The sequence below is a fragment of the Billgrantia antri genome, assembly GCF_017868935.1.
Classification (GTDB): domain Bacteria; phylum Pseudomonadota; class Gammaproteobacteria; order Pseudomonadales; family Halomonadaceae; genus Halomonas; species Halomonas antri.
Window position 1 is genome coordinate 1,473,862 of the sequence record NZ_CP053383.1, and the last position, 919,177, is coordinate 2,393,038.

The 919,177-nt window shown below is 63.8% G+C and carries 821 protein-coding genes, 15 tRNA genes, 1 other RNA gene and 4 pseudogenes (2 of these 841 running past the window's edge); 524 read left to right on the forward strand and 317 right to left on the reverse strand.

Annotation, left to right across the window (positions count from 1 at the left end):
- The 3 genes in view from HNO53_RS06960 to HNO53_RS06970 are tightly spaced (at most 29 nt apart) and all read right to left on the reverse strand, a layout consistent with a single transcriptional unit that may run on beyond the window.
- Positions 1–1,455, reverse strand: the 5' portion of a protein-coding gene (locus HNO53_RS06960; protein ID WP_209477292.1) for a PAS domain-containing sensor histidine kinase. The gene continues 147 nt to the left of window position 1, outside the view; the window shows 1,455 of its 1,602 coding nt (coding positions 1–1,455); the start codon lies at positions 1,453–1,455; its stop codon lies off the left edge, out of view.
- Positions 1,455–2,114 (reverse strand): 2OG-Fe(II) oxygenase, encoded by a 660-nt coding sequence (locus HNO53_RS06965; protein ID WP_209477306.1) that lies wholly within the window; start codon positions 2,112–2,114, stop codon positions 1,455–1,457. The genes HNO53_RS06960 and HNO53_RS06965 overlap by 1 nt, the downstream gene beginning before the upstream one ends.
- Positions 2,115–2,143: 29 nt before the next feature.
- Complete coding sequence (locus HNO53_RS06970) at positions 2,144–2,788, reverse strand: CoA pyrophosphatase (RefSeq protein ID WP_209477308.1); 645 nt, start codon at positions 2,786–2,788, stop codon at positions 2,144–2,146.
- Positions 2,789–2,858: 70 nt separating this feature from the next.
- On the opposite strand from HNO53_RS06970, the gene HNO53_RS06975 reads away from it, so the two are divergent.
- From HNO53_RS06975 to HNO53_RS07045, 15 genes are all read left to right on the forward strand, one after another.
- Complete coding sequence (locus tag HNO53_RS06975) at positions 2,859–3,416, forward strand: NUDIX hydrolase (protein ID WP_209477309.1); 558 nt, start codon at positions 2,859–2,861, stop codon at positions 3,414–3,416.
- A gap of 42 nt (positions 3,417–3,458) precedes the next feature.
- On the forward strand, positions 3,459–4,412 hold the full coding sequence (locus HNO53_RS06980; protein ID WP_209477311.1) for a sugar-binding transcriptional regulator: 954 nt from the start codon (positions 3,459–3,461) through the stop codon (positions 4,410–4,412).
- Between the two features lie 161 nt (positions 4,413–4,573).
- Positions 4,574–5,878 (forward strand): ABC transporter substrate-binding protein, encoded by a 1,305-nt coding sequence (locus HNO53_RS06985; RefSeq protein WP_209477312.1) that lies wholly within the window; start codon positions 4,574–4,576, stop codon positions 5,876–5,878.
- Between the two features lie 63 nt (positions 5,879–5,941).
- Positions 5,942–6,832: a carbohydrate ABC transporter permease gene (locus tag HNO53_RS06990; protein ID WP_209477314.1), complete on the forward strand. Its 891-nt coding sequence runs from the start codon at positions 5,942–5,944 to the stop codon at positions 6,830–6,832.
- Between the two features lie 16 nt (positions 6,833–6,848).
- Positions 6,849–7,763 carry a carbohydrate ABC transporter permease gene (locus HNO53_RS06995; RefSeq protein WP_240549295.1) on the forward strand — a complete coding sequence of 305 codons (915 nt, stop codon included), beginning with the start codon at positions 6,849–6,851 and terminating at the stop codon, positions 7,761–7,763.
- 11 nt (positions 7,764–7,774) lie between these two features.
- Positions 7,775–8,917 carry an ABC transporter ATP-binding protein gene (locus HNO53_RS07000; RefSeq protein WP_209477316.1) on the forward strand — a complete coding sequence of 381 codons (1,143 nt, stop codon included), beginning with the start codon at positions 7,775–7,777 and terminating at the stop codon, positions 8,915–8,917.
- 11 nt (positions 8,918–8,928) lie between these two features.
- Positions 8,929–9,648: an HAD family hydrolase gene (locus tag HNO53_RS07005; protein ID WP_209477318.1), complete on the forward strand. Its 720-nt coding sequence runs from the start codon at positions 8,929–8,931 to the stop codon at positions 9,646–9,648.
- Positions 9,645–10,427 (forward strand): L-iditol 2-dehydrogenase, encoded by a 783-nt coding sequence (locus HNO53_RS07010; RefSeq protein ID WP_209477320.1) that lies wholly within the window; start codon positions 9,645–9,647, stop codon positions 10,425–10,427. The genes HNO53_RS07005 and HNO53_RS07010 overlap by 4 nt, the downstream gene beginning before the upstream one ends.
- An 80-nt stretch (positions 10,428–10,507) precedes the next feature.
- Positions 10,508–11,131 (forward strand): nucleoside triphosphate hydrolase, encoded by a 624-nt coding sequence (locus HNO53_RS07015; protein ID WP_209477322.1) that lies wholly within the window; start codon positions 10,508–10,510, stop codon positions 11,129–11,131.
- A 63-nt stretch (positions 11,132–11,194) separates the two neighbouring features.
- Entirely contained in the window at positions 11,195–12,688 is a 1,494-nt protein-coding gene (locus tag HNO53_RS07020; protein WP_209477324.1) for a mannitol dehydrogenase family protein, read from the forward strand.
- Positions 12,688–14,172: a xylulokinase gene (gene xylB, locus HNO53_RS07025; protein ID WP_209477325.1), complete on the forward strand. Its 1,485-nt coding sequence runs from the start codon at positions 12,688–12,690 to the stop codon at positions 14,170–14,172. Before HNO53_RS07020 ends, xylB begins: the two co-directional genes overlap by 1 nt.
- A 39-nt stretch (positions 14,173–14,211) precedes the next feature.
- Complete coding sequence (tal, locus tag HNO53_RS07030; protein ID WP_209477334.1) at positions 14,212–15,162, forward strand: transaldolase; 951 nt, start codon at positions 14,212–14,214, stop codon at positions 15,160–15,162.
- 308 nt (positions 15,163–15,470) lie between these two features.
- Positions 15,471–16,481, forward strand: a complete 1,011-nt coding sequence (gene dctP, locus HNO53_RS07035) for a TRAP transporter substrate-binding protein DctP (RefSeq protein ID WP_209477336.1) — start codon at positions 15,471–15,473, stop codon at positions 16,479–16,481.
- Positions 16,482–16,549: 68 nt separating this feature from the next.
- Positions 16,550–17,077, forward strand: coding sequence for a TRAP transporter small permease (locus HNO53_RS07040; protein ID WP_209477338.1), 528 nt, complete (start codon positions 16,550–16,552; stop codon positions 17,075–17,077).
- On the forward strand, positions 17,077–18,372 hold the full coding sequence (locus tag HNO53_RS07045) for a TRAP transporter large permease (protein ID WP_209477340.1): 1,296 nt from the start codon (positions 17,077–17,079) through the stop codon (positions 18,370–18,372). The genes HNO53_RS07040 and HNO53_RS07045 overlap by 1 nt, the downstream gene beginning before the upstream one ends.
- Positions 18,373–18,424: 52 nt before the next feature.
- Here HNO53_RS07045 and HNO53_RS07050 read toward each other — a convergent pair whose 3' ends face one another.
- Positions 18,425–18,736 carry a YqfO family protein gene (locus tag HNO53_RS07050; protein ID WP_209477342.1) on the reverse strand — a complete coding sequence of 104 codons (312 nt, stop codon included), beginning with the start codon at positions 18,734–18,736 and terminating at the stop codon, positions 18,425–18,427.
- Between the two features lie 239 nt (positions 18,737–18,975).
- Between HNO53_RS07050 and HNO53_RS07055 the strand changes: the two genes are divergently transcribed.
- The 7 genes from HNO53_RS07055 to HNO53_RS07085 all read left to right on the forward strand — a co-directional run bounded on the left by HNO53_RS07055 (position 18,976) and on the right by HNO53_RS07085 (position 27,469).
- Complete coding sequence (locus HNO53_RS07055) at positions 18,976–19,482, forward strand: fasciclin domain-containing protein (protein ID WP_209477344.1); 507 nt, start codon at positions 18,976–18,978, stop codon at positions 19,480–19,482.
- Positions 19,483–19,614: 132 nt separating this feature from the next.
- Positions 19,615–20,457, forward strand: coding sequence for a fructosamine kinase family protein (locus HNO53_RS07060; protein WP_209477346.1), 843 nt, complete (start codon positions 19,615–19,617; stop codon positions 20,455–20,457).
- Between the two features lie 115 nt (positions 20,458–20,572).
- Positions 20,573–21,565: a lipid A deacylase LpxR family protein gene (locus tag HNO53_RS07065; RefSeq protein ID WP_209477347.1), complete on the forward strand. Its 993-nt coding sequence runs from the start codon at positions 20,573–20,575 to the stop codon at positions 21,563–21,565.
- A 127-nt stretch (positions 21,566–21,692) separates the two neighbouring features.
- A complete protein-coding gene (locus tag HNO53_RS07070) occupies positions 21,693–22,100 on the forward strand; it encodes a hypothetical protein (protein WP_209477349.1) in 408 nt (135 codons plus the stop codon).
- 85 nt (positions 22,101–22,185) lie between these two features.
- Positions 22,186–23,469, forward strand: coding sequence for an efflux RND transporter periplasmic adaptor subunit (locus HNO53_RS07075; RefSeq protein WP_209477351.1), 1,284 nt, complete (start codon positions 22,186–22,188; stop codon positions 23,467–23,469).
- Positions 23,466–26,636 carry an efflux RND transporter permease subunit gene (locus HNO53_RS07080; protein ID WP_209477353.1) on the forward strand — a complete coding sequence of 1,057 codons (3,171 nt, stop codon included), beginning with the start codon at positions 23,466–23,468 and terminating at the stop codon, positions 26,634–26,636. The genes HNO53_RS07075 and HNO53_RS07080 overlap by 4 nt, the downstream gene beginning before the upstream one ends.
- Before the next feature lie 140 nt (positions 26,637–26,776).
- Positions 26,777–27,469 (forward strand): hypothetical protein, encoded by a 693-nt coding sequence (locus HNO53_RS07085; protein WP_209477355.1) that lies wholly within the window; start codon positions 26,777–26,779, stop codon positions 27,467–27,469.
- A 3-nt stretch (positions 27,470–27,472) separates the two neighbouring features.
- Here the strand turns inward: HNO53_RS07085 and HNO53_RS07090 are convergent, their stop codons facing one another.
- Complete coding sequence (locus tag HNO53_RS07090) at positions 27,473–28,090, reverse strand: TetR family transcriptional regulator (protein WP_209477357.1); 618 nt, start codon at positions 28,088–28,090, stop codon at positions 27,473–27,475.
- A 176-nt stretch (positions 28,091–28,266) separates the two neighbouring features.
- Between HNO53_RS07090 and HNO53_RS07095 the strand changes: the two genes are divergently transcribed.
- Positions 28,267–29,298 carry a succinylglutamate desuccinylase/aspartoacylase family protein gene (locus HNO53_RS07095; protein WP_209477358.1) on the forward strand — a complete coding sequence of 344 codons (1,032 nt, stop codon included), beginning with the start codon at positions 28,267–28,269 and terminating at the stop codon, positions 29,296–29,298.
- A 20-nt stretch (positions 29,299–29,318) separates the two neighbouring features.
- On the opposite strand, the gene dusA is transcribed toward HNO53_RS07095, so the two are convergent.
- From dusA to HNO53_RS07115, 4 genes are all read right to left on the reverse strand, one after another.
- Positions 29,319–30,356 (reverse strand): tRNA dihydrouridine(20/20a) synthase DusA, encoded by a 1,038-nt coding sequence (gene dusA / locus HNO53_RS07100; protein ID WP_209477360.1) that lies wholly within the window; start codon positions 30,354–30,356, stop codon positions 29,319–29,321.
- Positions 30,357–31,086: 730 nt separating this feature from the next.
- Positions 31,087–32,367, reverse strand: a complete 1,281-nt coding sequence (locus tag HNO53_RS07105) for a Y-family DNA polymerase (RefSeq protein WP_209478556.1) — start codon at positions 32,365–32,367, stop codon at positions 31,087–31,089.
- A 2-nt stretch (positions 32,368–32,369) separates the two neighbouring features.
- Positions 32,370–32,810 (reverse strand): LexA family protein, encoded by a 441-nt coding sequence (locus HNO53_RS07110; RefSeq protein WP_209477362.1) that lies wholly within the window; start codon positions 32,808–32,810, stop codon positions 32,370–32,372.
- A 245-nt stretch (positions 32,811–33,055) separates the two neighbouring features.
- A complete protein-coding gene (locus HNO53_RS07115; protein ID WP_209477364.1) occupies positions 33,056–33,229 on the reverse strand; it encodes a YqaE/Pmp3 family membrane protein in 174 nt (57 codons plus the stop codon).
- Between the two features lie 2,071 nt (positions 33,230–35,300).
- Here HNO53_RS07115 and HNO53_RS07120 point away from each other — a divergent pair.
- From HNO53_RS07120 to HNO53_RS21635, 3 genes are all read left to right on the forward strand, one after another.
- Positions 35,301–35,900 (forward strand): hypothetical protein, encoded by a 600-nt coding sequence (locus tag HNO53_RS07120; protein WP_209477366.1) that lies wholly within the window; start codon positions 35,301–35,303, stop codon positions 35,898–35,900.
- Between the two features lie 168 nt (positions 35,901–36,068).
- Positions 36,069–36,401: a TraR/DksA family transcriptional regulator gene (locus HNO53_RS07125; RefSeq protein ID WP_209477368.1), complete on the forward strand. Its 333-nt coding sequence runs from the start codon at positions 36,069–36,071 to the stop codon at positions 36,399–36,401.
- Between the two features lie 287 nt (positions 36,402–36,688).
- On the forward strand, positions 36,689–37,057 hold the full coding sequence (locus tag HNO53_RS21635; RefSeq protein WP_338034803.1) for a hypothetical protein: 369 nt from the start codon (positions 36,689–36,691) through the stop codon (positions 37,055–37,057).
- A 10-nt stretch (positions 37,058–37,067) separates the two neighbouring features.
- Here HNO53_RS21635 and HNO53_RS07135 read toward each other — a convergent pair whose 3' ends face one another.
- Positions 37,068–37,691 (reverse strand): helix-turn-helix domain-containing protein, encoded by a 624-nt coding sequence (locus HNO53_RS07135; RefSeq protein ID WP_242597570.1) that lies wholly within the window; start codon positions 37,689–37,691, stop codon positions 37,068–37,070.
- Between the two features lie 215 nt (positions 37,692–37,906).
- Here HNO53_RS07135 and gltX point away from each other — a divergent pair, with 215 nt between their 5' ends.
- From gltX to HNO53_RS07150, 3 genes are all read left to right on the forward strand, one after another.
- Positions 37,907–39,385 carry a glutamate--tRNA ligase gene (gene gltX, locus HNO53_RS07140; RefSeq protein WP_209477372.1) on the forward strand — a complete coding sequence of 493 codons (1,479 nt, stop codon included), beginning with the start codon at positions 37,907–37,909 and terminating at the stop codon, positions 39,383–39,385.
- 74 nt (positions 39,386–39,459) lie between these two features.
- A tRNA-Ala gene (locus HNO53_RS07145) sits at positions 39,460–39,535 on the forward strand.
- Between the two features lie 29 nt (positions 39,536–39,564).
- A tRNA-Glu gene (locus HNO53_RS07150) sits at positions 39,565–39,640 on the forward strand.
- 485 nt (positions 39,641–40,125) lie between these two features.
- Here HNO53_RS07150 and HNO53_RS07155 read toward each other — a convergent pair.
- Both HNO53_RS07155 and gltA read right to left on the reverse strand, forming a co-directional pair.
- Positions 40,126–41,016 carry an NAD(P)-dependent oxidoreductase gene (locus HNO53_RS07155; protein WP_209477374.1) on the reverse strand — a complete coding sequence of 297 codons (891 nt, stop codon included), beginning with the start codon at positions 41,014–41,016 and terminating at the stop codon, positions 40,126–40,128.
- Between the two features lie 145 nt (positions 41,017–41,161).
- The gene (gene gltA / locus HNO53_RS07160; RefSeq protein WP_209477376.1) at positions 41,162–42,445 is read right to left on the reverse strand and encodes a citrate synthase; all 1,284 of its coding nucleotides are present in this window, start codon (positions 42,443–42,445) and stop codon (positions 41,162–41,164) included.
- A 461-nt stretch (positions 42,446–42,906) separates the two neighbouring features.
- On the opposite strand from gltA, the gene sdhC reads away from it, so the two are divergent.
- The 9 genes from sdhC to sucD all read left to right on the forward strand — a co-directional run bounded on the left by sdhC (position 42,907) and on the right by sucD (position 54,507).
- Positions 42,907–43,284, forward strand: coding sequence for a succinate dehydrogenase, cytochrome b556 subunit (gene sdhC / locus HNO53_RS07165; protein ID WP_209477378.1), 378 nt, complete (start codon positions 42,907–42,909; stop codon positions 43,282–43,284).
- On the forward strand, positions 43,278–43,625 hold the full coding sequence (gene sdhD, locus HNO53_RS07170) for a succinate dehydrogenase, hydrophobic membrane anchor protein (protein ID WP_209477379.1): 348 nt from the start codon (positions 43,278–43,280) through the stop codon (positions 43,623–43,625). The genes sdhC and sdhD overlap by 7 nt, the downstream gene beginning before the upstream one ends.
- A gap of 3 nt (positions 43,626–43,628) precedes the next feature.
- Positions 43,629–45,401 (forward strand): succinate dehydrogenase flavoprotein subunit, encoded by a 1,773-nt coding sequence (gene sdhA, locus HNO53_RS07175; RefSeq protein WP_209477381.1) that lies wholly within the window; start codon positions 43,629–43,631, stop codon positions 45,399–45,401.
- A 14-nt stretch (positions 45,402–45,415) separates the two neighbouring features.
- Entirely contained in the window at positions 45,416–46,120 is a 705-nt protein-coding gene (locus HNO53_RS07180; RefSeq protein WP_209477383.1) for a succinate dehydrogenase iron-sulfur subunit, read from the forward strand.
- Positions 46,121–46,373: 253 nt separating this feature from the next.
- Positions 46,374–49,202, forward strand: a complete 2,829-nt coding sequence (locus HNO53_RS07185; protein WP_209477385.1) for a 2-oxoglutarate dehydrogenase E1 component — start codon at positions 46,374–46,376, stop codon at positions 49,200–49,202.
- A gap of 42 nt (positions 49,203–49,244) precedes the next feature.
- Positions 49,245–50,819 carry a 2-oxoglutarate dehydrogenase complex dihydrolipoyllysine-residue succinyltransferase gene (gene odhB / locus HNO53_RS07190; RefSeq protein WP_209477387.1) on the forward strand — a complete coding sequence of 525 codons (1,575 nt, stop codon included), beginning with the start codon at positions 49,245–49,247 and terminating at the stop codon, positions 50,817–50,819.
- 51 nt (positions 50,820–50,870) lie between these two features.
- Positions 50,871–52,310: a dihydrolipoyl dehydrogenase gene (lpdA, locus tag HNO53_RS07195; protein WP_209477389.1), complete on the forward strand. Its 1,440-nt coding sequence runs from the start codon at positions 50,871–50,873 to the stop codon at positions 52,308–52,310.
- Between the two features lie 158 nt (positions 52,311–52,468).
- Complete coding sequence (sucC, locus tag HNO53_RS07200; protein WP_209477391.1) at positions 52,469–53,635, forward strand: ADP-forming succinate--CoA ligase subunit beta; 1,167 nt, start codon at positions 52,469–52,471, stop codon at positions 53,633–53,635.
- Complete coding sequence (sucD, locus tag HNO53_RS07205) at positions 53,635–54,507, forward strand: succinate--CoA ligase subunit alpha (RefSeq protein WP_209477392.1); 873 nt, start codon at positions 53,635–53,637, stop codon at positions 54,505–54,507. Before sucC ends, sucD begins: the two co-directional genes overlap by 1 nt.
- A 79-nt stretch (positions 54,508–54,586) precedes the next feature.
- Here the strand turns inward: sucD and HNO53_RS07210 are convergent, their stop codons facing one another.
- Positions 54,587–56,458, reverse strand: a complete 1,872-nt coding sequence (locus HNO53_RS07210; RefSeq protein WP_209477394.1) for an alginate biosynthesis protein — start codon at positions 56,456–56,458, stop codon at positions 54,587–54,589.
- Positions 56,459–56,893: 435 nt separating this feature from the next.
- Between HNO53_RS07210 and HNO53_RS07215 the strand changes: the two genes are divergently transcribed.
- The 3 genes from HNO53_RS07215 to HNO53_RS07225 all read left to right on the forward strand — a co-directional run bounded on the left by HNO53_RS07215 (position 56,894) and on the right by HNO53_RS07225 (position 60,935).
- Positions 56,894–58,624, forward strand: a complete 1,731-nt coding sequence (locus HNO53_RS07215; protein ID WP_209477396.1) for a type I secretion system permease/ATPase — start codon at positions 56,894–56,896, stop codon at positions 58,622–58,624.
- Positions 58,621–59,919, forward strand: a complete 1,299-nt coding sequence (locus HNO53_RS07220; RefSeq protein WP_209477398.1) for an HlyD family type I secretion periplasmic adaptor subunit — start codon at positions 58,621–58,623, stop codon at positions 59,917–59,919. Before HNO53_RS07215 ends, HNO53_RS07220 begins: the two co-directional genes overlap by 4 nt.
- A gap of 92 nt (positions 59,920–60,011) precedes the next feature.
- Complete coding sequence (locus HNO53_RS07225) at positions 60,012–60,935, forward strand: urea carboxylase-associated family protein (protein ID WP_209477400.1); 924 nt, start codon at positions 60,012–60,014, stop codon at positions 60,933–60,935.
- Here the strand turns inward: HNO53_RS07225 and siaD are convergent.
- From siaD to HNO53_RS07250, 5 genes are all read right to left on the reverse strand, one after another.
- Positions 60,919–61,701 (reverse strand): biofilm regulation diguanylate cyclase SiaD, encoded by a 783-nt coding sequence (gene siaD / locus HNO53_RS07230; RefSeq protein ID WP_209477402.1) that lies wholly within the window; start codon positions 61,699–61,701, stop codon positions 60,919–60,921. The two genes, HNO53_RS07225 and siaD, sit on opposite strands and share 17 nt — an antisense overlap.
- Complete coding sequence (gene siaC / locus HNO53_RS07235) at positions 61,698–62,096, reverse strand: biofilm regulation phosphoprotein SiaC (RefSeq protein ID WP_275951361.1); 399 nt, start codon at positions 62,094–62,096, stop codon at positions 61,698–61,700. Before siaC ends, siaD begins: the two co-directional genes overlap by 4 nt.
- Before the next feature lie 8 nt (positions 62,097–62,104).
- On the reverse strand, positions 62,105–62,638 hold the full coding sequence (gene siaB, locus HNO53_RS07240) for a biofilm regulation protein kinase SiaB (RefSeq protein WP_209477404.1): 534 nt from the start codon (positions 62,636–62,638) through the stop codon (positions 62,105–62,107).
- Between the two features lie 18 nt (positions 62,639–62,656).
- Positions 62,657–64,708, reverse strand: coding sequence for a biofilm regulation protein phosphatase SiaA (gene siaA, locus HNO53_RS07245; protein ID WP_209477406.1), 2,052 nt, complete (start codon positions 64,706–64,708; stop codon positions 62,657–62,659).
- A 164-nt stretch (positions 64,709–64,872) separates the two neighbouring features.
- Positions 64,873–66,813 carry an exoribonuclease II gene (locus HNO53_RS07250; RefSeq protein WP_209478559.1) on the reverse strand — a complete coding sequence of 647 codons (1,941 nt, stop codon included), beginning with the start codon at positions 66,811–66,813 and terminating at the stop codon, positions 64,873–64,875.
- A 228-nt stretch (positions 66,814–67,041) separates the two neighbouring features.
- Here HNO53_RS07250 and HNO53_RS07255 point away from each other — a divergent pair, with 228 nt between their 5' ends.
- From HNO53_RS07255 to HNO53_RS07310, 12 genes are all read left to right on the forward strand, one after another.
- A complete protein-coding gene (locus tag HNO53_RS07255) occupies positions 67,042–67,776 on the forward strand; it encodes a GntR family transcriptional regulator (RefSeq protein WP_209477407.1) in 735 nt (244 codons plus the stop codon).
- A gap of 11 nt (positions 67,777–67,787) precedes the next feature.
- Entirely contained in the window at positions 67,788–68,891 is a 1,104-nt protein-coding gene (nagA, locus tag HNO53_RS07260; RefSeq protein WP_209477409.1) for an N-acetylglucosamine-6-phosphate deacetylase, read from the forward strand.
- The gene (locus tag HNO53_RS07265; RefSeq protein WP_209477411.1) at positions 68,891–69,910 is read left to right on the forward strand and encodes an SIS domain-containing protein; all 1,020 of its coding nucleotides are present in this window, start codon (positions 68,891–68,893) and stop codon (positions 69,908–69,910) included. The genes nagA and HNO53_RS07265 overlap by 1 nt, the downstream gene beginning before the upstream one ends.
- A gap of 57 nt (positions 69,911–69,967) precedes the next feature.
- Positions 69,968–72,523, forward strand: coding sequence for a phosphoenolpyruvate--protein phosphotransferase (gene ptsP, locus HNO53_RS07270; RefSeq protein WP_209477413.1), 2,556 nt, complete (start codon positions 69,968–69,970; stop codon positions 72,521–72,523).
- Positions 72,520–74,247: an N-acetylglucosamine-specific PTS transporter subunit IIBC gene (nagE, locus tag HNO53_RS07275; RefSeq protein ID WP_209477415.1), complete on the forward strand. Its 1,728-nt coding sequence runs from the start codon at positions 72,520–72,522 to the stop codon at positions 74,245–74,247. The genes ptsP and nagE overlap by 4 nt, the downstream gene beginning before the upstream one ends.
- A 184-nt stretch (positions 74,248–74,431) precedes the next feature.
- Positions 74,432–75,229 (forward strand): Cof-type HAD-IIB family hydrolase, encoded by a 798-nt coding sequence (locus tag HNO53_RS07280; protein ID WP_209478560.1) that lies wholly within the window; start codon positions 74,432–74,434, stop codon positions 75,227–75,229.
- A 139-nt stretch (positions 75,230–75,368) separates the two neighbouring features.
- Positions 75,369–76,091 (forward strand): response regulator, encoded by a 723-nt coding sequence (locus tag HNO53_RS07285; protein WP_209477417.1) that lies wholly within the window; start codon positions 75,369–75,371, stop codon positions 76,089–76,091.
- Complete coding sequence (locus HNO53_RS07290; protein WP_209477419.1) at positions 76,088–77,575, forward strand: ATP-binding protein; 1,488 nt, start codon at positions 76,088–76,090, stop codon at positions 77,573–77,575. Before HNO53_RS07285 ends, HNO53_RS07290 begins: the two co-directional genes overlap by 4 nt.
- Positions 77,576–77,686: 111 nt before the next feature.
- Entirely contained in the window at positions 77,687–78,958 is a 1,272-nt protein-coding gene (locus tag HNO53_RS07295) for an ABC transporter substrate-binding protein (protein ID WP_209477421.1), read from the forward strand.
- An 80-nt stretch (positions 78,959–79,038) separates the two neighbouring features.
- Positions 79,039–79,971, forward strand: a complete 933-nt coding sequence (locus HNO53_RS07300) for a carbohydrate ABC transporter permease (RefSeq protein WP_209477422.1) — start codon at positions 79,039–79,041, stop codon at positions 79,969–79,971.
- Complete coding sequence (locus HNO53_RS07305) at positions 79,964–80,842, forward strand: carbohydrate ABC transporter permease (RefSeq protein ID WP_209477424.1); 879 nt, start codon at positions 79,964–79,966, stop codon at positions 80,840–80,842. Before HNO53_RS07300 ends, HNO53_RS07305 begins: the two co-directional genes overlap by 8 nt.
- A 38-nt stretch (positions 80,843–80,880) precedes the next feature.
- On the forward strand, positions 80,881–82,002 hold the full coding sequence (locus HNO53_RS07310; RefSeq protein ID WP_209477426.1) for an ABC transporter ATP-binding protein: 1,122 nt from the start codon (positions 80,881–80,883) through the stop codon (positions 82,000–82,002).
- Between the two features lie 56 nt (positions 82,003–82,058).
- Here HNO53_RS07310 and HNO53_RS07315 read toward each other — a convergent pair whose 3' ends face one another.
- The 7 genes from HNO53_RS07315 to HNO53_RS07345 all read right to left on the reverse strand — a co-directional run bounded on the left by HNO53_RS07315 (position 82,059) and on the right by HNO53_RS07345 (position 88,269).
- A complete protein-coding gene (locus HNO53_RS07315) occupies positions 82,059–82,517 on the reverse strand; it encodes a universal stress protein (protein ID WP_209477428.1) in 459 nt (152 codons plus the stop codon).
- 254 nt (positions 82,518–82,771) lie between these two features.
- Positions 82,772–83,212, reverse strand: coding sequence for a universal stress protein (locus tag HNO53_RS07320; protein WP_209477430.1), 441 nt, complete (start codon positions 83,210–83,212; stop codon positions 82,772–82,774).
- A 103-nt stretch (positions 83,213–83,315) separates the two neighbouring features.
- Positions 83,316–84,362, reverse strand: coding sequence for a YcjF family protein (locus tag HNO53_RS07325; RefSeq protein ID WP_209477432.1), 1,047 nt, complete (start codon positions 84,360–84,362; stop codon positions 83,316–83,318).
- Entirely contained in the window at positions 84,359–85,750 is a 1,392-nt protein-coding gene (locus HNO53_RS07330) for a YcjX family GTP-binding protein (RefSeq protein WP_209477435.1), read from the reverse strand. Before HNO53_RS07330 ends, HNO53_RS07325 begins: the two co-directional genes overlap by 4 nt.
- Positions 85,751–85,776: 26 nt before the next feature.
- A complete protein-coding gene (locus HNO53_RS07335) occupies positions 85,777–86,955 on the reverse strand; it encodes an MFS transporter (protein ID WP_209477436.1) in 1,179 nt (392 codons plus the stop codon).
- Positions 86,956–86,983: 28 nt separating this feature from the next.
- Positions 86,984–87,982, reverse strand: a complete 999-nt coding sequence (locus HNO53_RS07340) for a GlxA family transcriptional regulator (RefSeq protein ID WP_209477438.1) — start codon at positions 87,980–87,982, stop codon at positions 86,984–86,986.
- 95 nt (positions 87,983–88,077) lie between these two features.
- On the reverse strand, positions 88,078–88,269 hold the full coding sequence (locus tag HNO53_RS07345) for a hypothetical protein (protein ID WP_209477440.1): 192 nt from the start codon (positions 88,267–88,269) through the stop codon (positions 88,078–88,080).
- Positions 88,270–88,350: 81 nt separating this feature from the next.
- Between HNO53_RS07345 and HNO53_RS07350 the strand changes: the two genes are divergently transcribed.
- A complete protein-coding gene (locus HNO53_RS07350; protein WP_209477442.1) occupies positions 88,351–88,905 on the forward strand; it encodes a DUF924 family protein in 555 nt (184 codons plus the stop codon).
- 87 nt (positions 88,906–88,992) lie between these two features.
- Positions 88,993–89,235: a GlsB/YeaQ/YmgE family stress response membrane protein gene (locus HNO53_RS07355; RefSeq protein ID WP_209477444.1), complete on the forward strand. Its 243-nt coding sequence runs from the start codon at positions 88,993–88,995 to the stop codon at positions 89,233–89,235.
- A gap of 90 nt (positions 89,236–89,325) precedes the next feature.
- On the opposite strand, the gene HNO53_RS07360 is transcribed toward HNO53_RS07355, so the two are convergent.
- Entirely contained in the window at positions 89,326–90,006 is a 681-nt protein-coding gene (locus HNO53_RS07360; protein WP_240549293.1) for a hypothetical protein, read from the reverse strand.
- A gap of 34 nt (positions 90,007–90,040) precedes the next feature.
- Here HNO53_RS07360 and katE point away from each other — a divergent pair, with 34 nt between their 5' ends.
- Positions 90,041–92,407, forward strand: a complete 2,367-nt coding sequence (gene katE / locus HNO53_RS07365) for a catalase HPII (RefSeq protein ID WP_275951362.1) — start codon at positions 90,041–90,043, stop codon at positions 92,405–92,407.
- A 169-nt stretch (positions 92,408–92,576) separates the two neighbouring features.
- Here katE and gabT read toward each other — a convergent pair whose 3' ends face one another.
- Both gabT and HNO53_RS07375 read right to left on the reverse strand, forming a co-directional pair.
- Positions 92,577–93,869 carry a 4-aminobutyrate--2-oxoglutarate transaminase gene (gene gabT, locus HNO53_RS07370; protein WP_209477448.1) on the reverse strand — a complete coding sequence of 431 codons (1,293 nt, stop codon included), beginning with the start codon at positions 93,867–93,869 and terminating at the stop codon, positions 92,577–92,579.
- 34 nt (positions 93,870–93,903) lie between these two features.
- Positions 93,904–95,349, reverse strand: a complete 1,446-nt coding sequence (locus tag HNO53_RS07375) for an NAD-dependent succinate-semialdehyde dehydrogenase (protein WP_209477450.1) — start codon at positions 95,347–95,349, stop codon at positions 93,904–93,906.
- A gap of 202 nt (positions 95,350–95,551) precedes the next feature.
- Here HNO53_RS07375 and HNO53_RS07380 point away from each other — a divergent pair, with 202 nt between their 5' ends.
- Complete coding sequence (locus tag HNO53_RS07380) at positions 95,552–98,017, forward strand: DUF1266 domain-containing protein (protein WP_209477452.1); 2,466 nt, start codon at positions 95,552–95,554, stop codon at positions 98,015–98,017.
- A gap of 232 nt (positions 98,018–98,249) precedes the next feature.
- The gene (locus HNO53_RS07385) at positions 98,250–98,873 is read left to right on the forward strand and encodes a C40 family peptidase (protein ID WP_209477453.1); all 624 of its coding nucleotides are present in this window, start codon (positions 98,250–98,252) and stop codon (positions 98,871–98,873) included.
- 80 nt (positions 98,874–98,953) lie between these two features.
- On the opposite strand, the gene HNO53_RS07390 is transcribed toward HNO53_RS07385, so the two are convergent.
- On the reverse strand, positions 98,954–99,841 hold the full coding sequence (locus HNO53_RS07390) for a LysR family transcriptional regulator (RefSeq protein WP_209477455.1): 888 nt from the start codon (positions 99,839–99,841) through the stop codon (positions 98,954–98,956).
- Between the two features lie 109 nt (positions 99,842–99,950).
- Between HNO53_RS07390 and HNO53_RS07395 the strand changes: the two genes are divergently transcribed.
- Positions 99,951–101,153 (forward strand): MFS transporter, encoded by a 1,203-nt coding sequence (locus tag HNO53_RS07395; protein ID WP_209477457.1) that lies wholly within the window; start codon positions 99,951–99,953, stop codon positions 101,151–101,153.
- Here HNO53_RS07395 and msrA (HNO53_RS07400) read toward each other — a convergent pair.
- Positions 101,139–101,753 (reverse strand): peptide-methionine (S)-S-oxide reductase MsrA, encoded by a 615-nt coding sequence (gene msrA, locus HNO53_RS07400; RefSeq protein WP_209477459.1) that lies wholly within the window; start codon positions 101,751–101,753, stop codon positions 101,139–101,141. The genes HNO53_RS07395 and msrA (HNO53_RS07400) overlap by 15 nt on opposite strands.
- A 108-nt stretch (positions 101,754–101,861) precedes the next feature.
- On the opposite strand from msrA (HNO53_RS07400), the gene HNO53_RS07405 reads away from it, so the two are divergent.
- Positions 101,862–104,081 carry an FAD-dependent oxidoreductase gene (locus HNO53_RS07405; protein ID WP_209477460.1) on the forward strand — a complete coding sequence of 740 codons (2,220 nt, stop codon included), beginning with the start codon at positions 101,862–101,864 and terminating at the stop codon, positions 104,079–104,081.
- Positions 104,074–104,724 (forward strand): CDP-alcohol phosphatidyltransferase family protein, encoded by a 651-nt coding sequence (locus HNO53_RS07410; RefSeq protein WP_209477462.1) that lies wholly within the window; start codon positions 104,074–104,076, stop codon positions 104,722–104,724. Before HNO53_RS07405 ends, HNO53_RS07410 begins: the two co-directional genes overlap by 8 nt.
- Positions 104,725–104,791: 67 nt before the next feature.
- On the opposite strand, the gene HNO53_RS07415 is transcribed toward HNO53_RS07410, so the two are convergent.
- Positions 104,792–105,274, reverse strand: a complete 483-nt coding sequence (locus HNO53_RS07415; protein WP_209477464.1) for an FKBP-type peptidyl-prolyl cis-trans isomerase — start codon at positions 105,272–105,274, stop codon at positions 104,792–104,794.
- Between the two features lie 214 nt (positions 105,275–105,488).
- Between HNO53_RS07415 and HNO53_RS07420 the strand changes: the two genes are divergently transcribed.
- Positions 105,489–105,773, forward strand: a complete 285-nt coding sequence (locus tag HNO53_RS07420; RefSeq protein ID WP_209477466.1) for a hypothetical protein — start codon at positions 105,489–105,491, stop codon at positions 105,771–105,773.
- A gap of 114 nt (positions 105,774–105,887) precedes the next feature.
- On the opposite strand, the gene HNO53_RS07425 is transcribed toward HNO53_RS07420, so the two are convergent.
- From HNO53_RS07425 to mnmA, 8 genes and pseudogenes are all read right to left on the reverse strand, one after another.
- Entirely contained in the window at positions 105,888–106,355 is a 468-nt protein-coding gene (locus HNO53_RS07425; protein ID WP_209477468.1) for an outer membrane lipoprotein, read from the reverse strand.
- Positions 106,356–106,631: 276 nt separating this feature from the next.
- A pseudogene (locus HNO53_RS07430) lies at positions 106,632–108,226 on the reverse strand (isocitrate lyase).
- 324 nt (positions 108,227–108,550) lie between these two features.
- Positions 108,551–108,985 (reverse strand): GNAT family N-acetyltransferase, encoded by a 435-nt coding sequence (locus HNO53_RS07435; protein WP_209477470.1) that lies wholly within the window; start codon positions 108,983–108,985, stop codon positions 108,551–108,553.
- A 2-nt stretch (positions 108,986–108,987) separates the two neighbouring features.
- Complete coding sequence (locus HNO53_RS07440; protein WP_209477472.1) at positions 108,988–110,163, reverse strand: cupin domain-containing protein; 1,176 nt, start codon at positions 110,161–110,163, stop codon at positions 108,988–108,990.
- Positions 110,164–110,263: 100 nt separating this feature from the next.
- Complete coding sequence (locus HNO53_RS07445; protein WP_209477474.1) at positions 110,264–110,827, reverse strand: cob(I)yrinic acid a,c-diamide adenosyltransferase; 564 nt, start codon at positions 110,825–110,827, stop codon at positions 110,264–110,266.
- A 28-nt stretch (positions 110,828–110,855) separates the two neighbouring features.
- Complete coding sequence (gene purB, locus HNO53_RS07450; RefSeq protein WP_209478562.1) at positions 110,856–112,220, reverse strand: adenylosuccinate lyase; 1,365 nt, start codon at positions 112,218–112,220, stop codon at positions 110,856–110,858.
- Between the two features lie 61 nt (positions 112,221–112,281).
- On the reverse strand, positions 112,282–112,920 hold the full coding sequence (gene hflD, locus HNO53_RS07455) for a high frequency lysogenization protein HflD (protein WP_209477476.1): 639 nt from the start codon (positions 112,918–112,920) through the stop codon (positions 112,282–112,284).
- A complete protein-coding gene (gene mnmA, locus HNO53_RS07460; RefSeq protein WP_209477479.1) occupies positions 112,917–114,029 on the reverse strand; it encodes a tRNA 2-thiouridine(34) synthase MnmA in 1,113 nt (370 codons plus the stop codon). The genes hflD and mnmA overlap by 4 nt, the downstream gene beginning before the upstream one ends.
- Before the next feature lie 160 nt (positions 114,030–114,189).
- On the opposite strand from mnmA, the gene HNO53_RS07465 reads away from it, so the two are divergent.
- From HNO53_RS07465 to HNO53_RS07475, 3 genes are all read left to right on the forward strand, one after another.
- A complete protein-coding gene (locus tag HNO53_RS07465; RefSeq protein ID WP_209477481.1) occupies positions 114,190–114,795 on the forward strand; it encodes a TetR/AcrR family transcriptional regulator in 606 nt (201 codons plus the stop codon).
- 67 nt (positions 114,796–114,862) lie between these two features.
- Positions 114,863–115,942, forward strand: a complete 1,080-nt coding sequence (locus HNO53_RS07470; RefSeq protein WP_209477482.1) for an efflux RND transporter periplasmic adaptor subunit — start codon at positions 114,863–114,865, stop codon at positions 115,940–115,942.
- Positions 115,939–118,941 carry an efflux RND transporter permease subunit gene (locus HNO53_RS07475; RefSeq protein WP_209477484.1) on the forward strand — a complete coding sequence of 1,001 codons (3,003 nt, stop codon included), beginning with the start codon at positions 115,939–115,941 and terminating at the stop codon, positions 118,939–118,941. Before HNO53_RS07470 ends, HNO53_RS07475 begins: the two co-directional genes overlap by 4 nt.
- On the opposite strand, the gene HNO53_RS07480 is transcribed toward HNO53_RS07475, so the two are convergent.
- Together HNO53_RS07480 and HNO53_RS07485 are read right to left on the reverse strand one after the other, a co-directional pair.
- Positions 118,938–119,390, reverse strand: a complete 453-nt coding sequence (locus HNO53_RS07480) for an NUDIX domain-containing protein (RefSeq protein WP_209477486.1) — start codon at positions 119,388–119,390, stop codon at positions 118,938–118,940. The genes HNO53_RS07475 and HNO53_RS07480 overlap by 4 nt on opposite strands.
- The gene (locus HNO53_RS07485; protein WP_209477487.1) at positions 119,387–119,995 is read right to left on the reverse strand and encodes a pseudouridine synthase; all 609 of its coding nucleotides are present in this window, start codon (positions 119,993–119,995) and stop codon (positions 119,387–119,389) included. Before HNO53_RS07485 ends, HNO53_RS07480 begins: the two co-directional genes overlap by 4 nt.
- Positions 119,996–120,114: 119 nt before the next feature.
- On the opposite strand from HNO53_RS07485, the gene icd reads away from it, so the two are divergent.
- The 3 genes from icd to clpA all read left to right on the forward strand — a co-directional run bounded on the left by icd (position 120,115) and on the right by clpA (position 124,312).
- Positions 120,115–121,371 carry an NADP-dependent isocitrate dehydrogenase gene (gene icd / locus HNO53_RS07490; protein WP_209477489.1) on the forward strand — a complete coding sequence of 419 codons (1,257 nt, stop codon included), beginning with the start codon at positions 120,115–120,117 and terminating at the stop codon, positions 121,369–121,371.
- Positions 121,372–121,511: 140 nt separating this feature from the next.
- Positions 121,512–121,895, forward strand: coding sequence for an ATP-dependent Clp protease adapter ClpS (clpS, locus tag HNO53_RS07495; RefSeq protein WP_209477491.1), 384 nt, complete (start codon positions 121,512–121,514; stop codon positions 121,893–121,895).
- A gap of 140 nt (positions 121,896–122,035) precedes the next feature.
- The gene (clpA, locus tag HNO53_RS07500) at positions 122,036–124,312 is read left to right on the forward strand and encodes an ATP-dependent Clp protease ATP-binding subunit ClpA (RefSeq protein WP_209477493.1); all 2,277 of its coding nucleotides are present in this window, start codon (positions 122,036–122,038) and stop codon (positions 124,310–124,312) included.
- Positions 124,313–124,412: 100 nt separating this feature from the next.
- Here clpA and infA read toward each other — a convergent pair whose 3' ends face one another.
- The 3 genes from infA to aat form a co-directional block, all read right to left on the reverse strand.
- Positions 124,413–124,631 carry a translation initiation factor IF-1 gene (infA, locus tag HNO53_RS07505; RefSeq protein ID WP_010627817.1) on the reverse strand — a complete coding sequence of 73 codons (219 nt, stop codon included), beginning with the start codon at positions 124,629–124,631 and terminating at the stop codon, positions 124,413–124,415.
- A 150-nt stretch (positions 124,632–124,781) separates the two neighbouring features.
- Positions 124,782–125,531, reverse strand: coding sequence for an arginyltransferase (locus HNO53_RS07510; RefSeq protein ID WP_209477495.1), 750 nt, complete (start codon positions 125,529–125,531; stop codon positions 124,782–124,784).
- 12 nt (positions 125,532–125,543) lie between these two features.
- A complete protein-coding gene (gene aat, locus HNO53_RS07515; protein ID WP_209477497.1) occupies positions 125,544–126,287 on the reverse strand; it encodes a leucyl/phenylalanyl-tRNA--protein transferase in 744 nt (247 codons plus the stop codon).
- 201 nt (positions 126,288–126,488) lie between these two features.
- Between aat and HNO53_RS07520 the strand changes: the two genes are divergently transcribed.
- Complete coding sequence (locus tag HNO53_RS07520; protein ID WP_242597571.1) at positions 126,489–129,569, forward strand: DNA translocase FtsK 4TM domain-containing protein; 3,081 nt, start codon at positions 126,489–126,491, stop codon at positions 129,567–129,569.
- Positions 129,570–129,693: 124 nt separating this feature from the next.
- Positions 129,694–130,320: an outer membrane lipoprotein periplasmic chaperone LolA gene (gene lolA, locus HNO53_RS07525; protein ID WP_420827858.1), complete on the forward strand. Its 627-nt coding sequence runs from the start codon at positions 129,694–129,696 to the stop codon at positions 130,318–130,320.
- Positions 130,321–130,371: 51 nt separating this feature from the next.
- On the opposite strand, the gene HNO53_RS07530 is transcribed toward lolA, so the two are convergent.
- A complete protein-coding gene (locus HNO53_RS07530) occupies positions 130,372–131,715 on the reverse strand; it encodes a replication-associated recombination protein A (protein ID WP_209477499.1) in 1,344 nt (447 codons plus the stop codon).
- 253 nt (positions 131,716–131,968) lie between these two features.
- Between HNO53_RS07530 and HNO53_RS07535 the strand changes: the two genes are divergently transcribed.
- From HNO53_RS07535 to HNO53_RS07555, 5 genes are all read left to right on the forward strand, one after another.
- Entirely contained in the window at positions 131,969–132,514 is a 546-nt protein-coding gene (locus tag HNO53_RS07535) for a hemerythrin domain-containing protein (protein ID WP_209478565.1), read from the forward strand.
- A gap of 130 nt (positions 132,515–132,644) precedes the next feature.
- Positions 132,645–133,421: a glutamate racemase gene (murI, locus tag HNO53_RS07540; RefSeq protein WP_209477501.1), complete on the forward strand. Its 777-nt coding sequence runs from the start codon at positions 132,645–132,647 to the stop codon at positions 133,419–133,421.
- A gap of 38 nt (positions 133,422–133,459) precedes the next feature.
- Complete coding sequence (trmA, locus tag HNO53_RS07545; RefSeq protein ID WP_209477503.1) at positions 133,460–134,569, forward strand: tRNA (uridine(54)-C5)-methyltransferase TrmA; 1,110 nt, start codon at positions 133,460–133,462, stop codon at positions 134,567–134,569.
- 206 nt (positions 134,570–134,775) lie between these two features.
- Positions 134,776–139,614, forward strand: coding sequence for an NAD-glutamate dehydrogenase (locus HNO53_RS07550; RefSeq protein WP_209477505.1), 4,839 nt, complete (start codon positions 134,776–134,778; stop codon positions 139,612–139,614).
- A gap of 128 nt (positions 139,615–139,742) precedes the next feature.
- The gene (locus tag HNO53_RS07555) at positions 139,743–140,783 is read left to right on the forward strand and encodes a quinone-dependent dihydroorotate dehydrogenase (protein WP_209477507.1); all 1,041 of its coding nucleotides are present in this window, start codon (positions 139,743–139,745) and stop codon (positions 140,781–140,783) included.
- Positions 140,784–140,900: 117 nt separating this feature from the next.
- Here the strand turns inward: HNO53_RS07555 and rmf are convergent, their stop codons facing one another.
- Positions 140,901–141,107 (reverse strand): ribosome modulation factor, encoded by a 207-nt coding sequence (rmf, locus tag HNO53_RS07560; RefSeq protein WP_111412507.1) that lies wholly within the window; start codon positions 141,105–141,107, stop codon positions 140,901–140,903.
- A gap of 279 nt (positions 141,108–141,386) precedes the next feature.
- Between rmf and rlmKL the strand changes: the two genes are divergently transcribed.
- From rlmKL to HNO53_RS07575, 3 genes are all read left to right on the forward strand, one after another.
- Complete coding sequence (gene rlmKL, locus HNO53_RS07565; RefSeq protein ID WP_209477509.1) at positions 141,387–143,582, forward strand: bifunctional 23S rRNA (guanine(2069)-N(7))-methyltransferase RlmK/23S rRNA (guanine(2445)-N(2))-methyltransferase RlmL; 2,196 nt, start codon at positions 141,387–141,389, stop codon at positions 143,580–143,582.
- The gene (locus HNO53_RS07570; RefSeq protein WP_209477511.1) at positions 143,579–143,935 is read left to right on the forward strand and encodes a glutaredoxin family protein; all 357 of its coding nucleotides are present in this window, start codon (positions 143,579–143,581) and stop codon (positions 143,933–143,935) included. Before rlmKL ends, HNO53_RS07570 begins: the two co-directional genes overlap by 4 nt.
- Positions 143,936–144,049: 114 nt before the next feature.
- A complete protein-coding gene (locus tag HNO53_RS07575) occupies positions 144,050–147,043 on the forward strand; it encodes an EAL domain-containing protein (protein WP_209477513.1) in 2,994 nt (997 codons plus the stop codon).
- 22 nt (positions 147,044–147,065) lie between these two features.
- Here the strand turns inward: HNO53_RS07575 and HNO53_RS07580 are convergent, their stop codons facing one another.
- The gene (locus tag HNO53_RS07580; RefSeq protein WP_209477515.1) at positions 147,066–147,347 is read right to left on the reverse strand and encodes a hypothetical protein; all 282 of its coding nucleotides are present in this window, start codon (positions 147,345–147,347) and stop codon (positions 147,066–147,068) included.
- Between the two features lie 129 nt (positions 147,348–147,476).
- Here HNO53_RS07580 and pdxB point away from each other — a divergent pair, with 129 nt between their 5' ends.
- The gene (pdxB, locus tag HNO53_RS07585) at positions 147,477–148,643 is read left to right on the forward strand and encodes a 4-phosphoerythronate dehydrogenase PdxB (protein ID WP_209477517.1); all 1,167 of its coding nucleotides are present in this window, start codon (positions 147,477–147,479) and stop codon (positions 148,641–148,643) included.
- A 225-nt stretch (positions 148,644–148,868) separates the two neighbouring features.
- Entirely contained in the window at positions 148,869–150,590 is a 1,722-nt protein-coding gene (locus HNO53_RS07590) for a diguanylate cyclase domain-containing protein (RefSeq protein ID WP_209477519.1), read from the forward strand.
- Positions 150,591–150,645: 55 nt separating this feature from the next.
- Here HNO53_RS07590 and htpX read toward each other — a convergent pair whose 3' ends face one another.
- The 4 genes from htpX to msrB form a co-directional block, all read right to left on the reverse strand.
- A complete protein-coding gene (gene htpX / locus HNO53_RS07595) occupies positions 150,646–151,548 on the reverse strand; it encodes a protease HtpX (protein ID WP_209477521.1) in 903 nt (300 codons plus the stop codon).
- Positions 151,549–151,666: 118 nt separating this feature from the next.
- Positions 151,667–152,899, reverse strand: coding sequence for a pyridoxal phosphate-dependent aminotransferase (locus tag HNO53_RS07600; RefSeq protein WP_209477523.1), 1,233 nt, complete (start codon positions 152,897–152,899; stop codon positions 151,667–151,669).
- A 65-nt stretch (positions 152,900–152,964) separates the two neighbouring features.
- Positions 152,965–153,945: a ribosome biogenesis GTPase YlqF gene (gene ylqF / locus HNO53_RS07605; RefSeq protein WP_209477525.1), complete on the reverse strand. Its 981-nt coding sequence runs from the start codon at positions 153,943–153,945 to the stop codon at positions 152,965–152,967.
- A gap of 72 nt (positions 153,946–154,017) precedes the next feature.
- A complete protein-coding gene (gene msrB / locus HNO53_RS07610; protein WP_209477527.1) occupies positions 154,018–154,419 on the reverse strand; it encodes a peptide-methionine (R)-S-oxide reductase MsrB in 402 nt (133 codons plus the stop codon).
- A gap of 151 nt (positions 154,420–154,570) precedes the next feature.
- On the opposite strand from msrB, the gene HNO53_RS07615 reads away from it, so the two are divergent.
- From HNO53_RS07615 to HNO53_RS07670, 12 genes are all read left to right on the forward strand, one after another.
- A tRNA-Glu gene (locus HNO53_RS07615) sits at positions 154,571–154,646 on the forward strand.
- Positions 154,647–154,693: 47 nt separating this feature from the next.
- A tRNA-Gly gene (locus HNO53_RS07620) sits at positions 154,694–154,768 on the forward strand.
- A gap of 17 nt (positions 154,769–154,785) precedes the next feature.
- Positions 154,786–154,861 (forward strand) — tRNA-Glu (locus HNO53_RS07625).
- Positions 154,862–154,919: 58 nt separating this feature from the next.
- Positions 154,920–154,994 (forward strand) — tRNA-Gly (locus HNO53_RS07630).
- 20 nt (positions 154,995–155,014) lie between these two features.
- Positions 155,015–155,090, forward strand: a tRNA-Glu gene (locus HNO53_RS07635).
- A gap of 45 nt (positions 155,091–155,135) precedes the next feature.
- Positions 155,136–155,210 (forward strand) — tRNA-Gly (locus HNO53_RS07640).
- 321 nt (positions 155,211–155,531) lie between these two features.
- On the forward strand, positions 155,532–156,494 hold the full coding sequence (locus HNO53_RS07645; RefSeq protein ID WP_209477528.1) for an ABC transporter ATP-binding protein: 963 nt from the start codon (positions 155,532–155,534) through the stop codon (positions 156,492–156,494).
- Entirely contained in the window at positions 156,491–157,264 is a 774-nt protein-coding gene (locus tag HNO53_RS07650; protein ID WP_209477529.1) for an ABC transporter permease, read from the forward strand. Before HNO53_RS07645 ends, HNO53_RS07650 begins: the two co-directional genes overlap by 4 nt.
- Positions 157,265–157,412: 148 nt before the next feature.
- The gene (gene queF / locus HNO53_RS07655; RefSeq protein WP_209477530.1) at positions 157,413–158,243 is read left to right on the forward strand and encodes an NADPH-dependent 7-cyano-7-deazaguanine reductase QueF; all 831 of its coding nucleotides are present in this window, start codon (positions 157,413–157,415) and stop codon (positions 158,241–158,243) included.
- 71 nt (positions 158,244–158,314) lie between these two features.
- Complete coding sequence (locus HNO53_RS07660; RefSeq protein WP_209477531.1) at positions 158,315–158,875, forward strand: nitroreductase family protein; 561 nt, start codon at positions 158,315–158,317, stop codon at positions 158,873–158,875.
- A 3-nt stretch (positions 158,876–158,878) separates the two neighbouring features.
- A complete protein-coding gene (locus HNO53_RS07665) occupies positions 158,879–159,382 on the forward strand; it encodes a YiiD C-terminal domain-containing protein (protein WP_209477532.1) in 504 nt (167 codons plus the stop codon).
- A 105-nt stretch (positions 159,383–159,487) separates the two neighbouring features.
- Positions 159,488–159,575 (forward strand) — tRNA-Ser (locus tag HNO53_RS07670).
- Between the two features lie 96 nt (positions 159,576–159,671).
- Here the strand turns inward: HNO53_RS07670 and HNO53_RS07675 are convergent.
- On the reverse strand, positions 159,672–161,144 hold the full coding sequence (locus HNO53_RS07675; RefSeq protein ID WP_209477533.1) for a ferredoxin reductase family protein: 1,473 nt from the start codon (positions 161,142–161,144) through the stop codon (positions 159,672–159,674).
- Between the two features lie 108 nt (positions 161,145–161,252).
- On the opposite strand from HNO53_RS07675, the gene HNO53_RS07680 reads away from it, so the two are divergent.
- Entirely contained in the window at positions 161,253–162,338 is a 1,086-nt protein-coding gene (locus tag HNO53_RS07680; RefSeq protein ID WP_209477534.1) for a hypothetical protein, read from the forward strand.
- Between the two features lie 27 nt (positions 162,339–162,365).
- Here HNO53_RS07680 and HNO53_RS07685 read toward each other — a convergent pair whose 3' ends face one another.
- The 8 genes from HNO53_RS07685 to HNO53_RS07720 are packed head-to-tail and all read right to left on the reverse strand — an operon-like array spanning position 162,366 to position 171,354.
- Positions 162,366–163,562: an MFS transporter gene (locus HNO53_RS07685; protein WP_209477536.1), complete on the reverse strand. Its 1,197-nt coding sequence runs from the start codon at positions 163,560–163,562 to the stop codon at positions 162,366–162,368.
- Positions 163,563–163,566: 4 nt separating this feature from the next.
- Positions 163,567–164,499: a hydroxymethylglutaryl-CoA lyase gene (locus HNO53_RS07690; protein ID WP_209477538.1), complete on the reverse strand. Its 933-nt coding sequence runs from the start codon at positions 164,497–164,499 to the stop codon at positions 163,567–163,569.
- Positions 164,496–166,457 carry an aconitate hydratase gene (locus HNO53_RS07695; protein ID WP_209477540.1) on the reverse strand — a complete coding sequence of 654 codons (1,962 nt, stop codon included), beginning with the start codon at positions 166,455–166,457 and terminating at the stop codon, positions 164,496–164,498. Before HNO53_RS07695 ends, HNO53_RS07690 begins: the two co-directional genes overlap by 4 nt.
- On the reverse strand, positions 166,450–166,968 hold the full coding sequence (locus HNO53_RS07700) for a TRAP transporter small permease subunit (RefSeq protein ID WP_209477542.1): 519 nt from the start codon (positions 166,966–166,968) through the stop codon (positions 166,450–166,452). Before HNO53_RS07700 ends, HNO53_RS07695 begins: the two co-directional genes overlap by 8 nt.
- A gap of 11 nt (positions 166,969–166,979) precedes the next feature.
- Complete coding sequence (locus HNO53_RS07705) at positions 166,980–168,026, reverse strand: TRAP transporter substrate-binding protein (RefSeq protein WP_209477544.1); 1,047 nt, start codon at positions 168,024–168,026, stop codon at positions 166,980–166,982.
- Between the two features lie 58 nt (positions 168,027–168,084).
- Positions 168,085–169,374 (reverse strand): TRAP transporter large permease, encoded by a 1,290-nt coding sequence (locus HNO53_RS07710; RefSeq protein WP_209477546.1) that lies wholly within the window; start codon positions 169,372–169,374, stop codon positions 168,085–168,087.
- A 10-nt stretch (positions 169,375–169,384) separates the two neighbouring features.
- On the reverse strand, positions 169,385–170,608 hold the full coding sequence (locus tag HNO53_RS07715) for a CaiB/BaiF CoA transferase family protein (RefSeq protein ID WP_209477548.1): 1,224 nt from the start codon (positions 170,606–170,608) through the stop codon (positions 169,385–169,387).
- 32 nt (positions 170,609–170,640) lie between these two features.
- Positions 170,641–171,354, reverse strand: a complete 714-nt coding sequence (locus tag HNO53_RS07720; RefSeq protein ID WP_209477549.1) for a GntR family transcriptional regulator — start codon at positions 171,352–171,354, stop codon at positions 170,641–170,643.
- A gap of 804 nt (positions 171,355–172,158) precedes the next feature.
- Here HNO53_RS07720 and HNO53_RS07725 point away from each other — a divergent pair.
- The 3 genes from HNO53_RS07725 to HNO53_RS07735 all read left to right on the forward strand — a co-directional run bounded on the left by HNO53_RS07725 (position 172,159) and on the right by HNO53_RS07735 (position 176,655).
- Positions 172,159–174,066 carry a putative bifunctional diguanylate cyclase/phosphodiesterase gene (locus HNO53_RS07725; RefSeq protein WP_240549292.1) on the forward strand — a complete coding sequence of 636 codons (1,908 nt, stop codon included), beginning with the start codon at positions 172,159–172,161 and terminating at the stop codon, positions 174,064–174,066.
- Positions 174,067–174,183: 117 nt separating this feature from the next.
- Complete coding sequence (locus HNO53_RS07730) at positions 174,184–174,609, forward strand: DUF3617 domain-containing protein (protein WP_209477550.1); 426 nt, start codon at positions 174,184–174,186, stop codon at positions 174,607–174,609.
- 249 nt (positions 174,610–174,858) lie between these two features.
- The gene (locus tag HNO53_RS07735; RefSeq protein WP_209477551.1) at positions 174,859–176,655 is read left to right on the forward strand and encodes a thiamine pyrophosphate-requiring protein; all 1,797 of its coding nucleotides are present in this window, start codon (positions 174,859–174,861) and stop codon (positions 176,653–176,655) included.
- 48 nt (positions 176,656–176,703) lie between these two features.
- Here the strand turns inward: HNO53_RS07735 and HNO53_RS07740 are convergent, their stop codons facing one another.
- Positions 176,704–179,814: an efflux RND transporter permease subunit gene (locus HNO53_RS07740; RefSeq protein ID WP_209477552.1), complete on the reverse strand. Its 3,111-nt coding sequence runs from the start codon at positions 179,812–179,814 to the stop codon at positions 176,704–176,706.
- Entirely contained in the window at positions 179,814–180,956 is a 1,143-nt protein-coding gene (locus HNO53_RS07745) for an efflux RND transporter periplasmic adaptor subunit (RefSeq protein WP_242597572.1), read from the reverse strand. Before HNO53_RS07745 ends, HNO53_RS07740 begins: the two co-directional genes overlap by 1 nt.
- 345 nt (positions 180,957–181,301) lie before the next feature.
- On the opposite strand from HNO53_RS07745, the gene HNO53_RS07750 reads away from it, so the two are divergent.
- From HNO53_RS07750 to HNO53_RS07810, 13 genes are all read left to right on the forward strand, one after another.
- Positions 181,302–181,478: a Flp family type IVb pilin gene (locus tag HNO53_RS07750; RefSeq protein WP_209477553.1), complete on the forward strand. Its 177-nt coding sequence runs from the start codon at positions 181,302–181,304 to the stop codon at positions 181,476–181,478.
- Between the two features lie 78 nt (positions 181,479–181,556).
- On the forward strand, positions 181,557–182,084 hold the full coding sequence (locus HNO53_RS07755; RefSeq protein ID WP_209477554.1) for an A24 family peptidase: 528 nt from the start codon (positions 181,557–181,559) through the stop codon (positions 182,082–182,084).
- Between the two features lie 40 nt (positions 182,085–182,124).
- Entirely contained in the window at positions 182,125–183,519 is a 1,395-nt protein-coding gene (locus tag HNO53_RS07760) for a P-loop NTPase and SpoVK domain-containing protein (RefSeq protein ID WP_209477556.1), read from the forward strand.
- Positions 183,516–184,337, forward strand: a complete 822-nt coding sequence (cpaB, locus tag HNO53_RS07765) for a Flp pilus assembly protein CpaB (RefSeq protein ID WP_209477558.1) — start codon at positions 183,516–183,518, stop codon at positions 184,335–184,337. The genes HNO53_RS07760 and cpaB overlap by 4 nt, the downstream gene beginning before the upstream one ends.
- A gap of 86 nt (positions 184,338–184,423) precedes the next feature.
- Positions 184,424–185,986, forward strand: a complete 1,563-nt coding sequence (locus HNO53_RS07770; protein ID WP_209477560.1) for a type II and III secretion system protein family protein — start codon at positions 184,424–184,426, stop codon at positions 185,984–185,986.
- Positions 185,987–186,014: 28 nt separating this feature from the next.
- Positions 186,015–186,311 carry a hypothetical protein gene (locus HNO53_RS07775; RefSeq protein ID WP_209477562.1) on the forward strand — a complete coding sequence of 99 codons (297 nt, stop codon included), beginning with the start codon at positions 186,015–186,017 and terminating at the stop codon, positions 186,309–186,311.
- Between the two features lie 95 nt (positions 186,312–186,406).
- Positions 186,407–187,594, forward strand: coding sequence for a CpaE/TadZ family protein (locus HNO53_RS07780; protein WP_209477564.1), 1,188 nt, complete (start codon positions 186,407–186,409; stop codon positions 187,592–187,594).
- A gap of 21 nt (positions 187,595–187,615) precedes the next feature.
- Positions 187,616–188,977 carry a TadA family conjugal transfer-associated ATPase gene (locus HNO53_RS07785; protein ID WP_209477566.1) on the forward strand — a complete coding sequence of 454 codons (1,362 nt, stop codon included), beginning with the start codon at positions 187,616–187,618 and terminating at the stop codon, positions 188,975–188,977.
- Positions 188,968–189,954 carry a type II secretion system F family protein gene (locus HNO53_RS07790; RefSeq protein ID WP_209477568.1) on the forward strand — a complete coding sequence of 329 codons (987 nt, stop codon included), beginning with the start codon at positions 188,968–188,970 and terminating at the stop codon, positions 189,952–189,954. The genes HNO53_RS07785 and HNO53_RS07790 overlap by 10 nt, the downstream gene beginning before the upstream one ends.
- A gap of 13 nt (positions 189,955–189,967) precedes the next feature.
- A complete protein-coding gene (locus HNO53_RS07795) occupies positions 189,968–190,945 on the forward strand; it encodes a type II secretion system F family protein (RefSeq protein ID WP_209477569.1) in 978 nt (325 codons plus the stop codon).
- 38 nt (positions 190,946–190,983) lie between these two features.
- A complete protein-coding gene (locus HNO53_RS07800; protein ID WP_209477570.1) occupies positions 190,984–191,943 on the forward strand; it encodes a tetratricopeptide repeat protein in 960 nt (319 codons plus the stop codon).
- Positions 191,944–192,000: 57 nt separating this feature from the next.
- Positions 192,001–192,444 carry a TadE/TadG family type IV pilus assembly protein gene (locus tag HNO53_RS07805; protein ID WP_209477571.1) on the forward strand — a complete coding sequence of 148 codons (444 nt, stop codon included), beginning with the start codon at positions 192,001–192,003 and terminating at the stop codon, positions 192,442–192,444.
- A 1-nt stretch (position 192,445) separates the two neighbouring features.
- The gene (locus HNO53_RS07810) at positions 192,446–193,720 is read left to right on the forward strand and encodes a pilus assembly protein TadG-related protein (RefSeq protein ID WP_209477572.1); all 1,275 of its coding nucleotides are present in this window, start codon (positions 192,446–192,448) and stop codon (positions 193,718–193,720) included.
- Between the two features lie 82 nt (positions 193,721–193,802).
- On the opposite strand, the gene HNO53_RS07815 is transcribed toward HNO53_RS07810, so the two are convergent.
- Positions 193,803–194,735 carry a helix-turn-helix transcriptional regulator gene (locus HNO53_RS07815; RefSeq protein WP_209477573.1) on the reverse strand — a complete coding sequence of 311 codons (933 nt, stop codon included), beginning with the start codon at positions 194,733–194,735 and terminating at the stop codon, positions 193,803–193,805.
- Between the two features lie 332 nt (positions 194,736–195,067).
- Between HNO53_RS07815 and HNO53_RS07820 the strand changes: the two genes are divergently transcribed.
- From HNO53_RS07820 to HNO53_RS07835, 4 genes are all read left to right on the forward strand, one after another.
- A complete protein-coding gene (locus HNO53_RS07820; protein WP_209477574.1) occupies positions 195,068–196,282 on the forward strand; it encodes a BaiN/RdsA family NAD(P)/FAD-dependent oxidoreductase in 1,215 nt (404 codons plus the stop codon).
- 142 nt (positions 196,283–196,424) lie between these two features.
- A complete protein-coding gene (gene egtB / locus HNO53_RS07825; RefSeq protein ID WP_209477575.1) occupies positions 196,425–197,738 on the forward strand; it encodes an ergothioneine biosynthesis protein EgtB in 1,314 nt (437 codons plus the stop codon).
- 1 nt (position 197,739) lies between these two features.
- Entirely contained in the window at positions 197,740–198,705 is a 966-nt protein-coding gene (gene egtD / locus HNO53_RS07830) for an L-histidine N(alpha)-methyltransferase (protein WP_209477577.1), read from the forward strand.
- 63 nt (positions 198,706–198,768) lie between these two features.
- Positions 198,769–199,419 carry a hypothetical protein gene (locus HNO53_RS07835; protein WP_209477578.1) on the forward strand — a complete coding sequence of 217 codons (651 nt, stop codon included), beginning with the start codon at positions 198,769–198,771 and terminating at the stop codon, positions 199,417–199,419.
- A 70-nt stretch (positions 199,420–199,489) separates the two neighbouring features.
- Here HNO53_RS07835 and HNO53_RS07840 read toward each other — a convergent pair whose 3' ends face one another.
- The 4 genes from HNO53_RS07840 to HNO53_RS07855 form a co-directional block, all read right to left on the reverse strand.
- Positions 199,490–199,798, reverse strand: coding sequence for a YqjK family protein (locus HNO53_RS07840; RefSeq protein WP_209477579.1), 309 nt, complete (start codon positions 199,796–199,798; stop codon positions 199,490–199,492).
- Positions 199,782–200,183 (reverse strand): phage holin family protein, encoded by a 402-nt coding sequence (locus HNO53_RS07845; protein ID WP_209477580.1) that lies wholly within the window; start codon positions 200,181–200,183, stop codon positions 199,782–199,784. The genes HNO53_RS07840 and HNO53_RS07845 overlap by 17 nt, the downstream gene beginning before the upstream one ends.
- A complete protein-coding gene (locus HNO53_RS07850; protein WP_209477581.1) occupies positions 200,183–200,515 on the reverse strand; it encodes an ElaB/YgaM/YqjD family protein in 333 nt (110 codons plus the stop codon). The genes HNO53_RS07845 and HNO53_RS07850 overlap by 1 nt, the downstream gene beginning before the upstream one ends.
- Positions 200,516–200,605: 90 nt before the next feature.
- On the reverse strand, positions 200,606–201,667 hold the full coding sequence (locus HNO53_RS07855; RefSeq protein WP_209477582.1) for a phospholipase A: 1,062 nt from the start codon (positions 201,665–201,667) through the stop codon (positions 200,606–200,608).
- Positions 201,668–201,929: 262 nt separating this feature from the next.
- Here HNO53_RS07855 and mscK point away from each other — a divergent pair, with 262 nt between their 5' ends.
- Positions 201,930–205,337 (forward strand): mechanosensitive channel MscK, encoded by a 3,408-nt coding sequence (mscK, locus tag HNO53_RS07860; RefSeq protein WP_209478568.1) that lies wholly within the window; start codon positions 201,930–201,932, stop codon positions 205,335–205,337.
- Positions 205,338–205,342: 5 nt separating this feature from the next.
- On the opposite strand, the gene HNO53_RS07865 is transcribed toward mscK, so the two are convergent.
- On the reverse strand, positions 205,343–206,107 hold the full coding sequence (locus HNO53_RS07865) for a TlyA family RNA methyltransferase (RefSeq protein WP_209477584.1): 765 nt from the start codon (positions 206,105–206,107) through the stop codon (positions 205,343–205,345).
- A 79-nt stretch (positions 206,108–206,186) separates the two neighbouring features.
- On the opposite strand from HNO53_RS07865, the gene HNO53_RS07870 reads away from it, so the two are divergent.
- Complete coding sequence (locus HNO53_RS07870; RefSeq protein WP_242597574.1) at positions 206,187–207,218, forward strand: AbrB family transcriptional regulator; 1,032 nt, start codon at positions 206,187–206,189, stop codon at positions 207,216–207,218.
- Here HNO53_RS07870 and HNO53_RS07875 read toward each other — a convergent pair.
- Positions 207,212–209,263 carry a transporter permease gene (locus HNO53_RS07875; RefSeq protein WP_209477588.1) on the reverse strand — a complete coding sequence of 684 codons (2,052 nt, stop codon included), beginning with the start codon at positions 209,261–209,263 and terminating at the stop codon, positions 207,212–207,214. The genes HNO53_RS07870 and HNO53_RS07875 overlap by 7 nt on opposite strands.
- Before the next feature lie 43 nt (positions 209,264–209,306).
- Positions 209,307–210,530, reverse strand: coding sequence for an ATP-grasp domain-containing protein (locus HNO53_RS07880; protein ID WP_209477590.1), 1,224 nt, complete (start codon positions 210,528–210,530; stop codon positions 209,307–209,309).
- Positions 210,531–210,724: 194 nt separating this feature from the next.
- Here HNO53_RS07880 and ffs point away from each other — a divergent pair.
- Together ffs and HNO53_RS07890 are read left to right on the forward strand one after the other, a co-directional pair.
- An RNA gene (gene ffs, locus HNO53_RS07885) (signal recognition particle sRNA small type) lies at positions 210,725–210,821 on the forward strand.
- 270 nt (positions 210,822–211,091) lie between these two features.
- Positions 211,092–211,397 carry a hypothetical protein gene (locus HNO53_RS07890; protein ID WP_209477592.1) on the forward strand — a complete coding sequence of 102 codons (306 nt, stop codon included), beginning with the start codon at positions 211,092–211,094 and terminating at the stop codon, positions 211,395–211,397.
- Between the two features lie 119 nt (positions 211,398–211,516).
- Here the strand turns inward: HNO53_RS07890 and HNO53_RS07895 are convergent, their stop codons facing one another.
- The 9 genes from HNO53_RS07895 to HNO53_RS07935 form a co-directional block, all read right to left on the reverse strand.
- The gene (locus HNO53_RS07895; RefSeq protein ID WP_338034804.1) at positions 211,517–212,317 is read right to left on the reverse strand and encodes an ATP-binding cassette domain-containing protein; all 801 of its coding nucleotides are present in this window, start codon (positions 212,315–212,317) and stop codon (positions 211,517–211,519) included.
- Between the two features lie 30 nt (positions 212,318–212,347).
- Positions 212,348–213,001 (reverse strand): amino acid ABC transporter permease, encoded by a 654-nt coding sequence (locus tag HNO53_RS07900; RefSeq protein WP_209477594.1) that lies wholly within the window; start codon positions 212,999–213,001, stop codon positions 212,348–212,350.
- A gap of 36 nt (positions 213,002–213,037) precedes the next feature.
- Positions 213,038–213,694, reverse strand: a complete 657-nt coding sequence (locus HNO53_RS07905; RefSeq protein ID WP_209477596.1) for an amino acid ABC transporter permease — start codon at positions 213,692–213,694, stop codon at positions 213,038–213,040.
- Between the two features lie 78 nt (positions 213,695–213,772).
- Positions 213,773–214,576 (reverse strand): transporter substrate-binding domain-containing protein, encoded by an 804-nt coding sequence (locus tag HNO53_RS07910; RefSeq protein ID WP_242597575.1) that lies wholly within the window; start codon positions 214,574–214,576, stop codon positions 213,773–213,775.
- A 175-nt stretch (positions 214,577–214,751) separates the two neighbouring features.
- Positions 214,752–215,942, reverse strand: a complete 1,191-nt coding sequence (locus tag HNO53_RS07915) for an acetyl-CoA C-acyltransferase (RefSeq protein WP_209477598.1) — start codon at positions 215,940–215,942, stop codon at positions 214,752–214,754.
- Positions 215,939–217,222: an ArgE/DapE family deacylase gene (locus tag HNO53_RS07920; protein ID WP_209477600.1), complete on the reverse strand. Its 1,284-nt coding sequence runs from the start codon at positions 217,220–217,222 to the stop codon at positions 215,939–215,941. Before HNO53_RS07920 ends, HNO53_RS07915 begins: the two co-directional genes overlap by 4 nt.
- Positions 217,222–217,875 carry a 3-oxoacid CoA-transferase subunit B gene (locus tag HNO53_RS07925; protein ID WP_209477602.1) on the reverse strand — a complete coding sequence of 218 codons (654 nt, stop codon included), beginning with the start codon at positions 217,873–217,875 and terminating at the stop codon, positions 217,222–217,224. The genes HNO53_RS07920 and HNO53_RS07925 overlap by 1 nt, the downstream gene beginning before the upstream one ends.
- Complete coding sequence (locus HNO53_RS07930) at positions 217,865–218,566, reverse strand: CoA transferase subunit A (RefSeq protein WP_209477604.1); 702 nt, start codon at positions 218,564–218,566, stop codon at positions 217,865–217,867. Before HNO53_RS07930 ends, HNO53_RS07925 begins: the two co-directional genes overlap by 11 nt.
- Before the next feature lie 34 nt (positions 218,567–218,600).
- Positions 218,601–219,965, reverse strand: coding sequence for an aminotransferase family protein (locus tag HNO53_RS07935; protein ID WP_209477606.1), 1,365 nt, complete (start codon positions 219,963–219,965; stop codon positions 218,601–218,603).
- 111 nt (positions 219,966–220,076) lie between these two features.
- Here HNO53_RS07935 and HNO53_RS07940 point away from each other — a divergent pair, with 111 nt between their 5' ends.
- From HNO53_RS07940 to HNO53_RS21580, 8 genes are all read left to right on the forward strand, one after another.
- Complete coding sequence (locus HNO53_RS07940; RefSeq protein ID WP_209477608.1) at positions 220,077–221,021, forward strand: LysR family transcriptional regulator; 945 nt, start codon at positions 220,077–220,079, stop codon at positions 221,019–221,021.
- A 207-nt stretch (positions 221,022–221,228) separates the two neighbouring features.
- On the forward strand, positions 221,229–223,274 hold the full coding sequence (gene dnaX / locus HNO53_RS07945) for a DNA polymerase III subunit gamma/tau (protein ID WP_209477610.1): 2,046 nt from the start codon (positions 221,229–221,231) through the stop codon (positions 223,272–223,274).
- Between the two features lie 38 nt (positions 223,275–223,312).
- Positions 223,313–223,639 (forward strand): YbaB/EbfC family nucleoid-associated protein, encoded by a 327-nt coding sequence (locus HNO53_RS07950; protein WP_209477611.1) that lies wholly within the window; start codon positions 223,313–223,315, stop codon positions 223,637–223,639.
- A gap of 151 nt (positions 223,640–223,790) precedes the next feature.
- A complete protein-coding gene (gene recR, locus HNO53_RS07955; RefSeq protein WP_209477613.1) occupies positions 223,791–224,396 on the forward strand; it encodes a recombination mediator RecR in 606 nt (201 codons plus the stop codon).
- Between the two features lie 36 nt (positions 224,397–224,432).
- Entirely contained in the window at positions 224,433–225,563 is a 1,131-nt protein-coding gene (gene rnd / locus HNO53_RS07960; RefSeq protein WP_209477615.1) for a ribonuclease D, read from the forward strand.
- Entirely contained in the window at positions 225,560–225,871 is a 312-nt protein-coding gene (locus tag HNO53_RS07965) for a YcgL domain-containing protein (RefSeq protein WP_209477617.1), read from the forward strand. The genes rnd and HNO53_RS07965 overlap by 4 nt, the downstream gene beginning before the upstream one ends.
- 1 nt (position 225,872) lies before the next feature.
- The gene (locus HNO53_RS07970) at positions 225,873–226,322 is read left to right on the forward strand and encodes a YcgN family cysteine cluster protein (RefSeq protein ID WP_209477619.1); all 450 of its coding nucleotides are present in this window, start codon (positions 225,873–225,875) and stop codon (positions 226,320–226,322) included.
- 224 nt (positions 226,323–226,546) lie between these two features.
- On the forward strand, positions 226,547–227,473 hold the full coding sequence (locus HNO53_RS21580) for a hypothetical protein (RefSeq protein WP_275951363.1): 927 nt from the start codon (positions 226,547–226,549) through the stop codon (positions 227,471–227,473).
- Positions 227,474–227,528: 55 nt separating this feature from the next.
- Here the strand turns inward: HNO53_RS21580 and HNO53_RS07980 are convergent, their stop codons facing one another.
- Positions 227,529–229,619, reverse strand: coding sequence for a S9 family peptidase (locus tag HNO53_RS07980; protein WP_209477621.1), 2,091 nt, complete (start codon positions 229,617–229,619; stop codon positions 227,529–227,531).
- A gap of 86 nt (positions 229,620–229,705) precedes the next feature.
- On the opposite strand from HNO53_RS07980, the gene HNO53_RS07985 reads away from it, so the two are divergent.
- The 9 genes from HNO53_RS07985 to HNO53_RS08025 all read left to right on the forward strand — a co-directional run bounded on the left by HNO53_RS07985 (position 229,706) and on the right by HNO53_RS08025 (position 242,672).
- A complete protein-coding gene (locus HNO53_RS07985; protein ID WP_209477623.1) occupies positions 229,706–230,185 on the forward strand; it encodes a hypothetical protein in 480 nt (159 codons plus the stop codon).
- 9 nt (positions 230,186–230,194) lie between these two features.
- Positions 230,195–232,042, forward strand: coding sequence for a vWA domain-containing protein (locus HNO53_RS07990; protein ID WP_209477625.1), 1,848 nt, complete (start codon positions 230,195–230,197; stop codon positions 232,040–232,042).
- Positions 232,035–232,865, forward strand: a complete 831-nt coding sequence (locus tag HNO53_RS07995) for a class II glutamine amidotransferase (RefSeq protein WP_209477627.1) — start codon at positions 232,035–232,037, stop codon at positions 232,863–232,865. Before HNO53_RS07990 ends, HNO53_RS07995 begins: the two co-directional genes overlap by 8 nt.
- 219 nt (positions 232,866–233,084) lie before the next feature.
- The gene (locus HNO53_RS08000) at positions 233,085–234,755 is read left to right on the forward strand and encodes an AMP-binding protein (protein WP_209477630.1); all 1,671 of its coding nucleotides are present in this window, start codon (positions 233,085–233,087) and stop codon (positions 234,753–234,755) included.
- A gap of 132 nt (positions 234,756–234,887) precedes the next feature.
- Positions 234,888–238,916, forward strand: a complete 4,029-nt coding sequence (gene hrpA / locus HNO53_RS08005; protein ID WP_209477632.1) for an ATP-dependent RNA helicase HrpA — start codon at positions 234,888–234,890, stop codon at positions 238,914–238,916.
- 85 nt (positions 238,917–239,001) lie between these two features.
- Positions 239,002–240,123: a beta-ketoacyl-ACP synthase III gene (locus HNO53_RS08010; protein WP_209478571.1), complete on the forward strand. Its 1,122-nt coding sequence runs from the start codon at positions 239,002–239,004 to the stop codon at positions 240,121–240,123.
- Between the two features lie 38 nt (positions 240,124–240,161).
- Positions 240,162–240,956: an MlaA family lipoprotein gene (locus HNO53_RS08015; RefSeq protein WP_209477634.1), complete on the forward strand. Its 795-nt coding sequence runs from the start codon at positions 240,162–240,164 to the stop codon at positions 240,954–240,956.
- Positions 240,957–240,967: 11 nt separating this feature from the next.
- On the forward strand, positions 240,968–242,173 hold the full coding sequence (locus HNO53_RS08020) for a PP2C family protein-serine/threonine phosphatase (RefSeq protein WP_209477636.1): 1,206 nt from the start codon (positions 240,968–240,970) through the stop codon (positions 242,171–242,173).
- The gene (locus HNO53_RS08025) at positions 242,160–242,672 is read left to right on the forward strand and encodes an STAS domain-containing protein (protein WP_209477638.1); all 513 of its coding nucleotides are present in this window, start codon (positions 242,160–242,162) and stop codon (positions 242,670–242,672) included. The genes HNO53_RS08020 and HNO53_RS08025 overlap by 14 nt, the downstream gene beginning before the upstream one ends.
- A 71-nt stretch (positions 242,673–242,743) precedes the next feature.
- Here the strand turns inward: HNO53_RS08025 and tal (HNO53_RS08030) are convergent, their stop codons facing one another.
- Positions 242,744–243,679, reverse strand: a complete 936-nt coding sequence (gene tal / locus HNO53_RS08030; protein ID WP_209477640.1) for a transaldolase — start codon at positions 243,677–243,679, stop codon at positions 242,744–242,746.
- 142 nt (positions 243,680–243,821) lie between these two features.
- Between tal (HNO53_RS08030) and HNO53_RS08035 the strand changes: the two genes are divergently transcribed.
- The 8 genes from HNO53_RS08035 (at position 243,822) to HNO53_RS08070 (ending at position 252,281) form a co-directional block, all read left to right on the forward strand.
- Positions 243,822–245,027: a Bcr/CflA family multidrug efflux MFS transporter gene (locus HNO53_RS08035; RefSeq protein WP_209477642.1), complete on the forward strand. Its 1,206-nt coding sequence runs from the start codon at positions 243,822–243,824 to the stop codon at positions 245,025–245,027.
- A gap of 124 nt (positions 245,028–245,151) precedes the next feature.
- Positions 245,152–246,180, forward strand: a complete 1,029-nt coding sequence (locus HNO53_RS08040) for a substrate-binding domain-containing protein (RefSeq protein ID WP_209477644.1) — start codon at positions 245,152–245,154, stop codon at positions 246,178–246,180.
- A gap of 101 nt (positions 246,181–246,281) precedes the next feature.
- Positions 246,282–247,538, forward strand: a complete 1,257-nt coding sequence (gene pstC, locus HNO53_RS08045; protein ID WP_209477646.1) for a phosphate ABC transporter permease subunit PstC — start codon at positions 246,282–246,284, stop codon at positions 247,536–247,538.
- Positions 247,539–247,556: 18 nt separating this feature from the next.
- Positions 247,557–248,723 (forward strand): phosphate ABC transporter permease PstA, encoded by a 1,167-nt coding sequence (gene pstA / locus HNO53_RS08050; protein WP_209477648.1) that lies wholly within the window; start codon positions 247,557–247,559, stop codon positions 248,721–248,723.
- A gap of 57 nt (positions 248,724–248,780) precedes the next feature.
- Positions 248,781–249,590 carry a phosphate ABC transporter ATP-binding protein PstB gene (gene pstB / locus HNO53_RS08055; protein ID WP_420827859.1) on the forward strand — a complete coding sequence of 270 codons (810 nt, stop codon included), beginning with the start codon at positions 248,781–248,783 and terminating at the stop codon, positions 249,588–249,590.
- Between the two features lie 10 nt (positions 249,591–249,600).
- The gene (locus HNO53_RS08060) at positions 249,601–250,026 is read left to right on the forward strand and encodes an arsenate reductase ArsC (protein ID WP_209477650.1); all 426 of its coding nucleotides are present in this window, start codon (positions 249,601–249,603) and stop codon (positions 250,024–250,026) included.
- 58 nt (positions 250,027–250,084) lie between these two features.
- Positions 250,085–250,474 carry a metalloregulator ArsR/SmtB family transcription factor gene (locus HNO53_RS08065; RefSeq protein ID WP_275951364.1) on the forward strand — a complete coding sequence of 130 codons (390 nt, stop codon included), beginning with the start codon at positions 250,085–250,087 and terminating at the stop codon, positions 250,472–250,474.
- Positions 250,475–250,601: 127 nt separating this feature from the next.
- The gene (locus HNO53_RS08070) at positions 250,602–252,281 is read left to right on the forward strand and encodes a methyl-accepting chemotaxis protein (protein WP_209477651.1); all 1,680 of its coding nucleotides are present in this window, start codon (positions 250,602–250,604) and stop codon (positions 252,279–252,281) included.
- On the opposite strand, the gene arsB is transcribed toward HNO53_RS08070, so the two are convergent.
- Complete coding sequence (gene arsB, locus HNO53_RS08075) at positions 252,278–253,363, reverse strand: ACR3 family arsenite efflux transporter (protein ID WP_209477652.1); 1,086 nt, start codon at positions 253,361–253,363, stop codon at positions 252,278–252,280. The genes HNO53_RS08070 and arsB overlap by 4 nt on opposite strands.
- A gap of 128 nt (positions 253,364–253,491) precedes the next feature.
- Here arsB and HNO53_RS08080 point away from each other — a divergent pair, with 128 nt between their 5' ends.
- Positions 253,492–254,112, forward strand: a complete 621-nt coding sequence (locus HNO53_RS08080) for an ABC transporter ATP-binding protein (protein ID WP_209477653.1) — start codon at positions 253,492–253,494, stop codon at positions 254,110–254,112.
- Positions 254,103–254,906: an ABC transporter permease gene (locus tag HNO53_RS08085; protein WP_209477654.1), complete on the forward strand. Its 804-nt coding sequence runs from the start codon at positions 254,103–254,105 to the stop codon at positions 254,904–254,906. The genes HNO53_RS08080 and HNO53_RS08085 overlap by 10 nt, the downstream gene beginning before the upstream one ends.
- Before the next feature lie 54 nt (positions 254,907–254,960).
- Here HNO53_RS08085 and HNO53_RS08090 read toward each other — a convergent pair whose 3' ends face one another.
- Positions 254,961–256,148, reverse strand: coding sequence for an acetyl-CoA C-acyltransferase (locus HNO53_RS08090; RefSeq protein WP_209477655.1), 1,188 nt, complete (start codon positions 256,146–256,148; stop codon positions 254,961–254,963).
- A 167-nt stretch (positions 256,149–256,315) separates the two neighbouring features.
- On the opposite strand from HNO53_RS08090, the gene HNO53_RS08095 reads away from it, so the two are divergent.
- The 5 genes from HNO53_RS08095 to HNO53_RS08115 all read left to right on the forward strand — a co-directional run bounded on the left by HNO53_RS08095 (position 256,316) and on the right by HNO53_RS08115 (position 262,307).
- Positions 256,316–256,921: a TetR/AcrR family transcriptional regulator gene (locus HNO53_RS08095; protein WP_209477657.1), complete on the forward strand. Its 606-nt coding sequence runs from the start codon at positions 256,316–256,318 to the stop codon at positions 256,919–256,921.
- A 204-nt stretch (positions 256,922–257,125) separates the two neighbouring features.
- A complete protein-coding gene (locus HNO53_RS08100; RefSeq protein ID WP_209477659.1) occupies positions 257,126–258,802 on the forward strand; it encodes an AMP-binding protein in 1,677 nt (558 codons plus the stop codon).
- Between the two features lie 15 nt (positions 258,803–258,817).
- Positions 258,818–259,585, forward strand: a complete 768-nt coding sequence (locus HNO53_RS08105; RefSeq protein WP_209477660.1) for an SDR family NAD(P)-dependent oxidoreductase — start codon at positions 258,818–258,820, stop codon at positions 259,583–259,585.
- Between the two features lie 80 nt (positions 259,586–259,665).
- Positions 259,666–260,118, forward strand: coding sequence for a MarR family winged helix-turn-helix transcriptional regulator (locus HNO53_RS08110; RefSeq protein ID WP_209477662.1), 453 nt, complete (start codon positions 259,666–259,668; stop codon positions 260,116–260,118).
- 377 nt (positions 260,119–260,495) lie between these two features.
- Positions 260,496–262,307, forward strand: coding sequence for an acyl-CoA dehydrogenase C-terminal domain-containing protein (locus HNO53_RS08115; protein WP_209477665.1), 1,812 nt, complete (start codon positions 260,496–260,498; stop codon positions 262,305–262,307).
- Positions 262,308–262,417: 110 nt separating this feature from the next.
- Here HNO53_RS08115 and HNO53_RS08120 read toward each other — a convergent pair whose 3' ends face one another.
- Positions 262,418–263,428 carry an alpha/beta hydrolase gene (locus tag HNO53_RS08120; RefSeq protein WP_209477667.1) on the reverse strand — a complete coding sequence of 337 codons (1,011 nt, stop codon included), beginning with the start codon at positions 263,426–263,428 and terminating at the stop codon, positions 262,418–262,420.
- Complete coding sequence (locus HNO53_RS08125; protein WP_209477668.1) at positions 263,425–263,727, reverse strand: winged helix-turn-helix domain-containing protein; 303 nt, start codon at positions 263,725–263,727, stop codon at positions 263,425–263,427. The genes HNO53_RS08120 and HNO53_RS08125 overlap by 4 nt, the downstream gene beginning before the upstream one ends.
- 207 nt (positions 263,728–263,934) lie before the next feature.
- Between HNO53_RS08125 and HNO53_RS08130 the strand changes: the two genes are divergently transcribed.
- On the forward strand, positions 263,935–264,180 hold the full coding sequence (locus HNO53_RS08130; protein WP_338034805.1) for a hypothetical protein: 246 nt from the start codon (positions 263,935–263,937) through the stop codon (positions 264,178–264,180).
- A gap of 21 nt (positions 264,181–264,201) precedes the next feature.
- Here HNO53_RS08130 and HNO53_RS08135 read toward each other — a convergent pair whose 3' ends face one another.
- Positions 264,202–264,627: a DUF721 domain-containing protein gene (locus HNO53_RS08135; protein ID WP_209477672.1), complete on the reverse strand. Its 426-nt coding sequence runs from the start codon at positions 264,625–264,627 to the stop codon at positions 264,202–264,204.
- Between the two features lie 97 nt (positions 264,628–264,724).
- Here HNO53_RS08135 and HNO53_RS08140 point away from each other — a divergent pair, with 97 nt between their 5' ends.
- From HNO53_RS08140 to HNO53_RS08155, 4 genes are all read left to right on the forward strand, one after another.
- Positions 264,725–265,096: a hypothetical protein gene (locus HNO53_RS08140; RefSeq protein WP_209477674.1), complete on the forward strand. Its 372-nt coding sequence runs from the start codon at positions 264,725–264,727 to the stop codon at positions 265,094–265,096.
- A gap of 82 nt (positions 265,097–265,178) precedes the next feature.
- On the forward strand, positions 265,179–267,914 hold the full coding sequence (gene secA, locus HNO53_RS08145) for a preprotein translocase subunit SecA (RefSeq protein WP_209477676.1): 2,736 nt from the start codon (positions 265,179–265,181) through the stop codon (positions 267,912–267,914).
- Positions 267,915–267,975: 61 nt separating this feature from the next.
- The gene (gene argJ / locus HNO53_RS08150; RefSeq protein ID WP_209477678.1) at positions 267,976–269,205 is read left to right on the forward strand and encodes a bifunctional glutamate N-acetyltransferase/amino-acid acetyltransferase ArgJ; all 1,230 of its coding nucleotides are present in this window, start codon (positions 267,976–267,978) and stop codon (positions 269,203–269,205) included.
- Between the two features lie 93 nt (positions 269,206–269,298).
- Positions 269,299–270,258: a Nudix family hydrolase gene (locus HNO53_RS08155; protein WP_209477680.1), complete on the forward strand. Its 960-nt coding sequence runs from the start codon at positions 269,299–269,301 to the stop codon at positions 270,256–270,258.
- Positions 270,259–270,391: 133 nt separating this feature from the next.
- Here HNO53_RS08155 and HNO53_RS08160 read toward each other — a convergent pair whose 3' ends face one another.
- Both HNO53_RS08160 and HNO53_RS08165 read right to left on the reverse strand, forming a co-directional pair.
- Complete coding sequence (locus HNO53_RS08160; protein WP_209477682.1) at positions 270,392–271,294, reverse strand: carbon-nitrogen hydrolase; 903 nt, start codon at positions 271,292–271,294, stop codon at positions 270,392–270,394.
- Positions 271,291–272,352, reverse strand: coding sequence for an agmatine deiminase family protein (locus HNO53_RS08165; RefSeq protein WP_209477684.1), 1,062 nt, complete (start codon positions 272,350–272,352; stop codon positions 271,291–271,293). Before HNO53_RS08165 ends, HNO53_RS08160 begins: the two co-directional genes overlap by 4 nt.
- A 309-nt stretch (positions 272,353–272,661) precedes the next feature.
- On the opposite strand from HNO53_RS08165, the gene HNO53_RS08170 reads away from it, so the two are divergent.
- Both HNO53_RS08170 and HNO53_RS08175 read left to right on the forward strand, forming a co-directional pair.
- The gene (locus HNO53_RS08170) at positions 272,662–273,903 is read left to right on the forward strand and encodes a lipoprotein-releasing ABC transporter permease subunit (RefSeq protein ID WP_209477686.1); all 1,242 of its coding nucleotides are present in this window, start codon (positions 272,662–272,664) and stop codon (positions 273,901–273,903) included.
- Positions 273,896–274,630: an ABC transporter ATP-binding protein gene (locus tag HNO53_RS08175; protein ID WP_209477688.1), complete on the forward strand. Its 735-nt coding sequence runs from the start codon at positions 273,896–273,898 to the stop codon at positions 274,628–274,630. Before HNO53_RS08170 ends, HNO53_RS08175 begins: the two co-directional genes overlap by 8 nt.
- Positions 274,631–274,663: 33 nt before the next feature.
- Here HNO53_RS08175 and HNO53_RS08180 read toward each other — a convergent pair whose 3' ends face one another.
- Entirely contained in the window at positions 274,664–275,203 is a 540-nt protein-coding gene (locus HNO53_RS08180) for a DUF2062 domain-containing protein (RefSeq protein WP_209477690.1), read from the reverse strand.
- Between the two features lie 139 nt (positions 275,204–275,342).
- Between HNO53_RS08180 and HNO53_RS08185 the strand changes: the two genes are divergently transcribed.
- The 9 genes from HNO53_RS08185 (at position 275,343) to murB (ending at position 284,069) form a co-directional block, all read left to right on the forward strand.
- Positions 275,343–277,622 (forward strand): DNA internalization-related competence protein ComEC/Rec2, encoded by a 2,280-nt coding sequence (locus HNO53_RS08185; RefSeq protein ID WP_209477692.1) that lies wholly within the window; start codon positions 275,343–275,345, stop codon positions 277,620–277,622.
- A gap of 34 nt (positions 277,623–277,656) precedes the next feature.
- Positions 277,657–278,325, forward strand: coding sequence for a MotA/TolQ/ExbB proton channel family protein (locus tag HNO53_RS08190; protein WP_209477693.1), 669 nt, complete (start codon positions 277,657–277,659; stop codon positions 278,323–278,325).
- A complete protein-coding gene (locus HNO53_RS08195) occupies positions 278,322–278,750 on the forward strand; it encodes an ExbD/TolR family protein (protein ID WP_209477695.1) in 429 nt (142 codons plus the stop codon). The genes HNO53_RS08190 and HNO53_RS08195 overlap by 4 nt, the downstream gene beginning before the upstream one ends.
- A complete protein-coding gene (gene msbA, locus HNO53_RS08200) occupies positions 278,747–280,504 on the forward strand; it encodes a lipid A export permease/ATP-binding protein MsbA (protein WP_209477697.1) in 1,758 nt (585 codons plus the stop codon). Before HNO53_RS08195 ends, msbA begins: the two co-directional genes overlap by 4 nt.
- Positions 280,501–281,511: a tetraacyldisaccharide 4'-kinase gene (lpxK, locus tag HNO53_RS08205; protein ID WP_209477698.1), complete on the forward strand. Its 1,011-nt coding sequence runs from the start codon at positions 280,501–280,503 to the stop codon at positions 281,509–281,511. The genes msbA and lpxK overlap by 4 nt, the downstream gene beginning before the upstream one ends.
- A gap of 76 nt (positions 281,512–281,587) precedes the next feature.
- Positions 281,588–281,797, forward strand: a complete 210-nt coding sequence (locus HNO53_RS08210; RefSeq protein WP_209477700.1) for a Trm112 family protein — start codon at positions 281,588–281,590, stop codon at positions 281,795–281,797.
- The gene (kdsB, locus tag HNO53_RS08215; protein WP_209477702.1) at positions 281,797–282,570 is read left to right on the forward strand and encodes a 3-deoxy-manno-octulosonate cytidylyltransferase; all 774 of its coding nucleotides are present in this window, start codon (positions 281,797–281,799) and stop codon (positions 282,568–282,570) included. The genes HNO53_RS08210 and kdsB overlap by 1 nt, the downstream gene beginning before the upstream one ends.
- 15 nt (positions 282,571–282,585) lie before the next feature.
- On the forward strand, positions 282,586–283,065 hold the full coding sequence (locus HNO53_RS08220) for a low molecular weight protein-tyrosine-phosphatase (RefSeq protein WP_209477704.1): 480 nt from the start codon (positions 282,586–282,588) through the stop codon (positions 283,063–283,065).
- Positions 283,062–284,069 (forward strand): UDP-N-acetylmuramate dehydrogenase, encoded by a 1,008-nt coding sequence (gene murB, locus HNO53_RS08225; RefSeq protein ID WP_209477706.1) that lies wholly within the window; start codon positions 283,062–283,064, stop codon positions 284,067–284,069. The genes HNO53_RS08220 and murB overlap by 4 nt, the downstream gene beginning before the upstream one ends.
- A 94-nt stretch (positions 284,070–284,163) precedes the next feature.
- On the opposite strand, the gene rne is transcribed toward murB, so the two are convergent.
- Entirely contained in the window at positions 284,164–287,349 is a 3,186-nt protein-coding gene (gene rne / locus HNO53_RS08230; protein WP_209477708.1) for a ribonuclease E, read from the reverse strand.
- 564 nt (positions 287,350–287,913) lie between these two features.
- Between rne and HNO53_RS08235 the strand changes: the two genes are divergently transcribed.
- Genes HNO53_RS08235 through sppA form a run of 3 tightly spaced genes read left to right on the forward strand, consistent with a single transcriptional unit; the run spans position 287,914 to position 290,649 of the window.
- Positions 287,914–288,861, forward strand: coding sequence for an RluA family pseudouridine synthase (locus tag HNO53_RS08235; protein WP_209477710.1), 948 nt, complete (start codon positions 287,914–287,916; stop codon positions 288,859–288,861).
- 35 nt (positions 288,862–288,896) lie between these two features.
- Positions 288,897–289,547 carry an HAD-IA family hydrolase gene (locus tag HNO53_RS08240; RefSeq protein WP_209477712.1) on the forward strand — a complete coding sequence of 217 codons (651 nt, stop codon included), beginning with the start codon at positions 288,897–288,899 and terminating at the stop codon, positions 289,545–289,547.
- A gap of 25 nt (positions 289,548–289,572) precedes the next feature.
- Positions 289,573–290,649, forward strand: a complete 1,077-nt coding sequence (gene sppA / locus HNO53_RS08245; RefSeq protein WP_209477713.1) for a signal peptide peptidase SppA — start codon at positions 289,573–289,575, stop codon at positions 290,647–290,649.
- Here the strand turns inward: sppA and HNO53_RS08250 are convergent.
- Positions 290,637–291,230: a Maf family protein gene (locus HNO53_RS08250; RefSeq protein WP_209477715.1), complete on the reverse strand. Its 594-nt coding sequence runs from the start codon at positions 291,228–291,230 to the stop codon at positions 290,637–290,639. The two genes, sppA and HNO53_RS08250, sit on opposite strands and share 13 nt — an antisense overlap.
- A gap of 118 nt (positions 291,231–291,348) precedes the next feature.
- On the opposite strand from HNO53_RS08250, the gene HNO53_RS08255 reads away from it, so the two are divergent.
- The 16 genes from HNO53_RS08255 to HNO53_RS08330 all read left to right on the forward strand — a co-directional run bounded on the left by HNO53_RS08255 (position 291,349) and on the right by HNO53_RS08330 (position 305,182).
- Positions 291,349–291,876 (forward strand): YceD family protein, encoded by a 528-nt coding sequence (locus tag HNO53_RS08255; protein WP_209477717.1) that lies wholly within the window; start codon positions 291,349–291,351, stop codon positions 291,874–291,876.
- A gap of 31 nt (positions 291,877–291,907) precedes the next feature.
- Entirely contained in the window at positions 291,908–292,078 is a 171-nt protein-coding gene (gene rpmF / locus HNO53_RS08260) for a 50S ribosomal protein L32 (protein ID WP_209477718.1), read from the forward strand.
- 35 nt (positions 292,079–292,113) lie between these two features.
- Positions 292,114–293,151: a phosphate acyltransferase PlsX gene (gene plsX / locus HNO53_RS08265; protein WP_209477720.1), complete on the forward strand. Its 1,038-nt coding sequence runs from the start codon at positions 292,114–292,116 to the stop codon at positions 293,149–293,151.
- 5 nt (positions 293,152–293,156) lie between these two features.
- Positions 293,157–294,110, forward strand: coding sequence for an ACP S-malonyltransferase (fabD, locus tag HNO53_RS08270; RefSeq protein WP_209477722.1), 954 nt, complete (start codon positions 293,157–293,159; stop codon positions 294,108–294,110).
- A 75-nt stretch (positions 294,111–294,185) separates the two neighbouring features.
- Positions 294,186–294,929, forward strand: a complete 744-nt coding sequence (fabG, locus tag HNO53_RS08275; RefSeq protein ID WP_209477724.1) for a 3-oxoacyl-ACP reductase FabG — start codon at positions 294,186–294,188, stop codon at positions 294,927–294,929.
- Between the two features lie 122 nt (positions 294,930–295,051).
- A complete protein-coding gene (gene acpP, locus HNO53_RS08280) occupies positions 295,052–295,285 on the forward strand; it encodes an acyl carrier protein (RefSeq protein WP_008956801.1) in 234 nt (77 codons plus the stop codon).
- 190 nt (positions 295,286–295,475) lie between these two features.
- On the forward strand, positions 295,476–296,717 hold the full coding sequence (gene fabF, locus HNO53_RS08285) for a beta-ketoacyl-ACP synthase II (protein ID WP_420827866.1): 1,242 nt from the start codon (positions 295,476–295,478) through the stop codon (positions 296,715–296,717).
- 24 nt (positions 296,718–296,741) lie between these two features.
- Positions 296,742–297,563, forward strand: coding sequence for an aminodeoxychorismate lyase (pabC, locus tag HNO53_RS08290; RefSeq protein ID WP_209477728.1), 822 nt, complete (start codon positions 296,742–296,744; stop codon positions 297,561–297,563).
- A gap of 51 nt (positions 297,564–297,614) precedes the next feature.
- Entirely contained in the window at positions 297,615–298,619 is a 1,005-nt protein-coding gene (mltG, locus tag HNO53_RS08295) for an endolytic transglycosylase MltG (protein WP_209477730.1), read from the forward strand.
- A 24-nt stretch (positions 298,620–298,643) separates the two neighbouring features.
- Entirely contained in the window at positions 298,644–299,297 is a 654-nt protein-coding gene (tmk, locus tag HNO53_RS08300) for a dTMP kinase (protein WP_209477732.1), read from the forward strand.
- Complete coding sequence (locus tag HNO53_RS08305; protein ID WP_209477734.1) at positions 299,288–300,289, forward strand: DNA polymerase III subunit delta'; 1,002 nt, start codon at positions 299,288–299,290, stop codon at positions 300,287–300,289. Before tmk ends, HNO53_RS08305 begins: the two co-directional genes overlap by 10 nt.
- A gap of 23 nt (positions 300,290–300,312) precedes the next feature.
- Positions 300,313–300,648: a PilZ domain-containing protein gene (locus tag HNO53_RS08310; RefSeq protein ID WP_209477736.1), complete on the forward strand. Its 336-nt coding sequence runs from the start codon at positions 300,313–300,315 to the stop codon at positions 300,646–300,648.
- Positions 300,649–300,696: 48 nt separating this feature from the next.
- Complete coding sequence (locus HNO53_RS08315) at positions 300,697–301,542, forward strand: TatD family hydrolase (RefSeq protein WP_209477738.1); 846 nt, start codon at positions 300,697–300,699, stop codon at positions 301,540–301,542.
- Positions 301,543–301,572: 30 nt separating this feature from the next.
- The gene (locus HNO53_RS08320; protein WP_209477740.1) at positions 301,573–302,130 is read left to right on the forward strand and encodes a DUF1285 domain-containing protein; all 558 of its coding nucleotides are present in this window, start codon (positions 301,573–301,575) and stop codon (positions 302,128–302,130) included.
- Positions 302,127–304,355, forward strand: a complete 2,229-nt coding sequence (locus tag HNO53_RS08325) for an ATP-dependent helicase (RefSeq protein ID WP_209477742.1) — start codon at positions 302,127–302,129, stop codon at positions 304,353–304,355. The genes HNO53_RS08320 and HNO53_RS08325 overlap by 4 nt, the downstream gene beginning before the upstream one ends.
- Positions 304,352–305,182 carry a sulfurtransferase gene (locus HNO53_RS08330; protein ID WP_209477744.1) on the forward strand — a complete coding sequence of 277 codons (831 nt, stop codon included), beginning with the start codon at positions 304,352–304,354 and terminating at the stop codon, positions 305,180–305,182. The genes HNO53_RS08325 and HNO53_RS08330 overlap by 4 nt, the downstream gene beginning before the upstream one ends.
- Before the next feature lie 78 nt (positions 305,183–305,260).
- Here the strand turns inward: HNO53_RS08330 and HNO53_RS08335 are convergent, their stop codons facing one another.
- Positions 305,261–306,931: an electron transfer flavoprotein-ubiquinone oxidoreductase gene (locus HNO53_RS08335; RefSeq protein WP_209477746.1), complete on the reverse strand. Its 1,671-nt coding sequence runs from the start codon at positions 306,929–306,931 to the stop codon at positions 305,261–305,263.
- A gap of 352 nt (positions 306,932–307,283) precedes the next feature.
- Between HNO53_RS08335 and HNO53_RS08340 the strand changes: the two genes are divergently transcribed.
- From HNO53_RS08340 to HNO53_RS08350, 3 genes are all read left to right on the forward strand, one after another.
- Positions 307,284–308,036, forward strand: coding sequence for an electron transfer flavoprotein subunit beta/FixA family protein (locus HNO53_RS08340; RefSeq protein WP_209477748.1), 753 nt, complete (start codon positions 307,284–307,286; stop codon positions 308,034–308,036).
- Positions 308,033–308,959 carry an electron transfer flavoprotein subunit alpha/FixB family protein gene (locus tag HNO53_RS08345; protein WP_209477750.1) on the forward strand — a complete coding sequence of 309 codons (927 nt, stop codon included), beginning with the start codon at positions 308,033–308,035 and terminating at the stop codon, positions 308,957–308,959. The genes HNO53_RS08340 and HNO53_RS08345 overlap by 4 nt, the downstream gene beginning before the upstream one ends.
- A gap of 208 nt (positions 308,960–309,167) precedes the next feature.
- A complete protein-coding gene (locus tag HNO53_RS08350; RefSeq protein ID WP_209477752.1) occupies positions 309,168–309,779 on the forward strand; it encodes a superoxide dismutase in 612 nt (203 codons plus the stop codon).
- A 117-nt stretch (positions 309,780–309,896) separates the two neighbouring features.
- On the opposite strand, the gene HNO53_RS08355 is transcribed toward HNO53_RS08350, so the two are convergent.
- Together HNO53_RS08355 and HNO53_RS08360 are read right to left on the reverse strand one after the other, a co-directional pair.
- A complete protein-coding gene (locus HNO53_RS08355; RefSeq protein ID WP_209477754.1) occupies positions 309,897–310,664 on the reverse strand; it encodes an ABC transporter ATP-binding protein in 768 nt (255 codons plus the stop codon).
- 78 nt (positions 310,665–310,742) lie between these two features.
- The gene (locus HNO53_RS08360; protein ID WP_209477756.1) at positions 310,743–311,147 is read right to left on the reverse strand and encodes a hypothetical protein; all 405 of its coding nucleotides are present in this window, start codon (positions 311,145–311,147) and stop codon (positions 310,743–310,745) included.
- A 227-nt stretch (positions 311,148–311,374) separates the two neighbouring features.
- Between HNO53_RS08360 and fhuB the strand changes: the two genes are divergently transcribed.
- Positions 311,375–313,360 carry a Fe(3+)-hydroxamate ABC transporter permease FhuB gene (gene fhuB, locus HNO53_RS08365; RefSeq protein ID WP_209477758.1) on the forward strand — a complete coding sequence of 662 codons (1,986 nt, stop codon included), beginning with the start codon at positions 311,375–311,377 and terminating at the stop codon, positions 313,358–313,360.
- A gap of 25 nt (positions 313,361–313,385) precedes the next feature.
- On the opposite strand, the gene HNO53_RS08370 is transcribed toward fhuB, so the two are convergent.
- The 3 genes from HNO53_RS08370 to HNO53_RS08380 are packed head-to-tail and all read right to left on the reverse strand — an operon-like array spanning position 313,386 to position 316,049.
- Positions 313,386–314,261 (reverse strand): ABC transporter substrate-binding protein, encoded by an 876-nt coding sequence (locus HNO53_RS08370; RefSeq protein WP_209477760.1) that lies wholly within the window; start codon positions 314,259–314,261, stop codon positions 313,386–313,388.
- Entirely contained in the window at positions 314,254–315,210 is a 957-nt protein-coding gene (locus HNO53_RS08375) for a sucrase ferredoxin (protein ID WP_242597576.1), read from the reverse strand. The genes HNO53_RS08370 and HNO53_RS08375 overlap by 8 nt, the downstream gene beginning before the upstream one ends.
- The gene (locus tag HNO53_RS08380; protein ID WP_209477762.1) at positions 315,207–316,049 is read right to left on the reverse strand and encodes an ABC transporter ATP-binding protein; all 843 of its coding nucleotides are present in this window, start codon (positions 316,047–316,049) and stop codon (positions 315,207–315,209) included. Before HNO53_RS08380 ends, HNO53_RS08375 begins: the two co-directional genes overlap by 4 nt.
- A 199-nt stretch (positions 316,050–316,248) precedes the next feature.
- Here HNO53_RS08380 and HNO53_RS08385 point away from each other — a divergent pair, with 199 nt between their 5' ends.
- The 10 genes from HNO53_RS08385 to HNO53_RS08430 are packed head-to-tail and all read left to right on the forward strand — an operon-like array spanning position 316,249 to position 329,002.
- A complete protein-coding gene (locus tag HNO53_RS08385) occupies positions 316,249–317,667 on the forward strand; it encodes a DHA2 family efflux MFS transporter permease subunit (RefSeq protein WP_209477764.1) in 1,419 nt (472 codons plus the stop codon).
- Between the two features lie 43 nt (positions 317,668–317,710).
- Positions 317,711–319,465, forward strand: a complete 1,755-nt coding sequence (locus tag HNO53_RS08390) for an IucA/IucC family protein (RefSeq protein WP_209477766.1) — start codon at positions 317,711–317,713, stop codon at positions 319,463–319,465.
- Positions 319,462–321,303, forward strand: a complete 1,842-nt coding sequence (locus HNO53_RS08395) for an IucA/IucC family protein (protein WP_209477768.1) — start codon at positions 319,462–319,464, stop codon at positions 321,301–321,303. Before HNO53_RS08390 ends, HNO53_RS08395 begins: the two co-directional genes overlap by 4 nt.
- A 9-nt stretch (positions 321,304–321,312) precedes the next feature.
- Positions 321,313–322,089, forward strand: coding sequence for an HpcH/HpaI aldolase family protein (locus HNO53_RS08400; protein ID WP_209477770.1), 777 nt, complete (start codon positions 321,313–321,315; stop codon positions 322,087–322,089).
- Complete coding sequence (locus HNO53_RS08405; RefSeq protein ID WP_209477772.1) at positions 322,086–323,369, forward strand: type III PLP-dependent enzyme; 1,284 nt, start codon at positions 322,086–322,088, stop codon at positions 323,367–323,369. Before HNO53_RS08400 ends, HNO53_RS08405 begins: the two co-directional genes overlap by 4 nt.
- Complete coding sequence (locus tag HNO53_RS08410) at positions 323,356–325,323, forward strand: IucA/IucC family protein (protein ID WP_209477774.1); 1,968 nt, start codon at positions 323,356–323,358, stop codon at positions 325,321–325,323. The genes HNO53_RS08405 and HNO53_RS08410 overlap by 14 nt, the downstream gene beginning before the upstream one ends.
- 32 nt (positions 325,324–325,355) lie before the next feature.
- On the forward strand, positions 325,356–326,318 hold the full coding sequence (locus tag HNO53_RS08415; RefSeq protein ID WP_209477776.1) for an ABC transporter substrate-binding protein: 963 nt from the start codon (positions 325,356–325,358) through the stop codon (positions 326,316–326,318).
- Complete coding sequence (locus HNO53_RS08420) at positions 326,312–327,316, forward strand: FecCD family ABC transporter permease (RefSeq protein WP_209477778.1); 1,005 nt, start codon at positions 326,312–326,314, stop codon at positions 327,314–327,316. The genes HNO53_RS08415 and HNO53_RS08420 overlap by 7 nt, the downstream gene beginning before the upstream one ends.
- Complete coding sequence (locus HNO53_RS08425; protein ID WP_209477779.1) at positions 327,313–328,347, forward strand: FecCD family ABC transporter permease; 1,035 nt, start codon at positions 327,313–327,315, stop codon at positions 328,345–328,347. Before HNO53_RS08420 ends, HNO53_RS08425 begins: the two co-directional genes overlap by 4 nt.
- Before the next feature lie 31 nt (positions 328,348–328,378).
- Complete coding sequence (locus tag HNO53_RS08430; protein ID WP_209477780.1) at positions 328,379–329,002, forward strand: RraA family protein; 624 nt, start codon at positions 328,379–328,381, stop codon at positions 329,000–329,002.
- Between the two features lie 90 nt (positions 329,003–329,092).
- On the opposite strand, the gene HNO53_RS08435 is transcribed toward HNO53_RS08430, so the two are convergent.
- On the reverse strand, positions 329,093–331,219 hold the full coding sequence (locus tag HNO53_RS08435) for a TonB-dependent receptor (protein ID WP_209477781.1): 2,127 nt from the start codon (positions 331,217–331,219) through the stop codon (positions 329,093–329,095).
- Between the two features lie 223 nt (positions 331,220–331,442).
- Between HNO53_RS08435 and HNO53_RS08440 the strand changes: the two genes are divergently transcribed.
- Entirely contained in the window at positions 331,443–333,515 is a 2,073-nt protein-coding gene (locus HNO53_RS08440) for a TonB-dependent siderophore receptor (protein ID WP_209477782.1), read from the forward strand.
- Positions 333,516–333,583: 68 nt separating this feature from the next.
- On the opposite strand, the gene HNO53_RS08445 is transcribed toward HNO53_RS08440, so the two are convergent.
- The 4 genes from HNO53_RS08445 to HNO53_RS08460 form a co-directional block, all read right to left on the reverse strand.
- Positions 333,584–335,689, reverse strand: coding sequence for a TonB-dependent siderophore receptor (locus HNO53_RS08445; protein WP_209477783.1), 2,106 nt, complete (start codon positions 335,687–335,689; stop codon positions 333,584–333,586).
- A 175-nt stretch (positions 335,690–335,864) separates the two neighbouring features.
- Positions 335,865–337,967, reverse strand: a complete 2,103-nt coding sequence (locus tag HNO53_RS08450) for a TonB-dependent siderophore receptor (protein ID WP_209477784.1) — start codon at positions 337,965–337,967, stop codon at positions 335,865–335,867.
- Positions 337,968–338,068: 101 nt separating this feature from the next.
- Positions 338,069–338,893, reverse strand: a complete 825-nt coding sequence (locus HNO53_RS08455) for a helix-turn-helix transcriptional regulator (RefSeq protein ID WP_209477785.1) — start codon at positions 338,891–338,893, stop codon at positions 338,069–338,071.
- Positions 338,894–339,194: 301 nt separating this feature from the next.
- Positions 339,195–342,257: a cellulose binding domain-containing protein gene (locus tag HNO53_RS08460; RefSeq protein ID WP_209477787.1), complete on the reverse strand. Its 3,063-nt coding sequence runs from the start codon at positions 342,255–342,257 to the stop codon at positions 339,195–339,197.
- Positions 342,258–342,638: 381 nt separating this feature from the next.
- Between HNO53_RS08460 and HNO53_RS08465 the strand changes: the two genes are divergently transcribed.
- The 6 genes from HNO53_RS08465 to HNO53_RS08490 are packed head-to-tail and all read left to right on the forward strand — an operon-like array spanning position 342,639 to position 347,558.
- Complete coding sequence (locus tag HNO53_RS08465) at positions 342,639–343,412, forward strand: DUF3450 domain-containing protein (RefSeq protein WP_209477789.1); 774 nt, start codon at positions 342,639–342,641, stop codon at positions 343,410–343,412.
- On the forward strand, positions 343,409–344,791 hold the full coding sequence (locus HNO53_RS08470; RefSeq protein WP_209477791.1) for a MotA/TolQ/ExbB proton channel family protein: 1,383 nt from the start codon (positions 343,409–343,411) through the stop codon (positions 344,789–344,791). Before HNO53_RS08465 ends, HNO53_RS08470 begins: the two co-directional genes overlap by 4 nt.
- The gene (locus HNO53_RS08475; RefSeq protein WP_209478575.1) at positions 344,775–345,308 is read left to right on the forward strand and encodes a MotA/TolQ/ExbB proton channel family protein; all 534 of its coding nucleotides are present in this window, start codon (positions 344,775–344,777) and stop codon (positions 345,306–345,308) included. Before HNO53_RS08470 ends, HNO53_RS08475 begins: the two co-directional genes overlap by 17 nt.
- Positions 345,301–345,708, forward strand: a complete 408-nt coding sequence (locus HNO53_RS08480; protein WP_209477793.1) for an ExbD/TolR family protein — start codon at positions 345,301–345,303, stop codon at positions 345,706–345,708. Before HNO53_RS08475 ends, HNO53_RS08480 begins: the two co-directional genes overlap by 8 nt.
- On the forward strand, positions 345,705–346,460 hold the full coding sequence (locus HNO53_RS08485) for an energy transducer TonB (protein WP_209477794.1): 756 nt from the start codon (positions 345,705–345,707) through the stop codon (positions 346,458–346,460). The genes HNO53_RS08480 and HNO53_RS08485 overlap by 4 nt, the downstream gene beginning before the upstream one ends.
- 3 nt (positions 346,461–346,463) lie before the next feature.
- Positions 346,464–347,558 (forward strand): tetratricopeptide repeat protein, encoded by a 1,095-nt coding sequence (locus HNO53_RS08490; RefSeq protein WP_242597577.1) that lies wholly within the window; start codon positions 346,464–346,466, stop codon positions 347,556–347,558.
- Positions 347,559–347,594: 36 nt separating this feature from the next.
- On the opposite strand, the gene xthA is transcribed toward HNO53_RS08490, so the two are convergent.
- Complete coding sequence (gene xthA / locus HNO53_RS08495) at positions 347,595–348,425, reverse strand: exodeoxyribonuclease III (RefSeq protein WP_209478577.1); 831 nt, start codon at positions 348,423–348,425, stop codon at positions 347,595–347,597.
- Positions 348,425–348,673 (reverse strand): hypothetical protein, encoded by a 249-nt coding sequence (locus tag HNO53_RS08500; protein WP_209477796.1) that lies wholly within the window; start codon positions 348,671–348,673, stop codon positions 348,425–348,427. Before HNO53_RS08500 ends, xthA begins: the two co-directional genes overlap by 1 nt.
- 144 nt (positions 348,674–348,817) lie before the next feature.
- Between HNO53_RS08500 and rhlB the strand changes: the two genes are divergently transcribed.
- Positions 348,818–350,092, forward strand: a complete 1,275-nt coding sequence (gene rhlB, locus HNO53_RS08505; protein WP_209477798.1) for an ATP-dependent RNA helicase RhlB — start codon at positions 348,818–348,820, stop codon at positions 350,090–350,092.
- Positions 350,093–350,302: 210 nt separating this feature from the next.
- Positions 350,303–352,438 (forward strand): ATP-dependent DNA helicase DinG, encoded by a 2,136-nt coding sequence (gene dinG / locus HNO53_RS08510; RefSeq protein ID WP_209477800.1) that lies wholly within the window; start codon positions 350,303–350,305, stop codon positions 352,436–352,438.
- Between the two features lie 63 nt (positions 352,439–352,501).
- Here the strand turns inward: dinG and HNO53_RS08515 are convergent, their stop codons facing one another.
- Positions 352,502–353,578, reverse strand: a complete 1,077-nt coding sequence (locus HNO53_RS08515; RefSeq protein WP_209477802.1) for a 3-deoxy-7-phosphoheptulonate synthase — start codon at positions 353,576–353,578, stop codon at positions 352,502–352,504.
- Between the two features lie 298 nt (positions 353,579–353,876).
- Between HNO53_RS08515 and rpoE the strand changes: the two genes are divergently transcribed.
- From rpoE to pdxJ, 10 genes are all read left to right on the forward strand, one after another.
- Positions 353,877–354,482: an RNA polymerase sigma factor RpoE gene (gene rpoE, locus HNO53_RS08520; protein WP_197450503.1), complete on the forward strand. Its 606-nt coding sequence runs from the start codon at positions 353,877–353,879 to the stop codon at positions 354,480–354,482.
- Positions 354,483–354,661: 179 nt separating this feature from the next.
- The gene (locus tag HNO53_RS08525; RefSeq protein WP_209477803.1) at positions 354,662–355,366 is read left to right on the forward strand and encodes a sigma-E factor negative regulatory protein; all 705 of its coding nucleotides are present in this window, start codon (positions 354,662–354,664) and stop codon (positions 355,364–355,366) included.
- 74 nt (positions 355,367–355,440) lie between these two features.
- Positions 355,441–356,361, forward strand: coding sequence for a MucB/RseB C-terminal domain-containing protein (locus HNO53_RS08530; RefSeq protein ID WP_242597578.1), 921 nt, complete (start codon positions 355,441–355,443; stop codon positions 356,359–356,361).
- A 115-nt stretch (positions 356,362–356,476) separates the two neighbouring features.
- Positions 356,477–357,904, forward strand: coding sequence for a DegQ family serine endoprotease (locus tag HNO53_RS08535; protein WP_209477807.1), 1,428 nt, complete (start codon positions 356,477–356,479; stop codon positions 357,902–357,904).
- Between the two features lie 197 nt (positions 357,905–358,101).
- Positions 358,102–359,919 carry a translation elongation factor 4 gene (gene lepA, locus HNO53_RS08540; protein WP_209477809.1) on the forward strand — a complete coding sequence of 606 codons (1,818 nt, stop codon included), beginning with the start codon at positions 358,102–358,104 and terminating at the stop codon, positions 359,917–359,919.
- A 13-nt stretch (positions 359,920–359,932) separates the two neighbouring features.
- On the forward strand, positions 359,933–360,736 hold the full coding sequence (gene lepB, locus HNO53_RS08545) for a signal peptidase I (protein ID WP_209477811.1): 804 nt from the start codon (positions 359,933–359,935) through the stop codon (positions 360,734–360,736).
- Positions 360,737–360,760: 24 nt separating this feature from the next.
- The gene (rnc, locus tag HNO53_RS08550) at positions 360,761–361,453 is read left to right on the forward strand and encodes a ribonuclease III (protein ID WP_209477813.1); all 693 of its coding nucleotides are present in this window, start codon (positions 360,761–360,763) and stop codon (positions 361,451–361,453) included.
- A complete protein-coding gene (gene era / locus HNO53_RS08555) occupies positions 361,450–362,349 on the forward strand; it encodes a GTPase Era (RefSeq protein ID WP_209477815.1) in 900 nt (299 codons plus the stop codon). Before rnc ends, era begins: the two co-directional genes overlap by 4 nt.
- A gap of 51 nt (positions 362,350–362,400) precedes the next feature.
- Positions 362,401–363,102 (forward strand): DNA repair protein RecO, encoded by a 702-nt coding sequence (gene recO / locus HNO53_RS08560; RefSeq protein WP_209477817.1) that lies wholly within the window; start codon positions 362,401–362,403, stop codon positions 363,100–363,102.
- Between the two features lie 34 nt (positions 363,103–363,136).
- Positions 363,137–363,928 carry a pyridoxine 5'-phosphate synthase gene (gene pdxJ / locus HNO53_RS08565; protein WP_209477819.1) on the forward strand — a complete coding sequence of 264 codons (792 nt, stop codon included), beginning with the start codon at positions 363,137–363,139 and terminating at the stop codon, positions 363,926–363,928.
- 51 nt (positions 363,929–363,979) lie between these two features.
- On the opposite strand, the gene HNO53_RS08570 is transcribed toward pdxJ, so the two are convergent.
- A complete protein-coding gene (locus tag HNO53_RS08570) occupies positions 363,980–366,697 on the reverse strand; it encodes a HAMP domain-containing sensor histidine kinase (RefSeq protein WP_209477821.1) in 2,718 nt (905 codons plus the stop codon).
- Positions 366,698–366,813: 116 nt separating this feature from the next.
- On the opposite strand from HNO53_RS08570, the gene cysM reads away from it, so the two are divergent.
- Genes cysM through ppc form a run of 5 tightly spaced genes read left to right on the forward strand, consistent with a single transcriptional unit; the run spans position 366,814 to position 374,949 of the window.
- Complete coding sequence (cysM, locus tag HNO53_RS08575; RefSeq protein ID WP_209477823.1) at positions 366,814–367,710, forward strand: cysteine synthase CysM; 897 nt, start codon at positions 366,814–366,816, stop codon at positions 367,708–367,710.
- Between the two features lies 1 nt (position 367,711).
- Complete coding sequence (locus tag HNO53_RS08580; protein WP_209477825.1) at positions 367,712–369,130, forward strand: TRAM domain-containing protein; 1,419 nt, start codon at positions 367,712–367,714, stop codon at positions 369,128–369,130.
- A gap of 4 nt (positions 369,131–369,134) precedes the next feature.
- Positions 369,135–371,411 carry a GTP diphosphokinase gene (gene relA / locus HNO53_RS08585; RefSeq protein WP_209477827.1) on the forward strand — a complete coding sequence of 759 codons (2,277 nt, stop codon included), beginning with the start codon at positions 369,135–369,137 and terminating at the stop codon, positions 371,409–371,411.
- Positions 371,408–372,304: a nucleoside triphosphate pyrophosphohydrolase gene (gene mazG / locus HNO53_RS08590; protein WP_209477829.1), complete on the forward strand. Its 897-nt coding sequence runs from the start codon at positions 371,408–371,410 to the stop codon at positions 372,302–372,304. The genes relA and mazG overlap by 4 nt, the downstream gene beginning before the upstream one ends.
- On the forward strand, positions 372,301–374,949 hold the full coding sequence (ppc, locus tag HNO53_RS08595) for a phosphoenolpyruvate carboxylase (protein WP_209477831.1): 2,649 nt from the start codon (positions 372,301–372,303) through the stop codon (positions 374,947–374,949). Before mazG ends, ppc begins: the two co-directional genes overlap by 4 nt.
- 83 nt (positions 374,950–375,032) lie before the next feature.
- On the opposite strand, the gene HNO53_RS08600 is transcribed toward ppc, so the two are convergent.
- The 4 genes from HNO53_RS08600 to HNO53_RS08615 all read right to left on the reverse strand — a co-directional run bounded on the left by HNO53_RS08600 (position 375,033) and on the right by HNO53_RS08615 (position 379,561).
- Positions 375,033–375,692: a peroxiredoxin gene (locus HNO53_RS08600; RefSeq protein WP_209477833.1), complete on the reverse strand. Its 660-nt coding sequence runs from the start codon at positions 375,690–375,692 to the stop codon at positions 375,033–375,035.
- A gap of 163 nt (positions 375,693–375,855) precedes the next feature.
- A complete protein-coding gene (locus tag HNO53_RS08605) occupies positions 375,856–376,497 on the reverse strand; it encodes a hypothetical protein (RefSeq protein WP_242597579.1) in 642 nt (213 codons plus the stop codon).
- Positions 376,498–376,659: 162 nt separating this feature from the next.
- Positions 376,660–377,565, reverse strand: a complete 906-nt coding sequence (locus HNO53_RS08610; protein ID WP_209477837.1) for a ketopantoate reductase family protein — start codon at positions 377,563–377,565, stop codon at positions 376,660–376,662.
- Between the two features lie 67 nt (positions 377,566–377,632).
- Entirely contained in the window at positions 377,633–379,561 is a 1,929-nt protein-coding gene (locus tag HNO53_RS08615; protein WP_209477839.1) for a DNA topoisomerase III, read from the reverse strand.
- 132 nt (positions 379,562–379,693) lie between these two features.
- Between HNO53_RS08615 and HNO53_RS08620 the strand changes: the two genes are divergently transcribed.
- Both HNO53_RS08620 and HNO53_RS08625 read left to right on the forward strand, forming a co-directional pair.
- A complete protein-coding gene (locus HNO53_RS08620; RefSeq protein ID WP_209478578.1) occupies positions 379,694–380,938 on the forward strand; it encodes an ABC1 kinase family protein in 1,245 nt (414 codons plus the stop codon).
- Between the two features lie 87 nt (positions 380,939–381,025).
- Positions 381,026–382,843 (forward strand): SEC-C domain-containing protein, encoded by a 1,818-nt coding sequence (locus HNO53_RS08625; RefSeq protein WP_209477841.1) that lies wholly within the window; start codon positions 381,026–381,028, stop codon positions 382,841–382,843.
- Positions 382,844–382,851: 8 nt separating this feature from the next.
- Here HNO53_RS08625 and HNO53_RS08630 read toward each other — a convergent pair whose 3' ends face one another.
- Positions 382,852–384,219, reverse strand: a complete 1,368-nt coding sequence (locus HNO53_RS08630; protein WP_209477842.1) for an AmpG family muropeptide MFS transporter — start codon at positions 384,217–384,219, stop codon at positions 382,852–382,854.
- A 174-nt stretch (positions 384,220–384,393) separates the two neighbouring features.
- On the opposite strand from HNO53_RS08630, the gene rfaH reads away from it, so the two are divergent.
- The 3 genes from rfaH to ccoM all read left to right on the forward strand — a co-directional run bounded on the left by rfaH (position 384,394) and on the right by ccoM (position 385,758).
- Positions 384,394–384,936 (forward strand): transcription/translation regulatory transformer protein RfaH, encoded by a 543-nt coding sequence (rfaH, locus tag HNO53_RS08635; RefSeq protein WP_209477844.1) that lies wholly within the window; start codon positions 384,394–384,396, stop codon positions 384,934–384,936.
- 41 nt (positions 384,937–384,977) lie between these two features.
- Positions 384,978–385,484 carry an FKBP-type peptidyl-prolyl cis-trans isomerase gene (locus tag HNO53_RS08640; protein ID WP_209477846.1) on the forward strand — a complete coding sequence of 169 codons (507 nt, stop codon included), beginning with the start codon at positions 384,978–384,980 and terminating at the stop codon, positions 385,482–385,484.
- Positions 385,485–385,641: 157 nt separating this feature from the next.
- Positions 385,642–385,758 (forward strand): cytochrome c oxidase subunit CcoM, encoded by a 117-nt coding sequence (gene ccoM / locus HNO53_RS21585; protein WP_275951365.1) that lies wholly within the window; start codon positions 385,642–385,644, stop codon positions 385,756–385,758.
- A gap of 90 nt (positions 385,759–385,848) precedes the next feature.
- Here the strand turns inward: ccoM and HNO53_RS08645 are convergent, their stop codons facing one another.
- The 3 genes from HNO53_RS08645 to HNO53_RS08655 all read right to left on the reverse strand — a co-directional run bounded on the left by HNO53_RS08645 (position 385,849) and on the right by HNO53_RS08655 (position 389,083).
- On the reverse strand, positions 385,849–386,469 hold the full coding sequence (locus HNO53_RS08645) for a lytic transglycosylase domain-containing protein (protein WP_242597580.1): 621 nt from the start codon (positions 386,467–386,469) through the stop codon (positions 385,849–385,851).
- 40 nt (positions 386,470–386,509) lie between these two features.
- A complete protein-coding gene (locus tag HNO53_RS08650; protein WP_209477848.1) occupies positions 386,510–388,231 on the reverse strand; it encodes a proline--tRNA ligase in 1,722 nt (573 codons plus the stop codon).
- A gap of 258 nt (positions 388,232–388,489) precedes the next feature.
- Positions 388,490–389,083 (reverse strand): GNAT family N-acetyltransferase, encoded by a 594-nt coding sequence (locus tag HNO53_RS08655; RefSeq protein WP_209477850.1) that lies wholly within the window; start codon positions 389,081–389,083, stop codon positions 388,490–388,492.
- A gap of 133 nt (positions 389,084–389,216) precedes the next feature.
- Here HNO53_RS08655 and HNO53_RS08660 point away from each other — a divergent pair, with 133 nt between their 5' ends.
- Positions 389,217–389,654, forward strand: coding sequence for a hypothetical protein (locus HNO53_RS08660; RefSeq protein ID WP_209477851.1), 438 nt, complete (start codon positions 389,217–389,219; stop codon positions 389,652–389,654).
- Between the two features lie 45 nt (positions 389,655–389,699).
- Here HNO53_RS08660 and HNO53_RS08665 read toward each other — a convergent pair whose 3' ends face one another.
- The 5 genes from HNO53_RS08665 to HNO53_RS08685 form a co-directional block, all read right to left on the reverse strand.
- On the reverse strand, positions 389,700–390,626 hold the full coding sequence (locus tag HNO53_RS08665) for an N-acetylmuramoyl-L-alanine amidase (protein ID WP_209477852.1): 927 nt from the start codon (positions 390,624–390,626) through the stop codon (positions 389,700–389,702).
- A gap of 2 nt (positions 390,627–390,628) precedes the next feature.
- Positions 390,629–391,387 carry a DUF3307 domain-containing protein gene (locus HNO53_RS08670; RefSeq protein ID WP_209477853.1) on the reverse strand — a complete coding sequence of 253 codons (759 nt, stop codon included), beginning with the start codon at positions 391,385–391,387 and terminating at the stop codon, positions 390,629–390,631.
- Positions 391,384–392,025 carry a hypothetical protein gene (locus HNO53_RS08675; RefSeq protein ID WP_209477854.1) on the reverse strand — a complete coding sequence of 214 codons (642 nt, stop codon included), beginning with the start codon at positions 392,023–392,025 and terminating at the stop codon, positions 391,384–391,386. The genes HNO53_RS08670 and HNO53_RS08675 overlap by 4 nt, the downstream gene beginning before the upstream one ends.
- Before the next feature lie 223 nt (positions 392,026–392,248).
- Positions 392,249–393,427: a vWA domain-containing protein gene (locus HNO53_RS08680; protein WP_209477855.1), complete on the reverse strand. Its 1,179-nt coding sequence runs from the start codon at positions 393,425–393,427 to the stop codon at positions 392,249–392,251.
- 3 nt (positions 393,428–393,430) lie between these two features.
- Positions 393,431–394,285, reverse strand: coding sequence for an AAA family ATPase (locus tag HNO53_RS08685; protein WP_209477856.1), 855 nt, complete (start codon positions 394,283–394,285; stop codon positions 393,431–393,433).
- 123 nt (positions 394,286–394,408) lie between these two features.
- Between HNO53_RS08685 and HNO53_RS08690 the strand changes: the two genes are divergently transcribed.
- Positions 394,409–395,257, forward strand: a complete 849-nt coding sequence (locus HNO53_RS08690; protein WP_209477857.1) for a sterol desaturase family protein — start codon at positions 394,409–394,411, stop codon at positions 395,255–395,257.
- Here the strand turns inward: HNO53_RS08690 and HNO53_RS08695 are convergent.
- The 3 genes from HNO53_RS08695 to HNO53_RS08705 form a co-directional block, all read right to left on the reverse strand.
- The gene (locus tag HNO53_RS08695) at positions 395,254–396,201 is read right to left on the reverse strand and encodes an NAD(P)-dependent oxidoreductase (RefSeq protein WP_338034806.1); all 948 of its coding nucleotides are present in this window, start codon (positions 396,199–396,201) and stop codon (positions 395,254–395,256) included. The two genes, HNO53_RS08690 and HNO53_RS08695, sit on opposite strands and share 4 nt — an antisense overlap.
- Before the next feature lie 46 nt (positions 396,202–396,247).
- Entirely contained in the window at positions 396,248–397,063 is an 816-nt protein-coding gene (locus tag HNO53_RS08700; RefSeq protein WP_209477860.1) for a DUF1206 domain-containing protein, read from the reverse strand.
- A 158-nt stretch (positions 397,064–397,221) separates the two neighbouring features.
- Positions 397,222–397,797: a hemerythrin domain-containing protein gene (locus tag HNO53_RS08705; protein ID WP_209477862.1), complete on the reverse strand. Its 576-nt coding sequence runs from the start codon at positions 397,795–397,797 to the stop codon at positions 397,222–397,224.
- A 168-nt stretch (positions 397,798–397,965) separates the two neighbouring features.
- Between HNO53_RS08705 and HNO53_RS08710 the strand changes: the two genes are divergently transcribed.
- Both HNO53_RS08710 and HNO53_RS08715 read left to right on the forward strand, forming a co-directional pair.
- Positions 397,966–398,727, forward strand: coding sequence for a metallophosphoesterase family protein (locus HNO53_RS08710; protein ID WP_209477864.1), 762 nt, complete (start codon positions 397,966–397,968; stop codon positions 398,725–398,727).
- Between the two features lie 14 nt (positions 398,728–398,741).
- On the forward strand, positions 398,742–399,137 hold the full coding sequence (locus HNO53_RS08715; protein ID WP_209477866.1) for a GFA family protein: 396 nt from the start codon (positions 398,742–398,744) through the stop codon (positions 399,135–399,137).
- A gap of 89 nt (positions 399,138–399,226) precedes the next feature.
- Here HNO53_RS08715 and nhaD (HNO53_RS08720) read toward each other — a convergent pair whose 3' ends face one another.
- Positions 399,227–400,708 carry a sodium:proton antiporter NhaD gene (gene nhaD, locus HNO53_RS08720; protein ID WP_209477868.1) on the reverse strand — a complete coding sequence of 494 codons (1,482 nt, stop codon included), beginning with the start codon at positions 400,706–400,708 and terminating at the stop codon, positions 399,227–399,229.
- Positions 400,709–400,917: 209 nt separating this feature from the next.
- Here nhaD (HNO53_RS08720) and HNO53_RS08725 point away from each other — a divergent pair, with 209 nt between their 5' ends.
- On the forward strand, positions 400,918–401,199 hold the full coding sequence (locus HNO53_RS08725) for a DUF503 domain-containing protein (RefSeq protein ID WP_209477870.1): 282 nt from the start codon (positions 400,918–400,920) through the stop codon (positions 401,197–401,199).
- Positions 401,200–401,737: 538 nt separating this feature from the next.
- Here HNO53_RS08725 and HNO53_RS21670 read toward each other — a convergent pair.
- Complete coding sequence (locus tag HNO53_RS21670; protein WP_209477872.1) at positions 401,738–402,229, reverse strand: con-10 family general stress protein; 492 nt, start codon at positions 402,227–402,229, stop codon at positions 401,738–401,740.
- 305 nt (positions 402,230–402,534) lie between these two features.
- On the opposite strand from HNO53_RS21670, the gene HNO53_RS08735 reads away from it, so the two are divergent.
- The 3 genes from HNO53_RS08735 to HNO53_RS08745 all read left to right on the forward strand — a co-directional run bounded on the left by HNO53_RS08735 (position 402,535) and on the right by HNO53_RS08745 (position 406,498).
- Positions 402,535–403,533: a potassium channel family protein gene (locus HNO53_RS08735; RefSeq protein WP_209477875.1), complete on the forward strand. Its 999-nt coding sequence runs from the start codon at positions 402,535–402,537 to the stop codon at positions 403,531–403,533.
- 141 nt (positions 403,534–403,674) lie between these two features.
- The gene (locus tag HNO53_RS08740; RefSeq protein ID WP_209477877.1) at positions 403,675–405,453 is read left to right on the forward strand and encodes a methyl-accepting chemotaxis protein; all 1,779 of its coding nucleotides are present in this window, start codon (positions 403,675–403,677) and stop codon (positions 405,451–405,453) included.
- 73 nt (positions 405,454–405,526) lie between these two features.
- Positions 405,527–406,498 (forward strand): YbgA family protein, encoded by a 972-nt coding sequence (locus HNO53_RS08745; RefSeq protein WP_209477879.1) that lies wholly within the window; start codon positions 405,527–405,529, stop codon positions 406,496–406,498.
- 22 nt (positions 406,499–406,520) lie between these two features.
- Here the strand turns inward: HNO53_RS08745 and HNO53_RS08750 are convergent, their stop codons facing one another.
- Together HNO53_RS08750 and HNO53_RS08755 are read right to left on the reverse strand one after the other, a co-directional pair.
- Entirely contained in the window at positions 406,521–408,296 is a 1,776-nt protein-coding gene (locus tag HNO53_RS08750; protein WP_209478580.1) for an ABC transporter transmembrane domain-containing protein, read from the reverse strand.
- A gap of 114 nt (positions 408,297–408,410) precedes the next feature.
- Positions 408,411–410,885: an NAD-dependent epimerase/dehydratase family protein gene (locus HNO53_RS08755; RefSeq protein WP_209477881.1), complete on the reverse strand. Its 2,475-nt coding sequence runs from the start codon at positions 410,883–410,885 to the stop codon at positions 408,411–408,413.
- Positions 410,886–411,068: 183 nt separating this feature from the next.
- On the opposite strand from HNO53_RS08755, the gene HNO53_RS08760 reads away from it, so the two are divergent.
- Complete coding sequence (locus tag HNO53_RS08760) at positions 411,069–411,794, forward strand: glutamine amidotransferase (RefSeq protein ID WP_209477883.1); 726 nt, start codon at positions 411,069–411,071, stop codon at positions 411,792–411,794.
- A gap of 33 nt (positions 411,795–411,827) precedes the next feature.
- Here the strand turns inward: HNO53_RS08760 and yejK are convergent, their stop codons facing one another.
- From yejK to HNO53_RS08805, 9 genes are all read right to left on the reverse strand, one after another.
- Positions 411,828–412,844 carry a nucleoid-associated protein YejK gene (yejK, locus tag HNO53_RS08765; protein WP_209477885.1) on the reverse strand — a complete coding sequence of 339 codons (1,017 nt, stop codon included), beginning with the start codon at positions 412,842–412,844 and terminating at the stop codon, positions 411,828–411,830.
- Positions 412,845–412,981: 137 nt separating this feature from the next.
- On the reverse strand, positions 412,982–414,208 hold the full coding sequence (locus tag HNO53_RS08770) for a GGDEF domain-containing protein (RefSeq protein ID WP_209477886.1): 1,227 nt from the start codon (positions 414,206–414,208) through the stop codon (positions 412,982–412,984).
- A gap of 188 nt (positions 414,209–414,396) precedes the next feature.
- Positions 414,397–415,158, reverse strand: a complete 762-nt coding sequence (locus tag HNO53_RS08775; RefSeq protein ID WP_209477888.1) for an ABC transporter permease — start codon at positions 415,156–415,158, stop codon at positions 414,397–414,399.
- Positions 415,155–416,126: an ABC transporter ATP-binding protein gene (locus HNO53_RS08780; protein ID WP_209478581.1), complete on the reverse strand. Its 972-nt coding sequence runs from the start codon at positions 416,124–416,126 to the stop codon at positions 415,155–415,157. Before HNO53_RS08780 ends, HNO53_RS08775 begins: the two co-directional genes overlap by 4 nt.
- Before the next feature lie 141 nt (positions 416,127–416,267).
- On the reverse strand, positions 416,268–417,734 hold the full coding sequence (locus tag HNO53_RS08785; protein WP_209477890.1) for an Nramp family divalent metal transporter: 1,467 nt from the start codon (positions 417,732–417,734) through the stop codon (positions 416,268–416,270).
- Between the two features lie 154 nt (positions 417,735–417,888).
- On the reverse strand, positions 417,889–418,167 hold the full coding sequence (locus HNO53_RS08790; protein ID WP_209477891.1) for a peptidylprolyl isomerase: 279 nt from the start codon (positions 418,165–418,167) through the stop codon (positions 417,889–417,891).
- 83 nt (positions 418,168–418,250) lie between these two features.
- A complete protein-coding gene (locus HNO53_RS08795) occupies positions 418,251–418,571 on the reverse strand; it encodes a hypothetical protein (RefSeq protein WP_209477893.1) in 321 nt (106 codons plus the stop codon).
- 29 nt (positions 418,572–418,600) lie between these two features.
- On the reverse strand, positions 418,601–419,482 hold the full coding sequence (locus HNO53_RS08800; RefSeq protein ID WP_209477895.1) for an SDR family oxidoreductase: 882 nt from the start codon (positions 419,480–419,482) through the stop codon (positions 418,601–418,603).
- Positions 419,479–420,111: a glutathione S-transferase family protein gene (locus HNO53_RS08805; protein WP_209477897.1), complete on the reverse strand. Its 633-nt coding sequence runs from the start codon at positions 420,109–420,111 to the stop codon at positions 419,479–419,481. Before HNO53_RS08805 ends, HNO53_RS08800 begins: the two co-directional genes overlap by 4 nt.
- A 166-nt stretch (positions 420,112–420,277) precedes the next feature.
- On the opposite strand from HNO53_RS08805, the gene HNO53_RS08810 reads away from it, so the two are divergent.
- The 4 genes from HNO53_RS08810 (at position 420,278) to HNO53_RS08825 (ending at position 424,665) form a co-directional block, all read left to right on the forward strand.
- The gene (locus HNO53_RS08810; RefSeq protein WP_209477899.1) at positions 420,278–420,748 is read left to right on the forward strand and encodes a GFA family protein; all 471 of its coding nucleotides are present in this window, start codon (positions 420,278–420,280) and stop codon (positions 420,746–420,748) included.
- A gap of 65 nt (positions 420,749–420,813) precedes the next feature.
- Entirely contained in the window at positions 420,814–421,347 is a 534-nt protein-coding gene (locus tag HNO53_RS08815; protein WP_209477901.1) for a hypothetical protein, read from the forward strand.
- A complete protein-coding gene (locus HNO53_RS08820) occupies positions 421,319–422,530 on the forward strand; it encodes a methyltransferase (protein ID WP_209477903.1) in 1,212 nt (403 codons plus the stop codon). The genes HNO53_RS08815 and HNO53_RS08820 overlap by 29 nt, the downstream gene beginning before the upstream one ends.
- 254 nt (positions 422,531–422,784) lie before the next feature.
- Positions 422,785–424,665, forward strand: coding sequence for a sensor domain-containing diguanylate cyclase (locus HNO53_RS08825; RefSeq protein WP_209477905.1), 1,881 nt, complete (start codon positions 422,785–422,787; stop codon positions 424,663–424,665).
- Between the two features lie 24 nt (positions 424,666–424,689).
- On the opposite strand, the gene HNO53_RS08830 is transcribed toward HNO53_RS08825, so the two are convergent.
- On the reverse strand, positions 424,690–425,814 hold the full coding sequence (locus tag HNO53_RS08830; protein WP_209477906.1) for a site-2 protease family protein: 1,125 nt from the start codon (positions 425,812–425,814) through the stop codon (positions 424,690–424,692).
- Positions 425,815–425,964: 150 nt separating this feature from the next.
- On the opposite strand from HNO53_RS08830, the gene HNO53_RS08835 reads away from it, so the two are divergent.
- The gene (locus HNO53_RS08835; RefSeq protein ID WP_209477908.1) at positions 425,965–427,026 is read left to right on the forward strand and encodes a M28 family peptidase; all 1,062 of its coding nucleotides are present in this window, start codon (positions 425,965–425,967) and stop codon (positions 427,024–427,026) included.
- 88 nt (positions 427,027–427,114) lie between these two features.
- Here the strand turns inward: HNO53_RS08835 and HNO53_RS08840 are convergent, their stop codons facing one another.
- Positions 427,115–427,585, reverse strand: coding sequence for an aminoacyl-tRNA deacylase (locus tag HNO53_RS08840; protein ID WP_209477910.1), 471 nt, complete (start codon positions 427,583–427,585; stop codon positions 427,115–427,117).
- 260 nt (positions 427,586–427,845) lie between these two features.
- On the opposite strand from HNO53_RS08840, the gene HNO53_RS08845 reads away from it, so the two are divergent.
- The 7 genes from HNO53_RS08845 to HNO53_RS08875 all read left to right on the forward strand — a co-directional run bounded on the left by HNO53_RS08845 (position 427,846) and on the right by HNO53_RS08875 (position 434,945).
- Entirely contained in the window at positions 427,846–428,952 is a 1,107-nt protein-coding gene (locus tag HNO53_RS08845; protein WP_209477912.1) for an acyltransferase family protein, read from the forward strand.
- Positions 428,949–430,052: a serine hydrolase gene (locus HNO53_RS08850; protein ID WP_209477914.1), complete on the forward strand. Its 1,104-nt coding sequence runs from the start codon at positions 428,949–428,951 to the stop codon at positions 430,050–430,052. Before HNO53_RS08845 ends, HNO53_RS08850 begins: the two co-directional genes overlap by 4 nt.
- A gap of 220 nt (positions 430,053–430,272) precedes the next feature.
- Positions 430,273–431,343 (forward strand): TRAP transporter substrate-binding protein, encoded by a 1,071-nt coding sequence (locus HNO53_RS08855; protein WP_209477916.1) that lies wholly within the window; start codon positions 430,273–430,275, stop codon positions 431,341–431,343.
- A gap of 62 nt (positions 431,344–431,405) precedes the next feature.
- Positions 431,406–431,996 (forward strand): TRAP transporter small permease, encoded by a 591-nt coding sequence (locus HNO53_RS08860; RefSeq protein WP_209477917.1) that lies wholly within the window; start codon positions 431,406–431,408, stop codon positions 431,994–431,996.
- Between the two features lie 3 nt (positions 431,997–431,999).
- Positions 432,000–433,283: a TRAP transporter large permease gene (locus HNO53_RS08865; protein ID WP_209477919.1), complete on the forward strand. Its 1,284-nt coding sequence runs from the start codon at positions 432,000–432,002 to the stop codon at positions 433,281–433,283.
- Positions 433,284–433,311: 28 nt separating this feature from the next.
- Positions 433,312–433,839 carry a gluconokinase gene (locus HNO53_RS08870; protein WP_242597582.1) on the forward strand — a complete coding sequence of 176 codons (528 nt, stop codon included), beginning with the start codon at positions 433,312–433,314 and terminating at the stop codon, positions 433,837–433,839.
- Positions 433,840–433,949: 110 nt separating this feature from the next.
- Positions 433,950–434,945, forward strand: coding sequence for a substrate-binding domain-containing protein (locus tag HNO53_RS08875; protein WP_209477921.1), 996 nt, complete (start codon positions 433,950–433,952; stop codon positions 434,943–434,945).
- A gap of 16 nt (positions 434,946–434,961) precedes the next feature.
- On the opposite strand, the gene HNO53_RS08880 is transcribed toward HNO53_RS08875, so the two are convergent.
- The 4 genes from HNO53_RS08880 to HNO53_RS08895 form a co-directional block, all read right to left on the reverse strand.
- Positions 434,962–435,711, reverse strand: coding sequence for an ABC transporter ATP-binding protein (locus tag HNO53_RS08880; protein WP_209477923.1), 750 nt, complete (start codon positions 435,709–435,711; stop codon positions 434,962–434,964).
- A complete protein-coding gene (locus tag HNO53_RS08885; protein ID WP_209477925.1) occupies positions 435,705–436,775 on the reverse strand; it encodes a FecCD family ABC transporter permease in 1,071 nt (356 codons plus the stop codon). The genes HNO53_RS08880 and HNO53_RS08885 overlap by 7 nt, the downstream gene beginning before the upstream one ends.
- Positions 436,765–437,898 carry an ABC transporter substrate-binding protein gene (locus tag HNO53_RS08890; RefSeq protein ID WP_209477927.1) on the reverse strand — a complete coding sequence of 378 codons (1,134 nt, stop codon included), beginning with the start codon at positions 437,896–437,898 and terminating at the stop codon, positions 436,765–436,767. The genes HNO53_RS08885 and HNO53_RS08890 overlap by 11 nt, the downstream gene beginning before the upstream one ends.
- Positions 437,899–438,111: 213 nt before the next feature.
- Entirely contained in the window at positions 438,112–438,513 is a 402-nt protein-coding gene (locus HNO53_RS08895; RefSeq protein ID WP_209477929.1) for a RidA family protein, read from the reverse strand.
- A gap of 166 nt (positions 438,514–438,679) precedes the next feature.
- Here HNO53_RS08895 and HNO53_RS08900 point away from each other — a divergent pair, with 166 nt between their 5' ends.
- Both HNO53_RS08900 and HNO53_RS08905 read left to right on the forward strand, forming a co-directional pair.
- Entirely contained in the window at positions 438,680–440,098 is a 1,419-nt protein-coding gene (locus HNO53_RS08900) for a bifunctional enoyl-CoA hydratase/phosphate acetyltransferase (protein ID WP_209477930.1), read from the forward strand.
- The gene (locus tag HNO53_RS08905) at positions 440,095–441,312 is read left to right on the forward strand and encodes an acetate/propionate family kinase (RefSeq protein ID WP_209477931.1); all 1,218 of its coding nucleotides are present in this window, start codon (positions 440,095–440,097) and stop codon (positions 441,310–441,312) included. Before HNO53_RS08900 ends, HNO53_RS08905 begins: the two co-directional genes overlap by 4 nt.
- On the opposite strand, the gene HNO53_RS08910 is transcribed toward HNO53_RS08905, so the two are convergent.
- Complete coding sequence (locus tag HNO53_RS08910; RefSeq protein WP_209477932.1) at positions 441,313–442,428, reverse strand: class I SAM-dependent methyltransferase; 1,116 nt, start codon at positions 442,426–442,428, stop codon at positions 441,313–441,315.
- Between the two features lie 107 nt (positions 442,429–442,535).
- Here HNO53_RS08910 and HNO53_RS08915 point away from each other — a divergent pair, with 107 nt between their 5' ends.
- A complete protein-coding gene (locus HNO53_RS08915) occupies positions 442,536–443,570 on the forward strand; it encodes a GlxA family transcriptional regulator (protein ID WP_209477933.1) in 1,035 nt (344 codons plus the stop codon).
- A gap of 14 nt (positions 443,571–443,584) precedes the next feature.
- On the opposite strand, the gene HNO53_RS08920 is transcribed toward HNO53_RS08915, so the two are convergent.
- Positions 443,585–444,979 (reverse strand): aminotransferase-like domain-containing protein, encoded by a 1,395-nt coding sequence (locus tag HNO53_RS08920; RefSeq protein WP_209477934.1) that lies wholly within the window; start codon positions 444,977–444,979, stop codon positions 443,585–443,587.
- Between the two features lie 99 nt (positions 444,980–445,078).
- Between HNO53_RS08920 and HNO53_RS08925 the strand changes: the two genes are divergently transcribed.
- Positions 445,079–445,681 carry a LysE family translocator gene (locus tag HNO53_RS08925; RefSeq protein ID WP_209477935.1) on the forward strand — a complete coding sequence of 201 codons (603 nt, stop codon included), beginning with the start codon at positions 445,079–445,081 and terminating at the stop codon, positions 445,679–445,681.
- A 25-nt stretch (positions 445,682–445,706) separates the two neighbouring features.
- Here HNO53_RS08925 and HNO53_RS08930 read toward each other — a convergent pair whose 3' ends face one another.
- Positions 445,707–446,654, reverse strand: a complete 948-nt coding sequence (locus HNO53_RS08930) for a threonine ammonia-lyase (protein WP_209477936.1) — start codon at positions 446,652–446,654, stop codon at positions 445,707–445,709.
- A 9-nt stretch (positions 446,655–446,663) separates the two neighbouring features.
- The gene (locus HNO53_RS08935) at positions 446,664–447,284 is read right to left on the reverse strand and encodes an exopolysaccharide biosynthesis protein (protein ID WP_209477938.1); all 621 of its coding nucleotides are present in this window, start codon (positions 447,282–447,284) and stop codon (positions 446,664–446,666) included.
- Between the two features lie 300 nt (positions 447,285–447,584).
- Between HNO53_RS08935 and HNO53_RS08940 the strand changes: the two genes are divergently transcribed.
- Together HNO53_RS08940 and HNO53_RS08945 are read left to right on the forward strand one after the other, a co-directional pair.
- On the forward strand, positions 447,585–449,300 hold the full coding sequence (locus HNO53_RS08940) for a methyl-accepting chemotaxis protein (protein ID WP_209477940.1): 1,716 nt from the start codon (positions 447,585–447,587) through the stop codon (positions 449,298–449,300).
- Between the two features lie 165 nt (positions 449,301–449,465).
- The gene (locus HNO53_RS08945; protein WP_209477942.1) at positions 449,466–450,815 is read left to right on the forward strand and encodes a cytochrome P450; all 1,350 of its coding nucleotides are present in this window, start codon (positions 449,466–449,468) and stop codon (positions 450,813–450,815) included.
- A gap of 48 nt (positions 450,816–450,863) precedes the next feature.
- Here the strand turns inward: HNO53_RS08945 and HNO53_RS08950 are convergent, their stop codons facing one another.
- Positions 450,864–451,274, reverse strand: a complete 411-nt coding sequence (locus HNO53_RS08950; RefSeq protein ID WP_242597583.1) for a helix-turn-helix domain-containing protein — start codon at positions 451,272–451,274, stop codon at positions 450,864–450,866.
- A gap of 99 nt (positions 451,275–451,373) precedes the next feature.
- Between HNO53_RS08950 and HNO53_RS08955 the strand changes: the two genes are divergently transcribed.
- Positions 451,374–451,841, forward strand: a complete 468-nt coding sequence (locus HNO53_RS08955; protein ID WP_275951373.1) for a DUF2938 domain-containing protein — start codon at positions 451,374–451,376, stop codon at positions 451,839–451,841.
- A 42-nt stretch (positions 451,842–451,883) separates the two neighbouring features.
- On the opposite strand, the gene HNO53_RS08960 is transcribed toward HNO53_RS08955, so the two are convergent.
- From HNO53_RS08960 to HNO53_RS08970, 3 genes are all read right to left on the reverse strand, one after another.
- The gene (locus tag HNO53_RS08960; RefSeq protein WP_242597584.1) at positions 451,884–453,341 is read right to left on the reverse strand and encodes a sensor domain-containing diguanylate cyclase; all 1,458 of its coding nucleotides are present in this window, start codon (positions 453,339–453,341) and stop codon (positions 451,884–451,886) included.
- Between the two features lie 186 nt (positions 453,342–453,527).
- Positions 453,528–454,055 (reverse strand): DUF2795 domain-containing protein, encoded by a 528-nt coding sequence (locus HNO53_RS08965; RefSeq protein ID WP_209477950.1) that lies wholly within the window; start codon positions 454,053–454,055, stop codon positions 453,528–453,530.
- A complete protein-coding gene (locus HNO53_RS08970; RefSeq protein WP_209477952.1) occupies positions 454,055–455,050 on the reverse strand; it encodes a DUF2795 domain-containing protein in 996 nt (331 codons plus the stop codon). The genes HNO53_RS08965 and HNO53_RS08970 overlap by 1 nt, the downstream gene beginning before the upstream one ends.
- Positions 455,051–455,196: 146 nt before the next feature.
- On the opposite strand from HNO53_RS08970, the gene HNO53_RS08975 reads away from it, so the two are divergent.
- Positions 455,197–456,030, forward strand: coding sequence for an AraC family transcriptional regulator (locus tag HNO53_RS08975; protein WP_209477954.1), 834 nt, complete (start codon positions 455,197–455,199; stop codon positions 456,028–456,030).
- A 14-nt stretch (positions 456,031–456,044) separates the two neighbouring features.
- Here HNO53_RS08975 and HNO53_RS08980 read toward each other — a convergent pair whose 3' ends face one another.
- The 4 genes from HNO53_RS08980 to HNO53_RS08995 form a co-directional block, all read right to left on the reverse strand.
- Entirely contained in the window at positions 456,045–456,638 is a 594-nt protein-coding gene (locus tag HNO53_RS08980; protein WP_209477956.1) for a LysE family translocator, read from the reverse strand.
- A gap of 73 nt (positions 456,639–456,711) precedes the next feature.
- On the reverse strand, positions 456,712–457,398 hold the full coding sequence (locus tag HNO53_RS08985; RefSeq protein ID WP_209477958.1) for a type 1 glutamine amidotransferase domain-containing protein: 687 nt from the start codon (positions 457,396–457,398) through the stop codon (positions 456,712–456,714).
- A 46-nt stretch (positions 457,399–457,444) separates the two neighbouring features.
- Complete coding sequence (locus HNO53_RS08990) at positions 457,445–458,203, reverse strand: PRC-barrel domain-containing protein (RefSeq protein WP_242597585.1); 759 nt, start codon at positions 458,201–458,203, stop codon at positions 457,445–457,447.
- Between the two features lie 173 nt (positions 458,204–458,376).
- Entirely contained in the window at positions 458,377–458,787 is a 411-nt protein-coding gene (locus HNO53_RS08995) for a DCC1-like thiol-disulfide oxidoreductase family protein (RefSeq protein WP_209477960.1), read from the reverse strand.
- 95 nt (positions 458,788–458,882) lie between these two features.
- Between HNO53_RS08995 and HNO53_RS09000 the strand changes: the two genes are divergently transcribed.
- The 3 genes from HNO53_RS09000 to HNO53_RS09010 all read left to right on the forward strand — a co-directional run bounded on the left by HNO53_RS09000 (position 458,883) and on the right by HNO53_RS09010 (position 460,881).
- Entirely contained in the window at positions 458,883–459,368 is a 486-nt protein-coding gene (locus HNO53_RS09000; RefSeq protein ID WP_209477962.1) for a YbjQ family protein, read from the forward strand.
- Between the two features lie 140 nt (positions 459,369–459,508).
- Positions 459,509–460,255, forward strand: coding sequence for an SDR family oxidoreductase (locus HNO53_RS09005; RefSeq protein WP_209477964.1), 747 nt, complete (start codon positions 459,509–459,511; stop codon positions 460,253–460,255).
- Between the two features lie 95 nt (positions 460,256–460,350).
- A complete protein-coding gene (locus tag HNO53_RS09010) occupies positions 460,351–460,881 on the forward strand; it encodes a GrpB family protein (RefSeq protein WP_242597586.1) in 531 nt (176 codons plus the stop codon).
- A 188-nt stretch (positions 460,882–461,069) separates the two neighbouring features.
- On the opposite strand, the gene HNO53_RS09015 is transcribed toward HNO53_RS09010, so the two are convergent.
- Positions 461,070–461,990: a LysR family transcriptional regulator gene (locus tag HNO53_RS09015; protein WP_209477966.1), complete on the reverse strand. Its 921-nt coding sequence runs from the start codon at positions 461,988–461,990 to the stop codon at positions 461,070–461,072.
- Positions 461,991–462,102: 112 nt separating this feature from the next.
- Between HNO53_RS09015 and HNO53_RS09020 the strand changes: the two genes are divergently transcribed.
- From HNO53_RS09020 to HNO53_RS09055, 8 genes are all read left to right on the forward strand, one after another.
- Positions 462,103–462,951, forward strand: coding sequence for an alpha/beta fold hydrolase (locus tag HNO53_RS09020; protein ID WP_209477968.1), 849 nt, complete (start codon positions 462,103–462,105; stop codon positions 462,949–462,951).
- 381 nt (positions 462,952–463,332) lie between these two features.
- Positions 463,333–465,525, forward strand: coding sequence for an OsmC domain/YcaO domain-containing protein (locus HNO53_RS09025; RefSeq protein WP_209477970.1), 2,193 nt, complete (start codon positions 463,333–463,335; stop codon positions 465,523–465,525).
- Between the two features lie 176 nt (positions 465,526–465,701).
- On the forward strand, positions 465,702–466,049 hold the full coding sequence (locus HNO53_RS09030; protein ID WP_242597587.1) for a DUF1622 domain-containing protein: 348 nt from the start codon (positions 465,702–465,704) through the stop codon (positions 466,047–466,049).
- A gap of 80 nt (positions 466,050–466,129) precedes the next feature.
- Positions 466,130–466,606, forward strand: coding sequence for a LabA-like NYN domain-containing protein (locus tag HNO53_RS09035; RefSeq protein ID WP_209477974.1), 477 nt, complete (start codon positions 466,130–466,132; stop codon positions 466,604–466,606).
- Positions 466,607–466,616: 10 nt separating this feature from the next.
- Entirely contained in the window at positions 466,617–467,051 is a 435-nt protein-coding gene (locus tag HNO53_RS09040; protein ID WP_209477975.1) for a GNAT family acetyltransferase, read from the forward strand.
- Between the two features lie 329 nt (positions 467,052–467,380).
- Complete coding sequence (locus HNO53_RS09045; RefSeq protein ID WP_242597588.1) at positions 467,381–467,851, forward strand: ion channel; 471 nt, start codon at positions 467,381–467,383, stop codon at positions 467,849–467,851.
- A gap of 71 nt (positions 467,852–467,922) precedes the next feature.
- Positions 467,923–468,522: a Crp/Fnr family transcriptional regulator gene (locus HNO53_RS09050; protein WP_209477977.1), complete on the forward strand. Its 600-nt coding sequence runs from the start codon at positions 467,923–467,925 to the stop codon at positions 468,520–468,522.
- 96 nt (positions 468,523–468,618) lie between these two features.
- A complete protein-coding gene (locus HNO53_RS09055) occupies positions 468,619–469,554 on the forward strand; it encodes a sensor domain-containing diguanylate cyclase (RefSeq protein ID WP_209477979.1) in 936 nt (311 codons plus the stop codon).
- Between the two features lie 64 nt (positions 469,555–469,618).
- Here the strand turns inward: HNO53_RS09055 and HNO53_RS09060 are convergent, their stop codons facing one another.
- The 3 genes from HNO53_RS09060 to fabF (HNO53_RS09070) all read right to left on the reverse strand — a co-directional run bounded on the left by HNO53_RS09060 (position 469,619) and on the right by fabF (HNO53_RS09070) (position 472,953).
- Positions 469,619–470,005, reverse strand: coding sequence for a hypothetical protein (locus HNO53_RS09060; protein WP_209477981.1), 387 nt, complete (start codon positions 470,003–470,005; stop codon positions 469,619–469,621).
- A gap of 10 nt (positions 470,006–470,015) precedes the next feature.
- A complete protein-coding gene (locus HNO53_RS09065) occupies positions 470,016–471,350 on the reverse strand; it encodes a sulfite oxidase (protein ID WP_209477983.1) in 1,335 nt (444 codons plus the stop codon).
- A gap of 337 nt (positions 471,351–471,687) precedes the next feature.
- Positions 471,688–472,953 (reverse strand): beta-ketoacyl-ACP synthase II, encoded by a 1,266-nt coding sequence (gene fabF / locus HNO53_RS09070; RefSeq protein WP_209477985.1) that lies wholly within the window; start codon positions 472,951–472,953, stop codon positions 471,688–471,690.
- Positions 472,954–473,044: 91 nt separating this feature from the next.
- Between fabF (HNO53_RS09070) and HNO53_RS09075 the strand changes: the two genes are divergently transcribed.
- Positions 473,045–473,707, forward strand: coding sequence for a TetR/AcrR family transcriptional regulator (locus HNO53_RS09075; protein ID WP_209477987.1), 663 nt, complete (start codon positions 473,045–473,047; stop codon positions 473,705–473,707).
- Positions 473,708–473,871: 164 nt separating this feature from the next.
- On the opposite strand, the gene HNO53_RS09080 is transcribed toward HNO53_RS09075, so the two are convergent.
- The 3 genes from HNO53_RS09080 to HNO53_RS09090 are packed head-to-tail and all read right to left on the reverse strand — an operon-like array spanning position 473,872 to position 477,208.
- Entirely contained in the window at positions 473,872–475,062 is a 1,191-nt protein-coding gene (locus HNO53_RS09080; RefSeq protein WP_209477989.1) for a cation diffusion facilitator family transporter, read from the reverse strand.
- Entirely contained in the window at positions 475,059–476,252 is a 1,194-nt protein-coding gene (locus tag HNO53_RS09085) for a 1-acyl-sn-glycerol-3-phosphate acyltransferase (RefSeq protein WP_209477991.1), read from the reverse strand. Before HNO53_RS09085 ends, HNO53_RS09080 begins: the two co-directional genes overlap by 4 nt.
- A gap of 26 nt (positions 476,253–476,278) precedes the next feature.
- Entirely contained in the window at positions 476,279–477,208 is a 930-nt protein-coding gene (locus tag HNO53_RS09090; protein WP_209477993.1) for a recombination-associated protein RdgC, read from the reverse strand.
- 168 nt (positions 477,209–477,376) lie between these two features.
- Between HNO53_RS09090 and HNO53_RS09095 the strand changes: the two genes are divergently transcribed.
- The 9 genes from HNO53_RS09095 (at position 477,377) to HNO53_RS09135 (ending at position 488,692) form a co-directional block, all read left to right on the forward strand.
- The gene (locus HNO53_RS09095; protein WP_209477995.1) at positions 477,377–477,805 is read left to right on the forward strand and encodes an acyl-CoA thioesterase; all 429 of its coding nucleotides are present in this window, start codon (positions 477,377–477,379) and stop codon (positions 477,803–477,805) included.
- A 159-nt stretch (positions 477,806–477,964) separates the two neighbouring features.
- Positions 477,965–480,709: a DNA gyrase subunit A gene (gene gyrA, locus HNO53_RS09100; protein ID WP_209477997.1), complete on the forward strand. Its 2,745-nt coding sequence runs from the start codon at positions 477,965–477,967 to the stop codon at positions 480,707–480,709.
- A gap of 185 nt (positions 480,710–480,894) precedes the next feature.
- The gene (serC, locus tag HNO53_RS09105; protein WP_209477999.1) at positions 480,895–481,980 is read left to right on the forward strand and encodes a 3-phosphoserine/phosphohydroxythreonine transaminase; all 1,086 of its coding nucleotides are present in this window, start codon (positions 480,895–480,897) and stop codon (positions 481,978–481,980) included.
- 3 nt (positions 481,981–481,983) lie between these two features.
- Positions 481,984–483,075: a prephenate dehydratase gene (pheA, locus tag HNO53_RS09110; RefSeq protein WP_209478001.1), complete on the forward strand. Its 1,092-nt coding sequence runs from the start codon at positions 481,984–481,986 to the stop codon at positions 483,073–483,075.
- A 2-nt stretch (positions 483,076–483,077) separates the two neighbouring features.
- Positions 483,078–485,393, forward strand: coding sequence for a bifunctional prephenate dehydrogenase/3-phosphoshikimate 1-carboxyvinyltransferase (locus HNO53_RS09115; protein ID WP_242597589.1), 2,316 nt, complete (start codon positions 483,078–483,080; stop codon positions 485,391–485,393).
- Positions 485,390–486,076: a (d)CMP kinase gene (gene cmk / locus HNO53_RS09120; protein ID WP_209478002.1), complete on the forward strand. Its 687-nt coding sequence runs from the start codon at positions 485,390–485,392 to the stop codon at positions 486,074–486,076. Before HNO53_RS09115 ends, cmk begins: the two co-directional genes overlap by 4 nt.
- Positions 486,077–486,254: 178 nt before the next feature.
- On the forward strand, positions 486,255–487,931 hold the full coding sequence (gene rpsA / locus HNO53_RS09125; RefSeq protein ID WP_209478004.1) for a 30S ribosomal protein S1: 1,677 nt from the start codon (positions 486,255–486,257) through the stop codon (positions 487,929–487,931).
- 180 nt (positions 487,932–488,111) lie between these two features.
- Complete coding sequence (locus tag HNO53_RS09130; protein ID WP_209478006.1) at positions 488,112–488,393, forward strand: type II toxin-antitoxin system RelE/ParE family toxin; 282 nt, start codon at positions 488,112–488,114, stop codon at positions 488,391–488,393.
- A gap of 11 nt (positions 488,394–488,404) precedes the next feature.
- The gene (locus HNO53_RS09135; RefSeq protein ID WP_209478008.1) at positions 488,405–488,692 is read left to right on the forward strand and encodes a HigA family addiction module antitoxin; all 288 of its coding nucleotides are present in this window, start codon (positions 488,405–488,407) and stop codon (positions 488,690–488,692) included.
- Between the two features lie 69 nt (positions 488,693–488,761).
- Here the strand turns inward: HNO53_RS09135 and rimO are convergent, their stop codons facing one another.
- Complete coding sequence (gene rimO / locus HNO53_RS09140) at positions 488,762–490,123, reverse strand: 30S ribosomal protein S12 methylthiotransferase RimO (RefSeq protein WP_209478010.1); 1,362 nt, start codon at positions 490,121–490,123, stop codon at positions 488,762–488,764.
- Between the two features lie 131 nt (positions 490,124–490,254).
- On the opposite strand from rimO, the gene HNO53_RS09145 reads away from it, so the two are divergent.
- Positions 490,255–490,665, forward strand: a complete 411-nt coding sequence (locus tag HNO53_RS09145) for an SRPBCC family protein (protein ID WP_209478012.1) — start codon at positions 490,255–490,257, stop codon at positions 490,663–490,665.
- Between the two features lie 296 nt (positions 490,666–490,961).
- Here the strand turns inward: HNO53_RS09145 and HNO53_RS09150 are convergent, their stop codons facing one another.
- Both HNO53_RS09150 and HNO53_RS09155 read right to left on the reverse strand, forming a co-directional pair.
- Positions 490,962–491,750: a universal stress protein gene (locus HNO53_RS09150; protein WP_209478014.1), complete on the reverse strand. Its 789-nt coding sequence runs from the start codon at positions 491,748–491,750 to the stop codon at positions 490,962–490,964.
- The gene (locus HNO53_RS09155; RefSeq protein ID WP_242597590.1) at positions 491,740–494,181 is read right to left on the reverse strand and encodes a Lon protease family protein; all 2,442 of its coding nucleotides are present in this window, start codon (positions 494,179–494,181) and stop codon (positions 491,740–491,742) included. Before HNO53_RS09155 ends, HNO53_RS09150 begins: the two co-directional genes overlap by 11 nt.
- 136 nt (positions 494,182–494,317) lie before the next feature.
- Here HNO53_RS09155 and HNO53_RS09160 point away from each other — a divergent pair, with 136 nt between their 5' ends.
- Positions 494,318–494,917 carry a 2-hydroxychromene-2-carboxylate isomerase gene (locus HNO53_RS09160; RefSeq protein WP_209478018.1) on the forward strand — a complete coding sequence of 200 codons (600 nt, stop codon included), beginning with the start codon at positions 494,318–494,320 and terminating at the stop codon, positions 494,915–494,917.
- 30 nt (positions 494,918–494,947) lie between these two features.
- On the forward strand, positions 494,948–495,691 hold the full coding sequence (locus HNO53_RS09165; RefSeq protein WP_209478020.1) for a tellurite resistance TerB family protein: 744 nt from the start codon (positions 494,948–494,950) through the stop codon (positions 495,689–495,691).
- Between the two features lie 29 nt (positions 495,692–495,720).
- Here HNO53_RS09165 and HNO53_RS09170 read toward each other — a convergent pair whose 3' ends face one another.
- The 6 genes from HNO53_RS09170 to pilB form a co-directional block, all read right to left on the reverse strand.
- Positions 495,721–496,584, reverse strand: coding sequence for a DNA replication terminus site-binding protein (locus HNO53_RS09170; RefSeq protein WP_209478587.1), 864 nt, complete (start codon positions 496,582–496,584; stop codon positions 495,721–495,723).
- A 2-nt stretch (positions 496,585–496,586) separates the two neighbouring features.
- Positions 496,587–496,814: a DNA gyrase inhibitor YacG gene (gene yacG / locus HNO53_RS09175; protein ID WP_209478022.1), complete on the reverse strand. Its 228-nt coding sequence runs from the start codon at positions 496,812–496,814 to the stop codon at positions 496,587–496,589.
- A gap of 33 nt (positions 496,815–496,847) precedes the next feature.
- A complete protein-coding gene (gene coaE, locus HNO53_RS09180) occupies positions 496,848–497,453 on the reverse strand; it encodes a dephospho-CoA kinase (RefSeq protein WP_209478024.1) in 606 nt (201 codons plus the stop codon).
- 19 nt (positions 497,454–497,472) lie between these two features.
- Complete coding sequence (locus HNO53_RS09185; protein WP_242597591.1) at positions 497,473–498,303, reverse strand: prepilin peptidase; 831 nt, start codon at positions 498,301–498,303, stop codon at positions 497,473–497,475.
- Entirely contained in the window at positions 498,300–499,532 is a 1,233-nt protein-coding gene (locus tag HNO53_RS09190) for a type II secretion system F family protein (RefSeq protein WP_209478026.1), read from the reverse strand. The genes HNO53_RS09185 and HNO53_RS09190 overlap by 4 nt, the downstream gene beginning before the upstream one ends.
- Positions 499,533–499,645: 113 nt before the next feature.
- Positions 499,646–501,439 (reverse strand): type IV-A pilus assembly ATPase PilB, encoded by a 1,794-nt coding sequence (gene pilB / locus HNO53_RS09195; protein ID WP_242597592.1) that lies wholly within the window; start codon positions 501,437–501,439, stop codon positions 499,646–499,648.
- Positions 501,440–501,845: 406 nt separating this feature from the next.
- Here pilB and HNO53_RS21690 point away from each other — a divergent pair, with 406 nt between their 5' ends.
- The 3 genes from HNO53_RS21690 (at position 501,846) to HNO53_RS09210 (ending at position 504,779) form a co-directional block, all read left to right on the forward strand.
- Positions 501,846–502,211: a type IV pilin protein gene (locus HNO53_RS21690; RefSeq protein WP_476695656.1), complete on the forward strand. Its 366-nt coding sequence runs from the start codon at positions 501,846–501,848 to the stop codon at positions 502,209–502,211.
- A gap of 176 nt (positions 502,212–502,387) precedes the next feature.
- The gene (locus tag HNO53_RS09205) at positions 502,388–504,178 is read left to right on the forward strand and encodes a DUF7305 domain-containing protein (protein ID WP_209478028.1); all 1,791 of its coding nucleotides are present in this window, start codon (positions 502,388–502,390) and stop codon (positions 504,176–504,178) included.
- Positions 504,179–504,260: 82 nt separating this feature from the next.
- The gene (locus tag HNO53_RS09210; protein ID WP_209478030.1) at positions 504,261–504,779 is read left to right on the forward strand and encodes an anti-virulence regulator CigR family protein; all 519 of its coding nucleotides are present in this window, start codon (positions 504,261–504,263) and stop codon (positions 504,777–504,779) included.
- Between the two features lie 72 nt (positions 504,780–504,851).
- Here HNO53_RS09210 and HNO53_RS09215 read toward each other — a convergent pair whose 3' ends face one another.
- The 3 genes from HNO53_RS09215 to HNO53_RS09225 all read right to left on the reverse strand — a co-directional run bounded on the left by HNO53_RS09215 (position 504,852) and on the right by HNO53_RS09225 (position 507,850).
- Positions 504,852–505,715: a glycine betaine ABC transporter substrate-binding protein gene (locus HNO53_RS09215; protein ID WP_209478031.1), complete on the reverse strand. Its 864-nt coding sequence runs from the start codon at positions 505,713–505,715 to the stop codon at positions 504,852–504,854.
- An 84-nt stretch (positions 505,716–505,799) separates the two neighbouring features.
- A complete protein-coding gene (locus HNO53_RS09220) occupies positions 505,800–506,633 on the reverse strand; it encodes an ABC transporter permease (protein ID WP_209478589.1) in 834 nt (277 codons plus the stop codon).
- A gap of 5 nt (positions 506,634–506,638) precedes the next feature.
- Positions 506,639–507,850 carry a quaternary amine ABC transporter ATP-binding protein gene (locus HNO53_RS09225; RefSeq protein WP_209478032.1) on the reverse strand — a complete coding sequence of 404 codons (1,212 nt, stop codon included), beginning with the start codon at positions 507,848–507,850 and terminating at the stop codon, positions 506,639–506,641.
- A gap of 283 nt (positions 507,851–508,133) precedes the next feature.
- Here HNO53_RS09225 and HNO53_RS09230 point away from each other — a divergent pair, with 283 nt between their 5' ends.
- From HNO53_RS09230 to HNO53_RS09240, 3 genes are all read left to right on the forward strand, one after another.
- A complete protein-coding gene (locus HNO53_RS09230) occupies positions 508,134–508,661 on the forward strand; it encodes an HPP family protein (RefSeq protein WP_209478033.1) in 528 nt (175 codons plus the stop codon).
- A 149-nt stretch (positions 508,662–508,810) separates the two neighbouring features.
- Positions 508,811–510,598 (forward strand): phospholipase effector Tle1 domain-containing protein, encoded by a 1,788-nt coding sequence (locus tag HNO53_RS09235; RefSeq protein ID WP_242597593.1) that lies wholly within the window; start codon positions 508,811–508,813, stop codon positions 510,596–510,598.
- The gene (locus HNO53_RS09240; protein WP_209478034.1) at positions 510,591–511,202 is read left to right on the forward strand and encodes a DUF2931 family protein; all 612 of its coding nucleotides are present in this window, start codon (positions 510,591–510,593) and stop codon (positions 511,200–511,202) included. The genes HNO53_RS09235 and HNO53_RS09240 overlap by 8 nt, the downstream gene beginning before the upstream one ends.
- A 147-nt stretch (positions 511,203–511,349) precedes the next feature.
- Here HNO53_RS09240 and HNO53_RS09245 read toward each other — a convergent pair whose 3' ends face one another.
- Complete coding sequence (locus HNO53_RS09245; protein WP_209478035.1) at positions 511,350–512,054, reverse strand: Crp/Fnr family transcriptional regulator; 705 nt, start codon at positions 512,052–512,054, stop codon at positions 511,350–511,352.
- 463 nt (positions 512,055–512,517) lie between these two features.
- Between HNO53_RS09245 and HNO53_RS09250 the strand changes: the two genes are divergently transcribed.
- The gene (locus HNO53_RS09250) at positions 512,518–512,898 is read left to right on the forward strand and encodes a histone-like nucleoid-structuring protein, MvaT/MvaU family (RefSeq protein WP_209478036.1); all 381 of its coding nucleotides are present in this window, start codon (positions 512,518–512,520) and stop codon (positions 512,896–512,898) included.
- Positions 512,899–512,964: 66 nt separating this feature from the next.
- On the opposite strand, the gene HNO53_RS09255 is transcribed toward HNO53_RS09250, so the two are convergent.
- Positions 512,965–513,786 carry a helix-turn-helix domain-containing protein gene (locus HNO53_RS09255; RefSeq protein ID WP_209478037.1) on the reverse strand — a complete coding sequence of 274 codons (822 nt, stop codon included), beginning with the start codon at positions 513,784–513,786 and terminating at the stop codon, positions 512,965–512,967.
- 344 nt (positions 513,787–514,130) lie between these two features.
- On the opposite strand from HNO53_RS09255, the gene HNO53_RS09260 reads away from it, so the two are divergent.
- From HNO53_RS09260 to HNO53_RS09385, 26 genes are all read left to right on the forward strand, one after another.
- Complete coding sequence (locus HNO53_RS09260) at positions 514,131–514,427, forward strand: hypothetical protein (protein ID WP_242597595.1); 297 nt, start codon at positions 514,131–514,133, stop codon at positions 514,425–514,427.
- A gap of 5 nt (positions 514,428–514,432) precedes the next feature.
- On the forward strand, positions 514,433–514,930 hold the full coding sequence (locus HNO53_RS09265) for a hypothetical protein (protein WP_209478038.1): 498 nt from the start codon (positions 514,433–514,435) through the stop codon (positions 514,928–514,930).
- A 425-nt stretch (positions 514,931–515,355) separates the two neighbouring features.
- Positions 515,356–516,363: an NAD-dependent epimerase gene (locus HNO53_RS09270; RefSeq protein WP_209478039.1), complete on the forward strand. Its 1,008-nt coding sequence runs from the start codon at positions 515,356–515,358 to the stop codon at positions 516,361–516,363.
- A gap of 26 nt (positions 516,364–516,389) precedes the next feature.
- Complete coding sequence (locus HNO53_RS09275) at positions 516,390–517,820, forward strand: MBL fold metallo-hydrolase RNA specificity domain-containing protein (protein ID WP_209478040.1); 1,431 nt, start codon at positions 516,390–516,392, stop codon at positions 517,818–517,820.
- A 28-nt stretch (positions 517,821–517,848) separates the two neighbouring features.
- A complete protein-coding gene (locus HNO53_RS09280) occupies positions 517,849–518,148 on the forward strand; it encodes a nucleotidyltransferase domain-containing protein (protein ID WP_209478041.1) in 300 nt (99 codons plus the stop codon).
- Positions 518,145–518,621: a hypothetical protein gene (locus HNO53_RS09285; protein WP_209478042.1), complete on the forward strand. Its 477-nt coding sequence runs from the start codon at positions 518,145–518,147 to the stop codon at positions 518,619–518,621. Before HNO53_RS09280 ends, HNO53_RS09285 begins: the two co-directional genes overlap by 4 nt.
- Before the next feature lie 227 nt (positions 518,622–518,848).
- Positions 518,849–520,171: a UDP-glucose dehydrogenase family protein gene (locus HNO53_RS09290; protein WP_209478043.1), complete on the forward strand. Its 1,323-nt coding sequence runs from the start codon at positions 518,849–518,851 to the stop codon at positions 520,169–520,171.
- Positions 520,172–520,230: 59 nt separating this feature from the next.
- Positions 520,231–521,676 carry a mannose-1-phosphate guanylyltransferase/mannose-6-phosphate isomerase gene (locus HNO53_RS09295; protein ID WP_209478044.1) on the forward strand — a complete coding sequence of 482 codons (1,446 nt, stop codon included), beginning with the start codon at positions 520,231–520,233 and terminating at the stop codon, positions 521,674–521,676.
- Between the two features lie 16 nt (positions 521,677–521,692).
- Positions 521,693–523,069 carry a phosphohexomutase domain-containing protein gene (locus HNO53_RS09300; protein ID WP_209478046.1) on the forward strand — a complete coding sequence of 459 codons (1,377 nt, stop codon included), beginning with the start codon at positions 521,693–521,695 and terminating at the stop codon, positions 523,067–523,069.
- Positions 523,054–523,848 carry an ABC transporter permease gene (locus tag HNO53_RS09305; protein WP_209478048.1) on the forward strand — a complete coding sequence of 265 codons (795 nt, stop codon included), beginning with the start codon at positions 523,054–523,056 and terminating at the stop codon, positions 523,846–523,848. The genes HNO53_RS09300 and HNO53_RS09305 overlap by 16 nt, the downstream gene beginning before the upstream one ends.
- On the forward strand, positions 523,845–525,056 hold the full coding sequence (locus HNO53_RS09310; protein ID WP_209478049.1) for an ABC transporter ATP-binding protein: 1,212 nt from the start codon (positions 523,845–523,847) through the stop codon (positions 525,054–525,056). Before HNO53_RS09305 ends, HNO53_RS09310 begins: the two co-directional genes overlap by 4 nt.
- On the forward strand, positions 525,053–526,270 hold the full coding sequence (locus HNO53_RS09315) for a class I SAM-dependent methyltransferase (RefSeq protein ID WP_209478050.1): 1,218 nt from the start codon (positions 525,053–525,055) through the stop codon (positions 526,268–526,270). Before HNO53_RS09310 ends, HNO53_RS09315 begins: the two co-directional genes overlap by 4 nt.
- On the forward strand, positions 526,270–528,813 hold the full coding sequence (locus HNO53_RS09320) for a glycosyltransferase family 4 protein (RefSeq protein ID WP_209478051.1): 2,544 nt from the start codon (positions 526,270–526,272) through the stop codon (positions 528,811–528,813). Before HNO53_RS09315 ends, HNO53_RS09320 begins: the two co-directional genes overlap by 1 nt.
- A gap of 17 nt (positions 528,814–528,830) precedes the next feature.
- On the forward strand, positions 528,831–529,823 hold the full coding sequence (locus HNO53_RS09325) for a glycosyltransferase family 2 protein (RefSeq protein ID WP_209478052.1): 993 nt from the start codon (positions 528,831–528,833) through the stop codon (positions 529,821–529,823).
- Positions 529,820–530,455, forward strand: coding sequence for a class I SAM-dependent methyltransferase (locus HNO53_RS09330; RefSeq protein WP_209478053.1), 636 nt, complete (start codon positions 529,820–529,822; stop codon positions 530,453–530,455). Before HNO53_RS09325 ends, HNO53_RS09330 begins: the two co-directional genes overlap by 4 nt.
- Positions 530,456–530,459: 4 nt before the next feature.
- Positions 530,460–531,341 carry a hypothetical protein gene (locus tag HNO53_RS09335; RefSeq protein WP_209478055.1) on the forward strand — a complete coding sequence of 294 codons (882 nt, stop codon included), beginning with the start codon at positions 530,460–530,462 and terminating at the stop codon, positions 531,339–531,341.
- Positions 531,325–533,574 carry a hypothetical protein gene (locus HNO53_RS09340; protein ID WP_209478057.1) on the forward strand — a complete coding sequence of 750 codons (2,250 nt, stop codon included), beginning with the start codon at positions 531,325–531,327 and terminating at the stop codon, positions 533,572–533,574. Before HNO53_RS09335 ends, HNO53_RS09340 begins: the two co-directional genes overlap by 17 nt.
- A gap of 46 nt (positions 533,575–533,620) precedes the next feature.
- Positions 533,621–534,835 (forward strand): methionine adenosyltransferase, encoded by a 1,215-nt coding sequence (gene metK / locus HNO53_RS09345; protein ID WP_209478059.1) that lies wholly within the window; start codon positions 533,621–533,623, stop codon positions 534,833–534,835.
- 69 nt (positions 534,836–534,904) lie between these two features.
- Positions 534,905–535,939 carry a GDP-mannose 4,6-dehydratase gene (gmd, locus tag HNO53_RS09350; protein WP_209478061.1) on the forward strand — a complete coding sequence of 345 codons (1,035 nt, stop codon included), beginning with the start codon at positions 534,905–534,907 and terminating at the stop codon, positions 535,937–535,939.
- Positions 535,940–535,964: 25 nt separating this feature from the next.
- The gene (locus tag HNO53_RS09355) at positions 535,965–536,864 is read left to right on the forward strand and encodes a GDP-mannose 4,6-dehydratase (RefSeq protein ID WP_209478063.1); all 900 of its coding nucleotides are present in this window, start codon (positions 535,965–535,967) and stop codon (positions 536,862–536,864) included.
- Entirely contained in the window at positions 536,861–538,054 is a 1,194-nt protein-coding gene (locus HNO53_RS09360) for a glycosyltransferase family 4 protein (RefSeq protein WP_209478065.1), read from the forward strand. Before HNO53_RS09355 ends, HNO53_RS09360 begins: the two co-directional genes overlap by 4 nt.
- Before the next feature lie 12 nt (positions 538,055–538,066).
- On the forward strand, positions 538,067–539,260 hold the full coding sequence (locus HNO53_RS09365; RefSeq protein ID WP_209478067.1) for a glycosyltransferase: 1,194 nt from the start codon (positions 538,067–538,069) through the stop codon (positions 539,258–539,260).
- Between the two features lie 39 nt (positions 539,261–539,299).
- Positions 539,300–540,688, forward strand: coding sequence for an undecaprenyl-phosphate glucose phosphotransferase (locus HNO53_RS09370; protein WP_209478069.1), 1,389 nt, complete (start codon positions 539,300–539,302; stop codon positions 540,686–540,688).
- A gap of 161 nt (positions 540,689–540,849) precedes the next feature.
- Positions 540,850–542,130 carry an O-antigen ligase family protein gene (locus HNO53_RS09375; RefSeq protein ID WP_242597596.1) on the forward strand — a complete coding sequence of 427 codons (1,281 nt, stop codon included), beginning with the start codon at positions 540,850–540,852 and terminating at the stop codon, positions 542,128–542,130.
- The gene (locus tag HNO53_RS09380; protein WP_209478071.1) at positions 542,078–543,088 is read left to right on the forward strand and encodes a hypothetical protein; all 1,011 of its coding nucleotides are present in this window, start codon (positions 542,078–542,080) and stop codon (positions 543,086–543,088) included. Before HNO53_RS09375 ends, HNO53_RS09380 begins: the two co-directional genes overlap by 53 nt.
- A 98-nt stretch (positions 543,089–543,186) precedes the next feature.
- Positions 543,187–544,272 (forward strand): glycosyltransferase, encoded by a 1,086-nt coding sequence (locus HNO53_RS09385; protein ID WP_209478073.1) that lies wholly within the window; start codon positions 543,187–543,189, stop codon positions 544,270–544,272.
- Between the two features lie 49 nt (positions 544,273–544,321).
- Here the strand turns inward: HNO53_RS09385 and HNO53_RS09390 are convergent, their stop codons facing one another.
- Together HNO53_RS09390 and HNO53_RS09395 are read right to left on the reverse strand one after the other, a co-directional pair.
- Positions 544,322–545,029, reverse strand: coding sequence for a lipopolysaccharide kinase InaA family protein (locus HNO53_RS09390; RefSeq protein WP_209478075.1), 708 nt, complete (start codon positions 545,027–545,029; stop codon positions 544,322–544,324).
- Between the two features lie 12 nt (positions 545,030–545,041).
- The gene (locus HNO53_RS09395) at positions 545,042–546,100 is read right to left on the reverse strand and encodes a glycosyltransferase (protein WP_209478076.1); all 1,059 of its coding nucleotides are present in this window, start codon (positions 546,098–546,100) and stop codon (positions 545,042–545,044) included.
- A gap of 561 nt (positions 546,101–546,661) precedes the next feature.
- On the opposite strand from HNO53_RS09395, the gene HNO53_RS09400 reads away from it, so the two are divergent.
- Positions 546,662–547,456, forward strand: a complete 795-nt coding sequence (locus tag HNO53_RS09400) for a glycosyltransferase family 32 protein (protein ID WP_242597597.1) — start codon at positions 546,662–546,664, stop codon at positions 547,454–547,456.
- Between the two features lie 55 nt (positions 547,457–547,511).
- Here HNO53_RS09400 and HNO53_RS09405 read toward each other — a convergent pair whose 3' ends face one another.
- Entirely contained in the window at positions 547,512–548,036 is a 525-nt protein-coding gene (locus HNO53_RS09405) for a DUF1269 domain-containing protein (RefSeq protein WP_209478080.1), read from the reverse strand.
- A 252-nt stretch (positions 548,037–548,288) separates the two neighbouring features.
- Between HNO53_RS09405 and HNO53_RS09410 the strand changes: the two genes are divergently transcribed.
- Positions 548,289–548,579, forward strand: coding sequence for a type II toxin-antitoxin system RelE/ParE family toxin (locus HNO53_RS09410; protein WP_209478082.1), 291 nt, complete (start codon positions 548,289–548,291; stop codon positions 548,577–548,579).
- 5 nt (positions 548,580–548,584) lie between these two features.
- Positions 548,585–548,890 (forward strand): HigA family addiction module antitoxin, encoded by a 306-nt coding sequence (locus HNO53_RS09415; protein WP_209478083.1) that lies wholly within the window; start codon positions 548,585–548,587, stop codon positions 548,888–548,890.
- A gap of 26 nt (positions 548,891–548,916) precedes the next feature.
- On the opposite strand, the gene cysQ is transcribed toward HNO53_RS09415, so the two are convergent.
- From cysQ to HNO53_RS09445, 7 genes are all read right to left on the reverse strand, one after another.
- Entirely contained in the window at positions 548,917–549,696 is a 780-nt protein-coding gene (gene cysQ / locus HNO53_RS09420; RefSeq protein WP_209478085.1) for a 3'(2'),5'-bisphosphate nucleotidase CysQ, read from the reverse strand.
- A gap of 49 nt (positions 549,697–549,745) precedes the next feature.
- Complete coding sequence (locus HNO53_RS09425) at positions 549,746–550,075, reverse strand: helix-turn-helix transcriptional regulator (protein ID WP_209478087.1); 330 nt, start codon at positions 550,073–550,075, stop codon at positions 549,746–549,748.
- 518 nt (positions 550,076–550,593) lie between these two features.
- Positions 550,594–551,874, reverse strand: coding sequence for a hemolysin family protein (locus HNO53_RS09430; RefSeq protein ID WP_209478089.1), 1,281 nt, complete (start codon positions 551,872–551,874; stop codon positions 550,594–550,596).
- Between the two features lie 2 nt (positions 551,875–551,876).
- On the reverse strand, positions 551,877–552,008 hold the full coding sequence (locus HNO53_RS21595; protein ID WP_275951366.1) for a hypothetical protein: 132 nt from the start codon (positions 552,006–552,008) through the stop codon (positions 551,877–551,879).
- Between the two features lie 42 nt (positions 552,009–552,050).
- On the reverse strand, positions 552,051–553,061 hold the full coding sequence (locus tag HNO53_RS09435) for a GSU2403 family nucleotidyltransferase fold protein (protein ID WP_209478091.1): 1,011 nt from the start codon (positions 553,059–553,061) through the stop codon (positions 552,051–552,053).
- Between the two features lie 111 nt (positions 553,062–553,172).
- Positions 553,173–553,412 carry a helix-turn-helix domain-containing protein gene (locus HNO53_RS09440; protein WP_242597598.1) on the reverse strand — a complete coding sequence of 80 codons (240 nt, stop codon included), beginning with the start codon at positions 553,410–553,412 and terminating at the stop codon, positions 553,173–553,175.
- 661 nt (positions 553,413–554,073) lie between these two features.
- The gene (locus HNO53_RS09445) at positions 554,074–555,105 is read right to left on the reverse strand and encodes a LacI family DNA-binding transcriptional regulator (protein WP_209478092.1); all 1,032 of its coding nucleotides are present in this window, start codon (positions 555,103–555,105) and stop codon (positions 554,074–554,076) included.
- Between the two features lie 130 nt (positions 555,106–555,235).
- On the opposite strand from HNO53_RS09445, the gene ltnD reads away from it, so the two are divergent.
- The 11 genes from ltnD (at position 555,236) to HNO53_RS09500 (ending at position 566,714) form a co-directional block, all read left to right on the forward strand.
- Positions 555,236–556,165: an L-threonate dehydrogenase gene (gene ltnD, locus HNO53_RS09450; protein WP_275951367.1), complete on the forward strand. Its 930-nt coding sequence runs from the start codon at positions 555,236–555,238 to the stop codon at positions 556,163–556,165.
- Between the two features lies 1 nt (position 556,166).
- Positions 556,167–557,486 carry a 3-oxo-tetronate kinase gene (gene otnK, locus HNO53_RS09455; protein WP_209478094.1) on the forward strand — a complete coding sequence of 440 codons (1,320 nt, stop codon included), beginning with the start codon at positions 556,167–556,169 and terminating at the stop codon, positions 557,484–557,486.
- Positions 557,483–558,130, forward strand: a complete 648-nt coding sequence (otnC, locus tag HNO53_RS09460) for a 3-oxo-tetronate 4-phosphate decarboxylase (RefSeq protein WP_209478096.1) — start codon at positions 557,483–557,485, stop codon at positions 558,128–558,130. The genes otnK and otnC overlap by 4 nt, the downstream gene beginning before the upstream one ends.
- Positions 558,131–558,178: 48 nt before the next feature.
- A complete protein-coding gene (otnI, locus tag HNO53_RS09465) occupies positions 558,179–558,985 on the forward strand; it encodes a 2-oxo-tetronate isomerase (RefSeq protein ID WP_209478098.1) in 807 nt (268 codons plus the stop codon).
- A gap of 63 nt (positions 558,986–559,048) precedes the next feature.
- Positions 559,049–560,014, forward strand: coding sequence for a D-erythronate dehydrogenase (denD, locus tag HNO53_RS09470; RefSeq protein ID WP_209478100.1), 966 nt, complete (start codon positions 559,049–559,051; stop codon positions 560,012–560,014).
- A 156-nt stretch (positions 560,015–560,170) separates the two neighbouring features.
- Positions 560,171–561,172 carry a TRAP transporter substrate-binding protein gene (locus HNO53_RS09475; RefSeq protein ID WP_209478101.1) on the forward strand — a complete coding sequence of 334 codons (1,002 nt, stop codon included), beginning with the start codon at positions 560,171–560,173 and terminating at the stop codon, positions 561,170–561,172.
- Between the two features lie 59 nt (positions 561,173–561,231).
- The gene (locus tag HNO53_RS09480; protein ID WP_209478102.1) at positions 561,232–561,852 is read left to right on the forward strand and encodes a TRAP transporter small permease; all 621 of its coding nucleotides are present in this window, start codon (positions 561,232–561,234) and stop codon (positions 561,850–561,852) included.
- On the forward strand, positions 561,849–563,123 hold the full coding sequence (locus HNO53_RS09485; protein WP_209478103.1) for a TRAP transporter large permease: 1,275 nt from the start codon (positions 561,849–561,851) through the stop codon (positions 563,121–563,123). The genes HNO53_RS09480 and HNO53_RS09485 overlap by 4 nt, the downstream gene beginning before the upstream one ends.
- Before the next feature lie 52 nt (positions 563,124–563,175).
- On the forward strand, positions 563,176–564,636 hold the full coding sequence (locus HNO53_RS09490) for an aldehyde dehydrogenase family protein (RefSeq protein WP_209478104.1): 1,461 nt from the start codon (positions 563,176–563,178) through the stop codon (positions 564,634–564,636).
- A 40-nt stretch (positions 564,637–564,676) separates the two neighbouring features.
- A complete protein-coding gene (locus HNO53_RS09495; protein ID WP_209478105.1) occupies positions 564,677–565,753 on the forward strand; it encodes a tartrate dehydrogenase in 1,077 nt (358 codons plus the stop codon).
- 79 nt (positions 565,754–565,832) lie between these two features.
- On the forward strand, positions 565,833–566,714 hold the full coding sequence (locus HNO53_RS09500; RefSeq protein WP_209478106.1) for an NAD(P)-dependent oxidoreductase: 882 nt from the start codon (positions 565,833–565,835) through the stop codon (positions 566,712–566,714).
- Between the two features lie 37 nt (positions 566,715–566,751).
- Here the strand turns inward: HNO53_RS09500 and HNO53_RS09505 are convergent, their stop codons facing one another.
- From HNO53_RS09505 to HNO53_RS09515, 3 genes are read right to left on the reverse strand one after another with little or no spacing between them, the layout of a single operon-like run.
- Positions 566,752–568,110: a four-carbon acid sugar kinase family protein gene (locus HNO53_RS09505; protein WP_209478107.1), complete on the reverse strand. Its 1,359-nt coding sequence runs from the start codon at positions 568,108–568,110 to the stop codon at positions 566,752–566,754.
- Entirely contained in the window at positions 568,107–569,375 is a 1,269-nt protein-coding gene (locus tag HNO53_RS09510) for a ribulose-bisphosphate carboxylase large subunit family protein (RefSeq protein ID WP_209478109.1), read from the reverse strand. The genes HNO53_RS09505 and HNO53_RS09510 overlap by 4 nt, the downstream gene beginning before the upstream one ends.
- A gap of 13 nt (positions 569,376–569,388) precedes the next feature.
- Positions 569,389–570,216, reverse strand: coding sequence for a phosphogluconate dehydrogenase C-terminal domain-containing protein (locus HNO53_RS09515; RefSeq protein WP_209478111.1), 828 nt, complete (start codon positions 570,214–570,216; stop codon positions 569,389–569,391).
- A gap of 192 nt (positions 570,217–570,408) precedes the next feature.
- Here HNO53_RS09515 and nanR (HNO53_RS09520) point away from each other — a divergent pair, with 192 nt between their 5' ends.
- Complete coding sequence (nanR, locus tag HNO53_RS09520; RefSeq protein ID WP_209478113.1) at positions 570,409–571,122, forward strand: transcriptional regulator NanR; 714 nt, start codon at positions 570,409–570,411, stop codon at positions 571,120–571,122.
- A 17-nt stretch (positions 571,123–571,139) separates the two neighbouring features.
- On the opposite strand, the gene HNO53_RS09525 is transcribed toward nanR (HNO53_RS09520), so the two are convergent.
- From HNO53_RS09525 to HNO53_RS09535, 3 genes are all read right to left on the reverse strand, one after another.
- Positions 571,140–571,649 carry a CAP domain-containing protein gene (locus HNO53_RS09525; RefSeq protein WP_209478115.1) on the reverse strand — a complete coding sequence of 170 codons (510 nt, stop codon included), beginning with the start codon at positions 571,647–571,649 and terminating at the stop codon, positions 571,140–571,142.
- Between the two features lie 77 nt (positions 571,650–571,726).
- Positions 571,727–573,148 (reverse strand): FAD-binding oxidoreductase, encoded by a 1,422-nt coding sequence (locus tag HNO53_RS09530; RefSeq protein ID WP_209478117.1) that lies wholly within the window; start codon positions 573,146–573,148, stop codon positions 571,727–571,729.
- Entirely contained in the window at positions 573,149–574,450 is a 1,302-nt protein-coding gene (locus HNO53_RS09535) for an L-fuconate dehydratase (protein WP_209478119.1), read from the reverse strand.
- A 203-nt stretch (positions 574,451–574,653) separates the two neighbouring features.
- On the opposite strand from HNO53_RS09535, the gene HNO53_RS09540 reads away from it, so the two are divergent.
- The 8 genes from HNO53_RS09540 (at position 574,654) to nanR (HNO53_RS09575) (ending at position 582,654) form a co-directional block, all read left to right on the forward strand.
- The gene (locus HNO53_RS09540; RefSeq protein WP_209478121.1) at positions 574,654–575,418 is read left to right on the forward strand and encodes an SDR family NAD(P)-dependent oxidoreductase; all 765 of its coding nucleotides are present in this window, start codon (positions 574,654–574,656) and stop codon (positions 575,416–575,418) included.
- Positions 575,415–576,440 carry a 4-hydroxythreonine-4-phosphate dehydrogenase PdxA gene (pdxA, locus tag HNO53_RS09545; protein WP_242597599.1) on the forward strand — a complete coding sequence of 342 codons (1,026 nt, stop codon included), beginning with the start codon at positions 575,415–575,417 and terminating at the stop codon, positions 576,438–576,440. Before HNO53_RS09540 ends, pdxA begins: the two co-directional genes overlap by 4 nt.
- On the forward strand, positions 576,437–577,621 hold the full coding sequence (locus tag HNO53_RS09550) for a four-carbon acid sugar kinase family protein (protein WP_209478122.1): 1,185 nt from the start codon (positions 576,437–576,439) through the stop codon (positions 577,619–577,621). Before pdxA ends, HNO53_RS09550 begins: the two co-directional genes overlap by 4 nt.
- A 128-nt stretch (positions 577,622–577,749) precedes the next feature.
- The gene (locus HNO53_RS09555; RefSeq protein WP_209478124.1) at positions 577,750–578,742 is read left to right on the forward strand and encodes a sialic acid TRAP transporter substrate-binding protein SiaP; all 993 of its coding nucleotides are present in this window, start codon (positions 577,750–577,752) and stop codon (positions 578,740–578,742) included.
- 64 nt (positions 578,743–578,806) lie between these two features.
- Entirely contained in the window at positions 578,807–579,361 is a 555-nt protein-coding gene (locus HNO53_RS09560; RefSeq protein WP_209478126.1) for a TRAP transporter small permease, read from the forward strand.
- A gap of 35 nt (positions 579,362–579,396) precedes the next feature.
- Positions 579,397–580,764: a TRAP transporter large permease gene (locus tag HNO53_RS09565; RefSeq protein ID WP_209478128.1), complete on the forward strand. Its 1,368-nt coding sequence runs from the start codon at positions 579,397–579,399 to the stop codon at positions 580,762–580,764.
- Positions 580,765–580,785: 21 nt separating this feature from the next.
- Complete coding sequence (locus tag HNO53_RS09570) at positions 580,786–581,856, forward strand: Ldh family oxidoreductase (RefSeq protein ID WP_209478130.1); 1,071 nt, start codon at positions 580,786–580,788, stop codon at positions 581,854–581,856.
- A gap of 81 nt (positions 581,857–581,937) precedes the next feature.
- Positions 581,938–582,654: a transcriptional regulator NanR gene (gene nanR, locus HNO53_RS09575; RefSeq protein WP_209478131.1), complete on the forward strand. Its 717-nt coding sequence runs from the start codon at positions 581,938–581,940 to the stop codon at positions 582,652–582,654.
- Positions 582,655–582,880: 226 nt separating this feature from the next.
- On the opposite strand, the gene HNO53_RS09580 is transcribed toward nanR (HNO53_RS09575), so the two are convergent.
- From HNO53_RS09580 to kduD, 4 genes are all read right to left on the reverse strand, one after another.
- The gene (locus tag HNO53_RS09580; protein ID WP_209478133.1) at positions 582,881–584,521 is read right to left on the reverse strand and encodes a UxaA family hydrolase; all 1,641 of its coding nucleotides are present in this window, start codon (positions 584,519–584,521) and stop codon (positions 582,881–582,883) included.
- Positions 584,522–584,543: 22 nt separating this feature from the next.
- On the reverse strand, positions 584,544–585,407 hold the full coding sequence (locus tag HNO53_RS09585; protein WP_209478135.1) for a fumarylacetoacetate hydrolase family protein: 864 nt from the start codon (positions 585,405–585,407) through the stop codon (positions 584,544–584,546).
- A gap of 47 nt (positions 585,408–585,454) precedes the next feature.
- Positions 585,455–586,204 carry an SDR family oxidoreductase gene (locus tag HNO53_RS09590; RefSeq protein ID WP_209478137.1) on the reverse strand — a complete coding sequence of 250 codons (750 nt, stop codon included), beginning with the start codon at positions 586,202–586,204 and terminating at the stop codon, positions 585,455–585,457.
- 148 nt (positions 586,205–586,352) lie between these two features.
- On the reverse strand, positions 586,353–587,105 hold the full coding sequence (gene kduD / locus HNO53_RS09595; protein ID WP_275951368.1) for a 2-dehydro-3-deoxy-D-gluconate 5-dehydrogenase KduD: 753 nt from the start codon (positions 587,103–587,105) through the stop codon (positions 586,353–586,355).
- 287 nt (positions 587,106–587,392) lie between these two features.
- On the opposite strand from kduD, the gene HNO53_RS09600 reads away from it, so the two are divergent.
- Positions 587,393–587,469 (forward strand) — tRNA-Pro (locus HNO53_RS09600).
- Between the two features lie 81 nt (positions 587,470–587,550).
- Here HNO53_RS09600 and HNO53_RS09605 read toward each other — a convergent pair.
- Positions 587,551–587,913 carry a hypothetical protein gene (locus HNO53_RS09605; RefSeq protein WP_209478139.1) on the reverse strand — a complete coding sequence of 121 codons (363 nt, stop codon included), beginning with the start codon at positions 587,911–587,913 and terminating at the stop codon, positions 587,551–587,553.
- Between the two features lie 181 nt (positions 587,914–588,094).
- Here HNO53_RS09605 and HNO53_RS09610 point away from each other — a divergent pair, with 181 nt between their 5' ends.
- From HNO53_RS09610 to HNO53_RS09630, 5 genes are all read left to right on the forward strand, one after another.
- Positions 588,095–588,268 (forward strand): DUF2970 domain-containing protein, encoded by a 174-nt coding sequence (locus HNO53_RS09610; protein WP_209478141.1) that lies wholly within the window; start codon positions 588,095–588,097, stop codon positions 588,266–588,268.
- 179 nt (positions 588,269–588,447) lie between these two features.
- Positions 588,448–589,566 carry a cytochrome c oxidase subunit II gene (gene coxB, locus HNO53_RS09615; protein WP_209478143.1) on the forward strand — a complete coding sequence of 373 codons (1,119 nt, stop codon included), beginning with the start codon at positions 588,448–588,450 and terminating at the stop codon, positions 589,564–589,566.
- A 75-nt stretch (positions 589,567–589,641) separates the two neighbouring features.
- On the forward strand, positions 589,642–591,279 hold the full coding sequence (gene ctaD, locus HNO53_RS09620) for a cytochrome c oxidase subunit I (RefSeq protein WP_209478145.1): 1,638 nt from the start codon (positions 589,642–589,644) through the stop codon (positions 591,277–591,279).
- A gap of 47 nt (positions 591,280–591,326) precedes the next feature.
- Positions 591,327–591,920: a cytochrome c oxidase assembly protein gene (locus HNO53_RS09625; RefSeq protein WP_209478147.1), complete on the forward strand. Its 594-nt coding sequence runs from the start codon at positions 591,327–591,329 to the stop codon at positions 591,918–591,920.
- Entirely contained in the window at positions 591,917–592,774 is an 858-nt protein-coding gene (locus tag HNO53_RS09630) for a cytochrome c oxidase subunit 3 (RefSeq protein WP_209478149.1), read from the forward strand. Before HNO53_RS09625 ends, HNO53_RS09630 begins: the two co-directional genes overlap by 4 nt.
- Positions 592,775–592,796: 22 nt before the next feature.
- On the opposite strand, the gene HNO53_RS09635 is transcribed toward HNO53_RS09630, so the two are convergent.
- Complete coding sequence (locus tag HNO53_RS09635) at positions 592,797–592,994, reverse strand: DUF2909 domain-containing protein (RefSeq protein ID WP_209478151.1); 198 nt, start codon at positions 592,992–592,994, stop codon at positions 592,797–592,799.
- On the opposite strand from HNO53_RS09635, the gene HNO53_RS09640 reads away from it, so the two are divergent.
- From HNO53_RS09640 to ihfA, 13 genes are all read left to right on the forward strand, one after another.
- The gene (locus HNO53_RS09640) at positions 592,993–593,736 is read left to right on the forward strand and encodes an SURF1 family protein (RefSeq protein WP_209478153.1); all 744 of its coding nucleotides are present in this window, start codon (positions 592,993–592,995) and stop codon (positions 593,734–593,736) included. The two genes, HNO53_RS09635 and HNO53_RS09640, sit on opposite strands and share 2 nt — an antisense overlap.
- A gap of 23 nt (positions 593,737–593,759) precedes the next feature.
- Positions 593,760–594,299, forward strand: a complete 540-nt coding sequence (locus tag HNO53_RS09645) for a hypothetical protein (protein ID WP_209478155.1) — start codon at positions 593,760–593,762, stop codon at positions 594,297–594,299.
- Positions 594,300–594,385: 86 nt separating this feature from the next.
- Complete coding sequence (locus tag HNO53_RS09650) at positions 594,386–595,462, forward strand: COX15/CtaA family protein (RefSeq protein WP_209478157.1); 1,077 nt, start codon at positions 594,386–594,388, stop codon at positions 595,460–595,462.
- Positions 595,455–596,396, forward strand: a complete 942-nt coding sequence (gene cyoE, locus HNO53_RS09655) for a heme o synthase (protein WP_242597600.1) — start codon at positions 595,455–595,457, stop codon at positions 596,394–596,396. The genes HNO53_RS09650 and cyoE overlap by 8 nt, the downstream gene beginning before the upstream one ends.
- A gap of 75 nt (positions 596,397–596,471) precedes the next feature.
- Entirely contained in the window at positions 596,472–596,939 is a 468-nt protein-coding gene (locus tag HNO53_RS09660) for a DUF2489 domain-containing protein (RefSeq protein WP_209478159.1), read from the forward strand.
- Positions 596,940–597,184: 245 nt separating this feature from the next.
- The gene (locus HNO53_RS09665) at positions 597,185–597,880 is read left to right on the forward strand and encodes an OmpA family protein (RefSeq protein ID WP_209478161.1); all 696 of its coding nucleotides are present in this window, start codon (positions 597,185–597,187) and stop codon (positions 597,878–597,880) included.
- A gap of 292 nt (positions 597,881–598,172) precedes the next feature.
- Complete coding sequence (gene thrS / locus HNO53_RS09670) at positions 598,173–600,071, forward strand: threonine--tRNA ligase (RefSeq protein WP_209478163.1); 1,899 nt, start codon at positions 598,173–598,175, stop codon at positions 600,069–600,071.
- Between the two features lie 62 nt (positions 600,072–600,133).
- On the forward strand, positions 600,134–600,673 hold the full coding sequence (gene infC, locus HNO53_RS09675) for a translation initiation factor IF-3 (RefSeq protein WP_275951374.1): 540 nt from the start codon (positions 600,134–600,136) through the stop codon (positions 600,671–600,673).
- Positions 600,674–600,757: 84 nt separating this feature from the next.
- Positions 600,758–600,952 (forward strand): 50S ribosomal protein L35, encoded by a 195-nt coding sequence (rpmI, locus tag HNO53_RS09680; RefSeq protein ID WP_089725334.1) that lies wholly within the window; start codon positions 600,758–600,760, stop codon positions 600,950–600,952.
- Positions 600,953–600,989: 37 nt separating this feature from the next.
- Positions 600,990–601,343 (forward strand): 50S ribosomal protein L20, encoded by a 354-nt coding sequence (gene rplT / locus HNO53_RS09685; protein ID WP_104203667.1) that lies wholly within the window; start codon positions 600,990–600,992, stop codon positions 601,341–601,343.
- Positions 601,344–601,563: 220 nt separating this feature from the next.
- Positions 601,564–602,583: a phenylalanine--tRNA ligase subunit alpha gene (gene pheS, locus HNO53_RS09690; protein ID WP_209478167.1), complete on the forward strand. Its 1,020-nt coding sequence runs from the start codon at positions 601,564–601,566 to the stop codon at positions 602,581–602,583.
- Positions 602,584–602,611: 28 nt separating this feature from the next.
- Positions 602,612–604,993, forward strand: a complete 2,382-nt coding sequence (pheT, locus tag HNO53_RS09695) for a phenylalanine--tRNA ligase subunit beta (protein ID WP_209478169.1) — start codon at positions 602,612–602,614, stop codon at positions 604,991–604,993.
- Between the two features lie 61 nt (positions 604,994–605,054).
- Positions 605,055–605,360, forward strand: coding sequence for an integration host factor subunit alpha (ihfA, locus tag HNO53_RS09700; RefSeq protein ID WP_209478171.1), 306 nt, complete (start codon positions 605,055–605,057; stop codon positions 605,358–605,360).
- A gap of 40 nt (positions 605,361–605,400) precedes the next feature.
- Here ihfA and HNO53_RS09705 read toward each other — a convergent pair whose 3' ends face one another.
- A complete protein-coding gene (locus tag HNO53_RS09705; RefSeq protein WP_209478173.1) occupies positions 605,401–605,616 on the reverse strand; it encodes a DUF2788 domain-containing protein in 216 nt (71 codons plus the stop codon).
- Positions 605,617–605,772: 156 nt separating this feature from the next.
- Between HNO53_RS09705 and HNO53_RS09710 the strand changes: the two genes are divergently transcribed.
- Positions 605,773–606,237: a flavodoxin domain-containing protein gene (locus HNO53_RS09710; RefSeq protein ID WP_209478175.1), complete on the forward strand. Its 465-nt coding sequence runs from the start codon at positions 605,773–605,775 to the stop codon at positions 606,235–606,237.
- Between the two features lies 1 nt (position 606,238).
- Positions 606,239–606,613 carry a hypothetical protein gene (locus tag HNO53_RS09715; RefSeq protein WP_209478177.1) on the forward strand — a complete coding sequence of 125 codons (375 nt, stop codon included), beginning with the start codon at positions 606,239–606,241 and terminating at the stop codon, positions 606,611–606,613.
- A gap of 58 nt (positions 606,614–606,671) precedes the next feature.
- Here the strand turns inward: HNO53_RS09715 and ppnN are convergent, their stop codons facing one another.
- On the reverse strand, positions 606,672–608,036 hold the full coding sequence (gene ppnN / locus HNO53_RS09720) for a nucleotide 5'-monophosphate nucleosidase PpnN (RefSeq protein WP_275951369.1): 1,365 nt from the start codon (positions 608,034–608,036) through the stop codon (positions 606,672–606,674).
- Positions 608,037–608,240: 204 nt separating this feature from the next.
- Between ppnN and HNO53_RS09725 the strand changes: the two genes are divergently transcribed.
- The gene (locus HNO53_RS09725; protein ID WP_209478179.1) at positions 608,241–609,155 is read left to right on the forward strand and encodes a LysR family transcriptional regulator; all 915 of its coding nucleotides are present in this window, start codon (positions 608,241–608,243) and stop codon (positions 609,153–609,155) included.
- An 80-nt stretch (positions 609,156–609,235) separates the two neighbouring features.
- On the opposite strand, the gene gcvP is transcribed toward HNO53_RS09725, so the two are convergent.
- Together gcvP and gcvH are read right to left on the reverse strand one after the other, a co-directional pair.
- A complete protein-coding gene (gene gcvP / locus HNO53_RS09730; protein ID WP_209478181.1) occupies positions 609,236–612,130 on the reverse strand; it encodes an aminomethyl-transferring glycine dehydrogenase in 2,895 nt (964 codons plus the stop codon).
- 92 nt (positions 612,131–612,222) lie between these two features.
- On the reverse strand, positions 612,223–612,615 hold the full coding sequence (gene gcvH / locus HNO53_RS09735) for a glycine cleavage system protein GcvH (protein WP_209478183.1): 393 nt from the start codon (positions 612,613–612,615) through the stop codon (positions 612,223–612,225).
- A 475-nt stretch (positions 612,616–613,090) separates the two neighbouring features.
- Between gcvH and HNO53_RS09740 the strand changes: the two genes are divergently transcribed.
- Positions 613,091–614,497 (forward strand): alanine/glycine:cation symporter family protein, encoded by a 1,407-nt coding sequence (locus HNO53_RS09740; protein WP_209478185.1) that lies wholly within the window; start codon positions 613,091–613,093, stop codon positions 614,495–614,497.
- Positions 614,498–614,586: 89 nt separating this feature from the next.
- Positions 614,587–615,703: pseudogene (gene gcvT / locus HNO53_RS09745) on the forward strand (glycine cleavage system aminomethyltransferase GcvT).
- An 80-nt stretch (positions 615,704–615,783) separates the two neighbouring features.
- On the opposite strand, the gene HNO53_RS09750 reads toward gcvT, so the two are convergent.
- From HNO53_RS09750 to HNO53_RS09765, 4 genes are read right to left on the reverse strand one after another with little or no spacing between them, the layout of a single operon-like run.
- Positions 615,784–617,898: a YjbH domain-containing protein gene (locus HNO53_RS09750; RefSeq protein WP_242597601.1), complete on the reverse strand. Its 2,115-nt coding sequence runs from the start codon at positions 617,896–617,898 to the stop codon at positions 615,784–615,786.
- Positions 617,895–618,677, reverse strand: a complete 783-nt coding sequence (locus HNO53_RS09755; RefSeq protein ID WP_209478187.1) for a capsule biosynthesis GfcC family protein — start codon at positions 618,675–618,677, stop codon at positions 617,895–617,897. The genes HNO53_RS09750 and HNO53_RS09755 overlap by 4 nt, the downstream gene beginning before the upstream one ends.
- A gap of 15 nt (positions 618,678–618,692) precedes the next feature.
- On the reverse strand, positions 618,693–619,442 hold the full coding sequence (locus HNO53_RS09760; RefSeq protein ID WP_209478189.1) for a YjbF family lipoprotein: 750 nt from the start codon (positions 619,440–619,442) through the stop codon (positions 618,693–618,695).
- The gene (locus HNO53_RS09765) at positions 619,442–619,759 is read right to left on the reverse strand and encodes a hypothetical protein (protein WP_209478191.1); all 318 of its coding nucleotides are present in this window, start codon (positions 619,757–619,759) and stop codon (positions 619,442–619,444) included. The genes HNO53_RS09760 and HNO53_RS09765 overlap by 1 nt, the downstream gene beginning before the upstream one ends.
- Positions 619,760–620,581: 822 nt before the next feature.
- On the opposite strand from HNO53_RS09765, the gene HNO53_RS09770 reads away from it, so the two are divergent.
- From HNO53_RS09770 to HNO53_RS09870, 21 genes and pseudogenes are all read left to right on the forward strand, one after another.
- A complete protein-coding gene (locus HNO53_RS09770) occupies positions 620,582–621,691 on the forward strand; it encodes a polysaccharide export protein (RefSeq protein ID WP_209478598.1) in 1,110 nt (369 codons plus the stop codon).
- A 10-nt stretch (positions 621,692–621,701) separates the two neighbouring features.
- On the forward strand, positions 621,702–622,160 hold the full coding sequence (locus tag HNO53_RS09775) for a low molecular weight protein-tyrosine-phosphatase (protein ID WP_209478193.1): 459 nt from the start codon (positions 621,702–621,704) through the stop codon (positions 622,158–622,160).
- A gap of 35 nt (positions 622,161–622,195) precedes the next feature.
- The gene (locus tag HNO53_RS09780; protein ID WP_209478195.1) at positions 622,196–624,394 is read left to right on the forward strand and encodes a polysaccharide biosynthesis tyrosine autokinase; all 2,199 of its coding nucleotides are present in this window, start codon (positions 622,196–622,198) and stop codon (positions 624,392–624,394) included.
- 112 nt (positions 624,395–624,506) lie between these two features.
- Positions 624,507–625,823 carry a nucleotide sugar dehydrogenase gene (locus HNO53_RS09785; protein ID WP_209478197.1) on the forward strand — a complete coding sequence of 439 codons (1,317 nt, stop codon included), beginning with the start codon at positions 624,507–624,509 and terminating at the stop codon, positions 625,821–625,823.
- A 28-nt stretch (positions 625,824–625,851) separates the two neighbouring features.
- Positions 625,852–626,802: a Gfo/Idh/MocA family oxidoreductase gene (locus HNO53_RS09790; protein ID WP_209478199.1), complete on the forward strand. Its 951-nt coding sequence runs from the start codon at positions 625,852–625,854 to the stop codon at positions 626,800–626,802.
- A gap of 8 nt (positions 626,803–626,810) precedes the next feature.
- Positions 626,811–627,404, forward strand: a pseudogene (locus HNO53_RS09795) (acyltransferase); the annotation flags it as partial.
- 6 nt (positions 627,405–627,410) lie between these two features.
- Positions 627,411–628,541: a DegT/DnrJ/EryC1/StrS family aminotransferase gene (locus HNO53_RS09800; protein ID WP_338034809.1), complete on the forward strand. Its 1,131-nt coding sequence runs from the start codon at positions 627,411–627,413 to the stop codon at positions 628,539–628,541.
- Positions 628,542–628,563: 22 nt separating this feature from the next.
- Positions 628,564–630,009, forward strand: a complete 1,446-nt coding sequence (locus tag HNO53_RS09805) for a lipopolysaccharide biosynthesis protein (protein WP_209478201.1) — start codon at positions 628,564–628,566, stop codon at positions 630,007–630,009.
- Complete coding sequence (locus tag HNO53_RS09810) at positions 630,006–631,631, forward strand: asparagine synthase-related protein (RefSeq protein ID WP_209478203.1); 1,626 nt, start codon at positions 630,006–630,008, stop codon at positions 631,629–631,631. Before HNO53_RS09805 ends, HNO53_RS09810 begins: the two co-directional genes overlap by 4 nt.
- The gene (locus HNO53_RS09815) at positions 631,631–632,293 is read left to right on the forward strand and encodes a GNAT family N-acetyltransferase (protein WP_209478205.1); all 663 of its coding nucleotides are present in this window, start codon (positions 631,631–631,633) and stop codon (positions 632,291–632,293) included. Before HNO53_RS09810 ends, HNO53_RS09815 begins: the two co-directional genes overlap by 1 nt.
- Positions 632,290–633,216 carry a GNAT family N-acetyltransferase gene (locus HNO53_RS09820; RefSeq protein ID WP_209478207.1) on the forward strand — a complete coding sequence of 309 codons (927 nt, stop codon included), beginning with the start codon at positions 632,290–632,292 and terminating at the stop codon, positions 633,214–633,216. The genes HNO53_RS09815 and HNO53_RS09820 overlap by 4 nt, the downstream gene beginning before the upstream one ends.
- Before the next feature lie 5 nt (positions 633,217–633,221).
- Complete coding sequence (locus HNO53_RS09825) at positions 633,222–634,670, forward strand: polysaccharide deacetylase family protein (protein ID WP_242597602.1); 1,449 nt, start codon at positions 633,222–633,224, stop codon at positions 634,668–634,670.
- A gap of 18 nt (positions 634,671–634,688) precedes the next feature.
- Positions 634,689–636,038, forward strand: coding sequence for a hypothetical protein (locus HNO53_RS09830; RefSeq protein ID WP_209478211.1), 1,350 nt, complete (start codon positions 634,689–634,691; stop codon positions 636,036–636,038).
- Positions 635,998–637,116, forward strand: coding sequence for a glycosyltransferase family 4 protein (locus tag HNO53_RS09835; RefSeq protein WP_209478212.1), 1,119 nt, complete (start codon positions 635,998–636,000; stop codon positions 637,114–637,116). Before HNO53_RS09830 ends, HNO53_RS09835 begins: the two co-directional genes overlap by 41 nt.
- An 11-nt stretch (positions 637,117–637,127) precedes the next feature.
- Positions 637,128–638,378, forward strand: coding sequence for a glycosyltransferase family 4 protein (locus HNO53_RS09840; RefSeq protein ID WP_209478214.1), 1,251 nt, complete (start codon positions 637,128–637,130; stop codon positions 638,376–638,378).
- A complete protein-coding gene (locus HNO53_RS09845; RefSeq protein WP_209478215.1) occupies positions 638,375–638,971 on the forward strand; it encodes a sugar transferase in 597 nt (198 codons plus the stop codon). Before HNO53_RS09840 ends, HNO53_RS09845 begins: the two co-directional genes overlap by 4 nt.
- Complete coding sequence (locus HNO53_RS09850; protein WP_209478216.1) at positions 638,964–639,674, forward strand: acetyltransferase; 711 nt, start codon at positions 638,964–638,966, stop codon at positions 639,672–639,674. The genes HNO53_RS09845 and HNO53_RS09850 overlap by 8 nt, the downstream gene beginning before the upstream one ends.
- On the forward strand, positions 639,674–640,855 hold the full coding sequence (locus HNO53_RS09855) for a DegT/DnrJ/EryC1/StrS family aminotransferase (protein WP_209478217.1): 1,182 nt from the start codon (positions 639,674–639,676) through the stop codon (positions 640,853–640,855). Before HNO53_RS09850 ends, HNO53_RS09855 begins: the two co-directional genes overlap by 1 nt.
- Before the next feature lie 50 nt (positions 640,856–640,905).
- Complete coding sequence (locus HNO53_RS09860; RefSeq protein WP_209478219.1) at positions 640,906–642,873, forward strand: polysaccharide biosynthesis protein; 1,968 nt, start codon at positions 640,906–640,908, stop codon at positions 642,871–642,873.
- A gap of 138 nt (positions 642,874–643,011) precedes the next feature.
- The gene (gene glmS / locus HNO53_RS09865; protein ID WP_209478220.1) at positions 643,012–644,862 is read left to right on the forward strand and encodes a glutamine--fructose-6-phosphate transaminase (isomerizing); all 1,851 of its coding nucleotides are present in this window, start codon (positions 643,012–643,014) and stop codon (positions 644,860–644,862) included.
- Between the two features lie 131 nt (positions 644,863–644,993).
- Positions 644,994–646,271 carry an O-antigen ligase family protein gene (locus HNO53_RS09870; protein WP_209478221.1) on the forward strand — a complete coding sequence of 426 codons (1,278 nt, stop codon included), beginning with the start codon at positions 644,994–644,996 and terminating at the stop codon, positions 646,269–646,271.
- Between the two features lie 4 nt (positions 646,272–646,275).
- Here HNO53_RS09870 and HNO53_RS09875 read toward each other — a convergent pair whose 3' ends face one another.
- From HNO53_RS09875 to HNO53_RS09890, 4 genes are all read right to left on the reverse strand, one after another.
- On the reverse strand, positions 646,276–646,893 hold the full coding sequence (locus tag HNO53_RS09875; RefSeq protein ID WP_242597603.1) for an alpha-ketoglutarate-dependent dioxygenase AlkB family protein: 618 nt from the start codon (positions 646,891–646,893) through the stop codon (positions 646,276–646,278).
- Between the two features lie 10 nt (positions 646,894–646,903).
- The gene (locus tag HNO53_RS09880) at positions 646,904–647,845 is read right to left on the reverse strand and encodes a M23 family metallopeptidase (RefSeq protein ID WP_209478224.1); all 942 of its coding nucleotides are present in this window, start codon (positions 647,843–647,845) and stop codon (positions 646,904–646,906) included.
- Entirely contained in the window at positions 647,794–648,663 is an 870-nt protein-coding gene (locus HNO53_RS09885; protein ID WP_209478225.1) for an acyltransferase, read from the reverse strand. The genes HNO53_RS09880 and HNO53_RS09885 overlap by 52 nt, the downstream gene beginning before the upstream one ends.
- A 90-nt stretch (positions 648,664–648,753) precedes the next feature.
- Positions 648,754–649,644 carry a LysR family transcriptional regulator gene (locus HNO53_RS09890; protein ID WP_209478226.1) on the reverse strand — a complete coding sequence of 297 codons (891 nt, stop codon included), beginning with the start codon at positions 649,642–649,644 and terminating at the stop codon, positions 648,754–648,756.
- Positions 649,645–649,774: 130 nt separating this feature from the next.
- On the opposite strand from HNO53_RS09890, the gene HNO53_RS09895 reads away from it, so the two are divergent.
- Both HNO53_RS09895 and HNO53_RS09900 read left to right on the forward strand, forming a co-directional pair.
- The gene (locus HNO53_RS09895) at positions 649,775–650,476 is read left to right on the forward strand and encodes a CoA transferase subunit A (RefSeq protein ID WP_209478227.1); all 702 of its coding nucleotides are present in this window, start codon (positions 649,775–649,777) and stop codon (positions 650,474–650,476) included.
- Positions 650,477–650,554: 78 nt separating this feature from the next.
- Positions 650,555–651,214: a CoA transferase subunit B gene (locus HNO53_RS09900; protein WP_209478228.1), complete on the forward strand. Its 660-nt coding sequence runs from the start codon at positions 650,555–650,557 to the stop codon at positions 651,212–651,214.
- A 175-nt stretch (positions 651,215–651,389) separates the two neighbouring features.
- Here the strand turns inward: HNO53_RS09900 and HNO53_RS09905 are convergent, their stop codons facing one another.
- The 3 genes from HNO53_RS09905 to HNO53_RS09915 all read right to left on the reverse strand — a co-directional run bounded on the left by HNO53_RS09905 (position 651,390) and on the right by HNO53_RS09915 (position 653,506).
- The gene (locus HNO53_RS09905) at positions 651,390–652,157 is read right to left on the reverse strand and encodes a VOC family protein (protein WP_209478230.1); all 768 of its coding nucleotides are present in this window, start codon (positions 652,155–652,157) and stop codon (positions 651,390–651,392) included.
- Between the two features lie 143 nt (positions 652,158–652,300).
- Positions 652,301–652,561, reverse strand: coding sequence for a GrxA family glutaredoxin (locus tag HNO53_RS09910; RefSeq protein ID WP_209478232.1), 261 nt, complete (start codon positions 652,559–652,561; stop codon positions 652,301–652,303).
- A gap of 123 nt (positions 652,562–652,684) precedes the next feature.
- Positions 652,685–653,506 (reverse strand): inositol monophosphatase family protein, encoded by an 822-nt coding sequence (locus tag HNO53_RS09915; protein WP_209478233.1) that lies wholly within the window; start codon positions 653,504–653,506, stop codon positions 652,685–652,687.
- A gap of 105 nt (positions 653,507–653,611) precedes the next feature.
- Between HNO53_RS09915 and hybE the strand changes: the two genes are divergently transcribed.
- Positions 653,612–654,058: a [NiFe]-hydrogenase assembly chaperone HybE gene (gene hybE / locus HNO53_RS09920; protein WP_209478234.1), complete on the forward strand. Its 447-nt coding sequence runs from the start codon at positions 653,612–653,614 to the stop codon at positions 654,056–654,058.
- Between the two features lie 84 nt (positions 654,059–654,142).
- Positions 654,143–654,916 (forward strand): 3-hydroxybutyrate dehydrogenase, encoded by a 774-nt coding sequence (locus HNO53_RS09925; RefSeq protein WP_209478235.1) that lies wholly within the window; start codon positions 654,143–654,145, stop codon positions 654,914–654,916.
- 184 nt (positions 654,917–655,100) lie between these two features.
- Here the strand turns inward: HNO53_RS09925 and HNO53_RS09930 are convergent, their stop codons facing one another.
- Entirely contained in the window at positions 655,101–655,640 is a 540-nt protein-coding gene (locus HNO53_RS09930; protein WP_209478236.1) for a response regulator transcription factor, read from the reverse strand.
- A gap of 14 nt (positions 655,641–655,654) precedes the next feature.
- A complete protein-coding gene (locus HNO53_RS09935) occupies positions 655,655–656,920 on the reverse strand; it encodes an ATP-binding protein (protein WP_209478237.1) in 1,266 nt (421 codons plus the stop codon).
- 148 nt (positions 656,921–657,068) lie between these two features.
- On the opposite strand from HNO53_RS09935, the gene HNO53_RS09940 reads away from it, so the two are divergent.
- From HNO53_RS09940 to HNO53_RS09950, 3 genes are read left to right on the forward strand one after another with little or no spacing between them, the layout of a single operon-like run.
- Positions 657,069–658,658, forward strand: a complete 1,590-nt coding sequence (locus HNO53_RS09940) for a peptide chain release factor 3 (RefSeq protein WP_209478238.1) — start codon at positions 657,069–657,071, stop codon at positions 658,656–658,658.
- Between the two features lie 43 nt (positions 658,659–658,701).
- Complete coding sequence (mscL, locus tag HNO53_RS09945) at positions 658,702–659,190, forward strand: large conductance mechanosensitive channel protein MscL (RefSeq protein WP_209478239.1); 489 nt, start codon at positions 658,702–658,704, stop codon at positions 659,188–659,190.
- Between the two features lie 40 nt (positions 659,191–659,230).
- On the forward strand, positions 659,231–659,998 hold the full coding sequence (locus HNO53_RS09950; protein ID WP_209478240.1) for a TatD family hydrolase: 768 nt from the start codon (positions 659,231–659,233) through the stop codon (positions 659,996–659,998).
- 139 nt (positions 659,999–660,137) lie between these two features.
- Here HNO53_RS09950 and ygfZ read toward each other — a convergent pair whose 3' ends face one another.
- Positions 660,138–661,178, reverse strand: a complete 1,041-nt coding sequence (gene ygfZ, locus HNO53_RS09955; RefSeq protein WP_209478241.1) for a CAF17-like 4Fe-4S cluster assembly/insertion protein YgfZ — start codon at positions 661,176–661,178, stop codon at positions 660,138–660,140.
- Positions 661,179–661,315: 137 nt separating this feature from the next.
- Between ygfZ and HNO53_RS09960 the strand changes: the two genes are divergently transcribed.
- From HNO53_RS09960 to HNO53_RS09990, 7 genes are all read left to right on the forward strand, one after another.
- Positions 661,316–661,513, forward strand: a complete 198-nt coding sequence (locus HNO53_RS09960) for a hypothetical protein (RefSeq protein WP_209478242.1) — start codon at positions 661,316–661,318, stop codon at positions 661,511–661,513.
- A gap of 15 nt (positions 661,514–661,528) precedes the next feature.
- A complete protein-coding gene (locus HNO53_RS09965) occupies positions 661,529–661,951 on the forward strand; it encodes an OsmC family protein (protein WP_209478244.1) in 423 nt (140 codons plus the stop codon).
- An 86-nt stretch (positions 661,952–662,037) separates the two neighbouring features.
- Positions 662,038–664,059: an excinuclease ABC subunit UvrB gene (gene uvrB / locus HNO53_RS09970; protein ID WP_209478245.1), complete on the forward strand. Its 2,022-nt coding sequence runs from the start codon at positions 662,038–662,040 to the stop codon at positions 664,057–664,059.
- A 236-nt stretch (positions 664,060–664,295) separates the two neighbouring features.
- Positions 664,296–665,117: an endonuclease VIII gene (gene nei / locus HNO53_RS09975; RefSeq protein WP_209478246.1), complete on the forward strand. Its 822-nt coding sequence runs from the start codon at positions 664,296–664,298 to the stop codon at positions 665,115–665,117.
- Between the two features lie 174 nt (positions 665,118–665,291).
- On the forward strand, positions 665,292–666,797 hold the full coding sequence (locus tag HNO53_RS09980; protein ID WP_209478248.1) for a fumarate hydratase: 1,506 nt from the start codon (positions 665,292–665,294) through the stop codon (positions 666,795–666,797).
- Positions 666,798–666,932: 135 nt separating this feature from the next.
- Positions 666,933–668,351, forward strand: a complete 1,419-nt coding sequence (gene cls, locus HNO53_RS09985) for a cardiolipin synthase (protein ID WP_209478250.1) — start codon at positions 666,933–666,935, stop codon at positions 668,349–668,351.
- A 118-nt stretch (positions 668,352–668,469) separates the two neighbouring features.
- Entirely contained in the window at positions 668,470–669,387 is a 918-nt protein-coding gene (locus tag HNO53_RS09990) for a LysR substrate-binding domain-containing protein (protein WP_209478252.1), read from the forward strand.
- On the opposite strand, the gene HNO53_RS09995 is transcribed toward HNO53_RS09990, so the two are convergent.
- Positions 669,384–670,460, reverse strand: coding sequence for a bifunctional nicotinamide-nucleotide adenylyltransferase/Nudix hydroxylase (locus HNO53_RS09995; protein ID WP_209478254.1), 1,077 nt, complete (start codon positions 670,458–670,460; stop codon positions 669,384–669,386). The two genes, HNO53_RS09990 and HNO53_RS09995, sit on opposite strands and share 4 nt — an antisense overlap.
- A gap of 154 nt (positions 670,461–670,614) precedes the next feature.
- On the opposite strand from HNO53_RS09995, the gene HNO53_RS10000 reads away from it, so the two are divergent.
- Entirely contained in the window at positions 670,615–671,520 is a 906-nt protein-coding gene (locus HNO53_RS10000) for a YihY/virulence factor BrkB family protein (RefSeq protein WP_209478256.1), read from the forward strand.
- Positions 671,521–671,552: 32 nt separating this feature from the next.
- Here HNO53_RS10000 and HNO53_RS10005 read toward each other — a convergent pair whose 3' ends face one another.
- Positions 671,553–672,587 (reverse strand): Glu/Leu/Phe/Val family dehydrogenase, encoded by a 1,035-nt coding sequence (locus HNO53_RS10005; protein ID WP_209478258.1) that lies wholly within the window; start codon positions 672,585–672,587, stop codon positions 671,553–671,555.
- A 248-nt stretch (positions 672,588–672,835) separates the two neighbouring features.
- On the opposite strand from HNO53_RS10005, the gene yccX reads away from it, so the two are divergent.
- Positions 672,836–673,108: an acylphosphatase gene (yccX, locus tag HNO53_RS10010; RefSeq protein WP_209478260.1), complete on the forward strand. Its 273-nt coding sequence runs from the start codon at positions 672,836–672,838 to the stop codon at positions 673,106–673,108.
- A 6-nt stretch (positions 673,109–673,114) separates the two neighbouring features.
- On the opposite strand, the gene HNO53_RS10015 is transcribed toward yccX, so the two are convergent.
- From HNO53_RS10015 to HNO53_RS10025, 3 genes are read right to left on the reverse strand one after another with little or no spacing between them, the layout of a single operon-like run.
- On the reverse strand, positions 673,115–674,056 hold the full coding sequence (locus tag HNO53_RS10015) for a nucleoside hydrolase (protein WP_209478262.1): 942 nt from the start codon (positions 674,054–674,056) through the stop codon (positions 673,115–673,117).
- Between the two features lie 18 nt (positions 674,057–674,074).
- Positions 674,075–674,980, reverse strand: a complete 906-nt coding sequence (locus tag HNO53_RS10020) for a ribokinase (RefSeq protein ID WP_209478264.1) — start codon at positions 674,978–674,980, stop codon at positions 674,075–674,077.
- 3 nt (positions 674,981–674,983) lie between these two features.
- Positions 674,984–675,931 (reverse strand): D-2-hydroxyacid dehydrogenase, encoded by a 948-nt coding sequence (locus HNO53_RS10025; protein WP_209478266.1) that lies wholly within the window; start codon positions 675,929–675,931, stop codon positions 674,984–674,986.
- Between the two features lie 155 nt (positions 675,932–676,086).
- Between HNO53_RS10025 and HNO53_RS10030 the strand changes: the two genes are divergently transcribed.
- From HNO53_RS10030 to HNO53_RS10090, 13 genes are all read left to right on the forward strand, one after another.
- Complete coding sequence (locus HNO53_RS10030; protein WP_209478268.1) at positions 676,087–676,356, forward strand: FmdB family zinc ribbon protein; 270 nt, start codon at positions 676,087–676,089, stop codon at positions 676,354–676,356.
- A 54-nt stretch (positions 676,357–676,410) separates the two neighbouring features.
- Positions 676,411–678,189, forward strand: a complete 1,779-nt coding sequence (gene aspS / locus HNO53_RS10035) for an aspartate--tRNA ligase (protein ID WP_209478270.1) — start codon at positions 676,411–676,413, stop codon at positions 678,187–678,189.
- A gap of 124 nt (positions 678,190–678,313) precedes the next feature.
- Positions 678,314–678,853, forward strand: a complete 540-nt coding sequence (gene ruvC, locus HNO53_RS10040) for a crossover junction endodeoxyribonuclease RuvC (protein WP_209478272.1) — start codon at positions 678,314–678,316, stop codon at positions 678,851–678,853.
- 137 nt (positions 678,854–678,990) lie between these two features.
- The gene (ruvA, locus tag HNO53_RS10045; protein WP_209478274.1) at positions 678,991–679,605 is read left to right on the forward strand and encodes a Holliday junction branch migration protein RuvA; all 615 of its coding nucleotides are present in this window, start codon (positions 678,991–678,993) and stop codon (positions 679,603–679,605) included.
- 102 nt (positions 679,606–679,707) lie between these two features.
- Positions 679,708–680,745, forward strand: a complete 1,038-nt coding sequence (gene ruvB, locus HNO53_RS10050; RefSeq protein WP_209478276.1) for a Holliday junction branch migration DNA helicase RuvB — start codon at positions 679,708–679,710, stop codon at positions 680,743–680,745.
- Positions 680,742–681,137 carry a tol-pal system-associated acyl-CoA thioesterase gene (ybgC, locus tag HNO53_RS10055; RefSeq protein ID WP_209478278.1) on the forward strand — a complete coding sequence of 132 codons (396 nt, stop codon included), beginning with the start codon at positions 680,742–680,744 and terminating at the stop codon, positions 681,135–681,137. The genes ruvB and ybgC overlap by 4 nt, the downstream gene beginning before the upstream one ends.
- Before the next feature lie 23 nt (positions 681,138–681,160).
- Complete coding sequence (gene tolQ / locus HNO53_RS10060) at positions 681,161–681,850, forward strand: protein TolQ (protein WP_242597604.1); 690 nt, start codon at positions 681,161–681,163, stop codon at positions 681,848–681,850.
- Positions 681,851–681,862: 12 nt separating this feature from the next.
- A complete protein-coding gene (tolR, locus tag HNO53_RS10065; RefSeq protein WP_209478279.1) occupies positions 681,863–682,300 on the forward strand; it encodes a protein TolR in 438 nt (145 codons plus the stop codon).
- 31 nt (positions 682,301–682,331) lie between these two features.
- The gene (gene tolA, locus HNO53_RS10070; protein WP_209478281.1) at positions 682,332–683,615 is read left to right on the forward strand and encodes a cell envelope integrity protein TolA; all 1,284 of its coding nucleotides are present in this window, start codon (positions 682,332–682,334) and stop codon (positions 683,613–683,615) included.
- Complete coding sequence (gene tolB, locus HNO53_RS10075) at positions 683,615–684,910, forward strand: Tol-Pal system beta propeller repeat protein TolB (protein ID WP_209478283.1); 1,296 nt, start codon at positions 683,615–683,617, stop codon at positions 684,908–684,910. The genes tolA and tolB overlap by 1 nt, the downstream gene beginning before the upstream one ends.
- 36 nt (positions 684,911–684,946) lie before the next feature.
- Complete coding sequence (gene pal, locus HNO53_RS10080; RefSeq protein WP_209478285.1) at positions 684,947–685,489, forward strand: peptidoglycan-associated lipoprotein Pal; 543 nt, start codon at positions 684,947–684,949, stop codon at positions 685,487–685,489.
- A 35-nt stretch (positions 685,490–685,524) separates the two neighbouring features.
- Positions 685,525–686,295, forward strand: coding sequence for a tol-pal system protein YbgF (gene ybgF / locus HNO53_RS10085; RefSeq protein WP_209478287.1), 771 nt, complete (start codon positions 685,525–685,527; stop codon positions 686,293–686,295).
- 27 nt (positions 686,296–686,322) lie between these two features.
- On the forward strand, positions 686,323–687,078 hold the full coding sequence (locus tag HNO53_RS10090; RefSeq protein WP_209478289.1) for a YciK family oxidoreductase: 756 nt from the start codon (positions 686,323–686,325) through the stop codon (positions 687,076–687,078).
- Between the two features lie 180 nt (positions 687,079–687,258).
- On the opposite strand, the gene HNO53_RS10095 is transcribed toward HNO53_RS10090, so the two are convergent.
- Positions 687,259–687,921, reverse strand: coding sequence for an HAD-IA family hydrolase (locus tag HNO53_RS10095; RefSeq protein ID WP_209478291.1), 663 nt, complete (start codon positions 687,919–687,921; stop codon positions 687,259–687,261).
- Positions 687,918–688,637: a bifunctional 2-polyprenyl-6-hydroxyphenol methylase/3-demethylubiquinol 3-O-methyltransferase UbiG gene (gene ubiG, locus HNO53_RS10100; RefSeq protein ID WP_209478293.1), complete on the reverse strand. Its 720-nt coding sequence runs from the start codon at positions 688,635–688,637 to the stop codon at positions 687,918–687,920. The genes HNO53_RS10095 and ubiG overlap by 4 nt, the downstream gene beginning before the upstream one ends.
- Before the next feature lie 167 nt (positions 688,638–688,804).
- Here ubiG and galU point away from each other — a divergent pair, with 167 nt between their 5' ends.
- The 6 genes from galU to msrA (HNO53_RS10130) all read left to right on the forward strand — a co-directional run bounded on the left by galU (position 688,805) and on the right by msrA (HNO53_RS10130) (position 698,868).
- Positions 688,805–689,695 carry a UTP--glucose-1-phosphate uridylyltransferase GalU gene (galU, locus tag HNO53_RS10105; protein ID WP_209478295.1) on the forward strand — a complete coding sequence of 297 codons (891 nt, stop codon included), beginning with the start codon at positions 688,805–688,807 and terminating at the stop codon, positions 689,693–689,695.
- Positions 689,696–689,700: 5 nt separating this feature from the next.
- A complete protein-coding gene (locus HNO53_RS10110) occupies positions 689,701–691,014 on the forward strand; it encodes a UDP-glucose/GDP-mannose dehydrogenase family protein (RefSeq protein ID WP_209478298.1) in 1,314 nt (437 codons plus the stop codon).
- 78 nt (positions 691,015–691,092) lie between these two features.
- Positions 691,093–692,010, forward strand: a complete 918-nt coding sequence (locus HNO53_RS10115; protein ID WP_209478300.1) for a coiled-coil domain-containing protein — start codon at positions 691,093–691,095, stop codon at positions 692,008–692,010.
- A gap of 52 nt (positions 692,011–692,062) precedes the next feature.
- Positions 692,063–693,946, forward strand: coding sequence for an autotransporter assembly complex protein TamA (gene tamA, locus HNO53_RS10120; RefSeq protein WP_420827860.1), 1,884 nt, complete (start codon positions 692,063–692,065; stop codon positions 693,944–693,946).
- A gap of 1 nt (position 693,947) precedes the next feature.
- Positions 693,948–698,195: an autotransporter assembly complex protein TamB gene (gene tamB / locus HNO53_RS10125; protein ID WP_209478302.1), complete on the forward strand. Its 4,248-nt coding sequence runs from the start codon at positions 693,948–693,950 to the stop codon at positions 698,193–698,195.
- Positions 698,196–698,253: 58 nt separating this feature from the next.
- Positions 698,254–698,868, forward strand: coding sequence for a peptide-methionine (S)-S-oxide reductase MsrA (msrA, locus tag HNO53_RS10130; protein ID WP_209478304.1), 615 nt, complete (start codon positions 698,254–698,256; stop codon positions 698,866–698,868).
- On the opposite strand, the gene HNO53_RS10135 is transcribed toward msrA (HNO53_RS10130), so the two are convergent.
- The 9 genes from HNO53_RS10135 to can all read right to left on the reverse strand — a co-directional run bounded on the left by HNO53_RS10135 (position 698,849) and on the right by can (position 708,786).
- The gene (locus tag HNO53_RS10135; protein ID WP_209478306.1) at positions 698,849–699,889 is read right to left on the reverse strand and encodes a hydrolase; all 1,041 of its coding nucleotides are present in this window, start codon (positions 699,887–699,889) and stop codon (positions 698,849–698,851) included. The genes msrA (HNO53_RS10130) and HNO53_RS10135 overlap by 20 nt on opposite strands.
- A gap of 4 nt (positions 699,890–699,893) precedes the next feature.
- Positions 699,894–701,204, reverse strand: coding sequence for a Xaa-Pro dipeptidase (gene pepQ, locus HNO53_RS10140; RefSeq protein WP_209478308.1), 1,311 nt, complete (start codon positions 701,202–701,204; stop codon positions 699,894–699,896).
- A 21-nt stretch (positions 701,205–701,225) separates the two neighbouring features.
- Entirely contained in the window at positions 701,226–702,134 is a 909-nt protein-coding gene (locus HNO53_RS10145; protein WP_209478310.1) for a LysR family transcriptional regulator, read from the reverse strand.
- Between the two features lie 64 nt (positions 702,135–702,198).
- A complete protein-coding gene (locus HNO53_RS10150) occupies positions 702,199–703,260 on the reverse strand; it encodes an ABC transporter ATP-binding protein (protein WP_209478312.1) in 1,062 nt (353 codons plus the stop codon).
- Positions 703,257–704,279, reverse strand: coding sequence for an ABC transporter ATP-binding protein (locus HNO53_RS10155; protein ID WP_209478313.1), 1,023 nt, complete (start codon positions 704,277–704,279; stop codon positions 703,257–703,259). The genes HNO53_RS10150 and HNO53_RS10155 overlap by 4 nt, the downstream gene beginning before the upstream one ends.
- 21 nt (positions 704,280–704,300) lie before the next feature.
- Positions 704,301–705,257 carry an ABC transporter permease gene (locus HNO53_RS10160; RefSeq protein ID WP_209478315.1) on the reverse strand — a complete coding sequence of 319 codons (957 nt, stop codon included), beginning with the start codon at positions 705,255–705,257 and terminating at the stop codon, positions 704,301–704,303.
- On the reverse strand, positions 705,254–706,300 hold the full coding sequence (locus HNO53_RS10165; protein ID WP_209478317.1) for an ABC transporter permease: 1,047 nt from the start codon (positions 706,298–706,300) through the stop codon (positions 705,254–705,256). Before HNO53_RS10165 ends, HNO53_RS10160 begins: the two co-directional genes overlap by 4 nt.
- A gap of 97 nt (positions 706,301–706,397) precedes the next feature.
- Positions 706,398–707,975 (reverse strand): ABC transporter substrate-binding protein, encoded by a 1,578-nt coding sequence (locus HNO53_RS10170; RefSeq protein WP_209478318.1) that lies wholly within the window; start codon positions 707,973–707,975, stop codon positions 706,398–706,400.
- 157 nt (positions 707,976–708,132) lie between these two features.
- Complete coding sequence (can, locus tag HNO53_RS10175) at positions 708,133–708,786, reverse strand: carbonate dehydratase (RefSeq protein WP_209478319.1); 654 nt, start codon at positions 708,784–708,786, stop codon at positions 708,133–708,135.
- Positions 708,787–708,959: 173 nt separating this feature from the next.
- Between can and gorA the strand changes: the two genes are divergently transcribed.
- The 12 genes from gorA (at position 708,960) to HNO53_RS10235 (ending at position 719,130) form a co-directional block, all read left to right on the forward strand.
- On the forward strand, positions 708,960–710,321 hold the full coding sequence (gene gorA / locus HNO53_RS10180; RefSeq protein WP_209478320.1) for a glutathione-disulfide reductase: 1,362 nt from the start codon (positions 708,960–708,962) through the stop codon (positions 710,319–710,321).
- Positions 710,322–710,542: 221 nt separating this feature from the next.
- The gene (gene ectA / locus HNO53_RS10185; RefSeq protein WP_209478321.1) at positions 710,543–711,121 is read left to right on the forward strand and encodes a diaminobutyrate acetyltransferase; all 579 of its coding nucleotides are present in this window, start codon (positions 710,543–710,545) and stop codon (positions 711,119–711,121) included.
- 79 nt (positions 711,122–711,200) lie between these two features.
- On the forward strand, positions 711,201–712,466 hold the full coding sequence (gene ectB, locus HNO53_RS10190; protein WP_209478322.1) for a diaminobutyrate--2-oxoglutarate transaminase: 1,266 nt from the start codon (positions 711,201–711,203) through the stop codon (positions 712,464–712,466).
- A gap of 78 nt (positions 712,467–712,544) precedes the next feature.
- Positions 712,545–712,940 carry an ectoine synthase gene (locus HNO53_RS10195; protein WP_209478323.1) on the forward strand — a complete coding sequence of 132 codons (396 nt, stop codon included), beginning with the start codon at positions 712,545–712,547 and terminating at the stop codon, positions 712,938–712,940.
- Between the two features lie 377 nt (positions 712,941–713,317).
- A complete protein-coding gene (locus tag HNO53_RS10200) occupies positions 713,318–714,112 on the forward strand; it encodes an ATP-dependent zinc protease family protein (protein WP_242597605.1) in 795 nt (264 codons plus the stop codon).
- Positions 714,113–714,146: 34 nt separating this feature from the next.
- Positions 714,147–715,652 carry an inactive transglutaminase family protein gene (locus HNO53_RS10205; RefSeq protein WP_209478325.1) on the forward strand — a complete coding sequence of 502 codons (1,506 nt, stop codon included), beginning with the start codon at positions 714,147–714,149 and terminating at the stop codon, positions 715,650–715,652.
- Between the two features lie 5 nt (positions 715,653–715,657).
- Positions 715,658–716,653 carry an alpha-L-glutamate ligase-like protein gene (locus HNO53_RS10210; protein ID WP_209478326.1) on the forward strand — a complete coding sequence of 332 codons (996 nt, stop codon included), beginning with the start codon at positions 715,658–715,660 and terminating at the stop codon, positions 716,651–716,653.
- A 33-nt stretch (positions 716,654–716,686) separates the two neighbouring features.
- Positions 716,687–717,139, forward strand: coding sequence for a transcriptional repressor (locus tag HNO53_RS10215; RefSeq protein WP_209478327.1), 453 nt, complete (start codon positions 716,687–716,689; stop codon positions 717,137–717,139).
- Between the two features lie 20 nt (positions 717,140–717,159).
- Positions 717,160–717,612, forward strand: a complete 453-nt coding sequence (gene hisI / locus HNO53_RS10220; protein ID WP_209478328.1) for a phosphoribosyl-AMP cyclohydrolase — start codon at positions 717,160–717,162, stop codon at positions 717,610–717,612.
- Positions 717,613–717,681: 69 nt separating this feature from the next.
- On the forward strand, positions 717,682–717,984 hold the full coding sequence (gene yidD / locus HNO53_RS10225; RefSeq protein ID WP_242597630.1) for a membrane protein insertion efficiency factor YidD: 303 nt from the start codon (positions 717,682–717,684) through the stop codon (positions 717,982–717,984).
- A gap of 86 nt (positions 717,985–718,070) precedes the next feature.
- Positions 718,071–718,652 (forward strand): DJ-1/PfpI family protein, encoded by a 582-nt coding sequence (locus HNO53_RS10230; protein ID WP_209478330.1) that lies wholly within the window; start codon positions 718,071–718,073, stop codon positions 718,650–718,652.
- 70 nt (positions 718,653–718,722) lie between these two features.
- The gene (locus tag HNO53_RS10235; protein WP_209478331.1) at positions 718,723–719,130 is read left to right on the forward strand and encodes a ribbon-helix-helix domain-containing protein; all 408 of its coding nucleotides are present in this window, start codon (positions 718,723–718,725) and stop codon (positions 719,128–719,130) included.
- Here the strand turns inward: HNO53_RS10235 and HNO53_RS10240 are convergent.
- Positions 719,094–719,525, reverse strand: a complete 432-nt coding sequence (locus HNO53_RS10240; RefSeq protein ID WP_209478332.1) for a SufE family protein — start codon at positions 719,523–719,525, stop codon at positions 719,094–719,096. The two genes, HNO53_RS10235 and HNO53_RS10240, sit on opposite strands and share 37 nt — an antisense overlap.
- A gap of 28 nt (positions 719,526–719,553) precedes the next feature.
- A complete protein-coding gene (locus tag HNO53_RS10245; protein WP_209478333.1) occupies positions 719,554–720,789 on the reverse strand; it encodes a tyrosine-type recombinase/integrase in 1,236 nt (411 codons plus the stop codon).
- Positions 720,790–721,058: 269 nt separating this feature from the next.
- Between HNO53_RS10245 and HNO53_RS10250 the strand changes: the two genes are divergently transcribed.
- Positions 721,059–722,108: a DNA-binding protein gene (locus HNO53_RS10250; protein WP_209478334.1), complete on the forward strand. Its 1,050-nt coding sequence runs from the start codon at positions 721,059–721,061 to the stop codon at positions 722,106–722,108.
- A gap of 85 nt (positions 722,109–722,193) precedes the next feature.
- Here the strand turns inward: HNO53_RS10250 and nfuA are convergent, their stop codons facing one another.
- Positions 722,194–722,784 (reverse strand): Fe-S biogenesis protein NfuA, encoded by a 591-nt coding sequence (gene nfuA / locus HNO53_RS10255; RefSeq protein WP_209478335.1) that lies wholly within the window; start codon positions 722,782–722,784, stop codon positions 722,194–722,196.
- Between the two features lie 242 nt (positions 722,785–723,026).
- Between nfuA and metH the strand changes: the two genes are divergently transcribed.
- The 4 genes from metH to HNO53_RS10275 all read left to right on the forward strand — a co-directional run bounded on the left by metH (position 723,027) and on the right by HNO53_RS10275 (position 730,438).
- Positions 723,027–726,728, forward strand: coding sequence for a methionine synthase (gene metH / locus HNO53_RS10260; RefSeq protein ID WP_209478336.1), 3,702 nt, complete (start codon positions 723,027–723,029; stop codon positions 726,726–726,728).
- 63 nt (positions 726,729–726,791) lie between these two features.
- The gene (locus tag HNO53_RS10265; RefSeq protein WP_209478337.1) at positions 726,792–728,120 is read left to right on the forward strand and encodes an MATE family efflux transporter; all 1,329 of its coding nucleotides are present in this window, start codon (positions 726,792–726,794) and stop codon (positions 728,118–728,120) included.
- A 139-nt stretch (positions 728,121–728,259) separates the two neighbouring features.
- Positions 728,260–729,912 (forward strand): nitrite/sulfite reductase, encoded by a 1,653-nt coding sequence (locus HNO53_RS10270; protein WP_209478338.1) that lies wholly within the window; start codon positions 728,260–728,262, stop codon positions 729,910–729,912.
- Positions 729,905–730,438, forward strand: a complete 534-nt coding sequence (locus tag HNO53_RS10275; protein ID WP_209478339.1) for a DUF934 domain-containing protein — start codon at positions 729,905–729,907, stop codon at positions 730,436–730,438. The genes HNO53_RS10270 and HNO53_RS10275 overlap by 8 nt, the downstream gene beginning before the upstream one ends.
- A gap of 66 nt (positions 730,439–730,504) precedes the next feature.
- Here the strand turns inward: HNO53_RS10275 and smrA are convergent, their stop codons facing one another.
- Positions 730,505–731,098, reverse strand: coding sequence for a DNA endonuclease SmrA (smrA, locus tag HNO53_RS10280; protein WP_209478340.1), 594 nt, complete (start codon positions 731,096–731,098; stop codon positions 730,505–730,507).
- 123 nt (positions 731,099–731,221) lie between these two features.
- Between smrA and HNO53_RS10285 the strand changes: the two genes are divergently transcribed.
- From HNO53_RS10285 to pdxH, 5 genes are all read left to right on the forward strand, one after another.
- Positions 731,222–731,671, forward strand: coding sequence for a gamma-glutamylcyclotransferase family protein (locus HNO53_RS10285; protein WP_209478341.1), 450 nt, complete (start codon positions 731,222–731,224; stop codon positions 731,669–731,671).
- A gap of 92 nt (positions 731,672–731,763) precedes the next feature.
- Positions 731,764–732,120 (forward strand): arsenate reductase (glutaredoxin), encoded by a 357-nt coding sequence (gene arsC / locus HNO53_RS10290; protein ID WP_209478343.1) that lies wholly within the window; start codon positions 731,764–731,766, stop codon positions 732,118–732,120.
- Positions 732,121–732,163: 43 nt separating this feature from the next.
- A complete protein-coding gene (wrbA, locus tag HNO53_RS10295) occupies positions 732,164–732,787 on the forward strand; it encodes an NAD(P)H:quinone oxidoreductase (protein ID WP_209478345.1) in 624 nt (207 codons plus the stop codon).
- Entirely contained in the window at positions 732,784–733,185 is a 402-nt protein-coding gene (locus HNO53_RS10300; protein WP_209478346.1) for a DUF2069 domain-containing protein, read from the forward strand. Before wrbA ends, HNO53_RS10300 begins: the two co-directional genes overlap by 4 nt.
- Positions 733,186–733,290: 105 nt before the next feature.
- On the forward strand, positions 733,291–733,932 hold the full coding sequence (gene pdxH / locus HNO53_RS10305) for a pyridoxamine 5'-phosphate oxidase (RefSeq protein ID WP_209478347.1): 642 nt from the start codon (positions 733,291–733,293) through the stop codon (positions 733,930–733,932).
- Positions 733,933–733,971: 39 nt separating this feature from the next.
- Here the strand turns inward: pdxH and HNO53_RS10310 are convergent, their stop codons facing one another.
- On the reverse strand, positions 733,972–736,719 hold the full coding sequence (locus tag HNO53_RS10310; protein WP_209478348.1) for a bifunctional acetate--CoA ligase family protein/GNAT family N-acetyltransferase: 2,748 nt from the start codon (positions 736,717–736,719) through the stop codon (positions 733,972–733,974).
- A 108-nt stretch (positions 736,720–736,827) separates the two neighbouring features.
- Between HNO53_RS10310 and HNO53_RS10315 the strand changes: the two genes are divergently transcribed.
- The 5 genes from HNO53_RS10315 to HNO53_RS10335 all read left to right on the forward strand — a co-directional run bounded on the left by HNO53_RS10315 (position 736,828) and on the right by HNO53_RS10335 (position 740,609).
- Positions 736,828–737,763, forward strand: a complete 936-nt coding sequence (locus tag HNO53_RS10315; RefSeq protein ID WP_209478602.1) for a histone deacetylase family protein — start codon at positions 736,828–736,830, stop codon at positions 737,761–737,763.
- 112 nt (positions 737,764–737,875) lie between these two features.
- Positions 737,876–738,508: a helix-turn-helix domain-containing protein gene (locus HNO53_RS10320; protein ID WP_209478349.1), complete on the forward strand. Its 633-nt coding sequence runs from the start codon at positions 737,876–737,878 to the stop codon at positions 738,506–738,508.
- A 61-nt stretch (positions 738,509–738,569) separates the two neighbouring features.
- Positions 738,570–738,890, forward strand: a complete 321-nt coding sequence (locus HNO53_RS10325) for a DUF1244 domain-containing protein (RefSeq protein ID WP_209478350.1) — start codon at positions 738,570–738,572, stop codon at positions 738,888–738,890.
- A complete protein-coding gene (gene moaB, locus HNO53_RS10330; protein ID WP_209478351.1) occupies positions 738,887–739,408 on the forward strand; it encodes a molybdenum cofactor biosynthesis protein B in 522 nt (173 codons plus the stop codon). The genes HNO53_RS10325 and moaB overlap by 4 nt, the downstream gene beginning before the upstream one ends.
- The gene (locus HNO53_RS10335) at positions 739,401–740,609 is read left to right on the forward strand and encodes a molybdopterin molybdotransferase MoeA (RefSeq protein ID WP_209478352.1); all 1,209 of its coding nucleotides are present in this window, start codon (positions 739,401–739,403) and stop codon (positions 740,607–740,609) included. The genes moaB and HNO53_RS10335 overlap by 8 nt, the downstream gene beginning before the upstream one ends.
- An 8-nt stretch (positions 740,610–740,617) precedes the next feature.
- Here HNO53_RS10335 and HNO53_RS10340 read toward each other — a convergent pair whose 3' ends face one another.
- From HNO53_RS10340 to HNO53_RS10370, 7 genes are all read right to left on the reverse strand, one after another.
- Complete coding sequence (locus HNO53_RS10340; RefSeq protein ID WP_209478353.1) at positions 740,618–741,193, reverse strand: acyl carrier protein phosphodiesterase; 576 nt, start codon at positions 741,191–741,193, stop codon at positions 740,618–740,620.
- A gap of 10 nt (positions 741,194–741,203) precedes the next feature.
- The gene (locus tag HNO53_RS10345; protein ID WP_209478355.1) at positions 741,204–741,557 is read right to left on the reverse strand and encodes a TusE/DsrC/DsvC family sulfur relay protein; all 354 of its coding nucleotides are present in this window, start codon (positions 741,555–741,557) and stop codon (positions 741,204–741,206) included.
- The gene (gene tusB, locus HNO53_RS10350) at positions 741,557–741,847 is read right to left on the reverse strand and encodes a sulfurtransferase complex subunit TusB (protein ID WP_209478357.1); all 291 of its coding nucleotides are present in this window, start codon (positions 741,845–741,847) and stop codon (positions 741,557–741,559) included. Before tusB ends, HNO53_RS10345 begins: the two co-directional genes overlap by 1 nt.
- A 29-nt stretch (positions 741,848–741,876) precedes the next feature.
- Positions 741,877–742,254: a sulfurtransferase complex subunit TusC gene (tusC, locus tag HNO53_RS10355; protein WP_209478603.1), complete on the reverse strand. Its 378-nt coding sequence runs from the start codon at positions 742,252–742,254 to the stop codon at positions 741,877–741,879.
- A 9-nt stretch (positions 742,255–742,263) separates the two neighbouring features.
- The gene (tusD, locus tag HNO53_RS10360) at positions 742,264–742,656 is read right to left on the reverse strand and encodes a sulfurtransferase complex subunit TusD (RefSeq protein ID WP_209478360.1); all 393 of its coding nucleotides are present in this window, start codon (positions 742,654–742,656) and stop codon (positions 742,264–742,266) included.
- A 68-nt stretch (positions 742,657–742,724) separates the two neighbouring features.
- A complete protein-coding gene (locus tag HNO53_RS10365) occupies positions 742,725–743,393 on the reverse strand; it encodes a Bax inhibitor-1/YccA family protein (RefSeq protein ID WP_209478361.1) in 669 nt (222 codons plus the stop codon).
- 109 nt (positions 743,394–743,502) lie between these two features.
- Positions 743,503–743,946: an NUDIX hydrolase gene (locus tag HNO53_RS10370; RefSeq protein WP_209478363.1), complete on the reverse strand. Its 444-nt coding sequence runs from the start codon at positions 743,944–743,946 to the stop codon at positions 743,503–743,505.
- An 82-nt stretch (positions 743,947–744,028) separates the two neighbouring features.
- Here HNO53_RS10370 and HNO53_RS10375 point away from each other — a divergent pair.
- Positions 744,029–744,118 (forward strand) — tRNA-Ser (locus HNO53_RS10375).
- A 169-nt stretch (positions 744,119–744,287) separates the two neighbouring features.
- A complete protein-coding gene (gene nhaD, locus HNO53_RS10380; protein WP_209478365.1) occupies positions 744,288–745,772 on the forward strand; it encodes a sodium:proton antiporter NhaD in 1,485 nt (494 codons plus the stop codon).
- A gap of 61 nt (positions 745,773–745,833) precedes the next feature.
- On the opposite strand, the gene HNO53_RS10385 is transcribed toward nhaD (HNO53_RS10380), so the two are convergent.
- The 4 genes from HNO53_RS10385 to HNO53_RS10395 form a co-directional block, all read right to left on the reverse strand.
- Positions 745,834–746,094 (reverse strand): hypothetical protein, encoded by a 261-nt coding sequence (locus tag HNO53_RS10385; RefSeq protein ID WP_209478367.1) that lies wholly within the window; start codon positions 746,092–746,094, stop codon positions 745,834–745,836.
- Positions 746,095–746,221: 127 nt separating this feature from the next.
- The gene (locus tag HNO53_RS21695) at positions 746,222–746,308 is read right to left on the reverse strand and encodes a small membrane protein YohP (RefSeq protein ID WP_474082802.1); all 87 of its coding nucleotides are present in this window, start codon (positions 746,306–746,308) and stop codon (positions 746,222–746,224) included.
- 30 nt (positions 746,309–746,338) lie between these two features.
- A complete protein-coding gene (locus HNO53_RS10390; RefSeq protein WP_209478369.1) occupies positions 746,339–746,545 on the reverse strand; it encodes a DUF2795 domain-containing protein in 207 nt (68 codons plus the stop codon).
- Positions 746,546–746,688: 143 nt separating this feature from the next.
- Positions 746,689–748,395, reverse strand: coding sequence for a potassium/proton antiporter (locus HNO53_RS10395; RefSeq protein ID WP_209478371.1), 1,707 nt, complete (start codon positions 748,393–748,395; stop codon positions 746,689–746,691).
- Positions 748,396–748,536: 141 nt separating this feature from the next.
- Between HNO53_RS10395 and HNO53_RS10400 the strand changes: the two genes are divergently transcribed.
- Entirely contained in the window at positions 748,537–749,802 is a 1,266-nt protein-coding gene (locus HNO53_RS10400) for an ABC transporter substrate-binding protein (protein ID WP_209478373.1), read from the forward strand.
- A 6-nt stretch (positions 749,803–749,808) separates the two neighbouring features.
- Here the strand turns inward: HNO53_RS10400 and HNO53_RS10405 are convergent, their stop codons facing one another.
- From HNO53_RS10405 to HNO53_RS10415, 3 genes are all read right to left on the reverse strand, one after another.
- Positions 749,809–750,591 carry an alpha/beta fold hydrolase gene (locus HNO53_RS10405; RefSeq protein WP_209478375.1) on the reverse strand — a complete coding sequence of 261 codons (783 nt, stop codon included), beginning with the start codon at positions 750,589–750,591 and terminating at the stop codon, positions 749,809–749,811.
- Positions 750,592–750,634: 43 nt separating this feature from the next.
- Positions 750,635–751,306, reverse strand: coding sequence for a 7-cyano-7-deazaguanine/7-aminomethyl-7-deazaguanine transporter (locus HNO53_RS10410; RefSeq protein ID WP_209478377.1), 672 nt, complete (start codon positions 751,304–751,306; stop codon positions 750,635–750,637).
- Between the two features lie 202 nt (positions 751,307–751,508).
- Entirely contained in the window at positions 751,509–753,419 is a 1,911-nt protein-coding gene (locus HNO53_RS10415; RefSeq protein WP_209478379.1) for a propionyl-CoA synthetase, read from the reverse strand.
- A 368-nt stretch (positions 753,420–753,787) separates the two neighbouring features.
- Here HNO53_RS10415 and HNO53_RS10420 point away from each other — a divergent pair, with 368 nt between their 5' ends.
- Complete coding sequence (locus HNO53_RS10420) at positions 753,788–754,108, forward strand: ArsR/SmtB family transcription factor (RefSeq protein ID WP_209478381.1); 321 nt, start codon at positions 753,788–753,790, stop codon at positions 754,106–754,108.
- 18 nt (positions 754,109–754,126) lie between these two features.
- Here the strand turns inward: HNO53_RS10420 and sohB are convergent, their stop codons facing one another.
- Positions 754,127–755,167: a protease SohB gene (sohB, locus tag HNO53_RS10425; RefSeq protein WP_209478383.1), complete on the reverse strand. Its 1,041-nt coding sequence runs from the start codon at positions 755,165–755,167 to the stop codon at positions 754,127–754,129.
- 145 nt (positions 755,168–755,312) lie between these two features.
- Between sohB and HNO53_RS10430 the strand changes: the two genes are divergently transcribed.
- Entirely contained in the window at positions 755,313–755,624 is a 312-nt protein-coding gene (locus HNO53_RS10430) for an SCP2 sterol-binding domain-containing protein (protein ID WP_209478385.1), read from the forward strand.
- Positions 755,625–755,678: 54 nt separating this feature from the next.
- On the opposite strand, the gene nudC is transcribed toward HNO53_RS10430, so the two are convergent.
- From nudC to HNO53_RS10450, 4 genes are read right to left on the reverse strand one after another with little or no spacing between them, the layout of a single operon-like run.
- Positions 755,679–756,464: an NAD(+) diphosphatase gene (gene nudC, locus HNO53_RS10435; protein ID WP_209478387.1), complete on the reverse strand. Its 786-nt coding sequence runs from the start codon at positions 756,462–756,464 to the stop codon at positions 755,679–755,681.
- A complete protein-coding gene (dnaQ, locus tag HNO53_RS10440; protein WP_209478389.1) occupies positions 756,451–757,215 on the reverse strand; it encodes a DNA polymerase III subunit epsilon in 765 nt (254 codons plus the stop codon). The genes nudC and dnaQ overlap by 14 nt, the downstream gene beginning before the upstream one ends.
- A gap of 3 nt (positions 757,216–757,218) precedes the next feature.
- Complete coding sequence (rnhA, locus tag HNO53_RS10445) at positions 757,219–757,713, reverse strand: ribonuclease HI (protein ID WP_209478391.1); 495 nt, start codon at positions 757,711–757,713, stop codon at positions 757,219–757,221.
- A complete protein-coding gene (locus tag HNO53_RS10450) occupies positions 757,700–758,491 on the reverse strand; it encodes a class I SAM-dependent methyltransferase (RefSeq protein WP_209478393.1) in 792 nt (263 codons plus the stop codon). Before HNO53_RS10450 ends, rnhA begins: the two co-directional genes overlap by 14 nt.
- Before the next feature lie 174 nt (positions 758,492–758,665).
- On the opposite strand from HNO53_RS10450, the gene gloB reads away from it, so the two are divergent.
- The 7 genes from gloB to HNO53_RS10485 all read left to right on the forward strand — a co-directional run bounded on the left by gloB (position 758,666) and on the right by HNO53_RS10485 (position 768,265).
- A complete protein-coding gene (gene gloB, locus HNO53_RS10455; protein ID WP_209478395.1) occupies positions 758,666–759,433 on the forward strand; it encodes a hydroxyacylglutathione hydrolase in 768 nt (255 codons plus the stop codon).
- A gap of 54 nt (positions 759,434–759,487) precedes the next feature.
- Positions 759,488–760,648 carry a transglycosylase SLT domain-containing protein gene (locus HNO53_RS10460; protein ID WP_209478397.1) on the forward strand — a complete coding sequence of 387 codons (1,161 nt, stop codon included), beginning with the start codon at positions 759,488–759,490 and terminating at the stop codon, positions 760,646–760,648.
- Between the two features lie 112 nt (positions 760,649–760,760).
- Positions 760,761–762,596, forward strand: coding sequence for an extracellular solute-binding protein (locus HNO53_RS10465; protein WP_209478398.1), 1,836 nt, complete (start codon positions 760,761–760,763; stop codon positions 762,594–762,596).
- A 26-nt stretch (positions 762,597–762,622) separates the two neighbouring features.
- Positions 762,623–763,696, forward strand: coding sequence for a microcin C ABC transporter permease YejB (locus HNO53_RS10470; RefSeq protein ID WP_209478400.1), 1,074 nt, complete (start codon positions 762,623–762,625; stop codon positions 763,694–763,696).
- A 4-nt stretch (positions 763,697–763,700) separates the two neighbouring features.
- The gene (locus tag HNO53_RS10475) at positions 763,701–764,786 is read left to right on the forward strand and encodes an ABC transporter permease (RefSeq protein ID WP_209478402.1); all 1,086 of its coding nucleotides are present in this window, start codon (positions 763,701–763,703) and stop codon (positions 764,784–764,786) included.
- Positions 764,779–766,380, forward strand: coding sequence for an ABC transporter ATP-binding protein (locus tag HNO53_RS10480; protein WP_209478404.1), 1,602 nt, complete (start codon positions 764,779–764,781; stop codon positions 766,378–766,380). Before HNO53_RS10475 ends, HNO53_RS10480 begins: the two co-directional genes overlap by 8 nt.
- A 154-nt stretch (positions 766,381–766,534) precedes the next feature.
- Positions 766,535–768,265, forward strand: coding sequence for a sensor domain-containing diguanylate cyclase (locus tag HNO53_RS10485; RefSeq protein WP_209478405.1), 1,731 nt, complete (start codon positions 766,535–766,537; stop codon positions 768,263–768,265).
- 1 nt (position 768,266) lies between these two features.
- Here the strand turns inward: HNO53_RS10485 and HNO53_RS10490 are convergent, their stop codons facing one another.
- On the reverse strand, positions 768,267–768,968 hold the full coding sequence (locus HNO53_RS10490; RefSeq protein ID WP_209478406.1) for a pseudouridine synthase: 702 nt from the start codon (positions 768,966–768,968) through the stop codon (positions 768,267–768,269).
- Positions 768,968–769,783 carry an amidohydrolase gene (locus HNO53_RS10495; protein ID WP_209478407.1) on the reverse strand — a complete coding sequence of 272 codons (816 nt, stop codon included), beginning with the start codon at positions 769,781–769,783 and terminating at the stop codon, positions 768,968–768,970. The genes HNO53_RS10490 and HNO53_RS10495 overlap by 1 nt, the downstream gene beginning before the upstream one ends.
- 166 nt (positions 769,784–769,949) lie before the next feature.
- On the opposite strand from HNO53_RS10495, the gene rarD reads away from it, so the two are divergent.
- Positions 769,950–770,888 carry an EamA family transporter RarD gene (gene rarD / locus HNO53_RS10500; protein ID WP_209478408.1) on the forward strand — a complete coding sequence of 313 codons (939 nt, stop codon included), beginning with the start codon at positions 769,950–769,952 and terminating at the stop codon, positions 770,886–770,888.
- A gap of 18 nt (positions 770,889–770,906) precedes the next feature.
- On the opposite strand, the gene HNO53_RS10505 is transcribed toward rarD, so the two are convergent.
- Together HNO53_RS10505 and HNO53_RS10510 are read right to left on the reverse strand one after the other, a co-directional pair.
- Positions 770,907–772,499, reverse strand: coding sequence for a methyl-accepting chemotaxis protein (locus HNO53_RS10505; protein ID WP_242597606.1), 1,593 nt, complete (start codon positions 772,497–772,499; stop codon positions 770,907–770,909).
- Between the two features lie 190 nt (positions 772,500–772,689).
- Positions 772,690–773,964: an O-acetylhomoserine aminocarboxypropyltransferase/cysteine synthase family protein gene (locus HNO53_RS10510; RefSeq protein ID WP_209478409.1), complete on the reverse strand. Its 1,275-nt coding sequence runs from the start codon at positions 773,962–773,964 to the stop codon at positions 772,690–772,692.
- Positions 773,965–774,085: 121 nt separating this feature from the next.
- Here HNO53_RS10510 and HNO53_RS10515 point away from each other — a divergent pair, with 121 nt between their 5' ends.
- From HNO53_RS10515 to HNO53_RS10540, 6 genes are all read left to right on the forward strand, one after another.
- Positions 774,086–775,798 (forward strand): SulP family inorganic anion transporter, encoded by a 1,713-nt coding sequence (locus HNO53_RS10515; protein WP_209478410.1) that lies wholly within the window; start codon positions 774,086–774,088, stop codon positions 775,796–775,798.
- Positions 775,799–776,079: 281 nt separating this feature from the next.
- Complete coding sequence (locus HNO53_RS10520) at positions 776,080–777,240, forward strand: TAXI family TRAP transporter solute-binding subunit (protein WP_209478411.1); 1,161 nt, start codon at positions 776,080–776,082, stop codon at positions 777,238–777,240.
- Positions 777,241–777,305: 65 nt separating this feature from the next.
- Positions 777,306–779,330: a TRAP transporter permease gene (locus HNO53_RS10525; protein ID WP_209478412.1), complete on the forward strand. Its 2,025-nt coding sequence runs from the start codon at positions 777,306–777,308 to the stop codon at positions 779,328–779,330.
- A gap of 8 nt (positions 779,331–779,338) precedes the next feature.
- Positions 779,339–780,760: an enoyl-CoA hydratase/isomerase family protein gene (locus HNO53_RS10530; RefSeq protein WP_209478413.1), complete on the forward strand. Its 1,422-nt coding sequence runs from the start codon at positions 779,339–779,341 to the stop codon at positions 780,758–780,760.
- Positions 780,757–781,950, forward strand: a complete 1,194-nt coding sequence (locus HNO53_RS10535) for an acyl-CoA dehydrogenase family protein (RefSeq protein WP_209478415.1) — start codon at positions 780,757–780,759, stop codon at positions 781,948–781,950. Before HNO53_RS10530 ends, HNO53_RS10535 begins: the two co-directional genes overlap by 4 nt.
- Positions 781,951–781,959: 9 nt before the next feature.
- Positions 781,960–783,081, forward strand: coding sequence for an acyl-CoA dehydrogenase family protein (locus tag HNO53_RS10540; protein WP_209478416.1), 1,122 nt, complete (start codon positions 781,960–781,962; stop codon positions 783,079–783,081).
- Positions 783,082–783,180: 99 nt separating this feature from the next.
- On the opposite strand, the gene HNO53_RS10545 is transcribed toward HNO53_RS10540, so the two are convergent.
- The 5 genes from HNO53_RS10545 to HNO53_RS10565 form a co-directional block, all read right to left on the reverse strand.
- Entirely contained in the window at positions 783,181–784,107 is a 927-nt protein-coding gene (locus HNO53_RS10545; protein ID WP_209478418.1) for an electron transfer flavoprotein subunit alpha/FixB family protein, read from the reverse strand.
- A 14-nt stretch (positions 784,108–784,121) separates the two neighbouring features.
- Entirely contained in the window at positions 784,122–784,871 is a 750-nt protein-coding gene (locus HNO53_RS10550; protein ID WP_209478420.1) for an electron transfer flavoprotein subunit beta/FixA family protein, read from the reverse strand.
- A 99-nt stretch (positions 784,872–784,970) separates the two neighbouring features.
- Positions 784,971–786,350 (reverse strand): hypothetical protein, encoded by a 1,380-nt coding sequence (locus HNO53_RS10555; RefSeq protein WP_209478605.1) that lies wholly within the window; start codon positions 786,348–786,350, stop codon positions 784,971–784,973.
- A gap of 115 nt (positions 786,351–786,465) precedes the next feature.
- On the reverse strand, positions 786,466–788,067 hold the full coding sequence (locus HNO53_RS10560) for a class I adenylate-forming enzyme family protein (protein WP_209478422.1): 1,602 nt from the start codon (positions 788,065–788,067) through the stop codon (positions 786,466–786,468).
- A complete protein-coding gene (locus HNO53_RS10565) occupies positions 788,067–789,218 on the reverse strand; it encodes an acyl-CoA dehydrogenase family protein (RefSeq protein WP_209478424.1) in 1,152 nt (383 codons plus the stop codon). Before HNO53_RS10565 ends, HNO53_RS10560 begins: the two co-directional genes overlap by 1 nt.
- A gap of 201 nt (positions 789,219–789,419) precedes the next feature.
- Here HNO53_RS10565 and HNO53_RS10570 point away from each other — a divergent pair, with 201 nt between their 5' ends.
- The 9 genes from HNO53_RS10570 (at position 789,420) to HNO53_RS10610 (ending at position 797,816) form a co-directional block, all read left to right on the forward strand.
- Positions 789,420–790,949: a 3-hydroxyacyl-CoA dehydrogenase gene (locus tag HNO53_RS10570; RefSeq protein WP_209478426.1), complete on the forward strand. Its 1,530-nt coding sequence runs from the start codon at positions 789,420–789,422 to the stop codon at positions 790,947–790,949.
- 25 nt (positions 790,950–790,974) lie between these two features.
- Positions 790,975–792,183 carry a 3-oxoadipyl-CoA thiolase gene (locus HNO53_RS10575; protein ID WP_209478428.1) on the forward strand — a complete coding sequence of 403 codons (1,209 nt, stop codon included), beginning with the start codon at positions 790,975–790,977 and terminating at the stop codon, positions 792,181–792,183.
- An 89-nt stretch (positions 792,184–792,272) separates the two neighbouring features.
- On the forward strand, positions 792,273–793,088 hold the full coding sequence (locus tag HNO53_RS10580; protein ID WP_209478430.1) for an IclR family transcriptional regulator: 816 nt from the start codon (positions 792,273–792,275) through the stop codon (positions 793,086–793,088).
- Between the two features lie 92 nt (positions 793,089–793,180).
- Positions 793,181–794,302, forward strand: a complete 1,122-nt coding sequence (locus tag HNO53_RS10585) for an MlaE family ABC transporter permease (protein ID WP_209478432.1) — start codon at positions 793,181–793,183, stop codon at positions 794,300–794,302.
- Entirely contained in the window at positions 794,299–795,105 is an 807-nt protein-coding gene (locus HNO53_RS10590; RefSeq protein WP_242597607.1) for an ABC transporter ATP-binding protein, read from the forward strand. Before HNO53_RS10585 ends, HNO53_RS10590 begins: the two co-directional genes overlap by 4 nt.
- Positions 795,105–796,043 (forward strand): MlaD family protein, encoded by a 939-nt coding sequence (locus HNO53_RS10595; RefSeq protein WP_209478433.1) that lies wholly within the window; start codon positions 795,105–795,107, stop codon positions 796,041–796,043. The genes HNO53_RS10590 and HNO53_RS10595 overlap by 1 nt, the downstream gene beginning before the upstream one ends.
- Positions 796,040–796,654: an ABC-type transport auxiliary lipoprotein family protein gene (locus HNO53_RS10600; RefSeq protein WP_209478435.1), complete on the forward strand. Its 615-nt coding sequence runs from the start codon at positions 796,040–796,042 to the stop codon at positions 796,652–796,654. Before HNO53_RS10595 ends, HNO53_RS10600 begins: the two co-directional genes overlap by 4 nt.
- A gap of 111 nt (positions 796,655–796,765) precedes the next feature.
- Positions 796,766–797,455 (forward strand): DNA-binding transcriptional regulator CsiR, encoded by a 690-nt coding sequence (csiR, locus tag HNO53_RS10605; protein WP_209478437.1) that lies wholly within the window; start codon positions 796,766–796,768, stop codon positions 797,453–797,455.
- Positions 797,456–797,594: 139 nt separating this feature from the next.
- Positions 797,595–797,816, forward strand: coding sequence for a hypothetical protein (locus HNO53_RS10610; protein WP_209478439.1), 222 nt, complete (start codon positions 797,595–797,597; stop codon positions 797,814–797,816).
- A 38-nt stretch (positions 797,817–797,854) separates the two neighbouring features.
- Here HNO53_RS10610 and HNO53_RS10615 read toward each other — a convergent pair whose 3' ends face one another.
- From HNO53_RS10615 to HNO53_RS10625, 3 genes are read right to left on the reverse strand one after another with little or no spacing between them, the layout of a single operon-like run.
- Positions 797,855–798,793 (reverse strand): 5-oxoprolinase subunit C family protein, encoded by a 939-nt coding sequence (locus HNO53_RS10615; RefSeq protein WP_209478441.1) that lies wholly within the window; start codon positions 798,791–798,793, stop codon positions 797,855–797,857.
- The gene (pxpB, locus tag HNO53_RS10620) at positions 798,790–799,500 is read right to left on the reverse strand and encodes a 5-oxoprolinase subunit PxpB (protein ID WP_209478444.1); all 711 of its coding nucleotides are present in this window, start codon (positions 799,498–799,500) and stop codon (positions 798,790–798,792) included. Before pxpB ends, HNO53_RS10615 begins: the two co-directional genes overlap by 4 nt.
- Entirely contained in the window at positions 799,497–800,249 is a 753-nt protein-coding gene (locus HNO53_RS10625; RefSeq protein WP_209478446.1) for a 5-oxoprolinase subunit PxpA, read from the reverse strand. Before HNO53_RS10625 ends, pxpB begins: the two co-directional genes overlap by 4 nt.
- A gap of 208 nt (positions 800,250–800,457) precedes the next feature.
- Between HNO53_RS10625 and HNO53_RS10630 the strand changes: the two genes are divergently transcribed.
- The 5 genes from HNO53_RS10630 to HNO53_RS10650 all read left to right on the forward strand — a co-directional run bounded on the left by HNO53_RS10630 (position 800,458) and on the right by HNO53_RS10650 (position 804,872).
- Positions 800,458–800,895: a VOC family protein gene (locus HNO53_RS10630; RefSeq protein ID WP_209478448.1), complete on the forward strand. Its 438-nt coding sequence runs from the start codon at positions 800,458–800,460 to the stop codon at positions 800,893–800,895.
- 12 nt (positions 800,896–800,907) lie between these two features.
- A complete protein-coding gene (locus HNO53_RS10635) occupies positions 800,908–801,885 on the forward strand; it encodes a LysR family transcriptional regulator (protein WP_209478450.1) in 978 nt (325 codons plus the stop codon).
- Positions 801,886–801,919: 34 nt separating this feature from the next.
- On the forward strand, positions 801,920–802,903 hold the full coding sequence (locus tag HNO53_RS10640) for a TRAP transporter substrate-binding protein (RefSeq protein WP_209478452.1): 984 nt from the start codon (positions 801,920–801,922) through the stop codon (positions 802,901–802,903).
- A 68-nt stretch (positions 802,904–802,971) separates the two neighbouring features.
- The gene (locus tag HNO53_RS10645) at positions 802,972–803,535 is read left to right on the forward strand and encodes a TRAP transporter small permease (RefSeq protein ID WP_209478454.1); all 564 of its coding nucleotides are present in this window, start codon (positions 802,972–802,974) and stop codon (positions 803,533–803,535) included.
- Between the two features lie 32 nt (positions 803,536–803,567).
- Positions 803,568–804,872 carry a TRAP transporter large permease gene (locus HNO53_RS10650; protein ID WP_209478456.1) on the forward strand — a complete coding sequence of 435 codons (1,305 nt, stop codon included), beginning with the start codon at positions 803,568–803,570 and terminating at the stop codon, positions 804,870–804,872.
- A 17-nt stretch (positions 804,873–804,889) separates the two neighbouring features.
- Here HNO53_RS10650 and HNO53_RS10655 read toward each other — a convergent pair whose 3' ends face one another.
- The 5 genes and pseudogenes from HNO53_RS10655 to HNO53_RS10670 all read right to left on the reverse strand — a co-directional run bounded on the left by HNO53_RS10655 (position 804,890) and on the right by HNO53_RS10670 (position 810,691).
- Entirely contained in the window at positions 804,890–806,728 is a 1,839-nt protein-coding gene (locus HNO53_RS10655) for a protein kinase domain-containing protein (protein WP_209478458.1), read from the reverse strand.
- A gap of 59 nt (positions 806,729–806,787) precedes the next feature.
- Positions 806,788–808,065 (reverse strand): 2-oxo acid dehydrogenase subunit E2, encoded by a 1,278-nt coding sequence (locus HNO53_RS10660; protein ID WP_476695658.1) that lies wholly within the window; start codon positions 808,063–808,065, stop codon positions 806,788–806,790.
- A 234-nt stretch (positions 808,066–808,299) separates the two neighbouring features.
- A pseudogene (locus HNO53_RS21700) lies at positions 808,300–808,458 on the reverse strand (biotin/lipoyl-containing protein); the annotation flags it as partial.
- 27 nt (positions 808,459–808,485) lie between these two features.
- Positions 808,486–809,463, reverse strand: coding sequence for an alpha-ketoacid dehydrogenase subunit beta (locus HNO53_RS10665; RefSeq protein WP_209478462.1), 978 nt, complete (start codon positions 809,461–809,463; stop codon positions 808,486–808,488).
- A gap of 1 nt (position 809,464) precedes the next feature.
- Positions 809,465–810,691 carry a thiamine pyrophosphate-dependent dehydrogenase E1 component subunit alpha gene (locus tag HNO53_RS10670; RefSeq protein WP_209478463.1) on the reverse strand — a complete coding sequence of 409 codons (1,227 nt, stop codon included), beginning with the start codon at positions 810,689–810,691 and terminating at the stop codon, positions 809,465–809,467.
- Between the two features lie 412 nt (positions 810,692–811,103).
- On the opposite strand from HNO53_RS10670, the gene HNO53_RS10675 reads away from it, so the two are divergent.
- Positions 811,104–812,924, forward strand: coding sequence for a hypothetical protein (locus tag HNO53_RS10675; RefSeq protein WP_209478464.1), 1,821 nt, complete (start codon positions 811,104–811,106; stop codon positions 812,922–812,924).
- A 13-nt stretch (positions 812,925–812,937) separates the two neighbouring features.
- Here HNO53_RS10675 and HNO53_RS10680 read toward each other — a convergent pair whose 3' ends face one another.
- From HNO53_RS10680 to osmF, 4 genes are read right to left on the reverse strand one after another with little or no spacing between them, the layout of a single operon-like run.
- Positions 812,938–813,699 (reverse strand): ABC transporter permease, encoded by a 762-nt coding sequence (locus HNO53_RS10680; RefSeq protein ID WP_209472111.1) that lies wholly within the window; start codon positions 813,697–813,699, stop codon positions 812,938–812,940.
- Positions 813,696–814,637, reverse strand: a complete 942-nt coding sequence (locus tag HNO53_RS10685; RefSeq protein WP_209472112.1) for an ABC transporter ATP-binding protein — start codon at positions 814,635–814,637, stop codon at positions 813,696–813,698. The genes HNO53_RS10680 and HNO53_RS10685 overlap by 4 nt, the downstream gene beginning before the upstream one ends.
- Positions 814,634–815,800: an ABC transporter permease gene (locus tag HNO53_RS10690; protein WP_242597396.1), complete on the reverse strand. Its 1,167-nt coding sequence runs from the start codon at positions 815,798–815,800 to the stop codon at positions 814,634–814,636. Before HNO53_RS10690 ends, HNO53_RS10685 begins: the two co-directional genes overlap by 4 nt.
- Positions 815,801–815,803: 3 nt before the next feature.
- Positions 815,804–816,715: a glycine betaine ABC transporter substrate-binding protein OsmF gene (gene osmF, locus HNO53_RS10695; protein ID WP_209472113.1), complete on the reverse strand. Its 912-nt coding sequence runs from the start codon at positions 816,713–816,715 to the stop codon at positions 815,804–815,806.
- Positions 816,716–816,808: 93 nt separating this feature from the next.
- On the opposite strand from osmF, the gene HNO53_RS10700 reads away from it, so the two are divergent.
- Positions 816,809–817,792, forward strand: a complete 984-nt coding sequence (locus tag HNO53_RS10700; protein ID WP_209472114.1) for a DUF1853 family protein — start codon at positions 816,809–816,811, stop codon at positions 817,790–817,792.
- Positions 817,793–817,847: 55 nt separating this feature from the next.
- Here HNO53_RS10700 and cysS read toward each other — a convergent pair whose 3' ends face one another.
- Positions 817,848–819,248, reverse strand: a complete 1,401-nt coding sequence (gene cysS / locus HNO53_RS10705; protein WP_209472115.1) for a cysteine--tRNA ligase — start codon at positions 819,246–819,248, stop codon at positions 817,848–817,850.
- A 1-nt stretch (position 819,249) separates the two neighbouring features.
- A complete protein-coding gene (locus HNO53_RS10710; RefSeq protein WP_209472116.1) occupies positions 819,250–820,929 on the reverse strand; it encodes a glutamine--tRNA ligase/YqeY domain fusion protein in 1,680 nt (559 codons plus the stop codon).
- Positions 820,930–821,084: 155 nt separating this feature from the next.
- Between HNO53_RS10710 and HNO53_RS10715 the strand changes: the two genes are divergently transcribed.
- Both HNO53_RS10715 and HNO53_RS10720 read left to right on the forward strand, forming a co-directional pair.
- Positions 821,085–821,594, forward strand: coding sequence for a peptidylprolyl isomerase (locus tag HNO53_RS10715; RefSeq protein WP_209472117.1), 510 nt, complete (start codon positions 821,085–821,087; stop codon positions 821,592–821,594).
- A gap of 69 nt (positions 821,595–821,663) precedes the next feature.
- Positions 821,664–822,425, forward strand: coding sequence for a UDP-2,3-diacylglucosamine diphosphatase (locus tag HNO53_RS10720; RefSeq protein ID WP_209472118.1), 762 nt, complete (start codon positions 821,664–821,666; stop codon positions 822,423–822,425).
- A 10-nt stretch (positions 822,426–822,435) separates the two neighbouring features.
- Here HNO53_RS10720 and HNO53_RS10725 read toward each other — a convergent pair whose 3' ends face one another.
- The 11 genes from HNO53_RS10725 to HNO53_RS10775 all read right to left on the reverse strand — a co-directional run bounded on the left by HNO53_RS10725 (position 822,436) and on the right by HNO53_RS10775 (position 832,891).
- Positions 822,436–823,491 carry a CobW family GTP-binding protein gene (locus HNO53_RS10725; protein WP_209472119.1) on the reverse strand — a complete coding sequence of 352 codons (1,056 nt, stop codon included), beginning with the start codon at positions 823,489–823,491 and terminating at the stop codon, positions 822,436–822,438.
- Between the two features lie 155 nt (positions 823,492–823,646).
- On the reverse strand, positions 823,647–825,464 hold the full coding sequence (locus HNO53_RS10730) for a SurA N-terminal domain-containing protein (RefSeq protein WP_209472120.1): 1,818 nt from the start codon (positions 825,462–825,464) through the stop codon (positions 823,647–823,649).
- Between the two features lie 210 nt (positions 825,465–825,674).
- The gene (locus tag HNO53_RS10735) at positions 825,675–825,947 is read right to left on the reverse strand and encodes an HU family DNA-binding protein (RefSeq protein WP_197447248.1); all 273 of its coding nucleotides are present in this window, start codon (positions 825,945–825,947) and stop codon (positions 825,675–825,677) included.
- A 177-nt stretch (positions 825,948–826,124) separates the two neighbouring features.
- Positions 826,125–828,527, reverse strand: a complete 2,403-nt coding sequence (gene lon, locus HNO53_RS10740; RefSeq protein ID WP_209472121.1) for an endopeptidase La — start codon at positions 828,525–828,527, stop codon at positions 826,125–826,127.
- Between the two features lie 150 nt (positions 828,528–828,677).
- Positions 828,678–829,955 (reverse strand): ATP-dependent Clp protease ATP-binding subunit ClpX, encoded by a 1,278-nt coding sequence (gene clpX / locus HNO53_RS10745; protein ID WP_209472122.1) that lies wholly within the window; start codon positions 829,953–829,955, stop codon positions 828,678–828,680.
- Between the two features lie 77 nt (positions 829,956–830,032).
- The gene (gene clpP / locus HNO53_RS10750; protein ID WP_209472123.1) at positions 830,033–830,653 is read right to left on the reverse strand and encodes an ATP-dependent Clp endopeptidase proteolytic subunit ClpP; all 621 of its coding nucleotides are present in this window, start codon (positions 830,651–830,653) and stop codon (positions 830,033–830,035) included.
- Between the two features lie 93 nt (positions 830,654–830,746).
- Positions 830,747–832,096: a trigger factor gene (tig, locus tag HNO53_RS10755; RefSeq protein WP_209472124.1), complete on the reverse strand. Its 1,350-nt coding sequence runs from the start codon at positions 832,094–832,096 to the stop codon at positions 830,747–830,749.
- A 308-nt stretch (positions 832,097–832,404) separates the two neighbouring features.
- Positions 832,405–832,479, reverse strand: a tRNA-His gene (locus tag HNO53_RS10760).
- A 31-nt stretch (positions 832,480–832,510) separates the two neighbouring features.
- Positions 832,511–832,585: transfer RNA gene (locus HNO53_RS10765), tRNA-His, on the reverse strand.
- Between the two features lie 85 nt (positions 832,586–832,670).
- Positions 832,671–832,747 (reverse strand) — tRNA-Arg (locus HNO53_RS10770).
- Positions 832,748–832,814: 67 nt separating this feature from the next.
- Positions 832,815–832,891 (reverse strand) — tRNA-Pro (locus HNO53_RS10775).
- Positions 832,892–833,099: 208 nt separating this feature from the next.
- Between HNO53_RS10775 and folD the strand changes: the two genes are divergently transcribed.
- Both folD and mtnN read left to right on the forward strand, forming a co-directional pair.
- Positions 833,100–833,978 (forward strand): bifunctional methylenetetrahydrofolate dehydrogenase/methenyltetrahydrofolate cyclohydrolase FolD, encoded by an 879-nt coding sequence (folD, locus tag HNO53_RS10780; protein ID WP_209472125.1) that lies wholly within the window; start codon positions 833,100–833,102, stop codon positions 833,976–833,978.
- Between the two features lie 142 nt (positions 833,979–834,120).
- Positions 834,121–834,852, forward strand: coding sequence for a 5'-methylthioadenosine/S-adenosylhomocysteine nucleosidase (mtnN, locus tag HNO53_RS10785; RefSeq protein ID WP_209472126.1), 732 nt, complete (start codon positions 834,121–834,123; stop codon positions 834,850–834,852).
- Positions 834,853–834,897: 45 nt separating this feature from the next.
- Here the strand turns inward: mtnN and HNO53_RS10790 are convergent, their stop codons facing one another.
- Both HNO53_RS10790 and pyrC read right to left on the reverse strand, forming a co-directional pair.
- Positions 834,898–835,731 (reverse strand): polysaccharide pyruvyl transferase family protein, encoded by an 834-nt coding sequence (locus HNO53_RS10790; protein ID WP_209472127.1) that lies wholly within the window; start codon positions 835,729–835,731, stop codon positions 834,898–834,900.
- A 246-nt stretch (positions 835,732–835,977) separates the two neighbouring features.
- On the reverse strand, positions 835,978–837,018 hold the full coding sequence (pyrC, locus tag HNO53_RS10795) for a dihydroorotase (RefSeq protein WP_209472128.1): 1,041 nt from the start codon (positions 837,016–837,018) through the stop codon (positions 835,978–835,980).
- Positions 837,019–837,161: 143 nt separating this feature from the next.
- Here pyrC and HNO53_RS10800 point away from each other — a divergent pair, with 143 nt between their 5' ends.
- Entirely contained in the window at positions 837,162–837,593 is a 432-nt protein-coding gene (locus HNO53_RS10800) for a hypothetical protein (RefSeq protein WP_209472129.1), read from the forward strand.
- Positions 837,594–837,611: 18 nt separating this feature from the next.
- On the opposite strand, the gene HNO53_RS10805 is transcribed toward HNO53_RS10800, so the two are convergent.
- The 3 genes from HNO53_RS10805 to HNO53_RS10815 form a co-directional block, all read right to left on the reverse strand.
- Entirely contained in the window at positions 837,612–838,859 is a 1,248-nt protein-coding gene (locus tag HNO53_RS10805) for an NAD(P)/FAD-dependent oxidoreductase (RefSeq protein WP_209472130.1), read from the reverse strand.
- Between the two features lie 119 nt (positions 838,860–838,978).
- On the reverse strand, positions 838,979–839,431 hold the full coding sequence (locus HNO53_RS10810) for a tellurite resistance TerB family protein (protein ID WP_209472131.1): 453 nt from the start codon (positions 839,429–839,431) through the stop codon (positions 838,979–838,981).
- Positions 839,432–839,524: 93 nt separating this feature from the next.
- A complete protein-coding gene (locus HNO53_RS10815) occupies positions 839,525–840,205 on the reverse strand; it encodes a GntR family transcriptional regulator (RefSeq protein WP_209472132.1) in 681 nt (226 codons plus the stop codon).
- A gap of 174 nt (positions 840,206–840,379) precedes the next feature.
- Here HNO53_RS10815 and HNO53_RS10820 point away from each other — a divergent pair, with 174 nt between their 5' ends.
- The 7 genes from HNO53_RS10820 (at position 840,380) to HNO53_RS10850 (ending at position 849,018) form a co-directional block, all read left to right on the forward strand.
- Entirely contained in the window at positions 840,380–841,936 is a 1,557-nt protein-coding gene (locus HNO53_RS10820) for an ABC transporter substrate-binding protein (RefSeq protein ID WP_209472133.1), read from the forward strand.
- A 64-nt stretch (positions 841,937–842,000) separates the two neighbouring features.
- The gene (locus tag HNO53_RS10825) at positions 842,001–842,978 is read left to right on the forward strand and encodes an ABC transporter permease (protein ID WP_209472134.1); all 978 of its coding nucleotides are present in this window, start codon (positions 842,001–842,003) and stop codon (positions 842,976–842,978) included.
- Complete coding sequence (locus tag HNO53_RS10830) at positions 842,975–843,811, forward strand: ABC transporter permease (protein WP_209472135.1); 837 nt, start codon at positions 842,975–842,977, stop codon at positions 843,809–843,811. The genes HNO53_RS10825 and HNO53_RS10830 overlap by 4 nt, the downstream gene beginning before the upstream one ends.
- A gap of 10 nt (positions 843,812–843,821) precedes the next feature.
- The gene (locus HNO53_RS10835; protein WP_209472136.1) at positions 843,822–845,444 is read left to right on the forward strand and encodes an ABC transporter ATP-binding protein; all 1,623 of its coding nucleotides are present in this window, start codon (positions 843,822–843,824) and stop codon (positions 845,442–845,444) included.
- 52 nt (positions 845,445–845,496) lie between these two features.
- Entirely contained in the window at positions 845,497–846,888 is a 1,392-nt protein-coding gene (locus HNO53_RS10840; protein WP_209472137.1) for an FAD-binding oxidoreductase, read from the forward strand.
- 7 nt (positions 846,889–846,895) lie between these two features.
- Positions 846,896–847,822, forward strand: coding sequence for a DMT family transporter (locus HNO53_RS10845; RefSeq protein WP_209472138.1), 927 nt, complete (start codon positions 846,896–846,898; stop codon positions 847,820–847,822).
- 77 nt (positions 847,823–847,899) lie between these two features.
- On the forward strand, positions 847,900–849,018 hold the full coding sequence (locus HNO53_RS10850; RefSeq protein WP_209472139.1) for a pyridoxal phosphate-dependent aminotransferase: 1,119 nt from the start codon (positions 847,900–847,902) through the stop codon (positions 849,016–849,018).
- On the opposite strand, the gene HNO53_RS10855 is transcribed toward HNO53_RS10850, so the two are convergent.
- Positions 849,009–850,424 (reverse strand): sigma-54 interaction domain-containing protein, encoded by a 1,416-nt coding sequence (locus tag HNO53_RS10855; RefSeq protein ID WP_209472140.1) that lies wholly within the window; start codon positions 850,422–850,424, stop codon positions 849,009–849,011. The genes HNO53_RS10850 and HNO53_RS10855 overlap by 10 nt on opposite strands.
- Positions 850,425–850,610: 186 nt before the next feature.
- Here HNO53_RS10855 and speB point away from each other — a divergent pair, with 186 nt between their 5' ends.
- From speB to HNO53_RS10900, 9 genes are all read left to right on the forward strand, one after another.
- The gene (speB, locus tag HNO53_RS10860) at positions 850,611–851,561 is read left to right on the forward strand and encodes an agmatinase (protein ID WP_209472141.1); all 951 of its coding nucleotides are present in this window, start codon (positions 850,611–850,613) and stop codon (positions 851,559–851,561) included.
- A gap of 82 nt (positions 851,562–851,643) precedes the next feature.
- Positions 851,644–853,026, forward strand: a complete 1,383-nt coding sequence (locus HNO53_RS10865; RefSeq protein WP_209472142.1) for a YjiH family protein — start codon at positions 851,644–851,646, stop codon at positions 853,024–853,026.
- Positions 853,027–853,034: 8 nt separating this feature from the next.
- The gene (locus HNO53_RS10870) at positions 853,035–854,654 is read left to right on the forward strand and encodes a 5-guanidino-2-oxopentanoate decarboxylase (RefSeq protein WP_242597397.1); all 1,620 of its coding nucleotides are present in this window, start codon (positions 853,035–853,037) and stop codon (positions 854,652–854,654) included.
- Positions 854,655–854,665: 11 nt separating this feature from the next.
- Positions 854,666–856,111: an aldehyde dehydrogenase family protein gene (locus tag HNO53_RS10875; protein WP_209478609.1), complete on the forward strand. Its 1,446-nt coding sequence runs from the start codon at positions 854,666–854,668 to the stop codon at positions 856,109–856,111.
- Positions 856,112–856,183: 72 nt separating this feature from the next.
- On the forward strand, positions 856,184–856,672 hold the full coding sequence (locus HNO53_RS10880) for a GNAT family N-acetyltransferase (RefSeq protein ID WP_209472143.1): 489 nt from the start codon (positions 856,184–856,186) through the stop codon (positions 856,670–856,672).
- A 141-nt stretch (positions 856,673–856,813) separates the two neighbouring features.
- Positions 856,814–857,809 (forward strand): TRAP transporter substrate-binding protein, encoded by a 996-nt coding sequence (locus HNO53_RS10885; protein WP_209472144.1) that lies wholly within the window; start codon positions 856,814–856,816, stop codon positions 857,807–857,809.
- Positions 857,810–858,352: a TRAP transporter small permease gene (locus HNO53_RS10890; RefSeq protein ID WP_242597398.1), complete on the forward strand. Its 543-nt coding sequence runs from the start codon at positions 857,810–857,812 to the stop codon at positions 858,350–858,352.
- On the forward strand, positions 858,349–859,608 hold the full coding sequence (locus HNO53_RS10895) for a TRAP transporter large permease (RefSeq protein ID WP_209472145.1): 1,260 nt from the start codon (positions 858,349–858,351) through the stop codon (positions 859,606–859,608). The genes HNO53_RS10890 and HNO53_RS10895 overlap by 4 nt, the downstream gene beginning before the upstream one ends.
- Before the next feature lie 86 nt (positions 859,609–859,694).
- Positions 859,695–859,910: a hypothetical protein gene (locus tag HNO53_RS10900; RefSeq protein ID WP_209472146.1), complete on the forward strand. Its 216-nt coding sequence runs from the start codon at positions 859,695–859,697 to the stop codon at positions 859,908–859,910.
- Between the two features lie 6 nt (positions 859,911–859,916).
- Here the strand turns inward: HNO53_RS10900 and HNO53_RS10905 are convergent, their stop codons facing one another.
- Positions 859,917–860,504 (reverse strand): DUF938 domain-containing protein, encoded by a 588-nt coding sequence (locus tag HNO53_RS10905; RefSeq protein WP_242597399.1) that lies wholly within the window; start codon positions 860,502–860,504, stop codon positions 859,917–859,919.
- Between the two features lie 116 nt (positions 860,505–860,620).
- Entirely contained in the window at positions 860,621–860,773 is a 153-nt protein-coding gene (locus tag HNO53_RS10910; protein ID WP_209472148.1) for a hypothetical protein, read from the reverse strand.
- A 165-nt stretch (positions 860,774–860,938) separates the two neighbouring features.
- Between HNO53_RS10910 and HNO53_RS10915 the strand changes: the two genes are divergently transcribed.
- Positions 860,939–861,190 (forward strand): hypothetical protein, encoded by a 252-nt coding sequence (locus HNO53_RS10915; protein WP_209472149.1) that lies wholly within the window; start codon positions 860,939–860,941, stop codon positions 861,188–861,190.
- A gap of 57 nt (positions 861,191–861,247) precedes the next feature.
- Here HNO53_RS10915 and HNO53_RS10920 read toward each other — a convergent pair whose 3' ends face one another.
- From HNO53_RS10920 to HNO53_RS10930, 3 genes are all read right to left on the reverse strand, one after another.
- Positions 861,248–862,438 (reverse strand): DUF418 domain-containing protein, encoded by a 1,191-nt coding sequence (locus HNO53_RS10920; protein WP_209472150.1) that lies wholly within the window; start codon positions 862,436–862,438, stop codon positions 861,248–861,250.
- 111 nt (positions 862,439–862,549) lie between these two features.
- Positions 862,550–863,185, reverse strand: coding sequence for a glutathione S-transferase family protein (locus tag HNO53_RS10925; RefSeq protein WP_209472151.1), 636 nt, complete (start codon positions 863,183–863,185; stop codon positions 862,550–862,552).
- Positions 863,186–863,221: 36 nt separating this feature from the next.
- Entirely contained in the window at positions 863,222–863,920 is a 699-nt protein-coding gene (locus tag HNO53_RS10930; RefSeq protein WP_209472152.1) for a helix-turn-helix transcriptional regulator, read from the reverse strand.
- A 131-nt stretch (positions 863,921–864,051) separates the two neighbouring features.
- Here HNO53_RS10930 and hutC point away from each other — a divergent pair, with 131 nt between their 5' ends.
- The 3 genes from hutC (at position 864,052) to HNO53_RS10945 (ending at position 868,382) form a co-directional block, all read left to right on the forward strand.
- Positions 864,052–864,762 (forward strand): histidine utilization repressor, encoded by a 711-nt coding sequence (gene hutC, locus HNO53_RS10935; RefSeq protein WP_209472153.1) that lies wholly within the window; start codon positions 864,052–864,054, stop codon positions 864,760–864,762.
- Between the two features lie 289 nt (positions 864,763–865,051).
- On the forward strand, positions 865,052–867,109 hold the full coding sequence (locus HNO53_RS10940; protein WP_209472154.1) for a putative bifunctional diguanylate cyclase/phosphodiesterase: 2,058 nt from the start codon (positions 865,052–865,054) through the stop codon (positions 867,107–867,109).
- Between the two features lie 37 nt (positions 867,110–867,146).
- Positions 867,147–868,382: an ABC transporter substrate-binding protein gene (locus tag HNO53_RS10945; protein ID WP_209472155.1), complete on the forward strand. Its 1,236-nt coding sequence runs from the start codon at positions 867,147–867,149 to the stop codon at positions 868,380–868,382.
- A 65-nt stretch (positions 868,383–868,447) separates the two neighbouring features.
- Here the strand turns inward: HNO53_RS10945 and HNO53_RS10950 are convergent, their stop codons facing one another.
- Positions 868,448–869,779: a YjiH family protein gene (locus HNO53_RS10950; protein WP_209472156.1), complete on the reverse strand. Its 1,332-nt coding sequence runs from the start codon at positions 869,777–869,779 to the stop codon at positions 868,448–868,450.
- A gap of 324 nt (positions 869,780–870,103) precedes the next feature.
- Here HNO53_RS10950 and hutI point away from each other — a divergent pair, with 324 nt between their 5' ends.
- From hutI to HNO53_RS10975, 5 genes are all read left to right on the forward strand, one after another.
- Positions 870,104–871,324, forward strand: a complete 1,221-nt coding sequence (gene hutI, locus HNO53_RS10955) for an imidazolonepropionase (protein ID WP_209472157.1) — start codon at positions 870,104–870,106, stop codon at positions 871,322–871,324.
- Positions 871,317–872,306 carry a formimidoylglutamase gene (gene hutG / locus HNO53_RS10960; protein ID WP_242597400.1) on the forward strand — a complete coding sequence of 330 codons (990 nt, stop codon included), beginning with the start codon at positions 871,317–871,319 and terminating at the stop codon, positions 872,304–872,306. Before hutI ends, hutG begins: the two co-directional genes overlap by 8 nt.
- 52 nt (positions 872,307–872,358) lie before the next feature.
- Positions 872,359–874,050, forward strand: a complete 1,692-nt coding sequence (hutU, locus tag HNO53_RS10965) for a urocanate hydratase (RefSeq protein WP_209472158.1) — start codon at positions 872,359–872,361, stop codon at positions 874,048–874,050.
- An 11-nt stretch (positions 874,051–874,061) separates the two neighbouring features.
- Complete coding sequence (gene hutH / locus HNO53_RS10970) at positions 874,062–875,594, forward strand: histidine ammonia-lyase (RefSeq protein ID WP_209472159.1); 1,533 nt, start codon at positions 874,062–874,064, stop codon at positions 875,592–875,594.
- 107 nt (positions 875,595–875,701) lie between these two features.
- Positions 875,702–877,048: a Na+/H+ antiporter family protein gene (locus HNO53_RS10975; protein WP_209472160.1), complete on the forward strand. Its 1,347-nt coding sequence runs from the start codon at positions 875,702–875,704 to the stop codon at positions 877,046–877,048.
- Between the two features lie 18 nt (positions 877,049–877,066).
- Here the strand turns inward: HNO53_RS10975 and HNO53_RS10980 are convergent, their stop codons facing one another.
- Positions 877,067–877,528, reverse strand: coding sequence for a YchJ family protein (locus HNO53_RS10980; protein ID WP_209472161.1), 462 nt, complete (start codon positions 877,526–877,528; stop codon positions 877,067–877,069).
- A gap of 201 nt (positions 877,529–877,729) precedes the next feature.
- On the opposite strand from HNO53_RS10980, the gene HNO53_RS10985 reads away from it, so the two are divergent.
- From HNO53_RS10985 to HNO53_RS10995, 3 genes are all read left to right on the forward strand, one after another.
- Positions 877,730–880,507: a cation-translocating P-type ATPase gene (locus HNO53_RS10985; RefSeq protein WP_209472162.1), complete on the forward strand. Its 2,778-nt coding sequence runs from the start codon at positions 877,730–877,732 to the stop codon at positions 880,505–880,507.
- 89 nt (positions 880,508–880,596) lie between these two features.
- Complete coding sequence (locus tag HNO53_RS10990; protein ID WP_209472163.1) at positions 880,597–883,380, forward strand: cation-translocating P-type ATPase; 2,784 nt, start codon at positions 880,597–880,599, stop codon at positions 883,378–883,380.
- Between the two features lie 134 nt (positions 883,381–883,514).
- On the forward strand, positions 883,515–884,264 hold the full coding sequence (locus HNO53_RS10995) for a PRC-barrel domain-containing protein (protein ID WP_242597401.1): 750 nt from the start codon (positions 883,515–883,517) through the stop codon (positions 884,262–884,264).
- A gap of 72 nt (positions 884,265–884,336) precedes the next feature.
- Here the strand turns inward: HNO53_RS10995 and hrpB are convergent, their stop codons facing one another.
- Complete coding sequence (hrpB, locus tag HNO53_RS11000) at positions 884,337–886,847, reverse strand: ATP-dependent helicase HrpB (RefSeq protein ID WP_209472164.1); 2,511 nt, start codon at positions 886,845–886,847, stop codon at positions 884,337–884,339.
- Between the two features lie 63 nt (positions 886,848–886,910).
- Here hrpB and HNO53_RS11005 point away from each other — a divergent pair, with 63 nt between their 5' ends.
- Both HNO53_RS11005 and arsJ read left to right on the forward strand, forming a co-directional pair.
- The gene (locus HNO53_RS11005; protein WP_209472165.1) at positions 886,911–887,957 is read left to right on the forward strand and encodes an ArsJ-associated glyceraldehyde-3-phosphate dehydrogenase; all 1,047 of its coding nucleotides are present in this window, start codon (positions 886,911–886,913) and stop codon (positions 887,955–887,957) included.
- Positions 887,954–889,162 (forward strand): organoarsenical effux MFS transporter ArsJ, encoded by a 1,209-nt coding sequence (arsJ, locus tag HNO53_RS11010; protein ID WP_209472166.1) that lies wholly within the window; start codon positions 887,954–887,956, stop codon positions 889,160–889,162. Before HNO53_RS11005 ends, arsJ begins: the two co-directional genes overlap by 4 nt.
- On the opposite strand, the gene HNO53_RS11015 is transcribed toward arsJ, so the two are convergent.
- Positions 889,134–889,817: a TetR/AcrR family transcriptional regulator gene (locus tag HNO53_RS11015; protein WP_209472167.1), complete on the reverse strand. Its 684-nt coding sequence runs from the start codon at positions 889,815–889,817 to the stop codon at positions 889,134–889,136. The two genes, arsJ and HNO53_RS11015, sit on opposite strands and share 29 nt — an antisense overlap.
- Before the next feature lie 254 nt (positions 889,818–890,071).
- On the opposite strand from HNO53_RS11015, the gene xdhA reads away from it, so the two are divergent.
- The 4 genes from xdhA to guaD all read left to right on the forward strand — a co-directional run bounded on the left by xdhA (position 890,072) and on the right by guaD (position 896,288).
- Entirely contained in the window at positions 890,072–891,535 is a 1,464-nt protein-coding gene (gene xdhA, locus HNO53_RS11020; RefSeq protein WP_209472168.1) for a xanthine dehydrogenase small subunit, read from the forward strand.
- On the forward strand, positions 891,519–894,008 hold the full coding sequence (gene xdhB, locus HNO53_RS11025) for a xanthine dehydrogenase molybdopterin binding subunit (RefSeq protein WP_420827837.1): 2,490 nt from the start codon (positions 891,519–891,521) through the stop codon (positions 894,006–894,008). The genes xdhA and xdhB overlap by 17 nt, the downstream gene beginning before the upstream one ends.
- Positions 894,008–894,859, forward strand: coding sequence for a xanthine dehydrogenase accessory protein XdhC (gene xdhC / locus HNO53_RS11030; RefSeq protein ID WP_209472169.1), 852 nt, complete (start codon positions 894,008–894,010; stop codon positions 894,857–894,859). Before xdhB ends, xdhC begins: the two co-directional genes overlap by 1 nt.
- Before the next feature lie 106 nt (positions 894,860–894,965).
- On the forward strand, positions 894,966–896,288 hold the full coding sequence (guaD, locus tag HNO53_RS11035) for a guanine deaminase (protein ID WP_209472170.1): 1,323 nt from the start codon (positions 894,966–894,968) through the stop codon (positions 896,286–896,288).
- Between the two features lie 600 nt (positions 896,289–896,888).
- Here guaD and HNO53_RS11040 read toward each other — a convergent pair.
- The 8 genes from HNO53_RS11040 to HNO53_RS11075 all read right to left on the reverse strand — a co-directional run bounded on the left by HNO53_RS11040 (position 896,889) and on the right by HNO53_RS11075 (position 901,929).
- A complete protein-coding gene (locus HNO53_RS11040; RefSeq protein ID WP_209472171.1) occupies positions 896,889–897,179 on the reverse strand; it encodes a hypothetical protein in 291 nt (96 codons plus the stop codon).
- Between the two features lie 90 nt (positions 897,180–897,269).
- Entirely contained in the window at positions 897,270–897,665 is a 396-nt protein-coding gene (locus HNO53_RS11045) for a VOC family protein (protein WP_209472172.1), read from the reverse strand.
- Positions 897,666–897,757: 92 nt separating this feature from the next.
- Complete coding sequence (locus HNO53_RS11050) at positions 897,758–898,321, reverse strand: SMI1/KNR4 family protein (RefSeq protein ID WP_209472173.1); 564 nt, start codon at positions 898,319–898,321, stop codon at positions 897,758–897,760.
- Positions 898,322–898,427: 106 nt separating this feature from the next.
- Positions 898,428–898,814 (reverse strand): tautomerase family protein, encoded by a 387-nt coding sequence (locus HNO53_RS11055; protein WP_209472174.1) that lies wholly within the window; start codon positions 898,812–898,814, stop codon positions 898,428–898,430.
- A gap of 95 nt (positions 898,815–898,909) precedes the next feature.
- Entirely contained in the window at positions 898,910–899,374 is a 465-nt protein-coding gene (locus HNO53_RS11060) for a GNAT family N-acetyltransferase (protein ID WP_209472175.1), read from the reverse strand.
- 71 nt (positions 899,375–899,445) lie between these two features.
- Positions 899,446–900,258 (reverse strand): TIR domain-containing protein, encoded by an 813-nt coding sequence (locus tag HNO53_RS11065; RefSeq protein ID WP_209472176.1) that lies wholly within the window; start codon positions 900,256–900,258, stop codon positions 899,446–899,448.
- A 122-nt stretch (positions 900,259–900,380) separates the two neighbouring features.
- Positions 900,381–900,770, reverse strand: a complete 390-nt coding sequence (locus HNO53_RS11070; protein ID WP_209472177.1) for a hypothetical protein — start codon at positions 900,768–900,770, stop codon at positions 900,381–900,383.
- Positions 900,771–900,867: 97 nt separating this feature from the next.
- The gene (locus HNO53_RS11075) at positions 900,868–901,929 is read right to left on the reverse strand and encodes an AbiJ-NTD4 domain-containing protein (protein ID WP_209472178.1); all 1,062 of its coding nucleotides are present in this window, start codon (positions 901,927–901,929) and stop codon (positions 900,868–900,870) included.
- 713 nt (positions 901,930–902,642) lie between these two features.
- Here HNO53_RS11075 and HNO53_RS11080 point away from each other — a divergent pair.
- Positions 902,643–904,022: an NCS2 family permease gene (locus HNO53_RS11080; RefSeq protein ID WP_209472179.1), complete on the forward strand. Its 1,380-nt coding sequence runs from the start codon at positions 902,643–902,645 to the stop codon at positions 904,020–904,022.
- Between the two features lie 251 nt (positions 904,023–904,273).
- Positions 904,274–905,275: a cytochrome-c peroxidase gene (locus HNO53_RS11085; RefSeq protein WP_209472180.1), complete on the forward strand. Its 1,002-nt coding sequence runs from the start codon at positions 904,274–904,276 to the stop codon at positions 905,273–905,275.
- Positions 905,276–905,360: 85 nt separating this feature from the next.
- Here the strand turns inward: HNO53_RS11085 and HNO53_RS11090 are convergent, their stop codons facing one another.
- The 6 genes from HNO53_RS11090 to HNO53_RS11115 all read right to left on the reverse strand — a co-directional run bounded on the left by HNO53_RS11090 (position 905,361) and on the right by HNO53_RS11115 (position 913,533).
- Entirely contained in the window at positions 905,361–906,356 is a 996-nt protein-coding gene (locus HNO53_RS11090) for an adenosine deaminase (RefSeq protein ID WP_209472181.1), read from the reverse strand.
- Positions 906,357–906,381: 25 nt separating this feature from the next.
- Positions 906,382–908,112, reverse strand: a complete 1,731-nt coding sequence (gene cydC, locus HNO53_RS11095) for a thiol reductant ABC exporter subunit CydC (RefSeq protein ID WP_209472182.1) — start codon at positions 908,110–908,112, stop codon at positions 906,382–906,384.
- Positions 908,105–909,796 carry a thiol reductant ABC exporter subunit CydD gene (gene cydD, locus HNO53_RS11100; protein ID WP_209478614.1) on the reverse strand — a complete coding sequence of 564 codons (1,692 nt, stop codon included), beginning with the start codon at positions 909,794–909,796 and terminating at the stop codon, positions 908,105–908,107. Before cydD ends, cydC begins: the two co-directional genes overlap by 8 nt.
- Before the next feature lie 4 nt (positions 909,797–909,800).
- Complete coding sequence (gene cydB, locus HNO53_RS11105; RefSeq protein WP_209478615.1) at positions 909,801–910,811, reverse strand: cytochrome d ubiquinol oxidase subunit II; 1,011 nt, start codon at positions 910,809–910,811, stop codon at positions 909,801–909,803.
- A gap of 2 nt (positions 910,812–910,813) precedes the next feature.
- Entirely contained in the window at positions 910,814–912,226 is a 1,413-nt protein-coding gene (locus HNO53_RS11110) for a cytochrome ubiquinol oxidase subunit I (RefSeq protein ID WP_209472183.1), read from the reverse strand.
- A 320-nt stretch (positions 912,227–912,546) separates the two neighbouring features.
- Entirely contained in the window at positions 912,547–913,533 is a 987-nt protein-coding gene (locus HNO53_RS11115) for a calcium/sodium antiporter (RefSeq protein WP_209472184.1), read from the reverse strand.
- A gap of 192 nt (positions 913,534–913,725) precedes the next feature.
- Between HNO53_RS11115 and HNO53_RS11120 the strand changes: the two genes are divergently transcribed.
- The 5 genes from HNO53_RS11120 to HNO53_RS11140 form a co-directional block, all read left to right on the forward strand.
- The gene (locus HNO53_RS11120; protein WP_242597402.1) at positions 913,726–915,027 is read left to right on the forward strand and encodes a paraquat-inducible protein A; all 1,302 of its coding nucleotides are present in this window, start codon (positions 913,726–913,728) and stop codon (positions 915,025–915,027) included.
- Positions 915,024–916,700 carry an intermembrane transport protein PqiB gene (pqiB, locus tag HNO53_RS11125; protein ID WP_209472186.1) on the forward strand — a complete coding sequence of 559 codons (1,677 nt, stop codon included), beginning with the start codon at positions 915,024–915,026 and terminating at the stop codon, positions 916,698–916,700. The genes HNO53_RS11120 and pqiB overlap by 4 nt, the downstream gene beginning before the upstream one ends.
- A 57-nt stretch (positions 916,701–916,757) precedes the next feature.
- Positions 916,758–917,342: a PqiC family protein gene (locus HNO53_RS11130; RefSeq protein ID WP_209472187.1), complete on the forward strand. Its 585-nt coding sequence runs from the start codon at positions 916,758–916,760 to the stop codon at positions 917,340–917,342.
- Positions 917,343–917,508: 166 nt separating this feature from the next.
- Positions 917,509–918,831 (forward strand): DEAD/DEAH box helicase, encoded by a 1,323-nt coding sequence (locus HNO53_RS11135; protein ID WP_209472188.1) that lies wholly within the window; start codon positions 917,509–917,511, stop codon positions 918,829–918,831.
- Positions 918,832–918,969: 138 nt separating this feature from the next.
- Positions 918,970–919,177: the beginning of a hypothetical protein gene (locus tag HNO53_RS11140; RefSeq protein WP_209472189.1), read on the forward strand. It continues 341 nt past the right edge of the window; the window shows 208 of its 549 coding nt (coding positions 1–208); it begins with the start codon at positions 918,970–918,972; its stop codon lies off the right edge, out of view.

A 919,177-nucleotide genomic window follows, 5' to 3' on the forward strand; every position in this document is an offset into this window, starting at 1 on the left:
CATGCCCAGCCCCTCCTGGCGGCTTGAGTGGAAGGGAGCGAAGATCGCCTGAGCCTCGGCCTCGCTGACGCCAGGCCCCTGGTCGTTGACGCTGAAGGTCACTTCGCGGGGCCCGCTCTGGTGAGCGCGAACCGCCACCCGTGCCGCTCCGGGGTGCTCGCGGCTCGCCTCCAGCGCGTTGAGCAATAAATTGACCAGCACCTGCTCCAAGGCAATGGGATCGGCCAAAACGCGCGGCAATGCTTCCGGCAGCTCGTGCTCGAGACCAATGCCTGCCTGCTGGTACTGCCATTCGCACAGGCGGCAGGCGGCGTCGACCGCGTCGAGCAGCACGACCGGGCGCGGCCGGGTCTGCCCCTTGCGCACGAAGGCGCGAATGTGGCGCAGGCGCTCGCCGAGCCGCTGCACCTGCTCGTCGATGCGTGTGAGCGGTAGGGTCAGGTCTCTGGCGGGGCGTTCCGGGTCGGCCGCGAGCTGCATCAGCGCCCCGCTGGCATAGTTGCCGATGGCACCCAGCGGCTGGTTGAGTTCATGAGCGATATTGGAGGCCAGCTCACCGGTCGTCGCCAGGCGGTTGGCGTGGGCGATCTGCTCCTGGTGGCGCCGGGCCTGGGCCTCGGCGGCCTTGCGCAGGCCGATGTCGCGGTTGAGCAGCGAAAGGTGGTCGGGTTCGGCCCCCGGGCCGCGGTGGGCCAGTACCACGCTGAGCACCGGTACCGCCCCCCGGGGCCCTGGCATCTCCAGCTCGCCGCTCCAGGAGCCGTAGCGGGCCACGGCGGGCAACACGATCTCGCGCAGAATGGTCAGTGACGCCGGCGTATAGGCCCGCTCGAGCCCAGCATCGAGCCCTTCGCGCGGCAGGCCCAGCAGCCTTCTGGCCGCCTCGTTGGAGTAGAACAGCCGCTCGTCGCCATCGCAGAACAGCACGTAGTCGGTGGTCGATTCCACCACTCTGGCCAGGCGCTCGCGGTTGGCCTCGGCATGAATGCGTCGACCCACGTCGCGCGACACACAGAGCACGTCGATCAGCTCGCCGCTGGCCGGGTCGCGGCGCGTGCGGCTGGTGGTTTCGAACCACACGTAGCGGCCGCTCTTGGCGCGGAAGCGGTAGGTCTGCTGGTAGAAGCCGTCGTGGTAGTAGACCCGCGGAGACTTGTTGAGCAGGTCGGCAAGATCGGACGGGTGGAACAGGTCGTAGGCCGAGACGCCGATCAGTTCCTCCGGTTCGTAGCCGAGCAGTTCGCGGGCGGCCTGGGAGGCATAGAGAAAGGTGCCGTCGCGGGCATGGCGCGAGATCAGGTCGGTTGTACTCTCGGCCAGCCACTGATAGTGGCGCTTCTCCTCGTCGAGCTCGGCGATCCTCGTTTCAAACTCTTTTTCTCTTAGCTCAAGCGCGGCACTGCGGGCCTCGAGCTCGGCCAGGCGTGCGCGCAGCGCCTCGATCTCGCTTGCCATCAGCGCGCCGGATCCACCCGGCCGCCCAGCGAGGCGTTGCGCCGGAACCAGCCGGCGATGCTGGCCCGTGGCAGGCGGGTCGGCAGCACCTCGTGGGGCACGTTTTCGGAGAGAAAGCAGGCGAAGTTGCCGGCTTCGGGACGCACCCGGGCCACTTCCCGCTCAGGATCGTCGGTAGCAAAGATCGCCATCTCGCCGCCTCCATCCGTCGGCCAGTCGGGATTGAGGTAACCCACCGTGGAGACGACCCGGTTGGCGCGACCGCGAAAGCTGTCCAGATGCTTCTTGTAGAAGGCTCCGGGCGGGTAGTGGGCGAAGTGGGCCTCGTATTCGAATAGCCCCAGGTACAGCGCCTGGTTCAGCTCGTTCTGCAGCTCGCCCATGGCTTCGAGATAGCGGCGCTGGGCCAGGCTTTCACGGTCGAGCCAGCGGATGGCATCGCCGCGGATGTCGCGGCGCAGCTGGTGCTCGTCGCCGCGACCGATGCCGGCGGCGGCCAGGATGTCGTGATCGGCCATCTCCGAAAGCTCCCGGTACAGGTCATGGCACAGCTCCGGGTCGAGAAAGCCTTCGCCGATGTACCAGCCCTGTTCCACCAGGGCGTCGACCAACTGAGGCAGGGCGCTGGCCGCGAAGGCCGGTCGGGTGAGCAGCGACATGGACGAGGCAGGATCTCCGGGGCAGGCACTCAGGAAAGACGCGTCTCGGTTTTCGAGCTGCGCAGCAGGCGTTCGGGAAAATAGCATAGCCGACCGTGTGGTGGCTCATTGAACAGGCTGACGGGACGCTCGAATCCTTCGGCCAGCAGCTCCACCAGCATCATCGCCGAGAGGCCCCAGATCACCTGACCCTGGGTATGGTAGCTGGGCACGTAGTGGGGGCGGCCGTTGACCGGAATCACGTCGGTGTGGTGGCGGCGATCCTCGAGGAAGAGCTCGAGCGGCACCTCGAAGATGGCATCCAGCTCGGTGGGATCGGGCACGAGCGGCAGGTCGGGCGGAATCAGGCCCACATAGGGCGTGACCAGGATGCCGTGCAGCGAGATCACGTCCGACAGGCGGCCGAGCAGCTCGACCCGCTCCGGCGGCAGGGCGATCTCCTCTTCGGACTCACGCAGGGCGGTGAACAGCAGGTCGCGGTCCTCCTCCTCGCGTTTGCCGCCGGGGAACGCTACCTGGCCGCTGTGAGTCGTGAGGTGGCCCGCCCGGCGGGTGAACAGCAGCGTCGGCTCGGGGCGGTCGACGATCGGCAACAACACCGCGGCCTGGGGCATGTCGAGGCGCAGGCGGCGCGGAGCGTGCGCTTGCAGGCGCTGGCGAAGTTTCTCTAACATGGGGTTTCCATCGGCTTTGCTTCCTTCTACCCGGGGGCCTTCGCCGACGTCAAGCCTGCCAGGGAGACCCATGAACTTCTGCAGCCACTGCGGCCAACCCGTGCGCTTCGCGATCCCGGCAGGGGACGACCGGCCCAGGTACCTGTGCGACGCCTGCGGCTCGATCCACTATCAGAACCCGCGCATCGTGGCGGGCACTCTGCCGGTGAGCGGCTCGCGGATCCTGCTCTGCCGCCGGGCGATCTCACCGCGCAAGGGTTTCTGGACCCTGCCGGCGGGGTTCATGGAGAACGCCGAGACCACCATCGAGGCCGCTGCTCGTGAAACTCGCGAGGAGGCTTGCGCCGAGGTCGAAATCCATGGGCTCTATACCCTGATCAACCTGCCGCACATCAACCAGGTCTACATGATCTTTCGCGCCGACCTCGCCGGCAGCTTCTCCGCCGGCCCCGAGAGCCTGGAGGTGGCGCTGTTCGAGGAGCACGAGATCCCCTGGGACGAGTTGGCTTTTCCCACCATCGAGCGCACCCTGCGCCATTTCTATGCCGACCGCGGCGACGGCCACTATCCCCTGCATATCAGCGATATTACTGCCGAAGATCGCGAACGCTACTTTGGTTCGGCATGATCGTGGCTCGGCCTGATGGGCAATCGATGAGGGACGGGTAACATGGACAAGTTCGAGCTGAAGCTGGATCAGGCGGCGCGTGCGGCCTGGCTCTCCTACGTGGGGGGGCGGACCCAGGACGAGATCGCCACCCAGCTCGGGGTGTCGCGCCCCGGTGTGCAGCGGCTGTTGGCCCTGGCGCGTCAGGAGGGGCTGGTCAAGGTGCACATCGATCATCCGCTGGCCAATTGCATGGTCATGTCGGATAGCCTCCTCAAGCGCTTCGGACTCGAGTTCTGCGACGTGGTGCCGGCCGACCCGGAAGCCCCCGAGAGCAGCGCCCACTATCTGGCAGTGGCAGGGGCGGAGCGGCTGGCCCGGCTGATCGAGCGCTCCGAACCCTTGACCCTGTCCTTGGGCACCGGGCGCTCGGTGCGGGCTACGGTGGAGGCGCTCAGCCGCATCGAGCGACCCCAGCACCGCTTCGTCTCGCTGGTGGGCAACGTTGCCCGCGACGGATCCGCCAACCGCTACGACGGGGTGATGGTGCTGGCCGACAAGACCGGCGGCGAGCGCTTCCTGCTGCCAGCGCCGGTGGTGGCTGGCTCGGTGGAGGAGAAGGAGGCAATGCTCGGTCAGCGCCTGTTCCAGGCCATCGTCGAGGTCGCCAAGGATGCCGAGGCGGCCTACATCGGGGTAGGGCGCATCGATCGCCAGGCCACCCTGTTCCAAGATCACTTCATCAGTGAAGCCGAGCTCGACGAGTTGCTCTCGCGCAATGCCGTGGGCGAGTTGCTCGGCTGGCCCCTCGACCGCAACGGCGCCGTCATCGAGTGCTCGATCACTCGGCGCGTCACCAGTCTCCCGCTGACGATGTTTCGCAACCAGACCCTGGTTGCGCTTGCTGGCGGTCGCGACAAGGGACCTGCCCTCCTTGCCGCCTTGCGTGGCGGCTGGCTCAAGGGGCTCGTCACCGACGAGAACGCTGCTCGCTATATCCTTGAAAACGAAAGCTAGTCAGTCGCTTACCTCTTTATAGCCTAAAGTCTAAGGGGTTCGTCTTTGCCTTTTTGCTCTGCGTATTCGATCATTTGATCGATGAATGAGTAATTGTTCAAAACAATATCCGGCTTCCAACAACAACGCCCCACGGGGCAAGCCCAGCACAGGAGCACGACATGAAGCTCGCTCACGCCTTTCCCCTGGCCGGCCTGGCCGTTGCCGTCGCCAGCGCGGCCCAGGCCGAGACCATCACCGTGGCCACCGTCAATAACAACGACATGGTCATCATGCAGAGCCTGACCGAGGCCTTCGAGGAGGCCCATCCGGATATCGAGGTCAACTGGGTAGTGCTCGAGGAGAACGTGCTGCGCCAGCGCCTGACCACCGACATCGCCACCGAAGGCGGCCAGTTCGACGTCATGACCATCGGTACCTACGAGGCGCCGATCTGGGCCGAGCGCGGCTGGCTGGTCGCCCTCGAGGATCTGCCCGAGGCGTACCGCGAGGACGACCTGCTCAAGCCGGTGCGCGACGGCCTGAGTCACGAGGGCAAACTCTACGCGCTGCCGTTCTATGCCGAGAGTTCGATGCTTTACTACCGCACCGACCTGTTCGAAGAGGCCGGCATCGAGATGCCCGAGCAGCCGAGCTGGGAGGAGGTACGCGACTGGGCGGCCGAACTGCACGACCCCGACAATGGGTTGGCCGGCATCTGTCTGCGTGGCAAGCCGGGCTGGGGCGAGAACATGGCTTTCGTCTCCACTCTGGTGAATACCTTCGGCGGGCGCTGGTTCGACGAGGAGTGGAACCCGGAGCTCGACTCCCAGGCCTGGCAGGAGGCGATCGGCTTCTACGTCGACCTGCTCGGCAACTATGGCCCGCCGGGGGCCAGTTCCAACGGCTTCAACGAGAACCTGGCGCTGTTCTCGCGCGGCAACTGCGCCATGTGGGTCGATGCCACCTCCGCTGCCGGCAAGCTCTACAATCCGGCCGAGTCGCAGGTCGCCGATCGCCTAGGCTTCGCGCCGGCGCCGGTGGCCGAGACGCCTAAGGGGGCGCACTGGCTGTGGTCGTGGGCATTGGCCATTCCCGCCTCCTCGGAGAAGCAGGACGCCGCCCAGGCCTTCCTGACCTGGGCCACGTCGCAGGAGTACATCGAACTGGTCGGCGAGAGCGAGGGCTGGACCAGCGTGCCGCCCGGCACCCGTGAATCAACCTACGAAAATGAGCGGTACCAGGAGGAGGCGCCCTTCGCCGGCTTCGTCCTCGACGCCATCAACAGCGCCGATCCCACCGATTCGACGCTGGAGCCGAGCCCCTATGTCGGCGTGCAGTTCGTCGGCATCCCCGAGTTCCAGTCGATCGGCACCCAGGTGGGCCAGACCATCGCCTCGGCGCTGACCGGCGATACCAGCGTCGAACAGGCGCTGCAGACGGCCCAGCGCGCCACCGAGCGCACCATGCAACGTGCCGGCTACTGATCCGGTATTCGACTCGCCGCCGGGGAGCCCCCCGGTGGCCAATCCAACGCACGTGGTGATGTCATGAGCAAGACACGCGCCTCCGGGCGTACCGTCGGCGGCCTGCGTTCGCTGTCGCTTCAGGCGCCCGCGGTCACGCTGCTGCTGCTGTGGATGCTGGTCCCGCTGGGTATGACCGTGTGGTTCTCGCTGCAGCGCTACAACCTGTTGATGCCCGGCATGGAGGGCTTTGCCGGCCTGGAGAATTACGAGTTCCTGTTCACCGACCCGGCGCTATGGCGGGCCATGGGCAACACCCTGCTGCTGGTGGGCTCGGTGCTGGCGATCACCGTCGCGGGCGGCGTGCTGCTCGCGGTGCTGTTCCAGCAGGAGTTTCCCGGCCGCGGCATCGCCCGGGTGCTGGCCATCTCGCCGTTCTTCGTCATGCCCACGGTGAGCGCGCTGGTATGGAAGAACATGATGATGCACCCCTCCAACGGGGTGCTGGCATGGTTAGCCGGCGTGTTCGGCCTGCCGGCGGTGGACTGGTTCTCGGCGCTGCCGCTGACCTCGATCATCATCATCGTAGCCTGGCAGTGGTTGCCGTTCGCGCTGCTGATCCTGCTCACCGCCATGCAGTCTCTCGACGAGGATCAGGTCGAGGCGGCACGCATGGACGGGGCGGGGCCGCTGTCCATCTTCTTCTACATCACGCTGCCGCACCTCAAGCGGGCCATCAGCGTGGTGATAATGATCGAGATGATCTTCCTGCTGACGATCTTCGCCGAGATCTATGTCACCACCTCCGGTGGGCCGGGGCTCGCCACCACCAACCTTGCCTTCCTGATCTACATCCAGGCATTGCTCGACTTCGACGTCGGCCTGGCCTCCGCGGGCGGGGTGGTCGCCATCATCCTGGCCAACATCGTCGCCATCTTCCTGGTCCGGCTGGTGGCCAGGAACCTGGAACATTGAGGCTAGGGAGGTACTCATGACCACTTACAAGACCAAGCAGGCCCTGCCGGCCGAAGGCCATCTGGCCAGTACTAACGCCGCCGGTGAGACGCGCGCCCGACACACGCCGCTGGTGCCCAGCGTCGGTGCACGGCGGGTCTGGCTGACGCTGCTTGGCTGGGGCATTGCGCTGATCATCTTCTTTCCCATCCTGTGGATGGTGCTGACCGGCTTCAAGAGCGAGGCCGAGGCGATCGCCGATCCCAGTCTGATCTTTACCCCGACGCTGGAGAGCTATGTCGCCGTGCAGGCGCGGGCGGACTACTTCAAGTTCGCCCTCAACAGCGTGGTGGTGGCCTTCGGCTCGACCCTGCTGGCGCTCGCCATTGCCATTCCCTCGGCCTATGCCATGGCCTTCCTGCCCACCAAGCGCACCAAGGGTACGCTGCTGTGGATGCTCTCCACCAAGATGCTGCCGCCGGTTGGTGTATTGGTGCCGATCTACCTGCTGTTCCGCGATTTCGGCCTGCTTGATACGCGTACCGGGCTGATCATCGTCTACACCCTGATGAACCTGCCGATCGTGGTGTGGATGCTCTACACCTTCTTCAAGGACCTGCCGCGGGACATTCTCGAAGCGGGGCGCATGGACGGTGCGAGCACCTTCCAGGAGGTGATCTATTTGCTGCTGCCACTGACTCTGCCGGGCATCGCCTCCACCGGGCTGCTGTCGGTCATCCTGAGCTGGAACGAGGCGTTCTGGAGTCTCAACCTGACCTCCTCCAGCGCCGCTCCGCTCACCGCCTACATCGCGTCGTTCTCGAGCCCCGAGGGGCTGTTCTGGGCCAAGCTCTCCGCGGCCTCCACCATGGCCATCGCCCCGATCCTGGTGTTCGGCTGGCTCACCCAGAAACAGATGGTACGCGGCCTCACCTTCGGCGCCGTCAAGTAACGAGGTATCCCATGGCAACGCTACAACTTCACAACATCGTCAAGCGCTTCGAAGGCACCGAGGTGATCAAGGGCGTCGACCTGGAGGTCAACGACCGCGAGTTCGTGGTCTTCGTCGGCCCCTCCGGTTGCGGCAAGTCGACCCTGCTGCGCATGATCGCCGGTCTCGAGAGTGCCACCAGCGGCGACATCATGATCGACGGCAAGCGCATCAACGAGGTCGGTCCCGCCGAGCGCGGCCTGGCGATGGTGTTCCAGAGCTATGCGCTTTACCCGCACATGACTGTCGAGGACAACATGGGCTTCAGCCTGAAGCTCGCCGGGGTGCCCAAGGAGGAGCGTCGGCGCAAGGTGCGCGAGGCGGCCGCGATCCTGCAGCTCGAGCCGCTGCTCGAACGCAAGCCCAAGGCGCTCTCGGGCGGGCAACGCCAGCGCGTGGCCATCGGCCGCGCCATCGTGCGCAATCCCAGCATCTTCCTGTTCGACGAGCCGCTCTCCAACCTCGATGCGGCGCTGCGGGTGCAGATGCGCATCGAGCTGGCGCGCCTGCACGAAGAGCTCGACGCCACCATGATCTACGTCACCCACGACCAGATCGAAGCCATGACCATGGCCGACAAGATCGTCGTGCTGCAGGGCGGCGTGGTCGAGCAGGTGGGCTCGCCAATGGAGCTCTATCACCATCCGCGCAACCGCTTCGTGGCCGGTTTCATCGGTTCGCCGAAGATGAACTTCCTGATGGTGGAGCGCGTCGACGCGGGGCCCGATGGCGTCGAGGTGCGTCTGCCCGACGGAGCGACCTGTACGGTGCCGGTCGACGGCAGTGCTCTGACCGATGATTCGCTGACGCTCGGCATCCGTCCCGAACACCTGCAGCTCGAGCCCGAAGGACCGCTCTCGGGGCGCATCGAGGTGATCGAGCGTCTCGGCGGGGTGACCTCGCTCTACGTGCGCATGCAGGACACCCTGGTTACCGTGAGCGCCGACGGTGGCGTCGAGAGCCGGGTCGGCGACACCCTGCGCTTCGGCTTCGATCGCGCCTGCGCCCATCTTTTCGATGCCGAGGACTTGGCTCTGCCCAGCCTGTCTCGCCATCCCCTGGCCGGGCTCAACCGCCAGGATCATCGCGCCCCGTCCGTGGCGGGCGGCCAATGAGCGTAACGGGCATGGAGACACTGATCTTCGACTGCGATGGCGTGCTGGTGGACAGCGAGATCGTCGCCGAGGCCACGCTGGTCCAGCAGCTCGGCGAGCTGCTGCCGGACATTCCCGAGGACGTCGCCGTGCGCCAGGCGCTGGGCATGACCACCGCGGCAATCCTCGCGCAGCTGGAGCGGCAGAGCGTTCATCGGCTGCCGGCGGATGCGCTGGAGCGCATCGACGGTGCCATTGAGGCGCGCCTGGCCGAAGAGCTGCGTGCCGTCGAGGGGGTGGCGGAAACGCTGGCGCGGATCGAGCTGCCGCTGGCCATCGTCTCCAACAGCCGTCGCCGGCGGGTGCTCGCCTCGCTGGCCGTCACCGGACTCGACGCCCGGCTGGGTGAGGTGCCGCTGTTCACCGCCGACGAGGTCGAGCGGCCCAAGCCGGCTCCCGACCTCTACCTGCTGGCGGCTCGTCGGATGGGCCGGGCGCCGGGCGACTGCCTGGTTGTCGAGGACAGCGTTTCCGGCGTCACCGCTGCCCACGCCGCCGGCATGACGGTGATCGGCTTCACCGGCGCCAGCCATATCGAGGCGGGGCACGCCGAGCGGTTGCATCAGGCCGGGGCGTGGCGGGTGCTGCCGGCCATGCACGGTCTGGAGGCCTTGATCCAGCAGTGGCGCGAGCAACGACGCACCGGAGCGAAGGTAGCCACCAGCGAAACCAACGAGGAAAATCCGAGATGAAACTGCAGGACAAGGTGGCGGTAATCACCGGCGGCGCGCGCGGCATCGGCCTGGCCATCGCCGAGCGCTATCTCGCCGAAGGGGCACGGGTCGCCGTGGCCGACATCGACGTGGCGGCAGTGGAGGAGGCCGTGGCCGGCCTGCGTCCGCTGGGCGCCGATCGCGTCATGGGCGTGCGCCTGGACGTCTGCGATGTCGACACCATCCAGGCGATGGTCCAGGCGGTCACCCAGCACCTCGGTGCCATCGACATCCTGGTCAACAACGCCGCGGTATTCGACATGGCCCCGGTGCTCGAGGTCAGTGAAGGCAGTTTCGACCGTCAGTTCGCCGTCAACACCAAGGGTCTGTTCTTCACCCTTCAGGCGGTGGCCCGGCACATGGTGGCGCGTGGCGAGGGCGGGGCGATCATCAACATGGCCTCCCAGGCTGGGCGGCGTGGCGAGGCACTGGTGAGTACCTACTGCGCCACCAAGGCCGCAGTGATCAGCCTGACCCAGTCCTGCGCGCTCGACCTGATTCGCTACGGCATCCGGGTCAACGGCATCGCCCCCGGGGTGGTCGACACGCCGATGTGGGATGAGGTGGATGCGCTGTTCGCCCGCTACGAGAACCGCCCGCTGGGCGAGAAGAAGCGTCTGGTCGGCGAGGCAGTGCCCTACGGGCGCATGGGCAAGCCGGAGGATCACGCCGGCGCGGCGGTATTCCTCGCCTCGGACGATAGTGAGTACGTGGTCGCTCAAACCCTAAACGTCGATGGAGGCAACTGGATGAGCTAGGCGTATTCGAAAACTGGCTGCGTTTGCTCGCCGCCTTTCCGAACACGCCTGATGCCTGCGCTTTGAGTAGGAAAAGAACAATGAATCCAAACATTCACGATATGGCGGTGCGTTTACTGGAGGCCGCCGAGAACCGGCAGCGCTTCATCGTCGCCCTGGCCGGGCCGCCGGGGGCGGGCAAGTCGTTCCTCTCCGAGTGGCTGTGCCGCGAGCTCAACGAGCGGGTGCCCGGCATCGCCGCGGTGGTGCCGATGGACGGCTATCACCTCGACAACGCCATCCTCGAGCCGCTGGGACAGCTTTCGATCAAGGGCGCGCCGGAGACCTTCGATCCCGATGGGTTGAAGCATGACCTGGAGCGCATTCGTCGCGCCGACAGGAGCGTGGCGGTGCCGGTGTTCGACCGCCCGCTGGATCTGGCCCGGGCCGGTGGGCGGCTGATCACCCTCGGGCACCGCATCGTCATCGTCGAGGGCAACTACCTGCTGCTCGACCGCGATCCGTGGCGCGAACTCCACCCGCTGTTCGACATTACCCTGCTGCTCGAGGTGGCTGACGAAGTACTCGAGGCACGCCTGATCCAGCGCTGGCTGGGCATGGGCCAGGAGCAGGAAGGCGCCGTCGACAAGGCGCGAAACAAGGACATGCTCAATGCCCGACTGATCAAGCGCGAGTCCATCGCCCCGGACCTCTACTGGCGCTAACCCGCAACACACCCGGGACGCCACCCATTTTCGTCATTGCCGCTCGCGGCAAGGAGTGCCCTCATGCCTGCTCTCAGCAATGCCTCGCTCTCTAACCTCGATCCGCGTGTGGCCGTGCCGCGCTACGACCGCCGGGCGTTGAAGCCGGGAATCGTGCATATCGGCGTCGGCGGTTTTCATCGTGCTCACCAGGCCATGTACCTCGACGAGCTGATGCGCCGCGGTCAGGCGCTCGACTGGGGCATCGTCGGTGTCGGCGTGATGCCCGGCGACCGGCGCATGCGCGAGGTGCTCTCAGCGCAGGATCATCTCTATACCTTGGTGGTGAAGCATCCCGGCGGGGATCGCGAGCCGCGGGTGATTGGTGCCATGCTCGACTACCTGTTCGCCGCTGACGATCCCGAGGCGGTCATCGAGCGCATGGCCGATCCCGCCATCCGCATCGTCTCGCTGACCGTGACCGAAGGGGGCTACAACTTCCATCCCGTCAGCGGCGAGTTTGACCTCGACAACCGCGACGTCCAGCACGACCTGGCCAATCCCGCGGCACCGCGTAGCGCATTCGGCCTGGTGATCGAGGCCTTGGTGCGACGGCGCGAGCGCGGCCTGGCACCGTTCACGATCATGTCCTGCGACAACATTCAGGGTAACGGCGACGTGGCCAGGCGCATGTTCGCCGCCTTTGCCCGGGCCCGAGATCCGGCGCTGGGCGAGTGGGTGGAGGCCAAGGTGGCCTTCCCCAATGCCATGGTCGATCGCATCACGCCGGTCACCCAGCCGGCGGATATCGAGGAGCTGGCCAGCGAGTTCGGCATCGAGGATGCCTGGCCGGTGGTGTGCGAGCCCTTTACCCAGTGGGTGCTGGAGGATCATTTCACCTGCGGCCGACCGGCATTCGAGCAGGTCGGCGTACAATTGGTCGAAGACGTGGTGCCCTATGAGCTAATGAAGCTGCGTCTGCTCAACGCCAGTCATCAGGCGCTGTGCTACTTCGGTTACCTGGCGGGCTATCGCTACGCCCACGAAGTGTGTCGCGATCCGCTGTTCGTCGACTTCCTGCTCGGCTACATGCGTCACGAGGGCAGTCCGACCCTGGCGCCGGTGCCCGGCGTGGATCTCGAGCAGTACCGCCAGACCCTGATCGAGCGCTTCGCCAACCCCGAGATCAAGGACACCCTGGCGCGACTGTGCGCCGAGAGTTCCGACCGCATTCCCAAGTGGCTGGTGCCGGTGATACGCGAGCAGCTCGAAGCGGGCGGCGAGATTCGCCGCAGCGCCGCGGTGGTGGCGAGCTGGGCGCGCTACGCCGAGGGCATCGACGAGCAGCGTGAGCCCATAGTCGTGGTCGACCGTCTCAAGGACGAGCTGATGGCGCTGGCCGCCGTGAATCGCAGCCGGCCTACCGCCTTCATCGACAACCGTGAGCTGTTCGGCGACCTGGTCGAGCACGAGCGCTTCCGCGACGCCTACCTGAGCACCTTGCGTAGCCTGCACGAATACGGTGCGCGCGCTACCCTTGAAGCTCTGACCGGGGAGCAAGGGCAAGGAGCGAAGTGATGTACATCGGGGTGGACTGCGGGACCCAGAGCACCAAAGTGGTGGTGGTCGACATCGACGGCGAGGCGATCCTCGCCGAGGCGAGTCGTCCGCACCGTCTGGTGGAGGGAGCGAACGGGCGTCGCGAGCAGCAGCCGGAGGAGTGGATCGAGGCCTTCCGTGGCGCCTTCGAAGAGGCCGTGAGCCGGGCCGGTATCGCACCCCGCACGGTGCGGGCCATCGGTGTGTCCGGCCAGCAGCACGGCATGGTGGCGCTGGATGCCGCTGGGCGCCCGGTGTATCCCGCCAAGCTGTGGTGCGACACCGAGACGGCGGCACACAACGCGGCCCTGGTCGATCGCCTGGGCGGCGCGTCGGGTTGTCTCGAGAAGCTCGGCCTGGTGCTGCAGACCGGCTACACCGCGTCCAAGCTCGCCTGGTTGCGCGATACCAACCCCGAGGCCTACCGCCGAATCGATACCGTGCTGCTGCCCCACGACTACCTCAACTACTGGCTCACCGGCGAGAGGGTGGCGGAGGCGGGCGATGCCTCCGGCACCGGCTACTTCGATACCCGCTCGCGGCAGTGGTGCCGTGACGTTTTCACCGAGATCGCTCCGGAGCTCGACCCCGCGCGCGTGCTGCCGCGTCTGATCGACTCCCGCGAACCCGCCGGCACACTGCGCCCGGCGGTGGCCCTCGAGCTGGGGCTGGGCGAGGGCGTGCTGGTAGCGAGCGGGGGAGGCGACAACATGCTCGGCGCCATCGGTACCGGCAACATTGCGCCCGGCATCGTCACCCTGAGCTTGGGTACCTCGGGCACCGTGTGTGCCTATTCGCCCGACCCGGTGCGCGCCGAGAGCGACATGGTCGCCAACTTCTGCGCCAGCCATGGAGGCTGGCTGCCGCTGATCTGCACCATGAACGTGACCTCGGCCAGCACCCTGGTACGCGAGCTGTTCGCTCTCGACCTGGCCGCCTTCGGCGAGCGCCTGGCCGCTGCGCCGATCGGTGCCGAGGGCGTGACGGTGCTGCCGTTCTTCAACGGCGAGCGGGTGCCGGCACTGCCGCACGCCACGGCCAGCTTCCTGGGGCTCGACAGCCGCAACCTGACCCAGGCCAACCTGTGCCGGGCGGTGGTGGAGAGCGCCACCTTCGGCCTGCGCTATGGCCTCGAACTGCTCGGACCGCTGGCCGCCGGGGCGAGCCAGATCCGCCTGATCGGCGGCGGCGCCAATAGCCCTTTATGGCGCCAGATGGTTGCCGACGTGACCGCGACCCAGGTGATCTGCCCCCAGGTAACCGACGCCGCCGCGCTGGGTGCGGCGCTGCAGGCGGCCTGGTGCGAGCGGCGTGACTTCTCGCTGGCAGCGCTGTGCGAACGCCTGGTGCACCTCGACGAAGCTTCGCTGGCCGAACCCAAGGCGACCAGCGTGCGGGCCTACGAGACGGTCTACGCCCGTTATCGCGAGGCGCTGTCGGCCCAGCACGGCCTTCCGGCCTGAGCCCCTTCATGCGCAACCACAGCCTACGGAGCATTCTTCATGACGACACGACTCGACGCCCTCAAGCGCCATTCACTGGTGGTCGCCGACACCGGTGACCTCGAGGCCATTCGGCGCTACCGGCCCCAGGATGCCACCACCAACCCCTCGCTGCTGCTCAAGGCTTTCGACCTGCCGGGCTATCAGGCGCTGATCGACGAGGAGCTTGCCGCGGTCAAGGCCGAAGCCGGCGACTTGTCGTCACGGGTCGAGCGCGCCGTGGACCGCCTGGCCGTGGCCAAGGGTGCGGAGATTACCAAATTCGTCCCCGGCCGGGTCTCTACCGAGGTTGCTGCCAAGCTCTCCTTCGACAGCGAGGCGAGCGTGCGCAAGGCCCATGAGCTCATCGAACTGTACGAGCGGCGCGGCATCGGTCGCGAGCGTGTGCTGATCAAGCTGGCCTCGACCTGGGAGGGCATACGCGCCGCCGAGCGACTCGAGCGGGAGGGTATCAACTGCAACCTCACGCTGCTGTTCAGCGATGCCCAGGCCCAGGCCTGCTTCGATGCTGGTGTCTTCTTGATTTCGCCGTTCGTGGGCCGGGTCACCGACTGGTACAAGAAGGAGACCGGCAGGGAGTACGCTGCCGAAGAAGATCCGGGCGTGCTTTTCGTGCGCAGCGTGTGCGAGCGTGCCGGTCGTGGCGGCTATGACACCGTGGTGATGGGAGCGAGCTTTCGCACCAGCGGCCAGGTACTGGCGCTGGCCGGCTGCCATAGGCTGACTATCTCACCGACCCTACTCGAGGAATTGGCGAACGAGGAGGGCGACGTCGAGAAGCGGGTGGTCTTTCCGGCCCCCGGCGAGCGCCCTGTGCCGCTCACCGAGCCTGGGTTCCGCTGGCAGCACAACCAGGACGCCATGGCCAATGACAAGCTGGCCGAAGGCATCCGCCGCTTCGCCGAGGACCAGGAGCAGCTCGAGCGGCGCATTGCGGAGCGGCTGGGCTGATCACAACGCTTTCCCTTGTCCATGATCTAGATCAGGGTTTCGGCTTCCGGGCTGCAACCCTATCCGTTTGCGACACTATTCTTGGTTCCGGCGACGGCCCGAACCACTCTCTCGAAGGAGACTTAGGGGCATTGCAAGAATCTCATGGAGAGTAGTCACTTGTATTCGGTGTTTTTTGGTTTTTAACTCCGGGAATTGGCCTTATTTCAGGTTATTATTGCTTTTTTTTAGCTTGCTGCGTCGCATTGACCGCTTTTTTCGGCTCAGTACATATTGGCCTGCCAACCACAACAACCGAGAGAGCCAAGATGTTTGCGACCCGCAAGTTCCTGCCACGCCTTAGCGCTCTGACTCTCGGGGCCTGCCTGGTAGGCAGCGCCCTGGCCGCCGAAGCCGCCACTCTGCGCCTGGCCACCGACTCCGGTACCCAGGGCTCGCCGGCCGGCGATACCCTCGACGAGTGGAGCCGACTGATCGAGGAGAAGTCGGGCGGAGAGCTCGAGGTCGAGGTCTATTACCAGAACGAGCTGGGCGGCCAGCAGGAGGTCTTCGACCTGCTGGTGGCCGGCGGCATCGACATGATGCTCAGTTGGCCTATGACCTCCTACGACAAGCGCATCGGGGTCATCTATACCCCCTACATGACGCTCTCCTGGGACGAGGCCATCGAGGCCTACGGCCCGGGTGGCTGGGTCAACGAGCTGCTCGGCGGCATCTTCGCCGACATCGGCCTGAAGTTCTTCGGTCCTTGGCCCGAGGGTTTCAACGGCGTGGCCTCCCGGGGCGAGTACGCGCTCAGCGTCGAGGAGGCCGATGGCCTGACGGTGCGCACCATGACCGTCTTCCCGGCTCCGCAGACCATGCAGGCGCTGGGCTACCAGACCGCCGCCATCGACTGGGGCGAGGTCTACACCGCCCTGCAGACCGGCGTGGTGGACGGCGAGGCGGGCAACGTCATCTACTGGCCCTACGAGTACTTCAACGACACCCTGGACTACTACGTCCACACCAAACACTTCTTCATGACCGGCATCCTGACCATGAACATGGACTCCTACGAGCGCCTGAGCGAGGCGCACCAAGAGGTGGTCAGCGAGGCGGCCCGCGAGGTCATGGAGCAGCAGTTCGTCGACGCCCGCGAGCGCGACGAGCACTACATCGCCAAGGCTCAGGAAGACGGCATGGAGTACTTCGCCCTGCCCGAGGAGACCCTCGAGGACTTCGCCCGCCGTGCCCGCGAGCAGGTCTGGCCGCTCATGGAGGAGGAGCTGGGTACCGAAATCATGGACACCATCCGCGCCAACGCCACCCCGCTGTGACGTTCTCCTGCTGAACCCTGACGCCGGCCCGTCTCCCGGGTCGGCGTCACCGTTGTGAGGGCCCTCTCATGCAACCCTTCTTCAAGGCCCTGGACGAGAAGGTCGGCTGGCTGCTCAACGCCGTCGCCTTCGTGACGAGCCTGCTCGTCGTCGGGCTGATGCTCTTCCTGATCCTGGCACGCTACGTCTTCGGCTGGTCGCTGGTCGGCACCCTGGAGCTGGTCATGCTCGCCGGCATGTGGCTCTACATGACCGGTGCGCTGATCGCCAGCCGGCGTGGCGAACACCTGGTGGTGGACTTTCTCGAACTGCAGCTGCGCGACGTGCGCCTCAAGGCACTGCATAAGACCCTGGTAGCGGTGATCGTGGCCATCATCAGCGCCTGCTTTGTCGACTGGGCCCAGCGCATGCTGGCCTGGGGCATCGAGCGGCCCCAGCACACCCCCGAGCTGTCGATCCCGCTGTGGGTCTCCCAGGCGGCCATCATGCTCGCCAGCGTCGGCTGCTTCTGCTACGCACTGCGCGATGTCTGGCAGGGGATCGCGGCACTGCGCGATGCCCGCCCGGGCTATGCGATGTCCGGGGAGGAGTCGTGATGGAAGGCTTGTTCGCGATCCTGCTGCTGCTGCTCCTGATGGGACTGGGCGTGCCCGTCGCCTGGTCCTTTGCCGGGGTGCTGGCCTACCTGGCCATGGCCTACGACGCCAACCTCGACACCCTGATGATGCAGGGCTTCCGCTCGGTGGATTCGGTGATCCTGATCGCCCTGCCGCTGTTCGTGCTGACGGGTTACCTGATGCAGAGCGGCGGCATCGCCAGCCGCCTGGTGACCTTCATCGAGACCTTGGTCGGCAAGCGCCGTGGGGGAATGGGTGCCTCCATGGTGCTGGCCTCCGGAGTGTTCGGGGCCATCGCCGGTACCGCCACTGCGGCGGTGGCCTCCATCGGCACCATCATGATCGGCCCGCTGGAGCAGCGCGGCTATCCTCGCGGCTACTCCTCGGCGCTGCTCGGCATCTCCTCGCTGCTGGGCATCCTGATTCCGCCTTCCATCACCATGATCCTCTTCGCGGTGGTGACGCGACAGTCGGTGGCGGCGCTGTTCGCGGCCACGGTGGGGCCGGCATTGCTGCTGATCGCCGGGCTCATACTAGCCAACCGCTTTGCTGCGGGACGGCTCTTCCAGGAGGTTGCCAGCGAGGGACTGGCCAACGGCCAGGCACCCTCCAAGGGGCGGGCCACCTGGCGGGCGTTGCCGGCGCTGAGCCTGCCGTTCATTATCCTGGGTGGCATCTACGGCGGCGTCTTCACGCCCACCGAGGCGGCGGCCGTGGCGGCCTTCGCGGCCATCGTCATCGGCTTTCTGGTCTACCGCGACCAGTCGCTCAAGCACTTCTCGCGCAGCGTGATTGCCGCCTCGGAGACCACCGGCTCGATCATCCTGATCCTGCTGTTCTCCTTCATGATCGGCCGCATCCTGGCCTTCGAGCGCGTGCCACAGGACCTCACCGAACTGATCACCACCCTGATCCAGAACCCCTTGCTGATCCTGATCGCGGTGAATGTCTTCCTGATTGTGGCCGGCGCCATCCTCGACGACGTCTCGGTGACGGTGGTCGTGGCTCCGCTGTTTTTGCCGCTGATGGTGGATACCGGCATTCATCCGGTGCACTTCGGCGCCATCGTCGCTTGCTCGGTGGTGATCGGTGCCAACAGCCCGCCGGTGGCGCCGATCCTCTACATGGCCTGTCGCATCGGTCGGGTATCGATCCACAAGACCTTCGCGCCGGCGCTGCAGCTGATCGCCTTCGTGGGTATCCCGGTGATGCTGATCACCACCTTCGTGCCCGAGCTGTCGCTGTTCCTGCCGCGTCTGCTGGGCTTCCTCTAGGTCGGTCGCCTGGCGAATGACGCCACGGGCCCAGGGTCCGTGGCGTCATCATTCATAGGTCGGCCAGGCGCCAGACGTCGTAGGCCGGCTCCTCGTAGGGATGGGCGCGCCTGAGGGCCGCCAGGGCGTCGTGGATCAGGGCGTCCTCGCACACCAGTTCCACCTTCACCTCCTCCACCTTTTCCAGGTCGCCGACCTCGCCGATATGCGGGTTGGCGCCGTCCAACGGGCGAAACTGGCCGGTGCCGCGGGTCTCGAAGCAGCACGCCTCATAGTCGCCGATGCGCCCGGCACCGCTGGCGAAGACGGCTTCCTTGACCGCTTCGGCATCTTCGAGCGGAACGTAGAAGGCAAGCTTGTACATCGTTTTCTCCCTGTCACGATTCTCGCCTGGCCGGCATCGCCAGGCAGGGGGTGTTCACGATCTTGCATTCCCTTTTTGCCATAGCGGGAAAGTCGCGTCAGCCCGTCTCGAGGCAGCGGCCAGGCAGAAACTTGGCCCAAAAAATACTTGTTCAATATATATACAAGTATTAATGTCTGTATAAGGTTTGGGTCGGACCGAGCTCGAGCCTCTATCGTTCACCTGCGAGGAATGCACCAATGAAGACGTTTCAACGAGTAGCCGTCAGTTGGGTGGGAGCAGGCATGTTGGGTGCCGTGTTGGCAGGCGCCGTACAGGCCGATCACCATGGTGATCAGAAGGACATCGTCGACACCGCCGTGGCGGCTGGTCAGTTCGAGACCCTGGCGGCTGCGCTGGAGGCGGCGGGCCTGGTGGAGACCCTCAAGGGCGAAGGGCCTTTCACGGTGTTTGCCCCCACCGATGAGGCCTTTGCCAACCTCCCCGAGGGTACCGTGGAGAGCCTGCTCGAGCCCGAGAACCGTGAGCAGCTCCAGGCCGTGCTGACCTACCACGTGGTGGCGGGCAAGGTCATGGCCGAGGATGCGATGGGACTGGATAGCGCCACGACCGTCCAGGGCCAGGACATCAGCATCACTACCATGGACGGTAGCGTGATGATCAATGATGCCAATGTGGTTCAGGCCGACATCGAGGCCAGCAACGGGGTGATTCACGTGATCGATAGCGTATTGCTACCCGAGTGACAGGGCAGCATCGCTGTGTCCCTCTAGCCACCCCACGGGGTGGCTTTTTGATGTGGGCTTGGGCCACGCCCTGGGGCATGGCATGGTTTCCATGACGGTTGTCATCGGGTCCGAGCGGCCAAGGAGGAAACCATGGACCGAGCACTCTCCGCACTGCTGGAAGCTCAGGAACTCTCCCCCGTGGGCGGGCTGCACCCGCTGGGAGGCGGCGATATCGCTGCCGTCTACCGCCTGGAAACATCCCAGGGAACGGTGGTCGTCAAACGCGACGATGCGGAGCGCCTGGCAGGCGAAGCGGATGGTCTGCAGGCCCTGCGCGAGGCCGAAACTTCGCTACTGGTACCCGAGGTGCTGGCGCTGGGCGACGGTTGGCTGGTGATGCAGGCCTTCGACGAGGCTGGCTCCCGCTCGTCGTGTTCCGCAGAGGTGCTGGGGGAAGGCCTGCGCCAGCTGCATTCGCATACCGCCGTCGAACATGGCTGGTCGCGGGACAACGCCTGCGGTCGCACGCCCCAGTCCAACGCGCCACTCGCCGATGGGCGTGCCTTTCAGCGCGAGCGCCGCCTGTTGCCATTGGCCAAGGCCTGCCACGAGCGCGGGCTGATGGATGCACGGCTGCGCAGCCGCATCGAGGTGCTGGCGGAAACCCTGGAGGACTGGCTGCCCGAGGCACCGGCGAGCCTGCTGCACGGAGACCTGTGGTCGGGCAACGTGCTGTACACCCCGCAGGGACCGGCAGTCATCGATCCGGCGGTGTATCGGCACTACCCGGACGTGGACCTGGCCATGCTGACGCTGTTTGGCTCTCCCGGCGAAGCGTTCTTCGAAGCCTACTGGGATGGCAATACCCCGCACGACTGGCCACGGCGCGAAGCGCTGTTCCAGCTCTACCCGCTGCTCAATCACCTCCTGTTGTTCGGGGGCGGTTATCGGAGTGGCGTCGAGCGGGCGCTTGCTCGTGTCGAAGGAGGATGATCCGGCCACGCCGGGTCATTCAAATGTTCGTTCACAAATTTGGCGCTTTTGCCGCCCAGCACATACACTCGGGTATGTTTATTCATTAGCTCGCTCAAGGAAGAGGAGTTTAGGCATGATCCGAAATATGGGCGGTCTCGTCGGCGTGTGCGCCATTCTCTGGCTGGCAACGCCGCCGGCCCTGTCAGCGCCGGGTACCATCACGTTGCAGATAGACAACGACGGCATGGTCAGCAGGGACGACGACAACTATACGGCCGGTGCGCAGCTCATGTGGACGCGACCGACTTCCCCCGAGCACTGGTCTCGGCATATCGCCGGGGGGCTTCCGGACGGCTGGCTGGATCAGGTCGATGCGTTGAGCTATCACCTGAGCTATCGCATGTATACGCCGGTAGAGGTAGCGCGGCGTGATCTCATCGAAGACGACCGCCCCTACGCCGGCCTGGTGCTGGGCGGCCTGACCCTATATGGCCGCGAGCCGCTACCTGGCGCCTGGCAGCGCGAAGAGGCGTTGCAGCTCGACCTCGGCGTGGTGGGGCCGATCGCGGCAGCCGACAGCGTCCAGCGCGAAGTGCATCGTTTTGTCGAAAGCCAACGGCCTCGCGGCTGGGCCCATCAGTTGGGCAACGAGCCCATCCTCAACGCCTCCTATCGTCGTCACTGGTGGCATCGTCAGGCGCTGGGGCAGTTGGAGATACAGCATGGTCCCGGGGTTTCGGCCTCCCTCGGCAACCTTCTCGTTCAGGCCGGGGCGGGGTACGGCCTGCGCCTCGGAGAAGGACTGGACAATGCCATGGGTTGGCCCTCCTTGGGTGTGGAGCAGGGTGGCTACCGGCAGGTTTCGAGGTCGCCCGGCAGTGGCTGGCACCTGTTCGCCGCGCTACAGGGGCGCTACGTGGCGCATAACCTGCTGCTGGACGGCAATACCGTGCGCGACAGCCACTCGGTCGAGCGTCGCGAGTGGGTCGGCGATGCCGTGCTGGGGTTGGCGTTGACCTGGGAAAGGTGGGAAGTGAGCCTGGCGCACGTGTGGCGCAGCAAGGAGTTCGACGAGCAGGAGAGGAGCACCGTGCACGGCGCGCTGTCGCTGAGCTACCGGCTGTGAGCCGAGTTCTTGCACGGGCGGGCCGCTCGCGACTGTCTCGGCCAGTCTCTGGCGCTGGCCTGCCTATACTGGAAAGCCTGACCGTCAAAAGTATTCGATCATGACGATCGGCGGGGAGGGCAAGACGATGAACGACCTGTTTGCGCTTCGGCGAGTCGGCTGTGGCGCGCTCGTGTTGATGGGGTGGCTTGCCGTGAATGCGCCGGCCTGGGCTGCGCCGGGGGAGTCTCGCCACATGCCGGCGTCTCCCGCCTGGCAGCCGGTCCTTCAACCCTTTGCCTGGCATCGTGAGCACTGGCGCCAGCGCAGGCAGCGTGATCCCTCGTTCCTTATAGAACTGCCCGGAGTGCTGTTCGAACCGTACTACGACTGGGGCCATGCGTCATCGCCGGCGGCGCCGCCACGGCCGTCACCGCCGGTTCCGCGGGAGCGTGGCAACATGTGGCGCGATGACGTAGTGGGCTCTGGCAGCGGCGGTCGGATCGAGGTCCATCCCGAGGGACGTATCCTGCGCAGCCGGCCGCGTGGCGACTGAGCTTTCCTTCATTCGATTTACATCCATACATGCATGAATGTAAAATTCGTCGATCTTTGATGCATCAACGGAAACGACGCACATCATGAAAAGCACATCTCGTCTCGGCCGGGCCGCCCTGGTGGCGTTGGCCGCCGGTCTGTTGCTGGCCGCCTGTGGTCAGGAGGAGAACACGCAAGCGCAGCAGCAGGCTGCCCCGGAGCGTCAACCGCACCCCATCGAGGTCGTAGCGATCGAGCGCCAGGACATCGCGCTGGAGAAATCCTACCCATCGCTGCTGCGTAGCGACGACGAGGTCACCCTCGTGGCCCGTATCACGGGAACCTTGGAGGAGCGCCATTTCGAGCCCGGTGAACAGGTCGAACGAGGTCAGCGTCTCTTCTCCATCGAGCCGGATGTCTATCAGGCGGCGGTAAATCAGAACGAGGCCAACCTGCAGAGCGCCCAGGCCGAACTGTCCCGCGCCCAGCGCGATGCCCAGCGCTTCGAACGTCTGCTGAACCAGAACTCGGTGAGCCAGCAGCAGGTCGACCAGGCGCGCGCGGAGCTGGGCGTGGCACGCGCCGCCGTGGCCCAGGCCGAGGCGGCGCTGGCGAGTTCGCGGATCGATCTCGAGTACGCCGAGGTCACCGCGCCGGTATCGGGCGCGATCGGCCTGGCCCAGATCAACGTCGGCAACCTGGTCAGCCCAGGCTCGGTACTGGCCACCATCACGCCGCTGGATCCGTTGGAGGTGCGCTTCCAGTTGCCACAGCGTGACGCCCTCGAACTGCGTCAGCAGCTGAGGAGCCGGTCGGGCGAATCGATTCGCGCCACGCTGAGCGTTCCCGGCGGCAGTGGTGCGGCCGCCCGGAGCCTGGAGGGTCAGCTCGATTTCCTTGGCTCGCGAGTAGACGAACGCACCAGCACGGTGCAGGCCAGTGCCACGTTTCCCAACCCCGACTCTCAGGTGCTGCCCGGCCAGTTCGCACGCGTCAGCCTCGAGGGGCTCAAGCGTTTCGATGTGCTCGCGGTACCCGAGATCGCCGTGTCTCAGGGCCTGATGGGGCCGCAGGTGTTCGTGCTCGACGAAGACGACACGGCGCGTGCCCGAACCGTGGAGCTGGGCGAAGTGGCCGGGCCGTGGCAGATCATCCGTGGCGGCCTGGAGCCCGGTGAGCGGGTAGTGGTGGGTGATCCGGCCGGCATCGAACCCGGCACGCCCATCGACCCACGGCCCTTCGAAGGCAACGCCCAGGCGCTGGTCGAGGAAGTCGAGCAGGCCGAGGCCGAGGCCCAGCGCGAGGCCGCCGAGGCCATGCCGGAAGGGGGCGCCGCCGAGGCCATGCCGGAGGGGGAAGCCGCTGAAGGCGGCGAGGACGACGCATGAATTTCTCCAACTTCTTCATCAAGCGGCCGATTTTCGCCACGGTGCTGGCGATTATCCTCACCGTGATGGGGGTGGTCAGCATGCGGGTACTGCCCATCGAGCAGTATCCCAGCGTGGTGCCGCCCACGGTGTCGGTGCAGGCGCAGTTTCCCGGGGCCGATGCCGAGACGGTCGCCCAGACGGTGGCGGCCCCGCTGGCCGAGGCGATCAACGGCGTCGAGGACATGCTCTACATGACTTCGACCAGCGCCGACAACGGCTCCATGAGTCTGAACGTGGCGTTCGACATCGGCACCGACGGCGATATCAACACCATCAACGTCAACAACCGGGTGCAGGGTGCGCTGTCGCGTCTGCCCGAGGCGGTGCAGGCCCAGGGCGTCACGGTGGAGCTGCGCAGCAGCTCGATCCTGATGCTGGTGGCGCTGATTTCGCCGCAGGGCGACTACAACAACGTGTTCATGCAGAACTATGCCACGCTGAACATCCTCGACGAGCTGCGCCAAGTGCCCGGCGTGGGCGAGGCCTCGGTGCTGGGCGGCGGCGAGTTTGCCATGCGCGTGTGGATGGACCCCGACAAGCTGGCCCAGTACGACCTGACCCCCACCGAAGTGGCACGGGCCATTCGCGCCCAGAATACCGAGGTGCCGGCAGGCAATCTGGCGGCCACGCCGCAGCGCGACCCGCGTGCCTTTACCTATACCATTACCGCCGGCGGGCGACTCAACGACGTCGAAGACTTCCGCGACATCTTCCTGCGCACCAACCCCGACGGCTCGGCGTTGCGCCTGGACGACGTGGCGCGCATCGAGCTGGGGGCCTCCTACTACGGCGTGCAGGCGCGGCTGAACGGCGCCACCATGACACCGATCATCATCAACCAGCAGCCGGGCGCCAATGCGCTGGAGACGGCGCGGGCGGTGCAGGCCACCATGGCCGACCTGGAGACGCGTTTCCCTCCCGGGCTTGAATACGTGGTGCCCTACGACACCACGCTGTTCATCGGCGCCTCGGTGGATACCGTGACCCACGTCTTCATCGAGGCCTTCCTGATCGTCGGTGTGATCCTGTTCATCTTCCTGCAGAACTGGCGCTTCACGGTGATCGCCATGTCGGTGGTGCCGGTCTCGGTGCTGGCCACCTTCGCCGGCTTCTACCTGTTCGGCTTTTCGATCAACCTGTTGACGCTGTTTGCGCTGGTACTCTCCATCGGCATCGTGGTCGACGATGCCATCCTGGTGGTGGAAAACGTCGAACGGGTGCTCAGCGAGGACGACGAGATCACCGTGACCCAGGCCACCATCCGTGCCATGCGGGAGGTGGGCGGCCCGGTCATCGCCACCTCGCTGATCATGGCGGCGGTGTTCGTGCCGGTGGCCTTCCTGGGGGGCTTCACCGGTCAGATCTACCAGCAGTTCGCCATCACGGTCGCCGTCTCGGTCGCCTTCTCGGCGCTGATGGCGCTGACCTTCACGCCGGCGCTCTCGGCCATCTTCATCAAGCACAAGCCCAAGGGAGTGGGGCAGTCCAAGCTGATGCGGGCGCTCAACACGCCGCTGCGGCTGTTCGATCGCCTGTTTGCCGGCGTTACCGCCGCCTACATGTGGCTGGTCAAGCTGCTGGTGCGCTTCTGGGGGCTGGCGCTGCTGCTTACCGGGCTGGTCATCGGCGCTTCCTGGTGGCTCTACCAGGTTGCACCGGCGACCCTGGTCCCCGAGACCGACCAGGGCATCGTGCTGGCCAGCGTCCAGCTGCCCGACTCCGCCTCCCTGGCGCGTACCCAGAGTTACATGGACGAGCTCAGCTCACGCATCCAAGAGGTGCCCGGGGTGCAGTATTCCACTGCCGTGGCCGGCTACGACATCCTCTCGAGCTCGGTCAACACCGCGCGGGGGATCATGTTCATCAACATGGAGCCGTGGGACGAACGTGAACTGACCGCGACCGAACTGGTGGGACGGGTGATGCAGCTGGGCGCCCAGATTCCCGGCGGTTCGGCCATGGCGTTCAACGTGCCGCCGATCATGGGGCTCTCCACCACGGGGGGCTTCGAAGGCTACCTGCAGTCCTTCGAGGGAGCCTCGCCGCAGGAGCTGTTCCAGGCCTCGGTAAAGGTGATGCAGGCAGCCAATCAGCACCCGGCCCTACAGCGGGTATTCACCACCTTCAACGTCAACGTGCCAGGCTATCGCGCCGAGATCGACCAGCAGAAGGCGCTGAGCTACGGCGTGGCACTGGAAGACCTGAACGCCACCCTGTCGAATACCTTCGGCAACGGCTTCGTAAATTTCTTCAGCTATCAGAATCGCAACTTCCAGGTCTACCTGCAGAACGAGGACGAGTTCCGCAGGACGCCTGATGACGTCAGCAGCGTCTACGTACGTGGCGGCGATGGCGAGCGGATTCCGCTTTCGGAATTCGTCACCCTGGAGCGCCAGGCCAAGCCGGCGGTGGTGTCGCGCTTCGGCGTCTACCTGGGGGCGCAGTTCCAGGGCGGCCCCGCGCCGGGCTACAGCTCCGGTCAGGCGATCGCCGCCATGGAGGAGATCGTCGAGGAGACCCTCGGCGGCGGCTGGGGCATGGGCTGGACCGGCACCGCCTACCAGGAGAGCCAACTGGGCAATACCGCGACGCTGGCCATCGTCTTCGGCATTCTGATGGTGTTCCTAATCCTGGCGGCGCAGTACGAGAGCTGGTCGCTGCCGCTGGCGGTGCTCACTGCGACGCCCTTTGCCTTCCTTGGCGGCATCGGCGGCATCGTGCTGCGCGGGCTCGATACCAGCGTCTACGTAGAGATCGGCATGTTGGTGGTGGTGGGCTTGGCGGCCAAGAATGCCATCCTGATCGTCGAATTCGCCGAACTGCAGCGCAAGGAGCAGGGCAAGTCGATCCGCGAGGCGGCCATCACCGCGGCGGAGCTGCGCTTCCGACCGATCGTGATGACCTCGTTGGCGTTCATCTTCGGCACCCTGCCGCTGGCACTTGCCAGCGGGGCGAGCGACGTCAGCAGCCACCATATCGGTACCACCGTGGCGGTGGGCATGGCCTCGGTGGCGGTGCTCGGCAGCCTGTTCGTACCGAGTTTCTACGCCGTGATCGCGCGTGTCTCCGACTGGCTTCGCTACCAACTGAGAGGTCAGCACGAGGCCGCGAACGAGCACACCTGAGCGACAGGCAATTGCACTGCGCGGCCACAGGGCGCCACCGGTAAGGTGGCGCCCTTTTTCATGGTCTGGGAGCTAGCCCTGCCCAGAGCGGCTTGGGCTAGGCTGAAGGTGAGTCGAGCGCTACCCGCGAGGAGGCCGCCATGGAAGCCGTACGTCAGATTGCCCTGAGTTTTCCCGTCGTCGTCTTCACTGCTTTGCTGCCATTGGTGTTGCTCTACTGGCTGCTGGTGCTGCTGCGCCTGGCACCGCTGGCGCTGTTCGCCCGCGACAGCCTGAAGGGGGACCATCTGGCCAGCACCATGGTGGCCCTGGGCTTCGCCGGCGTGCCGGTCTCCTTTGCGCTGAGTGTGCTGCTAGCGCTGGCTGGCGCCGTGACCCTGGCGATAGAGCTGCTGGTGCTGCGCTGGCTGCCGCTGGGGCTGTTTCGTATCCCCGTGGGCGTGGCGGTTCTATGGGCGGCCTTCGTTCTCGCCTCGCCGCTGGCGGCAAGCTTGTGTCATGCACTGCAGCGCCGCTTCCACCGGTTGGCACAGTCGCAGCCGTGCTGCCTGCTGGGGGAAGTCGTACAGGTGCGCGCCGCACCCGATGCGCAGGGCTGGGCCACGGCCACGCTGGTCGACGACCCCGAGTGTGAGGTGCGCCTTCACGCCAAGCCCGGTGACTTGCCCCATCCCGGGGAGCGCCGGGTCCTGGTCAAGTTCGTGGCGAAGGAGGGCGCCTACCGCAGCGTGGCGGAGAGCCGCTACTGCGAGGCGCGCGTGCACCTGAGCCGGCTGCGGCTCGCGCATGGCCGTGGCGGGGCGAGTCATGGAGGCGCCGAGGCACCGCTGTAACGCTCAGTGCTTGGCGCGCAGCAGTTCCAGTTGGGTTTCGACGAGCAGCGTGCCGCGCTCGCGCAGCGAGAATTGCTCGTAGTTGCGCAGCCAGTCGTGAAACAGGCCGCCGAGAATGGCCTGCAGCAACCTGGCGGCCACTTCCGGGGAAAGGTCCTGGCGAAGATGGCCCATCCGGGCGGCGCTGGTGAAGTAGCCGAGCAGCGCGCCACAAGCCTCCTCGGCCATCTCGTTCTGCATCGCCAAGGGGTCGATCTCGGCGAAAGTCTCGCAATGATGAATCAGGATGGCGTGCACGCGTCGATAGCGCGGCTGCTCGAGGCGTGCGAAGCCGCTCTGGCAGGCGCGACGGATGGCTTCCAGCGGCTTGTTGGCGAGTTCCGGATCGCCGATCTCCTCGACCAACTCCTCGAACGGCATGCGCACCCGTTGCAGCATGGCCTGGAACAGGTCGGCCTTGTCCTTGAAGTGCCAGTAGACGGCACCACGGGTCATGCCGGCCTCGCGAGCAATCTGCTCCAGTGAGGTGCGGGCCACACCTCGTTCGAGGAAGACAGCCTCGGCGGCATCGAGCAGGGCTTCGCGTGTGGCGGCGGCTTCTGCTTTGGTACGTCGGGCCATGTGGGGCGGTTCTCCTCGACACTGTCATGTTTTCGACATTCTAACTCAGGGATGACACGCTTACATTCGTATATGTATGTCATGCTTCGCGCATGATGCCATCTCAGCCTATCCCTCGTATTCCACGCAGCGGCAAGGTATAACGGATCGAACACTGTTCTATTCCGGGAAGGTCAATGCCCCGCGCATCTTTCGAGCTCAATGGCGTCAAGATCAAACCCGGCAGCCGTCTCCAGGTCGACGTGCCGGTGGCGCGGCTCTACACCCATGCGCCGTTGCACATCCCTGTCGAAGTGGTGCACGGCCGCCGCCAGGGGCCGGTCATGCTGGTCTGCGGAGGCATTCATGGCGACGAGATCAACAGCGTGGAGATTGTGCGCCGGCTGATGCGTTCGAAGCAGATCCAAGGGCTCAACGGCACCCTGATCGCAGTGCCCATCGTCAATGTCTTCGGCTTCATGCAGCACAGCCGCTACCTGCCGGACCGGCGCGATCTCAACCGCTGCTTCCCCGGCAGCGAGACGGGCTCGCTGGGAGCCCGTGTGGCGGCGCTGTTTCGCGAGCAAATCGTCGATCACGCGACGCATATCATCGACCTCCATACCGGAGCCATCCACCGTACCAACCTGCCGCAGATCCGTGCCCAGCTCAGCCGGGGTAGCGAGACCGAGCGCATGGCCAATGCCTTCGGCGCGCCTGTCATCCTCAACGCCGAACTGCGCGAAGGCAGCCTGCGCCACTACGCCCAGACGCGAGGCATTCCAGTACTGACCTACGAGGCCGGCGAGGCGCTGCGCTTCGACGAGTGGGCGATCACGCCGGGCGTGCGAGGCGTGCTGCGCGTCATGCGCCGGCTGGGCATGCTGGCGGGAGAGCATCGCCGCCGGCCGCCGCCGGCGGCGGAGCTGGCCAACGGCTCGAGCTGGGCGCGGGCGCCCATCGACGGCATCCTGCGACCCAAGGTGCGCCTCGGCGCACGGGTAACCAAGGGCGACGTGCTGGGAAAGGTGGCCGACCCCTTCGGCAATGCTGAGGCCGGTGTCAAGGCCATGGCCGACGGCATCGTGATCGGCATGAGTCGGTTGCCGTTGGCCAACGAAGGCGAGGCGCTATTTCATATCGCCCGCTTCGATGCCATCGAGGAGGCCGAGAGCGCCATCGAGGACTTCCACTCCAGCCTCGAGCCGCCGCCCGACCCGCTCTACTGACGGGGCAATGGACGAAAGTCCTAAGCTTCGGCGAGACGGGGCTCGGCTTCGTAGTCGCTCTTTTCCGGCACCAGGCTCAGGGCATCGTCGTATACCCGCAGGCAGGCGCCGTCGAGGTGACCGTTCTCCGACAGATGGCGACGGAAGCGGCGCCCGCCCGGCTGGCCCTGGAACAGGCCCAGCAGGTGGCGGGTGACATGGTTGAGCTTGGCGCCTTCCTCGAGCCGGCGGGCGATGTAAGGGCGGAACGCTCGCGCGGCGGCATGGCGGCTCATGGCCGGCCCGGGTTCGCCGTAGAGCGCCTGATCGACGCCGGCCAGCAGCCAGGGGTTCTGGTAGGCTTCGCGTCCGACCATCACGCTGTCTACATGGCTCAGCTGCTCGCGGCACTCGTCCAGCGTCTTGATGCCACCGTTGATGCCGATGTGCAGCTCCGGTCGACTGGCCTTGAGGCGATGCACCCGCGGGTAGTTGAGCGGCGGGATGTCGCGGTTCTCCTTGGGCGAGAGCCCTTGCAGCCACGCCTTGCGCGCATGCACGATGAACGTCTCGCAGCCGGCATCGGCCACGGTGGCGATGAAGCGCTCGAGGTCGGCATCCTCGTCCTGGTCGTCGATGCCGATGCGGCACTTCACCGTCACCGGAATGCGCACCGCCGCGCGCATGGCGCGCACCGCCGCGGCGACCTTCTCGGGGTGGCCCATCAGGCAGGCGCCGATCATGTTGTTCTGCACCCGATCGCTGGGGCAGCCGACGTTGAGGTTCACCTCGTCATAGCCCCACGCCTCGGCAATGGCCGCGCACTCCGCCAGCTCGCTGGGGTCGCTACCGCCCAACTGCAGCGCAAGGGGATGCTCGACCTCGTCATAGCCGAGGAAACGTTCGCGCGGGCTGCCGTGCAGGATGGCGCCGGTGGTCACCATCTCGGTATACAGCAGCGCGTGGCGGGTCAGGGTACGGGCAAAAGCTCTTTGGTCCCTGGTCGTCCAGTCCATCATGGGGGCCACAGAAAACCGGCGCGCCCGAGCCAGCGGGTCGTTTCCAGTCGTGTTGCTCATCAATGGCCTCCAGAGGTTCTGCCGTCGCTACCGTTTGATCCGGCTCGTTTCGCCTCAAACTACTGCGCTTCCTTCAGGGTAACGACGTGTTTACCGCTCGCCAAAGCGACGCTGTGGTCGCGCGCCGTCGAGCTGCGGGGAGCAGGAAATGAAATGGCCGATTATTGTACGCAAGAAGGGGCAGCGTGCCCAGCACAGGGGGCCTGTTCCGCTCTGTAGGTGCAAGGTGCAGCGATCTGTCATGTTGTGCATCATGCGTCAATAAACGAGCACTGGATGGGAGCGGGCCGTGAACCGGCCCGGCAACGATGAAGTAGGGTCGATCTACCCTGCTAGTGACTTTGTAAGAGGCCGCCTACAAAACGAAGCGAATTCTTACAGCATTCCATAACCTGGGTTAGCAGGGTTTTCACTCGCAGCGACTACCTTAAGGTGTAACGGGCTAGGGAGAGCCCTTCAGGGAAGGCCGAGCGATGGAAAGCTCAGAATCAAGGATGCTTGGGCAGGAAGCCTAAGGTTGGTTTGATAGGGAAGCGTTGTTAGAAAGCCCGGCCCCAGTGGTCGGGCTTCTTTCTGTAGGCTGTAGGCCTACTTCTGTAAGCCTACTTGGCGACTGGCCCCCCATGGCAGGGCTTTGCCTTTGCGAGTCACGCTTTGGTTTCGCGTGCTCTATGGATTCGCCAAAGAAGCGCGTCTCATCGCGCCTGCCCTGGCTACGGCCAGGGCTCTTTTATCTTGCCTGGACGCGCGGTAACTCATCCCACCTTGTCGAATAGCGCTGGGTGAGGCTTGCGCAACGCAGGTGCCAGGCGGCACCGGGACTGGGCGTGCCAAACTTCACGGTGCCGCGCCCCATCCTGTGGTTCAGCTCGTCCATCACGCCCATCAACTTTGCACTGCGCTGGCGCTCGGTGTCGCTCTGCAGCGTATCCAGCAGCGAGAGCTGCTGGCGGTCGGCGTCGATCAGGTCGAGCAGCATCACGCCGCCTTTCTGGTACAGGTAGCCCTGGCGGTAGATCCGCTGCAGGGCCTCGCCAGCGGCGTGGAGGATCTCGCGGCTGTCGTCGGTGGGTCGGGGCAGCTCAACCGCTAGGCTGGGCGAATACTGGGGCAGGTCGGTACGAAACGGATTGGTCTTGAGGAAGACCAGCACCGCGCGAGCCAGGCTGCGCTGGTGGCGCAGCTTCTCCGCACCGCGCTGGCCGTGCTGGCGCATGGCCTCGCGGATCTCGGCCAGGTCGTCGGTGAGCTTGCCGAAGCTGCGGCTGGTCATGATGCGCTGGCGCGGCTCAAGGAAGTCGCTCATCTCGATGCAACTGATACCCCGGAGTTCCAGGGCGGTACGCTCGAGGGTGACACTGAACTGCCGTCGGAGGCGTTTGGGATTGGCCTTAGCGAGGTCCCAGGCGCTCTTGATGCCGATCAGCGCCAGGCGTTCGACGAGCCGCCGTCCCACGCCCCATACATCGCCCAGGGCGAGTTTTTCGAGCAGGACCTGCGTTTCCTCGCTGCCGGGCTGGAGCACGCATACGCCGCCATAGGCGGGTATTTTTTTGGCCGCCCGGTTGGCCAGTTTGGCCAGAGTTCGCGAGGGGGCGACGCCCACGCAGACGGGTATGCCGGTGAATTGGCGGACCTTATGGTGCAGTTGCCGGGCATGCTCGAGCAGCTGTGTCTGGGTGAAACCCTCGAACCGTATGAACATCTCATCGATGGAGTAGGGCTCGACAGCGGGAGCGAACTCCTCGAGCACGGCCTGCACCCGCTGGCTCATGTCGCCGTAGAGCTCGTAGTTGCTCGACAGCAGGTGGATGCGGCCCTGGCGCACCAGGTGCTGAAGCTCGAACGCCGGCGTGCCCATTTTGATACCAAGCGACTTCAGCTCGTTGGAGAGGGCGATCACACAGCCGTCGTTGTTCGACATCACGCCTACCGGTACGCCGCGCAGTCGCGGCTGGAACACGCGCTCGCAGCTGACGTAGAACGAGTTGCAGTCGACCAAGCCGATCATGCTCATACCTGGTACTCATGGATGACCGATCGGACGACGCCCCAAACCTGACACTCGATGTCGACGAGTGGGATGGGCGCATAGCGTGGGTTGCCCGAGCAGAGGCACGGCACCTGGCCGCGCAGCTCATAGCGCTTCACTGTGATCTCGCCGTCGACCATGGCGACGATGATATGTCCCGGCCGTGGCTCTAGGGAACGATCGACCAGCAGCAGGTCGCCATCGTAGATGCCAAAGCGCACCATGCTGTCACCGGTCACGCCCATGAAGAACGTCGCCGAGGGGCGCTTCACCAGCCGTTCGTTCAAATCGAGCGTACGGCCTTCGTAGTCCTGCGCCGGGCTGGGGAAGCCTGAGAGGCCGGCTCGGCCGACTGCCAAGGGGTAGGGCAGCGCGAGCGACGGCGGTTCGGGGTGAGCCGGGATGAGGTTTGCCAGTGTCATTGTGAGTCCCTTTGAAAATCTGTAGTTTTATACAGTATTCGCGACATCGTCGCTCTCAGGCAACAGGCAAACGCTAATGGAAGTTAGCTTCTGGGCGTGCAAGAGGGCCAGGCGAGAAGCGACAGGGGAGATGGCCTGCCGGATCCGCTGGGGGAGGCAGGCCATGGGCTGGTTAGAGGGCAAGACCCGGCTTCCGGGCTCGGCCGGGTCAGTCGTGTACGCTCCTCCTTCAGGGCCAGGAGGGGTTAGTGCTTCAAAATCACGTAGAACGCGTGAAGGATACCCGGAATGAAACCCAGGATCGTCAACAGGATGTTGAGCCAGAAATGCCCCTTCAGGCCGACCTCCAGAAACACGCCGACTGGCGGTAACAGGAGGGCAAAGATCATCTTGATGGGGTCCGTTGCGGTAAATGCCATATCCAACTCCTTGGGTAGCGCTCTCGATCCTGTATCAAGCTTAGCGTATTCTCAGGCGTTGTCTGCATGGGCTAACTCTCTGTTTCGATAGTCCAAACAAGACTTACGAGCAGGGGGATGTAAGTTATTTCGTACAAACGCGGAGCGAATTTCTTACGTCGTCTGATAACTTGGATTAAACCGCTTTTCGGCTGAAGCAACTACGCTGAGGAATAACGGGCTAGGGAGAGCCCTACAGGGAAGGCCGAGCGATGGAGCGCTCAGAACCAAGGATGCTTGGACAGGGAGCCCAAGGTTGGTCGATAGGGAAGCGTTGATTGAAGGCCCGGCCCCAGTGGTCGGGCTTTTTTTCGCTGCGCCTGCTGCCGTAGCGAGGCTCCTCATGACAGATGCCTGCCTTGCAATAGATGCCTGCCTTGCGAGAGATGCCTTGGATTCGCGTTCTCGAGGGTTCGCCAAAATATTGCGTCTCTTCTCGCCTGCCCTGGCTGTCGCTGGGGCTCTTTTCGTCCGTATTGACGATTGGCCGCGCTTCCCTGCTCGCATAGCTGCCTTCATGTCATCGCGAGAACCGCCTCCCCAAGTCGGGCATGCATGTTGGCACGCTCCTCATGTAATGGCTTATCCCAGGTTAAAGAATCCTGCCGAGAGAGCTGTCATTGTGTGCGTACAGGGCAGGGAAAGCCCGACAGGGAAGATCGAGTCAAGGAAGGCTCACGTACCAAGGACGCTCGAGCAGGAAGCTTGAGAAAGGTGCAAGGAGGCAGGAATATAGCCCGGCCCATTGGCCGGGCTTTTTCTTTCAAGCGTCTGCATTATCCGCGAGCCAGGCGGATGAGTCGACCGTCCTCTTCGCTTCGCTTCGTTTCGTTACGTTTAGACACCGAGAATTGCCTAATTCTTCTTGATAAACCTTGGGGCCGAACTATTCTGAAGATGCAAAAAGGCATGGATGCTCTTCAAGGCAGAATGCCTTGCTGGGTTAGGAAAGCCGATGGAAAGGAACAGGGAAGGCCAGTAGCGACAGGACGTCAACTTTGGCCAGGGAGTTCCCGGTGTTTATCTGTAGGAAGCCTCTGACAGCCCTCGCCTCTCGGTGAGGGCTGTTTCCTTTGTAACTGTTTTAATCGAAATTTCCTGAATCTGTGGTCGTGGTTCGGCAGGTGCTCCCCCGTTGAGACTTTGAATAGCGCAGGGCCGGCCATAAAAGAGAGAAAAGTGCTGCGGGTTGGTGCGAATGGTCGGAGTATTACATCCTCTGTCGGCAATGTCTTACAGAACGAGAAGACGATGGCAGCATTATTTTCTCGATCGATCTGGCAAGCTGTCCATGGTTGAGCCAGGAAGGCTCTTCAGGGAAGAAGGGACCAGGAAGGTCTGGTACTCAAGGAATGATGGAAAGGACACCAGGAAGTGTGGAAGGAGTCGAACCGAGCCCGGCTGAATGGCCGGGCTTACCTTGCCTGCGCTCTGGAGGCAAGGTGCCGGTCTGGAGTAGAGAGTGTACCTGTGCCCGGCGGGACAGGATGAGGCCTCTGCAAACCCCGGCATTGACAAAAGCTTTCGCTGCTAGGGGAGCGATGTAATATGCTCATTGGCCTGTTTCGCGTCTGATCACTAGGCTGGTGAGTATCTCGCAAGGAGGCGGGAAATAGGGAAGACCGAGCAGAGGAGGCTCGATGAGGCCAGGGATGCATGACAGGGTCGTCATGGTGAGCTGGAAAGGAACCAAGAATTGAAGCCCGGCCTCGCGCCGGGCTTTCTTTTCTTTATTCTCTCTTTAGCGTCGTCCTGCAGCAATGGCGGCAGGTTGTCATGTGACGCCTGTACAGGGCGAGCTCCCAAGCGCAGCGAGACGAGAGGGCGTTGCAGTAACGAAAGGAAAATTTCCTGCGCCAAAAGTTAACGCAAGTTAATTTATTTTCCCTCTTGCGCTGGCACTGTAGTCCAGCCCAATGGGACTGGTCTGGAGACGGCCAATCCCATTGATATTGAACGAAAACGAGCATGAAAGGAGTTTGAACCAGGGGCTGAACGCAAGCCTCACCGGGACTGATGCAGGAGAAGAAGAATGATCGAGCTAACATGGAAGGCAGGATCAAGATTTCTTGACGACAAAGGTCCTAGTATCGCTATCGCGCTGTTTGCCATCTTCATGTCGTGGGTGCTGTTCTGGCCACATGGGCATGGCCTCGGCATGAATACGGCCGTTGGCATGGAGCCTGAGACCGGGGGACACGAGCAGGCGTCTGTCCCCGTTGCCTATGGCGCGGCTGAGCGCATGCATCTCGAAGGCGATACCTTGGCGCACTATCCCAGTACCCTCGACACACAAAACCCTTACTGCCTGCTGATAGAGCATTTGAGCTCGGGACAGCTGGAGCAGGCCTCGGTGTCCGTGTCGCGTTACGCAACCCTGTGCGACATTTTTACCGATGCAGCGCGGATGGTCGGCGCATACGATCGGCTAGACGACCGAGAGCGATTTCTTACGGAGCCACATGGATTCACGCTGTATACCCAAGGAACGATACAGCCGGTCGGGCCTTTCCATGCGCATGGTGAGTGCAGTGAGATAGCCGCGAGGCTGGCCTTGGTCGGTGAACAACCCTCACGCTGCATGCCTTACGCCGAGATTAGGCAGGCAGCCTTGATGCGAGAGCGGAGCTGACACCAAGCCAGAGGGTGCTGGGCCACAAGGCCACGGCTGCCGGAAGAGCAGCCGTGGCCTTTTTCGTTTTTATGCTGTCAGGCACGCATGGCGTACCGGTGGCTGGACGAGTCGGCGCATGTTTCCTGTGCTATGTAGAAGTAAGGCAGACTGCTCAGGAGGTAGGTGATGGAACAGCGCCAAGCCCTGCTCGAAGCTCTCCGCGATGAGCTGATCGAACGCGTGGATCGCTACAAGGTGCACAAGATGCGCCTGGAGAACCCGTTGGATCGGGACATGGAGGAGCAGGCCATCGAGCTCGAAAACGAAGACGTGATCGATGCGCTGGAGGATGAAGCCGAAGAGGAGTTGAGGCAGGTTCTGCATGCCCTCGAGCGTATCGACGAGGGGGAGGGTGAGCTGTGTGAACGCTGCGCTGAGCCGATCGATCCCCGACGCCTCGAGGCGATTCCCTACGCGACGCTCTGTCTTGACTGTGCCGAGCAGGAGGGTGAGCCTTGACCTGCCCGGGCGGGACGTGCCAACCATCGCAGTGCTAGCCTAGGGAATCGACTTTCGGTCTGGAGAAAGGCATGAGGGTATGGCGTCGGTCCTGCATGGGGTTGTTGGCAGTGCTTTGGCTGTCGGGCTGTGGTGGTGATGGCGATAGTGACAGTTTGGAAGCCGAACAGGTGCAGTCGGTTGACGTCTCCACTGAGCCGGATGAGGCGAAGGCGTCTAGTCCAGACGTGGCCCCGTTGCCGGTCGAGATTGACGTATCGGCTTCCCTTCGCGACGACCGTCGACTCATGATCGAAGGAGAGACCAGCCTGCCTGACGGCGCGCGACTTCAGCTCGTGGTGGAGCGGGAGCTGAGCGGCGTACGCTGGCAATCGCGCACCTCCGTAACGGAGAGGCGATTCGTTGGAGGGCCATTCGGGCCGGGTAGTGGCCTTCCCGATGGTGGCTACACCCTGACCGTCAAACTACTGGAGTCCAGCGTTCAGCCCGCTACCGTGCGCGAGCGAATCGGCGACAAGGGCGAGCATCTCGAAGGGCCGCTGGTTCAGAGTGGCCGCCATGGCCTGGGGCAGGTGGCCAGCTACTCGCGTCGCTACCTGATCGGCAGTGAGCCACGCCGGGCTACCGATCAGGCAGACGTGTTGGAGGTCGAGTGAAGGAGGAGCCTCAGGCGATATCTTTGCGCCAGCGAGCCAATAACCTTCCCACGACCCGCTCGGTCGTCTCCAGTGGAGCGGGCGCCGCCGTGGCATCTTTCCCGCCGCGGCACAGTAGTTCGCCGCTCTCGCCATATTCGAGCTGCCCGATGTAGAGACCACCGGCTCCTTCGATAAGATAGTGCCCAGGCTGATCGCAACTCTCCGTCGGACCGAAGGCGGCAAGGTCGCCGCTATCGAGATGATCGAACCGCTCTCCCGGCGCGGGCGTGACGAGATAGCACTCACCCTGCCAATCGACACCTGCCAATATCTCGTTGGATAGCGTGAACTGGTTGGCGTTGGAATCCAGCCAGGGTACGGGAGGCTGGCCGCGAAGATAGAGGGGGGTGGGTGTCAGCTTTGCATCACCTTCGAGCAGTTGCCCCAGCGAGCAGCCCAGAGCGTCCGCCAGCGCTACCAGTCTCTCATGGCCGATCTGCTTGATGGCGCCTGATTCCCAATACGAGATCGTAACGTCAGATACCCCGACCTTTCTTGCCAGTGCAGCCTTGTTCAGGTTCGCCTGTAACCGTAAGCGCTTGATTCTTTGCCCCAATGAGTCCATTTCATTCAACCTGGCGACGTAAGACATTAAAGTATGACGATAGTCAATGATCTGGGTTAACTGTGCAAATTTAACACGTCAACGATAAATTGACTTTTTGCAAGGTGATTCCCTGATAATAAGAATCATCCTATATTTCGCCGGGCCGCGTCAGCCATGTCTGTGTGGACGATGCGCGGCTGTCTGCGTCGATCCAGGTGCGTATAATGCCGCCATACGCTTACCCGACTGGATAGGATGACATGACTGTACGTACTCGCATTGCGCCGTCACCCACCGGCGATCCGCACGTGGGAACCGCCTACATCGCATTGTTCAACCTCTGCTTTGCGAGACAGCATGGCGGGCAGTTCATCCTGCGTATCGAGGACACGGATCGGGTGCGTTCCACGCAGGAGTCCGAACAGATGATTCTCGACTCGCTGCGTTGGCTTGGCCTGGAGTGGGATGAGGGGCCTGATGTTGGCGGCCCGCATGGGCCCTACCGCCAGAGCGAACGTGGCGACATTTATGCCGAATATGCGCGCCAGCTGATCGAATCAGGGCACGCCTTCAAGTGCTACCGCACCAGCGAAGAGCTGGATGAGCTGCGGGAGGCGCGCAAGGCGAGCGGAATGCATCTCGCGCTTAAGCCGTCCGATCTGGCGCTGCCGGAAGGGGAGGAGGCGCGTCGCGAGCGCGAGGGCTGGCCCTATGTGGTGCGCATGAAGGTGCCGGCCAGTGGTACCTGCGTGATCGACGACATGCTGCGCGGCAGCATCGAGGTCGACTGGGCACAGGTCGACGCTCAGGTGCTGTTGAAGTCGGATGGCATGCCGACCTACCACCTGGCCAATGTGGTGGACGACCACCTGATGGGTATCACCCATGTGTTGCGCGGCGAGGAGTGGATCAACTCGGCGCCCAAGCATCAGCTGCTGTACGAGTACTTCGGCTGGCAGATGCCGGCGCTGTGTCACATGCCGTTGCTGCGCAATCCGGACAAGTCGAAGCTTTCCAAGCGCAAGAACCCCACTTCGATCAACTACTATCGGCGCATGGGCTTCCTGCCGCAGGCAGTGATCAACTACCTCGGGCGGATGGGCTGGTCGATGCCCGACGAGCGTGAGAAGTTCAGTCTCGACGAGATGATGACGCACTTCGACATCCAGCGGGTATCGCTGGGCGGGCCGGTCTTCGACCTGGAAAAGCTGACCTGGCTCAACGGGCTTTATATCCGTGAAGATCTGAACGACAAGGCATTCCTCGAGGCGCTGATGGAGTGGGCCTTCAACGCGGAATACGTCGGCCAGATCCTGCCGCAGGTGCGCACCCGGGTGGAGACGCTGTCCCAGGTGGCGCCGCTTGCCGGCCACTTCTTCGGCGGTGTGCCCGCGCTGCGTGAGAGTGACTTCGACGTGGTCAAGCTAGAGCGCGAAGAGCTGCTCAAGCTGCTGCAGTTCCTGGTGTGGCGTTTCGAGGCGGTACCGGCCTGGCACAAGGAGGCGCTGCTCGCCGAGGTCAAGCTCCTGGCCGGGTACTTCGAGCTCAAGATGAAAGAGTTCCTGGCGCCCGTCTTCATTGCCGTCACCGGCTCCACGGCGAGCACTTCGGTGATGGATGCCATGGCGATCCTTGGCTCCGACATGACCCGGGCGCGGCTGCGCCACGCCATCGAGGTGCTCGGCGGGGTCTCCAAGAAGCAGGCCAAGCGCTTCGAGAAGGAGTACCGCGACCTGTAATAAAACCCCCGTTTCTCTCTTGACGAAGATGGGGTGAATCAGTAACATACGCCCCGTCTTCACGACACGTATGTGGGGCCTTAGCTCAGCTGGGAGAGCGCGACACTGGCAGTGTCGAGGTCAGCGGTTCGATCCCGCTAGGCTCCACCACCTTCGTGCCGATGCGTGAATGACGCTGCGTCCCATTCGTCTAGTGGTCTAGGACACCGCCCTTTCACGGCGGGAACAGGGGTTCGAACCCCCTATGGGACGCCATTTCCTTTCTGCTTTCCTCTGTCGGCTCATGCCATGCAGCGCCACTTGGCCGTTCTGCGTGTCATTGCGTTACGACGTGTTTCCTTGCGTGAAAAACTCATTGAAGCGCCTATTTTTACGGCGTTTGGGGCTTGACTTGTCCACTTGTGCAATGTCTTGTCCGACCTCCTGTGTGTAATCCGCCGGAGCAGCGACTTCTCTGTGTGCGGGTGCAAAAAACCATATTTATCAGTGGCTTATGATCGGTCAAAATTTGATCAATCTGACAGCAGGCCCCTTCTCATGCCGATTTGATGGAGTTTTCTTGCGGTTGTGAACAGGGTTATCCACAGAAAGTGTGGAAAACGTTCAGACTCAGGTGCAGCCCCGACTCGCTCCGTGTAATGGCGTCGCTGTCAAGCTTGGACTAGTACTTTTCTGGTACTTCCCGCTGAGGAGTGTCGCGGGTAGGGGACACTCCTCGCGGGCCGCTTGCGCGAGCCGGCTCAGCCACGCCCGAGGGTGCGCAGGCGGCGCAAGAGAGAGGAGGTGTCCCAGCGTCCCCCTCCCATGACCTGCACGTCGCCGTAGAATTGATCGACGAGGGCGGTGACGGGCAGGCGAGCCTGGAGTCGTCGCGCCTGTTCGAGGCAAATGCCTAGGTCCTTGCGCATCCAGTTGACAGCGAAGCCGTGTTCGTATTCGTCGGCGATCATGGTCTTGTGGCGATTCTCCATCTGCCAGGAGCCAGCGGCCCCTTGGGAGATCACGTCGATCACGCGCTGCTGATCGAGGCCGGCCTGCTCGGCGAAGTGCAGCCCCTCGGCAAGCCCCTGGACCAGCCCGGCAATGCAGATCTGGTTGACCATCTTGGTCAACTGGCCGCTGCCGGCGGGGCCCATCAGGCTGACGGCGCGTGCGTAGTGGCTCAGTATGGGCTCGGTGCGAGCGAAGTCTGCCGGCGTGCCGCCGCACATGATCGTCAGCACGCCGTTTTCGGCGCCTTGCTGGCCGCCCGACACCGGTGCGTCGATGAAGCCGATGCCTTGCTCGCGGCAGGCGGCATCGAGCTGTTCGGCCAGATCGGCCGAGGCGGTGGTATGGTCGACCAGCAGGCTGCCGGCCTGCATGCCGGAGAGTGCGCCTTGTTCCTCCAATGTCACCTGGCGAACGTCGTCGTCGTTGCCGACGCAGACCAGCACCAGATCGGCGCCTTCGGCAGCTTCTGCCGGTGTGGCATGGCAGCTGCCGCCGTACTCAGCGGACCACGACTCGGCTCTGGCCCCGGTGCGGTTGTAGACGCGAACGCTGAGTCCGGCGCGGGCCAAGTGTCCGGCCATGGGGTAGCCCATGATGCCCAGGCCGATGAAAGCGACAGTGGATATCTGGTTTGGCATTGAATACTCCCTCTCTTGTGGATGGCAGCGCCGGCGCCTGGCGTGGCTAGCCTGGCCTGCGTATGCGATGGTGAGACGCAGAAAGCCGCCCGAAGGCGGCTTTCTGTAGTTGAGTACGTGCGCGGCCAGGCCGCATCCCGCCGACTTACTTGGCAGGATAGTCGCGCTGCGGATGGCCGGTGTAGAGCTGGCGCGGACGGCCGATCTTGTAATCGCTGGAGAGCATCTCGTGCCAGTGGGAGATCCAGCCGATGGTGCGCGACACGGCGAAGATCACCGTGAACATGTTGGTCGGGATGCCCATGGCCTTGAGAATGATGCCGGAATAGAAGTCGACGTTGGGGTAGAGCTTGCGCTCGACGAAGTACTCGTCTTCCAGGGCGATCTGCTCCAGGCGCTTGGCGATCTTGAGCTGGGGGTCGTCGATGCCGAGTTCGGCCAGCACCTCGTCGCAGGTCTCCTTCATCACCTTGGCACGCGGATCGAAGTTGCGGTACACGCGGTGACCGAAGCCCATCAGCTTGAACGGGTCGTCCTTGTCCTTGGCCTTGTCGATGAAGCGCTGGATGTTCTCTTCGGACTCGTCACCGATCTCGTCGAGCATCTTCAGCACCGCCTCGTTGGCGCCGCCGTGTGCCGGTCCCCATAGCGCGGCGATGCCGGCGCTGATACAGGCGAACGGGTTGGCACCGGTGGAGCCGGCCAGGCGCACCGTGGAGGTCGACGCGTTCTGCTCGTGGTCGGCATGAAGCATGAAGATGCGATCCATGGCCTTGGCATAGACCGGGTTGACCTTGTACTCCTCACACGGGTTGCTGAACATCATGTAGAGGAAGTTCTCTGCATAGCTCAGGTCGTTGCGCGGATAGTTGAAGGGCTGGCCGACGTTGTACTTGTAGGACATCGCGGCGATGGTCGGCATCTTGGCGATCAGGCGGATGGCGCTGATCTCCCGGTCCTTCTCGTCCGTGATGTCCATGTGGTCATGGTAGAAGGCCGCCAGGCCGCCCACTACGCCGCACAGAATCGACATCGGGTGGGCGTCGCGACGGAAGCCTTTGAAGAAGTTGTTGATCTGGTCGTGGACCATGGTGTGGTTACGGACCCGCGACTCGAAGTCGGCGTACTGCTCGTCGTTGGGCAGCTCGCCGAATAGCAGGGTGTAGCACAGCTCGACGAAATTGGACTCCTTGGCCAACTGGTCGATCGGGTAGCCGCGGTGCAGCAGTACGCCCTTGGCGCCATCGATATAGGTGATCGCGGACTGGCACGAGGAGGTTGCCATGAAGCCGGGGTCGTAGGTGAACAGGCCATCGGCGCCGAGGCCACGGACATCGACCACGTCAGGGCCCAGGGTGCCTGAGTAGACCGGCAGTTCGATCGTCTTGTCCAGGCCGTCTACCGTCAGTGTCGCTTTCCTGTCAGCCATTCTGGCCTCCTCTCGAAGTCGAATAGAACGTTAACTCATTCTTTCGCAAACCCTGTTGAACCGCTGGCCCGCGAAAAAGGTTCGCCCACTATAGAAGCGTTCCCGGGATTGTCAATTGGGCCAAAGAGACCTTTACTTAGTACAGGTGTGGTTGTTTTGTATAATGCATGTATAAAAAATGGTGCTTTGCACCACTGGGAGGCTTCGCTTGCCGCCGGTTTGCCGTCAATGGTGCAGGCGGCTCTCGGCGCCCGTGCTGCGGCAGGCTTGTACCATGGTCGAGTCAGGGCGGTGCGCATTTGTCACTGGGGGTTCATGTCCCTATAATCCACACCGCGCGACTGGCAGGTACTCGTTGTCATGCCCGTCCCGGCAGCGGCGAGCCCCCTACCTCAAACCACCGCCCGCTCGAACCTGGTCCCATCAGTTGGAGAGCGAGCCAAGAGAGTGTGTATAGAGCCGTGAATAGCAAACGACCCGTCAACCTAGATCTCACCACGATACATTTCCCGCTTCCCGCCTTGACGTCCATCGCTCACCGCATCACCGGCGTCATCCTGTTCGTTGGCCTCATCTTCGCCTTCTGGGCCCTCGACAAGTCGCTGTCATCCCCTGAGGGGTTTGCGGCCGTCAAGGATGCGCTGGCCCATAACATTCTGGCCAAGCTGGTGGCCTGGGGGCTGCTGTCCGCCCTGGCATTTCACTTCGTGGCCGGCATCAAGCATCTGTTCATGGACGCCGGTTATGGCGTGACCTTGGAAGGTGGCGTCAAGAAGGCACAGGCCACCGTGGTCCTGAGTGCCGTCCTGATCATTCTGGCGGGAGTCTGGGTATGGTAACCAACATCACCAATCTGGGTCGTAGCGGCCTCTCCGACTGGCTGATTCAGCGTGTCTCAGCGGTCATTCTGGCGCTCTATACGGTTTTCATCGTCGCGTACCTGCTGTTCAACCCCGGGCTCGACTACGCAACCTGGAGCGAGCTCTTCGCCCAGACCTGGATGCGCATCTTCTCGCTGCTGGCCTTCATCTCTCTCGCCGCGCACGCCTGGATCGGCTTGTGGACCGTGACCACCGATTATCTCAAGTCCACGCCCGTGCGCCTCGTCGCCCAGGTCGTCATCATCCTGGCCGTGTTCGTGTTCCTGGTCTGGGGCATCCAAGTTCTGTGGGGAGCCTGATTCATGTCTAACATGCGTACCTTGTCTTACGATGCCATCATCATCGGTGGTGGCGGCTCCGGCCTGCGCGCCGCGCTCGAGCTGGCCAAGTCCGGCAAGAAAACCGCTGTGCTGTCCAAGGTCTTCCCGACCCGTTCGCACACCGTTTCCGCCCAGGGCGGCATTACCTGCGCCATCGCTTCAGCCGACCCCAACGACGACTGGCGCTGGCACATGTACGACACCGTCAAGGGCGGCGACTACATCACCGACCAGGACGCGGCCGAGTACATGTGCTCCGAAGGCCCCAAGGCGGTCTTCGAGCTCGAACACATGGGCCTGCCGTTCTCGCGCTTCGACAACGGCCGCATCTATCAGCGCCCGTTCGGCGGTCAGTCCAAGAACTTCGGCGAAGGCGGCCAGGCGGCGCGTACCTGTGCCGCGGCCGACCGTACCGGCCATGCCCTGCTGCATACCCTCTACCAGAACAACCTGAAGAACAACACCACCTTCCTCAACGAGTGGTTCGCGGTCGATCTGGTCAAGAACGCCAACGGCGACGTGGTGGGCTGCATCGCCATGTGCATCGAGACCGGTGAAGTGGTGCACGTCAAGTCCAAGGCCACCGTCATGGCAACCGGCGGCGCGGGTCGCATCTACGCCTCCACCACCAACGCCCTGATCAACACCGGCGACGGCATCGGCATGGCGCTGCGTGCCGGCTTCCCGATGCAGGACATGGAGATGTGGCAGTTCCACCCCACCGGCATCTACGGCGCGGGCGTACTGGTCACCGAGGGCTGTCGTGGCGAGGGCGGTTACCTGGTCAACAAGGACGGCGAGCGCTTCATGGAGCGCTATGCGCCCAACGCCAAGGACCTCGCCGGCCGCGACGTGGTGGCACGCTCCATGGTCATGGAGATTCTCGAGGGCCGCGGCTGCGGCGAGAAGGGCGACCACGTCTTCCTCAAGCTCGACCACCTGGGCGAAGAGGTGCTCAACAAGCGCCTGCCGGGCATCAGCGAGCTGTCCAAGATCTTCGCTCACGTCGATCCGGTCAATGCGCCGATTCCGGTGGTGCCGACCTGCCATTACATGATGGGCGGGATTCCGACCAACGTGCACGGCCAGGCGATCATGCAGGATGCCGACGGCAACGACCGTATCATCAACGGCCTGTTCGCCTGCGGCGAGGCGGCCTGCGTCTCCGTTCACGGCGCCAACCGCCTGGGCGGCAACTCGCTGCTCGACCTGGTGGTGTTCGGCCGTGCGGCCGGCATGTTCATCGAGGGTGCGCTCAACGAGGGCATCGACTACCTCGGTGCCACCGACTCCGACATCGATGCGGCCATGAAGCGCATCACGCGCTGGAACGAGTCCACCGGCGGCGAATCGGTGGCGGCGCTCAAGACCGAACTGCAGAGCATCATGCAGAACTCCTTCGGCGTGTTCCGCCAGGAGGAGCACATGCAGGAGGGCGTCAAGCAGCTGGCCGACCTGCGTGGACGCATCGGCGAGGCGCACCTGGCCGACAAGTCCGGTGCCTTCAACACGGCGCGGGTCGAGGCGCTCGAGCTCGACAACCTGATGGAAGTGGCTGAAGCCACCGCCATTGCGGCGCTGGAGCGCAAGGAGAGTCGCGGCGCGCACTCCCGCTATGACTACCCGGACCGCGACGACACCAACTGGCTGAAGCACTCCATGTACTTCCCGGCCGAGAAGCGGGTCGGCAAGCGCGACGTCAACTTCAAGCCGAAGACCGTCGACACCTTCGAGCCGAAAATCCGTACTTACTAAGGGGGAGTCACGAGATGCTTCAGGTATCCATTTACCGCTACAACCCGGAAACCGACTCCGCGCCCTACATGCAGGAGTACCAGCTCGACACCCAGGGTCGCGACCTGATGGTGCTGAATGTGCTGGAGATGCTCAAGGCCGAGGACACCACCCTGGCCTTCCGCCGCAGCTGCCGCGAGGGCGTGTGCGGCTCAGACGGCATGAACATGAACGGCAAGAACGGCCTGGCCTGCATCACTTCGCTGTCCGACGTGGTCAAGGACAACAAGCTGGTGCTGCGTCCGCTGCCGGGCCTGCCGGTGGTGCGCGACCTGGTGGTCGACATGGGGCTGTTCTACAAGCAGTACGAGCGCATCCAGCCGTACCTGCAGAACGACGAGCCGGCGCCGGCCATCGAGCGCCTGCAGTCGCCGGAGGATCGCGACAAGCTGGACGGCCTCTACGAGTGCATCCTGTGCGCCTGCTGCTCGACCTCCTGCCCGTCGTTCTGGTGGAACCCGGACAAGTTCGTCGGGCCGGCCGGCCTGCTACAGTCCTACCGCTTCCTGGCCGACTCGCGCGACACCGCCACCCGCGAGCGCTTGGCCGAGCTGGAGGATCCGTTCAGCGTATTCCGCTGTCGCGGCATCATGAACTGCGTCGCGGTATGCCCCAAGGGGCTCAACCCGACGCGGGCGATCGGCAAGATTCGCGACATGCTGCTTGCGAATGCCACTTAAATCGTGGCGCGTAGCTTGCTATCATACTGGCCGCAGTTCGGCCGCGACGTCATGTCGCGGCCGGCTGGCTGACAACAGCAGGAGAGCCGGTGCCCCAGGTGCCGGCTCTTGAGCATGAATCGCAAGGTTTCCGGTTTCGCGGCCGGAACCGCCGGGATAGAGAAGACGCCCCTCCGGCAGGGCACCAGCCAAGCCGTCGCGGCTGGCCCGCAACGGCGCCGACAACACCCCATCAGTGTAGGGTGACCGAGAGATGCAACAAGGCATAATGGAGTTGATGTGGAACAGCTCCCACGTGAGCGGCAGCAACGTTCACTATGTGGAAGCGCTCTACGAGCAATACCTCGCCGACCCAGGTTCCGTGCCCGACGAATGGCGGACCTACTTCGATCAGCTGCCTAAAGTCGAAGGCAGCGCCACCCATGACGTTCCCCTCAGTCCCGTACGCGATCAGTTCCAGCAACTGGCACGCGCGCGCCGGGTCACGACGGCCGCCGCCGACAGCGGTGAGAGCAAGAAGCAGGTCAAGGTGTTGCAGCTGATCAACGCCTACCGCTTCCGGGGCCACCAGAAGGCCGATATCGACCCGCTCAAGCTGCGCAGCCAGACGCCCGTTCCCGACCTCGACCTCTCCTTCCACCAGCTTTCTCCGGCCGATCTGGATACCGACTTCCAGACCGGCTCTTTCTTTCTGGGGATGGACAAGGCGCCGCTGCGCGAGATCGTCGAGGCGCTGGAGCAGACCTACTGTCGCTCGATCGGCTGCGAGATCATGCACATCGTCGATACCGAGGAGAAGCGCTGGCTGCAGCAGCGCTTCGAGTCGGTTCGCTCGGCGCCCAAGTACAGCAACGAGGTGCGCAAGCATCTGCTGGAGCGACTGACCGCCGCGGAGGGCCTGGAAAACTACCTGGCCTCCAAATACCCCGGCACCAAGCGCTTCGGGCTGGAGGGCGGCGAGGCGTTCATTCCCATGATGGACGAGCTGATCCAGCGTAGCGGTGGCTACGGAGTCAAGGAAGTCGTCATCGGCATGGCGCACCGTGGTCGTCTCAACCTGCTGGTCAACATCCTCGGCAAGAACCCCTCCGAGCTGATCGACGAGTTCGACGGCAAGAAGCTGATCGAGCGTGGCTCGGGTGACGTCAAGTACCACCAGGGCTTCAGTTCCAACGTCATGACGCCGGGCGGCGAGGTTCACCTGGCGCTGGCCTTCAACCCGTCCCACCTGGAGATCGTCTCGCCGGTGGTCGAGGGCTCGGTGCGCGCCCGCCAGGATCGTCGCGACGATCTCGAAGGCACCAAGGTGTTGCCGATCAACGTGCACGGCGACGCCGCCTTCGCCGGGCAGGGTGTGGTCATGGAGACGTTCCAGATGTCCCAGACCCGTGCCTACAAGACCGGCGGCACGCTGCACATCGTCATCAACAACCAGGTCGGCTTCACCACTTCGCATCCGCAGGACACGCGTTCCACCGAGTACTGCACGGACATCGCCAAGATGGTCCAGGCGCCGATCTTCCACGTCAACGGTGACGATCCCGATGCGGTGCTGCACGCTACCCAGGTGGCACTGGACTACCGTCAGCAGTTCAAGAAGGACGTGGTCATCGACCTGGTCTGCTACCGTCGCCGTGGCCACAACGAGGCCGACGAGCCGTCTGGCACCCAGCCGATGATGTACCAGAAGATCAAGGAACATCCTTCGGCGCGGACGCTTTACGCGCAGCGCCTGGTCGAGCAGGGCGTGCTGTCCGAAGACGAAGCCAAGGCGATGAACGAGACCTATCGCGAGGACCTGATGGCCGGCAACCACGTGGCCAACGCCCTGGTGCAGGAGCCCAATACCTCGCTGTTCGTCGACTGGAAGCCCTACCTCGGTCACGAATGGAGCGGCTACGCCGATACCGGCGTCGAGATGAAGCGCCTGCAGCGTCTCGCCGCGCGCATGTGCGAGATCCCCGACGGGGTCGAGGTGCAGCGCCAGGTGGCCAAGATCTACGAGGACCGGCGCAAGATGCAGGCCGGCGGACTGGGCCTTAACTGGGGCTTCGCCGAGACCCTGGCCTACGCCACTTTGCTCGACGAGGGCCATCCGGTGCGTATCACCGGACAGGACGTGGGCCGCGGCACCTTCTCCCACCGCCATGCGGTGGTGCACAACCAGAAGGATGGCACCACCTACGTGCCGCTGCAGCACATGTCCGACGGTCAGCCGCGTTTCACCATCCACGACTCCTTCCTCTCCGAGGAGGCGGTGCTGGCGTTCGAGTACGGCTACGCCACTACGGCACCCAACGACCTGGTGATCTGGGAAGCGCAGTTCGGCGACTTCTTCAATGGCGCCCAGGTGGTGGTCGACCAGTTCATCTCCTCCGGCGAGACCAAGTGGGGCCGGCTGTGCGGCCTGACCATGCTGCTGCCCCACGGCTACGAGGGGCAGGGGCCCGAGCACTCCTCCGCGCGCCTCGAACGCTTCCTGCAGATGTGCGCCGAGCACAACATGCAGGTGTGCGTGCCGACCACCCCGGCACAGATCTTCCACCTGCTGCGTCGCCAGGTGATTCGCCCGCTGCGCAAGCCGCTGGTGGTGATGTCGCCGAAAAGCCTGCTGCGCCACAAGGAGGCGACGTCCAGTCTCGACGATCTGGCCAACGGCCATTTCCACATGGTGCTGCCGGACCAGGGCAATCTCGACGCCCAGCGCGTCAAGCGCGTCGTCATGTGCGCCGGCAAGGTGTACTACGACCTGGCGGCCTGGCGTGCCGAGAACGAGCGCGACGACACGGCCATCGTGCGTATCGAACAGCTCTACCCCTTCCCCAAGGAGGAGCTCTTCGAGGCGCTCAAGGACTACGTCAACCTCGAAAGCATGGTGTGGTGTCAGGAGGAGCCGCTCAACCAGGGCGCCTGGTACTCGAGCCAGCACCACATGCGGGCCGTGGCCGAGATGCTCAAGAACGGCCTTGGCGGCGAGCTGAAGTTTGCCGGTCGTCCGGCATCGGCGGCACCCGCGGCGGGCTACATGTCCGTGCATACCGAACAGCAGCGCCAGCTGGTGGAAGACGCCTTCAACGTCTGAGCGACTCCACCGGGACGAGAGAGAACATACAAGGGAAACGACATGGCTACCGAGATCAAAGCGCCCACCTTTCCGGAATCCGTTGCCGAAGGCAGCGTGGCGGCCTGGCACAAAAAGCCGGGGGACAGCGTCGAGCGCGATGAGCTGATCGTCGAGATCGAAACGGACAAGGTGGTGCTCGAGGTGGTGGCGCCGGAAGCCGGCACCCTCTCCGAGGTGCTGGCCGAGGAGGGCGACACCGTGCAATCCGAGCAGGTGCTGGGCAAGATCGGAGCAGGCGGCGCCAAGGGCGGCGAGCAGAAGAGCGATAAAGGCAACGAGAAGGCCGATGCCAAGGCGGAGGCGAAGAGCGAAGCCAAAGCGGAGCCCAAGAGCGCGCCGGCTGCTGGCGGCAAGTCGCACGAGGTGAAGGCGCCGACCTTCCCCGAGTCGATCCAGGAAGGCACCGTGGCCACCTGGCACAAGCAGGTGGGCGAGGCGGTCAAGCGCGACGAGGTGCTGGCCGACATCGAGACCGACAAGGTAGTGCTCGAAGTGGTGGCACCGGCCGACGGTGCCATCGCCGAGATCAAGGCCGAAGAGGGCAGCCAGGTCGAATCCGAGGCGGTACTGGCGATCTTCACCGAAGGTGCCGCTGGTGGCGTTGCAGATACGGCCGCCGACAAGACCCCGGCGGCTTCCGCCGACGACGGTTCGGGCGACGAGAAGATCGGCGACAAGATCCTGGCGCCGGCCGCACGCAAGCTGGTCGCCGAGCACGACCTCGATGTCAACAAGATCGACGGCACCGGCAAGGGCGGGCGCATACTCAAGGAGGACGTCCAGCGCGCCGTGCAGGCCGGCACGGCCAAGAAGAGCGCTGCGCCCGCCGCTGCGCCCAAGCAGCCCGCCGTGGCGGCGCCCGTCGTCGAAGGCGAGCGTCCCGAGAAGCGCGTGCCGATGAGCCGCCTGCGCCAGACCATCGCCAAGCGCCTGGTCCAGGCCCAGCAGACCGCCGCCATGCTCACCACCTACAACGAGGTGGACATGGGCGCGGTGATGGACCTGCGCGCTCAGTACAAGGACACCTTCCTCAAGGCCCACGACGTCAAGCTCGGTTTCATGGGCTTCTTCGTCAAGGCGGCCTCCGAGGCGCTCAAGCGTTTCCCCGACGTCAACGCCTCGATCGACGGCACCGACATCGTCTATCACGGCTACCAGGACATCGGCGTGGCGGTTTCCACCGACCGCGGCCTGGTGGTGCCGGTGCTGCGCGACACCGACAGCATGAAGATCGCCGACGTCGAGAAGGGCATCGTCGATTTCGGCAAGCGGGCGCGTGACGGCAAGCTCGGCATCGACGAGATGCAGGGCGGCACCTTCACCATCACCAACGGCGGCATCTTCGGCTCGCTGATGTCGACGCCGATCCTCAATCCGCCGCAGACCGCCATCCTGGGCATGCACAAGATCCAGGAGCGTCCCATGGCCGTCAACGGCAAGGTCGAGATCCGCCCAATGATGTACCTGGCCCTGTCATACGACCACCGTATGATCGACGGCAAGGATGCGGTGCAGTTCCTGGTGACCATCAAGGAGCTGCTCGAGGATCCGGCGCGCCTGCTGCTGGATATCTGACGGCGCCCGTATCAACGGACTCAAACGCGAACCGATCAACAGGAAAACCACATGGCCGACAAATTTGATGTGATCGTCATCGGTGCGGGCCCCGGGGGCTACGTGGCCGCCATCCGTGCCGCCCAACTGGGGCTGAAGACCGCCTGCGTCGAGAAATGGGTCAACAAGGAAGGCAAGACCGTGCATGGCGGTACCTGCCTGAACGTGGGCTGCATTCCCTCCAAGGCGCTGCTCGAGACATCCCACAAGTTCGTCGAAGCGCGCGATCACTTCGCCGAGATCGGCATCGATCTGGAAGCCCCCAAGGCAAACGTGGCCAAGATGCTGGAGTTCAAGAACTCCGTCATCGCCAAGAACGTGGGCGGCATCAGCGCCCTGTTCAAGGCCAACGGTGTCACCGCGATCGACGGTACCGGCAAGGTGACCGGCGCCAAGCAGGTCGAGGTCACCGACCACGACGGCGGCAAGACCACCTATGAGGCCGACAACATCGTTATCGCGGCAGGCTCGGTGCCGGTGGAGATTCCGCCGACGCCGCTGCACGAGGACATCGTCGTCACCTCCACCGGGGCGCTGGAGTTCACCGAAGTGCCGAAGCGCCTGGGCGTGATCGGGGCCGGCGTCATCGGCCTGGAACTGGGTAGCGTGTGGAGTCGTCTCGGCGCCGAGACGACCGTGCTCGAGGCCATGGACAGCTTCCTGCCGATGGTCGACAGCGCCATTGCCAAGGAGACCCAGAAGCTGCTCAAGAAGCAGGGGCTGGACATCAAGCTCGGCGCGCGCGTCACCGGTTCCGAGGTCAAGGGCGGCGAGGTCGTGGTCAAGTACAGCGACGGCAGCGGCGACCAGGAGCAGACCTTCGACAAGCTGATCGTCTGCGTCGGCCGTCGTCCCTATACCCAGGGGGTGGTCGACGATGGCGTCGGCGTGGGTCTCGACGAGCGGGGCTTCATCCACGTCGACGACCAATGCCGCACCAGCGTGCCGGGCATCTATGCGATCGGCGACTGCGTACGCGGCCCGATGCTGGCCCACAAGGCCTCCGAAGAGGGCGTGATGGTGGCCGATATCATCGCCGGCCACAAGGCGGAGATGAACTACGACGCCATTCCCAGTGTAATCTACACCTCGCCGGAAGTGGCCTGGGTCGGCATGAACGAGCAGGAGGCCAAGGCCAAGGGCATTGAGGTCAAGACCGGCAGCTTCCCGTTCTCGGCCAACGGCCGGGCGCTGGCCAACAACGCGCCGGAAGGCATGGCCAAGATCATCGCCGACGCCGAGACCGATCGCATCCTGGGCGTGCACATCGTCAGCCAGCACGCCGGCGAGCTGATCGCCCAGGGCGTGATCGCCATGGAGTTCGGCTCCAGCGCCGAGGACCTGGCCCTGACCTGCTACGCCCACCCGAGCACTTCCGAGGCGATTCACGAGGCGGCGCTGGCGGTGGACGGCCACGCCATCCACATGGCCAATCGCAAGAAGCGCAAGTAAGTAAGCCAGCTCATGCAGTACAACAAGCGCCATCCCGCAGGATGGCGCGTCGTGCCCGGCGATGTACCGGGGGCGAACGGGGGTGACCCGACAACGACCGTCGCAGGCGGTGTTTCGCGGTTACCATTCGAGTCACATGCAACCAATGGCATGAATCGATGAACCTTCACGAGTATCAAGGCAAGCAGCTGTTTGCTGATTATGGTCTGCCGGTATCCAAGGGCTTCGCGGTCGATACCCCCGAGGAAGCGGCGGAAGCCTGCAAGAAGATCGGCGGCGAAATGTGGGTCGTCAAGGCCCAGGTTCACGCTGGTGGCCGCGGCAAGGCCGGTGGCGTCAAGCTGATCAAGAGCCCGGAAGAGGCCAAGGCCTTCGCCGAACAGTGGCTGGGCAAGAATCTGGTGACCTACCAGACCGACGCCAACGGTCAGCCGGTCGCCAAGATTCTGGTCGAGAACTGCACCGACATCGCCAGCGAGCTCTACCTGGGCGCCGTGGTCGACCGCACCACGCGTCGCGTGGTGTTCATGGCTTCCACCGAGGGCGGTGTCGAGATCGAGAAGGTCGCCGAAGAAACCCCCGAGAAGATCCTCAAGGCCGAGATCGACCCGCTGGTCGGTGCCCAGCCGTACCAGGCGCGTGAGCTGGCCTTCGCTCTGGGCCTGAAAGGCGACCAGGTCAAGCAGTTCACCAAGATCTTCCTGGGCCTGTCGCGGCTGTTCCACGAGAAGGACCTGGCGCTGCTCGAGATCAACCCGCTGGTGATCACCGACGAAGGCAACCTGCACTGCCTCGACGCCAAGATCAACCTGGACAGCAACGCGCTGTATCGTCACCCGGACCTGCAGGCGATGCGCGATCCTTCCCAGGAAGACGAGCGCGAAGCCGAAGCGGCCGCCTGGGACCTCAACTACGTTGCTCTCGACGGCAACATCGGTTGCATGGTCAACGGCGCGGGCCTGGCGATGGGTACCATGGACATCGTCAACCTCAACGGTGGCAAGCCGGCCAACTTCCTTGACGTCGGCGGCGGCGCCACCAAGGAGCGCGTAGCCGAGGCGTTCAAGCTGATTCTCTCCGACACCAACGTCAAGGCGGTGCTGGTCAACATCTTCGGCGGCATCGTGCGCTGCGACATGATCGCCGAGGGCATCATCGGTGCCGTCGAGCAGGTCGGCGTCAACGTGCCGGTCGTGGTACGCCTCGAGGGTAACAACGCCGAGCTGGGCGCCGAGAAGCTGGCTTCCAGCGGTCTGAACATCATCGCTGCCACGAGCCTCACCGATGCGGCTCAGCAGGTCGTCAAGGCAGCGGAGGGCAAGTAATGAGCATCCTGATCGACAAGAACACCAAGGTCATCTGCCAGGGCTTCACCGGCGGGCAGGGGACCTTCCACTCCGAGCAGGCGATCGCCTACGGCACCCAGATGGTCGGCGGCGTCACCCCGGGCAAGGGCGGCCAGGAGCACCTGGGCCTGCCGGTGTTCAATACCGTCAAGGAAGCGGTCGAGAAGACCGGCGCCGAGGCCAGCGTGATCTACGTTCCGGCCCCGTTCTGCAAGGACTCGATCCTCGAGGCTGCCAATGCCGGCATCAAGCTGATCGTGTGCATCACCGAAGGCATTCCGACCCTGGACATGCTCGACGTCAAGGTCAAGTGTGACGAGCTGGGCGTACGCCTGATCGGCCCGAACTGCCCCGGCGTGATCACTCCGGGCGAATGCAAGATCGGCATCATGCCGGGTCATATCCACAAGCCGGGCCGGGTCGGCATCGTGTCGCGCTCCGGCACCCTGACCTATGAAGCGGTCAAGCAGACCACCGACCACGGCTTCGGCCAGTCCACCTGCGTGGGCATCGGCGGCGACCCGATCCCGGGCTCCAACTTCATCGACATCCTCGAGATGTTCGAGAAGGACCCGGCCACCGAGGCGATCGTGATGATCGGTGAGATCGGCGGCACCGCCGAGGAAGAGGCTGCCGCGTTCATCAAGGCCAACGTGACCAAGCCGGTGGTGTCCTACATCGCCGGTGTCACTGCGCCTCCGGGCAAGCGCATGGGTCATGCCGGTGCGATCATCTCCGGTGGCAAGGGCACCGCCGACGAGAAGTTCGCCGCGCTGGAAGACGCCGGCGTGCGTACCGTTCGCTCCCTGGCCGAGATCGGCGATGCGCTGAAGGACGTCACCGGCTGGTAAGAGCGGCCACGACGATCCGAAAGGCCAAGAAGGGCGCCCTGAGGGGCGCTCTTCTTGCGTCTGGGCTGGCGAGACAGTCTCAGCCGACCAGTTCGTCGTATCGCGGAGCCTCGACGCCCAGCACTTGTACGTCGAGCTCGCCACCGCTGCTGTCAGCCTGGACGCTGCCGATCGACTCTGGGGTCTCGCCCTGGGCCCGATAGGCGAAACGCCAGCTTTCGCCAGGAGCGAGCGAGGAGGGAGTGTCGTCCCGCACCAGAATGTCGTCTCCAACATGCTCGGCGTGTGCGTTCCACAGCTTGTCGACCTCATCCTCAGGGGCGAGGCGCAGGACCAGGTCCTCGATCGTCTCGTCACCTACATTTTCGACGAAGACCTCGCTGACATAGCCGTCGTCCCAGCGCGTCGTCGTGCCGGCGTTCACTGCCAGTTCGGTGCCGTCGTCGACGAGGCCGCCGGGAAGATGCTCGTCGGCCAGGATCGCCTCGGGCGATGGCGTCTCTAACGCCTCGCCTTCGAACACGCGCCGCGTGGGGATGTGCAGGGTCCGCCCATCGCCGAAGACGGCATACTCCATGTCGATCAGGGTGTCGTCGGCGTCCTTGTCGCTGCGAAGGCGTACCGTGTCGCCCTCGAACTCGAGGCGATGGCGATCGAGTGGCTGGGTGTAGCGGGCAATGTCGATCCCGGCCCCCCCATCGAGTCGGTTGGTGCCGTCGTACCAGTCGTCGCCGACGCCACCCTGCAGGATGTCGTGGCCCGCGCCACCAAGCAGCTCGTCGTGGCCCAGGCCGCCGTTGAGGTAGACGCCATCGTCCGAGCCCTGCACTGCATCGTCGCGGCGCGTACCGACGAGGTAGTCGAAGCGAACTTCGTTGGCATCGAGGTCGGTAATGGCGCCGAAGCTCTCGCCCCCGGCGTTTACCCATAGCGCCGGAGAGAGTTCATCGGCGTCGCTATCCCGAATCGACTGGGCGACACGGACGAGGTTGTCATGGTCGCGTCCGCCGTGGAAGTTGATGTCGCGGTCGGTGAAATTCACCTCGACGTCGTTACCGACGGAGGAGCGCCAGGAGGCGAACAGCAGGCCATGACGCATGCCGCTGTCTTCCAGGCCCTGGAGGCTGCCGTCATAGCTCTCCTTCAGCTCGTAGGCATAGCCGTTGCCGCCGCTACCCTTGTTGAAGCTGCCACGGGCCGAAATGTCCTGTGCCTCGATGTCCAGCGCACGGCTGAAGTGGAAAGCGGTGGAGGGACCGTCGACGACGCTGACGTCGTCGAGGCGGGCGTTGACCGTGCCATCCAGCGACACTGCCTGATAACCGTTCAGCTCACTCTCGACGTTCGAAAAGTCGGCGTTATCCGGGCTGCCCAGGTCGAATGCCAGGCCCAGCCCTTCCAGCGAAATGTTGTCGACGCTGTCGACTCGCTCGGCGCGGGCGTCGTGAGCGGCGAAGTCGAAATGGGCGCCGCGGTCGAGGGTGACGCGGTTGCCGTCCACAGCCTCGACCTTGGCCATACTGGTACGTAGCTCTGCGTGCTGCTGCTTGCGCCAGGAGGTGTCTCCGATCTCGTCGAGAAACGCCGTATCGTTGTCCTGCCAGATGCGCAGCGTATCCCCCGCGGCGAGGCCTTCGGTCGAGGCGAGCGTGACGCTCCTGCCGCCTGCCGACAGGTCTGTCTCGAGCTGGCCGAGTTCGCGATCGTACGTGTCGGGTTCGACGCGAATGGCATGGGCATCGTTGGAGGCCAGGGCCGCGTCACTGAAGCGCAGGGTCGTACGCTCGGAACCGGCGCCGCGCAGAGTGACGTCGGAGCGTGTCAGGGTGATGGCATCGTCGAAGCGGTACTCGCCGTCGGCAAAGACGAAGACATCGCCTGCATCGGCGTCTTCGACCAAGGTTTCCAGTTCGTCGGCAGTGATGCCCGATGCCAGATGAGTCGTGCTCATTCATGTCTCCCGTGGGTTCGTCTGACTCGCAAGGCATCCCTGCCCGGCCGATATCGCCCCTTCGTCCAGCCTCCAGGCAGCTCGCACGGCCATGCCTCCCTGAACCCTGGAGCAACGGCTGGACCGGACACTGGCGCGGCCTGGCGGGGGATGCTACGCAGGAAGCGAAGCGGCAGACAACGGGGACGGCGCGCCGACTCGAGTCGTGTTACCGAGAGGGTTTCGTCGCGCTGGCAGCTAAATTACTGATCCTTCGAATAATTACTTGTCTCATGCAAAAGTATGAGGTTCGATCTGGGTTGCAAATTCCTAAGATGAGTAACAAAAGGCTGTTTAACGATAACTTGGCAATGCGTGGCGCTTTGCTAGTCTAGGCACCCGGCGCGATACAGGGAGTGCGTTGCCCGATTTCCCGATTCTCCAGCGTGTGGTGTCATGTCGTCGAGTCAGTCGTTGAGCGAACTCCAGCAAGTCCTCAAGTCGTGTCGCGCCTCCTTCTTCGCCATTGGCGGTTTCAGTCTGTGCATCAATCTCCTGATGCTGACCCCGGCGCTCTACATGCTTCAGGTTTATGATCGCGTGATTACCACGGGTAGCCGCGAGACGCTGCTGATGCTGACGCTCGTGGTCATTTTCCTGCTGATCGTCATGGGCGGGCTGGAACTGGTTCGCTCGCGGCTTCTGGTGCGGGTCGGCAATTCACTCGACAGTCGCATGAGCGCTCGGCTTTATCGCGCCGTGTTCGAACGTGCACGCGCCCTTCCCGGGCCGAGCAGTGCCCAGCCCCTCGACGATCTGAAGAGCGTACGCCAGTTCCTGGCCGGCAACGGCCTGTTCGCCTTCTTCGATGCGCCCTGGGTACCGCTCTATCTGGGCATTCTGTTTCTGTTCGACGTCTGGTTCGGCGTCTTTGCCACGCTGGCCGGCGCCATACTGCTGGGGTTGGCCCTGGCCAATGAGTGGGCGACCAAGCGCCTGTTGGCCGAGGCCGGCAATGAGCATATCCAGGCCCAGGCCCTGCTCACGAGCAACCTGCGCAATGCCGAAGCCGTGCATGCCATGGGCATGCTGCCCGGGCTGCACCGGCGCTGGGCGCAGCGCCACCTGGCCGCGCTGATCAAGCAGTCACAGGCGAGCGATCGATCCGGCTCGTTGACTCATCTATCGAAGGTGCTACGCGTGCTCGCCCAGTCGCTGATCCTCGGCGTGGGTGCGCTGCTGGTGCTCGATGGTCGGGTGACCCCGGGAATGATGATCGCCGCGTCGATCATCATGGGCCGCGCCCTGGCGCCGATCGACCAGATGATCGGCAGCTGGAAGGGCTTCGTCGGCGCGCGTGACGCCTACCAGCGCCTCACCCGGCTGCTCGAGCAGTCGCCTGTCGAGGCCGAGCGGCTCGAGCTGCCCGCGCCTCGCGGCGAGGTCGCCCTCGAAGGCGTGAGCCTGGTGCCTCCCGGCAGCGAGGTGGCGGTGCTGCAGGACATCGATCTGCGTGTCACCAAGGGGGAGCATGTCGGTATCGTCGGGCCGAGCGCCGCCGGCAAGACCGCGCTGGCACGTGCCCTGCTGGGGATCTGGCAACCACACAGCGGCACGGTGCGCCTCGACGGGGCGAGCCTGGCGCACTGGCATCGTGACGCCCTGGGGCCCTGGGTTGGCTACCTGCCGCAGGATATCGAGCTGTTCGATGGCACCGTCGCCGAGAACATTGCCCGTTTCGGCGAGGTCGACGATGAGAAGGTGGTGGCGGCGGCGCGACGGGCCGACGTGCACGAGATGATTCTGCGCCTCCCGGAAGGCTACGAGACGCGTCTTGGTGTTGCCGATGGCGCCCTGTCGCGCGGTCAGCGCCAGCGAGTCGGCCTGGCGCGAGCGCTGTACGGCGACCCCGTGCTGGTCGTGCTCGACGAGCCCAACGCCAATCTCGACGACGCCGGTGAGCGCGCCCTGGCGCAGACGCTGCGCAGGCTCAAGGAGGAGGGGGTGACGCTGTTCGTGGTCAGTCACCGGCGCGGCATCCTCGAGGGGGTCGACAAGCTGCTGGTGCTGGATCGCGGGCGGATGCGCCTGTTCGGTCCTGCCCACGAGGTCATGGCACGTCTCGCTGGCTCGGGTGAGCGGCGAGTGTCGCCCTTATCCGCCCGTCAAGGCAGGAGGCAGTCATGACATCCGCGACGCTACCCACCGAAGGCCGTGGCTACCGCCGCCTGGGGCTCGCCATCCTGCTGGTCGCCTTCGGCGGTTTCGGCGGCTGGGCGGTATCGGCCGATCTGGCCATCGCCGTAGTGGCCACGGGGAAGGTCTCGGTCGCCTCGTTCAAGAAGACGGTGCAGCACTACGAGGGCGGCATCGTCAGCGAGATACGCGTGGCCGACGGAGACCATGTCGAGGCTGGCGATGTGCTGGTGGTGCTCGACAATACCCGAGCCGCCTCGCAGCTGCAGGTGGCACGAACTCAGTACCTGATCAATCGGGCCAGCGAGGTTCGCTTGGCCGCTGAGCTTGCCGAGGAGTCGACCCTGTCGTTTCCCGAGGAGCTGCGCGAGAGCGAGTCGGAGCGTGTCAGCGAGGTGCTGGCGGTGCAGCACGGCCTGTTCTTCTCGCGTCGGCAGTCGCTGCAAAGCACGCTGGAAACGCTGGATCAGCAGACCCGCCAGTACGAGGAGCAGCGCGAGGGCTTGAAAACCCTGGTGGAGTACAACCGCCAGCAGATCGCGTCACTGCGCGAGGAGGCCAGCGATCTTCGCAGTCTGTTCGAGCGTGGCCTGGGGGACAGGCAGCGGCTGCGCGAGCTGGAGCGCGACATCCTCGAACTCGAAGGGGAAACCGCCCAACAGGAATCCGTCATTGCCCGGATTGCGGCGCAGATCAGCGAGAACGAGCTGCAGAAGCAGATCCGCCGGCAGGAGTTCCAGGCGGAGGCCGGCGAACGATTGCGCGAAGTCCAGGAGCGGATCAGCGACGCCGAGGAGCGGATCACGGCGCTGTCCGACGAGGTACGGCGTACCACGGTGACTGCGCCAGTGACGGGAACCGTGGTCGGCCTGCAGCTGCATACGCTCGGGGCGGTGATCGGGGCGGGTGATCCGATCCTGGAGATCGTGCCCAGCAACGAAGGCTTCGTGGTCGAGGCGCGCGTTCCGGTCAGCGATGTCGACAGTCTGTATGTCGGCCAGTCGGCCGAGGTTCGCTTCAGCGCCTTCAATCAAGGGCTCACCCATGCCGTTGCCGGTGAGGTGATCCACGTCTCGGCCGACAGCTTCGAGGATGAGAGCACCGGGCGGGACTTCTATCGGGCCCGGGTGCGGGTCATCGAGGCGGGGCGCGAGGAGATGACGTCCGACATGCAACTGCTGGCCGGCATGCCGGCCGAGGTCATGATCCATACCGGCGAGCGCACCTTCGCCAGCTATCTGGTCAAGCCGATCGGCGATGTGCTGGCGCGTGCCATGCGCGACTGACGAGAGACACCGCGACGAGCGTTGAGCGCTGCGGTGAACGAATGGTACGGCATGGGTTACGCTGAAGGGAACGTTCTCGGAGGAGGTCTCTCATGACTCAGGCTCCCGCCGCTTATCAGGCGACACGCGGTTCGATACTCGACGTCGATCGGGCCTTCTATGCTCGCTTGACCGAGCCGAATGCCCGGGAGCGGGTCGATTCGCTGGTGGTGCCGATCCGCGACGGTCGTGCCTGGAAGGTACCGGCGGGGCATGTGGTGCGCTTCTCTACCCTGGAAGGCCCGCAGGTCGGCGACCTCAACCTGTGGCACCTGCACAATCCGCGTGAGCGCTTCTGGGCCTCGCGCACCCGCCAGTTGCAGCGTGCCCATGTCTCGACCTTCGACCGCCTGTGGTCGACGCTGCCCTACCTGCGGCCCATGGCGACGATCATCGACGATACCCTGGCCAGCTATGGCGTTGACGGCAGCGGCAGGGACGAGCAGGGCGGGCGCATACACGACCTGCTGGGCACCCGCTGCGACCCTTACGTCAATCGCCTGCTGACCGGGGAAGACTTCGATCACCACTGCCACTCCAATCTGGTACGTGCGGTATTGCCGCATGGCCTCACCGAATTCGACGTGCACGACGTGCTCAACGTCTTTCAGTGCACAGGGCTCAACGACGACGACCAGTACTTCATGAAGGCTTGCCCGGCAAGCGAAGGGGACTACCTGGAGCTGTTCGCCGAGATCGATCTGCTCTGCGCGCTGTCGTGCTGTCCGGGAGGGGATCTGTCGGTGGACCTCTGGGGACCCAATGCCAGCGACCCGCTGCTGACCTGCCACCCCATCGGTGTCGAAGTGTTCCGGCTGGATGCTGCGCTGCTGGAAGGCTGGCGGCCACCTGAGCCGTCACCCTATGCCGGTGGGCACGGGCTCAAGGGGCCTTCCATCGATTGGTCGGCCAAGAAGCGTGAGGCGGCACGGCAGGAAGCTGGGGGCGCACGGGGCAAGCCTAGGGGGTATCGGTGAGACTCCGGTCGCGGCCCGCCCGCTTGGCCTCGAGCAGTGCCTGATCGGCACGCTTCACGGTGACCTCATGGGGATCGCCGGGATGATGCTGACTCAACCCGGCGCTGACCGTCACCGAGATGGTCTGGTCTTCGCAGCGTATGCAGACCTCGGCGAGGCGTGAGCGCAATCGTTCCACGATGGTATGGGCTTCGCTGCGGTCGGTATCGACCAGCAGGAGCAGAAATTCCTCCCCGCCCCAACGCGCACAAAGGTCGTATTCCCGCAGGCTCTCACTCAACACCTGGGTCAGTGCCACCAGCACGCGGTCGCCCACGTCATGGCCGTGGCGGTCGTTGATCGCCTTGAAATGGTCGATATCCAGCAGGGCAAGGGTGAAGCGGCGCCGCGCTTCGACCAGTGACTCCAGGCGCTCGCCGATCAGGCGCCGATTGGGGAGCTCGGTCAGGGGGTCATGTGTCGAAGCCTGGTGCAAGGCTTGATTGCGCTCCTGGATGAGGGCCTGGTAGCCATCGGAAATGCGTGAAAGCTTGTGCTGTCGACGTAGCGTTCGCTCGTAGCGCTGCTGGGTCACCTGGCGGGCTTCTATGGCCAGCAGCTGATAACGATCGGAGATCTCGATCAGGCGCTGCATCTGCCCGCGCTGCTCGCAGTGATGGCGGTAGAGGCGCTGCAGGGCGTCATGGAGCGGGTGGCCGTCATGCTCGGAGGCCTCGAGCAGGGCAGCCACCTCCGCCAGCAGGGCATCGTCGTGACTATCCTTCATGACTCGTCTTTCGCAGGAGTGATGGCGAAAGGGTAGCTGCAATCCTCGCGAAACTCATCGGCAAGTTCGGCGATACGCTCGTTGCGTGCATCGTAGTGCCAGGTCACCGAGACCTGGCGGCCCGTTTCGAAGGCGTCTTCCAGCAGGTCGAAGATATCCATCATCGCCTTGACCGAGCTGGTGTTCAGGTAAACCAGTGCCAGCTCGAGGTGAAGCGGGCGCTGCTCGCTGTCCAGAAAGTGGCGTACCCAGCGAATGACGTTGTCGAAGAGTTCGTAGGAATTCTCCGGATAGGAATCGCCCTGCATGGCCAGAAGGCCGGCCTGCCAGTCGCTGCGTATGGTCGGCGTGGACTCGTTGCCGGCAATGTCGATATCGGAAATCATGGTCGTCATGGCAAAGGTCAGATCGTGGCTGTCAGGCTGAAGAAACTGCGCTGATTCGGCAGCGGCTGCAACACCGCTTGCAGCGGGCGGCTGGACTTGCGGGCCATGTCGAGCAGGCCGAGGCCGGCCCCAGCGTGAACGTTGGCTTCCCGAGGGCGGCGCAACTGCTGCTTGTAGGCCTGCTTGAGCGCCAGCTTGTCCAGCGGGGCCAATGCTTCGATGGCGGCAACCAGGCGCTCGCCGTCGGCCTGCTCGACCAGATTGCCTGCGCTGACCTGATAGTGCCCCTGTTCGCTGCGTGCCACGGCGACCGTGGCGGCCGCCAGCGTGTCATCGTAACCTTGGCGGCGGGCATAGTGGCGAATGTTCTGGGTCATCTCGATATAGACGGCGAAGACGTCCATGGCTGCCGAAGGGGCAGCCTGCTGGGTATCGAGGTAGTTGCGCAGCGCCTTGCCGATCTCTTCGATCAGGCTATGGGATATGGGGCCGTTGAAGCACAGCATGATGCGCTCATGCTCGTAGCGCTCCCTCATACTCAATAGATCCATGGCAAATCCTTGGCTCTGCTATGTGGACTCCCGACCGGGGCCCGGTTGGTGTGAATGCGCATGCTCGGAAGCATCCAGCGCCGAGCTGAATATCAGCAGGGTAATGTCGTCGCGTTGAGGGCGGTGGCCGCGGTAGTCGTTCAGTGCCCGTTCGAAAGCGGCGATCTGGGCGTCGAGTGGCGCCGTTGCCTGGGAGCGCACCAGCTCCTCGAAGCGGCTGTTGCCGAAGCCAAAGCCGTGTTCTCCGCCCGCCTGGTCGAGAAAACCGTCGCTACACAGATAGTACCGCCATCCGGGCCGTAGCGGTACGTGATGATTGCTGTATTGTAACGGGCGGCGGTGCCCGAGGGCACGCTTACCGCCCTTGAGACGCTCCAGCTGGCGACCGTCGCTGCCGTACAGGTCGAGCTTGGCACCGGCGTAGGTCAGGCGGCGACCTGCCGGGTCGACCCAGGCCAGGCCGACATCCATGTTGGTGGCGATCGAAGAGGGCAGCTGCGCTTCTGGCAGCAGCTCACGCGACTGGCGATCGATCTCGTTGAGCAAGGCGGCGGGGTCGTCGGCGCCGTGGTGGTTGATGGCGTTGTCGATGATGGCGCGCGTCAGCATGGTCATCAGCGCCCCCGGCACCCCGTGGCCGGCACAGTCGACGATGCCGATCAGATATCCCTCGGGCGTGGCACGGAAGAGGTAGAAGTCGCCGCCCACGGTATCGCGTGGCTTCCAGAGTACGGCGTGACACGGGGCCAGTCCTTCGTTGAGCTGCTCTTTCGGCAGGATGGCGCGCTGAATGATACTGGCATACTGGATCGAGTCGCCGAGCTGTTTGTGGGCAGCCGCCATTGCCGCATGTGCCGTTTCCAGTTCGTGAGTGCGCTCACGCACCTGGGTTTCGAGGTTGCGCGTATGATCTTCCACCTGTTGCGCCATGTGCGAGAAGGCCCGTGAGAGCGTGCCGATTTCGTCGCGGCGTTCGTTGGGGAGCCGCGAGGCATAATCGCCGTCGGCGATGGCGCGGGCCGACTGGGTCAGCCGTTGCAGCGGTTTGAGGACCAGGCGATTGGAGGCATAGCCGAAGGCTGCCACCAAGGTGGCCAGAATCAGTATCAGCGCCCCGACCAGCGGCCAGAACCAGCGCCCCTGGACGATGGGCGCTGTCAACATGTCCAGTGACGTCACCAGCAGCCATTGCAGTTCGGGAATGTAACCCACCGAGAGCAGCCTGGCTTCGCCATCGATGTCGGCGTGAAGTGTGCGAATGCTGCCGGGCCGACGCGCTGCCTGCTGCATTGCGCGCCTGAAGTCGTCGCGCTGCTCGGCATCGTCGAACAACGAGAGAATGTGCTGGTCGCTGTCAGTGTCGAAGGGGGTAACGTCCGTGCCGCTGCGCACGCTACTCCGGTCGGGGTGGACGCGGATCATGCCCCGCGGATCGACGATCATCGGCGTCACCCCAGGGGCCCGGGCGCGCAGGAAGTGCGTCAGAAATTCATCGAGGTCGAGGGCGCCGCCGGCCAGGCCGAGCAGTGCCCCTTCATCGCGCACCTTGACCTGGACCCAGAGCATGCTGCGCTCGAGGACAGGGTCGGCTCGGATGGCAATGGCGTAGGTAGACGTGCTCGCCATGGTGTCGAAATACCAGGCGTTGCGGATGCCATCGGGCGAGAGGCGATAGTCGGGGCTCGGTTCGGCATCGTGCCGGTCGGCAAAGTAGTAGTCGCCCGTGGCGTGGTCGATGAGGAAGTAGGCGTTGCTGCCGAACTGTTGACGAAAGCCTTCGGCCTCAGCGAAGAAGCGAGCCTGACGTTCGGGATCGTCCGGTTGGCGTAGCCACTCACGGGTCACGACCGAGTTGGCGAGGCGGCGTGACAGGGCCAGCTCGCGGGCGACCGGTGCGGAGATGCGATGCATCTGCAGCAAGGTGTACTGTTCGGCATAGGCCGTGGCGAAGTGGCGGCGCACCTCATCGACGGCTACCCAGCCAATGAGCAGGGCGGGTATCAGTGCCAGCAGACATGCCAGCAGCAAGGTGGCGACCGATTTGCCGCGCAGCCCAAGGTGTACTGCCATCGCGTTGGCTTCCCTGAGGGTGACCTCAGCCACCTTTAGTCGTTTCTATTGATTACCTTGCCTCAAAGCCTCCGTTGATACGACACTCCGCACTTCCACGCCCCCGGCGATGAGGCCCCGGCAGGGGAGCCTGCGGGGCCTCGAGGGGACTCGGCTCGCACGCGTCACTGGGCCGGGCGTGCCACCAGTGAGCGGGTCTCTTCGCGGGCCTCGACCAGCTCGACGCGGATGAGGTCACCGAGCTTGTAGCGTTCTTCGCCCTCGATCTGGATGCGGCCTTCCTTGTCGTCGACGACCACCTTGTCACGGTCGCTGTGCAGTAGCGGGGCCGGTACGAAGGCCGTGGCGCCATTGGCAACCAGGCGCACGCGCAGGCCGCCGCGGCTGATGCCGAAGATCTCGGCCTCGAAGGCCTGTTGCTCCTTGGCTGCCGGGGTCAGGTAGCGCACGTAGAGCCAGTCCTTGACGTCGCGCTCGGCCATGCGATTCAACCGGCGCCGTTCGGTGAGCTGCTCGGTCAGCGCCTGGGTGGCTTCCGCCGGGGCCTGCTCGCCCTTGAGCACGCGCTTGATCAGGCGATGGTTGACCATGTCGCCGTACTTGCGGATCGGCGAGGTCCAGGTGGCGTAGGCGGCCAGACCCAGGCCGAAGTGCGGGCCGGGGCGGGCGGACATGCTGGTGAAGCCCTGGAAACGGCGCAGGCGGGCGTCGAGCCAGGCGTCGTCGCGGCTCTCCAGCGCGCGCTTGAGCTCCTTGTAGCGCGGCAGCTCCGACAGCGCCTCGAGTTCGACCTCGATTTCCTGCGCGGTGAGGAATTCATGCGCAGCCTGGGTCTTTTCCGGATCGAAGGCGCGGTGCACGTTGAAGATGCCGTGGCCGACATGCTCCGCCAGATAGTGCGCGCAGCAGGCGTTGGCCGCGATCATCGACTCCTCGATCATGCGGTTGGCGATGCGGCGCTGCTCGATGCGGATGTCGAGGACGTTGCCCGCCGGGTCGAGATCGAACACGTAGTCGGGGCGGTCCTTGAATACCAACGCATGTTCGGTGCGCCAGGCGGCGCGCGCTTCGGTCATGTCGCGCAGCGCACGCAGCTGTTCGTCGATCCCCTCGGCCGGTGACCAGTCGCCCTGACCTTCCAGCCAGTCCGAGACCCGGTCGTAGACCAGTTTGGCCCGGGAGCGCAGGGTGGCGGCGAAGAAGCGGTAGTCGCCCAGGCTGCCATCGGCTTCCACGTCCAGCGTACAGGCCAGCACCGGGCGTTCCTCGCCCTCGCGTAGCGAACAGAGGTCGTCGGCGAGCTGCTCGGGCAGCATGGTGACGTTCTGGCCCGGCAGGTAGACGGTGAAGGCGCGGGTGCGCGCCTCCAGGTCAGCGGCATGCCCTTCCTCGACATAGGCGGTGGGGTCGGCGATGGCCACCGTCAGTCGCCAGCCGCCGCCCTCGCGGGTCACGATGCGCAGAGCATCGTCCATGTCGCGGGTCTTCTCGCTGTCGATGGTGAAGAAGGACTCGGCGGTAAGGTCCTCGCGCTCGAGGCCCTCGTCGCGGAGCGGCCAATCGTCGCCGGCGTCGGGACACTCCTGCTCCAGAGCGTGGCGCGCCAGGGTCACCCGCCACGGCACGGCGGGGTCGTCGGCCTTGGCCACCAGCTCATCGATCTGGGTAAAGAAGGCGCGGTCCTCGGGCTTGAGCGGATGGCGCACCAGCCGTGCCACGACCCAGTCGCCATCGCCGATGCTCGCCTCGTCGAGGCTGTTCTTGATGCGCGCCTTGAGCGCGGTCTTGATCGAGGGGTGGTCGGGCACCACCGCCAGGCGTCCCTCGCGCTTCTGCACCCGGGCGATGAAGCGGCTGAGGCCCGCCTCAACGAGGGTATCCGGTTCGACGGAGGTCTTGTCGCCATTTTCGTGGATCACGGCCTGGACGCGATCGCCGTGCAGCACCTGCTTCATGGCCGGGGGTGGCACAAAGTAGGACTGACCGTCGTCGGTCTCGAGGAAACCGAAGCCCTTCTCGGTGGCCTTGATCACGCCTTCGGCACGGGGCGTGGTCTCACGAATCTGTTGCTTGAGCTGGGCGAGCAGCGGGTTGTTCTGCAGCATGATCACGAACGTGTGGCGGGGTGGGAGGGCCACTATACGGATTCCTTGGGCCAGCGCCAAACGTTGCCATCATGGTATCGAAGAATCAGGGGGTTAACGGATCGCACAGGGCAGAACAATCGCCGTCATGCGCGTCAGGGTTAGACGAAAGTTGCGAGCAATTGGTATTTGATTGGTATTTAAGTGGGTCTATAGTGGACTGATATTGGTAAGGCCACGAGGTTCCCCATGGACACACGATTTCAGCAGTTACGGCTCGACCCCGCCGGGGCCACGCCGCTCTACCAGCAGCTTGCCCGCCAGTTGGAGCAGGCCATCGAAGCCGGAGCCTGGCAGGCCGGGGAGGCGCTTCCCTCGGAGCGCAGTCTGGCCGAAGCGCTTGTCGTATCGCGCATCACGGCACGCAAGGCACTGGATCGACTGGCAGAGCTGGGCCTCATCCGGCGTAGCCGCGGCTCGGGCACCTTCATCACGCCACGCCTCAATCAGTCCCTCACGCGGCTGGTGAGCTTTACCGAGATGCTCACCCAGCGCGGCTTCACGCCCAGTTCCCACTGGCTGTCGCGCAGCCTGGCAACGCCCAGTGCCGAAGAGAGCATGCGGCTGGGGCTGGGCGCCGACTCGCGCGTGGCACGGCTCCGGCGCCTGCGCCTGGCAGACGAGGTGGTGATGGCAGTGGAGGAGAGCTGCCTGCCCGCCGCGGTGCTGCCCGACCCGCTGGCGGTGGAGACATCGCTCTACGCCGTCATGGAGGCGGCCGGCAAGCCGATAGTCCGGGCCCTGCAACATGTCACGGCAATCAATGCCGATGACGAGCTGGCCGAGCTGGCCGAGGTGCCCAGTGGTCAGGCGCTGCTGAAGATCACCCGCCTGGGATATCTGGGTGACGGCACGGCGGCGGAGCTCACCGTCACCTATTGCCGTACCGATTACTACGACTTCATGGTCGAGCTGACCCGCTAGGAGGCGCCGGCATGCTTCATGGCAATATTCTGACCCCCGAGGGCTGGCGCCTGGGTGAAATCGAGTGGCAGGCGGGGCGCATCAGCCGCCTCTCGGGCGAGCCGGTCGACCCGCTGAAGAACGCGCAGCCGCGCATCCTGCCGGGCTTCATCGATCTGCACGTTCACGGCGGCGGCGGCGCCGACACCATGGAGGGGGGCGAGGCGCTGGCCACCCTGGCGCGTACCCACGTGCGCTTCGGTACCACTAGCTTGCTGGCCACGACCATGACCGCGCCGGAAGCCGAGATTCGCCGTGCGCTGGCGGATATCGATGCCTATATCAAGGCGCCTCTCGCCGACGCCTCGCGTGTCCTCGGCGTGCACCTGGAAGGCCCCTACATCAATCCCGGCAAGCTCGGCGCCCAGCCTCCGCATGCACGCCCCGGGGAGATTGCCGAGGTGGATGCACTGTGCGAGCTGGCACCGATCCGGCTGGTGACCCTGGCGCCGGAGCTGTGCGGCCACGGCGAGCTGATCCGGCACCTGACGGCTCGCGGCGTCCGCGTGCAGCTGGGCCACACCCTGGGCAGCTACGAGGAAGGTGTCGCCGCCCTTGGCCATGGTGCCTGCGGCTTCACTCATCTGTTCAACGCCATGACCGGTTTGCACCATCGCAAGCCGGGAATGGTAGGGGCGGCCCTGGCCCATGCCGACTATGCCGAACTGATTCCCGATCTGCAGCACGTGCACCCCGGTGCCATTCGCGCCGCCTTGCGCTGTATTCCACATCTCTATGCGGTCACTGATTCCACGGCCGCCGCCGGCATGCCGGACGGCGATTACCGCCTAGGCGAGCAGACCGTGACCAAGTGCCTGGGTGGCGTACGCCTGGCCGACGGCACCCTGGCCGGCAGCACCCTGACCATGGATCAGGCGCTGCGCAACCTGGTCCAGCTCGGCCTGTCGCTGGCCGATGCCTCCGACCGGCTGTCGCGCTTCCCCGCCGACTTCCTCGGCCTGGCAGATCACGGTCGGCTGACGGAAGGTGCCGTCGCCGACCTGGTGTTGCTGGATGTCGATCTCAACCTGCAGGCGGTGGTGGTCGAGGGCCGCATCATCGAAGGAGAACGCTGATGTCCCTGATGCTCGACGAAGCACGCAATGCGCCCGAGCGCATCCGCGGTCAGCTGCCGCGCAATGCCGACGCCCTGGCCGAGCTCGGCGAACACCTGCGACGCGAACCGCCGGCTGCGGCAGTCACGGTGGCGCGGGGCAGCTCCGACCACGCGGCCAGCTATTTCGCCTACCTGTGCATGAAGAGCCGGGGGATCCCCGTGGCCTCGCTGCCGCTGTCGCTCACCACCTTGGCCCGGGCGCCATGGCGGCTCGAAGGACAGCTGGCGCTGGCCGTCTCGCAGTCGGGGCAAAGTCCCGATCTGGTCGCTACCCAGCGCGCCCTCGGCGAGGCCGGGGCGTATACGCTGGCGATGGTCAACACGCCTGAGTCTCCGCTGGGGGCGGTCAGCGACAGCGAAGTGCCGCTCTATGCCGGTGACGAACGTAGCGTGGCCGCGACCAAGAGTTACCTGGCGACGCTGACCGCCGCGGCCCAACTGCTGGGCCATTGGAACCGGGACCGTGAGCTGCTGGCCGCCCTGGATGACTTGCCGGCGCGCCTGAGCCGTGCCGTGGAGCAGGACTGGGCGACGGCAGTGGAGGCGCTGACGGGCAGCGATCGTTTGCTGGTGATCGGTCGTGGTGCCGGCCTGGCCGTGGCCCAGGAGGCGGCGCTCAAGTTCAAGGAAACCTGTGCCATCCAGGCCGAGGCCTTCAGCGGGGCCGAGGTTCGCCATGGGCCCATGGCGCTGATCGGTCCGGGCTACCCGGTGCTGGTCTTCGCTCCGCCGGGCCCCGAACAGGCGGGGCTGCTGGAGCTGGCCGAATGGCTCGAGAGCATTGGCGCACGGGTGCTGCTGGCGGCGGACAAGCGCGTGGCCAGGCGACGGCTGACCCTGGTCGACGCCGGCCACGACGCGCTGCAGCCGCTCTCGGTGATCCAGAGCTTCTACGTGATGGCAGCCGACCTGGCCGTGGCGCGGGGCAGCGACCCCGACCGTCCCCGACATCTCAACAAGGTGACCTGCACCCTGTGACGACGACAGCGGGCGTAAACGCGCTGGCTGCCCCAATAACAATGAGTGGAGAACTTCATGAGCGCCTCTCCCTTGATCCTGCACGCGCCCGTCGATGGCGTCGTGGTCCCCCTCGGCGAAATACCGGACCCGGTGTTCGCCGACGGTGTCCTGGGCGATGGCATCGCCCTCGATCCTCTCGATGAGTGTCTCTACGCCCCCTGTGACGGCGAGGTGGTCCAGTGCGCACGGACCCGCCACGCGGTGACCCTCAAGACGCAAGCGGGCGTGGAGCTGCTGCTCCACCTGGGCCTCGACACCGTCGAGCTGGGTGGCGAGGGCATCGAGCTGCTGGTTGCAGTAGGCGACCGGGTGTCAACCGGCGCCCCGCTGTGCCGCTTCGACGCCGACCGTATTGCGCAACGGGCCAGCTCCTTGATCACGCCGCTGATCGTGACGGCCGCCGACGGTTGGCGACTGGCAAAGCCCAGCCTCGCTGGCGGTGCCCGTGTCGTGCGCGGTGAGCCCTTGCTCGAGCTGGCGCAAGAGGTGAGTACCGTTGCGGTAACGGTGCAGCGTGACGCGACAGGCCCCACGGCAACCCGGCGCCTCACCCTGGCCCTGCGTGCCGGCCTGCATGCGCGACCGGCGGCAAGGCTGCGAGATATTGCCCGACGCCACGCTGTCAGCATGACGGTGGAGCACGGCGGCGGCGCAGCCGAGGCCGACAGCATCAGTACACTACTCAACCTGGGGATCGTCGAGGGAGATGCGCTGAACGTGACGGCCCGAGGCGAGCGGGCCGAAGCCGCCCTGGAGGCGGTCGAGACGCTACTGACCACCCTAGAGGCCGACGACCATACCGTGCCGAGCCAGACCGTGGCTGACGACGGGCCTTTGGGTGAAGGGGAGCTGGTGGGCCTGGTGGCCGGCCCCGGGCTGGCGGTGGGACCGTTGGTCGCCTATTGCCCACCGCTGCCCAGGGTACCGCGAGAAGGAGAGGGCGAGGCGACGGAGTGGCCGCAGTTGCAACAGGCTCTGAGCCGGGCGGGGGAGGCCCTGGCACAGGCCGAGGCTCAGGCCGCTCGGCAAGGTCATCACGGCGAGGCGGAGATCTTCGGCGCCCATCGGGCCTGGCTCGAGGATCCTGCGCTGACCGAGGCTGCGCTCGCTGCGATACGCGCAGGACGCAGCGCCGGCCAGGCCTGGCGCGAGGCGCTCGATGACGAGGCCGAGCGGCTCGCCGGGAGTGGCAATTCACTGCTTTCGGGCCGCATCGCCGACCTGCGCGACTTGCAGCAGCGCGTCATGGCGCTGCTTGCCGAGCCTGGGCAACAAGACGAGGCGGCAGTGCCGGAGGGGGCCATCGTCGTGGCCGACGAGCTGACGCCGTCGCAGTTGGTGGCGCTGGCCAAGTGTCGCCTCGCCGGTCTCTGCCTGGCGCGTAGCGGCACCACGGCGCACGTGGCGATTCTCGCCCGGGCTCGGGGGATCCCCTGCCTGGTATCGATGGGCGCCGCGCTGGATCGGGCCCGCAGCGAGCGCGCGGTGCTCGATGGCGAGCGAGGACGCCTCGAGGTGTCGCCGTCTGCGGCTCGCCTGGCCGAGGTGGAGGCCTCTCTCGCAGCCCGGCGGCATCAGGTGGAGGAGGAGCGGCGGGCCGCCCACCTGCCGGCGGTCACTCTTGACGCGCGTCGGGTCGAGGTGTGTGCCAACGTGGGCTCGCCGGCCGAGGCCGAGATGGCGGCGCAAGCCGGTGCCGATGGCATCGGCCTGCTGCGCAGCGAATTCCTCTTTCTCGAGCGCTCCGCGGCTCCCGGCGAGGACGACCAAGCCCACGAGTACCAGGCCAGCATGCGCGCCCTGGGCGGCAAGCCGGTCATCGTCCGCACCCTCGACATCGGCGCCGACAAGCAGCTGCCGTACCTGCCGCTGCCCGCGGTCGCCAACCCGGCGCTGGGGGTGCGCGGCGTGCGCCTCTGGCAGCGCTTGCCACAGCTGTTGGAAACCCAGCTCAGGGCGCTGCTGCGGGTCGAGCCGCTCGGATCGCTGCGCATTATGCTGCCGATGGTGAGCGAGGTGTCCGAGCTGGTGGCCGTGCGCCGGCACCTCGATAGTGTGGCGCAGGAACTCGGTCTGACCGTCCGGCCCCAGCTGGGCGTGATGGTGGAGGTGCCGAGTGCCGCCCTGTGCGCAGCCAGCCTGGCCGAGGAAGCGGACTTCCTCTCCATCGGCACCAACGACCTGACCCAGTACACCCTGGCCATGGATCGCGAGGATCCGGACCTGGCGGCGCGGGCAGACGTGCTGCACCCCGCGGTGCTCAAACTGGTCCAGGTCACCGTTGAAGGCGCTGCCGGGCGCTGTCCGGTCGGCGTCTGTGGCGCTGCCGCCGGCGATCCTCTGGCGTCGCTGGTACTGGTTGCCCTGGGCGTCGACGAGCTTTCCGTCGAGCCCGCCCGAGTACCTGCCGTCAAGGCGGCCGTTCGGCGACTCGATGCCGGCCGCCTGGCAGCGGAGCTGCCGGCCCTGCTGGGCCTGGCGGATGCCGCGGCCGTGCGCGCCCGCCTGACGAGCTGGCAGACAGCGCAGCAAGACACCACAACAACGATCACCGAGAGGTTACCGTCATGAAGACGACCGACATGGGTGCCTGGACCATGGCCGGGCTGCAGAAGCTCGGACGCTCCCTCATGTTGCCCATCGCCGTGCTGCCGATCGCCGGTTTGCTGCTGCGCATGGGCCAGCCGGACCTGCTGGACATCGCCTTCGTCGCCAGCGCCGGCGAAGCCATCTTCGCCAATCTGGCGCTGATCTTCGCCATCGGCCTGGCGATCGGCTTTGCCGACGACAGCAACGGTGCCGCTGGGCTGGCCGGCGTGGTCGGCTATCTGGTGCTCGATGCGGTGCTGACCTCGCTCAACCCGGATATCGACATGGGGGTGCTGTCCGGCATCATCATTGGCAGCGTGGCGGGGCTGCTGTACAACCGCTACAAGGCGATACGCTTGCCCGACTACCTGGCGTTCTTCGGCGGTCGGCGTTTCGTGCCCATCGCCACGGGGCTGGCGGCGGTCGTGTTGGGGGTCGTCTTCGGTTTTATCTGGCCTCCGGTACAGCAGGGTATCGATGCGCTCGGACAATGGTTGATCGATGCCGGCGAGCTGGGCCTGTTCGTCTATGGAGCGCTCAACCGTCTGCTGATCGTGACCGGCCTGCATCATGTGCTCAACAGCCTGGTGTGGTTCGTCTTCGGCAGCTTCGAGTCGGCCTCCGGCACGCTGGCCAGCGGCGACCTCAACCGTTTCTTTGCCGGCGACCCGACGGCAGGAAGCTTCATGGCCGGTTTCTTCCCGGTGATGATGTTCGGCCTGCCGGCGGCTGCCCTGGCCATGTACCATGCCGCGCCCAAGGGGCGGCGTGCCCAGGTGGGCGGCCTGTTGCTGTCGCTGGCGCTTACTGCGTTCCTGACCGGGGTGACGGAGCCCATCGAATTCACCTTCATGTTCCTGGCGCCGCTGCTCTATCTCATGCATGCGCTGCTCACCGGCATCTCGATGGCGCTGATGCACTGGCTCGACGTCAAGTTGGGCTTCACCTTCTCGGCGGGCGCCTTCGATTTCGCTCTCTCCTATGGCCTGTCCAACAACGGCTGGATGCTGTTGCCGGTGGGGTTAGCCTACTTCGGCATCTATTACGGCGCTTTCCGCTGGGCCATTGCTCGCTTCCACCTGACCACGCCGGGTCGCGAGCCCGAGACGACAGCGCCCGCCGCCGGCGACGCCTCCGCGTCCAGCGAGCACGGCCCCGCCTTCGTCACCGCCCTCGGCGGGGCGGGCAACCTGAGCAGCATCGGTGCCTGTACCACCCGCCTGCGCCTGGTGCTGGAGGATCCGGACGCCATCGACGAGGAGGCGCTCAAGCGTCTGGGCGCGCGTGGGGTAATGCGGCTTCGCGGCGGAGGCCTACAGGTCATCCTGGGGCCCATCGCCGATGGCGTTGCCGACGAGATTCGCGCGGCGACGGCCCAGGAGGGCGGGGTTGCGGTCGCACACAAGGCCAATAAAGGAGAGCCATCGAAGCCTGCCGAAGCAGCGGCTGCACCGCTGTCGCGCGAAGAGACCGCCCGCTGGTTGGCCGCCCTGGGCGGTGAGGCCAACCTGCGTGGGTTCGGGGCCCAGGCACGGACTCGCCTGCGCGTCGAACTCGCCGACGGCAAGCATCTCGATGAGGCATTGCTCGAGCGACTCGGGTGCCAGGGCACCCAGGCCCTGGGAGGCAATGTCTGGCATCTGGTGGTCGGTCCCAAGGCCGCTGCCGTGGCCAGCGCGCTGGAGAATCGCCCTGGACTTGCCTGATGTTGCCTGGCTCTCTTTGGGCAGCGGCAGGCATTGCCTGGCATCGGCACGAAGGCCGGACGCCACGACCGTCCGGCCCGGTCTCGTTCAAGCATGATGACGCCAGGCGAGTCGTGAGCGACTCTGGGCAAACGGCATGGCCTTGCGTTAGCCTCATATGCGTGACTCGATGCAATGGATCGCCATGACCCCTCACCTGATCGTCTCCGACCTCGACGGCACCCTGCTGGATGCCAATCACGACCTGCACCCCGAGACCATCGAGACCCTGCGCCGGCTGGCCGAGCAGGGACATCATCTGGCCTTCGCCTCCGGGCGCCACTTCCGCGACATGCTGGCCTTCCGCGAGCGTCTGGGCGTGCCGATTCACGTGATCAGCACCAACGGCGCCTACCTGCACGGCCCCGACGGCGAGCTGCTGGCCTCGCGTCATCTCCAGGCCGAGCTGGCGCGTGAGCTGATCGCGCTCGAGCGCCACGACAGCGTGCGCCTCAATCTCTACCTCGAGCACGAGTGGCTGATCGATGCCCCCGCGCCGCGGTTGCTGGCCTACCACGCTCATACCGGATTCGGCTATCGTGTGGTCGAGCCGGCGAGCCTCGACGGGGAGGGGGTCGGCAAGGTGCTCTACATCGGCGATCCCGAGCGGCTGGCAGGGCTCGAGGCCGAGGTGCGCTCGAACCACGGTGAACGCCTGCATGTCACCTACTCCACGGTCAATTCACTCGAAATCATGGCCGGAGGCGTCAACAAGGGCACGGCGCTGGAGGCGCTGCTCGTTGCGCTCGGGATCGACAGCGAGCGCTGCCTGGCCTTCGGCGACAACCTCAACGACACCGAAATGTTGTGCCTGGCCGGCGAGGCCCACGTCATGGCCAATGCGCACCCCGAACTGGCCCAGCGGGTGCCCGTGGCACGGCGAATCGGCCACCATGCCGAGACGGCCGTGGCCAGGCATCTACAGCAGCGCTTTTCTCTCTGAGTCGGCCCTCTGGGTCGGGTCGATTCTGCGACGATGGTCTAGGGTCCCTTGCCGCGCCGATCCGGCTTGCCCATCATCGAGCCCATAACGACAACGATTCACGGCGTTGCCCAGGCAGCGCCTCTGCCATCGGAAGACGATGACGACTACGCCTGCCACCCTGATCGTCGTCGACGACGACCCCGAGATCCGCGAATTGCTGGTCGATTACCTCGGACGCCATGGCTATCGTGCCCTGGCCGCCGAGGATGCCGAGGCGCTGCATCGCCTGGTGGCAAGCGAAGCCCCCGACCTGCTCATCGTCGATATCATGCTGCCCGGCGACGACGGCTTCACCATCTGTCGCGACATTCGCCGCGCCAGCGACGTGCCGATCATCATGCTCACCGCCAGCGCTGACGAGACCGATCGTATCCTCGGGCTGGAGCTGGGCGCCGACGATTACCTGGGCAAGCCGTTCAATCCGCGTGAGCTGCTGGCGCGTATCAAGGCGGTGCTGCGCCGGGCCCGGGGCGGGGTCGCCGGCGATCCGGCCCGGGCGCGCATGGTGGCCTTCGGGCCCTGGCGTCTCGACCGCATGACCCGCGAGCTGATCGATGAAGGGGAGACGCGCACGCCGCTTTCCGGTGCCGACTTCCAGCTCTTGCAGGTCTTCCTCGAACACCCTGAGCAGGTGCTGTCGCGCGAGGCGCTGTACGAACTGACCCGCGGCCGGCCGGCACCGCCGCTGGATCGCTCCATCGACGTGCATGTGTGCCGGCTGCGCCAGCGCCTGGGCGAGGATACCCACTACCATCAGCTGATCCGCACCGTGCGCGGGGCCGGTTATGTCTTCACCGCCCGGGTCGAAGCGCTGACGTGAGCGAGCGGCACGTCAAGCGCTGGCGCCGACGCCTGGTGCCCCTGCTGCCGCGCACGCTGCGCGGTCGCTTCGTGCTGATCATGATCGTCGGCGTGCTCTCCGCCCAGTTGGCCAGCTATACCGTATGGACCTCCCAGGTGCGCTCCAGCCAGCTCGAACAGCTCGACGAGCTGTCGCGCAACGTGGCCTACAGCGTGGCCTCGACCATGCGCTTCTTTCGTTCGCTTCCCTATGAATACCGCCATATCGTGCTCGACCAGCTGCGCAACATGGGCGGCACGCGCTTCTTCGTCAGTGTCAACGAGCGTCGCATTCCGGTGGAAGACATCGGCTCGGGGCGGGAGAAGACGCTGGTGGTGGACAATTTCCGCGAGATCCTGACCCGCGAGCTGAACATCGACGACGTGCTGGTGGAATTCTCCCGTCCCGAGACCCTGCGCGTGTACAACAACGAGGTACTGCTGCACGACCTGCCGCCGCGCTGGGGTCAGCACAGCCTGCTGATGGAGCCGCTGTCGCCGCCGATACTGGTGGTGCAGATGGAGCTCGGCCCCGAGACCTGGCTCTACGTGGCCACGTTGTTACCGGTGCCCGACCTGTTCAACGAGTATCGCTGGCTCTCCGGCGAGCGGCTTCTGGCGAGCCTGATGGTGCTGCTGACGGTGATCGGCCTGTCGCTGCTCGGCATTCGCAGCGTGACGCGGCCACTGGCACGGCTGTCGCGGGCGGCGCTTCAATTGGGCGATGACCTCGACGCGCCGCCGCTGCGCGAGACCGGCCCACGCGAGGTCGTTGCCACCGCTTCGGCGTTCAACCGCATGCAGGAGCGAATTCGCGACCAGGTCGAGGAGCGCGAGCGGCTGTTCTCGGCCATTTCACATGATCTCAAGACTCCCATCACGCGATTGCGGCTGCGCGCCGAGATGCTCGACGACCCGCTGCAGCGCGAGCGCTTCTGCGCCTCGCTCGACGAACTTGACCTACTGGTCAAGGGGGCCCTGGCCTCGGTGAAAGGGTTCGACCTGCACGAAGCGGTGGAGCCGGTCGATCCGCGAGCCATGCTGGAGGAGCTTGCCGGTGAGCTGGCACTCCAGGGGGGACGGGTGAGCGTTTCGGGGCGTGCCGAGGTGCTGCCGGTAAAACCGCTGGCGTTCAAGCGCTGCCTGGCGAATCTGATGGAGAACGCCGTGTTCTACGGCCGGCGCGCCGAGGTGACGCTGGACGATTCGCCGCAGCGGCTGGCGATTGTGATTCGCGATCACGGGCCGGGAATACCCGATGCGCAGATGGAGCGTGTCTTCTCGCCCTTCGTACGCCTCGAGCCCTCGCGCAGCCGCAATACCGGCGGCAGTGGGCTGGGGCTCGGCATCTCGCGGCATATCGCACGGGCCATGGGAGGGGAGATCGGACTGGCCAATCACCCCGAGGGCGGGCTCGAGGTCACACTCCTCCTGCCGCGCCCGAGCAACGTTACGGTCTTGTAATATTTGCACAATACTTTGTAGGACTAGGTAACCCTACCGCGGGCGGCTCTCGGTTAGCGTTATGACACTCCGGTCGAAGCCGGCGTCAATAACAACAGCAGGAGCATGCCGATGTATACGTTCAAGACCTCGTTCCAGAAAACGGCCCTCGTCGTGGCTACCGCCGCGGCAACTTCGTTGACCTTTGCGAGCGCGCATGCCGCCGAGGTGGAGGTGCTGCACTGGTGGACCTCGGGCGGTGAGGCCCGCGCGGCCAACGTACTCAAGGAGCTGATGGAGGCGGAAGGCTACGGTTGGCAGGATTTCGCCGTGGCCGGGGGCGGTGGCGAAACTGCCATGACCGTTCTCAAGTCCCGGGCAATGTCCGGCAATCCGCCGTCGGCAGCCCAGATCAAGGGACCGGAGATCCAGGAGTGGGGCGAGCTCGGCCTGCTCGGCGAACTCGACGAGGTGGCCGATGCCGAGGGCTGGGACGAGCTGCTGCCCCCGACAGTTGCCGAGGTGATGCGTCACGACGGCAGCTACGTCGCGGTGCCGGTCAACGTGCACCGGGTCAACTGGCTGTGGGCCAACCCCGAGGTGCTCGAGGCGGCCGGGGTCGAGATGCCCACCACCCTCGATGAACTGTTCACGGCCGGCGAGGCGATTCGCGAGGCCGGCTACGTGCCGCTGGCCCACGGCGGCCAGGCCTGGCAGGACGCCACCGTGTTCGAAACCGTGCTGCTGGCTACCGGCGGTACCGAGTTCTACCAGCAAACCATGGTCGAGCTCGACGAGCAGGCCCTGGGCAGCGAACAGATGATCGAGGCGCTGGAGACCTTCAAGCGTCTGCGCGAGTTGATGGACGACGACATGCCGGGCCGCGACTGGAACATTGCCACGTCCATGGTGATCAACGGCGATGCCGGCATGCAGCTGATGGGCGACTGGGCCAAGGGCGAGTTCACCGCCGCCGGGCTTACCGCCGGCGAGGACTACCTGTGCGCCGCGGCGCCGGGCACCCAGGATGCCTTTACCTTCAACATCGACAGCCTGGCCATGTTCCGTGTCGAGGACGGGGAGCGTGAGGCTCAGCAGGCCCTGGCACGCCTGGTACTGGAGCCGACCTTCCAGGAGGCCTTCAACCTGGCCAAGGGCTCGATTCCCGCCCGCCCCGACCTCGACATGAGCGAGTTCGACCAGTGTGCGCAGCAGTCCATGCAAGATTTCCAGCGCACCGCCGAGGAGGGCGGCCTGGTGCCCAGCATGGCTCACGGCATGGCCGTGCGCGCCGACGTCCAGGGCGCCATCTTCGATGTGGTGACCAACTACTTCAACTCGCGTGACATGGCTGCCGAAGAGGCTGCCCGGCGCATGGTGAATGCCGCCCAGGCTGCGTTGTAACCCGCAGCAGCAAAGCGGGACGGGCCTGCCACGGCAGGTCCGTTCCAGTAGCACGTCGTTCACGCCCGAGGTTTCCCGCTATGTCCCTGTCAACTCGCGCGGTGCGTCCGGCCGCTGGTCCCGGTGCCCGGCGCAGCCATGCAGGCCTGCTTCAGGCCTGGCTGCCCAAGCTGGTGCTGGCACCGTCGGCCGCCATCTCGCTGTTCTTCGTCTATGGCTTCATGCTGTGGACCTTCATCTTGTCGCTGACCAGCTCACGCATGCTGCCCAGCTACGACTTCGTCGGCTTCGCCCAGTATGCCCGCTTGATGGCTAACGACCGCTGGTGGGTAGCTTCGACCAACCTGGTGGTATTCGGCGGCATGTTCGTGGCCATCTGTCTGGCGCTGGGGCTGGTGCTCGCCATCCTGCTCGACCAGCGCATTCGCCAGGAGGGCGCGCTGCGCACGATCTACCTCTATCCCATGGCACTGTCATTCATCGTCACCGGCGTGGTGTGGAAATGGTTGCTCAACCCCGGCCTCGGCATCCAGGCCATGGTGCGTGGCTGGGGCTTCGAGAACTTCCGCTTCGACTGGCTGGTCGATCCGGACATGGCCGTCTATACGCTGGTGATTGCCGCGGTGTGGCAGGCTTCGGGCTTCGTCATGGCGCTGTTCCTCGCCGGGCTGCGCGGCATCGACGACAGCATTCTCAAGGCCGCCCAGCTCGACGGTGCCAGCCTGCCGCGTATCTACTGGCGGGTGGTGGTGCCCTGCCTGCGTCCGGTGGTGTTCAGCGCCGTGATGATTCTCTCGCACATCGCCATCAAGAGCTTCGATCTGGTGGTGGCGCTCACCAACGGTGGCCCCGGCTACGCCTCCGACCTGCCGGCCACCTTCATGTACGCCCATGCCTTCACCCGGGCGCAGATCGGGCTGGGTTCGGCCAGCGCCATGCTGATGCTGGGCGGTGTGCTGGCGATCCTGATTCCCTATCTCTACTCCGAGCTGAGGAACCGTCGCCATGGATAACGTGATTCGACGCCGCACCTTCGGTGCGCGACTGGGCCGGGCCCTGCTCTATGCCGTGTTGCTGCTGGCGGCACTGTTCTACCTGCTGCCGCTGGCAGTGATGCTGGTCACCTCGCTCAAGCCGCTGGCCGAGATCACTCCCGGCTCGCTGCTTTCGTTGCCGCAGGAACCGACCCTGGGACCCTGGACCAAGGCCTGGGGCGAAGCCTGCACCGGCATGCGTTGCGAAGGCGTGGGCGTCTACTTCTTCAACTCCATCGCCATCGTGGTGCCGGCCGTGCTGATCTCCACCATCATCGGGGCGCTCAACGGCTATGCCCTGACCAAGTGGCGTTTCAAGGGTTCGGAGCTGCTCTTCGCGCTGATGCTGTTCGGCTGCTTCATTCCGTTCCAGGTGGTGTTGCTGCCCATGGCGCAAACGCTCGGCTGGCTGGGGCTGTCGAGCTCACGCGCGGGCCTGATTCTGGTCCACGTGGTCTTCGGTATCGCCTTCACTACGCTGTTCTTCCGCAACTTCTACGTGGCGGTGCCGACCGAGCTGGTATCGGCGGCGAAGCTCGACGGTGCCGGTTTCTTCCGCATCTTCTGGCGCATTCTGCTACCGGTGTCGGCGCCGATCATCGTGGTATCGGTGATCTGGCAATTCACCCAGATCTGGAACGACTTCCTGTTCGGCGTGGCGTTCTCGGCCCACGACACCCAGCCGGTGACGGTGGCACTCAACAACCTGGTCAATACGTCCACCGGGGCGCGCGAGTACAACGTCGACATGGCGGCAGCGATGATCGCCGCGCTGCCCACGCTGATCGTCTACGTACTGGCCGGCAAGTATTTCGTGCGTGGGCTCACGGCAGGCTCGGTCAAAGGCTAAGGCCCTCTGAGCAACAGAACAATCAAGAGGTTTTGGATATGGCAGCGCTTGAAATCAACAACGTATGCAAGAATTTCGGCAGCGAGCGGGTGCTCAAGGACGTGAGCCTGGCGATCGACTCCGGTGAGTTCCTGATTCTGGTGGGCCCCTCGGGTTGCGGCAAGTCGACGCTGATGAACGCCATCGCCGGCCTCGAGCCGGTCACCTCCGGCGAGATCCGCATCGCCGGCGAGGACGTCACCTGGCAGACCCCGGCGGAGCGCGACATCGCCATGGTGTTCCAGTCCTACGCGCTCTATCCGAGCATGACGGTACGTCAGAACATCAGCTTCGGCCTGGAGATGCGCAAGGTGCCCAAGGCCGAGCGCGAGGCGGCGGTGGAGCGGGTGGCCGACCTGCTGCAGATCTCGCACCTGCTCGAGCGCAAGCCTTCGCAGCTCTCCGGCGGCCAGCGCCAGCGCGTCGCCATGGGGCGGGCGCTGGCCCGCGAGCCCAAGGTCTACCTGTTCGACGAGCCGCTCTCCAACCTCGACGCCAAGCTGCGCGTGGACATGCGCACCGAGATCAAGAAGCTGCACCAGCGCCTGGGTACCACCATCGTCTACGTCACCCACGACCAGATCGAGGCCATGACCCTGGCCGACTGCATCGCGGTGATGCGCGATGGCCGCATCCTCCAGCTCGGCTCTCCCGACGAGGTCTACAACAACCCGGTGGACCTGTTCGTGGCCGGTTTCATGGGTTCGCCGTCGATGAACTTCATCGGTGCCACCCTGGATGGCGAACCAGGGGGGTACCTTTTGCGCGTGGCAACGCCGGGAGAGGAGAACCTGGAACTGCCCTGGCCGCAGGAGCGGGAGACGCCGGCCATGGCCGGTCAGGTGGGACGAGAGGTGATCCTGGGGCTGCGCCCCGAGCACTTCGCCGAGGACGACGTGCGACTCGGCGACGATGCCGAAGGCGTGTTGCTATCGCCGCGCATCACCGTGGTCGAGCCGACCGGGGCCGATATTCTGCTGCAGCTCAAGCTTGGCGAGGGCGAAGCGACGGCCCGGGTCGGGCCCAAGTGTCGGGTCGCGGCAGGCGAGCGTCTGGCGCTGCGCATCGACATGGCTCGTGCGGTGCTGTTCGATCGCGAAACGGAGCAGCGTCTGGCTTGACCCGATGCGAATGGCCGTCTGCCCTGTCCGGGGGCTGGCGGCCAACGGCAGGTCACTCAGCGGACGGTGATGACGGTGCTTTCGGCAATGTGACTGACCTTGTGCGAGACGCTGCCCACCACCAGCCCGCGCAGGTCGCTCAGGCCGCGGCTGCCCATGACGATGGCCTCGACGCCGCGGCGCTTGGCTTCGCTGACGATGGCGCGAGCCGGGTCGCCGCGGCCGATGATCGTCTCGATGCGGGTCACGCCCTTGGCACGGGCCGCTTTCTCTGCCCTGTCGACGATCTGCTTGCCGATATCCTGGCGAGCCCGAGGCTCCTGTCGCTCCTGGCGCGACGCCTCGATGGCGATGGCGCCGATGCCCCAAACCAGCGTCGCCTCGTGTGTGAGCTCCTCAGGGATGTGCAGGATATGCAAGGTGACATCGGCCTTGCCGGCCAGTTGACAGGCGACATCCAGAGCCTTCTTGGCGCCTTCGGAACCGTCGACGGGAACCAGGATGGATTGGTACATGACACTTTCCTTATCCGGGGTAGGGGGTGGATACCCCGAGCCTAGCCCCTTGCACGCGTGACGTCATGACCGGCGTCAAACGCCTGGTCGATTGCCGTCATTCACTTGGTCTCTTCCGACTTTCGAAGTCGTTGCCAGAGTTCGCGGCGCAGATCGGCTCTTTGCGGTGCCTCGCCCTTGGTGAACCACAATGCTCGGGTTCAGTCGCTGGGTGGCAGGCCGAGCGCGCCGAGCGGCGTCCGGCTGGGGGAAGATCAGCGTACGGTGATCACCGTGCACTCGGCCACGTGACTGACCTTGTGGGAGACGCTGCCCACCACCAGTCCGCGCAGGTCGCTCAGGCCACGGCTGCCCATGACGATCGCCTCGACGCCGCGACGACGAGCTTCGCTGATGATAGTGCGGGCCGGGTCGCCCTGGCCGACCACCGTCTCGACATGCTGGATGCCGTTGGCGCGTGCGGCCTCGGCGGCCTTGTCGACGACCTGCTTGCCGATCTCTTCTCGCTCCTGGCGCGATGCCTCGATGGCGATGGCGCCGATACCCCACACCAGCGTCGTCTCGTGGGCGAGCTCCTCGGGAATATGCAGAATGTGCAGGGTGGCGTCGGCCTGGTTGGCCAGTTGACAGGCGACATCTAGCGCCTTCTTCGCACCTTCGGAGCCATCGACGGGTACCAGAATCGATTTGTACATCACAGGTCCTTGGTTCGCTGTTTAACTGAGTTATCAGCGAGCGTAGCCGGTTGCGCCCGAAACGTCATGACCAAGGTCAAGCTTTTGTCCGATCTCCTTTCCGTTACTTGGTTTCCTCCAGCCGTCTCAGCTGCTGCCAGAGCTCGCTGCGCAGGTCGGCCATGCGTGGTGCCTCCCCCTCGGCGAAGACCAGTGGCCGGGTCAGCCGCAGGGTGCGCAGGCCCAGGCGGGCAGTGAGCAGGCCCACCCCCATCCCCTGGCTGGCACGTGTCGAAAGACGTCCGGCCAGGTTCAGCGACAGCAGCTCCATGCCGGCGTCGCCGGCCATCTCGGTGGCCCCGGCAAAGGCCATGTGGTAGAGCACGTTGCGCACCAGGCGCAGCCGACTCGCATAGCCCAGCTCGAGCCCGTAGAGACGGCAGATGCGGTCGATCATCGCTAGGCTGCGCCACGCCACCAGGAACATATCGACCAGCGTCAGCGGGCTTACCGCTACCATCACCGCCGTCTCGCCGGCCATACGCGAGATCAGCCGCCGTGCCTGGCGGTCGCGCGGGGCCAGCAGGTGATGCGCCAGCAGCTGCTGCACTTCCGCGCCGCCGTGATACGGCTCGCGGGCGGCGAGGAAGGCCTGCCAGTGAGGATGGTCGTCGTCGAGGCCGAGCTGGTGCTTGAGCACCCGCGCCAGCCCGAGTGCCTGCTTGGCATCGGCTTGAGGCAACTCGGCCAGCCGGCTGCGCAGGGCGTCGTGGCGTTTGAGGCGGCGCAGCCGCCACGCTTCGCGCAGGAGCGCGCCGGCGCCCAGGGCAATGGCGGCTATCCCCAGCAAGTGCCAGCCGCCGCTGAGCCAATCGCCGCCGAGCAGTGCCTCGGGCAGACGTACGACCATTTCGGCCGTGCCCAGGGCGATGCCGCCGCCGAGCAGGCCGAACAGCCACCAGCGGCGCTTGCGCGGCTTGCCGAGGCTTGCTTCCAAGTCGCGCTCGGCGCGGCTTGGCGTAGGCGCTTCCACGGGGCGCGTGGGCAACTGGCTGTCGAAATCCAGGCGTGGGCGCGGCGCCTCCTGCGGCGTCGATTCGGGCGCGTCGAGGGTGAAGCGGCGAGCCGGGCGCGGGTCGTCGCCCTGCGGATCGTGGCGGCGGTCGTTCATTGCAATTTGTCTCCGATCAGCCAGTCCAGGGCAGCATCGAGCCGGATGTGAGGTAGCGCGCCGTCCTCCCGCGGGGCGGGGCGGAAGGCGCGAAAGTCGAACCCCTGGCGAGCCCAGAAATCGGCCTCCGGTAGCCGAGCGGGCACTTCGCCGGGAAACACCAGAACCTCTTCGCCTTCCAGGGTCGTGCCGCGCAGGGCCGGTGTGTGTTCCCCCTTTTGCGCGACTTCGAGCGCCTCGGTGGCGCGGATCGCCGCCAGCGACAGCGCCTTCACCGGCACGTTGGCATAGCGCAGGTCCTGCAGCGGTTCGGCCAGCAGGGCTTCGAGCAGGGCGGTCAGCTTGGCGTGCTGCTCGGGGGTGACGTGATCGGCCTTGGTGGCGGCGATCGCCAGCTTGTCGATGCGCGGCGCGAACAGCCGTGAGAGCAGGCTGCGCTTGCCGTAATCGAAGCTCTGCATCAGCGTGGTGAGCGCCTGGGAGAGGTCCTCGAAGCGTTCCGGGCCGGCATTCAGCGCGCCGAGCACGTCGACCAGCACGATCTGGCGGTCGAAGCGGCGGAAGTGGTCGCGGTAGAACGGCCGCACGATATGCTGTTGATAGTGGTGGAAGCGTGCCGCCAGGGTGGCGTAGACACTCTCCGGGGGCAGCCTGGCCAGCTCCTTTTCGTCGGCATCGGCCAGCGCCGGTAGCGGGAAGAACTGCAGCACCGGGGCGCCTTCGAGATCGCCGGGTAGCAGGAAGCGTCCCGGCTGAAGGTTGGCGAAACCCGCCTCGCGGGCGGCCTGCAGGCTGCGCGCATAGAGCGCAGCGATGTCGGCAAGCTCGGCCTCGTTGGCCTCGGCAGCCGGGTCGAGCCCGGCGGCGATGCCTTCCCATTCGGCCAGCAGGGCGCGGCGCTGTTCGCCGGCGCCGGCCAGCGTGGCGCGACTCCAGCCCAGGTAGTCGTGGCCCAGCAGTGGCAGGTCGAGCAGCCATTCGCCGGGGTAGTCGAACAGGTCGAGGCTCAGCTCGGCGGTCTCGCTGCGCAGCCAGGCGCGCCTGGCCGGGCGGTAGCGGATCGACAGACGCAGCTCGCTGATGCCGCGGGTTGGCTCCGGCCAGCGCGGCGGCACGCTATCGAGCGCCGCCATCGCCTGGTCGTAGGGAAAGCGCGGTACGCCCAGGTCGGGCTGACTGACCCGGCGGGCGCCCAGCAGGCGTCCGTCACGGGCCGCCGGCATCAGGTCGAGCCGGGCCTCGAGGCCGGCATGGCGCAGCTGGTTGACCAGCGAGGTGAGAAAGGCGGTCTTACCCGAACGCGAGAGCCCGGTGACCGCCAGGCGAAGCTGGCGGTCGCGGCCGCGTTCGATCAGGTTGGTCAGCTCCCGGGTGAGCGGCTGGCGCATTGGCGAGGAATCCCTTCACGGCAGTGTCAGCCGCTAATGTGAGGGTCTTGGCGGCGTCTGGCAAGGCGCTGCCAGGCCAGCAGCGCGATGGGCACCAGCGACAGCGGCACCAGCAGGGCGTTGAGCAACGTCCAGCCGAGCAGGTTGACCAGTGGCCCGGCCAGCAGGGCGGTGACGGCCACGGTAGAAAAGACCAGGAACTCGTTGGCGGCCTGGGTGCGCGCCTTCTCCACCGGACGGTAGGCCTCGGTGAGCAGCCCGGTGGCGGGCAGGAAGGTGAAGTTCCAGCCCAGCCCGAGCAGGATCAGGGCCAAATGAAAGCCCGCCACGCCGGCCTCGACCTGGGCGGCCAGACCGCTTGCCGCCAGCAGCACGCAGCCTGCGGCGATCATGCGCGGCGCGCCGAAGCGAGCGGTCAGGTGCCCGGTGGCGAACGAGGGCAGGAACATCGCCAGCACGTGCCACTGGATGGTGGTGGCGACATGGTTGAAGTGGTGGCCGGCGCCGGACATGGCCAATGGCGTGGCGGTCATCGCCAGGTTCATCACGCCGTAGCCGATCAGCGCCGAGAGCACCGCCACGACGAATACCGGCTGGCGCACGATTTCGCCGAGGTGTCGCGGCTGGCCGTCGCCATGGGTCTTCTCGGGTGGTGGCAGCCGGGTGGCCAGCAGCACCAGTAGGGCTACCAGGTAGAGCGCCCCCAGGCCGAGGAAGCTGCCGAGAAAAGGAGTTACGGCCGCTTCGCGGCTGATGCGGGCCAGCCACGGGCCGAAGAAGGCGGCCAGCACGCCGCCGCCCATGACCAGACCAATGGCGCGGTCACGTAGGGCCAGCGGCGCCGCCTCCACCGCGGCGAAGCGATACAGCTGGCCGAAGCCGATACCGATACCGATCAGCCAGGTGCCCAGCATGAACAGCGAGAAGGCCTCGCTGACCAGGGCCTGGGCGGCCACGACCACGCCGGCGAGCCCCAGCAGGTTGCCCAGCAGGAAGCCGCGCTTGCGCCCTAGCCGCGCCATGATCAGCGAAGCGGGAATGGTGGCGCACATCAGCCCCAGCCACTGGGTGGCGACCGGCGCCGTCGACCAGGCCGGATCGGGCGCAAGGCGTGCGCCGATCAGCGGCGAGACTGCGATCAGCAGGATGTTCCCGCTCACCAGCAGCGCCTGGCACAGCGACAGCAGCATCACATTGAAAGGCATGGCAGTCTCCTGGGCAGTTGAGCCATCGTCATGAGGTAGAGTGTGTCGACACCTGGCTTCCCGGGCCAAAACGCTGGTGATACAGAGTGGGGGAAACGCCGTAATGACGCTGGAACAGCCGCCGCAGCTGCTCGGCGCCGCCCAGTTGCCACTGCCGTGCCAGCCGCTCCAGCGGCGGCGGGCGCTCGCTGACCAGCAATGCCTGGCGGGCCTGCTCCAGGCGCAGGCGGGTCAGGTAGGCGCCGGGTGTGGTGGCCAGCTGCTGGCGAAACAGCCGCGACAGGTGACGCGGCGAGACCCCGACCGCTTCCGCCAGTGTCTCCAGGCGGTGGGGTGCGGCGGGGTCGGCGTGGATCCGGTCGAGCAGTTTTCGCAGCGCACCCTGGGCGCGGTTCTGGCTGCGCAGCATCTCGCTGAACTGGGACTGGCCCCCGGTGCGCCGCAGGAACAGTACCAGCTCACGAGCGACCTGCCCCGCCAGGGCGCCGCCATGGTCTGCTTCGAGTAGCGACAGGGCCAGATCGATGCCGGCGGTGACCCCGGCGCTGGTGAAGCACCCGCCCGACTCGACGTAGAGCGCATCCGGCACGACGCGAACCTTGGGGTAATCGCGGGCCAGCCGGTCGCAGTGCCGCCAGTGAGTCGTGGCCTGGCGCTCGTTCAGCAGGCCGGCTTCGGCGAGCAGGAATGCCCCGGTGCAGATCGAGCCCAGCCGGCGGACCTGCCGGGCCTGGTGGCGCAGGGCGTCGAGCAGCTCAGAACGCTGCTGCTGAGCCATGACGCCGCGGCCGCCGGCGATGAGCAGCGTATCCACCGGACCGAGCGTCGAGATGTCGCGCCACCCGGTGTCGGCCAGCAGCGGCAAACCGCCATTGGTCATCACCCTGCCCGGCGCATCGGCGGCAAGATGCAGACGATAGAGAGGGGCGCCGCTCAGATCGTTGGCCGAGGCGAAGACCTGCCAGGGCCCACTGACATCCAGCAGCTGGCAGTCCGGATAGGCGAGGATGACGACGGTGCGTGGCATGACGAGCCCTGTCGTGAGGTGTCGTGTCAGTTTCCTGCGAACGAGCGATGTCCACAATGACCAATATCCCACCGATCAGGACATTGCCTCTCGTTTCACTCGGCCAGCAGCCACTGCGACCAGATCGGCGTGGTGGCGATGAGGAAACCGAATCCGGCCAGGACGTGGCCCGGCCAGCGCGCTTGCTGGCGTTTACCCCGACGCTGGGCCAGGGTCAGCCCAGCCAGGCAAATGACCAGCCCGACCAGGTTGAAGACAAAAGTGAACATGCCGAGCAAGGGGGTCATGGCATCTCCCGGACCAAGGGTGGATGAAAAAAACGAAACGCAAGTGCATGCTAACAGGAGTGCAAACGACGAGGACACGACATGAACGAGACGCTGCCGGGCTGCGATGCAGTCATCGCCTTCTGGTTCGAGGAGTTGGCACCCGTCCAGTGGTTTCGCAAGGATGCCGAACTCGACGAGGCGATTCGTCGACGCTTTGCCGCGCTGCACGATGCGGCAGCGGCGGGGGAACTGTGGCGGTGGCGCGCTACGCCCCGGGGACGCCTGGCCGAGATCCTGGTGCTCGACCAGTTCTCGCGCAATCTCTATCGTGACGATCCCCGGGCCTTCGCCCAGGATGCCATGGCGCTCGTATTGGCCCAGGAGGCCGTGTCCCAGGGGCTGGACGGCGATCTCGACGTGACGTGGCGCAGCTTTCTCTACATGCCCTACATGCACAGCGAGTCGCTCAAGGTTCATGACGAGGCACTGCGCCTGTTCGACCAGCCCGGGCTCGAGGACAACCTGCGCTTCGAATATTTGCATCGCGACATCCTGCTGCGCTTCGGTCGCTATCCGCACCGCAATGCCATTCTGGGGCGCGAGTCGAGCGCGGAGGAGCTGGCATTCCTGACGGAGCCGGGTTCGTCGTTCTGAGCTACGCTTTTCCCCATGAGTAACCTGAGGCATCATCGAAGATGCCAAGCACGACAGGAAGCACCACTAAGGAGAGGAGGAGTGCTAATGGGCATCATCGCATGGCTGATCATTGGAGGCCTGGCCGGCTGGATCGCCGGCAACATCATGCGCGGCGGCGGGTTCGGCATACTGGGAAACATTGGCGTAGGGATCGTCGGCGCCCTGGTCGGCGGGTTCCTGTTCAGCCTGCTGGGCCTCGAGGCCGGCGGTTTCATCGGCTCGCTGGTCACGGCCACGGTGGGAGCGGTAGTGCTGCTATGGGTCATCGCCAAGGTGCGAAAATCCTAGCCGCGCTTACGGACGAATGGATTCGGCCCGGGCATTAGCCCGGGCCGAGTCGTTTGCATTGTGGAGGGCGAGGCCGCTCTCGCAGGACCTCTAGAACGTATAGCTCACGCCAACGACGGCTACCGGGTAGACCGGCCACTCTTCGGCGTCGCCTTCGAGCCGCTGCTCCTCCTGGCGAATCTCGCGGCGCAGTTGGGCCGATAGCGGATTGTCCGCATTCTCGAATCCTTCCGAGGTTCTCAGCGACACGTCCGGGTCGGTGGGGATCACGCCGACCTCCGCGAACACGCCGATGCCGCTGCGATGCGACTGACGCCAGCCCAGGCCAGCGTAGGGCTGCACGCCATCGGCGAGAGTCACCGTACCGTGCAAGGTACCAAGCGCATCGGCGGAATATTCCTGTCCGTTGAACTGGTAGGTCGTGCCGCGTGGGCGTCCCACCACATCGGCATCGATATCCGGCAGCATGAGGCCGGCGCTGAGAAAGAACCCACTGGCGAAGGGGTAGTAGTCCAGCGTCAGCTTGCTTGCCGCCAAGTTCACGTCACCCTCGTAGTCGACGTCATCGGTGCGGTAATCGGTATTCCAATCCAGCCCGCCGGTGTAACGGGCGGAGACGCCCAGACGTTCACTGAAGCGCCAGGCCAGGTCGGCACCCGCGCCGGCAGTCCCGGCAACCGCACCCAGCGTGATGCGGCTGTCCTGCGCATACGCTTGGGTCGTGCCCACCAGACACAGGGCGATCAAGCCAGTGGTCGTCATCCCTTTCATCGACTCGCTCCTCGGTTTGCCAGGGTTCGTGGCGATGCACCGCCGCGTTCGGCTAACCAGTATCGACCGGCTCCGGGCCGGAGATAACCCGATTAATGTTTTCTTTTGTTGCCATAGTCTGCCGCGATTGGCGGCGCTCGGAGGCGGGACTACCTTTCAGGCGGAGCGCAAAATTCCCGACCGACGGGCCAAGGCGGAACGCCACGTACGCGAGGGAGGAGGGAACCACATTGGCGAAAGGAGCAAGAGCATGGCGAACAATCCCCATACCACGCCCAACGGCGGCAAGCCCAACGATACCCACTTCAAGACCCACGAGGACAGCAAATCGGACAACCTCGAGAAGTACCGCAGCGATGCCACCGGACACGATCTGCGCACCAACCACGGCACGCGAATCGCCGACAACCACAACTCGCTGAAAGCGGGTGAGCGAGGGCCGACGCTGCTCGAGGACTTCATCTTCCGCGAGAAACTCAATCACTTCGACAACGAACGCATACCCGAGCGCATCGTGCATGCCCGTGGCGCTGCGGCGCACGGCTACTTTCAGCCTTACGAGAATGCTGCCCAGTACTCCAAGGCGAGCCTGTTCCAGGACCCCGACAAGAAGACACCGGTCTTCGTGCGTTTTTCCACCGTACAGGGCTCGCGTGGCTCCAACGACACGGTGCGCGACGTGCGCGGCTTCGCCACCAAGTTCTATACCGACGAGGGCAATTGGGACCTGGTGGGCAATGACATGCCGGTATTCTTCATCCAAGATGCGATCAAGTTCCCCGACTTCGTGCATGCGGTGAAGCCCGAGCCGCACAACGAGATCCCCCAGGGGCAGTCGGCCCACGACACTTTCTGGGACTTCGTCTCGCTGATGCCCGAATCGACCCATATGGTGCTGTGGACCATGTCCGATCGCGCCTTCCCGCGCCACTACCGCAATATGGAAGGTTTCGGCGTGCACACCTTCCGCCTGATCGACAGGCAGGGCAAGGCGCGCTTCGTCAAGTTTCACTGGAAGCCGCTGGCCGGCACCTGCTCGCTGATCTGGGACGAGGCGCAGAAGCTATGGGGGCGCGACCCCGACTTCAACCGGCGCATGATGTGGGAGGACATCGAGAACGGCGACTACCTCGAGTACGAATTCGGTATCCAGGTGGTCGAGGAGGAGGACGAGCACAAGTTCGACTTCGACCTGCTCGATCCGACCAAGATCATTCCCGAAGAACAGGTGCCGGTCACGCCGATCGGCAAGATGGTGCTCAACCGCAATCCGGACAACTATTTCGCCGAGACCGAGCAGGTCGCCTTCAACCCGGCCCACGTGGTGCCGGGGATCGATTTCAGCAACGATCCGCTGCTCCAGGGGCGGCTGTTCTCCTACCTCGACACTCAAATGCTGCGCCTGGGCGGGCCTAACTTCCACGAGATCCCGATCAACCAGCCGGTTTGCCCGTTCCACAACAATCAGCGCGACTCGATGCACCGCCAGACCATCAACAAGGGGCAAGCGTCGTATGAGCCCAATTCCATCGACGGTGGCTGGCCCAGCGAGACCCCGGCGGCGTCGGAGAACGGCGGCTTCGAGTCCTACCAGGAACGCATCGACGCGCACAGGATCCGTTCTCGCAGCCCCTCGTTCGGCGATCACTACTCCCAGGCCACGCTGTTCTGGAACAGCCAGACCGAGGTGGAGAAGGAGCACATCATTGCCGCCTACACCTTCGAACTCTCCAAGGTGCAGCGTCCCTGGATCCGCGAACGGATGATCAAGGAGATCCTGCCCAATATCGATCTCGAGCTGGCGCGCCGGGTCGGCGAGAACCATGGTATCGAGGCGCCGAGCACCAAGCCGGCGCCGCCAGAGGAGCTGGGCAAGAGTTCACAGCTGGAATCGCCTGCCTTGAGCCTCATGGCTCGGCTGCCGGGGAACGTCCAGTATCGCAAGGTGGCGATCCTGGTGGCCGATGGCGTCGATGGCGATCAGGTCGAGGCGCTCAAGAAGAAGCTTCAGGCGGAAGGCGCCCAGGGCATGGTGATCGCGCCGAGCATGGCGCCGGTGAAGGCAGCAGGAGGGGCGAGTGTGACACCCGATGCCATGCTAAACGGCATGCCCTCGGTCGCGGTGGATGCGGTTGTCGTGCCCGGCGGCAGTGGTAGTGTCGATACGCTGACCCGGTCGGGGCAGGGACGTTACTACGTGCAGGAGGCCTACAAGCATCTCAAGGCGATTGCCGCCGTGGGCGAGGGTAAGCTGTTGCTGGATGCGGCAGACGTGCCCACCGGCGAGGAGGGCGTGCTGACCGGCGCCAAGGTCGATGACGTCTTCACCCCATTGCGTGAGGCCATGGGGCAGCATCGGGTGTGGTCGCGGGACCCCAAGGCCAACGACATGCCGGCCTGATAGCCTACTACGCTCGGCGATATGGCGTTAGATTTCGCTTGTGACCCACATGGATGTGGGAGATGCGTTGGCCCGCAGGGAGTGGGCCTAGCCCTCGCCTTCGCTCATTACGGCTATCCTACGAATGAAGCGCCTGCCAGTAGTGGCAGGCGCTTTTCAGTGGGCTAAGTCAGGCGGTGGCCTTGCTGCCGACCAGTTCCTTGAGCGCGGCTTCGACGATGTCCAGGCCTTCCTCGAGGATCTCGTCCTCGATGGTCACCGGCATCAGGAAGCGGATGGTGTTGCCGTAGAGACCGCAGGAGAGCAGGATCAGCCCCTTCTCGCGGGCCTTCTTGCACAGCGCGCCGGCCAGGTCGGCGTCGGGCGTGTGCTGGGCCTTGTCCGATACCAGATCGATGGCGGCCATGGCACCCATGTTGCGGGCGTTGTCGACGCAGTCGAAATCGCTCTGCCACTGGCTGAAGCGCTTGGCCAGCTTGTCGCCCAGCGCCATGCTCTTCTCGAGGATGTTCTCTTCCTCGAACACGTCGAGCACCGCCAGGGTCGCCGCACAGGAGAGCGGATTGCCGGTGTAGGTGCCCCCCAGCGAATTGGGGCCGGAGGCGTCCATCACCCGGTCGGTACCCACCACGGCCGAGATCGGCATGCCGTCGGCCATGCTCTTGGCCATGGTGATGATGTCCGGCTCGACGCCGCTGTGCTCGATGGCGAACAGCTTGCCGGTACGGCCGAAGCCCGATTGCACCTCGTCGACGATCATCAGCATGCCGTGCTCGTCGCAGATCTCGCGGATCGCCTTGAGGAAGCTGGCCGGGGCGGGGTAGAAGCCACCCTCGCCGAGGACCGGCTCGAGCACGATGGCGGCGGTGTCGCGGGGGTTGGCGTCGGTCTTGATCGCCATCTTCAGGCCGCGGATCGCCTCGTCTTCGCTGACGCCATGGTAAGGCACCGGGTAGGGGGCACGGAACACGTTGCCGGGCATGCTGCCGAAGTCGCTGGCATAGGGCGCGACCTTGCCGTTCATGGCCATGGTCATGAAGGTACGACCGTGATAGCCGCCGTCGAAGCAGATCACGTTGTTCTTGCCGGTGGCGGCGCGGGCAATTTTCACCGCGTTCTCCAGCGCCTCGGCGCCGGAGTTGGCCAGCATCACCTTGGCGTGGCCGCGCACCGGCGTGACCTGACTCAGGCGCTCGGCCACCTTCACGTAGCCCTCGTAGGGCATCACGGTCTGGCAGGTGTGCATCACCTTGTCGAGCTGAGCCTTGACCGCCTCGACCACCCTGGGATGACGGTGGCCGATGTTGAGTACGCCGATGCCGCCGGCGAAGTCGATGATACGGTTGCCGTCGGCGTCCCAGATCAGCGCGTTCTCGGCGCGATCGGCGAACTGGGTGGCGGGGCTCGCGGCGCCGTTGGCCACGTAGCGCTGCTTGAGTTCGTTGAGCTGTGCGTTATTCATCTAGCCTCCCTTCACATGTGGACGTTGCGGGCGATCAAAGGCCGCCGACACAGACGTATTTTAGTTCAGTGAATTCATCCAGGCCGTGATGTGAACCCTCGCGGCCCAAGCCCGACTCCTTGACGCCGCCAAAGGGCGCCAGTTCGGTGGAAAGAATGCCTTCGTTGACGGCCACCATGCCATACTCCAGGCCCTCCATCACATGCCAGATGCGGCGATAGTCTCGGGCGTAGAAATAGGCCGCCAGGCCGAATTCAGTGGCATTGGCCATGGCGATGGCCTGTTCGTCGCTGTCGAAGCGAAATACCGGCGCCAGCGGGCCGAAGGTCTCCTCGCGGGCGACATGCATCGCCTCGGTCACGTCGGCGATGACCGTGGGCTGGAAGAAAGTGCCGCCCAGCGCATGCGGTTCGCCACCGCACACCAGCCGGCCGCCCTTTTCCAGTGCATCGGCGATGTGGGACTGAACCTTGTCCACCGCAGCCGGGTTGATCAGCGGTCCCTGTACCACCCCGTCGTCGAGGCCGTTGCCCACCTTGAGCTGGGCAACCCGGGCGGCGAGCTTTTCGATGAAGGCGTCGTATACGCCGGACTGGACCAGCAGACGGTTGGTGCATACGCAGGTCTGGCCCGAATTGCGGTATTTCGAGGCCACAGCACCCTCGACCGCGGCGTCCAAATCGGCATCGTCGAAGACGATGAAGGGCGCGTTGCCGCCGAGTTCCATGGAAGCCTTCTTCACCGTACCGGCACATTGGGCGAGCAACTTCTTGCCTACCCGTGTGGAGCCGGTGAAGGAGACCTTGCGTACCCTGGGATCGGTGGTCAGCACCTCACCGATCTCGGCGGGGCGGCTTGCCGTCACCACGTTGAGCACGCCGGCGGGGAAGCCCACCTCCTCGGCCAGCCTGGCCAGGGCCAGGGCGGTCAGCGGCGTGGCCTCGGCGGGCTTGATCACCACTGGACAGCCTGCCGCCAGGGCCGGGGCGCACTTGCGGGTGATCATCGCCAGCGGAAAGTTCCACGGGGTGATGGCCGCCACCACGCCGATCGGCTCGCGAAAGACCAGGATGCGCTTGTCGGCGCCATGGCTGGGCAGGGTCTCACCAGCCATGCGCTTGGCCTCTTCGGCGTAGAACTCGACGAACGACGCACCGTAAGCGACCTCGCCGCGAGACTCGGCCAGCGGCTTGCCCTGCTCGAGAGTCATCAGCCGGGCCAGCGACTCCTGATGCGCCATGATGGCGTCGAACCAGGCACGCAGCAGGGCGGCGCGCTGCTTGGCCGTCTGGCGGCGCCATGCCGGCCAGGCCGCTTCGGCTGCCGCTACGGCATCACGGGCGTCGTCGGCGGTGAGGTCAGGGACGCTGGCCAGCGTCTCGCCGGTGGCGGGGTTGGAGACGCTGAAGCGGCGCTCGGCGTCACGCCACCGGCCGTCAATGTAGGCCTTGTCGATGAAGATCTCGGCAGAGAGAGACATGGTTGCTCCGGGGTGTTGATTATCTTGTCTGGTGAGTGTGCATTATTTAAAACATTCCGCCAAGGCCCTCAACACGGGCTCCACCCTTTTTTACCGCCCGTAGCCATCGGCGTGCGCCGCGCTTTCCGCTACACTAGGCGCCGATTTCCCCGATGCGGCAGCGCTGCATCTTTATTCTGCTGGTTGAACGTCGAGGTGAGACTTGGTCGATCCCCTTTACGCCTGGTGGGCTCAGCAGCTGGTCCTGTGCGACTGGGACTTTCAGCCCGAACCCAACACGATCGAGGCCAAGGCAGCCGGCGACAGGTTGCAGGCGCTGGGCGTCAACGATCGCGGAGAGTTGGGCTGGCGTCTGGTCGAGGCCCTAGGTACTGGCAGTGCCGATCCGGCGCGCTTGCTGGCGGCTCTTGAGCTGCTTGCCCTGGCAGGGTCGGCCGGTTGGCTCGGTGAGCGGCGGCTGCGCAGTTGGCTGGTGCGGCTGACCGACGAGATCACGCGCCAGTACTCCGATCTGGAGAGCTGGCTCGAGGCGTTGCGCCATGCCAAGAGCGCAGAGGGCTGGGTGCGAGGCAACGATGGCTTCTGTGAGGCGTGCGAGGCATTGGCCGTGCTCGAGCGTGACGGCGAGGGAGTCACCTGGGATACCCTGGTCGGGTGGGTTGCCCAGCAGTGCCAGGATAAGTCTCTCTCGCTCTGGCCTGACGCGCCTCATGCGCATGGCTGGCGCCTGCGGGCGGCTTTCGCTCCGGTACTGGAAGAGCCGTCCGGCGCGGTGGACTGGCCCGATGCCAAGGCATGGCTGTGGCAGTACTGGCAGATCGACGACCGCACTGGGTTGATCCAGAGTCTGCTTTGGCTGTCGGGCTATGGTCATCGGCAAGGCTGGGATCTCGATGCCACTCGCCTGCTGGCGGAAACCGGCGAGGAACGCCAGGCGTGGCTCGGAAGCCTCCCCAGCGCCGAGCGTGACTACGGTAGGGTGCTGCTGGCCTTCATCGAACGCGGTGAGCCTCTGGAATGGGCTGCCTGGGACTGGCTGCGACTGGTCGATCTGGCCTGGGCGGGCGCCTGTGCGGGCTGGCTCGACGTGACAGAAGCCAGGGATTTTGCCAATCATGGCGCCGATCTGGTGCTGCGCCGCTACAGTGATTGGTCAGCACTGGCGCGGGCCTATCAGCGTGGCTGCAGCCTGTTTGAGGGCCACGATCGGCTAGCGGACATGCAGCGCGACTGGGGGCTGCTGCTCAACTCGCCGGTGAGCCCCTGGCGGACACCGCTGCAACAGCTTCTCGAGGAGGAGGTGCGGGAGGGGGCGCGACGTTCGATCCTGGCCTGGCGACGTTCGCCCCGGCATTGGGTCCTGGCGCTGGCCTCGGTGCGCGAGCCCGAGTTCGGCATGCGTCAGGGACCGGCCTTGCCGGTCGCCGTCGAGCGGCGGGCCGAGGCCATGCGCTATCTCGAAGAGACCCTGGGATTGCACCCCGACGAAGGGGTTGAGGCACTGACCCGCTACTGGCTACCGGCCCAGGCACATCATCTCAACCAGTTGGCCGCCGATGCCGCCCACGGCGCTCTGCCCGCGGCGACCACCCTGTTCGGGCGGCCCGAGACCGAAGACCTGGACAGCCTCGCGGCGCTGAAGCAGGGCAGCCGCCATGCAGCCACCATTCACATGGCCGAAAAATACGCTTTCTATTTGCAGATGGCCATGGATAGCGAAGCGTTCGACAGCGAGGCGCTGGATGCACTGGCCGAGGCGCTGCGCGACACGCTGTGCCGCTTCTATCCCGACACCCGACGCCTGCTCGAGGCTTGGGTCCAGTGGGAGCGCCTGCTGCCAGAAGGCGAGCATCCGCCGCTGACCAGCGAAATCCGCTGGCATCTGGACGATCCGGGGAGCCCGTTTCATTGGCTTGACTGGCATTCGACCCAGTGGCGTGAGCCAGGCCCGCGTCCGACGCTGTCGCGTTTCACCGCCATGGCACTGGCGGGACCGCTGAACAATGCCGTGTGGAGCGAACCGCACGTGGAGAGCGAACGGGAGGCAGTGTCGCTTCGCGAGTGGATCGACGGGCACTATGGCCTGCATGGCCGGGACGAGCTCACCGAGTTTCTCGATTTTCTGTTCGAAGCGGGCGATCGCCAGGAGTATCAGATCAACTACGCGCCTTATACCTTGAATGCCCAGCGGCTGGCCTCGGAAATTGCCATGCTGGAAACCGGCGATTGCAGCGAAGAGGATCGCACCCACCTGCTGCGCCTGCAGCGGGTGCGTGACAATACCGACGGCTGCAATGAGCTGGACATGACCGCCTGGGACGTGGCCCAGGCGGTGGATCTGGCTATTGCCGGACGCCAGCTAGGCTGGCTGGACGGGGCGGCTTTCGGTCGTTTGCTGGAACGTGCTCACGCGCTGGCGGCGGCCCATTACGGTAGCTGGGAGGCCTACGCCCGCGGTCTTTACGCCGGGTTCTCCTTCTTCATGGGCGAAACGCCTGAGCGCGAAGGCTTCCTGAGCGGCTTTCGCCAGGCCCTGGTCGCCTGGCTCTCAGGGGCGCCGCCGCTGGCCGGCCCCTGGGCCAGTCTGGATTTTCCCGGCGCCAGACCGCGACACTGGGCGCCGATGCACATCGACACGCTGCCGGGCGACGTCAAGACGCTACATTAGGGCTCGCTCTGGTCAGGAAATGTGGTTTATAGTCAGCTAGTTTATGAAACGGCTCCGTATGTGGCGGAGCTTTCACCCATAAGATTGTGAGCCGCTACAAGGCCGCTCTGGCAGTGGTACGGGCGCGGGGCGCCAAGCACCACTACCACAGCGATCCTCCCGGGTTCGTCAGGTAGGGCAATTTGTCCGGCCCATGGACGCGTGCGGCTCAGGGAATGAGGACTTCGCAAGCATGTTTGCCACGGGATCGAGTCGTATCGCAGTGCTCGGTGTTTCGCTGGCCCTGTTGACTGGCTGTGCCGGAACGTCGACAACATCGACGAATACTCCGGAAGACTATTTTGCCCTGCAGCTGCCTGGCATGCCGTCCTCCTTCAACCCTATGATGTCCCCGGTGGACAACCCCATCCTTCAGGTCAGCAGCCTGCACAATCCACCGCCCGAGCTGATTCGTCAGGCCCTGCTGGCACAGCACGAACGCTGGGCCGGCACGCCTTATCGAATCGGCGGCACCGGACGTAACGGCATAGACTGCTCCGCCCTGGTACAGAACGTGTTCAACGAAACCTTTCGCCTGCAGCTGCCCCGCTCCACCAGTGGACAGGTACGAGAAGGCACTCAGGTTTCGCGAGATGACCTCCAGGTCGGCGACCTGGTGTTCTTCCGTCCGCCGGGACGCTACGACCATGTCGGCATCTATGTCGGCGACGGCTACTTCCTCCATGCTTCCACTTCCCAGGGCGTGATGCTGTCCGAACTCGACAATAGCTATTGGCAGCGCTACTACTGGCAGGCGCGTCGGACCCTGGAGCCGACCACCCTGGCACAGCGCGTCAGCGAGCCAGACGAAGGCTGAGAAGCACCTGCGCTCTCTACCTAACGCTCAAGAAGCGTCAGCGTGCTGGCGTTTCACTCTTATCACTCTTACAAGACTTTTTATAAGACCTCGCGGTGGGCGATGACGTACTCCACGAAGGCGCTCTCCGCTCGCGACAGGTAGGCGTCCCGCGCCCAGGCCAGTGACAGCTCCAGCCAGGCCGGGTTGGCGAAGGAAACCGCCGCTAGCCCGGGCTCGTCCACCACTCGGCGCAGGAAGGTGGTAATGCCGAAGCCCTGGCGCACGATCGCCTTGGTCAGCGGGATCAGGTTCGACTGGAAGGCGATATTGGCGGCAAGGCCGGTCTGGCGCGAGAGCGCGTCGACGAACTCGCGATGAAAGTAGCCGTCCTGGAACAGCACCAGCGGCTCCTGGAAGAATTCTTCTGCCGTCACGCAACGACGTCCCGCAAACGCATGTGCCCGTGGCACGCACACCACCATCTCTTCGCGTATCAGGCGCCGACGCTCCATATGGCGGCTCTGCACATCGTCGATAACGACGCCGAGATCCAGCTCGCCGTCGGCGATCATACGCTGCAGCCGGCGCGCGCCGGCTTCCACTACGGTCAGGCGGATGCCGGGATGTTGCGCCTTGAAGCCCATCAGCAGCGGCGGGAAGTAATACGAGCCGAGCATCGAGGGGATGCCGATGCGGACCTCGCCCTTGACCAGCCCGTGTAGTTCGCGCATGGCCAGGTTGGCGGCCTCGGCCCGCTCAAGTAGCTCCCGGGCATGGGCATAGAGGGCCTCGCCCTCGGGTGTCAGGGCGATGCGTCGCTCATGACGATGAAACAGCGTCAGCTCCAGCTGGCGCTCGAGGTTGGCGATGGTCTGGCTGACCGCGGACTGGGCCACGTGAAGCTCTCGTGCAGCGGCGCTGAAGCCGGCTCGGTCGGCCACCATGACGAAGACGCGCAGGGCACGCAGGTCGAAGGGGATTGCCAAGGGCGCTCCTCGATAAGCTGAGCAGATGGTTGTAATCGTTTAATTCTGTTTGGCTTATCATACGTCAGGATCGATCATGGCGGTCAGTGTTTCTACACAGGTGTTCGGCATGATTGTCGCTCATTCACGCTCCTGGTGGCGCGCCACCCTGGCGCTCTGCCTCGGCTCCATCCTGGTCTTCGTCAATCTCTACGCGCCTCAGCCGCTGCTGCCGGAGCTGCGTCAGCTGTACGGCGTATCGACCCTGGGTGTCAGTCTGGTCATGTCCTTGGCGACACTTGCGCTGGCCGGGGCGCTGCTGGTCTTCGGTCCGCTGTCCGATGCCATCGGTCGCGGCGGGATCATGCGCGTGACGCTGCTGCTGGCCGGGTTGTGCTCGCTGGTGCTGGCCTTCGCTCCCACTTTCGAGGTGCTGCTGGCGGTGCGCCTGGTACAGGGCTTCGTACTCGGCGGGCTGCCGGCGGTGGCGATCGCCTGGATGGGCGACGAATTCGAACGACCGGCGCTGATGGCGGCGGTGGGCCTTTACATCGGCGCCAATACCCTGGGTGGCATAGGTGGCCGGCTGATCGGTGGCGGTGTGGGAGAGGTCGGCGGCGCGGGCGCCGGCTTTCTGACAGTGGGCCTGGTGACCCTGGTCGGCGTGGCACTGTTCTGGAAGTTGCTGCCTGCACCGCATCAGTTCACGCCACGCCGTTTCGAACTACGTGGTGCCCTGGCGGACCTGAGCGGGCATCTGCGCCAGCCGCCGTTACTCGCCGCCTACCTGCTCGGTGGCCTCAACTTCCTCATCTTCATCAACCAGTACAGCTATATCACCTTCCGCCTGGCCGAGGCGCCGTATGAGCTGGGTGCCCGCTGGCTGGGCCTGATCTTTCTCACTTACCTGGGCGGGACCCTGAGCTCGGCGTTCTCGGGCCGACTGACGCGTTACCTCAGCCAGCCGGCCTGCATGGCGCTGGGCGTCCTGATCCTGATGTTGGGAACGCTGATCACCCTGGCGGACTCGCTGGGCTGGATAATCGCTGGACTGACCGTCAATGCGGTAGGCTTCTTCCTGGCTCACTCCATGGCCTCGAGCTGGGTCGGGCGCCAGGCACAACGGGCGCGAGGCAGCGCCTCGGCACTCTATCTGGTCTTCTACTATCTGGGGGCGAGTCTGGGGAGCCTCTGGCTCGAGCCGTTCTGGCAGCGCGGTGGCTGGCTCGGCGTGGCCATCGGCTCCTGGTTGATGCTCGGTGCCACGCTCGGCATCGCCCTATGGCTATGGCGCAGCGAATGCTGCCCGGCGCAGGCATCAGTGGCTCGCTAGGCCGCCTGCCTCGTCGCCCCAGATCTCCTCCAGGCGCTCCTCTCGACCGCAGGCCGACTTGTAGAAGTTGTAGCGCACGGGATTCTTGCGGTAGTAGTCCTGATGGGACTCCTCGGCAGGGTAGAAGGCCTCGAAGTCGCTGATCTCGGTGACGATTTCCCTGTCGAAGCGCTCGGCGAGTTCGGCGCGCGTGGCCTCGGCCAGCTCACGCTCCTCCTCGCTGGCGGTATAGATCACGCTGCGGTAGCTCTCGCCCTTGTCGCAGAACTGGCGATCGACGGCGAAGGGATCGACGTTGCGCCAGAAAACGTGCAGCAGTTCGGCGTAGTCGACCTCAGCGGGGTCGTACTCCACCCGGACCACTTCGGCGTGTCCCGTGTCGCCGTCGACCACCTGGCGATAGCTGGGGTTCTCGAGGTGACCACCGCTGAAACCGGAGGTGGTCGAGATCACGCCCTCGACCTTGTCGAAGGCCTCTTCCACGCACCAGAAGCAGCCACCGCCGAATACCGCACTGGCAGTTGCTTCGTCCGCGAGGCCCTTGCCAGGCACCACCAGGAGAAACGGTATCCACGGCAAGACGTTGCGTATTCCGATCATGACGGCCACCTCGTTGCAATGCGTTGCAGACTGTAAGGTTGGAAGCTATCAGGCGACACAGGTTCCGTATAACCTCTGTTTAGTGTATCTCCAATCCGGGAGTCGCCCGTGGCGCATCGTCGTCTACTTCTCTTGCTCTTACTGGCTGCCATCGTGGCCGTCTATTTTCTCAGCGGTGCCGACGAGGCACTGACGCTGGCCAACCTGCAGGCCGAGCAGGCTCGCTTCCAGGCCTGGCTGGCTGATGAACCGGTCACGGTGGTAGGGGGATTCTTCCTGCTCTACGTGCTCATGGCGGCGCTGTCGCTGCCCGGTGCCGCGCTGATGACGGTGTTGGGCGGCGCCCTGTTCGGGCTCGGCTGGGGACTGCTGATCATCTCTTTTGCGAGCACGCTGGGAGCGACCCTGGCCGCCCTGATCGCACGTACCCTTGCCCGCGCGCCGCTGGAGAAGCGCTTTGCGGGGCAGCTCAAGCGTATCAATGCCGGAATTCGTCGCGAGGGTGCCTTCTATCTCTTTACTCTGCGCCTGATTCCGCTGTTTCCTTTCTTCGTCATCAACCTGGTGATGGGCCTGACCCGCATGCGCCTCTGGACCTTCTACTGGGTCAGCCAATTGGGCATGCTGCCGGGAACGGCGGTATACGTGAACGCCGGGCGCGAACTCGGCAACCTGCAGTCGCTGTCCGACGTCCTTTCGCCGGGGCTGATTGGCTCGTTCGTGCTGATTGGTCTGTTTCCCTGGCTGGCACGCGGCCTTGTGGCCATCGCCAAGCGTCGCCGGCTGGCGCGGCGCTTTCGCCGTCCGGCGCGCTTTGATTACGACATCGTGGTGATCGGCGGCGGCTCGGCGGGGCTGGTGGCAAGCTACATCGCGGCGGCAGTGAAAGCGCGAGTGGCGCTGGTGGAACGAGACAGGCTGGGCGGCGACTGCCTCAATACCGGCTGCGTGCCGTCGAAGGCGCTGATACGCGCCTCACGGGTGGCCGAAGATATTCGCCGGGCCAACCGTTACGGTATCGATGCCGGCGAGCCGCGAATCGACTTCGGCGCGGTGATGGCTCACGTGCAGCGCGCCATTCGCGAAGTGGAACCGCACGACAGCCGCGAGCGCTACGAAGGGCTCGGGGTGGAGGTGTTTGCCGGCGAAGCCCGCCTCCAGGACCCATGGCGGGTTCGTGTAACGGGCGGCGCAGGCGAGCGAGTGCTGACTGCACGGCATATCATCATCGCCAGCGGGGCCAGGCCGAAGGTGCCGCCACTGCCCGGGCTCGAGCGCATCGATGTACTGACTTCGGACAACCTGTGGCAACTCGAGATGCTTCCCGAACGGCTGGTGGTGCTGGGCGGCGGTCCCATCGGCTGCGAGCTGGGGCAGAGCTTTGCCCGCCTGGGTAGCCGCGTGAACCTGGTCGAGATGGGGCCTCAACTGCTGCCCCGCGAGGATAGCGATGCCGCCGAGCTGCTGCGCCACTGCATGGAGAAGGAAGGGGTATCGCTATGGCTCGACACGCGCGCCATGCGTGTGATTGAGGTAGTGGGTGCTGAGGGCGGCCATGTGCTGGAGGTGGAGCGTCACCAGTCCTCGGGGGAGGTCGAAGTGCACCGCCTGCCCTTCGATCGCCTGCTGGTGGCGGTGGGGCGCCAGGCCAATGTGGCCGGCATGGGGCTCGAAGCGCTGGGCGTCGAGACGCGGGAGGACGGCACCCTGGCGGTGGACGAGAGCCTGCAGAGCGTACTGCCCAACGTCTGGGCCTGCGGCGACGTGGCCGGTCCCTTCCAGTTGACTCACGCCAGCGCACATCAGGCCTGGCATGCCACGGTGAATGCGCTGTTCGGCGAGTTCAAGCGCTTTCGCGTCAGCTACCGGGCGCTGCCTGCCGTGACCTACACTGAGCCGGAGGTGGCGCGCGTCGGGCTCAGCGAGCGCGAAGCGCGCGCCCGCGACATCCACTTCGAGGTGACGCGCTACGAGCTTGCCGAGCTTGACCGGGCCATTGCCGAGGGGCAGACCGAGGGCTTCGTCAAGGTGCTGACGGTACCAGGCCGGGATCGCATCCTGGGAGCGAGCGTAGTCGGGCAGGGGGCCGGCGAACTGCTGGCCGAGTTCACCCTGGCGATGACCCACGGCATCGGCCTCAACAAGCTGCTGGGGACGGTACATCCATATCCCACCTGGTCGGAGGCGGCCAAGGCCACCGCGGGCATCTGGAAGAATGCCCACAAGCCCGAGCGCCTGCTCAGCTGGCTCGAGCGTTACTTTGCCTGGCGTCGAGGGGGAGGGTCGGCAGCGGCTGCGACGGAGGAGATTTGGAGGAAGGATGCTTGACCGCTGGACCATGCCGCTGACGCAGGCCCCTCTCGCCGCCGTGGCGCGGCGTCTCCAGGCATGGGGCATCGAGCCCGACCAGGTGACCGCGACGTCTTTCGTCATCGGCATGCTCAGCCTGCCGCTGCTGGCCCTGGAGTGGTATCTGGCCGCCTTGGCGGTGATCCTGCTCAATCGCCTGGGCGACGGTGTGGATGGCGCCCTGGCCCGGCTTACGGGCCGCTCCAGCGATGCCGGCGGCTTTCTCGACATCGGTCTCGACTTCGTCTTCTATGCCGCCGTGGTGCTCGGCTTTGCCTTGGCCGATCCCGGCACCAACGCGCTGGCGGCGGCCTTTCTGCTGTTTGCTTTCATCGGCACCGGCACGTCGTTCCTGGCTTTTGCCATCATGGCGGCCCGGCACGGGCTCGAACGGCCACGGTTTCAGCAGAAGGCCTTCTACTATCTGCACGGCTTGACCGAGGGCACCGAAACCATTCTGGCTTTCGTGCTGTTCTGTCTGCTGCCGCACCATTTCGTCCTGCTGGCCACGCTGTTTGCCGTGGCATGCCTGATCACTACCATCACGCGGCTATGGGGAGGCTATCGTACCTTGCGAGGTCTGCAGGCGGTGCGGGACGGCAAACCAACCGGACCACGCTGAGCAGGCTGCCGACACAAAAGGGGCAGCCCCTTGGCTGCCCCTTTCTGGCTCAAGATCAATGCCGCGTTCAGTGCTGGTGGCCGCCTTCGCCATGCACGTGACCATGCTCGATCTCTTCCTGGCTGGCTTCGCGCACGTCGGAAATCTCGACGTCGAAGTTGAGCTTCTGGCCGGCCAGCGGATGGTTGCCGTCGACCGTCACTGTGTCGCCCTCGACGCTGGTCACGGTGACCATCAGCGGGCCGCCCTGGGTCTGGGCCTGAAACTGCATGCCGGGTTCCACGGATTCGACGCCCTGGAAGGCATCACGCGGTACTTCCTGCACCAGCTGAGGCTGTACCTCGCCGTAGCCCTCTTCGGGAGAGACGGTCACATTGAGCTTGTCGCCGGCTTCACGGCCTTCGAGCTGCTTCTCCAGTCCAGGAATGATGTTACCGGCGCCGTGAAGATACGTCAGCGGCTGGCGGCCCTCCGAACTATCCAGCACCTCACCTGCATCGTTGGTCAGGGTGTAGTGGAACGCGACAACGGAATTCTGCGCAATCTGCATTGATGAACCTTTCGGTGAGTGCATGTAGGCACCATGGTAACGCGCCATCCCTGGGCTGTCAGGGGGAATGCGGTATTTTCAGCTTGTCGAAGCTTGGCCTGAGATCCATTCACGCCTTTTGGCGTGGTTGCGCCCTCCTGGCCCCACGGCTACCCTAGCGTGATCCCCATTTTTCTGTCCGATCTGAGCCCAACCTCTTGCCTGGAGCGAATCCATGACCGAAATCGTGATCTGGCTGATTGCCTTCGCCCTCATTCTGTTCTTCAGCATCAAGCTGTGGGAAACCTCCGTCAGTGCCGGTCTGAACAAGGTCGTGCCGCGGGTCATCAAGAGCGATGACGATAACCGCTGGGTGTGGTCCATTGCCCTTGCCGTGCTGGGCGCCACGACGCTGGTGCGTCCCATCGATATGCTGCTGACGGCGATCGTCATTGCCATTCTGGCACTGATCGTCAAGAAGCTGGCGGGCTGGGCCATGGGCAAGGCCAACTTCCACTGAGGTCTCACGTGCCAGCGTGAGACAGTGCCGCCCGACCAGGTGGTACGGCAACGAAAAGGGCTCGCAGCTTTGAACTGCGAGCCCTTTTGCATGATATCGGCCTTCGCCGTTCGGCTAGTAGGGTGCCACGCTGACGTTGGCGCCGCTGCCGATCATGCGCACCCGTTGCCCGACCTGGTAGGGTCGGTCGGCCTTCTGCACGATGACGACGTTCTGGCCATCGTCGCGGCGGATCTCCATTTCCCAGGCGCGTACGCGGTTGGCGGATTCCTCGACGGCGCTGCCCGCCACGGCACCACCGATGACGCCAGCAGCCGTGGCCAGCTGGCGACCGGAACCGCCACCTACCTGGTTGCCCAACAACCCACCGATCACGGCGCCGCCGCCGGTTCCGATAATTCCGCCCATGCGGCTATCGGCCTGGATCTGCACCTGCCGCAGCGCGGTGATGGTGCCGAAGGTCACGGTCTGGGCTGTCTGGGCTTGATTGCCGCGGTAGACGTCACCGCCCATGGTCGAGGTATTGGCACAGCCGGCCAGGGTCAGCATGCCGAGGGCCAGTGCCGGAAGAAGTCGCTTCATGTACACCTCCTGAAGGCAAGACGAGTCCTGGGGCTTGGTGGATTCCGTCATTGCCGAGTTTAGAGAAACGCTGTTTGCGAATCAGCTTAACCACTCATTTCTCGTTTGACCAGCGAGTCGGCCCATGGGTCTGCTTCGCTTGCCTGCAAAGCGGGTAAAGAATGTGAAAATGGTCGAGAAGAAGCTGCAGGATGGAGGGCGAGGGGAGGGAGCTAAAACAAAAAAGGGAGGCGCGAGGCCTCCCAAGGGTTCCAGTCGTTTACTGCTCCGCCATGCTCAGCCGAACTGGTTCATGGTGTTGTCCTTGCCGCCGGCCTTGAGCGCCGCCTCGCCGTGGAAGAACTCCTTGTGGTCGTCGCCGATGTTGGAGCCGGCCATGTCCTGGTGCTTGACGGTTGCGATGCCTTCGCGGATCTCGCGGCGCTGCACGCCCGCCACGTAGGCCAGCATGCCTTCGTCGCCGAAGTAGCCCTTGGCCAGGTTGTCGGTGGACAGGGCGGCGGTGTGGTAGGTCGGCAGCGTGATCAGGTGGTGGAAGATACCGGCTTCGCGCGAAGCGTCGCGCTGGAAATTCTGCGTCCACTCGTCGGCCAGCTTGCCAAGCGGGGTGCTGTCGTACTCCTCGCTCATCAGCTTGCTGCGATCGTAGGCGGAGACGTCCTTGCCTTCCTTCTCCCAGGCGTCGAACACCTGCTGACGGAAGTTCAGGGTCCAGTTGAACGAGGGCGAGTTGTTGTAGACCAGCTTGGCGTCCGGCACCACTTTACGGATGCGGTTGACCATGCTGGCGATCTGACCGACATGCGGCTTCTCGGTCTCGATCCACAACAGGTCGGCGCCGTTCTGCAGGCTGGTGATGCAGTCGAGCACCACGCGATCCTCGCCGGTACCCGGCTTGAACTGGTAGAGGCCGGAGGCCAGTCGCTTGACCTTGACCAGCTTGCCATTCTGCTTGATCACGACATCGCCGTTGTCGATGTCAGAGGCGGAGGTGATCTCGTCGCCGTCGAGGAAGCTGTTGTACTGGTCGCCCAGGTCGCCCGGTTCCTTGGTCACGGCGATCTTTTGGGTCAGGCCGGCGCCCAGCGAGTCGGTGCGGGCGACGATCACGCCATCTTCCACGCCCAGCTCGAGGAAGGCGTAGCGCACGGCATTGATCTTGGCCAGGAAGTCCTCGTGGGGCACGGTGACCTTGCCGTCCTGGTGGCCGCACTGCTTCTCGTCGGAGACCTGGTTCTCGAGCTGGATGCAGCAGGCACCCGCTTCGATCATCTTCTTGGCCAGCAGATAGGTTGCCTCGGCGTTGCCGAAGCCGGCATCGATGTCGGCGATGATCGGTACCACGTGGGTCTCGTGGTTGTCGATCTTGGCGATCAGTTCGTCGGCCTTGGCCTGGTCACCGGCCTTCTGGGCCGCTTCCAGGTCGCGGAAGAGGTGGTTGAGCTCCCAGGCGTCGGCCTGACGCAGGAAGGTGTAGAGCTCTTCGATCAGGCCCGGCACGCTGGTCTTCTCGTGCATGGACTGGTCGGGCAGCGGACCGAACTCGGAGCGCAGCGCGGCGACCATCCAGCCGGAGAGGTAGAGGTAGCGGCGCTTGGTGGTGCCGAAGTGCTTCTTGATCGAAATCAGCTTCTGCTGGCCGATGAGCCATGCCAGCAGCCCAGCGACTGGGTGTACTGGGCGCTATCCGCATCATAGGCGGCCATGTCCTCACGCATGATCTTGGCCGTGTAGCGGGCGATGTCCAGGCCGGTCTTGAAACGGTTCTGGGCGCGCATGCGGGCGGCGTTCTCGGGGCTGATGCTCGCCCACTTGCCCTGCTGGGCTTCACGCAGTTGAGCCAGTGCCTTGATGTCATCTTTGTAGGACATGGAGCTTTCTCCCTCGGGTCAGGTTCGGGCTGGCAGGGGTGAGCATTTTGCTGCGCCTGCGAAATAAGTTCAGGTTCGGCTAACGAAAGCGGCTTGTCTCTGCTGCCTTGGTCGAACCTTGGCGATTTGAAACGAATGTATGACTTCGACTACAGAAAAACATCGAACAATCGTTTTGTCTCTCGCCTTGGGAAGCACTATGGCCCAGATGACGCGGGATGAACAATGGTCACTTAGGGGAAGGAAGGGTTGTAGTTTGACTACAGGGAGGCCGTAGGCCTCCCTGTGTTGTAGTCGTTTTTCGTTTGAGCGAGCGGGGTGGCTCTAGCGGTCAGCCAGCAGCAGGCGCATGTTGCGGTGCGGGATTCCTGCCTCCAGGAAGGTTTCGCCGAAGGCGGTGAACCCCAGGTTCTCGTAGAAGGCGAGGGCGTGGGTCTGGGCGGCGAGTTCGACCTGGCGATGGCCGCGGCGGCCCGCTGCATCGATGGCGGCCCGCATCAGGGCGGCGCCAATGCCTAGCCCACGCGACGCGTCGAGCACGGCGACACGCCCGATATGACCATCGGGCAGAAGCCGGGCGGTGCCCAGCGGGGTGCCGTCGCGCAGGGCCAGGAAGTGACGGCAGGCATCGTCGCGCCCGTCCCACTCTTCCTCCTGCGGCACCTGCTGTTCCTCGATGAAGACCACACGACGGATCTCGCCAGCCTGGGCGCCGAGCTCGGCCCAACTGCCTTCACGAATCTCGATGATGCCTGACATCGTCACTCCTCTGTTTCCTCGAGCCAGGTCAGGCTGCCGGCATCGAGCAGCGCGGCCAGCAGCTCGGCGGCGCCGGGGTACTCGAGCAGGTCGCCGTCCAGTGTCGACGCCCTGGCGAGGGTGCGAGCCAACGGCAGCGCACAGATCACGCCGTCACCGTCGGCAAACAGCGTGGCGGTCTCGTCGTCCAGCGCGCGCCAGGCGAAGCGCGACCCGGGACTGCGTACGAGGGCCTCTCCATCCTGTAGTAGTGCGACAAGTTCCTCGACGTCCGTCGGTGTCTCGCTGGGCACCAGTTGGTCGACGTACTTGGGCTGGGTCATCACGCGGCCGAACCACTGGGCAAGCTGGACCGGGTCGTCGAGGGTCGAGAGGATCAGGTGACGCATGCGCTCGAGAGCGGCGTCGTCGAGCTCGGCTGGGTCGCTGGGAGGCGTCATGCCGGCATCGCCGTAGCGCAGTGAGGGGGGCAGCTGCTCACCGAGGTAGTCGGCAAAGGAGGTAATCGCCTCGTCCGCCGAGGGGGCGCGAAAGCCTACCGAATAGGTCATGCAATCGTCGCTCTGGCTGACGCCGTGATGCGCCCAGCCCGGCGGTAGGTAGAGCATGTCGCCCGGCTCCAGCACCCAGTCGTCGCCAGGCTCGATCTCGAAGCGCTCGAGGATGCGCAGGTCGATGCCGGCGATGATGGGGGCATCGTCGGGTACCTTGCCGCCGAGCTGCCAGCGGCGCCGGCCCAGCCCCTGCAGCAGGAAGACGTCGTACTGGTCGACGTGGGGGCCGACGCTGCCGCCGGGTGGGGCGTAGCTGATCATGACGTCGTCGAGGCGCCAGCTTGGCAGGAAGTCGAAGTGTTCGAGCAGTTCGGCCACCTCGGGGACGTAATGATCCACGGCCTGCACCAGCAGGGTCCAGTCGCGCTCGGGCAGCTCACCGAACACGGCCTCGTCGAAGGGGCCGTGGCTGACCTGCCAGGGGCCGTCGGGGCCTGCCTCTTCGATCAGGCGGGCTTCGACGCCCTCTTCGCAGGCGAGCCCGGCCAGCTCGTCGGGGTCGAGCGGGCTCTCGAAGTCGGCAAGGGCGCCACGTATCAACAGGGGCTGGCGCTGCCAGTAGTCACGCAGGAACTCGGCAGGCGTGAGGCCGCCGAGCAGGCTGAGAGGAGCGTCGCTTGGCATGATGTCTCGCTATTCGGCAGAAGGCGCGAAGAGCCGCAGGGCGCTGATGGCGTCCCTGCGGGTGAAAGGGGTAATGGTAGCGTATCGCGAAGCGAGAGGCTTAGCGGTTGGCGCCGGGCACCCACAGCACGTCGCGCTGGCCATTTTCGTTGGCCCGGCGCGCGAGGACGAACAGCAGGTCCGAGAGGCGATTGAGATAGCGTAGTACCTCGGGGTTGACCGGCTGTTCCGCCATCAGCGCCGTCACTTGGCGCTCGGCGCGTCGTGTCACGGTGCGTGCCAAGTGCAGGTGGGCGGCCAGCGCCGTGCCTCCGGGCAGGATAAACGAGCGCAGGGTGGCGAGCTCGGCATTGTAGGCATCGATTTGCGCCTCGAGGTAGTCGACCTGGGCCGCCGTGACCCGCAGCGGCGGGTATTCGGGTGCCTCCTGTTCCGGGGTGCACAGGTCGGCGCCAACGTCAAACAGGTCGTTCTGCACCCGGGTCAGGAGATCGCGCTGTTCGCCCTCGGCGTGCAACAGGGCCATGCCGATGACGGCGTTGCTCTCGTCCACGCTGCCGAAGGCTTCCACGCGTGGGTCGTACTTGGGCACGCGGGTGCCGTCGCCCAGGCCTGTGTCACCCTTGTCGCCGGTGCGGGTGTAGATCTTGGTCAGCTTGACCATGGCGCCTCCTGGTGCGTCTCCGTACGGCTCAGAGCCGGCGGGCCTGAGCCTCGGCGTTACCGATGTAGGTGGCCGGCGTCAGCGCCTTGAGTTCGTCCTTCACCTCGGCCGGCAGCTCCAGCGTGTCGATGAAGGCGGCAAAGCCGGCCTGGTCGATGCGCTTGCCGCGGGTCAGCTCCTTGAGCTTCTCGTAGGGTTTCTCGATGCCGTAGCGGCGCATCACCGTCTGGATCGGCTCGGCAAGCACCTCCCAGCTCGCATCGAGATCCTCGGCCAGGCGTGCCGGGTTGGCCTCGAGCTTGCCGATGCCCTTGAGCGCAGCCTCATAGGCGATCAGGCCGTAGGCCAGGCCCACGCCGAGGTTGCGCAGCACGGTGGAGTCGGTGAGGTCGCGCTGCCAGCGAGAGATCGGCAGCTTCTGGGCCAGATGGCCGAGAACGGCGTTGGCCAGGCCCAGGTTGCCCTCGGAGTTCTCGAAGTCGATGGGGTTGACCTTGTGCGGCATGGTCGAGGAGCCGATCTCGCCCTCGACGGTCTTCTGCTTGAAGTAGCCGAGCGAGATATAGCCCCACACGTCGCGGTCGAAGTCGATCAGCACGGTATTGAAGCGGCAAATGGCGTCGAACAGTTCGGCGATGTAGTCGTGAGGTTCGATCTGGGTGGTGTAGGGGTTGAAGGTAAGCCCCAGGCCCTTGACGAAGGTGCGCGCGTTGGCCTCCCAGTCGACGTCGGGGTAGGTGGCCAGGTGGGCGTTGTAGTTGCCCACTGCGCCGTTGATCTTGCCCAGGATCTCGACGCTCTCGATCTGGGCCAGCTGGCGGCGCAGGCGGTAGGCGACGTTGGCCATCTCCTTGCCCAGGGTGGTGGGGCTCGCCGTCTGGCCGTGGGTGCGAGAAAGCATCGGCAGGCCGGCGTGTTCGTGGGCCAGCCGGGCCACCTCATCGGCGACACGGTGCATGACCGGCAACAGGGCCTTCAAGCCATCGGTCAGCATCACCCCGTGAGAGAGGTTGTTGATGTCCTCGCTGGTGCAGGCGAAGTGCACGAACTCGGTTACGGCATGCAGTTCGGGCTGCTCGGCGATCTTCTCCTTGATGAAGTACTCCACCGCCTTGACGTCGTGGTTGGTGGTTCGCTCGATCTCCTTGATGCGCTCGGCGTCGGCCAGCGAGAAGTCGCGGAGCATGGCCTCGAGGAAGGCGGTGGCCTCGGCGGAGAGCGGCGGCACCTCGACGATGCCGCCCTGCTCGGCGAGGCGTTGCAGCCAGCGGATCTCGACCGTGACGCGGGCGCGTATCAGGCCGAACTCGCTGAAATGCTCGCGCAGGGCCTCGGTCTTGCCGGCATAGCGGCCATCGACGGGGGAGAGGGCAGTAAGAGCGGTGAGGGGCAGGGAAGCGGCTTGCATGGTCGTTGTCCGGTGCGTGTAGGAAAGATGTGTATGAAAGCGGGGCTCAGCCCAACTGGTCCAGGGCCTTCTTCAAGGCGCCACGCTGGAACACCAGCTTCCAGCGTCGTCCGCCCTGCTGGTGCCAGAGCAGGGCGAAGCGGATGCCGGCGAGCAGGATGGCGCGCACCCGCTCGGGCATCATGCGGCTCTGCAGCATCGAAGGATCGCCCTGCACCACGATGCGTGTCTTCAGGGTCGAGAGCGTCTCCTGGTAGGCCTCGCCGAGGCTGGCAATGACGTTCTCGTGGGTAGCGCCGAAGTGCTCGGCCTGTCCCTGGATGCGGTTCAGGTGCTGGCCGAGGGCGGTCATCATGCCGTCGTCGGTGCGCAGCTTGTTCATCAACAGCAGCAGCGAGAAGCCGTAGCGCAGTACCACCGGGTTGGCCTGCTGGCGCCCCACCACGGCCTCGAGCACCTCGAGGCCACGGCGCAGGTTGTTGGGGTGGCCGCCGTAGATCGCCTCGAAGCTCTCGGGATCGGTGTCCAGCGTGGCACGGATCAACGTTTCCCAGGGACGGGTGTCGACCTGCCCGGTACGGGCCAGTTCGTCGACCAGACTGGCGGCCTGGAACACGCCGGCCAGCGCCAGGGTCTGGCGCGCCGTGGCGGAATCGGGGGCGCGATGGATCGGGGTGGTCGTCATGCGGCGGCCTCCGTGGCGTTCCAGGTGTCGCGGATCACGCCGCCGCCGAGGCAGATCTCGCCGTCGTAGAGCACCAGCGACTGGCCGGGCGTGACGGCACGCTGGGGATCGTCGAAGCGCACTTCGACGCCGCCATCCTCCTGAGTGCGGACCATGCAGGGCACGTCACTCTGGCGGTAGCGGGTCTTGGCGGTAAACCGACCCTCGGCGACAGGCGGCTCACCGGCGACCCAGTCCATCGCCTCGGTGGCCAGCGAATCGGTATAGAGCAGCGGATGATGCTTGCCCTGCACCGCGATCAGCACGTTGCGCTCGAGATCCTTGCCCGCCACGTACCAGGGCGCCTCGGGGTGGTTGGCCAGACCGCCGATGCCGAGCCCTTGGCGTTGCCCCAGGGTGTAGTACATCAGTCCCATGTGTTCGCCGATGGTCTCGCCTTCCGGGGTCTCGATGATGCCCGGCTGGGCCGGCAGGTACTGCTGCAGGAAGTCGCGGAAGCGTCGCTCGCCGATGAAGCAGATGCCGGTGGAGTCCTTCTTGCGCGCGGTGGCCAGGCCATGACGCTCGGCGATGGCGCGCACCTCGGGCTTCTCCAGCTCGCCCACCGGAAACAGCGTACGGGCGATGGCGTCCTCCGGCACGGCGTGCAGGAAGTAGCTCTGGTCCTTGTTGGCGTCGATGCCCTTGAGCAGCCGCGGCCGACCGTGGCGCACGCCGCCACGAACATAGTGGCCGGTGGCGATTTTCTCGGCGCCGAGCATCTCGGCGTACTCGAGGAACACCTTGAACTTGATCTCGCGGTTGCACAGGATGTCCGGGTTCGGCGTGCGCCCGGCCTGGTACTCCGCCAGGAAGTGCTCGAACACGTTGTCCCAGTACTCGGCGGCGAAGTTGGCGCTGTGCAGCTTGATGCCGAGCTTCTCGCACACGGCCTGGGCGTCCGCCAGGTCGGCCTTGGCGGTGCAGTACTCGGTGCCGTCGTCCTCGTCCCAGTTCTTCATGAACAGGCCTTCGACCTGATAGCCCTGTTCGAGCAGCAGCAGGGCGGAAACGGAGGAATCGACGCCGCCGGACATGCCGACGATCACCTTGCCTGAGGTGGCGGTCATGGGCGCTCTCGGGTTGAGTGGGTCGCAAATGGGCGGGAATTATACACTACATATTGAAGTGTCTTCATCTTGGCGCGCGTTGGCGTGCGGATGACGCTTTTGCGTGTCGGCGCATCTTTAGCTAATTGACCGGCCGGCCAGTTAGCGCTATCGTCGGCGCATGACACCAAGAGCCCAGACCCGCGACCCCGAGCTGACCCGTACGCGCATCCTCGATGCGGCCGAAACCCTGTTCGTCGCGCAGGGTTTTTCCGCCGTCAAGCTCAGCGAGCTGGCGCGCTCGGCCGAGGTCACCAAAAGCCTGATCCATCACCATTTCGGCAGCAAGGAGCAGCTTTGGGAGGCGGTCAAGAACCGCGCCTTCGAGCGCTACTTCACGGCCCAGATGGCGATGCTGGAGGAGGCCGGCGAGCCGGACGCCGCACTGCTGCGCCGTTCGGTGGAAGCCTACTTCCATTTCCTGCGTGACAACCCCGGCGTTGTGCGGCTGTTTGCCTGGACCCACCTGGAAGGGGATAGCCACTGCGGCGAGCTAGACAACCAGCTCGTCGGCGCGGGGGCCGAGTGGGTGCGCCAGGCCCAGGTGCGCGGCCTGCTGCGCAAGGACATCAATCCCACCCACGTGATCGCCATGTTCGTGATGACCTGCACCCAGTGGTTCGAGGCCAAGTGCCATCATCAGCATTGGCCGGGCATGGGCAGCGATGCGGCATTTCTGGAGGACTTCCTCAAGATCTTCATGGAAGGGGTAACGCCCCGGGAGTAAGTATTTTTTTCGGCATGAGCTGACCGGCCGGCCAGTTCATGCGGTCGTCCCGTAAAGGAGAATGACAATGACAGTGCAGAGGGGAGGTGGGCGCCTGGTGGTCTCGATGGCGTTGATCGCGGCGCTGCAGACGGGCTGTGATGCGACTCCCGCTCAGGTCGCCCGGGATGAGGCGCCGCTACTTGGCGTACGCGTGGAAGCGGTGCGCTTGTCCCAGGACGCGGTGAGTTACCGCTTTCCCGGTACGGTGCGGGCCAGCGAGCGCGCCGAACCTGCCTTTTTGCATGGTGGTGTGTTGCAGGAGAGGCTCGTGGTGCGGGGGCAGCGGGTCGCGCGGGGCGAACCCCTGGCCACCCTGCACAACCCGGCCCTGGCGCCAGCGCTGGCGGCCGCCGAAGCCAGGGTGCGTGAGCTCGATGCCCGCCTGAGTCGGCTGGGGCGTGACGTGGAGCGTGCGCGGGCCCTGCGTGAGCGCAATCTCAGCGCCGAGGAGGAGCTGGATCGCCTGCGCGCCGAGCGTGAGGCTACCGCCCAGGCGCGCGAGCAGGCCGTGGCGCAGCGGGACGAGGCACGGGCGCAGCTCGATGAACTGACTCTGCGGGCCCCTTTCGCGGCCGAGGTGACCGACCACGAGGTCGAGCCCGGTGATTTCGTGGCAGCGGGGCAGCCCGTGCTGAAGCTGGCCGGGCTCGGCGGACGTGAAGTCGAGATTCGCATGCCGGGGCATCTTGCCGCCCGGCTCGAGGTGGGGCAGGAGGCAACACTGACGTCGCTGTCGACGGCACAGCGCTTGGCGGGCCGGGTGGCGCACGTGGGGCGTGCGGATGAGGCCATGGCGCCGGTGATCGTCGCCATCGACGCCGAGTCTGCCCCGGCGCTGGGGGCGCCCTTGCGCGTGCAGCTTGCGCTCGCCGCTCCGCCAGTCCTCCAGGTGCCGTTGGCGGCGGTGGTCGATCCCGGAGGGCATGCGCCGCATGTTCTGATGCTGAGCGATGACGACACGGTTCGACAGGTGGCCGTGACGACGGGCCGTCTGGTCGATGGTTGGGTTTCGGTCACGGCGTCGTCACTCGCCTCGGGTGAGCGAGTGGTGACGGCAGGGCAGGGTCGTCTGGAGCAGGGGGATCGAGTGAGGGTGTTGCCATGAGCTGGCTGCTCGCCTCGCTACGCTACAAGCGGTTGATCCTGACCGTGACGCTCCTGCTGGCGCTGCTGGGGTTGGCGGCCTGGGTGGCGATGGACCGCCAGGAGGATCCCTTCTTTCCTTATCGCTTCGGCCAGGTGCTGGTGCCCTATCCCGGCGCCGAGCCGGAGCAGGTCGAGCGGCTTGTGCTCAACCCGCTGGAGGAGGAGCTGGCCCAGATCGAGGAGGTCAACGACATCATCGGCACTGCGCGCCTTGGCGTGGCTCACGTCACGCTCGAGATGCACGAGCATGTCTACGATACCGATGCCGCCTGGGAGCGGGTTCGCATCGCCGTCGACCGGGCGAGCCGGGAGTTCCCCGATGGGGTGGGCGAGGCAGATATCAGTGATCGGGACTCGGATGCCCATGGTATCGTCCTGGCGGTGACCGGCTCCGACGACCTCCTCGAGCTGCGCGAGGCGGCCAGGCAGCTGCGCCGCGACCTGTTCCGGCTCAAGGAGATCGCCCGCATCGACGTGCTGGCCGATCCGGGCCAGCAGGTGACGATCGGCTGGGATGACACCCTGGCCGAGTTGACCGGGCTCGACGCCCGTGCCCTGGGCGATCAGCTCGCGGCGCGTAACCTGACCACCCCCGGCGGTAGCCTGTCGATCGGTGGGCGCTCGTTGGTGCTCGATCCGCGCACCGAGTTCGGCTCGCTGGAAGAGCTTGCCGCCACGCCGATACGCACCCTGTGGGGCGATCAGATGCCGCTGGGTCAGCTGGCCGATATTCACCTCGCTCCCCAGGAGCCCGCTACCGAGCGGCTATGGCACGATGGCCGGCCTGCGGTGGCGCTGGGGTTGGTGCTTTCAAGCGACAGGGTCAACGCGGCGCGCTTCGGTGCGCGACTGCGCGCACTGGTGGAGGAGCTGCGCCCGGCCTATGCGCCGCTGGCGATCGAGGAGACGTTCTACCAGCCGCGCTGGGTCGAACGGCGATTGGCGGAACTCGGCGTCTCGCTGTTGATGGGTATCGGGATTCTCGGCGTGCTGCTGTTCCTGGCCATGGGGCTGCGGCTGGGGTTGGCCGTGATGATGGTCGTGCCGCTGGTGACGTTCTCCTCACTGGCGCTCTATGCCATGGGCGGCGGCGTGCTGCACCAGATCGCCGTGGCCGGCATGGTGATCGCGCTGGGCATGCTGGTGGATAATGCCATCGTCATGGTGGAGAACATCCAGTGGCACCGCGACCAGGGCCGCTCGGCTGCCCAGGCCGTGACCCGCTCGGTACGCGAGTTGGCCACACCGCTGCTGGCGGCCACGGGGACCACCCTGGCGGCCTTCGTCCCGCTGCTGCTCTCCAGCGGCAATACCGCCGACTTCACCCGTGCCATCCCGATCATGGTGATGCTGACCCTGGCGGTGAGCTATGCGTATGCCGTGTTTGTCACGCCGGTCTTCGCCGCGGGTATCCTCAAGCCGCGGCAGGTCGCACGGCGCGAGCGGTTGCAGGCGTGGGGAGAGAGAGTCGGCGGGGCCGCCGTCCGTTGGCCGGCCTGGATACTAGTGGGTGCCGGCGTGCTGCTGGTGGGGGCGCTGGCGATGATGCCGCTGCTCGATCAGGACTTCTTTCCCGATACCGATCGCAACCAGTTGGTCGTCGATCTCAATTTCCCTGAGGGGACTCACCTCGACACCACCGCGCATCAGGCCGAGGTGTTGGCCACCGCGCTGGCCGAGCGACCGACGGTGCGAGCGGTGCATCGCTTCGTCGGCTTCAGCGGCCCGCGTTTCTACTACAACCTGGTCGAGCAGCCGCGCCAGCCGCATCTGGCGCGGCTGGTGGTGGAGGCCGAGGGTGCCGACGACTTGGCCGGGCTGATGGACTGGGTGAGAACTGTGGCGCCGGAGTGGCTGCCGGAAGCCGAGGTGGTGGCTCGGCGCCTGGGCCAGGGGCCGCCGCTGGAAGCCCCGGTGGAGATCCGCGTCTATGGCGAGAATCGCGCCGCGCTGGCCGACGCCGCCGGCCGCATCTTGAGCGCGGTGCGCGAGGCCGAGGGAGCGCGTGATGCGCGTCATCGCCTGGGCGAGGGGCTGGCCACGCTGCGAGTCGAGACCGACGACGCTCGCGCTGCCGAGTACGGCCTGACGCGGCGCGAGGTGGCCGCGGCCCTGGCCGGTGCCAGTCGGGGGATCGAGGTCAGTGTCTGGCGTGCCGGGCGCGATCCCGCGCCGCTGTTGGTGCGCTCGCCCGAGGGCGAGCGCTTCTCCACCGATGGGCTGGAGGGGTTACGGTTGGCCGCTGACGATGGCCGCCCGGTGCCGCTCGGTGAGGTCGCCTCCCTGGCGCTGGACTGGCGCCCAGCGGTCATTCAGCACCGGGATCTACGCCGCATGACGGTGGTGCTGGCCGAGGTGGCCGACGGCTGGACCTACGAAGGGGTGCTCGACGAGGTCCTGCCGCGCCTGGAGGAGCTCGACCTGCCCGCCGGCGTCAGCTATGCCGTGGGCGGTGCGGCCGAGTCGGCCGGCGATGCCAACACCGCACTGTTCCAGACGCTGCCGGTCGGCGGCCTGCTGCTGGTGATCTTTCTGCTGGCACAGTTCAACTCCTTCCGTCAGTTGGCGATCGTCCTGACCACCGTCCCGCTGTCGGTCATCGGCGTGGTGCCGGGACTCTGGCTGACCGGCCAGCCATTCGGCTTCACCGCCATGCTCGGGGTAGTGGCACTGGTCGGTATCGTGGTCAACAACGCCATCGTGCTGATCGACCTGATGAACGCCAATCGCAAGCAGGGTTACGACGTGAAGGAAGCGGTGGTGGCAGCGGTGGCGCGGCGTACGCGCCCGGTACTGTTGACCACGGCCACCACCGTGGCCGGTCTGGTGCCGCTGACGTTGACGCAGTCGACGCTGTGGCCGCCGATGGCATGGGCGATCATCTCCGGGCTGGTCGCCTCGACACTGTTGACGCTGCTGGTGATTCCGGCACTGTACCGCCTACTAATCAGAAGTTAACGCTCGTGGATCACCTCCATGGGATACGAATATCCGGCCAGTGCATCGCGGATACGCCGCAACACCAGCGGGCTGCGTAACCGCCCTTCGCGCTCCAGCGCCTCGACCTCTTCCAGGGTCAGCCAGTGGACGGCGAGAATGGCGGGGTCGAGCGGGTTGCCCAGATGCGCCAGGGCCATGCCGAAGAAGGCGTGGCTATGGAAGGTCTCGCCATTCGGCGTCCGGTAGACGTAAAGCCCCAGATAGTCGGTGATGCCGACTTGCCAAGCGGTCTCCTCGCGCAGCTCGCGCAGCGCCGCCTCCTGGATTCGCTCGCCGGGCTCGAGATGCCCGGCGGGCTGGTTGAACAAGGTGGTCTGGCTGCCTCTCGGGGCTTCCTCCACCATCAGGAAGCGGCCGGCGCGCTCAACGACGGTGGCCACGGTAACGTGCGGGTGCCAGCGGCTCATCGATGACCTCCTTGGCGGCGCGGTGAGCGCCTTGGCGTATTGCGCGGGGCATGCAGGGTTTCCTTGCGCCATTCACCCGGGGCCAGCCCATCCAGTCGCCAGGGGCCGATGGCCACGCGGACCAGGCGCAGGGTCGGATGACCGACATGGGCCGTCATGCGCCGCACCTGGCGATTGCGCCCCTCACTGATGGTGAGTTCCAGCCAGGTCGTCGCCGGATGGCGCTTAGGGTCCACCGGTGGCGTGCGTTCCGGCAAGCCGCTTGCCGCCAGGCGCCGGACCTTGGCCGGTCGGGTTGGACCGTCCTTGAGCTCGATGCCATGACGCAGAGCGGCCAGTGCCGCTTCGTCTGGCGTGCCCTCCACCTGCACACGATAGGTCTTGGGCTGCTTGTGCCGTGGATCGCTGATGCGTTGGATCAGCGCGCCATCGTCGGTCAGCAGCAGCAGTCCTTCTGAATCATAGTCCAGCCGTCCGGCGGCGTAGATGCCCGGCACGTCGAGGACGTCCGCCAGCGTGGCGCGCGGCTTCCTACCCGCGTCACGCCGGTCGGTGAACTGTGACAGCATGCGGTAGGGCTTGTGCAGGAGATAGATGGAGCTCATTCGACGAAGGTCTTGCTACCATAGATTGTCGACAAATTATGGAGGCAAGCCTACTCCGAGAGTCAGGGGGAATGCTATACTCCGCGCTCCACTGAACAGACCAGACAGGGGAGTTCTCAATGGGGTTCCAGAAAATTGTCGTCCCTGAAGGCGGCGAGAAGATTACCGTCAACGCCGACAACACCCTGAACGTGCCGAGCAATCCGATCATCCCGTTCATCGAGGGTGACGGTATCGGCGTCGACGTGACGCCGGCCATGAAGATCGCCATCGATGCCGCCGTGCAGAAGGCCTACAACGGCGAGCGCAAGATCCACTGGATGGAGGTCTATGCAGGCGAGAAGGCCACTCAGGTCTACGACCCCGACACCTGGCTGCCGGAAGAAACCCTCGAAGCCGTCAAGGACTACGTGGTCTCCATCAAGGGCCCGCTGACCACGCCCGTGGGCGGCGGCATTCGTTCCCTGAACGTCGCGCTGCGCCAGAAGCTCGACCTGTACACCTGCCTGCGCCCGGTGCGCTGGTTCGAGGGTGTGCCGAGCCCGGTGAAGAAGCCCGCCGACGTCGACATGGTCATCTTCCGCGAGAACTCCGAAGACATTTATGCCGGCATCGAGTGGAAGGCGGGTACCGCCGAGGCCGACAAGGTGATCAAGTTCCTGCGCGAGGAGATGGGTGTGATCAACATCCGTTTCCCCGAGAACTGCGGCATTGGCGTCAAGCCGGTCTCCGTGGAAGGCACCAAACGTCTGGTGCGCCAGGCCCTGCAGTATGCCGTGGACAACGACCGCGAGTCGGTGACCCTGGTGCACAAGGGCAACATCATGAAGTTCACCGAAGGCTCCTTCAAGGACTGGGGCTACGAGCTGGCCAAGGAGGAGTTCGGTGCCGAGCTGCTCGACGGCGGCCCGTGGATGCAGTTCAAGAACCCCAAGAGTGGCAAGACCATCGTGGTCAAGGACGTCATCGCCGATGCCATGCTGCAGCAGATCCTGCTGCGTCCGGCCGAGTACGACGTCATCGCCACCCTGAACCTCAACGGTGACTACCTCTCCGATGCCCTGGCGGCCGAAGTGGGCGGCATCGGCATCGCGCCGGGCGCCAACCTGGCCGACGCCGTGGCCATGTTCGAGGCGACTCACGGCACCGCGCCGAAGTATGCCGGCCAGGACAAGGTCAACCCCGGCTCGCTGATCCTCTCCGCCGAGATGATGCTGCGTCACATGGGCTGGGTCGAGGCCGCCGATCTGGTGCTCAAGGGTATGGAGAAGGCCATTTCCAAGGGCGAGGTCACCTACGACTTCCATCGCCTGATGGACGATGCCAAGCTACTCAAGTGCTCCGAGTTCGGACAGGCCGTCGCCGACAACATGTAATCGGCCTGCCGGATCCCATCGGGGCCCCCGCTCGCTTGGCGAGCGGGGGCCTTTTGCGTATCAACCTGAACCCTGTCGGCCTGTCGTCGTCTAACCTGAGACTCGAGTTGGCCGGCTTGCCGAGATGGTGTGTGGCTTTTATGTTCAAGACAGAAGACCCGGACGTGTGGGAACCGATCGGTGTCGTGGCTGGCATGACGCGGCCTGTGCGTCCCGAGCAGGAGGACGACGGCGACCTGGCGGTTCAGCCGGCCGATCCCGAGGTGGCCCGCCCGCCGCTGTACAAGGTGATTCTGCACAACGACGACTACACCCCCATGGAGTTCGTGGTGGAAGTCCTGCAGAGCTTCTTCCACATGGATAGCGAGACCGCCGTGCAGGTGATGCTCACCGTGCACACCCAGGGCAAGGCCACCTGCGGCATCTTTACCCGCGACATCGCGGAAACCAAAAGCCATCAGGTCAATCAATATGCAAGAGAGTGTCAGCACCCGCTGCTCAGCGACATCGAAGCGGCGGACTGACTCCCGGTCTGCTCGAGACGGGGTAGGAATGGCAGTCGTTGAGTGAAGAGACTTGCAACGGCAGCGTTTGTGCCCGATGTTGAAGGTGCCGGACCACGAAAGATCCGATGCAAGCCCTAAGCGGCGAGAAGGGGACTGCCATGCTGAGCAAAGAACTTGAACTGACCCTGAACACGGCGTTTACCGTGGCCCGCTCCAAGCGCCACGAGTTCATGACCGTGGAGCACCTGCTGCTGGCACTGCTCGACAACGCATCAGCGGCAGACGTGCTGAGAGCCTGTGGGGCCAACCTCGACAAGTTGCGGTCCGACCTGCAGGATTTCATCAATTCCACCACACCTCTGATCCCCGAGGACCAGAGCGATCGCGAGACTCAGCCGACGCTGGGCTTTCAGCGCGTGCTGCAGCGTGCCGTGTTCCACGTGCAGTCTTCCGGCAAGAGCGAGGTAACCGGAGCCAACGTGCTGGTCGCGATCTTCTCCGAGCAGGAGAGCCAGGCGGTCTACTTCCTGAAGCAGCAGAACGTGGCCCGGGTCGATGCGGTGAACTACATCGCCCATGGCATTTCCAAGGTGGCCGGTCACGGCCAGAATCCCTCGTCGTCGCCCAGCGATGCCGAGGAGGCCGAGGAGGGCGGCGGCGAGACCAGCGCCAACCCGCTGACAGGCTACGCCACCAACCTCAACGAACAGGCGCGGATGGGCAAGATCGATCCGCTGATCGGCCGCGAGCACGAGCTCGAGCGAGTGATCCAGATCCTCGCTCGGCGGCGCAAGAACAACCCGCTGCTGGTGGGTGAGGCCGGCGTGGGCAAGACCGCCATCGCCGAGGGCCTGGCCAAGCGTATCGTCGAGGAGGACGTCCCCGAGGTGATCGGTGACGCCGTGGTCTACTCCCTCGACATGGGCGCGCTGCTGGCCGGCACCAAGTACCGCGGCGACTTCGAGAAGCGGCTGAAGAGCCTCCTGGCGGAGCTGAAGAAGCAGCCCAACGCCATTCTCTTCATCGACGAAATTCATACGGTGATCGGTGCCGGAGCGGCCTCGGGCGGTGTGATGGACGCCTCCAACCTGCTCAAGCCGTTGCTCTCCTCGGGCGACCTGCGCTGCATCGGCTCCACCACCTTCCAGGAGTTCCGCGGCATCTTCGAGAAGGACCGGGCCCTGGCGAGGCGCTTCCAGAAAGTCGATGTCATGGCGCCCTCGGTGGACGACACCATACGCATCCTCAAGGGGCTGCGCTCGCGCTTCGAGGAGCATCATCGCCTCAAGTACACCGACGCGGCCCTGGAGAGTGCGGCACGGCTGGCGGATCGCTACATCAACGATCGCCACCTGCCTGACAAGGCCATCGACGTGATCGACGAGGCCGGCGCCCACCAGCGGCTGTTGCCGCCGGAGGTCCGGGTCGACACCATCGACGTCGATCAGGTCGAGGCAGTGGTGGCTTCCATCGCGCGGATTCCGCCGAAGAGCGTCTCCAGTTCCGATCGCAAGCTGCTCGAGAACCTCGATCGCGACCTCAAGATGCTGGTGTTCGGCCAGGACGAGGCCATCGACAGCCTCTCCGCCGCCATCAAGCTGTCGCGGGCCGGCCTCAAGTCTCCCGACAAGCCGGTGGGCAGCTTCCTCTTCGCCGGTCCCACCGGGGTGGGCAAGACCGAGGTGGCCCGCCAGCTGGCTCGGATCATGGGGATCGAGCTGGTGCGCTTCGACATGTCGGAGTATATGGAGCGCCACACCGTGTCACGCCTGATCGGCGCGCCTCCGGGCTACGTCGGCTATGATCAGGGCGGGTTGCTCACCGAAGCGATCACCAAGCAGCCGCACTGCGTGCTGTTGCTCGACGAGATCGAGAAGGCGCATCCGGAGGTCTTCAACCTGCTGCTGCAGGTGATGGATCACGGACGCTTGACCGACAACAACGGTCGCGAGGCGGATTTCCGCCACGTCATCGTGGTCATGACGTCCAACGCCGGGGCCGAGCAGCAGGCGCGCCGCTCCATTGGCTTCCAGAGCCAGGACCATTCGACCGATGCCATGGAGGTCATCCGCAAGACCTTCTCGCCGGAGTTCCGCAACCGCCTGGACGGCATCATCCAGTTCCACTCCCTGCCCACCTCGGTGGTACGCAGCGTGGTCGACAAGTTCCTGGTGGAGCTGCAGGCGCAGCTCGACGAGAAGCGGGTCCAGCTGGATGTGGACATGGCCGCACGGGATCTGCTGGCCGAGAAGGGCTACGACCCCAGCATGGGCGCAAGGCCCATGGCGAGGTTGATCCAGGACAAGCTCAAGAAGCCCCTGGCGGAGCTGATCCTGTTCGGCGAGTTATCCGAACACGGCGGGGTGGTTCACGTCACGGTGGAGGATGGCGAGTTGCATCTGTCCACGGAGTCGGAAATGGCCGACGCACCCTGACGTTCCCGGATCCTGCTTCGATCCTCGTACAGCGCCCTGTCTTCGGACGGGGCGTTGTCGTATCGGAGCTGGCGTCGTCGTCGCGTACTCTGTCGTACTATCAGCGCGAGCGGTAGACGATGCGGCCCTTGGTCAGGTCGTAGGGGGTCAGTTCGACCTTGACCTTGTCGCCGGTGAGAATGCGGATGTAGTTCTTGCGCATCTTGCCCGAGATATGGGCAGTCACGACGTGGCCGTTCTCCAGCTCGACGCGAAAGGTGGTGTTCGGAAGGGTGTCGACGACGACGCCTTCCATTTCGATATGGTCTTCACGTGCCATATAGGCAGTTCCTCGCTAATGACGTTGGTGTGCCGTGTCTGTGCATCGGCTTGTGTGCAGCACGGCATCGGAGGCGCTGAGTATCGCCCCCGTGCCAAGGATAGCGCGATATTGTGCCGCAAGCCGGGCGTCAAGGCAAAGCGGGCCGAATCACGTCGATACCGCCGTGCTCAACAAGCGCCGCCAGTGACGGCCCTCCAGCACCTCCAGGGGGCGGTAGGCCTCCTTGTAGGCCATCTTGCGGCAATCGCGGATCCAGTAGCCCAGGTAGACGTGGGGCAGCCCCTCGCGATAGGCGGCGTTGACCAGACTCAGGACGGCGAAGGTGCCCAGCGAGCGGCGTTCCCATTCGACGCTTGGATCGAAGAAGGTATAGATGGCGGAGAGGCCGTGTTCCAGGCGGTCGAAGGCGGAAATGGCGAGCAGGCGATCGCCCAGGCGGAACTCGAGCAGCCGCGCATAGGGCTCGTCCAGGGTCAGGAAGGTGCGATACTGTTCGCGGGTCGGCGGATACATGTCGCCGTCCCAGTGGCGCGTCTCGATGTAACGCTCGTAGAGAGCATAGTGTTCGGGGTCGAACAGTGCCGGCCGCTCGATCAGGTGTAGGTCCGCATTGCGCCTCGCCACTTTGCGTTGGCTGCGGCTGGGCTGGAAGTCCTCGACCGGGATGCGCACCGAAACGCAGGCGTTGCAGCCTTCGCAATGCGGCCGGTACAGGTGGTGCCCGCTACGACGAAATCCCAGCAGGGCGAGTGAATCGTAGATGCCCAGGCCGTGGGATTCCTGAGGGTCGAGAAAGAGGGTCGTGGCTTCGCGGCCCTCGAGGTAGCTGCAAGCGTGGGGCACCGTCAGGAAGAAGCGAAGGTCCCTAATCGGGTGGCGAGGCGTATTGCTGCTCACGTGATTCGCCTCCTAAGTGAGAGCGGTCAAGGTCTCGACGCAGGCCGGGTCATCGGGCAGCGCCCAGCAGGGCAGCGGATGCTGGCTTTCCGTGGCCTCAGGCGTCGCCAGGCATGATTCAAGATAGTTGATGAACTCGGTGCGGGCGATGTCCCGCGCACCCAGTCTGGCGAGATGCTGAGTATGCATCTGGCAGTCGATCAGTCGGCCGCCGCCGGCACGCATGGTACGCACCAGATGCACCAGGGCGACCTTTGAGGCATCGCTTGCGCGTGAAAACATCGATTCGCCGAAAAACACCGGCCCCATGGCCACGCCATAGAGCCCGCCGACCAGCTCCTCCTGCTGCCAAACTTCCACCGAACGCGCATGGCCGAGCCGGTACAGCGCGACGTAGGCGGCATGCATTTCCGCGGTGATCCAGGTGCCGGGCTGCCCCTGGCGCGGAGCCGCACAGGCCTCGACGACACGGCTGAACTCCCGGTTGTAGGTCACCGTGAAGTCGGCGTTGCGCAGTCGCTTGGCCAGGCTGCGAGACACGCGCAACTCGTCGAGAAACAGGACCATGCGAGGGTTGGGGCACCACCACAGAATGGGCTGATCGTCGCTGTACCAGGGAAAGATGCCGCGTCGGTAGGCGGCCAGCAGCCATTCGGGAGTCAGTTCCCCACCCGCTGCCAACAGGCCCTCCGGGTCGCGCAGAGCACGCGAGACGGGAGGAAAGTGCACAGGGCGCTGGGGAAGCCAGGACAGCATGCGGTGGCGCTCCTCGTAAGCGTTGGTTTCACTAGTCTGCCGCTTGAGCCGATTTGGCTCAAGCAACCGTCGCGGCCACTGTGCCGGGGGCTGTAGTCCCGGTATGATGGCGGCTGATTCATTTTGCTTCGTGTCAGTTGGAAAGGCACCGTTCCGCTACGGTGCGAGGGGGTTGGCGAGTTGAGTGTAAAGGAAAAGGGCGTGCCTCGGCGCGCAGCGGAGGAGGACTCCCAGCAGCCGACCACGCGCCTGGCGCTTCACCTGCATGGCGTGGCCCGGGAAGGGGCAACCATCCTGTTGCTGGCAGCCTGCGTGTTCCTGCTGCTGGCGCTGTTCAGCTACCAGCCGACGGATCCAGGCTGGTCCCGCCGAGGACCGGAGACCGCCGTCGCCAACTGGATGGGCCCTTTCGGCGCCTGGCTGGCAGACGTGCTCTATTCCCTGTTCGGTGCCAGTGCGCTGTGGTGGCCCGGTATGCTGGGTTTCGCCGGCTGGTGGCTGATTCGTACTCGCAAGGTCAGGCTCGAATGGGATGCGACCGCCGTGGCGGTGCGTCTGGGTGGCCTGGTGCTGCTGCTGCTGGGAACGACCACCCTGGGTGCGCTGCACTTCTATAGTCCCGAGAGCTTGTTGCCCTATGCCTCGGGGGGCATTCTCGGCGAAGGATTGGTGGGGGCCCTGGTACCGCTGGTCGATTCGGGCGGTACCGGCCTGCTGGCCGTGGTGGCGATGCTTTGCGGTTTTCCGCTCTTCAGCGGGGTCTCCTGGCTGACGGTAATGGATGAGCTCGGCCACCGCTCCCTGCGCCTTTGGCGCTGGGCGGCCACGCCTTTCGGCCTGTCCCGAGACCGGCATGAACCGCACTGGGACGGGGATGACAGCCTGGCGGAGGAAGTGGCCGAGCAGGACGCACCATCCGATTCACCCCGCCGCCGCTGGCGCTTCTGGCGCCGTCGCGAGCCGCTGGCGCCCACGGGGCAGGCAGGACAGCGCGAGCCGGGCCTGGCGCCCTCGTTCGGTGACGACGGCGATACCGACATTCCCTGGGACGTGCCCGAGCGTACACCTTCGGCCAAGCGCCCGGAGGCCGCCTACAGCGCAAGGCAGGGCGAGGCGACAGCGGCAGCGCGACCGGCCGCAGCCTCGATGGCGCCTCCGGAGCCGAGCCTCGGTGGTACACGCGCCGCCGAGGCGTCGCTGGCCACCACGGTGCTCAAGGCGAGCCGCGACGATGAGCCTGCCCCAACCGCTGCCATGCCGCTGCGCGCAACGGAGGGGGATGAAGTCGCTTCCTCTGGCGACAGTGCCGACCGCGTTCGACCAACGGAAGCCGATACGTCTGTGCCGACCCGGGAGGCCGGCAAGACCCGGCTGGGCGAGCGTCAAGAGCCGGCCCGGCGCGAGCCGGAGTTGGGTGAACTGCAGCCGGAAGAACCGGCCGATGTTCACGAGCCGCGCCTGAGCTGGAACGACATCGGCCTCGAGGACGAGGCACGGGACGACGATACGGACGTCGAGCCCGCCTCGACGACGGAGCGGCATGCGGACGAGGAAGAAGCGCAGGACGAGGCGACGAGCCGCTACGCCGATCAGGCCGGAGGGCTGCGAGCTTGGCGTGATGCGGCACCTCAGCCGCAGGACGATGCGCATGAAGGCCGCGTGGCGACGGCGGAACAGGCGCGCGAGGCTGCCGAAGAGCCGGACGGGCCGACGCTGTGGACGGTGGAGCACCTGCAGAGCCAGCGCCCCGTCCTCGACGACATGCCGGAGCCGGACGGTGAGTTGCCCAGCCTGCGCCTGCTGACGCCGGCCGAGCCGCATCAGCAGAACTACACTGAGCAACAGCTGGCCGACATGGCCGAGCTGCTCGAGACCCGCCTGCGCGAATACGGGGTCAGGGCCGAGGTGGTGCACACCTGGCCGGGGCCGGTGATCACGCGCTTCGAGATCAAGCCCGCGGCCGGCGTGAAGGTGTCGAAGATCAGCAATCTGGCCAAGGATCTGGCGCGCTCGCTGATGGTCAAGAGCGTGCGCGTGGTGGAGGTGATTCCCGGCCGGCCGACGGTGGGTATCGAGATCCCCAATCCGCACCGGGCGATGATTCGCCTGCGCGAGGTGATCGACTCCGACCGCTACCAGCAGGAGGCCTCGGCGCTGACCCTGGCACTGGGCCAGGACATCGGCGGCGGCCCGGTAGTGGCCAACCTGGGCAAGATGCCTCACCTGCTGGTGGCCGGTACCACCGGCTCGGGCAAGTCGGTGGGGGTCAACGCCATGCTGATCTCGATGCTGCTCAAGGCCACTCCCGAAGAGCTGCGCCTGATCATGGTCGACCCCAAGATGCTGGAACTCTCGGTCTACGACGGCATTCCGCACCTGCTGGCGCCGGTGGTCACCGACATGAAGGAGGCTGCCAACGCGCTGCGCTGGTGCGTGGCCGAGATGGAGCGGCGCTACAAGCTGATGGCCGCCATGGGCGTGCGCAACATCGCCGGCTTCAACGGCAAGCTCGACGAGGCGGAGCGAGCCGGTGCCCAGGTGGCCGATCCGCTGTGGGAGCCTCAGCCGTGGGAGATGCACGAGTCGCCGCCGGTTCTCGAGAAGCTGCCCTATATCGTGGTGGTGATCGACGAGTTCGCCGACATGTTCATGATCGTCGGCAAGAAGGTCGAGGAACTGATCGCGCGTCTGGCGCAGAAGGCGCGAGCGGCCGGCATCCACCTGATTCTTGCCACCCAGCGGCCCTCGGTGGACGTGGTGACCGGCCTGATCAAGGCCAACATCCCCACCCGCATGGCCTTCCAGGTGTCGTCCAAGGTCGATTCGCGCACCATCCTCGATCAGGGTGGCGCCGAGAACCTGCTGGGCCATGGCGACATGCTCTACCTGCCGGCCGGCTCCGGGTTGCCGACTCGCGTGCATGGCGCCTTCGTCGACGACGACGAGGTGCACCGGGTCGTCGAGGACTGGAAGCGTCGCGGTGAACCGGAATACATCGACGAGATCCTCGCCGGAGGCGTGTCGGCCGAGGCCTTGACCGGGCTCGAGGCCGATGGCAGCGAGGGCAGTGGCGATGCCGAGCAGGATGCGCTCTACGACGAGGCGGTCCAGTTCGTGACCGAGAGTCGCCGGGCCTCCATTTCGGCGGTACAGCGCCGCTTCAAGATCGGCTACAACCGCGCGGCGCGTCTGGTCGAGGCCATGGAGGCGGCCGGCGTGGTCTCCTCGATGGGCTCCAACGGTGGTCGCGAAGTGCTGGCGCCGCCACCGGTGGGCAACTGACCCGCGTCGTCGACAGGCGACAACCATGCACCAATCATGAAAGCGCCGGCGGGCATGCAACCCGCCGGCGCGCCGCGGGTCCGAGAGACAGGATCCACTTGGACCGCCCAGGGAGAGACAATCGATGATGAAGAAGACCGTAGCTGCACTGGCCCTGACCGTTCTCATGCCGGCCGCCGCGATGGCCAGCGAAGGCGCCGAGCGCCTTACCCGCATGCTCGAGCCGCTGCAGACCGTCGAGGCGCGTTTCGAGCAGCTGATACTGGACGGCAGCGGCGAGCGCCTGCAGCAGGCCAACGGCCACATGTGGCTCTCGCGCCCCGGCAAGTTCCGCTGGGAGGTCGATGCACCCTACCAGCAGGAAGTGGTCTCGGATGGCAGCGAGGTCTATCTCTACGACCCCGACCTGGAGCAGGTTACCGTGCAGGCGCTCGACGAGCGGGTCACCCATACTCCGGCGCTGCTGCTGTCCGGCAGCGCCGGCGAGCTGACCGAGAGCTACGAGGTGTCGCGTCAGCAGCAAGGCGGTAGCGAGACTTTCCGCCTGGTGCCGAAGGCGGCCGATACGCTATTCGAGGAGCTGCACATGACCTTCAACGGGGAACGTCTCGCCGCGCTGCAGATGATCGACAGTACCGGCCAGGAAACCGTCATCGAGTTCAGCGAGGTGCGTACCAACCAGGACATCGACGACAGCCGGTTCGCGTTCGAGATTCCCGACGGAGCCGACGTGATCCGCGATAGCCACTGAAGCAGTACCGAGCCCATCGACAGCGCCGCCTACCAGGCGGCGCTGGCGTTTCTAGCCCTCTTCCCCGCTCTCGTCGGCACGGGCATCCAGTTCGGCGCGCCAGGCCATCAGCTGGGCGTAGCGCTTCTCCTGACCGTGTTCGCTGGGTTGGTAGAAGGTCTCGCGCGGCAGGTCGTCAGGCCAGCAGTCGTGCGCGCTGCCCGCGGGGTAGCCCTCCGCCTCGTTATGAGCATAGCGGTAGCCATGGCCATGGCCGAGAGACTCCATCAGCTTGGTGGGAGCGTTGCGCAGGTAGGTAGGCACCTCGAGGCGTGGCTGGGCGGCTACATACGCCTTGGCACGCTTCCACGCCTGGTCGATGGCATTGCTCTTGGGCGCGATGGCGAGATGGATGGCGGCGTGGGCGATGGCGCGCTGGCCTTCGTAGTCGCCCAGGCGCAGGTAGGCGTCCCACGCCGCCATGACCAGCGGCAGGGCACGCGGGTCGGCGTTGCCGACGTCTTCGGAGGCGATTGCCGCCAGCCGGCGTACCACGTCGAGCGGGTCGCCGCCGCCCTGAAGGAAGCGGGCGATATACAGCAGCGCTGCGTCCTGGCGCGAGGAGCGAACCGACTTGTGGATCGCCGAGAGCAGGTCGTAGTAGTGGTCGCCCTGCTTGTCGAAGGCGCTGGCCTGGTGCCCCAGTGCGGCGTCGAGCGCTTCGCGTGGCAGCCGCTCTCCGTCCCCCTCGGGCACGCAGAAGTCGCAGGCGGTCTCCAGCATGCCCAGGGCGCGTCGTGCATCGCCGGCGGCGGCGCGCGCCAGCATGCCCAGCACCTCGTCGTCGACTGCGATGCGGCGTTCGCCCAGCCCGCGCTCCTCGTCACGCAGGGCGCGTAGCATCACCTCGATGAGTTCGCTCTCGTCGAGTGAGGTGAGCACGTGCACACGGGCGCGCGAGAGCAGCGCGGAATTGACTTCGAAGGAGGGATTTTCGGTCGTGGCGCCGATCAGCGTCAGCAGCCCGGACTCGACGTGGGGCAGCAGGGCGTCCTGCTGGCTCTTGTTGAGCCGGTGGATTTCGTCGAGAAACAGCAGGGTGGGGCGGCCCTGGCCCTGCATGACACCGGCCCGTTCCACTGCGGCGCGGATCTCCTTGACCCCGGCCATCACGGCCGAGAGCCGCTCCAGGTGCGCACCGGAATGTTCGGCGAGGATCTCGGCCAGCGTGGTCTTGCCGGTGCCGGGCGGTCCCCACAGGATCATCGAGCGTACGCTGCCGGTCTCGGCCATGCGCCGCAGCGGCCTGCCCGGCCCGACGAGGGCTTGCTGGCCTACGTAGTCGTCGAAGCGCCGCGGGCGCATGCGATAGGCCAGCGGGGCGGAATCGTCGGGCGCCTGGCCGAAAAGGTCCATGTATTTTTCCTCCTGCTGCCGTGTGATGCCGGTCAGGCGGCTAGCACTATCTCTGTGGGTTGCAATACGACCTTGGGCGATGTGCGGGATCCAGCCAAAGGGTCTAGGGTTGAGACTGCATCCTGCCATTCCGTGCCGTGTCTTGATTGCGACGGGGCCGTAGCCCGGAAGCGACAAGACTGAACCTGCTTCCGTCCCAGGAATCCAAGATCTATATCCGCTCATCGCTGTTAGAGGAGGCCTCGACATGCCCATGCTGACCCAGTTGCGTCAGGATCATGCCAATATGGCGCGCATGTTGCACGTTCTTCAGCTCAAGCAGAAGGCCTTGGTGGCTGGTGAACGCCCCAATTTCCAGCTGGTCCGCGAGGTTGTCGACTACATCCTCGACTACATGGAAGGGTTCACCATTCCCTTGGAGCGTATCTGTTCGGAGAGGTTGCGGGTGGTCGTGCCCGAGTGCAGCGAACTCATTGATCGACTGTCGAGCGATTACCAGGCACTCAAGCCACGCCTGATGCGTCTGTCCAACGACATCGACATGATCCTGATGGATGCCGTGATCCCGATGGACCGCTTCGCCGAGGACCTCAAGGCTTACCTGGATGCGCATCGCGCCTATCTACGCGATGAGCGTGAGCTTCTCTTCCCCCTGATCCGCGATCACTTCGGCGATCACGACCTGGAGCTGTTGGCCCAGGCGCTGCCCGAAGATGCGGCGGCCAAGCTGGAGCGGCTTCAGGAAGCCTACCCGGAACTCTATGCCGAGCTGTGCGAAGCCGAGGAGCCGGCTGCCTGACGACGGTCGACACGCGGCGAATCGGTCAACGGAGGCTTCTGCTCGCTCGGCATGCTGCTAGAATAGGTCCTCTCTGTTAATCGACCCATTCTGGTAGCAGCCGAGCGACTTCCATGAGTTCCGTTTCGCCATGTCTGGCCCGATACTGATCTTCGACTCCGGCGTCGGCGGTCTGTCGGTCGTCCCCCCGCTGAGGCATCGCCTGCCCGATGCCGCGTTGGTGTATGCCTGCGACAATGCCATGCTGCCCTACGGCACGCGCCCCGATGGCTGGCTAGTGACGCGCATCCTTGCGGTCTGCGAGGCTGCAGTCGCGGCCAGCGGCTGTTGTGCGCTGGTGGTGGCGTGCAACACTGCCAGTACCTTGGCGCTGGATACCCTGCGCGCGCACCTGACGGTGCCGGTCGTGGGTACGGTGCCGGCGATCAAGCCAGCCGCGGCCATGAGTGTCAGCCGACACATTGGCCTGCTGGCGACCAGCGCCACCGTGGCGCGTCCTTATACCGACCGACTGATCGAGGCCTTCGCTGCCGACTGTCGGGTCACTCGCGTGGCCGCCGATCCCCTGGTGCATGAGACCGAGCGTCTGCTGGCCGGCGACGAGCCGGACCCAAGCATCATCGAGGCTGTCACGGCGGCGCTGTGGCAGGAGTCCGATCTCGATACCGTCGTGCTGGGTTGTACGCACTTCCCGCTGCTTGGCGAACGGCTTGCCGCTGCGTTTCCGCGGCCGGTTCGTCTGGTCGATTCCAGCGATGCCATTGCTCGCCGCACGGTACAGGTAGCGCGCGATCCGGCACCCAGGGCGGGGCCTGACCGGAGCCTGGCCACGTCGCCCGATGCCGGCCTGTCCCGAGCGCTGGCCGGCTTCGGTTTCGACGAACCGCAGCTGTTGATCGTCGGCTGATCCCTCTTCCCTACGCCCTGCACACGACTGGAGATGCCGTGTCCATACCCGTTGTCGACCCTGCCCGCTACGACCAGCAGCTCGCGGCCAAGCGCGAGCGCATCGTCCAGCAGTTCGAACGCTTCGACCCGCCCGAGCTGGAGGTCTTTCCCTCGCCGCCGAGCCACTATCGGCAGCGCTGCGAGTTTCGCCTGTGGCACGAAGGCGATGATCTGTTCTATGCGATGTTCGAAGTCCAGCCTGACGATCCCAAGCAGAAGCGGGTGATCCGCCTCGACGATTACCCCGTCGCCAGTCGGCGCATCAACGAGCTGATGCCACGCCTGCGCGAGGCGCTGCTGGAGAGCGACGTGCTGCGCCGACGCCTGTTCCAGGTCGAGTTCCTCACCACCCTCTCCGGCGAGGCCCTGGTGACCCTGGTCTATCACCGCCCCTTGGATGCGACCTGGGAAGAGGAGGCGCGGCGTCTCCAGCGGCGGCTCGATATCATGATCATCGGACGCTCACGCAAGCAGCGGCTGGTGCTCGAGCGCGATCACGTCTGGGAGCGCCTGGAGGTGGAAGGGCGTACCTTCCATTACCAGCAGGTGGAAAACAGCTTCACCCAGCCCAATGCCGAGATCTGTCGTGCCATGCTGGCCTGGGCGCGAGACGTGACCCGCGGCAGCCAGGCGAGCGACCTGGTTGAGCTCTACTGCGGTAATGGCAATTTCACCGTAGCGCTGGCCGAGAACTTCCGCCGTGTGCTGGCCACCGAGATCTCGCGCACCTCGGTGGCGAGTGCTCAGCAGAATATGGCGGCCAATGGCATCGACAACGTGATGGTGGGGCGCATGTCGGCAGAAGAGTTCAGTGCGGCGCTCAAGGGGGAAAAGAGCGGGCGGCGAGTCAGCGAGATGGCGCTGGAAGGCTACGACTTTTCCACCGTGCTGGTGGATCCGCCCCGCGCAGGCCTCGATGAGGCGAGCTGCCGCCAACTGAGCGAATATTCGCGAATCGTCTATATTTCATGCAACCCCGAGACATTGGAGCGCAACCTGGAGGCGCTGAGCCGCACTCATCGAATGTCCCGTTTCGCGCTGTTCGATCAGTTCCCCTGGACTCATCACTGTGAATGCGGGGTGCTGCTGGAGAAAATTTCCACTTGAAGGCCGACTCGTTCGGATAGAAAGCAACTGGCGTTGTCAAGTAGCGAAACGTACCGTCTCGATGCACAAGCGACATGCTCCATGAGAAGGCTGGCAAGTCGATAGGGTGTGGCGCAGGGCTGCAGTAAGCTTCCCGTCACGTGGCCGCGAGTCACGCCGATTCTTTCCCAGGGCCGCGACACGGCCCCAGGCAGCCGAGGTGAGGGATGCAATACGAGACGATCGAAGTTGGCCGGCAGGAAATTCTCAAGCAGCTGCGCGAACGCCTGGATAGCCGACTCGAGAAGGGGCGGGCCGAAGAGGTGGAGGCGTTCGCCCGCCACTTCTATGCCACGGTGCCGCTGGAGGATCTGGCTGACCGCCGCCTGGACGACCTTTATGGCGCCACCTTGTCGGTCTGGCACTTCATACAGCATTTCGATCACGCCTCGCCCAAGGTACGCGTCTTCAATCCCGACTTCGAGGAGCACGGCTGGCAATCCTCGCACACCTTCGTTGCAGTGCTGCACGAGGACATGCCGTTCCTGGTCGACTCGGTGCGTATCGAGCTGAATCGGCGCGGCCTGACCGTACATGCCATTCACAACGCGGTGCTGGCGGTGGAGCGCAATCGCGGGCACGATCTGCTGCAGGTCGGCTCACCGCGTGACGCCAACGCCCCTGCCAAACGTGAGTCGTTGATCGCCATCGAGATCGACCGGCACTCCAATCCCGAGGTACTGGCCGACATCGAGCAGTCGCTGCAAGAGGTATTGGGCGACGTGCGCATCGCCGTGGGTGACTACGAGGCGATGAGCGAGCGCGCCAGTCAGGCCGTCGCCGAACTCAAGGCCGGTCGTCCCGCGCAGATCGAGCCGAGTGACCATGAAGAGGCGATCGCCTTCCTCGAATGGCTGGTGCGCGACAACTTCACCTTCCTGGGCTATGACGCCTATACCATCGAGTCCGATGCCGACGGCGACCGGCTGGTCAAGGCCGAGGGCAGTGAACTCGGCGTGTTCCGCCTCGACTTGCCGCGCTACCAGGAGCGCATTCGCACCGAGCTCGGCATCGAGGGCAACCGCTTCGTGCTGGTACCCCAACTGCTCTCCTTCGCCAAGAGTTCGCACCATGCCCGGGTCCATCGTCCCACCTACCCGGACTACATCTCGGTCGACCGCTACGACGAGCAAGGGCGGGTCATCGGCGAGCACCGCTTCCTCGGCCTGTTCACCTCCAGCGTCTACAACGAGTCGCCGCGCAACATCCCGCTGTTGCGACACAAGCTCAAAGCGGTGATGGAGATCGCCGGCTTCAACCCCAAGGGGCACAACGGCAAGCAGCTGCTGCAGATCCTCGAGGTCTATCCGCGCGATGACCTGTTCCAGATCGATACCCAGGAGCTGGCGCGCACGGCGCTGGGGATTCTCGACATTCGCGAGCGTCGGCGGGTGAGGCTGTTCATTCGCACCGACCGCTCCGGGCGCTTCCACTCGTGCCTGGTGTTCGTGCCGCGCGACGTCTTCTCCACCGACCTGCGCGTGCGGATCCAGAACCTGCTTTGCGAGGAACTCGACGCAACCTTTGGTGACTTCAATACCTATCTCTCCGAGTCGATCCTCGCCCGTATCCAGTTCATTCTGCGCTTCCGCGGCGATACGCCCCGCGAGGTCAACCTCAAGCGCCTGGAAGCCAAGGTCGCCCAACTGGCCCGCAGCTGGCGTGACGAGCTGCACGAAGCGCTGGTGGAGGGGTTCGGCGAGGAGCAGGCCAACCGCCTGATGGACCGTTTCCGCGATGCCTTCCCGGCCAGTTATCGCGACGACTTCGGTTCGCGCACTGCGGTATTCGATCTGCAGCACCTGGCCGACCTCGACGCCGGCGAGCCGCTGGCACTCACCCTCTACCGCCTGGTGGAGGAAGAGGGCAGCGGCGTCAACCTCAAGCTGTTCCAGCGTGACCGCCCGATTCCGCTCTCCGACGTGTTGCCGGTGATGGAGAACCTGGGGCTGCGCGTGATCGGCGAACGTCCCTATGAATTCGTCACCCCCGAGATGCGCTACTGGCTGCACGACTTCGATCTCGAGCACCATACCGCCATCGAGGTCAGCCTGCAGAAGATGCGCGAGCCTTTCATCGAGGCGTTCAAGCGCATCTGGGCCGGTGAGGCGGAGAACGACGCCTTCAACCGGCTGGTGATAGCCGCCAACCTGGACTGGCGCGAAGTGGCCATGCTGCGCGGCTACGCCCGCTACCTGAAGCAGATCCGCTTCGGCATGTCGCAGGATTACATCGCCACCACGCTGACCAGCTATCCGGAGATCACCCACGAACTGGTGACCCTGTTCAAGCTGCGTTTCGATCCCGAGCAACGTCCTGGCGAAGGCGAGGTGCAGGCCTGTATCGAACGCATCAATCGCCACCTCGACGGTGTCGCCAGCCTCAACGACGACCAGCTGCTGCGCCGCTTCATGGAACTGATCCGAGCCACGCTGCGTACCAATTACTATCAGCGCACCGTCGACGGCAAGTTCAAGGACTATATCGCCTACAAGCTCGACCCCAAGCGGGTCACCGGCATGCCCAAGCCGCGCCCGGCCTTCGAAATCTTCGTCTGCTCGCCGCGAGTCGAGGGGGTTCATTTGCGTGGCGGCAAGGTCGCCCGTGGGGGACTGCGCTGGTCGGACCGCCAGGAGGACTTCCGCACCGAGGTGCTGGGGCTGGTCAAGGCGCAACAGGTCAAGAACGCGGTCATCGTGCCGGTGGGCGCCAAGGGTGGCTTCGTCTGCAAGCGCCTGCCCGAGGGTGGCGATCGCGATGCCATCCAGCAGGAGGGCATCGCCTGCTACAAGACCTTCATCCGGGCGCTGCTCGATGTGACCGACAACCTCGTCGGCGGCGAAGTGGTGCCACCCAGGGACGTGGTGCGTCATGACGACGACGATGCCTACCTGGTGGTGGCGGCCGACAAGGGCACCGCGACCTTCTCCGACATCGCCAACGAGATCTCCACCGAGTACGGTCACTGGCTGGGTGACGCCTTCGCCTCCGGCGGTGCCAACGGCTACGATCACAAGAAGATGGGTATCACCGCGCGCGGGGCCTGGGAGTCGGTGAAGCGCCACTTCCGCAACCTCGGCCTGAACACCCAGCAGGAAGAGTTCAGCGTCCTGGGCATTGGCGACATGGCGGGCGACGTGTTCGGCAACGGCATGCTGCTCTCCGACAAGATTCGCCTGCTGGGCGCCTTCAACCACCTGCACATCTTCGTCGACCCGCACCCCGACGCCGCCGCTACCTTCGTCGAGCGGCAGCGGCTGTTCCAGCTGCCGCGCTCCAGTTGGGAGGACTTCGACGCGTCGCTGATCTCCGAGGGCGGAGGCGTATTCAAGCGCAGTGCCAAGTCGATCCCAATCTCGCCGCAGATGAAGGAAGTGTTCGGGATCGAGGAGGAGCGCCTGTCGCCCAACGACCTGATCCGCGCCATGCTCAAGTCGCACTTCGACCTGCTGTGGAACGGCGGTATCGGTACCTACGTCAAGGGCAGTCAGGAAACCGATGCCATGGTCGGCGACAAGGCCAACGATGCGCTGCGCATCAACGGCAATGAACTCAACTGCCGGGTGGTCGGCGAAGGCGGCAACCTGGGCCTGACCCAGCGAGGTCGCATGGAGGCGGCCGCCAGGGGTGTGCTCGTCAATACCGATTTCATCGACAATGCCGGCGGGGTCAATTGCTCCGACCATGAAGTCAACATCAAGATCCTGATCGATGAAGTGGTCAAGCGCGGTGACATGACGGAGAAGCAGCGCAACCAACTGCTGGCCGACATGACCGAAGAGGTCGCCGAACTGGTCATTCTCGACAATTACCGCCAGACCCAGGCGCTGGACCTGTCGCAAATCCTGTCACGCTATGGCATCGGCCCCTACCGGCGTTTCATCGGCGAGCTGGAGGCTGCCGGCCAGCTCGACCGCGAGCTCGAATTCCTGCCCTCCGATGACGAGATGCAGGAGCGGGTCAATGCCGACCAGGGAATGACCCACCCGGAACTCTCGGTGCTGATCTCCTATGCCAAGAGCGTGCTCAAGGGCGATGTGCTGGCCTCCGACGTGCCCGACGATCCTTATATACAGCAGTACGTGGAACGGATCTTCCCACGCGTGCTGGTCGAGCGCTTCCATGACGAAATGTACGCTCACCGCCTCAAGCGCGAGATCGTCACCACCCAGGTGGCCAACGATCTGGTCGATCACATGGGCATCGTCTTCGTACGTCGCTTGATCGACTCCACCGGGGCCAGCGCCGCCGACATCGCGCGCGCCTACATCATCGCCCGCGACAGCTTCCAGCTCTCCGACCTGTGGGAGCGCATTGAAGCGCTGGACAACCGGGTGTCGAGCCAGGTGCAGTACGCCATGATGCTCGACCTGATGCGGCTTATCCGGCGTACCACTCGCTGGTTCCTGCGCCAGCGGCTGGGGCTTTCCACTCGTGACGCCATCGAGTATTTTGCGCCGCGGGTCGCCCAGCTGCAGGAAAGCATCGGCGAGCTGCTGCGCGGCGAGGAGCGCAGCCGCTGGGAACGGAAGCGTGGCGAACTCCTCGAGGCCGGCGTGCCCGAGGAACTGGCGGCTACGGTGGCGGCGTCGGGCAGCCTCTACGGCGCACTGGGCATCATTCAGGCGGCACGTCAGACCGACGAGAAGCCGCAGCGTGTTGCCGAGGTCTTCTTCGAGATAGGTGACCGCCTCGAGCTGCCCTGGATGATCCAGCAGGTCAGCAACCTCGACGTCCGCGACAGCTGGCAGGCCCAGGCCCGCGAGACATTTCGCGACGACATTGATCGCCAGCAACTGGCGCTTACCACCAGCGTGCTCAAGACCGAGGATGGCCGCGAACCCGACGAGCGCGTCGACAACTGGCTGGCCATGCATGCTTCGCTGCATGATCGCTGGTGCCGCCTGATCGCCGAAGTTCGCAGCGGCAGCCAGGCGAGCTTCCCGCTGTTTGCCGTGGCCGTGCGCGAACTGGTGGACCTGGCCGAAAGCAACGGCGAAGGCTGAATGGGCCGAAATCACCTCAACCGGTGATGCAGCGACGCACCCCGCCGATAGGGCGGGGTGCGTCGTTTTGCGCTTGTGGCACTGCTATAATCCGCCCGCCTCGCTTATTGCCAGCCTCAGGAGCCCCCATGTACGCGCTTGCCCGATCGATCCTGTTTCGCCTCGATGCCGAAGCCGCCCACGGCCATGCACTCTCGGCTCTGGACCTGGCCCATCGCTTCAAGCTCGCGGGGCTGCTGGGTGGGGCGCGTGTCGACGACCCGGTGGAATTGATGGGGCTGCGCTTCCCCAATCGGGTGGGACTGGCGGCGGGGTTGGACAAGAACGCCGATCATCTCGATGCGCTGGGGGCGCTCGGTTTCGGTTTCGTCGAGGTCGGTACCGTCACACCCAAGGCGCAGGAGGGCAATCCCAGGCCGCGTCTGTTTCGCCTGCCCGAGCGAGGCGCGATCATCAACCGCATGGGTTTTAACAATGCCGGAGTGGATCATCTCGTCGAGCGAGTGAAGGCGTCGCGCTTTGACGGGGTGGTTGGCATCAACATTGGCAAGAACCTCACCACACCGGTGGAGCGGGCCGTGGACGATTACCTGATCTGCCTGGAGAAGGTCCACGCGCATGCCGACTATGTGACCGTGAATATCTCCTCGCCCAACACGCCGGGCTTGCGCAACCTGCAGTTCGGTGAGCACCTCGATACCTTGCTGGGCACCCTGCGCGAAGCGGGCAGCCGTCTGGATCAGGCCGCTGGCCGCCGGGTGCCGCTGGCGGTCAAGATCGCCCCGGACATGAGCACGGAGGAGGTGGGGCTGGTCGCGGAGAGCATCGCCGCGAGCGGCATCAATGCGGTGATTGCGACCAACACCACGGTGTCGCGGGAAGCGGTGGCCGGGCTTGCCCATGCCGACGAACAAGGGGGGCTTTCGGGGCGACCGGTGTTCGAACCCTCCAACCGTGTGATCCGCGAGCTGCGCCGCCACCTGCCCGAGCTGCCGATCGTCGGCGTGGGCGGCATCGACAGCGGCGAGGCGGCAGTGGCGAAGCTCGAGGCCGGCGCCGATCTGGTCCAGCTCTATTCGGGCTTCATCTATCGTGGGCCGGCCCTGGTCGCGGAATGCGCACGGGCGCTCAAGGCAGCCGGGGCGCATGGAGAGGGGGCAATTCGGTAGGGCGCATGCGAAAGCCGCAGACTCGGTATACAAGAAAGCCCGCGCACGGCACGGGCTTAGCTTCTTCCTCGTCACTCTGGCGGTGGCAAGGGGATGTTCGGTTGGTTGGGAAGGTCGTTACATTACCATCGGGTTCTTGTGAATCCCGGAGACGCCGGTCATGCCGGCCCACTGGTCTCCTCGGCCTTCACGCCAACCACTCATCCAATATTCGCGTATATTGACATCCTGACTGGGACAGTCGTCGCGGGAGCGCCCGGAGATGCCGGCCTTGTAGCCATGGAGATAGGCGCGTTGGAAGCGATCACGTTTCTGTCTTTTCATCGGATGACCTCTTGTCAAGGTACCAATTTGGGACGTGCGACATGCACGCCCCGGCGTCCTACCGTTCGCTTAGCCGTAAGCCAGTCCTTTAACGACGGCAGAGCGAGGCCATGCGAGCCCAAACCAGACTCGCCAAGTGAACGCATGCGTCTTTCCAGTAGCTACCATGACTACTCTTAGCCCATCATGGGGGGCATTGTCGACCTATGTTTCGTCATAAGATCGAGATAATTTTGTAACGAAAGGAATATGCCCGGCCGAGGGGGGCGGGAATGCTTCATGAGTGAGTCATCGCAACGTCAAATATGGTCCTTCCTGGCCACCTGTCCCAAGGGGCTGGAGGAGCTGCTCGCCGATGAGCTGCGCACGCTGGGAGCCGAGCCGAACAAGACCACGGTGGCCGGGGTCCATTTTCGTGCCGATCTCGAGGGGGCCTATCGTGCCTGCCTGTGGTCACGGCTGGCCAACCGCATCGTACTCAGCCTGCTGCGGGAGGAGGGAATCGAACGGCCCGAGGCGCTGCATCGCACGGTAGCCGGCGTCGACTGGTCCCGGCACCTGCGCTCCGGTGCCACCCTGGCGGTGGATTTTCACGGTCGCAGCGAGCACATTCGCCACACCCGCTTCGGTGCCCAGACCGTCAAGGACGGCGTGGTGGATGCGCTGCAGGCGCAGGGAAGGCCGCGCCCTGGCGTCGACCTGCAGAGCCCCGATCTGCGTCTCTATGCTCATTTGCATCGGGGGCGGCTGACGCTGGGCGTGGATCTCTCCGGCGACAGCCTGCATCGGCGCGGCTATCGCCGCGACGTGGGGCACGCCCCGCTCAAGGAGAACCTGGCCGCGGCACTGCTGATCCGTGCCGGCTGGCCGCAGCGTCTGCGCGATGACGAGGTGCTCGTCGATCCCCTGTGTGGCGCGGGAACGCTGCTGATCGAGGCGGCGCTGATGGCCGCCGACATGGCCCCCAACCTCGGCCGGGTACGCTTCGGCTTCCATGGCTGGGCGCAGCACGACGAGGCGCTGTGGGCGGAACTCAGGCGCGAGGCCGAGGCGCGTGCCAGCATCGGGCGCAAGCGCTGCCGCAACCGGTTCTACGGTTTCGACGAGAGTCCGCCGGCATTGGCGGCGGCAAAAGCCAACGCCATGCGGGCCGGAATCCCTGCATTGATCGCATTCTCGGGGGCCTCGCTCGGCCAGTTACAGCGTCCCGCGGGGCTGGACGTGGACGTGCGAGGCCTGGTCATCACCAACCCGCCTTACGGCGAGCGTCTGGGCGAGTTGCCCGAGCTGGTCACGCTCTACCGCGAATTGGGACAAGGTGTGCAGCGCGCCTTCCCCGGCTGGCGCCTGGCCGTGTTCACCGCCAACCCGGACCTGGGCCACCGGATCGGGCTGCGTGCCGACAAGCAGTACTCGCTGAAGAATGGCCCGCTCGAGGCCAAGCTGCTGTTGATGGACATTCCCGCTGAGGGGGCCGAGGAGGCGGCAGCACCCGCCGGCGCGGCAGCGCGCAGCGAGGGTGGCCAGATGTTCGCCAACCGGCTGGAGAAGAACCGCAAGCGGCTCAGGAAGTGGCTCAAGCAGAGCGGCGAGACCTGCTATCGGCTCTACGATGCCGATATGCCCGAATATGCCCTGGCGGTCGACGTCTACCATGGCCGTGTTCACGTGCAGGAGTACGCCCCGCCGCGTTCGGTGAACGCCGCCCAGGCGCAGAGACGCCTGTTCGACGCGCTGCAGGTGATCCCCGAGGTGCTCGACGTCGATCCCGGCCAGGTCGTGATCAAGCGTCGGGAGCGGCAGAGCGGCAAGGCGCAGTACCGCAAGCAAGCCGCCAGTGGGGAGCGTTTCCAGGTTCGTGAAGGGCGCGCGCGGCTATGGGTCAACCTGCGCGACTATCTCGATACCGGCCTGTTCCTCGATCACCGTCCGGTACGGCGCATGCTGGGCGAGATGGCCGCGGGGAAGCGCTTTCTCAACCTGTTCTGCTATACCGCTGCGGCCACCGTGCAGGCAGCGCTCGGTACCGAGGAGTCGGGCGGTGCCACCGACAGCGTCAGCGTCGATCTTTCCAATACCTATCTGGAGTGGGCGCGCGACAACTTTGCCCTCAACGGCCTCGATCCCGCGCATCACCGCGTGGTGCGCGACGACTGTCTGCGCTGGCTCGAGACCGCCCGGGCCGAGTTCGATCTAATCTTCCTCGACCCGCCGACGTTCTCCAACTCCAAGAAGATGGAAGGTACCCTGGACGTTCAGCGCGACCACGTGCGGCTGATCGAGCTGGCCATGGCGCGGCTGGCGCCGGGCGGCACGCTGGTGTTCTCCAATAACCAGCGTCGCTTCCAGCTCGACGACCGACTGGCCGGACGCTTCGCGGTGGAGGACATCTCGGCCCGCACCTTCGACCCCGACTTCACGCGCCGTCCTGATATTCATCATGTCTTCCTGATTCGTCACCGGGAGGGGGCATGAACCAGCTTACGCTCTATACCACCCTGGGTTGCCACCTGTGCGAGCAACTCGAGGCCTTGCTGGCGAGCCTGCATCGAGGCGATTATCGCCTGGTGAAGGTCGAGATCAGCGAGGACGAGGCGCTGATGGCGCGCTACGCCGTGCGAATCCCGGTGCTGGTGGATGCCGCGGGCGATGAACTCGACAGAGGCTTCGAGCCGTCACGGCTGGCAGCCTGGCTGGCCGAACGTCGCAGGCTCGACGTTGCCGCCTGGCGGCGGCTGCAGGCGAGCGAACTCGGGCCTGAGGCGAGGGTACAAGAAGAGCAGGTGCCGACGAAGCAGCGCCCCGGGGGGCGGCGCTACCTCGGCTGAGCCGAAGACGTTGACCCAACGTATACCAAGGGGTGCCGTCACTGTGGTGGAGTGTTGCCGTTTTGACAACACTCATGGGGCATGGACTCGATCGCACAGGGGGTGGAGATGAGTGTGCCGCAACGAAGGCGGCGGCGGTATGCCGCCCTGAGCTGTGCGTTGCTGCCGGCGCTTGCGGGCACGGTCCCGGGGGCTGCGGAGACGGGCGGGATAGCGCTGACCGAGGAAGAGCGTCGTTTTCTGGAACGCAACGAGCCGATCGTCTTCGTCAGCCAGAGTCGCTACCCTCCGTTCGAATTTCTCGATGCCAGCGGCGAGCGCCATGGCATCATGTTCGAGCTGGCCCAATGGATTGCCACTGAGGCCGGTTTCCATGCGCAGCTGACCGACACCGCTTTCCAGCAGGCCCAGGAGCGGGTGCTGAGTGGCGATGCCGATGTCCTGACCAGCTTCTTCTATAGCGAGGCTCGCGACCAGCGGTTCGATTTCACCCAGACGGTATTCGAGGTGCCTGCGGCCATCTTCGTCGCGGTCGAGCGCCCGGACATTGCCCGGATCGAGGATCTCGACGGCAAGCGTGTCGCCACCCAGCGCGGCGATTACGCCGAAGGGTATCTGGCGTCGCTGGACATCGAGGTCGAGCTGGTTCAGACCAACGACTTTGCCGGTGCCGCGCGGGCGGTGATGGAGGGCGAGGCCGACGCCATGGTGGGTGACGAGCAGATCGTTCTCTATTACCTCTACAGCAGCGGCCAGAACGCTGAGATGAAGCGGGTCGGCGAGCCGCTGTACGTGGGGCGCAATGCCATGGCGGTGAGCGAAGGCAACGCGCTGCTGCGGTCGATTCTCGACAAGGGCATCGAGCATGCCCGTACCAGTGGAACGCTCGACCGCTTGAGCGAGAAGTGGGTTGGCGCCGAGCTGCCCGACTCCCGCGTTGATTGGCGTGCCTTTTTGCCCTACGGGGCGGGGCTGGCGCTGATGCTCGCCTTGATAGTGGCCTGGAACGTCAGGCTGCGTCAGGTGGTCCGGCACAAGACCGCGGAGCTCAGGCTCGTTGCCAGTGTGTTCAGCCATGCGCGGGAAGGCATCGTCATTACCGATGCCAAGGGCGACATTCTCGAGGTCAACGAAGCCTTTACGCGCATTACCGGTTATTCTCGCGACGAGGTGCTCGGCAAGAACCCGCGTCTCCTGCAGTCGGGCCTGCAGGAGGAGGGGTTCTATCAGGCACTGTGGAAAGAGTTGCTGGAGCAAGGGGCCTGGGAGGGCGAGCTGTGGAACCGGCGCAAGAGCGGCGAGACCTACCCGGAGCTGCTCACCATTTCGAAAGTCTGCGACCGCCACGGCCAGGTGTCGCATTTCGTCGCGGTATTCACCGACATCAGTCGGCAGAAGGAGTACGAGCGTCAGCTACAGAGCATGGCCTTCTTCGATGGCCTGACCGAACTGCCGAACCGCATCCTGCTGGCCGACAGGCTACACCAGGCGATGCTCGCGGCCCGGCGCAGCGGCTTCAAAGTATCGTTGGCCTACCTCGACCTGGATGGCTTCAAGGAGATCAACGATCGCCTGGGCCATGAGGTTGGCGACCGGGTGCTGGTCACGATCGCCGAGCGTCTGACTGCGGCCCTTCGTGAAGCCGATACGGTGGCCCGCCTGGGGGGCGATGAGTTCATCATCGTCTTGCCGGAGCAGAACGACGTGACGAAAGTGACCAGCCTCATTGCACGCTTGCTTCGCCGCATTGCCGAACCGATCGACATCGAGGGCACCTCGCTCCATGTCTCGGGCAGCATCGGGGTGGTTCACTACTCCCCCGATGACGAGATCGAGCCCGAGCAGCTCATCCGTCAGGCGGACCAGGCCATGTATCAGGCCAAGCAGGCGGGCAAGAACCGCTTCCACATCTTCGACGCCGAGCACGATCGTGCCGTGCGTGGGCACCACGAGAGCCTCGAGCGCATCCGCGAGGCCCTGATCAACGACGAGTTCGTGCTGTACTACCAGCCCAAGGTCAACATGTCGACCGGTGAGGTCATTGGCGTCGAGGCGCTGATTCGTTGGCAGCACCCCGACCGTGGCCTCCTGGCTCCCGCAGCTTTCCTGCCGGCCGTCCAGCAGCATCCGCTGGCCGTCGAACTGGGGGAATGGGTGCTGACCCAGGCGCTGGATCAGTTCGAGATCTGGGCCAGCGCCGGCGTGCGCTTGCCGGTCAGCGTCAATATCGATGCCATTCATTTGCAGCAGGCCGACTTCGTCAAGCGCCTGCGAGCCGAAGTCGAACGTCACCCGAGTGTGGCGCCGGGCGATCTCGAGCTGGAGGTGCTCGAGACGAATGCGCTGGAAGATGTCGCCCATGTGACGAGCGTGATGAAGGCGTGCCGTGACTTTGGCGTCGAGTTCGCGCTAGACGACTTCGGCACCGGTTACTCCTCGCTGACGTATCTGCGCCATTTCCCCGCCAGCACCCTCAAGATCGACCGCAGTTTCGTACGCGACATGCTCGATGATCCCGAGGACCTGACGATTCTCGAGGGCGTGCTTGGACTCGCCGTCGCCTTTCGCCGGAACATCATTGCCGAAGGCGTGGAGACCCTGCTGCACGGACGCATGCTGCTGGCGATGGGCTATCAACTGGGGCAGGGTTACGCCATCGCCCGTCCCATGCCGGCGCAGGCGATACCGGGCTGGCTCGAGTCATGGCGCCCCGATCCGGCCTGGCGTCATCGCCAGCGCGCCCGGCCGGAAGAGCTGCACGCGATCTATGCCATGGCCGATCATCGTGCCTGCGCGGCCGGCCTGCTGCGCTACCTCAAGGGGGAGCGTGACGAGCCGCCGACGCCAAGCTCACGCAGAAGCCGGCTCGAACAATGGCTGGGCGCCCTCGATGACTCGCCACTCGAAGGAAGAGAGCACAAGGCGCGCATCGCCGCGCTCTGTGCGCTCTACGACCGGCTGGCCGAGGAGGCGCTTGCGTTGAAGGAGCATGAGGACGACGAGGAGGCAAAGCAGTACGCACGGCAAATGGAAGGAGTGAGCGAGGAGCTGCTGGGGCTACTGCAGTATTGGATCGACGCCAGCGAGACCGTGCGCGACGACCTCTAGCCTCCGGGCCCTCAAGACGTGTCTACAGCGCGTCCAGCAGCGAGAGCTGGCGCACCGCGGCCTGTCCCTCGGCGCTCTCGGCGTCTACCTCGAGCACCTTGCGCAGCCCGCGGGACGACTGAATGGTGGCCTCGTCGCCGAGCCACATCAGGGCCTGGTCGTGATCATCGGCCAGCCTATGTTTCAGCCCACCGAACTGAGTGCCGATCTGGCCCCAGGCGCGACTGAAGATCCAGTCGCCGAACATGTCCTGGTGAATGTGCACCAGCACGTAGTCGTGTTCACTTTCCCAGCGGACGATCACGAAGGCTCCACACGCATCGGGGCGCTGCCGGGAGGCAGCGCGAAGGGTTCGTGCGGTATTGTAAGGCTTCACGCCGACGGCACAAGTCACGCCGGACGCCTTTGTCACGATGGTTCAAGGAGGGAGAGGGTGAGAATTCTCGTCGATGCCAACGTACCCGGTGCTGAGGCCTGCTTCGGCCCGTTGGGCGAGCTGGTGAGAATGCCGGGACGCGATATCGACGCGGCCGCCTTGCGCGATGTCGACGCACTGGTGATCCGCTCGATCACACGCCTCGATGGGGCGACTCTCGATGCCGCCAAGGCGCAAGGCACAAGGCTGCGCTTCGTCGGTACCTGCACCATCGGCACCGACCATGTCGACCAGAGCGCGCTGGCACGCCACGGCATCGCCTTCGCCAGCGCGCCGGGCTGCAACGCCGAGGCAGTGGTCGACTACGTGCTGGGCAGCCTGCTGACCGTGGCCGAGCGCCACGGCTGGCGGCTCAATGAGCGTCGCGTGGGCATTGTCGGGGTGGGCAACGTGGGCGGTCGGCTGCTGGCGCGACTCACTGCCATGGGCATCGAGTGCCTGGCCTGCGATCCGCCCAGGGCGGAAGCGGAAGGGCGCGAAGGGTTCGAGGAGCTGGAGACGCTTATCGACGCCTGCGATGTGCTCTGCCTTCACACCCCGCTGGTGCGTGAAGGCCCGCACGCCACCCACCGCCTGCTCGATGCCCGGCGCATCGCCGAGCTGGCTCCCGGCACGCTGCTGCTCAATGCCGGACGTGGCGACTGTATCGATGGCTTGGCGCTGCGTCAGCGCCTGGCGGGACCGGCCGACATCGACGTGGTGCTGGACGTGTGGGAAGGGGAACCGGCCATCGACCCGGCGCTACGCGATCTGGCACAGATCGCCACGCCGCATATCGCCGGCCACAGCCTCGACGGCAAGCTGCGCGGCACCCATCAGATCTATGCCGCGCTGTGCCAGCATCTGGGCTTGCCGAGGCGAATCGGTCTCGATGACCTGTTGCCTCAGCCGCCGCTATCCCGGCTCAGGCTCCAGGGCGGGCTCGATGCCGACGAGGCGCTGCGGCTCTGCCTGCGGGTGGTGTACGACGTGCGGCGCGATCATGACAGCCTATGGCACGAGAGCCGTCGGCTCGGCATGGCTCAGGGCTTCGACGCCTGCCGTGCTAACTACCCTCTACGTCGTGAGTTCTCGACACTAGCGGTAGAACTCGGCGGTGATGCTCAGCGGCTTGAGCCCTGGCTGTCGGGCGCCGGTCTAGTACCGGTCGACGTTATGGCTTGATCTGTGTCAAGCAATATTGACGAGGCGTTGCGGGGTGAGCGGGATGTCGTATTTTACTTAATAAGCCTTTGCGATACTTCAAGCATACCCATCGCTTGACCTGAGACGCCCGTGCCTGACCGCTCCTCCGCCTCCGATATCGTTTCGCTGCGCCCCGATCCCTGGGGACGTGCCGGCAGCCTGGTCGCTCGTATCGCACTGGCGCCGGTTTATTGGCTGCCACCCTTGCTGTTGTGGACGCTGGTGGTGGGCGGTTCGCTGTGGTGGAACTGGAAGGCGACCGAGGCCCATAGCCTGGAAGTGGCCAGCAAGCAGGCTCGTCAGATCGGAGCCATGATGGAAGCGATGCGTTTGTGGAACGCCTCTCACGGCGGGGTTTATGTCTGGCAGAACGAGCGTATGCAGCCCAATCCCTATCTGGCGCATCCCGAGCGTGATCTGATGCTGGACGATGGCAGGCAACTTACCATGATCAACCCGGCGTTCATGACCCGTGGACTGATCGATATTGTGCGTGAAAAGGCAGCGGTGCGCGTCCATCTGACCAGCCTCGACCCTATCAATCCCGGCAACCAGGCGAATCTCTGGGAAACTGACATGCTGAAGTCTCTCGAGCAGGAGGTCGGCGACAGCGCCGCTGAAGCGGAGGTCGGCGAAAATTGGCTGAACGGGCCGTCCGAGCGAGTCGAACTGATTCGTGGCCCCTCGCCCGAGCTGCGCTACATGCGCGCCCTGCGGGTCGAGACGGCCTGTCTGCAGTGCCACCAGCATCAAGGATATTCCGTCGGAGATTTGCGCGGTGGCCTGAGCGTCACGCTGCCGGCAGCACCGATGTTCACTCTCGAAAATCAGCAAAAACTCAACTTGGCGACCTTTCACGGGCTGGCATGGCTGTTGTTGTCGTTCGGCAGCATCGGCGTGCTGTCTCGTCTGCGCCATCAGATTCGTTCGCTGCAGGACATCAACGCCCAGCAGGACAAACTGGTGGAACTGCGCACTCGCGAACTCAGCGCCGAGGTGGCCGAACGTCAACAGGCCGAGGCCCGGCTGAGGCTACTGATCGACTCCTCGGCGGAAGGCATCCTGGCGACCAATGCCGATGGGGGCTGCACGCTCTGCAATCCGGTGGCGGCACGCCTGCTAGGCTATGCGGTGTCCTGTCTGGTCGGCAAGCACCTGCGCGACCTCATTGCTCACAGCAATGCCGAAGGCGAGCCGCGCGACGTGCGAGAGTGTCCGATCACCCGCGCCTATCGTCTCGGCGAAGAGGGCGGGGAAACGGAAGCCGTTTTCTGGCGTGCTGACGGTCGCAGCCTGTCGGTGGAATATCGTGTGCATCCCATACGTACCCGTAACGGCGTGGCGGGGGCTGTCATCAACTTCCGCGACATTACTGAACGCAAGCGAATACAGGACGAAGTCTGGCGGCGCGCTCACTACGATGCCCTCACAGGCTTGCCTAACCGGATCCTGTTTCGTGAACGCTTGGAGCAACAATTACTTCAGACGCGTCGCCGCAAGGAAGCGTTGGCCATATGTTTCATTGATCTCGACGGCTTCAAGCAGGTCAACGATACCCTGGGACACGATGCCGGGGACGTGCTGTTGAGGCAGGCAGGTCAGCGTATGCTCGAGTGCCTGCGCGCCAGCGACACCGTGGCCCGCCTCGGGGGTGACGAGTTTGCTCTGATTTTGCCCGGCTCGCACTCCCTGGCGGAGCTCGAACTGGTCATGGGCCGCATCGTCGAATCCTTGGCTCAGACCTTCGTCTGTAATGGCCATGACGTTCGTATAGCCGGATCGATAGGCGTAGCCATACGGCGAAGTGAAGTCACCGGCATCGATGAGTTGCTGCGGCGCGCCGATTTGGCGATGTATCTCGCCAAACGCGCGGGAGGCAATGCCTGGCGGTTGTACGAGCAGGATAAGGATCTTGTCGAGGGTTAGAAACAAGCAAGGCCCGTCGAGTGACGGGCCATACGGCTTCTCGTGGCACGCTGCCTCAACGGTAAGCGGATTCCTTCAGCGCCCGAATCCGATCGTCCAGCGGCGGGTGGCTGGCAAACACGCGTTCCATCAACTTGCGCGTCTGGCCGGCGTTGATGCCGAAGGCGGTCAGGGTGTCGGGCATCTGGTTGGGCATCTGGCTCTCGGCCTTGAGCCGGGCCAGGGCGTTGATCATGGCGCCGCTGCCGGCAAGTTGCGCGCCCGCCGCATCGGCACGGTATTCGCGGAAGCGCGAGAACCAGGCGACGATGGCCGAGGCGATCAGGCCGAACACGATCTCGGCGACCATCACCACGGCGAAGTAGCCCATGAAGCCGAGCCCGCCCTCTCCGTCGCTGCGCGAGCGCAGGAAGCTGTCCACCAGGTGGGCCACGACCCGTGCAAAGAACATCACGAAGGTATTCACCACGCCCTGGATCAGTGCCAGGGTGACCATGTCGCCATTGGCCACGTGACCGATCTCGTGCGCCAGCACCGCGCGCACTTCCTCGGGGCGCATGCGGTTGAGCAGGCCGGCGGATACCGCCACCAGGGCGTCGTCCTTGTTCCAGCCGGTGGCGAAGGCATTGGATTGCTGGGCCGGGAAGATGCCGACCTCCGGCGTCTTGATGCCAGCCTGCTGGGAGAGCTCGGCGACGGTGTCGAGCAGCCACTGCTCGGTGGCGTTGCTCGGCTGCGTGATCACCACCGTGCCGGTAGTGCGCTTCGCCATCCACTTTGAAATGAACAGCGATACCAGCGAACCGGCCATGCCGAAGATGAAGCAGAAGATCAGCAGGGCATTGAAGTTCATGCCCTGCTCGGTCAGGTAGCCCTCCACCCCGAGCAGGCGCAGCGTGATGCTGGCAACGACAATCACCGCCAGGTTGGTGCCCAGGAAGAGCAGTATTCTCATCATCGTCAGGAATCTCCGGTGGCAAGGGGCCGCCGCTGCGGCCCAGACGAAATCTGCTGAATTAGATACGGCCCGTTGACGCAGGTTTCAAGGCTGGGCCGAAAATCGACGCCTGCCGACGCTACTGGCGATAGCGCGACAGGAACCGGGCGAAGCGATCCAGCGCATCGCCGAGCTGGTCGGCCCAGGGCAGGGTGACGATACGCACGTGGTCGGGTTCCGGCCAGTTGAAGGCGGTACCTTGTACCAGCAGGATCTTCTCCTGCAGCAGCAGATCGAGCACCAGCTTCTGGTCGTCGTGAATGGGGTAGACCTTGGGATCGAGCCGTGGGAAGGCGTAGAGCGCCCCCTTGGCCTTGGTGCAGCTCACCCCGGGAATGGCGTTGAGTTTGTCGTAGGTGATGTCGCGCTGGGCGAGCAGGCGGCCGCCGGGCAGGATCAGGTCGTTGATCGACTGGTAGCCGCCCAGCGCCGTCTGGATGGCGTGCTGGGCCGGCACGTTGGCGCACAGGCGCATCGAGGCGAGCATGTTGAGGCCCTGGATATAGTCCCTGGCGCGCTGCATGGCCACGCTGCCCGAAAGGGTCATCCAGCCGGAGCGGAAGCCGGCGCAGCGGTAGCTCTTGGAAAGACCGTTCATGGTCACCACTAGCTGGTCTTCGTCAGCCAGCGCGCCGGTAGAGACGTGTTTGGCATCGTCGTAGAGTATCTTGTCGTAAATCTCGTCGGAGAACACCACCAGGTCGTGCTCGCGGGCGATGGCGAGGAGCTCGCGCACCACCTCGGGTGGATAGACCGCGCCGGTGGGGTTGTTGGGATTGATGATCACGATGGCCCGTGTGTGACCGGTCACCTTGGCGCGCACGTCGGCGATGTCCGGCGCCCAGTCGGCCTGCTCGTCGCAGCGGTAGTGCACGGCGTGGCCGCCGGCGAGGTTGGCGGCGGCGGTCCACAGTGGGTAGTCGGGCGCCGGAATCAACACCTCGTCGCCATCGTTGAGCAGCGCCTGCAGGGCCATCACGATCAGCTCGGAAACGCCGTTGCCGATGAAGATGTCCTCGATGCCGACACCGGGAATCTCCTTGCGCTGGCACTCCTGCATGATCGCCTTGCGCGCGGAGTAGAGACCCTTGGAATCGCAGTAGCCCTGGGCGGTGGGCAGGTTGCGCATCACGTCCTGAAGGATCTCCTCAGGGGCCTCGAAGCCGAACGGGGCAGGATTGCCGATGTTCAGCTTGAGGATGCGCTGGCCTTCGTCTTCCAGCCGCTTGGCGTGCTCGAGCACGGGACCGCGGATGTCGTAGCAGACGTTATCGAGTTTGTGCGATTTCCTGAACAGGGTGGGGGTGTCCATTGAGGTGTCCGAGATTCCAGTGGTGTCCGGTGGTTCCGGTCAGCCAGACTGCCGGAACTCAGTGATTATGCGGAGTTATGCGCGCCGCTGCCATCGTTGTTCGTCGCTTCGGCGGCGGGCTCTTCCTCCTCCGTGGGCGCGGGGATGTCGGCCGGGGTTTCCAGCGTCAGGCGGCCCAGCTTGCCGTCGCGCAGCTCGTGCAGCAGCACCTCGGCGCCGCGGTGCAGGTCGACCTCGCCGCCCGGGCGCAGGCCGCCGCGGCGGCTGGCGATCTCGGTGAGGATCGCATGCCCGTCGAAGCCGGCCACGGCCAGCAGGTCGATGCGCCGGGGGCCGTCGGCCTCGACCTGCTCTGCCTGTGGGTTGGGGGCGTAGGGCGGCAGTTCGCTCAGTTTGTAGCGGGCCTTGAGCGCCTCGGGATAACGCCGTGCGAGTTCGCCAGCAGTGACGACGGCGACGTCGACGTAGTCAATGGCGGTGTCGCGGATGGCGCCGGTGGCTGCCAGGCGGTAGGCGCTGGCCTGATCCTCGATCTTCGGCCATAGCACCCCGGGGGTATCGATCAGTGCGACCCGCCCGGCGATGCGCACCTTCTGCTGGCGCTTGGTCACCGCCGGTTCGTTGCCAGTCTTGGCGATGGCCTTGCCGGCCAGACCGTTGATCAGGGTCGACTTGCCGACGTTGGGAATGCCCATGACCATCACCCGTACGTCGCGGTCGGCGCGCACCTGACCGGCCAGCTCATGGCACAGCTTGGGGATGCGCTTGAGCTCTCGCGCATTGGTGGTAGTGACGGCCAGAGCCCGGGTATCGGGTAGCGAGTCGAAGTAGGCCACCCATTCACGGGTACGCTCCGGGTCGGCCAGGTCGGCCCGCGACAGGATCTTGAGTACCGGCTTGTGGCGGGTCAGGCCGGCCAGCATGGGGTTGGCGCTGGAGTAGGGCAGACGGGCGTCGAGCACCTCGACCGCCACGTCGATCTCAGGCAGCGCCTCCTGGATCTGGCGGCGCGCCTTGTTCATGTGTCCCGGGTACCAACCGAGCATGTGCCACTCCTGCAAACCTGACGAGGCCGCCCATCATAGCAGAAAGGGCGGCCTCGGCAGGGTAAGGCTGCGCTACTCGCCTGGATGGAACGCGATGGCCACCGAGTTGATGCAGTAGCGCAGGCCCGTGGTCTGGGGCGGTCCGTCGGGAAAGACATGGCCCAGGTGAGCATCGCAGTGGGCGCATACGACCTCGGTGCGGCGCATGCCGTGGGAGTCGTCGAAGCGCTCCTCGACGCACGCTTGGCCGAGCGGACGATCGAAGCTCGGCCAGCCACAGTGAGCCTCGAACTTGTGCTCGTTCTCGAACAGCGGGGCATTGCAGCACACGCAGTGGTAGATGCCGTGCTCGTCGCTGACCTGATAGTCGCCGCTGAAGGGCGGTTCGGTCCCCTGCTGACGCGTTACCCGGTACTGCTCCGGCGTCAGTTGGGCTTGCCACTCGGCATCGCTCTTCTCGATCTTCTTGCGCATGGCCTCTCTCCTGCTGGGGCGTCCTCTCATCAGACACCCATAGCTTGGCTGTTTTCCCTGGCTTCGGCCAACCCAGGCCGACAGTTGACAGCTTCGGGGGGCTTGAGTAAGATTCGCGCCACCTCGTTGAGGCAGAGAGCGAGACGGCTGCGTCCCATTCGTCTAGTGGTCCAGGACACCGCCCTTTCACGGCGGGAACAGGGGTTCGAACCCCCTATGGGACGCCACTCGTTTCCTCGCTGGTTCAGCAGGTGCCGGAGTGAGTGACTGATGTGCGGGAATAGCTCAGTGGTAGAGCATCGCCTTGCCAAGGCGAGGGTCGGGAGTTCGAATCTCCTTTCCCGCTCCAGATTCAGCTCCAGTTGCGTCCCATTCGTCTAGTGGTCCAGGACACCGCCCTTTCACGGCGGGAACAGGGGTTCGAACCCCCTATGGGACGCCATCTTCCGGTTGTATCAGCGATAGCGGTTGCGCTGTTGTTAGCATAGACTGGCGTGCATGCGGGAATAGCTCAGTGGTAGAGCATCGCCTTGCCAAGGCGAGGGTCGGGAGTTCGAATCTCCTTTCCCGCTCCAGCGCACTGTCTGGCTGCTGCGTCCCATTCGTCTAGTGGCCTAGGACACCGCCCTTTCACGGCGGGAACAGGGGTTCGAACCCCCTATGGGACGCCACCTTTCGGTTATACTTGTCGAGCAGGTATGATCGAGATCGATCAAGCGGGAATAGCTCAGTGGTAGAGCATCGCCTTGCCAAGGCGAGGGTCGGGAGTTCGAATCTCCTTTCCCGCTCCAGTTTTCTTCTCCATCTCGAATGTGCCAAGGCTCGGGCCGGAAGCCGGGGCGCCGGACCGTCGAATCTCCTTCCCGCTCCAATATCCTTACCTTTCTCGAAGATGCCAAGGCTCGGCCCGAGAGCCGGGGCGCCGGACCGTCGAATCTCCTTTCCCGCTCCATTTTTTACCTATCTCGATGATGCCAAGGCTTCCTTCTCACACTCTTCGATGACCTTGCCCATAGGCGGAGTATGCTGCGTTTTACCGGCCGCGACTTGAAAAATCCCTTCGCGCCCTAATCTCTTGAGCTCGTTTTCTCATCCCAACGCAAGGAAGGCTCATGGCCGAACCGGCGCTGTCGATCCGTGGCCTGACCAAGGTCTACGGCAACGGCTTTCACGCCCTGAAAGGCATCGACCTCGACGTCGAGCAGGGCGATTTCTTCGCTCTGCTGGGCCCCAACGGGGCCGGCAAGTCCACCACCCTGGGGGTAGTCTGCTCGTTGGTGCAGAAGACCGCCGGCCAGGTCTCGATCTTCGGCATCGATATCGACCGCGACTTCGCCCGCGCCAAATACCACCTGGGCGTAGTGCCCCAGGAGTTCAACTTCAATCAGTTCGAGAAGGTGCTGGACATCGTGCTGGCCCAGGCGGGCTACTACGGCATGCCGCGCCGTGAGGCGCTGCCGCGTGCCGAGCAGTTGCTCAAGGATCTCGGCCTGTGGGACAAGCGCAACGGCAGTGCGCGCATGCTTTCCGGCGGCATGAAGCGGCGACTGATGATCGCCCGGGCACTGATGCACCGGCCCAGGCTGCTGATCCTCGACGAACCCACCGCCGGCGTCGACATCGAACTGCGCCGCAGCATGTGGGAGTACATGCGCCGTATCAACCGCGAGGAGGGCACCACCATCATCCTCACCACCCACTATCTCGAGGAGGCCGAGAGCCTCTGTCGCAACGTGGCGATCATCAACCACGGCGAGATCGTGCGGAACACCAGCGTACGTGGCCTGCTCGCCGAGCTGGATACCGAGACCTTCCTGCTCGACTTGGCGCACCCCGTGGATCAGGCCCCGCACGTCGAAGGCTTCGAGGTGAGCAAGGTCGAAGCTGCCCAGCTCGCCGTGGTGGTCCACCGCGGGCAGCGCCTCAACGACGTGTTCACTGCGTTGGGTGAGCAGGGCATCGAGGTCGTCTCCATGCGCAACCGCGCCAACCGCCTGGAGGAGATGTTCGTATCGATGGTGGAGCAGGGCAACGGCGAACGTCCCAAGGTCGTGCAGGCGGAGGCAGGCAAATGAGCGCCACTCAGGTCGCCATCGCCCTCTGGACGCTGGTCGTCAAGGAGATCAAACGCTTCACGCGCATCTGGCCGCAGACCCTGCTGCCGCCGTCGATCACCATGGCCATGTACTTCATCATCTTCGGCAGCCTGATCGGCTCGCGTATCGGCCAGATGGACGGCTTCAGCTACATGGACTTCATCGTCCCCGGGCTGATCATGATGGCGGTGATCACCAACAGCTACTCCAACGTGGCGTCGAGCTTCTTCTCCAACAAGTTCCAGCGCAGCGTGGAGGAGATGATGGTATCGCCGATGCCCAACTGGGTGATCCTCTCCGGCTTCGTGCTGGGCGGCATGGCGCGTGGCCTCGGCGTGGGCCTGATCGTGACCCTGGTATCGCTGTTCTTCACCCGCATCAGCGTGGCGCACCCGCTGCTGACCGTCGGCGTGGTGGTGCTCACCGCGGCACTGTTCTCCATTGGCGGTTTCATCAACGCTCTGCTGGCCAACAAGTTCGACGACGTCTCCATCGTACCGACCTTCGTGCTCACGCCGCTGACCTACCTGGGCGGGGTGTTCTACTCGATTTCGCTGCTGCCGACCTTCTGGCAGAATGCCTCGCTGCTAAACCCGATCCTCTACATGGTCAACGTCTTCCGCCACGGTTTCCTCGGTGTCTCCGATATCCCGGTGGGCTGGGCGCTGGCCGCGATCGTCGCTTTCATCATCGTGCTCTTCACCGTCGCCCTGTGGATGCTCGAGCAGGGCAAGGGCATTCGCAGTTGACCGGGCGAAAAGGGCCTGCGCTCGATCATACTGCGTTAAAGGTCTTCTCAAGATGCTCATTTACTCCAGTAAACTCCGCTCTTTCGGCGACCTTTGCCTTGTCTGATCATCGCTCGTCGCCTTTTCGCCTCGGCCAATGAGATTCATCATGTATCCAAGTGATCATTTGAAAAATGCCCCGCTGGGGCGCGAGTCCGCCTACCCGGAACACTACGATGCCGGGCTGCTCTATCCCATTCCCCGCGCCGCCAACCGCGCGCCGCTGGGTATCGAGGAGGGCAGGCTGCCCTTCGTCGGTGAGGACGAGTGGCACGCCTTCGAGGTGAGCTGGCTCAACGGTCGCGGCAAGCCGATGGTCGCCGTGGCGCGCTTCCGCCTGCCGGCCGAGTCGCCCAACCTGATCGAGTCGAAGTCCTGGAAGCTCTATCTCAACAGCTTCAACCAGACCCGCTTCGACAGCCGCGAGCAGGTGATCGAGACTCTTGAGCGCGATCTGGCGAAGGCGGCCGGCGCCCCGGTGGCCGTTGAGCTGTTCGATGTCGACAACGTGGCGCTCGCCGTCTGTCAGCTACCGGGCGAATGTTTGGACGAGCTCGATATCGAGATCGACGCCTACACGCCCAGCGCCGAGCACCTGCAGGTCGGCGAGAAGATCGTCGAGGAGACGCTCTACTCGCATCTGCTCAAGTCCAACTGCCCGGTCACCGGCCAGCCCGATTGGGGCAGCGTGCTGATTCGCTATCGTGGCCCCAAGCTCGACCGCGAGGGCCTGCTGCGCTACCTGATTGGCTATCGGCAGCATCAGGATTTCCATGAACACTGCGTCGAGCACATCTTCATGGACCTGAGGGCCCGCGCGAAGCCCGAGCGGCTGCTGGTGCTGGCGCGCTATGTGCGCCGCGGTGGGCTCGACATCAGCCCCTGGCGCGCCACGCCGGGAGAGCGCCCGCCGGAGCCGCTGCGCTTGGCGCGGCAGTAAGCTCGGCACGACAGTCAAAATTCCAACTGGTAAAGTTCGGTCAATACTTCTTCGGCTGACAAGGGAATCGTATGGACGCACTCACCCTGTTGCACCAGCGCAGCTCAATGGGCAAGTTGACCGGTCCGGCGCCGAGCCCCGAGCAGATGGAGGCGATCTATCGCGCCGCGCTGCGCGCGCCGGACCACAAGGAGCTGCGGCCCTGGCGCTTCATCGAGTTTTCCGGTGAGGGCCTCGAGCGGCTGGGCGAGCTCTTCGCCGAAGCCGAGTATCGCGAGGACCCCAGCATCGAGGACGCCGCCCTGGACGCCGCGCGCAAGAAACCGCTGCGCGCGCCGATGGTCATCGCCGTGATTGCCAAGGTCACGCCCGACGTGGAGAAGGTGCCCAAGATCGAACAGGTGATCTCCGCCGGCTGTGCCGGCCACGCCATCCTGCTCGCCGCCCATGCCCAAGGGCTCGGTGCCATGTGGCGCAGCGGCAAGTACGCCTTCGACTCCACCGTTCGCAAGGGGCTCGGCCTGGAGGAAGAGGACGAGCTGATCGCCTTCATCTACCTGGGGCAGCTCGGCGGACGCCACAAGCCCATCGCCGAGCATCGTATCAGCGACTTCGTCGAACGCTGGACCTGACCCATGCGAGAAGTCGGCGTTCCCCATCCGCGTTTACCGCTGCCCGAATCCGGCGAGCGAGACGATCCGCAGGTATTCCTCGCCTGGCTCGGTGACGCCATTCCCATGGTCGAGCACCTCGGCATCCGCGAGATGCGCCGGGAAGGGGAGCGCTTGGTGTGGGAGCTTGCGCTCGTGCCCAACCTCAACGACAAGGGCACCGGCTTCGGCGGGGCGCTCACCGCCCAGACCACCCTGCTGGGCTGGTGCTGGACCACGTTGTGGTTGCGCCAGCGCGGCCACGCCCGCGACGTCGTGGTGGCCGAGGCCCACCAGCGTTTCCTGGCGCCGGTGACCGGTGACTACCGCCTGACCTGCGAGCCTGAGAGCGGGCAGGGGCCCGAGACGCTGGCGGAACGCCTGGCGAGCCGTGGGCGCGGTCGTATCGCTCTCGTTCAGCAGCTTTGGTGCGGCGACATTCTGTGCCTCGAAGCCCACGGCGACTACGCCGTGCTGCCTGCTAGCTGACGGCCCGCAAGCCGAAAACCGGCTTGCAAACGCGTACTTAAGCCGTTAGAATTTGCGCCGTTCTGACGCACAAGGCGCAGCCAAACGGCGTGAGGACCATAATGTGGAGGGGTGTCCGAGTGGTCGAAGGAGCACGCCTGGAAAGTGTGTAAGTCGAAAGGCTTCGAGGGTTCGAATCCCTCCCCCTCCGCCACGAGATTCCCAAAAAACCGGCTCAATGAGCCGGTTTTTTTGTGCCTGCTGTGCGGAAGCTGTCAGAGCATAATCGCCTGGCGTGCATTTGCACCGCTCAAATGCTGGCCAGCGCGAACATTGCCACCCCCAGCGCCAGACCGACGCCGATGGCGGCTAAGCGGCGGGCGCGGCGACGGTCCTGGCGCGATGGGCCGGCGGCGTAGTCGAAGCGTTCGTAAAGGATGCGGTCCATCGGCATGCCGACGTCGAGAAGCGCATCCGAAACCGCCGTGACCATTCCGCCGGGGCCGCACATGAGCACGACAGAACGTGCCGGGTCGAGCCCTTCGAAAAGCGTGGACAGCCGTTGTCGATCGAGCCGGCCGACCTCGCCGCGGTAGTCCGGGGCGGGGGATTCGGAAAGCAGGAGCACGCGAAGGTCGAGGTGCGCGCGGGCCGCCTCGATTTCGCCGAGGCAGGCGAAGTTCGCCGGGGCACCCACGGCGTAGGCGAGCCGCACGGGACGCCGCTCGCCCCGTGCCAGCATGTCGCGTAGCAGCCCCATGATCGGCGCGATGCCGACGCCGCCCGCGATCAGTATCACTGCCTCGGCTTCGCTGCCCTCCAGTACGAACTCGCCGTAGGGGCCGTCGAGCCCGATTGGCGTGCCGGGTTCGAGTTCGCCCACCTTGCTGGTGAAGTCGCCCACCTCCTTGATGATCAGCCTAGTGCCGGGGTCGAGGGGGCTGTCGGATAGCGAAAAGGGGTGGTCCAGGAGCGGAAACCGTCGCCGCCCGACGGTCAGCCAGACGAACTGGCCAGCGCGGTAGACCAGTGGGGGCGTGCCGGGGGCGGGCTCGACCTGCAGCTCCCACATTCGATCGGCGACGCGCGAGACGCCGGTGAGTCGCCAGGGCCGCCGGTGCAGCTTGAGCCAACGCCAGCCATAGAGCACGCCGACGACCACCGCGACAGCGGCCCCTGCTGCGAGCCAGAGGGATGGCAGGGGCGAGGCGGCGGTGAACCGGCCTGCCGCGAACGCATGGTGCAGGCTGCCCGCCACCGCCAGGACGCCGAGGGGCAGGTGCGTGGCCCGCCAGACCTCGTAGGGCCAGGGCAGCTGCTCGCGCAGCAGCGAGGTGACGAGCAGCAGGGCGAAAGCGGCCCAGGCCACGACGCCGCTGCGGTAGTGCGGTGAGGTTAGGTAGATCTCGAGCCGCTCGTATCCCAGCGTCGGTGCCTCGAGCCAGGTGGGTAGCACGTAGAGCAGCGGATGCAGCACCACGGCGACCAGTACCCACCACGCCGCGATCTTGTGGAACGCCATGATCTTGTCGATGCCGAGATGGCGCGAAACGATGTCGAAGCGGCCCGAGGTCACGAACTGCACCGCCATCGCGACGACCGCGGCCATGCCGAGCGCCGCCGCCGCCCGCTCCCAATGATCGCCCGGCGCGGCGCGGCCGAACAGCGCCACCGCGAGCGGTAACAGCACAATGCCCAGATAGAGCACGGCAAGGGCGGGGCCCGGTAGGCGAATCGCATGGCGGCCGGTCTCATGGGAGGTGCTGTCTAGGGGGTTTGTCATCGTGTTTCCGAATGTAAGTCCCTCGTCTATGATCGAAGATAGACCAAACCCGCACGACACGGGCATCGGGCGCCGTGGCAACAGGTCGCGGGCAGCAGGAGGTGGCCTGTGTTCAGACTAGCTATCCATCGCATCGCGGTAGTTGCGACGCTTGCACTGGCATCTACTGCCTTGGCACAGAAGGAGGATGCAGCCATCTCCTCAATCGTTGAGGCGTGGCTCGCGGCGCCGCACGGCGACTATCGTTCGCCTGCATTTACGCACTGGAACGCCGAGGGTGAAGTGCCGACGACTTGTGCGACCTGTCACTCCGAAGCGGGTTTCATCGACTACCTGGGTGCCGATGGCAGCACGGCAGGCGTCGTCGATGCCCCCGCAGCGATCAATGTGCCGATCGGCTGCGCCTCCTGTCATACCTCCGCCGCGCATGAGCTCGATGAGGTGACGTTTCCGTCGGGCGTCAGTGTCGCGGCGCTGGGCGAATCGGCGGTCTGCTCGGTATGTCATCAGGGCCGTGCGTCCAGCGATACGGTCGCTGCGAGGGTCGAGGGCCTCGACGAGGACGCAGTCGTTTCCGAGCTCGGTTTCATCAATGTCCATTACGCCGTCGCGGCGGCGACGATGCATGGCGCGTACGTTCGCGGCGGCTACCAGTATGCCGGGCGCGATTATGTCGGTCGCTTCCATCATGTACCCAGCGTGAGTACTTGCACCTCCTGCCATGATCCACACACGACCGAGGTCGCGACCGAGCCATGCCTGACCTGTCACCGCGGTGTCGATGAGATCACCGCGATCCGCACCCGCCACGGCGACTTCGACGGCGATGGCGACACCGCCGAAGGCATTCACGGTGAGATCGAGACCCTCCGCACCCGCCTCGGCGAGGCGATCTTTCGCTACGCCGCGGAGGTTTCGGGAGAACCGATCGGCTACGCTGCGGCAACCTTCCCCTACTTCTTCCTCGACACCGACGGCGACGGTGACATCAGCGCCGACGAAGCCGTTTTCCCCAACCGCTACCAGAGCTGGACGCCGCGGCTGCTGAAGGCGGCCTACAACTTCCAGTTCTCGAAGAAGGATCCCGGTGCCTACGTGCACAATTCCGGCTATGTACTGCAACTGCTTCACGACAGTCTCGCCAGCCTGGCGGAGCGCATCGAGGTGGAAGTGCCGGCGCAACGGCGGCAGTGACTGACCTGGTTGCCTCTCGACATGGCGCTAGGCAGCATCCGCGGTACGCAAGATCAGCGCCCGGCGAGCCTGGCGAATCAGCCACAGTCCGAGCAGCGAGATTCCTCCCAGCAGGGCGAACAGCGGGGTGTAGCGTCCAACCAGGCCGTGCAGCAGGGTGACCAGTGGCAGCCCCAGCAGGACACCGCTGTAGGTGAACACCAGGCAGCCACCGGCCGCGTCGGCGATGCGCTCGGGTGGGGCCAGGTGGGTGATCTCGGCCATGAAGACACCGTTCCAGCCCAATGAAGAGAGACTCAGCAGACACAGTAGCGCGGCCACCAGCCACTGTGGCCAGGCCGGCGTCATCACCGCCACGAGCAAGGCGCCTGCGGCGGTCGTGCAGGCAATGATGGCGAGTGTGTTCAGGCGGTCGCCCAGGCGATCGCCGACCCAGCCCCAGCCGATGCGCCCCGCCACACCGCTGATCTGCACCGCAGACATCACCAGGCCGGCTTGCACCAGGCCGAAGGCGAGATCCTCGACCAACAGGGCCACGGTAAAGGCCGAGACCGACAGCTGGATGGCCGAGAAGCACAGGCTGAGCAGGGCGACATGGCGCAGCGCGCGCTGCCGCCATACCAGCAGCAGACCGGCAAAGGGGGTGACGAGCAGTTGGGTCCGCGGTTCTCGCTGGTCGTCCCACTCTTGCCGTGTGCGCTGGAGGGCGAGAATCCCCCCCGCTGCCAACCCCGTGAGCGTGAGCAGGCCGGCCTGCCAGCCCGCCGTCAGGGCAAGTGCCGGGGCGCTGGCGCCGGCCAACACCCCGCCGAGTGGCACGCCGGCCTGCTTGAGCGAGAAGATCAGCCCGCGATGCTCGGCTGGGGTGAAGCGCACCAGCAGCACCGAGGCGGAAGGGTTGGTCATGCCGTAGCCCAGTCCGGCAATCAGGGAGGCCAGCGCGAAGAGCGGCAGCGACGGAATGGCCAGCAGAGCGGCCGCGCTGCCCAACAGGCCCAGCGAGAGCTGACTGGTACGGCACGGGCCCAGGCGTCGGGTCAACGGCCCGCCGATCATCGATGACAGCATGGCGCCGGCGAAGATCAGGCTGACCTGCAGGCCCACCGTGGCCGAGGAGACTCCCAGCGCTGCTGCCAGTTCCGGGGCGATGGCGGCAGGAAAAAGCGCCACCAGCGAGGAGAAGGCCAGCACCAGGGTGGTGGCCAGCAGGACGATCAGCGGCACGGCGTCAGCAAACCTTCTCGCGGGGAACCTGACGCAGGTGGCTGGCGGTTTGGCCGCCGGGTAGCGCGGCGATCCGGTCGGCGGCTTCGAGCAGCTTCGGCAGTGAAATTCCGGTCTCTACCTCGCCACCGTTCAGGGCGTAGAGCAGGTCCTCGGTGGCGGTGTTGCCGGTGGCGCCGGGGGCGAAGGGGCAGCCGCCCAGGCCTGCACAGGCGGTGTCCACCGCCGTGGCACCATGGTGGATGGCGAACAACGCATTGGCCACGCCCATGCCGTAGGTATCGTGGCCATGGAAGGCCCAAGCCAGCCCCGGATGAGCGTGACCCTCACGCAGGCGGGAGAAGTGGTCGGCCACCTGGTAGGGGCTGGCGCGGCCGGTGGTGTCGCACAGGGCCACCTCCAGCGGCAGATCGCCGACCAATTCGAGCGCCCTGCCGAGCACGCGACCGACCTGCTGCCAGGTAACGGTGCCCTCGAAAGGGCAGTCGAAGCTGGTGCCCAGGTCAAGGCGCAAGCGGGTGCCTTCGCTCTGGCGCAGGCACTCGATGACCCGGCCCAGGTCTTCCAGCGACTCGTCGGGGCTGCGCCGCACATTGCTGTGGTTGTGCGACTCCGATACCGAGACCACGTAGACCACCTCGCGGATGCCGCAGGCTAGCGCCAGTTCGGCGCCCTTGAGATTGGGCACCAGCGCCGAGAGGCGCACGTCAGGTCGGTCGGCGAAGGCCGCCACCAGTGTGCCAGTGTCCGCCATCTGCGGGATGGCCTTGGGGCTTACGAAAGAGCCGATCTCCAGGCGCGTCACCCCGGCGTCGAGCAGCGCCTCGATGCAGCGCCGCTTGTCGACGGTGGGCAGCGGGTCGCGAATCGACTGGAAGCCGTCACGGGGGGCGACCTCGACGATTTCCACGTGTGGCGGTGGCTTGAGTGCCGTCATGACACGCTCTCCTTGGTAGACGAGGTACCGCGTTGCCGTAGCCAGTTGATCACACCGCCGGCGGTTAGAATGGCCACCTGGCGCGGGCTCAGCTCATGCACGAGCTCGAGCGAAGCGCCGTCGAGCGTGGCCTGGAGGCGCCCTCCGGCGGCCAATTGGCGAGGCAGGTCGTCGATGACCAGAGTCTGCCCCTGCTCGATCCGGTCGTAATCCGTCGGGTCGGCGAAGGTCAGCGGCAACACCCCGAAGCAGGGCAAGTTCTGCCAGTGGATCCGCGCAATGCTTTTGGCAATCACCACCTGCAGGCCGAGCAGTCGTGGCACCAGCGCGGCGTTCTCGCGACTCGAGCCCTGCCCGTAGTTGCTGCCGCCGATGATGGCGTGCCCCGCATCGCCGCGCTCCCTGGCGCGCGCCACGTAATCCGGGGCCAGCGCCTCGAAGGTGTGCTCGGCCGAAGCATGGACGTTGCTCCACAGCGGCAGCACGCGTGCGCCGGCGGGCATGATGTCGTCGGTCGAGACGTTGTCGCCGGTCTTGAGCAGGATGGGAACCTCGATGCGCTCGGGCGGCGGGTTCAGCACCGGTAGCGGCGGCGTGTTGTCGGTGGCGAGCAGCGACACGTGCCGTGCGCGCTCGGGAGGCAGCGGCGGCACGAACCAGTTGTCGCTTAGCGTCATGCGCGCCGGCTCGCGCACGCGCGGGTAGGGCATGGCAAGGGTGCGCGGGTCGGTGATCGTGCCCGTTAGGGCAGAGGCCGCTGCGGTTTCCGGGCTGCACAGGAAGACGCTGTCCTCCCGGGTGCCGGAGCGACCGGGGAAGTTACGCGGTACGGTGCGCAGGCTGTTGCGCCCGGCCGCGGGGGCCTGACCCATGCCGATACAGCCGTTGCAGCCCGGCTGGTGCAGGCGCGCGCCGGCTTCGACCAGGGCGGTGAGGTGGCCTTCGGAGATCAGCGCAGACAGCACCTGGCGAGTCGAGGGGTTGATGTCCAGCGAAACCTCGCTGGACACGCGGCGCCCCTTGACGATCTCGGCCACCACCGCGAAATCGCGATAGCCGGGATTGCCGGAGGAGCCGATATAGGCCTGATGCAGCGGCTCTCCCGCGACCTGGGCGACAGGGACCACCTTGTCGGGGCTGGAGGGCAGCGCGATCAGCGGCTCCAGCGTCGCGAGGTCGATAAGCTCGTCGCGCTCATAGCGACAGCCCGAGTCGGCAGCCAGCGGCTGCCAGTCGGCCTCGCGACCGCGCGAACGCAGGAAATCGCGAGTCACCGCATCGCTGGGAAAGACGCTGGCAGTGGCGCCCATTTCGGTCCCCATGTTGGCCAGCACATGGCGATCCATGGCGTCCAGGGCGGCCAGGCCGGGGCCGTGGTACTCGAGAATGCAGTTCCTGGCTCCGGCGACGCCGTGGCGGCGCAGCAGCTCGAGAATCACATCCTTGGCACTGACCCACTCGGGCAGCTCGCCCTCCAGGCGGACGCCGATGACCTCGGGCATCGGCAGGTAAAGCGGCTCGCCGGCCATGGCCATGGCTACCTCGATGCCACCGGCACCGATGGCTAGCATGCCCAGGGCGCCGGCGGCAGTGGTGTGGCTGTCGCAGCCCACCAGGCTCTGGCCGGGCACGCCGAAACGCTCCATGTGTACGGGGTGACTGATGCCGTTGCCCGGCCCGCTGTACCACACGCCGAGGCGTTCGCAGGCGCTCTTCAGGAACAGGTGGGCATCGGCGTTGATGTTGTCCGGCTGCAGCAGGGTATGGTCGATGTATTGCACGCTGGACGTGGTGTGAACTCGTTCCAGGCCCATGGCGTCGAGCTCGAGCATGACCAGGGTGCCGAGAATGTCCTGCAGCAGCGCCTGATCCATGCGCAGGGCAATCTCCTGACCTGGTTCCATCTCGCCACCCACCAGGTGGCTCCGGATCAGCTTGTGACTCAGGGTGTCAGCCATGCGGCACCTCCTGGTCGAGATCGTGGCGCAGTCGGGGCAGGGCGCGCACGGCATCCATCAGGAACTGCAGGCCGAGCATGGCAAAGCCGATGGGTAGCAGAGCGTAGGGAAAGACCATTGGCGTGCCCAGCGAACTCGAGACGCGCTCGCCATATTCGAAGGCCTGGTGGGCCATGATGCCCCCGCGCCACACCATGATGGCGCAGAACACCATGCCGAGCAGACCCGTGGCGATGTCGATCGCGGCGCGGCTGCGTGGCGGCAGCTTGTCCTTGAAGAAAGTAATGCGTATATGCGCGTCGTGGCGCTGGGCTTCGGCAGCACCGATCACGGCCAGGTAGACCAGCAGGAAGGAGTTGATCTCCAGGCTCCAGCTGGTCGGGGCCGCGAAGGCGTAGCGCATGATGGCGTCGTAGCAGATCGACACCATCATGAACACCAGCACCGCCATCGAGGTCCAGCGCAGGACGGCCATCAGGCCGTCCCAGCTGCGCGTGGCAGAAGCGGTCATGGGCGCTCTCCTCATGCCTCGCCCAGGGCCAGTGCAATGGCACGGCTGCCGACTTCTTCGCCGACCTCACCCTTCCAGTGGTCCCAGACATCCTGGACGCCGGCATTGAAGGTCTCGATATCTTCCTCCGTGGGCTCGATGATCTCGACGCCTGCCTCTTCCACCTGCGGCCAGTACTCGTTGGGATAGATGTCGTTGTTGCAGTGTTCGATGAAGTTCTCGTCGTACCAGTCGGCGGCCTGCTGCAGCACACCGCGGACGTCGTCATCGAGATTGTCCCAGGTGTCACGCAGCATGAACGGCGCCACCGAGAAGCCGGTGATCGGTAGCTTGTAGCAGTACTTGAGCTGCTCCTGGAGGCTGCGTCCGATGACGGTCGAGATGTTGAAGATGCCCGCATCCACGGTGCCGCGCTGCAGTGCCATGTAGGTTTCCGAGGAGGGGATGCGGGTCGCACCCACGTTGTAGGGTTCGAAGGCCTGCGTGGCCTCGAAGCCGACGATGCGAACCTTCTTGCCGCGTACCTCATCGAGCCTGCGGATCGGGCTTGCCTCTGTACTCCACAGGTACTCGGGCTCGAGAATGCCGCCACCGGAGGTGAGCATGTAGAGGTTCTCTTCGGCCAACACCTCGTTGATCAGCTCCATGAGCGGGCTGCCCTGACGCAGGCGTTCCGGGTGACGGTAGAGCTCGCCCACCACGCCGGGAAGACCGGTCACGCCGAGAATGGGGATCGAGCGGGTGATGTAGGAGAAGGTGTGGAACATGAAGTCGATGCTGCGCGCGCGCAGCGCGGGAAGCTGTTCGTCCACCTTGAGCAACTGGCCGGAGTCGTAGAACTCCACCGACAGCACGTCGCCGCCGTTTTCCTGGAGCATCTCCACGAAGCGATTGGAGCCGTAGGTCAATGCCTTGTAGGAATCTGGCAGATAGGTGACCCCGGTGAGAGTGGCGGCGGCTCGGCTGTGGGGAGCGAACAGGCTCTGGGTGCCGAACAGGGTGGCGCCGGCGGTGGCAAAGGTACCGTATTTGAGGACTTGGCGACGGGACAAGGTCATGGTGAATCTCCTGCTTGTTGTTGTAGCGGTTCATTTCACTGACGTTGCTACGCCGGGGCTACATCAGCCCCGGCAACCACAGGCTGATGCTGGGCATGAATACGAACAGCATCAGCACGAGGAACTGCACGGCGACGAATGGCAGGGCGCTCTTGATGATCTCTTCCACCGAGAGTTCGGGACAGACCCCGCGCAGGGCGTAGAGATTGAGTCCTACCGGCGGGGTGACAACGGCGATCTCCAGGTTGAGCACCATGACGATGCCGAACCACAGCGGGTCGTAGCCCAGCGCGGTGACCAGCGGCAACAGCACGGGCGTGGTCACCACGATCAATGAGACGGCATCGACGATCATGCCCAGCAGGATCAGCAGCAGCATGACCGCCAGCAGAATCGCCCAGGCGGGCAGGCCGGTGGCGGTGAGCGCCTCGGTGAGCAGCTGCGGTACTCGCACCATGTTGAGGTAGTCGCCGAAAATCTTGGCACAGCCGATGATCAGCAGAATGGCGCCGCTGATGCGGGCGGTGGTGCCGAGGATCTCGAGGAACTTGGCCCAACTGAGGCTGCGAAATACCAGGGTGGCGATCAGGAAGGCGCCGGCCGCACCGATGCCGGCGGCCTCGCTGGGGGTGGCCAGGCCCGAGTAGATTGAACCCAGCACGGCGATCACCAGCAGGGCGGCATGCCAGATATTGGCAAGGCTCTCCCAGCGCTGCTTCCAGGTGAAGCGCTCGTCGCTGGCCGGCGCTTCGGCCGGGTTCAGGCGCACGCGAATATATATGAATAGCGACAGGGCCAGCGCCAGCACGATGCCGGGCACGATGCCGCCGATGAAAAGGTCGGCCACCGAGACACTGGATACCGCACCATAGATGATGAAGGGCACGCTCGGGGGTATCAGCATGGCCAGCGCCCCGGCGCTGACTACGGCACCGGCCGCCAGCGAGCGGCTATAGCCGCGCTGGAGCATCTGTGGCACGGCGATGGATCCCACCGCGGCGACACCGGCGAGGCTTACCCCGGAGACGGCGCCGAACATCGCCGAGGCGCCCACCGAGGAGATCGCCAGGCTGCCACGCAGCCAGTTGAGCCAGCGTACAGCGGCGGTGAACAGGCTCGAACCGACCGGTGTCGCTCCCAGAAAGTTGCCCATCAGGATGAACAGCGGCAGGGCGATCAGTTCGAAGGCGTTGAGCTGGCCGAACAGCGACGACGGGGCGAAGAAGAACGCCAGCGAGCCGCGGGCCATGTAGAGTCCGATCAGGCCGGATAGCCCGAGGGCGAGGAAGATCGGAAAACCGATGGCGATCAGCGCGACAAGAACGATCAGAACGATGACGGGATCCATGGCGACCTCCTCAGATCACGCCATCGGCGCGCAGGGCCTCGATGGCTTCGGCAGTGAGGCCGATCCAGTCGGAGAGCACGGCCTCGGTATGCTCGCCCAGCACCGGCCCCACATGCCTGACTCGCCCCGGCGTTTCGGATAGGCGAGGGAAGACGTTCTGCATGGGCAGGGGGCGGCCACTGCGATCGGCGACCTGAACGATCGCCTCACGGGCCTGGAAGTGGGGGTCGTCGAGCATGTCGGGTGCGCGGTAGACGAGCCCTGCCGGCACTCCGGCATCGGCCAGGATGTCGACCACTTGCTGAGCATCGTGCTGTCGCGTCCAGGCGGCGACCAGGTCGTCGATGGCCTGTTGGTTGTCGCCGCGCGCGCGATGGGTGGCGTAATCGGGATGATCGGCCAGGCGCGGTTGCCCCATCGCCTCGCACAGGCGCCGGAACACGGTGTCCTGGTTGGCGCCGATAATCACATCGCGTCCGTCTCGCGCCGGGTAGGCATTGGACGGGGCGATCTTGGGCAGGAAACTGCCGCTGCGTTCGCGCACCTTGCCGGCGCGGGCATATTCTGGGATCAGGCTCTCCATCATCGCCAGCACCGATTCGAAGATCGAGCTGTCGACCACCTGGCCGCGACCGGTACGGTCGCGCTGATGCAGCGCCATCATGGCGCCCAGGGCGGCATGCAGCCCGGCCAGTGTATCGCCCAGCGAGATGCCCACGCGCACCGGAGGGCGATCCGGGTAGCCGCTCAAGTAGCGCAGCCCACCCATGGCCTCGCACACCGAGGCGAAGCCGGCGCGCGAGGCATAGGGGCCGTCCTGGCCGAAGCCGGTAACGCGCACCATCACCAGGCCTGGGTGGTGGCGGGAAAGCTCGGCGTAGCCCAACCCCCAGCGCTCCATGGTGCCAGGACGAAAGTTCTCTACCACCACGTCGGCCTGTGCGGCCAGCTCGCGTAGCAACGCCTGGCCGCGTGGTTGGCGCAGGTCGAGGGTCACGGACTGCTTGTTGCGGCCGATCACGTTCCACCACAGCGGCTCGCCGCTGTGAGGGTCTTCCTCGCCCCACTGGCGCATGGCATCGCCCTTGCCGGGTGGCTCGACCTTGATCACCTGAGCGCCGAAGTCGGCGAGCACCTGGCCACAGTAGGGACCGGCAATCAACTGGCCGAGCTCGAGCACCTTGATGTCATTGAGGGGGAGCGGGGAAGGGGTTGAGCTGTCGTATGTCGTCATTATTGTTGTACTGCCTCTTTTTGGGATTCTGGTCAGCCGGAAGCTACCGGCGGCTCGTCAGGCAAGTCGGGAAAGCGGACATGCAGGGCCTGAGCGGCCAGTAGATGAGAGCGCATCACATTCTCGGCCCATGTGGGGCTGTTGGCGGTGATGGCTTCGAGGATCTCGCGATGGTGGCGCATGCTGCGGCGCAGGTTGGCCAGGTCGTAGTTGCCGAAGTTGCGCCGGATCACCGAGGTCCGCACCACGCTGTCCAGCACGGCTGCCAGTCGCTGGTTATCGCTTGCCGCGATCAGCTCGCGGTGAAACTCATGATTGAGCAGTGCGATTTCGTTGCGCACTTCCGGTTCGAGTTCGATCCGCTCGACGAGGGCTTCCATACGGCTGGCCAGGGTTTCGAGATGAGCCAGATGGGTTCGGTCCATCCGCTCGCTGGCCAGTCTCACTGCCATTGGTTCGAGCACCAGGCGAAGCTCGAAGACTTCCTGAGCGTCCTTCTCCGTCCAGGCCACGACTCGTGCACCGTGGTGCGGGATGGCTTCCAGCCAGCCCTCGGACACCAGTTCGCGCAGTGCCTCGCGCACGGGGGTGCGGCTCACGCCGAGCTCGCGGGCAATACTCGCCTCGCGCACGTATTCCCTGGCCTGGTAGTGACCGTCAAGAATCCGCTGCTTGATCACGTTATGCACTTCGGACGTGGCGGTTCGTACCGTAGCGGGTGCTTTGACAATAGCGGGTAGCGACATCGTTGCCTCGTGAATTGCATGCAATATTGACTATAGGTTGTGTATTTGAGCGGTGGCATCTCGACATTGGTCTAAGATTGCATGCAATTTACCCGTGAGGTGCTATCGCAGAGACGTGGCGATTCGCGCTGGTCAAGGCCAGCACGAGGCGCCGCGGCGCACCGCTGAAATGACGCTGGCTCGGTCTGTTTTCTGATTCGATACGGAGTGGATCAGTGGAAGCGGTAACCTGCGTATGAGGCAAGCTCATGCTCTCGGCGTAAGCGTTTCGCTTACATGATTTGTCGGCAATTTCCTACACGCCGCCATATCTCAGGTTAACGGTACTTTGCCGGCCGGCTGCCATGCTTGTTATCAAGGGCAAGGATGCTCCGCAGGGATGCCGGGTCAGGACGACGCACTCTACAAGGAGGTTCGGTCAGGACGACCGAGTACGAAAGCAAGGAAGCGAGGGTACGGCCCGGCCGCAAGGCCGGGCTCCTCGTTTGGCCGCCTTCTTTTCTTCCCCAGAAGCTTCTCCTTTCTGAGTGGTGCGCACTGCCTATCGAGTCGTTGGCCTTTTGGCCTGAAAGGTCGGCTTGGCGATTCTCTAAGACAAGAAAAGCCTTCGTTTTATGGCTAAATCTTTTCTTTTCCTTAATCGTCATACAGGAGAAGATGGAGAGTCGGCTGCCATGGGAACGAAGGGGGCGCCGCCGCTTGAGCAGAGCAATGAGCTGTAGAGGTAGTCGTATCGGCAACGGGCATCGGGCTACTTTAGTAATCTCTGCTATAAATAAGCGTATCCTTCCAACAGGTGACGGGATGTCCAATTCAGACTGGCTGGTCAAGGCTCGTCGACTCGTGCTCGCCGGGGTATGGGCCGGCCTGCCGCCGATGGCGTTCGCCTCCGCTGACACAGGGGCCATGCCGGCTGTCGATTGGGGCATGGTTGCGCTGGGCATGGTGCCGCTCATGGCGCTGACGGGCTTGCTATATCGTCGCCGGTTGCGCAACGAAATCGAACGGCTGCAGGCCAGCCACGAAGAACTGACGACCATTCTCGATAGTGTCGATGCCTGTATCTACGTCAAGTCGAGCGATTTTCGCTATCAGTACGTCAATCGCAAGGGCAGCGAGATCGTGGGCCTGCCGGCGGAGTCGGTCCTGGGCAAGACCGACAGCGACCTCTTCGATTCTGTCACCGCAGCGGAACTGCGTTTCAACGACCAACGAGTTCTGGAGCAGGGCGAGAAAGTCGTGGTGGAAGAGGGGTACGTCCAGGGCCGGGACGAATCCGTCTTCACCTTCCTCTCGATCAAGCTGCCGCTGCGTCGGGCCGACGGCTCTATTCGTGCACTGTGCGGCATCTCCACCGATGTGACCGAATACCGCGACATACAGGAGAGCAAGCACCGGCTGACGTTCTACGACTCGCTGACCGGGCTGCCCAACCGGCGCCTGCTGCTCGACCGCCTGGAGATGGTGGTCAAGGGTACACGTCGCAGCGAGCGCTATGCGGCCCTGCTCTTCATCGACTTGGATGACTTCAAGGTCATCAACGAGACCCAGGGGCTGCAGCGAGGCGATCGTTTTCTGCGCCTGGTGGCGCAGAAGCTGGAAGAGGTCGTGCGAGAGAGCGATACCTTGGCACGACTTGGGGCCGATGAGTTCGTGCTGTTGATACACGACCTGGGCCTCGACGTGGAACAGGCGGCTCACGCTGCCGAACGCGTGGCCGAGAAGTTGCTGGGCCAGATCTCGAGCGCCCAGGCCGAGGACGAACAGGTGCTGACGCTGCCGATCTCGGCGAGCATCGGCATCACCCTGTTCGCCAACGGCCAGGCCAACGTCGACAGCGCCATGCGTCAGGCCGACATGGCATTGCAGCAGGCCAAGATGGCGGGTGGCAACACCCTGCGCTTCTTCAATGCCGACATGCAGGCTGATGTAATGGAGCGGGTCCATCTGGAGGCCGACCTGCACCAGGCACTGGCTCGCGACGAGCTGCGCCTGCACTACCAGGTTCAGGTGGATGATGCCGCCAAGGTGACCGGCGTCGAGGCGTTGCTTCGCTGGGAGCATCCACAACGTGGCCTGGTACCACCCGGGATGTTCATTCCGCTGGCCGAGAAAAACCGGCTGATTCTGCCGATCGGCTACTGGGTGTTGGAAACCGCCTGCTGCCAGCTGGCCGTGTGGGCGCAGGAGAGCGGCAAGGAGACGCTGACGATTTCGGTCAACGTCAGCTCGGTGCAGTTCCACCAGCCCGACTTCGTTGCCCGCGTTCAGCATACCCTCGAGAGAACGGGAGCCGACCCCGCGCGGCTGGTACTGGAAGTCACCGAGAGCCTGCTGATGGAGGAGCCGGAGCGGGTGCGCAACATCATGCTGCGCCTCAGCAAGCTCGGCATACGCTTTTCTCTCGATGATTTTGGCACCGGCTACTCATCGCTGAACTACCTGAAGCGGCTTCCCCTGGACGAGCTAAAGATCGACAAGTCGTTCATCGATGGCGTACTCGACGATCCGGTCGATGCCGCCATTGTGACGACCACCATTACGCTGGCGAACAGTCTCGGTCTCGAGGTCACGGCCGAAGGAGTCGAGACAGAGGCACAGCACCGCTGGCTGCTGGAACATGGCTGCGAGGCCTTCCAGGGGTATCTGTTTGGTCGTCCGCTGGCTCTGGATGAACTGACGCTGTCCGACCAGGCTTGCCTTTCCTCCTGAGGTGGGCGGCGCTTACGGTTCTTTCCTCTTCGGACCTCGGCTGGGGTAAGCTGGGCGTGCCGAGTCGCAGGAGAAGCTAGCTTCGCTGCCACGCCTACCTACACAACGGAGATGTTCATGTTCTTTCGACCCTTGCTTGCCGCCGCCGCGCTGGTCTTGCCGCTTACGGCGATGGCCGAGTCACCCAATATCGTGCCTGGCCAATGGCAGTTCACCAGTACGACCTCCGTCAAGGGCGACGTGCCGATTCCCGACCAGACCGACAGTCACCAGGAGTGCATCGCCCAGGGCGATATTGACGACGCCGACTTCCAGTTCCTCGAGGTGGAAGAGGGCTGTGAGCTGCTCGAACACAACGTTTCGGCGGATGGAGTCGACTACAAGATGATCTGCCGTGCCGAGGGGGGCGAGGCCAATATCGATGGACGCATGGATTTCCTGGGCGAGCGTGTCGAAGGGAGCGTGAACATCGATACCGAATCGCCGGTGGGTCAGATGCAACTACAGACTACCATCGAGGGGGAGCGTCTCGGCGATTGCTGAAGGCGTTGCCAAGCCGATGGCAGCTGGGCCACCCATGGGGTGGCCCTTGGCGTTAAGGCCGTCGTGAAAGATATCCCCTGCCTTACTGCACTGCTTCCGCCCCAGCCGAGGCGCATGAATGCAAGACGCCGTTCACTCAAGTCACGTTGACCATCCCGATTCACCTGTCTATAGCTCTAGTGATTTCCATGGAAGGCATGTGCTCGGAATGTCGAATCCAAGCGCTGTCGCGGTTATTGGAGGACAGGCATGAGTGAACAGGTCAGCGACTTCATCATCAGGCGTCTGGGTGAATGGGGCGTCAAGCGTATCTACGGTTATCCGGGAGATGGCAGCAACGGCATCATGGGGGCTCTCAATCGGGCGCAAGATCGCTTCGAGTTCATCCAGGCGCGTCATGAGGAGATGGCAGCGTTCATGGCCTGCGCCCATGCCAAGTTCACCGGCGAGGTCGGGGTCTGTACCGCGACCTCCGGGCCGGGGGCCATCCATCTACTCAACGGGCTCTACGACGCCAAGAAGGATCATCAGCCCGTCGTTGCGATTGTCGGCCAGCAGGCGAGGGCCGCCCTGGGCGGCGAGTATCATCAGGAGGTAGATCTCGTCTCGCTGTTCAAGGACGTGGCCCATGAATTCGTCTACATGGCGACCAGCCCCGCCCAGGTACGCCATCTCATTGATCGGGCGATGCGTATCGCTCTCTCGGAACGCACCGTGACCGCCATCGTCGTACCCAACGACCTGCAGTCGCAGCCGGCAGTGGAAACACCGCCGCATGCCCATGGCACGATTCACTCCGGCGTTGGCTATGTTCGCCCGCGCGTCGTTCCCCATGAAGCGGAGCTGCGCCGGGCGGCAGCCGTGCTCAATGAAGGCGAGCGAGTCGCCATCCTGGTCGGTGCCGGAGCGCTGGGTGCCACCGACGAGGTGATCCAGGTCGCGGAAAAGCTGGGTGCAGGTGTCGCCAAGGCGCTGCTGGGACGCGCCGCGCTGCCGGACGACTTGCCCTTCGTCACCGGTTCGATAGGGCTGCTGGGTACCAATGCGAGCTGGGAGTTGATGGCCAACTGCGACACGCTGCTGATGATCGGCTCGGGTTTTCCCTACTCCGAATTCCTGCCTGAAGAGGGCCAGGCACGGGGCGTACAGATCGACATCGACCCGCGCATGCTCGGCATTCGCTATCCCATGGAGGTGAATCTGGTCGGCGATAGTGTGGGCACGCTGCAGGCGCTGCTGCCGCTATTGGAGGAGAAGCACGATCGCGCCTGGCGCGAGCACATCGAGAGCAGCGTTGCGCAGTGGTGGGATGTGCTCGAGGAGCGCGCCATGGCCGACGCCGATCCGGTCAACCCGCAGCGCGTGTTCTGGGAGCTTTCACCGAAGCTCCCCGACAACTGCATCCTGACCAGCGATTCCGGCTCTGCCGCCAACTGGTATGCGCGTGATCTCAAGCTACGCCGCGGCATGATGGCCTCACTCTCCGGTGGTTTGGCTACCATGGGCAACGGCGTGCCCTACGCCATCGCCGCCAAGTTCGCCTATCCCGAGCGGGTTGCCATCGCCATGGTCGGCGACGGCGCCATGCAGATGAACGGCAACGCCGAACTGGTGACCATTGCCAGGTACTGGCAGCGCTGGAGCGATCCGCGCCTGATCGTGATGGTGTTGAACAACCAGGACCTCAACCAGGTGACCTGGGAAATGCGCGTGATGGAAGGCGATCCGAAGTACGAGGCCTCGCAGAACCTACCCGACTTTCCTTATGCGGATTATGCCGAGCTGATCGGTCTCAAGGGAATCAAGGTTACCGAGCCCGACGCGCTGGCCGGTGCCTGGGATCGCGCCTTGACGGCTGATCGTCCGGTGGTGCTGGAGGTCGTCACCGATCCCGACATTCCCCCAATTCCTCCCCACATCAAGCGCGAGCAGGCGCAGGCCTACATGTCGGCGCTGCTGCACGGCGATCCGGATGCATTGGGGACCGTCAAGGCCTCCTTCAAGCAGTTTGCGCGGCAGTTCGTGCCCAAGGTGCGCCGGCATTGAGTGAGCGTTGCCGGCGCAACTCGTGGACCCCGCGTCAGCGACCTCGGGTCAGGTATTTGGGGCGCGTGCCATCTCCTCCTCCAGGCGCCGGCGAACCTCTCCGGGCGACCCGGTATGGCGGGCCAGCAAGTCGTAGGCCACCGGCACCACGAACAGAGTGAAAAAGGTGGCGGCCGCCACGCCAGCGATGATGACCGTGCCGATCACCATGCGCGCCTCGGATCCGGCACCCGAGGAAACGATCAGCGGAATGGCGCCGGCCATGGTGGTCACCGCGGTCATCAGGATCGGGCGCAGGCGGGTGACGGAGGCCTCGATCAGCGCATCGCGGAAGGCCAGGCCCTGGTCGCGCAGCTGGTTGGCGAACTCCACGATCAGGATGCCGTTCTTGGCCGCCAGCCCGATCAGCATCACCAGGCCCACCTGGCTGTAGATGTTGAGTGACTGGCCGGTGAGCCACAGGCCGAGCAGGGCGCCGCTCATCGCCAGCGGCACGGTGAGCATGATCACGAAGGGGTGGACGAAGCTCTCGAACTGCGCCGCCAGTACCAGGAACACCACCAGCGCGCCCAGCACCAGCAGGAAGGTGGTAGCGCCGCTGGCTTCGCGGTAATCCCGCGAGGGCCCGGCCACGTTGGTCTGTGCCTCGGGGGGCAGGATCTCGCCGGCCGTCTGCTCGAGATAGTCCAGGGCCTCGCCCAGCGGGTAGCCGCCCTCCAGGTTGGCCTCGATGGTGATGGCGCGGATTCGGTTGAAACGGTTGAGCGTGCTGGCGCCAGCGAAGTCGGTCAGCGTCACCAGGCTCGCCAGCGGGATCAGCTCTCCTGAACGCGCCGAGCGCACCTGGATGTTGTCCAGCGCCCGTGGGCTGTTCTGCCTGGCCCGGTCGCCTTCGACGATGACGTCGTACTCCTCGCCGTTATCGACGTAGCGGGTCACGTTGCGCCCGCCCAGCATGACCTCCAGGGTACGCCCGATCTCGCTCACCGTGACCCCGAGTGCCGCCGCGCGTTCGTAGTCGATATCCACGCGCAGCTGCGGCTGGGTTTCGCGATAGTCGCTCTCCAGGCCGGTCAGGCGCGGGTTGTGCTCGCGAATGTGCTCGAGCATCAGGTCGCGCCACTCGGCGAGTTGCTCGTAAGTGCCCCCGCCGAGCACGAACTGTACCGGCTTTTCTATGCGCTGGCCGAAGCCCTGGCGCATGATCGGGATGGCCTGAACGCCGGGAAGATCGGCCAGGCGCCCGCGCACGTCGTCCATGATCTCCCAGGCGCTACGCCGCTCTCCCCAGGCGGCCATGTTGACGATGGCAAAGCCGCCGTTGAAGTTCTCTATGTTGCCGAAGCCGCGCGGGGCGCGCACCACCACGCGCTCGAGCTCGCCCGAGTCCACCAGCGGTTGCAGGCGCAGCTCGATCTCGTCCATGTAATCCATCATGTAGTCGAAGGTGGCACCTTCCGGCCCGTTGACGAGAATGAAGAAGTTGCCGCGGTCTTCCCGCGGGGTGTACTCGTTGGGCAGCTGTTCGGCCATCCATAGGGCGGCGACGACAAGGGCAACGAACAGGGCCAGCACGGCCAGGCGTGCCTTGAGCACCGCCTCGAGCAGCGAGCGGTAGATGCGCTGTGACAGCTCGAGCAACCACTGCACGCCGCGTGCCGCCAGGCTGTCGTCCATGCCGGGCTTGAGAATCTTCGAGGCCATCATCGGCGCGAGGGTAAGCGCCAGCAGGCTGGAGATGGCGACTGCCGCGGCCATGGTCAGGGCGAACTCGGAGAACAGCCGGCCCACGTTGCCCTGCAGGAAGCTCAGCGGCACGAACACTGCGATCAGTACCAGGGTGGTGGCGATCACCGCAAAGGCGATCTGGCGGGTGCCGCGGAAGGCCGCCACCAGCGGCGTCTCGCCGTAGTCGTGCATTCGTCGGGTGATGTTCTCGAGCACCACGATGGCGTCATCGACGATCAGCCCGATGGCCAGCACCAGCGCCAGCAGCGTGAGCAGGTTGATGGAAAAGCCCATCACCGCCAGCGCGATGAACGCGCCGATCACGGCGATGGGTACCGTCACGGCGGGCACCAGGGTGGTACGCACGTTGCCGAGGAACATGAAGATCACCACCACCACCAGGCCCAGGGCGATGAACAGTGTCAGTACCACCTGCTCGATGGCACCGGCCACGAATACCGAGGCGTCGAAGTTGAGGCTCAGCTGCATGCCCTCGGGCAGGGTACCCTGCAGCCGTTGCATTTCCGCCTGCACGCCCTGGGAGAGCTCCAGCATGTTGGCGGTGGATTGCATCATCATGCCGAGCCCGACCATGGGCACGCCGTTGGCGCGAAAGATCGAACGGTCGTCCACCGAGCCGACCTCGACCCGGGCCACGTCCCCTAGGCGAATCAAGGAGCCGTCGCGGCCCTGGCCGATGGCCAGGCGCTGGAAGTCCTCGGCCACGGCAAAGGCTCGCGGCAGGCGCACGATGAACTGGCGCTCGCGGGATTCGATCGAGCCGGCGGGCAGCTCGACGTTCTCGGCACGCAGCGCATTCTCCACGTCGCCGACGGTGAGGTTGCGTGCCGCCAGGGCGTTGCGGTCGATCCACACCCGCATGGCGTAGTCGCTTCCTCCACCCACGCGTACCCTCGCCACCCCGGGTTGCACCGAGAGGCGATCGGCGAGGTAGCGGTTGGCGTAGTCGGTCAGTTCCGGTATGGAGTAGCCCTCGCCGGACAGGCTCAGCCATAGCACGACGTCCTCGCTGGAATCCGTCTTCTGCACCTCGGGGGGATCGGCGTCGTCGGGCAGGTTGGGCTGGGCACCGCTGATGCGGTCGCGCACGTCGTTGGCCGCAGCGTCGATGTTCGTCTCGAGGCCGAATTCGATATCGATCCGCGAGCGGCCGTCCTCGCTCGATGAGGTCACCACCTCGATGCCCTCGATACCGGCAATGCGATCCTCAAGCACCTGGGTGATTCGCGACTCGACCACGTTGGCCGCAGCACCGGGATAGCGGGTATCGATGCTGATCACCGGCGGGTCGATGGAGGGGTACTCCTGCAGCGACAGCCGTTGCAGCGAGAGCAGGCCGAAGGCCACGATCAACAGCGCCAGCACCGTCGCCAGCACCGGCCGCTGGACCGAAACGTCGGACAGGCGCATTAGGCGCCTCCCTCTTCGCGATGCGCCTCGAGAATCTCGCGAATCGAATTCTCCTCGCTGGCGATGCCCTGCAGCCGCACCCGATCGCCCTCGCGGGCGCGCTGCACTCCATGGGAGACAACCAGCTCGTCGGCCTCGAGCCCTTCGAGAATTTCGGCCTGGCCAGTGCGGCGCTCGCCGACACGTACTTCGCGGCGCTCCAGGCGATTCTCGTCGGCCTCGTCGATGACCAGCACGTACTGGCGGTCGCCGCTGGGTATCAGCGCCGATTCGGGTACCACCACCGCTTGGCGCGGGCGACGCTGCAGCACGACCTCCATCAGCATGCCTGGACGCAGGCGACGCTCGTGGTTATCGAGCTCGGCGCGTACGGTAACGCTGCGGCTGACGGGGTCGACCCGCGAGCCGACGCTGGCCACTTCGCCCTCGAAGAGCTCGTCGGGAAAGGCCACGCTGCGTGCGGTGAGCGGAAGCCCGGGGGCGAGCATTGCCAGGTGGACCTCCGGCACGCTGAAGTCGAGCTTCATCACGTCGATCTTGTCCAGCGTGACAAGCTCGGTGCCGGGGGTGACCAGGCTCCCCAGGCTGATGTTACGAAACCCCACCACGCCATCGAACGGGGCGCGCAGGCGGTAGTTGGTCAGCCGTGCCTCCAGCGCCTGGATCTCTGCCTCCACCTGGCGCAGCCGCGCCTGGCTGTCCTCCACGTCGGCCCGTGGCGCCATGTTGCGGCTCTGCAGCTGGCTCAGACGATCGACCGCACCGCGACGCTCGTCGCGCAGGGCCTGGGCGACGCGCAACTGGGCACGCTCCTCGCCATCCTCGAGCCGGATCAGCAACTGGCCGGCCTCCACCGCCTCGCCGTCGCTGAAGTTCAGCTCGGCTACGATCTCCGTCACTGTGGCCGAGAGCGTCACGCTCTCGTCGGCGCGCAGGGTGCCGAGCGCCTCCAGCGGATCGGACCAGGGCTGAAGCTCGGCGCGGGCGCCGATCACCGCGGTGCGCTCCTGGGCCACCGCAGGCAGGGTGACGAACAGTGACGCCAAGGTGGCCAGGGAGAGAGTGGCGATCAGCCATACCAGGCCGGCCAGGGAGGCAAGCCGTCGGGGCGGTGAAGCAAGCATGAGGCGAGATGGGTTCATGGGGGCTCTTGTCGTGATTCGGCAGTCGCGAGGGGCCCGTCCGTGGCCGCTTACTTAACAGCCTACTCTTTTTGGCAGCATCGAATGTGACAACAAATTCACAACGGCGGTTCTACTTCGCCCTTTTGATCGTATAGGGGTTGTATAGATTCATCAATTCAGACGCCGCTTGTGCCTCACCGCGCATCTTTTTGCCCGCCTTCGCAAGATTCTTCCATCGCACTGCAAGAATTCTCCAAGCGTAACCGGTTTGTAACGGCGAAGCTGAGTCACGTGAGCCGGGGCAAGGGCGCCGGTCTCCAACAACAGCAAGCTTGGATAAAAAACCTGATTGGGAGAAAGATCATGAGCAAGCTGATGCAGGGTATCGCGCGCTTCTGGCGTGAGGAAGAGGGCACCGAAGTAGTAGAGTGGGCTCTTGTTGGTGGGCTGATTGTGGCGGCAGGAGCTGGGGTTTATGCCCTTATAGGAGCTCGCGTAGCGGTGCTGATGGGGCAGCTTCAGGCAGCTATTGGAGCTTGATAAAACCCATGCTAAATAAGAGGGTGTTCGTTTAGACACCCTCTTTATTGAACCAAATTAAACAGGAGGTGGATTTTTATGAAGGTTTTAGCGATAAATCTCCTGTTATTGATATTTCTCTGGGTGGCTGCAGCCTGGGATATGAAATATCGGAGAATTCCCAATCTTCTTGTTATGGCCGGGGCCGCCGTGGGGTTTCTGCTGCAAGGGGGGGCAGCAGGTGCCGGCGGTGTCCTGGCCGCCATCTACGGAATGCTCGTCGGACTGGCCATCTTGCTGCCGGGATACCTGATGGGCTTTACCGGCGCCGGCGATGCCAAGCTGATGGCTGCGGTAGGGACCTTTATCGGTCCGGTTGGAATATTGCAGGCTGCGATTTTCAGCATATTCATCGGTAGCATGGTTGCCCTCGGCTTCGCTTTTAGTGCCCTGGTTATGCGCCAGAGTGTATCACCATGGGGACGCTATTCACTGATGTTTCGTACTCTGGTTTTCACCGGAAGGCCACTCTATATTCCACCCGCTGATGGCGAGGTCATGGGTCGTAAATTTCCCTTCGCCGTCTCCATTGCCCTGGGCGTTACCGCCTGGATCGTCTGGCAGTGACCGCTGGCCTAGGTCGAGTACGTTTTAGGGAGGCGACGGCATGAATACGAAAAATAACACGCTGGGAGTCGACGATCTCACGCAGCCAGGCCTAGCGAATGAGGCCCATGTCGAATCCTTGCCGCTGCGGCCCACCAGTGCCGAGGAGACCGGCCTCTCGTCGCTCTACCTCGCCGACCTGCTTTCCAAGATCCTGCTCGAGCAGGGCGTACTCGACCTGCACCAGTTGAGTCGCCGCTCGGCCCTGGCCGGCAGCGTGGTGGAAGCCATCTGCCATCTGCTACGCCGCGAGGGGCGCGCCGAGGTGCGTGGCCAGGGTGAGAACGGCGTGCTGCGCTACGGCCTCACCGAGCTGGGCCGTGCCGCCGCCATGGAGGCCCTGGCCCGCGATGGCTACGCCGGACCCGCACCGGTGCCACTGGAGGCCTATACCGCCCGAGTTCGCGCTCAGGCCCTGAGTGACGCTGGCATCAGCCGCGAGCGGGTGATATCGGCGTTCGCCGATACCGTGATCGAGCCTGCGCTGCTCGACCAGCTGGGTCCCGGGCTGCACTCAGGGCGGGCCATGTTCATCCACGGCGAGCCGGGGACCGGCAAGAGTTACATCGCTCGTCGGCTGGTACGGTTGCTGCCCGGCGAAGTGCTGATTCCACACGCCATCCTAGCGGGCGGCAAGGCCGTGCGCTGCTTCGACCCCGCGGTACACAGTCCTCTGGCGCCGCCGGACGAGCCGCCCAATGCCGTCTCGTCGCTGTTGTTGGCCCAGGGCCACGACCCACGCTTCGTGCGCTGCCGGCGCCCCTGCGTGGTAGCCGGTGGCGAGCTGACCATGGAGCGCCTGGAGATCCAGTACGACGGCGCCACCCATATCCACCAGGCGCCGATCCAGCTACTGGCCAACAACGGCATGCTGGTGATCGACGACCTGGGTCGCCAGCGCATGCCGCCGATGGAATTGTTCAACCGCTGGATCGTGCCGCTAGAGGAGCGCCGCGACTTCCTGGCGCTGGCCAACGGCTACCATTTCAGCGTGCCCTTCGACGTGGCGCTGGTGTTCTCCACCAACCTCGACCCGCTATCGCTGGCCGATGCCGCCTTCCTGCGTCGCATCGGCTACAAGATTCGCTTCGCGCCGCTCGAGCCGGACGCCTACCGGCAGGTCTGGGCCCTGCAGTGTCGCGAGAGCGGTATTCCCTTCGATCCGACCCTGGTCGACTTCGTGATCTATGAGCTGCACGCGCGCCTCGGCGTGCCGCTGCTGGCTTGCCATCCGCGCGACCTGCTGGGGCTGGCGGCGGATCACCTGCGTTACTGGGGCGGCGAGGCACCCGACCGGGAGGTGCTCGCCTGGGCCTGGCAGACCTACTTCGGCGATTTCTCGGACAGCGACCGCCAAGGCGGTGACGGCAATACGAGCGGGAGGAACGCATCATGAAGAAGAAAGGCGTCATCACGATGTTCAGTGTCTCGCTGCTGATGGCCGGCGGTGCGGCGCTGATCGCCATGAGCTGGATGCAGCAGCAGAACCGGGAGCACGACCCCCTGGCCGAGGCCGGTCAGGTGGTAGTGGCCGCCCTGCAGATTCCCTTCGGCAGCACGGTTCAGGCCAGCGATCTCAAGATGCTGCGACTGCCTCCCGAATCGGTTCCCCCAGGTAGCTTCAACGACATCGAGAACGTCGTGGGACGGGTCAGCAACCAGGTGATCTACGCCGGCGAGATCCTTCACGAGGGTCGCGTGGCCGAGCACCTCGGTGGCAGCGCCCTGGCCGCGCTGCTCGATCCGGGCAAGCGGGCCATGAGCGTGCGGGTCGACGACGTGGTCGGCGTGGCCGGCTTCCTGCTGCCCGGCAACCGGGTCGACGTGGTCTCCACGCGCCAGAACGGCAACCGTAGCAGCGTCGAGTCGAGAACCGTGCTGCAAAACCTCAAGGTGCTGGCGGTGGACCAGATCGCCTCCCAGGAGCGCGACGGCCCGGTCATCGTGCGGGCGGTGACTCTGGAGGTCGACCCCACCCAGGCCGAAACCCTGGTCAAGGCCACCCAGGAGGGCAAGGTGCAGCTGACCCTGCGCAACCCGCTGGATACGGAGGAGAAACCCGACCTGCTGGCGGCCCAGCGCGAACTGCTCGACGTCGAGCCGCCCCGCGAGCGCAGCTCACCACCGCCACAGCGCACCAGCGTGGCCCAGGTGCAGCGTCGCGTGACAGTGATTCGCGGCACCGAAGCCAGCACGGTGAACGTGCGCAACTGAGGCGCCAGCGAAGAGCGGCAAGAGGCATCGGGCCTGGCTGCCGAAGCGGCTCGGCCAACCAAGAACAGGGGCAGGGGAGAAGCGTCATGAGCATTCAAGGTACACAGTGGAAGGGGCTATTAGTGGCGGGGCTCGCCGCCCTGGCCCTGGGCTGGGCCGCCACGCTGGAAGCGCAGGAGAGCACGCGCAGCGTGGCCATGCCGGTCGAGGGCCGCACGGTGTCGGTGTCGGTGGAGCTGAACAAGGCCCAGGTGCTGCAGTTCCCGCGGGCGGTACGGGTGGTGTCAGTGGGCAACCCCGAGATCGCCGACCTGGTGGTCATGGGGTCGCGCCAGCTTTATGTCCTGGGCAAATCCACCGGGACCACCAACGTGGTGCTGTGGGACCAGTCGGAAAACATTCAGGGCACCCTCAACGTCACCGTGACCCATGATCTCGAGGCGCTCAAGAGCCACCTGCACGTGCTGCTGCCGGACGAGAACATCCAGGTGCGCTCGGCCCAGGACAGCATCGTGCTCAGCGGCGAGGTCTCCAGCGCCGAGCGGCTCGACACCGCGCTGCGACTGGCAACCCGCTTTGCCGGCGGCGGCGAGGATGCGGTGCTCAACCTGATGCAGGTGGGCGGCGCCAACCAGGTCATGCTCGACGTGCGGGTGGCGGAGGTGTCGCGCTCGCTGGTCAAGCGGCTGGAAGCCAACTTCGACGTCTTCAACATCGGCTCGTCTGCATTCAGCGCCGGGGCGGTCAGCGGCGGGGCTACATTCCCCGATGCCATCTTCCAGGGACCGCAAGGCGATTTCCGCCTGCCGGTCTTCGAGAATGGCACGCGTACCCCACTGGGCCCGATGGTGCGTGAATTCGCACCTTCGGTTCCCAGCATCGAGGATACCGGCATCTTTGCCAGCTATCAGCGTGGCGACTACTTGCTCAACCTGGTGCTCGATGCGGCCAGCCGCGAGGGGGTGGCCAAGATCCTCGCCGAGCCCAATCTCACCACACTGACCGGCCAGCAGGCGCGCTTTCTCGCCGGCGGTGAGTTTCCCATTCCGGTACCCCAGGGCGATGGCCAGGTCGCCATCGAGCACAAGGAGTTCGGCGTCGGCCTGAGCTTCCTGCCGGTGGTGCTGGACTCCGGCTCGATCAACCTGCAGGTCGATGTCTCCGTCTCCGACCTGGTGCCCGCCAACAGCCTGCGCATCGGCGTGGGCGATCAGGTGGCGTCGCAGTTCTTCGTCCCGGCGCTGGTCAAGCGCAGTGCCAGTTCCAGCCTGGAGCTGGCCTCGGGGCAGACCATCGCCATCGCCGGCATGCTCAACGAAAGCCTGCGCGAGAACGTTTCCAAGCTGCCGGGGCTGGGCGAGCTGCCGGTGCTCGGCGCACTGTTCCGCAGCCAGGAGTACATCAAGGAGCAGACCGAGCTGGTGATCTTCGTCACCCCGCGGCTGGCGCGCTCCTTCGCGCCTGAGCAGGCACGGCTGCCCACCGGTTCGTTCGTTCCCCCCAGCGACCTCGAGTTCTACCTGCTCGGCCGCTACCAGGCCGGCGGTGGCGATGGAGGCTCGCGCCCGCGCCCCAGCAGCCTTGACCTGGAGCTGATGTCGAGCCGTCGCGAGGGCGGCACCGAGGGCCGCTTCGGCCATGACCTGTGAACCGAACACCATGACGGGAGTGCCCACCATGTCTTCACTACCTGCTTTCCCTCGTCGTTCCCCCCTGTCGCTCGGGCGCTGTGCCTGGATGGTGGCGTTCGTCGCCACCCTGGGGCTGGCCGGCTGCGTGGCGCCAAAGCCGGGTGCCGGCCTTCCTCCCTTCGGCGACACGGTGAATCACACCAAGCAGCTGCAGACCTACACGCCCGGTGACGACGCGCCCTCGCTGGGAGGCGACAAGGCGGTCGAAGCGATGCGGGGTTACCGCGGCGCCGAGGCGGGCCGGCAGACGTCGGTCCCCATGACCTCCAGCTCGCTGCCCTGAAGCGAACGAGAGGGAGGTGCCGTCAACGCAACGGCAAGACGGGTGCCGGTGGCATGCCGCCGGCGAACACAGCCACGACCAACGGGTGCATTCCCATGCTGACACGGCTCGAGATACGGCTGGTAGGACGCGCCAGGGCGGAGATGGAGGCGCTGGAAGCCCTGCTGCGCAGCCAGGGTGACATCAACGTCACGCAGCGCTTGCTCTACAACGGCAACGTCGACCCCCTGGAAGGCGTCGAAGCGCTGCCCGACGCGCTGGTACTGATGGTGGGCGACCACTGGGAGGCGGAGCTGATGGCGCTGTGCGAGCGCCCCGTAGGCGAGCGCCCGCCGCTGCTGGTGGTGGGGCCCAAGGGCAACGTGGAGCTGATCCGCCTGGCCATGCGCGCCGGTGCCCGCGACTACTTCTCGCCCCCGGTCGACGATGGCGAGATCAGCCGCTTCCTGCGCGAGATCGTACGCGACCGACGCGAGGAGCTGGCCCGCCCCGCGGCGAGCCTGACCGCGGTGATCAATGCCAAGGGGGGCTCCGGGGCGAGCCTGGTGGCGGCCAACCTGGCCCATCGCCTGGTGGTGGAGGGCAAGGAGTGCGCGCTGGTAGACCTGGACGTGCAGTTCGGTTCACTGCCGCTCTACTTCAACCTGATCCCGGACCATGGGCTGGTGCAGGCGCTGGAGGCCGCCGATAGCCTCGATACCCTGGCCATGTCGGCCTACGTCCAGCGCCACGAGAGTGGCCTCGGCCTGCTGGCCTCGTCGCCCGAGGATCGTGCCAGCCTGGCCGAGGTACCGGAGATTCGGGTCGAGCAGCTGCTGCACGTGCTGGGCCAGGATCATGACGAGGTGGTGGTCGACCTGCCGCGCTGGATCAACGGCGCCACGGCGTGCGTGCTGGAGCGTGCCGATCGCGTGCTGATGGTTATGCAGCAGAGCGTGGCACACCTGCATGATGCCCAGCGCCTGCGCGACATCCTGGTACATGAGCTGGGCCTGCCGCCGTCGCGCATCGCGGTGGTGGTCAACCGCTACGACAAGCGCAACGAGGTATCCCTCGGCGCCATCGGCGATGCGCTGCCGAAGCTGCCGCTGCACACCCTGCCCAACGACTATCGCCACGCCAGCCAGAGCATCAATGTCGGCAGCCCGTTGATCGACCTGGCGCGCAAGGCCGCCTTGACTCGATCGCTCAAGTCCCTGGCGCTCACGCTCGTGACACCGCGCGAGGCGCCGGCACGGACACGGCGCTGGTCACTGAGGCTGTGGAATCGCACCCAACATTGACGCTTACCGGGAGACGGGCTCATGAATTTCCGCGAACGCATGACGGCAGTTGAGGAAGATCGTTTCTGGGGCGGCCGCACACCGGCGGGAGCCAGCCTGTCGCCGGCCGAGCAGGAGTGCAAGCAGCGCCTGTTTCGCCAGCTGGTCAAGGTGATGGATCTGGCACTGCTCAGCACGCTGGAAGAGCGTGAGGCACGCAGCCAGGTACAGCAGGTGTGCGAGGCGCTGATGAGCAAGGAGACGCTGCCGTTCAACGCAGCGGTGCGCCAGCGAATCGTCAGCGAGCTTCAGGATGAAGTGCTGGGCCTGGGACCGCTGGAGACCCTGCTCGCCGACAAGACGGTGTCGGACATTCTGGTCAACGGCACCAACCCCATCTATGTCGAGCGCCGTGGCAAGCTGGAGCGGACCCTGCTGCGCTTCGACAGCGATCAGCACCTGATGACCATCATCGACCGCATCGTATCGAGCGTGGGACGACGCGTCGACGAGTCTTCGCCGATGGTCGATGCGCGGCTCAAGGATGGCTCGCGGGTCAACGCGGTGATCCCGCCGCTGGCCATCGACGGGCCGATGCTGTCGATCCGCCGCTTCGCCGTGGACCGGCTGACGGTGGAAAATCTGATCGCTCACGGAAGCCTCTCGCCGGTCATCGCCCAACTGCTGGAGAAGGTGGTCAAGGCGCGGCTCAACGTGCTGGTCTCGGGCGGTACCGGTGCCGGCAAGACCACGCTGCTCAACGTGCTGTCGGGCTTCATTCCGCCCGACGAGCGCATCGTCACCATCGAGGACTCCGCCGAGCTGCAGCTGCAGCAACCCCACGTCGGCCGCCTCGAGACGCGCCCGCCAAACATCGAGGGGCGTGGTGAGGTGTCCCAGCGTGACCTGGTGCGCAACAGCCTGCGCATGCGCCCCGACCGCATCATCGTCGGCGAGGTTCGCGGCGGCGAGGCCTTCGACATGCTCCAGGCGATGAACACCGGTCACGACGGATCCCTGACCACCATCCACGCCAACACGCCGCGCGATGCACTGACGCGGATAGAGAACATGGTGGCGATGAGCGGCTTCCAGCTGCCGCCGCGGGCGCTGCGTTCGCAGATCGCCTCGGCCATCGACCTGGTGGTGCAGGTGGAGCGCCAGGAGGACGGCGTGCGGCGCCTGGTCAGCGTGCAGGAGGTCAACGGCCAGGAGGGGGATATCATCACCATGTCGGAACTGTTCCGCTTCGAGCGTGAGGGCCTCGACGAACATGGCCGTGTGGTGGGGCAGTACCAGGCAACCGGCGTGGTGCCGGGCTTCTACGACCACCTCAAGCGGCGCGGGCTCGACCCGGGGCTGGAAGTCTTCCAATTGGGCGGGGGGCAGCGGCCATGGGCATAAACCTCAATCTCTCCGACGAGACGATCTTCATCGGCATGATCTTCATCGCCGCCTTCCTGCTGATGCAGAGCTTTTTGGTGCCGACATTCGGTGAAAACCGCAAGGCACAGAAGCGGCTCAAGAAGCGCTTGAGGGCCATCTCGGCCGAGGCTGAACGCGGCCAGGCATCCCTGGTGCGGCGCAAGTACCTGCGTGAGCTGTCGCCGCTGGAGCGGGCGATCGAGGCGCTGCCCGGAATGGCGCGGGTCGAGCGGCTGGTCGAGCAGGCCGGGCTTGAGACACCGGCCTACCGGGTAGTGCTGCAGAGCGTCTGCCTGGGGGGCTTGTTCGGCGTGGCCGGCTTCTATCTGCTGCCCCAGCCGCTGTTGGGCGTGCTGCTGGGGCTGGGTGTGGCGATGCTGCCCTTTCTGCACCTTAAGCGGCTGCGCAGCAAACGCCTGGCGCGCTTCGAGGAGCAGCTGCCCGACGCCTTGATCATCATGGCGCGAGCGCTACGGGCGGGGCACCCGTTCAGCGACGCCATGCACCTGGTGGCCGAGGAGATGGCGGACCCCATCGCCGGCGAATTCCGCACCACCTTCATGGAGATCAACTACGGCGGCGAGGTGCGTAACGCCATGCTGGGCATGCTGGAGCGGGTGCCGAGCGTGACCGTGATGGTGTTCACCACCTCGGTGCTGATCCAGAAGGAGAGCGGCGGCAACCTGGCCGAGTTGCTCGATGGCCTGGCCGCGGTGGTGCGCGACCGCTTCCGCTTCCAGCGCAAGGTGCGCACCTATTCCGCCCCAGGGCGCATGGCGGCCTGGATTCTCTCGCTGCTGCCGTTCGCCATGGCTGGCGTGCTCACCTTGGTGTCGCCGAACTTCCTGCCCATGCTCACCCAGGATCCGGTGGGGCGGCAGCTGGTCGTAGCGGCATTCGTCATGATCGTGGTCGGCATCCTGTGGATGCGCCGCAACGTGCGCATCGACGTCTGAGGAGGGCTCGCTTATGGACATGGTCACCGTTTGGATCGACAGGCTCGGTGCCTTCATGGAAGACCCGTATGCCATGCAGCTCGGCTTCGCCGCCCTGCTGGGCATGGCGGTCTTCACCCTGCTGGTGGCGCTGGTACTGCTGTTCATCGGAATGTCGGATCCGTTGCGCCGTCGCCTCAGGCATCTCGAGGCCAGCGCCGAGGCGGCCGGAGGACACAGTATGTCGGAAGCGGGCGGCATGGTTCAGTGGCTGGGCCCGATGGGCGAAAAGCTGGTACCCGACAAGGAGGAGGTGCGTAGCCGCATCGCTACGGAACTGCGCCATGCCGGCAAGCGCTCGCCGTCGGCGGTCAGCCTGTTCTACGGCATCCGCCTGTTGCTCTCCGTGGTGCCACCGATCCTGCTTCTGCTGCTGCTTCCCTTCGTGCGCATTCCACCTGCGATCGCGATTCTGCTGGTCCTCGTCACGGCCATCGTCGGCTACCTGCTGCCGCGCTTCTGGCTGGAGCGCGCGATCAAGCGGCGCACCACGTTGCTGCGTCGCGGCCTGCCCGACGCGCTGGATCTGCTGGTGGTATGCAGCGAAGCCGGCCTGGGGCTGGGGGCGGCCATCCAGCGGGTGGCGCGGGATCTCGAAGTGAGCCATCCGGAACTGGCCGACGAACTGCACCTGTTCGGCATGCAGACCCGCGCGGGCATGGACAACAAGACTGCCCTGCGCGATCTCGAAGAGCGCACCGGGGTCGAGGATATCCGCGGTCTGGTCACGACCCTGCTGCAGAGCATGCGCTTCGGCACCAGCATCGCCATGACCTTGCGCCTGTTCGCCGTGGAACTGCGTGACAAACGCACCCAGGAGGCCGAGGAGAAGGCCGCCAAGGTCAGCACCAAGATGCTGTTTCCACTGATCTTCTGTGTCTTCCCCAGCTTCTTCGTGGTGGCCCTGGGGCCGCCGCTGCTGGGGGCGGCTGCCGCCCTGTCCGGGCGCTGAACCAGCCAACGTCATCCACGAGCGGGAGAGCGATAGCCATGAAAACCGTCACCAATACCGTAGCGAGAATTCGTACTGTCTGGAGCGCCGCCGCGCTGACCCTGGCACTGGGCGGCTGTGCCGCTACCGGAGGGCCACCCCAGGAGGGTGACGTCTATGGGTCGCTGAGCGGCGGTGGGTCATCCGTAGCCTATAGCACCGCCTTCCCGGTGGGCTCTCCCGAGGAAGCCTACCGCAACGGCGATGCCGCATTGCGGGCCGGTGATTCCGATCGGGCGCTGTTCGAGTACCTGCGTGGGCTGCGCATGGAGGAGCGGCCCAAGGCCGATCCGCTCTATCGGGTCGGGATCATCCACCATGGGCGCGGCAATCACGAGCTAGCCGGTACGGCCTATCGCTGGGTACTGGACATCGAGTCCAACCATGCCGGAGCGGGAACGGCGCTTGGCATCATCCTGATTCAGCAGCGTGACTACGAGCAGGCCGAGCGCTATCTGGCGCCCATCGTGGCACGCCGCCATGCCCCCTGGCAGGCCCATAATGCCCTGGGGGTGATCGCCGATATCAATGCCGACCACGCCGCGGCACAAGCCCACTATGCGCGCGCCCTGGAGGTGAGCCCGAGAACGCCCCTGGTGCTCAACAATCAAGGCTACTCGCGCTATCTGGCCGGTGATCTGGCGGGCGCCCGCCAGTCGCTGCGCCAGGCGGTGAGCGTCAACCCCGACTACGACCTGGCCTGGCGCAACTTGGGGCTCGTGCACGCCCGTGAAGGGGACTACGACACTGCCATCGAGGCGGTGGCCCGCAGCGGTGACCGTGCCAAGGCCTACAACGACATCGGCTATATCTCGATGCTCGAAGGCCGCTATCAGGACGCCATGGGCTTCTTCGAGGAGGCGATGCGCCTGTCGCCGGCCTATTACGTCACCGCCAGCGAAAACGCCCGCAGCCTGAACCAGCTGATCCGTCGCCACGGCGGTGAAGCCATCAACTGACGGGGCATGACCCCGGCGCACCGGGCGCGGGGGTAGCATGAACGAGGAGGGCCAGGCATGAAAGCGATACGCTCGGTGCAACGTCAGCGCGGGTCCGAGGTCGTGGAGTTTGCCATCTCGGCTTCGCTGCTGTTCATCCTGCTGTTCGGCATCATCGAGTTCAGCGTCGCACTGTTCGACAAGGCGACGCTGACCAACGCCAGCCGTGAAGGGGCGCGAACCGGCATCCTGTACCGCCCGGAGCCGCGTGACACGGCAAGCGAGGATGCCGCCATCGAGCAGGCGATTCGCGACTACGCCGAGCAGTACCTGATTTCTCTGGGCGGGCCGGCCGAGATGGAGATCACCATCGTTCGACCCAATGGCGGGACCTTGCAGGCCGGGGACAGTCTCGTCGTGACGGTCGACTACCCCTATCAGTTCCTGCTGCTGCCCGGCTTCATCGGCACCCTGGGCGAAGTGCTCGAGCTCAGCGCCACCACCGTGATGAGGGCGGAATGACATGAACGCAACCATTGCCCGGCGTGGCCGCTATGGCTCGCCACAGCGCCAGCGCGGGGTCTCCATCGTGCTGCTGGCCGTCGGCCTCTTCATGCTGCTGGCTTTCACCGCCCTGGCGGTGGATGGCAGCAACCTCTACGTAGCCAGAAACGAACTGCACAATGCCGCCGACGCCGGCTCCTTGGCGGGAGCCAGGATGCTTTATACCGCCGACGGCAGCTCGGTCAATCCAGCAGCGAACCAGATCGCCACGGATGCGGCCACGGCCAACGACAGCCAGAACGAGACGGTGGAGGTCGTGAGCGCCCTGCGTGGGCACTGGAGCTTTGGAACTCGTACCTTCACTCCGGATAACTCCCTCGATCCCGTCGACCTGTTCAACAAGTCGACGGCCGAGCTCGACACCTATGACCCGCTGGAACCCTTCATCAATGCCGTGGAGGTGGTGACGGCTCGCCAGCAGACTCAGGTAGAAGCCTTCTTTGGACGCATCTTCGGTTTTCCGGGCTACGACGTGATGGCGCGCTCCGTCGCCTACATCGGCTTTGCCGGCAACCTGCGCCCGCAGGATGTCGACCAGCCCATCGCCCTGTGCCGCCAGGCGCTGGTGGACCCTAGCGGGAATTACTCCTGCAGCACGGGCCGTTTCATTCCTGAGGGTGACCAGACCGGCGGCTGGACCAACTTTCAGCACGACGACAGCGGCGCGTCCAACGCCAGCGAACTTCGCAATCTCGTCTGTGGCGAGGGCAATCCCGACGAGATGCATTTCGGCGAGGACATCTCCACCAACAATGGCCAGGTGCAGTCAGCCTTCAGCGACCTCTATGACTGCTGGGTAGAGAATACCGGCAAGGAGACGATCTGGACGCTTACGCTGCCGGTCATCGATTGCGAGGAGGGCGTTGCGCCCAGTAACCCACTGGTGGGCGCCGTGACGGTCAACATCGTGTGGATCATCGATCAGGCCAACAATATCGACACGCGTGCGCCACAGCAGATGGAGCTGCCGCCCGACGACAGCGACGGCGTATCGCCGGGAACCTGGAGCCATGGCGGCACGAGTGGTGTGGAGCGCTGGAACAGCTTCGTCGATGCTTTCGATCTGCAGAAAGAGAGCGGTGACCCTGCCTACTGGAACTCCGATCCGCAGCAGTCGGGCTGGCGCCAGAAAAGCATCTATTTTCTCCCCAGCTGCAGCTACCACGATCCCACGGGCCAGACGGGAGGGGAGAACTTCGGCATCTTGGCCCGGATACCCGTGCTGGTGGATTAGCCTGAGCAAGCCAATCGAGTCGCCGGCCTTTCGGCCGGCGCTTTTCGTTGACTTGTGATGCCCTACCGGCAGGCTGAGCCGTTCAGGTCGAAGCCCTGAGGCTGAGAGGGGCGGTGCCGCCAGGGCCGTTACTATCGAATGTGGACTGGCTGACAGGTGCCGGCGCTTCGCCACATGGCTTCGCCGTCGTCCTGGCGGTGTCGGCCGGCGCGGTGGCACCGTGCGGGTTCAGCGACTGACGATAGAGGGTCGGCGTATGACCGACGTGTTTCTGAAAGGTGCGGGTAAAGTAGGAGAGGTCACGAAACCCGACGCTGAAGCAGACATCCGTTACCGATATCCTGGGGTTGGCCAGCAGCCGCTTGGCCTCCTCGATGCGTCTCTCCAGCAGAAAACCCTGGAAGGTATTGTCGGTGAGCTTGCGAAACAGGCGGCTGAGCTGGAAAGGGGTGACACCGCACTGTTCGGCGACGTCGGCCTGGGCCACTTTCTGGTGCAGGTGCTGCTCGATATAGCTTATGGCGCGGTCCAGTTGCACGCGCTGATGGTTAGAGGCAAGGCAGTGATGCCTCGCTTCCGGAGGGATCTGGTTGCTCAACTCCGCTATCGGTTTCCTCTGCGTCGTGCCGGCATTGGCCGACCTCAACTGGAAGAGGCTCCCCATGACGGCCATGAACCGGACGAGATCTACCGGCTGAACGAAGTAATCCCACACCCGTGTGCGAAAGGCCCATACTGCCAGACTCTCGGAGTGTGCCTGAGTGATCATCAGCAAGGGCACCGAGGCGGCACGCTGCTTGGCTTGCCGAAGGTCGGTCAGGCCCTGCAGATCGGGGTAGTCGAATTCGAAACAGGCGGCGATGGGCGGGCGAGAGAGCAGGATGGGAAGGGGATCCTGTTCATTGGTCACGAACTCGACGGCGTAGCCTTTTTTTCGCAGCGCAAGTACGTAATCCCTCTTTCCCGGATCCTCAACAGTACGTAGTACGACGAGCACATAGGCATGAGTGGACATTAGCAGCGTCCCTCCTGAATCCCTTGCGTGATAACGCTTTATAAGTTCTATTGTGAGGGTCTTTCTATATGTAAACTTTTATTCTTTGAGAATGGCTTCGTGTAATCTTTTGTGATGGGTATGTCTTATTCAATGTAAGTGAAGATTGCAAAATGACCGGTTTATATTTCTCATCCTTTAGTCGCATGGTGACTGATGCCAAATGCTGAATTAGCATTATAAGAACCAAGCGCGGTAAGTCGCAGGAATATGATCGGAGGGGGAAGCGCGGCCTTGGCCGGGTGACGGGCCGTTCTGCTAGAATCGGCCTCCTTTCTGCCTACGGAATAGCCATGTCGTCTCCAAGGTTCGATGTCGTGATCGTCGGTGCGGGTGCCGCCGGGCTGATGTGTGCGTTCACGGCGGGCTATGCGGGGCGACGCGTGCTGGTGATCGACCATGCCAACAAGCCGGGCAAAAAGATTCTGATGTCCGGGGGAGGGCGCTGTAACTTCACCAATCTGGACACCGGGCCGGCCAACTTCTTCTCGGCCAATCCGAGCTTCTGCATTTCGGCGCTGAAGCGCTACCGCCCGGACCATTTCGTCGAGCTGGTGGAGCGACATGGCCTCGACTACGTGGAGAAGGCACCGGGCCAGCTGTTCTGCGCCCATTCCGCCAAGGAGCTGCTCGATGTGCTGCTCACCGAATGCGAGTGGGCCGGGGTGGAATTGCGCATGAAGACTTCCGTCGAGCGTATCGAAACCGCAGGTGAAGGCATGCGGCTGGATACCTCCCTGGGGCGAATCGAAGCCGGTGCCGTGGTGATCGCTACCGGTGGGCTTTCGATACCCACCATGGGCGCCACCGGTTTCGGTTACGAGGTTGCTCGTCAGTTCGGCCTGGAGGTGACCGAGACGCGGCCGGCGCTGGTTCCCTTCACCCTCACCTCCGGTTGGAAGGCGCGAGCGGCCGATCTGGCCGGGGTGGCCTGCGACGTGGCGGTCAGCGCCGTACGTGACGGCCAGCGCCTCGGTCCGGGGCGCGAGCGCCGCTACCTCGAGCCGATGCTGTTCACTCATCGCGGCCTCTCCGGCCCAGGCATGCTGCAAATATCGAGCTATTGGCAACCCGGCGACGAACTCGAAATAGACCTGCTGCCGGATCTCTCGGTCAGCGAGGCGCTCGCGACGGCGCGCCATGAGACGCCGCGCCGCCAGCTTTCCACCTGGCTCGGCGAGAACTTGCCGCGCCGCCTGGCCCAGGCACTGGTCGAATGGCATGGCGAGGATCCTGTCCTGGCCGAACTCTCCAATGTTCGCATCGAGGCGTGGCAGCAGCGTCTCGGGCGCTGGCGTCTCAAGCCCGCCGGCACCGAGGGCTGGCGTACCGCCGAGGTGACCATGGGCGGCGTCGACACCGCCGCGATCTCGTCGAAGGATTTCAGCGTCGAGGGGCTGCCGCCGCTACGTTTCATCGGCGAAGTGCTAGACGTCACCGGCGAACTCGGCGGCTACAACTTCCAGTGGGCCTGGGCCTCGGGCGTAGCCTGCGGCCAGGCGCTCTAGCCTCTCCCACAAAACCGGCATTCGGCCATGCGGTCGTGCCGGCGCGACAAAACTTTACTTAATGTAACCGGACGTTCCCAGGGGCATTGCTACGCTGGGGGAATCGGTTCGTCCCGAACGAGGGTCGTCAAAGGAGTGCGCCATGCCCTTGCTAGCTCACGAGTTGGAAGCTTCCCAACAGTTGGAAACACTCGATACGCTGCATGCCAAGGAGTGGTTGAGACGCTACCAGCGCGTTCGCAGAGCCTCGGAGCGGCTCTGCGAACCGCTTTGTACCGAGGACTACGTGATCCAGAGCATGGATGACGTCAGCCCGCCGAAGTGGCATCTCGCCCACGTCACCTGGTTCTTCGAAGCCTTCATTCTCACCCCCTTCCAGCCTAGCTACCGAACGCTCGATCCGGTTTACGATCACCTCTTCAACTCCTATTACGACACTCACGGCGTGCCGTTCCCACGGCCCCGACGCGGCACGCTGTCGCGCCCCACGGTGGCCGATGTGTACCGCTTTCGCTCCCATGTCGACACGGCCATGGCGGAGTTGCTGGCATCACCGCCGCCCGAGCATGCCGATGAGATCCTGCGTCGTGTCGAGCTGGGGTTGCATCATGAGCAGCAGCACCAGGAACTGCTGCTCATGGATATCAAGCATATCCTGGCGCAGAACCCGCTGTGTCCCGCTTATCGCAATGATCTGACTCCTCCGCCGACGGAGTCACCCGGTGAGCTGACTTGGCTCGCGTATGATGCCGGCATCCGTGAGATTGGTCATGACCTGCAATCGGGCTTCGCCTACGACAACGAGGGGCCGGTCCATCGCCAGTTTCTCGAGGCGTTCCAACTGGCCAACCGTCCTGTGACCAATGCGGAGTTCCTGGCCTTCATTGAGGATGGCGGCTACGCGCGCCCCGAGCTTTGGCTCTCCGATGGCTGGCAGCAGGTCGGTCAGGAGGGCTGGCAGGCGCCGCTGTATTGGGTTCGGCGTGACGGCGAGTGGTACCACTTCACCCTGGGCGGGCTGCGTCGGGTGGACTTGCATGCGCCAGTGGTCCACGTGAGCTTCTTCGAAGCCGATGCCTACGCTCGTTGGGCCGGGGGGCGTCTGCCCAGCGAGGCGGAGTGGGAGGTGGCCGCCCGCGATGCGGCCATGAGTGGCAACTTCGTCGAGCGCGACCACCTGCAGCCGGTAGCTGCGTCGCCGTGCTTCGAGGCCGCGAGCCAGCTTTATGGCGACGTCTGGGAGTGGACCGGCAGCGCCTACCGCCCCTATCCCGGTTTTCGCCCCTTGCCCGGTACCCTGGGCGAGTACAACGGCAAGTTCATGTCCGGGCAGATGGTGCTGCGTGGGGGCTGCTGCGCTACGCCGGCCGACCACATACGACCGAGCTACCGCAACTTCTTCCCGCCTCATGCCCGCTGGGCATTCTCCGGTTTTCGGCTTGCCAGGGAGGCCTGACATGGATTCGCTCGTACGCTTTCACGATCAGCACCCGCAAGAGGAGGCGGGTTCGCTTTGCGAGGAACTGCTGGAAGGGCTTACCGCCACGCCCAAGTGCACATCGCCCAAGTTCTTCTACGACCGCCGCGGCTCGGAACTGTTCGATGCCATCTGCGAGCAGCCCGAGTACTACCCTACCCGAACCGAGCAGGCGATCTTGCGTGCCGCGGCCGCCGATATTGCCGAAGTGGTGGGTCGCGATGCTACCTTGATCGAGCTGGGCAGCGGCGCTAGCCGCAAGGTGCGCCTGTTGCTCGAGGCGATGCATCCGGCGTGCTACCTGGGGGTGGATATATCACGCGACTTCCTTCTCGAGAGTACCCGCCGGCTGGCGGTGGACTATCCCTGGCTCGAGGTGCATGCCGCCTGCGCCGACTTCACGCGCCCCATGGCCTGGCCGGAAGGTCTGGCGGGAGAGCGTCCGGTGGCCTTCTTCCCCGGTTCGAGCATCGGCAACTTCACCCCCGAGGAGGCCGAAGGCTTTCTCAAGGGACTGGCGAGGCTACTTCCGGCCGGTGGGGGCTTGCTCGTCGGCGTCGATTTGATCAAGGACCGCGCAATACTCGATGCTGCGTATAACGACGCTGCCGGCGTCACCGCTGCCTTCAATCTCAACTTGCTGCAGCGCTTGCGTCACGAGTTCGAGGCAGAGGTCGAGCCGCAGGGCTTCCGGCACCGTGCGTTCTACAATGAGAGCGCTTCACGCATCGAGATGCACCTGGTCAGCCTCTACGATCAGGCCATCCGCGTGGCGGGGGAGCGCGTCGAGTTCGATGCGGGCGAGAGCCTGCACACCGAGAGCTCCTACAAGTACAGCATTGCCGGTTTCCGCGAGCTGGCCGGTCGTGCCGGCTTCGAGCCACGGGCACACTGGACCGATCGTGACTCACTGTTCTGCATCCACTATCTGGAACGTGTGGTCTGATGGCTCCGATGGGAAACCAGTCTATGCTGCATGACAGAACCCGCCGCAAGCAGAGGGCCCGTCATGACCATGATCGCGATTCAGGATTCCTCCGAGTCACAGGGCAGCGCGTTTGCCGACCGTGTCGTCGACGAGGCCGTGCGCCAGGCCGAGATCTACGGCTGGCGTGCGGTGCGTCTGTCAGAGGTGGCTCGCAGCCTCGATCTACCGATGTCCGTGGTACTCGAGCGCTTTCGTGGCATGGACGACGTGTCCAACGCCTGGTTCCAGCGCGGTTGGCGCGCCATGCTGGCCGGCAAGCCGGATACCTTCGATGACTGGCCGGAGCGGGTACGGATCGAACATTGTCTGCAGGCCTGGTTCGATACCTACGCAGCGCATCGGCAGGTGACCGTCGATATGCTCAAGGCCAAGGCGCACCTGCCTCACCCGCATACCTGGGTGCCGCTGGTCTTCGACCTGTCGCGTACCGTTCAGTGGCTGCGTGAGGCGGCGAGGCTCGAGGCGCGCTACGGCACCCGGCGTGCCCAGGTAGAGGAGATGGCGTTGACCAGCCTGTTCCTGGCGGCCTTGGCGGTATGGTCCACCGACACCAGTGAAGGTCAGCGTCGTACCCGCCGTTTCATCGAGAAGCGGCTCAAGCGTGGCGAGAGCTGCATGAAGTGGGTGCCGGGCGTGGCTCACCGGCGTCATCACGCCGAGGCGCAACTATGAGAAGGTTTGGCCTCGGCGAGGAAGCCATTCGTCGATAATCGGTGCTGTTGCGTCGGGAGGATGGCCGAGCTCAGCGTACCTGCCGGAGGAGCTGGCGCGCCCGGCTGAGCAGCAAGCCACCGGCAGCGGCTCGCTTCATCATGCGCATCAGTGAGTCGGGATGACGGGCACCGCTGACCAGCAGGGCACCGCCGGCCAGGTATGCCAGTGCTCGGTAGCGTTTCAGGCGTTGCCAGCCCGCATCGAGGGATACCGATGTGCGTTGCCAGCGTTCCGCCGCGACCAGAATGTCGATGCGCTGCTGCTCGATGATGGCGACGAGTTCGGCCTTGCGCTGTGAACGGGACGGCTCCTGGTGTCGGTTACTGTCGCGGCGCATCGCGTTGCTCCTCCACCAGGTGTCGATCCAGGGCGAGCTGGGTCAAGGTTTCCTTCAACAGGGTGTGGCGTCGGGCCTGGCGTAGGGCCAGGACGGCGGAAAGGCCGCCACCGGCCAGCAGCACGGCGGCGCACAGGAGAATGGCGGCCAGGCGGTGGGTGTCCCAGAACAGCACCACCACCAGCAGCGTGAGCATGCCCAGTCCCAGCAGGATCAGCACCAGGCTCAGGCCCAGCAGCAACAGCAGGGTGGCGAGGCGGGCACGCTCCTCCTCGAGTTCCAGCACGGCGAGACGCAGGCGTGTCTCGCCGGTGGCCACCAGGCTTGCCAGCAGGCGCTTGCCGATGACGAACAGGCGCTGTACCGGTCCTTCACTCGACGCCATCAGCGACGCCCGATGAGCATGCCGATGACCACGCCTACCGCGGCGCCGATGCCGATACTGGTCCAGGGATTGTCGTGTACATAGCGATCGCATGCATCGGCCTGATGGTGCAGGCTGTCGCGGGCTTCGCCGTAGAGTCTTTCACCGCGGGCTTCGAGACGCTCGCGGGTATCCTTCAGGCGTTTCTCGGCGCGCGCCCGAAGCTCCTTGACGTTGCTGCGCGAATCGTCGGCTGTGGCACTGACCAGTTCCTCGATGGTATGGCTCAACTGGTGCAGGTCTTCCTTCAACTGACGGGTGGTTTCGTCGACATGCGGAGTGCGAGAGGCCATGAGAGTCTTCCTTTGACGATGGGTTCACAGGCTCAGCATAGCATTAGCGACTACGACTTCAACGCCGCTTCGCTGCGTCACTGACCGGGATCAATCGGGGAACAGACCGCCATTGCCCGAGAAGATCGGGTTGAGACTGAAGCCGATGCCGATGCGCTGGGTGCGGTGATCGTAGTCGATCATGCTGTCGCCATAGCCGTAGAAGTACTGCACGTGGCCTCGGATGTTGCCGTGCAGCGGCCACGAGTAATCCACTCGCGTGCCCATGTTGCCGGCACTGGGATTGCCGTGCCACTCCACGCCGAGCTCGCTGTCGCCGAAGCGCCGAGCCACCCCGATGGTACCGTAGCCCATGTAGCGCTCGATATCGGGATTGTCGTCGTCGCCCTCGGATTCGGGGACACGCCAATGGGGGGCCACGCTGACCAGCCAGTCGTCGTTGAGAAATGTTGATTCCAGGATCACACGGTTCCAGCTGCGCGACATGTCACCGGAGCGTCCGTTGGACTGGTGATTGAAGCTCACCCGGTTGTTGATGTTGGTCCAGCCGAGCAGTGACCAACGGTTCTCGAAGTCGACGAAGACTTCCGGCTCGTAATTGGTCTCGCGGAAGGGCGAAGAGGAGTCGGCATTGTAGGCCTGCCACCAGCTGCGCTGGGTATAGGCGAAATAGAGATCGCCACCGTGGTCGCCGAAGAGTCGCTCGACCAGGTTGAACTTGGCGCTGAACTGGAACTTGACCTCGGCGCGGTCGGGGGTGCCGTCGCGATCGACGTCACCGAAGACGGCTTCATTCGGGCGACGATCATAATTCAGTGGCAGCAAGTAGTTGCGCCGATGGGTAGTGATTGCGAAGGGGTTACGCGACGACTCCCGCTCGAGTTGACGACGTTCCTCCACCGGTTCGAGCTCCTGCTCCGAAGCGATGGTGATGATCTCGCCAAGACCGAGGCCCCGTTCACCGGATTGCAACCGATCCTGTGCCAACTGCTGGCGCAGCGTATCCAGTTCCTGGCTGAGCGTCTCGATGCGTGCTTCGATGGCAGCGCGTTCTTCAGCGCTGAGCTGGCCATCCTGGGCCATGGCGCTGCCGACGGACCCGATCAGCAGCAATGCAACGAGAACCTTGGAGGACGAACGACGAAGCATCATGGCAGCGGGACCGAAGGAAGCGTGTATGAACGCCGTTTCTACCATGTCGGAGGCGCAAGTCAACCGTATCGGCACAAAACACCGCATGGCAAGAGGCAAGCGAATCGTGAACGATACGGGGAAGCCACGGTCTTTCCATTGCCATGCGGGACTTCCGGGCCGAGAATCGGCTGGAAGCGAAGAGCGCTTCCAGGCATGAGCGCATGAGCCCTCCCACGGGAGCCCTATCAAGAGAGCAAGAGTGAACGAATTGCCTTATTGCATGCATCGATGCCGGGCCGGCCGGTCACCCTGGCGTTATATCGTATGGTGCCTCCTGCTGCTGTTTGTCTGCGGACGGGTGATGGCAGAGGATGCACTGCCCGAGCGGGCCGCTGCGGAGGAACGCCTGGCGGAGCTGCAACCCGAGGAGGGTACGAGCGCCACCGAGGCCGAGCAGCGCGATATCGACGCGCTGCAAGCCACGCTCAGCAGCCTCGAGCAGTTGCAGGGTGTAGAGGAGCAGCTCGAAGCCTTGGAGCAGCGGCTGGAGGAGGCCCCCGCTGAACTGCTTCGCCTGGAACGGGAGATTCTCGAGGAGGAGGAGGCGGCACTCGATCGCACCATCGCCGAGCTCGACGATATACCGCTGGATGAGCTGGAATATCGCCATCAGGAAGCGGTCTTCGAGCTGCAGCAACAACAGGATCGTCTGGCCGATGTGAACGCCCGCCTGCTTTCCGCCCAGACCCTGCCGGAGCGTGCCCAGCAGGCCATTGCCGAAGCGATGCAGACCGTCGAACGGACGCGCCGGTCGCTCGACGCGCTGGAAGGGCAGGGGGTGAGTGACGATTCTCCCCAGCTATGGCAGCTCGAGGTCGAACGGCGCCTGGCCGAGCGCACGCTGCGCCTGCGCCAGCGCGAGCTGGGCAGCAACACGCGGCTGCGCGAACTGGCGCAGCAACGGCGCGACCTGTTGACCCAGCAGATCGCACGCCAGGAAGCCGAACTGACGCTGCTGCAGAGCGTGATCGATCGTAAGCGCCGCATCGCTACGGAACAGGCGATTGCCGATGCTGCCAGAGACGACCCGCTGCTCGAGGCGGGCCATCCGGTGCTCGAACGCGCCCAGCAGGTCAATCGCGAGCTGAGCCTCGAACTGCTGCGGGCCAACGATCGCCACAATGGCCTGGTGCGCGAGAGCCTGGCGATTCGCAGCCAGCTCGATCACGTTCGCCAGCTCGAGCGTAGCCTCAACGAGCAGATCGAGGCGATACGCGGCAGCCTGTTGCTCTCGCGTATCCTGCGTGAGCAGCGCCGCTCGCTGCCTCAGGTCGATGCAAGGCGTAACCTGCAGGACGAGATCGCCGATCTGCGTCTGCGTCAGTTCGACCTGGTGCGCCAGCGCGACTCCCTGCGCCAGAGCGAGCGCTTGGCCAACCAACGCCTCGAAGAGGCCGGCGTCGAAGTCAGCGAAGCGCTGGTGGAGTCGTTGCAGGGGCTCTATCACTCGCGTCGCCAGCTCGTCGATCAGCTCGAGCAGACCTATGGCGGCCTGTTGAGTGCGGCGATCGAGCTGCAGCTCAACCAGCAGCAACTGCTGGACACGTCGCGCGAGCTACGTACGACCATCGACGAGCAGCTGTTCTGGATTGCCAATACCCGTCCGCTGGATCTGGCCTGGTTTCGCCAACTGCCCGCCAATTTGACGTCCGAATGGCAGCAGGGCGAGTGGCGCGAGGTATTGCCGGTGCACTGGCGTTTGCCAGGGGGGGAGGCTCTGGCCGGGGCGCCCTTCGTGCTGTTGGCGGTCGTGCTGCTGGGGCTACGGCGCCGCGTACAGCGTCGGCTGACCGTGCTGCATGAGCAGATCGGCAGGCTGCGCAGTGACTCCCAGGCGCACACGCCGCTCGCGGTTGCGCTCAACGCCTTGCTGGCCTTGCCGGGGCCGCTGACTCTGGCGGGCGTCGGGGTCTCGCTCGATGCCATAGAGTCGGGGATCGCCTCGGGCCTGGGGCAGGCCTTCCTGCATCTGGCCCTGGCCTGGGCCTTCCTGGCCTGGTCGCGGCGTCTGCTGGTGCGCGACGGGGTGGCCACCAAGCATTTCTATTGGCCGTCGGGCTACGTCTCGCGGCTACGCTGGCTGCTCGGCTGGCTCGGCGTGGCTCTGGTACCCGTACTGCTGATTTCAGCACTGGCTCGCGATGGCGAAATCAGCCTGACCACGCGGCCCATCGCGCTGACGCTGCTGCTGACCGGGCTGCTTGCGATGAGCGTTCTGCTGGCTCGGTTGATCCTGGCGCATACGCCCTTCTTCGGCGTCAAGCTGTTCCGCCTGATATTGGGCTTGCTGATGGCTGCCGTGCCGCTGGTGCTGGTGGGGCTGATCGTATCCGGCTTCGAATATACCGCCCTGAGCCTGGTCGGCCGCTTCGTCATCACGCTGTATCTCTTGGCGATGTGGATCCTGGTCGAGGCGTCGGTGGTACGTGGCCTGGCGGTGGCGGCACGCCGATTGGCCTTTCGCCGTGCGTTGATGCGGCGGCGTACCCAGGCCCAGGAGGGCGCCGAGGGCGGTCTCGAAGTGGTCGAAGAGCCGCCGCTGGACATGGAGCAGATCAACCAGCAGTCACTGCGTCTCTCCAAGCTGCTGCTGCTGATCGGCTTTGCCTTGCTGCTTTACCTGGTGTGGACCGACCTGCTCACGGTACTGGGCTATCTGAACGACATCGCGATCTGGGAGGCCGGCGAAGGGGCCGGCTCGGAGCTCGTCACCAATGCGCTATCGGTCGCCGATATCTTCACCGCGGCTCTGATCGTCGTGCTGACACTGGTGATGGCGCGCAACCTGCCGGGGCTGCTCGAGGTGATGGTGCTGTCGCGGCTGGAGCTCAAGCAGGGCAGCGCCTACGCCATTTCGACACTGCTCTCCTACACCATCGTCGGTACCGGGCTGGTCGCGGCGTTGGCCACTCTGGGGGTGGCATGGAGCCAGTTGCAGTGGCTGGTGGCGGCGCTGGGTGTGGGTCTGGGCTTCGGTCTGCAGGAGATCTTCGCCAACTTCGTCTCGGGCCTGATCATCCTGTTCGAACGGCCGGTGCGCATCGGCGACACCATTACCCTGGGCAACCTCACCGGCACGGTGAGCCGGATCCGCATCCGCGCCACTACGGTGACCGACTTCGACCGCAAGGAGATCATCATCCCCAACAAGACCTTCGTCACCGATCAGCTGATCAACTGGTCGTTGTCGGACACCATCACCCGGGTCGTCCTCTCCTTCGGTGTTGCCTACGGTTCGGACCAGCGCCTGGTGCACCGACTGCTGCGTCAGGTCGCCGACGAGAACCCACGGGTGCTGGGTGACCCCGAGCCGCAAGTGTTCTTCATGAACTACGGCGAGAGCACGCTGACCTTCGAGCTGCGTGTTTTCGTCAATTCGCTCGGCGACCGTCTGTTCGCCACCGACGAGATCAACAGTCGAGTCGGCGAGCTGTTTGACGAATACGGCATCGATATCGCCTTCAACCAGCTCGATGTCTGGCTGCATCGCGCCGATGGCGAGATGCAGAAGAAGGTGCAGACAGTGAGGCCTGCCGACGGTGGCCGGGAATCATTCCCGCCCCCCGGGGCGAGCGGCGACCCGGGGGATATCGAGATTGATGGAGGAGGAGACGACGGCGGCCGCTGAGGTTGTCAGCCCTTCACCGCGTGGAGCAGGAATTCGCGGTTACCGTCGCCGCCGGTGATCGGGCTTTCCTGCCAATGCCGTATCGCCAAGTTCTGCTCGGCACAGCAGGCGCGGATCGCGGTTTCCACATCGTCGTAGCGCCGGGGGTCGGTGACGATGCCGCGTGCATTGACGCCACCCGGCCCGACCTCGAACTGAGGTTTGACCAGGCTCAGCAGCTCGCCGCCCGGACGCAGCAGGGTGGCAAGCTGCGGCAGGATCAGCCTCTGGGAGATGAAGGAGACATCCATCACCGCAAGATCGGGGGCCGTGACGCCGAGGCTAATGAGTGCCTCGCGCAGGCGAGGGTCGCTGGCCATGGTGCGGGCGTTGATCCCTTCCAGGCAGGTCACGCGAGGATCGTCGCGCAGATCGGTGTCCAACTGGTCATGGCCCACTTCGATGCCTATCACATGGCGTGCACCGTAGGCCAGGGCGCAATCGGTGAAACCGCCGGTGGACTGGCCCACGTCGAGTACCAGCCTGCCTTCGAGCGTCATTCCCAGGGCTTCGATCAGTGCCTCCAATTTCAAGCCCGCGCGTGAGACATAGCGCTCCTCGGCATCCTCGGAAACTACCAGACGTGTCTCCTCGGGCAGCTTCTCGCCCGGCTTGTGCAGCACCCGCCCGGTCTCCGCCAGGCTCACCCGACCATGGCGGATGAGCCGCTGTGCCCGCGTGCGCGAACGAACCAGGCCTTGGTGAACGAGCAGTTGATCGAGGCGGGGCATGGCATGTCTCCGGCGTCCAAAAACAAGGCGTGCATTATGGCATACTGATTTCGTTAGCCGGTTAACAGAAGGGAGCCGAGTGGATCGTAGCGAAGGAACGGCGCTGGCCAAGTCGCTGGCGATCGGGTTAGTGGGTGGGCTTGTGTTCCAGCTCATTGGCATGCCGCTGGCCTGGATGCTGGGGCCACTGACGGCAAATCTGGTAGTGTCCGCCCGAGGCGTCGACGTGCGCATTCCCGAGCCGCTGCGAGAGGTCTTCCTCGGCGTGCTCGGCCTGGTGTTGGGAAGCCAAGTGACGCCGCAGCTGGCCGAACGCGTACTGGACTGGCCGCTCTCTGCCGCGTTGCTGCTGCTCGGGGTGGCCGCCTCGACGGCGGCGGCAGCGGCTTGGTACCGGCGTTGCGGCTTCGATTCGGTGAGCGCCTGGTTCGCGTCGGCACCCGGCGCCATGACGGCGATGATTATGATGGGCGAGACGTGCGGCGGCGACCCGCGGCGCATTGCCATCGCCCAGTCGCTGCGAGTGGTGCTGGTGGTACTGATCTTGCCGCCGCTGTTCTGGTTCTACGAGGGCGCCAGCGGTGCCGAGGTGGCTGCCGCCGTGGACGGCGAGCTTACCTCCCCCTGGATGCTATTGGCATTGCCGCTGCTTTTCCCGGTGGGGCGCCGGCTGCGGTTGCCCACGCCGACGCTGCTGGCCCCGCTGCTCTTCGCGGGGGTGCTCTCCGGCCTCGACATCGCCAGCCTCAGCCTGCCGGATGTGAGCATGAACCTGATGCTGTGGGTGCTGGGCTGTGCCATCGGATCACGCTTTCGCGGGCTCTCCTCGGCGCGTCTGGGGCGCTACCTTTTCGAAGCCTTCGTTGCGACCCTGGTGGCACTGGCGGTGCTGGCCGGCTTTGCTGAGCTGATTCACCGCTGGGTCGACGTGCCGCGTGACGTGGCGCTGCTGGCGCTGGCGCCCGGTGGAATCGGCGAGATGGCGATCTTGGCCGTGGCGCTGGACCTCGACCCGGTGTTCGTGGCCTTTCACCATCTGCTGCGCATGGTGGCGCTCATGGTGTTCGCCCCGTTCTGGGCACGCTGGCTGTCAAGTCGCCTCGATCAGTAATCCTGCGGTCGCGGGCCGGCATCGGCCTGCAAATCCGCCGAGGGAATGCGATTGGCGCCCCAGCTTCGGTGGATATACTGCGTCACCCGGTCGAGCTCCTCCTGGCGGATCTGGGCCAGTTCGCCGCGTTCCAGCGGATCGTAATGGAAGATGTAGAGACGCGAGGCGAACTGCTCGAAGGGTAACGAGGCCTCGCCGAAGCGCTCGCCGTTGCCGGCGGTACTGACGCGCACGCCATCGCCCCAGTCCTGGCCGCTGTCATTATTCGGGTTGTAGAAGTAGACCCGCATCACATCCGCCGGATCCAGCGACACTCGCAGGATGGTGATGGCGTGCCAGCCGATGAACCGCGCTGCGCTGTCGGTCACGGCGATACCGGCCGGCTGCGGGTGGATGAGCGGCTGGTTGCCGTTGTAATAGGGGTGGTAGCTGGCGTAGAAGTGGCGCAGGAAGGCATCCAGATCGTGCAACTGACCGGTGGCGACGTCGACATTGATGCGAAAGCCCCGGCCCGACCACCAGCCGTGGAATTCCGGATTGACCCAGCGGTGCGGATCGCCGTCGCGATCGGCGCAGCGCCGTCCCATCTCGGCATAGATGCGGTCGAGATGCGGCACCACGATCAGGGAAACTGGGTCGAGATCCATGGGCAGGTTCTGGGCCACGCCGCTTAGGCTCTCCATCGAGGAGATGGCCTGACCTTCGAAGTGCATGACGATCTCATCGTCGCGGGCTGCCCAGGCCACCATCTGCAGCAGGTAATCGGGGTCATTATAGGCCCACATAGAGAGCGCCCGCGCCGACTGGCAGGTCGGGTTGTTGCCCTGACCTACCCCCAGTGGCAGGCCGAGCATGCAGAGAACCCCTTCCAGCAGGCGAGCCCGAGGAGAGACGGCCTCCCCCAGAGCCAGGTTGAGCCGTGCCTGGGACCACTCCGACAGCGTCAGCCCCAGTTGCCGCCACAGTGCGGGTGCCACGGGAGGCTGATAGAGAATGCCTCGCTCCAGCGTCAGCGAAAGGCCATAGACGGCTTGCGGCGTGGCAGGGTGCACCGCGCCACGTATCAGGGCGACCACCAGCTCCCGATAGCACATCAGGCAGTCGCGCCCGGTCGAGGATAGGCCCAGCGCCTCGGCAAGCAGATGATCGTTATGCTCGATGAGATGTCGCAGCAGCACCGGGTGGTAGGGCGATACCAGTCCGGTGTCGTGCATGGCACGGGCGAAGCCGGTGGCCTCGCCCTGCAGGGCGGTATTGTCCATGCTCGCAAGTCGTTCACGGTAGACCTCGAGCCCCGGATCCTCCCGGCTGGCCTGGGATGGCCCGTAGAGCGAGCTCACCAGGCGGTCGGCGCCCTGGCCGCTGGTGCCCAGGTCGATATCGGGATCGGCCTGGCAGATGGCGATCTGGGTGATCATCTGCTTGACCGAGTCGACCTGGATGGGGCGCTGCTGGAGGATGCGCCAGATCTCTTCGATGAGCTTGTCGATGATATGCTCATAGCCGATGCGCGCGGCCAGGTGTTGAAAGAGATGGCGGGGAATCTGTGCCAGTCGGCCCTGGGTTTCCCGCTCTGCCTCACTGGGGGTGCTGAATAGCAGCCACAGGTTGAGCGCCATCACTTGGGTCAGGTAGTGGTGGGCCTGCTCGGCAGAAACCAGAGGGTGCGGATAGTCGCCCTGTGCCACCGCCAGCAGTCGCAGCTCGCTCAAGGCTTCGATCACCAGCGTGTTGGCGTCCGCGCTCTTGAGCGAATAGGTGGTCAGATAGGGCAGCAGGTACTGCGGTGTGGCCCAGTCCGAATCCTGGAACACGCCAGCTTCTTCCAGTGCCTGGGCACGGCTCTCCAAGGCTGCGGCCCCGCTGGGCTGGAGCAGCACACGACGCGCAGTATCCAGCACGCGGGGGAGCTTGCCCGGCTTGGCAAAATCTCGCGCTTCGCCGAGCAGAGCGATCGCCTCGTCGAGGTGAGCCAGCAGACCCTGCAACTTGTCGTCGCTCGCCGGGGGCTGGCCGTTATCCTGCGTGTGGCGGTTGGTGGCCACGCGGTCTCCTTGCTTTCAGATCGTCGTCTCCATGACGCCTTGCTCAGACGTAGAAATCAAGCTCTTCCTGGTGCTTGAGCAGGTCCCGTAGCTTGTGTGGGTCGTCTCCCTTGAAGTAGACCAGCCCCCAGTGGGTACCGAAGGCGGTGCGCTTGGTAACCGTCTCCTCCATCGGCGGCGTGAGCTCGTGAGACTCGAAATAGGGGTCGTCCTCGACCTCTTCGGGTATCTCCAGGCGGCTGACCACGCGGCGACGGGGGTAGACGCCGAAACAGCCGGCGTAGCACTTGGCATCCTCCACCTCCCGCGGGAAGAAGGCTTTGACCTCCTCGGCGGTACTCTTGGGGTCGAATACCAGCATGCTGGCCTGATAGGCATTGAAGCCGTACACCCTCTCGAGCAACTCGAACACCTTGAAGCCGGGCGGGCGGTAGGCGACCTCGCCAAAGTACATCTCGCCGTCGCTGGTGACGAAGTACTCCGGGTGGATCAGACCGAACTCGATGTCGAACGCCTTGATCAGCTTCTTGATCTGCGCTTCGATCTGGGGCCGATACTGTTCGAGCTCCGGGGAGGCGGGAACGAACACCGAATACCCCAGGGTGACGTATTCCGAGATATTGAGGAAGGCGATCTTGCCGTCGTGGATCCATGCCTCGACGGCGAACTCCCAGCCGTCCAGGTGTGACTCCATCAGCACCGGGAACTCCTCGTCGGGAATGGTATCGACCTCGTCCGGTGTGCGGATCACCCGATGACCCAGACAGCCGGCCTTGTCGAACGCCTTGAGGTGGATCGGGTCGTTGGGGTCGCCGTCGAGCTTGAGCAGGGTCTGGTTGACGCGCTTGAGAAAGCGGATGACGTCGCCCTTGTCGTGGGCTTCTTCGAAGATGCCCACGCGAATGCCGCCGAGCTGGGCGCGACGCTTCATCAGCGCCTTGTCGCGCAGCAGCAGCGATTGCCCATAGAGGCGTGGGCTGTCGAGCAGCACCGAGTTGATGGCTCCGGCCCACTCGACGGTTTCCTCGAACAAAGGAATCGCCACGTTCACGCCTGTCTCCTTCAGCGTTTCGGCGATTTCCATGGAGCGATCGTTGAGCCGCTCGAAATTCCAGGGAATGTAAGGAATGTCATGTTTCTGGCAATACTCTTCCGCCCACTCCGGGGCGACCACCAGATAGCGGCGATCGAAGTTCTCGGCGGCCTCGATGGCGTTGAGGCTCCAACCGAGCAATGCGATGTAACCCTTGTCGGGATTCTTCTTCATGCAGCACCTCCGTGGGGTCAGGCTATTCTCCCTTGCTCCTTACTACCCTTAACCCTAGCCGATTTGTCGCGGCTCAACAGGGCGGCAGTCGCCTCTTGCTGCCTTACGGTGCCGCTGGTATAGTGCACGCGCACTCGGCAAGCCATTGATGCAGCGCCGAGTTCGAAGCTGATGGCTTCGTGTCGTGGTGGCCTCGTCGGTCCTCCCGCAACGCTAAACCGCAAACCCCGCCAGGCCCGGAAGGGAGCAACGGTAGTGGTGGCCGCGTGTGCCGGGATGTGGCTGTCGGGGCCGCCTCCATTTCTGCCCTGGCATTTTTTCCCCTCTCTTTCTTGCTGCGACTCGACTCCGCGACTCCGCGACTCCGGCGATACGGCACCTTCCTTCTTACCTTTTGACCCCCATCGTCGACATCGGCCTGCATGGCGTTACCCGTTTTTCATCCTGCCGGCGCGGGTGTGCTCGTCGGCAGCCGCGTTTGCCTTCGTGTGTTAGACCTTGGTCGATATCGACTTAAGTGTTAATATGCAGCGCAGCAAAATTCTTGGAGAGACGGCTGACATGCAGATCGACACCACGCCCAATGCCGATATCCAGCGCAGCCTGCGTCAGTGTCTATCGAGCGCTGCCTTTCTGCTCTACCAGCAGGGCCATGTGCTGGAAACCATCTCCATTCCTTTCCGTGGGCTCGACAGCCGTGCTCTGCGCCAGCTGCGCGAAGCCTCTCAGGAGTGGCGTGCCTGTCAACGCGTGCTGGAGAGCAGCGAGGCCGCCGTTTACAACGAGCAGGGCCGCTTCGTGCTGACCGCCATGGGGCGCGAGCTGCTGTTCGACATGTTCGGCGAAGGGGCAGCCGACTGCGCATGAGCCCGCCCGGTGGGCACTGAGGGAGCACGGGCAGGACGAGAGAGGAGGCCACCGGCCTCCTCTCTGCGTTAGTGCCGCTGAGATGGGCCCGGAAGGGAGGGCCCAGGAGCGAACGTTGCCTAGGAGGGCATTTGTGCCGACGCCTGGTTTCCCAGGTGCTTGCGCAGGAAATGGCAGGTGCGCTCCTGGTCGGGGTTGGTGAACAAGCGATCGGGCGTATTCTCCTCCACCACGACGCCCCCATCCATGAACATGGCCCAGTCGGAGACGTCCCGGGCGAAGGCCATCTCGTGGGTCACGATGAGCATGGTCATGTGTTCTTCGGCGAGCCCTTTCATGACCTGGTTCACCTCTTCCACCAGTTCGGGATCGAGGGCTGACGTCGCCTCGTCGAACAGCATCACCTTGGGGCGCATGGCCAGGGCGCGAGCGATGGCGACGCGCTGCTTCTGCCCGCCCGAGAGTGAGTTGGGGTAGGCCGAGGCCTTGTCCGCCAGGCCGACCCGCTCCAGCAGTTCCAGGCCCAGGTCACGCGCGCTTCTGGCATCCATGCCTTTCAGCTTTCTCGGCGCCAGCGTCACGTTTTCCAGCGTCGAGAGGTGGGGAAACAGATTGAAGTGCTGAAACACCATGCCCATGTTCTGACGAATATGGTTGATGTGCCGCTCGTAGGCCAGGCCCTTCAGATCCGGCCGATTGACCTGTACGCCGTCGAGCAGAATGCTGCCTTCATCGATCTCCTCCAGATTGTTGATCGAGCGCAGTAGGGTGCTCTTGCCCGATCCCGACGGGCCGATGATGGAGACGATCTTGCCGCGTTCCACCTTGAGATCGATTCCCTTGAGTACTTCCAGGTCGCCGAATCGCTTCTTGACCCCTTTGAGCTCCACCATGGGAGTGTCTGTCGTTGCTGTTGTCATGTCAGGTCCTCGTTGGGGAAGGGCTGGATATCAACGGCGTGCAGCGGCACGACGTTCTACCCATGACTGGCCGCTTTCCATCAAGATATTGATCAGGTAATAGATCACCGCGATCGTGATATAGAACTCGAAGGGTCGGAAGGTCACGCTGATGGCGTACTGCGACAGGTAGACCAGCTCGGCGATGCCGATGGCGGAGAGCACAGAGATGTCCTTGACCATGATGATCATGTTGTTGCCAAGCTGGGGAATGGCGCGATAGAACGCCTGCGGCAGGATTATGTGGAAGAGCGTGGCGACATGGCCGAAGCCCAGAGAGCGCGACGCTTCATATTGGCCTTTCGAAACCGACTTGATGGTGGCAAGAAAAATATCGGCATTGTAGGCCATGTAGTGAAAGCCGAGACCCAGAACGCCGACCGCTACCGCAGGAATCAATACCCACTGCCCAAGTCCGAAATAGAGGAAGTAAAGCTGCAGCAGCAGCGGTGTGGTCATGAAGAGCCAGATGAAGAAGCGCAGCGGCCAGTTAACGGCCTTGCGCGTGTATAGCGTGATCACCGCCACGATCTGTCCCCCGATGATCGACAGGAGGGCGACGACCAGGCCAATCAGCAGCGTGGCGCCCACGCCTTTGATCAGCGTCGGGAAATAAGTAATGACGGGAGCGAAGTTGAATTCCATGAGAACTTACCTTGGTGATGCCATGGCCCGGAGGCGCTACAGATAGGTGTAACGCGTGGCGCGACGATAGAGAAACTCGACGAGGCCCATGACCGCGTAGATGATGACGATGTACATCAGGGCACTCAACGTGAATACCTCCAACGGCTTGTACGTGGAGCCGATCAGGCGCTGGGCCTGGTAGGTCAGCTCGACCACCGAGATGATGGATACCAGCGAAGAGTTCTTGACCAGGATGATGGCCAGTACGCCGATGGAGCGGATCATCAGGCCCGCCGACTGGGGCAGGATGATATGCTGCAGCGTGGCGAAGCGACCGAACCCCAGCGAGCGCGAGGCCTCGTTCTGGCCGCTGTCGACCGATTCGATGGCGCCGCGAATGGCTTCGCTCATGTAAGCGCCGATATTGAAGGCACCGACCACCACGCCACAGGTGAAAGGATCCAGGCGCAGACCGATCGCGGGCCCGCCGTAGAAGACCAGCAGCAGCTGTACGAAATAGGGGGTGCCGCGCACCACGCTGACATAGGCGCGAGCAAGCGACCGAATCGGGAAAAAGCGTGAGCTGCGCATTGCAACCAGGGCGGAGGCGATGAAGAAACCGAAGAACAGGCCTCGTGCCGATATATCGATGGTTATCCAGGCCGCCTTTATCAGCAGCGGCGTGATTTCCATCATCAGATTGATATCCATGAGCTCCATTTGCCCTATTGTTGTGATCCGGAAAGGCTAGGACCGGCAGGGTTTTCTACCCTGCCGGTTCGGGTCGGCTCAGTCGAATTCGACCCCTTCGCCGATCCACTTGTCGACGATCTCCTGGTAGGTGCCATCCGCCTTGATCTCGGCCAGTGCCGAGTTGAGGGCTTCCTTGAGCTCCGGCTTGTTTTTCTGGATGGCGATGGCGGCAGGCCAGCTGGGTAGTTCGCCCACATCGACCTGCTTGATGGCGAGATCCTGTTCGTTGAGCGCTACATAGACGGGAATGTCATCGGCGATCATGACGTCGATTCGCCCCGTGGTGAGCGCATTGAGCATATCGGGCAAGCCCTGGAAGGTCTGATTGCGCCATTTGCCGTCGCCGTTCTCGGTGGCCCACTGATTGCCCGTCTCGCCGAGAGTGGAACCGACCGTCTTGCCTTCGAAATCATCAATGCTGCTGACGTCATCGGTGCTCTCCTGAACCCATATGGAAAGCCCCGAGCTGTAATAGCTATCGGTAAAATCGACCGCCTGCTTGCGCTCCTCCGTGACGCTCATGCTGCAGATGCAGGCATCGAAACGGCCGCCGGCCAGGGCGGCAACGATGCCATTCCAGGGCGAGGTCTGGATGTTCACCTCGACCCCCATCCTGTCGGCGAGTGCTTCGGCGATATCCACGTCGAAACCGACCAGATTGCCTTCGGTATCCACGTAGCTGAAAGGGGGATAGGCGCCAGAGTTGGCAACCTGGAAGACATCATCCTGAATCTCGGATAAGTCCCGTGCTTGGGCCGTGAGGCTTACCAAGGAGAGGGCGCCGAGAAATGCCATGGCGCCGATAAACGAACGGTGGACAGGTTTGTTGTGGTTTGTCATGTCGATTCCTGCTGTGTATGGATGAGTATTCGTGGTTTTTGCGACACGCGACGTGTCGTGACATGCCTCGATTCTGCTTCGCATCATCGAAGCAAGTCGGCTCTGGTTGCCTTATCACCTCCCAATCTATCTTTAAATCTTTATATTCGACTGTAGCAAAGCGATGCCCAAAGCGTCATGAACGCTCTATGACGAGGGCGATCCCCTGGCCGCCACCAATGCAGGCCGTGGCGCAGCCGTAGCGGCCGTCGCGCTGGTCGAGAACGCGTGCCAGGGTACCGGCCAGACGCACGCCGGTGGCGCCCAACGGATGACCCAGCGCCAGGGCGCCGCCCCAGACGTTGACCCTGGCGGGATCGAGCCTGAGCGTGCGCATGGCATGCAGCGGCACGGCGGCAAATGCCTCATTGATCTCCCAGGCATCGATCTGCTCCGGGCGCAGACCGGCCTGGAGCAGCGCTCGCTCTGCTGCCGCGGCGGCACCGGCGCCCATGGACTCGGGGGACACGCCCACATCGGCGAAGGCCACGATGCGCGCCAGCGGCGTGGCGCCATGGCGCTCGACGGCAGCTTTCGACATCAGCAGCGTGGCGGCGGCACCCGAGGTCAGCGGCGAGCTGTTGCCGGCGGTGACCCGGCCGCCCTCGACAAACACCGGATCGAGCCCGGCGAGCCTTTCCAGGCTGGTGTCTGGGCGGATGTTGGCATCGTGCGCGATGGTCTCCCCGGCGGTGTTGGCCAGCGCCAGGCGTTCGCCTTCGAAGCGGTTTTCGGCCTCGGCACGGGCGGCGCGGCGGTGCGACTCGAGGGCGAAGGCGTCCATCTCCTCACGTGCGATGCCGGCCGCCTGGGCCAGGCGCTCGGCGGTGATGCCCATGTTCAGCGCCACGCCGAGTTCGAGCCAGGGAGCGTTCTGCAAGGCATCGGGGCTGGTCAGTACGCCTTCCTTGAACAGCGCGGGCCCCATCGGTACGCGGGTCATGTTCTCGAAGCCGCCGGCAATGGCGGTTTCCATGGCGCCGGCCTGGATCTCGCGGGCGACGCTGCGCAGGGCGGCCAGCCCCGAACCGCACTGCTGGTCGATCTGGCGGCTGGCGCACGCGCGGCCATGTGGGCCGAGCCGCTGTGACAGCCACAGCGAATAGCGTCCGCCGAAGCTCCACTGCTCCTTGACCGGCAGCGCACAACCGATGCTGAGATCCTCCACCGCCTGCGGATCGAGGTCGCTGCGCTCGAGCAGGGCGTCGATCACCTGGGCGAGCAAGGCGTCGCCACGGGTCTCGCCCCAGCCGTCCACCTCCGGCTTGCGCGGGTGGGCGCGGGTGAAGGCGCTGCGGGCATAGTCGACGAGATACACTTCCTTCATGAGCGAGCTCCCGCGGCGTTGGCCATCTCCGCCCAGCGATGGATGAACAGCGCGTAGGTGGTCAGCACGTGACGGATCGAATCGATCTCCACGCACTCGTCGACGCCATGGATGCGCTGGGCGACCGGCCCGTAGCAGGTGCCGTTGATCGCGCCGCTGACATGGAAGGCGCGCAGGTCGGTGGTGCAGGTGGAGAGATAGGTGGCCGGCGGTTCGCCGATCAGGTCCTGATGACAGCGCGAGAGCAGGGCGATACCCGGTGCCTCCAGGTCGACCAGATGGCCCTCGGAGCGGAAGCCATGGAACTCCACCCGCGGTTCGGGGCTGCCGTCGGCAAGCTCGGCGTGGCGTGCCGCGATACAGCGGCGCACGCGATCCATCACCTCGTCTGGCGTCATGCCCGGCGGGAAGCCGACGCGGCCTTCGAGGATGGCATGAGCGGGAACGCTGGAGGCCCAGTTGCCCCCCTCGATCTTGCCGATGCTGAGGTTGAAGGGGCTGTCGATAGTGTCGTAGGGGGCCTGGCGCGGCAGGCCGTTGATCTCTGCCTCCAGCGCCTTGAACGCCGGCAAGTATTCTACCAGGGTCTCGATGGCGTTGCGTCCGGCACGGGTGTCGAGCACGTGGGCAGGCACCCCGTCGAGGCGCATGCGAAACCACAGCACACCGACCTGGCCAGCGTAGATGCGGGAGCCGAAGGGCTCGGGAATCAATACGAAGTCACCGCTGTAGCCTTGGTGCAGGCAGGCCAGGGCGCCGTTACCGGTGCACTCCTCTTCGATCACCGTCTGCAGGGTCAGCGGGAAATCGATGCTCACGCCGGCTTGGCGCACCGCCTGCACGGCCAGGGTCATGGCGGCGATGCCGGCCTTCATGTCGCCGGCGCCACGCCCGTAGAGCCAACCGTCCTTTTCCCATGGCTCCCACGGCGGGCGGGTCCACATGTCGGTGGGCTCGGCCGGCACCACGTCGAGGTGACCGTTGAACACCAGGTGCGGCCCTGGGGCGTCGGCATTGAGCCGGGCCACCAGGTTGTAGCGCCCCGTGCAGTCCCACTCGACGGGAGCGCGATGTGGGTGGTCGGCGAAGCCGGGGGCATCCAGCGCTACCCGGGTGGCCGGCAAATCGAGGCGCTCGAACCAGCGCTCCATGGCCTCGAGCGCGCCGTGCTCCTCGCCCAGCACGCTGTAGCCGCGCACCAGGTCACGGGTCAGCGCCAAGGTGTCATCCATCAGCGCTTCGCAGCGCTCGACGATACGCTGCTCGATGGCGCTCAGCATCAGAACCTCCCCAGTCGATTCTCATCGACGATCAGTTCGGCCTCGGTGGCCTCGCGCAGCTCGGCCACGCTCAAACCATCGGCAATGTCCACTACGTTCAGCCCCTCGGGGGTGACGTCCATCACTGCCTTGTCGGTAACGATGCGCGACACGCAGCGCTCGGCGGTGAGCGGCAGGCGGCAGCGCTCGAGTATCTTGGGGTTGCCGTGCTTGTCGTTGTGCGAGCAGAGGATCACCAGGCGCCTGACCTTCTGGGCCAGCTCCATGGCGCCGCCGATGCCCGGCGAGAACTTGCCGGGGATCTTCCAGTTGGCGAGGTTGCCCAGCTCGTCCACTTCGAAGGCACCCATGAAGGTGACGTCCACGCGACTACGGCGGATCATGGCGAAGGACATGGCGCTGTCGAATACGCTGGCGCCGGGCCGGGTGGCAATGTAGGCGCCGCCGGAGTCGATCATGTCCCAGTCCGGCACCTCGCCTGCGGCGCGTGGGCGACAGCCCAGCACGCCGTTCTCGGAGTGCACCAGCACCTCCAACTCGTCGGGCAGATAGTGGAACAGCTGCGTGGGCAGGCCGATGCCGAGATTGACGATCTGCCCGGGGATCACCTCGCGGGCGGCGCGGGCGAGCATGCGTTGCTGATCAGCCGACATGGGCGCGCCTCCCCTGTTCGCTGGTTTCGCGAGCGACCTCCACCACCTGGCTGACGAAGGCGCAGGGGGTATGGATCGCCTCGAGGCCCAGGCTGCCGGGTTCGTCGACCCGGTAGGCCTGGGCGATAACGGTGTCGGCGGCCATCGCCATCAGCGGGTTGAAGTTACTGGCGGTGGCGCGGTAGATCAGGTTGCCGTAGCGATCGGCGTGCTCGGCGTGGACCAGGGCGAAATCGGCATAGAGCGCCGGTTCGATGCCCCAGGTGCGGCCATCCAGCTCGATCTCTCGGCGTCCGGCGGCGATCTCGGTGCCCTGGCCGATGTCGGTGAGAAAGCCATGATGGCCAGCGCCAGCGCTGCGGATCTTCTCGGCCAGTATTCCCTGTGGAAAGAGGGTGACCTCGAGCTCGCCGCGGTTCATCGCGGCGATGGCGTCGCGGTTGAGGCCGATGTGCGAGGTGATCAGGCGGCGCACGCGACCAGCCTCGATCAGCTTGCCGATGCCGATGCCCGGCTCGTTGGCGTCGTTCTTGATCAGGGTGAGGTCGCGCTGGCCCTGGGCCAGCAGCTCGTCGATCAGGGCGAAGGGCGTGCCCGGCGAGCCGAAGCCGCCGACCATGATCGAGGCGCCGTCGGGAATGGCGGCGACGGCCTCGTCGATGGCGCGATATCTGTGGGTAAGTAGCGTCATGCTGACAACCTTGGGTCGTGATTCGGGAAGACGCTCAGCGGGCGGCGTCGCTCATGGAGTTCGTGTGCGCCGGGTGGCGGTCGAGCTCGGCGTCGAAGCGACACATGGCGCGTTCGAGCCGGGCCAGTAGCTCGGCGGTGTCGGCGGCGTCGATCGTCAGCGGCGGGGACACCAGGACGTGATCGCCGGCCACGCCGTTCAGCGTGCGTCGCGGATAAATCAGCAGTCCCTCTTCCTTGGCCAGCGCCGTGATGCGAGCGAAGCGGTTCTGTTCGGCGGGGAAGGGGGTCTTAGTCGTGGCATCGGCGACCAGTTCCACGCCCCACAGCAGCCCCAGGCCGCGTACGTCGCCCACCCAGGGGAAGCGGGCCTTGAGCGACAGCAAGCCCTCCTTCAACTCGCGACCGCGGGCCGCCACGTTGTCGAGCATGCGTTCGCGCCGCATGGCCTCGATTACGGCCAACCCAGTGGCGCAGGCCAGCGGGTTGCCTGCATAGGTATGGCCGTGCTGGAAGCCGCCCGAGGTCATCACCGTGTCGACGATGTCGGCACGGGCAAGCATCGCCCCTACCGGGTAGTAGCCGGCACCAAGCCCCTTGGCGGTCGCCAACAGGTCCGGCGTCACGCCGTAGTGCTGGTAGGCGAACCAGGCACCGGTACGGCCGATGCCGGTCAGCACTTCATCGAGGATCAACAGGCAGCCGAACTCGTCGCATAGCGCGCGAATGCCCTCCAGGTAGTGCCGGTCGAGCAAACGTGCGCCGGTACTGGCACCGCCCACCGGCTCGAGCACGAAGGCGATTATCGTCTCGGGGCCGGCGGCCTCGATGATGGCGCGTGTCTCTTCCAGCACGCTTACCACATGGCAGGCATCGTCGACGTCGCCATGACGGTAGAAGTCGGGGCCGGGTACCTTGAGCGAGCCGTGGACGATGTCGGCGAAGGGGGCCTCCAGCGGCTCGTAGCCGGTCACGCCTAGCGCCCCCAGGGTGCTGCCGTGGTAGGAGGGGCGCAGCGAGACGAAGCGTCGACGCTGGGGCTCGTCCCTGGCGACGAAATACTGCCGCGCCAGTTTGAGCGCCGATTCCACCGCCTCCGAGCCGCTGGAGACGAAGAACACCTTCTCCAGTTGGCCATGGGTGAGCCTCACCAGCGTCTCGGCCAGGGCAACGGCAGGGGCACTCTCGAACTGGGTGCGGTAGGTGAAGGCGACCCGGTCGAACTGGGCCAGCATGGCGTCGCGGATATCGCTGCGGCCGTGACCCAGGTTGCAGGCGATGGCGCCGGAGCAGCCATCCAGGTACTGCTTGCCGCTGTCATCCCACAGGTAGACGCCTTGGGCGTGGCTGACTTCGGGCAGGGCAGGGCCTGCCTGGTAGAAGAGCGGAGATGGGCTCATGCAAACGTCCGGTTGTCGTTATGTGTTCGTGAACGGTTGTCAGCAGTCTACGTAGCAAACGAAAGGTATTTCAATATATGATCTTTTTACCGGTTTTGATGAGTTTTAATCATGGCTGACGTTAACATTCACTCTCTCAAGGCGCTGGCGATCTTCAAGACGCTGTTCGAGGCCGGCACCGCGTCCCAGGCGGCACGTACCTTGGGCATCACCCAGTCGGGCGTCAGTCGATCGCTGGCGCAGCTCGAGGAAAACCTGGGTATCCAGCTGTTTTTACGCGAAAAGAACCGCCTGGTGGCGACACCCGAGGCGCGCGAACTCTACGATGAGATCCTGCGCCTGATGGGCAATATCGAGGAACTGCGTCACAGCGTGCTGGCGCTCAAGGAGTTCGGCACCTCACGGCTGCGCATCGCCGCGGTAGCCGGACTCTCGTTCGGGTTCGTGCCGCGGCTGGTGGCGGCGCTGCTGGAGGAGAACCGGCAGTTCAGCGTCAGCCTCGACATGATGTCGAGTCATGAGGTGCAGCTCGCCGTCGAGTCGAGCCATGCCGACATCGGCTTCGTCACCCTGCCGATTACCTCGCGGGTGCTGCGGGTGGAGCCGTGGTTTACCACCGAGGCGCTGTGTCTGATGCCGCAAGAGCATCCGTTGGCGGCGCAACGGCGCGTCGAGGTGCATGACTTGCGTGACCAGCATCTGGTCATCAGCAATCAGCCAAGCATCAGCACCAACCCGCTGCTGGAACTGGCCAGCCAGCACCGCGTGCGGATCGCCGGCAAGACGGAGGCCAACATCGGCACCATCACGGCATTGGTGGCCAACCATGTAGGCATCACGGTGATGAATCCCATCACCGCCCGCGATCAGCTCGCCGCCCGCGACGGCGTCGCGATGCGCCCCTTTGCGCCGGCCATGACCTTCAGCTTCGGCCTTGTCTACCGCAATGACTGGAAGCAGGCCAAGGTGCTCGACTTCCTGCGCCCGCAAGGCAGGAGGCTGCTGGCGACCTACCCGGCGGTAGCGCTTGACGAGGCGCTGAACAGTGAGCCATAGCGTGCCCTGACGTGCCGCCATCAGGAACTCGGCGGCGGGTGGCCCCGGTGCGGGGCGCGCGGTGAGTGGCGAACTTTGCGCCGTTGGCCACAGCCGGTAGAATGAGGCTTTTCGCGTTCGGCTCGTCTACCGGACTTTCGCCGGGGCGAATCAGGCCCTGCTCCGACCGGCTGCCCGCCAGCCCCGCTGCAAGGAATTCGTGCTGCAATGAGCTATCAGGTTCTGGCCCGCAAGTGGCGGCCGCGTACGTTCCACGAACTGGTCGGCCAGGAGCATGTCCAGCGTGCGCTGGTGAATGCCCTGGACCAGGGGCGTCTGCACCACGCCTATCTGTTTACCGGCACACGCGGCGTCGGCAAGACCACGCTGGCGAGAATACTCGCTAAGTGCCTCAACTGTACCGCCAAGGGCCACGGCGACGACGGCATCACCTCCACGCCCTGCGGCGAGTGCGACAGCTGCCGAGCCATCGACGAGGGGCGCTTCGTCGACCTGATCGAGGTCGACGCGGCTTCGCGCACCAAGGTCGAAGACACCCGCGAACTGCTCGACAACGTGCAGTACGCGCCTACCCAGGGGCGCTACAAGGTGTACCTCATCGACGAGGTGCACATGCTCTCCACCAGCAGCTTCAACGCCCTGCTCAAGACGCTGGAAGAACCGCCGCCCCACGTCAAGTTCCTGCTCGCCACCACTGATCCACAGAAGCTGCCGGCCACGGTGCTGTCGCGCTGCTTGCAGTTCACGCTGAAGAACATGCCCCCCGAGCGCATCGTCACCCACCTGGCCAAGGTGCTCGAGGCCGAGGGCATCGGCTGCGAGGAGAGCGCACTGTGGCTGCTGGGGCGGGCCGCCGACGGCTCCATGCGCGACGCCATGAGCCTGACCGACCAGGCCATCGCCTTCGGCCAGGGTCAGGTGCGCCATGCCGACGTCGCTGCCATGCTCGGTACGCTGGATCATCGCCACGTGCTGGCACTGGTCGAGGCGCTGGCCGATGTCGACGCGCCCCGGTTGCTGGCCGAGGTCGCTCAGCTCGCCGAGCAGGGGCCGGACTTCGCCGCGGTGCTCGACGATATGAGCGCCGTGCTGCATCGGCTGGCGGTGGCGCAGATGGTGCCGGAGGCGGTGGACAACGGCCATGGCGATCGCGAGACGATCCTGGCGCTGGCCTCGCGCTTCACTGCCGAAGACGTGCAGCTCTATTATCAGATCGGTATCCAGGGGCGTGGCGACATGGCTCATGCCCCTGACCTGCGCACGGCGCTGGAAATGACCCTGCTGCGGATGCTGGCCTTCCGCCCCCAGGGCGTGCCCCAGCCGGCGAAGACGCCGTTACCGTTGCGCGGGGCCGGCAGTGGCAACACGCCCGCCGCACCCGCAAGCGGGGCGGAAGACTCACCGACCGATGCTCGAAGCGCCGGCAATCCTGCCGCTGCCTCATCGAATCAACCGCCTTCGGAGCCAGGGCCGCCGGATGAGCCGGCACCAGCAGAGCACGCGGTAGAGCCCGGCGCCGAGGCCGAAGGCATGCCCGAGCCACCCCCGCCATGGGAAGAGCCGGCCGGCGAGGCAGTGACTCCGCCGCCGGTCGACCCCGCTCCTGTCCAGGCCGGGCCCGCACCAAGCGCTCCCGCGGGTCTTCCTTCGCAAGAGCACGCCATGCCGATGGTGGCCCCTGAACCGGCCTCGACGCCGCCATGCGCTACCCAGCAGGGAATAGCGCCTGAAGAGGATGAAAGTGACACTGCCGTACTCGAAGCCCCCGAGCCGGCCGTTGAAGTGCCGCCCGTCGAGGCGTCGATCGCCATAGAGCCTGAACCGCAGGCCACTGCCGCCAGCGACGCGTTGCTCGATCATGATCATTGGCTGGAAAGCTTTGACTCCCTAGGCCTGGGGGGACTGACACGCAACCTCGCTGCCCACTGCGTGGTCGAAGCCGATGACGGCCGTAGGCTGACGCTGCGTCTGGACCCGTCGCAGGAGGCCATGAACGCCGAGATCCACGTGCGCCGTGTACAGGAAGCGCTAGCCGGTATCGGCATTGCGCGGCAGCTCGTCATCGAGGCCGGGGAGCTACCGGAGCAAGTGGAAACGCCTCGACAGCGTGCCGACCGGATCGCCGCCGAGCGGCACGCCGAGGCGGTAGCCGCCCTGCAGCGTGACCCGCATGTCAGGCAGCTGCAGGATACCTTCGGTGCGCGTTTGATCGAATCGACCGTCAAGCCGGCGGAAGCGGCGCCAAGGGCCTGACACCCGCGGTTTCATTTTGCCAAGTGAGAGGAACGACCATGATGAAAGGTGGAATGGGCAACCTGATGAAGCAGGCCCAGGAAATGCAACAGAAGATGCAGCGCGTCCAGGAAGAGATTGCCAAGGCCGAGGTGACCGGCGAGGCCGGTGCCGGCATGATCAAGGTAACCATGAACGGGCGCCACGACGTGAGCAAGGTCGATATCGACCCCAGCGTCATGGAGGAGGACAAGGAGCTGCTCGAGGACCTGCTGGCCGCAGCCGTCAACGATGCCGTGCGCAAGGTCGAGGCCAACTCGCGAGAGAAGATGGAGGAGGCCACGGCGGGGTTGAATCTTCCGCCCGGCTTCAAGATGCCCTTCTAACTCGACTGAAACCGGCTGCGCTCGGCCATGCGGTGTTAACAATCCTCTTAGAATGCTCATTTACAACCTGTAAACTGCGCTTCTTCGAGGATTGTTGTCTAGCCTGACCATCGCTCGCTCCGTTTCAGTGCGAGCCAGCCAGAGATCTATTATGAGTTTTTCCCCCCTCGTCGAGAGGTTGATGGAGTCGCTGCGGGTGCTGCCGGGGGTGGGCCCGAAAACTGCGCAGCGCATGGCGATGCATCTGCTTGAGCGCGACCGCGATGGTGGGCGCCGTCTCGCTGGCGTGCTCGAGCAGGCCATCGAGCAGGTGGGCTATTGCCAGCGTTGCCGCACCCTCACCGAGGAGGAGACCTGCAACCTGTGCTCCAGCGCCCGGCGCGACGATACCCTGCTGTGTGTGGTAGAGTCGCCGGCCGATCAACTGGCCATCGAGGAGGCGGGAGGTTACCGTGGCCGTTACTTCGTGCTTCACGGTCATCTCTCGCCACTGGATGGCATCGGCCCCGAAGACATCGGGCTCGATCAGCTCGAGGCGCGCATCGCCGAGGGTGGCGTCAGCGAGGTGATCCTGGCCACCAACCCCACCGTAGAGGGCGAGGCCACGGCGCACTATATCGCCACGCAGCTCATGCCTCACGGTGTCACGCTCTCGCGGTTGGCCTACGGCGTGCCCATGGGCGGCGAACTCGAGTACGTCGATGGCGGAACCCTCAGCCGTGCCTTCAATGGACGCCTGCCGTTTCGTGGCGACTGACCTCCCTTCACTGTTTAACCCCGGCTGGACGAACGCATGACGCTGACCCCCGAGATACGCTGGATCGATACGCCCGAAGCGCTGGATGCCGCTTGCGCCGAGGTGGCCCAGGCCGAGGTGATCGCGCTGGATACCGAGTTCTTTCGCGAGAAGACCTTTCACCCGGTGCCTGCGTTGATCCAGTTCTCCGTCGGAGGGCCGGCCTGGCTGGTCGATCCCCTGGTCGTCGAGTGCACCGACGCCTTTCGTCGGCTGTTGAGCCAGGGGTCGTTGAAACTTCTGCACGCCAGCAGCGAAGACCTGGAGGTGTTGGCGCACTGGGCCGGTGCCACGGTGGCCCCTCTGGTCGATACCCAGATCGCACAGGCCCTGCTAGGGGAGGACCCGGCCATGGGCTACCAGCGCCTGGTACAGCACTGGACCGGCGAGACGCTGCCCAAGGATGAGACCCGTTCCGACTGGTTGCAGCGCCCGCTGAGCGAGGCCCAGTGCCTCTATGCGGCTCTCGATGTGGTGTTCCTGCTCAAGGTCTGGGAGCGTCAACGTGAGGCGCTGGAGCGGCAGGGGCGGCGCGAATGGCTGGAGGCCGACTGCCGCGAGCTGCTGGCGCAAGCGCTGCGTAGCGATGAGGCTGACGGCCAGTGGTACCGCCGTCATCGTCAGCTGTGGCGGCTTGCGCCGCGCCAGATCGAGGCATATCGGCTACTGACTACCTGGCGCGAGGGTGAGGCCCGGCGACGCAACCTGCCGCGGGGATGGCTAGTCAGCGACCGGGTGCTTTACGGCATCGCCGAGCGTATGCCCGAGAATCGCTATCAGCTCGCCGAAGTCGACGACATCAAGCCGAGCCAGATCAAGCGCGATGGCGATACGCTGCTGGCATTGTTGAAGCAGGCGCGACAGTGTGAGGCAGAAGCGTTGCCGCCCGCGCTGCCATCTCCGCTGGGGGCGGATTACAAGCGCCGCATGAAGGCCCTCAAACGGGTCGTGAACGAGCGTGCCGAGAGGCTGGGAGTGGCGCCGGAAGTGTTGATGCGTCGCCGCGACCTCGAGGCCTTGATCGCGGCCGACCTGGCCGCCGAGCCGTTGCCCCTGCCCGAGGGCTGGCGTGGCGAATGCCTGTCGGCTCCGCTGGCAAGAGCACTTGACGAGGTGAAGGCCGAATGACGGATGACCGCATGCAAGGCGACAAGCTGCTGTGCGAGATCTACAAGAGTTCGCGCAGGGAGGAGATGTACCTCTACGTGGACAAGCGCCGGGGGCTGGCCGAAGTGCCCGAGGCGCTGATCGAGCGTTTCGGCAAGCCGGTAACGGCCATGACCCTGATCCTGACGCCGGAGAAAAACCTGGCGCGGGCCAAGGCGAGCGAGGTCATGGCAGCGATTCGTGACAAGGGGTTCTACCTGCAGATGCCCCCGGTCAAGGATGAGTACCTGCTCGATCTGTACCGGACCCCCACGGAATCCCGCTACTGACATGCGTGAACGTTTCTGGGAGCGCTACGACCTCGAGGAGCTCACCGCCGAGGAGTGGGAGGCGCTGTGCGACGGCTGTGGCCAGTGCTGCCTGCTCAAGTTCCAGGACGATGACAGCGGCGAACTCGCCGTGCTTGGCGTGGCCTGTGAACTGCTTGACATCCATAGCTGCCGCTGCAGCGACTACCCGAACCGGCAGGCACGCGTTCCCGACTGTGCCCGACTCACGCCGCAGCGTGTCGAGGAGTTTCGTTGGTTGCCGAAATCCTGTGCCTACCGCCGCATCGCCGAGGGGCGCCGCCTTGCCGGCTGGCATCCGCTGATTTCAGGTGATGCCGAGCGGGTCCATCGCAAGGGCATCAGTGTGCGCAGCTTCGCCATTTCCCAGCGGGACGTGCCTGAGGAAGCGCTGGAAGACCATATCATCGCCATACTGCCGATTGACGGCTGATCCCTCCAAGGCGTGAGCGGGCCTGGTACCGCCCGTGCCGGATTCTCACCTACTCGCTTGCCTATGGGCACTACCCGATTGCTACGGCATTTTCACGCAAGTTGCTGATGGTCATTTCGCCCTTTCCCCATGATGCTGAGTGTTGCTCTCTGTAATTTTATGTTTCCAGCAAGAGGGCAATGCGAATGACCTGGCTTGCCTGGGCAAGCTGATGGGAGGGGATCATGAAACGGATATGGATGACGACGGCAGGCGTGGCGCTTGGCGTCATGACGACGAATGTTTTGGCCCAGTCGCCGGTCTGGAGCGAACCGCTCAGCGATGAGGTCATGGCCGAGCGCTGGCATTCGCTCTTCAACGAAGGGGTCGTATTGAGTGACGAGGAGCTGGAAGAACTACTGCTCTGGCTGCCGCCGCCCGGGGCAGGTGGATTGGGGGCTGGTCTGGATGGTTCCGTGGGAGGCGAGGGGGGCTTGGTGCGTACTGCTACCCCGTCACCCGGCGATAACGGCGGCGGCGACAACGGCGGCGGCAACAACGGCGGCGGCGACAACGGCGGCGGCGACAACGGCGGCGGCGATAACGGCGGCGGCGATAACGGCGGCGGCGATAACGGCGGCGGCGATAACGGCGGCGGCGACAACGGCGGCGGCGACAACGGCGGCGGCGACAACGGCGGCGGCGACAACGGCGGCGGCGACAACGGCGGCGGCGACAACGGCGGCGGTTCCGGCGGCGGTGACAATGGCGGCTCCGGCGGTGGTGACAATGGCGGTTCCGGCGGTGGTGATAGCGGCGGTTCCGGCGGTGGTGACAATGGCGGTTCCGGCGGTGGTGGCTTCGGCGGCACGGGTAATGGCGGTGGAGAAGGTGGCGGTAGCGGCGGCTCCGGTGGGGGCGGCAGTGGCGGTTCCGGCGGTGGCGGCAGCGGCGGTTCCGGCGGTGGCAGCAGCGGCGGCTCCGGTGGTGGCAGCAGCGGCGGCTCCGGGGGTGGCAGCAGCGGCGGTTCCGGCAGCGGCGGCGGTTCCGGCGGCGATAGCGGTGGTGCAAGCGGTGGCGCTGGAGGTGGCAGTGGCGGCGGTGCCGGAGGCGGCAGTGGGGGCGGTGCCGGAGGCGGCAGTGGGGGCGGCGCCGGTGGAGGCGGAGCCTGATCCTGCCTCTTCTAGAACGAGACCCGGCTCTGGCCGGGTCTTTGCTATCCAGCGTTCAGGGTTCCTTGTTGGCGAGCCCCAGCGCCCAGAGGATGAAGGCGTCCTGGCGCGCATTGTCGTGCCACGCCTTGAACCGACCCGAGGCGCCACCATGTCCGGCGGCCATGTCGGTGCGCAGCAGTATCGGGCCGCGAGCCGTTCCCATCTCGGTTAGCCGGGCATAGAGTTTGGCAGGCTCCCAGTAGGGTACCCGGGAGTCATGCCAACTGCCTTGAAGGAAAAGCGCTGGGTAGGGCTGGGGCGAGAGATTGTCCAGCGGGGAGTAGGCCCGGATGCGTTTTCGTGCGTCCGCTTCGTCGGGGTTGCCCCATTCGGTGTATTCGGCGGTGGTCAACGGCAGGTCGGGGTTCTCCATGGTGCGCAAGACATCCACGAAAGGCACGTCGAGCACGGCGGCACAGAAGGCCTCGGGGGCGAGGTTGAGGCTGGCGCCGACCAGCAGTCCTCCAGCGCTGGCACCATAGGCGGCAATGCGCTCGCCGTCGCTGAACCCCTTTTCCACCAAGGCATTGCGCGCGGCAAGGAAGTCGCGAAAACTGTTCTCCTTGTGTTCGAGCTTGCCGGCCAGGTACCAAGGTTCGCCGCGGTCGCCGCCGCCCCGGACATGGGCTACGGCAAAGGCGACCCCACGGGCAAGCAGCTCGAGCCTGGCGACCGAAAACCAAGGATCCAGCACTTCCCCGTAGGCACCATAGCCATAGAGCAGCGTGGGCAAGGGGTGGCCGGCCAAGTCGGCGCGCATTACCACCGACACCGGTATCCGTTCGCCATCATGAGCGCGTGCCCAGATGCGCTCACTGCAGAGATCCGACGGTTGCAGGTTGCCGTGTATCGGCTGGGATTTCAGGACCAGGCGTTCGTCGTTGTCGAGGTCGTGCTCGAGCCAGCGTACCGGCATGACGAAGGATTCTTCGCGCAGGCGTAGTCGGCGGCTGTCGAAGTGCGGTACGTCACCGAGCATCACGCTGCAAGGGGACTCCGGCAGTGGCAGGCGCTCGTCGCGCTGTGCGTCGTGGTGAGCGTCGAATTCAATAATGCGAATACGGACCTGGGCCTCGTCGTGGTCACGCTCGGTAATCGCCAGTCCCCACTCGAACGCCTCGACGTCTTCGAGCGTGGTGTCGTGGCGATGATCGATCAGTGGCTGCCAGGGGGTGAGGTCGTCTTCTTCGGCGATGTCCAGGCGAAAGTGCGGAGCATTGCGATTGTGCAGGATGTAGAAATGCCCGGGACGGTGCTCCAGCCCGTACTCGACCCCTTTTTCGCGTGGTCGGAAGCAGCGCGGCGCTTGCTGCGGCGCCAACGCCGGGAGCAGGTGGCATTCGCTGGTATCCTTCGACGCGCTCTCCAATACCAGCCACTGGCGCGAACGGGTCTTGCCCAACCCGAGCCAGAATTCGGGGTCGTCCTCGCGCAGTACCAATGAAGGTTCGCCGAACTGACCTTCGCCAAGCGGCAGGCGCCAGATGCTGTCGGGGCGCTGCGTGGCATCGTAGCGGGTGAACAGCAGGGTAGTGTTGTCCTCGGCCCAGGTCAGTTCCGGACCGATCTCTTCCAGTACCAGACGTGGCTCACCGTGGGGCAACGCCTTGAGATAAAGTGAAAAACGTTCATCGCCACTGGTATCCTCGGTCCAGGCCAGCCAACGTTCGTCGGGCGACAGTGCCATGTCGCCCAGTTCCAGATAGTGATGCTCGGCCGTTGCACGTGCCTGCAGGTCGAGAAAGATGCTGGCCTCTTCCGGGCTGCCATTGGGGTGGCGCCACCACACTGGGTAATCGGCATCGGCTGCCGTCTCGCTCCAGTAGGTATAGTGGTCAAGCGCGGTACGCAACCCGTGGACCGCCAGTTCGCGGCGTGCCAGGTGACCGTGATAGAGCCGTTCGACCAGGCTCTCGAGAGGCGACATCCAGGCCTGGGACTCCTCGTTGGTGGCTTCGAGAAAGGCCTGGACGCGTGCATCGTCACGCTCTTCCAGCCAGTGCCACTCGGGATCCTCGCCGCGGCGGAAACGTTCGACCGGTGAGGGGGAGGGCGAGGTGCGGGTCGCAGTGGCAGGCGTACGATGTGGCGGCTGTGCTTTCATTGGGGCCCGTGTACCATACTCAAGGTGACTTTCCATCCTGTACGATCCGTCAAAGGACGGTCCGTGACGCGAAACATGAGGTATCGATGCTGACATCCGATTCGATGTCCCTACTATGGCTGACCTATCTGGGTTTGTCTCTGGTCGTGCTGGTAGCGGGCTACCTGGCATTGCCTTTTCTGCCACGCCTGCTGCGCCTGCCGATCACGGGGATGGTGGCGGGTATTCTGTGGATACCGACCCGCTTTCGGCTGCCGCTGGTGGAGGAAGGCGAGTTCTATACCGGCATGGCGCCGGCGGTAGTGGTAGCGACCGTTGCCCTTCTCGAGCGCAATGGTGCGGTTCTGATGACGTCCGGTTTACTGGTCGCCGCCGGTGCCTTGCTGGGCATCGCCATCGGTGTCTTGCTGGCATGGCGGCTGCGCCATGATGGCCCGCCCGAGGAAGGGACGCAGGGAAAACGCAAGCACAAAGACAGCGAGTCGCACAATAACAGCAGGCGCCAAGGCAGGTCTGGCGAACAGTCCCGTCAGCAGCCCAAGCGCCGGGAGCCGAAAATCGGCTAGGGAGCCCCGATGGGGAGGGAGTGGAACAAGGTGTGGCGCGGGCTTGTCGCTCTGGCTGGGTGTCTGGCTGTGTCGAGCTACTTGTCAGCCGCATCGCTTGATGAAGAGCAGCCGGAAGTTCGGGTCATCATCGACGTTTCCGGCAGCATGCGCCACAACGATCCCGACCAACTGGCCACCGAGGCTCTGGAACTGTTGGTCGCGCTGGTACCCAGTGGGGCCAGGGCCGGGGTCTGGACCTTCGGTGAGCGAGTGGCAAACCCGCTGCCACCTGGACCGGCCAATCTAGAATGGCGTGATCGTGCCAGGGCGTTGTCCAGCCTGCTGGTCGACTATCAGCAGTACACCGACATCGAGTCCGCTATTTTTCAGGCAGCGTCGGCCGAGGAGGTCGCGGGGCCGCGTCATCTGGTGTTGCTCACCGATGGCAGGATCGATCTGCCCGACTGGCGTGGCAGCAAGCCGGCCATCGACACGGCTTCGCGGGAAGCGCTGCTGGAGGAACTCGGCCCGAGGCTGGCCGAGGAGAACGTCGTCGTTCATGCCATCGCCTTCTCCGACGAGGCCGACATGGATCTGGTGGAGCGCCTCGCGCAGATGACCGGCGGGCTATCGGCGCCGGTGGCTGCCCCGGATGCTTTGCTGGCGGCCTTCCTTGCCATCGTCGATCGTATCTTTCCCAGCGACCGGGTGCCGGTCACCGACCAGCGTTTTCTCATCGAACCGGGTCTGCGTGGCTTCACGGCGTTGCTGTTTCGCGGCGAGGGCGAAGAGATGCCGGAACTGGTGGCACCGGATGGCCGTCGCTATTCTGCCGACTCGCCTCCCGACGGCGCCGAGTGGCGTCGCGAATCTCGTTATGATCTCGTCCAGGTGCCCGACCCCCAGGCGGGACAGTGGCGCCTCGAAGGGGCGCCAGGTCAGGACAGTCGTATCACCATCGAGTCGCCGCTAAGCCTGCAGACCGCCGGGGTGCCGGATACTTTCTACATCGGGTTCGACGTGCCGGTGGAGGCCTGGTTTGCCCGCGATGGGGAGGCGGTGGCCACCGAAGCGCTGCCCCCGCATTTGCAATTGACGGCCGAGCTACGCGACGCCTCGGGGACGGTGCAATCGGCCGTGAGCCTCAGTCAGCAGGAGGCGCGGTTTGTCGGACGCTTGCCCGCGCCGGCCTTGGGCGGCAACGCCCAGTTCGTGGTCCGAGCGGAAGGCCAGGGCTTTCGCCGACAGCGGGTGCAGCCGATCAACGTGTTGCCGGCGATTTCTGCACAGCATGATGAGGCCGGCCAGCAAGTTCTGCTGGCCGCCGAGCACCCCCAGCTCTATCGCGACAACACTCGCCTCTTCGGTCAGCTCCAGGGGGCTCGCCTCGAGGCGGAGTCCGTCGGAGAGCGGCGCTGGAGCATGGCCTTGCCGGAACTGGATGCGGCCCTCAGCATACCTTTGATACTGCGCGGTGAAGTCACCCTCGACGGCGAGACGCGCGAGCTGCACCTGCCGCGCCTGATGCTGTTCTCCTCGGTCGCCACGGCGATCGACCAGGTCGATGCCTCTCCCGCCTTGGAGGTGGCGCGTTTCCACGAGGAGCTGGCGCCGGTGCGTGAGTCTCGCACAGGATCGGCTTTGCCGGAGCCGGTCGAACGCGTCGTCAGTCACGTTCAGGAACTGCCGAAGATCGCCCGTGAGCGCTGGAGAGAATGGCGGCCCGTGCTGGCCGAGCCGCTGGAAAAGACCTTGAGTGAGCCGCTGTGGCGCTGGCTGCTGGGCACGTTGCTGTCTGCCCTCATACTCCTGATACTGCTGGTCAAAATCTTGCGGCGCCGCCGCGCAGTGCCACGGGAGGAGCCGCATGTGTGAATTGCTGGGCATGAGCGCCAACGTGCCCACCGACATCTGCTTCAGCTTCACCGGTTTTCTCCACCGCGGCGGTGGCACCGGGCCGCATCGAGACGGCTGGGGGATCGCTTTCTACGAGGCGGGAGGCTATCGCGACTTTCGCGACCCGCACCCCTCGGTACGTTCCCCCATCGCTCGACTGATCACCGACTATCCGATCAAGTCGCACATTGCCATTAGCCACATCCGCCAGGCCAACGTAGGGGAAGTGCGTTTGGCGAATACGCATCCGTTCACTCGCGAAATGTGGGGTCGTACCTGGTGCTATGCCCACAACGGACAGCTCGAAGGCTGGCAGGGATTGCCGCTGAGCTTCTACCGGCCGGTGGGTGACACTGATAGCGAGCATGCCTTTTGCTGGATGCTCGCCTCGCTGCGCCAGTACTTCCCCGAGGCGCCCGTGCTGGGCTCGTGCGATCTCAGCTTGGGTGAGCGCCACCAGGCCCTCTGGCAGCGACTTCATCAGCTGTGCGAGACGCTACGCGTCAAGGGGGTCTTCAACCTGCTGCTGGCCGATGGCGAGTTTCTCTATACCTACTGCTCGACGAAGCTGGCTCATATCACTCGTCGTGCCCCATTCGGCAGCGCGGAGCTCTCCGATGCCGAGTTGACGGTCAACTTTGCCGAGCACACCACGCCCGATGATATCGTCTCGGTGATCGCAACCGAACCGCTGACCTGCAACGAGGCATGGGTTCGCATGGTGCCGGGGGAGCTGCTGGTGTGGCGCCATGGCCGTATCGTCGCTCGCTTCGTAGCCGAGTCGTCCTCATCCGCAGGCTGATACTCGTTCAGTCGGAATGACTTGCCTTTCTAGCGCCTTTTGCCCAGTTTGATAGTCGTTGGCGTTGATTATGGGGAGGGAGTGAGATGAACGATTGTTTCAATCGTTCGTTTTACAGTGGCGTCATGCCTGGTATATCGTTACTGGCCAGTCAGAATAACAACGGACGAGGTCGCGGGGTGAGCGACCGCCGTCAATGATGCTGTGGAGATAGCGCCAATGAGTGAGCAAGCCAACGCCGGTATCCTCAACGGTCCCGAGCTGAAGGGCATGGAGAAGTATCGATCGCTGATGGATGTCTTCCATGCGGCGGTGAAACGCTTTGCCGACAACCCGGCATTCACGTGCATGGGACAAACCCTGACCTTTGCCGAGCTCGATCGCCTCTCGGCCGACTTTGCCGCCTGGCTGCAGCACGAGACCGGCCTTCAGCCAGGCGATCGCATCGCCATTCAGCTACCCAACGTGCTGCAGTTCCCGGTCGCGGTGTTCGGTGCCCTGCGTGCCGGCCTGGTGGTGGTCAACACCAACCCGCTCTACACCGAGCGCGAAATGGCCCACCAATTCAAGGATTCCGGGGCGCGGGCGATCCTGATTCTGTCCAACATGGCGAGCAAGCTCGAGAAGATCCTCGACCGTACCGATATCGAGCACGTATTGGTCACCGAGCTTGGCGATCTGCACGGCTTCCCCAAGCGCTTTCTGATCAATGCCGTGGTCAAGCACGTCAAGAAGATGGTGCCATCCTATTCGCTGCCGATGGCGATCCCGTTTCGTACGACGCTCAAGGTTGGCGCCTCCCGACAGCATCGCGAGGTCGAGCGGGGGCTCGACGATATCGCCGCACTGCAGTACACCGGGGGCACTACGGGCATGCCCAAGGGCACCATGCTCACTCACCGCAACCTGGTGGCCAATATGCTCCAGGCGGAAGGGGCCATCGGCCCAGGTCTGGAGCAGGGCAAGGAGGTGGTGATCGCGCCTCTGCCGGTCTACCACATCTATACGTTCACGGTGAACTGCCTGTTCCTGATGGAGACCGGCAACCATTCCATCCTGATCACCAACCCTCGCGATCTGGACACCTTCGTCAAGGAGCTGCAGAAGATCAAGTTCTCAGGCTTCATCGGTCTCAATACGCTGTTCAATGCCTTGTGCAACCGTGACGACTTTCGCAAGCTCGACTTCTCGCGCCTGCATCTGACCATCTCCGGCGGCATGGCATTGACCAAGGCGGCGGCGAATCGCTGGGAAGAGATCACCGGGTGTCCCATCGCCGAGGGCTACGGGCTCACCGAGACGTCCCCGATCGTCAGCTTCAACCCCATCGACGCTATCCAGCTCGGCACCATCGGCAAGCCGGTGGCAGGCACATCCGTCAAGGTGGTGGACGCCGACGGCAACACCCTGCCGCTGGGCGAGCCGGGCGAACTCTGCGTCAAGGGTCCACAGGTGATGAAAGGCTACTGGAACCTCGACGAGGAGACGGCCAAGGTCCTGACCGAGGATGGCTGGTTCCATACCGGCGATATCGCGGTACTCCAGGGGGATGGCTACATCAAGATCGTGGATCGCAAGAAGGACATGATTCTCGTGTCCGGCTTCAATGTCTATCCCAATGAGATCGAAGACGTGGTCGCTAAGCATCCTGGCGTCGTCGAATCCGCGGCGGTGGGAGTGCCCGACGAGAGCAGCGGCGAGGCGGTCAAGCTGTTCGTGGTCGCTCGGGACGAAAGCCTGGACGAGAAGGGCCTGCGTGAATGGTGCAAGAAAGAGCTGGCGGGCTACAAGGTGCCCCGCTTCGTCGAGTTCCGCGATGAGCTGCCCAAGACCAACGTCGGCAAGGTGCTGCGTCGACAGCTGCGTGACGAGCAGAGCGAGAAGCAGTAGCCCCGACATCGGCCTGCAGTGCGCGAAAGCGAATCCGCCGGAGATTGGCCGAGCTTCGGCCAGCAGCGTTACAATGACCTGCCCGCCCCGGCATGCCGGGGCGGGCAGGTTTTCCTTGGCAAGAGGCGTTTCGTGAGTACCGTTACCTCCACTGGCTATACCGATGACAAGACCGAGCTGCAGCGCCTGGACCAGGCATTGGGCGAGGTCATGTTGCGTGACCGTGACGCCCTCGTGCGCAGGTTGAACGGCTTGACGCGTCGCTTGCGCGAGGGCAAGCCGGTGGATCGAGGCCTGGCCGAGGTGGCCCGCAGCGTCGAGCGTTCTGCGGCGCTGGCGGCTCGGCGCGCGGCCCAGCCGGTAACGCTGAATTATCCTTCCGAGCTGCCGGTGGCCGAACGCCGCGACGAGATTCTCGCCGCCCTGCGTGATCATCAGGTGGTGGTGGTGGCCGGGGAAACCGGCTCGGGCAAGACCACCCAATTGCCCAAGCTGTGCCTGGAGCTGGGCCTGGGGCGTCGCGGCCTGATTGGCCACACCCAGCCGCGGCGGCTGGCGGCGCGCTCGGTGGCGGCGCGCCTGGCCGAGGAGCTCGAGGTGCCGTTGGGCGAGCAGGTGGGCTACCAGGTACGCTTTACCGATCAGACCGGCGACGACACCCTGATCAAGCTGATGACTGACGGTATCCTGCTGGCCGAGACCCGCCACGATCCCGACCTTCGCCGCTACGAAGCGATCGTCATCGACGAAGCGCATGAGCGCAGTCTCAACATCGATTTTTTGCTGGGCTACCTCAAGCGATTGCTGCCGCGGCGACCCGAGCTCAAGGTGATCATCACGTCGGCGACCATCGACGTGACGCGCTTCGCCGAGCACTTTGCCCTGCCCGGGGCCGATGGCGAACCGCAGCCCGCCCCGGTGGTGGAAGTCTCGGGACGTACCTATCCGGTGGAAGTGCGCTATCGGCCGCTGGTGCGCGAGGCCGACGACGAGGCCGACCGCACCCTGCAGGAGGGCATTCTCCACGCGGTGGAGGAGATCGAGCAGGTCGAGCGCGACGAGCGCTGGTTCCATGGGCCTCGCGACATCCTGGTATTCCTGCCCGGCGAACGCGAGATCCGTGAAACCGCCGATACCCTGCGCCGCGCCGACCTCAAAGGCACCGAGATCCTGCCGCTCTATGCGCGGCTCTCCAATGCCGAGCAGAATCGCGTATTCGCTGCTCATGCCGGGCGGCGCATCGTGCTGGCGACCAACGTCGCCGAAACCTCGCTCACCGTTCCCGGCATCCGCTACGTAATCGACCCGGGACTGGTGCGTATCAGCCGCTACAGCTACCGCGCCAAGATCCAGCGCCTGCCGGTGGAGCCGGTCAGCCAGGCCAGTGCCGACCAGCGCAAGGGGCGCTGCGGGCGCGTGGCCGAGGGCGTATGCATCCGCCTCTATGACGAGGAGGATTTCCTCTCCCGCCCCGAATTCACCGACCCCGAGATCCGGCGTACCAACCTGGCGTCGGTGATCCTGTCGATGCTCTCCCTCAAGCTCGGCGACATCGAGCAGTTTCCCTTCGTCGACCCGCCCGATTCGCGCTTCATCAAGGATGGCTTTCGCTTGCTGTTCGAGCTGGGGGCGGTGGATGGAGGCAATCGCCTGACGCCGACGGGGCGCAAGCTCGCCCGGCTGCCCATCGATCCACGCCTGGCGCGCATGGTGTTGGCAGGCGCCGAACAGGGTGGGCTGCGCGACGTGCTGGTCGTGGTCTCGGCCCTGGCGGTACAGGACCCGCGCGATCGTCCGGCGGAGAAGCGTCAGGCCGCCGATCAGGCCCACCGGCGCTGGCATGATCCGGACTCCGATTTCGTCGCGCTGCTCAACCTGTGGCAGGGCTTCGAGGCGGCGCGTGAGGAGCTTTCCGGCAATCAACTGCGGCGCTGGTGCAAGGAGCACTACCTCAATTACCTGCGTCTGCGCGAATGGCACGATACCTTCCGCCAGTTGCGACAGTTGCTGCGCGACATGGAGATCGAGGTGCCGCCTCCCACACCGCTGCCCGAGCCTGCGCAAGACGGGGACGCGCATGAACAGGCTCGTCAGCAGGTGCGCCGCCAGAGCGCCGTGCAGTTGCACAAGGCGTTGCTTCCGGGCCTGCTCTCCCATCTCGGCTTGCTCACCGAGAATCGCGAATACCTCGGCGCGCGCAACCGCAAGTTCGTCATTCACCCCGGCTCGGGCCTGGCCAAGAAGTCACCCAAGTGGGTGATGGCCTTCGAACTGGTGGAGACCACCCGACTGTTCGCGCGTACGGTAGCGAAGATCGAGCCACAGTGGATCGAGCCCGTGGCCGAGCATCTGGTCAAGCACAGCTACAGCGATCCCCATTGGGAGATGAAGCGGGCCCAGGTGGTAGCCAAGGAGCAGGTGACCCTGTTCGGCCTGCCCATCGTGGCCGGGCGCAGCGTACACTACGGGCCGGTCGCGCCGCGCGAGGCACGAGAGCTGTTCATTCGCCGCGCCCTGGTGGAGGGCGAATTTCGCACCAAGGGTGAGTTCTTCGACTACAATCGCGCTCTGGTGGAAGAGGTCGAGGATCTCGAGGACCGGGCGCGCAAGCGCGACATCCTGGTCGACGAGGAAACCCTCTTTGCCTTCTATGACGAGAAGATTCCCGATGACATCGTCAACGGCAAGGGCTTCGAGGCTTGGCGCAGAAAAGCCGAGGCCCAGGATCCGCACGTTCTGAAGTTCGATCGGGCTGCCCTGCTGGCTCGGGAGGCCGCGGAGGTCACCCAGGCGCAATATCCGGATGAGCTGGTGCTCGGCGGGGTGCGCTATCCGCTCGAGTATCGCTTCGAGCCCGGCGCGGCGGACGATGGCGTGACGCTGACGGTGCCGGCGGCCATGCTGCCCCAGCTGCCGAGTGCACGCCTCGAGTGGCTGGTACCGGGGCTGCTGCGGGAAAAGTGCATTGCCTTGCTCAAGTCATTGCCGAAGGCGATCCGACGCCAGGTGGTGCCGATTCCCGACTGGGTGGATGCCGCACTGGAGACGCTGACGCCAGACGACGTACCGCTTACCGAGGCACTGGGCGAATTCCTGCGGCGGCGCACCGGAATACGGCTGCATCCCGACGACTGGCGTAGCGACCAGCTCGAACCGCATCTGATCATGAACGTCAGGGTGGTCGATCATCAAGGCCGGCTGCTGGGGCAGGGGCGCGACGTACGCGAACTCGAGCGCCGCTTCGAAGTGGCGGCGGGCGAGGGCGCGCGGGCGCTGGCCGCCGAGGTCAGCGACGCGCCCGACGTTACCGGTTTGCCCGAATCGCCGCTGCCAGAGTCGCGGGTGACCACCCAAGCGGGCATCCGGGTCGAGGCCTACCCGGCGCTGGTGACGGAAGGCGAGGCCTTTCGGATCGAACTGTTCGATCATCCCGGCAAGGCCGAACAGGCACATCGCCGCGGTGTGGTGCGGCTGGCCATGACACGTCTGCCGGACCAGGTGCGCTGCATCCAGCGCCTCAAGGGGCTCGAGGCGTGTGCTCTGCTGTTTACCAAGGTAGGCAGCAAGCGCGAACTGTTCGACGACGTGGTCGAGGCGGTCTTCGCCCGCGGCATGGCCCAGTCGCCGCTGCCGCGCTCGGCCGCTGAGCTCGACGCTCGGCTCGAAGCGACCCAGGCCGAGCTGGTACCCACAGCCGAGGCGCTGGTGGCCACGCTCAAACGCACACTCGAAGGCCATCTGGCCGTTACCAAGGCGCTCAAGGGTAGCCTCAACCTGGCGCTGGCCCTGGTATACAGTGATCTCAAGACCCAGATGCAACGGCTGGTGCATCCCGGTTTCGTGAGCGAGGCGGGCGAGTGGCTCGAGGAGTACCCGCGCTACATGGAAGCTGCGCTGATCCGGCTGGAGAAGGCGCCCCGCGAACGCATGCGCGACCAGATGCACATGCAGGAGGTCCAGGACTTCGAGGCGCGCCTGGCCGCACGTCGCGAGAGCCTGCGTCGTGGCGGCCACGAGGACCCCGAGCTGGTGGAGTTCGGCTGGTGGATCGAGGAGCTGCGAGTGTCGCTGTTCGCCCAGCAGCTCGGCACCCGCATGCCGGTGTCGGTCAAGCGTCTCGAGCGGCGTTGGGCGGAGCTGGTGGGGCACGGTCAAGGCTGAACTTGGCCTGCCGATATACGAGACATGAGGCATCGGCTTGCCGATGTAGAGCCAGCGGCCAGGCGGCCGCACGAGGGAGAAGATGATGACAGACGTCGTGATTACCGGTACGGGACTCTTCACACCGGAGCACGCCATCGATAACGATGCCCTGGTCGCTTCGTTCAACGCCTGGGTAGACGCCGAGAATGCGCGTCACGCGGCGGCAATCGAGGCCGGCGAGCGCGAACCCCTACTGCACTCCAGCAGCGAGTTCATCGTCAAGGCATCGGGCATTTACAGTCGCTTCGTCCTGGATGCCGAGGGCATCCTTGACCCCGAGCGAATGCGTCCTCGGCTACCGCAGCGCGACAACGACGAGCCCTCGCTCCAGTGCGAAATGGGCTTGGCGGCAGCGCGCCAGGCGCTCGAGGCCGCCGGCATCGCCGCTAGCGATATAGATATGGTGATCGTGGCATGCTCCAACCTGGAGCGTCCCTATCCGGCAGTGGCGGTGGAGCTGCAGGCGGCCTTGGGGACTCTGGGACATGCCTTCGACATGAACGTGGCCTGCAGCTCGGCCACCTTTGCCATCGACCTGGCTGCAGGCGCCATTCGTGGCGGCAACGTCAAGCGTGCCCTGGTGGTCAGCCCCGAGATCTGTTCGGCTCACCTCAACTTCCGCGACCGCGACAGCCACTTCATCTTCGGCGATGCCTGTACCGCCGTGGTGCTGGAGGATGCCGCGCTGGCTACGGCAGAGGTGCGTTTCGAGATCCTCGGCACGCGCCTGGCCACGCGCTTCTCCAATGCCATTCGCAACAATGCCGGCTTCCTCAACAGGGTCACCGACAGCGACCCCCTGGCCAGCGACAAGCTGTTCGTGCAGGAGGGGCGACGTGTATTCAAGGAGGTTTGCCCCATGGTGGCGGCGCTGATCAGCGACCACTTGGCCAGCCTCGAGCTTTCCGGACAGCATCTTTCACGCCTGTGGCTGCATCAGGCCAACCGCCACATGAACGACCTCATCGCGCGGCGTGTCCTGGGTCACGACCCCGAGCCTGGCCAGGCCCCGATCATCCTGGATCGCTACGCCAACACCAGCTCGGCGGGTTCGATCATTGCCTTCCATCTGCACCATGCCGACCTGGCATCGGGTGCGCTGGGGGTGGTCTGCTCGTTCGGTGCCGGGTACAGTGCCGGCTGCGTGGTGGTGCGTCGCCAATGACGCATCGCCCCACGCCAACCTCTGAGGAGACGTATCCGATGGTCGTGAAGCAGACCGGCTTTGCCACTCGCCTACTGGTCGCCCTGGCCGCCCTGGCCATGCTGGCAGGCTGTGCCGGGCGGGTGGCGGTGGAGGAGCGCCACCCCGATGATCCCTGGGAGGGCTTCAATCGCCGAGTGTTCTCCTTCAACGAGGCGATCGACCGGACGGTACTGAAACCGGTGGCTCGCGGCTATCGTGCGGTGACGCCGCAACCGGTGCAGACCGGTGTCGGCAACTTCTTTTCCAACCTGGGGGAGATCCGCACCACGCTCAACAGTCTGCTGCAGGGCAAGCCCGCCAATGCCGGACTATCGACGTCGCGCTTTGTGATCAACACGACGGTGGGCATCGCCGGCCTGTGGGATTTTGCCACTCACATGGGCATTACCGCTGATGAGGAGGACTTCGGCCAGACGCTTGGCGTGTGGGGCGTCGGAGAGGGGCCCTATCTGGTCCTGCCGCTACTGGGCCCCAGCACGGTGCGCGATACGTCCGGTTTGCCGTTGGATGCGTATACCTATCCGCTGACCTATGTTGAGGACGATAAGGTGCGCTACGGCTTGACCGCGCTGCGTATCGTCGACGTGCGGGCAGGTTTTCTGGATCAGGAGCAACTGATCCGCGGAGACCGCTATGTCTTCATTCGCGATGCCTACCTGCAGCGCCGACGCTTCGAGGTCTCCGACGGCGAGCAGGGCGACGATCCTTTTGCCAGCGATGAATTCGACTTCGATTTCGACGATGACGATTTCGATGACAGCGAATTCGATGATGCTGACTTCGCCGATTGAGGCCTGAGCCGATGGATGCATCCAAGCCGTTGATCGGCGTACTCGATGAGCCCGGTGCCTATCGCGATGCCCTGGCCGACACCATCGCCCGCGATGGTCTGGCGGTGTATGCCGCACAACGCCTCGAGGATCTGCCGCCGGAGACGGCCTTGGTCGTCGCCCATGCCCAGGCGATTCCCAGCCTGGCATGGTCGAGCCTGACGGAACGTCTGCCCACCGTCGTGGTCAGTGATTCACGCCTCGACGCCGACCTGTTGACGGCGGTCGACGTCGGGCTGGTGGACTATGTCGTCGAGCCGATGCGCCACGGCCAATTGCTGCGGCGCATGATCCGCAAGGCGATCGAGCTGCGCCAGCTTGAGAATGAGCGCAAGCAGGACCGTGAACGCCTGGCACAGCTCAACGCGCATCTGGAAGAACTCAACGAGAGCCTGGAAACGCATCTGGCACTGCTGCGTCTCGACCAGCAGGCGGGAGGGCAGATCCAGCGCAAGCTGCTGCCGCCCCACCCACAAACCATCGGTGGCGTGACCTGCGACTACTGGCTGATCCCTTCGCTCTACCTGTCGGGGGACTTCCTCGACTTCCAGCGCTTTGACGAGCGATACACGCTGTTCTATTTTGCCGATGTATCCGGCCACGGCGCCTCTTCCGCGTTCGTCACCGTCCTGCTCAAGTACCTGTTCAACCGCTGGCTGGGCGATTGGAATGCCTGCCAGCCGGAGGCGCTGCCAGCGCGTTGGTTGGCGGCGCTCAATCGGGAACTGCTGGACGCCGGGATAGGCAAGCATGCCACGCTGTTCGTCGGCGTGATTGACCGACAGACCCGCGAGCTTCACTATTCGCTGGGCGCGCAATTGCCCAAGCCGCTACTGGTGGCGGATGGCGAGGTGTTGGAGCTGCCCGGTGAGGGCATGCCGGTAGGCCTGTTTCCTGACGTGGAGTATCCACGTTTGAGGTATAGGTTACCGGCGAACTTCCGGTTATGGTTGTGTTCGGATGGAGTATTGGAGTGCCTGCCGGGCGAAACGCTCGACGCGCGGCTCAGGGAACTCGAGCAACGAGTGCGTACCTGTACGACGTTGGAGCGGCTTCGCGACAGCCTGATGCTGGACACTCCCCGCGACATCGATGCCGAAGGGGATGACGGCGCACAGGAACTGCCCGATGACCTGACGATCATGATGTTGAGCGGATTTGGTAATGATCACGAATGAGGGCCGCGTCCAGGCGGCGTTCGACTCCGGTGTCTTCGTGCTCAAGCTGTGCGGCGACGTACGCTTGACGCTCTGTGCGACGCTGGATACTCAGGCCCAGCAGCTCGCCCGCACACCGGGCCTGCAATCGCTGATAATCGATCTGCGTGAGGCCACCAACGTGGACTCCACTGCACTGGGTTTTCTGGCCAAGGTGGCCATGGCGGTCAAGGATCGTATCCTCTACAAGCCCACCATCGTGGTGGACAATCCCGACGTGCAGCGCATGCTCGAGGTCATGGGCTTCGCTCAGTTCTTCGCCATGGTCAAGGCTCCGCTGACCGAAACCTGCGAACTCAGCGACCTGCCCGAAATTCCCGCCGATATGGAAGGGATGCGCAAGCGCATCCTCGAGGCGCACCGTATCCTCATGCGCATGAGCGATCACAATCGGGAAGAGTTTCAGCCGCTGGTCGAAATGCTGGAGGCACAAGAGACCTCCCATACCGACAAGCACTAGCGAACGTTCCCAGGCGTGGCGTCAGGCAAGACGCCACGCCCCCGTCCCATTCTGTTCTCGCGACGGTCATGTTACTGACGCAGCTCTCCCAGCAGCTTTTCCAGCTTGCGCTGGTCGTCGGCGAACTTGCGGATGCCCTCGGCCAGCTTCTCGGTGGCCATGGCGTCCTCGTTCATTGCCCAGCGAAACTCTGCCTCGTCCTGGGGCTCCGGCGGCGAGGTCTCGGCGCCGGCCGGGCTTAGCCGCCGTTCGAGACGCTCATGGCTCTCGGCCAGTTCGCCGAGCAGGGCCGGGGAGATGGTCAGGCGGTCGCAGCCGGCCAGGGCCAGGATCTCACCGACATTGCGGAAACTGGCTCCCATGACAATGGTCTTGTAGCCATGCCCCTTGTAGTGCTCGTAGATGCGCTTGACCGACTTGACGCCGGGGTCGTTGTCGCCGCTGAAGTCGGCATCCGGCCACTTGGTCCGGTTCCAGTCGAGAATGCGGCCGACGAAGGGCGAGACCAACGTGACCCCTGCATCGGCGCAGGCTTGTGCCTGAGCGAAGCTGAACAGCAGGGTCAGGTTGCAATGGATGCCTTCGCGCTCCAGTTGGCGGGCGGCGCGGATGCCCTCCCAGGTCGAGGCGACCTTTATCAGGATGCGTTCGGGGCCGATGCCGTGGCGGTCGTAGCGCTCGACCAGCGAACGAGCCCGGGCCAGGGTCGCCTCGGTGTCGAAGGAGAGCCGGGCGCTGACTTCGGTGGAGACGTAGCCGGGCACCAGGCCACTGATCTCGCTGCCGATCTCCACGGCCACGGCATCAAGGGCATCGTCGATGTCGGTGGCCTGCCGGGCTATTTCCCCAAGCCGCTTGCGCCGGTCTTCGTGCTGGGCGGCCTGCAGGATCAGCGAAGGATTGGTGGTGGCATCGGTGGGCTGAAAACGACGGATGGCATCGATGTCTCCGGTGTCGGCCACCACGGTGCTCATCGTCTTGAGTTGGCTAAGCAGGTCCTCTGCCATTGCAGTCACTCCTGAGTGTCAGTATCGAGCCACTTTAGCAACTGGAAGGTGAAGCGAACAGCCGCCTGGCCGAGGCAACACGCCGGCAGTTGCGCTATGATTAGCCTCCTAGCTTTTTCTACCGAGGTCACACGGAGTTCTCTTGACCCTCTCTCCCCGACGCGTGGCCCTGCTGGTGGCTACCAATACTGCATTGGCGCCTTTTGCCATCGACGCCTATCTACCCGCCATGTCGGCACTGGCTGACAGTATCGGCGCCAGTATTCACCATACCGAACTCTCGCTGAGCGCTTTTCTGGCCGGCTTTGCCCTGGGGCAGCTGCTGTTCGGGCCGCTCTCCGACCGGGTGGGGCGAAAGCCAGTACTGCTGGGCGGCCTGGTGGTCTTCCTCCTGGCGAGCCTGGTGATCACCAGCGTCGACTCGCTAACGGAGCTGTTGGCCTGGCGGTTCGTGCAGGCGTTGGGGGGAGGTGCCACGGTGGTCAACTCGGCGGCCATCGTGCGGGACTGCTTCAGCGGTCGGGAGGCTGCCAAGGTGATGTCGACCATGGCGATCATCATGCTGCTGGCGCCCCTGGCGGCGCCGGTCGTGGGTAGTGGGCTGCTCTATCTTGGCGACTGGTGGCTGATCTTCGTCTTCCTGGCCGGCTATGCCGCCTTCCTGATGTGGCTGATGGGTACCCGGCTGCCGGAGACCCGCGCTCCCGGCGCGCCTGCCGCCTCGCCGCGCCAGATGCTGGGTAACTATGTCAGCGTGCTGCGCCACCGCGAGGCCATGGGCTACGTGTGTGCGGCCTCCATGTCCTTCGCCGGGCTGTTTGCTTTCATCACTGCCTCGCCTTTCCTCTATCTGGAGCATTACGGGCTGAGCCCGGGACACTATCCGCTGGTGTTCGGCGTCAACGTGGTCACCATGGCGGCTTCCAATCGCCTCAACATCCGCTTGCTGCGCCGGCGCAGTCCGCAACAGAATCTGTGCCTGGGGCTGGCCATTCAACTGGCGGCGGCCTCCGGGCTCGCACTGCTGGTCGCTACCGGGCTGGAGTCGCTATGGAGCGTGGTGCCGCTGATCATGCTGTTCGCCGGCACCATTGGCCTGGTGGCGCCCAACGCCATCTCCTCGCTGCTCGATCACTTCCATCATATGAGCGCCACGGCGGCTGCCTTGCAGGGCAGCATCCAGTTCTCCTGCGGCGCCTTGGCCGGCGTGCTGGTGGGTGCCTTCCAGATCGACAGCGCCTGGCCCATGGTGGCCACCATGCTGGGAGCCTCGCTGGCGGGCAACCTGGGGCTGCGTGTGCTGGCGGGCAGGGCAGGGCTGACGGCTGCTGGCCCGTCGTCGCCCTGATTGAATTGCCAGGATTTGAGGGGGCGATAAAGTTTGGTCACATTGTCATGAAGCTGTCATCGAGTGTCGGCATCGTATGCCATGCAAGGGCGAGATACCTTTCTCATCGACAGGAGTGACCCGCATGAACCGCACCATCAAGAGCCGTGTCTTCAAGACCACGATCGTTGCTGCCGCCGTCATGGGCGTGGTGGGCGTCGCACAGGCTCGCGATCAGATCCGCATCGTCGGCTCCAGCACCGTTTACCCGTTTGCCAGCTACGTGACCGAGGAGTTCGGTGCCGTCACCGAATACCCGACACCGGTGATCGAGTCGACCGGCTCCGGCGGTGGTATCCGTCTGTTCTGCAACGGTGTGGGTGAGGGTACTCCCGACATCTCCAACGCCTCTCGCCGCATCAAATCCTCGGAGCTCGAGCGCTGCGAAGAGAACGGCGTCACCGACGTCACCGAAGTCAAGATCGGCTCCGACGGCATCGTTTTCGCTCAGTCCAGTGAGAACGAAGCACTGGACCTGACCCTCGAGCAGCTGTTCCTGGCCGTGGCAGCCAAGGTGCCGCAGGACGGCGAGCTGGTCGACAACCCCTACCAGAACTGGAGCGATATCGACTCCTCGCTGCCGGATCGCGAAATCTCCATCTATGGGCCGCCCACTACTTCCGGCACTCGCGATGCCTTCGAGGAGCTGGTCATGGAGGCCGTCTCCGAAGACATGGAGGCTTATGGTGGCGAAGCCTACACCGATATTCGGGCCGACGGCGCCTATATCGACGCGGGTGAGAACGACAACCTGATCGTCCAGCGCCTGGCAGAAGACACCGGCTCCTTCGGCATTTTCGGCTACTCCTTCCTGGTCGAGAACCAGCAGGCGCTGAACGCTTCGAGCATCGGCGGCGTCGAGCCGGAAGCCGAGGCCATCAGTGCCGGCGACTATCCGATCGCCCGCTCGCTGTTCTTCTACGTGAAGAACCAGCACGCTCAGGACGTACCGCCGCTGTATGATTACGTCGAGATGTTCGTCTCCGAGGAGATGATCGGCGAGGGTGGTTACCTGACAGACCTCGGCCTGATTCCGCTGCCTGAGGCAGAGCGCGAGCAGACGCGCGCCAGGGTCGAAGAGCGTGCCAGCCTGCAGGCTTCCGACCTGAAATAACAAGGCAGCAGGCAGGGAGGCCTGGTCGGCCGGCAACTCTCGGGTTGCCGGCCGTTGCACGTTCCGGCACCCTGCCGTCGTCAGTTACCCGAGAGAGAGACATGCAGACCAATCAATATCTGATCCTTTTCCTAGGCGGCCTGCTGTTGCTGGGGCTGATCGCTTTCTTCCTGGGGCGGTCCAAGGCTGCCAGGGTTCGAGCCTCGGGCCAGGCCATGTACGCCCAGCCCGATCAGTACGCCTGGTTCACGGTCGTCGCTACCGCCGGGCCGGCGTTGCTGGTCGGCGCCGTCGGTGCTTTCCTGATGCTGCTAGTGGGGGCCGAGATTCCCACCGCCTACCTGCTGGCGGTCAGCCTGGCGGTCGCCGCCATCGGCGCCGCCGTCGGTATCCGCTGCGTGCGTCCCGACTTTCATGCCCGCGAGGCCATCGAGCGGGTGATTCGTTGGCTGCTGGTAAGTGCTGCGCTGATCTCGATCTTCACCACTTTCGGTATTCTGTTTTCGATCGTCTTCGAGGCGCTGCGCTTCTTCCAGATGCACAACTTCTGGGAGTTCATTACCGGCACCGTGTGGAATCCGGGCGCGAGTTTTCTGGCAGCGGCCGGACGGGCGGACGACGCCTCCAGTGCCGCCCAGTTCGGCTCGGTACCGCTGTTCGCCGGCACCTTCATGATCACCGCGATCGCCATGCTGGTAGCCATTCCCATCGGCTTGCTGGCGGCCATCTACATGGCGGAGTTCGCTCCCCAGCGCGTGCGCACCCTGGCCAAACCGACCCTGGAGGTGCTGGCCGGCATACCCACCGTGGTCTACGGCTTCTTTGCTGCCATCACGGTGGCGCCGATCATCGTCAACATTGCCGGTTTCTTCGGCCTCGATGCCTCGTTCAACAATGCCGTGGCACCGGGCGTGGTGATGGGCATCATGATCATTCCTTTCATCTCGTCGCTTTCCGACGATGTCATCAACTCCGTGCCAGACAGCATGCGGCAGGGGTCGCTGGCCCTGGGCATGACCAAGGGGGAGACCATTCGCGACGTGGTCATTCCCGCGGCGCTACCCGGCATCATTTCTGCGTCGCTGCTGGCGGTGTCGCGAGCGCTAGGCGAGACCATGATCGTGGTGATGGCCGCCGGCATGCGGCCCAACCTGACGGCCAACCCGCTAGAGGACATGACCACCGTGACGGTGCGCATCGTGGCCGCGTTGACCGGAGATCTCGAGTTCGAGAGCGCCGAGACGCTCTCGGCCTTCGCCCTTGGGCTGGTGCTGTTTGCCGTCACGCTGAGCCTGAACCTGGTGTCGGTGCTGATGATTCGTCGCTTCCGTGCCAAATACCGCGTCAACAACCTGTAACGCCGAGGATACGACCCGATGAGCCAATCCTTCGACGTCATCAGCTCGCAGCTGAAGAAGCGTCACCGCAAGTCGGCGCGGCTGAAGTGGATTTCCATGAGTGCGCTGGGGCTGGCAGGCCTCTTTCTGGTGCTGTTCTTTGCTGACATGCTGAGCAAGGGGCTACCGGCCTTCCAGCAGGCCTATATCCAGGTCGAGCTGGAGTACAACGAGGATGCGACCCGCATGGGGCGTGCCGCCATGGACCCCGAGGTCGCCAGGCTGGTGAGCCGGACCTTCGAGCGCCTCATTCCTGGCCAGCTGCGTGCCAATCCCGAGCTGCTGGGCACCAGCGAGACCCGCTGGGTGTTGGCCACGAGCGAAGTGGACCAGTACCTCAAGGGGCACGACAACAAGCTGCGCGGCAACCAGCAGGAGGTGGTCGATGAGTTGATCGAAGCCGGCCGCCTGGAGCTGCGTTTCAATACCACATTCTTCACGCGCGGCGATTCCAAGATGGCCGAGAGTGCGGGCATTCTCTCTGCCGCGGTGGGGACGGTGCTGACCATGCTGGTGACGCTGGCCATCTCCTTCCCCATCGGGGTGATGACGGCGGTCTATCTCGAGGAGTTCGCCCCTGACAATCGCTTTACCCAGCTGATCGAGATCAATATCAACAACTTGGCAGCGATCCCCTCGATCCTGTTCGGCCTACTGGGGCTGGCGATCTTCATCAGCTTCTTCGGCGTGCCGCGCTCCTCGCCGCTGGTGGGCGGCATGACATTGGCGCTGATGACACTGCCGGTGATCATCATCGCCACGCGCACGGCGCTGCGCAGCGTGCCGGATTCGATTCGCCATGCCGCCTTCGGCGTCGGCTGCTCGCGCTGGCAAGTGGTTCGCGACCACGTGCTGCCGCTGGCCATGCCGGGCATCATGACCGGTTCGATCATCGGCCTGGCCCAGGCCATGGGGGAGACGGCGCCGCTGATCATCGTCGGCATGGTCGCCTTCATTCCTGACGTGTCGGCCTCGTTCACCCAGGCCGCCACCGTGCTGCCGGCACAGATCTTCACCTGGGCGGGGGAGCCGGAGCGCGCCTTCGTCGAGAAAACCGCGGGCGGCATCCTGGTCCTATTGTCTATTCTCATTTTCCTGAATGCCACTGCCGTCATCCTGCGCAAGAAATTCGAGCGCCGCTGGTAGGCCAACCGAGGTCACGAATCGATGAACATTCAAGTATCCGAGCGGAGTAGTACCCCCATGTCTCGTTCTCAGACCGGCCAGCCGGTGACGCGCAATCAGGATGCCAATCACGAGTTGAGCATCCGTGTGCGAGACCTCAGCCTCTGGTACGGCGAATCCCAGGCGCTGAAAAGCCTCAACATCGACCTGTACCAGAAGAACGTTACCGCACTCATCGGTCCGTCGGGCTGTGGCAAGTCGACCTTTCTGCGTTGTCTCAACCGCATGAACGACTTGATCCCCGGCGTGCGTATCGAGGGGCTGGTGGAGATGGACGGTCGTGACGTCAACGCACGCAAGATGGATGAAGTGGCGCTCAGGCGCCGCGTAGGTATGGTGTTCCAGAAACCCAATCCGTTCCCCAAGTCGATCTACGAGAACATCGCCTACGCACCGCGCATGCACGACCTGGTCGGACGCAAGGCCGAGCAGGACGAACTGGTGGAGCGCGCCCTGCGTGATGCCGGCCTGTGGGAGGAGGTAAAGGACAAGCTGCACCAGCCCGGCACGTCGCTGTCGGGCGGGCAGCAGCAGCGCTTGTGCATCGCGCGCGCGATCGCCGTGCAGCCCGACGTGATCCTGATGGACGAGCCGACTTCGGCGCTGGACCCGATATCGACCGCCACCATCGAAGACCTGATGGACAAGCTCAAGAAGCAGTTCACCATCGTCACGGTGACCCACAACATGCAGCAGGCAGCGCGAGTCGCGGATTACACCGCTTTCTTCCATCTTGGCGAAATCATCGAGTACAACGATACCAAGACGATGTTCTCCAACCCTGCCACCAAGAAGGCCGAAGACTACATTACCGGACGTTATGGCTGAGGAGCCGTTCATGACACGCAAACGTGTGCTGTTCCTGTGCAATGCCAACTCGGCGCGCTCGTTGATGGGAGAGGCGCTGCTGCGCCACATGGCGGGAGATCGCTTCGAGGCCTTCAGTGCCGGCACCGAGCCCGACCGGCCGCACGAACTGGCACTGGCTGCCTTGGAGAAGCAGGGCATCTCCACCCAGGGATTGGCCAGCAAGCCCTTGGAGGCATTCGAGGGCGAGCACTTCGATACCGTGATGATTCTCTGCGACAAGGCGCAGCAGGCCTGTCGCGAATGGCCTGGCGGCTGCGAGGAGCGGCTATTCTGGGATATTCGCGATCCCCGGTTGATCGGCCGCCCCGATGCCTATGAGCAGGCCTTGCAGGAGATTCGCCGCCGTCTTGTGCTATGGCTTGAAGTCGCGTCGCGGGGGGATCTCGCGCGCTGAGGAAGCGTGGGCGTGGCGGCGTCAGCCGCCGCTGTTGGTGCACCGGGATTGACGTAGAATGGTGACGCCAACTCCCGTCGTAAAAGGAGGCGCCTTGACCCTGCCCGAGCCTGCCCGACTCTTCAAGTGCCTCGCCGATGAGACTCGCCTGCAATTGACGCTGCTGATCTGGCGCGAGGGCGAGCTGTGCGTGTGCGAGATGACCCATGCGCTAGGCGAATCCCAGCCCAAGGTGTCGCGCCACCTGGCGCAGCTGCGCGAATGCGGGCTGCTGCAGGATCATCGCGATGGCCAGTGGGTCTATTATCGGCTGGCCGAGCGCCTCGCAGACTGGGTGACGGCCGTCCTCGCCGCCGCCGAGGCCGGTGAGGCGTCCCGCCTGGACGCCTTGCAGGCGCGTCTGCTTGGGATGGGTAACCGTCCGGAGCGCCGCGCTGCGTTTTGTTGATTAATCCTGGTCGTTCCTCTCGTTTTTCCTGTCTTCCTCGAACTGTCATCTTCAGCTGTTACTTATGTTCCCCGACGAGGCGGCCTTCCATGGCCGTGTCGGACGACCACCAACGCGCGGGGAGCGTATGAAACGATTCCAAGACATGACGGTACGGCTCAGCTGGTCGCTGGTGCTGGTAGCCTTCAGCGTGCTGATCCTGGGTGCCGGAGGTTTGGGTCTGGTCTCCAACAAGATGAGCCGTGATGCCTTCGATACCCTCAACCGGCTCAACGTCGAGCAGGCCGGGGCCTTGAATCGCACCTATACCAATGTCCTCCAGGCACGGATCGAGATGGACCGAGCCGCCGAGCTGCTACGGGTACCTTCCTTCGAAATGCCCGGGCCGGCTCTCGATCGCGCGCGAGATCGCCTTGCCGAGGCCGAACTCGCCTTCGAGACTTTTCTCGAGATTCCCATGGCCGAGCAACGTCAGGCGGCTGTCGAGACGCTGACGGGTCGTTACCAGTCTCTGGTCAATAACAACCTCAAATTGCAGCTGATGCTTCTCGAGGACGGTGACCATGCCGGTTATCGCTCCGGTCAGTCCCGCGTCAACGACAGCGGTCAGGCCTTCATTGAGGCGGCAGATACCTTTCTCACCGATTCGACGGCCCAGGGCGAGGCACTTAAGGTGCGTTTCGAGCGCCTTGCCGATGGAATGGCCTGGGCCATCCTGGCGTCTCTGGCCGTGGCGTGTTTGCTGATCGTCGGGGTGGTCTGGGGCGTCACCGTCAATGTCATACGCCCGCTGCGACGTATCATCGAGCACTTCCAGCGTATTGCGAGGGGAGACCTCTCCGCCCCGGTAGAAGCGAGAGGGCGCAACGAGATTGGCCAACTGTATGCCGAGCTTGCCACCATGCAGCGTTCGCTCATCGAGACCGTGGGTTTCCTGCGAAGTGCCAGCGATAACGTCCACCTGGGCAGTCGGGAGATGGCCTGGCACAACCAGGCGCTGGCGGCCCAGACCCGCCAGCAGGCCGTGGCGCTCGAGCAGACCGCCGCCAGCCTGGAGCAGCTGACGTCGACCGTTGCCAGCAATGCCGACAATGCCCGTCAGGTGGGCGAGTCGGCGGAGGCCGCCGCCCAGCGTGCACGAGAAGGGGAGGAAGTCATCACGCGTTTCATTGCCACCATGGACGACATCCATGGCCACTCCAAAGAAATCACCAGTATCGTGGGCGTGATCGAGTCGATCGCCTTTCAGACCAACCTCCTGGCGCTCAACGCCTCGGTCGAGGCAGCTCGCGCCGGGGAACAGGGCAGGGGCTTCGCGGTGGTGGCAAGCGAAGTCCGTGCCCTGGCGTCGCGCAGCGCCGAGGCAGCACGGGACATCCAGCAGCGCATCCAGGCTTCCCGGGCAAGTGTGGCTGAGGGCAATTCCCTCTCGGTACGGGCTGCCGAGCATACGCGGGGCATCATCGACGCCATCGAACGGGTCGATACGCTGATGGAGCAGGTTGTGCACGCCTCGGCCGAGCAGCGGCTCGGCATCGAGGAGGTAAACCGGGCCATGGGGCAGATGGAGGGTTCCACTCGTGACAGCAGCCAGTTGGTCGAACAGGCCGCGGCCAGTGCCGGCGAGCTCGAGGCGCAATCGCTGCGCATGCAGGAGCAGGCCCAGCGCTTCGTGCTGCCCGCTGCGCAACCTGCCCATGTCATGACCGGGTCATGGGGGCCGCCTGCGGTTGGTTTCCGGCAGGAGTCCGAAGACACGGAGACGCCCGTGCAGCGCCCGGTTGAAGCGCTGCTCGAGTCAGCTTAGCCCCGGCCCACGCTGGCTGACGAAAAGTGGTGTCGGGTGTTGTTGGCGATGCGCACCAGCGCCAACATCAGCGGCACTTCCACCAGCACGCCCACCACCGTGGCCAGCGCCGCGCCGGACTGCAAACCGAACAGCGCGATGGCGGCGGCCACGGCCAGCTCGAAAAAGTTGCTGGCGCCGATCATCGCACCGGGGGCAGCCACATTGTGCGGCACTCTCCAGGCCTTGGCCCAGCCGTAGGCGATGAAGAAGATCAGGAAGGTCTGCAGGATCAGCGGAATCGCGATCAGTACGATGTGCAGCGGGTTGGTGAGGATCACGTCGCCCTGGAAGGCGAACAGCAGCACAAGGGTGACGATCAGACCGATGGGAGTGATTGGCCCCATCCGCTTCATGAAGACGCTGTCATACCATTCATTGCCGTGGCGAGCGATGAGAAAGCGCCGGGTCAGGTAGCCGGCGGTCAGCGGAATGACGATATAGAGGAAGACCGACAGCGCCACGGTATCCCAAGGTACCTGGATGTTGGAGACGCCGAGCAGAAACACCACGATGGGAGCGAAGGCGAACAGCATGATCAAATCGTTGAGTGCAACCTGAACCAGGGTGTAAGCCGCATCGCCACGGGTCAGATAGCTCCAGACGAAGACCATGGCGGTGCAAGGTGCGGCGCCGAGCAGGATCGCCCCAGCCAGGTATTGCTGGGCCAGTGCCTCTGGTATCCAGGGCCGGAACAGCACCATCAGGAAGAACCAGGCGATGGAGAACATGGTGAAGGGCTTGATGAGCCAGTTCACCGTGGTGGTGATGATAAGTCCCTTGGGCTGGCGGCGAACGCCGAGCACGGCGGCAAAATCGACCTGGGCCATCATCGGGAAGATCATGGCCCAGATCAGAATTGCCACGGGGATCGATACCTGGGCAACCTCGAACCGGGCCAGCGTCTCGGGTACGGCGGGGGCAAACTGGCCGAGCAGTACACCGGCCACGATGGCAAGCGCTACCCATACGGAGAGAAAGCGTTCGAATCGTCCCATGCCTTCGGCAGAGGAGGGAGCCTGCGAGAGAGTATCGTCGGACATGTGCCGCTCCTGTACACGAAGGGATGGGCGAAAAATATATGCTTTTCCATATGTGAGCAATATTTCTCGTGTCGTGCCAAGGGCCTGCGCTGATATGATTCGGTCATGACTGATGATGGGGAAGCGATGTGAGCCTAACCGAATCCCTCCGGCTCGCAGGCGTCGGCATCGGTGCGCTGAACAATATCGATCTCGAGGTCTTGCCCGGTGAGATCGTCTGCCTATCTGGCGCCAGTGGCTCGGGCAAGAGCCGTCTGCTGCGGGCGGTGGCCGATCTCGAGCCCCATGAGGGTGAGGTCTGGTTGGGTGATCAGGCCCAGGCGCAGGTGCCTGGACACGCCTGGCGGCGCCGGGTGATGCTGGTCCCCGCGGAAAGCCACTGGTGGGCGGAAACGGTGAAGCAACACTTCGCCGACGAGCCGGCCGATGTGGAGCTGCAGGCGCTAGGATTCACTCGCGAGACTCTGTCTTGGCAGGTGGGCCGGCTCTCCACCGGCGAGAAGCAGCGCCTGGGGCTGTTGCGGGCCGTCAGTCGCGAACCGCAAGTGTTACTGCTCGATGAACCGACCGCCAACCTGGATGACGCGACCAGCGCTTGCGTAGAAGCCTGGCTGTCGGAGCGCATTCGTTCGCGAGGTTGGCCGACACTATGGGTCGCCCATGATCGAAGACAGATCTCCCGGGTGGCCAGCCGCCATTGGCGGATCGTGAGCGGGCGGCTGGAAGAGGCGGAGGTCGCTTGGGCGTAATAGAACTCTCCTGGTGGCAGCTGGCACTGGCGGCATTGATGGTCGTGATGCTGGCTGGCTGTACCGCTGCCCTGCGGCTGGGAATGAGCCGTAGCCTCTTGATCGCCGCACTGCGCACTGTCATTCAGCTGGCGCTGGTGGGGCTGGTGCTGGAGGCGCTGTTCGCCGCCGAGCGACTCGTATGGGTCGTGCTGATGGCGCTGGCGATGCTGCTGATCGCCGGGCGCGAGGTGATGGCGCGGCAGCAGCGCCGGCTGCTGGGCGGCTGGACCTTCGGCATCGGCACGCTGTCGATGTTTCTCTCCTCCTTCACCGTGGCCGTGCTGACCCTGACGGTCGTCATTGGCCCGGAGCCGTGGTATCGGCCGCAGTACGCCATACCGCTGCTGGGCATGCTGCTGGGCAATACCATGACCGGGGTGGCCCTGGCGCTGGATCGCCTGACCGATACTGCCTGGCGCCAGCGCGGCGTGATCGAGAACCGGCTGATGCTGGGCGAGCCCTGGCAGGTGGCGATCGGCGACATTCGGCGCGAGGCGATGCGCAGCGGATTGATGCCGATGATCAACGCCATGGCCGCCGCCGGGGTGGTCAGCCTGCCGGGCATGATGACCGGCCAGATACTCGCCGGTACGGCGCCGGGGCTGGCGGTCAAGTATCAGATCCTGATCATGTTCGCGATTACCCTGGGCACCGGCTTCGGCACCCTGGCCGCGGTGGCCGTGGGCAGCCGCCGGCTGTTCGATGGCCGGGAGCGACTGCGCCTCGATCGGCTCTCGGCACCCCGTTCATGAAAACGCCCGCCTCGATTCGAGGCGGGCGTTGACATGGCCTGTACTTGGCTTGGCTTAGTCGATTAACTCGACTGCCACGGCGGTGGCCTCGCCGCCGCCGATGCACAGGCTGGCGATGCCGCGCTTGCCGCCCTTGGTGCGCAGGGCATGGATCAGGGTGGCGATGATCCGCGAACCGGTGGAGCCGATGGGATGCCCCTGGGCACAGGCACCGCCGAAGACGTTGACCTTGCTATGGGGGATGTCGAGTCCGTCCATGGCCAGCAGGGTGACCACGGCAAAGGCCTCGTTGATCTCGAACAGGTCGACGTCGGCGACGCTCCAGTCGAGCTTCTTCAACAGCTTGTCGATGGCCCCTACCGGGGCGATGGTGAACTCGCTGGGGTGCTGGGAGTGGGTACTGTGGCCCAGCATCCGCGCCAGGGGCTTGCTGCCCAGGCGGTCGGCGGCGGCCTGACTGGCCAGGATCAGCGCCGAGGCGCCGTCCGAGATAGAGCTGGAGTTGGCCGCGGTGATGGTTCCGTCCTTGGCGAAGGCGGGGCGCAGCTGGCGGATCTTGTCGAGCTTGGCCTGGAACGGCTGCTCGTCGTGCTCGACCACGCTTTCACCCTGGCGGCTGGTGACGGTGACCGGCGCCATCTCGGCCTTGAGATGGCCGTCATTGGTGGCTTCCATGGCCCGCTCCAGCGAGGCGATGGCGAAATCGTCCAGACGCTCGCGGGAATAGCCGCGCTCGCTGGCAACGTCCTGGGCGAAGACGCCCATCAGCTTGCCGGTCTCGGCGTCTTCGAGGCCGTCGAGGAACATGTGATCCTTGAGTTCGCCGTGGCCCAGGCGATAGCCGGTGCGCGCCTTGGTGAGCACGTGCGGGGCATTGGACATCGACTCCATGCCGCCGGCCAGGATCACCTCGCCGCTGCCCGCGCGGATCAGGTCATGAGCCAGCATGGCCGCCTTCATGCCCGAGCCGCACAGCTTGTTAATGGTGGTGGCGCCGATGCCGTCGGGAATGCCGGCCTGGCGCATCGCCTGGCGGGCCGGGCCCTGCTTGACGCCGCCCGGCAGCACGCAACCCATGATGCCTTCATCGATGGCGCTGGATTCGATGCCGGCGCGCTCGATCGCGGCGCGAATGGCGGTGGCGGCGAGTTCCGGGGCGGTCAGGCTCGAGAGGCTGCCCAGCATGCCGCCCATGGGGGTGCGGGCGGCGGAAAGGAATACGATATCGTTGGGGCTGCTCATGGTGGCGGTCTCCTGTCAAATCATTCGTTGTGCTAATGGTCTGCGAGAGCCAGCCATGACAAGGCTCTCGGTCGTCTCGTTGGCGTTGTCCGCAGTCTGCTGCGTTGACCTGCCAGCGCCGCTGTGCTTTTCTCAAGATCAACCAAGCAAGCGCTAGTGTAAACCCGATGAATGTCGTTAACGAGTCTCCTCGCCGTAAGGAATTGACCCGCCTGGCCGCGCAATTGTTCGTCCAGGAGGGATTTGACCGCACCACGGTGCGCATGCTGGCCCAGGAAATGGGCATCAAGTCCGGTAGCCTGTTCCACCATTTTCGCGACAAGCAGGAAATCCTGGCGGCCGTCATCGAGGAGGGCACTCAAAATGCCCTGATGCTGGCGCGGCAGGCCCTGGAGGAGTGCGGTGACTCGACCAGCGAGCGCCTCCATGCCATGGCCCGCGCCCACCTGCAAACCCTGCTGACCGACCGCAATGCGCATGTGGTCGCACTCTACGAGTGGCGCCGGCTGGATCCTGCGGCACGGGACCACTTGAGCCATCTACGCGACGCCTATGAAGCGTTGTGGGAGCAGGTCATCGACGAAGCGTTGGAAGCCGGGCTCATCCACGGCGATCGCTTCCTGGTGTCCCGCTTCGTCATGGGGGCGCTGAACTGGACGGTACGCTGGTACGACCCCGAAGGGCCGCGCAAGCCGGAAGACCTGGCCCACGAACTCGTCGCCATGATCGCCCCTGCGACCCATGTCCAGCCGGGGCAGTCGACCAAGGTCTAGCCCAGGTCGCTCCTCCTGGGGGTTGCCCTGCCCGTGCTTTGCTTCTAGCTTGTACCGAGCGCTTGCTAGGTTGACGCTTACGTCAACGGCATTTAAGCAGAACAGATTCGCGCTGTACATCGCAGCGAGTGCACCTCGGTGAGGGGCAACGGAGCCGAGGCGGCGTTTCAACAACAAGCACAAACCGGTACGAGAGGGCAGTTCATGAGCACCCAACAGCTTCCTGAGTACTCCGCCTACTACGAAGGCTTTTCCATTGACGAGGTCATCGCTCGCCTCGACGATCATGGCGATGGCAAGTTCAACGCTTACGAGTCGTGCTGTGGTCGCCATCTGCGCGCAGGTCGGGGCGACGTGCTGGCGTTGATCCATGAAGATGCTCAGGGCAACGTCAATCGGCTGACATTCGCCGAACTGGAGGCCGAGAGTGCCAGGTTGGCGGGCTGGTTCGCCGAGCGCGGTCTCGGCGTCGGCGATCGTATCGCCTGCATGCTGCCGCGCTCGCCCGAGCTGCTGGTGGCGGTCTTGGCCACCTGGCGCATCGGCGCGGTCTATCAGCCCTTGTTTACCGCCTTCGGCCCCGATGCAGTCGATTACCGCCTGGGGCGGGCCGACACCAAGCTGGTAATCACCGATCACGCCAATCGTTTCAAGTTCGATGGCCTGTCGCAATGCCCGCCGGTGCTGGCGGTGGGTGGCGCGAGCGAAGGACATGACGCCGATCTGGACTGGCGCGAGGCGCTGGCGCATAAGCCGATTCAGGCCAATCCGCCGCGGCTCGCCCCTGACGCGCCCTTCCTGCAGATGTTCACCTCCGGCACCGTGGGCAAGCCCAAGGGCGTGGCCGTGCCGCTCTCCGGCATGCCGGCCTTTGCGCTCTACATGGAACTCGCCATCGACCTGCGCGAGAGTGACCGCTTCTGGAACATGGCCGATCCCGGTTGGGCCTACGGGCTCTATTACGCCATAGCCGGGCCGCTGCTGCTGGGCGTGACCACCCACTTCTGCGAGGCGGGCTTCAGCGCCGAGGGAGCGCTTGCCTTCATGCAGCGTCACCGCATCACCAACTTTGCCGCCGCCCCCACCGCCTATCGCCTGATGAAGGCCTCGGGCCTGTTCGACGACGCCCATCGGACGCTCGAGCTGCGCGTGGCCAGCTCCGCCGGCGAACCGCTCAACACCGAAGTGGTGACCTGGGTCGAGCGCTCGCTGGGCTGTCCGGTCATGGACCACTACGGCCAGACCGAGACCGGCATGACCTGCTGCAACCACCACGCGCTGGCGCATCCCAAGCACGTCGGCGCCATGGGAGTGCCGATGCCCGGCTATCGCCTGGCGATCCTCGACGCTGAGTATCGGGAGCTGCCCCCGGGCGAGCCTGGCGTGCTGGCGGTGGACATCGCCCGTTCACCGGCGCACTTCTTCGCCGGCTACACTTGGCAGGAGAAGCATCCCTTCGCCGAGGGGTACTACTTGACCGGCGACGTGGTGATTCGCAACGAGGACGGCACCTTCCAGTTCGCCGGGCGCGACGACGACATCATCACTACCGCCGGCTACCGGGTGGGACCCACCGACGTGGAGAATAGCGTGATGACTCATCCGGCGGTGGCTGAGTCGGCTGCCGTTGGCCAGCCCGACGAGATCCGCGGCGAGATCATCAAGTCCTACATCGTGCTGCGCGAAGGTTTCGAGGCCAGCGACGCCTTGGCCGACGAGATTCGCCAACTGGTACGCGAGCGACTCTCCACCCACGCCTTCCCGCGGGTCATCGAGTTCGTCGAGACCTTGCCCAAGACGCCGAGCGGCAAGATTCAGCGCTTCAAGCTGCGTGCTGATGCCACGGAGAAGGCGAACACGACCGCACCTGCGGCGAAATAACCGGGAGATTGCTGAATGCAAGTGAAGGACCGTACCTTTCTGATCACCGGCGCCGCCTCCGGGCTGGGGGCGGCCACCGCCGAACGCCTGGTCGCCGGCGGCGGCCGGGTGGTGCTCTGCGACCTGAGCGAGGCCGTCGAGAGCCATGCCGAAAAGCTGGGTGAGGCGGCCCGCGCGGTGCGCGGCGACGTGACCTCGGCCAAGGACATTCAGGCGGCGGTCGATGCCGCAGTCGCCCTGGGCGGTGAGGCGGGGCTGGCCGGCGTGGTGCACTGTGCCGGGGTGGTCAGCGTGGCCAAGCTGGTCGACCGCGAAGGAAACCCCGCCGATCTCGAGGCCTATGCGCGTACCGTGCAGATCAACCTGGTGGGCACCTTCAACGTGATGCGGCTGGCCGCTGCCGCCATGGCGAAGAATGGGCCGGGCGACGACGGCGAGCGCGGCGTCATCGTCAATACCGCATCCATAGCTGCCTTCGACGGCCAGGTGGGGCAGTGCGCCTACAGTGCCTCCAAGGCCGGCGTGGTGGGCATGAGCCTGCCGGCGGCACGCGAGCTGTCGCGCCACGGCATCCGCGTGATGGCCATTGCCCCAGGCGTATTCCAGACCCCCATGATGAGCGAGATTCCCGACGAGGCCGCCCAGGCGCTGGCGGCCTCGGTGCCGTTCCCCAAGCGGCTGGGATATCCCGACGAGTTTGCCCGTCTCGCCGAGCAGATCATCACCAATCCCATGCTCAATGGCGAGGTGATACGCCTGGACGGTGGCATTCGCATGCAGTGAGCGTTGGCGGTACCTGCTTGGCAGGTACCGGCTGGCGCGCTAGCGTAGGGCGCATTATCAGATGCCATAGGGAGCGCCACATGGCCAGCCAGGAGATCGGCTCCGAGCTCAAGCTCGACGATCAGCTCTGCTTCACGCTCTATTCCACCTCTTTGCTGATGACGAAGTTCTACAAGCCCCTGCTCAAGGGGCTTGGTCTGACCTATCCCCAATACCTGGTGCTGCTTGCGCTGTGGCAGGAAGATGGTCAAAGCGCCGGGGCCATCAGTCGACGCCTGATGACCGATACCGGCTCGCTCACTCCGGTGTTCAAGCGTCTCGAAGCTGATGGTCTGCTTCAGCGAGTGCGCAGCCGTCGCGACGAGCGGGTCGTCGAGCTGTTTCTCACCGAACGGGGCAGGGCGATGCAGGCGCAAGCCCAAGAGATTCCCGACTGCGTGGTCATGGCCAGTGGCCAGCCGCCTGAAGAGATTGCTGAGCTCAAGTCGCGACTTGAGACACTGCGGGAAAGGCTGAAGGAGGCGATGCCCTAGGCGGCGAAGCGTGGCAGCACGGTCTCTCAGGAGTCAGTGCGCCTATTTAGATGGCGCACCATTTATTGCGACACATTTTTTTGTTGAGCCGTATAATCTGGCAACAGATAAAATTTACAATAACTTGATATGAAATAATATTTCTCAAGTCATCGTGACCTTGTGTGCCACAGGCAAGTCTTTAGGCATCTCACCTATAGGCGAGGAGGTGCGGCGGGTCGGCTGGTAATCGAGAGAAGCTTACAAGAATTAAAACGGACGCTTGACTCTGAGCCAGTCGCAGGCTAGTTTCAAACACATGTTTGAAAGCGGCTGCGGCTGCTTCCATCGCCCGATCTCAGGCGACCTTTCATGGCGACCTTCTGTGGAGAGTAGAGATGCCAGACTATCAGGCCCCCCTGCGCGACCTTCGCTTCGTGATGGACGAAATGCTGGACTATCCTGCCCACTACGCCCGTCTGCCGGGCGGTGAGGAGGCCACGCCGGACGTGGTTAGCGCCATTCTCGAGGAGGGCGCACGCTTCGCTCGCGAGGTGCTGTTGCCGCTGAACCAGAGCGGCGACCAGCAGGGCTGCCTGTTGGAAGGCGGCGAGGTCAAGGCGCCCAAGGGCTTCAAGGAAGCCTACCAGCAGTACGTCGAAGGCGGCTGGCCGAGCCTGGCGGCAGATCCCGTTCACGGTGGCCAGGGGCTACCGCACTCACTGGCCATGGTGCTCAATGAGATGGTCTGTTCCACCAATCTGGCTTGGGGCATGTATCCCGGTCTGTCCCATGGTGCCGCCGATGCGCTGCGACACCATGGTACCGAGGAGCAGCAGGCTACCTACCTCACCAAACTCGTGGAAGGCGTGTGGACCGGCACCATGTGCCTGACCGAGCCGCACTGCGGCACCGACCTGGGGCTGATCAAGACGCGCGCGGTGCCCACTGCCGATGGCGCCTATGAGATCACCGGCACCAAGATCTTCATCTCCGCCGGTGAGCACGACCTGGCCGAGAACATCGTGCATCTGGTGCTGGCCAAGCTGCCGGACGCTCCGGAAGGCTCCAAGGGTATCTCGCTGTTCGTGGTGCCCAAGTTCCTGCCGAATGCCGAAGGCAACCCGGGCGAGCGCAACGGCGTGGCCTGTGGTTCGCTGGAACACAAGATGGGCATTCACGGCAACGCCACCTGCGTGATGAACTTCGACGCTGCCCGCGGCTTCCTCGTCGGCCCGCCCAACAAGGGGCTGGCCTGCATGTTCACCATGATGAACGCTGCGCGCCTGGGCGTAGGTATCCAGGGGCTGGGCCTGACCGAGGCAAGCTTCCAGAACGCGCTGGCGTATGCCCGCGACCGTCTGCAGATGCGTGCGCTTTCCGGCCCTCAGGCGCCCGAGAAGCCTGCCGATCCGATCATCGTGCATCCCGACGTTCGACGCATGCTGTTGACCCAGAAGGCTTTCGCCGAGGGTGGTCGGATGCTGGTGCTGTATACCGCGCAGCTGCTCGATATCGTCGAACACGGCCAGGATGCCGCCGAGCGCGAGCGTGCCGAGACGCTGCTGGGCCTGCTGACGCCGATCGTCAAGGCATTCCTGACCGAGGTGGGCTTCGAGGCCACCAACGAGGGCGTGCAGGTCTTCGGCGGCCACGGCTTCATCCAGGAGTGGGGCATGGAGCAGCTGGTGCGCGATGCGCGCATCACCCGACTCTACGAAGGCACCACCGGCATCCAGGCGCTCGACCTGTTGGGCCGCAAGGTGCTGATGAGCCAGGGCGAGAGCCTCAAGGTCTTCACCAAGGAGATCCACAAGTTCTGCAAAGCCGAAGAGGGCAATGCCGAACTCGCCGAGTTCGTCGCACCGCTGGCCAAGCTCAACGCCGAGTGGGGTGAGCTGACCATGGGCATCGGCATGAAGGCCATGAACGATCGTGAAGAAGTGGGGGCGGCCAGCGTCGACTACCTGATGTACTCCGGCTACGTGACCCTGGGCTATCTCTTCGCCCGTGCCGCCAAGCAGGCTCGGGAAGCGTTAGCGGCGGGTGGCGAAGAAGCGGCCTTCTACGAGGCCAAGGTCAAGACGGCGCGCTTCTATTTCCAGCGCCTGCTGCCGCGCACCCTGGCCCATGCGCGCATGATCCAGGCCGGCGCCGAGCCGCTGATGGCGCTTACGTCGGAAGAGTTCGGCCTCGGCTTCGAAATCTGACACCACCAGGCATCTCTCTCGGTCAGCGCGACTGATCGGTGTCTTGCGGCGGGCATGGCCCGCCGCTTTTTTTCGTCCTGTTGAATTCATCTGCCCGGCGAGGTTAGCGCTCAATCGCAGCGCGAAGCCAGCGTGCTCACACGCGTGACTTCGTAGCCTGAGGGCAGCTTGCCACCGGGCGCAAGCAGCCAGGCTGCGAGGTCCTGCTCGGTGCGGTCGCGCCGCGTATAGCGTGTCAGCATGTGATAGCCGCCGGGGTAGAGCGCCAGGCGGATACCCTCGCTGTCGGGAAGGCGCTGCAGCAGGGCGCAGTAGGCCGGCATGGGAATGATCTGGTCCGCGTCTCCATAGAGTATCAGCGAGGGAGGGGGGAGTTCCTCTGCCGCTTCGAGGGCAAGCCCCATGGTACGCGTCAGACCATAAAGAGTATCGACCCGAGCGCTGCGCAGGATCAGCGGATCGCTGGCCAGTCGGTGCTTGATCGCTTCGTCGTCGGTGGGTTCGATGCCTAAGCGATGTGGGGTGCGTACCGAGAAGCTGGCCTGCGGGAACAGTCGCACGCCCAGCCACAGCCCGAGTCGCTGATACCACGGCATGGTTGCCTGGCTCCACACGGCCGGGGAGATCAGCACGCTGCCGCTCACGGGGGGTGGTGTGTCTGCGCTCATCGCCAGCAGGACGACGGCTGCCCCCATGCTTTTGCCGACGAGGTAGAGCGGTGTGTCGGGATGGCGTTCGCGCAGCAGGCCCGCGAGCAGGATGACATCGTCACGCAGGCGCTCTTGACCCGGCCATAGCCGACGCTGCGCGGTGGTGCCAAAGCCGCGCTGGTCATGGGCGTAGACTGCGATGCCATGTGGCGTGAGGGCGCTGGCCATGATCTCGAAGCTACCGGCATGGTCGTTGAAGCCGTGCACCGCCAGCGCCACCGCGCGTGTATCGCCCATCGCGGGCCAATGGCGCAGCGGTAAGCGGTAGCCATCGTCTGCAATGACCAGGTGGGGCGTCAGCTGGGGTGTGCTGGGAGCAGGTCCCGGCGTTTGCCGCTGCGGCCCGGCGCAAGCCGACAAGGAAAGCGCCAGGGCCAGCCATGTCCCCAGGAACCAGCCGCGTCGCTTCATGGCAGCGCAGGATAGCCCAGGGTGAGGCGCAGTCGCTCGGCGTGTCGCACCACCCACTCACGGTCGATGGGCCCCCAATCGGTGATCCTGTAGTTGCCGCTGTTGTGGCGCTCACCGGGGGTGGGCTGGAATTCGCAGCGCATGTCCAGTTCCTCGAGCGCCTTGAGCGTATCCTGGGCGGTGCGTCGAGGCATGCCGGTAGCAGCGACGATGGCCGGCACGCTGGCGATGCCGCGCTCAATCAGATGGGCCAGGTACAGGCGCCGGTAGAAGCTGGATTGGGTCTTGCTGAGAGGCATGCTGTCTCCTATGGGCGGGACGTGACGACGCGGGAAGAGCGATCCGGGCCGGGGGGCTACCGGCAGCATAACGCCCGCCCCAGTGCGGTCTCCACTCCGTATCACCCTGTGCTTGGTGCCTTCATCTCCTACAGTTAAGGAACGACCCTGTCGAATTCATCAGGATTGGCGCGACGGAGGAGAGCAATGGCAAGCGAGCAAAGGAATGTGAGCAAGAAAGAGCTGAAAGAGCAGGCGGGACGCTGCATGTTCGGAGAGCGGCTGGTGGTCGAGCACGAAGGCAAGCGTTTCTCGGCGCGTGTCCAGCACGTGGGCGTGACCGGGGTGAAGGTCGTTCCCGAGACCATGCTGATCGAGCATGAGGGTGAGCCCGGCGATATCAACGGAATTACCGTCTCCTATGATGACATTCGTGAAGTGGATATCGATGGTGTCATCTATCGCCTGGCCTGAGCGCTGACTGGACAGGTTGCGTCACTTGCCTCGTTCGGCGTGCGAGGCGAGGCGCTCCAGTGCGTGCCTGAGACGCGGATCGTCGACATCGGCGGCACAGGCGGAGATCTCATCGGCGGCGGGCGCCGGCAGCGTGCGCAACTGGCGCGGCGGCACCTTGAGCGGGCGCACGGGGCGTACCTTCAGGCTGAAGCCGGTTACGGCGGCGAACTCCGGCAACTGGTGCAGCAGTTCGAGCAGTCGTGACTGCTCGTAGCGCAGCCAGGTCAGCCACACGGCGCGATCGGTGAGCAGCGTCAACCTGCCATCGTGGTAGCCACCCACGAACAGATGCTCGCGCACCTCCTCGGGAAGATGGTCGCGCAAATGCTGTTGTGCCCGGCCGATCAGCATCGCCGTGCGCATCAGCGGCGCCAGCTCCCCGTTGCCTCCCAGCAGGCGAGACATGGGCTGTGCTCGTGAGCGCTTAACCTTTATACTCATGGGCTTGTTTCTCGTCCGAACCGACACGCCAAGCCTAACACGCTCGGAGATCCGCGACAGCATGACCGCCGCCCAGCCACAGGATAGCAGCCTCGCCAGCGCAGCGACGGCCTCGCCCCGCTGCCGACAGCGGTCCCGCTGGTGGCTGGCCGGGCTGCTGGTGAGCTGTCTGCTGCCGGCTGGCTTGACCCAGGCGGAAACGCTGCGTCTGGCCGAGCGGGTGGTACAGACCTGCATTCTCGCCCCGACGCTGATGCGCGCGCGATGCCGCTACGTGGCTCGCCGGCGTGCCCTGCCGCGCTGGCCGCAGCGGCGCCCGAGGGCCAGCGTGACGCGTGCCGTGCCCAGGCGCTCGGCTCCCCTGCGTCGCTGGGCTGCCGCCCATGACGTCCTTTCCCGCCGCGGACCTCCCTGCGCGCCGCGTTGCCCATAAGCCAACCATGCTGCCGGTGACGGCTGGCTGCCGCCAGCGCTGTACTGTGCCGGCTGAACGCGACACGCAGAATGGACGTCTCATGATCAATACATTGTTACGCAAGGTCGTCGGCTCGAAGAATGACCGCGAAGTCAGGCGTATGCAGCGCCAGGTACAGCAGATCGGTGTGCTTGAGCCGCAGTTCGAAGCGCTCGACGATGCCGCGCTCCAGGCGCGCAGCGAGGAGTTCCGCCAGCGTCTATCCGCCGGAGAGAGCCTCGATGACATGCTGCCCGAGGCGTTTGCCACGGTGCGCGAGGCCAGCAAGCGCGTGATGGGCATGCGCCACTTCGACGTGCAGATGATCGGTGGCATGACCCTGCATCGCGGGCGCATTGCCGAGATGAAGACCGGCGAGGGCAAGACCCTGGTGGCGACGCTTGCGGTCTATCTCAACGCCTTGCCAGGCAACGGCGTGCACGTGGTGACCGTCAACGACTATCTGGCACGCCGTGACGCCGAGTGGATGCGCCCGCTGTACGAATTCCTCGGGCTCTCCGTGGGTATCATCTACTCCGGCCAGACCGCCGAGGAGAAGCGTGCCGCCTACGCCTGCGATATCACCTACGGCACCAACAACGAATACGGGTTCGACTACCTGCGCGACAACATGGCCTTCTCGCTGGAGGACAAGGTCCAGCGCGGCCTGAGCTTCGCCATCGTCGACGAGGTGGACTCGATCCTGATCGACGAGGCGCGTACGCCGCTGATCATCTCCGGCGCGGTGGACGAGAACACCGAGCTCTACAAGGTGGTCGACCGTCTGGCGGCCCAGTTGGAGAAGGGCGAGGCCTCCGAGGACGACGAGGCGCCGGTGAGCGGCGACTTCCTGCTCGAGGAGAAGCACAAGCAGGTCGAGATCACCGAGGCAGGCCACCACAAGGTCGAGGAGCTGATGCGCGCCGAAGGCTTGCTGGGGCCCGAGGATTCGCTCTACGCCGCACAGAACCTCAACCTGCTCCATCACATGCATTCGGCGCTGCGTGCCCGCCACCTCTATCATCGCGATGTCGACTACATCGTCGCCAATAACCAGGTGGTGATCGTCGACGAGCACACCGGCCGTACCATGCCCGGGCGCCGCTGGTCCGAGGGCCTGCACCAGGCGGTGGAGGCCAAGGAGGGCGTGCCGGTGCAGCGCGAGAGCCAGACGCTGGCCTCGACCACCTTCCAGAACTACTTCCGCCTCTATGACAAGCTGGCCGGCATGACTGGCACCGCCGACACCGAGGCCTTCGAGTTCCGCCAGATCTACGGCCTCGACGTGGTGGTCATCCCCACCAATCGCCCGCTGGTTCGCCGCGACCTCAACGATCTGGTCTACCTCACCGCGGAAGAGAAGTTCGAGGCGATCATCGACGACGTCAAGACCGAAACCGAGGCCGGACGCCCGGTACTGGTGGGTACCGCCTCCATCGAAACCTCCGAGTACCTGGCTGGGCTGATGAAGCAGGCCGGGCTCAGCTTCAACGTACTCAACGCCAAGCAGCACCAGAGCGAGGCGGAGATCATCGCTCAGGCTGGCCGTCCTGGCGCCATCACCATCGCCACCAATATGGCCGGGCGCGGAACCGACATCGTGCTGGGCGGCAACTGGGAGGCCGAGGCGGCCAAGCTCGAGAATCCCAGCGAGGCGCAGATCGAAACGCTGCGCGAGGAGTGGCGTCTTCGCCACGAGGCGGTGCTGGAGGCCGGCGGCCTGCACGTGATCGGCTCCGAGCGCCACGAGTCGCGGCGTATCGACAATCAGCTGCGTGGCCGCGCCGGTCGCCAGGGCGACCCGGGCTCGACGCGCTTCTTCCTGTCCATGGAAGACAGCCTGATGCGTCTGTTCGGCTCCGATCGCGTGCAGCGCATGATGAAGGCGCTGGGGCTGGAGCGCGGTGAGGCGATCGAGCACAAGATGGTCACCAATGCCGTGGAGCGGGCACAGAAGAAGGTCGAAAGCCGCAACTTCGATATTCGCAAGCAACTGCTCGAGTACGACGACGTGGCCAATGATCAGCGCCGCGTGATCTACGAACAGCGCAACGAGATCCTCGCTGCCGAAGACGTCTCCGACAACGTGCTGGGCATTCGTGACGAAGTGCTCGATCTCGCCATCAGCGACTTCGTGCCGCCCCAGAGCCTTCCCGAGCAGTGGGACCTGGCCGGCCTGCAGGATCACCTCAAGACCGAATTCAATCTCGAGGCACCCGTGGTGGAGTGGTCCGCGCAGGACGAGCGCTTCCATGAGGAGCAGCTGCGCGAGCGCTTGCACGAGATGCATCGCGGCATCTATCAGGAAAAGATCGACATCGCGGGCGCCGAGCTGATGCGCCGCTTCGAGAAGCAGATCATGCTGCAGGTGCTCGACACGCGCTGGAAGGAGCACTTGCAGTCGATGGACCATCTGCGCCGTGGCATTCACCTGCGCGGCTATGCCCAGAAGAACCCCAAGCAGGAGTACAAGCGCGAAGCCTTCGAGCTGTTCCAGACGCTGCTGGCCAACATCAAGGCCGATATTACCCGCATCACCAGCCATGTGCAGGTGCGCCGGCCGGAAGAGGTCGACGAACTCGAACGGCAGCGCCGCGAGGCGCTGGAGCGAGAGAAGGCTGCCGCTGCCAGCCGTCACGAGGCGCCAGAGCCCGCCGACGGCGAGGCGCCGGGAGCGCCGGCCACCGCGGCCGATGGACGCCCCGTACGCCGTGAGGGGCCCAAGGTGGGGCGCAACGATCCCTGCCCCTGTGGCTCGGGGAAGAAGTACAAGCAGTGCTGCGGTCAGCTGAGTTGAAGCAAGGGCCGATCCGCCTGGCGAATCGGCCGCCCTGGACTAACTGAGGAGTACACGATTCATGGCAGTGGGTGAGACACGTTTCCCGGCCATGCCGGTCATCGAAGGGTTGCGTCTGGGAACTGCCATGGCCGGCATCAAGAAGCCAGGGCGGCGCGATCTGGTGGTGATCGACATCCCCCAAGGCGCCCGGGTGGCAGGAAGCTTCACCCGCAACGCGTTCTGCGCTGCGCCCGTTACCGTGGCCAAGGCGAACCTGGCGGCCTGCCAATCGCGCGAAGAAGGTGCCCGTCTGCTGGTAATCAATACCGGCAATGCCAATGCCGGCACCGGCGAGATCGGCCTGCGTGATGCCCGGGCGACCTGTGCGGAACTTGCCAGGCTCGCCGGCGTGTCGGAGGACAGCGTGCTGCCGTTCTCCACCGGCGTGATCGGCGAGCCGCTGCCCATGGCGCGGCTGCTGGGCGGGTTACCGGCGGCGCTGGCGGCGTTGGGGAGTGACGCCGAGGCGTGGCAACAGGCGGGCGAAGGCATCCTGACTACCGATACCCGGCCGAAAGGGGCCAGCGTGACGCTGGAGCTGGGCGAACGCAGGGTGACCATCAACGGCATCAGCAAGGGCTCGGGCATGATCAAGCCCAACATGGCGACCATGCTGGCCTTCGTGGCGACCGATGCCGCCATCGAACAGGCGTTGCTCGACTCGCTGCTGCGCGAGACGCTGGATCGCTCGTTCAACTGCATCACCGTGGATGGCGACACCTCGACCAATGACGCCTGCGTGTTGATCGCCACCGGCCGTGGCGCCACGGTTGCCAGCGACGAGGAAGTGGCGCTGTTCCGTCATGCCCTGCAGCAGGTCATGACCGAACTGGCACAGGCGATCATTCGCGACGGCGAGGGGGCCACCAAGTTCGTCACGCTTCAGGTGTGCGAGGCGACGAGCCGCCAGGAGGCGCTGGATGTCGCCTTCACGGTGGCACACTCGCCGCTGGTCAAGACCGCGCTGTTTGCCTCCGACGCCAATTGGGGGCGCATTCTGGCGGCGGTGGGACGCGCCCCGGTTGATGACTTCGATGTCGAGCGGGTGACCATCGACCTGGGCGACGTGAGGCTGGTGGAAAAAGGCGGCAGGGCTGCCGGCTATACCGAAGAGCAGGGTAGTCGGGTGATGCGCGAGGAGGAGATCACTATCCGCATCGCGCTGGGCCGAGGCGAGGAGAGCGCCACGGTATGGACCTCCGACCTGTCCCACGATTATGTCAGTATCAATGCCGATTATCGCAGCTAGGCCATCGCAGTTGGACAGGGCCGCGACGCATGAACATCACCTCCGTGCCGCTCGTGACGGTGCGGGGCCAGCGGGTAGGAGTCAATGAACGTAATGGTGAAGAGAAGGGTGCACGTGGCGGCGGCCGCCATCATCAGCAGTGATGGCCAGAAGGCGCTGATCGCCCGCCGTCCCTCCAACGTCGACCATGGCGGCCTGTGGGAGTTTCCGGGCGGCAAGCTGGCACCCTACGAGACGGGGTTGGAGGGGCTCAAGCGTGAGCTTCACGAGGAGCTCGGGGTGGAGATCCGGCGCGCGCAGCCGCTGATTCGTGTCCATCACGAATATCCTGACAAGCACATCCTGCTCGACGTCTGGCAGGTGCATGAGTTCAGCGGCGAACCATTCGGACGCGAAGGACAGGCGGTGCGCTGGGTGCCGCTTGACGAGCTGGTCAACTACCCGTTTCCGGCGGCCAACCTGCCGATCCTGCAGGCGGTGATGCTGCCGACCGAGTACCTGATCACCGCCGAGGAGCAGGACGAAGCGGTGTTCGATGCGCACCTGGAGCGGGCGCTGGTGGAAGATCGCGTGCGCCTGGTCCAGTTGCGGGCCAAGGCCCTTGACGAAGCCGCCTACCTGGCGCGTGCCGAGCGCGCCCTGGCGCTGTGCCGCCGGCATGGGGCGCGCCTGTTGCTGAACGCCGAGCCGGAGCTGTTGGACAAGGTCGATGCCGACGGCATCCACCTGACCAGCGAGCGGCTGATGAGCCTGGAGCGGCGACCCATTGCCGAGAACAAATGGCTGGCGGCCTCGACCCATGATCGCAAGCAGCTAGGCCAGGCGGCCCGTATCGGCTGTGACTTCGTCACGTTGTCGCCGCTGCGCACCACGCCATCGCATCCCGAGGTGGCGCCGATGGGCTGGCATGACTTCCAGCAGCTGGTGGAACGTGCCGCCATGCCGGTGTTCGCGCTGGGCGGGATGACCCGCTTCGACGCCAACCACGCCCGCGCCGTGGGTGCCCAGGGCATCGCCTCGATCCGCGATTTCTGGAAAGCGCCGGTCGCCTGAGCTCGGCTGTAAACGGAAAAACCCACCGCATGTCTCCGCAGCGGTGGGTTTTTCTTTATCAACCCTAAAAGCCTCTGTGACCATCTCCGCAGCTGTCCCGGCGACAGGCCTTCGAGGGGGCACGGCAGGATACTCAATCCCTATAGCGCCGGGTCAGGTCACCATAGGCGTCGATACGGCGATCGCGCAGGTAGGGCCAGATGCGCCGTACGTCCTCGCCGCGGCTCATGTCCAGGGTGACCAGCAGGCGCTCGGCCTCGGTGCCGGCGTGGGCCAGCAGCTCGCCCTGAGGGCCGGCGACGAAGCTGCCGCCCCAGAAGTCGATACCGTCGCCGACGCCGGAGTGATCCGGTTCGTGGCCGACGCGGTTGGCGACGATTACCGGCAGTCCGTTGGCCACCGCATGGCTGCGCTGGATCAGTGTCCAGGCCTCCTTCTGGCGCGACTTCTCGCCGTCGTCGTCGCCGGGACTCCAACCGATGGCGGTAGGGTAGAGCAGTACTTCGGCACCGGCGAGTGCCATCAGGCGCGCCGCTTCCGGATACCACTGATCCCAGCACACCAACAGCCCCAGTCGGCCCACCGAAGTATCGATGGGCTGGAAGCCCTGCTTGCGGCTGTCGTCCTGATCGCCCGGGGCGAAGTAGAACTTCTCGTAGAAGCCCGGATCGTCGGGAATATGCATCTTGCGATAGACCCCGACCTGACCGCGATCGCGGTCATAGACCACGGCGGTATTGTGGTAGAGGCCCGGGGCGCGGCGCTCGAACAGCGAGCCCACCAGCACGATGCCGAGCTCGGCTGCCAGGGCGGCGAGCCGTTGGCCGGTGGGGCCGTCCAGCGGCTCGGCCAGGTCGAACAGCTCGGTGGCTTCGTACTGGCAGAAGTAGTGCGTGGCATGCAGTTCCTGGAGCATCACCAGTTCGGCCCCGGCGGCGGCCAGCTCGCGTACGCCGGCCTCGCTCTCGGCCAGGCTGCGCTCCTTGTCGGGCCAGGCGGGTTGCTGGACCAGGCCGACCTTGAGGGTGCGGGTCATGGGGTTTCTCCTTGCTGTGTAGCGGCGTTCAGGCTGCCCCGGGGGAGCTGCATGGTCAGGCAGTGCAAGCTGCCGTGCTGGCGAATCACGCTCAGGCAGTCGATCGGCACGATGTCGCGGCCGGGAAAGGCGTCGGCCAGGGCGGCCAACGCCCGGCTGTCGGCGGCATCGCCATAGACAGGCACCAGTACCGCGGAGTTCACGATCAGGAAATTGGCGTAGGTGGCCGGCAGTCGATGACCATCCACCGGGTCGAAGCAAGGCCGGGGCCAGGGTAGCGGTACCAGGCGATAGGGCTCGCCGTTGGCGCGACGAAACGCCTTGAGCTCGGCTTCCATGGCGGCCAGGGCCGGGTAATGCGGGTCGGTTTCATCATCGCAGCGCACGTAGGCGATGGTGGCCGGGTCGCAGAAGCGCGCCAGGGTATCCACGTGACTGTCGGTATCGTCGCCCTCCAGGTGGCCGTTGGCCAGCCACAGCACCCGCTCGACGCCGAAATCGGCCATGAGCATGGCTTCCACCGCCTGACGGTCGAGCTCGGGGTTGCGGTTGGGGTTGAGCAGGCAGGCTTCGGTGGTGAGCAGCGTACCCTCGCCGTCGGTGTCGATGGCGCCGCCTTCGAGCACGACGTCACGGCTCTCGACGGGGCAGGCATAGAGGCCGGCTTCGGCCAGGCGCCGGGTCAACCGGTTGTCGCGCCCGGCCTCGAACTTGCCACCCCAGCCGGTAAAGACGTAGTCGAGCAGCACGAGGCGGCCGTCGCGCTCGATGGCGATGGGGCCATGGTCCCGGGTCCAGGTGTCGTCGGCATCGACCACCGCCAGCCGAAGGCGCGAGGCCTCGACACCCAGGTGGGCGAAGCGCTGTTCCAGGTGGGTCCGGGTGGCGGTGTCGGGTACGGCGATCAGCGCGCTCTGGTAGCGTGCGATGGCCACCACCATCGCTTCCATGGTGGCCTCGATGCGTTCGAGCAGAGGCGCCCAATCGCTGGCCGGGCTGGGCCAGGTGAGCTGGACGGCATCCTGAGGGTGCCATTCGGGAAGCAGGCGGTTGGCCATGAGCGGAGCCTCTTGAGTCGCGTCTTAGGGAAGCGCTGCACAAATGCCTACGCGAGCGAATCGCTGCGTTGCGCGGTGCTCGGAATCCTCACATATATCCCATATGCTCCGGTTCCTGTGCTCCGTGCGCCTTGCGCTTCATCTCGCTCGCCGATTTGTTCAGTGCTTCCTTGGAACGGTGCCGGGTAGCGAGTCGGCGCAATGTAGGCGTGCATCGACAATCTTGCAAGCATTGGGTAATCCACACGCGCCCGATGCAGCGCGGCGCAAAAAACCGTACCATGGCCCCCTCTGACAAGGAACGCGATGATGCTCGACCGCCTACCACTGTTGATCGGGTTGCGCTATGTGCGCGCCAAGCGCCGCAACCACTTCATTTCCTTTATATCCATGACCTCCATGCTGGGCCTGATGCTAGGCGTCGCGGTGCTGATCCTGGTGCTCTCGGTGATGAACGGCTTCGATTACGAGCTGCGCACCCGCATCCTCGGCATGGTGCCGCACACCAAGATCGAGTCGCGCAGCGGCCTGGTCGAGTGGGAGGCGCTGGCGGAACAGCTGATGCAGCGCGAGAGGGTGATCGGCGCCGCTCCCTATGTCGAGCAGCAGGGCATGTTCTCGGTGGCCGGGCGCAACGAGGGAGCCATGGTAAATGGCATCCATCCCCAATGGGAGGATCGCGTCTCGATCATCGGCAACCATATGCGCCAGGGTAGCCTCGACGATCTGCAGCCGGGCGAGTGGAACGTGGTGCTGGGCTCGCTGCTGGCACGTCATCTGGGTGTCGGCGTAGGAGACCGGGTCACGCTGCTGGTGCCTGAGGCCTCGATTACCCCGGCCGGGGTATTCCCACGCCTCAAGCGCTTCACGGTGAGCGGCATCTTCAGCGTGGGCGCCGACCTCGATGCCAACCTGGCCTACGCCAACATCGAGGACATGCAGACCCTGGCCCGTCTGGGCGACGCGGTAGGCGGACTGCGCCTGGAACTCGACGATCTGTTTGCCGCCGGTGCCGAGACCCGTGCCATCGTCAACCAACTGGGCAGCGGCTATCGCGGACTCGACTGGACCTATTCCCATGGCAACCTGTTCCAGGCGATCCAGATGGAGAAGCGCATGATCGCGTTGCTGCTCACGGTGATCATCGCCGTGGCTGCCTTCAACATCGTTTCTACCCTGGTGATGGTGGTGACCGACAAGCATGCCGACATTGCCATCCTGCGTACCATCGGCGCGACGCCGCGCTCGATCATGGGCATCTTCGTGGTGCAGGGGCTGGCGATTGGCATCATCGGCATCGCCATCGGCGTTGGCCTGGGCATTCTGCTGGCGCTGACCGTCTCGGACCTGATCGGCTGGGTCGAGTCGGTATTCGGTATCCAATTCCTCGATGCCGGGGTCTATTTCATCAGCGATCTACCGTCTCGACTGCACTGGGACGACGTGCGCGACATCGTCGCTGCCGCCTTCGGCCTGACCTTCCTCTCCACCCTCTATCCCGCCTGGCGCGCCTCGCGCGTGCAGCCCGCGGAGGTGCTGCGCTATGAGTGATTCGGCTCTCGAAAACCAGCCAAGCCCCGTGCAGCGTACCGCCAGCGGCAAGGTAATGCTGGCTTGCCGCGACCTGACTCGCATCTATCGCGAGGGACCGCAAGACGTCACCGTGCTCGATGGCCTCTCGCTCGAGGTACGTGCGGGGGAGCGGGTCGCCGTGGTGGGCAGCTCGGGATCGGGCAAGACGACGCTGCTCAATCTGCTGGGGGGGCTCGATCGCCCCACGCATGGCGAGGTGAATATCGCTGGTGAATCGCTGCTCGATCTGGGCGAGGCGGCACTGGGGAAATTCCGCAATCGCCACATCGGTTTCGTCTACCAGTTTCACCATCTGCTGGCGGAGTTCACTGCGCTGGAGAATGCCGCGCTGCCGCTGATCGTGCGTGGTCAGCGCAAGAAAGTCGCCGAGGCCAGGGCGCGCGAGCTGCTGGTCAAGGTAGGCATCGAGCACCGCGCCGACCACAAGCCGGGCGAGCTTTCGGGTGGCGAGCGGCAACGCGTGGCCATCGCCCGAGCGCTGGTGACCGACCCTAGCCTGGTATTGATGGACGAGCCGACCGGGAATCTCGATCAGGCCACCGCGGCCAGCATCCTGGCGCTGATGGATGAACTGGCCCGCACCACCGATTGCGCCTTCGTCGTGGTAACCCACGACGCCTCCCTTGCCGCTCACCAGGACCGGGTAATGAGGCTGGATGGGGGGCGCCTCACCGAGCAGGCCTGAGTCCGTTGTCCTATTGAGCCCCAGTCATGGGGCTCATTCGTTCAATGCGCGTCGCCGCAGGCGTCGCTTCTGGGCGCGCTGCTTCCAACTGCGCGAGATGTGCCATCGCCAAGCCAGGCGTACCAGCAGGTTCGCCAGTATCGCCAATGCGATGGCCGTTGCTACCGAGCCCAAGGCCAGGGCGGGCAAGATATCGGCCGTGCGCTCGGCGATCCAGCGCGTCGAGATCCGAGCGGGTGCCTCGCGTGCCGGCGTGTCCATCAGCCAGGCGCCGATCCGATAGTTGCCGTAGAAAACCAGCGGCATGGTCAAAGGATTGGTGATCCATACCAGGCCCACCGAGAGCGGCAGGTTGCAACGCAGTATCCAGGCACCGAACGCAGCCACCGCCATCTGGCAGGGAATCGGCAGCATGGCGCAGAACAGTCCCACGGAAAAGGCATTGGCCACGGTGCGCCGGGTGAGTACCCAAAGCCCGGGATCGCTGATCATGCGGCTCATGAAACGCAGCGAGCGCTGGCGTTTGAGCGTTTCGGGATTGGGCATGTAGCGCTGCAGGAATCGGCGCGGCATGTCGGATTGGCTCGCTGCTTCGGGACCCGGGTATTATCCATGTCTGGGAGGGGGCCTGCCATGCCGGGGGCGGAATGCCGCTCAACGGGGCGAGACTGGCCGGAGGCTGAAGAAGGGGAGCAAGGGAGTGCAATTGGGCATGGCGATGCCGCTGGCGGTAGCGGCGCTGGTCGGCGTGGCCTTGGGGCGCTGGGCGCCGCCGGGACTGGTCGAGTTTTGGTTCCTGAGCCTGCTGCTGCTGGTCTCGCGTGGCGAATGGCGGGCCGCTGCACTGGCAGTTGTGATCGGCCTTGCGGCGTCTCAGGTACTGCTGGCCAGAGGTGCCGTGCTGCCCGATGGGCTGCTGCGCGCCGACCTCGCCCTGGAAGGGCGCGTCGAATCGGTCGAGAAAGAGGGGCGGCTCAGTCGCTTGCTGGTACGCGTGGAGTCGTGCCAACCGTTGGACCCCACCAGACTGTCATGCGACGCCTTGCGCCGGGTGCGGCTGAGCTACTTCGAGGCGCCTGAAATCGAGGCGGGAGAGTGGTGGGCCATGACCGTGCGGTTGCGACCTCCCGCGGGCTTCGCCAACCCTGGCACCTTTGACTACGGTGCCTGGCTATGGCGCGAGGGTATCCAGGCGACCGGCTACGTACGTCGTGAGCCCGCCGCCGTGCGGCTGGCGACGGCGCCGGTATCGCTGCGCCAGCAAGGTGTCGATTACCTTGACGCGACGGCACTGTCCCAGCAGACCCAGCGCTGGCTGGCTGCCCTGACCCTGGGGGCGGGTGAACGGCTCATCCTGGACGACTGGGATCTACTCAACGCTTCGGGCACCACCCATCTGGTAGTGATCTCGGGCCTGCATGTAGGACTGGTGGCGACCTTCACTCTACTGGTCGCCCGCGTTCTGGCCCGACTGACCATGCCGAGTCGTTGGCGTATGGCAGTTTGGCCATGGTGGCTGGCCGGTGTTGCCGCCATTGGCTACGCCTGGCTGGCGGGCCTGCAACCGCCGGCCATGCGCGCCATGATCATGACCCTAATAGGGCTGTGGGTAGCCAGCGGGCGGCACGCGCCAGGCCCCTGGCAGGCGTGGTGGCTGGCCCTGGGACTGGTCGTGCTGATCGATCCGCTGTCGGCGTGGCGTCCGGGTCTGTGGTTGTCGTTCCTGGCCGTAGGACTGCTGATCCTGATCTGGCAGGGACGTTCGCGGCCGCGGGGGCTTGCCGGCTGGAGTTGGGGGCTGGTACGCACCCAACTGTTGCTGGCACCGTTGATGGCGGCTGCCGTGCTGCTGGCGTTTGCCCGGCTGGCGCCGGCGGCGCCGCTGGTCAATCTCGTGGCGGTACCGCTGGTCAGCACGGTGTTGGTACCGCTCGGTCTGCTGGGTTGGTTGTTCGCGCCCGTGCCCTACCTCGGTCTTGCGTGCTGGTGGCTATTCGAACACGCGACCCGGCTATTGGTAGGCCTGCTGGAGTTGGCCGTGCAGTACCTGCCGTTGTGGTGGCCTTCGCCGGAGCAGGTCGGGCCACTGGCCTTGATGCTTGGCCTCATGGCGTTGCTGTGGGCGCTGCCTGGGTTGGTTGGGCCGCTGAGGCTGGGAGCGACGCTGTTACTGGGGCTGGCCATGCTGGGGCTCGCTCCCCCGACTCTTGACGCAGGGATCCTGCGGGTCAGGGTCCAGGATGTCGGTCAGGGCCAGTTGATCGAGCTGCGCAGCGCCAACTATCGTCTGCTCTATGATACCGGGCCCAGCTTCGCCTCGGGGTTCGCTCCACTGAGTGCGCTGTGGCCGGCGGGCCAGTATTTCGACGAGGTGATGGTCAGCCACGGGGATCTCGATCATGCCGGCGGCGTTGCCGTGCTGGCCGAGCGACATGTCGTGGGAAGAGTGCTGGCGCCGTCAGGCGAGTCGCTCGGTGTTCCCGCCGAGCCCTGCTTGCGTGGACAGGCCTGGCGGCGGGACGGCATTGGCTATCGGGTGCTGTGGCCGCCCGAGGAGGCGGAGCATCTGTCCGACAATGACCGCTCCTGCGTGCTGGAGGTGACGGCCGGCGATGACCGGCTGCTGATCACCGGGGATGTCGGACGCGAGATAGAGCGCCTGTTCCTGCTCGACGTGGAGCGGCCGGTCACGCTGCTGGTGGCCGGGCATCATGGCAGCCATGGCAGCTCGGGGCCTCAACTGGTACAGCGGCTCTCACCGCGGCATGTCATCTACAGCGCTTCTCGCCACAGCGCTTTCGGTCATCCTCACGATGAGGTGGTACGGCGCTTTCGGCGGGTCGGTAGCTGCCAATGGAACACTGCCCTGGATGGCGCCGTCACTTTCTGGCTCGGCCATGGAGATCACGCCTCGCCTCAGGGCACGCGTGCCATGCCCTGGCGTCGCGGCGGTGTCGAAGGCGGATGCCATGCGGTAGAATCGCGCCATTGATCGCGACGCCCGTGGTGGGGAAGAGGGGAAGTCGATGGACATAATGGATGCGCTCATCGCCGGCGGCTGGCTGATGGTGCCGCTGTTGGGGTGCTCGCTGCTGGCGACGGTAATCATCATCGAACGCCTCTGGACACTACGTGCCAAGCGCATCGCGCCTTACGGTCTGGGGCAGGAGGTCTGTTCGCTGGTAGCTCGGGGCCAGGTCAATCTCTACTGGCTTGAGGGCCACTCGCCGTTGGGCGGCGTACTGGCAGCCGGGCTGCGCAATGCGCGCCTGGGACACGAGCAGGTCAGAGCCCGGTTGCAGGAGGCCGCCACCGCCGTGATCCACGACATGGAGCGCTTCCTGAGTCCCCTGGGGACCATCGCCGCCATTACGCCGCTGATCGGCTTGCTGGGTACCGTGGTTGGCATGATCGAGGTGTTCGCGGTGATCGTTTCCGCCGATGGCGCCAGTCGCACCGCCGAACTTGCCGGTGGCATCTCGCGGGCGTTGGTCACCACCGCGGCGGGTCTCACCGTGGCGATCCCGGCGCTGATGTTCCACCGCTATTTTCTGCGCCGGGTCGAAGACATCACCGTGCGCATGGAGGAGCAGGCCGGACAGGTGGTGGAGTTTCTGGCCCACTACCGCGGCGAGCTGGGTTTCAGCGAGCAGCGTGAGGGCGAGCGCTCCGCCAGGGAGGCCGGGGGCTCGTGAAGTTCACGCGCCGTCGCCGCGACCCGGTGGAGGTCAATCTCACGCCGCTCATCGATGTGGTCTTCCTGTTGTTGATCTTCTTCATGGTTTCGACGACGTTCGAAACCCGCCAGGCGCTCGAACTCACGCTTCCCGAGAGCAGCTCGGGAGCGGACCTCCCGGTCTCGCCGGTCACGCTGGTGGTGACCGAGCAGGGGCGCTACCGTCTGGGTCAGCGTCAACTCGCCGCTGCCGAGCTCGGTGAAGCACTCTCCGCCGAGGCCGAGCAGGCCAGACTGCACGGCCTGGTGGTTGAGGCCGATGCCCGGGCGATGCATGCCGATGTGGTGCGGGCGCTCGATCAGGCGGGGAGACTCGGCATTCATCAAGTTCGCATCGCCACGCGCGAAGGACAGGCAACACCCATGCAAGCGGAGACACCGTGACTCAAGATCGCAGCCAACATTCGGGCTGGGCCCTTTACAAGCAGCTGCTGGCCTATGTGAAACCGCACTGGGTCAGCATGGCCCTGGCGATCGTCGGCTACGCACTGTATGCGGCCTCGAGCACGGCCTTGGCCGAGATGATGAAGCGCTTGATCGACGGCATCCAGGATCCGGATGCCGCCTTTCGCCTGATGCTCCCGCTGTTCGTGGTGTTCATGTTCGCGGTCAGGGGGCTCGGCACCTTTCTCGGCACCTACTTCATGAGCAACGTGGCGCGTAACGTGGTACATGCGCTGCGCTGCAACGTGTTCAACCACATGCTGCACCTGCCCGGGCGGTTCTTCGATTCCCACTCCAGCGGGCATCTGATCTCACGGGTCACCTACCACGTCGAACAGGTCACGGGGGCGGCGACCAATGCCATCACCATCCTGCTACGTGAAGGGTTGTTCGTGATTGGACTACTGAGCTACCTGCTGTGGACCAACTGGATGCTGACCCTGCTGTTCCTCGCCGTGACGCCGCTGATCGGCGGCGTGGTGAGCTATGCCAGCAAGCGCTTTCGGCGCATTTCCCAGCGTATCCAGAGTTCCATGGGAGATGTGACCCACGTCGCTTCCGAAGCGCTCACCGGCTATCGGGTAGTGCGTACCCATGGTGCCGAGGCGTACGAAAAGGCGCGTTTCGCAAGGGCCAGCGACTACAACCGCCAGCAAAAGATGAAGGAGGCGTTGACCAAGGCGATCAGCACGCCAATGATCCAGCTGCTGATTGCCGTGTCGCTGGCCATCCTGGTGTGGCTGGCGATGTCGCCGGCGCTGATGGCCAACATGACACCGGGTGAGTTCGTCGCCTTCATCACTGCCGCCTCGCTGATGGCCAAGCCGGTGCGCCAGCTCACCGAGATCAACAGCGAGATTCAGAAGGGGATCGCCGCGGCCGGGGAACTGTTCGGCCTGATGCGGGTTCCGACCGAGCCTGACGAGGGCACTCTCGAACCCGAGCGACTACGTGGCAGGATCGAGCTGCAAGACGTGCACTTCCGTTACGGCGAAGATCAGCCCGAAGTGCTCAAGGGCATCGATATTGCGATCGAGCCCGGCGAAATGGTGGCCATCGTGGGGCGCTCCGGGAGCGGCAAGTCGACTCTGGCGGGTTTGCTGCCGCGCTTCTATCGCCCCACCAGCGGTCGAGTGCTGATCGACGAGGTGCCCATCGACGAATACCGCCTGGCTCCGCTGCGTCGCCAGGTTGCGCTGGTGTCGCAGCAGGTGACTCTGTTCAACGCCAGCATCGCCGACAACATCGCCTATGGCGTGCCGCATGCCGAGCGCAGCGCCATCGAGGCGGCAGCGAAGGCGGCCTATGCCCACGAATTCATCGAGCGGTTGCCCAATGGCTACGACACCATCGTCGGCGACAACGGGGTGATGCTATCCGGCGGGCAGCGCCAGCGACTCGCCATTGCTCGAGCCATCTTCAAGGACTCCCCGCTGCTGATCCTCGACGAGGCGACCTCGGCGCTGGATACCGAGTCGGAGCGCTACATCCAGCAGGCGCTCGAGGTAGTCTGCCAAGGCCGTACCACGCTGGTCATTGCCCACCGGCTCTCCACCATCGAGCGCGCCGATCGCATCCTGGTGATGGAGCAGGGACAGATCGTGGAGCAGGGCAGCCATGCCGAGCTGCTGGGGCATGATGGGGCCTATGCCGCCCTGCACCGCTTGCAGTTCCAGGAAGCTTCGGTGTCATGAACCAGGGGCTGGGTGAACGCTGGCTGCAGGCAGCCTATGACGGCGCCGTCTGGCTCAAGGCGTTACGGCCGCTCGAAGCGGTGTATCGCTGGGTGTTGGCGCGTCGCGCGGCGGCCTATCGCGACGGCCGTCGTCACGCATGGCGTGCGGGTGTGCCGGTGATCGTCGTGGGTAACGTTACCCTGGGCGGTACGGGCAAGTCCCCCCTGGTGGCCTGGCTTGGGCGATACCTGTCCGAGCGGGGTTGGCGGCCGGGCATCGTATCGCGTGGCTATGGCGGCAAGGCGGGGCGAGGCACAGGCTATCCTCTTCGCGTCACGACGCTGACGCCGAGTGCCCAGAGCGGTGACGAGCCGCGCATGCTGGCGCGCCAGACCGGCTTGCCGGTCGTGGTCGACCCCGACCGCCCCCGCGGGGCGCGGGCGCTTCTCGAACTCGGCTGCGACATCATCATCAGCGACGACGGCCTGCAGCACCTGGCGCTGGGGCGCGATATCGAGCTGATCGTAGTGGATGGCCGACGTGGCTTCGGTAACGGGCATTGCCTGCCGGCAGGGCCCCTGCGCGAACCCTTGTCTCGCCTGGACGCTGCCGATGCGGTGTTGATCAATGGTGAGGCGACCTTCGCGCCGCCCGAGGGCGCATATTGCTTTCGTCTGGCACCGTCGAGCTGGCGCGCGCTGAGCGACAATGCGGTTTTCCCGCTGGCGCCAGCGCCCTTCCACGGACCGGTGCATGCGGTGGCGGGGATCGGCAATCCCAGGCGCTTCTTCGACACCTTGCTGGAGCTGGGGATCGAAGCGCAACCGCATGCCTTTCCCGACCATCATCGCTTCACGGCGCAGGACCTGGATTTCGGAGACGATCTCCCGGTGGTGATGACGGCCAAGGATGCCGAAAAGAGCGAAGCCATGGCGCTCGATCAGGGCTGGGTGCTCGAGGTCGAGGCCGAGCCCTCGGCGGATTTCCAGGCCTGGCTGGACAGTCGGCTGGCGGGGCTGCGATAACCGAGCGGTACGCGGGCAAGAGTTGTTATCAGGCGGGGCTCGGCCCCGACAAGGTCGGAAAGAGAGAGGTGAAACGATGGACAAGGAACTGCTGGCCATGCTGGTCTGCCCGCTGTGCAAGGGCAAGCTCAAGTTCGACCGCGAGGCACAGGAGCTGATCTGCCACTACGATGGCCTGGCCTATCCGGTACGCGACGGCATTCCGGTCATGTTGCCCGAGGAGGCGCGCCAACTGGAGGTCGATGAAAAGCTGCCGCCCTCGCCCGGTCGTAGCGGAGAGGTGTGATGGCGACGGATAACGCCTTTGTCGCCGTCATTCCGGCACGCTTCGGCTCCTCGCGCCTGCCGGGCAAGCCACTGCTCGACATTGCCGGCGAGCCGATGGTGGCCCATGTTTGGCACCGGGCCTGCGAGAGCACGGCCAATCGCGTGGTGGTGGCGACCGACGATACGCGTATTCGTGACGCCCTGCTGCCCTTGGGTGCCGAGGTAGTGATGACGCGGGCCGACCACCCTTCAGGCACCGACCGCCTGGCCGAAGTCGCCGAATTGTTGGGGCTCGCGGACGATGCCGTGCTGGTCAACGTCCAGGGCGATGAGCCGTTGATCCCGCCGAGCCTGATCGACCAGGTTGCCTTGCGGCTCCACGATGATCCGGGTGCTTCCATCGCCACGCTTGCCGAGCCCATTGCCGATGTCGAGGCCTTGTTCAATCCCAATGTGGTCAAGGTGGTGCGTGCGCTCTCGGGGCGCGCGCTCTATTTTTCGCGTGCCCCCATCCCCTGGGATCGCGAGTCGTTCGCAGCGCGTCCGGAGTGGCTCGAGACCGATGCCTGGCTGCGGCATATCGGGCTCTACGCTTATCGTGCCGCGTTCCTGGCCGAGTATCGCGACTGGCATCCCTCCACGCTGGAACAGTTGGAGCAATTGGAGCAGCTTCGGGCGCTGCATCACGGCCATGCCATCCAGGTGGCACTGGCGGCAGAGCCCAACCCGGCCGGTGTCGATACGCTGGAGGACCTGGCGCGCGTCAGAGCCTTGTTGACCGCGAAACCGTAAGCAGCAGGAGGCCCCATGCGCGTTCTCTTCGTCTGTCTCGGCAACATATGCCGTTCACCCACCGCCGAGGGCGTGTTCCGCCGTGAACTCGAAGTGGCCGGGCTGGCCCACCGCGTGGAGATCGACTCCTGCGGCATTGGTGACTGGCACGTAGGCAAAGCGCCGGATACGCGAGCCGCGGCGGCCGCGCGCCGGCGTGGTATCGATCTGAGCGAGCTGCGCGCGCGCCAGCTCGCGGCCGAGGATTTCTCACGCTTCGATTATCTGCTGGCCATGGACCATGACAACCTGGCGGCTCTGCGCCAGCAGTGCCCCGACGGATGCGGGGCCCATATCGGCCTGTTCCTCGACTTCGCCGGTGAGGTCGATCGGCCGGTGCCCGACCCCTACTACGGCGGCGAACAGGGGTTCGAGGAAGTGCTCGACCTGATCGAAGCCGCTTCCCGAGGCCTGGTCGAGGAAATCGCCCAGCGGCTCGAGGAGCTGCGGCATTGAGCGATACCATCCTGGCGTGGCACGACCTGAGCTCGGCCAATACCCTGGGATTGCCGTGCCGCGCCGAGTATTTTGCCGCTCCGACCGCACTCGAGCCGCTGCGCCGACTGCTGGGCCTGGCGGGCACAAGGGAGTGGCCGCTGACCGTGCTGGGCGGAGGCAGCAACCTGATCCTGCCGGCGCGATTGCCGGGGCTGGTGCTTCAACCGGCACTGCACCACTGGTGGCTCGAGCAGAAGGGTGACAGCGTGCAGGTGCACGTGGGGGCGGGGGTCGAGTGGCATGCGTTGGTCATGGCATTGGCCGGCCGCGGCCTGTGGGGCATCGAGAACCTTGCCCTGATACCCGGTTCCTGCGGTGCCGCGCCGATCCAGAACATCGGTGCCTACGGCGTTGAACTGTGCGACGTGCTTGAAGCGGTTGACGTCATGTTCGTCGAGGATGGCCGTTGTGCGCGGCTGACGGCGGAGGAGTGCGCCTTCGGCTATCGTGACAGCATCTTCAAGGGCGAGCTGGAGGGCAGGGTGGTCGTTACGGGCTTGATCCTGAAGGTGTCACGGAGGCCAACCCCGCGTCTGGCATACGGCGACCTGGCCCAGCGGGTAGGGAGGCGGCCGGAGCCACTCGAAGTGGCCGAGGCGGTGTGTGCCATTCGTCGTGAGAAGCTGCCCGACCCGGCGGTGCTGGGCAACGCCGGAAGTTTTTTCAAGAACCCTGTCGTTGAGCGCCACCAGGCGGCCGCATTGCGCTCGTCATGGCCTGATATGCCGCACTTCGAGCTGTCGGATGGTCGCGTCAAGCTGGCCGCCGGTTGGCTGATCGACCGTTGCGGGCTCAAGGGGTGGCGTGTCGGTCACTTCGCTGTGCATGAGCGTCAGGCACTGGTGCTGGTGCACTTCGGCGGCGGTAGTGCCGAGGAGTTGCTGGCGTTTGCCAGTCAGGTAGCTGCCGAGGTGGAGGCGCGTTTTGGCGTCGTATTGGAGCGTGAGCCCCGGCTGGCCTGAAAGCATGTAGAACATTGTCGAGACGACAAGAGGGTATGAACGAAACGGCCCGCGCTGAGAGCGCGGGCCGTTCACTTTTAGCACGAGGCGTGTTTCAGCCCTGACTGCCTTTCTGTGCTTCTTGCTCGCGGCGGCGGATTTCGCGCGGATCGTTATGCGCACGACGCCGGCGGCGGGCAGGAGGCTGCTCGGCTTCGGTTGCCTCGGTCTTGCCCGGCTCGGCAGGCTTGTCCGCCGGCTTGGGCGCCTCGACCTTGGCCTGCTCGGGCTTGGCTTCCGGCTGCGGCTGCTCGGCCTTGGTCGGCTCGGCAGGCTTCTCCGTCGGCTTGGGCGCCTCGACCTTGGCCTGCTCGGGCTTGGCTTCCGGCTTCGGCTGCTCGGCCTTGGTCAGCTCGGCAGGCTTCTCCACCGGCTTGGGCGTCTCGCCCTTGGCCTGGTCGGGCTTGGCTTCCGGCTTCGGCTGCTCGGACTTGGCCGCTTCGGCAGGCTTCTCCACCGGCTTGGGCGCCTCGACCTTTGCCTCCTCGGGCTTGGCTTCCGGCTTCGGCTGCTCGGCCTTGGTCGGCTCGGCAGGCTTCTCCGTCGGCTTGGGCGTCTCGCCCTTGGCCTGGTCGGGCTTGGCTTCCGGCTTCGGCTGTTCGGCCTTTACCGGCTCGGCGGGCTTCTCTGCCGGCTTGGGCGCCTCGGCCTTGGCCTGCTCGGGCTTGGCTTCCGGCTTCGGCTGTTCGGCCTTGGTCGGCTCGGCAGGCTTCTCCGTCGGCTTGGGCGTCTCGCCCTTGGCCTGGTCGGGCTTGGCTTCCGGCTTCGGCTGTTCGGCCTTTACCGGCTCGGCGGGCTTCTCTGCCGGCTTGGGCGCCTCGGCCTTGGCCTGTTCGGGCTTGGCTTCCGGCTTCGGCTGCTCGGCCCTGGTCGGCTCGGCAGGCTTCTCCGCCGGCTTCGGCTGTTCGGCCTTTACCGGCTCGGCGGATTTCTCTGCCGGCACGGGTGCTTCGGCCTTGGCCTGCTCGGTAGCAGGTTCAGCCTGTTCGCTTGCTTGCAAACGCTTCTGCTCGGCTTCGGCCTGCGGGTTGAGGGCATGCTGGCGCGAGCGGTTGCGCGGGTTGTTGCGCGTGCGCTTGGGCTTGCCATCGTCCGCTTTGGCCGGTTCGGCCGCTTGCTCGGTGGGTTTTTCCTGAGGCTCGGTCCTGGGGCGACGGGGGGTGTCGTCGCGGCTGCGCGGCTTATTGCCCTGACGACTCTCTTCACTGGCCTGTGGCTTGTCGGCACGCGCCTGGTTGCGGCCGCGGCCGCCGCGGCCTTCACCGCGGCCGGATGCGTTATCCTGGCGGGCGTCCTGGCGCGAATCGCTGCGGTTACCTTCCTGCTGGCTCTGCTGACGCGCCTGTCCGCGTTGCCCCCGGCCTTCTTCCTGAGGCTCGCTGCGTGGCCGGCGTCGCTGGCGGCCACCGTTGCGCTCGCCGCGCTCTTCATCGCTGCTGCGAGCCTGCGCCGGGCGAGGCGTCGGCTTGCGTGACTCCGCTGGTGCCGCCGGTTCGCTCTCGGTGCCACCGAGCAGCTTGCTGACACCCTTGAACAAGCGGCCGAGTACGCCGACAGCGGGAGTGGCGGGGGCGCTGGCTGGGGGGGTGGCGGGCGGTTGCGGGGTCGGCTCCTGTTGCAGGGAGGCTGGCGCCGGTTCGTTGTGGATTACCGTCTTGACGGCCGCTTCGGTGCGGACGACCGGCTTGGCGATGCTCGTATCCGGCTCCTTGCCGATCTCGGTCTCGACCGACAGCTCGAAGCTGGACTTGTCCTGATCGCCTTCCTCTTCGATATGGTCATCGCGTAGCCGCTGGACGTCGTAGTGCGGCGTATCCATGTCGGGGTTGGGCAGCACCAGCACGCGCACGTCCTGGCGCTTCTCGATGTCGGAGAGTACTGCGCGTTTCTCGTTGAGCAGGTAGGTCGCCACCGGTACCGGCAGGATGGCCCGTATCTGGGCGCTGCGCTCCTTCATCGCCTCTTCTTCGATCAGGCGCATGATCGACAGCGACAGCGAACGCACGTCACGGATGGTGCCCTGGCCGTTGCAGCGCGGGCAGACAACCCCGCTGGTCTCGCCCAGCGACGGCCGCAGGCGCTGACGTGACATCTCCATCAGGCCGAAGCGCGAGATGCGACCGATCTGCACTCGGGCGCGATCGAGCTTGAGCGCATCGCGCATGCGGTTCTCGACCTCGCGCTGGTTGCGCGCCGGACTCATGTCGATAAAGTCGATCACCACCAGGCCGCCAATGTCGCGCAGACGCAGCTGCCGGGCGATCTCGTCGGCTGCCTCGAGATTGGTCTGCAGTGCAGTCTCCTCGATGTCGCTGCCACGGGTGGCACGCGCCGAGTTGATGTCGATGGAAACCAGAGCCTCGGTATGGTCGATGACAATGGAGCCGCCGGAGGGCAGCTTCACTTCGCGTTCATAGGCGGTCTCGATCTGGGATTCGATCTGGAAACGCGAGAACAGCGGAACTTCGTCGGCGTAGAGCTTGATCTTCTGCTGGTACGAGGGCATGACTTGGCGAATGAACGCCAGGGCGCGCTGATGCACCGTCGGGTCATCGATGAGAACTTCGCCGATGTCCTGTCGCAGGTAGTCGCGCATGGCGCGAATGATGACGTCGGATTCGCGGTAGATCAGGAACGGTGCGGGGCGTTTGCCGGCCTCCTCGGTGATCGACTCCCATACCTGGACCAGGTAGTTGAGGTCCCACTGAAGCTCCTCGCTGCTGCGGCCGATGCCGGCGGTACGCACGATCACGCCCATCTTCTCCGGCACGCTGAGCTGGCCCATGGCCTCCTTGAGCTGGGTGCGCTCGTCACCTTCGATGCGACGAGAGATGCCGCCGGCGCGCGGATTGTTGGGCATCAGCACGAGGAAGCGGCCGGCCAGGCTGATGAAGGTGGTCAGCGCAGCCCCCTTGTTGCCGCGCTCCTCCTTGTCGACCTGGACGATGACTTCCTGGCCCTCCTTGAGCACTTCCTTGATGCTGGGGCGTCCCGAGGCCTCCTTCAGGAAATACTCGCGGGAGATCTCCTTGAGCGGGAGGAAGCCATGTCGATCGGCCCCGAAGTCGACGAAGGCGGCTTCGAGGGAGGGTTCGACGCGGGTGATCTTGCCGCGATAGATATTGGCTTTCTTTTGCTCCCTGGCACCGGATTCGATGTCCAGGTCATACAGGCGTTGTCCGTCTACCAGCGCGACGCGCAGCTCTTCGGGCTGGGTCGCATTGATGAGCATCCGTTTCATGTTGTCTCGCAAACTGGACGCGCCGGTAGGCTTCGAAGAAGGCGAACCTCTGGGTGCTGCGTGCTTGTGCTCAGCGCATGTCGCGGATGCGCAGTGGCGCCCGATCGTACCGGGTCCCCTCTATGGGTCCGGCACGACATGATCATGTTGAGTACGTGGCGGAGGCAGGACATGTCTCGGTGGGGCTACTCCCATCCGGCCCTGCGGTCACCGCCAGACACCTGGCATTCATCGATTCGCCAACGCCGGCCACCGGCACGATGTGGAACGATTCCCGTGGCCACCGCTCGCCTGTGTCGCGAGTCGGGTCCGGGCGTGGCGTCACTGCTTGTCTTCTTTGCTGCTTCTGTCACTCGTCGGCGGCGTGACCCGTTGCATAGGGGATCGTCGCTGCCCGATTTGTCGCTCCGGCCTGCGTGTCTGTCGTGCAGGCGCCATGGGACCGAAGGGATCCATCCGAGCGAGCTGGCAATATAGCAGTATTGCCCAGGCGCAGCAATTGGCGCAGTGCGTCGCCGAGTGCGTTAGAATGCTGCCGAACAACGGATTTTCAGCAGGAGTGTCATGGCCGAGGGGCGCGACGTACAGTGGGTGGAAGTGGGTGAGGGCCAGTCGGGCCAGCGTGTCGACAACTTCCTGATAACGCGGCTGAAGGGCGTGCCGCGAACGCTGGTTTATCGCATCGTGCGTAAGGGCGAGGTGCGGGTGAACAAGAAGCGGGTGAAGGCCGACTATCGCCTGCAGGTGGGCGACGTGGTGCGCATCCCACCGCTCAAGCTGGCGCCCCGTGAGGCGGTCAAGCAGGTCAGTGACGGCCTGCGCAACCTACTCGCCGGCAGCGTGCTGGTGGAAGGGCCGGGCTGGCTGGTGCTTAATAAGCCTGCGGGTCTTCCGGTACATGGTGGCAGTGGGGTCAAGATCGGCCTGATCGAGGCGCTACGGCAGGTGCGTGAGGACCTCGATTTCCTCGAGCTGGTCCATCGCCTCGATCGCGATACCTCGGGGTGTCTGCTGCTGGCCAAGTCGCGCCCGGCGCTGCTCGCGCTCAACGAGTCGCTCAAGCACCACCAGATGGACAAGCGCTACCTGGCGTTGGTGGCAGGCCGCTGGCCCGCGCGGCGCGAATACGTCAGCGCACGGCTCGATCGCTACGATGCCGGCAACGGCGAGCGTCGGGTGCGCGTGGATGCCGCCGGCAAGGTAGCGCGCACCCGCTTTGCCGTACGCGAGGCCCTGCCCAAGGCGACGTTGATCGAGGCCGAGCCGGTGACCGGTCGCACCCACCAGATCCGCGTGCATGCCGCCCACGCCGGCTATCCCTTGCTCGGCGACGACAAGTACGGCTCACGGGAAGGTGAGTCGCTGGCGAGGCATCTCGGCTTGTCGCGCCTGTTCCTGCATGCCGAGTCGCTGACCTTTCCCGAGCCCAGCAGTGGGCGCCCGGTTCAGATCCGCGCCCCGTTGGCTGATGAGCTCGAGGCGGCGCTCAGGCGAGCCCGCGAGTGTCGCTGAGGCGCGGTCTGCCGCGCAGTTCTATCGGAGCCGCTATGCGCTATCGACTGGTAATCTTCGACTGGGACGGCACCCTGATGGATTCCGTCGCTCGTATCGTCGCCTGCATGCAGGCGGCGGCGCGCGATGCTGGCTGGGGGTATCTCGAGGCGGCCGCGGTGCGCGACATCATCGGCTTGGGATTGCCCGAGGCCATCGACCGGCTGTGTCCGGGCATCGATGCCGAGCGCTTCGAACTGCTGCGCAGCCGCTATGCTTACCATTTCGTCGAGGGCAGTCGCACGCCGATGCCGTTTTTTGCCGGCGTCGAGATGGGTATCGCCAGGCTGCGCGAGCTCCCGGCGCGGCGCTTGGCCGTGGCGACCGGCAAGAGTCGGCGAGGTCTCGATCGGGTCTTTCGCGAGAGTGGCTGCGGTCACTGGTTCCATGCCAGCCGCACCGCCGACGAGACCCGCTCCAAGCCGCACCCGCAGATGCTCGAGGAACTGCTGGTCGAGCTGGACGTGCCGGTCGAGGAGGCAGTGATGGTAGGCGATACAGAGTACGATCTGGAGATGGCACGAGCCTTGGGCATGGACCGGGTCGCCGTGACATGGGGCGTGCATGCCCCGCAGCGACTGGCAACGAGCCGCCCCGTCTATACTGCCGAGGCGGTCGAAGCACTGTTCGACTGGTTGGAAAGTTAGCTGGCAAGCAAGGGAAGATGAGTCCATGAGCGACGACAAGCGTGAAGACCGCTGGACCGAAGGACCGGAGTTGACTCCCGAGCAGGCACGAGAGGCGCGTCGGGAGAAGGATGAAAAGCCGGTACCGCCGCCGGAGAGTGCCGAGGCATTGCGCGAGCGACAGCGCCTGGCACAGCAGGAGATGCTCGACCGCTGGATCGATGGGGTGCTGGTCGAGCAGCGCCGCTCCCGGCGCTGGAAGCTGTTCTTCCGCTTTCTCTTCGCCGCGTTGATCCTGGCATCGTTGGCTGCCACCTTCTATGGCTTGTTTGGTGATCCGACAGCGGAGCCTGAGCGGCAGCACCTGGGTGTGGTCAAGGTCCAGGGGGTGATCGACAGCGAGTCGCCGGCCAGCGCCGGGCGCGTCATCGAAGGGCTCAATCGCGCCTGGGACTCGCCCAACGCTGTCGCCGTGGTACTGCACATCAATAGTCCGGGGGGGAGTCCGGTGCAGTCCCAGCGCGTCTACAACGAAATCCTGCGTCTGCGCGAGGAAGGTGACAAGCCGATCATCGCCGTCATCGAGGATGTCGGCGCCAGTGGCGCGTACTATATGGCCGCAGCGGCCGACGAGATCGTGGCGGCCCCCGCCAGCCTGGTGGGCTCGATCGGCGTGATCTTCGCCAGCTTCGGCTTCGAGGAGGCGATCGAGCGCCTCGGCATCGAGCGGCGTATCTACGTCAGTGGCGAGAACAAGGACTTCCTCGATCCTTTTTCCGAGGTGGATCCGGAGGTGCTCGAATTCTGGCAGCAGGTCATGGACATTACCCACGACCAGTTCATCGAGGCCGTACGCCAGGGGCGCGGTGACCGCCTGGCCGAGGACGAGCGGCTCTTCAGTGGCTTGATCTGGACCGGTCAGCAAGCCGTGGAGCTGGGGCTGATCGATGGCATCGGCAGTCTCGACGCGCTGAGTCGCGAGCTGTTCGGCGAGCTTCGCTTGCATGACTACACGCCGCGGCTGGATCCCTTCGAACGCCTGAGTCGCCAGTTCGGGCGGGTCGCTGCTGAGTGGACGGGAATACCCTCCAGCCGCTCGCCGGTACGCTATCAACTGCCCTGAGTGCCCAGCGGGTCGAGGCCCGCTTCGCGCAGCAACTGGCACAGCCGAATCAGTGGCAGGCCGATCAGGGTATTGGGGTCGTCGCCTTCGAGCTTTTCGAACAGGGCGATGCCGAGTCCCTCCATGCGGAAGCTGCCGGCACTGTCCAGTGGCTGCTCGCGCTCCACGTAGCGGGCGATCTCGGCGTCACTGAGGCGGCGAAAAACTACGTCATAGCGCTCATGGCAGACCCAGTGGCGCGCGTTGCGGGTATCGATCAGCGCCAAGCCGGTGAGGAAGGTCACACGGCGCCCGGCGAACCGTGCCAGTTGGGCCCGGGCCGTGGCGGCATTGCCGGGCTTGCCGAGGATGTCACCGTCGAATACGGCGACCTGATCGGAGCCGATCACCAGGTGCGCCGGGTACTCCTCGGCCACTCGGCTGGCCTTGGTCAGTGCCAGCCGGTGCACCAGCGCTTGTGGTGTCTCGTCAGGGTGCGCTGTCTCGTCGATGTCGGGGCTTGCCCAGGCGTAGGGGAGCCCAAGGCGGTCGAGGAGTTGGCGCCGCCAGCGGGAGCTGGAAGCGAGGACGAGTCGAGGCATGGAGTCCTCCTGGAGTGCATGGAAAACGAGTCGTTCAGAGCTTGAGCGGACGGGTAGTGTAACTTGTTGAGAGGGCGTCTTTGACAGGGGCAGGGGGAGTGCCTATCATTGCGCGCCTATGTTGACCTCACGACTTCCCAACAGGGTCGAGCCCTATCGGCTCGCCGCCCGTGGCGAAAGCCTCTCCGGCCTGATGGCGCTCGACCAGTTCGAGCGTCTGGCCGAGCAGGTCGGTGCGCAGGCGGGCGATTGCCAGGTGTGGCTCGATTTCGGCATCGATGCACAGGGGCGTCGCGAAATTCGCGGTCGTCTCGAAGCCGAGTTGCAACTGCCTTGCCGGCGTTGCCTCGAGCCGATGGCGCAGCATGTCGAGAGCGAGTTCCTGCTGGGCATGGTCTCGAGCGATACCTTGGCGGCGGAGCTGCCGAGCACCCACGAGCCGGTGCTGGTGGAAAACGAACAGCTGAACCTGCTGGAGGTGGTCGAGGATGAGTTGATCCTCAGCCTGCCCCAGGTGGTTTACCACGACGAGGCGCTTTGCCGTGTCTCGCGCGACCAGCTGAGCAGCGGTGAGGAGGCCGAATCTAGCGAGCCGGCTCCCGCTAGTCCATTCGAGGTGTTGCGTCACCTCAAGGGCAAATCCTGATTGTTTATCGTCTCACTTCGGAGTGACACCCATGGCAGTTCAACAGAACCGTAAGACTCGTTCCAAGCGCGGCATGCGTCGCAGCCACGACGCCTTGAGCGCGCCGACCCTGGCTCAGGACAAGGAAACCGGCACTACTCACCTGCGTCATCACGTCTCCCCGGACGGCTTCTACCGTGGCCGCAAGGTGGTCGACGCCTGAGTCGACCCGCCGTCGATGACCATCGGCACCTGAACGTGCGGATTGCCATCGATGCGATGGGCGGGGACGCCGGTCCCGCCGTTGCCGTGCAGGGTTCAGCCGCTGCCATCCAGGCATGGCCGGGGTTGGCGATCGATCTGTTCGGCCCGGGCGACCAATTGTCAAACGAGCTTGACAATCTGCCGCGGCATCTAGCCGCGGCGGGTTCACGTCTGTCCATCCATCACGCGCCGATGATGATTCATCAGCATCAGCGACCCTCCGACGCGCTCCGGCGTGGCGGCGATACGAGTATGGCGCTGATGCTCGCCCACGTGGCCGGCCGTCATGCCGACGCAGGCGTCAGTGCCGGCAACACCGGGGCCTTGATGGCCTTGGCCCGGCGTGCACTGGGCACCGTGGCGGACATCCCGCGCCCCGCTATCTGCACTGCCATTCCTACCCGCGCTGACGAGCGCTGCTATCTGCTGGATCTCGGCGCCAATGTCGACGTCACGGCGGAGAGGCTAGTGGACTTCGCCCGTATGGGGGAGGTCATGGCGCGGCACGTGGATGGGCTCGCTGCCCCCCGGGTGGCGCTGCTCAACGTGGGTAGCGAGGGTACCAAGGGCAGCGAGACGGTGCGTCAGGCCGATGCGCTGCTAGGTGCACTGGGCGCGATGAACTACATCGGCTTCGTTGAAGGAGATGGGATCTTTGCCGGCTCCGCCGACGTGGTGGTTTGCGATGGATTCGTTGGCAATGCGGTACTCAAGGCCAGCGAGGGGCTGGCGCGAATGCTGATCGGGCGGGTCCAGACAACCTTCGAGTCACACTGGGGTAGTCGCTTGGTCGGCATGCTGGCGAGGCCGGCGCTGCGTCGGCTGAAGAGCGAGCTCGATCCGGTGCGCTACAATGGCGCCAGTTTGCTGGGGCTCGATGGCATCGTGATCAAGAGCCATGGCAGCGCCGATGCCATTGGTTTCTCCTATGCTGTGTCGCGGGCCGTACAAGAGATCCGCCGCGGCTTGCCGGCGCGACTGGCCGCGGAGCTGGGCGCCCAATGTGATAGCACTCAACAAGAGCAATGGTGAATGACATGACTCAACCCCTTGCCCTCGTCTTTCCTGGGCAGGGCTCCCAGCAAGTTGGCATGCTGCGGGAGCTGGCGGAACGCTACAGCGTCGTAAGGACGACCTTCGAAGAGGCCGCCGATGCGCTGGGCTATGACCTGTGGAAAGTGGTACAGGAGGGGCCCGACGAGGCTCTCAATGCTACCGCCTGTACACAGCCGGCATTGCTGACTGCCAGTGTGGCGATCTGGCGCGTCTGGCAGGAGCTGGAGGGGCCGCGCCCAGGTGCCATGGCGGGTCATAGCCTGGGAGAGTACAGCGCGATGGTGTGCGCCGGTGTCGTGGGCTTCGCCGACGGTGTGCGCCTGGTACGTCTGCGTGGCGAGGCGATGCAGGAAGCGGTGCCGGTGGGGCAGGGCGCCATGGCGGCGATCCTGGGGCTCGACGATGCCACCGTTGAAACGGCCTGTGCCGAGGCCGCGCAGAATGAGGTGGTGGCGGCGGTGAACTACAATGCCCCGGGGCAAGTGGTGATCGCCGGCGACAAGGCGGCCGTGGAGCGTGCCATTGCCCTGTGCCAGGAGGCGGGAGCCAAGCGTGCCATGCCGCTGCCGGTTTCGGTGCCGTCGCACTGCGCTTTGATGCATCCGGCCGCCGAGCGGCTCAAAGCGGCCATGGCGGATCTCGATATGCGTCCGCCGCGCTATACCGTCTACCAGAACGTCGATGCCCAGGCGCATGCCGACGTCGAGACCCTGCGCACTCGACTGGTCGAGCAGCTCTATCAACCTGTGCGCTGGACCGCCTGCGTCGAGGCGATGGAGGCGGCTGGAGCCGCGGTCTTCATCGAATGCGGGCCAGGCAAGGTGCTCACAGGCCTCGGCAAGCGCATCGCCAAGGGTAGCAAGGGGCTGGCGGTCAATGATCCGGACAGTCTCGAGGCGGCGCTTGGCCTGGCACGTGAGGCGGTCGGCCAGTAAGGCGCGTCCGTCCCATACCCTACAAGGAGGGGCCTCGAGCCCCGGGATCAAACAGCAATGGAGCGGGAACAGGTTATGTCAAGCGAACGCAGAATCGCCCTGGTGACCGGTGCCAGCCGAGGCATCGGGCAGGCTATCGCCCATGAACTCGGCCGTCAGGGGCGCGTGGTGATCGGCACGGCCACTACAGAGTCCGGTGCGGCCAGGATCGACGAGGACCTGCGTGCCAACGGTATCGAGGGCGCCGGCAGGGCGCTCGATGTGACCGACCAGGCCAGCGTCGATGCGCTGGTCAAGGCCATTGGTGAGGAGTTCGGTGCTCCTACCATCCTGGTCAACAATGCCGGCATCACGCGGGACAACTTGCTGATGCGCATGAAGGAAGATGAGTGGGACGCGGTGCTCGACACCAACCTCAAGTCGGTCTATCGCGTCACCAAGGCCTGCCTGCGGGGCATGACCAAAGCCCGCTTCGGTCGTATCGTCAGCATCAGTTCGGTGGTGGCGACCATGGGCAATCTCGGCCAGACCAACTATGCTGCCGCCAAGGCGGGCATGGAAGGCTTCACTCGCGCACTGGCGCGTGAGGTGGCATCCCGGGCCATCACCGTCAACGCGGTGGCGCCGGGCTTCATTGCCACGGACATGACGCGGTCACTGCCCGAAGAGCAGCATCAAGCACTGCTGACCCAGATTCCGCTGGCGCGCCTTGGCGAGCCCGGGGAGATCGCGGCTGCCGTCGGTTTCCTGGCAAGCGACGCCGCTGGCTACATTACCGGCGAGACGCTGCAGGTCAATGGCGGCATGAATATGCGTTGAAGCCCCCGCGGGTCGGTGGTTGCGCCGACGGGGGGGCGTCTATAAACTACCCCGCAGCTTGAGTTTGCGGACCAAACGGCTGGTCATCTGAACGGCTAACTTGAACGACTGGAGTACGTATAATGAGCACCATCGAAGAGCGCGTGAAGAAGGTTGTGGCCGAGCGCCTGAACGTCAAGGAAGAGGATATCCAGAACAGCTCCTCATTCACCGAGGACCTGGGCGCCGATTCCCTGGATACCGTCGAGCTGGTCATGGCGCTCGAAGAGGAATTCGACACCGAAATTCCCGATGAAGAAGCCGAAAAGATCACCACCGTTCAGGAAGCCATCGATTACGTCAACGCCCATCAGTAAGGGCGCGGTCGTCACCGCTTGCTGAGGTGAAGGGCTCTGCGAGGGGCCTGGAAAAGCCGTCCTGAGTTCCAGGGCGGCTTTTTGCTTTGTGTCGAGACCGTGGCTGCCCAAGCGAGGAGCATGTCCGGTATAATGCGCGCAATGACGGCCCGGGCGATGGGCCGTGTCATCAAGGTTGTCTGGAGGATTTCTGATGGCTCGTAGAGTTGTGGTGACCGGGCTGGGGCTGGTCACACCGGTGGGCAACACCGTCGGGGAGAGCTGGGAGAACATCCTGGCCGGCAAGAGCGGTATCGCCCCTATCGAGCATTTCGATGCAACCGGCTTCAACACTCGCTTCGGCGGTTCGGTCAAGAACTTCGACATCAGCCCTTACCTGAACCCGAAAGATGCGCGCAAGATGGATCTGTTCATCCAGTACGGCATCGCAGCGGGAGCGCAGGCCATCCAGGATGCCGGTCTCGAATGCACCGACGAGAACGCCGAGCGCATCGGTGTCGCCATCGGCTCCGGCATCGGCGGGTTGCCGATGATCGAGCAGAACCACAACGCTCTCCACAAGGGAGGGGCGCGTCGAATCTCGCCCTTCTTCGTTCCCGGCTCGATCATCAACATGATCTCCGGCAACCTGGCCATTCAGCATGGCTTCCGGGGGCCCAACATCGCCATCACCACCGCCTGTACCACCGGCACCCACAATATCGGTTACAGCGCCCGCACCATCGCCTACGGCGACGCCGACGTGATGATTTGCGGTGGGGCCGAGATGGCCACCACTCCGCTGGGGTTGGGCGGGTTCTCCGCCGCCCGGGCGCTGTCCACCCGCAACGACGACCCGCAGGCCGCCAGCCGCCCCTGGGATCGCGATCGCGACGGCTTCGTGCTGTCGGATGGCGCAGGCATCCTGGTGCTGGAGGAGTACGAGCACGCCAAGGCGCGTGGCGCACGGATCTATGCCGAACTGACCGGCTTCGGCATGAGCGACGATGCCTATCACATGACCGCACCGCCAGAAGATGGCAGCGGGGCGGCGCTCTCCATGCGCAATGCCATTCGCGATGCGCGCATCGACCCCGCTCTGGTCGACTATATCAATGCACATGGCACCTCGACCCCGGCGGGCGACCTGGCCGAGAGCCGAGCTGTCCGCAAGGTCATGGGCGAGTCGGCCGACTCGGTGGCGGTGAGTTCCACCAAGTCGATGATCGGTCATCTGCTGGGCGCCGCCGGTGCCGTCGAAGCGGTATTCTGCATCCTGGCGATTCGCGATCAGGTGGCGCCGCCGACGATCAACCTGGACAACCCCCAGGAGGGCTGCGACTTGGATTACGTGCCGCACACCGCACGCGAGATGAAGATCGACGTGGCCCTGTCCAATTCGTTCGGCTTCGGCGGCACCAACGGCACTCTGGTCTTCTCCCGGCTGCGCTGAGCCGGGGCGTCGCGAGCGTGTGACATGAACCGCCCGCAAGCAGAACCCTGGGTGCCGGCCGACGATCGCGGCCTGGCTTATGGGGATGGACTGTTCGAAACCGTGCTGGTGCGCGATGGCGAACCCCTGCTGTGGCCACAGCACATGGCCCGGTTGGCCAAGGGCTGTCGAACCTTGGGCATTCCCATGCCTGCTGCTGCCGAACTCGACGGTTTGCCCGCCCGGGCAGGAGCGGGGCTCAAGGTGCTCAAGCTGATCCTGACCCGGGGCAGTGGCGGGCGCGGTTACCTTCCCTCGCCGGTCGCCCAGCCACGCCTGTTATGGCAGGCGGTGGATTTCCTCCCCCAGCCGCAGCGCTGGGAGTCGGGTGTCCGAGTGCGGCACTGCCGGCTGCGCTTGAGCGTTCAGCCACTGCTTGCCGGGCTCAAGCACCTCAATCGGCTGGAGAACGTGCTGGCGCGCCGCGAATGGGACGACCCTGACGTCGCGGAAGGGGTACTCTGCAACAGCCACGGCACCTTGATCGAAGCCACCTGCATGAACCTGTTCTGGCAGCGCCAAGGGTGCCTGGAAACGCCCCGGCTGGATGGTTGCGGCGTGGCCGGCACGCTGCGCGCCGCCCTGATGGAGCGTCTGGAGATCCGTGAAGTCAGCATGGGGCCGGCAGCGCTGGCCGAGGCGGAAGCCGTATGGCTCGGCAACTCGATCCAGGGGCTCTGGCCCGTGGTACGGCTCGACGGCGCCGATGGCTCCCGGCACGGTAGCTGGAAAGTGGGGCCCGTACATCGGGTCTTGCAGCGCGAAGCCCATGAGCTGCTGGGATATCCCGCACGTTTCACGAGCTGAGGACGTTGGCCGCGTGTTGTGCACGGAAATGATGAGTGATGAGGAAGACGCATGCTGCGCGTGGTGAAGTTTCTAGTGGTGCTAATCATCCTGGCGGCCGTGTCGGCATTCGCCGGCTATCGCTATTGGGAGAGCCGGCTCGACGCTCCCCTTGCGGTGGAGGAGGAGACCCTCTATGAAGTGCCGCGTGGGGCGGGCTATAACCGAGTGATGGCGGACCTGGCGGACCGTGGCGTGATCAAGGACGAGTGGGCGTTTCGCCTGCTGACGCGTCTCGAACCCGAAGCGACCCCGCAACTGCGGGCCGGCGAATACATGCTCGAACCTGGAATGAGCGGACGCGACTTGGTCGAGCTGCTCGGTAGCGACCGGGTCGTCACCTATCCGTTGACCATTCCCGAAGGCTGGACCTTTCGCCAGATGCGGGCTCGCCTCGATGCCGCTCCCAAGCTGGAGAACCAAACCGCGGGGCTTGGCGATGACGAGATCATGGCGCTGCTCGAGCGCGAGGGACGGCACCCCGAGGGCTGGTTCTTCCCCGATACCTATCGCTACCACAAGGGCATGAGCGATATCGATATCCTGCGCCAGGCACTCGCGCGCATGGAGCAGGTACTGGACGAGGTGTGGGAGACACGCCGCGACGACCTGCCCTACGAGACGCCCTACGAGGCGCTGATCATGGCTTCGCTGATCGAGCGCGAGACCGGCGCCCCCGAGGAACGTCGCGAGATCGCGGGCGTTTTCAAGCGCCGCATGGAGCGCGGCATGCGTCTGCAGACCGATCCTACCGTAATCTACGGCATGGGGGAGCGCTACGAGGGACGTATCACCCGCGCCGATCTGCGGGAGTCGACTCCGTACAATACCTATACCATCGACGGCCTGCCGCCGACGCCCATCGCCATGCCGGGACGCGCTGCTCTCGAAGCCGCCGTTGATCCCGAGCCCGGCGAGACGCTCTATTTCGTCTCGCGGGGCGACGGCACGCACCACTTCTCACGCACGTTACGCGAGCACAATAACGCCGTGAACCGTTATATCCGCAATCGCTGAGCGGCTGGACGCACAGGAGCCCCGATGCAACAGCGTGGACGATTCATTACCTTGGAAGGCAGCGAGGGAGTCGGCAAGTCGACCAACCTGGCATGGGTGGCCCAATGGCTGGCGGCACGCGGCATCGACGTGATATGCACGCGGGAGCCGGGAGGCACCCCGCGGGCCGAAGCCATTCGCGAGCTGTTGCTGTCCTCGGAGGCCGACGAGCCGCTGGATGCCGACGCCGAGCTGCTGTTGGTCTTCGCCGCCCGCGCCCAACACTTGGCGCAGCGCATTCGACCGGCACTGGAACAAGGCACCTGGGTGCTGTGCGACCGCTTCACCGATGCCACCTTTGCTTATCAGGGCGGCGGTCGCGGCATCGATGCCGTGCGCATCGGCGAACTGGAGCGTTTCGTGCAGCGTGGGCTGGAGCCCGACCTGACGCTGCTGCTCGACATGCCGGTCGAGGCCGCTCAGCGACGCCTCCAGGGGCGCCTCGAGGCGAATGGGCAGGGCCGTGACCGTTTCGAGCAGGAGCATGTCGCCTTCTTCGAGGCGGTGCGGCTGGCCTATCTGGAGAGGGCGAAAGTGGCCCCCGAACGGGTGGCGGTCATCGATGCCGATGCCCCGCTAGCCACCGTACAGGGACGACTATCGGCGTGCCTGGAGGAACACCTGAGGACATGGCAGTGAACGAGCCGACGCCAGCGACACCACTGCCGTGGCACGCACCGCTCTGGCAGCAGTTCGTGTCCCTGCATCGTGCCGCCCGCCTTCCCCATGCACTGCTGCTTTCCGGGCCGCATGGGGTGGGCAAGCAGCACTTCGCCGAGGCGCTGGTCGGCTACCTGCTATGCAATACTCCGGGAGAGATGGCCTGCGGTCAGTGCCACGGCTGTCGCATGCTGGCTTCCGGTTATCATCCTGACTTGCTGCGTGTATCGCCGGAAGAGGGCAAGCGACAGATACGCATCGACCCCATTCGTGAGGTCAACGCCTTCGTCGCCCAGACCGCCCAGCAGGGTGGGCATCGCGTGATCGTACTGTCGCCGGCAGAGGCGATGAACGTGGCCGCTGCCAACGCACTGCTCAAGAGCCTGGAAGAACCGGGCGAGCGCACCCAGTTCGTGCTGCTGGCAGATGTTCCCTCGCGCATGCTGGCCACCATTCGCTCGCGCTGTCAGCACTGGAGCCTGCCGCTGCCGGAATCCGAGCAGAGCCTGGAATGGCTGTCGACGCAGCTGGGCAATCGCGACGAAGCCGCGTTCTGGTTTCAGGTCTCGGGTGGGCTGCCGTTGCTCGCTACCGAACTGGCGACGCCCGATGCGAGGGCGTTGCGCAAGCAATTGCATGAGACCTTCGATGCCTTGGTGCGCGGCGCCGAGCCGGTGGCGGAGGCGGCGCGCCTTGATCGCCAGTCCCTAGAGTCCATCCTGTGGTACGGTATTGCCTGGCTCGAGGATCTCATTCGCCTGGGCCTGTCGGGGGAGGCAGACGAAGTACGCAATCCCGATCTTTTGCCGCTCTACCGTCAGGCGGTCAAGAACGCTCGCGTGCAGGACTGGTTCCGGCTGCTTGACTTTGCCCGCGAGCAGCGCCGGCTGCTGGCGGCGGGCGGCAATCCCAACCCCCAGCTGGTCCTCGAGGCCTGGCTGGTACGCTGGTCGACCCTGCTGCGCTCCTGAGGCAGGCGAAGGGAGGAGAACCGATGGCACCGCAGAAGGCCCTGTCGTTGACGATCCAGGACGAGCAGACGCTGCTCTCCGCCTACATGCCGCTGCTCGAACGGGGTGGAATTTTCGTGCCTACCCGCGAGCGCTACGAGCTGGGCCAGGAAGTCTATCTGTTGCTGGCCCTGCCCGGCGAAAGCGAGCGGGTGCCGGTCACCGGCCAGGTCGTGTGGGTATCGCCAGATGGCGTGGCGGGGCGGCGGGTGCCGGGCATCGGTATCCACTTCAGCCCCGAAGACCAAGCCGTACGCGATCGCATCGAAACCCTGCTGGCGGGGCAACTGGACAAGGGCGCTCCGACCTATACCCTGTGAGCAACCCGTACCCCTGCCAACGCATTCATCTGACGAGTTTCCCCCTGCATGTTTGTCGATTCGCACTGTCATCTCGATCGCCTCGATCCCGCCACGCACGACGGTAGTCTTGCCGACGCCCTGGAAGCGGCCAGGGCTCGCGACGTGCGCCAGTTCCTGGCGATTGCCGTGACCCTCGAAGACGTGCCGAAGCTGGCTGCAATAGCCCGCGAGCACGCCGATGTCTCGATATCCGCTGGCGTGCATCCGCTGCACCTGCTGGAGCACGAACCCGACCTCGAGTCGATCAAGGAGAGCGCAGAGCGCTTCGCTGCCGTGGCCATCGGCGAGTGCGGTCTGGACTACCATTATCTCGACAAGACGCCTGATCGCGTACCCACGCGTGAGGTGCAGCGCGAGCGCTTCCGCCGCCAGCTGATCGCCGCCACCGAGCTAGAGCTTCCGGTGATCGTGCACACCCGCGATGCACGCGAGGACACCCTGGCGCTGATCCGCGAGCACAGCGACCCTGCCATCGGTGGGGTATTGCATTGTTTCACCGAAGACCTCGAGATGGCGCGGGAGGCGGTGCGTCATGGTTTCTACATCTCGCTGTCGGGCATCGTCACCTTCCGCAATGCGGATAGCCTGCGCGAGGTGGCCCGCCGGGTGCCGTTGGACCGCCTGCTGATAGAGACAGACAGTCCCTATCTGGCGCCGGTACCGCATCGCGGCAAGCCCAACGAACCGGCCTGGGTGGTGGAAGTAGCACAGTGCATTGCTCATGAGCGCGGCATTAGCGTCGACGAGGTGGCCATGCAGACCACGGCAAATTTCTATCGCCTCTTTCGTCACGCCGCTCCCGAAATATCTGCCGAGACCCGTGAGGCCTTGGTCCAGGCCGGTCTGGTTTAGGCGAAATCGCTATCGATATCGGGGGCAACCATGAATCTCGATCCTCTACTCAATCACGTCGACTCCGATGGAGCCATCCCGCCGGTGGACCGCTGGCAGCCGACCCTGGCTGGGGTGATGGATGTGGAGATCGCTGCCGATGGCCGCTGGTTCCACGAGGGCAGCGAGATGACACGTCCCCACCTGGTGCGTTTGCTCTCGACACTGCTGCGGCGTGAGGAGGACGGCCACTACTATCTGGTGACGCCAGTAGAGAAGCAGCGTATCCGCGTGGTCGATCGACCCTTCGTGGTGGTGGATGCCGACTACGACGAAGCCTCGGGCTGCTGGTGGCTGACGACTCACGTGGGAGATCGGGTTCGCCTTGACGCGACACATCGCCTCGAGGTGACGGTTACCCCCGAGGGGGAGCAGGTCCCGGAAGTGCCGGTGCGCTTCGGCCTTGCCGCTCGCCTGGGGCGTAACGTCTACTATCGGCTGGTGGAAAGCGCCGAGCAGCGCACAGGGACGGGCGGCGTCATCGAGCTTGGCCTGCTCAGCGATGACTGTTGGCAGCCGCTCGGCGAGCTGCCTGCCGAGGCGTCGTGAGGCTGACCGGAGAACAGCGCGCCGTCGTCGAGCATGGTGCCGGTCATGCACGGGTCGCTGCGGTGGCCGGGGCTGGCAAGACCACCACCCTGGTCGCTCGCGTGCTGCACCTGCTGGCGCGGGGGGTGCCGGCGAACCGGATCCTGGTCCTCATGTTCAACCGCTCGGCGCGCGAAGACTTCCAGCGTCGGTTGGTCGAGATGGCGCCTGCCGGACAGCGCCTGCCTGACGTGCGGACCTTTCATTCGCTGGGGCATCGTTTGACGGCCAGCCTGACGCGCTGGGGCGCGCTGGCCCCCCGACGGCTGATCGCCGCCGACTGGCAGGTAGAACGTCTATTACGTCAGGCGACCCTCGAGGCTCTCGAGGACGGTGATCGGCGCGAGCTGGCGCTGGAAGCCGATACCCTGGAGGCGCTGGCGCATTTCTGTGGCCTGGTGAAGGCCGAGATGATTCCGGCGGCCACGCTGCTGGAGCGGTTCGACGTCGAGGGCAGCGAGCATTTCGCCGACGCCTTTGAGCGACTCGAGACGCTTTTGGCCGAACACGGCCTGATGACCTACTCCGACCTGCTCTACCGTCCTCTGCGCGCGCTGGAGGCCGACCCTGGCCTGGTGCGCAGGGTACAGGGCTTTCTCGACCAGGCGATCATCGACGAATATCAGGATATCAATCAGGCTCAGTTGCGCTTGCTGGCGCTGCTCGCCGGACGCGACGCCGATGTGATGGCGGTAGGAGATGCCAATCAGTGTATCTACGAGTGGCGTGGTGCCCATCCCGACACCATGCGCGAGCACTTTACCGCCACCTTCGGTATGTCTACCGACTACCCGCTATCCACCACCTTCCGCCACGGTCATGCACTGGCACTACTCGCCAACCATGCCATTGCCGGCAACCGGCGACGGCCTGACCAGCTGTGCCTGGCCGCTCCCGGCAACCCGCGCACGGCCTTGACCATCGAGCAGGGCAGGGCGGCGCTACTGGCGACGCTCGACCGCTGGCAGCGTGCGGGAAGAGCGCTCGATGAGGCCTGCCTGCTGGTGCGCAGTTGGGCGCTTTCGGTACCCGTACAGTTGCAGCTGCTACAAGCCGGGATTGCATTTCGTCTCTCCCGTGAGGATCGCTTCGTCTTTCGCCTGCCGCTAGTGCAGGCGCTGGCCGGCTACCTGCAACTGGCCCGAAGCCCGAGGCTATTGCACGACCCGGCACACCTGCTGCGCCTGTTCGAGCAGCCGACGCCTTTCGTCGCCCGTGAACGTCTCGTCGCCCTGGTCCAGCGCCTGGCGCAAGCGCAGCAATATCCCGAACGGGACGATCCTCTGTTGGCCGGCCTCAAGCCGATGCAACGACGCAACCTGAAGCGGCGCTGGGCGCTGCTATGCGAACTGCCCCGGCTGGGCGACTGGCCGCCCGCGCGACTACTGGCGCATATCGTCGAGGCCCTGGATGCCGAGAAGGTGCTCAAGCGCGCCGCCGCACGCCGCGAGAAGGGTGAGGAGGACGTGCGCCTGCTCGACGTTCTGATTGAACAGGCCGGCGAGACGCCTCACATCGATGCCTTCATCGAGCTGCTCGAAAGGCCTGTCGAGAACCGTGACGACGGCTTGCTGATCACCACCGTCCATGGGGCCAAAGGATTGGAGTGGCCGTTGGTGATCGTTGCGGGCGTCAACGAGGAGGATTTCCCGCATTACAGTCGTGACAACCCGCTGTCTCCCGAGCGACTGGAGGAGGAGAGGCGACTGTTCTATGTCGCCGTGACGCGGGCTCGCGAACGTCTGCTGCTGCTGCATGACGGTGGTGATCACCGCCCCAGCCGTTTTCTTGGCGAGACGGCATGGGAGGATTGCCAACGTGTCGCGGCCCGGCTGGAGGAGCCGACGCAGGAGGATGCCCCCCTGGCGGTGGCTTCACCCGATTTGGTCTCGCGCTACCTGGCTGGCGTCGGCCATTCCGCTATTCCACTGACGCCACGAGGTATGGCGCTGGGTGAGCGGGGTGCGGCCTACGCCATGCAGCCCTACCGTCCCGGGCAGCGACTGCGCCACGCGGTATTCGGAGAGGGTGAGATCGTGGTGGTGGAGGGCGACCCCGCTGACCCAGTGATTGAAGTAAACTTCAAGCAGGCCGGACGTCGCCGCCTGCTGGCCTGCCGGGCGCCCATCGAACTGTTCGGCAGCGAGAAGGCGTATCCCGAGTCTGCCCAAGGAGAACGTACATGAGCCAGGTACTCATCTCGGCCCGCGATCTGGCCGAGTCGCTGCTAGGACGAAACCCGCCCAGCATTCTCGACTGTCGTGCGCGGCTGGGCGACGGTGATGCCGGTCGCCGACTGTGGGAAGCCGGTCACGTGCCCGGTAGCCTGCACCTCGACCTCGATCGAGACTTAGCGGCCGAGCCCGGTGAGAGCGGTCGCCACCCCCTGCCGTCTCGCGAGGCTTTCACTGGTACGTTACAGCGTCTCGGCATCTCACCCCATGTACCCGTGGTGGTGCTTGACGACATGGGCGGCCAGCTGGCCGCGGCCCGGGCCTGGTGGATGCTAGCTGTGTGGGCAGGGCACCCCGATGTGCGCGTACTCGATGGAGGGCTGCGAGCCTGGCAGGAGGAGGGCGGAGAACTCGTGCTGGGGCAGGAAGTACGGCCCGAGCCGAGCCGCTGGCAGCCTAGCTTCGATGACAGGGCAATCATGAGCGCAGACGAAGTCTTCTCCGGGCGGGAGCTGAAGCTCGATGCTCGCAGCGAGGAGCGCTTTCGTGGCGAGGTGGAGCCCATCGATCCGGTGGCCGGACACATTCCCGGGGCGGTGTGCCGCCCCAGCTCCGCCAACCTTACCGAAACGGGACGTTTCAAGACTCCCGAGGTGCTGGATGGCGAGCTCCCTCGTGATGAAGCGGTCGTGGCCTACTGTGGTTCCGGCGTGACCGCCTGTCACAACGTTCTCGCCTACACCATTGCCGGGCGTCCCTTGCCCCGGCTCTATCCGGGCTCGTGGAGCGAGTGGATCCGCGACCCATCGAGACCAGTGGCGCATGGCGGATTGCGCTAGGCTGCCAATAGAGGGAAGTAGGGCAAAAAGGGCGTGCCATAGGCACGCCCTGCTCACGTTTGCCCTTAGGGCTGCGGGTCACATGTTGGGGTAGTTGGGCCCGCCGCCGCCCTCCGGTGCCACCCACTTGATGTTCTGTGCCGGATCCTTGATGTCGCAGGTCTTGCAGTGCACGCAGTTCTGGAAGTTGATCTGGAAGCGCGGCTTGCCGTCGTCATCCTCGACCACTTCGTAGACCCCGGCCGGGCAGTAGCGCTGGGCCGGCTCGGCGTACTTCGGCAGGTTCTCGCGAATGGGAAGCTCCGGGTCCAGCAGCTTCAAATGGCTCGGCTGGTCCTCCTCGTGGTTGGTGTTCGACAGGAACACCGAGGAGAGCTTGTCGAAGGAGAGCTTGCCGTCTGGCTTGGGATAGTCGATCTTCTCGAAGTCGCTGGCCGGTTTAAGGGCGGCATGGTCAGGCGTGGTGTCGTGCAGGTTGGGCAGCTTGCCGCCCAGCAGCTGATTGACGAAGTTGTAGGCGCCGCCGCCCACGGTGCCGTACTTGTGAAGCGCCGGGCCGAAGCTGGCGGTCTCCTTGAGTTCGGCGTAGGCCCAGCTTGCTTCCCACTTCTGGCTGAAGGCGGTCAGCTCCTGGCCGCCCTCGTCGCCGTCGGCGATAGCCTCGAAGACCGCCTCGGCGGCGACCAGGCCGGATTTCATCGCCGTGTGCAGGCCCTTGATCTTGGCGAAGTTCAGCGTGCCGGCATCGCAGCCGATCAACAGGCCGCCGGGAAAGGTCATCTTCGGCAGGCAGTTGAGGCCGCCCTTGGTGATGGCCCGTGCACCGTAGGCGACCCGCTTGCCGCCCTCCAGATGCTTGGCCAGCACCGGGTGATGCTTCATGCGCTGGAACTCGTCGAACGGCGAGAGCCAGGGATTCTGGTAGGAGAGGTCCATGATCAGGCCGACCACGACCTGATTGTTCTCGGCGTGATAGAGGAACCAGCCGCCATGGGTATCCTTGGCTAGCGGCCAGCCCGAGCCGTGCAGGACCAGCCCCGGCTCGTGCTGTTCGGCGGGGATGTCCCACAGCTCCTTGAGGCCGATACCGTAGTGCTGGGGATCGCGACCCTCGTCGAGCTTGAAACGCGAGATCAGGCCCTTACCCAGGTGACCACGGGCGCCCTCGGCGAACAGGGTGTACTTAGCGCGCAGCTCCATGCCCGGCATGTAGCCGTCCTTGGGCGTGCCGTCGGCAGCCACGCCCATGTCGCCGATGAGAATGCCGCGCACGGTGCCGTCATCGTCGTGAATCACGTCCTGGGCGGCGAAGCCGGGGAATACCTCGACGCCTAGCCCCTCGGCCTGTTCGGCCAGCCAGCGACACAGGTTGCCGGCGCTGATCACGTAGCGCTTCATGTCGCCGCCGGTATTGTGCATGCTCTTCGGTACCAGGGCGTTGGGCAGCTTCTGGGCCTTCTGGGCATCCTTGAGCAGGTAGACCTCGTCGCGGGTCGCAGGGGTGCTCAACGGGGCGCCACGCTCTTCCCAGTCGGGGAACAGCTCGGCCAGCGCGCGGGGCTCGAAGACGGCGCCCGAGAGAATATGCGCGCCCACCTCGGAGCCTTTCTCCACCACGCACACCGTCAGTTCCTGGCCGGCCTCATTGGCCTGCTGCATCAGGCGGCAGGCCGCCGACAGCCCGGAAGGGCCGGCGCCGACGATCACCACGTCGAAGTCCATCGAATCGCGTTCTACTTGCTCAGACATCCACTCGCTCCTCCCTCGGCTTCGGCGTCGGAGCGGCTGCCACCAACGTCGAAGGAAAATAAAACGGTCGTTTGCTTCTCGATATTCTCCATGATAGGCATAATAAACGACTCAGGACAGCCCTACGAATGGCAATGTACGACGGCTCCACCCGCAGCGACGGGTAAGGGATTGTTGCCACAGGCCAGGCTGTGGCACATTGGCAGGGTTTTTCGATTCGGCGCCTATCAAACGCTTGCATGAAACGTATAAAGGAATAGCAAACGGTTCTAAGGGGTCGTTGACCTTTACTCGAAGGACGTCAGCGAGTCCAAAACCAAACGGTTCACCCACTGAACCAAGTGAGGACACCATGAAAGTACTCGTCGCGGTCAAACGCGTCATCGACTACAACGTCAAGATCCGCGTCAAGGCGGATCACTCCGACGTCGATCTCACCAACGTCAAGATGGCCATGAACCCCTTCTGCGAGATCGCCGTGGAAGAGGCGGTGCGACTGAAGGAGAAGGGAGTGGCCACCGAGGTGGTCGCCGTGACCATCGGCCCCAAGGCCGCCCAGGAGCAACTGCGTACCGCGCTGGCGCTGGGCGCCGATCGTGCCGTGCATGTCGAGACCGAAGAGCGCGTCGAGTCGCTGGCCGCGGCCAAGCTGCTGGCCAAGGTGGTGGAAGGGGAGCAGCCCGGTCTCGTCATTCTCGGCAAGCAGGCGATCGACACCGACAACAACCAGACCGGCCAGATGCTGGCCGCGCTGGCCGGCCTGCCCCAGGGCACCTTCGCCTCGGAAGTGACGGTCGAGAACGACAAGGTGCAGGTGACCCGCGAGATCGACGGCGGCCTGCAGACCGTCGAGCTGACCCTGCCGGCGGTGATCACCACCGACCTGCGCTTGAACGAGCCGCGCTACGCCAAGCTGCCCGACATCATGAAGGCCAAGAAGAAGCCGCTCGACGTCAAGTCCCCGGCTGACCTCGGCGTCGAGGTGGCGAGCCGGCTGACGCTGACGAAGGTCGAGTCGCCGGCCGAGCGCAAGGGCGGCATCAAGGTGGGCTCCGTCGACGAGCTCGTGGACAAGCTGAAAAACGAAGCGAAGGTGATCTCATGAGCGTACTCGTCCTTGCCGAACATCACGACGGCCAGCTCGCCGGCGCCACCGCCCACGTGGTCGCGGCGGCCAAGGCCATCGGGGGTGATATCGACATCCTGGTCGCGGGCGAGAACGTCGGCGCCGTGGCCGAAGCGGCGGCCAAGCTCGACGGCGTGAGCAAGGTGCGCGTTGCCGATAACGCGGCCTACGCCCACCAGCTCGCCGAGCCCATGGGTGCGCTGCTGGTCGAGCTCGCCGGCGACTACAGCCACGTGTTGGCCGCCGCGTCGACCACCGGCAAGAACGTGCTGCCGCGGGTTGCCGCACTGAAAGACGTCAGCCAGCTCTCCGAGATCCTCGAAGTGGTCGACGGCGACACCTTCAAGCGTCCCATCTACGCCGGCAACGCCATTGCCACGGTCAGGAGCGCCGACAGCCTCAAGGTGATCACCGTGCGCACCACGGCGTTCGATGCGGTGGCAGAGGGCGGCAGCGCTAGCGTCGAGAGCGTCGACTTCGTGGCCGAGAATGGCCAGTCCACCTTCATCAAGCAGGAACTGGCCCAGAGCGACCGTCCCGAACTTGGCGGTGCGCGGGTGGTCATCTCCGGCGGTCGCGGCATGGGCAGCGGCGAGAACTTCAAGCTGCTCGACGGTATCGCCGACAAGCTGGGCGCGGCCATCGGCGCCTCGCGTGCCGCGGTGGATGCCGGCTTCGTGCCCAACGACATGCAGGTGGGGCAGACCGGCAAGATCGTCGCGCCGGAGCTCTACATCGCCGTGGGCATTTCGGGGGCGATCCAGCACCTGGCGGGGATGAAGGACTCCAAGGTGATCGTGGCGATCAACAAGGACGAGGAGGCGCCGATCTTCCAGGTGGCCGATTACGGCCTGGTTGGCGATCTGTTCGAGATCCTGCCGGAGCTCGAAAGCAAGCTCTGACCCCACGCCGTCATGCCCAAGGAAGCCGGCTCCGCAAGGAGCCGGCTTCCTGCTTTACGGTCGTGCCGCGCTGGGCGAAGGCACTCTGTGTGGTGTAGGGTGTTCCTGCCTTGAGAAAAAGGAGGCGCGGGACGGTTGAAATCGCCCCCCGGCGACCGCACTTCATTGGATTGCAGCACAACCAAAGCCACCAAAGGAGATGATCAACATGGCACATACCCTCCCTGACCTGCCGTACGCCTACGATGCGCTCGAGCCGCACATCGATGCCATGACCATGGAGATCCACCATTCGCGTCACCACCAGACCTATGTCAACAACCTGAATGCTGCCCTGGAGGGAACGGGTCTGGAGGACATGCCGGTCGACGAGCTGCTTGCCAATCTCGACCGTGTGCCGGCCGACAAGCGCCAGGCGGTGATCAATAACGGCGGTGGCCACTCCAACCACACCATGTTCTGGCAGATGATGTCGCCCAACGGCGGCGGCCAGCCCAAGGGCAAGGTGGCCGAGGCCATCGACAGCGAACTGGGCGGCTTCGACGCTTTCAAGGATGCCTTCACCAAGGCGGCTCTGGGTCGCTTCGGTAGCGGCTGGGCCTGGCTCAGCGTGACTCCGGAAAAGAAGCTGGTGGTGGAGAACAGCCTCAACCAGGACAGCCCCATCTCCAACGGCAATACCCCGGTGCTGGGCCTGGACGTGTGGGAGCACGCCTACTACCTGAAGTTCCAGAACAAGCGCCCGGACTACATCGCTGAGTTCTTCAACGTGATCAATTGGGAAGAGGTGGAGCGCCGCTATCAGCAGGCGACTGCCTGATTCCAGCGTCACCCACTCAAAGCAATCGCCGCAGCCATGTGCTGCGGCGATTGCGTTCTAGCGGGCAAACCGGCCGAGGCGATGTGGCAAGGTCAGGTCATGCTGGCGGTGTCGAATTCAGCAGGCCACGGCGATGCGGTGGTCACCACTGGGGTGTGTCATGACCTGCATGGGCAGCCCGTAGATGGCTTCCAGCGTGGCATCGGTCATCATTTCATGAGGTGGGCCGTGAGCCAGCACCCGGCCGCTATGCAGCGCGAGCAGCTCGTCGCAGTAGCGAGAGGCCATGTTGATGTCGTGGAGCACGATGATAACGCACAGCTTCAGCTCGTCGCACAGCTTGCGGATCAGTGCCAGCACCTCCATCTGGTGGGCAATGTCGAGCGCTGCCAGCGGCTCGTCGAGCAGCAGGAAGCGGCTCTGCTGAGCTAGCAGCATGGCCAGCCATACCCGCTGACGCTCGCCGCCGGAGAGGGTATCGACCAAGCGATCGGCAAAGGCTTCGGTGTGGCTGAGTTCGATGGCCCGCTGCACCGCGGCCTTGTCCTCGGCTGTATGGCGACCCAGCAGACCATGCCAGGGGTAACGACCGAAGCCGATCAGCTCGCGCCCGGTCAGGCTCTCGGCGCTGGGGAGATGCTGGGGCAGATAGGCGACCTGGCGGGCGAATTCTCGCTGCCCCCACTCACCCAAGGGGCGGCCGTCGAGTCGAATCTCGCCCTGGTTGGCCGGCTGCTGCTGAGCGAGTAGTTTGATCAGCGTTGATTTGCCCGAGCCATTGTGACCAATCAGGCCGTAAGTCTTGCCTTCCTCGAAGCGGTGGTCGACGGGCTTGAGCAGTGGTTTGCCATCGACCTCGAAAGAGACGCCATTGGCCTCGAGCATAGGATTTCCTTGCCTGTGTAAGCGATCTTCATAGGGTAAACGAGAATCGTTGCCTCTATCCAGCGATTACCTGAATGGCTACCACCCCAGCCAGCTGAGCAGCCGTTGCCCGGGTGATGACGCACGTCTTCGGGCGACTCGGCTTGTCTTGCCTGAGAGTTGAGCGGTGGCTTCCTTAAGCGGAGCGACAATGGCTTCGAGATGGTGCAGGCACAGCTTGCGATTGACGGCAGCGGGGCATTGGGCCATCAGCAGGCCACAGTGATAGGTGGCGGCCTCCAGTGAGGGCTGGATGTCCTTGTACGTTGCGGCCTCCCGCCGGCAACGCTGCAACTCGCTGAGCAGCATGCGCAGCATTTGTGAATCCAGCCAGCACGGTGTTTCGTCGTCACTGGGAGAGATCGCCACTGAGTGCTGTATGGCCTGGAAGGAGACATGCAGAAACACGCAGGTGTAGTACAGCTGGGAGCGCTCTGCGTTCATGGGGCACCATAAAGGATCTCAATGAGATTGATTTGCATTCTGAGCGAAGGGTGAAGGTATGTCAATGCCGCTGCGAGGGTGGGGCTGGCACACACTCTCTCTTGATTCCATCAATAATCATTTTCATTTAAAATCTCCCTCTTTTCACGAGTCAACAGGCGGGATGCAATGAGCGACAGTGGAGGGCGACAGGACACGATGACGATCGCGACCCAAGGCAGGCAGGCATGATGGGGGCGGCTTCGTACCGGAGGGCGCCCGCGCTAGCCCTATTGCTGCTGAGCCTGCCACTGATGATGCTGTTCTGGCTGGGTCTGGAGGTCCAAGGGGGCATGGCGCTGGGTTTGAAGGCCCTGGTGTCGCCCTCGCTCGCAGATACCGATCAGTTGTTGCTGCACTATGCCTGGTGGCCACGGCTCTCGGTTGCGCTACTGGCCGGTGCTGGGCTGGCCCTGGCCGGGGTGCTGATGCAGCAGGTGCTGCGCAATCCGCTGGCTTCGCCCACGACGCTGGGTGTGGCCTCGGGGGCCAACCTGGCGCTGATGGCCACGACGCTGATGGCGCCGGGTTTGTTGGCCATTGGTCGCGAATGGGTGGCATTGGCCGGTGGTGGGTTGGCGATGGGGCTGGTGTTCATGCTGGCCTGGCGTCGGGGAATGGCACCCATCGTAGTCGTGTTGGCGGGACTGGTGGTCAATCTCTATCTTGGCGCACTGGCCATGGCGTTATTGCTGCTCAACCATGAGGCACTGTCGGGTCTGCTGATCTGGGGCGCCGGGTCGCTGGCCCAGAACGGTTGGGACGACGTGCTGGTCCTCTGGCCACGGTTGGCCGTGGGGGTGGTGGCGGCCTGGTTCCTGTTGCGTCCGCTGACCGTGCTGGAGTTGGACGACGCCAGTGCCAAGAGTCTGGGGGTCTCGCTGAAATACTTGCGTTTTGCCGGGTTGGGCCTGGCGGTGTTCATCACCGGCAGCGTTGTCAGCGTGGTTGGAGTTATCGGTTTCATCGGGCTGGCAGCCCCCAATATCGTGCGCCTGGCCGGGGCGCGACACCTCGGGGAACGCCTGCTGTGGGGCACCCTGCTCGGCGCGGTGCTGTTGGCCACTACCGACTTGCTGCTGCAGCACTTTACGGCCTTGCTTCCGACGCTGATCCCCACCGGCGCAGTGACCGGTGCTCTGGGGGCGCCGCTGCTGCTCTGGCTAATGCCGCGTCTGAAACTGCAGGGCAATCGAGCACCGCAGCCGTCTAGCGTATTGACGGGCCGTCATCCTGCTCCAGGGCGCTTGATCGGCGGCCTGTCCCTCGCTTTGCTGTTGGCAGTCGCATTGGGGCTGCTGCTGGGTCAGGGAGGAAGCGGTTGGTACTGGTTGTCGCTGGATAGCTGGGACGTCATGCAGTGGCGCGTGCCCCGGGTAGTGGCAGCAGCAGCCAGCGGGCTGATGCTGGCCGCGGCAGGCACGCTGCTGCAGCGTCTCTCCGCCAATCCCATGGCCAGTCCCGAAGTACTGGGCGTCAGCGGAGGCTGTGCCATCGCGTTGATCCTCGCCATCTTCCTGCTTCCGTCGCCTACGAGTGGCCTGCTGGTGGGTGCCGGCACGCTGGGAGCTTTCGTCACCCTGGTGATCCTGGTGGCGCTCAACCGCCGCAGTGGTTTCCAGCCCGAGCGCTTGCTGTTGACTGGGGTGGCGGTCAGCGCGTTGTTCGATGCCGTGCGTAGCGTAATGCTTGCCGGAGGGGATCCGCGTGGGCAGCAGGTGATCGCCTGGCTGGCGGGCTCGACTTATTACGTCGATCTTTCCAGCGCCCTTATGGTGGGTGGTCTTGCGGTCTTGCTGACGCTTTGCACCCTGCCCATGACCCGCTGGCTGGATATCCTGCCGCTCGGAGCGGCGACCTCGCGCGCTTTGGGCATCGGCCTGGATCGTGCGCGCTTGGTGCTGCTGCTGCTGGTGGCGCTGCTGACCGCCTGCGCCACCCTGGTGGTGGGACCGCTCTCTTTCATCGGCTTGCTGGCGCCACATATGGCCAGGCTGCTAGGCCTGTCACGGGCGCATCAGCATCTGCTTGGGGCTGCCCTGGTGGGCATGCTGCTGATGGTGCTCGCCGATTGGGTAGGTCGTCAGGTCATCTTTCCCTACGAGATGCCGGCCGGGCTGGTGGCGTCGTTGATCGGTGGCGCCTATTTCCTGTGGGGGCTGCGCCGAATGTGAGTGCCTCTGGCTGACGCCGGGGCGTTCACGTTTCGGGAGCTTCTGCCAAGGCATCGACGAGGAGTTCGGCAAAGCGTCTCAGCGAAGGTAGGGCGCCAAAACTCCAGACCGGAGGCAGTGTAATCACGCTACCCTCTCGGACGCTGGGGTGATGTTGCCAGAGAGCGCTGTTTGCCAGCGTCTCTTCGACGCCGATCGGATAGGGCTCGATCACCACCAGGCGGGCCTCCTGTTCGAGCAGTGCCTCCACACCAACCAGTGAGAAGCCCCAATAATTGGTCGTCTCCTTCCAGGCGTTTTCAAGCCCAAGACGATCCATGGCGACTTGAAAGAGGCCGTTTCCGCCGAAGACACGAACGTGACGTTCATCCATGAACTGGACTACCAGCAGGGGCGAGGGGTCTCTTGGTAGCCGGTTGCGTAGTTCTTCCAGCCGAGTCGCTGTGGAGGCGATCAGTGTCTCGGCCGCCTGAGGGCGGCCCACCAGGCCGCCGAGGTCGCGCGTCAGGGCAAGCATCCGTGTCCAGGTGTCGTCGTCCGGAGTATAGAGTGCCAGGGTCTCGACCGGGGCGACTCGCTCGAGACGGGGAGCCAGGGAGGCGAACATGGGAGAGATCAGAATGCGCTCGGGAGGATGTTGTGCAAGTTGCTCCAGGTTGGGCTGCGTACGCAATCCCAGGTCGCTGATGCCTTCCGGTAGGTGCGGCTTGCCGACCCAGCTGTGGTAGTCGCCCACCTGAGCGACAGCGGTAGGTGGGGCACCCAAGGCGCTCAAGGTCTCGGCCAGGGTCCAGTCTATGCTGGCAATATCTTGGGCGGAGGCATCCAGGGCCAGTCCTGTGAGGAGCAGAGCAAGCCCCCGCTTTATGCAGCGCGAGTAGCGGGAGGAGAGATCAGGCATGGTGCGGACAAGACTTCTTTAGCAGGTGTAGGTGAGGTTCGAGTTGGCGCAGTGAGACAGCTTGCCAGACCCAGGTGGTCTTGGCCGGGGCAACGAGATCGGCGCAGGTGTCGAAGCGCTGGAGGGCGCGCTGGATGCACTCAACGGCCACGGCGCCCTGGTCAGAGCCCGTTTGCCATTTCACGATCAGACTGGTACGCGACGCCTCGGGATCGGATGGCGTGGAAACCGAGACGCTGGGGTGGAGACTGCGTTCGGCCAGCCACTCCAGCGCGGCTACCTGCGCGCACTGCTGCACCGGGCTGAGCCGGGAGTCGCCGCGATAGCAGGGCAGATAGGGACGATCCGCCATTTCGGCTTCTAGCAGTGGCAACACGTCTGCGGTGTCGATGCGGCCGTACTTGCGCAGCGCAGGAAAGACCACGGCGCTGGCGGCCAGCCGGCAGCCGCCAAGATGGGTGCTTTCCCACACGTCGAAGGGCAGGGCGTGCGCCGCTACCGCTGCGTCCAGGGCCTTGTAGGCGGCATAGCCGAACTTGGCGCAGCACTTGTCCTTCTTGCCATGGGTACAGCAGAGCAACAGCGGGCCGGCAGGCGGTGAGGCCTCCCAGCGTGTGAGCGGCGCGTCACGTCGCAGTGCATCCAGGAAGGCGGCCAGCTCCGCACGCGTCACCTCATAGCGGCGATTCTCCGGCATCAGGTAGAGGCAGTGGCGTTCGCCGGGCTGTTCGCGCCGATGGATCAGGTTCACGCGCCGTCCCGCCTCGGCGATGGCTTCGAGCCGCGTCGCGACTGCGTCGGTCATGTCACTGGCCTGGCGCAAACTGCGCTGCCATTTTGCCCGCGGCCAACTGAGCAGCAAGTTACGCTCGGCGTGAGCGGCGCTGCCTGCCAACGGGTCGCCCTGCGCCAGACTCTCGCGGGCACAGAAGCGCTGGATCATGCTCATGCTGGCACACCCTGTCGCGCGATCCCCAACGAAGAGGCTCTGCTCATGGCCGGCACGCAGACCGGTCTTCCGGTGTTCGGGGCTTGCATGACGTCGGCGTCGAGATCGAATACCTGCTTCAGGTTGGCCGCGGTGAATACCGTCTCCGGTGCACCGCTATGCTCGATGCGACCCTCGCGCATCATCACCAGTACGTCCGCATAGGCGGCGGCCAGGTTGAGATCATGCAGTACCACCAGCAGAGTGCGACCGCGCTCGTGGGCCAGTCGTGCCAGCATTTCCAGCAGATCCACTTGTACCTTGAGGTCGAGGAAGGTAGTCGGTTCGTCGAGCAGGATGAGGTCGGTCTCCTGGGCCAGCACCATGGCGATCCAGCAGCGCTGGCGCTGGCCGCCGGAGAGGGCATCCACCGGGCGCTCGGCAAAATCGGCGACCCGGGCGACGGTCATGGCCTCGTCGACTGCCCGCTCGTCCTCTTTCGACCACTGTCGCCATAGCCGCTGATGGGGAAAGCGCCCCATGCCGACCAGCTCCCGCACCTTGAGGCCCTCGGGCGCGCTGGGGCTTTGGGGCAGTATGCTGAGCCGGTGGGCCACGTCGCGGGTGCGATAGTGGTGGATGTCGTGGCCATCGAGCAACACTCGGCCCCGCTCCGGCGACAGTGTCCGCGCCAGTGTCTTCAGTAGCGTCGACTTGCCGCTGCCGTTGGGACCCAGCAGTGCCGTGAGCCGGCCCTCTTCGACACGAAAATCCACGCCATCGAGAACGCGACGGCCGGTATAGCCAACGGCGAGATCTTCGCCTTGAAGACGCGCGTGTACAGGGTGAGAGGGAATCATCGCAACCTTCGCATGGACACTGGCTCGTAGAAACTGGCGCTCAGTATAAGCATTTCTCATTCCCAATGCGAAGCTTACATACGATTACGAATGATTTTGAGAATTGTTTGCATATAAAGAATTGCTGTGGCAGCCTCTCCCTCGTTGTCGGGTCCCGGTCGGCTATCGCCGGGGCTTCTGGAGTCGAGGATGGAGCCTCATGAGATCAAGGGATGTCGTCGCTTACCGAACGCTGGTCACCGTGCTGCTGGGGACCTTCACCGTCAGTCTCAACAACAGCGCGCTGAATCTGGCGATCCCCGAGTTGATGCTCGTGTTCGAAGCGGGGGCGGCCAGCGTCGGCTGGGTGATGACACTGTTTCTGGTGGCCATGGGCATGACCATGCCGCTGACCGGATTCCTGGCCGGGCGCTTCGGCACGCGGCGCCTTTACCTGCTGGGCCTGTGGCTGTTTCTGCTGGCTTCCTTGCTCGGTGCCTTGTCGACGGGGCTGGTGTGGGTGCTCCTGGCCCGTGGGCTTCAGGGCATCGCCGCGGGTCTAATGATCCCGCTGTCGCTGCCGCTGATCTTTGCTGCCTGGCCCGTCGAGCGACGCGGGCGGGTGACCGGCCTCTGGGGCTTCGCGGTGATGATTGCCCCGGCGCTCGGTCCCAGTGCCGGCGGCCTGCTGCTCGAGGTCAGCTCCTGGCGGGCCCTGTTTCTGATGAACCTGCCGGTGGCGATCCTGGCGCTGGCAAGCGGTCATCGCTACCTGGAGGAGCGCCCGCGAGATCACGAGCGTTCTTTCGATTTGCCTGGCTTCCTCATGGTGACCCTGGGCGTCGGCGGGGTTCTGGTTGCCCTGGCCACGCCGAGTGACCTGCTGACGTTGCGAAGCTGGGCGCCGCTCGCAGTCGGACTGTTGCTGCTCGTTGCCTTCGTGCGGTTCGAGTGGCGGACGCCACAGCCGCTGCTCGAACTCCGGCTCTTCACCGTTCGCCTCTATCGCGTCAGTGTGCTTATAGCCTGCGCCCAGGCTGTCGCCACCTTTGGCTGCCTGCTGCTGATTCCGCTGTGGATGCAGCGGGTGCAAGGCTATGACGCGCTGACTACCGGAATGATATTCCTGCCTACCGCCCTGGTGGCAGCCGCCTGTTCGCCTTTGGCAGGGCGCCTGATCGACAAGCGCTCGTCACGCCAGGCGGTGTGCTTCGGTCTGCTGGTGACGGCGTGTGCCTTGGTGGGGCTTGCGGTATTAGGGGCCGAGGCACCGCTCTGGCTGATCGGCTTGTTGATGGCGGCGCGTGGAATCGGCCTTGGCTTCGGCTACTTGCCGGTGACTACCGTCGGCCTCAATGCCCTGCATGATGACCGTGTCGCCCAGGCCTTGGCGATGAACAACCTGGGCCGCCGGCTTGCCTCGGCACTGGGGGTCGCGGCACTGGCCCTGCATCACGATCTGCGCACGTCACAACTCGTTGCCCAAGGTGCTGCGAGCGAGGCGGCTGCGCTCGCGGCATTGAGTGAGGCCTTCCTCGCCCTGGCCGTTCTGGTTCTCCTGGCGACGCCCCTGGCGTTGTCGCTTCCCTCCCACCGCTGTGAGGAAACGCCAGCCCATGACTCACATCGAGCTACCTAGATTTTCCATAGAAGACCCGAGCACGGAACTGTCTTCGCCTCCCGTGCCGCATTTGCGCTGTCCTTCCTATGCCAGCCATTTGCTGGCCAAGGAGGCGACGCTGCGCGCGCTGCTCAACAGCTACCTGCGCGAGACGGGGTGCCACGATCCACGCCATGACGCGTCCGACATGGTGGCACCGCTGCTTGATGCCGGCGAACCTTTCCGGGTGACGCTCCCGGCGGGTGAGCTGATCGGCACGCTGCGTGCTTTCTCGTCCTCGGGACAGCATCGCTATGGCGCAGCCTTCTACCTGTGCGATGCTCGAGGACGAATGGCGCCGCTGGATATGCAGGACATCATCCAGCGCCTGTTGGAATCGCTGGGCGCAGCAGCGAGCGACAACACCCACGAGCTGCGGCTGTGGGACATGCGCGACAAGATCAACAACAGCTTTGCCCGCATGGCGGCGCATCTCGACGACTTCCAGCGACGTCACGGTGGCGCGCCGTCCGGGGTGCCTGGCTTCATTGCCGCCGAGCAGTCGCTCTACCTGGGTCATCCGTTCCATCCGTTTCCGAAGTGTTCCCAAGGCGTAGAACGGCGCCCGTTCGAGGACTACAGCCCGGAACGCGGCGCTCGTTTCCGGCTGCGCTATTTGGCCGTTCGTCGCGAGCTGCTGGTTGAGGAGTGGCTCGAGGGATCCGACACCGGTCTGGCCGGTACAGTGTTGGAAGCCGCCCGTCAGCGGCTCGGCGAGCGTTGGGCCGGCTACGCCATCCTGCCCATGCATCCCTGGCAGGCGGACTATCTGTTGCCGCAGCCCGACATTCGACCGCTGCTTGAGACGGGCGAGATCGTCGACCTGGGAACCTTGGGTCCTTGGGCCTATCCGACCTCTTCGGTGCGCTCGGTGTGGTTGCCCGAGACCGGCCAGGGGTACAAGCTGCCGCTGCAGGTGCGCATCACCAATCTCATCCGCGAAAACACCTTGGAGCAGTCACGCCGTACCCTCGACGCTGCGCGGGTCATCCACCGCCTGCGTGATCAGCTGGAAAGCGATGGCTTTCAGGTGGTGATGGAGACCGGCTATCGCACCTTGGACCCTGCGCATCCAGCGCTGGCGGCCCACCGGGTTGCCGCGTTCACCACGATATACCGACCCATGCCGGCCGACGCCCAGCACGCTTGCGTGCTGGCATCGCTGCTCGAGCCCTACCCGGGCGAGACCGAACCCAAGCTGATCGCGGCGATCCGCCAGGGGGCGGGCGGCGAAGTGGACCTGCAGCGTTGGTTCGAAGCCTACCTGGAGATTTCCCTGGTGCCGATTCTGCAGATTTTGGCGCGTACCGGGGTCAGCTTCGAGGCGCATCTGCAAAACAGCCTGCTGCGCCTGGAAGGGGGCTGGCCACGCACCCTCTACGTGCGCGACCTGGAAGGAGTCAGCCTCGACCGTGAGCGTATCGCCGAGCTGGCCGCCTGGCCGACGCTCGGCATCGCCGCGGACAGCCCGCTGCTCTATCCACCGGAGACCGCCTGGCGGCGGACCCAGTATTACTTCTGCGTGAATCACCTGGGCGGTGTGGTCAACGCTCTTGCCGATCACCTCGGCGTGGATGAGAGCCGCCTCTGGCGCCGGGTGGGGGTTCGTCTGGCGCGCTTGCGCGAAGAGGAGGACGAGCGCCTTGCGGCCTTGGCCGAAGCATTGCTACAGGCCGACCACTGGCCGGCCAAGGCCAACCTGCTGAGCTGTTTCCGCCAGCGCGGCGCCACGCCGCTGTTCATCGATATCGTCAACCCGATCAAGCGAGCCGAATGAGCGACATGGAAGCGATTCTGCCTACACCGCAAGCGAGCGTCGAGCCCGGGCTGCTGCCCACCACACCGGAATACGCACGTGCCCAGCAGCGCGTGCTGCGTCAATTCATTCAGGGCCTGCTGTTCGAGAATGTCCTGCCGTGCGTCGAGGAGGTGACCGACGCAGGAGCCTTGCGAGCCTTTTCGTTTAGCGGACGCGATGCCCACGGCAATGAGGTGCGCTATACCGCCTGGGGCACGCGCAAGCAGAGCTTCGGCCGGGTACGCCTGTCGCTGCGCCCGGCGCAGCGACAGGCAGCGGATGGGCGCCAGCGCGACGCCACCTTGGTCGACTTCATGGCCGAGGTGATGGCACTCATCGTCTCTGCCGAGCGTCTGCCTCCGCTCATGCAAGAGCTGCAGCAGACCCTGCTCAAGGACACTCAGTCGCTCGTTGCGAGCGGTATGCCCACCGCTCCCGACCTGGAGTGGGATCATGACGCCTGGGAGGGCTGGTTGCAGGAGGGTCACCCCTATCATCCCAGCTACAAGTCGCGCTTGGGCTTCTCGCTGACTGACAACGCCGTCTACGGTCCTGAGTTCCGCCAGGAGCTCCGGCCCGTCTGGCTCGCCGTGCTGCGCGACGACTGCCGCGTTTCGGTTTCCGGCTCGCTTAGGCTCGGTGCCTTCCTGCGCGAGGAGCTTGGGGAGACGACACTGGCTCGCTTTCGCCGCCAGTTGACGTCGCAGGGAAGGCGACCTCAGGACTACATGATGCTGCCGGTGCACCCCTGGCAGTGGAGCCAAGTCGTGCTGCCTACCTTCCAGACCGAGCTGGCCGCCGGTCGGCTGTGCTACCTGGGCACGGCCGATGACGCCTATCGTGCCCAGCAGTCGATCCGCACCCTGGCCAATGCTACCCGACCCCGGCGGGCCAACCTCAAGCTCTCGCTGAGTATCGTCAATACCTCAACCAGTCGCATCCTGGCCGCGCATACGGTGGAGAACAGCGCGCGCATCAGCGACTGGCTCCACGACTTGGTGTCCCGTGACGCCTCGATGCAGGACGGTGTGGTCATCTTGCGTGAAGTGCTGGGTGCGGCTCATGACGTCTCGCGGCTGGACGAGCCGCGGCGCAGCCTGGCCTACGGCACCCTGGGCGCCGTGTGGCGGGAGAGCTTGCATCGCCACCTGCGTCCGGGGGAGCGTGCGTTGTCCTTCAATGGACTGACGCAACTGGCCACTTCGGGGACACCGATGCTCGACGGCTGGGTACGGCGCCACGGCGTCGCGGCCTGGACGCTACGGCTGCTGGAGGTCACGGTGACGCCACTGATCCATCTGCTCTATGCCCACGGCATCGGGCTGGAGTCGCACGGGCAGAACATCCTGCTGATCCAGCGTGACGGCTGGCCGGAGCGCATCGCGCTGAAGGATTTCCACGACGGCGTGCGCTACGGTCCGGCGCTGTTGGCCGAACCCGAGCGGGCTCCCGAACTGGTGCCCGAGCCGGCCAGCCATGCGGCGGTCAACCGCAATTCATACATTCAGACCGACGATCCCGACGAGGTGCGCGACTTCACCTACGACGCTTTCGTCTTCATCGCCTTGACTGAGCTCTGCCTGTGTCTAGAGCAGCACTACGACCTGCCGGAGGCCAACTTCTGGATGATGACCGCCGAGGTCATCCGAAACTACCAGGCGACCCGCCCAGAGCTGGCGGCACGTTTCGCGCTGTTCGATCTCTTCGCGCCGACGGTGAACATCGAGGAACTGACCAAGCGCCGACTGTTCGGCGACGGCGAGAAGCGCTTCGCTACTCGCGATAACCCCCTGTATCCCTATCGTCCCGGTGCCTGAGGAGAAACCATGTTGACGCCCAATGCTCTCAAGCGCCGGCTGGCACGAGGCGAGACGGTGCTCGGTCTGTTCGCTTCGATTCCCACGGCGGTGACCGTCGAGATGATCGGCCAGGCCGGCTTCGACTTCGTCATCCTGGATACCGAGCACACCCTGGTGAATCCCGAGACGCTGGAACACATGCTGCGTGCTGCTGAACTCGCCGGACTCACCGCTCTGGTGCGAGTGTCACGACCCGACCCGGCCATCGTGGTGCCGCTGCTCGATGGCGGCGCGCGGGGCATCGTACTGGCCGACGTGCGCAGCGCCGGATCCCTGCAGGCGCTCAATGAATGCCTGCGCTTCCGGCCGCTGGGTCAGCGCAGCATGAACGGTGGACGCCCGGCGCGTTTCGGCGCCGACGATCTGGTGGAGTACCTGAGCCGTGCCAACGATGAACTCATGCTGATACCCATGATCGAGAGCCGGGAAGGAGTCGAGAATCTACCGGCCATCCTGCGCGTACCCGGGGTGGACATGGTGCTGGAGGGGGCGGCGGATCTGTCGCAATCCATGGGTCTTCCCTGGCAGACCGAAGCCCCGGCGGTGGTCGAGTCGCTTGATCGAATCCACGCCGAGTGCCGGCGCGCCGAGGTGCCGTTCTGCGCCATTCCCCGTAGCGAGGAGCGCCGCAGCTATTGGTGCGAGCGGGGTGTGCGCGCCTTCGTCCTGGGCGACGAGCGCGGCATCGCCTTTCGTGCCCTGGAGGCGAAGTTGGCTCCTTACCGTGAGGGGGGCGATGCATGACCAGTGCGGCCACCATTCGTTATCCGGCGCCGTGGTGCCCGCCCTCGGCGGCGGTGGGACACTGCCTGGCGGCACTCGGCGAGCCGGGGCCCGGCGGGACCCACGAGCCGGTCTGTGCTTTCCTCTACGACCTTGCGGCGCTGCGCGATCATGTCGGCGTCATGCTGCAAGGGCTGCCCGAGCGATGCCAACTCTACTATGCCGTCAAGGCCAACCCGGATCGGCGGCTGATCGCGACCCTGGCGCCCTTGGTGGCGGGCTTCGAAGCCGCCTCGATCGGCGAGATTCGGCGCATCCGCGAGGTGAGCGACTCGGCCTCGATCATCTTCGGCGGCCCTGGCAAGAAGGATGCCGAGCTGGAGGAGGCGCTTGACCTTGGCGTGACGCGGATACACGTCGAGAGCCTGCACGAACTGCGACGGTTGAATCTGATTGCCGAGCGGCGCGGCCAGGTGGTGCCGATCCTGCTGCGCGTTAACCTGCACGACGCATTGCCCGAGGCCACCGTCACCATGGCGGGACGCGCCACCCAGTTCGGCATCGACGAGCCGCAGGTGGAGGAAGCGATCGAGGAGGCCCGCCGCAGCCCAGCGCTGCGGCTCGACGGCTTTCACCTGCACTCGATCTCCAACAATCTCGATGCGCGCCTGCATGCCCGGCTGGTAGCCACGTACCTGGCACGGGTGGGGGCATGGGCCGAGCGCTTCGAACTGGAGATCCGTTGCGTCGATGCCGGCGGCGGCTTCGGTGTTTCCTATGACGAGCGCCCGGATTTCGACTGGGCGATCTTCCTCGACACGCTGCGCTCGCTGCTCGACGACGAACCACTGCCCGGAGCAACGCTGCTGTTCGAGCCCGGTCGCTACCTCGTTGCCTTCTGCGGCTACTACGCCGTCGAGGTCATCGATCTCAAGCAGAGCCATGGCCGTCAATTCGCCGTTCTGCGCGGTGGCACCCATCACTTCCGCCTGCCCGCCTCGTGGCGTCACGATCACCCCTTCGAGGTGCTGCCAAGATGCCACTGGCCCTATCCCTTTCCGCGCCCTGTGCTCGAGGGCCAGCGGGTGACACTTGTCGGTGAGCTGTGCACGCCCAAGGACGTTCTGGCCAGTGACGTGCCGGTGGCGCGGCTGCGGATCGGCGACGTGGTGTTGTTTCACCGCGCCGGTGCCTACGGCTGGACCATCTCGCATCACGACTTTCTGGGCCACGCCCATCCTCGACACCTTTACCTCGATGGCCCTTTCGATGACAAGGAGCTTGTCCGTGATACCGCCTGACTCAACATTTGCTGCCACCCCGTCACGGCAGGAAGCCGCACGTCTCGCCGAGGCGCGCCTGTTCGGCGATTTCGTCGACACGCTGCTGGCCGAAGGCTTTCTCGACGATCAGTCGAGCGACTGGCCGGCGCCCGCGGCGTTGCCCGATGCACTGGACTGGCCACCGGGAGCGGATTGCCTGCGTTGGTGGATCGAACGCGAGAGCGGACATGCGCTGCTGTTTCCGCTGCGTAGCGCCGTGCTGCCGCCGCGCCGGCACGTCAGTGCCGCCGGAGTCTTTGCGGTGAGCTTTCGAGCCGACGGCGGCATCGCCGAATGGCGTCGACTGACACCGACCGAGCTGCTCGAGCGAGTGGAGACCTACTGCCTGGACGAGGCCCAGCGGCAGCAGCCGGGAGTGGCCAACGTACGGCGCTTGCTGGCCACCACCCTGTGGCAGACCCGTCAGTCGATCGCCGAAGCGCCAGTGCTGACGTCATCTTCGGGGGGCTCCGCCGCGGCCGGCCTGCGTAGCCTGGAACGCCGTGCCGCGTTGCGCGACCGTCCTTTCCATCCGCTGGCCAAGGCCAAGGAGGGGCTCGATGAAGAGGGCCATCGCCGCTATGCGGCGGAGTTCGACCAGCCCATCCGGTTACGTTGGCTGGCCATGCGCCGCGAGTGTCTGGCGACGGGCAGCGGGGCGGCACCCGGCGCGCCGGAGCCGGCAGCGCTGCTACTGGACGAGACCCAGCGCGCCGAACTCGAAGCGGAGATGATACAGCGCGGCCTGGATCGGGAGGCCTACCTGGCACTGCCGGTGCATCCCTGGCAGTTCGAGCATGGGCTGCCGCGGCATCTCGGCGACATGCTGGCGGCAGGGGAGGGGGTGGCACTGGAGACCGCCGTTGGCGACTTTGGTGCGACCTCGTCGCTGCGCTCGCTGGCGCCGCTGAACGACGGGCGTTTTCACCTGAAGCTGCCAATGGCGGTGTTCTCCCTGGGAGCTGCGCGCTACCTGCCCGCCGTCAAGCTGATCAACGGCGAACGCGGCCAGACCCTGCTCGAGCAGGCCCGCGAGCGCGACGTCGTCCTGACCGAACGCCTTCACTTGTGCGACGAACGCCGCTGGTGGTCCTACCTGCCAAAAGGCAGCGGGCTGTTCGACGATCCGCCGCGCCACCTGGGGGCGTTGACCCGAGAATATCCTCGGGCTCTGCTAACCGACCCCGCGGTGCGCCTGCTGCCCATGGCGGCGCTGGGGGTTTCCGATGCGCAGGCGGCATGCGCGGGAGAGCATCCCTTCGAGGCGTGGCGTCGTCACCGCGGGCTGAACGAGGGGCCGGCGGCGACGGTCACGCTGTTCGGCGAGCTGTGCGATCTCTTCTTCGAGATCTCCCTGCGCCTCTATCGTCTGGGACTGATGCCCGAGATCCACGGTCAAAACGCCGTGCTGGTGTGGCGCGACGGGCGCATGGAGGGCCTGCTGCTACGCGATCACGACTCGGTGCGGCTGCATCGGCCGTGGCTCGATCGCCACGCCATCGATGACCCGCAATACCGGATTCGCCCGGGCTACTCGAACAGCCTCTACAACGAGACGCCGCAGGACCTGCTCTTCTATCTCCAGACCTTGGGCGTACAGGTCAACCTGGGCGCGATCATCGAAAGCCTGGCATTGTTACATGCCCACCAGGGCCTCACGGAGGTTGAACTTTGGCAGGTGGTGCGCGAACGCTTGGCAATGGTGATCGAGACACTACCGTTCGATCACGCACAGCGATGCATGCTGCATGAGGTGCTGTTCGCGGCATCGCGCTGGCCGTTGAAGTGCGTACTGCGTCCGCTGTTCGAGCAGCAGGGTGTCCCCGGCAGCATGCCGTCGGGAAAGACCTGCCAACCCAATCCCTTCCGCACGGAGGGCCTGGTGAGCCGCAAGCTGGAAGGGGCGTGCGTTGTCGGTGCCGAACCTGTATAAAGGGCACGTCTCATGAATGGCGAATGATTCTCATGCCTTTCTCGCGAACCTGCAGCCGCCTCGTCGCCCTGATGTTGCTGTCGGGGTCTCTGGCCCTGACGGCACATGCCGAGACGCTGCGCCGCGTCGAGCACGCCCTGGGCGAGGCTCGCATCGAGGGCGAGCCTCGCCGCATCGTGACCCTCTACCAGGGCGCCACCGACAGCGCCCTGGCCTTGGGGCTCGGCCCCGTGGGCGTGGTCGAGTCCTGGCTCGAGCGTCCCATGTATCGCTACCTGCGCGATGAGCTGCCCGCAGAGGTGCGCTATCTGGGGCTGGAAACCCAGCCGGATCTCGAGGCGGTGGCGGGGCTCGCGCCTGACCTGATCGTCGGTGCCCGCTATCGTCACGCCGACGTCTACCCCTTGCTCTCACGCATCGCGCCCACGGTGATCGCCGGCACCGCCTATGACTTCGAGGCCATGCTCATGCTGCTGGGGGAGGCCACCGGGCGCGAGGCGGAGGCCCGGGAACTGCTCGCCGAATGGCATGAGCGGGTCGCCGACTTCCGCTGCCGTGCCGCGGCCCGGTTGGGCGATGCCTGGCCGCAGCGGGTTTCGGTGGTCAGCTTTCGCGGCGATCACGTGCGCCTCTATTACGATGGCTTCGCCCGGCACATCCTCGATCAGCTCGGCTTCCAGCGCCCCGAGGGCCAGGAGGGCGCGGGCTGGGGCGTCAAGTTGGTCAGCCGGGAGAGCCTGCCTGCCCTGGATGCCGATGCCATCTTCGTCTTCATGCGCGACGACCCGGCGGTGGTAGAACTCCATCGCGAGTGGACCACGCACCCGCTGTGGCAGCGCCTCGAGGCGGTGGAGCAGGGACAAGTCTATCGTGTCGACCCCATCCTCTGGAGCATGGGGTCAGGTATCTTGGCGGCCAACCGGCTACTGGACGAACTCTACGTCCACTATGGCCTGCACGACGGTGCCAGCGCCGCGGAGTACATGGCATGCTGATCACTCCCATGGCCAAGGGGCTTGGCCTGCTATTGGGCGCGATGCTGGCGCTCACTGCCGGTGTGGCCAGCCTGGCGCTCGGCGCCACCGAGATCGCTCCGGCCAGCCTGTTGGAGGCCTTCATCACGCCCGACCCGGGCTCGATGTCGCATCTGATCCTGCGCACCGAGCGCCTGCCCCGCGCGGTGATCGCCGCCGTGGTGGGTGCTAGCCTGGCGGTGGCCGGCGCCCTGATGCAGACCCTGACGCGCAATGCCCTGGCCGCACCAAGCGTTCTCGGCATTAACGCCGGGGCCATGTGCTTCGTTGTGGTGGCGAGCAGTTTCTTCGCACTGCGCTCGCCGCTGGAATTGGTCTGGGTGGCTTTTCTCGGGGCCCTGACGGCGGCGTTGCTGGTCGCGCTGCTGGGGCGCGAGCGGGGCGGCGGTCTCTCGCCGATGCGGGTGGTGCTGGGTGGCGTGGCGGTCACCGCGCTGTTCGTCTCGCTGGCCCAAGGGTTGTTGATCATCGACCAGGAGGGCTTCGAGAGCCTGCTGCTGTGGCTCGCCGGCTCGGTGGCGGGGCGTGGCTTGGAGATTGTGACGCCGCTGCTGCCATTCTTTCTCGGCGCCGCGGCGCTTTGCGCGCTGCTGGTACGCCAGCTCAATCTGCTGATTCTGGACGACGAAGTGGTCAAGGGGCTCGGGCAGCGTACCGGCCGGGTCCGGCTGCTGGCCGGTCTGGTAGTGATCGTGCTGGCCGGCTGTTCGGTGGCGCTGGCCGGCATGATCGGCTTCGTGGGGCTGATCGTGCCGCACATGGTGCGGGCGATGTTCGGTCGTGATCATCGCTGGGTGCTGCCCGGCTGCGCCCTGTTGGGAGCTGGCCTGCTGCTTGCCGCCGACACCCTGGCGCGCTTTTTGATGCCGCCCCAGGAGGTGCCGGTGGGGGTGATGACGGCGCTGCTAGGCACGCCGTTCTTTCTCCATCTTGCCCGGCGCCGGAGCCTGACACCATGAGTCGCTCCGTGGTCTTGCGTGTCGCCAATGGTCGGCTGTCGCTGCGCCTCGAGCATCGCACTCTGGCGGTGACGCTGCTGCTGTCGCTGGCGCTCGCCGCCAGTGCCATGATCTCGCTGAGCCTGGGCAGCCAGGCCACCCCCCCGACAGCGGTACTCGAGGCACTATTTCATCCCGCGCGAAGCGACATCGCCTTGATCGTCCATGAAATCCGTCTGCCGCGCATCGTGCTGGCGATTCTCGTCGGCGCCTGTCTGGGCGTCGCCGGGCTGCTGTTGCAGGGACTGGTGCGCAATCCGCTGGCTTCACCCGACGTGATCGGCATCACCGGTGGCGCCTCGCTGGCGGCGGTCTGCTTCCTGGCACTGGGCGGGGCGGCGCTGGGCGAGGCCTGGCTGCCGCTGGCGGCGTTGGCCGGCGCGCTGTCGGTGGCGCTGCTCATTCTCGCCCTGAGCGGGCGCGGCGTGACCCCGGCACGACTTGTGCTGATCGGTATCGGCCTTGCCGCCGCGCTGGGCGCGGGCACTACCTTGGTGCTAGTACTTGCCGCCGATACCACGGCAATGCAGGCCTATGTGTGGCTGACCGGCAGCCTCTATGCCGCCCAGTGGCGGGAAGTGGCCGGGCTCGCCCCTTGGGCGCTCGTGGGGCTGCCCCTGGCGCTGGCACTGTCTCGTCGCCTGGACGTGCTGGCACTGGGCGATGAGCTGGCTACCGGATTGGGTACGGCGGTGCGGGGCACTCGCCTCGCGCTGCTGTTGCTGGCGGTGGCGCTTGCCGGGTCGGCGGTGGCCTTCGCCGGCGGGTTGAGTTTCGTCGGCCTGCTGGCGCCCCACATCGGCCGGAGGCTGGTAGCGCGCGGTCACGCCGGCCTGGTGCCGGCCACCGCGCTCATCGGCGCGCTGATCGTGCTGCACGCCGACCTGCTGGGGCGGATTGCCTTTCTGCCCCGTGACCTGCCGGCAGGCGTCTTCGTCGCCGGGATCGGCGCACCGTTCTTCGTCTATCTACTCCATCGCTGGCGCACCTGACCGTCAGCGGCAGACGGCAAGGAAACATGCCATGTTCGACATCAACCCCCGCACGACGGCCGCCTCACCGGAGCTGTTGGCGCGCTATCGTGACGTCGCTACGTCCACCCTTGGCCATCTTACCGACTTTGGTGCCATCGTCGGTCTCACGCCGCTGCGTCGCCCGGTACGGCTGCTGGGCAGCGCGCTGACGGTGCGTATCCCACATCTCGACGGAAGTGTGATTCGCCGTGCGCTGGAAATGGCCGAGCCGGGAGAGGTGCTGGTGATCGACGTCTCCGGCGACGAGCGCCGTGCCTGCTGGGGCGAGCTGCGCAGCTACGCGGCGCTGCGCAAGGGGCTTGCCGGGGTGGTCACTTCGGGGCGGGTCACCGACGCGGCCGAGCTGGCGCAGTTGAACCTGCCGGTATACTCCCGTGGCACGAGTCCGCTCACCACTCGCGCCGTGAACCTCGAAGGCGAGGTCAACGTGCCGGTGGCCATCGATGGCGTGGCGATCTCGCCGGGCGATTTGATCATCGGCGACGACGACGGCCTCTTCGCGCTCTCTCCGGCACGTGCCGAAGCGCTGCTGGTACCCGCCCTCGATAAGCAGGCCCGGGAGGCGGAGCGCCGGCGAGAGCTCATGGAAGCGCATCCCGAGTGGTGGCGCTGAGAGTAAAGGGAGAGTCAAAGGCTTACGACGAAAAAAGCGGCGCCCAAGGCGCCGCCAAACAGTAAGCCAGGTCCGTTTCAGACCGAGGAATCAGAAGTCCAACTGATAGCCGAGGGTGAAAGTACGACCGCGTCCGGCGAAATAGTATTCGTCACTGACTCGAGCTGCCTGGGAGTAGTAGGTGATGTACTGCTCGTCGGTCAGGTTCTCGATGCCGAAGGAGAGTTGTCCCACGGGCAGGCGATAGGCCAGGGAAGCGTCGAATAGCGTATAGCCATCGAACTCCAGTTCGGGGTCGTCGACGCTACGATCAAAGTAGTGGCTGGCCTGCAGGTGAGAGGAGAGGGTGTCGTTCCAGGCGGCGCTCCAGCCCAGTCGCAGCGTATCCGGTGCGATATTGATGCCGGTCAGCTCGGTATCGACGCTGCCGTCACCATCCTGGTCCGACTCGCCTTCGGCGTGAGTGTAGGTGAGGCGCAGATCATGCGCATCGCCGAGGCGCATTTCACCTGTCACCTCGACGCCCTGGATCTCGGTCTTCTCGCGATTCCCGACGAAGACACCGTTTACCTCAGCGAGGCGCTCGCCGTAATCGGAGTCGGATTCGTAATAGCTCAGCTCGAGGCCATAGCGATCCCAGTCGAAACGAGCCCCGATCTCGCGATTGTCGGTCACGATCGGCTGGAGTTGCAGCAGAGTATCGATGTCCTGTCCGGGTACATCGATGCCGCGCAATACGCGACCCACATCGGGCATACCGAAGCCCTGGGAATAATTGGCGTAGAGCTGTGCCCAGTCGGTGGCTTGATAGACCAGACCCAAGTTGTAAAGGGTCTCGTCGAAGTCCGGCTTGCCGCCGTCGACGGTGACGTTGTCCTGGGTAACGTTACTGCGGTCGATGGTTGAGAAGGTATCGACTTCGAGCTCAGCCTGTTCATGGCGAACGCCGGCGTGCAGGCTAAGTGAGTCGGTCAGGCTGAAGTCACCCTGCAAAAAGAGGGCATAGTTGCGAAACTGGGTCTCGGGCACATAGGTACGTTCAGTGTCGACCAGCATCTGCCGGGTCTCGTCTTGCAGTACGTCGATGCCGGTGGTCAATCTCAAGCGATCATCGAGCAGGCCTGCGCGGCTGAGCGAGAACTTGCCCCCCAGCTTGTCCGACTCATTGCGCGACTGGTCGTACTGGGTATTACCCGATGCGTCCAGATAGGGGAAGAAAGGGGTGGTGGCAAATCGGGCGCGGAAGCGCTGGCGATAGATCTGTGCATCGAGTTCATTACCGAGCCAGTCGTCATGCGAGTAGGCTAGCCGTGCCGTCGTGACTTCGTTGAAGCCGGGGGCTCCATCGCGACTGCCTCGGCGGGCCGTGGTCGGGATGCCGGCGTCACGATTACCTGTCTCCGGAACGTAATCGTCACCTTCTTCCAAGTCGAAGTGGTTGAGTGAAAACTCAACGTTTTGGTCCTCATCGATCCAGTAACCAAGCTTGCCGAAGAGGTCATAGCTGGTGGAGTTCTGCAGCTCGCCGGGGTAGGCGATACCTACGATCTCGTCGTTACCGTCATAAAAGACCCCGCGCTCCTGGCGTGTGACGGCGCCCAGGAAGTCCCAGTCGCCATTCTGAGCACTGAGCTGGTAGCCCAGCTTGTTACCGAAGCCCTCGGATTCGAAATCGTCGTCGAAGGTGAGCTGAGTGGAAATTTGGTGGCTGATGCCACCTCCTTCTGCACGCTTGGTGACGAAGTTGATAAGACCGCCGGTGGCACCCAGGCCGTGCTCGGCACTGGCGCCATGGATCACCTCGATGCGCTCGACCATGCTCAGGTCGATGGTGTAACTGTCCCGAGCGCTGTCACGTAGTGGATTGGTCTGGGGCACGCCATCGATCAGAAACAGTGGCGCTCGACCACGAAACGTCTCACCGGTATTGGAGAGCTTCTGGCGGCTGGGCGAATAAGAGGGAATCAGGTTGCTGAGCACCTGGCCAGGGTCCTGTGTGATGGCCAGTTGCTGCTCTATCTGCTCACGAGTTATGACAGTGATCTTCTGGGGCGTCTCGCCGGCCTGGCTGCGATTGCGGGTGGCGGTGACGACCAGCGGGGAGAGGTCGCGCGAAGCATCGGTCCCTTCGGTCTCGGCCTGGGCGAAGGCCAAGCCCGGCAGGGTAGTGCCGAGCATTACCGGTGCCAGCCAGGCGATGTGCGTCTTTTGAGTCATCGGATGTCGTTCCCTTGCTTGCTGTTTGGGGCGAGTCGTCTCGGTTCTCGGTGACGATGTCGAGAGCTATGCTCAAGAGAGGGAAACAATAATGGTTTGCATTTGATTTTTCAAACACCAATACATTCTGTATGATGCGTGATGCTGTTCGTTATCGATTTTCATTGACGTGCGGCGATATAGCTCCTTCTCCCTCCTACAAGCGCTCAGAGGACACTCTCGCATGTCCAGCATTCATCCCTACGCGCAGACGAACGCGCTGACTCAGGCAGTACGACTAGCACTTGGCCTTACGATAGGGGGCGCGTTGCTTGGTATGGCACTGTATGCATCAGCCCAAGAAGATACCTTGGGAACGGATACCCTAGTGGTGGTGGGGGCGGCTCTGAAGGTGGCCTCGCCGCTGGTCGAGACGCCGCGTCCGGTGTCTCTGGTCGAACGGGAGGAGCTCGACACGCGCAACGTGCAACAGCTCGACGAGGCCTTTCGCTATCGCGCTGGGGTTTTGGCGGGCCACTATGGATCTGATAACGATACGGATTGGCTAAAGGTACGTGGCTTCAATCACTCGACGTATCAGGACGGCTTGCGTATCTACCGTGAGGGTTTTTACCAGTGGCTGCCTGAGCCCTACGGGCTGGAAAGAGTGGAAGTCTTCAAGGGGCCGTCGTCGATTCTCTATGGTGAGGCACCTTCCGGTGGCTTGATCAATGCCGTCAGCAAGCGGCCGACCGCCGAGCCTCAGGGGCGCTTCGACCTCCAGCTCGGTAACCGAGACCACCGCCAGGTCGGCTTCGACAGTTCGGGGCCGGTCACCGAGTCGGGTGACGTCCGCTACCGGTTGGTCGGTACCTGGAAGGAGCGCGACGGGGACCTCGATCACACGAGCAATGAGCGCTACTACTTCGCCCCCAGCCTGGCGGTGGACTTTAGCGAGGACACCACCTTGACGGTGCTCGCCAGCCTGCAGAAGGACGATGCAGTACCCGTCAACCCCTTCAAGCCACCTTACGGTACCGTCCAGGACACACCCTTCGACAAGATCGATCGACACACCAATCTCAGCCAGCCCGGTTACGACACCAATGAGCGTACCCAGTGGGCACTGGGCTACGAATTGGAGCACTGGTTCAACGACACTTGGCGCTTTGAGCAGAACCTGCGCTACAGCGAACTGGACCTGCTGCTGCGTAGCAGCTATGCCCTGGGTATGATCAGCCCGCGTGAAGCGGGGCAGGGCCATACACACCGTGATGGCAACATAAACAGCTGGACGGTTGACAATCGCTTGCTCGGTAACTGGTTCGGCGATGGCTACGAGAACACTCTGCTGCTTGGCATCGACTATCAGGACCTCAAGCTGAGAGGACATGAGGCCGACAGCTTTGCTTTCGGCACTGTCGACGTATTCGATCCCGTCTACGGCAACTTCACGCCGATAGATGATAGCCAGCGAATCGAACGTGATATCGACAAGCAGCAGACCGGTATTTACCTTCAGAACCAGCTGAGCCTGGCCGATCGCTGGGTGCTGTTGGGTGGCGTGCGCTACGATCAGGCGGAAACCGATAATGCCAATCGCACCTCGGGACAGACGCAGCGATCCAACGACGATCAATTCTCCTGGTCTGGTGGTGTCATGTACCTGGGGCAAAGCGGGGTGAATCCTTATCTGAGCTACACCGAGTCCTTTGATCCTCTGGCACGGGTGGACGATGCCGGTGAACTCTATGAGCCTCGCGAAGGGGAACAGTGGGAGCTGGGGGTAAAGATCGCGCCGCCGGAATGGGATGGCTATGTCACTGCGGCTTTGTTCGATCTTAAGGAAAGCAATGGCTTGGTAACCTCGCCGGGCGGTTTCCAAGTGCAGGAGGGTGAGCAGCGCTCACAAGGTCTCGAGCTGGAGGGTCAGGTTCAACTGAGTGAAGCGCTGCGTCTCACTGCCGCTTATACATACACCGATGCGCGTACCGATGGGGATATCCGCAAGGATCTCGTTGCTCGCCACCAGGCGGCCACCTGGCTGGATTACGCTATCACCCAAGGTACGTTCAGCGGTCTGCAGCTAGGGGGCGGCATTCGTCATGTGGGCTCGAGTGTGGGTGGCGATATCGATGTACCGAGCCACACCGTGGTCGACGCGCTGGTAGCCTATGATTTCGACGCCAACTGGCGGGCACAACTCAATGTCAATAACGTGACTGACGAAGACTATGTCGCCTCCTGTGAAGCCAGTTTCTGGTGCTATTACGGCGAGTCGCGCAGCGTTATCGGTAGCCTCAGCTATCGTTGGTAATCTCGCTGCATTGCCTAAACGAGACACCCGGCCTTGTGGCCGGGTGTCGTGCTTTGCGTCTGCCGTCTTTAGAATTGATATCTCACGTTTGCAGTGACGGTACGGCGGTCGCCGTAGCCGCAGTCGGTTCCTTCGGAGCGGCACCAGGAAACGTATTCCTCGTCGGCGAGGTTCTTGGCGTCCACCGAGAAGTCCCAGTTACCCAGGGTGTAGCCCACCATGGCGTCGTAGAGCGTCACGGAAGGAATCAGCGGGGCACCTCCCGAGCCGACGCTGTCGCCGATATAGCGCACGCCGGCTCCAAAGCGCCAGTTGCTGCCCAGATAGTAACGGTTCCACCACGAGGCCTGGCGCTCCGCGACGCTGGATAACCGGTCGCCGGTGGCGTCGTCGCGCGCGTTCAGGTCGGTATAGGCGACCTGGGTCTCGAAGCTGTCCCAGCGCTTGTTGATTTGGAGTTCCCAGCCGTCGATGACGGCCCCGGTCTGCTCGGCCCCGCCGGGGGTCTGCCCATCGTTGATCCGATTCTGCTGGGTGATGTCGAAGTAGGCGGCGGTAATTCCCAGCGACTTGTCAGGCGAAAGGTACTTGAAGCCGACCTCCTGCTGATCACCGGTGGTCGGCTTCAGCGTATTCGCCTCGGGTGTGCCGTCGGTGCCCAGGTTCATGCTGAACGACTCGGCGTAGCTGACATAGGGGGAAAGGCCATTGTCGAAGCGATACATCAGACCGAGCCTGCCGGTCGTGGCCTCTTCGCGACTTTCTGTGTCCGGCCCGTCAACCGCCAGGCTACGGTTTTCCGCCCAGTCGTGGCGCAGGCCGGCGGAAATCACGACCGGGCCCACCGCGATGTGATCGGCCAGGTAAAGGCCGGTCTGCTCGATTTCGTTGTCTGGCCTGTCCGTCGGGGTGATCACGTCATCATTGAGATTGCCATACTCAGGGTCATAAACGTTGAAGCTGCCGCCCAGCCCGTATCCGTAGAAGTAGTTATCCTCCTCCCAGCGTGCATCTTGCCGATCCAGGCCCAGCAACAGGTGGTGACGGGTCGCACCGAGATCGACTTCACCCTTCAGGCGAGCGTCGAGGTTGAGGATGCGAGTGCTCCTGTCGACAGTGTAGATTGTCCTCGCTACTTCTCCGTTGGCATCCGGGACGCTGGGTATGGTGACCCAATGCTCGCGGGTGTCTGCGCTGGAACGGGTGTAGCGCGCCGTGGCGGAGAACGCCCAGTCCTCGGTGAAATGGTGATCGAGGAATAGGGTCGCCTCGGTCTTCTCGCGGTCGTAACGATCCCACCCGGGCTCACCGACGAATCGCTCGGAACCGATATAGCCCCGTGAGCCCGGCTCCAGCGTGCCCGCCTGTGGCAGGAACTGAGCAGAGACCTGCCCCTTGTTCTCCTGGCGATTCAAGAGCAGCGTGACGTCCGTATCTTCGCTGGGCCGCCAGGTAAAGGAGGGCGCCAGCAGGTAACCGTCATCTTCCACGTGATCCACCTGGGTATCGCTGTCGCGCCCTAGGGCAACGAGGCGATAGAGAAACTCGCCGTGCTCGTCCACGGGGCCAGTGAAGTCCACGGCCAGCTGCTTGCGGTCGAAGGTGCCGTACTGTGCCCAGATCTCTCCGCTGCGCTCCTCGCGCGGTAGCTTGGAGACGGCATTGATGATTCCGCCCAGGTCGCCTTGGCCATACAGCATGGAGGAGGGTCCCTTCAGTACCTCGATGCTCTCCAATGCGTAGACGTTGCTGCGCACGCTGTTGTACCAGCCGTAATTCTGACGCAACCCATCCAGATAGCGAGCCGCATCCACCCCACGCACCTTGGCGCTGTCGATACGTGTGTCGAAGCCGTAGTTACCGGCGTGGACGCCCGAAGTGTACAACAATGCATCCTGTATCGACTGAGCACCGGAATCGCGAATGAAGCCCTCGTCTACGACCGAAATCGAGTAGGGCTGTTCCTGCACGGCGATGTCCATCTTGCCGACGTTGGGTTCGCGCTCAAGCGCGAGATAGTCGGGAGCAACGATGGCATTCGAGACGACTTCGACGGTGTCGAGCTCGACGATGTCTTTGTTCGCCGTTTGCGCGAGCGTGAAAGAGCTGGCTCCGGCCAGCGATGCGAGGGCCACCGAACTGCAGCGGCGCCAGAAAACGGGTGAAATGGTCATGATAATCCCTTGAGATATAAATTTAATGCTAATGATATTTTTTATCGTTCGCGATATTATGAGTTTCGCTTCGGCGAGTCAACGAAAGGGGAGTAGCTCGATGAGGCTTTTGGTGGGATGGCGACGCTGCCGTCTGTTTTTGGCAGCGTCGCTTCGCTCCTCTGGAGGAAAGAGGTTAGAAGCTGTAGCTCAGCGTGCCGAGCACACCTCGTTCGGCGCCGAAGTAGCAGAACTCGAGCGAGTTGCACGAGGCGACGTACTCTTCGTCGGTGAGGTTGGTCACGTTGAGGCGCGCACTCACGCCGTCGAGGCCAAGACGGCCGAGGTCATAGCCCAGAGTGGCATCAACCAGGGTATACGATGGCAGCTCGAAGGTGTTGGCGCGATCGGCTTGGATACCGGCGTAATGACGTACGCCGAGTCCTGCGTCGAGACCCGTGAGCGAGCCCGAGTCGAAGGCATACTGTCCCCATAGGCTGGCCTGGTGGCGTGGCGCATAGATGGCGCGGTTGCCCTCGTTGCCGTCGTCGCTGCGCTTGTAGGTAATGTCGGTATAGCTGTAGCTCGCCTGCAGGCGCAGATTGTCGGTCAGGTGGGTATAGGCCTCCAGCTCCAGGCCTTCGGATTGGATTTCGCCCACGGCGCGGTAGGGGTCGGTGGGCTGTTCCTTGGTCGCCACGTTCTCCTGGTTGATACGGAACAGCGCCGCGCTGTAGCGATCTTGCGTACCCACCGGCTGATACTTCACGCCGGTCTCGATCTGCTTGCCCTCCATCGGGGGCAGGAGGTCGCCCTCGGCATCGACGAAGCTGGTCGGAGTGAAAGCGGTGGAGTAGCTGAGGTATGGCGCCACCCCATTGTCGAACAGATAGAGCAGGCCGGCGCGTCCACTGAACTGGGTGTCGTCGAGCTCACTGGAATCGCCACTGTCGAGATTGGTGTTGGCGATATCGACCCAGTCGTAGCGGCCGCCCAGGGTCAGGCGCCAGTTGCCCACGGCCATCTGGTCCTGGAGGTAGAGGCCGGTCTGCCTGAGTTCGTGATCCTCACGCAAGGGAGCGTACATGGCGATCGGTTCGGCGCCGTACTGAGGGTCAAAAGCGTCGATGTCGGGGAAAGCGCCTGATGGCCAGCTTACCTGGTTGTCGCGGCGTTGATAGTCGGCGCCAACCAGCACGGTATGGTCGATGAAACCGGATGTCAGATTGGCCTCGAGCTGGTTGTCCAGGGTCCAGGCCTCAAGGGACTCGTCGGCTCCCGAGTAGTAGCGGGTCAGTTCGGTTTCGCTGCCGGGTGCCCAGCCGAATGCGTAAACCTGATTCAGTACCACGTCCGAGTTGAGGTAGTTCAGCCGCTGGCGGCCGGTCCAGGCGTCGTTGAAACGGTGCTCGAACTCGTAGCCTATCAGGCGTTGGGTACGTTCGTACTTGTCGTATTCGTCCTCCCCTTCGAAGAAGGTGTTGGCGATACGCCGGCCGTTGCGGTCCACCACGGTGCCTTCGTAGGGCAGCCCGGCATGATAGCCGCCCTCGGGGTCCTGCTGCAGGTAGGCGTGCAAAGTCAGGCTCGTGGCATCCGAGACGTCCCAGGTCAGCGAGGGGGCAATGGCGTAGCGCTCTTCCTCCACGGGGCCGAACTGAGTATCCGCGGCCCTCGCCAGACCGACGATTCGATAGGCGACCCGCTGTTGCTCGCCCAACGGGCCGGTCAGGTCGAAGGCAGCGCTGCGCTGGGCGTTGGTGCCCGCTGAGAGGCGCAGTTCGCCGCTTTGCTGGAACTGCGGGCGCTTGCTGGTAAGGGCGACAACACCCCCCGGAGACGCCTGGCCGTAGAGGACCGATGCCGGCCCGCGCACCACTTCGATGCTGTCGAGGAACCAGGGGTCGATGGTCATCGAGCTGTGGGAGTTGGTATCGCCCATCAGCTTGAGGCCATCGAGGAAGGTATTGCTCAGGCTGCCGTCGGAGAATCCGCGCAGCACCAGGTAGTCGAAGCGATTGGAAGCGCCGATCTGGTTGGTAAAGACGCCGGGGCTGTAGTCCAGGGCACGTTGCACCGTGCGCGCACCGCGCTCTTCCCACTCTTCGTGCTCGATTGAGGAGGTGGCTTGCGGCGTTTCATTGAAGGGCGTTTCGGTCTTGGTTGCGGCCTGGCCGGTAACGGTCATGGTGTCCAGTTTATCGCGAGTCATAGCCTGAGGTTGCTGGGCCTGGGCACTGGCCACGATGAGGGCGGACACGAGCGCGATGCTCAGTGTCAGTGGACGGGGTGTCGGCATGACGGGTCCTCTGCGGAAGTTGTCTCATAAAGTAATGAGAATTATTCCTTTGTCGAGAGGCGTTGTCCTATTCCGGCTGCTCAATGCTCTCTTCCAAATGCTCAAGCGGGGCGATACTGGGAACTTGGCGGGTAGCCGTAACGTTGGCGAAAGGCCGCGGTGAAGTTGTTGGCATGTTTATAGCCGGCAAACTGTGATGCGCGCTCGACCCCGTGACCCTGCAGCAGCATCTGTCGAGCGAGCTCGAGGCGCCGCTCGCGCAGGTAATCGAAGACACTGCAACCGTATGCCGCCTGGAATTTCCGACGCAGGGTGGCGGGGCTCATCGAGGCCAGCTCGGCCAGCGCTGGCAGGCTGTACGTCTGGTCCGGGGATGCCTGCAACTGTTCACGGACCCGCTCCAGGCGCTGCCATTCCCCAGGGGAGAGTCGAGCGGTAGTGGCAACAAACCCCGGCGGCAGACCATGGGCCAGCAATTGTAGCGACAAGCCCTCCCACTGCAGGCGCGATGCCACGCCGCTCAGTGGTGAGCTCAGGGCCTGCTCCAATAGCAGTTGCAAGCCGGGAGGCAGAGACCAGGCATGCATGCTCGAACCCGGCATTGGCAACTTACCGCCTAGCGCATCGGCCAGACGCGGTGCGTCCAGCGCCAGGGTCAAGGCGCGTATGCGCTGATTGGGCGGTTGCACGGCCTGCAAGCCTTCGTGCTCACTCAGCCGTACGCTCAGGGCCGTGCCGGCGGCGAAGTCCAGGCGCTCGCTGCCCAGGGTGATCTGAGCATGTCCTTCGAGCATGACGATGATCGACAGGGGGGCAGGGCGGTGGGAGCGTGAATCGTAGCGCTGCAGGACTTCAATGTCCGAGGCCACCAGTTGCATGCCGGGACCGGGCTCGAGTTCGTGAATGCGTCCATGCAGAACCGGCATTTCAACGGTTTCGCGTCGCTGAGCGGGAAAGCGGTAGTCGATCCCGTAGCGCTCGCCATAGGCGGGCGAGGTCCCTCAAGGTGTGGGTGCGTGAAGCGATAAGGCGAGTATTCACGTTGTCACTCTCCGCCTGGTTGATCGCTCTGGTCAGATGAGAAGGGAAGCAGCATAGCAGGAGTGAATCAAATATCAATGAGAAGAATTGTCATTAACGACGTGCCGGCAGGCCACTCGCTTGCCATGAAAAACGCCCGGCGCATGGCCGGGCGTAGTTCCGAGAGAGTCCTGCAGCTCGCGATGCCTAGAGCATGAAGTCGTCGGCGCGCAGGCTGTCGACGCCCAGCACGTCGACCTGTATATCAACGACGCCGTCGCCGTTGACGTCGCCCTGGACCTGACCGCCTTCGTTGCGTAGCTCGCCCGCCGTCCCACTGAAGGCCGCGTTGCCGACCCAAGAGAACGCCTGTTCGCCTTCGGTGGCGAGGTCGGCATCGATGCCTGAGAGGTCGATCAGGTCACCTTCGCTGCGATCAAAATCGACAATGATATCGCTGTCGAATGCCGTGGACTCGAAGGTCGAGAGATAGACGAAGTGATCGCCGCCTGCACCGCCGGTCAGTCTGTCGCTCCCCAGGCCACCGTAGAGAGTATCGCTAGCCGCCGTGCCTTGCAGGGTGTCTTCGCCCTCGGTGCCGATCAGGCCATCGTCTTCCATGGTGGGCACGCCTAACAGCTCGCCTTCGGCATTGAGATTGTCAGGCAGGGCGTAGCTGTCGTCGCGGACCTTGTAGGAAACGCGCCATGTCTCGCCGGGATCCAGTACCGCTCCGCCATTGATGGCGCTGACGACATAGCCTTCGTCAGTGGCAAGAAACTCGCCATTCCACATGTCGGTAATGGTTCCGGGCAGGCTGAAGCTCAACGAAGGCTGGTCGATGGTCACATCGGAGGTATTGGTTACCAGCACCTCGGTCATGTAGCCGCCCGACCAGGTCTTGGTGATATTGCTGGTAAGGGCCAGAAAGTCAGCTGCCGTTGGGGCGGGGTAGAGAACGTCCATCAGTTCGGAATCTGCCGCCTCGCCGGCAATCAGAGCCTGCGGATAGAGCGATAGCTCCGTTCCGTTCAGGGCGAGTGAAGCCGGCGCCTCGCTCACCGGTGCATACGCCTTGAAGGAGAAGCGCATGATGCTGTCCGCCTGGAGCGTGTCGCTGCCATCATAGGCGATCCGATAAGTATCGCCGTCACGTTCCAGCAAGGTGGCACCGTAAAAGGTGGTGACGTCCGCTGGCAGCGTGAAGGTGATCTCGGGGCTGGCCACATCGCTGCTCGAGCGGTTGGCGATCTCCACGCGCATCACGTAGCCGCCGAGCCAGCGGCTGACCACGCTCAGCCCGACCTCCATTGCGCTGGCGATGATAATCGGTTCGTCTACTGGCTCTTCGGCAAGCGCCGGTTCGGGCTCGATGATGCTCGAGGTCGGTGACGACACGGTGGTGTCGCTGGTGTCCTCAGCCGAGTCAGAGAGAATCTCATCCGGTGTGGGGACGTTCGGTTGCTCTCCCTGGGCGAAGGTCCGGCTGGGGACATCGAGCTCGATGCCATCGGCGAATAGCACCCTTTCGATACCGATCAAGGTATCGGCGTCGCTGCTGCCCCCTGCCAGTTGGACGCTGCCGTCCTCATTGAACTGAACGGTGTAGGCGTCGTGGTTCTGCTCCATGTGGGCAATGTCGAAGCCGGCGCCGCCGTCAAGAAGGTCGTTGCCGAGACCGCCTCGCAGGATATCGTTCCCGGTACCGCCGAACAGAGTGTCATGGCCCAGAGCGCCATCGAGATAGACGCCATTGTCGGTCCCTTGAATGATGTCGTCACGGCGCGAGCCGATGACGTAGTCGAAGGTGATCTGGTTGGCGCCGGCCTCGGTGATGGACCCGAAGCTGTGCCCGCCTTCGTTGTACCAGACCACGGGAGACAGCCCATCGGCATCCGCGTCACGAATCGACTGCTCGACGTGCACGGTATTGCCGTGATCCTGGCCACCGTGGAAGTTGATGTCGCGATCCGTGGACGTCACGTGGATGTCGTTGCCGACCGATGAGCGCCACGAGGAGAACAGTACGCTATGGCGCATGCCTGTGTCCTCGAGCTGCGTGTAAACGCCGTCATAGCTTTCGCGTAGCTCGAAGGCATAGCCGTTACCGCCGCTGCCCTTGTTGAAGGCCCCATGGGCGCCAAGTGAATCGGCCTGCAGGTCGAGAGAGAGCGCGAACTCGAAGGCGGTGGAAGGACCGTTGAGCACTTCGATGTCGCTGATGTGGGCACCCACGGTGCCGTTGAGTTTGATCGCCTGATAGTCGGTCAGGTGGGTAAGCGTGTTGCTGAAGTCGGCCTTGTTCGGCACTCCTAGCTCGAAGCCCACCGAGAACCCCTTGAGGGTCACGTTCTCCAGCGCATCGTAGCGCTGGACCTTGGCGGCGCCGCTGTCGAAATCGAAGTGCACACCACGATCGAGGGTGACTGTGCCGCCATCGACAGCCATCACCTTGGCCATGCTGGTGCGCAACGGAGCGTTGAGCTGCTGCCAGGAGGTGTCGCCGATCTCGTCGAAATACTCCTGCGTGTTGTCCTGCCAGATACGCACGGTATCACCGGCCTGCAAGCCATGGTCGGTCTTGAGCGACAGGGTATCTTCGCCCATGGCGGCGTTCTGCTTGAGGTAGCCGGCGAACTGGGTCGTCTTGCTCTCAGCCAGGAAGCCATGGGAGGCGCCCGTGGCAAGGGCCTCGTCGGTGAACGTGATGCGCGTCTCTCCGCGTCCAGCCCCGACGAGGCTGATGTCGGAGCGAGAGACGCTGATCATGGTGTCGAAGCGATAGTCGCCGGCAGCCAGGTGCAGGACAGCGCCTTCCGGTGCCGCGTCGACCAGCGCCTGCAGTTCGGCAGCGGTGATGCCGGGACCGACGGTGGCCTCTCCGTTAGCATCGAACAGGCTGGATTCGACCGCCTGCGTCTCGAGCGGCTCGCTGGCCAGCAGTGTCTCCGCCTCGGCCGAAAATTCCGGTGTTACCCCGTTCACGGTCACGTCGGAGGGCATCAGGCCGCTTTCGGTCAGTACCTTGAACTTGAAGCGAACTGTCTCGCCCGGGGCGATGTCGTTGTCGGTATCGTCGTCGACGATGGCATAGCGGTCGTCGCTGTAGGCGTCGATCACGCCACCCCAGATATCAGTTATGGTGCCGTCCAGCGTGAAGCTGACCTGGTTGTCGACGATCGGTTGGGTTCCCTGGTTGGAGATGAAGATCTCCATCACGAAGCCGCCGTTCCATTGGCTGCTGAGAGAGGCATCGATGAAGGGACGCATGGAGCTACCGCCATTGCTAGTAATGAAGCAGGCCGCCGGGGGCGGGCAGAGTGTCGGCTGCGGTAGAAGACAAGCACCGGCGAGCACAAGGGATTGCGGTCGCCTGGCCGGGCAGTCATTCGCCCATTGTCGTCCCTGGCATCGTTCTAACGGGCAGGACGGTACAAATATATCGCTCCGTTTCGTTTCGCTTGGGATGAAAAGCGCACATTTCTTGGCGCAATTCCTAAGCTGATTTTGCTGCGTCGGGCGCTGAAAAGGAGGGGAGTGGTATCGCGGTGTTGTGGTTTGCTGGATTGATAACAATTATCATTAGTGGCATCATCTGACACCGCCTAACCCAAGGCGACCGTTCGCCATTTCACGTCTCGGGAGTAGCCAGTGAGATCGTTTCGCCAACCCTGCCTCGTCTGTTTGCTCTGGCTGGGGCTTGCCACTGCGGCCAATGCCGAACCCGAAATCCATGAAGAGGCCAGGCAGGCTCAGCGCAGCCAGGCTGAACTGCAGGCGCGCATCGATGCCGCCGACGATGCCTCGCGGGCGATGCTTGAGGAGCTGCGCGAGCTGGAGCGCGCCGAACGCCGCCTGGCACGCGAGAATGCCGAGCTCGCCCCGCGAATCGAGCGCCAGGCGGAGTCACTGAACCGTCGTGAGCAGGCCTTGGATACCCTGGAAGAGACGCGCGACGCCTTGCCGGCGCTGGAGGCGCGCTTGGTCGATCGACTCGAGCAGTGGATCGAGAGCGACATGCCGTTCCTGCGTCAGGAGCGCCTGGCGCGGGTTGCCAGCTTGCGCAGCCAAAGCCAAGCCGGTGAGCTGTCCGTCGCCGAGCGCTGGGAGCGGATCATCGAAGCCTGGCGTGCCGAGCTGGACTACGGACGTGACGTCGATGCCTGGCGCGGCTACCTCGGCGAAGGCGAGTCGCGCCGCGAGGTGGATTACCTGCGCCTGGGGCGCGTGGGTTTCTATTACCTTACGCCGGATGGCCGTGCCGGGCGGTTCTGGCAGGCCGATGCGGGAAGCTGGGCGGCGCTCGATGAGGCGCAGCGGCGTGAGGTTCGCAACGGGCTGCGCATCGCGCGTGACCGCCGCGCCCCGGAACTGCTCAATGTGCCGCTATCGCAGCCGCTTGAGTCAGTGGAGGACGACACATGAAAGCGACACGGTTTGCCGCGACCCTGTTGGCAACACTCACGCTAAGCGTCTGCCTGGGCCAGGCACAGGCGCAAGCCCAATCGGACCCACTAGAAAGCCTGCGTGCCGAGCGCGAAGCTGCCGAAGCTCGCGACCGTGCGCGCCTGGCCGAGCTGGTGGAAGATCGCGAAGCGCTCGAAGCCGCCCTTCAAGAGGCCCGTGCCGCCCACGCGGAAGCCGAGGAGCGTAACGCAGAGTTACGCCAGAGAGAGGCTGCGCAGGCCGAGCGAGCCGAAGCGTTGGCAGTCCGCCAGGATGAGCAGGGGGATGACCTCGAGGCGATCCTGGCGTCACTGAAGCAGCATAGCGGCGAGCTGCGCGATAGCCTGGCGGATAGCTGGCTCGTCGTGGGTGGTCCCGAACTGCCGCCGCGCCTGGGCGATACCGAGGTGCTCGAGCTCGAGCAGTTGGAGGCCTTTGCCGATAGCCTGATTGCGCTGACTGCCGATACCGGCCGGGTGGTCCGTTTCCAGGCACCGGTGGCGGACGCCAGTGGCGAAATCGCTTCCCGTGAAATCGTACGTCTGGGCGACTTTGCGGCCTTTACCGATAGCCATCTGCTGCGACGTGGCGCCGAAGACGGTGCCCTGTCGGTGGTCGAGCGTACGCCGTCCGAAGTAGTCGACGGCCTGGCGGCATTTCATGCCGGCGAAGCGCGCGCACTTTCGTTGGACCCGACAGGGGGCGAGGTGATGTCAGCCTTGGCGCAGCGTCCCAGTCTGCTCGAGCGCTTCCACCAGGGGGGAGCCGTGGGTTATGTGGTGGTCGGGCTCGGCGCCATCGGCCTGCTGGTGGCATTGCTGCAGTATGGCTACTTGCTCAAGGTGACGCTGGCCATGCGGCGCCAATTGCATGATCTCGACACCCTGCGTGAAGACAACCCGCTGGGTCGCGTGCTGCTGCGTTTTCGTGCGCTGAGAGACGACCCCGTGCCGGAAGCGCTGGAAGCACGCCTCGATGAAGCAGTACTGGCGGAGCTGCCGCGCCTCGAGCGCGGTCAGCCGATCGTCAAGCTGCTGGCTGCCGTGGCACCGTTACTGGGGTTGCTGGGCACCGTGACCGGTATGATCGTGACTTTCCAGGCGATCACCGTGTTCGGTACCGGCGATCCACAGCTGATGGCGGGCGGCATCAGCCAGGCGCTGGTCACCACCGTGCTGGGCCTGATCACCGCCGTGCCGCTGCTGTTCGCCCACACGGCACTGGCGGGCCGTAGCCGACAGCTGGCCGGCTTGGTCGAGGGTCAGGCGAGCGCTGCCCTGGCCGAGCAGCTCGAGCAGCGCCCGCACGGGCCCGATAGCGTCACCGGGAGCACGCGCCGTGATCCCGCTCTGGCTTGAGCCACTGCAGCGCCTGGTCGAGGCGGGCGGAGCGGTTCTGGTAGTGATCGCCCTGGTGGCAACGCTGCTGTTCAGCCTGGCACTGGAGCGGGTGTGGTATTTCCGCATCACCTACCGACGGGCGAGGCGTGCCCTGATCGCGCGCTGGGCGGCGCGCCAGGACCATTTGAGCTGGAGTGCACTGACCTTGCGCGAAGCCTGGGTGCGGGAACTGATCGGGCGGCTGCGCCGGCCGCTGCCGTGGCTCAGGCTGCTGGTGGCGCTGTGTCCACTGCTGGGCCTGCTGGGTACCGTGACCGGCATGATCGCCGTATTCGATAGCCTGGCGATGGCCGATACCAGCCAGGCCCGCGCCATGGCCGATGGCGTGGCCCGTGCCACTCTGCCCACTCTGACCGGTATGGCGGTGGCGGTGGTGGGGCTGCTGTTCACCAGTCGCCTCGAGCACATCATTCGTCGCGAGGACCAGCGGCTGCACGACCGCTTGGCTCGCGCCGTGGAGGATAACGATGCGTAGACGCCGCCTTGGCGCCGACGACGGTGAAGCCAGCGAAGTCAACCTGACGCCGATGCTGGACGTCGTCTTCATCATGCTGATCTTCTTCATCGTCACCACCAGCTTCATCAAGGAGAGCGGGGTGGAGATCGAGCGACCCGAATCGAGTGCCGCTTCCCCAAGGCCCGATGCCCAGGTAATGGTCGCCATTACGCCGGAAGGGGCGGTGTGGGTCGACGGCCGCGCGGTAGACCTGCATCGCGTCGGTGCCGAGGTGGCCGGTCTGGTGAGCGATGACGGCTCGGTGGTGATCCAGGCCGACCGCGACTCGACCACCGGCCTGCTGATCGAGGTGATGGATCACATCCGCGAAGCCGGTGTGGAACAGGTCGCGGTCGCTGCCAGCCGGAGCCGGTCGTGACGCGGATACCGTTCTCATCGCTGGGCGGAGTGGCGCTCGCACTGCTGCTCTTCTGGCTGCTGGGCTTGTTGGTCACGCCGCCCGAGGAGGAGTTCGACGTGATCGACGAGAACCTGACCATGACGATGGTCGAGGCGCCCGACGTTGTGGAGGAGGTGGTCGAGCCCGTAGCGGAGCCTCCGCCTCCTCAGGTCGAAGCGACCACCCCTCCGCAGCCGGAGCCGTTACCCCCGCTGGAGAGCACGATCGCGATGCCCGAGCCGGAGCTTCCGCCGGAGCCGGTGGAGCCGCTTGAGCTCGATACCAGCCTGCCCGAGCTCAGCGAGGCCCGGCCGGAACCGCCGCCGGAGCCCGATCCGCCACCTCGGCCAGCGCCTGAGCCGGTTCCGCAGCCGACGCCCGAACCCGCGCCGTCTCCCCAGCCGAGCCCGTCGTCGGCACCCAGTGCGGCTTCGGCCGAGCCTGCGCCCGCCGAGCAAGGGCCGGTGGATGTCGGCCAGATCACGCCGACCAACCGCGTACCGCCGGAGTACCCCTCGCGTGCCCAGCGGCGTGGCTTGGAGGGACACGTAGAGTTGCAGTTTCTGATTCGCCCCGACGGTAGCGTCGATCGCTCCTCCATCCGTGTGGTCGAATCGCAACCGCGCAACGTATTCGATTCGGCCGCCGAGCAGGCCGTGGCGCGCTGGCAGTTCGAGCCCGCCAGCGGCATACGCCGTGCGCGTCAGCGCCTCGAATTTCAGTTGAGGTAAGCCATGCCAATGCGTGTCGTACGACGTCTCGTGGCCTGCGGTCTTGCGCTCTGTGCCGGACTGCTGGTAGCCGCTTCGGCGGCGGCTCAAGCCCCGCCGCTTCCCGGCGATATCATTGCCGATCTCGAGCGGTTGCATGCACAGCTGCAGCAGGGTGAACACGCCAGCGTGAGCCAGCACGCCCGTGCCCAGGCGCAGCGGCTCGAGGGGGGCAATGCCGCCGACCGCTGGGCCAGCGCGCTTTATCACCAGTTGGCGGCCGGCGCCGAAGCCGGGGCAGGGCGCAACGAGGCGGCTGCCGACCATCTGCGCCAGGCCCGCAGAACCCAGGAGGCACCGCAGACGCAGCGTGATCGCTGGCTGCGTGAGGAAGCAAGGCTGCGCTTGGCCGTCGGCGAAACCGAAGAGGCAGTGACGCTGTGGCTCGACTGGCTCGAGCGACACGACGGCAGCCCCGACGAGCGTTGGCGCCTGGCGCGTGCCTTGGCGGAGCTGGAGCGCTGGGAGGAAGCGGCGCAGTGGGTCGAGCGCGCAATGGCCGACGACCCGGCCCCGGGCGAGCGTCGGCAGGCGCTTGCGGCCACCGTGTTCCAGCGAGCCGGACGCGGCGAGCAGGCGCTGGCAAGGCTGGAAGCTTCGTTAACCGCTCAAGCCGAGCCCGAAGCCTGGCGGCGTGCCGCAGCTTTGGCCCATGGAGCTGGCGATGCACAGCGGGCTGCGGCGCTCTGGGAGGCCGGCTGGCGGCTGGGAGTGCTATCCGGCGAGGAGGATCTGCGCAAGCGCATCGAACTGAATCTGGCAGCCGGTACCCCGGCTCGTGCCGCTGAATACCTGGAGGCGGCGCTGGCAGACGGGGCACTACCCGACACCCTGGCCAACCGCCGCCTGCTGGCCCGGGCCTGGGAGGAAGCCCGCGATCGTGAGCGGGCGCTCGGGACCTGGCGCGAGGTGGCCAGGCTCAGTGGAGAAGGCTCGGACTGGCGGCGCCTGGGCCTGCTGGCCCATGCCTGGGGACAAGTCGAGCTGGCCCGACAGGCCATGCAGCAAGCACAGCATCATGGAGCTGAAGTTGATCCGCGCTGGCTCTCGACCCGTTAGCGAGGGGCTTCCCCTGCGGGTCGAGGTATCAAGGTTTCAGATGTCGAAGTCGGTCCACACCGGGGCGTGGTCAGAAGGTCGCTCCATGCCGCGCAAGTCGTAGTCGATGCCGGCGTCACGCACCTGCTTGGCCAAGGAATCGGTCACCAGGATGTAGTCGATGCGCAGCCCGCGCCTGGGCTCGCGTTCGAAGCCACGGGAGCGGTAGTCGAACCAGCTGAAGCGGTCATCCGCCTCGGGGTAGCGTACGCGATAGCTGTCGGTGAGCCCCCACGCCTTGAGTGTGCCCAGCCACTCCCGTTCGATGGGTTGGAAGCTGGTCTTGCCTTCGCGTAGCCAGCGCTTGCGGTTGTCTTCGCCGATGCCGATGTCGATATCCTCGGGGGAGATATTGAAATCCCCCATCACCGCCAGCCGCTCGTCGGGGCGGTGCCGCTCGTGCAGTAATCGGAGCAACTGGGCGTAGAACTCGCGCTTGTTGGGAAACTTGGTCGGGTGGTCGACATTTTCGCCCTGGGGAAAGTAGCCGTTCCACACGGTCAGCGTCTCGCCATCGGCGGTACGCAAGCGCGCCCCGATCAAGCGTCGCTGGGACTCCTCGCCATCGTCGGGCAGACCGAAGAAGACCTCCTCCGGCCCGCTGGGACAGAGCGCCTTGTGACACATCAGGGCCACGCCGTAGTGGCCTTTCTGGCCGTGATAGTGGACGTGGTAGCCCATGGCCTCGACTGCCTCGCGAGGGAACTCGTCGTCGTGGACCTTGGTTTCCTGCAGCCCGATCACTAGCGGCTGGTGGGCGGCGATTAGCGCCTCGAGCTGGTGCAGGCGGGCGCGCAGCCCGTTTATGTTGAACGAGACCAGGCGTATCACTCGTCGCGCTCCTCGCTGGATGTTGATGTACCTTCCGGATGGATGTCGATGCTGGCGCCTTGTTCCTGGCGGGCCAGCTTGCGCGCTGCCTGCAGCTTGCGCTGTTGGCGTTTCTTCTGGGTGAAGCGGCGCGATGAGGTCACCTGGTCGGGATTCTCATGGCGCCATTTCTTGTAGTCCTTGCGCTTGCCGGTGCGGATGGTCACCTTGTCGGCCAGCGAGCGAGTCTTCTTGCGGCGTGTCATCGGGCCTGGCTCCAATGGGTGTCGAGTGGCAGCAAAGCGCCATTCTACCAGTCCAATGCAAGAGGCGCGCCCTCGACGCCATAGGCTGGTACAATATGCGGCTGTACAAAGTTCATCCATTGCTACGGACGTGATACATAGCCTATGAGCGAGTCGGAACAGACCACAGCCCCGGCCGAGAACCGCAAGCCCAAGCGTCGTCGTCGCAAGCCGCGCCGCCGCCAGTCGAACTGGGATCTGCGCCAGTTTCAGGTGCCTGCCGTGGCGGGCAAGTGGCGCTTTCACGACTTCGATCTGCCCTTGCCGCTGATGCGCGCCATCCATGCTCTGGGCTTCGAGTACTGCACGCCGATCCAGGCCGAGGCGCTGACCCACACGCTGCTGGGCGGCGACGTGGTCGGCAAGGCCCAGACCGGCACCGGCAAGACCGCTGCCTTCCTGATTTCGATACTGGCCTACTTCCTCGAGGAGGAAGCACCGGACGGGCAGAAGCCGGGCGCGCCGCGGGCCCTGATCGTGGCGCCGACCCGTGAGCTGGCGCTGCAGATCGAGAAGGATGCCAAGGCGCTGGCGCGTTTCACCGACCTCAACGTGGCAAGCGTCGTCGGCGGCATGGACTACCAGAAGCAGCGCGAACACCTGGGCAAGAAGCTCGACATCCTGGTGGCCACGCCGGGGCGCTTGCTCGACTTTCACGAGAAGCGCGACGTGGATCTCACCCAGGTCGAGATTCTGGTGCTCGACGAGGCCGACCGCATGCTGTCGATGGGCTTCATTCCCGACGTCAAGCGCATCATCCGCCATACGCCAAAGAAGGAAGAGCGGCAGACCTTCCTGTTCTCGGCGACGTTCTCCCAGGACATTCTCAACCTGGCCAGCCAGTGGACCCACCAGCCGACCCACGTCGAGATCGAGGTTACGGTCGACAACAAGGCCAACATCGATCAGCGCGTCTACATGGTCAGCGACGATGACAAGCCGAAGCTGCTGATCAATCTCCTCAAGCAGGAGAGCTTCGACCGGGTGATGGTGTTCGGCAACCGCCGCGATCTGGTGCGCAAGCTCGAAGGGCTGCTCAAGAAGGCCGACATCAACGTGGCGATGCTCTCCGGCGACGTGCCGCAGAATCAGCGCATCAAGACCCTGGAGCGCTTCCGCGAGGGTGAGGTGCAGGTGTTGGTGGCCACCGATGTGGCCGGTCGCGGCATCCATATCGAGGATGTCAGCCATGTGATCAACTACACCCTGCCCGAGGATCCGGAGGACTACGTCCACCGTATCGGTCGTACCGGCCGAGCCGGGGCCACTGGGGTGTCGATCAGCTTCGTCGGCGAGGAGGACGCCTTTTCGCTGCCCGAGATCGAGCGCTACATCCAGGACAAGCTGCCCTGCGAGCATCCACCCGAGGGGCTGCTGTAACGGCTTGCTGCCTTGCTGCACAGGGGCCGGGGACAGGTTGAAGAGGAGGTCTTTTGCCAGGGATGGCAAAAGTAGCGCCCAGGGACGGGTTCACAGCGCCTCCTCGTAAACCTGTCGACGGCTCCGGATTCACCGCCAAGGGCTCCCTGGCAGTCGTTGAGCTCCGGTTTGCTCGAAGCCGTTTCCCCAAGTTCTCTAGAGAGTGAGGCCATGCTCGACGAGGCCCTCAAGGGCGAGATACAGGGCGCCTACCGTCGCGTGCTGGAGGCCCAGGGGCTGACGCCACGCTACGGCCAGCGGCTGATGATCGCCGAGATCGCTCGCACGCTCAGCGCCATCGAGGCAGACGACAGCGGCCGTCGGGTCTCCGATGAGCACGTCTGCGTGCTCGAGGCGGGCACCGGCACCGGCAAGACCCTGGCCTACCTGCTGGCGGCACTGCCGGTGGCCAAGGCCAGGGGCAAGCGCCTGGTGGTGGCCACCGCCACCATCGCCTTGCAGGAACAAGTGCTGCTGCAGGACCTGCCGGCCCTCAAGACCCACAGCGGCCTCGACTTCGACTATGCCCTGGCCAAGGGTCGCGGTCGCTACGTCTGTCTGACACGCCTTGAGCAGGTCCTTGATGGCGTCGAGGACAATCCCACCTTGTCGCTGTTCGAGCAGAGCCTGGCCCAGGGCGCCGGCGATCATTTCCAGGCGCTGGTGCAGGAGATGGCCGAAGCCTATGGCAGCGGTCGTTGGGAAGGGGATCGCGAGAGTTGGCCGGAATCCATCGACGATACCGACTGGCGGCGCCTGACCATCGATCATCGTCAGTGTACCAACCGCCGCTGCGGCCATTTCGGCGCCTGTGCCTTCTTCCGTGCGCGCCGCGATCTGGAGAGTGCCGATATCATCGTCGCCAACCACGACCTCGTGCTGGCCGACCTGTCGCTGGGCGGCGGCGTGGTGCTGCCGCCCCCCGGCGACTGCATCTACGTCTTCGATGAAGGCCACCATCTGCCGGACAAGGCACTGAATCATTTCGCCCACCGCGTGGGCATCAACGGCACGCTGCGCTGGCTGGGCAACCTGAAGAAGTCTCTGACCGAGCTCAACCAGGCGCTGGCAATACAGCCGACCCTGGCGCGGCTGTTGTCCGGGCTGCCGGAAACCATTGCCGCGCTGGAGCCGCGCCTGGGCGAAGCGTTTTGCCTTGGCCATCAGTTGGCCGGGCGCCAGCATGGACTGGAAGAGGGCGAGGAGAACCATCAATACCGCTTCGAGATGGGGCGCGTTCCCGATGCCCTGCGCGAGCATGCCGGCAACCTTCTGGTGGGCTTCGCCGAGCTTTCACGCACGTTGGAAACCATGAGCGACATCCTGCGGGAGAGCCTCGATCCCGACAAACATACCGGGCTCGAACGCGAACAGGCCGAGGCCTGGCTGCCGCTGTTAGCGCTGTTGCATGGCCGTGCGCTGGAGGCGTATGGGCTGTGGGAGGCCTATGCCGAGACCGATGTGGAAGGCGAGGCGCCGAGAGCGCGTTGGCTGACGCTGGAGCGCTTCGGCAGCGATCCTGAGCTGGTCTTCTCGGCGAGCCCCGTGTCGGCGGCGCCGACCCTGGCCAAGAGTCTGTGGGGAAGCTGCTTCGGTGCCGTGGTGACCTCGGCTACGCTTACCGCGCTTGGCCGCTTCGAGCGCCTGCAGGAACGCGCCGGACTGGCCAATCGCTACCGCTATCAGCGCTTGCCGAGCCCCTTCGATTACTCTCGGGCGGTACTCAGCGTGCCGCGCGAGGCCGTGGATCCCGGCGACCGCGACGCCCACGAGCGGGCCATCGTCGATTTCGTCAGCGGGCTCGGCGAGAAGGAAGCAGTGCTGATGCTGTTCTCGTCGCGCGCCCAATTGCGTGCAGTGGAGAAGGCGCTGCCGGCGAAGTGGCGCGAGCGGGTGCTGGCCCAGGATCGACTGCCCAAGCGCGAGCTGATCGAGCGTCATCGTGCCCGGGTGGATGGCGGGGAGGGCAGCGTGATCTTCGGCCTGGCGAGCTTCGCCGAAGGCATCGACCTGCCCGGCGACTACCTCACCCACGTGGTCATCACCCGGCTCCCGTTCGCCGTGCCCGACGATCCGGTGGGGGCGACCCTGGCCGAGTGGATCGAGAGCCGGGGCGGCAATCCCTTCATGCGCATAAGCGTACCCGACGCCTCGATCAAGCTGGTGCAGGCCTGCGGCCGACTGATTCGCAAGGAGGCCGATCGGGGGCGCATCACGCTGCTTGACCGCCGCGTGCTGACCCGCCGCTACGGCCAGGCATTGCTCGATGCGTTACCCCCATTCGTGAGAGAGATCGACGGCGTCTAGATTTCAACCGCAGCCAGCAGCAAAAGGCCCGCAAGTGCGGGCCTTGGTGAAGCGCGGTCGAGGTCAGCCCCGGCGACGCTCGGCCAGCACCGGAGCCAGCTTACTTGCCATGCGCGTCAGGGTTTCCTCTGTGGCCGCCCAGTCGATGCAGGCATCGGTAATGGAGACCCCATACTGCATCTGGCTGTGGTCGTCGAGGATCTTCTGGCTGCCCCAGCCGATGTTGGATTCGACCATCAATCCCATGATGGAAGTGTTGCCTTCCAGGATCTGGTTGGTGACGTTGTCCAGTACCAGCGGCTGCAGTGCCGGATCCTTGTTGGAGTTGGCGTGGGAACAGTCGATCATGATATTGGGCTTGATACCCGCCTTGTTCAGTTCCTGCTCGGCCAAGGCCACGCTGACGCTATCGTAGTTGGGCTTGCCGTTGCCGCCACGCAGCACCACGTGAGCGTAGGCGTTGCCACGGGTGCGAATGATCGCTACCTGGCCGCTCTGGTTGATGCCGAGGAAGTTGTGCGGATGCGACACTGACTGCAGCGCATTGATCGCCACGTCGAGGCTGCCGTCGGTACCGTTCTTGAAACCTACTGGGCTCGAGAGGCCGGAGGACATCTCACGGTGGGTCTGGGACTCGGTGGTGCGGGCGCCGATCGCCGACCAGCTAATGCAGTCCTGCAGATACTGAGGCGAAATCGGGTCCAGCGCCTCGGTGGCGAGCGGCAGGCCGAGCTCGGAAAGGTCGACCAGCAACTTGCGGGCAATGTGCAGGCCCTCTTCGATCTCGAAGGAGCCATTGAGGTGAGGGTCGTTGATCAGCCCTTTCCAGCCCACCGTGGTGCGGGGCTTCTCGAAGTAGACGCGCATCACGACATACAGACTGTCCTTCACTTCATCGGCCAGGCGTCGAAGGCGGCGCGCGTAGTCCAGGGCGGCATCGACGTCGTGGATCGAGCAAGGGCCGATGACCACCAGCAGTCGTGGGTCGCTGCCGTCGAGAATGTTCTGAATGGTTCGGCGTCCCTCGATCACCGTTCTCTCGGCGACATCGCCGAGGGGGATCTCGTTCTTGAGGGCTTCGGGAGTGATCAGTACGTCCTGCGACAGGACGTTGAGGTTGCTGACCTGCTGATCTGACATGTTGCTACCTGTGTCGTGGTGCGTTGATGGCGAGAGGATGAACTACTATACACCCGCCGAGAAAGAAATCAGCAATCGTAGCGGAACCCGGCGGCACCGGGATTGTCACAGCGCCGGCGGCATGGCGGCCGGCTTGATGCGCGGCCAAGAAAAAGGAACACTTGTCGAATCGGACGATGACGTCCAGGGACATACAGCGGCCAACGGGGTCCAGGTTGATACCATGCATGCAGACTACCTAACGACGCATTCGTCGCTCATCCCGCTTCGGGGTATCTCCCTGCCGGGGAGAGCGTGAATGGGTAACCGGGAAACCGATCAGCAGCTCGTCGAGCGTGCGCAGAAAGGCGACACACGCGCTTTCGATCTGCTGGTAAAGAAATACCAACACAAGATCATCGGGCTGATTGGACGCTATATACAGGACCACGCAGAGGTGCAGGATGTGGCCCAGGAGGCCTTTATCAAGGCTTATCGGGCGCTCGGCAAGTTTCGCGCCGAGAGCGCCTTCTATACCTGGATGTATCGTATTGCCATCAACACGGCGAAGAACCACCTGGTATCTAAGGGGAGGCGTCCTCCCGGTAGTGACCTCGATATCGTCGATGCCGAGATCCTCGATCACACCGGACGTCTGTCTGACATCGAGACGCCGGAGTCGTCGCTGGCCCGGGACCAGCTCGAGACGGCCGTGTTCGAGGCCATCGAGAATCTGCCCGACGACCTGCGCACGGCTATCACCTTGCGTGAACTCGATGGGCTCTCCTACGAAGATATCGCCAATATCATGCAGTGTCCGGTGGGCACGGTGCGTTCACGTATCTTTCGTGCCCGCGAGGCCGTGGATCAGCACATTCAGCCGCTGGTGACCACGTCGCGCACGCGGGAATCGATAACGGAGTGAAGTTTTCGACAATGTTTTCGCTTCGACGCTGAACTGTCTCGCGTCGATGACGTCTGAAGCATTGACTGCCGTATGTCAGCGGCAACATGGGCTGTCGGCATTCCGGTTGGGTGCGGTCAGGAATGCCGGGAATCATTGATAGCGAGGCAGGGTGCCTTGTCGATGTGGGGGTGTAAGGAATGAGTCAGAATGCACGGGAATCGCTTTCTGCCCTGATGGACAGCGAAGGTGATGATCTCGAGCTGCGCCGAGTACTCAAGACGCTCGAAAGCGAGCCAGATGCGGCGGAGGCATGGCGACGCTATCACCTGATGCGCAGCCTGCTGCGGCGGGATCATGACATCGATGTCAGCACGGACCTGTCGGCCGGTATCATGGCACGACTGGAAGCCGAACCGGCTCCGGCCGTGGAAGCGCCGCCTATCGCACCGCGCCGCTCCTACCCCTTTGCCCGCAGTGCGGGCATCGCCGCCGCCGTTACCCTGATGGTCATCACTGGCGTTCAGTTCTACCAAGGTAACGACTTCACCCGTGCGGGCGGTAATGCTCAGTTGGCCGGCGGGGAGAGTCGTTCTTCCTCCCAGTCACAGCCAAGCCTTGCCGCTCAGGCGGGCAGCGGTGCTCAGGCGACCCCCGTCGGCATGCCGCTCTTTTCGCCGTCGGCCGCGAGCGGGCAATCGGGTCTGATGCCGGTAGGGGCGAGCTTCGACTCCCCCTTGTTCATGACGCCCAATCCCCGACAGTCCCAACGCATCGACCAGGAGCAGGCGCGGCTGCTGCAATCCTATCTCGACCGCCATGCCGAAGGCGCGACCCATCGGAGTGGTGACGTATGGATGCCCCTGTTGCGTGGTTCAGGTAACGAGACACTGGGGCAACGCTGATGGTAGGCGGGCGTATCGCAAGGCGCCTGGCCCTACTCAGCAGCGCTGCGCTTCTGGCCCCTATGCCGGTTGCCTTGGCCGAACCCATAGCGGAACGGCCCGATGCCGAGCGATTCGACTGTCGCCAACTGGCCGGTTGGGCGGAGCCCGAGACGCCGCTTGAGTGGTTTGAGCGCAGCCTGTGGGCCAACCATTGTCTCGAGTTCCAGGCTCGCGCGGTACGCATCGGTATCGACGGAGTGCGTACACTGGCGCTATCACGAGACATTCAGGACGGCGTTGAGCGTGAAGTCGCCCGTTTCCTCGATGGGCCGCCGGTTCTCTTCGAGCGTAGCGGTCACATGAACCGCATGAGTGGGTCCGGTACCGATTCGGAGGCGCCGGTATCGCCGACAGGAATCGCACAGCATGTTGACCGTTATTATCGACTGACCATGGGGCACGACGAGCGCATTGCCAACCGCAGTGCAGTGCGACTGGACATCGAGCCTCTCGATGGGATGCGCTTTGGCCAGCGTCTGTGGCTCGATTCCGAGACCTCATTGCCGCTGAAGCGGGAGCTCATCGATGATCGTGGGCGCGTCGTGGAGACGTTCCAGTTCACCGAGCTCCAGTCGCCACGCTTGCATGAGGGCGGCGTGATACTGGACCGCTACCGTGAGCCGCCGCGGCCGTCTTGGTTCCCTGCCTGGCTGCCTGACGGTTTCGTCGATCAGCCTCTCGACGACGAGTCGGAGCAGCAGGGGGGCGAACGGAGAGTGATCCATCGCATCTATAGTGATGGTCTCTCGACGCTCAGTCTGTTCGTCGAACCGATCGAAGAAGGGCGCGAACGCCTCATTCCCGGGTTGCATCGCCTGGGCATCTCTCTCGCCGTGGTTCGCCATGTCGTGGCTGACAATCGACCCCATCAGGTCATTGTCATGGGCGAGTTGCCTCCGCGGGTGCTCGTGCAAGTGGCCGAGAGCCTGGCTTGGCGTGAGGTGCCGGAGTGATCGCTCGATCACGCGACACGTGCCGGGTCCCGTTGCGGCAAACCGGCGCCATGTTGAAAAACAATGTGTTTCCTAGTTACCGCTGAGACGACGTTAAGCTGATGCAGGAGCTTTTATGATGCCATTGACGCGACAGTTCTCTTTTTGGGCGCTGCTGTTGGTCGTGCTGCTGTCATGGCAGTCGGCCTTTGCCCGCGAGTTGCCCGACTTCACCGAACTGGTCGAGGATGCTGCTCCCGGGGTGGTCAATATTTCCACTACCCGGGTCATACCGGAGCGTTCACAGGGCTTCGAGGGGTTCGGTGGCCAGGAGATCCCTGAGATATTTCGCCACTTTTTCGGCGATCGCTTCCCGATGCCGCCAGGAGGCGGTGGGCCCGGGCGGGGCGGCGAGCGGCAATCGCTGGGGTCCGGCTTCGTGATCAGTGAAGATGGCTATATCCTGACCAATGCTCACGTGGTCGAGGGGGCCGACGAGATTCTCGTGCGTCTCAACGACCGCCGTGAGCTGCAAGCCGAGCTGGTGGGGGCCGACACGCAGACCGACGTGGCCCTGCTCAAGGTGGACGCCTCGGACCTGCCGACGCTGAACATGGGCGACTCCGACGAACTGCGTGTGGGGGAATGGGTAGCCGCCATCGGTTCTCCTTTCGGCTTCGACCACTCGGTGACTGCCGGTATCGTCAGCGCGATCAATCGCACGCTGCCGCGTGACGCCTACGTGCCCTTCATTCAGACCGATGTGGCGATCAACCCCGGCAACTCGGGTGGCCCGCTGTTCAATCTGGACGGCGAAGTGGTGGGGATCAACTCACAGATCTTCACCCGCAGCGGTGGCTTCATGGGGCTGTCTTTCGCCATTCCCATCAACGTGGCCATGGACGTGGCCAGCCAGATCCGCGACGACGGACGTGTTCAGCGCGGGTGGCTCGGCGTGATGATCCAGCCGGTGTCTCGCGACCTGGCCGAATCGTTCGGCATGGACAGCCCCAGCGGCGCCTTGATTGCCGATCTCGACCCCGAGGGACCGGCGGCCCAGGCGGGCCTGCAGGCGGGCGACATCGTGCTGGAAGTCGACGGGGAGGAGGTCGAGCGCTCACGTAACCTGCCGCGCCTGATCGGCCGGGTGACGCCGGGCAACGAGGCCGAGCTGACCATTTTGCGTGACGGAGAGCGACAGGATATCGCAGTGACCATCGGTGACTGGCCGGATAGCGAGCAGGCTCGACAGGCGAGTGCCGCTGGCTCGGACGCTCAGGCGCGCCTGGGCATCGCCGTGGCCGAACTCGATGAGGCCGAACGTAAGCGCCTGGGTATCGATGGCGGCGTGCTGGTGCGTGATGTCGATCCTCGCGGGGCAGCGGCCGAAGCCAAGATCATGCCGGGCGACGTGATCGTCAGTCTCGATCATCATGCCGTGGAGAGCGCCGAGCAGCTGCGTGACCTGGCTGCCGACCTGCCCACTGACCGCCCCGTGCCTGTGCGGTTGTATCGCGAAGGGCGCGGCTCCCTGTTCGTGGCGCTGCGCCTGGGTCGCGACTGAGTCGACCCGGCGTCGGACGAGTCGCAGAACACCTCCCGCCATGCCGGGAGGTGTTCGTGTTTTTACTGCCCGGTGCCGCTGTGCTGTCCAACCTTGGGTCATGCCGGTACAATACCGGCCATCGAATTCTCATGACGTTAGCGGGCGCCGATGACTCTGCCGCTGCCGCGCTCGTGTCGAACACCGGACTGGGCTAGATGAGCAACGAAGCAAGCAACGATAAACTGAAGCACATTCGGAATTTCTCGATAATTGCCCATATCGACCACGGCAAGTCGACCCTGGCAGATCGTCTGATCCAAAGCTGCGGCGGTCTGACCGAGCGCGAGCTGAAGGAGCAGGTGCTCGACTCGATGGACCTCGAGCGCGAGCGCGGCATCACCATCAAGGCCCAGTCGGTCACGCTGGACTATCATGCCCAGGACGGCAACACCTACCAGCTCAACTTCATCGACACGCCCGGCCACGTAGACTTCTCCTACGAGGTATCGCGTTCCCTTTATGCCTGCGAAGGGGCGCTGCTGGTGGTGGATGCGGCCCAGGGCGTCGAGGCGCAGTCGGTGGCCAACTGCTACACCGCCATCGAGCAGGGGTTGGAGGTACTGCCGGTCCTCAACAAGATGGACCTGCCGCAGGCCGATCCCGACAAAGTCTCGCACGAGATCGAGGAGATCATCGGCCTCGACGCCACCGACGCCTGTCAGGTCTCCGCCAAGAGCGGCATGGGCATCGATGCACTGCTAGAACGCCTGGTACGCGACATCCCGCCGCCCAAGGGTGATCCACAGGCGCCGTTGCAGGCCCTGATCATCGACTCCTGGTTCGACAACTACCTCGGCGTGGTGTCGCTGGTGCGACTCTTCGATGGCACCCTGAAGAAGGGCGAGAAGATCCGGATCAAGTCCACGGGCCGCGACTGGCAGGCCAACGAAGTGGGCATCTTCACGCCGCTGCGCAAGGAAACCAATATTCTGCGTGCCGGCGAAGTGGGGTTCGTGGTGGCCGGGATCAAGGACATCCATGGTGCCCCGGTGGGCGATACCATCACCCACGCCAAGACGCCGGACGTGGCGCGCCTGCCCGGTTTTCAGAAGGTCAAGCCGCAGGTCTACGCCGGCATGTTCCCGGTCAGCGCCGACGATTACGAGGATTTCCGCGACGCGCTGGAGAAGCTGGCGCTCAACGATGCCTCGCTGGAGTACGAACCCGAGAATTCCGACGCCCTCGGCTTCGGCTTCCGCGTCGGCTTCCTCGGCACGCTGCACATGGAAATCATCCAGGAGCGGCTCGAGCGCGAGTACGACCTGGACCTGCTCACCACGGCGCCCACCGTGGTCTATGAGCTGGCCATGAAAAACGGCGACATCAAATACGTTTCCAACCCCTCCAAGCTGCCCGACATGGCCGACGTGGAGGAGATGCGCGAGCCGATCGTGCGTGCCAGTATCCTGGTGCCGCAGGAGTTCGTCGGCAACGTGATCATGGAGTGCGAGAACCGTCGCGGCAACCAGCTCGACATGCAGTTTCTCGGCAGCCAGATCCAGCTCACCTATGAGCTGCCCATGAGCGAAGTGGTGATGGACTTCTTCGATCGTCTCAAGTCCATCTCCAAGGGCTATGCCTCGCTGGACTACAACTTCGAGCGCTTCGAAGCGGCCAAGCTGGTGCGCCTGGACGTCTTGATCAATGGCGATCGGGTCGACGCGCTGGCGGTGATCATTCACCGCGACCACGCGCATTCGCGTGGTCGCGTGCTGGTCGAGAAGATGAAGGAGCTGATTCCACGCCAGATGTTCGACGTGGCGATTCAGGCCGCCATCGGCGGCCAGGTGGTGGCGCGCTCCACGGTCAAGGCGCTGCGCAAGAACGTGACCGCGAAGTGCTACGGCGGTGACGTGACGCGCAAGAAGAAGCTGCTCGAGAAACAGAAAGCGGGCAAGAAACGCATGAAACAGGTCGGTCGGGTGGAAATTCCCCAGGACGCCTTCCTGGCCGTGCTCAAGGTGAACGACTAGGAACGGCGACACTATGGATTTTTCACTTCTGTTGGTGGTGGCCGTGGCCGTCACCGGCGTGATCTGGTTGCTCGACATCGTTTGGTTGCGTCCCGCAAGGCGCCAGAAGCTGGCCGCCGTCGAGGCGGGTACCACGGAGGGGCTCGACGAGACCTCCCGTGAGCGGGCAATGAAGGAGCCTTGGCCGATCGACTATGCCCGCTCCTTCTTTCCGGTGTTGCTGGTGGTACTGCTGCTGCGCAGCTTCCTGGTGGAGCCCTTCCAGATTCCTTCCGGGTCGATGCGTCCGACCCTCGAGGTGGGGGATTTCATCCTCGTAAACAAGTACGCCTACGGCCTGCGCCTGCCAGTTACGCATACCCGTATCCTCGAACTGGGTGAGCCCGAGCGCGGCGACGTGATGGTGTTCCGCTTTCCCAGCGAACCCTCGGTGAATTTCATCAAGCGGGTTGTGGCGCTGCCGGGCGACATCGTGCGCTACGAGGACAAGCAGCTCTACATCAATGGTGAGCCCGTACCCAAACACTTGCTGGACCAAGCGCCTTCCGCCGCGCCTGGTGAGTGGCTCCTCGAGGAGCAACTGGGCGAGGTCAGCCATCGTATCTACAATAACCCACGTGACCCGGGGCCTCGTGTGCGCGAGATCGTCGTGCCCGACGGACACTATTTCACCATGGGTGACAACCGTGACCACTCCAACGACAGCCGCTATTGGGGCTTCGTCCCCGAGGAGAACGTCGTGGGTCGGGCATTCGCCGTATGGATGCACTGGGACGGCGGCCTGCCGAGCTTCACCCAGGTTCGTCGCATCCATTGATGGAACAGAAATAACAGGAATTTCGTGAGTAGATCCCTTACCGCCTTCAGCCGCCGCATCGGCTACAGCTTTCGCGATGACTCGCTGCTGGAGCTGGCCGTGACCCACCGCAGCTTCGGAGGCCAGAACAACGAGCGATTGGAGTTTCTGGGTGACTCCATCGTCAACTTCGTCATCGCCGAGGCCTTGTACGAGCGTTTCCCGCAGGCCCGTGAAGGGCAGCTTTCCCGTCTCCGCGCACGTCTGGTGCGTGGCCAGACTCTGGCTGAGCTGGCGCGCGAGATGGCTTTCGGCGAGTGCCTGCGCCTGGGGTCCGGCGAGATGAAAAGCGGCGGGCATCGTCGCGATTCGATCCTGGCCGATGCGGTCGAGGCCGTGCTGGGGGCGATCTATCTCGATGCCGGCATGGATGTGGCCCGTGCCCGGGTGCTGGCTTGGTATGCCGAGCGCCTGGAGGCGATCGACCTGCAGGATACCCAGAAGGATCCCAAGACCCGGCTGCAAGAGTTTTTGCAGTCGCGCCAGTCGCCGCTGCCTCGCTACGAGGTGGTCTCGGTGGAGGGCGAGGCCCACGACCAGACCTTCACCGTGGAGTGCCATGTCGAACTCCTCGACTCGCACACCCTGGGCACCGGCTCGAGTCGCCGTCATGCCGAGCAGCAAGCCGCCGAACTCGCACTGCTCCAGTTGGAGCAACGCAGGGGACAAAAAGCATGAGCGAGACCTGTGGCTTCGTGGCCATCGTTGGCCGCCCCAACGTCGGCAAATCGACGTTGATGAACCGCATACTCGGGCAGAAGGTCTCGATCACCTCGCGACGCCCCCAGACGACGCGTCACCAGGTCATGGGCATCAAGACCGAAGGTGAAGCGCAGTTCATCTACGTCGATACGCCGGGCATACACATCCTGGGGCGCGACCGCAACAAGGCGATCAACCGCTTCATGAACCAGGCAGCTACCCAGGCCCTGCGCGACGTGGACTGTGTGGTGTTCATCGTCGACCGCACGCGTTGGACCGAAGAGGACCAGGTGGTACTCACGCGTCTCGAGCACGTCGAAGCGCCGGTGATCCTGGCCGTGAACAAGGTCGACCGACTCGAGGACAAGAGCACGCTGCTGCCTTGGCTTGCCGAGGTCGGAGCGCGGCGTGAATTCGCCGCCATCATTCCCATCTCCGCCAAGCACGGCACCAACGTACCGGAGCTGGAAGAGGAAGTGGCCAAGCACCTGCCGGAGGGGCTCCACCACTTCCCCGACGACCAGATCACCGACCGCAGTCAGCGTTTCCTGGCGGCGGAACTGGTGCGCGAGAAGATCATGCGCCAGCTCGGTGACGAGCTGCCCTATCAGGTCACGGTGGAGATCGAGGAGTTTCGCGACGAGGGCAGGGTGGTGCACATCAGTGCCCTGATCCTGGTGGAGCGTGCCGGACAGAAGAAGATCCTCATCGGCGACAAGGGCGAGCGGATCAAGAGCATTGGCCGCGAGGCACGGCTCGACATGGAGCGGGCCCTGGATGCGAAGGTAATGCTCAATCTCTGGGTCAAGGTGAAACGCGGCTGGTCGGACGATGAGAGAGCCTTGAAGAGTCTCGGGTACGACCTGGACTGATCTTGTCCGAACTTGTCTGCGCTTGTCCTTACTTCGTTCAGGCGACCAATCATGCAGCCGCAGCCGGCCTTTCTCCTTCATAAGCGCCCCTATCGCGAAACCAGCGCCCTGGTCGAACTGCTCAGCTTCGATCACGGTCGCGTGCGCGCGGTGGCCCAGGGCGTTCAGCGTCCGGGGTCGCGCTCGCGCGGGCGGTTGCAGCCCTTCGCGCCGCTGCACGTCACCTGGGTGGGTGAAGGGGAGCTCAAGCGCCTGCGGCTAATGGAGAGTCGTGGCGCTGCGGCGTTGCTGGTCGGCGAAGGCCTGCTCTGTGGGCTCTACGCCAACGAATTGCTGACGCGAACGCTGCCGGTGGAATTCCCCGTTGGCGAGGTGTTCGCCTTTTATACGGCCCTGCTGCAAGCGTTGCCGCTCCCTGAGGGGCGGGCCGTGGCGCTGCGCCGTCTTGAATTCGCCTTGCTCGATGCGCTGGACGCCGCACCACGCTACACCACGCCTGATGGCAGCGAGCTCGACCCCCAGGGACGCTACCGCTACGATTCCGTCACGCGTGCCTTCGTTCCCGGTGAGCCGGGCCTCGACGGTCGTACTCTGCGTTTGATGGCGGGAGGTGACTGGGCGTCACCCGGGCTGGCCGGTCCGGCCAAGGTGGTGGCCCGGGCAGCGCTTGCCCCCTTGCTCGGTGCGCGTCCGCTGCGCTCCCGTGAGCTGATGCGCCAGCTTGCCGAGCGGCGCCGTTCCCCATCACACTGACCTTCCCGTCCTTGATCTGAAGCTGGAGACCAGCATGCATCCCCCGCGTATTCTGCTTGGTGTCAACATCGACCATATTGCCACTCTGCGTCAGGCGCGCGGCACGCGCTATCCCGATCCGGTCCAGGCCGCACTGCTGGCCGAGGAAGCCGGTGCCGACGGCATCACCGTACATCTGCGCGAAGATCGGCGGCATATCCAGGAGCGCGATGTGCGGCTTCTCGCCGAAGTTCTCAACACGCGCATGAACCTGGAGATGGCCGTCACCGAAGAGATGCTGGCGCTGGCCGAGGAGATACGCCCGGCGCACGTGTGCCTGGTGCCGGAGAAGCGCGAAGAATTGACCACCGAGGGCGGCCTCGACGTGGCTGGCGGTTTCGATGCCATTGCTGCGGCCTGTCGGCGTCTGGCAGCGGCAGGCTGCGAGGTGTCGCTGTTCATCGATCCCGAACCCAGCCAGATCGAGGCGGCAAAGCGCGCCGGTGCGCCGGTGATCGAGCTGCACACCGGAGCCTATGCCGAGTGCAACGGCCAGACAGCGCGCGAGGAGCATGCGCGGCTGACGGCCGCCACGGAAATGGCGCTCGAGCTGGGCCTCACGGTCAATGCCGGGCACGGACTGAACTATCACAACGTCGAGGCGATTGCGGCCATACCGGGGTTGCATGAACTCAATATCGGCCACGCCATCATCGCTCGGGCACTGTTCGTCGGGCTCAAGGAGGCCGTGGCCGAGATGAAGCGGCTAATGATCGCCGGACAGGAGGCGGGGTTCATCGCCTCGCTGGAAGAGCACGATCACGACCACGCCGGACACGACCACTGAGCATTGGCATCATCGTCTTGACCTGGGATGGCGCGCTACGGCCGCTATCCTTCATCTATCCTTGTACGATGAGGTTGAGCTGGCGGTAACCTTGCTGGATGCCTCCTGATGCGTGGCGTGCCACTCCCGCAGGCGTTCGATTGCCTGGAACAAATCCTCGATCAGCGGCTCGATATCAGCCATGCCGCGTGAGCGCAGCCGGGTCTCCAGGGTCTCCGCCACCAGTGCGAGCTCGGGCGCACCGCAATAGCGGCAGGCGCCGTTGAGCGCATGCACGACATCCAACAGCGTCTCGGGGTCGCCGGTGGCGAGAGCGCCTTGCAACTCCCCCTCGGTTTTCGGCAGCGACGCGACGAGTTCCTCGAGCAGTTCGCGTGCCAGGCTTTCGTTGCCGTTGGCGAGACGCGTGCCGAGCTGCATGTCGACCACGTCTAGCTCGCTGGCAGGTTCGGACTCCTGGGCAGCCGGCAGGGCCGGTGTGGGCGGTAACGCCGTCAGGCCGACATGACGATGCAGGACGGCTTCCAGTCGGTTGGAATCCACCGGTTTGGTCAACACTTCCTGCATGCCTGCGGCCTTGAGGCGGTCGCGTTCGCTATCATGGGCATGGGCGGTCACTGCGATGACCGGGCATGACGCCCATTGCCCACCCAGGCGGCGTAACGCCTGGGTGGTTTCGATACCGTCCAGCCCCGGCATGCGTATGTCCATCAGGACCAGTTGGAAAGACGTTCCTTCGGCCAGTGCCAGCGCCTCCTCGCCGCTGCTGGCTTCGACCAGTTCCAGGCCGGGACGCTGCAACAGCTCGCGCAGCAGGCGGCGATTGATGGCATTGTCATCGACGATCAGCACGTGTGTCTGGCGCTCTTCGCCAGTGTCGGGGCAGCGTTTCGCCTTGCTGCATCGACGCAGGGCGTCCGCCAAGGCCTGGCGTGATGCCGGCTTGCTGAGGATCTCGCAGCCGCTGGGGAGATGCAGGTCCGGCATTTCGAGTGGCGGTGCGTTGATCAACAGCAGGACCGGACAGGGGCTGGCCTGGAGCCTGGTCCGCCACTCGCCGAGCAGCGTTTCATTCATGTCGGGCGGCAGCGCCGCGACCAGCAGCGAAGGGTAGGGAGGCGTCAGTTCCGGCTGGCGAAGCTCCTCCACCTGGCCTCCCCAGAGCGTCAGCAGGTGGCTCAGCGCGTGGCGTGTCGGAGAGTGGGGCTCGTAGAGGGCGACCCGCTCATTGTCGAGAATGGCGTCGGGAGTAAACTCCGCCTGGTCGATGACGTCCAGCGGCAGTGTAAAGGAGAAAGTCGAGCCGCGTGACGGTTCGCTTTCCACCGTGATCTGTCCCCCCATCTGCTCGACCAGTTGGCGGCTGATGGCGAGGCCCAGGCCGGAGCCGCCGTAATGGCGGGAATGGCTGGCGGCGGCCTGGCGAAACGCTTGGAACAGGCTGTGCTGCTCCTGCGGCGTGAGGCCGATTCCGGTGTCGCTGATGCTGACACGCAGCAGTGCGCGCCCTTGGGCATTTTGCTCCTCGAGCATCACCCGGACGATGACTTCGCCCTGTTCGGTGAACTTGAGTGCGTTGTGGATCAGGTTGGTCAGCACCTGGCGAATGCGTAGCGGATCGCCACGCAGCACAGAGGGTACGTCGTCGTAGACCAGACCCAGCAGATGCAATCCCTTCTGGTGGGCCAGAGGGGCCTGTTGGCCTAGCGCCTCGTCGACCAGCGAAACCATGTCCAGCTCGGCACGCTCCAGCTCGAGGCGGCCGGCTTCCATGCGCGAGAAATCGAGCACGTCGTTGACCAGGGCAAGCAGGTTGTCGCAGGCGATCTGTACCTGGTCGAGCCATTCGCGCTGACGTGGCTCCAGGCGCGAACGCCCCAGCAGGCGGCAAAAGCCGACGATGCCGTTGAGCGGCGTGCGGATTTCGTGGCTCATGCTGGCCAGGAACTCGGACTTGATCCGGTTGGCCTCGAGTGCCCTGCGGTGGGCCAGATCGAGTTCGATGTTCTTGATTTCGATGGTCTCCATCGACTCTTCAAGGTCGGTAGTGGTCTGCTCGATCTGGCGCTGGATGTTCTCATGGGACTGCTTCAGTTCGTCGCCTAGCGCATTAACATGGCGGGCCAGGCGACGCAGTTCGGGGGCGCCGGTCTCAGGTAGCTGCGCCTCGAAGTCACCGCTGCGCAGTCGTCTCAGTGCCTCGGCGGCATCATCGAGGCTGGTGTCGACGCGGCGGCCAAGGGCCGAGGCGATCACGAACAGCAGCAGGCCGAGGATCAACAGGCCCAGCCCGGTAGTGGCCAAGCGTCGGTAGTAGTCGAGGGTGAGCGGGCGGCTGTCGATGTCGAGTTCGAGCCAGGCCCGACCGCTTTGGCTGCCTTCCCGCTCGGCGGGGTCGAGCGGCACCATCAGGCGCCAAAGATCACTGCTGGTATCGAGTTGCCTCTCGCTTGGCGGTGCAGTCGCCACCTGAGCGCGGTTTCGGCCCAGCTCCAGTTGGGCCATGTTGCTGTCGGTATAGATGCCTACGCCGCGCGCCTCATCGATGTTCAGCAGGCGCATGGCCATACCTTCCAGTCGCGACTGATCGGCCTCGAAGACGGCACGGGCCATTTCCGGTGCTTGCTGTTCGACGACGGTGATGACTCGGTCGCGGAGGGCCGACTTGCGCCATTCGGTATCCAGGTGCAGAACAAAAGCCGCCACGAGCAGCAGCACCAGCAACGGGAGGCACAATATCCAGAGTGTCAGGCGATTTCCGAGCGACATTGTTATTCCTTGGTGACGACCTTTCTTCCCAGTATGCCACATTGTCGAGGCATGCCTGTCCAGCGCCTGATGGCACGGATATACTAGCGAAAAGACCTTACCCTAAGGATGCTTACATGCAGTTCCCTACCATCGAGGATATCGTTGGGCATACGCCATTGATTCGGCTCAAGCGCATTGCGGCAGGGCGCAACAACACGCTGCTGGCCAAGCTCGAAGGCAACAATCCCGCCGGCTCGGTCAAGGATCGTCCGGCGCTGTCGATGCTGGAACAGGCCGAGGCCCGGGGTGACATCTCGCCTGGCGATACGTTGATCGAAGCCACTTCGGGCAATACCGGGATCGCGCTGGCCATGGCCGCGACGATCAAGGGATACCGCATGATCCTGATCATGCCTGAGAGCGCCTCGAGCGAGCGCAAGCAGGCCATGGCGGCCTATGGCGCCAGGCTGATCACGGTCAGCAAGGAGGGGGGCATGGAAGAAGCGCGCGACCTGGCCGAAGCCATGATTGCGCGCGGCGAGGGCAAGCCGCTCAATCAGTTCGCCAACCCCGACAATCCGCTGGCGCACTATCGTGGTACCGGCCCGGAGCTGTGGGAGCAGACCGGAGGCACGATCACGCACTTCGTCAGTTCCATGGGCACCACGGGAACGATCATGGGCGTGTCGGCATATCTCAAGGAACGCAACCCCGCTATTCAGATCGTGGGCCTGCAGCCGGAGGACGGTGCCAGCATTGCCGGCATTCGGCGCTGGCCCAAGGAGTACCTGCCGAGCATCTTCGATGCCACACGGGTCGACCAAGTGCTCGACATCGGCCAGCACGAAGCCGAGGAGCACATGCGTCGTCTGGCACGGGAGGAGGGCATCCTGGCGGGTGTCTCGTCCGGGGGTGCCCTGGCAGGTGCGTTGCGCATTGCCGAGACAGTCGAGAACGCGGTGATCGTCTTTATCGTCTGCGACCGTGGCGATCGCTATCTCTCGACTGGGTTGTTCGCTCCGGAGGCTTGAGGTGGCAATGCTTGGTAAGCGACGGCCGGCGCGGCAGCGTACCGGTGTCTCGGGGCTGCAGCGACGCGCGAACGAGGCTCCTGCTGCCGCGACACCGGCCGTAGAATCGTCGGTAGTCATCGAGCGGCTCGCCCACGACGGGCGGGGCGTGGCACATGCCGCCAGCGGCAAGACCCTGTTCGTCGAGGGGGCGCTGCCCGGTGAGCGCGTCGACGTGGCCGTGCATCGCACGCGCAAGCGCTACGACGAGGCCCATGTCCGCGAGCTGTTCGAGCCGGCGGCAGAACGGACCGTGCCGCCCTGCGTCTACTATGGCCAGTGCGGCGGCTGCGACCTGCAGCATCTCGTCGTCGAGGCCCAGCGCGAGCACAAGCGAGCAGTACTCGTCGAGCTGCTCCGGCGAGAGGGCATCGAACTGCCCGAGCCGCCAGGGTTGCTGGCGGGTGCGCCGCTCGGCTACCGTCGCCGTGCCCGGCTGGGTGTCAAGGTGGATGCCGAGGGCAACGTGCATCTCGGCTTTCGCGCTCGCCACACCAGCCGTCTGGTCGATATACAGGGTTGCGAGGTGCTGGTCCCCGAGCTGGCAGCACTGATCGGGCCGCTGCGGAAACTGCTGACAGAACTCGAGGCGCCACGCCTGGTGGGTCACCTGGAGTTGATCACTGCCGACTCGGCCCGGGTGGTGGTGGTGCGACAGTTGCGCGACAACGGCGCCGACCTGCAACGCTGGCGTGCGTTCGGCGAGGAGCACGGCGTGGCTCTCGCATGCCTGCTGGGGCGCGAGGAACCCAGCCTCGAATGGCTGGGGAAAACGCCGGCACTCGGCTATCGCTTGCCGGGGAGCGAGGGTGAGCTCGAACTTGGCTTCGCGCCGGGCGATTTCGTGCAGGTCAATGAGCAGGTCAATCGTGAGTTGGTGGCCACGGTGCGGCATTGGCTGGCGCCGGTTGCCAGTCGGCGCGTACTGGATCTGTTCGCCGGGATCGGCAATTTCGGCTTGCCGCTGGCAGTCGAAGGTGCCACGGTCACGGCGGCGGAGGGCAACCCTGACATGGTCGCCAGGCTACAGCACAATGCGGGCCGCAACGGGCTCGACATCGAAGCCTTGCAGCTCGACCTCAACGATCAGGCGGCCGTGGCGGCACTTCTTGCACGCCTTTCGCCCGAGGCGGTGGTTCTGGACCCGCCCCGGGACGGTGCCGATGCGGTATGCCGTGCGCTGATCGAACGCCCCGTGCCGCGGCTGGTCTACATTGCCTGTGACCCAGCCACGCTGGCGCGCGATGCGGCACGACTCGTGCATGGCGGTTATCGCATCCTCCGGGTGTCGGTGGCCGACATGTTCGTGCATACCTCGCACCTGGAGTCCCTGTTGTTGCTCGAGCACGGTGCAACGCAGCCGTCATCGCAAGGAGCCTAGAACGATGGTGAAAGTTCGCGACGATCAGCCACTGACGGACGATGGTGACGTCGACATCGGCCACTGGCTGGAGCGCCTCCAGGAAGACGTCAAGCTACGCGACCCCGCGGAACTGCGCGAGGCGTGTGAACTCGCCAAGCGGCTTTCCCAGGAAGTCGACCGCCCGCACAAGGCCTGGCTGCCCCGCGACACGACCTATCGCATGGGCTTGGAGATGGCCGATATCCTGGCCCTGCTCAAGCTCGACCAGCCGGCACTCGAAGCCGCGGTCCTCTATCGTGCCGTGCGTGAGGGCCTGATCTCGGTCGACGCCGTGGCCCGGCGTTTCGGTAAGGAGGTCGCGCATCTGATCGAGGGCGTGCTGCAGATGGCGGCCATCAGCAACGCCCAGGTTCCCAGTCAGGGGTTGGTACAGCACGACCAGCAGGACAACCTGCGCAAGATGCTGGTCACCATGATCGACGACGTGCGCGTGGCACTGATCAAGATCGCCGAGCGTACCTGCGCGCTGCGACAGGTCAAGGATGCACCGCGCGAGAAGCGCCTGCAGGTGGCGCGTGAGGTCTTCGACATCTACGCACCGCTGGCCCATCGCCTGGGTATCGGTCAGGTCAAGTGGGAGCTCGAGGATCTCTCGTTTCGCTACCTGCACGAGGATGACTACAAGACGATTGCCCGACAGCTGGCCGAGAAGCGTCTCGATCGCGATCGCTACATCCACGATGTCGTGGATGTGCTCAAGGAGATGCTCGAAGCGCAGGGCATCACTCGCTACGACGTCAACGGACGCGCCAAGCACATCTACTCGATCTGGCGCAAGATGAAGCGCAAGCGCATCGACTTTGCCCAAGTCAACGACGTGCGCGCCGTCCGCATTCTGGTGCCGGAGGTGACCGACTGCTACACCGTGCTGGGGTTGGTCCATTCGCGCTGGCATCACGTGCCCAACGAGTTCGACGACTACATCGCCAACCCCAAGAAGAACGGCTACCAGTCGCTGCACACTGCCGTGCTGGGGCCTGAGAACAAGGTGCTCGAGATCCAGATCCGCACCTTCGCCATGCACGACGAAGCCGAACTCGGTGTCTGCGCCCATTGGCGCTACAAAGGCCACGACACCAGCGGCAAGAGCTCCAGCTACGAAGAGAAGATCGCCTGGCTGCGCCAGGTGCTGGAGTGGCAGGACGAGGTCGGCGATTTCAGCGATTTGCGCGAAGGGCTCTCCAGCGATGTGGCGCCGGATCGCATCTATGTGTTCACCCCCGACGGTCACGTCATCGACCTGCCGCGTATCGCCACGCCCATCGACTTCGCCTATCGCGTGCACACCGAGGTCGGCCATCGCTGTCGCGGGGCCAAGATCGATGGTCGCATCGTACCGCTCACCTATAAGCTCAAGACCGGCCAGCAGGTCGAGATTCTTACCGCCAGCAAGGGGGGGCCCAGCCGCGACTGGCTCAATCCCAGCCTCGGCTACGTGCGCACCTCTCGGGCGCGGGCCAAGATTCAGTCGTGGTTCAAGCATCAGGCCCGCGAGCAGAACGTGGAGGAGGGCAAGGCACTGTTCGAGCGCGAGATGCGCCGCCTCGACGTGGAGGACATGGACCTCGACACCCTGGCGCACAAGGTCAACTACCAGTCGCCCGAGGACATGTATGCCGCGCTGGGAGCAGGCGACCTGCGCATCGGCCAGGTGCTGCACCAGGCCCAGCAGCTGTTCGGCGAGACCGACGACCAAGAGCAGCTCGACCGCCTGCTGGCCAAGCCGAGGCGCGACCAGGGAAAAGGCACGACCAGCGATATCACCGTGTTGGGCGTCGGCAATCTCAAGACCAGCATGGCCAACTGCTGCCATCCGGTGCCCGGCGAGCCGATCGTCGGATTCATCACCCAAGGGCGAGGCGTTACCGTGCATCGCCAGGACTGCCCCAACATCCTGCAGCTGCGCATCGACGAGCCGCAGCGGGTCATCGAGGTGGAGTGGGGACAGCGTGCCCGCACCCAATACCCGGTGGACATAGAGATCCAGGCCTGGGACCGCTCCGGGCTGCTGCGTGACGTCACGGGCATCCTCGGCAATGAAAAGGTCAACGTGCTGTCGGTGAATACCCTGACCGACACCAGCGACGGCATCGCGCGGATGCGCATCACGGTGGAAGTCGACGGGCTGGAGACGCTGGGCAGGCTTTTCTCGCGCATCCAGCAGCTGTCCAACGTGATCGAGGTCCAGCGTCTGCGCACCGGAGCCAAAGGGATGAAACGCAAGGGGAGTGGCACATGAGCGAGACCCGACACGGCATCGACGACCTGCTGATGCTGATGGCCGTGCTACGCGATCCCGAACAGGGTTGTCCGTGGGATCTCAAGCAGGACTGGGACAGCATCGTGCCACACACCCTGGAAGAGGCCTACGAGGTGGCCGACGCCATCGAGCGGCGCGCCTTCGACGAACTGCCGGGTGAGCTTGGCGACCTGCTGTTCCAGGTGGTCTACTACAGCCAGTTCGCGCGTGAGGAGGGGCGCTTCGACTTCCACGACGTGGTGCATACACTCACCGCCAAGATGGTACGCCGCCATCCGCACGTCTTTCCCGACGGCACCCTGGCGTCGCGTCGTCCTCCCGGTGTCAGCGCCGAGCAGGTGGAAGCCCGGCAAGTCAACAGTCGCTGGGAGTCGCTCAAGGCCGCGGAGCGGGTCGAGCGCGCAGAGGCCGAGACTAGCGTTTCGGTGCTCGACGACGTGCCGCGCACTTTGCCGGCGCTGTCGCGTGCCGCCAAGCTCTCCAAGCGCGCGGCGCGGGTGGGCTTCGACTGGCCCGACACCGCTGGGGTGATTGCCAAGATCCGTGAGGAGCTCGACGAGGTCGAGCAGGCCCTGGTCGAGGGCGATCAGCGCCATGCGGCTCAGGAAGTGGGCGACCTACTGTTCGCCGTGACCAACCTGGCGCGTAGCCTCAAGGCCGACCCCGAGCAGTGCCTGCGCGAGACCAACGCCAAGTTCGAGCGCCGTTTTCGTCACGTCGAGGCGGCCCTGGCCGAGCGTGGCATGACCACCCGCGACGTCGGTCTCGAGGCCATGGAAGGCTATTGGCAGCAGGCCAAGCGGCTCGAGGCCGAAGCGTCCAATACGCCAGCAGAACATTCCGAATCGACTTCAGGAGGAGATCGGCCATGAGCGGCGATCTGCACGAATCCCTACGCGACAACGTACGCATACTCGGCGACAGCCTGGGTCGCACCATCGCCGATGACCTGGGCAAGGGTTTCGTCGACCGCATCGAGACCATCCGCGGCCTGGCCAAGAGTGGCCGACAGGGGGACGTCCAGAGCAGCCGCGAGCTGATCGAGTATCTGCGCAAGCTGCCCGACCGCGACCTGCTGCCGGTGACGCGCGCCTTCAACCAGTTTCTCAACCTGGCCAACATCGCCGAGCAGCACTACCGGGCACGCTTCCGTCGCGTCGAGGATTACAAGCCCGGCTCACAGCCGGTGCTATCCGAACTGCTCGAGCGGGCTCGCCATGCCGGGCATGCGCCGCGCAAGCTGGTCGAGAGTCTCGCCAACATGCGTGTCGAGCTGGTGCTGACCGCCCATCCCACCGAGGTCATTCGCCGCACCCTGATCCAGAAGTACGATGCCATCGACGAGTGCCTCACCGTCATCGAATCGTCGCTGGACTACCCCGAGCGGGCCAGCCGTGCCCGCGGGCGCCTGGAAGAACTCATCAGCCAGGCCTGGCATACCGACGAGATTCGCCACGAGCGCCCTACCCCGGTGGATGAGGCAAAGTGGGGCTTCGCCGTTATCGAGAACTCGCTGTGGCAGGCGGTGCCGGCCTTCCATCGCGACCTCGACAGCCTGCTGCTGGAATCCGCCGGCGAGCGTCTGCCGCTGGATGCCGCGCCGATCGTGTTCGCCTCGTGGATGGGCGGCGATCGCGACGGCAACCCCAACGTCACCTCCCGCGTCACGCGTGAGGTCTTGCTGCTGGGGCGCTGGATGGCGGCGGATCTCTACCTGCGCGACCTCGAGCAGCTCAAGGCCGAGCTTTCCATGTGGAAGTGCAACAGTGCGCTTCGGGCCGAGGTCGGCAACGTTGCCGAGCCTTACCGTGAGCTGCTCAAGCGTCTGCTGCAGCGGGTCGAAGCCACCCGTGACTGGGCCAAGGCCCAGCTCGACGGACGCAGCTACGAGGGCGGTCCGGTCATCGAGAGCAGCGACCAGCTCTACGCGCCGCTGCTCACCTGCTATCGCTCGCTGTGCGACGTCGGTCTCGACACCATCGCCAACGGGGCCTTGCTCGATACCCTGCGCCGAGTGGCGGTGTTCGGCGTGACCCTGACCAAGCTCGACATCCGCCAGGAGGCGAGCCGTCATGCCATGGTCATGGAGGAGCTGACCCAGGCGCTGGAGCTCGGTCACTATCGCGACTGGAGCGAGGAGCAGCGCCAGGCTTTCCTGCTGGCCGAACTCGAGTCGCGCCGGCCGTTGATTCCTCGGCGCTGGGAGTGTTCGGCCGAGACCCGTGAGGTCCTCGATACCTTCCTGGTCATTGCCAACGAACAGTCCGAGGCGCTCGGCACCTATATCATTTCCATGGCCGCACAGCCTTCCGACGTGCTCACGGTAGCGCTGCTGATGAAGGAGGTGGGAGGCACCGTCTCGCTGCCCATCGCGCCGCTGTTCGAGACCCTCGACGACCTCAACCGTGCCGGCGACGTGATCGATCGCCTGCTGGCGCTGCCGGGCTACCGCACGCTGGCCGGCGAACGCCAGGAGGTGATGATCGGCTACTCGGACTCGGCCAAGGACGCCGGGCAGCTGGCGGCGGCCTGGGCCCAGTACCGCGCCCAGGAAAGGCTGGTCGAGGTGTGCCGTCACCACGGCGTAGATCTGACCCTTTTCCATGGTCGCGGCGGTGCCGTCGGTCGCGGTGGCGGTCCGGCCTATGCGGCCATCCTGTCGCAGCCGCCGGGCTCGGTGAATGGCAGCCTACGGGTCACCGAGCAAGGGGAGATGATTCGCTTCAAGTTCGGTCAGCCGGATATTGCCCTGCGCTCCATGGAAATCTACGCCTGCGCCGTACTCGAGGCGACGCTGTTGCCGCCCCCGGCGCCCGAGCCTCGCTGGCGTGAGGAGATGGATCGCCTGGCCGAGATCGCCCATGCGGCCTATGTCGGCGTGGTGCGGGAGGATGCCGACTTCGTGCCCTATTTTCGCGCAGTCACCCCCGAAGGCGTGCTGGGGCACTTGCCGCTGGGATCACGCCCGACCAAGCGTCGCCAGGATGGCGGTGTGGAGACACTGCGCGCGATTCCCTGGATCTTTGCCTGGACCCAGATTCGGCTGATGCTGCCGGCCTGGCTGGGCAGCGGTGAAGCCTTCTCCGCACGTATGGAAGAGGAAGGGGGGCTCGAGGTCCTGCGCGAGATGCGCGATCGTTGGCCCTTCTTCGGCACCTACCTGGACATGCTGGAGATGCTGCTGGCCAAGGCCGACGTGGGCATCGCCTCCTACTACGAGCAGCGCCTGGTCGATGAGCCGGCGCTCAAGGAACTCGGCACTGAGTTACGTCGCCGGTTCACCCAGTTGCAGTCCGTCGTACTGACGATTCTCGACCAGCCGCAGTTGCTGGAGCAGACGCCACTGATCCGTCAGGCCATCGAGGTGCGTAACCCCTATATCGACCCGCTTCACGGCTTGCAGGCCGAGCTACTGCAGCGTAACCGCGATGCCGATGGCGCCATCAGTGGTGAACTCTCACGCGCCCTGATGGTGACCATGGCGGGTATCGCTGCGGGCCTGCGCAACACGGGCTAGAAGGCACTGAGCTCGGCCATGGTCGGGACGAATCGCCCCGGCCTTGGCCGGGGCGATTCATGCGTAGTCAGCTCAGACGTGGCTTACTGCGGCTGCTTCACCGTACGCAGATAGGGCTTGATGGTCGTAAAGCCCTCCGGGTACTTCTTCTTCGCTTCCTCGTCGCTGACTGCGGGCGGGATGATCACATCGTCACCGGGGCGCCAGTTTACCGGCGTGGCCACGGTGTGCTTGGCGTTGAGCTGCACCGAGTCGAGCAGGCGCAGGACTTCGTTGAAGTCGCGGCCCGAGGTCATCGGGTAGACCAGCATCGCCTTGACCTTCTTGTCCGGCCCGATGAGGAACACCGAACGTACCGTGGCGTTGTCGGCCGGGGTGCGGCCCTCGGCGCTGCCCGGTTCCTCGGCAGGCAGCATGTCGTAGAGCTTGGCGACCTCGAGCTTGTCATCGCCGATCATCGGGTAGTTGGGCGCGGCGCCCTGGGTCTCTTCGATGTCTTTGGACCAGGCGGCATGATTGTCGACCGGGTCCACCGAGAGACCGATGATCTTGGTATTGCGCTTGTCGAACTCTGGCTTGAGCTTGGCCATGTAACCGAGCTCGGTGGTGCATACCGGGGTGAAGTCCTTGGGATGCGAAAAGAGAATGCACCAGCTGTCACCGATCCATTCATGGAAGTTCAGCGTACCTTGGGTGGTTTGCGCCGTGAAATCGGGCGCGGTATCGCCGATTCTGAGACTCATCTGCGTGACTCCAGGGAACAGGTTCAGGGAGAGGGCCACAACGCTGCGCGACCCGCCAGTTCACTATAGGACATGATGCGTAAGAACACCCGGCTATGACAAGAGGGCTTGAGCCAATCCAAACGCTCTATGGCGCGACGTATCTAGCGGGTAGTGCGGTGGCTTAGAAAGCGTAATGGAGCGAGGCCGTGATCAGGTTCAGGTGAGCCATGCTGGGTGAGTCGATTTCCTCGAACTCCAGGCGACTGACGAGGCGGTCGTACTGCAATCTCGCGCCGAAGCCCTGGATGCGAGCGGTGCCGTTCGTCGCGAAAAGCGGCTCGGTCTGTGTGACCGGGTCGCCGTCCCACTCGGCGAAACCCGACTTGGCATAAAGTCCTAGCTGGCCCATGCGCACTCCTGCGACCAGGCTACCGCCCAGGGTAGTGGTATTGACCAGCATGGCCTGATCGGAATGATGGGTGGGGACTTCGTCGCTTTCGCGATATGTAAACTCGGCGCCGAGGTCGAGCTGAGGCAGGTTCATCGGGGAGAAGCCCGCCGTCACGCGGAAGCCGGAAGTATGGCCGTCGATCGACTCGAGGTCGCCGCCTTCCAGCACGACGCCATTGTCGAGATGCATCAGGTCGCTGGTTCTACTGGCGTAGGAGGGTCTTTTCAGGGAAGGCAGTGCCAAGGAGGCCAGCAAATCGTGGGAGGCGTCGGTGTAGGCGACGGGTTCGCTGTACAGAGGCGCGTGCCCACCCTCAGGCAAACCATTGTCTGCCATGGCCACGAGTGGTGGCAATGTCAGGCTGGCAGCCATGATCATGGCACCTCTGAAACACGCGTTCATGTTTCTGACCTATATCCCTGTGCGATACGGTTCGTTGGCCCGTTAGCGGCAAACGAAACACGCGTCTAGCTCGGGCGACAAAACCCATCTCAAGAGCTTAGCAGCCTCCCCTTGTGCCTGCCAGGTGGCCTCTCAACGCTGGAGCGGCCGAGCCTGGGCCAGAGAGGCGTCGAGTTCGCTCAGGCAGGGGGCGGCAATACCGTGCCGTTGGGCGGCAGCCAGCAGGGGGCCGAGGATGGCCTCACGCTCGGTAGGTCTTCCAGCCATGACGTCCTGCAGCATCGAGGCGCGATTGTTGGCGGTTGCCGCGATCACCTGCCAGACCAGCGCGTGCCAGCCCGCCGTGGGAGGTGGAACATGCTCCGATGCCAAGATGCTTGCCACTTCGGCGATGATTCGCTCCACCATGGGGCGGAAGGGGCGGTCGCGCAATTGGCCGTTACGGATACGAAAGCGTGCCACCAGCGGATTGATGGCCGCATTCACCGCCAGCTTGTGCCACAGCCGGGTCTCGATGTCCTCGACCGCCTCGGCGGCCAGGCCGGCCTGGCCGAGCAGGTCAGCCAATTCACGGCACGCCGACGCATGCCGGTTGGCGAGGTCGCCGAGGTAGGTAATACCGCGGCCGGCATGGGTCACGGCGTCGTCACCATTCACCCAGGCACCTTCGGTGGTAGAGGCACACACCACCGGGCCCGGATGGCGGCGCTCGAGTTCGGGCTGTATCTGATAGCCGTTCTGCCACAGCACCAGCGTCGGTGCGCCGGGCAACCGGGCCATGGCGGCAGCATAGGCGGCCTCGGCGGCATAGGCCTTGGTGGTCAGGTGCAGAAAGACCGGCGTTGCGGCCGGCAGATTTTCGAGCTCGGCAACGGCAAGGTGACGCGAGCGCTGCGCGCCCTCCGGCGTGGTCAGGATCTGCTCGGCGGGCAACGCTCGGCGCCCGGCCAGCACGACCGGCACGACATCGGCCAGGTGCATGGCCAGTAGCCGGCCCAGGGCGCCGGGGCCGACGATCAGGTGGGTCTGGTCGTTCATGAGATGCCTTGGTGGATGAACAAAGGCAGCATACCGATGCCCGGTGACCGGATGCCAGCCTGCGGGCTCAAGCGCTCGTGCGTGGCTTGCGGCGAGTGCGTGGCGAAGTGCTGCGGCCGCCTCGTCTCTTGTCGGCCGCCCCGCGTCGTTTCGGTGCGGCAGCGACCTCACCCTGGGCCGTGGCCATGGCCTGACGCAGGCGATTTGCGTCGGCGCTGCCCAGCAGGCCACGCAGGTCCTCGATCAAGGCGCAGAGGAACGGTGCCGGGTCGTCGCCGTGCTCGGCAATGGCCGTCAGTCGCTGTTCCCACTGTGCCGTGCGCTCGGGCCGTGAAGCAGCCTCGGGCAGTGAGGCCACCAGCCCACTACCCAGCCGGGTGGCGCGCAGCGACTTCTTCTGGCGTACCAGGTAGCCGCGTTCGATGAGTGTCTCGATGATGCCGGCGCGGGTTGCCTCGGTACCCAGTCCGTCATGCTCGCGCAGGGTACGCCTGACCTCGGGGTCGTCGACATAGCGGGCGATGTTCATCATCGCCTTGATCAGACTGGCGTCGGTGAAGGGGTCCGGTGGGCGTGTCTCGCGCTCCTCGACCTCGCATGCCGTGACCCGGCAGCTCTCGCCCTCCGTAAGCGGTGGCAGCGGCGGGGCTTCCTCGCGGGTGGTGAACAGCGGCTTCCAGCCTGGTTGGAGCAGTTCCTGGCCGCTGGCGCGAAAACGCTCGGCGAGGATAGTGAACTCTGCCTTCACTTCACGGGTGATCAGCGGGGGATAGAACTGGGCCAGCACGTTGCGCGCGATCAGGCGGAACACGTCGGCTTCGGTGCGCTCCAGTCGCTCGAGCTTGGCCGGCTTGCCGGTGGGCGCCAGGGCATGGTGTGCGCCCACTCTCTTGTCGTCCCAGGCCTTGGAGCGCAGGCTGAAGTCGGCGCCTGCCAGCCAGCCACGCAGGGTCTCGTCCTGTCCGCAGGCGCTCGCCAGAGTGGCACGAGCCTGGGCCAGGTGCTCCTCGGGCAGGTAGCGACAGTCCGAGCGCGGATAGGTAATCAACTTGTGGCGCTCGTAGAGGCGTTGGCAGATGTCCAGCACGGCCTTGGCGGAGAGCCCGAAGCGCCGCGCGGCGTCCACCTGCAGCGCCGAGAGCGAGTAGGGCAACGGGGCGGACTGGCGCTTCTGGCGGGTCTCGAGCGAAGTGAGCCGGCCTTCGGCGCCGGGCAGCCGTTCGGCCAGAGCCTGGGCCGGAGCATGCTCGAGCAGGCGGCCCTGCTCGTCAAGCCGATGGTTCTCGCCCGGCTGCCACCAGGCGCGCAGCTGGCCGCTGGCCACCGCCAGATCGGCCCACAGCACATAAAAGGGGTGGGGCTTGAAATCGCGTATTTCGGCGTCGCGGCGCACCACCAGCCCGAGCACCGGGGTCTGCACCCGACCCACCGAGAGCACACCGTCGTGACCGGCCTGACGCCCGGTCAGGGTCCAGGCCCGGGTCAGGTTGATGCCGTACAGCCAGTCGGCGCGAGAGCGGGACTCGGCGGCGCGGTAGAGCGGCTGGTAGTGTGCGTTGTCCTCCAGCCGTGCCAGGGCCCGCTGTACCGCGGGCCGGTTGAGGTCGCTGACCAGCAGGCGTGACACCGGCCCCTTCCAGCCCAGGTACTCGATCACTTCCTGTACCAGCAGTTGCCCCTCGCGGTCCGGATCGCCGGCATGCACCACTTCGTGGGCCTGCTTGAGCAGCTTGCGAATGACGGCGAGCTGCCCCCTGGCCTTGGGCCGCGGGCTGAGCTGCCAGCGAGATGGCAGGATCGGCAAGTGGTCCAGGCGCCACTGCTTGAAGGCGGGATCGTAGGCATCGGGTGGCGCCTGCTCCAGCAGATGGCCCAGGCACCAGGTGACAATGGAGTCACCGGCGTGAAGGGCGCCGTCCTCGCGGCGTGCACCGCCCGGTAGCGCCTCGGCGATGGCCCGGGCCAGGCTGGGTTTTTCGGCGATGATCAGGCGCATATCACCCTTTCGCTGCAGTCGAGTCGTATTCTTTATGGATATTCTTACAGTAAACGACCGACAAGGCCAGAGGCCGAAAGTGCCACGAGCTGTACAATGGCTCCAGCGAATATCAACGAGGAGAGCGCCACCATGCGGGAGCGGGGAAGGACGCGGCGACTGATGGGTCTCGGGGCGCGCACCGGCGGCACCTTGCTGCGCAGCCGATTCGGCGGCCAGGCCGACTGGCGCGCGCTGGGCGAGGCGCTATTCGCGGGGCTCTCCGAGCTGAAGGGGCCTGCCATGAAGCTGGCCCAGATCGTGGCTCAGTGGGACGACCTGCTGCCGCCGGATCTCGCCGCTGAGCTGGCGCGCCTGCAACGCCAGGCCGAGCCCATGCCCTGGGAGGGCATACGGCGTACCTTGGTCGAGCAGTATGGCGAGCTGGACACACATTTCCGCGAGATCGAGTCTCGGCCCTTCGCCAGTGCTTCCATGGGACAGGTGCATCGTGCGACCACGCATGACGGCGAGACGCTGGTACTCAAGGTGCAGTATCCGGGGCTGGCCGAAGTACTCGAGAGCGACCTGGCCCAGCTTCGGCGCCTCATGCGCCTCGGCCGCTGGCTCCAGGTGCCCCAGGCACGCCTGGACACCCTGTTCGAGGAGCTAGCCGCCAGCCTGCGCAGCGAGCTCGACTACCATGCCGAGGCTTGCGCCCTGCAACGCTATCGGCTGCGCTATGCCCATCACGCGAGCTTGGTCATCCCCGAGCCGCTGCCTACTCTTTCCGGTCCGCGGGTGCTGGCCATGCGCTACTTGGCGGGTACGCCGCTGCGTGGGCTCGAGGAAGCGGACGATGCTCTGCGGCAACGCATCGCCACGACTCTGGCCGACTGGCTAACCGAAGAACTTTTCACCTATGGCGAACTGCATGCCGATCCGCATGCTGGCAACTTTGCCGTCGATGCCGAGGGCCGGCTGGTGATCTACGACCTGGGCGCGGTGATCCCGGTGCCGGCAGCGCACCTCAAGGCGACGCTGCAACTACTCGATGCCACCCTGGCGGCTGACCCCATGGGCATGGACGACGCCCTGCGTCGGCTGGGTGGGCGCCAGGGGCAGGGGGCACCGCTGGCGCTCTATCGCGAATCCGCCGAGGCGGTGGCGCCGCTGTTCGAGCCGGGTCCCCAGGACTTCTCCGATGTGCGGGTGCACCGTCGCCTGCGTGAGCTTTCCCCCAAGGTATGGGCGGCCATGGATCGCCTGCAGCCGCCGGCGGACATACTGCTGTTGTCACGCACCTTGAACGGGCACTACTGGAACCTGGTGCGCCTTGGGGCTCGCCTCGACATGCATGCCCGTACCCGCCCGCTACTGGCCTGGGCGCAACGATGAAGGCATGCGGCGACGCCTGGCTTGTGTGCAGCACCGAACCACGCTTCCCTGTTACTATATGCGCCTTTTGAACTGGCGGAGAGTGTGATGCTGGCAGTATGGGTGGAACAGCTGCTGGGCTATGCGTCGGGTGCCCTGGCGGCTATCCGTGCGGAGGAGCGTTATCCGGCCTTCATGGCCTGGGCGCGTGAGGAGGGGGCCGAGCTGATGGGCGGTGACCTGGCCATGGCCCAGGCACTCGCCCCGATCCTGTGGAGCCAGACCCCACTCGAGCGTGCCGGCTTCACCTGCGAACCCTTGGCACGCCCTGGCCGCAACGAACCCTGCTGGTGCGACTCCGGGCGCAAGACCAAGCACTGCTGCGGCGCCGTTGCGATGCCTGCCGAAGTGCCTGATCACCTGATGTGGATGCTCTCGCTGCGCGACTGGAAGGGACCTACGCTCAAGGCCGCACTCGAGAGTGGCAACGCGCCCGCCCAGGCCCTGCTCGAGGCCGGGCTGATCGCCGCCGAAACGGGCCAGCGCGGACGTGCCCAGCAGATCCTCGAGTCGCTGTTCCAGCGGGCCGACTGGTCGCGGCTGCCGGCCCAGGCCGAGCCCGCCTTCGAACTGTTGATCGACCTCTACCAGGAGCGCGGCTTCATCCGCAAGCGTGCCGAACTGCTCGACGAGGTACTCGAGCGCGGTCCGCTGTTCCTGCGCGGCGTGGCCCTGGAACGGCTGTGCCTGATGCATCTGGATAACGACGACCTGGATAGCGCCCGTTCCGCTTTCGTGCGGGCCCAGCAGGCGCTGCCCGATTCGCCCACGCTGGCCTATATCGAAGCCATGCTGCTGCTGCACGAGGGCCACGAGGAGGAGGCCGCAGAGCGAGCGCGTTTCTGGTTCCGACGTCTGGCGCGCAAGGGTGAACTGGAGCCGGACCAGCTGCAGTTCCTGGCCGACCTGGCGGAGAACCCCGGTGCCACCCTGGCCGACCAATTGCTCAACGCCGAGGAGGACCTGGCGGAGCCACTAGCCGCCTTGCAGGAGTTGCTGTCGGAGTTGCCTATGGCGCCCGGACTGGATGTGCATCGAACCGAGGCAGGCGAGCTGGAGTACCACAGCAGCGCGCGGGAGGACACCTTGTTCGCCGCCTGGCAGAAATCCTTCCAGGTGGAAGTGGATGACGAGAGTGCACTGGGACTCAAGGGCGACCCTTGGGTCCAGGCGGGGGATTGGTTGCGCGAACTCTGCGCTCATCCTGAATGGCTCGATTCGCCGCGCGTGGTGGAGTCGCTCACACTGGCCTTGACCAGCCGCTTCGGCAGCCTACCGTGGATGTCACCGAGTCTGTTCGAACCCTTGGCCGATCGCCTGGAGCGCTGGCTCGAACGAGTGCGGGACGCAGGCGAAGGCGCTTTCCTGTGGGACAGTGCCGATAATGCCGTACTGCTGCGCACCGGCCTGGCGCTCGTGGTGGGCATGGAGCGGGGCGCTCGTGAGCGTTCGCGGCGTCTGGCCGAGCGGCTTTTGTCGCTTGACGATCAGGACAGCCTGGGCCTGCAGGAGCTGGTGCTCGACCAACTCCTGCGCGAAGGGCGCAACCGCGAAGCGCTCGCCGTGTCCGAGAACCGGCGTGAGGATGCGCCGGTGCTAGGACTCCTCATGGGCCGCGCGCTGGCGCTGTTTCGGCTGGAGCGTATCGACGAGGCCAACGAAACGCTGCGCGAGGTGCGCCGTCACAATCCCCACGCACTAACCATGCTGTGCGCTGAACAGACCCGTCCAGTCCCCTCGGGCCCGGACAGCGTCGCCGAGCCTGGCACCCGTGCCGAGGCATGGCAGTACCGCACGCTGATGCGCGACCAGTGGCGCACGACCCCCGGGGCTCTGGCTTGGCTGCAAGAGCAGATCGACGCCTAGGTGCCCGGTCACGCCGTGCGGGGGGCCGGGGGGGGCACCAGCGCCTTGTCGCGGCTGACCCAAATCGCCAGCGCAATGGCCGGCAACCCCAGGGCCGTGGCAATCACGAAGAAGGTGGGGTATCCCTCCGCTGCCACCACCATCCCGCCGAAACCGCTGAGGAATTTGCCCGGCAGCGTCATCAGCGAGGAAAACAGCGCGTATTGGGTGGCGGTATAGGCGCGCGATGTCAGGCTCGACAGGAAAGCGATGAACACCGCGCTGGCCAGGCCGTTGGACAAGTTGTCGCCCACAATTGTCATTACCAGCATTGGCAGGCTCTGACCGGCCAGCGCTAAGGCGGCGAACAGCAGATTGGTCAACGTCGCTGCCACCGCCCCCAGCACCAGTATCGGACCGATACCGTAGCGCGCCACCAGCAGCCCGCCCAGGATGCCGCCGCCGATACTCATGGCGATGCCGAATACGTTGGTGACGTTGGCGATGGTTTCCAGTGAAAAGCCCAGGTCGATGTAGAGGGGATTGGCCATTGAGGCCATGGCCAGGTCGCTGATGCGAAACACCGCCACGAACACCAGCAGCCACAGCGCCTTGAGGCGATGGCGGGAAATGAAATCGGTGAAAGGGCATACCACAGCGCCGATTAGCCAGGCACCTAGACGACGCAGCAGCCGCGGCTTGCCGCGGCTGACGCGAATGAAGGCACGCACGCGGGGTTCATGGATCAACTGGCTGGTCAGCGATAGTCGCTCGGGCTCGGGACGCAGCAGTACCGTGATGATGCCAACCCCAACGAGCAGCGCCATGGTCAGGTAGGCGGCTTGCCAGGAGAGCCAGGACGCCACGTAGAGAGCGCCGGCCCCGGCGGCCACCAGTCCACCGCGATAGCCAATGATATAGGTCGATGCCATGGCCGCCTGCATGTCGTCGGGTGCAGATTCGATGCGAAAGGCATCGATGGCGATATCCTGCGTGGCCGAACCGAACGCCACCAGCAGCGCGAAGCCAGCCACCAGTGGCAGGTTCTGCTGTGGATCGAGACTCGCCAGGCCCACCAGTCCTCCGGCGATCAGGGCCTGGGCCAGCAGCATCCAGCTGCGCCGTTGGCCGAAGGTGCGCGTCAACACCGGCAAGGCCAGGCGATCCACCACCGGCGCCCAGAAGAACTTGATCGAATAGAGCATGCCGATCCACGCGAAAAAGCCGATGGCGGCTACCTGAACGCCATCGCTGCGCAGCCAGGCCGAAAGGGTCGAGAAGACCAGCAGGAACGGCAAGCCAGCCGAGAACCCCAGGAACAGCATGGTGATCACAGGGGCGCGCAGATAAATGGCCAGAGCGGCTTGCCAGCTACGCTGAGGGAAGGGGGGGGTCATGCGTGGCGACACTCCTCGATGAACAGAGACCGATGGTCGGCCCGCTGCCGGTAACAATGGTAGAATGGCCCACCGTTCGGCGGAGGTGGGCGGCCCAGCAGGCCATCGTTAGGCCGCTCGATTGTTGCAGAGCCCCGGCATTGATGCCAGCGGGAGATCCGGTAGGAGACCTTCATGAGCCACAGCGAACGTCAGCCGATCGAAGACGAGAACGACAGCCTGCCGCGCTGGTACGTCGTTCAGTGCAAGGGTGGAGAGTCCTTTCGTGCTGCTGAGCACCTTGCCAACCAGGATTACGAGCTGTTCCATCCTATCCTGCAGTTACAGAAGAAGCGCGGTGGCAAGCTGGTATGGCTGGATGAGCCGCTGTTCCCCCACTATCTCTTTATTCGACTCGATCGTATCGCCAGCAACTGGCGCCCCATCCGCTCGACCCGCGGCGTACTCAGAATCGTCACCTTCGGCGATCGTCCCTTGCCGGTGGACGACGAACTGGTTGCACTGCTGCGTGAACAGGGCGCACAAGGGCAGGAGAGCGCCGCCAACGTCTATTTCCGTGCCGGCGAGAAAGTAGAAATAACCGAAGGGCCGTTCAAGGATTTGCAGGCCGTCTTTGCCAGCCACAAGGGTGACGAACGGGCCATCGTGCTGCTCAATCTGCTCAATCGCCAGCAGCAACTGGAAATGCCCGTGGCGAACCTGCGTCCGCAAACGTGATCGCCTGAGGCATGCCCTGCCAACGACCACAGGAGTTATTCATGAAGATCGCCCCACAGCGGGTCGTGACCCTGCACTACGTGCTCAGCGACGCACACGGCCAGGTACTCGACGACTCGCGGGCGCGTGCCAAGCCCCTCGAGTACCTGCATGGGCATGACAACCTCATGGCTGGCCTCGAGCGCGTCCTGGTAGGCCACGCTGCCGGCGACAGGCTGAGCGTGACACTGGCGCCAGAAGAAGCCTACGGCGAGCGCAACGATAGCCTGATCCAGGAGGTCGGACGCGGTGCCTTTCCCCAGGATGACCTGGCGCCTGGCATGCGCTTCCAGACACCAGGCGACGACGGTCCTCAGATCGTCACCGTACTCGAGCTGCGCGCCGACGGTGTGCTGATCGATACCAACCATCCCTTGGCAGGGCAGACCCTGAGCTATGCTCTGGAAGTGCTCGAAGTGCGCGAGGCGACTCGTGCCGAGTTGGCCAAGGGGCATCCGCTTCCCGTCGGTGTCGAACCGTCCCAGGTCGAAGATCGCAAGGCTCCCTGACCGTTCGAAACCCCGAATCACCCCAAAAAACTGACCTGTATCAATTCGCTGAGCGGCACTTGACGCGGCCGAGGCGAAATTTGATGCAGGTCAGTTTTCCCTTTGCATCAACCGGCTAGAGTGAACTCATCACATCGGGTGACGGGGAGAAACCACCATGTACTGGGATGATGCAGTAGTTTTCGGGCTGGTAACCGTCGCGATGATGGTCGCTTTCATGGCAGGTTGGGTCGGCTTCGTGATTCGCGATCACCGTCGCAAGCGCAAGCACTGAGCCAGCCAGCAGAGCAAGTCGTCAGGGGAGGGGGGAGTTTTCCCCCCAGTAGCCGGCCCAATTGGGCCGGCATTTTTTTGTCTGGCGTTTTCAACGTGCGTACCACCAGTGGTGGGTCCAGGCGCGCATTACCCGCTCGGGATACCAGGTCTGGCCTAGGCTGCCGTTGTAGCGTGCCAGGGCGCGGGTGAAATCGCCGCGCTCTACGGCCAGATAGTGGGCGAGGATGGTGCAGCCGTAGCGCAGGTTGAGCCAGGGATCCATCAGGTCATCGGCGCTACGCCCCAGCTCACGTATCCAGAACGGCATGATCTGCATCAGCCCCACGGCGCCGGCCGATGAAACGGCTTCGGCCTGGAAGGCACTCTCGACCTGGATCACTGCCAGCACGATTTCCGGCGGCAATCCGGCCAGCCGAGCTTCATGATAGATACGTGTCAGCATCTCGCCGCGCAGGGTCTCGTCGTCAACGAAGCGGGCGAGCCTGGGCTCCATCTGGCTCATCCATTGCCGAGCCGCCCATACCCGATCCGGCGAAGGTGGCGTGGCGACCAGCGTGTCGAGGGTCTGGCGCAGCGAGGGGGGAACGTCGGGCTCCACCCGCACGCGCCGGGTGGGTGGAGACTGCAGTGCAACGGGCAGGGCATCGAGAAAGCCCGCGGCCTCGGCGCCCTCTCCCGGCACCTGCGCCGTTGCTGCAACGCCACTCATCAGGCCGGCCGCGACCAGCAGCGTCGCGGCCAGTCGACGATTACCCTTCGACTCGCTCGCGCAGGAACTCGACGATCGTATCGGCAGGCACCATGGTCGCTTCACTGTCACGCCGCCCCTTGTATTCCAGCTCGCCATTGTCCAGCCCGCGGTCGCCGACCACCAGGCGATGGGGGATCCCGATAAGCTCCTGATCGGCGAATTTCACCCCGGGACGCAAGTCGCGGTCGTCGAGCAGCACGTCGATGCCGGCTGCGGTGAGGGCCTGGTAGAGCCGCTCCGATTCCTCGCGTACGCGCTGCGACTTGTGCGCGTTCATCGGCACCAGGGCCACCTGGAAGGGGGCAATGGCGTTGGGCCAGATGATGCCGTTGTCGTCATGATTTTGCTCGATGGCGGCGGCCACCACGCGGGTCACACCGATGCCGTAACAACCCATCCAGGGATGGGCCGCCTTGCCGTTGTCGTCGAGCACCGTGGCGTTCATTGCCTCGGAGTATTTCTTGCCCAGCTGGAACACGTGGCCGACCTCGATGCCGCGCTTGATCGAGAGCGTGCCCTTGCCGTCCGGCGAGGGGTCACCTTCGACCACGTTGCGAATGTCGGCCACCTTGGGCAGCGCCGCATCGCGTTCCCAGTTGATGCCGAAGTAGTGCTTGCCGTCGACGTTGGCACCGGCGCCGAAGTCGCTCATCAGCGCCACGCTGCGGTCGATGATGATCGGCATGTCCAGGTTGACCGGACCCAGCGAGCCGGGGCCGGCACCCACAACGGCGCGAATTTCTTCTTCCGTGGCCATGGTCAACGGCTCGGCCACCTCGGGCAGGTTCTCGGCCTTGATCTCGTTGAGTTCGTGGTCGCCGCGCACCAGCAGGGCGATCAAGCCGCCCTCGCTGGCGCGCACCATCAATGTCTTGATGGTCTTCTCGATCGGCAGGCCATGCTGTTCCACCAGGGCGGCGATGGTCTTGGCGTTGGGGGTATCGACCAGGCGCAGCTCCTCGCTCGGCGCGGCGCGCTCAGGTGTGGTACCCAGTGGCGCGGGCAATGCCTCGGCCTTCTCGATATTGGCGGCGTAGTCGGACTCGGTGGAGAACGCGATATCGTCCTCGCCCGAGGCGGCCAACACATGAAACTCATGGGAATCGGTGCCGCCGATGGCACCGGTGTCAGCCAGCACGGGGCGGAAGTCCAGGCCCAGGCGGGTGAATATCCGCACGTAAGCGTTGTACATCGCCTGGTAGGTTTCCTTCAACGAGGCCTGGTCGATGTGGAAGGAGTAGGCGTCCTTCATGATGAACTCGCGCGAGCGCATCACGCCAAAGCGCGGACGGATCTCGTCGCGGAACTTGGTCTGGATCTGGTAGAAGTTGGCCGGCAGCTGCTTGTAGCTGGAGAGCTCGCGGCGCATCAGGTCGGTGATCACCTCCTCATGAGTGGGGCCGACGCAGTAGTCGCGCTCGTGGCGGTCCTTCAGGCGCAGCAGTTCGGGGCCGTACTGCTCCCAGCGGCCGGACTCCTGCCACAGCTCGGCGGGCTGTACCGCCGGCATCAGCACTTCCTGGGCCCCGGCACGATCCATCTCTTCCCGCACGATCCGCTCCACCTTGCGCAGCGTACGCAGGCCGACCGGCAGCCAATTGTACAGGCCGGAGGTGAGGCGGCGGATCATGCCGGCACGCAGCATCAGCTGATGGCTGATGACCTCGGCGTCGGCAGGCGTTTCCTTGAGAGTGGCGATCAACAGTTGAGTGGCGCGCATGGGTCCGGCGTTTCCTTCCAGCGTGGCTGACATGAGTCGAGGTGCCGCGGCGGGCGGCGTTCGGGGCATTGTACGGCCAACGGGGAACGGCGGCAAAAGGGCATCGCCATTGGCTTCGTCACTCGGGGCTGCTCCGTCGACAGGGCTACGAGGAGGCGCTGTGAACCCATCCCTGGGCGCTACCGATTCCATCCCTGGAATCGGACCTCCTCTTCACCCTGTCCCCGGCGCCCCTCGTCCCCTTGTCGGCATATGGACTCAGGTCAGCGACTTCAGCCAGAACACCATTGGCTTGTCGGTCTCCTCGGGCTCGCCGATGTCCTTCCAGCGGAAGGTGGTGGCAAGCTCCGGGTGGCGCTCGTAGCCCTGGGAACGCCAGAAGCCGTGCAGCGGCACGTAGCCCTCTGGTTTCAGCGGATGGTCGTCGGGGCGCTCCACGGCGCAGAACGCCACGGTGGCGAAGCCCCGCTTGGCCGCATGGCGCTCTCGCTCGGCGAGGAACTCCTTGCCGATACCCCGGCCGCGGTAGCTGGGCAGCAGCACCGATTCGCCGTAGTAGAATACGCTGTCGATATCGAAACCGGCCTGCTCGAACGGCGTGCGGAACTCTTCCACATCCTCGGCCAGCGGCATGCCCGTGGCCGCGCCCACCAGCGCATCGCCATCCTCGGCCAGCACGAACAGGCTTTGCGGACATTCGGCATAGCGGCGCAGGTAGTTCGCCTCGTAGTCGAAGCTGCCATCGTAGAGATACGGGTAATCACGGAATACGGTGATGCGCAGATGAGCCAGTTCCTCAAGCCGTGGCTCGATGGCGCTGCCCTGGCAGGTATGCAATGCGGTTTCGCTCATGTGGGCCTCCGTGAAAGATGTAAACGCTTGTATGAGCTGCCGTTGTGGTAATCTCCTGCCATTCTCCATGGCGGCGCCAAGGGCGGCAATCGTCCGGCGCCGGTAACCCGACCTTCTGCGGAGCCTTCCTTCCATGAGGATCCAGATCCGTCGTGCCCTGACCGGGCTGGTGCTTGCTGCTTCTTTCACCGCTCTGGTGGGCTGCGGTACCGTCTTTCATCCCGAGCGCAAGGGCCAGATGAGCGGCCGCATCGACCCGGTGGTTGCCATTGCCAATGGCGTGGGGCTGTTGTTCTTCATCGTTCCGGGCGTGATCGCGTACGCCGTGGATTTCTCCAACGGCACCATCTACCTGCCCGGTACCCACGGCAGTGCCAGCGTCGATGTTCTGCAGATGGAGGAGGGCATGGACGTGCCTACCCTGGAGCGGCTGCTCTCCGAGAAAACCGGCAAGTCTTTCAGCCTCGACAGCGAACTGGTGCGGGTCGAAGAGGTGGATAGCCTCGACGAGGCCCTGGCCCTGGTGCGAATGGCTGGCATCAACGATCAGGAACGGCTGGCAACCATGTGATCCGTTCAGGCTCGCCGGCTGCGTCGACCCTAGGTGTTCAATTCGCTAGCCTTCCTGTTGCCCCCTTGCTCTGTCGAGCCGCTCCAGCGCTGCTGGACGGTAGTGTTCCAGCAGCGCCCAGAGAATCGCAGCGGTTTCGGCATCCGGCTGCCCGCGGTAGTCGGAAGGGCGGAAGCGCATCTGGAAGGCGCGCAGCACGGCGCGAGTCTCGCGATCCAGCTCAGCGGTTGCCTCCAGCCGGTAGCCCCAGCTCTTGAGCGCTTCCTGAAGGGTGGCGAGCGGTACGGCTGCGATTTCGAAGCGGGCCCGCCAGCGTGCAACGCTGTCTTCCTCAGGCCATACGCCGATGCCGGCCTCATGCAGCCGGCGCCAGGGAAAATCCGGGCCGGGGTCGATCTTGCGTGTCGGTGCGATGTCGGAATGCGCCACCACGTCGGTGGGGTGGATGTCGTGGCGCTCGATGACGTCGCGTGAAAGGGCGATCAACGCCTCGATCTGTGCCTCGGGATAGGGGGCCCAGCCGATTTCCACCGCGGCTTCCGGGTTCTGTTCCAGCAGCCGCTCCACCTCGGCGTAGGGGCGGTTGGGCCCGGTATTGACGATCTCGATGCCGATCGAGGTGTCGTTGATATTGGTGCGCCCCTTCCAGGCGCTGGCGCCGGCGTGCCAGGCGCGGCGCTCTTCGTCGACCAACTGATAGACCAGCGGCTGGCCGCGGTGGTCTCGCGCCGGCAACGGCAGCACGTAGTGGGCGCTGACACGGGGGCCGGTGAGCACGGCCAGCGATTCGGCCTCGTCGACGTCGGTGTAGTGGATCACCAGGTGGCGTACTCGGCTGGTGTGCGAGGGCGACACGTGGGCATGGTCCACCACGTAGCCGTCGCGCCGTTCGAGGTGTTCCGGCGTGGCGCAGCCGGCCAACCAAACGCTCGCCATGGTGATGCCCAACAGGGTGGTCCAGCGCATCGGCATGCTCAGCTCCCCTGTATCACCAGCCGTATCAACAAGCCGAGTACCATGGCGGTCGAGACGCTGAGCAAGGTGCCCATCAGCACGTACTCGGTCAGCTTGCGATCCTGGGCGCCGCGCAGTTCGCCGAAGCGCAGTACCGACTTGGCCGCCAACAGAAAGCCGATGGCGGTCAGCTGATCGAGCAACACCAGGGTCAGGACCAGTACGCGCTCGGCCATGCCGATGCGTGCTCCGGCGGCAATGAGCGTGCCGGGATTGTCGATCTGCGCGCTCCAGCGTTGTATCACCAGGGCGATGACGATCGACAGCGGGCGAGTGACGAGCACGTAGGCGACGACGATGCCGAGCACCGGCGGGGTGAACAGCCATTGCCAGAACGCGAGCAAGGGCTGCCAACTGCCGAGCCAGGCCAGCCACGCACCCAGCAGCACCAACAGATGCAGCGCCTGGTCGAGCATGAACCAGCGCAGCCTCGTCGCTGACAGGTAGGCCTTGCCGAGATCGATCGCGGCATGGCTTACGGCGATCGCTGCCGCGCCACCCAGGACCACTCCCCAGGAAGCGCTGCTAGCGCGGCTCAGGGTGGCTGCACTCAGTACCGCCAAGGCCAAGCCGCCGTGCAGTGCCGCGTGCAGGTAGAGCTGGGGGGACCGCACCTTGCGCACCAGGCGAGCCTCGACCCAGCGGCTTGGCTGCAAGGCGAAGTCGCCGAGCAGGTGGACCAGCACCAGCCCCAGCAGCAGCGAGAGATCGGCGTTCATCGTGAGTCATCCTTGAAGCGTTGGCCGAGGTAGCGCAGGTAGTCCTCGAGCAGCGCCCAGCGAGCGGCACGCAGCCGCTTGTGAACGCTGGGCTGGCTGATACCGAGCCGCTTGGCGAGCGCCTGCTGGGATTCCTTGTGCCACAGGCTGAGGTAGACGGCCTCGGCAGCGTAGCGCGACCAGCCGTCGATCAGATCGTCGACGAAACGGGTCAACAGCGCCAGGCACTCGCTGCCGTCCTCCTCGGTCAGGCTGAGAGACAGGTGCGAGGTGCCTTCGCTCATGGCGTCCAGCGTCTGGCCGGAGCGCACGAACACTTCGCCGCTGGCCTCGGTGACCCGTTGTTCGGGGTGCCAGCGATCCTTGCCGATGGCAACGGCGATACGTGCATCCCAGCGTTGGCGCTCCTCCGAGTGGCGAATCAGCGCCGCACGCAGCAGCACTGCGGCAGGCAGGGCGACTGTCGGGTCGGGTAGGGCGATCTGAAACCCGTCGCCGCGGTAGCGCTCGCTTTGACCTCCGTAACGCTTGGTGAGCGTCTCGAGGGTAGTATCGAGCACCTCGAAGAGCTGCTTGGGGTCGCTGGCCTTGCGCGAATCGACCAGGTCGCCCGTGAGTACGGCAATGTAGTGCGCCATGGGCTTGTACTACGCATCGGTAATATCTGGATAATAGCCCTTAGAGGCTATTTTTCAAGGAAATAGCCAAAAAGGGCTATGGCGAGTCCATGCGCTATCTTCTCCTCCGGACCGGGCAAAACAGCATGGTCATACGAAAACTGTATGGAAACACAGTATAAGGTTGGGCTGGCAATGGGGCAAGCGGTCCTGAACCGGGTCGCATTCGCTCGCAGTGCTTGGGTCAGCGAGCCAGGTCGCGCATGGCATTCTCGAGCCCTTCCAGGGTCATGGGGTACATGCGGTCGTCGATCAACTGGCGGATCAACTGGGTAGAGTGGGTGTACTCCCAGGCCCGCGGTGGCATGGGATTGAGCCAGGCCAGGCGGGGAAACTTGTCAGCCAGGCGCTGGAGCCACACCGCGCCGGCCTCGTCGTTGAAGTGCTCCACGCTGCCGCCGGGGTGGGTTACCTCGTAGGGTGACATGGCGGCATCGCCGACGATCACCACTTGATAGTCGCGGCCGTAGGTATGCAGCACGTCCATGGTGGGAATGCGCTCACTGGTGCGCCGCTGGTTGTTGCGCCAGACACCTTCGTACAAGCAGTTGTGAAAATAGTAGTGCTCCAGGTGCTTGAACTCCGAGCGGGCGGCGGAGAACAGCTCCTCGCAGACGCGAATGTGATCATCCATGGAGCCGCCCACGTCGAGGAACAGGAGTACCTTCACCGAGTTATGCCGCTCCGGACGCAGGCGCACGTTGAGCAGGCCGGCGTCGCGGGCGGTGTCGCGGATGGTGGCATCGACGTCGAACTCCTCCGCCGCGCCCTGGCGGGCGAACTTGCGCAGCCGGCGCAGCGCCATCTTGATGTTCCGAGTGCCCAGCTCGAGGGAGTCGTCGTAGTCGCGAAAGCGCCGCTCGTCCCACACTTTCACCGCGCGGCGGTGGCGCGAGCCCTGCTGGCCGATGCGGATGCCCTCGGGGTTGTAGCCGTAGGCGCCGAAGGGACTGGTGCCACCGGTGCCGATCCACTTGTTGCCGCCGGCATGGCGCTCCTTCTGCTCATCGAGGCGCTGCTTGAAGGTTTCGATCAGTTTTTCCAGTCCGCCCAGCGACTCGATCTGGGCCTTCTCCTCCTCGGAGAGATGCTTCTCGAATTCGCGGCGCAGCCAGTCGTTGGGGATCAACGCCTCGATGGCGGCATCGAGATTTTCCAGGCCGTCGAACCAGGCGGCGAAGGCACGGTCGAAGCGGTCGAAGTGACGCTCGTCCTTGACCAACACGGTGCGCGCGACCTGATAGAACGCCTCCATGTCGGCGAACACCACGCCGCGCTCGACCACCGCGTGCAGGTCGAGCAGTTCGCGCAGCGACACCGGCACGCCGGCGCGCTTGAGGGTCTCGAACAGGCCGATGAACATGGCTCAGCGCCTCTGGTTGCCGTGTCGACGCATCATGAAGGCCAGCCGCTCGAGCAACTGGGTATCCTGCTCGTTCTTCACCAGGGCGCCGGCCAGCGGCGGGATCGCCTTGACCGGGTCGCGGTGATAGAGCGCCTCTCGGGCCAGCTCGTCGGCCATCAGAAGCTTCAGCCAGTCGACCAGCTCGGAGGTGGAGGGCTTTTTCTTCAGCCCCGGCGCCTGGCGTAGGTCGAAGAACACCTCGAGCGCCTGGCTGACCAGCTTCGGCGCGATGTCGGGGAAGTGCACATCGACGATGGCCTGCATGGTCTCGCGGTCGGGAAATTCGATGTAGTGGAAGAAGCAGCGGCGCAGAAAGGCGTCGGGCAGCTCCTTCTCGTTGTTCGAGGTGATCACGATGATCGGCCGGTGGCGGGCACGCACGGTCTCGCCAGTCTCGTAGACATGGAACTCCATGCGATCCAGCTCCTGGAGCAGGTCGTTGGGGAACTCGATGTCAGCCTTGTCGATCTCGTCGATCAGCAGCACCACGCGCTCATCGGCGGTGAAGGCCTCCCACAGCTTGCCGGGCTTGATATAGTTCTCGACGTTCTCCACGCCCTCCACGCCGAGCTGGGAGTCGCGCAGGCGGCTCACTGCATCGTACTCGTAGAGTCCCTGGGCGGCCTTGGTGGTGGACTTGATGTGCCAGGTGATCAACTGGGTGCCCAGAGAGTTCGCCAGCTCCTCGGCCAGCAGGGTCTTGCCGGTGCCCGGCTCGCCCTTGATCAGCAGCGGCCGCTCCAGGGTCACGGCGGCGTTCACCGCCTGCTTCAAGGCATCGGTAGCCACGTAGGTAGAGGTCGAATCGAAAGCCATGGTCATGCCTCGGCGTAGCGTCGTGTGGGGGGAGAGTCAAACAAGTGTACGGAAGGGCGGGGCGGGGGACAAATCCCGCTCGACAGCGATACCATCAGGGAAGAATTCGCCGGAGCCATGAGCATGAGCGACACGCTGAGAAGCCACGAACCGCTGATCCGCCTCGGCATCTTCCTGCTGGTACTGGCAGCGATGGCGCTGTGGGAAGTTCTCGCTGCGCGTCGCGAGCAGCGGATACGGCGCTGGCAGCGCTGGCCCGGCAATCTGCTGATTCTGGTGCTGGATACGCTGGCCGTGCGCCTGCTCTTTCCCCTGGCGGCGGTAGGGGCTGCTCTGGTGGCTGCCGAGCGCGGCTGGGGGCTGTTCCATGTGGTTCCGGCGCCACTGTGGCTGGCGCTGCCGCTCTCGGTGCTGCTACTGGACGCGGCGATCTATTTCCAGCACCGGCTGTTCCATGCCGTGCCTTGGCTGTGGCGCCTGCATCGCATGCACCACGCGGATCTCGAGTTCGACGTCACCACCGGCCTGCGTTTCCATCCGCTGGAGATCCTCATCTCGATGGGCATCAAGGTGGCCGTGGTGACGCTGCTGGGAGCGCCGGCCGTGGCGGTGCTGATCTTCGAGGTCCTGCTCAATGCCACCTCCATGTTCAATCACGGTAACGTGCGTCTGCCCGAGCGGCTCGACCGTAGGTTACGCCTCATCGTGGTGACGCCGGACATGCATCGCGTCCATCACTCCATCGTGCGCTGTGAAACCGACAGCAACTTCGGTTTCAACCTGCCCTGGTGGGACCGGCTGTTCGGCACCTATCGCGACCAGCCCGACGCCGGACACCTGAACATGACGATCGGCATCGCAGCGTTCCGCGACCCCCGCGAGCTGAGGCTGGATCGCATGCTGATCCAGCCATTGTTGAGCCCCAAGGCGTCATCTGCCATACAGTCGGGCAGGCATGGGTCGCAGGGCTAGCCCTCCTTCCGGCGATATGCCTCCACCAACGTCGCCGGGTCGTGCTCGGCGTGGCCATGATTGGCATGGGCGCGCATCACTTGGGCCGCCAGGCCGCTCAGGGGTATGGCGCTGCCGGCGCGCTGGCTCTGGGCCAGGGCCAGGTCGAGATCCTTGAGCAGGGTGCGCAGGTGCCAGGCCGGGTTGTCGAACTCGCTCGCCGCCATGCGCGGGGTGAGGATCCGGAACGGCTTGGAATCGGCGAAGCCACCGGCCAACGCCTCGGTCAGGCGGCTGGCATCCACGCCGCTGGCCTCGGCCAGGGCCACCATCTCGGCGATCACCGCCGCCTGGCAGCCGACGATCATCTGGTTGCACACCTTGGTGACCTGACCGGTGCCCACCGGGCCCATGTGTGTCACCCTCGCCGAGAGCGGGGCGAGCAAGGGAAGCACGGCTTCGATATCCTGCTCGGTGCCGCCGCACATGATCGCCAGGCTGCCGGCCTCGGCCCCCGCTACGCCGCCGGAGACCGGCGCATCCACCCAGCGCATGCCGCACTCTTCTTCCAACCGCTCGGCAAAGCTGCGCGTTGCCGCCGGGTCGCTGCTGGAGAGGTCGACCAGGCGCTGTCCCGTGCGGCCATGCGCGGCTACGCCGCCTTCACCGAAAATCACCTCTTCCACCACGGTGGTGTTGGCCAGGCACAGCATCACCACGTCCACCTCCGCCATCAGCTCACCGATGGAGCCCGCGAGTGTAGCGCCGGCCTCGCGTAGAGGCTCGGCCTTGGTCGGGGTGCGGTTCCATACCGTGACGGCAAAGCCGGCTTGCAACAGGCGGTGCGTCATGGGGGCGCCCATCAGGCCGATGCCGATAAAACCGAGGCGGGGCTGAGGCATGTCGTTCTCCAGCAGTGGCGGCGAGGATGAGTGGCTTAGCATGCCCGTGGAAAGGTTTTCCATCAACTGGGTCAGGCAGGATCCCGTCTCTTGCGCTTCGGCGCTGGGCTCAGCCGGGTGCGTTCACACGCCGATAGATGGCCTCAAGCAGGCTGTAGAGGCCGAAGGCGAACAGACCCAGGGCAACGAAGGCCAGCAGCCAACGGCCGAAAATCTGGCTTCGCAGCGTGCTGAAGACCTTGGCAAGGCCGCCCGCCTGGTCGGGATTCACCTCGTAGGCGGCTAGGACGAAAAACGCGCCGATGAGCAGGAATACCAGCCCGCGCACCACCAGCCCGAAGCGGCAGACGGGATAGGCCCAGCGCTGTGTGTGGGGTGGCATGTCGAAGTGGCGATGAAACTTCATTTTCCAGCCCTTGATGCCATGAGCGACGCCTGCGCCGATGATGGCCGCGCCCACGACACCGACCAGCCAGCGCCCGTAAGGCTGCTGCATCAGCCAGCCAGCGAGGGTTTCCGAACCACTCCCGGAGCCGCCACCGTCGCCGCCCAGGGTAAAGATCAGGCTGGCGGCAAAAAACGCCAGCAGCAGATACGTGCCGGCACTTACCAGTAGGCCCCCGCGAATCGCCAGGCCCTTGGCATCGGTGCCATGATGGTCGGTATCCTTGAGTGATTGGGTACCGCGCCAGATGGCATAGCCCACCAGGCCCACGCTGATGACGCCGAGCAGCACGTCCCCCCACGGGGCCGTCATCAAACGCTCCAGCGCGCCGCGGCTGTCAGTGGTTTCGCCGCCCTGGCCGAGTGCCGCCAACGCGGCGAGGCCTCCCACCATCAGGTAGACGACGCCGCGGGCCGCATAGCCCCAGCGTGCCATCAATGAGATGGCGTCGCCCTTGTCGGGTGTGGTCGTTCCGTTCATTGCGAGCTCCTCCTGGCTGAGCGTGGGCAGCGCTGTCCACTCGGGTTCTCTAGCAGCTCGGCCTGACGCGAGACCGGGGAAGGGAAGTCCTTAGGTAGCTATCAGGGAGTGGGGCCGAGCGCCTGATCAGGCGCTCGGGTGAAGCGTGGACTCAACCTTCAGCCGGTCATTCTGCCGCTAAGCTGGTCACGCAGGCGGTCGACCATACCGACGCCGGGGCCTACCGTCTTGTGGAACAGTTCGGAGTGCGGTGCGCTGGGATGGGGACGGGTCGGTGCCATCTGCTTGGCTTTTTCAACCTTCCTGCCCAGCTCGACAAGGGTCTCGCCTGGAATGCGCTGGCGCAGCTTGGGAAACTGGTCGGCCTCCTCGTCCTTGGCGTGGTGGCGCAGCAGCTCGTCCAGCTTGTGCACACGGTCCATGAAGGCCGGCTCAGCAGCATCGGCGTCTTCCAACTGTTTCATTACCTGCACGATCTCGTCGTGTTCCTCTCTGTCGTGCTCGGCTTCCTCCTCTCCATCGGGAATGCGTTTTTCCATCGTCGGATAGACATACATCTCCTCGGCAACGGAGTGGCGCATCACTTCGGTGATCAGCGTATCGGTGAGGTCGCGGCGCTGCTCGGCATCGGGAGAGCGCTGGATCCTGTCGAGCAGCTCCTCCATTTCGCGATGGTCGAGAGTGAGAATGTCGACGACGTCCTGGGCGGACGCGGTGGTGTTCTGCACGGTCATGAGACTCCCTCCATTGAGTCGTTATGCCCTTTGCAACGGGCCATCTCAACATAGTCGCAAGCGCTGGCATCAGCCAAGCCTGGCGAAGCCTTTCGCTATCCGCTTATGCTGGGCCAATCCGATTGGAGCGGTGCGACTGACGGTGCGCCGGCAAGCAAGGAGATGACCATGCGGCTCAGAGTGCTGTCGGATCTGCATCTGGAACATTTCGACGAGGGGCGCGAGTTACCTGAAGCGGCGGCGGATATGGTCATCCTTGCCGGTGATATCCATCGCCATGCCGAGGGGCTTGCCTGGGCCGCGGAGCGTTTCGCCGGGCTGCCGATCCTCTACGTGCCGGGCAATCACGAGTTCTACGGCAGCTGTATGCCGCTGCTGCGCCAGGTGCTGGCAGCAGAGGCCGAGCGGCTGGGGATTCACCTGCTCGACAACCGTTCGCTGACGCTGGATGGCGTGCGCTTCCATGGCACCACGCTGTGGACCGATTTCGCGTTATATGCCGAACACCCGGACCACGACCCGGCACTGACCGAAGAGAAGGCACGCTGGCTGATGCCGGATTTCAGCATCATCGAACAGCCCGAAGGGGAGACGTTCAGCCCGGCCGAAAGCCAGCGGCTGCATAGCGAAGCCCTGGCCTGGCTGGCGGCGGAGCTGGCCAAGCCCTGCGATGGGCCGCGAGTGGTGATCAGCCATCATGCACCGCTGGCGGAGTGCATTCCGCCACGTTACCAAGGCGATGCGCTGTCGCCGGCTTTTGCCTCGCATCTGTCGGCCATGATGGGGCGCATGGATCTATGGATTCATGGTCACGTGCACGAGCCGGTCGAGCACCAGGTCAATGGCACGCGGGTACTGGCCAACCCCGGGGGGTACCCGGGGGAGTTCGAGCCGCCCCTGTTCGTGCCGGATCTGGTCATCGATATCTGAGAGGAAATCACTACATGAAAGGAAGTTGCCTGTGCGGTGCGGTCACCTACGAGATCGATCAACTGGACATGCCAATACGACATTGCCATTGTCGTACGTGCCAGAAGGCCCATGCTGCGGCCTTTGCCACCACGGCAGGGGCGATGCGTAAAAATTTTCGTTGGCTTGAGGGGGAGGAGGTGCGGTCTTCTTTCGAGTCCTCTCCCGGCAAGAAACGCTGGTTCTGTCGCACCTGCGGTTCACACCTCATCGCCGAACGAGAGGGACAGCCGCACGTTATCGTAAGGGTCGCCACCCTGGATGACGATCCGAAAGCACGGCCGGAAGGGCATATCTGGGTTTCGCACGATTCGCCCTGGTTGGCCTACGAGGGGTTACCTTCCCATCAGGAAAGGCAGCCGGGGCGGTAGAGAAACAAGCTGCTGTGCAACGCGATGCGGCTCGATCGGCGGTGGCGTGTTCCGGCGCCATCCCTGGCGCCGGCTTGAAGGCTTGCAGGTCAGCCGTAGACGTGGAAACTCCCCGCGTTCAGCCATAAATGAACGAGAATGCTGGCGACATAGCCCAGGGCGACGGCGGGAGCCCAGCGCAGGTGCCCGGCGAAGGTATAGTAGCCACGGGCCTGACCCATCAGGGCCACACCGGCGGCGGAGCCTATCGAGAGCATACTGCCACCGACCCCGGCGGTGAGCGTGATCAGCAGCCAATCGCCGTGGGACATCTCCGGCTGCATGGTCAATACGGCGAACATCACCGGAATATTGTCCACCACCGCGGAAACCACACCCAGTGCGATGTTGGCCCAGGTGGCGTCCCAGCCGCTGTATAGTACTTCCGAAACCAGGCCCAGGTAACCCATGAAGCCGAGGCCACCCACGCACATGACCACACCGTAGAAAAACAGCAGGGTATCCCACTCGGCCCGTGCCACGCGGTTGAACACATCGAACGGTACTACGCTGCCGAGCTGGGCCAGTCGACGCTCGTCGCCGGTACGCGTGTAGTGTTCACGCTTGCGTTCCAGCGAGCGGGGCAGGGTACGACGCAGGTAGTAGCCGAAGAACTGCAGATAACCGAGGCCCGTCATCATGCCCAGCACCGGCGGCAGATGGAGCAGGCTGTGGCAGGCCACGGCGGTGGCAATCGTGAGCAGGAACAGCAGGATGATGCGGCGAGCGCCGCGCTTGAGGTCGACTTCGTCCTCGACGCCGTGGGGCGTTCGATGACCGATGAAAAGCGTCATGATCGCTGCCGGCACGAGGAAATTGACCAGCGACGGAACCAACAGGGCAAAGAACTCATAGAACTGCAGCATGCCGGCCTGCCAAACCATCAGCGTGGTGATGTCGCCGAAAGGGCTGAAGGCACCGCCGGCATTGGCTGCTACCACGATATTGATACAGGCCAAGTTGATGAAGCGCTTGTCGCCCTCTGCCACCTTGATCACCACGGCGCACATCAGCATGGCGGTGGTCAGGTTGTCGGCTACCGGCGAGATCACGAAGGCGAGCCCGCCGGTCAACCAGAACAGCTGGCGATAGCTGAAGCCCTTGCGCACCATCCAGGCACGCAGCGCATCGAATACCCGGCGCTCTTCCATGGCGTTGATGTAGGTCATTGCCACCAGCAGGAACAGCATCAGCTCGGTGAACTCGAGCAAGGTCTCGCGGAAGGCGTGTTCGGCCTCATTGGGCATGCCGGCCTGTACGTAGACCCAGCCGATCATGAACCAGATCAAACCGGCCGCGACCAGCACCGGCTTGGACTTGCGCATGTGAAGTTTCTCTTCGGCCATCACCAGCGCATAGGCGAGCACGAACAGCATCACGGCAATGAAACCGACCAGGGAATTCGTCAACGCGAGCGGACCAGTGGCTGCATGCGCGAGAGGAGTGAAGAGAAAACCTACAACGACGAGCAACAGCAAGGCCGGACCGCGGAGAAACCGGGGTCTGGCGGAGGTGGAGCAGCCGACGGGCATGAGGAAGTGTCCTGACGAAGGGAGCGGAAGAACTCAGCGCTTATATATCATGACATGCTGCGTTGCGATATCGCCTGTAGGGCCGTGCCTCATGCCAGTTTTGCATGGGCACGGCAAGCGTCAGACGAACACTCGGTAAGGCCATGGCCGATGAGTATGCTAGCGTGTAGCCGCCAGGGCGATAATCGATCACGAAAAGGGAGTGTAGTATGCATATCGCCGTGTTGAATGTACGGATTTCCCTACCTGGCTGTGCGTCGCTGAAGGAGAAGCGCCAGCGCATGGGTGGCCTGCATGAACGCTATGGTCGCAACCCGGCGGTGGCGGTATGCGAGAGCGGCGAGCATGGCCGACTGGAAGCCAGCGAATGGACCTTCGTGGTGATTGGCAACGAGCGTCAGAAAGCGGAATCGCTGTGCAGTGAAATCGAGGACAAGCTGCAACGCACGGTGGATGGGCGTGTAATGGAGGTCACTCGCGAGTGGCTGTAAAGGAGGTACGTCAGCGTAGCGGTGTTCGGCTGTTTTATGTCGTTACGCTAATTTTGCAACGCGTCAAAATGTGGCAAGAAATTGCTTAAGCGATCTTCGGTGGTGCAAAGATAGTGAGCTGGCGGTAGATGGCACAAAGCCTGCGTAGCTGTTTTTCTTGCAGGGCTTTGTTTTCAAGCGTTTCTGTAGTTGTTGGCGCAGTAATCGCATTATGTTTGTCAGCTAACCGAACAACGCTGCAGGAAGGTCGGCTTCACCTTCCTCGGCAACGTCGCCAACGGTGAGGAACCAAGGCGATTTACCGATGTGAGCTGGCGTGCTCCACCTGACCCCCTTCGGGGGGTCTTTTTTATTGTTGGGTAGGGTGAGCGCTCGGCACCTCTGCCGCAACTCGACCTTCGTCGAGTACGACAACTTCAAGTACAGAAAAAGCTGCCAGGGTGTACCTGACAGCTTCGCTTGCAGAGCCATTCTTCGTTCCGCCAAAGCTTCCTGCCCATTGCCTCGATCCCTGAGATGGACGGAACGTCAGCATCGCTTAGCGTCCCTGGTTCTTGCCACCTTTCTGGCCGGCTTCGGAGGCCTTTTGCGGGTCGTTGGCAAAGTTGCCACCGCTGTGCTGGCCGCCTTTCTGGCCGGCCTCGGAGGCCTTCTGCGGGTCGTTGGCAAAGTTGCCACCGCTGTGCTGGCCGCCCTTCTGGCCGGCCTCGGAGGCGCGCTGCGGGTCGTTGGCAAAGTTACCGCCGCTTTCATGGCCGCCTTTCTGGCCGGCCTCTGACGCGCGCTGCGGGTCGTTGGCAAAGTTACCGCCGCTTTCGTGGCCGCCTTTCTGGCCGGCCTCGGACGCGCGCTGTGGGTCGTTGGCAAAATTGCCGCTGCTCTGCTGGCCGCCCTTGTGGCCAGCCTCGGAAGCACGCTTGGGGTCGTTGGCAAAGTTGCCGCTGCTTTCGTGGCCGCCTTTCTGACCGGCCTCGGAAGCTTTCTGCGGGTCGTTGGCAAAGTTGCCCGGATTCTGGTTGCGCTGTGCCATGTCAGATCTCCTTCCTTTTTGCCTGTCGAATAACAAGCGGGATCGTACGTCCATTTACCGGTGTTCCGGCACTGCTGGCGTCTGCCATCACGGGTAAACGTAGGAACGACTCATGTGGTGATCAAGGTCATACGAGTTTCCTAATGCAAAGAAAAATTTGCTTTTCTAACCAAGGATATCTGACAGCGGCAGAATGACTTACACGAATGGCCCTTCTTGCCGGGGGCAGTCAGCCTATGGCACCCATGAGCGAATCCATGGGCTAGGGTAACGGCACGAACCATTCGATTGGCAAGGAAAGCAGCATGGCGATATTCATTGCATCAAGCGGTTTTCTTCTGGTGGGGCTGGTCATCTATGATGCTGTCAAGACCACGCTTGCGGCAACCGGAGCCGGGCCCATTACCGGTTGGCTGGGGCGCCTCGTCTGGTTCGTTGCGCTGGGGCTGTATCGGCGGCTTGGGAGGAAAGGACTGCTTGGGGCCGTCGGACCGTGGCTCACCGTCGGCCTGATCACGGTATGGGTCGGGCTGGTCTGGCTGGGGTGGTGGCTGGTCTTCAGCAGTCATGAGGTAGCGGTGTATCATCCCGCTTCGGGCACCTATGCCAACCCCGTGGAACGACTCTATTTCGTCGGTTATACCCTTACTACGCTGGGGTACGGAGACTTCGTCGCAGGCACGGGTAAGTGGCAGGTATTGGCGGTATTGGCAGCGGCCAACGGCTTCTTCCTGCTGACTCTCGCCGTGACCTATATTCTCTCGGTCATGTCGGCGCTGGTGCAGAAGCGTCAACTGGCGCTTTCCATTCATACGCTTGGCCCCACGCCGGCAGGCATCGTGAGCAGATTCGAGGAGAGCGGCAATTTCGAAGAGCTGGCCCGCCAGGCCGACGGCCTCAAGGCGAGCATCATCACCGTGGGGCAGCAACACCTCGCCTATCCGATCCTTCACTACTATCACCAACCGGCTCCGGACCAGGCTTTGCCGGTGGCGCTGTTCCGGCTCTACCAATCCCTCGCCATCGTTTGCTATGGCCATGAGTCGCTGTCGCCGTCGGTGCGCTTTCAACTGGAGAGTACGCTGCATGCACTGAACGGCTTTCTCGCGGTGCTTGAGCACGATTTCCTGCAGCCGGCGCGGCAAGCACCCAGGATCGATGCGGCCTGGTTGCCAGCAACAGCTTGCCTTGAGACACCTCCCGAAAGGCTTCTCCAGGATCTCGAGAAAATGGAAAGCCAACGCTTGTGGCTGGCATTCATCCGCAAGGATGGCTGGGACTGGAAAGCGGTGTGGTGCCGTTAGCTTGATGCAGATCAACAAGTTGAGGAATTCCTGCATTCGATGGTCTTAGCGCCACTGGTGCGACGGGCAGGCTTGGGGCTTCATGGCAGGCGCAACGATTCCTGAACAATACCAATGACACCATTCGCATACGGCCTCGCCATGAAAACGTACGCAAACAAAGGGAACGGGTTTGCCAGCCTCAAGCGGCTGCTGGCGCTCAACCTGCAGAACAAGATCTTGCTTCTGGTCCTGGTGCCGCTGATAGTCTCCTCCTCGTGCCTGCTGGTTCTCGAAGGACTCGAGCGCATTGAGGCCAACCGCTGGCAACTGACGCAGCAGCGTGAGTTATTGCTCGAGTCTCGACGACACGGGATCGAAAACCTCGTCGCCATGGCCAGTACCTTGGTCGAAAGCGTGGCTGGTAATGCCGGCGACCCCGATGCGGCGAGGCAGACGGCCCTCGAGCTGCTGCGCGATCTGCGCTTCGAGAAGGATAACTACGTTTTCGTCTTCGACTACGAGGGCACCATGCTGGTCCAGCCGGCTGTGCCTGAACAGGAAGGGCGCAACATGTTGGGTGCTGTGGATCCCGGCGGCAAGCCGCTGATTCGAGACATGATCGACATCGCACGCGGTGGCGGAGGTGCCTACGAATATGAATGGCGTAACCCGGCCAGCGGCGAAGTGGAGCCGAAGTACTCCCATGTCATGGCTTTTCCCGAATGGAATTGGGTGGTCGGTGCCGGCGTGTATGCCAACGATGTCGACGCCGCCATGGTGGGTATCGAAGCCACCGCCCGGGAGCAACTGGTGAAGACTCTGGTAAGGCTGTGGCTCATCGCTTCGGCCATCAATCTGATCATCACGTGCTTCGCCATCTGGATCACGCGCCGCACGGTGCGCCAGATCCGCCGCACCGCCAGCGACATGCACGAGATCGCTCAGGGCGTGGCCGAGGGGCGCGGTGACCTGACCCGACGTCTGAGCGTCACCAGCAAGGACGAAATCGGGGAGCTGGCGCGGCAGTTCAATGGCTTTCTCGAACGCATCCAGGCGACGCTGCGTGAGGTGAAGGAAAGTGCCGATGGGGTGTATGCAGCCTCACTGAGCATCGCGCGCAGCAGCGACGACCTGGCCTCGCGTACCGACCAGGCGGCCGCCAGCCTGCAACAGACCTCCTCGGCGATGGAGGAGATAACGGCTACCGTGCAGAACAACGCCGAGCACACCCAGCAGGCCGACCAGCTGGTGCGCCGCAGCGGTGAAGTGGCGCAGCAGGGCAAGTCATCGATGCTGCGGGTCGAGGAGACGATGGAGCAGATCAGCGCTTCCTCGTCGAAGATCGGCGAGATCGTCTCGTTGATCGACGGTATCGCCTTCCAGACCAACATCCTGGCGCTCAACGCTTCCGTCGAGGCTGCCAGGGCCGGCGAGCATGGCCGCGGCTTCGCCGTGGTGGCCCAGGAGGTTCGCTCCCTGGCGCAGCGTTCGGCCGACGCCGCGCGCGAGATCAAGACGCTGATCGACGAGTCGATGACGCGAACGCGGCAGGGCACGGAGATAGTGCACCAGGCCGGCCTCACCATGCAGGAGATCTTCACCAGCATTACCGAAGTGAACGATGTCATCGCCGAGATCAGCGCCGGCTCGCGTGAGCAAAGCGTCGGCATCCATGAGGTCAACTCGGCCGTCAGCCAAATGGATACTATGACCCAGCAGAATGCCGCGATGGTCGACCACAATAGCGACACCGCCGCCGTCATGCGCAACCAGGCGGAAATGTTGACGCGCCTGATCAATGCCTTTGCCCTCGGCGGCGAAGCGTCGATGCCACGGCATCGGAGCGACGTCCAGGCACCGGCGCCTGCTACACCCAGTCTGGTGGGATTGTCACGACCACAGGCGACTGCCGCAACAGCAGAGCAGGAGGCCTTCTAGCCGGCATCACCCTTGCCGGAAAGCGTCGGAGCGGCGACGATAAACCGGTGTGGCCTGAAATGAGAGGTTTGCCTTGGCGGAAGCGACAACGTCTACGACAGCCATTCCGGTAGGCATCAGTGCCTGCCTGATGGGCGAGCAGGTGCGCTACAACGGCGGACACAAGCGTTCCCGCTACTGCCTGGAGGTGCTGCAGGAGTGCTTCTCCTTCGAGCCGTTCTGCCCCGAACTCGCGGCTGGTCTGGGCGTTCCTCGGGAGCCGATTCGCCTGGTCGGCTCGCCCGGTGAACCGCCGCGGGTGAAGGGCACGGTCGACCCGGAGCTCGATGTCACCGAGCGACTGCGCGAGGTCGGCGAGGCGTTTATAGCCCGTCACCGGCATTTGCGCGGCTTCATTCTGATGAAGGGTTCGCCGAGCTGCGGGCTCGAACGGGTCAAGGTCTATCACGAGAACGGCATGCCCAGTCATGCCGATTCCGGACTTTTCGTCCAGGTGATGCGCGAACGCTTCCCCGAGCTGCCGCTGGAGGAGGAGGCGCGCATGAACGACGCCGTACTGCGCGAGAACTTCATCACCCGGGTATTCGCCTTCGACGACTGGAAGCGCCACGTTGAAGAGGCGAGTGAGTTCCACGCCCTGATCCAGTTCCACAGCCGCCAGAAGTACCTGCTGATGGCGCATCACGTGGAAGCCTACCGCGAGCTGGGCCGCTATCTGGGCAGCGAGGCGCATGCATTGCCGTTGGAAGAGGTCAAGCGCTCGTACCTGCAACGCTTCATGGCGGCGCTGTCGCGCCCGGCCACGCGCAAGACCCACACCAACGCGCTGATGCACGTGCTCGGTTACCTGAAGCAGGCGGTGGACAGCGAGGTCAAGCAGGACCTGCTGCAGGCGGTGGAGGAGTACCGCCTGGGTCACGTGCATCTCGCCGTACCGGTGCGCCTGCTCAACCATTATGTGAAGCGCCACGGTTCGGCGTACATCCGCCAACAGACCTACCTCGATCCCCACCCCTACGAGCTGGGCTTGCGGAACACCATCTGAACAGGACCAATCGCCTTCTTGCTCATGCTTCGGCCCGGTGGCGGCCAAACTGCAGCTCCGCCAGGTGACGGTAGAGCGGGCTCTGGTCGAGCAGTTCGGCGTGGCGGCCGGCGGCGACGAGTTGGCCTTCGTCGAACACCAACAGGCGATCAGCAGCGGTCACCGTGGCCAGCCGGTGGGCGATCACCAGGCTGGTGCGTCCGGCCATCAACCTGTCCAGGGCCTGCTGGACCAGGCGTTCGCTCTCGGCATCCAGCGCGCTGGTCGCTTCGTCGAGCAGCAGCACGCGGGGATCCTTTAGCAGCGCGCGAGCTATTGCCAGGCGCTGGCGCTGGCCGCCGGAGAGCTGCACGCCGCCCGGCCCGAGCTGGGTGTCGAAGCCGTGGGGCAGGGCCTCGATGAAACCCAGGGCGTTGGCATCGCGTGCAGCGGCGCGAAGCTCGTCGAGGCTGGCGTCGGGCTTGCCGTAACGCAGGTTGTCGGCCACCGAGCCGGTGAACAGCACCGGCTCCTGGGCGACCAGGCCCATGGCGGCGCGCAGTTCGCGGGGATCCAGTGCACGCAGGTCGACCCCGTCGAGGGTTACACGGCCCCGATCGGGGTCGTGGAAGCGCAGCAACAACCCCAGCAGTGTGCTCTTGCCGGCCCCGGAGGGCCCCACCAGGGCGATGCGCTCACCGGGTCGAATCCACAGCTCGAGGGAGTCGAGCGCCGGTAGCGTGCGACCCGGGTACGCAAAGCTCACGTTTTCCAGGCGGATCTCGCCGCGCAGTGGCTGGGGCAGGGGCGTCGGCAGCGCCGGTGGGCGAATGCCCGGCTCGGCGTCGAGCAGTTCGAGCAAGCGTTCGGCGGCGCCGGCGGCCCGCTGCACGTCGCCGGCGACCTCGGCCAGGGTGGCCACCGCCCCGGCGGCCAGCACGGCATAAAAGACGAAGGCGGAAAGCTCGCCCGCGCTCATCTCGCCGGCCAGCACTGCCTGGCCGCCTTGCCACAGCATCAGGCCCACCGCAGCGAACACCGCCAGCATGGCCGCTCCGGTCAGCCAGGCGCGCTGGCGAGTACGCACCACGGCGGTGGCGAAGGCCTGTTCGACGCGTTCGCCGTAGTCGTGACGGTCGATGGCTTCGTGGGTAAAGGCCTGCACGGTGCGGATGCCGTCGAGGGTCTCGCTGGCGTAGCGGCCGAGCTCGGCCACCCGATCCTGGCTGTGACGGGAGAGGCGCCGCACGCGGCGGCCGAACCACAGGATCGGCAGCACCGTGGCGGGGATGCCGACCAGCACCAGCGCCGAGAGCCAAGGCTGCGTTACCAGCATCAGCGCCACCGCGCCCAGCAGCATCACCAGGTTGCGCAGCGCCAGCGAGATCGACGAGCCGAACAGGGTCTGCAGCACGCTGGTGTCGGCGGTCAGGCGCGAGGCGATCTCGGCGGGGCCGCGATCACGGTGGGCTGCGCTCTCGAAGAAGGCCGGCTCGAGGTCGAGCAGATGGTCATACACCTGGCGGCGCAGGTCGGCGGCCAGCCGCTCGCCGATCCAGCTCACCTGGTAATAGCGCAGGGCGGAAGCCCCGGCGAGCACGCTGACCACCGCGAGCATGGCGGCTAGCGTTTGGTTGAGGCGGGTGCTGTCCTCGGCGAGGAAGCCCTGGTCGATCACCAGGCGCAGCCCCTGGCCCAGCAACAGTACGCTGGCGGAGGCCAGCAACAGCGCCAAGGCGGCGATGGCCAGCCGGGTACGATAGGGCGCCAGCAACGCAATCAGGCGCAGCAGTACCCGAGGGTCGGGGCGTGAGGTCATGGTGGGATTGTCGCTCGTGGCAGGCATGCCGACACGATACCAGTGTGGTCGGCTGTGTGCATGAAAGCGACAGGAAGCGCCCCCAGGAGCGCTCCCTGTCGGCCAGCTCCGCCCTCAGCCCAGCAGCCGGCTCCAGCTGCCGTATTCGCCGCGTATCGGCCCGCGGCGCGGGCTAAGGGAAATCACGATAGCCCCACAGATCAGGCTGTTCATCATCGACGGCATGCCGGCACCATGCAGAAAAGGCACGAGCATCAACATGGCCCCCAGCGGAATCAGCAGCCAGCGCGCCGGGCGCGCCGATTCGGCCATGGCGATCACGCTCACGGTGATGATCAGCGCGCCGATCAGGTGGTCCCAGTTGGCCAGGGTGCCTTCGGCGCCAAGAGTAACCCGGGTCAGCATCAGCCAGGCACCAATCAGGAGGCACAGCGCCAGGTTCCACGGCAGGTTCACGCCAGTGGCGAGCGCATCGCCGATGATGCGGCTGGGTTTGCGCTGGAAGTTTTCCGCGGTCGACTCGTTGGGTCCCTCGTCGGTGTCACCGGTGAAGAAGATCTTGAGCAGCGGTGCACCGGCCTTGTGACGCCGCTTGAGAAATTCCCCGGTGGCGACGAACTCGTTGAAGGCGTAGGCGATCTGCAGCAGCATCGCGCCGGCCTGTAGCAGACACAGGGTACACCAGGTGCCGATCAGGATCGGCTGGATGATGATGAAGGTCACCGAGACCACGCCGAGCGGCACGATCAGCACGCCGAACGAGGCGACGATCCAAGGCATGGTGCGCCAGCGGTTGGTCGCGCCGACGAAGCCGAGCAGGATCTCCAGCATGTAGACAATGCCGCCGAGGCCGGCATCGGGTACCGGCCACGCCTCGGAGGCCTTGGAGGTAATGATGTCCTCGGTGCCGTTGAGCCCGCCGCGGGTGCCGGCGAAGAACGGATCCCATACCGCATCGATATGGCCGAGCTGGTAGGCGGCGAGGTAGCGCGAGACGAAGAAGCCGACGCATGCCAGCACGATGATCGGCATGCGCTGGAACCAGCTCGAGGGGTTGTTGTTCCAGCCGGGCGGCGTGGTGGGGCCGGTCATCGCTGCGGAGGGCGATATTCCCGGTGCCGGTCGCACCAGAGCGGCGAAGCCGATGGCCAATGTGCCGACCAGTGAGCCGTTGAGGTAAGCCGCGGCACTCTCGCTCCAGAACACCAGCGGTGCGAATAGCACCCACAGGCCGACGGCCGCCGCCGCCCAGCGCGCCCAGCTCAGACTCAATGACAGCGAAAGCGCACCGAACAGCGCCAGCAGCAGCCCGGAGGCCATGTCACTCACGGCCATGCCGCCGCCGTAGCCGAGCGTGACGGGGGAGGCGACCAGCCAGGCGCCCAAGCCGACATTGAAGAAGTGCGCCCACAGGAAGCGATAATGCTCACGCTGGGCATGGGCCTGGTAATCCTCGAGTACCCGCTCGGGGTTGGCGCCCTTTTCCTCGGCCTCCTCGACCCAGTCGGGCGGGGTGATGCCGTTGGCCTGGTACCAGCCGTGGGGGTCGGCGAGCAGGTTGTCGACCATGGCCTCGAGCGTATCGAAGACCTCATGATGAGGTTCCCAGCCGAGCTGCTCGCGTGCGCGGCGGATGTCCAGCTCGTAGTGGTCGTCGGCCATGTCGATCATGAACGGGCGGATGAAGGGCTTTTCGCCCTTGTCGAAATCGTCCGGCACCAGCGGTTCGCTCTTTTCCTCGAGCAGCGCGCCGGTCTTGGCCAGCGGCTTGGGCATCACCACGGTCTTCCACTTCTTCTTTCCGTGGATCAGCTCACCGAGCCGATTCTGCAGCGCCTCGTAGCTGACGGCGTGCTCCTCGCCGATGAGGATCTCGTTGTGTTCGGGCAGTTCGCGGCGGCGGTCGATGGTGCGGCGGAAGGCGTCGATCATGTCCTCCTTGTGCACGCAGGCCTGGCCGGCATTGGTGTTGCCCGAATAGAAGTGGCTCTTGAAGGTATGCTCGTAGATGCGCGCGATCTGGTGCGACAGGGTGGGCACGCTGGTCTTCTCGTCGTACATGCCGGCGAGTCGCAACAGGGTGTAGGGCATGCTGGCATGCTGGCGAATCACCTCTTCGGTGCGCGCCTTGGACTGCGGGTAGGGCCAGGTAGGGCCGATCGGGGTCTCTTCGCTGACCCGGTGCCCCGGCACCTGCGGTTCGTGGACCAGCATGGTGCTTGAGTAGACGAAACGCTCGACGTTCATGTCGTCGAGCGCATCCAGCAGGTTCCTGGTGCCTTGCTCGTTGACTTTTTCGTAGAGCGGCGACGCCTCGCCGGTGAAGTCGAAGTAGGCGGCCAGATGCACCACCGCGGCAATGTCGCGCCCATGCCGTTCGCGGATCTTGTCCAGCGCCTCGCGGATGGAGTCGACGTCGGTCAGGTCGAATTCGTAGCTCTCGTGGGGCGCTTCTCCGCTGCTTCTGTCCAGGCCGATGATGAAATAGTCATCCTTGAGGCTCTGGGTCAGCGCGGTTCCCACGCCACCCGAAGCGCCCGTGATCACCACCAGCGGCTTCTCCCGGGTTGCCACTTCCTTGTCCTGCATGGCCAGGGTTCCCTCCTCGCTACTGCGTTGAAGTGCCTTCTCGCTGCTGCACACTCAAGCTAGTCGGGTTTGCGTCCTAACGGCAAACTCGAGCGATTCCTTGGTGCAGGCTGCCTTGGCTATGCTGCTAAGGTATTGGCGCATTCGTCAAACCGTTCAAAAAGGAAAGGGAGCTTCTCGTTCATGAAGAGTGTCGTTGCCATTCGCCACGTGGCGTTCGAGGATCTTGGTATCTTCGAGCCGATTCTCGAGGAATGCGGTTATCGTATTCGCTATCTCGATCCGGGGCTGCTTGGCCCGGACGCCCTCGAGGCGCTGGATGTCGACAGCCCGGAGCTGATGGTGGTGCTCGGCGCGCCCATCGGGGCCAACGACGATGCGCTCTATCCTTTCCTCTCCGCGGAGCTGGATGCCATCCGCCATCGCCTCGAGACGGGGCGTCCACTGCTCGGCATCTGCCTTGGGGCCCAACTGATCGCTCGGGCCATGGGGGGGCGGGTATTTCCCATGCCGGAGAAGGAGATCGGCTTCGCCGACGTCTCGTTGACCCGCGACGGCCAGGAGGGGCCGCTGCGTCACCTCGGCAACCCGGACGTCGTGCTGCACTGGCATGGCGACATGTTCGAAACACCGCCCGGTGCCACACGCCTGGCGTATAGTCACGCCTGTTCCCATCAGGCCTTTGCCGTCGGCGAGCAGGTCCTTGGCCTGCAGTTCCATCTCGAGGTGGACCCGGCCAGGATCGAGCCCTGGCTGATCGGTCATGCCGCCGAACTGGACGCCGCGGGGATCGACCCGGTAGCGCTGCGTGAGCAGGCCGAGCGCTACGGTCCTGGGCTCAGGACGCGCGGGCAGCAGGTCCTGCGCGAATGGCTGGCGGCGGCGGAAGCGGCTCACGACATCGAGTAGCGTCCACGCCGGCTGGCGCGTGCCAGGGCCGGGTCACCCCTGGCGTTTCTTCAATTGTTCCTTCAACTGCTTGGGCACTTGCTTGATGATCAGGCGGTCCTGGCTCTCGTCGTACTCGATGCTTGAGCCAAGCAGGTGGGAGTCGAAGCTGATCGACATGCCGCCGGCGCGCCCGGTGAAGCGGCGAAACTGCCGCAGGGTGCGTTTGTCGGGTGGGATCTCGGGGGAGAGGCCGTAGTCGGCGTTGCGGATATGGTCGTAGAAAGCCTTGGGCTGCTGCTCGTCGAGCAGTTCGGAGAGCGCCTCCAGGGTAATCGGCTCGCCGCGACCGGCCTGCTCGTTGGCATACTCGATCAGCGTCTCGGTCTGCTCCCGGCTCTGCTCCTCGGGCATGTCCTGCTGCTCCACGTAGTCGCTGAAGGCCTTGAGCAGCGTGCGGGTCTCGCCGGTGGCATCGATGCCCTCGGTGGCGCCGAGCACGCCGGCCAGATCCTCGGAGAGCTTCTTGCCGCCGCGGTCGTGAATCCACGAAAGATAGTGACGAGAGGCTGCACCGTCGCGCCACTGGGTCAGATTGATGCGCAGGCCCAGGCTCATGCGCGCCAGGTTGAGCTGCGTGGCAGGCACGATATCCAGCGAGTCGGTGACTCCGACTCCTTCGCGCTGATGCAGCAGCGCCGCGGCGAAGTAGTGCGTCTCGCCCTGGCGGTAATCGACGCACAGCAGGTGGCCCGAGACCGAGAGGTGGGCATCGACCACCGGCAGCAGGCGCTCGGCCGCAGCACGGGTGAAGGCCACGAAATCGCTATGACCGTCGAGGTGGCCGGCCAGGTCGCTGGCGAATTCGGCCACCGCTGCGTGCGGGTCGTCGCTCTCTGCAACGAAGTGTCCCCAAGCCTTGGTCTTGGCATGGTAGGCGTCGTGGAAGCGCGCCAGCAGCTCCTCCAGCAGCGCTGAGGGCGCCAGCTCCGCGCTTGCCGGCTTCAGGCTGGCGGGCTGGTCGCTTCCGGTCTTGTCGATGGCGTGGACGATGCAGTGCTGTATCGGCATGGCCGGTATTCCTGCGAAGCGAAGGGAGACAGCATGGATATCCGGCAGCGCTGCGCCGGCATAGAGAGGCGCATCATACCCGGCCCATGGATGAGATCAACCCATGCGCGGCACGATGCGTGCTCGGCTGCTGCTCGTCAGGCGCCGGCGGCTATCGTAGAGGGGGTATCGCCTGCCACAACCACGCAGTTGCGCCCGCGGGCCTTGCCGACATAGAGCGCATTGTCCGCGCGCTGCAGCGCCTGTTCGAGCTTCCCCTCGTCGAGCCTGATCTGGCTGATGCCCACCGTCACGGAGAGATGCTGGCCCTCCTCGAGCATGGGCAAGCGCAGCGATGTCACCTTGCGGCGCAGGCGTTCGGCGATGAAGGTGGCGGTTTCGAGATCGGCCTGGGGCAGGGCGATGACGAACTCTTCGCCGCCATAGCGGCCGATGATATCCGCTTCGCGCAGCATCGAGGCGCAGCAGGAGGCGACAGTGGTCAGGACGAGGTCGCCGACGGCATGGCCGTGATGGTCATTGAGCGTCTTGAACAAGTCGATATCGACCATGCAGATCGTCAGCGGCATACCGTCGCGCTGGGCACGGCTGAACTCGCGTTCGGCCAGTTCGAAGAAATGCCGACGGTTGGCGAGCCCCGTGAGCGGATCGATGCTGGCCATATGGCGGAGTCGTGCCTCCAACAGCTGACGCTCTTCGATCTCTTTCTGCAGCTTGCGGTTGACCTCGCGCTCTGCCACCAGCAAGGCGAACTGCTTGCGCTGCAGCCGGTTGAGGCGAGCGTAAGTCAGCCAGCCCATCAGGTTGGCGAAGGCGAGTATCAAGACGGTGCTGGCCAGCATGCCGGGCGAAAGGGGCTTCCACATTGCCGCGACCACAACGAACCCGCCCGCGAGGTAGCCGCTCCAGACCAAGATCCACGGCAAGCGGTTGGGCACCAGCAAGTAGATGGCCAGGCATGCCACTACGACGCTCGAGATATGCAGGCCAATGCTGCCGGGGTGCAGCAGGATGGAGATCAGCAGTCCGGTGATAGCGGTGAAATAGACCAGGTTGAGTGAACTGGGGCGATGGGCATGCGCCGAATGGCGACCGATCAGGCGTGCCAGCGCGAGGCAACTGAGTGCCACGAGGAGGCGGATGAGCAGCATGGCCAGCAGATGGTAACTCACGCCGAGCAGGAGATAGTCCGCCACACCGAAGAGCAGGAAAATCCCGGCAATGAGGTAGAGCGCATGGCGTAACTGCTGCGCGTCCTGCAGCTGCATGGTACGGCGATACAGGGCCTCCAGCGCGGCGTCCTGGAATTCGTCGCGCCAGTCTAGCGAAGCCCCCTCCTCAGCCTCGTGCTTTCCAGCAGTCATGCATTGTTCCCTTGAGAGATGGCGTCAAGGTCGTCTAACGCCATTCAACGGCTCTTTTTGATTTTTTTCCTGAACTGACTGGTCTGGCATCTGCTCCCCCCTCACGCCCTGTAACGGAGGGTAATACTTTTGAATGATGGTCAAGAACCGCTGTGCGCGCCAGGCGTAACTATGCCCAAACGGCCAACCTATGGCTTGAGACGATAGCCGGTGCGAAAGATCCAACTGACCACCGCCAGCGCGACGCCGAGGAACAGCGTGATAATGGCCAGGCTGGCCCAGATGCTGACATCGCCGGAGCCGTAGAAGCTCCAGCGGAACCCGCTGACCAGGTAGACCACCGGGTTGAGCAGGGTCACGGCCTGCCAGAAGTCCGGCAGCATGTCGATGGAGTAAAAGGTGCCGCCGAGGAAGGTCAGCGGCGTGACGATCAGCAGCGGCACCAGTTGCAGTTTCTCGAAGCCATCGGCCCATATGCCGATGATGAAGCCGAGCAGGCTGAAGGTCAGCGCAGTGAGAATCAGGAACAGCAGCATCACCAGCGGATACTGGATCGAGAAGGGCACGAACAGGCGCGCCGTGCCGAGCACGATCAGGCCCAGGATCATCGACTTGGTGGCCGCTGCGCCGACATAGCCGAGCACGACCTCGAAGTAGGAGATCGGAGCCGAGAGGATCTCGTAGATGGTTCCCGAGAAGCGCGGGAAGAAAATGCCGAACGAGGCGGTCGAGACGCTCTGCGTCAACAGCATCAGCATGATCAGCCCGGGCACGATGAAGGCCCCGTAGCTCACGCCGTTCACCTCGCTGATACGCGAGCCGATGGCGGCGCCGAACACCACGAAGTAGAGCGAGGTGGACACCACTGGCGAGACGATGCTCTGCAGCACGGTGCGCAGGCTGCGGGCCATCTCGGCCAGATAGATGGTCTTGACCGACTGCAGGTTCATGTTCTCTCCCTGACCAGATTGACGAAGATTTCTTCCAGCGAGCTCTGGCGGGTATGCAGATCCTTGACGCGAATGCCGGTGGCCTCGAGATCGGCCAGCAGGCCGGCGATGCCGGTGCCTTCGTCCAAGTGGGTGACATCGTAGGTGTAGACCAGCGCATGGCCCTCTTCGGTCAGTACCAGATCGTGGCCCGCGAGGGCGGCAGGCACGGCTTCCAGTGGAGTGGCGAGATGCAGCGTCAGCTCCTTGCGACCCAACTGGCGCATCAAGGTGGACTTCTCCTCGACCAGCACCAGTTCACCGCGGCGAATCACACCGATACGATCGGCCATCTCCTCGGCTTCCTCGATGTAGTGGGTGGTGAGGATGATGGTCACGCCCTGGTCGCGCAGACCGCGTACCACCTCCCACATTTCGCGGCGCAGCTCCACGTCGACACCGGCGGTCGGCTCGTCGAGGAACAGCACCTGGGGCTTGTGCGACAGCGCCTTGGCAATCAGGACCCGGCGTTTCATGCCGCCCGAGAGCTCCAGCAGGCGATTGTCGCGCTTGTCCCACAGGGTCAGGGCCCGCAGTACGTTTTCGATGTGCGCCGGGTCCTTGGGCTTGCCGAACAGCCCGCGACTGAAGCTGACCGTATCCCACACCGTGGTGAAAGCCTCGTTGGTCAGCTCCTGTGGCACCAGGCCGATTCGCTCGCGTGCCTCGCGATACTGGGTCACATTGTCGAAACCATCCACCTTGACGCTTCCGCCGGTAGCGTTGACCAGCCCACAGATAACGCTGATCAGCGTGGTCTTGCCGGCGCCGTTGGGGCCGAGCAAGGCAAAGATCTCACCGCGGCGAATGGTCAGGTCGACCTCCTTCAGCGCCTGGAAACCGTCGCCATAGGCCTTGGAGAGCTTCTCGACCTGAATCATCGGCGTACCGGCGCCGATGTCGCCATCGGCAGTCCCATGCTCGGCCATGGCGATCGGCGCGGGATTGGCTGAAAGAGTCATGCGGTGTTCCTGTTTTCGAAAGAGCGAATCGACATGCCCTATCCTAGCGCGTGGCAGCGCCAGGCGCAGTCCTTGACGGAACAGGCGGAGGCGCTGCGTCTTTATGCATCAGCCATTCAACACGCCGGCCATGTTGAGGAGGTAGAGCACGGCAAAGCCGAGGTAGAAGAGGCCGGCCAGGGTCATCGTGACGGTCGCCGTCAATCCCGGCCTGAGCGCCGTCGGCAGGCGCGTGCGGTTGACGTAGAGCGCGGCCAGCGCAATGAAGGGCGTGTGAGCTGCCGCAATGATGCCCGAAACCGACATCACCTGCACCGGATTGGAGAAGGCCAGCAGAATGAGCAGCGGCACGATGCCGGTCACGCCGACGATATAGAGCCGCTTGAGCCAGCGGCGCTCTAACATGTCCCACGGCAGGCGCCGATCGAGGCTAGTCAGGCCCTTCAGCAATGGACCCGGTTCAGCGGCCTCGCGACGGGCCCGGGTCACGATAAGGGTCATGTCGGCAAAGCTGCGGCCCCAGCCGTCCTGGTTGGCTAGGATGCTGCCGCCCAGCGCGATGACGATCGCCGCCAGCAACACATAGCGACCGACCTCTCCCCACACCTCCGAGAAGATACGGGTCAGGTCCACCGCGACCTCCGGACCCTCGGGCATGATGCCCTCCGGGGCCAGCAGTTCAGCGCCGAGCACGAGGAAAGAGAAGATCACCACCAGCCCGCCGACCACGCCGAGTGCCGCGGTCACGGTCATGGTGCGAATCCAGCCCCGGGCGTGGGCGACACGGGTTTCCTGCGGCTTCGGGCCGGTCCTGTTCATCTCCCTGCGCGAGTCGTCGGGCTGCTCGTCGTCGGGTTCTCGGCTCTGCAGGCCACCGCCGAAGCCGCGGGTAGCGGTCCAGTAGCCGAACCAGACGATGCCCATGGAACCGGCAAGAATGGTGCCCACCCAGGGCAGGATCACGTAAAGGTCAGGGCTCTCGGGCCAGTTGAAGGTGAGACCCTCGGCGAGCGGCGCCAGGCCGGGAAAGACGATGACCGCCGTAACAATGGCCATCACCATCAGCGCCAGAGCCATCACGCGACTGAAGGTCTCGATCATCGAGTAGCGCCCGGTGGCGGTGAACAGGGTGGAAGCCACCACCATGGCCATGGCATAGAGCGTGTTGTTGCCGGGCATGGTTTCGCCGAGGGCACTGCCGACGACGGCGGCAAGCCCGGCGATGCCGATCGCCGCCGCCAGCAACTGCGGCACGAAGATCACCCATACGGCCCAGTTCCTCGGCCCGCTGAGTGTGTGCATGCCCTCCAGCATGGAGTGACCGGTGACGATGGAGTAGCGCGCCATCTCCCGGATCATGACCCACATGAACAGCACCACCATGAGCAGTATCCATAGCAGCTGATACTCATAGGCGGAGGCCACTCGAGGGGTGAAGAGGATCGAGCCGGTACCCACGGCGGAGAGCATCCACAGCAGGCCGGGGCCGTACCACTTGATGCGCTGCCTGCCTTGAGGCGGGTCCGGTACCCGGTCACGGAAATGAGCGTCCTGCTCCTGTTGCTTCCCTGTCACACACGACTCCTTGCTCTCAGCATGAACGACTAAAGGTAGCAGGCCAGGTTTCCATAAGGTCAAGGGAGGGGCGACATTGCAGAAACGACAAAGCCGCCGTGGCAGGCACGGCGGCTTTGGGCGTGGCCCCGGCGGCGGGCCACCGGGGCTGGCATCAGCTGCGGCTGGTGATTTCCAGCAGATGATAGCCGAACTGAGTCTTCACCGGGCCGTGAACCTTGTTCAGCTCGCCGGAGAACACCACTTCGTCGAACTCGCGCACCATCTGCCCGGGTCCGAAGCTGCCCAAGTCGCCGCCTTGGCGGCCCGAGGGGCAGGTGGAGTGCTCGCGTGCCACTTCTGCGAAGTCGCGGCCGCCCTCGATCTCGGCCTTGAGGGCCTCGCACTTCGCTTCGTCGTTTACCAGAATGTGCCGTGCCGTTGCCCTGGCCATGTCGTGCTCCCGTTATGTTGGTGGGTTCAGGGCGGCGAGCATAGCATGAGAGCCATGCCTCGCGAACTCGTCGCTCCTTTCGATCATTCTCCCACGTTGAACCTAAGCCGCAGGTTCTGCAGGCCGTCGAGCTCCATGCGCATTTCGTCCGAAAACAGCGGGTGGCCGTGCAGGCGAATGGCGACCGTGGCATCGGCACCGCGGTAGCCGACTTCCGCGCGGATGGTGGCCTCGGTGCTGAGGGGCGCCAGCGGCTCGTATTCGATGCGCTGTACCTCCAGTGCGGTTAGCCCGCGTGCCTCGAGCTGCTCCTCGATGGCCTGTTCGACGACATGGCCGTAATAGAAGTAGAGGCCGCCATAGGCCAGGGCGGCGATGAAAATCAGCGAGATGAGTCGGCCCAAGTGTATCCCTCCTAATAATGATATTTCGGCTAGGTTCTACGCTCGTCGCGTGTCGAGGCCAGCAGCACCCGATCCATGCCGCGCGTGGAGAGCAGTCGCTTGAGCACGCCGAACAGGTGGGTGGGCAGGGTCACATGATAGCGCGGTTTGGGGCGCCGGCTTTCCAGCGCGTGGATCAGCTTGTCGACCACGGCATCGGGACCCAGGGTGAAAGTGCCGCCGGAGGAGTCCTTGCGACCCGCCAGCCGCGCTTCCACGGCGCGATAGGTCTCGCGGTGAACGCTGTGCTCGGTATCGATGTTGGCCCTGAAGGCGCGATAGGCATTTTCGCGAAAGCGGCTGGCGATGGGGCCGGGCTCGATCAGGCTGACATGGATACCGCTGCCATGCAGCTCCTGTCGCAGGGCATCGGTCAATCCCTCCAGGGCAAACTTCGAGCACACGTAGGCGCCACGGTAGGGCAGGGCGGCAAAGCCAAGCACCGAGCTGTTCTGCACGATGCGTCCGCTGCCTTGCTTGCGCATCACCGGAATGATCCGAGTGGTGAGTTCGTGCGTGCCGAGCAGGTTGGCTTCCAACTGAGCGCGCAGCACCTCCCTGGAAAGATCCTCCACCGCGCCCGGCTGTCCGTAGGCGGCATTGTTGAACAGGGCGTCGAGTCGTCCATCGGTACGCTCCAGCAACTGCGCAACGCAGCGCTCGATCGATTCGCTGGAGGAAAGCTCCAGGGACAGAACTTCGAGACCCTCTCCCTCTAGCCGTGCGATATCCTCCCCGCGGCGAGCCGTGGTGAAGACGCGCCAGCCGCGCTGCGCCAGGGCATGCGCCGCGGCATGACCGATGCCGCTGGAGCCGCCGGTCACCAGAACGCTGGGTGGCGTGCCGCCGTGGGAAGGGGCATGACGACTCATGGCAGCGGGATCTCGTTGACCTGCTTGGGTACGTGGTAGCCGCGCTGAACCGCCGGGCGCTTGGCGATCTCGAGGTACCAGCGCTTGACACTGGGATAGTCGGCGAGATCGATGCGCTGCCACTCGTAGCGCGACACCCAGGGCCAGCAGGCGATATCGGCGATGGTGTACTCGTCGCCGGCCAGGTAGGCGTGATCGGCCAGGCGTGCCTCCATGACGCGGTAGAGACGCTGCGCCTCGCCATGGAAGCGCTCCTCGGCGTAGGGGGCCTTGCCGGGATTGAAGTGGAGGAAATGGTGCGCCTGGCCGAGAAAAGGGCCGAGGCCGCCCATCTGCCACATTAGCCATTCCAGCGTGCGGTAGCGCTTCTCCGGCTCGCTGGGCAGCAAGCATCCGGCCTTCTCGGCCAGGTAGATCATGATGGCACCCGACTCCATCAGGGCGATGCCGGTCTCGTCGTCGCGAATGGCGGGTATCTTGTTGTTGGGGCTGACCGCAAGGAAGCCCGGCTCGTGCTGCTCGCCCAGGGTGATGTCGACGGCGTGGGTGCGGTAGGGCAGGCCGAGCTCCTCGAGCAGAATGGAAACCTTGCGTCCGTTGGGAGTGGTCCAGGTCCAGAGGTCGATCATTGCGGTGTCCTTGTGCCTGAGGGGGTAGGCATTCGCTGTGCGCATCGGCGAAGTCTGCCAAGACCATACCACTGTCGCCGGATTCGGCGTAACGGCCCGGCTGCCTCGTCAGCGCCAGGCCAGCAGCTACGCTGAAGGAACATTCACCGAAGCTGCGAGACAAGCCATGCATTTGCAAGGGTCCTGCCACTGCCGAGCGGTCACCTTTGAGCTCGAGTCGCCGCATCCGTATCCCTACCAACGCTGCTACTGCTCGATCTGCCGCAAGACCGCAGGAGGCGGCGGATATGCCATCAACCTCGGCGGCCGCTACGACACGCTCCGGGTCGCGGGGGAGGAGCACATCTCTGTCTACCATGCGCTGATCGATGGCGAACCGAGCTCGGGCGAGCGTCATTTCTGTTCCCGTTGCGGCAGTGCCCTGTGGGTCTTCGACCCGAGCTGGCCGACGCTGGTGCACCCTTTCGCCTCGGCCATCGACACACCATTGCCGATACCGCCCGAGCGGGTTCATCTGCTGCTGGACAGCAAGGCCGACTGGGTCGAGCCGGATGTCAAGCCGCACGACAAGTGCTTCGATCGCTACCCGCAGGAGAGCCTTGCAGAGTGGCATGAGCGCCTTGGGCTTGTCAGGTAGGCAGGGGCGCTTGAGAATGGCGCCGAGCGGCTGTAGACGCGCCGCAGCGGCGGCAAGGGGGAATCATGAAAATCAAGCGCGCGCCATGGGCGTGGCTGGGGGCATGGGCCCTGTTGGCGGTCATCCCGGTGGCGGCCAGCACGCCGGAGGAGCCTGAGATCAGCGGAAGCATGGTCGGATTGCTCGACGGGGAGGAGCGCGAATGGTTCATCGTCAGCCAGGGAACCGACTCCAACGCTACCTTCGTTGAGCTGGGCGATCAGGTGACGATCGATCTGGTCGGCTTCGTCGAGCCCGACGATTGGCAGGTTCGGGATTCACTCTCGCTCAGCATCACCTTGGTAGAAGGGGAAGTGACGTCATTCGATGTTCTGCATCCCATCGGAGCTACCGCCATGCCACCCGTATTTACGTCCGACAATGCCTCGGTGCAACTGAACCTGAACGCTTTCGACCTACAGGGCAGCAAGGTTCATCTGACCGGCAGTGTCGAGGGCACCCTCGCCCTGCAGAAAGAGCTGGGGGAGGACGCCATCGCAGACGAGGGCATCGACATCTCGGTGAAGTTCGATGCCGAAGCATCCAGAATCGAATACTGAGCGCCGCTTTTCCCGCCTGACGGAACTGTTGGCCGGGTGGCAGCCGCTGTGGCAACCCGCGCCATTCATGTATCGCCAGCCACCCTGGCAGTCGGCCTACCGGGAGCTGGCTGAGATGCTGCGGCAACTGAGCGATGACGAGGTGACACGCCTGCAGGCCGACCCTTGGCAAAATTCGCCGCTCCGTGCTTGGCTGCCGGTCGAGGAGCTGGCCGATCTGGTGCGTCTGGCGCCGCTGGCGGCCGAGAACTTCTCGTTGCCCCCAGCCTGGGGGCAACATGTGGGCGGTCGCAAGTGGCTGCAGATCGAGGCGTTCGCTCGACACTTGCAGGTTTCTGCGAAAGACAGCCTGCTGGAATGGTGCGCCGGTAAGGGGCACCTGGCCCGCGCCCTGGCCCGTTGTCATGCCACGGAGGTCGCCGCGCTGGAGTGGCAGGCACCACTGTGCGCAGAGGGGCGCCGCCTGGCGGCGACACAGCGAGCCGCCGTATGCATGCGTCAGCAGGATGTCATGGCGCCGGATGTGGTGCGCCATCTCTCTACCCAGACCCATGTCGTCGCGCTGCATGCCTGCGGCGACCTACACGTGCGGCTGCTCGAGCTGGCAGTGGCTGCGGGGAGCGCGGTCACGCTGGCGCCGTGCTGCTACCACCGTACGCAGGAGGAAGTATATCGGCCCGTGTCGGCGCGAGGCCGTGCGCTGTCAGGCGAGTTCGGCCTGCGACTGAACCGCGACGACCTGAGCTTGGCGGTGCAGGAAACGGTCACCGCACCACGCGGCGTGCGTCGACGTCGTGAGCAAGCCAATGCCTGGCGGTTGGGGTTCGACGAGCTGCAGCGTGAACTGCGTGGCGAGGACCGCTACCTGCCGGTACCCAGCCTGGCATATGGCCAGCTTCCCGAGCGCTTCGAAGACTTCTGCCGCTGGGCGGCGGCGCGAAAGGGGCTGGCGCTGCCTGGCGGGTTCGATCTCATGCCTTTCGAACGCATCGGCTGGCAGCGCCAGTCCGAAGTGGCACGGCTGGAACTGGTGCGTCACCTGTTCCGACGGCCGCTGGAAGTCTGGCTGGTGCTGGATCGACTCTCGTTGATGGAAGAGGCCGGCTACAGGGTACAGGTGGGCACGTTCTGCGACTCGAAATTGACGCCGAGGAATCTGTTCATTCTCGCCAGGAAAGCCTAATCTGTAAGTAGTAGGTCGCCTGCTCATTTAGGCTCAGGTCGCACCTGGCAATATAAATAACGACTATTATAAGGCGCAGTGACAGACCCCTGGACAGGTCGCGGTCCTGGGCGACTGTGGCGAAGCGCCGATACGCAAGGGAACCGGCTGTGAACGAAGGTAACTCGACGACGTCTTTTGACGACGATCCAGGCCGCCTGCTACATGACTTGCCTCTGCCGGTTCTAGTGGTTGGAGCCAAGCAGGACTGGCCATTGCGCTATGCCAACGAGGCTGCCCGGCGATACTTCGATCTCGCCGGCGAGGGCGCGGGCGTGTCATGGCAGGCTCTCCTGGGTGATGCCGACCGGCAGACGCTCGAATCCGCTCTGGTGCAGCCGGAAGCCACGACTGACAGCGTCGTGTGCCAAGGCCTCGATGGCAAGCCGCCGTTCGAGGCACTGCTGCGGCGTGCCCAATGGCAAGGCCAGGCGGCGTGGCTATTGACCCTGGCACCGCTTGCCCAGGGCGACCGAGCAGGCAATGAGCCTTTCTACCAGCAATTGTTCAACACCAACCCGGCGATCAAGCTTCTGATCGATCCCCGCGACGGTCGCATCGTCGACGCCAATGCTTCTGCCGTGGAGTTCTACGGCTATCCGCTCGACACCCTCAAGCAGCTCAAGATCACTGACATCAACTGCATGGCCCCCGCAGAGATCCATGCCAGCATGGCCAGGGCGAAATCCTGCCGGCAGCTCTTCTTCGAGTTCCGCCATTGTCTGGCCAGCGGGGAGGTTCGTGACGTTAACGTCTATTCGGGACCGGTGCTGCTGAGAGGGCGCGAATATCTGCATTCGATCATCGTCGACGTCACCGACGAGAAGCGTTACTGCGCCCAGCTCGAGACCTACAACGAGCTGTTTCATAGCCTGCCGGTAGGCGTCTATCGTCACACGGCGGACGCACGGGGACACTTCACTGCCGCCAACCCTGCCATGCTGCGCATCTTCGAGGCGGATTCCCACCGGGCGCTCTTTTCCGCGCCGATGGGCGGTTTCTACGACTGCCCCAAAGAGATCAACCGCTTCCTGACCGACCTCGAGCGCGACGGCGCCGTGCTTCGCCGCCCGCTGCGATTGCGTACTTTGAAAGGGCGCCTCATCCATGCTGAAGTGACCGCCTATCGACAGACCGCGGCGGGTGGCGACATCGAATACAGCGGCATCGTCGAAGACGTGACGGAACGCTACGCGGCCCAGGTCAATCAGGAGCGTCTCACGCATCTGCTCGATGCCTCGCCGGATATCGTGTCGATTGCCGATGCCGATCACCGCGTGGTCTATCTCAACAAGGCCGGGCGAGAGTTGCTGGGTATACTGCCGGAAGCCCTGTCGGACGCACTGGCGGCGGTTCACCCCCTATGGGCGCGTCGGCTGATCCAGGAGAAGGGGATCCCCTACGCCATGGAGCACGGCCATTGGTATGCGGAGACGGCGGTGCTTGGGCGCGACGGCGAGATTCCGGTCTCGCAGCTGATCGTCACCCGCCGGGACGAGAACGGAGACATCGAGAGCATCGCGACCATCATGCGTGACATCAGCCAGGCCAAGCGTTACCAGGCCGAGCTCGAATACCACGCCGGCCACGACCCGTTGACCGGCGCCGTCAACCGCAACCGCTTCATCGACCTGCTGGCGCGCGAGCGGCAGGAAGCTCGGCGCAACGGCCGTATACTGAGCCTGGTCATGTTCGATATCGACCACTTCAAGCGCGTCAACGACAGCTTCGGTCACAGCGTAGGCGATATGGTACTGGCCAAGCTGGTGCATACCTGCAGTGCGTTGCTGCGTGAAGTGGACGTGCTGGCACGCTGGGGCGGTGAGGAGTTCATGCTGCTGCTGCCTGGGACGCCGCTGGCCGGAGCCGTGACGCTGGCCGAGCGCCTGCGCCGGGCGGTCGAGGAGGAGGACTTCAGCCCGGTACCCGGCATCACCAGCAGCTTCGGCGTCGCCGAGCTGGGCCCCGACGAGCCGGAATCCCAGTGCTACAAGCGCCTTGACGAGGCGCTCTATCGGGCGAAGGCCGAGGGACGCAACCGAGTGTGCCTGGCCGAACCCCTAGAGGGCGCCAACGAGAGGCGCAGGGCACAATAGTCGGCTCCCGCAGCGCCATGGCGTTCAGCGTTTCACTTCCAGGTGGATTTCGATGGTGCGCAGCAGGCGCTGGCGATCGATCCAGCCAGTGACACGCCCGTCTTCTTCCATGACCGGAACCTGGTTCAGACCGTGCTCGTTGAGCAACTGGAGTATCTCGTCGGCCTTGGCGCCGGGGGCGACATGATGCAGCCTGTCGGCCGGTGTCATGATCTCCGCCAGCCGGGTATCGGGCCACTGCGATTGCGCCACCCGGCGCGCATCGCTCAGAGAGACCAGACCCTCCACATGGGCGGTATCGCGACCCACCAGAAAGGCGCGGCGGCCGGAGGGCAGCACGTCCTGATACAGCCACGTTTCGATCGGTCGCTGTCCCATCACCAATGGCACGTCGGGGTCGGCAAGGTCACGCGCCCGCACGCCGGCCAGGCGCTCTCTGAGCATGTACATGCGGCTCTGTGCCTGGGTCATGTTGAGCAGGAACCAGGCGATCAGCAGGATCCACAGCCCGCCGATGAGATTGCCCCCCACCATGTTCCATACGGCCAGGCCGAACAGGCCGTAGGCGACCAGCTTGCCGCTGGCAAAAGCCGTCTCGTTTGCCTTGCCGGCATTATTGGTCAGCTTCCAGACCACGGCGCGCAAGACTCGTCCACCGTCGAGAGGGAAGCCGGGGATCAGGTTGAAGACCGCCACCAGCAGGTTGATAGTCGCCAGCCAGCCCAGTGCGACGGGAACCGGTTGATACCAGCCGCTGGTGAGCGCCGCCAACAGGCCGAACGCGCCCGCCAGGACGAAGCTGACGATCGGCCCGGCGATGGCGATCCAGAACTCGTCGTTCGCCTTGTCCGGATCGCGGGCCATCTGTGCAACGCCTCCGAAGATGAACAGGGTAATCGCCGAGACGAGAACGCCTCGACGGATTGCCACGAGGCTGTGTCCCAACTCATGGGCAAGGATGGAGGCAAAGAACAGCAGCGCGGTCACCAGCGCGGTGACGACGGCGCTGGTGAGGGACCAGTCGGGATACTGGTTCTGAAACCCCGCGCTCATGGTCGTCAGCAACAGGGCAAAGATGATCAACCAACTGATGTGAACTTCCAGGCGAATGCCGCGGAAATGACCGATGACCAGTACGGACTTGAACATCGTGCGTCTCCTCGACTCTTTTGGACAGTTTGGTTGCATCGTCGGAGCCAGGCCAAGCAGAACCACTTGTTACACAGGTTTTCTTCTGTTCACCAGCCTCCCTCGCACCTATCTTCCAAAGAAAGGTGAGGCTCCAGGGAAGGAGGGAGGATGCAGGTGAAACGGATCCCGGGATGGCAGAAGCGCGGAGAAGGGCGGGCGAGCAAGCGCAGGCGCTTCTTCCTGGCTACGCTGCTCGGTATTTTCACCCTTCTCGCCCTGACGGCGCTGACCGGGGGATACTGGCTGATGCTCTCAATGCCGGGCAGCTCCTTTCGCGGTGAGCCCGTGCCTTTGGGGGCACGAGGCGAAGCCCTCAGCGAACGGCTCCACACGCACGTGCAGGCGCTGTCCGAGGAGATCGGCGAACGCCACTACTGGCGACCGGAAGCGCTTGAGGCTGCCGGCGACTACATCGCCCAAGCCTTTGCCGCGACCGGGCATCGGCCTCGGTGGCAGGCCGTGCCGACCGGCAATCGTACTTTTCATAATATCGAGGTGGTGCTGCCTGGCGGAGAACTGGCGGACGAGGTGCTCGTAGTCGGTGCTCATTACGATACGACGCGCGGTAGCCCGGGGGCCGACGACAACGCGTCCGGCGTGGCCGTGTTGATCGAGCTGGGCAACCTGTTGCAGGACGCCGGGCTGGACCGTTCGTTGCATCTGGTGGCGTTCGTCAATGAAGAGGTGCCGTTCTTTGCCAGCAAGTCCATGGGTAGCCTGCAGTACGCCAGGCGGGCCAAGGCCGAGGAAAGGGATATCGTGGGCATGATATCGCTGGAAATGCTCGGCTATTACACCGACGCGCCTGGCAGTCAGGCCTATCCGTTCCCACTCAGCCACTTCTATCCCGTCAGCGGCGACTTTCTTGCCTTCGTCAGCAATCTGGCGTCGCGCAGCCTGCTCCACCGGGCCATCGGCGCGTTTCGCCACCGCGCCGAGGTTCCCTCCGAAGGGCTGGTGGCGCCGCCCCAGCTCGGTGACATACGCCGGTCGGATCACTGGGCGTTCTGGGAGGCAGGGTATCCCGCCATGATGCTGACCGACACGGCCAATTTCCGTAACCCCTACTATCACGGTCCTGAGGACACGCACGACCGCCTCGATTATCCCACCCTGGCTAGGCTGACTGAATCGCTCGCGGCAACGCTCGAGGCCTTGGCCATGCGCTGAGTCAGGCTGCGGCAGTGGAACGGGCCTCGCCGGTGGCGAGGCCCGGAGGGAGGCGAGCGGACAGGCCGCCAGGCGGCGCCCGGTGCGCTCAGTGGTGGCGGCTGAACTGGCCGTGCGGACTGTTACCCATCAGTTTATCGAACTCGTTGCCGCTCATGTGCAGCAGCGTTTCATGATCGCCGGCATCGAAATAGATGTCGGGCTGATGACGCAGCATGTCGTCGACGTAGACCTGCAGGCCGTAGGCCTGGCCTACCGGGGTGGTGGCGCCGGGGTCGCAGTCGCGAAAGCGGCTGACGATCTCGTCCTCCGTGGCCAGTTCCACCGGTTCGTCGAACAGCTGGGAAAGGCTGTCGAGATCGGCATCGCAGGTGCTGGGCAGTACGGCGATGCGATAGCCTGAACTGCCGTGCAGCATGACGGCCTTGGCGAGTTGCTCGCCGGTGATGTGGGATTGCTGTGCAACGCGGCTGGCGCTGACTTCACGGGCGTGCTTGACCTCCTCGTAATCGATATCACAGGCTCTCAAGTACTCCCGTAGGGTTGCCGGGATAGCCATGACACTCTCTCCCTCGGCACGACGGCCGACTTACGCTGATGGTGTGCCTCCTTGCAGTGGTGGTGTGTCCTCTCATGAACAGCATAGCGTGCCCCGGTGCGCGCAGCTCGGACGGTGCGCGTCGGCAATGTTTTCGCTTATTCTCTCAGCAGAAGGCTCTGCAGCGCGTCCAGCAGTACACGTCGTGAACTTCGGCGAAACGGCGAGCCGGTCGGGTGGCGCTAGGCAGGCACGGGACATTACGTCGCGAGGGAACCGCCATGATCGGGCTTGGCCAGCGGCCTCAGCTACCATCCCTGTCGCATCGGGTAGCGGCCATCGACCTGGCTCGCGGTATCGCCATTGCCTTGATGATCCTCAGTCACACGGTAAGTGGACTGCTGGGCATCCGCCTGGTGCCTGATTGGGGCATGGTGCCGATCCATCTCATCACCAAGTTTTCCTCATCGTTGTTCATCATGGTGTTCGGCATCGCTCTGGCGGTGGCTTTTCTGCCCAAGGTCGAGACGCCCGACTGGCCTCATCGCCGACGCAAGCTGATGCTGCGCGGGCTCGAGGTGCTGTTCTGGTACAAGGCGCTGACCATCGTCGAGATGCTGCCCATGTTCACGCCGCAGGACATCCTCGATGCCCTGCTCTATCAGCGCTTCGCCATCTGGGTCGAGATCCTCGGCTTTTACGCCTTGGCACTGTTGTGGCTGCCGTGGGTGCTGCCGCTGTGGTGTCGCATGCCGCTGTGGTCGCGACTCTTGGCGCCGGTGGCGGTAGGCGTGATTTCGGTGATGCTCGAACGCCACTTTCACTTCTGGGACAACGTGATCCTCAAGGCGCTGCTGGTGGAAGACGCCGATCACTATACCTGGGGCCAACTGGCGCGGTTGCCACTGGTTATGAGCGGCCTGCTAATCGGCGAGGCCATCCTGCGCTGGTATGGCGAGCCGGCTAGCCGTCGACGGCTGGTGGCGTGGCTGGCCGGCATCGGGGCGCTGTTCCTGGCTGCTTTCGCCGTGCTTTCGCTACCCGAATGGTATGCGGCGCTGCAGGCCGTGGCCTGGAACGACGGCAAGCACCCGCCGGCGTTGCTGTTCATGTTGTTCAGTACCGGCGGGGCGCTGGTGATCATGGCCCTGTGCCTGCTGGGTGGTAACCGCGCGGCGAGGTGGCTCAAGCCCCTCAGCGTGATCGGCAGCGATGCCCTGCGTGCTTTCATCTTCCATATCGTGGTGATCTTCCTGATCTTTCGCTTGCTGCTGGGCGCCTGGCAGGTCTACAGCTACCCACAGGTGCTGGCCTTGGGCCTGGGCCTGATCCTGCTTACTGCCGTATGGATTGCCCTGATAGGCCGATTTCGGGAGTTGAGTCGATGAGGACAGCGGAGCGCTGGCGCAAGGTTCTCGCACGAACGTTGTTGTGGCTGACCATGGCTCTGCCGACGCTGGCTGCGGCGCAGCCCGGTTGGGCGGAACAGGTCGATGCCTGGGCCAAACCACCCTGGGCAGAACGTTTGCGGGCGCGGCTGGCGTTGCTCGAGGCCGGTTTCGACGGCGAACTCGGCGTGCACGTGCGCAGCCTCGAAACAGGCGCGCGGTATGGTTGGCGTGACGAAAAGAGCTGGTATCTGGCTTCGCTGGTGAAGGTGCCGGTGGCGATCGAGCTGATGGCTCGCGTCGAGGCGGGCGAGATGGCACTCGAAGACCGCTTGACCCTGCTGAGTAGCGACTATGTGGACGGTGCCGGTTCCACCAACTGGGCAGTGCCGGGCAGTACCTTGACGCTGCGTCAATTGCTGGAGTCGATGCTGGTCGTCAGCGACAACACCGCCAGCGACATGCTGATGCGCCATCTGGGCCTGGATACGGTCAATGCTCGGATACGACGACTCACGCCCGCCGGCGGACTGGGGCCGATCACCACGCTGGTCGACGTGCGACGTCATGCTTACGCCAACCTGCACCCGGGCGCTTTCCAGCTGAGCGGCATGGACTTCATCGAAGTGCGCAAACGTCATGGCGATGGGGCTCGGGTAGCATGGCTACGCCAGCGTCTCGGTCTGGCGCCGCAGGAACTGCTGACATCGAGTATCGACGAAGCGTTTCGGCGCTATTACGCCACCGATCTCAACAGTGGCCGGCTCGACGCCTTCGCTGACCTGCTCGAGGCGCTGGCTCGGGGCAGGGCGCTGGGACCGCACGCCACCGCCGAGTTGCTCGCGGTGATGTCACGCGCCAGCAGCGGCGATCGACGGCTCAAGGCCGGGCTGGGGCGCGGCATTCGGCTGGCCCACAAGACAGGTACCCAGCATCGCCTCGCCTGCGATGCCGGCATCGCCACGCATGGGCAAGGCGAGGAGGCCCGCCGAGTGGTGGTCGTGGCCTGCGTACGGGGTGAGCTCGACCTCGCGCGCAATGAGCAGATGCTGGCGGCAGTGGGCCGCGCCGTATGGGAGGCGGGAGCGTTCGAGGGGTGAGCGGGATGGGCCGAAGACCGAGGGCATGATCGTCATGCGACGAACGTATAACGCCAGCGGCCACGTTCGAGATTGACAGTCTCGTTGCGCATGTCTAGCCTTGAAGCATCGAATGTTACCGGTAACAATTTACCGGCATTCGATCCCTGTCGACATGTCATGCCGACAGGGAGACGCCACGAAGTGCCAACTCACAACGATAATCCGACTGGAGTCCGCCATGACCACCATCTGGCGCAACACCCTCACGCTAGCCGGTGCTGCTACCCTTTCCCTCGGCATTGCCTATGCACAGAGCCCGGACCTCTCCGACCCGCCCGAGATCGAAGGCGACGTGGTGGGCGACCATGGCAGCCATACCCTGCGCATGGGCATCGGCCTGGCCGAGAGTTCGCCGCAATACCTTTCCGTGCAATATTTTGCCGACATCCTCGATCAGCGCACCGAGGGCCGCATCAGCGTCGACATCTTCCCCAATAGCCAGCTGGGCGATGACGTGCAGATGATGGAAATGCTGCAGACCGGTTCGCTGGACATGACCTATCCCTCTTCCTCCCCGGCGACCACCTATGTCGAGGAGCTGGCAGTATTCGACCTGCCGTTCCTACTGCCCAACCGCGATGCGGCCGTGGCCGTCATGCAGAGCGATACCGCTCAGGAAATGCTCGACGCTTTCGATGGTAGCGGGATCAAGGCGCTGGCCTTTTCCGAGAATGGCTATCGGCAGCTTTCCAACAGCGTACGCGCGGTCGAAACCCCCGAAGACGTGGGGGGGATGGACGTGGGCGGGCTGACCATTCGCACCATGGAGAACCCGGTGCACCTGTCGATCTGGGAAACGCTCGGTGCCAATCCCACTCCCATGGCCTTCGGCGAGCTGTTCTCGGCCATGGAGCAAGGCGTCGTGGACGGCCAGGAGAACCCGTGGAGCACCATCCTGACCTCCAACTTCCACGAAGTGCAGGATTACGGCTCCGAAACCCGCCACGTCTACACGCCTTTTATACTGATGATCTCCGAGCGCACCTGGGATCGTCTGGCGCCGGAGTATCAGGAGCTGGTGCAGGAGGCGGCGCGGCAGTCGGCGCAGTACGAGATTCAGCTGGCCACCGAATATGACGATTGGTCTCGCGAGCAGCTCGAAGAGAAGGGCATGCAGATCACTCGGCTCGACGATGAGCAGATCGCGGCCTTCCAGGAAGCCGTGCAGCCGGTCTATGACGAGTGGGCGCCGAAAATCGGCGAAGACCTGATCGCCGAGATTCAGGGCATCGTCGAATCCAACCAGTAACTTTCCCATCCGCCTGATTTTGCAGGGCAAGGGGAAAGCCCTTGTCCTGCACGGAGCGCTGCATGACCACGCCCAACCAACCTCCGGCCGATCCCGGCGTGTATCTTGACGACCCCAATCGCGAGCCGCTCGAGATCGATACCGAACAGCGCCGCGGCCCGGCGGCCTTCCGCTGGCTGACCCTGGCCATGGAGCATCTGATCGCAACCATTCTGGTGGCCCTGATCGTCTCGGTATCGGCCAACGTGCTCGGCCGATCGGTGTTCAACCATTCTCTGCCGTGGGCCGACGAACTGGCCAGGATGCTGTTCATCTGGCTGATCTTCGTCGGTGCCGCGGCGGCCTTCGCCCGCTATGAGCACATCGCCGTGGATCTCCTGGTGCGTCGGCTCAAGCCCCGTGCCGCCTATTCCCTGTTCCTGCTCCAGCACCTGATCATCGCGGCGCTGATGAGCATCATGGTCTGGGGTGGCTATCTGGTGATGTCGCGCTCCACCGGTCGGACCGCCATCCTCGGCGTACCGTGGAACCTGATCAACGTCTCGCTGGTGTTTTGTTCGCTGTTCATCGTCACCGTGGCCCTCTGGCGCGCCTGGCTGTGCCTGCGCCTGATGCGCCAACCCGGAGCCGCCGTGCGGCAGCCAGGAGACTGACCCATGCTGTGGATATTTCTCATCATTCTGTTTGCCTCCATCGTGCTGGGGCTACCCATCGCCTTCGGCCTTGGCATTGCCGCCGTGGTCATGGCGATTCTCACCGATATACCGCTGTCGATCCTGATCGAGCAGTCGATCCGCGGGGTCAACAACTTCCCGCTGCTGGCCATTCCGTTCTTCATCCTGGTGGGGGAGGTGATGAGCAACGGCGGCATCGCCCGCCGGTTGATGGAGCTGGCCGGTGCCTTGGTCGGTTTCGTACGCGGCGGGCTCGGGCAAGTGGCGATCACCGGCTCGATGTTCTTCGGCGGCATCAGTGGTTCCGCCGTGGCTGACACCGCCGCCACCGGTGCGATGATGATCCCGTCGATGAAGCAGCAGGGCTATACCGCCCCGCATGCCACGGCGATCAATACGGTTTCCTCGGTCATCGGCATCATCATTCCGCCCTCCATCCCGCTGATCCTGTTCGGCATCGTGACCGAAACCTCGATTAGCCGCCTGTTCATTGCCGGCATCGTACCGGGGCTTCTGATTGGCTTCGCGCTGATGGTGACGACGTTCATCATGGCCAGCATCGAGCATGCCGGGCAGACTCGTAAGTTTGAATTGGCCCGCCTGTGGCAGGCCTTCAAGGCGGCGTGGCTGGCGCTGGTGCTGCCAGTGATCGTGATCGGTGGCATTCTCGGCGGCGTCTTCACCGCCACCGAAGCCGCCGTGGCGGCACTGCTCTATTCCCTGCTCATCTCGCTGACGGTCTATCGCGAGTTCCATCCCCGCGAACTGTGGGGCATGTTGATCCGCACCGCGCGGCTGACCGGCATGGTGCTGCTGCTGCTGGCCTTCGCCACCGTCATTGCCTGGTTCCTGACCATCAACATGGTGCCGCAGACCCTGGTGCGCCAGGTTCAGGCAATCACCCAGGAGCCGTTCTGGCTGCTGCTGATTGTCGCCGGCCTGCTGCTGCTGGTGGGCTTCGTGATGGACCTGACTCCGGCAATGGTCATCATGGCGCCGATGCTGACACCGATCGTCACCTCGGTAGGGGTCGATCCGGTCTACTTCGGCGTGCTGATGGCCTTCATCCTCGGCATCGGCCTGCTGACGCCTCCGGTAGGCACCTGCCTCTATGTGGGCTGCGGCGTTGGTCGGGTCAGCATGGAGCAACTGGTCAGGGCAATGTTGCCTTACTACGTGGCGCTTCTGGTGGTGCTGGTGGTGTTGATCGCCTTCCCGGGGATCGTGACCTGGCTGCCCGATATGGCCGCAGTCCGTGGAAACTGAGTGCGGCAACTGACAACCGGGAGGTTTCGTGAAGGATGCCACTTACCGCATCGTGGTGATGGGCGTGTCAGGGTCGGGCAAGTCGCGTATCGGCGCCTTGCTCGCCAGTCGCCTGGGGGTTGCTTTCATCGATGGCGATGATTACCACTCGCCGGCCAACGTCGACAAGATGGCCAATGGCATCCCGCTCGACGACGAGGACCGCCGCGAGTGGCTGGAGACCCTGGCGGGGCTGATCGGCGACCATCGCCGTCGTGATGCCTCGCTGGTGCTGGCCTGCTCGGCACTCAAGCAGCGCTACCGTGACATCCTGCGCCGCGGCGATTCCGAGCTCGCTTTTCTGTTTCTCGAAGGAGAGCGCGAGCAGTTGCGCCAGCGCCTGGCCGCGCGCGAGGAGCACTTCTTTCGCGGCGAGGCGATGCTCGACAGCCAACTCCACGATCTCGAACCGCCGGGCGAGAGCGAAGCCGTGTCGTGTCGCATCGGTGACACGCCCGAGGCGATCGTCGAGGCTTTCCTGACGGCGCTGCCGCACATCCGCCACCGCGAGCCCTGAGCGTTGGGTAGCGACAGCGGCATGACCGTGGCGACTTCGGTATCATGCCGCTCGTGCCGACAGCGAGCGCTGCGGGACCTGTCAGATCCAACCGTAGCCAGTGGGGCAGCGTGAAGAAGAAACGACCGACACTCCAGGACATCGCCGACCGGGTCGGAGCGACCAAGATGACCGTGAGTCGCTGCCTGCGCGATCCCGCGACCGTATCGGAAGGCTTGCGCGAGCGGATATTTCGAGCGGCGGAGCAGGTCGGCTATATTCCCAATCGCGCGCCCGATCTGCTCTCACGTGCCACCAGTCACTCCATCGGCGTGCTGGTGCCGTCGCTGACCAACCAGGTGTTCGCCGATGTGCTGGTCGGCATCGAGGAGGTGACCGAGCCGCTGGGCTATCACTTGATGCTCTCACACTACGGCTATAGCCAGGAACTCGAGGAGCGCAGCCTGGCGTCGCTGCTGTCGTACAATGTCGACGGTGTGATTCTGTCCGACAGCCACCACACAGCGCGAACCTGCCGCATGCTCGAGACGGCGGGCATTCCCACCGTAGAGATCATGGATTCACTGACCCCGCCGCTGCACCAGTCGATCGGCTTCGACAACGTGCGTGCCGCCCACGACATGGTGACCGAAATGATCCGCCATGGCCGGCGTCGGATCGTCTACCTCGCGGTACGCCTCGACTCGCGTACCCTGCAGCGTGAGCAGGGCTACCGACAGGCCATGGAGGAACATGGACTCTTGCCGTTGACCAAGCAGCGCAGCCAGCGTTCGTCCTATTCGGTGGGAGCTGCGCTGTTGAACGAGGTGCTCGAAGAGCATCCTGAGACGGACGGGCTCTTCTGTACCAACGACGACGTCGCGGTGGGGGCCTATTTCGCCTGCCTGAGGCGCGGGATCAAGGTGCCTGAGCAGCTGGCCATCGCCGGGTTTCACGGCCATGACGTGGGACAGGTGATGACGCCGCGGCTGGCCAGCGTGGTCACGCCGCGCCAGGCGATCGGCAAGCGCGCCGCCAGCGAGCTGCTACGGCGCATCCAGGGCGGCGAGCCCGGCCAGCGGGTCATCGACATGGGCTATACCATCGAGCCGGGCATGACGCTTTGATGAACCCGCCGTCGGCTCAGATGCTCTCTTCGACGATAAGCTGGGGCCGCCCCTTCGAGCAGGGTTCGATACGCGCCGCGACGCGGTAGACGCGGTGCAGCAGCTCGGGCGTGACCACGTCGTGCGTCGCACCGCAGGCGATCAGCTCTCCGTTCTGCAGCACCATTGCTTCATCGGTGAAGTGCAGCGCATGGCCCAGGTCGTGCAGGGCGACCATGATCAGCATCTGGCGCTCCCGGGCGAGGCGCCGCAGGATCGAGAGCAGGCCGATCTGGCGGTTCAGGTCCAGCGCCGAGGTAGGCTCGTCGAGTAGCAGGATCTCGGGTTCCTGCACCAGGGCCTGGGCGGCACTGACGAGCTGACGCTGGCCGCCGCTGATGTCGCCGATGTCGCGCTCGACGAGAGACGTGATGCCAAGCTCGTCAAGGGCCTGGTCGACCTTCGCCAGGTCTTCCGGGCTCACCTTCAGGGCGCGCCCCTGCATGCGAGCCAGCAGCACCGATTCGTACACGGTCAGCACGGCATTGACGCCGGTGTCCTGAGGCATGTACGCCACTGGTCTGGCGGAGCTGGCACCGCTGATGTGAACCTCGCCGCCGCCCTTGAGCACCCCGAAGATGCGCCGAAACAGGGTGGACTTGCCGGCCGCGTTGGGCCCCAGCAGCGCCACCACTCGACCGCCCTCGAAGCGGGGAGTGGTGATTTCCGCCAGGATCTGGCGGCGTCCATAGCGAGCCGACAGGCGATCGAGCTGGAGCGTTACCATGAAGCCTTCTTGTGATTCAGGATCAGGAACAGGAAGAACGGGATTCCCACCAGCGAGGTGATGATGCCGATGGGAATGACGGTACCCGGGAGGATGACTTTCGACAGCACCGAGCCGATCGATAGTATCAGGGCGCCGCACAGGGCCGAACCGGGCAGGAAGAAACGTTGATCCTCACCTACCAGCATGCGCGCAATGTGCGGGCCGACCAGGCCGATGAAGCCGATGGTACCGACGAACGCCACGGCAACGGCGGCCAGCAGCGATACCAGCACCATTACTTCCAGGCGCAGGGCACGCGGGTTGACGCCCATGCTCTCGGCCTTGGTGTCGCCCAGGCGCATGGCAGTCAGCGCCCAGCCATGGCGCGCCAGCAGCGGCAGCACCGCACCGAGGATGACGAAAGAGATCCAGAACTTCGGCCAGGTGGCCTTGGTCAGGCTGCCCATGGTCCAGAACACCACGGCCGCCACGGCCTGCTGGCTGGAGAAGAACTGGATCAGGGCCATCAGCGAATTGAAGATGAACACCATGGCGATGCCCAGCAGCACGATGGTCTCGATCGTGACGCCGCGCCGCAGGCTCATGGCATGGATCAAGAAGGCAGTCACCATGGCCATGATGAAGGCGTTGATCGGCACCACGTATTCCACCGCGGCGGGTATGATCACCACGCCGAACGCCAGTGCCAGTGCCGCTCCGAAGCTTGCGCCTGCCGAGATCCCCAGGGTGAAAGGACTGGCCAGAGGGTTGCTGAGGATGGTCTGCATCTGGGCGCCGGCGATCGACAGGCTGGCACCGACGACCAGAGCCATCAGTGCCACCGGCATGCGGATCTCCCACAGGATGACCCGGGCCTGTTGACTCACGGCATCCGGGGTCATCAAGGCGGCCAGTACCTCACCCAGACTGAAGCGAGCCGGGCCCAGTGCCAGATCGACACAGAAGCTCAGCGCCAGAGCCAGCGCGAGCGCCAGCAGGATGAGCTGGCGCCGCAGTACCAGGGTACGGTAGAAACCGTGCTCCTCGGGCTTGCCGGTTGTCTGGATGGCCTCACTCCTCATTCAGCGAAACCCAATAGCCGGGTTCATATTCCACGGGCAGGAAGCGCTCGTGCAGCTCGATCATCGTCGCCTCGGGGTCGAGGTCGGTGAACAGCTCCGGGTGAAACCACTTGGCCAACCGCTGAACGGCGACGAAGTAATACGGGTTGTTGTAGAACTGATGCCAGATGGCGTGGAAGTTTCCCGTCTCGATGGCATCGATACCGGTCATGGCGGTGCGCTCGGTCAGTGCCTCCAGCTTCGTGTGAGCAGCGTCCAGGTCGGCGCCGGGACCCACGCCGACCCAGGCGCCGCCGGGCACATAAGCGTCCCCGCTGCCTCCGGTCACCACCACGTGCTCTGGGTTGGCGGCGAGAATCTGCTCGGGATTCAGCGTGCCGAAGGTGGTCGGAATGATGTCCTTGGCGATGTTCTCGCCACCGGCAAGCTCGACGTACTCGCCGAAATTACCGGGGCCGAAGCTCATGCAGCAGTCTTCCGAATAGCCCCCGGCCCGGTCGACGAAGACACTCGGACGCTCACCGGCCTCGACCTCGGCCTCGATCACCTGGGTGACCCGTTCCATCTGGGTCTCGGAGAACTCGATGAAGGCCGCGGCGTCTTCCTCCTCGCCCAACAGCTGGCCAAGCAGGCGCATGGAGGGAATGGTATGCCGCAGGGGATCTTCACGGAAATCCACGTAGACGATGGCGATACCAAGTTCCGCCAGCTTCTCGTCATAGGCGGCATCCTCGGTGGCCTCCTTGGCCTCGAGGTTCATCAGCACGACATCGGGGGTGAGGGAGGCAGCCTGCTCCACGTCGAAGGTGCCGTCCTTGAAGCCGCCGAAGGTGGGCAGCTCCTCGAGTTCCGGAAACCTGGCAGCGTAGCGTGCGTAGTTGTCCGGGTCGGCCTGGGAGAAATCCTCGCGCCATCCCACCACGCCGGCAAAGGGGTCTTCCGGCTGTAGTGCGCCGAGCAGATAGATCTGCCGCCCTTCGCCGAGAATCATGCGCTCGACGGGAACCTCGAGGGTGACCTCGCGGCCGGCGATATCGGTAACGGTGATCTGTTCGGCCAGTGCGGTGGTACAGCCCAGTGCCAGAGCCGTGCCGCAGAGAACCTTCGAAAAATGGCTTTTCATGTTCTTGGGTTTCATCACTCGTTGAGAAGGTGGGGCAGGTCGGAGCGCCGATTAGACGGTGTATTTGGCATCTTGAGCAGCCCGCCAAGGAAGGCGAAAAAACTGGCTGTTGCGTATCATTCCCAATCGCAAGCGCGGCCAGTATGGTGCAACACGCGACTTTTGTCGAGACAGGCTATCGGTGCTGCGGCGTCATGTCTCGGTGCTGGCGGGTCAGTCGGCGGGGGCGGGGTCCGGCTGACGCGCCATCAGGGTGATTTCGACGTTGGCGCCGCCGCTCAGCCGCGGTGATTCGGTACAGGTGCGCGCGGGGTAGCTGTGGTAGGTGAAAAACTCCGCGTAGGCGGCGTCCATGATGTGGATGGTATCCAGGTCGGTCAGGTGAATGTCGACCCGCACCACGTGCGCCAGTGAGGCCCCGGCGTATTCCAGCATGCGGGACAGGCGGCGCATCACCCAGCGCGTTTCCTCTGCGATATCACCGACGACGGCGTCGCCACCCTGGATGTCGGTCACGGTCAAGCCAGAGAGAAAGAGGTAGTGTCCATCCATGGCGATATGGCTACCCGGAAAGACCGGAACGGCTAACGTCGGATCGTTGAGGAAGCGATGCATGATGGTTCGGCTCGATGAGTGGTCGTCTCTTTCATTGTGACGTTTCGCTTGGGGGCTGCAAGGCGCTTGCCATCCTCGGAAGCGTATTCGATGCTAGCGGCTGAGACTTGCTGCGTTGCACTATCGGCGTGGCCGATTCCTCTCACCTTCGATCAAGGCGTAGCGCATGGACAAGCAGGGCCAGTCGACCGCGAACGGTCATATCGAGAATCGCACCTTCGACGAGATCCGGGTAGGCGATACGGCATCGCTCGAGAAGCGGCTGACCCTCGACGACATCAAGCTCTTCGCGATCATGTCGGGGGACATCAACCCGGCTCACCTCGACGACGACTTCGCCAAGAGCACCCGTTTCCAGGAAGTGGTGGCCCACGGCATGTGGGGCGGGGCGCTGATATCCACCGTGCTCGGCACCGAACTGCCTGGTCCGGGCACTATCTACCTCGGCCAGACCCTGCGCTTTCGCAAGCCGGTGCGCCTCGGCGACGTGCTGCGGGTCAGCGTGCGAGTGCTGAGCAAGGAGGCCCAGCATAAGCGGATCGTCTTTACCTGCCTGTGCACCAACCAGAACGGCGAGACCGTCATCGAAGGCGAAGCAGAAGTGCAGGCCCCCACCGAGAAAGTGAGTCGGCCGCGTGCCGTGCTGCCGCGCGTAAGAATGGCCGAGCGGGCACGCCTGCACGAGATGCTCAGTGCCGCCGAGCACCCCGCGCCGGTGAGCATGGCGGTGGTGCACCCGGTGGATGAAGTCTCGATCCTGGGCGCCTATGAATCGGCGCGTCAGGGACTGATCCGCCCGGTGCTGGTGGGGCCGCGGGCCAAGGTGCAGACCGCCGCCGAAGCTGCGGGTATCGACATAGCCGAGTTCGAGCTCGTCGACGTGCCCCACAGCCATGCGGCAGCCGCCGAGGCCGTGGCCATGACTCGCGCGGGACGGGTAGAAGCGCTGATGAAAGGCGCGCTGCACACCAACGAGCTGCTGCACGAGGTCGTCAAACGCGACACCGGCCTGCGCACCGAGCGCTGCCTGAGCCACGTGATGGCCTTCGACGTGCCGACCTACCCGCGCCCACTGTTCATCACCGATGCGGCGATCAACATCTATCCGACGCTGGCCGACAAGAAGGATATCGTGCAGAACGCCATCGACCTGGCGCAGGCGGTGGGCAATGCGTCGCCCAAGGTGGCGATCCTCTCGGCGGTGGAAACGGTCAATCCCAAGATCGCCTCGACCCTTGAGGCGGCTGCGCTGTGCAAGATGGCCGAGCGCGGCCAGATCATCGGCGGCGTGCTCGACGGGCCGCTGGCCTTCGACAATGCCGTATCCGAGGCCGCGGCAGCGGCCAAGGGAATCGTCTCGCCGGTAGCGGGGCGTGCCGATATTCTGGTCGCCCCCGATCTCGAGTCGGCCAACATGCTGATGAAGCAGCTCACTTACTTGGCGGATGCCACCGGGGCCGGCTTGGTGATGGGTGCACGGGTCCCGATCGTTCTCACCAGCCGTGCCGACGATGCCATCACCCGCCTGGCTTCCTGTGCCCTTGCGCTGCTGGTGGCTGAGCAGCACAAGAAGGTCGGTCCATGAGCGGAGAGATCCTGGCCATCAACAGCGGCTCCTCAAGCCTCAAGTTTGCACTGTTCGAGGCCGCACGTCCGGAGACCCCGATGGGGATTAGGCTGCGCTGTCGTGGTCAGTTCTCGGGGCTCGGCAATCGGGCTCGGCTGGAACTCGGTGATGGGTTCGCCGGTGAGTTGGGTGAGGCGCATGACGTGGCGCTGCGTGACGTGCCGCCAGAGCTCACGCATGAGATGGCGCTGACGCGATTGCTGGGCTGGGTCGAGGCGAACCCGTCCCTGGGCGACGTGCAGGCCGTGGGCCATCGCATCGTGCACGGTGGCGCGACGTATCGTGCGCCGCTGCGACTCGATGAGGCCAATCGTGCCGAACTGGAACAATTGGTGACGTTGGCCCCGCTGCACCAGCCCCATGGCTTGGCGCCGGTGCGGGCGCTCGCCGGCCTGCGACCTTCGCTACCACAAGTCGCCTGCTTCGATACCGCCTTCCATGTCGTTCAGCCGGACGTGGCCCAGACCTTCCCGTTGCCGCGTCATTATCGTCAGCAAGGCATGATCCGCTACGGCTTTCATGGACTCTCCTTCGACTACGTCAGTCGTGCCCTGGCCGAGGCAGTGTCAGGGCGCCGCCAGTCGACGGCGAGCGGGCGGACGATCATCGCCCACTTGGGCAATGGCGCGAGCCTGTGCGCGTTACGTAATGGCAGGAGCGTCGCCGCGACCACCGGTTTCACGGCGCTGGAGGGCCTGATGATGGGCACCCGCAGCGGCAGCCTCGACCCTGGCCTGGTGCTGCATCTGATCCTGCAGGAGGGCATGAGCGCCGAGGCGGTACAGCGCATGCTCTACCAGGAATCGGGCCTGCTCGGCGTCTCCGGTATCAGTGGCGACATGCGCGAGCTGTTGGCCAGCCAGGCGCCGGAGGCGGCCGAGGCTGTCGAGCTGTTCGTCTATCGCATCGTACGCGAGATCGGCAGCCTCGCGGCGGCGCTGGGTGGGCTCGATCATCTCGTCTTCACCGCCGGTATCGGCGAACGTGCCGCCCCGGTGCGTGCCGCCGTGGCGCAGGGCTGCGAGTGGCTGGGCGCGCGGCTCGACCCACAGGCCAACGCCGCCCATGCCACTCGCATCGATGCCGACGACAGCAGGCTGGGGCTGTGGGTCATCCCCACCGACGAGGAGCGCATGATCGCTTGGTACACCGCTGCGGAGCTGCTTCGCTAGCTAGCCTTTCCCGGGACGACAGACGAAATAGTCGTTCTGGATGTCATGCTCGAGCTGGTGAACCTCGATGTCGCAAAAGCCGGCCTCCTCCAGATAGGCCAGCGCCCGCTCCCGTCCCCACATGGTGCCGAGTCCTTCGCCGCCCTGGGCCAGGGAGACCGTCATGCAGTGGCTCACCGATACCGCATAGAGCATGGTGCCCAGCGGATGCTCGCGGTCGAGGTGGTGATGGCTCGAGGCGTGGATGTCCTGCACCAGATAGACGCCGTCCGGTGCCAGGGAGCGGTGGATGCCCCGGAGAAGGCTGCGCGGCCTCGCCTGGTCATGAATGCCATCGAAGGTCGTGACCAGATCGAAGGCATCGGGTTCGGCCGTCTCATCGAAGTCGCTAAGGTCGCGCACCTCGAAGGTGAGATTGGTCAGGCCGGCGCGAGCGGTTTCGCGGCGTGCCCAGTCGATGGCCTCCTGCGACAGGTCGTAGCCGACGAAGCGGCTGGCCGGATAGCGCGCAGCCATGGCCAACAGCGCCTGGCCACGCCCGCAGGCGCAGTCGAGCACGCGTATGCCGCTCTCCAGGCGCTCGGTCAAGCCCTTGGCCAGCGGCAGGATGGCGTCGAACAGCGCCGGCAATACCGTCTGGCCGCTGTCGCTGGCCATGACTTCCTGAAAACGGGGATAGCGCGAGTAGGGGACACCGCCCCCTTCGCGGAAGCAGCGCACCACGTCATCCTCCACACTCCCCAGTATCGCGATAAACTGCGAGTAGACGGCGAGGTTGGCCGGGCCCTTGTCCGTCAGCAGCTGCGCATGAGGTTCCGGCAGCCAGTAGGTGGCGGCTTGCGGGTCGGTTTCGATCACGCCGCCGGCGACCATGCCGCCGAGCCATTCGCGTACGTAGCGTTCGTCGAGTTCGGTGCGCATGGCCAGGGCCGTGCTGGTTTCCGGCGCCGCGCCGGCCATGGCCGACAGCAGACCGGTGCGATGGCCGAGCGAGAGCAGCAGCATCAAGCCGCTCTCGTTGAGCGCCGTGACTAGCCGCTCCTCGAACGCATCGGGGGCAGCGTTGGCGTGGCGATTGTTGTTCTCATGGGCACTGAGCGTGGGTACGTCGCACATGGGGGCTCTCCTGGGTGTTGCCGTTATGGTTATCGTGCAAGGCAACGTTACGACTCCCGGCTCGACACCACACAAGCGTAATCCGACGCAATCGGGAGTTTTCTGCCATGGACAGCGATATCGAAGCTGACGAACCGTTGACCATTGCTCTGCTGGCCACGCCCGAGGCGACCGCGTCGACGCTTTACGGCATGTACGACCTGTTCGGTTCGGCGGGCAGGGACTGGGGGTTGCTGATACACGGCCAAATGGGCAGGCCGCTGTTGCGCCCGCTGATCGTCTCACAGAGTGGAGAGGGCTTTCGTGCTCCGAATGGCGCCTGGATTCAGCCCGATAGCCGCCTGGATGCGTGCCCGCCGCTAACGGCGGCCTGCATTCCGGATCTCTTCATTGCGCCCGATGAACGCTTGACGGGACGCTACGACGCCGAGATTGCCTGGTTGCGGGGTCTTCATGCTCAAGGGACGCTGCTGGCGGCGGCCTGCACCGGGGCCATGCTGCTGGCTGAAGCGGGCATGCTGGCAGGACAGGAGGCCACTACTCACTGGGCCTACTGCGACGCCTTGGCACGACGCTATCCCGAGGTGCAGGTGCATCCGCATCGCATTCTGGTCACCAGCGGCGAAGGGCAGCGGCTGATCATGGCTGGCGGCGGCACCAGTTGGTTCGATCTGGCGCTCTATCTGGTAGCGCGCCTGCTTGGCACCGACGAGGCAATGCGCCTGGCCCGTGTCCACCTCATCGACTGGCACCGGGACGGGCAACAACCCTATGCCGTACTCAACAGCTCGCGCCAGGTAGAAGATGCCTGCATCGCGCGCTGCCAGGTCTGGCTTGCCCAGCACTACGACAGCCACTCGCCGGTGGCCGGCATGGTGGAGGTCAGCCGTCTGTCGGAACGCGCCTTCAAGCGACGCTTCAAGGCGGCCACCGGCATGACCCCGATGGACTACGTACACACGCTGCGGCTGGAGGAGGCAAAGCAGCTGCTGGAGCAGGATGACGAGCCCATCGAGGCAATCGCCGAGCAGCTCGGCTATGCCGACCCCAGCTTCTTCCGACGCCTGTTCGGCCGCCGCGTGGGGCTGACGCCCAGTCAGTACCGAAGGCGCTTTCGCGGGCTGCGGCTGCGGCTGTCATGACCCTCCGCGTCGTGCTATAGCGTCTGCCAGGGGGCTGCGGGCGGCGTGGCAAGCAGCTCGGCGAGCGTATCCAGCGCCTGGGCCAGCGCCTCACGTGAGGGCGCGGCGCTGAGGCAGAGCCGCAAGGCTTGGGGGGCGGGTTCGCTGCCTACGCAGAAGGGCTCGGCGCTACTCACCAGAATCTTGCGCTGGGCCAATGCCTCGACGAACACGGCACTGCGCAGTCCTTCGGGGAGCGGCAACCATAAATTGTTACTGTGCCCGCGGCTATTGATGGCGTGGCCGGCCAGGCGTTTCCGTGCCATGTGCTGGCGCTCGCCCAGCTCTTCGATCAGCCAGGCCAGCAGAGTATCGCTCTCTGCGCTTGCCACCCAACGGCACACCGCCTCGACCATCAACGGCGGCACCATCCAGCTTTGGGCGCGCAGTGCCGTGCCCAGCCGCTCGCGCAGCGCCGGGGGTGCGAGCAGCGTGCCGATGCGCAAGCCACCGGCCAGCACCTTGGCGGTACTGAAGATGAACAGCGTGCGCTCCGGTGCCAGGCGATAGATCGGTGTACCGCGCTCCGCCTCGGGCAGGTATTGCACGCCATCCTCGACGATCCAGAAGTCGTGTTGGCGGGCCAACGCCACCAGCCGCTCGCGCCGTGTCTCGCTCAGCGGGGTGCCGGTAGGGTTGTTCTGATCCGGTGTAACGTAAACCAGTCGCGGCGCCTGCTGTGCGCAGAGCCGGGCGAGGGCATCCATGTCCATGCCCTGGTCGTCCATCGGCACGCCCTGCAGCTTGAGATGGGCCTGGCTGGCGGCGGTGATCAGGCCGGGGTAGGTGAGCACGTCGGCGACGATGCGCTCGCCCGGGCGCGTCAGGCTCTGCAACGCCAGGTTGATGCCGTGCTGCCCTCCTTGGGTGACGATGAGCGGCTCGGGGTCGGCGGGCATGCCCAGGCGGGTCATCCAGGCGGCCAGCTGTTCTCGATGCGCGGGTACGCCGCGATCCGGCTGGTACTCCACCGCGCGCTGCAGGACCGCCGGCTGCTCGGCTATTTCATGCAGTACGCGCCCCAGGCTGGCGGCACGCATCGGATGCGGTGGCGGCAGGCTCAGGCTGAGGTCGATGGTGCCATCCGCCACGGGGCGGCTGGCGAGGAAATCCTGGCCTGCCGACCCCTCGCCGCCGCGCACGAACGTGCCGCTACCCACCCGGGCCACGACCCATCCCTGCCGCTCGGCTTCGGCATAGGCGCGGGTCACGGTGCCCACCGTGACGCCGATACGGTCGGCCAGGCGACGTTGAGGCGGCAGCTTTTCGCCGGGAGCGAGTTCGCCGGCCTGAACCGCCACGGCAATGGATTCGGCAATGGCGCGGTAGCGCACGCCTTGGTGGGAAAGCGATGGAATCCACATTGTCATGGTGACAATAAAACCTTTGACGCCCCGTTTGCACCCATTATGCTGGGAATGGTGGTCACAATCTACCTCGAAACCGATAAATTGTATGGGTGCAATGACATGGAAGCTCTGGCGTTCCTCGGGCCGGTGGCCCTCTACATGATCTCGATGACCATCACTCCCGGCCCCAACAACGTAATGCTCACGGCTTCGGGCGCGAACTACGGTTTCTTGCGTACCCTGCCGCACATCTTCGGCATTCTCGGCGGCTGCTTCATGCTGTTCGCCAGTATCGCCCTGGGCCTGGGCCTTATCTTCGAACGCTATCCCATGGTTCAGGTCGTGCTCCGGCTGGTGGGCAGCGCTTATCTGCTCTATCTGGCGTGGAAGATCGCTACGGCGCCGCCGCCCGATCTGCGCATGCGGGGCGAGGGGCGGCCGTTGAGCTTCTGGCAGGCAGCCGCTTTTCAGTTCGCCAATCCCAAGGCGTGGGTGATGGGGCTGGCGCTGATGGCCGGTTTTCTTCCGGAAGAGGGTAATACGGTGATCAATGCCCTCTTGCTCGCCGGTTTCGCAGAGGTCGTGGGATTACCCTGCATTGCATTGTGGGCGGGCTTCGGCATGGCCATCGGGCGCTGGCTGCGCACGCCGCGCGCCTGGCGTGTGTTCAACGGCACCATGGGCGGACTCACCGCGGCCTGCGTCTACTTCATACTGTCTTGAGCTGACGGCGAAGTTCCAGAAAAGATCAAAGAAAGGGTGTCAGCTCCTCCCGGCTCATGTTGCCGCCGGTAATCACCACAACCACATCGCCTTCGGGCGGCAGCGTGACGGCTTCTTCCAGCAGGGCGCCCACACCCACTGCGGCACCCGGCTCGGCCATCAGCTTGGCCTGGTAGAGCAGATGGTGCATGGCACGACCGATCGCCGCGTCGTCGATCTGCACCATGGCCTGTGTCGTCTCCCGGCAAAGCGGATAGCTATGCTCGCCGACGATGGCCGCAGCCAGGCTCTTGGCGCAGGTTTCCACCTTCTTCAGTCTTGAAGGGGCACCCTGCGCCCAGGCGTGTGCCATGCTCGCTGCGCCGCTGGGTTCCACACCGATGAGCGACAGCCCCGGGCGCAGCGCCGCGGTGGCCGAGCCGATGCCGGCGATCAGGCCGCCGCCACCCACCGGGCAGAGAACGACCGTGGCTTCGGGCGCCTGCTCGAGAATTTCCAATCCCACGGTACCCTGGCCGGCAATGATGCGCTCGTCGTCGTAGGGGTGCACCAGGGTCAATCCTCGCTCCTCCACCAGCCGGTGCATGAATTCCCAGGCCTCGTTGATGTCGCCGTGCAGGATCACTTCGGCGCCCAGTGCGCGGCTTCCCTCCACCTTGAATCGGCTGGCATTCTCCGGCATCACGATGGTGACCGGAATACCGAGTTGACCCGCCGCCCAGGCAAGCCCAAGGGCATGATTGCCCGCCGAGACGGCTCCCAGCCCACCGGCCAGTTCCTCACGGCTGGCGGTTCGCACCCAGTGCAGACTACCGCGTGGCTTGAACGAGCCGGTACGCTGGAACAACTCACCCTTGAGCCACACGCGCCGGCCGATACGCTCCGACAGGACATGGTCGAGCAGCAGTGGGGTGGGAGCCAACGTATCGGCTATCAGCCGCTGGGCGTCCTGCAGCCGTTCGAGCGGGAGCATGGGGGTCTCCTATAGCAGATTGACGAGCACCACGCCCAGGGACAATCCCGTGATGACGAAGCCAATGATCGTCAGCACGCCGTCGCGCGCCATGATCGACAGGCCGAACAGTGTCAGGGCCGCACCGGCAAGGTTGGCGGTAAACGGAATGAACTCCATGGGCGGCATCGACAGGGCGATGAGCAAACAGGCGGCCGCGGTGAAGCGGATGCCGACACGGCCCGTAAGGACGGTGATGCGCTGATGCAGCAGGCGATCGATCCACTTGGCTGGGCGGTACATCCACTTGAACGCACGATGCAACTTGTCGCTTGGCAGGGAACGATTGCGCAGCCAGACAGGCAGCCAAAAGGTGCGGCGACCCAGCAGCAGCTGACCGCAGACGAGCAGGGTAAACAGGGCCATCAGCGTGGGAACGCCGGGAATGTCCCCGACGATCGGCAGCATGGTAATGAAGCCTGCCAGCAGCAGCAGTGGGCCGAAGGCGCGTCGGCCAATGGCATCCAGCACCTCGTCGAAGCGAATTCGTCCCGAGGGCGTGTCGATCGACTCGATGGCCTGCATCAATTCGACCAGGTTGCGTGGTTCCGTGGTGGATTCTTCCGTTGCGTTATCTCGCGATGCGCGCATCTTTCCTTCCATTGTCCATTTCCTTGCTTGCGCCGTCCTACCTGGCTCACAGCATAGCGTCAACGCGGCGGGAAGTGCTCATGCCACCACCGTTTCTACGCACCTCGGCCGGATCGTCGGCCAGTGCGGGTCAGACCAAAGCAGAATTGCCGGCGCGCACTTATGCGATTGCTCTATATCCAGAGATCGAATTTGTCTTCCACGTTTTCTCAACTTTTCGCTTCGCGGGCCGATGAAGATAAAAGAAGAGAAATACCAAAAAACCAAAAGAACGAAATAGCAGCATGCAAGGGGCTAACGATGAAAAACATATCCATCAAGTGGAGCCTGACAGCGGCGCTAGCGACATTGGTGCTGATGATCGGCTTGATCAGCGGGCTGGGCTTTTACTCCGGTGCCAAGGGGGAAGCGGCGCTGCACGAGTTGGCGGAAACCAACATGGTGCTGGCCGATACGGCCAACCGGGCACAGGTGAACGTGCTGCGTGCACAGACCTTCCTGGATCGCTACGCCAGTCTCAGCACCCAAGGCAACCCCGACAAGGCTCAGGAGAACCAGCAGCGGGCCGTGGCCGCGATTGATGCGGCACAGCAACGCTTCGCGGAATTCCGCGCCGTGCCTATCGATGCGCAAGATAGCCGCTGGCCGCATGTCCAGGCAATCACCGAGGCCTACGAGGCGCTCGTCAGCGAGGGCCTGGTGCCGCTGCTGGATGCTGCGCCGTTTCAGGTCCAGCGCAGCCAGGACACATTGGCCGAGCTGGGCGCGACGCTGGACGAAGCGATGGAGGTCTTCATCCATTACATCGAGCAACGCGCTGCCGATGACATCGGGGCGATCGAGGCACTGGATCGCAACGTAACGATCATCGCAACCACGCTGCTGGTGGTCGCGGTGGTAGCCGCCTTCCTCATTCGCATCGCCTTGATGCGGGTGGTGGTCACCCCGCTGCGTGAAGCGATAGCGCATTTCCAGCGTATCGCCGATGGCGACCTGACCGCACGCATCGAGGATCGCGGCCGCAACGAGATCGGTCAGCTGTACGCGGCGCTGAAGAACATGCAGGAGAAGCTCAAGTCCTTGGTGGTCTCGCTGCGCGACAGCAGCGAGAACGTCTTCACCGGCGCCGGCGAAATCGCCACGGGTAGCCAGGATCTCTCTTCGCGCACCGAACAGCAGGCTTCCGCCCTGCAGGAGACTGCCTCCAGCATGGAGGAGATGGCCTCCACGGTAAGCAAGAACACCGACTCGGCCATCGAGGCCGACCGGCTCTCCGCCACCGCTTCGCAAACCGCCGTGGCCGGCGGACAGGAGGTCGAGCGTACCGTACAACTGATGCGTGAAATAGCCGAGAGCGCCAAGCGCATCAACGACATCATCGGAGTGATCGACTCCATCGCCTTCCAGACCAATATCCTGGCACTGAACGCCTCGGTCGAGGCGGCGCGGGCGGGCGAGCAGGGGCGTGGCTTCGCCGTGGTGGCAAGCGAGGTTCGTTCCCTGGCCAGCCGCAGCGCCGAATCCGCCAAGGAGATCCGCGGCCTCATCGAGGACACCACCTCACGCATTACCAGCGGCGCTGAGCAGGCCGAGCGTAGCGGGCAGACCATCAACGAGACCGTCGACTCGATTCGTCAGGTGAGTGCGCTGATGGCCGAAATTTCCACCGCCACACGTGAACAGAACAGCGGCATCGAGCAGATCAACACGGCGTTGACCGAAATGGATTCGGTAACCCAGCAGAACGCCTCCCTGGTGCAGCAGACCAGCGCTGCAGCGGCCTCGTTGGAAGATCAAGCCCGCCGTCTCGCCGCCCTGATTGCCACCTTCCGTGTCGACGAAAGAGCCTCTTCAGCGTCGGCGCAGGGCGAGCGTCAGCACGTCACCAAGCACCATGAACCAGACGTCAGTCAGGAGGAGCGGCATGAGAAGCACCAATTGGTCAGGCTGACTGATCCGAAGCCTGTCCGTTCCCGCCAACAGAATATGGCGGAAGACGATTGGAGCGAGTTCTGACGCTATCCTTCGCCTTAGTCTCGAGCCGCATGCTGCGGCTCTTTTTTTTGGCAGAGCCTGATGTGTGGCGAAACCGCTCGCTCTTGTAACGTTTGGTACGACAAAGACTTGCGGGGTGATGTCGCGACTAGACTGCCGTCAGGAACACAGTCCAAGGAGCGTGAGATGACTAAGGAATCGCTGCAGCACGGGTTGCCCAGGGCGAGCGTGTCGGAAACGCTGGCCGTCATGAACGATGTCATGCTGCCGAGCGTGGCCAAGGGTGTCATCATCCGACGCCCCAGGATCGTGGGCCTGGCGGAGCGTATGAAACTCGACCAGCGGGCGATACTTCGCGTGCAGCGGCTCGAGGCGAAGTATGGCCCAGGTCCGCTGATGTTGCGCAGCCCCGATAGCAAGCCGATGGCGCTGGTACTCGACCCCGGCCACGCCAATCGCATACTCGAGCAGACGCCCGAACCCTTTGCCACGGCCGAATGGGCCAAGCGCAGCGTTCTGGCCCACTTCGAACCCCATATGTCGTTGATTTCCCATGGCGTGGAGCGTGCCGAGCGACGTCGGTTCAATGATGACGTTCTGCAGAGCCACTGTGCCGTGCACCATCTGGGCGACCGCTTCGCCACGGTAGTCCAAGAGGAAGCCGGCGAACTGCTGCAAGACATCCGCCAGGCTGGCGGTCATCTCGACTGGGACGCGTTCGTCGACGCTTGGAACCGGGTAGTGCGTCGTGTGGTGCTGGGCGATACCGCTCGCGACGACCGCGCTCTCACCGAGACACTGTCCAAGCTGCGTGCCGTCGCCAATTGGGGCTTTCTCCACCCCGGACGTGAGCATCTCAGGAAGGACCTTCACGAACGACTTCTTCGCTATTTGGAACGGGCGGAAAAGGGCAGTCTGGCTGCCGAAGTGGCGCGGACTTCTTGCAATGAAGTCACCCAGCCAGTGCATCAGGTGCCGCAGTGGCTGACGGCCTTCAACCCAGCGGGGATGGCGACCTTCCGTGCCTTGGCGCTGTTGGCGGCGCACCCCGGTGAGTCTGAACGCGCCCAGGCTGAAATTGCACATGACATTCCACATGCGTCTCCACGATTTGGCTTTCTGCGGGCCAGCATCCTGGAGTCGCTGAGGCTATGGCCGACCGTGCCACTGGTACTGCGAGAGTCAACAGTGGCCACGCAGTGGGAGAACGGCTGGATGCCGGCCAACACCTCCATGCTGCTGCACGCTCCCTTCTTTCACCGGGACGACCGCTATCTTGACGATGCGCACCGCTTCAATCCCGACCTGTGGCTGCAGCCGGAGCAGATGGAGCAACGGGTGCTGATGCCGTTCAGCGAGGGAACCGGTATCTGCCCCGGTCGTCATCTGGTGCTGCTGGTGGGGAGCCACATGTTAGCCAGGCTGCTCGAAGGGCGTGAGTACCGCTTGAAACCTCCGACACGCTTGCTGAGCAGCAAGCCGATGCCGCCGTTGCTCAACAACTATGATCTGACATTCGAGAGCCGGCTCCATTGAAGGAAGCCGCTGATGTCTCAATAAGCCTGACTGTGAAGTGGCTGCCCTTTATTTGCCCCGCTGCCGAGGTGGTCGCGTCGCATGGCGTAACAGGCGCTGAAACGTCGGGCACTGCATGTGGTTCGGGGCAGGGCAGGCGGCGGCATGACGCAGGCCATCGCGCATTGCCGTCAGGTGCCGAATCGTCCGGTCCAGCTCGTCCGCTTTGGCCATGAGCTGGGCGCGATCGATATCGGGCCCGCCCTTGGTGCTGAGCATGCCGCCTATCTCATCCAGCGAGAACCCAGCATGCTGCCCCAGGGCAATCAGTGACAATCGCTCCAGAACGTTTTCCGCAAACAGTCGCCGCAGGCCATTTCTTCCCACCGAGCGAACGAGCCCCTTTTCTTCGTAGTAGCGCAGGGTCGAGGGCGGCAGACCGGAGCGCCGCGCGACGTCCGCGATATCCAAAGTTATCACTCTTGACCTCAAGTTCACTTGAATTCGTACATTGCACACGTCGTGGACAATCGAGCGATTTCAATCATGCACGAAGTTGACGAAATACTCTTGCATTCCATGGTGATCGGTATCGGCGCCACGCTGGTTATGGACCTATGGGGCTGCATTCAGCAACGGCTGTTTAAATCGCCATCCCTAGATTACTCGTTGGTGGCCAGGTGGCTCGGTCATTTTGCGCGAGGTCGTTTCCGGCATTCATCCATCATGGCGGCGTCGCCCATTGCCAACGAGCGCGCCTGGGGGTGGATCGTGCACTATGCCATCGGCATCGTCTTTGCAGCCCTGCTGGTTTACCTCTGGGGAGTAGAGTGGGTGCGCAACCCCACGCTGGCGCCGGCGCTGGTCGTTGGCGTCGGCACTGTGGCGGTTCCCTTCTTCGTCATGCAGCCCGCCTTCGGTATCGGCATTGCCGGCGCGCATACCCCGAGTCCCACGATAACCCGGCTGAAGAGTCTGGCGGCGCATACCGCATTTGGCCTCGGCCTGTTTCTGGCGGCGAGTGCCTGGGCGCTGCGGGGCGCGTGATGACGCCGGGCTGACCGGGCGTCGAGTTCCAGTGAGGTGGCGTCAACCGTAGACGGCGCGCTGCTTGCGTCGCTGGGTCTTGTCGTCGTACATGCGCTCGTCGGCCAGGGAGAGGACTTCCTGGGCCGCTATCTCACATGAGCTGGCGCCGCCGAGGCTCAGGCGCAGCTCCAGCGCCAGTCGTTCGCCATTGGCGGTGGTGATGGTGCAGTGCTGGCCTTCGATATGCGTCCTGATCAGATTGGCCAGGCGGTTTACGGCAGTGATGTCCGCGGAAGGAAACAACACCACGAACTCATCGCCGCCGTAGCGGGCCAGAATATCGCTGGCGCGACAGTGAACTTGAAGACGCTCGGCCACGGTGGTGATGAGCTGATCCCCCGCCACATGACCGTAGCGGTCGTTCACCACCTTGAGTCCATCGACATCCATCATCAACACGGCGAAATCCAGGCTCGGCGACTGGGCCTTGCCCTGGATGCTCAACTGAAGGGCCGATTCGAAGAAACCGCGATTGTAGAGCCCGGTCAGTCCGTCGCGTTCCGCCGTTTCCTTCAGTGCCAGATGAAGCAGCTTGTTTTCGGTCGCTGCCGCCAGTTGGTCGACGAACAGAGTCAGCATTCGCTCCAGCGGGGCGTCAAGCTTGGGGGCTCTCACGATCAGCCAGCCGTCGTACAGGCTCAGCCGTCCGGCCATGGAGGTGGCGTAGAGTTGTTCGCCACCGGTGTTCTCGCGTAGTTTGATCGTGTGTTCCGGCCGCTCCTGGAGCCTCGCCAGCAAGCCGCCGAGGCGGCGTTCATCCTCGGCGCCCAGGCGAAGGCCGGCCACGGCCGCGTAGCGTGTCACCTCGGGGCGCTGCCGTTCCTGCAGGAACACGGCGAATCCATACTCGGGGAAATCGGCATGCAAGTGCTTGAGCGATTCATCCAGCAAGGTGTGGATGTTCGAGGCGCGATTGGCCGCGACGCCGAGTTCGAGGAGGGCGTGAAACACCCGGTTCTGGAACTTGATCTCGACGATGCTGCGACCGATCTTGCGGTTTTGCCCATACATGACATAAGCAAGCGCAAGCAAGTAGACCACTGCGCCGGTTCCCTGGTAGATGTCGAGCCCGCTACTGACGTAGGGCCTGAAGTCGAATCCCGTCAACAAGCTCCAGCCCAGCGCGCCGCCGGCAAACAGGGACATGGAAACGGCCATCCGTCGCAGGCCGCCTGTCACCATATTGTTCATCAGGCAGGCAAGGCCGATGGTGACGGTGGCCAGCACGTAGAAGTCCAGCACGCTGCACCAGAGGCCAAACAGCAAGCTGTCCAGCGATAGGTTGCGAAACTCGGCCCGCTTCGAGTCGTTGGCAACGGCGGCGTGGCCATACGCCACCGCAGGCCACAGGAGCAGGAACAGGCCTGGCCCGATCAGTGCCCAGCCGCGTTCCTCCGCCAGGGCAATCCACACGGTTAGGCCGAAGGTGTGGCAGAAGGCGAAGGTGCGAGGTGCCAATGTCGCCGTCGCCAGGCGATGGGGTCGCCTGGGAGGAAATGAAGCACGAGTGAGAGGTGAGCGGAATTTTTCCAAGATACTGGTCTGATCCGGCCTGCAAAACAACGAGATGACCTGTTGCCAATGCGTCGCCATCTCTTTGGGATTTGCCGTTTAGCCTAGCACTTGTCTGAGCCGCAAGCAGTATCAGCGTAAGCTTTTCAGCTCATGTGTCACCTCCGCCATGCTGTGGTAGGTATGCTCGCCGAACTGCTCGAGCAGGCGCATCTCCGCATCGTTCGCCTCGGTCCGGGCATGCTCCAGCAAGGCGTCGCGGCTGGCCGGAAATGTCATGCCGGCGAAGAGACTGGCGATGCGAGCAGCGGAGGGCGCGGAAGCATGCTCTTGCGCGGCGCGCTTCCCGCCGAGCCTGCTCGGTTGGTTCTCGGCGGCCGTCTTATGGGTACGCAGCTCACCGAAGGCACGCGCTACCTCGGCGGCATCGCGGTATTCCCGCTCCGGCAGCTGCTCGATGATGTCACGTATCTCTCGATCCTCGCCGTTCACGGCATTGGTGAGCTCGCCACGTTGCCTGGGAAAGTCGATGCCTCTCAGCGCCTTTTCGATATCGGCGGCAGATACGGCTCGCTTCGGATGTGAGGTGAGCATATGTCGCTCGTAGCGTGACTTCTGCTCGAACGTGGTTCCACAGATGTCGCAGACGAATTGTGCCATCAGCGCACCTCCCCAACGGCTCTCTGTACGTCGGCCATGGTCTCGAACTCGCGCGAGGGAATTTCTTGCAGCACCTCGACGACCTCCTGCGGGGCATCGTTGGCCCTGGCCTGCTCGAGCAACGCCTGGCTGTCGCAGGGAAATTCCACCCCCTTCAACGCCTGGGCGATACCGGCAGCGGAGGCCGTTCTACGGGCTGCCTGGCCGCCTCGCTCGCCGCCCTTGGTGCGGTCGCGCTTGGGCTCGAGTGTTTCGGCCTGCATCTGCGGCTCGGCGAGCTTGCCACCCTCGAGCGCGTCGGTGGGCCACTCGCGCTCGTTCAAGCCGAGCGTCTTGAACAGATTGGCCGAGCCGGTTATCTCGATGCCCTCCTCACCGAGATCGTCATGTGCGCCGATCAGCAACAGTTGAGCCTTTTCGTAGTCAAGCAGCTTGGGATCGTCGATGTCGATCCAGCGCTTATCGGCGAACTTCTCTTCGAGGCGCTTGGGGAAGTCCGGCTTGGCGTGGGGAAAGCCGGGCACGTCGACGGCCGGGTTGCGCACCGAGATGATGTAGCTTGCCTGGGGCAGGATACCCAGCTCACGTTGCGCCTTGCCGGGCTTGTCGGGGCTAGTCAGGCGATAGGCCAAGCGCGAACTGCCGTCGCGCTCGAAGATAGCGTAGCGGCCCTCGCCGGCAGGAATCGCCTCGCCCTGTTCCTGTTCGCCACGAGTCTTGGTGTCGTACTCGAGAGGCGCCAGCGCCTTGCCGATCTCCTGCGGCTTTCCGCTCAGGTCGTTCATCATCCACTCGCGAGCGGTGGACTTCGGCTTGCCCCGGCTAATCTCGGGCAAGCGTTTCTTGCCCACCAGGAACAGTCGAATCTTGGCGCCATCCTTCGGGGCCAGTACCACATGCAGCCGCTGAACGTCATCCAGGCTCTGCACTCTCTCTACATTGACCTTGGGACGATAGAAGAAATAGATCTCGCCCTGTTCGAGGTAATCCGACATTTGGCACCTCCTGCGCCATCATCGTTACTCAACATCCCTTCCTTCTTCTGGGTAGCAAAGAGATTTCAACCCTGCAACGCGTCATCCTGTGGCAGCACTTCCCGCTGAGCGCTATCGTAAGTACTCGGTAATCGGGAGGCCTTGCCATGTCGGATGCCACCAAACCCCTGTTCTGGCGCGACCCGCGCCTGCCCCACGTGGAGCTGCGCAAAGTCGAGGATGGCCGCAAGGTCTGCTACGCGCCGCATAGCCATACGCACTGGTCGCTAGGCGCCATTACCGCGGGTGAGAGCACTTTCCGCTACCGCAGCGACCGCTACCATGTAGCAGCCGGCACCCTGGTCATGATGAATCCCGAGTGGATGCATGCCTGCAGCGCCATCGACGACCGGCCCTGGGCCTACCTGATGCTCTATGTCGATACCGGCTGGCTGACCCAGTTGCGTTACCAGGCGGGGCTGCTGGCAGAACCGCGTTGGCAGGACATCGCCACCGCCGTGCTTGGCGAGCCCCGCTGGTATGAAGGTTACTGCCAGATGGCGGCCTGTCTGCTGAACCCGAGCCGCGACCTGCTGGCCAAGCAGACCGGGGTAGTCGAATATCTCGGTGCCTTGATGCACGAACTTGCCGGCCAGCCCGCCCAACCGCTGCCCGAGGCGCCGGTCATGCTGCGCGAGCTTACCGCCTACCTGGACGAGAACGCGGCGCAAGACATCTCCCTCGACGAACTCTGCGAGCGTTCGGGCTACAGCCCAGGCCACCTGATTCGCGCCTTCAAGCAGCACTTCGGCTTTACGCCACATGCCTATCTGGTCAACCGGCGCATTCAGCTCGGCCAGCGCGAACTCAAAGGCGGCACCCCCATCGCCGAGGCGGCGCTGAACGCCGGTTTCTCCGATCAGCCTCATTTTCAGCGCACCTTCAAGCGACTGGTGGCTGCCACGCCGAAGCAGTATCGCCAGCCTTCACACGAGCAGTAGCCTTTGCTCGGCGCTTAGTCGAGCAGGAGATATAAACAGCTACCGGCGAGTAGCAGCGCCAGCGTGCGATTGACCGTTATCAGTACGGTTGGCCTGTGAATGTAACGACGCAGGAAGGCGCCGGCATAGACCCAACTGCCCAGAGACAGCCAGCAGATCGGCAGATACAGCGCGGCGAACAGCACCACTTGGTTCAGCTCGCTGCCGCTGGTATATGCGCCGATCCCCGAGGCCGAGGCCAGCCACGCCTTGGGATTGAGCCACTGCATCAGCGCTCCCGTCATGAAACCCGGCGCCCGCTGAGTGTTCCCCTCCGGCAGTCGGCCATCGTCGCGGAACAGCCGAACGCTCATGTACAACAGGAATGCCACACCGGCCCAGCGCAGTGCCCGGTCCAGCCCCGGTACCACCGACAATACCGAATAGAGCCCCAGCCCCACGGCCACGAACAGCACCACGAAGCCCAGCGTTGCGCCGGTAACGAATACCAGCCCCTGCGATAGGGGGTATCGCGTGCCGCTGCTCAGGCACACCAGGTTCACCGGCCCCGGCGAGATCGAAGCCGCAAGGGCGAATGCCGACATCGGCAGAATCAAGGCAAGGCTCATCGTCATCCTCCAGGGTGGCAATGAGCCAAGCGTGCCTCGTCGCTAGAACGCGGTATTGAACGAAATTGAGGTGTTACTTTCCGAGTGCCTCCAGCAGCAGCTTGGCCGTCGGCTCGGAGGAGGGTGGGTTCTGGCCGGTGATAAGCCGTCCGTCCTGGCGGGTGTAGGAGGCAAAGACATCGGCCTTGGAGTAGTGAGCGCCGCCCTCCTTGAGTGCGTTTTCCACCAGATGCGGAACGACCTGGGTGAGACCCACGGCTTCTTCCTCCTCGTTGGTGAAGCCGGTCACCTGGCGACCACGGATGATCGGATTTCCTTCTTCGTCACGCGCATGGAGCAGCACGATGGGCGCGTGGCACACGGCGGCCACCGGCTTTTGCTGGGCCCAGAAGGATTCGATAAGACGGATGGAGTCCTTGTCCTCGACCAGATCCCAGAGCGGACCATGGCCGCCGGGGTAGAAGACGGCGTCGAAATCGTCGGCGCTGACTTCGCTCAGCTTGTGGGTATTGGCCAGTGCCTGCTGGGCATGGCTGTCCTGCTGGAAACGGCGAGTCGCCTTGGTCTGGCTATCCTCGGCGTCGCTCTTGGGGTCCAGCGGCGGCTTGCCGCCCTTGGGCGAGGCCAGCACCACCTCGGCGCCGGCGTCCAGGCAGACGTAGTAGGGCGCCGCCAGCTCCTCCAGCCAGAAGCCGGTGGGCTCGCCGGTGTCGCCGAGGCGATCGTGGGAGGTCAATACCATCAAAATACGCTTGTTCATTCAGCTCTCCTTTTGCCGCCTATGGCAAGCGTGAGCGGGTGATCACTCATTCATTCCAAAGAGTATCGTATTGGTCGTAGTCGAAGGTGGGCAGATCCTGGATTGCCTGCTTGGAGTAAGGAAGTTCGTATTTCGGCGATCCTGGCTGCCAGTCGTCGGAATAGCCATAGAAGGGGTAAGCGCGTGGGCCATTTCCGAATTCGCTATTGGAGGGCTCTACCACGATCGCCTGAAGCAGGCCATCTCGAGTAAAAAGGGCGTCGGTTACATAGCCCAGGCCCGTATCTTTTCCCACACTGACGAACTCATCCGTAATGTCGGTTATTTTCCAGATGCGTGGACCCGTCATGACGTCGCTTTCGATCTGCGTGGTCTGCTCTAGCTCCCCTTTGGAGAGGTAGGCCTCATCGACATAGTCATCATTGAACAGGTCGTACTCCTGGATGTTGTCGCGGCGGACCGGTACGCGAACTCCCTTCTCGGTGAGCTCTACTTCATCCCAGGGAATGGAGACGTGCCGGTCGCCACTGTCCCACATGCCGCCTACCTCGGCGACGAGGGTGACGATCTTGTTCTCCTCGTTCAGGATGACGTTGCTCACCTCACCAATCGCTTCGCCTTCGGCACTCATCGCCTTCGCGTCCAGCAGCGCTTCGGCCCTTAGTCCACCTTGCTCATAAAGTGCAGCGTAATTCCAGTCATCGAGAGGGCGTGGGTTCTCTTGGCCGTACGCTGTCATGCTCGCAAGCACGACGATTGTAAGGGTGGCGAAAGATGAAACGGTTGCCTTGCCGTGCGGCTTCATGGGAACTCCTTAGGCAATGGCTGATGGATGTGTCCTTGCTCCATGTGCCATCTCAACGTAGACGATGCCAGTATTCGGTACCAACGCAGGGCGGCTGTCCGGGTGGCGCCCAGGCGCACGATCCCTAGGCTCTGTCTGACGAGTCGACGAGCGATGGCCAGACAAGGCATGGGTCATCGCCGGGGTTTTACATTGCGTATCTTATCGATGCCGAGCAGGCTTAGCAGGCCGTTGCGGCAAGCCTTGAGCAGCGGATATAGCCTCTCGGTGCGTTCCTGGCTGGCAAAGAGTCGGTACATCGCGCGATTGAAGACACCGCTTCGGGTACCGATCAGGGTGAGGCGGTGCAGCGCCTCGCTGCCGTGGTACCAGCGTTCGCCGATCTGCAGGGCAAAGCCCTGGTCCAGGTCGATGCCGCTGGCGGTGAGCTCACGGCGCGCTTCGCTCTCCTGCCTGGCGTCGATCAGCTCCAGCTCGCCGACCTCCTTGCGAATGCGCTGCCAGCGCACATAACGACGGCACATCGGGCATTCGCCGTCGTATACCAGGCGGAGTCGTGGATTCGCTGCGGCGTCTTCCTGCATGGCAATTCGCTCCTTGGCTGCCTCGTTGGCGCCCGGTGAGCCCCCGCCGGGCAGCTGGGTACAGCATGAATGCATCAGCAGGAGCTGGCCAGGTCATGGCTTCAATCCGGCAGCGGGGCCATGCAGGAGCCGTTCACACCGACGGGCGGACAGGGCATGATGTCGATCAGGCAGTGCCGCCAAGCCGCGTTGCTCGCGGTCTCGCCAAAACAACAGCCATCACGGAAGGAAGAAATCCCATGTCCGAGCGAGTGATCCTGACCACTTCATCGCACCTCGAGGGCTATCGCGTTACCGAACACATCGACGTTGTGTCATCCGAATGCGTGTTCGGCATGAACATTCTCAAGGACATGTTTGCAGGCTTCCGCGATTTCTTCGGCGGGCGCAACAAGTCGTCACAGGCGGCACTTCGCGATGCCCGCATAACCTGTCTTGACGAGCTGCGCCGTGAAGCGGAGGAAATCGGCGCCAACGCGGTGATCGGCATCGACCTCGATTACAGTGAGATTTCCGGCGGCGGTAAGTCGATGCTGTTCCTGGTGGCGACCGGTACTGCGGTGAAGGTCACCAAGGTCTGAGCGATGCTGGCTTTGCCCGGTCAGCTTGGGCAGTCGCTTCGGAGACTAGGGTAGCGTCAACTTCCATCAAGCCTTTCTCGAGGATGGTCGCTCATCGCCAAGCCAGCATTAGGGCGCGGACGGCAATAGGAGGAATCGCGTTGAAGAGAGTCCTGGTGATAACCGGTGGCAGCCGGGGCATCGGTGCGGCAACCGCCCGCCTGGGTGCCGCGGATGGTTACGCGGTGTGCGTCAATTATCGGCACAACGAAGCCGCGGCGCTTGCCGTGACCGAAGAGATCACCCGTGGCGGTGGCGAGGCGATTGCCGTGGCGGCCGACGTCGGCTCCGAGGCCGACGTGGTGCGCCTCTTCGAACAGGTCGATGAAATGCTCGGTCCGGTCACGGCGCTGGTCAACAACGCCGGTATTCTGGAGACGCAGATGCGCGTCGAACACATGGATGCCGCGCGCCTGAGCCGGGTGCTGACGGCCAATGTGATCGGCAGCTTCCTCTGTGCCCGCGAGGCCATTCGGCGCATGTCGACCCGGCACGGAGGCCGGGGTGGGGCGATCGTCAACGTCTCTTCCATTGCCTCGCGGCTTGGCGCGCCCAACGAGTACGTCGACTATGCCGCTGCCAAGGGTGCCATCGACAGCTTCACTGTCGGCTTGGCGAAGGAGGTCGCCAGCGAAGGCATTCGCGTCAATGCGGTGCGTCCGGGCGTGATCTACACCGAGATCCATGCCAGTGGAGGCGAGCCCGATCGCGTCGAGCGGGTGAAAGCCTCCGTGCCCATGCAGCGCGGCGGACAGGCCGATGAGGTTGCCCGAGCCATTCTCTGGCTGCTTTCCGACGAAGCTTCCTACTCGACTGGTGCACTGCTGGACGTGACGGGCGGGCGATAAGCTTGCGGCTAGTCTTCGGTATATGCCCTTGGGAGCCTTGGACTGCGTGATGCCTGCGACGTTCGAGCATCTAATGCAAGCGGAGCATAAGCCTGATGATGAATATGAATGATATCGTGGTGGTCCCTTACGAGGAGGGCTGGGCGCGCCGATTCGATGAGGAGAGGTGGCTTATCGAAGAGGCGGTGGACGGTCTGCAATATCGTGTGCATCACATCGGCAGCACTTCCGTCGAAGGGTTGCAGGCCAAACCCATTATCGACATTCTCCTCGAAGTGGCTGACTTAAAGGAACTGGATGGGCGATCGTGTAGCTTCGAGGCGATCGGCTATGAGTGTCTGGGAGAGTTTGGCATGCCGGGACGTCGTTACTACCGCAAGGGAGGGAATAGTAGAACCCATCAGATCCATGCTTTCGAGTTGGGATCTGCCGACGTGCAGCGACACCTTGCATTTCGTGACTACCTGCGCGCCCATCCCGTCGTGGCCCAGGAGTACGGCGAGTTGAAGCAGCGAGTCGCTAAAGCCTGTCGCCACGATATTACTCTCTATTCCGAGGGCAAGGCGGATTTCGTGAAGCTACATGAACAGCGTGCGCTGGCATGGTTGAAGGATGCGCAACCCTGAACGAAGCATGGCTCATGTCGATTTCTTCGACTCCAGACGACATGTCAATGTGGGACGAAGTCAAATCCCACGCTCGGCTGCCTGAACGGTATCAGCGAAGAGGAGCTGTCGAAGACCACTAACGTCTACGTGGATGGTCTCAATGCCTGTTGGCAAGAGACGCGTCATTATCATGCACACCTCTAGCGTCATGTTTCGTGGGAGCTGAGTACCAAGGACATCATGGGTGTCTGTGCCTCAAGCTCCTCCCACAGCCGCTCGGCGACAGGCCCGTGAGGGCGGTCGCGCCGACGTCCTACGACCAGCTCCTCGGTAATTCCGGGGAAATGACGCCCGGCAATGGAGAGCAAGCGGCCGTCGCGCAACTCCTCCTCGATCATGAAGCGTGGCAGATGGCCCCAAGCCATGCCTTGCAAAATGAAGTCCTTCTTCATCTCGTGATCGGCCACATTGCACTGAAAAGTGCCGCCCACCACATAGTAACTGCGAGGCTCGGTGTGCTGCGCTGTGTCACGCAGTACGCATTGGGTCAGCTCGCGCATCTGCTCCGGCGTGATCGCGTCAGTAATGGGGAAGGGCAGGAAGCCCGGTGCAACGACCGGGACTAATGAAACCGTGCCAATGTCGATCCACTCCAACTGCAGGTCGCTCTTGTCGATCCGGTGCAGAATCAGATCGGCCTCGCCTTTCTGCAACCGCTCCCAAGGTCCAGTCACGGCCTCGTAATGGAGCTGCAGGCGCGTATTGGGAAAATCGGCAAAGAAACGGCTGAGTAGACCAAGGATCTTCGAACGAGGGCAGAGGTCGCCGATCACGATGTTGAGTTCGGTCTCTTCGCCCATGGCCATTTGCCTGGCATGCAGGGATAGCGCTTCCGCTTCGCGCAACAGCGACTGGGCACGACGATATAACGACAGCCCGGCTTCGGTGGGGCATACCCGGTAGCCGCTCCGGTCCAGCAGGGCGATGCCGAACTGACGTTCGAGTTTCGCCAGCGCGGCAAATACCGCGGCATGCGAGCGGTTGAGCACGGTCGCCGCCGCTTGAAAGCCTCCTTCCTCGACGACGGCGACGAAGCAGTACAACTCGTGCAGTGTGAACCTGTTCATTGTCAATCTAACCAACAGGGATGTTTCAAACTATGTAATATTTTTTGTCAAGGGGCACAACTACTATCGAATGGTCCTTCACCACCAAGGCACATTGCCTGAGGAGTTCGATATGTCCCGCATGGCTTCCAAATCATTGAATGCCAGTCCGCGTTCGTTCTTCACCACGGGCGATGGCGTTCGCATCGCCTATCGCATCGACGGGCCTGCCGAGAGTCCCGCGCTGGTACTCTCCAACTCGATTGCCACGGACCTGAGCATGTGGGATCGCCAGGTGACCGAGCTGGCCAAGCATTACCGCGTGGTGCGCTACGACATGCGTGGACATGGGGAGTCGGGCGTCCCAGCTGGTGCCTACTCCATTGACCGGCTCAGCAGGGATGTGCTGGAGCTATTGGATAATTTGAATGTCGCAAGAGCTCATTTTCTTGGGCTCTCGCTGGGCGGGTTCGTTGGCCAGTGGCTGGGTATTCATGCACCAGAGCGAATCGACCGGCTGATCCTGAGCAATACCGCCTCGTACCTGGGGCCGCCCGGGCAATGGGACGATGCCATCGCTACCGTGCTCGAGGCGCAAGACATGCAGCAAACTACCATGAGGTTTCTGCGCAACTGGTTTCCGGCGCGAATGCTGGAACCAGGGAATCCAGTCGTGGAGCCGTTTCGTACTACGCTTCTGGAGACGGATCCGCAGGGCCTCGCTGGCTCCTACGCAGCCGTGCGCGACACCGACATGCGGCGTACCATTGCGCTCATCACGACCCCGACTCTCATCATCGCAGGCGAGCATGACCCGGTGACCACCGTCAGCCACAGCGAAGCCATGGCTGCCACCATCCCTGGTGCCAGGCTGGCGGTCATGCCAGCTGCCCATATGACTCACATCGAATACCCAGCGGAATTCATGAAGGCAGTATTAGACTTTCTGCTGCGACAAATCGGGCAGGGCGCTATGATATGAGCTCATGAAAGGCCACTAACCACTGCTCGTTCAATTGTTTAACGTCATTACCGCCTGACGTGGGATACGAGTGCAGTATTTCATCTTAGTCCTTTGTCTATGTTGCTTTCATCGTTACCAAGCGTTAAGTTGAGTAACGAAAGCTGCTGAGACAGCTCTGACGATAAAGACACCAGTACGCAGGGAACTACCCGGTAACCCGTTTACCGGGTAGCTTCTTGTTCGGCCTACGGTTGGCCTCTCGTTCACTCCCTCCATCCGACACGTGCCGGATTCCAAAAACCCTTCCGCCTCGCGAGCTATTGCCGAAAGGGCTGTGGTGGTGTGGTAGACTGCGCGCCTCGGCCTGCGCCAGCAACACTTCCCCATCGGTAGCCCGTCATGGAAATCAAAGTCAACTTCCTTGAAAATCTCAGGCTTGAAGCCAAGTTTGACGATTTCACCGTCATCACCGACCAGCCCATTCGCTACAAGGGCGACGGTTCGGCGCCAAGCCCCTTCGACTACTTCCTGGCGTCCTCCGCGCTCTGCGCGGCCTACTTCGTGCGGGTGTACTGCAAGGCGCGTGACATTCCCACCGAGAACATCCGGCTCTCGCAGAACAACATCGTCGACCCCGAGAACCGCTACAACCAGATCTTCAAGATCCAGGTCGAGCTGCCGGAAGACATCTCCGAGAAGGACCGCGAGGGCATCCTGCGCTCCATCGACCGCTGCACGGTCAAGAAAGTGGTGCAGACCGGCCCCGAGTTCCAGATCGAGACGGTGGAGAACCTCGACGAGGACGCCCAGGCCCTGCTGATGGTGCAGCCTGACGAAGAGGCCTACACCTGGATCGAGGGTAAGGACCTGCCGCTGGAGCAGACGATCGCCAACATGTCCGGCATGCTGGCGGAGCTGGGCATGAAGATCGAGATCGCCTCCTGGCGCAACATCGTGCCCCACGTGTGGTCGCTGCACATTCGCGACGCCGCCTCGCCGATGTGCTTCACCAACGGCAAGGGCGCCACCAAGGAGAGCGCGCTGTGCTCGGCGCTGGGCGAGTTCATCGAGCGCCTGAGCTGCAACTTCTTCTACAACGACCAGTTCTTCGGCGAAGAGATCGCGGGAAGCGCCTTCGTGCACTACCCCAACGAAGAGTGGTTCAAGCCCGGGCCTAACGACGAGCTGCCCGAAGGCATCCTCGACGACTATACCCGCGAGATCTACGACCCGGAGGGCGAGCTGCGCGGCTCGCACCTGATCGATACCAACTCCGGCAAGCGCGAGCGCGGCATCGTCGCCTTGCCCTTCGTGCGCCAGTCGGATGGCGAGACGGTCTACTTCCCCTCCAACCTGATCGAGAACCTCTACCTCAGCAACGGCATGAGCGCCGGCAACACGCTGGAGGAGGCGCAGGTGCAGTGCCTCTCGGAGATCTTCGAGCGGGCGGTGAAGCGCCAGATTCTCGAGCAGGAACTCGCGCTGCCCGACGTGCCCATGACAGTGCTCGAGCGCTACCCGGCGATTATCGAGGGCATCCAGGCGCTGGAGGCCCAGGGCTTCCCGGTGCTGGTCAAGGATGCCTCGCTGGGCGGTCAGTTCCCGGTGATGTGCGTGACGCTGATGAACCCACGCACCGGCGGCGTGTTCGCCTCCTTCGGCGCTCATCCCAGCTTCGAGGTGGCGCTGGAGCGCAGCCTTACCGAGCTGCTTCAGGGTCGCAGCTTCGAAGGCCTGAACGACTTCCTGCCGCCGACCTTCAACTCTCAGGCCGTCTCCGAGCCGAACAACTTCGTCGAGCACTTCATCGACTCCTCGGGGCTGGTCTCGTGGCGTTTCTTCAGCGCCAAGAGCGACGTCGAGTTCGCTGACTGGGACTTTTCCGGCACCAATGCCGAGGAAGCCGCCACGCTGTTCGGCATCCTGGAAGAGCTGGGCCTCGAGGCCTACATGGCTGTTCACGAGGACCTGGGCGCGCCGGTGTGCCGCATCCTGGTGCCGGGCTACTCCGAGGTGTACCCGGTGGAGGACCTGATCTGGGACAACACCAACATGGCGCTGGATTACCGCGAGGACATCCTGCATCTGCATGAGCTGAGCGACGAGCGGCTCGCCGACCTGCTGGAGCGCCTGGAGGAGAGCCAGCTCGACGAGCACATGGATATCATCACCCTGATCGGCATCGAGTTCGACGAGAATACCGTGTGGGGGCAGCTCACCATTCTCGAACTTAAGCTGCTGATCAATCTAGCCTTGGGGCAGCACGAAGAAGCCCTGGAGCGGGTCGGGATGTTCCAACAGTACAACGACAATACCGTGGAGCGCGGGCTGTTCTACCAGGCCATGGCCGTGGTGCTGGAGATCGAACTCGACGACGAGCTGGAGCTCGACGACTACCGCCACAACCTTACCCGCATGTTCGGTGAGCAGACCATGGCCGCGGTGGTCGGCTCGGTGAACGGCGAGGTGCGCTTCCACGGCCTGACGCCCACCAACATGCAGCTCGAAGGCTTGGAGAAGCACCAGCGCCTGATCGAGAGCTACAAGAAGCTGCACGCCCACCGTGCCGCCAGAGCAGGGGTAGGGGTGTAAGCCGTACCGCTGCCACTCCCGGCAACACGAGAGCGCCCCGGGCCAGTTCGCTGGCTCGGGGCGCTTCGTCCTGGTCCGCACCTCTCCACGATCCTGCTACGTTACTTCAGGCACGGCGGCTAACTGGCGGCGCAAGCTAGAGCCGCCCCGGAGCAGACACCATGGAGGAGGCACGCGTGGAGATCGTAGCACCCATTGCAGAGATCGGAGTCGCTTCGATGGAGATACTCGGTATCCTCATCATTGCGGGGTTCACCCTGTATGCGCTGATCGTCGAGCCGATATCACTGAGGCGGCAAGGGTATACAGAAGCGATATTCGGGCAGGTACGTCAGCGACTCGGCAAAGGGATCCTGCTTGGTCTGGAGCTCCTCGTGGCGGCTGATATCATCCATACCGTTGCAGTAGAGTTGACCTTCGAAACGGTAGGCATCCTGGCGATCGTAGTGATAATTCGTACCTTCCTCAGCTTTACCCTAGAGGTGGAACTGAGTGGCCATTGGCCTTGGCAGAAGAAGGGGTAAGCACTACGCTCGGCTGCAACCAGTCGCTTGAGCCGGGAATTCTAGCGGTTGTATGGGCTTGTTCGAGGCAGGGAGGGGGGATGGAAAAGGTCGCGATATTCGTTGACGTCCAGAATGTCTACTACACGGTGCGGGAAGCCTATAAGCGGAATTTCGACTACAACAAGTTCTGGTCGGAGACCACTTCGGGCAGAGAGGTCGTGAAAGCCATCGCCTATGCCATCGACAAGGGCGACCGGAAGCAGCAAGAATTCCAGCGTATTCTTCGTGCCATTGGGTTCGAGGTGAAGCTGAAGCCATTCATCCAGAGAGCGGACGGCACCGCAAAGGGCGATTGGGATGTCGGCATCACCCTCGATGCCATCGAGTATGCCGACCAGGCCGATGTCATCGTGCTGGTGTCGGGCGATGGAGATTTTGACCTGCTGGTAAACAAGGTACGCCAAGTGCTTGGCAAAAGAGTCGAGGTCTATGGTGTGCCTCAGTTGACGGCTCACTCACTGATGAACGCCGCCAGTGAGTTCAAGCCCATCGATAAAGCACTTCTACTGGTCTGAGGCCAAGTGCATGCGCGGAGTGACGGTCAAGATCAGAACCTACCAGGAGGAAGACCAGTCGGCGGTCATTGCACTCTGGCATGCCTGCGGTCTGGTACGGCCCTGGAACGACCCTGCGAAAGACATCGAAAGAAAGGTGTCGATGCAACCCGAGTTGTTCTTCGTGGGCGAGCGGGAAGGCCGTGTCATTGCGACGGCAATGGCGGGCTACGATGGGCATCGTGGCTCCGTTTACTACCTCACCGTCGATCCTGCCTGCCAACACCAGGGCCTGGGCCGCCTCCTGATGGCAACCATCGAGCAGAGGCTGCATGCCATGGGATGCCCCAAGCTGAACATCCTCGTGCGTACCACCAACGAAACCGTGCTGGCTTTCTACCGTAAGCTCGGCTATTCGGTGGATGAGGCGGTCAGCCTCGGCAAACGTTTGATGCCCGATGATTGATGACACGACTCTGCTTGGTCGACCTGACCCTCGCTACCTTCGACGGGGTACCCGAGCTGCCGTACGCCGGCCAGATGGTGCATCCGGCCGATCGCTCAGTTTCCTGGCTGCCCTCACACGGGAGACTGGATCCTGATGACGAAAGAAATAAAGCCCAGCTCATGACCATCCTTCGGTTCGCCGTGCTCAGGGCTTCCCATCAGCCCTTGAACGCGGCAGGCTAACCGTAGGCCGAGCCTGCTGCGAATGGACCCTTGAAACCGCCGACCGCTGCTGCCTTGGCACCAAGACGCGAACGCTTTTCAAGACTGGATACAAGGTGACTGCCGTTGTTGTTTGTCGATCCTGAGTGGGTGATGGTACTGGTAACGGCGGCGGTGGTTGGTATCGTGGTGGTCTTTCATTACGAGGTCATCCAGCTGCTGAGCCGCTGGTGTGGCAGGCGGCAGCGCAATTTTCCCGGCGAGGTGCGTAGAAGGCCGATCCTGCTTTGTGTCATGTTCGTGCTGATATTCGCACATGTCATTGAGATATGGGCATTTGGGGCGGCCTTCTGGTGGCTCTTGAACCATGACGGCTTTGGGGAGATCACAGGTTATTCATCGGTGAGCCTGCTGGATAGCGTTTACTTTTCCGCTGCCACGTATACGACAGTGGGCTGGGGAGACCTGGCTGCCACCGGGCATATCCGCTTTCTCGCCGGCACGGAGGCGTTGGTGGGCTTCATGATGATCACGTGGTCGGCCTCTTTCGGCTATTTGGTCATGGAGCGAACTTTGGGAAGGGACGATCAGGGATAGTAATAAGTCGACACGTTGTTCTAGTGGCATATTGAAGACGAAACCCTCAGTTCAATTCACTAGGAGCCTCTTTGAGCACAGCGAAGCGCATTTTTGAGCGACTGGCCGACAGCTCGCTTCCCGAGTGGCATCTCGTCGAGCCTTCTCTGCGGCGCAAGACGCTGTTGCCCGGAGATATCCTCTTCCATGCCGGCGTGAAGCATCCCTTCGTTTATTTCGTGGAAGCCGGGATCATCAAGATGATCTACGAGACCTGCGATGGCGATGCTTGGGTCAAGGCATTTGCTGCGGAAGACAGATTCTTTGCCAGTCTTGCTGCATTTTCCCCTGGTGGCCTCACCAGTTTCAGCGCCATCGCCGCCTGTCCGGCTTCGGTCGAATCGTTGCCCTATAGCCTGCTGGACCAGCTCGGTGACAGGTACCCCCAGTGGCAGCGCGCCCTCAGGCGAGCCTTTGAACTCTACGGCTTTCGCAAAGAAGCCCGTGAGCGCGACCTGCTGACTCTCTCCGCGGAGGAGCGTTACCGGCGTTTCATCGAGGAGTATCCCCATATTGCCGAACGAGTGACCGACCGCGACATTGCCGGCTACGTTCGAGTCACGCCCGTGGCTCTCAGTCGAATCAAGGCTCGCATCAGGCAGTCGCCTACCCCCTATGAGTCTAATAGTTGATTTTTTGCTTTGATTCTGGGCTCGCTATGGCAGAGTCTGAAAACCAAGATTCATAACCGCATGGACGCGCCTAGCAGCCCAGTGGAGCCATGCCCTATGAATGACATTGCTGCGGAGCTGAATGTAGACACCACCGTATACAAAGCGCTGTTGGAGTCTACCAAGGCCATCCCCTGGAGAATCGATTGGGAAACGCTGCGATTCTCCTATATCGGGCCTCAGATCGAGAGCCTGCTGGGCTGGTCGCAGCATAGCTGGGCCAGCATCGATGACTGGATAGAGCGCATGCACCCGGAGGACCGCGACCGGGTCGTCAACTTCTGCGTCGCACAGTCCAAGGCGGGGGTCGATCACGAGGCGGACTACCGAGCGCTGAAGGCCGACGGCAGCTACGTGTGGATTCGCGATGTGGTGCATGTAGTGCGCAATGATGCGGGCGAAGTGGAAGCGCTGATAGGCTTCATGTTCGACATCAGCGAGCGCAAGAAAAGCGAAGAGAAGCTGCTGCGGCTCCAGCGGGAGCTCGAAGAACTCTCCTATCAGGACGGTCTCACCGGCGTGGCGAATCGCCGTCTGCTCGACTCCTCGCTGGAGGCTGAATGGGCGAGTGCCCGGCGCAACGGCCACCCGCTGTCGTTCATCATGTTGGATATCGACTGCTTCAAGCAGTACAACGACCACTACGGCCATCTCGCCGGCGACGACTGCCTGCGTCGTATCGCGCACATTCTCGGTTCGTCTATCCTGCGCCCTCGCGATCTTCTGGCCCGCTTCGGCGGCGAGGAGTTCGCCCTCGTCTTGCCGGAAACGGACCTGGAGGCCGCCCGGGAAGTGGCGGAGCGCTGCCGGGCGGCTATCAGTGACGCGGCCATCCCACATCGGGCTTCCGATATTTCTCACCTCGTAACCGTCAGCATGGGGGTGGCAACCGCCACTCCGGTCAGCGGCACGCCGGCGAGCCTGATCGAGCAGGCGGATCGACGCCTTTATCGGGCCAAGCAGGATGGACGGGACCGTATCGTGACGGAGTGAAGAGGGGCAGCTGCCGTTCGGCACATGCCTCTAGCGGAAGGCCCCTCGCAAGGGGCTTTCCGGGTCAGTCGGCATCGGCGACCGTGGGATACGGATTGTCCGGCATTAGCGTGCGCGGTAGTGCAGGACGCCGTGTGTCTTCCTTGGGGCCGTAGTACTCGGCCAGATAGTCGAGAATGGTCTCCTCCGTTTCGGCTTCGAAATTCCAGAGCCCCTGTGTCTCCTGCATCCAGCGAATGAGGTTTTCCCAGTGGTTGCGTGTACCGCTGTTCTGAGTCACCAAGTTGGCCGAATGACAGGCGGTGCAGTTGTTGCGCACCGTCTCCCAGCCACTTGCCTTGATCAGGCCGGTGTCCGGATCTGTTTCCGTTTCCTGCGCTCCTGCCCCTAGGGGAAGGCACAGCAGGGCCATCCCCAACGCTGGCATGGCGAGTGCGTGAGAACGCTTCATGGCTACCTCCTCAGGTCACCTGCACCGCGATACGGTGGCAGGCATTGTTGAGGTAGCCCTTGGGATTCCAGCCCGGTACCACCATGGGTTGGGATCTCCCGTCCGAATCGGTGGCCTTGGCCCAGATTTCATAGTAACCGGGCTCCGGGAACCCCACCGTGGTTGACCAGCGCTGCCAGGCGAGGCGATTGGGTGGCGGCTGCAGGTCGGCCTGCTGCCAAGTGGCGCCGAAATCGAGGGAGACATGGACTTCCTCAACCGACAAATCGCCTGCCCAGGCATGGCCACGTACCGTCAACGATTCGCCAAGAGCATGCTCGATACCCGAGCGCGGATAGGTAACCAATGACTTCACCGGCATCGACTCGATGGTGACGAAATCCTCGTCGGGCACCACGCTGCCCGGCGCCACCGGATGCTCGGGTATGCTGTAGGAGGGGGGCGCCATTTTGGCGCCGTCGTGCTTCTGGTTGCGCACCACGATCCGCTTTAACCATTTTCCGGAAACGGAGCCCGGCCAGCCGGAGCAGACGAGCCGCAGGGGGTAGCCGTTCAGATAGGGAATGTCTTCGTCATTCATGGCCCAGGCGATCAGCGACTCGTCTTCGAGCGCCTTCTCCATGGGCACGCCGCGTGAAATCGCCTCCTTATCGGGATTGCCACTGGCATGACGGTCAGCGCCGTAGTATCCGATGTAGACGGCGTCGTCCTTGATTCCGCAGGCTTCCAGTACGTCGCGCAGGCGTACGCCGGTGAAGGTCGGGCAGGCTACTGCGCCGGTCGTCCACTGGTTGCCGCTAGCCGAGGGTACGTACTCGCTGCGCCCGTTGCCACCGCATTCAACCTGCAGCTGCAGGGTGTGCTGCTCGAAGCGTTCCTTGAGGTCGGAAATGGTGAATGTCTGCGGGTTCTCGCATGACTCTCCGGCAATCTCCAGTTCCCAGCTGTCGGCGTCGATGTCTTCCAGCTCTGGCGGTATACCGTTGTTGCGCACGAACATGTGCTCCGCCGGGGTGATGTCGTCATCTAGCAGGTGCGCGGGCGTCTCGGCGTTGATCGGGCGGTCGTTGAGGACGGTCAGCCCTTCCTTTCCTTCGAGAGAGAAGGGCTCGTCACTCTGTGCTAACGCGGCTGGGATGAGCCCGCCGGGCATGCGGTCGGCAAAGGGAATGGAGCCGCCCACAGCGGCGGCCATGGCCAGCAGGCTAGAGCGCTTCAGAAAACCGCGTCGGGTCAGTGGATCGACTTCTCGGCCCCACAGCAGGCGGTCTGCCGTTTCGGGATCCTCGGCGTATAGCTCATGGATGCCACGGGTTCGTGTTGTATAAGGAGGACGTTTTGTCATGGCGCTGCTCCACGCAGGCCTTGGCGCCAGGCTCCCTTGGGCGCCATGCCGGAATTGTCATTATCGTAGTGGAAGTTGTCCTTAACTCCTCGTCTTTCCTTATTCCAGATTAGCAGCAAAATTTGGAAGCGAGCTTCGCTTGGCGAAAGTGTTGCTACCACGAACGAAGGGGCGTCAGAAATTACTCTGGTACTGATTGAGGACGTGCCGTCTCACATGCTGGACGAGATGCAGTACTTGGGTAAAATCTAATTTAAATCAATAAAACAAGCCAACACCCCGAGCCAGCAAATGGCTCGGGGTGTTGTCGTTTCTAGTGTTTGTAAGGGTCTGAACCTTAAATCTTGCTCACGATCAGCGCGGCATTCACACCGCCGAAGCCGAAGCCGTTACACAGTACGTGCTTGGTCGCGTGCTGGCGCGCCTCACCCGAGATGATGTCCAGGTCGTGCAGATCCTCGTCTCGGTTCTCCAGGTTCAGGGTAGGGGGCAGGCGGTCGTGCATGGCGGAGAGAACGGAGAAGATGCTCTCCACGCCGCCGGCGGCACCCAGCAAATGGCCAGTCGAGGATTTGGTGGCGGAGATCGGAATGCCCGCGAGGGCGTCGCCGAAGGCGTTGCGCAGGGCGGCGATCTCGGCCCGGTCGCCGACCGGCGTCGAGGTGGCGTGGGCGTTGATGTGGTCGATATCGGTGGGCGTCATGCCCGCCATTAGAAGCGCCGCGCGAATGGCCGCCGCGGCACCGCTGCCGTCTTCGGGGCCGGCGGTGATGTGGTGGGCATCGGCGCTGGTGCCGTAGCCGCTGAGAATGGCCAGCGGCGTTGCCCCGCGTGCCTCGGCGTGGGCCAGGGTTTCGATCACCAGCAGCCCCGCACCTTCGCCCATGACGAAGCCGTTGCGGCCCTGGTCGAACGGGCGCGATGCCTTGGCAGGGGCGTCCTGCTCGGTGGAGAGCGCCTTCATGGCGTGAAAGCTGGCCAGCGACAGCGGGTCGATACAGGCCTCGGCGCCGCCTACCAGGGCTATGTCGGCCTCGCCGCTGCGGATCATGCGCATGCCGTCGCCGATTGCCTGCACGCCGGCCGCACAGGCCGTGACGGGGCAGCCGATCGGCCCGCGCAAACCATAGCGGATCGAGACGTTGCCCGCCGCCAGGTTGGCCAGGAAGGCCGGCACGGTGAACGGGGAGAGTCGGCGGTGCCCGCGCGTCGAGAGGGTATTCTGCGCCTGGGTGATGGTGGGGAAGCCGCCGATGCCGGAGCCCACGATGGTGGCCGTGGCAAGGCGCTGCTCATCGCTTTCAGGGAACCAGTTGGCCTGGGTCAGCGCCTCTTCGGCGGCCGCCATGGCGTAAAGGCTGAACAGCTCCAGCTTGCGACGCTCCTTGGCGTCGAGCACGCGATCCGGATCGAGGCCGGCTTCCGGATCGTCCCCGATACCGGGCACCGAGCCTGCCACCTTGACCGGTAGCTCGCCTGAATCGAAGCGGGTGATCGCAGAGAGGCCGGAACGGCCGGCAAGCAGGCGCTCCCAGCCTGCCTTGACGCCGCAGCCAAGCGGGCTGATCATGCCCATGCCGGTAATAACTAGCGGTGATTGCATGGTAATTTCCTGAACAGCTTGGGGTTGTGCCACGCTAGCAGTCAGGTTGATATGATCAAGATAATATTCAGCGTGGGAGTGTGAGGTCGCCATGCCCTACTCGACGAACCACAAGGCCAAATCGCGGGAACGCATCCTCAAGTCGGCCACCGAGCTATTCAGCCGCAAGGGCTTCGAGAAGGTTTCCATCGGCCAGATCATGAAGCTGGCCAAGATGACCCATGGCGCCTTCTATGCGCACTTCGCCTCGAAGGAAGCGCTCTACCACGCCTCGGTGCGCGAAACCCTGGAGAGCAGCCGCGCGGCACGGTTGGTCAAGGGGCCCCTCTCAGTGAAGCACCTGACGGAGCTGGTCGCCAACTGCTGGAACCTCCAGGAGTTGGAACGCAAGCACAAGCCGGGGCCCGAGACGGTGCTGTTCAATGAGATTGGCAATGAGAACGCCGAGATTCGGACGCTCTTCGAGGCCTCCTACCTGCGCATGAAGAAGATGCTGGAAACCCGCCTCATCGCCCTGAGCCGCCTGAAGAAGCTGCCGTTCGAGCCCGACCGCGAGATCATCGCCGACAAGTCCCGGGTGATTCTCGCCTCCTTGGTTGGCGCCGTGGCCATCGCCAAGAGCTTGCCCAGCGAGCAGGAGCGCCAGCACATCCTCAACGCCGCCCAGCGCAACATTCTGCAGATGCTCGGCGTCGAAGAGAGCGAGATGGAGGGCATGCTGGATGCCACAGGGCGCGAGCAGAGGCCTGCGTAGCTTAGCTCTTCAGGCAATAGCAGGCCCCGATCAAGAGAAAACGAGCGCGCAATCTGAAATCGGCTCTGTTTCCAGCCGGTTTAGAAATATAGAGATGAGAGTGCCTGGGAAAACTCAATTTGTGTTTGGAGACTTGTGTCAGCTGTATAGTGGTTGTTGTTGCTTTACCCCTTGCCCGGACCTTGCCACACTCGCAGCCTGCCCAGCCAGGTCAGCTCTCGTGAAGATTCGCGCAGTTCGCGAGCGACATCTTCCAGGCTGCGCCGGGGCGGCAGCTCATGCACATAGACCGAGACGTCGATCTGTTCGGCCAGGTAGTGCAGGTCCAGGGCAACACGATCCTGCCATACGGGGCACTCTCGCCACGCCTCGTCGAGCATGCTTTCCACATCCTGGCGCAGTGGCAGGCCTGGACGCAGGCTATGTTCGATCTGGTCCGAATCATCTTCGGGGTCGATATGGAAGGTCACGTCGGCCAGCTCGGGGTAGGCGTTGCGCAGCTGGCGGCTCACCGCATTGCCGATCTCGTGGGCCTCGGAAACGGTCAGCCGTGGCGGAACCACGATATGCAGATCAAGGACGACGTGGCTGCCCACGGAACGGGTGCGCAGGTCGTGCACGCTATCCACGCCGGGGACCGCCTCGGCAATAGCCTTCATCTGCTCCTGGTCACTTTCAGGCAGGGCGGTGTCGATCAGCTCCCGGCCGGATTCCCACAGCAGTCGCCAGCCCACCTGGCCCACCATGACGCCGACGATGATCGCGGCCACCGCATCGACCCAGCCGATACCGAACTGCGCGGCCACCAAGCCGACCAAAACCACGCCGGTGGAGAGCGCATCCGAGCGGGAATGCCAGGCATTGGCCTCGAGCAGCCGTGAACGCACCCGCCTGGCCACTATCATCGTATAGCGGAAGATCCACTCCTTGGCAGCCAGGGATACCACGGCCACGCCGATGGCCCAGAGTCCGGGGGCAGGGATGGGCTCTCCGGCCAGCAGGCGTGAGAGGCTGGCCCAGGCGATGCCGCCAGCAACGAAAATCAGCACGCTGCCCAGCCATAGCGTCGCCAGCGTCTCGATGCGGCCGTGACCATAAGGATGGTCGCTGTCCGGAGCCTGGCGCCCGAAGTGGGTGGCGGCCATCACGAAGCCGTCGGTGACCAGGTCCGAAAAGGAGTGAATGCCATCAGCGATCAAGGCGGCAGAGCCCACCAGCAGGCCGGCGATGAGCTTGAGCAGCCCCACGAGGCAATCGATCCCCGCGCCGATCAGGGTGACCCGATGTGCCTCGCGAGCCTGGGTCTGACGACTGAGGGTGCTGCCTTGGGCAGGTGATGGTGACGTGGCGTTCATCGCGCTGAGGGCTTGTCGCTGTTCTCGAGCAGTGCGGCCTTGTTGCGCACCGGGTTGGCATACTGTGCCAACCACCAGTTGCGAAGCTCGGCGGGTACCTCGTTCAGCCGCGCCTGGAAACGTGCCCGGTCGACATCGCTGACCTCGCTCATGTCCAGGAGCTCGGGCGCATCGCCCAAGGCTTCCAGTGCCAGGTAGTGGCTAGGAAACAGATGATAGCCCCCTATTACCTGACGGTCGATCTCGGCGGCCACGGCTTCCGGTGTATCGAAACCGGTGCCCAGCGGCTCTCCGAAGCGCAGCTCCACGCGTCCCTTGTGGCCGGTGATGCCGGCCACGATGGACTGGATATCCTCGTACTCGCTCTTCTCATAGCGCCCGTGGGTATGAATGGCATGTAGTTCACGCGCTTTCTGCAGGTCGCAGGGGTCGTACTCGTAGCTGATCGAGACCGGTACCATGCGCAGTTCGGCGATGGCATCGCCGATGGGGGCGGTGCGATCTTCCTGACGCCTGGCCATGGTCAGCATCTTGATGATGGCCGTATCGGTACGGTCGATGCCATCCTTGGCGCGCCCTTCACGCTGAGCCATCCAGATCGAATGGTTATCCGCGGTAATCGAGTGGCGAATGTAGCTCGAGAGATTCTGGTAGGCCGCCAGCATGGCACGCTTGCCGCGCAACGCGCGTGGCACGATGAAGCTCTTGTTGAGCCGCATCAGATCGGTCACGTAGGGCTTCTTGAGCAGATTGTCGCCGATGGCGATGCGCACGGTATCGCGTCCGGCCTGGTGCAGGGCGTAGTTGACGAACGCCGGGTCCAGCGAGATATCGCGATGGTTGCCGATGAACAGGTAGGCGGTGTCGGGATTCAGCCGCTCCAGCCCTTCGACACTGAAGTCGTCAGTGGAGGTACGGATCATGCGTGCCATGTAGTGGGCCACGCGCATCTGGAAATCGTGCACGCTGGCCACGTCGCGCGTTTCGCGGCGAATGACGTAAGACGCCAGAGTGCGGGCCAGCCAGGGCAGCGTTCGGCTCAGGCGTGGCAGGCGATAGCGGGTCAGGGCGTCCAGCAGTTCGCGGTTGCTGGCCAGGTTCGCCAAAACCGCTGCTACCTCGTCGTCCCGGTAGGGGCGGATGTCTGCCCAGGGATCCGTTGGAGTCGTGCCTGTTGCGGTGTCGGTCATCGGTGTGTCTTGGTTGCCGGGTTGGATCATTCACTCGCCTGTGGAGCGGCATTGGCCTCGCCGCCCAGCCATGCGATCAATTGTTCTATCTCTTCGGCCAGGGCCTGGGTCATCAGCATGAAGTCGGCTTCGAGGCGCACGACGGCATCTCCATCGTCCTCGATCTCTCCCGCCTCGTCGATCAAGGCATCGCTGAAGCGCAGGGACTTGAGCGTCAGGTCGTCGTGCAGCACATAGGCGAGACGGCCCTCGATCTCGAGGCCCAGGCGGCTGGCCTGCCGACCGGCGGAGAGCAACTGCTGGATCTCGTCGCTGTCCAGATCCACCTGGCGGGCGCGCAAGACGCCGTCGTCACCCTTGGCCTTGAGTTCGACCTGATCGCCGAGCTGCAGCGTAGCGGGGCGTGAGCCTTCCTCGGCAAGCCACTCCGTCATCGCCCGCATCGGCAGGGTCTGGGTCGCCAGCGGCGTCACCTTGAGGCTGCCCAGTGTCTCGCGCAGCAGGTCCAGGGCTTCTTCGGCGCGCTTGCGTGAGCTGGTGTTCACCGCGATCAGGTGGCGCCGGGTGTCCCACCACAGGTCGACTTTCTGGCTGCGAATGAAAGCGCGCGGCAGCAGCTCCTCGTATATCTGCTCCTTGAGTTCTTGCTTCTCCTGGCGGCGCAGCTTGCGACCCTCGCGAGCCTCGATGTCGGCGCTACGTTCTTCCAGCTCCTCGCGCACCACACCCGCGGGGAGCAGCCGCTCATGACGCAGCAGGGTCATCAGGCGCTGTCCCTGCAGCTCGTGCAACAGCGCGGTACCGGCGCGTCCGGCAGGAGGGCACCAGCCCACTCGCCTGGCTTCCTGGCTACCGGGCGTGCGCGCTACCTGCTCGGCCAGGGCGGCTTCCAGGTCGGCTGCCGGAATCTCCGCCGACCCGTGCAGGCGGTATAGGTGCAAGTGCTTGAACCACATGGAGCAAATCCCTGAGCGAAAGGACGCATATTATGGCGAAGGGGGCATCAGGGTTCCAGTGGCAAACGGTGGCCGTGGCCTGTCTGAATTCAAACTCTTGTTTGAATTCGCTGGGGCGGCAGGCCTAGAATCGAGCGGCATCATTATCTGACAACCAAGGGGCTTGCCATGGACAACCGTATCTCCCGCGTCACTCTGCGTGTACGCGGCTACCACCTGGATGGCTATGGCCACGTCAACAACGCCCGTTACCTGGAGTTCCTGGAAGAGGGGCGCTGGGGTTACTTCGACGATCGCCCCGATCTCGCCCGGCATTTCGCCACCGGGAACCCGGCGCTGGTGGCGGTCAATCTCAACATCAATTATCGCCTGGCGGCGGTGGCCGGCGACGACCTCGAAATACTCACGCGCATTGCCGAACTGGGCAGCCGGAGCGCACGCCTGTATCAGGAGATCCGCCGCATCGGCGACGGCCGGCAGATCGTCGATGCCGACCTTACCTTCGTCCTGCTCGACGTGTGTGCCCAGCAGTCGATGCCCATCGAAGGCGAGATTCGCCAAGCGCTGGTGCCGTTGATACTGCCGAAAGAGGCGTGACGCGCGCCTGTCTCCCGTTCCCGTGCGGCGAATCCTTTGCATGCGCCTCACGCTGCCTTTGTGCCGTCCGGAGTGGTATGATGGCAGGCTGTTAATGGCGCTACGTAATGAGCGTTTACCTAGTGCCAAATCGCTGTAGCGTAAAGGACTCGACAACCCATGGGTGACATCGCCAGAGAGATTCTGCCAGTCAATATCGAGGACGAGCTGAAACAGTCGTACCTCGACTACGCGATGAGCGTGATCATCGGCCGTGCGCTGCCGGACGTGCGCGACGGCCTCAAGCCGGTGCATCGGCGCGTGCTGTTCGCCATGCACGAACTCGGCAACGACTGGAACAAGCCCTACAAGAAGTCGGCCCGCGTGGTGGGCGATGTCATCGGTAAGTACCACCCGCACGGTGACAGCGCGGTCTACGACACCATCGTGCGCATGGCCCAGGACTTCTCCATGCGCCATGTCCTGGTCGACGGCCAAGGCAACTTCGGCTCCATCGACGGCGACAGTGCCGCGGCCATGCGTTACACCGAAGTGCGCATGGCCCGGTTGGCACACGAGCTGCTGGCCGACCTCGACAAGGACACCGTCGACTGGGTCGACAACTACGACGGCACCGAGCGTATTCCCGATGTGCTGCCGACCAAGGTGCCCAACCTGCTGATCAATGGCTCCTCGGGCATTGCCGTGGGCATGGCGACCAACATCCCGCCGCACAACATGGGCGAGGTGATCAACGGCTGCCTGGCGTTGATCGACGACTACACCCTGACCGTCGACGACCTGATGGAGTACATCTCCGGTCCCGACTTCCCCACGGCAGGCATCATCAATGGCCGCGCCGGCATCCTCGAGGCATATCGCACCGGTCGCGGGCGCATCTACGTGCGCGCCCGCCACACCATCGAGCACGACGACAAGACCGGCCGCGACCACATCATCGTCACCGAGCTGCCGTACCAGGTGAACAAGGCGCGGCTGATCGAGAAGATCGCCGAGCTGGTCAAGGACAAGAAGATCGAAGGCATCGCCGAACTGCGCGACGAATCCGACAAGGATGGGTTGCGCGTGGTGATCGAGGTCAAGCGCGGCGAGTCCGGCGAAGTGGTGGTCAACAATCTCTTCGCCCAGACCCAGCTGCAGAACGTCTTCGGCATCAACATGGTCGCCATCGAGGATGGCCAGCCGAAGATCCTCAACCTCAAGGAGGTGCTCGAGGCCTTCATTCGCCATCGTCGCGAAGTGGTCACACGGCGCACCCTGTACGAGCTGAAGAAGGCCCGCGAGCGCGGCCACATCCTCGAAGGCCTGGCCGTTGCCATCTCCAACATCGACGAGGTGATCGAGCTGATCAAGGCCTCGCCGAGCGCTGCCGAGGCCAAGGAGAAGCTGCTCGACAAGGTCTGGCAGCCCGGCCAGGTCACCGCCATGCTCGAGCGCGCCGGCGCCACCTCGTGCAAGCCCGAGGAGCTGGAGGAGGGGTTCGGCCTCAATACCACCGGCACCGAATACCGCCTGTCGCCGGCCCAGGCCCAGGCCATCCTCGAGCTGCGCCTGCATCGCCTCACCGGTCTCGAGACCGAGAAGCTGCTCGACGAGTACCTGGGCATTCTCGAGAAGATCGCCGAGCTGATGGCCATCCTGGCCTCCAGCGAGCGCCTGCTCGAAGTGATTCGCGAGGAGCTCACCGCGGTGCGCGACCAGTTTGGCGACCCGCGGCGCACCGAGATCCAGGCCAGCCACCTCGACCTCTCCATCGAAGACCTGATCGCCGAGGAGGACATGGTGGTCACGGTCTCGCGTACCGGTTACGCCAAGACCCAGCCGCTCTCCGATTACCAGGCCCAGCGCCGCGGCGGACGCGGCAAGTCGGCAACCAGCATGAAGGACGAGGACGTCATCGAGCACCTGCTGGTGGCCTCCACTCACGACACCGTGCTGCTGTTCTCCAACAAGGGCAAGGTCTACTGGCTCAAGGTCTACGAGATGCCGGCGGCCAGCCGCGGCTCGCGTGGCAAACCGCTGGTCAATCTGCTGCCGCTGGACGAAGGCGAGTCGATCAACGCCATCATGCCGGTGAAGGACTACAGCCCCGACTGCTACATCTTCTTCGCCACTGCCAAGGGCACGGTCAAGCGCACCAGCCTCGACCAGTTCTCGCGGCCACGCAGCGTGGGCCTGATCGCCATCGACATCGAAGAGGGCGACCGCCTGGTGGGGGCCGCCATCACTTCGGGCAACGACCATGTCATGATGCTGTCGTCCAATGGCAAGGCGATCCGCTTCGAAGAGAGCAACGTGCGCGCCATGGGGCGTACCGCACGCGGCGTACGCGGCATGAAACTGCTGGGCGATGCCGAGGTGATCAGCCTGATCATTCCCAAGAGCCAGCAGATCGACGCCGACGCCGACAGCGAGACGGAAGGCGAAGAGGCTGCGACGCTCGAGAACGGCAACGGTGGGCAAATCTACATCCTCACCGCTTCCGAGAACGGCTACGGCAAGCGCACCCGTCTCGAGGAGTTCCCGCTGCGCGGGCGTGGCGGTCAGGGTGTCATCGCCATGCAGACCAGTGAGCGCAACGGCTCCCTGGTGGCGGCCATGCAGGTCTACTCCGCCGACGAGATGATGCTGATCACCGACCGTGGCACCCTGGTCCGGACCCGTGTCGATGAGGTCTCGATCACCTCGCGCAACACCCAGGGCGTGATGTTGATTCGCCTGGGCAACGACGAGAAGCTGGTCAAGACCGTGCGCATCGACGAGCCCGAAGCGGAGGCCGAGGTGGAGGTCGAGCCCGAGAACGATGCCGAGCATGCCCCGGAGGATGCGCCGCAAGCCGGGCGGCAGGACGGTCCGGAAGCGGACGCAAACGGCGGTGCAGACGAAAGCCACAACGACGAATAAGGCCTGCCGCAGAATGCCGAGCGATGAGCGCCGGGGGCAAGCCGAAGTGAGGGTCTTTTGCCATGGAAGGCAAAAGTAGCGCCCAGGGAGGGGTTCACAGCGCCCTCACGAAGGCTTGTCGACGGATCAGCTCATCGCGTGTCGGTCAAGTAACCAAGCTTGAGCTGAGACGGAACACCACGCTGATGACACGCCACTATAACTTCTGCGCCGGTCCCGCGGCGCTGCCCACCCCAGTGCTGGAACGCGCAAGGGAAGAGCTGCTCGACTACCAGGGTCGCGGGCTCTCGGTAATGGAGATGAGCCACCGCTCGCCGGAGTTCGTCGCCATCGCCGAGCAGGCCGAAGCCGACCTTCGCGAACTGCTCGCCGTGCCCGAGAACTACAAGGTGCTGTTCCTGCAGGGAGGTGCCAGCCTGCAGTTCTCCATGGTGCCGATGAACCTGCTGGGGCAGGGCGGGGCGGCCAACTTCCTGTATACCGGCATCTGGGGCAAGAAAGCACTGGCAGAAGCCCGGCAGCTCGGCTTCGCCGTGCATACGGCGGGCTCCAGCGAGCCCAGCGGTCACACCGAGGTGCCGACCCAGGCCGAATTGTCGCTTTCCGCGGATGCAGCCTACCTGCACTATACCGCCAACGAGACTATCGGCGGGCTCGAGTTCGACTACATCCCCGATGTGAACGTGCCACTGGTGTGCGACTACTCCTCGAGCATTCTGGCCGAACCACTCGACGTCTCTCGCTTCGGCTTGATTTACGCCGGGGCGCAGAAAAACATCGGCCCGGCCGGCCTCACCCTGGTGCTGGTGCGCGACGATCTGCTCGACCGCCGCTGTGAGCGCATCCCCAGCCTGTTCGATTACCAGGCCGTGGCCGAGGCGGGCTCGATGGTGAATACCCCGCCCACTTACGCCTGGTACCTGGCGGGGCTGGTGTTCCAGTGGCTCAGGCATGACATCGGTGGGCTCGAGGCCATGGCCGCGATCAACGCGCGCAAGGCAGCCAAGCTCTACGCGGCCATCGACGCCAGCGGCCTCTACTCCAATCCCATCGCGCTGCGCAACCGCTCGCGCATGAACGTTCCCTTCGTCCTCGCCGACGAACGCCTAGACAAGGCGTTCCTGGCCGAGGCCGAGGAAGCCGGGCTGCTCAACCTCAAGGGGCACCGCAGCGTCGGTGGCATGCGGGCGAGCCTCTACAACGCCGTACCGGAAGCGGCCGTCGATACGCTGATCGACTTCATGGCCGACTTCGAGCAACGCAGGGGATAAGCCATGACCGATAGCCCCACCAACCTCGACTCGCTGCGCGAACGTATCGATTCGCTCGACAACGAGATCCTGCGCCTGATCAGTGCGCGTGCCGAGTGCGCCAAGCAGGTCGCCGAGGTCAAGACCAAGAGCGACCCGGGTGCCGTGTTCTATCGCCCCGAGCGCGAGGCCCAGGTGCTGCGCCGGATCATGGAACTCAATCCGGGGCCGCTCAACAGCGAGGAGATGGCGCGGCTGTTCCGCGAGATCATGTCCGCCTGCCTGGCGCTGGAGCAACCCACCAAGGTGGCCTACCTGGGCCCCGAGGGCACTTTCACCCAGCAGGCCGCACTCAAGCACTTCGGCGAAAGCGCGGTGAGCATGCCCATGGCCGCCATCGACGAGGTGTTCCGTGAGGTGGAAGCGGGGGCGGTCAACTACGGCGTGGTGCCGGTGGAGAACTCCACCGAGGGCGTGGTCAGCCACACGCTGGATTCGTTCATGGACTCCTCGATCCGCATCTGTGGCGAGGTGGTGCTGCGCATCCACCACCACCTGCTGGTGGCCGAAACCACGCTGCGCGACAAGGTCTCGCGGGTCTATTCGCACCCGCAGTCCTTGGCGCAGTGCCGCAAGTGGCTCGACGCCCACTACCCGCGCGCCGAGCGCGTGCCGGTGTCGTCCAATGCCGAGGCGGCACGGATGATCAAGAGCGAGTGGCACAGCGCGGCCATCGCCGGCGACATGGCGGCCAAGCTCTACGGCCTGGAGAAGGTCGCCGAGAAGATCGAGGACCGCCCCGACAACTCCACGCGCTTCCTGATCATCGGCAGCCAGCACGTGCCGATGTCCGGCGAGGACAAGACCTCCATCGTCGTCGCCATGCGCAACCAGCCCGGCGCGCTGCACGATCTGCTCGAACCGTTCCATCGCCATAGCATCGACCTCACGCGCCTGGAGACGCGGCCCTCGCGCACCGGGGTGTGGAACTACGTCTTCTTCATCGACTTCAAGGGCCACGTGGATGAGCCTCGGGTAGCCGCGGTACTCGAGGAGGTGCGCCTGCGCGCCTCCGAGGTGAAGGTGCTCGGCTCCTACCCCGTGGGTGTGCTGTAAGCGTGGTGGGCGGTACGACCCCACCCAATGAAGCGCGCATCCTCATCGTCGGCCTGGGGCTGATCGGCGGCTCGCTGGCCGCTGCGCTGCGTGCCGCCGGCTTTCATGGCACGCCCGCCGAGGGCTCCGGGCCGGTAGAAATCATCGCTTGCGACCCGGATCGCAGCGAGATCGAGCGCGGCGTCGAGATGGGCCTGATCGATTCGGGCGACACCCGGCTCACGCCGCTGGTGGAAGGGGCTACGCTGATCGTGCTGGCGGTGCCGGTGCTGGCCATGCACGGCGTGATGGCCGAACTCGCCGCGGCGCTGCCGCCGGAGGCGCTGGAGGGTGACTCCCCGCGGGTGGCGATCACCGATGTCGGCAGCACCAAGGCCGCGGTACGTGACTGCGCCCTGGCAGCGTTCGGTTGCCTGCCGGCCGGGCTGGTGCTGGGGCATCCCATCGCCGGCTCCGAGAAGAGCGGCGTGGCGGCGGCCGACCCCAAGCTCTACGTCAACCACAAAGTCATCCTCACGCCCGCTGGCGAGACGGCGCCCGCTGCCGTGGCTCGGGTAAAAGCCATGTGGTGTGCCTGTGGCGCCGACGTGCTTCAGATGGACGTCGACCGTCACGATCAGGTGCTGGCGCGTACCAGCCACCTGCCGCATCTGCTGGCGTTCTCGCTGGTGGATACACTGGCGCGCCAGGACGAGCGGCTGGAGATCTTTCGCTATGCCGCCGGCGGCTTTCGCGACTTCACCCGTATCGCCGGCAGCGACCCGGTGATGTGGCGCGACATCTTCACTGCCAACCGCGACGCGGTGCTGGCCTCCCTCGACGATTTCGAGGCCGGGCTCGGTCGGTTGCGTCGGGCGGTGGAAGCGGGCGACGGCGATGCTATGCTCTCCATCTTCGACCGTGCCAGCCATGCACGACACTATTTCGACACTCTGCTGAACCAGACCAGTTATCAGGCGGAATACCAGATGCAAGAACAAGGCAGACTCACCTTCCGGGCGGCGCCCGGTGGCCGTGTGGCCGGCCGCATTCGCGTGCCGGGCGACAAGTCGATTTCTCATCGTTCGATCATGCTCGGTGCGCTGGCCGAGGGTATCACCGAAGTGAAGGGCTTTCTGGAAGGGGAGGACAGCCTGGCTACCCTCCAGGCGTTTCGCGAAATGGGCGTGGCGATCGAAGGTCCGCACCAGGGGCGGGTCATCGTGCACGGCGTCGGCATGCACGGGCTCAAGGCGCCCTCCGGACCGCTCTATGTGGGCAACGCCGGTACCGCCATGCGCCTGTTCGCCGGCTTGTTGGCGGGGCAGGCCTTCGATACCGAACTGATCGGCGACGCCTCGTTGACCAAACGCCCCATGGGGCGAGTGGCCGACCCGCTGCGGTTGATGGGGGCGAAGATAGATACCGCCGAGGGCGGTCGCCCACCGCTCAAGATCCACGGCGGCCAGGCGCTCAAGGGCATCACCTACGACATGCCCATGGCCAGCGCCCAAGTGAAATCCTGCCTGCTGCTCGCCGGTCTCTATGCCGAAGGCGAAACGCGCGTGCGCGAGCCGGCCCCCACCCGTGACCACACCGAACGCATGCTGTCCGGCTTCGGTTATGAAGTTCAGCGCGAAGGCGATACCTGCTGGCTGCGCGGGGGCGGCAAGCTCACCGCTGCACCCATCGACGTACCCTCGGACATCTCCTCGGCGACCTTCTTCCTGGTGGCCGCGGCGATCACTCCGGGCTCCAACCTGGTGCTCGAGCATGTCGGCATCAATCCCACGCGCATCGGCGTGATCAACATCCTCAAGCTGATGGGGGCCGATCTGCGCCTGACCAACGAGCGCGAGGTAGGCGGCGAGCCGGTGGCCGACCTGCATATCCGCTATGCCCCGCTCAAGGGTATCGACATCCCCGTCGACCAGGTGCCCCTGGCCATCGACGAATTCCCAGCGCTGTTCATCGCGGCTGCCTGCGCCAACGGTACCACCCGACTGCGTGGTGCCGAAGAGTTGAGGGTCAAGGAGTCCGATCGTATCCAGGCAATGGCCGATGGCCTGGCGACGCTGGGCGTCGAGCACACCGTACGCGAGGACGGCATCGACATCGTCGGTGCCGGCGATCACGACGTGGCCTACGGCGGCGGGCGCATCGACAGCCTGGGCGACCACCGCATCGCGATGGCCTTCGTGGTGGCTTCACTGCGTGCCGGCGAGGAAATCGTCATCGACGACTGTGCCAACGTCGCCACGTCGTTCCCCGGCTTCACGGAACTTGCCCGTGCGGTCGGCCTCAGAGTCAGCGAAGAGACGCAAGAGGTGAGGGCATGAACGATGCCAAGGTGCTGACACTGGACGGACCCGGTGGTGCCGGCAAGGGTACCATCAGCCGCCTGGTCGCCGAGCGCCTGGGCTGGCACCTGCTCGACAGCGGCGCGCTCTACCGCCTCACGGCGCTGGCGGCCCTGCGTCACGGCGTGGCGCTGGACGACGAGCCGTCGCTGGAGCGGTTGGCCGCAGAGCTCGATGTGGCCTTTCTCGCCGAAGAGGGCAGGACTCGCGTGATGCTCGAGGGGAGCGAGGTCGGCAATGACATTCGCACCGAGCAGGTGGGGGATGCCGCCTCTCAGGTTGCCGCCCTGAATGGCGTGCGCCAGGCGCTGCTGCAGCGTCAGCGCGACTTCAAGAAGCCCCCCGGGCTGGTCGCCGACGGGCGCGATATGGGCACCGTGGTTTTCCCCGATGCCGAGCTCAAGGTGTTCCTCACCGCAAGCGCCGAGGAGCGCGCGCGCAGGCGCCGTCTCCAGTTGCAGGAGGCGGGGGTGGATGCTAGTCTATCGAGTCTTTTGAAGGAAATTCAGGCACGCGATGCACGCGACATGCAGCGCAGCGTGGCACCGCTCAAGCCGGCCGATGATGCCATCACGCTTGACACCACGAGCCTGAAGATACCGGAAGTGGTGGAACGGTTGACGGAGTGGCTGGCCGAGCGCGGCCTCGTCCCCGAGACTTGATCTCCCTTGCGGCGCTCTCGAGCGGATGTCATGGCATGGTCGGGCAACTCACTCTTGCAAGCCCGGTCAGGTCCAACCAGCGCTAACATCCCCGGGGGTTTGGTAAATAAGGCCCGCACTCGCTGGTGGTGCGGAGAAGGCGGCAACGCCTCAACACCGTTGATCACGTAGGAAAATCATGAGCGAAAGCTTTGCTGAACTGTTTGAACAGTCACTGCAGGACATCAACATGGAGCCGGGCGCCATCGTCACGGCTACCGTCGTCGACATCGAAGGTGACTGGGTCACCGTCAATGCCGGCCTGAAGTCTGAAGGACAGATTCCCGCGGCGCAGTTCCGCGACGATAACGGCGAGCTCACCATCGCCGTCGGCGACGAAGTCAGTGTCGCCCTGGAAGCCGTCGAAGACGGTTTCGGCGAGACCCGTCTGTCTCGCGAGAAGGCCAAGCGCGCCGAAGCCTGGAAGGTGCTGGAAGCGGCCTTCGAGAAGGAAGAAATCGTCAAGGGCGTGATCAACGGCAAGGTCAAGGGCGGCTTCACCGTCGACATCGACTCCATCCGTGCATTCCTCCCGGGTTCCCTGGTCGACGTGCGTCCGGTGCGCGACACCACGCACCTCGAGCACAAGGAACTCGACTTCAAGGTCATCAAGCTCGACCCCAAGCGCAACAACGTGGTCGTTTCCCGCCGTGCCGTGCTCGAAGCCGAGAACAGCGCCGAGCGTGAAGCCCTGCTCGCCACGCTGCAGGAAGGCCAGCAGATCATCGGTATCGTCAAGAACCTGACCGACTACGGCGCTTTCGTCGACCTGGGCGGCGTCGATGGCCTGCTGCACATCACCGACATGGCCTGGAAGCGCATCAAGCATCCGAGCGAGATCGTGGCCGTGGGCGACGAGATCAACGTCAAGGTGCTCAAGTTCGACCGCGAGCGCAACCGCGTATCGCTGGGCCTGAAGCAGCTGGGCGAAGATCCGTGGGTCAACATCAAGGACCGCTACCCCGAGGGTACCGTGGTGCCGGCTCGCGTCACCAACCTCACCGACTACGGCTGCTTCGCCGAGCTGGAAGAGGGTGTCGAAGGCCTGGTTCACGTCTCAGAGATGGATTGGACCAACAAGAACATCCACCCCTCCAAGGTCGTCAACATCGGCGACGAAGTGGATGTCATGATCCTCGACATCGACGAGGAGCGTCGTCGTATCTCCCTGGGTATCAAGCAGTGCACGCCGAACCCGTGGGAAACCTTCAGCGCCCAGTACAACAAGGGCGACCGCGTGTCCGGTACCATCAAGTCGATCACCGACTTCGGTATCTTCATCGGTCTGGAAGGCGGCATCGACGGCCTGGTTCACCTCTCCGACCTCTCCTGGTCCGAGACTGGCGAAGAAGCCGTGCGCCGCTTCAAGAAGGGCGACGAAGCCGAAGCCGTCATTCTCTCCATCGATCCGGAGCGCGAGCGCATTTCGCTTGGCATCAAGCAGCTCGACTCCGATCCGGTGGCCGAGTACCTGGCCGTCAACGACAAGGGTTCCATCGTCTCCGGCCGTGTGGTCGAAGTCGACGCCAAGGAAGCTCACGTCGAGCTGGCCACTGACGTCGTCGCCGTGCTCAAGGCATCCGAGATCAGCGCCGACCGCGTCGAAGACGCGCGCAACGTGCTGAGCGAAGGCGACACCGTCGAAGCCCGCATCGTCAGCGTCGATCGCAAGAACCGCGCGATCAACCTGTCGATCAAGGCCAAGGACCAGGACGACACTCGTCAGAACCTGAAGAAGCTGCGCGAGCAGGAAGTCGAGACCGGTGGCCCGACCACCATCGGCGACCTGATCAAGCAGCAGATGGGTCAGGACTGATCGACCCTCGGGCTCCGTTCGCGGAGTCCGAACCCGGCTCTCGTAGCCAGTGAAAACGCCACCCTAGGGTGGCGTTTTTGCGTCTGGGTTAGTAGCTCCGCAGGGGCGAAGATGTCTTTGTATGACGGTTTGCGTTATATGACGCGATGCGTTATATTCCTGCTCAAGAGAGGGCATCTCATGATCAAGAGCTTCAAGGACAAGGCTACTGCCACCATCGCTGATGGCAAAGTGGCCCGCAAGCTGCCACAGGACATGCAGCGTAACGCGTTGAAGAAGCTCCGTCAGCTTGATGCTGCTGGCATACTTGATGATCTTCGTATACCGCCGGGCAACCGGCTTGAAGTGTTACGCGGTGACCGGGAAGGTCAATACAGTATTCGTATCAATGACCAGTGGCGCATCTGCTTTAGCTTCGAAGCCGGCAATGCCTACGATGTCGAAATCGTCGATTACCACTGAGGAGGTGGGCCATGACCGAACGTCTACCCAATGTCCATCCGGGGGAAATCCTGCTGGAGGATTTCATCGAGCCGATGGGACTAACCAAGAATGCCCTGGCTACCGCCATTAGGGTGCCGGCGACAAGGATTGGAGAAATCACCCGAGGCGCGCGGTCTGTCACGGCTGATACCGACCTTCGCCTATCGCGCTTCTTCGGCACCAGTGAGGGCTACTGGTTGCGCCTGCAGAACGCCTACGACCTTGAAGAGGCGAAGCGGGGACACGAATATGCGGGGATTAAGCCGCATGCAGCTTGAAGCGATGAAGGCTTTACGAGTAACTTCCTGAGAGGTAGGCCCTGCCATGGGCCTACCTCTTGACGCTTACTAGGCACTATAGAAATTGAGGAATTTCACCGGCTGAGCCTCCTCGATCACCTCGGCCCACAGGTCATACTCGTCGGCGTTGGTCACCCGGGCGCGTACCACGTCGCCGGGGCGCAGGGTGCGCTTGGACTCAAGAAAGACCATGCCGTCGATCTCGGGGGCGTCGGCTTCGCTGCGACCGATAGGGCCTTCCTCGTCGACCTCATCCACCAGCACCTCAATCTCGCGGCCGATCTTGCCCTCCAGGCGGGCGGCGGAGATCTGCTGCTGATGCGCCATGAAACGCTCCCAGCGCTCCTGCTTCACGTCGTCCGGCACCGGCTCCAGGCCTAGTTCGTTGGCCGGTGCGCCCTCTACCGGGGAGTACTGGAAGCAGCCCACGCGGTCGAGCTGGGCCTCGCTCAGCCAATCGAGCAGGTACTGGAAGTCCTCCTCGGTCTCGCCGGGAAAGCCGACGATGAAGGTGGAGCGAATGGTCAGCTCGGGGCACTGCTCGCGCCAGCGCTTGATGCGGACCAGCGTCTTGTCCTCGAAGGCGGGGCGCTTCATCGCCTTGAGCACCTTGGGGCTGGCGTGCTGGAACGGAATGTCCAGGTAGGGCAGGATCTTGCCCTCGGCCATCAGCGGGATCAGCTCGTCCACGTGGGGGTAGGGGTAGACGTAGTGCAGCCGCACGCGGATGCCCAGCTCCGAGAGCGCCTCGCACAGCTCGGTGAGGCGCGTCTTGACCTCGCGACCGCGCCACTCGCCAGGGGCATAGCGCAGATCGACGCCGTAGGCGCTGGTGTCCTGCGAGATTACCAGCAGCTCCTTTACGCCGGCCTTGGCCAGGCCCTCGGCCTCGCGCAGTACGTCGCCCACCGGGCGGCTGACCAGCTTGCCGCGCATCGAGGGAATGATGCAGAAGCTGCAGCTGTGGTTGCAGCCTTCGGAGATCTTCAGGTAGGCATAGTGGCGCGGGGTGAGCTTCACGCCCTGGGCTGGCACCAGGTCGATGTGCGGGTCGTGTTGATGAAGGTGCGGTGCCGCCTCGTGCACGGCGCCGACCACGCGCTCGTATTGCTGTGGGCCGGTCACCGCCAGCACGCTGGGGTGCACGTCGCGAATCGCGCTCTCATCCACGCCCATGCAGCCGGTGACGATCACCTTGCCGTTCTCGGCGATGGCCTCGCCGATGGCGTCGAGAGACTCCGCCTTGGCGCTGTCGATAAAACCGCAGGTGTTGACCACCACCACGTCGGCATCATCATAGCTGGGTACTATCTCGTAGCCGTCCGTGCGCAGTTGGGTCAGGATACGCTCGGAATCCACCAGCGCCTTGGGGCAGCCCAGGGAGACGAAGCCGACCTTGGGTGTGGGCATTGCTGAACCTCTTGGAAAAAACTGGGCTGACGCAACGAATATTTCATATTTGCGATAGCCGGTGTCGGGCAGGATGGGTACCCTGCAGAAGGTGGAGCATTTTAGCGTCGTACTGCAGCATAGGGAACCGCATGGCCACTATCGAACATAGCGCAATTCTCAAGGCCCCACCGGAGCGGGTCTTTGCCCTCTTGGAGCGGGTCGAGGACTTTGCCGACTATTCCGACTTGATCAAGGCGATCGAGCCGCTTGGCGGCGAACGCTACCGCTGGCACGTACACGCCGTGGGCATGGATTGGACTTTCGATGTTGCCATTACCGAGAACCGACCGCCCGAAGTGCTGGCCTGGGAGTCGGTGGATGGCGTACATAATCAGGGCTGTTACCGGCTCAGCCCGGTCGAGGCGGGCACCGAGGTCTTCTTCACGCTGACTTATGCCATACGCAACCGGCTGGTCGAAAAGGCCGTTACCAAGGCCGCCAAACCGCTGGTAAACAAGGTAAGCCGGCAGATACTCGAGCGCGTCGAAGCCAGGCTATAGCAAAATTTGATCGCCGCTCTCTCTGTTGGTGCCTCATGGCAAGGATTACACTCGGTTCAACGAGGCCGCGTCGGTCTCATTGAGGAATGCCGTCGTGTTGATAGGGCTGATGTGGTGCCTTGCGGTGCTGGTGGCTCAGCTGGTTCTCCTCCATTATATCGATCGGCGCGTCGCTGCCATGCCGCGGCTGAAACAGCCGCCTCTGGAAACACCGGATGGCCCGGCCCCACCTCCGCCCTTGGCGGCATCCCGCCAGGAAGGGCAGCTTGACGCCTGAGTGGCATCAGGCAGGCTGCCTACGGAATGATCAGGATCGGCAGTGGCACCCGCGCAATCAGCTGCTCATCCTCCGCTAGCAGGCCTTCCAGCTCACCTCGGTGCAGTAGCAACCCACCGGCGTTGGCGCGGTCGAGCGTTCGTTCCAGCTCTCCGGCATGTTGCAGTGGCAGGGGCGAGGCACCGTCGAATAGCGATGCCAGCCAAGGCGGTAACGATGGCGCGCCTACGGCCTGCGCTGGGCTCGAATCGCCTGCTGCCAGCCAGTGCAGCGGGCCGCGTCTGTAGGGGTGCGACTCGTCCCACAGCAGCACACTGCACGGGGCTTCGAGAATCAGGCGGCGACTGGTGGAGCCGAGCCGCTTTCCCCAGCGCTCCGTGGTGCCGCTCTTGCCGAGTACCAGCACGTCATCCGGCCCCGACTTGGTCAGCGCCTCGGCGGCAACCCGTCCTCGGCTGATCTCGAGCCGATGGCGCAGGTCGCGCCCGGCCACAGCGGCGGCAAGGGCCTGCTGCACACGCTGTAGCTGGTGGGCGATGCTGGCTTCCAACGCGGCAGGCGTGAGCGGGCGCGTCAGCCCCGACTGGGCGCCGATCTCGCAAGAGAAGGGAAAGGCGGCGCAGTGGAGCAGGTCCAGATCCTCGACGTAGAGCGCTACCAGCTCGGCGTGACGCTGGCTGGCCAGCTCCACCGCCGCGGCGAGGGCCGCCAGGCTGTGGCGGGAGGCGTCGAGCAGCGCGAGCACTCGTACCACGTTCAGGCTCGCTGGTGGTGCAGCGCCGCCCTGCGGCGCGTCGTCACTGGTCATCGTTGCGCTCCTCGTCGGCCCCGCCGTCATCGCTTGCCTGGCCGTCCTGCGGGTCGTTCTCTTTGCCGCTCTCCTTGCCCTTGCTCTTCTTCACGGCTTGTTGGAAGGCTTCCAGGCGCTCGACGACCCGGCCGTTCAGGCTCCCGGCCGGGTAGCGGCCTTCTTCATCCCGCTCGCCGGGCGTCAATCCGGTCAGCAACTCCAGCGCCTGGTCCAGCTGCTCGATGGCATAGACGCGGAAATCGCCGGCGGCAATGGCATCGCGCACCTCACGCTTGAGCATCAGGTGTTCCACGTTGGTGGCGGGCAGCAGCACCCCGTGACCCTGCAAGCCGCCGCGTGCCTGGCAGATGTCGAAGAAGCCCTCGATCTTCTCGTTGACCCCGCCCACGGCCTGAACGCGGCCGTGCTGATCGATGGAGCCGGTCACCGCCAGGCGCTGGTCGATGCCGGCTCCAGCGATGGCCGAGATCAGCACGCAGGCTTCGGCCACCGAGGCGCTGTCGCCCTCGATGCCGCCGTAGGACTGCTCGAACGCCAGGCTGGCGGAGAGCGAGAGCGGCGTATCCGGGGCATAGCGGCTGGCCAGGCAGCGCGACAGGATCATCACCGCCTTGGAGTGGATGCGCCCGCCCAGGCGTGCTTCGCGCTCGATATCGACCACGTGACCAGGCCCTGGCCGGGCGGTGGCCGTGATCCGTGTCGGCTGGCCGAAGGCATAATCACCCAGGCTCATCACCGAGAGGCCATTGACCTGGCCGACCACCACGCCCTCGAGCTGGATCGCCACGGTGCCGCGGGCAATCGCTTCGTGGCTGCGCTCGTGAATGCGGCTGGCGCGCCACAGCTGCTGCGCGACTGCCTTTTCGACGTGGGTTCGCGAGATCACCTTGGCGTCAGCGCGCTCGGCCCAGTGGTCGGCCTCCTCCAGCAGATCGCTCAGGGCCCGGTGGCGGGCGGTCAGCTTGCCCTGATCGTCAGCCAGGCGGCTGGCGCGCTCGATCACTGCCGCCACGCCGCTGCGGTCCAGCGGGCGCAGCGCCGACTCCCGCGCCAGGGTAGCCACCATGCGGGCGTAGAGCGGCTGGTTGCCGTGATTGCGGTCGAGTTCGTCTTCCAGGTCTGCCTGCACCTTGAACAGCTCGAGGAAGTCGGGATCGTGCTCGCACAACAGGTAGTAGAACAGCCGCTCGCCGAGCAGTACCACCTTGAGATCGAGCGGTATCGGTTCGGGCTCCAGCGTGGTGGTGCTGATCAGGCCATAGGCCTGCTCCAGCGACTCGGTGCGGATCTCGCCGGCGCGAAGCACTCGCTTGAGAGTCTCCCAGGCGCCGGCGTGCATCAGCATGGCGCGCACATCCACCACCAGGTAGCCGCCATTGGCACGGTGCAGTCCGCCGGCACGAATCAGCGAGTAGTCGGTCAGCAAGGTGCCGTTGTGAACGTGGTGCTCGATGCGCCCGACCAGGTGCTGATGGGTCGGCAGGTCGAGGTAGACCACTGGAGCACCTTCGCAACCGGTATGGTCGACCAGCAGGTTGATCTGGAAGCGGTTGAAGATCGCCTCCGGTGGCATCTCGGGCTCGTCGGCGATGAACGAGTCGACATGCAGCAGCATGGCCTCGCGCAGCGCCCTGAGGTGATCCAGCACGCCGCCATGATCGGCGTAGCGCTCCTCCAGCTCGGCCAGCGGTGCGTCGATGACGGCTTGCAGCATCTCGCCGTTCAACGTGCTGATCTGCTCGCGCAGCTGCTTCGCCAGGCGCGGCATGTGGCGAATGGCCTTGGCGAGTTTCTTCTGCAATACCTGCACCGTGCCTTCGATCCGTTCGCGGTCGTCCTGGTCTAGCTTCTCGTACTCCTCCGGCGGCATCATCCTGTCGTCATCGCTCGCCGGAGCGAAGGTGAAGCCGTTGGGCGTGGATAGCAACAGGATGTCATGCTCGCGTGCCTCGCGGCGTACCGCCTCGATGGCGTCACGCTGGCGTTCTCCCATGGCCTGCTTCAGCTCCTGCAGGCGATTCTGGTATTCGTCGCCTTCGAACACGGCGGGTATGGCCGAGCGTAGCTCCTCGGTCAGCTGCTCGAGATCGGCCCGCAACACCCGGCCCATGCCGGTGGGCAGCAGCAGGTGCAGCGGCTGGGTGTGATCATCGAAGTTGTAGCGATAAGCGATATCCGGCGGGGTGGGCTCGCCCCGCGAGCGCTCGGCGAGAAAGCGGCCCACCAGCTGATGCTTGCCGTGGCCGGGGTGGCCCAGCACGTAGAGGTTGAAGCCGTCGCTGCGCATGGAGGTGCCGAAGTCCAGTGCATCACGGGCGCGGGCATGGCCGCTCAGCATGTCCAGCGACTCGAGCTCGCTGGTCACGTCGAAATCGAAGGCTTCCTCGGGGCAGGCGCGGTAGACCTGCGTCACGTCCAGGGCTTTCACCAAGCATTCTCCTCAGCGCTAATACAGCTCAGTATGGAGGAGTCGTGGAAGGAGTGCATGATGCCGATCAAGGAGACGGCGGGCTTGCACCGGTAGCTAAAGCGAACGACTCTTTAGCCAGACACGAGGAGCCGCCATGTCTTTTACCTTCTGGTTCGAATTCGCCAGTACCTACTCCTATCCTGCTGCCATGCAGATCGAGCACAAGGCCGCCGAGCGGGGCATCGAGGTGCATTGGCAGCCGTTCCTGCTGAGGCCGATCTTCCAGGCCCAGGGCTGGAACGACACGCCTTTCAAGCTTTTCCCGGCCAAGGGGCGCTACATGTGGCGAGACATCGAGCGCGTGTGCGACCGCGACGGTATCCGCTTTCGCCGCCCCTCGCAGTTTCCGCGCAGCGGTCTGCTGGCGGCGCGCATCGCCAACTGGCACGCCGACGAGCCGTGGGTGCCGGCGTTCGTGCGCAGCGTCTACCGTGCCAACTTCGAGCACGACGAGGACATTGCCGACCCCGGCGTCATTGCCAACTGCCTGGCCGAACTCAAGCTCGATGCCGCGGCGCTGCTCGAGGAGGGGCAGCGCCCCGAGGCCAAGCAGGCGCTGCGTGACGCCACGGCCCGCGCGCAGGCGCTGGGCATCTTCGGCGCCCCCTTCTTCATGGCTGGCGATGAACCCTTCTGGGGCTACGACCGCATGGAGCAGTCGCTGGAGTGGTATGCTTCCTCAGGCCCTGTCTGATACCGATTCCTCTTTCATGGAGCAACGTCGATGAATGCCAGCAAGATCTTGCAGCAGCTCATGCAGCAGGCCGGAGGTCAGCAGCATGGAGGTCAAAAGCACGGCGGTGTGGACATCAAAGGCTTGCTCGACGGCCTGACTCGCCAGTTGGGAGGCGGCAGTGCCGCGGGCCAGAAATCGAGTGGCGGTATCGGCCTGGACGTGAAGAGCCTGCTGGGCGGCGGCGCCATGGGGTTGCTGGTCGGGTCGAAGCGCGGGCGCAAGCTCGGCGGCAAGGCGCTCAAGTATGGGGCGGTAGCGGCGGTCGGTGTGCTGGCCTGGAAAGCCTGGCAGAACTCTCAGGGCGCCAAGGCCGCAGGCGGTCAGGCAGCGGCAAGTGGTGCCGAGGGCGAGCGGGTCGAGGTGCTTGAGGGCGAACTGCAGGAGCGCCGCAGCCTGGAGCTCCTCCAGGCCATGATCATGGCCGCCCGTGCCGATGGACATATCGACGCGCAGGAGCGCGAACTGATCGCCGGGCAGATCGACGCCCTGGGCGCCGACGATGAACTGCATCGCTGGGTCGAGCAGCAGCTCAGCGCCCCGCTGGATGCCGACGCGCTGGCACGCCAGGCCGATTCGCCCCAGGCGGCGCGCGAGATGTACCTGATCAGCGTCGCGGTGATCGACGAACAGAATCCCATGGAGCGCGCCTGGCTCGACCAGCTGGCCAAGGCGCTGAAACTCCCCTCCGACGTCGCCGGCGAGCTGGAGTACCAGGCCCAACAGGCAGGCTAGGTTTTCTCGCCTTTCTCATTCACCGCGACTCAGCGATAGCGGTAAATCCGCAGCGACGGCAGGTAGGGATGTTCCTCCAGCTTCTCGTCGCTGCGACGTGCCCGTGTACGGCTCTGCGGCGGGGCGGCTGGAGGCAGGTTGTGGTCGGGCAGGTGGCCGCGCGGCGCCGGCAGGAACAGCGGCAGGGCCACGTTCATGGCGCGGCGGCTGCGGCCATCTTCCAACGGCTCGCAATAGAACAGGTTGGCGCGCATCAACGGCGCCTGGCTCTGCACCTGGGCCAGCGGCTCGCTCGAGGGCAGGGCGGCCAACTTGCGCAGCTGGATCCGCACGTGCGGGGCGTCGCTGTCCAGCGCCAGCAGCTTCTGCTCCACCTCGGGTACCGTGAGACGCTTGATCGAGCGGCCGCTCGAGTACCACGCCAGGCGTACTCGGGCCACCGGCGCCTCGGCCACCGGGATGGCACGCCAACACTGCTTGAGGTGCAGCCTGGCCAGGCCGCTGCCGCGCAGGTGGTCGTGCAGGTGCGGGTGGCGGAACGGCAGCACCGCCTTGGCCTCGGCCAGCAGCGGCGGATGGTTGTCGCGTATGTGGGCGAGCTGGGCGGCGAACTCGGCCTTCGCCGCGTTCACCTCTGCCACCTTGGTCAGCAGAGGCTCGTCGGCGGCCACCAGGCCGACATGGCTGCGGGTCGCGCGGCCGTCCTGGCCATCGGTGTACCAGAAGTCGAGCAGCGCGCGGCGCAGCCAATCGGTACTGGCCTCGGCCTGGAAGGCCCAGGCCTCGGCGGGAGACGCGGCGTAGACCTCGAGCAGCGCCTCGGTACACTCGATCAGCCTGTCGAAGGCGACCTCCAGCTCGGCGAGCAGCCGATAGGTCGGCGCCGGGGCCAGGCTCACCGATCGTCGCCTCGGTCGGCGCGGGACAGCCACTCGTCGATGTTGGTCTCGTCGAGTGCCGGCTCACCGGCGATGCGGTGCGATTCGTCGGCCCAGGCGCCCAAGTCGATCAGCTTGCAGCGCTCGCTGCAGAAGGGGCGGTAAGGGTTCTTCTCGCTCCATACCACCTTCTTCTGGCATTGCGGACAGGCGACGGTCAGGGGGCGTTGGTCGTGTTGGCTCATGAAACCCAAACGGTTGGTGGCTTTGCAAACATTCTAGCGGCTCCCGGCCATCTCTCGATAGCGTCGATCGAGTACGGCAACCTGGGCTGCAAGATCTTCCTCGCTGCCGCTGTTGTCGATCACGTCATCGGCGCGGGCCAGGCGTTCACTGCGCGGCATCTGCGCGGCCAGGATGGCGCGGGCCTGCTTTTCGTCGACGTCGTCACGGGCGGCGGTGCGGGCGAGCTGCAGGCTCTCCGGCACGTCGATCACCAGGCAGCGATCGACCATCTCGCTCTGGCCCGATTCGAACAGCAGCGGTGAGACCAGCAGCACGTAGGGCGCGCCTTCGCTCTGGAGCCGTTCCAGATGGGCGAGGATCCGCTGGCGGATACGAGGATGGGTCACCGATTCGAGCCACAGCCGTTCGCTGGGTTCGGCAAACACGATCTCTCGCAGCGCGCGGCGGTTCAGGCCGCCATCCTCCTGGATGACCTGCGAACCATGGCGCGCGGCAATCTCGGCCAGCGCCGGCTCGCCGGGCTCGACCACCTCGCGAGCCACGTCGTCGGCGTCCACCCAAGGCACACCCAGCGCCGCGAAGGCCCGCGCCACGGTGCTCTTGCCGGAAGCGATACCGCCGGTTACGCCAACGATCAAAGTCACTCTCCCACGCTTATCAAATGAAGCCGATATAGGCAGCCATCAGCGGTTCACCTACCAGCAACGCGATCCAGCCCGCAGCGGCCAGGTAGGGGCCGAACGGCATCGGCGCGCCGCGCAGGCGGGGCAGGGCGAGCTGTACCAGGATGCCGACGATCGCCCCCACGCCCGCGGAAAGGATCAGCACCATGGGCAGGTACTGCCAGCCGAGCCAGGCGCCCAGGGCCGCCAGCAGCTTGAAGTCGCCGTAACCCATGCCCTCCTTGCCGGTCACCAGCTTGAACAGCCAGTAGACGCTCCACAGGGCAAGGTAGCCCGCTATCGCACCGATAACGGCACTGGTAAGCATCAGGGGCTGGAACAGCAACTGGTAGAGCAGCCCGGCCCACAGCAGCGGCAGCGTCATCATATCCGGCAGCAGCTGGGTGCGCAGGTCGATCACGGCCAGGGCCAGCAGCGCCAGGCAGGCGCCGAACACGAACAGACCCTGCCAGGTGGCTCCGTAGAGCGCCAACACGGCCAACGCCAGGCCGGCACCGGCCAGCTCCACCAGCGGATATTGGGGGCTGATCCGGGCATGGCAGGAAGCGCAGCGACCACGGCGCTTGAACCAGCCGATCAGCGGCAGGTTGTCGTGCCAGGCAATGGGCGTTTCGCACTGGGGGCAGAGCGAGCGCGGCACCAGCAGATTGAAGCGAGGGGCTTCCTCCTCGGGCAGCTCCAGCGCCTCGCGGGCCTCGGCCCGCCAGCCCAGCATCAGCATGACCGGCAGGCGCACGATCACCACGTTGAGGAAGCTACCCAGGCAAAGACCCAGCACGGCCGCCAGCGGCCATAACACACTCACAGCACCGTGCCCAGCTCGAAGATCGGCAGATACATGGAGACCACCAGGCCGCCGACCAGGATCCCCAGCACCACGATGATCAGCGGCTCGAGCAGCGAGGTGAGGGCGTCGACCTTGTTGTCGACCTCCTCTTCGTAGTAGTCGGCCACCCGGTTGAGCATGGCGTCCAACGCGCCGGACTCCTCGCCGATACCGACCATCTGCACCGCCAGCGCAGGGAAGCGCTCGGTCAGGCGCATCGCGAAGTGAAGCTGCTGGCCGGTGGAAACGTCCTCACGGATCTGCCGCGTGGCGCGCTCGTAGACCAGGTTCCCGGTAGCCCCGGCGGCGATGTCCAGTGCTTCCACCATGGGCACGCCGGCGCCGTAGGTGGTGGCCAGCGTGCGCGAATAGCGCGCCACGGCGGACTTGTCGAAGATGTCGCCCAGCACCGGCACCTTGAGCAGGAACGCATGCACACGGTAGGCGAAGGCCGGCGAGCGCTTGATGCCCTGGCGCATCAGGTAGACGAAGGCGATCAGGCCGCCAAGCCCCCACAGCCAGTACTGCTGGGCGAATTCGGAAAGGGCGATGGTCATGCGAGTCATGGCCGGCAGCTCGGCGCCGAAGCCATGGAACAGGCTCTCGAACTGGGGCACGACCTTGATCAACAGCAGCGCCGTGACGCCGATCCCCACCAGGATCACTGCGATCGGATACCACAGTGCCTTCTTCACCCGACCCTTCAGCGACTCCACCTTCTCCTTGTAAGTAGCGATACGGTCGAGCATGCGGTCAAGCGAGCCGGAACTCTCGCCGGCTTCCACCAGATTGCAGAACAGGCTGTCGAAATGTTCCGGATGGTTACGCAGCGCCTGGGAGAAGCTCGAGCCGGCGGCCACCTCGTTCATCATCTGCTGTACCACTGCGCTCATGGCCGGCTTGCGAATACTCTCGGCGACCACCTGAAAGGCCTGCAGTACCGGTACCCCGGCGCGAATCATGGTGGCCATCTGGCGGGCGAAGAGCATGGTGTCACGGGGCTTGATGGTGCCCATGCCGCCGGTCAGCCCGCCCTTGCGACGCACGTTCTTGACGATGATGCTCTGGTTGGCCAGCTCGCGCTCCACCTCGAACTTCTCGGCGGCCACCACCTCGCCGCTGACCAGGCGCCCGCCAGGGCCCTTGCCCGTCCAGCGCCAACGGTAAAGTTTGAGCTTCCGGGGCGCTTTCGCCGTTCTGGTTGCCATAGGTTCCCTGCAGCAGTTTCGATGTGGTTTTTCTTTCCTGTAATTATCGACCCAAGTGTGCCTGACTTAAGTGATATTCCTGGCCCGACACGGCAATAAATTGCAGTGTTTTGTTAATCCTTCGTTACGCGATTGATCTCGGTCAGGCTAGTGATCCCCTGCATTACCTTCAACAGCCCGCTGCGACGCAGGTCCGGGTGGCCTTCCTGGCGGGCCAGGCTGTCGAAGTCCATCGAGTTGCCGTTGCGCATGATCAGTTGGCTCATGGCATTGCTGATCGGCACCACTTCGTAGATGCCCACCCGCCCCTTGTAGCCATGCGTGCAGTGCTTGCAGCCGACGGCTTCATATACCGTGGCGCTGTCCACCTCCTGTTCGGTGAAGCCCTCCTGTAGCAGCACCTCGCGGGGTAGCTCCGCCTCCTGGCGACAGTGCTTGCACAGCCGCCGTGCCAGGCGTTGGGCGATGATCAGGCTCACCGAGCTGGCAATGTTGAACGCCGGCACGCCCATGTTGGCCAGGCGGGTCAGTGTCTCCGCGGCGGAGTTGGTGTGTACCGTGGAGAGCACCAAATGACCGGTCTGAGAAGCCTTCACTGCGATCTCGGCAGTCTCCAAGTCGCGTATCTCGCCCACCATCACCACGTCCGGATCCTGGCGCAGGAAAGCGCGCAGCGCGCTGGCGAAGTCCAGGCCGATCTTGGGCAGCACGTTGACCTGATTGACCCCGGGCACCTTGATCTCCACCGGATCCTCGGCGGTACAGATGTTGCGCTGTACCTCGTTGAGAATGTTCAGGCCGGTATAGAGCGTCACCGTCTTGCCGCTACCGGTGGGGCCGGTCACCAGGATCATGCCCTGAGGATGATCCAGCACGCCTTCGTATAGCGTGCGCTGGTCCGGCGTGAAACCCAGTGCATCGATGCCGATCTGCGCCGAGGTAGGATCGAGAATACGCAGCACGATCTTCTCGCCGTACACGGTCGGCAGTGAGTTCACGCGGAAATCGATCGAGCGGGTCTTGGATACCTTCAGCTTGATGGCACCATCCTGCGGCAGGCGGCGTTCGGAGATGTCCAGCCGCGCCATCACCTTCAGGCGCGCGGCGATGCGCGAGCGCATGGCGAAGGGTGGCCGCGCCGACTCCATTAGCATGCCGTCCACGCGCATGCGCACCCGATAGCTGGTCTCGTAGGGTTCGAAGTGGATATCCGACGCCCCGCGGCGAATGGCATCGAGCAGGATCTTGTTGACGAACTTGACGATCGGCGCGTCATCGGCCCCGCTCTGGGCAGCATCGCTGGCGCGTTCCTCGCTGATGTCGACGCCATCGTCGAATTCCAGTTCGCTTATGGCATCATCCACGCCCGCCAGCTCGTCCATCATGCTCGACTCATGCTGCGCCAAGTAGGCCTCGAGCACCGGCATCAACTGATCCACCGGGCAGAGCACGGCCTCGATGCTCAGGCCGGTAGCGAATTGCAGCTCGTCGAGCAGGGCCAGTGTGGAGGGGTAGGGCACCGCAACGGTCAAGCGGTGGCTGCGGCGACTGAGCGGCACCACACACAGCTTGCGCAGCAGCTTCTCGGGGTATTCGTTGGCCGGCGGCAGGCTCGACAGGCGCAGCGCGTCGAGATCCACCAGTGGCAGGCCGTACTCCCATGCCGCACACAGCGTGCCCTGGCGCGCCGTGACCAGGCCGGCATCGATCACATGCTGGAGCAGGCTCGTCTCGGCCTCCCGGGCCTCATGTTCCGCCCGCTCGGCGGCCGCGCGGGAAAGCAGCCCGTACTCCACCAGCCGACGAGCGAAACCGCGCAGCCCCTCGGTGTCGGCCGCTCGCGGTGGGTTGGCGCTGTGGCTGGCTGTCTCCTGGGCACCGGCCGGTGCCGTTCGATAGTCGTTCATGGCGCCTCGAGCATGGGCCCGCAAGGGCGGTAAGCGTGAGCGAAAGGTTACCCGCATTCTAGACCGTTGATATCATTCCTCACAGCGGGCTGACAAACGCCACGCCAACTGGTATTAACAACATCATGGCTTATGCTGAAGTCAACGACCTACCTACGTAGGTAGCGCTTGCGAGGCGAAGGCTGAGTCATCTAATGTTAGCGGCAAGGCTCACGCTAGATAGCCGCTAGAAGGGAGCCAACTCAGGCAGTTACGACAGGAAGAACCGAAAAAAGCTTGAGAAGGCCCAGCAAGGGGACAGGCAAGGCCCACGGGCCGAGCCACGACATGGCGGTGATCGAGCCGCAGGTGCAACCGCCCAGGGCAAACGAAGCCACCGGGCACCACAGAGCAGGGGACGACTGCGATGAGTATGAAAGAATTGATGAAGAAACGAGCAGCCGCCAAGCAGGGCCAGGGCGGTTTCACCTTGATCGAACTGCTGATCGTCGTGGCGATCATCGGCATCTTGGCGGCGATAGCGATTCCGCAATATCAGAACTATACAGCAAGATCAGCTAATAACGCCTGTGATATTGAGTCAAAAGCGTTTGCTAATTCAGTCCTGGCGGCTCTTCATAGCAATGATACTCCGCCTGCAGCACCTACTGGAGCAGCATGCACCTATTCTGGATACGATCCCACGACTGTAGCTATTGGTGACTCGTTCACTGCCAGCCCTGTCGCACCAGGAGACACAACTATAACTTACACTTTGCAGCTTGGTACCTAAGAATCTGAAATTTTAGGCCGGCTTGTGCCGGCCTTTTTTGTGAATTAATGACGAACAGTTAGTGTAAGTTTAAACTTATTTTATATGACAAATAATTAAGTCGATGCGTGACCTCTCTCTAAGCTTGATGTAACATTGTGTATCCAATGCGTAGCCAAAAGTCACTGGAGGTGGCGATGGCGGGTACACAGCAGAGGCAACAGGGCGCAGCCCTCGTCGTGGTGCTGTCCATACTGAGCGTGGCGCTGATGCTTGGTCTCTCCGGTGTGAGTGGCAGCGTCGTCAACGAAAGGCTGGCCGGCAACTATCGCGCCTCGGTCATGGCCCAGAATGAAGCGGAAGCCGGGCTCTATGCCTTCAGCGATGCGCTGAGTACGTCGGTCGACGCGCTCAACAACGGCCTGCCGTCGAATCCTCCCGTGTTCAATGCCAACCCCACCACCTTCGTGGCGGACTTGCGTAGCGCTGCCTTGGCGGCGCGAAATGCGGCCACGCCCGAGCAAGCCCAGGCCGCTCTGCAGGGGTTGCTGCCGGGGGAATGGTCGTCGGGAGGCGCTATTTCCGCCAGCGGCCGCCATCGCTGGCGCCCCATGCCCGCTTTGCCCTCAGATGACGCACGACTGGCAGGCCAGCTTGGCCTGCGCATCGAGAGCGAAGGCTATTTTGGTGCTGTCGGCGATGAGGCCGTGCGCAAGGTGACCGGTCTGGTCGCGCTTCCGGAACTGCCGCCGCCGGGCTCGCGCGGGCTGATGAGCTGCGAAGGCGTTCAAGTCAAAGGCAGCGGAATCATCGACAGCTACGATTCGCGTGAGGGCGCCTATGGCGGCAGCAACGCCCAGCGTAGCAATGTCGTGGTCGGCACCCAGACCGAGGGGGCCGAAGTCAGGGTGACCGGCGCTTCTCCGATTCATGGAGAAGTCGCCGCCAGCGGTACCTTCTCGACGACGGGCTCTGGCGCCGTACATGGCAACGTCAAGGCAAACGATACGATCAGCATCAACGGCGGTGGCTCCAATATCTACGGTAACGTGACGGGCCTGGGCGATGTAGGCATCAACAGCAGCGGTACCGTACATGGCGACGTGCTGGCAGCCGGCACGTTGACGCTGGGCAACTGGAGCTCGCGTATTGAGGGCGACGCCATCGTCTCCGCCGTGAGTTCGGTGCGTACCGCGGCGGATCAGGTCGGAGGCGTGCTCGATGCCGACAGCGGTGGGCCGCAAGGGCTGACCCCCGTCTTCTCCGTAGCGACGCCCGAGGAGTGCGAAGTTCCGGTACAGACCGGGCGCTATGCCGACTATCTGGCACAAGTGCCGAGCTCATCGGGGGCGCTCGACATGAAAGGGGCGGGGCGCAATATCGTGCTTGATGCGAGCGGACTGCATGACCCCGGCGGCAAGGTGTCGGACATCGGTCCAGCGCAGCAGTACCAGGGCAAGTCCGTCGTACGCTTCGACTCCCTCAAGCTGGCGGGCAGCGCCAACTTTCATATCGGCAGTGCCGGCAACCCGGTCGACATGGTCATGGTGGTGACCGGTGATATCGATATCGGCGGGGGCGGCTCGTTTCGTATTGCCGAAGGCAGCAGTCTCACCATCGTGACGGCGGGCGAATTCAAGCTGGCCAGTGCCATCGAAGTGGGTGACGGCAAGCCCAGCCGCAGCGACCTCAATGGCAACGTCACTCCCATACTGTCCGTGATTTCCGTCCATGATGATTCGTCTCATGGTAAATCCGGTGTGTTCGTCGGCGGCGCCTCGAACTTCTACGGCCAGATCATCGCGCCATACTCGCATGTCGAGGTGACCGGCAGCGGCCAATTCTTCGGCGAGGTCGTAGGTAGAAGCATCGAGGTCAAGGGAGCGGGTGGCTTTCACTACGACGAAGCCTTCGACGACACCGAGGGTGGCGTTGGCGGGGGAGGAATGGTGGCGATGCCAAGCTTGCAGGGGGTTTGGCTCGACTAGGGAGAATGCCGTTTCGTTGCACGCTGATTGCGCATTCCTCTCCTAGGCTGGATAGGTGAGCCAATATGCAAAGGAGTGTCACATGCTGCATGCCAAGCGAATTCTCCTGACGAGCGTGGCGGTGCTGACCCTGGCCTCGGCGCAAGCCCAGGCGCAGCCGGGCGATAATCGCGGCCAGGGCCAAGGCCAAGGAAAAGGGCAGGTGCAGCGGGAAGTGCCGGGTCAGCCGGGGCGAGGCGCCGAAAGCGAGCCCGGGCGTGGGGCGAATGGGGCGAATGACTGGCACGACGAGGAGCGGGCTGAGCGCCGCATTCGTGCTGATGCCCCGCGTATCGATGAGCGCGAGATCCGCCGCTTGCTGATCGAGCGCCGCGACTGGATCGAGATCGATCGCGGTGCCGAGAGCCTGCCACCCGGCGTGCGCATGAACCTGGAGCGCGGCAAGCCGCTGCCTCCCGGCATAGCCATGCAGCTGGACGAGCGCCTCCTGCGCGACCTGCCGCACTACGACGGCTACGAATGGCGCCGGGTCGGCCCCGACGTCGTCCTGGTGGATGCCGCCAACGCCATCATCTACGAGATCCTGCGCGATATTTTCTGAGCCAAGGCGTAAAGCAAAACGCCTTGGCACATGCCGTGCCAAGGCGTTTTTTATGGACGTACGGGTGACGTATCAGCCGTTAAGCCACTCTTCCACCACGTCCTGGTTCTCTTCGACCCATTGCTTGGCGTTCTCGTACGGGTCGGCGTCTTCCTCCTGGTTCATGAGCATGACTTCACCCATCTGCTCGGGTGTCCACTCGAAAGCGTCCAGGATGGCGTAGGCCTCGGGCATGTCGTCTTCCAGGCCCTGGCGCACTACGGTGTGGATCTGCTCGGCACCGCCGTAGACGTTCTCCGGATCCTCGAGGTACTTGAGGTCCCAGCGGGCGAACTTCCAGTGCGGTGTCCAGCCGGTGACGACGACGTCTTCCTCGTTGGCAATGGCGTTGGCCAGGGCGGCGGTCATGGTGGCGCCGCTGCCGCTGCGCAGGTCCAGCTCCAGGTCGTAGGTGTCGATGACATCCTCGGTCAGGCCCATCAGGCCGGCGCCGGGGTCGATACCGATGATCTCGCCGTTGAAGGTATCGGCATGCTCGTTGAGCTCGGCGATGCTGTCGACCTCGGTGTATTCCGGTACCACCAGGCCCAGCTTGGTGCCGTCCAGGTTGGGGCCGAGATCCTCGACATCGTCGCCGACACGGTTCATGTACTCTTCGTGCGTGGTCGGCAGCCAGGCCGCCACGATGGCATCGGCATCGCCGGTCGCCACCGACTGCCACATGGCAGCGGCGGAGAGGGCGGTCATGTCGACCTCATAGCCTGCCTGCTCGAGGACGGCGCGCATCACATTGGTGGAGGCCACCTCGGATGACCACTCCACGTAGGCCAGGTGCACGGTGCCCTTGTCCTGGGCCTGGGCGGCACCGGCGGCAAGGCCGGCTCCGACGGCCAGTGCCAGTGCGGTAAGGCCACTAGTACGTGGTTTGGTAACCATATGCTTTCCTCCGTTTAACTTTGCTTTGCATTGCTTTACCAGCCTGCCCCTTCCACGTCCGGGTTGCAAGGAAGGGGGCTGCGCTCAGCTCTTGCGAGATTTCCGTAGCGACTGCGTCAGCCTGTCGAGCAGCATGGCCAATATGACCACGGCGATACCCGCCTCGAAGCCGTCGCCGGGGCGCAGACGCTGGATGGCGCGCCATACTTCGCTGCCCAGGCCGTCGGCGCCGATCATGGCGGCGATCACGACCATCGAGAGCGCCAGCATGATGGTCTGATTGATGCCTGCCATCACCGTGGGCAGCGACAGCGGCAACTGCACCTTGAACAGCTTCTGGCCGCGGGTGGCGCCATAGGCGTCCGCCGCCTCGATCAGCTCTACCGGTACCTGGCGTATGCCCAGGGTGGTGAAGCGTATGGCCGGTGGCATCGAGAAGATCACCGTGGCGAAGATCGCCGACACCGAACCAATGCCGAAGAAGGGGATCGCCGGAATCAGGTAGACGAAGGCCGGCATGGTCTGCATGAAGTCCAGCACCGGCATTATGGCGCGGTAGAGCCGCTCGGAGAGGGCCGCGGCGATACCTACCGGCAAGGCGATGACCACTGCCACCAAGGTGGCGATGACCACCAGGGTGAGGGTCTCGATCATCGGCTCCCACAGGCCGAGGTTCCAGATCAGCGCCAGGCCGGCTACGGCGCCGATGGCCAGGCGCAGGTTGGCCAGTTTCCAGCACAGCCCGGCGATGATCGCCAGCAGTGCCCATTCAGGCAGCCACATCAGGCTCTCGTTGAGCCACTCGATGCCGGTCTGGGTCACCCGTGAGATACCGCGAGTCACCATCGAGTATTCGCTGGTGAGCCAGTTCAGGCCGCCTTCGATCCACTTGCCCAGCGGAATACGGGGAATCTCGATCGCCATCAGTTGCCTCCTTCCTCTGCCGCCTGGGCCAGCTCATCGAGCACCGCCCCCTTGACCACGACGCCCAGCAGGCGCTGCTGCTCGTCCACCACCGCGATGGGGAAGCTCTTCTCGCTGAACATGGCGAAGAGGTTGTGCATCGGCTCGTCCGGGCCCACTGTGCGGTAGTCCTGGGTCAGGGCGCCGGCAATGGTTTCCTTGCCCTCCTTGACCAGGTTCTCGGCCGCCTCGGCCTCGAGCAGCCCTACCAGGCTGCGGTCGCGGCGGGTCACGTAGATGGAGTCGATGGCATGCTCATGCATCTTGCGCAGGGCGGTACGCGGCCCGTCGGTGTCGCGCACGGTGGCCCGCACCTTGCGCATGGCACTCTCGGCGGTCAGGATGCGCGAACGGTCGACTCCCTCGATGAAGCGGCGCACGTAGTCGTCGGCGGGGCGTGTGAGAATCTCCTCCGGCGTGCCGATCTGCACGATCTCGCCATCCTTGAGCAGCACGATACGGTCGCCGATGGTCAATGCCTCGTCGAGGTCGTGGGTGATGAACACCGTGGTCTTCTGCATGCGATGCTGCAGTTCCAGCAACTCCTGCTGCATGTCGCCGCGAATCAGCGGATCGAGTGCCGAAAAGGCCTCGTCCATGAGCAGCACGGTAGCATCGTTCGCCAGCGCCCGTGCCAGGCCGACGCGCTGCTGCATGCCGCCGGAAAGCTGGTTGGGGTAGGCCTCCTCCCAGCCGTCGAGCCCCACCTGCTTGAGAGCATTGCGGGCAATCTCGTTGCGCTCGGCCTTGTCCACGCCGCGTATCTCGAGGCCGAACTCGGCGTTCTGCTGTACCGTGCGGTGGGGGAAGAGCGCGAAATTCTGGAACACCATCGAGAAGTGCCGGCGGCGGCACTCCAGCAGTGCCTTGTCGCCAAGTTCGGGAATGTTCTCGCCGTCGATGACGATCTCGCCCTCGGTGGGCTCGATCAATCGGTTCAAGCAGCGGATGAGCGTGGACTTGCCCGAGCCGGACAATCCCATGATGACCAGAAGCTCGCCCTCATAGACATCGAAGCTGATATCGGAGAGCCCCAGCGTCTGTCCCGTCTTCTCGAGTATCTCGGGGCGCTTGAGCCCCTTGTCGCGCAGTTCGAGCGCCTTCTTCGGCTGATTGCCGAAGACCTTGCTCAAGTGACGCACGCGTATCTTGACGTTTCGGTTCTCGTTCATAGCGATGCCTTCTGTCAGAAAAGCATGGCCGGCAAGCCCGAGTACCCCAGTGGCAGCCTCGGTTTACGCTGTGCTTGACGCCAAGCCAACCGTGCCGGCTTCCTTGCCCGACAAAACCGCTAACCCTAACGGCTGTAACACAAAGTTTCAAATGAGCGTGTGAATGACTGTCTAAATCTGACCCTGGTCAAGCCTGCGGCATGTTCTTATAAAAAAACTTGCCTTCACTTTTGTGGTGCGCTTTGCGAGACTCCTGCACCTATTTTGTGCAGACCGAAGGCAGATGAAGACTTACCTCAGCAAGATGCGCGCCGAACGAACCCGAGCACCCAGCCCCGACTGGCAGGATGCCCTGTGGTCGTGGTTCGGGGCGTTCAGCGGCATGGGCGCCATCTGCTGGCTGAGCGCGCACTGGCTTTCTCATCATCTATTGATCGTGGCCTCCTTCGGCGCCACGTCGGTACTGATCTATGCGGCACCCGGCAGCCCCTTCGCGCAGCCGCGCAACGTGCTGGTCGGCAGTATGCTTTCCGCCCTGGTGGGGGTGGCATGCTTCAAGCTGCTGGGTAGTACGGCGCTGTCGGTCACGCTTGCCGTGTCGCTCTCGGTGCTTGCCATGCAGCTCACCCACACCGTGCATCCTCCCGGCGCTGCCGCGGCCCTGGGCGCCGTGATTGGCGGCGAGACAATTGCCACCTTGGGCTGGTGGTATCCGCTGATGCCGATCGGCATTGGCTGTGTTGTCATGTTGGTGGTAGCGATTCTAGTCAATAATCTGGCCCGTCATCGGCGCTATCCAAGCTACTGGTAGCGCCTGTGCCTGACAGCTAGAAGGGCGCTTCCTTACACCGACACCAGACGTTGGCTTACAGTAGTGTAGGAAATCGTCCATAGCCGAGCGCTTTCCCATCCGAATACCCTAATAGACATTGCCCAACCGAACACCAGGGAGAGGTGGCAGTGTTCTGTAAGCTTATACGTCGCCATGACGTCAGGGATATCGATCTTCCCTTCATCGAGTCGCCCTCCTTTGCCTCGAGCAAGGTAAAAGACAAGTTGTCGAGAGAGGCTGGCCGGGAAGGGCTCTCCCGGCTGTATGCCAAGGCAGGCGGTATTGGCTGGGCCCCGGACAAGGATGAGGCGATCCGAACGATCGTCAAGGCGGTCGAGCAGGGTGATTTGCTACTAGTCTTGAATGACGGCTTCGACCGTCCCTTTCTTCCTCTGGTCGAATGGAACGGGGAGCAGTGGCGCTCGAATGCCCGGGGAGCGTTCAGCGGTCGCGGCCTGGTCAATTTTCTGCTGCCGCGTCTCAATGCACGGGGGCTGGGGCCGCAGGCCGTGGCCATGCTGCAGCGCCACGGTGATTGGGGCGTCACTCGTCCCGTGCCCACGCCAGCGCCGCGTAGCTCTGCCCCGCCACCAGTGCCGGAGCCTCCTCCCGAACGACCGCGCACCCTGCAGATAGGCGTGTTCTTCGACGGCACCGGCAACAACATGTACAACGACCGCCAACTACCCGACCGTGATATCACTAACGTGGCCAAATTGCATGACTTGTATCCGAACGATGCAGCGAACGGCTATTACCCTATCTACATCCAGGGGGTTGGGACCGTCACCGGTCGGGAGGGTGAGGATGGCTTCGTCGCCTCCGAAGACGCCATCGGCATGGGCACCGGCGTCGGCCCGGAGGGCGGTCATGCGCGTATCGAGCAGGCGTTGAACGAGGTCCGCGAGATACTGGAGGCCAACCCCCGCGATTCGCTGGTGACTTTCGATGTGTTCGGCTTCAGTCGCGGCGCAGCTTTGGCGCGGCACTTCGTCAACCTCATCCACCGCTGGCCGGAAACCCTGATGGTGCCGGATTTCGGGCTCGGTGAGGCGGAAACCGTGACGGTGCCGGATTTTCGAATTGGCGAGTACCGGCCGCCGCTACGCCTCATCCAGGCCTTTCCTCCTTCGCCAATTCCCTTTCCGCAGGTGCGCTTCGTCGGTCTGTTCGATACCGTGGGCAGCTTCTACTGGCCCGGCAACGCCGAGAACCTCGATTTCGATCTTTACATCGCCTCAGGCAGCGCCGCGCGCGTGGTGCAGCTTACCGCCTATCACGAGATCCGCCGCAACTTTCCGCTTAGCAGCATTGCCGATGCGCAAGGCAACCATCCCGGCAACTTCGCCGAGATTGCCCTGCCGGGGGTGCATTCTGACGTGGGCGGAGGCTACGAGAACCCCCAGCACGAAGCGGACTTCGCCAACCATGAAGAACTGATCGTGCGCCATCGCGGCGGGCTCGGCGCAAATGGCGAGACGATTCGCCGGGCTCAGGCGGAAGCGCAGGCCCGCGGGCTCGACATTCGCGTCGAGGGCATGGACGTGCTCGAGGTGGAGCGGCGCGCCACGCGCAAGGAGTTGGCCATTTATGCCCTGCACCAAATGCATGAAGAGGCGAAGCGATCCTGGGTGCCGTTGCGCGACCTGGACAACACCGATCCAGATCATGCTATTCCCGCCGAGCTGCAAGCCCTGATCGATGAGTGGTGGCAAAACGGCCGACGACGCGGCCGTCTGTGGATGCTGGAGATGTCGCACGAACACTTCGCCGGTTACATCCATACCTCTCACCGCCAGTACCCCTTCACCTTGAGAGACCGCTTCGCACACGTCCCGGAGCCTAGTGGTGTGCGCCGGGTATTCCCCAATCGCCATGTGCCGATGGCGACCCCGCAGGAGCCTCAAGATGCCTAGTTCATGGATGAGCATTCTGCGCCTTGTGCTAGTGCTGGTGCTGCTTTTATTGAACAGCGCCTGTGAGGCGGAGCCCCAACTGGAGCTGCGGCGCTACGACTTCGCAGTGCAGCCGGTAGGCGGTCCTACTGGGTGGCCCATCTGGGTGGAGGAGTTGACCTTCGACCATTCCTGGAATGCTCGTGCGGGTAATATCAGTTCCGGTTTCGAATACCAGCCTCCCCGAGCGGGAGGGGTTAATGTATTAGCTCATCCCATGCCTGCTCCTTCGTCAGTACAGGCGCGCTGGTTCTCTTACCGCACCCAGACCTTCTACGAGATCGACTTGGAAATGCAGGGCACGGATGCCTTGCTACAACAGTGGTACCGGGACTATCCGCCACCCGATTATCGCCACTATCTTGTGGTTGGCTTTTCCGGCAAGGGAGAGGTCAAAGTCTGGTGGCGAGCCAGCTGCCGCGTCTGCGGCCGTGATCGCAGTCAAGATTTCCATGCACCGATAGTGGAGTCGGCATGGGCCGAAGAGGCCGAAGGAGATCCAAACCGCTACCACAATCGTACCCAGGAATATGTTGATGAGAACGTAATGCCCTCGCCTTGGTGATGGAATGTCTCTCGCGCCGCCAGAAGAGTCTGGCCCACGCTCCGGAGCCTAGCGGCGTGCGCCGGTTTTTTTCAATCGTTGATGAGGTATGGAATAGGCTAGGGGGAGTCGGCTGTTGTGCTTGTGTCGCCGTATGAAGTCTGGCGTTCAGGAGGTGAGCTCTAGATCTTCGTGATTGAAATCGCCCAGTAGTGCGAGTGCATGCCAGTTCTTGATCCGAATCTGCTTGTGATCGCAATTCTCGATCAAGCCCTTGCGCTTGATCTTGTTGATCGAACGGCTGACGTGAACACTGGAGAGCCCCAGTACGTCGGATATCTCGATTTGCGTAAGCGGAAAGAAGTATCGGCCTCGAAAGGTCAGGCCGGCAGCGTGGGAACGGGCGTAGCACTCGCACAGTAAGTTGGCGATACGCCCTTCGGCGCTACGTGCCGAGACATTGATGATCCAGTTCAGTGCCATGCTATGGCTGATATGCCCCGACGTCCTGAATAGGCGCAGTATTCTCGGGCGTTCGAACAGCCGCTCGGCGCTCGCCGAATCGATGGTACTGAAGCGAAGCGGCGTAATGGCCTTGATGGAGAACTCCTGCCTGGTGTACAAGCCTTGGCCGTTGTCGCTGATGTCGCCGGGCAACAGTAGCGAGGTGATGGGCTTGCTGCCATCGCGTAGCATCCTGTAGCGACAGGCCCAACCCTTTTCGATCAGATGCAGGCACTGCATCGTGTCCCCTTCGCGGGACAGGTGACCTCCCTTCTGCACCTCCCGTACAGGGCCGAGATAGCTATCGAAAATTCGCTTGTCTTCCGAGCATAAATCGTTTCGTGACCGCAAGTTATGGAACAAGTACATGACATCCCTTTCGTCGTATCCTCCTTGAGTGTAACAAAGAGACTGCTATGTACAAATCGCTCAATTAGACATGTCTTATTTATATGCGTCTAGCGCTGCCGGGTGTGCTGCTGCCTGCCCATGCCAGGGTGAGGGCGAAGCGCTTGCCAGATGGAGGTGCGTATCGGGTGGATGCGTTGCGTAGCGTCTAGTGTTTTCGGTGTTATCAAGTATCACAAGCCAAGTGCACGATTCTTTCCAAGTGGAGTCATCCGTAGAAAATTTACACGTACAAGTCGCATTGTTTCTGCCGACCCCGCTTCGGTAAGCTGGAATCTTCATGCAGCCCGCTATTAAGGTTCTCTTTTTGACGCTGACGGTGAGAACTGGCTAAAACCAATTTGAACGTATTGTCATTTGGTTCGAGTTGTTGTATTTATAGGCGGCATCCCAAAACATTCTCCCATAGCAAGGACCGTGTATTATGTCTCTTCTCAGCGAATTCATGCAGAAAGAGCAGCAGCTCAAGCAGCTCCAGGCGGAAATGGAGCGACTGCAGAACGACGAGCGCCTGAAGGCCGAACTGGAATTCAAGGACAAGCTCGAAGCATTGATGCGTGAGTTCAACAAGAGCTCCGCCGATGTCATTAACCTGCTTGAGCCGAAAGGCGGCAAGTCGGCCCCGGCCAAAGCCGCGGCAACTTCCAGCACCGGGCGCCGCAAGCGCAAGCTTAAGATCTACAAGAACCCGAAGACCGGCGAAGTGGTCGAAACCCGCGGCGGCAACCAGAAGACGCTCAAGGCGTGGAAGGACGAGTTCGGTTCCGACACCGTGGAAGGTTGGCTGGTTCGCGTCGAATCTTGATCGCAGGTTTCTGGCAAGACGTGTAATAGAGGAGGGCGCGCGCCGGCAGCGCGAGCCCTCCGGGAGTCAAGCCGGCTGAACGGGAAGCCTGATCAGAATCCCTTTCTCGTCCCACTCCACCTGAAGGGCGTCTCCATTGGCGTGGAGGTTCTCTTGTGGCAGGCCTTCGCATATCAGGTACTGAAGCACGTCCGGTATCTCCTCCATGCATTCCAGCGCCACGCAAGCATGCTGCTGAGCCGGCAGTTTCAGCAGGCGAAAGGAGGCGGGGATGGCAATGCCCGGCGCTTCGCTTCCATCCACGAGCGGACCAACGTCGATGCGCTCCATATCGCTGGGCAGTGGAACGTTGTGTAGCAGGGCAATGGTTTGCCCTTGTCGCAAGCGGTCGGGCAGGCTTTCCACCCCTTTGGCATGTTGCGTCCATTTGCGTAGCGCTGTGAGGGGGTGGCCGCGCTCCTTGCGGTACAGGCGTGTCACAAGCGCCTGGCGAGAAGGCGCTCTGCGGATCACGTATTGAGGGGGGTCGCCGCCATGCCCCTGGCAGTATGGGTTGTGGTGAAGTTTCAATCTCAACGCCTGGCGGTATTGGCGTGGTGTTTGATTGTGGTATCGTTGGAAGGCGCGGCTGAAAGCGGAATGATTCTGATAGCCACACCGGCTCGCAATCGATTGGATGGAATAGGGGGTAAACGCCAGCAGGCGTGCCGCCTTCTCCAGCCGCAGGGTATCGCGGTAAGCGCTAGGGGACAGACCGAAGCACTGCTTGAACCTGCGCCGGACCTGTGAGGTCGAATAACCGAGTCGGCTGGCGAGGTCTTCTATTCCCTGCTGGCTATCCAAGTGATCCTGCAGCCAGATCTCCGCCCGCATCATCTCGTTAAACATAACTGTCCCTTGCTCGATGCCGCAGCAACATCGTGGTTGCTGCTTCCATAACAAACGCTGGTGCCCGTACTGATGCCCGGGTAAGCCAGGCAGGCGCATCAGTTTTTATGGTTTTTATGCATCTCTTTATGCGCTTTCGCGGGAGGCAAAGGCAAGTTTGGTTAACGTGTTTGACCGTTTGTGCATAATTGTTGCCGGGTTCGATACGGCGCTCCTCATGCGAGCCCATGGGTATGCTTGTCAGCGTAGCGTACTGACTGGCCTTCGCTACTCGGCGCGTTGGCGGTATACTCGGCCGACTCACCATCGGGTGCCGCCAGGTACTTGAGCAATCACGGAAAACGATGAGAAACCAAAAACCCAACCGATCGATGGACGAGCGCGAGAAGCTGCGCAAGTTTCGTGAACTCGACGACGCCTTTGCCCAGGCGTTGCGAGAATTGGAGAAGCCCGATTCTCGTCTCGACATTCCTACTGGGCCGCCGGTGCGCAGCCTGGCAGAACTCGAGGCAGAAGAGCAGGAGCAGCGTCAGCAGGCTTTCGAAGCGCGGCTCCAGTCGCTGATGAAGGAATACGCCCAGCCCAGGGAGAGCGTGGCCGACCTGCTGCGTACCCTGCGCACGTTGGGTCATATAGCCTGATCCCGATGATCGATCTGTCTGCGCCAATGACCTATCTGCTGGTGATGGGCAGCGTGGCGTTGTCCGTGCTGTTCACGTTCGGCTGGGCGCTTTCGCGCCTGTTGCGATGGCTGGCTGACGGGCTGCCGCTGGGTGGCGCCAAGGCCAAGCGCAAGCCCGCCAAGCGCAGCGGTGCGACGCGCCAACCCGCCACGGCCAAGCGCTCCCGTAACGCCAGTGCCAAGGCCTCGCGTGGCGCCGGCGCCAAAGCTGACGTCAAACCGCCCAGCGAGCCCTGGCGTATCACGCGGGGCCTGGCCGAATGGCGCTCCAGTACCGCGCTGGCGCTGGTGGCGGCGCCTACCTATCTCACGGCACGTCTTGTCGAGCATGGCATGAGCTTTCGTCCGCCCTATGCCGCGCCCAGCGGCTTCGACGCCCTGGTGGCGGGCCTCGGCTGGCTCTCCGCCGGCCTCATCCTGATCGCGCTGATGCACCGTCTCGCGGTGTGGCGCTGTCGTTGATCCAGCGTTGCTGAGAGCGCTTCTCGGTAAATCGTGCGACGCCCTGTCTTATTTTCGTAAGAAGCGAACAAGCATCTGACGATTCAGGCATTCTGCGCCTACTCCGCGGTAGAGCATCGCCCCCGAGTGCCGTAGAATTGCGTCATTCCAATAACGATACCCGGCAGGGACCAGGAAGCGCAGCTTCCATGCTGTGTTTCAGACGTGTCGAGCCTCAGCTCGGCAACGGACCGTGAGCACTGACGCCAAGGGCTGAACCTTGCCTGAGGCTTGCCGTGCGCGTTTTCGCAACGTTCCGTTCCCGTTCTGGTATCGCTCATCGCAGGGCCAGGGAACCGCCCGGAACAATCCCCGGGCGGTAGCGTGCCTGAAGGGCCGCACCCGTGAACACCCGGGCCAGCGCAAGCACAAGGTAAGGGTAACGCGTGAAATTGCTGATCACCGGCATCGCCGGCTTCATCGGTCATGCCGTGGCCAAGCGCCTGAGTGGGCAGGGCCACGAGATCGTCGGTATCGACAATCTCAACACCTATTACGACGTCACCCTCAAGCAGGCGCGCCTGCACGACCTCGCCGATTGCCACGATATCCGCTTCATCCACATGGACCTCGGCGACCGCGAGGCCATGGCGGCGCTGTTTCGCGAGAACGAGTTCGACCGCGTGATCCACCTGGCCGCCCAGGCTGGGGTGCGCTACTCGCTGGACAACCCCCATGTGTACGCCGACTCCAACCTGATCGGCCACCTCAACGTGCTGGAAGGCTGCCGGCAGCACAAGGTAGGGCATCTGGTCTACGCCTCCTCGAGCTCGGTCTACGGCATGAACGCCAAGACCCCGTTCGACACAGGCGACAACGTCGACCACCCCGTCAGCCTCTACGCGGCCACCAAGAAGGCCAACGAGCTGATGAGCCACACCTACGCGCACCTCTACGGTGTGCCGATGACCGGGCTGCGCTTCTTCACTGTGTACGGGCCCTGGGGACGGCCCGACATGGCGATCTTCAAGTTCGTCAAGGCGATGTTGGAAGGCAAGCCGATCCAGGTCTACAACCACGGCGACATGTCGCGGGACTTCACCTACGTCGACGACATCGTCGAAGGCATCGTGCGCATACTCGACGTGATTCCGCAGCCCAATCCCGACCGCGCCGCCGTCAGCGTCCGGCCGGACCAGAGCACAGCGCCCTTTGCGCTCTACAACATCGGCTACGGCGCGCCCGTCTCGCTGATGAGCTTCATCCGCGCGCTGGAAGCCGCCACCGGGCGCGAGGCCATCTGTGAGTACCTGCCCATGCAGCCCGGCGACGTGCCGCGCACCTGGGCCGATACCGAAGCACTGCTCAAGGCCACCGGCTACCGCCCCAAGGTGGGCGTGGAGGAGGGCGTGAAGCGCTTCGTCGAGTGGTACCGCGGCTTTTATGGCGTTTAGCTAAACAATAAGTAAGGGATGACTTCTTGAACATTGTCCACCATGGCGGCGGTGCCGGCGTTACCGGCAGCTGCCATCGGCTGCAGATCGCACCGGACCGTGCCCTGCTCGTCGATTGCGGCATCTTCCAGGGGCAGGATGCCGAGCACCTCGATGGTCTCGAGCAGCACAAGGTGCGCTTCCCCGTGGACGACGTGCTGGCGCTGGTGGTCACCCACGTGCACATCGATCACATCGGCCGGCTGCCCTACCTGCTCGCGGCGGGCTACCAGGGGCCGATCCTCTGCTCGGTGCCCTCGGCCCGGCTGCTGCCGCTGGTGATCGAAGACGCTCTCAAGATTGGTTTCACCCGCGACCGGCACTTGATCGAGCGCTTCCTGGCCGAAGTGCAGGGGCGGCTGGTGGCGCTGGACTACCAAGCCTGGCACACCGAGCTCGACGACGAACGCCACCGCGTGCGGGTCAAGCTGCAGCGCGCCGGGCATATCCTCGGCTCCGCCTACGTGGAGGTGGATACGTTCGATAAAGCCAGCGGCGAACGACAGCGCACCGTGTTCTCCGGCGACCTGGGGGCGCCCTACGCGCCGCTGCTGCCCGCTCCCAAGCCGCCGTATCGCGCCGATGTGCTGGTGCTCGAGAGCACCTACGGCGACCGCCTGCATGAAGACAGGCGCCACCGCCGCGGCAGGCTGCAAGCCGCCATCGACCGGGCATTGGAGAACGGCGGCACCGTGGTGATCCCCGCCTTCAGCGTAGGCCGCACCCAGGAACTGCTCTACGAGCTGGAAGGGCTGATCCATAACGCACTCAGCGAGCGCTGGCGCGAACTCGAGATTATCGTCGATTCCCCCCTGGCCGCTCGCTTCACCGAGGTGTATCGCGAACTCAAGCCGTGGTGGGACGCCGAAGCGCACAAGACTCTGCGCAGCGGCCGCCATCCGCTCAGCTTCGAGAATCTCTACACCGTGGACAGCCACCAGGAGCACGAGCAAACCGTGGCCTACCTGGCCGAGACCGGCCGCCCTGCCGTGGTCATCGCCGCCAGCGGCATGGTCAGCGGCGGCAGGGTAGTCAACTACCTCAAGCGTATGCTCGGTGACGAGCGCCACTGCGTGCTCTTCACCGGTTACCAGGCCCACGGCACACCGGGCCGCGATATCCAGCGCTTCGGGCCCAAGGGCGGCTGGGTCATGCTCGACGGCCAGCGGATCGACATTCGCGCCCGGGTGGAAACCGTCAGCGGCTACTCGGCCCACGCCGACCAGCACGACCTGCTCAACTTCGTGCGCCGCATGCGCCACCCACCCAGGGAAGTGCGCCTGGTGCACGGCGACCCCCACGCCCAGGCGGCACTCAAGGCCAAGCTGCTGGAATGGGCCGAAGGGGCAGGGCATGGATTGAGGGTGACAATGGGGTCCGAGCACCTATACGACGCACTGCTGCCCGCGACAGCTTGACTGAAAGACTATGAGCAGAGGCTAGTTCATGCGCCTGACAGATAGCCAACGACAGATTATCCAGCGGATCGTTGCCCAGGAGCTGGGCCAAAAGGCCAGTGTGAAGCTGTTCGGCTCACGTCTGGATGACACAGCACGTGGCGGCGATATCGACCTGTTCATTGAACTCGCCGAACCCGTGAAACATCCTGCTCAACTTTCCGCCCGACTCAGCGTGCGCATCATGCGTGCCTTGCATGGGCGCAAAGTTGACGTACTCCTGAGCGCACCGAATCTCAGCGAGCAAACAATACATAAGGTGGCGCGAGAACAGGGGGTTCGCCTGTGAGCGACAATCTTTCGGAGCGCTTGCGCTTCCTCAAGCGAGTAGTTGAGCGTGAGATCCATCATCTCACCTACTCCTCCGGTAATGTGTTCGCATCCCCGTTCACGGAGGAGCTTGCCGCTGAACTGGGTGAAAATGAAGCGCTAGCAGAAAAAGTGGAAGCTTACACCAGCCGCTTTTGTCGTCTTCAAGATACTGCCGGCGACAAGCTGCTTCCCCTTTGGCTGCGTGCTCTGGGCGAAAAGACAGGGGCTGTAGCAGACAACCTGGACCGCGCAGAGAAACTCGGGGTACTCGATTCGGCCGACAAGTGGCTTGAGATCCGCCAGATCCGGAACCAGATGATCCATGAATATATCGAGTCGCCTCAGGTACTAGCCGATGCGCTTAATACCGCATTTGACTACCAGGAAACGCTTATTGCGTTTGCCCAAGCCATGCTTGCAGATGCCGAACGCAGAGAACTGCTTGGGTAGCTTCATGGTTACACGGCGACCCCCACGCCCAGGCGGCACTCAAGGCCAAGCTGCTGGAATGGGCCGAAGGGGCAGGGCATGAGATCAGCGTGACGCTGGGCAGCGATTACCTCGCCCCCAGCGCCGGGAAAGATACAGCGATAAATGACGCTCAGGCCCTGGCTTGAGCTTCAGCCTGACACCATCAGCAAATAATCTCTTGAAAGAGCCATCATAAAGGGACGGCAATGAACGTTACCGTATTCGGAACCGGCTACGTGGGCCTTGTGCAAGGGGCCGTGCTGGCCGATGTGGGCCATCAGGTGGTGTGTGTCGACGTGGACGCCGCCAAGGTAGAGCGCCTGAGCAAAGGCGAGATTCCCATCTACGAGCCGGGCCTGGAGCCGCTGGTGAAGGAGAACCATGCCGCCGGCCGGCTCAGGTTCACCACCGATGCCGCCGAAGGCGTCAAGCACGGCCAGGTACAGTTCATCGCCGTGGGCACCCCGCCGGACGAAGACGGCAGCGCCGATCTCAAGTACGTACTGGCCGTGGCCGAGACCATCGCCCAGCACATGGAGCGCGACCAGGTCATCATCAACAAGTCCACCGTGCCGGTGGGCACCGCCGACAAGGTGCGCGACAGGGTGGATCACGTACTGGAAGCTCGCGGTCGCAAGGACCTGCGCTTCGACGTGGTCTCCAACCCTGAGTTCCTCAAGGAGGGCAGCGCGGTCAGCGACTGCCAGCGGCCGGACCGTATCATCATCGGTACTGCCAGCCGGGTGTCGGAAGACATGCTGCGCGAGCTCTATGCGCCCTTCAGCCGCCAGCAGGACAAGATGATCGTGATGGACGTACGCAGCGCCGAGCTGACCAAGTACGCCGCCAACTGCATGCTGGCCACCAAGATCAGCTTCATGAACGAAATGGCCAACCTGGCCGAACGCCTGGGCGCGGATATCGAGAAGGTGCGCCAGGGCATCGGCTCCGACCCGCGCATCGGCTACCACTTCATCTATCCGGGCGTTGGCTATGGCGGCTCCTGCTTCCCCAAGGACGTACAGGCGCTGATCCGCACCGCAGGTGACATCGACTTCGACGCCAAGGTGCTCAAGGCGGTGGAAGCGCGCAACGAGGAGCAGAAAACCACCCTGTTCCAGAAGATCGACAAGCACTACCAGGGCAACCTGGCAGGCAAGACCTTCGCCATCTGGGGTCTGGCCTTCAAGCCCAACACCGATGACATGCGCGAAGCCCCCAGCCGCGTGCTGATGGAAGCGCTGTGGGAAGCCGGCGCCAAGGTACAGGCCTTCGATCCGGAAGCCATGGAAGAAGCCCAGCGAATCTACGGCAACCGCGATGACCTCTCCTTGTGCGGCACCAAGGAAGCTACCCTGCGCGGCGCCGACGCCCTGGTGATCGTCACCGAATGGCAGAGTTTCCGTGCCCCGGATTTCGAGCAGATGAAGCAACAGCTCGCCGAGCCGCTGATCTTCGACGGGCGCAACATGTTCGAGCCGAAGCGAATGGCGATCAAGGGCTTTACGTACAAATCAGTAGGGCGCTGACGCTGTTTTCTCATGCTGCAAATCTATCTTGATCTAACTTAACTCTGAAGAGATAAGCCATGCATTTCGTACCCGTTATCATGTCAGGGGGAGTGGGAAGCCGCCTCTGGCCGGTATCCCGTGAAACACACCCCAAGCCTTTTATGGCGCTTCCAGATGGTCAAAATCTGATACAGAAGACGTTCCTGCGAGCCAGTGGCCTGGATGGTGTCAGCGAGGTGATGACGGTCACCAATCGTGAGCTTTTCTTTAAGACGGAAGACGAGTATCGCAAGGTCGGCAGTGAGGACACCCCGCTACGTTATGTACTGGAACCCTTCGGCCGCAACACCTCGGCGGCCGTGGCCGCGGCAGCGCTTCAACTGAACGAAGCTTACGGCCCCGATACACTGATGCTGGTACTGGCGGCCGATCACCTGATCCAGGATGAAACGGCCTTCTCGGCAGCCGTCAACAAGGCCAAGGAAATCGCCTCGCAGGGTTGGCTCGTGACCTTTGGTATCGAACCCCAATATCCTGAAACCGGGTTCGGTTACATCGAAGCCGACAAAGCGAACACCTTAGCCAGCGGCTATCGGGTCGCTCGTTTCGTCGAGAAACCGAATCTAGAAACCGCGAAAGGGTATCTCGAGGCTGGGCGGTACTACTGGAATTCTGGCATGTTCTGTTTCCCGGTAGGCCTGGTGATCGAGGAGTTGCGGGAACATGCTCCTGACGTCATGGAAGCCGTTGCCGCCACCTTGGCTGCGTCACGCAGCAGCCAAGGTGAAGCTTATCAGTGCTTGACGCTCGATCCTGATCAGTTTAGCGACGTGCCGGATATCTCTATCGACTATGCTCTGATGGAGCGCTCTTCCAAGGTTGCCGTGGTGCCTTGCGACATCGGCTGGAGCGACATTGGCTCCTGGAATGCCATGAGCGAGTTGACCGAGGCCGATGCCAACGGCAATCGTTGCGAAGGTGAGGTGCTGGTGCACGAAGCCCGCAACAACTATGTCTATAGCCCCGAGCGCTTGACCGCACTGGTCGGCATCGAAGACCTGCTGGTAGTCGATACGCCTGATGCCGTGCTTATCGCCCACAAGGACCATGCCCAGGACGTCAAACAGATCGTCAAGCAACTAAAGGCGAGCGAGCACGATGCCCACCTGCTGCACCGTACCGTGCATCGCCCCTGGGGAACCTACACCACCCTGGAGCAGGGCCACCGCTTCAAGATGAAGCGTATCGAGGTCAAGCCCGGCGCCTCGCTTTCGCTGCAGATGCATCATCACCGTAGCGAACATTGGATCGTCGTCAGTGGTATGGCTCGTGTGACGAATGGGGAGCAGGAGTTCTACCTGGATACCAATGAGTCGACCTTTATCCGTGCCGGCCACAACCATCGCTTGGCCAATCCCGGTGTGATCCCTCTGGTGCTCATCGAGGTGCAGAGCGGTGACTATCTCGGAGAAGACGATATCGTGCGCTTCGAGGATACCTACGGCCGTGTCGATGAACAGTGATCAGGGAACAGGAAAGATGAAACCGATCACAACCCAATGCTTCAAGGCCTACGATATTCGCGGCCAAGTGCCCGAACAGCTCAATGCCGACCTAGCTTACCGCGTTGGGCGGGCCCTGGTCGCCGAGCTGAATGCCGAGAGTATGGTGGTGGGCCGAGACATGCGCCTCGAAAGCCCCTGGCTGGCCGAGGCGCTGATGGACGGCATCACCGTTGCCGGGGCCGATGTCATCGATATCGGACTATGCGGTACCGAGGAAGTCTACTTCGCCACCAGCCACTACCGGGCCGATGCTGGCGTAATGATTACCGCCAGCCATAACCCCAAAGGCTATAACGGCATGAAGCTGGTGCGTGCCGAATCTCGCCCGATCAGTGGCGACACCGGCTTGAAGGCGATCAAGGCTCGCGTCGAAAACGCAGATCTCGGCCCTGTAGTCGGTAGTCATGGCCGCATAAAGCAGCGCCTCGACAAGTCGGCCTACCTGGCCAAGCTGCTCGAGTATGTGAACCTTTCCGAACTCAAGCCCCTGAAGGTCCTCGCGGACCCCGGCAACGGCGCGGCCGGCCCGGTAATCCGGGCACTGGCCGAGCGGCTGCCCTTCGAGTGGGTATTGATCAACGAAACCCCCGATGGCCATTTCCCCAATGGCGTGCCCAACCCCTTGCTACCGGAGAATCGCGAGCAGACCCGTCAGGCGTTGCTGCAGCATGGTTGCGATCTGGGCATCGCCTGGGATGGCGACTTCGATCGCTGCTTCTTCTTCGATGCCAACGGTCGCTTCATCGAGGGTTACTATCTGGTTGGCCTGCTGGCCGAGATGCTGCTCGCCGCCAACCCCGGCGAGAAAATCATCCATGACCCGCGCCTGATCTGGAACACGCTCGACCAGGTACACCACGCCAAGGGAGTGGCAGTGCAGTCGAAAACCGGTCATGCCTTCATCAAGGAGCGCATGCGTGATGAAAACGCCATCTACGGCGGTGAGATGAGCGCCCACCACTACTTTCGTGATTTCGCCTACTGCGACAGTGGCATGGTCCCGTGGCTATTGGTTACTGCGCTGATGTCGCGTACCGGGAAAACGCTTGCCGAACTGGTCGACCAGCGCATGGCCGCCTACCCGTGCAGCGGGGAGCGCAACTACCGTGTCAACGATGTGCAGGACACCCTGGCCCGCTTCGAACAGCACTATCGGGGCCAGGCGCAGCAGTTCGATACTACCGACGGCATCAGCCTGGCATTCGACGACTGGCGGTTCAACCTGCGTGGCTCCAATACCGAGCCGCTGCTGCGCCTCAATGTGGAAAGCCGGGGCGATGCCGATCTGGTCAACGCCAAGGTCGCCGAACTGGAAGCCCGGTTGCAGGAGTGGCAATGTCTGACATGTTGAAAGGCCTGTGGGCCTATCGCGGCTTCGTGCTCAGTTCCATCAAGAACGAGTTCGTCACCCGCTTTGCGCGCAGCAAGCTGGGCGGGTTCTGGATGATCCTGCAGCCGCTGGCACAGGTGCTGATCTATGCATTGATCCTCTCCGCCGTGCTCTCGGCCAAGCTTCCCGGGATCGACAGCCAGTACGCCTATGCGATCTACCTGACCGCAGGCTTTCTGGGCTGGATGCTGTTCTCCGAGATCATCAACCGTTGCCTCAACCTGTTCATCGAGCAGGGCAACCTGATGAAGAAGATGAAGTTTCCCAAGATCACCCTACCCACCATCGTGGTCGGCTCGGCGCTGCTCAACAATGTGATGCTGCTGCTGGCGATCCTCGGCGTGTTCGCGGTGCTGGGGCACTTCCCGACGGTTCAGTTATTGTGGTTGCCGGTGCTCACCGTGGCAATGGTGGCACTGGCCCTCGGCGTAGGTCTGGTGCTCGGCATTCTCAATGTCTTCATTCGCGATATCGGCCAGGCGGTGCCGATCCTGTTGCAGGTGGCATTCTGGTTCACGCCTATCGTCTATCCGGTGAATATCATTCCGGAACGCTTGCAGCAGCTGCTGGTGCTCAACCCCATCTACCCAATCATCCGCGGCTACCACGACGTGCTGGTGTACGGCCAGGCGCCGCACCTCGGGGAAGTGATCCTCATCATGACGGTTGGCTTCCTGATCCTGGCCTTCGGTCTGTTCCTGTTCCGTCGTGCGAGTGCCGAATTGGTGGATGCCTTATGAGCCTGATGATCGTAGACAACCTGGGCAAGGCCTATCGCACCTACAAGACCGAGTGGCACCGCTTCGGGCGCTGGCTGGGAATTCCGTGTCAACCCAGTGAAGAGCATTGGGTCTTGCGCCATCTGTGCTTTGAGATCCAGCCAGGCGAGGCCATCGGCATCGTGGGTCAGAACGGGGCAGGCAAGAGCACTCTGCTCAAGATGATCACCGGGACCCTGCAACCCACCGAAGGCTCAATTCAGGTCAATGGCCGCATCGCCGCCATCCTCGAGCTGGGCATGGGGTTCAACCCGGAACTCTCGGGGCGGGAAAACGTCTTCCATGCCGCCGGCCTGATGGGCTTCTCGACCCCGCAGATACAAGACGCCATGCCGGATATCGAAGCCTTCGCCGAAATCGGCGAGTACTTCGACCAGCCGGTGCGTACCTACTCGAGTGGCATGCAGATGCGCGTGGCCTTCGCCGTGGCCACGGCGTACCGTCCGGAAATCCTGATCGTGGATGAAGCCCTGTCGGTGGGGGATAGCTACTTCCAGCACAAGAGCTTCAACCGCATCCGCGAGTTTCAGGAACAGGGCACGACGTTGATGATCGTGTCACACGACCGCAGCGCGATACAGAGCCTATGCGATCGGGCAATCCTGCTCGAACAAGGTCGAATCTTGAAGGATGGCAACCCCGAGGAAGTCTTCGATTACTACAATGCCATCATCGCTGAGAAAGAACAGAGCACCGTTGAGGTTAAGCCCCTGAGCAATGGCAAGGTGCAAACTAGCTCAGGCAGCGGTGAGGCACGGGTCCAGGACATCGGGCTCTACAACAGCAAGGGCGAAAAAACGGACCATGTTGCAGTGGGCGAAGCGGTCGAGTTGAGAGTCAAGGTCAAGGTGTTCGAGGATATTGATAGCCTAGTACTAGGATATGGGGTCAAAGACAGGCTTGGCCAAGTAATGTATGGAACCAATACTTGGCATATGGGAAAAGTTATAGAAAACCCAAGATCTGGAGATGAGTACCACTTCGTTATCGCATTTTCAGCTAATCTCGGCGTTGGGTGTTACTCAGTTGTGACAGCATTGCATGCGGAAGATGTACATTTGGGTGTAAATTATGAGTGGCGGGACCTTTCTTTGATTTTTAATGTTGTGAATAGTGGTAAGGTGAATTTTAGTGGCTGTAACTGGATGGAGCCCGAGATAACAGTATGAATGAAGCGAAAAAAGGGTTCTATAAGGCACTTGAGGACGAATTTCGAGGCGAGAGAGATGAGATTAAGTCTCGCTTAGAAGTTTATTTGCCCTTTATCAATATCTTGAAAAAAATTCATCCCGATGCTAAAGCTCTTGACTTGGGGTGTGGAAGAGGTGAGTGGCTGGAGTTATTAAGAGATAACGGATTTTCCGTACAGGGTGTAGACCTGGATGAAGATATGTTGGCAGCATGTCGTGAACGTGGGTTCCAGGTTGAAATAGCAGATGCTATCGACTTTTTATCTGGGATGAATAACGAAAGCGCATCAGTTATTTCTGCCTTTCATGTTGTGGAACACATCTCGTTTGATAAGTTACAGACATTAGTAGAAGAGTCACTACGTGTGCTTCAGCCGGGTGGGCTTTTAATTCTGGAAACACCTAACTCGGAAAATATCATGGTCGGGATTTCAAGCTTTTACTTGGACCCAACGCACCATAGACCCATACCGTCTCAGCTTCTTTCATTTTTGCCGGACTACTATGGATTTTATCGTAGCAAAATCCTTCGTTTGCAGGAATCATTCGAATTATCAAAAAATCATTCTCCAACTTTAAGTCAAGTATTAGTAGGATCAAGCCCTGATTATTCAGTGATTGCTCAAAAAAAATCTGATGCTGAAGCTATTGCTATGTTTGATAGCTTGTTCAATATTGAATATGGGATTTCCTCATACACCCTTGCAGCTCATTACGATGAGTATATCCATAATAAAATCCATCACCTTGAGAATGAAATTCTCAAAATTGGAGTTGATGCTGAAAAAGCAAGAGAAGCTGGGGAAGAGCTAAGGTTAATATACAGTAGCCGCTCATGGCGTGTTACTGCTCCGCTTCGATGGGTAGCGTTACAGTTGCGGTTGCTTCGTGCTAAAGGGGGCAATAATCGTATTAAATCATTATTTAAAAAAGTCCTTATAGCAGGTTTGAAGAAAATAATATTATTTATAAATGAGCGGCCTTTGTTTCGTTCAAGCGTGCTTTTTTTTACCAAAAAACTCGGATTGGAGCAATTACTAAGAAGAATGTATAAGGTTGGTCGGGTTTCCCAATTCTCAAATTCATCAGCCACCGAAAATGCATTTAATTCCTTTGAGCAGTTAACACCTGGTGGTAAAGAAATCTATTTCGAATTAAAATCATTAATCGAGCAGAAAAAGAGGCATGGTTGATGCGAATTGTGATCGATATGCAGGGCGCTCAAAGCGAGAGCCGCTTTCGGGGTATTGGGCGCTATACTATGTCGGTCTCTAAGGCCATCGCACGCAACCGTGGCAAGCATGAAGTATTTTTGGTGTTGAATGGACTTTTTCACGATACTATAGAACCAGTCCGCGCATCCTTTAACGGACTATTGCCTCAAGAAAATATTCTCGTCTGGAGTTCTCCTGGGCCAGTTAGTGAATCAGATCGTAAAAATAGGTGGCGTAGGGAAGTTGCGGAGCTGATCCGGGAAAGGTACATAGCTAGACTTGATCCCGACATTGTGTTATTAACAAGCCTTTTCGAAGGTTATATAGATGATGCAGTTGTCACTGTTAGTGATTCTTCTCATTTTATAATTTCTTCAATATTGTATGACTTAATCCCTTTAGTCAACAAAGATTTATACCTAAAGTCAAATAAAGGGTATGCAGAGTTTTATAAAAACAAGCTTGAGCATTTGAAAAAAGTTGATCTTTTTTTGGCAATTTCAAGTTCTTCGGCAAGAGAGGGGGGCAGAGTACTATCTTTGCCAGATGAAACTATAGTTAATATATCTACGGCATGTGATCCTGTATTTGAGACTATAGAGATTACTGAAAGTGCAAAAGTTGATTTTCTAAGTGTGTTCTCTATAACAAAGCCGTTTATCCTTTATGCCGGTGGAGCTGATGAGCGGAAAAATCTCCATCGGCTAGTGCGTGCTTATGCTAAACTACCTAATTCGCTCCGAGATGAGCATCAATTAGTATTCGTTGGCCAGATACACGCCGATAAAGTTGCCGAACTTAGGAAGACAGCTAAGTCGGCTGGTCTTCATGAAGAAGACCTCATATTTGTCGGGCATACTACTGACCTTCAACTGGCGTATTTTTATAACTTGTGCAGCTTATTCGTGATTCCTTCACTGCACGAGGGTTTTGGTTTGCCTGCACTGGAAGCCATGTCTTGCGGTGCACCTACTATAGGAGCCAATGCAACCAGCATCCCAGAAGTTATAGGTCGTCAGGATGTTCTATTCGACCCCTACGATGAAGTATCCATAAGCAATAAAATAACAGAAGTCCTTTCTGACATAGATTTCAAGAATGAAATCGTTGTGCAAGGGCTGAAGCAGTGCAAAAAATTTAGTTGGGATGAAACTGCCAGGCAAGTACTATTAGCTTTTTCGAAAGCGGAAAAAAATACACGGTCCAGCAGCAATCATGAGGTTTCCCTATCGCAGCTCACTAGCCAAGTAGCGACGCTGGTTCCCGAACAAATAAAGGATAGCGAACTAGTGGGTATTGCATATGCTATTAACCGTATTCGATCCTATGGTGGCGATAAACAATTGTTTGTCGACATTTCTGAGCTGGTCCAGAGAGATGCTAGAACGGGAGTTCAACGAGTAACCCGTAGCATTTTAAAAGAGCTATTAGACAGCCCTCCAGAAGGCTATTTGGTTAGGCCTGTTTATTCAACGATAGATATGCCTGGCTATCGTTATGCACAACAATTTGTTGAACATCTCAATGGAAGAGAAAGCTGTGTCGTAGATGAACTTATTGAGTATCGGCCTGGTGATATATTTTTAGGACTAGACCTCCAGCATCATACTACTAGAGTACAAAAAAACTATTTACTTTCGATGCGACATGAAGGAGTTCGAGTCGTTTTTGTAGTATACGACTTGCTGCCTATCCATTTTCCACATTGCTGGCCATCAAAGCATTCAGTTCATGATGTTCATCACGAATGGTTACACACTATTAGCCACTTTGATGGTGCTATATGCATATCCAAGGCAGTAGCTAATGAGTTGTTTAAATGGCAATCTATGAATGGCCCCAAACGACTGCGTCCTTTTGAGATTAACTGGTTTCATTTGGGGGCTGATGTGAGTAATTCCGTTCCTACTAAAGGGTTGCCAGAGAATTTTAACAATGTTTTAGAAGGGCTAAAAAGGCGCCCGACATTCTTGGCGGTCGGCACATTAGAGCCTAGAAAAAGACAAGAACAGATACTTGATTCTTTTGATCTGCTCTGGAGTAAAGGCATTGATTCAAATTTAGTTGTTGTCGGCAAGCAGGGATGGATGGTGGAAGAACTTGCTAGCAAGATTCACTTACACCCAGAGTTAAATAAAAGGCTCTTTTGGCTAGAAGGTATCAGTGACGAGTATTTGGAAAAGATCTATGAAGTTTCGTCCTGCTTGGTTGCGGCTAGCGAAGGGGAGGGTTTTGGTTTACCCCTTATAGAAGCTGCACAACATAAGCTGCCTATTATAGCTCGTGATATACCTGTTTTTCGTGAAGTTGCTCGAGACTTTGCCTTCTATTTTGATTCTTTCGAGCCAGAAGGTTTGTCGCTTGCGATTGTGGAGTGGTTGCAGTTATATAAAAACGATGCGCATCCTCGATCGGATAATATGCCTTGGATAACATGGAAGCAAAGTGCTGAGCAGCTCAAGAGGGCTTTACTCGGGTCTAAGACATTTAACGCTCACTCCAGAGACGAGTCTAAAGTTTAAAAAATTAGGAATTTAGTTTGAAACTCATCATACAAATACCCTGTTATAATGAAGAAGGCACCCTTGCTATTGCACTTGGTGCACTGCCAAGAGAGGTTCCAGGCTTTGATAAGGTTGAGTGGCTCATTATTGATGATGGCAGCGAAGATGAGACCATTAGAGTTGCACAAGAGAATGGCGTCGATCATATTGTGCGGCATACTCGCAATGAGGGGCTGGCCAAAGGGTTCATGAACGGATTGGATGCCTGTTTGCGCCTGGGAGCGGATGTCATTGTCAACACTGATGCGGACAATCAGTATAATGCAGAGGATATTCCTGCTCTGACCAAGCCTATCACTGACGGTGAAGCGGACCTAGTGGTTGGAGCAAGACCAATCGCGACGATTGAGCATTTTTCTCCCGTAAAAAAGATATTGCAGAAGCTGGGTAGTTGGGTCGTGCGTGTTGCAAGTCGAACCGATATTCCCGATGCGCCCAGCGGCTTCCGTGCCATGTCTCGAAAAGCTGCTCAGCAGATGATGGTTTTCAACGAATACACCTATACATTGGAAACCATCATTCAAGCTGGACAGAAAAACATGGCAATAACATCCGTACCAGTACGGGTCAATGAAGATCTTAGACCATCTAGGTTGTTTAAGAGTATTCCTGCTTATATCCGCCGCTCCATTGTAACGATCGTTAGAATATTTGTCGTTTATCGCCCGTTTCGTTTTTTTGGCATTATTGGTGCCACTCTATTTGGTTTTGGCTTTCTCATTGGATTACGCTACCTCTGGTTCTATTTCAACGGCCAAGGTGATGGGCATGTACAGTCTCTCATATTGGCTAGTGTTATGCTGGGGGCCGGATTTCAAACTATTCTTGTCGCTTTTCTGGCAGATTTGTTGGCTGCAAATCGAAAGATGTTAGAGGATATAAGATATGGGTTAAAATCTGACCAGTATTCTGATGGTGTTAAATGCGAAAAAGTAAATTTAAATAATATGCGGGAGGTCACTAAATGAAAATTTCTGAGGGATTGAAAGAAGATGGCGTAGTCGTTGGTAATTCATACGATAAATATGCATCTCAAAATCCCATTGTACGACGAATTATGAAAGGGTTTTCTGCCTCCCTGTCCGACTTGGTAGATAAAGTTGAGCCAAAAACAATACATGAGGTGGGATGTGGTGAGGGTTACTGGGTTATAGATTGGAATAAACAGGGAATTGATGCACGTGGTAGTGACTTTTCTGATAAAGTTATTAGTTTGGCTAAGGAAAATGCTAAGAGCGCCGGACTGCCTACAGAGAAGTTTTCTACAAGAAGTATTTATGAAATTAATAAAGATGAGGATAGTGCTGAACTTGTTGTATGTTGCGAAGTTCTAGAACACTTGGAAGATCCGAAATCAGGGCTTGAAGCCCTTCATCGTGTGGCTAATAAATATGTAATAGTCAGCGTTCCACGTGAGCCAATTTGGCGTGCGCTCAATCTTGCTCGCGGAAAATATATCGGTAGCCTGGGGAATACGCCCGGCCACATTCAGCATTGGTCTAGTAGGGGAATTGTCGATTTTGTCAGCCGCTACTTTGAGGTGGTTGAGGTAAAAAAACCGTTGCCATGGACTATGATGCTTTGCCGGATCAAGCGGTGAAGAAATGGTTAAAAATTTTCAAATGAAGCGTTTGCTTCATTTATTTGGCGGTGGGGTTGGTCTGCTGGGAGTTGTCTTTGTCCTACTGAAGTTTGACACATACTCAGATCAGATCGATTTCTCTCGATTTCATGTTTCCGATTGGCTGATAGTTGTTTTACTTTCACTGTTTTACGGTGTCGCCAACATTCTATTGGCCCATGCTTGGTGGCATTTACTTTTGTTTAATAAAGTAAAGCCGAGAGTGAAGTGGGCAATTCTAACATATGGGCTATCTCAATTAGCCAAATACGTACCCGGCAATATCTTTCATCTAGCCGGACGCCAGGCTTTGGGCATGGCTGCAGGTTTCCCGGCTCGCGCTCTTGCTAAATCTGCGCTGTGGGAACTAGGACTAATCGTGATGGCTGGCGCCATTTTTGGGCCACTAGTGGTGCCCCTGGTATGGTCTGAATTATCATACCTGATGTCTTATACCTTGTTTTGTGTGGTAGCCATGACATTAATTTTTGTGATAAGTCATTGGTTTTCTAGGGATATAGCTGCGGCTCTGATCTGTCAGATTATTTTCCTAACTATATCCGGTGTGATTTTTATTTTAGTATTGTCACTTGTCGTTCCTAATTATACTGTTTTACCCTCTTTTCCGGCACTGTGTGCTGCTTATGTAATTGCATGGCTTGCTGGACTCGTTACGCCTGGTGCGCCAGCTGGTATCGGAGTTAGAGAAGTTGTGCTTCTTTTTTTCTTGGGTGGTGTTATAGGCCCTGCCGATTTGCTACTAGCAGTGCTTTTGGGGCGAGTTGTGACTATAGCAGGTGATTTGTTTTATTTTTCGGCTAGTTGGTTGTCAAGTATGGGAAAAAATAATGAATCGATCAGCTAGATACTCACAGGAAGCATTGGTACGTTGTATGTTTCTTGTGGCTTTGGTGTTTATTTTTTACGTCAATGGTGCTTTGCCATTTGTTGCTAGTCCTACCTTGGGGCAAGCAGTCTGGGCAGCGGGATTTTCACAATCTTTTCTTAATGAATCTCTTCTAACTATTTACGCACACAACTTTGGCGCCCCTGAGCCTGCTGCTATTGCATTTGGATTGGCCGGGGTATGGCCAACAGCAGCTTTCATGGCGTTAGGTATGAATGCGATAGATGCCTACACGTCTATGATCGTGCTGTGGTTAACTGTTGCATTTTTTTCGGCCTACAAGATAGGGCGCATGTTTGATGTGCCCCGCTTGCTTGCCATTTTAGGTGCATTGGCATGGGGAACCATGCCAATGGTGTGGAACCATTCTGGCTATTCTATGGTATCAACAGGGATTGCGTTGCTTCCGCTATATTTTCTAGCTGCCTTTACCCTGTTTAGAATTGATCTTATGTCTGATATTACATATTCTCAGTTGTTTTTAAAAATATTTTTACCCTATGTTTCCGTATGCTTACTATCCATATTTATGGATGGATACAGTTTTATGATGTTTGCGAGTGGTGCCAGCTTGATTGGTGGATGGGTGTTTATTAGCGAGTCAAGCTCACGTCAGCGAATTTTGGGTCGGCTATGTATTCATTTAATTAGTTTTGGTATCGCATACGCCTGTTATGCTTTATATATTGGTAAGACGCAATTTCATCCTGCTCCGCTTGATTTTTTTCGTGGCTGGGGCGTTGATATCACGTTTCTTTTATTCCCATCCTCGGGTGTTCATTGGCTACCGGATCTTTTGGGATGGAGTGAGTTAAGATCAGGGAGTATTTTTTTCGGTGACTCATCGGTATGGATTACCTCTTTTGCTTTACCGGTTATGGTTGGTGCTATTTTCTCTGCTCTATTCGTTAAGAAGCATTTTGCAACATGGCCCCTAATCTTTATTTTTGTTTTTGGCTTTTATATGGCCTTGGGGCCTTCAATAAAGTTTAATTCTGTAAAGCCTGTGGACTACAGTTCTGGGCCAGCAATGGATGAAAAGTATGCTATTTCACCAACAGGATCAGAGCTTCTTTCCAAATATCTTCCCGGGTTTAAAAATATGAGAGCAAGTTATCGCTGGGGGGCCTTAGGGGCATTTGGTGCATGGGGTTTGATTATGCTTGGTATGTCCCGGTGCCAGAAAAAACCTTTGCTTATATTAAGTTTTTGTTTTCTTGGTGTTGTTTTTGTGTTTAATCTCCCTGACTTGTTTAATAAACATGTCAGTGACGTACGTAACAGATCCATGTTTTTGGATATTGAGTCTCAACTCGTAGATGTCATGGCGGATGATCTTGATTCTAGTGATCGTGTGGTTTTTTTGCCTTGGCGAAACGACTTCCTTGTTAACTACATTGCTTCACGTTTGGATGTAATTTCTTATAATATTGGAGGTGACAAGAATCTTTCTCATGCAAGACAGCACTGGCCGCAAACTCTTCTGAGGTTTCCTATGGGGAAAGTTCACGAAGATTTCACTGAAGATACTTTGTTGCTGCTCGCCAGAAATGAGGCAGATGTGGTGGTGTTGCCTTACATCGATATGCTGAAGGCGGCACACCGTTGGCCTTATCCTGTGGAATATCTTGAGCAACTTTCTCCTGTGGTTTCTGAACTTGAAAATTCAGGTTTTGTTGAAGTTGTTACTAGGGAATATTACTCGGTAGTTCGCTTGAATTCTGAGTATCGGTCCATGGCGACAAGCGAGAGACTGGAGCTCTTGTTAGCAAGAGGGATGTGCTTTGAACCTTTTTGTTTGCGACAGTCTCACTTTCCCTTATCAACACCTAGGCAAGTTGGTGAGTTACGTGGTGGGTCTATAGTCTCTGATGGAAATGAGGGGTTTCTTCGTTTTGGCCCTTATGTTTCTTTTGAGCCTGGAAAATACCACCTTGTGCTCCGTGGAGAGGTAAGAGTAAGTAATGCAGCATGGGTTGATGTGGTCAGCGGTAAAGGGACAGTTCAGCACGAAAAATTTCATATATCGGGTAGGGTTAATGCTCCCGGTGTTATCGCAGAAGGATATGTTGAGCTTGCTGATAAAGTGCAAGATTTAGAGGTTAGGGTTTTTGTTGGTGAAGAGGATGACATAACGCTTAAAGGATATGAGCTCGTCCCAATGGATGTAAATAGTGACGAACAAAATTAAACTAGTTTAATAACTTTTCATGAGTCAAGCAGAGTAAAGGAAAGCAATGAGCGAATACTCCCTGTTCACTTCCGAATCCGTGTCCGAAGGGCATCCGGACAAGATCGCCGACCAGATCTCCGATGCGGTGCTGGACGCCATCATCGCCCGCGACAAGCATGCCCGAGTGGCCTGCGAGACGCTGGTCAAGACTGGCGTGGCGATTGTCGCCGGGGAAATCAGCACCTCTGCCTGGGTCGATCTGGAAGAGCTGGTGCGTCGGGTGATCATTGACATCGGCTACACCTCCTCGGAGGTCGGTTTCGACGGCGAGACCTGCGGCGTACTCAACTTGATCGGCAAGCAGAGCGTGGACATCGCCCAAGGGGTGGATCGCAGCAAGCCGGAGGATCAGGGCGCGGGTGACCAGGGCCTGATGTTCGGCTACGCCACGAACGAGACGGAGTCGTTCATGCCTGCGCCGATCCACTATGCCCACCGCCTGGTGGAGCGCCAGGCCGAGCTGCGCAAGCACGGCCTGTTGCCGTGGCTGCGCCCAGACGCCAAGAGCCAGATCACCTTCCGCTACGACGAGGCGGGTATGCCCTGCGGCGTCGAGGCGGTGGTGCTGTCGACCCAGCATGCGCCGGAGATCGACCAGGAGGAGCTGCGGCGCATGGTCAAGCGCGAAATTATCGAGGAGGTGATCCCCGCCGAGTGGCTCACCGAACAGACCAAGTTTCACATTAACCCCACCGGCAAGTTCGTCATCGGCGGCCCGGTGGGCGACTGCGGCCTCACCGGGCGCAAGATCATCGTCGACACCTACGGCGGCATGGCACGTCACGGTGGCGGCGCTTTCTCCGGCAAGGACCCCTCCAAGGTCGACCGCAGTGCCGCCTACGCCGGGCGCTACGTGGCCAAGAACGTGGTCGCCGCAGGGCTCGCCGACAAGTGCGAGATCCAGGTTTCCTATGCCATCGGCGTGGCCGAGCCCACCTCGGTGTCGATCAACACCTTTGGCACCGGCAAGGTGGACGAGGCGCGTATCATCGAGCTTGTGCGCGAGCACTTCGACCTGCGTCCCTTCGCTATCACCCGTATGCTCGACCTGCTTCACCCGATGTATCGGCTCACCGCGGCCTATGGTCACTTTGGCCGTGAGCCCTTCGAGGCCAGCTACAACTGGACCGATATCAGCGGCCAAGAGCATACCGAGACCTTTACCGCCTTCCCGTGGGAGAAGACGGACAAAGCTGCAGCATTGAAAGAAGCTTTGTGAGTCCGATACTCAATCATCAGGTGTTTCGGCATAATGTGGGCTTTACCTTTAATGACTACCGATAGGATAATGATGAAAGCCATCGTAACGGGAATTACTGGCCAAGATGGCGCTTATCTGGCCGAGCTGTTGTTGGAAAAGGGCTATACGGTCTATGGTACTTACCGCCGTACCAGCTCCGTCAATTTCTGGCGGATCGAGGAGTTGGGGATTCAGAATCATCCCAACCTGCATCTGGTGGAGTATGACCTGACCGATTTGTCGTCCAGCATCCGCTTGTTGCAGGAAACGCAGGCCACCGAGGTGTACAACCTGGCGGCGCAAAGTTTTGTCGGAGTGTCGTTCGATCAGCCGCTGACCACCGCGGAGATCACCGGCCTGGGGCCGGTGAACCTGCTGGAGGCGATACGCATCGTCAACCCCGAGATCCGCTTCTACCAGGCGTCGACCTCCGAGATGTTCGGCAAGGTGCAGCAGATTCCCCAGACCGAGGCCACGCCGTTCTATCCGCGCAGCCCCTATGGGGTCGCCAAGCTGTATGCCCACTGGATGACGATCAACTATCGCGAGTCCTACGGGATCTTCGGCACCAGCGGTATTCTATTCAACCATGAATCGCCGCTGCGTGGGCGCGAGTTCGTCACGCGCAAGATCACCGACAGCGTGGCCAAGATCAAGCTGGGCGAGCTGGACGTGCTCGAGCTGGGCAACATGGACGCCAAGCGGGACTGGGGCTTCGCCAAGGAGTACGTGGAAGGCATGTGGCGCATGCTCCAGGCCGACAAGCCGGATACCTATGTGCTGGCCACCAACCGCACCGAGACCGTGCGCGATTTCGTCACGCTGGCCTTCAAGGCGGTGGACATCGACCTGCGCTGGGAAGGGCAGGGCGAACAGGAGCAGGGGCTGGATGCCAAGAGCGGCAAGGTGCTGGTCAAGGTCAACCCGAAGTTCTATCGTCCCGCCGAGGTCGAGCTGCTGATCGGCGATCCGCAGAAGGCCAGGGATGAGCTGGGCTGGGAGCCGAAGACCTCGCTGGAAGAGTTGTGTCGGATGATGGTCGAGGCCGACTTGCGCCGGAACGAGCAAGGGTTCTCGTTTTAAGCCACGCATTTCTTCAGGAGGCTGTATGCCAACTGCCCTGGTAACAGGGGCGTCCGGCTTTACCGGGCGCTATATGGTCAAGGCGCTACAGGAAAAAGGCTTTCGAGTGGTCGGGTGGGGCACGGGCCCCACCGGGGCCGACGAGAGTCAGGCATGCGATCTCACCGATGCGGCGGCCGTTCAGGCCGCCGTTTCGCATGCGAAGCCTGATTGGGTCGTGCACCTGGCGGCACTTTCCTATGTGGGCCACGCCGATCAGGAAGCGTTCTATCGCACCAATGTGTTCGGTACACTGAACTTGTTGGGGGCGCTGGCGGAGCTTGACACACCGCCCTCACGGATTCTGGTGGCCAGCAGCGCCAATGTATATGGCACGCCGGGTCTTGAGGTCATCGATGAGACGGTGTGTCCTGCGCCGGTCAATCATTATGCTTGCAGCAAGCTGGCCATGGAGCACATGGTGGCCAACTATTTCGAGGGGCTGCCGCTCGTGATCACCCGGCCGTTCAACTACACCGGCCCGGGGCAGGACGACCGCTTTTTGATCCCCAAGATCGTCAAGCACTTCGCCCGAGGGGAGCGCGTCATCGAGTTGGGAAATATGGATGTCAGCCGCGACTTCACCGATGTGCGGGATCTGGTCGGTGCCTATCTCGCCTTGCTGGATAGCGATGCCCGAGGGCTACGGGTGAATATCGCCTCCAACAAGGCCACGGCACTGCGCACGTTGATTGAGACCATGAACGAACTGGCCGGCTATGAGATCGAGGTCAGGGTGAACCCCGATTTCGTCCGGGCCAACGAGATTCCGCGATTGCGTGGCGATAGCACCCGGTTGCATTCACTGACCGGATGGAAGCCGTGCTACGATTTGCATGATACGTTGGCGGATATGCTGGCACATGAACAAGGAATGTTGGCTTGAAGTTGACGATAGGCCTCGATGCACTGACTCCACCCTTGACAGGCATCGGCTACTACACCCTGAACCTGCTGGAAGCGTTTCGAGATTACCCCGATATCGAGCTGAGCGGTATTTCCTATCGGGGGCTTTGGTCTCGCGAGCAGATCGAACAATCGCTGACACAAGCCAGTCAGCCGCCGCCGGTCCAGGCACGGCAAGGCTCTTCGGCAGCCCGTTGGCATCGCCTGCGGGTGGCCGCCCGCGATGTGCCGGCGGCCTACCATGCCGCCAAATGGTGGCGCGGCCGCAAGTGCGGGCAATTGCTGGCGAACCTGGATAGCCGCACGATCTACCACGAGTCCAACTTCGTAGGCTACCCGTTTCGCGGGAAAACGGTGATTACCGTACATGACCTGTCGCATAGCCGGTTTCCGGAAGCCCATCCACCGTCGCGGGTGGCGTACCTCAATCGGCACCTTCCAAAAGCAGTCCAGCAGGCGTCGGCTATTATCGCGGTAAGTGAGTCTACCAAGCGCGAGCTGCTCGAACTGGGGTTGGAGACGGACCCATCGCGCATCCATGTGACGCACCTGGGCTGTGAAGCGGGCTTCCATCCCCGCGATGAACCATCCACCCAGCCATATTTGCAGCGGCTGGGGTTGCGTTGGCGGGGCTTCGTGCTGGCGGTGGCGACCCTGGAGCCACGCAAGAACTTCGAGGGGTTGCTGCGGGCCTACCAGGCCCTTCCTCCCGAGCTTGCCCGCGAGTATCCCCTGGTACTGGCCGGGGGCGGTGGCTGGAAGGGAGCGGGGCTGAAGCGTCTGATCGCCGAGGTGAAACCCCCGCATCGGGTGATTGTTACAGGCTACCTGCAACGGCCCGAGGTGCAGGCATTGATGGCTTCCGCTGCCGTGTTTGCCTATCCATCGCTCTATGAAGGATTCGGTTTACCGGTTCTCGAGGCCATGGCCAGTGGCACCCCTGTGCTGACATCCGACAATACTTCCCTGGGGGAAATCGCCTCGGGAGCGGCCATGACGGTCCCGCCGCACGAGATCGAGGCGATCGAACAGGGACTGACTCTACTGCTCCGTGACGATAGCCGGCGTGATAAACTCCGTGCCCTTGGGTTGCAGCGAGCGGGAGAGTTTTCCTGGCAACGCTGCGCCGCACAGACGCTAGAGGTATATCGCATGGTGGACGGGGCATGAGCAAGGGGTGTCATGGCGGCTAGCACGACAAGCTCGGTCAGGAAGGTGTTGCTGGTCTATAAGCACTATGCACCCGACACTGGCGGTATCGAAACCGCTGTCAAGCAGTACGTGCAGTGGTATCAGGCCATGGGCCACGAAGCGACTGTGCTGTGTTGTGCGACCTCGGGTAGCGCGACGCGCCGCGAATGCGTCGATGGGGTACGGGTCATTCGCTGTGGCTCGTGGGGCCACTTGAAGTCGGTCCCCTTGTCACCGGCCTTCTTCTGGCATTACTGGCGGGAAACGCGCGCCGCCGATCTGGTGCATGTGAACCTGCAGTTTCCTTGGGCCAGTATGGGTTATTGGTTGTTCGGTCGCATGCGTAATTGCCAATGGCTGGTGAGCTACCACATGGATGTGCATCGGCAGAAGTTGCTGAAGCGTTTGACCTATCCCTTCGATCGCTATCTGCTGACACGTGCCGATCAGGTGATCACCGGCAGCCCCAAGCTGCGTGAACACTCCGAGATGCTCTCGGCCATCGAGCGCGATATCGCCATTCTGCCTTACGCCCTGGAGGGCGGGTGCGTCGAGGCGGCACTGGCCCCGACGGCGCCTGCCCGCGAGGCGGAACAGGAGCTGCCGGCACCCGGCTACTTCGTCTTCTTCGGGCGCTTAGTGGAATACAAGGGAACGCGCCCCATGGCGGCGGCCATGCGGCGGCTGGCGGTGGAAGCCCCGGGGGTTCGCTTCGTGGTGTTTGGCCGTGGCCCGGAGCAGGAGGCCTTCGACCGGCTGGCTAAGGAGTTTCCAGAGCAGGTGACGGTGATTCCTGAGTTCGTCAGCGAGCGCCGAAAATATCAGTTGATCTCGCGTTCGGCCGCGGTACTCTTCCCTTCGGTGTATCCTTCCGAAGCTTTCGGCATCGCCCAGCTGGAGGCCATGGCCTGTGCCAAGCCGATCATCAACTGCTGGTTGAATAGCGGTGTCAACTGGGTAGCACCCGATCAGGAGTGTGCGATAACCGTGGCTCCGCACGATGTGGAGGCGCTGGTGGCCGCCATTCAAAAGCTCGACTCAGACCCCGAGTACCGCCGTTTACTGGGCGATGCCGCCCGTGAACGCTTTCTCAAGGAGTTTTCCGAGACAGTGGTAGCCAAGCGGTTTCAGCATTTGGTGACGAGCGTATTGGATGAAGTGAGCCGGGTCTCGTGTGTTGGATGAGTGATTTCACCTGTTAATGCTGATGGAGTGGTTGCCTTCATGGGGCAGGCAAGAAATAGAAGTCCGATAACTGAACGCTATCCTGCGCAGGTTTTCGTACCGCTGGTGGATGTACTTTCAGTTATCGTGAGTGGGATACTGGCCCATTACCTCCGCTTCGGTACTTTTGACGTACATGAGCGCTTCGTTATCGGAATGTTCCTGATTGCAATTTTCGTGGTCATGGCCAATTTCATTGATGACGCTTATGTACGTTGGCGCACGACCCGCCTGGCCACCATTCTTTTTCATTTGGTGGGGGTCTGGTTGGTGGTCACGCTTATGGCGACCTCGATCATCTATCTGGCCGAAGCTTCCGTTCGTTACTCGCGTCTCTGGCTAGGCATGACGATGGTTTTTTCACTAGTGCTGGCTGGGGGCTTCCGAGTCGCAGTAATGCTGGCCTTGAAATATGCCCGCGCCAAAGGCAAGAATCTGCGTGGAGTATTCCTGGTCGGGCCGGGCACGAATATACTCAATGTGGCCAGAAGCATGCGAAAGTCGCCAGGGGAGGGCTTCGCTATATCTGGCGTACAGCGTTTGAATGGCAAGCCGAATCGAGACTTCTTGGAATGCGTGGCACGGCGTGTCGAAGCTTCTGAAGCTAGAGAGGTATGGATCTGCCTGCCATTGGAAATGGGGAGTACAGTACGCGAGATCATGCATGCCTTGCGGCATCAGACGGTGGAAGTCCGGTTCATTCCCGAGTTCGGCGAGATTCAACTGCTTAACCACCAGATCAGCGAGGTCGCGGGGCGTTTCGCCATCGACCTGAGCGTGACACCGATGGTGGAGACGGCGCGTTTCGTCAAACGAGTCGAGGATATCGTACTGGGGTCGCTCTTCCTGCTGATATCGTTACCGGCCTGCTTGGTGATCGCCATAGTCCTAAAGTGTCAATCACCAGGGCCGGTATTGTTCAAGCAGTATCGTATGGGTATCAACGGCAAGCATTTCAAGGTTTATAAGTTTCGTTCGATGGAAGTTCACGAGGAGTCGAATGGCCAGGTGACTCAGGCGCGTCGCGGTGATCCTAGGGTGACGAGATTTGGTGCTTTTCTGCGGCGCACTTCGCTTGATGAGTTACCGCAGTTCTATAACGTTCTTCAAGGGCGTATGTCGATCGTTGGGCCGCGGCCTCATGCATTGGCGCATAATGAACAATACAAAGAGCTAGTCGAGTCTTACATGAAGCGCCACAAGGTCAAGCCTGGAATGACTGGTTGGGCGCAAGTCAACGGATTTAGAGGAGAAACGGATACCTTGGATAAGATGGAAAGGCGTGTAGAGCACGACCTCTGGTACATCAACAATTGGTCGCTTTGGCTGGACTTGCGAATCATCGCGATGACCATCGCCAAGGGATTCGCCAACCCTAATGCTTACTGAGGCATCAAATACGGCATTGCGGCGCCTACTGGGGCTAGCTTGCCTTGAATGTGCGAAAAATCATATGAGTAGGCCGCTTAAGGATGCGCTGGCCTGGCTGGGATGTGGTAGGATATTGCCCCCTGGATCAGCTAAGCTATTGACTCGTGAATGCCCACAGCGTGACAACCACATTGCCCAGCGCCTCGAATAGAACCGCTTTTTTAAACTTGTACACGAGCTTTGCCGTTTTCCTGCTTGGTGCCATCGCCTTGGTAGTGCCCAGTGGCTACTCGGTCGGGGCGCTACTGCTACTGTTGGGCAGTGCCTGGCTGCTGGTGGTGCGCCCTACACTGGAGTTGTCTCGCCAGGACTGGCTGGTGATCGCTGCGTTGTTCTCTTATGCCATTGTTGGCATGGTGGCAGCATGGGTGGACGGGCAGGGCACGCGCGGATTGGATAAACCGATACGCTTTTTGTTGGCCGTGCCTGCCATGCTACTGGTAATGGCCTATCCACCACGCTTGGCCTGGATGTGGAGCGGCATCATTCTGGGTGCCATCGGCGCGGGGAGCTGGGCGGGCTGGCAGAAGCTGGTGGCAGAGGTGGCGCGAGCAGAGGGTTACACCTACGTCATCCAGTTCGGCAATCTGAGTATGCTGCTTGGCATCTTTTGCCTGGCGGGGTTGGGGTGGGCGGTAGTGCAGCCACGGCGTTGGCCTTGGGTGCTGCTGCTGCTGGTCGGCGCGCTCATGGGCATTCTAGGCTCGCTGTTCTCGGGCAGCCGTGGTGGCTGGATCGGTTTTCCCTTCGTGTTGTTGGTGCTTTACCGCGGCTATGGCAGGCAGCTTTCTGCCAGGCTCAAGGTAGCTGCGCTGGCTTTGATGGTGTCGGGGGCTATGCTGGTCTATGTAGTGCCGCAAACGGGTGTGCAACCACGTATTCATCAAGCCGTCGACAACATTTCGCAGTATGCCTCCGGCGAGAACCGGCGCACGTCGCTTGGTGATCGCTTCGAAATGTGGCGCGGTTCGGCACTCTTGGTGCTGGAAAAACCGATCATCGGATGGGGCACTGAAGGTTACCAGGAAGGTATGCAGCGCCTGGCGGACGAAGGCGTGATCAACCCCTATGTTACCCGTTACGGGCATGTGCACAATGAGTTTCTTGACGCCTTTGTGAAGCGAGGGTTGATAGGCCTTGCCGTGCTGCTGGCTCTCTATCTCATACCGCTGCGCTTATTTCTCAAGCATTTCAAGACGCAAGACATGGAGTTACGCTCACTGGCGGTGGCAGGAGCGTTGTTGCCCGTTGCCTATATAGACTTCGGCTTGTCCCAAGTATTTATGGCGCACAACAGCGGTGTGATGATGTATGCGTTCTGGTTGGCTGCTCTTTACGGAACCTTGCATGCTAAACCCCTTCTCACTTCCACAAATGAAGGCACTGTTTCCAAAGGGTGAAGGGATGCGCCTGAATCTCCAAGAAAAGAGACATAAAATCCCCATCGCACCAGCCGGTGATCCTGCCTTCAATATATTGTATGATACTTGCATGCGCTGGCCAATTCTTAGAGCAAGAATGCAGGTCGCAGCGCGCGAGAAATTCCAGTCCGGTATTGGTATACCAGTCGAGCGGGGATTGCTGCGCTGGTGGATGTTAGGCTACCCTGGCTCCGAGTTTCTGGAGTGTTATGGATTGCCCCGCCGTGCAATCGAAAGCTACCTAGGCAATTCATTGATCCTGCACGTCAATCCTCGCGAGCTGATTCGCAGCACAGATTGGCGTGGCTACTCGTATAAACTCAGACCATCCTCTTCGGCTTTTATTTGGGGCGGGGAGTGGGATGTGCGGCGTGGCGACCTGCGTTTTGGTACGCGGTATCGGTTTATTAGCGAACTCGACGAGCATAGGAATGACCTAACGCGTACCGAACGCTTTGCTCAGCTGGCTACTCAGCTCAATGCTGGGCGTCCCTGGACTTCCCATCAGCAAGGAGTGCTGCTGAATTCACGGGAGCGTATTCTGGCATATCTGCATGTATATCTAGGGTTTCTCGATGATATGGCTAAGAATGGCTTCGATGAGACTCGCGGCAAGGATGAACTTGGTGTGGCTGTCAGTCGCGAGGGGCGGCTGCTGAAAATTAACCGAGGTCTGCACCGACTGGCCATGGCGCAGCGACTGGGACTGGCTTCGGTACCGGTACGAGTGAGGGCGGTGCACCGCGAATGGTGGTACCGAACGATAGGAGAGGCTAAAGGGTGGGCTGCCCTTGAACGTGCGATAACAGGCCTGAAAGGTTGCGTGCCGGAAACGCAGCCGGGCGAGTTGGACCCTGTCGAATGGACTGAAGCATTCAAGTGGCCAGCCGCTCGAGTTGTCGCATACAAAGGAGCAGGTAAAGAGGGCATTGATTAGTATTACATGTTTTTTCACTGCTATAAGTTAGTGGTGATTATTTATGATAACGCCGCCTGATGCACAACCATGGTTAAGATCCTTTCTGAGATGCTGAAATGAGTGATGTACTGTTTATTGTGGATCACCTCGATACTGGCGGTGCTCCCGTTGTGGTTCGTAATCTTTGCGTGGCCTTGATGCGAAAGGGAGCTAAAGTCACATTGGTGGTTCTAAGTGATCGTATATCTCACCAAGTGCCATCTGAGATTGAACTTTACCGCTTGCCTTTTATTCCTAAAGGACGATGGCAACGGCAGCGTAGGTATCATTTACATGCTCGTAAACTGAACATTTTATTGGCGTCGTTGGGGGATCCTAAACCATCTCTGGTGGTGGCGCACTTGCATCATGCCCATCAGGTGGTCCGAAAAAGCTGTCTTTCAGCTCAGGCTTGGTACTGTCTCCATTCCGACCCGGAGATGTCTTTTCTGGGTAATAAGCGGGCTTTTGCCCGCATGCTGAAACGCTGCAAGGTACGTAGTTTGTACAGCAGTAGACGTTTAATTGGTGTGTCGCAAGGAGTTATTGACTCGCTGCATCGTAGTTTTGGTGTGGAGGGCAGAGCTAGGGTTGTTATTCAAAATCCTCTGGATCTAGAAACTATCGTTAAGGATAGTCAAGAGCCAATTAATGATGTCCCTGATGAATTTTTAATCTTCGTTGGTCGGCTCGAACAACGCTCGAAACGATTTGATCGATTACTAAAAGCTTATCGGGATAGCGGCATAAACCATCCGCTTGTTGTAATTGGGGAAGGAAAAGACCGTGTGTTCATAGAAAAGGAGATAGAGCGACTCGGATTACATGAACGGGTAATCTTGCTAGGGCATCGTGATAATCCATATGCTTATATGAAACGTGCGCATGCGTTGATCCTAAGCTCTGATTATGAAGGATTTTCACTGGTTATTGCCGAAGCTTTGGCTTGTGGCACTCCCGTGGTGAGCACCGATTGCCCTTCAGGGCCGCGTGAAATTCTTACGGGCGAGCTGGCGCGGTATCTTGTCATGGTTGATGATAATGTGGCATTAGCATCATCTATACGAGAAGTCATGGAAACGCCGCCTAATGTTTCATCAGGTGTCGTTTCTCACTTGGCTGCTGATAATGTTGCAGCCCAATATTTGGCGCTTTCGGATTAATAACTATAAGCGGCCACGAAACTTAAGTTCGAGATGTATGGCCAATAGGTTAATTTCTGAACCACGATGCATGTGCTAATTCCTCGACATGCTTTTTGTACTTTTCGCCATTTAGTTTGTTTTTTGTAAACATGCTTGATATTGCCGGCCATTGGTCGGCAATTTTTGTTGGTAGGCGTCGAACGTGGGAATCGACCCAAATGAGTTCTTCGTCCTTGGTTAGTAACAGGTTGTTATAGTGCAGGTCACGATGCACATAGCCAGTGTGCGCTAGCTGAATGACTTCTGCACAAAAACGCTCAAGAAAAGCTATACGATTCGCTTCGCTCATTTCTTTGAACACTTCTCCGCCGGGGCGTGCATCATGGACCTGTTCCATCAGCAACAGCGAGGCATTACGGTTGCCGGGGTTGAGCGAGAGGCCCCAGCCATGGCAGCGGGGCGTGGCCAGGCCGGCGCGCCTCAGGATTCGCAAGCTGTTGTACTCCTTGCGGGCATCGCACTGTGCCAGCCAGCGTTTCTCGATGTAATCGCGCAGCAGCCATTTCAGCGGGGCCTGCGCTTTTCTGAATTTGTCCGGCACGACCTTGGCCAATAGCTTGCCGTCACGCGAAACGAAGAAGCGGCTGCTGCCGATGGCCTCGAATTGCGCGGTGGTTGTCGTGCTGGCGAGCGCGAGCTTGTCGGGCAGGCCGTTGGCATGGAAGACGAGATAGCGGCGACGGCGATCGTCGAACGGGATGTCGAGCAGTTTCATGTCATGCCCCGTTCACAGTGACTCGAACTGAGGGATGACGTTCTCGGCGAGAAACTGCTGATAATAGCGCTCATCGATCTCGACCGGCGATTGGTCCATTCGGGTGATGGCGTCGGCCAGGCCTTTTTCGTCTTCCTGCCCGACGAGGAAGCTGGCCAACTCGCCCGTGAGGATCTCCCGGGGCCCGCTGGGGCAATCCACGCTGATGACCGGGGTATGCAGCAGCAGCGCCTCGATGAGCACGCGGGGCAACCCTTCGGCATCGGAGGTGAGCACCAGCGCCTTGGCCTGCTGGATGAAAGGATAGGGGTTGGTGCGGTAGCCGAGCATGGTGACCCTGTTCTCGAGCCCCAGTTCGGCGATCAACTGCTTGATTTCCCCCTCGGTTTCCCCTTTTCCGAGCAGCAGCAAGGGCGTTTCGACGCCACTGCGGGCGTAGGCGCGAAGCAGACGATCCTGCCGCTTGACGTGGGTAAAGGCCCCGACGTGGAGGAAGTACTCGTTGAGGGGAAGCGAAACCTCTTCCTTGGCCATCTCCAGGAAGGGCTGCCGTTCGTAGGGGTTATAGATGGTCTGGATGTACGCCGGCCTGATGCCGACGATGTCTTGCAGATTCTGCTCTACCCCACGGGATACGGCGATGATCTTGCGTCCGTTGTAATAGGTGCGCTGCTTGGAAAATTTCTTTTCTCGCTTGGCGGAGTGACGAAACTGGGCTGAGGTATCGCCCTTTATCCAGAAGTACAGGTTGGGATGCTGTATGTGCCGGGTAATTCTGTCGCAGGAGCAAGAGAGCACGACATCGGCTTGGTAATCGTGAATGGCTTTGGCGATCTGCTTCGCTTGCCACTTTTCCACCCAGCCATTAGTGATGGCCTTGGTGAAGCGATTGACGACGGCCAGGTTGACGATGTCGAGGCCTTCGGGAATGCGATGCTCGATGCGCTCGCGCAGCGTGAAGACGCGCACCGTGTGGCCGCGTTGACGCAGCCCGTCAGCGGTATACAGCAGCGATTTTTCCGCGCCGCCGCCATAAAGGTCGGAAATGACAAAGGCGAACCGTTTCAACATCGCATCCGTGCTCCACACTCCGTATTGGTTAGCCATGTAGATGGGCCATGTCGATGGGCGGCCAGTTTACCCGATACCCACCAACGCGCCTAGGCGGCCGGCCCGGAAGCACATTAGGCGATAAGCGGGCCCGCCCGCTGACCGTTGATTTCGTTTCTGTTTTCTCTCGACCGCGAGCCGCAACGTTGTGCTAGGCTCTGCCTGAAAAGTCGGCGAGCGAAGGCCAGACAAGGCAAATATCGGCGAAAAGACGGAGTTTACGGGGTGTAAATGAGTACTTTGAGCCGATTTTTAACGCCGTATGGCCGAGCGTAGCCAGTTTTCGGACAGAACCTTGAGTCCGCATCTGGCGCGCAGCGCAGCATCCTCCGTCGTAAGGCGGCGAGGGAACTGGCCTGCCGTGAACCTGTCGTAGGGGAGCCAACATCCGCCCGCAGCCGTGCCAGGCGAAGCCCGGTATGGGCGCGGAGCAGGTGAAGGCAGATCACCATGGAGGGATCATCGCAGTGGGACGCGCGACGCATCGGTGGATGCCGGGCGTGCTCTAACAGAGGATGCAGGGTGAAGAATACAGGCATTCTGGCTTTCGCCAGGTTGGTCAAGCTGCTGGCTAACATCACCAAGATGGCGTCGTATGGCTTCCATTACGTTTTTCCCCACAAGCGATTCACCATTCCCGAACGTGCCGCGCCGTGGTGGGGCTCGAAGCAGTCATCCCAGGTGCCGCGCATCATCTGGCAAACCAACTTCACCGACAAGGCCACGCTGCCGGTCTATCTGAACTATCTCTTCAACCGTTTGATGGCACCGAGCTTCGAGTACCGCTTCATGATCACCGAGGCGCGCTCGGACTTCATTCGGGAGCATTTCTCGCCGCAGATCTTCGAGGCCTATTCGCGCTTGCAGGTGGGGGCGGCCCAGGCCGATTTCTGGCGCGTACTAGTGCTGCAGAAGCACGGCGGGGTCTACCTGGATATCGATGCCCATGCGGTGTGGCCGCTGGCGCGAATCGTCAGGCCAGAGCTGGATGAACTCTATATCACCACCCGCCGTGGTGACATCAGCAACTATTTCATCGCCAGCAAGCCAGCGAACCCCCGCATCAAGCGCATTGGCGAAACCATTCTCGCCAATATCGAGAACGAGACCGATAAGAACATTTTCGAGCTGACCGGGCCTGGGGTCTTCAACCAGGTGTTGCCGCGCCATGAGGTGCCCACGGCCTGCTACCGCACAACCTGCAATCAGGGCAATTTCACCAACGAGTACTTTCAGTACATCGACAAGCCCCAAGGCAAGTGGACGCGGCAGCAGCAGAAAGTCGACGTGGTGCGCAAGCGCGAGGCGGTGGATTAGGCTTGGGGTGTTAAATCCGTGTGCGAGCCGCCGATACCCGGCCAGGCCGGTTGAGTCAGTGGCCCTCACCCGCATGCTGCTCACGCTCTTGCGCGGTCACTTTTTCGATCACCACTTCGGGGTGGTAGCGCTTGATCACGTTCCGGTAGTCGCCTTCTCGTTCGTCCGGTACGTCGATGATCAGCAGCATGGCGCCACGCTTGATCGCCTTGTCGTACTTGTCGACCTTGATGTCCTTCACCGAGACGCCAACCATCGTGCTCGCCCATACCCCGAACAGTGCCCCGAAGAGCGTCATGCCGAGGGCCATCCAGACGATGTTCGTGTCGACCAGCACGTAGTGCGCGACCAGGCCTAGCACCAAGCCGAGTAGTGCCCCGACGACGGCGCCGCGCTTCGAGGCGTTGACGACATCGGAAGTCTGAATCAGCGTGGCGACGGGTACCCCTTCCTTTTCCAGAGGCTGCCAATCCTTGCCCATGACGTGCAGGTGGTCCTTGGTCAGCCCCATCGCGTTCAGTTCATTGACGATGTCGGTAGTGGTCTCCCTGTCGGGGATCAGAAAGTACAGGCGCTGCATTGCGTCCTCCCTGGCCCTGAGGCCTTGTGACATTCGCTTTGCCTCTTCCTGTACTGGTAGGTGTAGCAGCCATGCGGCGCTCCTGGCCAGTTCACTGCCTGGCCGGCAAGCATCGAGGCCGTTGTGCTGCTGCGTCAGGGCTGGTGCCCCCACACCACGAAATTCGTGATCTCAACAAGTTATTCGTTCATGGCACGGACTGGCTTGATTTATACCGTGAGGCGGTATAGTGTAATTGGAAAGGGGGCAGGGATGATCGACAGTTTTCGTGATGCGTGGCTCGAGGCATATTTCGTCGATGGCATAGCTCATAGGCGAATACCTAACGCAATCGAGTCAGCCTTGACCAGGAAGTTGGACATTATCGAAGCCGCAGCGGAGGAGAACGACCTTCGCGTTCCTCCTGGTAATCGGTTCGAGCACCTGAAAGGTCAGCTGGAGGGAAAGTGCTCGATTCGCGTCAATAAGCAATACCGGCTCATTTTCGAGTGGGATGGCGAGAGGGCACACAACGTTTATCTGGATTCTCACACTTACAGGTGATCGTAATGTTCAAGATCAATCGCAAACCTACTACTGTCGGTGAGATGCTGACACATGAATTCCTCGAGCCATTCGATCTCAGCCAAACCAAACTGGCCGAAAGGATGGGCGTTTCTCCACGCCTTGTGAACGAGCTATGCCGGAACAAGAGGGCCGTGACAGCGGATACCGCGCTGATGCTTTCCCGCGTTTTCGGTACTTCCCCACAATTCTGGCTGAATCTGCAACAGAAAGTGGATCTATGGGAAGCGGTGCATGACGCCAAGCGACTCGAGCGCATCGAGAAAGCCCAGCCGCTTGAATGTGCGTGATCCGAGAGAGCCATAGTGCCGCTGCGTCAGGGCTGGTGCCCCCACACCACGAAATGAGGGTTAAGGTGGCGCTCGGGCGTGGCGTAGCTGAGCGCCTCGCCATTCAGGTTTTCCACGCGGCCACCGGCCTGTTCGACCACCGCCTGGGCGGCGCCTGTGTCCCATAGGCAGGTGGGGCCGAGGCGGGGATAGACGTCGGCCCGGCCCTCCGCTATCAGGCAGAACTTCAGCGAGCTGCCCATCGGTACCAGATCATGTTCCCCTAAGGTATCCAGCCAGGCCGCCAGGTCGGGGCTGGCATGTGAGCGGCTGCCCATCACGCGCCATCTGGCACCTGCGTCAGGCTTGCCAGCGGCACGGATCGGCGTGCGCTTGCCGTTCGCGTCGACCTTGAACGCACCAACGCCCTGCGCTGCCAGGTAGGTGAGCTTCAGCGCCGGCGCCACCACCACGCCCAGCACCGGCTTGCCATGCTCGATCAGCGCGATGTTGACGGTGAACTCGTCGTTGCGCTTGATGAACTCCTTGGTGCCGTCCAAGGGGTCGACCAGCCAATAGCGCCCCTTGTCATCGGGCCCCGGAAAGCCCGCGATGTCCTCTTCCGAGAGGATCGGAATCGCCCCAGGCAAGGCCTTCAGCGCCGTGATGATAACCTCGTGGGCAGCCTTGTCGGCTTCGGTGAGGGGGCTGTCGTCCTCTTTCACTTCGACCGAGAAATCGCGGGCGTAGACCCGCATGATGGCCTCGCCGGCTTGTTGGGCGATGCGCTCCACGGCGTCGAGCAGTTCAGCGAGACTGGCGGGCATTCGGGGCTCCTGGCGAAACGTCGAATTCGTCTAGGGAATTTAACTAATTCTACGTTAATTCTGCGGGAGACTTGGTTAAAGCCAGCGCCTTCTCCAGCAGCGCGGGCTGGCGAGGCAACAGCCCGACCCTGAGCCCCAACGGCCGAAATACGCGATTCATGACCGCCAGCGAGACGTTGCCCTTGCCCCGCTCAATGTCCGACAGGGTGCGCCGGCTGACACCGACCAGGTCGGCGTAGGCTTGTTGCGAAAGCCCCAGCGTATTGCGGCGCAGCCGGCGCAGCGCCTCGCCTTCCTCGATCACTCCTTCCGCCAGCTCTTGAACGACGGCCAGCAGCGCCTGTTCACGCTCCTCTGGCGACAGCGTGCGCTTCTTCATATCAGCATTCCGTTCAAACCAGCCCCCAGCGTGCCAGTCGCGTTTCCAGCGAACTCAGGCCGACGGCGGGCATGTCGAGTATACGCTTCGGCACGCCACGCTCCGCCAGGCGATCCCGTAGCCCGATGAGGCGGGCGGCGGTGGCGCGCAGGGCCGTGCGTGCCGCGCGCCGGTTCAGAAATGGTCAAGGTGGCGGCATCGTGCCAGCGGTGGTCGAGGTAGGTCTGTATGGTGAGCTGCATACGGGAAGCCATTGAGCACGATAATGCTCAATTGTAGCCGACGATCCAAATACTGTGTGCTTTGTTGCTCATTTTTTTGGTTTGAAGGTGAATATGAGCACTATAGTGCCTATTTGAAAGTGCCTATTTGAAAAAATCGTACGGCTGGTGGCGGTCTGCCAACTGTCCTGCCCGTCGAATTCGTCGATCTGGTTGCTGGCCCGCTGTCTGACGCGGTGAGGAAAAACTCTTTCGACGGCTCGGGGAGTAGGCAGTTCTCGTAGGTAGCAGACAGCGTCAGCTCGATGGATGGCTGTGCTGCACCAGCAGCTTGTCGATCCGCCGGCCGTCCATGTCGACCACCTCGATACGCCAGTCGCCGACCGTCACGTGCTGGCCCACCTGGGGCAGTTCCGCGGTTAGATGCAGTACGAGCCCGGCCACGGTCTCGTACTCGGGATGCGCCTCCAGCTCGAGGCCGATGCGCTCGGCGAATTCGTCTACCGGCATCCACCCCGCCACCAGCAGAGAGCCGTCGCTGCGCTCGATCAGTTTTGGCTCGTCTGTCTCGGCATCGTCGAAGCTGCCGGTGATGGCGCCGAGAATGTCCATTGGGGTGATGATGCCCTCGAAATTGCCGTACTCATCGTAGACCAGCAGCATGTGCTCGGGGGAGGTCTTGAGCCGCTCGATCACCTGCATGGCCGGCAGGGCGTCGTGGATCACCGTCGTGCGCCGCACGAGCGCGGCTGGGTCGAACGCCGGCCCGGTGGCCTGCAGCAGGTCGCGGCTGTGCAGCAGGCCGAGTATGTTGTCCTGCCCCTGGCCGCGCAGCGGCAGGCGAGAACGGCCCGACGCGCGGAAGCGGGCGAGCACCTTGGCACGGCTCTCGCCGACTTCGGCCATCTCGACTTCGTGGCGGGGCGTCATCAGGCCGCGGGCGGTGCGGTCGGCGATGCGCATGACGCCGGTGAGCATTTCGGTCTCGCCCTGTTCGATGACACCGGCGCCCGCCGCCTCGGCGATCAGCATGCGGATCTCCTCGTCGCTGACGGCACTCTCCCGCTTGCCCGACTGACCCAGCAGGGTGAGCAGGAGGCGGCCCGAGCGATCGAGCATCCAGACCAGGGGCGCCGAGGCCTGGGAGAGCAATCGCATGGTCGGTGCCACGCGGGAGGCGACGGTTTCGGGATCGGCCAGGGCGATCTGCTTGGGCACCAGTTCGCCGACGATCAGCGAAAGATAGGTGATGACGACCACGACGCCGCCAATCCCGAGGGGCTCGGCAAACTGCGTCGGTATACCCAGGGCGGGCAGGGCATCGGCGAGCCTCAGGCCCAGCGTGGCGCCGGAAAAGGCTCCGGAAAGTACACCGACCAGGGTAATGCCGATCTGCACCGTGGAGAGGAAGCGACCGGGGTGCTCGATCAGGGCGAGGGCCACGGCGGCCCCGCGCGAGCCTCGCTCGGCTCTCGCCTTGAGACGCAGCGGACGGGACGAGACGATGGCCAGCTCCGACATGGCGAGCAGACCATTGAGCAGAATCAGGGCGACGACGATCAGGATCTCGAAGAGCATGGTTATCCGCTGGGGTTGGAGGACCGGTTGCCGCTCGCTCCATTATCGCTGAGCGCCAGGGCCCGCTCCAGCAGCGCAGGCTGGCGAGGCAGCAGGCCGAGCCTCAGCCCCAGTGGCCGAAATACCCGGTTCATGACCGCCATCGATCAGGTCGGCATACGATCCGTCAACATTTCCTACACGTCGAATTCGTCGATCTGGCTGTCGGCCTGCTGTCTGACGAGGTGGGGAAAGGCTCTTTCGACGGCTCGGGTGGTAGACAGTTCTCGCAGCTCATCGCGAAGCAGAGTGGCGACCAGGCGTGCCTGTGCCTCGTCGCGATAACGTTTTACCGGTTCCCGGTCGGGCTGCTGGCTGACATGCCACTTGTGCAACACGAAGGCGCGCGGATCAACGGTAGACAATCGCAGCGGCATGCCTCGCTCATCGAAGACTGTTGCCTCGAAGCGCGGTGAGGCTATGGCCCATTTCAGTGAGTCGATGCCTACCGGCTTCAAATCACCGCGCTCCAGATGAAGCTCGAAGTCACTCACCGTCATGGGGTCGACGGCCTGGGTGATGAGATCGATCATGTAACCTTTAGCATTGGCGGCTCGAAACTCGAAGGGAGTATCGGTGAGCGGCTGGAAGGAGCGATCGCTGGATTGGATGACGGATAGCAGTGTTTCACCTTCGAGTGCCGTGACGATTCTCAAGCCTTGCCGGGCATCCATGAGCACATCGATGTCGGCGGTCGCCAGGTGCTCAGGTTCTATCAGTACGCCGGCACGGGCTTCATAGGCGTAAAGAGCATTGGTTCCGATCACGCGGAAAGGGACTGCTTTGCGCTGCAGTGCTCGTACCGCCCTGGCACCGGCTATGGGAAATCGGTTCAGCCGATTGGCTCGGATATAGGCGGAGTGCACCTGAAGCTGTTCCTTAAGCGACTGCTCCCGCAATGTGTACTCCGCTTTGCTAGCGTCGAAGGCTTTCTTAATGGCTTCAGTATCGGAAGAGCGAGGGCCCAGCGAGTGGTTCTTGCCGCCCGTGTAGGCACGGTAGAGGTACTCTCGCCCTTGGATACGCTTCCAGTGCATCGAGCCCTTGACCTGGCGTGCCTGGGCACGATGGTGCTCGAGTGCTTCGAAGAGTTGCATCGCATTGACTGCTACCCGGGACTGTTCAGGTTGAAGCTGTTGATAGGCCATGGCGAGGTACCGGTGAAGAATTTAACTAATTCTACATCATTTACGAGAAAGAATTAGTTAAATCCAGTGCCTTCTCCAGCAGCGCGGGCTGTCGAGGCTGCAGGCCGACCTTCAGCCCCAGTGGCCGAATGCCCGGTTCATGACCGCAAGCGAAACGTTGCCCTTGCCTTGCTCCAGATCCAACAGGGTGCGCCAGCTGACACCGACCAGGTCTGCATAGGCTTGTTGCGAAAGCCCCAGCGTATCGCGGCGCAGTGCCTGGTCTTTGTCGATGTCACCCATGACCAGCGCCTGAGCGACGTCCAGCAGCGCCTGTTCACGCTCTTCTGGCGACAGCGTGCGCTTCTTCATATCAGCTTCCCGTTCAAATCAGCCCCCAGCGTGCCAGTCGCGTTTCCAGCGAGCCCAGGCCGACAGCGGGCATGTCGCATATGCGTTCCGGTACACTAGGCACTGCAAGTGGATGTGGTGGTGCTGCTGCTGAAGTCGATTGGGACAGACCAAGAGCGATCAGCACCGTTTCGCCCGGAGAATCGCTTGAGGAATAAACGCACCAAAACGGTTATGGAAGCGTTTTCCATGCACTTGTGGGGTGCAACGACAAGAATTGTGACATACAGCGACGTATCCTTGGGGCTTGCGGGCAAAGTTTCGCCACCCTGATGAAATGTCGATAAAGCTGGGGCATGATGTTTCTGGATGTCACACAGGAGAAACTTCATGTCTGTACAATCGAACGCGGATCTTGCGTGTGAAGTGCTGAACCACTGGGCCTCCCAAGCATTGGCCCACCAAGCGGCTCGCGATGCTCTGGCGGCTTATATCTGCTGATAGGCACGCACTGCCAAGGACCAGGGAGGGTCCTGTCTCGTTTCCCTCCTGGCTGTCATTTTCCGTCTGTCCCGCTTCTGAATAGCTTCCAGCGTAATTCTATTTCCTCTCCCGCCGATCTTGTCCGGCCCACAAGGGCAGGCACGGCTTGAGCGAACCTGCCGCTTGAGCGAGGCTGGGTTCAGGTGCTTTCTCCCTCAAGCAACGTGAAGCCGACGTCTTGCCGCCGTGCCTCGAACTTTTCCCCGGCCAGGCAGAGCAGTACCTGTTCTGCGGCCAGACGCCCCATGGTGTGCCGTGAGGACTGTATCGTGGTCAATCGCGGAGTGACGTGCTGCCCCAGCGGCAGGCCGTTGAACCCGGCGATGGCGATCTCTTCGGGTACCTGCAGGCCGAGGCGCAGAGCGTGTAGCAGAGCGCCCGTCGCCAGGTCGTCGTTGGCGAAGTGGATCGCCCGGGCGCGGGGAAACTGCTGGCGAACCCGGTCCAGGCCTTCGGCACCGGCCTCCAGGCTGCCCAGCCGATCGAGCTCGAGCAGGTGGGGGGCCAGGCCTGCCGACTCGAGCGCCGCCCGGTGCCCGGCATAGCGCATGGCGGCGCGGTAGTCTTCCTCCATGCGTGCACCGACATAGACGATATCGCGGTACCCGCGCCGCAACAGATGCCGGGCCATGCAGCTTCCTGCTTCTTCGTGGTCGAGGCCTACATTCAGGTCGATCGCCTCACCCAGTTCCATTACCTCCATGACCGGGCGATCACAGCCGGCGAGCAGCTCGCGGCATGCCGGAGTATGCCTGAGCCCTGCGGTCACTAAGGCCGAGCAGGACCAGCCGAGGAAGGTGCGGATGAGTTGATGCTCGCGCTCGATGTCGTAGTCGGTGTTGCCGAGCAGGATCTGATAGCCGGCAGCCTCGAAGGTGGACTGCAGGCCCTGGATGACCTCGATGAACACGGCATTGGCAAGTGAAGGCACGACGACGGCAATGAATCGCGAGCGCGCCGAGGCCAGGCTGCCGGCCACCAGGTTGGGTACGTATCCGATACGCTCCATGGCATCGAGAATGCGCTGACGGGTCGCCGCATTGACGCGCTCCGGATCGTTCAGTGCCCGAGAGGCGGTGATGGAGGAGACACCCGCCAGTTCGGCCACCTGGGCAAGAGTCGGCTGGGCGGAGCCGCGCCGATGGCGCGTGTTGTCGTTGCGCTTAGACATTGGTCGCACCTTATCACCTTAAGCCTTGCTGGCTGAAGCTGAGTCTACTACAAGAATGTTAGCGCTAACATGTTAGCGCTAACATTTTCATCGTCTCGGCAGTTCATGCCAGCCACGTAGGGAGCGTCAGGTGAGCCATCCAACCAATAGCCCGCGCATCGGAGTCATCGGCCTGGGTGCCATGGGCCGGGGTACTGCTCTGGCCCTGCATGAACGCCGCTTGGACGTCATCGGTTGCGATATTGCCAGCCAGGCCCGGCGGGCATTCGATGCCGAGGGTGGGCGCAGCGTGTCTGCGCCGTATGAACTGGCGGCATGCGATGTCGTCGTGCTGCTGGTGGTGAATGCCGAGCAGGTCGAGGCGGTGCTGTTCGGCGAACAGGGCGTGGCGAGCCGGCTGGAGCCGGGAAGCCTGGTGATCCAATGCGCCACCGTGGCGCCAGCCTTTGCTCGTGACCTCGGCGCCCGCCTCGAAGCCATGGGGCTCGTCATGCTCGATGCGCCGGTGAGCGGCGGGGCGGCCAAGGCGCGTAGCGGCGAACTTTCGGTAATGGCTTCGGGGGTGCCGAAGGCCTTCGACCAGGCCGCGCCGGTGCTGGATGCCATGGCGGCTACCGTCTACCGGCTGGGCGATACCACCGGCGTCGGCTCCAGTATGAAGCTGGTCAATCAGCTGCTGGCCGGGGTGCACATCGCCACCGCCGCCGAGGCCATGGCGCTGGGTATTCGCCTGGGGCTCGACCCGCAGACTGTCTATGAGGTGATCACCCACTCGGCGGGCAATTCCTGGATGTTCGAGAACCGCGTGCCGCACATGCTCGCGGGCGATTATACGCCGCTCTCGGCGGTAGATATCTTCGTCAAGGACCTGAACCTGGTGCACGAAACCGGCCGCGAACTGGCCATGCCCACCCCGGTGGCGGCCTCAGCCCTGCAGCAGTTCATCGCCGCCCGGGGTGCCGGGTTTGGCCGTGAGGACGATGCAGCGGTGATCAAGGTCTACCAGCGGTTGTCGGGCATCGAGCTTCCCGAAGCCGCCAACGATGCCGGGGGCGATTGACATGACTCTTGTGCTGGGCGCCATCGCCGACGACTTCACCGGTGCCACGGATCTGGCCAATAACCTGGTACGTGCCGGCATGCGTTGCGTGCAGACCATCGGCGTGCCGAGCGCCGGGACCGACCTCGGTGAGGTGGATGCCGTAGTGGTGGCGTTGAAGTCACGCTCCACGCCTGCCGAGCAGGCAATGGCAGATTCGCTGGCGGCGCTCGATTGGCTGCGCTCACAGGGCGCCAGGCAGATTTTCTTCAAGTACTGTTCCACCTTCGATTCGACCGACGCCGGCAATATCGGCCCGGTGGCCGATAGCCTGATGCAGCGGCTCGATGCCCGTCAGACGGTAATGGTACCGGCCTTTCCCGCTAACGGTCGCACGGTCTATCAGGGCCACCTCTTCGTCGGCGATCGCCTGCTCAACGAATGCGGCATGCAGCATCATCCGCTCAACCCCATGACCGATGCCGACCTGGTGCGCGTACTGGGCCGCCAAACACCGCATGCGGTAGGCCTGTTGGCGCGGCCGGTACTGGCTCGTGGTATCGAGGCCACCCGGGCGCACCTGGTGACCCTAGCCGATGAGCGAGTGCGCCACGTCATCTGCGATGCCTTGGACGAGAACGATCTGGCGCTGCTGGCCGAAGCCGTCGTCGATTACCCGCTGGTAACCGGTGGCTCGGGCTTGGGGCAGGCATTGCCCGAACAGTATCGCCGCCGCGGCTGGCTGGCGGAAGTCAGCCAGCCGGGCCGCCTGGCGCCTGCAGCGGGTGGCGCCCTGGTGCTCTCGGGCAGCTGCTCGCGGGCTACTCTGGGGCAGGTAGCCCGCTTCCTCGAGCGTCATCCGGGCTTCGCCCTCGACCCGCTCGAGCTCGCCGAGGGGGACGCCCACCTGGAGGCGGCCCTGGCCTTCGCCCGCGAGGGGCTAGTCAAGGGTGGTCCGGTGATGGTCTATGCCTCCGCCGATCCTGAGCGAGTCAAGGCCGCCCAGGCCGAGCTGGGGACAACGGGTGCCGGTGAGCTGGTCGAGCAGGCGCTGGGGTGGCTGGCCCGGAACTTGGTCGAGGGGGGAGGAGGCGATGAGGGCGTAGGACGCCTGGTGGTGGCCGGCGGTGAGACCTCAGGTGCGGTGGTCTCGGCATTGGGCATTCGCCAGTTGCGCATCGGTGGCCAGATCGACCCCGGCGTGCCGTGGACCCAGGCACCGCGTGACGGCCGCGAGGCGCCGCTGTCGCTGGCGCTCAAGTCGGGCAACTTCGGTACCGAGGACTTCTTCTCGCGAGCCTTCACGGTGCTGGACGAATTGACGGGGGAGGGCGAGGCATGAGCGTCCACGATGAGAGCCGCCTGCGCGAGCAGATCGCCACGCTGGGCCAGTCGCTGTTCGAGCGCGGCCTGACCATGGGCTCCAGCGGCAATATCAGCGTGCGCACGGATGACGGCGGTTGGTTGATGACCCCCACCAACGCCTGCCTGGGGCGGCTGGATCCGGCGCGTATCTCGCGGCTCGACCGTCAAGGCGCCTGGCAGGATGGCGACAAGCCTACCAAGGAGCACTTCTTGCACATGGCGATGTACGCCGAGCGCCCCCAGGCAGGGGCCATCGTGCATCTGCATTCCACTCACTCGGTGGCCGTCTCCTGCCTGCCCGATATCGACCCATGTGACTGCATACCGCCGCTCACTGCCTACTACGTGATGCGCGTGGGTCGGCTGCCATTGGTGCCCTATCACGTTCCCGGCGACCCTGCCCTGGGTGACGCGGTGCGCGGCCTGGCAGGGGCGCACAGTGCCGTGCTGCTGGCCAACCATGGCCCGGTGGTGGCCGGCAAGAGCCTGGAGGCGGCGGTCTATGCCACCGAGGAGTTGGAGGAGACCGCCAAGCTGTTTCTGCTGCTGCACGGCAGGAACCCGCGCGCCTTGACTGCCGAGCAAGTGGCGGAACTCGAAACTCGTTTCCCCCGCGACTAGGCCGTGCCCAAAAACTGACTGCGCTCATCCTTACCGTAGGAGCTGATGATGATCCGACTTGCCGCCAATCTCAGCATGCTATTCACCGAGCATGATTTCCTCGCCCGCTTCGCGGCGGCGGCCGAGGCTGGCTTTCGTGGCGTCGAGTACCTTTTTCCCTATGCCCATACCCCGCAGGTGCTGCGCACGTCACTGGACGAGAGCGGCCTGGAGCAGGTGCTGTTCAATTTGCCTCCCGGCGATTGGGAGGGCGGCGAGCGTGGCCTGGCCAGCCTGCCGGGGCGCGAGGCGGAGTTCCGCGATTCCGTGGTAGAGGCGCTGCACTATGCCGAGGCCCTGGACTGCCCCCGAGTGCACGCCATGGCCGGGCTGCTGCCGCCGGACGCCGATGGCGGGGCTCGAGAAGACGCGCGAGCCGCCCATCATGCCTGCTATGTGGCGAACCTGCGCTTCGCTGCCCGCGAGGCGGCAAAACTCGACCGCGAGGTGCTGATCGAGCCGATCAATACCCGCGACATGCCCGGCTTCTTCCTCTCGCGGCAGGACCAGGCCATGGCAGTACTGGAGGAGGTGGGCGAACCCAACCTGCGCCTGCAGTTCGACCTCTACCACTGCCAGATCATGGAGGGCGACCTGACCCGTCATCTGGAGCGGCAGTTCTCGCGGATCGGCCACGTGCAGGTCGCCGGGGTGCCCGAGCGCCACGAGCCGGATATCGGCGAGGTGCATTACCCGGCACTGTTCGCCCGGCTGGAGGCGCTGGGCTACGGCGGCTGGGTCGGCTGCGAGTACCGGCCTGCGGCAGGCACCCGCGCCGGGCTCGACTGGGGGCGGAACTACGGGCTTTTGCCTTGACGAACCCAGCCAACATCACGGCGATCATCACAACCAAATCACAACCAGGGGTAGCACGACACCATGCATATTGCCATTACCGGTGCGGCCGGTTTTCTGGGGCAGCGCCTGATCCAGCGACTGCTCGAGCGCGGCGAGCTCCGTGGCGAACGGATCCGCCGGCTGACCCTGATCGACCAGCTCGAGGCCGGCGCACCCGAGGCGGCCGGCGTGGAAGTCGTCTCCCAGGCACGCGACATCACCGCGCCAGGGGCCTTCGATGCCATGCTCGATGCCCGGCCCGACGTCATCTACCACTTGGCGGCGGTGGTGAGTTCCGCCGCGGAAGCCGATCTCGAGCTGGGCCTGGCCGTGAACTTCGACGCCACCCGCGCGCTGCTCGACGGCTGCCGTGCCCGCGAACTCTCGACCACTCGGCTGGTCATGGCCAGCTCGGTGGCCGCCTACGGTGGCGAGCTGCCCGAGACCCTCGACGACATGACCGCCCTGCATCCGCAGAACTCCTACGGCGCCCAGAAGGCGATGTGCGAGCTGCTGATCAACGACTTTAGCCGCCGTGGCCTGGTCGATGGACTGGTGCTGCGTTTGCCGACCATCGTCATCCGACCGGGGCGGCCCAATGCCGCGGCCTCGAGCTTCGCTTCGAGCATTCTGCGTGAGCCGCTGAATGGCGAGGAGGCCATCTGCCCCGTGCCGACCGACCTCGACCTTTTCGTGATGTCGCCGCGCAAGGTGATCGAGGCGCTGGTGCACGGCGCCGAGGTGTCGGGCGATGCGCTGGGGAGCTTCCGGGCCTTCATGCTGCCGGGCATCACCGTGAGCGTCGCCGAGATGCTGGAGACGCTGCGTGAGCTGGCGGGGCAGGCGTCGGTGGAGCGCATTCGGCATGTGCCGGACGCGCGCATTCAAGCCATCGTAGGCAGCTGGCCGACACGCTTCAATACTCGACGTGCCGACCTGCTTGGCTTCGAAGGTGACCGGGACTTCCGGGAAATCGTCGAGGCGTTTCTCGTCGATTCAGGAAGGTAGGGGAGGACCGCTCCTCTAGTGGCTGGCTCATGGATGTCTGCGACTAAGGTCGCGTTTGACAGAGTCAGGTGATTATCATGTCATTATACCAGTTGCGTACTGGCGACCGTGAGTCGTCGATTTCCAACAAGCCGTAACACCCAAGGGGATATAACAATGACCAAGCGCTTTGCTCGCAACGCCCTGCATGCCGCCGTCGCCGGCGTATCGACCCTCGCCCTGGCCGCCACCAGCCTGAGCGCGCTGGCCGCCCAGTCCGTTACCGTGGGGCATACCACTTCCGATAGTTCGCACTATTCGGAAGGCGTCGATGCCTTCGCCGCTAAGCTCGCGGAACTCAGCGGAGGCGAGTTCACCGTAGAGGAACATCCCTCCGGTGCTCTGGGTGGTGAACGTGCCATGATCGAGGGGCTGCAGATCGGCACCATCGACATGGTGATCACCTCGACCGGCCCGCTGGGCAATTTCGTACCGCAGACCTATGTGCTCGATCTGCCGTTCCTGTTCGAGGATTACGACCAGGCTCGCTGCGTGCTGGATGGCGAGATCGGACAGGAGCTGCTCGACCAGATGGGTGAGCATGAGCTGGTGGGCCTGGCCTGGACCGAGAACGGCTTTCGTCATCTGACCAATAGCCAGCGTGATGTGCAGACGCCGGAAGACGCCAAGGGCCTGAAGATCCGCACCATGGAGAACGAGATGCACATGGCGGCTTTCCGCGAGATGGACGTGCATCCCACTCCCATGGCCTTCCCAGAGCTGTTCACCGCCTTGCAGCAGGGCACCGTGGACGGCCAGGAAAACCCTATCTCGGTGATTCTCACCGGCAACCTCTGGGAGGTGCAGGACCGCCTCTCGCTGACTGGCCACGTCTACTCGCCGGCGATCATGCTGGCCTCGCCGATCATGTGGGATGGCCTGAGCGACGAGGAGAAGGGCTGGTTCCGTGAGGCCGCCCGCGCCGGGGCCGAGGCTACGCGTGCCATGGTATCGCGGCTCGAGACCGAGGGTGTCGAGGAGCTCGAGGAGAAGGGCATGACGGTGGTGGAGGATATCGACAAGTCGCAGTTTCAGGAGGCCGTCGAACCCTCTTACAAGGTCTTCACCGACGAATACGGCAGCGAGATGCTGGATCGTATCCGTAACAGCAGCTGCTGATCGCGTCCATTGCCGCCCCCGGTGTGACTGTCGGGGGCGGCCCTCGCTAGGTGAATACCATGGTGGAACTGTTCCTGCGCTTCGAACGCGCGACCTCGCGCGTGGCGCTTGCTGCGGCCGTGTTGATGCTTTGCGTGTCGGTGACCACGGGCTTCTATCAGGTACTGACACGCTTCGTCTTCGACGCGCCTTCGACCTGGTCGGAGGTGGTCGCCCGGTCGTCGATGATCTGGTGCGTGTTCCTCGCTGCCGCTGCCTGCTTCCGCGGTGGTTACATGATGTCGGTCGAGGTCATCTACAAGATGATCCCCGCGCGACGCCTGATCCTGCTCGAGGCAGCGATCGCCCTGGGCTGCCTCATCGTTCTCGTCGTGCTGGTCTACTTCGGTACCGCCATGACGTTCAGGGTTCGCAATCAGATGCTCTCGGGCCTTGGCATTTCCATTTCCTGGGTTTACGCAGCCATTCCCATCGGTGCCGGGTTTTCCGTGCTGGCGGTGCTGGCGCGGTTGGTGGCTCAGGCTACTGGACGTGAGGCCGTCGGGCTGGCCGACGTCGAGGCCGATGCGCCACCACAGGAGGCGCTGCCACCGGTTGCCGCAGACGGCACGTCGATGCCATCCACGGCTCTGCCGAACGGCGACGACACCGCTCAACCGACTCGGAGGTCCGGCCTGTGAATCTCGCCATCGGTCTATCGTTGATCATTTTCTTCGCCGTCGGCGTACCCATTGCCGTCTCCATCCTGCTGGCGTCGATCATCGGCATCGAATTCTTCACGCGATTCCCACTGCTGATGGTGCCGCAGCAGATGTTCGTGGGCATCGACAATTTCCCGCTGATGGCGATCCCTTTCTTCATCCTGGCCGGCAACCTGATGGCCGCCGGCGGAATCTCCCAGCGCCTGGTGGACCTGGCCAAGTCGATGGTAGGTGGCCTGCAGGGCGGCCTGGCCATGACCTGCGTGCTCACCTGCATGCTGTTCGCTGCGGTATCGGGTTCCAGCGTGGCTACCACTTTCGCCATCGGCTCGATCCTCATTCCCGCCATGGTCAAGCATGACTACCCGCGCCCCTTGGCAGCCTCCATCCAGGCCTCGTCCTCCGAGCTCGGCGTACTGATTCCGCCTTCGATCCCGCTGATTCTCTACGGGGTCAGCACCGATACGTCCATCGGTCGCCTGTTCATCGCCGGCATCGGCCCGGGGCTGCTGATCGGCGGGGCCTTGCTGGTCTTCCTCTATTTCTTCTGCAAGGTGCGTGGTTACGGTCTGCGTGACCGGGACGATCGGGTTCCCTTCCTCACCGCGTTCCGGCGTTCCTGGGCAGCGATGCTGATGCCAGTGGTCGTCATCGGCGGTATCTACGGTGGCGTCTTCACGCCCACCGAAGCCTCGGCGGTGGCGGTGGTCTATGCGCTGGTCGTCGGTGGCCTGGTCTATCGCGAACTGGGCCTCGGGGACCTGTGGCCGATCCTGCGCCAGAGCGTCATGGCCACCGCCACGGTGATGCTGATCATCTCGGCGGCGGCACTGTTCAGCTTCCTGATCAGCCGCTCGGGGCTTCCGTCCCAGGTGGCCGACTGGGTCAGCCTGGTATTCGAGAGCCCCTGGACCTTCCTGCTGGCGGTCAACGTCATGCTGCTGATCATCGGAATGTTCGTCGAGACCTCGGCGGCCATCCTGGTGCTGGCGCCGATCTTTACCCCGATCGCCGTGCAGTACGGCATCGACCCGGTGCATTTCGGTTTGATCGTCGTCGTCAACCTGGCGCTTGGCATGTTCACGCCGCCGCTCGGGGTCAACCTGTTCGCTGCCTGTGCGGTGGCCAAGCTCTCCATCGATCAGTTGATTCCTTGGCTGCTGCGCTTCGTGCTGGTGGTGCTCGCCTGTCTCATGGCGATCACCTACATGCCGTGGATCTCGCTGGGATTGGTCGATCTGCTTTATTGAGGCAATTGCAGGACTGATTCAGATACAGAAGTTCTGACTGGGAGAACAAGCAATGCCACAACAAGATGACATGCCCCGTAGCCAGGCCTTGATCGGCGGGGAGTGGGTGACGACCCAGGCCACGATCGAGGTCGAGGCGCCGGCACGCGGTGAGGCGATAACGCGGATCGCGCGTTGCCAGGCGGAGGAGGTCGATGCGGCCGTCCAGGCCGCCAGGCAGGCTTTCTCCGGGCGATTGGGGGGCTGGGTGAGCTGGAACGCCCGCCGGCGTAGTGAATGGCTGCTGGCATTTGCGGCAGCCATCGACGCCGACCATGAACGGCTTTCTGCGCTAGAGTGCATCGACACCGGCAAGCCGATGACCCAGGCGCGTGGCGACATCACCGCCTGTGCCCGTTACTTCCGCTTCTATGGCGGGGCTGCCGACAAGCTGCACGGCGAGACGATTCCGTTCGAGAATGATTTCGCCGTGATGACCCTGCGCGAGCCTTATGGGGTCTGCGCCCAGATCATTCCCTGGAACTACCCCGCCCAGATCTTCGGGCGTTGCGTGGCGGCGGCGCTGGCGGCGGGCAATACCGTCGTGCTCAAGCCCGCCGAAGACGCCTGCCTGAGCGTGCTGCGCCTGGCCGAGCTGGCACTGGAGCAGGGGCTGCCGCCTGGCGTTCTCAACGTGGTGCCGGGGCTGGGCCGGGAGGCAGGGGCGGCGCTGGCGGCGCACCCCGGTATCGATCACCTCTCGTTCACCGGCTCGCCGGAAACCGGCACCCTGGTGACCCAGGCCGCGGCAGTGCATCACGTGCCCGTGACCATGGAGCTGGGTGGAAAGTCGCCTCAGATCCTGTTTGCCGATGCGGACCTGGACGAGGCATTGCCCTTCGTGGTGCGCGGCATCATTCAGAATGCCGGCCAGACCTGCTCCGCGGGGAGCCGTCTGCTGGTGCAGCGTGACATCGCCGAGGTGGTGCTGGAGCGCCTGGCCGAGCGCTTCGAGACCCTGTGCTGCGATGCCGGCGAGGCGGATGCCGACTGCGGGCCGCTGATCAATGCCCGGCAGAAGGCCAAGCTGGAGAGCCGCCTGGAGGCGGCCCGTGCCGATGGAATCCGTACCCTGGCGAGCGGTCGGTTGGCGGAGGGGGCGCCGGCGGGCGGCCACTTCGTGGTGCCTCAGGTACTGAGCGACATCCCCGAGGGACACGCGGTGCTGCGTGAGGAGCTGTTCGGGCCCGTGCTGGCCGTGCAATTCTTCGATGACGAGGCCGAGGCGCTGGCGTTGGCCAACGGTACCGACTTTGGCCTCTGCGCGGGGGTCTGGACCCGCGACGGCGGTCGTCAGCTGCGCATGGCCAAGGGCGTGCGCAGCGGCCAGGTATTCGTCAACAACTACGGCGCCGCGGGCGGCATCGAGCTGCCGTTCGGTGGCGTCGGCCGCTCCGGCCATGGCCGCGAGAAGGGCTTTGAGGGCCTCAAGAGCTACACACGGATCAAGACGGTGGCGATTCGCCACGGCTGATGCATCCCAACCGAAAGACTGAGCCAACCGGGAGGTAGAGATGACCCATAAGATCGCGGTACTGGCAGGGGACGGCATCGGCCTGGAGGTCGTGCCCCAAGGCTTGCGAGTGCTAGAGGTGGCGGCGCGGCGCTTCGACTTGCCGCTGGAGTTCGAACACTTCGACTTCGCCAGTTGCGCCTACTACATGGAACACGGCGACATGCTGCCGAACGACTGGTACGAGACCCTGACACGCTTCGACGCCATCTTCTTCGGTGCTGTGGGCTGGCCCGATACGGTGCCCGATCATGTTTCGGCCTGGGGTTCGCTGCTCAAGTTCCGGCGTGCCTTCGACCAGTACGTCAACCTACGGCCGTGCCGGCTGATGCCGGGCATCGAGAGTCCGCTCCGAGGTCGCGAGCCCGGCGACATCGACTTCCTGGTGGTACGCGAGAACACCGAGGGCGAGTACTCGCGGCTCGGTGGGCGCGCCTTCGAAGGCACCGACCGCGAGGTGGTGCTGCAGGAGACGCTGATGACTCGCACTGGGGTCGACCGGGTGCTGGCGTACGCCTTCGAGCTGGCCCGTTCGCGGCCGAGAAAGAAGCTCACCTCGGCCACCAAGTCCAACGGCCTGTCGATCTCGATGCCGTACTGGAACGAGCGGGTGGCGGCAATGAAGGCGAACTATCCTGATGTCGAGGTCGACCAGTATCACATCGACATACTCACGGCCCATTTCGTGCTGCATCCCGACTGGTTCGACGTGGTGGTGGCCAGCAACCTGTTTGGCGACATCCTCTCCGACCTTGGGCCGGCCTGTACCGGCACCATCGGCATTGCTCCCTCCGGCAATATCAATCCGACGCGCCAGTATCCGAGCCTGTTTGAGCCGGTTCACGGCAGCGCTCCGGATATCGCCGGCAAGGGCATCGCCAACCCTATCGGCCAGATCTGGTGCGGCGCCATGATGCTCGAACACCTGGGTGAGGCCGAGGCCGGGGCGGCGATCTTGAACGCCATCGAGACGGTGCTGGCGCAGGGCGACCCGGCGGTATTGACCCCGGACCTCAAGGGCAGCGGTACCACCGAGACCCTGGGGCGTGCTATCGCCGGGGCGTTGGATGAAGCCTGATGCAGTAGGGTTGGGCTAGCCCAGCAGCTAACACCGCTAGGTGTTGGACCGAAACGCTTACCACTGGAGGAGATACGAGATGAGCAAGACCTATCGGGTCGGCATGGTCGGCGTGGGGCTGATGGGCCATGGCATCGCCGCGAGCCTACTCCGCGCCGGCCACCGGCTGAGTTTTCTCGACCATCCCGGCAACCAGCCGGTCGACGATCTGCTGGCAGCCGGTGCCGAATCTCGAGCCAGTGCCCGGGAGGTCGCCGCTGACGCCGAAGTCGTGATTCTTTGTGTAACCGGTACGCCCCAGGTGGAGAGCGTGCTGTTCGATGCCGGCGGCGTGCTCGAGGGCCTGCCGGGCGGTGCCGTGGTCGTCGACTGCTCGACGGCTATCCCGCGCTCCACCGAGGCGATCGCCGCGCGTCTTGCCGAGGCCGGCGGCCGCTTCATGGACGCCGCCATGACGCGCACTCCCAAGGAGGCTGCCGAAGGGCGTCTCAACCTGATCGTCGGCGCCTCCGACGAACTGTTCCATGAGCTTCGGCCGTTGTTAGAAAGTTTCTCCGAGCACATCACGTACGGTGGGCCGGTAGGTTCGGGCCACAAGCTCAAGCTGCTGCACAATTTCGTGTCGCTGGGTTTCACCGCGGTGCTCGCCGAGGCTGCGGCGGCCTCGCGCCGTGCCGGCATCGACGACGCCGTGTTCCTCGAGGTGCTGGGCAACGGCGGTGGCGGTGGGGTGGTGCTCGAACGCCTGCGTCCCTTCATCGTCGCCGATGATCCTTCGGGCTTTCGCTTCAGCCTGGCCAACTCGCTCAAGGATGTCGGCTACTACCATGCCATGGCCGAAGACCTGGGTGCGGCCCGCGGCGTTGCTGAGGCTATCGACGCGCTGTATCGCGACATCAACGCACGCGGTTACGGCGAACGGTTGACGCCTGAACTGGTGAGCTTGCTGGGCGAGTCTTGAGTGGTGGATGGGCGCTGGCATGGCCGGCGCCACGTTGTCAGCCCAGTTCAGCGTCTCGGATCCTTCCGAAGTAGGCATCGTCACCGACCTGGCCGCCTTTGAAGGCGATCTGCAGGCCGTCGAAGGCGGGGTCGTTGCTGTGTGCGGTGCACAGCGGTGAGCCCGGTGTCTGGGGCAGCGGCAGGCAGGTGGTCAGCGCCTGGATGCCAAGTTCCTGAATGGCATGGCTCGAGGTGTCGCCTCCGGCAACCACCACGCGGGACAGCCCCTGGCTGGATACCAGGTCGCGCAACAGCCGACCCAAGCACCGGCCGATGGCATGCGCACTCTCTTCTCCGGAAAGCTTGGCCAGGCCGTTGTCTGGGCCCAGTGCGGTGTAGACGATGACGCTGCGCTTCGCCGCGAGCGCCGCCAGGGCCTGCTCGCGGGCCGCGTCGAGTTCTGCGTCGGCCTGGTGATCGTCCGCCAGCCGCGCTGCATCCACCCGTATGCCTTCGAAACCGTTCCCTGCGGCCCAGCGGATCTGTCGTGCGGTGGTCTCGGAGCAGCTTCCCGAGACCACCGCGATGCGCTCCACCGGGCCAGGGTTGGAGAAAAAATTGTTGGATGCGGCGCTGGGGGTGGCCTCGATCAGTCCCAGGCGACGCCATTCGGCGAGCAGGGCATATTCGACGCCCGAGGAGCCGACTATGAAACTTCCTCCCGGTACACGAGTACGCCATAGCTGGCGTCCGACCGCCGCCTGGCTGGATGAGTCCATCACGTCGTAGAGCAGCGCGGCATGTCGGGTGCGGGCAGCCTCGACCCGTGCGTCGAGCTCGTCGCTGGCCAGCGTCACCAGGTCGATCAGGCCGATGTCGAGATCGGTCTGCGCAGCCAGGTGACGGCGCAGGTCGGCCTCGTGCATAGGCGTTACCGGGTGCCGCGACATGATCGGATGGCGGTCGATGCGGTACACCTCGCCTTGGGCGGCGGCAAACAGCTGGCCAAAGGCGGTGTAGCGACGCAGCTGCGGTGCGCCGACCACGATCGGCACGCAGCCCTGGTCGTGGAGGTGACGGCCGATTTCCAGCGCGCGCCCGATGCTGCCGACCTGAGGGGCGCTGTCGAAGGTCGAGCAGGTCTTGTAGTGGCACAGCGCTGCGCCGCGCTCGCGCAGCCAGGCCAGGGCCGGGGTCAGGTGGCGATCCATCCAGGCCGGTGATTCGCTGCGGCTGGTGCCGGCCAGGCCGATGGCCCGGCAGTGGCGGAAGCGCGCCAACTGGGCGTCATCGGGAGGGGCGGTGAACAGCACGGTGTCGACGCCCTGGCTGCTCAAGGCCTCCATGACGTCGGTGGAGCCGGTCAGGTCGTCGCCGTAGTAGGCGATCAGCGGTGCGGTATCGGTTGGACTCATCGGCGGAAGGTCTCCAGGGCGCGGGCCAGCTCACGATGATTGCGGGCGTAGGCGTCGACATCGATTCCGGCCACGGCGGCCTCCCAGGCCTGGCGCAGGCTGTGCACCCCGGCGCCGATGCCGTCTGGGTGAGCCATGATGCCGCCGCCGGCGCAGAAGATCAGGTCGCTGCTGGCGATGGCGGCATAGGTGTCGGCGGCCTGGTCGGCGGTCTGGCCGGAGGAGAACACCGGCATCACCTCGCAGCCCGGCGCGGGTGGGTCGAACATCGGCGTCAGGCAGGTGCGGGCGCTGGCGATCACGCTGGCGTCCTCCTCGCTGAACTTGTTGCGCAGGCCGTTGACGTGGATATGGTCGACCCCGGCCAGGCGCCACAGCTTCTGGTAGGCCACGAAGCTCATGCCCAGGTGAGGCGAGCGGCTGAAGATTCCCCAGCCGGCGCGGTGCCCATGCAGTGCCACCTGGCAGTGGCGGCGCAGTTGGGTCACGCCGGCAAGGCCAACGGCATTCAGGGCGACCATCACGCAGCTGCCACCGGCGGCGACCACGTAGTCATGGTGCCGGCGCATGTCGTCGGCTTCGCCGGTAATGTTGAAGGCGTACATCACCTTGCGCCCGGTGCGCTCGGCATGCTCGCGGATTACCGGCATCACGGCGTCGACCCGCGCTTCGAGCGGGTTGTGCGGGCCGTTGGCCTGCAGCTCGTCGTCCTTGATGAAGTCGATGCCGCCTGCCACCAGTTCGCGCACCACCTCGGCGGTGGCCGTCGGCGACAACCCCACGCTGGGCTTGATGATGGTGCCGATCAGCGGTCGTTCGGAAATGCCGGTCAACTCGCGGGTGCCGGTCACGCCGAACTGTGGGCCCGGGTAGGCCGCGGCGAAGGGGGGCGGCAGCGTCAGGTCGAGCAACTTCAGCGCCGAGAACTCCTTGAGCTCGAACAGGTTGCCGGCCACCGTGGCGACGAGGGTGGGCAGTGACGTTCCCATGTTGGCGAGCGGCCAGGAAAGCGTGACCCGGGCCCGCCGGTAGGCCGGCGTGCCGGCCGAGGCCGGTGGCGGTGGCAAGGGCAGCGAAGGCGAATCGACGCTCTCCAGCGGCTCGATGCGCTCGACCCTCGCGCCGTGCGCCTCGCGCAGCGCATCGGTCTCGCTGGCCAGGCGGGTGAAGGTGCCGCAGGACTGTTCGCCCGCCATCACCTCGGCGGCGCGCTCCAGCGGGTAGGGGGTCTCGATCAGGTAGCTGGCCTGGATACGATCGCTCATGAGTCGACCTCGGTCAGGTGATCAGGCGGATGCTGTCGGCGATCTCGTCGGGTTCGAATACGCGCTTCCAGTCGTCGCGCATCAGCATCGGCTTGCCGTTCTCGATGGCCTTGTTGCAGGCGTCGGAGAATGCGCCGGGCTGCACGTCGAAGATCACCGCGCCGAGGATGTTCATGTGGCCGAGCAGGAAGTCACGGGCGCATTCCTCGGGGACGCCGCGATTCACCACCTCGTCCATGGCCTCGCGCATGACGGCCAGCAGAGTGGCGCAGACGGTTTCGGAGAGGCCCGGCTCGAGCAGCGCCATCTGCTCGACGCTGACCCGATGGGAGCGGCCCACGGGGGCGTAGATGGTTCGTGCCACCTCCTCGCCCAGGGCGTAGCTCTCCTCGGGGCCCTGCATCAAGGCGCTGACGATATGCTGGGTGGCCTTGTAGCCACCGAAATAGTCGCGCTTGGCTTCAAGCTCGGTCTCGTCGTTGAAGATCGATGGGTGGCAGGGGTGGCTGACGAAGTACACCAGGTCCTCGCGCTCGGGCAGGTGACCGGCGAAGGGGGCCGCGGCATCCAGGGTGATCAGCATGGTGCCGCTCTCCATCAGCGGCGAAAGCTGCTGCGAGATCTTGCCGATCAGCGTGTCGGGAACGGCAAGAATGACGACGTCGGCACCGGGCACCGCCTGCTCGGTGTCGACGCAATCGATGCCCAGCTCCTCCTTGAGACGGGTGCGGCCGGCCTCGCTGACCTCCACGTGGCGGACCTCGAAGGGCGAGGGCTTGAGGTTGCGGGACAGGCGGAAGCCCATCTTGCCGCCGGCACCGATCAACGCGATGGTGGTCATGAGGATTCCTCTCTGGTTCTGCTTGGGTCAGGGCATGGCATCCGAAAAGGGAAAATTGCCGAGCAACTGGTATAATGACATGATAATCACCTGTCTCTGTCAAATACGACGATGGTCGCAGGAGTGCTATCGATTTTTGTCGTCGATGCGTAAGCTGCGCTCCTGCTGCCGCCTAAGAAAGGTCAACGATCCATGAGTGATGCCTTGAAGATCAGCCGTCGCAAGCTGTCCGATGACGTCTTCGATCGGCTATATGCCATGCTGCTGAATGGCGACTACACGCCTGGCGATCACCTGCCCTCGGAGCGGGAATTGATGGAGATGTTCGGGGTGGGACGGCCGGCGATACGCGAGGCGATGCAGTCGCTCGAACGCCTGGGCCTGGTGGCGATCCAGCATGGCCAGCGGCCACGGGTGTTGGCCCCGACGGCCGAAGGCCTGCTGTCACAAATCGAACTCACAGCCATGCACATGCTGTCGAGCTCGCCGCAGTCGCTCGAGCACCTCAAGGAGGCTCGTACGTTCTTCGAGCTGGGCATGGTGGCGCGCGCAGCGAGAACCGCCGAGGAGTCGGATCTCGCGCACCTGGAGGAGCTGGTGGAGCGACAGCGGCGTGAACTGAATCGCGATGCCGGGGCCTTCATCAAGGCCGACATGGCCTTCCATCAGGCCATCGCCGAGACCACAGGCAACCCGATCTTCATTGCGGTGAGTCGCGCCATGCTCGATTGGCTGGCGCACTTCCATACGTCGATGCTGCATTGGAAAGGCAACGAGCACATTACCCTCGAAGAGCACCAGCGAATTCTCGAGGCAATTCGCCGCCATGATGAGGCTGGGGCGGTTGCGGAGATGCGGGCTCACCTCGAAAGGGCTCGGGCGCTCTACGTATCGGAGCAGACCTGAGCGGAGTGCTACAGCGGCTATCGCGGCCGTGCGAATACTTGTGTCCAGTACGGCGAGTAGCGCGAGCCTTCGGCCTCGACCGAGGCGGCTCCCATTTCGGTGAACTCGTCGCTCATGATGTTGGCGCAGTGCCCCGGGCTGTCGAGCCAGCCCTGCATCACGGCTTCGACCTCGGCCTGGCCGGCGGCGATGTTTTCCCCTACGGCCATCCATGTGTAGCCGGTTTCGCTGACGCGTGAGGCGACGCCTTCGTCGTCCGCGCCGGTATGGCTGAAGAATTCCTTTTCAGCCATGGCCGTCGAATGGGCCTTGGCCGCCTCGGCCAGGCGGCAGTTCCATTCCAGCGGCTCGGCGGCGGCATGCTCCTCATTGCCGCACTGGCGTGCTTCGCTGCGCGCCTGGTTAACCCTTTCGAGCATGGCCTGCTGCTCCTCGCTTGGTTCGCATTCGGCGAGTGCCTGCGTGGCGGTGACGCCAAGGCAGGACGACAGCAGGGCGGGGGCTATAAAGGCAGCATGGCGTTTCATCGACCTTCCTCTGGCCGTGGATTTCCTATTGCACTGTAGTCGTGGCGCCAGGCGGATGCAGCTCTCAGATGCAGCCCTCAGTCCCGCGGCGGCAGGATGCGCCCGGGGTTCATCAGCCCCGCGGGATCGAACAGGGTCTTGATGCCTTCGGCCAGTTCGCGTTCCACCGGCGAAAGCTGGGAGAGGTAGGCGGCTTGCTTGGTCCGGCCGATGCCGTGTTCGGCACTGATGCTGCCGCCGAAGCCGTCGAGTGCCTCGAACAGCCGTGACTCCAGCTCATGCAGGTGTGGGCGCTTTTCGCTCTCGGCCATGGCCCGGGGAGGCAGGATGTTGAAGTGCAGGTTGCCGTCCCCGACGTGGCCGTAGGCGATGATCTCGCAGTCGGGGGACGCCTCCATCACGATACGGCTGGCCTCGTCGACGAAAGCGGGTATCGCCGAGATGGGTATCGAGATGTCGGTGCGCAGGTGCTCGCCGCGGCGGCGCTGGCCCTCCAGCATACTCTCGCGAAACTGCCATAGCTGTGCCGACTGGCCTTCGCTCGACGCCAGAGCACCATCGAGCACCAGTTCGCGGGCCATGCCCTGTTCCAGCAGGTGCTCGAGCATGGCGCCAAGGTCCAGGGGCCCGCTGGCGGTGACTTCCATCAGTACATACCAGGGGTACGGTTCTTCCAGCGGGTCGCTGAGAGATGAGGTAGCTTCCATGGCGAGTTCGATGCAGCGGCGCGGGATCAGCTCAAAGGCGCTGAGCAGGTCACTGCAGTCGCGCCGCGCAAGACCGTAGAGTTCGATCACCGCCTCCAGTGAGGGCAGGCCGAGCAGCGCCGTGCGGGCCTGGGTAGCGCGGGGCGAGAGCTTGAGCACGGCGCCGGTAACGATCCCGAGCGTGCCTTCGCTGCCGAGGAACAGCTGCTTGAGGGGGTAGCCGCGGTTGTCCTTGTGCAGCTCGGTCATGCCATTCCACAGGCGCCCGTCCGGCAGCACCACCTCGAGCCCCAGCACCAGCTGGCGCATCATGCCGTAGCGCAGTACGTTGAGCCCACCGGCATTGGTGGCGATGTTCCCCCCGATCTGGCAGCTGCCCTGGGCGCCTAGCGCGAGCGGAAATTCGCATTCATGCTCGGCCGCGGCCTGCTTGACGTTTTCCAGAATGCAGCCGGCATCCACAGTCATGGTGAAGTTGATCGGATCAATGGCGCGAACGCGGTTCATGCGCTCGAGGCTGATGACGAGCTCGTTGCCCTCGGCAGCGGGCAAGGCGCCCGCGACCAGCCCGCTGTGGCCGCCCTGGGGCACCATGGGCACGCCGTGTTCACGGCACAGGCGAACCGTGTCGACGACCTCCTCAGTGGAGGCGGGGCGTGCGACCGCTAGCGGCATGCCGAGTCGGTCGCCGGCCCAGTCGGCCACGTAGCGGGTCATGTCGTCGGGCTCGCGCAGTAGGCCGCGTTCGCCCAGGTGCGTGGCGAGTGCGTCGAGAAAGTCGTTTCGCTCCATTCAGCGCTCCTCCTGCCAGGCGGCGCCGTCCGGAAAGCGGTGCCGGGCCAGCGACGCTTCGTGCATGGTGATACTGTAGCCCGGCGCCTCGGGCACCCGATAGCGCCCGCGCTCGACGACTACGGGGTCGACGAAATGCTCGTGCAGGTGATCGACGTATTCCAGCACGCGTCCCTCAAGGCTGCCCGACACGGCGATGTAGTCGAACAGCGAGATGTGCTGTACATACTCGCACAGGCCAACACCGCCGGCATGCGGACAGACCGGCACGCCGAACTTGGCGGCCATCAGCGCCACCAGGATCACCTCGTTGAGCCCGCCCAGGCGCGCGGCATCAAGCTGGCAGTAGTCGAGCGCGTCGGCCTGGAAGAACTGCTTGAACATCACCTTGTTGTGGCAGTGCTCGCCGGTTGCCACGCCGATGGGCGCGACGCGGTGGCGGATCTCGGCGTGCCCGAGGACGTCGTCGGGGCTGGTGGGCTCCTCGATCCATAGCGGATCGAATTCGGCCAGGCGGCGCATCTTGGCGACCGTCTCGTCGACTTCCCAGACCTGGTTGGCATCCATCATCAGGACGTTGTCCCAGCCGATCTCCTCGCGCAGCAGGGCGGCACGGCGAATGTCCTCCTCCAGGTCGCCGCCGATCTTCTGCTTGAAGTGTGTCCAGCCCTCGGCGAGCGCCTCGCGGGCCAGGCGGCGCACCTTGTCGTCGGGGTAGCCGAGCCAGCCGGCCGAGGTGGTATAGGCGGGAAAGCCGTCGCGGCGCATCTCGGCTTCGCGCTCTGCCTTGCCTGACTGCTTACGGCGCAGCAGCGCGATGGCCTCCTCGGGGGTGAGGGCATCGGTGACGAAGCGGAAGTCCAGGCAGCGCACCAGCTGCTCGGGCGTCATGTCGACCAGCAGCTTCCACACGGGCTTACCCTCGCGCTTGGCCCACAGGTCCCACACCGCGTTGACCAGCGCCGCGGTAGCCAGGTGGATGGCACCCTTGTCGGGGCCGATCCAGCGTAGCTGGCTGTCGCCGGTGATCTCGCGCCAGAACGCGCTCATGTCGGCGGTAATCGAGGCCAGCGTACGGCCCTCGACGAGATGCGCCAGTGCCTTGACGGCCGCCACCACGATCTCGTTGCCGCGGCCGATGGTGAAGGTGAGGCCGTGCCCCTCCGTATTGTCATCGTCGACTTGCAGGATGACGTAGGTGGCCGAGTAGTCCGGCGCGGCGTTCATGGCGTCCGAACCGTCGAGGTTGCGCGAGGTGGGAAAGCGGATGTCGTGGACCTGGACCTGCGTGATGGTGGTCATGCTGCCTCCTTGCCGGGACTCGTCTATGCTGTTGTTGGTGTCGACTTGTATGACAGGTATGCCAAGTCAATGTCACTCTAGCGCAAGGTGCCAAGCCGGGTCGACAGGCGAGCGCATCTGCCGAAGGCAAGTCACGACAAGCTATCAAATCATCACCAGCAACCAAGCCATCACAAGCAACCAAGCCAACAAGGGAGAGATTCATGTTCGATGAGTGGAAAGGCAAGCGCGTGCTGATTACCGGCGCCAGCCGTGGCATCGGCGCGGCCGTGGCGCGCCAGCTGGGTGCACTGGGGGCCAGTGTTGCCGTGCACTACCATGCCAGTGCCGACAAGGCCGAGGCGGTGGCGGCAGACATCCGTAACGCAGGCGGCCAGGCGGTGGTCGTCAAGGGGGACGTGAGCCGCTCCGCGGAGGCCCGGCGTGTCGTCGACGAAGCCGCAGAGCAACTGGGCGGACTGGACCTGCTGATCAACAACGCCGGCGACATGCTGGGGCGCGTCACCCTGGGCGAGATCGACGATGCCCACTACGACCGCGTGATGGATCTCAACGCCCGTTCGGTGGTGATGGTGTCCCAGGCGGCGCTGCCGCACTTCCAGCGTGCCGGCAGGGGCAACATCATTCATACCTCGTCGATCGCGGCGCGCAACGGTGGCGGGCCGGGCGCGGGGCTCTACGCTTCGGCCAAGGGCTTCGTCAGCACGCTGACTCGCAACATGGCCAAGGAGCTGATGGACGACAAGATCCGTGTCAATGCCGTGGCGCCGGGGGTCATTCTCACCGATTTCCACGAACGCCACTCCACCGAGGAGCAGCTGGCTGCGGTATCCGCTTCCATACCCATGGGGCGTACCGGTGCCGCCGACGAGTGCGTCGGGGCTTATGTGTTCCTGGGCACCGATCGCATGAGCGGCTACGTGACCGGGCAGATTCTGGAGGTCAACGGAGGGCAGTTGATGCCATGAGGGAGACGTCAACGTCGCATGCCGCGGCACGCCGCGAGTTTGATCTCGCCATCACCATGGGCGACCCCGCAGGCATCGGACCGGAAATCATCTGTCAGGCCGTGGCGGGCATGTCGACCGCCGAGCGAGACGGGGTGCTGCTGGTCGGCGACCTCGCGATCTATCGCCGTGCCGCTGGCCTGATCGATGCGGCGCCAGACTTCGTTCCGCTGGAGCAGGCCGTACCTGGTGATGGCCGCGTGGCGGTGGCCGAGGTGAGCGTGGCAGAGGGGCAATCGGTAGCCGATGGCCGTATCGGCGCCGCTGCCGGCGACCTGGCCTTTCGCTGCGTCGAGCGCGCGGTGGCACTGGTGCAGGCGGGACGAGCGAAGGTGATCGTCACCGCGCCGTTGAACAAGGCGGCGCTGCACGAGGCCGGCCACTACTATGATGGCCACACCGGCATGCTGGCGGCGCTTACGGGGGCGCCGTCCTCGTTCATGCTGCTGGCTTCGGAGCGGCTCTCGACGCTGCACGTGTCCACTCACGTGTCGCTGCGCGAGGCGATCGAGCGGGTTACGCCGGAACGCATTGCCGCTACCGTGGAGGTGGGCCACGAGCACTTGGTGGCCATGGGCATCGCATCGCCGCGCATCGCCGTGGCCGGCCTCAACCCCCATTGCGGCGAGGGAGGCATTTTCGGTGACGAGGACGATCGGATCATCGCGCCGGCCGTGCGTGCGCTGCGCGAGCGGGGTTTCGACGTGCATGGGCCGATCTCGGCCGACACGGTGTTCTACCGTGCCTCCCGCGGCGAGTTCGACCTGGTGGTGGCGCAGTATCACGATCAGGGCCACATCCCGGTGAAGCTGATCGCCTTCGATACCACGGTCAACGTCAGCCTGGGGCTCCCGATCCGGCGTACTTCGGTGGATCACGGTACGGCCTTCGACATTGCCTGGCAGGGCAAGGCGGATGCCACCAACCTGGGCGCGGCCATCGCCTATGCGCGTCGCCTGGCAAAGCAGGGCGCTGTCGCGTGAGCGCAGGCTGTGACATCGCCATCGTTGCCGATGACCTGACCGGGGCGCTCGACACTGCCGCGCCGTTCGCCGAGCGCGGCATGACTGCGCGGGTGGCGGTGACGCTGGAGGGACTTGGGGCCGCTCTGTCGGCGAGCGGAGGGCCGTCACGGGTGGTGGCAGTCAATACCGGGTCGCGGCATCTCGGTCGTGACGCTGCCGCCCGACGGGTCGAGGAGGCCGCCGAACGGCTGCTCGAGCTGCGCCCACGGCTGCTGATCAAGAAGGTGGATTCCACGCTGCGTGGGCAGGTGGTAGCGGAATCTCTTGCCCTACGTCGCCTCACCGGCCGGCGCTTGCTGGTGTGCCCAGCGGTACCGAGCCAGGGCCGCTGCGTGCAGGGGGGCGAAGTGTGGGTCGAGGGAGAGCCGCTTTCGGCGACCGCCTACGCGCGGGATGCCTTGTCGCCACCGTTGACAGGGCCGCTGGACCGCGGCTTTGCCGTGGATGACGTTTCGCTGGTGCGTCACGTTGTCGAGACGGGTCGGCCACTACCGGTGACGGATTGCGTCGTCGATGCCACGAACGACGCAACATTGATGCTCCTTGCCGAGCAGCTTCTCGAAGCGCCTGGCGAGTGGTTGCCGGTCTGTGCGGCAGGCCTGACTCAGGCATTGGCCCGGAGTCTGGCGCTGACCCGGTGCACGGCGACAGCGTCGCGGACGTTCGCGCTGCCCGAGCCGGTACGTACGTTGTTCGCGGTGGGTTCGCGGTCACCTCGTAGCTGCCGCCAGCTCGAAATGTTGCGCGCGACGTTCCCTGAAGTTCCCTGCCGGCCTGCCTTCGGTCCGGTACGCGACGCTGATGTCCGCCGCGAGTGCATCATCGTGCCGGGAGTGCTCGCGGATCGGGCGACGAACGCCGAGGCAGTCGCGGCGGGCATGGCGAATGCTGTCGCCGCGGCGGGCGGGAAAGAGCGGGGCGTCCTGCTGTTCCTCTGCGGAGGCGATATTGCCTTGGCCGTGCTGGAGCGACTCGGCGGCGAGTACATCGAGCTTGCAGGAGAGTGGTGCCCGGGTGTTCCGCTGGGTCATGTCAACGGCGATGCCGGTCGGCCGGTCATGACCAAGGCGGGGGGCTTCGGTCCTGAGGATCTGCTCGTCACGTTGCTTGCTGGCATTAGACATTCGTCGAAAGCCTGACCTCTCGGTTGCAGCACGCGAAGCGAGGAACTAGGTTTCCTTATGATGGTATGACACGTATACAACAATCCATCCGCCGTAGGCGGCAACCGCCGTTGAAGGCACCGCTCACGAGGGAGAACAACAAGATGGTCAAACAGAGCAACCGCCAGTGGAATCGTTGGCTGTCGACCACGCTGCTGGTCACGGGTATGAGCGCCGCCGGTGTCGCAGCTGCCGAGTCTCTTACCTTCGCTCACGTCTACGAGACATCCGAGCCCTATCATGAATGGGCCCTGTGGGCGGCGGACGAGATCGAGGCACGCACCGACGGGCGCTACACCATCGAGGTGCACCCTGCCTCCTCGCTGGGCAAGGAGGCCGACATCAACGAAGGACTGGGCCTGGGTACCGTCGATCTGATTTATACCGGTAACCAGTTCGCCGGCCGCTTCTACGGCCCCATCGGCATTGCCGGGGCGCCCTACATGTTCCGCGATTTCGACCACTGGCAGACCTACGCCGACAGCGACCTGTTCAAGGAGATAGCCCAGGGCTACCAGGACGAGACCGGCAACGTGCCGCTAGCGATGAACTACTACGGTCGCCGCCATACCACCTCGAACAAGCCGATCAACGAGCCGGCGGACATGGAGGGGCTCAAGATTCGTGTGCCCAACGCACCGATGTACATGATGTTTCCCGAGGCGGTGGGCGCCAACCCCACGCCGATCGCCTTCGCCGAGGTTTATCTGGCCCTGCAGCAGGGCGTGGTCGAAGCCCAGGAGAACCCGCTGCCGACCATTCGCGCCAAGGCGTTCCACGAGGTGCAGGACTATATCAACCTCACCGGCCACATTACCGATTCGCTGATCACCATTGCCGGCGGCCCGCTGTGGAACCGACTCTCCGAAGAGGACCGCGAGATTTTCCGTGAGGTTTACCAAGAGGCGGGCGAGAAGATCACCCAGGACATCCAGCAGCAGGAGCAGGATCTGGTGGCCTGGTTCGAGGAGCAGGGCACCACGGTCAATGAGGTGGATACCGGGCCGTTCCGTGAAGCCGTCATGCCGCACCATAACGGCGAGGCGGCGACCTGGGACCAGGAAACCTACGACCGGCTGCAGGCCCTCGGCCAGTAAGCGCTCGTCTGCCAACGCTGAAGCCTCCATGCCCCTGGCGGCATGGAGGCCGTAGGAGGTCGTCATGTCGGATGAGCGTTTCCCGCCTGGGCAGGAGCTGGGCTCGATCGAGGCCGAGGAACTGGACAGCTTCGAGTTCCGGGATTATGCCGTCGAGGACTACGTCACCCTGGCGCTGTTCTGGGTCCTGCTGGTCATCGTCTTCTTGCAGTTCTTCAGCCGCTACGTGCTGGGCGATTCCATTGCCTGGACGGAAGAGATGGCACGCTATTTCCTGATCATGGTGGGCTTTCTGGGCAGCGCCATGGCGGTCAGGAAGAATTCGCACATTGCGGTGGAGTTCTTCTACCGCTACTTGCCCGGAACGACAGGGCGGGTCATGGCCACTCTGGTCGATCTGGCCCGCATCGTGTTTCTCGTCGGCGGCTGCTGGATCAGCTATCAGCTCGCCGCTCGTACCCACTCCATGATGGTGTCGGTGGATATTCCCAAGAGCTACCTCTATTACGTGGTGTTCGCCGGCTTCGTGCTGATGCTGCTGCGTGCCATTCAGGTCGCCGTGCGCCACTGGCGAGAGGGTACCAGCGAGCTGCTGTTTACGGATGACGACGCGCAATGACCCGCTATCACGATGACACGTCCCGGAGTGCGCCCATGACCCCCAGCCGACGCGGCCCGCTGGTTCCGCCGATCATTGCCGCGACTGCCGTTGGGCTGTGCCTGTTTCTGGCCCTGCAGGGATATTACCTCGGCTTTCTCTTCGCCAGCCTCTTTACCATGCTGCTGCTGGGCATTCCCATCGCCATTGCCCTGGCCGGTTCCTGCCTGATGTATGTCTACCTCACCGGGCGGGTGCCCGATGTGGTCGTCGCCCATCGCATGATCAACGGAGTCGACAGCTTTCCGCTGCTGGCGATTCCGTTCTTCATCCTGGCGGGCAACCTGATGAATAACGGTGGTATCACCACCCGCATCTTCGATTTTGCCAAGGCGTTGATGGGCTGGATGCGCGGCGGTCTCGGCCACGTCAACGTCGGTGCCAGTATCGTGTTCTCCGGCATGTCGGGAGCGGCGGTGGCCGATGCCGGCGGGCTCGGTACCATCGAGATCAAGGCCATGCGCGACGCCGGCTATGATCAGGAGTTCGCGGTCGGTATCACCGCGGCCTCGTCGACCATCGGACCGATCATTCCACCGAGCCTGCCGATGGTGATCTATGGCGTGATGGCTTCCACCTCGGTGGGTCAGCTGTTCGCTGCCGGTCTGATTCCCGGGCTGCTGATGGGGGTGGTCCTGATGGTGATGATCACCTGGCTTGCTCGCCGCCGCGGCTACCCGCGGGATGCCAGCTTCTCGCTGGGTTTCCTGGGGGTTGCCGCCAAGCGCGCGTTCCTCTCGCTGATGACGCCGGTGATCATCGTCGGAGGAATCATCACCGGGGCCTTTACTCCCACCGAGGCAGCCATTGCGGCGGTGATCTATGCCTTGCTGCTGGGTACCGTGGTCTACCGTACCCTGACCTGGCGACGTCTGCTGAAGGTCAGCATGGAGACCATCGAGACCACCGCGATCATCCTGTTCATCGTTGCCGGTGCCTCAATCTTTGCCTGGATTCTTACCAGCAATCAGGTGACCCAGCACGTGGTGGCGCTGATGGGGCCATTCTCGGACAGCCAGTTTGCCGTGCTGTTGTTCGCCAACCTGGTCCTCCTCGTGGTCGGATGCTTCATGGAGACCATCGCCGCCATCACCATCCTGGTGCCGGTGCTGCTGCCGCTGGCGGTCGCCGCCGGGGTCGATCCGGTGCACTTCGGCGTGATCATGGTGCTCAACCTGATGATCGGTCTGCTGACGCCGCCGGTGGGCATGGTGCTCTACGTGCTTTCTCGGGTTTCTAACATCTCCTTCGAGAAGTGCATGCGCGGCACGCTGCCGTTCCTGGTGCCGCTGGTGCTGGCACTGTTGCTGGTCACCTTCATTCCGGCCATTTCCATGTGGCTGCCGACTCTCGTCTATCGCTGATTCGCTTGCTGAGGAGACCCGATGTCCCGTACCTACGAGCCCGCCGCCCGGGTGTCGGCCGAAGCCCTGTCTACCTTCATGCGCCAAGCCCTGGCTCGCTGTGAGGTCGACGAGGCCACTTGCGAGGCGGTTGCCGATGCGCTGGTGACCGCCTCGCGCATGGGCACCGACAGCCATGGCCTGCGCCTGCTGCCGCACTACGTCAATGCCGTGCAAGGCGGGCGCATCAGGCCGCAGGCGGACATGCGCTTCACCCGGCGTCTGGCGGGAACCGGCTATCTCGATGCCGGCGATGGCTTCGGCCACCGGGCCGGGTATGTCGCTATCGATCACGCCATCTCCCTGGCCGACGAGGTCGGCATCGGTGCGGTGGCCGTGGGCCGCTCCTCGCACTTCGGGGCGGCGGGCTGCTATGCCCTGGCGGCGGCCCGGCGTGGCTACGTGGGGCTCGCGACCTGCACCGCCGACGCCCTGGTCAGCCTGCACCACGGGCAGGGCCCGTTCCACGGCACCAATCCCATTGCCTTTGCCGCGCCGGTGCCGGACCAGCCGCCTTACCTGCTCGACATGGCGACCAGTGCCATTCCCTGGAATCGCGTGCAGCAGTACGCCGCCATCGGACGCGAGCTGCCGCCCAACGTGGTCGTCGACGCGGCAGGCCGGCTCACGACCGATGCCTCCCGTGCCGCTTCGCTGCTGCCGCTGGGAGGTGCCGACTTCGGCTTCAAGGGGGCGGGGCTCGCCGGCATGGCCGAAGTGCTAAGTGCCACCCTGACGGGAATGGTGCATGGCTTTCGCTTGCTGGCGATGAGTGGCGATGACATGAGCACGCCGCGTGGTGTCGGGCATTTTTTCCTGGTCATGCGTCCCGATGCCTTCATCGAGCGCGAGATCTACGATCGCGGCATGCTGGATTACCTTGAGGATCTACGTGCGCAGCCCGCCTTGGAGGGTGAAGAAGTGCTGGCGCCTGGCGATCGCGAGTGGCGCTGCCAGGCGCACCGCGACAAGGAGGGTATTCCACTCGACCCGGCCAACGTGGCGGCATATGCCGAGCTGGCCGAGCGGCTCTCGATCCCTGCGCTGATTTAGCGTCCCGTTCGGCGCTGAGGATGCAGTACCATAAAGGCGGGGCCGTGAGGGCCCGGATTGGCTGGCCAGGAGTTGCATTGCATGAGTCGATACAAGGTGGAGCGCAAGACGCTGTCCGAGCAAGTGGCCGAACAGCTCGAGGCGGAGATTCTCGAAGGCCGGCTGAAGGAGAACGATCAACTGCCCTCGGAGCGGGAACTGATGGAGCAGTTCGGCGTTGGCCGCCCGGCGGTACGCGAGGCGCTATTCCACCTGCAGCAGCTCGGGCTGATCGCCATCAACAGCGGTACCCGCGCCCGGGTGATTCGACCCACCGCTGAGGCGGTCATGGCGCGGCTCTCCGGCGTTACCCGCCAGTTGCTGTCCAAGCCCGATGGCCAGCAGTACTTCCAGGAAGCCCGGGCCATGTTCGAGATATCGCTGGCGCGCTATGCAGCCCTGCATGCCGGCGAGGAGGACCTTAAGCGCCTGCGCGATGCCTTGGCCGACAACCGCGACGCCATCGGCGACGAGGCACGCTTCAAGCGCTCGGACAACGATTTCCACGGCGTGCTGGCGAGCATCGGCCGCAATCCCGTCTTCGATGCCATTCATGTGGCGCTCTCGGAGTGGCTCGACGACCGTCGCGCCCAGGTGTTGCAGCAGAAGGACGAGGACAAGGCGGCACTCTCGGCCCACGAGGCGATCGTCGCGGCCATCGAGTCGGGCGACCCCGATGCCGCCGAGGCGGCGATGCGGCGCCACCTCGACCGCCACTACGGAACCTATATGAAGCTCAAGAAGCGCCTTGCCGACTGACTATCGGCTGCATCTAGGTGAATCGCATACCTAGAGAACGTAGGCGAGCGAAGGCCAGGGCTAGGCCCGTTCCCTACGGACCAACGCACTTCCCACATCCCTGTGGGTCGCAAGGCAAAAATCGGCGAAAGGACGGACCGGGCTCGCGTACGAGTTTACAAGCTGTAAATGAGTACCTTGAGCCGATTTTTAACGCCGTCTGGCCGAGCGCAGCCACGTTATACCACTATAAAGAAACGCCGCGCTTCCAGGGTATGAAATCATACTGCGCCAGGCGCACCGCGTGGGGCCGGTAGCGGCCCGAGGCGGTGTCGATGCAGAGCTGCAGCAGTCGCTCGGCGAGCTCGTCGATGCTCGCCTCGCCGCGAATGATCGGCCCGGCATCGAAGTCGATGACGTCCGCCATGCGCGCCGCCAGTTCGCTGTTGCTGGCGATCTTCAGCACCGGGGTGATGGGGTTGCCGGTGGGCGTGCCCAGTCCCGTGGTGAACAGGATCAGGTTGGCGCCGGAGCCGGCCAGTGCGGTGGTGGATTCGACGTCGTTGCCCGGGGTGCAGAGCAGGCTGAGGCCCACACGCGATTGCGGTTCAGTGTAGTCGAGTACGTCTACTACCGGACTGTCGCCGCCTTTCTTGGCCGCCCCGGCGGATTTCATGGCATCGGTGATCAAGCCGTCTCGGATGTTGCCGGGTGAAGGGTTCATCGAGAAATCGGCGCCTACCTGCGCGGCGTGCCGTTGATAGGCTTCCATCAAGGCGCGGAAGCGCTCGGCCACGCTGTCGTCGCGGCAGCGGGCCATCAGCTCGTGTTCGACGCCGCACAGCTCGGGGAACTCGCTGAGCATGCCGCTGCCGCCCAAGGCCACCAGGCGGTCGACCACCGCTCCCACCAGCGGGTTGGCCGAAAGCCCCGAGAAGCCGTCGGAACCACCGCACTCCACCCCGAGCGTGAGCGCCGATAGCGGGGCAGGCGTGCGCTCGATGCGGTCGGCTACGGCCAAGCCATCGAAGATGGTGGTCAGGGCCTCGCGAATCAATGCTTCTTCGCTGGTGCTGGCCTGTTGTTCCAGGTAGTGGACCGGGCGCAGTCCTTGGGGATCGCGCTCGGCCACGGCGGCCTTGAGCATCTCGATCTGCGCCTTCTGGCAGCCCAGGCTGAGTACCGTGGCGCCGGCCACGTTGGGGTGGCAGATGTAGCCCGCCAGCAGCTGGCAAAGGGCCTGGGCGTCGTCGTCGGTGCCGCCGCAGCCCAGGGTATGGGAGAGAAAGCGGACGCCATCGACGTTGGGAAACAGGCGTTCGACGGCCGCGGTCTCGCGCGCTTCGTCGCGCTTGCCGTGCAGCAGCTCGCGGGCCATGCGCTTGTAGTCGCGGTAGGGGTCTTCGCCCAAGGCATCGGCGACGCACTGGCGCAGCACCTCGATGTTGCGGTTCTCGCAGAACACCAGCGGCACCACCAGCCACACGTTGGCCGTGCCGACCTTGCCGTCGGGGCGATGAAATCCCTCGAAGGTGGCGCCGTCAAAGGCCGTTACGTCCGGAGCGTGCCACTGGCTACGCCTGGCCTGCGGTGTGGTGGAAGCGGTGCTGTGCTCGGTGTTGGCGACACTGATGGCGGTGCCGGCGGGGATGGGGGACGTCGCTCGCCCCACGGTGACACCGTACATGATCACGGCATCGCCGGTCGCCAGGTCTGCGAGGCTGAACTTGTGCTTGTGGCGGACCGGCTCCGTCAGCCGCAGCTCGCGACCGTCGTCGACGACCCGGGTGCCGGCCGGCAGGTCCTTGAGGGCCACGCGCACATTGTCGGCGGCATGAACGCGCAGAGTCGCCAATTGGCCGCTGCTGCTGGCAATGGTGTCGCTCATCTCGGGCTCCGGGGAAATGGGCTCATGCCTCGGGAGGCGTTGCCGGATCGGCGACGACGTGCTGGGTCTGGGTGCCCAGGCCTTCGACGCCGAGGCGCATCTGCTGGCCGGGTTTCAGGTAGACCGGTGGCTTCTGGCCCATGCCCACGCCCGGCGGAGTGCCGGTGGAGATGACGTCGCCCGGCTCGAGCGTCATGAATCGGCTCAGGTAACTGACGAGGAACGGAATGCGATAGACCATGGTGCGGGTGGAGCCGTCCTGGTAGCGATGACCGTCCACTTCCAGCCACATCGCCAAGTCGTGTGGGTCGGGCACTTCGTCCGTCGTGACCAGCCAGGGGCCCAGCGGGCCGAAGGTATCGCAGCCCTTGCCCTTGTCCCAGGTGCCGCTGCGCTCGAGCTGGAACTCGCGCTCGGAGACGTCGTTGACCACGCAGTAGCCCGCCACGTGCTCGATGGCGGCGGCTTCTTCGACGTAGCGCGCCCGCTTGCCGATGACCACACCTAGCTCGACCTCCCAGTCGGTCTTCTGTGAAGCGCGGGGGATGATGACGTCGTCGTTGGGGCCGCAGATGGCGCTGGTCCACTTGTTGAACACGACCGGCTCGGGCGGTACCTCGGCGCCGGTCTCGGCGGCGTGGTCGGAGTAGTTGAGGCCGATGCAGATGAACTTGCCCACGCGTCCCACGCAGGGGCCGAGCCGGGTATCGGCGGGGACTTCCGGCAGGCGCGCGGGATCGAGCCTGGCGAGCTCCGCCAGGCTGCCTTGCCCCAGGTGGTGCCCATGCAGGTCGTCGATATGCGCCGAGAGGTCGCGAATCACGCCATCGGCGTCGAGCAGGCCGGGTTTTTCGTGGCCCTTGGGACCGAAGCGCAGCAGTTTCATGTCGTCTCATCTCCTGGTTATTCATTCAGCCCGAGCGCGGCTCGGATTCAGATCAGCCAGCCGCCATCGATGATCTGGGCGGTGCCGGTGGTATAGGCGGATTCGTCCGCGGCGAGATAGGTGGCCAGGGCGGCGATCTCCTGTGCCGTGCCGAGCCGTCCAAGCGGCTGGCGGGCGAGGAATTCGGCATGTACCTCGGCCTCGGATCGGCCCTGTCGATGGGCCTGGTCGCGAATGCGCTGACGCAGCGAGGGCGAATCCACGGTGCCGGGACAGATGGCGTTGCAGCGAATGCCCTGGGCGATGTAATCGGCGGCGATCGACTTGGTCAAGCCGAGCACCGCGGCCTTGGTAGTGCCGTAGGCGCAACGGTTGGGTACGCCCTTGAGGCTGGAGGCCACCGAAGCCATGTTGATGATACTGCCGCCACCCTGTGCGAGCATGCCGGGCAGCAGGGCGCGGGTCAGGCGCATCATGGCGGTCACGTTGAGGGCCAGCGAGAGCTCCCAGTCGGTGTCGCTACCATCGAGCAGCGAGCCGCTGGCGACAAAGCCGGCACAGTTGAACAGCACCTGCAGCGGAGGCAGTTCGTCGGCAATGGCCTCGACGGCGGCCGAGTCGAGCATGTCCAGGCGGCGGGTCTCGATGCCGTCGACGGCCGCCAGGTCGTCAAGCTTAGCCGCATCGATGTCGGTGGCGATTACCCTGGCGCCCTCGGCAGCGAAGCGCTCGGCCGTGGCACGCCCGATACCCTGACCGGCCGCCGTGATCAGCGCCGTCTTGCCGCGCAGTCGCATAGCGATTCCTCGTTGTCGTTATTTCATAGCCATCATCGTCGTGATGGGCCGGCATCGCGCTTATTGGTATGACAGGATGCTAGCCTGACATTCATCCCGATTATGGTTCAGCTCGGGGGAAATGCAACTCGGCGCCGGCGTGACAGCGTCAGCGGGCGAGCCAACCGCCGTCGACGGCGAGAGCATGGCCGTTGACGTAGCTTGCGGCATCGGAGCAGAGGAAGACGGCGGCGCCGCCCAGGTCCTCGGGCGTTCCCCAGCGGCCGGCAGGAATGCGCCCGAGGATCTCGGCGCTGCGCTTTTCGTCCTCACGCAGCGCCTGGGTGTTGTCCGTGGCCATGTAGCCCGGTGCAATGGCATTGACGGTGATGCCGTGGGCGGCCCATTCATTGGCCAGCAGGCGGGTCAGCCCCAGGATGCCGCTCTTGCTGGCGGTGTAGGAGGGCACGCGGATGCCGCCCTGGAACGACAGGACCGAGGCGATGTTGACGATGCGCCCCGGTGCCTGGCGCTCGATCAGGTGACGCGCCACCTGCTGGCTGAGAAAGAAGGCCGCCTTGAGGTTGATGTCCATCACCTCGTCCCAGTCCGCTTCGGTGAAGTCCACTGCCGGGGCGCGCCGGATCGTGCCTGCATTGTTGATCAGGATATCGAGATGTCCCAGGCTGTCGATGGCCTGATTGACGATCTCTTCCGCAGGGTCATGGCCCAGTTGGGCTTCGAGGTTGACGTAGCGACCCCCGCAGGATTCGATGCGCTTGCGGGTCTCCTCGGCGGCGCGCCGATTGACGCCGACGATGTCGGCACCGGCCTCGGCCAGGGCCACGGCGATGCCTTGGCCGAGGCCTTTGTTGCAGCCGGTAACCAGGGCGGCGCGACCTTCCAGCGAAAAGCGTGTCATACGGATCTCCCTCTGTGCAGTGAGTGATAGAGGCAAAGAGAGAAGATAGTCTCGATCCTGCACGAAGGAGGAGAGTGCTGTGAACGGAAGGACTCGACGAGGCAGGCGCCGAAGGGGTGGGTCGGCTCCGCTGACCCGGCAAACAACTGAAAGGAAAGTACAAAAGGGACTTTCCATTTGAGCTCGAACGCGCTAGTATACGCCTCGTTCTCGGGGCGCCGGCCAGGTCGGTCAGCTCGGAAGCGTCGAATGACGTCAGTTTTTTCTGACGCAAGTCGACAAAAAGTCGGAGCGTGGCGCAGCTTGGTAGCGCGCTGCAATGGGGTTGCAGAGGTCGCAGGTTCGAATCCTGTCGCTCCGACCACGAAACACAGTAAAAACCGCCGCTTACGGGTCATGCCGGGCGGCGGTTTTGCGTTTCGACTTGGCTAATGCACAGGTCCGTTCAGATCTCCTCCCAGATACGCCGCCTGAATTCCTGAGGCAGGCTGGCTACCTGCTTCAGGCGCTGCATTTGCTGGTCGGCGACCTCTCGGGCAATTTCCTCGTAGCACTCCTTCATCTTCTCCGGATCGGCGCCATGGGTCTCGTAGCAATGGCTGAGCTGTTCGCCTGCCGCCGAGAGGGCGGAAAAGAAACGGGCTTCCTGCTGCAACATTTCGCAGGTGCACTCCATGCAGGCCAGTTGAAAGCGAGTCATCGGAGCAAGGCCTTGCACGCACTGCTGGGACCACCACTCGATCATGGGTTGTGAAGCATCGAGCGCAGGGGTGAAACTGAAGGGACGGTTAGCTGACGGGCTGGCCATGAGCAGGCTCCAAACGTGGTAAACGGGAGGAGAGGTAATCATCCTGAGTGTAGCGCACGCCGTCCTGTAGGACAGATGTTTTGCTGCGCTGCATTATGAAAAATTCGACTTTCGGGGGCTTGTCTCTTGGCCCTTCATTCATGGCATGCTTTATCGAGCCGAGCGGAAGAAGGAGCCGGTCATGTGGGAGGTCGTCAAATCGGTATTGGCCGCTTTTCTCGGCGTGCAGCGTGAGCAGCAGCGGCTCAAGGACTTCGAGAAGGGCAATCCTGTCGCCTTCATCGTCGTTGGCATCGTGATGGGGGCCGTGCTGGTGGGGTTGATCGTTCTGGTGGCGAGCCTTGCAGCGGGGTAATGCTCGCCGGCGTTGCGTTGATTGGCGCGTTAGCCAGCAGGCATGGCCGAGGGCAGTGACTTTCGAAACCAGATCTCTATACTCGATGAAGAAGCGGCTAATGTTCTCAGGAGGAGAGCCCCCGATCCCTGACCCTCGGGGTTGCCGTTCCGGTACAACTACAACTTCGGGAGGCGTCGATGCGCACTCTGCTCGTCTGGTTGGCAGGGGGCTTGACCCTTGTCGGCTCGAGCCAGGTGGCTCTGGCTAACGGCTGGAACATGCCCGTTGGGGTTTCGACCCTGAGCGGCGAGATCTATGGCCTGCACATGACCATTTTCTGGATATGCGTGGTCATCGGCGTGGTCGTGTTCGGGGTGATGTTCTATTCCCTGTTCAAGTTCCGCCACTCCCGGGGGGCCAAGGCCGCCAACTTCCACGAGAACACCACCGTCGAGGTCATCTGGACCATCGTGCCGCTGCTGATTCTGGTCGGCATGGCAGTGCCCGCCACGGCGACGCTGCAGAAGATCTACGACCCCTCCGAAGCCGAGCTCGACGTAATGGTTACCGGCCAGCAGTGGCGTTGGCGCTACGAGTACCTCGGCGAGGACGTCTCCTTCATATCCAACCTGGCTACCCCCAGGGCACAGATCAACGGCGAGGAGGCGCGTGGCGAACACTACCTGCTCGAAGTCGACGAACCGCTGGTGCTGCCCGTCAACCGCAAGGTGCGTTTCCTCTTTACCTCGGATGACGTGATGCATGCTTGGTGGGTGCCCCAGCTTGCCGTCAAGCAGGACGCCATTCCCGGCTTCGTCAACGAGAACTGGGTGGAAATCCAGGAACCTGGCATATACCGAGGACAGTGCGCCGAGCTGTGTGGCGTCGACCATGGCTTCATGCCGATCGTCGTGCATGCCGTCGAAGAAGAGGAGTTCGATACCTGGCTGGCCGAGCGTAAGGAGGCTGCGGCCGAAGAGGCCATGGGTATCGACCGCGAGTGGGAGATGGACGAACTGATGGAGCGCGGCGAGGGCATCTACAGCAGCATCTGCGCCTCCTGCCACCAGCCCGAGGGTCAGGGCTCGCCGCCCGCCTTCCCGGCCCTGGCCGGTAACGAACAGCTCATTTCGGACAAGGACTGGCACGTCAACAAGGTGATCAACGGCGTGTCCGGCTCCGCCATGCCCTCGTTCCGCAATACGCTCAACCCCGTCGAACTGGCCTCGGTGCTCACCTATACGCGCAACGCCTGGGGCAACGATACCGGTGAAGTCGTTCAGCCCGCCGAGATCGCCGAACGGCTGGAGGAGTGACGGCAGGCACGGCGTGCGCGCCGTGCCACCCTGACATGCCGCGCTATAACAAGACAATGTTCATGGAGTAGTCCGATGGCCCCGAAGGTACCTCCTCAACCGACGCTAGAGCAGAGCAGCACCGCCGCGGAAGCCGGGCATGGTCACGCCCACCATGCCCCGCCGAAGGGCATCCTGCGCTGGTTGCTGACCACCAACCACAAGGAGATCGGCACGCTGTACCTGATCTTCTCGCTGACGATGTTCTTCATCGGCGGCATCTTCGCACTGGTGGTGCGGCTCGAGCTGTTCCAGCCCGGCCTGCAGTTCGTCAGGCCGGAGTTCTTCAACCAGATGACGACCATGCATGGCCTGATCATGGTCTTCGCGGCGGTCATGCCGGCCTTTACCGGTTTGGCCAACTGGATGATTCCGCTGCAGATCGGGGCGCCCGACATGGCCCTGCCGCGACTCAACAACTTCAGTTTCTGGCTGCTGCCGGTGGCCTTCTGCCTGTTGCTTTCGACGCTGCTGATGCCCGGGGGTGGGCCCAACTTCGGCTGGACCTTCTATGCGCCGCTGTCGACCACCTATGCGCCGCCTTCGACGACTTTCTTCATCCTCTCGCTGCATATCGCCGGCATCAGTTCGATCCTGGGGGCGATTAACATCATCGCCACCATCCTCAACATGCGTGCGCCCGGCATGCGCCTGATGGACATGCCGCTGTTCGTCTGGACCTGGCTGATCACCGCCTTCCTGCTGATTGCGGTGATGCCGGTGCTGGCCGGGGTGATCACCATGATGCTGATGGACATCAACTTCGGCACCAGCTTCTTCAATGCCGCGGGGGGTGGCGATCCGGTGCTGTTCCAGCACCTGTTCTGGTTCTTCGGCCATCCCGAGGTCTACATCATGATCCTGCCGGCATTCGGCATCGTTTCGGCGATCATCCCGACCTTCTCGCGCAAGCGCCTGTTCGGCTATGCCTCGATGGTGTACGCCGTCGCCGCCATCGCCATCCTCTCGTTCGTGGTCTGGGGTCACCACATGTTCGCGGTGGGGATGCCGCTGGTCGGGCAGCTGTTCTTCATGTACGCCACCATGCTGATCGCGGTACCCACCGGGGTGAAGGTGTTCAACTGGGTGGCGACCATGTTCCGCGGTTCGATCAGCTTCGAGCCGCCGATGCTATTCGCCCTGGCCTTCGTGGTGCAGTTCACCATCGGTGGGTTCTCGGGACTGATGCTGGCCATCGCGCCGGCTGACTTCCAGTATCACGACACCTATTTCGTGGTGGCGCACTTCCACTACGTGCTGGTGCCCGGGGCGATCTTCGCGATCCTGGCCGGGGCCTACTACTGGTTGCCCAAGTGGACCGGTCACTATCCCAACGAGCGCCTGTCACAGTGGCACTTCTGGCTCTCGGTGATCGGCGTCAACCTGACTTTCTTCCCGATGCACTTCTCGGGCCTGGCCGGTATGCCGCGGCGTATTCCCGATTACGCGCTGCAGTTCGCCGACTTCAACCTGGCGTCGTCGTTGGGGGCCTTCATCTTCGGCTTCTCCCAGCTGCTGTTCGTCGCCCTTATCGTGCTTTGCGTACGCGGCGGCAAGAAGGCGCCGGCCCAGGCCTGGGGAGATTACGCCACGGACCTCGAGTGGAGCGTACCCAGCCCGGCACCGTTGCATACCTTCGAGACACCGCCGACCTTCGAGCGCCCGGCCCACTGAGGCCGGGGCGGGCGGGTGAAGTCGGCGTCGGCGAGGAGGAGTGAAGCATGAGCCGCAACGAGTCCGAGGTGCGTGAAGCCGGTGTGCGGCGCACGGTCTGGCGCACCGTGGCAGCCTTGGTTGGCATGTTCGCCTTTGCCTTCGCCCTGGTGCCGATGTACGACGCTTTCTGTCGGCTGACGGGCATCAACGGCAAGGTGGATACCACTGCCCAGGCCATCGTCCACGAGGAGGTGGACGAGTCGCGCATGGTGACCGTGCAGTTCATTACCCGTAACGGGGCCGGGCTGCCGTGGCGCATGGAGGCGGAAACTCGCCAGGTGCGGCTGCACCCGGGGGAGACCTCCGAGATCAATTTCACCTTCAGCAACCAGAGCGGTGCCGAGAGCTGGGGACGCGCCGTGCCCAGCGTCTCGCCCTCCAAAGCCACGCGTCACGTGCGCAAGACGAGCTGCTTCTGCTTCGAGGAGCAGCAACTGCAGGCGGGCGAACGGATCGAGCTGCCGCTGGTGTTCCAGCTGGCGCGCGATCTACCCCCCGAGGTTCATACCGTCACCCTGGTCTATACCCTCTATCCCGTCGAGGGCAGACACCAGCCGCTGCAGGCGGAGGTGCAGACCAAACAAGGAGAAGAGGCATGAGTGGCAGTTACTACGTACCCGCAACGAGCAAGTGGCCGGCGCTGGGATCCCTGGCTCTCGGCGTGATGATGATCGGCACCGGCATGGTGCTGGTACATGGACGCGGCACCGTGGTCATGGCGATCGGTCTGGTCGGCGTGCTGACGGTCATGGCGCTGTGGTTTCGAGACGTGGTGCACGAATCTCGCAGCGGCCTCTACGATACCCAGATGGATCGCTCCTTCCGCTGGGGCATGGGCTGGTTCATTTTCTCCGAGGTGATGTTCTTCGCTGCCTTCTTCGGCGCGCTCTTCTATGTTCGAACCTTCGCCCTGCCGTGGCTGGGCGGCGAGGGCGCCAAGGGGGCCACGGCGCTGCTGTGGCCGGAGTTCACCGCGCACTGGCCGCTGCTCAACCCACCGGATTCTTCGGTGGCCGGCCCCGCCCAGGTCTTCAGCCCGTGGCAGCTGCCGCTGGTGAACACCTTGATCCTGGTCTCGTCGAGCATCACCCTGACCGTCGCCCACGAGGCGCTGAAGGAGGGTCATCGCCAGGTATGTCGCAACTGGCTGGCAGGAACCGTCCTGCTGGGGCTGTGCTTCATCACGATCCAGGCCGTCGAGTACTACGAGGCCTACGCCCATTACGGCATTACGCTGCAGGCCGGCATCTACGGCGCCACTTTCTTCATCCTGACCGGTTTCCATGGCCTGCACGTCATTATCGGCACGATCATCCTGATCGTGATGCTGGTGAGGATCATGCGGCGCCACTTCACTGCCGAGGAGCACTTCGGCTTCGAGGCGTCGAGCTGGTACTGGCACTTCGTCGATGTGGTCTGGGTGGGGCTGTTCATCTTCGTCTACGTCTTCTGACCGGTCAGGCGGCGGCTTGGGCTCATGCCTCGCCCAGGCCGCCGAAGTAGAAGCCGTAGAAGAGCAGGGCGACCAGCAGGGCCGCGAGGGTGACGCGGACCTTCAGTGAGATCAGCAGGCGGCGGGACTGGCTGTCGTCGCGCAACAGGAAGCCTACGCCGGCCGCCAGGCTGGCCAGCATGGCCAGAAACAGAGCCGCGATCAGGGTCTTGAGAATCATGGGGCACTCCATCGAAGGTCAGGGAGCCAGGGCAGGCCGGGGACCGACATCGCGCCTGCCCAAGAGGCGATTGGGTCTGTGGTACCTGCTCTGGTCGTTGCTTGTGATTGTCGGGCTAAGCCTTGGACTATGGCAGTGGGAGCGGGCCGACGACAAGCGCCGCTATCTGGCTCGGCTCGACGCGGCACCAACGCTGACATCGCCCCACGAGCCGCCGCCGGAGGGAGCCCGTCTGACACTGAAAGGGGAGTACGTGGCGCAGGAAACCCTATTCCTCGACAATCGTACCCATGAGGGACAGCTGGGCGTGGCCGTGCTCACTCCGCTGCGCGACGATGCGGGGCGCCTGTGGCTGGTGCAGCGAGGCTTCATGCCCACGGGGCCCACCCGCGACACACCCAGCACCGAGACGCCCGCGGGCGAAGTCGAGCTGCGCGGGCGCTGGCAGCTCGCCGGCGATGGGGCGCCGCTCTTCGGGCCCAACCGGGAGGGCATGCGCCTGCAGCGCATCGACCTCGCGGCGTGGGAGATTCCGGAAGGATTCGCGTATCCGGGCTGGCTGCATCTCGAGGAGGGGCCCGGGCGGTTCGAGCTGTGGTGGCAGCCCAACGTGGTGCCGCCTGCGCGTCACGTGGGCTATGCCGTGCAGTGGTGGGGGCTGGCGCTGGCGGCGCTGGCCGTGATGATTATCGGGGGACGGCGGTTGACCAGGGAGCGGCGGTCGAGCGGCGTGGACTCATGAGCGGCAACTAGCGGAGCAAGATCGTGCAGCAAGCCATGAACGTACAGCGACAGCGCCTCAAGCTGTTAGCGCTGATTGCGGTTTTCGCCCTGCCCATGCTGACGGCCTGGGTCATGGTGCAGTGGCGCATCGGCATCCCCGAGCAGCGCACCGCGCACGGGGAACTGGCGCCTGACGTGCCGGTGCTGGCGGAGTGGCCGCTGGAGCCACGCCATGCCACCCTGGATGGAGGGGACTGGATACTGGCATTCGACTGTAGCCGCGACTGTCGCGCCGAGGCCGATCGCTGGTGGCGCATGCACCGCGCACTGGGGCGGGAGGCCCCGCGTGTTAGCCGATTGCGGATCGGCGGGACGCCGGAGGCCCTGCCGGGTGAAACGGTGACCCAGTGGCGGGAGCGCCCCGAGTGGCAGCAGCCAGGGGGCATCTGGCTGCTCGACCCCGAAGGGCGGGCGGTCCTGAGTTATGCGCAAGGCGTGTCGCAGCGTGACGTCTTCGACGATCTCGGCCATCTGCTGAAACGCAATCCCGATCGGCGTGCGGTGACGGAATTGGACGGCTAGCGTCCTTGAGCGCCCGGTGCCGCCTGGCGGTGCGGGCCCCGGATGTGACAAGGTGGCGGAACATGACAGGATCCAGGATGCCAGGCATGCAGGGTGCGTTCACACCAGGACTTTTCAAGCCGTCGCAATCGCGTCGTCTGCGCTGGTTGCTCAACCTCAGCCTGGTTGGTGTCGTCTTCACGGCGGTCGTCGTGCTGATCGGTGCCTGGACGCGGCTGGTAGATGCCGGGCTTGGTTGTCCCGACTGGCCGGGCTGCTACGGTGCCTTGGTAGTACCGGATGCCGAGCGCGCCATGGCCCATTCGCCGGATGCGCCGCTGGAGGCGTTCAAGGCCTGGATGGAGATGATTCATCGCTACGTGGCGTCGACGCTCGGTCTGCTGGTAATTACGCTACTGGCTCTGGGTGCCGGCCTACGCCGACGTAGCGGTTATCCCTGGGCGATCAACTTGATACTGCTTGGGGTGATCCTTGTTCAGGGAGCGTTCGGTGCCTTTACGGTGACGCTCAAGCTATGGCCGCAGGTGGTGACCCTGCACCTGCTGGGCGGGCTGACGGTGCTGCTGCTGTTCCTGTGGCTGCACCTGAGCCTGCGCCGCTTCGCCAAGGGGCCCGCACCCGGGGCTCCAAGGCGTCGTCTCACGCCGCTGTGGGGGCTGGCCATGCTCCTGCTGGTGCTGCAGCTGGCGCTAGGGGGCTGGGTGTCCAGCAACTATGCCGGAATTGCCTGCCAGGGATTCCCGACCTGCAACGGTCAATGGTGGCCGGAGATGGACTGGAGCGAGGGGTTCCATCTGACTCAGACGGTCGGGCCGAACTATCTCTACGGCCAGCTGCATGCCGAGGCCCGCACCGCCATTCACCTGGGGCATCGCCTCGGTGCGCTGCTGCTGGGGTTGGCGCTGCTGGCGCTGGCGCTACGCCATTGGGGCGAGGCGCGTATGCGGCCCTGGCTGGCGGGGCTGGTTGCCGCCTATGCTGTACAACTGGGGTTGGGTGTCGCCAACGTATTGATGTGGCTGCCATTATGGTTGGCGTTGCTGCATACGGCCGGGGCCGTGTCACTGGTCCTGCTGCTGACATTGGCCGTGTGGCGCTGGCGGGAGACGGCCGTCGAGGCCGTGGGTTCAACGGGAAAAGACAAGGAGTGGGCGAATGTCTAACGCGCTGTTGAAGCGAGCGAGTGTGAAGCGCGTATCGCCGGCACAGTGGGAGGCTTCCGACTGGACCTGGCAGGACCTGCTCACGCTGTGCAAACCCAGGGTGGTCGTGGTGATGTTGGTGTGTGCGCTGGTAGGGATGGCGCTGGCGACACCGACGCTGCCCTCGCTTGCCGTGGTGGTGTACGGCCTGGCCGGCATCGGCATGGCCGCGGGCGGAGCGGCTGCGTTCAACCATGTGGTCGATCGTCGGCTCGATGCGATGATGCTGCGCACCTCGCAGCGCCCCCTGGCAACCCGACGGATGCCGACGCCGCTGGCGCTGGTTTGGGCATCGCTGCTCTCGGTTGCCGGCATCAGCCTGCTGCTGTGGCAGGTGAATGCGCTGACGGCGTGGCTGACGCTGGGCTCGCTGATCGGCTACGCCCTCATCTATACGGCGTTTCTCAAGCGTGCGACCCCGCAAAACATCGTGATCGGCGGCGTCGCCGGGGCGGCGCCCCCGATGCTCGGCTGGACGGCGGTGACCGGACAGCTGGGGCCGGAGCCGCTGCTGCTGGTACTGATCGTGTTTGCCTGGACGCCGCCGCACTTCTGGGCGCTGGCGATTCACAAGCGAGACGAGTACGCCCGCGCCGGGGTACCGATGTTGCCAGTGACTCATGGCGAGGCATTCACGCGGCTACAGGTATGGCTCTATGGCTGGCTGACCGTCGCCGTGACCCTGCTGCCGTTTGCCATCGGCATGAGCGGTGCCGTCTACCTGATAGGCGTCATGGTACTTAACCTGCGCTTCATGTATTGGAACTGGAAGGTCTGGCGTGGCGCGGACCCTCAGGCTCCGCTGGCGGCCTTCTGGTTCTCCATTCGCTACATCCTGGGCGTATTCGGCGTGCTGCTACTGGATCACTACGCTGGCCTGTGGGCCTTCACGTAACGAAAAGGGGCGGGCCTGTACCGGCAAACGCCTTGCGTTACAATGCGCGGATCATTCCGTCAGTCTGGAGATGCGATGACGACGACAACGGCATTGATCCTGCTTGGGGTGGGCTTGGCGATCGTTGCCGGCCTGGGGGCTTATGCCTTTACGCTGTGGCAGGAGGTGAAGCGCCGCCAGGCTTTTCGCGAGGAGGAGCTTCGTCGCGCCCACGAGAACTGTCTGTCCAACCTCGAGATCGTCGCGTCGTCGCTGATCCAGGAGCAAGTGGACGTGACCGAGGGCGCCTGGCGATGCAAGCTGCTGCTCGATATCCTCGATCCCGGTCTCATCGAAAGGCCTGGCTTTCAGGCCTTCGGTGAGGTTTATGCCCGTACGCGGCACCTGCATACGCACGCCGCACGCAAGCAGTTGGCGCCGCGCGAGCGGATGCGTGAGGACCGCGAGCGTCTCGAGGTCGAGGCGGAGTGGCGCCAACCGGTTCTGGCAGCAGCGGAAGAGGTGCTGAAGTTTCGCCGCCGCTGGCCGGATGGTTTGCATTGAAGCTATACAAACACTTTACGCCAAGGTATGTTGGCGGCGTCTTGTACTCCATCAAGCTAATCAGTGTCCATTGACGGGATTTTTCTGGCAAAATTCTGCAAGATGGTCAACGAATGGAGTGTGACGACGCTTTGAGCAAAGGCAATAAAGGCCTACACTTGAAGCCGTTGGGTCAATGAATGCCCTGACCTTCGGGGAGTTCGCTTTCGCATAGCCCCGAGATGAAATCAAGAAGGAGTCTTGCAATGAAAAAATCAACGACTGGCTTGCTGTTGGGTTCTGCACTGATGATTGGCCTTTCCGGCTGTGCCACCGATTTCCAGCGCGGTGGTGAGACATCAGGCGGCATGTCGAATACCTCCGGCGATCGCGCCTGGTATCAGCATCCCCTGGTGTGCGGCATCGCCGGCGGCCTGGTAGGCGGCAGCATCGGCTATGCGACCAGCGGTGAATCCGATGAGGAAGAAGGCACTGCAACCGGTGCGGTGGCAGGTTCCGCCGTTGGTGCCCTGCTGTGTGCCGACCGCACGCCGGAACCGGTAGCCGAGCCCGAGCCGATGCCGGAGCCCGAGCCTGCACCGGCTCCTGCGCCCGAGTTCGAACCGGTGGTACTGGACAGCGAAGTGACCTTTGCCTTCGATTCCGCCGAGATTCGCGAGAGCGCCTACCCGATTCTCGATCAGGTGGCTGCTACCCTGCGCGAGAATCCGCGGATGCGCGTCAGCATCGAGGGTCATACCGATTCCATCGGTTCCAACCAGTACAACCAGGACCTGTCTCAGCGTCGCGCCGACTCCGTGCGTGACTTCCTGGTGTCTCGTGGTATCGATTCGAATCGCATGACCACGCGTGGCTACGGCGAGGAACAGCCCATCGCTACCAACGAAACTGATGCCGGACGTGCGCAAAACCGTCGCGTCGAGATCAACAACTGGGATTGATCGCGACTCTTCCCGGACGTGTTGTCCGGGGTTAGGCGTCAACAGGGGCACCTTCGGGTGCCCCTGTCGTTTCTTTACCCGGTGAATCGGCACAGGCCGTGGCGCAGCGGGGCTAGACTCTGTTAGTCTTGTCGGCTGCCGCGACGTACGGCGGGGCCGTCTGGTACGGCACCCGTATCGCCCAGAGTAATGGGTGGGCTGTATGCCTCGCTGGCTGACACGCTTTTCGTACCGCTATCAACCGCGACATGTGATCCCTGGTATGGATCACCACTGCGCAAAGGATGCTTTGATGCCCATCGTGACCCTGCCGGACGGCAGCCAGAGAACCTTCGACGAACCCCTTAGCGTGATGCAGCTCGCCGAGTCCATCGGTCCCGGTCTGGCCAAGGCCTGCGTGGCCGGCAAGATCGACGGCGTGCTGGTCGATGCTGCCGACCTCATCGAGCATGATGCCGAGGTGGCGATCATCACCGCCCGCGACCCCGAGGGGCTCGAGGTCATCCGTCATTCCTGTGCTCACTTGATCGGCCATGCCGTCAAGCAGCTCTACCCCGAGGCCAAGATGGCCATCGGCCCGGTCATCGAGGACGGCTTCTACTACGATATCGACTTCGGCCGCTCGGTGACCCCGGACGATCTCGCCGCCATCGAGGAGCGCATGAAGACGCTGATCGACAGCGAGTACGATGTCGTGCGCGAATACGTCGATCGCGACCAGGCGATGCTGACCTTCCTGCACCGTGATGAGCCCTACAAGCAGGAGATCGTCCGCGACATACCGGAAGGCGAGACGATCCGGCTCTACTACCACAAGGAATACACCGACATGTGCCGGGGGCCTCACGTGCCCAATACGCGGCACCTGAAGGCCTTCAAGCTGACCAAGCTGGCCGGCGCCTACTGGCGCGGCGACGCCAGCAAGCCGATGCTGACCCGCATCTACGGCACCGCTTGGGGCGACAAGAAGCAGCTCAAGGCCTACCTGCAGCGTCTCGAGGAGGCCGAGAAGCGCGACCACCGCAAGCTGGCGCGCAAGCTCGACTACTTCCACATGCAGGAAGAGGCGCCCGGCATGGTGTTCTGGCACCCCAAGGGGTGGACGCTGTGGCAGGTCGTCGAGCAGTACATGCGCAACGTCTATCGCGAGGGCGGCTATCAGGAGATTCGCTGCCCGCAGATCATGGACGTCTCGCTGTGGAAGAAGTCCGGCCATTGGGACAACTACGCCGAGAACATGTTCTTCACCGAGTCGGAGAAGCGCGAGTACGCGCTCAAGCCGATGAACTGCCCGGGGCACGTCCAGGTCTTCAATTCGGGGCTGCGCAGCTATCGTGAATTGCCGGTGCGCTACGGCGAGTTCGGTGGCTGCCATCGCAACGAGCCGTCGGGAGCGCTGCATGGCATCATGCGTGTGCGCGCCTTCACCCAGGACGACGGCCACGTGTTCTGCACCGAGGCGCAGATCGAGCCCGAAGTGACGGCGTTTCATCGCCAGGCACTGAAGGTCTATCGCGACTTCGGCTTCGAGGACATCGCGGTCAAGATCGCCCTGCGGCCCGATAAGCGGCTGGGCGACGACGACGTCTGGGATCGCGCCGAAGCCGCACTGCGCGGGGCGCTGTCGGCCTGCGAGGTAGAGTGGGAAGAGCTGCCGGGCGAGGGGGCCTTCTACGGCCCGAAGATCGAGTACCACATGAAGGATTGCCTCGGTCGCGAGTGGCAAGTGGGTACCATGCAGGTCGACTTCATGATGCCGACCCGCCTGGGGGCCCAATACGTGACCGAGGAGGGGGACCGCAAGCCCCCCGTGATGCTGCACCGTGCCATCGTGGGCTCGATGGAGCGCTTCATCGGGATCCTGATCGAGCACTATGCGGGGGCCATGCCGCTGTGGCTGTCTCCGGAGCAGGCGGTGGTGATGAACATCACCGACGCTCAGCGCGATTATGCCGTCGGACTCGAGCGGCGCTTGCAGAAAATTGGCCTTCGCGTCAAGGCGGACTTGAGGAACGAGAAGATCGGCTTTAAAATCCGCGAACATACGTTGCAGAAAGTTCCCTATCTCCTGGTGGTAGGAGATAAGGAAGTCGAAGCCGACTCGGTTGCCGTGCGTACGCGCACCGGCGAAGACCTGGGCACCATGACCGTCGACGCCTTCATTGAGCGGGTACGGGAAGAAGGTTGGTGAGCACAGGTTGGTAAAGACAGGTTGGTAACGACATCGTCAATTACCGGAACGGAGACGGAACGATCAAGCGAAGCAGCCAGCGCGGACGTCCTCAGGACAAGCGCCCCCCAATGAACGAGCGGATTACCGAGGATCAGGTACGCCTGATCGACAGCGACGGCGAGCAGCTGGGCATCGTGCCGACCAGCGAAGCGCTCGAGCGCGCCGAAGCGGCCGGTCTTGACCTCGTCCAGATTTCCAACGCCGATCCGATCGTCTGCAAGATCATGGATTACGGCAAGTTCGTCTTCGAGCAGAAGAAGCAGAAGGCTGCCCAGAAGAAGAAGACGAAGCAGATTCAGGTCAAGGAAGTCAAATTCCGGCCTGGCACCGACGAGGGCGACTATCAGGTCAAGATGCGTAACCTGATTCGCTTCCTCGAAGGTGGCGACAAGGGCAAGGTCACGCTGCGTTTTCGCGGCCGTGAAATGGCGCACCAGGACATCGGCCGCAAGCTGATGGAGCGGATCGCCGCGGATCTCGAGGAGATCGGGACCGTGGAGTCCTTCCCCAAGATGGAAGGGCGCCAGATGATCATGATCATTGCCCCCAAGAAGAAGTGATCCGAAGGCCAGTCAAACGGCGGGTCGGCTTATGCTGGCCCGCGGCCCCGGATTTTCTGAAAAATCTCGAGCGGAGTTAGTCTCATGCCGAAAATCAAGAGCAACAGCGGCGCTGCCAAGCGCTTCAAGAAGACGGCCAACGGCTTCAAGCACAAGCAGTCGTTCCGTAGCCACATCCTGACCAAGAAGTCGACCAAGCGGAAGCGTCAGCTGCGCGGTATGAAGCAGATCCACGACGCCGACAAGGCCCTGATTCAGCGCATGCTGCCGAATCTGTAAGCCTCTGGTTGCCCCACTTTAACGTCAGGAGAAAGCCATGACTCGTGTCAAGCGTGGTGTCGTCGCTCGTCGTCGTCACAAGAAAGTCCTCAAGCTGGCCAAGGGCTACTACGGTGCCCGTTCGCGCGTCTTCCGCGTGGCCAAGCAGGCTGTCATCAAGGCCGGTCAGTATGCCTATCGCGACCGCCGTCAGCGCAAGCGCCAGTTCCGTGCCCTGTGGATCCAGCGTATCAACGCCGGCGCCCGTCAGCATGGCCTGTCCTACAGCCGCTTCGTCGGTGGCCTGAAGAAGGCCGGTATCGAGATCGACCGCAAGGTGCTGGCCGACCTGGCCGTTCACGAGAAGGCTGCCTTTGCCGCCATCGTCGAGAAGGCCAAGGCTGCCCAGTAAGTGACATCGGCCGGTGGCGTCGGGCCGGCCCAGGCCGGTCCGCCACGATGCCAGACCGTCGCAGGGGAAGAGCAGCCGCTCTTCCCCTGTTTTTTGTGGTCCCCTCATGAGGCCACGCTACGGACCGTCGCTGGAGCGGCGTCGAGGATTGCCCATGGCACCCTTCGCCACGCAACATTGACGCGTGAACAGTAGAATCAACGATTTCGGAGCTCAGCGGATGGACCATCTACCGTCATTGGTCACCGAGGCCCGTCAGGCCATCCAGGCCGCCGAGAGCATCGCGGCGCTCGATGAGCTGCGCGTGCGCTATCTCGGCAAGAAAGGCGAGATCACCGCCCAGCTCAAGGGGCTGGGCAAGCTGCCGGCGGAGGAGCGGCCCGCGGCTGGTGAGCGTATCAACCAGGCCAAGCAGGCCTTGTCCGAGGAGCTCGATGCCCGCCGGCAGGCGTTGTCGAAGGCTGCGCTGGAGGCTCAACTGGCAGAGGAGCGTATCGACGTGACCCTACCGGGGCGTGGCCAGGCCAGCGGTGGCCTGCATCCGGTCACGCTGACGCTGGAGCGCATCGAGGGGTTGTTCAGCCGCATCGGCTATGATGTGGCGGTTGGCCCCGAGGTCGAGGACGACTACCACAACTTCGAGGCCCTCAACATTCCGGCGCACCACCCGGCGCGCGGCATGGCCGACACCTTCTATTTCGATGCCACGCGGCTGCTGCGTACCCACACCTCGCCGGTGCAGGTCCGCACCATGAAGGAGCAGGCGCCGCCGATCCGCATCGTCTGCCCCGGGCGGGTCTATCGCAGCGACTCCGACCTGACCCATACACCGATGTTCCACCAGGTCGAGGGCCTGCTGGTCGACGAGGACGTCAGCTTCGCCGACCTCAAGGGCACCATCGAGGACTTCCTCCACGCCTTCTTCGAGCGTGACGATCTCTCGGTGCGTTTTCGCCCCTCTTACTTTCCCTTCACCGAACCCTCTGCCGAGGTCGATATTCAGTGCGTCATGTGTTCGGGCGAGGGTTGTCGGGTCTGTTCGCATAGCGGCTGGCTCGAGGTGATGGGCTGCGGCATGGTGCATCCTGAGGTCTTCCGCCACTCCGGCATCGACTCGGAGCGCTACAAGGGCTTCGCCTTCGGCATGGGCGCCGAGCGTCTGGCCATGCTGCGCTACGGCGTCAACGACCTGCGCATGTTCTTCGACAACGATCTGCGCTTCCTGCGCCAATTCGCTTGACCGACCGCTGCAGAACACAGGATTTGTCATGAAATTTTCCGAACAGTGGCTGCGTGAATGGGTATCGCCGCAGCTGGGCGTACAAGGATTGGCCGACCAGATCACCATGGCCGGTCTGGAAGTCGATGCCATCGAACCCGTGGCATCGGTCTTCAGCGGCGTGGTGGTAGCTGAGGTCGTGGACAAGCGGCAGCATCCCGATGCCGACAAGCTCAACGTCTGCCAGGTGGTAGACGGCAGCGGCGAGACGGTGCAGGTCGTATGCGGCGCTGCCAACGTGGCGGTAGGGCAGAAGGTGCCCTTTGCCCGTGTGGGCGCCGTGCTGCCAGGCGATTTCAAGATCAAGCAAGCCAAGCTGCGTGGCGTCGAATCGCGCGGCATGATCTGCTCGGCTTCCGAGCTTGGCCTGGCCGAGGAAACCTCCGGGGGCATCCTGGTGCTGCCCGCCGATGCTACAGCCGGCGAGGATTTCCGCGCCTGGATGGGGCTCGACGATCATACCGTCGAGGTCGACCTGACGCCCAATCGTGGCGACTGCCTGAGCCTCAAGGGGCTGGCGCGGGAGGTCGGCGTGCTCAACCGCCTGCCGGTCACGCCCCCCGTCATCGAGCCGGTCGCTCCTCGTCATGATGAGACGTTCCCCGTGCACGTCGAGGATGCCGAGCGCTGCCCCCGTTACATTGGGCGGCTGATCAAGGGCGTCGACGTCACCGCTGCCACACCACTATGGATGGTCGAACGGCTGCGGCGCAGCGGCATCCGCTCGATCGACCCGGTGGTCGACGTGACCAACTACGTGATGCTCGAGCTCGGCCAGCCGCTGCATGCCTTCGACCGCGACAATCTGCACGGTGCGGTTGTGGTGCGGCTGGCGCGCCAGGGCGAACGGCTGATCCTGCTCGATGGCCAGGAGATTGCTCTGGAAGCGTCCACGCTGGTGATTGCCGACGAGCGCGGCCCGCTGGCGATCGCCGGGGTGATGGGCGGAGAGCATTCCGGAGTGGGACCGGCGACGCAGGATATTTTCCTCGAGTCCGCCTTCTTCTCGCCGTTGGCGGTGGCAGGCCAGGCGCGCTCCTACGGGCTGCACACCGATGCGTCGCACCGCTTCGAGCGCGGCGTCGACCCGCAGCTCACGCATGAAGCCGTGGAGCGTGCCACGGCGCTGCTGCTGGCGATCACCGGCGGTGAGCCGGGGCCGCTCGTAGAGGTGGCGAGTGAAGCCAACCTGCCCGCCGAGCGTGAGGTGACACTGCGTGCCGCGCGATTGGAGCAGGCGCTGTGCAAGGCGCTGCCTGGCGAAGAAGTGCAGGACATACTCGAGCGGCTGGGCATGCAGGTACGTGCCATCGAGAGCGGCTGGCGAGCCAGCGTGCCGAGCTGGCGCTTCGACATTGCCATCGAGGAGGATCTGATCGAGGAGGTGGCGCGCATTCATGGCTACAACCGTCTGCCGGTGCGGCGTCCGGCGGCACGGTTGGCGCTGCGTCCCGATAACGAGGCGCGCACGCCGCTGGCCAGGCTGCGTCGCCAGATGGTGGCGCGTGGCTATCAAGAGGCGATCACCTACAGCTTCGTGGCGCCTGAGCTCCAGCAGGCTCTGCTGCCCGAGGCGGTATCGCCGCGGCTGGCCAACCCCATCTCCAGCGATCTCGCGGTAATGCGGGCGAGCCTGTTCCCGGGGCTGGTAAGGGCGCTCGAGTATAACCTCAACCGACAGCAGACCCGCGTGCGTCTGTTCGAGACCGGGCTGGTATTCCGCGGCGAGCTGGACGAGCTGGAGCAGGCGCCCATGGTCGGCGCCCTGGCCTGTGGTGAGCGCTTTCCGGAAGGCTGGGCCGGTGGCCGCGAGAAGGTCGACTTCTTCGATCTCAAGGGGGATCTCGAGAGCCTGATCGCGCTCGGTGGCGAGGAGAACGCCTGGCGCTTCGAGCCCGGTGAGCATCCGGCACTGCATCCGGGCCAGAGCGCGCGGATCATTCACCGTGGCGAGCCGGTCGGCTGGGTCGGGGCGCTGCATCCGGGCGTCAAGGCCGAACTGGGCCTCAAGGCCGACGTGTTCCTGTTCGAGGTGCGCCAGGACGCGCTGACCCATGGGGTCCTGCCTGGGTTCGAGCCATTGTCGCGCTATCCGGAGGTGCGTCGGGACCTGGCCTTCCTGATGGCGGAGGAGCGTCCCGTGCAGGCGTTGCTGGATTGCGTTCGTCACCAGGCGGGGGAGTGGCTCCAGGAACTTAACCTGTTCGACGTTTACCAGGGCAAGGGCGTACCCGAAGGAAGCAAGAGTGTCGCCTTGGGCTTGACCTGGCAGCATCCTTCGCGCACGCTGAATGACGATGAAATCAATCAGTTGGTCGATGCCATCGTCGCCGAATCACATCAGCACCTGGGGGCCGAGCTGCGCGGATGAGCGTAGGTTCGATGGGGTGTCGTAAAGGCGGCGGGCTGGACCGCCATTCTGAGGAGGTGACATGGGAGCGTTGACCAAGGCGGAACTGGCCGAACACCTGCACGCCGAGCTTGGGCTGACCAAGCGTGAAGCCAAGGCCATGGTAGAGGCTTTCTTCGAGGAGATCCGGGCGTGCCTGCGCGAGAACGAGCAAGTGAAGCTGTCAGGATTCGGCAACTTCGATTTGCGCGACAAGCGTGAGCGCCCCGGGCGCAACCCGAAGACCGGCGAGGAGATCCCCATCTCGGCACGTCGCGTGGTAACGTTCCGCCCTGGGCAGAAACTCAAGAGCCAGGTGGAGCGCTACGAAGGTTCGTCCCCCAGCTGATGCTGTGACAGGATGCCACCCCCGTGGTGGCATCCGCACGCTACACGCCCCCGCCATTCTCCATCAGCCAGGTGATCACCACCTTGAGGATGTAGCCCATCATGCCCGCTCCGAGCACCACGAAGAGCATGAGGGTGCCGAAGCGTCCGGCCTGGGATTTCTTGGCCAGGTCCCAGATGATGAAGCACATGAAAAGGATCAGGCCACCTATGAGCAGTGGGGTGATCCAGGCTTCGAACGTCTGCGTCTGCAGCATGTCGCCTCCTTGCAAGAAAGGCCAACCATTATACTCGGGCATGATGTCCGCTGCATGCGGCACCTCGTCGCCCAGGGGGCGTGGTCAAAGCCGAACTGCGACATCCGACAGGCGCATGGTACCATCGCGTCGAATGAATTCAGGTTAACCCTCGACATGCCAATGCTTAAGATCTTCGTAGGAACCATGTACGGCGGCGCGCTCGACGTCGCCGAACAGGTCGCGCCGCTGTTCGAGGCGGCCGGCTATGAAACCGCCATTCTCGAACAGCCCACGCTGGAGGACTTGACGGAAGAGCAGCCCGATCTGGCGCTGTTCTGTGTTTCCACCACCGGTAGCGGCGACTTTCCCGGCAACTTCGTGCCCTTCGCCCGTGGGCTGGATGAGCTCAGCCCATCGCTGGTGGGGCTGCGCTACGGAGTGATCGCCTTGGGCGACAGCTCCTATGGCGATACCTTTTGCGGAGCCGGTCGCCGCCTCGACGAGATGCTCGAGGGGCTGGGCGCCACTCGCCTGGGGGAGCGGCTGGAGGTCGATGCCATGGAAACGTTCATGGCCGACGATGCTGCGCTGCCATGGGCCGAGGAGTGGATCGAGACCCAGCAGCTCAAGGTGGCTTGAGATGAACGCTTCGCCAACCGCCGAGCGGTTGAGCCTGTTGACGGGCCTGCTGATCCTGATGCTGGCCACCGTGCCGCGCTATCTCGCTGGCGGTCACGACAATCGCCTTACCCTCATCGTAATCGCCAGTGGCGTGGTGGCGTTGGTGGCAATGCTGAACTGGCGCATGCTGGGGGCAGACGAGCGTTCCCGGCTGCCACGGCTAGGCAGGCGGCTGGCACTGTCGCTGGTGGCTGGGCTGGCACTGATGGGTCTCTGGCATGCGCTGTTCACCGACTGGATGAGCTGGCAGCTGTTGATCGCTCATGGCGCCACCCTGGGGCTGCTGCTGCATGCCCTGTGGCTCTGGGGGCGACCCATCAGCCCGCAGGATTGAGGGAAAATGGCCGGGTGCGGTTGCGCCCGGCCATTTGCCGCTACTTTCTTCCTTCCGATCACACCAGTCGATAGCAGGGCACGTATTCCTGTCCCGGGAGCTTCATGCGGCCCTGGGCGACGAAGGAGCCGAGCAGCTCATCCAGGCGCCGCATCAGCTCGGACTCGGCGTGCAACTGAAAGGGTCCGTGGGCTTCGATCGCGCGCAATCCGTGCTCCTTTACATTTCCTGCCACGATGCCTGAGAACGCGCGACGCAGGTTGGCCGCCAGTTCGTGCACCGGTTGGTTGCGATGCAGTGCGAGGCCGGCCATCGCGGTATGCGTCGGTTCGAAGGTGTCCTGAAAATCGCGTGCAACGGTAAGCCGCCAATTGAAATGGAAGGCGTCCTGGTGGGCACGCCTGAATTCGGTGACGCTGTCGATGCCCTGGCGCATGGTGCGAGCGACCTCGACGGGATCGTCGACGATGATGCGGTACTTGCTGCGTACCGCATCACCCAGGGTATAGACCAGGAATTCATCGATACGCTGAAAGTATTCGGCCGAATTGGCGGGGCCGGTGAAGATGACCGGCAGCTTCATGTCGTGGTTGTCCGGGTGGAGCAGGATCCCCAGCAGGTAGAGGATTTCCTCGGCCGTGCCGACCCCGCCGGGGAAAACCACGATGCCATGCCCAAGGCGTACGAAGGCCTCGAGGCGTTTTTCGATGTCGGGCATGACCACCAGTTCGTTGACCAGCGGATTGGGCGCTTCGGCGGCGATGATGCCAGGCTCGGAAATGCCCAGATAACGACCATCTCCGATGCGCTGCTTGGCATGCGCCAGGTTGGCCCCCTTCATTGGTCCCTTCATGGCGCCAGGGCCGCAGCCGGTGCAGATGTCCAGCTCGCGTAGGCCAAGATGATAGCCGACGTCCTTGGTGTAGTCGTACTCCTCGCGAGTGATCGAGTGGCCGCCCCAGCACACCACGATGCCGGGGTCGCGGCCGGGCTTCAGCGTGCCGGCCTTGCGCAGGATGTGGAACACGGCATTGGTGGTGCCTTCTCCCGTGGTCAGGTCGAAGCGCTGGTGATGCTGGATCTCGTTGTAGACGTAGATGATGTCGCGCAGCACCGAGGACAGATGCTCGCGGATGCCGCGGATCATCTTGCCGTCGACGAAGGCCTCGGCCGGTGCATTGGTGACCTTGAGTCGGATGCCTCGATCCTGCTGGATCACTTCGATATCGAAGTCGTGGTAGGTCTCCATCAGCACCAGGCTGTCGTCGGTCATGCTGCCTGAGCTGAGTACGGCTAGCGAACAGCGCCGCAGCAGGTCGTGCAGGCCGGCCTTGGAGGTATCGCGTAAGCGGTTGACCTCGTGCTGCGAGAGCACTTCCAGGCTTCGCAGGGGCGAGATGGTGGCGGAGATGGTATCGGGCATGAAACGATCCTTGTGGTGTCGGCTTGCGTCCCTGTCGCGTGGAGGTGGACAGGGGGTCATGCAATATTCATCGATTTGAGATCATCGAGACGTAAGTCGATGCTACCACGCTGGCCAGAAGGGCGCAGCGCTGCGCCGCCTGGCTCGCGGTGGTAGGATGGCAGCATCCGGTCGCGCCCCGACCGCACTAGCAAGCGATGCGCCATGTTCAATGCCCAGTATTTCCGTACCTTCATTACCCTAGTCGAAACCGGCAGCTTCACGCGCACCGCACGCCATCTCGACATGACGCAACCTGGCGTCAGCCAGCATGTGCGCAAGCTCGAGCAGTACCTCGACAAGCCGCTGCTGGAGCGCCAGGGGCGGCGCTTCACGCTCACCGAGGCGGGGCGGCGGGCCTATGACTACGGTCTGCGCCTGTTCGCCGAGCACGAGCAGTTCCGCCATTCACTGGATGACGATGCGCTCGATACCGGAGAATGCCGCATTGCCTCCCCCGGCAGTGTGGGTCTGATGTTCTACCCCTACATTCTCGGGCAGCAGCAAATGTCGCCGGGGCTGACGGTCAACTACAGTTTCGCCTTCAGCCACGAGATCGTCTCGGACGTGCTGGCGGGGCGCTACGACCTGGGGATCGTCACCGAGCCGATTCGGCACCCCGAGCTGGATTGCCGGCTGTGGCATCAGGAGCCGCTGTGCCTGGTGGTGCCCGCCGATTTCGCCGGTACTTCTCTCACCGAGCTGATGGGTATCGGCTTTCTCAACTATTCCGACGGTATCAACCATGCCGGGGCGCTATTGCGCAGCAACTTTCCCGACGAATTTCGCTCCATGAGCCAGTTTCGCCGTCAGGGCTTCACCAACGAGGTGAGCATGGTGATGGATGCGGTAGCCCGTGGCCTTGGCTTTACCGTAGTGTCGCGGCTGGTGCTGGAGACCTCGCCTTGGCAACGCCAGGTCAAGGAGCTCGATTTACCGGTCACCGAGCATGAGGCGCTGCATCTGGTCACACGCTCAGGCGCCAAGATACCGCGCCGATATGCGCGCTTGCTGGAGGGGTTCCGGGAGCAACGCATGCGTGAGCGTTTCGGCTACGGTGAAGTCGCCTCGCCGCTGTAGCGGTTGGCGTATGGGCATGGCAAACGGCCCGCCGATCTCTCGGCGGGCCGTTTCGCTTTGCTGCTTCAGTCAGCGACGCGTCAGTCGCGGTATTCGTCGATGCTGGGGCAGGAGCAGATCAGCTGACGGTCGCCGAACACGTTGTCGACGCGATTGACCGCCGGCCAGTACTTGGCTGCCTTGACCGCTTCCGCAGGGAAGGCGCCGATCTCGCGGGAGTAGGGGCGCTCCCAGGCCGGATCCATCAGGTCGGCCATGGTATGCGGTGCATTCACCAGCGGGTTGTCGTCGGCCGGCCACTCGCCGCGCTCGACCCGAGCGATCTCCTCACGAATGGCGATCATGGCGTCGCAGAAGCGGTCGATCTCGTAGCGCGACTCCGATTCGGTGGGCTCCACCATCAGCGTGCCGGGCACCGGGAAAGACATGGTCGGCGCATGGAAGCCGAAGTCCATCAGGCGCTTGGCGATGTCCTCCTCGCTGATGCCCGAGGCCGCCTTGAGCGGGCGGATGTCGATGATGCACTCGTGGGCCACGGTACCGTTGACGCCGCGATAGAGTACTGGGTAGTGCCGCTCGAGGCGCTTGGCGACGTAGTTGGCGTTGAGGATGGCCAGCTCGGTTGCCTGGCGCAGGCCGCGTGCGCCCATCATCTTGATGTAGGCCCAGGAGATCGGCAGGATCGAGGCGCTGCCGTAGGCCGCCGCCGAGACCGCGCCGCAATGCTCCTTGACGCCCGGAATCGGTGTCACCACGTGATTGGAGACGTAGGGCGCCAGGTGCGCCTTGACTCCGATCGGGCCCATGCCCGGGCCACCGCCACCATGCGGGATGCAGAACGTCTTGTGCAGGTTGAGGTGGCTGACGTCGCCGCCGAAGTCGCCGGGACGGGAGAGGCCGACCTGGGCGTTCATGTTGGCGCCGTCGATGTAGACCTGGCCACCGTGGCGATGGACGATGGCGCAAGCCTCACGTACCCCCTCTTCGAACACTCCGTGGGTCGAGGGGTAGGTGAGCATGATTGCCGACAGGGCGTCGCCGTGCTGCTCGGCCTTGGCGCGCAGGTCGTCGAGATCGATGTTGCCCATCTCGTCGCACTCGACCACCACTACTTTCATTTGCGCCATGGCGGCGGAGGCGGGGTTGGTGCCGTGGGCGGAGCTGGGGATCAGGCATACGTCGCGGTGTCCCTCGCCCTGGGCGGCCTGATAGCGGCGAATGGCTACCAGACCGGCGTATTCGCCCTGGGCCCCGGAGTTGGGCTGCATCGAGATGTGGTCGTAGCCGGTGATCTCGACCAGGAAGGCCGCCAGCTCGTCGATCATCTGCTTGTAGCCGACTGCCTGATCCCGCGGTACGAAGGGGTGCAGCTGGCCGAACTCGGGCCAGGTGATGGGAATCATCTCGCTGGTGGCGTTGAGCTTCATGGTGCACGAGCCCAGCGGGATCATCGCATGGGTGAGCGAAAGATCCTTGTTCTCCAGGCGCTTGAGGTAGCGCAGCATCTCGGTCTCGCTGCGGTAGCGCTGGAAGGTCGGGTGCGTCAGGAACTCGCTCTGGCGACGACTGGCGGCGGGAATACCGCTGATGCCTTGGCTGGCCACCTGTTCGTCCAGGGCCGTGACGGAGAGGCCATGCTCCTCATCGAGCAGCACGTCGAATAGCGTGTCGAGATCGTGGGCGGTGGTGGTCTCGTCCAGGCTGACGCCGATGTCGCCGTTGTCGAAATAGCGCAGGTTGATCTCGTGGGTCAGGGCGCGGCCGTGAATCTTGCCGGCATCCACGCCGGTCAGGCGCAGGGTATCGAACCAGCTCTCGTGCACCAGCGCTACCCCTTTGGCCTTCAGTCCTTCGGCCAGGATGGTGGTCAGGCGGTGGATGCGCGTGGCGATGTTAGTGAGGCCTTCGGCACCGTGATACACGGCGTAGAAGCCGGCGATGTTGGCCAGCAGGGCCTGGGCGGTACAGATGTTGGACGTGGCCTTCTCGCGACGGATGTGCTGCTCGCGGGTCTGCATGGCCATGCGCAGGGCGGTGTTGCCGCGGGCATCCTTGGATACGCCGATGATGCGACCCGGGATCGAGCGCTTGAGCTTGTCGGTGGTGGCGAAGTAGGCGGCATGCGGGCCGCCGTAGCCCATCGGTACGCCGAAGCGCTGGGTGTTGCCGACCACGATGTCTGCGCCCAGTGCGCCCGGTTCCTTGAGCAGTACCAGGCTCATGATGTCGGCGGCCACGCAGGTCATCACGTTCTTCTCGCGCGCGGCGGCGAGCAGCGGGGCGAGGTCGTGGACGCGGCCGCTTTCGCCGGGGTATTGCAGCAGGGCGCCGAACACGTCGTGCTCGGCCAGGTTTTCGGCGGGGCCGACGATCAGTTCGAAGCCGAAGTAGTGGGCGCGGGTGCGCACCACGTCCAGCGTCTGCGGCAGCACGTCGTCGGCAACGAAGAAGGCGTTGCTCTTCGATTTCTTGTTGGCGCGCTGGCACAGCGCCATGGCCTCGGCGGCGGCGGTGGCCTCGTCGAGCAGCGAGGCGTTGGCCAGCTCCATGCCGGTGAGATCCATCACCATTTGCTGGAAGTTGAGCAGGCCTTCCAGGCGGCCCTGGGCGATTTCCGGCTGGTAGGGCGTGTAGGCGGTGTACCAGCCGGGGTTTTCCAGCACGTTGCGCTGGATCACGGCGGGCACATGGGTGTTGTAATAGCCCTGGCCGATGTAGGTCTTGAACACCTTGTTCTGGCGCGCCAAGCGCTTGAGATAGTCGAGCGCCTCGGCTTCGCTGCGTGGCGGATCGAGATCCAGCTCGCGATTCAGGCGGATGTCCGCGGGTACGGTACGTTCGACCAATGTATCGAGGCTGTCCATGTCCAGCGCCGCCAGCATGGCGGCTACATCTTCGGCTCCGGGGCCATTGTGGCGACGGATGAAGGCGTCATGATCGGCCAGTTCGGCCAGGCGGCGGTTGTCGTTAACCATGGATAACCCTGTACGTTGTGGGGATGTGCCCGGCGATTCGAAATGCCCGGTCGCCGGGCCGGGAGCATCGCTGCAGCGCTCGGAGGAGCCGGTCAGGCGTCGCTGTCGACCACGGCCTGGTACGCCTCGGCATCCAGCAGTGCTTCGACGGCAGCTGCATCCTCGACGCGAACCTTCATGATCCAGCCGCCCTCATAGGGCGCTTCATTGACCGTCTCGGGGGCATCTTCGAGGGCTTCGTTGACCTCGACGATCTCACCGGCCAGCGGGGCATAGAGGTCGGAGGCAGCCTTGACCGATTCGATCACGCCGAACTCTTCTCCTTTCGCGAGGGTACGACCCACCTCGGGAAGTTCGACGAACACGACGTCGCCAAGGGCTTCCTGGGCATGATCGGTAATGCCGATGGTGACGGTGCCGTCGCCATTGTCGAGCACCCACTCGTGACTGTCGTTGTAGCGCAGGTTGGCAGGGATCGAGCTCATGATATTTTTCCTATACGAAAAAGGTTTCTGTCTGTGCGACGAATGCTAACGCCATTGACGCCGTTTGGCGAGCCCTGGGGCCGCCCTGGGGTCATGCGCTAGAAGTGCCGCATCGATAGCGTGGCGTCTAGGGTGGCAGGCGTCCAGTGCAAGATGCGCAAGAGTAGGCTTTACGCTGTGCAGCGCTGGGATTCGACATGGCAGGAGAGGCTCACTACGCTGTGAAGCGTGTTGCTCGGGAGCCAGGCTAGGCTTGTGCGTGTCGCCAAAATGTAAGTCATACGGTCATACGATATTTGTTTCCGATACGAAACACGCGCTAAGCTTGCGCAGCCGAGACAAGACGAACGACTGGCAGCAGGCTTTGTGACCTGGTGGAACGATTGCGGTACTTTCCGCTATGGTAGCGCCGTCCGATAGTGGGGATCTTCGGAAATTGCCTTAAAAATAGTCTAAACAACAGAGGGATACGTTCGTGGAAACATTGACAGCGATATTCAGCGCCATCAACGGCGTGGTTTGGGGGCCGTTGATGCTCATCCTGCTATTGGGGGTGGGGCTATATCTGCAGATCGGCTTGAAGCTCATGCCTATCCGCAAGCTGGGCACCGGTTTCAAGCTGATGTGGCAAGGGCGTGATGCCAAGCCGGCGCCCGGCGAGGCGAAGAAGGCGGGCGACGAGGGTGAAATCTCTCCGTTCAACGCGTTGATGACGGCCCTGTCGGCCACCATCGGTACCGGCAACATCGCCGGCGTGGCAACGGCGATCGCCCTGGGCGGACCAGGTGCGGTGTTCTGGATGTGGATCACTGCGCTCGTCGGCATGGCGACGAAATTCTCCGAGGCAGTGCTCGCGGTGCGTTTCCGCGAGACCGACAGCACCGGCTACCACGTCGGCGGCCCGATGTTCTATATCAAGAACGGTCTGGGCAGGAAGTGGCTGTGGCTGGGCGGCGCCTTCGCTTTCTTTGGCGCCGTGGCGGCCTTCGGTATCGGCAACACCGTGCAATCGAACTCCGTGGCCGACGCCCTCGACTCCACCTTCGGCATTCCTCCCTGGATGACCGGCGTGGTCATCATGGTCCTGGCGGGTGCCGTCATCCTGGGCGGTATCAAGCGCATCGCCAAGGTAGCGGGCAAGCTGGTCCCGGTCATGGGTATCGCCTACGTGGTGGCGGGCCTGCTGGTGCTCATCGTCAATGCCGGCCAGATCGGCGAAGCCTTCGGTCTGATCTTCTACTACGCCTTCAATCCGGTGGCGGCGGCGGGTGGCTTCGCCGGCGCGGCGGTGATGGCAGCGATCCGCTTCGGCGTGGCGCGCGGTATCTTCTCCAACGAGGCGGGCCTGGGCAGCGCGCCCATCGCCCACGCGGCGGCCAAGACCCGTAACCCGGTTCGCCAGGGCTTGATCGCCATGCTCGGCACCTTCATCGATACCATCATCGTCTGCACCATCACCGCACTGGTCATCCTGACCTCCACGGTATGGATCGACGGCGAGCAGGGGGCTTCGCTGACCGCGCTCTCCTTCGATGCGGCCTTGCCGGGCTGGGGCAACCAGATCGTGTCGCTGGCGCTGGCGGTTTTCGCCTTCACCACCATCCTGGGCTGGTCGTTCTACGGTGAGAAGTGTTTCCAGTTCCTGTTCGGTACGCGCTCGATCATGCTCTACCGGGTGCTGTTCGTGCTGGCGATCCCGCTTGGCGCCATGGCCCAGCTCGGCTTCATCTGGCTGATGGCCGACACCTTCAACGCCATGATGGCAATTCCCAACCTGATCGCGCTGGCCTTGCTGTCGCCCGTGGTATTCAAGGTGACGCGCGACTATTTCAACGGCGAGACCGTGCTGCCGGGCGAGGATCTGGACCACGACAAGCACTGAACGACTGCCGCGACGATGGAGAGGCACCCTGGTGTGCCTCTCCCTCCGTGGCAGCTCTCTCGCCTACCATCACGTCATGAGGAAACCCCATGAGCCAACTCAAGCGTACCCCCCTGCACGACCTGCATCTCGAGCTGGGAGGCAAGATGGTCCCCTTTGCCGGCTATGAGATGCCGGTGCAGTACCCGCTTGGGGTCAAGAAGGAGCACGAGCATACCCGTGCCGCCTGTGGCCTGTTCGATGTCTCTCACATGGGGCAGATCCTGTTGCATGGTCCGCGTCCTGCCGAGGCGCTCGAGACGCTGGTGTGTGCCGACATCGTGGGCCTGCCCGAGGGCATGCAGCGCTATGCGCTGTTCACCGGTCACGAGGGTGGCATTCTCGACGACCTGATGGTGGCCAACCCTGGCGATGGGGTGCTCTATCTGGTGGTCAATGCCGCGTGCAAGGAGCAGGACGTGGCACTGCTCGAGACGGGCCTCGTCGATGAACACCGGGTCGAGGTGCTGGAACGAGGCCTGTTGGCCCTGCAGGGACCCAAGGCCGCCGACGTCATGCGCCGGCACTGTCCGCAGGCCTGCGAGATGGTGTTCATGCAGCACGGCCGCTTCGAGATCGATGGCGTATCCGTATGGGTGAGTCGCAGTGGCTATACCGGCGAGGACGGCTTCGAGATCTCGGTGCCGGCTAGCGAGACCGAGGCATTGGCGCGCCGCCTGCTGGCGGAAGAGGAAGTCGAGGCGATTGGCCTGGGGGCGCGTGACTCCTTGCGCCTGGAAGCAGGGTTGTGTCTGTATGGCCACGATATCGACACCGAGACCACGCCGGTGGAAGCCGGACTGATCTGGGCCATCGGCAAGCCCGCGTCGCCACGGCGGCGAACGATCGGCCGGTTTCCCCGGGGCCGACGTGATCCTGCATCAGGTCGATGCCAGGGATCATCGCCGCAAGCGGGTTGGCCTGCTGGGGGAAGGGCGTGCCCCGGTGCGTGAGGGAGCCGAACTCTACAGCGAGAGCGGTCAGCGCATCGGTGAAGTAACCTCGGGTGGTTTCGGGCCCAGCGTGGGGCAGCCTGTGGCGATGGGCTACGTCGATGTCGAGCAGGCCGATATCGGCACCACGGTCTATGCCGAAGTCCGTGGCAAGCGTCTGCCCATGGTCGTGAGCAAGATGCCGTTCGTGGCGCCGGGCTATTATCGCGGCTGATCGTGTTTATACCGTTATCTTATTTCCAGGCCACCGCATTTCCATGCGGTGGCCTGGTCGTTTCAGCGGCAGTCCTGCGGTCAACGCATCAGCTCGGCCTGATCCTGCCAGTAGCGGCCCATGCTGCGCTCCTCTGTCAGCTCGTAGAGTGACTCGCGCCGTGCAAGACGGGCGCCACCGTCGCGGGTGAGCGGGCTCCAGGAGAGATTGGCCCGCTGTCGCGTGGAGTGAACGAAAAAAGCGTCGAGCGGCAGCGATAGGTAGATGCCCTTGTCGAAGCTGCCTTCGCCGAAATCGCTGCCGGCATCGGTGAACGTGGCCCAGCCGCCGAGGCGCACCCCGGAGTCGAACTCGCGGGAGACGTCGAAAGTGACGCCGAGATCGCCGGCCAGGTAGCGACCGACACTGACCTTGGCCAGCATGTCCTCGTAGTCGGTTTGCCAGTAGCCGGTCAAGTGGCCCGTCCAGGTGCTATAGTCGCGCATCTCGAAGCGCTGATCGAATTCACGCTGCTTGACCCAATTGAGGTCGAGGCCGAGAGCCATGTCGCTGTTGAACGGGCGGTAGAGCAGTTCGGCGCCGGCGCCGGCGAACATCGTCTCGAGCAGCCCGCCGTAGCCCAGGGCGTACCAGTCGTTACCCAGTCGGGCGGTACGCGTGTACTGGAGATTGCTGATGCCGATGTCGGTTTCCGCCAGATAGTCGCCGATATGGGTACGCACGCGAGGCAGGTCAGAGGAGCCGATATAGCGATACTTGCCAAGGTTATCGGCCAGCGTGTAGGTGAGAGAGCCCGAGATCCAGTGCTGGGCTCCCAGGCGGTACTCGCCGGCTAGGTTGGCGGATATCCGGTAGAGGTAGCCGTCGGGGCCGCCAAAGTTCTGCTCGAGCTGGGGCTCCAGGCTGTAGTTGAGGCCGCGTGGGGCGGCTTCATGCAGCACCTCGCCTTGTGTCGGGTGAAGCATGGCATGCGAGTAGAGCCCATGACGATAGGCGACGCTATTCTCGCTGGATGACGCTGCAGCGACCAGGGTGTCACGGTCGTGAACGCTCTCGCGCAGCGCCATCCCACGTTCATGCCAGCGGAACCGGAAAGTTTCCACGTCGCTGTCGAGATGGTTGTGTAGCAGGCGCGCGGCACGCAGTTCGCTCTCGGCGAGCGAGCGATAGCGCGTGGGTTCGCCCTCGACGGTCACGCTGGTTCCGTTCTGGTGGATGCGATAGACCCCGATGCCGGCATTGGCGTCCAGTTCACGGCTGAGTCCGTTCCAGTCGCGGGTGTGCTCGGTCGGGGGTGGTGTCAGTTCGACGGGGGCTGGATCTCGCTTGGCTTGGGAGATGCTGGCCAGATTGGTGGCCAGGGTGATACCGATCATGGCGGTGTCGCCGCGCTGCCAGCCGGCCTTGAGCTCGATGCCGTCGGTGAGGCGCAGCCGAGCACCGAGATTGACGCGCGACGTCTGTGTCTGGTCGTTACGCTGCGGCTCATGCTGGTAGTCGTTGCCATCCAGTTCGAGCTGAAGCACCAGCGGATCCCATGGTGTCTGGTACTCGATCCCGCCGAACAAGGCACTGCGGCCGCTGAACAGACTGCCTAGGTTGAAGTCGCCCCCATCTCCTCCCGAGCTAAATCCGGTGCGTCGCTCAAAGCGCTCGTCCAACTGGGCCATAGGATTGGTGAAGTCTTCGTGATTGCCCAGGTAGCCCCAGCCGATACCTAAGGAGAAATCGAAGCTGTGCCAACGCTTGCTGGCGACCAGGTACTCACCCGAGAAAAGTCCGGTACCGCCGATATCGCGCGCGCCAACCGCAATTTGCGGCCAGTAGCGATCCTCTTCGCGCAATCTCACCTTGAGGTCAATACCCTTGTCGAGGTTGTTGCGGTCATCGCTGGCAGCCAGATAGCGACGGTTTTCCACCTCGACGTAGCGAAAGCCGGTTTCGAGCCACTCCGTGGGCTGGAAGAAAAGCCCGTAGCGTCGGTATGGTGCGGTGCGTGACAGCGAAAAGGCGAACCCTCCAAGCGGTGCCATCCGAGCCGTAGGCGTCTGCATTATTCCTACGCCGCCGAAGTCACTCTGCCCGGTGCCAAGGCGAGGCTGTCCGGGGTTGGCGAGTGCTGGCGTGGTCATGGCCACGGCAATGGCGAAGGTCAATGGTGCGAGGCAGGGCGATCTTGGGTTTGATCGCTTCACGTGGCTGGCCCTCCTGAATCGACCTGACCCGCGGCTTCCGGCACGGCGATGGTATGGCAGGTATCGCCGGGCAGGCGGGTGGCCAGGAAGCCTGGCAGGGCACGATTGACCCAGGCGGCTTCCTGAACCGGTTCGGCGAGGGCGAGTGCAATGCGAGTGCCGGGAACCAATGGCGCATCGCTGGCATTCCACGCGGCGACCCCAATGCGGCGAGGAGCCCCTTGTGGGGTAATGAGCCATGCCTCGTCGGCGCGTGCCCACTGGGAGTCCGCTTGCTTGTTGAGCACATCTCGCAGACTCAGCTCCGGGGCCCATTGATGACGCGTTACGCCACCGAAATGCCACAGCTCTACCCAGTCGGGAACGTCACAGTGCCCAACGGCGGCCAGCGAAGCCAGCATCGGATCATGACGCGGTGCGGCGAGCAGGGCGGCGAGATCGGCCCTGGCGGGTGTGCGTGCCGGTTCCGACTGCAGTTCGGCAATGGCGGCCTGCCAGGTTTCCAAGCCGCGGGCCAGATCGGTTCGCCCGTCCAGAGCATACCAGTCGATCAGGGTCCTCAGCTCCTCGTGTAGGCGCCTGGCCCGGCGCTGCTCGGTTTGTTGTTGCCGCTCCAGCAAGAAGTAGCTGTAGGCGGCTGGTTCGGGCAGGGCCTGCTGCGCGAGCCACAGGTCGGAGAGCCGCAAGGTCTCGGCGTGGCCGTGATGGGGCAGGGCCAGTAGGGTGCTCAGGCAGGCTATGCGCCAGCCGCCGGCACGGGTGGGGGGGCGTCGGGTCATTCTCGCTCTCTTCTATTACGACGATGGCACGATATCGGGCCGGCTCGACTGCCCGGCATCGCGCTCGGTGTCCTCGGCATCGCTCCACCAAGGCCTCGCCACCTGCCAGCGCAGGCGTGGGCCATGCGGCCAGAGCGCCATGTCACCCCCCCAAATCCGCTCGCTGCCCGGCTCGCGCCAGAACGTCCCGCGGCTGTGCGTATCACTGCCCACCCAGTCGAGTCGCTCGGTGCAGCGCTCCAACGATAGTCGGGTCAGTGGAAGCTCGAGTGGCTGAGCCGCGTCGCAGGTAAGGCTTGCCACCGCCTCGTCTTGCCACTCCTGGCCGTCTGCATCGCGCCAGTGAGCATGTACCCGATACTGTCCTGTAGGCCCTGGCTCCGCCGAGTGCCACCGTCCCAGCAGAGTCGCTTCGAAGCCAGCCGTGCTTGCAGGCATGCCATCGCGCAGGTGCAACGTGGCACGGTCGCCCGCCTGCCAATAGGTATCGCGACCGCGCTCTCCCGTACGGTGCGCCATGACCAGCAGGGCCTCATTGCCCTGAAGGTGTGCTACCAGTGTCGCGTAAGGCAGTGCTTTTGCCTGTGCTGCCGGGTCCTCGCCCTGGCGTCCCCCCATTAGCGTGGCGCCCATCGGCGTCAGCTGACCTCCTTTGGCACAGGCCGTCAGGCCCGTGACCAGGCTACCCAACAGCAGCAAGCGAAGCAGGACCGCCTTGCGGCGGCCCTGTGTCGGTACACGTTTGCACCGTTTGTCGCGTCTCATCAGCGCGTCCCGGTAGCGGTACCCGTTCCAGTACCAGTGCCGGTGCCGGAGGCGCCAATCGCTACGCCGATTCCGGCGGCTCCCCGGCTCACTGCGCCGGCCAGGGCTTGCCCGGAACTCCCCGGGGCCTCGGCACCTGCGCCTACACCCGCGGTGAGTCCGCCGCTGGCCACTGCGCCTGGTGCGGGCGTAGCGGCCGAATTGCCCGGGGCGCCTGGCGTGCCCTGGGGAGGCGTGGCCTGCTGTGCCAGCGCGAGCGGCGCGAGGCCCAGCAGCGTCACGCCCGCCAGGGTGGCGACGCGTTTTCGCAACTTCATGGTTTCAAGCATATCGATATGGCTCCTTTATTGCGCCGGTTACTACCGGCGGGACGAGTGGCCGGATAGTGCATCCACCTGTCTTTCTACGGATGGCTATCTGACCCACCTGCCGTCGGCAGGCAATCAAAGATGGGCTGCGCAAGTTTACCCCCGTGATGTTTAAATTATCATGGGGGTTGGCTTGAGTGGGGCAATTGATAACCTATTTCTTCATGTCAGGAAAGAAACTTATCTTGTTCCAAAGTGTGCTTCTGTATATAAGGGTAAAAAAATGTATAGAATGCGGTAGGGGGTAGTGACGAGCAAAAAAAAGGATTATTCTGGCCGTGTTCACTTGGTGCCTTGCATGGATGTAAAGGCCCTGTCTTATCGAATTCCTTGAGTTCACGTCGTATCGCGGTTCATGCCGCTGGATTTTTTCGCCTTGAGATCAAGGTGATGCGCGTGGCCTCGGGGATCGTCGTTTAACCTCGTGGCGGTAGCGTGCCTGGCGATAGGCTGGCGGCAGGTGGGGTGTCCTTATTAAACAGCATCGACAATTAATTATTCTTAGGGATGAGTTTGGGTATGGGTGTCGACATGAGGGGACAGTTTGATTTTGTCAGTGTCGCCAAATGACAACGAAAGTACCTAGTTGCAGTGTCAGGGTGGGAAATCTAAGTGAAGTGGATGTTGTAAGTTCGTTTCTCTCCGTGTCACTCGCTGGCGACATTAATGAATAATAATAGAGACACGAGCGACTGCTTAAGACGACAGGGTCCGAGTTAATAATGACACGCGAGTGATATTTCGATGAATCGTTACTTCTTGCGGCTCCGGATGGGGCGATTGTTTCTCTTGTTTGGTCTGATCGCTTTAGGAGGGTGCGCCTTGGCCCCGGGCGGGCATATCGATTATGAGGCAGACGCTGCGCCGATCGACGACCTGGTCGACATCGAGCCCATTACTTTCGGGCTCGTGCGCAGCCAGGGTCAGGAAGGCTTCGAGGCCGATGACATGGAGAGGGTCGGCGACGCCCTGCGTGAAGGCGTCACTGGCTACGAGTATTTCATCGGCAAGGGCGATGTACTCACCATCATCGTCTATGGCCATCCGGAGCTGACCATACCTGCGGGCGGTGAGCGTAGTGCCGCGGAGTCGGGCAACACCGTGCATAGCGATGGAACCATCTTCTATCCCTTCATCGGTCGTATTCCAGTGGAAGGGCGCACGGTGCGAGAGGTTCGTGAAATCATCGCTCGAGGGCTAGAGCCCTATGTGGCCATGCCGCAAGTCGAGGTGCAGGTCGCCCAGTACAACTCGCAGAAGGTGAACGTCACCGGTGCCGTGCAGGAGCCCGGCCCGCTGCCGATCCGCAACGTGCCGATGAGCGTGCTCGATGCCATCAACTTGTCCGGAGGGCTGGCGGAGCATGCCAACTGGCACGAGGTGCTGCTGACGCGGGATGGCGAGGAAATGCGCTTCTCGCTGCATGAAATGCTCAACAACGGTCGTCTCGATCGGGACATGTTGTTGCAGGATGGCGATGTGCTGCACGTGCCCGACAACAGTAATCAGAAGGTCTACGTCATGGGTGAGGTGCGCGAACCCACGAGCCTGCCTATGGGGGCGAGCCGACTCACCTTGACCGATGCGCTTTCCGAGGCCGGGGGAATCAACGAGGGCAACGCCGATGCCTCGGGGATCTTCGTCATTCGCCGGGCAGCTTCGGACAGCGACAAACTCGCCACGGTCTACCAGCTCGACGCCAGTAATGCCGCCGCATTGATGCTGGGCGCCGAGTTCACTTTGCAACCTACCGATGTGGTGTACGTGACGACTACCCCGCTGGGGCGGTGGAACCGTGTAGTACGTCAGTTGCTGCCCACCGTCAGTAGCCTCTACCAGACCACCCGCACCGGGCGTGAGATGGATCGAGTCCGTGAATAGAGGGAAGAGAATGTTTCAGGAAGTGCTCGTGGTGTGTATCGGCAACATCTGTCGTAGCCCGGTCGCCGAGGCGTTATTGAATAGGGCCTTGCCCGGTCATCGCATCGCATCGGCGGGCCTGGGGGCACTGGTCGGCCATGCTGCCGATCCTGCGGCGGCTCGCCTGGCCGAGGCCGATGGTCTCGACCTCTCCCGCCACCGGGCGCGCCAGATCGATGCCGGTATGGTTCGCGAGGCCGACCTGGTGCTGGTCATGAGCGAAGGCCAGCGGTTGGCGATCGCCGAGCAGTTTCCCTTCGCTACCGGCAAGACCATGCGCTTCGGTCGCTGGTTGCCGGGAGAGGCGGGTGATGGGGTGGACATCCCCGATCCCTATCGCAGGAACGAAGAGGTCTTTGTGCGCGTGCATCGCCAGCTTTCCGAGGCGGCGCGGCTATGGCAGGCGCGTCTCGGCAGCTCGCGAAGCTGAAGCGAACGACCACCTTTCACGCCAGGACTCTAGCAATGGTGAAAGAGATCAAGACGGGCTCACGCCCCGCTTATGACGATATCGACCTGGGCAGGCTGTTCGGCGTCCTGCTCGACAACAAGTGGCTGATCATGCTGGTGACGGCCGTCTTTGCCGTGGCAGCCGTGATCCATGTTCAACTGGCGACGCCGATCTACCGGGCCGATGCTCTCGTGCAGGTCGAAGGCAAAACGGGGCTGAGCAATCCGCTGACCGAAGTGCGCTCGATCCTCGAGGAGGAAACCAAGGCCGAAGCCGAACTTGAGATTCTGCGCTCGCGCATGGTGCTCGGTCAGGCCGTCGACCAGGAACGCCTCGATATCGAGGTGATTCCGACTCGCATGGCGGTCGTGGGGGATTATCTGGTCAGGCGCGGGATGGAGCGCCCCGGGTTTGCCCAGCGCAGCGTCTGGGCAGGAGAGCACCTCAACGTGGGCGAGCTGCGTGTCGATCAAGAATGGCTGGGGCGCGCGCTGCGCTTGGTGACCGGCGAGGCCGGCAGCTATCGGCTCTATCATGGTGAGACCCTGCTCGGCGAAGGCCAGGTGGGAACCACCGAAAGCTTCGACGAGGGGCGGATCGAGCTGCGCGTGGCCGAACTGCAGGCCGGTGAGGGCGCGGAGTTCACCGTGGTGCGCCGTACCCGTCTGGCCGCGATCAACAGCCTTCGCTCGCGCTTCAGCGTTGGCCAGCGTGGTCGTGACAGTGGCGTGTTCAACATGACGCTGCTCGATGAAAATCCCCGCCGCGCCGAGCGCACCTTGAGCGCCATTTCGCAGATCTACCTGACCCAGAATGTCGAGCGCCAGAGTGCCGAGGCGCAGCAGAGCCTGGAGTTCCTCGAGGAACAGGTGCCCCAGGTGCGCAACGACCTGGCCGCCGCCGAAGATGCTCTCAACGCCTTTCGCATGGAACACGACAGCCTCGACCTCAACCTCGAGACGCGCTCGGTGCTGGATCGTGTCGTCGAGCTCGACACTCAGCTCGGAGAGCTGGAGATGGAGCAGGCCGAGCTGAGTCAGCGCTATAACGCCTCGCACCCGCTCTACGCCGCCCTGATGGAGAAGCGCAACAACCTGGAGCGCGACCGCGAGCGACTCAACGAGCGCATCCATGGACTGCCCGAGACCCAGCAGCAAATCCTGCGCATGACGCGTGATGTCGAGGTGACCCAGCAGGTATACGTGCAATTGCTCAACAAGATCCAGGAGATGAACATCACCAAGGCCAGTACCGTGGGTAACGTGCGCATTCTCGACGATGCCGTTGCCCAGCCTGGTCCTGTGGAACCACGCAAGCCGGTCACGGTGGCCATGCTCACGCTAGTCGGGGCCTTTCTGGCGGTGGCTTTCGTCATCCTGCGCAGCATTCTGCATCGTGGTGTGGAAAGTGCGGAGCAGATCGAGGACCTGGGGTTGCCGGTGTATGCCACCGTGCCGCTTTCCGATGACCAGCAGAAGCTGGTGCGGCGGGTCAAACGTCACAATCGTCGACGCGGTCGAGCCGTGACCAATGGCGTGCTGGCTCAGAACGCGCCGGACGATACCGCTATCGAGGCGCTGCGAGGCCTGCGTACTTCGCTGCACTTCGCCATGCTCGAAGCCAACGACAACCGCCTGATGATCACCGGGCCGAGCCCGAACATCGGCAAGAGCTTCATTTCCATCAACTTGGGGGCGGTCATTGCCCAGAGCGGTCAGCGCGTGCTGATCGTGGATGCCGACATGCGCAAGGGGCACGTTCATACCGCCTTCAATGCCGACAGCAAGGGTGGGCTGTCGGAGGTGCTCTCCGACAAGGCCGGGCTCGATGAAGTGATCCGTCAGTCACCGATCAACGGGCTCTGCTACGTGGCCCGCGGCAAGGCGCCGCCCAATCCTGCCGAGCTGCTGATGAGCGAGCGCTTCACGCGGCTGCTCGATGCGGTGAGCGAACGCTTCGACCTGGTGATCGTGGATACCCCGCCGATCCTGGCCGTGACCGACGCTGCGGTGATCGGCCATCACTGCGGTACCACGCTGATGGTGGCGCGCTTCGGACTCAACCCGCCACGCGAGGTAGACGTCGCCATTCGCCGGCTCGAGACCAGCGGCGTCTCGGTCAAGGGCGGCATCCTCAATGCCATCGAACGCAAGGCCGCCACCAGCTATGGCTACGGCTACTACCACTATGCCTACAAGACCACCCAGACCTGAGCGTTGCAGGCGCCAACCAACGCTGTCCGGGCCTGCCACCGCAGGCCGTTCCCTGGCGTGAGGCCGGCTGGCCGCGCGCCGATCACTACCACTCGAAAACCATGGAAGCGTCATGACCACTATCAAAGATCGTCTGATTGGCCGGCTCGAGCGCAAGGAAGCCGTGATCGGGATCGTCGGGCTTGGCTATGTGGGGTTGCCCCTGATGCTGCGCTACAGCGATATCGGCTACCGCGTGCTGGGCATCGACATCGATGCGGGCAAGGTGGAAAAGCTCAACGCCGGACGCAGTTACATCGAGCACATCTCCTCGGAGCGAGTCGCTCAGGCCAGGGATGCCGGGTTCGAGGCGACCACCGATTTCGCCCGCGTGGCGGAAGCCGATGCGCTGATCCTGTGCGTGCCGACGCCGCTCAACAAGTACCGTGAACCCGACATCAGCTTCGTCATCGGTACCGTCGATGCGCTCAAGGGACACCTGCGCGAGGGCCAGGTGATCTCGCTGGAGAGCACCACCTATCCGGGCACCACCGAGGAGGAGTTGCTGCCACGCATCGAGGAGAGCGGCCTCGCGGTCGGCGAGTCGCTGTTCCTGGTCTACTCGCCGGAGCGCGAGGATCCGGGCAACCCCGACTTCGAGACACGCACCATTCCCAAGGTCGTCGGCGGCCATACGACGGCATGCCGTGAGGCCGGCGTGGCCCTCTACCGCCCGGCCATCGACCAGGTGGTGCCGCTCAGTTCCACCCGGGCCGCCGAGATGACCAAGCTGCTCGAGAACATTCACCGGGCGGTGAACATCGGGCTGGTCAACGAAATGAAGATCGTCGCCGACCGCATGGGCATCGACATCTTCGAGGTGGTCGACGCCGCGGCCACCAAGCCGTTCGGCTTTACTCCCTATTACCCGGGACCGGGACTGGGTGGCCACTGCATCCCCATCGATCCGTTCTACCTGACCTGGAAAGCCCGTGAGTACGGCCTGCACACCCGTTTCATCGAGCTTTCCGGCGAGATCAACCAGGCCATGCCGGATTACGTGGTGGGCAAGCTGATCGAAGGACTCAATCAGCATGGCCGGGCGCTCAAGGGCAGCCGCGTGCTGGTGCTGGGCATCGCCTACAAGAAGAACGTCGACGACATGCGCGAGTCGCCCTCGGTCCACATCATGGAGCGCATTCGTGACCGCGAGGCCGAGGTGGCCTACAGCGACCCTCACGTGCCGGTCTTTCCGCCCATGCGCGAGCATCACTTCGAACTGGAGAGCGTGCCCCTCTCGCCATCCACCCTGGCCGAATACGACGCCGTCGTGCTCGCTACCGATCATGATCGCTTCGATTACGACATGATTCGCGCCCATGCCCGTCTGATCATCGATACCCGCGGCATCTACCGTGGAGTCAACGAAGATCGCGTGATCAAGGCCTGACCTCATGTCCCATGCACAGGTACCCGTCATGAAATACTTCGCCCTGATCGGCGCTGCCGGTTATATCGCGCCTCGCCACATGAAGGCCATCAAGGAGACCGGCAACCACCTGGCGATGGCCTACGACATCAACGACTCGGTGGGCATCATCGATTCGATCTCGCCGGAAAGCGAGTTCTTCACCGAGTTCGAGCGCTTTCTGGAGAGCGCGTGGCAGCGCAAGCGCGATCCTTATACGGCGCTCGACTACGTCTCGGTGTGCTCGCCCAATCACCTTCACCATGCCCATATCGCCGCCGGCCTACGGCTGGGCTGCAACGTTATCTGCGAGAAGCCGCTGGTGCCGACGCCGGCGCTGCTCGATGAACTCGGCAAGGTCGAGCAGGAGACCGGACGCCGCGTGTTCAACATTCTGCAGCTGCGTCATCACCCGGCCATCGTCGAGCTCAAGGAGCGCGTGGCCGGCACACCGCGGGACGACAAGTACGACGTCGAACTCACCTACATCACCTCGCGCGGCAAGTGGTATCACGAGAGCTGGAAGGGGGACCCGCGCAAATCCTACGGCGTGGCGACCAACATCGGCGTGCACTTCTTCGACATGCTGCACTTCGTGTTCGGCGATCTGGAGCGCAACGTCGTTCACTACCTCGACGACCATCGCGCTGCGGGCTATCTCGAGTACCAGAAGGCGCGAGTGCGCTGGTTCCTGTCGATCGACAGCAACGACCTGCCGAGCAGCGTGCAGGGCCAGCAGACCACTTACCGCTCGATTCTGTGCGAAGGCCGCGAGATCGAGTTCTCCGGGGGGTTCACCGATCTGCATACGGTCTCCTACCAGGAGATTCTGGCCGGGCGCGGCTTTGGGCTCGACAGTGCGCGTCACTGTATCGAGACCGTCGATACGATTCGCAACGCGTCGTTGGAAATCCCCGCCCGCAATGAGGCACACCCCTGCCTCAAGCGGCACCTGATGTGAGGTTCGCCATGGATAGCCAACCGCACGACCACCGGTATCCCGGTGTACAGATTCACCCCAGCGCCATCGTCGATGCCGGTGCCGAGATCGGCGAAGCTTCCCGTGTCTGGCACTTCGTCCATGTCTGCGGCGGTGCTCGCATTGGCCGTGGCGTTTCGCTGGGGCAGAACGTCTTCGTCGGCAACCGGGCCGTCATCGGCGATCACTGCAAGGTGCAGAACAACGTCTCGGTGTACGACAACGTGACGCTCGAGACGGGGGTCTTCTGCGGCCCCAGCATGGTCTTCACCAACGTCTACAACCCGCGTTCGCTGGTCGAGCGCAAGGACGAGTACCGCGACACCCTGGTGCGCGAGGGAGCGACGCTCGGCGCCAATTGCACCATCGTCTGCGGCGTGACCGTGGGGCGCCATGCGTTCATCGGTGCCGGTGCGGTGGTCAACCGCGATGTGCCCGATTTCGCTCTCATGCTAGGTGTGCCCGCCCGCCAGCAGGGCTGGATGAGCCGCCATGGAGAACGTCTCGAGCTGCCGCTGGAGGGCGAGGGCGAAGTGATCTGCCCGCACACCGGCGATCGCTATCGGCTCGAGGGTAAAAGCCTCCGCTGCATCCCGGCGCAGGAAGCGCCGACCGCCGACAAGGACAGTCATCGCATGGAGTTCATCGACCTCAAGGCCCAGCAGGTGCGCATTCGCGAGCGTATCAATGCCGGCATCCGCAGCGTGCTGGAGCATGGCAAGTACATCCTCGGCCCCGAAGTGGAGGAGCTCGAGGCGCGCCTGGCCGAGTACGTCGGCGTACGCCACTGCATCACCTGCGCCAACGGCACCGACGCACTGCAGATCGCCCAGATGGCGCTAGGCATCGCGCCCGGCGATGAGGTGATCACGCCGGGGTTCACCTATATCGCCACCGCCGAGACGGTGGCGCTGCTGGGTGCGCGACCGGTATACGTCGACGTCGATCCGCGCACCTATCTGCTCGATCCGGAGAAGCTGGAGGCTGCGATCACGCCGCGCACCCGCGCAATCATTCCGGTATCGCTGTATGGCCAGTGCGCCGACATGGACGCCATCAACGAGATCGCCGCACGTCACGGTATCCCGGTGATCGAGGATGCCGCCCAGAGCTTCGGCGCTACCTATCGCGGCCGGCGTTCGTGCAGCCTGTCGCAGATCGCCACGACATCGTTCTTCCCCAGCAAGCCGCTGGGATGCTATGGCGACGGTGGTGCGTTGTTCACCGACGATGACGAACTGGCCAAGGTGCTGCGCCAGATCGCCCGTCACGGCCAGGGGCGGCGCTACTATCATGTCCGGATCGGCGTCAACAGCCGCCTCGATACCCTGCAGGCGGCGATATTGCTGCCCAAGCTCGACATCCTCGACGAGGAACTGAGGCTGCGCGAGCAGGTCGCCGAACGCTACGGCCGCTTGCTACGTGCGCACGGTTTTGCGACGCCCCATGTCGAGCCTCACAACACCAGCGCCTACGCCCAGTACACCGTGGAAGTGGATGACCGTGAGGTGGTGATCGCGCGACTGGCCGAGGCCGGCATTCCTACCGCCGTGCACTATCCAATACCGCTCAACAGGCAGCCGGCGGTGGCCGATCCGGGGGTCGACCTGCCGATCGGTAATGCGGCCTCGCGTCGCGTGGTCAGCCTGCCGATGCACCCGTACCTCTCCCCAGAGGATCAGGAGCGCATCGTCACGGCACTCGGCGACGCAGTGGCCTGAGCCGGACGCCAAGGAGGGACATGTGCTGAATCGGCTCGTCATACCGGCAAGACGCCTGCTACCGACCCACACCTTCGCCCGCGGTGTCAGCGTGCTGGTGGGCGGTACGGCGGGAGCTCAGCTGCTGGCCATTGCCGCGGCGCCGCTGTTGACCCGGCTGTATGCGCCGGAGGATTTCGGCCTGCTGGCGGTATATGGCGGCCTGCTGGCGCTGTTCACCGTGGTGGCCAGCGGACGCTATCAACTGGCGATCCCGCTCCCCGAGACGCAGCGTGAGGCGGCCGAGGTGCTGGCGCTGAGCCTGGCGGTCGTAGCCATGACCACGCTGCTGGCATTGTTGTTGGTGCTGCTGGGAGGAAAGGCGCTGGCCGAGGCGCTGGGCGTGCCCTCGCTGAACCACTGGCTGTGGTTGCTGCCGCTGGGCGTGGCCTTTGCCGGTGGCTATCAGGCGGTCAGCCATTGGGCGGTGCGCACGCGTGCCTTCTCCGCGCTGGCCTCGACACGGATCAAGCAGTCGCTGGCGCTGCTGGCGATCCAACTCGTGGCGAGCCCGCTGGGCGGCGGTGGCCTGCTGCTCGGTCATGCCGCGGGCCAGGGCGCCGGGACGTTGACGCTGGCGCGTCCGGCAGTGAGCGCCATCGGTGAGCATCGGGTCACGGCGGCGGGAATGTGGGCGGCGGCGTGCCGCTATCGCAAGTTCCCGCTGCTCTCGTCCTGGTCGGGGCTCTTCAATACCCTGGGCAAGCAGCTCCCGCCGCTGCTCTTCGCCGCGCTGTTCAGCCCCGTGGCTGCCGGGCTCTATGCCCTGGCGCATCGTGTGCTGGCGATGCCCATGACACTCATCGGTGAAGCCGTGGGCAAGGTGTTCTTCGCCAGCGCCGCCGAGGCGCACCGACAAGGGGAGTTGGGCCAACTGGTGGCCAGGGTGCACGCCATACTGGCGCAGCTGGCAATCCCGCCGGTGCTCATTCTCATAGCGGTCGGCTCGGACCTGTTCGCCCTGGTTTTCGGCGAACGCTGGCGCGAGGCCGGTGAGTTCGCCCGCTGGATGGCGCCCTGGCTCTACCTGGTATTCATCACCTCGCCGTTGAGCCATCTGTTTTCGGTGATGGAACGTCAAGGCCAAGGGCTGATCTTTCAGTCGCTGCTGCTCGGCGTTCGCGTGGCGGCCATTGCCGTTGGTGCCCTGCGGGACGACCTGCTGCTGACGGTGGCGCTGTTCTCGCTGGGCAGCGCCGCTTGCTGGACCGGCTTTTTGGTCTGGATTGCCCGCCTGACCGACAACCCGCCGCGGGTCCTGGCGACGGCTACTCTTACGGCGCTGGGCTGGGGCGTGGCGCTGCTGGCGCCGCTGCTGGCCGCCAGCTGGCTGGCACCCGTGTGGCTGCCGTGGAGTGCTGCGCTGCTGCTCAGCGCCGTGCTGCTGGGGGTGCGCTATGTCTTTCTGCTTCGAAGGGCCTACCAATGAGTTCCATCCATTGTCACTTTAGCTCCTCACGCTGGCAGATGCATGAGCTGCCCGACGGGCGTGGCCATGTCTGCGGCAGTGTCTTGCTCGATGGCCGGCGTCTCGCGTCCGAGGACGCGCTGGCGCGGCTTGAGCCGGTCGTAGACCACGATATTTGGCACCAGCGTCTGGCGCATCTCAACGGGTTCTACGCCCTGGTGCGGCAGACGACGAGCGGTGTGGTGGCTGCGGTGGATCGAGTGCGCTCGATTCCGTTGTTCTATGGCATTCAGGGAAACGCGTGTTATCTCAGCGACGATGCCGATTGGGTCCGGCAGCGGGTCGGTGAGGTGTCGGTCGACGACGAGGCCAAGGCCGATTTCGAGCTGGCCGGCTATGTCACCGGTCGCGACACGCTGTTTCGCCGTGTCAAGCAGCTGCGTGCCGGCGAGGCGCTTGTGGTGAGCGATGCCGAGCCGGCCGTGAGCCTGTCGCTGGCACGCTATTACCGCTTCCAGGATCACGTCATGCCGACTCAGGACGACGGCCGTAGCCAGGCCCGTCTCGAGGAGGGAGTCGAGGCGGCGTGCCAACGCTTGGTCGAGGCGGCCAACGGGCGTCAGATCGTGGTGCCGCTCAGCGGTGGTTACGATTCGCGCCTGATCGCTACGCTGCTGGCGCGCTGCCGCTACCCGCGCGTACTGACCTATGCCTATGGTTATCGCGACAACCAGGAGGCCAAGGTGAGCCGAGAGGTGGCTCGTGCCCTTGGGCTGCCATGGACCTTCGTCGAGTATAGCCAGCAGGCGTGGGGGCGTGTCGCCGACAGCGAGGCGTACTGGCGCTACCAGCAATGGGCTTCGGGCTGGAACGGTATCGCCAACATGCAGGACTGGCTTGCGGTCAAGCAGCTGACGGAGCAGGGGCTGGTCGAGCCGGGTTCGCTGTTCGCCCCCGGTCACTGCTGCGTGACCGGTTTCGTGCCACCCGACGTATTCGAGGCCCGACGGGCAGGCCGCCTGATGCCGGAGGGCGAGCTGGGTGAGGCGCTGCGTCAGCGTCACTTCATGCTCAATACCAGCGAGGAGGGCGAGGCGCTGTTTGCGGAGCGCGTGCTGCCGCGACTGGCCATGGATTACCCCTTGGACGTGCCCCTCGAGCCGGATGAGTTCATTCGCTGGTTCGTGCAGTTTGGCTGGCAGGAGCGCCAGGCCAAGTTCATCGTCAATTCGGTTCGCTGTTTCGAGTTCTTCGGCCACGACTGGTGGATGCCGCTCTATGACCGTGACTTCATGTTCGTCTGGCAGTCGTTGCCGCTCCACTGGTTGGAGGGGCGTGCCGGCTACGTCGACTTCGTCGAGACCCTGTTCGCCGAGGTCAGCGGCCATCGGGCGCCGCTGGGCAACGCCGCGCAGCAGTCCCGGCGGAGCCTGCGCGCTCGGCTGAGCCGCCTGGCGGCCCTGCGCCGTGGCCCGGGGGCACACCTGAAGCGCATGGTAGCGCGCCTGCTGCCGGGCTTGGCGCGGGGCAACACCCTGGCATCCACCGGGCGTTTCCCTCCCGAGGCCCTCGAGCGCCTTCGCGCACAAGGCTATTCGCACAACGGCGTGGCGGCACAACTGTTCCTCGAGAGGTTCTGCTGATGTCGTTTCACACACCGCACCGATATGTCCGGGTCGTCTTCGAGGCGGCCGCGCTGATTGCCCGTAACCTGCGTCGAGCTCGGGAATTCACCACCGTGCCGTTGCGGCACCACGATGGCTACCGCTTATGTGCCATGCGGCCTCCCCATCTGGCCGGTGCCCTGTCGCTGTATGCCGAACTGCACGAGGGCCGCACGCTGGATCTGCCCCGGCGCTGGCTCTATCGCCTGGCGGGGAATCGCCTCGGTGTGGTTGCACTGGACGTCAAGGGGCGCGTGGTGGGCGCCGCCTTCTATGGCTTCAGCCGCCGCGACCTGCACGAGGGGCGGGTGCATTCGAGCTTCAGCGGCGTTCACCCTGCCCATCGCGGTCGCGGGCTGGCCACCGAGCTGCGCCGCACGGCCATCCTGCACTTTCGTGCCAACGGTGTGCGTGGCTACTCCTCGCGCATCTCGGCGGACAACGTCGCCTCGCTCAAGCCCAGCCTGCGTCTCGGTTTTCGCATCGTCGACCGCTACCAGGACCCGGTCAGCGGCGAGCTGCGCTATTACCTGGTGTGTGACTTCGACGATGACTACCAGGATGACGCGACGCAGGAACCGACACCGGAACCCGAACCGCAGCCTCCGACCACGGAGACGGAAAGGAAAGCCGTACCATGACGAACGATCCCCTGTTCCATCCCGGATGGATTCGCTTCAACGAGCAACGCTGGGGGCTGACGGCCGAGCCGCTGTCGTTCACGCCCGAGAAGGGTGACGGCTGGCGCCTCGAGACCGTGCTCTATCGCAACCACCAGGGCCGCCTGGTGACGCCGCCGCGCAACCCTCATCTGCCCATCGACTTCCAGTGCGCCAGCGAGCGTCCCGCCTCGCGCAATCGGCGCAAGCGCCTGGCCCTGACCCGGCTGGCCGAGTACCTGCAGCAATGCGAATTCGGTGGCAGCCTCAGCCTCTCCTCGGAGGCGGACGACGTGAGGCCGTTCGAATGGGCCAACATGGCGGCGCGACCGCGCTTCACCTATCACCTGGACATCGCCACGCGCGAAGAAGCCATCGACCCCAACGCGCGCAAGAAGGCGCGCAAATGCCGCCGGCTCGGCTACGTCTGCGAGATCACCGAAGACTATCCCGCGGTGGCCGAATGCCTGGCGGGTCCGGAGGCGCGCAAGGGCTTCGATTACCGCCTCGACGCCGGCGAACTCTCGCGCCTGGCCGAACTGATGGGACCGGAGCATTTCGTCTGCTTCCTGGCGCGCAGCGCCGAAGGCAAGGCGATGGGAACGCGGGTTTGCCTGTTCACGCCCGGCGGCCATGCCCTGGCGTGGTCGGCCGGCATGAAGACGGAGGCCATGAAGGATGGCGTCAACAATCTGGTCGCCGAAGAGGCGCTCGACTTTTTCGAGCGCCAAGGATGCACGGTCTTCGATTTCATCGGCGCCAACATCGCGCCGGTGGCGGAGATGAAAGAGGCATGGGGCGGGCGCTTGGTGTGCCATTACGCGATCAGTCAGCGAGGCATTCGCCAGCTGGCCCGTGAGGCATATGTCACGGCCCGTACATTGATGAAGAGGGAATCCAAGTGAATGACATGAGCGCACTTTACGATAGGAATTCCCCGGCGCGGCCGAACGCCTCGCTGATACCGGCCGGTGTGTCGGATCACCTGTCAGTGGTCTCGTCGGGCATCACCTCGGGTGAACCGGTGCTCGCCTGGTTGGAGCGTATCCTGCTGGAGCGCTTCGGCGTGCCGCTGCGGCTGGAGCGCGATGGCCCGGAGCGGCTCTATTTACGCCACGCCGATGCGCCGGGGCACGTCCTGTTCGACCGCTTGCAGCCGGGCTTCTACCTGGCCGGCGGAGACCTGCCGCACACTCAGTGGGACGCAACGAGCGAAGGCTACCGCGCGCCGCTCGGCATGCCGCTACCGGCCCCGGGGGCAGCGAGCCTGCCACGGCCGCTGGTGGAGCCGATCGCGGATGGATTGGCGATCCATTACGACATCCTCGGCCTGACCTACTGGATGCTGTCGCGGCAGGAGGAGGTCGATCCGCAGGTCCTCGATCGACACTGTCGCTTTCCCGCCAGCGCTTCCCATGCCGGTCGCTACGGCTATCTGGAGCGACCCGTGGTCGACGAGTGGCTGGCGGTGCTGGGCCAGGCGATCCAGCGCCAGTGGCCGTGGGTAGTACTGCGCCGGCACGAGTTCACCCAGCGCCCGACCCACGACGTCGACCGCCCCAGTCGCTACGGCTTTGCCCGCGACGTCAAGCTGGCCCGGGCCATGCTGGGCGATGCCTTGCTGCACCATCGCCCCCAGGCGCTGGTAGTAGGCCCCTGGGTTCGCCTGAGCACCCGTCGTCGGCTGCACCCGCTGGACCCGCTGAATACCTTCGACTGGCTGATGGATGTCTCCGAGCGCCATGGATTGACCAGCGCCTTCTACTTCATCTGCGGTCGCACTGACCCACGCAAGGATGCCGACTACGAACCGGAACATCCGGCCATGCGCGATCTCATGCGACGCATGCATGAGCGCGGACACGAGATCGGCCTGCACCCCAGCTACCACACCTTCCGCAATCCCAAGGAGTTGGCCAACGAAGCCGTGCGCTTGCGCCGGGTTTGTGCCGAGGAGGGAATCGAGCAGGCGCAGTGGGGCGGACGGATGCACTACCTGCGCTGGCAGATGCCGCTGACGCTGCAGGGATACGTCCAGGCCGGGCTGGATTACGACACCACGCTGGGATATGCCGAAGCGCCGGGCTTCCGCTGTGGCACCTGCTTCGACTATCCCGCGTTCGACCCGGTCAAGGGCGAGCCATTGGCGCTGCGTATCCGACCGTTGATTGCCATGGAGGCGTCAGTGATCTCGCCGCTCTACCTCGGGCTCGGCACCGGAGAGGAGGCCTTCGCATGCTTCAGCAGGCTCAAGGCGCGCTGTCGCAGCATGGGCGGTACCTTCACTCTGCTGTGGCACAACTCGGAACTGACGACAAGTGCCCAGCGCGAGCTCTACGAGCGCGTGCTGGCCGACTGAGCGATGCAGGAGTCTCGCATGGTCCTGTCCGGTGATGCGCTGACGACGCGCGCTTCTGCCATCGGCTTCTTCGTGCTCTTTCCGGGCTTCATCCTCTACCACACCCTGGTGGCGATGGGGATGATGCCGGCGGTGCTGGGCGGCCTGTTCGGGGTGGTGTCGGTGCTGATGTTCATCGTCTACTGCGCGCTGCTGCCGTCCCAGCTGTTCGTCCTGTCGTCCGCTACCCGCGGCTATGCGCTGGTGACGCTGAGCTTCTTTGTCTATGTGCTGCTGTGGTCGGCGGTCAACTACGGCCTGACCGGAGGCAGCGTGATGCAGGCGGCACTGGTCCAGACCGTCGAGACCCTGGTGCTGTGGCTGGTGCTGTTCTTGCTGGGCTATCGCGTGCCGCTCGACTCGCCACGGCTGACGCGCGCCTTCTGGATCGCCTTCGTGCTCATCGCCGGCTACCTGGCGTTGCATGTGGCCACCACCGGTCAGTGGATGTTCTTCGCCCGGCGCATGATCGAGGTCGAAGCCGAGGTAGGAGACAGTGTCTCTACCTATCAAGGCTACGCCCGCAGCGCCCTGGTGCTACTGGTGTTTCTGATCGCCGTCAGTGAACGGGCCGTGGTCCGTGCTGCACTGATCGTGGTTGGCGCTTTCGTCATGTTCGTGCTGGGGGCGCGCTCGGAACTCTACGCCTTCCTGGCGCTCTCGGCGCTGCTGCTGATGCTGTGGGCGGGCATGAGCGTCAAGTACATGCTGACGCTGCTGGCAGTCGTCGGGGTGCTCATGGCGCTGGTGGTGAGTCAGTTCGAGGCCCTGTCGGGCAGCCGACAATTGCAGATCTTCGACCTGTCGGGAACCAGCTCCTGGCTGGCGCGCCAGAACCTCGGGCAGCGAGCCGTGGAGCAGATCCTCAGCAGCCCGGTGTTGGGCCGCTTCGGCGGGCATATCGCCTCGGCAGAGGTCACCGGAGGCTATGCCCACAGCATGTTGTCGGCATGGGTCAACTACGGGCTGCTGGGTTTCACCCTCTATGTCGGCTTGACACTCTCCGCCTTCGCTGCTGCCGCCTATCGCTTGCTTTTCCTCGGCGACCGCGGTGCCGGCTGGGTGTTTGCCTTCTCTCTCAATTTTGTCTGCCTGCTGCTGATGGTGCTGGCCAAGCCGGTGTTCTGGCCGCTGCCGGCGCTTGGCTGGGGCGCCTATGCCAATGCCCTCGTCGCCTCCGGCAGGGAGCGCGACACCTCTGATACGCGGCCGGTCGAGACGGCCGGTCATCACCGCGACGAAACGGGGCAGCATGACGCTGCAAGGAACCTACAAGGACGCAACGATAATGAAAGTGGCACACCTGACCTCCGCTCATCCGCGCTATGACACTCGGATCTTCCACAAGCAGTGCCGGTCGCTGGCCGCCGGTGGCTATCCGGTGACGCTGGTCGTCGCCGATGGTGAGGGAGACGAGGAGCGCGATGGGGTCGCCATCGTCGATGTCGGGCAACTGCCCGGGCGCCTCAACCGTGTCGTGAAGACCACGCGTCGCGTCTTCGAGCAGGCCAGGCATCTGGATGCCGATCTCTATCACCTGCACGACCCCGAGCTGATGCCGGTGGGGCGTCGTCTCAAGCGTCTGGGCAAGCGTGTGGTCTACGACGCCCATGAGGATCTGCCGCGCCAGATGCTGGCCAAGCACTATCTCGGCAAGCTCACGCGGCAGGTGCTGTCCCGCGCTGTCGAGACGTACCAGCGGCAAGCCTGTCGCCAGTTCGATGCCATCGTGGCGGCAACACCTCACATTCGCGATCGCTTCAGCGAGTTCCACCCCCAGGTGGTGGACGTCAACAACTTTCCGATGCTCGGCGAGCTGGACGGTGCGCCCGACGCTCGCTTGAGTGCCAGCCCGGGCGAGTCGCTGTCGGTGTGTTATGTCGGCGGCATCGCCGAGGTACGCGGCATCCGCGAGGTCATCCGAGCGATGGAAAAGGTCGAGCAGGGGTGCCGGCTGCAGCTCGCCGGCGACTTCAAGACGCTGGCCCTGGAACAGGAGGTGATGACCTATGCCGGCTGGGCGCAGGTCGAGGCACACGGCTATCTCGATCGCGCCGGCGTGCGTCGGGTCATGGCCAGCTCGGTCGCCGGCCTGGTCACGCTGCACCCGATCGTCAACTACCTCGATGCGCTACCGGTGAAGATGTTCGAGTACATGAGTGCGGGACTGCCGGTGATCGCTTCGGACTTCCCGCTATGGCGAGAGATCGTGGAAGGCAGCGACTGCGGGCTGTGCGTCGATCCCCTCGACCCCGACGCAATCGCCGGGGCGATCAACTATATCGTGAGCCATCCCGAACGTGCCCGTGAGATGGGCAGGAATGGCCAGCGGGCCGTGGTCGAGCGTTACAACTGGCAGCAGGAGGAACGCAAGCTGCTGGACACTTACCGCGCCCTTGCCCGCTGACCGAGGACCTCATGAGACACGTCTGGATCCTGAATCACTATGCCAAGCACCCCGATGCGGCCGGCGGGGCACGTCACTATCAGCTTGCCCGTCACCTGCCGGCACATGGCTGGAAAGCCACGCTGATCGCTTCCAGCGTCGACCATCCCAGCGGTGAGCAGCGCCTGACGAAGGACGAATCGTGGCGGCTGGAGACCATCGACGGGGTGAACTTCCTGTGGCTGCGGACCTCGAGCTACCGCGGTAACGGCGGTGGGCGCATGAAGAACATGCTGGAGTATGCCTGCCAGGCGCTGCGGCCGACGCGCCTGGCCGGGCTCGAGCGACCCGACCTGATCGTTGGCTCGAGCGTGCATCCCTTCGCTGCCTTGGCCGGTTGGTGGCTGGCGCGTCGCCACCGCGTGCCATTCGTGTTCGAGGTGCGCGACCTATGGCCCCAGACCCTGATCGACATGGGGCGGTTACGGGAGGGCGCAGCCATGACGCGCGCGCTGCGTGCGCTGGAAACCTTCCTCTACCGGCGTGCGCAGCGCGTGCTGACCCTGCTGCCGCGCGCGGTGGACTACATCGCTCCGCTGGGCGTGCCGGAAGAGCGGGTGGTGTGGCTCTCCAACGGGGTCGATCTGGCCGAGTTTCCCGAGCCAGGCCCGCCGGCAGCGCGCCCTCCCGAGCTGCCGCTGTCGCTGATGTACTTCGGCAGCCACGGCGAGGCCAACGGGCTTGCCGATCTGCTGGAGGCCATGGCGCTCGTCAAGGCGGACAGTCCCGCAGGCCGGGTGCCGGTGCAATTGCGCCTGATCGGCGACGGGCCGGGCAAGCAAGAACTGATGCGTCAGGCCAGCAGACTCGAGCTCGACGGTCGCTGGGTGCGCTTCGAACCGCCGGTGGCCAAGCGCGACATTCCGGCAGTGGCCCGCGAGGCGGATGCCTTCGTCATCACGGTGCGCGACCTGCCGCGGCTTTATCGCTTCGGCATCAGCATGAACAAGCTGTTCGACTACATGGCCGCGGGGCGCCCGGTGATCATCGCTTCGGCGGCGATCAACGATCCGGTTGCCGAGGCGGGGGCCGGTATCACCGTGCCGCCCGAGGATCCGCTGGCCCTGGCCGAAGCGATCAAGCGGCTGGTGGCACTGCCGACCGCGGAGCGCGCCCGCATGGGACAGGCGGGCCGGGCGCATGTGGAAGCCGTCTACGACTACCGAATCCTGGCCGAGCGGCTGGCCGGCATCATGAACGACGTCATGGATGAGAAGCAATGAAGCGACTGTTCGACATCGTGGTTTCCCTGGTGGCGCTGCTGCTGCTCGCGCCGCTGCTCCTTACGCTGGCGCTGCTGGTGCGCCTGAGGCTTGGCTCGCCGGTGCTGTTTCGCCAGACCCGGCCTGGGCTCCATGGCCAGGCCTTCGAGATGATCAAGTTCCGCACCATGCGCGATGCCGTCGATCGCGACGGCAAAGCGCTGCCCGATGCGGAGCGCCTGACCCCATTGGGCCAGCGGCTACGCGCCAGCAGCCTCGACGAACTGCCGGAGCTGTGGAACGTGCTCAAGGGCGACATGAGCCTGGTCGGTCCACGGCCCTTATTGATGGAATACCTGCCGCTCTACACGACTCGTCAGGCCCGGCGTCACGAGGTGCGCCCGGGTGTGACCGGCTGGGCCCAGGTGAACGGCCGCAATGCGCTCTCCTGGGAGCAGAAGTTCGAGCTCGACGTGTGGTATGTCGACCACCGCTCGCTGTGGCTCGACCTGCGTATCCTGCTGCTGACGGTGAAGAAGGTGCTGGTTCGCGATGGTATCGCCCATGACGGCGATGTCGCCATGCCGAGATTCCGTGGAGGTCATCATGAGTAATCGCCGTCGTCTCGCCATTCTTGGGGCCAGCGGCCACGGCAAGGTGGTCGCGGACATTGCCATCCAGGCCGGTTGGCAGGATCTGGTCTTCTACGACGATGCCTGGCCGGACAAGACCCGGCATGAGCACTGGGAGGTGAAAGGCACGCTGCCGATGCTGCTCAACGAGCTGTCTCGCTTCGAGGGCGTGGTGGTGGCCATCGGCCACAACGCGGTGCGTGAGGCCAAGCTCGAGGCCTTGCTGTCGCAGGGTGCCAGGATCGTCTCGCTGGTGCATCCGCGTGCCACTGTCAGCCCGATGGCCCGTCTCGCACCGGGCTGCGTGGTCATGGCCGGCGCCATCATCAATGCCTTTGCCGAGCTCGGCATGGGCTCCATCGTCAATACGGCCGCCACCGTCGATCATGACTGCCGGCTGGGGGCCTGCGTACACGTGGCGCCGGGCGCCAACGTGGCCGGTGACGTGGAGATCGGTCGTACCAGTTGGGTCGGCGCCGGTGCCGTGGTGCGCCAGGGCGTGGCCATCGGCGAGGCCGTGATGGTCGGTGCCGGGGCGGCCGTGGTCTCCGATATCGATGGCAACCTCGTCGTCGCCGGCGTGCCGGCACGCCCGCTGGCGTCGGCTCAGGGCGACGAAGACACGCTCCCCAGTGGGTCGAACGTGTTGCGCTTCGAGCCACTTTCACCGCAAGGAAGAACCTGATGCTCAACGGACCCTTTTCCCCCTGGCCCGACTACACCCGCGAAGAGGCGGACGCGGTGACTAGCGTGCTGCTTTCCAATCGGGTCAACTACTGGACCGGTGAAGAGTGCCGCCAGTTCGAGGGTGAATTTGCCCGCTTTGCCGAGAGCGAATTCGCCATTGCCGTGGCCAACGGCACCGTCGCCCTGGACCTCGCCCTGCGCGGTCTTGGCATCGGAGAGGACCCGGCCGACGAGGTGATCGTCACGTCGCGTACTTTCCTGGCATCGGCCTCGAGCATCGTCACCTCCGGCGCCAAGCCGGTCTTCGCCGATGTCGATCGTGACTCGCAGAACGTTACCGCTGCGAGCGTTGCCGAGAAGATTACGCCGCGAACCCGGGCGATCGTCGCCGTGCACCTCGCCGGCTGGCCCTGCGAGATGGATGCACTCATGGCGTTGGCCGAGCACCATGGGCTCTACGTGATCGAGGACTGCGCCCAGGCGCATGGGGCGCGCTACCGCGGCAAAAGCGTGGGCAGCATCGGTCATGTCGGCTGCTGGTCGTTCTGCCAGGACAAGATCATGACCACCGGCGGCGAAGGGGGAATGGTCACGACCAGCGACCCTAACCTGTGGCGTCGTATGTGGGCGTTCAAGGATCACGGCAAGAGCTGGGAGGCGGTCTACGAGCGCGAGCATCCACCAGGCTTCCGCTGGCTGCATGAGAGTTTCGGCACCAATTGGCGGCTTACCGAGATGCAGGCCGCCATCGGGCGCATCCAGCTCGAGCGAATGCCGCGCTGGAAGGCTGCGCGGCAGGCCAATGCGCAGCGTCTCTGGCAGGCAGCTGCCGGTTGCCCCGGCCTGCGCGTGCCCGAGGTGCCGCCGCACTGCGACCACGCCGCCTACAAGTGCTATGTCTTCGTCGAACCTGAGCGGCTGGCGGCAGACTGGGATCGCGACCGCATCATGGCCGCGATCAATGCCGCCGGGGTGCCGTGCTTTTCCGGCTCCTGCTCGGAGGTATACCGCGAGAAAGCTTTTGACGGTACCGGCTGGCGACCCGCAGCACCGCTTCCCGTTGCCCGCGAGCTGGGCGAGACCAGCCTTATGTTCCTCTGTCATCCGACGCTGACCGAGGATGAGATCGCGCGCACCTGTGCGGTACTCGAAGAGATCATGGCTCAGGCCGGCGCCTGACGCCAGGAATCAGGCGGGCGCGTCGGCGCCCGCGGTCATGGAGAGACGACATGCGAAACCTGCTCCAATCCCTGTTCCGCCTGCCCAGACGGCAAAAACGCACCATCCAGCTGGTGGTCGACTGCGTGCTGATCGCCACCAGCTTTCTGTTGGCCATGCTGCTGCGCCTGGAGAGCTGGGCGCCGCTGGCCGAAGCACAGACCTGGATGGCCCTGGTGGTGATGATTCCGCTGAGCCTGGCGATCTACGTGCGGCTCGGCTTCTATCGTGCGGTGATCCGCTACCTGGGGCCGAAGGCGATACGCGCCGTGGTCATCGGTGTGGTGGTGTCGGCACTGTCGCTGCCGCTGGCCAGCTATCTCTTTGCGCTGGGGATTCCGCGCAGCGTGCCTTTCATCTACGCCATGCTGGCATTGCTCACCATCGGTGGGGTGCGCTTCGGACTTCGCGCCATCTACCTGCGCAGCCAGATCCGTCACAAGCCACGCGTGGTGATCTACGGTGCCGGGGCGGCTGGCCGTCAGCTGGCGGTATCGCTCAGCCACGGCGAGGAGTACCTGCCGCTTGCCTTCGTCGATGATGCGGTGAGCCTGCAGAACACCTATATCGAGGGACTCAAGGTCTACCCGCCACGCCAGCTCGGCTACCTGGCCGACACCTATGGCGCCGAGCGCGTGCTGCTGGCCATGCCCAGCGTCAACCGGGCTCGGCGGCGCGAAATCCTTGCCGAGCTCGAGCCGCAGGGCTTCCCGGTACAGACCATTCCCGGCGTGGTCGATGTGGTGACCGGTCGCGCCAGGATCAGCGAGGTCCGCGACGTGGCGGTGGAGGATCTGCTCGGGCGCGATCCGGTGCCCGCCAATCCCACGCTGATGGAAGCCAACATTCGCGACAAAGTGGTGCTGGTCACGGGGGCGGGAGGCTCCATCGGCTCCGAACTGTGCCGTCAGCTGCTGCGCCATGGCCCCAGGCGGTTGCTGCTGCTGGAGATTTCCGAGTTCGCCCTCTATCGCATCGAGCAGGAGCTGCGCCGCATCGCCAAGGACGAGGGGCTGGAGGTGGGCATCGAAGCGTTGCTCGGTTCGGTGCAGCATCGCAAGCGGTTGACCACCATGATGAAGGCTTTCGAGGTGCAGACCGTCTACCATGCGGCGGCGTACAAGCACGTGCCGATGGTCGAGCACAACGTGGTCGAGGGGGTACAGAACAATGTCTTTGGCACGCTCTCGACCGCCCGTGCGGCAATGGAGGCCGGGGTCGAGAGCTTCGTGCTGGTGTCCACCGACAAGGCGGTGCGGCCGACCAACGTGATGGGCACCACCAAGCGCTTGGCCGAACTCATCTGCCAGGCCTTCGCCAAGCATCAGGACGCCACTCGCTTCTGCATGGTGCGCTTCGGCAATGTGCTGGGCTCCAGCGGCTCGGTAGTGCCGCTGTTCCGCGAACAGATCCAGGCGGGTGGACCGATCACCGTGACCCACCCTGACATCACCCGCTTTTTCATGACCATCCCCGAGGCGGCGCAACTGGTGATCCAGGCGGGCGCCATGGCACGGGGCGGGGACGTCTTCGTGCTCGACATGGGCGAGCCCGTGCGCATTGCCGATCTGGCGCGACAGATGGTTCGGCTATCGGGGCTGAAGGTTCGCGACGAACATAACCCCGATGGCGATATCGCCATCGCCTATAGCGGCCTGCGACCGGGGGAGAAGCTCTATGAGGAGCTGCTGGTGGGCGACGACGTCGCGGCGACCTCGCACCCGCGCATCATGACGGCCCAGGAGGTGCTGTGGGAGTGGCCGCGGCTCGAAGGCTTGCTCGATCGATTGTTCGAGGCCTGTCGCCATTTCCAGCACGACGAGATTCGCCACCTGCTGCTGGAGGCGCCGACGGCGTATCGGCCGGAAGGTGAGATCGTCGACCTGGTGTGGCAGGAGAAGCGCCGTCGCGAAGCGCCACCGATGGCCTCCAACGTGGCCGTGATGCCGCTGCGGCCAGTGCTGGAACGGCACAAGTAGCTGTCGCGGCGATCGCCTTGTCGGCCCGGGACGGCCGCCAGCCGGTCTCATCGCAACCGATGTATCGCCTAGCGATTTGATTGCCCTAGAGAGTGCATCACGGCCCATGGTCGTGGCACCGTTCATGGAGAAGAGAACATGTGTGGCATCGTAGCTGCAGTGGGGGCGGACAACGTCCTGCCCATTCTGATGGAAGGCCTCAAGCGCCTCGAATACCGGGGTTATGATTCGGCCGGTGTCGCCCTGGTGGAGGCACCCGGCAAGCTAGGCCGTGCCCGCGAGGTGGGCAAGGTCGCGGCGCTAGAGCAACTGCTGTCGACGTCACCTTTGACGGGCATGACGGGAGTGGCCCATACCCGCTGGGCGACACACGGCGAGCCCAGCCAGGACAATGCTCATCCTCACGTGTCGGGGCGCATCGCCGTCGTGCACAACGGCATCATCGAGAATTACCACTCGCTCAAGGCCGAACTCGCCGCCGACGGCTACGCCTTCACCTCCCAGACCGATACCGAGGTCGTGGCGCATCTCATCGAACGTGAACTGCGCGACCGGGGCGATCTGCTGCAGGCCGTCGAAGCGGTGGTTGCACAGCTTGAAGGCGCCTATGCCCTGGGCGTGATCGATGCCGAGCGGCCCGATCGCGTCGTGGGCGCGCGCCACGGCAGCCCGTTGGTGGTGGGCATCAGCGGACAGGGATGCTACCTGGGCTCGGACCCTCTGGCCCTGCTAAAGGCAACCGATCGCTTTCTCTACCTGGAAGATGGCGATCTGGTCGAGGCCACGCGTGACGGTTGTGTCGTGCACGGCCTCGACGCCGACGGGCGGCGCGCCCCGGTGGTTCGCGAAGTGCTGCGCTATGAGCATGGCGACCAGGCGGTCAGCAAGGGTGAGTTCGAGCATTACATGCTCAAGGAGATCCATGAACAGCCGGTAGCCGTGGCCAACGCCCTGGAGGGGCGGCTGGGCAGTGATCAGGTGCTGATCGAAGCCTTTGGCCCCCAGGCCCGCCAGCTCCTGGGCAAGACCCGCCAGATCCATCTCGTCGCTTGTGGCACCAGTTACCACGCGGCCATGGTGGCCCGCTACTGGATCGAGACGCTGGCCGGCGTGCCGTGCCAAGCGGAAATTGCCTCGGAATATCGTTACCGCGACGTGGTGGCTCCCGCGGGTACGCTGCTGCTGACCCTGTCGCAATCGGGTGAAACGGCCGATACCCTGGCCGCGTTGCGTCATGCGCGCAAGCGCCAGGATGAAAACTATGTCGGGGCACTGGCGATCTGCAACGTGCCAGGCAGCTCCCTGGTGCGCGAATCCGACCTCAGCCTGATGACCCATGCCGGCCCCGAGATCGGCGTGGCCTCGACCAAGGCCTTTACCACCCAGTTGACCTCGTTGATGCTGGTGGCGCTGGCGCTGCGGCAATTGCGTGGCGGCGACCGGGACCTCACCGCCAGGCTGGTGCATCGCCTGCGCTATTTGCCGACCCTGCTGGGCGACACGGTTCAACTCGATGACGAGATCGCGGCCCTGGCCCAACGCTTCGTCGACTACCGCCATACGCTGTTTCTGGGGCGTGGTGCACAGATGCCGATCGCCCTTGAGGGGGCGCTCAAGCTCAAGGAGATTTCTTACATCCATGCTGAGGCCTATCCCGCCGGGGAGCTCAAGCATGGCCCGCTGGCGTTGATCGATGGCAGCATGCCGGTGGTGGCATTGGCACCGCTGGACGAGCTGATCGACAAGCTCAAGTCCAACCTCCAGGAGGTCAGGGCGCGCGGCGGTCAGCTGCTGGTATTTGCCGATCCCGAAAGCGGCCTGGAGCAGGAGGAAGGCATGATGGTGGTCAAGGTACCGGGCTGCTGCCGCTTTCTGGCTCCCATCGTCTATACCTTGCCGCTGCAGCTGCTGGCCTATCACGTGGCGGTCGCGCGCGGGACCGATGTCGATCAACCGCGCAACCTGGCCAAGTCCGTCACCGTGGAGTGAGGAATCGGTTGGGGTGGGCGTCGTTTCCACTATCATGTGAGGTATTCTTATCAAGCACGGCGTCAGGGGAGCCAGGAGGGCCGATGCCCGGGCACCGTGGACGGCAGCGTATCAACGGATGAGCCATTGCCATGATTGAAGACAATTCTTATCGACCTCTTCCCAGGACCATGCCGCGAAGCGGGAAAGGGCTGTGCCAGGCCTGGTTGTCGGCCTTGGCCATGCTCACCCTGGGAGCGACCATGCTGGTGTTGCCGTGGCAAGGGCTCGTCCTTGTGCCAGTGCTGCTGCTGGCGGCAGCCTGGCTGGTCGGCGAGGAAGGGCAGGTCGATGCGTTTCCGCGCCGCGAGGACCTTCTCCTCGTGGCCGCAATGGGGCTGCAGGGGCTGACCTGGATCGGCATGCTCCTGCTTCATGGCGAGGGCAGCTCCGGCATGGAAAATGCCTGGCCTTTTGCGTTGGCCATGGTCACCCTGTTGGCGTTTGCCAGGGCCAGGATTCGCGCTACCTGGCTCTGGGCCGGCCTGGCACTGGGCAGCCTGGCAGCGAGTGGGTGGGCCCTATGGCAGCGCATTGCCGAGGGGACGGCGCGTGCCAACGGTCACGAGCCACTGCATGCCATTCTGTTCGGCAACCTTGGGCTGTTGATGGGCTTGCTGTGTTTCGCGGGCTTGAGCTGGTCATTTGCCCGGCGCGAGCGCTGGCCCTGGTCGCTGCTACTGATCGTGGGCGGTCTGGCGGGGTTGCTGACCTCGGCACTGTCCGGTTCCAGGGGGGGGTGGATCGGCTTGCCGCTCGCCATCTGGGTGCTCTACCGTGGCCACGGTCGTCGTCTGCCGCTGGGGTGGCGGGTCACGCTCGTGGCGGCGTTGATGGCACTGCTAGGCAGTCTGTATGCCATGCCGCAGACCGGCGTGGCCACGCGGGTCGACAACGCCGTCAATAGCCTACGCCAGTACGTGGCGGGCGATGACGAGATGACATCGGTCAGCGCCCGGTTGGAAATGTGGCGGGGCTCTTCGCAGCTGATACTGGAGCGCCCGCTGCTGGGCTGGGGGGCCAGCGGCTACCAGGCTGCCATGCGCGAGCGCGGCGCGGAGGGCGAGCAGGACCCCGCGCTGGGGCGTTTCTGGCATGCCCACAACGACATCCTCGATGCCTGGGTGAAGCGTGGTTTGCCGGGCCTGCTGGCGCTGCTGGCGCTCTATTTCACGCCGCTGTGGCTGTTTGCTCGCGGTGTCGGTGCCGGTTCGGGCGAGCAGCGGGCACTGGCGGTGGCGGGCACCTTGGTACCGGTCGCCTTTATCGACTTCGGCTTGACCTACAGTTTTCTTGCTTATCCTGTTGGCGGGTTGGTCTATGCCTTGCTGATCACGATCTTGTGGGGGCTCTATCGCCAGGCTCGTTAAGTGCTCAACGGCGAGGATCGACGCTGAACTGAACGCGGCGAAAGGTGAGGCTGATACGCAGCCCGGGGATGCGTCTTGGCAGCAAGGCGTGCTGCAGGCTCGCCTGGCAGCCTGGGCCCATCAGCAGCAGACTGTCGTGGGGTAGCCAGATATTGAAGGGCTGGCTGTCGCCGTGCTTCCAGCGAAACCGCAACGGTCGTTCGCTGCCCAACGTGACGGCGGCGATGAGGGGGTTCTCGCCGAGTTCCGGCTCGTCGTCGCTGTGCCAACCCATGCGTTCGTCACCGTCGGCATAGCGATTTAGCAAGACGCTGTTGAAGCCGGCGTCGATGCCCCGAGCCCTCAGCAGTGTATCGACCCGCTCGTGCAGGGCGGCGACATCCGGGTGCCAGGGCAGCGGCGTGAAGTCACGCCCCGAGTAGCGATAACGCGCTTCGGGTTCGCCCATCCATACCTGGTGCCGCGGGATCGGGTGTTCGCGCCCGTACAGTCGCAGGCGTGGACGCTGCCACTCCAGCTCCGTATCCAGCCTGGCCAGGATTTCGCTGGCTGTAGGCTCTCCCAGCACGCCTCGACAGCGATACAGCGGTGGGGTTGCCAGCAAGCGCTCCCAGGTCGGCATGGCCATCGCGCTAGCGCAGTACCCGGCGTGGGTCGATTGGCTTGCCGCCAAGGCGCATGTCGAACAGCAGGTCGAAGCGTTCCGTGGCATTGCTGAAACCGACTTCACACAACGGCGTGCCGCGGCTGACATGTGCTCCGTCATCCACCAGCAGCGTGTCGCACAGCGCATAGACGCTCTGCAGATTGTCGGCATGGTGCACGATCACCACGCGACCTAGCTGACGCATGCTGCCGGCGAAACGAACGTCACCGTCAGCGACCGCCTTGGCTCGAGCACCGCGGCTGGTAGCTAGCAGCATGGGCTGCAGCGTGCCGCGGCTGTCGGTGCCATAGGCACGGACGATGCGATAATCCTCCAGGGGCCAAGGCCAGTTGCGTGCCGAGTTCGGTACTGCAGTGGAAGGCGCATTGCTGGGGCGCGCCGGGGCGCTGGCTGAGCCGGTGCCGGAGCGATGGCTGGCAGTAGGCGAGGCGGCGGTCGCGGTCGAGCCGCGCAGCGGCACCTGAACGATCTGTCCGACGCGCAGGCGCGTCGGCTCGACTCCGCGGTTGGCCGATTGAATGCGCGCCGGCGTGGTGCCGAAGCGCCGCGCGATCGCCGAGAACGTATCGCCGGGTCGTATCTGGTAACGGTAGGGGCCGCCGGAAGGAGCCCGCTCCTGCTGTGTCGGGACCAGGAGCCGTTGGCCGACCGCCAGACGGTTGGGGTTGGCATCGGGATTGAAGCGTTGCAAACGGGCCAGCGGCACGTCAGCGCGTGCCGCGATGCTGCCGAGCGTGTCGCCGCGCTGTATCACGACCCAATTACCGGCGATGCCGGGGTCGCCGCTGCGCTGGACCTCGCCGCCGGGCGCGGCGCAGCCGGCGAGTGCGAGCAACGTCAGCACGTATAGCAATGTCAGCGCGATTCGAGCGCCTGGTCTTTTTCCTGCCACAGGGCGTTGAGCCATGAGTGGAAGCGTTCCTTGTAGTGCGGGTCGTCGTGGTAGCGACTGTCGAGCATCCAGCCAGGTACCTCGATACGGCGGGCTTCGAGCGTTATCGGTCCTTCGCGTCCGCACAAGAAACCCCAGAAAGTCGGATCGGGGTTGGCATAATGCAGGGTGACATCGAGGATACCGTCGAGCTGCTCACCGAGCAGGCTCAGTACCTGAGCGACACCGCCGGCCTTGGGCCGTAGCAGATGGCGAAAGGGACTATTCTGCGCAGCGCGCTTGGCCGGGGTAAATCGTGTGCCTTCAACGAAGTTGAAGATGGCCAGCGGCATCTCGCGGGCACGCTCGCACAGGCGCTCTGTCTCCTGGCGGTCGATGTGCGCAAGGCGTGGGTTGCGCTCGATCTGCTCGCGGCTGTAGCGGCGCATGAAAGGGTACTCGAGCGCCCACCAGGCGAGTCCGACGATGGGGATCCAGATAAGCTGCTGCTTGAGGAAGAAGCGCGGCATTGGAATGCGCCGGTGCAGGACCATGAGCAGCATGAAGATGTCGGTCCAGCTACGGTGGTTGGAGATTACCAGCCAGCGCTGTTCGGGCGACAGCCCTTCGGGCAGGCTCACGCTTAGCTGAGGCTTCAGCCAGTGGCGCATCCACCACAGGTTGGCGCCAATCCAGTTCAGCGCCACGCCATTGAGACCGCGCAGTACGATCAACCGCAAGGGACGTGTCGGTGTTATCAGCTTGAGCAGCGTAAGAAGAATCAGGGGGACCGACCAGAATAGGGTGGTGATCACTAGTAGCAGTACGCTGACGAGCCCTTTCAGGGTCGACATTCCTGACTCCTCGAGTTGCGTCATGACACTTATCGACGAATAGCCGCACATGCTAATGGATCAGGCTCAGGCTGCCCAGCACCTGGTTCACTAGGAAGGCTCGCACAGTGTCGTCTGTAGCACTTCGAAGAGCGCACGTGCTGCGATCGAGAGTTCCTGTCCGGCACTCACCACTACGCCTACGGTGCGGCATATCTGCGGCTCGTAGAGCGGTACGCAGCGGGCGCCGAGCTCATGCATCTGCTCGCGACACAGCGTGGGCACGGCACTGACGCCCAGGCCGCTTGCCACCATGCGGCCGACCGTGGCGAGCTGGTGGCTCTCGAAGGCGACCGGCAGCTCGGCATGCCGTCGAGCCAGTGCCTGCTCCAGCAGGATGCGCACCATGGAAGGGCGTTGCAGGGTAATGAAGTCGTGCGCGAGCAGCGTCTTCCAGTCGATCGAGTCGAACGTCGCAGAGGGGGAATCCGGCGGCAGGACGGCGACGAAGGTGTCGTCAAACAGCGGCAGGAAATCGATGCCCTCACGGGTTTCCGGTTCGAAGGCGATACCGAGTTCGACCTGCTGGCGGCGCACCATGTCGATCACTTCCTCGTTGATCACGTCGTGCACCGTCACGTTGACCCGCGGAAAGCGTTCGCGAAAGCGGCGCAGGGCACTAGGCAGTCGATTGCAGGCGACCGATGGCATCGCCGCCAGGGCCACGCGACCGAGCTGCAGGGTAAAGCGCTGGCGCAGCAGTTCCTCGGTGTTGTCCCAGTCGGCCAGTAGGCGCTTGGCCAGTGGCAGCAGGGTCTCGCCCTCGGGGGTGAGGCGCACGCTGCGCGTGCTGCGAATCAGCAGCGGGCCGCCCAGGGTCTCTTCCAGGCCCTTGATGGCCAGACTCAGCGCCGGCTGGGAGAGATGCAGTCGCTCGCAGGCCTGGGTGAAGCTCAAGGTCTGGGCTACGGCAATGAAGGCACGCAACTGCTTGACGGTCATGTCGGTTGGCTCGTTTTATAAGTCATTCATATCAATTCATAAAAAAAACAAACTTAACAAATATATGGGGTAGGTCAACACTGTCTGCTACCGTCAATTTACCCACTTCACAACAAGACGAGGCTTTGCGATGTCCGGATTCGACAAGCGCGTGTACTCCTACGAAGAGGCAATGGCTGGCATCGAGAGCGGCATGACCGTCGTTGCCGGGGGCTTTGGCCTGTGCGGCATACCCGAAAACTTGATCGCCGAGATCAAGCGTCGTGGCGTCAAGGATCTCACCGTCATCTCCAACAACTGCGGCGTCGATGGGTTTGGTCTGGGACTGCTACTCGAAGACAAGCAGATCAAGCGCTTCTACGCCTCCTACGTGGGGGAAAATGCCCTGTTCGAGCAGCAGATGCTCAACGAAGAGATCGAAGTGATCCTGACACCGCAGGGGACCCTGGCCGAAAAGATGCGCGCCGGCGGGGCAGGTATCCCGGCTTTCTACACGGCTACGGGCTATGGCACGCCGATCGGCGAAGGCAAGGAGGTTCGCGAGTTCAACGGGCGTCACTACATCCTCGAGGAGGCGTTCCACGCCGATTTCGCCATCGTCAAAGGCTGGAAGGCCGATCGCTACGGCAACGTGGTCTACCGTGACACGGCGCAGAACTTCAACCCGCTGGCCGCGACCTGCGGCAAGGTCACCGTGGTGGAGGTCGAGGAGATCGTCGAGCCGGGCGAGTTGCGCCCCGACCAGATCCATACGCCGGGCATCTATGTCGATCGCATCATCCAGGGCACCTTCGAGAAGCGTATCGAGAAGCGCACCGTACGCGAGGGCTGAGCTCCTCTCCCGTTGTTGCGCCGGCTCATGGCCGGCATCGATGAACCGCTTCTCCACCGAACACAAGAGGCAAACAAGATGGCACTGACTCGCGAACAGATGGCACAGCGCGTGGCGCAGGAATTGAAGGACGGCTTCTACGTCAACCTGGGTATCGGTATCCCGACCCTGGTGGCCAACTACGTCCCCGAGGGGATCGACGTGATGCTCCAATCGGAGAACGGCTTGCTCGGCATGGGGCGTTTCCCCACCGAGGATGAGGTCGACCCGGACATGATCAACGCCGGCAAGCAGACCGTGACGGCCCGGCCCGGTGCGGCCATCTTCCATTCGGCCGAATCCTTCGCCATGATCCGTGGCGGTCATGTCGACCTCACCGTGCTCGGCGCCTTCGAGGTCGATCAGGAGGGCAACATCGCCTCGTGGATGGTGCCCGGCAAGCTGATCAAGGGCATGGGGGGAGCCATGGACCTGGTGGCCGGTGCCGAGAACATCATCTGTACCATGACCCATGCCTCCAAGCATGGCGAATCCAAGCTGCTCGAAAAATGCACCCTGCCGCTGACCGGTGCCGGCTGCATCAATCGCGTGCTCACCGATCTGGCCTATCTGGAAATCGAGAACGGTGCCTTCATCCTCAAGGAGCGCGCCCCGGGGGTCAGCGTCGAGGAAATCGTCGAGAAGACTGCCGGCAAGCTGATCGTGCCCGACCACGTGCCGGAAATGACCTTCGACTGATAAGGGGCGGCGCCACTGCAAAAGGCCCGGGCTAATGCCCGGGCCTTTACGTTTCTCTATGTGATGCTTTTATGATCAGCACCGAAAAGAGGCGTCGTTCCAAGGTCGCCGGGGCTTGTTACGACGTCTTGCACAGCGTTATCCACAGTTTCTGTGGATAACGCTTCGCCCGGGTTCAGGTGAGCTCGCAACGTGTGTGGTGCGGCAGGAGCAACTCCACCGTGCGCTCGTGGTCACTGCTCAAGCGCTTCTGCAGCAGGGCCAGGCCGCCCAGGCAGACACGGTGCTCGTCGCCCTCGGCGAAGGCAAGGCGCTGCGAGCAGGTGGGGTAAAAGCGATACTGGAGCAGTGGCGATACGGGAAAAATGCCATGGTAGCGGTCTTCGCTGCCTGCGAGACCGGCTGCGGACAGGGCGGCATCGAGTGCTTTGAAACTGCTGCCGAGGCGTGCACAGTCGAAGCCAGCGTGGTGCACGCTCGGCCCCATGGTGGCAAACCAGGCAGCCAGGGGGTGGGCGTCGTACAGCGTACGATACAGGGGCCAACTGGGCATGGGCCAGGGACGGCCGCGGCTCAGCAAATTCTTGCCCCGCGTATCCTTGGGGTGGGCGCGGCTCACCAGCTCGGCAAGTGCATCGCGTGGCTGGCGCGAAAGGCTACTTAGCTGTAGCTCCGCCAGCACCAGCCAGGTGCCGTTGTCGGGAGGTGCCAGCAGAGTGACCAGCAGCCCACGATCGGCCATGGCATAACGATGCACGGGGCGATAGCCGAGATGGCCGAGCGTGGGCTGCAGATCCTCGGCGGCGAACGGAGGCTGATTGAGGGTAAGCAGCGTCAGGTACTCGACCGGCGCATCCATCGGCCACAGGCGCAGCATCCCCACATCCGGATGTTGATGGATGTAGTCGAGCCAGAGCTGCTGGAGAAATTCTTCCCTTTGCATCGTGCCGTTCCTTATGTCCTGATGCGCGTGCGCATTAGACCTCAGTATAGGGGCTGGACAGCAACGGCTTTCAACGCGGGAAGAACGTTAAACGGGAAATGAACGCAAGGCCGGGGTCGAAGGCAGCGCCCCGGCCCGGGGCATCATGCCATCAGGGCATTGTCGCGAACGTACTGGTCGAATTCGGTGAAGCCGCCGACATGCTGTTGGTCAATGAAGATTTGCGGCACGGTCGAAACCGGCTTGCCGATGGTCTTCTCCAGGTCGGCCTTGCTGATACCCTCGGCCCAGATGTCCACGTAGCGGTGGCCCTCGATCGCGTTGGCACTTTCCAGGCTCTTGGCGAGCTGCTGGGCGCGAACGCAGAAGGGGCAGCCGGGACGACCGAAGATGACCACGAACATAATGTAACTCTCCTGAAGGTTTTCCTGAGCCCCATTGTGAAGGATGAGAGAGCCTTGGGCCAATAGCACGCTGCTAGTGGCCCGATTGGGGAGCCCTATCGTCGTGACCGCTGGGCGAGAACCCTAGTATGTCCTGAGTTCGTTGGCGTCGGCTGCACGTAGCAGATCGCCCAGCTCGGCATGGATTTCAGGTGCGCAGACCAGCAGGTTCTCGCCGTAAAGGTCTTCGGGGATGCCCTTGGGGCAGGGGTAGAGGTGTCCGTGACGGGCGCCGGCCTCGCGGGCGATCAGTACGCCGGCGGCGAAGTCCCAGGGCGACACGCTTTCGTAGTAGGCGTCGAGTCGACCACAGGCTACATCGCACAGGTCGAGAGCGGCCGAGCCGTTGCGGCGTACGTCCTGGCAGTGTTCCAGTACCGCCATCAGCCGGCGCATCAAGGGTGGACGGCTGTCACGACGGTAGGGAAAACCGGTGCCGACCAGACAGCGCTGCAGGCTGGTGGTGCGGCTGGCATGGATCGGCTTGCCGTTGCGCCAGGCCCCCTGGCCATAGAGGGCGGTATAGGTCTCGCCGAGAAAGGGGGCGTGTACCACGCCCAGACGGGTCTTGCCCTCGCTGACCCAGGCAATGGAGACGGCCACATGATACAGACCATGCGCGAAGTTGACGGTGCCGTCGATGGGATCGATGACCCAGAGCGCTTCCGCCGTGCGCATCACTTCACGGTCTGGGGCGAGCTCTTCGCTGAGCCGTTGCTCGCCAGGCAGGCTGGCGTCGAGACGCTCACTGATAAGCGTGTCGACTGCCACGTCGACGTCGGTAACCAGTTCCTGGCCGTTCTTGAGTTGCTGGTTGAAACTCTGGCTCTGTCTGGCCGCCACTATTCGCTCGCCGGCCTCCTGGGCGATGGAGACGGCCAGCTCTAAACGTTGCTGGGGGAGCATGGGCATTCCTCGTCGCGCATGAAGCTGCCAGAATAGCAGCCGTAAGGCGTCCTGCCGAACGGGACCTCGTGTCCTTCAGCGCCCATTGTACAAGAGGAGTGTGACATGCTGGCCCCGACGCCCGAGCAGTATCGGCGCCTGAACGAGATGGCTCAGGCCTGGAAGCGACGGCATGGCGCTGCGCTTGAAGCAACCCCGGGGCGCAATTCGCAGCTCGATGTCGATGCGTTGTGTTTCCAGGTCTTTCCGGATGCTGGCGTGACGTCGACGGCGAGCGACTATCTGGTCGGCGCCCTGGTCAGTCCCGTCTCGCTATCCCTCGTGCTGTTTCCACTCTTTGCCAGCGCCGCTTCACCGGTCGAAGGCGAGCGTCGGGCGTTCGCGCTGCCTTCGGGGCGCTACCCCTTCGTCGCTGAGACGCTGGACGATGGCATATGGCTATGGCGCTGCGAGCTGCTCGACGACCTGTCCGACCTGGAGACGCGCGAAGAGGGTAGCCGTCTGGCTCAGCGTTTGATGGACCGTGTCATGCAGCCCGATGATGCCAGTTGAGGCCATGCCTTGGCTGGCCTTGTTCACTGCCTCGGGCCTATGCTGAGGATTCGTCATTTCAACGTCGTGGATAAGGATTAACCCATGCCCCATGCAACGACCCCCGTGCCACGCGTCGCCCTGGTAACGGGAACCGCCAGCGGCATCGGCGAGGCGGTAGTGCGCCAGTTCCGTGAACTCGGCCATCAGGTCCTGGCCGTCGATTTCAACGAGCAGGCCAAGGAGAAGGCCGACGCCGCCGGGGCGGCGTTCTACCAGGCCGATCTCACCGACGGCGAGGCCTGCAAAGGGGCCGTGGCGGAGGCGATCAAACGCTTCGGGCAGGTCGATATCCTGGTCAACAACGCCGGCATCCAGCATGTCTCGCCGATCGAGGACTTCCCCGAAACCAAGTGGCGGCAGATCATCGACCTGATGCTGACGGCGCCCTTCCTGCTGACCCAGGCGGCATGGCCCTCGATGCGCCAGAATGGCTGGGGGCGGATCGTCAATATCGCCTCGGTGCACGCTCAGGTCGCCTCGCCGGGCAAGTCCGCCTACATCAGTGCCAAGCACGGCCTGATCGGACTGACCAAGACAGCGGCGCTGGAAGGCGGCCCACAGGGGATCACCGCCAATGCCATCTGCCCGGCCTACGTCAAGACGCCACTGGTAGAGAACCAGATTGCCGACCAGGCCAGGCTGCACAACATGAACGAGCAGGACGTGGTGGAGCAGATCATGCTCAAGAACGCCGCGGTCAAGCGCCTGATCGACCCCGAGGAGGTCTCCGGGCTCGTAGCCTATCTGGCCTCGGACGCGGCAGGCGCGGTGAGCGGCTCGAGCTGGAATATAGACTTGGGCTGGACGGCTCAGTAAGCGCTGCGGAAATTGCTACTCACGCGAGCGACACCGGGCACAGGTCGAAGCGGAGGTCTTTTTCCAGGGAAGGAAAAAGTAGCGCCCAAGGATGGGTTTACAGCGCCTCCGCGCAGACCTGTCGCCCGGAAAGCCGCGACGTCAACCTCCAACCTGACAGCCGAAACCTCGCCACGTTGGAAAGTCAGCGCCGCACCGGGCGCTTCTGCAGCTTGCGCTGCAGGGTGCGGCGGTGCATCCCCAGGGCGCGGGCGGTGGCGGAGATATTGCCGTCGTGCTCCTGCAGCACCTTCTGGATATGCTCCCAGGCGACGCGATTGATCGAGGGCGGGTTGTCGGCCACCTCGGCTTCCGGGTCGCCCTCTTCGCGCCCCAGGGCGACGAGGATCTCGTCGGCATCGGCGGGCTTGCACAGGTAGTTGACCGCACCCAGCTTGATTGCTTCCACCGCGGTGGCGATGCTGGAGTAGCCGGTCAGCACCACGATACGGCAGTTCGGCACCACCTCGAGCAGCTCCGGCAACAGCTTCAGGCCCGAGCTGTGCTCCAGCTTGAGGTCGAGGGTGGCCAGCTCGGGGCGGTGGCGGCGGGCCAGCGCGAGTGCCTGCTCGGCATCGTTGGCCACCAGCACCTCATAGCCGCGCCGGCCCAGGGCGCGGGAGAGTACGTGGCAGAACATTTCGTCGTCGTCGACGATCAGCAGGCGTGTTTCGGCGTCTTGCATGGTGTCCTCGTCGCTCAGGGCTCACTGTGCGGCAGGATCACTTCGGTCAGCGTCCCCCCGTCAGGATGATTATACAGTCTCACGCCACCGCCGAAGCGGTTGATGGTGGCATGAGTGAGAAACAAGCCGATGCCCAGCCCTTTGCTCTTGGTCGAGACGAAGGTTTCACCCAACTGGTCGGCAATGTCCAGGGTGACGCCGGGTCCGTGGTCGCGGATGTCGATCACCGTTTCTTCGGCGCTCCAGTCGAGACGGATCTGGATGTCGTCCGGATTGGCGTCGGCGGCGTTGTTCAGCAGGTTGGTAATGGCCTGGTCCAGCGTGGTGTCGACCTTGAGCCAGGGTGTGCCGCGTTGTTCGCTGATTTCGAGACGGTAGCTGACGTCTGGCCGCAGCACCAGCCAGCGCTGCACGACGCCCTGCAGCCAGTCGCGCGCGTCGAGCACCTCGGGCTCGGCCATGCGCCGCCGATCGGCGCTCTCCACCAGGTGTCGCAGTCGCGACTTGCATACGTCGACCTGGCGACGCAGCAGCTCGATGTCCTCGATCAGCTCCGGGTCGTCGCGGGCATCCTCGCGCATCTCGGTGAGCAGAACCGCCATCGTCGACAGCGGCGTGCCCAGCTCGTGGGCGGTGCCTGCCGCCTGGGTGGCCACCGCAACGATCTGTTCGTTGCGCAAGGCGGATTCGCGGGTCTGGGACAAGGCCTGCTCGCGGCTGCGCAGGGCGTGGGCCATCTTGAAGATGAAGAACGTCACTAGCCCTGCCGAAAGGCCGAAGTTGAGCCACATGCCCAGCACGTGCAGGTTGATGCCGAAGCCTTCGTGATAGTGGGCAAACTGCGGCACTGGGTGGTAATCCCACATCAACAGCGTGTACGACCCCATGGCCGTAGAGGCGACGATCCAGGCGTAGCGCCAGGGCAGGGTGGCGGCGGCGATGGTGACGGGTACCAGGTAGTAGTTGATGAAGGGGTTGTTGGAACCACCGGTAAGGTAAAATAGCAGCGTGAGCCCGAAGATGTCGGCGAGCAGATGAAGCACGTATTCGGTATGGCTGACCGCCCATTGGCGGCCGAGTCGCCACCAGGTAAACAGGTTGACCAGACCCATGCACACGATCACGCCGATGACGGCGGGCACCTCCAGCTCGAAGTGAAGCAGCTCGATACCCACGATGACCGCCACCAGGAAGCCGGTCCAGGTGATGCCGCGCACGATCGTCAGGCGAATCAGGTTGCGGCTGGGCGTCGAGAGTGGCAGGGGCGGGGCGGTTGGCATGGAGCCTCCAGCGATGAATCCGCCGACATGATAGCGTGTCGTGTCCTTTCTCGCCGCTGCCCTACAACTGTGCGAGGCAAAGCCGTAGAATGCGTGCCATTCCACACTCACGCACCGTCATGGGTGCCATACGACGAATTCGAGACTGATGTCTGATGCCGATCTGGCCCGGGAAGTCGGGCTGCGCAGAACCTTTGCCATTATCTCGCACCCCGATGCGGGCAAGACCACCATCACCGAGAAGATGCTGCTGTTCGGAAACGCCATTCAGCTCGCCGGCTCGGTGAAGAGCAAGCGCAACGACCGCCACGCCACCTCCGACTGGATGAAGATGGAGCAGGAGCGGGGCATCTCGGTGACCACCTCGGTGATGCAGTTCCCCTACGGCGGGCGCATCGTCAATCTGCTCGATACTCCGGGGCACGAGGACTTCTCCGAGGACACCTATCGCACCCTGACCGCCGTCGACTCGGCGCTGATGGTGATCGACGGCGCCAAGGGCGTCGAGGCGCGTACCATCAAGCTGATGGAGGTATGCCGCCTGCGCACCACGCCGATCCTCACCTTCGTCAACAAGATGGATCGCGACATTCGCGATCCCATCGAGGTGATGGACGAGGTCGAGACGGTACTCAACATCCAGTGTGCGCCGATGACCTGGCCGATCGGCATGGGGCGTCACTTCAAGGGGGTCTATCACCTCTGCAACGACGTGATTCACCTCTACACCCAGGGTCAGGGCAGTCGCATTCCCGACGACAAGCGCATCGAGGGCCTGGACAGCCCCGAGGTCGAGGCGGTGCTTGGCGCAGAAGCGGCCGAGGAACTGCGCATGGAGGTGGAGCTGGTGCGTGGCGCCTCTCATGAGTTCGATCTCGATGCCTACCGCCGAGGTGAGCTGACGCCGGTCTACTTCGGCACCGCCATGGGCAACTTCGGGGTACGTGAGATGCTCGACGGCTTCGTCGAGTATGCACCGCCGCCGCAGCCCCGTGAGACCGACACCCGCAGCGTCGCGGCCGACGATTCACGCTTCACCGGCTTCGTATTCAAGATCCAGGCCAACATGGATCCCAAGCACCGTGATCGCATCGCTTTCCTGCGGGTCTGCTCGGGCAAGTACGAGAAGAACATGAAGATGCGTCATGTGCGCATCGGCAAAGACGTCAAGATCGCCGATGCCCTGACCTTCATGGCCTCCGATCGCGCTCACGTGGAAGAGGCCTGGCCCGGCGACATCATCGGCCTGCACAACCACGGCACCATCCAGATCGGTGACACCTTCACCATGGGCGAGGACATGCGCTTCACCGGCATCCCGCACTTCGCCCCGGAGCTGTTCAAGCGTGTGCAATTGAAGGACCCGCTCAAGCTCAAGGCGCTGCAGAAGGGGCTCCAGCAGCTCTCCGAGGAGGGCGCCACCCAGCTGTTCCAGCCGCTAGACAACAACGACCTGATCCTCGGCGCCGTGGGGACCCTGCAGTTCGACGTGGTCGCCCATCGGCTCAAGGAGGAGTACAAGGTCGACTGCATCTACCAGCCGATCAATGTGCAAACCGCGCGCTGGGTCTATTGCGACGATGCCAAGAAGCTCGAGGAGTTCAAGAGCAAGGCGAGCGCCAACCTGGCGCTGGATGGCGGCGGCTACCTGACCTACATTGCTCCCACCAGGGTCAACCTGCAGATGACCCAGGAGCGTTGGCCGGAGATTCGCTTCGCTGCTACCCGGGAGCACTGACGTCCGGCACGCTGGGCACCCTACGGGTTGAAGGGAGACGGTCATGGCATCGAAGATGCTGAAGGAGTTTCGCGAATTCGCGGTCAAGGGCAACGTCGTCGACATGGCGGTGGGCATCATCATCGGTGCCGCCTTTACCTCCATCGTCAACAGCCTGGTCAAGGACGTCTTCACTCCGTTGATCGGGTTGGCGACGGGAGGGATGAACTTCACCAACCAGTTCCTGGTACTGCGCGACGCTCCCGGCGACGCGGTTTACCACACCCTGGAGCAGGCCCAGGCGGCCGGGGCGGTGACTCTCAACTATGGACTGTTCCTCAATGCGGTGTTGTCGTTCGTGATCGTGGCCTTTGCCACCTTCCTGCTGATTCGCAACATCAACCGGCTCAAGAACCTCGCCTATCGCCCCGAAACGGCGGCTGCACCCACCGTCAAGGAGTGCCCCTTCTGCCTGAGCAAGATCCCCATTCCGGCCACGCGCTGCCCGGCTTGCACTTCGCATCTGCCGACCACGCAAACCGAATCGGAGTGACTCGGCAGCGCGATGATTCACGCAAAGGAGCACGACACGGATGTTGATAGACGCTCACTGCCACCTGGATTTCGAGGCTTTCGACGAAGACCGCGAGGCGATGTTCGCACGTGCCAGGGCGGCCGGGGTCGGCCATTTCATGGTGCCTGGCACCACCCGCCAGCGCTGGCCTTCCGTGCTGGCGCTGGGCGAGCGCGAGGACGTGCACGTCAGTCTGGGGCTGCACCCTTATTTCATGCACGAGCACGGTGAGGACGACGTCGAGGCGTTGGCGCGCATGCTGGACCAATGCCCCGAGGTGCGGGCACTGGGCGAATGCGGCATCGACGCGCGCTTCGAGGAGACCCTGGACGCCCAGTGGGCGCTGTTCAGCGCCCAACTGCGCCTGGCCAAGTCGCGCCAGTTGCCGGTGGTGATCCACTGCGTGCACGCCAACGACAAGGTCTCGAAACGCTTGCGTGAGCTCGATCTCCCCGCGGGGGGGCTGATTCACGCTTTTGCCGGCTCGCCGGACCAGGCCTGGAAGTTTCTCGATCTTGGCTTCGTGGTGGGGCTGGGCGGTGCGGTCACCTACCAGCGCGCCCAGCGCCTGTGGCGCGCGGTGAAAAGTCTGCCCGAGGATGGCTTCGTGCTCGAGACCGACAGCCCCGACATGCCGCTGTGCGGCTACCAGGGCCAGCGCAACGAGCCGGTACGCATCGTTCAGGTCTGTGAAATGGTGGCGAAACTGCGTGGCGAAACGCCCGAGGCGATCGCCGCCCAGAGCACGGCGACCGCCCAGCGGGTATTCGGCTTGGACTTGCCCTAGGCTGTGTCTGAAAAGTCGGCGAGCGAAGGTCAGACAAGGCAAAAATCAGCGAAAAGACGGAGTTTACGTGGTGTAAATGAGTACTTTGAGCTGATTTTTAACGCCGTATGGCCAAGCGCAGACAGTTTTCAGACATAGCCTAGGCGCTTGCCTGGGTCAGGCTCTCCGGGTCGAGGCGTTCGATCGGGTAGGGCAGCTTCAGCAATTTGGCGGCTTGACCGTCGACACTGAGCGGCCCGATATCCTCCCGCGTGCTGAGCACGGCAAGGATCTCGGCCTGACCGTAGGCGTCGAGTTCCGCCGCTACCACCTCTCCTGACGCCTTGCCATTGGCATCGACCACGCTGGCGCCCAGCTCGGGCAGCCGGCTTCCTTCCAACTGGGCGCGGGCCAGGCGCTTCTTCACCTGACCGCGGAAGTGGGCGCGGGCCACCACTTCCTGGCCGGTATAGCAGCCCTTCTTGAAGCTGACGCCACCCAGCGCCTCCCAGTTGATCATCTGCGGCAGTAGGGCGTCCCGGTGGGCCGGCGTCAGCCAGGCGAGCCCGGCCTGGATATCCTGCAGGCACCAGACGGCGTTACCGACCGCAGCCGCCTGCTCGTTGAGCCGGGTGGCGACCGCTTCGGCCTGCTCCAGTGGCAGGCAGGCCAGCAGCCGGTGCTGTGGCCCCGGGTGGGCCAACAATTGCACCTTCTCGTCACCCGACTGGTGCCAGACGGCGGGAGGGGCGACGTCGAAGCGTACCTCCGCCAGCGCCTGGGCCTCCTTGCCGATCAGCCCCAGCAGGGCCAGGTCGTCGCGTATGGCGAGTTCGCTCTTGTAGAACGGCGCGAACTTCTTCAGGTGGTCGCGCAGCGGCGCGAGCAGGTCGCGATGCAGGATCAGGCGATAGCGCTCGGCATCGATGCGCAGCAGTTGGGCGTTGGCCAGCATGCGACCCTTGGCGCTGCAGAAGCAGGCCAGCGGGGCGAAGCTGCCGTTGGCGAGATCGACCTGGGCGCTGGCCTGACCTTGCAGCAACTTGTCGGCACCAGGGCCGCTGACATCCAGCACGCCAAGGTGGACGAGCGGGGTGATGACGGTGTGCTCCATGGCCTGGCGGGCGGGCTCGGGGGTGTCGAACGTCACCCGCTCGTCACTCAGGTATCGCCCTCCCAGGGCGGTGATCCAATCGTTCATGCCAGTCTGGCTCCGGGTCGTCGTCGGGGAATATGGCTCATGGTATGCGGGCAAGGTGGCGAGAATGCAAGCGGCTGCCACTCCGGGGTTGCCATGCTAGACTCGTGCTTTCCCATTCCATGCCCGGGGAGACAGGCATGCCGCAACAGTCGCTCAGTTTCAGTGGCGTGGAGAACGCCGATCAGGTCAACCGTATCACCACGGCCCTGATGATGGTGGATGGCGTGGAGAGCGCCGAGGTGGGGCGCCATGGGGCGGAAGTGGAAGGACGCGTCGGTCGCGAGGCGCTGATTCGTGCCGTCCAGGCCCTCAAGCTTCCCATCCAGGTAAAGTAGCGAGCGGAACGCACAATGAAAAATTCCATCGAGATCGTCAGCGAGCGCAACAGCATCTTTCGTCAGCGGGTCCGTATCGAGGGGTTCGAGGATCTCTACGCCGATGTGCCCCAGGCCTTCGGCGGCGAGGGGAGCGCACCAGACCCGCACGACTACTTCGACCTTTCGCTCGGCGCCTGCAAGGCGATCACCGCGCAGATGTACGCCCGGCGGAAGCAGTGGCCGCTCGAGGGCATCAGCGTCAGGGTCAACCGCGACGACAGCGAGGAACGCAAGGGCGTTTACCGACTCGAAGTGGTGATGACCTTCCATGGCATCGACGATGCCGAGCAGCGGGAGCGGCTGGAGGAGATCAGCCACAAGTGCCCCATTCATCGCCTCATGACCAGCGCCACCGTGGAGGTCACCACGCGCAGTGCCGCTATTCTCGGGGCGTAGCCATACTGCGCCACCGCTGAGATACCGGCTACATTGGATGTTGTTACCAGGCGCCCTTCGGCGCCTGGGGCCTGTCGGGAGCCGCCATGAGCAAGCCGTTTCGCCTCAATGCCAACTTCAAGCCCGCCGGGGACCAGCCTGCCGCCATAGAAGGCCTGATCCGGGGGCTCGAGTCCGGGCTGGCCCATCAGACGCTGCTCGGCGTGACCGGGTCTGGCAAGACCTTCACCATGGCCAACGTGGTGGAGCGGCTGCAGCGGCCCACCATCGTCATGGCGCCCAACAAGACCCTGGCCGCCCAGCTCTACGGCGAGTTCAAGTCGTTCTTTCCCGATAATGCCATCGAGTACTTCGTCTCCTACTACGACTACTACCAGCCGGAAGCCTACGTTCCCTCGTCGGATACCTTCATCGAGAAGGACGCTTCGATCAACGACCACATCGAGCAGATGCGACTCTCGGCGACCAAGGCATTGCTCGAACGTCGCGATGCGCTGATCGTGGTCTCGGTCTCGGCCATCTACGGTCTCGGCGACCCCGACCAGTACCTCAAGATGCGCTTGCACTTCACCCGCGGCGAACTGATCGACCAGCGCTCGTTCCTGCGCCGCCTGGCGGAGCTGCAGTACACCCGTAACGACATGGACTTCAAGCGCGGCACCTACCGGGTGCGCGGCGACGTGATCGACATCTACCCGGCCGATTCCGACGAGGAGGCGGTGCGGGTCGAGCTGTTCGATGACGAGATCGACTCGATCCGGCTGTTCGATCCGCTCACCGGCGAGGTGCGCGGCCAGGTGCCGCGCATGACCATCTACCCCAAGAGCCACTACGTGACGCCGCGTGAGACGATCATCTCGGCCGCCGATCGGATCAAGGCCGAACTGGTCGAACGCCTGGAGTGGCTGCGCAAGAACGACCGCCTGGTGGAGGCCCAGCGGCTGGAACAACGCACGCTTTACGACCTCGAGATGATGAACGAGCTGGGCTACTGCAACGGTATCGAAAACTACTCACGCTATCTCTCGGGGCGTGCGCCGGGCGAGCCGCCGCCCACCTTCTTCGACTACCTGCCGGACGATGCGCTGCTGTTCATCGACGAATCCCACGTCAGCGTTCCCCAGGTCGGCGGTATGTACAAGGGCGACCGCTCGCGCAAGGAGACACTCGTCGAGTACGGCTTTCGCCTGCCGTCGGCGCTGGACAACCGTCCGATGACCTTCGAGGAGTGGGAAAGCATCTGCCCGCAGACGATCTTCGTCTCGGCCACTCCGGGGCCCTACGAGGCTGAGCACGCCGGCCAGGTGGTGGAGCAGGTGGTGCGTCCCACCGGTCTGGTCGACCCCGAAATCGAGGTGCGTCCGGCCTCGACCCAGGTCGACGACCTGCTTTCCGAGATTCGACTGCGTACCGAAGTGGGCGAGCGGGTGCTGGTCACCACCCTGACCAAGCGCATGGCGGAGGATCTCACCGAATACCTCGACGAACATGACGTGCGGGTGCGCTACCTGCACTCGGACATTGACACCGTGGAGCGGGTGGAGATCATCCGCGACCTGCGCCTGGGCAAGTTCGACGTGCTGGTGGGCATCAACCTGCTGCGAGAAGGGCTCGACATTCCCGAGGTCTCGCTGGTGGCGATCCTCGATGCCGACAAGGAGGGCTTCCTGCGCAACGAGCGCTCGCTGATCCAGACCATCGGCCGGGCGGCACGCAATGCCCACGGCAAGGCGATCCTCTACGCCGACCGCGTGACCGACTCCATGCGCCGCGCCATCGACGAGACCGAGCGGCGCCGCGCCAAGCAGATCGCCCACAATGAGAAACACGGCATCACGCCGACCACCGTGACCCGCTCGGTGGCCGACATCATGGAAGCGGCCCAGGCCCCGGGGCGCAAGGGCAAAGGGCGGCGCAGCGAGCGCAAGGTAGCCGAAGGCGCAGCGATCTACGATATCTCCGAGCTCTCGCCGACCGACCTGGTCAAGGAGGTCTCGCGAGTCGAGGATGCCATGTTCGAGGCGGCCCAGAACCTGGAGTTTGAGGATGCGGCCAGGCTGCGCGACCGGCTGCATGAGCTAAAGGAGCGGCAGTTGGCGCTTGGATAGTCTGTTTGCTCGAGGCTTTTCGTCGACAGGGCTGCGAGGGGGCGCTGTAAACCCATCCCTGGGCGCTACTTTTGCCCTGCTTCGCTCTCGCATCCTGCTCCGCTTGCGGGACCGGGGCTGGCCATCCATGGCCAGCCCGTTCGGAGCGATGCTCCTCACCCCTGGCAAAAGTCCCCCTCTATGTCCTGTTCCCGGCGCCTCACGCTGCGTACCCGCATTCTTAACTTGGAGTCACGATGCCCGAAGGCCCTGAGATTCGCCGTGCCGCCGACCGCCTGCACGAGCAGCTTGCCGGCAGGCGGCTGGAGTCGGTGTGGTTCGCCTTTCCTGAGCTTGCCGCCGAGGCGGATTCGCTGGTGGGTCGTGAGGTCACGGCGGTAGACAGCTGGGGCAAGGCACTGCTCACGCGCTTCGACGACGGTCGCGTGCTCTATTCCCACAACCAGCTCTACGGCGTGTGGAAGCTGCACGACGCCGAGCGCGAGCCCGATACCGAACGCTCGCTGCGCGTGCGGCTGACGGCGGAAGGGCGTTCGGCCAGCCTCTACAGTGCTTCGGATGTCTCGCTGTGGCCGGCCGAGAAGCTCAACGAGCATCCGTTTCTCTCCCGGCTCGGCCCCGATCTGCTGACTCACGGTGTCACGCCGGAGCAGGCCCTGGCGCGCCTGGCCGAGCCGCGCTTCGCGCGTCGTCGGCTGGGGGGCCTGCTGCTCGACCAGGCGCCTTTCGCCGGCATCGGCAACTACTTGCGCTCTGAGATCCTGTTCTTCGCCGGGCTGCCACCTGCGGCCCGCATGGTGGACTTGAGCGCCGAGCGGCAGGCACGGCTGGCGCAGGCCATTCTCGATGTGACCCGACAGGCTTATGAGCAGGCCGGCGTGACCAACCGCGCCGAGTGGGCGGCCGCCGCCAAGCGGCAGGGCGAGAGCCGGCGGCTGTGTCGATTCGCCGTGTTCGAGCGTGACGGACGTCCTTGCCATGCCTGCGGCACGCCGATCCAACGGTTGATGGTCGGCTCGCGCCGGCTGTATCGCTGCCCAAGCTGCCAAGCCGGGTAGTCTGTATTTATACCGTTATCTTTCTTTATCACTAACGACGTACGTTCGACCTTGGCGGCATGAACCTGTCGAGCAGGTCGCGATACGGTATAATTCGCCCCCGATCGAACCCGCCGCTTCGCGCCGCGAACCCAGAGAGCGGGCATGCCGACACTGCCGAGGAGTTCCTTGCACATGACCGTGATTCGCCAGGACGATCTGATCCAGAGCGTCGCCGACGCCCTGCAGTACATCTCCTACTACCATCCCAAGGATTTCATCGATGCCATGGCGGCGGCGTACGAGCGGGAGGAGAACCCGGCGGCCAAGGATGCCATTGCCCAGATCCTGATCAACTCGCGCATGTGCGCCATGGGGCACCGCCCGATCTGCCAGGACACCGGTATCGTCACCGTGTTCGTCCACGTTGGCATGAACGTACGCTTCGAGGCCGACATGAGCCTCGACGACATGATCAACGAAGGTGTGCGCCGTGCCTACAACTACCCAGACAACGTGCTGCGCGCGTCGGTGCTGGCCGACCCGGACGGAGCGCGCAAGAATACTGGCGACAATACGCCGGCGGTGATCCATCACAAGCTGGTGCCGGGCGACACCGTCGAAGTACACGTCGCGGCCAAAGGCGGCGGTAGCGAGGCAAAGAGCAAGTTCGCCATGCTCAACCCCTCCGACAACGTGGTCGATTGGGTGCTCGAGCAGCTGCCCAAGATGGGCGCCGGCTGGTGTCCGCCCGGCATGCTTGGCATCGGCATCGGCGGTACCGCCGAGAAGGCCATGGAGATTGCCAAGGAAGCGCTGCTCGACCCCATCGACATCCAGGAGCTGCAGGCCCGCGGCCCGTCCAACCGCGCCGAGGAGCTGCGCCTGGAGCTGTTCGACAAGGTCAACAAGAGCGGTATCGGCGCCCAGGGCCTGGGCGGCTTGACCACGGTGCTCGACATCAAGGTCAAGGACTACCCGACCCACGCCGCCAACAAGCCGGTGGCGATCATTCCCAACTGTGCCGCCACGCGCCACGCCCATTTCACGCTGGACGGCAGCGGGCCGGCGGCTCTGCCGGCGCCGAAGCTCGAGGATTGGCCCGAGATCACTCGCGAGGCGGGGGACAACGTCAAGCGCGTCAACCTCGACACGGTGACGCCGGAGGAGGTGCAGACCTGGCAGCCGGGCGATACGCTGCTGCTCAACGGCAAGCTGCTCACCGGTCGCGATGCCGCCCACAAGCGCATGGTCGACATGATCGCCAAGGGTGAGGAGCTGCCGGTCGATCTGAAAGGGCGCTTCATCTACTACGTCGGCCCGGTAGACCCGGTGCGCGACGAGGTGGTGGGCCCGGCAGGCCCGACCACGGCCACGCGCATGGACAAGTTCACGCGCACGATGCTCGAGGAAACCGGCCTGCTGGGCATGGTGGGCAAGGCCGAGCGTGGCCCAGCCGCGATCGAGGCGATTCGCGACAACAAGGCGGTCTACCTGATGGCCGTGGGAGGCTCCGCCTATCTGGTGGCCCAGGCGATCAAGAAATCCCGCGTGGTGGGCTTCGCCGACCTGGGCATGGAGGCGATCTACGAGTTCGAGGTCGAGGACATGCCGGTCACCGTGGCGGTGGACAGCCAGGGCACCTCGGTGCACCAGACCGGCCCCGCGAAGTGGAAGGAGATCATCGCCGAGCGCGCTTGATGCGCTGGCTCAGCGTAACAGCCCGGCGCGCTCCCTCGCGACCGGCAATGCGTTCGATGAAAGCGGCCCCGCCAACTGGCGGGGCCGTCATCGTCTGGGGTATGCTGCAGCATGCTGTTTTTTCAGGGAGAGATCATGGCATCCTGGCTGTTCGGCCTGGCAATCTTCGTGGTGCATCTGCTCGGCTTTCTATCTGCGATACTGGCACTGCTCTCCAGTCGTACCTCTCAGGGAGCCGTGGCCTGGATCATCTCCCTTATCACCATTCCTTATCTTGCGGTCCCGGCGTACTGGGTCTTCGGGCGGCCGCGCTTCTACGGCTATGTCTCGGCCCGTGGCGAGCGGGATACCGTGCTGCGACGGATACTTGCCGACTACCGCGTTCGCCTCGAACCCTACCAGGCCGATACTCGCAACCATGACGTGAGGGCGGTGGAGCGACTGGCCATGATGCCGCTGACCAGCGGTAACCATGCAGAGCTGTTGATTGACGGCAAGGCCACCTTTGACAGTATATTTGCCGGTATCGACGCCGCCTGCGAATACGTGCTGGTGCAGTTCTTCATCGTGCGTCACGATGCCCTCGGGCAGCAGCTCAAGGAGCACCTGCTGCGTGCCGTGCGACGGGGCGTGCGGGTCTATTTTCTGTATGACGAGATCGGTAGTCGCAAGCTGGCCGAAGGTTATCTGAGCGAGCTTGGTGAGGCTGGTGTTGAGGTCAGCCCGTTCCGCTCGTCACGAGGCTTCAAGCACCGCTTCCAGCTCAATTTCCGCAACCATCGTAAAATTCTCGTCGTGGACGGTGGCGAAGGCTGGCTCGGCGGATTCAATGTCGGCGTCGAATATCTGGGCCAGCATCCGCGACACGGGCCTTGGCGCGACACGCACCTGAAGTTGAGCGGCCCCAGCGTATTGGGCCTTCAGGAGGCGTTCTGGGAAGATTGGCACTGGGCTACGGGCGAGGTAATCAATCTTGCCTGGGAGCCACAGGTCGTCTGCGACGAATGCCAGAACATCGTCATCGTGCCATCTGGGCCGGCTGACCGGCAGGAAACCGCTAGCCTTCTGGTGCAGCATGCCATTCATAGCGCCAACGAGCGTCTATGGGTTACCAGCCCCTACTTCGTCCCGGATCAGGGCGTCCAGGACGCCCTGCGCCTGGCCGCCATGCGTGGGGTGGACGTCCGCATCATGATGCCCGAACATCCCGATCACCTATTGATCTATCTGTCAGCCTTCTCTTTTCTGCCCGACATGGTGCGAGCGGGGATCAAGGTCTATCGCTACCAGCCCGGCTTCATGCACCAGAAGGTGATTCTGATCGATGATGTGGCGGCGGCCGTAGGCACGGTTAATCTCGACAATCGTTCTTTTCGCCTCAACTTCGAGATCACCGCCTACATTCCCGACCAGGGCTTTGCCGACGAGGTACATCGCATGCTCGAGCGTGATTTCGCGGCGTGTCGCCGTATCGATTACGAGGAGCTGCACAATCGGCCGCTATGGAGCAAGCTGGTTTCGCGCGCTGCCTACCTGATGGCGCCGGTCCAGTAAGGCATGACTGCGCTTGGGTTCGGATAGCGGCTGGGGTACATTAGGCGCTGCCTGGCAAATGGCCGCGCACTGCGGTGCGCCTTACCTCAAACTGTGATGGCTGTCAGCGGGAGTCGCGGTGAACCTCGAGACAAAGTGGCTGGAAGATTTCGTGGCCCTGGCCAACACCCGCAGCTTCTCTGCCTCCGCTCGGCAGCGTCATGTCACCCAGCCGGCCTTCAGTCGACGCATTCGTGCGCTCGAGCAGGCGGTCGGCGTAACCCTCGTCGACCGTTCGACCACGCCCATCAACCTGACTCCGGAAGGGCAGCTGTTCCTGGTCACGGCGCGCAACCTGGTGGAACAGCTCAATGAATGCCTGGGCCACCTGCGCGGCGTCTCGATGGCACGCGAGGCGCTGGACATCGTGGCCGCGCACTCCCTGGCGTTGAGTTTCTATCCCGAGTGGATCTCGCGGCTCCAGGAAGGATTGGGCGAGCTGCCGACTCGCCTGGTGGCCATGAACGTGGGCGAGGCCATACACGTGTTGCGCGAGGGCAACTGCGACCTGATGCTGGCCTATCACGATCCCTACGCAACCATGCAGTTGGATGCCGAGGTGTTTCCTTCGTTTTCGATCGGGCAGGTCAAGATGCTTCCGGTGAGCCTTGCCGATGACCAGGGCAAGCCGCGCTTCAGCCTCGAGAGCAAGAATACGATTCCCTACCTGGCCTACACCCAGGGTGCCTTTCTCGGCCGCAGCGTGCGCATGCTGCTCAAGAACGACCCGCTGCGCCTGCGCCTGCGCACCGTCTACGAGACGGCCATGGCAGAGGGTCTGAAGGGCATGGTGCTGCAAGGAGTGGGGCTAGCCTGGATTCCCGACTTCTGCGTGCGCGAGGAGCTCAAGAACGGCCGGCTGGTACGTGCCGGCGGCGAGAAATGGGATGTGCCGCTGGAGATTCGGCTCTATCGCTGTTCGTTGGTGCACAAGCCCGGGGTGGAAAAACTCTGGCGGCAGATGATGAAGCTACCGCGTGACTTCCTACAAGCTTAAATCCCGCTGAAATCGGCCGGCAGGCCGAGAAAGTTCTGGATGATGAAGAAGTGGTCCTCGAACAGGCTGTCGGGTTCGAGTTCGGCCAGCGGCACCCAGCGGGCGTGGTCGCCACCCTTGACCGGCTTGAGCTGGGGCAGTTGCTGATCCGGGCGCAGGGCGAAGTAGAAGGCTTCGGCCAGGGTGCGGCCGCGCCAGCTGCGGTGAGGTTCGTCGAATAGGCGCTGACCGCGCAGCGAGCCTTTCAGCACCGGTTCCGGCACCTTGAGACGGACCCGCTCACGCAGTTCGCGCAGGCAGGCGTCGAGCAGACGCTCGTGCGGGTTGACGAAACCGCCGGGCAACGCCAGCAGCCCCTTGCCGGGAGCCGCGGTGCGGCGAACCAACAGCACGTGGCCAGATTGTACCACCACCGCATTGACGGTAACGAAGATGGGCGGGTAGGGAGCGTTGGCCCAGGCCTGTCGATACTGATCGAGCAGCCTTTGCTCCTCCACCAGCTGAAGGTGGGCGTCGCTGCCGGCAAAGTTGCGTAGCGCATCGCAGACACCGGGAGGCAGGTCGTGGGTCGCCCCGGTGCTGAGGTAATCCTCCATGGAGGAAGACGAACGGAACAGGCGCTCACGGATCTGGCTGGCGGAAATGCCGTCGACCAGCGGCACACTGACCGACTCCCACTGGGGGAACAGCGAGAGGTAATAGCTCGACTGACCGCGGCTGGCGCCGATCAGGCCGATCCGCGGCAGCCGTGCATGATGATGGCCCGCGATATCGCGCACCTTGCGCTGAACGTCACGTACCCAAACGTCGTTATTGTAGAGAGCGTCCAGCAGCGGCACGATTTCCAGCCGTGCGTTCTCCTCCTCGTCGAAGCAGCTGCGTAGCTGCGCCTGCCGCTCGTCGAAGCGCCACGGGTTACGCAGCGAGCGCGCCTGCCAGGCAGAGCCCACCAGTACGATCACCTGACGCGCATGACGCAGAGCCTCGTTGATCACTGCCAGGTGGCCGAGGTGAGGAGGCTGAAAACGGCCGATGAAGACGAGACAGTCGAAATCGTGGTCGGTATCGTTCATCGGCGTATCCTTCGCGGCTTGCTCGGGGGCCTTATTATGGGCGTGGTCGGTTCGGGGCTGCAATGCAGGCCTATGCCGACAAACGCAAGTCATTGCCGACAGGAGTATTTCGATTGGGTATGCTACAGGCGGAGTGATTGGACAAGGAGGTACCGTGCGTAGTCTCTCTTTCCGGTTCTGGTGGAATACGATCCGTCAGGCCGTCAGCCTTTGGCTGGAGCGCAATGCCTTCAGCTATGCCGGTTCGCTGGCATTCTATACCCTCTTCTCGCTGGCTCCGACGGTCATCATCGCGGTAGCGGTGATCGGCATTGTCTTTGGTGCCGATGCCGCCCAGGGAGAGATCGTCGCGCGCTTCGAAGGTGCACTCGGTGAAGAGGCAGCACGATCGATCGAGCAGGCGGTGGCGCGCTCGCGTATCGAGGAGTCAGGCCTCATGCCGACCTTGCTCGGGTTTGGCGGCTTGCTAGTGGGGGCCACCACGGTCTTCGCCCAGATGCAGTATTCACTGAACATGATCTGGGGGGTCACGGCTAAACCCAGCCGCAACAGCGTTCTGGTGTTTCTGAAGCAGCGCCTGCTGTCGCTCACGGTGGTGCTCGCCATCGGCTTCATCATGCTCGTGTCGCTGCTGGTCGGTGTAATGGTGCGCGCCATGCTCCAGGCCATCGGCGACGCCATGCCGCTGGTCGGTCCGGTGACGGCAGGAGCTGAATTCCTGATCTCACTGGCCGTGATCGCCGCCCTGTTTGCCACCATCTTCAAGGTGCTGCCCGACGTGGTTCTGAGCTGGCGGGACGTGCTGCTGGGCGCCGTGGTCACGGCGCTGCTGTTCGCCATCGGACGCAGCGCCATCGCCTCCTACCTTGCCTATACCGCCACGGCCTCGACCTACGGGGCTGCCGGCTCCTTGGTCATGGTCCTGCTGTGGGTCTACTACAGCTCGCTGATTCTACTGTTCGGTGCTGCCTTTACGCGCAGCTATCTGGTTGCGAAGGGCCGCGAGGTCGTACCACGCAACAGTGCCGTGGTCGTCAGGCGCGAGCTAGTGACGGAATGATTCGCTGGGCGGCGGGGCCGCCCAGCGACAGTTCAGCCCAGCCGCTCGCGCGCGAGTCGGTCGGCTACCTCGGACGGCGTTCTTTCCTCTGCCCGAGCGCGCGTGAAGATTTCGTCGATGGTGGTGGAAATCCGCTCTACATGGCGCATCACGGCCTCGCGGTCGTAGCGGTCGTGACGTTGGGCTTCCACCTCGATGACTCCCCCGGCATTGGCCACATAGTCGGGTGCATAGAGGATGCCGCGGTCATGCAGGCGTCCCGCAACATCGGGCGTGGCCAATTGATTGTTGGCCGCGCCGCAGACCACCGTGGCCCTGAGCCGGTCGGCCACTTCGCGGGTGAGTACGGCGCCCATGGCGCAGGGGGCGAAGACGTCGACCTCGGCGTCGAAGATCGCTTCGGGCGCCACGTTCTGCGCTCCCAGTTCTTCGCTCAGCATCCCCAGGCTGTCACGGTCGACATCGGCAAGCACCAGCTTGGCCCCCGCCGCATGCAGCTCGCGGGCCAGGTGCGCCCCGACATGGCCGACTCCTTGAATGGCCACCCTCAGGTCTTTCAGCTCATCGCGACCGAAGCGATGGCGTACGGCGCTCTTCAGTGCGCAGAACACACCATGGGCGGTGAAGGGCGAGGGGTCGCCGGAATCGCCGCCTCGGCCCAGACCGCTGACGTGTCGGGTCTCCTGGCGGATGAGACGCATGTCCTCTTCGCCGCTGCCGGAGTCCTCGGCGGTGATGTAACGTCCGCCCAGCGACTCGACGAGCCGCCCCATCGCACGCAGCAGGGCGGGTGTCTTGTCACGCCGGGGGTCGGCGATGATTACCGCCTTGCCGCCGCCGAGAGGCAAGTCGGCCAGGGCGGACTTGTAGGTCATGCCGCGGGACAGTCGCAGTACGTCGGTCAGGGCATCGGCTTCATCGGCATAGGGGTAGATGCGCAGACCGCCCAGGGCAGGGCCACGGCGCGTGTCGTGAACGGCGATGATGGCCCGCAGGCCGCTGGCTTCATCGCAGCCGAAGACGATCTGCTGGTGATGGTCGAACTCGGGGTGGTCGAAGACCCGCATGGCGTTATCTCCCTCGTGAGGATTCTTGCTTGTTGTGGTCTGGAATGCAGTGGGTGGCACCGCTTCCACCGGGGCGGACATTGCTTGTGGCGAGGCCGCATCCCTATTATCAAGATTAGAGCATTTGCGCTGGCGACTGGAATCCCGCGTACGGGTCTTGTGCGTTGATTCCGGTACGCTATCCAGGCTTGACGCATGCAGTCAGACTGGAAAGGGCGAGTATGGACTGTCGGAGCGAGGAGGGAAGCATGAGCAAACGCTGCGTGAAAGGTAAGGTGGCTGGCAAGGTCCAGGGCGTGTGGTATCGCCGATCGGTCCAGGAGCAGGCACTTCAGCATGGCTTGACCGGCTATGCCAAGAACCTCCCCGACGGTCAGGTCGAGGTGTTGCTATGCGGTGATGGAGAAGCGGTCAACCAGGTGGCGTCGTGGCTGTGGCAGGGCCCGCCTAATGCCCGAGTCACGCACGTCGAACTGGAATCGATCGAGTGCCGTGACCCGGATTGTTTCGTCTGTCTGTAGTTCGTCTCAGCTCAAGGTGTCGGCGATCCACTCCACCACGGCCTCGCCGTCCACCTCGAGGCACACCTCCACCAAGGGCGTCTGCGACCAGCGCTCCTGGATGAAGCCGCGCCCCTCTGGGGCGAAGATCGTCTGACCTTCGGCAATGCCGTCCGTGACGACCGAAAGGTGACCCGGGGCGGTGGTGAACAGCTCCGGGCGCAGCAGCCAGGCCAGCGCGCAACTGTCATGCGGGCAGCAGCCGTCGATGCCGAGGAATTCGCGGTAGAAGTCACGGTAGAAGGCGTAGCTTCCGGCCAGTACTTTGCCCAGCTCTCCTTGCCCCGCCTCGATCCGCTGCATGTGCGCCTGGGTGAGGACACAGCGATGGGTCACGTCGAGCCCGACCAAAGTCAGCGGCCAGCCGGCGGTGAGCACGCGCTGGGCTGCATGGGGATCGTTGAACATGTTGGCCTCGGCCACCGGGGTGACGTTGCCACCCTCACGGATCGAGCCTCCCATGATCACCACGCGTTTGACCTTTTCGGTGAGTGTCGGGTCGAGCTGCAGCGCAGCGGCCAGGTTGCCTACCGGGCCGACGGCCACCAGGATGACTTCGCCGGGGCGCTCGTTGACAGTGTCGACGATGAACTGCGCGGCGCTGCGTGGGTCCTTGACACCCTTAACGTCGGGCAGTTCGATGTTGCCCAGCCCATTGGCGCCATGAATGTGGGCCGGTGCCGGATGACGCGGCTTGACCATGGGGCCGGCGGCTCCTTGGGCGACGGGAATGTCGCGCCCGGCCAGTTCGCTCAGCAGCAGGGCGTTGTGCGTGGCAGTCTCGATGTCGACGTTGCCGTAGGTGGTGGTCAGGCCGAGCAGATCGATCTCGGGATGGCGCAGGGCGATGGCGATGGCCTGGGCGTCGTCGACGCCGGGGTCGGTATCGAAGATGATCGGATGCGACACGTTGCCTCCTTGTGGGTGTCAGGCGCTCTTTGAGTCGGTGAGATATCGCTCGACGTCGTCGCGCGATGGAATGCTGTCGGCGGCGCCGGGGCGCTGTACGCCGAGAGCCGCGGCATGAGCGGCGAATGCCAGGCAGTCGGGAATGCTGCGCTGCTCCTGGAGCGCGGCCATGAAATAGCCGATGAAGGTATCGCCGGCGCCGGTGGTATCCACCGGCTCCACCGCCAGTGCGGGCTGGAAGTGGCGCTCGCTGCCCGACTGGTACCAGGCGCCTTCGCTGCCGAGGGTCAGCACCGTTGCGGTATTCGGCAGTCGTTCGTGCAAGCCTTCCAGCAGTACGCGGGCATCGCTCGCCTCGGGCAGCCCGACGAGCCAGGCAGCCTCGCCGCGGTTGACGAACAGCAGTTCACAGGCATCGAGCGGTAACTCGAGCACCGTATCGCTCATGGGAGCAGGGTTGAAGGCGATGGACAAGCCTTGCCTGCGTGCGCCGTCGAGCAGTTCGGGTAGGGCGTTGCACTCGTTTTGCACCAGCAACCAGTCGCCGGGTTGCGCCGCCTGGCACAGGGCATTTCGATGCCGGGAGGTGAAGCCGTGGTTGGCGCCGGGACAGAGAATGATGGCGTTCTCGCCGTGGTCGTCGACCTGGATGATGGCATGACCGCTGGGTTCGTCCACCAGCTCGACGTGAGTGACGTCGACGCCCGCGCGAGCCAGGCGGTCGCGGGCCCAGCCGTCCTGGCGACCCAGGCGGCCCCAGTGGCACACCCGGCCGCCGGCCTGCGCCATGGCCAGTGACTGATTGGCCCCCTTGCCGCCGAGACCGACCTGATAACTGCGGCTGGCCAGCGTTTCGCCGGGATGGACCAGGTGCGGTACCCGATAGAAGTGGTCGAGGTTGATCGAGCCCAGGTTATGCAACATAAGTCAGGCTCCATCCCGCTGGGCTTTCCAGCGGTGCAGGTTGTCGCCGGTGAGTGCGACGATGCGCTGGCGTGCTTCCGGGGTGATCCAGGCGCTGTGCGGTGTCACGATCAGGTTCAATGGTTCGCTCAGGGCGTCGAGCAGTGGGTGTCCCTCCCGTGGCGGTTCCGTTGGCAGCACGTCGACGCCGAGGCCTCCTAGCCGGCCTTCACGCAGTGCGGCAAGTGCCGATTCCTCGTCGATGATGCCGCCGCGGGCGCAGTTCACCAGCAGAGCCTCGGGCTTGAGATGGGCGAGCAGGCCGACGCCGATCAGGTGGCGGGTGGCCTCGGTGAGCGGACAATGCAGGCTGATTACGTCGGCTTCGGGGGCGAGTTCGGCGATACCGGGACGGCTGTCGGCGGCTTCGTTGCCGGGGCGGGCGGCAAAAGTCACGCGCATGCCGAAGGCTTCGGCCAGAGCCGCGACGCGGCTGCCCAGTTCGCCCTGGCCGACGATGACCAGGTGTTTGCCTTCGAGCTGCAGCGTTCCGTGGTTCATCAGGCAGAAGAACGGGCTCTCGTTCCAGCGTCCGGCCGCCACGTCACGCTGGTAGAGCGGCAGACGATTGGCCAGGGCGAGAATCAGCATCAGCGTGTGCTGGGCCACGCTGGCGGTACCGTAGGCCGTGACGTTGCGCACCTCGATTCCCAGGCGCTCGGCGGTTGGCATGTCGATGTTGTTGGTGCCGGTGGCCAGCACGCAGATCAGCTTGAGCTCAGGCAGCGCCTCGAGGGTGCCAGTATCGAGCACGACCTTGTTGACGATGGCCACCTGCGCGCCGGCCAGACGTTCGCGGCTCTGCTCAGTGGTGCTGGTCTGGTGAACCTCGAGCGTGCCGACCTGCTCCCGGATGGGCGCAAGGTCGACGTCAGGGCCCAGGCTGGCGGCATCGAGTATCACGGCTTTCATGCTGGATTCCTTGTGTTGGTTCGCCGCGGCAGGGCTGGGACAGGCCTTGCCAGGCACGTTATACTATCGGGCTTTCACGGCAGGCTTGGAAAGTGCGCTGCTCGACCCTATATCGCCGTTGGTTGCGCGCTGTCGAATCAGGAGTGAATTGAACCATGCCCATCTATGAATATCAGTGCAAGGCCTGCGGCCATCGTCTGGAGAAGCTCCAGAAGCTGAGCGCCGCGCCCCTGACCGACTGTCCTGCCTGCGAAGCACCGGCCCTCGGCCGCCTGGTTTCCGCGGCGGGCTTCCGTCTGGCCGGCGGCGGCTGGTACGAGACCGACTTCAAGTCCGGCAGCAAGAAGAACCTGGCCGGCGACTCGGGCGGCGGCGGAGAAGGCAAGGGGAGCAAGGCGCCGGCGAAGGACGGCGCCGCGGCCTGACCGTACCGATATCTACCATTCCATAGACAACGCTTAACGAATACAGGATACGACATGCGCAGCCATTATTGCGGCCAGCTCAACGAGACCCTGGTGGACCAGACGGTCACCCTGTGCGGCTGGGTACATCGCCGCCGTGACCACGGGGGCGTGATCTTCCTCGACATGCGCGATCGCGACGGTATCGCCCAGGTCGTGGTCGACCCCGATACCGCCGAGGCTTTCGCCACTGCCGACCGCGCGCGCAGCGAGTTCGTGCTGCGCATCTCCGGTCGCGTGCGGCTGCGCCCAGAAGGCACCCAGAATCCCAAGATGCCAACCGGGATGGTCGAGGTGCTGGCCAAGGACGTTGAAGTGCTGAACACGGCGGCCACGCCGCCGTTCCAGCTCGACGAGCACGGCAAGGTCGGCGAGGAGGTGCGTCTCAAGCACCGCTACATCGACCTGCGCCGGCCCGAGATGATCGAGAAACTGCGCCTGCGCTCGCGCATCTCGCACCACGTGCGCGCCTTCCTCGAGGGCCAGGGATTTCTCGACATCGAGACGCCGATCCTGACACGTGCCACCCCGGAAGGTGCCCGCGACTACCTAGTGCCGAGCCGCACCCATCCGGGCAGCTTCTTCGCCCTGCCGCAGTCGCCGCAGCTGTTCAAGCAGCTGCTGATGGTGGCGGGCTTCGATCGCTACTACCAGATCGCCAAGTGCTTCCGTGACGAGGACCTGCGCGCCGACCGTCAGCCGGAGTTCACCCAGATCGACATCGAGGCCTCCTTCGTCGAGGAAGCGGACATCATGGGCGTCACCGAAGCCATGATTCGCGAGCTGTTCCAGGACGTGCTCGACGTCGAACTGCCCGAATTCCCGCGCATGACCTGGGCCGACGCCATGGACCGCTACGGCTCCGATAAGCCCGACCTGCGTATCCCGCTGATGCTGGTCGACGTCGACGACCTGATGAAGCAGGTCGACTTCCAGGTTTTTTCCGGCCCGGCCAATGCCGCCGATGGTCGCGTCGCGGCGCTCAAGGTGCCGGGTGGCGCCGGCATGTCGCGCAAGGTGATCGACGATTACACCAAATTCGTCGGCATCTATGGCGCCAAGGGCCTGGCCTGGATCAAGGTCAACGAGCGCGCCAAGGGTCTCGAGGGTTTGCAATCGCCGATCGTCAAGTTCATGGAGAACGTGATCGAGGAATTGCTCGATCGCATCGGTGCCGAGGATGGCGACATCGTCTTCTTCGGCGCCGACAAGGCCAATGTGGTCAACGAGGCGCTGGGGGCGCTGCGGGTCAAGCTGGGTGAGGACCTCAATCTTTATACTCGCGACTGGGCACCGCTGTGGGTGGTCGATTTCCCCATGTTCGAGACCGACGACAGTGGCCGCCTCAGTCCGCTGCACCATCCGTTCACCTCGCCCTCGTGCAGCCCCGAGGAGCTCAAGGCCAACCCGGCCACGGCGCTCTCGCGGGCCTACGACATGGTGCTCAACGGTACCGAGCTGGGTGGCGGTTCGATCCGTATCCATGACCAGCAGATGCAAAGCACCGTGTTCGAGATCCTCGGTATCGGCGAGGAGGAGGCCCGCGAGAAGTTCGGCTTCCTGCTCGACGCTCTACACTATGGCGCACCGCCCCATGGCGGTCTGGCCTTCGGCCTCGACCGCCTGGTCATGCTGATGGCGGGTTCACGTACCATCCGTGAAGTGATCGCCTTCCCCAAGACCCAGAGCGCGGCCTGCCTGATGACCGATGCCCCGGGAGAGGTGAGCGTCGAACAGTTGCGCGAGCTCAGCATTCGCCTGCGCCAGAAGGCCAAGGTGGAAGGGCAGGAGTGAGGCACTTGCTTTCCCACGGCAAGCATGTACCGGACCGGCGCCTACAGGGCGCCGGTTTTACGATGCTGGCCCCGGAGCGAAAGAGGATGACACCGCATTCGACCTCCCCATCGCGGGGCGTGACGTGCTGATTCTCGGCATCGACCCCGGCTCGCGCACTACCGGCTACGGCGTGCTCGATGTCGCCACGCCCACGCCACGCTACGTGGCCAGCGGCTGCATTCGCCTGCAGGACGTCGACTTGCCGCAGCGCCTGGCACGCATCTACGCCGGCCTCGCTGAGCTGATCGGCGAGTATCGCCCCGGCGAGGTGGCCATCGAGCAGGTCTTCATGTCGAAAAATCCGGACTCTGCACTCAAGCTGGGCCAGGCACGCGGTGCGGCGATCGTTTGCGCGGCCAACCATGGTCTGCCGGTGAGTGAGTACGGGCCGCGTCAGATCAAGCAGGCGGTGACCGGTAGCGGCGCGGCGACCAAGGCCCAGGTGCAGCATATGGTAGTGGCGATCCTTGGGCTCGACGGCTCACCCCAGGCCGATGCCGCCGATGCCCTGGCCATTGCGCTGACCCATGCCCACGCCAGGCTCGGCCTGCTGACGCGCGGCAGTTTCGGCGGGCACCGCTCACGGCGGCGTGGCGGCTCGTGGCGCGATTTTCGCCCCTGAAAGTAGCCCCGTGGCTTGAAAGGGATTATTGTCGAACACCGTTTACTCTAGACTGGTCAGCCGCTTGAGCGACCAGTATAGTGGCGCCAGGAAGGCCTGCGGCCTTGGATGTATTCGGACCGGGATTTTGAGCCCCCATGATCGGACGCCTGCGTGGCACTCTGCTCGACAAGCAACCGCCCTGGTTGGTGGTGGACGTGGCCGGCGTCGGCTACGAACTCGAAGCTTCCATGACGACCTTGGTGGCGCTGCCCGGGGTGGGGGAGCCAGTGTCCCTGTATACGCACCTCACCGTGCGCGAGGATGCCCATCTGTTGTTCGGATTTGCCCGCGAGCAGGAGCGGGCGCTGTTCCGCGCTCTGATCCGGGTCAACGGTATTGGCCCCAAGCTGGCCTTGGCCATCCTCTCGGGCATGGATGAAACAGCCTTCATCCGCTGCGTGATGGAGGATGATGTCAAGTCATTGACGCGCCTGCCGGGGGTCGGCAAGAAGACGGCCGAGCGGCTGATTATCGAGATGCGCGATCGTTTTCCCCACTGGGAGCATCCGGGCGCGACAGACCTGGCAGGCCCCTCGACGGCATCCAGTGCGGGGCAGGCGCGTCAGGATCCGCTGGCCGATGCCGAAGCCGCGTTGGTCAGTCTGGGTTACAAGCCCACCGAGGCGGCAAAGATGCTCTCGGGGCTCGACGAGGGACTTTCGACCGAGGCCATGATCAAGGCAGCGCTGACCAAGCGCCTGGCCAGCTAGTAAAGCAGCAGGTGCGCCTGCTAGCCCGCTGCTGCCACGCGTGCCTGTCGGTGACAGAGGGAACGATATCATGCAAGTTCATGAGCGCCGCGAGTGTTCGACATGATGCACAATGACCGTTTGATCGCCGCTGACGAGCGCGAGGGGGAGAGCCGCGTCGACCACGCGATCCGGCCCAAGCGGCTGGCCGAATACATCGGTCAGCACCGGGTCCGCGAACAGTTGGAAATTTTCATCAGCGCGGCACGTGGGCGTGACGAGAGTCTTGATCACACCCTGGTGTTCGGTCCTCCCGGCCTGGGCAAGACCACGCTCGCCAACATCATTGCCGCCGAGATGGGCGTCGGCCTCAAGTCCACTTCCGGCCCGGTGCTAGAACGCGCCGGCGATCTCGCCGCCATGCTCACCAACCTGCAGCCGGGCGACGTGCTGTTCATCGACGAAATTCATCGGCTTTCTCCAGTAGTGGAGGAGATCCTCTATCCCGCCATGGAGGACTTCCAGCTCGACATCGTCATCGGCGAGGGGCCGGCGGCGCGCTCCATCAAGCTCGACCTGCCCCCGTTCACGCTGGTGGGGGCCACCACCCGTGCGGGGCTGCTCACCTCGCCCCTGCGCGACCGCTTCGGCATCGTCCAGCGTCTGGAGTTCTACGCCATCGACGAATTGACCGAGATCGTGGCCCGCTCGGCGAGGCTGCTCGGCGTCGAGGCGGACCGCGACGGCGCTCGTGAGGTGGCACGCCGCTCTCGTGGCACGCCGCGCATTGCCAACCGGCTGCTGCGCCGGGTGCGCGATTTTGCCCAGGTACGTGGCAACGGCCAGGTGGACGCGGATGTGGCCGATCAGGCGTTGAACATGCTGCACGTCGACCACCATGGGCTCGATCACATGGATCGCCGTCTGCTGCTGGCTATGATCGAGAAGTTCGATGGCGGCCCGGTCGGCATCGATTCGCTGGCGGCGGCGATCGGCGAGGAGCGCGACACCATCGAGGACGTGATCGAGCCCTACCTGATTCAGCAGGGGCTGATGATGCGTACCGCTCGCGGCCGGGTGGTAACCCGCCAGGCCTGGCAGCATTTCGGTCTGGTGCCGCACGAACAGGCCCAGGACGCGTCCGGCGAGGTGCGTCAGTGAGCGACTTCCGCCTGCCGCTTAGGGTCTACATCGAGGATACCGATGCCGGTGGCATCGTCTATTACGTCAACTACCTCAAGTTCATGGAGCGGGCGCGTAGCGAGTGGCTACGCCACCACGGCCTCACCCAGCGCGAACTGCTCGAAGCCGGCATCCAACTGGTGGTGCACCGTCTGGAGTGCCGCTATGCCAAACCCGCCCGTCTCGACGACGAACTGTCGGTCACGGCGGCCGTCGAATCGAACGGCCGCTGCCGGCTGAGCTTCGCTCAATCGGTGATGCGCGGCGGGGAACCCTTATGCGAGGCGCGGGTCGACATCGCCTGTGTGGATGCCGTGCGTCTCAAACCCATACCTTGGCCGCCGGCACTGGCCGCGGTTCTCAACGGTTAACTGCAAGATCAGCGAGGAAGCCCGTGAACGACTCAATGTCCATACCGCACCTGATCATGAGCGCCAGCACCGTGGTGCAGCTGGTCATGCTGATCCTGGTGATAGGTTCGATTCTCTCCTGGGTGGTGATCTTCCAGCGCACCTTCGTGATGCGTCGGGCACGCCGGGCCCACCAGTCCTTCGAAGAGCGCTTCTGGTCGGGAGTCGACCTCAACGAGCTTTACCGCGAGACACCGTCGGAGCAGGAGACCCAAGGCGCCGAGCATGTCTTTCGTGCCGGCTTTCGCGAGTTCAATCGTCTGATGGCCAAGACCAAGAGTGCCGAAGCCATTCTCGACGGGGTTCAGCGCAGCATGCGCGTGGCTTGGTCGCGAGAGGAGGAGCGACTGACCCTGCATCTGGTGTTCCTGGCCACGGTGGCCTCGGCAAGTCCCTATATCGGCCTGTTTGGCACCGTGTGGGGCATCATGGGCTCATTCCAGTCGCTCTCCATGGCTCAGCAGGCCACGCTGGCTACCGTAGCGCCGTGGATCGCCGAGGCGCTCATTGCCACCGCGATGGGGCTTTTCGCCGCCATTCCTGCGGTCATCTTCTACAACCGCCTCTCATCCGAGTCCGATCGCATGCTGGGCAAGTACGAGGACTTTGCCGAGGAATTCCACTCCATCCTGCATCGCAACCTGCAGGGTCGCAGCGAAGCCGGCGCTGCCTGAAGGAGTCGCGACATGCATGGACCGTTCAACCGTAGTGGGCGCCGCAAGCCGATGGGCGAGATCAACGTCGTTCCCTTCATCGACGTCATGCTCGTGCTGCTAGTGATCTTCATGATCACCGCCCCGATGCTGACCCAAGGGGTACAGGTCGAGCTGCCTCAGGTCACGTCCGAGCCGATCGAGACCCAGGAAGAGCGTGAGCCGATCATCGTGTCGGTGGATCGCGAAGGAGGGTATTTCCTCTCGATCGGCGGCGAGGAGGCCAATGTGGAGCTCGATGAGCTGGCCGATCGCGTGATCATCCTGCTAGATCGTCAGCCAGGAACGCCGGTCATGGTGCGTGGCGATCGTTTCGTGCCCTATGGCGAAATCGTGAACCTGATGAGCACCCTGCAGGTGGCCGGTGTGGCCAATGTCGGGTTGATTTCCGAGCCGCCGCCGCGTGATTAGGAGCCCCTTGATCAGGAAGGTAGGAGACGTGATGGCCCGACGTCAGAGGGGCTCCGCCCCCCGGAATAACGGGCGCGTCGGCTATGGCGTGCCCGCGCTGCTGGCCATTGGCCTTCACGTGCTGGTCGTGGTGATCAGCACGGTGAGCCTGCCCCAACGCCAGCCGGAGCCCGAGACGAGCTCGATCGTCCAGGCGACGCTGGTCAGCACCGAGACCACCACCGACCAGGCCCAGCGTGCCGAGGAGGCACGTGCGCGCGCCGAGGCCCGCCAGGCCGAGGAGCAGGCTCGTCAGGAGGAAGCGGCACGTCAGGCCGAGGCCGAGGAGCAGGCACGCGAGGAAGCCGAGCGCCAGGCGGCCGAGGAGCAAGCCCGCCAGGCCGAGCAAGAGCAGGCGGAGCGAGAGGAGGAGGCTCGCCGTCTGCAGGAGGCCCGCGAGACTGCCGAGGCGGAAGCGCAACGACGTGCCGAAGAAGCCGAACGCCTGGCGCGTCAGCGCGAAGAGCAGGAGGCCGAGCGGCAGCGCCAGAAGGAGGCGGCGGCCGAAGCCGAGCGGCAGCGCCAACTCGAGGCGCAGCAGCGTGCCGAAGAGGAGGCGCGTCGCCAGCAGGAGGCCGAGGCGCAACGTCAGCGGGAAGCCGAGGAACAGCGTCGCCGTGAGGAAGAGGCCCAGCGACAGCGTGAGGCCGAGGAACAGCGGCGCCGCGAGGAGGAAGCCCAGCGCCAGCGCGAAGCCGAGGAACAGCGTCGTGCCGAAGAGGAAGCCCGGCGCCAGCGTGAGGCCGAGGAGCAGCGTCGCCGCGAGGAGGAAGCCCAGCGCCAGCGCGAAGCCGAGGAACAGCGTCGCCGCGAGGAGGAAGCTCAGCGTCAGCGCGAGGCCGAGGAGCAGCGTCGCCGCGAGGAGGAAGCCCGCCGCCAGCGTGAGGAGGAGGCGCGACGTGCTGCCGAGGCCGCATCCCAGGGGCTCGACCGGGCCATCGAGGGCGAGTCGGATGCGGTCGCCAATGCCCGCCAGGGCCAGGAGGCGGCGAACAGCTTCATCAACCTGGTGCGCCGCGCGGTGGAGCAGGCCTGGGTGATTCCGCCCGGAGCCAGTGGCGGGCTTTCGGCAACGGTTCAGGTCCAGCTCGGGCCCTCGGGGGAGTTGTTTGGCGCTACCATTAGTCAGAGTAGCGGAGACAGCAGCTTCGACCGCTCCGCCATCCAGGCAGTGGAAGCCGCCTCACCGTTCAATGAACTGCGCCAACTGCCGCCAACGGCGCAGCGTGATTTTCGACAGTTCAATCTGCGTTTCACACCGGGAGATGTACGCTGATGAAAGCTCTGATGACCACCTGGCTGGCTGCCGCGCTGCTGATGTTCGGCGCGCTCGCCCAAGCACAGTCCGACCTGACCATCGAGATCACCCGTGGCAGCGATCAGGCCACCCCTATCGCCGTCGTGCCGTTTGCGACCGACGGGGAGGAGCTGCCCGAGGACGTGGCCCAGATCATCAGTGAGGATCTGCAGCGCAGTGGCTTCTTCGAGCCACTGCCTCGAGAAGCGATGTTTGATCGACCCAGCTCCAGCGATCAGGTGCGTTACGGCCAGTGGAGTGCGCTCGACGTGCGCTACATGGTCGTGGGTCAGGTCAGTCGTGGTGCGGAGGGCTACCGTATTCGCTATGAGCTGATGGACGTCAGCGGCCAGCGCCGCTTGCTCGGCGAGAACGTCACCGGCAGGGCCAATGAACTGCGTGCCGTCGCTCACTTCGTCAGCGACCAGATATTCGAGGCCATTACCGGCATCCGCGGGGCCTTCTCTACCCGCATAGCCTATGTCACTGCCCAGGGTACCGGTGACGACGCACAGTTCACCCTCTACGTGGCCGATGCCGATGGGCACAACAGCCAACAGGTGCTGAATTCGCGCGAACCGATCCTCTCGCCTGCCTGGTCGCCGGACGGCCGCCGTCTGGCCTACGTCTCCTTCGAGACCGAACGGCCAGCGATCTACGTGCAGGACGTGAACACGGGGCAACGAGCCAGGTTGACGTCGTTCGAGGGCATCAATGGCGCGCCTGCCTGGTCGCCCGATGGACGGCGCCTGGCCATGACCCTGTCCAAGGATGGCCAGCCTGACATTTACGTGATGGACGTGGGGTCACGCAACCTCGAGCGCATTACCAACAATTCGAGCATCGATACCGAGCCGGACTGGGCACCTGACGGACGCAGCCTGCTGTTCACTTCGGATCGCAGTGGCGGACCGCAGATCTACCGCTACAGCTTCGGCAGCGGGGAGGCGGAGCGGCTGACCTTTACCGGCAACTACAATGCCCGCGGTCGCTTCTCCCCGGACGGAAAGACCCTGTTCATGATCCATCGCGGCAATAGCGGATTCCAGGTGGCAAGGCAGGATCTGGATTCGGGGCGCCTGGTCGGACTCACGGATACCCGTTTGGCGGAATCGCCCAGTGTTGCACCCAACGGGACCATGGTAATCTTCGCCACCCAGCAGGGTACAAGCGGGGAGTTGGGAGCCGTATCGGCCGATGGACGAGCGTCCTACCGGTTGCCTTCGGCACAAGGTGACGTGCGGGAGCCCGCATGGTCGCCGTTCTTGAACTGATGGTACGTGTCATTCGATCCTTTGAGGAGTTAGACGATGCAATTCAAGTCGCATGCCAGAATCCTGGCGATCGCCCTGTCTCTGGCTCTGGTGGCCGGCTGTTCGAGCACCGGTGGTAGCCGTGACGGTTCCATGGATGGCTCGGGTACGGGTGCCAACGGCGGTGTCGGCACCGGTACGGCGGGTTCAGGGCAGGTCAGCGGCTCCGGCATCAGCGGCGACCGTTCTGGCCAGCAGGCTGATGGCCGCATTCCGGAAGTCCGTACCATCTATTTCGATTACGACCGTGACAGCATCCGTCCCGAGTTCGAGTCGGTACTGGTATCGCATGCGCGTTACCTGCGCTCGAACGGCAATGCTCGCGTCGTTCTCCAGGGCCACACCGACGAGCGCGGCACACGTGAGTACAACCTGGCGCTGGGTGAGCGTCGTGCCAACGCGGTGAAGCGCTTCCTCGAGGTGCAAGGCGTCTCACCGTCCCAGTTCGAGGTGGTCAGCTATGGTGAAGAGCGTCTGGCCGCACGCGGCGCCAGCGAAGATGCCCACGCACAGAACCGTCGCGTCGTGTTTGCCTACTGAGCGAACTGGCGCGTAAGCGCCCAATGGAGTGAAGCATGAGACACAGTCTGAAAAGGCTGTGCGGCGCGGGAGCCCTGGTGCTCCCGCTGTCCGTCATGAGCCTTGTCGAAGCCCAGCAACGCCCGATCGTCGAAGACCGTACTGCACAGCCTCGGGGATTCCTCGAGCAGGCCGAGGTGCGCGAAGAGGCCGGCGGCAGTCTGGTGATGTACAACCAGCTGCAGGAACACCAGCGGGAAATCCAGCAGCTACGTGGCCAGATCGAGGAGCTGCGTCACCAGCTCGAGCAGCTGCGCAACCAGACCCGCCAGCAATATATCGATCTCGACGAGCGATTGATGGCTGGCAGCGCCGGCATCGAAGCCAATCCACCTGTCGACGAGGAGTCGGCCAGACAGGTTGCCCAGACGCCTTCACCGAGCGGCAACAGCGCCGATGCTCAGGCCGCCTACCAGGCCGCCTTCGCTCGTGTCCAGTCGCGGGAGTTCGCCGAAGCCATTCGGGCCTTCGAGGCCTTCGTTGCCGATTACCCCGATACCAGCCTGACCGCCAACGGCTATTACTGGCTGGGTGAACTGCACTCGGCGGAAGCCGACCTGGAACAGGCAGAAGCCGCATTCCGCCAGGTCATCGATAACTTTCCGCAGAGCAGCAAGGTGCCCGATGCGCTCTACAAGCTTGGCCTGATCAAGGCGCGCCAGGGTGAACTCGAGGAGAGCCGCGGCCTGCTCGAACGCGTGCGTGACGACTACCCCGATTCCAGTGCGGCGGGGCTTGCCAACGATTTTCTGCGTCAGTCCCTGTAACGGATTGGCCTCGCCCAAGGAGTCAAGATGACCTGCAAGATCGACTATGTGGCACCCGCCGACCTGCTTGCCGAACGCATCATCCTCGTGACAGGGGCCGGCGATGGCATCGGTCGGGCGGCTGCCCTGACCTTTGCCCGACACGGTGCCACCGTGATCCTGCTGGGCCGCACCATCGCCAAGCTGGAGAAGGTCTACGATGAAATCGAGGCTGCCGGCGGGCCGCAGCCGGCCATCTTTCCGCTCAATTTCGAGGGTGCCACGCACAAGGACTACCACGACATGGCCGAGACCCTGGACCGGGAGTTCGGCCGTCTCGACGGTATCCTGCACAATGCGGGGCTGTTGGGTCGCATAACGCCGTTCGAGCAGTACAATCCGGAACTGTGGGACCAGGTGATGCAGGTCAATATCAACGGACCTATCTGGATGACACAGGCGTTGCTGCCGTTACTGCAGGCCTCGCCCGATGCCTCGGTGGTGTTCACGTCGTCCAGCGTCGGACGCAAGGGTCGCGCCTTCTGGGGGGCCTATGCAGTGTCGAAGTTCGCCACCGAAGGCTTCATGGAGGTCCTGGCCGACGAAGTCGAGCATCTGGGTACGCTACGCGTCAACTCGCTCAATCCCGGCGCCACTCGTACCGCGATGCGTGTCACCGCCTACCCGGGTGAGGATCCGAATACGCTGCGTACGCCGGAGGCGATCATGCCGACATACTTATGGCTGATGGGGCCGGAGAGCAGGGGACATAACGGCCAGCGTTTCGACGCCCAGCCTAAGTGACAAATGGCTGCGCGGGCGAATCGCTGCGTTGCCCGAATGCTCGCATTCCTCACGTATAACCCCATACGCTCGGATTGCTGTGCTTCGGGCGCCTGGCGCTTCATCCCGCTCGCCTATTTGCGCTAGCTTGGCGGTTGCTGCCTGTCTGGATGCTGGTTTGACTGCAGTCTGCCTGGTAACTCAGGCAGGCTGAAGCAGCGCTTCCACTAGGGCTTCGCAGGTCTCGAACCACAGGTCTGCCGGCCACTCAAGGTAGTCGTCTCCCTCCTCGATGTAGCCGTAGCCGACGGCGACGGCGACCATGCCGGCGGCGCGTGCCGCCTGCATGTCGCGCACATGGTCGCCAATATACCAGCACTGCGATGCTGGCACGTCCAGTCGCTCGGCGGCCGCCCATAGCGGCTCCGGAGCCGGCTTGCGCTGGGGCAGGTCGTCGGCGCAGAGCAGCGCGCCAGGCGCCAGGCCGAGTGCCTCGACGAGCGGGGCTGCATAGGCGCGGGGCTTGTTGGTGACGATGCCCCAGGGACGGCTCTCCATTTCCCAGCTTGCCAGCAACTGGTCGAGGTGGGGGAACAGGCAGCTCTCTTCCGCCACAGATTGACCGTAGGCGTCGAGCAGGAACTGGCGCGCCGCGTCATGGTCCCGGTGCGTCTTGTCCAACCCCAGCGCGAGGGCGACCAGAGCGCTGCCGCCGTTGGAAACCTGGGCACGGATCAGCGGGTAGGGCAGTGGCTCGAGACCATGGTGGGCGCGCAGGGCATTGGTGGCTCGAGCCAGATCGGGTGCGGTATCCACCAGGGTACCGTCGAGGTCGAACAGCAGTGCGCGCGGCAAAGGCGTCATGCCGGCTCCCGGCGGCAATGCATCATGTAGTTGACCGAGACATCGCTCGTCGAAAGACGATAACGGCGCGTAATCGGGTTGTAGACCAAGCCGCTCTGCTCGCGCACCGCTAACCCGTGTTCGCGACACCACCCGGCCAGTTCGGAAGGGCGGATGAACTTGCGGTACTCGTGGGTGCCGCGGGGCAGCATCCGCAGCAGGTACTCGGCGCCGACGATGGCCAGGGCGTAAGCCTTGGGGTTGCGGTTGATGGTCGAGAAGAACAGGTGGCCGCCAGGCTTGACCAGTGTCGCACAGGCCTGGATGACCGAGCCGGGATCGGGCACGTGCTCGAGCATCTCCAAGCAGGTGACCACATCGAATTCGCCCGGGTGCTCGGCGGCCATCGCTTCGGCACTGGCTTGGCGGTACTCGACCTCGACCCCGCTCTCCCGTGCATGCAGACGCGCCACGCCAAGCGGCGCTTCACCCATGTCAATGCCGGTGACTCGAGCGCCGCGGTGCGCCATGGCCTCGGCCAGAATGCCACCGCCGCAGCCCACGTCGAGCACCTTGCGGTCGGCCAGGCCGCAGCGTGCATCAATGAAATCCAGGCGCAGCGGATTGATATCGTGCAGCGGCTTGAACTCGCTGTGCGGGTCCCACCAGCGGCTGGCCAGGGCCTCGAACTTGGCGATCTCGCCCCGGTCGACGTTGTGGTGGAGGGTAGCGCTCATGTGGTCTCTCCGTGTCAATTGGTCCGGCACCCTGGCAACATTCTTTACCTTCGGTATCATGCACATTGTACCCGTTGCTGCCCGGGCTTTCCCATGACGGAATCAAGGACCGGCCCGGGAAGTTCATTCACCGAGCATTCATCCACCAACTGACAAGGAAGGCACCCATGATCCGCAAGGCCGTATTACCCGTGGCCGGATTCGGCACCCGTTGCCTGCCGGCTTCGAAGGCGATTCCCAAGGAGATGATCACCATCGTCGACCGTCCCGTGATCCAGTACGTGGTCAATGAGGCGGTAAAGGCCGGTATCCGTGACATCGTGCTGGTGACCCATGCCAGCAAGAGCGCCATCGAGAACCACTTCGACACCCACTACGAGCTCGAAGCCACGCTCGAGGCCAAGAACAAGCAGGAGCTCCTCGACGAGCTGCGCGCCATCGTGCCCGCCGACGTCAACATCATCAGCGTACGTCAGCACGAGCCGCTGGGGTTGGGGCACGCCGTGCTCTGCGCTCGTCCCGTCATTGGCGACGACGAGCCCTTTGCGGTACTGCTGCCCGACGTGCTGGTCGACGATGAGGGGCTGTCGCAAAACGATCTCGCCGGCATGCTCGACGCCTACGAAGCGACAGGGCGCTCTCAGCTGATGGTCGAGGAAGTGCCCTGGGAGAACGTGCACAAGTACGGCATCGTGAGCCCCGAGGGCGAGGCGCCGACTGCCGGCAAGGCCTGCCCACTGGCAGGCGTGGTGGAGAAGCCCGCCCGCGAGGAGGCGCCTTCCAACCTTGCCGTGATCGGCCGCTACGCGCTGCCGGGAAGCATTTTCCCGCTGTTGGCCGAGACGCCGCCGGGCGCAGGCGACGAGATCCAATTGACCGATGCCATCGAGACCCTGCGCCAGCGTGACGGTGTCGACGCCTGGCGCATGCGCGGCAAGACCTACGACTGCGGCCACCAGCTGGGTTACCTCGAGGCCACCCTGGTCTACGGTCGCCGTCATCCCCGTTTCGGCGAGGGTTTCCGCGAGCTGCTCGCCCGCTATAGCCAGGCGGAGTAAGTCTCATGCGGATACAGATACATGGCAGTGAGCTGGCGGCGGCGACGGCCGCTGCCGCACTCTCCTGGGTGGGCCATCAGGTTCATTGGGTGCCTCATGCCACCATGCGCTGGCCGGCACTTCAGGCGACCGACTGGCTGCGGCGGGAACCCGACCTGCTCGATCGCCTCGAGGAGGGATTCGAGCAGGGTACCCTGACTCTGGCCAACGGTGCAGACGAGGCCACGTCACAGGGCATCGACATTCTCTGGCTTGCCCTGTCACCGGAGCAGCGTGAGGAGGCCGATGAGCTGGTAGCCGAGACTGCCGGACGCCAGCAAGGTCCATTGATACTGGTTAACAACTCCACTTTCCCGGTGGGCGAGACCGAGCGGCTGGAAGCACGGCTCGGCGGCAACGGACGGCGGGCGGTGGCGCTCGTGGACATGATCGAGGAGGGGCGCGCCTGGGCCAGCTTCACCCGGCCCGGCCGCTGGCTGTTGGGCTGTGATGACGAGCAGGCCGAGGCCCAGGTGCGTGAAGTGCTACGAGCCTTCAACCGTCGCCGCGACGTGATCCAGCTAATGCCGCGCCGGGCCGCCGAGCTGACCAAGCTGGCCACCATCGGTATGCTCGCCACGCGAATCAGCTACATGAACGAGATCGCGGGGCTGGCCGACAGCCTGGGGGTCGACGTTGAGTACGTGCGCCAGGGGATGGGGGCGGATTCTCGTATCGGCTATGAGTATCTCTACCCCGGCTGCGGCTTCGGTGGACCTCACTTCTCTCGTGACCTGATGCGCCTCGCCGACGTGCAGGAAGCCAGCGGGCGCCACTCGGCACTGCTGGAGCAGGTGCTGGATATCAACGAGCAGAAGAAGGAGACACTGTTCCGCAAGCTCTGGACACACTTCCACGGTCAGCTCGAAGGGCGCACCCTGGCAATCTGGGGAGCGGCCTTCAAGCCGGGCTCGGCACGCATCGACCATGCTCCGGTGCTCACGCTGCTCGAGGCGCTCTGGGCCCAGGGGGTGCGGGTGCGGCTTCACGATCCGGCAGCAACCCCGGCATTACGCGCCTCTGTAGGCGATCACCCGCTATTGTCGCTGTTCGATGGCGATCCCTATACCGCGTGTGACGGGGCCGATGCCCTGATGCTGGTCACCGAGTGGAAGCACTATTGGAACCCGGACTGGCCGCGCCTCGCCAAGTTGTTGCGCGAACGTCTGCTGCTGGACGGGCGCAATATCTATGACCCCAGCCATGTGGCGAGCTGGGGGCTGACCTATCGCGGCATCGGTCGTCGCGCGGATGCCCAAGAGCGGTCGACGAGGCGTTGAGGCAGTGGTGTGCGCGCAGGTGCTTGACCTGCTTACAATAGGCAGGCGCCTGCCGCATCTGCCCACAAGGAGTATGACATGCCCGAAGCGCGTCCCTCCGAGCGACGTCCCATCGTGCCCGATCCGGATTCCAGCCTGACAAGGCCGCGCCGCCCTACAACGCCGCCCCCACGTTTGTGGCCGCTGAAGTTTGCCGTGCTGCTGCTGCTTGCCGCGCTGCTCGCGGTATCGTGGCTGGGCTGGCAGGAGCGTGAACGCCTGAATGCCCAGCTGCAACAGGTTTCCGCCGAGATGTCCAACGTTCATGCTCGCTTCGACGCTGAGGAGGGGCGTGGCGACCGGCTCGAGACCATCGAGTCGCGGCTCTCTTCCACGGAGGAGCACGCCGAATCGATGGTGGCTCGCATGGCGGGTCTCGAGGTTGAGGTTCAGCAGGTCAGCGAAGGGGAGGCTTCCCGGTTCGAGGCGCTCGATGAGCGCGTGGATGAGGTGTCGGCCAGGCTCGAGCGGTTCGCCGAGGAGGCCGAGACCCGGGAAGCGCTGCTTATGGCGGTGCGCACGTCCCTCGACTCGTTGGAACGCGCCGGCGCGGAGGGCCGCGAGACTCTGGAGGCAAGGATCGAGACAGTGGCCGCAGTCAACGAGCGCCAGACCCAGCGCATCGCCGAGTGGCAGGACCAGCAGGAGGCACTGGCAGAGCGCCAGCAGAGCGTGCGAGCATCACTCGATGAGCGGCTCGCGACCGTGGATGAGCACTTCCAGCAACTGCTCGAGGATGAGATCGCGGCGCTCGATGAGCGCTGGCAGGCTCGCGAGGTCGCACTGGAGCGGCGTATCGACGATCTGGCGGCCGAGCTGGAAGCAGTCGCGCAGCGTGACGACGCCGCTCAGGCCGTTGCAAGCCTGCGCAGCCGCTTGACGTCGATGGAGACCGAGTTGCGCGAGCTGCGCCAGGAGCAGCTGTCACTCAGCGCAGGGCTGGAAGCCCTGCAATAATCTGCCAGGCCCCGCCGTGGGCAGGCAGGAGTCAAGTCGGGAAGCCGTGAATATGGGAAGAGGCGTGATCTCACGCATGGGGGCGGCGGCCCTGTGTCTCGGCATGGCGCAAGGAGCGCTGGCACTCGAGGCACGTATCGACGGACTGGAAGGCGATGTCGCCGACAACGTCCGCTACTACCTCGGTGATCTGGAGGCCGTCCAGTACGACCGCCGTCGTCTGGAAGGCGAAGTCGTGCGGCGCACTCGCGAGGCCATGCGCGTCTATGGATACTACGAGCCACGCGTGCGTTCGCGGCTCGATGAGGAGGAGCCGCCGCGTTACGTCAGCCTCTCCATCGAGCCTGGCCCCCAGGTGGTCATCGAAGTGCTCGATATTCGCCTCGAGGGCGAGGCGGCCGACGACGCCCCCTTTCGCGATACCGTGGATGCCTTCCCTTTGGCAGAGGGCGACCCGTTGTTGCATGCGCCGTGGGATCGCATGCGCAGTCGGCTGGCCGGTCTTGCCCTCGAGCGCGGTTACTTCGACTGGTCCTTCACCGATCGGCGCATGGAGGTGCGCCCCTTTGCCGAGAGTGCCAGGCTCTACCTCACCCTCGACAGCGGCCAGCGCTATGCCTTTGGGGACGTCACGATTCGCGGTAGCCATATCGTCAAGGACCGGCTACGCAACCTGGCGCCCTTCGAGCCTGGCCAGCCCTACCGGGCTGGTCAGGTAGCGCTCTACGCCCAGCGACTGGGCCAGACCAACTGGTTCAGCTCGGTCAGTGTGCGCCCCCGGCTCGATGCCCGACGTGAACTGGCCCTTGCGCCTCCGACCCTGGGCTGGTGGAACGTGGTGGAGACCGAGGGCGACGCCGCGCTGCCGCGGGTACCGTCGTCACGTACGGCAATGACGGATAGCCCCCGCCTTTCCGCCCTGGCGCTGGCTGCCGTCTCGCGTCTGCATGTACCGGCGCGACCCAGCATGCCGATCGACGTGGTGCTGGCCCCCGCCGACCGTCACCACTTCGAGACCGGCATCGGCTACGCCACCGATGTCGGGCCGCGACTGCAGTTCGGCTGGAACCAGCCATGGATCAATCGCTACGGGCACAGCCTGGAGCATGATCTTTTCCTCTCCCAGCCGGAGCAGCAATTCAGCGGTACCTACCTCCTGCCACTGGACGATCCACTGCGCGACCAATATCGCTTCCAGTACGGGCTGCGGCATCGCGACAACGAAGATACGCAATCCAATGAGGCGACCGTCGAGTTGGCGCGGCGCTGGGAGTTCGACAACCGCTGGGTGCAGACCCTGTTCATGCGGGCCACTTACGAGGACTTCACCCAGGGTGGAGAGGACGAGAGTGTCTTTCTTTACTACCCGGGGGTGAGCTGGTCGCGGACCCGTACCCGTGATCCGCGCTTTCCTACCTGGGGCGACCGTCAGCGCATCACGCTGGAGTATTCCGATACGGCCTGGGGCTCGGACGCCGACTTCCTGCGTATGACCGGTAACACCGAATGGATACGCATGCTGGGAGATGACTTGCGCTTCGTTACCCGGTTGGCCCTGGGAGCCATCGAGACCGATGATTTTTCCCAGATACCGCCTTCGCTACGTTTCTTCACCGGTGGTGACCGCTCGGTACGCGGGTACGGCTACGAGACCCTGGCGCCGCGCAATGAGGAGGGATTGCTGCGCGGCGGCCAGCAAATGCTCGCCGGAAGCCTCGAGGTCCAGCGCCGCGTGACCGGCAACTGGTGGGGTGCGGCCTTCGTCGACAGTGGCGATGCCTTCGATGACTGGTGGCCCGAGCAGCTCAACACCGGCGCCGGCCTGGGCGTGAGATGGATATCTCCCGTCGGGCCGGTGCGTTTCGACATCGCCCACCCCTTCGATGACGAGGAAAACTCGTGGCGACTCCACTTCGCCATCGGCCCGGAATTCTAAGATGCGGTCATTGATCCTTGCCTTTCTGAAGCTTCTGATCGTGCTGCCTGTGCTGGCGATCGGCATCGTGATCCTCGTACTCGGTCTTGCACTGTCCCCCTGGGGCGCTGGCCTCCTGCTCGAGGAGGGGGCCAAGCGCGGCTTCTACCAGCTGGAGAGCGTCGAGGGGGCGCCGTTGGATCGCCTGGTGCTGCACGGATTCCGGATCGAGGCCGGCCCCGCCGAGATCGCCGCCGAGAGGTTGGAGCTGGCCTGGGCGGACGACTGTCTGCTGAGCGGTAGGCTGTGCGTGGAGCGTCTGGCGATGCAGGGCGGTCGCGTGCTGCTGCATGAGCAGGAGGCGCGTGACGAACCGCCATCGGAGCCGGCGTCAAGTGCCCCGATTCGCCTGCCGTTTCCCCTGGAGGTTCGAGAGCTAGTCCTGGATGACACGCAACTGCGGCTGGCCGACGGTACGCGGATCGTCCTGGATGAGATGAGCACGGCAGCCCGGGCCGAGGAGTCCCGGCTGCGGCTGGAAACGTCCCGCGCCGAGGGCCTTCGCGTTACGTTGCCGGCCGGTGGAGAAGACGACACCATCGCGGCAGAGGGGCCGGAAGAGACGCTCTCACGCCCCGCGCTCGAGGCGCTGGACGAGGTTCCGCAGGAGATCGCGCCGTCCGCGTTTCGCTTCCCCCTCGATATTTCGGCGCCCGAACTCGAAGTGCAGGACGTCGAGCTGAAACTGGCGGACGGTACACGTATCACCTGGGAGGTCTTGCATACCGGCCTCGAGGCCGAGGGTAATCGGCTGCAGCTGCTGCCGACACGCCTCCAGCAGTTGCGGGTCGACATTCCACCGTCCGGTGCCGCCAGGTTAGCTCTGGACCCGATGCAGGGCAGCGATGTGTTGAGCGAACAGGCCCTGGCGGCAGCCGAGGCGGTGCAGGCACCGACCGGCGGCTCGGGGGAACCCGGCGTACCGTTCGACGAGCGCGAGCGTCTGGCATTGCCTGAGGTCGAGCTGCCCCTGGCGATTTCGGCGCCGCGTATCCACCTCGACGGAATCGAAGTGAGCGGGCCGCTCGACTACGAAATACGCACTCTTGATCTCGCCCTTGAGGCACGTGGCCATGAGGTCGAGATCGTGACACTGGACGTGGACAGCCGCGACGTCGAGGCGAGCCTCTCCGCTCGCGTGATAATGCGCGGCGATTACCCGCTCGAAGCGCAGTTCGAGGCGGCTCTGTGGCTGCCGGAATTGATGCCTGAGCTGGCCGGTCAGCGACTCGACCTGAGGCTCAACGGAAGCTTGGCCGAGCTGAATGCCGAGCTCACCGCCCGCGGGCCGGTCGACGCCAACCTTTCTGCCCGAGCCGACGTTCTGGCCCCCAGCCTACCCTTCGAAGCTTCCTTGCAGAGTGAGCTCCTGCAATGGCCGTTACCCATGGCGACGGCACATGCCGATCAAGAGGAAACGGTGGCCGAGCCCTATGTCGTCGAGGATCTCGACCTGCGTCTGTCCGGCAGCCTGGTGAATTACAGCGCGGCCCTGTCGATGCGCCTGGAAGGGCCTGATATCCCCCTGACGCAGGTGGCCTTGTCGGGCAGCGGCGACTTCGAGCACTTCGCCTGGACGCCGTTGTCAGTGAGTCTCGGGGATGCCTCGGTGGTCAGCCGGGGAAGGGTCGAGTGGCTTGATGGGCTCGACGTCGAGGCGACGGCACGCCTCGACAATGTCGATCCCGGTCAGTTCACCGATGCCACGGAAGGGCGGCTGAGCGGCAATATCGACGTCGCCTTCCGCCAGACGCCCGGTGGCTGGCAGCTACGTGTGCCACGCCTGTCCGTCGATGGAGAACTGCAAGACCTGCCGCTTTCGCTGCGCGCGCGCCTGGCCGGGAACAGCGACATGCAGTGGCAGGTAGAGGAGTTTGATTTTCGCCAGGGGGAAAACCGTATCACCGCAAGTGGCGCCATTTCCGATCAGCGCATGGACCTGAGTGGCGACATCTCGCTGACCGAGCTGGGCAGCCTGCACGATGAGTTGGGTGGCAGCCTGACAGGGCGTTTCCGCACCGGTGGCTCTCCCGAGAGGCCGCGCCTGGAACTCGACCTGGAAGGCCGCGAACTCGCTTTCGCCGACAATCGGGCCGAGGCGCTGGCGCTATCGGGTAGCATACAGGGGCTCGACGATCCCGAGCTCGACCTGAGGTTGGATATCCAGCGTCTCGATGCGGGGGGACAGCACTTGACCGAGGTGGGTCTCGACCTGAGCGGTCGACTGTCATCGCACCGGGCAAACCTGACGGCGCTGGCCGGTCGCGACATGCCGCTTTCGCGGGCGGAGCTGACTCTCGAGGGCGGCTTGTCCACCGAACGCCAGCGCTACGAAGGCCGCATCGCTCCGCTGGAGATCGATACGCAGTATGGCGACATGCGGCTCGACGAAGCGATCCAATTCACTGCCGACCTGGCCGACGGACGGGCCCAGGTGCAGCCATTCTGCCTGCGTCGCGAGCAGGGCGGTCGAATCTGCCTGGAGGAGAGCTTGCAGGCAAGCGCCGACCAGGGACAACTGGCCCTGACGGTGCGTGATCTGCCCATGGAAATGCTCGACGAGTGGCTACCCGAGGATTGGCGTGCCGGTGGTTCGAGCGAGCTGGATCTCCGCGCGCAGTGGCGCCAGGGCGGGCAGCAGTGGAACCTCGAAGCAGATCTTGTCGGCGAGCTGGATCTGGAAGGGGTGGATATCTACGGACAGCCCTGGTCGATGCCCGATACGCGACTCGACGTGACGCTGGATGCCAGCCAGGCACGAACGGCGCTCAATCTCGACCTGACGCTTGGCGATGCCGGTCGACTCGACCTGGATATCGGCCTCGACGACCCGCTGGGCAGCGGCGAGCTGGATGGCACCTTGGTGCTCGACGGGCTCGACCTGTCGCGTTATCGCACCCTGGCGCAGGGGCTCGATACGCTGGAGGGTGACGTCAGCGGGAGAGTCGGAATATCGGGGAGTCGCGACAATCCGAGCCTGGACGGGGCGCTCGAACTCACCGGGTTGCAGGCCTCGGGCCTCGACGTGCCGCTGATCGTCGAGGATGGGCGCATCCGCATCGAGTTCGACGGCGACAGCGCACGGCTCATGGGATATGTGAATGCCGATGAGGGGCGCCTGGTAATCGATGGTAGCGCCAGTTGGCCATCTCTCGACGAGTGGCGGATCGCCGTAGACCTGAACGGCACCCGGCGCCCATTGCTGGTAAACCTGCCTCAGTTCGGCCGCTTGCGGATCGCCCCGGACATCACCGTACGCATCGATCCTCAATCGCTCCGAGTGCGCGGCGACGTCCAGGTGCCCTGGGCGCGGCTGGAGATCGGCGAAGCCCCGCCGGCAGCCGTCAGCCCCAGCCCTGACGAGATCATCATCACCCGCCGCGACGAGGCACGCGCCCAACGAAGTGGCGAACTGACACCGGCGGCGGGTGACGACGAAGCGGCTGCCGTTGCCTTGCGTGAAGCGGGCATGCAGCTTGACGTGCGCCTCGAGCTGCACCTGGGACCGGACATGCGGCTCGCCGCATCGGGACTCGAGACGGAGTTGGCCGGGACCCTGCAGGTGCGCCAGCAGGACGGTCCGGTGCAGCTGTTCGGCGAGGTCAATCTGGTCGACGGTCGTTTCCGTGCTTTTGGCCAGGACCTGCTGATCCGTCAAGGCCAGCTGTTGTTCAGTGGCGCCCCCGAGCAGCCTTTGCTCGACTTCGAGGCGATTCGCAATCCCGATGTCACCGAGGATGGCGTCATCGCCGGCCTTCGCGTGACCGGCTTTGCCGCCGAGCCGACCCTGACGATCTTCTCCGAACCGGCGATGGACGAAGCGCGAGCGCTCTCCTACCTGCTGCGCGGGCGTGCACCGCGAGACGGCGATGCCGATGGTGCGCTGACCTCGGCACTGGTCGGACTCACCCTGGGCCGTACCGGGGGCGCCGTCGGGGCGATCGGGCAGGCGTTCGGTATCGACGACCTGGCACTGGAAACCACCGGGGTCGGCGACGAGAGCCAGGTGGTGGTCAGCGGCTACCTGACAGAGGACCTGCGCGTCAGCTATGGTGTCGGTATCTTCTCGCCGATCGCCGAACTGACGCTGCGCTACACCTTGTGGCGTAACCTGTATGTCCAGGCCGTCTCGGGCGCCGCTCAGGCCGTGGACCTGATGTATATCTTCACCCGGCCGGGCAAGCCGCCCAAGATCGACGAGTCACCATGATCGGCCGCCCGGGCACTCTCGTCGGGCGGCGATCCGGACCCGTTCAAGGAGATTCGTCATGAACGCCGAGCCTTCCCACGCCCTGCCGGGGCGAGACACGCCGATGCGTGTCTCGGGCGTGCACGCCGTCAACGGCCGCTCGATGCTGCCACCGTTTCCCGAGGGCTACGAGACGATCGTCTTCGGTCTCGGCTGCTTCTGGGGCGCCGAGCGCCTGTTCTGGCAGTTGCCGGGGGTGCACGTCACGGCGGTGGGCTATGCCGGCGGCGTGACACCCAACCCCACCTACGAGGAGACCTGCAGCGGGCGTACCGGCCACGCTGAAGTGGTCAGGGTGGTCTTCGATCCTCGCCAGGTGGATGTCGAGACCTTGCTCAGGGTGTTCTGGGAGGCTCATGATCCGACCCAGGGCATGCGCCAGGGCAACGATATCGGCACTCAGTACCGTTCGGCGATCTATGCCACTAGCGAGGCACAGCTCGCCGCCGCGCAGCGCAGCCGCGACATTTACCAGCACTCGCTGGACCAGGCCGGGCGTGGTCGTATCACCACGGAGTTGGCGCCGCTCGATGCCTTCTACCTGGCAGAGGAGTACCACCAGCAGTACCTGCACAAGAATCCGAACGGCTACTGTGGCTTGCGTGGCACCGGGGTCAGTTGTCCGATCGGCTGAGGTGGCGATCCATCGCCGACTGCCAGGCAGCACCGGTACCGGTCCAACAGGCGAGTTCATGGGCCAGCCGCTGTGCCAGCCAGGGGCGAAGGCGCTGGCCACATCGCTCGACGAACCCGACATGCCCGCCATGGCGGGCGATCTCCAGGCGCACCGCGTCGGCTGGCTTGGGGAGCCGTTCAAAAAGGGCGGCGGGCATGAAAGGATCGTCGTCGGCATGCAGGATCAGGGTGGGGAGTGCGACGTTGCCGAGCAGGCGTCCGGCGGAAGCGCGATGGTAGTAATCGGCGGCATCACGGAAGCCATGCAGGGGCGCGGTGACGGCATCGTCATAGCCGCGCAGGCTATCGATCCGCGCCAGCTCGCGACTCTCCAGCGACAGAGGTAGCTCGCCACGTGCCAGACGCGGTGCGACTTTCCGCTTCAGCGCGTTCAGCAGATGACGCTCGTAGACCCGCGAAAACCCTTGATGCAGTCTTTCAGCGCTGGCGGCGAGGTCGAGCGGGGCACTGACGATGATGGCACCGGCCAGGTCGAGGCCGTCGCCGCCCTGCTCGGCCACGAGCTTGAGCAGCATATTGCCACCCAGCGAGACGCCGGCAGCCACTTTCAAGGCCTTGGGGTAGCGCCGCGACAGTTCGCTTATCAGCCAGTAGGCATCGGCAGTATCGCCGCTATGGTAGGCGCGCGGCAGTCGATTAGGCTGGTTGCCGCAGCCGCGAAAATGCATCAACAGCGAACGCCAGCCCATGCCGCTGGCCGTTGCCAGCAGCCAGCGGGCATAGGGCGACTGGAACGAGCCTTCAAGACCATGGAACAACACGAAGAGTGGCGCCTGCGGACTTGCTGGGGCGGGCAGGATCCAGTTGAGTTCCACGAAGTCGCCATCGGGCAGCTCGAGAACCTCATGGGTGCGCGTCAGCCGTGGCCGAGGCAATAGGCGAGGCAGTAAGGTTTGCACGTGCGGATTGGCCAATCCGCGCGGGGGGACGAAACCGGTCTGCTGCCACCGTGCACGCATGGGATCACTCGATTTCGACTGTCAGGTTCCTGCCGGCATCGGCCGTGACGATCACGTTGTCTTCGATCCGAATGCCGCCATGGGGGGCCAGCCGCTCGATCATGGGCCAGTTCAGGTGCCTCGCCGTGGGACCTGACTTGAGCGGTTCGAGCAGCATGGGAATGACATATAGCCCCGGTTCTATGGTGACCGCCATTCCCGCTTCCAGTTCCCGTGTCAGTCGCAGGGCAGGGTGGTCGGCCGGTGGTGGCAGGGGGGAGCCATCGCGCGCCGTGCGTCCGGCCACGTCGTGAACCTGGATACCGAGCAGATGGCCGAGCCCATGAGGGCAGAAGGCACGCGTGGTACCGCTTTCGATGGCAGCTTCCGAGGAGCCCCGGACCAGTTCGCTCTCCACCAGTAGCTCGCCGAGCAGGCGATGCATACGCTCGTGCAGCTCGATGAAAGCGACGCCGGGCGCGACCTCTGAGACAAGGCGTTGCTTGATCTCGTGCATGCCTGCGAGCAGGTCGGCGAAGAGCGGATCGGCTTCGGCACCCGGCCAGGTACGGGTGATATCGGCGCAATAGCCGCGATAGCGGTGGCCCGCATCCACCAGCAGGCTGTAGCGCTCGCAGGGCGCTTGCGTGTCGTAATGCTGGTAGTGCAGCACTGCGGCATGGGAGCCGATACCGACGATGTTGCCATAGGGAAGTTCGCCTTCGCGCTGTCGCGAGGCCTGGAGGTAGGCCAGGTGTATGTCGAATTCGCTGCCGCCGGCCAGGAACGCGTCCCGTGCGGCACGATGGCCCAGAACGGCCTTGCGATTGGCCTCGCTCAGGCAGGCGATCTCGTAATCGGACTTGCGTACACGGCCTTCGTCCAGCGCGGTGAGCAGGGCGGCTGGGTTGAGTTCCGCACCGAGTGCGGCAGACGTCGCGGCGGATACATCGCCGATCACGGCAAGGCGGCCGCCAGCGGCAATGGGGGGCGCCTCATCGTAGCGGCCGGTAATCACCTCGAGCCTTGCGGTCCAGGCTTCATTGGGGAGCTGCGCCGGCAGATGCCAGAAATCGTCGGGGGCATGCAGATAACAGACGGGGCGCCGGCCGGGCTGGACCAGCAGCCAGCTATGCGTCAGTTGGGACTGACCCGTCCAGTGCTGGAAGTGGCCATAGCTGCAGAAGCTGGCGTCCTGATCATCGCCGAAGTGGCGAGTCGGTCGACCGCTGTAGATCAATAGCCGGTCGTAGCCCTGGGCAGTGAGCACTTCGGCGTAGCGATTCTCGAGCGCATCGAAGTGATGCACCTGTAGGGCATCAAGGTCAGGGGTCATGATTCACTCCGGTTCGGAAAGTCAGGCGGTTACGCCTGGCGAAAGGTTCTCCCAGAAGGCGGCCACCGCTGAGTGCCTGCTCTCGGCACGGCGGTAGAGGCGGATCTCCAGCGGGATCTGCCAGCGTTCACCACCGGCCGCGACCAGCGAGCCGGCGGCGAGCGCCTCGCGCACACTGCGCCCGGGTAGCCAGCCCAGGCCATAGCCCAGGCTGACCAGTTCGCGAATATTGTTGCTCTGAATGCTCTCGTTGAGAATGCTGAAATCCGGCGTCTCGCCGAGCTGGGCGAGGTGGCTGCGAATCATGGCATCGAACAAGCCGCGCGGATGATAGGCGATCAGCGGCAGCCGGGCGCCATCGTCCAGTGCGAAGCGCGGCCGTCCATCCGTTTGGGGCAGCGAGACGGGAACCAGGCGCTCCTCGCCGAGCCGATGGAAGACGAACCCTTCCGTGTCGGGCTCGATGCCACAGGGCGTCTGCGGCCAGTAGCACAGCACCAGGTCGCATTCTTCGCGTGACAATGCACGAAAGTAGTCGTCGACCAACCAGCTGGTGGCGCGCAGGTAGGGCGTCAACGGCGGCGGTACCGGCCACTGGTCGAGCCACTCCGGCATGAAGTGGGCGAGCAGGCTCTGCGGCGCGGCCAGACGAATACGCCCGGCCTGCTGTTCAGCGAGCTGAATCAAGCGCCGACGGCTCTCTGCGACCCGCTGGGTGATATCGTGGCAAAGTCCCAGAAACTCTTCGCCGGCAGGTGTCAGCGACAGCGGCAGCGTCTGGCGGTTGATCAGGGTCGTGCCCATCTCCTCCTCGAGCAGTTTGATGCGTCGCGAGAAGGTCGGCTGGGTGACGTTCTGCTGCTCGGCGGCACGCGAAAAGTGGCGCGTGCGGGCCAGGGCGATGAAGTCTTCCAGCCAGCGTAGTTCCATGTTGTCTCCCGAGACAGGACGAGTAGCACACTCACAGTGTAGCCAGAGGCATCATCGCAGCGTCTCAGACGAGACGTCCCTCTTCGATGGCGTGGCAGGCGACGCGCCCGCCGCCATCGCGAGCGATCAGCGCCGGCACCTCCTCGCGGCAGCGCGCGTTGGCATGCGGGCAGCGGCCGTGGAAGACACACCCGGAAGGCAGGTTGACCGGCGTGGGCACTTCCCCTTCGAGACGGATGTGCTGGGGGCGGTCATCCTCGAGCCGCGGAATCGCCGAAAGTAGCGCGCGGGTATAGGGATGACGCGGTGTGGCGAACAGCGTGGCCGTGGGCGCCACCTCGCAAACCCGCCCCAGGTACATCACCGCCACACGGGTACCGAAGTGCTCCACAACGGCAAGGTCGTGGGTGATGAACAGATAGGTCAGATTGCGTTGCTGCTGGGCGTCCATCAACAGGTTGAGTACCTGAGCCTGGATCGAGACATCGAGCGCCGAGATCGGCTCGTCGGCGACGATGAATTCCGGGTCCACGGCCAGCGCGCGGGCGATGGCGATGCGTTGTCGCTGGCCGCCGGAGAACTCATGACCGTAGCGAGTACCCCAGTCAGGCGCGATGCCTACCGAATGCATCACCTCGGCGACCTTGTCCGCCACCTGCTGGCGATTCCAGTCGGGATGGTGCAGACGGATCGGCTCCTCCAGGGTCTGCTGGATGGTCATGCGCGGGTTGAGCGACGCATAGGGGTTCTGAAAAATCATCTGCATGCGTCGGCGGTAAGGCATCAACGCCTTGGTCGACAGGTCGTCGATGCGCTTACCGTCGTAGCGGATCTCGCCACCGGAAGGGTGAATCAGCCCCATTACGATGCGCGCCACGGTGGACTTGCCACACCCGGATTCGCCGACCACGCACAGCGCTTCGCCGCGCTGGATATCCAGGTCGATGCCGTTGATGGCATGCACGTATTTCTGCTCGCGCACCAGCTTGCCGCCCTTGAACTTTAGCTGCTCGAGGAAGTCGCCGGAAAGCGAGAAGCGTTTCTCGAGGCCGCGGATCTCCAGCAGCGATCGATCGGCGTCGGTGGCCGGCGCCTCGTGGGAGGGTGCGATTGCTGTCGCCGTCATCGGGTAGTCTCCTCGGCCGGTATGCGTTCGCGTTCGATCATCTCGGCAACCATGTGGCAGGCCGCTTGGCAGTTGCCGGAGGTGACGAACTCGGGGACTCGGGAACGGCAGGCGGGACGTTCGCTGCCGTCGGGACGCTGGGTGAAGGCGCAGCGTGGATGGAAGGCGCAGCCGCTCGGCAGGTTGTCGAGCGAGGGCATGCTGCCGGGAATCTGGTTGAGTCTCTCGCCCGGCGTGGCCATCTGCGGCAGTGCGTTCATCAGCCCTTGAGTGTAGGGATGTTGGGGGTCGTTGATGATTTCACGGGTAGGACCCTGCTCGATCACCCGGCCGGCATACATCACCAGCATGCGCTGGGTCACCTGGCTGACGACGCCCAGGTCGTGCGTGATCAGAATCAAGCCGACATTGTGCTTCTCGCACAGCTCCAGCAGAAGCGCCATGATCTCGGCCTGGATGGTGACGTCGAGTGCCGTGGTGGGCTCGTCGGCGATGATGATGTCAGGATCGAGGAGCAAGGCGATGGCGATGATGACCCGTTGCCGCATGCCGCCGGAGAGTTCGTGAGGGTACTGTTCCAGGCGTGCCTCGGGCGAGGGGATCTGTACCTGTTCGAGCTTGCGCAGGGCGATGGCTCTGGCTTCGCGACGGGCGATGCGGCGATGCGCCTTGAGGCACTCGATCATCTGCTCGCCGATGGTGAGCACCGGATTGAGCGTCATCATCGGATCCTGAAAGATCATCGAGATGCGATGTCCACGGATCCGGCGCAGCGCACGATCACTGAGTCCGGTGAGTTCCTGATCGTCGAAGCGAATGCTGCCGCCGGCGATGTAGCCGGGCTTGGAAATCAGGTTGAGCAGACTGAACGCCGCCACCGACTTGCCGGCACCGGATTCGCCCACGATGCCGAGCCGCTCGCCGCGATCGAGGCTGAAGCAGACGTCGCGCAGCGCCTGGACGTCGCCGCGGCGCAGGGCGAAGCGCACGTCGAGGTTGTTGACTTCGAGAAGTGACATGGGAGTCTCCAGAATCCGTCGTCAGCCCTTGTACAGGCGCGGGTTGAGCACATCGCGCAGCCAGTCGCCGAGCAGGTTGATCACCAGTACGAGCAGCACCAGCACTGCCCCGGGCATCAGCGTGATCCACCAGGAGCCCGATTGCAGGTAGTCGAAGCCCGACTTGATCAGTGAGCCCAGGGATGGATGGGTCTCGGGCATGCCCAGCCCCAGGAAAGAGAGCGCCGCCTCGGAGATGATGGCGTTGGCCACCTGCACCGTGGAGATGACGAAGATCGGCGACAGCGTATTGGGCAGGATATGGCGAAACATGATGCGCCGGCTGGAGAGGCCCATGGTGCGGGCAGCATCGACGTACTCCTTGCCCTTCTCGGCGAGCACCGAAGCGCGAACGGTGCGGGCGTACTGCGGCCACTCGGCGAGACCGATGATAAGCACCAGCAGCGGCACGGCGTAGGCGCTGAAGGTGGCGCCGCCGAAGATTGCCTTTATCAAGGCGCCCACCACGATGGCCACCATCAGGGTGGAGAAGGAGAGCTGGATGTCGGCCAGGCGCATCAGGAAGGCGTCGATACGTCCGCCCAGGTAGCCGGCCAGTAGTCCGAAGCAGACCCCCAGGATCGCCTGCAGGGCCACGGCGCCAAAGCCGATGGTCAGCGACACCCGCGCACCGTAGAGGATGGTAGAGAGCATGTCGCGGCCTTGGGCATCGGTGCCGAGAACGTAGGCGTCCTCGCTGCCGGAGATCCAGAAGGGCGGCAGCTCCGAGGCGAGAATGTCGATCTGCGCGAGATCATGAGGGTTCATCGGCGCCAGCCACGGCGCCAGCACGGCGGCCGCGACCATCATCACGAAGACCAGCAGGCTGACCTGGGCGATCAGGTCGCGCTTGAAGCTGTAAAGGAGGTATGAATCGCGAAAGCGCTCCCAGCGGCTCGCTGCGGGAGGGCTCCCGATGGAAGAGGTCGTGGTGCTCATGCGGGTTTCCCTGTCAGCTTGACGGTGGGGTTGACCAGGCCATAAATCAGATCGACCAGGGTGTTGGTGATCACGAAGATCAGCCCCACGATCATCAGATAGGTGATGATCAGCGGTATGTCGGAGCGGTTGATGGCGTTGAGGAACATCAGCCCCATTCCCGGCCATTGAAAGACCGTCTCGGTAAGGATGGTATAGGCCACCAGGGTGCCGATCTGCACCCCGCCCACGGTAATGACCGGCAGCATGGTGTTCTTGAGCGCGTGCAGAAAATAGATTCGCCGCAGGCGGATGCCCTTGGCGCGGGCGAACTTCACGTATTCCGACTGCAGTACCTCGAGCATCTCGGCGCGGATCAGACGGATGAACAGCGGCAGCATGATCGAGGCCAGCGAGATGGCTGGCAGAACCAGATAGGTCAGTCCCTTCAGCGTGGCGAAGTTCGTGTACCAGGTGCCGAAGACGTGCACCGGATCGCCACGGCCATAGGCCGGCATGCCGCCCTCCGTGCTGACCAGATCGTTGAGCCAACTGCCCCAGGCGGTATCGGCGGGGAAGGGGGTCCAGGTCACGCCGATGGCGAACAGCTGAATCAGCACGATGGCCGTGAGAAATACCGGAATCGAGATGCCGACGATAGAGACGCCCATGAAGAAGCGTGACAGCCAGGCCCGCGGCATGATGGCGCTATACACGCCGATGGGCACCGACAGCACGATGATCAGGAAGGTGGACGCCGCCACCAGTTCCAGTGTGGCCGGCAGGTGGCGAAGAATCACCTCGGTGGTCGGCTGGTTGAAGATATAGGAGTAGCCGAAATCGAGCTGGGCGGCATTGCCGGCGAAGCGCAGGTACTGGACCAGGAAAGGGTCGTTGAGCCCAAGCCGCTCGCGCAGCTCCTCGCGCTCGCTTTCGGGCACCGACTGACCGACCATCTGCTGGATGGGGTCGCCGAGATTCTCCTGGATGGCGAAGGCGATCACGCTGATGACGAACATCACCAGCAGCGCATGAAAGAGGCGCTTTACCAAAAAGGCGATCATGGAGGCGTCCTGTGGGCAACGCGGGGTGACACGCCCCAGCTGGGCGTGCCACCGGATTTGGTTCACGGAATGCCGGCCCGTGGGCCGGCGGGGTGGGTCACTCGGCCTGGATGACCAGATCCCCGAGATAGGGGAAGTTCATCACGTTGAGGATCGGCTCGATGTCGACGTTCGGTGCGGCAGCCCAGGCAAGGTCCTGCCAGTGCAGCGGCACGAAAGCGGCCTCATCGTAGAGCGTCTGCTCGACCTGCTGGAGCATTTCGGCGCGCTTCTCCAGGTCGACCTCGAGGTTGGCCTCGGCGACCAGCCTGTCGAGCTCCGGGTTACAGTAGTTGCCGGCGTTGTACTGGCCGGCACCGGTCTCGGCGTCCGGACAGGCGGTGAGGTACTCGTGGAAGTTGGCGCTGTCCTCGGTGTCGGCATGCCAGCCGATCATCATCACGTCGGCGGCACGATCGTCGTATTCGCCCCAGTACTGCGCCTTGGGCAGGGTCTTGAGATCCACCTCGACGTTGATGCGTGCCAGCATGGTGGCCACCGCCTGGGCGATCCTGGCATCGTTCACGTAGCGGTTGTTGGGCGCCATCATGGTGATCTGGAAACCGTCGGCGTAGCCGGCTTCCTCCATCAACTGCTGGGCTCGCTCCAGGTCATGGCGCCGTTCGAGCGACTCGATATGACCCGCGTAGCCCTCAGGAGAGAATTGCGCCGCCGGGGTCGCGAAGCCCTTCATCAAGCGTTCGGCGATGGCGTCCTGGTTGATGGCGTAGGCAAAGGCCTGGCGTACCCGCTCGTCCTGGAAGGCCTCGACGCGCTCTTGGTTCATGTGCAGGAAAATGATGCGCGTACCCGACATGGTGACCAGCTCGGCGTTATCGCTCTCGCGAACACGCTCCAGGTCATTGGGCGGTACCGGCGCGATGAAATCGACGTCACCGGAGAGCAGGGCGGCCACGCGGGTGGCGTTCTCGCTGATCGGGGTGAGCACGATACTGTCGACGTTGCCGGGAGATTCCTCATCCCAGTAGTCGGCAAAGCGCTCGAACTCCATGCGGGTACCCTTGCGATGCTCCACCACCGTAAACGGACCGGTACCGGAGAGGTGGGAAGACGCATAGGAGTTGCCGTTCTTGACGATTTCGTCCTTGGGGTCGCCGTCGCTGTCGGTGCCGCTGTAGAACTGGCTATCCATCGGGAAGATGTAGGTGGCCAGGTTGAGCAGCAGCGGATAGGGCTCTTCGGTCTTGAACTCGACAGTGTAGTCGTCGACTGCAGTCACGCTGGCGATGGGGTCGAAGATCGCCTTGAAGTCCGGGCTGCGCTTGAGGCGCTCCACGGTCCACACCACGTCCTCGGCTGTGAAGTCGTTGCCGCTGTGAAACGTGACGCCCTCACGCAGGGTCATGCGCATGGTGGTGTCGTCGACCTGTTCCCACTCGGTGGCCAGGCGTGGCTCGAAGTCGAGGTCCTGCGTCCAGCGCACCAACGGGTCGAAGGTCATGTGGGAGAGCTGCAGGATGCCGCCGGAGAGCTGCTCATGAATATCGAGCGAGACCGGGTCTGCGTCGTAAGCCATGCGCAGGGTATTCTCGGCGTTGGCAACGGCCGGTAGCAGCGCCGTACCGGTCATGACGGCACCGATCATACCGGCCAGCAAGGTCTTGTTGAACGTCATGTGTCGTTCCCTTCTCGGGTTGTTGTTGTGCGCGGCCCTCCGGCCGCGCCTGCATGGTACGCAGCCAATGTAGTGATCAGCTCGAGAAGAGGACAATCGAAATTCCGACAGGCGCCATGCGCAAGGCGAATAGTGCCAATGCCGCTCTGCAGGAGAATCAGCCGCCGGACGGCGCCACCAGGCGGTCGATGCGATACAGCGTGGCCACCTGATCGAGGCCCAGGACGCTGCAGTCGAGATCACGTATACGACCATTGTCTAGGCCGTAGATCCAGCCATGAACGGATAAGGGTTGACCGCGTTGCCAGGCCAGTTGGACGATCTTGGTGCGGCAAAGGTTGTTGACCTGGGCCTGGACGTTCAACTCACAGAGTCGATCGACCTGTTGCTCCAGGGTAAGGGCCGCGAGCGCAGGGCGGTGCTGGCTGTAGAGTTCGCGTACCGAGTGCAGCCAGTAATCCACCATGCCGCATTCACCGCCCGTGACGGCGGCACGCACCCCGCCACAGCCGTAATGTCCCACCACCATGATGTGCCTGACCTTGAGCACGTCGACGGCGTACTGCACCACCGAGAGTGCATTCATGTCGTTGTGGTGCAGCAGGTTGGCAACGTTGCGATGAACGAAGACCTCTCCTGGCGGCAGAGACACGATCTGGTTGGCCGGTACGCGGCTGTCCGAACAGCCGATCCAGAGGTAATCGGGTTTCTGTTGCAGCGACAGGCGCGTGAAATACTCGCTGTCCTCCTCGCACATGCGCTTTGCCCATGCACGATTGTTGTCGAGCAGGGTCGCTATTTCCTTGTCCATGATCAGGTCCGTAGGCCGAGGGGGAGAGCGGGATGGAGCTTCTTTTACCGCCACACGTCGTAGCGGTCAACCGATGCCATCGCTGAGCCGGCTCTACACACTTGGGTGGCGCTGGTAGAATCGCCCGATCGACCGGGCGTCGTCCAGCGCCCCGGCAAGACAAGGAGAGGCGAGTGTCTGACTTCGACTACGACCTGTTCGTTATCGGTGCCGGTTCCGGTGGGGTGCGTGCTGCTCGCACTGCTGCGGCAACCGGTGCCCGGGTGGCCGTTGCCGAGGACCGCTATCTGGGCGGTACCTGCGTGAATGTGGGCTGCGTGCCCAAGAAACTTTATTCTTATGCCGCGCATTTCCACGATGCTTTCCAGGACGCACGCGGCTTCGGCTGGACCCTGCCCGAAGCCCCGGTATTCGACTGGCCCACGCTGCGCGACAACAAGGTTCGCGAGATCGCTCGGCTCAACGAGATCTACGGTCGCTTGCTGGATAATGCCGGTGTACGCCTGATCAATGGTCGTGCACGTGTCGTGGATGCTCACCGCGTCGAGGTCGCCGGTGAGAGCTTCACCGCCGCCAAGATTCTGGTGGCCGTCGGTGGCTGGCCCTGGGTGCCCGACTTTCCCGGGCGTGAGCTGACCGTGACCTCCAACGAGGTGTTCGACCTGGACCGGATGCCGCGGCGATTCCTGGCGCTTGGCGGTGGCTACATCGCAGTGGAGTTCGCCAGTATCTTCAATGGTCTCGGTAGCGAGTCCCACCTGGTCTACCGCGGTGAACTGTTTCTGCGCGGCTTCGACCGCGAGGTGCGTGAGTTCACCCGTGAGCAGATGGCAGCCAAAGGCGTCAAGCTGCATTTCGAAACCAACGTCGAGCGTATCGACAAGGTGGAAGGCGGGCTCCTGGTGACGCTCACCAACGGCGAGACGCTGGAAGTCGACGCCGTTCTGGCGGCCACTGGGCGCCGCCCCCACCTGGAAGGCGTGGGACTCGATGCCCTGGGCGTGCAACTCAACGATGACGGTACCGTCAAGGTCAACGAGCGTTTCGAGACCTCCGTTTCTTCCATCCTCGCACTGGGAGACGTCACCGGCGGACCGGAACTGACGCCCGTGGCACTGGCGGAAGCCATGCATCTGGTGCAACAGCACTTTGGTGATGCGGCTCCCGCCCCCATGGACTACCGCAATATCGCCACGGCGGTATTTTGTCATCCCAACATCGGGACGGTGGGACTTTCGGAGGAACAGGCGCGCAAGCAGTATGGCGCGATACGGGTCTACCGCACCGACTTCCGCCCCATGAAACATACGCTTTCCGGCAGTGAGGAGCGCTGCCTGATGAAGCTGATCGTCGCCGACGACAGCGACGTGGTGGTGGGCGCGCATATGGTGGGCGAAGAAGCCGGCGAGCTGATCCAAGGCATAGCCATTGCGGTGAGAGCAGGCCTGACCAAGGCCGATTTCGACGCCACGGTGGGCATCCATCCGACGGGGGCCGAGGAGTTCGTCACCATGCGCACGCTTTCACGCCACTGACACGAACCTCATGCACGATCATCGGGCCGCTCAATGCGGCCCGATGTCGTTCGGTGGCATGTGCGCTACGTAGTCTATACTTTTCGGGTGCTTCCTCAGGGGGCTTCGGCAACCGTCGATAAAATTTTGTTATTGAACTGTGCCGCTCTCATAATGCTGGTTTTGATTTGGCGCTGAGCCCTGTTATCATGACGAGCAACATCGCAACAGCGAAGCTAACCATGAACGTGACAACGCAGCCCTTCACACCTTCCGCCGATCTGGCCCGACCCAGCGTGGCCGATGCCGTGGTCGGCAGCGATGCCTCGCCACTGTTCATCCGCAAGCCCAATCCCGACGATGGCTGGGGAATCTACGAGCTGGTCAAGTCGTGTCCGCCGCTCGACGTCAATTCGGCTTATGCCTATCTCCTGTTGGCGACACAATTTCGCAATACCTGTGCCGTTGCCACCAACGAAGAGGGCGAGATCGTCGGCTTCGTATCCGGTTACGTAAAGAGCAATGCCCCGGACACCTATTTTCTTTGGCAGGTGGCGGTGGGAGAAAAGGCCCGCGGTACCGGCCTGGCCCGACGCCTCGTCGAAGCCGTCATGAGTCGTCCCGAGCTGGATGAGGTGCATCACCTGGAGACCACCATTACGCCTGACAACCAGGCATCCTGGGGGCTTTTCCGCCGCCTCGCCGATCGCTGGCAGGCGCCTCTCAACAGCCGCGAATATTTTTCCACGGACCAGCTTGGTGGTGAGCACGATCCCGAGAATCTCGTGCGAATCGGTCCCTTCGACACCCGGCGTATCTGATCCTGCCCATATTCTGGATGGTCGAGGCCCTCGACCGTCCATGCTTTCCTACGCTTGATTATTCCGACAGGAGGTCGACATGCAGACCCAGACTCTCGAACGTCTAGAATCCAATGTACGCACTTACTCCCGTTCCTTTCCGGTGGTCTTCACCAAGGCCAGAAATGCGCGACTGACCGATGAAACCGGCCGCGAATACATCGACTTCCTGGCCGGTGCGGGCACGCTCAACTATGGCCACAACAACCCGCACCTCAAGCAGGCGCTGCTCGACTACCTGGATAGCGACGGTATCGTGCACGGCCTCGATTTCTGGACCGCCGCCAAGCGCGACTACCTGGAAACCCTCGAAGAGGTGATCCTCAAGCCGCGCGGGCTCGAGTACAAGGTGCATCTCCCGGGGCCGACCGGCACCAATGCCGTCGAGGCTGCCATTCGCCTGGCCCGGGTGGCGCAAGGTCGCCACAACATCGTGACGTTCACCAATGGCTTTCACGGCGTGACCATGGGGGCGCTGGCCACTACCGGAAATCGCAAGTTCCGCGAGGCCACCGGAGGCATTCCGCTGCAAGGCAGTGCCTTCATGCCCTATGACGGATACATGGGGGAGCATGCCGACAGTCTCGACTACTTCGAGAAGCTGTTGGGTGACAACTCCAGCGGACTCGACTTGCCGGCGGCGGTCATCGTCGAGACCGTGCAGGGCGAGGGCGGCATCAACGTGGCCGGCCTCGACTGGCTCAAGCGCCTCGAGCGGATCTGCCGCGACCACGACATCCTGCTGATCGTCGACGACATCCAGGCCGGCTGCGGCCGTACCGGCAAGTTCTTCAGTTTCGAACATGCCGGCATCAAACCCGATATCGTCACCAACTCCAAGTCGCTGTCCGGCTTCGGCCTGCCGTTCGCTCACGTGCTGATGCGTCCCGATCTCGACAAGTGGAAGCCGGGCCAATACAACGGCACATTCCGCGGCTTCAATCTGGCTTTTGCCACGGCTGCCGCCGCCATGCGACAGTACTGGCGTGACGATACCTTCGAGCGTGATGTGCAGCGCAAGGGCAGGGTGGTCGAGGATCGCTTCCAGAAGATTGCTGCCTGGATCAGCGAGCAGGGCGTAGCCGCGACCGAGCGTGGCCGCGGCCTGATGCGCGGCATCGACGTGGGCAACGGCGAGCTGGCCGACAAGATCACCGCCAAGGCCTTCGAGAAGGGCCTGGTGATCGAGACCAGCGGTCAGGCCGGTGAGGTGGTCAAGTGCCTGTGCCCGCTCACCATTCCCGACGAGGACCTGCTCGAAGGGCTGGATATTCTCGAGGCTAGTGTCAAGGAGGTCATGGCCTGAGCGAGCGGCCATGGCACTGTTGTCGGTCGGCAGCTGCGACTGTCGGCCAGTCTATGGATTGAACGGAGACCTGGGACGATGATCGTTCGCAATCTCGAAGAAGCGCGCAAGACGGAGCGCCTGGTCAAGGCGGAAAGCGGAACCTGGGACAGCACACGCCTGGTGCTGGCCAACGATGGCGGTGGCTTTTCGTTCCACATCACGCGAATCTATGAAGGTACCGAGACGCACATTCACTACAAGCATCACTACGAGTCGGTCTACTGCATCGAAGGTGAAGGCGAAGTGGAAACCCTGGCAGACGGCAAGATCTGGCCGATCAAGCCGGGTGACATCTACATTCTCGACCAGCACGACGAGCATCTCCTGCGCGCCCACAAGACCATGCACCTGGCCTGCGTGTTCACGCCGCCGATCACCGGCAAGGAAGTGCACCGTGAAGACGGTTCCTATGCGCCGGCCGGCGAGGAGTGATCACGGCGGTCGTTGATTTTGCAAGCCCTGGAACCCCGGCCGGCGAGTCGGGGTTCGTCGTGTGGATTGCGTGACGCTCTGAATAGACCGAGGTTGTTGTCGGGCCTGCTGATCCGCTAGAAGCCGGCCTGCGAGAACCCTCCAGCACCTGGTTCGCATAATGTATATTATGTTAAATCTTGCCTCCATCACAGCGTTGGACAACGCCACCCCGATATCCTTATCATCCTGCGTCATGTTTCGCTGCGGCGAGGCATGCACCCTTCATTGCCAAGCCCACTGCTGCTGCGCCTGACCTGGAGCCCGACTGGAGGCTGTCGATTCCCATGCAACCGAGAACGCTATCCGCGCCCATACCCTGGTTATTGAGTGCTTTGTTGATCAGCGGATGCGCCCTCACCCCTGAATCAGCACCTGAACCTACGCTCAGCCCCGATGCCTTCGAGGCTCGCATCGGCCAGCTCGAGGAACGGATAGTTCAGCGCTGCGACCGCTCCGATGCCCTCGCTGCTCATGACCGCCAACAAGCAGAGCTTCTCGCCGAGCTGCGCGATGCCGGGGTTACACTACGTCAACTTCGTGGCGATATCGAACGACTCAAGCAGCGCGGCGAGGAACCCACGGTGGTCCAGGCGCAATGCAACGATGAGCTCAGCGAGACACTCTCGGCCAAGGAGATGGTCGGCCGCTCAGAGTGGATCGGCTTGCCTGACGTGGGCACCTACCTGCGTGCACGGATCGACTCGGGGGCCAATACCTCCTCTCTTTCCGCTACCGAGATTACCCGCTTCGAACGCGACGGCGAGGACTGGGTCCGCTTCAAGCTGGGCCTCAACGAGGACGATGTCGTCGTGGAGGATGTACGTGACGATTGGATCGAAAGGCCGGTCGAGCGCAGGGTGCGTATCATGCAGGCCGCTGGTAGTGAATCGCGTCCGGTTGTCAGCTTGCTGATGACGCTGGGACCGATTCGCGAGACGGTCGAGTTCACCCTCAATGATCGCACCCATCTCAACTATCCGGTGCTGCTTGGCCGCCGCTTCCTGATGGATATCGCCTTGATTGACGTGGCGGAGGACTATCTCCACCCCAGGCCCGAATTCCCCGGTGGTCGCCCGGCTTCCGAAGCGGCTGAAGACGAGATCAACGACCGGGACGAAGAGGAAGGCTGATACCGGCCTCGTTCCCTAACAGCAAGGATGATACATGTCGCGACTGCCCTTCTATCTCATCGTGGGTTTGTTGATGGTGCTCGGTATCGGTACGAGCCTGCATCGTCACTACCAGATGGAGGTGCCATGGACCCCGGGTGAGCAGCGCCAGGTCTGGGAGGTCGAAGCCATCGTCGACTTTACCGCCCTGGGCGACCCCGCACGCGTCGAGCTGGCGCTACCCTCGCATCAGCGCGGATACCGTATCCTAACAGAGAATACTGCTTCGCCCGGTTACGGTCTGTCGTTCCTGCAGGATGAAACGGGGCGGCGCGCCCAGTGGTCGATCCGCAGTGCCACGGGCAGTCAGCAGCTCTATTATTCCGTGCGCTTGCTGGTCACGGATGATCAGCGTAAACGGCAAATCGTGCGTCCTCCTTTGCGCGATATCAGTTGGGAGCGTCCCTACGACACGGCTGCGGCACAGGTGATCGAACGCGCCTGGATGCGTAGTGCCGACCCTTATACCTTCACCCGTGAGCTGATACGCGACTTCAGCGACGATCTCCAAGGCGAGAATGCCCGCTTGCTGCTGACCCAGTTCGAGCGAACCCCTCTGCTGGTACGCCTGCTCAATCAGGCGGGGGTACATGCCCGCGAGGTCAGCGGCCTGTTGCTCGAGGATGGTCGCCGTCGACAGACCCTGACGTCCTGGATCATGGTATTCGAGGATGAAGAGAACTGGGCGCTGTTCGATCCCCGCACTGCCGAGCAGGGCCAGCCGGACAATCTCCTGCTCTGGGAAGCCGGCGGTCGTGCTGTGCTCGAGGTGCAGGGCGGCACCAACTCGCGTGTCACTTTCTCGATGCTGTCGCGCAGTCAGCCGGCCGCGGCCGCCGTACGCAGCCAACTGGCCGACGACACCCTGCTCAACTTCTCCATTCACAGCTTGCCGCTCGAGGAGCAGGCGCTGTTCCAGACCATTCTGCTGATTCCGATCGGCGCCTTGGTGGTCGTATTCCTGCGTATCCTGGTCGGGATCAAGACGTCGGGCACCTTCATGCCCGTGCTGATTGCATTGGCCTTCATCCAGACTACCCTGCCCACCGGCTTGATCGGCTTTCTGCTGGTCGTTTCGGTGGGACTGGTGATACGCAACTACCTCTCTTACCTGAACCTGCTTCTGGTCGCGCGAGTCTCGGCGGTGATCATCACGGTCATCGCCATCATTTCGATCTTCTCCGTCTTGTCCTATCGTGTTGGTCTCAATGCAGGCCTGACGATCACCTTCTTCCCGATGATCATCCTGGCCTGGACCATCGAGCGGATGTCGATCCTATGGGAGGAGGAAGGACCCAAGCAGGTCTTGATTCAGGGCGGCGGTAGCCTCATTACTGCGGTATTGGCCTATCTCGCCATGAACAATCCCTGGATACGCCACATTACCTTCAACTTCCTGGGCGTACAGCTCATCATCATGGCCCTGATCCTGCTGTTGGGTAACTACACGGGGTACCGCCTGCTCGAGCTGCGGCGCTTCAAACCGGTCACCGAGGACTGAACATCATGTGGGCAAGGCCGAGTCAGCTTTTGCGTCGCGGTATCATCGGCATGAACCGGCGCAACATCCGTTACATCGGGCGCTACAACAGCCGGCGCCTCTACCCACTGGTGGATGACAAGCTCAAGACCAAGCTGCTTGCCGAGCAGTACGGCATTACGACCCCCGCCTTGATCGGCACCGTGACCACACAGTTCGAGGTCAAGCGGGTGGGCGACATGATCGCGGGCCATGGCGGTTTCGCCATCAAACCGGCCAAGGGGAGCGGCGGCAAGGGCATCCTGGTGATCGAGCGGGTCGACCACGACGGCTTCGTCAAGCCCAGCGGCGCCAAGCTGAGCCTCGAGGATCTGCATCGTCACATCTCCAATATCCTGTCGGGTCTCTACTCTCTCGGCGGCGCTCCCGACGTGGCGATGATCGAGGCGCTGATCAACTTTGACGAGAAGCTCTCCGAGTACACCTACGAAGGCGTGCCTGATATCCGGGTAATCGTCTTCCAAGGCTTCCCGGTCATGGCCATGATGCGCCTGTCGACGGCGGCATCCGATGGCAAGGCGAACCTGCACCAGGGGGCGGTGGGTGTCGGACTCGATATCGCCACGGGGACCGCGGTACGTGGCGTGCAGTTCGACCGCTCGCGCCGCGACCACCCGGATACCGGACACGAGCTCGCCAGCCTGCGCATTCCCGACTGGACGAATCTGCTCGAGCTGGCGGCGAGCTGCTATGAAATGACCGGGCTTGGCTACCTGGGCACCGACATGGTGATAGACCGCAATCGAGGCCCCATGCTGCTTGAACTCAATGCCCGTCCGGGGCTTGCCATCCAGATGGCCAACGGCGAAGGGCTGCGTTCGCGTCTCGACCTGGTGGAGAAGCAGTCCGATCGCTTGGGCGTCAAGGAGAGGGTCGCCTTTGCCCAGCACCACTTCGCCCGGCGCGGCGAACTCAAGGACCTGCCCGACCGTGAGCTGGCCCCGACCTGTGTCAACACGTAGAATGGACGCTGTTCCTGAGATGCCGGGTCGCCCATGACCGATGCTACTGCCCTGCTTGCGCAGGCCGAGAGACAATGCCAACTTCGTGGCGCGCGTTTCACCCCGATTCGGCGCCGTGTGCTCGAGATGATTGCTGGGGCCAGCGGTGGCCTGAAGGCCTATGAACTGCTTGATCGGCTTGCCGTCGAGCATGCAGCAGCCCGCCCGCCGACGATCTACCGAGCGCTAGACTTCCTTATCGAGCAGGGGCTGGTGCATCGCATCGAGTCGCTCAATGCATATGTTGCCTGTCCCTGCCCGGAGCATGCGCACGGCTTTCAGCTGTTGATCTGCCGTCATTGCGGGCGCGTCGAGGAGCTGCATCTGGATGACGTCAACGCCCAGCTCAGTGCCAAGGCGCGCGCCCTGGGCTTTCGCGTCGAACGCCAGACCATCGAACTGCTGGGCAGCTGCGATGCCTGCCTGAACGCAGCGGTGCGCGCCTGATACTACGCAACGGATGTGCTATGACCGATACCTTCAAGCAACTCGAGCATGCCAAACTCGACTTTCGTATGCCGCTGGCCGAGGTGCTCGAGGCCGTGCGTTTCAACGACGTTGGCCTGATTCCCGCCATCGCCCAGCAGCACGACAGCGGCGAAGTGCTGATGATGGCCTGGATGAACCGCGAGGCGCTGGAGGAGACGCTTGCTACCGGTCGCGTCTGCTACTGGTCGCGCTCCCGCGGCAAGCTGTGGCGCAAGGGCGAGTCTTCGGGCCAGCAGCAGCATCTGTGCGGAGCCAGCCTCGATTGTGATGGCGATACGTTGCTGCTGCAGGTCGAACAGACCGGCCCGGCATGCCATACCGGACGGCGCAGCTGTTTCTACGTGGCCCTCGAGAAGAGTGAGGCGCGCATCACCAGCGAGCCGTTGATCGACCCCGAAACCCTCTACCGCAAGCCGGCGCAGGAGCGCTGAATCATGCCCTACCTGGCGGCCTGGCTTGCGCGCCTTGGCAGGTGGCTGAGCGGCGCCCCTGGGCTCGCGATGATCGCTCTGGTCAGGCTCTACCAACTGGTGATAAGCCCCCTGCTGGGCCCGCGCTGCCGTTTCTGGCCAAGCTGCTCGCACTACACTGTGGAAGCCATTCAGGTCCATGGACCGCTGCGCGGCGCATGGCTCGCCGCCAAGCGCATCGTACGCTGCCACCCCGGTAGCGAAGGCGGCCTTGATCCCGTGCCCGGCGGACCCAGCGAACGGCTCTGCCGCGAGGATCCCGAGCTCGACGAGCATTTCCGCTGCTGCCCTTCCCACGGCGCGCAACAGCGTGCCGGGACCGAGCGCCTGTAGTATTCGGCTACCACCCTCCTCCGGCTCATCGATGACAGACTGAATCATGGTATCCCACCACGACGAGTCGATGAGGAGACACGCCAATGCCTGCCAAGCGACTGCTCTTGCTGTGCGGCGACTTTGCCGAAGACTACGAAACCATGGTGCCATTCCAGGCCCTTAAAGCCGTGGGTCACCGCGTCGATGCCGTGTGCCCCGACAAGCGGGCTGGCGACAGCATCGCCACCGCCATTCACGACTTTGAGGGCGACCAGACCTATAGCGAGAAGCCGGGCCATCGCTTTACCCTCAACGCGGATTTCGCCACGGTGGAGCCGGCCGACTATGACGGCCTGGTCATTGCCGGCGGGCGGGCGCCGGAATACCTGCGTCTGAACGATAAAGTCATCGCCCTGGTGCGCCACTTCTTCTCGGCCGACAAGCCGGTGGCGGCGATCTGTCATGGTGCCCAGCTGCTGGCGGCCGCCCGGGTGCTGGAGGGACGCACCTGCTCGGCCTACCCGGCCTGCCGCCCCGAGGTTGAACTGGCCGGCGGTCGCTATGCCGACATCCCGGTGGACGAGGCGGTCACCGACGGCAAATTGGTCACCGCCCCGGCCTGGCCCGCCCACCCCGCATGGCTGGCCCAGTTCCTGAGTGTGCTGGGCACTCGGATCGAGCACTAGCCGCCTTGCTCTGGCCCGTGCCCGACACCATGATGAAGGGATCGGACGGGCCAGCAAGGGAGGAAAACGTATGTGCAGGCTATTCATCGGCGCCGAACCGCAGCTCTGGGAGCCGCAAACACGCTCCATGCGCCTCGACGGGGTCTGCACCAGCGTGCGCCTCGAGCGATTCTTCTGGGCGATACTTGAGGAGATCGGCAGGCGCGATGGACTCACTCTGAGCCAGCTGGTGGCGAGGTTGTCGCGGGAGTGCGCCGAGGCGGGCCACGATCCGGCCAACTTCGCTTCCTTCCTGCGTGTCTGCTGCGGTCGTTACCAGGCGCTGCAGCTGACGGGTGAGATCCCTGTGACGCAGAATGTCTCGATTGGCAGCCTGGATAGCGAACGCATTCTCGAGCGTGAGCGCCGGCGTCATGCCGTCGCGCTCACGCCGAGCCGGCGTCAGGCCGAGGCTGCCTCTTTCTCGGCGACCTCGTAGATCTTGCCGAGCATGGCATGCAGCCCGTTGCTGCGCGTCGGTGAGAGATGCTTGTCGAGGCCCAGGTCTTCGAGGAAATGGGGGCTGGTGTCGCGAATCTCGTCAGCCGGCCGGTCGTTATAGATGCGCATAAGCACGGCGATCAGGCCGGAGACGATGGCGGCATCCGATATTGCATCGAAGTGCAGTACCTCGCCTTCGCGGCGGTGATGCATCCAGACGTTCGACTGGCAGCCCTGAATCTTGCGCTCGGGCGTCTTCCACTCTTCGGGAAACGCCGGCAGTTGCTTGCCCATGTCGATGATGTACTGGTAGCGGTCCATCCAGTTGTCGAACATCTCGAACTCTTCCAGCAGCGCCTGCTGGGCCTGTTCGGCCGTGGCTTCGGTAGTCATGTCGTCTCCCGTATTGGCTTGTCCACCATTATACCGACTCGGCCGCCCTGCTGGGCAAACCATGGAGCGTCTGTTGGCGATGCCACTCCTCGTCTTCGGTATGGAGGTAGCGTGCAGTGGTGTCCAGCCGGGCATGGCGGGCAGTACTGGCAAGATAGCGCAGCTCGACGCCGGCCTGGGCCTGATGCGTGAGCGCGGTATGGCGCAGCCAGTGCGGGGTGGCGGCGCGCAGCCGGGCCACTTGGGCGATCGCCTCTTCTCCCGCCTCGACCTCCAAGGCGTTCGCCGCCCGGCAGAAGGTATCGCGTATCAGGCGGTAGAGCTGGTTGTCGCCCAGGCTGCGCTGGCCGTCCAGTCCGCGCAGCACGGGACCCGCTTCCCCGGGGGCTGGTTCGGCACTCAGACCAAGTTCTCGCCGCCAATCGCGTAACAAGGCCAACATGTCGTCGGGCACCGGTATCCGCGCGGCCTTGTCGCCCTTCCCCACCACGCGCCACCACCAGCGCCCTTCGCGCTGGAAGAAATCACCCATCTCGGCGCTGGCCATCTCGCCGATACGCGGTGCCAGCAGGTAGGCGAAACCGAAGATCACCCGCCGGCGCTGCCACAGGTAACGCTCGCGAGCGTTGGTGCCCTCTACCAGGGGGCGCGTAATCCACTCCCAGAGCCACTCCCACAGTGGGCGCTCCAGGTAGCGATCGATACCCGTGCGCCTATTGTCGAGCCGGCGGCGCTTGTCGCGCATCAAGCGAAACGGGTTGTGCGCGACCCACCCGGCCTCCACCAGCCAGGCGAACATGCCTTGCAGAATCACCAGGCTCTGTCGGCGGCTGGCCGGTGACAGCGGACCGCGAAACGGCCTCCAATCCGGCGCATGCCGTGGTCGCGGCGGCCCTACCCAGAGGTGGCGCGGCGTGGGCGATGCGAGGAATGACTCGAAGGCGTCCAGGTCCTGGCGGCGCAATTGATCGAGGCGCCGGCCCTGATGCTCGAGCCACAGCAGCAGCCGCTCGGCTTCGCGGCGATAGGCTCGCAGCGTCTGCGGACTGGCGCGAAACTCGGCAAGCCACTGGGCCACGGCCTCGGCGTCGCTGCTGGCGGCGATACGGGCAGCGCCATTCGCGCCGGCCACCACCGCAGCCGACGAAACGGGATCGCCTGCTGCTGCATAGCGAGCCGGGGTTCGTTCCACGCTCTGGTGCGCAGTGGCGTTGCCGCTGCTCTCTTCACGAAGCTTTTGCTCGTGCAATTCTCGTTCGTGCATCGCTCGTGTCGTCTACCTGCGTCGTGCTTGTCGTCTCTGTGCAGCAGTGTTGCGTGTAGCGGCGATAAATTCAAGATAAGACGGGTAATCTTGAATTTTAATCTTTTTTCATTGTGTAATTTACGTAATTACGTTTGATGTAATTTTCTTTCCGCCTTGGACGAAAGTCGCTATGCTTAGGAATTCGAGCGGGCGCATGGAAACAGCGACAACAAGCGACGCCTGCCGCGTGAGCAAGGATCAGCCGCCCACCCCACAAGGAGATCGTCATGGCGCGCAGCGGTGTGCAGTATGAAGACGTTCAGCAGGCCATCGAGAGCCTGTTGGCCAAAGGGGACGCTCCCAGTGTCCAGAAGATTCGCGACGTGCTGGGAACCGGCAGCTTTACTACCATCAGCGATCACTTGCGGGAATGGCGTTTCCAGCGCGAGGCCAGTCGTGAGCAGCCGGCCTATGGCACCCTGGCCATGCCAGAGCCGGTGCAGAAGCTGGCTGAAAGCCTGTGGTGCAAGGCCCAGGAGGCTGCCGGCGATGCCTTGGCAGGCTATCGCGAGCAGGCCGACCGCCGCGTGGCGGAAGCTCAGGCGGCCATGCAGGAAGCGCAGCGCCAGGTCGAGGATGCCGAGCAGCGTGAGGCCGCCCTATCGTCCCATCTGGCGGGAACGGAGCAGCGGCTCGAGCAGCGCAGTGCCGCACTGGCCAGGATCGAGGCCGAGCGCGATCAGTGGCAAGAGCGGGCCCGCCAGTTGGAGGAGCGCCTGGGGCGCGCCCTGCAGCAACTCGACAAGCTGCAGCAGGAGAGCGAGCGTCAAGCCCAGGCCCACCAACAGGCGCTGGCCGACCGCGATGCCCAGCAGCTGGCGAGACTGAATCAGGAAGAGCAGCGCCATGAGGCAGCCGAAGCGCGCCTGATGGGCCTGCTCGACGAAGCGCGCCAGGAGCGGGTGTCGGCGGAAAAACGCCATGATGCGACGCTTCAGCAGTTGGAGAAGCGTCAGGAAAACCTGCAGCGACAGCTTCAGGAGACTCAGGCGGGGCTGGCCAAGGAAGAAAAGCAGCATCGCGAGACCCAGTGGGCCAGGAGTCGCGCCGAGGAGCGCATCGATACCCTGCGTCACGAACAGTCGCTGTTGCAGGCCCGTATCGACGATCAGAAGCGCCACATCGACGAGCAGGCGGCTCGGCTGCGCACACTCGAAGCCGAGTTGATGCGTCGCACGTGGCAGCCAGACGAGGAAGGAAAGCCGTCACGCCGTAGTGAGCGGGGATCCGAGACGCAGGAGGACTCCAAGAGGGAGCCCACCGAGAGCATTCGCTGACTGCTCGACGCGCCCTGCGGGGCGCGTTCTGATCCAGCCCGCAGGAGGCGCGGGATGGAGTAACAAGCGGCTCGCCGTATGAACGTCAGCGATAGTAGGCGTTGGTGGTGTCCGTATGGTCGGTCACGTCGCGAATCCCAGCCAGCTCCGGAATGCGTTCCATCAGGGTTTTCTCTACCCCCTCCTTGAGGGTCAGGTCGACCGCCGCACAGCCCTGACAGCCGCCGCCAAAGGCCAGCACCGCCACCTGATCCCCGGTGAGCTCTACCAGCTTTATCTCACCGCCATGGGCAGCCAGGCCAGGATTGATCTCGCTGTAGAGGATGTAGTTGACGCGGTCCTCGAGCGGGCTGTCGGCGTTGACCTTGGGCATCTTGGCGTTAGGCGCCTTGATGGTCAGCTGGCCGCCCATGCGGTCGGCGTTGAAGTCGACCACCGCCTCCTCGAGAAAGGGAAGGCTGTTCTTGTCGAGAAATACCGTGATCTTCTCGAGTTCGAGCTTCTCGTCGCTGGGTTCCTCCTCGCCGGGGCGACAGTAGGCCAGGCAGGTCTCGGCGTAGGGGGTCCCGGGCTGGGTGATGAAGATGCGCACGGCGATGCTCTCGACGTTCTGCTTCTCGAGCAGTTCGGCGAGGTAGTCCTGGGCGCTGTCGGTAATCTGGATGATCTCGCTCATGGTGTTCTCGCTGATCGGGCCAAGGCCGCAACGGCTGGCCATAGATGAATACCTTTATGGTAAGCAAAAGCCTGCGGCGAGACAATCCCGACTGTTTTGGTCGGTTTTTGATCGGCCCTGCCCTCAAGGCGCTGGTTTTGCTACCATGTCGGGCCGACACGACCGCCCCCGTCAGCAACCGACAACCATTAAGGGGCGACCACGATCCTGGACGTGACTTTCGCTGGAGACCGACCCGACCCATGGCCGCCCTACCCTCTGCACTGACCGCTACCCTCACCGAACGGCTTGGAGAGCGCATCCTCATGCTGGATGGCGGCATGGGTACCATGTTGCAGAATGCCCGGCTCGACGAAGCCGACTTCCGCGGCGAGCGCTTCGGCGACTGGCCCTCCGACCTCAAGGGCAACAACGACCTGCTGGCGCTGACCTGTCCCGACCTGGTCACTCGCATCCACCGCCAGTATCTCGAGGCCGGTGCCGACATCATCGAGACCAATACCTTCAACAGCACCCGCCTCTCCCAGGCCGACTACGGCATGGAAGCGCTGGTGCCAGAGCTCAACCGCGAGTCAGCGCGCCTGGCGCGTGATGTGTGCGATGCCGTAGCAGCCGAAACCGGCGTGCCGCGCTACGTAGCGGGTGTGCTGGGACCGACCTCGCGCACCGCTTCGCTGTCGCCGGACGTCAACGACCCTGCCAAGCGCAACGTTACCTTCGATGAGCTGCGCGACAACTACTACGAGGCGGCCGAAGCGCTGATCGAGGGCGGCGCCGACCTGATCCTGATCGAGACGATCTTCGATACCCTCAACGCCAAAGCGGCCATCTTCGCTCTGGAGACGCTATTCGAGGCGCGTGGCGAACGCCTGCCGGTGATGATCTCGGGGACCATCACCGATGCCTCGGGGCGCACCCTCTCCGGCCAGACCACCGAGGCGTTCTGGAATTCAGTGCGTCATGCCCAACCGCTCTCCATCGGACTGAACTGTGCGTTGGGGGCCGAGGAGTTACGCCCCTATCTCGAGGAACTCTCGAATAAGGCGGACACCTTTGTCTCGGCGCATCCCAACGCCGGGCTGCCCAACGAGTTTGGCGAGTATGACCAGACGCCGGAAGAGATGGCCGAGATCGTAGCCGAGTTTGCCCAAAGCGGCCTAGTCAACATCATTGGCGGCTGCTGCGGCTCGACGCCCGAGCACATCGCCGCGATCCACGCCGCCATCCGGGGTGTGGCGCCGCGCCAGGTGCCCGAGCGAGCACGCGCCTGTCGCCTCTCCGGTCTCGAACCATTCAACATCGAGAAGGACTCGCTGTTCGTCAACGTCGGCGAGCGCACCAACGTGACCGGGTCAGCGCGCTTCAAGCGCCTGATCGTCGAGGAGGACTACACCACGGCGCTGGAGGTGGCGCTGGAGCAGGTGGAGAACGGTGCGCAAGTCATCGACATCAACATGGACGAGGGCATGCTCGAGTCCCAGGAGGCGATGGTGCGCTTCCTCAATTTGATCGCCGGCGAGCCCGACATCGCCCGGGTGCCGATCATGATCGACTCGTCCAAGTGGGAGATCATCGAGGCGGGGCTCAAGTGCGTGCAGGGCAAGGCGGTGGTCAACTCGATCTCGCTCAAGGAGGGCGAGGCAGCCTTCCTCGAGCAGGCCAGCCTGTGCCGCCGCTACGGCGCCGCCGTGGTGGTGATGGCCTTCGACGAGGCAGGCCAGGCCGATACCTTCGCGCGCAAGACCGAGATCTGCCAGCGAGCCTACGAGCTGCTGGTCGAGCGGGTCGGCTTTCCCCCGGAAGACATCATCTTCGATCCCAACATCTTTGCCATCGCCACCGGCATCGAGGAGCACGACAACTACGCCGTCGATTTCATCGAAGCCACCCGCTGGATTCGCGAACACCTGCCTCATGCCATGGTCTCCGGCGGCGTTTCCAACGTGTCGTTCTCCTTCCGTGGCAACAACCCGGTGCGTGAGGCGATCCACTCCGTCTTTCTCTATTATGCGATTCGTGCCGGCTTGACCATGGGTATCGTCAACGCCGGCCAGTTGGCGGTCTACGACGACCTGCCCGACGAGCTGCGCGAGGCGGTCGAGGACGTGGTGCTCAACCGCCGCAGCGATTCCACCGAACGGCTGGTCGAATTGGCCGAGAAGTACAAGGGCGACGGTAGCGGTACGGCTCGAAAGGAGGATCTCGAATGGCGATCCTGGCCGGTCAACAAGCGCATTGAGCATGCCCTGGTGAAGGGGGTGACGGCCTACATCGAGGACGACACCGAGGAAGCCCGCCAGCAGGCCAGTCGCCCCATCGAGGTGATCGAAGGTCCGCTGATGGACGGCATGAACGTGGTCGGCGACCTGTTCGGCGCCGGCAAGATGTTCCTGCCCCAGGTGGTCAAGTCGGCGCGGGTCATGAAGCAGGCGGTGGCCTATCTCATCCCCTACATCGAGGCCGAGAAGAGCGAAGACACCCAGGCCAAGGGCAAGATCGTCATGGCCACGGTCAAGGGCGACGTGCACGACATCGGCAAGAACATCGTCGGTGTGGTCCTGCAGTGCAACAACTACGACGTGGTCGACCTCGGCGTGATGGTGCCGGCGGAGAAGATCCTGCAGACGGCCCGCGAGGAGAATGCCGACATCATCGGCCTCTCGGGCCTGATCACGCCGTCGCTGGACGAGATGGTCCACGTGGCCAAGGAGATGCAGCGCCAGGGGTTCAAGCTGCCGCTGCTGATCGGTGGCGCCACCACCTCCAAGGCGCATACGGCGGTCAAGGTCGAGCCGCAGTACGACGAGCCGGTGATCTACGTGGCCGACGCCTCGCGGGCGGTCGGCGTGGCCGGCAAGCTGCTCTCGCCTGCGCTCAAGCCCACCTACGTGGCCGAGATCAAGGCCGAGTACGAACAGGTGCGCGACCGCAATGCCAAGCGTCGACCCAAGGCCGCCGACCTGAGCTACGCCGAGGCACGCCAACGCAAGCTGCCCATCGATTGGGACGGCTACACGCCGCCCCGGCCCGCCGTCGCCGGCCTCCAGGTGTTCGAGGGCTACGACATCGAGGAACTGCTCGAGCGTATCGACTGGACGCCCTTCTTCATGAGTTGGGAACTGGCGGGCAAGTACCCCAAGATTCTCGACGACGCGGTGGTCGGCGAAGCGGCGCGCAACTTGTTTGCCGACGCCCAGCAGATGCTGCGCAAGCTGATCGACGAGAAGCGCGTCGAGGCACGCGGTGTGATCGGCCTGTGGCCGGCCAACAGCGTCGACGATGATGTCATCGAGGTGTATGCCGACGAGTCGCGTACCCAGGTCATCGAACGGCTGCACCATATTCGTCAGCAGACCACCAAGAACCGCGATGGGGTCTGCTACAGCCTGGCGGACTTCGTCGCACCCAAGGAGAGCGGCAAGCCCGACTGGATCGGCGGCTTCGCCGTGACCACCGGGCACGGCGTCGAAGCCCTGGCCGAACGCTACAAGGCCGCCGGCGACGACTACAATGCGATCATGGTCCAGGCGCTGACCGACCGTTTGGCCGAGGCATTCGCCGAGCGCATGCACGAGCGGGTGCGCAAGGAGTACTGGGCTTATGTGCCCGACGAGACTCTCGACAACGATTCGCTGATCGCCGAGAAATATCAGGGCATCCGCCCGGCGCCGGGCTATCCCGCCTGCCCCGACCACACCGAGAAGCGCACGCTGTTCCGCCTGCTCGATGCCACCGCGAACGCCGGCATCGAGCTGACCGAGAACTTCGCCATGTGGCCGGCCGCGGCAGTATCTGGGTGGTACTTCTCCCACCCGCAGTCGAAGTACTTCTCGACCGGCAAGATTACCCGCGACCAGGTCGAGGCGCTGGCCGAGCGCAAGGGCATGACGCTGGCCGAGATGGAGCGCTGGCTGTCGCCAGTGCTCTCCTACGATCCGTCTTGACCGATGATGGCCAGAATCGCCCACGCCTTCGGCGTGGGCCGTCCACATTACCAGCGATAGGCCATGCTACCCGACTCGAGTCGTCGCCGACGTATCCTGCGCCTTGCCACCCCGATTACCGCCGCGATGCTGACCCAGAGCCTGATCAATCTGATCGATGCGGCCCTGGTCGGCTCGCTGGGCGAGGTGCCGCTGGCAGGCGTGGGCATAGGCGGCTACGCCATGTTCCTGATCACTGCCCTGGTGTTCGGGCTCTCATCGGGGGTTCAGGCGCAGACCGCACGCCGACATGGCGAAGAGGCATGGCAGTTGCGCGCCCTGCCGCTCAACGCGGGACTGGTGATCGCCCTGATCGCCTCGCTGCCCGTCACTCTGCTCTGCCTGTGGCAGGCGCCGTGGCTGCTGGGATGGCTCAATCCCAGCGCCGAGGTCACTGCCGTAGCAGTGGAATACTTCCGCTGGCGGGTGCTGTCGCTCGTGGCGGTGGCGATGATCTTCTGCTTTCGGGGCTACTGGAACGGCATCCAGCAGAGCGACTACTACCTGCGCATCATGCTGGTCATGCACGTCGTCAACGTGGGGGCCAGCGTCGGCTTGATCTTCGGTTATCTGGGCCTGCCGGCAATGGGCGCAGCAGGTGCCGGCGCTGGCACGACCCTGTCACTGTTTACAGGGCTCGGGCTGTGGGCGCTGGTCAGCTACCGGCGAGCCGTGCCAAGCGGATTTCTCACGGGTATGCCATGCCGCTCTGCGCTATGGGCCACGCTGCGCCTGGCTGTGCCGCATTCGTTCCAGCAACTGTGGTTCGCCGCCGGCTACGCGGTGCTGTTCTGGATCCTCGGTCAGATCGATATCGCCAGCGTTGCGGCGGGTCATGTACTGGTGAATCTCTCACTGATGCTCATCCTGCCCGGTGTCGGCCTGGGCATGGCCGCGATGAGCCTGGTGGGCCAGTCGCTTGGGCGGCAGGCCCATGGCGATGCCCATCGCTGGGGCTGGGACGTGGTGCGCCTGGCCTGGCTGTGCCTAGCCGCACTGGCGCTGCCCATGGCGGCGCTTCCTGATCAGGTACTGGGCATTTTTCTCCATGACCGTGACCTGATAGCCTTGGCCCGCCTTCCGCTGCAGCTTACCGCCGCGATGATAGTGCTCGACGCGACTGCCCTGGTGCTGGGGCAGGCTCTGCTCGGCGCTGGCGCCAACCGCACCGTGATGACCGCGACGCTCACCTTGCAGTGGCTGGTATTTCTACCGCTGGCCTGGTGGGTCGGTGTGGTCCTGGAGCAGGGGCTGCTAGGCGTGTGGTGGGTGCAGCTTGGTTATCGCGGGCTGAATTCCCTCTGCTTTGCCATGATCTGGCAGCGCCGCCAGTGGCTGCGTTTGTCACTCTGATCACCCCATGGGAGGCTTGACGCTTTATATGCTTTTCCGTATAAAAAATATAAATATTTATTCTTTCATAGAATATGCTCGGGGCGTTATGGTGCCCCCTGACGCTCTGCCATTCCCCCTAAGCAGCAGGACCGGCTGAATGTATCGCTACGACACCCATGATCAGACCTTGGTCAATGAACGCGTCGCCCAGTTCCGCGACCAGATGAATCGTTATCTGGCCGGACGGATCAGCGACGAGGAATTCCTGCCGCTGCGCGTGCAGAACGGACTCTATGTCCAGCGCTACGCGCCGATGCTGCGCATTGCCATCCCCTACGGCATGCTGGCCTCCTATCAGCTGCGCAAGCTGGGGGATCTGGCGCGCGATTACGACCGCGGCTACGGGCACTTCACTACCCGTACCAACCTGCAGCTGAACTGGCCGAAGTTGGAGACGGTGCCTGACATGCTGGCCGAACTTGCCAGTGTGCAGATGCACTCGATTCAGACCAGCGGCAACGACATTCGCAACACCTCCGCCGACCAGTTTGCCGGCATCGCCGAGGATGAGGAGGTCGATCCGCGTCCCTGGTGCGAGTTGATACGTCAGTGGTCGACCTTCCACCCAGAGTTCACCTACCTGCCGCGCAAGTTCAAGATCGCCGTGACCGGCGCCGCCGAGGATCGTGCCGCCATCCAGGTTCACGACGTGGGCCTGCGTCTATGGCGCGACGAACATGGCGAAGTGCGCGTCAAGGTGCTGGCGGGTGGCGGACTCGGCCGTACGCCGATGATCGGTGAGGTGGTGCGTGACGACCTGCCTTGGCAGCACCTGCTGACCTACCTCGAGGCCCTGGTGCGCGTCTACAACCAGTTCGGTCGTCGCGACAACAAGTTCAAGGCGCGCATCAAGATCCTGGTCAAGGCGCTGGGCGTCGAGGAGTTCCGCCGTCGGGTCGATGCCGAGTGGGCGCACCTCAAGGACGGGCCGCAGACCCTGACCCGCGAGGCCATCGAGGCGATGCAGTCGCATTTCGTCGACCCCGAACGTCGCACCGTCGGCCAAGAGGCCGTCGATGCTTTCGAGCGCCTGCGTGCCGAGAACCGGGCCTTTGCCCGCTTCGTCACCAACAACGTGCAGGGCCACAAGGTACCGGGCTACAAGGCGGTGACGCTGTCGCTGAAGCGCAAGAACCACTCGCCCGGTGACTTGACCTGGGAGCAGATGCATCAGGTGGCGGATTTGGCCGATGAGTTCAGCTACGGCGAGATTCGCGTCACCCACGAACAGAATCTGGTGCTGGCCGACGTGGCGGTGGATCGCCTGGAAGAGCTCTGGCAACGGTTGGAGGAACTCGGGTTGGCCAACCCCACCGTGGGCACCCTCGCCGACCTGATCTGCTGCCCCGGTGGCGACTACTGCGCACTGGCCAACGCCAAGTCCATTCCGGTGGCCCAGGCCATTCAGGAGCGTTTCGAGGACGTCGACTATCTCTACGATCTCGGTCCGCTGGACCTCAACATTTCCGGCTGCATGAATGCCTGCGGGCATCATCATGTCGGCCATATCGGTATTCTCGGTGTCGACAAGAAAGGCGAGGAGTGGTACCAGATCTCGCTTGGCGGCGCCCAGGGCAACGAATCTTCGCTGGGCAAGATCCTTGGCCCTTCGTTCGACCGCGAGAGTGTGCCCGAGGTGATCGACAAGGTTCTGCAAGTTTATGTGGGTGAGCGTGTCGAGGGCGAGACCTTCATCGAAACCTATCGCCGTATCGGCCTCAAGCCTTTCAAGGAGCGGGTATATGCCTGATCAGAACGCCTCCGTACGCCCCTTCATTCGCAACGGCAAGCCAGCCGAAGACCGCTGGGTGCTGATTCGCGAAGAGGAGGCGGCAGTGCCCGCCACCCCCGCCATCGTGCCGTTGGCACGCTGGCAGGAACTGGAGGGAAGCCAGGAACTGGCGCCATGGCTCTCCAGCGATACCGAACTGACGCCGGAACTGGCCGAGGAGCTGGCTGCAGCACCGCTGATCGCCATCGACTTTCCCAAGTTCACCGATGGCCGCGGCTACAGCCTGGCGCGCTTGCTGCGCGAGCGCTACGGCTACGCCGGCGAGATCCGGGCCATCGGCGACGTGCTGGTCGATCAGGCGTTCTTCCTCACTCGCTGCGGCTTCGACGCTCTCTCGCTGCGCGAGGACCAGTGGCTGGAAGATGCCCTGCATGCGCTCAACGCCTTCAGCCGCGCCTATCAGCCGGCCGTGGACGTGGAAGAACCGCTGTTCCGCCGCCGCATGCGGGAAGCCGTGGAGCGGGTGGAGCCGGCTCTGGCCTAGTTTCGAGCCTCCCTCTGGGTAAGATAGAAGCCGGCCGTGTGCCGGCTTCTGCCGTTGCTGGCCGCATCAGCCTCGGCGTTTCTGCTGACGCTCACGGTTGTCTGCCCTCGCCCGATCGCTCTTGCGCAGCATAACCCAGGTCGCACCCAGTCCAACGTCGGCCTGCTGGGCCGAGACGAACGCCTGGACCTCGTCGAACTGGGCCAGCCACTTGACCAGGTAAGAGCGCAGCACGTTGGCCGGGCTGTCGATCTCCCGTCCCCGGCCATGCACGATCAGCAGCGAACGCAGATCGTGTGCGTAGGCTTCGTGAATGAAGGGCGGCAGTGCTCGGCGACACTCGGCCAATGGGCGGCGCAGCAGATGAAGGCGCGACTGGGCCGGATAGCCTCCGTGGCGCAGCCGGTCGGCCACGCCCTGCTGAATACCGTCGCGGCGGAACTCGACAGGATCGAAAGGCGGCAGCAATTCAACGAAATCATCGGAAAGGAAACTGTCGCCACTGACTTCGGCCTGGGCACTCTCGCGGCGTGCCAACTGGGCCTCGGTTGGCTGGCTGCGGGGCTGACCTGGACTGGCTCGATTGGCGCTCCTGCGCAGCGGCTTCACGTCTCCCACCATCGCCCTGAAGTCCTGATCCTCATATGCCGACTGGTTCATGGGCATCCTCCCCTGTGGTCGAGCCGTGCCTGCATCCTAACAGAGCTTCGAGCCGGCATAGAACCGGACAGCTCCTTGCCTGCCATGGCAGGATATCGATCGAACCGGCTACAAGGAGAACGCATGCGCGCCCGTCACGCTGTCCTTGCCATCCTGATGGGGCTGCTGGTCCTGCTCGGGTGGCTCTGGCTGAACATGCTGAGCCCCTACACCTATGACCGCCCCGAGCATCTCGCCGACATCGAGGAGGGAGAGCACAGTGTATTCGTCTATGGCACCTTGCGTTTCGCTCCGATCCGCTGGCTGGTAATGGGCCGTGCGGGAGAGGCCGACCCGGCCGTGCTCGAAGGCTACCGGCGCGAGGGGCTCGACCTGACCGAAGCCCCGGGCGAGCGGGTTGCAGGCGAGGTGATCGAGGTCGATGCTGGCGAGCTGGAGCGCCTGGACCGCTATGAGCGTCTGGGCATACGCTACGAGCGTGTCCCCACGCGGCTTGCCGATGGTCGAATGGTCTGGGTCTATCGTCGCCTGAAGGCGTCGCAACAGCCTGCAGATGCAGGTGCAACCAACTGATCGAAGCGGGAATTTCGAATAGCTGCGGTTGTGGCCGAGGTGACCCCCCTTCTACAATATGAGCCAACCTTTCAAGGATCGAGGAGTCGCTCATGGCCATCACGCTCTATCACAACCCACGCTGTTCCAAGTCGCGTCAGGCGCTGGCGCTGCTGGAAGAGAACGGTGCCGAAGTGAAGGTCCGGCGCTATCTCGACGAGCCGCTGAGCGAGGAAGAGCTTCGCGACCTGATGTCACGTCTGGATGCCGACGGCGAGCGCTTGGTGCGCACCCAGGAGGCGGAGTGGCGGGAGGTCGACGATACCGACTTGCAGGACCAGGAGCAGGTTATCGCGGCAATCGTGCGACATCCCAAGCTGATGGAGCGCCCAATCGCCGACGACGGTAAGCGAGCAATCATCGGGCGTCCCCCCGAGGACGTGCTGGCTCTGGTACACGCCAAGGATTGACCTTCCCCGTGATTGTCCTCTTGCCTTACGATCTGGAGCCATGATGCGCGACACCCTGCCCTATGTGCTGATTCTCTATTACTCCCGACACGGCGCCACACGCAGCATGGCCGAGCAGCTCGCGGCCGGCGTCGAGTCCTGCACCGGCATCGAGGCGCGGTTGCGCACCGTGCCGCCGGTGTCGCCTACCTGCGAAGCCGTGGATCCCGACATTCCTGCCGAGGGCGCCGTCTATGCCGAGCTCGACGACCTGCGGCATTGTGCCGGCCTGGCGCTGGGCAGCCCGACCCGTTTCGGTAACATGGCCGCTCCGCTGAAATACTTCATCGACGCTACCAGCGCCTTATGGCTCAACGGCGCACTGGTGGACAAGCCGGCCACCGCCTTTACTTCTACTTCAAGCCTGCACGGCGGGCAGGAAACCACGCTGGTCTCCATGTTGCTACCGTTATTGCACCACGGCATGGTCTATGCCGGGCTGCCCTACAGCGAGACAGACCTCATGACCACCGCCGCTGGCGGTACCCCGTACGGGGCCAGCCATGTGGCCGGACAGCGTAGCGACCGGCCGCTGGCCGATAGCGAGAGCCGGCTGGTGCACGCGCAGGGGAAACGCCTGGCGCACCTGGCCCTGGCGCTCGTCCGCATGAGAGCGGAAGCCCGATGAGGCGCTGGGTCGAAGGGCTCGAGGCTCGTCACGGCCTGGACATGCTCACCGAACGCAGTCGCCGGCTGGTTCTCGCCAGCTATGTGATCCTGCTGGCCCTGTTGTTCTGGAGCGGCCTGGCGATGCAGGCCGGCACCCACCCGCTGACGCCGATACTGATCCGCGCCCTGCCGCTCATTCTCTTCCTGCCCTCGATCCTGGGGAGGCGCCCACGCGGCCATGCCTGGCTGGCCTTTGTCAGCCTGCTCTACTTCGTCCAGGGAGTCATGCTGGCGACCCTGCCCGGACAGGGGCTGCTCGGCATTGGCGAGTCCCTGGCCGCCCTGGCGCTGTTTACCGGCAGCATGTTCTATGCCCGCTTTCGCAGTCGTCAGCTCAAGGCGGAGCGCAGAGATTGAGGAGTCTCGCCCCGGATCGAGCAAGACGTGATGACGGTCAAGTCGCGGGTGTTGTGCTGATTCCCCTCAGCGGCGACCATGGAGAAAAATGACGAGGAGTACGCCATGACACGCAACATCGCCGACATCCGGCGCGACTATGAAGGTGGCAGGCTGGAAGAAGGCATGGTTCCGGCAGACCCCGTGGTGTTGTTCGACGAGTGGCTGACGCTGGCACTGGATGCCGAAGGCGAAGACGGCAACGTCATGACACTGGCCACCGTCGACAGTCAAGGGTTGCCCCACGCACGTATCGTACTGCTGAAGGGCTACGATGAGAGAGGCTTGGTGTTCTATACCAATTACCACAGCCACAAGGGCAGTGAGCTGGCCAACGTACCGCACGCCGCGCTAGTGTTCTGGTGGCCCTCTCTGGGACGCCAGGTGCGCGTTGAAGGCAGCGTCGAGCCGGTCTCCGACGAGGAGTCGGACACCTACTTCGATAGCCGCCCCCGGGCCAGCCAGTTGGGTGCATGGGTGGCAACCCAGAGCGTGGTGATCCCCGATCGGCATTGGATCGAAGAGCGTCAGCATCGCTTCGAACAGGCCTACGAGGGACAGCAAATTCCGCGCCCCGTACACTGGGGAGGCTATCGTGTGGCCCCCAGCATGATCGAGTTCTGGCAAGGCCAGCCGAGCCGGCTGCACGATCGTATCCGCTACGAGCAGCGCGATGACGCCTGGCATGCGTTCCGTCTTGCCCCGTGAGCGATAGGAAGCCCTGATTCGAATGAATCAGGGTTTCCGTTAGTCTGGCAGGCTCTCCAGTCGGTGTTTCTGCCACTCGCTCTCTGGCTCATTGAGGCGCAACACCGCATCCACCACCTGCTCTTCCATGTTGTAGCGACAGCGAAAGCCAAGGTGTTTCATCAGTGCCCGCATTGGGTGGTTGTCGACCATCACCTTGCCGATCATCTCCAGCGTGCCCACGCTCTTGCAATAGGCAATCATCTTTTTCATGAGCAGGCTGCCGAGCCCCTGCCCGGCCATGTCGTCGCGCACGATGATTGAGAACTCGGTGCGTATGTTGTCGGGATCGTTCCATACCCGTACCACCCCGAGCATCTCCTTTCCGCCGTCCTCCCGCTGGTGCTCGGCGATAAAGGCCATCTGACGGTCATAATTGATGTGCGACAGGATCGACAGGTCGCGCTGACTGAGGTCGGATTTGTTATGGAAGTAACGGAAGCGAATGCTCTCCTCCGACAGCTGGCTGTGGAAGCTGGTAATCAAGGGGGCATCCTCTGCGCGGATGGGGCGTACCTCGACCTGCATGCCATTATTCAACGTCACCCACTCACGTAGTTCCTCGGGGTACGGCATGATCGCGAAGCGTGCCGGACTGCCGAGATCGAGGGCGAAATCCACTGCCAGCATGCCGTCGCGATTGAGCAGCAGAGGGTTGAGTTCGAGCCCACGTAGCTCGAGCAGGTCCGAAGCCATCTGTGACAGCTTGACCAGCAGTTGGCACAGTCTCTCCAGGTCGCGCTCGGGCTCACCGGAGTGCTCTCGTATCAGTCGCGCAGCGTGGGTGCGCCCGACCACATCCGCCGCCAGGGTCATGTTCAGTGGCGGCAGGGCCACCTGGCGGTCAGCGAGGATATTGACCTTGTAGCCGCCGATGCCGAACACGATGAGCGGACCGAATACCGGGTCGCGTGTGATGCCAGCGCAGAGCTGCATCGACTGTTTGCCCCGCTGCATGGATTGCAGGCAGTATTCGCGAATCTTCACCGGCGGGAATTTCTCATGGACCTTGTGACCGAGTCGGGTGAGTCCTTCAGCCACCTGGCTCGGTGTATGCAGGTCCTGCAGCAGCCCTGCCGATATGCGATGGGGATGCTTGCGGTAGCGAAAAGGACGGCAGTTGCCGTCATGCACGACTTTCAGCGCCCACGGTCCCTCGAGGTCATGGGCAGCCGCCTCGGCCTCGGCTGGCGTGTGCACATAGCGGCTTGGCGCCACGGGTATGCCATAGGCTTCGAGCACCTGGGCCGTCTCGGCATGTGACAAGGTCTCGCGCCCCTCTGCCCGGGCCTGCTCTATCAGGTGATGGCAACGGGCACGAATGTCCGCGGTAGTGCTGAAAGGCAGGCTCGGCGGCGTTTCCTGCAGCAGCGCTTGTACACGCTGGTAGTCGACCATGTGCATGAAAGCCTTGACTGCCTTCTCCGGCGAGACATAGGTGGGAATGCCCGCCATGCTGCACTCGTGACGTGCATAGAGCGCCCCCTCGAGTCCCATCCAACTGGTCAGCAGGTTGCGTCTGAAGCGCTTGCGGTTGGCAATCAGAGCCTGGGCGGTGGTCTTGGAGGGGGCCAGGCGCGTGGGGGCATGTACCACCAGCACGGCGTCGACGCCGGGATCGGCGGCGACGATCTCCAGCGCCTCGACGAAGCGCTCCGGCGTGGCATCCCCACCGAGATCCACCGGGTTCTCGCCGGGCTTGCTCATGTCGAACTCGCCTTCGCGCAGCGCCCGGCGCGTTGCCTCGCTGAAGCTTGCCAGGGCGCCTCCCGCGCTGACCAGTTTGTCGATGGCCAGCATGGCAGGGCCAAGCCCGTTTGAGACGATGGCCAGGCGATCGCCCTTGAGCGGGCGCATCTGCGACAGTGTCATCAGTGCGTCGAACAATTCGTCGGAATCGTTTACCCGCACCACACCGGCGCGCGAGAAGGCGGCCTCGAAGACCACGTCGCGGTTGGCGATGCCCGGTGTCGGTGGCATGCCGGAAAGATCGGACTGCGGCGTGCGTCCGCTCTTGATCGCCAGTACCAGACGATGACGAGAGGCATCGCGCAGCGCAGTCATGAAGTGCAGGGAATCCTGGATACGCTCCAGGTGGAGCAGGATGGCCTGGGTCGGTGCGTACTGGTTGATGTAGTCGATCAGGTCGGGGAGCATGACGTCGACACTGTCGCCCACCGTGATCAGGTGCGAGAAGCCGATGCCGCGCCCTGCCGCCCAGTCGATCATGGCGTTGCCGAGCATGCCGGACTGCCCCAGGTAAGCCACCTTTCCGGCTTTCACCGGCTGGCTGGAGTACGAAGCATTGATGCGCCGGCCCGGGACGATCAGGCCCATGCACTCCGGCCCCAGTACCCGGATACCCGATTCTCGCGCCGCCGCCAGCATGCGCTCGCGGATCGAGCCCTTGTCGCCTTCGGCGTCGTCGAGGTGTGCCCCGCCGGATAGCACCAGTGCCGCCTTGACGCCGATCCTACCCAGCCGAGAGATTACCTTGGGCAACGTAGCCGCCGGCGTACACACTACGGCCAGGTCGGGCGTCTCGGGCAGCTCGCTGATGCGAGACGCGCAGGGCTGGTCGAAAACCGAGTCGTAGCCCTTGCGGTTGACTGCCCACAACGTCCCGGGAAAACCGGCCTCCTGCAGGTTGCGAATCACGATACCGCCGATGGAGTGGGGCTTTTCCGAAGCGCCAATCACCGCGATGCTACGGGGTTCGAAGAAGTGGCGCAGGAATCTGGTGCTCAAGACGTCACCTCATCAGAGCAGTAGGTGCCTCCTTGTGTACGACTTATTGACACTGTTATGCAAGGGGTGGAGCCCATTAAGGTGACCTCAATCACTCTGGAGTTCCATATGATCACGGCGTTCATCTCGCATCCGAACTGCGATCTTCACCATATGGGCCCGGAGCACCCCGAAAGCCCGCTGCGCCTGGAGGCCATTCGCGCTCGACTGGCCCTCTCGGGGTTGCTGCAGCAGACCATGCAGTCGGAGGCTCGCCCTGCCAGCGAGGAGGAGCTGGCCCGGGTACACCCGCTTCGCCATCTGCGCGCGCTCGACAAGTGCGTTCCCGAGTCGGGCATCGTCACGCTGGACAGCGACACGATGATGAACCCCGATAGCCTTGATGCCGCCCGCGTGGCAGCCGGGGCGGTAGTCCGCGGTGTCGAGCAAGTCTATCGTGGCCAGGCGGACAACGTGTTCTGTGCCGTGCGCCCCCCCGGTCACCACGCCGAGGCGACCGACGCGATGGGATTCTGTTTCTACAACAACGTCGCCGTGGGAGCCGCGCATGCCAGGGCCCGGTATGGAGCGCGCCGTATTGCGATCCTCGATTTCGACGTGCATCAGTGCAACGGCACCATCGATATCTTCAAGGATGATCCGGACATCCTGATCTGCACCAGCTTCCAGTTTCCCTTCTACCCCTGGCGCTACCTGCGCAGCGAGTGGCAGAACGTGATCAATACGCCGCTGGAGGCCGGTACCGACAGCGCCGCCTTCCGCCGAGCGATCGAAGACGACTGGCTACCCGCGCTGCACGCCTTCAAACCCGAGCTGGTGCTGGTTTCAGCGGGCTTCGATGCCCATCGTGACGATCCCTTGGCGGAACTGTGCCTGGAAGACGAAGACTATTACTGGATTACCCGCCTGGCTCTGGACATCGCCGCGCTGTATGCCGAGAATCGCCTGGTCTCGGTGCTCGAGGGCGGATATGACCTCGATTCCCTGGGTCGCTGCGCCGAGGCGCACGTCAAGGCCCTGCTCGGTTTGCCCTTCGAGACTTGAATCAGCGTGAGCCATGTCGGGATCACGAATCGTGAAGGCGCCTCTCGGCCGGTGCGCGAAGGGCTTCTGTGGTACGCTTCAGGAAACTCTGTTTCCTATAGTGAACACGTCAATGTCCGCCAATACCGACCAGCAGGCCGCACTGCGCATCGCCTCGGGCCGCAAACCGTTCGTCGAACCGCTGCGGCTCGGCGAGCGACTCAAGGAAATTCGCCTGGCCAACCAGTGGACGCTTGAGGATGTCAGCCAGCGTACCGGCCTGGCCCGCTCTACCCTTTCCAAGATCGAGAACGACCAGATCTCGCCGACGTTCACCGCCGTGCAGAAACTGATTAACGGCCTGAACATCGACCTGCCGCAGCTGCTGACGCCGCCGAAGGTTCAGCCACGCACCATGGGGCGCCGTGACCTGACCCGGCGTGGTGAGGGCCAGCTTCATCCTACCCCTACCTACGAGCACGAGCTGCTCAGCTGCGAACTGGCCCAGAAGCGCATGATACCTTTCAAGACCATCGTGCGGGCACGCAGCTTCGACGAGTTCAGCGAGTGGGTGCGCCACGATGGCGAGGAGTTCCTGATGGTGCTGGAGGGCGAGATTTGTCTCTATACCGAGTTCTATGAGCCGCTGCAGCTGTCACGTGGCGATAGCATCTACTTCGACAGCGACATGGGGCACGCACTGGTCTCGTTGAGCGAAGACGATGCCGTCGTCCTTTCGGTCTGTACCCGCGGCGATACGGCCTGAGTAGCAGCCACGCACGATGTCATTTTGTTATCCTGAGGCGACTCAACCAGGAGCCTACGTCATGCAGCATCTCGACGACGCCACACGCACCCAGCTCGAGGCGGCCGCCTTCCGCCGCCTGCTCCGGCATCTGGAAGCCAACAAGGACGTGCAGAACATCGACCTGATGATACTGGCCGATTTCTGCCGCAACTGTCTTTCCAAGTGGCTGGTGGCCGCTGCCGACGAACAGGGCGCCGAACTCGACTATGAGTCCGCGCGCGAATACGTCTACGGCATGCCCTACGCCGAGTGGAAAGCCAATTATCAGCAGGAGGCAACGCCGGAACAGCAGGCCGCCTTCGAGGCGCGCCAGGCCCGCAAGCAGGACGCGCAATCATGAGCGAGGCCATGATCCCGCTACGCATCGCGGTTCTGACCATTTCGGACACACGTGATTTCAGCAGCGATCGCAGCGGCGCCCTGCTCGCGGAACGGCTTACCGAGGCAGGCCATCGGCTGGCCGAGCGGCGCATCGTCATCGACGATGTCTACCGTATCCGTGCCGTGGTCGCCGAGTGGATTGCCGATCCCGACGTCCAGGTGATACTGACCACTGGCGGGACCGGTTTTACCGGGCGGGACTCCACGCCCGAAGCGGTGTCGGTGCTGCTCGACAAGCGCATCGAGGGCTTCGGCGAGCAGTTTCGCCAGCTCTCCTGGCAGGAAATCGGCAGCTCGACCATCCAGAGTCGCTGCCTCGGCGGGCTGGCCAACGCTACCGCTATCTTCTGTCTGCCGGGCTCGAGCGGTGCCTGTCGTACCGCCTGGGACGGCCTGCTCGCCGAGCAGCTCGACAGCCGCCATAAGCCATGCAACTTCGCCAATCTGGTCATCCCCGAACGAGGCCAGCATGTCTGAGCTGCAATCCGTCGAGGCGGCGCTGGCCGCCCTGATGAAGGACGTCTCCCCCGTCGAGGCCGAAACCCTACCCTGTGAGCAGGCCGGACGCCGTGTGCTGGCCGAAGAGGTCATCGCCCGCCTCGACGTGCCGCCGTTCGACAACAGCGCCATGGACGGTTACGCCCTGCACCATGAAGACGCCGGCAAGCGTTTGCCGATCGTCCAGCGCATTGCCGCTGGCAGCGAGCCGCGGCCGCTGTCGCGCGGCACCTGCGCGCGAATCTTCACCGGCGCCCCGCTACCCCCCGGCGCCGATTGCGTGGTCATGCAGGAGAAGGTCGAGGTCGTCGATGACGCAGCGGACATACCGCTTCAGGTGCCGGCCGACAACAACGTGCGCCATCGCGGCAGCGACGTGGCGGCAGGTGCGGTGCTGCTCGAGGCCGGTCAGCGTCTGGACGCTGCCGCACTTGGGCATCTGGCCAGCCAGGGCGTGGTGGAAGTCTCAGTGAGACGCCGGCCGCGCGTCGCCCTGCTCAACAGCGGCGACGAGATCGTCGAACCGGGCCAGCCGCTGGCCGCCGGCCAGATATACAACAGCAACCGGCCCATGCTGAAGGACCAGCTGCAGCGTTTCGGCGCTGAAGTCTCGTTCATTGCCTCGATGCCCGACGATGCCGAAGGCACCCGGGCCATGCTGGCACTCGCCGCCGAGCAGGCCGATGTGGTGGTGAGCACTGGCGGTGTCAGCGTTGGCGAGGAGGATCACGTCAAGGCGGCCATCGAGGCGATCGGCCGGCTCGATCTGTGGCGCCTGGCGCTCAAGCCCGGCAAGCCGCTGGCGCTGGGGCGGCTCGACGCCAGCGACGGGCGCGAGGTCCGCTTCGTCGGCCTGCCTGGCAACCCCGTCTCCAGCTTCGTTGCCGCCTGGCTGTTCCTGCGCCCGCTGATGGGCGCCCTGCTCGCCTGCCCGAGCCTTGCCAGCCTGCCGTCCCTGTCTGCGCGGGCCGCTTTCTCCACCCGCACGGGGCCTCGGCGCCATTACATGCGCGTTTCGCTGACCATGGAGCAGGACGGCATTACCGCCCACGCCTTCCCGGACCAAGGCTCCGGCGTGCTCTCTTCCTGTGTGGGCGCCGATGCGCTGGCCGTCGTTCCGGCGGATAGCCAGATTGAACCCGGCGATACGGTCGAGTGTCTCTGGCTAAGGAGTGATTGAGACATCGGTCATGGACCGCCGGGTGCCACTTCCAGTGCTTTGGCGACTGCGGGCCATAGCCGATAAAAGTCTTGCTCCAGGGCGGCGTAATCCTCTTCCAGCCAGGGAACCAGGGCGGCCAAGCGGTTTGGCCCGGACAGGCGCCGACCGATACCGCGCACCGCATCGCAGGTGAAGTCGAAGTCGGCGTAACGATGCAGCCAGTCCTGGGCGACCAGAGCCGGGATCATCCGCTCCAGGCGCGCCGGTGCGGGCCGGTGGCTCAGCACCCGGTAACTGCGCTGGACCAGGTGAGACGGCAACTGGTCCAGTGCGAGTTCCCGTGCCACGAAGTGGTCCCACGCCAGATCGAGGGCGATGCCCGCATAACGACGATACTCCTGAGGTGCGCGCCGGCGTGCCGTGAGGACCACCGGGTGTGTATCGACGAAGGCGTCGACTCGGCGATGATGTTGAATACCGCTGGCCACTTCCACAGGCCAGGCGCTCAGGTCGCTTCCCTTGACGCCGTCGGCAATCAGGTTGCCATAGAGGAAGTCATCGCTACCGCCGCGGGCAAGCCAGGCATGGGCCAGAAAGTTCATGCCGGGGCCGTCAGAGACAGTTGGCGGGCTTGGGCAGCCCGGCAAGGCGTGCTGCCACCTTGGCGGGGCTGTCGGGAAAGAGTCTCATCAGATGCAGCGAACGGCCCTTTTCCGGCCCCAGCGTCTGGCCCACCGCCTTGACCAGCGGACGCATGGCCGGGGAAGCTTCATAGCGTTCATAGAAGTGGCGTATCACCTTGAGCACCTCCCAGTGCTCCTCCGTCAGCTCTCGCCCCTCCTCGGCGGCTAGCGCTTCGGCCACGGCCGGAGTCCACTCCGATAGTTCGACGAGATAGCCTTCGGGATCCAGGGCGATGCGGCCGTTGCCGGTATCCAGGTAGCGTGCGATCTCAGAGGAAGCCATTAGAACCAGCTCACTGTCTTGTCGGCTTCTTCTGTCAATGTAACGAAGCCATCCACGTCGATGACCTGCACACTGGCGTCGCATTGTCCCTCGAGACCGCGCGCGCTCAGATCCTCGCGTAGAGCGAACAGGCGACCTTCTATCGCCTGGAAGTGACGAATCTGGGCCGTCAGGGCTCCCAGAACGCCATCCTCGATCAGCAGCAGTCGATCCGTGGCGTCCATGGCAGCGAGTGCGTCACGATACACCAGGCTCGAACTGGGCGGACGATTGAGAATATGCAGGATCATTTGCACCCTCTTGGCAACATGACGGCCAGTCAGAACGTGAGAACCAGCCGATGCCCGGCAATGAGTCGCGGGAGCGAAGCGGCATCTAGTGCGACGGCGGGAAGCAGCAGATCCTGCTCGCCGAGCCCAAAACGCTCTAATGCCTCCGGATCGAGGTAGAGCGACTCGATATCGTACATGGCCAGCATATCCAGCGTGGCCGCCGTACCCTTCTGACCCAGCGGGCCGGCCCCCTGCCCTTTGGTCAGTGCCAGTACCCCATCGCTCTGGAACAACAGGCTCACCGTTTGACCGAAAGCGGCAGCCACCAGTGCGGTATCGAGGCCTTCGCGCAGCCAGCTGCTGCCGTGTGGAGCATGGCGCAGGATGACCAGCAGGTCACCGCTGAAATCGACGGTTGACGACATCATGGATCCTCAAGGAGCGAAGGTCACCAGGCGATCGACCTCCCGCCCCAGGTCGATCAACTGGCCGAGTCCCGTCAGCTCGAAAGGGGGTTCGACGCTATGGCCCGCCTTGCCGTGGCGGTCGGCTTCACGCGAATCGAGCAGACCGCGGCGCAGTGCGGCGGCGATGCAGACCTGCAGTTGAGTTCCGTGCTCGGCGCTGAGCGAGCGCCAGGCATCGTAGAGATGCGGTTCATCCTGAGGTGGCGCAGCGAGGCGAGACGCATTATAGACGCCATCGTGGTAGAAGAAGACACTCTCGACTCGATGCCCTCTGGCCACCAGCGCCGAGGCGAAACGCAGTGCGGAATGGGATGCTTGACTGCTATAGGGTGCACCCTCGACGAGTAGACCGTAGCGCATGGGCGATTCCTGCGTTCTCAAACACGCAGGCCCCGCACTGGCGGGGCCTGGTACGGCACTTGCCTGACTCAGTCGCTACTCATGATACCGAGCAACGATAGCAGGCTGACGAAGAGATTGTAGATCGAAACGTACAGCGTAATGGTGGCCAGGATGTAGTTGGTCTCGCCGGCACGGTGCACGATTTCGCTGGTCTGGAAGAGAATGGCAGCCGAGGCGAACAGCACGAAGCCGGCCGATACCATCAGCATCAGGGTGGGGATCTGGAAGATCAGGCCCGCCACCATGGCCAGGATCAGCACGATGGCGCCCGCCATCAGGAAGTTGCCGAGGAAGCTGAAGTCCTTCTTGGTGACCAGGGCCACGGCCGAAAGGCCAATGAAGGTAAGCCCGGTCATGGCTAGGGCGTTCATGATCAGCGCAGCCCCGTTGGGCAGCGCCAGATAGGCACTGAGAATCGGGCCGAGAGTGAAGCCCATGAAACCGGTGAAGGCGAAAGTTGCCAGCAGGCCGGCGGCCGAATTGGCCGTCTTGTGCACCAGGAACATCAAGCCGTATGCGCCGATGAAGAACACGAAGATGTTCATTCTTTCGACGCCCATGGCCATGGCGGCACCCGCTGTGACGGCGGAGAACAGCAGTGTCATAGCCAGCAGTGCATAGGTATTGCGCAACACCTTGCTGGCGCTGACGGCCTGTGACGAATGCTGTGCCACATGTGTGTCGTGATAGGCCATTGATCCAGAGCTCCCTGTGATTGATCTTGGTTGATCTCTGCAGTGGACCAAGGATGCCGTTGCTTGGTTCCCGACGCAAGTCCTTAGTTCTGCACGACTCAACGCCTCTTCATCGGCGTTGCCCGCCTTCCAGTAGCTCGAGGGCCACCTGACGTGCGCTGGCGCATAGGTCAGATGCTTCCCTGATGTGTTGCGCTTCCAGCCAGTGAATTTCGCTTGCATCGTCGCCTGCGACGGCATTGCCCGCCACCCGGCGACATGTCACCACCACGATGATGAAGTGGCTGAGCAGGTACCCTCCTTTATCATACTGTAGCTGATCGATGGCGGTGACCACACGCTGGGCTTCGGCAACCAGGCCGGTTTCTTCGTTCAGCTCGCGCACGGCTGCTTCGAATAGCGTCTCCCCCGATTCGATTCGCCCGCCTGGCAGCGCCAGCATATCGTCATGGGGAGGATGGCGGCGGCGAACCATCAGTACCCTGCCCCGTTCCACCACTGCCGCCGCGACGGCAGGGGTTGGCTTCACGCCTTCCGCGTCATGCTCAGCCATGCCCTGCCCTCTCCTCTGGTGTTGCATGGTGAAACCCACTTGACCTTGTGAGTGTAACTGGTAATATTCGCCCCCGTGAGCCGGAGGGATGGCAGAGCGGTTGAATGCACCGGTCTTGAAAACCGGCAAGGGTTAACGCCCTTCCAGGGTTCGAATCCCTGTCCCTCCGCCACTCTTTTTCCTGAAAACCCCTGCGATGTCAGGGGTTTTTTATTGACTAATGTCTACCTCCCAGTCGCCTCTACTCCTTCCGGATAACTGTTGCACCGCAACAGGGCATGGTAAAATTCAGGCGCTTTCTTCACCTCTCCCTGAAAAATTAACCAACAGGAACATCACCCATGCCAACTGGTTGCTGTAAACAAACCAGGCTACGGAATTTTTTCCGTTGGCCGAGCATCCTATTGCTGGCTTTTGCCATCCTGCTGTTCAGTCCTGCCGCTTTGGCGGTCACCGGCAGCATGCAGTTGACCGATTCGGCGGTAGGCTTTGCCGCGGTCATTATCTTCGTTCTTGCCTATGCGCTGGTAATGGCCGAAGAGAAGATTCACATGCGCAAGTCCAAGCCGGTGCTCGTGGCGGCGGGACTGATCTGGGGCATGATCGGCTGGGTCTATGTACAGTCTGGCATGCCCAACGAGGCCGAACATGCGTTCCGCGAGGTATTGCTCGAGTTCACCGAACTGATGCTGTTCCTGCTGGTGGCGATGACCTACATCAACGCCATGGACGAGCGTCGCGTGTTCGATGCGCTGCGTTCCTGGATGACTCGCAAAGGGTTCAGCTACAAGCAACTGTTCTGGCTGACCGGCGGCCTGGCCTTCGTGATTTCCCCGATTGCCGATAACCTGACCACGGCCATGCTGATGTGTGCGGTGGTCACGAAAGTGGCCGAGGGCGACAAGCGCTTCATCAATCTCTGTTGCATCAATATCGTGGTGGCTGCCAACGCTGGAGGTGCCTTCAGCCCCTTTGGCGACATCACCACGCTGATGGTCTGGCAGGCGGGCATCGTGCAGTTCTACGAATTCTTTGATCTGTTGGTGCCGTCACTGGTCAATTTCCTCATTCCGGCCGTGGTGATGAGCTTCTTCATCAACAACCGCAAGCCGGAAGAAGTCTACGAGGACGTCTGGCTCAAGCGGGGCGCGCGTCGCATCATTGCGCTTTTCCTTTTCACCGTGGCGACGGCGGTGGCCTGTCATACCCTGCTGCACTTGCCACCGGTACTGGGCATGATGACCGGCCTGGGCTACCTGCAGTTCTTCGGTTACTTCCTGCGCATGACCTTGCCCCGCTCGCTCGAGAAAAAGCGCATCCGCTATACGCAGCGCGGTGACGAGCGCAAGCTGCGTCAACTGGGCAGTGTGGTGCCGTTCGACGTCTTCAACCGCGTGGCTCGCGCCGAGTGGGATACCCTGCTCTTCTTCTACGGCGTGGTCCTGTCGGTGGGCGGCCTGGGCTTCCTGGGGTACCTCGGTCTGCTTTCCGAGGTGCTCTACAGCGGCTGGGATGCCACTTGGGCCAACATCGTACTGGGAGTGGTTTCCGCCGTGATCGATAACATCCCGGTGATGTTCGCGGTGCTGACCATGGAGCCTGAAATGTCTCACGGTCACTGGCTGCTGATCACCCTGACCGCAGGGGTCGGCGGCAGCCTGCTGTCGATCGGTTCCGCTGCCGGTGTGGCACTGATGGGTCAGGCGCGCGGCAATTACACCTTCCTGGGACACCTGCGTTGGGCGCCGGTCATTGCGCTGGGCTACGCTGCCAGTGTCGCTGCCCATCTCTGGCTAAATGCAGGCAGTTTCGCCATCCACGGCTGAAGAACCGACTGCCCGTCACAACCCATGCGCCCGGCTTCGGCCGGGCGTCGTTGTTTCCGGCTCAGTTGCCCAGCATCATCACGCTGGCCGGGGCGAAGAAGAGCACATAGCCGACGATCATCCCGATGCTTGCGCCTTGCCGGCTATGTATGCGCCCCAGTAATGCGCCAACGAAGGCCAACAGAGTCGGTACCAGCATACCGCCAAAAGCCAGGAAGAGGTCGTGGTTGGCATCGGGCGGCCAGCCCAGTATCACGAAGAGAAATGTACCGATGACATGACCCGCCAGTAGAACGAGCCACTGTCGAGGTGTAAACAACATCGCAAGCTCCACTCAACGTCGTTGCCGGCATACTGACATACTAGCGAAATGCGACCGTGTCTTGCGATGCAGCAGTACCTATCGAGCCTTGAGCAGCGCAGCCGCCCAAGGCAAGAGCACATGATTGTCAGAAAATGAGCATCAGCAAGCCTATAACGACAACCAAGCCAATGAGGAAAATGATGCCGACTGTGCTGGCTAGGAACTTGAGCATACCGCTCTCCTTGTTATGCGAGTGAAGGGCTCATTCGACCTCGCCTACCCCCTTGGTCACATCGGCCATGCTCTCGTATTCCTGTTCCGGCAAGCGACGTATGACCTCCAGGACATCGTCTTCCGCTCCATTGGCTTGGGCTTGCGTGACCAGATCCTCACGCTGAGCCGGAAAATCCACGCCTTGCAGGTGATGCGTAATGTTGGCGGGTGAGCGACCCCCGAGTCCTCGCGTCATGATGACCTCCGTCAAATCCCGTTGAACGAAATGGTATCGAAGAAGGTAGCTGTCACCTGTGGGGGCGACAAGCGAGGCGGGTAGCACAGCCCGCCGAAGTGGGCCGGTGCCAGCCGTTGCAGAGGAAGTGCAGCTCACGACGGCTAGTAAAGGCGCAAGCCGACCCGGGTGACGCGATTGCCGTCCATTTCGCTGATGACCCAATGGATGCCATGCCAGTCGACGTCGTCCCCCACGACGGGGTGGCCGCCCACTCGCAGCGATACGAACTCGGCAAGGGTCATGGCGCTCTCCCCCGGGCTCAGCGTAAGCCCGTAGACGCCGGCGATGTCCTGCATCAGCGCATCGCCGTCGAAGGTGAAGGTACCGAAGAAGGCTCGTTCGCGCTTGAGCTTGGCATCGCCGCTGAAGAGCCGGTTGAGAGCCGGCAAGTCCTCGCTGCGCCCAATGACGCAAATGACATCGCCGGCCTTGAGCCGGGTGCTGCCCTTGGGATGCAGCATGGCATGCTGGCGGAAGAGCGCCGAGATCACCGCGCCTGAGGGAAAGCGCAGAAGGCGAATGGGGACATCGTCCAGATCCTGATTGTCCACCCTGTAGACGAACAACTCATAATCGTTCTCGGGCAGGATTCCCAACGGGCCGCGGTGGTCCGGTGTCACGCCGAGAGGGACTTCCACCTTCGTCCAGCGCGCCATCAAAGGCAAGGTGCCGCCCTGGATCAGCAGCGACAGCAATACCACGGCGAAGGCAACGTTGAAGTAGAGGGCAGCATTTTCCACCCCGCCGATGACGGGGAAGATGGCGAGCACGATGGGGACAGCTCCGCGCAGCCCTACCCATGAGATGAAACCGATCTCGCGCCAGCGAAAGCGAAAGAAGGGTTTTACCGTGAGCAGCACCGCAAGTGGTCGGGCAATGAAGATCAGGGCCAGCGCCACTAGCGAGGCCGGCAAGGCAAACTCGAGCAGCCCGGAAGGATTGACCAGCAGGCCCAGGATCAGGAAAAGTCCGATCTGGCTCAGCCACGCCAAACCGTCATGCACCGGAAGGATGAAGTTGAGATGTCGGCCTGGCTGGTTGCCGATCATCAGCCCGGTCAGGTAAATCGCCAGGAAGCCACTCCCGCCAAGAAAGCTGGTCGCGCCGAAGACGCAGAAGCCCAGGCCCAGGGCCAGCAGCGAGTAGAGGCCCGGGGCGAGGTCCAGCCAGCGCAGCAGCTTGGCACTTAGCCAGCCACCGCCCAGGCCGATCAGCGTGGCAAGGCCGAACTGCAGCACCATGAACCACACGGTCTCGAGTGGACCGCGGATGTCGCCTACCAGCAGCTCGACCAGTAGCAGGGTCAGGAAGATGGCCATGGGATCGTTGGTACCGGACTCGATCTCGAGCGTGGCGCTGACGCGCTCGTTGAGGTGAACGCCACGTCCACTGAGCATCGAGAATACCGCTGCCGCATCCGTCGAACCGACGATGGCTCCCACCAACAGACCCTGAGCCAGCGTCAGCTCGAAGACCCACATGGCAAATACCCCCACCAGTCCGCTGGTGACGAAAACGCCAAGTGTGGCCAGCGACAGGGCGGGCTTGAATCCGACGCGGAAGGTCTTGAGGCGTGTGCGTAGGCCCCCGTCTAGCAGGATCATCGCCAGCGCGAGATGGCCGATCAGAAATGCCAGCGAGTAGTCATCGAACTGGATGCCGAGTATCCCCTGCTCGCCTGCCAGCATTCCCAGCCCCAGGAAAATCAGCAGAAGTGGCAGCCCCACCATGGAAGAGATGCGGCTGGCCACGACGCTTAGGGCGATCAAGAAACCGGAGAGCAGGAAAAGAGTATTGATGGTGTCCATGCATGACCTCGAGCTGGGATACCACATTATGCCACGTGTGCCCGAGTCGAAGCAGGCGACGCCTCGGCTAGCCATGGCAGGCGCGACAACGATAAACTAGCTGCTTACCGATGCTTACGTATTGCCTGGAGATCGTCATCCATGGCCAAGTCCCATCGAAGCTGCATGGTTCGCGCCCTGGCTGGAACGATCGCAATGCTGGTGCTGCCGCTTTCTCTCCCGCTCATGGCCGACCCTGACCGGGATCCCGTGCCGCTTCCCGCTCCGCCGCTTCATCTCGATAGCGTCGTCAAGGTGCCTGCCCCACTGCTGGACACCGAGACCCTGGCGTCGAGTGAAGCCTCGGCCGTGGTCGAGGTACCTCCGGCGGTCGAGGGCCCGGGGGTCCTCGACCGGCTGCTGCCAAGCGAGCATCCCAGTGAGCGGGAACATGAGGGCGAGCCGGCGCTGGAAGTTCCCGCCGTGGTCAGCGAACCCGCCGACCCCATCGTGCCACCGCCCACCACTCACCTCTCCATCACTCTCGACTGGTATCTCAATCCTCAGCATGCCGCCCTGCTCGTGGCGCGTGAGAAAGGCATGTTTGCGCGCCGTGGGCTGGAGGTGACGCTGGTCGTGCCGGCGGATCCCAGTGTTCCGGCCAAGCTGCTGGCGGCCGGACGCACCGACCTGGCGCTAGGACGTCAGCCCCAGCTGCACCTCCTGGTCGACAGGCAGATGCCTGTGGTGCGCGTGGCGACGCTGGTCGCAGCTCCCGTTTCCGGGCTGGTGTTGAGCGGTGCCAGCGAGAGTGCCGGCAATGACTTTGCGCTTGAGGGGCTGCGCATCGGGGTGACTGACAGTGATGGGCGCGACGTGGTGCTGGCCTTTATGCTGACCGAGTTGCTGGGCATGGCCAAGGGTCTCGAGCTGGTAGGGCTCGAGGAACTTGGTTATTCCGCCGTCGAAGCCATGCGTGAGCAGCGAGTCGATGGGCTGATGATGCACCATCGCTATCTGCTGCCCCGCCAATTGGCCGATGAAGGCATAATGACGCGGACGCTACCGAGCGAGGCCAATGGGCTGCCTGCCCACGATGGCTTGATACTGATGGCCAACCGTGACCAGCTCAATGGCAAGCGTGATGCCGTGCGCCGCCTGGTATCGGCCCTCGACGAGGCCGCACTGTGGATCGTCAACCATCCACAAGAGGCTTGGGCGCTACTGGAGAAAGCCGAGCCCGCACTCGCCGGTCAGGCCGGGCAGGACGCCTGGGCAGACATCTATCCTCGCCTTGCCCTGCAGCCGGCGGCCGTGGATCACGGACGCTACCTGCGTTTCGAGCAGTTCCTCCACGAGGCGGGCGTCGTCGAGACGATGACGCCGCTGGAGCGGCTCGCCATCGACCTCGGCACTTCGGCGCCTTGAGGTTCGTCAAGCGTCCAGCGAATCCAGAAATTCCTCGACCGCTGCTTGAAACGCCTCGGGCTGTTCGGCGTGCAGCCAGTGGCCGGCTTCTTCGAGGGTTACCAGCCGCGAGTTGGGCAGCACGTCACGCAGATTGGCCAGTGCCGAGTCCGGCACGTAGTGTGATTTACCTCCTCGCAGAACCAGCACCGGCCCATCGAAGGCTGCCTCTCCGGCGGGCGCCTGCATGATGTCCGGGTAGCCGGCTTCGATCTGGTCCAGGCCGATTCTCAGTGCCAGCCCGCCGTTCTCTGCCCGCTCCAGGTTGGTGGCCAGAAACAGCCGGACGGGTCGCTCCTCGACATGCTCGGCCAGCAACTCGTCGGCTTCCCGCCGGTTTGCCGGGTTGCCACGCTGCAGGTACCTGAGCCCGGCGAAGATGGCGTCGTGGCCGTGCCCGTAAGCTTGCGGTGCAATGTCTGCCACGATCAGCGAGGCCACGCGTTGCGGTGACAAGCGCGCCAAGCTGATAACGACTTTGCCCCCCATCGAATGGCCGAGCAGGTGCGCCTTGTCGATGGCCAGACGATCCATCAGGGCCAGCAGGTCGGCCGCCATCTCGCGATAGCTCATGCCCTCGGCGTGCGGCGAGCGGCCGTGGTTGCGCAGGTCGACCGCCACGACCCGTCGCCGGGCCTGCCACTGCTTGACGTGTGAACGCCAGTTGTCGGCGCTGCCCAGCAAGCCGTGGACGACGACGAGAGGCGTGCCCTCTCCGCCAGTGTCGTGGTAGTTGAGTTCGACGCTCATCACTCCTCCGCGTGGTTGGCTTGACGATTCATGGGGCTGGCGCTCAGAGATGCTGCGGGGCAAGGTCTTGCTGCCCGGTAAATGACACCAGTCTACGACTCAGCCAGGCCAGTAGCAGGCCATACAAGGGCAGGAAGAACAGCAGGCTGATGCCGAGCTTGATCACGTAGTCGACCGCAGCGATTTCGACCCAGTGCGCCGCCATGAAGGGATCGGGGCTGTGGTGGAACGCGATGAAAAAGAAAGCCGCCGTGTCGGCCAGGTTGCCCAGTACGGTGGAGACTGCCGGTGCTATCCACCAGGCGCGCAGGGTACGCAAACGATCGAAGACCTGAACGTCGAGTAACTGGCCCAGCACATAGGCCATGAAGCTCGCCATTGCGATGCGCGCGACGAACAGATTCCACTCCCCCAGCGCCGCCAATCCAGCAAAGCTTCCTTGGGGGAAGATGACCGAGACGGTATAGGAGATGAACAGCGCAGGCAGCATGACCCGCATGATGATGGCCCGGGCCGGCTCCTTGCCGAACAGCCTCACCGTGAGATCGGTGGCAAGGAAGATGAAGGGAAAGCTGAATGCGCCCCAGGTGGTATGAAATCCGAACAGCGTGAAGGGTAGCTGCACGAGATAGTTGCTGGCTGCGATCACCAGAATATGGAACGACACCAGCAACAGCAGGCAGCGGCGTTGCTGCGCTTGCGACAACAGGAACATGAGTGAATCCTTTTTGGCGGCCATGGCATGGCCGTGTTTACGGACGAGGGGTGAGGGAACCCTCGCTGGCATCCGACGGAATCGGTTGCCGGAGTAAGGTGCGGATTATACGTGGCGAAGTGGCGCCGGCCAATCCGGGAGCGATGGCCAATAGCCATTGCGCCGCCCTAAGGCGACGCAATGGGCTTCCTGTGCAGGCAGCTCAGACCTGGCGAGCTTCGTGCGCGGCGCCAACGTCACGCGCCTTCATGGCCTCATGCACGTCTTCCAGGCTGGCGGGATCATCGATGGTAGAAGGTACTCCGTACTCCTTGCCGTCGGCGATGTTACGCAGTAGTTTGCGCAGAATCTTGCCCGAGCGGGTCTTGGGCAGTCGGTTGACCACCAGGACCTGCTTGAAACAGGCGACCGGGCCGATTCTCTCGCGCACCAGGGCGATCAGCTCGTTCTCGAGCGCGACCTCGTCGCCGTCGAAACCGTCCTTGGGTATCACCAGACCGACAGGAATCTGGCCCTTGAGAGCATCGTGGATGCCGATCACGGCACACTCCGCGACCGCCTTGTGCGCTCCAACCACTTCTTCCATCTCTCCGGTCGAGAGTCGGTGCCCAGCCACGTTGATGACGTCGTCGGTGCGGCCCATGATGAACAGGTAACCCTCCTCATCGAAGTAACCACCGTCGCCGGTCAGGTAGTAGCCGGGAAATGCCGCCATGTAGGCACTGTGAAAGCGCTTCGGGTCACCCCATATGCCTACCAGGCAGCCAGGCGGCATGGGCTGCTGAATGACTACGCTGCCCTGCTCCATCGGCCGGGCCTGCTCGCCGTCGCGATTCAGGATCTGTACATGGAAACCCGGTACGGGCACGGTGGCGCTGCCGGCCTTGGTAGGCATCGGTTCCAAGCCGTGCAAATTGGCGGCGATCGGCCAACCGGTCTCGGTCTGCCACCAGTGGTCGATCACCGGTACCTCGAGCAAGTCGTCGAGCCAGTGGAACGTCGGTGGGTCGAGGCGCTCGCCGGCGAGGTAGAGCGCTCTCAGGCATGAGATGTCGTACTGCGGCAACAATGTGCCGTCGGGGTCCTCTTTCTTGATGGCCCGGAAAGCCGTGGGGGCGGTAAAGAAGCTCTTGACCCGGTACTGGCTGATCAGGCGCCAGAAAGCGCCTGCATCAGGCGTCTTTACCGGCTTGCCTTCGTAGACGACCGTAGTGCACCCGCGCAACAGAGGGGCATAGACGATGTAGGAATGCCCCACCACCCAGCCGACGTCCGAGGCGGAAAAGAACACATCTCCTGGTGCCACGTCATAGATGGTCTCCATGGAGTAGTGCAACGCCACAGCGTAGCCTGCCGTATCACGAACGACGCCCTTGGGCTTGCCCGTGGTGCCCGAGGTATAAAGCACATAGAGCGGATCGCTGCCCTTGACCGGCACGCAATCGGCCGGCGTGGCTTTTTGCATCAGTTCCGCCCAGTCATGGTCGTGCGGGCCGAGTTTGGCGCGCTGCTGCTCGCGCTGCAGATAGACGCAGGCGTCGGGCTTGTGCTCACTGTGCTCGATGGCTGCCTCGATATTCGGCTGGTAGGGAACCACACGCTCGACCTCGATGCCGCAGGAGGCTGCCACCACCACCTTTGGTTGGGCATCGTCGATGCGGACGGCGAGCTCGTGCGGGGCGAAGCCGCCGAACACCACGGAGTGCACCGCGCCCAGGCGAGCGCAGGCGTACATGGCCACCAGCGCCTCGGGCACCATGGGCATATAGATAACGACCCGGTCGCCCTTGTTGACGCCGAGCTCCTTCAGCGCGCCGGCGAACAGCGCCACTTCATCGCGCATCTCGCCATAGGTCAGGGTACGCTTGCCACCGGTGACCGGTGAGTCCCAGTAGATGGCAGGCTGGTCGCCGCGCCCCTGCGCCACATGATGGTCCAGCGCGGCGTGACAGATATTCATCTCGCCGTCCACGAACCAGCGAGCATGGCCCTGGTCGTCGTATTCGAGAATGGTACGAGGGGGGGTAAACCATGGGATCCGCTGCGCCTGGTCGGCCCAGAAGGCTTCCGGCTGGTCGATGGAGCGTTGGAATTCGGCTTTGTAGGTTGTCATGAGCGTCCTGTCCGACATCGCGTGGCACTGAGATTGTTGACACTCTAGAGGTTTCTGGCGAAATTTCCTTCATACCATCGGCTAATTTGCTCAAAATCAGGTGTTAAAGCTTCAGTGCCCCTCTTTATTGTTGACAATGAGCAAAGAATTCAAGAAATGCGTGCCGACTAGGTTGATTCTTCGTTTGACAGCCGCGGAGTCACTATCAATGATGACTAAATCAGCAATGCCATGACCAAACTTGGGCACTGCCGGATCGCAATGTCTGCGACAGGTGGATTGCGCTCTCTGTCGTGGGCCGGGTAGCCGCCCGAAGCCGCCTGACCCGAGCCAGGACATGGCCCGGGCAGCAACACGGGGAGATCATCATGAGCACCTCGCACAGCGCTGCATCCCGCCTTCTCCAGGCCGGCAATCCAGCCATCGACCAGGCCACCGCCCTACTCAAGGCGCTGGCGAACGACAACCGGCTGCGCATCTTGTGCCTGTTGGATGGCTCCGAGCTTTCGGTGACCGAGCTCAACCAGCGCCTGGCGTTGAGTCAGTCGGCGTTGTCACAGCATTTGGCCATTCTGAGACGCGAGGGTCTGGTGTCGACGCGCCGAGCATCGCAGACCATTTACTACTCGCTGCAGGGAAAGCAGGCTCGCGAGATGATCGGCGCCCTCGTCAAGCTACAGGAAGCTTGATGACCCAGTCAGGACGGCTCAGCGCTTTTCCCAGCGGCTTGCATCGAGTCGCTCCACGAGCCGTTCGATGCCGCCCTCAACGCCTTCCCGGACAGCCATGCCGAGTCGTTTTCCCAGCGGCTGTCGAGCTTCCAGACGCAGGCTGACGACGCGTGCTTCCTTCATCCGCTCCACGAGATAGGCCTCGCTGGTACCCAAGACATCCGCCAGCCCCTTCTCGAGCGCGTCGCGCCCATACCACACCTCTCCCGTTGCCACTGATTCGATATCCAGCCTCGGGCGACGCTCGACCACGTGCTGCTTGAACAGCTCGTGAATATGCTCGAGATCCGATTGAAACTTCTCCCGCCCTTCTTCGGTATTCTCCCCGAAAACGGTCAGCGTGCGCTTGTACTCGCCGGCCGTGAGCAGCTCGACGTCGACATCATGACGCTTGAGCAGCCGGTGTACGTTGGGTAACTGGGCCACGACGCCGATAGAGCCCAGGACGGCAAACGGAGCGACTCGCAGCTGATCTGCCGCACATGCCATGAGATAGCCCCCGCTGGCCGCCACCTTGTCCACGCATACCGTGGTGTTGAGCCCCGCCTCGCGCAGCCGGTCGACCTGAGCGGCTGCCAGGCCATAGGCATGCACCAGGCCTCCCGCCGATTCCAGTCGGATCACGACTTCATCTCCTTCGCTTGCCGCCGACGTCACCGCAGAAATCTCCTCGGCGAAGCGGTCCACTGCCGTGGCCCTGAGGTCACCGTGGAAATCCAATACCCATACCGTGCTGCGAGTTTCGCCGGCCTGCTTGCGGCTCGCACGGGAGCGGCTCTTGTCGTCGCGACGAAAGGCCTTGGCCAGACGCTTGCGGGCGTTCGGCTCAGTGGCGGCCAGCGCCAGGCGTCGACGACGGTACTCGAGGCGATCGTTGAGCTCATCGATGCGCAGGCGGACGCGCTCTCCTGCCTCGTTCCTGATGCGAGCGACCACCACGACCGCCACCACGACCAGCAGGGTCAATATCGACATCTGTACGACGAATCGCCCCATGTCCATTAGCCATTCATTCACGTCGCCACTCCGTTTTCGCATTGATAGCCCAATCGTGACGTCGCACGGCGGCGCTGGCAACGGGCTTGATTGAAACAACTGTTTGAAATAACCTCTGTCACTCGGGTTCCCCTAACCACTCGATCCCCATGAAGGAAAGATTCCCATGTCCACCTCGACACTAGATAAACTGCAAGAGCGCTTCGACCCACAGGCTGCCAAGGGCATGGACGATGTCTTCCAGTTCCATTTCAGCGACAACGGCAGTCACTACCTGGTGGTCAAGGATGGCACACTGTCGATCGAGGAAGGCGAGCATGACGATCCCTCGGTATCGCTCTCCATGAGCAGCGAGACGCTGAAGGGCATCATGACCGGCGAGGTCAACGGCATGACGGCGTTCATGACCGGCAAGCTCAAGGCAACGGGCAACGTAATGCTGGCCACCAAACTGACCAGTCTGTTTCCGAATCGCTGATCACCGAGCCTGCCTTGCACAACGGGTCGCCAATTGGCGGCCCGTTGCATTTCGTCAGCTTCGCTGGACGATGCCGTCGGCCACCTCGGCCAGATGGGTTTCGATCAATGCGCGGGATATTGAATACGGCGGCGGCAACTGCGGTAGCCGCTTGGGGTGGAACCATGCCGCATCGGCGATCTCTATGCCATCGATCCGAATGCGACGGCTGGCCGCTTCGGCAAAGAACCCCAACATCAGAGCATGCGGGAAAGGCCAGGCTTGGCTGCGGTAGTACCGTATTCGTCCCACACTGACGCCTACCTCCTCATGGATCTCGCGATGGACGGCCTCCTCGGCCGACTCCCCCGGCTCGATGAAGCCTGCCAGGGTGGAGTAGCGCCCCGGTGGGAAGCGTGGGCTGCGAGCCAGCAGCATGGCGTCGCCGTGGGTTACCAGAGTGATGATGCACGGCGAAATGCGCGGGTAGTTGCGGTGTCCGCACTGGTGGCAGTGCATGGCGAACTCGGCGTCTAGCCGGGCGGCGGACGCTCCGCAGCGGCCGCAGAAACGGTGATCGCGAAGCCAGGCGGCGACCTGTAAGGCCGTGGCGATCAACGGAAACCAGGACTCGGGGAGTCGGGTGAGCCATTGGCGGCCATCGGGCCAGCTCTCTCCACCATGCTCCTCCACCGACAGAGCGATCGGCTCGTCGTGCCAGTAGGCCAACGGTTGTACGCTCTCTGGCCAAGGCTGCGCCTGCTGGAGGGGCGTATCGTCCGGGCCTGGGGCAATGCGCCCGGAAGCGACCCGGATGACTCTGCCGCCGGTAACGTCTAACGGCAGCTCACGGCGTAGCATCGCGGTTCCCCTGAGGCGGGTCCATCAGCGCATCCCACTGACAGCTGCCCGCTACCTGACGAATCTGCTCGAGCTTGGCCTGGTGCGCTGCGTGTTCCTCATCGCCTGGGCGCAGCACGCGAAGGCGGCCGGCCGGAAGATCCATGCGCCGGATCGCCAGGCCGCTGGCCATGGCCTGGCTGTCGCTCCGCTCTTCGGCATCCAGCGATAGCGCCGTCTGCCCGCCGGTCATGGCCAGGTAGACTTCCGCCAGAATCTCGGCATCGAGCAAGGCGCCATGCAGTACGCGATGGCCGTTGTCTATCTCGTACCGCTTGCACAGCGCATCGAGGTTGTTGCGCTGACCGGGATGCCGTTCACGGGCCAACTGCAGGGTGTCGAGGATGCGGCAGTGCTCCGCTACCGGCCCCAGGCGCGGCTCGCCACGTGAGCCCAGCAGCAGCGTGAATTCGTGATCGATGAAGCCGACGTCGAAGGCGGCGTTATGGATCACCAGCTCCGCGCCGCGAATGAACGCCCAGAAGGCATCGGCGACTTCGGCGAAGACCGGTTTGTCGACGAGATACTCGTTGGTGATGCCATGCACCTCGATGGCCTCTGCCTCGACCATTCGCTGCGGGTTGATGTATTGATGGTAGGTATTGCCCGTCAGGCGCCGGTTGACGAGCTCCACGGCACCGATCTCGATCAGACGGTGGCCTTCGCGCGGGTCGATGCCGGTGGTTTCGGTATCCAGAACGATCTGACGCATGGGCTAGGACTCGGGTTGGGGGGTGGTAGACGTTTTGCCGCGGCTCCAGTGAGCGTCGATGGCGGCATTGGCCAGCGCGTCGGCTCGCTCGTTGCCGGGATGGCCGCTGTGGCCCTTGACCCAGTGCCAGTGGATACGATGACGATGCGTTTCCTCAAGCAGCTCCCGCCACAGCTCGGCGTTTTTGACCGGTTGTCTGCTGGCCGTCTTCCAGTTGCGCTTCATCCAGCCGTGAATCCACTCGGTGATGCCGCGGCGCAGGTACTCGGAGTCAGTCCACAGCTCGACGTCGCAGGCTTGCTTGAGCGTTCGCAGCGCCATGATCGCGGCCATCAGCTCCATACGGTTGTTGGTAGTTGAGGCCTCGAAGCCGTTCAGGGTCTTCTCGTGTCTGCCGCTGTTCAGAACGGCTCCCCAGCCCCCCGGGCCGGGATTGCCGCGACAGGCTCCATCGGTATGAATGATGACCTTGGGTAAGGGCTTGTCAGTGGCACTCAACTTCGGCTGTCCTTCTGCTCGGTTCTGGTGCGGCACCGCCGATACGCGTGGCATGACCCAGCGCACCACCGCCCAATGTGCTATGCAGCCTCAAGCTGGGACGCTGGCTCTGTGCGAGTCGGCTTCGGCGACGGGCATGAATGATGTAACTGTCGCCCAGCGGCACGTTGTGGCGGCGTCCCAGCGTTTCCAAAGCGGCGTTGCTGGGTGGGCTGCCGGGCAGGTGAAAGCCGCAGTAGTCTACCCGCTCGACGCGGAAGTCGACAAACGCAAGCCAATCGCTCAGCTTGGACGGTGTGCGCCAGTGCCCACGCCAGGGCAGGTGGTTGCGGCGTCCCGGTGTGAGACGAGCCAGGCCGCCCAACCCCAGCGGCATCCAGCCGAGTACGACCAGGCATCCATCGTCCGCGGTGATTCGGGCAGCTTCCTGGAGCAGGCGATGGGGTTCATCTACGACCTCCAGCAGATGGTGAACGAGGACCAGATGGAAACACTCGTCGGGCAGCGCGAGGGCATCCAGCGGACACACCAGAGTAGAGGAGCCTTCAGCCAGTTCCGCCGTCGGTGCCCAACGTACGTTGTGGCGAATGGGCGACATGTCGGTAAGCGAAGGGCCCATGCCGAGCTCCAGGCTGTGGCCACCATGCAGGCCTTCGCAGATCGGTCCCAGGCAGGCCCGCTCGGCCCGCCAGTGCGCCTGGCCGTCCTCGCTGGTCCAGTAACGACTCCCTTCCCGATACAGCCGTGCCAGGGCGAACGCTTCATGCGAGTTTGACATTGCTGACCAATACCTCCATGATCACCGGTTTTGCAGGCATTTCCGGCATCTTTGCCGTGCACGGCCCTCGTCGAGCGAACGCTCACGCTGATGCGGCCGTGCCGCCGGGTGCGAGGAACGGGCCAACGACCGCCACTCACTTCGGTTGACGACGCGACGAAGGACAGACTGCCTATGCTGAGCGTGACACCGATTCCCGCTTTAAGCGACAACTATATCTGGCTCATGCGCCAGGATACGAGCCCCGAAGTCTGTGTCGTGGATCCTGGCGATGCAGAGCCGGTCGTACGAATTCTCGAGCAAGAGGATCTCACTCTCGGCACCATTCTCGTCACCCATCATCATCCCGATCATATCGGTGGCTTGCCGCAGCTCATCGATCGTTATTCGCCGCGAGTGATCGGCCCCGACAACAGCGCCATCGACGGTCTGACGGAACGTGTCGGGAAAGGCGATACTTGCCGGGTCATGGGAAGACGCTTCGATGTTCATGAAGTACCGGGCCATACCCTAGATCATATCGCCTTCTTCACCGCCGGCATCCCACCGCTGCTGTTCTGTGGCGACACCTTGTTCGCGGCCGGCTGCGGTCGCCTGTTCGAAGGCAGCCCAGAGCAGATGTACCGTTCCCTGCAGATACTGGCTGCACTGCCGGACGACACACTGGTGTTCGCTGCGCACGAATATACCCTGGCCAACCTCCGGTTTGCCCAGGCGGCCGACCCGAACAACCGGGACGTTGCCGATGCCATTGTCGAAGCCCAGCGTGCCCGAGATCTCGACCGCCCTACCCTGCCGAGCCATTTGGCCCGGGAGAAGCGCATCAACCCGTTCTTGCGCTGCGGTGACCCGGATGTGCGCGCCACGGCGGCAAGGCACGGCGATACCGATACCGACCAGGCCACTTTCACCACCCTGCGTGCCTGGAAAGACAGTTTCTGAAAATCGACGCATCCCATGGGCAACGTGCCCTGCACGTGCCTTGAAGGAGAACGCATGACCTACCGAACGACGCGGCAGTGGACCTTGACCCTTGCCGGAGGTATCGCTTTGATCGGTGCGCTATCGGCGACTAGCCCGGGGCTACTGGCAAGTCCTCACCCCGGGGCTACGCCGGCCCAGCCGACGCACCATTTCTGGGATGACCTGAGCCTCGAGTTCCGCCCCGGTGACGCCTGGGAGAGGTTGCGCGACAACCTGGAATGGCATGATCGCCGCCGAGACGCCCGTGTTCAGGAGTGGATCGATCATTACCGAGCCAACCCGGGCAATATCGTCGAAATCATCGAGCGTGCTCGGCCGTGGATGGCGTGGATCACCGAGCAGGTAGAACATCGGGGGTTGCCCGGCGAGATCAGCCTGATCCCGTTCGTGGAAAGTTCTTACGATCCCTTGGCCCGCAGCCATCGCGGTGCCGCCGGCCTATGGCAGTTCATGCCCGGCACCGCCGATGCCCTGGGCTTGCATCGCCATAACGGCTACGATGCTCGCCTCGACGTTATCGCCTCGACCCAGGCCGCGCTGGACTACATCGAGCTGCAGGCCGAGCAATGGTACGAGGGCGACATCGAACTATCGCTGGCGGCTTACAATGCCGGCGCCGGCACGGTCAACCGGGCGCGGCACGCCGCGGCGGCACGGGGTGAACCCAGCGATTACTGGCACCTGCAGTTGCCTGGCGAGACGATGAACTATCTGCCCAAGCTCAACGCCATTGCCGCGATCATCGACGATCCCGAAGCCCATGGCGTCACGCTGCCCGAGATCGACGACGCCCCGGCTTTCGCCAAGGTGCCGATCACGGCACCCATCAGCCTATCGCAGTTGGCCAATGTTGCTGGCGTGGATCAGTCGGAACTGGCAGCGCTCAACCCCGCGCTGACCCATGGCAGTGCCAACCCCGCCACGGTCGACGTGGTACTGGTGCCCATCGAGCAGGAGCAGGCGATACTGGCCGAACTCAGTTCGCCGTCATCCCGCTCGGTTCCCCGGGATGGCGCGCAGTACCTCGTCCAGCGTGGCGACAGCCTCTCGGCCATTGCCAACCGCCACGGCATCAGTGTGGCCGAATTGCGCCGCCATAATGGCCTGGACGGTGACGTCATCCACGCCGGCCAGCAGCTCGACATTCCCCATCGCAGCCTGGCGGCACGCTGAACGTGAGGACGTCCATCCGTCGCACATCGAGGTTTACAAGCGCCGGATGGCCTGACACCTTATGGCGGTAACGCCCGTAATGCCGGGCCAGTTTCCACCAGGGATGTCATTGATGCGGTTCGTCTTGCGTACCACTCTCGTCTTATGTCTCGTGCTTGGCTGGGGGGCTTCGTCGTTCGCCACCGAAGCCAAGGAAGTCCCTACGGTACATGGCCTGGCGCTTTACGACGAGCCGGCCCTCCCTGCCGACTTCAGCCACTTTCCCTACGTCTTCCCCGATGCCCCCAAAGGCGGCAGCATGACCCAGGCCGCGGTGGGCAGTAGCTTCGACTCGACCAACCCCTTCATCATTCGCGGCACGCCGGCGATCGGCATCGGTGACATCTACGACACCCTGCTGGTGGAAAATCGTGATGAGCCGTTCAGTGTCTACGGGCTGTTGGCCGAAGGGATTCGTCTGGACCCGGATCGCTACTGGATCGAGTTCGACCTGCACCCCGAGGCGCGCTTCCATGACGGCGAACCCGTCACCGCCGAAGACGTGGTCTACAGCTTCCATCTGCTTCTGGACGAGGGCAATCCCTTCTATCGCGGCTATTACGCCGACGTGGAGAGCGTCGAAGCGCTCGACCCTCATACCGTGCGGTTCGAGTTTGCCGCCAACCACTCCCGCGAGTTGCCGCTGATCGTGGGCCAGCTGCCGGTCCTGCCCAAGCACTACTGGGAGGAGCGAGACTTTTCCAGCCCTACGCTGGCCCGACACCCCGGCTCCGGGCCCTATCGAATCGCCGAGGTAGACCCCGGGCGACGCATCGTCTACGAGCGTGTGGACGACTACTGGGGGCGCGATTTACCTGTCAATGTGGGCCGGCACAACATCGACCGCCTTATCTACGATTACTATCGGGACCGTGACATCGCCTGGGAAGCCTTCAAGGCCGGGGTGCTGGACTACCGTATCGACGCACGGGCCGCCACCTGGGCCATCGGCTACGATTTTCCGGCCTATCACGAGGGCCTGATCGAACGCATCACCGTTCCTGACGGCCAACCGTCCCGGATGCAGGCCTTCGTGTTCAACCTGCGGCGTGACAAGTTCCAGGATCCGCGCGTGCGCGAAGCGCTCAATCTCACCTTCGACTTTCCCTGGCTCAACGCCAACATCTTCTACGGTACCTACAAACGCACCGAGAGCTATTTCCAGAACTCAGACATGGCTGCCGAGGGGTTACCGAGCGACGCGGAACTCGAGCTGCTCGAGCCCTTTCGCGACGAGTTACCGGAGCGGGTCTTCACCGAGCCACTGCCCATCGACCATCCCGAGGACCTTCGCGAGCGGCTGCGACTTGCCTATGACCTGCTGATCGACGCCGGTTATGAAGTGCGCGACGATACCTTGGTCGACGCCGAGAGCGGCCGCCCGCTTACCGTCGAGGTGATGCTTTACGACAGCGGCATGGAGCGCGTGGTGCAGCCGATGCTGCGCAATATGTCGCGCCTGGGCATTCGCGGTACCCTGCGCATCGTCGACATCAACCAGTATCTCAACCGGCTGCGGGGATTCGATTTCGACATCGTCGTCGGCCAGTTTCCGCAGTCGAACAATCCGGGTAACGAACAGCGCGAATACTGGACCAGTGAATTTGCCGACAGCCCCCAGAGTCGCAATCTGATGGGGCTCGAGAATCCGGCCGTGGATGCACTGGTGGAGCAACTGATTCGTGCCGACAGCCGCCAGGAACTCAACACCGTGGCTCGCGCACTGGATCGAGTGCTGCGCTGGAGTTTCATTACCATTCCCCAGTACCACTCCGGCGAGACACGGATCGCCGTTTGGGACAAATTCGGATACCCGCAGCCCTTCCCCGAATATGGGCTAGACCTCGCCGCCTGGTGGGTCGATGCCGAGCGCGAAGCCGAGATCAACCAGCGCCTGCGCCGCCGCTAGGCCGATGCCCATGAGGATGACCTGACGTGAGCCGCTATATCCTGCGACGTTTGCTGCTGATGATACCCACGCTGGTGGGTATCATGCTGCTCAACTTCATCATCGTCCAAGCCGCGCCGGGCGGGCCGATCGATCAGATGCTCGCTCGCTTCGAAGGCGTGGACAGCATGGCCAGCACACGCCTCGACGCCGGCGGAGGCGACGTGGTGGTTCGCGACGAGTCGCGCGGTGCCCGTGGTATCGACCCGCGCTTCATCGAACAGCTCGAGCAGCAGTTCGGCTTCGACAAGCCCGCCCACGAACGCTTCCTCGGCATGATGCGTGATTACGCGACCTTCGACTTCGGTAACAGCTTCTTCCGCGACCGCCCCGTCGTCGAACTGATGATCGAGCGACTGCCGGTCTCGGTCTCGTTGGGACTCTGGACCACGCTGCTGGTCTATCTCATTTCGATACCGCTGGGGATCCGCAAGGCGCTGCATCACGGCTCACGCTTCGACGTCTGGTCGTCGGGGTTGGTGATCGTGGGCTATGCCATCCCGGGCTTTCTCTTCGCCATCCTGCTGATCGTGCTATTCGCCGGCGGTAGCTATTGGGATCTGTTTCCGCTGCGCGGCCTTACCTCACCTGATTTCGACGAACTCTCACTCTGGGGCAAGATCAAGGACTACTTCTGGCACATCACTCTGCCGGTAACGGCCATGACCATCGGCAGCTTCGCCACCCTGACCATGCTGACCAAGAACAGCTTTCTCGACGAGATCCACAAGCAGTACGTCCTGACGGCGCGCGCCAAGGGCGCAAGCGACCGCCGTACCCTGTACGGTCACGTATTTCGCAACGCCATGTTGATCATCATCGCCGGACTGCCTGGCGCCCTGGTGACCATCTTCTTCACCGGGTCGCTGCTCATCGAAGTCATCTTCTCACTGGAAGGACTCGGACTGCTCGGCTTCGAAGCCGTGATGCAGCGTGACTACCCGGTGATCTTCGGAACGCTGTTCCTCTACACCCTGATCGGGTTGATCCTAAAACTGGTGTCCGACCTTACTTACGTATGGGTGGATCCGCGCATCGATTTCGAGACACGGGAGTCCTGAACCGATGGCCATTGCGTTCACCGACAAGCTTTCCCCTATCGCTCGCCGGCGCGTCGAGGTATTCCGGCGCAACCGCCGTGCCCGGGTTTCGCTGTGGATCTTCCTTGCTCTTTTCGTGGTGAGCCTTGGCGCCGAACTGATCGCCAACGACAAGCCGCTGGTCATGCGCTACGACGGCCAGTGGTACGTGCCGCTGCTGGTGGACTACCCCGAAACCGAATTCGGCGGCTTCCTGCCGACCCGTACCGATTATCACGACCCCTTCATTCGCCAGCAGATCGAGGAGAACGGCACCGCCGTCTGGCCGCTGATCCCCTTCTCCTACCAGACCTTGGACATGCAGATGATGCGGCCCTCGCCTTCACCCCCAGATACGCGACACTGGCTGGGGACGGACGATCAGGGGCGCGATGTCCTGGCACGCGTCATCTATGGTTTTCGTCTATCGGTCGCTTTTGCACTAGTGTTGACCGCGGGGTCGCTGGTGATGGGGGTTATCGTTGGCGGTATACAGGGGTATTTCGGCGGCAAGACGGACCTCATCGGCCAGCGCCTGACCGAGATCTGGTCGGGCCTGCCGGTACTGTTCCTGCTCATTATCCTGGCCAGTTTCGTGCAGCCCGGTTTCTGGTGGTTGCTTGGCATCATGCTGCTGTTCTCTTGGCTGGGGCTGGTGGACGTGGTCCGTGCCGAGTTCCTGCGTGCGCGCAATCTCGAGTATGTGCGTGCCGCCAAAGCGATGGGGCTGCCCTCGCGCCTGATCATGTGGCGTCACGTACTGCCCAACGCCATGGTCGCCACCCTGACCTTCATTCCGTTCCTGTTCACCGGCGCCATCACCACGCTGACGGCGCTCGACTTCCTCGGCTTCGGGTTGCCGCCGGGCTCGCCTTCTCTGGGTGAACTGGTGGCTCAGGGGAAGAACAACCTGCATGCACCCTGGCTCGGCATTACCGCCTTTGTCAGCCTGTCGCTGATGCTCTCGCTGCTGGTCTTCATCGGCGAGGGCCTGCGTGACGCCTTCGATCCGCGCCATATCCAGCATGCTCCGAGTGCTACTCCGTTGACCAGGACGCATCCCAATGCCTGATTCTCTCTCCTCGCCTCTGCTACGACTCGACAAGCTGTCGATCGCCTTCGACGGCAAGCCGGTTCTCAATGAGCTGACCCTTGAGGTGCGTCGCGGCGAGACGCTGGCCCTGGTCGGTGAGTCCGGTTCCGGCAAGTCGGTCTCCGCACTGGGTGCCATGGACCTGCTGCCGGACAATGCTCTGGTCCGAGGGGGACGCTGGCTCGGCGACACGGATCTGGCGGCCTTGGGAAAGCGGGACTGGCAGGCGCTGCGTGGCGGCCGTGTCGGCTTCGTGTTTCAGGAACCCATGACTTCGCTCAACCCGCTGCACACCGTGGCCAAGCAGATCGGCGAGACGCTCCGCCTTCACCAGGGCATCTCCGGTCGTGAAGCGCGGGAGCGAACCCGTAAACTTCTGGAACAGGTCAAGCTGCCGCGTGCCGATGAACTGCTCGATGCCTGGCCGCACCAGCTCTCCGGCGGTCAGCGGCAGCGGGTCATGATCGCCATGGCCATTGCCAACGATCCCGAGCTGCTGATTGCCGATGAGCCCACCACCGCACTCGACGTCACCGTGCAACAGGAGATCCTGGCCCTGCTCGCCGAGCTCCGGGATCGGCATGGCATGGGCATGCTCTTCATCACCCATGATCTCAACCTGGTACGGCGCCATGCCGATCGAGTCTGCGTTCTTTATGACGGGCACGAGCAAGAGACAGGGCCTGTCAGCGATGTCTTCTCTAAACCTCGTAGCGCCTATACGCGCACCTTGCTGGACGCCGAGCCGACTGGCCGCCCAGCATCCGTCGCCTCCCAGCGGGCATTACTTGCGGCGCGCGACGTCTCGGTGAGCTTTCAACGCCCCAAGCGACTGTTCGCCAAGCGTCCCCCCGCTTTCGAGGCGGTCAAGCCGATCGACTTGCACCTGGCCCCGGGAGAGACGCTTGGTATCGTGGGTGAGTCAGGCTCCGGCAAGACCACCCTGGCCATGGCCCTGCTGCGCCTGGTGGAGAGCCGCGGCGAGATCGAACTCGATGGGGAACGGCTGGATCGTCTCACCGGGAATACGCTACGTAAGCGGCGGCGCCGCTTCCAGGTAGTGTTTCAGGACCCTTATGGGTCGCTGTCGCCACGCATGCCGGTGTCGGACATCATCAGCGAAGGCCTGCGCTTCCACTACCCTGAACTCGCCGACGACGAGGTTGACGAACGCGTACGTGCCGCCATCCACGAAGTTGGCCTGCCTGCGGACTGCGCCGTGCGCTATCCGCATGAGTTTTCCGGCGGGCAGCGACAGCGCATCGCCGTGGCACGAGCGCTTATCCTGGAGCCGGCGATCGTGGTACTCGACGAGCCCACATCGGCACTGGATCGCACCGTACAGAAGCAACTGGTCGAACTGCTACGTGACCTACAAGCCCGCCGCGGCTTGAGCTTTCTCTTCATAAGTCACGATCTCGCCGTGGTGCGCGCCATGGCGCATCGGGTACTGGTATTGAAAGATGGAGAGCTGGTAGAGCAAGGAGAGTGCCTGGCACTTCTGGACAATCCAAGCAGCGACTATACGCGAGCCTTGGTGAAGGCAGCAGGGCTTAATTCCCCTGGGACCTGATGATAATGGAATTCAACGTTTAGGGAAGCAATGGGAAGGGTAAAAAGATAACGGTATAAAGATCGTTTCGGCTAACGATACTGAACGCGCCCTGTCTTTACCTTTGCCTTATACTAGGGTGTCACGCCCGTCGGGAACACAGGAAACGCCATCCATGCGCTGCCTTTTCCTACCGTTGCTGGTCTTGTTCTCCCTGTCACCTGGCTTGGTAAATGCTGCGTCATTGGATCTCGATAGTGGTTGGGAGTACCGCTGGGGAGACTCGCCTGTACTTGAGGATGGCACACCCGCATGGCTGGTCATGGAAGACGAGACGGCTTGGCATGCCATCGACTTCCCGTCCAACCCACCCGATCGCGATGGACAGCATCACGCGTGGTTCCGTATTACCCTGCCCTCCGGTGAGTGGCGGGATCCCGTGCTCTACATCTATAGCATCGACCTGATCGCCCAGGCGTATCTGGGAACCGAGCTGATTTACCAGCACGGTAGCTTTGATGACCGCGGCGAGGGTCCTTTCGTCGGCTGGCCATGGCACGTGATCAGCCTGCCCGAGGACTTTGCCGGTCAGCCACTGACGTTTCGGGTCTACTCCAACTACACCGACATCGGTCTTTGGGGCGAAGTTCGTCTGATGGACCGCCCCGAGTTCTTCTCCCTGATCCTGAATCGTTCAGCGGCCGATCTGTTAGTCAGCGCCTTCTGTCTACTACTCGCACTGCTGGCGGGATGCTTTGCGTTACTTCATCAGCGTCGCCAAACTTTTGTCGGTGTCGGGCTCTTTTCGCTCGCGTCGGGCATGATGATCCTGGCCGAGACCCAGGCCAGCCAGCTACTGCTGGCGATGCCGCTATTGTGGGATTATCTTGCGGCGGCGGGTTACTACGCGCTTCCGGTAGGCATTGGCTTGTTGCTCGAACCCTGGTTTTCGCATCGACTCTCCCGCTGGATTCGCCGGCTGTGGCAATGGCATCTGGGCTATCTGGTTCTGTCCCTGAGCCTCGCCCTGAGCGGTATCGTCAACCTTTCCAGTACCTTTCCCGTCTATGACGTCCTGCTGACCGTGAGCTTGCCGATACTGTTCGCCCTCGTCGTCGGTCACTGGAAGTGGCTGAGCGGCGAGCAGCGAGTGGTCATCGCCGCTTATGGCCTGTTCGCGATGCTGCTGCTGTTCGATATGGCGGTTGCCCATGGGCTGCTGCCGTGGCAGCAGATTCCGGTCAGCCTGGGGGCACTGAGCTTCAGCCTGGCCATAGTAGCGATCTCGCTGCGGCACTATACCCTCACCCAGCGCGAGCTGATCAAGCTGAATCAACGCCTCGAGCAGCAGGTGGCGGATCGCACCCAGGACCTGCAACACATGGTCGAGCAATTGCGTGCCTTCTCCTATCAGGATCCACTGACCGGTTTGAAGAACCGACGCCATTTCGATGAGGTATTTGCTCATGAAGCAGCCTGCGCCAGGCGCGGTACGACGCTGACACTGGTCATGCTCGACATCGACCATTTCAAGCATTTCAATGACCTCTATGGGCACGACGCCGGTGACGCGGTGCTGATAGCTACCGCCAGGTTGATCGGCGAGCATTTTCGAGAGGCCGACGTGGTTTGCCGACTGGGGGGTGAGGAATTCGTGGTGATCATGCCCGGTGCCACGGCACAGCAGGCCGGCGAAGCCGTCGAGCGCCTGCTGGATTCCATGCGCCAGCAGTCCTTCCTGCATGGTGGCGAAGCGCTCGGCTGCGTCAGCCTTTCCTGCGGGATCGCCAGCTATCCGGCACATGCCGATGACCCGATCGAGCTGTGCCGACTGGCCGACCTAGCCCTCTACCGGGCCAAGCACTGTGGTCGCGATCGCAGCGAAACCTATGCGCCTTCCGCCTGATTCAGGCGAACTCGGCCACCTCGGCTTCGCTCAATTCACGCCAATCCCCCATGGGAAGCGTGCCCAATGCCAGGGGCCCCACCGATTCACGATGCAACGCCGTCACCCGGTTGCCGATGGCAGCGAACATGCGCTTGACCTGGTGATAGCGCCCTTCGTACAGGGTCAGTTCTGCCTCGCACGGGCCCAGCATGGCGAGCCGGGCTGGCAGCGTTGGCTTCTCCTCACCATCGAGCAGCATGCCTTCATCGAAACGCCTGACGGCCTCGTCCAGTGCGGCACCCGCCAACGGCTCGGCAAGCACGGCGCGGTAGACCTTGGCACAGCGCCGTCGCGGCGACGTTACCCTATGCGACCACTGGCCGTCGTCGGTCAACAGCACCAACCCAGTGGTATCGACATCGAGTCGGCCCACCGTCTGCAGACGTTCAGCCCTGGGCAGATCGATGAGATCCACTGCACGTGGATAGAGTCCGCGCCGCGCGCTGCACTCCACGTCAGCAGGCTTGTTCAGCATCACGTAGCGCAATCCGACCAATGCCAACGGCTGGCCGTCCCATTCGACCTGATCTTCGTCGCCAACGTGAGTGGCCGGCTGTTTAACCACGACACCGTTGACGCTCACTTCACCTCGATGCAGCGCCTTCTTGGCCAGGCTGCGGGTAAGATCGGTAGTCTCCGCCAGGAAGCGATCCAGGCGCATCAGAATCCCACCCCGTCGGCCAGCGAGAAGTGATCGGCATCACGCCAGGCGGGAAACTTCTCACGGAAGGCGTCGAGCTCATCGCGGGACAGCGTGGCGGTCTTGATGAACGCGGTATCGCGCGGCTCGTCGATGATTGCCTCGCCCTTGAAGTCGACCAGCATGGAATCGCCGGCATAGCGCATGCCGTTGGCATCCTCGCCGACACGGTTGACACCGATGACCGGACATAGATTCTCGATCGCCCGCGCCTGCAACAGGATGCGCCATGGATGTCGCCGCGGCGCCGGCCAATTGGCCACGCACAGCAAGGCGTCGTACTCGAAGTGTTCGCCGGGTTCGGGACTCTGGCGCAGCCACACCGGAAAGCGCAGGTCATAGCAAACGCTGAGCAGAATGCGGAACCCCTTGAGCGTCACGATCACACGGTCGTGCCCCATGGAGTAACGCTCGTGCTCACCGGCCATGCGGAACAGGTGGCGCTTGTCATAACTGACAAGACTGCCGTCCGGGCGCGCCCACACCAGCCGGTTGTAGTAGTGGCCCTCTTCGACGATCGCCACGCTACCGGTCACGACACAGTTGCGCTTGCTGGCTTGCTCGCAGAGCCAGGCTGTCGCCCGGCTCTGCGCCATGGGTTCGGCCATTTCGCGCGAATTCATGGTAAAGCCGGTGGAGAACATCTCTGGCAGCACGATGAGATCGGTATTGCCGCCATCGAGATCGCCAAGTTGCTCTTCCAGCATGCGGCAATTGGCTTCGGGGTCTTCCCAGCGCAGGTCGCACTGCACCAGAGTCGTACGCAAATCGCTCATGTCGGTTCCCTTGCGGAGTCTCGTCTATCGCTTCAGCCTAACTCAGGCCAGCGACGACGTCAGCCCGACACGGCACTCTCACTCAGCCCTCAGCAGCGCCTGGGGACGTAGAGATGCTTCCAATAGGCTGCTAAGTTATAGCCTTCCTTCTTGCAGAGACACCAGCATGCGTTTGTCGTCCCCGTATGATCACGAAGTCACCCGTGGAGTCGGTTTCGGCTTGGCTGCCTATGTCATGTGGGGCTGCTTCCCGCTGTTTTTTGCCCTGTTCGAGGGCGTTCCCGCCTTCGAGGTGCTCATCCACCGCATCATCTGGTCGTGCCTGTTCCTGGTCGGGCTGGTCACGCTGCTCAAGCGCTGGGGCCCCATTCGCAAGGCACTGGCCGAACCTCGACGCCTTGGACGGGTGCTCGGCTGTGCCCTGCTGATCGCCATCAATTGGGGGCTCTACATCTATGCGGTGGAAACCCGGCAGGTCTTCCAGGCCAGTCTGGGCTACTTTCTCACCCCGCTGGTCAACGTCGCACTGGGAATGCTGATCCTGCGCGAGGCGATGGCCGGGCTACAGCGCATCGCCGTGGTGCTTGCGGGTATCGCCATCGCCATCCAACTGGTGCTGCTCGGTGAGTTGCCGTGGATCAGCCTGACGCTGGCGTTGAGCTTCGGCACCTATGGCCTGCTGCGCAAGCAGGTGCCACTGGACGGTCTTTCAGGGCTCTTCGTAGAGACCCTGTTGTTGCTGCCCCTGGGGCTGATGGCGCTCGCCTGGCTCAGTGCCAGCGAACTCTCCCATTTCTTGAGCGCGCCTAGTATTACACTGCTGCTGGTAGCGAGCGGGGTGATTACCGCCCTGCCCTTGCTGGCTTTCGCCGGTGCGGCCCGGCGCCTGCGTCTCGCCACGCTGGGCTTTTTGATGTACCTCAACCCCACCATTCAGTTCTTCATCGCCCTGCTGGTCTTTCGTGAGCCGCTCTCGCTGGTCCAGCTCGCCACCTTCCTGCTGATCTGGGCCAGTCTGGCGCTCTACTCCTGGTCGGCCTGGAGCAGCCGGCCGCGCTCCCCCCTGGCACCGGCCGGTACGCTTCGAGAGGGGGAGCGGAGCTAATCAGGGAAAGTGGGAAACTCAGGCGGTTTCCGGCTTGTAGCCGACCCGGAAGCCGCCCCAGTGCTTGCCGCCAACGTAGATCGGCACTGACAGGTCGTGCATGACCTCGCCGGTATCGCGCTTGTAGGTCTGCAGCAGCAGGGTCTGCTCATGGGTACCGCAGCGCTGACCTGTAGTGTCCTCGTAGATCCGCCGGTTGCGACAGAACTTGAGGTCGTGGTCATAGTCGCCGGTCGGGGGGCGGCTGCTCTGCACATTGTGGGTGGGGATGTAGCCGCGTCGATCGATACCGATGGCATAGGCGACGCCCAGGCGCTCGAGCAGCGGCTCCTGAATCGCCGGGAAGTTGTCATCCGTATAACCGACGAAACCGGTCTCGTACTGCTGCGGATTGGTGCCGGGAATCGGCGTGTACTGGGCATGAAACAGCGCCTGCTCATCGAGCTCGCCGCGCTTGATGGCCGATTCGAGCAACGCACCGATCTTGGCGGCGGCCTGCCGCGCCGCCTCGAACACCTGTTGATGGCGACCTTCGAGGCGCTGTTGAGCGAGAGCCGCGTCGACCGCCTCGGCACCGGCCATCAACGCGCGCGCCTGGCTCGCCAGACCGTGCATATCGCGATTGCCCTGCTCGGCATCCTCCTCCAGCGTGCCCAGCGTTCCGGCCACGCGCTGCGAGTGTCGGTTGGTATCCTCCATGGCCTCGGCGATCGAGCGAATCTCGCCTTCCACCTGGTCGAAGTGACCGGTCATTTCGGTAAGCTGCTCGCCGACCTTGCTCATCTCCTTGGCCCGGTCGCCTACACGCTGCATCAGGTGACCGATGGTATCGACCACGCGGTGACTGCTATCGCCGATATCACCAACCAGCGCCTCGACGTTGCGCGTGGCATCGGCGGTGCGCCCGGCGAGCTGACGCACCTCACCGGCAACGACCGCGAAGCCCCGCCCATGCTCGCCAGCCCGGGCAGCCTCGATCGAGGCATTGAGCGAAAGCAAATTGGTCTGCTCGGCGATCTCTTCGATCAGTGAGGTGACGTGGCGCACGCTGTCAGCCTTCTGGCTCAACATGTTGAGCAGTTCCAGCGCCTCCTCGGAACGCTCGGCCAGTGCCTGCATCTCGTCGATGACCTGCCCGAGCGACTCGCGGCTGACATGACTGGCATCACGCGAACGACTGGCCAGTGTGGCCACGTTGGCAGCGCTCGCGGCTACCTGCTCGATGGCCGAAGTGATCGCCGCCATGCTCGACGAGGCTTCGCGCACGGTCTGCTCCTGCCGCTCCAGGCGCTGGTCCATGCGATCGGCGTGATGCGAGACCTCGGCAGAGGCGATGGCCGTGGTGCTGGCCTGCTGGATCAGGCCGTGCGCCATTCGCCGCAGGGAGAGATAGTCGCGGGAAACGGGTAGCCAGACATGGAAACGATCGTTGGCCAACGAATCGGCACCCGCACGGTGGATCCCGGCCAGCCCGCTCAACACGAGCATGGCACCCGCCGTTGATGCCAGCCCCACCGAGAGAAGCGCCTGCCATTCGGCGCCGCCTCGGTAGCCGATCAAAAAGCCGGCGGCAAGCGCAACCGCGGCCAGCAGGAGCATCAGTATCCGCATGCGTGTCGTCTCTTTGTTATAGATGTTATCCGAGCTTAACGTTAAGTAAGCGGTATCTGCACCACCACTTTCGCCTGACAGACCAAAGCGCTACTAAAGTGCTCTCTCGGTTGGCCGATAGATCCTCTTTCAGCCCGTTTCGACACGGCCGTTGCAGTGCTGCACGCCGGACGTCTCGCACCGTACGGCGTCAGGCCTGGCTGGCGGCCAGGGCCTGCTCCAGGTCCGCGATGATATCGTCGACGTGCTCGATACCGATGGACAGGCGTACCATATCGGGTGTCACGCCGGCGGCGACGAGTTCCTCGTCGTTGAGCTGACGGTGGGTGGTCGAAGCCGGGATAGACGAGCAGGTCTTGGCGTCGCCAATATTGACCAGGCGCAGGATCATGCCCAAGGCATCGTAGAAACGCGCGCCCGCCTCGCGACCACCCTGAATGCCGAAACTGAGAATGCCCGAAGCGCGACCGTTCATATAACGCTGGGCTAGCTCATGATCCTTGTGGTTCGCCAGTCCGGCGTACTGTACCCAGGTCACCGCATGGTGTCCTTCGAGGTACTCGGCCACCCGCTGGGCGTTGGCGCAGATCCGCTCGATGCGTAGCGACAGCGTTTCCAGCCCCTGTAGCAGGTTCCACGCTGCCTGTGCAGAGAGTGCCGCTCCGGTATTGCGCAACGGAACGACTCTCGCCCGCGCGATGAAGGCCGCCTCGCCCACGTCGCGGGTGTAGCTCACCCCATGGTAGGAGACATCCGGCTCATTGAGCAGCGGGAAGCGCTGCGAATGCTCGGCCCAGGGGAATTTGCCGGAATCGACGATCACACCGCCGATCGTGGTGCCATGGCCGCCGATATACTTGGTCGCGGAGTGGATGACGATATCGGCACCGTGTTCGATGGGGCGCCAAAGGAAAGGCGTGGGCACGGTATTGTCGACGATCACGGGAACGCCGTGGCGATGGGCGATCTCAGCCAGCCTTTCCATGTCGACCACGCTGCCGGAGGGGTTGCCCACGCTCTCGCAGAAAACGGCCTTGGTACGTGCGTCGATCAGCGACTCGATACCGGCGATATCGTCCTTGTCGGCAAAGCGCACCTGAATCCCCTGCCGTGGCAGGGTATGAGCAAAGAGGTTGTAGGTGCCACCGTACAGCTCACTGATCGAGACGATGTTGTCGCCAGCCTCGGCGATGGTCTGAATCGCGTAGGTGATCGCCGCCATGCCCGACGCCACCGCCAGTCCGGCGATTCCGCCCTCCAGCGCAGCAATGCGCTGTTCCAGTACGGCACACGTGGGGTTCATGATGCGCGAATAGATATTGCCCTCGACCTTGAGGTCGAACAGGTCGGCCGCATGCTGGGCGCTGTCGAAGGAGAACGAAGTGGTCTGATGGATCGGCACGGCCACGGAGTGCTGGTCGTCTGGCGCATAGCCGTGATGCAGAGCGATGGTTTCGGGTTTCATGGCGTGTCCTGTGATGAGCTGTCGTTGTGCGGTGTATTTCACCAGATGCTAACCAACACTGAACTCGACCACCAATATCGTTTAGTCTGGTGTTCCCAAGCCCCTGACACTAAGAGACGGGATGCTCAGACGCTACCTGCCGATCCTCACCTGGCTGCCCCACTACAATCGCCGCCTGGGCGGTGCCGATGTGCTGGCGGGCCTGATCGTCACCGTCATGGTGATCCCCCAGTCGCTGGCCTACGCCGTGCTGGCCGGTCTGCCTGCGGTGGTGGGGCTCTATGCCAGCCTGTTGCCGGCCATCGCCTATGCCCTGCTGGGCACCAGCCGGACCCTGGCCGTGGGGCCGGTGGCGATCATAGCGCTGATGACCGGCGCGGCACTGTCGGGTGTCGCTTCGCCGGGTACGCCCGAATACTTGCAGGCAGCGCTGATTCTGTCGCTTCTCTCGGGGCTTATGCTGCTCCTCATGGGCCTGCTACGCATGGGCTTCGTGGCCAACTTCCTCAGTCACCCCGTGATCGCCGGCTTTCTTACCGCATCGGGCATTCTCATCGCCGCCAGCCAGGTGGGCTACCTGGTCGGCGTCAGGCTCGACGCCCGCGACCTGCTGCCGAGGCTGATGCAACTGGTACGCAGGCTGCCCGAGGTTCACTTGCAGACACTGGCCATCGGCATCGGCACCCTGCTGTTCCTGCTGCTGCTGCGCCAGTACGGGAAGCCGGCGCTGCGCCGCATCGGGCTTCCCAGGCCGTTGGCCGACCTGATCACCCGCGCAGGCCCCGTTCTTGCCGTGGTCGCGACCACGCTGATCACCTGGCACTTCGAGCTGGCGGAAACCGGCGTCGCGGTGATCGGCGACATCCCCCAGGGGCTGCCGCCCTTCACCCTGCCCGGTTTCGATACTGACCTCTGGCAGGCGCTACTGGTGCCGGCCCTGTTGATCAGCGTGGTGGGCTTCGTCGAGTCGGTCTCCATGGGTCAAATGCTCGCCGCACGCCGGCGCGAACGCATCTCGCCCAACCAGGAGCTGGTCGGTCTGGGCGGCGCCAACATCGTCGCCGCCTTTTCCGCGGGCATGCCGATTTCCGGCGGACTGACCCGCACGGTAATCAATTACGACGCCGGAGCGCAGACTCCGCTTGCCGGACTGTTCGCCGCGCTCGGCATCGGGGCAGTGACGCTGTTTCTTACCCCGGCGCTCCATCATCTTCCCATTGCCACCCTGGCGGCAACGATCACCGTGTCGATCCTGACCTTGATCGACATTCCCATGATTCGACAGACCTGGCGCTACTCTCGCAGCGATTTCTCGGCCATGGCGATTACCATCCTGCTGACCCTGCTGGAAGGCGTCGAGACCGGCATCATCAGCGGCGTCGCACTCTCCATCGGACTCTTCCTCTACCGTACCAGCCGCCCCCACAGCGCGCTGGTCGGGCGCATCCCCGGCACGGAGCATTTCCGCAACGTCGAGCGTCACGAAACCGAGACCGCCAGCCATGTGGCGCTGCTGCGTATCGACGAAAGCCTCTATTTCGCCAATGCCCGCTACCTGGAGGATACCGTCTACGACCTGGTGGCAACGCTTCCCGAGCTCGAGCATGTGGTGCTGATCTGCTCCGCGGTGAACCTGATCGATGCCTCGGCCCTGGAGAGCCTGGACGCCATCAATGCCCGCCTCAGGGATTCTCGCGTCACCCTGCATCTGGCCGAAGTGAAGGGGCCGGTGATGGATCGCCTGAAGTGCAGCGACTTTCTCGATGACATGACCGGGCGGGTGTTCCTCAGCACCTACGCCGCCTGGCGCGAGCTCTCTCGTCCTTCGGAATAGCGCGCCAGGCGTGGGAGGGGCCGCTCACTCGAACGGCACGCCCCTATACTTTGGTCGATCACCTCGCCTCGGCGCGCCCAGGGCGGCTCGGGCAACCCCTTCTTTTTACGACATTCTTGTCTTCCCGAAACGTCACGTTTCGCCTAGCGGAAACCCCAGGAGATCTCTTTACCTGGCATGCGTTGACACCGACGCAGCGCCTTCCTAGTATCGATCACAGATTTCGGAATCAAATACCGCATAGCAAAACAACAACCACTTCAACAGCACAGGAGCCTCCTATGCGCCAGCTGTCCCGCTCTATCGTTCTCGCCGCGCTGCCCCTCTCGCTGCTCTCTACCAGCATGGTCCAGGCCGCTGAGGTCGAGCTTCCCGGTACCATGGCCTGGACGGCCTACGGCACCAACTCCAGCGGCTATGCCCAAGCCGTCGCCATCGGCAACATGCTGCAGAACCAGTACGGGACCTCGGTACGTGTTCTTCCTGGCGACAACGACGTGTCACGCATGACGCCCCTCAAGCAGGGCCGGGTCGACCTGTGTGCCTGCGGTATCGCCAGTTACTACGGTGCCGAGGGTGTGCTGATGTTCGCCGATCGCGACTGGGGCCCGCAGCCGATCCGCGTTATCACCACCTCCACCGCCTCGTTCGGTTTGTCACTGGCCGTGGCGGGTGATCTGGACGTGGAAACCCCGGCGGACCTCGCTGGCAAGCGCATCGCCTACATCCGCGGCGACGACGCCTTGAACAAAGGAACCGAGGCCTACCTGGCGTTCGGCGGCCTGACCTGGGACGACGTCGAGCGCGTCGACTACCCGGGCTATGCACGTTCTTTCGACGGCATCATTGCCGGCGATGTAGACGCCTCCTTCACCACTACCGTGACACCGCCAGCCCAGCAGCTCGCCAGCAGCCCGCGCGGCATCAGCTGGCCGGTACTCGATCCCGATGACGCCGAGGGATGGCAGCGCATGCTGGCAATCGCGCCGTACTTCCAACCCCATGAAGTGACTGCCGGTGCGGGGGATATCAGCGCGGACAATCCCGTGCCCAGCGCGAGCTATCCCTACCCGATCGTGGTGGCCAACCAGGATCTCGACGATAAGGTTGCCTACGGCCTGATCAAGGCGCTGCAAGACAACTACGACGACTATAAGGATGCCGCACCCGGTGCCGTGGGTTATGCCTTCGAGCATCAGGATCTGACATGGGTCCTGCCCTTCCATGATGCCGTGGTCGAGTATTACAAGGAGATCGGCGAATGGACCGACGAGATGCAGGCTCACCAGGATTCGCTGGTCGAGCGTCAGCAGTTGCTGCTGGAGACCTGGAACGCCTTCCTCGAGGACGCCCCATCCGAAGAAGATGAGTTCCGTGACGCCTGGATGCAGGCCCGCGCAAAGGCGCTTTCCGACGCCGGGTTCGATCCGGTCTTCGAATGAGATCCCGTTGAGAGCCTGACCCTGGGGCGGCCGTGCCGCCCCTTTCCCGATTAACGGACGCCGCCATGACCACCGCATCATCCCCCCCCGAGTCGCCCAGCCAGCTCAAGGAAAAGGTCACTCACGTCCGCCCGTTGCCTACCGCCCTGCGCTGGATCCCAGGCGCCGTGACGGTGGTGCTGATGCTGATGACCTTGGACTACCTGTTCAACCTGGGCTGGCTTCGCATCGTCACCGGGTTGGAAACGCAGTTTTACTATGCCGTGGTGGCCCTGCTGCTGCCACTGGTTTATCTATTGTGGCCCGTCAAGTCGTCACTGCAGTATCGTCCGGTACCGTGGTATGACTATGCGTTGAGCCTAGTGACGCTGGTCGTCGGTGGTTATTTCGTCTATCACGCCGAATCGATTCTCGAGCGTGGCTGGGCTTTCGCCGCTCCCGATACCGCGATCATCGCCAGCTATGCCTGGTGGTTGCTGATCATCGAGGCCGCTCGTCGCGCCGGAGGCTGGCCCATCGCCGTGATCGCCGCGACATTCTCGCTCTACCCCTTGGTCGCGGATATCGTGCCCGGGCCAATACAGGCGTTCCCCTCCACCCTGGAGGAGACCGCCATGTACCACACCATGAGTACCGAAAGCATCATGGGGGTACCGCTGCAGGCCTTTGCCGGCCTGGTCATCGGTTTCTTGGTCTTCGGCGTGGTCCTGCAGAAAAGCGGGGGCGGCAAGTTTTTCATCGACCTGGCCTTCGCCCTGCTGGGACACGTACGTGGCGGCCCCGCCAAGGTCTCCATCTTCTCGAGCGGCCTGATGGGCTCGATGAGCGGCAGCGTGATCAGCAATGTACTGACCACCGGTGTGCTGTCGATTCCCGCCATGCGTCGCATCGGCATGGGGCGCTCCTTTTCCGGCGGCGTGGAAGCCTGCGCCTCCACCGGCGGGGTGTTGATGCCGCCGGTGATGGGGGCCACTGCCTTCGTCATGGCGATGTTCCTCGACGTACCCTACGCCGCCGTGGCATTGGCTGCCGTCATCCCCTCAATACTCTATTTCCTCGGCCTGTTCATCCAGATCGATGCCTATGCCGCGCGCCACGACATCAAGGGCTTGCCCGCCGAGGAGCTTCCTTCCCTGTGGCATACCCTCAAGCAGGGCTGGTACTTCATCTTCGTCTTCGCGCTGCTGGTGTGGATGTTGTTGATCATGCAGCGCGAGGCGGTGGCGCCTTTCTATGCCACCGCGCTGCTGCTCGTACTCAATCAGTTCTCCCCCCGCAACCGCTGGGGGCTACGCGAACTGGGCGAGTCGCTCTCCTCGGCGGCCAAGCTGTTCGCCGAGCTGATCGCCATTCTGGCCGGCGTCGGCATGCTGGTCGGTGCCCTGTCGATGACCGGTCTCTCCGGCACCATTGCCAACGACTTCATTCATATTGCCGGAGGCAATGTGCCGCTGCTGTTGATCATGGGAGCCCTGACCAGTTTCGTGCTCGGCATCGGCATGACCGTCACCGCTGCCTATATTTTTCTGGCCGTGGCACTCGCGCCGGCACTGATCCAGGGTGGTGGGCTCGACCCCATGGCGGTGCACATGTTCATTCTCTACTGGGGCATGCTCAGCTTCATCACGCCTCCCGTCGCGCTCGGCGCCTTCGCCGCCGCCACCGTGGCCGGCGCACGACCCATGGCCACCGGCCTGCAGGCCATGCGCCTGGGCAGCGTGATCTACTTCATCCCGTTCCTGTTCGTGCTCAACCCGGCATTGATCATGCAGGGCGAGCCGCTGCAGATCGGCCTCGTGTTCGTACAGGCGCTGGTGGGCATCGTGCTGTTCGCCTCGGCGATGCAGGGCTACCTGATCGGCGTGGGCCGCCTCGGCATGGGCATGGTCTCGGAGTGCGTGGCTCGGCCCCTGGTGTTGCTGGCTGGCCTCATGCTCGCACTGCCCGGCGGCGGCATGGTGCCGCTGAGCCAGCTAGAACTGTTCACCTTCGCGCTCGCCGCGCTGGTCCCAGCCGTCGTCATTTCACGCTGGAGTCAGCGACAGGCAGGGCAGCGAGAGACACGCCTGACGCCCCCCATCGATTCATGAGGTATTGCATGACCAGCCCCGTGACCTATCAATGCCAGGATGGCATCGGTGTCATTACCATCGACAACCCACCGGTCAATGCCCTCGGGCAGGCCGTTCGCCAAGGCCTGATGGACACCGTCGTCCAGGGCAACGGTGACCCCGAAGCTCAGGTGCTGGTGCTGGTTGCTCGCGGCCGCACCTTCATCGCCGGTGCCGATATCCGTGAGTTCGGCAAGCCGCCCCAGGCGCCGATCCTGCCCGAGGTGATTGCTTGTCTCGAGTCCAGCACCAAGCCCATCATCGCCGCCCTGCACGGTACGGCACTCGGTGGCGGGCTCGAAGTAGCGCTGGGCTGCCAGTTGCGCGTGGCATTGCCAGGCACCCAGGTCGGTCTGCCCGAGGTCAAGCTGGGCCTGTTGCCCGGTGCCGGCGGGACTCAGCGCCTGCCACGCCTGACCGGTATCGAGGCGGCACTGGACCTGATCACCAGCGGCCGCTTCGCCTCGGCCGGAGAGGCCCTTGAACTCGGAATCGTCGATGCCGTGCTGGAGCACGACAGCCCGCTAGAGGCCGGGCTAGCAGCGGCACGCGACGTGATCGACGGCAGGCAAACGCCACGTATCACGGGCGAGCTCCCGCCCCCGGCAGCGGCCCCCGAGGCCATCGAATGCATCCGGGCCAGGCTCGAGGCCGAGGTTCCCGACCTCTTCTCCCCCTTCCGCTGTGTCGATGCCATCGCGGCCAGCAGCGAAGGCAGCCTGGCCGAAGGACTGCGCCGCGAGCGCGAACTGTTTCTTGAATGCATGGACTCCCCCCAGCGTGCCGGGCTGATCCACGCCTTCTTCGCCGCTCGCGCGCCTCACAAGGTCCCCGATGCCGGCGAGGCACCCGCGGTGACTCGCATCGCCCTGCTCGGCGAGCATCAACTCTTCCCACGTCTAAAAGCCAAGGCCGACCGCGCCGGGTTCGAACTGAGTGACCGTCCCGATGACGACACACAAGCCTGCCTCATCGCTCCCGGTGTCGATATGGCGTGCCCGGCGCACTGCCTGCGCATCGCCTTGCTATCGCCCAGCGAAGCCGAAAACCTCGACGCCATCGACATCTCCATGGCACTGATCGTGCCTGACCAGCAAGGCATGGTGGAGCTGGTCGCCCTGAGCGCCGACCCCGACGAGCAGCAGGCCGTCGCCAATGCACTGAAGGCGCTTCGCCAAGGGGTCGTGGTGAGCCGTCGGGGCAGCCTGCTGGCGGCACTGGACAAGGCGGTCCGCGACGATCGACCCAACCCGCATGCGGCGATGGATGCGGCCAGCCTGATGCTGGCAAGCCGCGGTTGGGCCTACCGCGACAGCGATATCGACCTGCTCGCCATCGAGGCGCTCGACTATCCGCGCCACCTGGGTGGCCCCCACCGCCAAGCCACTCTAAGAGGACACGCCTCGTGAACCTTGATTTCTCTCCCGATGAGAAAACATTTCGCCAGGAAGTCCGTGATTTCCTGGCCACCGAGCTACCCGTCGACATTCGCGAAAAAGTGCGACTAGGCCGCCGGCTTTCCGCCGATGATCATGTGTGCTGGCAAAACCTCCTGAGCGAGCGCGGCTGGCTCGGTGCCAACTGGCCCAAGGAGCATGGCGGCCCGGGCTGGGGCCCGGTGGAGCGACACATCTTCGATGAGGAGTGCGCCGCGGCTCATGCGCCGACCATCGTACCCTTCGGTGTCAGCATGGTCGCGCCGGTGATCATGAAGTTCGGCAACCAGGACCAGCAGAGCCACTATCTGCCGCGCATCCTCGCCAACAACGACTGGTGGTGCCAGGGCTACTCCGAACCCGGTGCCGGCTCCGACCTGGCCAGCCTGCGCACCCGGGCCGTGCGCGATGGCGATGAATACGTGGTCAGCGGTCAGAAGACGTGGACCACCCTTGGCCAGCACGCCAACATGATGTTCTGCCTGGTGCGTACCGACCCCGAGGCAAAGAAGCAGGCCGGCATCAGCTTCCTGTTGATCGACATGCAAAGCCCGGGGCTTAGCGTTAGGCCCATCATCACACTCGACGGGGCTCACGAGGTCAACGAGGTATTCCTCGACGAGGTGCGTGTACCGGTCGCCAACCGTATCGGCGAGGAGGGCCAGGGTTGGACCTGCGCCAAGTTCCTGCTTACCCACGAGCGCACCGGCATCGCCGGCCTTGGCCACGCCAAGCAGGCGCTGCGTCATCTCAAGTCGGTGGCCACTCGTGTTCGACATCGCGGCCGGCCACTGCTCGAGCTGCCCAGCTTCCGCCACCGCGTGGTCAAGGCGGAGCTCGAGCTGATGGCGCTGGAAGTCACGCACTTACGGGTGCTCGCTGCCGCACGCGACGGCGGCGCCCCCGGCGCCGAGAGCTCACTGCTCAAGGTGCGCGGCTCGGAGCTACGCCAGGAGCTCAGCGAGCTGACCCGTCGCGCACTGGGTCCGGCTGCGCTGCCGTTCTTTCCGGAGTTTCTCTACGGCGACGCGCAGCTCGATGCCGAACAGGCCGAGAATGCCGCCGCCGGCGCCCAGTATCTCAATCGGCGCAAGCTCTCGATCTACGGCGGCAGCAACGAGATCCAGAAGAGTATCGTCGCCAAGTCCCTACTCGGTATGTAAGGAGCCCACATGGATTTTTCCTACAGCGACGAGCAGCGCATGCTCGCCGACACTTTGGAGCGCCTGATTGCCGACCAGGGGGGGCAGCCCCACGTCGATCAGCACGCCGAGAAGACTTCTTCCAGTGAGCCATCTCCCCTGTGGCGCACCTTCGCTGAGCTGGGCCTGTTGCAATTACCGTTCCAGGAAGCGGTTGGCGGCCTGGGCGGCGACGGCATCGATGCCATGATCGTGATGCAGTCGTTGGGCAAGGGCTTGATCAGCGTACCCTACCTGGAAGCCTTGCTCCTGCCGGGCACGTTGTTGGCAAGCCTGGCGGACGAGGCCCAACGAAAACATTGGCTGGAGCCGCTACTGAGCGGTGAGCATAGGCTGGCGCTGGCCTGGCAGGAAGCCGAAGCCCGCTATGACCCCCACGACATTGTCACCCGCGCCGAGCGTCGGGCCGATGGCTGGGTGCTCGAGGGCACCAAGCAGGTAGTGCTGGCCGCTGCCTCGGCCGAGGCGTTGCTGGTCACCGCCCGCCTCGCCTCAGGTGGGCTCGGCATCTTCCTGGTGCCCATCGATAGCGACGCCCTCACGCGTCGCGATTATCCGACGCTGGATGGCCGTGAAGCGTGCGACATCGAATTCAGCGGCGTCATCCTGCCACAAGACGCCTGCCTGTCCGACAACGCCGGCGAAGCCCTCGACGCTGCCCTGGCACTGGGCCGCTCAGCACTCTGCGCCGAGGCGGTGGGAGCCATGGAGGTCGCCTGCGACCAGACCTTGGCGTTTCTCAAGGAGCGCCGCCAGTTCGGCCAGCCCCTGGCAACCTTTCAGGTATTGCAGCATCGCATGGTCGATATGCACCTGAATCTGGAGCAGGCCCGCTCGATGGCGATCCTCGCCGCTACCAGCCTCGACCGCCCCGCCGCCGAACGCGACTACCGCGTGGCCGCTGCCAAGTCCTACTGCGGCGAAGCCGCGCGCTTCGTTGCCGAGCAGGCCATCCAGCTCCACGGCGCCATGGGTATGACCGATGAATGCAGCATTTCCCACTATGCCAAGCGCTTGGTGATGTTCGACCATTATCTGGGCGACGTGGACCATCACCTCGAATTCGTCAGCGAGAGGCTCACCGCTGCCTGACACATCCGAAACGGCTTGCCGAGATAAAAAAAGGCCCCCTCGTGGGGCCTTTTACTTGAAAGCCGGCCTCACGGCCGGCTTCATTACACTAAAAGAGGCTTACAGCTTGCTTTCCAGCTCCGGCAGGATCTCGAACAGATCGCCGACGAGACCATAGTCGGCGACCTGGAAGATCGGCGCCTCCTCGTCCTTGTTGATCGCCACGATCACCTTGGAGTCCTTCATCCCCGCCAGGTGCTGGATCGCCCCCGAAATGCCCACGGCGATGTAGAGCTCGGGCGCGACGATCTTGCCGGTCTGCCCCACCTGCATGTCGTTGGGCACGAAGCCGGCATCCACCGCGGCACGCGAGGCGCCGATGGCCGCGCCCAGCTTGTCGGCGATGCCGTCGAGCAGCTTGAAGTTCTCGCCGCTGCCCATGCCGCGACCGCCGGAGATGACCACCCGCGCACCGCCCAGTTCGGGACGGTCGCTCTGGGCCAGCTCCTGCTTGATGAAGGTGGACTGGCCATTCTCGGCCACGAAGTCGACGCTCTCGACGCTGGCGCTGCCGCCCTCTGCCACCGCATCGAACGCCGTGGTGCGCACGGTGATCACCTTGAGGCTGTCGGCGCTCTTGACCGTGGCGATGGCGTTGCCGGCGTAGATGGGACGCTTGAAGGTGTCGGCGTCGATCACCTCGAGGATCTCGGAGATCTGGCTGACGTCTTTGAGTGCGGCAACCCGTGGCAGCACGTTCTTGCCGGTGGTCGACGCGGCGGCCAACACGTGGCTGTAGTCGCCGGCGAGCTCGACCAGCAGCGCACCCATGGGCTCGGCGAGCTGGTGGGCGTAGGCCGCGTTATCGGCAACGCGCACCTTGCTCACGCCGTCGAGCTTGGCCGCCGCTTCGGCCACGGCGCCGACGTTCTCGCCCGCGACCAGGATGTCGATGTCACCCCCGATGGCCTTGGCCGCCGCGACGACGTGGGCGGTGGCGCCGGCGAGCTGGCCGTCGTGATGTTCTGCAAGTACCAGGATGCTCATGAAATCGGCTCCCCTCAAAGCACTTTGGCTTCGTTCTTGAGTTTGTCCACGAGCTCGTCGACGGAGCCCACCTTGATGCCGCCCTTGCGCTCGGCCGGCGATTCGACCTTCGCCAGCGTCAGCCGGCTCGCCACCTCGACGCCGAGGTCGGCCGGCGACTTGACGTCGAGCGGCTTCTTCTTGGCCTTCATGATGTCGGGCAACTTGGCGTAGCGCGGCTCGTTCAAGCGCAGGTCGGTGGTGACGATGGCCGGCAGGGTCAGCTCGACGGTCTGCAGGCCGCCGTCGATCTCGCGGGTCACCTGGACCTTGTCGTTCTCGACCGTCACTTCCGAGGCGAAGGTGCCCTGGGGCAGGCCGGCCAAGGCGGCCAGCATCTGGCCGGTCTGGTTGTTGTCGGTATCGATGGCCTGCTTGCCGAGAATGACGAGACCGGGCTGCTCCCCTTCCACCACCTTGGCCAGCAGCTTGGCCGCGGCCAGCGACTCGACGCGCTCTTCGGTCTCGACATGCACGGCACGATCGGCGCCCAGCGCCAGCGCGGTACGCAGTTGCTCCTGGGCGGCCTTGGGGCCGATGGTCACGGCGACCACCTCGGTGGCCACTCCCTTCTCCTTCAGTCGCACCGCCTCTTCCACGGCGATCTCGCAGAAGGGGTTCATGGCCATCTTGACGTTGGTGAGATCGACGTCGGAGTGATCCGCCTTGACGCGGATCTTGACGTTGTAGTCGATGACGCGTTTGACCGCGACGAGTACTTTCATGGGCTCTCTCCCGATTCACGTTCATCGGCCTGGCGGGCAGACCGAGCTGAATTTCCGCACAGCGGAATCACAAAGTAGTGAGGCCAAGCCTCGGACACCTTACCAAGGCGCAAATAGGAACCAACCGGACAGCAGCGGAATGCAGGCCAAAAGGAAACGTGCATTCCAACGGTAGCCGATGCGGGTCGAGGCGACACCGCTGAAGCGCGACAGGATCAGCATCGATGCCGTCATCGGCGAGGACATCAGCGCCAGCGCCCAACCCACCATCAGTGACGCACCGAGCAGCGCCGGCGTCAGGCCCGCGATGTCGAGCTCCGGCAACAGGCCGACCAGCAGGGTGACGGTAATGATGGGATTGACCCCGACCTGGGCCAGGCCCATCACCAGCAGCATCGCCAGCACGGCGCTGGCGGCGCCCAGCGGCGCAAAGAGAGTCGTGAGCGGACCGAGGCTTGTCACCGGCACCAGCGCAACGCATAGATGACCGAGATAGCCCGCGGCACCAAGCACGACGATCTCATTGGCACTCGGCGCCAGCAGCCAGGGCAACTGACGTCGCAGCGTGGCGAGCGCCGCCGGCACCCCCAGTTGGCCCAGGCGGCGGCGCTGCCAGGCGAGCCAGGCAAAGGCTCCCAATGGCGCCCCCAGCAGAGCGGCAATCGGCAAGCGCAAGCCCAAAACCCAAGCGAGCAGGAAGACCAGCGAGACGATGCCCAGCAGCAGCAGGCAGAACTGTCCCAGCGGGGCCAACGAGGGAGCCGGCTGTGCCGATGGCTGCGTAACGGGGTGCGGGCCGGTGACATGGTCGACACCCCAGCCGACCAGGAAGATGACCAGTGAGGCCCCGATCACATAGGGGGCCAGATCGAGCCAGCGCAGCTCGGGCAGATTGGAGAGCACGACCGCCACCCCGATCCCCATGGGCGAGATCAGCGGCGCCAGTGAGAAGCCGCGCAGCAAGGCCAGCAACATCCGCCGCTGGCGTGCACGGCGAACCCAGGCACGGCCCCGGGCCGCGGCAAGGGTATTGCTCTTTTCTATCATGCCGGCGAACAGGTTGAGCACGCCAATGTTCAGGATGATGCCGAACAGCGCCGAGCCGGTGGAGAGGATCGGATAGCGGCGGCCGGGAGGCTGCAATAACATCGCCCCACCGCAACGACGGACCAGCCGTGAGCGATAGGCCGGCAGGCGCAGCAGGCTCAATACCACCACGAAGGTGGCAAAGAAGGCAAAGCGCCCCGCCGCCTCGAACAACAACCGGCCCGGCGTCTCGGTGCGCCATAGCACGACCAGGGTCAACATGCCGGCGACCAGCAGCAGCCCATACGCCATGGAGGAAAATTCTCCCCTCAGGGTTATCAGGTAGCCCACCAGGGCGAACACGCCAAGCGCTTGCAACGGCGGGCTGCCGATGACGAGATGACACAACGTGGTCAGCGTGACCACCACCAGCAGGCCGGTACGCCACCGCATCCATGTCACTCGACCACTCCCTCCGGCGACTCGCTGCAGCTGTAGCGGCGAAAGGCGCCTTCGCCCATGCCGAGCAGTTCGAGACAGCCCATCGTCGGCGGGTGCGGGAGCTCGCTCATGCATTGCCTTCGCGGCTGGCCAGGTCGCGCAGACGACCCTTGAGAATCTTGCCGCTGGCCGTGGCCGGCAGTACGTCCATCAGTACCAGCTGTGTCGGGCGCTTGTACGGAGCCAGACGCTCGGCAATGAATTCGCGCAACGCCGCCTCGCTGACAGTCGAAGCGGGCTCGCACTGGATAAATGCCACGACTTCCTCGTTACCCTCTACCTGGCGACCCACCACCGCCGAGAGGGTGACATCGGGATGCTCGTTGATCACCGCCTCGACGTCGGGCGGATAGATATTGAAGCCGGAGCGGATGATCAGCTCCTTGCTACGGCCGACGATGTAGAGCTGATCGTCCTCGTCGAAGCGGGCGATGTCACCGGTATTGAGCCAGCCCTCCTCGGTGAGGCAGGCACGCGTGGCGGCCGGCTGGCGAAAGTAGCCTTTCATCACGTTGGGGCCGCGCACCCAGAGTTCACCGGCCCCCATATGGTTGGGCTCATTTTCACCGCCCTCATCCAGCGCTTCGAGGCGATACTCCAGCAGCGGCAGCACGCGCCCCACGGTATTGTTGTCGAAGCAGTCGTCGATGCGGGTCTGGCTGATGGTCGGGCTCGCCTCGGTGAGCCCGTAACCGTTGTGCAGCGTGAGACCGAACAATGCCTGCACGCGGCGCTTGAGATCGCCGTCGAGCGGCGAGCCGCCAGCGGAGATGTAGCGCAACTCGGGCGCCACGAGCGGGCGCCGTTCGCGTCGCAGAAATTCCAGGGTGCGTGCGAACATGGCCGGCACACCTTGAAGTACGGTGATGCGCTCCTGCTCCAATGCCTCGAGCATGGCGGCGGCTTCGAAGCGTGGCACGGTATAGAGGCAGGCTCCGTTATAGAGCGAGCCCATGCACACCGACGACAGGCCGAACACATGGGACATCGGCAGCACGCCATAGACTCGTTCGCCGGGTCCCAGGTGGCGCATGCCGCCCGAGAGCGATGCAATATAAAGGATGCCGCGGTGGGTCAGCATGACGCCCTTGGGTGTGCCGGTGGTGCCCGAGGTATAAATCATCGCCGCGACTTGATCGGCACCGCTGGCTGCCACCGGTTCAGTCTCCACCTCGTCCTGCGCCGACAGCCTCAGCCGACCCAGAGAGGGGTGGTCATATATCTCGGCGCCATGCCGGAGCCCGTGCGCCTCGGCGTCCGGTGATGCCTCGCTGGTATAAAACACCCGGCGCGGCTGGCAATTGTCGCGGATGGCATCGATCTCGGGGGCCGAGAGACGCGAGTTGACGATGGCCACCCAGACATTGCTTTCACTGGCCGCGAGCAGCAGTGCGACCAGCGCCCGACTGTTTTCGCTCACGGTCATGATGCGGTCCCCGGGTCGCACTCCCAAGGCGTCGAGCCACTCGGCTGTGGCACGGATCTCGCGACCCAGTTCGGCATAGCTCCAACGCACCTCACCGTCGACCAGCGCCGGCAGGCCCGCCAGGCAGTCTGCGTTGTGCAGCACCCGGGAGCTCAGCCGCTCGGGCAGTTCGGCCACCAGCTCGCTTGCCAGGCGGCCGAAGATCGTCTCGTCCGGTGCCCGGCGCGTCAGCGAAAGCGTCATCAGCTCACCTCCCGCACCATGTTGCGGGCGATCACCAGTTGCTGGATCTGAGTGGTGCCCTCGTAAATGCGGAACAACCGTACGTCGCGGTAAAAGCGTTCCACCGCGTATTCCGCGATGTAGCCGGCACCACCGTGCACCTGTACCGCGCGGTCGGCGACGCGCCCCACCATTTCGGCGCAGAACAGCTTGCAGCACGACGCCAGCGTAGAGACGTTCTCGCCGGCATCCTTGCGCCGTGCAGCATCGAGCACCATGCAGCGGCCGGCATAGGCCTCGGTCTTGCTGTCGGCAAGCATGGCCTGGACCAACTGATGGTCGGCCAACGGCATGCCGAACTGCTTGCGTTCGATGGCGTAGTTCAGTGACTCCTCGACCAGGCGCTCGGCCACGCCCACGCAGACCGCCGAAATGTGCAGGCGCCCGCGGTCGAGGACCTTCATCGCAGTCTTGAAGCCCTGCCCTTCACGGCCGCCGATGATGTTTTCGGCTGGCACCCGACAGTCCTCGAAGATGATGTCGCAGGTGTGAGCGCCCTTCTGCCCCATTTTCTTGTCGGCAGGACCGCGCTTGAGTCCCGGGGTGTCGCCCTCGACGATGAACGCCGTGATGCCACCGGCTCCCTTGTTGCTCGGGTCGGTTCGCGCCATCACGGTGAAGATGTCGGCCTCGGGGCCGTTGGTGATGAAACGCTTGGTGCCGTTGAGTACGTAGTGGTCGCCGTCGCGTACCGCCGTGGTGCGCAAGCTGGCGGCATCGGAGCCGGAGTCGGGCTCGGTGAGGCAGAAGGAACTGAGCAGCTCACCGGTGGCAAGGCGTGGCACGTACCGCGCTTTCTGTTCAGGCGTACCGTCGATCAGGATCCCCTGGGCACCGATGCCGTTGTTGGTGCCGAACACCGAACGGAAGGCCGGCGAGGTCTTGCCGATTTCCATCGCCACCAGTGCCTCCTCCTCCATTGTCAGCCCCAAGCCACCGAACTCCTCGGGTATCGACAGACCGAACAGGCCCATCTCCTTCATTTCCTCCAGCAGCTCGGGCGGAACGGCGTCCTCCTCCGCAAGGCGGGCCTCGTTGGGTATCAAGCGCTCGCGCACGAAGCGGGAAATGGTGTCGATGAGCTGATCGAGCAGTTCAGGATCGCGAATCATGGCATGTCCTCACGAAATAACCGGGCTGATCTGGCCGAGAGGCCTTGAAATGACAGGCTTCATCTGCCCATATTTCGCATAGCAGAATGAAGGACCACTTTTCATTGTCAGGCACTGTTGCATAGCCTAGAATGGCAGTCAATAAAACGAAACCATGTTTTGCTATGCGAAATAACAAATACCGCCAGAGAGGACCTCATCATGTCGCACGACACCTCGCCGCCCCGCACTAGCTTCCACACACTCGGTATCGTCGGCACCGGCGCCATGGGGCGCGGCATCGCGCAGATTGCCGCCCAGGCCGGCTTGACCGTCTACCTTCACGATTTGCGTGCAGGTGCCGTCGACGAGGCGCGCGATTTCATCGCCGGCATGTGGCAGCGCGGCGTGCAGAAGCAACGACTCAGTGAAGCCGATGCCGAGCGCTATCGGGCCAGCCTGAAGGAGGCTGCCTCGCTCACCGACTTGGCCGAGTGCGACATCGTCGTCGAAGCCATCGTCGAGAAACTCGAAGCCAAACAATCCCTGTTCACCGAACTCGAAAAGATTCTCGGCGACCAGGCTGTGCTGGCCACCAACACCTCGTCACTCTCAGTGACCGCCATCGCATCGGCGTGTCGCCGTCCTGAGCGCGTGATCGGCTTCCACTTCTTCAATCCCGTACCGCTAATGAAGATCGTCGAGGTCATCCCCGGGCTGCGCACCTCCGCTCACGTCGCCGATGATGTAGAGGCACTCGGCCGCGCCATGGGCCATTTCACCGCGCGCACCACCGATACGCCGGGCTTCTTGGTCAACCATGCCGGCCGCGCCTATGGCACCGAGGCGCTGCGTATCCTAGGTGAAACCGTGGCCGACCCCGCCACCATCGACCGCATCATGGTCGACCAGGGCGGGTTTCGCATGGGGCCGTTCGCGCTGCTCGACCTTACCGGGCTCGACGTGTCCCATGCGGTGATGGAGTCGATCTATCATCAGTACTACGAGGAGCCGCGCTTCCGCCCGTCGCCGATTACCCGTCAGCGACTGACTGCCGGCCTGCTGGGGCGCAAGAGCGGCGAGGGTTTCTACCGTTACGTCGACGGCAAGCCTCAAGTCGACGAGACGCCCCTGCCGCCAGCTTCCGAACCGCGCCCGGTATGGGTCGCGGCGGATGAAGCGGAAGCACACCAGGCGCTCTCCTCGCTGGTGAACAATGCCGGTTGGCCATTGGAAAGTGGCGCAGCGCCATCCTCCGAGGCCCTCTGCCTGGTTGCGCCATTGGGTGAGGATGCCAGCGCCTGCGCACTGCGGCTGGGCGTGCCGGCCGAGCGCTGCGTTGCCGTGGATCTCCTGGCAGGCCTCGACAAGCGTCGCTCGTTGATGACCACGCCCGCCACCCGTGACGAGTACCGTGATGCCGCCATGACCCTGCTCGGTCACGACGGAACACCGGTCAGTGCCTTGCATGACAGCAATGGTTTCGTGTTGCAGCGGGTGGTGGCCTGCATTGTCAACGTCGGCAGCGAGATCGCCCAGCAGGGTGTGGCCGCCCCCCAAACCATCGACCGCGCCGTGGAACTGGGGCTGGGCTACCCCCATGGGCCATTGGCCATGGGTGACCATTACGGCAGCCGACGAATACTCGCCATTCTCGACAACATGCTGGCCGCCACCGGCGATCCGCGCTATCGCGCCAGTCCGTGGCTGCGTCGACGCGCTACTCTCGGCCTGCCGTTGACCAACGCCTGAGCCTTTCGCTCAACAGGAGATCATCATGCGAGACGCCTATATCTATGACGGACTACGCACGCCCTTCGGCCGCCATGGCGGCAGCCTGGCCTCGGTCCGCCCCGATGACCTGCTCGGTTACGTGCTCAAGGCCCTTGTGGAACGCAACGGCTTCGCGCCCGAGGCTTACGAAGAAGTCCTTGCCGGCTGCACCAACCAGGCGGGTGAAGACTCGCGCAACGTGGCGCGCCACGCGGGGCTGCTGGCCGGGTTGCCGGTCGAGGTGGCGGCGCAGACGGTCAACCGGCTGTGCGGTAGCGGCCTGGCGACTGTAATGGACGCCGCCCGCGCCACGCGCCTGGGCGAAGGCGAACTTTTCCTGGCCGGCGGCGTGGAGTCGATGTCCCGCGCACCCTATGTCCTGGGCAAGGCGGAGTCGCCCTTCGCCCGCAATCAGCCGTTGTTCGACACCGTGATCGGTTCGCGCTTCCCCAACCCCTGGATCGCCCGCGAGTACGGCAGCCACAGCATGCCGGAGACCGCCGACAACGTGGCCCACGACCTCGACATCGGCCGCGAGGTCAGCGACGCTTTCGCCGCCCGCTCCCAGGCGCGATACGCCGAGGCCCAGGCGCGTGGGTTCTATGACGATGAACTGCTCGCCATTGAGGTGCCCCAGGGGCGCAAGCAGCCTCCGCTCAGCGTGGATCGCGACGAGCATCCCCGCCCTGGCAGCGATGTCGACAAGCTGGCCCGTCTCAACCCGCTGTTCGAAGGCGGAGTGGTGACCGCCGGTAATGCTTCCGGACTCAACGACGGCGCCGCGGCATTGATCGTCGGCAGCCGGGCAGCGGGTGAGCGCGCCGGTATCACTCCCAGGGCGCGCATCGTGACCAGTGCCGTGGCCGGCGTACCGCCCAGGGTGATGGGGCTGGGTCCGGTCCCGGCCAGTCGCAAGGCGCTGGAACGCGCGGGACTCTCGCTCGACCAGATGGACGTCATCGAAATCAACGAGGCGTTCGCCGTACAGGTACTGGGCTGTACCAAGCAGTTGGGCATCGACGCCGAGGATGCGCGCCTCAACGCGAATGGCGGCGCCATTGCCATCGGCCATCCGCTCGGCGCTTCCGGCGCGCGGCTGGCACTGACGGCGCTGCGCCAGTTGGAGGCCAAGGGCGGCCGCTACGCCCTGGTCACCATGTGCATCGGGGTCGGCCAAGGCATCGCCTGCATCATCGAGCGCCTGGACAGCTAGCCGACCTTACCTCGGGCCGTTGTCGCCAGCGGACCTGGCCCGGGGCGATATGCGATACTCCGCCCTACGATCTCGCGACAGGGAAACCCATGAACAAACCAGCCCCAGTGGAAGACGAGCAGACCGCGCCGGCCAAGGACCGCAATTTCGTCACCGCCCTGGCCCGCGGCCTCGAGTTGCTGCGTGCCTTCGGCACCGGCGAGGAGTATCTGGGCAACGCCGAGCTGTCCAGCCGTACCGGCATACCGCGTCCGACCGTCTCACGCCTGACCTACACCCTGACCCAGCTCGGCTACCTGCGTCACAACACCCGATTGGAGAAATATCGCCTGGGGCCCGGGATCCTGGCACTGGGCTACCGTTTCCTGGCCAACCAGGGCATTCGCGAGATCGCTCGCCCCTTCATGCAGCAGTTCGCCGAGGCCACGGACTGCAACGTCAGCCTGGGGGCAGCCGACAAGACCGACATGGTCTACATCGAGAGCTGCCATGGCAGCGGCCCGTTGATCGTGCGCCTCGACGTGGGCTCGCGCTTGCCGATGGCGACCACGGCGATCGGCCGAGCCTGGCTTTGCGGCCTGCCGGAGTCGCGCCGCGAGGCGATCCTGGCCGAACTCGCCAGGGAACACGGCAGCGATTGGCCAACGCTCGAGAAAGGCATCAGGCGCAGCCAGGAGGAGTACGCCCGCTACGGCTTCTGCCTCTCGGAAGGCGACTGGCAGTCGCAGATCAGCGCCGTAGCCACGCCACTGATTCTCGAGGATGGGGCCGAAGTGATGGCGATCAACTGCGGCGGTGCCGCCCATCGCCTGAGTCATTCGATCATGGTCGACAACCTGGGCCCACGACTCAAGGAAGTGGCCAGGCGCATCCTCGGTGAATTGCAGCACGGCAATGGCAGATAGGTCGCCGCTCGCTGTCGCCTAACGGTGTATGACGATATAGTGATGGCGAGAAGCCCGAGGGCACCAATTTCAGGGAGAGCGGACCACTCGCCATGCTCGACAACGCTTCCCGTCCCGGCAGACTGGAGCAGGATGCTCATCGTCTGAAAGCCATCGGCGACTGGACGCTGCCGCACTATGCCAGCCTGCGTGACGCCGTGGCCAGGGTCCACGAGGCCGAATCGATCGACCTGGAGCGCCTCGGCGAACTCGACACCTCCGGCGCCGCACTGCTGGTCGACCTGCTGGGCCCCGACACCATGCTCGACGTCGACCGGTGGGCACCGAACCTGCCGGCGGAACGCCAGGCCCTGTTGAAGGCGGTGGCCGACGCCTCCCGCAAGCCCCTGTTCGCGCCGCGCGCCCCGGGCAGCGGCCCGCTGGCGGCCTTGGCCGCGCTGGGGCAAACCGTCGAGCAACTCGCCCGCCAGCAGCTGCAGCTCATGGCCTTCATCGGCCTTACGCTCAGCACGTTGCTGGCCACGCTGGTTACCCCCTGGCGCTGGCGAATCACGTCGCTGGTGGCCCATGTCCAGCAGACCGGACTCAATGCCATTCCCATCGTCGCCCTGCTGACCTTTCTCGTCGGTGCTGTGGTGGCGTTCCTGGGGGCCACGGTGCTGCGCGACTTCGGTGCCACCATCTACACGGTTAATCTGGTGACCTACTCTTTCCTGCGCGAATTCGGCGTGCTGCTCGCTGCCATCCTGCTGGCAGGTCGTACCGCCAGTGCCTTCACCGCCCAGATCGGCTCGATGAAGGCCAACGAGGAAATCGACGCGCTGTGCGCCCAGGGGCTCGATCCCGTCGAGCTGCTGGTACTGCCACGGGTGCTGGCGATGACGATCAGCCTGCCGATCCTGGCCTTGGTCGGCATGCTCAGCGGCATGCTGGGCGGCGCCCTGGTCTGCTCCATGGCGCTGGAGATTTCCCCCACCCAGTTCCTCAACATCCTGCAGCGCGACATCCCGCTGCGGCATTTCCTGGTGGGCATGGTCAAGGCCCCGCTGTTCGCCTTCCTGGTCGCCGTGATCGGCTGCCTGGAGGGCTTCAAGGCCAAGGCCAGCGCCCAGTCGGTGGGTGAACACACCACCTCCAGCGTGGTGCAGTCGATCTTCATGGTGATCCTGCTCGATGCATTGGCCGCGCTGTACTTCATGGAGATGGGCTGGTGAGTGAGAGGGGCGAGGCTATCGTCGAGATCCGCGGGCTGGTCAATCGCTTTGGCCAGCATGTGGTGCATCACGGCCTGGACCTTGACATTCGCCGCGGCGAGATACTCGGCGTGGTCGGCGGCTCCGGTACCGGCAAGTCGGTACTGCTGCGCAGTATAGTCGGCCTCAAGCGGCCCGACGGCGGCACCGTTCGTGTCTTCGGCGAGGAGCTCGAGCGCCTGTCTTCTGCCCGCCGCGCCCGGGTCGAGCGCCGCTTCGGCGTGCTGTTCCAGCGCGGTGCCCTGTTCTCTTCGCTCAATCTGCAGGAGAATGTCGCCTTGCCGCTGATCGAACACGCCGGCCTGTCGCGGGCCGACGCCGAGCGCCTCGCGCGGGTCAAGCTGGCACTGGCCGGGCTGCCGCCAGACGCCGCACGGCTCAACCCGGCGGAGCTCTCCGGCGGCATGATCAAACGCGCCGCGCTCGCCCGCGCCCTGGCCCTCGATCCCGAAGTGCTGTTTCTCGACGAGCCCACCGCCGGCCTCGACCCGATCGGTGCCGCCGCCTTCGACCGCCTGCTCCTGACGCTGCGCGATGCCCTGGGCTTCAGCGTCTTTCTGGTCACGCACGATCTCGATACGCTGTATTCGAGTTGTGACCGGGTGGCGGTCATCGCCGGCAAGCGCATTCTGGTCGCCGCCCCCCTGGCTGAGGTGGAGGGTACCGACGACCCCTGGATACGCGACTATTTCCACGGCCCCAGGGGCCGCGCCGCCAGCCAGGCGGCACGACACCATTCGTCACCCAACGGGGAGGAACGTTGATGGAGACCCGGGCGCACCATGTCGTGATCGGCCTGTTCGTCGTGCTGGCGGCCGTCGGCGGCCTCCTGTTCGCGCTTTGGCTCAACCAGAGCACGCGCGACCAGGCCTTTACCCAATACGAAGTTCTCTTCAACCACGGAGTCAGCGGCCTGTCGGAAGGCAACGCCGTTGAGTACAGCGGCGTGCGGGTCGGTGACGTGGTCAACCTGCGCCTCGATCCCGCCGACCCTCGCAACGTACTGGCCCTGATCCGCGTGCAGAGCCAGGTCCCCATTCGCCAGGACACGCGCGCAAGGCTCGCCCTGGCCAATATCACCGGCAGCATGTCCATCCAATTGCAGGGAGGGACGCCTGAGAGCCCGCTGCTGGTCACTCATGGAGACACGCCGCCGCGCATCACCGCCGACCAGTCGCCACTCAGCGCCATGCTCAGCGACAGTGAGGAACTACTGGGTAACGTCAATCGCGTGCTGACGCGACTGGAAGACGTGCTGTCGGAGGAGAACGTGGCCAGCATCGAACGGACGCTGGCCAACCTGGAGCGCACCACGGCGCAGTTCGCGGCCCTCGGTGACGCTCCAGGCCGGCTGGCCGAGCGCATGCTCGAGGTTTCCGAGCAAGCCGCGCGCGCACTCGCCGAGTTACGTGCCCTGGCCGGTCGCACGGGGGGGCTCGTCCAGGGGCAAGCGGAAGAAGTCCTGGGCAATGCCCGCCAGATCACCGGCAGCCTGGCCCGTGCGGCTCAAAGTCTCGAGTCACTGCTGGAGGACAACCAGGGCGCACTGGAAAGCGGCCTGCGTGGCGTGCAGGGTCTGGGGCCGGCCACGCTCGAATTGCGCAACACCCTCTCCTCGCTCAATCGTCTGGTGCGCCGCCTGGAGGAGAACCCACGCGACTTCCTGCTGGGACGCGATCGCATCGAGGAGTTCACACCATGACTCAGCGAGCCCTGTCGCTGCTGCTCCTGACGATGGCGTTTGCACTGCCCGGCTGCAACCTGGTCACGGAGCGCACGCCCGTCACGCTGTACGAGCTGCCCGCCCAGGCGCTCGACCCCGCTCCCGTGCAGAGCACGCAGAGTCGCGCGACCCTGCGCCTCGCCATGCCGCATGCCAGCGGCCTGCTCGACGGCTCGCGCATACTCGTCGTACCAGAGCCCAATCAGCCACGGGCCTACGAAGGCGCTCGCTGGGCCGATGACATGCCGCACCTGATTCGGAATCGCCTTCTCGATGCTTTTCTGGACGACGGTCGTATCACAAACCTGGTCCACGCGGAGAGCATGGTGTCGGCTGACCTGGAACTGCTCAGCGACCTGCGCTCCTTTCACAGCGAGTACCGCAACGACCTGCCCGAAGCCACCCTGCGCCTCGACGCCAGGCTGATCGATACCCGCTCACAGCGACTCGTGGCCACTCAGCGCTTCGTTCAACGGCAGAATGCGAAAAGCGAAGCCATCCCTGACGTGGTCGATGCCTTCGGTATGGCCGCGGATAGGCTGGCTCGCGAACTGGTCGACTGGACCGCTACACAAATGGCGTACCGTTGAGCGACGCCCAGCGACTGCATCGAATATAGATACTTGGTATAAATGTCGCGCGGTTACCGGCAACGGTAGCGTTTGGTTATCATGCTCGGCAAATGCAAGGGAACAACGCCAATGACGATGGATACGCCACGCCAGAACCTGGGTATCAGCGCCTACAGCTGGCTCAAGCACGACATCATTCGCGGTGTGTTCCTACCCGGTGAGAAGCTGTTGATGAGCCGGCTCAAGGAGCGCTATGGGTTGGGTATCGGACCGCTGCGCGAAGCCCTCTCCCAACTGGTCGCCGAACGCCTGGTCGTGGCCATCAGCCAGCGTGGCTACCGGGTCGCCCCCATGTCGCTGGCCGAGCTCAACGACCTCTACGACGCCCGCGCCCAGCTCGAGGGACTGATGCTCAAGCTGGCCATCGAGCGCGGGGATGACGGCTGGGAAGCCGACATCCTGGCCAAGGCACACACCCTGTCGAAGGTGATGGAAGTAAACTCCCCCGACGAGCTGCTGGATGTCTGGGACACCCGCCACAAGGCCTTCCATACGGCGATCGTGAGCGGCTGCCGCTCGCCGCACCTGCTGCAGGTACGCGACAGCCTGTTCGATCAGGTCGAGCGCTACCGCCACCTGTGGCTGCGCGAAACGGTATTCTCCGAGGAAGCGCTGGAGCGCAAACGCCAGGAACACGCAGCGCTGGTCGAAGTGATACTCGAACGCCAGGCCGCACGCGCCGCCGACATGATGCGCGAACACCTGATGACGCCGGTGCCGATCATCACCGAGGTGATGACCCGTCGGGGTCTGGCCTGAAATTCGGCCATCGCGCCCTGCGTCACCAAGCTGTCATGCCTCTGCCCCAGAATGGGAGATGACACGCCGAACGCATCGGCTATGTTGAGAGTAAATCCAGCGCAACGGCCAGCTCGCACAGGGCCAGGGGGAGGTAAGCATGCCACATCTGCTGCGGTTTTCCCGCGACATCGAATCGCGCCTCGAGAGGCTCGCCCAGCGTACCGGGAAGAGCAAGGGAGAGCTGATCGAGCGCTGCCTTGCCGTGGGCATGCATGACCTGGAATCCCAGCTGTTGCTGGAGGAGGCCGTCAGCGCCCCGCTAACCATTGACGGTCCCGCGCTCGACCAATTGTTGCGTGAGAGCGGCCTGGGCGCCTGAGCGTCCCGCTTGAGCTGTATCAGTACAGTGACAACGGCTCAGCGGAACGCCTCCAGGCAACGGCGGTAGCAAGCCAACGCCCATTCACGGGAGGTTGCCATCAAGCGGACCTCCTTTCCAGGCAGGCACTGCGCCAGACGTGCTGCAGCCAACGGTGTCAGCGCCCCCAGGCGTGGGTAGCCACCAATGGTTTGCCGATCGTTGAGCAATACGATGGGCTGACCGTCCGGCGGTACCTGTACGGCTCCCATGGGAATACCTTCGGATACCATACTCCCCTGCCGGCAGTTCAGCTCCGGCCCCAGCAGGCGCACCCCCATGCGGTCGGCACGGGTGTCGATGCGCCATGTCGCATTGAATGCACGGTAAAGGCTCGCCCCGGAGAATAGGCCGATCTGCGCACCGGGCACCAGCGCCAGTCGATTGCCGCGTAGCGTTATCCCCTGGGTCGGGTCGAACGGCAGACGACGTGCCCTCACCTGGCGCGGTGACCACTCCAGACTGTCGCCGCTGACCAGCGGACTGCCATCCCCGCGCTGTCCTCCCAACTGCTCTCGCGGCGTGGCACTGCGGCTGCCCAGCACGACCGGCGTGGCCAGCCCGCCGGGAATGGCCAGGTAGGCGCGCAGCCCGTCGCGGGGCTGGTGAAAGCTCAACCGCTGGCCGGCCACCACGGCAAAGGCCGCGCCCGGAGCGAGCGGTCGGTCGTCGAGCCGGGCATCGAGGTCCGCCCCCGTCAGCGCCAAGGTGGCATCCTGTTCCACCTCCAGCGTCAGGCCGCCGCCGAGCACGACCTCCAGCGCTGCGGCATCGAGGGCGTTGCCGAGCATCCAATTGGCCCAGCGAAAGGAGATCCAGTCGGCGGCGCCCCCCTGGGTAACGCCCAGATGACGCACACCGAACCGCCCACCATCCACCACCAGCGCCAGCGGACCCGCCTTCTCGACGCGCAGAAGCGTATGCGTTGCGTCACTCACGGGGCTGCCTCCAGTGGCGTGGCATCGCCACCCTGTCGTTCGAATTCCGAGCGCGAAATCGGCATGAAACGCACCCGGTCTCCCGGGAGCAGCAACGGGTCACCACGTCGTGCATGTTCGAACAGGGGCACGGCGGTGCGCCCAAGGATGTTCCAGCCGCCTGGGGACAGCAACGGGTATATCGCGGTCTGTCGATCGGCAATCCCAACGCTGCCGGCAGGCACTCGCCGCCGTGGGGTTTTCAGCCGCGGGGTGGCCAGGGCTTCCTCGACCATGCCCATGAAGCCGTATCCCGGAGCGAAGCCGAGGGCGAAGACATGGTAGTCGCGGCCACAGTGGCACTGCACGACCTCCTCGACCGACAACCCGGCGTGCTCTGCCACTCGCGCAAGCTCGGGGCCGACGCTGGGGTCGTACCAGACCGGAATTTCGTGGCGACGTCCCAGCCCGCCATCAGCCGGTTCCAGGTGTAAAAGCACGGCCTCGATTCGCGCCAGTGCCTCGTCGTGCGACAGGCGCAGGCAGTCGTAGTGCAGCATCAGAGTGGTGTATGAAGGCACCAGATCGATCAACAGGTCGCCAAAGGCCTCGCGCAGCGCACTGTCGGCTGCCACGATCCACGGCATGTTCGCTTCGTCGATAGCCTCGAACAGGCGCACCATGAGCACGTCCATGGCTGTCAGTTCGATACGCGCCTGGAGCCTCATGCCGTTTCCAGCGCCTGGAAGGCATCCCGGATCGCGCGTACCGCAGCCACCGATTCGGGATTGTCGCCATGCACGCAGAGCGTGTCGCAGGGCAACTGCAGCAGCGTGCCATCGCTGGCCTCGAGTGGCTCGCTGCGCGCCAGGCTGACGGCCTGGGCCACGATGGTCGCCTGGTCGTGATGCACCGCTCCCGGCAGGCGGCGTGAGACGAGATGGCCCTTGGCGTCGTAGGCCCGGTCGGCAAAGGTCTCGAACCAGATTGCCACTCCCATCTCTTCCGCCAGCCGCCGGCTCGGCTCGGGATCGGCAGTCGCCATCAGCATCAGCGGCAGGCTGGGATCATAACTGCGCACCGCTCGCATCACCGCACGCAGCAGCTCGGCATCGCTCGCCATGTCGTTGTAGAGCGCGCCGTGCGGCTTGACGTAGTGAATGCTCGTGCCTTCCGCCTGGCATATTCCCGCGAGCGCACCGACCTGATACAGCACCAGGTCCTCGACCTCCTCGGGGGAGCAAGCCATGGAGCGCCGCCCGAAGCCCATCAGATCGGGATAGGCCGGGTGCGCGCCCACTCGTACGCGATGCTCGACCGCCAGCCGCACCGTACGGCGCATCACATGAGGGTCCGAAGCATGAAAGCCACAGGCGATGTTGGCGCAATCGACATAGGGCATCACTTCGCTGTCGAGCCCCAGCGAATAATTGCCGAAGCTCTCTCCCATGTCGCAATTGAGCAGGGGGACGGCCATGCGCTTCTCCTGAACATTAATGACGGTTGTTGTAGTGGAATTCACTATATGGAGGGGCGGTTTTCATCGCCAATCGTATTTTACGATACTGAATATCGGCAACACCTATCATATTGTTATTCAGTAGAAAAATGGTTGACGAGCCCTCTCTTGAGGATTATCTATGAAATAAAGCGAGACCATATAACGCCAACAAAAGGAGTCCCCCATGGCTGTGCAAGACCCTTTCCATCTAGCCGTTCAGGTACGTGATATCGACGAGGCGCGTCGCTTTTACGGAGAATTCCTCGGCTGCCCCGAAGGCCGCTCGTCGCAAAGCTGGGTCGATTTCGATCTCTACGGGCACCAGTTCGTCTGTCACCTCAACCCTGCCCTCCGGGACAATCCCGTTTCCAGCCACAAGAACCCCGTAGATGGGCATGGCGTCCCGGTGCCGCATTTCGGTGTCGTGCTGGAGATGGAGGCCTGGGAAGCACTGGCACAGAAGCTGCGCGACAATAACGTGGCGTTCGAGATCGAACCCTATATTCGCTTCAAGGGCGAACCCGGCGAGCAAGCCACCATGTTCTTCTACGATCCTTCCGGCAACGCCCTGGAATTCAAGGCATTCAAGAACCGCGAAGAACAACTGTTCAAGAAGGCTTGAGCCGGTATCGTCATGCTCGATTTCAAAGAGCTGGAAGCATTCGTCTGGGCCGTCAGGCTGGGCTCCTTCTGCAAGGCGGCAGACCGCCTGCACCTGACCCAGCCGACGATTTCCGAGCGCATTCTGCGCCTCGAGACGAGCGTCGGCGAAACCCTGCTGGAGCGCTCGGCGAGGCCCATCCAACCCACCATGCGCGGCCGCGAGTTCTTCGTGCATGCCGAATGCATGCTGCGGCAGCGCGATGAGGCCCTGAGGCTGTTCGACGATAAGGAGACGTTCTCCGCACCGCTGCGACTCGGCGTGATCGAGACTATCGCGCACAGTTGGCTGCCCGATTTCATGCGCTGCCTGACCCAGCGCTATCCACAGCTCACCCTCGAGCTAAGCGTCGACTACTCGCCGGCGCTCAATCGGCGCCTGGGGAAGAACGATCTCGACATCCTGCTGGCCATGAACGGCTATCTCGACCCCGAGCATATCGATCAGGTGCCATTGAGCCCCTACGAGATGGGCATGTTCGTCTCGCCGGATCATGTCGAGATGCTGGCCAGCTGCGGAGAAGAGTGGTTGACCCGCCTGCCCTTCATCTCCTTCGGCAAGAAGGCCAGGCCCTATGAGGAACTGCTGGCTTACCTGGCGATGCAGGGAGTGGAAGGGCCCCGCATCCATAGTGTGAGCACCTTGATGACCATCGTGCGCATGACCATGGAAGGGCTCGGCATCGGTGCCCTACCCGTCGCCACCGTGCTGGACGAGTGGCGCTGCGGCAAGCTGTACCGCATCGAGCTGCCGCTGCCGTTGCCGGAGATGCACTACGACGTGATCTGGCGCAGCGCCAATCACCCGCGTTTCTGTCGCAGCGTCGGGCTGCTGGCACAGCAGTGCGCCCAGCGCTACGCCCAGTCGCGTGTCGAAGCCATGACGCACAGCGATTTTTCCGGCCGTTGGGTGCGGCCAAGACGTCCCACCACACACCCACTGGCAACATGAAGGCAATCCGGTAAATCCAACAAGAGAGACAACCATGAACAAGTTCCTGTCCCGCTCCCTGCTGCTGGCGTCCGCCTGCAGCCTTTCCGCCACGGCCGCCGCTGCCGAATGGACCATGGCAACGCCTTATGGCGATGCCAGCTTCCACACCAGCAACGTAAAGCAGTTCGCCGAGGACGTCGCGGAAGCCACGGGAGGCGAGCTGACCATCAACGTCCACAGCGGCGGCTCGCTGGTGGCACATGGCGAAATCAAGCCATCGGTGCGCCGCGGCACCGTCGAGATCGGTGAGATCTTCCTTTCCACCCTGTCCAACGAGGATCCGATCTTCGAAGTCGATACCCTGCCAGGCGTGGCCGGCAGCTACGACGAAGCCTATCAGCTGTGGCAGAGCACCAAGCCGATCATCAGCGAGCTGTTCGCCAACCAGGGCATGATGCCGCTCTACGCCGTCGCTTGGCCGGCCCAAGGGATCTACACCGACTTCGAGCTCAACGACCCGGAGCAATTCAAGGGTCTGCGGGTACGCGCGCCCAACATCAACACTCAGCGCTTCGTCGACAACCTCGGCGGCAGTCCCACCGAAACCGAGGAATCGGACATCCCCACGGCCTTCAGCACCGGTCGCGTGGACGCCATGATCACTTCGAGCTCCACCGGTAACGCGATGACCGCGTGGGATTACGTCTCTCATTACACCGACGCCAACCTGTGGCTGCCCAAGAATATCGTCTTCGTCAATCAACGCGCCTTCGATCGGCTCGACGAGGCGACCCAGGATGCGCTGCTGGAAGCGGCGGCCCGTGCCGAGGAGCGCGGCTGGCAGATGAGCCGTGACGACAACCAGGCTAGCCTCGAGGCGTTGCAGGAGAACGGCATTACGGTCTCCGAGCCGAACGAGGACATAGCAGCCGCACTGCAAGAGGCCGGCGATCAGCTGTTCGCCGACTGGCAGGAGCGCGCCACCGAGCAATCCATGCAGGTTCTCGAGGAGTATCAGCAGCAGCGCGGCAACTGATCGCCGCACCTCCCGGCGTGGCGGGGGGAACTCCCCGCCACGCTAACTGCACTTCTCGAGGTCCAGACATGACGTTCAAATTCAACGCGCTTTACCGCCTGGGGGCCTGGGGTGCCGCTGCCTGCATGGTGGCGATTTGTGCCCTGGTAGCCCTCCAGGTCACTTTTCGCCTGGTCGATGCCTTGCTGGTGCTGGTCGGCATGCGCCGTCTTGGCTTCGGCATCACCGGCCTCTCGGAGATCGCGGCCTACCTGCTGGTCGGTGCCACGTTTCTGGGCCTTGCCTACACCTTCGTGCACCACGCCCATATCCGCGTCACGCTGCTGCTGACACGCTTGCCAGCAGCGCCGCGCGCCTGGTTCGAGGTCTTCTGCCTGCTGGTGGCACTCATTCTCAGCGTGCTGCTCGGCTATGGGTTGATACAACTCATCCAGGAGAGCCGCGAGTTCAATGACGTCTCCTCGGGGTTCCTGTCGATTCCGCTGTGGGTTCCCCAGACGGTGCTGGCCATCGGCGTCGCCCTGCTCTGCCTGGCGCTGGCCGAAGCCTTGGCCAGCACCTTGCGCATCGCCATTCGCGAGCCGCATCGCTTCCGCGAAGCAACCGCCACCGATGACAGCGAAACACACTGAGGCAGCGCCTCTCGCATACGGAGACACGTCACGTGTTGACACTTAGTCTGGCCACCATCGCGACGCTGGCGATTCTGCTCGGTAGTGGGGTATGGATCGCCTTTGCCCTGATCGGCACCGCCTGGATCGCCTTGAGCTTCTTCAGCCCGTTCGAACCGGGGCCGATACTCGCCTCCGACTTCTGGGGGGCCAGCTACGGCTGGGACCTGACCGCCCTGCCGATGTTCATCTGGATGGGCGAGATCCTGTTTCGCTCAGGACTTGCCGATAACATGTTCCGCGGCCTGTCACCCTGGCTCAACCGGATGCCCGGTCGTCTGCTGCACACCAATATCATCGGCAGCGGCATGTTCGCCGCCGTATGCGGCTCCTCGGCTGCCACCTGTGCCACGGTGGGCAAGATGACGCTGCCCGAGCTGGAACGTCGCGGCTACGATGCCAACATGGCCATCGGCACCCTGGCCAGCGCTTCCACGCTGGGCCTGCTCATTCCCCCCTCGATCGTGCTGATCGTCTACGGCGTGGTGACCGAGCAGTCGATCTCGCGGCTGTTCATGGCCGGCGTGGGACCGGGATTGATGATATTGGCGCTGTTCATGAGCTACCTCGTGCTCTGGTCTCTGCTGCGAGGCAATCGCCGTGGCCTCACCGGCCAGGACGAGTCCGGTTTGCCGTTGGCCAAGAAACTCCACCAGACGCTGGAACTGGTGCCCATCCTGCTGCTGATCGGCGGCATCATCGTATCGATCTACGGCGGGCTCGCCTCCCCCACCGAAGCAGCGGCGGTCGGCGTGGTGCTGTCCATCCTGATTGCCCGCTGGAACGGCAGCTTCGATGCCGCCATCTTCAGGGACTCGCTATTCGCTGCCGTGCGTACCGCCTGCATGATTGCCTTCATCATCGCCGCGGCATCCTTCCTGACCTCGGCCATGGGCTTCACCCAAGTGCCGATGCAACTGGCCAGTGCCATCGGTGAAATGGGCCTGTCCCCCCCCATGCTACTGGTGGCCCTTACCCTGCTGCTGCTGGTGATGGGCTGTTTCCTTGATGGAATCTCGCTGATCCTGCTGGTCACGGCGATCATCATGCCGCTGGTGGAAGCTGCCGGCTTCGACCTGATCTGGTTCGGCATCTATCTCGTCATCGTAGTGGAAATGTCGCAGATCACCCCGCCGGTGGGCTTCAACCTGTTCGTCATCCAGGGGTTGACAGGCAAGGACATCGTGACCATCACCAAGGCCACGCTGCCCTTCTTCCTGCTCATGCTGGCAGCGATCGCCTTGATGCACGCCTTTCCCGAAATCGCCCTCTACCTGCCCCAGACCATGACCCGCTAGCTGACTGCCGTGCCCGACTAACGGGCGCGGCCATCGCGCAACTCCTCACGGGGATTGCGTGGATAGTAGCGCTCCGGCTGGTGCTCCTGGTGGGCGAAGAAACGCGTGTCCTTGTAAGGCATCTTCATGAAGCCCGATACCCCCAGCCCCTCGATCAGCCCGACGGCATCGAGAATGTCGTCGAGCCGGTCGCGGAACTCCGCCTCACGGGAGGGATCGAGGAGGCGGTAGTAGCTGTGGATCTTGAGGTGCTGCGGCAGCGCCTCGAAGATGATCATGCCGGTATGGTGGATCTCGTTGAGCGCCTCCAGCGAGGTAATGATCGGCTCCGGCAGGACCAGGAACTCCTCGGGATCGGGGCCATCCTCGAAGTAGCTGTGCAGCCGGCTGCGATCCTCCAGCTCCGGCACGGCGCTGACCTCGTAGCGCAACCCCATGCCGGGCTCGATCACGAAGGGATGGGCGGGGCTCTCGCGATCCAGGTGCAGGGTGTCGCGGGCATTGAACAGGCAGCTCTTGAAGATGCCCTGGCGATAGATGGCGCGAGCCAGGTTGACCATGTTGTTGACCGCCGCTACGAAAGCCGGTTTAAGCGTAGTGTCGTGCAGGTTGAGCGAGGTATCGATGTACACGCCTTCGCTTTCCCAGCGCACCGCGAGCCCGCCCACCACTGGGTACTTGCCAAGGCGGCTCACCGCCGCCAGAAAGGCCTTTTCGGTCTCGCCCATGCCCTGCATGAAGTTTTTGTAGTAGCGATCGAGCTGCACGTCGTTGACGTCGCTGAGCGTTTCGCGACCACCCTCCTCGCGCAGGAAGGCCTTGCGCGAGCTGTAGACCACGGTGTCGATCTCCCGCGTAGCGGGCCTGACCCAGGTCGGCACCAGCGGCGGTTCCGGCGCTTCCGGCAGGTCGATCATCACCAGCCGGGCCAGACGCGGCATCTCTCGTATGAAGTGATCCCCGGCCCGCATACGAACCCTTGGGTCCGGATCGAGCATACCGTCGAGCATGCGGGCAAACTCCATGGGCAACCCCAGGGAGGTGGCCGGGATGGCACGATGACCGAAGCGGCACGACTGCGCCGACGCCAGCGCATAGAGCGTGCCGGCGGTCCCCTGCTCGTCGAAGCGCGGCGACGACAGCGCCCCGTTCAACTGATCCTCGCCGATGAAGTAGACATCGCCGAGGCGGGCATTGGTCTGCTGCAGATTGTCCGACATCAACTCCATGACGTTGGCGGCGACGAACTGCTGGTTGGCGTCGAGCTGGGCGAACACCGACGAGCCCCAATCGATCAGCGCAATCGCCTCGCGGCGGGCATCGAAGACCAGGTTGGAGGGCTTGATATCGCCATGCACGATGGGACGCCCCGCCGGCCCCGACTCCTGGCGCAAGCTGCGCAGGATGTCGGCGAGCTGATCGGCGATATGCACCACCAGACGCGGGGAAAGGCGTCCCTCATGCAGCGAGACCTCCTCCAGGTTGAGCCCCGGCGCCCGCTGCATCACCAGGATCGACTGATTGCGCACGCGCTGGTAGGCGATCAGGCGTGGCACACGGGGGTGGTCGACCTGCTCCAGCATGAACGCCTCCTCCTCGAGGCGGTCCTGCAGCTGCTGGGGCAGGTTGACCCGGGTGAACTTGAAGACGTACTCCTCGCCATGGGCGGTAATGCCGGCGAAGACGAAGCCGTAGGCGCCCTTGCCGATCAGCTCGATATCACGGTAACCCAATTGCTCGAGCTGGGCACGGCACAGCGCCACCCACTCCTTTAGCTTACGCGCGTCGTCGTGGCTGAGCAGATAGATCGACTGCTCTTCCGGGATGTAGAACTGCTGCAGCGGCGCCTGGGACATGTGGGGTTGCCCATCGAAAGGGAGCCGTGCCGGGAAGGTCGCCCGGACGGCTCTACGGACTAGCCGAGATGCAGGAGCATGGTCTCGGGACTCTCGAGGTAGCCCTTCCAGGCATTGCAGAAGCGCGCAATGGTGCCGCCATCAATGACCCGGTGATCTCCCGCCCAGGTGACCGTCATGATCGCCCGCCGAACCACTTCGCCTTGATCGTCGAAGCGCGGTAGCCACTGGCTCTTGCCGATGGCGACGATGGCCAGCTCCGGCGCGTTGATGATCGGCGCCGCGTAGGTACCGCCAAAGGCACCAATATTTGAGATGCTGATGGTGCCACCCTTGAGGTCCTCCTGGGACACCCGGCCTTCGCGTGCGTCGGCGGTCAGGCGCTGGATCTCGCGTGCCACCTCGAGCACGCTGCGCCGCTCTACCTGCTTGACGTTGGGCACGATCAGGCCAGAGCGGCTGTCCACGGCCATGCCGACGTTGACCGAAGGCAGGTAGTGGATCTCGGTGACCTCTGCGTTGAGACGGGCGTTGAGGATCGGCTCCTCGCGTACTGCCAGCGCCAGCGCCTTCATGAAGAACGGCATCAGTGTCAGGCGTACCTGCTGCCCCTCGGCCACCGGCTTGAGCCGCTCGCGCAACGCCAGCAGCTCGGTGACATCGATCTCCTCGCCGTACTGGAAATGCGGGATGGTACTGGCCGACTCCACCATGCGTCGCGCCATCACCGCACGCACGCCGCGAATCGGCTCGACCCGCACCTCGCCCTCCTCCTGCCTGGGCTGCTCCCTTGCCTGAAGGGATGCTTCGCTACGGGCGGGTCGTGCCTGGTCCTGCTCGACCTGGCCGTGCTGCAGCGGTGCACCTTCCAGATAGCGCAGCACATCTTCCTTGAGCACGCGGCCGTCCTTGCCCGAGCCTTCGATCGACTCGAGCGACAGGCCATGCTCGCGCACCAGGCGTCGCACCGCAGGGCTCGCGGGGATGCGTCCATAGGGCCCACGGCCGCCGCTAACCGCCGGCGCGACGCTCTCCCTGCGCTCAGGCGTTTGAGCCACGCCGGTTTCGGTACCAGACGCCTGCGTAACAGTGCTCTCCTCGCCCCCTTCGGCAAGAGTCGGCACATAGGCGAATAGCGGGGCGTGCACTTTGGCGATGTCACCCTTGGGCACGTAGAGCTTACTTACCGTGCCCGCCTCGGGGGCGGTAATCTCCACCAACGCCTTGTCGGTCATCACGTCGACCAGCGGCTGGTCCTCCTCGATCGCCTCGCCTTCGGCCACGCGCCATTCGACCACCTCGCACTCGACGATGCCTTCGCCGATATCGGGCAGAATGAAATCCTTGGGCTTGGGGTCGGCCGCAGGGGTGGCAGCCGGCGACGAGGATGACGCCGCGGGCGGCGGCGCCTCCGCTGCGGGGCTGGCCAGTTCATCCTGCTCCCGTGCGGCAGGGCGCGGCGGCTCAACCTCATCGGCAGTGCCGCCCTCCTCGCCATGTGCCTGGTAGGCGAACAGCGGGGCGTGCACCTTGGCGACCTCGCCCTTGGCCACATATAGCCGGGTGACGCGCCCCGCCTCGGGGGCGGTGATCTCGACCAGCGCCTTGTCGGTCATGACCTCGACCACCGGCTGATCCTCGGCGATCTCATCGCCTTCACTCACACGCCATTCGACCACTTCGCACTCCACGATACCTTCGCCGATATCGGGCAGCATGAAATCGCTCATCGTTCTCTCCTGTCCTGATATCGGGCGTCAGTACGCCACGGATGTCTTGATCGCTTCGAAGATCTTGAGATGATCAGGCAGGTACTCCTTTTCCAGCGTCAGCGGGAAAGGCGTGTCCAGCCCGGTCACTCGCTCGATGGGCGACTCCAGGTACAGGAAGCAGCGCTCCTGGATGGTGGCGGCGATCTCGCTGGCGAATCCCCCGGTGCGTGGCGCCTCATGGGTGATCACCAGGCGGCCGGTCTTGAGCACCGACTCGGCCACGGTGTCCTCGTCCCACGGCAGGATGCTGCGCAGGTCGATCACCTCGCAGGAGATGCCCTCCTTCTCGGCCAGCTCCACGGCGCGATCGATCACCTCCATCTGCGCGCCCCACCCGAGCACCGTGATGTCGCTGCCCTCCTTGGTCACTTCGGCCTCGCCGATGGGCAGCTGGTAGTCCTCCTCGGGCACTTCGCCTACCGATGCCCGATAGAGCCGCTTGGGCTCGAAGAAGATCACCGGATCGGGATCGCGAATCGCCGACAGCAGCAGTCCCTTGGCCTGATAGGGGTTGCGCGGCACCGCGATCTTGAGGCCAGGGGTGTGGGCGAAGTAGGCTTCCGGCGATTGGGAGTGATACAGCCCGCCCGAGATGCCACCGCCGTAAGGCGTGCGAATGGTAAGGCCGCCGACGTTGAACAGATCGCCGGAGCGGTAGCGGAACTTGGCCGTCTCGTTGACGATCTGGTCGAAGGCCGGAAAGATGTAGTCGGCGAACTGGATCTCGGCCACCGGCACCGAACCCTGGGCTGCCAGGCCATTGGCGAAGCCGATGATCCCTTGCTCCACCAGCGGCGTGTTGAAGCAGCGCTCACGGCCGTACTTTTCCTGCAGATGGCTGGTGGCACGGAAGACCCCACCGAAAACGCCTACGTCCTCACCAAAGCAGAGCACCTTGTCGTCCTCGGCCATGGCAATGTCCAGCGCATTGTTGATCGCCTGCAGCATGTTCATCTTGGGCATGTCAGGCTCCCCCCTGCTCGTCGCTGGCCTTGGTGTCTGCCCCCGCCGCCTTGACGTCGGGATCGAGCGATCGCGCCCCTCTGGGATAGGCATCGGGGTGCTTGCGGATGTGTGTCTTGAGGGTGTCGAGCTGACGCTGTAGCTGGGGTGTCACATCGGCATAAACGTCCGTGACCAGGCTCTCCAACGGCGGCGGCGGTCGCTTTTCGGCGCGCTTCATGGTTTCCAGCACCTCGCGGCGCAGGCTGTCCTGGAGTGCCTTTTCCTCTTCCTCGTTCCACCAGCCGCGGTCGATCAACCAGCGCTGCATGCGCAGAATCGGGTCTTTCTCGCGCCAGGCTTCCTCCTCCTTGCGCGAGCGGTAACCGGAGGGATCGTCCGACGACGAGTGTGCCGCCAGGCGATAGGTCATCGCCTCTATCAGCACTGGCTGGTTCATTTCCACAGCGATCTTGCGCGCATCCTGAGTGGCGCGATAGACCGCCAGCACGTCGTTACCGTCGACGCGAATCACGTGCATGCGATAGCCGAAGGCGCGCGGGGCGATGCCGTCAGCAGCGAACTGCTCACTGGCCGGCGTGGAGATCGCATAGCCGTTGTTGCGGCAGAAGAAGATCACCGGCACCTTGTGCACCGAAGCCATGTTCAGGGCGGCATGGAAATCCCCTTCCGATGCCGCTCCCTCGCCGAAGAAGGTAATCGTGCAGTGGCCTTCGCCGGCCAGCTTCTGGCCGTAGGCATAACCGGTAGCCTGGGGAATCTGGGTGGCCAGCGGCGAGGAGATGGTCATGTAGTGCAGCTTGCGCGACCCGTAGTGGATCGGCATCTGCCGCCCTTTGCCGTAGTCGAGTTCGTTGCCGAACAGCTGGTTCATGAACTCGTCGTAGCTGAAGCCACGATAGACCAGCGCCCCCTGTTCGCGGTACTGGGCCATGATCATATCGGCATCGTCCAGTGCTGCGGTGGCGCCAATGACCGCCGCCTCCTCGCCGGTGCACTGCATGTAGAAGGAGAGCCTACCCTGGCGCTGCGCCGCCATCATGCGCTCGTCGAGTACCCGCGTGACGAGCATGGCGCGGTAGATCCTGAGCGCCTTCTCCTCGTCGAGCTCTGGCGCTTCGGCGCCCTCAAACAAGGTGCCATCCTGCTGCAACAGGCGAAAGGTAGGTATGTGGAACTCGTCGCCGGTCATAAAGCCTGGCGAGTGGACGTCGTGTGTTGTTGTCATCTTCCTGATCCTTGGGTAATGGCAGGAGGAAAACCGCCCCTCGTGAGGGCAGTGTTGTCTCTAATGTAGTCATCTGCCAGAGGGTCACTCCAGCAGATCGCCAACGCTGGATAGGGTGACGTTAACGTAAGATGAATCTATGCGCATCTCTTTTGCTACCCCATACGCCCTTCGTATGATATTTCGACTACCAGAGAGACGCCTTCCAGCATTTTTTCTTGCGCAATACGAACAGGTTGTTATCCCGCGAAGGAAGACTTCACCTTGATGCGCTCTATCATCCCAACTAGAAAGGGAGTGGCGTGCCGAAGCAAAGCGCCGACTCACCAGCGCGTGTTCCCACGCGCAACCAAGCACTGCGCTACCGCGGTAAGAGGATACTGCTCGCGGCCAACCGATAGGGAGTGTTCGCATGATTCACCACCTCAAGGCGTTTTCCCCTTTCCAAGAGGACTTCCATTCACCAGGCGACCGCTCGACGACCACTGCCAACCTGCTGCGACCTGACGCCTCGCGCCTGGACGATCTTCATTCGGAAATCGATGACGTCATGTCACGGCAGCAGGAAGCATTGGCCGACCTGAAGCGGATGCAGGACACGTCCTCGCTGTTCCTCGACATGCGTGAAGAGATCCTCTCGGAAGTCGCGGCCACCGTCGCTGCGCTGCGCGAGGGTCTGCCGACCTTTCCCTTCCTCCCTCGCCACGACGCAGACGAAGATGACGCCAGCGAAGAGCGCCATGTCGAGACCGTCACGCTAGGTGATACCAATGAGGACGTAACATACGACGACATGGGCGACGCGGCACTGGCGCTGAGCTTGAGTGCCGACGCACGGGATGAGGAGTACCACGGCGTCTTCCGCTTCGACGGCGGCGGCCCCGCGACGATCGACACTTTCCTGTCGGAGGACCCGAATCCCGATTACGAATCGCCCAACGGCACCTTCCACCTCCCAAACAGTGGATCGGTAAGCCTGTTCGTGGCGAAGGAAACGGGATTCGGCGGTACCGTACACGCCAATTCGGCGAAGACACTGGAGGTGGATGCGCCCGGCTGGTACAGCGGGTCCAAGCTATATGGCGCCAGCCTGACGGAAGCCACCTTCGACCTGGGCAAGGTTAGCATCTACGAGGACGATGCCGCCCATGGCGGCACCTATCATTCCGTCGATATCGATGCCGCTAATTTGGAACAGCTGTCAGTTGCCGGCAATGCGCGTTTTCACCTCACCTCCATTGCCGAGTCGGAGGCCCTGCAGCGAGTCGATGTGACCACCGATGGTGAGTTTCTACTGTCAGGCTTCGAACTCGACCATCTCGAAGACGCCAACCTCAGCGGCGGTGGCCGGGTCGTCTTCTACGCCGACTCGACCAGCACGCAGGCCGAGTCGGTCCGCATCGACGCGGAGGAACTGAGTGGCGATGTCTTCCCCCTTCCCCCCGGTGAAGATACATTGAACATCAGCATTGGTGCCTTCGACGGCACGGCGCGCGGCAATGCCGAGATCATCGGCTCCAGGACGGGGCAGAACAATCTCACGGTCAGCGGTCGTGACCTGACATACACCGGAGGCGAAGGCAATGATTACCTGCATTACAGGCGTGCCGGAGAACTGGACGATATGGCCGGCTTTCGTATCGAAGCCCCCAGCGCCAGCGTGCATTTCGCCGACCTTGTGGGTCAAGGCGAGCTGGCGCTCGATGGCGGCCTCGTTAGGGCTTCCGGCGACAGCCTGGTGCAAACCGAGGAGTTTCTGGCACTGACCGGCAACATGCTGCATCCCGACAGTACCGATGGCGAAGTCAGGATCGTGGCGAACGGCGAGGTGGAGCTGGACGCCTTTCGCCCCTCCGACATCGAGCCGGAAGACTACAACAGCGCCTACTTCGCGCGCAAAACCGGCGACAGTCACTGGTCGGTAGACGAAGAGGGTCGCTTCGACGGCCGCTTCGACTTCGACGGCAGTGTGACCAATGCCGATGACGAGACCCTAGATGGCCTGCTGTTCGAGGACGACGAGGGGGATCTCTTCTACGTACTGGATAGCGATACCGACCCAGGCATCGAGGCGGGAGCGGATGCCTTTCGCATCGGCGAGGTGAGCGAAGGCTGGGCGGATGGCGGTAGCGTGCAGAGCGCCGTCGAGGTCGACGGGTTCATCGACGATAACGACTTGACGCTGTTGGGTGTAGGAGAAACGACATTGACCGAACATGGCGAACTGGCCTAGATGGTGCGGTGCCTCAGTCGCGCCGCTGCAGTCGCTCGAAGGCACTGTCAACGGTGATGGCCAGTATCCCGATCAGCAGCGCCCCCTGCACAATGTAGGCGGTATTGCCGTTGACGATGCCGGCGATGATCGGGTCGCCCAGATTGCTGGCACCTACGGTCGCTCCCAGCGCTGCGGTGGCAATATTGACGGTCACCGAGGTACGAATCCCGGCGATGATCACGGGGGCCGCCAGCGGTAGCTCGACCTGGCGCAGAACCTGACCCGGGGTCATGCCCATGCCTCGAGCCGCCTCGTGAACATCGGGATCGATGCCGTCGATGCCGGCCAGGGTATTGCGCACGATCGGTAGCAGGCCATAGAGCAGCAGCGCGACGACGATCGGCAGGGTACCGAAGCCCAGCGCCGGCACTGCCAGCGCCAGCACGGCAACGGGAGGGAAGGTCTGGCCGATGGAGGCGAGCTGCGAGACCAGCGGCAGGAAGTCTCTGCCGGCCGGGCGGGTAACGGCAATGGCGCCCCCTACGCCCAGCAATACCGCCAGCAGCGAGGCAACGCCCACCACCATGACGTGCTGGCCCAGCAACGCGAAGAATCCCGCCCGACGGTAAATCACTTCCCGCACGTCCGGCTCGACCAACCGAAACAGCCACTCCAGCTGCCCCATGCCGGCCGACAGCATCAGCAGCAGGATGAACCATGCCATCGGTACCAGCCAGCGGCGACTGGTGGGCACTGGGGCGACATGCCTGGCAAGGAGGGACCCCGGCTTCATGACGCCTTCGCCCCGAGCAGACGACGCAGCGACAGCTCGCCGATGGGAATATCCTCTTCGTCGACCACCGTCAGACGGTCCACCTGGTGCCATAGCATGACCGAGAGCGCCTGGCTCAACGACGCACCGTAGGCAATCCGCTCGCTGGCCAGAAGACGCGGCCCTAGCGGCAGCATGCGTTCGCCGACCTGAATCAGTGCGGCCTCCTTGAGTCCCCTGTCCATGCCGCCCAGCAGCGATTCGACGAAGGGGTTCACCGGATCGTGCAGCAGCGCGATGGGTTTGCCCTGCTGAACGATCCGGCCCTGATGCATCACCACCAGCCGATCGGCCAGTGCCAGCGCCTCGTCCATGTCATGGGTAACGAATACGATGGTCTTGTGCAGCCGCGCCTGGAGCTCGCGCAGCTCATGCTGCAACGTCTCACGCGTGATGGGATCCAGCGCGCCGAAGGGCTCGTCCATCAGCAGGATGTCCGGGTCGGCGGCCAGCGCCCGGGCCACGCCTACGCGCTGGGCCTGGCCTCCGGACAGCTGGCGTGGGTACTTGTCGGCGAACTCCGCCACCGGCAGCCCCAGCAACTGCATCAGTTCCTCGACCCGCTCGCGCACTCTGCCCTTGGGCCACTTGAGCAGGCGCGGCACCAGGCCGATGTTGCGCGCCACCGTCCAGTGGGGAAACAGCCCAGTGCTCTGGATGACATAACCGATGCGACGCCGCAGCGCCACCTCATCGAAGCTGCGTACCGGCTGGCCGTCCAGGTGGATTTCGCCGCCATCATGCTCGATCAGTCGATTGATCATGCGCAGCGTGGTGGACTTGCCACAGCCCGAGGTTCCGACCAAGGCGCAGAGCTCACCCGTTTCCACCCGTAGCGAGATACCGTCGACGGCGACCTCGCTGCCGAACCGCTTGGTCACGTCAAAGAGTTCGATCATGCCGTTCCTCCCTGGCGCAGGCGTTCACTAAGAGATCCAAACAGCGCATCGGCGAACAACGCCATGACGATGATCGGCAGGGCACCGAGCAGCACCATATCCATCGCCGCCTGCCCCAGGCCCTGGAAGATGAAGGTACCGAGGCCACCGGCACCGATCAGAGCCGCCACTGCCGTTAATCCGATGGCCTGTACGGTGGTGATGCGAATGCCCTCTATCACGATCGGCAGCGCCAACGGCAGGCGTACTTGCAGGAATACCTGGCGACGACTCATGCCCATGCCTCGTGCCGATTCGATCACCGCAGGATCGACCTCCTCCAGCGCCACGTGGATGTTGCGCACCATGGGAAGCAGGCTGTAACCGAGAAGGGCGAGGAACGCCGGTGCCCAGCCAATGCCGCTGACGCCTATCGCCGCCAGCCAGTCGACATGCGTACCGAGCCAGGCGAGCGGTGCCAGCAGCAGACCGAACAATGCCAGACTGGGAATGGTCTGCAGGAAGTTGAGCACACCGAACCCCGCTCGCCGGATTCCGGCATGCCGGCGCATGGCCAAGGCCAATAGCGCGGCCAATACCAGACTGGCAGCCACCGCAGCACCCACCAGTACCAAATGCATGGTCAACGCACTCGTGAACTGGGCACTGCGCGCCTGGTATTCGCGCTGCAACGCCAATGGCTCCAACCACAATGCCAGCGACAACCACCAGCTCACGATCATCGGCAGCAACAGGCACCAACCCATGGAGCGCGACAGCGCAAGACGTGTACGCAGCTCGATCAGCACCAGCAGCAGCAGAAACAGCAGTAACCACAGGGAGGGTCCGATGCCGACACGCGCCTGAGGCATGGAGGGCTCCACCAAGACTGCCGTCGCTGCCGAGAGCCACAGCGGCAGCAGGGCCAGCAGCAGCACGGTGGTAGCCAGCGCCAGCTTCAGCCTCTGCTGATCCGGACGCCAGGCCAGCACCACCACGGCAAGCATCGGAGCCGTCAGCAGAAGAGCCGGCCAACCGCTCATGATCTCTAGCGCTGCGTAGGCTGAGCCAGGCACGATGCGGTTGGGCGCCACGCTCACCGCATCGAGGATCAGCCATGCTGCCAAGCAGGCCAGCATCAGACTCAACACGACCCAGTTGGGAGAGACCCTGCCCTCACCCACGCGTCAGTCCTGCAGCCCGGCCAAATATTCCTCGGCGACCTGGCTCGGGTCGAGCCCCTCCACCGCAACCCGGCCGTTGAGTTCCTGCAGCGTCTCGAGATCGAGTGACTGGAACAGCGGCTCGAGCAGCTCGGCGATCTGCGGGTAGCTATCGAGCACGTCCTGGCGCACCACCGGAGCCGGCTGATAGACCGGCTGTACCCCGAGTGTGTCCTCCAGCACCACCAGGTCGAGTGCCTTGAGGCCACCATCGGTGCCATAGGTCATGGCGGCGTTTACGCCGCTGGTCTGCTGAGCGGCGGCACGCATGGTCGCTGCGGTATTGCCACCGGACAGCACCAGCAGCTGATCGGCGCTAAGCTCGAAGCCATAGGCTTGCTGGAAGGCCGGCAGTGCCAATTCCGATTCGACGAATTCCGCGCTGGCGGCGAACTTGAATTCCCCTCCGTCATCGAGATATTCAGCGAGATCCTCGAGGGTCTCGAGGTCATGCTCACGGGCCAGGTCGCCGCGCACGCTCATGGCCCAGGTGTTGTTGGCCTGCGCCGGGGTCAGCCAGACCAGACCATTCTCGGCATCGCGCTCACGCACCGTCTCATAGGCCCGCTCGGCGTCGTGCCAGACATCGCTGTCGGTCATGTCGAAGAAGAAGGCACCGTTACCGGTGTATTCGGGATAGAGGTCGATTTCACCGCTCGTCAGCGCCTGGCGCACGATGTTCGTGGCGCCGAGCTGGAGTCGATTCTCGGTCTCGATGCCGCCCTGCTGCAGACGCTGAATGATCAACTGGCCAAGAACCGAGCCCTCGGTATCGATCTTCGAAGCGACCGTCACCGGTTCATTGGCCTGCGCGCCTGCGGCGAACAACAGGGAGCCGGCAGCCAGCGCCGCCAGACTGGACAAGGAGCGTTTCATATCACCACCATCCGTTGTGAATGTCAGTAGAGTATAAGGCGTGTACAGTTTGACTGTCAGACCCCGATCTCAACGCGGAGCCACACGCCCATCATGTCCGAGGACGATGCCGCCCTGCTCGCCCGCTGCCACCATCCGCTGGTACGCGATCTGGCCTGGATCGTGCTGGCGCCCGACCTGATCGCCACCCCCTGGCCGGGACGCCCCAGCCGGGCGGACCTGGGCCTGGAAGACAATGACCACCTGGGCACCTGGCTCGACGAACTCGAGTCCACTCCCCAGGGGCTGGAACGTCGCGTCGGCGATACCGTCGATGGCCGCATGGGGCATTACCACGAACGCCTGTGGCAGTTCCTGCTCGATACCGCTCCGGGAACCCACCTGCTCGCCAGCAACCTGCGCATTCACCAGGGAAAGCGTACCTTGGGCGAGCTCGACCTGCTCTATCGCCGACGCAACGATCCCACGCCGGTACATCTCGAAGTGGCAATCAAGTTCTACCTTGGCCTCCCCGAAGGTCCTGGCCCTGTGCGCGACCAGGCGCGCTGGATCGGCCCCGGCGGGGCGGACAGTCTGGCGACCAAGCGCAGCCACCTCGATCGACATCAGTTGCGCCTGACCGATCGCGCCGAAACCCGTCTAACGATCCGTCAGCATACCCAGCCACGCGACATCGGCCCGACTCAAGACGCTACCATTCGGCGCCAGCTGGCGATACCGGGTGTGCTGTTTTACCCTTGGCCGCTTTTCATGCCGGCCCCATACGAAGCGGCACCCGATCACCTGCGCGGCCACTGGCTGCACTGGCGCGACTGGCGACGCCTGCGCGACAGCCTGCATCGGGACACACGGGCGGCCTGGCTGACCAAACCCCACTGGTTGGCGTTACCGCGGGACGAAGCCTTTCTGCCCCTGCGACAAGTCGAGGCGCGCCTCGCCCAGCATTTTTCCCACCCGGCCGCACCGCTTCAAATTGCACTGCTCGACTCGTCAGCCGGCCGCCGCCTGAGGCGTCTCTTCGTCGTGGACGATGCCTGGCCGTTGCGGATTCCGCTGCCGCCTAGCGCACCTGCCTGAGGCCCAAGACGACTGCGCCCGGCCGAAGCCGGGCGCAGAGACCTTGAAAGCCCCGTTATGGCCTGGGCGACTCGAATACCCAGCTCGTACCCTCGCGAGAGTCCTTGAGCACGATGCCCAGCGCCGCGAGTTCGTCGCGAATCGCATCGGCAGCGGCGAAGTCCTTGGCTTTCTTGGCCTCGGCCCGCTGAACGATGCGCGCCTCGATCTCCTGCTCGGTAAGCGGTAGTGCCGCCTGGCCGCCCTTGAGGAAACGGCTCGGTTCCTGACCGAACAGCCCCAGCACCCCGCCCAGACGCCGCAGTTCGGCGGCCAGCGACAGTGCCTCGTCGGGTGCTTCCGCCTTGGCACGGTTCAGCTCGCGAGCCAGCTCGAACAGCACCGAAAGTGCTTCCGCGGTGTTGAAATCGTCATCCATGGCGGCGGTAAAGCGCTCGGCGAAACGGCCGACGGTCTCACCCACCGCAACGCTCTGCGGGTCGAGCCCTTCGAGAGCGGTGTAGAAACGCTCCAGCGACTTGCGCGCTTCGGCCAGCGACTCGGGGGCATAGTTGATCGGGCTACGGTAGTGGCTGGCCACCAGCAGGTAGCGCACCACTTCCGGGTCGTGAACCTCGAGCACCTCGCGGATGGTGAAGAAATTGCCCAGTGACTTGGACATCTTCTCCTGGTTCACCCGCACGGCCCCGGCATGCATCCAAGTGTTGACGTAGGGCTTGCCGGTGGCCGCTTCGGACTGAGCGATCTCGTTCTCGTGATGCGGGAAGGTCAGGTCCGGTCCGCCACCGTGGATGTCGAAGGTATCGCCCAGGCAGCAGGTCGACATGGCCGAGCACTCGATGTGCCAGCCGGGGCGGCCCTCACCCCAAGGCGAGGACCAGCTCGCCTCGCCCGGCTTGGCGGCCTTCCACAGCACGAAGTCGAGCGGATCCTCCTTGTGCTCGTCGACCTCGACCCGGGCACCGGCGCGCATCTCGTCCGGGTTGCGGTTGTTGAGCTTGCCGTAGCCCTCGAACTTGCGCACACGATAATAGACGTCGCCGTTTTCAGCCGGATAGGCGTAGCCCTTGTCGATCAGGGTCTCGACCATGGCGATGATCTCGCCCACATGGCCCGTGGCACGCGGCTCATGGTCGGGACGCAGCACGCCCAGGCGCGTCTCGTCCTCGTGCATTGCATCGATCATGCGCTCGGTCAGCGCGGTGATGCTCTCGCCGTTCTCGTCAGCCCGCTTGAGAATCTTGTCGTCGATGTCGGTGATGTTGCGCACATAGGTGACGTCATAACCGCGCCAACGCAGGTAGCGGGTGATGACGTCGAAGGCCACCATCACCCGGGCATGGCCCAGGTGGCAGTAGTCGTAGACGGTCATGCCGCACACGTACATGTTCACCTTGCCCGGCTCGATCGGCGTGAACGTCTCCTTGCGCCGCGTCAGCGTATTGTAGATCTGCATGTCAGCCCTTCTTCTGTATCTTTGCCCAACTGTCCTTCAGCCCGACGGTGCGGTTGAACACCAGCTTGCCGTCGCGACAGGCGTGACGGTCGGCACAGAAGTAGCCCACGCGCTCGAACTGAAAGCGCGACTCGGGGGTGGCATCGGCCAGGCTCGGCTCGCCCATGGCCTGACAGACCTTGAGCGACTCGGGGTTGAGGTGCTCGAGGAAGTCGGCGTCCTTGTCCTTGTCGGGCTGCTCGACAAGGAACAGGTTGTCATAGAGACGCACTTCCATAGGCACCGCATAGGTCGCGCTGACCCAGTGGATCACGCCCTTGACCTTGCGCCCTTCGGGGTTCTTGCCCAGGGTGTCGAAATCCACTGAGCAGCGTAGCTCCTCGATACCACCGGCGGCATCCTTCACCACTTCATCGCAGCGAATCACGTAGGAGTTGCGCAGGCGAACCTCCTGCCCCGGCGCCAGGCGGAAGAACTTCTTCGGTGGCTCCTCCATGAAGTCGTCCTGGTCGATGTAGAGCTCGCGGGTGAACGGCACGCGGCGCACGGGCATGTCGTCACGGGCTGGGTGACCCGGCACCTCGTACACCTCCTCGTGGTCTTCCGCCACATTGGTCAACACCACCTTGAGAGGGTTGAGCACGCACATCGCGCGCGGCGCGTTGTCCTCGAGGTCCGAACGAATGGCATGGTAGAGCATGGCGATATCGACCAGGCCGCCATCGGCCCGGGTCACGCCGATCATCTCGCAGAACTTGCGGATCGACGCCGGGGTATAGCCACGGCGGCGCATGCCCGAGATGGTCGGCATGCGCGGATCGTCCCAGCCGTCTACGATGCCCTCGTCCACCAGTAACTTGAGCTTGCGCTTGGAGGTCAGAGTGTAATTCATGTTGAGCCGGGCGAACTCGATCTGGCGCGGCTTGGCCGGTACCGGCAGGTTGTCGAGGAACCACTCGTAGAGCGGCCGGTGATCCTCGAACTCCAGCGTGCAGATCGAGTGGGTCACCCCCTCGATGGCATCGGACTGGCCGTGGGCGAAATCATACGAAGGATAGATCTTCCACTTGTCACCGGTCTGATGATGGTGGGCATGACGAATGCGGTAGAGGATCGGGTCGCGCAGGTTGATGTTGGGCGAGGCCATGTCGATCTTGGCGCGCAGCACCTTCTCGCCTTCGTTGAACTCGCCGGCGCGCATGCGCTCGAGCAGGTCGAGGTTCTCCTCTACGCTGCGCTCGCGCCATGGGCTCGGGCGCCCCGGCTCGGTCAGGGTACCGCGGTACTCGCGCATTTCGTCGGGGGAGAGATCGTCGACGTAGGCCTTGCCCTCACGAACCAGATGCTGCGCCCAGGCATAGAGCTGTTCGAAGTAATCGGAGGCGTAGCGCACGGAACCGGCCCACTCGAAGCCGAGCCAGCTAACGTCCTCCTTGATGGCATCGATGTAGGCCTGCTCCTCCTTGGCCGGGTTGGTATCGTCGAAGCGCAGATGACAATCCCCACCGAACTGCTCGGCCAGACCGAAATTCAGGCAGATCGACTTGGCATGCCCCACGTGCAGGAAGCCGTTCGGCTCCGGTGGAAAGCGGGTCACGACCTTGCCGGCGCGGCCGGCATCGATCTCGTCACGGATCTGGTTGCGAATGAAATTCGGCGCACTGGCGTTTTCGCTGCTCATGTCGTTGCGGCAAACCTCTGGTTGGGTCGCGAATTCGGGAGGGGTCTCGGTTATCGATGGACCCGACGCGCTTCGCGCATCGATGCAAAACCGCTATTATAACGCCACGCCCATGCACGGCGCCAAGGCGCGCTCCTTCAGACAGGAAAACTTCGATGATCATTCTCGAGACCAGCTTCGGCGATATCACTATCGCCCTGAATCACGACCAGGCGCCCAAGACCGCGGCCAACTTCGAGCAATACGTTCGCGACGGGCACTACGACGGCACGCTTTTCCACCGGGTCATACCCGGCTTCATGATCCAGGGCGGCGGCTTCGACCAGGACTTCAACCAGAAGCCCACCCGAGATCCGATCGAGAACGAAGCCGACAACGGTCTGAAAAACCTGACCGGCACCCTGGCCATGGCCCGCACCCAGGATCCGCACTCCGCCACCGCACAGTTCTTCATCAACGTGGCCGACAACGACTTCCTCAACCACAGCGGCAAGTCTATCCAGGGATGGGGCTACTGCGTGTTCGGTGAAGTGGTCGAGGGCATGGACGTGGTCGAGCGCATCACCGCCGTAGACACCACTCGTCGCGGCATGCACGCCGACGTGCCCGCCGAGGATGTGCTGATCCAGCGCGCCTACGTCAAGGAAGAAGCCAGCGACAGCTGATTTCGCAGCCCCGCACGCCCGCATGCAGCGGGCGTGCGGCAGCTCGCTTCACCAAGCCTGGGACACGCCATGACCACCACCCTGCTGATCTCCGACCTGCACCTGCACCCCGGCGCTCCTGAGGTCACTGAAGGCTTTCTCGACTGGCTCGAGCGGCGCGCCCACGGCGTCGATGCACTCTATATCCTGGGTGACTTCTTCGAGGCCTGGATAGGCGACGACCTGCTCGACCATGCCGACCAGGACCCCACCGGCAATGCAGCACTGGCCATTCGCGTCGCCGGCGCACTTAGACAACTGACCGACGAAGGCACGGCCATCTACCTGATGCACGGCAACCGCGACTTCCTGCTCGGCCATCGCTTTGCCGCGGCAGCCGGCGCCAAGCTGGTCACCGACCCGGCCGTACTGCGCTTCGCCGACCAGCCGGTCCTGCTCATGCACGGCGACAGCCTGTGCACACGCGATGAGGCCTACATGGCCTTTCGCGAACAGGCCCGCAATCCCGCCTGGCAAGAGCAGATACTCTCCATGCCGCTGGCCGATCGTCTGCAATTGGCCGCTCAATTGCGCCAGCAGTCGGGCGAGGCCAATTCCAGCAAGGCCGAGGACATCATGGATGTCACCCCCACCGAGGTCGAGCGCGTCATGCGCGATCATGGCGTCACCACGCTGATCCACGGCCACACTCACCGCCCCGCCGTACATGAGATGGAAGTCGACGAGCAGCCCGCGCGACGCATCGTGCTGGGCGATTGGCAGCCCGGCAAGGGCTGGGAAGTCGAGATCGGTGCAGAGGGTGATCCGGTACTGCGCGAAATCGCACTGTAACCCCACCATTTCAGCGCCATGCCGCATCCTTACGGCCCTGCCGGCGACACGCCTGCAGGGCCGTAAGAGTTTCCTCCACGGACGGCATGAATTCCGACTCGGCGATCAGCTCCAGTCTCGAGTCCTTGCGCCAAGCGCTGGCGGCCAGACTTGCCGCGCCATCCCCACGATTGTAGAGCTTCCACCCCGCATCGGTATGCAGCACCCCTTTCACCCTCAGCTGAGATGGCAGGCGATCCAGCACCTGCGTCAAACGGTCGAGATCGAACACGTCCTCACAGTGCCAGCGCCAGCTCAGGGTACGATAGCCTAGCGCCATGCCGCTCTCCTGCAGCGGCTGTCCGGGCTGTGGCGCGGCCGCATCGAAGCCATCCAGGACCACCACCTGCCGAGCCGAGTCGCGAAGTGCGTCATGGCCGCCGCTCACCCTGGGCCGCGCCTCCTTCCGATGTTGACCACTTTCCAGCAGCAGTGAAACCGGCAGTTCGCCATGGGCAACCTCGGCCACCCATTTCTTGGGTGGCCACATTGCCTCGACGTGATGCCGAGCGCCAACCAACTGCCCAGGAGTCGCCCGGTCGCTCATGGTCAATGCCACGGCATCGGCCATGGCCAACTGATCGTTGAACGTCTCGTGTTCTCGTGCACGGGAATCCTCGAGCCGCGCGGGATCGAGCAATGCCACGACATCGCGCAGCACCAGAACGCCGATGAAAGCTTCTCCCTGCAGCACATCGAGCAAACCGGCCGGATGTCCCAGCCCGGACGGCTCGATAATGAGACGATCAGGCCGATGACGGTGCAGCAGGTTGACCAGAGTGGCCTGCAGAATGAAAGCCAGTTGGCAGCAGAGACAGCCCCCCGGCAGCCCCTTGACCACCACGTCGTCCCGCGCTTCGAACATGGCTTGATCGATACCGACCTGACCAAACTCGTTGATCACAACCACCCAGCGCTCATCTGCGGGCTTCTGCTCGATCAAGCGGTGAATCAGCGTACTCTTGCCACTGCCGAGGAAACCGGTAAACAAGTGGACGGGAATGGCTGTGAGAGGCGCTGTGCTCATGAGACATCCTGAAGGCTGAAATCGTGACAAAGCCATTGTTATAGAGTAACAGAACCAGCACCAGCCAATAGCATTTTCATGATAGATAACGGTATAATAATTGACGGTAAAAGAGGGGGCTACGCCCCCTCCTTGTCACACTCCACCATTCCGAATCAGTAGCGCTCCACCTCGGCGGTCTCGCGCAAATGGCTGCGCAGCCCCTGGATGGCGGCTTGGGCGCGCAGCTGCTGCGCCATGCGTGCCACGAAGGCCTCGGTCTCCTCGTCGGGCTCACCGGCCGCCACGCTATCCAGCGCGATCAGCGTCACACGCTCACTATCGCCGGTATAACCGTAGACGGGCTCATCCCCGTCTGGTCGAGGCAGGCGAAAAGCCGCCTGCAGCACGGCCCGCGGCACATTGCCCTGCTGACGAGTCGCCTCCTCGACCCGCTGCCAGTCGAGCTCGAGCGTCTCCCCGTCCTGCAGTCGCTCGGCCTGCTGCTTGGCTACATCCAGCAGCGCGTCGCGCTGCTTGCGCCGCTCGACGGCAGCCATAACCTGGTCCCGCACTTCCGCGAGGGGCAGCACCGTCGCCTCGCGATGCTCGGCCACACGCAGCACCATCCGCCGATCTTCGTCCAGCTCGATGACTTCGCTGTTGTAACCTTCGTTCAGCACCTCTTCATTGAAGGCCGCACTCATGACACCAGGCTCTGAAAGGACGCCCTCGCCACCCTCACGAGACACCCAATCACTTTCGTGCAGTTCGAGTTCCTGGCTGGCAGCAACACTGGCAAGATCGTCAGCAGCAAAGCTCTCATCGATCAACGCCTGGACCCGGCGATTGTATTCGTCACTCACCTGCTCCAGCGCCAGCTCGCGCTCGATCTCATCGCGCACCTCCTCGAGCGGAGCCTGATTCAACTCCGTCACTTTGATCAGGTGCAAGCCATTGTCGGTCTCCACTATGCCGGACACCTGCCCAGGCGACAGCGCGAAAGCCGCTTCGTCGAAGGCATCGCCGAAGAAACCGCGGCTGACGACTCCCAGATCGCCCCCCTGTTCGGCCGTCGTGGGATCATCGGAATACTCAAGGGCGAGCTCGTCGAAAGACTCCCCCTCGGACAGCCGCTGGCGCACTTCCTCGAGGCGCGCCACGGCTTCATCGCGGCTTCGCTCGTCGCCGAACGTCGCCATGATGTGCGATACGCGACGATCAGCATCCCGCCCACGTTCTTCCCACGCCTGGCGAACCGCCTCCTCGTCGACCTCGACCCGCTCGGCCATCTCCTGCCGGTCGATGATCACGTATTCGAGGCGCACCTGCTCAGGACGCTGGAAGCTTTCGCGATTCTCCTCATAATAAGCCTCGAGCTCCGCCTCGCTGACTTGCACGGGCTCGGCGAGATCCCCTGGGCCAAGGCTGTGATAGCGGAACGTCCGGACCTGGCGCTGCAGAGATGCCAGTCGCTCACGCTCGCTTTCGAGCGCGAAGTCGCTGATCACGAGCCCCTGCTGCAGTTGCTGGCGCTTGAGGTCGACACGCAGCGCAGAACGAAACGAGGTCGGCGTGAAGCCGGCACTCGCCAGACGGTTACGGAACAGATCGGTATCGAAGCGGCCACTCTGGTCCTGGAACTCAGGCAACGTCACGATCACTTGGTCGAGCTGCTCGTCAGAGAGATACAGCCCTCCATCCTCGGCAAATGCGAGTAACAGGCGCTCACCTATCATTTCGTCGAGTACCTGGCCACGCAGGGCCCGCTCCTGCTCCGGCGGAACCTGGCCGGAACGGATCGCACGCTGCACTTCCATTTCCAGCTCCTGGCGGGTAATGCTCTGTCCATTGACCTTGGCGACCTCATCGCCTCCTCCACCGAACAGCCCCACGAGGGACTCGATGCCGAACAGTGCCATGGTGACCACCACGGCACCCACGATGATCTTGGCACCCCAGCTTCTGGAGCGATCACGAATACTTTGCAGCATGCAGGCCTCGGTTGCAGATTGTTGGCTAGCTGTGGCGCCACATTATACGGTGACGGGCTGTTGTGGGCCATCGCGACAGCCCTGCTCGCCCAATGCGGGAGCTACCATCGCGTGAAAAAAGAAGGCGCACCGCCGAAGCGATGCGCCTGATCGTTTGCTGCCGAGTTGCTTCGCCCGTGCTCGGACCTTCGGCGCAAATAACCCGTTGACTCAGTTAACGGAGTCCTTGAGTGCCTTGCCAGCCTTGAACGTCGGCACCTTGGCTGCGCTGATCTGGATCGGCTGGCCTGTCTGCGGGTTGCGGCCGGTGCGGGCGGCACGCTCCTTCACCGAGAAAGTACCAAATCCGACGAGAGACACCGTATCACCTTTCTTGAGACTTTCGGAGACGGTGTCCACCATGGCATCCAGTGCACGAGACGCAGCGGCCTTAGGAATATCGGCAGACGCGGCGATGGCTTCGATCAGCTCGGATTTGTTCACACTTCACCCCTTGACTGTTTCGGAAAATGGCTCTAATCGGCGTGCCTTTCGCCCGGCAACTCGATCACAGCATGGCTGCCAGTTTATAGCAATGCTGCAAAAGAGGTGTCAAGCAACTGCGGCGCCAAACCGCGTCATACCCGGCTTCTGACCCCGGGCATGACGCGACAATTATCGTTAATGCGTACTGATCATGCTGGAAGAAGAAGCCGAATCTTCCGTTCGTGATTCTTCCCCACCATTGACGGTCCTTTCAGCAAGGGCCGATTCCAGCACTTCGTCGATCCAACGAACGGGCCGGACATCCAGCGCGTCCTTGATATTATCCGGTACCTCCTTGAGGTCCCGACGGTTCTCTTCCGGAATGAGCACAATCTTTATACCACCGCGCCGTGCCGCCAGCAATTTCTCCTTTAGACCACCGATCGGCATCACTTCACCGCGCAGATTCACTTCACCGGTCATCGCCAGGTCGCAACGTATCGGTCGGCCGGTATATGCCGACACCATGGCAGTGACCATGGCGATGCCTGCGCTGGGGCCATCCTTGGGTGTGGCGCCCTCCGGCACGTGGATGTGCAGGTCTTCCTTCTCGAAACGCTCCGGGTCGATGCCAAGCGCCTCTGCTCGCGCACGCACCACGGTATGGGCTGCACTGACGGACTCCTTCATCACGTCGCCCAACGACCCCGTCTTGTTGATACGGCCCTTGCCCGGCGTGACAACCGATTCGATATTGAGCAGCTCTCCGCCCACCGATGTCCAGGCCAGGCCCGTGACGCGACCCACCTGGTCCTCCTTGTCCGCCAGTCCATAGCTGTAGCGACGCACGCCAGCATAGGCCTCCACGTCCGCAGCGGAAAGCAGCGCCGGCGCCTGGGCTCCCTTGCCCGCGTATTCGAGCCGCTCGCGTAGGACCTTGCGGCACACCTTGGCGATCTGCCGCTCGAGTTCGCGCACCCCCGCCTCGCGCGTGTAGTAGCGAATCAGCTCGAGCAGCGACTCGTCGGAGAACGCCAGTTCCTCCTCCTTGAAACCGTTGGCGTTGAGCTGTTTCGGCACCAGGTAGCGCCGGGCGATGGCCAGCTTCTCGTCCTCGGTGTAGCCGGGTAGACGAATGACCTCCATGCGATCGAGCAAGGGCCCCGGAATGTTCATCGAGTTGGCAGTACAGATGAACATCACTTCCGAGAGATCGTAATCGAGCTCGAGATAGTGGTCGTTGAACTTGTCGTTCTGCTCCGGGTCGAGCACCTCCAGCAGCGCCGAGGCGGGGTCGCCACGGTGATCCATGCCGATCTTGTCGACCTCATCGAGCAGGAACAGCGGGTTCTTGACCTCGGCCTTGCTCATGCGCTGGATCAGCTTGCCCGGCAGAGAGCCGATATAGGTTCGACGGTGCCCGCGAATCTCCGACTCGTCGCGCACGCCCCCCAATGCCAGGCGCACGTACTTGCGGTTGGTGGCACGGGCGATCGACTGGCCAAGCGAGGTCTTGCCCACCCCCGGGGGACCGACCAGACACAGCACAGGCCCCTTGAGCTTCTTGACCCGTTTCTGCACGGCAAGGTACTCGAGGATTCGCTCCTTGACCTCGTCGAGCCCGTAGTGATCCTCGTCCAGCACCTTGTGTGCATGCACAAGATCGTGCCTGACCCGGGTGCGCTTCTTCCACGGCACCGAGACCAGCCAGTCCAGGTAAGAACGCACCACCGTGGCCTCGGCGGAACTCGGCGACATCATCTTGAGTTTGCCCAGCTCCTGCACGGCCTTGTCGCGCGCCTCCTTGGGCATGCCCGACGCTTCGATCGCCTTCTCGTACTTCTCGGCCTCGTTGGGCACGTTCTCGAGCTCGCCCATCTCCTTTTGGATGGCTTTCATCTGCTCGTTGAGGTAGTACTCGCGCTGCGACTTCTCCATCTGGTCCTTGACCCGGGAGCGGATACGCTTCTCCACCTGCAGCAGGTCGATCTCCGACTCGATCAGCGCCATCAGGTGTTCGATGCGTTCACGTACGCGATCCATCTCCAGAAGTTGCTGCTTGTCCTGGATCTTCAGCGAGAGGTGGGCGCAGATGGTATCGACCAGACGGCTCGGGTCCTCGATGCCCGTCAACGAATTGAGAACTTCGTTGGGCACCTTCTTGGAGAGCTTGACGTACTGTTCGAACTGGTTGAGCAGCACGCGTACCAGCGCCTCCTGCTCGCGCTCGCTCAGCGGCTCGCTGTCGCGCAGCACGGCCTCGGCCACGCTGTGGCCATCGGTGTGATGGACTTCACGCAGGTCGGCACGCGACACGCCTTCGATCAGTACCTTCACGGTGCCATCGGGCAGCTTGAGAAGCTGCATGATCTCGGCAACGGTACCAATGGTGAACAGATCGTCGGTACCGGGATCGTCCTGCCCGGCCTCGCGCTGAGCGACAAGCAATACGCGCTTGTCGGCGGCCATTGCCGCGTCGAGGGCCTGGATCGACTTCTCACGGCCGACGAACAGCGGGATCACCATCTGCGGATAAACGACAACGTCACGCAGTGGCAGTAGGGGCAGACTCAAGGTCTGAACGGCGTTCTGCTGCATCGCAGACGTTCCTCAAACAGAAAATCGGTGTGTACAGGGGGGATGGGGGCACGTCGCCACCATTGCAAGGGCCAGCGCTGGCAAACGTGAAAAGGGGCCGCCCGAGCGACCCCTCTTCCGTCTGGGCTTGGCAGCGAAGGCCGCCAGGCCTCAGCCGTCAGTCCCGTCGACCCGCTGCTCCTGTTGCGAATAGATCAGCAACGGATCGCTTTCCCCGGCGATGACCGAGGCGTCGATGACCACCTTGGAAACCCCCTCCATGGAGGGAATTTCGTACATGGTATCGAGCAGTACCGACTCGAGGATGGAGCGCAGCCCACGGGCACCAGTCTTGCGCGCCATCGCCTTGGCCGCCACCGCCCGCAGGGCGTCCTCGCGGAACTCGAGTTCCACGCCCTCCATGTCGAACAGGCGGGCGTACTGCTTGACCAACGAGTTCTTGGGCTCGGTGAGAATCTGGATCAACGCGTCCTCACTGAGCTCGGTCAGGGTGGCGATGACCGGCAGACGGCCAACGAACTCTGGGATCAGGCCGAACTTGACCAGATCCTCCGGCTCGACGTCAGCAAGCAGGTCGCCCACGCCCTTGGTCTCGTCCTTGCTCTTGACCACGGCACTGAAGCCGATACCACCCTTCTCGGCGCGATCGCGAATGACCTTGTCGAGGCCGGCAAAGGCGCCGCCAACGATGAACAGGATGTTGCCGGTGTCCACCTGCAGGAACTCCTGCTGCGGATGCTTGCGACCACCCTGTGGCGGCACGGACGCCGTGGTACCCTCGATGAGCTTGAGCAGAGCCTGCTGCACCCCCTCGCCCGACACGTCGCGAGTGATCGAAGGGTTGTCCGACTTGCGCGAGATCTTGTCGATCTCGTCGATATAGACGATGCCGCGCTGGGCCTTCTCTACATCGTAGTCACACTTCTGCAGCAGCTTCTGGATGATGTTCTCGACATCCTCGCCGACATAGCCCGCCTCGGTAAGGGTGGTGGCGTCGGCGATGGTGAACGGCACGTTGAGCAGGCGCGCCATGGTCTCGGCCAGCAGCGTCTTGCCGCTACCGGTGGGCCCGATCAGCAAGATATTCGACTTGCCGAGCTCCACGTCGTCGCCCTTGATGCCGGCACGAAGACGCTTGTAGTGGTTGTAGACCGCCACGGACAGCACCGTCTTGGCACGGTCCTGACCGATCACGTACTCATCCAGAGTGCGACGAATCTCGCGGGGAACGGGCAGACGCTCCTCATCGCTCTCGGCATCGGCATCGAGAACTTCCTCGCGAATGATGTCGTTGCACAGGTCGACACACTCGTCGCAGATATATACGGACGGGCCTGCAATCAGCTTGCGTACTTCATTCTGGTTCTTGCCGCAGAACGAGCAGTAAAGCAGCTTGCCGCCTTCGTCCTTGCCTTTGCCGTCGGCCATTCGCGTACCTCTGTCACTTCGGCGGCCAGGTCGGCCGCCGCTAATCACGTAATTGAAGCGTGCCTGATTTCACGCTATCAGGATGTGGGCCGCTTATCCAGTACGGCATCGATCAGGCCGTACTCCACCGCCTGGGAACCGCTCATGAAGTTGTCACGATCGGTGTCCCGGGCAATCGTCTCGATATCCTGCCCGGTATGGTGGGCGAGGATACGATTGAGCTTGTCACGAATCCCGAGAATCTCCCGGGTATGGATCTCGATGTCCGATGCCTGGCCCTGGTAGCCGCCCAACGGCTGATGGATCATCATCCGCGAGTGGGGCAGCGAGTAGCGCTTGCCCGCGGCGCCGCCAGCCAACAGCAGCGCCCCCATGCTGGCGGCCTGGCCGATGCAGACGGTGGAGACATCGGGCTTGATGAATTGCATGGTGTCGTAAATCGACATCCCGGCAGTCACGGCACCGCCCGGGGAATTGATGTAGAGGTGGATATCCTTGTCCGGGTTTTCGGACTCGAGGAAGAGCAGCTGCGCCACGATCAGGTTGGCCATGTGATCCTCCACCGGCCCAACCAGGAAGATCACACGCTCCTTCAGCAGCCGGGAGTAGATATCGTAGGCCCGCTCGCCACGCGCGCTTTGCTCTACGACCATTGGCACAAGGCCGCCGGCATTACGGGTCTCGAACTCGTTGCTCATCAGTGTGATGTCCTTGCATCCGATGAATGGAAGCGCTTCCCCACCTGCCGATTCCACCTCGGAGACCGGCAGGTGAAGCTTCACGTCGCCGAATCAGCCGTTGGCTGCTTCCTCGCTTTCCTCGGCTTCGCCCTGCTCGCCTTGCTGGGCGGCAGCCAGCGCCTGCTGGTAGCTCATCTCAACGTCCTTGACGCTGGCCTGTTCCAGCAGCTTGTCGACGGCCTTCTCTTCGAGGATAGCCGACTTGACCTGGGTCTTGAGCTGATCGTTGCCCATATAATAGTCAACGACCTGCTGGGGCTCCTGGTACTGCTCGGCGAGTTCTTCGACCTTGGCGCGAATCTCATCATCGCTGGCGTCGAGCTCATTGGCCTTGATCACCTCGGCCAGCAGCAGCCCTACCTGCACACGCCCCTTGGCCTGTTCGGCGAACAGCTCGTTCGGCAGCTGGGAGACATCGAAGTCCTCGCCCAGACCGAACTGCTGCGCCGCCTGGCGCTTGAGCGCATCGGTCTCCTGTTGCACCAGCGCCTGGGGCACGGGGATGTCGTTGGTCTTCTTCAACGCCTCGAGAACCTGCTGCTTGACGCGGTTGTCGACGGCCTGCTTGGCCTCGCGCGTCATGTTCTTCTTGACTTCGGCGCGGAACTTCTCGAGATCACCGTCCTCGACGCCGAAGCGCTTGATGAACTCCTCGTCGACTTCGGGCAGGGCGCGTCCCTTGACTGCGTGGACCTTGACCTTGAAGGTGGCCTCCTGGCCCGCCAGATGCTCGGCCTGGTAGTCCTCAGGGAAAGTGACCCTGATCTCCTTCTCCTCGCCGGCTTTGGCACCGACCAACTGGTCTTCGAAGCCGGGGATGAAGTTACCGGACCCCAGCACCAGCTCGTGACCTTCGGCACTTCCCCCCTCGAACGGCTCGTCGCCGAGGAAGCCTTGGAAATCGATCTTGACCTGATCGCCCTCTTCGGCGGCGCGGTCGACCTCTTCCCAGGAAGCGTTCTGCTTGCGCAGGGTCTCGATCATCTCTTCGAGATCGGCATCGCTCACCTGCACCACTGGGCGCTCGACCTCGGTACCCTCGACCGAAGCCAGCTCGATCTCGGGGTAGACCTCGAGAGAAGCCACGAACTCCAGATCCTTACCCGCCTGATCGACCTTTGGCTCGATACTCGGAAAGCCTGCCGGATTGAGGTTCTGCTCCGTGATAGCACGCACGTAGCGCTCACGCATCAGCTCGCCCACGACCTCGTCACGCACGCCGCGGCCATAACGCTGACGCACCACGGACATGGGTACCCGACCCTTGCGAAAACCATTGAGGCGAATGTTCTTCGCCGTGTCCTTGAGGCGGGCTTCGACGGCCTCGTCGACCTCGGCGGCCGGCACTTGGAACGTGACACGGCGCTCGATCTGGGAGGTCGTTTCGACGGAAACTTGCATGAATGGTCCTCTACCGACTGGGGGCGTTCTTGAAAAAGCGTGGAATGTAAAAGAGAGATTCTAAGAATCCCGCCCTACGCTGGCAAGCGTTACGCCCACAAGATGGGGGCTATTGGGCATTATTCAAGGCTAAGCGTGAGGGTGATGACAGCAAGACGCCGTCACATCGGGCACGCCTTACCACCTCACGACGGCACCGACCGCGAGAAAAGGCACATCAGAGACGAGAGAAGCAAAGCCAAGGAGGCCGAATGCACGAAGCGCACACAGCATGGACAGGAAAACGCTAGAAAGTAATACGGGTGCAATGGGGTGGATGATGGGGATCGAACCCACGACCACCGGAGCCACAATCCGGGGCTCTACCACTGAGCTACATCCACCATTGCAGAGATGAACCATGCAGAAGTCGATTGGGGTGGATGATGGGGATCGAACCCACGACCACCGGAGCCACAATCCGGGGCTCTACCACTGAGCTACATCCACCATATCGACACTGCCTGGCGAACAACGTGCTTCGAACTCAACTCCCGAGCCGGAGGTCGCCCAGCCGCCAGGACTTAAGCCAGACTGGCACGCCCAGCAGGACTCGAACCTGCAACCTACGGCTTAGAAGGCCGTTGCTCTATCCGGTTGAGCTATGGGCGCATTCTACGTTCCATGGCGTCTGACCGCAACCCCGTATCGCCAATTTCTCAGCATAAACAATAGGTTGTGGTCGGGGTGGAGGGATTCGAACCCCCGACATCCTGCTCCCAAAGCAGGCGCGCTACCAGACTGCGCTACACCCCGCCGGCCTTCGCACGGCCCACGATGCCCAAACGGGCCTCGCCGAGCGCTGCGTATTCTACGCGAGAATCGACCGCGGTCAATAGCTTCCTGACGGAGCGAGGCTTTTGCGCTTTGCCTCGCGGGCACGTCATGCGAAAATCGGCACCCTTCGCATTCCGTAGCCGGCCGCACGAGCGCCGCTCACTGTACACACCACGGGGGAGAGACGATGACCGCCCAACTCATCGATGGCAAGGCCATTGCCGCGCAGGTCCGCGAACAGGTTGCACGCCAGGTGGAGGCGCGTCGCACCGAGGGCAAGCGCATCCCTGGCCTCGCCGTCGTCCTGGTGGGCGAAGATCCAGCCTCTCACGTCTATGTCAGCAACAAGCACCGCGCCTGTGAGCAGGCAGGAATTCTATCCTTTCGGCACACACTTCCCAGCGATACCAGCCAACAGGCTCTCGAACAGCTGATCGACGAGCTCAATGCCGATTCCCGTATCGATGGCATCCTGCTCCAGCTCCCCTTGCCGGCCCACCTAGATTCTCGCCCCCTCCTCGAACGCATACTGCCGCACAAGGACGTGGATGGCTTCCATCCATACAATCTGGGCCGTTTGGCTCAGCGCCTCCCGGTGCTGCGCCCATGCACGCCCAAAGGTGTCATGACGCTGCTGCAGGCCCAGGGACTCAAGGTTCGGGGGCTGGATGCTACCGTGGTCGGCGCCTCCAATATCGTTGGCCGTCCCATGGCGCTGGAACTGATGCTGGCTGGCTGCACCACTACCGTGTGCCACCGCTTCACCCACGATCTGGAGGCACATGTTCGCCGCGCCGAACTGCTGGTGGTGGCCGTGGGCAACCCCGGACTGGTCAAGGGCGAGTGGGTACGCGAGGGCGCCATCGTCATCGACGTGGGAATCAACCGTGAGGAGGACGGACGGCTGGTAGGCGACGTGGAGTTCGGCCCGGCCGCGGAACGCGCCTCCTGGATCACCCCGGTGCCGGGCGGAGTGGGACCGATGACCGTCGCCTCACTGCTGGAGAACACCCTCTATGCCGCCGAGCGGCATGACGCCATGGAAAAGGATGTCGCCACGCTCTGAACCGCACAGCCTGACAACGGGCTGTCGCTTCGCTAGAATGCGCCCTTCTTTTTTGCCACTGCCGCCAGGCCGCTCATGAGCGACAGGGTGACCCGCAGCTCGACGGCGCCCGTCGCCACGTGACCGGAGACCGCAAGACAAGATGAAACGTATCGGCATCATTGGCGCCATGGCGCAAGAGGTGGCTTACCTCGCCTCCCTGCTGGAAGATCGCCGTACCCGCACACATGTCGGCTGCACCTTCCACCACGGCAAGCTGCATGGCGTCGACGTGGTAATCCTGCAGTCGGGCATCGGCAAGGTGAACGCCGCCATCGGCACCACCCTGCTGCTCGACGTCTACCAACCCGAGGCCATCATCAATACCGGCTCGGCCGGCGGCTTCGGCGAAGGTCTCGACATTGGCGACGTGGTGGTTTCCAGCGAGGTGCGCCACCATGACGTCGATGCGGTGGTGTTCGGCTACGAACACGGCCAGGTGCCGCAAATGCCGGCGGCCTACATGCCCGACAAACGCCTCGTCGCCCTGGCCCGTGAGTGTGTCGAAGCCCTCGGCGAAGTCCGAGTGGTCGAGGGGCTGATCGCCACCGGCGACGTCTTCATGGCCTGCCCGGAGCTGGTCAGCAAGACTCGCTCGCGATTTCCCACCATGCTCGCGGCCGAGATGGAGGCCGCAGCCATCGCCCAGACCTGTCACCTTTACGGCTGCCCTTTCGTGGTTATCCGCGCGCTCTCCGACATCGCCGGTGGCGGCGACAACCATCTCTCGTTCGAGCAGTTCCTGGAAAAGGCCGCTGCCCATTCGGCGCGCATGGTCGAGCGCATGATTGTACGACTCGCCCCGCAGGTGGAACCCGAGCCCGCCATTGGCTGACACCTGACAGGGTGTCGACCAAGGGAACGCGTCAGGCAGCAACCTTCACGGTTGCCCCCACGCATTGCCGTGCCGCCATCCAAATTCCGTGAAAGGGAAGGCGGCAGCCAGCTGTAGCGGATCGCCCTGGTACTGGGCGACACCGGACCGCTCAGGCAGAGCCGCAATACAGGCATCGGCCGCTGCCCGATCCGCGACCGGCATGACGCGATTGCGCGGTACGTCCGTGGTGCTGTAATAGTCGTGGAACTTGAACTGCCCGCCGGTGATGCCGTCCGAGAAACGCACCCAAAGGTTCGGGATTCGGTAGCAATCCGCAAGGATGAGCCCGTGCAACGACGACGAGATGATCGAATCGCATTGATTGAGTTCGTCGATGAACGGCTCGGGCTGCTGCCTCACGTCGATCAGCTTGATGCCGGGGAGTTTCGCCATGTAGCGGACGACCGGGTTGTCCTGGTCCACGTAGTGGGGTACCAACCCGATTCGGAACTTTTGACCACTTCGAGAAGGCTGGTAAAGCAGGGGCACGATGAGCGCGGGGTCTCCGAGTACCGATGCGGATACGTCCGCCCCTCTCTCGGCCAGCAGCTCCTGGGTGAGCCGGCCTCTAAGGGCCACGTACCTGGCTTGCTCCAGGGCGTCGCGCCTCGGCAGCCACGCCGGATCGATGACCCCGCTGCCCCACACCAGGCTGCGGCTTCTCGCCTGGTGGATGATGCTTCCGACCCCCAGCAGATGAGCGACCGAGTTCGAGTGGACTCGGTAAGCTTCCTTGCCGGTGAGCCGGCGAACCAGAAAGGGCGTGATCGCATCCCCGACATTAAGCAATTTGTCGAAATACACGACCGGAATCTTTCCCTTGGCGACGGTCAGCAAGAGCGCAAGCTCGACAAAGCGCCGAGATACCCTACGTGCGCGCCTGGGAGTCCATTTTTTCATCCTGTATCGGTTCTCTGCGCAAGACTGACCACGGATACCCGACGGCCGAGCCGCCAGGCACCTTGATGGCAACTTTGGTGTACGAAGAGCGAGCGCATCCTGCGCTCATTAACCATAGCTCACCCGGCAATGCTTGACTGGAAATTTAAATGATGGGGCAGTCGTGAGACCGCGGAGCCAGCGTTATGAATCGAGCAGCCTCCACGAAAGCGTCTCTCCTGCCTTCAGCGGCACGATGCGTTGGCCGTCGGCATAGGGCAGCGATGCCGGCAGCGTCCACTCCTCACGTACCAGGGTAATGGCGTCTGTGTTGCGTGGCAGGCCGTAGAAGTCCGGCCCGAAGTGGCTGGCGAACCCCTCGAGGCGACCCAGCGCCCCGGCTTGCTCGAACGCCATGGCATAGAGCTCGATCGCCGCTGGGGCGGTATAGGCCCCGGCGCATCCGCAGGCCGACTCCTTGTCGCCCTGGGCATGTGGGGCGCTGTCGGTACCGAGGAAGAACTTGCCGCTGCCCGAGGTGGCGGCCGCCAGCAGCTCCTCACGATGTCTTTCTCGCTTGAGGATCGGCAAGCAGTAGTAGTGCGGGCGGATGCCGCCGACCAGCATGTGGTTGCGGTTGAACAGCAGGTGGTGGGAGGTGATCGTTGCCGCCACGTTGGCCGGTGCCCGGGCGACGAACTCAGCTGCGTCGGCGGTCGTGATGTGCTCGAACACGACCTTGAGGGTCGGGTGACGCTCGAGCAGCGGCTTCATCACGCGCTCGATGAAGACGGCTTCGCGATCGAAAATGTCGATCTCGGCATCAGTGACCTCGCCGTGGACCAGCAGCGGCAATCCCAGTCGCGCCATGGCGGCGATCGCATCATCGCAGCGGGCCAGGTCGGTGACGCCTGAATCGGAGTTGGTGGTCGCACCGGCCGGATAGAGCTTGACCGCGTGAACCCGACCACTGGCGACGGCACGCTCGATCTCATCGGCCGGCGTCTTGTCCGTCAGGTAGAGCGTCATCAAGGGCTCGAAGGCCGAGCCTTCGGGGCGCGCCGCAAGGATCCGTTCACGGTAACGCATCGCCTGCTCGGTAGTGGTAACCGGTGGCTTTAGGTTGGGCATGATGATCGCCCGCCCCATCTGCCTGGCAGTGGCGGGCACCACGGTCTCGAGCGCTTCTCCGTCACGCAGATGAAGATGCCAATCGTCGGGGCGAGTCAGGGTGATAGCGGTCACGGCATATCCTGTCGGTCAGCATGAATGTCGAGTCCCGATTATACCGATGAGAGTCGGACCAGCGTCGAGAAAGTTGCCTCGACGGCAGCAACAGCCGCCGATTTGCCGTATCATCGACGCCGATTTTGCCGTGAGAGATACCAATGCCCCGGGTTCGCCACTACGCCGATATCGTCGCCATCCTGGCCGGATTGATGTGGATCGTCTTTTTCTGGTCGATCAGCATCTCGGCCAGGATGGACAGCGTAGAACCCACCCTGGCCGCCATGCTCGCCCTCGGCGCCATGATTCTGGTCAGCTTCATGCATCGCCCCTTTCGCATCCATCTGAGCCGCTACCACGTACGCAAACGGCGCACCGAGATGTGGATGCACATCCTTGCCCTGCCCATGGCACTTGCCCTGCTGTTCGGCGTGCTCATCGAGACCCTGCTCGCCCCCATGAGCGGACAGCAGAAAATGCTGCTGTTCAACGTTCTCGCCAGCGCCGGCTGGGTGGTCTACGTGATGACCCTGGTGATCAAGTTCGTCCATCACCAGTGGCGCCGTCGGCGCCGACGCCGGCTCAGCGAGTGACGCCAGCCGACCCTGAAGCTATCGGAAGCGATCCGCGCGAAACGGCGACATGTCCACGGACGCTGGTTCTCCATCCATCATTTCCCCAATCAGTCGCCCCGTCACCGGCCCCAAGGTGAAGCCTTGGTGACCGTGGCCGAAGGCGAGCCACAGCCCCTTGTGCCGTGGTGCGGGCCCGATCACCGGCTTCATGTCGGCGAGACAGGGACGAGCCCCTTTCCAGGGCTCCGCCTCCAGACGTTCACCGAGCGCCGGGTAGAGTTCTCGCGCCCGACGCTCGGCGGCATCCAGTTGTCCACCGGAGGGGGGCGCATCGAGCCGAGCCAGCTCGGCCCCGGTCGTCAAGCGAATGCCGGCACGCATCGGCGCCAGGATGTAACCGATATCGGCATCGGCGATCCAGTGCCGCAGGCGCTGTCCCTGCGGCGCCCCAAAGTGCATGTGGTAGCCCCGCTTGACGAAGGTCGGCAGCCGGTAACCCAGCCCCGTGAGCCACTCCCCGGCCCAGGGTCCCAGCGCCACGACGACGTCATCAGCGTAGTGGTTGCCGTCATCCGTCTCGACACGCCAGCCTTGACCGTCCTGGCTGACTCGCTTGAGGTCCGCCTGCAGGAACTCGCCTCCCTGCTGCTGAAAATTCGCGGCGTAGGCCGCTACCAGAGCACCAGGATCGGCCACGCTCCATGAGTTGGTCCAGTGAATCGCCCCGGCCAGGCCCGTGCCCAACTGGGGCTCACTGCGAGCCAGGCTCCTGTCGTCGAGAACGGCGTGAGTCACACCGAAACGGGAGGCGGCATCTTCCGCCTCGAACCGGCGGCGCTCGAGCTCGGCCTGGCTGCGATGCACCTCCAGCCACCCCTCCTTGCCGATCAGGTCAGCCGCACCGGCCGCCTCGATCATGGGTGCGTGCTCCTCGGTGGCAAGCACGATCAGCGAAGCGTATTCGTCAGCGATGCGCTCATAATGGCGTGGCGACGAGTACCGCCAGTAGTCGAACAACGGGCCGGCATAGGTCAACATGCCGCTCGCGCGATAACGGATATCCACCCGACGGTTGGGCAGTGCGCTCAGCAACTTGCCGAATTCACGTGGAAACGGATACGGGCGCACCGCCTCGCGCTGGATCAGTCCGCCGTTGCCGTAGGAGGTCTCCCGCCCTGGCTGACGCCGGTCCACCAGCAGCACCGAACGGCCGCGACGGGCCAGATGCCAGGCGATGGAAACACCGACCATGCCGGCACCCAGAACAACGGTTTGACGAGACATGCCACCCCTCCAGTTGGCCAGACGCTCCCGGACGCGTGCCGGAACGAGCGCCTAGTCTAGCAGTGTGGCCAGGCCGCAGCCGTCTTGTTCCCTCATTTAATGCCACGGATCAAGACGACCTATTCGACACTGCCCTGGACTTGCAACTTGGCACGGATAAAGTCGGAGTGGCTGACGTGCAGCAGCTCGGCCAGACGCCGGATACGGTGCTCCTCCAGGTGATGAGACTCCCCGTCGGCATAGGCCAGCGACCACATCATGCGCACCAGCTCGCAGCGCTGCGCGTAGTCGTAATGCTGTTTGATGAGACTGACGAACTGGTAGTGATCGACCGAGGTCTCGATCTCCTCACGCGCCATGGCCATCAGTTCCTCGACTTCGCCATCGGCGAGGCCGAAATGCCGCTTGAGCATCTGACGCAGCGACGTGAGTTCCGCTTCGTCGGTGTGATAGTCGGCGCGCACCACCTCGCACAGCAGGGCGGCGGTGGCGCGCTCGAGTGTCGGGGCACTCCTTCCTCCCTCGGGTTCAGAGAGGGCCTGCTGGAAGAAGCGCTGAATGGTTGCAAGCATGTTCATCCCTTGGCCGTTTTACGCATCTGACCCGCCCGGACCGCAGGCGTTCCATGGCGACATGGCACCGCAGACAAGGCGTGCCGCGGCGCATCAGGATTCTCCGATCCCCTTCACCACATAGTGCTGCGCCACGCCGATATGGTAATCGATCGCCTCGCGACAGCGCTCGGCGTCGCCGCTGGCCAGCGCATCGAGCAGCAGCCAGTGGCTGGTCGCGATGCTGTCGGGATCGGCATGAGTCTTGCCAATCAACGCGATGCAAAGACGCAGCTCATGAGTGATGTCGTCGAATGCCTTGAGCAGGCGTCGATTGCCGGTAAAAGCAATCAGCATGCGATGGAAGACGAGATCTTCCTCGATCTTGCGGCTCTCGCTGTCCTGCAATGCCACCTCGCACATGAGGTCGACCTGCCGGCGCAGGGCCTGCGCCTTGTCAGCGTCATAAGTCTCGACCAGCCGAGCCAAGGCATGGCGTTCGAGGCACAGGCGCAGGTCGAATACATCATTGAGTTCGCTGGCGTCCAGCGCGCGTACGAAGAAGCCACGGCGGGGTTGCGACACCAGCAGCCCTCTGCTTTCGAGAAGCCGGGCCGCCTCGCGCACCGGGGCACGGCTGACACCCAGATCACGGGCCAGCTGCACTTCCGAAAGCCGCTCACCGGGGGCGTAGTGCTGACTGATGATGGCCTGGGTGAGGAAATCGGCGACCTGCTCCACCAGATTGCGCTGCTGGATGACCATGCCGCTACCGAACGCATTCGAGGCTGTCATTCATCGGGCTCTTGCGGGTTGACTTCGTTAGAGTATGACGCAACGGTCGAGTATGTCGACCGTCGATTGGCGACTGTCGACAGTTTGGTATCGCACTGCTATGGTCAAAGAGCTGATAGACGGCACCTATCCATCCAAGAACAAGTCGCCGAGACAACAAGAAGGAACCCGACAATGAGCAAGACGCCCTTTACCTTGGCCGTCGCGACTCTGGCCTTCACCTCCGCTATCGCTACCGCCGACGAGCCCAAGCGCGGCGGCGTCATCGACACCATCATCCAACCCGAGCCGCCCGGCCTGGTTCTGGGCATGGTGCAGAACGACCCCACCCGCAAGGTGGCCGGTAGCATCTACGAGGGCTTGCTGCGCTACTCTACCGACCTGGAGCCGATCCCCCAACTGGCCGAGTCTTGGGAGGTCAGCGAGGATGGCTTGACGTATACCTTCCACCTTCGTGAGAACGTCAAGTGGCATGATGGCGAACCCTTCACAGCGGAAGACGTGGTTTTTTCGGCCGACGTCTTTCATCGTGAACTCAACCCCAGTGCCCGCGCCGTGCTGCAGCACGTCGAGAGCATCGAGGCCACCGATGACCACACCGTGGTCTTCACCCTGGCCGAGCCGTTCGGGCCTTTCCTGATCTCGTTCGAGGCCGGTACCTTCACCATGGTGCCGAAGCACATCTACGAAGGCACCGACTTCCGCGACAACGAGGCCAACAACCACCCCATCGGGACCGGCCCGTTCGAGTTCGACAGCTGGGACCGCGGCACCGTGATCAAGCTGGTACGCAATGACGACTATTACGAGGAGGGCCTGCCCTACCTCGACGGCGTCAACTGGCACATCATCCCCGACGGGGCCTCCCGTGCGGTGGCCTTCGAGAACGGCACCGTCGACGTCCTGCCCAATGGCACGGTAGAGAACTTCGACATTCCGCGACTCTCCGCCATGGAGAATGTCTGCATCACCGACGAGGGCAACGAGTACTTCAGCCCCTTCGCCATGCTGTGGATGAACAACCGCGAAGGGCCAACCGCCGACAAGCGCTTCCGTCAGGCGGTCATGTACGCCATGAACCGCGAGTTCGCTCGCGATGTGCTGTGGAACGGCATGGGCAAGGTCCCACTTTCTGCGTTCGGCTCCAACGCCAAGTTCCAGCACGAAGGGCTGGAACCCTACGACTACGACCCCGAACGCGCCCGCGAACTACTCGATGAAATGGGGTACGACGGCGAGGAAGTACGCCTGCTGCCGCTGCCCTATGGCGAGACCTGGACGCGCTGGGCCGAGGCCGTGCAGCAGAACCTGCGCGAAGTGGGCGTGAACGTCACCACGGTGGCGACCGACGTGGGCGGCTGGAACCAGCGCCTGGGCGACTGGGATTATGACCTGGCCTTCACCTATCTCTACCAGTACGGCGATCCGGCGCTGGGCATTACCCGCTCCTATCGCTCGGACAACATCGAGAAGGGCTCACCGTGGAACAACGTCGAGGGCTATGAGAACGAGCGCATCGACGAACTTTTCGACCAGGCGGCCACTGCCTACCCGGAATCCGCGCGCGAAGAGTACTACCACGAAGCCCAGGAGATCCTTCACGAGGACGTTCCCGTTGGCTGGCTGCTGGAACTCGGCTTCCCGACGATCTATCGCTGCGACGTGAAGAACCTGGTCACCTCCGGCGTCGGAATCAACGATGCCTTCCGGGATGCCTGGCTCGATCGCTGATCTCCCTGCGTGACAGGGGCGGCCTCCTGGCCGCCCTTCCCTTTCGACCCCAGAGGCTTGCTGCATGCTCTACGCCCGCTTGTTCGTGATGCGGCTGCTCAAGGCCGTCGTCGTCCTCTTCCTCATCGTCATCTTCAACTTCATCTTGATCCAGCTGGCACCGGGGGACCCCGCCGCGATCATGGCCGGTGAAGCCGGCGCCACCGATGAAGAGTTCCTGCGCCAGCTGCGCGAGCGCTTCGGCCTCGACCAGCCAATGTACGTTCAACTGTGGCGCTACGTATCGGGCATCGCCACGCTCGACTTCGGCTGGTCCTACCGCCAGGGGATGCCGGTGCTCGACCTGATTCTGGAGCGCCTGCCCGCCACCCTGCTGTTGACCGGTACCGCCTTCGTGCTATCGCTTGCTTTGGGCATCGTACTCGGCTCCATGGCGGCAGCCCGGGTCAAGAAGCCCTCGGGTTCGCTGATCATGGCCCTGGCGCTGATCTTCTACGCCACCCCGCTGTTCTGGGTCGCCCTTATGGCCGTGGTACTGTTCTCGGTCTTTCTCGGCTGGCTGCCGGCTTACGGCATGTACACGGTGGGCGCCGGCCACACCGGGTTTGCCCTGGCTCTCGATGTAGCCAAGCATCTCATCCTACCGGCTACCACGCTGGCGTTGTTTTTCATGGCCATTTACACCCGCATGACGCGCGCCTCGATGCTCGAAGCAAGCCAGCAGGACTACGTCAAGACTGCCCGTGCCAAGGGACTTGCTCCCCGGGTGATCCAGCGTCGTCACGTGCTCAGGAATGCTCTCTTGCCAATCATTACCCTGGCCGGCCTACAGGCAGGCCAGATGGTGGGCGGCGCCATCCTCACCGAGACGGTATTTGCCTGGCCCGGCATCGGCCGGCTGATGTTCGAGGCGCTGCAACAGCGCGACTACAACCTGCTGTTGGGAATCTTTTTCTTCTCCGCCGCGCTGGTGATCGTGTTCAACATCATCACCGATCTCGTCTATCGCCTGGCAGACCCTCGCATCAAGGAGGCGTCATGAGCTTCTTCGCCCGTTTTGCCCAGAACCGCGGCGCCCTGGTCGGCCTCGTCATTCTGCTCGCCATCGTGCTGATGGCGATTCTCGCGCCGCTGCTCTATCCCGAGTCGCCCTGGCGCATGGTACAGCGTCCCTTCCTCGCACCGTTGGAGGCCGAGGGCTTCTGGCTGGGTACCGACACCATGGGACGCGACGTCGCCGCCGGGTTGATGCACGGCGCCTGGGTCTCGCTGCTGATCGGCCTGATCTCGACCTCGGTAGCCCTGTTGATCGGCGTGCCGCTGGGCGCCGTCGCCGGCTACTACGGCGGGCTGATCGACGACGCCCTGATGCGTTTCACCGAGTTCTTCCAGACCATCCCCAACTTCGCCCTGGCCATCGTGTTGGTGGCGATCATGCAACCGAGCGTGGCGTCCATCGTGCTGGCCATCGCCATCGTCAGTTGGCCGCCGGTCGCACGCCTGGTGCGCGCCGAATTCATGTCGCTGCGCCATCGCGAGTACGTCGAGGCCGCACGCCTGGTCGGCCAGACCAACCGCACCATCATCCTCAAGCAGATCCTGCCCAATACGCTTTCCCCTATCATCGTGCTCGCCTCGCTGATGGTGGCCACGGCGATCCTGCTGGAATCAGCACTCTCGTTCCTGGGTCTTGGGGATCCCAACGTGATGTCGTGGGGCTACATGATCGGCGCTGCCCGCACGGTAATCCGTCAGGCCTGGTGGCTGAGCTTCTTCCCCGGGGTGGCGATCCTGCTCACGGTACTGGCGCTCAACCTGGTCGGCGAAGGGCTCGACGACGCCCTGAATCCCAAGCTCGCCCGCGAACGCTCATAGGAGAGGGATCATGAACGACAACACCCCGGTACTGAGCATTCGTGGCTTGACCCTGGCCCTGCCCCAGGGAGCCGACCGCGACTACGCGGTGGAAGACGTCAGCTACGATGTGTCGCGTGGTGAGATCATGTGCGTGGTAGGCGAATCCGGCTCCGGCAAGTCGATGGCGGCCAATGCCGTCATGGGCCTGCTGCCCAAGGGCGTACGCCCCACCGCCGGCGAAGTGCTGTTCGACGGCCAGGACCTGCTCACGCTCTCCGAGAAGCAGCACCGCCAGTTGCGCGGCCTGCGCATCGGCATGATCTTTCAAGAGCCGATGACCGCGCTCAATCCGCTGATGCGGGTCGGCGCCCAAATTGCTGAGGTGTTCGAGGCGCACGGCAAGTACAGTGGCAGCGAACGCCAGGAGAAGGCACTGGCGCTGCTGGAGGAGGTCGGTATTCCGCAACCCGAGCGGGCCATTCGCGCTTACCCTTTCCAGCTCTCCGGCGGACAGCGCCAGCGGGTAATGATCGCCATGGCGCTGGCACTGGAGCCGGAGCTGCTGATCGCCGACGAGCCCACCACGGCACTCGACGTCACCACTCAGGCACAGATCCTCGAGCTGATTCGCGACTTGCAGAAGCGCCGCGGCATGGCGGTGATGTTCATCACCCACGACTTCGGTGTCGTGGCCGAAGTCGCCACCCGCGTCTGTGTGATGCGTTTTGGCCAGATCGTCGAACTTGGCATGGCTGATGAGGTTCTCGATAATCCGCGCCACGACTATACCCGGGCCCTGCTCGAGGCGATACCGAGCAACCGGATTCCCGAAGCGAGAGGCGGCGAGCGCCCCGCACCGTTGCTCGAAGTGCGCAACCTCAACAAGGTCTTCCGATCACGCGGAGGCCTGTTCAAGCCGGCACGCGAAGTGCGAGCGCTGGACGACGTTTCCTTCACCCTCGCCCCCGGCGAGACGGTGGGCATCGTCGGCGAGTCCGGCTCGGGCAAGTCGACGCTCGGTCGCTGCGTGGTGCGACTCGAGCGGCCCGACAGCGGCACGCTCGCGCTGGCCGGCACCGACTTCTCCGCGCTGCGCGGCGACGCACTGCGCCGTGAACGACACCGTGTGCAGATGATCTTCCAGGACCCCTACGCCTCGCTCAATCCTCGCCATCGCGTCGGCTATGCCATCGCCCAGGGTCCCATGGCCAACGGCGTGCCAAAAGACAAGGCGATGCGTCAGGCCAAGGAACTGCTGGAGCTGGTGGGGCTCGGCGCCGTGGCCGTAGATCGCTTTCCCCACGAATTCTCCGGCGGCCAGCGCCAGCGTATCGGCATCGCCCGCGCCCTGGCGCTGAACCCGGAACTGATCGTCGCCGATGAGGCGGTGTCGGCGCTCGACGTGTCGATCCAGGCCCAGGTGCTGGAACTGCTCGAGGAGCTCAAGCAGAAACTGTCGCTCTCACTGTTGTTCATTACCCACGACCTGCGCGTCGCAGCCCAGATCTGCGACACCATCATCGTCATGCAGCAGGGGCGCATCGTCGAGCAGGGCACGGCACAGGAAGTCTTCCTCAACCCACGAGAGGCCTATACCAGGCAGCTTCTCGATGCCATTCCCGGCCGTGCGCACGAAGCGGCCATGGCCTGAAGACGCTCCTGGAGGACAAGCCTGACGCCCAGGAAAAGCACAAGGATACTTCATGCAAGCTCTACTAACGGACATCGCCGCCGTCGTCGGCTCAGGCAACGTACTCACCGGCGATGACGTGACCCAGCGCCGGGTCGACTGGATGAGCGGCGCGAGCTGTCACGCCGGGGCCATCGTGCGTCCCGGCAATACCGCTGAGCTCGCCGCAGTGATGCGTTTGTGCCACGCCGCCCGCCAACCGGTGGTCACCCATGGCGGGCTCACCGGCCTGGTCCATGGTGGCGAGGCTGCCCCCGACGAGCTGGTCATCTCGCTCGAGCGAATGAACGCGATCGAATCGGTCGACCCGATCGGCAGCACCTTGACCGTGCAGGCCGGCACGCCCTTGCAGAAGGTGCAGGAAATCGCCGCCGAGCACGACCTGCTGTTCGCGCTCGACCTCGGCGCGCGGGGCTCCTGTACCATCGGCGGCAACATTGCCACCAACGCCGGCGGCGTGAGGGTGATTCGCTACGGCATGATGCGCCAGCAGGTACTCGGTCTCGAGGCGGTGCTCGCCGACGGCAGCGTGGTCAGCTCGTTGAATCGCATGCTCAAGAACAACGCCGGCTACGACCTCAAGCAGCTGTTCATCGGCAGCGAAGGCACGCTGGGCATCGTCACCCGTGCCGTGCTCCGCCTGCATCCCAGGATGAGCAGCGAGCGTACCGCCCTGGTGGCCTGCCCCGGCTTCGACGGAGTGGCCGGGCTGCTGACCCACCTGGGGCGGGAGCTCGGCGGCAGCCTCGGCACCTTCGAGGTGATGTGGCGCAACCACTATGCGCTGCTCACCGAGGAGAGCGGCCGCAATACGCCTCCCTTGCCACCTCACTGGCCCTATTACGCCATCGTGGAGTCGCTGGGCAACGACGACGCGGCCAATACGGCGCAGCTCAGCGCCGCCCTGGAGTCGGCCCTCGAGGCCGGCTTGATCGAGGATGCGGTGCTGGCTCAGTCCGATACCCAACGCCAGGGCATCTGGAACATCCGCGAGGATATCGAGGGGCTGATCCAGCACCTGGCCCCCCTCTTCACCTTCGACGTCAGCCTGCCCATCCCCGACATGCCCGGCTATGCCGCGGAACTCGAGCGGGCCGTGCAGCAGCGCTGGCCGCAAGGACGCATCGTGGTGTTCGGCCACTTGGGAGATGGCAACCTGCACGTCTCGGTCAGCGTCGGCGACGACGAGCCGGCAACCCGCCGCACCGTGGAGCGCATCGTCTACGAGCCGCTGGCCGAACTGGGCGGCTCGGTCTCTGCTGAGCATGGCATCGGCCTGGAGAAGCGCGATTACCTGACGCTGTCGCGCACGCCGGAGGAGCTCGCCCTGATGCGTACCCTCAAACGTGCACTGGATCCGTTGAACCTGCTCAACCGCGACAAGGTCCTGGCCCTGGAGGAGTGAACCCCGCATGCCGACCCAGGCGCCCTCCTCCGCCTCGACGCTTGCGCGTCGCGATCTCACCACGCTGCTGCTGATCGCGGCGATCGGGCTGTTCTGGGGCGGTAACTGGCCGGCGGTGCGCTTCAGCCTGATGGACATTCCGCCATTCAGCCTGCGCGCCATCGGCTTCAGCGCCGGTGCGCTGATGCTGCTGGGATGGGCGTGGCTGAAGCGCTGGCCGCTTGCCATCGTGCCGGGAGAACGCCTCTGGCTGGTCGTGAGCGGGTTGTTCACCATCCTTGGCTTCAACCTGGGCACGGCGTTCGGCCAGCTGCACATGCCGACGTCCCAGGCCGCCATCGTCGCCTTCACCATGCCCTGCTGGGCGCTGCTGCTGGCCATCGGGCTGCTCGGCGAGCGGGTGACTCGACGCCAGTGGCTCGGCCTGGGGCTGGGCCAGGCAGGCCTGCTGGTACTGCTCGGCCCGGCTGCCTGGCAGGCCGGTTTCGAGGGTCTCGCCGGTCCCGCGTTCGTGCTCGCTGCCGCGCTCTCCTGGGCGCTGGGTACCGTGCTGATCAAGCGTCGCGGTGGCTGGCAGGGTCATCCCGTGGTCATCACGGGCTGGCAGTTCGCGCTCTGCGCCCTGCCCATGATCGTGCTGGCCGCCCTGCTCGAATCGCCGAGCAACCCCGCCAACTGGAGAACATCGACCTGGCTCGGCCTGGGATATCATCTGGTCTTTGCCATATGCCTGGCGCAAATGCTGTGGTTTCGCAACGTCAACCGCCTCACCATCGGCCAGTCCACCATTAGCACCTTGATCATTCCGGTAGTCGGCGTTTCCAGTGCCGTGGTGCTGCTCGACGAGCCGCTCACGTTCAGGTTGCTGCTGGCTCTCGCACTGATCCTCTCGGCCGTCGCCATCGTCATGACCCAGCGCAAGCCACCGCCTTGAGCCAATAAGCAGCCTTGAGCGAATGACAGCCTGCTGCGACGATCCCTTACACTGCTTCTCGAGTACTGGAGTCTTCCATGCCCCGTTTTCCCGACCACTTGACCGGCCCCGGCCCCAGCAACCCCTTTCCCGGCATCAAGGTGCTGGAACGGCGTATCGGCCGGGAGATTCCCCATCGCCTGGGCTCCAACGAGGGCCTCGACATGCCCCACCGGGCATTGCGCGAGCGCTTCGGCGACGCCATGGTGGAGCACGTCTACTGCTACGGCGACTCGGAAGCGCTCGGGGTACGCCAGCGGCTTGCCTCCCTTTATGGCTTGCCACTGGAAACCACCCTGGTGGATGCCGGCGCCGACAGCCTGATCGCCCTGGCGCTGCGCACAGTGGCCACGCCCGGTTGTACGGTGGTGAGCGCCAGCGGTACCTATCCCACCTTCGGCTACTTCGCTCAAGGCCAGGGCTGCCACCTCGTCGAACGCTCCTATCAAGAGGCTCCGGGCCTGCTCTCGCCCGACCTCGAGGCGCTGCTGGACAGCGCCCACGAGCACAGGGCCCGGCTGGTCTACGTCGCCAACCCTGACAATCCCAGCGGACATCTTCACAGCGACGAGGAGATCCGCCGGCTGCGAGCAGAACTGCCCGACGACTGCTGGCTGCTGCTCGACGAGGCCTACCATGACTTTCGCGACGATGCCGACTCGCCGTTCAGTCGCGAAGTGCTGCCCGGGGTGATCCGGCTGCGCACGCTTTCCAAGGCCCATGGGCTGGCCGGCATGCGCATCGGCTATGCCATTGCCGAGCCGGAAACCTTGGCCATGATGATGAAGGTGCGCATTCACTACGCCGTATCCGCCCTGACGCTGGCCGTCGCCGAGACCGTGCTCGATCACCATAGCGAGGTGGAAGCGCACATTCGTGACGTCAAGCAGCGCCGCCAACGCCTTGCCCGGCATTTTCACGACCTGGGTGCCGAGGTTCTGCCCAGTGCGACTAACTTCATCGCCATCCGCCTGCCCAGCGCGGAGCTGGCGGGACGACTCAACCAGGAGCTGCTCGAAGCCGGCCGTCTCATCGCCCGCCCCGCGCATCCGGATCTCGGCCACGTGCTGCGTATCACCGCCGTGGAGGACGCCCTGGTGCCCGGTCGCTTCGAGATACTGGAGCGGGCCATCATGAAGAACTCGGTTCAGCGCTGAATTTTGAGCTCGTGCTTTTTTAGCTTGCGCACCACGCTGGGCTGGCTGATCCCCAGCCGCTCGGCGATGGCATAGGTGCTCGCTAGCGTACGGCACATCTCCTCCAGCACGCTGCGTTCGGCACGGACCAGATAGTCGTTCAGACCTTCGCCCTGCGTCAGTGTCGGAACGGCCGCCGTGGCCCGATCGGCCGGCGAAACAGCCACAGGGTCCGCCGTCTCGGCGCGGTTCGGCGAGTGAATCAGATCGCCCGGACTCGATAGCCAGGCACGTTCCAGCCAGTTTTCGAGCTCTCGCACGTTGCCCGGCCAGTCGCCGCCCATCAGCTCCGACCAGGTGCTGCCATGCAGCAGCTTGTGTTGGCCATAGCGCTGGTTGAGCCGCTCCAGGCACGCCTCGACCAAGGCCGGAATATCCTCGCGACGCTCGCGCAGGGGCGGCAGGGTCACCGGAATGACGTTCAGTCGATAGTAGAGGTCTAGGCGGAAGGCGCCGCGCTCCACGCGCCTGGCCAGGTCCTGGTTGGTGGCCACCACCAGGCGGAAGTCGATCCGCCGCGGACGGGTGTCGCCCAGCCGGGTGACGCTGCCATCCTGGATCACCTTGAGCAGCTTTGTCTGCATCGGCAGCGGCAGTTCGCCGATCTCGTCGAGAAACAGCGTGCCGCCTTCCGCCTGCTCCAACAGCCCGGCCTTGCCCTGTCGCGCCGCCCCGCTGAAGGCGCCCGGCTGATAGCCGAACATCTCCGACTCGAACAGGTTCTCCGGTATCGCTCCGCAGTTGACCTCGAGAAACGGCCCAGCGTGACGCCGGCTCCAGCGATGCAGCTGGCGGGCGAAGGCGGTCTTGCCCACGCCCGACTCGCCGAGCATCAATACCGTGGCATCCGACGGCGCCACGCGCTTGAGCAGCAGGGCCAGCTCCCGCATCACGCCGCTGCGCACCTGAAGTTCATCCAGCGCCGCTTCGAGCTGGCCATCCTCGGCATCGGCGCCGCCCTGGCTGCGCTTGAGATGCTCGCTGAAGCGCTTCTGCAGCAGGGCGTATTCGTCCTGCAGCAGCTGCAAGTCGGTGAGATCGCGGGAGCGGCTGACGATACGCACGAGCCTACCCTTGAGATACACCGGATGGGCCTCGGCGATGACACGCCTACCGGTACCGGTCACCTGCATCAGCTGCGCCGGCTTGCCGCTGCGGATCACCTCCAAGCTGATGGAGGGCTTGAGCACCCCCTCCGCCTCCAACCGCTGCACGGTACTGCCAATCAGGCGCTCCCGCGCCATGCCGTAGACCGCAGCCGCCCCTGGGCTGACGTCCAATACCAGGCCTTCACCGTCGACGATGAAGAAATGGTCGTTGGCCGTTTCGACGATGGTCCTGATCACTTCCTGGTCAATGTCGCTCATGCCTTGCCACCGATGCAAATATGAATCTTGATTCAATCATGCATCGCATGAGCGGCGCATGCGATTCAATCTTGCATCGCAAGCGCGAAAAAATCCCTTGATGGCGGGCCGCACGGGGTTGGCATGGAAGCTGCTACATGCAGCGGAGAGACGTGCAAAGACCCACCGTCACGCAAGGAGCCGACCATGCCCGACTTCAACCAGCCACTCGGCGGCAACGAGATGCCGCGCTTCGGCGGCCCCGCCACTATGATGCGCCTGCCCACCCAACCTACCGCCGCGGGGCTCGACGTGGCCTTTATCGGCGTGCCGCTGGACATCGCCACCTCCAACCGCCCCGGCACGCGCCTGGGCCCGCGTCAGATCCGCGACGAGTCGCGCATGCTGCGCCCCTACAACATGGCCACCCGCGCCGCCCCCTTCGACAGCCTGCAGGTGGCCGACATCGGCGACGTGCCGATCAATACCTTCCATCTGCCCAAGACAGTGGACATCATCAGTGCCTTTTACGACGAAGTGCTCCGCCATGACTGCACGCCGCTGACGCTGGGCGGCGATCACCTGATCACGCTGCCGATCCTGCGCGCCATCGCCAAGAAGCATGGCCCGGTGGGGCTGATCCATATCGACGCCCATGCCGACGTCAACGAGCACATGTTCGGCGAGCCCCTCGCCCACGGCACGCCGTTTCGTCGTGCCCAGGAGGAAGGACTGCTGGCCCACGGCAAGGTGGTGCAGATCGGCCTGCGCGGGACCGGCTACGCCGCCGAGGACTTCGACTGGTGCCGCCAGCAGGGCTTCCGCGTGGTCACCGCCGAAGCGTGCTGGTATCGCTCGCTCAAGCCGCTGATGGCTGAAGTGCGAGAACAGATGGGCAACACCCCGGTCTACGTCTCCTTCGATATCGACGGGCTCGACCCCTCCGTGGCCCCCGGCACCGGCACCGTCGAGATGGGCGGGCTGACCTCGGCCCAGGGGCTGGAGATCGTGCGTGGCACCGCCGGGCTCAACATCGTCGGCGGCGATCTGGTCGAGGTCTCGCCGCCCTACGACCCGAGCGGCAACACGGCGCTGATGGGCGCCACCCTGCTCTACGAGATGCTCTGCGCCTTGCCCGGCGTGAAGCGTCGCGACTGACAGAAGATAGCCGCGACTGACGCAAGGGTCGCGACTGTCATGACACCGCCTGACCTACAACGACAACCCAAAGGGAAATCCCATGTCTTCCACTGACACCACCCACCGTGACGCTGCCGCCCAGGAGCCTTTCGAACGCAGCAGCCTGCTGAAATTCCTGCTACCCTCCGCGCTCGGTGTCGGCCTGTTCCTGATCCCGTTCCAGGTCGGCGACACCATCAACATCGGCATGGGCCTGATGGCTGACGGGCTCAAGGCGCTGCTCGACGGCGCCCTGCCGGCTATCGCCGTGGTCGTGCTGGTGCTCTCGGTCCTGGCCACCAGTTGGGTCAAGCTGGCCCGCCCGGGCTGGGCCGAGAGGGGCGTGCTGCACGACATGTTCCACGTCGGCCCGGTGTGGTTCGGCATGCGCATTCTGGGCGCCGCCTTTGCCCTGATGACCTTCTTCCAGTTCGGCCCCGAGTTCGTCACCGCCTCGTTCACCGGCGGCGTGATGCTCAACGACCTGGCCCCGGTACTGTTGACCTTCTTCTTCTTCGCAGCCCTGCTGCTGCCGTTCCTGGTCGAATTCGGCTTCATGGAGTTCATCGGCAGCCTGGTGCGCAAGCCCTTCCGAGCCATCTTCAACCTGCCCGGGCGCAGCGCCATCGACGCCACCGCTTCCTGGATGGGCTCCGGTACCGTCGGTGTGCTGATCACCACCCAGCAGTACGAGAAGGGCTATTACAACCGTCGCGAGGCGGCGGTGATCGCTACCAACTTCTCCATCGTCTCGATCGCCTTCAGCCTGCTGATCACCAGCTTCGTCGACCTCAATCACATGTTCGTGCCGTTCTACTTCACCGTCGTGGTAGCCGGACTGATCGCCGCGGTGATCGTGCCGCGCCTGCCGCCTCTGTCGCGCAAGCCGAATACCTACTATGAGCCGGTGGGCTGCCAGCTGGCCGAGAAGCGCACCGAGGAGATGGGCCTGCTGCGCTACAGCCTGACCCAGGCCGTACGCCGCGCCGAGCACGCACCCGGCCCCAGGGAGCTGGCGCGCAACGCGCTGTTCAACGTCGCCGACATTTTCCTGGCTCTGCTGCCGCTGGTGTTCGCCATCGGCACCGTGGCGCTGATCCTGGCCGAATTCACGCCGCTGTTCACCTGGCTCTCCTACCCCATGGTGCCGGTGCTCGAGCTGCTGCGCATTCCCGAGGCAGAAGCCGCCGCTCCCGCCACACTGGTCGGCTTCGCCGACATGTTCCTGCCGGCGGTACTGGCGACCAATATCGAGAGCGAGCTGACCCGTTTCGTCATCGCCTGCCTGTCGCTGACCCAGTTGATCTACATGTCGGAGATCGGCGCGCTGCTGCTCAAGTCGAAGATCCCGCTCAAGCTGTGGGAGCTGGTGACGATCTTCCTGCTGCGCACCGCCATCACGCTGCCGATCATCGCCTTCATGGCCCACACTTTCTTCTTCTGAGGTTCGCGATGCCTAGCCACACGATGACCTGTGCCCAGCTCCTGCTGACCCTGCTACGCGAACGCCACGGCGTCGATACCGTGTTCGGCATCCCCGGCGTGCACACCGTGGCACTCTATCGCGGCCTGGAAGATGGCGGCGTGCGCCACGTCACCCCGCGCCACGAGCAGGGCGCCGGCTTCATGGCCGACGGCTATGCCCGCGCCACCGGCAAGCCCGGCGTGTGCCTGATCATCACCGGCCCTGGCATGACCAACATCGCCACCGCCATGGGCCAGGCGCTGGCCGACTCGATACCGATGCTGGTCATCTCCAGCGTCAACCGGCGCGATACCCTGGGGCGCGGCCAGGGTCGCCTGCACGAGCTGCCGAGCCAACAGCAGCTGATGGCGGGGGTTTCGCGCTTCAGCCATACCCTGCTCGACCCCGCCGCACTGCCGGAGGTGCTGGCCCGCGCCTTTGCGGTGTTCGAGAGCCAACGACCGGGGCCGGTGCATATCGAGATTCCCATCGACCTGTTCGATGCTCCAGTGGCGTCGGCCGAACTGCCGCCACCGGCGCGCCTGTTTCGCCCGGCACCGGATCCCGAGGGGCTGGCCCTGGCCGCCGCTTGGCTGCGTGAAGCGCAAAGACCCCTGGTGCTGCTGGGCGGCGGTTGCGTCGAGGCCCCCGAGGCGGCCCGCACCTTGGTGGAGCGGCTCGACGCTCCCACCGTCACCACCATCAATGCCAAGGGCGTGCTGGGACGCGATCACCCTCTCGACCTGGGTGCCAACGCAGCGCTGCCCGCCGTGCGCGAGCTGGCCCGCGATGCCGACGTGATCCTGGCGGTAGGCACCGAACTCGGCGAGACCGACTACGACGTGGTCTTCGACGACGGCTTCGAACTGCACGGCCGGCTGATCCGCATCGACCTGGACGCCCAGCAGTTGGTGCGCAACCAGCAGGTCTCGCTGGGCATGGTGGGCGATGCCGGGCGCAGCCTGGCACTGCTTGCCGAGCACGTCCCCGAGGCGTTCTCTCGCGCCGGCAGGGAGCGCACCGCGACCGCCCTCGCGGCGCAGGGACTCGCTGTCGATCCGGCCTTCGCCCCCTTCGTGTCCCTCTATGCCGCCCTGCGCGAGGCGCTGCCCGAGGCGATCCTGGTCGGCGACTCCACCGCCCCGGTCTATGCCAGCAACCACCTGGTCTCGCAGCCCGAACCGCGCCGTTACTTCAATGCCTCCACTGGCTACGGCACCCTCGGCTATGGGCTACCGGCCGCACTGGGCGCCCAGTTGGGCCAGCCCACGCTTCCCGTGGTGGCCCTGGTCGGCGACGGCGGCGTGATGTTCACCCTCAGCGAGCTCGCCACCGCCGTGGAAGAGCGCCTGCCAGTCGTAATCGTGCTGTGGCACAACCAGGGCTACGAGGAGATCCGCCGCTACATGGATTCCCACGGCGTCGCGCGTTGTGGCGTCGACATCCTGGCTCCGGACTTCCAGACCCTTGCCACCGGCTTCGGCTGCCTGGCCACGCGAGTCGGCAGCCCCGCCGAGCTGGCCAGGGCCCTTGCCGTTCGCCCCAGCGACGGCCCCTTACTGATCGAAGTGGATGCCAATACCTGGCTAGAGGCCATCGAATCATGAAAAGCGTTCCCATGCCGCAACTCGACAGACAATTCATCGACAACCGCTGGGTGTCATCGCGCGGTGAGCGCTACCTGTCGGTGATGAATCCTTACCGGGAGGAGACGATCGCCGAGGTCACCGCCGGCCATCCGGACGATGTCGACGATGCCGTAGCCGCGGCACGCCGTGCCCTGCCGGCCTGGCGGGCGCTATCCGGTGCCCATCGCGCCGTCTACCTGGAGGGTTTAGCCGAGGGCCTGAGCCGGCGCCGGGAGGAGCTGGTCAGGCTCTCCTCGACCAACAACGGCAAGGTGCTGGCCGAGGCCGGCATCGATCTCGATGATGCCATCGCCTGCTACCGCTACTACGCCGGCCAGGCCCGGGCCCTGGATGAACGCCAGGGCCGGCTCGTCGAGCTGGAGATGGATGGTGTCGAGGCGCGCTGCTATCACGATCCGGTGGGCGTGGTCGGGCTGATCACGCCGTGGAACTTCCCGCTGGTGACCAGCGCCTGGAAGCTTGCCCCGGCGTTAGCCGCGGGCTGCACGGTGGTGCTCAAGCCTTCCGAGGTAACCCCGCTGCCCGAGCAGGTCCTGACCGAGATCGCTCAGGAGATAGGTCTGCCCGCCGGCGTTTTCAACCTGCTGTTCGGTGACGGCGAGGGCATCGGCGCACCGCTGGCCGCCCACCCCGGCATCGATAAGGTCTCGTTCACCGGCAGCAACCGGGTCGGAGAAGCGGTGATGCACGCCGCCGCCGAGCGCAGCGCAGATATCTCACTGGAACTCGGCGGCAAGTCGCCGATCCTGGTGATGGAGGATGCCGACCCCGAACAGGCAGCCGACTGGGTCATGGCGGGCATCTACTTCAACGCCGGCCAGATCTGCTCTGCCACCTCGCGGCTGCTCGTCCATCAAGCCGTTGCCGATAGGCTGTACGACGCACTGGCCGAGCGAATCGACACCCTGGTGCTGGGCGATCCCTTGAATGAAGGAACCGACATGGGACCGCTGACCAGCGCCCGCCAGCGCGAGAACGTCCAGGCCTACCTTGCCGCCGCCGAGGAGGAGGGGCTCCGGGCGGTGCGCGACGCCAGCCATCGCACCTTGCCGCCGCAGGGCTATTTCGTCGCACCCACCCTCTACCGAGACGTGCCGACTCAGAGTCGGCTATGGCGCGAGGAAATCTTCGGCCCGGTGCTCTGCGCACGTAGCATCGCCAACGAAGAGGAGGCGATCAAGCTGGCCAATGACAGCGACTACGGCCTTGCCGCCACGGTGGTGTGTGCCGATCGGGAGCGGGCCGCACGCATCGGCCGCGCTCTGCAGGCCGGCAGCGTGTGGCTCAACGGCGAGCAGTTGGTGCTGCCCGAAACCGGTTGGGGCGGCTTCAAGCGCAGCGGCATTGGTCGTGAGCTTGGGCCTTGGGGACTTTCCGCCTACCTGGCGGTCAAGCATCTCGTTGGCCCGGCCTGACATGGGAGAGTGCCCTTTCCACGCTGACTTGCCGTAGAATCGGGCCGATGCCAGGTATCAAGGAGGACACCGATGATCCGCATCCGCCCCTACCAGTCGGGTGACTGGCCCGCCATGTGGGATTTCATTGCTCCGGTGCTGCACGCCGGTGACAGCTATGCCGTGCCGCGCGACATCGGTGAATCCGACGCCTACCGCATGTGGGTCGAGCTGCCGCGTGCCGTACGCGTGGCCGAAGACGCCCGCGGGCGCGTTCTCGGCACTTATTTCCTCAAGCCCAACCAGCCGGGCCCCGGCGACCACGTTTGCAACTGTGGCTATCTGGTGGCCGAGCAGGCCCGTGGCCAAGGCATCGCCAACAAGCTATGCGAGGACTCGCTGCGTGTGGCGCGTGAATTGGGTTTCACCGCCATGCAGTTCAACATGGTGGTCTCAACCAATGAAGTGGCGATCCGCCAGTGGCAGAAGCATGGCTTCGAGATCGTCGGCACCCTGCCCTGCGCTTTTCGCCATCCGCAGTGGGGATTGGTAGACGCCCACGTGATGTACCGCCTGCTGTGACACCTTCGATTCTGGCGCATGGGACTGATGCCCGGCCGGCTAGATCGTTAGTCTATTACTTGATAATCGTCTAACGATTGACCCTGTCGGGCTGCCTGGGGCATCCTCCCAACGGTTTGACCCGACAAAGGAAAATTAATAATGAAGATGTTCGCACGCAGCACGCTGGCACTCGGTATCTCTGTCACCCTGGTTTCCGCTGCCCAGGCCTCCGATTTCGAGGACATGGATCCCGTCACCCTGCGCCTGGCCCATGTGGTCAACGAGCAGGACGGTTTCCACATCGCCGCGGTCAAGTTCCAGGAACTGGTCGCCGAGCGCACCGACGGCGCCATTTCCATCGACATCTACCCCAATGCCTCGCTGGGCGATGAGCGCACCCTGCTCGAGGGCATGCAGATCGGCACCGTCGACATGGGCGTGATCACCAACGGCCCGGTGGCCAACTTCGTCGAGGAGATGGCGGTGTTCGAACTGCCGTTCCTGTTCCCCTCTCCGGAAGCCGCCTATGAAGTCCTCGACGGAGAGATCGGCCAGGAGCTGCTCGACAAGCTCTCCGACGTCAACCTCAAGGGCCTGGCTTACGCCGAGCGCGGTTTCCGCAACCTGACCAACAGCGAACGGGCGGTGCACAACCCCGACGACCTCGACGGCCTGCGCATCCGCGTGATGGAAAACCCCGTCTACACCGACACCTTCCGCGAACTCGGCGCCAATGCCATCCCCATGGCCTGGACCGAGGCCCTGACGGCCATGCAGCAGGGCACCATCGATGGCCAGGAAAACCCGGTCAACGTCATTCATTCATTCAAGCTCTACGAAACCCAGGACCACATGACGCTGTCGCGCCACACTTATGCGCCGGCCATCTTCGTCATGGGTATGCCGGCCTGGAACCAGCTGCCTGAAGCCGCCCAGGACGTGCTGGTCGAAGCGGCACAAGAGGCCGCCGAGCACGAGCGCCGCATGAACGCCGAGATGGAGGCCGACCAGCTCGAAGAACTGCGTGCCGCCGGCATGGAGATCGTCGAGGACCCTGACCTCGAAGCCTTCCAGACCGCCGTGGATCCGGTCTACGAGAAGTACGGCGAGCAGTTCGGCGATTACCTCCCCCGCATTCGCGAGGCCCTGCAATAAGTGAACGCTCCGCTGCACGCTCTCACGAGCCTGCTGCAGCGTAGTGAACGCGCCATCGACGCCGTCATCCAGCCCATCGTATTCCTGGGCATGGCGGCGTTGATCGGCGTGATCACGCTGCAGATCGTCTCCCGCGTCTTCTTCACCGCGGTGGGCTGGACCGAGGAGGTGGCGCGCTTCCTGCTGATCTGGATCACCTTCCTCGGCGCCACTCTGGCATTCCAGCGCGGCCGCCACATTGCCGTGAGCTTCGTCGTCGACGCCCTGCCCCCGCGCCTGGCCCAGCTGGCACGTATCGTCGCGGTACTGGTGGCACTGGGCTTCATGATCGCGCTGGTCGTTATCGGCTATCGCTACATGCAGGTGCAGAGCTTCCAGCGTTCGGCCTCGCTGCGGCTGTCGATGACCTACGTCTACGCCGTGATCCCCTTCGCCGCCGCCATCATGGCCTGGTACGCCTTGGTCGACGTGATCGGGCTAATCGACAAGGGCCCCCGGGCGGCCAGTACCGATAACGACGACACCGGGGACCCACCGCGATGACGGGGCTACTATTCCTCCTGTTTTTTATCTTCATGCTGGCAGGCGTGCCGATCGCGCTCGCCATCGGCGCCAGTACATTGCTAGCCCTAAACGCCCAGGGTGTGCCGCTGATGGTGGTGACCCAGCAGATGTTCCAGGGCATCAACTCCTTCGCCCTGGTGGCCGTACCGATGTTCATCCTGGCCGGCGACCTCATGGCCCAGGGTAAGGTGAGCGAGAAGCTGGTCGATTTCGCCGACTCGCTGTTCGGCTTTCTCAAGGGTGGCCTCTCCATCGTCTCGGTGGGTGCCGGCATGTTCTTTGCCGCCATTTCCGGCTCCGGTGCCGCCACAACCGCCGCCGTTGGCTCCAGCCTGGTGCCGGAACTCAGGCGCAAGGGCTACGATCCGGCCTCGGCAGCGAGCCTGATCGCCGCCAGCGGTACCATCGGCGTGGTGATACCCCCTTCGGTACCGATGATCATCTACGCCGTCATCGCCCAGCAGTCGGTATCGACGTTGTTCCTCAACGGCATTGTGCCAGGGGTCCTGATGGGGGTCGGGCTTGCCGTCATCGCCATCGTCCAGGCCTACCGGCGCAACTACCCGCGTGGCACCGCGCTGTCACCGGCGACGATCTGGCGCACCTTCAAGGCGGCGAGCTGGGGCCTGATGACCCCGGTGATCATCCTCGGCGGCATCTTTTCCGGCATTTTCACGCCAAGCGAGGCAGCCGTGGTGGCCGTCAACTACGCGCTGCTCGTCTCGCTGTTCGTCTACCGCGATCTTTCCTTGGCCGATGTCTATCGCATCCTGATCCGCTCGGCGATCACTACCGCGGTGATCATGCTGGTCATCGCCACTTCGGCGGTACTGAGCTGGACGCTCTCCAGTTGGCAGATCCCCGGCGCCATTGCCCAGGCGGTGCTGTCGCTCTCGACCGATCCCTACGTGATCATGCTGTTGGTGGTGGCGGTGATCCTGCTCACCGGCGTGTTCATCGAAACCGCCAGCGCCCTGATCATCCTCACGCCGGTGCTGCTGCCGCTGGTAGGCCAGCTCGGCATCGACCCGATCCACTTCGGCATCATCATCGTGATGGGGTTGGCGATCGGCATGATCACGCCCCCGGTGGCAATCAATCTCTACGTCGCCTCATCGGTAACCCAGCTACCGCTGGAGCGGATCACTCGCGCCATCCTGCCTTACCTGCTGGGCCTGATCGCCGTGCTGCTGCTGGTGGTCTACGTGCCGATCCTGCTTGGCTGGTCGGGATGATGCCGCTGCAATCACTTGACGACCCTGCGGTATGGCCTCACGCTGGCCGCTGAACCACCCATACGAAGGGATTCCACGTGACACTCATGCCGCGCCTCGCACCTCCACTTTGCCTAGCCCTTGGCCTCGCCGTGCTTGCTGGCTGCACCACCTACACCTATGAAGACGGAAACCGCGAGACCCTATGGGGCGTTCCCGCCGAGGAGGAAACCCGGCGCTACGAGGACGATCGCCAGGCCGAGGGCGTACGCTATCGCGTACCTGGGCAGGTCGACGAGACCCGCAACGAAGCGGAACAGTGACACCGCTCAGGCATGCAGGCGCAGCACCACGCTGAGGTTGTTGGCCGGCATTTCGATGGTCTGCTCGAGCATGAAGCCATGCGCCTGGGCCTCGGCCACGACGCTCTCTAGATCGCGCACTCCCCAGCGCGGATCGCGCGACTTGAGGTCGGCATCGAAGGCGGCGTTGCTTGCTGCGGTATGGTGGCCGTCACGGCGGTACGGTCCGTAGAGGTAGAGCACACCGCCCTCTCGCAGCCGCTGCGCCGAACGCGCCATCAGCGCTTCGGTCACTTCCCACGGTGAGATGTGCACGAGGTTGATGGCCACCACCGCGTCGAAGGGGCCGGCCGGCCAGATCCCGGCGACATCCAACGGCAAGGGCTCGAGCAGGTTGGCGTGGCCGGCATGTTCGCACCAGGCGGAAATCGAGTCGCGTGCCTCGGAATTCGGATCGCTGGGCTGCCACTCCCAGCCAGGCCTTGCCGCGGTAAAGTGCACCCCGTGTTCGCCGCTGCCGCTGGCCACTTCCAGAATCCGGGCCCGCTCGGGCAGGATCACGCTCAGGACATCGAGTATCGGCTGGCGATTGCGAGCCGCGGCTGGGCTCTTCATGCGGCGGCTCATGTTGTCGGTCGGCCTCGCTGTTAATGGTCGGTTAAAGGATACTAAGACGGCCCCGGTGGCGACCGGGGCCGGCATTTGGTGCGTGATGAATCACTGGCGGCGAGTCATGGCTGGCGGCGACGCTGATGCTCTGCCGTCGAGCGAGCCTGACGACCACGAAAGCCGTCAATCATCTGCTTGCCCTTGCGTTTCAGCCTTGCGCGATTTTCCGGTTTGCGCAACCACCAAGCCGCTGCGGTACCGAGCAATTTTTTCATCCTGACCTCCTGTTGTCGGGCTGCTGACTCTCCCTGTATGGACCGCAGCACGGATCAGGTCAAGCGAACGGCACCCTGGCCGCCCGTTCAGCGGCCAGATCGTCATTCGCCAACCCCAGTATCCTTTGCCATGGTTAAGGAGTCCAACCGACCAAGGAGGAAATCATGACGCGAACGGCACGTGTCGAGCCGGTCAAGGAAGAGAATCGCGAAGCGATTCTGGTAAGCGGTTGGCGAGTGCTCGACGTCACCGATCCCGACCTGCCACGCGAAGTCTCACGTCACGATAGCGAGCCGGAGGCCATCGAGGCCGCCCGGCAGTACGAGCACGAGACCTCGCTCGAGCCCGGGTCCCCGCCCGACGATACCCAGGACTACGATGCCGCAGATCCCCAAGGCGGCAAGGACCTTCCTTGAAGCCTTACCCAGCCTGAGACAGGCCCGGCATGCCCAGTCGTGGCTGCCGGGCCGCTCTCAACGCTTGAACGGTTGGGCGCATTGGTAGGTCAGACTGCGCCACAGCCACTCCAGCGGTCCGTAATGGAAATGGCGCAGCCACAGCGGTGCCAGCCACAGCTGCAGCAGCCAGATCGCCAGTACGATGCCCAGCTGTTCGCTGCGTTCTACCCGGCCGAACCAGCCCAGGCCATACCCCTGGAAGATCAGGCTGCACAGTACGCTCTGCAGGATGTACTGGCTGAAAGCCGTCCGCCCTACCGCAGCCAGCTTGCGAGCGAGCCCGGGGAACAACGCCGCCTTGAGCGCCAGCATGACGCATGCCACCCAGCCCAGACTGACCGGGACGCTGCCCCAGTAGTTGTACTGTGCGCCAAAAAACAGCGAATGCGGCCCCCAGTCGTTGGCGAAATTCCAGAAGATGCCATAGGCGACCACGGGCAACCCCAGGATCAAGGCGGCAGCGAGCATGGCCATGTAGACACGCCTATCGGCCTGGCCAGTCACCACTCCAAGGCGGTACAGCGCCATGCCGATCAGCATCAGGCCCGCCGCCCGCCACAGCCCCCACACCAGCAGCGTGAAGGTCTGCATCTCGAAGGCCATCTCAGCGCGATAGGGGAGCTGCTCTAGCCAACCGCTGCGATGGCGCAAGATCTCGGCCTGCAGTTGTTCAGCGGGGGGATGCCATTCCACCTGAAGTGCGAGCCGCTCCGCCTCCGGCCACGCCGTCATCGTGCCGCCGAGCAAGAGGAATATCGCCGAGGCAACCGCCAGCAACGCCAGCCCCAGCATCAATTGAACGGCGGGCGTTAGTCGACGACAGGGATACAGCAGCATGCCGCAGACGGCATAGGTAAAGAGGACGTCACCGTACCAGATCAGGTATGCATGAACGACACCGAAGAGCAGCAGCCAGCTCTGGCGGCGAAAATGCAAGGCCACTGCCGGGCGGCCCGCCGCCTCCGCACGCTCGGTGAACAGAACGATGCCGGCGCCAAACAGCATTGAGAACAACGCCATCATCTTCTGGTCGGCAAACAGATGCGAGACCAGCCAGGCAACCAGATCGATTCCCTCCAAGCGCCCCCAGGCGGTCGGGTTCATGTAGGCGGCCTGGGGCATGGCGAACGCCTGCACGTTCATGATCAGGATCCCCAGCAGCGCCATGCCGCGCAGCACGTCGAGCGCCTCGATACGATCTCTCATCTTCGCGCTTGCTTCGAACCTCCGATTACGGCGGCGTCACCTGAAGCCGTCGGACCGCGACCGGCTCTCGATCTTTTAGGCCGCAGCCCGCCATGCTCATGGTGTAGTGGGTTACCTATCGCCCGCCCCTGCCTGGCTGGCCATGGCTTCGTTGATGTACGCCTCGCAACGTAAGTTGGCCGGACGATCCTTCAAGCCGGCCCAATACGCCTCGAATTCAGGGCGCTTCTCCAATGTACCGAACTGCATACCCCAACCGATATGCGAACCGACATACACGTCAGCGGCGGTAAAACTATTGCCTGCGATGTATTTGCGCCCCGCTATCGCCCTAGCGAGGGTATCGACGACAGCCTCATAGGAGCCGCAACCGAACTGCATCTCCTGCTCCGCGGTAAGCAAGAAACCGGCATGCTTGAGCGATAGGGCCATTTCCACCGGTCCGGCGGCGAAGAAAAGCCAGCGGTAGTAGTCTGCGCGCGCCTCGGGCGATGGCAGCAGCCCGGCCTCGGGGAAAGTCTCGGCGAGGTAGGCGCAGATCGCAGCGGCCTCGGTCACCACGGTATCGCCATGGCGGATCGCCGGCACCTTGCCCATTGGATTGACGGCCAGGTAAGCCGGCGATTTCATCGGCGGCCCGAACTCGAGCACCTCCATGCGATAGGGCCGGCCGATCTCCTCCAGCATCCAGTGCACGATGCCGGCCCGCGACATGGGATTGGTATAGAAAACGATATCTTGCTCCATGGGGTGCTGCTCCCTTCGGTTTGAGGTAGCGACAGCCTACCGCTCGACACTGACACATTCTGGCAGTAGCGTATCCAGCCACTCCTTCTCCAATACCGCTCGCGGCCTTGGGTAGCGTTCTTCCAACGAATCTCCCGCTTCGATTCGATCGGCACGAAAGCTGCGAAAGGCCCCTCTCAGCTCACACCAGGCTACGACGAGGCGAGTCGACTCGAAAAAAGCAATGGCGATGGGCCAGATCACGCGCGTAGAGCACTCCCCTTTCTGGTCGCGATACTCGATGCGCAGCTTGCGCTCGCTGCGAATGGCATGACGCAGCACCTCGAGATCGACCACCTGGGGCTTGTCCCATCCTGGACCCACCAATAGCGCCGAGTCCTGCATCCTGTGTCGTAGTCCGCCCGGCAGCAGGGCGGCCACCTTGGCCAGGGCATCGCCAGCCGCACGCGACAGGCCATCGTCCGCACGGCGCTCCACCCACCTGAGCCCCAAGGTCAAAGCCTCGAGCTCCTCTTCCGTGAACATCAGCGGTGGCAGCATCAAGCCGGGCCGGAGCAGGTAGCCCATGCCCGCCTCACCGTCGATTTCGGCGCCGATGGCGCGCAGCGAGGCGATGTCGCGATAGAGGGTACGCAGCGAGACCCCAAGCTCGCGGGCCAGCGCATTGCCGCTGACCGGGCGCCGATGGCGCCGCAGTACCTGCATTAGTTCAAGCAGCCGCGTGGTACGTGACATGCCGGACCTTCCCTGTTGAATCCATCGACACCGACGCCGCGCTCCCGATCATGTCGCGCTCTCCATTGGCTGTCTCCTCACGCCAGGCCAGGTAGACTATGTATATACAAGCCGAAACAGGAAACCTATCCATGAGCAGCAACGCTCCGCTCTATTTGCAGATTCAGCAACACCTGCTGGAGAAGATCCAGAGCGGCGAGTGGTCGGCGCATCATCAGATTCCTCCCGAAGAGCAGTTGGCGCGAAACTTCGGCGTCAGCCGTATGACAGCCAACAAGGCAATTCGCGACCTCGTCCAACAGGGCTACCTGACACGCCAGCCAGGACTCGGCACCTTCGTCACGGACCGCAAGGTGGAATCGTCCCTGGTCGACGTCCACAACATTGCCGAGGAGGTGCGTGGGCGCGGCCATCTCTACAGCAATGACGTGCTGCTCGCCGAAGCCATTGCCGCCGACGACGAAGTGGCGCTGCGCCTGGGTGTCCGTCTCGGGACACGGGTCTACCATACCCGTATCGTGCATCGCGAGAACGGCGTGCCGATCCAGCTCGAAGAGCGCTTCGTCAACCCGCGCTGGGTACCCGACTACCTGGAAAATGACTTCCGCCAGCATACTCCCAACGAGGTGCTCGTAGCGGCATGCCCGATCACCGACATCGAGCACGTAGTCGAAGCCGTACTGGTCGACGACCTGACGGCCAAGCGGCTCGAGACCGAAGCCACCCGCCCATGCCTCAGCATGACACGCCGCACCTGGTCCGGCGATCACCTGATCAGTTACGCCCGGCTGATTCACCCCGGCGAGCGCTATAAGCTCCGCTCGTCGTTGCGGCGCAGCTGAAGTCCCAGGTACTCACTTCATCGGGGTTTCGGGGGCCAGCCCTCGAGTCGTGGGCTGCCTCCAAGAGGCACGACGTGCGAATCGCGTTGAAACACCCGTTGCCATCCTATTTTTTTCATCCTACCGTCGCCTCGCAGCTGCAAGATATACTCACGCCATAGTTCAATGCTGGCCAGATCATATCGCCACGAATAATTAAGTTTAGTGAGAAATCATGTGCCATGTAACGCCGACAAGTCGAATACGGGATACCTTCCCCGAAAACAACGACGAGACAAAGTAGATCAACATGCCTGAAATGTCTCCTCTCCCAGCAGGGCAAGGTACTTCGATCGACGTCTACATACGTTCCATGGGCCGATACTATATCGGCATCGCCATCGTCATGACCCTGCTCATTGGCGCCACATACTTGACGGTCAAGATTGCCTTGGATCGCCATGCGGTCCAGCAGGAGATCAGCTCTCTGACCAGCCAGAAATTCATTCGCTTCCAGCAGCTTACACAGCAGACGCGGGCGCTCATGAACGCCTCCGCCGATCCCAGGCTACCAGAGCATATCGTGCAGCCGATGCTCCTCGACATACAGAGGGCGATAAACGACATTCGGCACCTGATGACACGCCTACGGACGATGCGAGGTCAGCTTGACAGCAATCTTCTGGAAAATATCAGCCGACAGAATCCGGCCTCAGAAGCCCTGTATATGGACCTTGATCGGCGACTAGAAGATTTTCTCTCCCGGGCCGAGCGAATCGTGACCGCCAGTCACGAAGAACGACAGCGTCGTTATACGTTCTGGGGACCAATTGATTTTGCCATATCGGCCGACAGTCTCCTGATGCGCCAGTTCAACAGCATCATTGAGCACGCCAACGATCGCAGTGAAGTCAGTATCGCTAATGCCGTCTCGATCAGTACAGCGCTCTTGCTCATGCTGGCCGTACTCTTCATTCTGGCCAGCGTGCTCCTGTTCTATCCGCTATTGATGAAGCTGCGCAACGAGCATAACCGCAAGATGGAGTTCGAGAAAAAGCTCACCCACCTTGCCCAAACGGACCCCCTCACCAGGCTCAAGAATCGCTCCTATTTCAACAATGCACTAGGCAGACTACTTCATCGCTATCAGAAAAATGGAACTGGCTTCTCGATGCTGCTGGTCGACCTCGACAACTTCAAGTCGATCAACGATGGCTTCGGCCACCAGGCTGGAGATGCCACGCTCCTGCATGTCGCCAATGCCTTTCAGAGCGTCTTCGACGACAATGACATCATCGCCCGCATTGGGGGCGACGAGTTTGCCATCCTCCTCCCCGGCATCGACGATGAACTACGCCTCAACGACCTGGCCGATCGGGCCATCAAAGCGCTCTCGATGGATTTCCACTACGAGAACAACACCCTACGTACGTCGGCAAGCGCCGGGGGTGCGATCGTCCCCATCCATGCAACCGAGGACGCCGGACTCGTACGTGTCGCCGACCTAGCGCTATACGCTGCCAAATCCGGTAGTCAGCATGCTTATATCTTCGATGAAGAAACACTCGCCTACCGCCTCGAACAGAACGAACTCGCCGTCGCCCTCGTGAGCGCCGCCAACCGCGGCGAGTTTATCGTGCACTATCAACCCAAGGTTGACCTCGCCTCAGGCGAGCACCTTGGCTTCGAAGCTCTCGTCCGTTGGGACCACCCCCTGCTCGGCCTGCTGGCGCCCGGCGCCTTCCTTCCTCTGATGGACGATCCACGCCAGATCGTCGCCATGAGCCAAGCCGTCATCCACGGGGTTTGTCACGACCTGAGAACGTGGAAGAACATGGCGTTTTCTCCCGGACCGGTTGCCATCAACATGCCGGAGACACTTCTCATCAATGAAAGCGGATTCGATATGCTCGCTTCAGCCATGCGCCTGTACGGACTTGAGTGGCACGATCTGACAATCGAAGTGACGGAGGACGTCTTCATCAACCGCCATGCGGAGAAGATGCGAGCTGCCATGATGCGTTTTCGCGAACATGGCGTACTCGTTTCGCTCGACGACTTCGGCACAGGCTTCGCGTCGCTGTTGCACCTCCGCAACTTTCCCTGTGACGAACTCAAGATCGACCGCAGCTTCGTCGCTGATATCGGCCTCGACAAGCGCTCGGAGCAGATTATCCATGCCATCATCGATCTGTCCCGCAACCTGGGCAAGCGCTGTGTGGCGGAAGGCATCGAGACCCAGGCGCAGCGTGAATTCCTGCAAGAGGCAGGCTGCTCGATCGGTCAGGGATATTTCTTTGCCAGACCTATGTCATCGCGAGACGTCAAGGAGTCCTGGTTCAGGCAACCCAGGGCAGCAGCCAAGTGAACGGGCGTAGCGAGGTAAAAGCATTGATGAAAGCGCTGTGCTCAAGCCTCTTTGTCTCGCAGCGGTGATGGTTACCGGCGCTCAAGGCAACGCCACCTCCACGGGCCTTCAGGTCGATGTCGTGCATTACTGGATATCGAATAGCGAATCAGCAGCGATAGACGTCTACCGGGATGCCTGGACCAGCGCCGGCAATCAATGGACGGACTTGTCCGTGGACGGTGAAGCCGCCCTGAAGCGTGTCGTCAGCGAACGCATCGCCAACGGTTATCCTCCTGCAGTGACGCAGTGGAATCTCGACGCCAGAGCCGTCGAGCTGCCGAATTTCGGAGTCGCTCAGGATATCGAGGCACTCGCTCAAAGAGATCACTGGCGCAAATTGCTGCCTGCTTTCGTGATCGAAGTGATCAGCTACGGCGACAGAATTTATTTTGCGCCATCGAATATTCATCTAGAAAATTGGCTCTGGACCAGTCAGACCATCTTCAATGAACTCGGGCTCGCTCCCCCCGAGACCTGGGACGAACTCTTTGCCACGGCCGAGCGAATCGAGGCTGCAGGCTACCCGGCCATCGCCATGGGATCGGCACCCTGGGAAGCCGCCTTGATCTTCCACAGTATCATGTATGACACCATGGGGGCTGAGGGGTATGCAGCCGTTTTCCATGGCGACAGGGATGCCGTACTCGCGCCGAGCATGCGAGAGGCACTCGACCGGTTGCGCCGCGTTTCTCGCTTCACCGAACCTGCAACTGCCCGAGCGGGCAGAACCTGGGCTGACGCCACCAGAATGATCGGGCGCGGCGAGGCCGGCATGCAGCTCATGGGCGACTGGGCCAAGGGAGAACTTGTTTCCCTTGGCTACACGGCAGGCCAGGACTTCGGCTGCAGCTTCATCCCCGGCACCTCTGCCACCCATTTCATGGCAATCGACGGCTTTGCCTTTCCGCTAACCGCTCGCGATGGGGCCGCCCATGCGCAACACACCTTTGCCCGCATGGTACTCGAACCGGACAACCAGCTCGCCTTCAGTCGACTGAAGGGATCACTGCCGGTAAGAACCGACATCGACCCTGCTGAGCTGGATCATTGCGGCCAGCTGGGCCTGCAGCGAATCCGGGACGAAGCACACCACGATGGCGTGCACTCGAGGGCAATGCCCTCCCATACCATGGCTGCCTGGATCAGCACGCTCAGCGAATTCTTCGATGATGCCACCATTTCCAGCCAAGTCGCCCAGCAGCGTCTGAGCAAGATCGTTACCGAAGGCTGACCCCGCCTCTGCACCTCGGGAACGACCCTTGCCTTCCTTGCAATCCACCACGATGGCGCCATCGTCTACCCCAGGCTCAGCGCCTGCACCAGATAACCCGCCGGTACTGCCAACATCAGGCTCAGCGCCACGCGGATGAACCACACCGCCACGATACGCCCCACCGTCAACGGAATGCTGGTGGCAAGGATGCAGGGAATGGAGGCGGAGAAGAACAGCACTGCAGAAACCGATACTACGCCGGCGGCGAAGCGAGCGACGAACTCGGCCTCACCCATCAGCAGCGCGGGCAGGAACATTTCCGCCAGCCCCGCCGCGGATGCCTGTGCCAATGCCATGCCATCCTCGAGTCCCCAGATCGCCACGAAGGGATAGAACAGCATACCCAGCCACTCGAACAGCGGCGTGTACTTGGCGACGAGTAATCCCAGCAGCCCTACCGACATGATCGACGGCAGGATGCTGATGGCCATCAGCAGCCCCTCGCGCACATTGAGTGCCACGCTGCGATGCAGCGACGGAGCCTGACTGGCAACATCCAACCCGGTACGCCAGGCGGTCTCCAGGCGCTTGCCCACGGGGGCTTCGGGCTCTCCATCGGCCTTGCTATCGTCCAGCCGCGAAAGCGGTGGCAGGCGCACGGTAATGGCGGTCACCAGGAAGGTGATGGCAAGTGTCAACCAGAAGTACAGGTTCCAGACGCTCATCAGGTCGAGCGTACGCGCCACGATGATCATGAAGGTCGCCGACACCGTGGAGAAACCGGTAGCGATGATGGCGGCCTCGCGCGCTGAGTACTGCCCCGCCTGGTAGACCCGATTGGTGATCAGCAGACCGATCGAGTAACTGCCGACGAACGATGCCACCGCATCGATGGCCGAGCGGCCCGGTGTACGCCAGATCGGGCGCATCACAGGCTGCAGCAATACACCGACGAGTTCCAGCAAGCCGTAGCCGATCAGCAGCGCGAGGAACACGGCGCCGATCGGCACGATCAGCCCGACGGGGATGACCAGCTTGTCGAACAGGAACGGCAGCATGTCCGGCTCGTGCAGCAGCGCAGGCCCCCATCCCGACAGAGCCATTAACGCCACGGCCACGCCAGCCAGCTTCAGCGCAGTGAAGATGCGCTCCGTCAAGCTGCGCCGCCAAGTGCCCTTCCACAGCGGATACGCCGCACCGGCCACGATCAGCGCCAGTGCATACCAGCCGGCAGCCTCGCCCAGCAGGCCTCGCGCTGCGGTGACCATGTGATCGAGCAGAATGGTCTGTCTGCCGCCCAGCGTGATGGGAACGAAGAAGATCAGAATACCCAGCAGGCTGGGCACGAAAAGCTTGGCCGCCGTAAGCCAGGTGCCATTGCCCGCATTGCGCGTGGCCGGTTCCGGTATCGCCATGGTGCTTACCTCTCGTTGTGATTGTCAGTGGCTCCGATTTCGAAGCCATCCCGGGGATGCCTATTTGTATATACATTACGATATCCCAGGGTGTCACCGGTGGGCCACGAAGCATTGCTAATACCTTAGTCTAACGCGCCACTCGAGATAGAATGAGCCTCTTGGAGAGACACAAGAAAAAAACCTTTTTGAACAATGAACTGTTAATGATAAGAGCGATGCAGACCGAATGCGGATATCGGATCTCTCCGGACTCCCCTTGACGCTGGCGCAGCAACCGATTAAATGTATATACAATAGTCAGCATCTGCGACAGGAGGCACAATGCCCGCCAAGCTCCAACCACGACGCCTATGGCGTGACGTCACCCTCTTCGACGGACACGACACCCTGCCGGAACCGATGGCAGTAGTGGTCACGGGCGAATCGATCGAGCGCGTCATCCCCATGCGCCAACTGGACCGCGCCGACGCGGAGGCTTGTGAACTTTTCGGCCAGGGCGGCGTGCTGACACCGGGCCTGGTGGACTGCCATACCCACCTGGTGTTCGGCGGTTCGCGTGCCGAGGAGTTCGAGAGTCGTCTGGAAGGTGTCAGCTACGAGGCGATTGCCCGACAGGGTGGCGGAATCCTCAGCACCGTTCGTGCCACTCGGACCGCCAGTGAAGAAGCACTCTTCGACATGGCCCGCCCGCGCCTGGAGGCGCTGGTGCGTGACGGCATTACCACCGTCGAGATCAAGTCTGGCTACGGCCTCAGCATCGCCGACGAGTTGAAGATGTTGCGCGTGGCGCGCCGCCTCGGCGAAGAGCTGCCGGTGCGGGTGGTCACCACGCTGCTGGGCGCCCACGCCCTGCCGCCGGAATACCGCGACGACAGCGATGGCTACATCGACCTGGTGTGCCGAGAAATGATTCCGGCCGCCGCCGAGCAGGGCCTGGCCGATGCGGTGGACGTGTTCTGCGAGAAGATCGCCTTCTCCGTCGCCCAGTGCGAGCGCGTCTTCGAAGCCGCCGAAGCCCATGGCCTACCGATCAAGGCCCATGCCGAGCAGCTCTCCAACCTGGGCGGCAGCGCCATGGCGGCCCGCCACGGTGCGCTTTCCGCCGACCATATCGAGTACCTCGACGAGGCCGGCGTCGCCGCCCTGCGTGAGGCCGGCAGTGTCGCGGTGCTGCTGCCTGGCGCCTTCCATACCCTGCGCGAGACGCGGCTGCCGCCCATCGCCGCGCTGCGCGAAGCCGGCGTGCCCATGGCCATCGCCACCGATGCCAACCCAGGTAGCTCGCCGCTGTTCATGCCGACGCTGATGCTTAACTTCGCCTGCACCCTGTTCCGCCTGACGCCACGCGAGGCCCTGGCCGGCATGACCGCCAACGGCGCGCGTGCCCTCGGCCTGCATGGGCAATCGCTCGGGCGCATCGTCGAGGGTGCGCCGGCGGATCTGTGCCTGTGGGACGTAGAAACACCTGCCGAGCTGGCCTATGCCGTGCAGCCCGGCCGGCTGCGTCAGCGCATTTATCGGGGGGAGCCTAGCCATGGCTGACACCGGCACCGACATGCATCTGGCCGACCCGGCCATCGACATGGCGCCCTGGGCCGGGCGCGAGGACCCGGAGCCCGACAGCCTTCGCTGGCATCAGGTCGTCACACCGCTCAAGCGCGGGACTGCCCCCGGCGTCGCCATGTTCGGCTTTGCCTGCGATGCCGGAGTGGCACGCAACCAAGGGCGTATCGGTGCCGCCGAAGGGCCGCGTGCCATTCGTCGCGCGCTGGCCCCGCTGGCTTGGCATCGCACCGCTCCCGTCTTTGACGCCGGCGACGTGAACTGCCATGGCAACGATGATCTCGAAGCGGCGCAGCAGCGCCTGGCCGAACGGGTCGCCGCCCTGCTGTCGGAATCGCACCTGCCGCTGATTCTCGGCGGCGGTCATGAAGTCGCCTTCGGCAGCTGGTCGGGCCTGGCTCACCACCTCGACGCTCAGGGCGAGGCCCGCCCGCGGGTCGGCATCATCAACCTCGATTCCCATTTTGACCTGCGCAGCCCCCTTCTCACTCCAGGCCAGCGCGGCTCCTCGGGCACCCCCTTCGCCCAGATCGCCGCCGAGTGCGACCGTCGTGGCTGGCCGTTCCGCTACGCCTGCCTGGGCGTCAGTCGGGCCAGCAATACCCGCGCCCTGTTCGCCCGCGCGCGCGAACTCGGTGTGCTGGTACGCGAGGACCGCGAGTTCACGGCGCAGCACCTGGACGCCATCGTTCGCGACCTGCAGCGCTTCATGGCGCACTGCGACCACCTTTATCTGACGGTCGACCTCGACGTGCTGCCGGCTGCCGAGGCACCTGGCGTCAGCGCGCCCGCAGCCCGTGGCGTATCGCTGGCACTGCTCGAACCGCTGATCGAGGCGGTGCGCGACAGTGGCAAGCTGCGTCTGGCCGACATCGCCGAGCTCAACCCCAGTTTCGATATCGACGGCCGTACCGCCCGCGCCGCGGCACGACTGATCCACCAGCTCACGCTGGACACCTGATCCGTACGGATCCAGCCACCACAATGCCAGCCACGACAATGAGAGAAGCCGAATGAACAGTCATCCCCCCCTCACCGACACGCGCCACGACCCCAGCCGCCGTATCGCCGCCCATACCGGCAGCGAGCTCAGCTGCAAGAGCTGGCTCACCGAAGCGCCGCTGCGCATGCTGATGAACAACCTCCACCCCGACGTGGCCGAGCGCCCCGAGGAGCTGGTGGTCTACGGCGGTATCGGTCGCGCCGCCCGCGACTGGCAGTGCTACGACACCATCGTCGCGACGCTCAGGCGCCTCGAGGACAACCAGACCCTGCTGATCCAGTCCGGCAAGCCGGTGGGCGTGTTCGAGACCCACAAGGACGCGCCACGGGTCCTCATCGCCAACTCCAACCTTGTGCCGGCCTGGGCCAACTGGGAGCACTTCAACGAGCTGGATAGGAAAGGCCTGATGATGTACGGCCAGATGACCGCCGGCTCGTGGATCTACATCGGCTCCCAGGGCATCGTCCAGGGCACCTATGAAACCTTCGTCGAGGCCGGGCGCCAGCACTACGGTGGCGACCTCACCGGCCGCTGGATTCTCACCGCCGGCCTCGGCGGCATGGGCGGCGCCCAGCCGCTGGCGGCGAGCCTGGCCGGCGCCTGCTCGCTGAACATCGAGTGCCAGCAGTCGCGCCTCGACTTCCGCTTGCGCACCCGCTACCTGGACGAACAGGCCGACGACCTCGACGACGCCCTGGCCCGCCTCGAGCGCTACACCGCCGAGGGCAAGGCGGTCTCCATCGGCCTGTGCGCCAATGCCGCCGAGGTGCTGCCGGAGCTGGTCAAGCGCGGCGTCAAGCCGGACATGGTCACCGACCAGACCAGCGCCCACGACCCGCTGCACGGCTACCTGCCCGCCGGCTGGGGCTGGGACGACTACGTCGAGCGCGGCAAGGCCGAGCCGGAAGCAGTGGTGAAGGCCGCCAAGCGCTCCATGGCGGTGCACGTGCAGGCCATGCTCGAGTTCCAGAAGATGGGCGTGCCCACCTTCGACTACGGCAACAACATTCGCCAGATGGCCAAGGAAGAGGGCGTCGCCAACGCCTTCGACTTCCCCGGCTTCGTGCCCGCCTACATCCGTCCGCTGTTTTGCCAGGGCATCGGCCCGTTCCGCTGGGCGGCGCTCTCCGGCGACCCGGAAGACATCTACAAGACCGATGCCAAGGTCAAGGAACTGATTCCCGACGACCCGCACCTGCACCGCTGGCTCGACATGGCCCAGGAACGCATCGCCTTCCAGGGGCTGCCGGCGCGCATCTGCTGGGTCGGCCTCAAGGACCGCGCCCGCCTCGGCCAGGCCTTCAACGAGATGGTCGCCAACGGCGAGCTCAAGGCCCCCGTGGTCATCGGGCGCGACCACCTGGACTCCGGCTCGGTGGCGAGTCCCAACCGCGAGACCGAGGCGATGATGGACGGCTCCGACGCCGTCTCCGACTGGCCGCTGCTCAACGCCCTGCTCAACACTGCCGGTGGCGCCACCTGGGTCTCGCTGCACCACGGCGGCGGCGTGGGCATGGGCTACTCCCAGCACGCCGGGGTGGTGATCGTCGCCGACGGCACCGACGACGCCCACGCCCGCCTCGGCCGGGTGCTGCGCAACGACCCGGGCACCGGGGTGATGCGCCACGCCGATGCCGGGTACGAAATCGCCAAGCAGTGCGCCCGGGAGAATGGGTTGGATCTGCCGATGCTCGATAAGTAAAGGAGCCATTCATGACCCAACTCGACATTCAACCCGGCAAGATGACCCTGGCCCAGGCGCGCCAGGTGTTCGAGGCGCCGCTGCGCGTGACGCTGCCCGACAGCACCGACGCCGCCATCGACCGCGCCGTCGATTGCGTCAATCGCGTAGTCGCCGAGGATCGCACCGTCTACGGCATCAACACCGGATTCGGCCTGCTGGCCCAGACCCGCATCGACCACGACCACCTGGAGGATCTCCAGCGCTCGCTGGTGCTGTCCCACGCCACCGGGGTCGGCGAGCCCATGGAAGACGCCCTGGTGCGCCTGATCATGGTGCTCAAGGTCAACAGCCTGGCGCGGGGCTTCTCCGGCATCCGCCGCAAGGTGCTCGACGCCCTGCTAGCCCTGGTCAACAACGAGGTCTACCCGCACATTCCGCTCAAGGGCTCCGTCGGCGCTTCCGGCGACCTGGCGCCGCTGGCCCACATGAGCGTGGTACTGCTCGGAGAAGGCAAGGCACGCCATCGCGGCGAATGGATCACCGCCCGCCAAGCGCTCGAGATCGCCGGGCTCGAGCCGCTGAGTCTCGCACCCAAGGAGGGGCTGGCGTTGCTCAATGGCACCCAGGTCTCCACCGCCTACGCCCTCAAGGGGCTGTTTGAGGCCGAGGATCTGTACGCCGCTGCCACGGTATGCGGCGCGCTGACGGTGGAAGCCACGCTCAGCTCACGTGCGCCCTTCGACCCGCGCATTCACGCTGCCCGCGGTCAGCGCGGCCAGATCGACGCCGCCGCGGCCTATCGCCACCTGCTGGGTGAGCGCAGCGAGATCAGCGACTCCCACGCCCACTGCGACAAGGTGCAGGACCCCTACTCGCTGCGCTGCCAGCCCCAGGTGATGGGTGCGGTGCTGACCCAGATCCGCCAAGCCGCCGAGGTGCTGGCCGTCGAGGTGAATGCGGTATCGGACAACCCGCTGGTGTTCAGCGACGAAGGCGACATCCTCTCCGGCGGCAACTTCCACGCCGAGCCGGTGGCCATGGCCGCCGACAACCTGGCACTGGCGCTGGCAGAAATCGGCTCGCTCACCGAGCGCCGCGTCTCGCTGATGATGGACACCCACATGTCGCAGCTGCCGCCATTCCTGGTGGAGAACGGCGGCGTCAACTCGGGCTTCATGATCGCCCAGGTCACCGCCGCGGCACTGGCCAGCGAGAACAAGGCCCTGGCCCACCCGCACAGCGTCGACAGCCTGCCCACCTCGGCCAACCAGGAGGATCACGTCTCCATGGCGCCGGCGGCCGGCAAGCGGCTGTGGGAGATGGCCGACAACGTGCGCGGCATTCTCGCCATCGAATGGCTGGCCGGCTGTCAGGGACTCGACTTCCGCCAAGGGCTTTCGACCACCGCAAGACTGGAACAGGCGCGTCGCGCCCTGCGCGAACAGGTGCCCTATTATGACTGTGATCGCTTCTTCGCCCCCGACATCGAGGCGGCCACCGCCCTGCTCTCTTCTCGCGTGCTGAACCGCCTGGTGCCAATGCAGCTGCTGCCGAGTCACTGACCCGACGATTCACCTGAGGTAACATACGCTGCCCCGAAGCCATGCTTCGGGGCTTTCCGTCTGCCCTTGCGCGTCATTTCAATTTATCCGAATCCAAAGAGCCACGCATGAATGCCATCGTTCTGGCCATCCTGGTCATGGTCGCCCTGAGCCTCGCCCGCGTTTCCGTCGTCTTCGCCCTGATCGCCGCCAGCCTGATCGGCGGCCTCGTCGCCGGGCTGCCACTGACCGAGATCCTCGATGCCTTCAATGAAGGCCTGGGCGGCGGCGCCATCATCGCCCTCTCTTATGCCGTACTGGGCGCCTTCGCCGTGGCCCTGTCACGCTCGGGCATCACAGAGCTGCTCGCCAATCGGGCCATTCGCGGCCTGCACCTGGACGACCAGCCGTCGAGCCGTCGCTGGGTTGCATTCACCCTGCTCGGCGCCCTGCTGGCCGCCGCGGTCAGCTCGCAAAACCTGATCCCGGTGCATATCGCCTTCATCCCGGTGCTGGTGCCACCGCTGCTCAAGCTGATGAACCACTTGCAACTGGACCGTCGGGCCGCCGCCTGCGTGATCACCTTCGGCATCACCGCGCCCTACATGCTGCTGCCGGTGGGCTTCGGCTCGATATTCCTCAATGACATCCTGCTCGCCAACCTCAACGAGAGCGGTGCCGAACTGGGCCTCGAGGTCACCCGTGGCATGGTGCCCATGGCCATGTTGATTCCCATCGGCGGCATGGCGCTGGGCCTCGTCGCGGCACTGCTGTGGAGCTATCGCCGCCCGCGTCAATATGAGGACCGCGACCTGGCCCATGGCGACGAGACCCCGGCCCAGGCCGCCCGGCACCTGGCGCCTTGGCAGATGGCAGTGCTCGCCGCGGCGCTGGTCGGCACCGTGGCGACCCAGTTGCTCTCCGGCTCCATGGTGCTCGGCGGGCTGTTCGGCTTCGCCCTGCTCTCGGTCAGCGGTGTATTCCGCTGGCACGAGCAGGACGGCATCTTCACCGAAGGCATGCGCATGATGGCGCAGGTGGGCTTCATCATGATCAGCGCGGCCGGCTTCGCCGGGGTGATGCAGGCAACCGGGGAAGTGGCCACGCTGGTGGAGGGCTCGGCGGAGCTGATCGGCGACAACAAGGGCCTGGCGGCACTGATCATGCTGCTCGTCGGCCTGTTCATCACCATGGGCATCGGTTCGTCGTTCTCCACCGTGCCGATCATCGCCTCGCTCTACGTGCCACTGGCACTCAGCTTCGGCTTCTCGCCCATGGCCACCATCGCCCTTGTGGGTACCGCCGCGGCGCTGGGCGACGCCGGCTCACCGGCGTCGGACTCGACCCTCGGCCCCACCGCCGGGCTCAACGCCGACGGCCAGCACGACCACATCTGGGACACCGTGGTGCCCACCTTCCTGCATTACAACGTGCCGCTGATCGTCTTCGGCTGGCTGGCGGCGATGGTGCTTTGATGGGGCTGTTGATAGAAGTCAGCCCAGGCCGCAGCAACTCTTGAACTTGCGCCCGCTGCCGCAGGGGCAAGGGTCGTTGCGGCCGGGCTTGAGGCGGGTGACGCCGGGTGTGCCATCCAGGTAGTACCAGCGCCCTGCCTCGCGCACGAAGCGCGAGTTCTCTTCCAGTACGCTCCAGCGCCGGCCTTCATGGAAGGTCGCGCGAAAGTGCACGCGGCCCCGCTCGCCATCCTGCCCATGATCCAGCACTTCCAAGCGCACCCAGCGCGTTCCGTCATCCAGATCCAGCGTCGCGGGACGAGTGCTCTCGTGCCAGGTACCGCGCAGATAGTCATGCAGACCCAGAGCGAAAGCGCTGTAGCGGGAGCGCATCAGCGCTTCCGGCGTGGGCGCCGGCTCACCGGCATGAAAGCGGCCGCAGCAGGCGGCCAGCGGCAATAGGCTACCACAAGGGCAGCGAGTCTCTCGAAGCGAGGTCATTGGTTCTCTCGTACAGAACGAGCCACCATCATAGCGCAGGCCGTCATCTCCTTGCTGCCACCTCGGCCCATTCGCAGCGCCACGTCCATATCCCGGCCCCGTACAGACTTGGCTCACGTTCCTTGCCCTGGATCACTGCAGCGCAGCATGGGAGTGTGATACATCTGGCGCTGTCCCTCTCACGTTCTCGGAGGTAAGGGAATGCCCGAACGTCCTGTCGCTGCCCGCACCGCCTGGCATGCGCTCAGCGAAGAAGAAGCCCTGCAGCGACTCGAATGCGACCGCAATGGTATCGATGAACAGCAGGCGGCATCACGCCTGGAGCGCTATGGCCCCAACCGGCTGCAACAGGCCAAGGGGCGCCCCTGGTGGCAGCGCATGCTGGCCCAGCTGAACAATTTGCTGATCGTGATTCTCATTGCCGCCGGTGTCGCCAGCCTGGCGCTGGGCCATCGTCTCGATGCGCTGGCTATCGCTGGCGTAGTGGCGATCATCGCGCTGATCGGCTTCATCCAGGAAGGCAAGGCCGAGCGGGCCCTGGAGAGCATTCGCGAGCTGCTCTCGCCGCAGGCCCACGTATGGCGCGCCGGGCGACGCCAGACCATCCCCGCCGAGGCGTTGGTACCCGGTGACATCGTGCTGCTCGAGAGCGGCGACCGGGTCCCCGCCGATCTACGCCTGCTGCAGGCCAATCGACTCCGTACCGAGGAGGCCGCCCTGACGGGAGAATCGGTTGCCGTCGACAAGCAGACCACGCCCGTCGCCGCAGAGACCGACCTGGCCGAACGCAGTTGCATGGCCTACGCCAGCACCATCGTTGCCCAAGGCACTGCCCGGGGGGTGGTCGTGGCCACCGGCGTCGATACCGAAATCGGGCGTATTTCCGAGCTGCTACGCAACGTGGAGAAACTCAAGACACCGCTCTTGCGTCAGCTCGACCGCGCCGGCCGCGTACTGGCCATCTTCATCATGGGGGCTGCCCTCGTCACGGCGGCCATCGGTGCGCTCGTCCATGGCCAGCCTGCCAGCCAGATGTTCATGGCGGCCGTCGGCCTCGCCGTGGCGGCCATTCCTGAAGGCCTGCCGGCCATCGTCACCATCGGTCTCTCCCTGGGCGTGCAGGCCATGGCCCGGCGCAACGCCATCATTCGGCGCCTGCCTGCCGTCGAGACGCTGGGATCGATCTCCACCATCTTTACCGACAAGACCGGCACCCTGACACGCAACGAGATGACCGCCCAGGCCATCTGGCTGCCCGAAGGCGAGATCGCCGTCACGGGCATCGGCTTCGCGCCGGAGGGAGATTTTCTGCCCGTACGCGATAACGCAGCCGCCGGCGACCCGCTGAACCTGGACAATCACCATGCCCTGCGCCATTTCCTCAAGGTCAGCGCCTTGTGCAACGACGCCGAGCTGTCCCGGGATGAGTCGGGACATTGGCACATCCTTGGCGATTCCACCGAAGGAGCGCTGGTCGTCGTCGCGGCCAAGGCCGGACTGGATGCCAGGGCGCTGCGTGATTGCCACGACCGGCACGATGCCATCCCCTTCGAGTCCGAGCGCAAATACATGGCCACCCTTCACGAGGTGGACGGCCAGCCCACGCTATTGGTGAAAGGGGCGCCCGACCGGCTGCTCGAGATGTGCCAGCGGGTGCGTACCGAAGCCGGCGATACGCCACTTGCACCCGACCTATGGGAGGCGCGGATCGAGGCCCTCTCGGCACGCGGACTGCGCGTGCTCGCGCTGGCCGAAAAGCCGATCCATGACGTCGCCGAACTTGACGAGCGCCATGCCGAGGAGGGCCTGGTTCTCCTGGGGCTGATCGGTTTGCTCGATCCCCCCAGGGAAGAGGCGATTCGTGCGGTCGAAAGGTGCCTGTCAGCCGGCATCCGCCCGATCATGGTCACGGGCGATCACGCCGTCACGGCGCTGGCCATCGCCCGGCAGCTAGGTTTTGCCAACACCGAGCGGGCCCTGACTGGCCGCGAGATCGAGGCCATGAGCGACACCGAGCTGGAAGCATGCATCGACGATGTCGACGTGTACGCCCGCGCCGCCCCCGAACACAAGCTACGACTGGTCAAGGCGATGCAGGCCCGCGGCGGCATCTGCGCGATGACCGGCGACGGCGTCAACGACGGCCCGGCCCTCAAGCGCGCCGATGTCGGCGTGGCCATGGGCATCCAGGGCACGGAGGCGGCCAAGGAAGCCGCCGAAATGGTACTGGCCGACGACAACTTCGCCACCATCGTCGGCGCCATCGAGGAGGGCCGCAAGGTCTACGACAACATCCGCAAGACAGTCACCTTCCTGCTGCCCACCAACGGCGCCCAGGGCCTGGCGATCATGCTGGCCGTGCTGGCCGGCACCCTGCTGCCCATCACCCCGCTGCAGGCGCTGTGGGTGAACATGGTGGTCGCCGTGACCCTCGGCCTGGCACTGGCCTTCGAGCAAGGGGAGGAAAACCTGATGCGGAGGCGTCCTCGCGATCCAGCCGCCGCCCTGCTCGACCTGTTCCTGCTCTGGCGCGTGATCTTCGTCTCCCTGCTGCTGCTGGTCGCCGTGTTCGGCATGTTCAGCTGGCTGCTTCAGCACGAAGGCGACGAGGCTGTCGCCCGCTCCGCTGCCGTCAACGTGCTGGTCATGGGAAGCGCGGCCTACCTGATCAACAGTCGCTACTTGCTGCGTAGCAATCTCTCCCTACAAGGGCTATTCGGCAGTCGTCCTGTGTGGCTCGCCATCGGCCTGGTGCTGTCGCTGCAGGTCGCCTGGACCTACCTGCCCTTCATGCAGGCCCTGTTCGACAGCGCAGCTCTCGCCCCATGGCATTGGCTGCTGGTGTTCGGCTGCAGTATCGCGCTCTTTCTGGTCGTCGAGCTGGAAAAGCTTCTGCTGCGCAGGAGAAGGAACAACAGGCCACCGCAGCGCAACTCCGACAGCCCGCTCTCGCGAGACACCCTGCCCGGCGCACGCTGACACTACGCTACGTATCCTGTCTGCAGGTCCGTCCAGGGTGTGCTACCCCTAGAGACACAGGGAAGTTTCCGCAGCTCAGGAGGAGCAGCATGCCACAACGCGACGATCGGAAAGAGCGTACTCCTTGGCACGCCTTGACCGGCGACGAAGCGCTCGAACGTCTCGACGCCGCGCCGGACGGTCTCGCCGATGACGAGGCCAACCAACGCCTTGAACAGTACGGTCCGAACCGGTTGCAACAGGAGGAAGCGCAACCCTGGTGGAAGCGACTGCTGGCCCAGTTCAACAACGTACTGATGCTGATCCTGATCGTCGCCGCCGTCGCCAGCCTGTTGCTGGGCAAGCCTCTGGATGCTGCGGTCATTCTCGGCGTGGTGGTGATCATTGCGCTGATCGGCTTCTTTCAGGAAGGCAAGGCCGAGAAAGCCCTGCAGAGCATTCGCGGCATGCTGTCGCCTCAAGCCACGGTCCTGCGCGGTGGGCGTGAGGCGAACATCGATGCCGAGCAGCTCGTACCTGGCGATATCGTGAAGGTAGAGAGCGGCGACCGGGTACCTGCTGACCTGCGCATTCTCGAGGCCAAGCGCCTGAACGCAGAAGAAGCGGCCCTGACCGGCGAATCCACGCCGGTAGACAAGACCGATGAGACCGTGGAGGAAGACGTCGACCTGGCCGAGCGCAGTGACATGCTGTTCGCCGGCACGATCGTGGCCAAGGGCACCGCCAGCGGGCTAGTGGTCGAGACAGGCGAGCGTACCGAGATCGGCCGCATTTCTGAAATGCTGCGGGGCGTGGAGCAGCTCAAGACGCCGCTGGTCGAGCAGCTCGACCGGGCCGGACGCGTACTCGCACTGTGCATCGTGGGGGCTGCGCTGCTGACCGGGGCCTTCGGGGTGCTGGTCCACGGCCAGCCCTGGACCGAAATGTTCATGGCCAGTGTCGGCTTGGCCGTCGCCGCCATCCCGGAGGGGTTGCCTGCAATCGTGACCATCTCGCTGGCGCTCGGCGTGCAGGCCATGGCCGGCAAGCATGCCATCGTCCGCCGCCTGCCGGCGGTAGAAACCCTGGGCTCCATCGCCACCATCTTTTCCGACAAGACCGGTACGCTAACCCGCAACGAGATGACCGCCCAGGCGATATGGCTTGGCGAAGGCGAATTTCGCCTGTCCGGTATCGGTTTCGCCCCGGAGGGTGAGCTCCATCTCGCCCCACACGGCGAAGAGAGCGGAGGCGACGAGGCCGGCGAAACGATCTCGCTCGAGGATTACCCCGCCCTCGCCCACTTCCTCGAGGTCGGGGCTCTTTGCAACGACGCCGAGCTCAACCAGGAAGAGGAGGAGTGGCGCATCGATGGCGATCCCACCGAGGGTGCCCTGGTGGTCGCGGCCGCCAAGGCGGATATCGACACGCGTGAGCTACGCGCCTCTCATGGCCGCGAGGATGCCATTCCCTTCGACTCCGAACGCAAGTACATGGCCACCCTCAACGAGCACGACGGCAAGCGGCTGCTGGTAAAGGGCGCCCCGGATCGCCTGCTAGAAATGTGCGAGAAGGAGCGCGGCTCGCAGGGCGACGTCGAACTCGACCGTGAAGCCTGGGAGGAGCGCATCCACGAACTCTCCTCCCGTGGGCTGCGTGTGCTCGCGCTGGCCGAAAAACCGGCCGACGACCTGACGGGTGAGCTCAGCGACACCGACGCCGAGGAGGGGCTGATCCTGCTCGGCATCGTCGGCCTGCTCGACCCGCCCCGCGAGGCCGCCATCGAGGCGGTCAAGAACTGTCAGCGCGCCGGGATCCGGCCGGTGATGGTCACCGGGGACCATGCAGTCACCGCACGGGCCATCGCCGACCAGCTCGGCTTTGCCAGAACCGATCGCGCCCTGAGCGGCCATGAGATCGAGGCCATGAGTGACGAGGAACTCGAGCGCGAGATTACCGAGGTGAACGTTTACGCTCGGGCAGCGCCCGAGCACAAGCTGCGCCTGGTACAAGCCATGCAGGCGCGCGGCGGTATCTGCGCGATGACCGGTGACGGGGTCAACGACGGACCTGCCCTCAAGCGGGCCGATGTCGGCGTGGCAATGGGCGTCCAGGGTACCGAGGCGGCCAAGGAAGCCGCCGAGATGGTACTCACCGACGACAATTTCGCCACCATCGTCGGCGCCGTGGCCGAAGGGCGCAAGGTCTACGACAACATCCGCAAGTCGATCACCTTCATCCTGCCGACCAACGGTGCCGAGAGCCTGGCGATCCTGCTGGCAATCGTGGCGGGCCTTACCCTGCCGATTACCGGCCTGCAGGTGCTGTGGGTGAACATGATCACGGCCGTCACCCTGGGCATTGCCCTGGTCTTCGAACCCGCCGAAGCGAACGTCATGATACGTCGGCCACGTGACCCCCACGCACCGCTGCTCGACATGTTCATGCTATGGCGCGTCATTCTCGTCTCGCTGCTGCTGGTGCTCTGCGTGTTCGGCATCTTCGCCTGGATCCTGCACGGCCAGAGTGGCAGCGAGGCGCTCGCGCGCAGCGGGGCCGTCAACATGCTGGTGGCGGGCGAAATCGTCTACCTGATCAACAGCCGCTACCTGTTGGCCAATAGCCTGTCATGGCAGGGAGTGTTCGGCAGCCGGGCGGCGCTCGTTGCCATCGGGCTGGTGGCAGTGTTCCAGCTCGGCTGGACCTACCTCCCCTTCATGCAGCTGGTCTTCGGCACCGAAGGCCTCTCGTTGCTGCACTGGACGGTCATCGGAATTGCCAGCGTGGCGGTGTTTCTCCTCGTGGAGGCGGAGAAGTGGGTACTGCGCCGACGCCAGGCCAAGGCGGAAGACCGGGGCGATCGCACGAGTGCCGCGGTAGCAGATACGCGCTAGCCAGCAGCAGCGAATGGCTTCGTTTGTGTGCCAGCAAAGAGCTAGCGGATAAACTTGGATACAAACCCGTGCTTCACAAAACACGTAAGGATTTCTAGTTTCGTAGGTGCATACTCAGGGAAAGGAGGAACAGCATGAAAATGTATTATTCCGCTTCCATCTTGGCAGTCGCCATTGCCTCTGCTTCTGCTGCAACCAATGTGCAAGCGACAGAAAACCAAAGCACAAATAACGGCAATGTTACTGCTATCAGTGAGTGGAACTATGAATCACTCTACGATGAAGGAGGCATGACGGCCGAAAACTTGATGGACACCGAGGTATTCGGTCCCAACGGCGATGAAATCGGCAGCGTAGAGAACATACTGATCAGCGACAAGAGTATTACAGCGATCATCGCCCAGGTGGGTGGACTTTGGGACATAGGCGATACCCATGTTCTGGTACCATGGGAGGAAGTTGACGTCGGCCCGGACGGAGTCACTATTCCCATCATCGAAGAAAATGCTGAGGAATACGGTCTCTTCGAAGAAGATTACATTACCCAGACCGACCTATCATACGTTTCTCAGGTAGAAGACGACCCCACGACAGGCGCGCGAATCTGGAAACTTACCGACCTGCTGAACGATTATGCAAGCGTAGGCGAAGGTCAGGGTTACGGCTACGTCGACAACGTGCTGTTTGAAGAAAGTGGCAAGATTCAGGCTGTAATTATCGAATCCGATTCCGCTTACGGTGGCGGTACCTACGCCTACCCCTTCTATGGCTACCATGACGGTTGGGATCCGAGCTATAGCACCTATACACTCCCCTATGACGAAGTCGACCTGGAGCAGATGACCGACTTTGATTACGATGAATACGAAGGTCCCTGGGATTGAAATCCTTAATAGATGACTGAGCCTAGTCATCCTTACGCTCGAACAAGGGGAGACATCGTCTCTCCTTGTTTTTTATTGCGCGCGTGGCTTGGTTCGCGCGGTGGCTACGGCGGTCAACGGGTCCTCGGGCCAGGGGTGCTTGGGATAGCGGCCGCGCATCTCGCGGCGCACCTCGGGGTAGCCATTGGCCCAGAAGCTGGCCAGATCCGCCGTGACCTGCAGCGGACGCCGCGCCGGCGACAGTAGGTGCAGCAGCACTGCCACACGGCCGTCGGCGATTCGCGGCGATTCCCGCCAGCCGAACGCTTCCTGCAACTTGACCGCCAGCACCGGCGCCCGGCCCTCCAGGCACGGCATGTAGTCGAGGCGTATACGCGAACCGCTGGGCACTTCGAGACGCTCCGGGGCCAACGCATCGAGCCGGCTGCGTAGCGACCAGTCGAGGCTGTCGAGCAGGTAGCGCCCCAACGGCAGTCGCGCCAGCGCATCGAGGCTTTTGATACCGTCGAGATGCGGTCCTAGCCAGGTTTCCAGCTCCTCCATCAGCGCCGGCAGCGACCAGTCGGGCCAGTCCTCCCGATCACGACCAGAGCCCAGCTCCCGGCGCAGCAGCGCCACCCGGCCTCGCAGCTGCTCGGCGCTGTCTTCGAAGGGCAGCTCGCCGCGGCGGCGCAGGGCCTCGAGCAGCGCCTCTCGCACCGCCTCCGGCGGCAGCGACGCAAGCGGCCGGCGTTCGAGCACCACCGCACCCAGGCCGCGTACCTGCTCGCCGATCAGGCGCCCCTGCTCCTCCGACCACTCCAGGCTCGCCCGCCACTCACCGGTTTCCGGAAACAGCGCCTCGAGCCGCGCCCGCTCGATGGCCACACCGCGAAAGATTCGCGCACCGCTTGCCTGGCCGTCGAGATCGGCGGCCACCAGCAGCTCGGCATGGGCCAGCGGATGTCGTTCCGGTAGCGTCGCCAGCCCGCCAGACGCCAGGCGGAAGCGTCCCGGCCCAGCGTCGTGATGGAGTCTCTGCGCCACCCGGTCCGGATAGGCCAGCGCCAGCAGCTCCCCCAGCGGCGCCAAAGTCTCGACCTCCAGCTGTACGCCGCCAATTCGGGCCAGGCGCTGAGCCTCCCGCTGCCACTGACGGCGGGCGGCGGGCTGCGCCAGGCAGGCCTGGAGCGTGCGCTCCAGATCCTGCTCGTCGACGAGATCGCGCCCTTCCAACGTTGCCACCAGGGCACAGGCCAGCGGCTCAGCGTCGAGCTCGCCGGCACGCGTCAGCATCGCCGCCAGACGAGGGTGGGTAGGCCAGCGCACGCAGGCCCTCCCCAGCTCGGTGAGCAGGAAGCCCTCGTCCATCAGGCCGAGTCGCTGCAGCAGGCGACGCCCCGCGGCCAGCGCCCCGGCCGGTGGCGGGGTGATCCAGGTCAGCCCGGCCGGCTCGACGATGCCCCAGCGGGCCAGCTCGAAGGCCAGCGGAGCAAGATCGGCCTGCAGCATTTCGGGCTCGCCGTGGGCAGGTAGCGGCTGCTCCTCGGCCCACAGCCGCAGGCACAGACCCGGCCCCTGGCGCCCGGCCCGGCCGCGGCGCTGGTCGGCGCTGGCACGATTGACGCGGCGGGTCTCAAGCCGGCTGAGCCCGCTGCGCGGCTGGAACACCGGCACCCGCTCCTGGCCGGCATCGATCACGATTCGTACGCCATCCACGGTGACACTGGACTCGGCGATGGCGGTAGCGAGCACCACGCGCCGGCGATCGTCGGGTTCGGGCTTCAACGCGCGGCGCTGCTCCTCCAGCGGCAGCCGCCCGTGCAGATCGCGTATCGCCAGTTCGGGCTGGCGTCTCGCCAACTCGCGCGCAAGGCGGCGGATCTCGGCCACGCCGGGCAGGAACACCAGGGCATCGCCTTCGCTCATAGAGAGCGCTTCCACTACCGCCCCGGCCTGCTGGCCTGCTGCGTCGTCGCGGGAACTCAAGCGAGAATTCGAACGAGAGCCGAGCGGACGATAGTGAGTCTGCACCGGAAAGCTGCGCCCCTGGCTCTCGATCAGCGGCGTCTCGCTGCCCAGCACTTCAAGCAGCGCCTCCACATCAAGGGTGGCCGACATCACCAGCAGGCGCAGGTCGTCACGCACCGACTGGGCATCCAGCGCCAGGGCCAGCCCCAGGTCGGCATCCAGGCTGCGCTCGTGAAACTCGTCGAAGACGATACCGCTCACCCCTTCGAGCAGCGGGTCGTCCTGTAGCATCCGCGTGAGCACCCCCTGAGTCACCACCTCAAGCCGCGTGTCGGGCCCTACCCGGCTCTCGCCGCGCATGCGGTAGCCCACGGTCTGCCCTACCGGTTCGCCCAGGCTCTCCGCCATGAAGCCGGCAGCGAGGCGAGCGGCCACCCGCCGCGGTTCCAGCAGCAGCAGGCGGCCTTCACCATGCTCGCCCCGGCACCAGGCCTCGTTCAGCAATGCCAGCGGCACCCGAGTGGTCTTGCCCGCCCCGGGTTCTGCGACAAGCAGTGCGCGGTTATGGTCGACCAGCGCCTGTCGAATCGCCGGAAGCTGGGCGTCGATGGGCAGTTCGTCGCTTGGCGTCATCGAATTGTCATCTCGCTTCATATACGATTTGCCATATATTTCTGCCAAGTCACAGGACACCACATGACTCTACGCATCGGCATCAACGGCTTCGGCCGCATCGGCCGCCTGGCGCTGCGCGCCGGCTGGACGAACCCGGATCTCGAGTTCGTGCGCATCAACGATCCGGGCGGCGATGCCGCCACCTTCGCCCACCTGCTGCAATTCGACTCGGTGCATGGCCAGTGGAGCGGCGGCGGCGATGATATCACGTCGACCGAGGGAGCCATCGAAGTGGCCGGCAAGCGCATTGTCTTCAGCGCCAACCGCGAAATCGCCGAGACCGACTGGTCCGACTGCGACGTGGTGATCGAGTGCTCGGGCAAGATGAAGACGAGCGCCAAGCTCCAGGGTTACCTGGACCAGGGCGTGAAGCGCGTGGTGGTCAGCGCGCCGGTGAAGGAGGAAGGCGTACTCAACGTGGTGATGGGGGTCAACGACCACCGCTTCGACCCGGCCAGCCACCGTATCGTCACCGCGGCGAGCTGCACCACCAACTGCCTGGCGCCGGTGGTCAAGGTGATTCATGAAAAGCTCGGCATCCGCCACGGCTCGATGACCACCATTCACGACATCACCAACACCCAGGTGATCCTGGATGCCCCCAGCTCTCCACAAAAGCCTGACCTACGCCGCTCCCGGGCATGCGGCATGAGCCTGATCCCGACCACCACCGGCTCGGCCAAGGCCATCACCGCGATCTTCCCTGAACTCGAGGGCAAGCTGAACGGCCACGCCGTGCGCGTGCCGCTGGCCAACGCCTCACTCACCGACATGGTGTTCGAGGTGCAGCGCGAGACCACGGTCGAGGAGGTCAATGCGCTGCTCAAGAGGGCCGCCGAGGGCGAGCTTGCCGGCATTCTGGGCTATGAACAGCGCCCGCTGGTCTCCATCGACTATCGCTCCGATCCGCGCAGCTCCATCGTCGATGCCCTCTCCACCATGGTGGTGGCCGGTACCCAGGTGAAGCTCTATGCCTGGTATGACAACGAATACGGCTACGCCTGCCGCACCGCGGAGCTGGCCGCCAAGGTAGGGAAAGCCACCGGGGTCGAGAGCGCCACGGAATGATTGCCCGCGTTGCCGCTCTGCCCCGAGAGGTGCGCCAGTATCTGCTGGTCACCGGCAACTACTGGGGCTTCACGCTCACCGACGGCGCCCTGCGCATGCTGGTGGTGCTCTACTTTCACCAGCTCGGCTATTCGGCGCTGGAAGTGGCGCTGCTGTTCCTGTTCTACGAGTTCTTCGGCGTGGTGACCAACCTGGTGGGCGGCTGGCTGGGCGCGCGGCTGGGGCTCAACCGCACCATGAACCTGGGGCTGGGCTTGCAGATCGTCGCCCTGGCCATGCTGCTCCTTCCCACGACCTGGCTCACGGTGCCCTGGGTGATGGCGGCCCAGGCGCTCTCGGGCATCGCCAAGGACCTCAACAAGATGAGCGCCAAGAGCGCGATCAAGAGCCTGGTGCCGGCGGGCGATGAGGGCCACACCTCGCTCTACCGCTGGGTGGCGCTGCTCACCGGCTCGAAGAACGCGCTCAAGGGGGTGGGCTTCTTTCTCGGCGGACTATTGCTCACGCTGATCGGCTTCCAGGGGGCGATTATGGCCATGGCGCTGATGCTCGTCGGCGTGCTCGGCCTCTCGCTTGCCCGCCTCGACGCCGACCTGGGCCGCGCCAAGGCCAAGCCGAAGTTCCGCGAGATTCTCTCCAAGAGCCGCGCGATCAACATCCTCTCGGCGGCGCGCATGTTCCTGTTCGGCGCCCGCGACGTGTGGTTCGTGGTGGCGTTGCCGGTGTTCCTCGCCACCCACTTCGGCTGGGACCATTGGCGAGTGGGCGGCTTCCTGGCGCTGTGGGTGATCGGCTACGGGGCGGTGCAGGCGGTGGCGCCACGCATCACCGGGCGCACCGCGGGCCGCGGCGCCGCCATCGCCTGGGCCGTGGCGCTGGCGGCCCTGCCGGCATTGATCGCGCTTGGTCTCCAGTGGGAATGGCAGCCACAAGCGGTGTTGCTGGGCGGGTTGTTGCTGTTCGGCGCGGTGTTCGCGGTGAACTCCAGCCTGCACAGCTTTCTGATCGTGCGCATGGCGCGCTCGGACGGGGTCTCGCTGGACGTGGGCTTCTACTACATGGCCAACGCCATGGGCCGGCTGGTTGGCACCCTGCTCTCCGGCTGGCTCTACATGACCGGCGGCCTCAGCGTCACGCTGTGGGTGTCGAGCGCCATGCTCATGGCGACGGTGGCGATCAGCCTGGCATTGCCGAGGCAGGCTTAACCCCGCACCCCTTGAGGATCACCCGGGTCAGGAACTGGGTGATGCGCTCGACGTCGTCATCGCTGATTTCGTCCTTGCCGGTGATGCCCAGCACCTGGGTCTCGAAGTCGGCGTAGTGCTGGGTCGCCGACCAGATCAGGAAGATCAGCCACACCGGATCGACCGGATCCATCAGGCCGCGCTCCTCCCACTGCTCGAAAACCCTGGCGCGTGTCTGAACCCACTCGCGCAGCTCGCCGCGCAGATAGTCCTGCAGAAAAGGCGCCCCACCGAGGATCTCGGCGGCGAACAGCCGCGAGCCCTCCGGATGGCGACGCGAGAGCTGCATCTTGCTGCGGATGAACGCCTCGAGCACCTCGGCGGGGTTGTCCTCCACGCTGATGTCGTCGAGCAGTGCGTTCCAGCGCGCCATCATGCGCTCCAGCAGGCGCACGTAGAGGCCGCGCTTGTTGCCCATGTAGTAGAGCACGTTGGACTTGGGCAGGCCCGCCGCCTCGGCGATGGCCTGCACGCTGGCGCCGCGATAGCCGTACTGGGCGAAGACCCGCTCGGCAGCCTCGAGGATCTCGCGCTCGTTGCGCTCGCGGGTGGCGCCATTGCTCTCGCCGCCCTGCCGCGCGGGCTGCAAGGTCTCGGATTCGGTCACGTCTGTCATCGACAGGCCCCTGCCCTGTGTAATGGGGAAAGCCATGAGAGTGCCCCAGCGCAGCGGTTCCTGCAAATGGACCATCGTGGGGGCCGGATCGCCGCGGCCGGCAGGCTGCCATATTGTCCCTTGCAAAGTGCGACAATCTGGCCCATGCTGAAGTCATCCTGACCATTTGGTCAACTCGTAGCGATACGGCCTAACACCGACATTCGCTGCGTGGCGACGGGTCAGCTATCACAACGTCAACAAGAGACAAGGCGATGATCGACTTCATGCTCAACGGGCAGCCGTGCCGGAGCGAGGCCTCACCCGAGACCAGCGTGCTCGAGCTGCTGCGCGAGACGCTTGGCGTCACGGGAACCAAGGAGGGCTGCGCCTCGGGCGACTGCGGTGCGTGCACGGTCGCCATTGGCGAGCCCGGCCCCGACGGCGAGTTGCGCTACCACAGCGCCAACGCCTGCATCACCCCCGCCCACCAGCTCAATGGCCGCTATCTGGTCACCGTGGATGGCCTCGCCCAGGGCGACGCTCTGCATCCCGCCCAGGCGGCCATGGTGGCTTGCCATGGCAGCCAGTGCGGCTTCTGTACCCCGGGCATCGTCATGTCATTGTTTACCCTGCACGAGCAGCAACGCCAGGCACCGGCCCCGCTGACACCCCAGCGCCTGGAGGCCGCACTGGGCGGCAACCTGTGCCGCTGCACCGGTTATCGTCCGATCCGCGATGCCGCCATGAGCATGGAGTCTCATCCCGAGCATCGTCCGCTGTGGCTCGATGCTGCCGCACCTCGCGAAAGCGAGTCAGACAAGCCCCGCCTCGATCTCGACGCGGCCTTCCTGCAACCGACGACCCTCGCCGAGCTGAACGAGTGTCTCGCGCAGCACCCCAAGGCCCGCCTGGTGGCCGGTGGAACCGATCTCTGGCTGGAGTCGACCCAGCGCCTGGCGCGCTTCGAGCGCGTGATCGACGTGACCCGGGTCGCCGAGCTCAACGACATCGACGAGACCACGCTCGAAGACGGCCGTAGCGGCTGGTGGGTTGGCGCTGCCGTCAGCTATTCGCGTCTCGAGCCGCTGCTGGAAACGCACTACGACGCCTTCGCCCACCTGTTGCATCGCCTCGGCTCCCAGCAGGTACGCAACCGCGGCACCCTGGGCGGCAACGTCGCCAACGCCTCGCCCATCGGCGACACCCCGCCGGTGCTGCTGGCATTGGGTTCGCGCCTGCGCCTGGTCGGCCCCGAGGGCGAGCGTGAGCTGCCGCTGGACGAGTTCTTCCTCGACTACAAGCGCACCGCGCTGCGCGAGGGCGAAGCCATCCGCGCCATCTTCCTGCCGCGTCCTGCCGAGGGGCAAACTCTCAAGGTGTGGAAGCTGTCCAAGCGACGTGAGGATGACATTTCCGCCGTGCTGGGTGCTTTTGCCTGGCGGTTGGATAACGGTGTGATGCGCGACGTGCGCCTCGCCTTCGGCGGCATGGCGGCGATCCCCAAGCGCGCGGCGCATGCCGAAGCCGCGCTGGAGGGCCAGGCCCCTGATGCGGTCGCTTTCCGCGCCGCCCGCGAGGCCTTGGCCGAGGACTTCCAGCCCATGTCCGACGTGCGCGGCAGCGCCGAATACCGCCGGCTTTCCGCCGCCAACCTGCTCGAGCGCCTGCGCCTTGTGATCGCGCAGGCCGAGACCGACAGCCCCCGGGAGGTGATGCTCCATGCGTACGCTCACTAAGCTTTCTCTTTCCAAGGCGCCCGAAGCCGCGCCAGCGAGCATAGATGCCGACGACATGAGCACGGACTCCGCCGTGGCGCGCGAGGAACTCAGGGGTGAGATCAAGGGCTCCAGCCCGCTGGCCCGCGATACCGTCACGCCAGGCACGCATCCGCACTCCCGCGCACACGAGAGCGCGGTCAAGCACGTTACCGGCCGCGCCGCCTACATCGACGACCTCAAGGCGCCGGCCGACACCCTGCATGTGGCGCTGGGCCTCTCCCCCGTCGCCCACGGCCGCCTGACGCGGCTCGACCTGGACAAGGTGCGCAGCATGCCGGGCGTGGTCGATGTCATCGGTTTCCATGACGTACCGGGCCATACCGACATCGGCCCCGTGTTCCCCGGCGACCCCATCTTCGTCGAGGAAGAGATCAGCTACGTCGGCCAGGTAATGTTCGCCGTAGCCGGCGAGAGTTATCGCGCCGCCCGCGAGGCGGTCAAGGCTGCAGTGGTCGAGATCGACGAGCAGCCAGCCTGCCTTGACCCGGTGGCCGCCGCCGAGCGCGGCGAATTCGTGCGCCCCACCCACGTGCAGCAGAGCGGCGACTGGGAGCAGGCACTGGCCAAGGCCGCCCACGTGGTCGAGGCCGAGCAGTTCGTCGGGGGCCAGGAGCACTTCTACCTGGAAGGCCAGGCGTGCCTGGTGCAGCCCACCGAAGACGAAGGCGTCATCGTCCACACCTCCAACCAGCACCCCAGCGAAACCCAGAAGCTGGTCGCCGAAGTGCTGGGCATCCCCTTCCATGCCGTGACCGTGGAAGTGCGGCGCATGGGCGGCGGCTTCGGCGGCAAGGAAACCCAGGCCTCGCCCTGGGCCTGCATCGCCGCGCTGATCGCCCGGCGCACCGGTCGCAGCGCCCGCGTGCGCCTGCCGCGCGCCGATGACATGCGCGTCACCGGCAAGCGCCACCCGTTCCACAACCGCTATCGCCTCGGCGTGGATGAGCAGGGCGTGATCCAGGGCGGCGAGATCACCGTGATCGGCGACTGCGGCTACTCCCCCGACCTGTCGGACGCCATCGTCGACCGCGCCATGTTCCACAGCGACAACGCCTACTCGCTGGGCGAAGCCCGCGTGACGGGCCATCGCGCGCGCACCCACACCGCCTCGAATACCGCCTTCCGCGGCTTCGGCGGCCCCCAGGGCATGATGGTGATCGAGGCGGCGATGGACGACATCGCCCGGCGCATCGGTGAGGATCCGCTCACAGTACGCAAGCGCAACTTCTATCGCCCCGGTCGCCAGATGACCCATTACGGCCAGCAGGTGGACCAGATCGGCCTGCTCAAGGAGCTGGTCGAGCAGCTCGAGACCAGCAGCGAGTACTGGGCACGGCGCCGCGCCATCACCGAGTTCAACGCCGAAAGCCCGATCGTCAAGCGCGGCCTGGCGCTGACGCCAGTGAAGTTCGGCATCTCCTTCACCGCCAAGCATCTCAACCAGGCTGGCGCGCTGCTGCACGTCTATACCGACGGCAGCGTGATGATCAACCATGGCGGCACCGAGATGGGCCAGGGCCTGCACACCAAGATCTGCCAGGTGGTGGCCCGCGAGCTGGGGCTCGATACCGACGAGGTGCGCATCACCGCCACGCGTACCGACAAGGTACCCAACACCTCGCCCACCGCGGCCTCGAGCGGCGCCGACCTCAACGGCCAGGCCGCCCGCGACGCCTGCGTGAGGCTCAAGCAGCGCCTGTTCGACTTCGCCCACGAGCACCTCTACAAGGATCAGGGGCTCGATCGCGAGGACATGCGCCTGGAGGCCGGCCATCTGGTCGCCGGCTACGGCGAGAGCGAGCGCCGCATCCCCTGGGGCGAGCTGGTACAGTCCGCCTACCTGAACCGCATCTCGCTCTCGGAGAAGGGCTTCTACGCCACGCCGCTGATCCACTACGACCGCAACGTCGGCCAGGGTCGCCCCTTCTACTACTACGCCTTCGGCGCCGCCGTGGCGGAAGTCAGCGTCGACACCCTGACCGGCGAGTATCAGGTCGATCGGGTCGACATCCTGCACGACGTGGGCGATTCGCTGAACCCGGCCATCGACCTCGGCCAGGTGGAAGGCGGTTTCATCCAGGGCATGGGCTGGATGACCAGCGAAGAACTCAAGTGGAACGAGGCGGGACGGCTCATCTCCGACGGCCCCGCCACCTACAAGATCCCGACCTACGGCGATCTGCCTCCGGTGTTCAACGTCAAGCTGATGGAGGGCCACCCCAACTCCATGGCCAGCATCTACCGCTCCAAGGCGGTGGGCGAACCGCCCTTCATGCTCGGCATGGCGGTGTGGTCGGCGCTGCGCGACGCCCTGGCGAGCCTGACCGACTACGCCGAGGCCCCGCGACTCGACACCCCGGCCACGCCGGAGCGGGTGTTGATGGCCGCCGAGGCCCTGCGCAGCCGCTATGATGCCGCGGGAGCGGTGTGATGAACGCGCCGCGCCCGCAGGCCTGGCACGAGGCGCTGCACCGGCTGCAGAGCGAGGGGCTGCCCCACGCGCTGGCCACCGTGGTGACCAGCGCGGGCTCCACTCCACGCGAGCCCGGCGCGCGCATGGTGATCACCGAGGATGCCGTCTGCGATACCCTCGGCGGCGGTACCTTCGAATTCCAGGTGATCGATGCGGCCCGGGAAAAGCTTGCGCGCGGCGAGAGCGGCATGAGCCTCGAGGCCTTCGCCCTGGGCGGGCGCAGCGGCCAGTGCTGCGGCGGCTTCGTCAACGTGCTGCTGGAGGTGTTCCCCGGCAGCGCGGCGACGCTGGCCATCTTCGGCGCCGGCCATGTCGGCAACGAACTGGTACGCCTGGCCGCCCCACTGCCCTGGCGGGTGCTGTGGCACGATAGCCGCGACGGCGCCTTTCCCGCCTGGACCGAGGACCAGCCACGCCTGGCCTGCCGCCACGCCCCTGATCCGCAGGCCGCGGTGGCGGCCCTGCCTGCCGGCAGCCACGCACTGGTGCTGACCCACGACCACGCCGAGGACCGCCAGCTCGTCGACGCCCTGCTCAAACGCGGCGACATGGCCTCGATCGGTCTGATCGGCTCTAAAAGCAAGTGGGCCAGCTTCCGTTCGCGGCTCACCGATGCCGGCCACGACGCGGCGGCACTGGCTACGGTGCGCTGCCCCATCGGCACGGCTTGCGGCGGCACCGGTGGCGACAAGACACCCTATGCCATCGCGCTGGCCGCCATGGCCGAGCTGCTGCCACTGGTGGGCACTGCCGAGCGTGCCGACCAGCGCGGGTTAGATCCGGCCGAGCTGCGCAACATGTTTGGCTAACCAAATACCGAAGGCGAGCCCCACTGATTCGCCTGAGGAGCGCCGATGGCAGGCTTGCCGCCGGAACAGCTCCGACAACCGCTGACACGAAAGAGCTCCTGACATCATGACGAACAACGAATCGCGCTTGATACGCGCCGAACTGCTGAGCTTCGATGCCGACCCCGGCGAGGGCGACAAACCCGCCGAGGGCAGCGTGCGTCACTATGCCGACGGCGTGCTGTGGCTGGAGAACGGCCGCATCAAGGCCATCGACGACTACGCGGCGCTGGCGCCACGCCTGCCCGAAGGCATCGAGGTGGTCGATCATCGCGGCAAGCTGGTGATGCCCGGCTTCATCGACAGCCACGTGCACTACGTGCAGCTGGAGATCATGGCCTCCTACGGTCGCCAGTTGCTCGACTGGCTGAACGAGTACACCTTCCCCGAGGAGTGCAGCTTCGCCCAGCGCGAGCGTGCCGACATCATCTCGAACGCCTTCCTCGACGAGATCCTACGGGTCGGCACCACCACCGCCCAGGTGTTCTGCTCGAGCCACCCCACCTCGGTAGAGGCTTTCTTCGGCGCCTGCCGCGAGCGCGACCTGCGCATGCTGGCCGGCAAGGTGCTGATGGATCGCAACGCCCCCGAGGCGCTTTGCGACGATACCCACGGCGGCATTCGCGACACCGAACGCCTGATCGGCGATTGGCACGGTACCGCGCGCCTCGGCTATAGCCTGACCCCGCGCTTCGCCCCGACCTCCACCCGCGAGCAGCTCGACGCCACCGGCGGCCTGCTGCGCAACGACCCGAGCCTGTGGCTGCAGACCCACCTCTCCGAGAACCCCGGCGAACTCGACTGGGTGGCCGAGCTGTTCCCCGAGAGCCGTGACTATCTCGAGGTCTACGAGCAGTCCGGGCTGGTCGGCCCGCGCAGCACCTTCGCCCACGGCATCCACCTCGACCAGGAGATGCGTACTCGTCTGGCCGAGCGCGGGGCCAACATCGCCTTCTGCCCCAGCTCCAACATGTTCCTCGGCAGTGGCCTGTTCGACCGCCTGGCGGCACGCGAGGTCGGCCTCAACATCACCTACGCCAGCGACATCGGCGGCGGCACCGATCTCTCCGGCCTCGCCACCCTCAAGGCCGGCTACCAGGTCGGCCAGCTGCGCGGCCAACCGCTGACCGCCTGGCAGGGCCTCTACGGCCTCACCCTGGGCAATGCCAAGGCGCTCTCGCTCGACGACAAGATCGGCCGCCTCGCCCCCGGCCTGGAAGCCGACTTCGTCGTCATCGACCCCGACGGCTCACCGCTGTTGGCACGTCGCCACGCCCGCTGCAAAACCCTCGGCGAGCGGCTGTTCGCCCTGATGATGCTGGGTGACGACCGCAGCATACTGGAGACCTGGGCCGGCGGACGCTGCCAGCACCAGCGCGACCAAGCCTGAAACGAAAATGGCGAGTGGCTCTCAGAATTCATGAGAACCACTCGCCATGGGTAAAATACTCATTCTTCTGCGCACCCTTCCAAAACGGCTCTGCTGTCGAATCGAGCGACCAGCGAATCAACAGCAGAAGCGGTTAACGCGTCGGATTAGCCGCGGGGCAAGGCATCACGTTTTCTATCAGTCCGTTTACGAAAGGGCTTCACCGAGATCAGCTCGAGCCGTCGTCTGTTTGGCAGCCCGTTTTCGTACAGGGTCGGGACGTGGCTGGCGATCCTGGGATGGACGAGATGCTGATATTCATCAACTAGTTCCAGCCGTTCCAGTTCGGACGCGAGCTTGCAGCTGTCGAGGAGCACGACGGGCCGCTCGCCATCCGGTTCCAAGCCACAAGCCGCCCAAGTCGCGTGCCACTTACTCTGTGTCGCCTGACGCCAAGTTTTTGAGCGGCTGAAGCGAAGCGTAAGCCGTCCCAGAGGCGATAGCGGCGACAACAGCGCCTTGTAATATGAACGCGCCACCATCTACAACCCTAGCCTTGCCCTCTCTATTGCGGACTTGACCGCCGATAAAGCCTGAGGGCTATTCTACTGCATCGACTGGTCAAACGCCGGACGCCCCTATTACAGCGACGCCCAAGTATAATCCTAAAAAACCCGACAGCCTTGCCCACCAAAGCACTAACCTTTTAAAAGCCAAGTTTACGAGAAACAAAATAGAACTTATCATCCCTACAATTATGAAAATACTCACCCAAAAAGCTAAAAGTTCGCCACCGTAAAACAGCTCCTGGTAGCCATCTGAAAAAAAAGACCAGAAATTTATATTAATAAGCTGAGCGATAACTCCACCCAACCCTAAGAATAAGCCTGTCACTTCAATCTTTTGCCACATGGCTATCTGCTTTTCATGCCAACATAAGCAGCGCCCGACCAAGGCGTCCGGTGGACGGCCGCCAAGCCGGGAACGAACTTAATTGACTTATTAAGCATTGATCTGGTGGAAGAAGCCAGCTTCATCTCTGACACCTACTCGGTTGCCATCGGGGTCGCTGATGTTGATAGTCCGGCCCCAGGAGCTTTCCTGGATTTCAGCTTGGATACCCCATGCCCGTATTTCCGCCAGGGCCTCCTCCAAATCCTCAACATTGAAGCGCAGTTTGAAGCTAGCCTCTGTCGGTGTCTTAACGCCATTCTTCGCCTTGCCTCCTTGCTCGACCATCAAATAGCCATTCCCGTACTCGAGACAGGTGAGCTTGAAGTCACCCTCCTTTTTCTCGAATAGCTGACGCAGTCCAAAGAGGTCTCGATAGAACGCCACGCACTCCTCGAAGTTTTCCGTATTCAGAATTATTCCGTAGCGGGCTATGTTTGCGTGCATGAGCCTTCCTTGTGCTTAACGTTTGACATGAGGGGTGACCGACCGGAGTAGCCGGTTGAACATCCCCTCGATGGAATGTTTAAGTGATCGCGCTACTTAAGCGTAACGTTCCCATCGGCGTCATAGACGCTTTCATATGGCAAAAGAGCCAGGACGAAATCTTGAAAATTGCGGGCCACAGGCAACCAGGTGTACTCTCTCGTTTCTATGGCGATTACGGTCGGTTCTGCAGTTGTGTTTCTATAGTCCAACGCGATCCATGTATGACCATCTCCCTCAAGAAGCAGAAGCTCTTTGGGTAGACCCCATTCGACAGTTAGGCTTGAGCTATCAAAGATGGATTGAAAGGTGTCGGGGTCCAGCCCCGCAATTCTTTCGATTTCATAGAACCCTTCGCCGAAATAGTACTTCGCTGTCTCTGCATCGGCTGGCGGGAGCCTAACCACCCACGGCCCACTCAGACCCGCAAAGTCAGAAAAGCCGTCTGGCAGCTTGAGACCATGCTGATACTCGAATTCCGCGATTCTCTCTTCTGGCGTGTATGTTCTGTAGTTCTCGACTTCATGGACGTACCCACAGCTGGCGCAAACGTAGTACGCGGTACCGTCGATGATGTCCGGCTTAGGAAAGTCAACAGAGCTCTCTTTGCACTTCACTTACGCCACCTCCCACTTTCGGAGCACCTAACGCGAAGCTAAGCGGCGTCCCGTCAGGGACGTCCAGTGGACGGCCGTAAGACCGGGAACGTACTTGAGCGATTTGTTACACCTTGACTGAGTACTTAAGGTCACGCGCCTCGTCTCCGGTCATGCCCCGAAATCCCCAACAATGTGCGGGTTGCTCCTTAATTGTTACCTCAACATCCACAGGTGAGATACCAACCGCAGACTCAATCTTGTTGAAGAGCTCCTTGATTAGAGCTTTTTGGGTCTCGGGGGCACGGCCCTGCATCATATTGATCTCAATGACAGTGTAGGCTGGCGTTCTGCCACCTGGGTAATAAAAATTCTTTGCATCCAACGGGATAAAACGATGGGCCCGCTTGTCTTCCGGCATACCCAGTACAGACTGCATACATCCGTGAATGACCTCAGAGAGCTGAGCCTTGATCGGATTAAGTTGTTCTTTGATTCCATAGATAACTATCACGAAGCCTCCTGCAATGTGTGTAACGCCCGCAGCACGCGCGGCCTTATAGTGGAGGCGCAGCTGCAACGAAAAGGCCGTCGCTGTGCCTGCGCTTGTTAGGCTTCACGGTCCTTTACCATAATTTCTGTCTGAGCCCCATTCCAATCCGCTAGTTCTAAACTACGCCACCCTAGTTTTCGATAGAGCCCTTGCTGATCAGGAGTGTGCAGATATAAGCTCTCAACTCCCCATTCCCACGCCTTTCTTTCTGCCACTTCGCAAAGTTTAGCTGCGATTCCACGACCTCTGTAATCTGGCATGACAAAGATACCTGCAAGCCAAGGGGTTAAGTCTTCGCGCCCTTCCAGATCACAAAGTCTCAAGGCGCTCGTACCCAACAGAACGCCATTTTCATGCGCTACCCATGCGAGTGGTAACTGATCACGATTCTGATGGGAAATTAGCTTCTCGTGTCGTCTCTCATAGCTTTCTCCAGGGATAATGCTGCTCCAGTGCTCCGCCATTTCACGAGCCAGCAACGGAATAAAATCCGGCACATCCTCAAGATAATCAATTCTCATAATTGAGTCCTTTCCTTACGCCTAACGCCGCGTTCACCGGCTTGTGCGGTGCAACGCCTTGTTAACTCATTTTACATCAGCTTGTTGAAATCGATTTCGTAACCAGCAGCTTTCATCTCTTTGGCTATATCAAGCTTCCAGTCTTTGTCATTGATGTATACGATCCCACTAATGTCGTTAGGCAGTTCTATCGCTCCCTCAACTAGAGGTGTAACGTTTTCTCGACCTAGTTTTCCTATAAGGAAACCGTGCTCAAATACGACGTTTTGACGAGCTCGATACTTTAGCTCTCCTTTTTCGGCTTCCTCTTTAATATTACCCATATCGTCAGGTGTATATAAGACTATCCCGAAACCCACATCGTTAGCGTAAGATTCAATTTTCTCAATAATAGTCATACTGCGACTTGCTTGCTCGTGAAGAATTATTGCTTCGAAACCAAGCTTTTCTATAAAGCGAGCTGTTCGTTCTTTTGCATTACCATCATGACCATGAACAATGAATACTTTGTTTTTTTGCTTTTCATTCTGGCTCAAAACCACCTTTGTCTTTTCTTCAGCTTCGCGGAAATCATACTCATCGTTCTCCACATCAATCATCAAAGAATCAATGTACGCGAGCATGGCTTCACCATCTTGTCGCCAAAATCTCTGTGCATCACTTTCATCACGACGTATCGAAATTGCATAATGCGTGAGCTTTTCGTTAAGCACGGATGTTTCGCCAGGAAGGTTATCATCTAAAAATTGAGAAAGTTTACGCCTCCACGCATTAAATCTTTCTTGTCCGAATTCTCTTCCCCGAGAGTTAAATGCTTGTAGAACTTCTCCGGTCAACCTTTCCTTAAAGAGATTAAGGTCTTCAATAACTTTCTGCTTATCCATCTTACTTCTCTTGAGAGTTAACGCCGTTGTAAATTGCAGTTGTGGAGGAGCCCGTTTGTGCTATTAAGCACAAAAAGGAGCGACGGAAAAACTGTCAATTTGACAACTTTGTTAGATGACATTTACGCGATACCAATTATTGAAACAACCAAAGCCAATAAAGCTATAGCTAATGACCTGTAAAAATTTATATCGTTGTAGATTTGCGCAGCTTTAGCTTTGGCCTCTCTTATTGCATCTCTGGTCGAAGAGCGCAGCGAAAACAATATTGATAACTGTGCTGCACGCATTACGGCGCCATTAAATGCTCCTGGTATTTGTATGTTTTCATCAAAAGCATCTTCGACTTCCATCATGCTTTGAGATAGGCCTATCAATTCATCGTCTATTTCTTTTAGTTTTGACTTTCTAAATATCACAGACAATACAGAAATTTCATCAAGCTTAAGGTTAGCCCCTATAGCTTTAAATCTTATTTCTCCCAACGCGTTTTTCAATTCATTGTCATTCATGGTTTCATCTAACGCCTTGAATAAGCCGCCAATTTGGAGCGGCAGCGGAAAATTGGTCGGCTTCATTCACTTGTTAGGGCATGGAGTGAGGCCTGCATTAAAGTCTCCTGATTAAGTTCTTTGCCCATATCATGCAAAATTCAATTGCCCAATCTGTTTGAGGAGCGGACAGTTCTGGAACTGGTTGGCTCCCCGCACCGTGCCCAAACGGATTGCGAACTTTTGAGAAGAACTCAACCAAACTCTCTCGCTCCCAGGTATTTATAAACTCACCGTTCGCTTTGGCTCGCAGATTATCAATGTAATTGGCAGCCCCTTTTTCGTTACCCCGAGTCCAGCCCTTGCTGTCAGATATGATCTTGATAGTGCTCTCCAGAGCCTTCGCTGCAAAGAGAGCAGGGTCTCTCCCGCCGCTATCCCGCAGATCAATAGCTTCTTTCATATCGTGGTCTACACTCTGCCACATTGGATCCCCAACCAAATTCCAAAAGGGCTGTTCAATCTGTCGCGTAACGGTCTCATCCTCTGAGACTTGTATAAATCCATTATGATAATGAAGCTTCGCCCTAGAACGACTGAACCGCTCGTTTAGTTCGTCGCACGATGTTCTGAACCTTTCGTTCTTAGTTTGATTCCACGCACGGATATCATCACCTCTATTTCCTGGCAGTCGTACCCCACGGGTCGGCCTCATTTTCGCCGCCAAATCAGCCTCTTGAACTCGTCTATCTAGGCTGGCGTTAAGCTCTGTAAGTTTCTCTTCTTGTTGGCGGAAAGCTAGTTCTATGAAGCTCAAACGCTCTTTAATAAACTGATCGGCTGGAACTGAACCATCATAATCCGCGAGAACAAAGTTCTCGCAAACCGTAATTTTCGGCCATGATCCGCTAATCCAATGCTTGTTACCATTCCACTCTGTGTAGTAACCATAAGTCGGGGAAGATAGATCCTTAAGGCCAAGCTCCATCGCTAATTTCTTATTTAGTCCGTCCCATATTGCCTTAGCTTCGGTTCTTTCTTTGCCGTCGGCATCGTAGTAGGGAAAAAGTTGCTCGGCGACAATTCGGAAGCCTTGAACTAGCAATCTGCGCGCGTTCTCGTCGAAATTTTCCCATATGGGATTTTCGAGATACCTATATGCAAAAATATCATTGAGCATTTACAAGCCGTTTATGTCTGAATTTTTCGAATCTGATTTTAATCAGTATCACGCAGAATCATCTTTCGGGCCCTAACAGTGATTGGACTGCACGTCCGATATTGATGAACACCCCTGAGCGTTCAACACTATTACCTGACGCGCTTCCTTTCTCCCAACTCATTGATTTTTCATTCACTTAAGCATAGCTCAGCCACCTATGCTGAATTCGCGAGCACGCGCGTTCTGCCGGAATCAATATACTGTATGCACACTTTCTTATACAAAGAAGCCAAATAATGTGCATACAGAACGCTCTACGATGCAGAGGCAAGTGCTGAGGCTGAGTTCGCCGGGCGACATAGCCCGTTTGGTTGAGTTGGGAATTTCAGGGACGCTACCGCCCTGCTGGCAGAATGGATGACGATTCCCATCATCCCTAATGCGGCATCCCTGAGTACGTCTTGATCACGTAAGCCGTCTTCTGCGGCTCTTCACCTACCGTAACCAAGCGAAACGTTGAGGGCAACGCCTCCTTCAGTACTTACGTCCCCTCTTCTCCCTCGAAACCTTTCCCGCCTGCCTCTACGACCTTGGTCGCAACCCACCTGTCCAATCGGTCAAATAACGTCTAGGCTGTAGCCGTGCACAGCCTGACCAAACGGTCAGGCATGTCGCAGGACACCCCATAACCCTTATTCGACGACGCCATCCAACAACAACGGACACAAGCTATGGAACCGACCTCCTCTACCCTGGCCGACAAGGCTGATGGCCAGTCCCTCGGGCAGGCCACAGGCAAGGCCCACTGGCTGGACACTTACTTCGGCGTGAGCCGTCGCGGCTCGAGCCTCAAGACCGAGATCCTGGCGGGCATCGCCACCTTCCTGGCTTCGATGTACATCATCGTGGTCAACCCGGCGATCCTTTCCGACGCCGGCATCCCCTTCTCCGCCGCTCTCTCCGCGACGGTGCTGATCAGCTTCATGAGCAGCCTGGCGATGGGGCTGTATGCCCGCAACCCGATTCTGGTGGCGCCGGGCATGGGCATGAACGCGCTGTTCACCTATACCCTGGTGCTGGGCGCCGGGCTGTCGTGGGAGGTGGCGCTGGGCTGCGTGTTCTGGTCCGGCGTGCTGTTCGCCACCCTGGCCATGTTCAACGTGCGCGAGGCGATCATCGATGCGATTCCGCCCTCGCTGCGTTACGCCATCACTTGCGGCATCGGTCTGTTCATCACCTTCATCGGCTTCAAGAATGCTGGGTTCATCGTCGGCAGCGATGCCACCCTGGTCACGCTGGGCAATATGGACGCCTCGTTGATCACATTCTTCATCGGTATGATGGCCACCGCCATCATGGTGATCATGCGCTTCAACGGCGCCCTGATCCTGGGTATCGCCCTGACCACCCTACTGGCCACTCCCATGGGCAGGATGTGGGGCGGCGACGTTGTGGTGGAGTGGAACGGCCTGGCCGCCTGGCCGGACTTCAGCGCGGTGATGAAGGTGGATATCTGGGGCGCGCTGAAGGTCGCCTACCTGCCGTTCATCTTCGTGATGCTGTTCACCAACTTCTTCGACGCGCTCTCCTGCTTCATGGCGCTGTCCGAGTCGGCTGACCTCAAGGACAAGAACGGCAACCCGCGCAACCTCAAGCGCTCGATGACCGTGGATGCCTTCGCTTCGATGATCGCCGCCCCGCTGGGCACCAGTGCGGCGCAGACCTTCATCGAGTCCGGCGCGGGCGTGGCCCAGGGTGGCCGCACAGGGCTGGTGGCGGTGACCATCGCCCTGCTGTTCCTGCCCTTCCTGTTCCTCTCGCCACTGCTGTCGCTGGTGCCCGGCATCGCCACGGCGCCGGCACTGGTGCTGGTCGGGCTGTTCATGCTGGCACCGATCAGCAAGATCGACTGGTCGCGGTTCGAGCAGGCGTTCCCCGCCTTTCTGGCGATCATCCTGATGCCGCTGACCTACTCGATCACCCTGGGCATCGCCTTCGGTTTCCTGAGCTTCGTGCTGATCAAGCTCGCCACCGGTAAGCTGTATGACATCAAGCCGGCCATGTGGGTCTCAGCCGCACTGAGCGTGGTGATGCTGGTAACAACGCATTGAGAGGGAGCGGGCCGGCGAAAGCCGGCCCCATTACCAACCTTTTTCAGACTGCTATCGAGGATCACACTCAGCAACCTGAAGACAAGCGTTTGTTCGTCCGTAAGAGCGGGAACGAAGTAAAGTTTGACCCACCTCAATAAGCACTCCATTCCGACTATTTCACTTGGTTGATACGGCTCAAGACGCATCCGTAACCTGATGTTGCATAACAGGCTAAAACCGTCTCTAGCTTGCAACCAAGGGGATTCGTCATGACACATCACGCTCTCGTCCGGCCGACCCGTCTCGCCGCAGCAGTGTCGCTGAGCGCCGCTCTGGCGGCTACCGGTGCCACCGCCGACGACGGCCTCGGCAACTATCGCGACCGCTTCGAGCCGCTGCCCCACCTGCCGCCGATACCGGCGGAAAACTCGCTCACCAAGGAGAAGGTCGAACTCGGCAACATGCTGTTCTTCGAGCCGCGGATATCTTCCAGTGGGGTGATCAGCTGCGCCACCTGCCACAACCCGGCGCTGGGCTGGAGCGACCGCATACCGCGCGCCACCGGCCACGACGGCCAGATCGGCGAGCGCAATACGCCCACCGTACTCAATTCCGGTTTCCTCGGCGCGCAGTTCTGGGACGGTCGTGAGCCCGATCTCGAAGGCCAGTCGCTGGGCCCGATCCAGGCCAGCATCGAGATGGCCATGGCCCTCGACATGGCCATCGAGCGCCTCGACGGCTTCCCGCTCTATCAGGAAAAATTCGCCGCCGCCTTCCCCGGTGACGAGAACCCGATCAACAAGGATAACCTGGCGATGGCGATCGCCAGCTTCGAGCGCACGCTGAACACGCCGGACTCACCGTTCGATCGCTACCTACGGGGCGACATGGACGCGCTTAGCCAGCAGCAGAAGGACGGCATGGTGGCCTTCGTCGACAACGGCTGCATCGCCTGTCACAGCGGCCCGGCCTTCACCGACAGCAACTTCTACGCCATCCAGGTACCCGGCTCCACCGATGTAGGGCGCTTCGATGTCACCGGTAACGAAGCCGACATGCACAAGTTCCGCACGCCCACGCTGCGCAACGTCGGCGTGACCTATCCGTACATGAACAACGGCGCCACCGAGACCCTCGAGGAAGCCGTGGCGATCATGGGCAAGGAGATGCTCAATCGTGAGTTCGACGATGCAACTATCGCCGACATCACCGCTTTCCTGCATAGCCTGACCGGTGAGATGCCCGACTTCGAGGTGCCGGCTCTGCCCTGAGTCGGTAGCGGCACGCCCTGAATCGCCGTTCTGGGGCAGAAAGCAAGGGGGATGCGCCCCCGGCAACCGCCGGGGGCGCTGTCGTTCAGGTGCTCTCGGCCAGTTGCCGATGCAGCTCGAGACGGCGTGCGTCGCTCATGAAGGCGTCTTCGATGGCGGTACCGGCGAGCTGGATGAAGGTCTCCTTCGACCAGCCGAAGGCATCGTGGCAGGCGACGAAGTTGTCCAGCATGCCGCCGCCGAAATAGGCCGGGTCGTCAGAATTGAGGGTCAACCTAAGCCCGGCGTCGAGGAGCTGCGGCAAGGGATGATCCTCGATACGCTCCACCACTTTCAAACGTACGTTGGAAAGCGGGCAGACGGTGAGCACGATGGCCTCGTCTCTCAGCCGCGCGACCAGGTCGGGATCCTCCAGGCAGCGCACGCCGTGGTCGACACGGCATACGTCGAGCAGATCTAGGGCCTCGCGAATGTAGTCGGGCGGTCCCTCCTCGCCGGCATGCGCGACCCGGGGGATTCCCAGCATCTTGGCGCGCTGGAATACCTCGGTAAACTTGGAGGGCGGGTGGCCGCGCTCGGCGCTGTCGAGCCCCACGGCATCGAGCATTTCCCAATAGGGAGCGGCACTCTCGAGTACCTTCATCGCCTCGTCGGCAGGCCGGTCGCGCAGGAAAGCCATGATCAGCGCCGTGGACATGCCCAGCTCACGCTCGGCTTCGCGCCGCGCCAGGCTGAGCCCCTCCATGACGACGTCGAGTTCGATGCCGCGGGCCAGGTGGGCCTGGGGGTCGAAGTGCATCTCCACGTGCACCACGCCTTCGGCATGGGCACGCCGAAAATAGTCCATGGCCAGGTCGTGGAAATCCTCGGCGCGCTTGAGCACGCTCATGCCGCGATAATAGAGCTCGAGGAAGGATGGGAGGTCCTGGAAGTCATAGGCGGCACGCACCTCCTCGACAGAGGCGAAGGGCAACTCGACCCCGTTGCGCCTGGCCAGAGCGAACATCAGCTCCGGCTCCAGCGAGCCCTCGATGTGCAGGTGGAGTTCGACCTTCGGCAGTCGCTTCAGGAAGTCGCGCATGGTGCACCTCTTTGCCTTTATCCCTTTATCCTGATGGATACTCGGATTTTGCGCAAACGGTCAATTCTCCTTGCTCGAGACGCCGCTCGCGGGTGATGCCCGGCGGCTCGAAACCGCCGCCGTCGAGCTGATGCACCAGGTAGAGCACGCTGCGCCCTTGAAGCCATTGGTCGAGCCGTGGCGACAGGCGTGCCACGGTATCGGCATCCAGGCCGGCGAATGGCTCGTCCAGGATGACCAGCCCCGGGTCGCGCAGCATCAGCCGCGCCAGAGCCAGGCGCCGTGCCTGGCCGCCTGACAGGGCGCGCCCTCCTTCACCCACCCGGGTGGCCAGCCCATGCGGCAGGCTTTCCGCCCACTGCGCCAGCTCGACCGCGGCCAGGGCCTGCCAGAGCCGGGATTCGCTGGCCTCCGGCGCCGCCAGCCGCAAGTTCGTCGCCAGGCTGCCCTGGAACAGGTCGATGCGCTGGCCGAGAATCGCGACGCGCTCACGCAGCGAACGTTCGTCGACCTGCTCGAGCGGCACGTCCGCGAGGACAATCGCCCCCTGGCTTGGAGGAAGCCGCCGGGTCAGCAATGCCGCCACGCTGCTCTTGCCCGCACCGGAAGCCCCGCTGAGCGCCAGTCTCTCGCCCGGCATCAGCTCCAACGCGATGTTCCGCAGCGCCGGCGCAAGCGCGCCGGGATAATGCAGGCTGACAGCCTCGAGCCGCACGGACAGTGCACCGGCGGGCAGCTCGACGTTACCGCCCTCGGGCACGCTTTCGCTCGCCCGCTCCACCGCATTGAGCCGCTCGGCCGCGCCACGGGTCGCGCCTAGCTGGGTAAAGGCTGGCGGGAGCAGCGCCAGCGCTTCGCCGATGGCGAACACCGCCAGCGGCAGCATGACCAGAATGGGGCCGTCGATCGTGTCCTGTTGCCAGGCCGCCGCCGCCAACCACAGCGTCGCGACCATGCCCAGCCCGACCATCAGGTTCACCAGCGCGGTGCCGAAACCGGCCAACCTGCCTGTGCGCCGCTGGTCGCGCCGCAGTGCGTGCTCCCGCTGACGAAAACCGCGCCGGTGCCAGGCCCGGCTGCCGTAGGCTTCGAGTTCCGCTAAGCCGGTCAGGTACTCGATGGCCTGGCTGCGCAGGCGCTGGAGGTGACCGACCTGGCGTCGGCTCGCGGCCATGCCGAGCCGCGCCTGGCCGGCCGTCAGCCAAACCCAGGTGGGCAGCAACAGCGCCGCGACCGCCAGCCCCGCCGCTGGAACCCATAGCGCCAGGAAGGCAGCGACCAGCACGACCGCCACCAGCGCCACCGCCGGCGGGGCCAGCAGGCGCAGATAGAGGCTGTCGAGGGTATCGATGTCGGCGGTCAGGCGGTTGAGCCAGTCGCTGGAGCGCTGCCGGGCCAGGCTGCGGTCATCGAGTCTGGCCATGGCGCCAAACAGGCGACCGCGCAGGTCGGCCAGCAGGCGCAGCACGGTGTCGTGGTTGTAGAGCCGCTCCAGGTAGCGTGCCACGGTACGACTGACGGCGAAGAAGCGTATCCCGCCGCCGGGCACGTAGACATCAAGGCTTGCCGCGAGGCCCATCGCCAGGGCGATGCCAGTGAGTGCACTGGCGGCAATGAACCAGCCCGACAGCGCCAGCAGGCCCACCGCCGAGAACACCGTCACCACCAGCAGCAGCACGCCGATGGCGAGCCGCCGCGGGCGCCGCGCAAGCAGTCGCAGCCAAGGGGAAAGGGTGGCTTTCAGCGTCTCACTCATGGAGAGGAACTCCCGTTGCCTGGGCCTTGATAGCGCCTGCATCGAGTTCGAGCCGCCGGCTCGCCATGGCCATCAGGGCGGGATGGTGGGTGGCGATGACCAGCGACCTGCCCTCCTCGACCAGCCTGGTCAGCGATTCGATGACCCGCGCTTCGCTCGCCTCGTCCAGGCTCGCGGTTGGTTCGTCGAGCAGCACCAGGCTGGCGTCCGAGAGAAATATGCGAGCCAGTGCCAGACGCTGCGTCTGGCCTCCCGACAGGCCCGAGCCCCGCTCCCCCAGCGGCGTTTCGAGCCCGTGCGGTAGCGTGGCCACCAGCTTGGCGAGCCCGGCACGTTCGAGTGCCCGCTGCAGGTCGGCTTCGCTCGCCTCGGGCGCGGCCAGGCGAAGGTTGTCGGCCAGGCTGCCATGGATCAGCACCGGACGTTGATCCATCCAGGCGAACGCCAGACCAGCCTGCGTGCGCCGCGCCCCCTCGTCGGGCGCCACGAAGCCCGCCAGCAACTGCAGCAAGGCCGACTTGCCCGCCCCTGAGGGCCCAGTGACGACGAGCGTCTCGCCGGCTGTTACCTCGAGGCTTAGCGGCCCCAGCACTCGACCGCGCCCCGGATGCGACAGTGTCACGCCTTCCAGGCTCACCAGCCGCTCGTCAGCCGACGGCAACGCTGCACTGCCCTCGACCCGGCGCACCGGTTCGGCAAGCAGCGCCAGCATGCCATCGGCGGCCCCCAGGGCCGCTGCTCGGTCATGATAGTGCTGGGCCAGGGTTCGCAGCGGCTGGAAGAATTCCGGCGCCAGCAGCAGGATCAGCAGGCCGCTGAACAGCGTCAGCTCATCGGCGGGACCGAACTCGATGTAGCCCAGCAGGCCGAAGCCGACATAGATCGCGACCACGGCAATCGCCACCGAGGCGAAGAATTCGAGTACCGCCGAGGAGAGAAAGGCCACCCGCAGCGTGCGCATGCTCAGGCGCCGATAGCGATCCGCGGCCTCATGCACTTCCTCGCCGGCTTCGCGGGTCTGGTGGAACAGCTGCAGCGTGGCGATGCCTCGCACCCGATCGAGAAAGTGCCCCGAGAGTCGGCTGACGGCGGCAAACTGCTCGCGGTTGAGCCGCTCCGCGCCCATGCCGACCAGCGCCATGAACAGCGGAATCAAGGGCGCGGAGAGCAACAGGAAGAGCGCTGCCAGCCAGTCGAGCCACACGACGACCAGGAGAATCAGCAGCGGGACGATCACGCTGAGGCGCAGTTGCGGCAGGAAACGGGCAAAGTAGCCGTCCAGCGCCTCGACCTGCTCCACCAGCTGGTTGGCGAGCGCGCCGCTATGCCTCGCGCCAGCCCGTACCGGCCCCATGGCGGCCAGGTGTTCCAGCAGCTCGCCGCGAATCGCATCGCGAATATGCAGGCTCGCCTCCTGACCGGCCACTTCCTGGCCCCACTGGCACAATGCCCTTGCGACCAGCACGGCGATCAAGCTGAGAAATGCCCAGGTCAGTGCCGCCAGGGAATCGCCGACGACCAGCAGACGGCTGACGATCCAGGCCAGCAGCGCCATCTGGATGATCGTCAGTGCGCCGACGGCGACCCCGGCCATCGCCGCCAGACCCAGCCAGCGGCGCTGGCCGACGGCATGGGCCGCCAGCCACTGCCGCGGCGAGGAGGCCGATCGGGCGTCGCGCATCATCGGCTCAGTGGTAGCCTTCGCCGACACGCACCTTGCCGCGGAACACCCAGTAGGACCAGAAGGTATAGAACAGCACGAAAGGCAGCACGAAGAGCACGCCGATCAGCAGGAAGAGCTGAGATTCCGGCGCCGAGGCCGCGTCCCAGATGGTGTAGTTGGGCGGCACGATCCAGGGCCACTTGCTGACCACCAGGCCCAGGTAGGTGAACAGGAAAATCCCCAGCGTGGCGATGAACGGCAGCACCTCGTGACCGCGGCGCGAGGCCCAGTACACCGTGAACATGCTCAACAGTGTCAGCGCCGGCAGCACCCAGATCACGTGAAGGTGGCCGAACCAACGCTCCCAGACCATGACATTCACCAGCGGCGTCCAGATGCTGATGATGCCAAAGATCACCAGTACGGCCAGTAGCAGCGGCGTGGTCAGCCGATAGGCCCACTGCTGGATATAACCCTCGGACTTGAGGATCAGCCAGGTGGTGCCGAGCAACGCATAGCCGATCATGATGCCGACACCGGTCAGCAGCGTGAACGGCGTGAGCCAGTCGAACGGCCCACCGACGTAGACCCTGTTCTCGGTGGCGAAGCCCTGAATGTAGGTGCCCACCACGGCGCCCTGGGCGAAGGCCGCCACTGCGGAGCCGCCACTGAAGGCGAGATTCCACAGCCGGCGGCCGCGACGGCCGCGGGTCGACTTGAAGCGCAGCTCGAAGGCCACGCCGCGAAACACCAGGCCCGCCAGCATCAGGAACACGCCGATGTACAGCGCCGGCAGGAATACCGAGTAGACCAACGGAAACGCCGCCAGCAACCCCGCGCCCCCCAGCACCAGCCAGGTTTCGTTGCCATCCCACACCGGTGCCACGGAGTTCATCATGACGTCGCGAGCGTCCTCGTCCGGGGCGAACGGAAAGAGGATGCCGAGCCCCAGATCGAAGCCATCCATCAGCACGTACATCATGATGCCGAAGCCGATGATCAGCGCCCAGATCAGCGATAGGTCGAACATTTCCATCATCAGGCCCCCTTCTCGGTCGGATCGGCGTCGAACGGCGTGTGGGTCGCCGACCAGGGACGCTTGGGCGTCTCGAAGTCGTCGATCACCTGGTCGTCTTCCTTATCCTGCATGCCGTAGCGAATGACCCGCGTCAGGTAATAGGTACCGGCATAGAAGATCACCCCATAGACCGCCATGTAGCCGATCAGGGTGAACAGCGCCATGCCGCCGGTGAGCGATGGGGTCACCCCCTCGGCGTGGGTCATCATGCCGTAGACCAGCCACGGCGCCCGCCCCGACTCGGTGGTGATCCAGCCGGCAAGCACGGCGACGAAGGGGGTCACCGACATCAACCGCAGCGTCTGGAGATAGGGACGCGAATGGTAGACCCTGCCACCGCGACGCAGGTAGAGCCCTGCCAGCGAGACGGCGATCATCAGCAGGCCGAGACCGACCATGGCGCGAAACGCCCAGAAGACTATCGCCACCGGTGGATGCTCCTCCGGCGGCACCTCGTTCAACCCCGGCACCACGCCGTTCGGATCATGCGTCAGGATCAAGCTTGCCGCGTAGGGAATGCCGATTTCGAAGCGATTCTCCTGAGCCTCCTGGTCCGGCACGGCGAACACCAGGAAGGGTACCGCGCTGCGAGTCTCCCAATGCCCCTCCATGGCGGAAAGCTTGACTGGCTGGTGCTCGAGGGTGTTCAGCCCATGGAAGTCGCCGACCAGCGCCTGGGTCGGCATCAACACCAGCAGCAGCCACAGGCACATCGACAGGGCCTTGCGGTTGGCCTCGACATCGCGACCGATCAGCAGGTACCAGGCGCTCACACCGGCCACCACGAAACCGCCGGTAATGAACGAGGCCAGCGCCATGTGGGCCAGGCGGAACGGGAACGAGGGGTTGAAGATCGCCTCGGTCCAGGAGGTGACGCGGAAGACGCCATCGGTGAAATCGACGCCGGCTGGAGTGTGCATCCAGCTGTTGGCCGCCAGGATCCAGAACGTGGAGATGAAGGTGCCCAACGCCACCATGATGGCGGCGAACAGATGGACGCCTTGGGGAACCCGACCGCGCCCGAACAGCAGCACGCCGAGGAATGCGGCCTCCAGGAAGAAGGCGGTGACCACTTCATAGCTCAGCAGCGGCCCGATGAAGTTGGCGCTCGCCTGGGAGAAGTTGCTCCAGTTGGTGCCGAACTGGAAGGACATGACGATGCCCGACACCACCCCCATGCCGAAGGCCACCGCGAAGACCCGGGTCCACAGCTGTGCCAGGCGGTCCCAGGCGGGATTGCGCGTCTTGTAGAAGAGACCGTGAAGCACGGCGAGATAGGACGCCAGACCGATGGTGAAGACCGGAAAGATGGCGTGAAAGGAAACCACGAAGGCGAACTGCAGTCGCGAGAGCAATACCGGATCAAGCTCCATGACGTACCTCTTGGCTGCGAAAGAGTCAACGTCTCAAGGGATGCGAAAGCACACGGGGTGCTGTTGTTGTGCTTCCGACCACGTCCTTCCTGGACATGTCGTGACGCATTCCACCTCGACACTCGGCTGGGTGTACCAAGAGCCTAGAACAGTGAGACATGCAGGGTTGCGAAACTTACAAAACCCTACATGCCTTGACACTGTCCTGGATCAATACTCGTCACCGCATTGTGTGCTTGCACTCAAGCCTACTAGAGCGCAGGCGCCGGGTCGCGGGTTACCGATGTGTCGGGATGTCGCAGCAGCGTCGTGCGGTCCCGCTAGAGTGCACCGGCACTACGCAGGACCAGATGCACCATGAAAACGGTATAACCGATGAACAGCGCCAGCAGCGTCGCGCCCTCGAGGCGGTTGATGCGCCCGGGGCGCCCTTTCCAGCCGATCGCAAAGACGGTCATCAACAGCGTCATCACGGTCATCAGCGTCCAGTCGCGCAGCAGCACCTCGCTGCCCGCCTCAATCGGATGAATCACCGCGGCCAGGCCCACCACGCCCAGGGTGTTGAACAGGTTGGAGCCGACCACGTTGCCCACCACCAAGTCGTGCTCGCCCTTGCGCAGGGCGCTGAAGGAGGACGCCAGTTCCGGTAGCGAGGTGCCGACGGCGACGATGGTCAAGCCGATGATCAGGTCGCTGACGCCGAAGCCGACGGCGATCTCCACCGCTCCCCACACCAGCACACGCGAACTCAGCACCAGCAATGCCAGGCCAACGACGGTCCAGATCACGCCGCGGCGCAGCGACATGGGATGCGCCTGCAGGCTCTCCTCGGTCTCGTCTGCCAGGGGGTCGGACCCACTGCGACGAGCCTGCCAAATGCTGTAGCCGATCATGGCGGCCAACAGCACGAGCAGCAGGGTGCCTTCGAGACGGCCGATCATCCCGCCCCACATCAGCAGCGCCGACAAGAACGTAACCGCTACCAGAATCGGCAGTTCACGGCGTACCACGCTGGAGTGCACCGCCAGCGGCGAGACGACCGCCACCAGCCCCAGGATCAAGCCAATGTTGGCGATGTTGGAGCCGTAGCCGTTGCCCAGCGCCAGCCCCGGATTGCCTTGCCCCGCCGCCAGCGAAGACACCATCAGCTCGGGCGCCGAGGTGCCGAAGCCAATCACCAGCATGCCGACCAGCAATGGCGACACACCCAGACGTCGCGATGTCGCCGCCGCTCCGTCGACGAAGCGTTCGGCACTCCAGACCAGCAGTACGAGACCAGCCAGCACGGCCAACAGGGGAAGTAACAATGTCGTCTCCTCAAGGAACATTCAGGGGCGAATGTTTGTATATGGTACGCGGGGCGTCAACATGCCACACTTTGATGCAGCCGACACGGCTTTCCGATGACAGGATGCGAGCAGCCTCGCTCCACCAGTATTCGAGTCGACTCGTCAGTGCCTTATCGTCTTCAGCGTCCATTACTCGTCCCCAGCGCCCCCTTGGTCGATCAGGCCCCACCGGAGGCCCGCAGCTCACGCCGCCGGCTGCGTGCCTGCCACGAGTGCGACTGGCTCGTGGCCCTGCCGCCGCTAAGCCCCGGCCAGCGGGCGAACTGCCCACGCTGCGGGCACACCTTGGCGACTCGCCACCGTCAACCCGCCCAGCGCAGCATGGCACTGGCCATGGCGGCCATGGTCGCGCTACTGCTGGCGATCTCCTTTCCGTTCGTGAGCTTCAGTACCAGCGGCGTCGGCAACCGTATCGAACTGACCCATACGGCCACCACGCTGATCGGCTTCGATCAACCCCTGGTGGCGATTGCGGTCATCATGACGATCGCCGTGCTGCCGGGCCTCTATCTGCTCGGCGTCATGTGGCTGCAACTGGGCCTGCTCCAGGACCAGCCTCTGCCGGCCAGTCGGCACATTGCCCGCAGCCTGGCGCATCTCAACCCGTGGATGATGGCCGACGTTTTCATCGTTGGCGCCCTGGTCAGCCTGATCAAGGTGGCGGACCTGGCGCAGATCGAACTCGGCCTCTCGTTCTGGGCCTACTGCGTCTTCGCCCTGCTGCTGCTGTTCACCACCCAGTCCATCGATTCGGACTGGATGTGGTTCTCGCTGGCCGGCGAGCCGCTCGCGCCCGAGGGCACCCGCACCGGCACCACCGCCGCCCCCCAGGGCCTGGCCGGCTGCCCCACCTGCGGGCTGGTCAATCGCCTGGAGGCAAGCGGTCGAGGACACTGCCTGCGCTGCGGGGAGCGGCTGCACGCCCGCCTGCCGCACAGCCTGCAGCGTACCTGGGCACTGCTGGCCGCTGCCGCATTGATGTACATCCCGGCCAACGTCTACCCCATCATGACCACCACCAGCCTCGGCCACAGCGACCCTTCCACCATCATCGGCGGCGTGGTTGAGCTGATACAAATGGGCTCGTGGCCGGTGGCTGTGGTGATCTTCATGGCTAGCGTCATCGTACCGGTGGGCAAGCTGGTGGCGCTGGCCTGGCTCTGCCTGGTGGTGAAGCGCAGCAATGAGCTCAACGCCGCCCATCGCACCTGGCTCTACCGGCTGACCGAATTCATCGGCCGATGGTCGATGGTCGACGTCTTCGTGGTCGCCATACTCGTGGCGCTGATTCGCGCCGGCACGCTGATGTCGATCACCCCCGGCCCCGCCGCCCTGGCCTTCGCCGCTGTGGTGGTACTGACCATGCTGGCAGCCATGACCTTCGACCCCCGCCTGATCTGGGACACGCCCCTGCCGCGTGACCGCCATGCAACGCAAGGAACCACTGGATGAGCGACACCCCGCGCGACAACGAGGCCAACAGCGACATGCACCGCGCGCGTACCACGCCGCAGCTACGCCTCTCGCCGATCTGGATCGTGCCCATCGTGGCCATGCTGATCGGGCTGTGGCTGGTCTACGACAACTACCGCAGCCGCGGCCCGCAGATCACCCTGACCATGAGCAGCGCGGAAGGCATCGAGGCCGGCAGTACCCTGATCAAGACCCGCAACGTCGAGGTCGGCCGGGTCGAGCGCGTACAGCTCTCCGAAGATATGTCCCACGCCGTGATCACCGCGCGGATGTCGCCCGACACCGACGCTCTGCTGACGGAAGGCAGCCGCTTCTGGGTGGTCAAGCCGCGCATCGGGCGCGAGGGGATCAGCGGGTTGGGCACGGTGCTCTCCGGTGCCTACATTCAGCTAGAGCCGGGCAGCGGCGAGCCCGGCGAGCGTGAGTTCGAGGTCAGCGATCAACCTCCCATCGCCCCCGCCGACGCCGCCGGGATACGCGTCACCCTCATCAGCCAGCTCGGCAACTCCCTGCGCACGGGGGATCCGGTCACCTACCAGGGCTATACCGTGGGGCGTGTCGAGGAGGTCGACTTCGATCCCGAAGCCCGGCGCATGAATCAGCGCATCTTCATCGAGAGTCCCTACGACCGCCTGGTTACCGACGGCACTCGTTTCTGGTCGGCCAGCGGGGTCGACCTGCGCCTCGATGCCGATGGCATTCGCGTCAACGTGGAATCGATCGAGGCACTGCTGGGAGGAGGCGTCACCTTCGGCGTTCCCGACGACCTCCCCCGCGGCCGGGCGGTCGAGGATGGCGCCACCTTCAATCTCTACCCCGACGAGGAGAGCGCGCGCCAGGGTACCTTCAACCGTTACCTCGAGTACGTGCTGCTGGTGGAGGATAGCGTGCGCGGGCTCTCTCGCGGCGCCCCGGTTGAATTTCGTGGCGTGCGCATCGGCACCGTGGCCAGCGTGCCGTGGCAGTTCACCGCGACCCAGCCGGAAAACCGCGGCAGCTTCGCCATCCCGGTGCTGATTCGCATCGAACCGCAGCGTCTGGGGATCGAGAACCAGCAGATCGACCTCGAGGAGTGGGATCAACGCTTCCACCGCCTCTTCGGTCGCGGTCTGCGCGCCTCGCTCAAGTCCGGCAATTTACTCACCGGATCGTTGTTCGTCGACATCAACTTCTATCGTGAAGAGGCGGATAACTACGTCGCCGAAACGTTCAGCGAACGCACCGTGTTCCCCACCACCTCGACTGGCTTCGCTCAGATCGAGTCCCAGGTCACCGCGCTGCTGGAAAAACTGAACGCGCTGGAGATCGAGCCGCTGCTGGCAGGTCTTGAGCGCAACCTGACGGCCTCCGAGGCCATGCTCGGCGAAGTCCGCGAACTCAGTGCCTCGGTGCAAGGGATGCTCGACGATCCGGGTACGCGCAACCTTCCGGCCAACCTCAACGCCTCGCTGGAAGCACTGCGTGAGACGTTGGAGGGGCTGTCGCCGGATTCCAGCGCCTATCGAGAGCTGACCGGTGCGGCCGAGCGGCTGGAGCGAACCCTGCGAGACCTGCAGCCGGTGACGCGCACGCTCAACGAAAACCCGCGGGCCCTGCTGTTCGACAGTCTCGACGCCGAAGATCCGATACCCCGCGCCCCGCGCAGCAACTGATGAGGCTCGCCCGATGAAGCACTATGCTGTCCTTGTCGCATCGAAAGGAATCATGGCATGAGATGGATGATCTGGCTCGTCGTGACGGTGAGCATGCTGCTTACCGGCTGCGCTTCGCCCACGGAACCGCCCAATCGCTACATGCTGCCCGACAGCGGAGCCGCGCTGCCGAGCGCCGCCTCCGATCCCAGCCGCCTGCTGATCGTCCAGCCACCGCGCCTGGCGCACTATCTGGATACCGATGGCATCGTCTTGCAGCTCGACGACATAACGCTCAACGCCGCGCGCCAGCACCTCTGGGTCGAGCCACTGGGACGCCAGCTGGAACGCGGTTTGCGCGACAGGCTCGCCACGCACCTCCCCGACACCCGGATCATGCACGACGAAGCCAGGCTAGGACGCAGCGAGGCCCTGCGCCTGCGGCTCGAGGTGGATCGCTTCCAGGGACACCACGAAGGTTTCGCCATCGTCAGCGGCGAATGGCAACTACTCGCGCCCGATGGTCGTCTGCTGGCCATGGAGCGCTTTCATGAGCAGACAGCGCTGGACGACGACGGCTACCCCGCCCTGGTTCGCGCGCTGGGCAGCGGTTGGGACCAGGTGGCCGCTGAGATCGCCTCGGGTATCCGGCAGGCGCGGTGAGCGCCCTCGTTGCTGCATGTTCAACCGTGCTGTGGCATAATGCGGGCTCGCGGCGATCCGTGGTCCCTCCTGCCGCGCCCCTGAACCGAATTTCTCACGTCTTGGCCCGGGACTGGTCATGTGCATGTCGCACTCGGCGAGGCCAGGACGTATCTGCGGAGACCGCATGACCCTCTTTTCCGATCTCGGCCTGCGGGCCGAACTTCTGCGTGCCGTCGAGGCGCAGGGCTACACCACCCCGACCCCGATCCAGCGTCAGGCCATTCCCGCGGTGCTCAAGGGTGGCGACCTGCTCGCCAGCGCCCAGACCGGCACCGGCAAGACCGCTGGCTTCACCCTGCCGATGCTGCAACGCCTGGCCGGCGGCCCGCGTCCCGGCCAGCGCCAGGTTCGTGCGCTGGTGCTCACGCCCACTCGTGAACTCGCCGCCCAGGTCGGCGAGAGCGTGGCCGACTACGGCCGCCACCTGACCCTGAAGAGTCACGTCATCTTCGGCGGGGTTGGCCAGCAGCCCCAGGTGGACGCGATTCGTCCCGGCCTCGACGTGCTGGTCGCCACCCCTGGGCGACTGCTCGACCTGCACCAGCAGAAGCACGTTGACCTCTCCCGGGTGGAAATCCTGGTGCTCGACGAAGCCGACCGCATGCTCGACATGGGCTTCATCCACGACATCAAGAAAGTTCTGCGGGTGCTGCCCGAGAAACGTCAGAACCTGCTGTTCTCGGCGACCTTCTCCGACGAGATCCAGTCCTTGGCCGCCAAGCTGCTCGACAACCCCGAAAAGATCGAGGTGGCGCGCCGCAATACCACGGCGGAGACCGTCGATCAGGCGGTGTATCGGGTCGATCGCGACAAGAAGCGCGATCTTCTTGCTCACCTCATCACCCGCCACGCCTGGCATCAGGTGCTGGTCTTCACCCGCACCAAGCACGGCGCCAACCGCCTGGCCGAACAGCTCTCCAAGCAGGAGATCCCGGCCATGGCCATCCACGGCAACAAGAGCCAGTCGGCACGTACCAAGGCGCTGGCGGCCTTCAAGAGTGGCGACCTGCAGGTGCTGGTGGCCACCGACATCGCCGCGCGTGGGCTGGACATCAACGAACTGCCCCATGTGGTCAACTTCGAGCTGCCCAACGTCGCCGAGGACTACGTTCACCGCATCGGACGTACCGGCCGCGCCGGCAGCGAAGGCCAGGCGGTCTCGCTGGTCTGTGTCGACGAGCACGGGCTGCTGAAGGGGATCGAGCGACTGATCAAGCGCGACCTGGAAAAGCATATCGAGCCCGGCTTCGAACCGGACCCGAACGCCAAGCCCGAGCCGATCGAGAACGGACGCAACCGCCGCGGCGGCCGTTCGGGCCAGGGCGGCGCCAATCGCAGCCAGTCGAGCCAGCGCAATGGCAATGGCAATGGGAATGCGGCCAATGGTGACGGCCAGGCACCGCGTCGTCGGCGCAGCCGCGGCGGTCAGCGTACGCGACGCGCCTGAACGGTGCCCGCACGGGCACGGCGGTTGGCGGCGAGCCTGGGATGGTATACGGTTCGTCGTATCCTTATCTTCATAGATTGGCGCAACGCAAACGACTGAATACGCAGCAAACACGACCAGACGCGAGGAGGCTCGAGCATGCTGAAATGGCTGACCGGAAAGCAACCGATTCCGGTCTGGGTCATCAAGCAGATCGATGACAGCCTGCTGCATCTCTGCGGCCAGGGCAGCATCGAGCCTCAAGCCAAACGCAGCAGCGTCATCGACGCCCTCCATGCCGGTCGCTACGAAGGCGCGGTGAGCATGGCCAACGGCGGCCTGGTCCTCAACGCCCGCCTTTTTGCCG

Bases quoted from the DNA above. Each gene is read 5' to 3' on its own strand.
- era (WP_209477815.1), top strand. From the start codon at position 361,450: ATGAGCGAGACCTGTGGCTTCGTGGCCATCGTTGGCCGCCCCAACGTC.
- HNO53_RS10895 (WP_209472145.1), top strand. From the start codon at position 858,349: ATGACGGGGCTACTATTCCTCCTGTTTTTTATCTTCATGCTGGCAGGC.
- HNO53_RS08815 (WP_209477901.1), top strand. From the start codon at position 420,814: ATGAAAATCAAGCGCGCGCCATGGGCGTGGCTGGGGGCATGGGCCCTG.
- tolA (WP_209478281.1), top strand. From the start codon at position 682,332: ATGGCCCGACGTCAGAGGGGCTCCGCCCCCCGGAATAACGGGCGCGTC.
- rne (WP_209477708.1), bottom strand. From the start codon at position 287,349: ATGAAACGGATGCTCATCAATGCGACCCAGCCCGAAGAGCTGCGCGTC.
- cysS (WP_209472115.1), bottom strand. From the start codon at position 819,248: ATGCAGATCTACAATACGCTGACGCGGCGCAAGGAGACGTTCACGCCG.
- HNO53_RS09390 (WP_209478075.1), bottom strand. From the start codon at position 545,029: ATGAAACTGCTCGACATCCCGTTCGACGATCGCCGTCGCCGCTATCTC.
- HNO53_RS08360 (WP_209477756.1), bottom strand. From the start codon at position 311,147: ATGAACGCAGAGCGCTCCCAGCTGTACTACACCTGCGTGTTTCTGCAT.
- HNO53_RS08735 (WP_209477875.1), top strand. From the start codon at position 402,535: ATGGCGATATTCATTGCATCAAGCGGTTTTCTTCTGGTGGGGCTGGTC.
- pstC (WP_209477646.1), top strand. From the start codon at position 246,282: ATGCAGACCAATCAATATCTGATCCTTTTCCTAGGCGGCCTGCTGTTG.
- HNO53_RS11070 (WP_209472177.1), bottom strand. From the start codon at position 900,770: ATGAATGACAATGAATTGAAAAACGCGTTGGGAGAAATAAGATTTAAA.
- HNO53_RS09365 (WP_209478067.1), top strand. From the start codon at position 538,067: ATGGCGGCTAGCACGACAAGCTCGGTCAGGAAGGTGTTGCTGGTCTAT.
- HNO53_RS09890 (WP_209478226.1), bottom strand. From the start codon at position 649,644: ATGACCGTCAAGCAGTTGCGTGCCTTCATTGCCGTAGCCCAGACCTTG.
- HNO53_RS08405 (WP_209477772.1), top strand. From the start codon at position 322,086: ATGACCAGTGCGGCCACCATTCGTTATCCGGCGCCGTGGTGCCCGCCC.
- rimO (WP_209478010.1), bottom strand. From the start codon at position 490,123: ATGCCCACACCCAAGGTCGGCTTCGTCTCCCTGGGCTGCCCCAAGGCG.
- HNO53_RS09640 (WP_209478153.1), top strand. From the start codon at position 592,993: ATGGGGCACTCCATCGAAGGTCAGGGAGCCAGGGCAGGCCGGGGACCG.
- HNO53_RS07010 (WP_209477320.1), top strand. From the start codon at position 9,645: ATGAAACTGCAGGACAAGGTGGCGGTAATCACCGGCGGCGCGCGCGGC.
- msrA (WP_209478304.1), top strand. From the start codon at position 698,254: ATGAACGCCGAGCCTTCCCACGCCCTGCCGGGGCGAGACACGCCGATG.
- cydD (WP_209478614.1), bottom strand. From the start codon at position 909,796: ATGATGCGCGACGCCCGATCGGCCTCCTCGCCGCGGCAGTGGCTGGCG.
- HNO53_RS09530 (WP_209478117.1), bottom strand. From the start codon at position 573,148: ATGGAGCGAAACGACTTTCTCGACGCACTCGCCACGCACCTGGGCGAA.
- HNO53_RS08770 (WP_209477886.1), bottom strand. From the start codon at position 414,208: ATGACTGCTGGAAAGCACGAGGCTGAGGAGGGGGCTTCGCTAGACTGG.
- HNO53_RS07790 (WP_209477568.1), top strand. From the start codon at position 188,968: ATGGGCATAAACCTCAATCTCTCCGACGAGACGATCTTCATCGGCATG.
- HNO53_RS10825 (WP_209472134.1), top strand. From the start codon at position 842,001: ATGCTCTACGCCCGCTTGTTCGTGATGCGGCTGCTCAAGGCCGTCGTC.
- tusC (WP_209478603.1), bottom strand. From the start codon at position 742,254: ATGTCGTCAACCGTCGATTTCAGCGGTGACCTGCTGGTCATCCTGCGC.
- cpaB (WP_209477558.1), top strand. From the start codon at position 183,516: ATGAAGAAGAAAGGCGTCATCACGATGTTCAGTGTCTCGCTGCTGATG.
- HNO53_RS08885 (WP_209477925.1), bottom strand. From the start codon at position 436,775: ATGAGGAGTGAGGCCATCCAGACAACCGGCAAGCCCGAGGAGCACGGT.
- HNO53_RS07225 (WP_209477400.1), top strand. From the start codon at position 60,012: ATGACTCAGGCTCCCGCCGCTTATCAGGCGACACGCGGTTCGATACTC.
- HNO53_RS07155 (WP_209477374.1), bottom strand. From the start codon at position 41,016: ATGCCAAACCAGATATCCACTGTCGCTTTCATCGGCCTGGGCATCATG.
- recO (WP_209477817.1), top strand. From the start codon at position 362,401: ATGCAGCCGCAGCCGGCCTTTCTCCTTCATAAGCGCCCCTATCGCGAA.
- HNO53_RS07700 (WP_209477542.1), bottom strand. From the start codon at position 166,968: ATGACCGCTTCTGCCACGCGCAGCTGGGACGGCCTGATGGCCGTCCTG.
- HNO53_RS10235 (WP_209478331.1), top strand. From the start codon at position 718,723: ATGTGCAGGCTATTCATCGGCGCCGAACCGCAGCTCTGGGAGCCGCAA.
- HNO53_RS07995 (WP_209477627.1), top strand. From the start codon at position 232,035: ATGTGTGAATTGCTGGGCATGAGCGCCAACGTGCCCACCGACATCTGC.
- HNO53_RS07125 (WP_209477368.1), top strand. From the start codon at position 36,069: ATGGAACAGCGCCAAGCCCTGCTCGAAGCTCTCCGCGATGAGCTGATC.
- HNO53_RS07325 (WP_209477432.1), bottom strand. From the start codon at position 84,362: ATGAACGACCGCCGCCACGATCCGCAGGGCGACGACCCGCGCCCGGCT.
- fabF (WP_209477985.1), bottom strand. From the start codon at position 472,953: ATGCAATCACCGCTAGTTATTACCGGCATGGGCATGATCAGCCCGCTT.
- HNO53_RS08210 (WP_209477700.1), top strand. From the start codon at position 281,588: ATGGACAAGGAACTGCTGGCCATGCTGGTCTGCCCGCTGTGCAAGGGC.
- HNO53_RS10880 (WP_209472143.1), top strand. From the start codon at position 856,184: ATGATCCGCATCCGCCCCTACCAGTCGGGTGACTGGCCCGCCATGTGG.
- HNO53_RS10975 (WP_209472160.1), top strand. From the start codon at position 875,702: ATGAATGCCATCGTTCTGGCCATCCTGGTCATGGTCGCCCTGAGCCTC.
- HNO53_RS08445 (WP_209477783.1), bottom strand. From the start codon at position 335,689: ATGACCATTTCACCCGTTTTCTGGCGCCGCTGCAGTTCGGTGGCCCTC.
- nei (WP_209478246.1), top strand. From the start codon at position 664,296: ATGCCCGAAGGCCCTGAGATTCGCCGTGCCGCCGACCGCCTGCACGAG.
- siaA (WP_209477406.1), bottom strand. From the start codon at position 64,708: ATGGCAGTACACCTTGGGCTGCGCGGCAAATCGGTCGCCACCTTGCTG.
- HNO53_RS08125 (WP_209477668.1), bottom strand. From the start codon at position 263,727: ATGCCTCTCAGCAAGACCCAATCCAGCTTCTACCGGCGCCTGTACCTG.
- HNO53_RS09160 (WP_209478018.1), top strand. From the start codon at position 494,318: ATGTCTTTTACCTTCTGGTTCGAATTCGCCAGTACCTACTCCTATCCT.
- HNO53_RS10415 (WP_209478379.1), bottom strand. From the start codon at position 753,419: ATGACAACCTACAAAGCCGAATTCCAACGCTCCATCGACCAGCCGGAA.
- HNO53_RS09830 (WP_209478211.1), top strand. From the start codon at position 634,689: ATGGTCCTGTCCGGTGATGCGCTGACGACGCGCGCTTCTGCCATCGGC.
- HNO53_RS09825 (WP_242597602.1), top strand. From the start codon at position 633,222: ATGAGCGCACTTTACGATAGGAATTCCCCGGCGCGGCCGAACGCCTCG.
- HNO53_RS07900 (WP_209477594.1), bottom strand. From the start codon at position 213,001: ATGGAATTCAACTTCGCTCCCGTCATTACTTATTTCCCGACGCTGATC.
- ccoM (WP_275951365.1), top strand. From the start codon at position 385,642: ATGTACTGGGATGATGCAGTAGTTTTCGGGCTGGTAACCGTCGCGATG.
- cysQ (WP_209478085.1), bottom strand. From the start codon at position 549,696: ATGCCCGCCAGTCTCGCTGAACTGCTCGACGCCGTGGAGCGCATCGCC.
- pxpB (WP_209478444.1), bottom strand. From the start codon at position 799,500: ATGAGGCTCCAGGCGCGTATCGAACTGACAGCCATGGACGTGCTCATG.
- HNO53_RS07715 (WP_209477548.1), bottom strand. From the start codon at position 170,608: ATGACGACATACGACAGCTCAACCCCTTCCCCGCTCCCCCTCAATGAC.
- HNO53_RS07085 (WP_209477355.1), top strand. From the start codon at position 26,777: ATGGAAGCCGTACGTCAGATTGCCCTGAGTTTTCCCGTCGTCGTCTTC.
- HNO53_RS07745 (WP_242597572.1), bottom strand. From the start codon at position 180,956: ATGAACCCATCTCGCCTCATGCTTGCTTCACCGCCCCGACGGCTTGCC.
- HNO53_RS06990 (WP_209477314.1), top strand. From the start codon at position 5,942: ATGAGCAAGACACGCGCCTCCGGGCGTACCGTCGGCGGCCTGCGTTCG.
- HNO53_RS10540 (WP_209478416.1), top strand. From the start codon at position 781,960: ATGGATTTTTCCTACAGCGACGAGCAGCGCATGCTCGCCGACACTTTG.
- HNO53_RS09790 (WP_209478199.1), top strand. From the start codon at position 625,852: ATGAAATACTTCGCCCTGATCGGCGCTGCCGGTTATATCGCGCCTCGC.
- coxB (WP_209478143.1), top strand. From the start codon at position 588,448: ATGCGCACTCTGCTCGTCTGGTTGGCAGGGGGCTTGACCCTTGTCGGC.
- HNO53_RS09315 (WP_209478050.1), top strand. From the start codon at position 525,053: ATGAATGAAGCGAAAAAAGGGTTCTATAAGGCACTTGAGGACGAATTT.
- HNO53_RS08140 (WP_209477674.1), top strand. From the start codon at position 264,725: ATGACCGCCGCCCAGCCACAGGATAGCAGCCTCGCCAGCGCAGCGACG.
- HNO53_RS07310 (WP_209477426.1), top strand. From the start codon at position 80,881: ATGGCAGCGCTTGAAATCAACAACGTATGCAAGAATTTCGGCAGCGAG.
- sucD (WP_209477392.1), top strand. From the start codon at position 53,635: ATGAGCATCCTGATCGACAAGAACACCAAGGTCATCTGCCAGGGCTTC.
- HNO53_RS08640 (WP_209477846.1), top strand. From the start codon at position 384,978: ATGAAGATCGCCCCACAGCGGGTCGTGACCCTGCACTACGTGCTCAGC.
- HNO53_RS09240 (WP_209478034.1), top strand. From the start codon at position 510,591: ATGCCTAGTTCATGGATGAGCATTCTGCGCCTTGTGCTAGTGCTGGTG.
- HNO53_RS07435 (WP_209477470.1), bottom strand. From the start codon at position 108,985: ATGTCAGGCATCATCGAGATTCGTGAAGGCAGTTGGGCCGAGCTCGGC.
- siaD (WP_209477402.1), bottom strand. From the start codon at position 61,701: ATGAAGGATAGTCACGACGATGCCCTGCTGGCGGAGGTGGCTGCCCTG.
- siaC (WP_275951361.1), bottom strand. From the start codon at position 62,096: ATGACGACCATGATTTCCGATATCGACATTGCCGGCAACGAGTCCACG.
- HNO53_RS08335 (WP_209477746.1), bottom strand. From the start codon at position 306,931: ATGTCTGAGCAAGTAGAACGCGATTCGATGGACTTCGACGTGGTGATC.
- HNO53_RS09020 (WP_209477968.1), top strand. From the start codon at position 462,103: ATGTCCCGCATGGCTTCCAAATCATTGAATGCCAGTCCGCGTTCGTTC.
- HNO53_RS08940 (WP_209477940.1), top strand. From the start codon at position 447,585: ATGAAAAACATATCCATCAAGTGGAGCCTGACAGCGGCGCTAGCGACA.
- HNO53_RS07950 (WP_209477611.1), top strand. From the start codon at position 223,313: ATGATGAAAGGTGGAATGGGCAACCTGATGAAGCAGGCCCAGGAAATG.
- nagE (WP_209477415.1), top strand. From the start codon at position 72,520: ATGAAGACGACCGACATGGGTGCCTGGACCATGGCCGGGCTGCAGAAG.
- HNO53_RS07735 (WP_209477551.1), top strand. From the start codon at position 174,859: ATGAGTGAACAGGTCAGCGACTTCATCATCAGGCGTCTGGGTGAATGG.
- HNO53_RS09135 (WP_209478008.1), top strand. From the start codon at position 488,405: ATGACCGAACGTCTACCCAATGTCCATCCGGGGGAAATCCTGCTGGAG.
- HNO53_RS07465 (WP_209477481.1), top strand. From the start codon at position 114,190: ATGACACCAAGAGCCCAGACCCGCGACCCCGAGCTGACCCGTACGCGC.
- HNO53_RS10025 (WP_209478266.1), bottom strand. From the start codon at position 675,931: ATGAAAGCCGTGATACTCGATGCCGCCAGCCTGGGCCCTGACGTCGAC.
- HNO53_RS08955 (WP_275951373.1), top strand. From the start codon at position 451,374: ATGGTGATCGGTATCGGCGCCACGCTGGTTATGGACCTATGGGGCTGC.
- HNO53_RS07055 (WP_209477344.1), top strand. From the start codon at position 18,976: ATGAAGACGTTTCAACGAGTAGCCGTCAGTTGGGTGGGAGCAGGCATG.
- HNO53_RS09610 (WP_209478141.1), top strand. From the start codon at position 588,095: ATGTGGGAGGTCGTCAAATCGGTATTGGCCGCTTTTCTCGGCGTGCAG.
- HNO53_RS07690 (WP_209477538.1), bottom strand. From the start codon at position 164,499: ATGACGGCACTCAAGCCACCGCCACACGTGGAAATCGTCGAGGTCGCC.
- HNO53_RS09630 (WP_209478149.1), top strand. From the start codon at position 591,917: ATGAGTGGCAGTTACTACGTACCCGCAACGAGCAAGTGGCCGGCGCTG.
- HNO53_RS11075 (WP_209472178.1), bottom strand. From the start codon at position 901,929: ATGCTCAATGATATTTTTGCATATAGGTATCTCGAAAATCCCATATGG.
- HNO53_RS09130 (WP_209478006.1), top strand. From the start codon at position 488,112: ATGATCAAGAGCTTCAAGGACAAGGCTACTGCCACCATCGCTGATGGC.
- tal (WP_209477640.1), bottom strand. From the start codon at position 243,679: ATGGCAGAGGACCTGCTTAGCCAACTCAAGACGATGAGCACCGTGGTG.
- HNO53_RS09510 (WP_209478109.1), bottom strand. From the start codon at position 569,375: ATGAGCGATCGTATCCAGGCCAGCTACCTGATCGAGACCCCCTACCCG.
- sppA (WP_209477713.1), top strand. From the start codon at position 289,573: ATGAGCGACGACAAGCGTGAAGACCGCTGGACCGAAGGACCGGAGTTG.
- HNO53_RS10465 (WP_209478398.1), top strand. From the start codon at position 760,761: ATGCGGTTCGTCTTGCGTACCACTCTCGTCTTATGTCTCGTGCTTGGC.
- HNO53_RS10930 (WP_209472152.1), bottom strand. From the start codon at position 863,920: ATGTCACGTACCACGCGGCTGCTTGAACTAATGCAGGTACTGCGGCGC.
- HNO53_RS06965 (WP_209477306.1), bottom strand. From the start codon at position 2,114: ATGTCGCTGCTCACCCGACCGGCCTTCGCGGCCAGCGCCCTGCCTCAG.
- HNO53_RS07000 (WP_209477316.1), top strand. From the start codon at position 7,775: ATGGCAACGCTACAACTTCACAACATCGTCAAGCGCTTCGAAGGCACC.
- ybgF (WP_209478287.1), top strand. From the start codon at position 685,525: ATGAGACACAGTCTGAAAAGGCTGTGCGGCGCGGGAGCCCTGGTGCTC.
- HNO53_RS07075 (WP_209477351.1), top strand. From the start codon at position 22,186: ATGAAAAGCACATCTCGTCTCGGCCGGGCCGCCCTGGTGGCGTTGGCC.
- HNO53_RS09870 (WP_209478221.1), top strand. From the start codon at position 644,994: ATGATTGAAGACAATTCTTATCGACCTCTTCCCAGGACCATGCCGCGA.
- HNO53_RS10195 (WP_209478323.1), top strand. From the start codon at position 712,545: ATGATCGTTCGCAATCTCGAAGAAGCGCGCAAGACGGAGCGCCTGGTC.
- mtnN (WP_209472126.1), top strand. From the start codon at position 834,121: ATGAAACGTATCGGCATCATTGGCGCCATGGCGCAAGAGGTGGCTTAC.
- HNO53_RS08890 (WP_209477927.1), bottom strand. From the start codon at position 437,898: ATGAAAAGCCATTTTTCGAAGGTTCTCTGCGGCACGGCTCTGGCACTG.
- HNO53_RS08840 (WP_209477910.1), bottom strand. From the start codon at position 427,585: ATGGCTATCCCGGCAACCCTACGGGAGTACTTGAGAGCCTGTGATATC.
- HNO53_RS09570 (WP_209478130.1), top strand. From the start codon at position 580,786: ATGTCCCGTACCTACGAGCCCGCCGCCCGGGTGTCGGCCGAAGCCCTG.
- rnd (WP_209477615.1), top strand. From the start codon at position 224,433: ATGACGCTGACCCCCGAGATACGCTGGATCGATACGCCCGAAGCGCTG.
- pstA (WP_209477648.1), top strand. From the start codon at position 247,557: ATGAGCCAATCCTTCGACGTCATCAGCTCGCAGCTGAAGAAGCGTCAC.
- HNO53_RS07810 (WP_209477572.1), top strand. From the start codon at position 192,446: ATGAACGCAACCATTGCCCGGCGTGGCCGCTATGGCTCGCCACAGCGC.
- HNO53_RS07280 (WP_209478560.1), top strand. From the start codon at position 74,432: ATGACCCCTCACCTGATCGTCTCCGACCTCGACGGCACCCTGCTGGAT.
- HNO53_RS10205 (WP_209478325.1), top strand. From the start codon at position 714,147: ATGTCGCGACTGCCCTTCTATCTCATCGTGGGTTTGTTGATGGTGCTC.
- HNO53_RS09515 (WP_209478111.1), bottom strand. From the start codon at position 570,216: ATGACCACCATCGCGTTGATCGGTGCCGGCGGCAAGATGGGCTTCCGC.
- HNO53_RS08830 (WP_209477906.1), bottom strand. From the start codon at position 425,814: ATGTTCAAGTCCGTACTGGTCATCGGTCATTTCCGCGGCATTCGCCTG.
- HNO53_RS10885 (WP_209472144.1), top strand. From the start codon at position 856,814: ATGAAGATGTTCGCACGCAGCACGCTGGCACTCGGTATCTCTGTCACC.
- HNO53_RS07020 (WP_209477324.1), top strand. From the start codon at position 11,195: ATGCCTGCTCTCAGCAATGCCTCGCTCTCTAACCTCGATCCGCGTGTG.
- HNO53_RS09635 (WP_209478151.1), bottom strand. From the start codon at position 592,994: ATGATTCTCAAGACCCTGATCGCGGCTCTGTTTCTGGCCATGCTGGCC.
- gcvP (WP_209478181.1), bottom strand. From the start codon at position 612,130: ATGGTTAACGACAACCGCCGCCTGGCCGAACTGGCCGATCATGACGCC.
- speB (WP_209472141.1), top strand. From the start codon at position 850,611: ATGCCCGACTTCAACCAGCCACTCGGCGGCAACGAGATGCCGCGCTTC.
- pqiB (WP_209472186.1), top strand. From the start codon at position 915,024: ATGAGCGACACCCCGCGCGACAACGAGGCCAACAGCGACATGCACCGC.
- HNO53_RS10630 (WP_209478448.1), top strand. From the start codon at position 800,458: ATGGCTGTGCAAGACCCTTTCCATCTAGCCGTTCAGGTACGTGATATC.
- rpmF (WP_209477718.1), top strand. From the start codon at position 291,908: ATGGCAGTTCAACAGAACCGTAAGACTCGTTCCAAGCGCGGCATGCGT.
- HNO53_RS10900 (WP_209472146.1), top strand. From the start codon at position 859,695: ATGCCGCGCCTCGCACCTCCACTTTGCCTAGCCCTTGGCCTCGCCGTG.
- HNO53_RS10710 (WP_209472116.1), bottom strand. From the start codon at position 820,929: ATGAGCAGCGAAAACGCCAGTGCGCCGAATTTCATTCGCAACCAGATC.
- nfuA (WP_209478335.1), bottom strand. From the start codon at position 722,784: ATGAGCGAGATCATCCAGATTACCGACAGCGCCCAGGACTACCTCGCC.
- mscL (WP_209478239.1), top strand. From the start codon at position 658,702: ATGGCATCGAAGATGCTGAAGGAGTTTCGCGAATTCGCGGTCAAGGGC.
- HNO53_RS06985 (WP_209477312.1), top strand. From the start codon at position 4,574: ATGAAGCTCGCTCACGCCTTTCCCCTGGCCGGCCTGGCCGTTGCCGTC.
- HNO53_RS09625 (WP_209478147.1), top strand. From the start codon at position 591,327: ATGAGCCGCAACGAGTCCGAGGTGCGTGAAGCCGGTGTGCGGCGCACG.
- yidD (WP_242597630.1), top strand. From the start codon at position 717,682: ATGATCGCTCTGGTCAGGCTCTACCAACTGGTGATAAGCCCCCTGCTG.
- HNO53_RS07335 (WP_209477436.1), bottom strand. From the start codon at position 86,955: ATGCCTTTCAATGTGATGCTGCTGTCGCTGTGCCAGGCGCTGCTGGTG.
- HNO53_RS09435 (WP_209478091.1), bottom strand. From the start codon at position 553,061: ATGGCCTATCAACAGCTTCAACCTGAACAGTCCCGGGTAGCAGTCAAT.
- HNO53_RS07925 (WP_209477602.1), bottom strand. From the start codon at position 217,875: ATGTCGGCTGATCAGCAACGCATGCTCGCCCGCGCCGCCCGCGAGGTG.
- yacG (WP_209478022.1), bottom strand. From the start codon at position 496,814: ATGAGCCAACACGACCAACGCCCCCTGACCGTCGCCTGTCCGCAATGC.
- HNO53_RS09760 (WP_209478189.1), bottom strand. From the start codon at position 619,442: ATGAGACGCGACAAACGGTGCAAACGTGTACCGACACAGGGCCGCCGC.
- folD (WP_209472125.1), top strand. From the start codon at position 833,100: ATGACCGCCCAACTCATCGATGGCAAGGCCATTGCCGCGCAGGTCCGC.
- HNO53_RS07080 (WP_209477353.1), top strand. From the start codon at position 23,466: ATGAATTTCTCCAACTTCTTCATCAAGCGGCCGATTTTCGCCACGGTG.
- HNO53_RS08700 (WP_209477860.1), bottom strand. From the start codon at position 397,063: ATGAACGGAACGACCACACCCGACAAGGGCGACGCCATCTCATTGATG.
- HNO53_RS09940 (WP_209478238.1), top strand. From the start codon at position 657,069: ATGTCTGATGCCGATCTGGCCCGGGAAGTCGGGCTGCGCAGAACCTTT.
- HNO53_RS08990 (WP_242597585.1), bottom strand. From the start codon at position 458,203: ATGAAGCCGCACGGCAAGGCAACCGTTTCATCTTTCGCCACCCTTACA.
- HNO53_RS07095 (WP_209477358.1), top strand. From the start codon at position 28,267: ATGCCCCGCGCATCTTTCGAGCTCAATGGCGTCAAGATCAAACCCGGC.
- HNO53_RS10240 (WP_209478332.1), bottom strand. From the start codon at position 719,525: ATGACTACCGAAGCCACGGCCGAACAGGCCCAGCAGGCGCTGCTGGAA.
- pstB (WP_420827859.1), top strand. From the start codon at position 248,781: ATGTCTCGTTCTCAGACCGGCCAGCCGGTGACGCGCAATCAGGATGCC.
- HNO53_RS07815 (WP_209477573.1), bottom strand. From the start codon at position 194,735: ATGTCCACTCATGCCTATGTGCTCGTCGTACTACGTACTGTTGAGGAT.
- HNO53_RS09395 (WP_209478076.1), bottom strand. From the start codon at position 546,100: ATGTTGAAACGGTTCGCCTTTGTCATTTCCGACCTTTATGGCGGCGGC.
- HNO53_RS07820 (WP_209477574.1), top strand. From the start codon at position 195,068: ATGTCGTCTCCAAGGTTCGATGTCGTGATCGTCGGTGCGGGTGCCGCC.
- HNO53_RS08850 (WP_209477914.1), top strand. From the start codon at position 428,949: ATGAGGACAGCGGAGCGCTGGCGCAAGGTTCTCGCACGAACGTTGTTG.
- HNO53_RS08670 (WP_209477853.1), bottom strand. From the start codon at position 391,387: ATGAACGCCGATCTCTCGCTGCTGCTGGGGCTGGTGCTGGTCCACCTG.
- HNO53_RS08630 (WP_209477842.1), bottom strand. From the start codon at position 384,219: ATGACCCCCCCCTTCCCTCAGCGTAGCTGGCAAGCCGCTCTGGCCATT.
- pdxA (WP_242597599.1), top strand. From the start codon at position 575,415: ATGAGGGAGACGTCAACGTCGCATGCCGCGGCACGCCGCGAGTTTGAT.
- HNO53_RS09925 (WP_209478235.1), top strand. From the start codon at position 654,143: ATGCCCCATGCAACGACCCCCGTGCCACGCGTCGCCCTGGTAACGGGA.
- HNO53_RS09835 (WP_209478212.1), top strand. From the start codon at position 635,998: ATGAAAGTGGCACACCTGACCTCCGCTCATCCGCGCTATGACACTCGG.
- HNO53_RS09785 (WP_209478197.1), top strand. From the start codon at position 624,507: ATGACCACTATCAAAGATCGTCTGATTGGCCGGCTCGAGCGCAAGGAA.
- HNO53_RS07045 (WP_209477340.1), top strand. From the start codon at position 17,077: ATGGAAGGCTTGTTCGCGATCCTGCTGCTGCTGCTCCTGATGGGACTG.
- HNO53_RS10285 (WP_209478341.1), top strand. From the start codon at position 731,222: ATGCGCGCCCGTCACGCTGTCCTTGCCATCCTGATGGGGCTGCTGGTC.
- tamA (WP_420827860.1), top strand. From the start codon at position 692,063: ATGGGAAGAGGCGTGATCTCACGCATGGGGGCGGCGGCCCTGTGTCTC.
- HNO53_RS08910 (WP_209477932.1), bottom strand. From the start codon at position 442,428: ATGTGCGACGTACCCACGCTCAGTGCCCATGAGAACAACAATCGCCAC.
- HNO53_RS10525 (WP_209478412.1), top strand. From the start codon at position 777,306: ATGACCACCGCATCATCCCCCCCCGAGTCGCCCAGCCAGCTCAAGGAA.
- HNO53_RS07360 (WP_240549293.1), bottom strand. From the start codon at position 90,006: ATGAAAGGGATGACGACCACTGGCTTGATCGCCCTGTGTCTGGTGGGC.
- HNO53_RS07105 (WP_209478556.1), bottom strand. From the start codon at position 32,367: ATGATCGGCTTGGTCGACTGCAACTCGTTCTACGTCAGCTGCGAGCGC.
- HNO53_RS10300 (WP_209478346.1), top strand. From the start codon at position 732,784: ATGAGGCGCTGGGTCGAAGGGCTCGAGGCTCGTCACGGCCTGGACATG.
- HNO53_RS09065 (WP_209477983.1), bottom strand. From the start codon at position 471,350: ATGACAAAACGTCCTCCTTATACAACACGAACCCGTGGCATCCATGAG.
- HNO53_RS10370 (WP_209478363.1), bottom strand. From the start codon at position 743,946: ATGGCTGAGCATGACGCGGAAGGCGTGAAGCCAACCCCTGCCGTCGCG.
- HNO53_RS08430 (WP_209477780.1), top strand. From the start codon at position 328,379: ATGTTCGACATCAACCCCCGCACGACGGCCGCCTCACCGGAGCTGTTG.
- ruvA (WP_209478274.1), top strand. From the start codon at position 678,991: ATGATCGGACGCCTGCGTGGCACTCTGCTCGACAAGCAACCGCCCTGG.
- HNO53_RS09145 (WP_209478012.1), top strand. From the start codon at position 490,255: ATGGCCACTATCGAACATAGCGCAATTCTCAAGGCCCCACCGGAGCGG.
- HNO53_RS08975 (WP_209477954.1), top strand. From the start codon at position 455,197: ATGTCGGATGCCACCAAACCCCTGTTCTGGCGCGACCCGCGCCTGCCC.
- HNO53_RS10165 (WP_209478317.1), bottom strand. From the start codon at position 706,300: ATGATCGCCTTTTTGGTAAAGCGCCTCTTTCATGCGCTGCTGGTGATG.
- pabC (WP_209477728.1), top strand. From the start codon at position 296,742: ATGAACCGCCCGCAAGCAGAACCCTGGGTGCCGGCCGACGATCGCGGC.
- otnK (WP_209478094.1), top strand. From the start codon at position 556,167: ATGACTCTTGTGCTGGGCGCCATCGCCGACGACTTCACCGGTGCCACG.
- relA (WP_209477827.1), top strand. From the start codon at position 369,135: ATGGTGAAAGTTCGCGACGATCAGCCACTGACGGACGATGGTGACGTC.
- ctaD (WP_209478145.1), top strand. From the start codon at position 589,642: ATGGCCCCGAAGGTACCTCCTCAACCGACGCTAGAGCAGAGCAGCACC.
- fabD (WP_209477722.1), top strand. From the start codon at position 293,157: ATGACTCAACCCCTTGCCCTCGTCTTTCCTGGGCAGGGCTCCCAGCAA.
- HNO53_RS07090 (WP_209477357.1), bottom strand. From the start codon at position 28,090: ATGGCCCGACGTACCAAAGCAGAAGCCGCCGCCACACGCGAAGCCCTG.
- HNO53_RS10340 (WP_209478353.1), bottom strand. From the start codon at position 741,193: ATGAACTTTCTGGCCCATGCCTGGCTTGCCCGCGGCGGTAGCGATGAC.
- HNO53_RS07695 (WP_209477540.1), bottom strand. From the start codon at position 166,457: ATGGCTGACACCCTGAGTCACAAGCTGATCCGGAGCCACCTGGTGGGT.
- HNO53_RS09540 (WP_209478121.1), top strand. From the start codon at position 574,654: ATGTTCGATGAGTGGAAAGGCAAGCGCGTGCTGATTACCGGCGCCAGC.
- HNO53_RS10940 (WP_209472154.1), top strand. From the start codon at position 865,052: ATGCCTGAAATGTCTCCTCTCCCAGCAGGGCAAGGTACTTCGATCGAC.
- hutG (WP_242597400.1), top strand. From the start codon at position 871,317: ATGGCTGACACCGGCACCGACATGCATCTGGCCGACCCGGCCATCGAC.
- ruvB (WP_209478276.1), top strand. From the start codon at position 679,708: ATGATGCACAATGACCGTTTGATCGCCGCTGACGAGCGCGAGGGGGAG.
- HNO53_RS10720 (WP_209472118.1), top strand. From the start codon at position 821,664: ATGACCACCACCCTGCTGATCTCCGACCTGCACCTGCACCCCGGCGCT.
- otnI (WP_209478098.1), top strand. From the start codon at position 558,179: ATGATCCGACTTGCCGCCAATCTCAGCATGCTATTCACCGAGCATGAT.
- HNO53_RS09725 (WP_209478179.1), top strand. From the start codon at position 608,241: ATGTTCAATGCCCAGTATTTCCGTACCTTCATTACCCTAGTCGAAACC.
- HNO53_RS10345 (WP_209478355.1), bottom strand. From the start codon at position 741,557: ATGGCTTCCTCTGAGATCGCACGCTACCTGGATACCGGCAACGGCCGC.
- HNO53_RS10430 (WP_209478385.1), top strand. From the start codon at position 755,313: ATGTCCACCTCGACACTAGATAAACTGCAAGAGCGCTTCGACCCACAG.
- cmk (WP_209478002.1), top strand. From the start codon at position 485,390: ATGAACGATGCCAAGGTGCTGACACTGGACGGACCCGGTGGTGCCGGC.
- fhuB (WP_209477758.1), top strand. From the start codon at position 311,375: ATGATGGGGGCGGCTTCGTACCGGAGGGCGCCCGCGCTAGCCCTATTG.
- HNO53_RS07285 (WP_209477417.1), top strand. From the start codon at position 75,369: ATGACGACTACGCCTGCCACCCTGATCGTCGTCGACGACGACCCCGAG.
- egtD (WP_209477577.1), top strand. From the start codon at position 197,740: ATGGATTCGCTCGTACGCTTTCACGATCAGCACCCGCAAGAGGAGGCG.
- HNO53_RS09255 (WP_209478037.1), bottom strand. From the start codon at position 513,786: ATGTTTAACGAGATGATGCGGGCGGAGATCTGGCTGCAGGATCACTTG.
- HNO53_RS10315 (WP_209478602.1), top strand. From the start codon at position 736,828: ATGATCACGGCGTTCATCTCGCATCCGAACTGCGATCTTCACCATATG.
- HNO53_RS07805 (WP_209477571.1), top strand. From the start codon at position 192,001: ATGAAAGCGATACGCTCGGTGCAACGTCAGCGCGGGTCCGAGGTCGTG.
- HNO53_RS09810 (WP_209478203.1), top strand. From the start codon at position 630,006: ATGAGTTCCATCCATTGTCACTTTAGCTCCTCACGCTGGCAGATGCAT.
- HNO53_RS08805 (WP_209477897.1), bottom strand. From the start codon at position 420,111: ATGATCGACCTCTGGACCTGGACCACTCCCAACGGACGCAAGGTTTCC.
- tolB (WP_209478283.1), top strand. From the start codon at position 683,615: ATGAAAGCTCTGATGACCACCTGGCTGGCTGCCGCGCTGCTGATGTTC.
- HNO53_RS08255 (WP_209477717.1), top strand. From the start codon at position 291,349: ATGTTGACCTCACGACTTCCCAACAGGGTCGAGCCCTATCGGCTCGCC.
- HNO53_RS10480 (WP_209478404.1), top strand. From the start codon at position 764,779: ATGCCTGATTCTCTCTCCTCGCCTCTGCTACGACTCGACAAGCTGTCG.
- HNO53_RS09090 (WP_209477993.1), bottom strand. From the start codon at position 477,208: ATGTGGTTCAAGCACTTGCACCTATACCGCCTGCACGGGTCGGCGGAG.
- HNO53_RS08695 (WP_338034806.1), bottom strand. From the start codon at position 396,201: ATGGAAAACCTTTCCACGGGCATGCTAAGCCACTCATCCTCGCCGCCA.
- rlmKL (WP_209477509.1), top strand. From the start codon at position 141,387: ATGAGTGAGTCATCGCAACGTCAAATATGGTCCTTCCTGGCCACCTGT.
- HNO53_RS10365 (WP_209478361.1), bottom strand. From the start codon at position 743,393: ATGGCCTATCACGACACACATGTGGCACAGCATTCGTCACAGGCCGTC.
- HNO53_RS10020 (WP_209478264.1), bottom strand. From the start codon at position 674,980: ATGTTGCATAACCTGGGCTCGATCAACCTCGACCACTTCTATCGGGTA.
- HNO53_RS10580 (WP_209478430.1), top strand. From the start codon at position 792,273: ATGAACAAACCAGCCCCAGTGGAAGACGAGCAGACCGCGCCGGCCAAG.
- HNO53_RS10725 (WP_209472119.1), bottom strand. From the start codon at position 823,491: ATGAGCACAGCGCCTCTCACAGCCATTCCCGTCCACTTGTTTACCGGT.
- rpoE (WP_197450503.1), top strand. From the start codon at position 353,877: ATGGGTAACCGGGAAACCGATCAGCAGCTCGTCGAGCGTGCGCAGAAA.
- HNO53_RS08385 (WP_209477764.1), top strand. From the start codon at position 316,249: ATGAGATCAAGGGATGTCGTCGCTTACCGAACGCTGGTCACCGTGCTG.
- HNO53_RS08240 (WP_209477712.1), top strand. From the start codon at position 288,897: ATGCGCTATCGACTGGTAATCTTCGACTGGGACGGCACCCTGATGGAT.
- HNO53_RS11040 (WP_209472171.1), bottom strand. From the start codon at position 897,179: ATGTGGCAAAAGATTGAAGTGACAGGCTTATTCTTAGGGTTGGGTGGA.
- HNO53_RS09190 (WP_209478026.1), bottom strand. From the start codon at position 499,532: ATGGCAACCAGAACGGCGAAAGCGCCCCGGAAGCTCAAACTTTACCGT.
- HNO53_RS11090 (WP_209472181.1), bottom strand. From the start codon at position 906,356: ATGCGCGACTTCCTGAAGCGACTGCCGAAGGTCGAACTCCACCTGCAC.
- HNO53_RS10030 (WP_209478268.1), top strand. From the start codon at position 676,087: ATGCCCATCTATGAATATCAGTGCAAGGCCTGCGGCCATCGTCTGGAG.
- HNO53_RS07760 (WP_209477556.1), top strand. From the start codon at position 182,125: ATGAATACGAAAAATAACACGCTGGGAGTCGACGATCTCACGCAGCCA.
- HNO53_RS09665 (WP_209478161.1), top strand. From the start codon at position 597,185: ATGAAAAAATCAACGACTGGCTTGCTGTTGGGTTCTGCACTGATGATT.
- HNO53_RS08750 (WP_209478580.1), bottom strand. From the start codon at position 408,296: ATGACCTCACGCCCCGACCCTCGGGTACTGCTGCGCCTGATTGCGTTG.
- HNO53_RS09995 (WP_209478254.1), bottom strand. From the start codon at position 670,460: ATGAACGATACCGACCACGATTTCGACTGTCTCGTCTTCATCGGCCGT.
- murI (WP_209477501.1), top strand. From the start codon at position 132,645: ATGTCTGGCCCGATACTGATCTTCGACTCCGGCGTCGGCGGTCTGTCG.
- HNO53_RS09405 (WP_209478080.1), bottom strand. From the start codon at position 548,036: ATGCAGCGCCTGTACTTTCTGATCCCCGACAGGGAGACCACTACCGAC.
- HNO53_RS07600 (WP_209477523.1), bottom strand. From the start codon at position 152,899: ATGGACACCCCCACCCTGTTCAGGAAATCGCACAAACTCGATAACGTC.
- HNO53_RS10610 (WP_209478439.1), top strand. From the start codon at position 797,595: ATGCCACATCTGCTGCGGTTTTCCCGCGACATCGAATCGCGCCTCGAG.
- dctP (WP_209477336.1), top strand. From the start codon at position 15,471: ATGTTTGCGACCCGCAAGTTCCTGCCACGCCTTAGCGCTCTGACTCTC.
- HNO53_RS08615 (WP_209477839.1), bottom strand. From the start codon at position 379,561: ATGCGCCTGATCATCGCCGAAAAACCCAGCCTGGCCCGGGCCATCGCC.
- HNO53_RS07015 (WP_209477322.1), top strand. From the start codon at position 10,508: ATGAATCCAAACATTCACGATATGGCGGTGCGTTTACTGGAGGCCGCC.
- HNO53_RS08650 (WP_209477848.1), bottom strand. From the start codon at position 388,231: ATGCGCGCCACTCAACTGTTGATCGCCACTCTCAAGGAAACGCCTGCC.
- HNO53_RS09355 (WP_209478063.1), top strand. From the start codon at position 535,965: ATGCCAACTGCCCTGGTAACAGGGGCGTCCGGCTTTACCGGGCGCTAT.
- HNO53_RS07480 (WP_209477486.1), bottom strand. From the start codon at position 119,390: ATGAGCCGCTGGCACCCGCACGTTACCGTGGCCACCGTCGTTGAGCGC.
- HNO53_RS10730 (WP_209472120.1), bottom strand. From the start codon at position 825,464: ATGCTGCAAAGTATTCGTGATCGCTCCAGAAGCTGGGGTGCCAAGATC.
- infA (WP_010627817.1), bottom strand. From the start codon at position 124,631: ATGGCACGTGAAGACCATATCGAAATGGAAGGCGTCGTCGTCGACACC.
- rmf (WP_111412507.1), bottom strand. From the start codon at position 141,107: ATGAAAAGACAGAAACGTGATCGCTTCCAACGCGCCTATCTCCATGGC.
- HNO53_RS11135 (WP_209472188.1), top strand. From the start codon at position 917,509: ATGACCCTCTTTTCCGATCTCGGCCTGCGGGCCGAACTTCTGCGTGCC.
- HNO53_RS10915 (WP_209472149.1), top strand. From the start codon at position 860,939: ATGACGCGAACGGCACGTGTCGAGCCGGTCAAGGAAGAGAATCGCGAA.
- xdhB (WP_420827837.1), top strand. From the start codon at position 891,519: ATGCGTACGCTCACTAAGCTTTCTCTTTCCAAGGCGCCCGAAGCCGCG.
- HNO53_RS09710 (WP_209478175.1), top strand. From the start codon at position 605,773: ATGCCAATGCTTAAGATCTTCGTAGGAACCATGTACGGCGGCGCGCTC.
- HNO53_RS07255 (WP_209477407.1), top strand. From the start codon at position 67,042: ATGGACACACGATTTCAGCAGTTACGGCTCGACCCCGCCGGGGCCACG.
- HNO53_RS09900 (WP_209478228.1), top strand. From the start codon at position 650,555: ATGGCACTGACTCGCGAACAGATGGCACAGCGCGTGGCGCAGGAATTG.
- HNO53_RS09960 (WP_209478242.1), top strand. From the start codon at position 661,316: ATGCCGCAACAGTCGCTCAGTTTCAGTGGCGTGGAGAACGCCGATCAG.
- osmF (WP_209472113.1), bottom strand. From the start codon at position 816,715: ATGAAACGCTCCTTGTCCAGTCTGGCGGCGCTGGCTGCCGGCTCCCTG.
- HNO53_RS07705 (WP_209477544.1), bottom strand. From the start codon at position 168,026: ATGACCTTGTCCCGTCGCCAAGTCCTCAAATACGGTACCTTTGCCACC.
- HNO53_RS11005 (WP_209472165.1), top strand. From the start codon at position 886,911: ATGACTCTACGCATCGGCATCAACGGCTTCGGCCGCATCGGCCGCCTG.
- HNO53_RS10475 (WP_209478402.1), top strand. From the start codon at position 763,701: ATGGCCATTGCGTTCACCGACAAGCTTTCCCCTATCGCTCGCCGGCGC.
- HNO53_RS08090 (WP_209477655.1), bottom strand. From the start codon at position 256,148: ATGAGCAGCCCCAACGATATCGTATTCCTTTCCGCCGCCCGCACCCCC.
- HNO53_RS08935 (WP_209477938.1), bottom strand. From the start codon at position 447,284: ATGCGCGCATCGCGAGATAACGCAACGGAAGAATCCACCACGGAACCA.
- HNO53_RS09415 (WP_209478083.1), top strand. From the start codon at position 548,585: ATGTTCAAGATCAATCGCAAACCTACTACTGTCGGTGAGATGCTGACA.
- HNO53_RS10160 (WP_209478315.1), bottom strand. From the start codon at position 705,257: ATGAGCACCACGACCTCTTCCATCGGGAGCCCTCCCGCAGCGAGCCGC.
- HNO53_RS07070 (WP_209477349.1), top strand. From the start codon at position 21,693: ATGAACGACCTGTTTGCGCTTCGGCGAGTCGGCTGTGGCGCGCTCGTG.
- HNO53_RS09495 (WP_209478105.1), top strand. From the start codon at position 564,677: ATGACCCATAAGATCGCGGTACTGGCAGGGGACGGCATCGGCCTGGAG.
- HNO53_RS10600 (WP_209478435.1), top strand. From the start codon at position 796,040: ATGACTCAGCGAGCCCTGTCGCTGCTGCTCCTGACGATGGCGTTTGCA.
- pepQ (WP_209478308.1), bottom strand. From the start codon at position 701,204: ATGACCCCTGACCTTGATGCCCTACAGGTGCATCACTTCGATGCGCTC.
- HNO53_RS07980 (WP_209477621.1), bottom strand. From the start codon at position 229,619: ATGAAAGCACAGCCGCCACATCGTACGCCTGCCACTGCGACCCGCACC.
- HNO53_RS07065 (WP_209477347.1), top strand. From the start codon at position 20,573: ATGATCCGAAATATGGGCGGTCTCGTCGGCGTGTGCGCCATTCTCTGG.
- HNO53_RS09295 (WP_209478044.1), top strand. From the start codon at position 520,231: ATGCATTTCGTACCCGTTATCATGTCAGGGGGAGTGGGAAGCCGCCTC.
- HNO53_RS08740 (WP_209477877.1), top strand. From the start codon at position 403,675: ATGAAAACGTACGCAAACAAAGGGAACGGGTTTGCCAGCCTCAAGCGG.
- HNO53_RS08690 (WP_209477857.1), top strand. From the start codon at position 394,409: ATGAGCGACACGCTGAGAAGCCACGAACCGCTGATCCGCCTCGGCATC.
- HNO53_RS09265 (WP_209478038.1), top strand. From the start codon at position 514,433: ATGATCGATCTGTCTGCGCCAATGACCTATCTGCTGGTGATGGGCAGC.
- HNO53_RS07060 (WP_209477346.1), top strand. From the start codon at position 19,615: ATGGACCGAGCACTCTCCGCACTGCTGGAAGCTCAGGAACTCTCCCCC.
- tamB (WP_209478302.1), top strand. From the start codon at position 693,948: ATGCGGTCATTGATCCTTGCCTTTCTGAAGCTTCTGATCGTGCTGCCT.
- pheT (WP_209478169.1), top strand. From the start codon at position 602,612: ATGAAATTTTCCGAACAGTGGCTGCGTGAATGGGTATCGCCGCAGCTG.
- HNO53_RS08775 (WP_209477888.1), bottom strand. From the start codon at position 415,158: ATGAACCTGCAGTCGGTCAAGACCATCTATCTGGCCGAGATGGCCCGC.
- secA (WP_209477676.1), top strand. From the start codon at position 265,179: ATGATCAATACATTGTTACGCAAGGTCGTCGGCTCGAAGAATGACCGC.
- dnaQ (WP_209478389.1), bottom strand. From the start codon at position 757,215: ATGCGTCAGATCGTTCTGGATACCGAAACCACCGGCATCGACCCGCGC.
- HNO53_RS10495 (WP_209478407.1), bottom strand. From the start codon at position 769,783: ATGAGCGATTTGCGTACGACTCTGGTGCAGTGCGACCTGCGCTGGGAA.
- ectA (WP_209478321.1), top strand. From the start codon at position 710,543: ATGAACGTGACAACGCAGCCCTTCACACCTTCCGCCGATCTGGCCCGA.
- HNO53_RS08610 (WP_209477837.1), bottom strand. From the start codon at position 377,565: ATGAACGACCAGACCCACCTGATCGTCGGCCCCGGCGCCCTGGGCCGG.
- gltA (WP_209477376.1), bottom strand. From the start codon at position 42,445: ATGGCTGACAGGAAAGCGACACTGACGGTAGACGGCCTGGACAAGACG.
- HNO53_RS11080 (WP_209472179.1), top strand. From the start codon at position 902,643: ATGGAACCGACCTCCTCTACCCTGGCCGACAAGGCTGATGGCCAGTCC.
- HNO53_RS09330 (WP_209478053.1), top strand. From the start codon at position 529,820: ATGAAAATTTCTGAGGGATTGAAAGAAGATGGCGTAGTCGTTGGTAAT.
- HNO53_RS07005 (WP_209477318.1), top strand. From the start codon at position 8,929: ATGGAGACACTGATCTTCGACTGCGATGGCGTGCTGGTGGACAGCGAG.
- HNO53_RS09935 (WP_209478237.1), bottom strand. From the start codon at position 656,920: ATGCCAACCGCCCCGCCCCTGCCACTCTCGACGCCCAGCCGCAACCTG.
- HNO53_RS10905 (WP_242597399.1), bottom strand. From the start codon at position 860,504: ATGAAGAGCCCAGCCGCGGCTCGCAATCGCCAGCCGATACTCGATGTC.
- HNO53_RS10520 (WP_209478411.1), top strand. From the start codon at position 776,080: ATGCGCCAGCTGTCCCGCTCTATCGTTCTCGCCGCGCTGCCCCTCTCG.
- queF (WP_209477530.1), top strand. From the start codon at position 157,413: ATGTATCCAAGTGATCATTTGAAAAATGCCCCGCTGGGGCGCGAGTCC.
- ppc (WP_209477831.1), top strand. From the start codon at position 372,301: ATGAGCGGCGATCTGCACGAATCCCTACGCGACAACGTACGCATACTC.
- HNO53_RS10910 (WP_209472148.1), bottom strand. From the start codon at position 860,773: ATGAAAAAATTGCTCGGTACCGCAGCGGCTTGGTGGTTGCGCAAACCG.
- HNO53_RS08725 (WP_209477870.1), top strand. From the start codon at position 400,918: ATGCATATCGCCGTGTTGAATGTACGGATTTCCCTACCTGGCTGTGCG.
- HNO53_RS09875 (WP_242597603.1), bottom strand. From the start codon at position 646,893: ATGCCGACCTGGGAGCGCTTGCTGGCAACCCCACCGCTGTATCGCTGT.
- HNO53_RS09880 (WP_209478224.1), bottom strand. From the start codon at position 647,845: ATGGCTCAACGCCCTGTGGCAGGAAAAAGACCAGGCGCTCGAATCGCG.
- HNO53_RS08170 (WP_209477686.1), top strand. From the start codon at position 272,662: ATGCTCGACCGCCTACCACTGTTGATCGGGTTGCGCTATGTGCGCGCC.
- HNO53_RS09245 (WP_209478035.1), bottom strand. From the start codon at position 512,054: ATGTACTTGTTCCATAACTTGCGGTCACGAAACGATTTATGCTCGGAA.
- HNO53_RS08060 (WP_209477650.1), top strand. From the start codon at position 249,601: ATGACACGCAAACGTGTGCTGTTCCTGTGCAATGCCAACTCGGCGCGC.
- HNO53_RS09490 (WP_209478104.1), top strand. From the start codon at position 563,176: ATGCCACAACAAGATGACATGCCCCGTAGCCAGGCCTTGATCGGCGGG.
- HNO53_RS09845 (WP_209478215.1), top strand. From the start codon at position 638,375: ATGAAGCGACTGTTCGACATCGTGGTTTCCCTGGTGGCGCTGCTGCTG.
- HNO53_RS09590 (WP_209478137.1), bottom strand. From the start codon at position 586,204: ATGCGACTGCGCGGCAAGACGGCGCTGATCACGGCGGCCGGTCAGGGT.
- HNO53_RS08880 (WP_209477923.1), bottom strand. From the start codon at position 435,711: ATGGTAACGCTCCAGCTCGATCGCCTGTCGGCTCGCTATGGACGCCGC.
- HNO53_RS07305 (WP_209477424.1), top strand. From the start codon at position 79,964: ATGGATAACGTGATTCGACGCCGCACCTTCGGTGCGCGACTGGGCCGG.
- HNO53_RS07770 (WP_209477560.1), top strand. From the start codon at position 184,424: ATGAGCATTCAAGGTACACAGTGGAAGGGGCTATTAGTGGCGGGGCTC.
- HNO53_RS07120 (WP_209477366.1), top strand. From the start codon at position 35,301: ATGATCGAGCTAACATGGAAGGCAGGATCAAGATTTCTTGACGACAAA.
- HNO53_RS10135 (WP_209478306.1), bottom strand. From the start codon at position 699,889: ATGCGTGCACGGTGGCAGCAGACCGGTTTCGTCCCCCCGCGCGGATTG.
- HNO53_RS07785 (WP_209477566.1), top strand. From the start codon at position 187,616: ATGAATTTCCGCGAACGCATGACGGCAGTTGAGGAAGATCGTTTCTGG.
- HNO53_RS08995 (WP_209477960.1), bottom strand. From the start codon at position 458,787: ATGCAGGAAGACGCCGCAGCGAATCCACGACTCCGCCTGGTATACGAC.
- arsJ (WP_209472166.1), top strand. From the start codon at position 887,954: ATGATTGCCCGCGTTGCCGCTCTGCCCCGAGAGGTGCGCCAGTATCTG.
- HNO53_RS10560 (WP_209478422.1), bottom strand. From the start codon at position 788,067: ATGACGCTTTCGCTGACGCGCCGGGCACCGGACGAGACGATCTTCGGC.
- HNO53_RS07910 (WP_242597575.1), bottom strand. From the start codon at position 214,576: ATGACAAACCACAACAAACCTGTCCACCGTTCGTTTATCGGCGCCATG.
- HNO53_RS07720 (WP_209477549.1), bottom strand. From the start codon at position 171,354: ATGTCGCTACCCGCTATTGTCAAAGCACCCGCTACGGTACGAACCGCC.
- HNO53_RS08370 (WP_209477760.1), bottom strand. From the start codon at position 314,261: ATGCCTGATCTCTCCTCCCGCTACTCGCGCTGCATAAAGCGGGGGCTT.
- HNO53_RS07485 (WP_209477487.1), bottom strand. From the start codon at position 119,995: ATGAGCTCCATCTATCTCCTGCACAAGCCCTACCGCATGCTGTCACAG.
- ylqF (WP_209477525.1), bottom strand. From the start codon at position 153,945: ATGCTCGGTTGGTACCCGGGACACATGAACAAGGCGCGCCGCCAGATC.
- HNO53_RS10655 (WP_209478458.1), bottom strand. From the start codon at position 806,728: ATGTCCCAGGCGCCGCTGCAGCAGTTCTACATCCCGGAAGAGCAGTCG.
- HNO53_RS06980 (WP_209477311.1), top strand. From the start codon at position 3,459: ATGGACAAGTTCGAGCTGAAGCTGGATCAGGCGGCGCGTGCGGCCTGG.
- HNO53_RS07905 (WP_209477596.1), bottom strand. From the start codon at position 213,694: ATGGATATCAATCTGATGATGGAAATCACGCCGCTGCTGATAAAGGCG.
- HNO53_RS10145 (WP_209478310.1), bottom strand. From the start codon at position 702,134: ATGGAACTACGCTGGCTGGAAGACTTCATCGCCCTGGCCCGCACGCGC.
- HNO53_RS08570 (WP_209477821.1), bottom strand. From the start codon at position 366,697: ATGTCGCTCGGAAATCGCCTGACACTCTGGATATTGTGCCTCCCGTTG.
- HNO53_RS09705 (WP_209478173.1), bottom strand. From the start codon at position 605,616: ATGCTGCAGACGCAGACGTTCGAAGCCTGGATCACCCCACTGCTCATA.
- HNO53_RS09015 (WP_209477966.1), bottom strand. From the start codon at position 461,990: ATGAACAGGTTCACACTGCACGAGTTGTACTGCTTCGTCGCCGTCGTC.
- kduD (WP_275951368.1), bottom strand. From the start codon at position 587,105: ATGACACGCTTTTCGCTGGAAGGTCGCGCCGCCCTGGTTACCGGCTGC.
- tusD (WP_209478360.1), bottom strand. From the start codon at position 742,656: ATGCGCTACGGTCTACTCGTCGAGGGTGCACCCTATAGCAGTCAAGCA.
- HNO53_RS10515 (WP_209478410.1), top strand. From the start codon at position 774,086: ATGCTCAGACGCTACCTGCCGATCCTCACCTGGCTGCCCCACTACAAT.
- HNO53_RS08025 (WP_209477638.1), top strand. From the start codon at position 242,160: ATGATCACGAATGAGGGCCGCGTCCAGGCGGCGTTCGACTCCGGTGTC.
- HNO53_RS09210 (WP_209478030.1), top strand. From the start codon at position 504,261: ATGCTGCATGCCAAGCGAATTCTCCTGACGAGCGTGGCGGTGCTGACC.
- HNO53_RS10645 (WP_209478454.1), top strand. From the start codon at position 802,972: ATGACGTTCAAATTCAACGCGCTTTACCGCCTGGGGGCCTGGGGTGCC.
- icd (WP_209477489.1), top strand. From the start codon at position 120,115: ATGGGGTTCCAGAAAATTGTCGTCCCTGAAGGCGGCGAGAAGATTACC.
- odhB (WP_209477387.1), top strand. From the start codon at position 49,245: ATGGCTACCGAGATCAAAGCGCCCACCTTTCCGGAATCCGTTGCCGAA.
- HNO53_RS08930 (WP_209477936.1), bottom strand. From the start codon at position 446,654: ATGCTCCCGCTCGAACGGCTGCAGGACGCCCAGCGGCTGATAGCCGAT.
- egtB (WP_209477575.1), top strand. From the start codon at position 196,425: ATGCCCTTGCTAGCTCACGAGTTGGAAGCTTCCCAACAGTTGGAAACA.
- HNO53_RS09305 (WP_209478048.1), top strand. From the start codon at position 523,054: ATGTCTGACATGTTGAAAGGCCTGTGGGCCTATCGCGGCTTCGTGCTC.
- HNO53_RS08400 (WP_209477770.1), top strand. From the start codon at position 321,313: ATGTTGACGCCCAATGCTCTCAAGCGCCGGCTGGCACGAGGCGAGACG.
- galU (WP_209478295.1), top strand. From the start codon at position 688,805: ATGATCCGCAAGGCCGTATTACCCGTGGCCGGATTCGGCACCCGTTGC.
- HNO53_RS09445 (WP_209478092.1), bottom strand. From the start codon at position 555,105: ATGTCTAAGCGCAACGACAACACGCGCCATCGGCGCGGCTCCGCCCAG.
- HNO53_RS09080 (WP_209477989.1), bottom strand. From the start codon at position 475,062: ATGAACGCCACGTCACCATCACCTGCCCAAGGCAGCACCCTCAGTCGT.
- HNO53_RS08440 (WP_209477782.1), top strand. From the start codon at position 331,443: ATGTCCAGCATTCATCCCTACGCGCAGACGAACGCGCTGACTCAGGCA.
- HNO53_RS07220 (WP_209477398.1), top strand. From the start codon at position 58,621: ATGACATCCGCGACGCTACCCACCGAAGGCCGTGGCTACCGCCGCCTG.
- HNO53_RS09565 (WP_209478128.1), top strand. From the start codon at position 579,397: ATGACCCCCAGCCGACGCGGCCCGCTGGTTCCGCCGATCATTGCCGCG.
- HNO53_RS08345 (WP_209477750.1), top strand. From the start codon at position 308,033: ATGAGCGTACTCGTCCTTGCCGAACATCACGACGGCCAGCTCGCCGGC.
- HNO53_RS07330 (WP_209477435.1), bottom strand. From the start codon at position 85,750: ATGCGCCAGCCGCTCACCCGGGAGCTGACCAACCTGATCGAACGCGGC.
- HNO53_RS08020 (WP_209477636.1), top strand. From the start codon at position 240,968: ATGGATGCATCCAAGCCGTTGATCGGCGTACTCGATGAGCCCGGTGCC.
- HNO53_RS07920 (WP_209477600.1), bottom strand. From the start codon at position 217,222: ATGCTGAGCGCCATCGAGCAGCGTATCGTCGAGCGCTGCGAAGCGCTG.
- tig (WP_209472124.1), bottom strand. From the start codon at position 832,096: ATGCAAGTTTCCGTCGAAACGACCTCCCAGATCGAGCGCCGTGTCACG.
- HNO53_RS08395 (WP_209477768.1), top strand. From the start codon at position 319,462: ATGAGCGACATGGAAGCGATTCTGCCTACACCGCAAGCGAGCGTCGAG.
- HNO53_RS08600 (WP_209477833.1), bottom strand. From the start codon at position 375,692: ATGAGTCTCAGAATCGGCGATACCGCGCCCGATTTCACGGCGCAAACC.
- HNO53_RS07135 (WP_242597570.1), bottom strand. From the start codon at position 37,691: ATGTCTTACGTCGCCAGGTTGAATGAAATGGACTCATTGGGGCAAAGA.
- arsB (WP_209477652.1), bottom strand. From the start codon at position 253,363: ATGTCCGACGATACTCTCTCGCAGGCTCCCTCCTCTGCCGAAGGCATG.
- HNO53_RS10210 (WP_209478326.1), top strand. From the start codon at position 715,658: ATGTGGGCAAGGCCGAGTCAGCTTTTGCGTCGCGGTATCATCGGCATG.
- HNO53_RS11060 (WP_209472175.1), bottom strand. From the start codon at position 899,374: ATGAGAATTGATTATCTTGAGGATGTGCCGGATTTTATTCCGTTGCTG.
- HNO53_RS08970 (WP_209477952.1), bottom strand. From the start codon at position 455,050: ATGTCGGATTACCTCGAACAGGGCGAGATCTATTTCTTCTATCGTCCC.
- HNO53_RS08065 (WP_275951364.1), top strand. From the start codon at position 250,085: ATGGTGACGCCAACTCCCGTCGTAAAAGGAGGCGCCTTGACCCTGCCC.
- HNO53_RS08250 (WP_209477715.1), bottom strand. From the start codon at position 291,230: ATGCCTCGACTCGTCCTCGCTTCCAGCTCCCGCTGGCGGCGCCAACTC.
- metH (WP_209478336.1), top strand. From the start codon at position 723,027: ATGGCCGCCCTACCCTCTGCACTGACCGCTACCCTCACCGAACGGCTT.
- HNO53_RS10090 (WP_209478289.1), top strand. From the start codon at position 686,323: ATGACCTGCAAGATCGACTATGTGGCACCCGCCGACCTGCTTGCCGAA.
- HNO53_RS07210 (WP_209477394.1), bottom strand. From the start codon at position 56,458: ATGAGCACGACTCATCTGGCATCGGGCATCACTGCCGACGAACTGGAA.
- HNO53_RS10850 (WP_209472139.1), top strand. From the start codon at position 847,900: ATGCCCCGTTTTCCCGACCACTTGACCGGCCCCGGCCCCAGCAACCCC.
- HNO53_RS10950 (WP_209472156.1), bottom strand. From the start codon at position 869,779: ATGGCGATACCGGAACCGGCCACGCGCAATGCGGGCAATGGCACCTGG.
- HNO53_RS10855 (WP_209472140.1), bottom strand. From the start codon at position 850,424: ATGAGCGACATTGACCAGGAAGTGATCAGGACCATCGTCGAAACGGCC.
- HNO53_RS09765 (WP_209478191.1), bottom strand. From the start codon at position 619,759: ATGAAGTTGCGAAAACGCGTCGCCACCCTGGCGGGCGTGACGCTGCTG.
- denD (WP_209478100.1), top strand. From the start codon at position 559,049: ATGCATATTGCCATTACCGGTGCGGCCGGTTTTCTGGGGCAGCGCCTG.
- lpxK (WP_209477698.1), top strand. From the start codon at position 280,501: ATGAACCAGGGGCTGGGTGAACGCTGGCTGCAGGCAGCCTATGACGGC.
- HNO53_RS06970 (WP_209477308.1), bottom strand. From the start codon at position 2,788: ATGTTAGAGAAACTTCGCCAGCGCCTGCAAGCGCACGCTCCGCGCCGC.
- HNO53_RS10485 (WP_209478405.1), top strand. From the start codon at position 766,535: ATGCGCTGCCTTTTCCTACCGTTGCTGGTCTTGTTCTCCCTGTCACCT.
- HNO53_RS10595 (WP_209478433.1), top strand. From the start codon at position 795,105: ATGGAGACCCGGGCGCACCATGTCGTGATCGGCCTGTTCGTCGTGCTG.
- HNO53_RS07710 (WP_209477546.1), bottom strand. From the start codon at position 169,374: ATGGATCCCGTCATCGTTCTGATCGTTCTTGTCGCGCTGATCGCCATC.
- HNO53_RS09035 (WP_209477974.1), top strand. From the start codon at position 466,130: ATGGAAAAGGTCGCGATATTCGTTGACGTCCAGAATGTCTACTACACG.
- katE (WP_275951362.1), top strand. From the start codon at position 90,041: ATGCACCGCCGCGTTCGGCTAACCAGTATCGACCGGCTCCGGGCCGGA.
- HNO53_RS09980 (WP_209478248.1), top strand. From the start codon at position 665,292: ATGACCGTGATTCGCCAGGACGATCTGATCCAGAGCGTCGCCGACGCC.
- xdhA (WP_209472168.1), top strand. From the start codon at position 890,072: ATGATCGACTTCATGCTCAACGGGCAGCCGTGCCGGAGCGAGGCCTCA.
- HNO53_RS08155 (WP_209477680.1), top strand. From the start codon at position 269,299: ATGGTGAAGAGAAGGGTGCACGTGGCGGCGGCCGCCATCATCAGCAGT.
- HNO53_RS07320 (WP_209477430.1), bottom strand. From the start codon at position 83,212: ATGTACAAATCGATTCTGGTACCCGTCGATGGCTCCGAAGGTGCGAAG.
- HNO53_RS21670 (WP_209477872.1), bottom strand. From the start codon at position 402,229: ATGGCACAGCGCAACCAGAATCCGGGCAACTTTGCCAACGACCCGCAG.
- cydB (WP_209478615.1), bottom strand. From the start codon at position 910,811: ATGGAAATGTTCGACCTATCGCTGATCTGGGCGCTGATCATCGGCTTC.
- HNO53_RS10815 (WP_209472132.1), bottom strand. From the start codon at position 840,205: ATGACAGCCTCGAATGCGTTCGGTAGCGGCATGGTCATCCAGCAGCGC.
- HNO53_RS10265 (WP_209478337.1), top strand. From the start codon at position 726,792: ATGCTACCCGACTCGAGTCGTCGCCGACGTATCCTGCGCCTTGCCACC.
- argJ (WP_209477678.1), top strand. From the start codon at position 267,976: ATGGCAGTGGGTGAGACACGTTTCCCGGCCATGCCGGTCATCGAAGGG.
- hutC (WP_209472153.1), top strand. From the start codon at position 864,052: ATGAGCAGCAACGCTCCGCTCTATTTGCAGATTCAGCAACACCTGCTG.
- nagA (WP_209477409.1), top strand. From the start codon at position 67,788: ATGCTTCATGGCAATATTCTGACCCCCGAGGGCTGGCGCCTGGGTGAA.
- HNO53_RS09440 (WP_242597598.1), bottom strand. From the start codon at position 553,412: ATGAAGAAGCGCACGCTGTCGCCAGAAGAGCGTGAACAGGCGCTGCTG.
- HNO53_RS08760 (WP_209477883.1), top strand. From the start codon at position 411,069: ATGAAGAGTGTCGTTGCCATTCGCCACGTGGCGTTCGAGGATCTTGGT.
- HNO53_RS10585 (WP_209478432.1), top strand. From the start codon at position 793,181: ATGCTCGACAACGCTTCCCGTCCCGGCAGACTGGAGCAGGATGCTCAT.
- HNO53_RS09850 (WP_209478216.1), top strand. From the start codon at position 638,964: ATGAGTAATCGCCGTCGTCTCGCCATTCTTGGGGCCAGCGGCCACGGC.
- HNO53_RS10925 (WP_209472151.1), bottom strand. From the start codon at position 863,185: ATGGAGCAAGATATCGTTTTCTATACCAATCCCATGTCGCGGGCCGGC.
- HNO53_RS10335 (WP_209478352.1), top strand. From the start codon at position 739,401: ATGTCTGAGCTGCAATCCGTCGAGGCGGCGCTGGCCGCCCTGATGAAG.
- HNO53_RS08000 (WP_209477630.1), top strand. From the start codon at position 233,085: ATGAGTGAGCAAGCCAACGCCGGTATCCTCAACGGTCCCGAGCTGAAG.
- cls (WP_209478250.1), top strand. From the start codon at position 666,933: ATGGCATCCTGGCTGTTCGGCCTGGCAATCTTCGTGGTGCATCTGCTC.
- HNO53_RS08310 (WP_209477736.1), top strand. From the start codon at position 300,313: ATGGCACCGCAGAAGGCCCTGTCGTTGACGATCCAGGACGAGCAGACG.
- HNO53_RS10400 (WP_209478373.1), top strand. From the start codon at position 748,537: ATGGCCAAGTCCCATCGAAGCTGCATGGTTCGCGCCCTGGCTGGAACG.
- HNO53_RS10845 (WP_209472138.1), top strand. From the start codon at position 846,896: ATGCCGACCCAGGCGCCCTCCTCCGCCTCGACGCTTGCGCGTCGCGAT.
- smrA (WP_209478340.1), bottom strand. From the start codon at position 731,098: ATGAACCAGTCGGCATATGAGGATCAGGACTTCAGGGCGATGGTGGGA.
- HNO53_RS07295 (WP_209477421.1), top strand. From the start codon at position 77,687: ATGTATACGTTCAAGACCTCGTTCCAGAAAACGGCCCTCGTCGTGGCT.
- HNO53_RS08010 (WP_209478571.1), top strand. From the start codon at position 239,002: ATGACAGACGTCGTGATTACCGGTACGGGACTCTTCACACCGGAGCAC.
- HNO53_RS08710 (WP_209477864.1), top strand. From the start codon at position 397,966: ATGCGGCTCAGAGTGCTGTCGGATCTGCATCTGGAACATTTCGACGAG.
- HNO53_RS08460 (WP_209477787.1), bottom strand. From the start codon at position 342,257: ATGCGTCCCTTCATCGATGCCTCTCTCAGCAGCCAATGGAACGGCGGC.
- HNO53_RS09290 (WP_209478043.1), top strand. From the start codon at position 518,849: ATGAACGTTACCGTATTCGGAACCGGCTACGTGGGCCTTGTGCAAGGG.
- HNO53_RS08120 (WP_209477667.1), bottom strand. From the start codon at position 263,428: ATGAAGCGACGCGGCTGGTTCCTGGGGACATGGCTGGCCCTGGCGCTT.
- HNO53_RS07675 (WP_209477533.1), bottom strand. From the start codon at position 161,144: ATGACAAACCCCCTAGACAGCACCTCCCATGAGACCGGCCGCCATGCG.
- HNO53_RS09525 (WP_209478115.1), bottom strand. From the start codon at position 571,649: ATGAAACGCCATGCTGCCTTTATAGCCCCCGCCCTGCTGTCGTCCTGC.
- HNO53_RS10675 (WP_209478464.1), top strand. From the start codon at position 811,104: ATGATTCACCACCTCAAGGCGTTTTCCCCTTTCCAAGAGGACTTCCAT.
- HNO53_RS09580 (WP_209478133.1), bottom strand. From the start codon at position 584,521: ATGAGCGACACCATTGCCAGCAGCAGCGGCCAATTGGCGACTCTGCGC.
- gmd (WP_209478061.1), top strand. From the start codon at position 534,905: ATGATGAAAGCCATCGTAACGGGAATTACTGGCCAAGATGGCGCTTAT.
- HNO53_RS09385 (WP_209478073.1), top strand. From the start codon at position 543,187: ATGAGTGATGTACTGTTTATTGTGGATCACCTCGATACTGGCGGTGCT.
- gyrA (WP_209477997.1), top strand. From the start codon at position 477,965: ATGGGTGACATCGCCAGAGAGATTCTGCCAGTCAATATCGAGGACGAG.
- HNO53_RS08305 (WP_209477734.1), top strand. From the start codon at position 299,288: ATGGCAGTGAACGAGCCGACGCCAGCGACACCACTGCCGTGGCACGCA.
- HNO53_RS08945 (WP_209477942.1), top strand. From the start codon at position 449,466: ATGACTAAGGAATCGCTGCAGCACGGGTTGCCCAGGGCGAGCGTGTCG.
- HNO53_RS07375 (WP_209477450.1), bottom strand. From the start codon at position 95,349: ATGTCTCTCTCTGCCGAGATCTTCATCGACAAGGCCTACATTGACGGC.
- HNO53_RS07795 (WP_209477569.1), top strand. From the start codon at position 189,968: ATGGACATGGTCACCGTTTGGATCGACAGGCTCGGTGCCTTCATGGAA.
- HNO53_RS09770 (WP_209478598.1), top strand. From the start codon at position 620,582: ATGGGGCGATTGTTTCTCTTGTTTGGTCTGATCGCTTTAGGAGGGTGC.
- HNO53_RS07265 (WP_209477411.1), top strand. From the start codon at position 68,891: ATGTCCCTGATGCTCGACGAAGCACGCAATGCGCCCGAGCGCATCCGC.
- HNO53_RS08040 (WP_209477644.1), top strand. From the start codon at position 245,152: ATGAACCGCACCATCAAGAGCCGTGTCTTCAAGACCACGATCGTTGCT.
- HNO53_RS10565 (WP_209478424.1), bottom strand. From the start codon at position 789,218: ATGATTCGCGATCCTGAACTGCTCGATCAGCTCATCGACACCATTTCC.
- HNO53_RS10095 (WP_209478291.1), bottom strand. From the start codon at position 687,921: ATGACGCCTTTGCCGCGCGCACTGCTGTTCGACCTCGACGGTACCCTG.
- HNO53_RS11085 (WP_209472180.1), top strand. From the start codon at position 904,274: ATGACACATCACGCTCTCGTCCGGCCGACCCGTCTCGCCGCAGCAGTG.
- HNO53_RS07470 (WP_209477482.1), top strand. From the start codon at position 114,863: ATGACAGTGCAGAGGGGAGGTGGGCGCCTGGTGGTCTCGATGGCGTTG.
- nanR (WP_209478113.1), top strand. From the start codon at position 570,409: ATGAGTGATGCCTTGAAGATCAGCCGTCGCAAGCTGTCCGATGACGTC.
- HNO53_RS10830 (WP_209472135.1), top strand. From the start codon at position 842,975: ATGAGCTTCTTCGCCCGTTTTGCCCAGAACCGCGGCGCCCTGGTCGGC.
- fabG (WP_209477724.1), top strand. From the start codon at position 294,186: ATGTCAAGCGAACGCAGAATCGCCCTGGTGACCGGTGCCAGCCGAGGC.
- HNO53_RS07730 (WP_209477550.1), top strand. From the start codon at position 174,184: ATGTTCTTTCGACCCTTGCTTGCCGCCGCCGCGCTGGTCTTGCCGCTT.
- HNO53_RS08980 (WP_209477956.1), bottom strand. From the start codon at position 456,638: ATGAGCCTTGCCTTGATTCTGCCGATGTCGGCATTCGCCCTTGCGGCT.
- HNO53_RS10800 (WP_209472129.1), top strand. From the start codon at position 837,162: ATGCCCCGGGTTCGCCACTACGCCGATATCGTCGCCATCCTGGCCGGA.
- hutI (WP_209472157.1), top strand. From the start codon at position 870,104: ATGCCCGCCAAGCTCCAACCACGACGCCTATGGCGTGACGTCACCCTC.
- HNO53_RS08415 (WP_209477776.1), top strand. From the start codon at position 325,356: ATGCCTTTCTCGCGAACCTGCAGCCGCCTCGTCGCCCTGATGTTGCTG.
- HNO53_RS08625 (WP_209477841.1), top strand. From the start codon at position 381,026: ATGCTGGCAGTATGGGTGGAACAGCTGCTGGGCTATGCGTCGGGTGCC.
- HNO53_RS10530 (WP_209478413.1), top strand. From the start codon at position 779,339: ATGACCAGCCCCGTGACCTATCAATGCCAGGATGGCATCGGTGTCATT.
- HNO53_RS08895 (WP_209477929.1), bottom strand. From the start codon at position 438,513: ATGCATCGCTTCCTCAACGATCCGACGTTAGCCGTTCCGGTCTTTCCG.
- HNO53_RS09535 (WP_209478119.1), bottom strand. From the start codon at position 574,450: ATGACCACCATCACGCAGGTCCAGGTCCACGACATCCGCTTTCCCACC.
- cyoE (WP_242597600.1), top strand. From the start codon at position 595,455: ATGTCTAACGCGCTGTTGAAGCGAGCGAGTGTGAAGCGCGTATCGCCG.
- gabT (WP_209477448.1), bottom strand. From the start codon at position 93,869: ATGAATAACGCACAGCTCAACGAACTCAAGCAGCGCTACGTGGCCAAC.
- HNO53_RS08470 (WP_209477791.1), top strand. From the start codon at position 343,409: ATGAAAGCGACACGGTTTGCCGCGACCCTGTTGGCAACACTCACGCTA.
- ihfA (WP_209478171.1), top strand. From the start codon at position 605,055: ATGGGAGCGTTGACCAAGGCGGAACTGGCCGAACACCTGCACGCCGAG.
- HNO53_RS08820 (WP_209477903.1), top strand. From the start codon at position 421,319: ATGCCGAAGCATCCAGAATCGAATACTGAGCGCCGCTTTTCCCGCCTG.
- can (WP_209478319.1), bottom strand. From the start codon at position 708,786: ATGGACAAGGAAATAGCGACCCTGCTCGACAACAATCGTGCATGGGCA.
- HNO53_RS10550 (WP_209478420.1), bottom strand. From the start codon at position 784,871: ATGAAAGTACTCGTCGCGGTCAAACGCGTCATCGACTACAACGTCAAG.
- rarD (WP_209478408.1), top strand. From the start codon at position 769,950: ATGCGTTTGTCGTCCCCGTATGATCACGAAGTCACCCGTGGAGTCGGT.
- gltX (WP_209477372.1), top strand. From the start codon at position 37,907: ATGACTGTACGTACTCGCATTGCGCCGTCACCCACCGGCGATCCGCAC.
- HNO53_RS07930 (WP_209477604.1), bottom strand. From the start codon at position 218,566: ATGACGCTACTTACCCACAGATATCGCGCCATCGACGAGGCCGTCGCC.
- HNO53_RS09950 (WP_209478240.1), top strand. From the start codon at position 659,231: ATGTTGATAGACGCTCACTGCCACCTGGATTTCGAGGCTTTCGACGAA.
- HNO53_RS10990 (WP_209472163.1), top strand. From the start codon at position 880,597: ATGCCACAACGCGACGATCGGAAAGAGCGTACTCCTTGGCACGCCTTG.
- lolA (WP_420827858.1), top strand. From the start codon at position 129,694: ATGATGAAGAAGACCGTAGCTGCACTGGCCCTGACCGTTCTCATGCCG.
- htpX (WP_209477521.1), bottom strand. From the start codon at position 151,548: ATGATGAGAATACTGCTCTTCCTGGGCACCAACCTGGCGGTGATTGTC.
- HNO53_RS07835 (WP_209477578.1), top strand. From the start codon at position 198,769: ATGACCATGATCGCGATTCAGGATTCCTCCGAGTCACAGGGCAGCGCG.
- hutH (WP_209472159.1), top strand. From the start codon at position 874,062: ATGACCCAACTCGACATTCAACCCGGCAAGATGACCCTGGCCCAGGCG.
- HNO53_RS08705 (WP_209477862.1), bottom strand. From the start codon at position 397,797: ATGACCGTGCAGAACACCACCGCGTCCGCCCAGGACGTCGTCGACATT.
- HNO53_RS10250 (WP_209478334.1), top strand. From the start codon at position 721,059: ATGGCGCGCAGCGGTGTGCAGTATGAAGACGTTCAGCAGGCCATCGAG.
- HNO53_RS10980 (WP_209472161.1), bottom strand. From the start codon at position 877,528: ATGACCTCGCTTCGAGAGACTCGCTGCCCTTGTGGTAGCCTATTGCCG.
- HNO53_RS08135 (WP_209477672.1), bottom strand. From the start codon at position 264,627: ATGTCTCGCCTGCTGGGAGGCAACGGGGAGCTGGCGCCGCTGATGCGC.
- HNO53_RS10320 (WP_209478349.1), top strand. From the start codon at position 737,876: ATGTCCGCCAATACCGACCAGCAGGCCGCACTGCGCATCGCCTCGGGC.
- HNO53_RS07840 (WP_209477579.1), bottom strand. From the start codon at position 199,798: ATGCGCCGCGACAGTAACCGACACCAGGAGCCGTCCCGTTCACAGCGC.
- HNO53_RS09885 (WP_209478225.1), bottom strand. From the start codon at position 648,663: ATGTCGACCCTGAAAGGGCTCGTCAGCGTACTGCTACTAGTGATCACC.
- msrA (WP_209477459.1), bottom strand. From the start codon at position 101,753: ATGATCGGAATACGCAACGTCTTGCCGTGGATACCGTTTCTCCTGGTG.
- HNO53_RS08110 (WP_209477662.1), top strand. From the start codon at position 259,666: ATGGCCAGCCAGGAGATCGGCTCCGAGCTCAAGCTCGACGATCAGCTC.
- HNO53_RS08535 (WP_209477807.1), top strand. From the start codon at position 356,477: ATGATGCCATTGACGCGACAGTTCTCTTTTTGGGCGCTGCTGTTGGTC.
- kdsB (WP_209477702.1), top strand. From the start codon at position 281,797: ATGGCGACGGATAACGCCTTTGTCGCCGTCATTCCGGCACGCTTCGGC.
- HNO53_RS07050 (WP_209477342.1), bottom strand. From the start codon at position 18,736: ATGTACAAGCTTGCCTTCTACGTTCCGCTCGAAGATGCCGAAGCGGTC.
- HNO53_RS06995 (WP_240549295.1), top strand. From the start codon at position 6,849: ATGACCACTTACAAGACCAAGCAGGCCCTGCCGGCCGAAGGCCATCTG.
- acpP (WP_008956801.1), top strand. From the start codon at position 295,052: ATGAGCACCATCGAAGAGCGCGTGAAGAAGGTTGTGGCCGAGCGCCTG.
- HNO53_RS21580 (WP_275951363.1), top strand. From the start codon at position 226,547: ATGAAACGGATATGGATGACGACGGCAGGCGTGGCGCTTGGCGTCATG.
- HNO53_RS10635 (WP_209478450.1), top strand. From the start codon at position 800,908: ATGCTCGATTTCAAAGAGCTGGAAGCATTCGTCTGGGCCGTCAGGCTG.
- tmk (WP_209477732.1), top strand. From the start codon at position 298,644: ATGCAACAGCGTGGACGATTCATTACCTTGGAAGGCAGCGAGGGAGTC.
- HNO53_RS08965 (WP_209477950.1), bottom strand. From the start codon at position 454,055: ATGGCACAATTCGTCTGCGACATCTGTGGAACCACGTTCGAGCAGAAG.
- HNO53_RS07775 (WP_209477562.1), top strand. From the start codon at position 186,015: ATGTCTTCACTACCTGCTTTCCCTCGTCGTTCCCCCCTGTCGCTCGGG.
- ygfZ (WP_209478241.1), bottom strand. From the start codon at position 661,178: ATGAACGATTGGATCACCGCCCTGGGAGGGCGATACCTGAGTGACGAG.
- pdxJ (WP_209477819.1), top strand. From the start codon at position 363,137: ATGCATCCCCCGCGTATTCTGCTTGGTGTCAACATCGACCATATTGCC.
- HNO53_RS10625 (WP_209478446.1), bottom strand. From the start codon at position 800,249: ATGGCCGTCCCCCTGCTCAATTGCGACATGGGAGAGAGCTTCGGCAAT.
- arsC (WP_209478343.1), top strand. From the start codon at position 731,764: ATGGCCATCACGCTCTATCACAACCCACGCTGTTCCAAGTCGCGTCAG.
- xylB (WP_209477325.1), top strand. From the start codon at position 12,688: ATGTACATCGGGGTGGACTGCGGGACCCAGAGCACCAAAGTGGTGGTG.
- HNO53_RS09715 (WP_209478177.1), top strand. From the start codon at position 606,239: ATGAACGCTTCGCCAACCGCCGAGCGGTTGAGCCTGTTGACGGGCCTG.
- HNO53_RS07865 (WP_209477584.1), bottom strand. From the start codon at position 206,107: ATGCCCCGCCTCGATCAACTGCTCGTTCACCAAGGCCTGGTTCGTTCG.
- HNO53_RS07750 (WP_209477553.1), top strand. From the start codon at position 181,302: ATGAGCAAGCTGATGCAGGGTATCGCGCGCTTCTGGCGTGAGGAAGAG.
- HNO53_RS21690 (WP_476695656.1), top strand. From the start codon at position 501,846: ATGAGTATGAAAGAATTGATGAAGAAACGAGCAGCCGCCAAGCAGGGC.
- HNO53_RS08350 (WP_209477752.1), top strand. From the start codon at position 309,168: ATGGCACATACCCTCCCTGACCTGCCGTACGCCTACGATGCGCTCGAG.
- otnC (WP_209478096.1), top strand. From the start codon at position 557,483: ATGAGCGTCCACGATGAGAGCCGCCTGCGCGAGCAGATCGCCACGCTG.
- HNO53_RS09820 (WP_209478207.1), top strand. From the start codon at position 632,290: ATGACGAACGATCCCCTGTTCCATCCCGGATGGATTCGCTTCAACGAG.
- nhaD (WP_209478365.1), top strand. From the start codon at position 744,288: ATGCCAACTGGTTGCTGTAAACAAACCAGGCTACGGAATTTTTTCCGT.
- rfaH (WP_209477844.1), top strand. From the start codon at position 384,394: ATGAGCCACAGCGAACGTCAGCCGATCGAAGACGAGAACGACAGCCTG.
- HNO53_RS10325 (WP_209478350.1), top strand. From the start codon at position 738,570: ATGCAGCATCTCGACGACGCCACACGCACCCAGCTCGAGGCGGCCGCC.
- HNO53_RS10810 (WP_209472131.1), bottom strand. From the start codon at position 839,431: ATGCTTGCAACCATTCAGCGCTTCTTCCAGCAGGCCCTCTCTGAACCC.
- HNO53_RS08115 (WP_209477665.1), top strand. From the start codon at position 260,496: ATGCCAGACTATCAGGCCCCCCTGCGCGACCTTCGCTTCGTGATGGAC.
- HNO53_RS09260 (WP_242597595.1), top strand. From the start codon at position 514,131: ATGAGAAACCAAAAACCCAACCGATCGATGGACGAGCGCGAGAAGCTG.
- HNO53_RS07350 (WP_209477442.1), top strand. From the start codon at position 88,351: ATGAACGAGACGCTGCCGGGCTGCGATGCAGTCATCGCCTTCTGGTTC.
- HNO53_RS08685 (WP_209477856.1), bottom strand. From the start codon at position 394,285: ATGGCTTTCGATTCGACCTCTACCTACGTGGCTACCGATGCCTTGAAG.
- HNO53_RS10275 (WP_209478339.1), top strand. From the start codon at position 729,905: ATGCCTGATCAGAACGCCTCCGTACGCCCCTTCATTCGCAACGGCAAG.
- HNO53_RS10115 (WP_209478300.1), top strand. From the start codon at position 691,093: ATGCCCGAAGCGCGTCCCTCCGAGCGACGTCCCATCGTGCCCGATCCG.
- HNO53_RS07555 (WP_209477507.1), top strand. From the start codon at position 139,743: ATGTACGCGCTTGCCCGATCGATCCTGTTTCGCCTCGATGCCGAAGCC.
- HNO53_RS07180 (WP_209477383.1), top strand. From the start codon at position 45,416: ATGCTTCAGGTATCCATTTACCGCTACAACCCGGAAACCGACTCCGCG.
- HNO53_RS07895 (WP_338034804.1), bottom strand. From the start codon at position 212,317: ATGACAACAGCAACGACAGACACTCCCATGGTGGAGCTCAAAGGGGTC.
- HNO53_RS09095 (WP_209477995.1), top strand. From the start codon at position 477,377: ATGGACAACCGTATCTCCCGCGTCACTCTGCGTGTACGCGGCTACCAC.
- HNO53_RS10450 (WP_209478393.1), bottom strand. From the start codon at position 758,491: ATGTCAAACTCGCATGAAGCGTTCGCCCTGGCACGGCTGTATCGGGAA.
- HNO53_RS09905 (WP_209478230.1), bottom strand. From the start codon at position 652,157: ATGCAAAGGGAAGAATTTCTCCAGCAGCTCTGGCTCGACTACATCCAT.
- HNO53_RS09340 (WP_209478057.1), top strand. From the start codon at position 531,325: ATGAATCGATCAGCTAGATACTCACAGGAAGCATTGGTACGTTGTATG.
- HNO53_RS09585 (WP_209478135.1), bottom strand. From the start codon at position 585,407: ATGAAACTGCTGCGCTTCGGTCCCAAGGGCCACGAAAAACCCGGCCTG.
- HNO53_RS08665 (WP_209477852.1), bottom strand. From the start codon at position 390,626: ATGCCGATGCGCTGGACCACCCTGTTGGGCATCACCATGGCGAGCGTT.
- HNO53_RS07650 (WP_209477529.1), top strand. From the start codon at position 156,491: ATGAGCGCCACTCAGGTCGCCATCGCCCTCTGGACGCTGGTCGTCAAG.
- lpdA (WP_209477389.1), top strand. From the start codon at position 50,871: ATGGCCGACAAATTTGATGTGATCGTCATCGGTGCGGGCCCCGGGGGC.
- HNO53_RS07990 (WP_209477625.1), top strand. From the start codon at position 230,195: ATGGGGAGGGAGTGGAACAAGGTGTGGCGCGGGCTTGTCGCTCTGGCT.
- HNO53_RS08095 (WP_209477657.1), top strand. From the start codon at position 256,316: ATGAATGTCGTTAACGAGTCTCCTCGCCGTAAGGAATTGACCCGCCTG.
- HNO53_RS10820 (WP_209472133.1), top strand. From the start codon at position 840,380: ATGAGCAAGACGCCCTTTACCTTGGCCGTCGCGACTCTGGCCTTCACC.
- HNO53_RS07880 (WP_209477590.1), bottom strand. From the start codon at position 210,530: ATGAAGAAGAATCCCGACAAGGGTTACATCGCATTGCTCGGTTGGAGC.
- HNO53_RS08655 (WP_209477850.1), bottom strand. From the start codon at position 389,083: ATGAGCGAAACCGCATTGCATACCTGCCAGGGCAGCGCCATCGAGCCA.
- ptsP (WP_209477413.1), top strand. From the start codon at position 69,968: ATGAGCGCCTCTCCCTTGATCCTGCACGCGCCCGTCGATGGCGTCGTG.
- HNO53_RS09840 (WP_209478214.1), top strand. From the start codon at position 637,128: ATGAGACACGTCTGGATCCTGAATCACTATGCCAAGCACCCCGATGCG.
- gcvH (WP_209478183.1), bottom strand. From the start codon at position 612,615: ATGAGCTCGATCCCTGCCAACCTGCGCTACAACGACAGTCACGAGTGG.
- HNO53_RS07440 (WP_209477472.1), bottom strand. From the start codon at position 110,163: ATGCCAAGCGACGCTCCTCTCAGCCTGCTCGGCGGCCTCACGCCTGCC.
- HNO53_RS07445 (WP_209477474.1), bottom strand. From the start codon at position 110,827: ATGGTCAAGCTGACCAAGATCTACACCCGCACCGGCGACAAGGGTGAC.
- HNO53_RS21635 (WP_338034803.1), top strand. From the start codon at position 36,689: ATGATCGAAGGAGAGACCAGCCTGCCTGACGGCGCGCGACTTCAGCTC.
- HNO53_RS08900 (WP_209477930.1), top strand. From the start codon at position 438,680: ATGGACAAGCAGGGCCAGTCGACCGCGAACGGTCATATCGAGAATCGC.
- HNO53_RS07345 (WP_209477440.1), bottom strand. From the start codon at position 88,269: ATGACCCCCTTGCTCGGCATGTTCACTTTTGTCTTCAACCTGGTCGGG.
- HNO53_RS09250 (WP_209478036.1), top strand. From the start codon at position 512,518: ATGTCTCTTCTCAGCGAATTCATGCAGAAAGAGCAGCAGCTCAAGCAG.
- HNO53_RS10005 (WP_209478258.1), bottom strand. From the start codon at position 672,587: ATGCGGGTCTTCGACCACCCCGAGTTCGACCATCACCAGCAGATCGTC.
- HNO53_RS11045 (WP_209472172.1), bottom strand. From the start codon at position 897,665: ATGCACGCAAACATAGCCCGCTACGGAATAATTCTGAATACGGAAAAC.
- yejK (WP_209477885.1), bottom strand. From the start codon at position 412,844: ATGCCGATACAGCACTGCATCGTCCACGCCATCGACAAGACCGGAAGC.
- HNO53_RS08450 (WP_209477784.1), bottom strand. From the start codon at position 337,967: ATGCCGACACCCCGTCCACTGACACTGAGCATCGCGCTCGTGTCCGCC.
- HNO53_RS08105 (WP_209477660.1), top strand. From the start codon at position 258,818: ATGCAAGTGAAGGACCGTACCTTTCTGATCACCGGCGCCGCCTCCGGG.
- HNO53_RS10985 (WP_209472162.1), top strand. From the start codon at position 877,730: ATGCCCGAACGTCCTGTCGCTGCCCGCACCGCCTGGCATGCGCTCAGC.
- HNO53_RS08790 (WP_209477891.1), bottom strand. From the start codon at position 418,167: ATGGCCAGGGCAACGGCACGGCACATTCTGGTAAACGACGAAGCGAAG.
- HNO53_RS08860 (WP_209477917.1), top strand. From the start codon at position 431,406: ATGACCACGCCCAACCAACCTCCGGCCGATCCCGGCGTGTATCTTGAC.
- HNO53_RS08525 (WP_209477803.1), top strand. From the start codon at position 354,662: ATGAGTCAGAATGCACGGGAATCGCTTTCTGCCCTGATGGACAGCGAA.
- HNO53_RS08480 (WP_209477793.1), top strand. From the start codon at position 345,301: ATGCGTAGACGCCGCCTTGGCGCCGACGACGGTGAAGCCAGCGAAGTC.
- HNO53_RS08190 (WP_209477693.1), top strand. From the start codon at position 277,657: ATGGACATAATGGATGCGCTCATCGCCGGCGGCTGGCTGATGGTGCCG.
- HNO53_RS11015 (WP_209472167.1), bottom strand. From the start codon at position 889,817: ATGACAGACGTGACCGAATCCGAGACCTTGCAGCCCGCGCGGCAGGGC.
- HNO53_RS07570 (WP_209477511.1), top strand. From the start codon at position 143,579: ATGAACCAGCTTACGCTCTATACCACCCTGGGTTGCCACCTGTGCGAG.
- HNO53_RS07845 (WP_209477580.1), bottom strand. From the start codon at position 200,183: ATGGCGTCGAGTGAAGGACCGGTACAGCGCCTGTTCGTCATCGGCAAG.
- HNO53_RS09335 (WP_209478055.1), top strand. From the start codon at position 530,460: ATGGTTAAAAATTTTCAAATGAAGCGTTTGCTTCATTTATTTGGCGGT.
- HNO53_RS10570 (WP_209478426.1), top strand. From the start codon at position 789,420: ATGTCGCACGACACCTCGCCGCCCCGCACTAGCTTCCACACACTCGGT.
- HNO53_RS09000 (WP_209477962.1), top strand. From the start codon at position 458,883: ATGGCTTCAATCCGGCAGCGGGGCCATGCAGGAGCCGTTCACACCGAC.
- clpP (WP_209472123.1), bottom strand. From the start codon at position 830,653: ATGAGCAACGAGTTCGAGACCCGTAATGCCGGCGGCCTTGTGCCAATG.
- nhaD (WP_209477868.1), bottom strand. From the start codon at position 400,708: ATGCCCGTCGGCTGCTCCACCTCCGCCAGACCCCGGTTTCTCCGCGGT.
- HNO53_RS07850 (WP_209477581.1), bottom strand. From the start codon at position 200,515: ATGGCCTCTCGCACTCCGCATGTCGACGAAACCACCCGTCAGTTGAAG.
- HNO53_RS07780 (WP_209477564.1), top strand. From the start codon at position 186,407: ATGCTGACACGGCTCGAGATACGGCTGGTAGGACGCGCCAGGGCGGAG.
- HNO53_RS10680 (WP_209472111.1), bottom strand. From the start codon at position 813,699: ATGAAGCCGGGGTCCCTCCTTGCCAGGCATGTCGCCCCAGTGCCCACC.
- HNO53_RS09380 (WP_209478071.1), top strand. From the start codon at position 542,078: ATGCTAAACCCCTTCTCACTTCCACAAATGAAGGCACTGTTTCCAAAG.
- HNO53_RS09780 (WP_209478195.1), top strand. From the start codon at position 622,196: ATGGTGAAAGAGATCAAGACGGGCTCACGCCCCGCTTATGACGATATC.
- HNO53_RS08645 (WP_242597580.1), bottom strand. From the start codon at position 386,469: ATGAGTGGCGTTGCAGCAACGGCGCAGGTGCCGGGAGAGGGCGCCGAG.
- xdhC (WP_209472169.1), top strand. From the start codon at position 894,008: ATGAACGCGCCGCGCCCGCAGGCCTGGCACGAGGCGCTGCACCGGCTG.
- HNO53_RS08070 (WP_209477651.1), top strand. From the start codon at position 250,602: ATGAAACGATTCCAAGACATGACGGTACGGCTCAGCTGGTCGCTGGTG.
- HNO53_RS07800 (WP_209477570.1), top strand. From the start codon at position 190,984: ATGAAAACCGTCACCAATACCGTAGCGAGAATTCGTACTGTCTGGAGC.
- HNO53_RS11130 (WP_209472187.1), top strand. From the start codon at position 916,758: ATGAGATGGATGATCTGGCTCGTCGTGACGGTGAGCATGCTGCTTACC.
- HNO53_RS10920 (WP_209472150.1), bottom strand. From the start codon at position 862,438: ATGAGAGATCGTATCGAGGCGCTCGACGTGCTGCGCGGCATGGCGCTG.
- HNO53_RS09775 (WP_209478193.1), top strand. From the start codon at position 621,702: ATGTTTCAGGAAGTGCTCGTGGTGTGTATCGGCAACATCTGTCGTAGC.
- HNO53_RS09300 (WP_209478046.1), top strand. From the start codon at position 521,693: ATGAAACCGATCACAACCCAATGCTTCAAGGCCTACGATATTCGCGGC.
- lepB (WP_209477811.1), top strand. From the start codon at position 359,933: ATGGATTTTTCACTTCTGTTGGTGGTGGCCGTGGCCGTCACCGGCGTG.
- dinG (WP_209477800.1), top strand. From the start codon at position 350,303: ATGCTCGACGAGGCCCTCAAGGGCGAGATACAGGGCGCCTACCGTCGC.
- HNO53_RS08920 (WP_209477934.1), bottom strand. From the start codon at position 444,979: ATGACAATGTGGATTCCATCGCTTTCCCACCAAGGCGTGCGCTACCGC.
- HNO53_RS09660 (WP_209478159.1), top strand. From the start codon at position 596,472: ATGACGACGACAACGGCATTGATCCTGCTTGGGGTGGGCTTGGCGATC.
- HNO53_RS07340 (WP_209477438.1), bottom strand. From the start codon at position 87,982: ATGCCACGCACCGTCGTCATCCTCGCCTATCCGGACTGCCAGCTGCTG.
- moaB (WP_209478351.1), top strand. From the start codon at position 738,887: ATGAGCGAGGCCATGATCCCGCTACGCATCGCGGTTCTGACCATTTCG.
- uvrB (WP_209478245.1), top strand. From the start codon at position 662,038: ATGAGCAAGCCGTTTCGCCTCAATGCCAACTTCAAGCCCGCCGGGGAC.
- HNO53_RS09500 (WP_209478106.1), top strand. From the start codon at position 565,833: ATGAGCAAGACCTATCGGGTCGGCATGGTCGGCGTGGGGCTGATGGGC.
- ubiG (WP_209478293.1), bottom strand. From the start codon at position 688,637: ATGAGCGCTACCCTCCACCACAACGTCGACCGGGGCGAGATCGCCAAG.
- HNO53_RS09430 (WP_209478089.1), bottom strand. From the start codon at position 551,874: ATGCTCTTCGAGATCCTGATCGTCGTCGCCCTGATTCTGCTCAATGGT.
- HNO53_RS08810 (WP_209477899.1), top strand. From the start codon at position 420,278: ATGCATTTGCAAGGGTCCTGCCACTGCCGAGCGGTCACCTTTGAGCTC.
- HNO53_RS08425 (WP_209477779.1), top strand. From the start codon at position 327,313: ATGAGTCGCTCCGTGGTCTTGCGTGTCGCCAATGGTCGGCTGTCGCTG.
- nudC (WP_209478387.1), bottom strand. From the start codon at position 756,464: ATGCTACGCCGTGAGCTGCCGTTAGACGTTACCGGCGGCAGAGTCATC.
- HNO53_RS08715 (WP_209477866.1), top strand. From the start codon at position 398,742: ATGAAAGGAAGTTGCCTGTGCGGTGCGGTCACCTACGAGATCGATCAA.
- HNO53_RS07740 (WP_209477552.1), bottom strand. From the start codon at position 179,814: ATGCGCCTGTCCGACGTTTCGGTCCAGCGGCCGGTGCTGGCGACGGTG.
- hutU (WP_209472158.1), top strand. From the start codon at position 872,359: ATGAACAGTCATCCCCCCCTCACCGACACGCGCCACGACCCCAGCCGC.
- thrS (WP_209478163.1), top strand. From the start codon at position 598,173: ATGCCCATCGTGACCCTGCCGGACGGCAGCCAGAGAACCTTCGACGAA.
- HNO53_RS08660 (WP_209477851.1), top strand. From the start codon at position 389,217: ATGAGGATCCAGATCCGTCGTGCCCTGACCGGGCTGGTGCTTGCTGCT.
- HNO53_RS10805 (WP_209472130.1), bottom strand. From the start codon at position 838,859: ATGTCTCGTCAAACCGTTGTTCTGGGTGCCGGCATGGTCGGTGTTTCC.
- aspS (WP_209478270.1), top strand. From the start codon at position 676,411: ATGCGCAGCCATTATTGCGGCCAGCTCAACGAGACCCTGGTGGACCAG.
- HNO53_RS10230 (WP_209478330.1), top strand. From the start codon at position 718,071: ATGCCTGCCAAGCGACTGCTCTTGCTGTGCGGCGACTTTGCCGAAGAC.
- HNO53_RS10385 (WP_209478367.1), bottom strand. From the start codon at position 746,094: ATGTTGTTTACACCTCGACAGTGGCTCGTTCTACTGGCGGGTCATGTC.
- HNO53_RS07855 (WP_209477582.1), bottom strand. From the start codon at position 201,667: ATGATGCTTCGTCGTTCGTCCTCCAAGGTTCTCGTTGCATTGCTGCTG.
- HNO53_RS10150 (WP_209478312.1), bottom strand. From the start codon at position 703,260: ATGACGGCGACAGCAATCGCACCCTCCCACGAGGCGCCGGCCACCGAC.
- HNO53_RS08855 (WP_209477916.1), top strand. From the start codon at position 430,273: ATGACCACCATCTGGCGCAACACCCTCACGCTAGCCGGTGCTGCTACC.
- siaB (WP_209477404.1), bottom strand. From the start codon at position 62,638: ATGGATCTATTGAGTATGAGGGAGCGCTACGAGCATGAGCGCATCATG.
- sdhA (WP_209477381.1), top strand. From the start codon at position 43,629: ATGTCTAACATGCGTACCTTGTCTTACGATGCCATCATCATCGGTGGT.
- HNO53_RS10700 (WP_209472114.1), top strand. From the start codon at position 816,809: ATGTCCGAGGACGATGCCGCCCTGCTCGCCCGCTGCCACCATCCGCTG.
- lon (WP_209472121.1), bottom strand. From the start codon at position 828,527: ATGCAGCAGAACGCCGTTCAGACCTTGAGTCTGCCCCTACTGCCACTG.
- HNO53_RS08780 (WP_209478581.1), bottom strand. From the start codon at position 416,126: ATGGCCGAGCATGGGACTGCCGATGGCGACATCGGCGCCGGTACGCCG.
- lepA (WP_209477809.1), top strand. From the start codon at position 358,102: ATGAGCAACGAAGCAAGCAACGATAAACTGAAGCACATTCGGAATTTC.
- wrbA (WP_209478345.1), top strand. From the start codon at position 732,164: ATGCGCGACACCCTGCCCTATGTGCTGATTCTCTATTACTCCCGACAC.
- msrB (WP_209477527.1), bottom strand. From the start codon at position 154,419: ATGCGCAAGAAGATCGAGAAGAGCGATGCCGAGTGGCAAGCCCAACTG.
- HNO53_RS08515 (WP_209477802.1), bottom strand. From the start codon at position 353,578: ATGTCAGATCAGCAGGTCAGCAACCTCAACGTCCTGTCGCAGGACGTA.
- mazG (WP_209477829.1), top strand. From the start codon at position 371,408: ATGAGCGAGACCCGACACGGCATCGACGACCTGCTGATGCTGATGGCC.
- HNO53_RS10460 (WP_209478397.1), top strand. From the start codon at position 759,488: ATGACCTACCGAACGACGCGGCAGTGGACCTTGACCCTTGCCGGAGGT.
- HNO53_RS09150 (WP_209478014.1), bottom strand. From the start codon at position 491,750: ATGACCAGTGACGACGCGCCGCAGGGCGGCGCTGCACCACCAGCGAGC.
- HNO53_RS10870 (WP_242597397.1), top strand. From the start codon at position 853,035: ATGCCTAGCCACACGATGACCTGTGCCCAGCTCCTGCTGACCCTGCTA.
- HNO53_RS11110 (WP_209472183.1), bottom strand. From the start codon at position 912,226: ATGGAGCTTGATCCGGTATTGCTCTCGCGACTGCAGTTCGCCTTCGTG.
- HNO53_RS08455 (WP_209477785.1), bottom strand. From the start codon at position 338,893: ATGCCGGTTCTGCATGGACGCATTCACGAACTCGAGCCCGGTCCCGGC.
- HNO53_RS07385 (WP_209477453.1), top strand. From the start codon at position 98,250: ATGTTTGCCACGGGATCGAGTCGTATCGCAGTGCTCGGTGTTTCGCTG.
- HNO53_RS10840 (WP_209472137.1), top strand. From the start codon at position 845,497: ATGCAAGCTCTACTAACGGACATCGCCGCCGTCGTCGGCTCAGGCAAC.
- serC (WP_209477999.1), top strand. From the start codon at position 480,895: ATGACACGCCACTATAACTTCTGCGCCGGTCCCGCGGCGCTGCCCACC.
- HNO53_RS07915 (WP_209477598.1), bottom strand. From the start codon at position 215,942: ATGAAGGAAGTGTATCTCGTCGACTATGCCCGCAGCGCCTTCACCCGC.
- HNO53_RS07425 (WP_209477468.1), bottom strand. From the start codon at position 106,355: ATGAAGCGACTTCTTCCGGCACTGGCCCTCGGCATGCTGACCCTGGCC.
- tal (WP_209477334.1), top strand. From the start codon at position 14,212: ATGACGACACGACTCGACGCCCTCAAGCGCCATTCACTGGTGGTCGCC.
- yccX (WP_209478260.1), top strand. From the start codon at position 672,836: ATGAGCAAACGCTGCGTGAAAGGTAAGGTGGCTGGCAAGGTCCAGGGC.
- HNO53_RS10155 (WP_209478313.1), bottom strand. From the start codon at position 704,279: ATGTCACTTCTCGAAGTCAACAACCTCGACGTGCGCTTCGCCCTGCGC.
- HNO53_RS10215 (WP_209478327.1), top strand. From the start codon at position 716,687: ATGACCGATGCTACTGCCCTGCTTGCGCAGGCCGAGAGACAATGCCAA.
- HNO53_RS07665 (WP_209477532.1), top strand. From the start codon at position 158,879: ATGCGAGAAGTCGGCGTTCCCCATCCGCGTTTACCGCTGCCCGAATCC.
- HNO53_RS08835 (WP_209477908.1), top strand. From the start codon at position 425,965: ATGCAGGTGAAACGGATCCCGGGATGGCAGAAGCGCGGAGAAGGGCGG.
- aat (WP_209477497.1), bottom strand. From the start codon at position 126,287: ATGCTGTCCTGGCTTCCCCAGCGCCCTGTGCACTTTCCTCCCGTCTCG.
- HNO53_RS09910 (WP_209478232.1), bottom strand. From the start codon at position 652,561: ATGTTCGTGGTCATCTTCGGTCGTCCCGGCTGCCCCTTCTGCGTTCGC.
- HNO53_RS07890 (WP_209477592.1), top strand. From the start codon at position 211,092: ATGCAGATCGACACCACGCCCAATGCCGATATCCAGCGCAGCCTGCGT.
- HNO53_RS09215 (WP_209478031.1), bottom strand. From the start codon at position 505,715: ATGGTTACCAAACCACGTACTAGTGGCCTTACCGCACTGGCACTGGCC.
- HNO53_RS10510 (WP_209478409.1), bottom strand. From the start codon at position 773,964: ATGAAACCCGAAACCATCGCTCTGCATCACGGCTATGCGCCAGACGAC.
- HNO53_RS07250 (WP_209478559.1), bottom strand. From the start codon at position 66,813: ATGCTGCAGAACAACCCGCTGCTCGCCCAGCTCAAGCAACAGATTCGT.
- rhlB (WP_209477798.1), top strand. From the start codon at position 348,818: ATGAGCGAGTCGGAACAGACCACAGCCCCGGCCGAGAACCGCAAGCCC.
- HNO53_RS08865 (WP_209477919.1), top strand. From the start codon at position 432,000: ATGCTGTGGATATTTCTCATCATTCTGTTTGCCTCCATCGTGCTGGGG.
- mltG (WP_209477730.1), top strand. From the start codon at position 297,615: ATGCTGCGCGTGGTGAAGTTTCTAGTGGTGCTAATCATCCTGGCGGCC.
- HNO53_RS08100 (WP_209477659.1), top strand. From the start codon at position 257,126: ATGAGCACCCAACAGCTTCCTGAGTACTCCGCCTACTACGAAGGCTTT.
- HNO53_RS07725 (WP_240549292.1), top strand. From the start codon at position 172,159: ATGTCCAATTCAGACTGGCTGGTCAAGGCTCGTCGACTCGTGCTCGCC.
- HNO53_RS10995 (WP_242597401.1), top strand. From the start codon at position 883,515: ATGAAAATGTATTATTCCGCTTCCATCTTGGCAGTCGCCATTGCCTCT.
- dusA (WP_209477360.1), bottom strand. From the start codon at position 30,356: ATGAGCAACACGACTGGAAACGACCCGCTGGCTCGGGCGCGCCGGTTT.
- glmS (WP_209478220.1), top strand. From the start codon at position 643,012: ATGTGTGGCATCGTAGCTGCAGTGGGGGCGGACAACGTCCTGCCCATT.
- HNO53_RS09965 (WP_209478244.1), top strand. From the start codon at position 661,529: ATGAAAAATTCCATCGAGATCGTCAGCGAGCGCAACAGCATCTTTCGT.
- HNO53_RS07185 (WP_209477385.1), top strand. From the start codon at position 46,374: ATGCAACAAGGCATAATGGAGTTGATGTGGAACAGCTCCCACGTGAGC.
- HNO53_RS10835 (WP_209472136.1), top strand. From the start codon at position 843,822: ATGAACGACAACACCCCGGTACTGAGCATTCGTGGCTTGACCCTGGCC.
- HNO53_RS07755 (WP_209477554.1), top strand. From the start codon at position 181,557: ATGAAGGTTTTAGCGATAAATCTCCTGTTATTGATATTTCTCTGGGTG.
- HNO53_RS09085 (WP_209477991.1), bottom strand. From the start codon at position 476,252: ATGACCGACACCGCAACAGGCACGACTCCAACGGATCCCTGGGCAGAC.
- HNO53_RS09855 (WP_209478217.1), top strand. From the start codon at position 639,674: ATGCTCAACGGACCCTTTTCCCCCTGGCCCGACTACACCCGCGAAGAG.
- HNO53_RS07415 (WP_209477464.1), bottom strand. From the start codon at position 105,274: ATGCAGATTGCGCAGAATTCCGTTGTCGCGTTCCACTACACCCTGACC.
- HNO53_RS09425 (WP_209478087.1), bottom strand. From the start codon at position 550,075: ATGAAGAAGCGCACGCTGTCGCCAGAGGAGCGTGAACAGGCGCTGCTG.
- HNO53_RS08800 (WP_209477895.1), bottom strand. From the start codon at position 419,482: ATGAGTCGTCATGCCCCTTCCCACGGCGGCACGCCACCCAGCGTTCTG.
- HNO53_RS07530 (WP_209477499.1), bottom strand. From the start codon at position 131,715: ATGGACCTTTTCGGCCAGGCGCCCGACGATTCCGCCCCGCTGGCCTAT.
- HNO53_RS09055 (WP_209477979.1), top strand. From the start codon at position 468,619: ATGAATGACATTGCTGCGGAGCTGAATGTAGACACCACCGTATACAAA.
- HNO53_RS07355 (WP_209477444.1), top strand. From the start codon at position 88,993: ATGGGCATCATCGCATGGCTGATCATTGGAGGCCTGGCCGGCTGGATC.
- HNO53_RS09930 (WP_209478236.1), bottom strand. From the start codon at position 655,640: ATGCAAGACGCCGAAACACGCCTGCTGATCGTCGACGACGACGAAATG.
- HNO53_RS10575 (WP_209478428.1), top strand. From the start codon at position 790,975: ATGCGAGACGCCTATATCTATGACGGACTACGCACGCCCTTCGGCCGC.
- HNO53_RS08755 (WP_209477881.1), bottom strand. From the start codon at position 410,885: ATGCAGGACAAGGAAGTGGCAACCCGGGAGAAGCCGCTGGTGGTGATC.
- HNO53_RS09225 (WP_209478032.1), bottom strand. From the start codon at position 507,850: ATGAACGAGAACCGAAACGTCAAGATACGCGTGCGTCACTTGAGCAAG.
- HNO53_RS07410 (WP_209477462.1), top strand. From the start codon at position 104,074: ATGCTTGACCGCTGGACCATGCCGCTGACGCAGGCCCCTCTCGCCGCC.
- HNO53_RS07110 (WP_209477362.1), bottom strand. From the start codon at position 32,810: ATGACACTGGCAAACCTCATCCCGGCTCACCCCGAACCGCCGTCGCTC.
- HNO53_RS07940 (WP_209477608.1), top strand. From the start codon at position 220,077: ATGGCTGACGTTAACATTCACTCTCTCAAGGCGCTGGCGATCTTCAAG.
- HNO53_RS09205 (WP_209478028.1), top strand. From the start codon at position 502,388: ATGGCGGGTACACAGCAGAGGCAACAGGGCGCAGCCCTCGTCGTGGTG.
- HNO53_RS08220 (WP_209477704.1), top strand. From the start codon at position 282,586: ATGCGCGTTCTCTTCGTCTGTCTCGGCAACATATGCCGTTCACCCACC.
- recR (WP_209477613.1), top strand. From the start codon at position 223,791: ATGAGTTTTTCCCCCCTCGTCGAGAGGTTGATGGAGTCGCTGCGGGTG.
- clpX (WP_209472122.1), bottom strand. From the start codon at position 829,955: ATGGCCGACGGCAAAGGCAAGGACGAAGGCGGCAAGCTGCTTTACTGC.
- HNO53_RS08375 (WP_242597576.1), bottom strand. From the start codon at position 315,210: ATGAGCATGATCCAGCGCTTCTGTGCCCGCGAGAGTCTGGCGCAGGGC.
- HNO53_RS08160 (WP_209477682.1), bottom strand. From the start codon at position 271,294: ATGACCCGCACCCTCAAGGTCGGCCTGGTCCAGCAACCCGCCTGGCCC.
- HNO53_RS08925 (WP_209477935.1), top strand. From the start codon at position 445,079: ATGGAAGCTCTGGCGTTCCTCGGGCCGGTGGCCCTCTACATGATCTCG.
- HNO53_RS07315 (WP_209477428.1), bottom strand. From the start codon at position 82,517: ATGTACCAATCCATCCTGGTTCCCGTCGACGGTTCCGAAGGCGCCAAG.
- HNO53_RS08185 (WP_209477692.1), top strand. From the start codon at position 275,343: ATGGCGATGCCGCTGGCGGTAGCGGCGCTGGTCGGCGTGGCCTTGGGG.
- HNO53_RS10390 (WP_209478369.1), bottom strand. From the start codon at position 746,545: ATGACGCGAGGACTCGGGGGTCGCTCACCCGCCAACATTACGCATCAC.
- HNO53_RS07535 (WP_209478565.1), top strand. From the start codon at position 131,969: ATGCTGACCCAGTTGCGTCAGGATCATGCCAATATGGCGCGCATGTTG.
- HNO53_RS08165 (WP_209477684.1), bottom strand. From the start codon at position 272,352: ATGGCCAACCGCCTGCTTCCCGAATGGCACCCTCAGGATGCCGTCCAG.
- HNO53_RS09410 (WP_209478082.1), top strand. From the start codon at position 548,289: ATGATCGACAGTTTTCGTGATGCGTGGCTCGAGGCATATTTCGTCGAT.
- HNO53_RS07985 (WP_209477623.1), top strand. From the start codon at position 229,706: ATGCTGACATCCGATTCGATGTCCCTACTATGGCTGACCTATCTGGGT.
- HNO53_RS10245 (WP_209478333.1), bottom strand. From the start codon at position 720,789: ATGCACGAACGAGAATTGCACGAGCAAAAGCTTCGTGAAGAGAGCAGC.
- HNO53_RS08380 (WP_209477762.1), bottom strand. From the start codon at position 316,049: ATGATTCCCTCTCACCCTGTACACGCGCGTCTTCAAGGCGAAGATCTC.
- dnaX (WP_209477610.1), top strand. From the start codon at position 221,229: ATGAGCTATCAGGTTCTGGCCCGCAAGTGGCGGCCGCGTACGTTCCAC.
- HNO53_RS07115 (WP_209477364.1), bottom strand. From the start codon at position 33,229: ATGGCATTTACCGCAACGGACCCCATCAAGATGATCTTTGCCCTCCTG.
- gloB (WP_209478395.1), top strand. From the start codon at position 758,666: ATGCTGAGCGTGACACCGATTCCCGCTTTAAGCGACAACTATATCTGG.
- HNO53_RS07475 (WP_209477484.1), top strand. From the start codon at position 115,939: ATGAGCTGGCTGCTCGCCTCGCTACGCTACAAGCGGTTGATCCTGACC.
- HNO53_RS09025 (WP_209477970.1), top strand. From the start codon at position 463,333: ATGGAAATCAAAGTCAACTTCCTTGAAAATCTCAGGCTTGAAGCCAAG.
- HNO53_RS08675 (WP_209477854.1), bottom strand. From the start codon at position 392,025: ATGGCGCACTACATTGCCGTACTCACGGGCGACCTGGTCGATTCGCGC.
- HNO53_RS10410 (WP_209478377.1), bottom strand. From the start codon at position 751,306: ATGTTCCTGTTGTCGCAAGCGCAGCAACGCCGCTGCCTGCTGTTGCTG.
- HNO53_RS08905 (WP_209477931.1), top strand. From the start codon at position 440,095: ATGAGCGGAGAGATCCTGGCCATCAACAGCGGCTCCTCAAGCCTCAAG.
- HNO53_RS09165 (WP_209478020.1), top strand. From the start codon at position 494,948: ATGAATGCCAGCAAGATCTTGCAGCAGCTCATGCAGCAGGCCGGAGGT.
- HNO53_RS08620 (WP_209478578.1), top strand. From the start codon at position 379,694: ATGCGGGAGCGGGGAAGGACGCGGCGACTGATGGGTCTCGGGGCGCGC.
- csiR (WP_209478437.1), top strand. From the start codon at position 796,766: ATGACGATGGATACGCCACGCCAGAACCTGGGTATCAGCGCCTACAGC.
- HNO53_RS08680 (WP_209477855.1), bottom strand. From the start codon at position 393,427: ATGTTCATCGGCCTGTTCGAGACCCTCAAGCGCGCCGGCGTGCCGGTG.
- mscK (WP_209478568.1), top strand. From the start codon at position 201,930: ATGCATCGATGCCGGGCCGGCCGGTCACCCTGGCGTTATATCGTATGG.
- HNO53_RS10685 (WP_209472112.1), bottom strand. From the start codon at position 814,637: ATGATCGAACTCTTTGACGTGACCAAGCGGTTCGGCAGCGAGGTCGCC.
- HNO53_RS09475 (WP_209478101.1), top strand. From the start codon at position 560,171: ATGACCAAGCGCTTTGCTCGCAACGCCCTGCATGCCGCCGTCGCCGGC.
- HNO53_RS07965 (WP_209477617.1), top strand. From the start codon at position 225,560: ATGACGGATGACCGCATGCAAGGCGACAAGCTGCTGTGCGAGATCTAC.
- ectB (WP_209478322.1), top strand. From the start codon at position 711,201: ATGCAGACCCAGACTCTCGAACGTCTAGAATCCAATGTACGCACTTAC.
- HNO53_RS08340 (WP_209477748.1), top strand. From the start codon at position 307,284: ATGAAAGTACTCGTCGCGGTCAAACGCGTCATCGACTACAACGTCAAG.
- HNO53_RS07040 (WP_209477338.1), top strand. From the start codon at position 16,550: ATGCAACCCTTCTTCAAGGCCCTGGACGAGAAGGTCGGCTGGCTGCTC.
- HNO53_RS10875 (WP_209478609.1), top strand. From the start codon at position 854,666: ATGCCGCAACTCGACAGACAATTCATCGACAACCGCTGGGTGTCATCG.
- HNO53_RS07550 (WP_209477505.1), top strand. From the start codon at position 134,776: ATGCAATACGAGACGATCGAAGTTGGCCGGCAGGAAATTCTCAAGCAG.
- HNO53_RS09650 (WP_209478157.1), top strand. From the start codon at position 594,386: ATGCAGGGTGCGTTCACACCAGGACTTTTCAAGCCGTCGCAATCGCGT.
- HNO53_RS09310 (WP_209478049.1), top strand. From the start codon at position 523,845: ATGAGCCTGATGATCGTAGACAACCTGGGCAAGGCCTATCGCACCTAC.
- hybE (WP_209478234.1), top strand. From the start codon at position 653,612: ATGCTGGCCCCGACGCCCGAGCAGTATCGGCGCCTGAACGAGATGGCT.
- hisI (WP_209478328.1), top strand. From the start codon at position 717,160: ATGACCGATACCTTCAAGCAACTCGAGCATGCCAAACTCGACTTTCGT.
- HNO53_RS08175 (WP_209477688.1), top strand. From the start codon at position 273,896: ATGAGTGATTCGGCTCTCGAAAACCAGCCAAGCCCCGTGCAGCGTACC.
- HNO53_RS09860 (WP_209478219.1), top strand. From the start codon at position 640,906: ATGCGAAACCTGCTCCAATCCCTGTTCCGCCTGCCCAGACGGCAAAAA.
- HNO53_RS08330 (WP_209477744.1), top strand. From the start codon at position 304,352: ATGAGCCAGGTACTCATCTCGGCCCGCGATCTGGCCGAGTCGCTGCTA.
- pal (WP_209478285.1), top strand. From the start codon at position 684,947: ATGCAATTCAAGTCGCATGCCAGAATCCTGGCGATCGCCCTGTCTCTG.
- HNO53_RS08605 (WP_242597579.1), bottom strand. From the start codon at position 376,497: ATGGCTGCCAGCCTGACATTGCCACCACTCGTGGCCATGGCAGACAAT.
- HNO53_RS09555 (WP_209478124.1), top strand. From the start codon at position 577,750: ATGGTCAAACAGAGCAACCGCCAGTGGAATCGTTGGCTGTCGACCACG.
- HNO53_RS11065 (WP_209472176.1), bottom strand. From the start codon at position 900,258: ATGGATAAGCAGAAAGTTATTGAAGACCTTAATCTCTTTAAGGAAAGG.
- HNO53_RS09060 (WP_209477981.1), bottom strand. From the start codon at position 470,005: ATGAAGCGTTCTCACGCACTCGCCATGCCAGCGTTGGGGATGGCCCTG.
- sucC (WP_209477391.1), top strand. From the start codon at position 52,469: ATGAACCTTCACGAGTATCAAGGCAAGCAGCTGTTTGCTGATTATGGT.
- rpsA (WP_209478004.1), top strand. From the start codon at position 486,255: ATGAGCGAAAGCTTTGCTGAACTGTTTGAACAGTCACTGCAGGACATC.
- HNO53_RS08500 (WP_209477796.1), bottom strand. From the start codon at position 348,673: ATGACACGCCGCAAGAAGACTCGCTCGCTGGCCGACAAGGTGACCATC.
- HNO53_RS10405 (WP_209478375.1), bottom strand. From the start codon at position 750,591: ATGAGCGTCGAACTCAACTACCACGACACTGGCGGAGAGGGCACGCCT.
- HNO53_RS08985 (WP_209477958.1), bottom strand. From the start codon at position 457,398: ATGAACAAGCGTATTTTGATGGTATTGACCTCCCACGATCGCCTCGGC.
- HNO53_RS09915 (WP_209478233.1), bottom strand. From the start codon at position 653,506: ATGCTCCCCCAGCAACGTTTAGAGCTGGCCGTCTCCATCGCCCAGGAG.
- pheS (WP_209478167.1), top strand. From the start codon at position 601,564: ATGGACCATCTACCGTCATTGGTCACCGAGGCCCGTCAGGCCATCCAG.
- HNO53_RS10545 (WP_209478418.1), bottom strand. From the start codon at position 784,107: ATGAGCATCCTGGTACTTGCAGAACATCACGACGGCCAGCTCGCCGGC.
- rplT (WP_104203667.1), top strand. From the start codon at position 600,990: ATGACTCGTGTCAAGCGTGGTGTCGTCGCTCGTCGTCGTCACAAGAAA.
- HNO53_RS09075 (WP_209477987.1), top strand. From the start codon at position 473,045: ATGCCCTACTCGACGAACCACAAGGCCAAATCGCGGGAACGCATCCTC.
- HNO53_RS10170 (WP_209478318.1), bottom strand. From the start codon at position 707,975: ATGACGTTCAACAAGACCTTGCTGGCCGGTATGATCGGTGCCGTCATG.
- cydC (WP_209472182.1), bottom strand. From the start codon at position 908,112: ATGAGTGAGACGCTGAAAGCCACCCTTTCCCCTTGGCTGCGACTGCTT.
- HNO53_RS08490 (WP_242597577.1), top strand. From the start codon at position 346,464: ATGCCAATGCGTGTCGTACGACGTCTCGTGGCCTGCGGTCTTGCGCTC.
- HNO53_RS08015 (WP_209477634.1), top strand. From the start codon at position 240,162: ATGGTCGTGAAGCAGACCGGCTTTGCCACTCGCCTACTGGTCGCCCTG.
- HNO53_RS10555 (WP_209478605.1), bottom strand. From the start codon at position 786,350: ATGCGGTGGCGTACCGGCCTGCTGGTGGTGGTCACGCTGACCACGTTG.
- HNO53_RS21695 (WP_474082802.1), bottom strand. From the start codon at position 746,308: ATGCTCAAGTTCCTAGCCAGCACAGTCGGCATCATTTTCCTCATTGGC.
- HNO53_RS10110 (WP_209478298.1), top strand. From the start codon at position 689,701: ATGCGGATACAGATACATGGCAGTGAGCTGGCGGCGGCGACGGCCGCT.
- HNO53_RS08315 (WP_209477738.1), top strand. From the start codon at position 300,697: ATGTTTGTCGATTCGCACTGTCATCTCGATCGCCTCGATCCCGCCACG.
- pdxH (WP_209478347.1), top strand. From the start codon at position 733,291: ATGACACGCAACATCGCCGACATCCGGCGCGACTATGAAGGTGGCAGG.
- HNO53_RS10865 (WP_209472142.1), top strand. From the start codon at position 851,644: ATGTCTTCCACTGACACCACCCACCGTGACGCTGCCGCCCAGGAGCCT.
- HNO53_RS08435 (WP_209477781.1), bottom strand. From the start codon at position 331,219: ATGACTCAAAAGACGCACATCGCCTGGCTGGCACCGGTAATGCTCGGC.
- rpmI (WP_089725334.1), top strand. From the start codon at position 600,758: ATGCCGAAAATCAAGAGCAACAGCGGCGCTGCCAAGCGCTTCAAGAAG.
- HNO53_RS07645 (WP_209477528.1), top strand. From the start codon at position 155,532: ATGGCCGAACCGGCGCTGTCGATCCGTGGCCTGACCAAGGTCTACGGC.
- HNO53_RS10395 (WP_209478371.1), bottom strand. From the start codon at position 748,395: ATGGACACCATCAATACTCTTTTCCTGCTCTCCGGTTTCTTGATCGCC.
- HNO53_RS09815 (WP_209478205.1), top strand. From the start codon at position 631,631: ATGTCGTTTCACACACCGCACCGATATGTCCGGGTCGTCTTCGAGGCG.
- HNO53_RS09505 (WP_209478107.1), bottom strand. From the start codon at position 568,110: ATGAGTCCAACCGATACCGCACCGCTGATCGCCTACTACGGCGACGAC.
- HNO53_RS09230 (WP_209478033.1), top strand. From the start codon at position 508,134: ATGAAGACTTACCTCAGCAAGATGCGCGCCGAACGAACCCGAGCACCC.
- clpS (WP_209477491.1), top strand. From the start codon at position 121,512: ATGTTCAAGACAGAAGACCCGGACGTGTGGGAACCGATCGGTGTCGTG.
- HNO53_RS09040 (WP_209477975.1), top strand. From the start codon at position 466,617: ATGCGCGGAGTGACGGTCAAGATCAGAACCTACCAGGAGGAAGACCAG.
- hflD (WP_209477476.1), bottom strand. From the start codon at position 112,920: ATGACGACCACCCCGATCCATCGCGCCCCCGATTCCGCCACGGCGCGC.
- metK (WP_209478059.1), top strand. From the start codon at position 533,621: ATGAGCGAATACTCCCTGTTCACTTCCGAATCCGTGTCCGAAGGGCAT.
- hrpB (WP_209472164.1), bottom strand. From the start codon at position 886,847: ATGACGCCAAGCGACGAACTGCCCATCGACGCCCAGCTTCCGGCGATT.
- HNO53_RS08845 (WP_209477912.1), top strand. From the start codon at position 427,846: ATGATCGGGCTTGGCCAGCGGCCTCAGCTACCATCCCTGTCGCATCGG.
- HNO53_RS09560 (WP_209478126.1), top strand. From the start codon at position 578,807: ATGTCGGATGAGCGTTTCCCGCCTGGGCAGGAGCTGGGCTCGATCGAG.
- tolR (WP_209478279.1), top strand. From the start codon at position 681,863: ATGCATGGACCGTTCAACCGTAGTGGGCGCCGCAAGCCGATGGGCGAG.
- HNO53_RS10665 (WP_209478462.1), bottom strand. From the start codon at position 809,463: ATGCCCAAGATGAACATGCTGCAGGCGATCAACAATGCGCTGGACATT.
- HNO53_RS08420 (WP_209477778.1), top strand. From the start codon at position 326,312: ATGCTGATCACTCCCATGGCCAAGGGGCTTGGCCTGCTATTGGGCGCG.
- sdhD (WP_209477379.1), top strand. From the start codon at position 43,278: ATGGTAACCAACATCACCAATCTGGGTCGTAGCGGCCTCTCCGACTGG.
- HNO53_RS09010 (WP_242597586.1), top strand. From the start codon at position 460,351: ATGATGAATATGAATGATATCGTGGTGGTCCCTTACGAGGAGGGCTGG.
- HNO53_RS09320 (WP_209478051.1), top strand. From the start codon at position 526,270: ATGCGAATTGTGATCGATATGCAGGGCGCTCAAAGCGAGAGCCGCTTT.
- HNO53_RS10670 (WP_209478463.1), bottom strand. From the start codon at position 810,691: ATGACAACAACACACGACGTCCACTCGCCAGGCTTTATGACCGGCGAC.
- HNO53_RS06975 (WP_209477309.1), top strand. From the start codon at position 2,859: ATGAACTTCTGCAGCCACTGCGGCCAACCCGTGCGCTTCGCGATCCCG.
- HNO53_RS21595 (WP_275951366.1), bottom strand. From the start codon at position 552,008: ATGAACCGGGTATTTCGGCCACTGGGGCTGAGGCTCGGCCTGCTGCCT.
- HNO53_RS09370 (WP_209478069.1), top strand. From the start codon at position 539,300: ATGGGGCAGGCAAGAAATAGAAGTCCGATAACTGAACGCTATCCTGCG.
- HNO53_RS10715 (WP_209472117.1), top strand. From the start codon at position 821,085: ATGATCATTCTCGAGACCAGCTTCGGCGATATCACTATCGCCCTGAAT.
- HNO53_RS08180 (WP_209477690.1), bottom strand. From the start codon at position 275,203: ATGCCGCGCCGATTCCTGCAGCGCTACATGCCCAATCCCGAAACGCTC.
- HNO53_RS08320 (WP_209477740.1), top strand. From the start codon at position 301,573: ATGAATCTCGATCCTCTACTCAATCACGTCGACTCCGATGGAGCCATC.
- pheA (WP_209478001.1), top strand. From the start codon at position 481,984: ATGACCGATAGCCCCACCAACCTCGACTCGCTGCGCGAACGTATCGAT.
- HNO53_RS10420 (WP_209478381.1), top strand. From the start codon at position 753,788: ATGAGCACCTCGCACAGCGCTGCATCCCGCCTTCTCCAGGCCGGCAAT.
- HNO53_RS07970 (WP_209477619.1), top strand. From the start codon at position 225,873: ATGCGTGAACGTTTCTGGGAGCGCTACGACCTCGAGGAGCTCACCGCC.
- HNO53_RS09895 (WP_209478227.1), top strand. From the start codon at position 649,775: ATGTCCGGATTCGACAAGCGCGTGTACTCCTACGAAGAGGCAATGGCT.
- HNO53_RS09755 (WP_209478187.1), bottom strand. From the start codon at position 618,677: ATGACCCGACGCCCCCCCACCCGTGCCGGCGGCTGGCGCATAGCCTGC.
- clpA (WP_209477493.1), top strand. From the start codon at position 122,036: ATGCTGAGCAAAGAACTTGAACTGACCCTGAACACGGCGTTTACCGTG.
- cysM (WP_209477823.1), top strand. From the start codon at position 366,814: ATGCAGTTCCCTACCATCGAGGATATCGTTGGGCATACGCCATTGATT.
- mnmA (WP_209477479.1), bottom strand. From the start codon at position 114,029: ATGACCGCCACCTCAGGCAAGGTGATCGTCGGCATGTCCGGCGGCGTC.
- HNO53_RS09605 (WP_209478139.1), bottom strand. From the start codon at position 587,913: ATGGCCAGCCCGTCAGCTAACCGTCCCTTCAGTTTCACCCCTGCGCTC.
- nanR (WP_209478131.1), top strand. From the start codon at position 581,938: ATGAGTCGATACAAGGTGGAGCGCAAGACGCTGTCCGAGCAAGTGGCC.
- HNO53_RS07395 (WP_209477457.1), top strand. From the start codon at position 99,951: ATGATTGTCGCTCATTCACGCTCCTGGTGGCGCGCCACCCTGGCGCTC.
- HNO53_RS07215 (WP_209477396.1), top strand. From the start codon at position 56,894: ATGTCGTCGAGTCAGTCGTTGAGCGAACTCCAGCAAGTCCTCAAGTCG.
- HNO53_RS10505 (WP_242597606.1), bottom strand. From the start codon at position 772,499: ATGCGGATACTGATGCTCCTGCTGGCCGCGGTTGCGCTTGCCGCCGGC.
- HNO53_RS09280 (WP_209478041.1), top strand. From the start codon at position 517,849: ATGCGCCTGACAGATAGCCAACGACAGATTATCCAGCGGATCGTTGCC.
- HNO53_RS10270 (WP_209478338.1), top strand. From the start codon at position 728,260: ATGTATCGCTACGACACCCATGATCAGACCTTGGTCAATGAACGCGTC.
- HNO53_RS10640 (WP_209478452.1), top strand. From the start codon at position 801,920: ATGAACAAGTTCCTGTCCCGCTCCCTGCTGCTGGCGTCCGCCTGCAGC.
- HNO53_RS09480 (WP_209478102.1), top strand. From the start codon at position 561,232: ATGGTGGAACTGTTCCTGCGCTTCGAACGCGCGACCTCGCGCGTGGCG.
- HNO53_RS08235 (WP_209477710.1), top strand. From the start codon at position 287,914: ATGGCCGAGGGGCGCGACGTACAGTGGGTGGAAGTGGGTGAGGGCCAG.
- ppnN (WP_275951369.1), bottom strand. From the start codon at position 608,036: ATGCCCGATACCATCTCCGCCACCATCTCGCCCCTGCGAAGCCTGGAA.
- HNO53_RS07660 (WP_209477531.1), top strand. From the start codon at position 158,315: ATGGACGCACTCACCCTGTTGCACCAGCGCAGCTCAATGGGCAAGTTG.
- HNO53_RS08355 (WP_209477754.1), bottom strand. From the start codon at position 310,664: ATGCTCGAGGCCAATGGCGTCTCTTTCGAGGTCGATGGCAAACCACTG.
- HNO53_RS10490 (WP_209478406.1), bottom strand. From the start codon at position 768,968: ATGCGCCTGGATCGCTTCCTGGCGGAGACTACCGATCTTACCCGCAGC.
- HNO53_RS07420 (WP_209477466.1), top strand. From the start codon at position 105,489: ATGACCGAAATCGTGATCTGGCTGATTGCCTTCGCCCTCATTCTGTTC.
- tusB (WP_209478357.1), bottom strand. From the start codon at position 741,847: ATGATCCTGCATATTCTCAATCGTCCGCCCAGTTCGAGCCTGGTGTAT.
- pilB (WP_242597592.1), bottom strand. From the start codon at position 501,439: ATGAACGACTATCGAACGGCACCGGCCGGTGCCCAGGAGACAGCCAGC.
- HNO53_RS07935 (WP_209477606.1), bottom strand. From the start codon at position 219,965: ATGAGCCCATCTCCGCTCTTCTACCAGGCAGGCCCTGCCCTGCCCGAA.
- HNO53_RS08915 (WP_209477933.1), top strand. From the start codon at position 442,536: ATGGACAGCGATATCGAAGCTGACGAACCGTTGACCATTGCTCTGCTG.
- guaD (WP_209472170.1), top strand. From the start codon at position 894,966: ATGACGAACAACGAATCGCGCTTGATACGCGCCGAACTGCTGAGCTTC.
- HNO53_RS07300 (WP_209477422.1), top strand. From the start codon at position 79,039: ATGTCCCTGTCAACTCGCGCGGTGCGTCCGGCCGCTGGTCCCGGTGCC.